Source organism: Paenibacillus taichungensis (assembly GCF_047302525.1).
Classification (GTDB): Bacteria; Bacillota; Bacilli; order Paenibacillales; family Paenibacillaceae; genus Paenibacillus; species Paenibacillus taichungensis_B.
On record NZ_CP168020.1, the window covers coordinates 517,951 to 1,440,696 of the forward strand.

The following is a 922,746-nucleotide window of genomic DNA, read 5'->3' on the forward strand; positions in this document are numbered from 1 at the left end:
CCTACAGCATAAGCTGTAGCGACATCGTTTTTGTCATAGCCGGCTGTAGCATCCAGCATAATTGCGGCATCACTTACGGTACGAGCCATAGGACCACCGACATCCTGTGTCAATGCAAGAGGGATGATTCCTTCACGGCTGGACAGTCCGATTGTTGGACGAATACCGACAAGGCTGTTGAAGCTGGAAGGGATACGGATTGATCCGCCGGTGTCAGTACCCATGCCCGCAGCTGCAAAGTTTGAGGCAATGGCGGCACCCGTACCACCACTTGACCCGCCTGGATAGTGATCCAGCGCATAAGGATTCAGTGTTTGTCCACCCAGTGAGCTGGACGTGGTAATGCCGAATGCGAATTCATGCAGATTGGTTTTGCCCAAAATAATGGCCCCGGCTGCTTTGAGCTTCTTCACTTGTTCAGCATCGTGAGCAGGTACGGAATCTTTCAGACAGATACAGCCTGCGGTTGTAGGCATATCGTTGGTATCGAAGTTATCTTTAACTAAAACCGGAATACCATGTAAAGGTCCGCGGGCACCCCGAGCTGCACGTTCTTCGTCCAACGTTTCAGCGATTTTGAGGGCATCCGGGTTCAACGTCAGGACTGCGTTAATGCTCACACCCTGATCATCATATTTTTCAATGCGATCCAAGTACTTCTGCACGAGTTCTTTGGATGTCAGCTTTCCTTGCGTCATGGCAGCCTGGAGATCCGTAATGGTTGCTTCCTCCAGAACAAATGGTTTTATGTAGTTATAAATGCGGTCTTTCAATATAGCGACATCATTTTGGGTCAGTACTGCATTAGGAAGGAAGAGTGCGTCGGTATATCCTTTCATCAACCCCGCGGTGTTCAGCGCACCAACGGCACCGGCAAAGCTCGCCTGATCCGGAACATCCTTGAACGATTCTGGAGTGGACTCCAGCTTCAGCCAGGTTTGCAAAGCTAAAGCAGCATCTTTACGCTGTACTGTTGTGCCGGAAAGTTTGTCCATGGAAAAAGGAACACCTGCAAGTGTAGCCGCTTCTTCCATGGCTTGAACAAATGCTACTGCTGTGACAGGTACCTTACCAGCTGTTACGGCTGCAACCGTAGTTTTGCTAGAAGGCGTTGCCGTTGCAGCTGACGCTGAGGGAACCGTTCCTCCCCATGTTGTGACAACAACCGCTCCGGCCAGTAACAAGGCCCCACTTTTTTTCAATACAGATCCATGATAAGTCATGCATCCACGCTCCCTTCCTGTGTATCAATGATGTGTGTTGGCGAATCTGATATAGTTGCTTTTTTCACATTCTAAGTAAATGTAAGGTATTCTTACAACACTCATTTTTATCCAAAAAAACGTATACATACTATTTTTCCGCTATAGAACCTACCAAATGCTCCTAATTCCATGCGCGGAAGAAAAATGTCGAAGAATATTGTGTTAACTAATATTACATAAGAGCCGGAAGATAGGCATCTTATGGGACAAATCGTTATTTGTGAAGCCAAAGCAAACCAATACCATGAAATGATATAATGAAAAGATAGAAGTAGAAGAACTCTTTTAATTACGATAGAAGCAAGAGAGTCATAGGTTTATCAAAGAAAGGAAGATATGGATTGAAAACATTAGTACTCGCAGAAAAACCATCTGTGGCACGAGAAATAGCCAGAGTGATGGGAGCGCGTGATAAACATAAAAGCTATATGGAAGGCCCGAAATATATCGTGACCTGGGCGCTTGGGCATCTTGTTGGATTGGCTGAACCAGAGGACTATGACAAAAAGTATGCAACCTGGAATCTGGAGGATCTGCCGATTCTGCCTGATCGCACCAAGCTGAAGGTACTCAAAGAGACCAACCATCAATACAAAGCGGTACAGCAGCTGATGAAACGTCAGGATGTTGGTGAATTGGTCATTGCAACGGATGCAGCACGTGAGGGTGAATTGCTGGCTCGCTGGATTATGCAAATGGCCCAGTGGAAAAAGCCGTTTAAACGGCTGTGGATATCATCCCAGACGGACAAGGCCATCAAGGATGGATTTACATCACTGAAGCCAGGCAGCCAGTTTGATCGTCTCTATGAATCGGCACGTTGCCGGGCAGAAGCCGATTGGATGATCGGCCTTAACGTGACTCGTGCATTGACGGTTCGATTTAATGCACAATTGTCGGCTGGACGGGTACAGACCCCTACACTTGGCATGATTATGGACAGGGAAAATGAGATCAACGGTTTCCGCTCGCAGGAGTATGAGACGTTAACGGCCGATCTGGGAGATTTTCAGGCGGTATGGCGCGCTGCAGGTGGGGATTCACGCATCTTTGATCCGCAAGAGACACAAGAATTGAAGAAACGAATTGAGGGTCGTAAGGGTTCGATTGCCCAAGTGAAAAAAAGTGAAAAGGTTGAGCTGCATCCGCTGGCTTATGACCTGACGGAATTACAACGGGATGCCAACCGAAAATATGGTTTTTCCGCCAAGCAAACATCGAATGTGCTGCAACGTCTTTATGAACAGCACAAGCTGGTAACCTACCCACGTACAGACAGCCGTTACCTGACATCGGATATGACGGGAACGCTGAAAGAACGACTGGATAGTGTAGCGATTGGCCCCTATGCGTCTCTGGCTCGTCCGTTGTTGCGCAAAAATCTGAATATCACCAAACGTATCGTGGATGACAGCAGGGTAACGGATCACCATGCGATCATTCCAACAGAACAGACGGTTCTCCTCAATCAGCTGAATCCAGAGGAACGTAAGCTATACGATTTGATCGTACGCCGTTTTATCAGCTTGTTCTATCCGGCTGCGAAGTACGATTCTGTTGCGATCACTGTTCAGGTGGGCAACGATTCTTTTCATGTGAAAGGCACAACGGTGAAAGAAAGCGGCTGGCGGGAAGTGTACGGCGGAGATTATAGCGATGAGGATGATGATCGTGCTGACGATTCCTCAGACCTTGATCGTGCGCTTTTGCCAGACGTGCAGCAAGGTCAGTCCGTGACGGTTCAACGTTGTCATATCAAAAGTGGACGGACGATGCCGCCCAAACGGTATACCGAGGCAGCGCTGCTTTCCCAAATGGAGAAGCATGGACTGGGCACTCCGGCTACACGAGCGGATATTATCGAGAAGCTGGTCAGTTCCGACACCATTGATCGTCAAGGGAACAGCATGCATCCAACGGGAAAAGGAAAACAGCTGATTGAACTGGCTGCTCCACAGCTGCGTTCACCGGAGTTAACAGCTCGCTGGGAAGCTGAGCTGGAACGAATCGCCCGTGGACAAGGGAAGCCTGAGCCTTTCCTGGAGAGCATCCGTTCGATGGCGAAAGAGCTTGTATCTACAGTAAAAGGAAGCAAAGCGGAGTATAAGCCGCATAATGTATCCAATAGTCACTGCCCGGATTGTAATGCCCGCTTACTGGAGAAGAAAGGCAAACGTGGCAAGTTCCTCGTGTGTCCAACGGAGGATTGCGGATATCGTCGTTCGGCAGAGAAACGATTATCCAACCGTCGCTGTGCACAGTGTCACAAAAAGATGGAAATTAAAGAGGGTAAGGCAGGTTTGTACGTGCAATGTCTGCCTTGCGGCATAACGGAAACGTTGGATAAAGACAAACAGCATGTGAACAAACGTGATCAGCAAAAGCTGGTCAAACAATATGCGAAACAGGAGTCGATCGGTTCCAATTTGGGAGAACTGTTGAAGGCAGCCATGGAGAAAAAGGGAGAGTAAGACTGTCGTATAAGATTCTCCTTTTTCAGGCAACGTAAGCCTAGGAGGTGATACGCAGATGCCACATAACAAACCAGAGAAGATTCATAATCAGCAGAACAAAGACAGCATTCAGGAAGAGAGTATCTCTGTACGTCCCGAAAAGGCAGCAAAAAGAGCACCAAACCTGAATGGTATTCCTAAACAGGAGTCATAGGTTAGGTATTCGGGATTCATTGCTTCTAAATATCTTTGCGGTTCCCTTCTCGCGTTGATCATGTTCCTTCAGAGGACTATAATGGAGGTACAGGGAGATGTCCCGGGACAGGGGGACCGCTAGAATTATATGCAAACCGGATTGATACTGTGGTTTTTATTTATCAATGTCGTAGGTTACCTGGTCATGTCGGACGACAAGAAACGTGCGCAGCGCCGTCGAGACCGTACACCCGAACGAACGCTGTTTCTGCTGGCCTTTATTGGTGGGGCATTGGGGGTATGGATTGCAATGTATCGTAAACGTCACAAGACCAAACATCCCAGTTTTACGATCGGCATTCCGTTGTTGTTATTCCTGAATGCGGTAATTTATGGTTATTTCCTGCAATAAGGTAGAATTTAATGGTTAGGATCTGCTGTACTCCAGGTGAGTGGCTAGAATGATTATGTAAAATGTTTCTTATAAATGGTTCATTTAGACCTGGGGACGTTTAAGGAGTTACATGGTTCTTGTATTTTATGTCAGACCGAAGCTGGCTTCGAATGTTCTACATATAAAGGAAGGGACGGGATTTACATGTTATTCTCCAAAATACTAGTTGCTTATGATGGTTCGAAAGCTTCAAATAAAGCACTCGATCGTGCGATTGAGTTAGCCAAAGTTTCTCCGGGTGCAGTCTTGGATGTTATTCATGCCTTTGACTTTCCACGTGTATTCATCGGGGAAGGATTGGCACCTTTGCCACCTTCTTTGAATAATGACTACTATAATCTGGCGGTGCAAACGACGGATGAAGCAAAAGAGCGGATTCAGGCTGCTGGCGTTACAGCGAACGTGGATCTGATTCAAGGAGCTGCTGCCGAGGTCCTTCTCGATTATGCCAAAGAGAACGGATCGGATATCATCATTATTGGTAGTCGTGGTCTTGGTGGAATTCGGGAATTTGTCTTGGGCAGCGTTAGTCACAACGTAGTGCAGCATGCTCAGGTTCCAGTACTTATCGTGAAATAATTATAGAATGTGTGTATACACATAATAGAGAAAAGCCGGCTGTCTTCGATAGGTTGAAGAGGGGTCGGCTTTCTTTTTTGGAATAAAAGGGATGCAGTATCTCCGAATGATCGGTTATTTCCGAACATTAAATTTGTCAATATGTTAAATGTTCGTCTTTAAGTTGACATTAGCTGTAGGGGATTGTTAGAATGTTAGATGTGTCGATCAGTTATATATAAGGTCGAGTAGGTTCGAAAGATGTGGAATTTTCAATTTTATTGAATTAATTTGTTGAAATAGATATTTGCTCGTATAACGCCGGGAATAGGGCCCGGAAGTATCTACCCGGGAACCGTAAATTTCCGGACTACGAGGAGATACGGCTGAGAGACGCATGAAATCAGATGCGGACAGCAAGCCTGCCTTTGGCATGCCCAAATGCGGGATACGTATTTCTTGGAGTCCGGTGTCCGGAGAAAATGTGATGTTTTCGCGGGTAGCGGATTTTTTCATTTCACAATAAACGAGAAGCAACAGGATGAAACCAAAACGCTCAGACGGGAGTTGGATGTATTCATGTCAGTACAGGTGGCTGTAATTATGGGCAGTAAGTCGGATTGGGAAACGATGAAGTATGCTTGTGAGGTGCTGGACGAGCTGGAGATTGGGTATGAAAAAAAAGTCGTATCCGCGCATCGCACACCAGATTTGATGTTTGAATATGCGGAGCAAGCGATTGACCGTGGATTCAAGGTTATCATTGCGGGTGCGGGTGGGGCAGCTCATCTGCCCGGTATGGTCGCTTCCAAAACGATGCTTCCGGTCATTGGAGTTCCCGTGCAATCCAAGGCGCTAAATGGTCTCGATTCCTTGCTGTCCATTGTTCAGATGCCTGGTGGCATTCCCGTCGCAACGGTAGCGATTGGCAAAGCAGGTGCAACGAATGCCGGATTGCTTGCGGCTCAGATCATCGGTGCTTTTGACCAGGATGTCCAACGTCGCAGCGAAGCCCGCAGAGAGCGAATCAAACAAGAAGTGCTCGAAAGCAGTGACGAAATATGAATAGTACAAGAATACAACCCGGATCAGCAGGCAAAGCAGAACGTGTCTTGCTCCCAGGAAAAACAACCATTGGTGTTCTCGGAGGAGGGCAGCTTGGACGGATGCTGACACTTGCCGGAACAGCGATGGGGTATCGGTTCGTTACACTTGATCCAGCAGCAGATGCTCCTTGTGGACAAATTGCCGATCAGATTAAAGCGGGTTATGACGATGAACAGGCTGCACTCGAACTGGCTCGGCAGTGTGATGTAATCACCTATGAGTTCGAGAATGTAGATGCAGATGTTGCTTCTCTCCTAGAACGGGAATCCTATGTACCGCAAGGAAGTGCATTATTGTACACAACCCAGCATCGTTTACGAGAAAAACGTGCCATTGAGGCGGCTGGTGTACGTGTAGCCCCTTATCGGGAAATTACAAGTAAGGACACAATGAAGGCGGCCGTGAGTGAACTTGGTGTTCCTTGTGTACTGAAGACGGTGACTGGTGGATATGACGGCAAGGGTCAGCGGGTTATACGAGAAACAAATCAGGCGATATCTGCGTATGAAGAACTCGCAGCTACCGGTGCGGAACTGGTATTGGAGCAATTTATTAAATTTGACTGCGAGATTTCAGTCGTTGTTGCACGCAGCACGAATGGGGAAATTAAGACGTTCCCGCCTGCGGAGAACATTCATGTGAACAACATTTTGCATGCTTCGATCGTACCAGCAAGAGTGGCGACCGAAATACAGATTGAGGCGCAGAAGTTGGCGGCAGCAGTGGCTCAATCCATCCAAGCCGTTGGATTGCTGGCAGTGGAGTTGTTTGTTGCGGCAGATGGAAGACTGTATGCGAATGAGCTGGCCCCTAGGCCGCATAATTCCGGCCACTATACGATGGAGGCCTGTGCCACATCACAATTTGAACAGCATATTCGTGCGATTTGCGGATTGCCGCTTGGAGATACTTCATTATTAAGCCCGGTTGTTATGGTCAATGTGCTTGGAGAACATCTGGAAGGTATTATTGCCAGAACGGGTCAGGCTGACGCGGAAGCGTTGGAACTCGGTGTAATTCCTAAGCTTCATATATATGGTAAGACCGAAGCGAAGACAGGACGAAAAATGGGGCATGTCAATCTGCTCTGTCAGGATGTCGAAGAAGGATTACAATGGATTGAACAAACTAATCTTTGGAGGAATACAAATTTATGATCGAACGTTATAGCAGACCCGAAATGAGAGCCATTTGGACGGAGGAGAACAAATTCAAGTCATGGCTGGAAGTTGAAATTTGTGCATGTGAAGCTTGGGCAGAGCTTGGAGTCATTCCTAAGGAAGAAGCAGCCTTGCTTCGTCAGAACGCTTCTTTTGATATTGACCGCATTTACGAGATTGAACAGGAAACACGTCATGACGTTATTGCCTTCACACGTACGGTATCTGAAAGTCTGGGTGCTGAGCGGAAATGGGTGCACTACGGACTGACTTCCACGGATGTCGTTGATACGGCTCTGGGATATGTACTGCGTCAGGCAAACGAAATCTTGGAACGTGACATCGTGAACTTTATCGAAATTTTACGTGACAAAGCGAAGACTTATCAGCACACGCCAATGATGGGACGTACACATGGGGTACATGCGGAGCCAACGACGTTTGGTCTGAAAATGGCACTCTGGCATGAAGAAATGAAACGGAATCTGGAGCGTTTCCGCCACGCGGCAGACAACGTACAGTACGGTAAAATCTCAGGAGCAGTTGGCACATACGCAAACATCGATCCATTTGTTGAAGAGTTTGTCTGCGAGAAGCTGGGCACGAAACCTGCACCGATCTCGACTCAAACGCTGCAACGTGACCGTCATGCAGAATACATGGCTACACTGGCATTGATCGCAACATCTTTGGACAAGTTCGCTAAAGAAGTGCGTGCGCTTCAAAAGAGTGAATTCCGTGAAGTGGAAGAAGCATTTGCAAAGGGTCAAAAAGGATCTTCGGCAATGCCGCACAAACGTAACCCAATCGGTAGTGAAAATATCTCCGGTCTGTCCCGCGTCATTCGCGGACATATGGTATCGGCATACGAGAACGTGACACTGTGGCACGAGCGTGATATCTCACACTCTTCCGTAGAGCGTATCATTCTGCCGGATGCAACGATGCTGCTTAACTACATGCTGAACCGTTTCGGTAACATCGTGAAGAATCTGACGGTATTCCCTGAAAATATGAAACGTAATATGGAGCGCACCTTCGGCGTACCATTCTCCGGTCGAGTGATGACCAAGTTGATCGACAAAGGTTTCAGCCGCGAGCAGGCATACGATACCGTTCAACCACGTGCCATGCAGGCATGGGAAGAACAACGCCAGTTCCAGGATATCGTAAAATCCACACCGGAAATTACGGAAGTGCTGAGCGAAGAGGAAATCGCAGATGCGTTCAACCCATCATGGCACCTGAAGCACGTAGACACCATCTTCAAAAAGCTTGGTTTGAACGACTAATATAATACTCTCATAAGGCTAGAGAACAGAATGATGGGTCAGCAGGGAACGCAGAGGACAGAAATAAGCTGAAGAAGCGAATGCGTTCGCCTTTATCCCCGGATTTGCACTTTGAAAAAGTGGAATCAAAAAATCTGGGGATAACAGCGATCGGAAGATTGTTCTGTCATCGGAGTGGAGTCCGCACCATCAGGATTCTGTTCTTAGCCTTACATCTCCTGAAAGAAGGTGAGCCTCCATGGCGCTGTCCACTGCAGCAGATCTCGTTAAAGCTCCTTTGTTATATAAGGGAAAAGTACGTGAGTTGTACGATCTGGGTGAAAATTTTCTCATCGTGGTTACGGATCGGATTTCGGCATTTGACTATGTGCTGGACCCAGCCGTTCCCGAGAAGGGCAATGTGCTTAATAAACTGAGCAGCTTCTGGTTTGAACTGACGGGCGACATGATGGATAACCACGTGGTGCATACGGATGTAAACCAATTGGGCGATATCATTACTGATCCTGAACTGCTCAAAGACCGCATCATGGTGACCCGCAAAGCCGAGCGCATTGATATTGAATGTGTGGTGCGTGGATACATTACCGGTGGCGGATGGAGACAATATGAGAAAAGCGGAGAGGTCAACGGCATCAAGCTGCCGGATGGACTTCGCAAAAACGCCAAGCTCGACGTTCCCATCTTCACCCCGGCAGCCAAAAATGATGTCGGTCATGACGAAGACATCCCGATGGATCGAATGAAAGAACTTGTCGGAGATGCTCTCGCGATTGAGCTTCAGGAAAAGAGCCTGCGTCTCTACGAATTTGCTCGCGACTATTGCGATCAGCGGGGAATCATTCTCGCAGACTGCAAATTCGAGTTCGGTATGGTCGATGGTAAAGTCATTCTGATCGATGAAATCTTCACGCCAGACGCTTCTCGCTTCTGGGCCAAAGAGAATTACGAACTCGACATCGAGATCGATAGCATGGATAAAGAGCCGGTACGCACATATCTGTTAGGCAGCGATTGGGACAAGAACAGCAAACCTGACCCGCTGCCACAAGAAGTAGTGGAGGCCACAACCGCAAGATACGTCGATATTTATAACCGTTTAACGAAATAATAGGTTGTAACGTTTGAAGTGAGCTTCGGGAAAGTTTGAGGAGTCTAAGGTTTGAGCGGGCTACGAGAAAGTTTGGCTTTCGATCGCTGTTGCCCCCGGAATTTTTTGATTGGAATCCTTTTTTCAAAAGGAAACATTCCGGGGGGCAAAGGCGACCGCTTTCGCTTCTCCAGCTCAAATCTTTCCCTCCGCCAGTGTTCAAACTGGTGGATGAGGCAATTAAAACTAAGACTTCTATCAAACAGGAAGTCTATCAATATAAAAAATAGTAAGGTTACTCATTTAAACTCGAAGACTATATCAGCGTTTCCGCGTAATGGTCAGGCTAGACCATTACACACCGTGCAACGTAAAAGGGTTTAGGCCTTTAAAAAAACGTCGCATGGACTAGCGGAGGGGCGGAATTGTTCTTAAAGGAGCGATAGCGTTCGCCTTTGTCCCCGGGTTTTGACCGCACAGCGGTTCAAAATAATCAAAAAACCTGGGGACAACAGCGACCGGAAGAACAATCCGCCCCGGAGCAAGCTCCAAACCCCTTTTTAACAGCATAAAGCATTTATCCCGTTCATTACTGAGGAGGAACATAAGGATCATGATCAAAGCAACCGTCTATGTCACTATTAAGCAAAGCGTTCTCGACCCGCAAGGAGTAGCTGTTCAAGGTGCCCTGCATTCGATGGGATTCAATGAAGTGGAAAGTGTACGGATTGGTAAAGTCATGGAACTGACTCTGGATACAACAGACCGTGCGGAAGCGGAGAAACGATTGACAGTAATGTGTGAGAAGCTGCTGGCTAACACCGTTGTTGAAGATTACCGCTACGAATTGGAGGGTTAACCCCATGAAATTTGCAGTTCTTGTGTTTCCTGGCTCCAACTGTGACATCGACTGTTACAAAGCAGTAGAAGATGCGATTGGACAAGAGGTTGATTATGTATGGCACACGGCTACAGATCTATCGGCTTATGATTGTATCCTAGTTCCAGGTGGTTTCTCTTATGGTGACTATCTGCGTTGCGGAGCGATCTCCCGTTTTGCACCCGTAATGAATGAGGTAGCTAAGGCTGCTGAACAAGGTAAATATATTCTCGGCATTTGCAACGGATTTCAGATCCTTACTGAGGCAGGATTGCTTCCTGGCGCTTTGATCCGCAACATGTCGCTGAAATTCCGTTGTCACGATACGGTGTTGAAAGTAGCGAATGCAGATACTCCATTTACACGTGACTATGCACCGGGGGAAGAGATTGTTATTCCAATTGCTCACGGTGAAGGAAACTATTACTGTGACGAGGAAACACTCGCGAGTTTGCAGGCAAACAACCAGATCGTCTTTACGTATGGCAGCAACCCGAACGGTTCCCTGGGTGATATCGCGGGAATCTGTAATGAGGGTGGAAACGTGGTTGGTATGATGCCACATCCAGAGCGCGCGGTGGACTCACTGCTGGGTTCGGAAGACGGCAAACGTATGTTTACATCTATTTTGAAAGCATGGAGGGATCGGCATGACGCAGCAGCTATCCGCTAAGGAACCGACAGCAGAACAGGTCGCAGAACATAAACTTTACGCACAAATGGGCGTGTCTGACAGCGAGTATGAGCTGATCTGTGAGTTCATGGGGCGTAAGCCGAACTACACGGAGATTGGTGTTTTCAGTGTTATGTGGTCGGAGCACTGCGCATACAAAAACTCCAAGCCGTTACTGCGTCGATTCCCTACAAGTGGACCGCGTGTCCTGATGGGTCCGGGTGAAGGTGCCGGGATCGTAGATATCGGTGACAATCAGGCCGTTGTATTCAAAATTGAAAGCCATAACCATCCTTCCGCGGTTGAGCCTTACCAAGGTGCGGCAACAGGTGTTGGCGGCATTATCCGTGATATTTTCTCTATGGGAGCAAGACCGGTAGCTTTGTTGAATTCCTTGCGTTTTGGCAAGCTGGAAAGTGATCGCGTTAAATATCTGTTCGAGCACGTGGTAGCAGGTATTGCTGGATACGGAAACTGTATTGGTATTCCTACTGTTGCTGGTGAAGTCATGTTTGATGAGAGCTATGAAGGCAATCCGCTGGTTAACGCGATGTGTGTGGGTCTGATTGATCATGACAAAATCCAGCGCGGCGTAGCTAAAGGTGTGGGGAACCCTGTGTATTATGTAGGGCCGCCAACAGGCCGGGATGGTATTCATGGAGCGACCTTTGCATCAGTTGAACTGACGGAAGAATCCGAGTCCCAACGGACAGCGGTTCAGGTAGGTGACCCTTTCATGGAAAAACTCGTAATGGAGTCTTGCCTCGAATTGATCGATACCGGAATCGTGCTTGGTATTCAGGATATGGGCGCAGCAGGTCTGACGTGCTCCAGTGCGGAAATGGCAAGTAAGGCGGGCAATGGTCTGGAACTGTATCTGGATCAGGTGCCACAGCGTGAAGAAGGCATGACACCTTACGAGATGATGTTGTCCGAGTCCCAGGAACGGATGTTGTTCGTCGTTGAGCCGAAGGATGAGGCGCAGGCGATGGAAATCTTTGAACGTTGGGGCGTAATCTGTGCAAAAGTCGGTAAAGTAACGGATGATGGTCGTCTGAAATTGATTCACCACGGCGAAGTGGTTGGAGATATGCCGGTAACAGCACTGGTTGACGAGTGCCCTGTGTATGACAAACCTTCTTCTGTACCTGCTTACTACGAGCAAAGTGCTTCCATCGACACGCTTCGTTACGACGAAGTGTCGGATCTCGGCGGTGCATTGAAACAAGTGTTGGCATCCCCAACAGTGGCGAGCAAGAAGTGGGTTTATGATCAATATGACTACATGGTGCGTACAAGCACTGCCGTTCGTCCTGGTTCGGATGCAGCCGTAGTTACGATTCGTGGTACACGCAAAGGTCTCGCGATGACAACGGACTGTAATGGACGTTATGTTTATCTGGATCCTGAAGTAGGTGGACGGATTGCCGTAAGTGAAGCAGCGCGTAACATTGTATGTTCCGGTGCAGAGCCGCTGGCGATTACGGACAACCTGAACTTCGGTAACCCGGAGAAGCCGGATATTTTCTGGCAAATGGAGAAAGCGGTAGACGGTATGGCGGAAGCTTGTCGTGTGCTGGATACGCCGGTCATCGGTGGTAACGTAAGTCTGTATAACGAAAACGCCAAAGGCTCCATCTATCCAACGCCAGTTGTCGGTATGGTAGGTCTCGTTCATGATACGGATCATATCACGACACAAGCATTCAAATCCGAAGGTGATGTTATCATCCTCCTCGGTGAAACGAAAGCTGAACTGGGTGGAAGTGAGCTGCAATATGCGGTTCATGGCAAAACGGAAGGCCGTCCACCAGAACTGAACTTGCAAACGGAAAAAGCATTGCTGGGAACCGTGCTGGAAGCTATTCAATCCGGTCTCGTTCGCTCTGCACATGACTTGTCTGAAGGCGGCTTGGCTGTTGCACTCGCAGAGTCTTGTATCAGCGGTAACGTGGGTGCACAGGTTAATGTTGAGACGGCATTGCGTGCAGATCATGCGTTGTTCAGTGAAAGTCAATCTCGTATTCTGCTGTCGGCTTCGCCGGAGCAAGCTGGTAAGCTGGAAGCTTTTGTACGTGAACGCGGTGTGCCTGTAGCTGTTATTGGACGTGTAGAAGGAAGTAACCTGACAATTGAATTGAACGGAACATCAGCCGTGAACGAACCTGTAGGAGGTTTAGCTCAGGTCTGGGAGGATGCGATTCCATGTCTCATGAACTGACGACAGGACCATTGTGGACAGGTGATTATTATAACGAAGGGTCCGGCAAGGAAGGACTCGACAAATTAAAGGAAGAATGCGGAGTATTCGGGGTGTTCAAACACCCTGACGCCGCATCATTATCCTATTATGGCCTGCATGCCCTTCAACACCGGGGTGAAGAAAGTGCAGGGATGTGTGTAAGTGACGGTAACGAGTTTCACTACCACCGTGGTATGGGTCTGGTGAAGGAAGTTTTCACCAAAGACCTGATGCAGACGTTGACCGGGGATATCTCTATCGGACACGTTCGTTATTCAACCAGTGGTGACAGTAAGCTGACGAACGCACAACCATTGGTATTTAAATACCGCGATGGTGATCTGGCTGTAGCAACGAACGGAAATATCGTAAATGCGCCAACAATCCGGCGTGAATTGGAGCAGGGCGGTTCCATTTTTCAAACGACCAGTGATACCGAAGTTATTGCCCATCTAATCGCGAGATCTTCCAAAGGATTGGTAGAAGCTGCGAAGGATGCGTTCCAGCGTATTGTGGGTGGTTATGCATTTCTGATCATGACCAACGACAAATTGCTGGTTGCTTCTGATCCCCATGGTCTGCGTCCGCTCACAATGGGTAAATTGGGAGATGCGTATCTGTTCGCATCCGAGACATGTGCGCTGGAGACGATTGGTGCTGAGTTGATTCGTGACATTGAACCGGGTGAACTGTTGGTGCTGGATGCGGATGGTCTTCATGAGGACCGGTTCGATCATCACAAACACCGCAAGGCGCTATGCGCGATGGAATACATCTACTTTGCCCGTCCGGACAGTGACATGAATGGTGCAAATCAGCACGCTGCGCGTAAACGGATGGGTAGCCGGATGGCGATTGAGTCGTTTGTCGATGCCGATCTGGTAACAGGTGTACCGGACTCCAGTATTTCCGCGGCAATCGGTTACGCCGAGCAAACGGGGATTCCGTATGAGATGGGTATGATCAAAAACAAATACACCGGACGTACGTTTATCCAGCCAAGCCAGGAACTGCGGGAACAAGGCGTGAAGATGAAACTGAGCGCTGTGCGTCGTGTGGTGGAAGGCAAACGCGTGGTCATGATTGACGACTCCATCGTACGGGGAACAACTTCCCGCCGGATCGTGAACATGCTGCGTGATGCCGGAGCAACAGAAGTACATGTACGCATTACATCACCACCGTTTAAAAACCCGTGCTTTTACGGAATCGATACGCCTGACAGTCGCGAATTGATTGCCTCCCAGCTGTCGGTGGAAGAAATTTGCCGTGAAATCAACGCGGACTCCCTGTCGTTCCTCAGCCCCGATGGGCTGATTACATCGATTCAGGGAGATAATCAGGATGACTACAAAGGCGGACTTTGCCTCGCATGCTTTGATAATGATTACCCAACCCGCCTCGATTTCGGCGGCGAAGAGAAATTCGGCTGCAGCTGCTAGCTGTTATCCGGCGAGACAAACGTATCTCGCCGCCCCGGGCGTAGCCCGAGCCCTTAGCCCCGCCTTGCGGAGCAACAGGGGCTCAGGCAGCCAGGCGAAGCAGCTGCCCCCGGGCATAGCCCGAGCCCTTAAGCCCCGCCTTGCGGAGCAACAGGGGCCAGGGCAGCGGTGCGAAGCAGCTGCCCTCCGGGCATAGCCCGAGCCCTTAGCCCCGCCTTGCGGTGCGAAGCAGCTGCCCTCCGGGCATAGCCCGAGCCCTTAAGCCCCGCGCCTTGCGGAGCAACAGGGGCACGGGCAGCCAGGCGAAGCAGCTGCCCCGCGGGCTTGTCCCGCAGCGCAGCCGAGCGGGGTTCGGCGACCGATGGCCTGCGGCCAACGGAATCGGCGAACAACCACGCGAGCACACGAACGAACCAACCATAGCAAGATCATACCAGCCACCCCTGCACCGCTTGTTTGGCGGGTGTCCAGAGGGCCTGCCAAGGTCCATTGGGGTCCTCCCGGGCGGGAGGATTTAGGAGGGGCGAAAAATAAGGAGCTGATTCCACTTGTCCGAAGCATACAAAAACGCCGGCGTCGATATCGCGGCAGGCAACGAAGCGGTTGAACGGATGAAAAAACACGTGAAGCGTACCTTCCGTCCGGAAGTGATGACAGATCTGGGAGGCTTTGGCGCCCTGTTCGGTTTGAACAAAGATAAATATGATGAGCCGGTGCTTGTATCCGGTACAGACGGTGTAGGAACCAAGCTGAAAATCGCATTTGCCATGGACCGTCATGATACCATCGGAATCGACGCGGTAGCCATGTGTGTGAACGACATTGTGGTACAAGGCGCAGAGCCGCTGTTCTTCCTCGACTATCTGGCATGTGACAAAGTCATCCCAGAGAAAATCGAAGCTATTGTTGCGGGAATCGCAGAAGGATGTCATCAGTCGGGCTGTGCTCTGATCGGTGGCGAAACGGCTGAAATGCCAGGTATGTATAGTGAGGGCGAATACGATATTGCCGGATTTACTGTTGGTATCGTGGACAAAGCGAAAATCATTAACGGTACAACCATCGCTCCTGGTGATACAGTGATCGGACTTGCATCCAGCGGAGTGCATAGTAACGGATTCTCCTTGGTACGCAAACTTTTGTTGGAACAAGCCGGATTGGGCTTGCAGGATGAAGTCGCTGAACTGGGTGGCAAGCTGGGTGACGCACTACTGGAACCAACCAAAATCTATGTAAAACCACTCCTGTCCCTGCTTGAAAAGGTAAAAGTAAAAGGCATGGCCCACATTACAGGTGGCGGCTTCATCGAGAACATCCCGCGTATGCTGCCAAGCAGCGTGAATGTAGATATTAATTATGGTTCTTGGCCGATTCTGCCAATCTTCAACCTGTTGCAAGAAAAAGGCTCCGTTTCGAACCGCGACATGTTCACCACATTTAACATGGGGATCGGACTTGTACTGGTCGTGAATGAAGCAGATGCAGTTGAAGCTTTGGAACAACTGAAAGCATCCGGTGAAGAAGCGTACATCATTGGACGTGTGACTGAAGGAGATGCGCGCGTAACCTTCACGGGAGCGGATGTTTAATGGCGAACTACCGTATTGCTGTATTTGCCTCTGGTGAAGGGTCGAACTTTCAAGCATTGGTTGATGCAGCACGGAACGGAGGGCTGGGGGCATCCATAGATCTGCTGGTATGTGACAAACCGGCTGCACGTGTGGTGCAGCGGGCGCAGGAGGCAGGCGTGGAATGCCATCTGTTTACTCCCAAAAATTATGATTCCCGCGAAGCCTACGAGGCTGAGATCGTGGAAGTGCTTGAATCCAGAAACATTGACCTGGTTGTTCTTGCCGGATACATGAGATTGTTGACTTCAGTAGTCGTGGATCGCTATGCAGGACGACTGATTAACATTCATCCGTCCTTGTTGCCAGCGTTTGCAGGCAAAGATGCCATAGGGCAGGCACTGGAATATGGTGTTAAAATCACTGGGGTTACCGTCCACTTTGTGGATGGGGGAATGGATACAGGGCCGATTATTGCCCAGCATCCTGTTCCTATTTTGCCAGAGGATACGGTTGAATCCGTTAGTCGCTCCATCCATGCTGCCGAACAGAAGCTGTACCCTGAGGTTGTATCCTGGTTTGCTCAGGGATGGGTACAACTCGAAGGGCGCCAAGTTACGGTGATGAAACCGGATTGATATAAGTTGGACTACTTTTACACGTTAACGGAGAGGGCAGAAATAAGCTGGAGAAGCGGAGCGTTCGCCTAAAAGCTTTCTGAAAGAAAGCTGCATCGGAAGCATACGCTTTATTCATGGATTTTCACTTTTAAAAAGTGTTCGAAAAATCTGGGAATAACAGCGATCGAAAGATTATTCTGGACTCGTAGTATTTTAGTGTAAACTCATTTATCAACTTGTATAACAGAAGTCGAAAATTGGTACGCATTTTGTGATATTTCTCGGGAAATAAATCGGTTGTGTTTCGCCATGAAACGCGAAGCCATGGGACATTAAAGGAGGAGCATATTGTGAGTATCAAAAGAGCGCTGGTCAGCGTATGGGATAAAACAGGCATCGTGGATTTTTGCCGCGAGCTGTCGCAAATGGGTGTGGAGATTATTTCGACAGGAGGTACAAGCAGTCTGTTGTCGAAGGAAGGCGTACCTGTCATCGGAATTTCGGATGTGACCGGATTCCCGGAGATTATGGACGGACGTGTTAAAACATTGCATCCGGCAGTGCATGGTGGTTTATTGGCTGTTCGTGACAGCGAAGAGCACAAGCGCCAGATGGAAGAGAATGGACTGGATTATATCGACCTCGTTGTTGTAAACCTGTATCCGTTCCAGGACACCATCGCCAAACCGGACGTAACGTATGAGGACGCAATAGAGAACATCGATATTGGTGGTCCAACCATGCTTCGTTCTGCTGCCAAGAACCATGCTTATGTTAGTGTTGTTGTAGACACAGCAGATTATGGCAAGGTGCTTGAAGAGGTCCGCAGCAATGGGGACACCACACTCGAGACACGCAAACAGCTTGCGGCAAAAGTGTTCCGCCATACAGCGGCATACGATGCAGTTATTTCCGATTATCTCTCCAACCTGAACGGTGATCCACTGCCAGAGCGTCTGACGGTTACTTACGAAAAACTCCAGGATTTGCGCTATGGCGAAAATCCACATCAGCAGGCGGCATTCTACCGCAAACCGCTGGCAGCCCAAGATACGTTGACAACAGCCGAGCAATTGCACGGCAAAGAGTTGTCCTACAATAATATCAACGATGCGAACGCAGCCTTACAGATTGTCAAAGAATTTGAAGAACCGGCAGTTGTGGCGGTTAAACATATGAATCCTTGCGGCGTAGGTATTGGCGAAAGCATCTACGAAGCTTATGGCAAAGCTTATGCGGCTGATCCAACCTCCATCTTTGGTGGAATCGTGGCAGCCAACCGCATTATCGATAGCGATACAGCGGCTAAACTGAGTGAGATTTTCCTGGAAATCGTACTGGCTCCTGACTTTACACAAGAGGCACTCGACATCCTGACCAAAAAGAAAAATATTCGTTTACTCAAAACGGGTGAACTGAACGCTGCCCGCAATCGGGAGAGTAAGTTCGTAGTAACCTCCATCGACGGCGGCATGATCGTTCAACAAAGCGATGTGCATTCCATTGAAGCGAGCGAGCTCAAGGTAGTTACAGATCGTGCACCATCCGAAGAAGAACTGAAACAGCTGTTGTTTGGCTGGAAAGTGGTTAAGCATGTGAAATCCAATGCGATCGTGCTTGCAGCAAACGACATGACTGTAGGTGTAGGCGCAGGGCAAATGAACCGTGTCGGCGCAGCCAAGATTGCTATTGAACAAGCCGGAGAACTAGCCAAAGGTGCCATTCTGGCATCCGATGCGTTCTTCCCAATGGGCGATACACTGGAACTTGCAGCGAAAGCTGGAGTTACAGCCGTTATTCAACCAGGTGGTTCGATCAAGGACGAAGAGTCCATCAAAGTAGCGAATGAATACGGCATTGCCATGGTCTTCACTGGCGTTCGTCACTTCAAACACTAGAGCAAAAAAGGTTTAATAAGGGGTGTCGCCTGTCATGCTTATGACTTATGGTACACCCCTTCTTTTTAGGATAATTCAACACGTAATAGTTTAACAAAACCAGTTATGCGCGGAGGGGGAACAACGCTAATGGATATTCTGGTAGTGGGCGGCGGTGGCCGGGAACACGCAATCATATGGGCACTGGCGAAAAGCCCGAAGGCAGGCAAAATTCATTGTGCTCCGGGAAATGCGGGCATTGCGCAGCTCGCCGAGTGTCATCCGATTGCGGTAAATGAATTCGATAAACTGACGGCGCTTGCCACGGAGCTTAACGTGGGATTGGTTGTTATTGGGCCAGACGATCCGCTCGCAGACGGCATCGTAGACGCATTTGATAAAACCGGTATTCCGGTATTTGGACCACGCCGCAATGCAGCAGAGATTGAAGGCAGTAAAACGTTCATGAAGGACCTGCTGCACAAATACAACATTCCAACCGCAGCCTATGAAAAATTCGACAATTACGAACAAGCGCAGGCTTATCTGAATGAGCAGTCCATCCCTGTGGTAATCAAGGCCGATGGGCTGGCAGCTGGAAAAGGCGTTACTGTAGCCTATTCCCGTGATGAGGCTGATCAGGCACTCCGCAGCATTATGGTGGACAAAGTATTTGGTGAAGCAGGAGCGAAAGTAATTATCGAAGAATTCCTGGCAGGTCAGGAAATGTCGATTTTGGCGTTTGTCGATGGGGAGACCGTTCGTCCGATGGCTGCTGCACAGGATCACAAACCGGTATTCGACAATGATCAGGGGCCAAACACGGGCGGTATGGGTACATACTCACCATTGCCACATATCCCGGCCTCCATCATTGAAGAAGCGGTAGAGACGATTATCATACCAACAGCCAGAGCGATGGTATCCGAGGGACGGCCGTTCCAAGGTGTATTGTTTGCCGGACTGATGATTTCACCAGATGGCAAACCCAAAACGATTGAGTTCAACGCGCGCTTCGGTGATCCCGAGACACAGGTCGTATTGCCGCGTCTGAAGAGTGATCTAATCGACATTTTCTGGGCAACCGTGCACGGGAAATTGGCGGATATCGAGATTGAATGGAGCGACGAAGCCGCTGTATGTGTGGTGCTTGCATCTGGAGGATATCCTGGTCCATATGCAAAAGGTGTAGTCATTGAGGGACTGGATCAAGTCGACGAAGCAGTAGTATTCCACGCCGGAACAGCACGCAATGAATCTGGAGAATGGGTCACCAATGGTGGACGGATTCTAGGCGTTGTGGGTCTTGGTTCTGATATTGCCGAGGCCAGAAACAAAGCTTATGCTCAAGCGGAACGTATCCATTTTGACGGTAAACATCAACGTTCTGATATTGCCGCCAAAGCATTGGTATAACTAAATCTAATTAATTGTAACTTGATAAAGTGAAACCTAAGGGCCCGTAAAGATGTACACCGAAAAAAGGTGTTTGCATCCTGCGGGCCCTTTTCAACGTATACATGATTATGATGTCATTGCTGGACGTGTCACAGTCCGGATACGGCAAAGAAGAATGGCTGTAAATAAAGGCCACAGCAGGTTTAATCGACTAAAGTAAAGGGTACCATTTCTATAAACTGGTCTATACTAATCATGTGAACAATATCACATAGAATTAACTGTAGATGCGAGAAAGACCACATACATAAAAGTTTATTTTGTGAACTCATTATATAATCTATATTCCAAACCATAACGTGCAACTGGATGGTTTGGAGTAGATCATGTTATACTTTTCTGAAACAGGAATGAACAAGAGGGGAGGTGGATATCTATTGGGAAGGCGATATTGTAAACTGTCCAAATGGAGAATTTTGGTGGAGTAAATCGAGAAACAATGACAGCATGAGGGGGAACCCTGTTTTTAGTGAAGTAGTTTCTTTAAGTGATTGACTTCATCCTGAATTCCTGTTTTGCAATTTTACAAGGTCAAAGTACAACCTATACACACTTTATCATTTATCGATTTCATATAAGGCATACGCCATATTGAACGTCAATCAGCTGTTGAATGGTTAATCAAGTTAACCGATCACACTGTAACTATCTCTGGAGGTGAATCCCTGAGAAGCGGGGAAATCATTGGACATAATCACCATATTAAATATTGTATTACTCATTATCTTGATTGCTTTGACCGCATTTTTCGTTGCATCTGAGTTCGCTGTGGTTAAGATTCGTACATCAAGAGTGGATCAACTGGTTGCCGAGGGGAATAAAAAAGCCATATTGGCCAAGAAAGTAGTCTCGGACCTCGATTATTATCTGTCAGCCTGCCAGCTCGGTATTACCGTAACTGCCCTTGGATTGGGGGCGCTCGGTAAGCCAACCGTTGAGAGGTTGTTATACCCGGTATTTAATTATCTGGACGTTTCAGCTTCCATATCGTCGGTTGCTTCCTATGCGATTGCCTTTATCCTTGTCACGTTCCTGCACGTCGTGGTTGGGGAGATGGCTCCCAAAACGATGGCGATTCAATTTTCGGAAAAATTGACGCTGTTGCTCTCGCCGCCGCTATATTGGTTCGGAAAAATTATGTATCCCTTCATTTGGGCGCTGAATGGTGCATCCCGCGTGCTTCTTAGGGCATTTGGCGTGAAGCCTGCCGGGCATGAACAGGCCTACTCGGAGGATGAGATCAAAATCATCATGAACCAGAGTTATGAAGGAGACGAGAACAACAAGACCAAGCTTTCGTATCTGGAAAACGTATTCGTGTTCGATGAGCGTGATGCCAAAGACATCATGGTTCCGAGGACAGAGCTTGTGACACTGAATCAGAATATGACTTACGACGATATCATTCCGATATTGGATGAGCATAATTATTCACGTTATCCCGTCATCGAGGATGGGGACAAGGACCGAATTGTCGGTATAGTGAATGTGAAAAAGATTTTGCCTGACATGGTTGCCCTTAGGGAGCACAAACTTATCGATTTTGTTCGCGAAATTCCTTTCGTTTCTGAAGTTACAAGTATCCAGGATGCCATGATCAAGATGCAGCAGGAACGCGTGCACATGGCTGTGGTCGTGGATGAATACGGAGGTACTTCGGGAATCATTACAATGGAGGATATTCTGGAGGAGCTTGTCGGCGAGATTCGGGATGAGTTCGACGCTGATGAAGTTGCTGACATTCAGGTAACCGGAGAGCACCAATATCTCATTAACGGCCGGGTTCTGCTGGATGAGTTGGAGCGGCAGTTTGGGCTTGTCTTTGAAGGCAATGAAGAGATGGATACCGTGGCCGGATGGATTCAGTTCCAGAAGGGTGTCGGTGTGGAACAAGGCGATACGGTAGAACACGGTGATTACGTCTGGACCGTTGTGGACGCAGAAAATTTTCACATTAAGCAGGTTCTGCTTGAACGTGTAAACGGTGCTCAGGTCGATGAATCTTCCAGTGACCTGGCCTGATCTGATTACACTAAAAGTGCTTTCCTCACTGCTACTGCCCTCATTATTTTTTTACGATATGGCAGCGTAACAGTGAAGGGGACGGAATCAATTCTGAAGAAGCGAAGCGCTCGCGTTTGTAAACCAATTTTACACTGCTAAAACGTTAGATTTTCAAATATGTTTTGCGATAACGGAGAGGACAGAAAAGACTGAAAAAGCGAAGCGTCCGCCTTTATCACCGGATTTTCTCCTCTTAAATATACAATTAAAAATCTGGGGATAACAGCGGTTGGAAGGGTATTCTGTCATCGGAGTGTCTAAGCAATTTTATTTGAAAACTTAAATTAAAATGATTAACTTGGAGGTGAATCCCTCATATTGAGGGAAATCATTGGACGGAATAATAGCCTTAAACTTATTTTTAGTAGCCGTATTTATAGGTCTGACCGCCTTTTTCGTTGGAGCGGAATTTGCAATTCTGAAAGTACGGATGTCCCGAATAGATCAGTTGATCTTGGAAGGGAACAAAAAAGCGGTATTAGCCAAAAAAGTGGCTCACAATCTGGATTATTATCTATCTGCGTGTCAATTGGGTATCACGATCACAGCGCTGGTATTGGGTGCGTTGGGTGAACCAACTGTTGAGAAAATGCTGCACCCGCTGTTTGAGCGACTGGAAGTCCCAGCGGCGTTGTCAACGGTACTCTCTTACGGGATTGCCCTGGCAATCATCACGTTCCTGCATGTCGTTATTGGTGAATTGGCACCGAAAACACTGGCGATCCAGTTTGCAGAGAAGATGACACTATTGCTTGCACCACCGCTGTACTGGTTTGGTAAGATCATGAATCCGTTCATCTACGCGCTGAATGGGGCTGCCCGTCTATTGCTTGGCATCTTTGGTATAAAACCTGCCGGTCACGATACGGTTCACTCCGAAGAGGAATTGAAGCTGATTATGGCGCAGAGTTATGAGAGTGGAGAAATTAATCAGACAGAGCTGGACTACCTCAAAAACATTTTTGCTTTTGATGAGCGTCTGCTTCAGGAGATTATGATCCGCAAAGAAAAAATCGTTACGCTGGACAAAGAAATGCCGCTGGAACGTATGATCGAGGTTCTAAAGCAGCATGAATATACACGTTTCCCGGTGATCGAAAAAGGAAATCAGGATCAATTCATTGGATTTATCCATACTAAGGAAATGCTTACGAGTGTTGCAGCAGGCCGGGAGTTCAACATGGATACGTTTGTACACGACATGTTAAAATTTTCGGAGTTATCGCCGATTAAGGATGTCTTGGTCCAAATGCAGCAAAGTCGTTCCCATATCGCCACGGTGCATAATGCAGAAGGGGAAACGGTTGGTCTGGTTACGATGGAGGACATCCTTGAAGAAATTGTTGGAGATATCAAGGATGAGTATGATGGCAAAGATCTGGTCCAACCGTCTAAGCGATTAAAATTAACCTAATAACGTAATGCGAGATTATAAGGTTTGATGTTGTGTGGCGGCAATTGAATAAGATTCAAGGAAGACAGGTTTCCGAGTGATCGGGACCTGTTTTTTTGTCCATGTCGGTATACTCAGGCGGTATTAGCAGGTTAAAGTCCATTAATATCTTAACTTCAAAACAAAAGCTTGCTTATTTAGGGCCAATGGATTAATATGAATTTAAAGAATCTTAATTTTAAGATAAATAACAAAAAGCGATGCATAACAAACTGCTAAATATAACAATGAACCAAATAAAACTAAGGGAGTGGAGATTATGTTCAGAACTTCAGGAATCCATCACGTTACGGCTTTTGTAGATGATGCACAGAAAAATGTTGATTTTTACGCAGGTGTATTGGCACTGAGACTGGTGAAAAAAACGATTAACTTTGATGCACCGGATGTGTACCATCTGTATTATGGCAATGAGGATGGGGCACCGGGTACTATTATCACCTTCTTCCCTCAACAAAATGCCAGAAGAGGTGTCATCGGTGCAGGACAGACTGGCGTAACCGTATATGCGATTCCGGTGGGTAGTCTGCCATTCTGGAAAGAACGTCTGACATCCTTCGATATTCCATTTGAAAATAAAACAAGATTTGGCGAGCAGTACATTCGCTTCTTCGATAAAGGGGGTCTCTTGCTCGAATTGGTCGAGCGTGATGGAGGCCAGCCAAGTCAGTGGGCATTCAACGGTGTGCAGTCTGAACATGCCATCAAAGGTTTTGGTGGAGCTGTACTATTCAGCCATGTACCTGACAAAACAACGGATGTGCTGATAACGATGCTCGGTCTGGAGCAAGTAGGAGAAGAGGATGGAATCATTCGTCTGCAGGCGAGTGGTGACATCGGTCAACTCATCGACATTCAATCGACTGGAATCCAGCGGGGAATTGGCGGAGCAGGGACGGTTCACCATATCGCATGGCGTGCAAAAGATTATGTCGAGCATGAACAAATGCAGCAGGAGCTTCAAAAAGCCGGTTATCATCCAACTCCGGTCATTGACCGCCAGTACTTTAACGCTGTGTATTTCCGGGAACCGGGAGGTATACTGTTTGAACTGGCTACTGATCCTCCAGGATTTGCACGGGATGAACCACAGGAAAGCATGGGTCAAAAGCTGATGTTGCCTGAATGGTACGAACCACAGCGTGAGCAGATTGAACAGCTGCTGCCACCTATTCAAGTACGTGAATGGAAAGGAGAGTCCAAATCATGAGTACTACTAATACAATGAAACATATTTATAAAGCAGGTTCTCAGCCAAATGCACCCACACTTTTGTTGCTGCACGGGACAGGTGGAACGGAGAACGATCTGGTAGGTCTGGCCGAGATGATTGCCCCAGGATCTGGTATTCTGGGGGTGCGTGGTAACGTATCTGAAAATGGAATGCCCCGTTTCTTCCGCCGTTTGGCGGAAGGGGTGTTTGACGAAGAGGATCTCATTGCACGGACAGCGGAATTGGGTTCTTTTGTGGATGCAGCTGCTGTGGAGTATGGCTTTGATCGTGCCAATGTCTTCGCACTGGGCTATTCCAACGGAGCAAACATCGCAGCAAGTCTGATCTTCCATCAGGCTGACGTATTCAAAGGAGCGATTCTGCACCATCCGATGGTACCACTTCACGGTTTGGAATTACCAGACCTGAAAGGGCTGCCTGTATTTATCGGAGCAGGAGAGAACGATCCAATTGTGCCGAAACGTGAAACGGATGAATTGGCCTCACTGCTTAGCGGTGCGGGTGCAGCCGTGCATATGCACTTGGAGCGTCAGGGGCATCAACTGACTCGTACCGAGGCGGAAGCTGCTGCGGCTTGGTTTAAGACTCAGGCTTAAAAAATTTTACTGGCTGCTCTAATACTTCTTTTAAAGGGATGTCCCATAGGTCATGAAAATGACTGGGACACCCCTTTTTTTGCCATTTTTACGGTTTAACGAACCGAGCAGCATGCTATTCGTTCCAAGTTCCAACGATTCACTTTTTATTGAATCAGAGCGACGTTACGCCTTGTCCTAAAGAGTTGAATAATCTATAATCAAGTAATTGATAATCATTTTCATTTAGATTCGGTTTGTTATGACTATGCGTGTATTCAGGAGGGGAAGATGAAGCCTAGCCATAGCTCACATTCTTTTGGTTCAAGTGCCTTTATTCAGACCCGGGATGGTCGCAAATTACATTATATGTCCAGAGGAACAGGCGATCTGATAGTTATATTTGAGTCCGGTATGGGCTTCTCACGATCGACCTGGGGGCTGGTAGCACCTGCTGTTGCTGAACATGCACGTGCCGTCGTGTACGACAGGTCGGGCACAGGACGAAGTGAAGTCGATTCGTCTCCGCGCAAACTTCGCAGAATAGCAGAAGATCTTGACGATCTGCTGACTGCATTGGGGCCAGGTCCGTTCATATTGGTAGGGCACAGCTGGGGAGGCCCCATTGTACGAGCAGCTGCGGCCTCGAACCTGTCACGATTAAGGGGAATCATCATGGTTGATCCTTCAGACGAGCATTGCGAATTGTACTTTTCCAAAGCAGCCAAATTCAATTTTGCCTTGAACAGTCTCCTAATTCCACTCATGGCACGTACAGGATTGTACAGATTAGTAGGCAGCAGACCTGGAAGTGTACAGCCTGACGATGTTGTCAGGGATCACGGTGCAGAGGATTTCACCGTACAGGCGGCCAGGACAATGGTTGCGGAATCGAAACCTTTTCTGAATGACTTGGCTTCCTTGCTGGTTACCCCTCTCGATCTTGGTGATCTGGAGGTCAGCATTATCTCAGGTACGAAAACGGGCATGGGAGAACGTAAAATAAGACCTGCTATTATGGAGGCACACCGCAGGACTGTGAGTACTTTAACGAATGCAAAATGGATCGGAGCTGATCAATCCAGCCATATGGTCATGTTTACAGATCCTCAGGTCATTGTTGATGAAATTTTGCGAATGGTAAATGATGCGAGCTCAGGCGCAAGAACAGAACAAAAGTGATACAATAAAAAGAAAAAGCAATGCTTGCATTGCCAACCAAGATAAGCGGAGTGTGGATAAGAGATGAAACCAGTGGAACAAGAACCAACGGGAACTGCCAATCCCGGCCGTACCGGTGTTGGCATGGAAGATATCGTGCGCGCACACCATGTGCTGCGTGAAGTCATTGTAAGAACGCCATTGCAGCGGGATGCTGTATTGTCGGCCAAATATAACTGTAATGTGTATCTTAAACGGGAAGACCTGCAGGTGGTACGTTCGTTTAAAATTCGCGGAGCTTACAACATGATTCGTAGTCTGACTCCGGCTGAACTGGAGAAAGGCATTGTCTGCGCGAGCGCGGGTAATCATGCGCAGGGAGTTGCTTTTTCCTGTAACGCGCTTAGCATCCATGGCAAAATCTTCATGCCGAGCACAACTCCAAACCAGAAGGTGAAACAGGTCCGTCGATTTGGTGGAGATAATGTTGAAGTTGTGCTGACAGGTGATACGTATGACGATGCTTATGAAGAAGCTATGCGTGCGTGTAATGAACAGGGTATGACGTTTATACATCCGTTCGATCAGCCGAAGATCATTGCGGGTAATGGTACGGTAGCGATGGAAATCATGGAGAGTCTGGATGAAAAAGCGGATTATGTATTCGTCACAATTGGTGGCGGCGGTCTGGCTGCTGGCGTTGGAACCTACATGAAGACGGTTAGCCCGGAAACGCGTATCATTGGCGTAGAACCACTTGGTGCGGCTTCCATGAGTGAGGCGATGTTCCGCAAGCAGGTTGTCACGTTGGATGATATTGATAAATTTGTGGATGGTGCTGCGGTGAAACGTGTTGGTGACCTGACCTTCGACATCTGTAGCGGCACGTTGGACGACATTGTGAAGGTGCCTGAGGGCAAAGCTTGCACCACCATTTTGGAGCTATATAATGAAAATGCAATTGTTGTGGAGCCTGCCGGTTCTCTGGCGGTTGCTGCACTCGAGCAGTATCGCGAACAGATTGCGGGCAAGACGGTTGTCTGTGTGATCAGCGGCGGCAACAATGATATCGATCGGATGCAGGAAATCAAAGAACGTTCGTTGATCTACGAAGGTCTGAAATATTATTTCATGGTCAATTTCCCACAACGTGCGGGAGCTTTGCGTGAATTCCTTGTGGAAGTATTGGGACCCAATGACGACATTGCCCGTTTTGAATATACGAAGAAGCATGATAAGGAAAATGGACCTGCCTTGGTGGGCATCGAGTTGATGTACAAGGAAGATTACCAGCCGCTGATTGAACGTATGAATCGTAAAGGCCTCGCGTATACCGAACTGAACAAAAATCTTAATCTGTTCAACATGTTAATCTGATGAATCATTCCAATATGAAGTCGGACCGTAGTGAGGCACAGCCTCTGTTGAGACCTGCTCGCAAAGAAGATGTGGCACAAGTCATTCCTCTGCTTTATCAGGCGATTGGTGATATTGCCTATGCTCTGGCGGGTGAAGGTGAGCATGAGAAAGCGATGCAGATTTTGCAGCAATTTTACGTGCAGGAAGACAATCGGATCAGTTATCGCAATATAACGGTAATGGAGCAGAACGAACAGGTCGCTGGAATACTGGTAGCGTATGATGGCGGTGAGGCAGATCTTCTGGATCAGCCGATTCTGGATCGGCCTGGTCGGAGTACAGATGAGAAATATACGTTGGTCAAAGAAACCCGTCCCGGGGAGTATTATCTGGATACTCTATCCGTAAGCGAAGTATATCAGGGGCAGGGTATCGGCAAGGCCTTGATGGCTGCTTTTGAGCAGCAGGGAAGGGAACTTGGACACTCCCAGGTATCCCTCATTGTTGAACGGGACAATGGCCGGGCCTTGATGTTGTACGAACGGCAGGGCTATATCAAGGATGAAGTGATTGTTATTGCTGGACATGAGTATAACCATATGGTCAAGCCAATTCTGTAGTTCTCAACTCTGAGTTAGCCTGGAGTAGGAGATTCAATTCATAGATAGAATCCAAAGAAAACCGACATGGGAGCGAATCCTATGTCGGTTCTTTTGCGTTCATTAGGTGGTTAATATCATGAAGCATTTAGTAGCCGGCATCCGCCCCGGTCGGAACATTCTGTTCCAGCCATTTCTCCACCGCAGCTGTTTTCTCATACTTCGCTTCCTTAACCACATCCATAAAGGCATCCAGCTTGGTGAGGAATTCACTATCTACGGATGCAAGACGCTGCAAGACGCCGTTGTATCCTCTTTGGGCGTTCGCAACCATTTTGTTCGTGTCATAATCAAACAGCGGTGTATTGTTCAGCCCATAAAAGGTATACAGGGTATAACTGTTCAACAGATCCTGCACCTGCTTGGCCCGATTCGATTTCGGATACAGCTCCAGAAATCTTTCCTGGCTGAGTGCTCGAAGGAGAATTTCCTGATAGCCAATGACCAGAGCTCCGTCATCCGCAGGCAAGTTTTTCGTTTCCTTCGTCATGATACTGATGTAGCTTGAGATATCCTCTGTAATATCAGAGGTATATTTCACGAGTGCCGCATAATTCATAATGGGATAGAGGGAGCCTTCGAGCATGACGAGGCGATAGCCGCTGTCACGGGCTTCTTTTAAAAGTACACGCAGATCGGAGTCCTGGGAACGCTCCATGAGTTTGGTGAAGCTGTCGTTCGGTTGGTATACCTTGAGCATCTTGTCCTGAACGTTAGGAACGAGCAGACGGTCCGTCGTGGAGGTTAGAGCCTTCAGACGCGCACTCTCCAATTGAAGCACCATCAGGGTAGCGTGATGCGTTGTTACCTTTTTGATATTGGATTCCAGAAAGGTGTCAGCGGCGGGTAAGCCGTTCTTTTTTTTGAGCATGGACTGAAATGTTTTATATATGGCGGTTGAACTGCTGGTAGTTACTTTGGTATCCAGGCTTGAAGGAGCGGTAGTAGCAGCTCCAGATGTAGCTGCGGTTCCTGTAAAAATTGTAGCAATGGTAAGGACTGTGATGAAGAATCGCATCCCTTTGCGTTGGTCAGATAAATACGATGATGTCATCTGTGTGAACCTCCCGTAATTTTAAAGATAATAGGTTGTTATTCACTATACATTAAACGAATTTGGGAAGGATGTTGTTGCGGAATAATGACAAATTCTTCTGTTATTTTTAACCTTTGGAGGGTAGATGGTGGAAGGGCATTTCTGCGAAAATATTTTTTGTGGGATTGGAAACTTTTACTGATGTTCATACGTCTTAGATGTGCACAGGAAATTACAGGAATAAAATGAAATTCAACAACGATCACATTTTAACTTAAATAATGAAGAGAATGGGGATATTGGATATGAGAAAAGCTGGAGGACGTCAAGTGAAAAAGGTGATGTCAGCACTGGCCGTATCGGCTATGTTGATGTCTGCACTTCCAACGTCAGTTATGGATGCAGCTGCAAGAATTAGTATATATATCAACGATGCGGAGTTGTCGTCCGCGCAGGCCCCTGTCATGAAAGGTGGACGTGTACTAGTTCCATTGCGCTCCATTTTCGAAGGCTTGGATGCCACGGTAAAGTACACCAATAAAACCAAAACGATCACGGCGAGCCGGGGAGATCAGGAGGTTTCACTGACGCTGGGTTCCAAAACGGCTTACATCAACGGCGAAGCGATCGCACTGGATGTTCCTGCGAACACAATCAAAGGGAATACGATGGTTCCGATTCGCTTTGTCAGTGAAGCTTTTGGAGAGAAAGTATTCTGGAATTCCCGCAATCAGCGGGTAGATATCAAAACAACGTCCACACCTCCTGTGGATGAGACGAAATATGCAGCATGGAACATTTACGGTTCAGTATCCGGAAGCAATGGGGATGGTCGTGACCTGACTGTAAGCTTCACACGCCCGACGTCCGAAAAAGCTGTATCCCAGTATCGTGTGATGCTGGTGAAAACCCGTGATGTAAACAGCTTTAATGAGTCTGCGGCATCGGTCGTACCATCCGGTAATTACACATCCATTTCTCCAAATGGCACTGATCCAAGATTGACGCTGAATGCTCAGACACGCGACGTGAACGGGGATTTGTTAAACACAAGTGAAACCTATCGTCTGTATGTACTTACAATGGGAAATAGCAACAACAGCTACAAAAATCTGCTGGCGTGGTCTTCCCAGTCTTTGAAACTAAACAATGTAAAAACAACGGTTCAACCTGTCACAGGTCTGCGGATCGCAGATATCAGTGACTATGGCGATGGACGTGACCTGGAAATTAACTTCACACAGCCGAGTACAACATCCAATATTACGTATTACCGTGCTTTTGTAGTCAAGGCGAAAGACGCTTCTTCATTCAACCTGACTACGGCCAACAATGTGTCCAGCTCTAATTCAACCATTATCTACAAAGGTAACAGCACAGCGGTTAAAACCCAGCTAAGTTCCTCGACGCGTGATACATCTGGGGAACTGATCAAAAACGGCACATCCTATGTCGTCTACATTGTATCCGTGAGCTCGAATGCGGCAACAGCAGACAATAAACTCTCCACAGTATCCTCTTCGCTCACGTTGGGCGTAAACACAGCAACAGCACCTGTTATCACATCAGTGAGAGATAATTCGGATTATGGAGACGGTCGTGACATTCAGGTGAGCTTCAACCGTTCATCCGATGAGTCTAAAGTTGCTAACTATCGAATTTTCGTAGTGCGGAACTCGGTATCCAGCAGCTTCAATCTGACTACGGCGAGCAATCTGTCTTCCAGCTTGTACTATAACGTGAACAAAACAGGCAACAATATTACAACAACACTGCCATCTTCCATGAAGGATACAAGTGGTTATAACGTAACGAATTTACAGGATTATCGGATCTACGTTATGGCTGTAGGCAACCAGCAGAACGGATATACGAATGCGCTGTCTTCCTCGTCGACGCTGTTGAGACTGACAACGAATAGTAATGTTGGAGTCGCAAGCAACATCGGAGTGGCTGATGTGAGTGACTACAACGATGGACGTGACCTGAAGGTTTCGTTTAATAGAGCTTCGGATGAAACTAACGTTTCAGCGTATCGGGTATATGTGGTACGTTCTGCTTATGCAGGCAGCTTCACACTGAGCGCAGCTAATGCATCGAACAATTATTATCAGGTGAGCAAGACGGGTGGAAATCAGTCATTTACTCTTCCTAGCAATACGGTCGATACTAGTGGGTCTCGAATCACTAATGGTATTTCTTATCGTGTGTTCGTCCTGTCGGTAAGCAATAGTGGCAATTCCAGCCAGAATGCATTGTCATCTTATTCTTCACAAATTACGCTAGTACAGAACTCGACTGTGGCCGCTCCGACCTACGTGAATGCAACGGACATCGGAGATAATGGAGACGGTAGTGATTTGCAGGTGACATTTAATAGATCGTCTAATGAGACGAATGTTTATCATTACCGTGTTTTCGTAGTCAAAACGGCGAACTTGGGTGGGTTCGATTTGGCAGAAGCAAATCGGAATCCAAACTATAAGGTTGTGAATAAAGCTAACGGAAGCGGAAATTATACTTTGACTTTAAATGATGTAAAAGCAACAGATGGTACAAAAATTCTCAATGATGAAAACTATCGTATATTTGTGCTCGCAGTAAGCAATAACAGCAACTCTTCCAATGTGCTGTCCACGGCTTATGCTGATATTAAATTGTCTGTAACAAGTGCTGTTGGAGCAGTTAAAATCACTGATGTAGAAGTTAAAAATGAAGAGCAAGCTGCTGGCGATGCAACGGATGTAACTTTAAGATATACGGAACCAGCTTCAAAGGTAGGGATCAGTCGTTATGTTTTAATGATTGCCCCGACTGGAAGCACATTTAATCTAAGTATGGCAAAGAATATTGCATTAGCTAATAATAGTAGATCTGTAGGAATAAATGGTAGTCCAGTTTTACTTTCAAATGCTCTGCTTGACATTAACGGTCAAAATATTGAAGCAGGTAAATTGTATACTGCATATATTTTATCAGAATCTTCTGATAGCAAACGGGATTCAAGTATGACTTCATCTACTTTCAAAATTAATGCTAAAAAACAGTCTCAAGTTCCTGTTGCAACCGATGTAACGGCAACGGCAAGTATTGAAACGGGGATCAATGTAAGTTTCAATATGCCTAGTGGTACGGATGGGATTTCCGGTTATAATTTGTATATTGTAAAAGCATCGAAAACATCCTTCGATTTAACAAAACCTTCTGGAAACATAAATACTGCCGATAATTTTACGGCGAATTTAGGATTAAATGCAAAAGACTCGGATGGAGCTGATTTGGAAGCAGGAAAGGATTATATCATCTATGTTGTCTCTGTAGCTGGTAATCAGACAACTAATAAAAATTCAACTTCCGCAGCATCAAGATCTTTCACAGTGCCGACTTCTAATACAAATCAGGGTGGCACAGGCACACCTAATACTGAGGTAAGCCCAAATGGTAAAGATGGCAATAGCACGAATAATCAAACTTCATCTACAGGTAGTAATTGATTATTAGACTTTAAAGTAGTAGTGAAGCATAAATAAAAAAATTTAATTCTCAACTTATATGGTTTGAATGATGGATATCTAAATAGTCCACCGTTCAGTGTGAAATAAATAAGTATTTATTAAACAAAGTTTGTTAAAGCCTCCCTTTGGAAAAGTGAAAGGGAGGCTTTAATTTTCGCATGTGAGAACACGTTTATTCTTTATAAAAATCCTGTCACCAAAAAGGTTCCTTTGGCCGTTGCTGCAATGGGGCATATCGACGGATAATAGGAGGAAGAAGAGCATGATCCGAAAGGAATGATGGAATGCTTGCATTTCGCTTGACCGGCCTGCCGGATTCCCGGTTGCCTCTGTATCTGTATTGTGTAGGGACACAAGAAGAGAAGGTTCAGTTCAGACCGGATGGATTTCCGGTGTATCAGCTTTTTTTGTTACGCAGCGGCAAGGGGGAATTTAAGGTACCGGGTGAAGGAGCGTGGACAGTATCGGCGGGTGAACTGTTCGTGATGGAACCTGGGGTTGCCCATGAGTATATTCCACATTCTAAAACACACGGAGAACTTGGATATATCGGCATTGGTGGAGAGGCGGCGGGGATGGTGCTTCGGTCGGCGGGACTACTGGCGATGGGGCCACTGCGTTTGTCCGAATTTGAACAGTTTTGGTCACGAGTGACGGCTATCTGGCACTCACTGGACGATGGGATGACTGAAATGTGGAACAGTTCAACGATCATCTACCAGCTTATTCTGGACATGTCACGGTCCACCCTCACGCTGCATGATGAGACAGAAGAGCGAGAAGCAAGGAGTAGGTCGTTAACACGTTCAGAGCGCGAGTCCGAATCGGCAAATGAAGCATTCACCCGAGCTGTGTCGCTGATGCACACGCACTACCAGGATGATCTGCTGCTGAAGCATGTAGCTGAGGCCGTTGGTTATTCGGTGCAGCACCTGAACCGATTATTTCACCAGAGGCATGGGGTGACAGGACATCAGTACATGCAGCGATTGCGTTTGCAGAAGGCGGCGGAATGGCTGAACAAGCACCCACGAGCAAGTGTAAGAGAGGCTGCGGAGACGGTTGGTATGGAAGTGAACTACTTTATCCGGATGTATAAGCGAGAATTCGGAGAGACCCCGGGCAAGGAGATCAAGCATCGCATTCAGCTCAAAATGGAGAAAGACTCTACGGGCCCTGTGGATCATCTATATGAAGTATGACAAGGCCATTCCTTTCGGAAATGGATTCAGTTTCAAACGAGCTACTGGCCGTATGTAAGGTTACTCATAAGGTGTAGCACGTAATCACCTTTACCTCTGCTAGATTAAAAGCATTATGAGGTTTTACTGGACGGTCTGAAAATAAAAATAGCTGTCGAGAATTCTCAACAGCTGGCTAGGGGCCAGAATGGCCCCTTTTTTGACACTCGATATTCTATCTCATCACCGAATTGTCGTACTTCACTCGTACTTCATCTTCGCACACCACATAACTGTACGATATACCCAAATGTTGTTTCTCCACAAAGGGCCATCCTTACGCTTTCTTTTGTCCAAATAGTGGTCTCAACGTAGCCAATCCCACAATCCCGATTACGAGACTAATCCACGGAGCCAGCGTAAATACGGGAAGGCTGTCACGCAGCGGATATCCTACAAATAAGACAAGCACAACGATAACGATATAGATGACGATCCCGCGAAGATTGACCTGTGGTCTGGCAGTCTTGTCTGCTCCCTGATCATCTGGACGCTCAGCAAGGCGACGAAGCATTTCAACCAGTGCAATCCCCCCAACCGCCGCAACGATCAGGGAGAACAAGCTGATATGGCTAAATGGTTCCGTATCTCCACCCGTCCAGCCAATAAATAGCCCAACCGCACCTTGAATCAGCATGACAAAAGACAAAGCTGCCCAAGAGATCATGAAGTACCATTTGGGCGTCCGTTTAACTTGATCCGGAGTCTCCGCAGGTTCCGCTTCAACTGCTGCTGTCTTCTTGGCTGACGTACTGCGTTCATTGGATTTGCTTCCGGAGCCCTGTACGGCCGTACTTGAAGCTCTGGATGAGTCCATATTTGATTCACTAGCAGTTGCAGCCGGATTATTGTCTGCTACTCCTAGTTGTGAATAGATATGTTGTTCCAGATCAGGTCCATATAACTCGCGAGCAGGCTTACCGTCACGCTGAGCTTGTACGATGGCTCTTCCAGCAGAGAGAATCCATTCTTCCTGCGTTCTCTCATCGGCAGGTGCTTGGCGCGCAATGGTGCTGATCTGATCAAACAGTTTTACATGTTCCGGTGTCATCTTACTCATTTCGGTCATTTGCCGATTCTGTATTTCTTTCAACTTTTTATAGGAAATCCCCAATGATTGCTCCCCCTGTCTACACACGTTCTGATCCCCGGTGATCTGGAGACCCTGACGGTATTTTAGTATACGGGAAGGGCTCTCGTTTCGCAAAGTCATTCCTTATAAAACAACTGTTTACGATTCGACCATAGCCCTGCGCAGGCCAGAATGACACAGGTACATAGCAGTACCAGTTTTCCGTGAATACGAATCCAATCCAAGATGTGTTCCATGAATTCAACCCTTTCGCCAGAAGGAATCGGAGGCAAATGTTGGCTATGTTATATTGATTAGGTTCTCCGTGGTTGGCCGTTAATATGCGTAAGGGATCGCCCAGTTCCAACGATTGTGTGAAGAATGAATAAAGTGCAGCCGATTCCACCACAATAGTAGCATTTCCAACAGAAACCAGGGATTGGAGCGTGGCAGGTTATGGATCAACAAACGGATAAATTAACTAGGAAGCTGCTGCTGAACAGCAACTCCCGCGGAGTAACGGATGAGGTTGTGCCAATGGATGAGACGTTGGAGGATGCTGAATATGCGGAAGAGTATACAGATGGAACCTTTCAGTCAGGGAGCTTCTGGGGGAGCTCGAATTCGGCTTATGAACATGAATGGCAGGGGCGAGTGGAGACTCATGAGATGTTCCGTCGAAGTTATGAGTAATGGTCTCAAATATTAGAAATGATTCGAGTCAGCTGTTGTCAGCTTGGCTCATTTTTTTTGTGAAATTGCCGATAAAATGTAGACAAGGTACGTCTGGAAATGGACATTTCCTCACGTTGACTTGAGGTTCTCAGGATGATAATATACTAATATCATCTTAATACACATTAAACTTATCGGATTTATATATGATTAACAAAATGAACATGAGCAGGGAAGAATGGAAAGGGGAAATAGGCATGGAGCGTCAGATCAGTATTCGTCATGGGCAAGAAGAATTAACAGCCACGATTCATTATCCGGTCGTCAAAGACATTAAGGAGGGAAATCACCAACAGCGCGTGCCTCTTGCTGTCATCTGCCATGGATTCGTAGGAAGTCGGATCGGTGTGGATCGTCTCTTTGTGAAGACCGCCCGTGAGCTGGCCGAAGATGGATATTTGGTGCTGCGCTTCGATTACATCGGCTGCGGGGAGAGCAGCGGTGAGTATGGAGCTGAAGGACTTGAATCCATGATTACCCAAACACGTTCTGTGCTGGACTATGCGGTAAATTGCAGTGATGTAGATCCAACCCGTGTAACGCTGATCGGTCATAGTCTGGGTGGAGCTGTTGCTCTGCTGACTGCTGTCCGTGACAAACGGGTCAAGAATCTCGTCATGTGGTCATCCGTGGGATATCCGTTCAATGATATTGTGAAAATTACGGGACGTGATGTGTATGATGAAGGGGTGAAACTGGGATCTGCTGATTATCTCGGTTATAAGTTTACACCAGCATTCTTTGAATCACTGGCTGAACATCAGCCATACCAGGAAGCCGTTAAATTTAACGGAGATGTTCTGGTGGTGCACGGCACGTCGGATGAGATCATTCCTGTGGATTACGCGTTCCTGTATCAAAAGGTATTCTGGATGCGCCAGGAAGGCCGCTGCGACAAGGAGATTATTTTCCAGGGCGATCATACCTTCTCTTCCGGTAAAGAGCGTGAACAGCTGATTACGCGTACGAGAGAATGGCTGGGAGAGCGTCAGAAGATTGAACAGGATTGGCAGCACTGGATGATCTAAGAGGACTAAATATCGATCTCTATGATTAGGCTGGAGCATTCTATAGCCAACATGGATTGGTCCATAAGGCAACATGCGCGTCCATATTGCATCTGATTGGGATGTTAGCTTGGAAAAGCGCCTTCTTCGGGGTAAAATAGAAGGGTAAGCATCCTATCCGTGTCTGGAGGTTGGCAGCAATGACATTACCCGCACTATTCATTGCGCATGGTTCTCCCGCTCTGGCGGTGGAGAGCAATGACTACACTCACTTTTTGAACCAGCTTGGAGACAGGCTGCCGGCTCCGAAAGCCATTGTTGTATTTACGGCGCATTGGGATCGTCCCGAACCGTCCGTGACAATGGATGATACACATCAGACCTTGCATGATTTTTACGGATTTCCCTCTAATATGTATACAATGAATTACCCGGCTCCTGGTCAGCCAGACCTTGCGAATGAGATCTGCGCTCTGTTCACTCGTAGTAATCTTCCACATCAACCGGTTCGAGGCCGGGGATTGGATCACGGGGTATGGGTACCGCTGTTACACATGTATCCAGAGGCGAATATTCCTGTTATTGCGGTATCTGTCGACTCGTTGCGTTCCCCGCAGGAACAGTATGATATAGGCCGGATGCTGGAGCAGCTGCGTCATGATAATGTGCTGATCATTGGCAGTGGCGGAACGGTTCATAACTTGCGCATGCTTGGCACTAATGATGAACCGCAAGACTGGGCAGTGGAATTCGATAACTGGATTGGCGAGCGGCTTGAGCAGTGGAATACGAGAGAGCTGTTTCAGTATGACAAAAAAGCGCCCCATGCCCGCACGGCGGTTCCATCTTATGGAACGGAGCACGTTGCGCCCTTGTTCTATGCTATGGGTACGGCTGATATGTCTCGATCTGCAAAACGTCTATTCCAGTCGTATCCTTACGGTACGCTCAGTTTAAACTGCTGGCAGTTTGGTGACGGCGTATAACTTGGAACAAACAAGAGTATGTGAACAAGTCTTTGAGTTTTATTTTGCAAATACACCTAGTTCATCGACCAGACAGACTTAGGTTATGAATTAGCTGAACCAAAAAAGGTTTCTGCGGCCAGCGTAATGGGCCTCAGGAACCTTTTTCTATAACTTGAGCATTCTGCAATTTAGTATAATCACTTGCGAATCTCGAAAAGCTCACATGCTGTACGCGAGTGATATGCTAGTTCACTTACACTGGACTGAATAACAACGGTATTGCTGTCAAAACGGATAATGACGCCACCGGAATCAATCTGGTGATTATCTTTAAAAACACGAACTTTATGCTTCATTTCCATGGCTTCTTGGAAGTCGGCATCGGTTTCAAGACGGCGCTGGGTTGGCATGTCATGTACTCCTTTAATTGTAATCGATCGATATGTTCATCATAATACGTGTTTCTGTCGATGGGCAAGTCAGATGACATACAAGCATATATAAAAAAACAAAAAAGTCCTGCTCTCCAGGGGGAGGGGAGCAGGACCGGAAGAAAATGTCTATTTAATATTTAGGCTGTTTTGTGCGTATGATTTATTGTTGGTGTGTCTTTAGGCTGGCTGCCTTTATTTCTAGTGAACAATCCGCGAAGGTAAGGCATTACCCAATGATCCAAACCGATTTTACCAGCATTTGCACCAGCGACTACAAGGAAGACTTCCATCAGAACTAATTGAGCATTCGTGCTTACTGTTCCCGAGAAGAGGAACGCGAAGTTCATGACCATCGCCATCAGTGCTGCCAGTGTTGTAAAGCATCCCAGAATGAGACCCAGACCTACAAGGAATTCACCCATCGGGATGATGAAGTCGAACAGTCCTGCATTTGGTACTGCGAAGTTCTCAAGGAATGTTCCCCACCAAGCTTGAACAGTTGGGTTTTCACCCGTTGCTTTTCCTACAGCGCCTGCAAGGAATCCGCCAGCTTGGAATCCACCTGTCAATTTGCCCCAGCCATGTGTCATCCAGTCGTAACCGATATACACCCGAAGTACTGTCAAAATCCACATTGCCACTTTGTTTTCTCTAAGCCATTGGTTGAAGCTGAACATATAAACCACTCCTTCATGGAATTTAGTGTGTGTTGTTTTTTTTGTTTTTCTAAGTGATCACCTTTGATGTCTTTATTGTATAGTTCAAAAGTCATTCTGTTTGTGATTATTATCACAATCTAGTTCAAATTTTAAGTAAGGTTTGAGAAGTTCACATTTAGGACATATTTTTCGTCCTGTCTCAAGTTTCAAACGTAAAATGAAGGGTAGAAAATGCTCTCCATATCGAAGACAAATGGTGCTGTGTGTGATTAAATGGAAAGAAATACGTGAAATGGTCACTTACATAAGAGCAACTACAGCCTAGATTTCAGCCATATCGTTCAGGAGGTACATATATTGAAGCAATTGAAATGGAACAAAACGACGTCAGCGGCGTCGCTGCTTATTCTGGCCCTGAGTCTGGTCGCTTGCCAGAATAAGGAGATGGTCCAGATTCCGAAGCCGGAGTCCGTTCCTACACCCATACAGGAAGAGCAAGAGACGGAAGTACCTGCCACGTCGCTCTACACAGCACCGCTGACGGGTCTGCCTGTTGATGAAGCAATTACGCACCGTCCGCTGGCAGTTATGATTAACAATGCACCTGCAGCGCGGCCCCAGTCAGGTCTGAGTGCGGCAGATATTATTATCGAAGTGCTCGCTGAGGGAGGCATTACCCGTTTTATTGCCATCTTCCAAAGTGAAGGCGGGGCAGACACGGTTGGACCCGTGCGCAGTATCCGTCCGTATCTGATCGAGCTTGGTGAGAGTTACGATGGGGTATTGGTTCATGCGGGTGGCAGCCCGGATGCCTATTCCATTTTGCAGAAGCAGCAGAAACAGCATATGGATGAGATATCGAATAGCGGCCCTTATTTCTGGCGTTCCTCGGATCGTAAAGCACCGCACAATCTATATACGTCGGCGGACAAGCTGAGAGAAGGCGCGGACACCAAAGGCTATAGTCACGACTTTAAGTCCCCTGTATATACGTATAACGAAGAAAGTGCCACGTCCGCCGGAGAGTTGGTCAAGCAGTTCGATATTCATTATTTATTGGAGAGTTACCGGGTCACGTATGATTATGATGAAGTTAGCGGACGATATATGAGATTGGTGAACGGAAAGGCAGATCAGGATCTGGATAACGGCAATCCCATCGGAGCGGCCAATATTATTGTAGCGGGTGCAGATCACAAGGTGCTCGACAATGTGGGCAGAATTTCCGTTAATTTGGAGCAGGGCGGTGAAGCCATGCTGTTTCAAAAAGGCAAAATGATTCGAGGACAGTGGGTCAAAAAACCAGGTGATATTATTCGATTTGTGCAAAATGGGTCCGAAGTTGCTCTTGTTCCTGGCAAGACTTTTATTAGTATCGTTCCGAATCAGCCTGACTTTGCAGGGCATGTTGAAATTGAAAATTAATCCAATTTGAAGAGAAATGTAAACGCAGTGTAAAATTTCATCATCATTTTTCCAGCCATTCCAAATAATTAAGATTCATTTCAGATTTATGTGATAAGAATATAAAAAAGGATCATGCCTTATGTACAAACCGTGAAACATTTATGATAAGATATCAAAGGTTGTCATTTCATGTTTCATCGGTTATCGGCAATTTCTCGTAAAGGGGATAGAGCTATGAAGCTTAAGAAGAAGAAGGATATATTTTTTGAGACACTAGAGAACATGGCAGATACGGTCGTGCAAGCGGCTGATTATTTCTCCCAACATGTTTCCAACCTTCAGGATGTGACTCTTTTTGCCAATGAAATGAAGAAGTACGAGTCCCAGTGTGATGATTATGTGCATACCGTCATTACAGAGCTCAACAAGACATTTATCACGCCGATCGAACGCGATGATATTATGGAACTGACAACAACACTTGATGACGTATTGGACGGGCTTGAAGCAACGGCTTCCCGTTTCTATATGTACCAACTGACTGACCCGGACGAATATATTGTTCAATTCGCTGAAATTTTGCGCCAATCGGCTTACGAAATTCAGAAGGCCATTCATTTGCTGTCTCAGAAAAAATTGCTGGCGATTCGCGAGTACACGATTCGTTTGAACGATCTGGAAAACCAGGGCGACGAAGTGCTGCGCAACTGTATCAAGAACCTTTTCGCTACCGTGCCTGATCCGATTGAATTGATCAAGCGCAAAGAAATCTATGAACGTCTTGAGACGACAACGGATGCTTGTGAACATGTTGCCAATGTGCTTGAATCCATCATCATGCGTAATTCTTAAGGAGCCAGAGAATAATGGAAACAACGATTTGGGTATTGGGTATAGTCGTCTTCCTTGCACTGGCGTTTGACTTCATCAACGGATTCCACGACACGGCGAATGCCATTGCAACTTCGGTCTCGACCCGAGCACTGACACCACGCCGAGCTATTCTTATGGCTGCGGTGATGAACTTTGTCGGTGCCATGATGTTTACGGGAGTTGCGAAGACGATTGGGGGGAGTGTAACCGACCCCACCACGCTAGATAACGGGATCGAGGTCGTCATAGTCACCTTGATCGCGGCGATTATCTGGAACCTGGTTACATGGTGGTTTGGTATTCCGTCCTCTTCCTCACATGCATTGATTGGAGCCCTTGCAGGAGCTGTACTCGTTGGCGCAGGCGCTGATAAAGTCAAATGGAGTGGATTTATTGACATCGTCGGAGGATTGTTATTATCACCTCTGATCGCATTTGCCATCGGTTATGTGGTCATGACCATTCTCAAATATATTTTTGCCAAACGCAGTCCGCATAACGTGAACAAAGGTTTCCGTACGGTACAGATTTTCACAGCAGCGCTCCAGGCGTTTACGCATGGTACCAATGATGCGCAGAAAGCAATGGGGATTATTACTTTTGCACTGGTTGCAGCAGGCGTACAGGATCATCTGGATGTTCCGTTGTGGGTTAAAATCTCCGCGGCAACAGCGATGGCACTCGGTACTTCCATCGGTGGTTGGAAAATCATCAAAACGATGGGAACCAAAATTTTCAAAATTGAACCGATTAACGGGTTTGCAGCTGATCTATCAGCCGCATCTGTTATTTTCTCGGCAACCTTGCTCCACCTGCCGGTGAGTACAACTCACGCAATCACATCTGCCATTCTGGGTGTTGGTTCCGCGAAACGTTTCTCAGCCGTGAAATGGGGACTTGCCGGACGTATCATTATTACGTGGTTTATTACGATTCCGATTACCGGGGCGCTGGCAGGATTATTATACTGGATCATTTTCTAATTCGAAAATGTGTTCCGGGACAAATTCTGGGTTTCAGACAAACTGTTCATAACTATGTGAATATCGGGATATGTGGACAATTATACAACCAAAAAGAAGAGACGCCTGTGCATGAACGTGTGGACAGGCTGGATATGTGGATAGCCATCCGTGGAATGATAAACCAAAAGAAGATATTCCTGTGGATACAGGAGACTGTGGATAGGGAAATGAGAGAAGCCAACAGGGTTGGCTTTTTTTGTTGTCGCGTTTGCAGGATAACGTGTGTATAATGGGCTGTTGCAGGAGACGGTTCAATGGTTAAAGTTGTACAATAACGTAAAGGATACAAGACAAGGACGTGGTCTAATTTATGATTCGTACACTCGCCATCTCACGGGATCATCAGGTATCTGTAAATGTACCGCTTACACAGCTGGATCTGCAGGATTACGCCTGGGTATGGGCAGATTTCAATCAGCCTTCCGAAGAGGAAAGCCAGTTGCTCGATACATATTTTCATTTTCATCCATTAGCTATTGAGGATTGTATGCATGTATTGCAGCGACCTAAGCTCGATTATTATGACAATTTGCAGTTCCTCGTGCTGCATGCACTGAATCCGACCACATTGGAAGCGGAAGAGGTGGACCTGTTTCTGGGGGCGAACTTCCTGGTATCCTTTCATCACGGGGCACTGGAGGAAGTCGATGAAGCTTGGGAGAGGTTGCTGCATCATGCGCATGAACGAACCATCTGGGCCCGGGGCCCGGTGGCAGCTGCGTATACGGTGATGGACAAGCTGGTCGATCATTATTTCCCGTCTCTGTTTGCCATAGAGGATGAGCTGGCTGAACTGGAGAACCGGGGCGGCAAGGAGTCGGTGGAAGACCTGATGAATCAGGTGTTCGACTTGCGCAGTCGACTGCTGAAGCTTAGACGAACGGTAGTGCCCATGCGGGATCTGCTCTATCGGGTAGTCAATTCTCAGCATGTGCAGAGAACAGGAGAGCATACCGTATATTTTACCGATATCTATGACCATTTGTTGAAGCTGACGGACATGATTGAAGCTGATCGGGAAATGACGGCAGACCTGCGCGACAGTTATATTTCGCTGAATTCCAACCGTATGAACCAGATTATGAAGACCCTCACCGTGATAACAACAGTCTTTATGCCACTGACGCTGATCGCAGGGATCTATGGTATGAACTTTGCTTATATGCCTGAGCTGCAATGGAAGTTTGGGTATGGAGCTGTGCTGCTGTTGATGTTTATTCTGGGCGGAAGTATGGTGGCCTGGTTCGTGAAGCGGGGCTGGTTTAAGTAAGGAAGAATAGAAACTGAATAGCAAGTGATGAGTTAGCGGTCTGTAAAGATCGCTTCTTTAGCCTGTGTATGATGTGCATAAGAGGGCAAATAGGAGTACATATAGATTTGTTTTCGGAATAGATGTCCACATGTGGATAAGATAAATGAAGAAGCATCATGTGTATAACTTGATTTTGAGGGATATTTGGCTGTTACGAACAGGGTGGAAAAGGTAATAGGCATCTTCAGTACTGAAGACACCTTGGGGAATTTCTCAAGGAATGGATTCTATGAGCTGAATTTTAACATGGGATTCATATCACAAATGAACCTTGCTATCTTTTCATGATAAGTTGGATGGCTACTGGCCCTTCGCAGTTTACTCTGTTTGCTCCAATACAAATGTGGCTGTAGCTGTAGGTTGTCCATTAACGACAATCGTTAGCGTATGCAAACCAGCGTAATGCTTTCTCGTCGTAATGACTTTGAACGATTGCTTCGTTGCAACCTTGGTTCTTCCGGTAGGGAAGGTTTTGTCAGAGCATTTGAACCGTTTGGGTGCCTGCTTGCCATTTGCTTTCATATATCCGATTTCATATTCGATCCGCAGCATCTGTGACTGACCACTTTCATTAACGACATCAAACGAAAAATGAAGATCTTCCCCGATGGCCACGGTATCTCTTGCAAGCTGAAGATGCTCGATATGTGTCGCATCCTGCTCGACATAACCAAAGAGACTCAGCGCCTTCGGATGTCCCTTTTTCAGCAATGAGCGGCTTGCATGACGAACGATCCAGTCCGTATGTTCATGCTGTCCGTACCAGCTTGAGGCCAAATCCAGGACCAGTTCAGGATGGTCTTTCGAGATGTCGTTCAGGTGATTGGCTACACTTTTCCGGACATACAGGGACTCGTCCTGCTTCAACTCATGGAGAATTGGAAGTACTGGTGTGGGATCGGTGATGAAGCCCCGAAGTTTGGAGCCCCATGGGAGACGTGGACGGCTGCCTTCACTGGCAAGCCTGCGTATATGTTCATTGGGACTCCCCGTCCATTCCATCATGCGTTTCATCGTTTCGATCGGGTAGCGTTCAATAAACGGGCGGACCGCGAACTCGGAACTGGAATAAGGTGTGAAGACGGCCAAGTACTTCATGGATAGTTCGTAGTTTTCCGGCGCAAGTCCGTTCACTTCAATATAATCGGGTACGAACAAATATTCGACCCCTCGCATCTGTGGTGCTGCCTGCTCAATCACGTGTAATGCCTCTTCATAGTTGTCGGGGAGAACTTCGGTCAATGCCGACGTAATGCGGCGGATACGAGCTTTGAATTCCAGCTCTTCCCAGCCCTCAGCAAATACAAGTTCACGAAATTGCTGCTTGTCCAACTTGGGGTAGAATTGGTGCAACCATTCTCCTGTCCGGTCGATTAATGCGGGAGTATATTTGTCTTTAAACAGTTCCATAATCCGCCTCCTTTATCTATAACTCAGTATACCTCAATTCACGAGAATAAGAACATAGGTTCTTAAAAAATTGGTTATGAATATTCTCTTATATGAAAGAATGAGTGGATTGAAGGGGAGAATAAGATGGAATTGGATTAAGGCACCCCCTTATGTAAGAGGGCGCCTGGGAAAAGTGTTAGAGCTTTTTGCTTCTTTTGGGACGACGATTGGTGGAATTGGATTTATTCCGGCCAGTTTTACTATTCGTGTTCCGTTTGCGCGGAGCAGAGGTCGTTTTTTTACGGCGTTTGCGTGAGCGAGGCGGAGAATACTCTTCATAGTCTTTGTCCGCAGCACTGCTGCTTTTTTTTCCTTTTCCAAAAGGTAGAATCCCCATCACCAGTTTCATCATTGGTGCCATCTGCTGGAAGCCGCCAACGACCTTTTGCATTTTGCCGATTCCACTCATGATGCCATCAATTCCACCGAAGCGGTCGATCATTCCTTTCAGTTCTCCGATGTTGGCCAGGGAAAAGCCTGAGGAAGACGCAGGCGCTTCCACCGAAACAGGAGGAGCAACAGGAGCTCCCCCGCCGAAAAAGTTTCCACCGGGTCCCCCCGGACCACCTGGACTATAAGGTACAAGTCCGGATGCTTCAACCTCTTGGAATTGAGGGTTGTAAGGCTCTACTCCAGGATACATGGGTTGAACCTGGGCTTCATTCAATGCCCGTGGCGGCATATAGGCAGAAGTATGTCCCTGCCGTTGCGTATGGGAAGACGGACGCTGCCGTGGAGCGGGCTGGCGGTGATAATAATGCTGTGGCATGAACTATCACGTTCCTTCTATGTTGGATTTCGGAATTGCGTTCCTTCCGGCTGGTCGTGCATAACAGACCGAGATGGAACTCCCTTTTGCTATACTGTATGTCATTAGCGGAGAAACGGCGTAGGCGAGTATCCCGCAAAACGGGATATTTGCGGATTTGGGCGCAGGAGAGGATGATAGGTTCGCAGTGGAATTATATGTCTCAGACACAAAATTGTCACATTTTAAATGGAATAATTCCTACATAATTAATCGGAAATATACGCAGAAAAAGGGGATAAATCGTGAGATAGAGGGGGATTGTGCGCGTAGGGAGGACATTAATGCTATATGAAAGCGGTAACATGTATTTTTATTCTGTAGTGCGTGAAATCGTTAACGCTTGAAATACCAACTCAGGCTGGGTACAATGAAGGTACACAGTAACCGCTAGGGGATGATGATGAAATGCAGCTGAAAAAGCTAAATGATAAAAGCATTGAACAATTATTTGAGGCTATTTTGACTCTGAAAGATATTGAAGAGTGTTATGTGTTTTTTGATGACCTCTGCACGGTAAACGAGATTCAATCCATGTCCCAGCGGCTGGAAGTAGCACGTATGCTTGGCAAAGGAAATACCTATAACCAGATTGAAGCTGAGACAGGTGCAAGTACAGCCACGATCTCTCGTGTAAAACGCTGCCTGAACTACGGTAATGACGGTTATAAAATGACGCTGGAACGCCTGGGACGTTAAGGATGAAGAAACCGGGTGTACTCATCATTAGTCACGGTTCTCAGGAGAAGACCTGGGTAGAATCCGTCGATGACACGGTCTCCCGGTTGAATCTGCCTGTACCATTGCCCGTTGAAGCCGGGTTTCTTGAACTTGTGGAAGGACGCCTGATCCAGGACGGTATCAACCGACTGGAAGCACAGGACGTAACCGATATATTGGTCGTACCTCTGTTTGTTTCGTCCGGTAGTACACATGTGGATGAGATTGAGTATGCCATCGGTGCCAAAGACGCTCCGGAGCGTGAGACTGAACTGGAACCCTTCGGGGTGAAAGCACTAGTCCACTTCGGTTATCCTGTGGATAATGACCCGGATATTGCGGTCATGGTCTGGGACAAGGTAAAGGCCCTGTCGCAGCAACCAGAACAGGAGACGATCCTGTTAGTCGGACATGGGAGTATTCACGATGGATTCCGTCAGCGCTGGGAAGCGGGCATTTCTTCACTCGCACAGCGGGTGCAGGAAGTCAGCGGTGTTGCTCATACCGATTATGCGCTGCTAAATCCGGATAGTGTGTACGACAAGGCGAAATACTGGAGTGAAGAGCGGGGGAGCCGGGTTATTGTGGCGCCGCTGTTTTTGAGTGCCGGTTATTTCACCATGAAGGTGATCCCGGGCCGACTGAAGGAACTGGATTACGCGTATAGTGGTGAGACGCTGCTTCCACATCCTTTATTAGGAAAGTGGCTGGAGCGTCAAATTCAACTTTTACTGGAAAGATGTAATGAGGTTAAGGTTTAGTTTAGGGGAAAACAGGTCGCTGCTAGCGATTATCCCCGTTATCTCTAACAATAGCTTAAACACAAACGGCAGAGATGTCGTTTTTTGTTTTTATATGTATTTTAGACAAAACACGCCGAATTAGGCGTGTTTTTTTGTATTAGGCAAAACCCTCTACGAGCCGAAGTTCCGGGTTCAATCCGTTCATACAGAGTGGAGGGTGAGGTTTCTAACTCAGAAATGATTCTCTTTACAGGAAAGTTTTTGTCTGATAAGATGTCAACATTCAATTGTTAACCTTGAAAATAATTTTGGTTAACAATTGAAATGATCTAACGGAAGGTGATATCTTGTGACACATTATGAACGGCTTGCAGCTATAAATAAGGCTCATTTATGGAACCCTTTTACGCAGATGAAAGATTACAATAACTCCGATCCTCTCATTATTGAACGAGGCGAAGGCGTCATGCTCTATGACGTCCAAGGACGTGCTTATTATGACGGCTTCTCCTCGGTTTGGCTTAATGTTCACGGACATAACGTCCCCGAGCTGAACCAAGCTATAACGGATCAGTTGGAACGTGTTGCACATTCTACGTTACTCGGAATGGCTAATGTGCCAGCTATTGAACTTGCTGAGAAACTAGTAGAGATTTCCCCAGAGGGATTAAATAAAGTATTTTATTCCGATTCGGGAGCAACCGGTGTCGAGATCGCAGTGAAAATGGCGTTTCAATACTGGAAGAACCGAGGAGAAACCGGTAAAACGAAGTTTATTACGATGAATCAAGCCTATCACGGAGATACGATTGGTGCGGTTAGTGTCGGTGCAATTCCGTTGTACCATGATGTGTTCCGTCCGATGCTGTTTCCTACTCATGTCATTCCGTATCCTTACGTTTATCGACATGAGGACGGCGAGCGGGAAGCCATGGAAGCTACGTTAACCGCATTGCGTAATGTACTTGAAACCAGTGCAGATGAAATCGCGGCCATTATCGTAGAGCCGATTGTGCAAGGAGCTAGTGGCATTCTTATTATGCCAGAGGGCTGTCTACGCGAGATGGCAGCACTTTGCCGTACATATGGTGTACTGTTCATAGCCGATGAGGTGGCGACAGGCTTCGGCAGGACAGGTGCTATGTTTGCTTGTGATCTCGAAGAAGTTTCTCCTGATTTGATGGTGATAGGCAAAGGTCTTACAGGTGGCTACTTACCTGTGGCAGCGACACTGGCAACAGATGAGGTGTACAGCGCATTTTATGCCGATTATGAGGATCAAAAAACATTTTTCCACGGTCATTCCTTCACAGGTAACCCGCTCGGCTGCGCAGTTGCTTTGGCTAACTTGAAACTATTTGAAGAGCGCAACCTGGTGGAAGGTGTAAGAGCAAAGGCGGCTTTTGTAGAGCAGAAGCTCTCAGTACTTAAAGATTCTCCGCACGTCGGGGATATCAGGCAAAAGGGACTGATGTTAGGAATTGAGCTTGTACGGGATAAAGCTACTCGGGAACCGTACGATTGGGCCGAACGAATCGGCGTTCGGGTAACCAAGCGTGCCAGAGAGCTTGGCATGCTTACGAGACCACTTGGCAATGTTGTTGTGTTCATTCCTCCTCTTGCTAGTACAGAGGCTGAGCTTGAAGCAATGATTGATATCTTGATGCAATCCATTTTTGACGTCACCGAAGGTGGTTTGGAATCATGAATGTAATTCGCGGAGTATTCGTAACAGGTACGGACACAGGGGTTGGGAAAACAATCGTTACAGGGGCTCTTGTTGCTACGCTTCGTGCTGAAAAGCTGAATACAGGCGTCTGGAAGCCCGTGCAATCCGGTGCACTTCTTGGTAGCGGAGAAACCGATGCAGAGCGTCTGTTGCAATACACCGGAATTGATGAGCGTGCCGAGGATGTGGCGACATTTACATTCAAAGCTCCTCTTACCCCGATGCTCGCTGCCAAGCAGGATGGGGTGGATATTACGTTACAGGAGATAATCAACGCTGGTCAGCCGCTGGCAAATCGATACGAATCGGTACTCATTGAAGGAGCAGGCGGCGTCGCTGTTCCACTGACCGAGGACTCTCTTGTAGTGGATTTGATCTCGGAGCTTCGAACACCGGCCCTGATCGTTGCGCGGACGGGTCTAGGTACGATTAATCATACACTTCTTACGGTGTCATACCTGCAGCAGCATGGGATTCCGATCGTAGGTTTTATTCTGAACGATGGTGAATCTGACGGAATTTATAACGACTCCAGTATCACAACAAACGCGGAGCTGATTGAACGTTATTGCGGCATACCCTTTCTTGGACGTTTTCCCCGCTTGATGGACGAAATGAATACGGAAATGTTGATCCAGGTCATTCGAGAAAAGATCCAGTTAACACCAATCAGACAGGCATTAACAGTTCAATCCATGGAGGAGGAATGAAGTTGAAAACAACGGTAACTAATCTAGAATGGTCGTCGCTTGCGAATCGATCGTTGAATGGCGAATGTTTGACAATGGAAGAAGGACTTGCCGTGCTTGAAGCAAGCGATGATGAGGTACTGCCGCTAATGCAAGCGGCTTTTCAAGTGAGGCAATATTTTTACGGCAAAAAAGTGAAGCTGAATATGATCATCAACGCCAAAAGCGGCTTTTGTCCCGAAGACTGCGGTTATTGCTCACAATCCATTGTATCCACCGCTCCCATCCAAAAATACAGCTTGCTCGACAAAGAAACGTTGCTTGCAGGAGCACATGAAGCTATGGCGCGTAAAGCAGGAACCTATTGCATTGTAGCTTCAGGGAAAGGTCCCACGAATAAGGAGCTGGATCAAGTTGTAGAGGCGGTAAAAGAAATCCGTGAAACGATGCCCCTTAAAATCTGTGCGTGTCTAGGAATCTTGAAGGACGGTCAAGCAGAACGTCTGGCTGAAGCAGGCGTGCACCGATACAATCACAACTTGAACACAAGCAGGGCCAATTATCCATCGATAACCACAACTCATACCTATGACCAGCGAATTGAAACCGTGGAGAAGGTAAAAGCATACGGCATGTCCCCCTGCTCCGGTGTCATTATCGGTATGGGTGAAAGTAATCAGGAAATTGTCGAGATGGCTTTCGCGCTCCGTAAGCTTGATGCGGATTCAATTCCGATTAATTTCCTGAATGCGATACCGGGGACCCCTCTGGAAGGAGCAGGACGCACACCGGCTATGAAGGCGCTTAAGGTACTGGCACTATTTCGGTTCATCTGTCCGTCTAAAGAGATTCGTGTTGCGGGTGGACGCGAAATCAACCTCCGTACATTGCAACCTTTGTCGCTGTATGCTGCAAATTCACTCTTTGTAGGTGATTATTTAACAACAGCAGGTCAAGAAATATCGAATGATCATCAAATGATTGAAGATTTGGGTTTTGAGATTGAGTTAAATGCACTTTAAGGCGGTACGGACTATGAATTGGATGGAAAAAGAACTTGCGTTATTGGCTGATGCCTCCAATGAACGTTACTTGCGTGACAGTGCTGCGGTCCCAGATTGTCCTGGTTATACGTGGAGAGGAGACCGAGTGCTCCTCAACCTGGCCTCCAATGACTACCTGGGACTTGCTCGACATTCCGCTATCATTGATACGATTCGCGAGGCGCTTCTTACCGAAGGAGGAGGTTCGGGCGCATCTCGTCTTGTTACTGGGAATCGACTGCTTTATGGCCGTCTGGAAGAAGAGCTGGCCACTTGGCAGCATAGTGAAGCTGCGCTTGTTTTTGCAAATGGTTATATGGCTAATTCCGGTGTCATTCGTGCACTCGTGGGCCGGGGTGATGTCGTTTTTAGTGATCAATTAAACCATGCCAGCATCGTGGACGGTATTGTGCTGAGCCGCGCGGAACATGCCCGGTATAGACATAATGACATGGAACATCTGAAGCTATTATTGAACAAACATCGGGATAAACGACGTAAGCTGATTGTTACGGATGCCGTCTTCTCAATGGATGGTGATCAAGCACACTTGGAAGAGCTCGTTGCGCTCAAACAAGAATACGGGGCAATGCTGATGGTGGATGAGGCGCACAGCGGGGGCATCTACGGGAAACGGGGCGAAGGACTTTGCTTTAAGCTTGGTCTTCAAAATGATGTGGATGTGCATATGGGGACGTTTAGCAAATCATTCGGTTTATATGGAGCTTATGTCTGCGGCAGCCGAACACTAATCCACTTTCTCATTAACAAAGCAAGGCCGCTCATCTATTCAACGGCATTGCCGCCTTCTCTCGTAGCTGGTATATCAACAGCGTTAACTTTGGTACAAGCAGATCACTGGCGTCGCGAACGCCTCTATTTGGCAAGTAGTTTATTTCGTTCTTCACTTTGTGATGCCGGGTTTAACGTTGGGACCGGCGATTCCCCTATTGTACCGATAATCGTCGGTGATAACGAAAGGGCTCTTCGTTTAAGTGAGGCACTTGAAGCAGATGGTATTGCTGGGGTAGCGATTCGACCGCCTACCGTTCCTGATGGCACAGCGCGAATTCGCTTCTCTTTATCGGCCGACCATACCCCTAAGGAACTGAATGATGCCAGCGCACGAATCTGCAAAATCGGGCTTCAGTTAGGGGTGCTGAGCTCATGAATGCCTTGGATAATAGTCCGCTGAAAATCGAGCAGGAGACAAGTGGAACTATATTATGGCTAACGGGATGGAGCATGCCTGATACGGTGTTTGACCGTCTTCGCCTATTATTGCCTGATTTTCGCCATATTTCTGTAGATTATAGTGCTGCGGATTCTCCTGAGGAAATGCTGAGCCTAACTGAAACAGCAGTTACGGACATGTTATGTATTGAAGGATCAGCTTGCAGGGAGAGAGCGTCCCACGGTCCGCTTCTAATATCAGGTTGGTCGCTCGGAGGTTTACTGGCGCTCAGACTAGCGGCTAAAGGTTACGTGGATGGCCTTGTGCTGTTCGGTGCAACGGCTCGGTTTACCCGCTCAAAAGAAGAGTTTGACCGCGGCTTAGCAGATGCATACGTTAGGCAGATGATCAAAGGGATTTTAAAGGATCGAGACGAAGTGGAAGCCAATTTTCGAAAGATTATGTTTACGGAGCAAGAATGGGAAGCAGGTCTTGCTGAACGTCTACCTCATACGGGTAGCTGGACAACGCAAGCACTACTGGCAGGTCTTCAGCTTTTGAGAAGCGAGGAATGTTTGTCTCAATTGCCCAATATCGATTGTCCGGTTCTCCTTATTCATGGGACTGAGGATAGGATATGTCCTTACGGTGCTGGATTGGAGCTTACAGCTCATTTACCTCAAGCTAAGTTAATTACTTTAACGGGCTGCGGACATGCACCCTTTTTGGGAAAGGAAGTACACATCGCTGATGAATGGAGGAGATGGTGGCATGACCATTCGTAGAAGTAGTGCTGTGCAACGCCAATTTAATCGTAGTGCCATTTCTTATGATGCACATGCACATATTCAGCGTTCTATGGCTGATCATCTAGCAAGATCCCTCGCAGAATGGAAGAACAAAGGGTTCTTAAGTGATCCGAGCATTCTCGAAATCGGTTGTGGCACAGGGGCTTTGACTCAAATCCTAGTGAATGAATGGCCTAGCGCGAATATTACTGCACTTGATATTGCACCCGAGATGATCGAAGTGGCTTCAAAACGGTTCCAATCAGCACAGCATCCAGGTACTGGGGAGTATACAACGGATAATTTACGTTTTCTACAGGCAGATATCGAGATGTGGGCCGTAAATGCTCCGGAGTGCTCAGTGGATATCATCGTCTCCAACGCCTGTTTTCAATGGCTAAGTTCGCCGCAGGAAACACTGGGTCACCTGCGGCGAATGCTGCGCCCCGGAGGTTTGCTCATATATACGACCTTTGGGCCTGATACATTTCGTGAGATGCATGAGGCATTTAATGAAGTTTATCGTGCCAACGGGATGGAACCACAGCGACATGGACTTTCGTTTCATTCACCTGTTCAATGGGAAATCATGCTTCAGGAATCCGGATATTCTAGTTTCCATTGTGAACGTTCGATTCATATGGAAAAGTATGCTTCCGCAAGAGATTTTCTGTATTCGGTTAAAGGAATGGGAGCCAGCACTTCAGAAGCAGCAACGATTCCTGGGTATAGCTTACGACGTTTGTTCACCAACATGTATAAGGAGTATGAGGACAAGTTCAGCATACAGGGAGGAGTCTCTGCAACATATGATCTCCTGTTCATTCAATCCGTAGCTCCTTATTAACCCTATACCTGAGAAGGAAGAATCAGATGAAGCTCCAGCAAAGACATCAGTTCTTCAACAATCTTCTCGGCTGGATAAGGCATGGAATTCATGATCCACCATTCCAGCAGCCCAGCGGAGGCAGAAGCCAGAAATTGCACAGTGATCTCCCTGTTGATCCCCTTGTGAATGCCACACGCATCAATCTGCTCTTCGACCCCCTGAATCAGGAGTGTCATCAGCCGGTTTCGGAAGGCAGGAATCCCTTTTTGGGTTAATAGCGTGGTATAGACGGGAGCGTGCTGCTCCAGGTAACGAAAGGTTCGGAGCAACGCGTCCTTGATGGTCAAGGGAGTGGTAGGACTCTCCACCATACAGCTCTCTACCAATTGCTGCAAATACGTCTCGATGCTTTGATCCAGCAGATCAAACTTGTCCGTGTAGTGCAAATAGACGGTACCACGGTTCACATTGGCCCGATCAGCAATCTCATTAATCGTAATTTGCTCGAAATCCTGCTCTTCCAACAACCCGATAAAGGCATCAGTTATGGCTTTTCTTGTTTTGACAACTCGTCTGTCCATGGCTCCTCCTTGATGTTTTCAACAATATGGATCAATTCGTTGATTATTCAACAATAACGGATATTTTAGCGATTGAAGCGTTGCAGATGCTTTGTTACTCTTATTTTATCAACAAATGTTGATAAAGCAACGAATATCCATAAAAATTTGAAATAGAGGGATAACTAATGAATATATTAGTGTATGGCGCAGGCGTTCTGGGCAGTCAGCTGGCGCAGGTTCTGGTACGCGGGGGAAATGATGTCACCATTCTGGCTAGAGGGAAGCGGGCAGAGGAACTGGAGAGAGATGGTATTGTCATTCGTCATGTGTTCCAGTTTAAAACGACCGTTGATCCGGTTCGGGTAACAAGAACGCTGGAAGAGAATGATGAATATGATCTTATTTTCGTGGTTATGAAATATAACGATTTTCCATCAGTACTGCCTATTTTGGCAGCCAATCAGAGCAGGAATTTGGTGATCGTCGGCAACAATGCAGATGCACGAAGCATGCAAATCTTTTTGGAGGAAAACAGCAAGGTGGAAAAAAAGGTCGCGTTTGGTTTTCAGGTTAGCGGTGGGCGGCGGCAAGAAGATCGTATGTTATCCATTGGTGGAGCAAGCGGGCAAATGGTGATTGGCGGGCTGGACGGTGAGATTGCCTTTAAATCCATACTGGATCAAGCTTTTGAGAAGACGAAATACAAGTTGAATTACCTGGACGATATCGATGCCTGGCTGAAAAGCCATATTGTGCCCATTCTGATGCTTAATGCGGTGAGCTTTAATGAGAAACGTGAGATGATCAAGCTGGATGGAAACAAAAAGCAACTCCAGCATATGATTGGGGCGATGGATGAGGGCTTTAGTGTTCTTGAGGCTATGGGCATAACGATTATACCGGAGATTCAGGCCAAACTGATTCGCAAACATCAACGGATGTTTTACCTTCTGTTGAAGATGTATAGTATGCTTCCGATCTATAAACTGGTTGCGGGTTCCTTTGGAGAGATTGAGGCGTTAGATAATGCATTTACTGATTGGAAAAAGGCTACTGGTGTACCAACACCGCATTGGGAGATCTTGAAAAGGGGCTATTCCTTCTTATAAGCATGATCAAAGCAACTTCCTATTGCTCTTACTTCATTTACAGACTACAATTAAACCAACTAATAAAATGGGGATAAGGAGATATGCAGATGCGGGAAGTACCTATGCGCTATGTCAAAGCGAACCAGATCGGGATTGTGCTATTTGTTGTCCTGTCATTTCTGTTCAATCAACCGTTAATTCTGGGAGCGTTATGGATCATTCAAGTTGTCGGTCTGGCATCCGGAGGCAAGCTTAATCTGTTTGTGCAGATTGGGAAGGCCGTGTTAACTGGAAAAGGGACAGAGACACAGGCAGTGGAACTGCAACGCTTCAACAATGTTCTGGCGGTATTGTTTCTTACTCTGGCACTTGTCTCATTCGGCCTTGGTTGGCAGGTAGCAGGTTATATTTTCTCGTCGATGCTTCTCCTTGCTGCAAGTGCCGCATTACTCGGTTACTGTGTAGGTTGCACCATATATTTTTGGTATAAACAGCTCCGTGCTGGCAGAAAGATTGGTTTTTAAACTATATGTAGTTGCAAAAACAATCCCCTTCAAGTTCTGTGTCTACTTGAAGGGGATTTTACTTTTTTTAAAAGAGGATGGCGGTTAATCAGTTCTCAGCACGAAGCATATATTTTAATGGAGAGAAAGACTTTTTATCTAAACCAGGCCTTGTTTAAATTGTTTGTAAAATTGCTGTCGTTCAACGGAACATTGGCACTGCCAAAATCAGTTGTATTCAGCGCATCGCGTGCCGCAGACGTCAGATCATCCCAGCCGATCAAAGGCTGCATTCCACCGACGGTTTCAGTAACACCAAGCTCATGGTTTAGAGGCCAGGTACTGTTGTAACTAATCAAAGGATTCGTACCGTTCAGGTTCGTGTTACTTGGGGCAACATTCGTGAACTGCCCATGTCCTGAATAGGCGATGGAGAGGATTTGAGGATTTTGTGCTGCGGGATTGTCTACCCATACAACAATGCCTTCCCAGTCATGACGATGGCCGAGGCCGGAGGAAGGGGAGTCTTTCGGGAAGTACCATGCGTACATAATAGCCCATACGCCATTATGCCATGCCGAACGGGAGTACACTTGGCCTGTACTTGAGCTGCAATTTCCATTAGGTGAACCGGAGGTTTGCAAGCCTGCATTGGTATTGCCCTGTTGATCCACGGCGGGGAACGGAACACATCCATGGTAGACTTTTAAGTAGGGGTGGAAACGCTTGGCTGTTATTTGGGTGACTGTGACGGGATTTACTTCCTGGAATCCGACAACCTGATCATGGTTAATGACTGCCGCTTCAACGTCTGTGACAAAGGGAATACAGGCCAAGAGCGATACCATGAGCAATAATACGAGTTTTTTCATTCGGTGATCTCCTTCATGGGTATGATATTGGAATGTGTTGAGGATGCACTAAGACTATATTGGAAAAGGTTTCATTTTATTTGTCATCTTGTTCGGGCTTTTGTGAATTTTTTGCAGGATATGTTGTTCTCATGATTTGAGAGGGTATTAGACTATTTCCGGCCCAAGCGGGCAGAATGGTGATGGATGGTTATAAATGACAGGAAATCCATAGGATTAGATTCAAGAGGAGTGCTAGAGGTTTATTTTGTAAAGGATAGACAAGTTCGGAAGTGCACAGAAAGCATGCTTGCCATTGCTGGAATGAGGTAATTCTTTAGGTTTTATCGTTATTGTTAACAAGATGTAAAATTTCGTTATAATCGATATGAAAATAATTACTTATGTATCACAGGCTAGGACATCTTCACATTTGATGATATGATAGTACATAAAGGCTTTGGAATGAGACGGAATTCCTTATGCATATATATAAGTAGAGAAGAGTGTTGGGGCAGGATTAACGGACGTGAGTCATTGTGTAAAATGATGCCCTGCTGCGATTACTCTCAGATAGTAAGAAAATGAGGTCGTTCAGACTCATGGATAATGTGGAATAGGTGGCGTATGAGATGAAAAAAGCTCGCTTGATATATAATCCGACCTCAGGCCGGGAAGAAATGAAGAAACGTCTGGCTGATATTTTGCAGCGTTTGGATCAAGGTGGTATCGAAGCCTCGTGTCACGCAACAACGGGTGAGGGAGATGCAACCCGGGAAGCGGAGCTGGCGATTGAACGAGGATATGACATGATTATTGCCGCTGGCGGCGACGGTACATTGTATGAAGTCATCAACGGCATGGCCGAGCGGGAGAATCGTCCTCCGCTGGGTGTATTTCCTTTGGGAACAACGAATGATTTTGCGCGTGCGCTCGGTATTCCGAGGCAGTGGGAAGATTACGTAGATCTGGTCATTAACCAGCAGCTTCGTCCGCTCGATCTGGGCAAGGCGAATGATAAATATTTTATCAATATTGCGGGCGGGGGTTCGTTAACCGAACTGACCTATGAGGTGCCAAGCCGTCTGAAAACGATGATTGGGCAACTGGCCTACTATATGAAGGGTATTGAGAAAATGGCGAGCCTGTCTCCGCAGGAACTGGTTATCCGTGCCGCGGGTCAGGAAGAAATTCATGATGAATTCATGCTGTTCCTCATTGCCAATACAAACTCTGTCGGGGGCTTCGAGAAGCTGGCTCCAGGTGCGACCATTGATGACGGTCTGTTCGATGTGATCGGTGTGCGCAAATGTAATCTGGCTGACATGATTCGCCTCGTAACCCTTGCGTTGCGTGGTGAACATCTGAACGACAAGAAGGTCGTTCATTTCCAAACGGATTATATGGAAGTAACGTCGCCGGGCTATGTTCAGTTGAATTTGGATGGCGAGTTGGGCGGAACATTGCCTGCGACATTTAAGAACCTGCGTCATCACCTGATGTTGTATCGTTAAATACTAAAAAGAAAGAAGTGAATGTACGTTGTCTAATACAAACCGCAGCGGTCGTGGAAAAAACCGCCGGAATTCGGCTGCCTCTCAGGGGCAAGGGAATGCTTCAGCATCCCGTCAGCCGAGCAAATCATCTCGTCCATTTACACGTCAGCAAGGGAAAGAGGTGCGGCCACAAGGCGCATCTCTTTCTGCCGTTCGTCCGAAGGGACGGGAACGTGAATCTGCACCAATCGAAGGACTTCCTGTCAGCAAAAATGAAGAGACCGTCATCGACATCATCGGTATGAACCATGACGGTGAAGGTGTCGGCCGTGCCAATGGATACACGCTGTTCGTGCAAGGTGCGCTTCCGGGCGAAACTGTACGCGTGAGAGTGATGAAAACCAAGAAGCAGTACGGCTACGCCAAACTGCTGGAGATCGTGAAGGCCAGCCCGGATCGTGTATCCGCGCCTTGCCCGATCTACGATCAATGCGGCGGATGCCAGATCCAGCATATGAGTTACGCCGGACAGCTTGCGTGGAAACGCCAGCTCGTAGTGGATAATTTGCAGCGGATCGGCAAGTTGAATGTGTTGGTGGAGGATGCGGAAGGTGCCGAGCAACAGGGCATTCGTGTACTGCCTACGATGGGCATGGACGAGCCATGGCGTTATCGGAACAAGGCACAGGTGCCGATTGGAGCAGCCGAGGGTGGTTTGGTAGGTGGTTTTTACGCTAAAGGAAGTCACCGGATCATCGATATGGAGAGCTGCCTTATTCAGCATGAGCACAATGACGAAGTGGTTGCGAAGGTTAAGGAGATCGGCAGTCATTTTGGAATCAGCGCATATAACGAAGAAACAGGTCGCGGTCTGCTGCGCCACGTGGTCGTGAAAAAGGCATTCCGTACAGGCGAGATGATGCTCGTTCTCGTCACGAATGGAAGAGACATTCCACACAAAGATGCATGGATCGGCAGTATCCGTGAAGCGATTCCGCATGTGGCGAGCATTTGCCAGAACGTGAACAAGAAACAGACCAACGTTATATTCGGCGATGAGACCCGCGTCCTGTGGGGCCGTGATGTAATCTACGATTATATCGGTGATGTGCAGTTTGCCATCTCGGCGCGTTCGTTCTACCAGGTGAATCCGGTGCAGACGGAAGTACTTTATGGGAAGACGGTAGAGTACGCAGGACTGAGTGGTAAAGAGACTGTCATCGATGCCTATTGCGGCATCGGAACGATCTCTCTTTTCCTCGCGCAACATGCGGATCAGGTGTACGGGGTGGAGATTGTGCCTGAAGCAATTGAGGATGCTCGCAGCAATGCGATGTTGAACGAGATGCGTAACGTGAAGTTCGAAGTGGGTGCTTCCGAGGACGTTATTCCACGCTGGAAAGAACAAGGCATCGAAGCCGACGTCATTGTCGTCGATCCACCGCGCAAGGGCTGCGATCCACGTTTACTGGATACGATCCTGGAGATGAAGCCGGAGCGCGTTGTGTACGTGAGTTGTAATCCGAGTACGCTGGCACGTGACTTACGTGTGCTGGAGGATGGCGGGTATCGGACGGTTGAGGTAACGCCGGTGGATATGTTCCCACACACGGTGCATGTGGAGTGCTGTGTGTTGCTAGTAAGAAAGTATTGATATAGGGCCGCATTTGCCGATAAGGAACCAGGTGATCTATTGCTTGGTTCTTTTTGTATAAAACAAGGAAAGATCCACTTATCTATTGGGGGTTGGGGGCTTTGCTTGGAAAGACATTTTGAAGTAGGATTGAACGGGAAGGCAGAATATATTAAAATTTACCTAAATGGCTGAGATAGGGACTCAACTGTGATCCTATTTACCCAACTTAGATAAGGTGTGTATGATTATAAACTACGATAAAAAATTGAGAGATTATATATTGGATTCGCCTATGGAACAGAAGGATTTCATTGGTTTATCTATTCTATTGACGGATCTGGTGTACCGCACACATCAACAGATTGCGGTAATCGGGTGCTTGAACCCTTCCAGCATAAGCATTCAACGAGATCTAAAGAAGGCGCATCTGTCTGGAAACATGGAATGGAATGAGGTCTATCAATCTCCCGAGCAAACGGGTCGAGTTAATCGTGTGGCTGATGGTCGCAGCGATCTTTATACTCTGGGCCTCTTATTCTATGAAATGCTGACTGGGCAATTACCGTTTCTTCCTGAAGATGGGGAGGAATGGGCCGCCGCGCATGTTCAAATGGCCCCCCTTCCTCTATCTGAAATTCGGCGGGAATGGGATGGACCGTTGCAAGCGATCCTATTGAAGCTGTTGGCTAAATCTCCCGATGAACGTTACCAAAGCGCTTATGGCTTGCTTGACGATTTGAAGCATTGCGAGGAGATGCTGGAGAAAAGCGGCGAGCTGACGTCTTTTGAAATAGGCCGAATTGACACTATCCGTTCCTTTCACCTTACGGACTCTTTGTACGGGTGCAGCGCGGCAATCGAGCAGATGCAAGCCGGTTTGCAACAGGCTGCGAATGGTCTGCCTGTGTTTCGGTGGATTAGCGGGGTTGAGGGAAGCGGCAAAACCTCTCTTGTTCAGAAGCTCTATCCAGATATTGTAGCAAGAGGCGGGCGATTTATTGAGGGGAGAGGCAAGCAGTTCCCTTCGATAAAGCCATTTGAACCGCTGCTCCAAGCTTTGCGGCAGTGGATTCATCAGCTCTGGAGTGAGCCGGATGATGAAATCACGCGGCTGAAGGGACGGCTGCATGCGGAGTGCGGGCAAGAGACACAGACGATTGTTTCGGTATTGCCTGAGGCCAAGTCGCTGTTCATAAGCCAGGTGGATGAGACGCTCGCCCCGGATGCGGATGCTTGGAGACGGTTCGGGGAGCTGCTTCCGCTACTGATTCGTTGTTTTGCGAATAGCAAGCCACCACTTGTTATGTTTATGGATGATCTGCAACGGGCCGACGAAAATACGCATGCTGTAATTCGTGCACTTCTGCTAGGGGAACCAATCCCCGGTTTGTTCCTGATTGGCGCCTTTCAGACCGAACTGGATTGTGGTGTGGATGACAATGACCGGAATTTCACACTGAAATTTCCCTGGCTTGCTGATAGGATACGCACTTTCGCAGCTGAGCAGGTTGTTATCCATCCGCTGCACTTTGCAGATATAAGGCAATATGTCACCGATACAATTCATGAAGATTCGGCTCGTGTTAGGCTGCTGGCCAGATTGCTTTACCATGAGACGGGCGGCAACCCCCGTGCAATACGCCTGTTATTGGAAGGATGGGTGCTGGAGAAGAAACTTCTCTTTGACGATAAGCAGCGCCAATGGATATGGGATGCAGAAATCGTGCGGCAGTTGAGCGATGTAAAAGCCAATCCTGATCTAATGGAGAAGGGCTTTACCCTACTCCCGGTCGAAACGAAAATGCTGCTGGCGATGGCTGCTGCCATCGGCTCCACTTTTCATCTGTCACTTCTCTCTGAGGTCAGTAATTATGCGACCGAAGTGACGCTCGGCTTTCTTCACGATGCAGAAGTGCAAGGAATTGTCTACTGGGAGGAGGAGCTTAGGACAAAAGACGTGCATGAGCGAGTGTACATGTTTGGGCACGATCATCTGCATCAACTCGCGTATTCATGCGATACGGATCGGAATTCGCAGAGGCATCAGAAGATTGGACGGCTGCTGCAGCGCCGTCAGTCGGAAGGCGACGACACGCTGCTGGAGATGGTTGATCATCTAAATCGTGGCGTTGCAAGCATGTCCGTGCAAGAGATGGAGCAGCTGGCTGAGTATAACCTCCAGGTCGCAATGAATGCTATGGATGACGGGCATTATTGGAAAGGAAAACCCTATATTGAGGCGGGTCTTCAGCTTATCGTTGAAGAAGAGGAAATCCAATCGGGGTCGCAATTTTTTCGGTTAAAGCAAGCTTACGTATGGTTCGAGTATATGAGCGGCAACAAGGAGTCAGCGAAGCAACTATTGCTGGACATGGATAAGCGCGGTGGCAAGCTGAATCGGGTGGACCGTTCACAGCTTTGGGAGGAATTGATTCACTTCCACGCTTTGGATGAGAATGAAATATCGATAAGGTACGGCAAAGAAGCATTGGCGGCCTATGGATGGAAGGTGAGAGGGAAGGTTTCCAAGCTGTCCATCGTCAAGGAAGTAATTCATACCCGGCTTTTCCTGCATCAAATGCAGGATCAGTTACACGCTATCACCTCCAGTCACGATGTGGAGCATGCTGCACTATGCCGCTATGTGGAGCTCCTGTTCTATCCGTTGCTTGTACACAATCCGGAGGCGCTGGTGGATTTGTACGCAAGGTTTATTCGTTATGGGGTTCGCAAAGGGTTGAACGAGTCGCTGATAGGTATTATTTGGAGTTACGAACTGCTGTTGCAGCGGGTGTCACGGCGTTATGTCCAAGCAGAGTTCCTCTTTGATCGGGAATCCATCGGAGCCTCAGTTTTTGCAGGCGCAAAGCTTCAGCATAGACTCGCCTATACAAGAGGATTATCCAAGCAATTGGAACATCCTGTGGAAGCGTCCATATATATGGGACAAGCATTGCATTATGCGGTGGAGCTTGGAGATAAATCCTTTGCCAATATCGTTATGATTTCCTGTCTCATTACGCACAACAGAGACTTATATGTGCTATCCGATCTGTTGGATTATTTCGAGGCTCACATGCGGCCCTATGCGAGTGACAAGACGCTGGAACTGGTACAGATCGCCGGCAGCTATCTGGCGGCTCTTCAGGACGAATCTTTGCAAGCCGATTTCATTACGATTCCCGTACCTCATAGCGAAGATCGGGCTAGGGACAGCGAGGACAATTTCAGCTTTATCTGTAAGCTTGAGGTCGCTTATCTGTCTGGGAAGTATCGGGAGGCGCTGTATTGGGCCAAGCGGGGAAGGGAAAATGAGCTGGCATTGGATTGGGGCAGGATCTGGAAGCATCGATTATATGAAGCGTTGGCTTTAGCGGCTGTATATCCAGAGGTCGATGCAGTAGAACGTAAGCGGATACGGCAAGCGATACGTCGACAATTGCGATTGATGAAGAAAAGGAAGGGGTATCTCGGAGCAGATTCCTCTGCGTATCTGCTGATGAAAGCGGAATGGACACGAATCGAAGGGGATGAGTGGGGCGCGCTGCGCGGCTATACGGAAGCGGTAAAGCGAGCGAGAGTCGAGAAATACGGCTTGATGGAAGGGATTTCTAGCGAACGACTTGCCAGTTATTATCAGAACGACATGCACAGTCGGTCAGGAGCGATAATCGCTGCAATGGATGCCTGTACCGCTTATTCCATTTGGGGGATCACCTCCAAGGTGACGCTAATCAGGCATGAGCATGCCGATCTGTTCCGTTATATCACGAAGACTTATGGAGGTCAAATTCATGAGGAGCTGAAGGGGAAGGCCGATAGGGAGTTACAATTGCCTCATCCGCACGTTGCTGGACATATGAGGGCTTCGGCAAACGGAGACGAACTGTTGCAGCAAATCCTCGATTGGCAGGGCTGGACGAACAAGGCCGACTGGCCGATAAGCTTCCTGAAGGTTGCGATCCGCCAAGCGGGGGCGGATAGAGGGGCTGTTCTTCGTTGTCGTAATAACGGCTTTGACATCGCTTCAAGCTTAGGCGGGCATGCCGACGAAGAGGTAGCTGATGGGTACGCGGTGAGTGTCTTGCGTCATACCGTCATGACGAATGAACCAATTCTGCTTCAGGATGCGCTTCATAGCCATTTCCTGCAAGATACTTACATACAGGAGCAGCGCCCTAGATCAATTCTTTGTTTGCCTGTTCGGGTTCCGGGGGAACGTTCTGCTGCTTTGTTGTATTTGGAGAACCGACACCTGTCTGGTGTTTTTACAGAGCGCGACTTAAATGTTCTTCAGCTTCTAGCCACGCGTATCATTTACTTTAATGTGCTGGAGGACGAAGCAGCGGCGGCATCCGCAGAGGATGCTCGTTCTCTTGCATCTTCACTTGCACCTGGCACAGCCCAATCGAGTCTAGTCGAGCCGCTGACCGGGAGGGAAGTTGAAATATTAACGGCGATTGCGGAGGGTTTATCCAATAGAGATATCGCGAATCGTTTCGGCATTGCCGAAACGACGGTCAAGACGCATACGTCCAGAATTTTCGGCAAGCTGGGTGCTAAGCGAAGAGGGCAAGCAGTCGTCCGAGCGAAAGAGCTGCAATTGATTGATTAACAAGCCATGAAGCGAACCTTGTCGTTCGCTTTTTTTCTTTTTTTCTGCCGCGTACTACTTTAGTAGGACTACAATCTCCTATTATTCGAGCTAAGATGTCATGTAGCGGATTAATTTAGATTTCACATTGAAACAAGAATGGAGAATAAAGATGAAGTTATCGAAAAATTGGAAAAGGCTTGTGCTTCAGGTATTATCTTCACTCCTGCTGCTGAATGTGATCTTTCCTATTCATCCTCAGAAGGTGGAAGCAGCGCAAAGAGGGATTGAAAGTCGGATAGTGAAAATTGCAGCGGGATTTTTTCATTCCCTGGCGCTGAAAGCGGACGGAACGGTTGTGGCGTGGGGAGATAATAATTATGGCCAAACGACCGTACCGGCAGAAGTGAAAGAAGGAGTCGTCGCGATAGCAGCGGGAGGTTATCATTCCCTGGCGCTGAAAGCGGACGGAACGGTTGTGGCGTGGGGATATAATTCGAATGGCCAAACGACAGTACCGGTAGAAGCGAAAGAAGGAGTCGTCGCGATAGCAGCGGGATTGTATCATTCCCTGGCGCTGAAAGCGGACGGAACGGTTGAGGCGTGGGGAGATAATAATTATGGCCAAACGACAGTACCGGTAGAAGCGAAAGAAGGAGTCGTCGCGATAGCAGCGGGAGGGCGTCATTCCCTGGCGCTGAAAGCGGACGGAACGGTTGAGGCGTGGGGAGATAATAATTATGGCCAAACGACAGTACCGGTAGAAGCGAAAGAAGGAGTCGTCGCGATAGCAGCGGGAGGTTATCATTCCCTGGCGCTGAAAGCGGACGGAACGGTTGAGGCGTGGGGATATAATTATTATGGCCAAACGACCGTACCGTTAGAAGCGAAAGAAGGAGTCGTCGCGATAGCAGCGGGAGGTTATCATTCCCTTGCGCTGAAAGCAGACGGAACGGTTGAGGCGTGGGGAAGTAATGGTGGTGGCCAAAGGACCGTACCGGCAGAAGCGAAAGAAGGAGTCGTCGCGATAGCAGCGGGATGGGATCATTCCCTGGCGCTGAAAGCGGACGGAACGGTTGAGGCGTGGGGATATAATGGTAGTGGCCAAACGACCGTACCGAAGGATATAGCCTCGCCTGTCAAAGGGAGCAAAATTGCTGCGGGAGCATATCATTCCCTGGGGCTGAAAGCGGACGGAATGGTTGAGGCGTGGGGAGATAATTATTATGGCCAAACGACCGTACCGGTAGAAGCTAAAGAAGGAGTCGTCGCGATAGCAGCGGGAGGTTATCATTCCCTGGTGCTGAAAGCGGACGGAATGGTTGAGGCGTGGGGATATAATTCGAATGGCCAAACGACCGTACCGGCAGAAGCGAAAGAAGGAGTCGTCGCGATAGCAGCGGGAGATAGTCATTCCCTGGCGCTGAAAGCGGATGGTACGGTTGAGGCGTGGGGATATAATGTTAGTGGCCAAACGACCGTACCGGCAGAAGCGAAAGAAGGAGTCGTCGCGATAACAGCGGGAGGTTATCATTCCCTGGCGCTGAAAACGGACGGAATGGTTGAGGCGTGGGGAGCTAATAATTATGGCCAAACGACCGTACCGGTAGAAGCGAAAGAAGGAGTCGTCGCGATAGCAGCGGGAGGTTATCATTCCCTGGCGCTGAAAGCGGACGGAACGGTTGAGGCGTGGGGATATAATGGTCAGGGCCAAACGACCGTACCGGCAGAAGCGAAAGAAGGAGTCGTCGCGATAGCAGCGGGATGGAATCATTCCCTGGGGCTGAAAGCGGACGGAAGGGTTGAGGCGTGGGGATATAATTATTTTGGCCAAACGACCGTACCGGTAGAAGCGAAAGAAGGAGTCGTCGCGATAGCAGCGGGATTGAATCATTCCCTGGCGCTGAAAGCGGATGGTACGGTTGTGGCGTGGGGAGATAATGGTAGTGGCCAAACGACCGTACCGGGAGATAACGGGTTGAAAAATCTGGGGCTGCAGGAAGGCGTGTTCGATGTCCCGTTTTCATCTGAAATCACGTCCTATACGTCTTATATCGGCCCGTCAGTATCGCAAGTACATGTGGAGACCGGGCTTGAGGATGAGGAATACGCCGCTCTCTATGTGAACGATCAGCTGCAAGTAAGCGGAAGCTCTGCAATAGTCGGGATTTCCGCAGACACGACGACTATTAACGTCCGCGTGGAGCCGTATTTCAAGCCGTCCCGGACGTATACGATTACCGTATTGCGAGATTTGACACCTCCTGCTGTTACGATTTCCAGTACGGCAAGCGGGACAGTTAATGCGCCGTTCCCTGTGAAGATCGACTTCAGCAAGGAGGTAACCGGCTTCATGGTAGCTGGCATTACGGTTGATAACGGAACTGTAACGGACTTTGTTGCTGAGGACGCCAAGACCTATACAGCTACAATTGTTCCCCTTATAAGCGGACAGGCTGTAACCGTGCAAGTTGCGGCCAATGCCGCTACAGATACAGTGGGCAACCAAAACGTAGCATCCAATGTCCTGAGCTACTTGTACGACACGACGAAACCGGTCGTGACCTTTGGCGGGTTTACGGATCATCAAGTGTTCATTGCGCCCCCGGCCTCCATCCATATTACGGTCAGTGAAGCGGTCTATGGAATAGCGAACGGGGATGAGGTGGACGTATCCGATGCGGCAACGCTGCTCAGCATGGAAAAGGACGGTGCGCCGTTCTCAGATTATACGGTAACCTATGATCAATCATCGCTGACGTTTACCTTAACGTTCGACGGCACGCTTGGTGACAGCGCTTATCACGTGAAGGTGGCAGGAGATGAGGTGCAGAATGCGAACCATAATTCACTTGATGCAGCAAGCGCAAGCTTTACTGTGGCGGTGCCTGTCGTGACCAACATAACCGCGCAGCCGGCAAGTCTCGCGCATACTGGAGGAGACGTAACGGTGTCTATAGCGGGCATGCATCTGATCGGACAGAAGCTGGACGTATACGTGGACGGCATCTATGCCGACACAGCTGTTGCCAGCAACGATACAAGCGCGGAAGCAGTCGTCACACTGCCAAGGAACCATGCGGCAAACGCCAAATCCCATAGCTTGAAGGTCTATCTCAATGGTACAGAGCAAGCGGGTCCGTCAGCAACCGTGACGGTTATGCCAGCGGAACAGAGCAATACGGGGGGCGGTGCACCTACACCTGCACCCGGACCTGTACCCGGACCCGCACCTGTACCTGCACCTGCCAAGCCCTATATCGATGTAAACGGTACTCGTATGAATCCGGAAATCATCGACCTGACGAAGCCGTCCTATACGTTAGAGGCAACACCCAAGGAAGGCGCCGTTCATGTCAGCATACCGGCCACCGTTCTATCCGGCTTTGCTGACAAGAACGCCAGCTTTGTCCTCGAAATCAAGACCCCTTATGGCAGTTACCTCTTGCCGGTACAGTTGGGGGTGCTCATTCCGGGGCTGCAGGATGTACTGACGACCAATACACTGAAAATAGATGAGATCAGCTTGAGAATTTCGCTGACGGACAGGTCGGACGATAAGAACATTCAGACAACGTTCACAGGGGACCTGCCGAATGGCAAGGTGATGAGCGCGATTGTTGATTTCGGCATGGAGATCGTGAACACGAAGACCGGTCAATCGATCGGGAATGCAGAAGGATCAAACAAGGCCTTAACCCGAATGATCCCTTTGCCGAAGCGCCTGACTGTTCTGCCAAAACAATGGGGAGCGTTTCGTTACGACGAGAAGGTGCAGAAATTTGAGTTTGTCGCGGCACGGAGCGTTCAGATCGAAGGCGTGTGGTATGCGATGATCCAATCCAACATAAACAGCGTGTACGTTGTCGCAGAAAACCCGTTAAGCTTTACCGATGTGAAGAAGGATTGGAGCCAACCTTATGTAGAGCTTGCGGCTGCAAAAGGCCTGGTTAACGGGGTTGGCGGTGGGAAGTACGCCCCGGAGCGTAGTGTCACTCGGGCGGAGTTCACCGCCATGCTGGTTCGTGCGCTCGGACGCAGCTCTGTGACAGCCGCGGAATCGTCTCCATATCAGGACATACTGCCGGGCGAATGGTATTCCAGCGTTGTTGCTCAAGCGAAGAAACTTGGACTGCTGGGGTTTGCGGGCAGCGATAGCTTTCTGCCGGATCAGCCGTTGACCCGAGAGGAGATAGCCAGCATGCTAATGGCCGCGATTGTCCTGGAGGAGCTACCGATCACCAGGGAAGATAGCAGTCCGAGCGGTTACAAGGATCTCGACAGCGTAGATGCAACCAATTTGGAGAGCATTCGTCTAATGCAGAAGCTCAATATCATGCAGGGTACGGGAAAGAATACATTCAGCCCGAAGAGTGAAACAACACGAGAGCAGGCGGCGATTGTACTGATTAGAATAATGCGTGCGCTTGGAAAGATAGACTTGTAAATGAGTGGCCATATGGCTACTTGGTAAGAGTAGAGTATCGGTTATAGTAAATGAAAACACTGCTGCAAGCCGGGATGGCTTCAGCGGTGTTTTTGTATACGCCAAGACAACATTAATTACCATAATGGCGTTCTTACTCCATCCTTTTTAAGGATTCAATCATATTGATTTTGTTTTCTTTTTCCGCGGCAGGGGCATACCTCTGATGTTAGTATAATTGATTTTGAAAAAGGGTTTGTGTATTTAAGACACATCTCCGTGTTCCTAAAGTCTATCAGTTTATTCAGAACGAGGATGAAAATGATTCAGCCACAAGATATACTATTCTTTTCGATGTTGGAAGCAGCGAATACTGCCACATTATGAATGTCTATTTTATGCAACCCAACACATGTAGAGAGTGTGGCAGTGTTGGTTAGAAGCTAAACATAAACATAAGGGGTTCGAGAATTTATATATGATTCTCGAACCCCTTCTTGTCTTTGTTTCAATACCATTCATTAATTTGTGAGTAATTCTGGAGTGAGTTCATTAATTGTAGTAGTCTAAAACTCCCCATCATCCCAGGCGGTAATTAATATACGTGCACACCCGTACCAAGTACGGATTTGTTTTGTACGGAATTACCGGATAGATATACCTTTTGCAGATTAGGCAGCTGGCTTAGGGTCTCTATATTGGAAATGGCATTGTTCTCAAGATGAAGCTCTTCTATGGCCTGCCAGTTACTCATGAATTCGAGGGAAGCCAAATTGCTGTCTTGCAGAGTGAAGGAACGTAGAGCGGACATTTTCGCAAAGTAAGACATCATTTGGTCAACCTCAGTAACAGAGGTATTGTTTATGCTGACATAAGGCTGCTCTAAGGTCAAATGCTCAAGTACGCCGTTCTCTGCGGCCGATTTTTGTCCGAAATTGAGCCTACACTCGGAGCACATCAGAGATTTGACCTGCTTCAAACGAAATAAGGCATCGCTTTCGTTGAACAGTGACGAGTCGTAAATGCTTAGGGTCTCTAGGCGGGACAAGCCGTCCAGGGCGCCAAGATGGGTTATTTCACTGATCTCCCAGAGGGAGAGTTGCTCCAGTTTCGGGAATTTCCCCAGCGCCGCCAAGTTCAATTCTCCGCTTCCGCCAAGGAGCGTCAGGCTGGTTGCGGCGGGCGCCTTCAGCCCCGGGAGAAAGGAGCTTGGAATTTCCACTCGGCCCACATTAGGTAAAGATAACGCCTCTGCGTTCTCATAGTAACCGGACAACGTTAGTTCCCGCAGAGAGGGCAGACTGTTTATGGCCTTTACCGAGCTAAGCTGACTTAGAGAAGCAAGGCGTAGTTTAGTAATGGAGTTCTTGCCGGCCAAGCGCTCCAGGCTAGAAAAGTTTACATTTTCGATATCTAACGTTTGTAGAGCAGGCATGTTTTGTACAAAGTCGATGGACTTTACATTCGTTAAATAGGACAGCTGAAGCTCCTGAAGCTGGGTCAAGGCGTACAGCGGCTGCAGGTCTGTGGCTTCACTGTGCTGTATGGACAAGGATGACAGCCCGGTCATGGACGACAACCATTCGAGTTCATCGACAAAGGTGAGCGACAGGGACTTGAGCGGCAGTTTATTCAACAGAAAGAAATCCGTCACGGACTCATCCACATAGGTAATGGATAAAGAGCTCAGATTAGGAAATTCCAGCAGCAGGACCAATTCCTGATTGCTGCGAAGCTGAGTGGAAAGCTCCGTAATTTTAGACTTGTCGCCAAAGTAGCCCGAAAATTTACTGAAGGATTCGTTAAAAGCGCCTCCATAACTTTTTAATCCGGACATATGGGCCAAAGTGGTTTGGTCCGTCTGGGAGATTTCATAGGTATTCGTCAGGTCCAATGCCGTCAGTCCCTTAAAAGCTTCAAAATCTCGCTGATCAATCCGCTGGCTATTCAGTTTCTTGTCCTGAGTAACATAAGTGATCTTCTCGGCCTGTTCATCGCTGAAGGGATCGGAGAGGCTATATGTAAAATTCCACTGATCATTCTCCGAATGCTCTACGGTTAAATAGCGAAGACGAGCCAATTCCTCTTCTGCAGGCAAGGCAGACCCTTTATCGAAGATATCTCGCAAAAATGAGAGCAGAACCTCGCTTTCGGGCATCTTTCGCACAGGCAGATTGGCCTCTGTTTTTGGATAGGTGGAGCTGTTGCTATAATAAAAATAAGTACCGATGGCGCCAGTTAGGACTAACATCAGTATCAGCATTACCTTTACGGAGGCAGTCTGCTTCAGCGGTGCTTTAGGGGGCGTTCCGTGGTAATGATTAATGGTCTGGTCTACGTAATAGACATGATTTTGCTTCAATAAAAGCTCTGTTTCACAATAGGGACACTTTAAAATCTCACCCTCTTTGTATTCAATTCTTCCGTTGCAATTGGGACAGTTTAACGGGATAAACGCCACGAATGTCCCCTCCTTCATTATGATGGTCATAAGATCATGCTGAACGGTCATCTGACTTCATTATACCTTGTGAATTTACGTTTGATGAGAGAAAGAAGTTTCACATAGCGAAGGAGCAGGGGAATCCTGCTCCTTTTTGGTCTTTTTTAAAGTGTGGCTGGTGGTAGGCATTATTAAGAGGGGATCTGTTGTGAGTGCTGAGACGAATTTATCTGCCGCGGCCTGATTAGCGGAATGAAGAGTATGTCCATACCATTATCAGACTTGGTAGAGTTCTGTAAAAAACTAAGATTCCCCTTTAATTTGGAGTAAGATTTCTCTTTCATGAAGTGGTATTATCTGGGGTGAAAGGAGGCTGGCTATAACAAATTATGTAAGCGCTTTATATGTTTTGTAAAAAATTTGATGTGGGGGGAATGCTTCGAATGAGGAAATCATTTAAGCAGGTCGTTTCCGGGGTGCTCGCAGCGGCTCTGCTTCTTCCGGGCGGCTTGATTGCTCCGGCAGATAGCGCTGCGGATCTAGCGGCATCTAATTCACAAATTGTGTATCAAGAAACATTCCAGAATGGCCAAGGCAAGGTAACTCAATCAGGTGGTGCCCAGCTGGACGCTGTAACAGGCAAACCGTTTGAAGGCAATGATGATGGAGCAGCTCTAAAAGTTAGTAACCGATCTAACAACTGGGATGGCGTGGACATCACATTCGGTGACCTGGGTTTGGCGGTTGGCGAAGAGTATTCTGTAACCGCTTCCGTTTATGTCGATACTGATTCTAACCCACCTGCAGCTGGGAAAGCTCTCCTGGAGATTGTATCTAATAAGGGCGTTACTGGATCAGAGGGATACACTGGAATTAGCTCTGCTGACTTTAAAGCAGGAAAAGGCATTACGCTATCCGCCGCTCTCTCCGTAACCAGTGTGGACAAGACAGCTCTGCGGATTAAATCTGATGATGCCGGAAATGGTGTTCAATTCTATATCGGGAATATCACGATTACCCAGACAGCAGCACCTGTTGAACCAGCGGTAGTCCTTAACCAAAGCTTTGAAGATGGCAGTACCGATGGATGGGGCAAGCTGGGTTGGGGATCGAACGGGGATACTGCGGTCGTTAACGACGTAGCCTCCGAAGGTACGAAATCTCTGAAGTTCTTCAACCGGGCCGATGAGAAGGCCGTTCCAGCTCTCGTACTTACTGGCAAAATGAAATCCGACCGTAAGTATGATATTTCTCTCAAGGTTAGACTCGGTTCAGGTGAAGGCCAGTTCCATCTGGCTTCTAAGATAGATTCTGAAATATTGTCGGATGATCAGAAGTATCCTTGGATTATAGGCAACAAGCTTGTAACCGCTTCCGACTGGACTTTATTTGAAACCAAAGGCTATGAAGTACCTTCTAAAACGAATGAGGTCATCATCTATGTTGAACCATCAAACAATACGTTAACCTCCGATATTTACATTGATGAAGTCATCATCACCGATGTAACCCCTGATCAAACCGCACCGGAGATTGTAGATAAAACGGGCATCTCTGCCGATTTTGAGAATGGCCTGGATGGATTCAAAGCACGGAATGGCCGTGAAACGGTAGTTCTTTCCCAAAACGATAATCATACATCTGGCGGCAAGCAAAGTTTGCTTGTGACGACTACAACACAATATGATGCAGCCTTGGTTGATGCAACTGGCAAAATGGCGAAGAATCACGAATATGAGCTGTCTGCTTGGGTGAAAATGGCACCTGGCGAAGCGCCTACAACCCTTCGTATTAGTGTTCAATATGCTGACAGCGGCTTTGCGAACGTTTCACCAAATGCAACCGTTACCGATCAGGAATGGGTACACTTAACGGGTAAGTATACGCTCACCACTACTCCAAGCGTACTCAATGCTTATATTGAAACAGCAAACAATGACGGCGGCAACCGTACCTTCTTCTTGGATGACTTTGCTCTAAAATATCTGGGACCTGTAACTGCCGCACCTCCGATTCAAGAAAACCTTCCAAACCTCAAGCATATTTACAAAGATGATTTCTTGATCGGGAACATTGTTAATCCGTCTACCTTTGACGAGACTCGGCTCAAGCTTCTGAAGAAACATCACAATGTCGTCACGTTTGAGAATGACATGAAGCCGGATTATGCATATGACATGGACAGACAATTTGATTTCACTGCAGAAGATGCTCTTGTCCAAAAAGTACATGATGCAGGCCTTGATTTGCACGGCCACGTGCTCGTATGGCATGCGCAGTCACCTACCTGGCTTCATACGGCAGTGAGTGGTGAACCATTGAGCCGTGAGGATGCTCTGACGAATCTAAGAAGACATGTTAAAACGGTCGTTGAGCATTTTGGTGACCAAGTTATTTCCTGGGACGTTGTCAACGAAGCCATGAACGATAATCCGGCTAATCCGGAAGACTGGAAAAATGCATTGCGTAATTCAGGCTGGTTACAAGCCATCGGCCCTGAATTTATAGAGGAGGCCTTCCTTGCAGCAAAAGAAGTCATTGAAGAAAATGGCTGGGATATCAAGCTTTACTACAATGACTATAACGATGACAACCAAAATAAAGCTACAGCGATCTACAGCATGGTGAAAGAGCTCAATGAGAAGTACGCCGTAAATCACCCTGGCGAGAAACTGATTGACGGCATCGGCATGCAAGCCCACTACAATTTGGGTACGAGACTGGACAATGTCAAGATGTCGCTTGAGCGTTTTATTTCCTTGGGAGTAGAAGTCAGTGTCACCGAGTTGGACATTATGGCAGGCACCAATTCTACAATCACTGAAAAAGAAGCAAAGCAGCAGGCCTATCTATATGCCCAATTGATGGATCTCTATAAGAAGAACAGCGAGCATATTTCGCGTGTCACCTTCTGGGGGTTAAATGACAGCACCAGCTGGAGAGCCGAGCAGAATCCAACCTTGTTCGATAAGAATTTTCAAGCAAAAGAGGCGTTCTACGCAGTAGTTGATCCTGAAAAGTACATGGCGGAAAATCCGCCTGAAGCTCTTGATTACAAGCGCTCAAGTGCTTACTATGGGACACCAGCTATTGATGGCTCCGTAGACAGTATATGGAGCAAAGCTCCTGAATTGAAACTGGATACAAAGCAAATGGCATGGTCAGGTGCAACAGGAACAGCAAAAGCGCTCTGGGATGACGACAATCTGTATGTGTTGGTTCAAGTCAGAGACGATCAACTGAACAAGACCAACCCGAATGTATGGGAGCAGGATTCCGTCGAAGTATTCGTCGATGAAAATAACGGAAAAACGGCTAACTTCCAAGATGATGATGGACAATACAGAGTGAACTTTGAGAACGTAGCTTCCTTTAATCCTGCGAAAATCGCTGCAGGCTTCGAATCAAAAGTCTCTGTTTCCGGTACCAACTACACAGTTGAAATGAAAATTCCGTTCAAAAAGGTTAAGCCTGCGAACAATGCTAAAATTGGCTTTGATGCGCAGATTAATGATGCTAAAGACGGCAACAGAATCAGCGTGAACGCATGGAACGATCCATCTGGTCAAGGTTACCAGGATACTTCCGTATTCGGTGAATTGACGCTGACTGGCAAACCTTCTTCTGGTGGAAACAATGGCGGAGGTAACAACAGCGGGGGGAACAATGGCGGCGGCAGTGGCGGATCGAACTCCGGGACTACTCCGCAGCCGCAGCCTCAACCAGAGCTTCCAGGCAGCGACTCGGCGATTGTGCCGGTAATTAAAGTCGAAAATGGAACAGCCACAGCAACCATTTCAAGCGACAGCCTGAATAAAGCGATTGAAAAAGCTTCTCCAGGTGCAAACGGCAAGAAGCAGGTTACCATCGAAGTGCCGAAGCAAGCAAATGTACAATCCTATGTTGTGCAATTGCCGACTTCAATCCTGCAAAGCAACAATAATGTTGAGTTTGTGCTTAAGACGGACAATGCAACACTTCAAATTCCGTCCAACATGCTCTCTAATATTTCGGAGCAAGCCGATCAAGTCTCTATTCAGATTAGCAAAGTCTCAGCAGATCGTCTGAGCTCAGATGTTCGCGCTATTGTGGGGAGCCGTCCGGTGATCGATCTAAGTGTAAAAGCTGGTGACCGTCTCCTTGCCTGGAACAATCCAGCGGCACCTGTAACGGTATCTGTTCCGTACACTCTTGCTGCACAGGAGCTTGCCAATGCACATCAAATCGTGATTCTTTACATTGACAATCAAGGGCATGCAACAGCCGTGCCAAGTGGACGCTATGATGCTAAATCCGGCTCAATGGTGTTCAAAACAACTCATTTCAGCACCTATGCTGTAGCCTACGTAACCAAGTCTTTTGCCGATCTGCAAAATGTTCTGTGGGCAAAACAAGCAGTCGAAGCGATGGCTGCACGCGATATTATTAAAGGAATCTCTGATGACAGCTTCGCTCCTGCAGCTTCCATCACGAGAGCCGACTTTATCACCCTGCTTGTCAGAGCACTTGAATTGAAGGGTTCGGGCACGAACACGGCAGCCTTCAGCGATGTACAGCCAACTGCTCACTATGCACAGGTCGTGGCCATTGCCAAAGAACTTGGTATCACCTCTGGATTCGAAGATCACACATTCAAACCTGACAGCAGCATTTCCCGTCAAGATATGATGTTTCTTACGGCAAAAGCTATGAAAGCAGCGGGTAAGCAATCTGCCAGCAACGCAAATCTAGCTCCTTATTCCGATGCTGCAAGCATTTCCGCTTACGCAATGGATAGTGTAGCTTCCCTCGTAGGAAGCGGAATTGTTAACGGCAAAGATGGCAAAATCGCACCAGCCGAACCATTGACCCGTGCTGAAGCAGCGATGGTTCTCTACCGGATCTGGGAAATGTAAAGTTTAATTAAACCAACTAATAAAAAAGACTACCCCCGTATAATCCAGACGGGGGTAGTTCTACTATTCCATATCGAAGTAAAAAAACTCGTACATCACTCTGCAGAAAAATGAACAACTGCACTATATAACATCTTATTTCGAAGCGGGTCGAACGTGACTTGGTGCTGAACCTGCTTCACCCGAAGCAGCAATGCTTTGTTCATTCCGATTCGGTCTTCGATTGCCCGTTCCAGTTCATTGAAGTCATAAGCCTGCAAGCATTCGACTTTGTCTTTGATAATATCGAGTGAAATTTCCATGTTTGTTTCAGGCCTCCTCCATGTCACGATTTGCAGGTACAAAAGCCTGCCGAACTTTTATTGTAGAGGAGCTTGTTCGGTTCGGCAAGAGCGAACAAAGCGAATAATTAGAACGATGGAGGCAGTCTGATTTCTATACTGGGGGGGCCAAAACGAGAAGATAAAGTTATGCTTCAAATAATCACTAATAAACCCGTGCTGAAAATCAACTAAAGACGTGGTAAAATTGGTGGAGTGATAAATGGAGAAAAGGAAAACCAGGACCCATACGGTAACTAGCAAAGGGGGCATTGCCCCTCTTTTTTATGCGAGTCTATTGAAGAGTGCGCTTCTCTTCGGGGTAGGGTATATTCATCTTGATGTCATTAACAGATACTGATGTTTGTACGAAGTTACATTTGCATGGTATAAGTGAAGAAGAAGCAAGGACATCAAAATGTAAATTTCAACGAATCTGCTAATGTAAATGATACGATTGCAGATGTATGGCTTACGATTTTAACTATTAATGAGGACAAAGATTGTCCTGGTATATATAGAGGAGTTTCTAATATGAAAGAAAATTTTTGGCGTGATTTGCCACGACCGTTTTTTATACTGGCACCCATGGAAGATGTGACGGACGTAGTGTTTCGGCATGTCGTTAGTGAGGCGGGCAGACCGGATGTGTTTTTTACGGAGTTTGCGAATACTGAGAGTTACTGTCACCCGGAGGGGAACAAAAGTGTGCGTGGGCGGTTGACGTTTACCGAAGATGAACAGCCCATTGTGGCCCATATCTGGGGAGACAAGCCGGAGTTCTTCCGCGAGATGAGCATCGGGATGGCGAAGGAAGGTTTCAAAGGCATCGATATTAATATGGGCTGTCCTGTCGCCAATGTGGCGGAGAATGGAAAAGGAAGCGGTCTGATCTGCCGTCCTGCGCTTGCAGCGGAGATCATTCAGGCGGCCAAAGCTGGTGGCTTGCCCGTCAGTGTCAAAACTCGCCTCGGGTTCACCGAGGTGGACGAATGGCGCGATTGGTTGACTCATATTTTGCAGCAAGACATTGTGAATCTGTCCATTCATCTGCGTACAAGAGAGGAAATGAGCAAGGTCGATGCGCACTGGGAGCTGATCCCGGATATCAAGAAACTTCGGGACGAGATTGCACCGAATACGTTGCTAACCATTAATGGAGACATTCCTGACCGTGCGACTGGACTCAAACTCGCCGAGCAGTATGGTGTGGATGGCATTATGATTGGACGAGGCATTTTCCAGAATCCGTTTGCTTTTGAAACGGAGCCAAGGGAACATACCACAGAGGAGTTCCTTCATCTGCTGCGGCTGCACTTGGACCTGCATGATCAATATTCAGAGCTTGAACCGCGTTCGTTCAGCCCGCTGGCCCGCTTTTTCAAAATCTACGTCCGTGGATTCCGCGGGGCAAGTGAGCTGAGAAATAGCTTGATGAACGCCAAAACAACGACTAGAGTACGCGAATTGCTAGATGAATTTGGAAGTAAGGAGCATGATGGGGTAGAGGAAAATGAATAGAATACAGGAGGTCATATGTCCTGGAGTAAATTGAAGCAGCAACTGGAGAGTTTCCTTAGTCCCACGTTAGTTGGAACGGTCGAATACCGGGCAACCAGCTACCGCTATTCACCCGATAAATCAGGAAATTGTTACATTACCGTAGACAAAAAGAACGTACTCAATATGAGTGACATCACTGGCTCGATCAGATGGTATCAGACGGAGCAGGAGATCAAGAACGACCCGGATGTCCTGATTCCTGTAAGTCATGAAGAGATTGAAGTCGTCAGAAAAGAAACCAAAGGGACCGTTCCAGAGGATCGCCTTCAAGTCATAGCAAGAAGCAGAAAAAGCTCAGGACTTGCAAAGGAGCTCCTGTCAGCACAGTCATCATTAAGTAAATCCAATTTTACTGTTGCAGCTACTACGTTTTTATCGATTTCTATAGAGGAAAGTCTGGAAAGTCATGATATCTTGTTGAATATTCTGGCTTTGATAGACAGACGAGTGGGCAAAAAGCGAATCTTAAATATGTCCGAGCAGATAAAGTTAAAGCATCCAGCTGTGCAGTATTTTTATGAATTAAGGCGCAGTACGTTGTGAAACATAATAAAGTTCAATGACGGAGTAGCCTGTGTCAAGGATGGTCCTACTGAACATTAGCTAACAAGAAAAGATATGATTAAGTAGACTTCAACCTTCGAATGTTGGAAAGTCTACTTTTTTTATTGTTCAATTTTTGCTATAGCTTTTAACTATAACTAGTTATGGCATTTAAGTATCTCAGCCAACCTCGTTCTGCATGATATGATAATGGTATACAACGAGGGGGTTTTTGACATGACTGATAAGTTCCAGATCGTAGGTAGTTTGTTGCGTCCTGATGAGCTGCTGACATATAAAACGCAAATTGAACATCGTGATGATATCAAATATCCATTCTATGAGAGTTTTGAAGGTTATGAAAAATGCGAGACTGAGGCCATCAAACAAGTGGTGAAAAAAGAAATCGAGCATGACCTGACGATTATTACAGATGGAGAGTTCTCCAAATCGATGTGGCATCTGGATTTTGTGTGGGGCTTTGGTGGAGTTGAGCGTTATATTGCAGACCATGGCTATTTTTTCCGTGATGTGGATGGCTCTTCAAAATATGAAACACGTAAAGATATTGGCCTGCGCATAACGGGCGAATTGAGCGGTAAAAATCACCATTTCATTCAACTGTTCAAACAACTGCAAGACACGGCAGGCGACCAGCAAACGAAACTTTGCGTTCCATCGCCATCCCATATTTTTGGTGAACTCTCCTGGTCCGATAATATCGGCGGTACGGACGCTGTTTATCAGAATATTCAGGAGCTCAAAGAGGGTCTTGTGAAAGCATATAAGGAATTTGTGGAAGAATTCGCTGCGGTAGGCGGTAAAATCCTGCAAATGGATGACTGCTTGTGGGAGCTATTTGCAGACGACAACCCGAACTCTCCGTTTACAGGGGAGCACATTAATCAAGAGGAAGTACAGGGTCTCGCCACCGAATTTATTGATATTAACAATACAGTGATTGACTTCGGTCATAGCCTGGGCTTGAAAATGTGGACACATAATTGCCGCGGCAACTATGATTCTCGCAACATGGGTGGTGGATCTTACACGAAAATCGCTAACCTGTTCCTGAAGCAATTGAAATATGATCGTTTCTTCCTGGAGTGGGATGATGATCGTGCGGGTTCTATCGAAGCCCTGGAGGTTTTCAAGGACAGACCTGAAACGGAAATCGTATTAGGCTTGTTGTCATCTAAGACCAATACACTTGATGATGAAGAGCGCGTAATCCGTTTGCTTGACGAAGCATCTAAAATTATTGATAAGGATCGTCTGTTGCTTTCGCACCAATGCGGTTTTGCATCCTGCGATGGCGGTAACGAACTAAGCGAAGCTGAACAATGGGCCAAAATCGTTCAAGGTCAAAAGATTGCCAAGCAATACTGGGAAAACTAATTTCGAATAGCAGCATCTTGACCTAAAAGGGATGCCTCGTAGGGCCGTCAATGGACCTGCGAGGCATCTCTATTTTTTTATACAGCGGTCTTGCTCTAATATATCGGTCTTTCTTGCTCAGGGTTGCCGGACCGTCCTCGAATAGCATAATTGAACGCAGCGGTACAGAAATGGTTCTGTACCGGTATTTTATTGCACGATAAGTGGCCTTTCTCAGATCTGTAATTAGGACTTTGAAGAAGTCTCGGATTAGATTAAGTTCTATAGAATAACTCTGTTAGGCGTTCCGAATTTTGATATCATAGGGTGAACGCTAATCACTCGACATATGTAGTTGTTAGCATTATTGGTGAGGTGAGAGGATGGAAAAGATCGAGCTTGTATTGATCAAACCTGGAAAGACGTTTACGGATTATCGACATTTGATCATTACGGAAGCAACAGAAGTATGCATTCTTAATATCATTAAAGGCCGGTTATATCCTGATAAGAAGACGATGAATCCGACGTACGAACCCTATCCTACCAAGCAGGAAACCGTTGATGGGCTGAATGAACTGGCTAATGAACTGAGAACTAAAGGTTTTGTGGAAGCGCAGAGAGAGGTCTTGTTTCAGATCCCGGAAAAAGAAATATATGTGTATGACAAAGCGAAGTGGCATTATGAGGGAGACTTTCCGAAAGAGCTGGACATCACTCAAGCCTATGTTCCAACAGAGATGTTCATCACCTGGATAATCAAAAACGATATGATTGGCAAACAAAGCAGTAGAAACGATGCATCGGAAATTGAGCTCGTGAAACGAAATGAAATGACGGGTGCTCAGTTCTTTCGCAAGAACTGGGATGGTGTGTTGAGCTCAAAGGAATTGTCGGATGAAGCGGATGTCTTTGCTCGCGAATACCTGGATATCCATAACGACTTATACACGGCTGTTGATTTCACTAACGTATTGGCAACTGGATTGCCAACGATCTACTATGTGCAAGATTCCATTGAGAACTATCACATCATTGAGCCGATTATTACTGAACGTTATCGGGAATGGAAAAGTCGTCAAAGACCCGTAAACCAAGGATAGTAACAAGGAAAATAAGCTATCAGTAATGGGCCACTGCTCTTCAGAGTAGTGGCTATTTGTGTACAAACGATATGTTGGAAGGGGGATACATTTAGTGGAATCTGGATGTATAGTGGGACAACAAGCTGTGATACAATGAAAGCGAAGTTGTTGTATGGATCATCTCGCAAGCTGTAATTCCTCTAAAAGATAAATTAGAAATATATATGTCCTATGAAAAAGGAGTTTTGCACAATGAATTTGGAAGAGGTAATGCAGGAGCTAGAAGCGCTCGGGAAAGAACGAACAAAGAAAATATATATGTCCAATGGCGCACACGAACCGCTTTTTGGAGTAGCAACCGGGGCGATGAAACCAATCGCGAAGAAAATAAAAAAGGATCAACCTTTGGCTGAGCTGCTTTACGCTACAGGGAACTATGATGCCATGTACTTTGCTGGTGTGATTGCCGATCCCCAAGCGATGACGGAAGCTGATTTTGACCGTTGGATCGATGCCGCTTATTTTTACATGATCTCTGACTTCATCGTTTCGGTCACGCTGGCGGAGACGGATATTGCCCAAGCGGTTTCGGACAAGTGGATTGCGAGCGGTGATGAACTGAAAATGTCTGCAGGCTGGAGCTGTTATTGCTGGTTACTCGGTAGCCGACCGGATAGCGAGTTCTCCGAAAGTAAGTTGAACGATATGCTTAAACAGGTAGAAAAGACAATTCACGAATCACCTGAACGCACCAAGTATTCCATGAACAACTTCCTCTACACCGTTGCAGTTTCCTACCTTCCGTTGCATGATCAGGCAGTGGAGACAGCCAAGGCCGTGGGACCTGTTGAAGTCAACAAGGACAAACCTAAGAGCAAGTTTCTGCTAGCATCCGAAAATATTCAAAAGGCAGTGGAAAAAGAGCGCACTGGATTCAAGCGTAAATATGTAAGATGTTAAGCTGAATAGTTGTCGTCAGTTTTGGTATAGGGAACATTCGAATCTGCAAATTGAAATCCACAATCACCATGTTATAATAAGGATAGAAATAGCTTATAATGCAAAGAGAGCCGTGCGCTAACACGACTCTCTGATGCAATAGCCGCTTTTAAGGGCGGTGGGCTTAACAAGAGGATATACGATCAAGTAGACCGCAACCTTTGCAAGGGTGGGCGGTCTACTTGTGTTTATTGGACAGCAGCGCTACAATCAGCGAACCGAAGGTAAGCATTAGCATAATTGCTTCAAATACTGTCACAAGGCATCACCTCCCTCCCGGGAGATTAGCCGACCGCCCATATAAGCCTTTCCATTGCTCTGTGAGTATACCATATTTTTCTTGGAGCTAATAGATGAACAATAATTCGTTTTCATAAAAGTCTTGGCATGATAAATACCCAGTACTGTGAATGCGGAGAGAGCGTTACGGTGGCTTGTATGAAGAATTATTTAGTTGTAAATAGATAAGAGGAAACACGCCATTTATAGGCGTGTTTTTTTGTGTTTACAGCAGGATACTAAAAATTAAACAGTATCCAACGTATCGTATAATAACCCAAAGGTTACACGATAACGGAGAGGACAGAAATAACCTGAAGAAGCGAAGCGTTCGTCTAAAAGCTTTCTAAAAGAAAGCTACATCGGAAGGTTGTTCTGTCATCGGAGTACCAGTGAAAATATTCTTTAGTTGAACTTATATAGCGAAGGTTTTTTATATCGTTTATACTTGTAAGGCCAATTTACTTGAGGAGTTGTCTAACGAATCATGAATAAAAAAGAAGTCGCGCATATACGTAAACAGTTTAAGATGGATCATGATTTACTGAATATTTACGATATTCTCAACGTGTATATTACGAAGGAAACGAACGAGATTTATCATTGGGAGCGCCATCCGTTTGAGCTGGTGGACAGAGAGAAACAGGAACTGTACATGGGCAATTTCAAAAAATTGCTGACGGGTGAGCTGGATCAGAAATTGTTTGAGCTGAAGTTCCAGGAGCAAGCGGAGGAGCCGGCTCAGGTGATGCTTCACCAAGCACTGGTAACAGGAGATCCGGAGGAATGGCAGGACCTGATGCTCCTGTTGGTGGAAAGAATGTTGGCGGATGCCAAGTATGAAAGGGATATGGTGATCACGTTCGTTCGTGGACAGTATTATTTGCCAACCAAGGCTCGGAACGACCAAGCGGAAGAGAGCGAGAAAAATGAAGTGTTCGCACATCCATTCATTCTTTGCAGTGTGAATTCCACGGAGAAGCAGCGGAAAACGCTCTTGTTTGATTACGTGGAGAGAGAATTTAAGTACAATGTCATTGTAGATCCGGTTGTCAAATTAAGCACACCGGAGCAGGGCTTCCTGTACCCAAGCGTGACGGACAACTATTCCGATGTTAATCGCATTCTGTACTGCACAGGGAAATCCAATTTCCCGGATCCGCATTTTGTCGAAAATGTATTGAATGGAGAAAGATCCGTGACAGCACTGGAAGAACGGGCGATCTTCGAAGATATCGTGAAGGAACTGACTGGTGAACAACTCGACGCAAGCACCCTAGCCCATGTGTACGAGGAGATTAACCGGGTCATCGAAATCAATGAAGAGACACATGAAGAAGAACCTCCGAAGCTCGATTATAAAGATGTGGAACGTGTGCTGACCGCAAGCGGTGTAGAGGATCTGACATCGGAGAAAGTGGAACGGGCATTTGAAACGATCGTGGACGATAAGAATTATGAGTTGAAGGCGAACAGCGTTATGCCGAAATTTACTTCGAAATCCATTAAGATTGAAACCAAAGTAGCCACGATTTCGGTCAGCCCGCAGGATTTGAAGTATGTGAAACAGGTGAATTATCAAGGTAGACGGTGCATCATGATTGAGGTCGATGAAGACGCCGTAATCGAAGGGTTCACGCTCACGACAGAGATACTTTAGAGTCGTGTAACAATCCCTTTATTCGTATTGAAATGATACAAGGAACGAAAGAAGACGCTCAGGACTCGCTCCTGGAGCGTCTTTCATTTGCCTATAAACTATATCTCCCCTTACATCCACCCTGTAAACTCCAATATGGAAGCTTTCGCAGATTGCACTTCGGACTGTGCGCCTTTGCGCCATTCTTTCGGCGATTTCCCCATAAGTCTGGAGAAACATCGGTTGAAGCTGGAAATGGATTGAAAACCGACTTGTTCGGAGATTGAAAGAATGGAAGCGTCAGTGCTTTTTAATTGCTTGCAGGCTTCTTCAATCCGGGTGCTGTTTAGGAAATCCAGAGGTGCTGTTCCCATAATGTCATGGAATTTTCTACGAAAATGTGTGGTGCTCAGGTGGCAAAGATCAGCGAGAAAATCGATGGTGATGGGTGACATATAGTTTTTGGTGATATACTCCAGAACCGGAGAAATAACAAGATCACCTTTTAGATTATGCTGCGTTTCTTGGTCTGCCAAGGGTTCATTCCGGGAATGGATTCGCAGGAGTTCGATATAAAGGGATAACAATAAGCCATAGGCACTTTCCTGATAAAAAGGATTTTTCTGCTTCAATTCCTCTACGACAGATGTTGCAAGGGTGTAAATCCTCGGATGTTCCTCCCTGTTTAAAATGCAGTTCAATCCCTTAATTGCCCACAAATTGGGCTCAAAGTTACTGTAGGTACTACTCTTAAACGAATGTTGAAAGAGGTCCTCTGGCGAGAAAAAGAGATAAGACCATAAGCTGGCTTCATTGGGTGAACTATACGTTGTATGAGGAAGATACCTGGGGATAAAGGTTACATCACCGGCTTTAAAAGGTACCGATTCACCTTTGATCTCCATAATGCCGCTATCCGAATGACAAATACCAATCTCCAAATGGTTGTGGAAATGAAGATGTTCACTTTTGATATCAGAGATTTTCCAACGTTCACCGCTTAACAGCAGAATAGGAAAGTGGATCGGTAAGCTGTAGTGGCGGTATTCAATAATGGGCTGCTTTTTTCTGGGCACATTCGATAACTCCCATTCATAAATGATTGAAATTGCGCAGTTTTGTTGCGAATATGCTTAGATTGACACTATTTTACTGCGTACAATGGAATAAGTAAAGCGTTTTCAAACCAAGGACGGACAGCTCTCAAGCGCATTTGGGGGCATGTGCGCCACGAGAGGGGAATCACCGATGCTTCAAGTGAAATATGACAGGGAAGAAATTTTAAACGTTATTGATAACGTTACGAAAAAAACACTGGCAATGGATTTGACGTGGGATTGGCCTTGCGGTGTGGCGTATTATGGTGTAACTAGAGCTTATCAAACGACAGGGAATCAAGAGTATTTGGACAGGCTTGTCCAATGGGCGGATGAATACATCGAGCTAGGCTTGCCAGACTGGACCGTAAATACATGTGCGATGGGCCATATGCTGATTACTTTATATGAAGAAACAGGGAACCAAAAATATTGGGATATTGTAATGAGCAAGGTGGATTATCTACAAAATCATGCGCTCAGATTCGGAGATAACGTGCTGCAGCATACTGTATCCATTTCCAATGATTTTCCCGAGCAGGCATGGGCGGATACCTTGTTTATGGCGGCATTTTTCCTGCTCCGTGTAGGAAGCAAATTAAAGGATCAGGATATGATCCAGGATGCCCTTAATCAATATTACTGGCATATCAAATACTTGCAAGATCCGAGCAGCGGTTTCTGGTACCACGGCTACAATAACGTTAACAAGGACCACATGTCTGGATTGTATTGGGGAAGAGCGAACGCCTGGGGCGCCTACACCATGTCGCAAGTAAAACCACAGTTGAAGGACTGGTATCTGTATCCACAGTGCATGGACGTGGAGTGCTCGCTGCGGGATCAACTGGCAGCTCTGAAGCTCGTGCAGACAGAGAATGGCTTGTGGCGCACAGTTCTGGATGACGAGCAGTCGTATGAAGAGGTATCGGCTTCCGCTGGTATTGCAGCAGCCATGATCAATAACGGTAATCCGCTCCATACCAAATACGTTCAAAAGGCATTGGAAGGCATCCTGAACAACATTAGTGAAGATGGACGTGTGCTTGGTGTATCGGGTGGTACGGCGGTGATGAAGGATCGGGATGGCTATCGCAATATTCCAAAAGACTGGATTCAGGGCTGGGGTCAGGGCCTGGCGCTCGCTTTCCTGTCCGACATGTTGAAATAGGGAGGGAACCAAGTTGTCCAAACCAATCAAAGGCTCCTTTACACTACCCGGCGAATCCGGTTATGAGGCACTGACTTTGGAACTTGCCGAACGGTGGGGTGCCGATGTCATTCGAGACAGTGACGGTACACAATTATCCGATGAAATTATCAACGCGGGGTATGGCATTTATTCGACCATCTGCATCATCCGGGATCATAATGAGTGGGCATCTCGAAATCAAGATAAGCTACAACAATGTTTTTTAATTACGAATCCGAAGGTAGCTGTACAAGATTATGTATCTTTCTATCTGATGGAGGATTTTTTTGCTGAACAATTCAAGGTTAATGATTCGAAAGAAGCGTTTAAGTACTGGCAGGTCTTTGACCGGACAACCGGGGAGGAAGTGCCAAAAGGACAGTGGAATTATGAACGGGAATCCGGCCATGTGGTCATTACCGGCATTGTCCCTTGGCATAAATACACGGTAAGCTTCATGGCCTATCGGATCTGGGAAGAGATCTCGATGTATAATCACACGACGAATCATTGGGACAAGGAGCATTTGATGCAGATTGATCCGATCTATTCGGAAACGCAGACATATCTGCTGGATTGGATGGAGGATTGGTGTCAGCGACATCAGGAAACAACGGTGGTTCGTTCTACCTCATTATTTTATAATTTCGCTTGGATCTGGGGCAGCGACGAGCGTAATCGCCATCTCTTCTCGGATTGGGGCTCATATGATTTCACGGTAAGTTCAAGAGCACTTGATCTGTTTGCCAAAAAAGTTGGATATTCGCTCTCTGCTGAGGATTTTGTGAATGGCGGCAAATATCGCGTGGGTCATATCCCGGCGCAGCAGCGCAAGCTGGACTGGATGGCATTTATCAATGATTTTGTCATCGAATTTGGGAAGAAGTTAATTGATATCGTGCATAACCACGGCAAGCTGGCGTATGTCTTTTATGATGACAGCTGGGTTGGCATGGAGCCTTACAATGACCGCTTTCAGGAGTTTGGATTCGACGGGATGATTAAATGTGTGTTCTCCGGTTATGAGGCAAGGATGTGTTCAGGTGTCAACGTGGATACCCGTGAGATTCGGTTGCATCCCTACTTGTTTCCGGTTGGCTTAGGCGGACTTCCTACCTTTAAGGAGGGCGGAGACCCCACGCTGGATGCCAAAAAGTATTGGATCAATATAAGGCGCGCTTTGCTCAGAGAGCCGATTGACCGGATTGGGTTGGGTGGATATCTGCATCTGGTTGAGCCTTACCCGGACTTTTGCGATTATATCGAGAAGATTGCGAACGAGTTCAGGGAAATAAAAGAGCTTCATAATGAAGGCAAGCCCTATCAAATAAAGACCAAGGTAGCTGTTCTGCATAGCTGGGGCAAATTAAGATCGTGGACATTGTCTGGCCATTTCCATGAAACGTATATGCATGACTTGATTCATGTAAATGAAGCCTTGTCAGGCTTACCAGTTGAAGTGCAGTTCATTGATTTTGAAGATATCCGTCAGGGCGTACTGCAAAATTGTGATGTCGTGATCAATGCCGGCTCTGCCGGTTCAGCCTGGAGCGGCGGAGAACTTTGGAATGACCACCAATGTGTGGACCTGCTGACCAAATGGGTGTATGAAGGCGGTACTTTTATTGGTATCAACCAGCCATCAGCGGTAGAAGGGTACGACAGCTTTTTCAGAATGGCACATGTTCTTGGGGTGGATGAGGATACTGGCGCCAGGGTGGTTCATGGAAAATGGACATATGAGACTTGCGATGAGCACGGTTTGTTGCCGGAAGGGGCAAAAATAGCGCCGAAGAATAACATATATCTTACCGATGGAACAGCGGCTGTGGTGGATGAAACGGATGGTATGATTACATTGTCTGCACATGACTTTGGTAAAGGAAAAGGAATCTACCTGCCTTCATTCGAATTCAGTTGGGAGAACACAAGGCTGCTGCTGAATCTGATTCGCTTTGCAGGTCATGAATTCCATGATTCGAAGTACATTACGGATAACTTATTTACAGAGTGTACTTATTATCCGGAGAGTAAAATATTGGTCGTCATTAACAATAGTGATCAGGTTCAAACGACGACAATTGATACCGAGTATGGGAAACAAACCGTGGAATTAGATCCGTATGACACCCGGATCACCCATATTGGCTTGATAAAATCGGTATAGAAACATAAAAAGAAAGCAATAAGACGTTCGGGACTAATTCCTGAAGCGTCTTATTTTGCATGGTGTAATACACAGCCGATCCCCTGAATATGGACCGGCTATGGTTGTAATCAGAATCTTATAAGAACTTCTTTTTAACTAATCCTCCAGTCAATCCCGTTATTGCAGCTGCCAGAGGGTTGGTGTTGCCGAAGGGATCCAATCCACTTGAGATGTGTGTGTAAGAAGGCATTTATACGTCAGGTTATTGTAGCTCACGATTGTACCCGCTGTGTATTGAGTATTAGCTGCCCATGCAGGTGCAGTAGAAGCAGCGGCTGTTTTACCGCTGACTGTGCTAGCAGCAGACTGGTTGCCTGCTGCATCAACAGCATAAACCGAGAAGTTGTAGGTTGTGTTCGCTTCAAGATTGGTTACCGTATAAGACGTTGCCGTCCCGGATGTTGTTGTAACTAAAGTAGAGCCGTTATAAATTTTATACCCTGTAACTCCTACATTATCCGTAGATGCCGTCCACATCAGTTGAATGCTGGACGCGGTTGGTGTTCCCATCACATGCAGCCCGCCTGGAGATGTAGGTGCGGTAGTGTCGTTTGCAGGAGGTGCAGTTGTGGTGACGCTTACACTATTACTGGCTGCAGATTCATTGCCTGCTGCGTCGACTGCTTTGACCGTAAAGGTATAAGCCGTGCTTGCTGTCAGCCCTGTTACGGTATAGCTTGTAGTTGTGCCAGATACATTGCCTATTAAGGTAGTCCCGTTGTAAATTTTATACCCCGTTACCCCTACATTATCTGAGGAAGCCTTCCACGACAAGGATGTACTGGTCGCAGCAGTTGCAGTTGCCACAAGTGAAGCTGGAGGTGTTGGTGCCACATTATCAACCGGGTTCGTCCCGGAGAAGTTTACGTCGATGACATTATAGAAGGCGTTGGGAGTATCCGCAACCTCCCAGACTGCTAGAATGACATGATAACCGCTGCGATCTGGTACGTTGCATGAGTTGGTGTAGCTAAATGGAGGTTGGCTGCCATTATAAGGAACTGAACAGAACGGTGTCAGGTCAAACGAATCACGGGATAGAGGTGCATTCGGATTCCAGTTCGTTTTCGTAATATAATATTTCCAGCTTGCCGTTGAATGGTTAGCTGTCAGCTTCCAAGTAAACGTATTACTGCCACTAGACATATTCACTTTCGACCAACGTGTGGCGGATTGCTCATCGAGCTTAGGGAAGACGCCGTTAGCGCTTGCAATATGGCCGTCCGTAGGCCCTGCAGTAGGGAAGCCTTTAGGTGCTTCCAGGCTTTGGGGTTCATACACGATACTGCCGCAATCTTGATTGACTCCCGAAGCACACAGTGCAGCTCGGCTCGCTGGCCCTTCTACGTAACCATGTGACAACGCCTTGGGACTGTTGAACAGCATGCTTACCGTTGTAAGCACCAGCAGACAGCAAATCAATACTAGCTTTGAAGACGGTAAAATGAATCTGAACATTCGATAGCCTCCTGTATCATTTTTTTATATAAACTCAAGTAAGAGCTTATATCGTAATTAAGGAAGTGCTATTCCATATACCATATATGGATATTGTTCAATAAAGAAATCGATATACGGGAATTTCTAAAGTTATTGTAAAGGACCTACATTTGCTGAACAAGGATAAATTTGATAGATAATCCAGTTATTCAAGACTTAGGTAGGCATACAAAAAGGCCTTTGCGGAGAGATCATCTCTCCACAAAAGCCTTTATTTCCGACAGGATTGATAAGTGAAGTGCGTATTATACATCGATTTCACGGAAAAGGCAAGAGGAAAAAGATTGCTTTTAAGTGGGGAATCGTTTATGCTAAAAAAAGGAAGTTTACTATAATTGAAAGGAGGAAGTTGAAATGGAAAATATGTGTATGAACATGATGATGAATATGTGTATGGAAGAAATGATGTGCAAGATGAAATCCATGAAGATGATGATGGAATGCATGGAAGACAAAAGCATGATGGAAGGCATGGACATGAATAAAATGATGTCCTGTATGCAAGAATGCGACGAAATGATGACAACAATGATGGGTATGATGAGCAACATGAAGAAAGCATCCATGTAATTATCGATCATTCATTTTATGTAAAGCTGGCGGGCTTTACATACGTGCGGAACAGTTGACTGTACGCATCAAAAGAATAATAAGCCTTTAATCAAGGCGGGTTAAGCAGACGAACTGCAGACCGGCTTTTTTTCTTATTTATTTTATTTATATTGAAGAATCTTCCGAGAGACATCAATCCGCATTAGCTTCAATTTGAACCATTGCTCCTGTAAAGACTCAGTCTGGTAACCCTCTGAAGCGACTCTCAGTTTGCTGAAAATGTCTATCAGTTGCTTGTTGATTCGGTCATAGCTTGTAAGCAACTCACGGAGCAGTATCGCTTTTCGTTCTTCCTCCAGCAACGCATCCTTCTGATCTTGAAGCTTCCTGAGAATATCTTCAGCCCATTCCAAGTCTTCTATGGTACGGGCATAATTATATAAGTCCAAATAATCGTTAACCCAAGTTTGTGTCAAAGAATCCATGGCGTTATTCACTCCAGTCAGCTACGCTTTTCTATATACCGAGTATTATACCCGGAATAATACAATTTACAAGTGCTGAATGAGATTTTCCTTGGTTTTTTTCAGTAGTAGTCTCATATATGCAATTCATGTGATCATTGCTTAATAATATTAATGATTTTGCGCTCTGCATCCTTGGCTTCAGGAATAGGGTAAAGCACAAAGACATGATTCATTTTGGGATATACAAAGGTATTATGGTCAATGCCCTGGTCGGTAAGCAGTTTGTCGAGCTTCATGTTGTCGGGAAATAAACCTTCATGGGTTCCGATGAAAATGGTAATCTTTCCGAGTCCTTTGAAATCTCCGTAGATTGGGCTGATCAGTGGATCATCCAGATCTTTATCTGCCGCCCATATTCCCCGAATTACATCATAGCCTTCCACAGCCAGCATCGGATCTCGGGTCTCATAGTCGAATATTACCGGGTTGTCCAGAACCATATCCACACATGGAGATAACAAAATGATATCTTTGGGTTGAGGAAGAAGATTCATCTTAATGTAATGTGCGAAACTGAGCGAAATATTTCCGCCCGCTGAATCTCCCATAATGGTAAGTTGTGCAGGACTCTTTATCGATTCAATGATTTCCCGGTATAAGTTCAAGAGTCTTGGATAAGTATGCTGATAGTTGAAATGAGGCACTTTGGGATAGATGGGTGCTATAACTTTGGCATTCAACGATTGTGCGATGCGGTCCATGAACTTCCAATGAAAGGTTAGAGGCTGGTGCGTATGAGCGCCGCCGTGTATATATAGAATTACCCGTTGTTCAGGGGAACTTTGGTCATTTAAAGTAAATACCTGGATGTCTTCAAAGGAACGTTCATTTACTGAGGAGATTAATTTAACCTTACCCAGCTCATAAGGTTTATTGTTCTCTACACCCATGTGCTCCAAGTGCTTCAGGGTGTTTTCTCGCGTGGATAAATTCTTCTTGCTATCTAAAGTTCCGATGTATTTTTCTAATAGATAGCTCTTGATAGAGCGTTTTTTGTTATATATATTTACACTCATCTGTGCGCCGCCTCTCATCCATAAAGTATGATATCCACAGTATAAAGCCTGAAGTATACTTCAAGGTCAAGGCTGTGAAAGTGATTTGTGCGCATAAAAGAGGCGAAATGAATTCAGCTATGCATTCACCGGATTAAATATATATTCTGGAAAATAAATTAAAAATATACTATGTTATAGGTTGATAGATGAAGTAATCATTTATCTGTAAATATAGTAAAGATCATATCAAACTGAAGGAGCATACATATGTTCAATCAACCGACTGCTTTACGTTCAGTGCTCAATCCTAAATATCTGGAATTTGCATTGAGTGATCAGTATGACATCGGACCGTGGGAAGAATGTTTATTCTGGCTGAGAGGGTTAAATGATACCTACCGGGTACGTACTTCCTCTGGCATGTATATTCTTCGTGTCTACCATACTGAAATTACGGAAAATGATGTACGTTACGAACTGTCCCTGTTATCTCAATTAAAGGGCATTTTAGGTTCATCTGTACATACCGATATTGGAGAGTACATCGAGAAGAAAGATCATACTGGATATACTGTGTTGGAGGCCGCTGAAGGCAAGCGGGTTGCTGTGATGTTTCGGTATATTGAGGGTACGGAGAACAACCTTGAGGATGAACAGTCATGTTACGCTTTTGGTCAGTCTGCGGCTGAGCTGCATAAGGCGATGGACCAAGTGGTATTGGAGCAGCCGCGATATGAGTTGGATACGAAGTTGCTAATTGACGAGCCTCTTGAACGAATCATTAACTACATCGGTGAAAAAAATGAAGCATCATCATTCCTACATACGTTTGCTAGAGAGTTAAAAGAACGCATCGGCGTTGCATCCAAACAAGGTTTGGACACGGGGCTGTGTCATGGCGATATGCATGGGAACAATAACGCTTTTCAGCAGGGGAATCAGTTCATCCATTATGACTTCGAGTGGGCAGCTAAAGGCTGGCGTGCCTACGATCTGGCGCAGGTGAAGGCTCGGAAGAGACAGTCTGGTGAGCAAAAAGAAGTGTTATGGAGTGCGCTCATGGCAGGATATCGTTCAGTTAGAAGCTTCTCTGCCGAAGATGAACAGGCTGTTGATCTCTTTATTATCGCTCGCCGATTTTGGGTCATGGGTCTGGATGTTGCTTTTATCGAAAGTGATATGGGTGCGCTGGACTATGGTTCGGATTGGCTGGATAGTTTCATTGAGGAATTTCGTGACACAGGAATTGTTTAGTAGTGATGACTAACAACAATGATGGATTCAAAGGTAGAAGGCCTTCTGGATGGTTCCAGAGGGCCTGTTTTATTTTGTAAGATGCATTTTATAACCTTTAGTTCGATGAAGTCGAAGCTACGACGGCAGCCGATGTTGCAGCAGCGGCCATGGCGGCCTGTTGGGCTATGATAATGTTGGTGATGCTAGTGGAGACCGTCGTGGTCAGGACGCCGTTTCGAAGATCCTCCACATATTGCACTGCCACCAGCGAGGACGTGAGCAGCAGCAATTCCTGTTTGTTGATTGACCAGGCACCAAAGCCCTTCTGTGTACGCAACCACTCATACGTTTCCTCAACTTGCTCTACCAGCGTATCTCTGTCAGCGGGCAGTAGGGAGAGGATCCCCAGAGCCGGCAGGGTGTACATTTTGTCTAATCGTATTCCCCGTCTGCGGAATGCCTCATTTAACGCTATCACATGAGCGCCCGCCTCCGGATTATCATCGCCTAGGACCAGAACCTGTGTTAATGCCTGCACGCTATTGCCCGGTGAGAACTCAGGTTTTAATTCAACATAGAGCTGCTCCATACGGGTCACACCGGATTCCACGTCGAGATCGGAAAGGGCCAGCATGGCAGCAAAAATATAGTCGTCCTGTCCGGTAAGAAAGCGGTGCTGGGCTTTCATGTGATCATAAAATGATTTGGCTCGTTCGACCTTATGCTCGAATTGGTCAGGAGTCGCGTGAGCTGCAATCTGATAGGCGGCAATAACCAGAAAATCGGACGTACGAAATTTGATTTTTTTCATCAGATCATAGATAAGGAGGGTGTCTTCCAGTTTCTTTTCCTGATCTGTCGTAAGCGAGAGTAAGGTGGCGATGCTGATCGCCGAATTTCCCCTGAAGGTCGAAAAGAGATTGGTGTTTTGCTTAATCAATTCATGACTTTGGCGAATGGCCTCGCCATCGGCTTGTTTATTTTCCGCTGCATATAAAAGGGCTGCCAGACGGTGCATCATCACATTTTGCCACTTGAATGATTTTTTGATGATCTGAGTGTTGGAAACGAATAATTCGACTCGTGCAGCATGTTGCTCTTGCATAAGCAGACCTCCCGAATGATTAGACCTTTTCTCCAGTTTACTATAAATGGGGCCTCACCGTTCACAGAAAAAAAGCACCCCAACAGAAGTTTATGGATTCCTTGGCAGGCTCCAATTTGTACTTCTAAGAGGTGCATTTTTGATTAAACTGAAAGAGTTCATGTATTTAAATCTTCATATAAGAATAGTTACTATGTGTTCGTTGTATTGTTAATTGAAAGAAATCGTGTAGGATACGGAAGGGTACAACGTCGTGGACGCGGGTACGCGTTCTACCACAGTGACCAGAGTGCCAGGGCTGTAGTAGGCTGATCCGCCGTTGTAATTGGTGCTATTTACGATGGCTGTCCCCAGATCAATTGTCGTATTATTGTAGCTCCAGTAGTAGTGCAGTTGAAGTGCATTGGCTGCGGATGCCGTAATTTTTACGCTCGTACCGGTGGTTTTGGCATTCGGGAGAATGTAGGTGTATCCTTGACCAGCAGTGAGCGTATTGGAATAGCTGCCTCCATAACTTACGATGGCGGGATTAGCTGATGCGGTCAGGCCGAACATAAGGGATATGCCCATAAAAAATACAAATAAGGTGCTGCTTAGTTTTTTCATCGATACCTCATCCTTTCAAAATGAAATGTTTTAAAGGGTAACCTCACTAAAACGAAAACCTTTTCGAAAATGGATGGAGACATCCTCCTTTTTTCAGTTTATGTTAGCGTTAACATTCCTGACGGCTATAATATATACCAATAAAATACAGTTGTAAATAGCGGGAATTTACAATATTAACGCTAACAAATGGATGGCCCCAATAATCCCCATGGGGTAAATAAATGATCTGGAAAATGAATTCTTAAATTCATTACGAGAGTGTTTTTCGAAAAATAGGTGCAGTACCGCATGGATGATGAAAAATATATCCAGCACCCAGAACGTAATCGTTTGATATGAGCTAAAAAGCAGTGCGAGTATGACGGTGTAGAGTGGTAGGTGAACGAATGTGAAGCATTTATAGGCTTTTTCATCTTCCATAACTTTCAGCACCATAAACAATTTCCACTCAGATCTTCTAATGGCGTCCATTTCGTGCAGTAGAAATAAAGATAAATTAAACAAAAACAAGACTAGTAAAAAGTCAGGCATATCCATTCTCCCTTTCATATTCAACCTTCCCCTATCTTACTAAAGCCAATTATATTTGGCAAAATATGACTAAAAGGTTCACGCTCCGTTCATACGTTCTTGATATGCTCTCGAAAGAAAGCCGAGGAACAGTGATCAACACAAAATATACGGAGTGGTGGAGGTTTGTTATGTCATCGTCGATAAGGAAAATGGCTTGCAAAATGATGTTACTGGTATTGTTGGGTACTACGCTAGGGGCAACTTGGTTAGGGGTTAAAGCTCCCGTATCAGCAGAGGCTTACTCTTCCGGATTGAGTTCTGGTAACCAAGAGAAGGGAGTCGCTGTTAACCTTGATAACAAAGAAAAGCTAGCAGCATTCATTGATGGGATTATGGATGTTCAAATGGATTCTTTACAGATTCCGGGTGCAGTCATTTCGATTGTGAAGGATGGGAAGATTCTGCTCTCCAAAGGGTACGGACATTCGAACATCGAAGAAAATAAACCCGTTGATCCCGAGACCAGCCTGTTTCGGATTGCGTCGACCACAAAGCTGTTCACATGGACCGCAGTGATGCAGCTGGTTGAGGAGGGAAAGCTTGATCTGGACACTGACGTTAACACCTATCTGAAAACGGTGAAAATACCACCAACCTATGCGGAACCAATTACATTACGTCATCTCATGACCCATACGGCAGGCTTTGAGGAAGGCGGTGTTGGATATCAGATTACCACCGATCCAGAGAAGCTCCCCGTTTCCATTGCAGAAACAATGGCAAACCATATGCCAGCACGGGTCATGCCTCCAGGCGAGATGATGGCCTATTCCAACTATGGTGCCTCACTCGCGGGACTTATCGTCGAAGAAGTTGGTGGCATTGCTTATAATGACTATATACGGAAAAATATATTTGATCCGCTGAGCATGAAGTATGCTACGGTGGAGGAGCCTGTTCCGGCATCGTTGAAGCCCTATGCCGTACTTGGATATGCCCGAGCCAATGGCGAGTATGTAACCAAGCGCCCTACGTTTGAAGGCGGCTTCCGACCAGCAGGATCAGGCAGTGTCTCGGCGAATGATATGGCTCATTTCATGATTGCCCATTTACAGGACGGACGATATGAGGATAAGCAAATTCTCAAGCCGGAAACCGCCAGGCTTATGCATTCCCCGGCGTTCCAGTTTGACGAACGTTTACCTGCCATGGACTTGGGCTTTTATGAGTTGAATATGAATGGACTGCGTGTGATCTCTCATGGAGGTGCCGACGAGCTATTTAATACAGCGCTCTATCTTGTACCAGACCAACAAGTCGGCATATTTGTTTCCTATAGTGGAGGGGACGGTGGAACGGCAGCAGGAGGATTGGCGCAAGCCTTCTTTGATCGTTACTATCCTGCCCATATGACGAAGCAGCCTGCTGCAACCTCTATTGAACTAGGGGAGCCTCTGGAGAAATATGCTGGCTCATATCAATTTACACGTCGTAATCACACGAAGATCGATAAGTTTTTCAGTTTTCTGACTCAGATCAATATTGAGGTTTCGGATAACCGGCTGTCGATTGGAAGTGGTGCAGATCAGCAAGTATACACTCCGATTGGAGTGAATCTATTCCAGGAAGTCGGCGGGAAGCATCAGATGGGATTCCGTACGGATACAGAGGGCAAGGTCACGTATCTGTTTCTGGATATACTCAACCCCATGCCACTGGAGCCAACCCTGTTAATTAATCAATCGAAGTTCTGGCTTCCGTTGCTCGGTATCTCGGCCGTTCTGTTCATTACCGTACTACTGGGAGCTGTTTATCGTAGACGCAAAATCAAAGCGATGCCAAGGGCGCAGAAATGGGCAGTCCTGCTGTCGGTAGTTTCGTCCGTGTGGTCATTGGTGACCTTGGGAGCTACACTTCTGGTGATGAACTTAGATCTGATCGATCGACTCAGTCATATTCCACTATCTCTACGTCTTTATCTGTTCATGCCTCTGATTCTTGTGGGATGGAGTGTGGCAATCGTAACGATGAACGTTATGGCATGGAAAAACAAATATTGGACGTTACCTAAGCGTGTGTACTATACGTTCGTAACTCTAGCAGCAGTAACCTTATGTTTATTTTTCTATCATTGGAATCTGTTGGGCTGGCATTTTGGTTGAACCCTCCACCCAGGTGGAAGAGGAGAAGAAATATATTGGAGGCATGCATTTGATATGACCCAAATCCTTGTCGTGGACGACGATGTGCACATTCGTGAGCTGATTACCTTGTTTTTGCGGAATGAGGGATTTGAGATCGTGGTGGCTAAAGACGGTGCAGAAGCATTGGATATTGTTGAGAAATCCCCAATTGATCTGGTTATCCTCGATATTATGATGCCAAAATTGGATGGTTGGGAACTATGCCGGGAGATCCGGCGCATGGATCTGAATATGCCGCTCTTGATGGTTACGGTAAAAGGGGAATCGGCTCAGAAAGTGAAGGGATTCCAGCTTGGAATAGATGATTATTTGACGAAGCCCTTCGATCCACTGGAGCTTGTGATGAGAGTGAAAGCATTGCTGAAACGGTATCTGATTGTCTCTTCCCAAACGATTCAATTGGGGGGCATTACACTGAATCGCCGCAGCTTTCAAGTGATTCGAGGGGAGGAGACGCTCAATCTGCCTTTAAAGGAGTTCGAATTGCTGTTCATGCTGGCGAATCAGCCTGGGCAGATATTTACCCGGGAACAGCTAATTACGAAAATCTGGGGGAGCGACTATGAAGGGGATGACCGAACGGTTGACGTTCACATTAAGCGATTAAGGGAAAAATTTGCTGGTGATGTCCACCATTTTCAGATTGAAACGGCCCGCAGTCTGGGCTACCGGTTAGTGATCACATGATCAAGACCTTATACGTTCGCATCATTTTCACATTTCTGATTGTCATTATTTTCAGCCTGCTGTCGTCTTTCCTCATAGGGCTCTTTCTATTCAAAAAAGAAGTAAACCATCTCGGTCAGAATGACATGATTGCAGCAGGTGAGGAAATGATACGTCTCTATGAACAAACACACCCGGAGGACCGGGAGGCATTCATTAAAAGTATGGTGAAGATATCCACCTATCCCATTCATCTATATGATGTTTCCGGCAACGTAACATACTATGATCTGGACAATACGGAGACCGTTCAAATTGCACCAGAGGTGGTTCAAATGGTATTGCAGGGTCAGGTCTATCGTTCTCCGGCTGAGGTGGATCAGACCTTTATCGGTCTTCCTTTCCCATTCCAAGGGGAGCCACAAGCCGTGTTCATGCAATATTCCCCGCAGAACGAAAATATCATTAATCGGATGGTCTTCCTGGTATTATTACTCGCACTGTTTATCGGAAGCCTATGTATTCTTATTGCTGCAAGGTACTTGGTGAAACCGATTCAGGTATTGACTCGTGCAACCAAACGGCTGGCGAAGGGTGATTTTGACGTGGAAATCCAAACGAAACGTGTGGACGAAATGGGAGCTTTAACACACAGCTTTAATGAGATGGCGAGTGAGCTCAAACAGTTAGAACAGATGAGACAGGATTTTGTTTCCAATGTATCTCATGAGATTCAAACCCCGCTGACCTCTATTTCCGGTTTTGCCATGGCGATGAAAAATAGTAGTCTGGTTGCCGAAGCTGATCGTAACTATTACCTCGATATCATTATTACGGAGAGTGGACGGCTATCCAGACTTAGCGATAATCTGCTGGAGCTTGCATCTCTGGACTCCGATCATCATCCATTCGAGGCTGCTACCTATAATCTTGATGAGCAAATTCGGCAAATTATCGTTACCTGCGAGCCGCAGTGGTCCACCAAAAATATTCAGGTTCATCTGGAGTTGGCAGAACCGATTCAAGTTACAGCAGATCGGGATCAGCTTAATCAGGTTTGGATGAATCTGCTGGGGAACAGCATCAAGTTTACGCCAGCAGGCGGGCATATTCACATACGGACGAACCAGGTAGCGAATGAAATTCACTTCATGATAACGGATACGGGCATTGGAATAGCGCCAGAGCAGCTGGAGTATGTGTTTGATCGGTTTTATAAAACAGACCTGTCGCGAAACCGCAGCATCAGCGGTAACGGTCTGGGCCTTGCGATCGTCAAGAAAATTGTGATGCTCCATCACGGAACCGTCGAAATGAAAAGCCAGGAAGGTGATGGGACGACGGTGATGGTTCATCTGCCTTTAGGATAATTAAGAAAACAGCTCAGGGCTGCCTATAGATTCCTTTAGATTCTTTACGGCTAAAATCCGACCAATGAACCCTTCACGGACGACATAGAGCGTTACATTTCCTTTCTACTTCCTTTCAATATGTTATATGTTATGATATTTGCATCTTCAAAAGTTTGGTTGAAGGGGCATAGCGTATGAATCAGAGCATACAACAGTTTAAAGCGGATTTTTTCAAAGCGTTGGCGCATCCGATGCGAATTCAGATTCTGGAGCTGCTGAGCGATGGGGCGAAAAATGTGAATGAACTGCAAAGCATTCTGGGATCGGAAGGCTCCGCCGTCTCGCAGCAGTTGGCTGTATTGCGCAGCAAAAACGTTGTCCAGGGATTAAAAGAAGGAACGACAGTTACTTATTCGCTTCGCGACCCTTTGATTAAAGACCTGCTGGCCGTTGCTAAAAAGATTTTTGATAATCATTTGGTTGATGCCATTTCCATGCTGGAAGACATTCGAAAAGATACTTAAACACATTAAACAAGAGGAACCGGAAGCAAGTTCAGGTAACTTCTTGTTTTTTGCGTTTTATGAGGGTAACTGTTGTGAGCATTACGATTGACAGACAGCACAGACCGGAGTAGTCTTTTTATTATATTCAAATATTCAAATATATAAAGAAAAGAAGGTTAAGACCGATGAAATGGATGGGGAGATTTGCAGGATACAATGCTTCCGCTTTTCGCAAGGATCTGTTATCCGGACTGATCGTGGGCATTATTGCGATCCCGCTCGGAATGGCGTTTGCGATAGCTTCCGGAGTCAAACCCGAGTATGGTCTGTATACAACGATTATCGCGGGCGTTCTCATTTCCTTGCTGGGGGGGTCCAAATTCCAGATTGGTGGTCCAACGGGTGCATTTATTCCGATCCTCTTCGCCATTGTCATGCAGTATGGATACGAAAATCTGCTTATTGCCGGGATAATGGCCGGATTGATGCTTGTACTTATGGGCGTTTTCAAGCTTGGCGCGTTGATCAAATTTATTCCAAGACCCGTGACCATTGGATTTACGGCGGGTATTGCTGTGATTATTTTTAGTGGGCAAATTGCGAATTTTCTGGGGCTGAGCGGCATCGAGAAGCACGAGGATTTCTGGTCCAATATGAAAGAAATCGGTGTACATATCTCGACGATTAATATATACAGTTTGTTGACAGCTGGAATTTGTCTAGTTGTTCTTTTGCTTGTGCCAAAGTTTGCACCAAAGGTACCAGCCTCGCTGCTCGGTCTTTTTCTATCCACCGTCGTGGCTGCACTCTTTTTCAAGGATCAGGTGGCTACGATTGGCTCGACCTTCGGTGTTATCCCAGGAGCGCTACCCCAGTTTCATATTCCAGAGATCACATGGGCTCGTGTGGTGAGTTTGCTGCAGCCCGCTTTTGTCATCGCCATGCTGGGCGGTATCGAATCGCTTTTATCAGCTGTTGTTGCAGATGGCATGACCGGGAGCCGTCATAACAGCAATCGGGAGCTGATTGGGCAGGGGATCGCGAATATGGTGACACCGCTATTCGGGGGCATTCCAGCAACAGGGGCCATTGCGCGTACGGCAACGAATATTAAATCCGGTGCAGTATCGCCATTTTCTGGCGTTATTCACGCCGTTGTTGTGTTGCTTGTGCTTGTTCTCTTCGCACCATATGCGTCCCACATCCCACTTGCCAGTATGGCCCCGGTGCTGATGCTGGTTGCCTGGAATATGAGTGAGCGGAGATCGTTCATACATGTAATGAAAACCAAAACGAGTGATTCACTCGTACTGCTCATTACCTTTTTGCTCACTGTTTTTACGAGTCTAACCACCGCTGTGGAGGTGGGGTTGATCCTGGCGGTCCTTCTATTCGTGAAGCGCATGAGCGAGATGCTGAAGGTTGCCAAAGTGCTGCCTGATCCCGATCACAAGCATAAGAAGGTTATGGCGCATATGGTTCATGAAGGGCATGATTGTCCGCAGATCAGTATGTATACGATTGAAGGCCCTTTGTTTTTTGGAGCGGCAGATGTGTTTGAGAAATCGGTGATGGATTCGATTCATCAAAGACCAGGTATTCTGCTGCTGCGTATGGGGAAGGTTCCTTTTATGGATACAACAGGTGAAGCCAACCTTGCCAGTTTGGTGAAGCATTTTGAGCGATGCGGTGGCATGATACTGTTTTCAGGCGTTCAGGAGCAGCCCTTGGAGATGATGAGGAAAACGGGTTTAATGGAGCGCATTCATCCTGATCACATGTTTGAGCATACCGGTGAAGCCATCAATTATGCATTACAACATCTGAATCACCAGAAGTGCCTAGGCTGCAAGCATTTTGCTTTTCGTGAATGTGCTGTGTTGTCGCGAGAAGATGCCGTTGCTGAACGGCAAAGTTTGCTGGAGCCTACCTCCATATAATCTGGAATTATCGTTCTGTTCGAAGCTTCTTCACACGGAGGGGATTGGACGAGTACTTGCGTCTATATATGATGGGGATGCTAATTTGTTGTACGGCTTGATTGAGAACACTAAGGCAAATGAGTATGTACGGGGACAAGCATTGAATGCTCTGGTTATTCTGGTTTTGCATGGCCTGCTGCCTATTTATTCGATGAATCCGCTTCCTTACATTCCTTGTTGTATTTCTGCGGCACATCTCGTACAATTTGGTGAAGTAATTCTGCATTGCGTTAATGTGAATGTGAAAAGGGGAGAATCGTTTGGAATCAAAGCAACTATCTAGAGGGCTAAAGCCCCGCCATGTAGAGCTGATTGCACTCGGAGGTACGATCGGGGTTGGATTGTTCATGGGATCGGCAAGTACGATCAAATGGGCAGGTCCTTCGGTGCTGCTGGCCTATTTGTTGGCCGGGATCATTATCTTTTTTGTCATGCGTATTATGGGGGAAATGTTGATTCAGGAGCCTGTCACAGGTTCATTTGCCACATTTGCTCATAAGTATATCAGTCCACTCGCCGGGTTCCTGACTGCCTGGAGTTACTGGTTCCTCTGGGTAACGGTTGGTATGGCAGAAGTCACCGCGATTGGGATTTATGTAGGCTACTGGTTCCCTGATATTCCACAATGGCTGCCTGCCTTGGCTGGCGTGCTCATTATTGCGGCAGCGAATCTGGCAGCGGTAAAGTACTATGGAGAATTCGAATTCTGGTTTGCACTGATCAAGGTGACGGCGATTGTCTTCATGATCGTGATTGGATCCGGACTGATCTTCTTCGGCTGGGGGAATGGAGGACAGCCCATTGGGCTATCGAATCTGGTGAGCCATGGCGGATTTTTCCCAGGAGGGATCAAAGGTTTCCTCTTTGCCCTGTGTATCGTAACGGCTGCTTATCAGGGCGTTGAAATGGTAGGGATTACGGCAGGTGAAGCAGAAAATCCGAAGATCACGCTGCGTAAAGCGATCAAAAACATCGTGTGGCGTATTCTCATTTTTTACGTTGGGGCCATCTTTGTCATCGTGACATTGTACCCTTGGAATGAAGTGGGAGAGACGGGAAGTCCGTTTGTACTGACGTTTGCCAAAGTCGGGATTGTCGCTGCTGCGGGAATTATCAACTTTGTCGTGCTTACCGCGGCGATGTCGGGATGTAACAGTGGGATCTATAGTGCAGGACGTATGCTTTACACGCTTGCGGAGAATGGACAGGCACCGGCCTTTTTCAAAAAGCTGTCCAAAGGCGGGGTTCCCCGCAACAGTATTATCATTACGATTTCCTTGCTACTGGTGGGTGTGGTACTCAACTACCTGATGCCGGACTCCAAACTGTTCCTGTATATCTACAGTGCAAGTGTTCTTCCGGGTATGGTTCCATGGTTCGCGCTGGCCTTCAGCCAGTTCCGATTCAGAAAGCGTTGGGGCAATGAGATGGGGGATCACAATTTTAAATCCAAATGGTTCCCAATCAGCAACTATATCATCATCGTATATCTGACGCTCGTTATTATCGGTATGGCATTTAACCCGGATACGCGGTTACCCCTGATTGTCGGGGCTACATTTATGGCGATCGTTGTGATCGGATATTTCGTATTTGGCATAGGAAAAAGACAGCGGGTAGATGAAGGCGAACATCACTAGCGCATATTATAAAATGTTGATGTGAAGAGGTAATATCATACGTGCATTCCTTGAATACATGGGAGAACCTTCGGGAGATCCAGTGTTATGCAGGGAGTGCATTTTTTTTTTTTTTTAAAATTCATGCTTGAATCTCCTGTAACTGGAGGTTTTATGATTGGAAATAGAAGAGCTGCTGCACGATATATTTTAATTTTAATTGTGGCAGAGAAGGGGGCAAGGAATAATGAGAACTCTGGTATGGATTTATCTTATTTTCAATGTAGTAATGCTGGTGTGGTTGATTGGGAACCGGAACAAATCTCGGAAAATGGTGTGGGGAGGATTGGTCATATCGGTTGTGTTATTGTTGGTTCATGGGGTGATTGAGGGATTGCGTTGGCCTATGATTCCGGCGTATCTGCTCACCCTGGTTCCACTGATTGTGTTAATCGCTAAGAGGTCAAAATCAGCCGTCGTGCGGAAATTCGGACGTGTTCGAATCATCGGAACATCGCTGTTGGTATTGGTATATGCTGCCGTGACGATGGGGCTGCCACTTCTGTTTCCGGTATTTTCATTTGATAATCCAACAGGACCTTACGGAATCGGTACGGTTTCCTACGATTGGACGGACGAGAGCCGGGAGGAATTGCTGACGAGTACAGCCGGAGACAAACGGGAATTGATGGTGCAGATCTGGTATCCAACGGATAAAGACACCAAGGGAACAACGGCTCCTTATGTGAATGATCCGAAAGTGTATGCAACAGCCTTTAATGATGTGCTGAAGCTGCCAAAGCTTTTATTTTCAAGCCTGAGTCAAGTCAAAACCCATGCCATTCTGGAGGCATCATTGTCTGATGCGGAAGCCAAGTATCCGGTCATCCTTTTCTCTCATGGCCTGCATGGTTATGAAAACCAAAATACGTTCCAGGTGGAGCAACTGGTCAGCCAAGGTTATATTGTTGTGGGCATTAATCATACGTACAGTAGTCTGGTCTCGGTGTTCCCGGATGGGCGTGTGGCGCAGTTTGAATCGGAGGGCAAGGAAGGCTTCGATCAACTGCAGTTCAGTTATATGGACAAGCTCAACGAGACATGGGTGAAGGATGCGCAATTTGTGCTGGATCAAGTGGAGAAGCTGGCTGCCAATGACGCAAACGGGCGTTTTAACGGTCATATGGATCTGGACAACATCGGCATGTTTGGACATTCATTTGGCGGAGCAACAACGGTACAGATGCTGATGGATGATCCTCGTGTCAAAGCTGGTATGAACATGGATGGCGTATTGTTTGGAGAGAAGCGCATTCCTGCCGAAGGTGTGGGCAAGCCGTTTCTCATGATGAGCGCGGACACAACCGTTGCAGGTACAAGTGTCATGAGTGACGACGAGATTGCAGCTATGGGCACGACTCGTACGGAAGCCGAGAAATACTACGAAGAAGTGTATGCACGTTATGAACCAGTGACCGCGGGAGGAAACTACTGGATGGAACTGAGTAATACCAAACATCTAAGCTTCTCGGACCTCTATCTGATATCTCCCATTCTCGAATGGTCACAGGGTGTAAAAGCAAGGGGAGCACACCAAATCGTAAATGATACAACAATCGACTTCTTTAACCACTATCTGAAAGGGCAACCGCTCCAGTTGGACAGTGAAGTGGGAGAACACACATCCTATTCATTGAAAAAAGGTTGAATCTAAAAATGGAAGAGGACTGGAATTCAGTCTTCTTCCATTTGTTTTAACCGCAGTCGCATGCCTTCTTGCAACAGATTAATGCCGTCTACGATCTGGCTCCATTCAGGATTCACGATCTTGCAGAGCTTGTTAAAACGAAGGATGCGCTCTGTTACGGAGTCGAGCATATATCGAGCTTGTTTGCGAAAAAATGCTTCCGGATCTCCAGCATGTTCAATACTGGCGTACATCATCACAAAATCCCATACCATGCTCTGCACTGCGGGGCTATCTAACGGCCAACGTTTCTCCAGAGCTTCAGTGGCACGAATGCGGAGGGTCTCCATTTTTTTCACCCAGGCATCTGCTTCAATCTGTGGATGATTCGCCATGGTGAAGAAAGGAAGTTCAAGGCGGGCCAGATCGGCGATATAGGCCGGATCGTTGATGATTTCCTGGATTTCCTTCCATGCCAGTGTTTGTTGGGCAGATAGCTTTGTATCTTTCATCATGTATTTGTCGAAAAAATGCAGAAACGAAACTCTCCATTCGTGCGGGATGCCATCCAGCAGGTGAGATTCTTCCATTTTGGTGGAAACGAATTTTTTCCTTTTTTGAGCATTGACGGTCAGCGAATCCACCAGGCTTGAAACATAGGTTAGAGACTGTCCGGAATGAAGCGTATCTTCCACTTCCTGCTGTTTGGCTTGTTGCAGAATGGAGAGCATGGAATTCATTGTCCCGATCTGAGTTTCCAAGGCTTCAATCTGTAGATCCAGCGCCTGGGACACGCCAAGTTCACCGGACATCAGCTTGCGAATATCCGATATGCCAAAATTCAAATAGCGAAGCGTTGTGATAAGTTCCAGCCGCCATACATCTTGCGGTGTATAGAGACGGTGACCACCTTCTGTATGAAAAGAGGGCCGGAGCAACTTGATTTCATCGTAATAACGAATCGTTTTGACAGTCGAGCCGATCATTTTGGCAGCTTCACCGATCGAATATGTATCTTTGCTTTGGTTCAATGAAATCACCTCAGGATCTATTATACAACCTCCAGTTACTGGAGATTCAAAGTCGGAAGGTTTGCCATGGAAATCTTCAGAGCCAGTTTAAATTCCACCCATCTCGGTTACAAAGGAAAGAGTGCAACTTTTATGAAAACAACATAATAAATAAATTTAAAATTTACATGATAACGAAGAGCGCAGAAATAACCTGGAGAAACGGAGTGTTCGCCTTTATCCCCGGATTTCCCCCTTATAAAAGGAGAGAAAAAAATCTGGGGATAACAGCGATCGTAAGGTTATTCTGTGATCGTAGTGATCATTGTAAATTAATCTGAGGAGGAATTGAACATGGCTAATCAAGACCAGCACACCATGCAAGATCCGACGACACAATATCCGAAGGCAACATCAGATTGGAAACAGCAGCAGGAGGAGCCGGGGCTTCAGCGTGAAATGACTCCTGTACCTGATGCAGGTGAGAAAAGCTATAAAGGCAGCGGCCGTCTGACCGGACGTAAAGCTGTTGTAACCGGAGCAGACAGCGGTATTGGTCGGGCAGCCGCCATCGCTTTTGCCCGTGAAGGTGCGGATGTCGTTCTGGCTTACCTTCCCGAGGAAGAAGCCGATGCGAAGGAAGTGGTCAAGCTGATCGAAGAGGCAGGCCGCAAGGCTGTTGCGATTCCAGGTGACCTCAAGGATGAGAAATACTGCGAAGAACTCATTGAATCTGCTGTAAAAGAGCTCGGTGGGATCGATATCCTCGCCAACGTGGCAGGTAAACAGCAGTTTGTTGAGCAGATCGCCGACCTGACCACAGAACAATTTGATGCGACATTCAAAACTAATGTCTATTCGATGTTCTGGCTCTGTAAAGCAGCTGTGAAACACATGAAGCCAGGCAGCTCCATCATTAACACGTCTTCTATTCAGGCATACAAGCCATCTCCAATCCTGCTGGATTATGCGACAACAAAGGCAGCAATCAACACCTTCAGCAAAGCGCTGGCCCAACAAGTCGGCAGCAAAGGCATCCGTGTGAACGTCGTCGCACCAGGTCCGGTATGGACACCGCTTCAGGTGGTCGGTGGACAGCCCGTAGAGAAGCTTGCTGATTTTGGATCTAATACTCCGCTTGGCCGTGCAGGACAGCCTGCTGAAATGGCGCCAGCGTTTGTATTCCTGGCGAGCCAGGAATCAAGCTATGTGAGCGGTGAGACATTGAACGCCAATGGTGGTACAGTTAGTCCGTAATTTTGGATATAAAAAGCCTATGAATCATAGGTCAGTGATCATAGGCAAGTGAAGCAAAGAACTCCATTCCCGATGAAGGTGAATGGAGTTCTTTGTTGTTATGGAATTTTTCTTAATTATTGAATTACTTCTGATCCGGGTTAGGCTCCAGAATGGCGTAGCTGCCGAGCGTGGCCAATTGAGCTGTATTCAGCAGGGCTTCATCTACCGTAGCGAGGGCTTCGCCTGCAGCTGTCATCAGCTCATCAGAGTCCACAGGTGAGGCAAAACGGAGAATCACCCGATTTTCTCCATTTTTCAGTTCACTCTCAGCCTTCGTTTTGTATTCACTAATCGAAGCGACTTCGAGATCGTTCTGTACATAATAATCGTTCGCATCACTTTCGCCATTAAAAAGGGCGAGTTCGGAATCAAGCCAGTAATCCTTATCGGCTATCGTTTTCTGGCTTGCAGCCGTTTCATCATTTGCATTGTACAGGAAGTAAGGAATACCGGAATTGGTCAAATTGTTGGTGGCATCCACATGGAACCATTCATTCCCGATTTTGACCTTATTCCACGCATGAGGAACACCGCTGGATGCTCCCGTTACGACAATGCTTTCCAGTCCAGACAGATCGGAGAGCAGTTTGTAGACGGAAGCATAGCTGGCACATACGCCAACGCCTTTGACAAGGATACCGTAAGTGGTAAACGAATCATTGAACTGTGCATCGACATTTTTAAAGTTGTTCTGTTCCGCATTTTCCAATGCTGCATCATCATACTTCGCGTTATCGTTCAGATAATCGTAGATGGCTTTCCGTTTCTCATCATCCTTCATGCCATCCTTGATGATGGAAGCAACAACTTCGTTTGCTTTGGCAATAATCTCGCTCTGTTTCTTCTGGATGACATCTGCCGACTCATTGTAATGGATCGACAGGGTAAGTGTACCGTAATTGTATTCAAAACCTTCCACACCCAGAATCAATGGATTCTGGTACATCACTTTCAGGACAACATCGGAGAGCGTTGTGAAATTCTGGGCCTCTGGAAAAGCTTTTAATGAGATCTTGTCTTGGACAGCAACCATGTTTTTAGCCAAAACTTCTTCCAATGCAGAATCCGCATTGATCATTGCATCGCCTGTAGCCGGCTCAGGAACCGTTTCCTGATTGCCTTGTTCTACATTCTGCTGTGTATTGGATTTCTGCTCATCTACCAGATTATCCTCTTCAATCTCGGAAGCTGGATCAGGAGATTCACTCGTAATTTCCTCAGAAGCTTTATCGGAAGACTTATCGGAAGTATCATCGGAAGCCTCGTTGGATACCGGGTCAGTTTTATCTTCTGACGTTCCAGTATCGGTTGTGGACTCCGTAGATGGAGCTTCTTCAACCGTCGGTCCTGTTTCTGTTTCCGTTGCAGTCTCCGATGCAGGCGTATCATGATTGTTGATAATGGTTGGCACATCAGGTGCAGGGACGTATGGTGTGTCATTTTTCGGTTCCACCAGTCCGTTACTGGACTCAGCAACCGTTTGATTATTCAATTTGTCCAGATCTTCTTGGGTGATATTTTCTACGCGTACGTAACTTTTCAGAGCTGTTCCTTTGATGTGAAACGGAATATTGGTTTCGTTGAACTCCGAAATTCCTACCCCAGTGGTGTCATAGACAATCGTTCCTTGGGAAAACGAACCATCGATGTACTCAATACTTGTTGTTTTAGGTAATTCATTCATGTTCTTCAATTTCTTCATATACAGTTGTTCTTTTAAAGCCATCGGCAACTGATTAGAGAGGGGGGCAGTGGCAACACCGTTGCTGAAATTGGATTCCTTATCTCCGCTGACCGCGGTGACGTAATATTCACCCTTCATACCATGGTTCTGATAAGAAGTCATCTGCTCATTAATGGTGCCGAGACCGCCTTTTCCATCTTCCATAAAGTCATTAAAGGATGTTTCCGTTGTTGTGGTTAAAACCAATGGATTGCTTCCATTGAAGGCTTTCTCCGCTCCTTGCAAGGGTACGTTGTTTGTTTCAAAAATAACCGTTCGATCTGCACGATTATAAATTTTATATTCGGTTGCACCTTCGACCTTGTCCCAAGTCAGTTTAAAGCGCTTATCCTTGTCGATTTCATATTTGAGATTGGGAACAGGCAGTTCGGATTTCACTGTGAAAGGAATGATCATTGGTTGATCCAGTAGCGTGAGCTTCTCGGCATCCAGATCATAGTTAATACGAATGTAATAAATGGGGGCACCGCCCCAAGTGCTTTGCTCCTGTGTCCGTAACTTATCTGAGGTTAAAACACCCCATCCAAGAGGCTTAATGGAGACACTATTGTCATTGATTTCAGGTATGGCGTAAACTTTGCTGGATTCAAGGGCCTTAATATCGGTATGTACACTAATCATATCACTTGCTTGTATACGGCTATTTTTCAGATCTACTTTAAACTTAAACTTAAATTCTTCATCTTGAGCTACGTTATACATCGGCATAATCGCTTTATTCGATTCAGATCCGTACTTCTGCTTCAAACTTAATACGCTAGGGCCTTCTACTATTTCTGTGGGGTTATTCTCGGACGGGCTACTCTCCTTGTCATTGCTCTGGCATCCAGCCAATAACAGGGTGAGCGTAAACATAATCAAAAATAAACGTTTCATGGTACACCACTTTCTCGTTTTTCTAAGTTGTTGCAAAAGCTAATTTCTAAAAAATCTAAACATCGAACATTATCATTTCTGGTTAAAACTAATTTTCGAACCTCTTATCAGTAAAACCTCCTATTAATTCCCTAATGTCTTTTGCTAGTCTATGGTCATATAGACTTATTGTCAAGATATGTAATGGTATATTATGACTATATACAATAGAGTAAGAATCCTGTATAAGAGCCAATTAAATTGATCTTTGCGAGAGAGTGAGAATTGTCGAGACTTCTGGTACAATGCATGATAAAACGAAAAATGGAGTGGATCGGATGACGCCAGAACAGATTGTCAGAACTTTTTTTGAAGAAGTGCGCTCGGGTCGCAATCTTGATTATGCCAATACACTGATGGCTGAGCAGGTACTGGCTCACCAGGTGATCTCGGAAGAGGAAGTGACAGTCACAAGAACGCCTTCCGTCTATGCGGATCATGTGAGGGAAATGATTGAGGCGTACGGAGATTTTTCGCTGCAGATTCAGGAGTTGCTTGCACAGGGAGATAAAGTATATGTACGCTGGAGACAAGTGGGTACTCATGTTGGAGAAGTGGATGGATATGCGCCGACCAACCTGCCCGTGATTGAAATGGCGAGTGCGGTATATCGAGTGGAGAGTGAGAGAATTGCAGAATACTGGATTCAGATCGACAGGCTGGGGATCGAAAAACAATTGGAGCGCAATCAGAGCTGAGAACCAACTCTTTCACAGGAGAGCTTTCATACAGACATAACAGATGGAGGTGACATCATAAAACACATCACAAAAATGGCAATGGCTGCCCTGGCCGCCACCGCTATCATTACTACAGCAATAACAACAGTATCAATGAATAATGAAACTGCTGTCACTACATCCTCCACATTGTCAGTAATTAATAATGAGGATCTCGCAGGTACTGCGACTACGAAACAGTTTAATATCCCGGTGGGATTTGAATATGTGAAAGTAAGCTTTAAAAACACAGGTTCGAAAGCGTTCACGTTCACGATCAACCAAGACTCTACTGCTGGAACCGCAAAAATGTCTTATACTGTCCCAGCAGATGGAAAAGAGCATACTTATTGGAGTGACCAAGCTTGGTCAACGGGTTGGTTTTATGTGAGCGTGTCTTCTGCACAAGGGATGTCCGGCAGATTGAGTGTGCGTCTGGGTACCGACCTCAATAAACTGAAAAGTTTGTAAAAGCCATCGGCTTATGCTGGTGGAGTGATTGTAGGAAAGCCTAAGCTTCCTTGACCCTATACCAGTATGTATAGATTTCCGAGAATCCAAGCTTGGCATACAGTTTTAATGCGGGAGCATTATTAGCAACTACTTGCAGGTAACTGGAGGTAGCGCCATTCTCTTTTCCCCAATGCAACAGATGAAGGATCATCTGCTCGGCCAGTCCCCGATTCCGAAAGTTAGCGTCCGTAATGATGTCATACAATCCAATATAACCTCGTTCCACCACACCGAATCCACAAGCAACGACTTGTCCGTCGATGAACAGCGAGATGAAACCTGTGCGCGTACGGATGTTGGTCAACATTTGTTCCATCGTTCCCCGCTGCAGATCATTTACCTGATTTAGTCTGCAAAAGTGATCCAACCACTCTCCGGTTAACTGTTCGTCCATTTTTACAGCAGAGTGCTCAGGCTCCTTAATGGTTTCCAGGCTCCGGGTCTGAACCCGGCTCAGATCCACAACATAATACCCCTTTTCATGCAAAAGCTGGTCGAGATGATCCGGCTGGATAAACGGTGTAATCTTGAATATGGTACTTAACTGATTGGAAGCGTAGATTCGCTCGCATTGCTCGATCTTTTCATACACATCTTGGGTAGAGTAGTGAAGAGGTTGAATGGAGTTGGCGCGCTTCGTATATCCCTGTGCAAAACGCAGTACCCATCCGTCAAAAAGTAAGGTGGATAAGGGCTGCCAATGGTTGAGGGATATTTCCTCAATGGTTTTATAATCCGAATTCGATGTAGGGATCATATCTATCCTCCTATCTTATAATTTTATAATAATACATATTTATGAATAAAAATTCAATACGAGATATATAATGTCGCTAAACATTATGCATAGAGTTACTGAATAGGTTACAATCTGAATGAATAAATCCAAATTTTGAAATTGAAATATTGGAAGAAGTGGAGCAGGTTATGCTAACTATTGAAATAAACAATCACATCATTAACTGTCATATCCAATATGGAAAACGGAAGAAAGCTTCCATTACGATGGATTTACCCTATATGGTCACAATCAAGGCTCCCAATGGTACCAGCGAAGACATGATCCGGCAGCTTGTTGCGCAACATGGGGAAGTAATTTTGACGAAATCAGCTCTGATGCAGCAGGCGTTGGACGGTCCTCAAGCGAAAGAATATGAAGAGGAAGGCAAAGGGAAGTTTCTACTCTTTGGTAAGGAACATGCGCTGCATGAGTTAATTAACGTAGAGGGATGTTCGGAAGAGGATTTGCGTGCGAATCTGAAGAAGTTTTATGTTGCCGAGTGTAAAAGAATGATCGGTGAGCGCATCGGCCGTTACCAGCAGGAGTTGAAGGTGAAGCCGAAGTCTGTGGACATCGTGGAATCGGCGACCAAATGGGGAAGCTGCAGTTGGGATAAAAAGCTGACGTTTAACTACCGCTTGGCGATGGCTCCACTAGAGGTGATTGATTATGTGATCATTCATGAGTTATGCCACATCCATCATATGAATCATGATCGTTCGTTCTGGCGCCGAGTGGGCAGTATTATGCCCGACTACAAAGCCAAGGAAGATTATTTGATGCGAAATGGCCGAGCCATGACGTTGTGAAAAATAAGCGTACCACGAATGGACGTGGTGGAAGGAGTTTAAGATGTCAGAGAGTACTTCTTTTGATGTGCTGGTAGATGAATATATCGCGCAATTTCCTTCAGATGTACAGGTCAAATTACAATCATTAAGACAGATTATTCGCGATTCCGCTCCCAATGCCGTGGAGAAGATCAGTTACAAGATGCCAACATATGCAGAGCATGGGAACTTGGTTCATTTTGCAGCGTACTCCAAGCATATCGGATTTTACCCGGGTGCCAGTGGGATCGAAGCGTTTAAGGAAGAACTCTCACGGTATAAAGGAGCCAAAGGGTCAGTTCAGTTCCCACTGGATCAACCTTTGCCAGAAGAATTAATCCGCCGGATCGTGGAATTTCGAGTGCAAGTGAATGTGGAAAAGGCTCGGGAAAAGAAGCGAAAGAAGTAGTGGATAGGGGAGAACACCTATCGATCTACTAGAGCAAGGGGAGAGCACATGAACAAAGCCCTGATTGTATTGGATGTGCAATACGGGATTACATCGTTGAGAGATTTCACAGCACAGCTAGGGAAAATTGAAGCTGTTATCGCTGATTTTGAACAGCGGAATGAACCGGTCATTTACTTGAAACATGTAGACTATGATCACGAGGGGGCTTCACTTTTTTACAAGAATGCTGCGGGTCTGGAGATTGTAGTCGACACTGGGCGGCATACGATTCTGGAAAAAAGTAAACCTAACGCCTTTAGCAACCCGGGGTTGAAGAAATGGCTTCATGAACATCAAGTGGAACATGTGTTTATTGTTGGATTTAACACAGAATATTGTTGCCTGTTTACGGCAATTACTGCCGAACATGAAGGATTCAAAGTCACTCTGATCGAGGACGCAACGGGTTCGGTAAACACAGAAGAGACGTATGAAATGCCGGGATTGGACATCCAGGACTTTGTCGGTTCGATTCTGAACTGGTCCAATTGCATTGAGGTTCTATATTGGCATGAATATAAGGAATTGTATGAGGATTAACACGGTTTATATATGAATTCAAAGATTTGAGTATGGTATAATTAGAGCAGATTAGACGTAAAATGCAAAGAGAGCCGTGCGGGTAACACGACTCTCTGAGCAATAGCCGCTTTTAAGGGCGGTGGGCTTCGCTTAGAAAGATGATCATAAATAGACCGCATTCCTTGCTATGTGGGGCGGTCTATTTGCGTCTATCGGACAGAATGGCAACGATGAGCGTACCGAAGGTAAGCATCAGCATGTAAGAAGCTATGGCGTCAGAATCTGTGTATATGTAACTCGCTCATTAGCTGCAGGGCATCCCGAAACCCTTGTAAATAAATCTCTCTTTCCAGAAGTGTTTGCATAGAGAGTTGAGTATCTTCATATAAAAAAATGGTCTGATTCAGATGTTCAGGTAAAGCTTGGCGAATGGTATGAAAATAATGATCAGATTCTTCAGATAGTTGGGTATAATCAGGCTGCGTGTGAGACAAATTGTTGTATAATAACTCTAAGCGCGTTCGGATTAACGGTTCTGCCAAAGATTCAAGAGATTCTATCATTTTTGCACACCTCTTTTAGGGAAATGTATAGATATTGAGCTTATATATGAACACTACAGTGTACATTATATTTCTTTGAATATACACTTTGTGGTGTGCTTTGTCAACACTACAGTATGCATTATAGTTTGGAGGAGAACATGTATGATTAAGATTCATTTATCTCGAATTATGGGAGAGAAAAGAATTAACATTGCTGATTTATCCCGACTAACCGGATTACATAGAAATGGGATTGCCAAATTATATAATGAGGAAACAGATGGTGTGAAGTTTGATACGCTGAATCGAATATGCGAGGCTTTGGATTGTGAGATCCAAGATATTATTGAGTTTATTAAGGACGAAAAGTGATCTTCAACGATTAGCTTAAAGTCCTATACTCTTTTTAAAAATGGCTATGTTAAATTCTAATTTGTGACCATAAGAAAACCGCCTTTGTGAAAAGGCGGTTAATTTGAGCTAACGTCTACCGTTAGCGTAAACACCTTAAGTGACAAGGTCATCTTACCGTCTGGTAAACGAGACCTATGGCTCCAGAATCAAAGGTCTTATTTCCGATTAGCTTAAGATTGATCTTCTCCTTGAGGCCTTGGAATAATGGCAATCCCTTACCGATTAGTACGGGAGAAACCGTAATTTTATACTCATCAATTAAATCAAGCTGCATAAGGTGGTGTGCGAACCTAGGACTGCCGAGGATGACCATATCCTTGCCTGGCTGCTGTTTAAGGTTATTGATCTCTTCTTCGATATCTTCTTTCACGAGTCTTGCATTATTCCATTCAACGGTCTCCAGCGTCGTGGAAAAAACAATTTTGGCTGTTTTTTCGATCCACTCGGCATGATCCCGTTCATGTTGCGAAGCTGATGGGTTCGAAGGCACAGATGGCCAGTAACTGTGCATCATCTGATAAGTCCCACGCCCCCAAATGACAGTGTCGGCAGTACTCAGAATTTCTTTCGCGTGCTTCTCCAAATCAGCATCGTAGGCAACCCAGCCAATGTCCATTTCACCATTCGGCCCTTCTACAAAACCGTCAAGCGATGCGTGAAGAAATAGAACGAGTTTTCTCATTTTCAGTTCTCCTTTGTGCATGAGGGATATCTAACTTTACAGTTACTACATTTTGCCCTAATTCAACTTGGGTTGATTCTTATGGATTGCTAATCCCAAACCTGCCCGTTAGCTTAACGAGAAGAAGCAGAAGGCCGAAGCTTTATGTTCATGTCGGTGACAGTAAACAGGCACGATTCGACCAACATATTTTTCTTATTCGATGAGGTATCCTCATATTCCTTGTTGTCTATATAACGGAACCCAGCCAAATATAATTTTGCGAATATTGGTTGCAAACACCATTGAAGCGCGCAATGCGGACAAACAAGCTCGGGAATGCAAAAATATGATAGCTTATCACATAAATCAATTATGACCGTTCCCTTACGCAAGGGACGGTCTTTTTTTATGCTGTTAATCATCCCTAATGAGCATTCTTAAGCATGAATCTGAATTCAGCCTTTTTTCAGGTAGAGGCATTATACTATTCCCGAATCCTGTACTGGAAAAGGAGTTTTGGCATGTCTAAGGTGATCCATAAGTCGCTTTATCTCATTCTGCTTGTTTTTGTCGGCGTGTTTATCGTTTCGTCCCTGTTTGTCCGGGCGCAGTACAACTACACCTTGTATGGGGATAATCCGATTCTGGGTATGCAGCAGTGGAGTATTTTTATCCCGGTGATTGCTTTGCTTCTGGTTTCGGGTATTGGGCTATACCGTCTTTGCCTGAGGCTGAACAAATACAGTCCAAAGGTTGTCATTCCGGTGGTGCTGCTATGTTCTCTGGCAATCCAAATCATAATTATCTTCGTGTTTCCACGAGTGCCTACGGATGATTCACAGACCGTGCTTTCACTCGCGATGAACATGCTCTACGATCAGGACTATTCATCCTTCGAAACGGGCGGATATCTGCACATGTTCCCGTTTAACTTTTCCTCCGTCTTGTATCTAAAAACATTGCTGTACCTGTTCCCGGATAATTATCTGGTGATCAAGCTGTTCAATATTTTGTTTTCAACGTTAACGACATTAATGATTTATCTCATTTATAAACAGTTAAATAATAAGTCCGCGGAACGTGATTACGGGGTTCTGATCTTTGCAGCCACGTATCTGCCATCCCTGTTCCTGAACAACTTGATCTATAACGATGTAATTGCTACGGCATTTCTAACGTCTTGTTTATATTTTTTGATTCGGTTTATACGTGAAAAGTCTTGGCAGACGATCGTCATTGCCGCCATTCTGCTCGCGATTGGCAACTACTTCCGAAGCATCGGCGTGATAGTGCTGATTGCTGCTATGTTAACCATCCTGCTGAATATGCGAAGTATTGGATTCAAGAAAGTGATTGTCTCCATCTTCGTGCTGGCTATTTTGTTTAACGTTCCAGGGTGGACTCAGAATGCGGTCTTGAAATCTTCAGGTGCTGTAAGTGAGCCTGTTGGGGAAAGTTCGGCACCGGTCTATATGTGGTTGAACATGGGTATTAATCTGGAACGATTTGGCTTCTGGGACAACATGGAGAGCTACCAGATCTATCAAAGAGAAGCCAATTATAATAAAGCTGAAAGTAAAGAACTGTACAAGCAGGAGATTGAACGCAAGCTGTCGGAAGCCAGCTTAAGTGACTTGGCCCAGATGTATTACAAAAAGATCATTTGGACCTGGACCGAAGGTACCTACCAAATGGATCGATATGGCATCGGCAACGAAAGCTCCTCGGGTATGGGAGGAGGAAGAGGTGGCGGAATTGCCGGCTCCTACAGTTATACCAATGCGGTAACAGACTTATTCAAGGGAGATTCCGTCTACCGGACGGGGGTGCTTTGGGTCGTTTATGTGATGAATTTCATGATGTACTGTTTTATTTTCATTCGCTTGGTCAGTGGAATTCGTGGAAAGCGGTATGACGAAGTCTCTTTGATTCTGGTTATTCTCGGATTTATCGGGTTCTACATTCTGTGGGAGATTAAATCGAGGTATATCTACCCCGTATATCCGCTGCTGGTTGTATTGTCGTACATGGGATTCAAAGATGCGTATAACTTCATGTTTCATAGAAAACTTGGCTGGGAACGTTCTTCCCTGAGAAAAAGGTGATCCGTATGCGGAAAAATAGTTATCTCACATCGGCTATGCTCTTGTTGTTGGCCTGTTCAGTTTTGCTCTCTGCCTGCGATGCAATTACTGCCCAGAACATTACGAATACCGGTTCTGCACAAGGTATGAATGGTGGCGGCCCGGGCATGAATGGAGGAACACAGAGGGGCGGAGGGCAAGGGATGAATGACAGAACAGGCGGTCAGGACGATATGCGGGGGATGATGAATGCCGATCTTACAGGCAGAGTGATCTCTGCCACAGGGAGTACCGTCACGATCTCGTTGCTTGAAGTGGAGGATAACTCATCCACAGATTCCAATAATGGAAATGGAAGACGATCAGGCGCCTCCAGAGGCGGAAGCATGGATATGAAAGATACGGGCATCGAAATGAAATTGAACATCAGTGAGGATGTGGATATCACGGAAGGCATGGGCGTGGGTACCCCAGGCAACAACCAAAATGCTAATTCATCCATTCAGGTGTCTGATCTGAAAGAGGGAGATGTCGTTATGGTTTGGTATAAGGAGAACACCGAGACCGTAGAGCGAATGGTTGTTACACAGTCTTGATATTCGTTGCCGATAATCATCTGATGGAGTATTATGGAAATAACTTGTTTTTCGGAAGGAGTGAGCGTCATGAAACGACGGGCTAAGATGATGCAAAGTGTGACAACAACAATTAAGGTGATTACGAACTGAATAGATCCGGCAGAGCAACGGACACATGGCGAAGCATTTGGAGTTTGCTAATGTGACGATCTGAAGTCTGCCGCCATATAGGGATATAACTGCTCATTTTTCCTGGTGTACACGAGGTTTATTTGCTTATGCAATAATCCTCGTGTACCCAGAATTTTTAAAGCCGCAGGCATAGCCTGCGGCTTTTTGCGCGCAAAAATAGGATTCGGAACTCTAATAGCGTTCTATATTAAATGACCACTAAGGAGATATGCCCATGTTAAAACTTAAATATTTATTCCATAATAACGATCTCGCCGAGATGATTTTGAAAAACTGGAGTTATGATCCGGAGTCACTGGACATGTTCCAGTATTATCGTATATCCTCCAATGCCGTGTATCCGTTCAGGGATCAGGGAAAGGTTCACTTGCTTCGTTTTGCCCCTGTAGAGGAGAAAAATCAAACCAATCTTGCAGCGGAGCTAGAGTTCCTGTCCTATCTTAAACTAAACCAATATGGTGCCATGGAAGCTGTACCTTCCCATGCAGGAAAAGAGCTGGTAGAGGCTCATACGCCTTGGGGAATGTATTATGCCTCCGTATTCAAACGAGTTCCCGGTAACCAGATGGGCAGTATCGATTTAAATGACCAGATCGTGTATAGCTTTGGTGAGGCATTGGGTAAGCTGCATGGTTTATCCCGCGAATACAGACCCAAACAGGCGACACGCTGGACTTATACCGATGTACTGGATTGGATTAAGGACGTGCTGGATGAGTTTCCTGGCGAGACTGCAGCGCTCAATGAGGTAGAAGTTCTCCGGGATTGTTTTGCAGATTGGCCCGTTACCCAGCAGAACTTCGGGTTAATTCATTATGATTTTGAACTGGATAATGTCTTCTATGACGAGGAGAGTCATTCCTGTTACGCCATTGACTTCGATGACGCCATGTACCACTGGTACGCAATGGATGTGGAGCAGACTCTGGATAGTTTACGGGATGAAATTCAGCCAGATGAATGGGAACAGAAGAAGCGAATATTCTTGCAAGGGTATTGGAAGGAAGCAGGAGACGCCTATGATATGGAGTCGATGTTCCCGGCATGTCGTCGCTTTGCCAATCTGTACGGTTATGTACGTGTGCTTCGATCTGGGGCAGAACAATGGGCGCATGAGCCGGAATGGATGAGTGGATTAAGAGCAAGGCTGGATAAAGCGATGGCAGTAAAAGCAAAACAGTTTGGTCAGCAGCAGCCCCTCCAACTACCGACCAATTGATCCTCATTAATTTTCCAGCAAAGATGATTAGGGTTAGATCAGGCCTCTGCATAAGCACAACGAAATAATGATTGATTTTTTATTCGTCTCCATTGTAACATTAGATTAAGCGCTATACCTTTTATTAGAACATCAATGTTGGATTACATGGTCAAGTGGAAACCGGCAAGTCGTTTCACCAATTGAATGAAGAGGACGGTCATAACGAACATGGACGACAAAAAGTTAATTATCTTTTTTGACAGCGGCGATACCATCGTTGATGAATCGACCGAGATTCGGGACGAAGAAGGAATTGTTCTGAGTGCGGATCTGATTCCGGGTGCGGATATCACGATTCAAAAGCTTCATGAAAAAGGGTACACGCTGGCCTTGGTTGCTGACGGCGATGCACAATCCTTCAAGAACGTATTTAAGCAGCATGGACTTCATGATTATTTTAGCGCAATGATTATTTCGGAGAATATTAAAGCCAGCAAGCCAAGCCCGCGGATGTTCAAGGCAGCAATTGGTGCCCTTGATTTGTCGGAAGGGGATTTTTCAAGAACAGTGATGATTGGCAATAACCTAAGCCGTGATATGAAGGGAGCCAACGCACTAGGCATCACCAGTATCTTTCAGAGCTGGACGCCGCGTTATCCCCATGAGCCGGTGGATGAAACAGAACGTCCGACTCACACAGTCGGTGAACCGCTGGAGCTGATTGAACTTATTGAACGACTAAATGCCGAAGTCAAATAAATAAATGTTTGCTTGCATGCCCTTGAGCAGAAGGATTGAATGTCATTCTACCTTCTGCTCAAGGGCTATTTTTACTTTTTTACATGAGAAAATGATAGAATGATCGTAAAAACCGGAACTGGGGTAGGTGTTCACATGGAAGAACCACATCGGAAGCCGTTGTTGTACTTGCAAACTGCCGATTTGGTGATGGAAGAAATCCGTAACCGGAAATTGCAGCCACATGATCCCGTGCCTTCAGAAGGTGAGCTCGCCAAACTGTATTCTGTCAGCCGTATGACAGCCAAGCTTGCGCTGCAAATTTTGGAGAAACAAGGTATTGTCTATCGGTTGGCGCGGCGGGGTACATTTGTGTCGGGTGATTATTTGGGCGGCCCGGGTAAGGAGTCATTATCGGGGAATGTAACTACAGACAAGAAGCTTATGAAGCGAAAAATTGCCCTGTTGTTCCCCAATATGGATGATTACGTAGCCAGAATTATAGCATCCGTCGAGCAGGAAGCACGTAAATCAGGGTGCCAGCTGCTCATTCGGATCACTACGGATAAAGAGGATGAGAGCTTCTGCTTACAAGAGTTGTACGAGGAAGGAATCGATGGAATTATTCTGTTTCCACGGGGGCGAACACGCTGCAGTGAAAAGGTGCTGGAGCTTAACCTGCTAAATTATCCATTGGTGATCATCGATCGAATCTTCCGTGAGGTCAATATTGATTGCGTCTACCATGACCATTATCAGGGTGCCTACAACTTGACGGAATATTTGATCGAAAGAGGACATCGGGAAATTGGGTATATCTCCATGCCGTTTGATGGAGTGACGAGCCGGGAGGACCGCTATAAAGGCTATGTGCAGGCCATGCTAGACTATGAACTGCCTGTTAACGGTCGCAATATTTGCCTGGATTGCGCAGAGGATTATATGCTCAACCTGAATGGAGCGAATCTCCAACTCAAGGATTTCATTCAAAGTAATCCCGCAATGACAGCCGTTGTTTGTGCGGATGATTATATCGCGACTTCTTGTCTGTACACGTCCTTATTCATCCACAAGCGGGTACCTGAGGAACTGTCTATCATTGGCTTTTCCGACATCCAGTTAGCGAGTCTACTCCCCGTTCCGCTGACTACGGCAAGACAAACAACAGAGAAGCTTGGACAGGCAGCAGTGAATTTGCTGTGCAAACGTATGGAAAATTCCCGAGAAGGAGCTTTATCCATCAAGGTAAACACAACCATCATCGAACGAAGCTCCGTACGTAATCTCAATCAATGAGGATCGATCCGGTTCCGCCATTTAAACCTTCCTTATCTCGCTTTGATGATAAGGGAGGTTTTTTTATATATCAGTGACATATATAATTTGCTATCTTATTCAAACTCAATAATGCACAATATGTTATGTTCGTTACCGTTTCATGCAAAAATATTGTAAATAATAGTAGTTATATGAAGTTTTTATAGAGAAAAATTTACACTTATATCATTGTATATGTCAATGACATATATTAGTGTGAAGGTATGCCACTTATCTTTCAAGGATGAAGGGAGGATATTCCAGAAAGCGCTACCATACATCCTGGGAAATGACCTGCAGAGCCAAAAGAAATGAACGTACGAACGTTGGCAATAAACGAAATCATTATTCGAAGAGGAGCCCGAATATGACAATCAAATCCTTGCTTGCAGCTTCGTTCTTGGCAGTATCTCTTTTCTTTCCACTGGCGCAGCCTGCGCAGGCGGCAGAGGACAATGCCGTAACGGTTTACCAGGATGGAGACTTTGGAGGCAGCTCCCAACAGTTTGGGATTGGTCAGTTCAATGTGAATCAGCTTAACGTGGTTGGCAACGACAAAATATCTTCGGTAAAGGTAGCCCCGGGATATCGATTGACCCTGTATCGAGACAAGGATTTCTCCGGTGATACCAAAACGCTGACCGTCGATGCGGGATGGCTTGATGATTTTAACGACGCGACCTCCAGTCTGAAAGTAGAGAAGATCGGAGGCCCCAATAAACCAGTTATCGCATATTCCAATTCGCCTTATGGAGGTTTTGAGCAGCAGTTTGATATTGGCAGCTATAATGTGGATGAACTGAAGGCTGGAGTAGGCAATGATGCCATCTCTGCACTTCGCGTAGCCCCAGGGTATAAGGTAACATTGTACAAAGACTACAATTTCGCTGGATACTCCAAGGTTCTGACCGCAGATGCGATCTATGTTGGCGGAGATATCAATGATTCGGTATCTAGCCTGAAGGTTGAAGCTATCTCGCCGCTCGACGCCACATCAGTTGCCGTTCCGGGTAACGATTACAGCGACACATCCAAGCGTGAAATATTGCAAACCTTTGCACCCAAGATCTGGTTTGCCCAAGGCGAAGTTTATTTTCCGTCCTCGGTAGAACATACCCTGCCTTATGTGGATCGCTATGTGAATCCAGGTTCAGGCTTATATGAATTCAAGACCAAAACGGAGTTGAATCCATATACCCTGAAACTACCGTATTTTACGGGCGATCTGGCTAATGCGCCGATCTATGCGTTTTGGGTGGAGAAGGAGTATAACAACGTCGATCTGGTATATTTCCAGTTCAGTCCCTATGATCTTGGGAAAACGGTGTTTGGCACGGAAGTGGGAGATCATGTCGGAGACTGGGAGCGGGTCACGGTCAGATTGGCAAAGTTCACCGATCAGAACAGTAACTATGTGAAGCCGGTTCAAGTTTACTATGGCGCGCATTCTTTCGGTACAATCTACTCCTGGGATGAAGTGGACAAAGTAAACAATACACATCCTGTCGCTTATTCCGCGTTTGGTTCCCATGGGATGTGGAAAGATCCTGGCAATCATGTCTATCAGGAACTTGTCGTGACCCAGTTGATTGATGTAACGAATCAGGGAACGGCATGGGATACCTGGAACAATATCCAGGCTTTTCAGTATTATCCGAATACCCGAACAGGCAACGGTCTGGGAAATGCCTGGCCTTCATGGCTGGACAGGGATTACAGCAATCTGAACAGCTTATCTGTCTATAAATTCGGAAATCCGTCCCAAGGCTCCTTCTTTGGTCAGCCTCTACTTGCAGGAGGACCAACAGGACCGCAGGAAAAAGGCGCATTAACGAATGATGTTATTTTAGATTAGGCGATGATTAACGAGGGGACTCGCTTTCACATGAAGCGGGTCTCCCATGCTTATTGTTCAAATAAACAGTATTAACTGTGAATCTAACAACGGAGGCTCAGACAACGATGACTAACCGTAAAAAAGTACATGTTGTTTTTAAAACTCACCTGGATATCGGATTTACGCACTTGGCGGAAAACGTCGTAAAGCAGTACATGGAAGAGTATGTACCCAAAGCTATCGCACTGTCCGCGCAGTTGGAAGCAGAGGGAGGACGAGAGCAATTCATATGGACTACGGGTTCCTGGCTGATCCGTCATTATCTGAATCATGCGTCCGAAGAGGGAAAACAGGCCATGGAACAAGCGATCCACAAAGGTCATATCGTATGGCATGGATTACCGTTCACGACGCACACCGAGCTGATGGACCCCTCATTATTTCGCTACGGATTGTCCATCGGATTGGAGCTGGATAAACAATTTGGCAAAACGACCATTGCAGCAAAAATGACCGATGTACCCGGGCATACCCTGTCCATGGTGCCTTTGATGAATGAAGCGGGTCTCCGGTATATGCATCTTGGGGTTAATCCAGCTTCCATGCGCCCGGATGTGCCTAAACTGTTCAGATGGCAGGCAGCGGATGGCAGTGAGATCATTGTCAATTATGCGGACACCTACGGAGAGGCAGTCGAAATTGAAGGTATCGATGATATCTTGTTGTTTACCCATACGGGCGACAATTGCGGACCGCCAAGCGCAGAAGAGATTCGTGAACAATTCCAGCATATCCAGGAAAGATACCCCGATGCAGAGATTATGGCTTCGTCTCTTGATGCATTTGCAGTGCACCTTGATCAGGTTCGGGACCAATTACCTGTTGTACGTGAAGAGCTCGGGGATACTTGGATTCACGGAGGCGGTACTGACCCGCTTAAAATAGCCCGATTCCGCCAGTTGCAGCGGTTAAGAGACAAATGGCTTACCGATGGCCGAATCGATCCGGCAAGCGCTGAATATAAAGGCATGAGTGATGCCATGTTGCTGGTTGTGGAGCATACGTGGGGGCTTGATGTGAAGAAATGGCTTCCAGATTTCCGGAATTATGCCAAGCCTGACTTCAACCGGGCGCGGGAAATGAACGACGTCGATGTGGAGGATATTCCTGCAAAATTTCAATATATCGGTGCATTCGCCATGGACGAGTTCGACAGTCATTCCAGCGGACTATTCTCTTCAGAGACGAGCCGCCGTACCTATTCCATGATAGAGAGCTCTTGGGCGGAACAGCGGGGATATTTGGACACGGCTGTGGCGTTCCTGAGTGATGATAAACAGAAGGAAGCGAAGCAAGCTTTTGAACAACTAAATCCAGTTAAAAGTGTATCTTCCGGTACTGTATCTGCGGCATGTCATCAAGTTTATAGTAGTGGCGGATATCAGCTGGCCTTCAATAACAATGGTGCACTGATTCAGCTGACGGACGAGAAGGAAAAGAATTGGGTGGACGCGAAGCATCCGTTCGGAGCCTATGCCTATGAAACCTTCGGGACGCAGGATTACGACAGGTATTTCCGTACCTATATGCAGAACCTGCCTGTGACCCATCCTTGGGCGGATGCCGATTTCAGCAAGCCTGGCTTTGAATTTGTGCGCCCGCTGCCAAGCCATCAGGTGTACTTGCCAATCGTGACCGATATGCACAAGTCAGGCAATGCTAATGGTGATACGTATGGGTTCCGGTTGTCCATGCCAACAGAAAGTCATGAATTGTACGGAGCACCCAAGGAACTGGAGCTGGTATATACGTTTTCACAGGCAGGAGTGGTAGAGGTTAGTTTGCAATGGTTTGGAAAAGAAGCGAATCGTCTTCCAGAGGCCAGTTGGTTTGGATGCGGACTTAAGGTGGATAACCCCAATCTGTGGATGATGGACAAGCTTGGAGGACGAATCTCTCCGTTGAATGTTGTAAAAGACGGCAACCGTAATCTACATGCTGTAGACAAGGGAGTATTCTATGAGGGCACAGATGGCCAGGCCTCTATTGAAGCACTGGATTCCGCTTTGGTCGCACCTGGACAGAGAAGACTGCTGCAATTCGACAACTCGTTTGTTTCGCTTGAATCCGGGTGGCAGTTTAATCTGCATAACAATATCTGGGGTACCAATTTCCCAATGTGGTTCGGCGAGGATGCCAAATTCCGCTTTCGATTAAATACAGCTGCAAACCGCAAATAAGAGAAGTTCATGTAGAATTTTACCAAAAATTGATGATCGGATAATAATCCTAGTACAATTGGAACCTATACTTGGATTTATGAGTGAGGGTGTTGTTTGAGTAGATCAGAACTGTTCGGAACTATTCCTGAAATGAATTTGAAAAAACAGAATTTTTTTGTGAAATCCCTATTGCTTGAACGTAGTCATCCATGTATTATATACAAATAAAGCGTTTACATTTTCTTATATGTCAATTAAACCGGTTTAATTATATGAGATGTTTTCCCGATTGAGAACCTCTATTGCATAAAAATTAAACCGGTTTAATTGTATCTACATATGTACATAAAGGGTTTATTTCGTTAGGGAGGTGAGCGCCAACCAGAGCATATTTAGGCAAGTTAATGGCAAATCCAAACGTGGAGGGGTTTAGCTTGAAAAGGAAAAGCAACTTGTTAATTGTTCTTGTCCTAATCACGACAATACTGGGGGGATGCTCCGCATCTTCGTCTAACAACGAAAATGAGGAATCAACAGTGAAAGAACCTGTTGTTACGGACAACAGTGCCAAAGAAGCCCCGATGCTGACAAAGCTTGTCGATGAAGGTAAATTGCCTGCCCTGGCTGAGCGCCTGCCGGCTTCCAAAGACATTATGGTTGAAGAGGTCGTCGAGGAAATCGGGCAATATGGTGGAGATTGGAACATGCCTTGGACTGGTGTTCCTGATAAGTGGGGGATAGGCCAACCGACAGAGGAAGCGCTGTTCCGTTTTAACAAGGAAGGAAACAAGGTTGAGCCAAACGTAGCCAAGAGCTATGAAGTGAATGATGATTCCACCGTGTTTACCATCCATTTGCGAGAAGGCATGAAATGGTCTGACGGTGTTCCTTTCACTGCGGATGACGTTCTCTTTTATTGGGAGCATATGTTGACCAAAGAGACCTTTGGCAAAAAGATCTATGACGCTTATTATTCCGTTGACCCTGTTACCGGGGATAGAGCGTTGGCTGAAGTGAAGAAGGTGGATGACTACACGTTTACCGTAACTCACAAATATCCAAGTGTGCTCTTCCTGGAACGTGTGGCCATCGATAACAAATGGTTCTTCGCTCCTGCACACTTTCACAAAACCATCCTTCCTGAGTTCGTTGGGGATGCCAAAACACTGGAGATTACGAAGCAGTGGGGCTATGAAGATCCCAAAGTATTCTTGATGGAAACCGGGTATACGGATTGGCTGCATTACCAGATTCCTACACTCCGAGCATGGGTGCCAACCAATGATCCTAACGGCGATCAGTTTGTCATGGAGCGCAACCCGTACTACTGGAAAACAGATAAAGAAGGCAAACAGCTTCCGTATATTAACCGGATTGTAGCGACCAAGATTCAAGATCCGAGCCAAAAGGTACTTGGAACGCTTGCCGGTGATTACAACCTCGTGATCTTTGATTCCAAAGACTTCACGGTACTGAAAGAGAATGAGAAAAAAGGTGACTACCGTATTATCCCTTGGACACAACCAGCTTGGTCCAGCGCGGGAGTACAGTTAAACCAGACTACGGAAGATCCGAATCTCCGCAAACTGTTCCAGGACATCAAGTTCAGGGAAGCACTCTCCATTGGGGTGGATCGTAACCAGGTGTCTGAGATTGTCACCAGTGGACTGGGAGAGCCGATTCAAGCTTCCGTACCGGAAGGCGTAATGGGCTATCAGGAAGGGTGGGCCCAGCAGTGGGCGGAATACGATCCTGAACGCGCTAACCAAATTCTTGACGAGTTAGGTTTGAACAAGCGGGATAAAGACAACTTCCGTCTGAACCCTGACGGATCCGAGTTGACTCTTACCGTGATTGAGAATACGACCGATACAGCACCATTCCTTGAATTGCTTAAGAAATACTACGAGGATATGGGGCTGCGAACGAACCTGAAAGTGGTTGACGGAGGCACTCATTTTGATATGAAATATGCCAACAAGATTCCGATGACTACCGAGAATATTTCTGTCGTCAACGTAGCCTTCCGACCGGATACAATGGTTCCGCTCCGTGTTATCACACCATGGTTCGGCCATTACGGCTTATACAGCCAATCTGGCGGCAAGGAAGGTGTCAAGCCTGAAGGGGATGTCGCTAAGATCCTTGAGTATTGGGAAAAAGTGAAAGCAAGCAAGACACTGGATGAAATCAATCAGTATAGCAATGAGATTGTGAAACTGCACCAGAAGAATCAATGGGTAATCGGATATGCGGGACCAACTCCGGTGCTGATTACAGCCTCGAATAAAATTCATAACATCCCTACGGATCTCATCTGGTCCGATGAGTATCGCTCGCTGGGTCAAGGCCATCCGGCACAATTTTTCATCAAGCAATAGCTGGTGAAGCATTCAGGTAAACAATAGTGAGGAGGGGCTTATCCTTGCTATTGTTTCCTTTTGTATCATTCACGAGGTGCAGAGGAGAGGAATAGATGTTTGAATACATTTTAAAACGAATCCTGTTGGCCATTCCTGTTGTTGTTGTGATCTCCTTTATCGTCTTCTACATTATTCAATTGCCACCTGGCGATTACGTATCCTCCTACTCGGCCAAGATGTCCGCTTCCGGCGATATCATGACCCAGGCTGAGATGGATGACATGCGGGCGAATCTGGGGCTCGACCGGCCAATCTATGAACAATATTTCGTCTGGGTAAAGAAAATCATTCTGCATGGCGACTTTGGTTTCTCGTTCAACTATAACAAACCGGTGATGGCGGTGATTCAGCAGTATATGGGACTGACTCTGGTCGTCTCGCTGGTGACAATGGCCTTCCATTATATAATCGCGATTCCGGTTGGGATCTATACGGCGGTAAAGCAGTATTCTGCGGGCGATTATTTTTTCTCCGGCCTGAGCTTTATCGGAATGGCAACGCCCAACTTTTTGTTAGCCATTATTCTCATGTTCTTTTCCTATAAGTGGTTCGGTAATCCATTGCTCGGCTTATTCTCCAACGAATACGTGAATGCGCCGTGGTCCATGGACAAGGTAAAAGACTTAATGCAGCATATGGTGATTCCGGTTATTGTTATCGGACTTTCGGGTACTGCGGATTTGATTCGGATCATGCGGGGACAAATGCTAGACGAGTTGAACAAACCGAATGTCATTACAGCCCGCGCCAAGGGCTTATCAGAGATGCAAATCCTGTTCAAGTATCCGACACGTGCAGCCTTGAATCCTATTGTGAGTACCTTTGGCTGGTCACTGTCCTCCATCTTTACCGGCGCTACCATTACAGCAATCGTATTGAACCTGCCGATTCAAGGTCCAGTCATGCATAATGCATTGCTCGGTCAGGACATGTATCTTGCTGGAACCTTTTTATTGATCATGGCTTTGCTGACGGTTCTCGGAACACTGATTTCCGATATTTTGCTGGCTTGGCTTGATCCCAAAATACGTACAGAGTTCAGAGGATCCTAATTATGAGACCACTACCGTTATTTAAAGGTCAAAGGCCGGAAGTCCCCGTTACAACAGCACCCAAAGATACTGTATACAGCTCGCAGTGGAGGCTGATATACCAGAAATTCAAGAAACACAAGTTGGCCCGGATCAGCATGTACATTCTGGGCGCATTTTACATCATTGCGCTGTTTGCACAGTTTATCGCGCCGTATGGGCTGCAAAGCTATGACAGCAAATATGTTAATGCACCGCCAATGGGACTTCGATTTGTCGATGCTGAAGGCAAGTATCATATCAAGCCGTTTGTATATGAATTGAAGAGCGAGCGTGACCCCGAAACATTGCGTAAAATGTTTGTCCCGGATACCGAAAAAAAGCATTTCTTCAAGTTCTTTGTGAAGGGAGAAGAATATAAGTTTCTTGGCCTGATCCCCATGTCAACGCATTTGTTCGCTGTAGATGAGCCAGGGCGGATATTCCTGTTGGGTACGGACGGTATGGGTCGTGACCTGTTCTCCCGGATCGTGTTGGGCAGTCAAATTTCACTGAGCATTCCGCTGGTCGGCGTAGGCATTAGCTTTATCCTGGGCTTAATTATTGGAGGCATCTCTGGTTATTTCGGCGGCTGGATTGATTCCTTAATTCAGCGCATTATCGAAATCATCCGTTCCTTTCCGACGCTGCCGTTGTGGATGGCATTGTCCGCTGCAATTCCGCCACGTATTCCGGTAGTGACGATGTATTTATACATCGTTATCATCTTCGCTTTTATTGGCTGGACGGATCTGGCACGGGTGGTCAGAGGCAAGTTCATTTCGTTGAAGAATGAAGATTATGTAATAGCTGCAAAGATCGCTGGTGTAGGGGACGCAAAGATTATTGTCAAACACCTGCTGCCAGGCTTCATGAGTTATTTGGTCGTGGCAACAACCTTGGCGATTCCGAGCATGATTCTGGGTGAGACGGCTATGAGCTTTCTCGGTCTTGGCGTACGTTCGCCGGCAACCAGTTGGGGTGTGCTGCTTCAGGAGGCGCAAAAAATTGAAAATGTGGCCCTTTATCCATGGAAGCTCATTCCGCTCGCTTTTGTCATTCTGACTGTATTGACCTATAACTTCATCGGCGATGGCTTGCGAGACGCGGCTGATCCGTACAAAAAATAATTGTCAAAATACTAGGCAAGCGAGGGGATAGCATGGCAACTCAAGCTGTTGATAAGGAGCAACCTTTACTGTCCGTTCAAGACCTGAAGATTCGGATTCAGATGGAAAATGGCGTCATGAATGCCGTGGATGGAGTCGACTTCAATATATACAAAGGCAAAACCCTTGGGCTGGTAGGGGAATCGGGCTGCGGCAAAAGCCTGACAAGTCGATCGATCATCAGCATCAATCCCAAGGAATGTGAAACGAGTGGAACAATCACTTACAATTCCGACTCGGAATCGACTCTCCATGGTCTGAACCTTTTGTCTCTTAAGCCGACGGGCAAGCAGATCCGTTCCATCCGCGGCCGCAAAATCTCGATGATTTTTCAGGAGCCGATGACGGCCTTCTCACCGATGTATACCATTGGGAATCAAATCATGGAAGCGATTCGAATTCATCAGACGAGGAACAAGAAAGAGGCCAAAAACATCGCGTTAGAGATGCTAAGCAAAGTCGGGATTTCCGATCAGGCCAAGCGTTTCGATCAATATCCGCATGAATTCTCGGGAGGTATGCGTCAGCGGGCGATGATCTCCATGGCATTGTCCTGTAACCCCGAAATTTTGATTGCGGATGAGCCCACGACGGCGCTCGATGTGACTATTCAGGCTCAGGTATTGGAACTTATGAAAAGCCTGCAGGCGGAATTTGGCATGGCCATTCTGCTGGTGACCCATGATCTGGGTATTATCGCCGAGATGTGTGATGAGGTTGCGGTGATGTACCTCGGGAGAATTGTTGAGCAGGCTCCAATGAGGGAAATCTTCAACAATCCGAAGCATCCCTACACGAAAGGGTTACTTAAATCGATGCCCAGACTGGGAGGGAATAAAAGCAAACGGCTGGATTCCATCGAAGGTTCTGTTCCGATGCCGATCAACATGCCTCCAATGTGCGGATTCTATGATCGCTGCAAGGACAGGATTGAAGGTGTATGTAATCAACAAGCTGTGCCGAAAACCGCGATTTCCGACCAGCATATGGTCAGATGTTTCTTGTACGCGGACCAGAGAGAAGGAGAAGTATAATGACCAAACCCATTCTTGAAGTCCTAAATCTGAACAAAAGCTTTCAGGTCAAATCCAAAAAAGCCCTGTTCAAAAAGCCAAAACCCGTTCATATTCTGAACGAAATTTCATTTGAACTCCTTGAAGGGGAGACGCTCAGTATTGTCGGGGAATCCGGATGTGGAAAAACAACGCTCGGACGCTGTATCGTTAGAGGTGTGGATGCTTCTTCAGGCAGTGTAGTCTATCATGCGGAAGATGGAAAAGAAGTGAATTACCTAAACTTGAGGGGCAAAGAGATCAAGGCATATCGCAAGGACATCCAGATGATTTTTCAAGACCCGTATTCCTCACTCAGCCCCCGAATGAGCGTATTCGATATTATCGCTGAACCGCTGATTGCGAACTTTAAGCTGAGCAGGGCTGAAGTGGAGACGAAGGTGATGGAAATTGCTGAGAAAACAGGTCTGAATGTGAGTTACCTGAAACGTTACCCACATGCATTTTCGGGGGGACAGCGGCAGCGGATAGCCATTGCGCGTGCGCTGATTACACAACCCAGACTGATTGTCTGTGATGAAGCGGTCTCTGCTCTGGATGTATCGATTCAGGCTCAGATTATCAATCTGCTCAAAGATTTGCAGGAGCAATTCAAGATCACATATATCTTCATCTCGCATGATCTTTCCATCGTACAGAACATTTCCGACCGAGTAGCTGTTATGCATCTGGGCAGAATTGTGGAACTGGCAACAACGGAATCATTGTTCTCGAATCCTCAGCATCCCTATACGGAGGCGCTAATGTCAGCCGTGCCCCAACCGAATCCGGATTTTAAAAAAGAACGAATTATACTGGAGGGGGAAGTGCCGAATCCGGCCAATCCACCAAGCGGCTGTCATTTTCATCCCCGATGCTCGTATAAGACGGATAAATGCATCCAGCACGTTCCTGAACTCCGTGAAGTAGGATATAATCATTTTGCTGCCTGTCATTATGCAGAGCAGCTTCAGCTTCGCGGCGTTCCAATCGAGACTGAGGATGAGATTCAATCCAGGACATCCTAACCAACGACATGAACCTGACGATACCATCAGTCATCTTTGAACTCGCGAGGACGAAATCGAACTAGTGTTGAGGAGAGGTTGTTCCTAATGGCAAAGATTGATGATGTAGCCCGTCTGGCGGGTGTATCCAAGGGAACGGTATCCAACGTATTCAGCCAGAAAAGGCCGACGAGCAAAAAGGTAACCGAGAAAGTGATGCAAATCTCGAAGGAATTGAATTACGTGCCGAATCATATTGCAAGAAGCTTGGTCACCAAGAAAACAATGGCGATCGGGCTTACGATTCCGCACGGCAAATTCTTTTTCAGCGTGTTCCATAATCAGTTTATCAATGGTGTGATTCTGGAAGCTTCCAATTACGGATATCGGGTGCTTCTGGACATGATTGCTGCCGAAGAGGTGAAGACACCTTCGCTTGCGAGCTATCCTATTGATGGGGCCATTGTGCTGGGACCTACAGAAGAGGATGACCGGATCAATTTGCTGTATCAGCATGAAATTCCGTTCGTCACGATCGGCAAAATTATTAACAAGGGACTCCAGGGTGTTTCTACCGTCAATAACGATAATAAACAGGTTATCCGCGATATTTGCGATTATTTGCTTGGACTGGGGCATCGGAACATCATGTTTCTGAACGCTGGGGAGCAGATGACTGTTTCCATTGAACGTACGGAAGAATTCATCCGTGTGCTGCAGGAGCATGGTGTGATGGTCCAGCCCGGAATGATTCATTATAAACCGGGTATTCATTCAGACAAGTATATTAAATACGGTTATGATGAGACACTTCATAATGTGAAGAACCACACGGAGAGGGTTACGGCCATTATCGCAGACGACGACCGTACTGCATTTAGCGCCCTTAATGCCATCAACGACGCGGGTCTTCGTGTGCCAGAAGATATCTCTTTGTTTGTAATCTGCGGTGATCAATCCATGATGCACCAGGTAAGGCCTTCTTTGACGGGAATGGATCTGCAACCATCTGAGCTGGGTGTTCAGTCGGTAAGGCTGCTCATGAATAAGCTAGGTATTTTGGAAGGAACGTATGAGAATAACAGGATCGTGCCTAGCAAAATAATAGAGAGAAACTCTTGTTCCTCGATCAAGAATTAGCAAGAATGAGTTTCGGATGTAGTGAGGTTAAATATGATAACGTTTACATCCTGGATGGGCAATTCTGTACCTTTTGAATATTATGTTCGAATTCTGATCAGTGCTGTGCTCGGGCTGTTAATCGGATTCGATCGGACTCATAAGAACAAACCGGCGGGCGTAAAGACGTATACATTTGTCACGGTCGCTTCTGCACTGATTACAATCGTATCCATTGAGAGCGTTGAAGTGTACGGACAACTGCACAACCGAACGATGATGGATCCGATGCGTCTGGCGGCTCAAATCGTCTCTGGCCTTGGTTTTCTCGGAGCAGGGCTCATTATGAAGGCCGGATTTGAAGTGAAAGGTTTGACATCTGCAGCCATGATTCTATTTGCAGGTGGGGTCGGTATTGGCACGGGCGCCGGCTTCTACGGAATTGTGACCTTTTCGATGGCGGTGGCTTTCTTTTTCATCCGGGTTGGGGGTTGGATTGAGAAGTGGGAGCACAAGAAGCTGGTGGCAAAGGAAGAAAAGAAGGATTTGAGTGCTTAAATGGTTGAGTATTTTCTACAAACGAATAAGCGTATTCGATGGTAAGTTTTGAATACGCTTATTTTATTCAAATAGCGAAGAATGCATAGTTATCTCTATCCATCCTTATTAGAACACTAATTTATAAATTACATACCCTATGACCAATAATATAATGAGGATTCCGGTGCCTTTCCATCCCAAACCGCCAACTAAATCTGCGAAGCTTCCAAATTGAGCACGATTTATGCTATCACCGAACGTACCCATAGGGTTTCCCTTTAATTCTTCTTGTCTCAAACGTTCTCTTTTTTCTTCGGGTGTTTCTTCTCGAAAATCCATATAACCACCCCTGAAATTTGATTTTTTTGGTGAACTGAACCTATATTCAAAAAGAGCACAGGTGGTCCGAAGTAAGTCAGGAACGCTTTGTGCTCTTTGCTGTATTCAAATGATGTAGAAGTTATGGTTCGATGCTTAGATCGAAATCAGGCTCACACATATAGTCGATCGGGTAGAGATCATCCCGCGCGGAGATTAATGCACGAAGGTGCAAGTAACGATTATGGGGTTGCACCACAACACCACCGACAGAATAGGGGACAAGTTCAGTTACGACGAAAACATCCTCTGCATTATTACATTTGAAGATTACGTTGTTCGGATTACACACTTCCTCCATATAACTGTAGGTCATGACATGGAAGGAATGACCTTTCCAATTCGTCTTAATCACTTTATAGGACTGTGTCCGTACAAGATCAAGGTAACGATCCAGTGCAAAGGTATGCTCGAACTGGGTGATATACCCCTTTTTATCCACATCAATCGTAAATTCCACATCATAGCTTACGTGAAACTCTTCCTGGTACGTTCCCTTCATCACCTTCATCGCATCAAAGTAAGAACCGAATTCAGGATCATCCACATAGGGAATGGCAATGAGTTTAGGATCAACATGATGAGAAATCTCGCTGTTGCTGGAAACACCCATATTAAACTTGGTAGGCTGAAGGTCAATTGACCCAATCATGCTCCTGGGGAAACCGGGACTGCAACTTATTCGCATAGTCATCTCCTTCGTTGTTAGTCAATCATTAGACGAAAGAATGAAGGTAAAGTTGCACCAGAATAAGGAAATTGAGGTTGGTTATGCATGAACCCATTTCCAATCGTCTTGCTCTTTTGATACAGTATTTATAGTAAAACCCGGGAGGATATATTGTATATGGAACAATCGCTTCAGGAACTGCTGCGCAATGCGCGTGCGGAGGAGAATACCTTTTTGTACATGTTGCACGAGGAAGCGCGCATCGACCAGTTGTTATTCTGGAAGTATGTGAACAGTATTGTGGAATTGACCCGTCTTACCGCAGCCCAGCCGTTGGATCGGGAAATGGCGAGCGCCGTTAGCTTCACGTATTCCAAAATCATGGAGCATCTGCAATGGCATCATTCGGATCGGGACGTGTACGAGATCCAACAGTTTCCCTATGAATATGCAAATCTCATGGTGGATCGTCTGGGCAGAGTGGTTGATGGTTTCTTTAAGGGCATCGTGCTGGAAGAAGAGAGATTTGACGAGGAGTTCCCTAATCCGACCTCCACAGGGGAAATGGCAGAAGAGCAACCAGCCGTTTTGCAGCTGGGATATTATAAACAAAATACGAATGTGTACGCGATCGGTTTCCGAGAGGAAGATGGGACGTACCGAATTGTTTTGAACGAAGAAGAGGATAGGGAGCTTTTTGATTCCAAGCTGAGCCGCCGAGAGGTGGAGGGAACGTATCTCTTCATGGCTCCGGATGCCAGCAGTGCTCACCAATTATTTCATGAATGGGTGATGGGCAACCACACTCCATATCGTTCTGCACTTGATCTGAAAGGAGCCCATTCTATGAATGTGAAAGATAACTTGATTGAACAGCAGTCCCTAACTTTCGTAGGCATCAAAAGAACGTTCTCTTGTGTGGATGGCGAGAATTTGAGAGAGATTCCAAAGATGTGGCAGGAAGCTTTGGCGGACGGAATAGAAAATCGTTTAAACGAGTTTAATAACGGGGCCGTCTCCGGTTTGGTCGGCATTTGTATAGATCAGAGGGAATTACACAGCGATCAAATGGAATATTGGATCGCAACCTCACACTCCGGGGAAGTGCCTGAGGGTTTGTTCTCAATAGAGATTCCCGCGTCCCACTGGATGGTGTTTGAAGCCAATGAATTGGCGCCAGAAGCGATACAACGTTTGTGGAAGTATATTATGAGCGAATGGTTCGGAGCCACTCCTTACAAGCATGCGGGAATTCCGGAACTTGAGGTATACCGAGGTCAGGGTCTTCCTCCTCAAGTATGGATACCTGTTAAACCTTTGTCGTGATTTAACGGATAACAGGCCAGGTTATATCGTTATATAGATAAATATAAACTAGTACCAGAGGGTTTACTCATCATGGCTGCAGCATGTTCTATTCATTAGGAGGCTTAATATGTTATCCAATAAAGTGGTTGATTATTGTCAAAATCAGGGCTGGTGGCATGAAGATGTGCCAGCAGAGTATGAAGAAGGTTTACGTAAACTGGGTATTGATCTTGAATCTGAGTTTGCTCATTTTTATTTGCATGCTGATGATGGTCCGACATTTTACAGCAGACATCAGGAGATCTATCAGATCTGCTGGGTTATGGAAAACACCGTATATTTGGAGGACATGACGGTGGCTCAACTCACGTTGGGATTGCCAGAAGCCTACATACCGCTGGACAGCTTTGAGGGCGAGGGTGGATTCTTTTATAACCGCCAAACGGGAGATGTGGCTCTGGTGGAGCTTGGTGAATCGATCGAACGTTTCCTGAGCGGTGAAAGTAAACCGCAGTGGGCGAGCTTCAATAACTTTCTGGAATGGTATTTCGAACTGGAGAAGGAGGTTACGGAGTGAAAGATTTGACGCCGGAGCATCCCGAACTGGAGAGACAAATTATCGAAACGGTAGAAGCAGGCAATGTTCTCGATGAAATGCAGCAGCATGAGCAGGCCCTGATCTATTATGATCAGGCTTGGTGGATGTTGCCCGAGCCGAAGACCGACTGGGAAATAGCAAGCTGGATCGCTTCCTGTCACGTGAATGCACATATGGATCTGGCGCAGTACGCACTGGCGAAGCCGTGGGCTGAAATAGCACTGCAAACCCGAGGTTCGGATATTAACACCGGGCCGTGGATTGAACTGGGTATAGTCTGCATGAGGCTAGAGCAGCATGATGAGGCTTTTGCTAATTTGGATCTGGCGTATTCATATGGCCAGGAAAGAGCGTTTCAAGGCAGCCCGCGTGACGTTTTGCAATATTATAAGGAACAGAAGGCGAAGCGTGAACGAAACTGATTCTATTGGATTAAAAAAAAGGTACCCTGTCTGCCAGATCATTGGCTGTGGGGTACCCTTTCTTTCGACTTTATATAGATGAATGATCCTTCACCGGGTTAATCTTTCGATCCGTAAGGGAAAAATTCATCTACGAGATCCTGCGGCGATATGGACACAAAGACGTGATCTAGGTCGGTTTTGCTGGCGAAATCCACGATGTCTCCCGTATAATACCGTGGATCAATCAGGTAAATCTCAGACACGACGGTCGACAGGAAGGAGATCATCGGCACTGCGAGAGAGTCCTTGATGAACAGCACCCTGAGTCCGTTCGGTTTGTCTTTGTTCACCACATGAACGATTCCCTGATTTCCGTACAGGTACGTAAAGTACTTATCAGAGGTTAGATCATAGGTAGCTCCTTGCACATTCAGCGGATAGGTCGTAAGTAGAGCATCCTCAAAGCGTCCGTTCAATGTGGCTTCCGTCTCGCCGGTCTTGAAATAGAAGGAATAGTCCGTTTTGAACTTCGGATAAATCAGGTCAAAGTCATCGTCACCAGCAAAGTATTTCCCAGCTTTTCGACCCTGTGATCCAATGAAAATATCCTGATACGGAACCACATTATAGTTATTTAAGTCCGTGAAATAATGTTCCGGGTCCAGCGACTTGTCGTACATGCCGTCCAGATGATTCACGAGTTGGCCAAAGGCCCAGAACGCGGTCTTGATTTTCCAGTGGTGATCTGTAGTGAAAAAGAGATCCTTTGCCGGAATGCCACTTTCCAACAGACCTTCACGCAGATCCACCGTATCGATGCCATCCTGCTGGAGATTGGCCAGAAAGCCATCGGCTGTTTCGTTGTTATAATTGTAAGGAATGCCTTCCGGGAACTGCGTATACCCACGTACGTATTTGTCTGGTGTCATCACATAGGTCAGCTTCGTTTTGGGGCCCAATTGTGCTCCCAGCGCAGCAACCCGATCCGACAGTTCTTTCGTATCCGTCGGCCCTGTAGCAAAGTAGGTATAGTGCAGCTTGCCCTCCATGTCTTTTACGACCTCGAAGTTGTTCTCCTCGTTCTTCCACATGAGTGACTGCATATATCCGTACGCTTCGACGAAGCCGAATTTCTCAAAAACATGTTCATTAATGTCGTCATCCAGTTCGTGAATCAGTTCTTTGGCTTCAGAATAATGATAGTCCGCTGAAGCCAGCGTCTTTTGGATCGGCCCGAAGGACTGGATAATATTCAGAACAGAGAATGTCACGAGCACGAGAATGAAGAGGAAAGCCGTGATTCTCTTTTTGGCAAAAAAGTTGTGCATGCTTGTGCCTTCTCTCAGAAATTGAAATATATAAACGGATTGTATGTACCTTTGACCAGATACGATACACAGACCAGAAATAAAACGATGATCGTGACCGGGTACACCAGTTCCAATGGTTTGCTGAAACGTGCGCCGTCGACCATCAGTTTGTTCATTCGCGTGGCAATCGGCATACAGAACAGAATGCCCAGAATGAAGAAGAGCGCGTATTCCTTCAGGAACATCCAAGTCGTTTCGCTCCAGAATCCATTACCGTACAGTCCAAACATGTTGCCCAGATAGTTGCCAGCTTGCAGCAAATCCGGTGAACGAAAGATCACCCACCCGATGACCACAATGAACATGGCATAGAGATGCCGCAGCGGGTTGAAGCGTGTACCTTTATCAAAGTTAGAGATTTTCTCCAGCGCAATGAATGCGAAGTTAATTAATCCCCAGACTACAAATGTCCACTCCGCACCATGCCACACGCCAGTCAGTCCCCAGACGATGAGCAGATTGCGAATCATTTTATCCTTGTTAGTGACACGTGATCCTCCGAGCGGGAAATAGACATATTCCTTGAACCAGGTGCCCAGCGAGATATGCCAGCGGCGCCAAAATTCAGTGATGGACCGGGAGATGTACGGATATCTGAAGTTCTCTTCTAACTTGAACCCGAACATGAGGGCGAGACCAATCGCCATATCGGAGTATCCTGAGAAATCAAAATAAATCTGCAACGTATAGGCGATGGCTCCAAGCCATGCCAGACTTGCCGGAATATCCGAGGTGCCACCCATACTAAAGATGTGATCGGCGACAATCGCCATGCTGTTGGATAACAGCACCTTTTTACCCAGACCCACAATGAAGCGGCAGCAGCCCAGTGCGAACTTGTCCCAACTCTCCTTACGGTTGACCATCTGATCCGCAATTGTGTTATAGCGCAGAATCGGTCCGGCAACGAGCTGAGGGAAGAAGGAAATATAAAGCGCCACATAAAAGAGGTTTTTCTGCACGGCACCATGTCCACGATACACATCGATGACGTAGGAAATTCCGTGGAAGGTGAAGAACGAGATTCCTAGCGGTAACGCAATATTCGGAATATTTAATCCAAAGCCGGTATTTTCATTCATAATACGCAGTGCAAAAGCCATGTATTTAAAGACGAACAGCATACCTAGATTGACGATAAGCATCAATGTAATGATGATGTAAGCGGCATTCCGTCGTTCTCTGAACTTGTCCACAAGCAGGGCGAAAATATAGTTGAAACAGATGGAGGCCAGCATGATGAGGACAAACCACGGTTCACCCCATGCATAGAAGAACAGGCTGGCAACCAGCAGCAGCATGTTTTTGGCCGTAACCGAGAATCTCAGTATGTAATACAGCCCCAGCACAAGCGGCAGAAAATAAAATAGAAAGATTACACTGGAAAAGAGCACTGCCTTTCCTCCTTGAGGATCATATAAGGGAGCACGTTGTATCTATTGATGCAACAGGCTCAAGTAAAACAGACAGACACCCGCATCTCAGGATGCGAGTTAGTCTGCAAGGGTCGTTTACATGCGAAAAGGTCGCCGTGCCTGTCGATCATCCCGGGAACGTCGCTTTCTGGCGCCCTGGGTATTCCGTTGTCTTCTCCACATCCAGTAGAGGACGAGTCCATGGATTCCGGCAGCTATTAACAAGAGTCGAATAAACCATCCCACCGATGTTTTCATCAGTGGGTCCGCAGGACTGAGCACTTTGGTAACGTCAGATGGGTCAGGAATAGAACGTGGCGTTCCGTCTTTCTCCTGAACATTCATGGCCGAAGAGCGATCCAGCATGACGGTCTTTGTCAGATTCCATTTGTCATTCACAAGTGCACGTATGGTGGCTCGCTCAGCATCGACATCGGTATGAAGCGTCAGCAGTCCATCCGGTGTAATGGATACTCCCTGTACGGGGGTGTCGAGCTGGAATTTTACATTGGGCTTTTCTTCTGAGAAGGATTCAACACCGTATTGGACAATGGATTCCCCAGCTACAGGCTTCACCACACGTTCGTCACCAGTCATTTGCAAGGTGGTGAGCCCGTTCTCCACCACAGCTTGCTTCTTGGATAACGGCTTGATATTGCCGATGCGGAAGCTTAGCTTGGCGTTTTCGGGAGTTGTGGTTGTAATGCCCCAGCCAATGACTTTACCCAAATTCACCTGGCCTGCCGTGCTGGCCTTGTCCTGGACCATTAGGCTGGAAAAGGGGATGCGGATCTGTCCGACAAACCCCGGTTCCAACGCGATCAGGCCGGATATCGGGCGAACCAGTTCAGCCTGTCCGGTTGATTTCTCGACTACGATGACGTTTCGATCATCAGACACAGTAAGGGAGATTTTATCCGCTCGGGTCAGTACGATATTAAGAGGCAACTTTCGGTCCGATTCATTGCGGATGGAGAAGGTCAAAGCCCCATAGCCTGACCAGTCTCGATTCTGCAGCTCATAGACGTAAGCCGAATAGTATCCTTTTTTGAGCCCCTGCGTGGAGGTCTTAATCTGAATACTGCCTTTGTTATCAACGCTGGCGTCTACCTTGGCTCCGTTGTTCCATTCATGGAGTGTATTCCCACTCACCTTGAGCTGCTCTGCCTGAACAGCCTGTATGGGATACACGTTCCATAACACAACAAGACTGGCGACAAGCGTCAGTTGTTTCCACTTCTTGATCATGCTTTCTTGCCTCCGCTCTATAGATAAGCCATCTCGTTCAGTTCGTCTGGAGAGATGTTGTTCTTGCCCTGGGATGCAGGGCCTGTTTTACCCAACTGGCTATGTTCCTTATTCCACTGTTTCAGCAGAGCTTCCAAGGTTGGCATCTGATGGTTGCGAGCAATATCTCGAATATTGGTCACACGGTACAGATCGCCTCGTTTGTCACGCAGGGATTGCACCCACACGCATTCCAGTGAGATGTCTTCGCCAAGCGGAAGTTGGATCTTATTGACCAAATCATGAGACTCCATCTCCACGAGGACGAATTCATAGTTGAAATCCAGCAAGGTCACGATTCCATGATCTGGCGTTTTCAATTCGCGATTTAGCGCAATTCGAGCCAGCTTCCGGTTGGACATGAACTCACTTTGACCCCGACGTACAAAATTCAGGCGAATGTCTTCAAATGTACTAATATCCTTGTCCAGCTTCTGAGGCAGTGTAGGTTCGCGATCATAGATGATGTGCAGCAGCTGGCGCTGCTCTTGTTCCTTGATATCCTTAACCGTAAAAGCATATTTCCAACGGTTTCCGATTGAAGCGACATGTATCACCTTGCCTGTAAACTCGCTTGAATATCGATCATTCACCAGTTTAATGCCAATCTCCATATCACTTGGAATGTACTTCGGTGTATCCAGCATGACGGAAATGCCGCCTTCCGAGAGATCGTGGGTGATGCAGGAGATGGTCTCACCTTCCGTTGTGAGCGTGCAATCCACGGTAGCCATTGAGCGCTCGTGATTGCGGAACACTTTGCGTCCAGCCAGGAAGAAGATCGACATCATGATGTTGTAGAAATTAATCAACAACCAGTACAGTACAACGAGGAAACCAATCGTTCCCTGACTGAATGTCCAATGAATACAATTCACGATTCCGATAAGGGACAGTACCGCCAGAATCAGATGAGGAATCATCTGTTTAATTTGATAGTTCCGATCATCATTTTGCGCACCGTCTTTGCGGGTAACGACGAATTTATTCATCGTGATGCCCAGAGTTTCCAGAATGACGGCGGGCAGAAGGGAAGGGAACAAAATGGTCTCATATACATTGGTCCATTTGGTGGTCCGAATATTGCCTGATAACATCCGTAGACAGGTGTTGGTCAACAGATACATCGGCAACCAGAACACGAGAATCTCCAGAATGGTACATTTCACAACCAGAACGCCGAACACGGCAAACAGTATGGGTGACATGATGTACAGCAGTCGTTTTAACCCGGAGTACCAGTAGGTAATGGAAGAAATGTAGTTCAGTTTTTGCGCAAAACTAAGTCCTTTTTTGAAGAGAAGGTTCATTTTTTTACCTGTCTGGATACAACCGCGCGCCCAGCGCTGACGCTGTTTGATCAGACTTTTCAGATCACCGGGAGCAAGTCCGGAGGCCAGTACTTTATTGGTAGCGAAGCAGCGATACCCTTTGCTCTGCATTTCAATACCAGTGGCAAAATCCTCTGTAATGGAACCGGTATAGAAACCGCCGACGTCTTCCAGTGCCTGTCTGGAGAGTACAGTATTTGTTCCGCCATAGATGACGGAGTTGGATTTGTTGCGACCCACTTGTACGTCTCGATAGAAATAATCCTGTTCATTCGGTATCCGGTTCTCGGAGTACAGATTGTACTGGAACTGATCGGGATTATAGAAACTCTGTGGTGTCTGCACAAAACCAATTTTTTCTCCGGTCAGAAAATAGGGAACGCACGACGTCAGAAAATCATGTTTCGGAATCATGTCTGCATCAAAGGTGACGATTAGCGGGGAAGACGTATGCTTCATGGCATTGTTTAGGTTACCCGCCTTGGCATGTACATGCTCTGTTCGCGTAAGGTAGTTGATGCCCAGATGAGCAGCCAGTTCCCGCATCTCGGGACGATTGGAGTCATCACACAGATGGATATGTACTTTGGAGCGATCAGGATAATCCATATTCAGGCAGCCATTAATCGTTTTGAACAGAAGCGAAGTGGGTTCATTATAAGTTGCGATAAATACATCCACATCCGGATATAAGGCTTCGTCAACAACGGGAAGTTCGGGATATTCGAGCCGGGTCATATTGTAAAAATGGACGGCCAGTTCGAACATACCTATAAGTTCGACAATGAGGAGGGCAAGACCTGCGGTTACGGCGAGAGGGCCATGTCCGAAAGGAATGGTGAAAAATGTACGCCAAATGACGTAAATACAAGACATAATCACAGTAGCTGTGACAAGTATCTTGTTGCGTGTACTTAAGTAGTTCAAGTGAATACCTCTTCCTGATTTTTCTGAGTAGTGCCTATCGGAATAAAAAGAATGTGATCATTGTACTAAACGATTCTGAACAAATTCTGAAAAAAGAGATAGGACCTCGAAAAATATAGAACCATCGGTTCAATTTTCGATGGTTAATTTTGTTGTATCATAATAATTATTGTAGTTATTTGTCGAAATTTGCGCAATATGTTTATTTGTTTTTTCGCAAAGATGAAAGTGGGGCCAGATGTTATCTGAAAACACAAAAATGACGAGCCCAATGTGCAATGTCATTAAGTTAAGTAACTTAGTGATATTGCCCCAAGGACTCGTCATTTCTGTTTCAGTCTTCTGCCATTGTGATCAGCAAAAGGCATATATTCATTTCAAATTTAGTCGGAGATGTTGCGCGTATAATACTCAATAATATCCTTGCGACGGATAATACCTAGGAAGACACGGTCCACATCCACCACAGGCACAAAGTTTTGGTCTGCTGCCAGCGTCAGCATATCCTCCATTTCTGCCTTAATAAAGACACATTCATTATATACACGGTTGTCGATCTCGTGCACCTGGACCTGATCCATCGTCTCAAATGTCAGTCCGGGGGTGCTCCGCATTTTCCATAACAAATCGCCTTCGGACAGGGTGGCAACATATTTTCCATCCTGGTCAATCACGGGAATGGCGGTATAATGCTGCAATTCAAGCTGCTCGATCGCATCTTTCATGGAAGCGGAAGACTTGATATAGGCCACTTCGGCTTTGGGGAGTAAAAAATAGCTGATTTCCATCATCGGGCTCCTTTACTGTAATCTCACTCTCCTTATTTAAACATATTATGTGAGCTTTCGGCTATTTTTAATGATAAATTCGTCAGATTTGTTCCATTGTTTAATTGAGGCTGGAAATCTATAGTGTATATTAGAGGTGATATGATCATGAAATCGAAACGTAAAATTATTTATGGACTGCTTCCCATCTTATTTGCCGGTGGAATCGGAATGTACTTATACATGCAGAATAGCAAAACAGAGGAAGTAAAGCCCGAGGTAACCGCTAATCAGTACATAGAGCATTTGCAAAAGAAAGAATTCGATCAACTGTATACCTTGATGACGCCTGCTTCATTGAAAGAGTCCGGCATGAACCGTGAGCAATTTGTGGAAAAATACAACGCAATCTATTCGGGTATGGAGGTTTCTGCGATTAAGGCAGAATTGGAACCGAAAGTAAACGAAGAGACCACGGACGGCACTGGTAATGAAAATAAAAACCAAAACCAAAACCCGGATGCCTATGAAGTGGACTACAGTCTGCAGTTAACGACCTTCCTGGGGGAAGTGGACGAGACACATACACTGAAACTGGTGCGTGAAGAGCTTGAGGAGGGTGGCAAAGTCTGGCGGATCAACTGGAAGCCATCCATGATTCTGACTGACATGGTCAAGGGAAGCAAAGTTCGGGTGAGAACCCTTTTCCCGGAACGTGGAGACATTGTTGATCGTGAAGGGATGCCCCTCGCAACAAAGGGAAATATATATGAATGGGGCATCATACCTGAGAAGCTGGGAGAAAATCCGGAGGCGATGATCGCCCGGATCGCGGAGCATTACAAAGTAACAGAAGCTATGATCAACACCGCGCTTGCACAGAAATGGGTGAAGCCAGAATATTTTGTTCCGATTGCTTCGACAGAGGACTCCCGGGTGCCTACAGCATTGGCTGGTGTGCAAGTTCAATCCAAGGAAATACGATATTATCCTCTTGGTGAGGCTGCTGCTCATTTAATCGGTTATGTGCGCAAGGCCACCAAGGAAGATTTGGAGAAAGATACGGAAGGCTATTATCGTGCGGAAGATTGGATTGGCAAAGCCGGACTGGAGCAATCACTGGAGAAACAGCTTCGCGGCGAACGAGGTGGCCTGATCGAGATCACCGATGAATCTGGAAACACGCGCTCTGAGCTTATTCGCAAGGATGCAGTGGATGGACAGAATATTCAACTGACGATCAGCTCCGAGCAACAGCGTAAGTTGTATAAGACACTATCCAGTGGTGGTGACGCTGGTGCGATGGTGCTGATGAACCCAACAGATGGTAACCTGCTGGCACTGGTTAGTGCGCCTGCCTATAATCCGAACAAGATGGTTACGGGACTGACACAGGCAGAGTGGGATGCCTATTCAGCAGATGAGAAGCTTCCTTTTATCAATAGGTTTACGAATCGCTATGCACCGGGTTCAACCTTCAAAGCCATTACGGCAGCGGCAGGTCTGATGGAGAAGGTTACCACAGCTGATAAATCGCATGATATCTCTGGTCTGCAATGGCGTAAGGATGAGAGCTGGGGCGGTTACTATGTGAAGCGTGTGAAAAGTGTATCCCCGGTGAACATGGTAGATGCGCTGGTCTACTCGGACAATATTTATTTTGCGAAGGAAGCTGTTGAGATGGGCAGCGCCAAGTTCATAGATGGCATCCAGAAGTTCGGTTTTGGAGACAACTTTGGACTAGACGAACTATATTTGAAACCAAGTCAGTATGCAAACGAGGCTCATCTTGATCTGTCATCCGAGGTGCTGCTCGCTGACACATCCTATGGACAGGGAGAAATGTTGATGTCGCCAATCCATCTGGCGTCGTCCTTCACCCCTTTTATTAATGAAGGAAAAATGGTGAAGCCTGTACTGATAGAGGAAAAGGAAACCGCCGAACCGGAAGTTGTGATTACGCCTGAAGTCGCAAATACGGTGAAGGATGCCTTGGGCGAGGTCGTGACCCGATCGGGAGGAACGGCCCATTCCTTGAACTCACTTCCTGAAGGACTGGCGGCTAAGACAGGGACTGCGGAGCTGAAGGCCAAGAAGGGGGAGAAAGGACAGGAGAACGGTTTTGTCGTGGTGTTTGATACTGAATCACCATCCTTCCTTATAGCCGCGGTCATTGAACAAGTGAACGGAAGAGGCGGCAGTCATTATGTTTTGGATAAATTAAAGCCTTTCCTGGAGAAAAAGGGAGTAACGCAGTAATTGGATTGCGATTTACGATGTATCTTTAGTATTTGAAGAGCCCATCCACCATTCATGTTACTAAAATGGCGGATGGGCTTTAATTTGCCTTTATGTTATAAGATTTATTTCCGAGCAGTCAGCATAAAACGTGCCGAGTTCGTTCGAATCCCTTTATCGCAGCGATTTTGCTCAACAAACTGTTGGAAACGCTCTAAGTCGTATTCCTTCTCTCCAAAACCGGGAATGATCGGTGCATGAGTCAGCAGGAAAAGCAGATCATCAGGCGTGGCGTAATATTCTGTTGCATTATATTCGTGTGCCTCAATGTCACGAAAACCCGCTTCGCGAAGTTCACGTTTGTATCGTTCCATTAATGTGCCAGGCTGAACGCCCAGCGATTGTCCACGGTCAAAAGCCTTGGAGATATTACATTTATCATTTTCATTGACTTGTTGGGTAAGGAATACACCGCCATCAGCCAATACCCTGAATACTTCTGTAGCGCAGAAGTCGCAGTGTCTGGAGGACACCACATTAAAGAATTGATCCGGAAATGCCAGTTGTTCTGCATTCATATTTACAAAACGGACATTCGAACGGGAACCAGAGGCCTTGAGATTACGCTGGGCAGTCTCAATCATTCCCTGGGAAAGGTCGATTCCAACCAATAACAGTGCAGGATGCGCGATGGAAAGAACAGCTTCTCCACCACCTGTACCAATATCAAGTATTAGATCAGACGGTTTGGTGCAGCGTGTAACTTCCTCGTAGAAATTCCATTCGATGCCCTCTGAAGTCACTTTCAGGGAGCTGAAGTCCCAGCCATTCAATCGACCAATACGTTCGTAAAAAGTAGTATAATCCATCTTTTTCTTCATTATATGATTCCTCCAATGTGAGTTCTTGATTCTAGACAGATGTTGTGCAAAATCGTTACGATTAGATGCCGGACAGGCTCAAAAAGGGCAGACGTGTCCCATGTTAGCTGGTACGCGTTTTGACCCAGCCCAAGGACTAATTACTTCGAACGATTCGGAACGACATCCGTGTCACCTCACAGTTTGGAATATCGTTATTATAATGAATTGACAGCGTATACGCGAGATGTTATTTTGAGGTGAAATCCATTCTATTAGATTGAGGTGATCGATGGTGGCTGTTCGCGCTAAGCAGATTTTTGTTAATTTGCCCGTTAAGGATTTAAAGAGGTCCGTTGATTTTTTTACCAAAGTAGGGTTTGAGTTCAATGTGAATTTTACAGACGAGTCTACGACTTGCATGATCATTGGAGACAACATCTATGCGATGCTGCTGGTGGAGGATCGTTTTCAATCTTTTATTTCGAAAAAAATATCCAATGCAGCGGACACGGCGGAAGTCATCGTAGCCTTGTCGGTGGATAGTCGTGAACAGGTCGATCTGATTGTACAAGCTGCCCTGGATGCTGGCGCCAAGCCTTATAACGATCCTCAAGATCATGGGTTTATGTATGGGTGGAGTTTTCAGGACCCGGATGATCATCTATGGGAAGTTTCCTATATGGATCTAAGTAGCTTTCCTACGCAAGAATAGAATACATTTGTCAGTGCCTTCCTATTAACAGGGAGGCACTTTTTGCATTCATTTATCCCAGTAACATATGGTGTAATTTACCTTTTTACTATATGATAAGTGTCGATTCATGTAAAAATAGCATAGTATACATACGTTCTTTTTGATGGAGGGATCAGGGTGTATTGTCACGTATGTGGGACCAAAAGCAATCCAGGGGACAGCACATGTAGAAAGTGTAGAACGAAATTAAAAGATTCAAGCTCTACTGACGAACAGATTTGGGCAGAAACAGCGGTTGGTCTGGAAAGTGGAACAGGCAAAGCATTAGATCAGTTATCCAGACAGCATCAGTCTGCACCGAAGCAGAGCAACGTAGTACAAGGCCGAGCATTTAGCTGGATTATTCCACTGCTTCTAGCAGCGGTGATGGGGGCCTTGTTGACTTATTATTACAAGCAGGAGATGGGTATCAATGCGGAAGTAAAATCACTGCATCAACAGGCGGAGCAGGCGGCCTTGGACGGAAAATATCAAGAGGCGCTTCAACTTCTGGATTCGGCTCTTACGAAACGGCCAAACGTTGATGGACTTGTGCAGGATCGCCAAATTACAGCCAAAGCCTTCAATCTGATGAATCAGCTGAACGAAGCTGCGACGAGTTTGAAAACTGGAAAACTTGCTGCAGGTGACAAGACACTCCAGGCTGTAGCGAAAGTGTTGAAAGAGCGAGAAGAACCGGTATTTGCCAAGGTACGTACGACTCTAAACAACAACAAGGTGACACTGGCTGTCCTGAAGGTGAAGAAAGAAATCGATAGTTTGACAACCGTACAGGCACTTGCTGAGAAATTGGACACGGTATCGAAATTGAAAGGCAAGGAAGCAGAGGCGGTTCAGAAACAAATCATCGACAAGCTGGCTGGCCTTAGCTATAAGCAAGCTGAACAGCAAGTGAAGAAAAAGGATTTTACGGCTGCATTGCAAACCGTTGATCTGGGACTGTCCTACGCGCCCGAGGATAACAAACTGACAGCATATCGCGAACGGGTGCTGAGTGAGAAGAAGGCTTTTGAAAAAGCAGAAGCCGATCGAATTCAACTTGCTGAGCAACAAGCGGCAGAAGAAGACCTGAAAAACCGCACAGCAGCGGTGAGCATTGTAGAAGTAGAAGCAACGCTTGATATGTATGGCGATCTGTATATAAGCGGCTCAATCGTGAATAATGCCACTCGGCCTATCTCTTCCGTAACGGTTATGCTGGACATCTACAGCTCAGATGGGGCATATCTCGGTCAAACTTATGCGGATGTGTATCCAAGCTGGCTTGATGTAGGGGATCAAGGATTTTTTGAAACATATTATTACGGTGTGTACGAGGAAGCTGAAGTTTCTGTAGTGAACGCAACGTGGTATCTGGAATAGGAGGACAGGTTGGAATGGCCAAACGAACATGGAGTACGATTATCTCCAGTGCAATCATTATTGGAGCGGGAGCAGGAGGGGTATTCTGGATTCATCAGTATTCAGCAGATCAACTGCAGGATGGACCAAGACTGGCTGTTGTCACTACAAAGGAAACGGCAACCACAGCGTCTAAACCGTCCTCCCAGACAGCCGTGAAGAAAACACGTAAACAGATTATTGAAGAGAGTCAGAAGAAAGTAGTTACGATTGAGAGCAGCAGCGGACTGGGTTCCGGTTTTCTCTACAATGATCAGGGGGATGTGGTAACTAATGCTCACGTGGTGGAGGGCTCGAAAGAAGTAACGATTCGAACCCTGAATCATGAGGAGTATAAGGGAACCGTTATCGGGATTGGAGAAGAGACGGATATTGCTGTCGTCAGGGTGCCTGATCTGAAAAAAGTTAAACCGCTGCCTATCGCCAAATCCAAAGCGGAGACGGGAGATGAGATTCTCGCTTTGGGCAGTCCGCTGGGTCTGGAGAACACCGTAACTACAGGCATTATCAGCGGAGTTGGCCGCAGCTTCGAAATTGCCCCGTATATCTATAGTAATCTGTATCAAATCTCGGCGCCCATTACACACGGCAACAGTGGTGGCCCACTGATCAGTGCGGACACCGGTGAAGTATTGGGCATTAATTCAGCCGTTGTGGAGCAGGAAGGCGGAATCGGGTTCAGCATTCCCATCACCAGCGTATTGAAGCAGGTCCAGGCCTGGTCTGAGAAACCATCATCGTCTAAAACGGCGGTTCAGACGAGTGGCAGTCAGGGAGCGGGAGCAAACTCAGCTTCTTTGGAAGCAGAGGGACTGGTGACCGAATTTTATATGAACCTGAATCTGAATGACTATGTTACCGCCTATGCCTTGCTTGGTAGTGAGTGGCAGAGCGGTATAAGTTATGCCAAGTTCCGTGAAGGTTACATCAACACCAGTTATGTTACCATTGCCGAAGTTTCGTCCTCAGATAAGTCAAATGATGAAATAGAGGTCGCTGCGGTTATTACAGCGGATGAACGAAAAGACGGTGAATTGGTCACCACGAAATATAAAGTTACGTATCAAGTCGGTTATGAAAATGGACAACTGAAAATACTTCATGGTCAAGGAAAAAAAGTGAAATAAAGTTGTGGAGGGAGAATGGGCGCCAAGCCGATTCTCCTTTTTGATTGCTTAAGTTTGATGGTTCTGTTAAAATACAGAACGAACGTTCAGTATGCAAGAGGTGGAGTGAAACGTATGAGTATGAATAAAAAGCAAATTCAAACCGAGCAGACCAAGAAGAAACTTGCGGATGCCTCAAGAGCTCTTTTTGTGCAAAAAGGGTATAAAGCAACTTCTATTGAAGATATCGTGGCTGCGACAGGCAGCAGCAAGGGAAATATCTATTACCATTTTAAAAGTAAGGAAGGCCTCTTTCTGTATCTGATTGATGAGTGGGATCGGGAATGGGAAGAGAATTGGGCGGCCAAGGAACATCTGTATCATACTTCTACGGAGAAGATATACGGCTTGGCAGAACAATTAATCCTCGACGATATGAATCACCCGCTGACAAAGGCGGCAGATGAGTTCTTTACGGGGGAAAAGAAAGAAAATGATATTGAAGAACGAATATCTTTGATGTTTGAGCGCCATATTCAATTTAACAAACAATTGGTGGAACAGGGGATTGAGAGCGGAGAGTTCAAGGCGGACAACGCAGACAATCTTGCGCTCATTCTGGAAAGTACCATTATTGGACTTAGTCAGCTGTCGCGCGGAATGGAGCCAGAACAGGCTCTTGCCTTATACCGCCAAGCGGCTAGCGTATTCTTGTATGGAATAGCAAAAGATAAAGCTTAAGGCAACATTTTGACAACTACGGAGGATGGAATCATGGCATTACTTACACGGAACAGGGGCGCATTGCTGCTGTTAATGTTTAATATTTTTCTCGTTTTTACAGGTATAGGTCTTGTGGTACCTATTATGCCTGCGTACATGGATCTACTGCATATCACCGGGTTCACGGTTGGTTTGCTGGTAGCAGCATTCTCCTTCACACAGTTTCTGTTTTCTCCAGTTGCGGGCCGTTGGTCTGACATCTTGGGACGTAAAAAAATTATTGTTGGCGGCATGTTAATCTTTGCTGTATCGGAGTTTATGTTTGGTGCTGTGAATGCACCATCGCTGCTCTTCGCGGCCCGGATGCTTGGCGGAATCGGTGCAGCGATGATCTTCCCGGCAGTTATGGCGTATACCGCAGATATTACGACAGATGAAGAACGCGGTAGAGGCATGGGATTAATCAATGCGGCAATTACTACAGGATTTATCATTGGACCGGGGATAGGCGGATATATCGCTGACTTTGGTATTCGGATTCCTTTCTATGCCGCAGGTATTGCAGGTTTGCTGGCATCCATCATTACGTTAATTATTTTGCCGGAATCGACCAGAATTACCGGAGAGCAAACCAAACCTGTTGCGGGTGCACCGAAGGTCAAAAGCCCGGGCATGGTATCCCAGTTGCTGCATTCGTACCGGGAGCCTTACTTTTTCAGTTTAATTATTGTATTTGTCATGGCGTTTGGTCTGGCTAACTATGAGACAGTCTTTTCTTTGTTTGTGGATCACAAATTTGGCTTCACCACCAAGGATATTGCATTCATTATTACGTTTGGTTCCATTGCGGGAGCCGTGGTGCAGGTCTCAATGATTGGCTGGCTGTTAAACCGGTTTGGTGAGAAAAAAGTCATTTCGGTCTGCTTGCTTTTTGTAGCCGTATTTGTACTGTTAACCTTGTTTGTAAACACCTACTGGATGATTCTTGTCGTAACGTTTATCGTCTTCCTTGGTATGGATATATTGCGTCCGGCTATCAGTACGCAGATGTCCAAACTGGCGGAAGAACAGCAAGGCTTTGTGGCCGGATTGAACTCAGCCTATACAAGTTTGGGGAATATCGCAGGTCCAATTGTAGCGGGAGCACTGTTTGATGTGAATATCAACTATCCTTACGTTTCAGCAGCTGTTGTTCTGGCAATCTGTTTCCTGTTATCTCTGCGGGTGTTAAGAGGAGTTAACTCCACAGGTAACGCCAAAGCAGAAATGTAATCCTGATTTGAATAATAATGCGTGAGTGAACCTACACAAAAAGCCAGTCGGCTACACATGAACCATGTGTAAACGACTGGCTTTTTATTTTACAATATTAACGGATTTTTCCATTGGTTTCAATCAGTTTTTGATACCAGTGGAAGCTCTGTTTGCGGATACGTCTTAATTCCTTGATATCGAATTCTTCCCGATCCACGTAGATGAATCCATAACGTTTGCTTGATCCTTGATGTGTACTAACCAGATCAATCGCAGACCAAGGGCAGAAGCCGAATACATCTACACCGTCTGTAATAGCCAGTTGAATCTGCTCGATATGTTTATTGAAAAAATCGATGCGGTAAGGGTCGTTGACCACGTCGCCTTTCTCCAGTTTATCAAATGCACCCAGACCATTCTCGGTAACGATCAATGGCAGATGGTAACGGGAATAGATCTGGCGCAGCGTTGAACGGAAGCCAACGGGATCAATTTCCCAACCAAATTCAGTCTTTTGCAGATTTGGATTTACAGATCCTCTGTAAGCTCCTGGCTCCCCGACGATTTCATGCTGGTCTCCTGTATGGGAGAAGTCATTGCCATCATTCAGGCTTTCACCAACGGTCTGTGATGTATAGTAGTTAAAAGCAATAAAATCAGGGTTTCCTTGAGCCAGGATGTCCATGTCTCCGTCTTCAATGACGGGAGTATATCCTTTTTCTTCGAGATAACTCCAGGCAATATGATTGTAGCGTCCGTATACTGCCATATCGAGATAGAGCCAGTTGCGAATGGCGGCATAGTTATCAGCAGCGAGCGTATCTTCCGGTTTGGAGCTCGCGGGATAGATTACACCGATATTGGGAGCTGGGCCTATTTTGGCTTCAGGCAGCATCTCGTGACACAGAACCATTGCTTTGGCTTGAGCGACCAGCATGTGGTGATTTTGTTGATACAGTGTTTTTTGCGGATCAACAAGCGTTGTATCCAGTGTACCCAGAGAGCTGGGATGCAGGATCAGCATATTTTGTTCGTTGATGGTCAGCCAATATTTAACCCGGTCACCGTAGTTCTCATAAAGTGTTTTGGCATATTGTTCAAAGGCATCTATCGTTGCACGGTTGGACCAGCCCCCGTTTTCTTCGAGCGCATAAGGAAGATCAAAGTGATACATGGTCACGATGGGCTCAATACCGTATTTAATCAACTCATCAATCAAGGAATCATAGAATGCGAGTCCCTTTGGATTTACTTCCCCTGCGCCTTGCGGATAGATGCGAGTCCAGGCGATGGAGAAACGGTAGGCTTTGAAGCCCATTTCGGCCATCAGGGCCACATCTTCTTTGTACATATGATAGTGATCACTTGTTACCTTGAAGTCGGTTACGCCTTCCACATGGTTGCCCATGTCGATAACAGAAGGGCCTTTGCCATCTTCATTCCAGGCTCCCTCAAACTGATAGGCGGAGGTTGAACCTCCCCAGAAGAAATCTTTAGGAAATGGTTTAAGTTGAGTATGCTTCATTGTTAGTTCCTCCTAAATTGAATACATATGATATAAGTTGAGTTAGACAAGAGTTAGACAACCAAAGTCAACAGGACATCGTTTTTCTGTACATGTTCTTGAGTCGTTTCGAATACATCCACTTCCTGCTGCGTGAGAGTAATAATGACGGGAGTCACGGTTTCGTATCCGGCTTCCTTGATTTTATCGATTTCAAATTGGATCAGCAGATCGCCCTGTCTAACGATGTCGCCTTCCTGAACGACAGGATTGAAATGTTTTCCCTTCAGGGCTACCGTGTTAATACCAATGTGAATCAAAATCTCGGTACCTGCGTTGGTCGTTAATCCAATGGCATGTCCAGTTGGGAAGAGTGAAGTTACAACGCCATCCACGGGAGCAACGACTTCACCAATCTCAGGAACAATCGCCAATCCTTTACCCATGGCACCTGTTGAGAAAGCAGGGTCGTTGATGGTGTTTAGGGCTACAGCTTTACCTGTAAGCGGACTATAAATTTGTTCCTTTTTGATTTCAGTTGTTTTTGCCTCAGGTACGACAGGAAGTTCTTCCGGTGTGCTTTCAGTCGATGTATTGGAGATAGATTCATTTTTTTCGGAAGCTGTGTCTTTGGTTTTACTTTCATATCCGAACATCACGGTCAATACCGCTGCTACAGCAAAGGAGCAAGCGATCGCAATCACGTAGACAACCGTTGGTGTATAGACAGGAATGGCAAATATATTGTGGAACACATAGGCAGTCATTTTAACGCCAAAGTGACCATTAATGGCGCCGCCGATCGCACCTGCAATGACAACGATAGGAATCACTCGTTTATAACGCAAGATCAGACCGTATACGATCGGTTCAGTGACACCTGCAAGTAAACCGGTAAGGCTGGTGGAGCCTGCAAGGGTTCGCAGGGCTTTGTTCTTTTTGGCTTTCAGGAAAATACCAAATGCTACACCGATTTGTGCAAACACGGCTGCAGCAGCCATAGCTTCAATTGGATCGCCGCCAACCCCGATATTCTGAATCGTGATTGGTGTGAAGCCCCAGTGGAGTCCGAAGACAACCATGAAGGTCATGAATCCACCCAGTACAATTCCTGACAAAATGCCGCTGACGCCAATAAGCCAAGTTACCCCGGAGGAGATCCAGTCACCTACCGTGGTGCCGAAAGGGCCGAAGGCCATTGCGGACAAAGGAACCATAATCATCAGAGCAATCATCGGTACCAGGAACAATTGCAGATCTTTCAAAATGATTTTCTTCAGTAGTTTGTCGAGTACAGCGTAGATGCTGATCGATATGAAAATCGGGAACACGCTGGCTGAATAATTCATCATGACAACGGGTATGCCCAGGAACGATACATCCGAGCCTTTATCCATCAGTCCAGTGAAATTCGGCTCCATCAGAGCGGCACCAATCACACCGGCTACATAAGGATTGGCTTTCAGTTTCATACCGAGTGTGATACCGAGGAAGATAGGCAAGAAATAAAAGACGGCGTTGCCGGCAGCGGATAGAATCAGGTACGTGTCACTTGTATCAGACATCCATCCAAACATGGTCAGGACAGTCAGCAAAGCTTTTAACATACCTGATCCTGCCATGGCCGGGATTAACGGTGAGAAACTTCCGGAAATAATCTCAAAAACTTTGGATAATACCGAGGTTTTTTCTCCCGTGGACTCAGCGGATGAGGAAGAATCCCCTCCAAAATCTCTGTTCTTCACGATCTCTGCATATACATGAGCCACATTGCTGCCAATAACGACCTGGAATTGGCCGCCGCTTTCGACAACGGTAATGATACCTTCGTGTTTCTCCAGCGTTTCGCGTTCTGCCTTTTTCGAATCCTTCAGATCGAATCTCAGCCGGGTTGCACAGTGGACAAGCCCGTTGATATTGGCTTCTCCGCCGACGAGGCGAACGATGTCATCCCCCATTTTTTTATGATCCATGTTCATTCTCCTTTGTTGTTAAGATTGCCTGAAAACAAAAAAATACCTAAACGAATGGCTATGATCATCGGAAAGATGACCTGTTGCCAATCATTTAGGTATCGCCTGCTTTACCAGTAACAATCCTTGTCGTTAAGTTGTGAGACCTACTATAAATGACGCCGAAATCGTTTGCAAGCTTTTTTTATTCAGCGTCCAGCATTTCGTTACGTGAAGTGACACGGTGGATGTGGATCGTCAAATACACTTTTTCATCAATGGACATGGCGCTTTCAAACTTCTCTTCAAGGTATTGATTAATCAGTTGTGTACACTGAAAAGCCTTGGCATATTTATCTTTAACCTGCTCATACAAGAAATTATCACCCGATGCAAATTGCTCCTGTTCATTACTCAGCATTCTCTGTACAAAGTATTGCAGATGGGTAATAAACCGGGAATAATTAAATGAATTTTCATCCAGGGCAATGTGGTAATGATTGGTGACAATGTTGAAAATATCATCAATAACCTCGGTAATTTCAACCGTTTGTTTCATACCCTGACCATCTTGTCGGGCGTTGACAAAATGCATGGCAATAAAGCTGGCCTCATGCTCATCCATTTGGATGCCGAATTGTTCCTGAATCAGATGCACGGCATTCATGCCAATCCAAAATTCCTTTTTGTAAAACTTCTTGATTTGCCACAAAAGGGAGTTCTTCAGTCCGACGGATTTACGGTACCTTGTAATGGCGAATTGAATATGATCAATCAACGAAATATAGATATTATCACTAAAAATATCGCCCATTTCCTGTTTGGCATACCCTACAATTTCGTCAGCCAATTTTAAATATTCAACCGATGTTTCACCGATCAGGTCAATCAATTTTTGCGGTATTTTATCCGATTTCAGCACAAAGGTTTTCTCGATTTTATCCTCATCCACGGGCTGTCCATTTTTCTTCTTGAAACCCAGACCGTTGCCGATGACAACAAACTCTTGGCCTACCTGATTCTCGGCGCGAATGACGTTGTTGTTGAAAATCTGTCGGATGATCATATATGTGTTCACCTCAATAGCTCGTAATAATAACAAAAAACCCAAACAAAGGCTTATTAGACAGCCTTTTGTTTGGGTATCGCCTGCTTACCAGTAACAATCCCGAAGAAGACGCAGCTTCCTCTTTCAATTATGTCCACTATACCGCTTTCATAACAGAATAACAATACAATGATTTATGGAAATGAACGTAAAGACGTCAATTTTTGTTATAATAAGAAAGCTGGAAGTGAAGAAGATGGGCTGGGTTGCATAATAAGTTACCGAGGACGGTCATTTTTAAGCATATACAGGATTATTGGAGTGATAACATGAGCAAAGCAAAAGGAAAAGGCGGTACCGGCCGCGGTACTGGCAAAAAAGGCTGGAACCGTTGGCAAGCCGCCGCTAACCGGGCGAAAAGTGCCCCGAAGCCTTATAAAAGTAAAGGCACAAAGAATAAAACCGATGCCGAAACGCCAAGTGACAAGTCCGTGTAAATGGGCACGAGATAGAGTAGAGAAGGGATCTGACCTAAATACAGGGATGGTCTCTTTTTTATTTCGTCGCAAGCGCATCATATTAAACGAATAGAAAAAAACCAAGAGCAGGAATTACCCTCAAGCATCTTGGTTTTTTTGTTATTAACGTTCTTATTGTTTATTTACTTGGTATTCAGCTCTAGTTAGCTCTTACTTTGAAGAAGGAGATCAGTTCTTGCAATTGGCCCGATACAGCCGAGAGTTCATCAGAGGCAGCAACAATGGAAGCCATGGATGATTCCTGTTCGGCAATGGATTGCTCAATCTGTTTGCTGCTATGTGCTGCTTTGCTGACGCTCGCAGACAACTCATCCGCAGTAGCGGACATTTCCTGTGTGCTGGCGGATATTTCTTCGGTTGAGCTGGAGATATCCTGAATTTGGTTAGCGACTTTGTTCGTAGCTGTCAGAATATCTTCAAAGAATTGACCCGTCTCCATAGTTACTTGAGATCCCTTCTCCACTTCTTGGGAGCCTAGCTGCATGGCTTCGGCAGATTGAAGGATATCGCGTTGAATTCCGTCAATCAAGGTACGGATCTGTTTAGCAGAATCCTGGGACTGTTCAGCGAGTTTGCGTACTTCCCCTGCAACCACCGCGAACCCTTTTCCTTCCTCACCAACACGAGCCGCCTCAATGGAAGCATTCAGGGCGAGCAAATTAGTCTGATCTGCAATCTGTGTAATCATATTTACGATGCTGCTAATTTCGTTGGAGCGGCTTTCCAAAGACTGTATCGATTCCGAAGTGTGCTGCACCGCACCAGAGATGAGTCTCATCTGCTCAACCACTTGTTGCATAATCTCATGACCTGTATTAGAACGTTGTTCCATGTTTAATGCCTCATCCGCAACATCTGCAGAACTGCTGGCAATCGTCTGCACAACGGTAGACATTTCTGTCATTGCTCGGGCACTTTCCACGCTGGCCTGATCCTGAGAGCGAAGGCCGTGAGAGATGTCCCGGATATTGCTGCTGATCATCTGGATATTATCGTTATTTTTCTCGGAAATATCTAATAATTTCTTGGATGAGTCAGAGAGATGATAGGATGTCGATTGGACTTTGAACATCGTGTCATTGAATCGCTGAATCATCGTATTGAATTTTTCATTGATAATTCCCAGATCATCCCGTCCGGTTTGGATGGTTACATCCAGATTGCCTGCGCTTGCAGTCTCAATCCCCTTCATAAGGTCACGGATTGGCTTAAGTGTTTTCTTCAATAGGATATACTGCAGTACCATAAACAGGATCAGGAAACCGATAAGGAAAATACTACTGTATGTAATCAGCTTATGAAGTCCTTTTGGAACTGCGTTTGCATCAACGTCGAAGTAAAGTGCGGCGTACATTTTTCCTTCGGCATTTTTAATAGGGTACATAATCGTAGTCCAAGTACCGTATTCGTCCGTATAAAAGCTGCTTAATGCAGGTTCCTCGTCGTTTTTCATACCTTCAAGAGCTATAACATTTTTCTGTGGTAATGGATACATTGAACCTGCTGCCATATTGCTTTCTTCAAAAGGCCCCAACAAATTAGTAGGAATCGCGATGATGGACGTCTGATTTCCTTCCTTCAGTTCAGTGCCGAAGATATAGGCTTGTGCAATATTGGGATATAGCTCGTGGATGGAATCCAGGTATTCTCTTAATTCTTTCTGAACAGGTCCAGAATAACTTTTCTCTTTTACTGCTTCAAGTACTTTGTGTGTATCCAGATCATCAAACCATTTCTGTGTTGTAACTTCAGCCTGCTCGTACAATTGTTGACTCAGAATATTCTTTTGCAGTTGATATCCCGCAGTAATGAGGATAACCCCAATCAACATAATGCTGCCGAATGAAATAACGAGATTTTTAGCAAAGAAGGGAAGAGTACTCCACCTTATCTTATCTAACAACATAGTTCACTCCTTTTTCTAATTGTGACCATCTTGATGCGTGTTCGCTCTAGGTATGGTGCTTCGTATCCATGTGATATATCGTAATAGGGTTAGACTAATGTTAGTTTTTGAATGAAAATGATGCTTTAGTACCAAGGTTTTCAGAATACTTCTCATTTCTTTCATTATTGTGTTCATTATTGAAAAATGCGCAAATCTATAACGGCAATTTCTTTGAAGATTGGGGAAATTAAATGCCAAAAGGAATAAGTTCCCTTCATTTTAAGAAGTGAATTGTGCCTAACATGTATATACATAAAGGGGAGAGGGATTTATGTTGAAATAAAGATATGCGCATATATGAAATACATTAATACGCAAAAATGACTCTAAACGAGACTTGGCGAATATCGAAAAGATCAATGAACGATATCCTATTACTGTAATGAAAGACAGCAGTATATAGATGAAGGTAACTTAATGAGTAGTGACATTAATGAAGAAAAGTTTTCATGACCCTACGAGACAAAATGTTCATTAGAGCTTAGACGTTGGGATTACAGCCAATATAGGCTATCCCATAGAACTCATAGAGCGGTTCCGTAGAATTTCGTTAGCTTAACAACCGCTGGAGTGCATCTATAATAGGAGAGTAGATCAACTAAATGTAGTGAAATAAAATCATTTTATAATATGGGTTGTAATTAGTATTAGAACATGATATATTATTAATCCGGCCAAGAAAACACGAGAAACACGGTGCGGCAAGCGAATGAAATAAGCTTCGAAAGAAACTAAAAAAAATGCTTGCAAAGTTGGTTCGGACGTGATAATATATAAGAGTTGCTGAAGAGAACAACACACGGCAATGAAACAAGTTTGATCTTTGAAAACTGAACAACGAGTGAGTAAACATTCTGCTTGCAGAATGAACGCGAAAGTTCGAGACAAGCCTTGGCTTGAATTGACTGGAGCATAAATGAGATTTTTAATCTCGTCAGTTTCAAAATGAGCTTATCGCTCTTTTCAATACTTTATTGGAGAGTTTGATCCTGGCTCAGGACGAACGCTGGCGGCATGCCTAATACATGCAAGTCGAGCGGACTATCAGAGAAGCTTGCTTCTCTGATAGTTAGCGGCGGACGGGTGAGTAACACGTAGGCAACCTGCCCTCAAGTTTGGGACAACTACCGGAAACGGTAGCTAATACCGAATAGTTGTTTTCTTCACCTGAAGAGAACTGGAAAGACGGAGCAATCTGTCACTTGGGGATGGGCCTGCGGCGCATTAGCTAGTTGGTGGGGTAACGGCTCACCAAGGCGACGATGCGTAGCCGACCTGAGAGGGTGATCGGCCACACTGGGACTGAGACACGGCCCAGACTCCTACGGGAGGCAGCAGTAGGGAATCTTCCGCAATGGGCGAAAGCCTGACGGAGCAATGCCGCGTGAGTGATGAAGGTTTTCGGATCGTAAAGCTCTGTTGCCAGGGAAGAACGCTTGGGAGAGTAACTGCTCTCAAGGTGACGGTACCTGAGAAGAAAGCCCCGGCTAACTACGTGCCAGCAGCCGCGGTAATACGTAGGGGGCAAGCGTTGTCCGGAATTATTGGGCGTAAAGCGCGCGCAGGCGGTCATTTAAGTCTGGTGTTTAATCCCGGGGCTCAACCCCGGATCGCACTGGAAACTGGGTGACTTGAGTGCAGAAGAGGAGAGTGGAATTCCACGTGTAGCGGTGAAATGCGTAGATATGTGGAGGAACACCAGTGGCGAAGGCGACTCTCTGGGCTGTAACTGACGCTGAGGCGCGAAAGCGTGGGGAGCAAACAGGATTAGATACCCTGGTAGTCCACGCCGTAAACGATGAGTGCTAGGTGTTAGGGGTTTCGATACCCTTGGTGCCGAAGTTAACACATTAAGCACTCCGCCTGGGGAGTACGGTCGCAAGACTGAAACTCAAAGGAATTGACGGGGACCCGCACAAGCAGTGGAGTATGTGGTTTAATTCGAAGCAACGCGAAGAACCTTACCAGGTCTTGACATCCCTCTGATCGGTACAGAGATGTATCTTTCCTTCGGGACAGAGGAGACAGGTGGTGCATGGTTGTCGTCAGCTCGTGTCGTGAGATGTTGGGTTAAGTCCCGCAACGAGCGCAACCCTTGATCTTAGTTGCCAGCACTTCGGGTGGGCACTCTAAGGTGACTGCCGGTGACAAACCGGAGGAAGGTGGGGATGACGTCAAATCATCATGCCCCTTATGACCTGGGCTACACACGTACTACAATGGCCGGTACAACGGGCTGTGAAGCCGCGAGGTGGAACGAATCCTAAAAAGCCGGTCTCAGTTCGGATTGCAGGCTGCAACTCGCCTGCATGAAGTCGGAATTGCTAGTAATCGCGGATCAGCATGCCGCGGTGAATACGTTCCCGGGTCTTGTACACACCGCCCGTCACACCACGAGAGTTTATAACACCCGAAGTCGGTGGGGTAACCGCAAGGAGCCAGCCGCCGAAGGTGGGATAGATGATTGGGGTGAAGTCGTAACAAGGTAGCCGTATCGGAAGGTGCGGCTGGATCACCTCCTTTCTATGGAGAATCGTTTCCCGCGTGGAAACATTCAAATATGCAGCTTAGCTGCAAAACTTACTCACTCGTTGCTCAGTTTTGAGAGCTCAAACTCTCAAACAGCTTGCTTTTGCATGGAGCTTGTTCTTTGAAAACTAGATATCGAAACGAAATTTTGCGATTTAGAACATTCCTTTTTAAGCTGAACTTGTGTTAAACAAGTTTAAATAAATAGTGAAAACTGCATTGCGATGGTATTGAATGGGAGCGACTTTTGGCTTTGCGTAAGCAAAACAAGGGAAGCGAGCAGTCGAAACCGGAGCAAATATGGTTAAGCTACTAAGAGCACACGGAGGATGCCTAGGCGCTAGGAGCCGATGAAGGACGTGGCGAACAACGAAACTGCCTCGGGGAGCTGTAAGCAAGCTTTGATCCGGGGGTGTCCGAATGGGGAAACCCAGCTGGGGTAATTTCCAGTTACTCATAACTGAATACATAGGTTATGCAGAGGCATACCAAGGGAACTGAAACATCTAAGTACCTTGAGGAAGAGAAAACAATAGTGATTCCGTCAGTAGCGGCGAGCGAACGCGGAGAAGCCCAAACCAGAGAGCTTGCTCTTTGGGGTTGTGGGACATCTCACATGGAGTTACAAAGGAACCGGTTAAACGAAGAGGTCTGGAAAGGCCCGCCAAAGAAGGTAAAAGCCCTGTACTTGAAAGTCTGTTCTCTCCGAGATGTATCCCGAGTAGTGCGGGGCACGTGAAACCCCGTATGAATCCGGCAGGACCATCTGCCAAGGCTAAATACTTCCTAGCGACCGATAGTGAAGCAGTACCGTGAGGGAAAGGTGAAAAGCACCCCGGAAGGGGAGTGAAATAGAACCTGAAACCGTGTGCTTACAAAAAGTCAGAGCCCGTTTTAGGGGTGATGGCGTGCCTTTTGTAGAATGAACCGGCGAGTTACGTTCCCGTGCAAGGTTAAGGTGAAGAGCCGGAGCCGCAGCGAAAGCGAGTCTGAATAGGGCGATTTAGTACGTGGACGTAGACCCGAAACCGGGTGATCTACCCCTGTCCAGGGTGAAGGTGCGGTAACACGCACTGGAGGCCCGAACCCACGCATGTTGAAAAATGCGGGGATGAGGTGGGGGTAGCGGAGAAATTCCAATCGAACTCGGAGATAGCTGGTTCTCCCCGAAATAGCTTTAGGGCTAGCCTCGGAAAACAGAGTCGTGGAGGTAGAGCACTGATTGGGTGCGGGGCCCGCAAGGGTTACCAAGCTCAGTCAAACTCCGAATGCCATAGACTTACTTCCGGGAGTCAGACAGTGAGTGCTAAGATCCATTGTCAAAAGGGAAACAGCCCAGACCATCAGCTAAGGTCCCCAAGTGTGTGTTAAGTGGGAAAGGATGTGGAGTTGCACAGACAACCAGGATGTTGGCTTAGAAGCAGCCACCATTGAAAGAGTGCGTAATAGCTCACTGGTCGAGTGACTCTGCGCCGAAAATGTAACGGGGCTAAACACACCACCGAAGCTATGGCTTGATGCTTTGCATCAGGGGTAGGGGAGCGTTGTATAAGGGTTGAAGGTGTACCGTAAGGAGCGCTGGACATTATACAAGTGAGAATGCCGGTATGAGTAACGAAAAGATCAGTGAGAATCTGATCCGCCGAAAGCCTAAGGGTTCCTGAGGAAGGCTCGTCCGCTCAGGGTAAGTCGGGACCTAAGGCGAGGCCGAAAGGCGTAGTCGAAGGACAACAGGTCGAAATTCCTGTACCACCGTAAGCCGTTATGAGCAATGGGGGGACGCAGCAGGGTAGTGACGCGGACTGATGGATGTCCGTCTAAGCAGTGAGGCTGATGTGTAGGCAAATCCGCACATCGTTAAGGCTGGACTGTGATGGGGAGCGAAAATTATAGTAGCGAAGGTCATGATCTCACACTGCCAAGAAAAGCCTCTAGCCAGGTGATGGTGCCCGTACCGCAAACCGACACAGGTAGGCGAGAAGAGAATTCTAAGGCGCGCGGAAGAACTCTCGTTAAGGAACTCGGCAAAATGACCCCGTAACTTCGGGAGAAGGGGTGCCCCGGTAGTGTGAATAGCACGAGGGGGCCGCAGTGAAAAGGCCCAAGCGACTGTTTAGCAAAAACACAGGTCTGTGCGAAGCCGTAAGGCGAAGTATACGGGCTGACGCCTGCCCGGTGCTGGAAGGTTAAGGGGAGCGGTTAGGAGCAATCCGAAGCTGTGAACCGAAGCCCCAGTAAACGGCGGCCGTAACTATAACGGTCCTAAGGTAGCGAAATTCCTTGTCAGGTAAATTCTGACCCGCACGAATGGCGTAACGACTTGGGCGCTGTCTCAACGAGAGATCCGGTGAAATTTTAATACCTGTGAAGATGCAGGTTACCCGCGACAAGACGGAAAGACCCCATGGAGCTTTACTGCAGCTTGATATTGAATTTGGGTACGATCTGTACAGGATAGGTGGGAGCCTTTGAAGCAGGAGCGCAAGCTTCTGTGGAGGCACCGTTGGGATACCACCCTGATCGTATCTAGGTTCTAACCTGGTACCGTAATCCGGTGCGGGGACAGTGTCAGGTGGGCAGTTTGACTGGGGCGGTCGCCTCCTAAAGAGTAACGGAGGCGCCCAAAGGTTCCCTCAGAATGGTTGGAAATCATTCGAAGAGTGCAAAGGCATAAGGGAGCTTGACTGCGAGACCTACAAGTCGAGCAGGGACGAAAGTCGGGCTTAGTGATCCGGTGGTACCGCATGGAAGGGCCATCGCTCAACGGATAAAAGCTACCCTGGGGATAACAGGCTTATCTCCCCCAAGAGTCCACATCGACGGGGAGGTTTGGCACCTCGATGTCGGCTCATCGCATCCTGGGGCTGAAGTAGGTCCCAAGGGTTGGGCTGTTCGCCCATTAAAGCGGTACGCGAGCTGGGTTCAGAACGTCGTGAGACAGTTCGGTCCCTATCTGTCGTGGGCGTAGGAAATTTGAGAGGAGCTGTCCTTAGTACGAGAGGACCGGGATGGACGTACCGCTGGTGTACCAGTTGTTCCGCCAGGAGCACCGCTGGGTAGCTATGTACGGAAGGGATAAGCGCTGAAAGCATCTAAGCGTGAAGCCCCCCTCAAGATGAGATTTCCCAGTATGTAAGACCCCTTGAAGACGACGAGGTAGATAGGCTGGGGGTGGAAGTGCAGCAATGCATGGAGCTGACCAGTACTAATCGGTCGAGGGCTTATCCAATATGCAAGTTGTAAATCGCAAATTTCGTTTCGGATCTAGTTTTCAGAGAATGATCTCTGAAGTGTAAGCTAAGCTATGCGTTTGGTGGCGATGGCGGAGGGGTTCCACACGTACCCATCCCGAACACGACCGTTAAGCCCTCTAGCGCCGATGGTACTTGGACCGCAGGGTCCTGGGAGAGTAGGACGCCGCCAAGCAATCAAAAGACACGATCGGACATAAGCGATCGTGTCTTTTTCTGTTATTATGATTTGGGGAATGAATATAACTACTGTAGACTGTTTTATATATCTTCGTCTTAGAGATAAAACTCATTTTATACATAAAATACTGGCCTTCCCATCATCCAAGCTGTGATACAATAGGTGGGGTCTATATAGAAATGGAAGCACGCATGAGTACGAGGAGGAACTGAATCACGATGAAATCAGCCCCGTTTATTGCCGTGGAGGGTCCGATTGGTGCGGGGAAAACAACGTTAGCAACGATGCTTTCTCAGGAATTGAACCTTCCGCTGGTCAAGGAAATTGTAGAAGAGAATCCCTTTTTGGCTTCCTTCTATCAGGATATAGATGAGTGGAGCTTCCAGCTTGAAATGTTTTTTCTGTGTAACCGGTTCAAGCAACTGGAAGATACAGGCGTGCACTATATTAAGAAGAATACACCCGTCATTTCGGACTATCATATCTATAAAAATATGATTTTTGCGGATCGTACCTTAAAGGGAACGAAACGGGACAAATACCGTCAAATCTATCATCTCTTAACGGATGATCTGCCGAAACCCAATCTGGTGCTCTATATTGAGGCTGAACTCGATACATTGATGAACCGTATCAACAAACGTGGTCGGTCTTTTGAGCAGGATATGGACCCGGCTTATATGGAGCAGTTAATTGCAGATTATAAAACAGGCATGGATTACCTGGCTAGCAGCCCGAATCCACCGATGATCATTAAGGTCAATGCGGAGCAGCTCGATTTTGTAGAACATCCCGAACATTTCAAACAGATTGTTAATCAGGTAAAGGAGTATATCACATGAACAACTATGGCATTCCGGCCAATGCATTAATTACGGTAGCAGGAACCGTTGGGGTGGGGAAATCCACTCTAACAGCGGCACTGGCAGAGCGTTTGAGCTTCAAGACTTCGCTCGAGCAAGTCGACCACAATCCATATCTGGAGAAGTTCTATCATGACTTCGAACGATGGAGCTTCCATTTACAGATATACTTCTTGGCAGAGCGTTTCAAGGAACAGAAGAAAATCTTTGAACTGGGCGGTGGATTTGTACAGGATCGTTCCATCTATGAAGATACAGGTATCTTTGCGCAAATGCATGCGGATCAGGGCACAATGTCGGCTACGGATTTCGAGACGTACAGCAGTTTGTTTGAAGCTATGGTGATGACACCGTATTTCCCTCATCCGGACGTACTGATTTACCTGGAAGGCAGCCTGCCATCCATTCTAAATCGGATTACGGAACGCGGAAGGGAGATGGAGATTCAGACGGACCGTTCCTACTGGGAACATATGCATGAGCGCTATTCGGTATGGATTAATCAATTTACTGCCTGTCCGGTACTGCGTTTGAACATCGATGAGTATGATGTGAATGACCCAGCATCGGTGGATGCCATATTGGCCCAGATTGCTGCTGTCATTAATCCTTCCAACGCGACGCAATTATAAACATTAACTTATCTAAGTATGTTATTCATAGGTTAAAATGAGATCCCCTCTCTGCCAATTCAAGGCTAATAGAGGGGATTTTTTGCGTTATTTTGAGATAAAAGCATGGGCACAGAATCTATTTTAATGATTATAAGATAGTAGAAATTTGTTGAATAAAAGGTGTATGCATATAGCAATAGGTGGGTTCGAGTGATGTCCTAATAGCTTAAGAAAGCATATGAATACTTAATGGCAGTTGACGTTGGATGATACAAAATGGTAACTAACTTAACGCCTGATTAGCTGTTTTGGTCAGCAAACACAGCCATGGCATCCCTCATAAATACAGCCAAGCCTTCACCGAATTGATCAATATTACGTGTAAAACGTTCGTCGTCCACGTACATTTGGCCCAACCCTCTGAAGACTTCAGGAGAATAATTGCCCATGTTGTTCAGATAGCTGTACCATTCCGAGATTCCGGCTTGAGCTTCGGCAGAGTTTGGATCCGTGTGACGAATTGCTGCAAGACGGGTGTAGATTGAATTCATTTGATCGGATAGAGCTTTTTGCTCCCCAGGAGAATGGTTGTGTAACTTTTGATTAGCCTGATCCACTGCTTGGTCTCCCCAACGTTCCCGCGCTTCCTGTTCATATGGATTATGACTGAAATTAAACCCTTCAAATTGTTCTTTGGCTGTCATCTTAATTTCTCCTCTCACGTGTTGAACCGATTTATCAATGGTGGCGATCATTTGGTCCAACCGCTGGCGTTTCTCCAGCAAAATACGGCGATGCATATTCAGGGCTTCTTCTCGATCGAAAGATGGATTGTTTATAATCTCCTTGATATCTTTCAGAGAGAAATCGAGTTCTTTAAAAAATAAAATCTGCTGAAGCATTTCCAGATTGGCATCTGAATACAGTCGATATCCGGCAGAAGTCACTTCGTCCGGTGTTAACAGTCCGATCTCATCATAGTGATGCAGTGTGCGCACACTGATCCCGACAAGTTCGGCCACTTCTTTTACTTTCATGGCCATGATGGAAACCTCCTTACACCACCGATTGTACAGCGTCACGTTACGTGAGAGTCAACTAGTGAAAATAATAAAATAAGATGCAGGCACCGAAGCTGCATCTTGAGAATGTGCTGCACCATCTATCTGGTGCAGCACATGGGCTGGCGGTGCAGGGAGCGCATGGCTACGCCTGCATCCCGCGCACCGCCGCAGCGAACTGCGCAGCCGCTGCACGCACATCGGCCGCGCCCGCGATGGCGGAGATGACGGCTATGCCGTCGGCTCCTGCCGCCATCACGGCGGCCGTGGTATCGGGCGTAATGCCGCCGATACCCACCACCGGAACTGCGATGCCTGCGGCGCGCAGTTCGGCTACCCCGGGGGGGCCCAGCACAGCGTGGGCATCCGCTTTGGACTGCGTCGGGTACATTGGCCCGACGCCAAGATAGTCGGCGCCCGCCTGCACTGCACGGCGGGCTTCCAGCGCGGAGTGGGCGGATACGCCAAGCATCCGCGCTTCTCCGATGCGGGCGCGTACCAGCGCCGCGTCCGCATCGTCCTGGCCGACATGTATGCCGTCGGCCTCTACCGCCACAGCCAGCTCCACATCATCGTTCACGATGAACGGTACCCCGTGCTGGCTGCACACCTCGCGAAGCCGCATCGCAAGCGTAATGCGTGCTTCGCCAACCAGAGCGCCAGTTCCTTTTTCCCGGAACTGGAACAGCGTAATGCCGCCAGCGATGGCTTGGCGTAGCACCGCCACCGGGTCACGCGTCGTATTCACGCTGCCCATGACCAAATACACCTGCATCGCACGGCGTACCGCTTCTGCATCCAGATGGCGCATCACTGCCCACCCCGCAGTCTGCGCTGGTACGCAAAATGATTCGTCGGCCCATGTCCGGCCCCAATCCCCAGCTCATCTTCGATGGCTGCCTGAATGAATGCTCGCGCGGTGGTGACGGCAGCCAGAACAGCTGAGCCCTTCGCCAATTCGGCAGTAATGGCCGCAGAATACGTACATCCCGTTCCATGGGTATGCCTTGTCACCACTCGAACGTTCTCCAGATAGTGAAAAGACTGCCCATCATAGAGCACATCGACAATTATGCCACTTCCCTCATCATGACCACCTTTCACTAAAGCATACGTGGAACCCATCTGCACCATCCGCCTTGCAGCTTCTTCGCGCTGACTCAGATTGGTAATAGACATTCCAGTAAGAAGCTCGGCTTCTGGAATGTTCGGTGTCGTAATCAGTGCATGAGGCAGCAACTCTTTAATCAACGCCTGAACAGCCTCCTGTTGAAGGAGGGAAGCACCGCCCTTGGCCACCATAACCGGATCGATGACCAGATTGGACCAGCCGTATTGCTGCCATTTATCAGCGACCAAACGAATAATCTCGGCACTATAAAGCATGCCCGTCTTCACTGCTGTAGGTTGAAAATCATCCCCGGTTGAATCCAACTGTTGAGCGATACCTTCAAATGAGATAGGGAAGACGCCTTGGACACCTGTTGTATTTTGGGCAGCAATGGCTGTAATTACAGTCATGCCGTATACGCCGAGCTCCTGAAAGGTCTTCAGATCGGCTTGAATTCCGGCGCCGCCACCATTATCAGAACCAGCAATCGTCAAAGCCTGCGCAATACTCATTGCGCACCTCCATCAATCTCACGAATCTGTGCACGCTGCGCGAGAACATCAGGTGTTACTTGGGACAGTTGATTCAGCAATTCGATCTGGAAGCTGCCCGGTCCCTGGTCAGCGGAACGTTCTGCCGCAATCTCTGCTGCAATGCCATAGAAAGCGAGTGCTTCCACAACACTGCCCAGCATGTCTTCACCCGGTTTCGCTATGGCTGCAAAAGCACCAATCACCGAGCTGAGCAAACAGCCAGCACCGGTCACTTGCGTAAGCAAGGCATGTCCATTACTCGTCAGGAAAGTCATTTGTCCATCCGTAATGACATCCTCGCGTCCGGTAATGACGACCACACAGCCGAGTTTTTGCGCTGCCCGTTCCGCTATTCCGATTCGATCCCCCTCGCCTTGACCTGCATCCACGCCTTTGATGCTCCAACGCTCACCGATGACATTGGCGACTTCTGCCACATTGCCACGCAATACCGTGAGGCGAAGCTCGCGAATAAGCATCTGAACGGTTTCCGTACGATAGGCGGTTGCACCAGCTCCAACCGGATCGAGCACAACAGGCACGTTATTTGCATTAGCCGATTGACCAGCCAGTCGGATCGCCTCAACTACCTTTTCGTCCAGTGTGCCAATGTTCAGTACAACCGCTCCCGACATCTTAGCGACATCAGCGACTTCCTCATGTGCATAGGCCATAAAGGGAGATGCACCTAGTGCGAGCAATCCGTTGGCCGTAAAGGGAGCGACGACAATATTAGTAATGTTATGAACGAGTGGATTTTGCGTACGAACACGTTCCAGATAAGACATATGAGTTCCTCCTTATAAATAAGCAATGACAACTTTCAAATTTCCCTTGATCTCGTCCAACAACCGATTTTCCTTACTTACTCACCCTGCAAGTTGATAAAAGCATCCTCAGCCTTTACAGAATCCGGAATCAGTTCACTTTGAACCAACCATGCACGTACGTTTTCCCAAGAAGAGGCGTCCTGCCTGCCAAACGGCTGACCTTTTTCATTCATCAGTGGCAGTAAAATATTCAGACTTTTGGTTTCGATCTCCGGGTCAAGTGGAGATGTTTCGTTCTCATGCGCAAGCAGAATGTTCAGTGCGTCCTCGGGGTGCTCTGTCACATATTTCTGACCTTCCTGCATCGCTTTGATGAAGCGGGTAAGCTGATCTTTTTTCGCTTCAATGCCCGCATCACTTGCAGTGAGGACCAGTTCATAATAATCAGGTACGCCGTAATCGACGGGATTGATCGATTTCATGGCGTGGCCTTCTTTTTCCAGAATCAATTGTTCATGGTTAATAAAACCACCCATAATGGCATCTGCCTGTCCGGAGGCCAGGGAAGGGATCAGGTCAAATCCTACATCGACCAGATTCATCTTATCGGGATTACCGCCATCCTGGCTGATCATGGTACGCACCATCGCTTCATACAGAGGGATTGAGGAATAGCCGACCGTCCTCCCTTCAAGATCTTTTGGCGACTTCACTTTACCTTCAGCTTCAGTCAACAGATGCACGAGCGGATGACGAACGACGGCTGCAATCGAACGTACAGGAATGTTCTCCCCACGCGCGAGCAAAATTTGCGGCTGGTAGCTTAGTGCAAGATCGATTTTCCCGGCGGCAACAAGTTTGAGTGCATCATTCGTATCGGCAGGCATCTGGATATCGACATCCAGACCTTGATCCGCGAAGTAACCTTTTTCCTGAGCAACATAGATGAAGGAATGCACTGCATTCGGGTACCAATCGAGCATGATGGACAGCTTGTCTTTGGATTCCGATAACCTTTCGGCCGAAGATGATTCTGTATCTTTTGCATTGGAAGTTGAATCTGTGGCAGGCGTAGTGGTACCCGTATTTCCGCATCCGCTGATGATCAGCAACAGGGTTATGAGCAGAATGGGGATCAGGGAATATATATGCTTTTTATTCATAACGTAAAGTTCCTCGTTTCCTTGTTTTCTGTTTTTGAAATCCGAAAGTTATCCAGTTTTTCTTCTACCTGCATGACGTGGTGTACCGAATCTTCTCTCCATCCATGCAATGAGTACAAACAGGGCGATACCGAGCAGGGATAACAGCACAATGGCGGCGAACATCGCATCCGTGTTCATATTGCTCGACATTCTGCGGCTGAAATAACCAAGACCCTTGCTTCCGCCAAGCCATTCCCCGATCGTTGCACCGACCACACAATACACCACAGACATTTTCAGTCCCGAAAAGAAGGAGGGAAGGGCAAGTGGAATCTGGAGTTTGCGAAAAATATCCCACTTGCTGGCCCCCATCGTCAGCAGCAGTTCACGCTGCTCCGGATCACCTTGGCGCAGGCCATCGTAGGTGCTCACCACAATTGGGAAAAATGCGATCAAGAATACCACCGCGACTTTACTCCACAAGGTGTAGCCAAACCAAAGGATGAAGACGGGGGACAGGGCAATCAGTGGGATCGTCTGACTGATCACGATGAAGGGATATAACGCTTTTTCAATCGACCGATTCATATGCATACCAGTTGCAAATACAATTCCGGCACCAATGGACAAGCCAAAACCAACGATAACCTCCATCAAGGTAGCGGGCAGATGTGTAGCCAACAGGAGGCGGCGATATTCATACAGCGAACTGGCAATCGCCGTCGGGGCTGGAATGATGAAGGAAGGCACCCATCCCATACGCACAATCCACTCCCAGATGACAAGCAGCAAGATCATGAGCAAAAGAAACAGACCATAACGGGCAAGCCAACCTCTTACGCTATCCTTCATGCTGTCTCTCAAGTTACCGTCTCGCATGCAATTGTTCCTCCAGTAGTCGTCTCATCTGGACGAGAGCCGGTTCGTAGATCATGTCCGAATGTCTTGGACGTGGCAAAGGTACCGTCAGATCCTGCAGCTGTTGACCTTGGCCCCCCGGAGTTAACAGGATAATCCGATCACTGAGCAGCAGGGCTTCTTCAATGTCATGTGTGATGAACAACACGGTTTTGCCAAGGCCTTCCCATAGCTCCAGCAGCCAGCGATGCATCTCCCGTTTGGTCAGGGCATCGAGTGCGCCGAATGGTTCATCCAGCAGCATGAGTTGGCCACCTGTCAGCAAAGTACGAAGCAGCGCGACACGCTGGCGCATGCCACCTGACAGCTCGTCCGGGTAAGCATGCGCGTGGCCGGATAAGCCAAATCTGTCGAGGCCAGCCAGGATATCTGCTCGAATCCTTACCTTATCCTGCCGACCTGCAGCAAGTTCAGAGGGGAGCATGCAATTTTCCATGACGGTTCTCCAGGGTAACAGGAGGTCCTTTTGTGGCATGTAGGCCACCTGCCCCAGTCGCTTTCCTTCTTGAACCCAAGGAATTTCAATGGTTCCGTGTGTTGGCTCAAGCAAGCCTGCCAGCAGCTTGAAAAGGGTACTTTTACCGGAGCCGCTGGAACCGATGAGCGAGACAAATTCGCCTTTGGCTACACGCATCGACACATTGGAGAGCACGGGGGAATCCCTTTTTCCCGGGAAAGCGTAGCTCATGTTGTGAATGGTTATATCGTTATCCATCTCGTTCCGTCCCCCCTTGTTATTCATAATTCAACTTCAAACCGCGGGATCTTTAATTACACCTTCTGATCTGCTCGCAGAACGCGAAAAAGACCCACCCATTTCCGGAGAAATGAGTGGGTCTGTAAGTTCAATTCACATTAAATTTCATCATCAACATGAAAAAATCCGCTTACTGAGAGGCCGCTCCACTTCCCTCCGCTGGTATGATCCAGATCAGGTTCAAAGGGTCCGAATCGTTCGATTCGTCTCAGCCGCAAGGCTCCCCTAGTGCAATGTTTAAGATATGCAGTTGTGTGTTCAGCATATATCACATGCAAGTGGAATGTAAAGAGGGCGGCTTAAAAGAAGTGTGCGTAATGTGACTTGAGAAAGTAACCTATTCTAATCGTTTGAATGTAACAGTGAATCAAGCTCACCGATCAGACGGACAATCTGCGCAGGTGTACCAATCGTAATCCGAAGCCAGGTAGGCATACCGAATTCGGCACCGCCGCGGACAGAGATGCCTCTGTTCAACAATTCTTTGGTAATCGGGCCACTATCCTGCAACAGATCAACCATGATGAAATTCGTTTCGGAAGGGATGTAGGGTAATTTCCACTGATCAAAGGACTGAATTAAAGTTTCCCGTCCCTGACGATTGTAGTGCAGGCAATGAGAGACAAATTCATGATCATCCAGACTGGCCGAAGCAGCGGCTTGGGAAGTGGCTGTCAGACTGATAGGCAGCTTGACCCGGTTAATGCCTTCAATAATGCTTTCATTCCCGATGCCATATCCAATACGCAGGCCGGCCAGTCCATATATTTTGGAGAAGGTCCGCAAAATAATCAGATTATTGTACTGCTCCAGCAGCTTAACCGTATCAGGATAATCTTCACTTTCCGCGAATTCATAATACGCTTCGTCCAGGACAACCACAACATGGGAGGGAACATGTTCGAGTAAACCAAGTAGGGCATCTGCCGTGAAAATGGTTCCGGTTGGATTATTCGGATTGCACAGCCAGATGATTCGGGTAGAAGCATTGATCCGTTGCCGGAATTGCTCCAGGTCCAGCGAATGGTTGACTAAAGGAACTTCATGGATGACACCGCCTGCCAGCAGCGTAGCGCCCTTATACCAGTTAAAGGAGGGCACCGGAATGAGTGATTCCTCGCCGGGATTAAGATAGGCTTGAGCGGTAAGGGTTAGGAGTTCGAATGATCCACTGCCAAATACCAGTTGGGAGGTACGCACACCCAGTCGCTCCGCAAGTTTGTCACGCAGCAATTGGCTGGAGCCGTCGGGGTATTGAGCCAAAAGATCGGAACCCAGCGATCTGACCGCATCCGCAGCCAGGGGAGAAGAACCAAACGGATTCTCGTTCGCTGCAAGTCGATCCACACTTTCCAGTCCCAGCTCCCGCCGGATCTGTTCCATGGATTTGGCAGGCGTATAAGCCGGAATTTGATTTAACAGGTCTTTAACAGGAGGAGAGGGTACGGGTGAAAGGGATTGCATAATCAAGCCTTCTTTCCAGTGGAATTAGATCGAGAATGATATCTGTTTCTGGGCAATCTGCTGTGCTGTCTCTTGTGGAGGAGTCAGCAACCGATTCAGAATCAGGTTTTCAAAATGAGCAAACCCGCTATCCCGAACGCGTGGCCGCTCCAGCGTAATTCGGGTATCCATCGTTATATGACCATCTTCGATTAACAGCACCCTGTCTGCCAGCGCAACCGCCTCACTGACATCATGAGTGACCAGAATGACGGTCAGGCCTTCTTCTACCCACAAGCGTTCGATTAATTGCTGCATCTCAATTCGGGTTAATGCATCCAGTGCACCCAGCGGTTCATCCAGCAGCAGTAAGCGTGGATGACTTGCGAGTGCCCGTGCCAAGGCGACACGTTGTTTTTGTCCGCCAGATAATAACCCCGGCCAGTCACCTTCACGCTCTCCAAGTCCTACATTGCGAAGCGACTGGCGTGCATCTTCCTTGTTCTTGTCGGGGATGCCCAGCCGTACATTGTCGAGCACGGATTTCCAAGGCAGCAGCCGGGCTTCCTGAAACAGAAACCGTGTCTCGGGTGCTGTACTGCCAAGCTTTCTGTTGCCCAGCATAATGCTCCCGGAAGAGGGGGGTTCCAGCCCGGCGATCAGACGTAGCAAAGTACTTTTGCCACAGCCGCTTCGTCCAACGATGGCTACAAATTCCCCTTGTCTAACATTGACGTTGATGTCGGATAGAATCGTCCGCTGATCATACGATTTCTGAACCCCATCTACTTGAAGAAAAGGACTGATCTGACTTGTGCTCATGGATTAATTCACGCTCCTTTGGCTTTACTTGCGGGATAGAGCCGGGTTCCAGCGCAGCCAGCGCCGTTCCAGCCATTTGGCGATGGTATCGGACAGCTTGCCCAGCAGAGCATATAGCAGAATGCTTAAGACGATTACGTCCATCTGCATGAATTCCCGCGCGTTCATCGCCATGTATCCAATCCCCGCATCCGCCGCAACCGTCTCGGCTACGATAAGTGTCAGCCACATAATGCCAAGTGCATAACGAATGCCCACCAGAATGGAAGGCAGTGCACCAGGCAGGATAATGTCCTTATAAAGGGACCAACGGCTGAGGCCATATACTTTGCCCATTTCAATCAGACCGGGATCGACCGATCGTATGCCGTGAAACGTATTCAGATATACCGGAAAGAATACACCTAGGGAAACGAGGAATAATTTTGCTTCTTCACCGATCCCGAACCACACAATAACGAGGGGGATCAAGGACAGATGCGGAATGTTGCGGATCATCTGCACCGAGGAGTCGGCGATCTTTTCCGCAAGGGAGGAGATGCCATTCAGCACACCCAGCAGGAAGCCCAGACCCCCACCAATGAGAAATCCTCCCAAAGCCCGCCTGGCGCTGATACTGATATTGTTCAATAACTCACCGTTTCGAAGCAAACGAATGAAGGCCTCCAGTACCTGAGCGGGACGGGGCAAAATATTGGCTGCAACAACTCCAGATGCAGTAAGCCATTGCCACAAAGCCAGAATGAGTAGTGGGACAACAAAAGGAATGAATTGGTTAAACCATGCCCGGTTAAAGGTGTTGGACCGCACGTTATGCCTACCTCCTTGCTTCCTTCGTTATTGGCTACCTGGAGCTGGAAGTTGATCTTGAAGTTCATCACTCCAGAATGTGCTCACATCGACTGCCTGCTCAAAAATTCCCGCTTGCTGAAACGTATCCGCTACGTCCTGTTCGGACTTGATGGCCTCGTCAGAAATGGCAACAATACGTGATGGGCGTTGTGCTTCTCCATCCGTGTAGGTTTTAAGGGCTTGTTCCACCGGCTGGTGGGTGTTGTCTGCTGTAATTTGAGCCCACGCATCCTTATTGGCACGAGCCCAATCATTGAATTTGTTGATTCGCTCCAGATAATCGGCAAGGACCTCTTTCTGTTCCGCATTTGCAATAGCCTGATCGGAGGCGGCTACAAGGAAGCTGCCTGATAGGATATCTTTGGCGCTGGCGAGCGTTGTTGCTTCATTCAGATGTGCGGAGATGATGGCATTGCCGTAACTGGCAAGGGCATCCACTTTCCCGCTAATCAGGGCGCTGAGTCCATCGGCTGTTGAAAGTTCGACCGGACTGATGTCACTCCAGGTTAATCCGGCTTCCTCCAGTATTTTGAGCAGGAAATAGTGGGCCGTTGTATTTTTTACGAAAGCAACTTTCTTGCCTTTCAGGTCAGCAACTGATTTGATCGATGAACCTTTAGGAACAACGACCTCCTGATTTAATGTGCTGCCTTGTTGTACCGCAATAATTTTGAAGCTTCCACCATTGGCAGCCTGAGATGCAAAAATGGGCGGAATTTCACTGGTAACACCAAAGTCCAATTGATTTGCAGCCATCGCTTCGAGGATCAGGTTACCCCCCTGAAATACGTTATAAGTGACTTTATAGGGGGTGTCATCGAGTCCGGCGGCTTTTAGCCCCAATTCGAGATTGCCCCATCCGGTCTGACCAACACGAATAGTAACGTCATTATTCGAAGCAGCTGATGCCGCTGTCGGTGTTGAGCCTGTACCCGCGTCCTGATTGTCAGCTCCGGCAGAGCAGCCGGAAATCAGCAACAACAGAAGCGCGCTCAGAAAGGCAGTTAAGGGAAGAGTGTAATGGCGGTTTGGACGGATCATAGGGAGGAGACCTCCTTGGTGTATGAACTGCTTTCACTGGACTGACTGGATTCTCTGAATGTTTGGCCGATACGGTCTGCCTGAAGAATGGCTTCGGATACCTGCGCCGTGCTAACTCCGAAGGAGAGATGTGCCGCACTGCCTTCCCTCAGCTGTAGTCCTGCTGCAATGCGTGCAGCAGCTTCTTGAGACTGTTGTTGTATGCCGAGTTGGGCAAGAGTGATAGGCAGATTCAGCTTATGTAACAGAGTGGTCAGCTCATGAAGCTCATCCCCTGCTTTGCCTTCAAGAATCCACTGGGTGAACAGTCCAAAAGCTACCTTTTCTCCATGTAGTGAAGCGTGTGTTTCGGGTAATTTGGTGAGGCTATCATGTAGCCCATGAGCAATCGCGGCATGAAGTGATCCATCGCTAATGCTGCCCACAAGGCCTGCGAGCACAATAATGGCATCGGCAACATCACGGAATTGAGGCGTACTACCGGTTGTATCGGTGGATTCATAGACATCGATGGCGTGCGCTTCAAGAATATCGAGTGCAAGCTTGGCAGTGCTGACACTGTTTCGGAGAGTGAGGCTGGTGGCGTTACCACTCAGATTAACGGCGAACTCATGCCATTTTACGAGCGTGTCACCGATCCCTGCGGCCAAATACCGCCTTGGTGCACTCGCCAGAATATGAGGATCAGCCAGAACGAGATTAGGCGAACGGCGCAGGGGACGATATCCTGCAGATTGGCCCTGTTCATCATAGAGCACGGTTAAGGCGGACCAGGCAGCGCAGGTTGCGGCAATCGTTGGGACCGTTACAATGGGCAATTGGGCTTGCTCGGCCACCGCTTTGGACAGATCAAGTACTCTGCCGCCACCGACGCCGATAATCAGATCAACATCCAGATCGAAAGCTTGTTGCGTAAAAGTATCAATCTGGCCTGTTGTAACCTCACCGTGAAACAATTGCACATGGAACTTGATCTTATGCTCCTCCAGTGAAGGAAGAAGGTAAGGCTTTACGGCTTTTAATGCAGACTCACCGGCGATGATCAGAACATGTTGCCCAAGCTGTGCAATTCGCGAACCACTTTGCTCAAGAATGTTAGCCTCGTGTACATATACTGCGGGTGCCTTAACAGTAATCATGAATACACTCCCTTTATAGCTTATTATTCTTACGTTTTAACTAGGTTTTAATTTCTTTAGATTCTAGCATCGCGTTTCAGCAACCACAATAACCCGGACAATCAATAGATCCTATACTTCGATTGAAAGAATCTATAGGTGGACGTAGTTAATGGATTCGAGGAGAAAAGGGAATTAACATGCTGTTTGATTTACCTCGGCTCCCGAACCCGATATAATAGTGGTGGCACATATGGGCCGGATCACAAATGAGGGTGGGACTGTTCTCCCTCTAGCAGAATGGGGACCCCGAGTTGAAAACGTTCAAGAAAGTATATATTGAGATCACAAGTATATGTAATCTGGCATGCAGCTTCTGTCCACAGACCAAACGTGCCAAAAATTTCATTGACCCTGAAGTCTTCAACAATATATTGGATCAGATCAAACCCCATACCAAACATATTTATTTACATGTCAAAGGTGAGCCGTTGCTTCATCCTAAAATTGATCTGTTACTGGATTCAGCGCATGAAAAGGGATTTAAGGTCAATATTACGACGAACGGTACGCTACTGCCCAAGACTCAACATAAACTGCTCGGCAAACCGGCACTGCGTCAAATGAACTTCTCTCTGCACAGCTTTGATGGTCACGAAGGGTCCACAGACCGTGAGGGCTATCTGGGCAATGTATTGTCATTTGTCCGGGAAGCAGTGAAGCACAATGTCATTATTTCATTCCGACTCTGGAATCTGACACAGGATAACTTCACGAATGCCCAGATGAACCGAAACCGGGAGACGCTGGAGGTTCTTGAACGGGAGTTCAATCTGGATTTCCGCATTGAGGAAAAGGTGATGCCGGGTAGCGGTGTCAAAATTGCCCCGAATGTGTATCTGAATCAGGATCATGAATTTCAGTGGCCGAGTTTGGATGCACCGGAAGATGACGGCAAAGGCTTCTGCCATGCGCTTCGTAGTCAGGCTGCAGTGCTTGTCGATGGAACTGTGGTTCCATGCTGTCTCGATGGTGAGGGTGTGATTAACTTGGGCAACGTTCATGAAAAATCGTTCTCGGAGATTGTGGATGGTGAACGAGCCAACAATCTGTTCTATGGTTTCTCCAAACGGGAAGCAGTGGAGGAATTATGTCGGAAGTGCGGATATCGTCAGCGGTTTGGCGCTTAAAGCGTAATTTAATAAATAAAATGAGATTCAAAATAATAGAGATCACGTTGTCTGGAAACAGATGAAGTGGTCTTTCGTTTTTTTCTAGAACGATAAAGGAGCATATAGCCATAGATTACAAGTTGTAAAAGAAGCATACCCGAAGTTGAGATCGGCACATTACACAATGGAGTACGATACAAAAAATGCCGAAATCACAGGCAAAATGCTGTCATTCCTATATCTAAGCTAATGATTATTATCGTAACATTCCTTTTTTGGTAGGATCAGGGTAGGTTCCGAGCCAGAGGTGCACCTCTGATAGGTTCCTTGGGGACAAGCTTATGCTTGTACGCCAATTCATCAGAATAAGGGAGGATTTAAGTGATGAAAAAAATGTTGACGTTGTTGCTGTCCGCCGGTCTGGTCGCTTCATTATTCGGTGCAATTCCAGCTTTTGCTGCACCTACTGTTGTGAACTCAACGATTATTGTAGCTAAGGGTGAAACTTTTGACGGCAAAGGCCAAACCTATGTAGCCAACCCTTCCACACTGGGAGATGGATCTCAAGCGGAAGATCAGAAACCAGTATTTCGGTTGGAGGCAGGTGCCACACTCAAAAATGTAATTATCGGTTCACCTGCAGCTGACGGTGTTCATTGTTACGGTAACTGTTCTATTTCGAATGTGGTATGGCAAGACGTGGGCGAGGATGCACTGACGCTGAAGTCTTCCGGAACGGTCAACATCACTGGTGGAGCAGCTTACAAGGCCTATGATAAAGTATTTCAAATGAATGCAGCCGGAACGATCAACATTAAAAATTTCCGTGCAGACGACATTGGCAAGCTGGTGCGTCAGAATGGCGGAACAACCTTCGCCGTGAACATGACGCTCGACAACTCGGACATTTCCAATGTCAGAGATTCCATTATGCGTACGGATAGCAGTACATCGCAAGGGAAAATTACAAATACCCGTTACTCCAAAGTACCGACCTTGTTTAAAGGCTTTGCATCGGGCAAAACAAGTCAATCCGGGAATACACAATATTAAAAGCGGAGCGTACCTGCTTGCATGGAATGTTCCATTGATACGGAAATACACCAAAAGGTATCCTTCGGGAGGCCTTTTTGGTCATGTAGTTCTAAATATGGACTGCAAGAAATACAGCTTGAAGAAGAGGCATATCCGCACAAATTGAACATATAGTTAATCACTCTTTCTTCTAGGTTAAACCGATTTTTCCTTATCGGGATTGTCACAAATACCCATGTGTTGTACAGTAGAAGCAATGAAATAAGTGAACCGGGTGCTCAATGAAGTTGGGCTGAGAGAGCGGCCTTGTGCTGCTGACCGTATATCTGATCTGGGTAATGCCAGCGTAGAGAACATGAATTTGCGATGAGCAATGGTAAGCGATAAGGGATAGATAATAAATGTCAGCGTTTCTTGGATGCAACGGGATTTTTTCTGATGTGACGGGGATGGTGTCGTTTGTTTTCTTCTTTCTCTATAACTGCCTAATGCGTAGCATCGTGAGAATTGTAAACTGTGCGTATGGCCTGCCTGTGAACCGGGGAGGCTTTTTTTGTTTGTTTTATAAATCAAGGGAAACAGAGGAAGGAAGTAGAGAACATGTCAACAGCAGTAGGCAGCAACAGATTGAAGTTAACCGATATTTTGGTAACGATTGTGATTGCAGTGGTATTTGGGGTGATCTACAAAATATGGGGACCTACATATGATCTGATGAAGCCATTCGGCGTTCATGCGGAGCAGATGATTTACGGCATGTGGTTCATGGCGGGCACCTTTGCCTTTGTAATCATTCGTAAGCCGGGTGTAGCCATTCTGGCTGAAGTTGCGGCATCAACGGTGAGTGCTTTTCTCGGAAGTGAGTGGGGCATGTCGACACTGGTGTATGGGCTGTTGCAAGGGCTGGGTGCAGAGATCTTCTTCGCCGCATTTCTGTATCGGAAAAGCAATCTGTTCGTCACTTGCCTTGCGGCTATTGGTGCAGCGGCGGCTTCGCTTGTACTGGATTATCAGTACGGGTACATTGATTCCCTCTCGGCTTGGAACTACACGCTGTTTATCGGTTTCCGCTTCGTTGGAAGTATTCTGATTGCGGGAATATTCGCCTATTATCTCGCGAAAGCGCTGGAACTTACAGGTGTAACACGATCCCTTAGACCGGTGTCGAAGCAGGATTATGAGGCGCTGGATTAGATGAATGAAGTGGAGAATGTGCAAGCGGTAGGTGTTACGAATCTAAGATGCAAGTTCCCGGGAGAGAAGGCCTTGGTGTTTCAAGGCTTGTCTCTCTCTGTGCGTCAAGGGGAGAAAGTGTTGTTGCTTGGACCAAGCGGCTCTGGCAAATCCACCTTGCTGCAAATTTTGAGCGGTCTGATTCCACGCTCTGTGGAAATTCCGATGAAATGTGATGACATTCAGGTTCCAGAGCAGTCCGGTATTGTTTTTCAAGATCCGGATACCCAGTTCTGTATGTCATATACGGATGAAGAGATTGCTTTTGTACTGGAAAACCGGAATATTCCACGTGAGCAGATGCCTGCTCTTATCCATCAATACTTGGAACAAGTAGGGTTACATTTTGAACATAACCGAACACTCATTCAATCCATGTCACAGGGGATGAAGCAGCGTCTTGCGATGGCTTCGATTCTGGCCATGGAGCCAGACGTACTCTTTTTGGATGAACCAACGGCACTGCTGGATGATGAAGGAACCTCTCAGGTGTGGGATACGGTGAAACAGATTGCACAGGACAAAACACTCATTATCGTGGAACATAAAATTAATGAAATTGTCGAGTGGGTGGACCGAATCATCGTATTGTCGCCTGAAGGAAAGATTGTGGCAGATGGCCCGGCGAATCAGGTGTTTACAAATGAGCGGAATATGCTCAGGGAATACGGAATCTGGTATCCAGGGGTTTGGGAAGAACGAGGGCAGACGAAAGCACAGACGTTGGTCACAGGACAGTTTATTCGTTATGGGGCAACAGAAACTGAAAGTATGGATAACAAGGAGGGGCGAGCTTCTGCGCTGCCCCAACCAGCCCTGGAAATGCAACAATTCACCGGATGGCGCGGAAAAACACCTTTCATTCAGGTGGAACAGGCCAAGGTATGGCACGGAGATTGGGTAGGGATTGTCGGGGCTAACGGAGCAGGTAAAAGTTCGTTATTGCTGTCCATGATGAATATTCTAAAAACGACAGGTCATTATGTTGTGGAAGGACAATCGGCCGGAAAAACCGAGCAGCTTGCAGATCACATCGCCTTTGTATTCCAGAATCCTGAATTCCAATTCGTGACGAATACGGTTCGGGATGAAGTGGGATTTTCCTTGCTGAGCGGCAAGCTAACTGCCGAAGAAAGAGGTATCCGAACCGATCATATGCTGGAGCAATTCGGACTTACTGACCTGTCGGGGAGGCATCCATACCAATTGTCGATGGGACAGAAACGACGGCTGAGTGTAGCTTCAGCTCTGGTACGGGAACAGCGTATTCTGTTACTGGATGAACCTACCTTTGGACAGGATGCGCGGAATACCTTTGCCATGTTATCACAGCTGGAGCGGTTGCGGCGTGAAGGGACAGCCATTGTAATGGTTACGCATGACCGGGAAATCGTGAAACGTTATTGCACCAGGATTTGGACGGTGGATGAGGGGAGGTTAACGGATGCAGCTCTCGTTTCCTCATCGTGAGACATGGCTTCACGCGGTGAATCCGGGGTTGAAAATGATTTTCCTGACAATGTTATTTGTCTTCGTCATTCTTGTTCACAACCTGAATGTTATGGCTAATGTGGCAGTCGTCATGCTGTTATTACTGGGCTGGACAGGTCACCCATGGCTCAGATTATTGCTGTATGCGTCTCCGTTCATTCTGGTATTTATATCAACTTCCACAGGTATGATCATGTTTGGTAAAGGCGAGACCACCTGGTTTCAGTGGGGATTGATTCATATTACCGAAGAGAGCTTCTATCGTGGGTTGCATCTGGGATTTCGTTCGCTAAGTATGGCGGCGGCTGGATTGTTATTCGGCCTGACGACCAAGCCTGTTCGTCTCTTTTATTCCCTAATGCAGCAGTGGAGGCTCCCACCCAAGTATGCCTATAGCTTTCTGGCGGCTATGCGCATGATTCCGATTTTGCTGGATGAATTCCAGACGCTGCGTTATGCCATCCGCATTCGGGGAACGAGGCAGCGCGGCTCCAGCTGGAATGTATACGGCATACTGAAACGATATGCTATTCCACTACTTGCTCAGAGTATTCGCCGTGCGCAGCGTATGGCGGTGGCGATGGAAGCGAAAGGATTCAAGGAAGGCGGGAGCCGGACCTATTACATTCAAATCGGGTATTCCCGAGCGGATGTATGGTTTATGGGTTATTTTATCATCATGTTGACGGCTGCTTATATATTGGGAACCACATTCCCTTATAATTCAATGCTAGTGGATGTAAGGTGAGACTTGTAATTATTTTGTACCTTGTAAATATATTTGGGAGTAACAGTAACTTTTCCTTGTTCAAAACGTCTTTAATGGAAATAACTTCAAATAGATGAGGTGAACGAGTGTGAAGACAGAGTCGAAGTGGCAAAAGACGGGGTACCTATGGATCACTGTAACTGGAATATCGGCCGTGCTGCTTACGGGGTTCATGCTGCTGGATACGAATACGGAAACAAGGGCAGCACAGGGCTCCGGTTCGACAACTCAAGCCTTATCTGCACAAGCAAAAACGACTTATAAACCGGGAGATATTTTAAATTTGGAGGCAGGTATGCCCCTGTACACCCAAGTAATAGGTAACAAAGTGCCCGTTGATCTGATGGGAATACAGTACTACACTTCCAGCAATGAGAAAATTAAAGTACAAGCCGCTCGCGGCGAATGGATCAAATTCCAGGATTACAGCAGAGGTGAACTCTGGATTCCCGGCTGGTACGCATCCAAAGAAAGTCGAAGCCTAAAGACTGTAACTCCCCAAACGTTCAGTCTTCGTCCTGGAAGTAAGCTGTATCTGGCTCCTGGAAGTACGACAAGTTGGACTCCAAGCCCAACGCTCACAGACCAGGCGTTGATTGTTGCAGCGACGAAGGATTGGTACGGTTTGTCGATTGCCCCGCGCGTTTGGAATAAGGAATCATTCACCTATCGTCCTGCATTGCTTTGGGTTAAAGCACAGGCTGTAGAGCAACAAGCCATTGTAGCGGATGGTTGGTTTCAACAGGATGCATCGCAGACGGCTTTGGCTGTACGCCATTTGACGGATATCATGCTGAACAAAAAAACAACCTCCAAACAAGTCGGAAAATGGCTCGGTGAACCGGATTGGAAAGAGAATTCAGCCAATTTGAATGACACCGGTTATACGATGAGTATTGGACAGACCTGGCGATATGAGCGAGCAGATGCCCAATTTTTGGTGACATTCAATAAGAACGGCAAACTTGCTAGAACACGCTGGAATATACCGCAAGATGACCGAAACAATGTGGTGTCCGATTGGAGCTTCGGTCGTTCGGATGAATATGAATTCACAACCAAAATCACAGGCAAATCATTGCCGATAACGCTACCTTGGAAACCAATATGGACAAATCAAGGGGATATCAACTATACCTTTTTGCAAGCAGCGACGGATGATGTGCTCCTGATGAAAGGGGATGACGGTGGATTTAGTGGGGGTTACTACGAAGGTTCCATATACGCCCTTAATCGTCATTCAGGCCAGAAACTATGGCAGATCAATTCAGGATATGGTGCGCTGCAAGCATATATAGATACCAACCGTGAAGCAGTTACGATTTATACAAGCTATGACCCTGACAAGAAAGAATACGTGGATCGTATACGCCATCTCCGGATGAAGGATGGAGAGGTCACTTGGGAGTACACCCCACAGAAACAAATCAGATTGAAAGGCATCACAGCTGCGAAGAACGTATTGATTGTAGATAAACCAGCTGCTGAAGGCTCAAGTAATGGGCGAATAACGGTACTGAACAGTGTGAACGGAAAAACGTTGTGGACGCGGAAGCTTAGTACAGGATATCAACTGTTGAACCAGAGTGCAGATGACCCTTATGTGTTATATTGGGAGCAAGATCAACTGGTTGCAGCCGATCCTCAGTCAGGTCGAACCATATGGAGCTTGAAATCCAAACGATCCACCATAGAACAACTTGTGAATGATCCATATTTTGACGGAGTCGAACGTCTTGATCCGTTTGCGCCAGCTCAGCCCGAACGCTGGATGTTACAAGGTCATCAGTGGGTACTACTTAATCTGAACACAGGCGCACAGCTGGCGAACTTCCCTGCTCGGGAAGGACAGAGATTCGAGGTGCTGAATGATGGCATGCTGTTGATCCGAGAGAACAAAAAAGGCGATCATTATGGAGAATTTTCGGCTTTCACAACCACCCTGTACGATGCCAAGAGCGGGACAAAACGTTGGACGCTGAACGACAAGATCGAACGTGGATTTGTGGAGGAAGATCAATTATATGTAATCAAAAACGGATATCCGGCAGCCCTTGCATATGATACAGGAGAGACACGTTGGAATACACAAAACACGATTTTGTCACTTCGATACCCTACCAATCAGGGGAGTTACGTGGTGATTAAAGATCAGCTTTTGCTGCCGATGGGTGAGGATCTCCTAGTTATGGATAAAAATGACGGCACCTTGATCGGCCGTGTGCATGACGTTGTGATGGGAAACCCGGAACATCGTGATCGGGACGCGAAGAATGGAACCATGAATCGACTTGGAAATGAAGTCTATATTGGGTCGTCCAACGGACGGTTTAGTATATATGATGCAAGTGATTTGGACACAGATATCTTACGTTAAAGCTTGTTTCATGTCGAATGATGATTTATTATAAATAAACAGGATTGCTCGCGCTCCGGTTATCGGCTGTGCGGGCTTTCTTCATGTGTTCTTGAAGGACCATGTACGATCAATCGCAGGAGGAATCTCCCATGATTTCATTATACGGGGTAAGCAAGCGTTATAACGAGCGTGGTTCCCGTGCAGATCAGGGATTCGAGGCGCTAAGCTCGGTTTCCCTAGAAGTAGGCCAGGGAGAGATCCACGGCATTATCGGCTCCAGTGGTGCAGGGAAATCCACGCTTCTGCGCATGCTCAATGGATTGGAGAAGCCGGAAGACGGCGAAGTCATTGTGAATGGGCAGCATCTGACCCGGATGAGTGAGAGTAGTCTGCGGGAGGCACGGAGGTCCATTGGCATGATTTTTCAGCACTTCAATCTGGTCAGCAATCGAACCGTAAGTGGAAATGTCTGCATGCCTCTGGAACTTGCGGGCGTCTCCCGAACCGAGCGGGTTGCACGAGGACTTGAGGTATTGAGATTTGTCGGACTTGAAGATAAGGCCAACCAGTATCCTGCACAGTTAAGTGGAGGGCAAAAGCAACGTGTTGCCATCGCCAGAGCACTTGCCAGCCGCCCGGATGTGCTGCTCTGTGATGAACCAACATCTTCGCTTGATCCGCAGACCACGAGTGGAATTCTGGATGTGCTGCGTCATGTCAATGAAACGCTGGGGGTAACTATTGTACTCGTTACACATGAGATGGAGGTTGCCCGAAAGCTCTGCGACCGGATATCGGTGATGAAAGAGGGACGGATCATCAAAACGCTGTCGGAAGCGGAAGTACGCAGCATACCGGCACCGAAGCCTGATCTTCTAACATCCTTGTTGATGGGCGAAGATGTATCCATGAGCGGACGAAATACCTCTCTTCATGGCGGTCAGGAGGACAATAACGATGATACCTGAGTCCATTGTGAAGTATCAGCATGAAATTTGGCAGGCCATCGGAGAGACGTTTGTCATGGTGGGGATCTCCATCACGGCGGCTGTGTTAATCGGGTTGCCTCTGGGTACACTGCTGTATCTGTTCAGAAAAGGGCAACGTTATCAGAATCGACCTCTGTTCACGATTCTGGGAAGTCTCGTCAACATCATTCGTTCCTTCCCGTTTCTGCTGCTAGTCGTATTTATGATTCCGTTCACACGTCTGATCGTTGGAACATCCATCGGGACGCTCGCGGCAACCGTGCCGCTCTCGGTCATCGCAATTGCTTATTACGCCAGACTGGTAGAACAGGCATTGCTTGATGTCCCGAAAGGGGTGGTTGAAGCTGCTTCTTCCATGGGTGCATCGACCATACAGCTTGTGGTGAAATTCCTGTATGTGGAGGCTCGCTCAAGTCTTGTACTCGGCTTAACAACGGCAACCATCAGCTTTATCTCTTACTCTACGGTCATGGGTATTGTCGGTGGTGGCGGTGTTGGTGATTTTGCGATTCGTTACGGTTATCAGCGATTCGAGACGGAGATCATGGTATTTACGATTATCATTATGATTATCCTGGTACAGATGATCCAATTTACTGGCAGCAGACTGTCCCGCTGGCTCGATCGCAGATCCTGAAGAAGGACAAGCAGTGCAGAAAGATTGAATTACAGCATGAACAATACAGATTACATGATGAAGGGGTTTATATCAGATGAAAGCAAAACTAATACTCATGCTGCTGGCAGTGACGCTCGTAGCAGCCGGATGCGGCAAAAAAGAAGAAACACCTGCGGCGGAAGGAAATAAGGAAGGCACTCAAGCCGGACAAGAAGTGACGTTGAAAGTAGCTACTTTGATTCCGCCAATGACGGATGTGCTGGATATTGTGAAGCCATTGCTGAAAGAAGATGGTGTTAATCTGGAAGTTGTTGTACTTTCCGATAACGTTCAACCGAATACTGCACTGGCGAACAAAGAAGTAGACGCAAACTTCTTCCAGCACGTACCTTACATGAATCAGTACAATGAAGCAAATAACGCTAACTTGGTGGCTGTTCAACCGATCTACAATGCCATCTATGGAGCATATTCCAAAAAGGTTAAATCCATTGAAGAATTGCCTGAAGGTGCAACGGTAGCGATTGCAAACGATCCGTCCAACATTGGACGTTCGCTGGTGATGATGGAACAGAACGGCCTGATCAAGCTGAAAGAAGGCGTCGATTTTAATGCTACGCAAGCAGACATCACGGAAAACACGAAGAACTTCAAGTTCAAAGAAGTGGATCTGTTGATGCTAGCCCGCATGTTGGATGATGCGGATCTGGTTGCCATGACTCCAGCCTATGCGAGTCCGCTGGGGCTTACACCGAAGAAGGATGCGCTGTTCACTGAGAAGGATGATTCCCATTTTGCCATTACCTTGGTTGCCCGGGAAGATAACAAGGATTCGGAAGCCATTCAGAAGCTGGCGAAGCGTATGGCGGGTCCAGAAGTGAAAGCCTTCTTTGAAGAGAAGTATGCAGATATTGCAATCCCGGCTTTTAAATAAGATCCGTTAATCTGCAACTAACATGATTGTACTGAAATGATACAAGACAAATACGAAGACCCAGGCCTCATTCGCCTGGGTCTTTTTTGTTAACCTGTTTTATGGAGTAAATGAGAAGATCAGCATCAGCTTTTATCAGAGTCGTGTTCTACCTTTGGCTCCATGAGGCGAATCAGTTTCCGCTCGGTAGCGGTGTCTGTCGCAGGTGTGTAGATGCTGCACCGCAAATCGGCATTTCCCTGAACCTGTAGTGAAGTAAGATCAAAAAGCATTTTGCCAGCTCTGGAATGTCTAAATTCAATCAACACGTCCGGGGCGCTGCTGACATTGCTTTGTTTCCAAAGGGTATGAAAATCAGGATATCTGTCCATCATGTCATCCAAAAACAAGTTATACCATTCATCATCAACATATTGACCGTAATAAGCTCGGAAAATAGCCAGGAATCCGCTAACAAAATCCTCCCAATTGACGGCCAGTCTCCGAAATTCCTTTCGTTCAAACAACAAGCTGATCATGTTCCGCTGTTCAGCAGGAATCTGTTCAAAGTCCATAAACACATGCCGCGCTGCGTCATTCCAACCAACAATGTGGCAGCGTCGGTCTGAGATGATTGTGGGACAATTGCGAAGTTCCTGCAATATTTTTTGTAAAGAGGGATGAATTTGGAGTGGCTTCTCATCCAGGATATGAAGTTCCGAATGGTAATCCAGACCAAGGGAAAACAAATACTTCCGTTCATCCGCTGTCAGCCTGAGAGCTGAGGCGATGTTATCCAATACGGAATGAGATACCTGAATATCTCGACCCTGTTCAAGCCAGGTGTACCATGTCGTGCTCACACCTGCCAATTGGGATACTTCTTCTCTTCTTAATCCAGGCGTTCTTCGCCGGGAGCCCGCAGGTAATCCGACAGATTCCGGAGAGATTTTGGAACGCTGGTTTTTCAGAAAAACGGATAGTGCCTGCAGCCTGACATCATGGTTCATTCCATCACCTTCGTTCCTGAGTTTATCATGGTAGTCATTATACTATTATAATTGACAACTTGTAATAGGATAATACGAATGGCAATATAAGTGCATAACTTAACTAAACAAGTATGGAAAGAGCACTAAAGGAGGATGCATTATGGAGCGTGTTGTTATTACAGGAATGGGGATTATCTCTCCTTTGGGGAATGATGTGCATACATTTTGGAATGGATTGGTGGAAGGGAAATCGGGAATTTCGCCAATTGAAGCGTTTGATACAACTTCCTATAAGACGAAGATAGCAGGGGCGGTCCGTGATTTTGACGGAGAAGAACGGTTTGGACGGAAGGAAGCACGGCGTATGGACCGGTTCGTGCAATTTGCTGTTGCGGCAGCAGATCAGGCTTTATCTGACTCCGGTCTCGTAATGGATAATGTGGACAGGGAGCGCGTTGGCGTGTATATCGGTTCCGGCATCGGCGGAATCCAGACCCTGATGGAACAAGGCAAACTCTTGTCTGAACGTGGGCCTGCAAGAGTCAGTCCAACACTGGTGCCCATGATGATATCCAATATGGCTGCGGCTATGGTGAGCATGAGATTTGGCTGTTGGGGACCCACTCTCTCGCCAGTGACAGCCTGTTCGATTGGCAACACAGCTATAGGTGAAGCTTTCCGGCTGATTCGTCATGGTGGAGCAGATGTGATTTTTGCTGGAGGGACGGAAGCAGCTGTCACCGAAGTATCACTGGCAAGCTTCGGTAATGCGACGGCGCTATCTACACGAAACGAAGCGTACGAAGGAGCGAGTCGGCCATTTGATGCAGGCAGAGATGGTTTTGTCATGGCTGAGGGTGCCGGGGTCTTAGTTGTGGAGTCTTTGTCCCACGCCCTTGCGAGAGGTGCAAACATCCTTGCAGAGATCGTAGGTTATGGTGCCAGTTCAGACGCGTATCATATTGTAGCGACCCATCCGGAAGGGCGGGGTGCATACTTGGCCATGAAAGCCGCTCTGGCGGATGCACAGCTTCAGCCGCATGAGATTGATGTCATTAATGCTCATGCTACTAGTACGGAAGCGGGTGATCTCTCCGAGACGCGAGCAATTAAGCAGCTGTTTGGTGCGGAAGCCTATCATATTCCGGTAACAGCAAACAAATCGATGACCGGACATATGCTGGGTGCGGCTGGTGGTGCGGAAGCCATATCGCTCATTCAAAGCTTGCGTAGCGGCATCATTCCACCGACAATCAATCAAGAGCAGAGCGATCCGGAATGTGATCTCGATTATGTCCCCAACGTTGCAAGAGAAGCTGACCTGAAGATTGGCATGTCCAACTCATTTGGCTTCGGTGGTCATAATGCGGTCATTATTTTGCAGAAATATTCTTCGTAAACTTACAGAGAGCAGTGACTGCCCGAAGGCGCACTGTTCTCTTTTTATTTGCTGTGGGAAGACTGTTCCGGCTGCGAAAATGCAATATAGGTCATTAGTTCGCTGGTTGCATGTAAACATGAGGATTGGCCCATGAATATGGTCGGGATATTCGTTAGAATGTTCAATAGGGGCACGTATGTACGCATATTTGAATAGATAACGAAGCAGGCCGGAGCTTAAGTTTGGTCCATTTTCCATGCTGGTATAGATATAAGGTTGATAGAGGCTTCTTCTAACATAAAGCAATACATAGGAGGTAAAGCAGTGAACGTATGGATTACGGTGAAAAGTCTGGGTAAACGCAAGCCGGCACTTGCCAAACAAGCTGCCGAACTTCCGGAAACAACCGATACGCTGAGACAGCTTATTAAGAACATGGTGGCTCAGCAGCTCAAGGCTCTTCAGGACAAGAACAGTGAAGCGGAATGGCTTGCCTACCTGATGCCCGAGGACATTCAAGAGCAGGGAGCAGCAGGAAAAGTAGGCTTTGGCACGATATATAACGAAGGGGTTCCCGATGTAGAAGGCGCCATGGATACAGCTGTAACCGCATATGAAGATGGGTTATTTAAAGTGTTTCTCAATGATGAAGAGTTGCAGGCACTGGATGAGCCGTTGATTATACAGGAAGACGATAACGTGGTATTTATCCGCTTTACAATGCTTGCCGGGCGTCTGTGGTAGAGAGTGACGAGGAGGAAATGGAATGAATCAGGAAGATAAAGTTCAACAGTATCAACAAGAGTTGCAGGAAAAAGTGAAATCGTTGAATGGTGTGGAGCAGGAACTCGCAGGCTATGTTGCAGAGATGGCTGGATTCACCTATTTGCGCGAAGACGAAAAGGCCTATTTGGATGTAGAGCAGCAATTGAAACGTATGTCTGCTGAGACGAAAACTCCATTGTTCCGTCCATTATTGGATGTATTGGAGCAACTGGTCAGTGAATCCTTCTTGGCTCGGTTCCGTTACATTGCAGAACGTGCCGCGAATTTTCCTTATAGCAAACATTATGAGCGCAGACCATTTCGTACGACCGATCCCGAACAGCATATAGGACAGGTTCTTCGTAAAATGATTGCCTTGTTCCGTATGGAGATGCATGGCTTCTCCCTGAACGAATATGTATCTATGCGGGAGTACAAGTTTGATTATCTTCATGAGATTAGAGCCGTTTTACCGGATTGCATTGCCTATGAACTGGATCATGAGACCGGCGATATGAAGCAGGCGCTGCATGACATTATCTATGGCGACAATCAGAATGCATTGCTGACCACTGAAATGATCAAAGGTATCTTTATGAGCGATCAGGTGGATGCTTACCGGATGGTTGGGGAATTGCTGGTAGCAGCCAGACTGCAGGAGGGTTTGCGCCAAAGCATTGTGGAACGGATGGATGAAGGAACGCTTGAGGCGTATATATACATATTAAAAATAATTATCGACAACAACTTGATTCGGTTCAGTTCAGTGGTGAGAGCGCTCGCCGTATGGACAGGGATCGGAATTGAAGCGGCGAATCAGCGTGTTGCTGCGCAACTAATTACACAAGCACATCAAGCATTGACTGATCCTGCGGTGCGAGAGGAATGGCAGCAAAGCGCCAATGCAAACCAATTATTTATCAGTCTCTGGGCAACGGCAGTCATCGAAGAGAATGAGATGGAGCGAAAAGTCATCCAAATCATGGATCACGGGCAAGTATATCAGCAGATTGTTGCACAATACGTACTTGCTAACAGTCAGAACAGAGGGCTGCGCTTAAACATGGCACGTCAGTATCTTGAAGTACAGGATCTGGAGTTGCTGCATTGGGTGATTGAGAATTATGATGCTATGTACATGTTTACCTGGAGCTTTGAAAATGGGGAGAATCAACGTAGTGTTCACGTCTGGCCACTGCCTGTTTTTGAGGATAAAGCCGTGCGTCGGCGTGACTTCGATCTGTTTAAACAAATGCTGGCCTACATTCCGCAGGGAGGGGCAGGTGGACCATCCGGTGTTCTTGAATTTGTTCAATATCGGATCGACCCGGATGATGTAGTGAAAAAAATGCTGTACCTTGCTGCGTATGACATGGACCCGGAATGGATTGGCGAGGTCATTGCGCTCAAAGACAAGCTAAGCCCGGATTTGCGAGGAGAATTGTTGTCCCAGTTTGTCCATCATCCCGAGAATGAAGTACAAAGACAATTTATTTTTGATAGTCTGTCGGATAAAAGCATGAACAACCGTGAGAATGCTCTGCTCAAAGCCAAGCTGCTGACACTGACAACCGAAGAAATGAAGCTGATGGAGGCGCTGTTGAAACTGAAAACGGGATCGCTGCGTCAAAAGGTGATTCAGGTCCTTATGCTTCAGCCTGCAGACCAGTTGACGATGTCACTAAAGTCGCTTCTGCAAGCCAAGAGTGAACTGCAGCGGTTGGGTGCACTTGAGCTGCTGACCGAGATTTCAGCAGATCCCCAGCGAGCAGAGCAGCAGGAGCAAATACAGCCATTGATAGAACTCATCGCAAAACCAACCGCCAAAGAGCAGAAACTGCTGGATAAGCTTACAGAACAAGGGAGCAGGTACACGGCATCTAATGGATTTGGGTTGTACGACCCTTCATGGGATAACCCGCTACTCAATGAACAACGGGATCTCGGCGGGTATCAGCCGAAAGACCTGTTCACCCTTTCGTTGGAAAAAGCGAAGCAATTCCTTGAGGGTTTCGATGCACTTGTGCATGAGCATAGGGATCATGAATATGAAGTTGAGTATTTTCCAGGACACAAAGAAACGCTGCTGGTGGGAGCGTCTTTGCGTTCCATAGCCTTTATCACTTATGAGCAGCGAAGAGAGATTGCTCTAATGGAGCAATTCCCTCTCCATCAAGTATGGCAGGGGTATGTCCAATCGAGTGGTCTGGATAATAAGGAACTGATGCAACTGCTATTCACGATCCGTATTGAGGAGATGAACAAAAAGCTGAGTGATTACTACCGATATTATTCCGATGTGTACGAATACAGTGAGTTGGAGAAACATTGGCTACTGGAAGGCTGGCGTAAGGAATTTGCCGAGGAAGTCTACCCACTCAAGTACATCCAGGACTTGAAAAAGATAGTCAGTGAGCTACGTTATCAAGATCAGGTGAGAACGCTGATCGAGGCCGCTCATGATGACAGTGAAAAGGTCGATACGTTTGAGATCGCTGAACGGACTCTCTATGCGCTCATGAAAATGATGCCTGAAGATAAGGTGGAAAAGGAATCGGGAATGCTCAGTTTGTTATCTGGTCCATGGCTATATATTGTACGAGATAGAGTATATGACGATGCCAGCTTCAAGCGATTCTTCCAGACGTTCTGCCAATTCAGAAGATTGAACAAGGACAGTTATCGATCCTCCTTCCTGGGTCTGGACGATTATCTGCGCGCCTATGAACTCGATTTCATCGATGTACAAGAGCTGTACAAGCAACTGCTTGTTGAAGAATCTCGTGCCCAGTTTATTCGGGATATGACGTCGAGCCGTTATGACTGGATTGCGGAAAAACCTTTACTTGCAGATCTGCGCCGAACAGTTGTTGAACGAATTTTGGAGATTGAGTTGACCCGAGGAGAGCTCTCAACAGAAGTAAGTACGCTGGCCATGAAGCTTGAACGCATCGAAGGTATGGAGCATTGGGTGCATCTCGTTGCTGCCATGGATCAGGATACCTTTGTCCGTGGATATATCTACAGCTACGGTGACAATACGACACGTAAAGAAACGTTCAGCCATCTGATCCAGGTTTGCCATCCGCGTGATGGAGAAGACGAAGTGCTGCTGGGACAATTGCTGGCGAAGCATCCCATTCAGGAGAAGAAGCTCCTGGAAGCCGCAATGTACGCGCCGCAATGGATGGAGATTGTTGCGAAGCATCTCGGATGGGAAGGACTGCGCAGTGCAGCTTGGTACTTCCATGCACATATCAATGAACGATTCACTGCTGAGAAAGAAACCATTGTGGCGCATTATTCTCCAATTTCACCTCAGGACTTTAACGAAGGTGCATTTGATATCGCCTGGTTCGAGGAGGCATATGAAGCCGTCGGTGAGGAGCGGTTCAGTCTGTTGTACGATTGTGCCAAATATATTTCCGGGGGAGCCAATCACCGCAGATCACAGTTGTTCGCGGATGCGGCACTTGGGAAGCTGAAACTTGAAGATATGCGTGGGTCCGTGGAAGATAAGCGCAATAAAGATCATTTGTTGACCTACAGCCTGATTCCGTTTGCAGAAGAACGGGAACAGGATCTGCGTGAGCGGTACGACTTCATTCAGAAGTTTCTGATGCAGAGCAAACAGTTTGGCGCACAGCGCCGGGCCAGTGAAGGTCTGGTGTCCCAGATAGCGCTGGGCAACCTTGCCCGTAATGCGGGATATGCCGATGTTACCCGGCTGATGTGGGATATGGAAGCTCGCAAGCTGGATGAGATGAAATCCTATTTTGAGCCCCATGAACTGGATGATGCTACCACAGCCCAATTGGTCATTGATGAAGAAGGTCAGCCGGAACTGCTTATCGTAAGCAAAGGAAAGACACTCAAGTCTGTACCTGCTCGGTTCAAGAAAGATGGATACATCGCCGAATTGAAGGAATTAAGGACAGATTTGGTTGATCAGTATCGCCGGGCAAGACAGGAATTGGAGCGTTCCATGACCGCAGGAACGTCCTTTACGAGTGAAGAAGTTTCAAGCCTGCTGCAGAATCCGGTTCTTCGTCCACTGGTTCGCACGCTTGTGTTCCTAGCAGATGACAAGCTGGGCCGTTTCGATGTAACGTCTGGTGGGCTGGATACTCCGGCTTTGGATGATTCAGTAAGCTCGATTCAAACCTTGACGGAACAGGATCGGCTGCTCATTGCGCATCCATTGCATCTGTTCCAGAGCGGAAGCTGGAGTGAATTCCAACGGGATTTGTTCAACCGTCAGGAACGTCAGCCATTCAAACAGGTGTTCCGTGAACTCTATCTTCCGAATGAGGATGAGCTTGCTAATGGAACGGTATCCCGTCGGTATGCAGGTTATCAGATTCAGCCGAAAAAAGCAGTTGCTCTGCTTAAAGGACGTCAATGGACAGTCAGCTATGAGGAAGGGCTGCAAAAGGTAAGCTATGAGCATAATCTGATTGCCAATCTCTATGCCATGGCAGATTGGTTCTCACCCGCAGATACAGAAGCGCCTACTCTGGAGACGGTGCAGTTCTATGATCGGAAGACTTATAAACCTGTCGCGTTGAAAGATGTACCGCCAGTCTTCTTCTCGGAAGTCATGCGTGACATTGATTTGGTGGTTAGCGTTGCGCATGTTGGCGGAGTAGATCCGGAAGCCAGCTTGACCACGATTGAGATGCGTCATGTGATTGTGAATGAGTCACTACGTCTGTTGAAGGTCGATAACGTACGTCTCGATGGAAATTACGCTCGAATTGATGGTGAACTGGGCGAGTATGCCGTTCATCTTGGCAGCGGCAATGTGTTCAAACAGGCGACGGGCGCGCTTCATATCGTACCTGTGCACAGTCAGCATCGGGGCAGAATATTCCTACCATTCCTCGATGAAGATCCGAGAACGGCTGAGATTTTATCCAAAGTGATACTATTGGCTGAAGACAAGAAAATCAAGGACCCGCAAATCCTTGCACAATTGCAGCATTAGGAACAGAGCGTACCGCCCCATATGGGGCGGTTTTTTACTTGGTAGGGGGAATACGGTTTGAACCTTGTAAGCGCGTTCTATATAATGACTTTAACGCTTTAACACAGATTAAAGTGAGGGATGCAATCATGTGGAGATCAATTTACTTGCGGCGTCTTCTATTATTCAGTGTCATATTGGTCGCAATCCCCGTCATTACACTTGGATATCTGTCATACTCCAAGGCAAAGTGAGTTATAACGTCAAGGGTAATTCAGGCGAACATGCAGACTCTCGAACAGACACAACTCAAGACAGAACAATTGCTGCAGACCATTGATTATTCACTGATTCAATATATTAACACGTCCAGAATTAGTGAATCTGTTCGCAAACCCGTGCGTGTGAAGGATTATCCGGGGATTAATGAGCTACGTGAAGGCTTGTACAAATTACAGACGTACGAGAAGGGCATCGAAAATGTCAGACTGGTGAGTCTGGAAGGCAGATGGGTGCTGGATAATAGCGGGTACAGTAGTTCATTTGCAAATCTTGAAATGAAAACGCTATCAAAATTTATTCGAATGTCAGCTACCTCTGGATGGTTCACGGATCTAACTAGTGAGAATGTGCAGTTAATCAAGAAAATACCGGTCAATTCTGTTCGTGAGCCAGCGGGACTATTGGAAGTGACTCTCCCATCCCATCGCCTGGAGCAATTGGTACCTGCACGTCAAAATGGTGCAGAATCACTGATTCTGGACAGCGAGCATCATCGTCTGACCAGTCCCAAGGATCAGGCATTTTCTAAAACTGCGATGGAGCAGATTGTACCTGTACTGCTTGCAGACCATCTGGCCTCAGGATATGAGCGATTAAACATTGACGGGCAACCGTATGGTATGAGTTACCGTCTGTCCGATTATAACGGTTGGACCTACATTTCCCTCGTCTCCATCAATGAGATTGCGAAGGAGTCACGAGCCATTGGCTGGTATACATTCTGGATCTGTACTGGCGTCTTTATAGGACTTGCGGCGTTCTCCTTGTTTGCGTCCAGGCGAATATATATGCCGATTCGGCATGCATTTGAGGCAGCTATGGGACTAGAACCCGGGGATAGAAACAGACGAATTCACTGGAGAGAGTTTTCTCGTAAAGACGGTTTAAAAGGGGTTGCCGGTGAAGCAGCAACTGTCGAATGGCCACAGGATGAGCTGCGTGCGATTGGTGAACGCGTCCAGTCGTTAAAATTTTCCGAGTCCCGTCTGATGAAAGAGATCGAGAATCACACGGTTCAACTAAGAGGTCTGTTTGTACGCAAGCTGCTTACGGGAGAGATGAACCCGAGAGATATCCAGAGCGGAATGGAACAAGTGCATTATGCCATGAATGCAAAAGCCTATTGCGTTATTGCCGTTCAGGCAGACACTTTCAGTGACACAAGGTTTCGTGAATCAGACCGGGATCTGCTGTTGTTTGCCGTGTCTAATATGGTTGCGGATCTGGTTCCCGCGTGCTCACGTATGGACCCTGTAGTTATCGGGGAACAACAGGTTACGCTGCTGACGACGGATGAGACGGATGAGGAACGGCGCAAGCTTGAAGTACATCGGCTGGCACAGAGCGTTCAGGAGGCGGTGAAAGAAGTGCTTGGGCTTGGCGTCAGCGTAGGCATTAGTCGTTTCCTTCAGGATATGGCCCAGGCTACGCAAGCATACAAAGAGAGTGTAGAAGCGCTGAAATACCGAATTCGGTTTGGAGAAAATGTTGTGCTGCATGTGGAAGATGTTCTCCCTGATCAAGAGGTACAGATGATGTTCCCTGAATGGATCGAGAAACGACTAATCGATGCACTACATGTACCTGATCTGGATTTGGCCCGTGAATGCCTGCATGAACTTCTGGAGGTGACTCTGCGGGAAAGTCATTCCCATCAGGAATATCAGATGATTCTGTTCCGGTTGTTGTCCGATCTGATTCGCGAGTTCCAGACCACTGGGGAGGCTTTATTGCTGCCTTCAGGAGACGTGAGAGATCTGTTTGAGCAGTTGGTTAATCTGAAAACGTCTGCGGATGTGGAACGCTGGTTCATGAAAACGATTCTGGAACCCATGGTGGAGATGACCACGGCAAAATGGGGAGAGCGTAACACGAACATCTCCCAGCAGATGATGGAGATCATTCATGCTAATGTAGAGCAGGATCTCACCCTAGATACGTGTGCAGCCAAGTTGAACTATCATCCCAATTACTTGAAAACTGTTTTTCGGAAGGAAACTGGTGTGAACTTCAGTGATTATGTATCCCGTCATCGACTGAATCAAGCAAAGCAGTGGCTTGTGGAGACGGATATGAAAATAGGAGATATCGCTGAACAATTGGGTTACCGCAATGCTCAGAATTTTATTCGCTATTTCCGAAAAGTCGAAGAGATGACTCCCGGTGAATATCGTAAGAAATATCAAAAGTAACATCGAAAGTAACTGCTAATTCAGGAAGTAGAGTTTAACCTCCGGGACCTGCTTCCGGGGGTTAAACTACATGCTTTGCGAGTACTACATTCAGTTTAATTTGTGAATAGGGTCATCTTGGGATCTTCCCAGATGATTATTAACGGCCTTCCCTAATGATTATTACGCATGAAATACGCAACCTGGAGCATGAAGTGGCTAGGGCACTGAAAGCCTTTCATAGCAACGACTGAGGCCAACTCGACCCCGATTTTTATAGCTTTCCTGCTGCGGGGAGTATGGAATGTGATGAAGTTGAGCGTTATGGTGTAAACAGCTGATCTCAAGCATTCACTAGCAACCAGGAGTAGGGGAGGTAAAAGCGATGGAGGCTGTTTCAACTGAATTGAAAACGCTTACTAATTCAAAACGTTCCGTATTCATGCGCAGACTGCGGCGCCAAAAATGGTTTTTTATTATGCTGACGCCAGGATTGATCTACTTTCTGCTCTACAAATATTTGCCGATGTGGGGCATTCTGATCGCCTTCCAGGATTACCAGCCATTCGAAGGAATATTTCGGAGTGAGTGGGTGGGATTCAAGCATTTCCAACAATTCTTTAGTGATGAGACGTTCTGGTTATTGTTCCGAAATACATTAATTCTGGCGGTATACAATATTGTGTTTTTCTTTCCACTGCCGATTATCATTGCACTGATGCTGAATGAGGTAACGAAAAATAAGTTCAAAAGGATCATTCAAACCCTCATTTATATTCCTCATTTTGTATCCTGGGTTGTTGTAGCAGGGATTACCTTTCTATTCTTCTCGGCACAGGATGGGCTCGTCAATAACTTGCTTGCACAATTGGGGAGTTCCCCCGTGCAGTTTCTGCTCAGTAAGGAATGGTTTCGTACCGTGATTACTTCACAGGTCATGTGGAAGGAAACAGGTTGGGGCACTATTATTTTTCTGGCCGCTTTGGCGGGAGTGGACCCGCAGCTTCATGAAGCTGCACGTATGGACGGAGCTGGACGCTGGAAACAGATATGGCATATTACGCTGCCTGCGATTCGCAGCACGATCATTATCATGTTTATTCTACGGATGGGCTCCTTTCTGGACACCGGATTTGAACAGATTTTCCTGATGATTAATCCGATGAACCGTGAAGTCGGTGAAGTGTTCGATACCTATGTGTACAATATGGGGATATCGCAGGGCAAGTTCAGCTATAGCGCCGCTGTAGGGGTATTCAAATCGGTAGTGGCCCTCATCATGGTGATTGGTGCCAACCGACTGGCCAAAAAGTTTGGTGAAGAAGGCATTTATTAATGGAGGGAGGATACAGACATGGCTGATCGAAGTTTACTGAGCCGATTAGCGGATGGGCTCAATTACATCATTCTTTCCATGGTTGCACTAATGTGTGTGCTGCCGTTTATCTACATTCTGGCCGCTTCATTCACGGCTCCGGAAGAATTGCTAAGTAAAGGGTTTGTACTATTCCCGACTCAATTCTCGCTGGAGGGATACCGCTATATTTTATCCACAGAAACGATTATGTACAGCTTGGGGATCTCCATCTTCATTACGGTAACAGGTACGTTACTTAACCTGCTATTCACTGCATTAATGGCCTATCCGCTGGCACAACGCGATTTGATGGGCGGCAAACTGTTCATGAAGTTAATTGTATTCTCCATGCTGTTCAGTGGAGGCATGATTCCAACCTATCTGGTCGTACGCTGGACGGGACTGCTGGACAGTCTTGGTTCTCTCATTATTCCCGGTTTGATTAGTGCCTTTAACCTCATCATTATGCGTAACTTCTTCCAGCAGCTGCCTGACGGGATTGAGGAAGCCGCTCGTATTGATGGAAGCAGTGATCTGGGAACACTGTTTCGGATCGTTATTCCGCTCTCGGCTCCAGTGCTCGCTTCGCTTGCCTTGTTTTATGCGGTAGGCCACTGGAATTCGTATTTCAACGCTGTCTTGTACATTAATGACAATACGAAGTGGCCCATTCAGGTGTGGTTGCGACAGATTGTCATTCTGTCTGAAGGCGGAATTGGGGATATGTCCCTGATGGGTGATGATTATGTGGCACCACCTGCAGAGACCATCAAGATGGCGGTTATTGTATTATCTACGCTCCCGATTCTGGCGGTATATCCATTTCTGCAAAAGCATTTCGCCAAAGGAGCTCTGCTGGGTTCCGTTAAAGGCTAATTATATCTTGGAAGGGGTTAATACGTTGATGAACAAAACCGAAAAATCATCCAAGTTCTGTCACAAGAGAGTTGCATTGGTGCTGGTTGCTTCCCTGTTCACTTCATTGCTTGCTGCCTGTGGTTCCGATAAAGATTCGGACGGTGTTACCGCAGATGGAAAAACCGTCTTAAACATCATGATGATCCAACAGGGAGCAGAACCTGTGAAACGGGATAACCCTATACTAAAACAGATTGAAGAATATACGGACACGCAGTTGAATATTACTTGGGTTCCTGCAAGCGCCTACGATGACAAAGTGAGTGCCACGATTGCCTCGGGCAAACTGCCAGATCTCATGCTTGCACGGAGAAACAAGGAATCTGCGATGCTGAACGCCCAGTTATCCGGTTACTTCTGGGATGTCTCTTCATATCTGAAGGAAACCAAGAATTTGAGTCAAATGAATGAAACCGGTGTGAAAAATGCTTCGGTCAACGGTAGCTTATTCGGTGTTCCCAGAGAACGGGTATTGGCTCGATACGGCATGATTTTCCGCAAGGATTGGCTCGATAATCTCGGCCTGAAAGTGCCGAAAACGCCTGAGGACATCTACACTGTTGCCAAAGCCTTTACGCAAGATGATCCAGATCAGGACGGTCAGAAAAATACATTTGGTATTCAGGAAGACAACACGATGGAACTGCTGAAGCAGCTCACTGTATATAATGGTGGCCCTAATGGCTGGGGACTGAAAGATGGCAAAGTTACACCGGATTTCTTGTATCCCGAATTCAAGGAGGCACTGGATCTGTACCGCAAGATGGTTAGTGAAGGGATCATCAGTCCGGATTTTTCCATTGCGAAGAAGTATGAGTACTTTAATAAAGGCAAAGCCGGGATGTATTTCTCCGTAATTGATGATGCGGGTACTCGTCATGTGGATATGATGAAACAAAACGATAAAATCAACATTGATATTGCTCAAAATTTTGAAGGCACGGATGGGGAGCGTGTGCGTGGAACGAACGGGTATGACTCGCTGCTTGTGATTCCGAAATCCAGTGTAACCAGTGAAGAGAAGCTAAAGAAAATTATTGATTTTCTCGACAAACTTAACGACGACGACATGCGTAATCTCATTGCTTACGGAATTGAAGGAACGGATTATACGATACAAGATGGCAAAGTAAAGAAAATTGCAGGATCAACCGGTGCAGGAGATCTTTTCAACTTGCGTTGGGGAGCTCAAACGGGAACGAAGGAAGTCATCCAAACCGATTTGGAGAAAAAAATTGAGCAAACCATTAAAGACAATGCGGACATCGCGGTTACAGATTTAAGTGCATCGCTGATTTCGGATACCAATACCGAGAAGGGGGCCAATCTGAGCAAAGATATGACCGATGCGAATACCAAGTACGTCCTTGGTGAACTCGATGAACAAGGTTGGAACGATGCTGTAGCCAAATGGCGTTCAGGTGGCGGAGACCAAATTATGGAGGAGTTCACGACCTACTATAATGAAAACATGTCCAAGTAATTTCATTCAATTGATCAATTGCCCCGTGCGTGATACTTCGATCTGTTTGGGCGGGGACGGGTACTATTATATGACAGGCACAACAGGCTGTCCCGATTGGTGGGCGGTTACGGGAGATATTCAGTTATGGAAATCACCAGATCTGAAACAATGGTCACCAGTCATCACGGAACCTCGTAGGAGAAGTGTTGTCTGGAATATCGATCGGGATGGCACTTGGCAAAAGGAGATCGGTCTGCGAGACGCTGCTCCTTTCCGGCCGCTCTGGGCACCAGAAATTCACTACCTGAAGGACACTTATTGGTTGACTTACTGCATTCCCCGCTTGGGTAGCGGTATACTGCGTAGCATCAGCGGCCAAGCCGAGGGCCCTTATGTTGATGATCGGTCGGAACAGGGACCGTTAAGTCCTTATATCGATGCCTCCCTTTTCCAGGATGATGATGGGCTAGTGTACTACCTGTGTGACAATGGCAAGCTCGCACGAATGAACGAAAGCATGACTGCACTGGAGGAAGAACTGGTTCTTCTGAAGCCTTCAAATGCAGCTCATGTTGGATTTGAAGGAACGTATTTGTTCAAAAGGCAGGGTCGATATTATCTGTCTGGAGCGGATTTCGTTGATGGGGACTACCATGGATTCATGGCAAGTTCCGACCATTTATATGGACCCTATGAAGATCGTTATATCGCGGTAAGGCATGGCGGACACAATATGTATTTTCAGGATCAACAACAACAGTGGTGGAGTACGTTCTTTGGTAACAATGACAGTGCACCTCTGCGGGAGCGTCCAGCCATACTACGGGTGGAGCTTGATTCCCAAGGACGTTGGGGTCCGATTATATGATGGTATGGATGGTAGGCTTGGAGCTTCCGCAACCATATCCTGCTGAGAGGAAGGTGAAGCATGGAGCATAACATATTGAACCAATTACAGTCGCCAATTGTACTCCAAGGAAACGCCCTTATAGCCTACCGTGATCCCGCCGTCATTGCTCATGAGGGAAAGGTGTACTTATACTACACCCTAGTAGAAACCGAACCCACTGGAGAAGTGTTTATGTATACGGCGATGAGTACCAGCACGGACTGGATACACTGGAGTCGGGCGGTACGCCTGACTCCAAGAGATCGTCGTTTGAATTATTCCAGCCCTGGCAATATCGTACGCGTACAGGATCGCTGGTTGATCTGCTTACAGACCTATCCCAGACCTGATGGTCAGCAATATGGGAATGAGGATGCCCGTATCTGGATAATGGACAGCACCGACCTGCTTCACTGGAGCACACCTGAACTGATACGAGTCAAGGGACCGGATATAGCTGTGGAGCAGATGGGTCGCATGATTGATCCATACCTTGTTGAAGACCGGGATGAGCAGGGAAAATGGTGGTGCTTTTATAAACAGGACGGGGTGAGTTGTTCCTACTCCCATGATATGACCCAGTGGACGTATGCTGGACGTGAATCTGCTGGAGAGAATGTCTGCATAGTTCATAATAGTGAGGAATATATCATGTTCCATTCCCCGGAGAACGGCATAGGTGTGATGCGATCTCCAAATCTGCATGAATGGACAGCTGATCCAGTGTTACTGACACTGGGACAGGCGGATTGGCCGTGGGCTAGAGGGCGAATTACGGCTGGAGTTGTGCTGGACGCGCGTGAAATCCGGGACGTGGGCTGTTACGTCATGTTTTTCCATGGAACCGGGCCCGAAGATGAACGAACTATCTTTGATACACATGCCTGTATTGGTTTGGCCTGGAGTGATGATTTGCTGAATTGGGATTGGCCGGAACAGATGAAGGATGGGGCGAGTTATGCGCATCAATGATCTGGGACTATGAATATATTGATCTACCAAGGCAGCTAGAGCACCAGATCAAGGTGACTTTAGCTGCCTTTTATTTTCTGTTTTTTGGTAAGGAATCCTTAAAAAGCAGTGAAAAGTTGACTCAAGATTGGCAATGGTGGGTACAGATTGAGAATTGGGCATGGTAAAATATGCGTAGAGTTATATAAAATTTAATGTATTAACCAAATCCAATCGCAGGATCGGATTTTTACATAACCGTTTTCTGGAAAAGGGGCACCGTAGGAAATGTTAATTGCTTCATATCGTGAACAGGATCATGACAAGTTGATCGAGATTTGGGAGAGAGCCGTTCGGGCAACACATACGTTTTTGGAAGAACATCACATCCAGTTCTATAAAAAAGTAGTGAGCGACGTGTTGCAGCAAAGGCAAGTTGAGGTATGGGAAGCACTGAATGCTGAAAATGAACCCGTTGGTTTTATCGGTTTGGATGATAACTTTATTGAGATGTTGTTTGTAGATGTTAGTCAGCATGGACAGGGTCTGGGACGTCTTCTGATCAACCATACCCTTAACATCAAAGGCCGTCACCTCAAGGTGGATGTCAATGAGCAGAATGCCGGGGCAGCCCGATTCTACGAAAAAATGGGATTTATACAAATTGGTCGTTCCGAGTTGGATGGTTCTGGTAATCCATTTCCGCTGCTGCATCTGGAGATCAAGGCAGATCAGGCTGCAAGGTAATCATCGGTGGACCACGGAACAGGAGGAATATGACGAAGAGGAGCGTGCAGGATGACACAGATTAAGGTAACACCGGAGCAACTGGATACAGTCAGTGGGCAATTTGCCCAGGCACATCAGCAATTGTCGGAATTTATGTCCACATTGGATAGCCAGATCCGTGTCATGCGTAGCAATTGGGACGGAATGGAGCGGGAGCGCTTTTATAACGATTATGCAACGGCCCAAGGTACAATGAAGTCTGTACTTGAGCTGGTCTTGTCCATTCAGTCGGAGCTCAAGAAAATTGCCGAGCGTTTCCGCACCACGGATGAAGATATTGTGAACAAGGCTCTTATGGTGGCTTTGACTGCGGCACAGACCCTTACGTCCCTCGGTAAACATAAAGGCGATGGCCCGGGCAAAACGTCAGGTCCTCCGGAGAATATGGATGATTGGGATAAGAAGGACGCCGAGGATTACAAAAATTACGAAGAAATGTTGAAGAAAGCCGAGGAAATGGGTGACGAAAAGCTGGTGCAGCAGCTTCAGGCCAGCATGAACATCATTCGGCTTCAATATGAGGATGAGATCTACCAGACCGATCCGAGCACAGGCAAGACAGTGAAGATTACGGAGGATTCGATTGTAGGTACGTATCAGGTGAAAAGTGACAAGGGTGAAACGACCAGCATCAGCCTGGATAAACAGGGCAATGTGGTGGATTACAACAAGGATACGAAAAAATACGAGTATTGGGAGCAAACCCATACGACCAGTCATGGGGAGCATCTCTTTGGCAAAGGGGCACAAACGGCTACAGCGTATGGCATTGGCCTATTGTTGACCAGCAAGAGCGGATCTGCCTTTACAGAGCATGCAACAGGCCTCGGCTCCTCCTTTGTTGCTGACAAGTTCCTGTTCTCCGTGCCAGAAGAAGGGGAGACCCGTACGATGATCTACCGAACCAACAAGGATACAGGCAAAATCGAGAATATGATCGTGGTCACGCGTGGCGACAACGATATTGAATATATTCCGTGGCGTGAGTATAACTAAGCCACGGAGCCAAGCCTTGTAGCCTCCATTCGGGTACAAGGCAGGTAGAACCGAGGGCAGGCATATAGGGAGCCTGCCCATAAACAAACACCCGCGCAACCTTCATCACAGGATGGAAAGGTTGCGCGGGTGTTCGTGGTTTGGCTTACCGTCCTCCCTCGGTCAGGTGACCGGGCCAGTAAGGGGGATTTTTTGCCCAAAGTATTAGTGTGTCTCTTCGTCCAGAAACGGTTTATTCACCGCATAATACATGAAGCCCATCAGCAGCACGCCGCCCACCAGATTGCCGAGCGTCACCGGAATCAGGTTGTGAATAACCCCGCCGAATGAAATGGTCCCCGGATGGTTTAGTACCAGCGCAATCGCGAATGTACACATATTGGCGACGCTGTGCTCATATCCCGAAATGAAGAAACAGAAGACAAAGAGCATCATGGCGAACATTTTCGCGCCATTCTCCTTCATGAACATTGGTACAAAGAACGCCAGACATACGAGCCAGTTACACAGGATACCCCGGAAGAAAAGCTGCATGGCCGGAGCTTCCATCTTGTGCTCCACGACACTCAACAGAAAACCATTCACTTGAGAAGAATCGAATAGACCCGTCAGGTAGATTAACAGGGCAAATACCGCCGCACCCATCAAATTTCCACTGTAACTTGCGATCCATAGCTTCACCACTTCGAACCATTTCAGTTTCTTGCGTAAGGCGGCATAGGTGTAGTAGAACGTATTTCCTGTGAACAGATCACCGCCACCATAGGCGATCAGAATAATTGCCGCACCGAACGTGAGGGCAGCCATAGGGTATGTAAAAGGGGAATCTTCCATATAAAAGAAGTTACCCGTCTTGAACGCCACGATGACGCCAAACCCGATAAACATGCTGGCGAGCATGGAGCGTGCAAGGTACCTGATCAAGCTTTGTTTGTAAATCTTGTGTTTCTTCAGCGCCAACTTCTCGACGTTGCGTAAACCTTCCGTTTCCATAATTCGCCTCCTGTATTCCTGATGTCTTGTTTACATTATAACGAAAATATGGAAGATGGGGAGAAAGGGCTGAATTGTGATGTTTATTTAATAGGATAAGGGCTAAGGGCTGGGCGGAAGAATGATCGGACGAGCAGCCAGCGCCTCTTCCACAATCTGTTCGGGTGTCAGGTCTCGATCATCCCAGAAAATCAGATTGCTGATCTCTGCATGAGGCAATTGCTGCTGTAGCTCGGTTAGCATCTCATCCAGTTCATCTTCGGTTCCTTCGGCATTCTGCAGTTTGCGAACCCATTCGACCAAATGCGAATGATTGGACATATCGATACCTCCTGAATGATTCATAGAGTGAACAATCTAGTCTTTCATGGGTTGATCCAATGGATCATACGTAACGATGACCGGTAAAAATTTGGGCTCAAGCATCAGGCTAATGAGTTTTTCGTCTTGATCAGCATAAGAAATGAGATAGCTTCCAAAATGAGATTCATAGATGAAATCCCTGTATTGAAAGGAGCGTTCGGGATACTTTATGTTCACATATAGCGTAGTTACCCCTCGGGCAAAGGTTGCTTTCAACATAGGAATTTGGGCCAAAAGTATAATTGCGACGAGAACAATGGCTGTACGTTTAGCGAGACGGGTCAGATGGACTCCCCCTATTATCGTAAAATGATATTTACCAATTCATGAAGGTCCATTTAAAACCAGGTGTCACTCCACGAGTATAGCAAGATTGCCAAACTGCTCTCCCTTTTCCATACGTTCGAATGCTTTCGCTGTGTCCTGTAGTGGATATATGCTATCGATTACAGGATGTAAATTATGCTCTTCAACCCATTGGAGCATCTGGACAAACTCTTCACGGCTGCCCATGGAGGTGCCAATCAGGCTAACTTGAGGGAAAAAGATCGAGCGGATCGGAACAGCCAGATTATCTCCCGAGCTTGCGCCATACATCACGATACGTCCACCTGGTCTGATTATATCAAAATATTTTGGGAACATGGCTTGTCCGATGCTATCCAAGATGAAATCAACAGGATCAAGATCATTCTGCAGACTCCAGTCTGCATGACTGTCCAGAGCTTGGAAAGCGCCTAGACGAAGAGCCTCATGTCTCTTGGCTTCACTTCTTGATGTAACGGTCACTTTGGCACCAGCGGCTACGGCCATAAGCAAAGCATAGGTCGCTACACCGCCGCCAATGCCGGGAATGAGGGTGTGTTCACCCTGCTTAAGTCCGCCACGAGTGAATAGGGCGCGGTATGCTGTCAAAGCCGAAAGGGACAATACCCCTGCTTCCGCCCATGATAGATGAGAGGGTTTGGGTAAGGCATTTCTAGCAGGCAGCGTAATATATCGTGCGAGAGTTCCATCCGTAGGGCCCCCTACAATTTCGGGCACAATGGGTACGTCTAATGCGTGGTCCCAACCGAGAGTAGGGTGGATAATGACCTCATCACCTACAGATAAGTTCTCTACATCTTCTCCAATTGCTATGATTACACCTGCTCCATCGGAGCCAAGAATGAGTGGTGTGTCCTGGAATGTACGTCCTGCCATGATGAACAGATCACGATGATTAATTCCAGCAGATTTTAGTTGTATCTGTACTTCACCGGCTTCTGGGGCCCGAGATGTTGACTCTGTATATTGAAGACCTTCAAGGCCGCTTTGGCCGGAATGTATAATAGCTTTCATTTTCAAAATCTCTCCTTGTGTATATAAAAACTTCACTACTGAGCCTCATTGTACAGATGGGGCAGATTCACGTAAAATGAACAAAAATGAATGTCAGTATCAATTCAGATAATAGATAACAAGCAGGTGATCAGGGCATGGATGCAGGAGATTTGAAAATATTTCAGACGGTTGCCCGCGAAGGCAGTATCAGCAAAGCAGCATTAGCGCTGAATTATGTGCAATCCAATGTAACAACACGAATTAAACAGTTGGAAGATCAGCTGCAAGTACCGCTGTTTCATCGCTCCAACCGGGGCATGTCGCTCACACCAGCGGGTGAGAATTTACTGGGATATGCGGATAAAATATTACATTTGTTATATGAAGCGGAGCAGGCAACGCAGGTCGGGAATCCACCTGCTGGGATACTCCGTCTTGGCGCGATTGAGACCGCAGCCTCCAGTTTTCTTACGCCGCTGCTCGCTGAATACCGTTTATGTTACCCTAAGGTGCAACATTCGTTAATTACAGGGGGTACACATGAACTCAATCAGAAGGTCATTCAACATGAGCTGCATGGAGCTTTAATATATGGCCCAATCGACCACCCTGAGCTGAACTATATGAAAGTGTACGACGAAGAGTTGGTGCTGATTGCTGAACCCGGAACCCGTGAAATGCATGATTTATTGTGCAAACCGATGTTGTTTTTTGAAGTAGGCTGTACACATCGTATGCAGGCAGAAGCCTTTTTGAAAGATCAAGGCGTGCACACTCTCAATGTCACGGAATACGGAACATTGGACACCATTATGAATGGCGTATCTGCCGGGTTGGGTGTGTCATTGCTCCCACGCTCCTCGGTTGCGAAAGCAGAACGCAGAGGCGAAGTTACAGTATTATCTTTACCTGATCCGTATCGCAGGTTGGAAGTAGGATTTGTGCATTCACGGAGTGAGCATCGATCCGGAGCGTTGGATGCATTGGTGCAGATGATGACGAAACAAGGACCAGAACAATAAAAGGAGTGAATAACCTTGAAGGATATAGAGCTAACATTAGCGGAAGCTTTTAATCAGGCAGAGTTTATTATAGGTGGACACGGAAGTCGTAAAGTCAAAGTACTTCAGGAAGCGCTGGAGCAGGTGGATGGGGAACAGTATAGTGATCATTATGGCAACGGCAAAATCATTGATCAATTCCAGCAGCAGATGGCTGACGTTCTGGGTAAGGAATCAGCTGTATTTTTCCCCAGTGGTACGATGGCCCAGCAAATCGTCTTACGTATCTGGTGTGACCGCAAAGGCATCAAGAGGGTAGCTTATCATCCTTTATCTCATCTGGAAATCCATGAGGAAGACGGACTGAAAGAGTTACATCAGATTGAATCCATTTTGCTGGCGGACGAGGACCGACTGATTCGATTGGAAGATGTAGAGGGGATGGATGAGGAGATTTCCTGCCTGCTGCTTGAACTGCCACAACGCGAGATTGGTGGACAATTGCCTGCCTATGAAGAGTTGGAGGCAATCTCAGCCTATTGCCGTGAACGTGGAATCAAGCTTCATCTAGACGGAGCACGCCTGTTCGAAATCACGCCTTATTATCAGAAGACACCCGCCGAGATTTGCAGTCTGTTCGATAGTGTCTACGTCTCTTTTTACAAAGGCATTGGAGGAATTGCTGGGGCTATATTGGCAGGAGATACGGATGTTATGCAAGAATCGAAAATATGGAAGCGTCGGCACGGCGGCGATCTGATCGGCCTATATCCTTATATTCTTAGCTCTCAATATTATTTCAATGAACGAATTGGCAAAATGGGGCTTTATTATGAGCAGGCCAAGGAATTGGCCACCTTGTTGAATGCGTGCCATGGTATAAGTACATTGCCAGAAGTACCCGTCTCCAATATGTTTCACGTACATTTCCCCTTGGCCCAAGCCGAGGTGGAGCGTATTCTGGCATCCATGGCTCAGCAATTCGGCATAGGGATTACTTCATACTTGCAGCAGACCAGTGCGCATAGCTGCGCCTTTGAATTCTCAACAGGGGATCGTTATCAGAATGTACCCAAGGACAAGCTGCGTTCAGCGCTGGAATGGCTGGATGAAGAACTGCGGAAACATGTGAACTAAAATAAAGCTATGGTTATTCTGCCTTATCCACTTGCTGGATAGGGCTTTTTTGTTGCAGGAAAAGAAAGATAGGTGACGAAAGGTACTTAAATGCAGCAATAACAGCAATAATGCAGCTTCTGGTATCATCACGTCGTTAATAGTAAACATATTCGTGGACCAAAATTTCATTATGTTTCATGTTCAGGAATAGATGAAGTCACAGGCTAGTCGGAAGGGAAGTACACCAGGCATATGGATATTCGAAAATTACGATACTTTATCACCGTGGCGGAGGAGCTTCATTTCCACCGTGCGGCTGAGAAATTAAATATGACGCAGCCGCCGCTGAGCCAGCAGATTCAGAATCTGGAGGAAGAGCTCGGCGTGAAGCTATTGGAACGCACGAAAAAAATGGTTCGTCTCACGGCAGCCGGTGCCGTATTTCTGGAACAGGCGAGGCTGATCATGGCCCAACTTGAGCGATCCATCCAGCTTACGCAGAAGGCTGACCAGGGCATCATTGGACATTTAACGGTTGCTTTTGTGGATTCGGCTTCGGGGAGTATTATGGTCAATGTGTTGAGAAAATTCCGTGCGGCGTACTCGCAGATTGAACTTACGTTGCGTGAGATGACCTCGTCCGAACAATTGCAGGCACTAGCAGATGGACAGATCCATATTGGATTTTTGCGGTATCAGGATCACAACGGAAATTTGTCGTTCCGGGTCTGTCAGACGGAAACATTAATCGCAGTGCTGCCAGACTATCACCCTTTAGCTTCACAGATTCAGGTGTCAATCACCGAGCTGGCGGACGAAGATTTTATTTTATTCCCGCGGCGTCTGGGCTCTCCGTTCCATCGCCTCGTTCTGGATTATTGTAGGGAGCATGGTGTAGATCCTCGTATCACACAGGAAGCCATTCAGATGTACACGATTGTGAATCTCGTTGCAGCGGGCATGGGGATATCCATCGTTCCTTCTTCAGTAGATGTGTTCGAGCGGAGGGGTGTGGTATTTCTACCATTAGCAGAAAGTCCGCCCTCCGTACCGTTGTACACAGCATGGCGGACGGACATGAATCAGGAAGTGATTTCCCGTTTTATGAATATTGTAGATGAATGCGTTGATGGGGAATGAGAATTCTCGTGTTCCGAAAGTTGTCCCAAAATGGCGGTTAACCCGTCTTGGCAGGATCTCTCTCAATCCACTCACTCAGTATTTCATCAATGCGGGACAGGATTTCCCGATCCAGTTGAACACCAGAGGCTTTCACATTCTCAAGGACTTGCTCTGGACGGGATGCCCCAATAATGACGGATGACACATACGGATGCTGGAGAACCCAGGCAACGGCGAGTTGAGGGAGCGTCAGACCGATCTCTTTCGCCAATGGAACAAGCTGCTGCACAGCAGTTAGAACATCGTCACGTAACCACCGACCAGCCAGATTGTTGAAAAAGGGTGCTCCAGCATTGGCCGCTGCACGTGATCCGGCTGGCAGCGCTTCGTGCGGAATATATTTACCAGATAGTATGCCCTGAGCCAGGGGAGACCATGTAATGTGGCCCAGACCTGCTTGTGTACTTGCTGGCACAACTTTCTCCTCAATAACACGCCATAACATCGAATACTGTGGTTGGCTCGCAATAAAAGGCACGCGAAGCTCCTTAGCTAATGCGGAACCCTCTTCAATCTGAGCGGCTGTCCATTCGCTAACTCCAATATAGTGAACCTTGCCCTGACGAACCAGATCGGCAAACGCAAGGAATGTTTCCTCCAGCGGCGTGTTTGGATCATAACGGTGAGCATAATAGACATCGATGTAATCGGTTTGCAATCTTTGCAACGAAGCGTTGCAGGCCTCCATAATATGTTTGCGGGAAAGTCCTCTGTCGTTGCGACCTGAGCCGGTTGGATGACAGACTTTGGTGCACAGTTCAATACTTTCTCTTCGGATCTCCTTTAGAGCATGTCCTAACACAGTTTCTGCCTTGGTGTTGGAATAGACGTCTGCCGTATCAAATGTCGTGATGCCTGCCTCCAAAGCAGCCCGGACACAGGCTTTTGCGGTTCCATCATCCACTTGTGCTCCATGTGTAATCCAGTTGCCCAGTGAAATCTCACTGACGGTTAGACCGCTGTTTCCCAATTTGCGATATTCCATTCGTGACGCCTCCCTAAGTAATCTGGACTCCATTGTAGCAATGGCAGATTAATAGGTGAAATATCTTTTAACCCCATCTTTGATATGAAAAAGATATCACTAGGTCTTCCTCTGGTAACAAAAACTATAGTTAGGCTTGCTCATTGTTCCTGCATGTATTTGCGATAGAGGGCAGGCGTAATCTCCTCGAATTTTTTGAATATTTTGATAAAATAACCCGATTCATTGAATCCCAGTTCATCACTGATCTGCGACACGGGCATGTCCGTAACTTCCAGCAATTGCTTGGCCCATTTGATTTTGAGTCGTGCAATATAAGTCGTGAAGTTCTCACCCGTTTCCTTGGCAAACAGCCTGCTGAAATAACTTGGACTCAGGTGGCACAGATCGGCCATTTGTTTAAGTGAGACTTGCTCACTTTTGTGACTGTGAATATATTCAAAAGCAGGTTGGAGCACCGGGCTGGAACTCTCTGTATCACTTGGGCTGTTTTTAAGATAGGCATCCGCAATCGCATTGGTCATTTCTTTTTTGATCGACTCAATATTACGGATGGAGTACCCAGGCAGAATAGTGGACAGATTCAGAGACTCCTGATGACCCGAAGCTTTCTCGAACATTTCCACCAGCAAATTTTTGTTCAGTGCTTCCTCCACGATGTAGTTACAAAGTAAAGAAAGCATGTTGGAAATTTTCACAACCTCTTCATAGGTCATGACAGGCAGCTGGTCATAATCGTCCTGTAATTCCTTTAGCTTCGCAGCATGCATAGGCACGTTCTTGGACGTGACGATCTGTTCCAATTCCGTCCCTTTCTCCGGGTCAGCGAGCTTCACTTGTCCTGCCATTACCGCACCGATATATTTCCCATCGATCGTGATTGGAATCGCGATATCCACGATATTGAAATGACACAGGTAGACATAAGGCTCGTTCAATCGAACGGCTTCCAGACCACCGCGAGAATCACATTTCTGGCAGTAGGGGAGCAATGCGGGATCTTTGCGAACATTTTGGCAAAAGGCCTGACAGCTGCTATGGCTGGTTACGGGAATGCCTTTATAATCAACGGTTAGAATAGCCAGCTTGGTCACAGTGGCAAGAGAATCCTGTAGACGCTTCCATTTATTCAGGTCAAGGATTTTATTGATATGCAGATATTCTTTAATCATGGGTGATCCTCCATAGCTAACTTGATGAATGATGATTTCGTTCGTTAAAAGTTAGCAAGTTGTACATATTAAGATGAGTTAATGACGGGTAAATAGTTATGGGAGGTCAAAAATAAACCATCACATGACAATAAGATACCATGCTTCCGTTGAAAAGCAAAAAATTACGATTGCAAATTATAATAATTTGTTATCAAAGTCCACTGTAAACCTCACATGCATGGTATATATTTAGGTTAATTGTGAGCATTTAAAATTTAATGTATAAGTTCATCCAAGAATTACATCAGGTAGCCTTGTTGAAGGTATGCAGGTAATTTATGCAGTAAACGAACTTAACTTATATCATCCATAGGAGGCATATATCATTATGAGAAAAGCATTTATTAGCCCAACGAAATATGTACAAGGCGAAGATGAATTGTTGAACCTAGGTTACTTTGTAAAATCCTTTGGTGAATCTGCATTGCTGATCGCACATCCGGATGATGTTCAGCGTGTAAAGGCGAAGCTCGATGCAACGGCACAGAAATTTAATATTACGTTTGTTGAAAGCGGTTTTAGAGGAGAATGTTCCCGCGAGGAAGTCGCTCGTCTCCAGGAAATTGCGAAAGAAAAAGGATGCACATGTACGATCGGTCTTGGTGGCGGTAAAGCGATTGATGCAGCCAAATGTGTGGCAGAAGGTGAAGCGCTGATCATCTGTCCAACCATCGCAGCAACGGATGCACCAACAAGTCATTCGGCTGTGTTGTATACGCCTGAAGGTGCTTTTGATGATTATGCTTATTTCAAACAAAGCCCAAGTGTTGTTCTCGTGGATACAACGGTTATTGCAAACGCACCAACACGTTTCCTCGTATCGGGTATGGGTGACGCGTTGTCTACGTACTTCGAAGCAAGAGCTACAGCGAAGTCGTACTCTCGTGTGAACGCAAGTTTTCCAATGGGTTCCCGTGAAGGATACACACCATCTGCGGTAGGTACGAATGCAGCTCTCGCGCTGGCGAAGTTGTGCTACGAAATGCTGCTCAGTGACGGTGTAAAAGCGAAAGTGGCAAGTGACAGCAACATGGTCACTCAAGCGCTGGAGAATATCGTAGAAACGAATATTCTGTTGTCCGGTCTTGGATTCGAAAGTGGTGGTCTGGCTGGAGCCCATGCAATCCATAACGGATTTACCATTCTGGAAGGCACACATCACTTCTTCCACGGGGAAAAGGTAGCCTTCGGTACGATTGCACAACTCGTCCTTGAAAATGCACCAACCGAAGAGTTGCATGAAGTCATGGACTTCTGTCTCGCAGTGGGACTGCCTGTATGTCTGGCTGACATCGGTGTAGATACCATTAGCCAGGAAGAATTGTTGAAAGTGGCTGAAATTGCTTGTATTCCGGAAGAGTCGATCCACGCGATGCCTTTCCCGATCACCGTAACTGAGGTTGCTGGTGCGATTGCTACCGCTGACCGGATTGGTGCGGAGTACAAGGCTCGCCGGGAGGCGAAATAATGAAGAAAATCATCAATCAGGCTGAAAATGTTGTCATGGAAATGTGCAACGGCATTGCGCTCGCGCACCCGGAGCTTGAATTTTTGAAAAAATATAAGGTCATTAAGCGGAGGAAGATTAATGCTGATAAAGTCAGCCTAATCAGTGGCGGCGGTAGTGGTCATGAACCTGCCCATGCAGGTTACGTGGGTAAAGGCATGCTGGATGCTGCGGTCTGTGGAGATGTATTCGCATCTCCTTCCCAGATTCAGGTATATCAGGCGATCAAGGCCACAGCTAGCAAGAAGGGCACGCTGCTAATTATCAAGAACTATAGCGGCGATATGATGAACTTCAAGAACGCGGCGCATCTTGCCGAGGAAGATGGCATTGACGTGCAATATGTACGGGTTGAGGATGACATTGCTGTACAAGACAGTCTGTATACGGTAGGACGCCGCGGCGTTGCCGGAACTGTACTGGTGCACAAAATCGCTGGAGCCGCAGCCGAAGAAGGCCGCAGTCTGGCAGAGGTGAAAACTGTTGCTGAGAAAGCAGCCCAGAACGTTCGCAGCATCGGATTTGGATTCACTTCCTGTACCGTGCCTGCGAAAGGAACACCGACATTTGAAATCGCTGAAGATGAGATGGAATTCGGTGTAGGAATTCATGGTGAGCCAGGCATACGCCGCGAGAAATTGGTATCTGCGGATGAGCTTGCAGGACGCATGGTTGAATCACTGCTTTCAGACATGAAGCTGGACAACGATGCATCCGCTGAGATTGCTGTGCTTGTAAATGGATTTGGTGCGACACCTTTACAGGAGCTTTATCTGCTCAACAACTCGGTTCAGCGTGAGCTGGCACAGCGTTCAGGACTGGGTGTAGCCACTACGTTTGTTGGCAATTACATGACGAGCATCGATATGGCAGGCGCATCGGTAACCATCCTGAAACTGGACGATGAACTAAAAACGTTGTTGTTTAAGGAAAGTGATACACCTGCTTTCAAAGTGTCTGGTCCTCCAGTAGCGCCAGTGGCATATTCGGAAGCGTTGGAAGCCGTCGTGACTGAAGATGCGCCTGTATCCTATGAAGTGGAGACACCTGCAACGTCTGCGGTGATCAACAACAATCAATTCTCCCTGGATAATATCGTCTACCTGATCGATAAGATGAGTGAAATCATTATCAAGAACGAAGTGCCGTTCTGTGAACTGGATTCCCATGCGGGTGACGGCGACTTTGGCATGAGCATAGCGAAGGGCTTCAGACAGCTCAAGCGCGAATGGAACCATATCGTGAACGAAGAGAAAAAGAATATCGGTTCATTCCTCGATGCATGTTCTCTTGTCATTATGGAATACTGCGGCGGTGCATCCGGCCCAATCTGGGGTTCGGCATTCCGGGCAGCAGGCAAAGCCGTTGGTGACAAGCAGTCAATGAACGTTGCAGAGTTCGCTGACATGATACAGGCGGCAGTACAAGGGATTCAATCTACAGGCGAACGTTCCTTCGGACGTGGTGCCGTTGTAGGTGACAAGACATTAGTTGACGCACTTGTCCCTTGTGCAGACTCATGGACGCAAAGTGCGACGTCTGGAGATGACTTCAAAACGGCGTTTGCCAAAGGTGCCGAAGCTGCAGTAGAAGGTGCGAAGAAAACAGAAGACATCGTGGCACGTATGGGCCGCGCAGGTGCTGTTGGCGATCGCAGTCTGGGCTACCCGGATGCTGGAGCGTATGCGCTGGGTGTTATTTTCACAGAGCTATCCGAGTCAATGAAATAAACATGGAGTGCAACGAGATTACACTTGGCCACTCCGATTGCAGACCATACTTTCGATCGCTGTTATCCCCGGATTTTTTTGATTGACCTCTATAAAGGGTAAAATCCGGTGATAAAGGCGAACGCTTCGCTTCTACAGTATTAGTCTGCAATCTTCGTTCCGGTGTAATTATAAGGTTCAATCCATATCCAACGTTTCATTAAACGTGGATAGTGGATATAAGTAAGGAGACCGCTCTGTAGCTTGGCTTACAGAGCGGTCTTTTTGATATGAAAAGCGGTGATGTGAGGCGGGAATTTGGCTTGGCGGTTCCAGATAGTGTAATCTGGAGAGTATGGATAGCCATTTGAACGAGAAGGGATCGGATGATTCGATGACGCAAAAAATCTATTATGACTCCGCGTACACACAGGAGTGGCATACACAAATTACAGGCAGAGTGGACAAGGAAGACGGTATATATGTCACGCTGGCGGAGACGGCTTTTTATCCGCATGGGGGTGGACAGCCTTGTGATCTGGGGCAGATCGGCGGCATTGATGTGTTGGATGTAATTAGTGAAGATGGTGAGGTGCTGCACAAGCTGGAGCGTGCGCCGGAGCAGAATGACGTGGATTGCCACATCGATTGGCAGCGCAGATTCGATCATATGCAGCAGCATAGCGGGCAGCATTTGCTGTCGGCTATTACGCTGAAGCTGGCAGATGCGATGACGCTCAGTTTTCATCTGGGGACAGATTATATCACGATTGATGTGGCCGCAGCCGAACTGGGAGCGAACCAACTGGCTGCAATTGAAATGGAGGTCAATCAGCAGATTTACCGGAATGCCAGAATCAGCAGTTCCTGGGTCACAGCGGAAGAAGCGGCCCGTCTACCGCTGGTGAAGCAGCCTTCCGTCACTGAAGATATTCGCATCGTGGAGATCGAGGGCGTGGAATATAACGCTTGTGGTGGAACACATGTGTCAGCCACAGGAGAGATCGGGATTATTAAACTGTTGAAAACCGAGAAAGTGAAGGGCGGCACCCGGATTTATTTTAAATGCGGATACCGAGCACTGAATGAGTTCAACGCCGCGCAAAGCGTGCTGACCGGAATTACAGCCAAATTGAAGACCAGCCGGGAAGAGCTTGCGGATCGGATCGACAAAATGGAAGCAGAACAAAAGCAGCTGCAAGCAGAGCTGAACGCTGTGAAAACTTCCAATGACGCTTATTATGCGCAGGAGCTTTTATCTGCACGGGAAGGGCTTGTCATTGCCCAAATCTTTGAAGACAAATCACTCAAGGATATGCAGAGTCTGGCGACCAAGCTGACATCAGAACATGAGGGGCTTGTACTCTTTGCGAGCATCTCGGAGGCCAAAGTTGTATTGGCACAGAACGGGCAGCCGCCGGAGTGGGCTTGTGGACCTTTCTTCAAGGGCAATCTCGGAGCCTACCAGGGCAAAGGTGGCGGCAGCGACAAGATGGCTCAGGCGGGTTTTGCCAATAGCGAAGATGCGATCGCATTTTATGAATTTACGAAGGACCAACTGGGACATCACTAATCTATCATCCCGCTGATCGATATGGATCGGACTCGATGGATCGTGAAGCGTGATCAATAGCAAAGGAGGTACCCATAGATGACAGAACGCATTCCGTGCAAACGAGAGGGGTGCCCGAATACCATTTTGCCAGCAACGGCTGCCAGAACAGGTGGGTACTGCATGCCTTGCAAGCAGGAGATGGAACGCGAGGCGCATCAAAGATATATTGAAGCCAATCGGCGCGACGTGGACTTGTATGAGGGAATAACGGACCCTGTGGAGATTTTGAAAATCATGCATACACGTCAGGTTCATGATCCACTAATCCGTTATGTGGCATATGAGCAATCCAAAGAACAGGTATATCTGTCCTTGTCTACGGAGCAGCAAGCCCTCATGATCGATTATGCGATGAAGCTGATTCGCACAGGGGATGACGATACAGGTAAAGATATTTTGGTATATCTGGTTTGTTATCATGGTACCTCGTTGTGTGCACAGATTCCTGAGCTATTGGAGCGCGAAATCTACTACCCTGTCATTTTGTATAAGAGTGCCTCTGCCGAAGTACGTAATCAACTCTTGCAGCGGGTGAACATCGATGATGAGAATCGGAATAATCTCTTGCTCATGCTCGCCTATATTGGAGATGAAGTGGTCGTACGTCAGTTCCAGCAATGGAGGCAGTCTCCACCTCGCTGGGCAGATCAGCTGCATGTCGCACCAGAGCACTATACAACCGAAGCCGGTTGGGAGTTGACGAATGAAGGTCAACGCAGGGATTTATTCATCACTCCAAGTTATTCACTCTATAAAGTAAAAGAAAATGAAGGGGCTGGTGACACGTCAATTGGCTATCCAATCTCCATTCTGTTGACCAGTGCCGATAACTGTGAGTGGTGTGGCAGTCATTTAACGACCTTAATTGATCTGGATGTACGGCATCCAGCACTGCAGGACGTTGCTTGGAACAGTGAGCGACTTCAAATACAGACTTGCGTTATATGCAGCTGTTATGGCGTCGTTTATATGGAGTTGGATTCAGCAGGGGAACCGTGCTGGAGTGCGCATAATGTGATGCCGATGGGAGCGGATGATCTTGACCCGGACGACTACGTACAGCTTGCACCGGATGCAGGCCGGCAGTTTCGGATTGCGACTGCACCACGTCACCCGTTCCATGGCAGTGAGTGGGCGATGGAGCCTTCTACATCCCAGATTGGGGGCCATCCCGGATGGGTTCAGGACGCGGATTATCCGAATTGTCCATGCTGCGCTTCAAGGATGAGGGTCGTTGGACAGATGGACTGGAGCGAGGTTGAGGAATACGGGGATGGCATGTATTACATGTTCATTTGCGAGCCGTGTCAGATGACTGCGGTATCTTATCAACAATCCTGATGAGGGAAGTAATAATCTGTTATTGCATAGATGCGATTTAAATTGTAATGACAGCTGCTACATACCAAAAAGGGGATATCCCACATGTCTTCGACATTACGGGAGGCCCCTTTGTATGACTAGAGGCAGTCCCATAGTCATGAGGATGACACGGGACGCCCCTTGTTCACATTATTTTGGTCTAACGAACCTGGCACACGTTATTTGCTCCCATTTGCACCGATCTGAGATGTAACGAATTACAGAGACGTTATTTCATCGATAGGGTCGAATATAAGGCTTTGACCCCGTTGTTACACCGAAATAACGTCACTGAGATTCGTTAAAATTTGCATGCCTTGAGGATCCGCCGTTTAAGGTTTAACAGGTTCGTTAGCATCTTGGCCAAGCGACTCGGCCAAATGGAGAAATGAAACTTCAAAATAGTCTTACTATTGACCTTTTTCTTTAACGCTTAGAGTTCTACCGATGCCTGTGTCAGAAGTGCAGCCAGCCACTCATAGTCCGGCGTATCTTTTTCCTTGATTTTGATTGTTTTACGTTCCGCTGGGCCTTCGAATATCCCATCTGGCAGCTCAAGTCCGGTTGCATTGAAGATCGTGAAGGATACTGCCGGCTTGGAAGGGGAGATAACTGCTGCATATTTACCGTTTTTCAGGAAATGAGGTTTCTTGTATTGCACACGTTCCTCTACTTCAGGGATGGACTCATGTACCAACTCCCGCAGTTTACTTGCAACCTGAGCTTGCCAGGGAACCGGGATCTGTTCGATAAATTCAGTGACTTCCACATTCATATTCATGCTTGTCCACCCTCCACATTGATCTGATTGTGTACTTCCCATTCCGGTCTTAGAATTCCCATCAATAAGCGATCATAGCGTTTTCCATCACGATACACGGCTGATCTAGCACGACCCTCCAATTGAAAGCCGACCTTCTCATAAGCACGGATGCCCTTGGCATTATAGGCGATGACATCCAGTCCTACCCGGTCCAGATTCAATTCATGGAAGGCATACCGCAAAATAAGATTCAACGCTTCCGTTCCGTATCCCTTGTTGCGATGCTCTGCTAGTCCAATGCCAATGGCAAGCTGTCCGCAGCGGTTGTTCCACTCAATGCTGTGAATGACAACGAATCCGATCAGTTGTTCATCCTCAAGCGTTCGAAGCCGGAAGTAAACTTCCTTGTCCTTTGTCTCGCCTTCATCCTCAAGTTGCTTTTCCGAAAATGGAATGGCAATATCCGTATCCACATTTCGCAAATATTCAGGATCTTCATTCCATTGCAGCATGGTCTGCACGTCTTCAGCACGGGGCGGAGTCATTTTCAAGCGTTTGCTATAAAACAGATTTTCAGTCGATAGTGTCATGATGATCTCCTTTTCACAAATTAAGTTCGCTTCACCTCAGTACGACAATTAGCTATATGGCTGCTACGCAATATTCCTCGCTCCTTTTGGTTTCAGATAGCCTCACTATAATGGAAATTTAAGGGTGTTACAATAGACATTTCATTTGTGTTTTTGAAGCTGTTGTCAGGAAACCTGTCATGGTAGTACTATATAAACAATAGACATGTATTCAGTGATACAACACACAACAAAATTGTCGGGCAGGAGTGGAAGATATGGAGATCAAAGTAGACGATTTGAGCGGTCATCAAGTCATTGGATTAATAGCAGAACATTTGCAGGGTATGGCAGCAGATTCGCCGCCGGAAAGCATTCACGCCCTGGATCTGGATGGGTTAAAGAAACCTGAGATTACATTCTGGTGCGCATGGGAAGGGAAAGAACTGTTGGGCTGCGGTGCCATGAAAGAATTGAATTCGGAGCATGCAGAATTGAAATCGATGCGTACAGCATCGGCTCACCTGAGAAAAGGTGTGGCAAGGCAAATCCTTGCCCACATTATTGAAGTTGCCAAGAATCGGGGTTATAAACGGATCAGTCTGGAGACGGGTTCGATGGATTCTTTTATTCCGGCGCGGAAGCTGTATGAAGATTTTGGGTTTGTATACTGTGAGCCTTTTGCAGATTATAGTCTGGACCCGAACAGCGCTTTTATGACGAAGGAATTATAAATGGAATGATACGAAGAAAAGCATAGCAGGAACACACGAGAAACCAGCATTCTGTTGCATACAGACCGCTGTTTTTTTGCGTTTAATGATTGTTTTGCGAAGTGGTGGACTGCAACAAATCATACATATTGGAGATCGCAAGATGAGTAGAATATATTCAAATGAACGGATTGGATTGCATACAGATTGCTTTGTATCATTGTGGGGTATAAAACATAGGTTATGTCAGCATTCGTTTGGGATGAATTGGCCGTACGGAACTGCTGGGCTGAGGCATGGACAATAGGGTATACTGGACATTATGTTTATGTAAACATGAAACAGAAATGCAGACGTTTTTTACATCAGGAGGACTTGAATTGGCTCAGACAGAAGGAACATTACAGAAGAAACTTAAACCAAGACATATTAGCTTTATGGCTATGGGCGGTGTCATTGGGACCGGAATTTTCAAAGGAAGCGCCGAAACGATTGGACTTGCAGGTCCAGGAGTTATTGTAACGTACATTTTTGCAGGATTATTGTTACTGGTTGTCATGGCTGCGATGGCGGAGATGGCTACGGTGTACAAGAACAAAAATATGAAAGACTTTGTGCAGGAAGCGTTCGGTAGCAGAGTCTCCTTTATCATGGGATGGATGTATTGTTTCCTCTGGTTGTCGGTATGTGTAATTGAGGTGATTGCAGCAGGGAGCTTTTTGCAGTACTGGTTCTCGGAAGTGCCGCTGTGGATGCTGAGCCTGGTATGTGCGGTGTTTATTATACTGATTAATCTGCTGAGTGTAGGCGTATTTGGGGAATTTGAATTTTGGCTGGCTGGCATTAAAATCGCCATGATTATTATTTTTATTATCCTCGGGGCTGTTCTGATCTTCGGGATCATTCCAAGTGACAACACGCCTTATCTGCAAAATTACACGCAAGCAGGCGGTTTCTTCCCTAATGGATGGTCATCGATCTTTTCGGCACTATTGGTCGTCATGTTCTCGTATGGAGGATCTGAGCTTATTGGCTTAACCTTAACGGAGACAGAAAATGCGGACAAGGTGATGCCCAAAATTGTGGGGAACTTCATGCTGAGAATCATTTTATTTTTCACGCTGCCGATTCTCATCATCTGTGGGCTCATTCCGTGGAATGAGTTGGGGCCCGAGAGCAGTCCGTTTGTACAGGTGCTGGCTTCTACAGGACTTCCGGGGGCCGCACATATTATGAACTTTATTTTGGTGACCGCCGTTCTGTCTGCTGCAAATTCCGGCATTTACGGCGCATCCCGTATGATGCATTCCATGGCGGTAGGTGGTGAAGCTCCCAAGGCATTATCACAAACGAATCGTAACGGCAGTCCGGTAAATACACTGCTGGTATGTGCTGTGATTCTGCTTGGGGGCTCCATGCTGGGGCTATTCGCACAAGATCAGCTCTTCCGCGTGCTGTTGGCGGTTCCGGGGTTTGTCGTGATGCTCGTGTGGATTTGTATCGCCACATCACAGATGAAGCTGCGCAAGAGATATCCGGTACAGCCGACATTTAAGGTCTGGGGATTCCCTTACGTAACTGGAGCTGCTGTGCTCTGTCTCGGTGTCATTGCAGTCATGTTTGTATTTGATCAGAGCAATCGTTTTAGCATCAGTATCTGTCTGATAGTACTTGCTGTACTGATTATCTGGTCCCTGATTCGATTCAGAAAGGCGGATTAAAACGACATCTCGGCGTTCGTGCCGAGGTGTTTTTTTATCGCTTCCTCATCCAATATTTTCTTGCCTAATTCGACAACTTCATATACTATTTTCACATTACATAGTGCTTCAAGCATGTTATTTTTGGGTAGGGCGTAGTCGAAAAGGCTTACATACAGGCGTGAGAGGAAGAGGATTGGATGGTCGGGTTTTTCAAGAAACGTTTGGTTGTTCGCATTGTTGCCATTGTTACATTGGTCATTATGATTATATCTGCGGGAAGCATGTTGCTTCAGCTGGCGAATATGAAGCTAGCCGCGCAGGAGGCCATATCGAGTTACAATATTCAAATTGCCGAGAGTTATGTGAAACAGCTGGATACAGGACCGTATGTGGAATTTGCCAAAGATCCCAAGGAAAATGACGTGTTCTTGAAGATTCGTGATGAGCTGGATGATTTTCGTATGAGCATCGGTGCGATGTATGTGTATTTTGTAAAAATAGACGATACAGGCACGCCTCTCATTATGGTGGATGGCATGAAAGATGCAGATAAAGCATCACCGATCAATGAAGTGACGGATATCCCAGGTGATGCAGTCCAAAAGCTCCTGCAAGGGAAAACAGCCAGTTCTCCCATCATTAATAATGAGGAGTATGGCGAATATATTTCCTCATACGCTCCGATTTTGGACAGTAATGGGGCCTTAACGGGTGTAATAGGAATCGATACAGCTGTGTCGGTCATTGGAAGTATTGAGTCAGATATTATGAAATCCAGCATTCCGTTGTATGCCCTGTTGTTGTTCATCACGGTTGCAGGCATCGCGGTTGTATTGTGGTTCATCGTAAGAGGCCTGCGACCGCTGAAACCGTTGAAGGCAAGTGTCGAACAAATGGCGCAAGGTGAGCTGGCGGAGGCCAACCGGATCCTGACAGCCTATCGGCTGCAGAGTGAGGATGAGATTGGCAGCACATTCAAGGCGATGATCCATATGTCCGGGGACTTAAATAAAATGATCGGCGACATGGTCGCGGGTGTCTCGGTAACCACCGATATTCTCGCGGAATCAACGGAGCAATTCAATCGTGATGCAGAAGACATGCTTGAGATGAATAAGAGCGTTGACCAGTCCGTGCAGCAGATCAGACAGGGAGCACACACCCAGAAGCAAGGTGCTAGCGACAGCGCCAATGCGATGGAAGAAATCGCTAAAGGGATTACCGATATTTCAGAGTCATCTACAGCCGTGTCCGACGCTGCAACAACTGCGCTTGCTACGGCACAATCGGGTAAGCAGAGCATGACGCAAATGAAGAAACAGATGGAGAGCATTTCGGCTGTATCTGCTGAAGTTGTAGCCATGGTCCAAGTGCTTAACAACTTCTCGCAGCAAATCGGCGGTGCGCTTTATACAGTGCGGGATTTTGCGAGTCAGACCAAACTTCTGGCGCTGAATGCTTCAATTGAAGCCGCTCATGCAGGAGAGCATGGGAAGGGATTTGCCGTTGTAGCTGATGAAGTACGGAAGTTGGCGGAGGCTTCAAGCACATCTGTGCAGACGATATCCGATTTGTTACTCGGCATTCAGAAGGAGTCCCAGCACATCGGATCACAGATGGATGTTACCTCGCAAGAGATCGGCCAGGGGGTGAACAGCACAGCAGAAGCTGAGCTTGCCTTCACGCATATGGTTGATACGTTTCGTGTGGTGACACATCGTATCCAGGAGGTATCCGCAGCAGCGGAGGAGATATCGGCAGGTTCCGAGGAAGCGGCAGCATCGGTCAACACCATCTCGCAAATTTCATCTGGCGTTTCAGATCATTCGGATGAAATTTATCGTTTGACAGGGGAACAGTCGAGCATGTTCCAAAAGGTGGCACAAACGTCCACCCTGCTGCGGCAGCAAACGATTGAGTTGAGCGAAGCCGTAAGAAAAGTAAAGGTATAGGGGAAGCAAGCTGAACCCATATCGAATATGGAACACTCTGGTGCAAGCACCTGAGTGTTTTTTTGACACCCAATTATGGCTTAGACTCTGCTATCATAACTGATCCAGCTCAATCGCCTGTCTGAAGCGTTGGGCAAATCGCTCTGCGGCTACAGCGACCTCCTTGGATTCGGTCTGTACGAAGCCGATTTGCATTTTAGGTTGATCGATCGAGGCGATCTCTACCATTTTCGCAATGCCTTCTTTCCATAGCGGATGTTGGTGGAAGGAGAAGTCATGACCAATGGTGGCGGCAATATTATTTTTCAGGACGGTGCTGATCGCTTCCGAGTTGTTCGTTTTGAACAGGATGGACAGAGGGCCATAATCATACGTGAACTCCTGCAGGAAATCTTCGATGAATCCATCACGATACAGAGCAAGCTTATGTTCTTTTAATTGTTCGGGAGTAACTCGGTTAAGCTTGGCTAGTTCGGATTGGTGATGAGTGCACACAACCAGTTTGCCTGAATACATGGGACTGAAATGCAGTCCATCGAATTCCCGCAATTGTTTGGCGTAGATGGCGATGAAGCCCAGATGGGTTCTGTTGTTGCGGATATCCTCGATGATTTCCATAGAACCTTTCTCTTCAATGGCAATATTCAATTGAGGATGCTCGCGTTTCATATCTGCTGCCGTTTGCACAAGGTAAGGCATCACACTTGGAAAGGTGGCAACATGCAGTTCTCCAGTTAACGAGAATGTCTCGGCATTCAGTGATTTCAATTCATCAATTCGCTGCAAAATATCGAGTGCCTTGGCAATAAACGGTTTGCCTTCAGGGGTGGGAAACGTCCCATGCCGCGAGCGTTCGAACAGGATCATACCCAGCTCATTTTCAAGACGATGCACAGATTGGCTGATTGCCGACTGAGTGACATGCAAGTGCTCCGAGGCAGCCGAGAACGATTGGGTTTTGGCAATTTCAACGACATATTCAAGCTGTTCCAGATTCATGGTTTCATCTCCGTTTTAGCATTAGTACAAGTAATATTAACATTAGTATCTATAAATATGAATAATACGTGAACAGCGATATAATTAATAGACAGAGTTGAATTTCAGGTAGACAAGATAAACCAAAGGGGATGTATCTCATGAAAGCAGCAGTATGGTATGCCAAAAAAGATGTCCGGGTCGAAGAACGGGAAATACCGGTAGCCCAATCAGGACAAGTGAAAATTAAAGTCGAGTACGCAGGAATCTGTGGTAGTGACTTGCACGCTTACCATCATGGCGTAGGCATTCAGGAAGGGCAGAACCACCCGCTTTCAGGACAGAAAGCGCCGCTGACACTTGGTCATGAGTTTGCAGGAACCGTCAGTGAATTGGGAAGTGATGTAAGCGGTATCAGTGTAGGGGACCGTGTTGTTGTTGAACCGCTGTATCATTGCGGACAGTGTGAGTACTGTATTCAGGGGCGTTATAACCAATGTACCCAATTCGGATTTGTGGGACTGAACGGTGATGGAGGCTTTGCTGAATACGTTGTGGTTGAGGCTTATATGGTGCATAAATTGCCGGATAACGTATCCTTTGAAGAGGGCGCATTAGTTGAGCCTACAGCGGTAGCTTTTCATGCAGTTCGCCATAGCAAACTAAAAGTAGGTCAAAAGGTTGCTGTATATGGTGCAGGTCCGATTGGACTGCTGACGATCCTATCAGCCAAAGCTGCTGGAGCTTCCACGATCTATGCAGTCGATGTATTTGAAGAACGTCTGAATTTGGCAGCCAAGCTGGGAGCCATTCCAGTGAATAGTGCCAAAGTTAATGCCACTGAAGTGATTTTGCAGCAGTCTGGCGGAATAGATGTAGCATATGAAGCGGCAGGTGTACAGCCAACCATGGACAGCGCCGTAGCCGTGATCAAAAAAGGTGGGGAAGTTGTTGTCATCGCAGCAATTCCGAATCCGCTACAGGTGAATTTCTTCGACCTGCTAGTGAAGGAAGCGAACTTGACAGCAACACTGGCTTATCGCCACATCTTCCCTGAAGTCATCTCTTTGATTGCTGAGGGAGCACTTGATGTGGGACAGGTGATCACCAGAAAAATCAAGCTGGACGACATCGTTCAGGAAGGACTTGAACTGCTCATGACCGACAAGAGCCATGCGAAAATTCTGGTGGAAATCGGCGGTTAATAGTGAGGAAAATGGAGCGACTAGCATTTGCCGCTCGACTCCGATTCTTTAGCTCAGAATAACGCTAAAAAGGGATGTCCCCTGTCATGTTAATGACTTATGGGCATCCCTTTTTGTGCTATCCGCGCTTATTACCATTTGCGAGAATTATGAATCATAACGGTAGCAGATCGCTTTGCCTCCACTACTCTCGGAACTGAATTCCGGGTCTTCTACAAAACCGAAACGTTCGTATAATCGGATCGCGTTGACCATCTGACCGCCCGTATATAAATACACCGTATTTTTGCCCATGTCTTTGGCAGATTCAACACATTGTTGAAGCAATTCTCTGGCAATGCCGTGACCTCTCCACTTGGGATCAACGCCCAACAGTCGAATAAACGGATAATCAATAGGCAACTCGAAGTTCGGGTAAGCCTTATGCGCGGTCTCAAACAATTGGACCGTACCGACAATCTGATTATCAATTTTGGCAATCCATAATTGCTTAATATAAGGATTGCTCGGCGATTCCCGAATGTCCTTCAAATAATGTTCCCATTGTTCCTTTGTTTGGAACGTGTCCCGGTACTCGGAGTAACTTTCAATGAGAATATGTACAATTTCTTCATGGTCAGCTTCTGTAGCGGGATGAATCGTTACTGCCGTTGTCATCTCAAGTTCTCCTTCTGATCTTGGTTTGATAAGAGATATAGTTGACTTGAATTGTATCACACCCAATGGTAATGGATTAATTCAAATTTTCTATATATGACTCATGAAATTCTATGAGTTGGTATATCCGCACAAGCACATCCAAGGTTCGCACGTATAAGGTTCATTATAGGCGGTTGAGCTGTGTGGAATACAAATTATTGCGATATTCGGTGGGGGTATTGCCTTCGTATTGTTTGAACATTCGCAGGAAGAGTTTGTAATCCGAAAAACCGCATTGTCCTGCAATTTCTTTCACACTGGCATTGGTATTGAGCAGCATCTGCTTGGCCCGGCGAATCCGTTCCGTGAGGATATAGGTTTTGAGCCCAATGCCTTTCTCACGTTTCACCATTTTGGAGATATAGTCCTTGTTAAAATTAAAAGTCTCGGCAATCTTGCCAACCGTAATGTCGGTATGCAGATGAATATCCACCCACTTGCAGATGTGGTCAACGATCGCATTGTGCGGCCGATAACCCGCCTGTGTGTTGCGTTCCAGTTCTTTGAGCAGCAGCAGCAATGCCGCGTCTGCTTCTTCCGATGAGAACGATGAACTATGCAGCAACTGCTTGAACAGCTGATTAGCCGTGGATGGTACCTGAATGGTCGCATGGGTGGGATACTGGTCGAACTCTTCCTCAATCGAATCATAATGAACCCAATAAAAGCTGACGGGAGCATCGCTGACCTGATAGCCATAATGGGTGCGTCCAGCCCTCAGAAACAGCAGATCATTTGCATGAACCACGAACTGCATGTCCTCCTCCGCAATGTACATCTCGCCTTCCAACATCAAAATGACCTCGTGAACAGGCATGCTGCGCTTCATGTGGCTCCAATTTCCTTCGGTTATGAACTTGCCGCACAGGTAATGTTCCAATGGCTTTTGCATAGGACGGATTTCTCCACCTTTTCTTGGATTATGAGTCTGATGTAGTTGTATTTTATTTGATAATATGAGGATATTCAAGGCCTATATGAAGAAATATCGCAAGGGATGCATGAATCGAAACACGGATTTTACCCTTTGTATATCTATAAAAGTACTTCTAAATATCCACTACATACCGAGGAGGAGCGAGCAGAATGATTGAAACCAAAAAGGGATTTCTGGGACCTGAGCATGTAGATCTGTTAAATGGCGTTTTTCAAACGTCACAGGAAGTTGGAGAAAAGTATTTGTTATCCCTGGACATTGACCGTTTTCTGGCACCATGTTTTGAGGCCCATGGGTTACCGGCGAAAAAGGAACGATACGCGGGTTGGGAGGCGCGCTCGATCAGCGGGCATTCCCTCGGACACTATCTGTCTGCCCTGGCTGTGACCTATCAGGCGACAGGTAATGAAATGTTAAAGCAAATGCTGGACTATGCCGTCAGCGAGCTTGCTTCCATTCAGCTGACAACGGGCAGCGGGTATGTCGGCGGCCTGTCCGAAGAAGCCTTCCGCATTGCATTTCGGGCAGACCATATTGGTGGTTTTAACATCGGCGAATACTGGGTGCCCTGGTACAGTGTGCACAAGATCTATCGCGGTCTAATTGACGCCTACAAACTAACGGGCAACGGGCAGGCTCTTGAGGTGGTAACACGGTTTGCTGATTGGGCGGTGGACGGCCTGGTCCCGATGACCGAGGAACAGATGCAGATCATGCTTCAATGTGAACACGGCGGCATGAATGAAGTATTTGCACATTTGTATGGAATCACCGGGAAGTCTGTATACCTTGAGATAGCCAACAAATTCACACATCAATTAATCCTCGAACCGTTGGAACACAAGCAGGACGATCTTCAGGGCAAACATGCGAATACACAGATTCCGAAAGTCATCGGTGCAGCCGAAATCTACAACCAGGACCATAACCATGAGAGTTACCGGACAGCTGCGGAGTTTTTCTGGGACACCACGATTCATCACCGTTCTTATGTATTTGGCGCTACGAGCATTTCGGAGCATTATGAAGCGAAAGGCATGGAGAGTCTGGGTATCAAAACCGGAGAGAGCTGCTGTACCCACAACATGATGCATCTGACGAAGCAGCTCTACACTTGGAATCCAGACAGTGCATACATGGACTATTATGAAAATGCGATCTACAACCATATCCTGGGCACACAGGACCCGGACACAGGGAACAAAACGTATTTTGCATCAACACTGCAAGGCCACTACAAAATCTACGGTACTCGCGATACCGCCTGGTGGTGCTGCACAGGATCTGGCATGGAAAACCCGGGCAAATACGCCGAGGCGATCTATTTCGAGGATGAGCAGGATCTGTACGTTAACCTGTATATTGCTTCCCAGTTGGACTGGAGATCCCAAGGCATATCGCTGAAGCTCGAAACCGACTTTCCTTATTCGGAAAAGGTAACCCTTACGATCACCGAAGGCAGCGCCTCGGCCAATCTTAGACTACGCGTGCCCTCATGGCTGCAGGAGCCAATGACGGCAACGGTCAACGGCGATACGGCTCATCCGCATACCCGGATGGAACCCGGATACCTCGACATCGAGCGCACATGGACCGCTGGTGATGTCATCACAATCACGCTGCCGATGTCGCTCCATCAGTACACGTCCCGGGATGATGCGCACAAGGTGGCATTCCTGTACGGCCCCATTGTACTGGCAGGGGCTCTGGGAAGCGAAGGGCTGCCCGAGGATACCATCGTGGACGAAACGGCACTGAATCCCAAAACCGCACCTGTACCTGTGATCTGGACAGAGCAGGAGGATGTGCGCGAGTGGATCAAGGTTGTAGACGCAAGTACGTTGACGTTTGAGATCAGCAAGGATGTCACATCGGACGGTAACCCGGTGAAACTGATTCCGTTCTATGATGTGCATCATGAGTTCTATACGGTCTATTGGCCGTTTAACGATGAAGGGGATGCGCTGGAGAAGGAATTAAATGATATCACCATCGACAGGGTGCAGCCCGATGGTCAGCAGGATGAGATCGGACATCATCTGGATAGCAATTGCCGTGCAGATCATCATAACGGTTCGTATACAGACAGCCGCAACAAGCTGCATATGTGGCGGGAAGCTTTTGGTGTCAGCGGAGCTTACTTCAGCTACCAGCTGGCGGTGGATGGTTCTGCACCGAACTATGTATGCGTGGCATACTGGGGCGGGGATCATTCTCCTTTTGAACGGGAAGGAACACGGCATGAGAGAATATTTAGTATCGCCGTCGATGGACATGTGGTCGGTGAACAGCGGATTCATATGAACAAGATCGGCGAAGTATTCTACGTTACCTATGACATCCCTCAGACGGTTACGTCAGGTAAAGACAGTGTGCGAGTTGCATTCCAGGCGTTGGACGACAACGGATGTGCCGGGAAAGTCGTGGATGTACGTACAACGCGCAGCAAACCGGATCCATCTTTTCGTAAAATAAAATGAGCACCAACATCATAATCACTCCGGCGCTGGCGTCGGGGTGTTTTTTTGATTTTTATCGTATCGAATTAGCCCTATATAAAAAATGACACGCACTGCAAATTTCCACGTATTACCTGATAACATTTCTTTTTCCGCCACTGATTGTTCAAGGGCACCAGGCTCGCTTCCCAAAGGTTACAAAATCTTATCCACGTTGTCCCTCTAAAGATGAAATGGGATAAGCCTATGCCACGTATATTATGAATATCCATATTAATCCACCCGAATGCGGCAACATCATGTACAATGAAATAAAGTTCCAATGGTAAATATCGACATAAAGGTCCAACACATAGCGCGAAGGGGGTCTGATGATTTACATGATAAAGTACATAAAACTGCTGGGGCTGATCTTCGGCGTTGTGGTCATGAATGTTCTATTGTTCTCGCCAGGATTCATCGGACTGGAGTTTGGCGGGGGAGCATTTACGACAGCGCTCTCGGTGACATTTCTGTTCGGCAGCGTGCTGGCTCTCTTCTATGGAAGCTACACCTTGTTGTTCAGACAGCCTGTAGTCCTGCCCGTGAAGAATATCGAAACCCATGAAGATTATGTGGAAGCGTTATCCTTTTATCGACGCATTAAAGTGCTTGAGGAAGATATCACACTGGGATTATCCCAACTGAGTCGTATGAAGAAAAAGAAAGAAACCCTCCTGAACGTGCTGAATCAGCGATTTGATCCGGGGGAACTGAGTTACAAGAAATTTGCTTCGGTCACCCTCGAAGTGGAGAAGCTGTTATACCTCAACATCCGAAGTGTACTTAACCGACTCAATGTGTTCGATGAAGCCGAGTACGCCAGCCTGATGAAGTCCAAATCCGCTACACTTCCCCAGAAGCTCTTTCAAGAGAAGACCAAAGTATATAACGACTATCTAAGCTATGTGAAAAACTCGCTTCATACCAATGAGGAAATTCTTTTGAAGCTCGACCAGTTGATGCTGGAAATCTCCCGCCTGGACAGCTTTGAAGCTGGAGATATCGAACAGATGCCTTGTATGCAGGAAATTGACCAATTAATCAAGCACACCAAATTATACAGACAGTGAGGGGTTGTACGTATGGCTAAGAAGGGAAAGTTTTTTTTCATATCGATCTTGATGCTGGTGCTCGTGTTCGGATTGGTATACGCAGGTATCACGCTGACGTCGAACGTTGGTAAAACCAGTACACAGGTAACGACAGAGAATGCAGGCAAAGAGTTAGGCAAGCTGTATGCAGACATTGCTCCGGCAACGGCTGAACCCGTGAAGGGACAGATTGATCTCGATCCGGTGGATGTGGCTGAATCACTGCCGGACATCTCGAAATTTCCGATCACGGTCGAGAATACAACGAATGATTATGTAGAGATCTTTTCTTCCATCGAAAAGGCGGGAACCGGGGCAGATGGCTGGTTAACCGAGGTGAGCGAAGAGTTCAACAAGGCTAACATTACCGTTGATGGCAAACAGGTTTCGGTGAAATTACGCAATATCGCATCCGGTACGGCTGCTGATTATATCAAGTCAGGCAAATATGTACCTGATGCGTTTACCCCCTCGAATGAGTTGTGGGGCGAGATGGTGGCTGCAAGCGGAGTAAAGACAGACCTGGTATCCAAAAGACTGGTGGGGAACGTTCCCGGTATCGTCATCTCCAAAGCCAAATATGATGCGCTGGTCGACACGTACGGCTCAGTTAATGTAAAAACTGTGACCGAAGCGATTGCGAACAATGAACTCGCAATGGGGTACACCGATCCGTTCGCCAGCTCCACGGGATTGAACTTTCTTGTGACGGCACTCAACACATACGACAGCTCCAATCCTCTTGGAGAGAAAGCGATTGAGGGTTTTGAGAAGTTCCAAGCGAACGTACCGTTTACGGCTTCCACAACCATTCAGATGCGTGAGGCAGCCAAGTCAGGGCGACTGGACGCATTTGTACTGGAATACCAGACTTACGTAAACACCGCAGATCTGAAAAGCGGATATGTCTTTACACCTTTTGGCGTAAGACATGACAGCCCACTGTATGCATTGGGGCAACTGCCGCAGAACAAGCAAGAGATCATTAAGAAGTATGCGGAATTCGTAACCCAAGCGAAGTATCAGCAATCGGCTGAGGAGTTCGGCTTCAACGGTTTGCAGGATTACAAGTCCGAATTGAACACAGTGGATGGTGGCACCTTGTTGTCCGCTCAGAAAGTATGGAAAGAGAAAAAGAACGGCAGTAAACCGATTGCAGCCGTATTTGTAACCGACGTATCCGGGAGTATGGACGGCGAACCGCTGAACCGACTCAAGGAATCCTTGCGCAAAGGCCAGAAGTTCCTGGGCACAGATAACAGTATCGGCCTCGTCTCCTACTCTAGTGGAGTAACTGTGAACCTGCCGATTGCCAAGTATGATACGAATCAGCAATCGATGTTTGTTGGTACGGTGGATAGCCTGCAAGCGGGTGGCGGTACGGCAACCTTTGATGGGATCGTCGTGGCGATGAAGATGCTGGAAGATTATATGGCTACTGATCCAAATGTGAAGCCACTGATCTTTGTCCTAAGTGATGGAGAAACCAACGAAGGTCATACACTGAAGGATATTCGTGATCTGGTCGAGACGTACAAAGTGCCGATCTACACGATTGGTTATAACGCGGACATCAAAGCTTTGGAGAGCATCTCCAGCATTAACGAAGCGGCGAGCATTAACGCGGATACCGACGATGTTGTGTACAAAATCGGTAACCTGTTCAACGTGCAGATGTAACACGGGGACTGCGATCGAAGTGACCTAATGTAAGGTTCATTATTCCATTTATATAGCACGTAATTTAAGGGGGAACTTGGATGTCGTTTTCGATGGAGATACCTAGCCAGAAGGAAATTCAGAAGGTGATTGAGGAGGAAATAAAGCCTGTACCTGCCGAGGTGGCGGAGCTGCAGCAAGTCGCAAATGCCAACGTGGAGATGATCATGACACTGGATCTCGAATCGTTGGAGAAACGCAAGGAGATTCTGCAATCCATTGACGGCTTTGGCATGAACACGATGAGATCCTCTTCCGAGAAAAACGCGTTGCTTCAAGTCTCCGTTGGACATCTGTCCAAGACGGGAGACGAGGGCGGTCAGGTCGCCAAAGGTTTGACCGAGCTGCATATGCAACTGAAGGATCTCGACCCGAGCGTGGTCGACTTTGCCAAGACCGGATTCCTCGGCAAATTGTTCAATCCGCTACGGGCCTATTTCCTGAAATACCAGAAGGCTGACGCGGTCATCGCCGATATTGTGACCTCGCTGGATAAAGGCAGAGCGACCTTGAGAAACGACAATACTACCCTGGAGATTGAACAGCAAAATCTGCGGGAACTCACCAAACGACTGCAAAAGGAAATTCAGCTTGGGGTGCTGATGGATGAGTCGATTGACGCACAGATCGAAGCTGCCAAAGTGCGTAACGAGGACCCGGAGAAAGTCCGTTTTATCACGGAAGAAGTGCTGTTCCCGCTACGTCAGCGGGTCATGGATTTACAGCAAATGCTGGTGGTGAACCAGCAGGGCATCATGGCAATTGAAGTTGTCATCCGCAACAATAAGGAATTGATCCGTGGTGTGGATCGGGCCAAAAATGTAACGATCTCGGCATTGAAAATTGCCGTCACCGTCGCGAGTGCACTTTACAATCAGAAGATTGTATTGCAGAAAATTGAACTGCTTAACCGGACGACCAACGACCTGATCGCAGGTACGTCCAAAATGCTGAAAGATCAGGGCATTGCCATCCAGAAGCAAGCTTATGAGGCCAGCATTTCCGTTGATACGATGAAGCAGGCCTTCACAGATGTGCTTTCCGCGCTCGACTCCATCAGTCTCTATAAGCAGGAGGCACTGCCACGGATGCGGGAGACCATTAATCAATTCCGTGAACTGGCGGATAACGGGGAGCAACAGATTCAGCGGTTGGAGAAAGGGCAGAAGCTGGGGCTGTAGTTTGAAAGGTATTCAGAAGGATATAGTGGAAGTTTCGGGCATGAGATCAAAAATGGTTGAACACAGATAAACTCTGGTTCAACCGTTTTTTTTTGATTTTCTGCTGATTAGGTCAAATCACGTTGAACATGGAGGACGTAGGGGATCAGCAGAAGAAGTAGAGCCAGTGAGGCTATCAGGGCAAGCAGCAGGCTTCCTTGGGTTAATAGCAGTGCTCCCAGAGCTGCACCGATCACAAAAATAACCCAGGACAGGGCGAGTACTGCCCATTCGGAAGCAGGAGCCTTACCCCGAACGGCTTTGGCCAGTGCCTGTCCAATACCGAATAATGTGCCTGTCACAAAGCCCTTGCCTACATCAGCATGAGCAACCATCTGGTGCATGGTGTTTTGCATACCCATGGCAACGGCAATCGGGAAAAGTACGCTCTGTGTATGGAGGAACAGCAAGAATACAATGGCGCCGGCAAAAAGCAAAGATTCAAAGCCTAAAATGCCCGCCAGTCGCCTTTTTCCCGATCGATCTGTGATCAACGTTCCGATAAAGGCGCCTACAACGAATAAAAAAATGACCAGACCTATATTCGTTAATACAGCGGAGTCTCCTTCAAATAGCGCGATGCCAAGCTTGGTACTGTTACCACTCATGAAAGAAAGATAGATTTTCCCCAGCTGCAGATAGCCGACCGCATCAATGAAACCAGAGATCAGCACAAGTACACATGACAGCAGAAGCCGGGAAAGACCCGGCTCCAGTCGTTCTACGGTATGTCCCACACGTTTGCGATCACTGGTCGAATCGGAAGCAGAAGCCATGATGTCCAACCCCTTTTCCGTGAGACTGGAGTGGTTTCGTGATATATGACAGAAGGATCACTAACCCAAACCTATATTCAATAAGTACCGGTAGTTGGACTATGACTTCGGCTTATTCGGGGCCGGTGCGATAAAAAGAGTATCATTCGGAAGCTGTTCGGCTTCCTCTTTGGACATTTCCAGATTCGTGGACAGCACATCATCCGGATTGCCTGCGAGCCACTCGCTCAGATCAATAGCTTCATAGTGTCCGCTGTTGAACCCGATTAACACACGGCAGACCTCATCTCCCGTATTTTTGATATAGTGACCTGCACCCATCGGGGCATAACCCACATCCCCGGCTTCGAATTGCTCTGTCACCGCATGACCTTCTGCCAGAAATACTGTCATTTCGGCAGTGCCGCTAATGTAATACTGCCATTCGTCGGCGTTGGGATGCCAATGCATCTCTCGTAATGCGCCTGGTTGCAGCTCGATCAGTGATCCCGCCATCGTGGTGGAGATGGGGAAATCTTCAACAGTAACCGTGCGCTGGGTTCCGCCGCCTGGCGCACGTCTTGGCTGCTTGGCATGCAGCGGGTATCGGTGGGGAGTCGTCAGCTCCGAATTGCGGCGATAGGTCCCGGAAGAGGAGCTGTCATTAGGGACAGGCCCTTTGACGAAATAGGCTTCTCCCTGAGGCAGTTTCGCTGCACGCTCGGGGGTAATCCCAAGATTCTGGGCAACAATGTTGTTCGGTGTATGAGACAGGAAATCGGTAATGCTGAACGTGTGATCTTCCGAGAAATCACCATTATCAAATATCAGAATAAAATGGCATTCGTCCGGTCCCAATCCCTGAATGGAGTGTCCGTAACCACGTGGGAAATACCACACATCTCCTGGCTCAAATGTATCGGTGTACGCATGTCCGTCCGGATGAATGACAGTGGTGCGACAGGAGCCACTGATCACGTAAGCCCATTCTGCCGCATTGGCATGCCAGTGCAATTCACGCATGCCTCCCGGTTCCAGGCGCATGGATACACCCGCTATTCCAATGGACGCAGGAAAATCCCGAACGGAAGCACCGCGGGTAATACCGCCAGGGCCCATACGGGGTTCTTTTTGTTCGAGCCGATAGTTGAAAGATGTCATCATGATTCCTCCTCATATTATATTAGGTACACATGTAAATAGTTAAATATGGCGTTCATACCTTTTACCCATATTTTGCGAAACTATTCAATTGATTCCTGATTAATATGAGGAAAAAGAGAGACTTTCATTCAAAATTAATGCTGATCTGTACATGTTGTACTTAGGGTGCCTTATACGAGGTGTGATACACTACATTGCCAGGCTTGTAATTAATGATTTTAAATAACTCATCTGCCATATAAGCGGGACTATGCTTGAATTCCTGTCGAATCCATTCGATGATCATGCCAAAGATCGCATGGGATTGATAACTTGCCAGCAGCTCGCGATTGATGTGGGACGGAAATATTTCGTTCAGGTCCTGAAGAGCAAGATCACGCAGAACATCGCAGATCATCTGCTGAAAATTGGACGATGCCTCCGACTTCACGACAAGGGTGTAGAATTGCGCATGCTGATGCACATGTTCAAATATTTTGATAGCGGAAGAGGGCATATGACTTACTTCAAATATTTCTTTATCCAGATAAGGCTCACGATAGGATAAGACCAGATCCTTAATGATGTCATCGATGATCTCATTGAACAGGTCTTCTTTGTATTGATAGTGTCTGTAAAAAGTTCCCCGATTCAGATCCGCCAGCTGCACGATATCGGTAATGGATATTTCCTTGAATGACTGCTTTTGCATTAATTGAATCAGGGCACCCTTCAGCGCCGCTTTGGATTTCTTGATTCTTCGGTCCATAGAACTCGGAAGTTCGGCCATATACAGTACTCCTCGTAAATAGGTATTTTAAGATAAAGTACATTCGGAATTAGAAGTGTTGATTAACGTACAATTGGGCAAGCTTTTACTGATTGAACAAGAATGCTATGACTTATTATACTAAGGATAAGAGTTAATGAACATTTGTTTGTTAACTTATTGTAAACGAATACATGGAGGATGATACAATATGAGACTTCAAGATAAAGTAGCTGTAGTAACAGGTGCGGGTTCCGGCATGGGCAAAGCGATTGCAACACTGTACGCGCAAGAAGGGGCTAAGGTGGTTGTATCGGATATCAATGAAGCTTCAGCGCAGGCGGTTGCTGAGGATATCAAGGCAAAAGGTGGAGAAGCGACGTTTGTGGTTGCCAATGTGGCGAAGGAAGAGGATATTCAGAACCTGATCGATACGACGGTTAACACCTATGGAACAGTGGACATTCTGGTCAATAATGCAGGCATTATGGACAGTATGGAACCAGCTGGTGACATTGTGGATGACAAGTGGGAGCGGATCTTTGCAATCAACACAACAAGTGTCATGCGTGCTACCCGCAAAGTGCTGCCAATCTTCCTGGAAAAACAAAAAGGCGTTATCGTCAACATCGCTTCAGCAGGCGGATTGCATGGTGCACGTGCAGGCGCGGCTTATACGGCTTCCAAACATGCAGTTGTGGGATTCACCAAAAATACAGGCTTCATGTATGCTCAGCAAGGTATTCGCTGTAACGCAATTGCTCCGGGTGGAGTTGAAACCAATATTGCTTCCACAATGACAAACATTAACCACTTCGGTGCCAGCAGACAACAGCTGGGAATGGCGATCAATCCGCGTGCAGGTAAAAGTGAAGAAATTGCACAGGTAGCGCTGTTCCTTGGTTCGGATGAATCCAGCTTCGTGAACGGAACAGTCGTAACGGCAGATGCAGGATGGAGCTCTTACTAATCCGTCGTTCATAACTGAAATATGCAAAGAAGCTCATACCAGTGTATGGGCTTCTTTTGCATGTTCACAACAGGCGATAATGTGGGACATTAGTTGAGTAGGACAAACGTTTGCACAAACATGTCTACGCATTCCCGGATAACGTAAACAGGGACGAATCCCGAACAATCAAGCGGTGCGGAATAATAACCGGATTCTGAGGCAGGTGTTCACCATTTAGAATTTTTAACAATACCTGAACCGCAGTATAACCTAGCTGATAAGTTCCGATATCAATGGAACTTAGCGGCGGTGAAGCAAGTTCCGATAAGGCAATATTGTTAAAGCTTACAACACTTATATCTTCAGGGACGTTATATCCCAGTTCAGCCAGAGCGCGAAGCACGCCAAAGGCAACATTGTCGTCGATGACAACGAGGGCGGTTGGCCTGTCGGGTATCGACATGAACAGGGACATCGCCCGGAAGCCGCTTTCCTGCAGGAATTCTCCTTCCACGATCCAGTCATTGTTAGCATCAAGACCCGCTTCTTCAAGCGCATTTTTGTATCCTCGCATGCGATCATGAGATAACGTCAAATCTGGTGGTCCGCTGACAAATCCGATTCGTTTATGCCCTTGGGCAATCAGATGTGTGGTTGCATCGAATGCTGTCTGTACATTGTTATTGTCCACCATTGGTGCATCGGGATGCGTTTCGCTACGGCCAATCAGCACAAAAGGAAACTTTTCCGCCTCCAAAAACGAAATAATCGGATCTTCCCTTTTGGAGCCAAGCAGCAAGATACCATCCACGCGTCGCCCATGTACCAGGCGGGATATGGCATTCAATTCATCGCTGGAAGACGTTTCGGTGGAGAGAAGAAGTTCATAATTCATGCGGGTGGCATACGTAATGATTCCCCGAAGCAATTCTCCGAAAAAGTAGTTCTGAAACAGCTCTTCAGCAGGTCGGGGCAGCATGATACCCAGGGTTTGAGTCGTTTTGGAAACAAGGCTTTTGGCCATCATATTTGGATGATAATTCATTTCTTTCATGATTTGCTTCACTTTGAGTGACGTTTCCGAACTGATTCTGGGATGGTTGGAAATAACCCGTGAGACCGTAGAAGGGGATACACCCGCCAATTTGGCAATATCTTTGATTGTAATCATGTGAAAAATCCCTTCTGTACAAGCATTTCAACATGTCTCCTATGTTAATTCAAAGACTTCGATAAATCAATTGCTAACTGCATCATGGTGAAGATGGGAAAGCAAAACAAAGGAAGACGGCGGGAGATCAAGCAAATCGGAAATTACAGGAACATAAGCCATAAAAGTGAAGGAAAATGGACGAAAATGACTTGTGCAAACGTTTGTGCAAATAAAGTTCACTATTGTATGATGTGATTGTTATTATAGCGCTTACATGACTTGAGTCAACATACTTCCTAGAAAATTCATCCCGATTACATAAGGATTGTACCCATCTGAGGTTAATATGAGCAAACGTTTGTATTGCGTTCAAACGGATACAAGCCGAACTTCGGAATACAGGAACAGTACACAGAAAAACGGGTGAAAAGCGCGAGTACAGCATCGATCATGACTACGAAAAGGGGGAAATTCAATGAGAAAATGGCAGCAAGCAGCACTTGCAGGATTCATGGTACTCACACTTACCGCGTGTTCAAGCGGAGGTGGAGGCGCTGCGCCAACCACAACAGACAGCGGTGAGACTGGAGAAACCACAGTGACCGCGGAAAATATTCAGCCAGAAGAGGGCGCAAGCCTTGTCATATGGGAGGATAAAAATCAGCGAAGCTTTATCGAGGAGCGGGCGAAGAAATTTGAAGAAGAGTACGGCGTTTCTGTAAAAATCGAGGAATTGCCGCCGACCGATCAAGTGACCAAGCTCACTACGGACGGACCTGCGGGATTGGCTGCAGATGTGGTCGTTTTCCCACATGACAAGATTGGCAGCGCTTCAGAAGCCGGACTGATTTTGCCGAACGATATTTTTGAGCAACAGACTACACAATCCACTAGTGACAATGCGGTTAAAGCCGTAACCTTCAAAGACATCTTATACGGCTATCCCTACAGCGTAGAAACCTATGCGTTGTTCTACAACAAAAAGCTTTATCCCGAAGCACCGAAATCATTTGATGACATTATCAGCTTTGCCAAAACCTTTAATGACACCAAAAACAACAAGTACACTCTGATGTGGGAGTTACAGCAGTTCTATTATAACTTTGCTTATCTGGCTTCCCAGGGCGGATATATCTTTGGTGATGAAGGCATGAACAGCGAGGATATTGGCCTCAACAATGAGGGAGCCATCAAGGGCGGTCAGTTCTTGCAAACGCTGAAATCGGAAGTACTGCCTGTGAAGATGGGCGATGTGAACTATGACATCAAGAAAGGTCTCTTCTCAAGCGGGAAACTGGCCATGGATATTAACGGACCTTGGTCCATCGCCGATTATCGCAATGCGGGCATTGACTTCGGTGTTGCGCCACTCCCGGCGATTGAAGGCAAACCGATGACCTCCTTCTCTGGAGTCAAGGCATATTACGTCAATGCATTTACAACCTATCCGAATGCTGCCAAGTTATTTGCAGCTTATCTCTCCAGTGCCGATTCCCAGATGGTCAACTTTGAGATGAACGGAACTCTCCCAGCCAATAAAGACGTGGCGGCAGATCCGAAGATTCAAGGGGATGAAATCACGAAGGCATTCCTTGAGCAATTCAACAACTCCACCCCAATGCCTTCGCTTCCTGCCATGGATAGCGTATGGGGTCCCATCAGCGCGGCAATTACCGACATATGGGATGGAGGCAAGGATGTCAAAACCTCTCTGGATAACGCAGTCAAACAAGTCAAGGAGAGCCTTGCAACTGTCCAATAAAAAAGAAAGAGCAGGTGCAGAGGAAGTCAACATATCCTCTGCACTCTGCTATAACTGATCGGTAACTTCGCTTGCCGGGAAGGAGTAGGAATGAATGAAACAACAGCATGTTCCAGTCACTGTTAAACCGAATCGAGAAAGACAGCATCGCATGACAGCGGCTGTGTTGTCCCTTGTCCTGCAAGGACTTGGACAGTTGTATAACCGTCAATGGATCAAGGGAATCTGTTTTCTGATCTTAGAGGGAGTGGGACTCGCATATCTGATTCCCCGTTTGAATCAGGCCGTATGGGGAGTATGGACGCTGGGCGAGCAGACGCAGCGTTTCGTCAAAGTCAATGGATCAACGGTGCTTCAACAGGGCGACCACTCCATCTTTTTGCTGCTCAATGGAATTATAGTGCTTTTGGTATTTTTCGTTTTTCTTCTTCTGTATATCTTCAATATCCGGGATGCGTACATCACGGGAAAATTAAGAGAGGAAGGAAAGCAGGCCACCGGAGCTTCTGCTTCCCTGAGATATCTGCTCGATAAACAATTCCCGTATCTTTTCTTATCCATCCCTGCGCTCGGCATCCTGTTTTTCACGATTATGCCGATTTTGTTTACGATTACCTTGGCCTTCACCAATTACTCGGCACCGGATCATATTCCGCCCGCCAAGCTGGTGGACTGGGTTGGTTTCAAGACATTCACGGATCTGATCCAGCTTAAATCGTGGAGCCATACCTTTTTTGGGGTATTAACGTGGACGGTGATCTGGGCCATTCTGGCAACGGTCACCACGTATTTCGGAGGGGTGCTGGTTGCACTTCTCATCGAGCAGAAGGGTATTCGCTTCAAAAAGGTGTGGCGGACGATATTCATTCTTCCTTATGCCATTCCACAGATTATCTCACTGCTCCTAATGCGTAACCTGTTCAACGGACAGTTTGGTCCCATTAATACGTATATGAAGGCTTTTGGCCTTGAGGGATTGCCATGGTTAACCGATCCATTCTGGGCAAAAGTTACAGTCGTCATTGTCAACATGTGGATTGGAATCCCGGTCAGCATGGTGCTCATACTGGGCGTGCTGACGGCGATTCCACGGGATTTGTATGAAGCGGCTGAGGTAGACGGTGCGTCCGGCTTTCAGAAGTTCCGCATCATTACGCTTCCCTTTATCATGTTCGCTACGACACCGGTGCTTATTATGCAATTTGCCGGGAATTTCAACAACTTCAATGTCATCTTCCTGCTGACGAACGGTAATCCACTACGTGGTGATTATCAGTATGCGGGATCAACCGATCTTCTCGTGACCTGGTTGTACAAACTGACGTTGGATAACAACAAGTTCAATATGGCTTCGGCGGTCGGCATCATTATTTTCCTGATTATTGCGTCGTTCTCCATCTGGAATTTCCGTCGTTCCAAATCGTTCAAGGAGGAGGACATGATTCAATGAAAAAGCGCAATAATCCCATGCGTCTGACGATCAGTTATGTGCTGCTGGTCATCATTGCCATCGTATCGGTGTATCCCGTCTTGTGGATATTTCTCTCGTCACTGCGTCCAGGTGCGGCCCTGTTCAGTGAACGTCTGTGGCCTGAAGCGTTCACGCTGGCCCATTATGGGGAACTGTTTAACAACCCGTCGTTCATGTATGGAACGTGGTATCTGAACACGTTGAAGATCGCCTTTTTCACCATGATTTTCTCAACGCTTATGGTCACTTTGGGCATGTATGCCTTATCCCGGTTCCGGTTTCGCGGTCGCAAGACCATTCTATCCACCATGCTGATCCTGGGGATGTTCCCCAGCTTCATGAGCATGATTGCCATTTATATTATTTTGCTTCAGATCAAATTGTTGGACACCCATGCCGCGTTGATTCTGGTCTATTCTTCTGGGGCCGTACTGGGTGGATTTATTGTTAAAGGGTTCTTTGATACCATCCCGCGCAGTTTGGATGAAGCAGCACGAATTGACGGTGCCAGTCATCTGCGTGTGTTCACCAGTATCATTTTGCCGTTGTCCCGGCCGATGCTGACCTATGTAGCCTTAACCAGCTTCACTGGTGCGTGGATGGATTTTATCTTTGCCCGGCTGGTACTTCGAACAAAAGAAAACTGGACACTTGCAGTTGGCATGTGGGATCTAGTTAGCCGTTATCAGGACAGTAACTTTACGATGTTTGCTGCCGGGGCGGTACTGATCGCCATTCCAATTACATTGTTGTTTGTATTCCTGCAACGCTTCCTGGTGCAGGGGCTGACCTCTGGCGCCTCCAAAGGATAAAAGGATAAGTGGATAAACACCCAAATCGCATAGACAGCCTGTAGAACATATTCAGGCCACCAATCAGGCGCTTCTGAGAGGTTCCATTCATCGCTGGAACTACTCCGGAAGCGCCTGCCTGCTGTCTGAGATCCGAATGACAAGAGGAGGAAAAGATCGATGGGAACGCTACAGTCCCCAGAACCAGAATTGGGACCGAACGGGGCTCTTGCTGCTGCGGAGAGTCAGAAAATGGCTAACAGAGCGCTGTGGCGCAATGTTGCTTATCGCAGAATTTTGTGTGGCTACGGCATCTCCGTATTTGGTGATTGTTTCAACGGCATTGCCATCAGTCTGTGGGTGTTGCAGACCACGGGAAGTGCGAAGAGCATGGCAGCTGTACAAGTATGTAATATGGTCGTCAGTTTTTTGTTTGGATCATTCGCGGGCACGTTTGCCGACAGGCTGGATCGCAGAACATTGATGCTGTCGTCGGATTTGTTTCGTGGGGCTATAGCGTTTATCATCGCGGTGAGTCTGTTTGTGCTGCACGCTCCTTTTGCAATCGTACTGCTCATGCTTTCCCTTTCGATGTTTTCCAGCCTGTTTCAGGCGCCTGCATTTCATGCTTCGGTAACCAGTCTGGTGGGGAGGGAGCATCTGCAACAAGCTACAGGAACCATTCATCTGGTCGATAATATTGCCCGGATCAGCGGATTGGCCGCAGCGGGGATTGCGGTTTCTGCATTTGGAGGATTTACGGCTATTATGATTACGGGTGTGACCTTTTTGCTGTCTGCGATATGTGTGATGTTGGCCGGGCGTTTTCCGGATGTACAACGCTCTTCCATGCATAGAGGATCATTCGTAAAGGAGTGGGGCGGTTCATTTTCCTACATCTTTGCACATCCTCTGATTCGTTCAATCGTTATTCTTAATCCGCTGCTGATTCTCTTCTTCATGTCAGCCATCATGCTTGTTCAAGTCATGGCCGTCAAAGTATGGCAGGCGAATCCTGTTCAGTTCGGACTGATCGAGACTTGTATTCCACTGGGGTACATGCTGGGTTCCGGGATTCTGATCGCCTCAGGCAATCGGCTGAAACGAAGAGGACGATGGGTGTTTATCGGTCTACTGGTTCTTGGTCCATTGTATATGCTGTTATCCAATGTTTCTTCTCCTTTGGTGGCCTTGCCGCTGATCATTGCCGGGGGAGCCATGTTTGCATGCTGTACGATGTTAACCCAGATCATGATGCGTGCAGAGGTTCCCGATGAGCTGCAGGGGAGAATCTACGGAGTGCTCGGAACCATAACAAGTACAGCCCCGATCCTGGGATTAACGGTGGTTTCCGTTTTGGCTGATCAGTGGGGTGCCCAAACCGTGCTGGAGAGCCTGGGAGCATTGCTGTTGGTGGTAGGAATTATTGCGGCAGCAGGATTAAAATCCATTCGTACCTATCGATAGTAAATGCATGCCATAGATAAGGACGAGCCTAATCAAAGAACCCGGAAGCAGGCGCTTGTCGCGTCTGACTCCGGGTTGAATGATAGGACGGTGAAGAAATTAAGGTTGCCAGTCCACTGTAACGGTCGCGGTTCCACTGGTTGGTGTGGTGAAGGTATGATTGTTGCCATTTTCCCACGTAATCGTAGAGCCGTTCTTTTTGAAAAACTTGAATTCCAGATTGGTTCCGGCAGGCACGCTGACGTCATAATACCAGGTTGGATAAGAATAGATGACCTGATTGAAGACCGGACCAATGGCGAGAGGGCCTGTAGACCAGTTCCCCAGCTCCGCAACATTGCCTGTCACATAGAGATTCTGACCGAGTGTAGTAGAAGCATTGTTGATGACAAAGCGGACGGAAACCTGGTTGCCACTAAGAATCGTGAAATTGTTATAGGTATTGCTGTTGACTCCGCTCGCTGCGACTTTAACTGCATAGTTGCCGGCGGCAACAGCAGGGATGGTCACTTTGATCTGAGTATCTTCCCATGATGTAATGGCTGAACCGGTAACAGCGGTTGTACCGAAATAGACAGTGCCTTTGGTAGTACCGAATCCACGGCCATCAATGGTAACGGTATTACCCGCTTTACCCATTGTAGGGCCCACATGCCCGATGGTTGGTGTGGTGGTATTGGCTGTATACTGCCAGACCGCTGTAGCTCCTGCTGCCAAAGTGAAGTTAGCGACGTTACCTCCTGTAGAGGTAATGTTATTGCCGTTTAGCGCACCTGCAAGTACATCGTTGTAGGTTCCTGAAGGGAGCGATGTAGTAAGGCCGCTGATGGAAGTGGAAGTCGAAAGATTGCGGTTAACCGCTACGACGGCCACGTTGTTGCCAAATTTACGTTCATACACATACACATCGTTGTTAATCCAGCGCTGCTGGGTTGTTCCATAGGCGATGGCTGGATTGGTTTTGCGCAATGGAGCCAGCTTGCTGATGACGTTAAAAGCAGTTGTTGTTTTGGAGAACGAAGGCATTTTGGCACGGTTATCCGGGTCACCGTTACCTGTCAAATACTGCTCAGTGCCATAATAGATGGCTGGTACGCCCCGCGAGGTAAGTGTAAATGCAAGAGCTTGTTCCAAGCGACGGTTGTTAACGGCACTTGTTTTGAAGCGATCCATGTCATGGTTATCAATAAAAGTCACTTGGTCATTCACCTGGGCATAATCAGCGGCAGTGCTGGTGATCATGGAATCCAGGGCAACCATCGTGGATGTGTTATCACGGAACACGTTACGTACTTCATTGTTGAAACGGAAGTCGAGCAGACTCATGCCGGATTGGTTGGCGAAGTTGGTGTTGTCCGCATCAGATGCGGATGAACCCAGGAACCATTCACCAAACGTGAATACCGGTTTGTAGCCATAGATGGAGGACATCCAGTTCTTTTGCCATCCCATCGGCATATGCTTCACCGCATCCACCCGGATTCCGTCAATACCCATATCCAGCCAGAGCTTGATCGCATCCTTGAAGTAGGTGTCAATGGTGCTGTTATTGTGGTTCAGGTCAGCGAGATCATAGAGATTTTTGTAGATACCGTTCTCCAGTGTGGAGAAGTCAGAGCCGCCATTGTGGTGGAATAATTTGTTCGTATCATTGGTGTAGCCACCAAGCAGAGTGCCGTTATTGTACAACTTTCCATTCTCTGCGAACGAGGTGTCGGTTTCCATGGCAGGAGAGGTATGGTTAGGAGCAAAATCAATGATGACTTTAATGCCTTTGGCATGTGCCGTATTGATCAGGTTCTGAAAATCGGTCATCGTACCGAAAGCAGGATTGGTCTTCTTGAAGTCACGTGCCCAATAGCCGTGATAAGCCGTATTGTTGACACCGGAATAGTTAATCAGTGAGTAAATGTTCTCCACAGGCTGGGAAATCCAGAGTGCCGTAATGCCGAGATCGGAAAAATAGTTGTCATTAATCTTGTTGATCAGTCCTTGCCAGTCGCCCCCGCAATAGAGCTTCAGGTTAGAACAGGAGGCGTCATAGGCCGCCCCAGTAGGGTTGTTGGAGGGATTTCCGTCCAGAAAACGGTCGGTAAATACTTGATAAATAACATCGGTGCTGAAGTTCTGCTTGTTGGTTACAGCCGTATCAGCATCTGCGAATACGGAGGCCGCCGGGAATATTGGTAGTGCACTTCCGGCCAGCAAGCTGAAGCTCAGCGTGGTACTGAGGATGATTCGCTTGGTCCATTTGAACATGGTAATCCACCCTTCGTTTATTATATAAATTGAACTAAAGAATATTTACACTACCACTCCGATGACAGAACAACCTTCCGATCGCTGTTATCCCCAGATTTTTTTTGAATCCCTTTTTCAAAGGAGAAATCCGGGGATAGCGTATGCTTCCGATGCAGCTTTCTTTCAGAAAGCTTTTAGGCGAACGCTCCACTTCTTCAGGTTATTTCTGTCCTCTCCGTTCTCGTGTAAATGTTTAGTTCAATTTATATAGATGTGTATTCTCTTTCTTGATTAGAAAAGCGCTTTCAAGATAGACGTTGGCAAGTTATCTTAACGTTATCCCCCCCTTTATGAATGCCAACAACCCCGGCACCTCCTGCTGGAGTTACCGGGGTTGTCCTAAACCGATTGGGTTTAAAAGCATGGCCCTCTAGTTATAATCACAACGTTATGATAATTAAATAATGGTTTGGTTGTCAATAACTTTTTCTTGAGCATTTTTTTTCTATTTCCATATTTACAAATCAGGCTCAACAGATTTAAACTATTCGCAGACCCACCAATATAAGGGCTATGCATTTTAGAACATTTCGGTGTTTTAAAACAACCCCGTCTCTTCAGAGACGGGGTTGTTTGTCGATGTAGCCGAGGGAAGAACGAAACAGGACTAACAAGAAAATCCCGGTAGTGTAAAAGGGAAATCTATAGGAGAGGCGGTTGATGGATCAGTGAACACTCATTCTGTTATCGAATGTGTGGAAGGTTTCAAGGCATCCAGGCTGGACAACGCGAGAAAGATTTTTGTCTATTTGCCACCATGCTATAAGGAGCATGTGGATCATCGCTATCCAGTGTTATACATGCATGCGGGTCAGAGGGCCTTCGGCTCTTCGACTGCGGGAAATGAAACGTGGCACGTAGATCAGGCGGCAGACCAACTGATTGATCAAGGCTTGATGGACGGGCTGATCATTGTCGGAATTGCTCATGTTCGTCCAGTTACACACAATGAATTCTATCATTTCATTGCGCCTGCAAGAGAAGCGGTGAGTGTGGGCTGCTCAGGCCTGGATTATGAACACTTTATTATTCATGAACTGAAACCGTTCATTGACGAGCATTACCGCACACTTCCAGACAGGGACAATACGGGACTGCTTGGTTCTTCCGCAGCGGCACTCAGCACCTTTCATATGGGAACACGTCATCCTGATATTTTTGGCAAACTAATCATGCTCTCTCCCTTCTTCGTGGATGTGCAGCTGGACGAAACGTCGGAGAGCAGGCTGCAGGAGGAGAACATGTACCGCATGCCTGAGGGCAGTGCTCCAATTCAAATGTGGATGGATATTGGGGACGCAGAAGGATTGTTTCTGCCTTCCCAGGTAAGGAATGTAGTCCATCAGATGCTCGCACTGGGATACAAGCCTGGCAAGGACATCGCATTTCTGGAACAGCCGGATGCAGGTCATCAGGAAGCGGATTGGGGAGAGCGGGTTCACCTTCCGCTACTTTACATGTTTGGCCGAATCGGCAATCCAGTCTCTCTGGAGCTGATGGGAAGGGACGTTATTGGATTGAAGGGCGGCATGAGCGGGCACATCAATGCGCTGCTTCATTACGACAGCGGGTTCACCATGAGTGTGCTTGAAGGGGATTATAGGTCCGATCACCCTGATGTTCTTGAGGTTCGACCCAATGGGGAACTGGTTCCTGTCAAGATAGGTAATGCAGTGGTTACCCTGACGGTGGGAGAGTTGTCGGCATCACGCACGTTCACGGTTGTGGAAGAAGTATCGGGTCACGTGACAGTCTGCATGAGTGCCGAGGTACCCTTTCAGGACATGTATGATGACTCGATCTACGGAGGCATGGGCATGAAGCTTCTGCACACCGGAGGTGGCCATTATGAGGGCTGCTTCGAGGTTCCACGTGACAGCGGATTTCGGTTCAGGTTCACGCGAGGCTTCCGGCAGTTTGAAACCGATGCAGAGGGCAAGGCACTTCCCAATCGGGTGTTTCGTGCCCATGATAACCTGTCTCTTCATTACAAAATCCAGTCTTGGGGCAGCACGGCTGCCAAAGCCGAGAACAGGAGGTAGCCATGATTAGTCAACCATTTCAACCAACGATGGATATTCCGTATTATTATCCCTGTAATTTTCCTTTGATTCACGAAATCCTTCAGCGTCAGGGCTCGATAAGCAGTCTCGGCCTGTTAGCTTCCAGCCGCTTATATAGTCTGACTTCCTGTTCAGATCGTGGCCTAATTAAGCCTTACTTTCATAAGTTGGATTATGAGGAGCCGATGTGGGAAGTGTTTGGAGAACGGGAGTTTGACAGCTTCGAACAAGGAAAGGCCTATATTCGGGAACGGCTTGAAAATGAGGGGCCTTTGGTCGTTACAGGCACAAGTTACTGCTTGCCTTATGGGGATGATTATCGAAATCCCGAATATATTCATAAACTCGTTAAACAAGACTCACGCCTGCATCTGGTCGATCATTGGCTGGCTGTGTACGGAATGGATGAGGGGCAGTTCTATGTCTATGACCCCGTTCCCTCCAAATACATGGGAGCTGTGTCATCACCTGATTTCCAAGAATTCTGGAAAGGAAACAAAAATATCTCCGAGCTCGAAATAGCCCGGCGCAAAGAAACATTACGAACATATGGCACGATGGAGATCCGTGCTGTGGAAACACTCGACTCCGCAGGCTATCGGAACATGTTGCGCTCTGCGCTGGCTACACAGGCCCATGAATTCATCGCGGGCAGAACGATCTGGGAAGGCAATCGAAGCTATTATTTTGGACAGGCTGTCACATCACAATTGTTACAAAGATTGCACCCGGATGCCGAGGTGGATCGGGAACAGGAGAAAGCTATCTCCGCGTTCCTGTTCGACATGCGCTGGAGCCGCTACTTTTTCCGCGATTTGCTGGAGGAAGCAGCCAAATGGCTCGATTCTCCTCATGATCAATATGTTGCAGAATTCGGTGCAATGATTGCCCGGTGGGAACAGGCACATAAGCTGCTGCAGATCGCCAGAATGAAACGAAGCCCTGGATGGCGGGAGCAATTAACAGATATTATCGAACAATTGGCTGCGGACGAATTACGCTGGTACGAAGCGCTAATGACGATACATCAGCATGTTGATCGCTTCAGACAGATCCCATCGACTGTGGAAAATCCTGCGCCTTCAAATCGGGAAGTCATTCAGCGGATTGTGCTGGACAGCTGCGATGAGCTTAATCGGTACCATAACGCGCCCATTCCTCTAGAGCATGGCTTGCAGGCGCCCCTATATGGAAGTCGGGGAAGACTGGACTCCCTTGAACTTGTAACTTTACTTGCGGTTGTCGAGCAAAGTGTTGAAGATGCATTCGGTGTAGGGATAACCCTCGCGGAAATGGCCGCTGCTTCCATGCCCGAAAGTCCTTATCGAACGGTGGAATCACTGGTTGAATATCTGGAAGCGCAATTGAAACATTGCCCAAAGGATGACGAGGGATGAATATCACTTTTCTCCTGGAACGGTTTGCTGCGTATGACCATCGTCCTGCGTTGATATGGAAGGACGAGCAGTATAGTTATAACTGGTTATTGGATCAGGTTCACACCTTTAGCGAGTGGATTTCCAGAGAAGGGCTCGAAGAGGCGATTGTTGTGCTTGAAGAGGATTATTCTCCTTATGCAGCAGCGGCATTGATCGCTCTTCTGGAACGGAATTGTATTGTGGTTCCGTTGGATCGACACTTGGTTGAGGCCAAACGGAATGAGTATACAGCGCTCGCTCAGGCAGAATGGCGCATGAGTGTTGGGGAAGGGGAAGCTATAGCCAGACATTGCTCCGTGCAAGGCAGTCGGTCCCCGATTTTGGCAAGGCTGGGTCAGGAAAAGAAAGCAGGTCTGGTGATCTTCTCATCCGGATCGACAGGGCGAAGCAAAGCTGCTGTTCACAGCGCAGATCGTCTGTTGGACGGGTTCAGGCGGCAAGTCCGGCCGCTTTGTACCATTCCGTTCATGATGTTTGACCATATTGGCGGCTTAAACACGATGCTGCAATCCCTGTCCAGCGGCGGCTGTTTATGCGTCATACCGGATCGCTCCCCCCTGGAAGTATGCAAAACCATTGAAAAGTACCGTGTTCAGGCATTGCCAGTCTCACCAACGTTCATGAATTTGCTGCTCCTTAGCGGAGTCTATCAGGAGTTCGATCTATCCAGTCTCGAAGTGGTCTCCTATGGATCAGAGGTTATGCCGGAGGCGCTGCTTACCGCATGGAATAGACAGTTCCCGAATGTACGCACGGTGCAGGCTTATGGCATGTCGGAGCTTGGAATTCTGCCGACACGCTCCAAAGACTCGGGTTCATTGCTATTTACGGTTCGTGATGGAGAAGTCCGTTATCGGATTGTGGACGGGTTGCTGGAGATCCAAACGAAAACGGCCATGATCGGGTATCTGAACGCTCCGTCTCCGTTCACGGAGGATGGCTGGCTCCAGACCGGAGATGAAGCGGAGATGGAGGATGGTTACATTCGCATTTTGGGTCGCCGCTCCGAGATCATTAATGTAGGCGGACGTAAGGTTTATCCTGCGGAAGTGGAAAGCATTTTGGAGCAAATGGAAGCCATTGAAACGGCTGTGGTGAGCGGGGAACCGAGTGGAATTATGGGGCAGATGGTGAAGGCCACGATCAGACTTACAGGTGAGCAGCCTCTTACGGAACTGCGCAGACAAATCTGGAACTTTTGCCGAGACAAGCTGCCCCAGTACAAAATTCCGCAAAAGATTGTGATTACCCAGGAGACATTAAGAAGTACAAGAATGAAGAAAATAAGGAATCCCGGTCCAATCTCCTCCGTTCGGGATGAGGTTGCGGCAAGCCTGGAGGAAGATTCGGGAGGGACACAATACTGAATGAACGAGTGAATAAAGTGACTCATGAATGCCAATGTAGCAGGGGACATCATGAGTTGTAATTGGAGAGGGGAACCGATGGATGCATTATGCATCTACGGTTCCCCTTTTGTTGAATAGATTCGAAGAGATAACTACGAGAGATGAACCTTACACATTTAATGTGAAATATCCTTATACGATGTACCAAGAATCGCATCGGAGGAAGGGTTTAGAATGAAGCAAGATGTTATGCTTTCACGTGTGATTTGACATCCAACTGCAACAGGGAGAAACCGTACGCTTCCAAGTCCAGCTTCAGCTTGTTCTGCTGAGTTTCCCGAGTTGTGGCTGAGAATACATTACGCCAAGTTCCTTGGTGTAGTGGTAACTCCATACTGCGGGGTTCTTCGCTTGCATTCAGGACAAGGACGAATTGTTCCCCGGTATCCTGATCCTTGCGTCCGATGGCAATGCACGGGTCTCCGGCTTCCGCGTAAATCATCGTGATGTCCGCACTGCGCAATGCAGCGTGTTGTTTGCGCAGGGCAATGGCTTGGGTGAAGAAATCGAGCAGATCCTTGTTCTGCTTCTGTTCGTCCCACTCCATACATTTGCGACAACCTGGATCATAGCCACCATCCAGCCCTACCTCGTCACCATAGTAAATACAAGGAGCACCTGGATACGTAAGCAGCAGAATGACGGCCAGCTTCATTTTGCGTACATCCCCTTCACAAAGGGTGAGGAGTCTTGGCGTGTCATGACTGCCGAGCAGGTTGAAAGCCGCTTCGGTTACAGGCTGTGAATAAGCAGCAAGCAGTTTGCCAATCTCGTTAGCGAATCCGAGGCCGTCCAGCTTGCCAAGCACAGCGTAATCCATGACTGAATTCGTGAACGGGTAGTTCATGACTGCATCAAACTGGTCCCCCTGCAGCCACATGATGGAATCATGCCAGATTTCGCCGAGAAGATAGGCATCCGGGTTAAGTGATTTGACCGTTTGCCGGAATTCACGCCAGAATTGATGGTCTACTTCATTGGCTACATCCAGCCTCCAACCGTCGATACCCATATCCTGAATCCAGTAGCGGGCCACCTCCAGCAAATATTCCTTAACCTCGGGATGCTCCGTGTTCAGTTTGGGCATAAGGGGTTCAAAGGCAAAAGTATCATACGTGGGAATACCGTCCTCGATACGTGCTGGCCATTCTCTGACATGGAACCAATCCGCATAACGGGAAGCAGCCCCTTTTTCAAGTACATCCGCGAATGGAAGGAACTCTCTGCCTGAGTGGTTAAACACTGCGTCCAGAACAACCCGTATGCCACGTTCATGGCATGCATCCACGAGTTCCTTCAATTTCTCATTGGTACCAAAGTGCGGATCGACCCTCATATAGTCGGCGGTATTGTACTTATGGTTGGTTGTGGCCTGGAACACCGGGCAGAAATAAATCGCGTTAATGCCAAGTGCACTTAGATGGTCGAGGTGGTCCAGAACTCCTTGTAAATCACCTCCGAAAAAATTGACAGGCGTCGGTTCACCACCCCAGGGCTCAGCATTCTTCGGACTGATCGACGGATCACCATTGGCAAAACGTTCAGGGAAGATCTGATAGAACACAGCATCCTTAACCCAAGCTGGCGGTTCGAAGATATCTGCCGGATTCATAAATGGAAAATCGAAAAATTCCAACGGATGATCAGGTAGAGCCTGCTCGAATCCCCGTTCCGTCATCCAGACCGATTCCTCTCCCTCGATCAGTTGGAAGCCGTAGCGTAATCTGCGGTAGGGTGGTTGCGCTTCCACTTCCCAATAATCGAACAGGGCATCACGGGCAAAGATTCGCATCGGAAGCTGGAGGACCGTGCGATCCCACGCATATTTATCCCCGATGATGGCGATAACGGCATCCAGGTCGCCCCGCTTGGAACGGAGTCTCAGGTGCATGGTCGAACGGTCATATACGTAGGACCAATTCATTTTGGGACGATGATAAATAGCTTCAAGTAACATAGCATTCACTCCTTATCTGGGATGAATCATGCGGCTATAAACGCAAAAAAGGCACAACCCCAATGTTTACGAGGTTGTACCTTTCGGCAGCATAGCCTTTTGATTATAGTGCTATTATACGAACTAAATCGGAAAAAGAAAACACTTTTTTTTCCTGAAATCTCAATATATCGAATTCAAAACGCAGGGTGCTTTTCGCTTCATATATGAGGTAAAGGTGACTTGAATTCACCGTTTAAATTTAGGTGCTATTTTTTAAAACTCATACCCAAGTTTATTGGCATAGGCAGACAATTCTTTTTGGTACTTCTCGATATTTTTCTTGCCGGTATCAATTTTGGCGTTGGCTTGTTTCAGGACAGCGCTGTTTACCGTTGTTTTGGAGACCGCTTTTTTAGCGAGTTGGAATCCTTCCAGCTGTGTATAGCTACCTTTGATCAAGCTGGCATGGATTTTTTGCAACTCTGTATTTTGCGGTTTAATCAGCTTCAGCTTGGATACATATTTGGTGTAGTTAGGAATCGCTGTGTTGGTCAATTTCAGGAAAACGGACTTGCGATTGGAGGATGTAATGTAAAATCCACCGCCCAAAGCGTTGAATGCTTTCTCCTCATATACGGATGCGCTATCTAGTTGATCCAGGTAGTTCAAGAAATCCGCTTCGTCGGCTGTAAGTTCCGGCTCTTCTTCTGTTGGGTCAACCTCGGAGTATCCGTCTTCCGAATATGTAGTGGTTGAGTCATCCGCAGCAGCGGCATAGGACCCTGCAGGTGCAAATACCCCACCAAGCAAAACAAAACTCATAATGATGGATAGTACCCATGATTTCTTCACGTTCTAATTTCCCCTATCTATATATGTGATATTATTCCAATGGATAATCTAACATAGCACGACAAGAAATTACAGGAATCGATTGACAGAGATGGAATCTATGAATAGCGATTTGAAGTTGTTTGCTTCAGTTATAACCGTGCAAGATACAAGTTTAAAAGGATATAATAACGTTGTGAATCAACAAAAAGGGAGGAAATCTTGATGACTATTGAACGTTTTCATATTCATGTCTCCGATGAGATTCTGGACGATCTGCAATATCGGCTGAATCACATCCGTTGGCCTGATCAATTGGAAGACTCCGGCTGGGAGCGAGGAACAGATATCAGTTATTTAAAATCACTCGTTTCCTATTGGAGAGATCATTATGACTGGCGCGCGCAAGAGTCCAGATTGAATCAATTTTCCCAGTTTCATTGCCAGTTGGATGGGGTGGATGTGCACTTCGTACATGAGCGTGGTAAAGGGCCTAACCCTCTGCCGATTATTCTTACCCATGGATGGCCCGATAGCTATCTTCGTTATCAAAAGATTATTCCTCTCCTGACCGATCCCGCGAGTCACGGAGGTAATCTGGAGGACTCTTTTGATGTCATTGTGCCCTCACTGCCTGGATTTGGGTTCTCTAGTCGTCCTGACCAACCTGGCGTCAACAATTCTCGTGTCTCCCAGATGTGGGCCAAACTAATGACCAAAGAATTAGGCTACAGTAAATTTGCTGCTGCAGGTGGAGATATCGGCTCTGGCGTTACACGTTATCTGGCATCGAATAATCCTGAACTTCTAGTTGGAATCCACTTAACGGATATTGGTATCATAAGAGATCTCTTATCTTCCCAGGATGAAGCAGAACGCTCAGAGGAAGAACGAGAGTACAAGAAAAATGCTTCAACATGGATTTCACAAGAGGGGGGTTATATGTCCATTCAATCAACCAAACCTCAGACACTTGCGTATGGACTTTCCGATTCGCCAGTAGGTTTGGCCGCTTGGATCATTGAGAAATTTCGTGCATGGAGCGACTGTAAAGGTGACCTCAATCAAATATTTAGCAAGGATGAGTTGCTGACTCATATTATGATCTATTGGGTTACGAACACCATAGGATCATCCACACGTATGTACTACGAAAATTCGCATTCCTTGCCACCATTGGGCCGTATAGAAGTCCCGACAGGCATTGCCATATTTCCTGCGGATATCGTGCTGCCGCCCAAGTCTTGGACGATGCAAAACCTGAACGTAACACGTTGGACCTCCATGCCTAGTGGAGGGCATTTTACGGCTTTGGAAGAACCGGAGTTGCTGGCTGATGATATTCGGGCATTCTACAGACCTATTCGAGCAATGAATAATTAATGTAGTTATATATGGTAGAATTCGTAAGGTCCCGACTTAGATATCTATAGCTGGACCTTTTTTTTCTTCAATCTGCTCAAAAAGTGACGTACAGAGGCGGTCAGATGGTATAATCGGGTGAAGTGTTATTGTCTCACCAAGTTATTTTCGAAAAGGTTTTCGGTAAGTGGTCTATTTTTGTTTGTAACCGCAATCATAATACACACAGAAAGTGAGAGCTGAGATGAATCAGAAAAAGCTTTTTACGGATGGATGGCAATTTGCGAAAAGTAAGCTGGAGGTTACGGAGCCTGCGGGGTTAACTTTTGAACCGGTTGAGCTTCCCCATGATTGGCTGATCTATAATACGCTTGAACTGTATGAGGACAGCATCGGATGGTACCGCAAGACATTCCCATATACGAAGGATGAGCAGCAGCTTCTGCTTTGCTTTGACGGGGTGTACATGGATTCTTCCGTATATGTGAACGGTCAGCTTGTGGGGGAATGGAAGTACGGCTATTCGGCTTTTGAGCATGAGATCACGAGTGCTTTGGTGGAAGGTGACAATGAAATTATAGTCAAAGTCGTGCATCAGAGTCCCAACAGCAGATGGTATTCCGGGGCTGGAATTTACCGCAATGTGTGGCTCAAAACGAGAGATCGGAATCACATCGTCACAGACGGTACCTATGTATCGATTCAGCAGCAGCCAGAAGGCTGGCAGGTTGAGGTGGATACGGAGCTAAGTCTCAATCAGAATGCACAACTTGTGCACACGATTTGGTATCAGGGTAATCAGATCGTATCCAGCAAAGCGGACGTTACAGCTACAGCGGGTAAAGACACCGGACATGGAGAGATACAATCGAACAGCCAACAGCTGACGGTCGATCTTCCGAAGTTATGGAGCCCGGATGAACCGAATCTGTATGATCTGGTAACGGAACTACAAGTAGCTACAGGTGAGCAGGGCTATGAGACGATCGAGACCGTCACACAGCGGATTGGTTTCAGGGATATTAAGCTGGATGCAAGCGAAGGCTTCCACCTGAATGGGGTCAAGATGAAGCTGAACGGCGTGTGTGAACACCATGATCTTGGGGCGCTTGGGGCTGCTTTTAACCTGACGGCGCTGCGCAGAAGATTTGTGCTGTTGAAAGAAATGGGCGTCAATGCAATCCGGACTGCTCATAACATGCCTGCCAAAGAGTTCATGGAACTTGCGGATGAGATGGGTATGCTGATCGTTTCGGAAGCGTTCGATATGTGGGAGAGAGCCAAAACTCCTTACGACTATGCGAGATTTTTCCCGGAATGGGCACATACCGATGTGAAGAGCTGGGTGAAGCGTGATCGTAACCATGCTAGTCTGATCATGTGGAGTATCGGTAACGAAATTTATGATACCCATGCAGATGAGCGGGGGCAGGAAGTGACTCGCATGCTGATGGAGTATGTACCGGAATTCGATCCAAAAGGGAATGCAGGCGTGACGATCGGTTCCAACTATATGCCGTGGGAAAACGCGCAAAAATGCGCCGATATCGTGAAGCTCGCAGGGTATAACTACGCGGAAAAATACTACGACAAACATCACGAAGAACATCCGGACTGGATTATCTATGGTAGTGAAACGTCGTCTGTGGTGCAGAGCCGTGGGATCTATCACTTCCCGTTTGAGCAATCCATACTGGCAGATGATGATGAGCAGTGTTCGGCACTTGGGAACAGTACGACAAGTTGGGGCGCGAAGTCGGCAGAATATTGCATTTTGGCAGAACGAGATACGCCGTATTCCTTGGGGCAGTTCCTGTGGACGGGATTCGATTATATTGGAGAACCAACACCGTATCATACGAAGAATTCGTATTTTGGACAGCTGGATACAGCAACGTTCCCGAAAGATTCCTACTATATCTACCAAGCAGCCTGGACGGATTACAAGAAAAGTCCGATGGTTCACCTGTTCCCTTACTGGGATTTCAGTCCTGGTCAGCTCATCGATGTACGCGTGTGCAGTAATGCGCCGAAGATTGAATTGCAGCTGAATGGTAGGACAATCGGCACGTATGATATCGACCATGCAACGGGAACGCAGCTAGCAGGCTGGTGGAAAGTGCCATATGAAGAAGGCGAGCTCAAAGCGATCGCTTATGATGAACACGGCAACGTTATTGCAACGGATGTGCAAAGATCCTATACAGATGCGAAGAAGATTCGTCTGCAAGCCGATCGGGAGCAGCTGCAAGCGGATGGTACAGATCTTATTTTCGTGGAAATTCAAGTGGAAGATGAAGCAGGCAATCCCGTGCAAAATGCAAACAATCGTGTGCAGGTCAAAGTGACAGGTGCAGGTCGTCTGTTGGGTCTCGATAACGGGGACAGCACGGACTATGATCCATACAAAGGACTGAGCAGAAGGCTGTTCAGCGGCAAGCTGATGGCAATCATCGGGGCAACGAACGAATCAGGAACGGTACGGATCGAGGTGACCTCGGAAGGATTGGAAAGTGCAGCTGCCGAGTTCGAATCACGAGCTGTTGCAGGCGCAGAAGATCGTACCTTAGGTGATTTCGGGGCCGCTGCAAGTCAGAAGCAAACCGTACCCATGAGTAATACGGAACGTCCGGTTCTGACGGGACGCGCGCAGGAGATTCCTTTGCGGAAAATCGAGATTATCAGCGAAGGTGGACAGCTATTCGATACATCGAAACAACAAATGACGGTGAGCGCCAAGCTGTATCCGGAAAACACATCCTATCGGGATATTGAGTGGGCAGTGGTGAACGATGCAGGGATCGAATCCAATATTGCCAAGGTCGAAGCCAAGGGTCTGGAAGTCAACGTATCCGCTCTGGGCGATGGGGAGTTCCGGCTTCGTGCAACCAGTACCAACGGTACGGATCAAACCAAACTGATCTCCCAACTGGAGTTCAAAGCAACGGGTCTGGGCACGGCTTACAAAGATCCATACGGCTTTATTACAGGCGGACTGTACGATTACACCAAAGGAGATGTCGGTAACGGTAATGAACGTGGGGTAGCGACAAGCCGGGATGGCGAGACACATGTGGGCTTCCGCAATATCGACTTCGGGCCTTATGGCTCCGATACCATTACGATTCCAATCTTTGCGTTGTCCAGTGAAGAGTACTTCATTCAGATCTGGGAAGGCATGCCGGATGAAGAGGGAAGCACATTGCTGGCAGATGTGGTGTATGACAAAGAGTCCAGATGGAATGTATATCAGGAAGAGACGTATCAACTATCCAAGCGGCTGAGCGGGATTACGTCGATCTGCTTTGTACTGAAGCAGAAGATTCATATCAAAGGCTTCTCATTCGAGCGCCAAAGCCGGGCATTTGAACAGAATACGGCTGCATCATGCGATCATCTCTACGGGGATACGTTCAAGATCGAAGGCGATCATGTTGAGGGGATCGGAAACAATGTGTCGCTGGAGTTTGAAAATATGGACTTCACGGCAGAAGCCCCGTCCAAGCTTGTGATCTATGGCCGTTCTCCGATTGATAAAAACACGATTCATATCCGCTTTGCAGGTGAGGACGGACAGAGCAATCAGCTGGTTGAGTTCACACAGTCCGATGGATATGAGGAGCGGGTGTTTGAGCTTGAGCAAGTTAAAGGTGTGCAGAAGGTGACCTTTATCTTCCTGCCGGGTAGTCAGTTTGACTTTGGCTGGTTCCGGTTCGAGAAGTAGGACGCCAGATATAGTAGTTCAGGGATAGAGATATCAATCCTCTTCAAGTAAACGGTGTTCTTTAAGAACAGGACGTTTACCTGAAGGGGATTTTTTGTATGTTAAGCGATTCGTTTAGCTTCCTGAATCTTTCTTATCAGCATCGTCAATGGTCAGCATAGCTTTCTCTAAATCCCAGGACACGTTCAATCCCAAACCACGCAATACCTCAAAAGGAACTGTAGTTGCTCCCGAGTAGTTATTTATGGGTTCAGGTAGCTGCATGACTCGCTCCCCAGATGCATCTGCGGAAGTTATAACATACTGTGTTTCGTTAGGTCGGATTGTGATTGTCCGATGGTCATATTTCAACGTATAGTGGTTCAGGCTACCTTCTCCCTTATGAATCTCAAATTCTGCTCCGAGTGCTGCGGCGATGGCTTTGATTGGCAGTTGCACGGTCTTAGGCGTTTCAACAGCGGCATACATTGACTGGAACAGCTCACCGTTCAGATATACATCTGTACCAATTTTGGCTTGAACGGGTTTGTAGACCATTCCTCCAGATGAAGTTGCAGGTGCACCCGCTTCCTCGTATTTATCACTTCCCCAGCCCCAGACGGTTCCATCCGAGGATAAGGCAAGACTGTGGTAATATCCTGCTGAAATATCGGTAATCCCGGATAGATGGTTTACTTTTCCTTCTTTGCCGTTCACGCTCCTTCCGTAGCTATACACCTCACCGGATGTCGTGAGTAATAACATATATTGAGAATTTCCATCCATCTTCTTCACCTTGAAGTCGTAATCAAAAGCGAACGCTTTCCCTGTCTCGTCCAAACCCCAGACTTTCCCGTTCTTATCCAGTGCAAGCAGGGATGTATCTGAACTTGTGATCGATGATATGTTGGTCAGGCCTTTTATCTTGGTAGGTTTGGACAGGACTTTCCCGGATTCGTCGGGCTCGTTCCATGTCCATACGGACCCATCTTTCTTCAGAGCATATCCATGCAGACCTGCGGTTCCAACCTGGATGATATCTTTCAGTCCACTGATCGCATGCGGTTTACGTAAGTGATCAGAATCGCTTCCTTGAGCCGCCGGGTGCTGCCATGACCAGACTGTCCCGTTCTGGAGAAGAGCGACGGTGAAAGTACCAGTCACCACATCCTTCGCAGAGTGGATGCTTTCGACTTTGCTGGGTAGTTTACCAGCGCCCCACTCCCAGACGGTTCCATCCGCCTGAACGGCTGCGTTGATCCCACCGCCGGCGGCTGAAATGGATATTACATTCGATAGTTCAGGTATGCGGATTGGACTAAACGTATGGCGATATCGAACCTTTTCGCTCACTCCGATCTCTCCCCACAGATTGCGGCCCCAGGTCCAGACCGAACCATCACTTCTCAAGGCGACTGTGTAATAATAAGCTCCCTCTACAGCGGTATAGTGAAGTTTCTTCTCTGTGTTAGTTGCAATCGATCGAACAGTAGTGTTATTGCCGGAATGCTGTACGTTAGTGGCTGCGTAAGTAGTTGGCTCAGCTGTCAGCTCCAACAACAGGCTTGACGCAACTAATGCTGCAGCCATTGCAATGGCGAATCGTCGGGACGAATTACTTTTACTATTAGGTCTATGATTCAAACGTGAAGTGGGACGTCGTTTTTCTTTTGCTGTGTCATCGGATGAGTTAACCGAACGCATGGGTATCGCCTCTTTTTCAGATGAGATGGACGTGAATGATGCATTGCTATATAAACACTTTATGGAGGGGGAAGTTACATACAAATGATAAAAATTCCTTTATATTGAAAGTCGGTGCTGAGTGTGTTTAAGCTATTTCTAAAAGCACATAGGTAACATGTACGGAGAATTTAGCGTTTTAATTCATGAGGTGATTGGATGAAAAAAGTACTGCTCACGCTTTCGTTAGCGTTAATGATGTTAACAGCCTGTGAGGCAAACGATCCGACAGTGGATTCTCCAGTGGTTTTGAATTCATTTCCGGAAATTATTGAGCCACATAACCCTGAGCAAGCGGAGCAAAGTGGGGATGTCGTTGTGCTTCTCGAAGGCATGCGGAACAAGGATAAGTGGAAAACATTTGTGAAAAATGTGAAGAACAAACAGCAGGATCAGGTTCGTGTAACGATGTATACCATTGAAGGTGGGGCCATCATTTATGAATTGATATACGATGGCAAATCCATTCAATCGACTTATGATAACTCTAGGGATGCCTATGGCTCCAAACAGGGGATTACGACCAACACCTGCAAAGGGATCGGTACGATGAAGAGTGAGCAAGGACGTGTTTTTTACGTGTTAACCGGTTAGTGAGAAGGAAGGGAGTACCTTTTCTATTCCCAAGCTATGAGAGCGATATCTAACCGTAAATAGTTGAGCTATGTAATTATTCATGCTGTAAATTAAAAAAGATCCTGCGAAGCCGAGGCTTTTCAGGATCTTTTTGCTGCCATATGGAGAGTGGGAGTCGCTGGTTATGCATACAAAGCATTGGATAGTTCGATCAGATTACCATTAGGATCACGTATATACACCGAACAGATTGGCCCCAGTGCACCTGTCCGCTTTATCGGTCCTTCTTCGATTTTGATGTTCTGGTGTGTTAAACGCGCAACGACTTCTTCCAGCGGTGTGCTTACCAAAAAACAAAGATCTGCTGAACTCTATAGTATTATTTCGTTTATTATACCTGAAAGCTCAGTATGGGAAGTGTTACGATAAGATACGAGAAGAGTTCACTTATAGGCGATCATGTATCAACTATTCTTCAGTGCAAGTTCATATGGGATAGAGGCAATCGGTTCAGGCAACGCCGAGTCATCTGACATTTTAACGGAAAAGTAGAGTATGAAGGGGAGAGCGAGCAAGGTAAGACCGATGATCACGGCGATGATGATACTTTATTTGTTCAATTTATAGGCTCCTTTCAGAAAAAGAGATTTTAGCACAATGGCCAATTGATCAGGTTTTGGAGGTTTATATGATGAAGAAATTCTGGATGTTGTGCTCGTTGATGCTCCTAATCATGGGATGTGGCCAGAATAATAGAGAGAAAGCAATTGAAGTTTTGATCAAAAATCAAACCCATGATGTTACTCTGATTGTGTTTACAAACAAACCTGCGGAGTCCTCATTCATTAAACAATGTCCGTAAGGACCAGCAGTTCAATTACGAGGAAATTTCGTCTGAATTGTATGTACAGTGTAATCAGCGAGACCCTTCATGAGGAGACAATGAAAGCGTGTGGCCAAGACAAGGGACTATGGCCGGGACTCTTGTCTTTTTTATTGGGCCTCCTCTATAGTTATTCGCACACTCTCTGAATGTGCGAATGACATATACATAGGGCATACACACTGTGTGCCTTGGCCTAAGGAGAGTGACCGTTTTGAGGTATCTGAATAAGAGGATAGCTACGTCCAGCAAATTAAGGTCCAGACGTCCAACACCAAAAAGCAGAAAAAAATCCCCAGAAAAACGCAAGAAATGCCATATTATCCGTAAACCTTGCCGGAGAAAACGCCGCTCCCTCCGACCGCAGCGTCCAATAAGACAACTGAAAATCATCTGGGACAAAAAAGTCATTGCTTTGCCGAGGGGGATTGGCGTCAACCCGGCATTTGCAGAGCCCGGGCCCCGGCTTGCTCCGGTGAGAGAACATGAAACGAAGACGGTCGGACCGCCCGGAATGCAGGGGCTAGTAGGGGAGCAAGGCGCTAAAGGTCCCGCCGGTCCTCACGGCGAGCACGGCCTGCCGGGCCCTCCCGGAGCCCAGGGGCTCGTCGGCCCCGCCGGAGTGCCGGGTCTTCCCGGAGCGCAAGGCCCCGTCGGTCCTCCCGGAGTGCAAGGCCTGCCAGGTCTTCCCGGAGCGCCTGGCCTGCCGGGTCTTCCCGGAGCCCAGGGGCTCGTCGGCCCTCCCGGAGCGCAAGGTCCCGCCGGCCCTCCCGGAGCGCAAGGTCCCGCCGGCCCTCCTGGTGAGCAAGGACCGCCAGGCAGCATACCCGGAATTGAGATTATTCCTACGGTAAACCGTTACTTCTATTTTCCAGACACCGATCTGAATTTATCGGACTCGGTTACGATTCCCGTCGAGGAATTCGTGAATGACGAGGGTGGGAGTGTATCTGAATTTGCAGGAATAGGACTTACCAGTTTCTACAATCTTTATATCAACGGGATCGTCCAGCCGGGCAACTCATATGACGTAAGTAAGGTTATGCTGTTTTTTCCTTCCCAAGGTGGAGTAATCTTTGCAGAAACGCCGATCATCTTGGAGACGATTCAGTTAACAGCCAAAATAACTAATGGTTAAAATTGGTCAAACCTCCTCGTGACTTCGCCTTCACTACTCTCGAATCTACCACATATACTATGTCAGGTAGGAGGTGAGAAACATGCCACTCGTGACACCCTTTCAGAACAGTTTAAGATTTGCTGCAACAATTGGTGATGGAACGGGAACCGGAGCAACGTTTGCAATTGCCGCGACTACTTTTACAAATGACGCGGGTACAGCCGCAACGGCATTTCCGGGCACGTTCAATTATTACAATCTTTATATTAATGGCATTATGCAAACAGCGGATACATCCACCGTTACAACCACCACGATTACGATTCCCGGAGGAGATGCACTGAATGCAGGAATTCCAGTTGTCGTACAATTCGTAGTGTCTTAAAACTAGCCAGAACCATTCTACCTTTTACCTTGTGCGGCTTCTATCGTAGATAGAAGTCGTTCTTTTTGTATAAGACATCCATCGACTCAAGGTTCCACTTTATAGACGTAGTGTTTAAGCGGTGCTGAAAATACATGAATACGCAAAATAGTTGCCTAAGGAATATGGTCCACCTATCGGATCACCCGTAAAAAATGAATCCTCCGTTTGATTCCAATCGTCCTTCTTACTTGTTAAAATTTAGGTACATATACTACGGTCAGGTTGGCGGTGAAGACGGAATGCAACGAATCGAGATACATCCCGATGTATTAGAGGAAAAAGCCCGGTTGGTCCAGCAAAAGAAACTGGAACTGGAGCGGATGGTACGGGAACTAGAAAAATCAATTTATCTGTTGCAATCGGAATGGTCGGGTGTGACGGGGGAACGTTTCTTTTGGGATTTTATGCAGTTGAAAGAAGTTTTCCCTGCCACACTGGGTCTTTTGGATAAAATTCAGAATGAATTTATTTTTATAGCGAAGAATTTTAGAACAGCGGATGGTTCGGGTGAGGTTGCTCTATATATACCTGAAGAACTGAAACGAAATTTCGGTGTTGGACTGCTCGACAAGTCGATTGGAGAGACCGTAACTGGAATTGGACAGACAGCAGAGGCGCTCTTTTATGACCCATTCGGTACAGTGACCAGTGTGGCTTATGCTATGACCTTGGGTAGAGTGGTCGATGTTGGGCGAGGCATTAAGTTTGCTTGGGATGCAACCTGGGGAAACGGAACAGCCAGGTCTGATGTAGGCCAATTTGTAGAAGAGCAGAAGAAACAGGTGGATGAGAGTGGGGCTGGGTACTACAGTGGCTCTGTGATGGGGCAGGTATTGGCCTATGCTTTTGTTGGCAAGGCACTTCGTTCGGTGGAGAATAAGCATAGCGATCTGGGAGGATCGAGTGGGGGTAAGCCGGAGCCTGTAAAGGGAAATGATATTCCAAGAGATCTAATTAAGCCCAGTGGATCACCTAATCCAGAAGCCTTACCAAGTGGACCGAGAACAAAAATTCCGAATAATGCGGATAAGGCGACTAAACAGTCTTTAGAATTAGAAAATGGTGCTGCTGATCAATTGGCGAGAAGTGGATATAGAATTGAACAGAACCCAAAAGTTCGGGATAGTGATGGAATTGATTCCAACAGAGATCCCGATTTTAGAATTGAAGGGCGTATATTTGACTGCTATGCACCAACTGAAAATAAAGGTATTAGAGGTATTTGGAGTGAGGTTCAAGAAAAGGTTGTGATTAAACAACAAACCAAGAATGTGGTGATTAATTTAACAAAGTGGTCTGGAGATGACGCTTCGTTGCTTAAGCAATTTAAAGAATGGGAAATCCAAGGTCTAGAAGAAGTTATCGCAATTAAAAAGGATGGTAAGATCATATCGGTATTCCCTTAAAGTAGAGGAGAGAAGTCTATGGAATATTCACTGAAGTTGAATGGAAAACAAGATGCGTTTTGGTTGAAAAAATTAATTGAAAGTAAAAATTTTGAAGTGAATTATATGAACCGAAAACACAATTCATTGTCCATTGATGAGTTTGATCTAAGAGGCGGTTTGAAAATAGCTGCTTATGATAATAATTTTCCGCCTGATCATCCAGCAGCATCTTATGAAACGATGTTTCAAGAAGAGGATTTTATTTATCAACAAACAATATCTTATGAATTGGAGAATAACCAGCAATATGAATTATGGTATAAAACAATGTATGAAATTTCTTTCGCTATAGTAGAATCACTTAAAGTAAATGGCGTATTCTATCACACTTCTGGAGAAGAGATATTTTTCTTTAAAAACGGAAAGTATACGTTCAACGGAACATATCTTGAATTACTCCAGATGCATTACGGAGAACTTCTTGAAAATATCGAGTATTCGGTTTTTACGAAACCTCACAACTGAATTACAGATAAATAATGCATAAAGGCACTTCTACCAGACAAATGTAGAGGTGCTTCTTACTATTAAAAACCTAGGAGAACAAATTGCCATGATATTAAAGAAACGATTTGTAATGATTGGATGCTGCGTTGGATTTGTATTCTTACTTGTTCTAACCTATAGCTTTTATAAAGAAAAAAGAATGTATGAACAGTATCTAACGATGAATGTCCGCCAAGATATCATTGATATGAAAAGTGCGATTATAAATAATGACATTATATTTAACCGAATACTTAAGAATGAAATAATAACAAACGAGATGGTTGAGGATGGAGAACAAGCCAGCCAGCTCTATTACAACTTTACAGATATGACGCAGATTATGAATAAGTATAACTTGATGAATCTAAGTTTCAGCGAAGAAGCCAACTGGCTGGTAAAACCCGCAGCATTATTTACAAACGACTTCAGCCAAGATGACATTTTGCCACCTACGCTTCACCGTATGCGAATGACGTTCGAGAGGCTGGATATAAGCAGTTATCCTGTAACAGCTGAACTTAAAGCCAGAATCGAGGAGTACCAGCAGTTAAACCATCGATGGCTGAACGTTGTAGGGGACTTTGAATCCACGGAAATCAACGAGAACGATTGGCCCCAAATCTTGAATGATCTGGAGCAAGAGACCCAGAGTTATTTTCAAGAAAAAAATGTTGAATTTGTCGATGATGACGTTTGGAGAGAGGCTTTGAATCCAAGGTACAAATGATGAAGAAGAGTCAATTGATACTAGATATGCTTTGCATCCAAAGTGGAGTGCTCCTGCCGTTCATAGGCAATAGAGAGTGCTCTTTTTTATATACAAACAACTAATGAATTTTCTCCCATGCTGGACGATAATAGAGTAGAGACCATATTTACCAATACCAAGCAATATGAAATGATATCACTTACATATCCACAACCATCCTACACCCACACGAGGTACATTCATGAAACAAGGCATATATGAACAGCTTATCAACACAATCACCAGACAGGAGATTTCGGCGCTGGACCCGGATGTGTATCACATTGGCACCGAGAAGTTGGATGCAGAGGAAGCGCGCAAGCTGCTGTCTACATATTTGGCGGCCGTGACCCGGCGAGCGCTCAAGATTGTACGGGAACAGACAGAAGATAAGACAGCAGTGTTGGCACAGATCCGAACGTGTAATGAGATTATTGCTACCCTGAAAGGCACGCTTGGGGAAGAAGAGTACAATGAATTGCAACTGGATGAGCAGGGGGAAGTACTGACCCATGTGTATTCCAAGCTGAACAGCATTCGAGCGGTCCGGGATAGCAAAATCGTTCGTCCTGATACGCCAATCTCCCAAAGTTCATTATTCACAGGCGCGAAGTCCGAGCCGAGTATGTTATTGGAGTTGCAAAAGGAGATCGTGACAGCCGATCGGATCGACTGGTTGGTGTCATTTATCAAATTTAGCGGGCTTCGCCTGCTGCTGGAACAGCTCCAGCAATTCACGGCGAGTGGCGGGAAGCTGCGGATCATCACAACTACATACATGGAAGCAACTGACCTTAAGGCCATCACTGAACTTAGCAAACTGCCCAACACGGAAATCCAGATTTCCTATGATACCAAAGTGACTCGGCTGCACGCCAAAACGTACATTTTTCACCGCGATACCGGATTCACCACAGCCTATGTGGGATCCTCTAACCTGTCCAACCCAGCGCTGACCAGTGGTATGGAGTGGAACCTCAAGTTAACGGAGAAGGATTCACTCGACGTACTGCGCAAGATTGAGGCGACCTTCGAGAGTTACTGGAATGACCGCGAATTTACGCGGTACGTTGCTGAAGATGAGGGACATGAGGCACAGTTGAAGGCGGCTCTGAATCGCAAAAAAGATCAGTCCAACCACTTTCACCTCGACATTCAGCCTTACGATTACCAAAAAGAAGTGCTGGAACAGCTTCACGCCGAGCGTACGCTGTACGGACGAACCCGCAATCTGATCGTCGCCGCCACAGGCGTTGGCAAAACAGTCATTTCAGCCTTCGACTACAAGCGATTCTGTGCAAGCCATGCGGGAGCCAAGCTACTTTTTGTCGCCCATCGGGAAGAAATCTTGAAGCAAAGCCGAGATACGTTCCGGTATATCCTGAAGGATATGAACTTTGGCGAGCTGCATGTCGGGAATCATCGAGCAGAGGCGCTGGATCACCTGTTTGTTAGCATTCAGAGTCTTAACTCCATGAAGCTGACGGAGGTCACCAGCCGAGGTTATTACGATTACATTATCGTGGATGAATTCCACCATGCCGCTGCACCTTCGTACCAGAAGCTGTTGTCCCATTACGAACCGAAGATTTTGCTGGGACTCACCGCCACGCTTGAACGGATGGATGGCAAAGACATTACCGCCTACTTCGATCATACGATTGCCGCCGAGATCCGTCTGACTGATGCGATTGATCGGAAGCTGCTCAGTCCGTTTCAATATTTTGGCGTCACCGATACCGTCGATCTATCTCAGGTGAAGTGGTCGCGTAAAGGCTACGACCTGAACGAACTGGAAAAGCTCTACACGCATAACAAAATCCGTGCCAACCAGATCATCCAAAGTCTGAACAAATACGTAACCGATCTGGACGATGTGAAGGGGCTTGGTTTCTGCGTAGGGGTGGATCATGCGCTGTATATGGCAAAAATATTTAACGAAGCCGGCATTCCTTCCATGGCCCTGCATGGTGGGTCAATCGAACAGGAACGTCATTCTGCGAAAGGACAACTGGTGAACGGGGAACTGCGCATGATCTTTGTAGTTGATCTGTACAATGAGGGCGTGGATATCCCTGAGGTGAACACCATCCTGTTCCTGCGTCCTACCGAGAGTCTGACTGTATTCCTGCAACAGTTGGGACGTGGACTACGGATGGCGGAGGGCAAAGAGTGCCTGACCGTGCTCGACTTCATCGGGCAAGCGCATCAGGAGTACAGGTTCCAGGATAAATTCCGCGCCCTGATTGGCGCTACCAAACATTCCATTTCGTACTATGTTGAGAACGGCTTCTCGAACCTGCCTCGCGGCACGTTCATTCAATTGGAAAAGCAAGCGAAGGAATACATTATGCGCAACCTCAAGCAGATGAGTCGTAATCGCAAAGCGTTGATCCAGAAGCTGCAAACGTTCCAGCAAGACACCGGACTGCCGCTGACCTTGGCTCATTTTGTAGAGCATCACGGGATGACACTATATGAATTGTATGGTGGACGTACGGGCAAAAGGTATTTCCGTGGCATGTTGGCCGAAGCCGGACTGACAGAGCCAATCGAGGGTGAGCAAGAGGAATATATCCGCAGACTGCCGTCTGTGCTGACGATCAACGCCCGAAGCTGGCTGACGTTCCTGATTGACTATATCGAAAAAGGTAAAGAACCAACGACCACCGATGAACGGCGCATGTTGATTATGTTCTATTACACCTTCCATCGGGCTGCGCCTGAGAAACTAGGACTGAGCAGCATCGAAGAGGGTGTGCAGCGTGTGCTGTCTTGTGAAGCATTCCGAGCAGAGCTTGTGGATATTTTCAAATATAATCTGGCTCATCTGCGATTTGTGGATAAAAGTAATTCGTTCCCGTACACTTGTCCACTGGATATCCACTGTATGTACTCGATCGACCAAGTGCTTGCCGCCTTTGGTTACTGGAACGCTGAGCAATCACCCGCTTTCCGTGAAGGAGTGAAGTATTTTGCCGATGAACAGACCGATATCTTCTTCATTACACTGAACAAATCGGACAAAGATTTTTCACCATCCACACTGTACGAGGATTATGCGATTAACGAGCGTTTATTCCATTGGCAGACTCAGAGCCGGGTGTCAGAGCATACGGCTACCTCGCAGCGTTATATTCATCATCGCGAGACAGGCAACCGGATTGCTTTGTTCGTGCGGGAGTATAAGGAGGAGCATAACTATACGTCTCCATTTGTATTCCTAGGCGAGGCCGATTATGTGAGTCACGAGGGGAACAAACCGATGAGCTTTGTATGGCGACTGCGGGAAGAGATGCCTGCGAAGATGGTGGCGGTGGCGAATAAGTGTATTGTCTGATTAATTGGGAACAGCCAGGAATCGAAGCAATTGTTAGTATAATTTGCATAATGGATAATTCGGTTAAATAGTACTATAGTGGTGTAGGTAAACCTAAGGACCCAGAAGAAAAGAAATGGTTTGATTCCACAGATTATTTCCTTGTATCCAGTGGTTCTGCGGAAGCAGATCAAGTGATTTTTTTAAAATATTAAACAGCCGGAATTATTAGGGAGGACCTGGAACAATCAAGAACATTCATGTCTGTCACGATTTCAAAATCAATTGGATATATTTGTGAATCGTACTCTAAATTATATCTAAGTTTTTGTAACACATTTTAATATAAATTCAATATTCAATCGAATTGAAACAAAGAGGAGAATATATAATGGCTGCAAAAAAAAAAACAAAACAAAAAAGTATCGAAGAAACCCTTTGGGATTCCGCGAATAAGCTGCGAGGTTCGGTTGAGTCATCTGAATACAAGCACGTTGTTTTGGGGCTTATATTCCTGAAATTTGCCAGTGATAAATTTGAAGAACGTAGAGAAGAGTTGATTTCCGATGGTAAAGAAACATATATAGATATGGTAGAATTCTACACAATGAAGAATGTGTTCTATTTGTCTGAGATTTCCCGCTGGAGTTTTTTGGTAGAGAATGCAAAGCAAGAGGATATTGCCTTGAAAATCGATACTGCACTCTTTACTGTGGAAAAAAACAATCCTTCTTTAAAAGGGGCGCTACCTGATAACTACTATTCAAGATTGGGTCTTGATGTAAGTAAACTGGCTTCCTTAATCGATACGATTAATAATATTGATACTCTTAAAGACAAACAACAAGACATTGTTGGACGTGTTTATGAATATTTTCTTAGCAAGTTTGCACTGGCAGAAGGAAAAGGTAAGGGGGAGTTCTACACTCCTAAGAGCATTGTTAACCTCATTACAGAATTACTTGAGCCATACAAAGGTAAAATCTATGACCCTGCTTGTGGCTCTGGCGGTATGTTTGTTCAATCAGTAAAATTTATTGAATCTCATCATGGAAATAAAAAAGATATTTCTATTTACGGACAGGAATACACTGCAACAACTTACAAATTGGCTAAGATGAACTTAGCGATTAGGGGCATATCTGCGAACTTGGGTGATATGGCTGAGGACACTTTTTTCAAAGACCAACACAAGGATCTGAAAGCTGATTTTATAATGGCAAATCCTCCATTCAATCAGAAGCAGTGGAGAGCAGATGATGAATTAACGGATGACCCTCGCTGGGCGGGTTATGATTTGCCGCCTACAGGAAACGCAAATTATGCCTGGATATTAAATATTGTTTCTAAATTATCTGAGAATGGTGTAGCTGGTTTTTTGCTGGCTAATGGTGCGCTGAGTGGAAGTGGAGATGAGTATAAAATACGCAGAAAGTTGATTGAAAACAAGCTAATTGAAGCTATTTTAGTACTACCACGAAACTTGTTTTATGCGACAGACATTAGCGTAACCCTTTGGATACTAAATAAAAATAAAAAAGCCCGCTCGATAGATCATAATGGAAAACTAAAAAAATTTCGTAATCGCGTCAACGAGATCCTATTTATGGACTTAAGACAAAAAGGTATTCCTTTTGAGAAAAAATACACACAGTTTTCTGATGAAGATATTAATGAAGTAACAAAGACATACCATAATTGGCAACAAGTTGATTATGAAAAAACTTATCAAAACACTGCGGAGTATTGTTACAGCGCAACGCTAGAAGAAGTAGAAAAAAAGGATTTTTCATTGGTACCTAGTAAATATATAGAGTTCGTTAATCGTGATGAAAATATTGACTTTGATGAAAAGATGGAATTACTGCAATCAGAATTTATTGAATTACTGAAAGCTGAAGAAAATTCTAAAAATGAATTACTAACGGTGTTTAAGGAGCTAGGGTATGAAATCAAATTATAAGCGACTTGGAGACTATATTCACAAAGTTGACAATCGAAATACAGATCTAAAAGTAACTAAATTATTGGGGCTAAGTATGACGAAAGAATTTAGAGAAACTACTTCGAATACTGTGGGCACAGATATGTCTATTTATAAAGTAATGAGCAAATGGCAGTTTGCTTGTGATTTTATGTCCGTGATTCGGGTTTACAAGTTGCCTGTTGTTTTAAAAACAGATGATGAACCCAATTTGGTGTCACCCGCTTATCCTGTTTTTGAAGTTAATGACACAAATGAACTTCATCCTGAATATTTAATGATGTGGTTTCGTAGAACAGAGTTTGACAGATATGCTTTTTTTAAATGTGACAGTGCAATTCGTGGAGGATTTGATTGGGTAGAACTTTGTAATACAACTCTCCCTATACCCTCCATTAACAAGCAAAAGGAAATTGTAAAAGAATACAATGTGCTAGTGAATAGAATAAACCTAAATTATCGCCTTATACAAAAAATAGAAGAAACTGCACAGGTTATTTACAAACATTGGTTTGTTGATTATGAATTTCCAGATGAAAACGGAAAGCCCTACAAATCCAATGGAGGAGAGATGGAGTTCAATAAAGTATTGAATATCGAAATTCCAAAAGGGTGGGAAGTTGAGAGGTTGGGTGATCTTATTGATTATAAAAAAGGATATGCATTTCAATCCAATGATTATATTGAAAAAGGTGTACCAATAGTTCGTGTGTCTGATTTTAAAGATAAATCTATTGATATAACAAGTTGCTATTATATAGCTGAAAATCAAGCTCAAGAATATTCCCAATATAAATTAAAGACAAACGATATTATCATTTCAACGGTGGGTTCTTGGCCAAATAATCCATTATCAATTGTCGGGAAAGTTGTTATCGTACCAGAATTGGCCAATAATTCATTATTGAATCAAAACGCTGTGAGATTACGATCAAAAAAAACAGGGAATTTATTCCTTTACTATCGATTAATCGAAAAAGATTTTTCTGATTTTGTCATATCGGGAGCACAAGGAAGTGCAAATCAAGCAAGTGTAACTTTAGAACATTTGTTCAATTTCAACATTACAGTCCCATCTAGTAAAGTTGGTTCTAAACTAGAATTTATTTTCAATATATTGAATGAAAATATTATGATTAAAAGAAAAGTGAACTATTTTCTTGAGTCCCTAAAAGATATTTTACTATCCAAGCTTGCAACATTGGAGGATAACCTATGAAATTCACAGAAGAATCCCTAGAGCGTGCGGTAATAGAATTATTTGAATCTGAAGACTATAAGCATCAAAATGGTATGTGTATTCACAAGGAAATAAGTGATGTGCTTCTTCGTGATGATATCAAAACTTATCTACTCGACCGCTATTCTGATGATGAGATTACGAATAATGAAATAGATAGTATCATCCGCGAAATGGAAGTACTGCCTTCTTCCGCATTATACGATAGTAACAAAGCAATTATCAAAATGATCTCCGACGGTTTTATATTCAAACGAGAAGACCGTAGCAAGAAAGACTTGTTTATTCAATTGATTGATTTTGAAGGATTAGAGAACAATCTATACAAAATAGTCAACCAATTAGAAATACAGGGTTATGAAAAACGTATTCCTGATGCTATTGTGTACGTGAATGGCTTGCCATTAGTAGTATTAGAATTTAAAAGTGCTATTAAAGAAAACACTACTATTAAAAATGCTTTTACTCAGCTTACGGTTCGATACCGAAGGGATATTCCAGAGTTATTCAAATACAACGTCCTCTGTGTTATTAGTGATGGTATAAATAACAAAACCGGCTCATTATTTGCTCCATATGATTTCTTTTATTCTTGGCGCAAAATAGAGGGTAATGAACCCTTGGATAAGGACGGTATTGATTCACTTTTTACAATGGTGAAAGGTTTGTTTAACCAAAAACGTTTGATGGATGTAGTTCGCCATTTTGTGTATTTTCCCGATACGAGTACTAAAGAAGAAAAGATAGTTCCTCGCTATCCACAATACTATGCTGCCAACAAATTGTTTGAAAGCATTAAACGAAATATGAGACCACAAGGGACTGGGAAAGGTGGTACTTATTTTGGAGCGACAGGGTGCGGTAAGAGTTTCACCATGCTTTACCTCACAAGATTATTGATGCGAAGTGTATACTTTCACAGCCCTACTATTGTCCTTATAACAGACAGAACTGATTTGGATGACCAGCTTTCAGGTCAATTCACTAACGCTAAGGGCTTTATTGGTGATGACCAAGTAATAAGTGTAGAGAGTCGCGCCGAATTGAAAACATATTTACAAAAAAGAAAAAGTGGTGGGGTCTTCTTAACTACCATTCATAAGTTTAATGAAGACATCGACCTGCTAACTGAAAGAACAAATGTGATTTGCATTTCAGACGAAGCACACCGTTCGCAATTTAATCTTGACCAAAAAATAAAAATTACAAAAGATGGTGTGGAAAAGAAGTACGGATTTGCGAAACATTTACACGATTCGTTACCTAATGCCACTTATGTAGGTTTCACAGGAACTCCAATTGATGCAACAATGGACGTTTTTGGAGATGTAGAAGATTCTTATACAATGAAGGAATCGGTTTATGACGAAATAACCGTTAGGATCGTGTATGAAGGTAGAGCCGCTAAAGTGAATTTAAACGAGGCCAAACTAAAAGAAATTGAAGAATATTATAAAAAATGTGAAGCGGATGGAGCGAACGAACATCAAATAGAAGAAAGTAAAAAAGCTGTAACACAAATGGATGTTATTCTTGGAGACCCTAAACGATTGAAATTAGTGGCAGAAGACTTTGTAAAGCATTACGAGAAGCGAATTGAAGAAGGTGCAACCGTAAAAGGTAAAGTAATGTTCGTGGCCTCTAGCAGAGCGATTGCTTACGATCTATATAAACAGATAGTTGCCTTGCGTCCACAATGGGCAGAGATTAGAGAAAGTGATGAGGGCACAGTACTTACTGAAAAAGAGAAACAGGGAATAAAACCCATTGAAAAAATTAAAATGGTAATGACACGAGATAAGGATGATGAAGAAGAGTTATATAAATTGTTGGGTACAAAAGATTATCGCAAAGAACTAGATAGACAGTATAAATCCGAAAAGTCAAACTTCAAAATTGCCATTGTTGTTGATATGTGGCTTACTGGTTTTGACGTACCATTTTTAGACACCATTTATATTGATAAGCCTATTCAACAACATTCTTTAATTCAAACGATATCCCGAGTAAACCGTGTTTATGAAGGTAAGGAAATGGGCTTGGTTGTTGATTATTTTGGTATTAAGAGTAGTATGAATATGGCATTAAAAAGATATGCTGTGGTAGATGGTGAAAATTTTGACGGTACTGAAAAAGCAGTAGTTATTGTAAAAGACCAGCTAGACTTACTTGCGAGGATCTTCCACAGATTTGATAGTACTGCTTATTTTAAGGGAACGCCGTTACAACAACTCCAATGTTTAAACCAAGCAGCAGAATTTGCCCAGCAAACTAATGAACTGGAAAAACGATTCATTTCAATGGTAAAAAAGCTTCGCTCTGCATACAATTTATGTTGTTCCAGCGAAGATATCAGCCAAATTGAAAGAGACTATATACACTATTATTTTGCGATTAAATCTATCATTCATAAACTAACTGTAGGGGGAGCACCTGATAGTTCGCAGATGAACGAGAAAGTAAGACAGATGATACAGGAAGCATTGATAAGTGAAGGTATTGAAGAAATATTTAAGCTTGATAAAAATGATCCTAAGGATAATGTGGATTTATTCAGTGATGAATATATGGCGAAGATTGATAAGATTAAATTGCCAAATACTAAAATTAAGCTGTTGCAAAAATTGTTGGCGAGAGCAATAGAAGAATTCAAGAAAACTAATAGAATACAAGGGATTGATTTCTCAAAACGATTAAAGAAATTGATTGACCTGTATAATGAAAGAAAAGATTTTCAAGCAATGCAAAGTGATGTGTTGGATGATGTTGCAGACCAATTCGCAGATCTATTTGCAGAACTCTTGAACGAACGGAATTCTTTTAAAGATCTAGGAATTGATTTTGAAGAAAAAGCGTTTTACGATATTTTAAAAGCTATAGCGGAGAAATATAAATTTGAATACGCACACGATAAACTTATAAAGCTTTCGCAGGAGATTAAGAAGATCATTGACGACAAAGCTAGATATACAGATTGGGCACACCGTGACGACATCAAAGCAGAATTGAAGGTTGATTTGATTTTAACACTGGCCGAAAATGGGTATCCCCCAGTACCTAGAGATGAAATATTCAAAGAAATTTTTGAACAGGCAGAGAATTTTAAAAAGTATAGAACTGATTGAAGCGAAGATTATTAGCTCTCTTAATTATAAATCCTTGAGTTTATTGGTATTATTTAAATTTCAAATAAGCTACGGCAAGTACGCTTTATATGCTAAAAGCTTCGGGATATAGCAATTTCTCGAATTTCGGGAAACGAAAGTTATCTGAGTAACCACACCAAAGTTATTGTGAAAAACAAAGGCAAAGCAGCTAATAAGCTGCCTTGCCTTTGTTTTTTTATATGCTCAAGATCACTTTAATATTTCACGTATCACATTTTTGGTTAGATGAATACTCTCTGGGGAGGCGTCTCTCAACATGGATACAATTTCCTGTATGACTAATTCTGACTCTGTGAAGTGAAAGTCCTCATCGATATAAGCGAACAGTTGTATTAAGTTCACTTCAAGTGACTCAGCGATTTTCGCCAAGTTCACTAAAGAAACATTCTTTTCTCCACGTTCAATCTGCCCTATGTATGAAAAATGAAATCCACCTTTTTCTCCGAGGGATTCCTGTGAATACCCTCTTTCTTTGCGTAGTGCGCGAATTCTGGCTCCGACCAGCTTCAAAACTTCTCTGTCCTCGTTCATGGTATTCACCTCTCTATGTTCAAAAGTGTAGACAAGTTTCCTCAAGGTAAACACCAAACGAAGAATACAAATAATTTATTTGATTACTATATGAATCAATTTATTGTATAATACTGGTATTAACTCTTTGGAGGGATGACAATGGCAAGAAATTGGTCCATAACCGAAGCACATTGTAATCACCAAGTAGATTTTACCCCACGTTTGCAAGACCATGATATCTCCACACAACCTAGGTCCAAACACATTCCTGCTTACCATATGCTACGTACCACAATAATGGCCTATCACCAACATGCTAAGTATCATCTCAAACTTGCCGCCATCATGTGTAATCACAATCAGTTTAAAGCCTGCCTGATTCTATGTGATTGGTCTCTAGCCTCCATGATTAAGGCGCTCTATATCCATAAGTATCATTCAGTTCATCCACCCAAAGAACTCACCATGAATGAGATCTTGCCATTAGTGCATACGGACACTGAACTCGGATTGGATATTGCATTGTTCATCGGCACGATGCAACATATGTCATCTTTGGAGGATTGTCCACACGATCAGCCACTAAAACTAAACAACATCGAAAGTCTTATTCAACGAACGGAAGAGATATTGGATGATCTATCTGCACGTTTGATGAAGGATTCATCAGAGTAAGATGTTTTTTTAATTGATCATTTGGGTTAAATGTTTGATTTATCTATGTTACGCTTATAAGATGACATCATCCAAATAAAGGATATATGATGCAGAGAATACAAAGGATGCTCTTTGCTTTGCGTCTGGAAAGTAGGTGTACATTTTGAAAAGAGTGATTGCTATCGCGTTTTTTATATTATCTATATTGGAATTGGTTACTTTAATCCTAATCGGCAAAAGCATGATGCATGGGTATATGGAACCGAGTACGTTTAAAGGGATAATTTCATTTCCACTAGGCGCTACGTACCTCTCGATCTGGATGTTCTTTTCACGGCAAGAGTTTACCGGAGGACGAGTCGCGGCACAGATCAGTTTTACAGCGGCATTGTTGACGACGTGCCCGTTGGTGTGTTTGTTGATCATTTTCTATTAAATAAAGAGATTAAGAAGATTTCCTTTGAATTAGGACATATGAAGTACGTTGTTGGAAATATTGTTATGGTGAAAAAGGAAAAATCAGGATGTTAGAAGGATGTATATACATCAAGCTTCTGCTAACATGGTAAAATCCTATTTCAAACGCGGAGAATGATATGAGTACAATTAAAGTAACACCGGAGGAGCTGCTGCATATATCTAAACAGATTGAGCAAGGCAGGCAGCAGTTGGAAGGTATACGTAATGACCTGACTGCAAGGATCGGATTCATCCAGTCTCAGTGGGCGGGAGCGACGCAAGAACGGTTTTTCTATGATTTTCAGCAGTCACGTTCTGTTCTGGATCGAGCGCTGGAAAGTATGGTTAAGTCATCCCAAGATCTGTTCGCGATTGCCGAGAGATTCGACCAAGCAGATCAGGAACAGGTGAGCTTGGGAGCCGTTGCTGGACAGATTGCTGCCCATACAATGATGAACCATAATACAGGTAACCCAGAAGAGCAACGACGAATGGTATATAATCCTTTGTTTGGAGTTAACATGCCTGCCAGTGAAGCAGAGGATGGGATGCCAGGGCAAAAGGAGTTTGTTAAGTATTGGGAACAGGGTGGCACCTATGAAGAAATGAGAGCTGGACCGAAGCAACCGGAGTCTGGCGGTGGGGATATATATGATGAACAGATTAGTGCATTTAAGGAAGGTCATCATCCCGTAACTGGAGAATCCATACCAGCATGGCAAGCAGCAGTTTCTATAGGAGGTTTACAGACTGCTAAGCTAGTGTTGGCTTTTACAGGAACGTATAATAAGGGTTATAAGGTTCCGACTGGAGGATTGAAGTTTCCAAAGTCTAAGCTAGATAACTTGAATGGTGTAAACCCTGTGATATTTAACAGAGATACCGTTATTAGTTCTGCTACTGCTCCCAAAAAAGGTGGAGAAACCGTTGTAGGACATGCTTTGCAGAAACATGCAGGACGAAACCCAGATATATGGGGAAGAGTTAGAGGTGGGCCTGAACAAATTAATCAAGTAGCTCAAAAGCATTTACAGGATATACTTGATGCTCCAGGTGAATTTAAGAAAATTACAAATAATAGAGGTATTACTTTCCTCGAAAAGAATTTACCTGATGGTCGCGGAGTAAGGCTTAACCAAGATGGTTCATTCAAAGGATTTATCGATCAATGATGGAGGTTGTGAATTTGGAAAGTTTAGAAATCATTTTAATTGATTTTAACAAAAATAATCTGGATCAATTCATTAAAAATGATTTGAACATTCAGGTGGATCGAATCAAAAGTTCTCACTTTTATGATAACCGTAGTGAAAACGATATTGAATTTCAGCAAATAGAGAGCCTTGAAGAGATTCTTTCTCCTAAGGGAACGGGGAATATATTATTATCTCAGCTTAACCTAGGTCATACCTATAACGACGTGATGATTGTATTTTCATTCGATGAGGAATCTGGAGATATCGTTATGAATTTTCCAGAAGAGGAGTTGTTCAGCGGAGAAAATTCAGAGACAACGTTAAATGCTCAGAAGTTAATAGAGTATATTCTTGATATTAAGAAGAAGTATGCAATTGAAAAAGTTAGAATCGGTTATGAACCAGCTATGGATGATGACACTTGCTTGGTCGAGATTGATAAAGAAATGATGGATACGAATGTTATTGTCTCAAAACTGTTGGCTTAGAATCCTTCTGAACCAGAGTTTGATGCAAAATAATTAGACATTAATAATGGCAGAAAGCCCATTTCAACTCGAATACGAGTAGTCATGGGTTATTCTCATCTCCTCAATCCAATCTACTGCTTTACAAAATCAACCCATCCCTCCCCCTAGCAAATGGTATAATGGCAAAAATGGAGATTCTGGCTCGAAGGCTCTCACAGCAGAAAGGATGTTATACCACATGCCTACATACAACAAATTGGTGCGGGACAAGATTCCGCATATTATCACATCCAGCGGTAAGGAATGCCGCACACGTATTCTGGACCCAGAGGAGTATAAGCAAGAACTAAGAACAAAGCTGCAAGAAGAATCGGAAGAATACGTGAGTGCAGCGAACGATCAGGAAGCGTTGGAAGAACTGGCCGACATGCTGGAGGTCATCCGGGCGCTGGCGGAAGTGCATGGGGCGAATGCGGCCCAACTCGATAAGCTGCGGGCAGACAAAGCCGAGGCGCGCGGTGGATTCCAGGAACGGGTGTATCTGATCGATGTCGACGAAGCTTAACGTTAAACTCATTACAGATAACTTGGCAGACGAACTCATTACCCGGATGCAACATGCGTCCGGGATTTATATTATGACGTCATTTATTATGCAGTCTGGGGTGAAGCTGCTTGCGCCGCATTTGAAACGGGCGGCAGAGCGTGGGGCCGAGGTGCGGATGCTCGCGGGAGACTATCTGTATATCACACAGCCGGAAGGCTTGCGGGCGCTCTGTGAGGTTGATCCACGAATTGAGACACGTTTGTGGCGAAGTATGGGCACTTCTTTTCACCCAAAAGCGTATCTGTTCGATCATGACAACGGGGAAGGACTGCTGATTGTTGGCTCGTCGAACTTCTCGTTCACGGCGCTGAAGACGGGATATGAATGGAATCTGGCGATGAATGCGGAGGCGGAGCCGTATACGTTTCAGTCAGCTTTGGACAAATTCATGCAGAGCTTCTACCACGAGACACCCTTGCCGGTGAACCCGGATTCCATTGCGCTGTATGAGGAAGAGTACCGGAAGTATCACCAGAAGAACCCGGAGATGATCCAGCGGATCATGGAGATGGAAGAAGCGGAGTTCGGTACGGGGCTGCCGGAGGAAACAGAGGAAGAAACCGCCGCCGAGCTGTCGCTTGCCCCGATCCAGCCGCGCTTTGCGCAATTGGATGCGCTTGAAGCACTCCATGGCACGATGGAGGAACAGTACGACAAGGCAATGGTCGTCATGGCGACCGGGCTAGGCAAAACGTATCTGGCGGGCTTCTTTGCACAGCGGTTCCAGCGAGTATTGTTTGTGGCACACCGGGAAGAGATTTTGTTCCAGGCGAAGAAGTCTTTTCAGCGGATCATGCCGGAGCGCAGTCATGGGATATATAACGGACAGTACAAGGATGGAGCGGCGGATTGTGTGTATGCTTCAATCTTTACGCTGAGTATGCAGAAGCACCGGGATGGGTTTGCGGTAGATGCCTTTGATCTGATTGTGGTAGATGAGTTCCATCATGCGGCGGCGAAGACGTATATGTTGGTGATTGAGCATTTTCAGCCTAAGTTCCTGCTGGGCATTACGGCGACCCCGGATCGATTGGATGGTAAGGATGTGTATGCGCTCTGTGATGGGAATGTGGCGTACCAGATGCATTTTATCGAAGCGATCCGGCGAGGGTGGTTGGCGCCATTTCAATATTACGGGGTATTCGACGACACGGATTATTCGCAGATTCGCTGGATTGGCACGAAGTATGATGAAGAACAGCTCATGGCTGTTCAGTTGCAAGAGGAGCATGTGGAAACGATCTATGCGGCCTGGCTGCGGCACAAGCAGACGAGAACGATTGGCTTTTGCTCGTCGATCCGGCAGGCCGATTATTTGGCTGCGTATTTTCGAAGTCAGGGCGTGAAGGTACTCAGCTTGCATTCGCGTACAACGGAGATGTCGCGGGAGGAAGCCATTCGCCAGCTTGATGCGGGCGATCTGGAGGTTGTGCTGACGGTGGATCTGTTCAATGAGGGGACGGATATTCCGCGTGTGGACACGCTGCTCTTTGTGCGTCCAACGGAGTCACTCACGGTGTTTACCCAGCAAGTGGGTCGCGGTCTGCGGCTGGCGGAGGGCAAATCGCATTGTGTCATCATCGACCTGATCGGGAATTACCGCAATGCGGATGTGAAGCTGAGTCTGCTGGACGTGCGTGGGGAGCTGGAGGGAACCGCGAAAGACCGGGATTCGGCTGTGCCGGAAGTTCCAGACAACTGCGGGATTCATCTGGAGACCCGAGTGGTGAATCTGCTTCAGGAGCTAAGCCGCAAACGGCTGCCACGGCGAGAGAAGCTGCATCAGGATTTTCTGGATGTGAAACGAGAGCTGGGGCGTATTCCGACTTATCTGGAGTTGCATCTGATGGGGCGTACGAAGAGCATCGGGTACCGGAACGAATTTGGCTCCTATGTTGGATTTCTGTATTGGGCGGAGCTGCTGTCCCCGACTGAGGGAGAGGTGTACGTCCGGCATGAGGCGTGGCTGCGTGAAGTGGAGAAGACACTCATGAACAAAAGCTACAAAATGATCGTGCTGCTGTACATGCTGGAGCGAGGTGAAGCCCACTGGATGGACCCGATCACGCCGGGGGAGATGGCAAGATTCTTCCATACGTACCTAACGGAGAAGGTGTACCGGAAAAGGAAGGACTTTTCGGACAAAGGCAAACTTGCGCTATGGGAATGGAATGAGAAGACGGCAACACGGATTGAGAAACTGATTATCGACATGCCAATGTCTATGTGGAGTGGGGCGAAGGGCAGCATGACCCGTTTCGAAGATGGTGTGTTCTCGCTGAATGTGCAGGTGGAGGATGCAGAGGAAGGGGCGCTGCTATATCGTTGGACGAAGGAGATTTGTCAGTATCGGTTGCATGCGTATTTTGAGCGGGGGTAATCCTCTTTTGGTGAGATTCATTGAAGTTGTTTTATAAAGGATAAGTGGCAACGAAGCTGGTAAGACCCTTGCTTTGTTGCCACTTATATTTTTTTTGATCGATTCATAACGATTAATTTGCTTATCAATCTAGTTTTTAAATTCATAGATAGCCAGAATTATAATAGCAATTAGTGCTATAACAAAAAAAATAAAAAGAGTAATTAAAAGTCCGTAACCGAGTACAGAGGCTAACTTAGTGATTAATTTTTTCATAAAAATCAACCTTTCTATTATAGGTAAATTTTACAAATTATTTTATATATGATAATATCATACATGTAAATAAATAACATATAAAGAAGGGGAAGTGAGATGAATAATTCTAGTAAGCTACTAAAACCAGTACTTGCATTCTCGTTATTGTCTGCAGCATTTATGCCTTATGCTATTTCTAGCAATACTACTTATGCAGATTCCCTTTCAGTCGAAGCATCAACTCCTATCACGAATGGCGTAAATAATGCCTGGACAGATGGTACTGTAAATAATGAACAGTTGAAAGAAGAAGCAGATTTATCGACTTGGAATATAAGATATGACGATGAGGCAAAGACGGTCTTGAAGAGTATTAAAAGCAACAATACTTCTGCTTTAAAAGCTCAGGCCCAACAAGAGGCTGAGGCCAAATTTTTGGAAGAAGTTCAACAATTCCAGTCTTCTACAAATGCCAATGATCAATTGAATTTTGCAGCGGCAGCAGAAAAAACAAAAGCACAGTATCGTTCTGATTTTAATTTGGTGGCGCTATCACTAGGCTCTTTCTCTTGCCCTTTTGCAGGACAGGCTCTTAAAAATTCGCTTCAGGACTCTCCTTCAGCACTCGATTATGCTGCAGGCAGCAGTCGTTCAAATGCATGGTCACTAACTTCAGCTTACACTACAGTTTCAATACCTATTGCCAAAGCGATTGATAATGCAAATGCTGCTGGGAAAACATTTGTTTCTGGTGATTCCAGTGTTGCTACAAGCGCTGGAAATGCGGGTTTGGATTTTTATCTGGCTCTGGGTAAAGTTACTGTTAGTTGGGCAGCTGAAAAAGTGAGTGGAAGCTGGAAAGTATATATTCATACTTATGATAAGTATGATTTTCAAGATAAAACCGTTCCAAGCAGCTTCCCGAACAACATAATCACTATTGCAAACAATGAAGGTGCTAAAGCTCAAGCAGCCGGAGCTATTGTTCCTTATTTCATTCACATTTATACTCAACAGAATTACAAACCTTAAATTGGATTTGGTACTTATTAGTATATAACAACTAGAAATGAGTTTAGTTTCCCATTTTTAACAAAAGAGTGACTCTGAACTTTGGAGTCTCTCTTTTTTGCTTTAGCGCCCGATAGATTCGTTTGCAACGAATACTGTTTCGAGAAAAGATCCATATATAAAATTACTTGTGGAAAATTGTGGTTTTATGTTGAATAATATAATGTACATATAGCAATTATAGATTTGACTAGGAGCGATTAGCATGGCAATTACAGTACCAGAGGCTATCCCTAAGAAAGCGATGGCTGGTGAGCGGTTATTATTTGAAACTCTTAAGAAACATCTCCCGGAAGACTACATTGTATACTATGAACCTGAGATTCGTGGAAGACGACCGGATTTTGTCATTATCGGGCCAGATTTAGGTTTGCTTGTACTAGAAGTGAAGGATTATACCAAAGGCACACTGCATCAGGTAAATCGGGATGAATGGACTTTACACACTACTGCAGGTGAGACGACTACTGAACCGAGTCCACTGAAGCAAGCAAGAGGTTACGCATTCCTCATAGCGGATCAATTGAAGAAGGATAAGAATCTGATCAAAGAGGGAACGCCAGGATATTTGAAATTCAATTATGGGTATGGTGTTGTTTTCACCCGGTTGAAGCAAAAGGACTTTCTACATATGGATTTATACAGTGTTATTGATCCGGTGTTTGTGCTGACCAGAGAAGAGGTCAATCCGGAGGATGAAGATTTCTCGGAAGAAATCCTGATTGAGAAGCTTCTGCACATGTTTACGGTGCCTACCCGGAACCGATATAGCTTGACCCATGACGATATACAAGCAATTCGTTACCATCTGTTCCCCGAAGTGCGGATTAGTGCGGAGCGCAAAGAAATCGTGCCTCATCAGGACCAGCTATTGTTATCCTTGCATAACATCAAGACGATGGATCTGCATCAGGAAAAGATGGCTAAGCAGGTTGGAGACAAGCACCGCTTAATCCGCGGAGTTGCGGGTAGCGGTAAAACGCTGGTGCTTGTCAGTCGGGCGCGGATGCTGGCGAAGGCCAATCCAGACTGGGACATTCTTGTACTTTGTTATGGATCAACCTTATCCCAATACTTGAGACAGGCCATTGTGCAGAAGATGGCAGAGCCTGAGGATTTATTTGATTTTTCGGATAATGATGGGGTTTCTACGCTTGGATCCAATATTCAGGTGAGTACGTTCCATTCCTGGCTCGGCAAGCAATTTCGGATTATGGACAAGAAGTTGCCAGCCTTGCTGGAGAAGATGGAGCAGGGCATACAAGAGTTGCCGAAATATGATGCAATATTGATTGACGAGGGTCAGGATTTCGAACCGGATTGGTTGAAGTTGGTGAGTGCTTGTCTCAATGAGGAGACGCAGTCGCTCTTGCTTGTGGAGGATCGGGCGCAAACGATTTTCAAACGAAAAAACAGTTTGGCTCAAGATACGGGACTGGACTTCCGTGGCCGCTCCAAAATTCTGACGATCAATTATAGGAACACGGCACAGATCGTGCAATTTGCGTGGGATTTTTACAAGGAACACTCCAGGTTACAGCACAAAGTCATTAGCACTGCGGCAGACGGAATCGAGATTATACCGCCTCAATTCACAAAACGCAAAGGACCAGAGCCTCTGATCTATCAAAGCCAAAGCACGCAGGAGGAGATGGCGTTTGTAGCCAAGTCGATTGACTATCTGCGCCGGGAAAAATCGTTTGCCCTGAAGGATATTGCAATCCTGTATAGGGTACAGGAACATCAAGGAATTAACATTATTGGTGAGATGCAGCAAGCTCTGAACGATAACAGTCTTCCGTATAATTGGGTGACCAGAGATGAACAGAGTAAGAAGAGTTTTGATCGCGAAGAGGAAAGCATTAAAATGTTAACCATCGATAGCGCTAAAGGGCTTGATTTCAGGGCTGTGTTTATCATTGCCATTGAAACGATGCCACGTAAGGTGGGAAAAACAGATGAAATGGATGAACGGGAGGTGTCCCGTTTCTACATCGGTATGACACGAGCCTTGGAACGGCTGTTCCTGAGCTACTCTGGTGATTCCCGATTCACGCAATATCTGGATGAGGTTCAGCAGCAACGGACGGAAAGGCCAAAAGATAAAGCGGTAAGTAGAGGGTAATCGAATGTGGTCTGAACGAACAATGGGAAAGTAATATTTACACGTAAAATGAACTATATTAAAAAAACGTATCTTCCATACATATGCAATGGAGATACGTTTTTTTACTTTGTTACCTTGTAGGTAGAGGGTATCCAATTCACACAAAATCACTTTTCCCCCTCCTCCACATAAACCATAATCGCTTGATAAAAAAAACTCAAAAATTCCTTATCGCCAAACTGATCAAAATAACCCGCATAGCGACGATCCGTCGTGTATGCTTCCGCAATACACTTCAGAATCTCAGCATCACAGCTCATGAACTGTTCCAGACAACTTTTCCATTCAAGCACTAACGCTTGCACCTCACCAGAAGCAGGAGATAGATCCTGATGCTTCGCCAACTCCCGAAATACCTGCTCCATGTTAACCGAGAACTGCTGGTAAGCTTTTTCTTGCTCTTCCGCAGACAGTTGGTTCACATTAGCTTCGAATTCCTGATATTTCTTGGTATCTCCATATACAAACTTCGCCTCAGATTCATATTGTTCTTGAATGGACAGAATGGAAGAGTCGTCAAACAGATGAAGATGAGAGATATCCGTCCCATCTACATACTCATCCAACTGGTCGATGATGGTTTCGAGTTTTTGTTTGCGTTGAACGAGTGTACTGCGATGCTCTCTTAGGATATCTTTTTGTTCTTCTTTGGAAAGTTGCATCATGGCTGCAATGTCTTTTAATGAGAAATTCATTTCTTTGAACAAGAGAATCATCTGCAGATTCCCCAGTGCCTCTTGATCGTAATACCGATAGCCATTGTCCTCGACTTTGCTCGGTTTTAAGAGATCCGTTTTATCGTAATAATGTAATGCGCGTTTGGTAATGCCGGTAATCTGAATGATATCTTTAACGGTGAAATAGGGTGTCTTCATTCCAAAAGTCCTTTGTTTCAGCAAGAATGACACTTGCCGGAGTGATGGTTGCTTCGGTAATCGGTGTACCTGTTTTGTTCAGATAATATTGGATTAAATGATAACCGCAGGCATAGCCAGCCGCATAGGGCATACCTACGGGCGTGAAATTTTGCATTATGGCAAGTTCATCGCCGTACAAGTACGGATTAATCTGGTCAAAACCGGTGACATGCAGCTGGTCTTTCATCTTCGGTTTGATTAAGGTATTCAATGTCTCCATGTCCGTTTTGCCTACCCAGGGGCCTCTCAACTTTTCTCCATACAGAGATGTCGCAAAGCTCTCGGCCAGCCCCTCGCTAACAACCATCTCGCCAAGCGTAATCTGAGGATTCCACTGGATATATTGATACCTCACGTTATGATTGCATTCATGAGCTAACACGGATTGCATACGAGGTAGAGTATACCCATTGGGGATCAGGTTCGCAATAATATAACCCGGGATTCCACCATCTCCGCTGATGCCTTCGTTCATCGTGAGTGAAGTGCTATTCTTGTCGCCTAATAAAATCGTATATAGATATTCAGAGACTAACAGCTCAATCCCGTGATCTGTAAAGGTGGATAGACTCGTACGAACGGCTTCATGACACTGTTGCCAAAATGCTTTAGACGAGATCGCTGCTAACGATTCGTTAATCTCAGGTGTGATATCTGCGGGAGCGATATTCATAAAGTTATTCATCTTGATCACGTCGAAGCCATTAGGTTCGCTTGATCGAAAAGGAATCTGTTGAATGTTCCATTTGTTCATAAAGGGACCCATCATTCGCTCGCGGTATAACTCCAATTTGTCATCAGGTGCAGCCTTGATGATCTCTTTATAGATTTTATCTGAGCGTAACTCGGTAATCTTCATCATTAATCTCTCCTTTAGGTGAACTTGAGCCCATTATCAAGTATGACCCTACGTAACAGTCAAGGAGAGAATTTGTGATACGTTCAAGTGCATTAATCGATCCGATTCTAAGGTAAGATGTAAAAAAACTTTGGCTGCACTCCAGATATCTATGGAGAAAACAACCAAAGTTTTTGAACGTTTATAATCGCCTCACACACGTTATCCACGTTTCATTAATCCCGAAACCAAATATATGAACAACGCAGCCAATAGAAACGCAGGAACGATGATAGGTTGTGCCAGGTTGCCAATGGACATTGACGTCACTTGTGAACCAACCAGACTGACCGCGCCAACCCCAACAAACAAAGCGACATTCCATAAGGCAAAAGGGAGTAATCTTCTTACCTTACTTCGATACCGCGTAATCATGATGATCATCACCAGTATGAAAAGGACCAGAAACAGCGATTCCGTGATTGACGTCCATCTTCCCAGTTGACTCATTGACTCGATAGCCTGTTCGCTTATGGAACCACCGGAAGTCCACTGTTGTGATTGAGCTATACGATCGGATTCCAAGGAAACATAAATGCCATAAAATAAAATCATTAGTATGAGATACATAAGCATGGCTACGTTTATACGACGTTTATCTGGTTCTTTGTTTAAAATAACGTTCATACATTCACCTCTTAATCTGAATAATGGGTGTTCTCATGAAAACAACATTGAAACCGATCCGACACCAAAAATGGATATCTTTGTAGTATAATCCATTTGGTTCTGGATCGAAACCATGCGCGAAAGAGGAGTGCTATGAAAAAGAAATTTCTTTTGTTACTACTGTTTGTTGTACTCGTTACTTCAGCGGTAATTATATTATGGTTTGATAGGTTGAAATCTTCCGCATTTCAGACGGAAATGGGAAACGACGCCAACTCCGTAGGCTTGCCTAACCAAGCATCATCATTACCCAATATTATTGAAATCATAAATGAAGAAGCAACCCTACAATTATCTCTAAACGACGTCCCAGAGTATAAGCGCCACTTGATGAACGAATGGGACTTCCAAACTGAAATAGATCGTACACAATTGGAGGTATTGAAGGTGCCTTCTTCGGAAACATATTCGATGCTAAAGTATGGCTGTGGAACCAAAGCTTGCTCTACCCTTTTCGTGAAAACTGATGATATAGGGACGCATAGCTTGCCGTTGCCTGAGGGTATTTTACAAGATTATAAACTTTCCTCTGATTATCAGCAGGTGTTGATTCGGTATGCTTATGATGAAGGCGGTCTGGTTAAGAGACAAATCCTTGTTGCCGTGGATCTCAAAAAATTAGAAATCATCCCATATGCATCAACTGATTTGGAAGAAGCATTCATGTTGAAACCGACCTGGCCCATCATCTCTTATGATTGGATAGACAATAACCATTTCACGATTGAAACAGCAGCATTAGAAACAAGCGAATATAACGTACTTAAAGAATGGTTTGATTCCAATGATCGTGAAACGAGGAAGGTAACAATTCGGTTAAATTCATTGGATTAATTTTAGCTATTTAGATGAGAGGGGACATGGATTTGATAAAAGAAATAGCTTCATTGACGTTGTTGAGTGCAGTTCTTTTTGGAGGATGCCAATCAGATTCGTTAGTTTCTGTACAGCAGGAACGGGGTATGTCTCCCAGCAAGCAGGTAACTACGAAGCCGGAACAAGAAACAAATTCAAAATTGAAATTAATCGGATCTTCTGAGGATGAACAAGTAAAACTTTATACAGTTAAAGAAACGGAAGATGCAATTGAAAGAGTAACTATAGATATAAATGGGCGCACAAAAGATTTTGATTGGAGCATCTCTCATTATTCAGGAACGGAGCCGCAGTTATTTTATGCTGATCTTACCGGTGATGGTAAGGAAGAGGCTATAGTAATCATTCAGATTGGCCGAGGGACAGGCTTGAATATCTATGAAATTCATGTCGTTAACTCCGATAACTTATCGGAAATTAAAGTACAGCGTTATGAGGATATTGTTGCTGAGCATATTGAATCGCGTGTATCTAAAAATGATGATGGTACATTAGCGATTACAGTGAATTCACAAGGGCAAGTAGGTAACTTCAATTATGATTTTGATCCAGCACCAGACTACCATCAAGATGAGCTTGCTTTCGGCGGTGTTGTTATTTATACATTGGATAATCACAAAATAAAATTAAGTCTTCCTGGGTCTATTGGTATATCTCCTACATATGTGTGTGACTTCAATATCACGTATACCTTCGATAAAGCCGACAATGAATTTATTGTTGATCAGATTGAAGTTAAACCTTTTAAAAAACGCTTACAAACTTTCAATTCTACCCTACCTTTTCCGAAACGAAGCTGAGATAATGGGAGAGTAAACGGGCATGAATCGTTCCCGTATTGTTCATCATCTACGGCAGAAAAATAAATGCTATATATCCATAGGAGGATTATTAATGAACACTCAACCATTGGAACTGATTCAATCTACTTCAGGCCAAGAGTTGCTTGCCCAAATGTATGGTCAGCAACAACTAGAGGAACAGACAGCACGTTACACGAAGCTCAATGAATCATTCGAACAGTATTTTGGCGTACAAGAGGGCAGCAAATTGTTCAGTGCGGCTGGACGAAGCGAAATTGGCGGCAACCACACGGATCATAATCATGGCAAGGTGCTCGCGGGAAGTATTACGCTGGATACGATAGCGGTGGCTGCGTCAACGACGGATTCGGTAATTACCTTTTATTCAGAAGGCTATGAACAGAAATATGTAATCGATCTCACAGATTTGGCACCGAAGGCTGAGGACGACGGCACTACGGCGTTGATCCGTGGTATGGCTGCGGGATTTGGGCAGTTCGGATACAAAGTGGGCGGCTTCCAGGCGTACATCTCCAGTAACGTGTTCTCGGCGTCCGGGCTGAGCTCGTCGGCATCGTTCGAGATGCTGATTTGTACGATTCTGAATCATTTTTACAATGAGGGCACATTAGATGTGGTGGTCATGTCCAAGATTGGTCAGTATGCGGAGAATCAATATTGGAACAAACCTTCCGGTCTGCTGGATCAGATGGCTTGTGCCTATGGTGGGCTGATTGCGATTGATTTTGAGAATCCGGCCGAGCCTGTAATTGAGCCTGTAAAATGGGATTTCCAACAAAACGGTTACTCCTTGGTCATTGTAAACACAGGTGGGAATCATGCGGATCTGACGGCGGATTACGCTGCAGTACCATATGAGATGAGAGCGGTTGCTAAAGCGTTGGGCAGCGAATATGTCCGAGAAATTACGGGCGAGGCGATTTATGCCAATCTCAAACAGGTACGTGAAGCAGCGGGGGATCGTGCGGTACTGCGTGCGCTGCATTTCTTGGAGGAAAACAATCGGGTGGACGGTCAGGTACAGGCCTTACGGGATGGGCGTTTTGCTGATTTCCTGAATCTGATTACGGCATCCGGGAATTCTTCCTGGAAGTGGCTCCAGAATGTATACCAGAGCGGCTCGGTGAAGGAACAGGAGATTGGTATCGCACTGGCGTTAACTGAAAATTATCTGCAAAAGCTGGGTGATGGCGCTTGCCGTATACACGGCGGTGGATTTGCAGGGGTCATTCTGACGATTCTTCCCAACGAAAAGGTTGAGGAGTATATGTCCTGGATGCACGATATGCTGGATACGCCAATTATTGTGGTTAATGTGCGTGCGCAGGGTGCGGTATGTTTGAACACATTAATCGAAAACGTGGGTTAATCTTGTCGGTGTAACACACTGCGATGTTTAACCTGTATAGGTAGTATTAAACGGTACATTATAGCGGTTCTCCAACTTGACACTGGTCATGGAAGAGGATCGCTTTTTGCTGTCTACATTTAGGAGAGATAGCTCGCTCCGGACTTTTTTTTGAGGGAACGGTCCGTTATTAAAAACTTCAGATCAGGAGTTGGCGAAGATGGTTGTGGAACGTGAACAGTCTTATGTTCATTTCTATATAACATCTCAAACTTTGGAGTCGTTACCGTGTTAATTAAGTAAAGGAGGGAATGCAAAATGACGACAAGCACAGTGGCTGAGCAGGAAGAGGCGCTTTTGTATGACGAGTTGCGACGTGCGCTGGAAGAAGTGGAGGAAGGAAAGCAGCGGTATAAAATGTTGAAGCATATGATCAGGCAACTCAAGTTTGCCAAATGGCGGAAAGAACGATTTCACAGGTTTGATCAATACTTTCAGAATGTAAGGCCGGTAACACTTTGGATCATGTTAGCCACTGGGGGGCTTATGCCAGTAGTGTTGTTCAGCATTTTTATATGGGTATCCTTGTGGGTGGAATGAATCATGGATGATTAGGGTAAATACCCTTTAATGAATAGCATGTTAAAGTGAGGGCAGTGGGTATGGAGGAATCATGTGTACAGTCACTGCCTAATAACTTCATTAGGCCAAAGATGCACTATAATGATTCTACTTCTTTTGGTATAAGTTCACATATATAGGGGGTGAATAATATTTTTAAAAAGCTTAAGTGTTTATCTATGATATCTATACTTCTATTACTTATCCTTGGAGGATGCAATTCTATGCCCAATCAAAACAAAATCATTGAACAGGCCACAGAAATTGGTCAACAGTATTTTATAGATCAATACAATACGGAAGTTGAGTTTACAGATCATAAGTTCATGCCAAAAGATCTTAGTCACAATGTTAGTCTAAGCGGACATGTCAAAGACGACAAAGAAACGGAAATCTCTATTCTTATTGATTATGATACGTTTGAAGTCCAAACAGCCATTGTCCCCAAAGAACTGCTTAAACAAAAGAAAAAATAAATTCTAAACAATATCTTACTTCTTAGTGAGAAATGAATCGATTTATTTAAGAGGTTTGATATGATCAGGCACTGAACCTGTTTTGACTTCATAGGTATCATAATCCACCATAGCGAATACTTCTTGATCTTTGTTGTCTTTCACATATCCCGTCAATGATACCGTATGAGATAAGTCAGCCGGAATGAATTTATGATTTGTGAATTCTACATCAATTCCATAGTTTTCTTTAAAGTAAGTGAGACTTGCTTCTTCGGCTTTTTGTACAATTTCTTTTTGTTCGTTCGAAATACATCCGCTTAATACGATAAAAGCAAAAATGAACCATATAAACAAGAACGCTAATGTAAGGTATTTTCTATTAAGAATATTCACTTCATTACTCCTTGCCGTGCCAATCAAATGTGATGTATTATTTCTTGTCCGTTCCTTCAGGGAGAGAAAGCGTTTCTACCTTCAAAGGATCGTATTTTACAAGTACAAATACTTTTTGGTCATCGTCTCCTTTGACATGCCCATGTATTCCTACAGATTTATCGAGATCAACGGGGGTAAACTTATGCTCAGTAAAATCAACATCTAACCCATAATTATCGAATATGTATTTATGGGCAAACTGCTCTGCATCAGCAAGAATTACTTTCTCTTGAGTAGACATACACCCTCCTAGAATAGTAAAAATTAGTCCCAAGGCTAAAAAGAAAATTAATCTTTTTTTCAAATCAATAGCACCTCGGCTTTCATATGATGGTATAAATATACTATAGACACTTAATTTAAACCAGATTACATATAAGAATAAAAATGCATTGAATTAGGAGACTGGTTATGCAGGATTACATCAGTGATGAACTATATCATAAAATATCGACAATTGCTTACCAAAATGACATTTCTGTGGGTACCGTTATCTCGGAAGATGCTAAATATAAAGATTGGAAAGCAGTTGAACCAGAAGGAGCCACGCTGCATAAAAAATATTCGGGCTTCGATTCAATTATCTTTCGAAATGAAGAAACAAATCAAGTTATCATCGGTTATAGAGGTACTGAACCTGAAGGTATTATTGGAAAAACAGCTGATATTGAGACAGATGCCTTCGATGTCGTAGGTGGCAGAACCAGAAGGCTTGAAGATGCGATAACCGATCCAGAACGTCATAATATATTTAAAAATAGTCCCTTCAAGCTTATGAAGGATAATATGGATTGGGAAAATAATCAGTTTCACCAAGCTGAGGAATTGTATGAGGCGGTGAAGGAGGCGTACCCTGATTCAGACATTTCATTGACGGGTCATTCTCTGGGTGGCGGTTTGGCTCAATATGTAGCTGCTCGTCAGGATGTGTCTGGGATGACGTATAGTGCTCCTAGTGTAACGAATCTCCTGGATGATGTCAGTTTGGCCAAGGTGAATGAGGGTCATTTTGATAACAAAATGGTTAACGTGGTTCATCCCAATGATTCTGTAGGGGCTGGAGGAATAAGTGAATATGACAGGCACGTAGGAAGTACCGTGTATAAAGGTCAGGACTTTGACACCGCTAATGCGATGTATCAGAACTGGAAATTTCAGTTTCAGTTAAAGGTCCCTTTTCAGCCTCTGGGTGCAGGCTCGCCCATGTTAGTTCATGACGTAAGAATAGGTGTGGATCTGGACAAGCTTCATGTTGGTGATATCATGAGATTTTTTGATTCATTCTCGAAGGACGAAGGCAAGGGTTATCATTCCATGGATCAATATGAGTTTGATGAGAATGGAAATCTAAAAGGACCGCTAATAGACCGGAACACTGGTGAAACCATTGATATTTCTCCTAGGTGGACGGCCCATCAGGAAGCATTAGCCACGTTCTCCAATTTGATGTCAGGCATTATTCCTCCGTTGATCGCAGCGGCTACAGGAAATGTTGGTGGAAAGGGCGGGGGCAAGATTCAATTAACAACGGAAGAGTTAGCGCAGGCTGCTAGGGAGATGAGGCTAAGTTTAAGTGGCTTCTCGAATGATACCCAGGCTTCGATTCAGATGTTTCAGACACATATATCTACCAGCGAAAGTCAGTCCTTTACTCCCATCGCCTATAACGCAACAGCAACGCTCCAAGCGATCAATCGTTGGTATCAGGAATCCATCAGCGAAATTGCGGAATATATTGAACGTAAAAGAGAAGATTTTATAATCGCAGACCAACACTAATGCATTTCTACATAGAAGGACTAGCAGGAGGAAATGAGAAATGGGCAGAATATCCGTATCCTTGTCTGATTTGAGAAGGGCTGTTCAGCAATGTGAGCAGTTGCAGCAACGGCTCATGCAGCAGGAACAGAAAATGCGCTCCATTCATGGCCGATTGCAGCAAGATTGGATCGGTACATCCGCAACAGAGCTGACACATAAGATGCAGTCCTTTATGGATGGGGCTTCTGCAAAGCTGACAGAACTTGAAGCCCATAAAGAAGAACTGAAGCGATATATTCGTAAAATGGAGGAAGCGGACAGAGAAGACCGCAGGGATCGCAGCCGGATACAATAATACCTCTTCAAAAGAAAATAGTTAGATAGGAATGAGCCTTCCCATCTAACTATTTTGTTTATACATTGGAGCAGCGTCATCCGAGTAGCTGATACAAATTAATGTGTGGCAGACTTAGCCTTGTTCAAAGTTTGAATCTTCTCTTGCATGTACTGGTGGTAATCGCGAAAACTGCCGATATGATGCAAGGAATCGGAATTTTCGGACTGCATTTTAATTTTTCCATCCTGAGGCAGTTTTTTCATCTCAGCAACCACTTGTTTCGAGCCTTGGATATCTCCGGCCATCTCCTGAATTCGTTGTAACAGCGTTGGGTGCCCTTCGTGTTGCAACATTTCAGCGAGAGGTCTCATTTCCTCCAACTTCTGGGTGGACCGTTCAAGCGTGGTCATTACTTTGTCTTCATCCATGCTCGCATTCAGCGAAACCATGCGATGAATATGATCCTTTTCCATCCGTTCCAACGCTTCCAGGTGGGAAGCCTCCAGCCGTTTGGGATCGCTCCAGCTCTCGGTTTGTACGGTATCCTTTTGCTGCGAAGCGTGGTTCATATTGGCATTGCCACAGCCCCATAACAGAGTCGAGCAAGTTAATACCGTTCCAACGACAATGATGCTTTTTAACCTCATGTTGTCACTCCTTCAATAATTTCCTTATGGGTAGTATGAGCCGTAAATTGGTAATTATGCATGCAAACCAATGGATCAGAATCTCCAACTTTTTAGAATGAGTATTGTTTATAAAGTAAAAGGGTTGCTTGTTACAAAGGGGGAAGCTTATGAAACTGTACACTAACAACATCTGGCGATGGGGCACGACACTGTTGTATCCAATACTTATATTCTTAGTTTGGAGCCGGATGATTCCCCTTCAAATGTGGTATGTATTAGCTATTGTCGTTGTGTTTTGTTTTCTGTGGAGCGGGGTGAAGGAGTTGTTTATCTCTACCGGACTGACCTGGCTGGTTGCCATCCCTTGCTGGTGGTACTTCTTTGAGCTTCCCAAACCATCGTTTGGCGCAGAGAATTTTGCCGCTCATCTGGTGCTGATCGTGCCGCTTTTTATATTTGTGGTGCTGCTGCCACAGACCCTGATTTTGACCACACGCATGCGAATAATGGAGTACTATAGGAAGAATGCTTCGCAATAGAGAAATCCTTAATTCCCGTATACAAAATAATGTAGCATCAACCAAACAATCCCCTTGTCCGTTTCATACGGCAGGGGATTTGTTATGGCTACACTTTCCTACGGAATTTACCCGTATATGGAATGGTAATATGAATGTCCAGCTTCTGAATGGAATCTTCCGTAAGGATCATCTTTGTGCCGTTGTTGGACAGCTTGCGCCACAGGCTTGGATTTTTGCGATAAACCTTCTCCTGAAGTCCATAGATATCGACTCCACGTTTCAGACCTTCTCGATACGTTTGTAAGATTTGATCCCGTAACGTCTTCTCGCTAAATTGGACCATCTCATCATAGGAAATAGGGGTGAGATATTCATACAAGGCGGTCAGGTACTTGGCATCGATGTTGAAATAAACCTCATTCCCACGAATGACAGGCACAATCTTGATGTTGGGCAAGCCGACACTGAGCACACCATAGATGGTTCCTCCGTTTTCAATGATCAATGGCGCACGTCGCATATCTTTGAGTAACCAATGATATCCTGGAAGCTTGCTGTGGGGCAAATATTCGAAATCATCCCCGGTTCTTTCAAAAAAAGCGCCGTCAATGATAAACAGTTCATGATTCTTTTTGTTCTGCGACCAATGATCTTTGTTCATGGCGATGCATGGCAGATAGGTTGTTGTGGATGCATCGTTATGGGTGGAAATGAGTTTGAAACTGAGCACGGGAGGGAACAGCGATTCCTCCTGGAATGACGGAAGGGGGTTATGAAGAATGCTGTCCAGCGGCGACATATTGTATATGGACGTGGCACTCAGAATATTCTCCAATGGATCGCGAGTGCCGTACACCCAGGTGGTATAACGTGATTCCGGGAAGCGTCCCAGCATATCGAACACACCCTTGATGTGATTGCTTGTCAGGACACTTTCGGCCATGACAATGGCCGTCACATGGCCCCAGGCGATATGCAGCTGGGAACTTCGGAACAGTTCGTTTACAGCCAGATTCAATGTTTTCCCCGCTGCATGTCCAACCCATACGGGAGGGGTATCCGCAGATTTGGCTGAACTGTCACTTTTGGCTACACTGGCAAAGTCCATGGTCTGAACATACATGTGGTACAACCCGTCCTTGTAATCGATCCCGATCGCTTTGGCATAGTCCACCTGTTGGATCTCATATGCACTCCAGCATCCGCTGGTCACGAAACAAAGAGAGAGACTTAGCAACCCTAGCAACCATCGGTGCATGAGCCGTTTCATCGATCATTCCCTTCCTTGCGTGGCTCCTGCGTTTCCAGATAGACAGGTCTGCGTTTCATCCATCCTTTCGGAAGTTTGAACAAGGAGGCCAGTGCCTGTTTGAAATTAAGCGGACTGAGCGGCGTCAGATAAGGAATACCGAACGATTTTAGATCGGTCAGATAGATTAGGAACAGGATAATGGACAGAATGAACCCGTATATGCCAAGGGATGCCCCCAATACAAAACAGAAAAAGCGCAGAATCAGAACAGAACTGGTCATGACCTGATTCACAATGGTTGCCCCGGCCACTACGGTAACGGCAATAACGACAATCATGAGCGGGGAAACCATGCCTGCACGGATGGCTGAATCCCCGATAATCAATCCGCCAACAACGGTCAGCGTCTGTCCGATGGCGCTGGGGAGCCTTACCCCTGCCTCTCGGAACAGCTCCATCAGAAGCATAATGAGAAACATTTCCACACCAGACTCCATAGGCAGTCCCATGCGCCCAACCGAGATCGTGGCTACAAGCGGGAAGGGAAGCTGATCCATATGAAATGAAGTCAGCGCAATATAGAAACCAGGCAAGAATACGGTCACTAAAAGCCCGATAAAGCGCAGCATGCGACCCACATTCACCGGAAGAAACGGGAAGCTGGCATCCTCGGGTGATTTGAGAAGCAGAAACAAATTAACGGGTCCGATGATGACGCTGGGATTACCATCCACGATAATGATGAAACGTCCGTTCAGAAGACATTCCGCCGCAAAATCAGGTCTGCCCGTGTAATGGGTTACCGGAAACAATGTGATTTTGGAAGGCGATAACAATTCCTCCAGTTCATTGGCGGTCATAATCCGCTCTATGTCGATTTTGCGCAGCCGATTCTTGACATCATCAATCAGTTCGGGATTGGCAATATCCTTAATATACATCAGGGCGACTTTGGTCACGGAGCGAGAACCGATTAATTCAATATTACAAGCTAATTCGGCTGTACGCAGGCGTGTACGAATTAAGGCAATATTGACTGACAGTCGTTCGATAAAGCCGTCTCGGGACCCACGGATGGATACTTCTGTGCTGGATTCATCCGGCGTCCGGGTAGGAATGTTGGATATATCCATACTCCACATCTTCTGAAGGGAAGGTATGCAGATGAGCATATGTCCCTCAAACACCCGCAGGGACATGAGTTCCGTTCCCAGTGGATTGTTCTGCAAGTCCATGCTTGTCCATTGCAGGGTAATGGACTTCTCGATATCAGATGCACGAACAAAGTGAGTTCTCTCGTACGTTCGCGTCAATTCTGGAAGAATAATATCATATATGGATTTGCTGTCTACCATACCGCTGCAATACACGACGACGATCTGTAAGGGAGACTCCCCAATCATATGACTGCTGATAATCACATCGTCTGAACCTGCAAAAAACGTCGTCAGATTATGCTCATTGATTCGGAATGGTTCAGCCAGAGGGGGGTTCTTCTTTGGTGTGGTTGTGAGCGGCATGAGCGGGAGCCTCCTTGTCTTTTTTGTGTATGAATGCGGCGAGGGTCAACAGGACTGTTACAGTGGATACATAGGCCAGCATCACGGGAAATTGAATATGGTTTACATAATAGTCAACGTAATCAATTCTCCACCACTGTACAGCTATGGCGCACATGATGAAGGTGACGATTAGAACGGCAACGTACCTTTTCATTGGTCTGCGAAAATCGAGCAGATCGACGATAAGATAGATGGAGATAGCCACTCTGGCAAACGAACCGCTTAGCCATTGATAGATGGACAGGAAATCCACGTGCTGTAGCAATTTCCCTATATTCACCAGCTTCCATTGCTCATAGGGGCTATTTCGTTGTTTCGCTGCCTCCTCTGGACCGAACTCTACGATGGCTCCCAGCGTTGGGCCGATTGCCATGATGAGCATGAATAACCCGAGCAGCAGAAGATGCCACCAGCGAATTTTGCTTTTGATATCGTGTTGGAACAGCATCAATATCCAGATTTCCATCAGTCCGGCAAGCGAATAGATCATGCCCCTCAGGACGGGACCGGCACCATATTCCATGATGGGAAACAACTGACCATAGTCCTTGTATTTCATGTTGGCTGACATCACGAAATATCCAAGCAGGATCACGAATGGAAGCAGAAGACTTGAAGTCATGGCAATGGAACGGATACCTTTGGCAGCCGCCCAGGCAGCAACCAGTGCACCCACGCCTGCGAGCACATAGGGTGGGGTGAATTGCAGATAGGTGGATACCGTCCAGTTCGTTGTTTCATATAAGGTATGTGATCCAAGTGAAAGCAGCATGAGTGAGGCAGTAATACGGAAAATCCATGAAGGAATTGCGCCAAATTCCCTTGTGATCCAGTCAGTCAAACGCTGTCCGCGTACCCGCCGGATAATAACGAACATCATACATAGAAATAACAAAAAGAAGGGAGCAGCAGCGACTACCGATAGCCAGCCATCTCTGCCTGCATAATCCAGAATCGCCGGAATGGACAGAACATGGCACACGAGGCCTGCACTTAACAAAATGATGGAAAAGGACAGCCATATCGTGATTTCTCCCTTTTCACGGCTCATGGGAATCCTCCTTTCCGTTCAAGGAAGTTTCCGTTAGGTTGTACAGGAAATGGATTTTCGATTCCTGTTTTATTTTTTTGAACAATAGAAGACGAAACAAGATAGACGGAAGAGACAGAAAGCATTAACATACAGATATAGCAAGTTTAGAAGACAAGCTCCAAACGAAGTATAGAGAAATAGGAGGAAACCTACGATGACAAATACGACGAAGACACCTGGAGAGACGAAAGTTGGCTTTATCGGTACAGGCGTAATGGGCAAAAGCATGGCAGGGCACATCCAGCAGGCAGGCTATCCGCTGCATGTCTATACGCGCACGGCCGCCAAAGCGGAAGCGTTGGTGAAGGAAGGTGCAGTATGGCATGACACACCAGGCAAACTGGCAGCCGAGTGTGATGTCATCATCACGATGGTGGGTTATCCAAAGGATGTTGAGGAGATTTATCTTGGTGAGGATGGTCTCGTGGCGAACGCCAAACCGGGTTCGTATCTGATTGATATGACCACATCCAGTCCGCTGCTGGCTGCACGGATCTATGAAGCCGCGGAAGCGAAAGGACTGCATGCATTGGATGCACCGGTTTCTGGTGGGGATATCGGAGCACGGGATGCCAAGCTGTCCATTATGGTTGGAGGTCGTACGGAGGCTTTTGAAGCGGTTCGTCCTTTGTTCGAGCAAATGGGCACCAATATTGTGCTGCAAGGCAAGGCGGGAGCAGGACAGCATACCAAAATGTGCAACCAGATCGCCATTGCTTCAGGCATGATGGGTGTATGCGAGGCACTCGCTTATGCCAAGACATCCGGTCTGGACGCGGAGAATGTGCTGAAGAGCATCGCTACCGGTGCAGCCGGAAGCTGGTCACTTAGCAATCTCGGTCCGCGCATGATCGCAGGCGATTATGAGCCTGGATTCTATGTGAAACATTTTATCAAAGACATGGGTATCGCTCTCGAATCTGCCAAAGCCATGGGCATGAAGACGCCAGGGCTGGCGCTGGCCGAATCCTTGTATCAGGAAATATCCAGCAATGGTCTGGATGAGAAGGGTACACAGGTGCTTTACACATATTATTTACAGGCTTAATCCTCACAACCAAGACAACAGCGTGTTCTTTTTCTTCAATAGAAAGGAATACGCTGTTTTTTTTAAAAATTCCCCTCTCGTATGCGTCTAAAGTCACAGTATTGGTTAAATATTGGTATATACTTTAGTTGAACAATGGATTTTTGGCCCTCTTCCCTTTATTTTTGCCCCTCTTTATCCGACATAAGGAATAGAAGTATACATAATGGATGTGCGAAACCCATACTACATAGAACGGAGCTTGCCCATGTTCAAAAAAATCCTGTCTCTGTTCAAGTCACAGCCAGAGCTCGCGAACCAGATAACAGCTTCCGCTTCATCTTTACCGTCAACGGCCCCTATTCCCACACGTATGGTCCGCAGTAAACGCAAAACGAAATCGGATGGAGATTGGACCCGTCAGCCAGAGGAACCAAGCACTGCCCAGCAGCTGCATGGTCTTCCGGGTGAATACAAAGTTCTGAACGACTTGCTCGTTGCCAATTCCAAGTCTCGCTCGGGTTACTCATCGATTGACCATGTTGTCATCGGTCCGCGGGGAATCTTCGTGATTGAGACACGAAACCTGACAACAGGTGAGATTCGTGGCGGCCGAAGAGAGGCCAACTGGACAGTCAGCAGCAGCCGAATCAAGATGTACAACCCATTGATGCAGCACCGAGGGCATGTAGAGGCCATTCAGGCACACCTCGGCGATTATAAAAGAGTTCGTCTCGTCTCCATGGTGACCTTCACCAATCGCTGCCGGATCAGTGTTGATCCAGCTGTGCGGTATGTCAATTCGGATGAACTGATTATCTATGATCATGAATTGGTGGAGACCATTCTGCGCAAAACGGAAAGGCTTGAGACCGAAGTCCCCGAAACGTTGTATAAAGAACAGGATATCCAGGCGATCTACAACTTGCTGTCCGCAGTCAATTCCACGGATCCCCAGATTCGGGCTGATCATATGGAGAAGGCCAAAGGCATCAAATAAGAGGAACCTGCAACCTGTTGCATCATCCATGCGCGATGAATTGAAACGAATGATGCAGCACACCAAGCGTACATATCAACATGGTTGTCCTTCATGGATGACCGTGTTTTTTGTTCTCTCCGTAAGTGAGAATAGGAGAGGCAGAAGTGCAGGTGAGCATGCAGGCACATTGTCTTATACACCCAGTATTTAACTTATGATAAAATAAAGACCAGATTCCATAGTGATATATCTATGTTATCCGAAAGGATATTTATGGAATGAACTGTTCATGGATTGAAGTAGAGGTTGATGTAATTCAGGTACATACATAAGATAAGGGGAAGATTATACGATATGAGATGGAATCATAGAATCAAGATGTTCACGGCCATTTTCAGCTTGGTTGCCATATTGACTGCATGTGGCGGTGGGGCGAAGGAAGCAACAACGAAGGAGTCTGCTCAGGATGCTGGCACGGTAGCCACAACGACTACTAGTTCCGACACCTCAACGGCTGACTCGCCGGCAGCAGATACGAATGCAGAAGACTCTGCGGACACCTCCTCAACTTCTGATACAACGGGGTCTTCGTCTGAAGAAGGCAAGATCGGAGTGGACTCTACACTGGAGGAATTGAAGCAGAAGTATGCGGACAAGCTTGGCTATATCCGTGTCCCGCTTAATGATCATCCAGTGCGCAGGGTAAGTGAAGAAGGCTCCAAAAATATTAATATCGCCAACTATAGTGATGCGATAGTGAATATGAACACAGGTATTCCGATTCATTCCGATTCACAGCGTTTGATTGATGATGCCTTTCCTTTTTTCACTACCGTTCAGGCACCAGAAGTGTCCTATGTACCATGGGAAGAAGCAACCAATCTGGAGCGTGCCATGGTGAAGACGTTGTTTATCTCTCGTCAGGCGCTGCTACTCACGGAGGATGCCATGAAGAACAAGGATTACACCAGTCAGTCCTTTACGGACTCGATGGAATTTTTCAAGACGGCAGCGGAGTTCGACTCCATGGCACCTGTCGCGCAGCATACGTATGACATCACATTAACGAAACTTTACGATAAAGCCCGCGATTCGTGGGCCAAACTGGCTGCAATAGATCCGGAACAGGACGAAGCTGCATTTGCCGAGAAGTATAAGGAAGCCAGAACAGAAGCGAATAACGTGATGGGGCTGCTGAACATTTTGCTGTCCACCAATGAAGAAGAACGTTTGGAGCAGACGTACGGCAAATAGTCATCTATGGGAAGTTACTGTTCCGAAAAATGTTCACACCGCCTATCATAGAGCAGGTAGAAACTCTGACTACCGTCGACACGGGGTCAGGGTTTTTCTGTTGTTTTACATAGGGGTATGATATCTTTTTTAAGAATAAAGTGGTGCGGGACAAGGGTGAGGTGCGAAGAGCGATGAGATGGATTCAATTATGTAAACGCTTTAAATTCAGAACAAAACTGATTTTGTTTCTGTCGGCGGCGACTGTATTGATATCAGGCATCACGGGGTTAATTACTTATCGCATACATATTTCGCTGTTTAATGAAGAAGTGAGTCGCCAGTATAGTCTTACCGCAGAACAGGTACTTGCAAGACTCGACTCCAGAGTACATGACATGTATAAAGTGACGGACTACATTACGTTGAACCCGTCTGTGAAAAATGCAATCAAGGCGCAGGCTGCGGGCATTTCCTCCTACGATCAGATGAAGCTGGAGGACGAACTGGATGACCAGTTGTATCAGGTACGTCTCGATGCACCGGAGATCATGGGAATTCGAATCTATGATCTTAAGGGGAACATATTTAATCTCGGTACGTTTGCCGGATCGTTTCAACAGATGGACCCTTCATATTTGGCTGAGATGGTCCATAAGCTGGAAGGGACGGGCGGGGAATATGTATGGAACCGTCTGGATGCAGATGCTTTTCTTCAGGAGGAAAAATCCAACTGGATTCTGGCAGGGCGTTTAATGCGTTCTGTTGATCTGGAAACGTATGGAGTCATGTTAATCCTCTTTAATACCTCTCTGTTTGAATCCTATCTCAAGGACCTGCGTCTTAATGAAGATATTGCTGCGTATTTGTTGGATGCAGATGGGAAACTGGTATATGCGTTTCATAATCAAGATGCGGACCCACCACCGCTTACACAACTAAGCATGGGGGCAACCGAGATTAGGGACGAGCAGGGGACCGCTCATTTGTATACAAAACAAACGTCAGACAAAGCGAAGTTCACGTTGATCAGCAAAGTATCCTTGGCACAGATTCAGCACAAGGGCAAGATTATCGTAAAGGTTGCTGTATTTTCTGCGGCAGCCACGGTTCTGTGTTCGTGGATCATTATTACCATCATCAGCCGTAGGCTGCTGCGTCCTCTGGCCAGTCTGGTTAACGCGATGAAAAGAGTGCGCGACGGACAATTTGATACACGCGTTCGGATTCAGACACAGGATGAGCTGGGTTTCATCGGAGAACGATTCAATGCGATGGCATCACGGATCGATACGTTGATTCATGAAGTCTATGAGCGCGAGTTAAGTGAAAAGCAAGCTGAGCTCAAGGCTATACAGGCCCAGTTGAACCCACATTTTCTGTATAACACATTAAGCATGTTTTTCTGGAAGTTCTATATGCTTGGAGATGAGAAGTCGGCGCGTCTGGTTACGGCCTTGTCCGAGATGCTGCAATATACACTGGAGCCGGTCCAGCGGTTGACTACCCTGCAGGATGAGATGACCCAGATTGACCATTACCTGCAGATTCAGCAGGCCCGGTATCAGGAGGCCTTATCGATCGAGATTTCTGTTCCTCCTGAACTGCTCCGGTGCCAGGTGATTCGGCTGCTGCTGCAACCCATCGTGGAGAATGTGTTTGTTCATGCCTTTGCGGACAAAAGAGACAATCGTCGTCTGGAGATTCGCGGCTTCCGGTACGCGGGAAATGATGCAGAATCGGACATGCTTATCCTGGAGATAGCCGATAACGGATGCGGGATGGCCCCATCCATGATGGATCGTATTTTGGCACCTTTGGCGCACGCTGATGAGGAGCGTCAACACATTGGCATGAGAAGTGTACTCAGACGAATCGAACTGATTCATGGCGAGCCTTATGGTGTGCAGATCGAATCCACTGCTGAAGTGGGAACGCTGGTGCGGCTTCGTTTGCCCTATCAGGTAGAATAGGTTGCTGTATTTGAACAGATAACATGCTGAGAGGAGAATACATCCATTGAATGGACGAATGCTCGTAGTCGATGATGAAGCGATGTTTCGGCAAGGATTGATACATCTGGTTTCCAACAATCCGCTCGGGTGGGAAGTGGTTGGTGAAGCAGCCGACGGAGAAGAAGCGTTGCAAGCCGTAAACAGCTGTACACCGGATCTAATTATTACGGATATCAACATGCCTGTGATGGATGGCTTGGACTTGGCAGAACAGATCCATGATCGTGGTCAGGACATTATGATCATCATTTTGACAGGCTATCGGGAGTTTGAATATGCACAGCGCGCCATCCGTTATGGTGCTATGGAGTTTCTGCTCAAGCCCTTCTCTCTAGATGAGGCCTGTCGTGTTCTGCGCAAAGCACATGAGCGATACTGCCAGCGACAATCCGATAACCGAATAAGGGAGCAGTACAGTCTAGTAGAGAGAGCGGATCGATTGCGTGATGAGTTGGCAGCATTCTTGTTGAACCAGCAGATGCCGCAAATGGCTGCACGGATAGATGAACTATTCAGCAATGCATCCCGGATGCCTCTCCCTGAATGCAAAGCCGAGATTCAGCTGCTCATGAAAGTGATGACCGATCTGTTAGTGCAGCAGTTCCGTGTTCAGCAGTCTGCGAGTGTCGACAAGTTCGGCCCAGATCCGTTGCTCTGGATTCATTCGGTAGCGGAAGTGATGGCCTGGGCACGCTGCAAAAGTGAAGAATGGCTTGGTATGCTGGTGCGGCTTACGCAGGAACAGCAGGATCACGTGGTCACACGGGTCCTTCAGTACATCGAGATGAACTATTCCAGCAATTGCAATCTTCAGGCGGCAGCCGCGCATGTTCACGTGACCCCCAATTATCTCAGTCACCTGTTCAAAAAAGAAACCGGACATGGCTTCAGCCAGTACGTCAGCAAGCGTAGAGTTGATAAGGCGAAGTTGCTGCTGCACAGTACCCGGCAGAGCATGGCGGACATTGCCGAACAGACCGGGTTCGATAACTCCAGTTATTTTACAACCGTGTTCAAACAGATGACCGGGCTGTCGCCCCGCGAATTTCGCAAGCAGCCGAGTCATGAGAGCAAGGGATAAAAGTAGTGCTTACCGAATACAGCCCCACGATGTGGGGTTATTTTGCGTAGAAATTTAAAAAAGGATCGTTAAATATCGAATGTTTACGCTTACATTTTTATCTAAAATACAACTATAGACATCCACAGCAGAGAGGAGTGATGAACATGAAGGGAGAGCTGGCCGCAGGGCCGCCAAGGCTGGAACCGCCTGACAGCGAAGTGAGGCAGAGAATCCGGCAGCAGCGGCTTCGCCGTTTCAAGACGAATATTCCGCTACTATTGATGTTTCTTCCGGTGATTCTGTTTTATCTTATCTTTCGTTATGCGCCGATTGGGGGGCTGGTCATCGCCTTCAAGGATTATAACTTCTATGACGGTCTCTGGAACAGTCCATGGGTGGGTTTTCAACATTTCCAGACCTTGTTCAGCGATCCGCGCACAGTGGAGATCATCCGTAATACTCTATTTCTCAGTCTGCTTAGCATTATCGTGGGTTTTCCCATCCCGATTATTCTGGCGATCATGCTGAATGAAGTGAGAAACATGGCGTTTAAGCGGACCGTGCAGACCGTGGTGTACATGCCGCACTTTTTCTCCTGGGTCATCATCGCGATGATGATCATGACCGTATTTTCATTGGAGAACGGAATCGTGAACCGATGGGTGGAAGCCTGGACGGGAGAGCCGTATCCGTTCATGTACAACAAAGGCTCCTGGATCGCCGTGTTTGTTGGATCGGGAATCTGGAAGGACATGGGCTTTAACGCGATTATTTTTCTGGCGGCACTAACGACCATCGATCCAAGCCAGTACGAAGCTGCACAGATGGATGGGGCGAGCAAGCTGCGACAGATCTGGCACGTAACCCTTCCGGGCATTCGCTCCACCATTATTTTGCTGCTTATTCTGTCGATGGGGCGCGTGATGGAAGTTGGATTTGACCAAGTGTATATGCTTCAGAACTCTAACGTGAACGAGGTTGCCGATGTCATCAGTACGTATATCTATCGCACAGGTCTTCAGGGAGCGCAGTTCAGCCTGACGACGGCCATGGGATTATTCGAATCGCTGGTCGCGTATATTCTCATCTATTGTGCCAACTATATTGCACGTCGATTTAACGAAGGTTTGTGGTAAGGGAGGCGGAGCAGAGTGAGAAAAACACGAGGAGAACAAGTCTTTTATATGATCAATTATGTGTTGTTAACATTGGTCGCCATCAGCTGTATCCTGCCCCTTCTGAATATTGTGGCTTTGTCGTTGAGTGATGCGAGAGCCGTAGTATCCGGTAAAGTAGGGCTATGGCCAGTCGACTTCACCTGGTTTTCCTATCACAGTCTATTGACCGGGACGCCGATCCTGAATGCGTTCTGGAACAGTGTCGAGATTACGTTAATCGGTACGGGGCTGAGTATGGCTGTTACGATTATGGCGGCGTATCCGCTGTCGCGCAGGCATTTTTACCACCGCAGGTTTTTTACGATGGCGATGGTATTCACGATGATTTTTAACGGCGGATTGATTCCGACTTATCTGGTGGTGCAGAACCTTGGGCTGGTGAACAGTTATGGTGCACTTTGGCTGCCAGGTCTGGTAAGTACGTATAACATGTTGATTATGAGATCGTATTTTGAAAATCTGCCAGGGGAAGTGGACGAAGCTGCGCGCATCGATGGATGCGGAGAGCTCGGTTTGTTATTTCGGATCGTGCTTCCTCTGTCCAAACCGTTGCTGGCGACCATTGCTCTGTTCTATGGTGTAGGGTACTGGAATTCATTCATGAGTGTGATGATTTATATCAACGATACCTCCAAATACAACATGACTGTACTGGTTCAGAATATGATCATGTCCAATCTGAACGTGCAGGATTTTACCGATCCGACGATGATTTCGAATCTGACGCCAGAAGGCATTCGGGCAGCGGCCGTAATCGTGATGGTCATTCCCATTTTGGCAGTGTATCCGTTCTTGCAAAAGTACTTTGTTAAAGGGGTCATGCTGGGCTCCATCAAAGGGTAGTGCAGGCTGTAAGCCATTCGCTTATTTCATTTCACATTATATAAGAAAGAGGGTCTGATCTTATGGCGATATCCATCAAGGCATGGATGAAGTCCGGTCTTGTTCTGGGCTCGATCGGCGGAATACTGGCAGGGTGTTCAGGAGGAAGTGGAAGTGAGCGGGCTGAAGGGGAAGGAGGGCGCGGCAATATAACGTCGACGATCTATGATCGGGGCGCCGTACCAAGCGGTATGGGGACGATTGAGGATAACATGTGGTCCAAGTGGATCAATGAGAACGGCCCGGCCAATGTAAAATATACGGCGGTTCCCCGCTGGGAATCCCAGTCCAAATTAAACGTGCTGTTCGCTTCGGGCAGTGCACCGGATGTTATTTTTGAATTCGGAACGCCTATTCGGAATACGTTATTTAATCAAAAACAACTGATGCCGCTGGATGAACTGATCGAGAACTCCAGTGTGGAATATAAAGCGCTGATGGAGAAGTATCCACAGTTAAAGAAGGCCGGGATCAAGAGTGATGGCAAGTTATATGAAGTGGGCCGAATGAATGAGGTATTTCCGCTGACCAGTTTCTTCATCCGTGAAGATTGGCTGGAAAAGCTGAACCTGGAGGTGCCAACGAACGAAGCAGAGATGCTGGCGGTCGCCAAGGCATTCACAGAGAATGACCCGGATGGGAACGGTGCTAATGATACGTATGGAATCGGAGGTTTGCAGTTTGGGGACACTGCCGGATTGTTCCGTTACATGTACAATGCCAATTGGGTGAACGAGGAGGACGGGGAGATCGTGGTCGGCCCCAATCACATGAAGGAAGTGACGGCTTTTAAGCGAGCACTGTTTGAGGCGGGGGTAGTAGACAAGGATTTTCTGACTGACAAAGATGGAGCCAAATCCAAGCAGGATTTCCTGAACGGGAAAATAGGCATGTATGCCGCAATGACGGCTGATTACACCGGATTTGCGGCCAAGGAACTGGATACGCTCATGCAGAATGTGCCTGATGCCAAGCTGAAGGTCATTGCCCTGCCTTCCACATCGGTGGGTCAATATACGATGGTATGGAATAACCCGGTACAGATGACGGCGGTCGTGAATGCCCGTGCCAAAAATCCGGAAGCCGTCATTCAATATATCGATTTTCTGACCAAAACCGAGACAGGCCGAACGGTCAAGAACGGGTTCGAAGGCACTCATTATACGTTGAACGAACAGGGCTGCCCGCGTATATCTGACCAGGAAAAGTACAAACAGGAAATAAGCTGGGCGGGAGATTACGCGATGCTGTACAGCCGCCTGGAGGAAGGCAAATGCGGTTACACCGAAATGCTGTTCAGTGAGGAAATCCCGTCCCAGAAGGAAGGACTTCGTCTCTTCAAGGAAGCGCGGGAAGTATACATGAACGATCTGCCGGTGGGCGAAGGTGTTACCCATTCGGAACATATGCCTCAACTGCCCAAAGAGCTTCAGGTGAAGCTTACCAATGTGACGACAGCCATTAATGATATTTTCACCCGTTCCATTATTAGCGGCAGTAAGTATACGGTTGAGCAGGCTGCTGCAGAAGCGCAGCAAAAGTGGGAGCAGGGTGGTGGCCCGGAAATTGAAACATGGTACAAAGAATGGTGGAGCAAGGAAAAGGACAATGTACTTGTCTGGGATGATTTCTATGAAATCTATGAACAGCAGCAAGCCGATTTCAAAAAGTCGGAGTAAAACAGCTGGAATGAGTTGAGTGTCAACAAACGTATTCGAATTGGAACCTGGGCAGTCTGCCCAGGTTTTTTGTTGCAGATGCATGTTCACTCCAAGTCTATTTCAGGTTAATAATAAGAAGGAAAGAAGATATTAGCGATTTGAAGGTTCAAAATGCGATATAATAAGCGTATTGGATACGTGAAATTTTACATAGAGTTATGGAAAGAGACTAACGGAGCTGGCTGCGTGAACATACCAAATCGTCACGAAAATAAAGCGCTCCGGGCCGGAGGAATGGTTATGATCAAGCTGTTGTACTACTTGAAGAAGTATCGAGTCGCCGCCATCGCAGCACTGGTCATGATGCTGATTGAATTGACGGTTGAATTGGCTCAACCCTATTTAATCTCGAAGATCATTGATAACGGTATCCAGCAAGGAGATCTGTCAGTGGTTTGGCTATGGGGTGGGGTGCTTGTGGGCAGTGCCGTCGTGGCGTTTGCCGCGGGTATTGCGAGTTCTTTTTTTGCGTCACATGCGAGTCTCGGCTTCGGTTACGATCTGCGGGAGAAGCTGTATGATAAAGTGCAAGCGTTCTCTTATGCAGTGTTTAACCGTTTTGCAACATCATCCTTGATTACCCGATTGACCGGGGACGTTACACAGGTGCAGGATACGGTGTTTATGAGTCTGCGATTCATGACGCGTGTGCCTCTGGTGGTGATTGGGAGCATGATTATGGCGGTCGTGGTGAACCCTAAGCTGGGTCTGCTGCTCGTTGTGATGGTGCCTGTGCTGCTGGTGTTTGTCATCTGGATGATCAAAAAGGCAGCGCTGCTGTTCCGCAATGTGCAGCGCAGACTGGATGCCGTCAACGGTGTCATCCAGGAAAATCTGACAGGCATTCGGCTGATCCGTGTCTTCGTCCGGATGGGCCACGAGATTGAACGCTTTGCCGGTTATAGCGGCAAGCTGATGAAAGGCACGATTTCCGCGCTACGCTTGACGGAGACAACGATGCCATTCATGCTGCTCATGATGAATGGTTGTATCATCGCCGTGCTATGGTTTGGACGACGTGACATCACTACCGGAAATGCAACCGTGGGTGAAGTCGTCGCAGTTATTAACTATCTGCTCCGCACCATTGGCGCCATGTCTGCACTGTCCTGGATTCTGGTGACCTTCTCCAGAGCGAGTGCTTCGGCACAGCGGCTTAACGAAGTTTTTGACACGGAGGAAGTTTCGGAATCAGCTCAAACATTGAATACAGGTCGTTCTGCACAAACTGGGAAAGGGAATCCTGTTATCCAGGGTGCAGTTGATTTTCAGGGTGTAGGATTCAGCTATCCGGGCAGTGAAATTACCGTGCTGGAGGATATTACATTCTCAGCTAAACGAGGCGAGCGTATCGCCATCATGGGAGCGACAGGCTCGGGTAAATCCTCACTGGTACAGCTCATTCCAAGGCTCTATACCGAAGATCAAGGCGAGGTTCGTATAGATGGTAATGATGCAGAACGGTTGGACATTTCCACATTGCGCGGAGCTATCGGTTATGTGCCGCAGGAAGTGGTCCTCTTTACCGGATCAGTACGCGATAACATTGCCTGGGGCCGGGAGGACGCAACGCTCGAAGAGATTAAGGAAGCAGCGCGGCGTGCCCAGATTCACGAGACCATTGAGAAGCTGCCGAATGGCTACGATACACAGCTGGGACAGCGGGGAGTTAATCTGTCAGGTGGACAGAAGCAGCGGCTCTCGATTGCTCGTGCATTGATTCGTCGTCCAAGCATCTTGATTCTGGATGACAGTACAAGTGCTCTTGATGTAGCCACGGAAGCAAGGCTGCTGGGTGCACTGGAAGAGTTATCGTGTACAACGTTTATTATCACGCAGAAGATCAGTTCAACCACCTCTGCCGATCTGATTCTGTTGTTGGACGACGGGCGTCTGATTGGACAGGGGAAACATGAGGATCTGATGGATTCATCTGAACTGTATCGCCGAATCTATGAATCACAATACGGGGAGGGTACACCACATGTTCAAAGCATTCATTGAACCTTTCCGTCAGCCCCCACCGCCGATTGATCCCGAGACGCTGAAGGCAGGTGGAGGTCGTAAGCCGAAGGCACGGGCGAAGAACTGGTCCGGTACGTTAGGCCGGATCTGGGCGTATCTGGCCCGTCGCAAGGTCAAGCTGACGATGGTGCTGTTGATGGTATTTGCCAGTTCCGCGCTCGCTTTGCTTGGACCTTATATGGTCGGTGTAGCTGTGGATAAATTCATTGATGGAGAAGCAACGAGTTCCAGCTGGACGACATTTTTATCGGGCCTGTTGGCAGTCTATGTTCTCTTCTCCTTGTCGTCATGGCTTCAAAATATATGGATGATCGAAATTGCACAGGAGACCGTGTTCCGCATGCGGTATGATCTGTTCTCCCATCTGCACAAATTACCGATTCCATTCTTTGGCAAGCGTCAGCAGGGTGAGATCATGAGCCGGGTTACCAACGACATTGAGAATGTCAGTGGTACGCTGAACAGCTCGGCCATCCAGATTTTCTCCAGTGTGTTAACACTGATCGGAACGTTTGGCGTGATGCTCTGGTTAAGTCCGCTGCTGACCTTGCTTACATTTATCGTGGTACCGCTGATGGCTATTGGCATGCGCTGGATTACGCGCAGAACCGGGCCGTTGTTCAAACAACGTCAGCGGAATCTTGGCGAACTCAATGGTTACATTGAGGAAACATTGTCCGGGCAGAAGATTATCAAGGCTTTCTCGCAGGAAGAGCGGGTGATTCGTGGGTTTGAGGAACGAAATACGAAGATTCGGTTGTCCGGTTTCTGGGCGCAGACCATCTCCGGTTTTATTCCAAAGCTGATGAATGGCCTGAACAACCTGAGCTTTGCGATTGTTGCAGGCATCGGCGGAATCTTGGCGATTCAAGGTTCCGTTACAGTTGGGGTGATTATCATCTTCGTAGAATATGCCCGTCAGTTTACCCGTCCGCTCAACGATCTGGCCAACCAGTGGAATACGTTGCTGTCTGCGATTGCCGGGGCAGAGCGCGTGTTCGAGGTGCTGGATGAGGATGAGGAAGCGAAGGATGAAGGCGCAGCAGTATCCCTCGAAAAGGTGGAGGGAGCCGTTCGCTTCGACAAGGTATCCTTTGGATACGATGAAGGACGCAATATTTTGCATGAAATTAACTTTGAAGCCAAGCCGGGCGAGATGATTGCTCTGGTAGGTCCGACCGGGGCAGGGAAAACAACATTGATTCAGCTGTTATCCCGCTTCTATGATCCTACAGCCGGTACGCTAACGGTGGATGGACGTGACATCACGACCATTCGGCGTGAGAATTTGCGCTCACATATGGCATTTGTTCTTCAGGATTCATTCCTGTTCCAGGGTACGATCCGGGAAAATATCCGTTTCGGCCGACTGGATGCGACTGACGAAGAGGTGGAAGCTGCTTCAAGGCTGGCGAATGCCCATTCGTTCATCATACGGATGAAAGACGGGTACGACAAAGTGCTTCAGGCCGACGGAAGTGGCATCAGTCAGGGACAGAAGCAGCTGCTTGCGATTGCCCGGGCAATTCTGGCCGATCCGTCCATCCTTGTATTGGACGAGGCGACGAGCAGTATCGATACCGTCACGGAGATTAAGATCCAGGAAGGGCTGCAGCGCCTGATGCAAGGCCGCACCAGCTTTGTTATCGCTCACAGGCTGAACACGATCCGCCAAGCCGATCGCATTCTTGTGCTGAAGGATGGTCAGCTACTGGAGCAGGGTTCGCATGACGCATTGCTGGAACAAGGCGGCTTCTACAGCGAACTGTATTACAGTCAGCTGCGGAACAAGGCACAATAGAATAAAAAAAGAGCAAGTAACTGAACCTTGAAAGTGTTCGAGTACTTGCTCTTTTTGCTGCTACAAGTGGGACATTCCAGTTTCTTGAGCAACTATCGAAGATAGATTATCTGTTATAACATCCCTCTGAATGACTATTTTGCCTCTCATATTCCGGGTGTCGTAATATTTATGAGCTTCGGCTACACCTTGGCGGGTAAAGGGGAATACGTTGTCTACATGTATATCGAGCTTATTCGTCTGAATCCATTGGGTAAACGCTTCCCAGTCGTTGACATTGGGGCTGATCAAGGCAAACTGGGCATCAATTCCACGGATGGGAGGTTGCTTCGCAATCGCCGGATTTACAAGGGAAATGAACGTCCCATTATTCTTTAATATGCTGTAATTTTTCAGTTCTGTTGCTCCAATTCCCGTGACTTTATCGACAACCGGGTCACGAACCATATCCAGCACGACATCAACAGGACTCAAAGACTCAGCGAAGTCGGTTGTTGTATAATCAATCACTTCGTCGGCACCGAGCTGAAGAACAAATGAATGATTATGGGCCCGAGCCGTGGTGATCACATAAGCGCCGTGTTGTTTGGCTAATTGTATGGCGATGTGTCCTACACCACCTGCACCGGCGTGGATCAGAATACGCTGTCCCGGCTGCAGTTTGCCATAGTGAAATAAGGCTTGCCAGGCCGTCATGCCGGACGCAGAGACCGAAGCAGCTTCTGCATCGGAAAGGGACTGCGTTATCACAGCAAGATCGGATTCTTCCACAGCGACATGTTCAGCGTAACCACCTCCTGTACGAGACACCGCAATAACGCGATCCCCGGTTTGTACACGAGTAACCTTTTTTCCTGTGGCCACGACGATTCCAGTTATATCGACTCCAAGAACATAAGGGAATTGGGTGGGCATGAAATGCCTGAATGTTCCGGTCCTAATCAGTTGATCCGCTGAGGATACTGTGGTCGCCTTCATCTCCACGAGCACTTGTGTATCACTAATATGTGGTATATCGCGCTCTTGCTCCGCAAAAACCTCCGAGCCTCCATAGTTTTCTATCACTACTGCTTTCATCATAGTCCTCCATTCGGTATTGCTGGCTGTCAGTTGATTTGTTCCCAGCCGTTCAATATAATGATCGTACTTATAATGGGATTGGACGACAATTGTTAAAACAATGGAATGTGTATAATATTGAACACAATCTACTGTTTTGTTCAATCTCAGATCCGATAATAAAAGGAGTAAGTATGGACAGAAGAATACAAAAATCACGTGAATCGATTATAGAGGCCTTTATTCAACTGCTGTCCGAAAAAAAATTCGAGCAAATCACGATTAATCAAATTGCAGAGCGAGCCAATGTAAGTCGCGGAACGGTTTATTTGCATTTTATGGACAAGTTTGATTTGTTGGATCAGTGTATAAAATCCCATTTGGTGGAACTGATCGAGAGCAGTCTCTTCTGCGGAGTCACTGGCATATTTCCTTCCAAAGAAGCTCTGCTGCACAGTTTTCGGTATCTGAAAGAACATGCCCTATTCTATGGTGCAGTGTTGACTGATCAAAGTGTCCCGGAATTTCGAACTCGCTTGCAAGCTGCTCTGTTGAGAGGACTGGATAAACAAATCGACATGAGTGGCATCAATCAGGGAAGGAACAAGGAGATTATGCTTCAATTCCTTGCTTCCGCGCTGGCTGGCATGATTGAATGGTGGATTACCTCAGCCGAACCGTACTCCGCAGAAGAATTGGTTGATGAATTATGGATTTTGATGGAACGCAATCAAATGACACCCGTGCCTCACGTATAGGGGAGGGTTGCTGGGGCTTACTGATTGTTGTGTTCGGTTTGATAGATAGTTATCATCCAAAAAAAGAAAGAGCAGGAATAAGGGCGCTGTGGCCCTTATTCCTGCTCTTTTCATGTCATGCCGTTTACTTCGTTACACTGCTCAGTTTGAACGAGCCGTCGGTCAATTTATTTGTATTGGCAAAGTCTACGCCAGGTTTATTCGTTTCCGGGTCAATGATCGCAATCGCGATATCATAGGTTCCGGCAGCAAGACCGGAGACCGGAATAGAATCGGTCAGGGTGTAGGTACCTGTTTTCCACGTGGTCAGATTAACGGTTGTTGTTTTCTTGGCGACCACGGTATTGCCGCTGCGCAGTTGAATTTCAACCGGCCAGGCAAACGGGAAGTGCTGTACGCCTTTATTCTCCACTTTAATCGTTGTTGTAAACGTGGTTCCGCTAATGGTGGCTGGATGCGAAATCTCCTTCACTACAAAGTGGTAACCCATTCGTTTCTTGAGTGCATCGATATTGGCCTGTAATGCATGATTTAGAGGAAGCGAGGCAGGGGAATTCGGTCCCAGCCAGCTTGGTTTGCTAAGCTCCGTTTGACGCAATGTTTCCGTAAATCCGCTACCGGTGGTTAATGCCGCAAGCATGCCGGAAGCTCCCCCGTAAAATTCCCCGCCTGAGATACGTGTCTCCCAGAAGTTCGCATGTGCTGGCTGTTGTTGGCCGATGTCATCCCAATAGCCATTCTGGGTGCCAGTGTACCAGCCCCAATCCGCATCGAAGCTGTCTTTATGTCCAAACACATCGTTGAACATGCCCATGACCATGCCTTTGTTATTGGTTTTGGCGAGGGCGATACTGCGCCGGATCAGAACCTGCATTTTGTCCTCTTTGCCGGCAAAGGCATCGATATAATGCTGAACATACTTGTTCGAGATGTCATTGGTAGGGAAAGCACCTGTGTAATTGGTTTCACCATTTGGTCCGACATAAGGCCAAGTATGGAACTCGCCCCAGTGTCCGAGTGAACCGATCTGGACAAAGGCGACCGGACGATCATTAGTGTTGTACCTTGCGGCAATGGCTTCGATGGCTAATTTGTGCCGTTCTTGCAGGTAGGTGGAGTTGTAGTTGGGAGAGAAGCCCATGTTGTTGCCCGTACCCATGCCTCCGGTTGTATCGTTGTATACGGTTCCAGGTGATTCTCCACGGGCAACCATGTCATTGTAGAGCCAATCTGGAATATCCCTGTGAGCCTGTCCTGTCGGGCTGTCCAGAATGAAACGAAACACCACTTTGACGCCTTTACTTTTCCAGTAGGCAAAATTGTTGGCGGCTTCAATCGCACTAAAATCATATGTGCCCTTGGTGGACTCCAGCTCCTTCCAAGTCACGCCGGCATATACGAGCCTGTGTGGCTGTGCATATGTTGTGCTCTTGGCCGAAGGCGCCCAGCCTTTGAATGGATTGTTGAGTGGGCTGTCCAGCTCAACGGGATTCACGACGGTGTTCCCTGTTTCGCCACCCGATCCAGCCGAGGTCAGAAGGTAAGCGGGCAGTGTTTGTCCAGACGCGGGCAATCTCGATGTATCCGAGCTGTTGTCGATATACCCGACTCGCACTGTGCTGCCTGCACTGATTTGCAGTGTGGCGAGAGGAATAGCGACCTCAATGACGGTGGAGCTGCTGTAGAATTGGGAGCTGGTCAACGTGCTGTTGAAGTTCCAGACCCAGTCGGTTCCGCTACCGCCATAGCGGTATAACCCCGTATTTTCAAGCAGCCACTCCACACCTGTAACTCCCCAGCCCGCAGCCTGGTAACCGGTTGAAGTATTGTTATCGGTGTTGATCCAGAAGTTGCCCATCGTTGTACTCAGACCTGAGCCTTGAATAAGCAGATAGAGGTTGGTTCCATCATTGGTCACTTTGAGCGTCTGGGCAGTGCCACTATTGGTGGTGAGAGCACTAACGCTGCTCCAGTCGCTGACATTGCCATCAATGGTGATGGTTGCAGCAGAGGCTTTGGGTAAGGCTCCCGCAGGCAATAGCAGGGTAATTATGAGGACAAAAGCCAAAAACAATCCAAAGCTCCGCTTGCTTTGATCAAATAATCTTGTCATGGTATACCTCCTGAATAATGGATTTTGAATGATAACTCGTTCTGCCCACACCGATTTCTTTATGAGGGGAGCGTTAGGAGAGTTCAACCCCTTTCTGATCCGCATGAAGTGGCGGAATATTAACGTTTTATGTAAGAGTCATGGTAGTAATCGGAAAATAAACAACTAAAAAGATGTAATTTTGGTTTGCGGCAAATATAAAAAGTGTTTTTAGTTCTTGGATTCCGCGTCTAAATTGCATTATAGGGGATGGATACAGGAGATTCAACAGATTTTTTTCCAGGATTTATTGAGTTTTCTATTGAAAACGAGAGTGTTTCATTGGATTTTGAACATAAGTAATCATTAGTTGAATATAATATTTGCCGCAAATAAAAATGAATTCAAATTAAAGTATATGATAATACAACGAAAATGTAAACGCTTAATTTATGATGAATAAAGAGTTATACTGTTTAGTAGTATATAAAATAAGTTGCAAATATGTTGCCGCAAAATAATTAAAAATTTAGCCAAAATTGATTGACAAGCCATTAAAACTATTTTACTATCGTTACATAGTCACAGTTCTGTTAGATTTCTTGACATCAAGTTGGCTTCATGGCATTTGCCGCAAATTTACGAGCAACGGAGAGTGTAAGCATGGGGAAGATAAAAATGGCTTTTATCGGTGTAGGAGACATGGGGTCACATCATTGCATTGGTTTTGATTTGCTCGAGGATAGTGAGGTTCGTTATATCTGTGATATGAATGAGGCTAATGTGGCACGTACGCTGGCTGAACTCAAGAACAGTAATCCCACCATAGTTAGTGATTATCGTGAACTGCTTGCCAAGGAAGATTTGGATGCGGTAGTCATCAGTGTACCGAACTATTTGCATCGCGAAGTGGCAGTCGCTTTTCTGGAAGCTGGCAAGCATGTATTTCTGGAGAAACCGGTCGCCCATACCATTGAGGACTGTGATGCCATTATAGAAGCTGCGAAAGCCTCAGGACGGGTATTGCAGATCGGATTGGTTTATCGGTATTCGAATCTGTATCGCCGAATGGAGAAGGAATTGGAGAACGGACGTCTTGGTGACGTGAAATTGATGTGGTGCAAGGAATTCCGTGATCCGTTCCCGCCTGCGGATTGGTTCTATGACAAAACCAAGTCTGGGGGAGCGATTGTAGAGAAGGATTGTCATCACTTCGATATTTTCAACTGGATGATCCAGGCGAAGCCTGTCCGCGTGTTTGCCTCTGGAGGCCAGCATGTCATGAAGCAAGGAGAGCCTAATCGGATTCAGAATTCATACAGTCACTATCCGACGAAAGAAATTTCGGATACCTCCATCGTCGACCATGCCTTTATCACCATTGATTATGATAACGGCAGCAAGGCCAATCTGGGGTTGTGCATGTATTTGAAACCGCGCAATTTGATGGGAGAAGGACTTGAGATTGGCTTGATCGGAGAGAATGGCGGTCAGATGGTTGCCCGTAATGACAAGACGATTGATATCGTTGGCGGGCAGGACTGGACGAAGGACCATCTGGAGATTGATGTGACGTCGGATTCCATTATGGGTGGACACACGGGGGGACAGACCCAACGCATTGATTTTCTGAAATGTGTACAGGAAGGCAGACAGCCCTTTGCGAGTGCACAGGTTGGTCGTAACGCATTGCTTATTGCCCTGGCGGCAGAGAAATCCATTTTGGAAGAACGGTACGTCTATTTAGAAGAAATTTCAGGCTGAGGGGTGTCATCATGAACAGGTTGAGAAAATATGACACACTGCTGTTTTTTCTCTTCATTTTGCCATGGATTATCGGATTTATCACCTTTTTCCTATTTCCTTTCGGGACTTCGGTCTTCTACGCCTTTACGGATGCGAGACTTCCGGGAGCGACCAACTTCAACTTTGTCGGCATTGATAATTTTACGCACATGATGGACGATCCGATCTTCTTGAAAAGCTTGATGAACACGATGTTTTTCGTGGTATTCGGTGTTCCGATCGTAACTGCGGGTATGCTGGGTCTGGCGATGCTGCTTAATTTTAATGTGAAAGGTATTGCCTTGTTCCGCACTTTCTTCTATTTACCGACCCTGGTGCCCATTGTGGCAACAGTTATTATCTGGCGGCTGGTGTTCAACTCCGAATTCGGCATCCTGAACGCCGGACTTGGCGCGCTGGGTATAGGCAAAGTGGACTGGATTGGCGGGGAGCACACGATCAAGCCAGTCATCATCATGCTTCAAGTCTGGATCTCGGGCAGCGGGGTTCTGATCTTCCTGGCTGCACTGAAAAATGTACCCAGACATTTGTATGAAGCTGCTGCAATTGACGGTGCAAGCGGGATTCGTCGATTTTTCCAAATTACACTGCCGATGATCAGTCCTTCCATCCTGTTTGTCATCATTATTCAGACGATGTATAACTTTCAGATGTTTACGGAAGCACTGCTGCTATCTAAGGGTGGTCCGAACTACTCTGCTTATACGTTTGTCTACAATATTTACAAGTCGGCCTTTACCGATCTGAAATTCAGCATGGCGATGACGCAGTCGATTTTCCTGTTCGCCGTGATCTCGCTTGTCACCCTGATCCTGATGAAAGTATCAAACCGCTTTGTGTATTACGAGGGAGAACGATAGGAGGAGAGTTACATGAACACCCGAAAAATAGCGGTAAAAGCGTCCCAATATACCATGCTGATTGTAGCATTAATGCTGTTCGCAGGGCCTCTTGTATGGATGCTCTCGACCATGCTGAAAACCAAAGCGGAAACCTACAAGGTACCTCCAACCATCCTGCCAGACACATTCAGCCTGGAAGCCTTTGAACGGTTGTTCGCTGTGCAGCCGATGATGTGGCAGTGGATTCAGAACTCATTTATCATTTCCTTTTTTGTTGCGGCGGGAGCGGTGGTGTCCAGTTCACTTGTCGCTTACGGTTTCTCCCGTTTTGCAACCAAGTATCGGAATATTCTGTTCCCGGTCGTGCTTGTTACCTTAATGATTCCTCCATCCATTATGATGATTCCCTCGTACGTCCTTTTTTCCAAGCTGAACTGGATTGATACCTGGTTGCCTCTCATTGTGCCAGCTTGGCTTGGAGGCGCCTATTATATCTTCCTGTTCCGACAGTTTTTCATGACCATTCCCCAGGAGCTGGACGAGGCTACATATCTCGACGGCGGCAACCGCTGGACGGTATATGCACGAGTCATTATGCCGCTGTCCAAACCCATTATTATGACGACCATTATTTTTGCCTTTGTGAACTCCTGGCTCGATTTTCTGGGTCCGTTCCTGTATATCAAAAACCCAGAAATGTTCACGCTGAGTGTGGGCTTGCAGCTGTTGATTGGTCAGACGAGCCAGGATTTGCCGGCACTCGCTGCGGGTGCATTTATCAGTATTGTACCTATCGGTCTGCTGTATCTGTTTGCACAACGTTATATCGTCGAGGGGGTGGTGCTTACGGGCACCAAAGGGTAGAGTGGCTGCCTGCTTTCCAGTTTTCAGGTGAACAGGACTTATTGATATGACTTAAAGGGGAGCTGTGTATATGAGAGCGAAGAGTAAACGGCTATTCAATGTATGGGCACTTGTACTTGCTACAATGGTGGTGATCAGTGGATGTGGAAATGGGGGATCGTCCGAAAACGCCGACTCTTCTGGTTCCGGCGGTAGCCAGAGTGAACCTGTAACGATCACATACTCCCAGTGGGGGACGGCAGAAGAGCTTCATCGTACACAGGAACTGTTGGATCAGTTCATGAAGGCCAATACCGATATTAAGGTCAAACTCGAAGGTAAGGATTGGGGCAGCTACTGGGATGGATTGACAGCGAATGCAGCAGGTGGCACACTTCCGGACGTGTTCAAAACGAGTTATGCATACGTGGAGAAATACGCCGAGCTGGGCATTTTCAAGGAATTGGACGGCTTGCTCGCGGAAAATCAGTTTGATCTGAACAATGTGGACAAAAGTCTGCTGGGTCTTCACCAATATCAAGGTAAACAAGTATCCTTGCCGATCGATGCCAACGTCATCGTATGGTATTACAACAAAGCGATCTTTGAGAATGAAGCCACGAATCCTCATAAAGCTCCCGTTCCATCGCTTGAGCCAACGTGGGATGAAATTACCGACATTGCAACCAAGCTGACGCTGGATAAGAACGGGAAAAGCGCAGACGAAGCGGGCTTTGATGCCGGTAACATTGTGCAGTGGGGCTTGTCCATTTCACCAGGATCAACGATGGATTGGTTCCTGGAGCCGGAGCTGTGGTCCAACGGTGCGAAGCTGGTGAATGACGATGGTTCCCTTGCGCTTGAGACACCTGAAGCGATGGAAGTGCTGAACTATTTTATCGACTTGACCAAAAATAAAAAGATCAACACCACACCTGCACAGATTGAAGGTTTGGGTGGACAGGTGAACCTTGCCATTACTACATCCAAAGTAGCGATGAATCCGGGTGGCAGCTGGAATACAACCAACTACCAGGAGGCTGGTGTGGATTACGGTATCTCTTATTTGCCGAAATTCAAAACCAACCAAACCGTTGTTCAGCCAGCAGGTCTTGCAATCAGCTCCAATACAAAGCATGAAGAGGCGGCTTACAAGCTGCTGGCTTGGCTAGCAGGTCCGGAAGGACAGACAGAACTGGCGAAGCAGGGATACTCGATTCCGGCGAACAAGGCCGCAGCGGATGCCTATATTGCCACTGTAGGTGAAGATAATAAAATCTTCCTGGATGCGCAGCAGTATGGCATTGTATCTCCCTTTACAACCAAGAAAACCGATCTGGTCTGGACGTATGGTGAGCAATCACTCAAGCTTCCACTTGCCGGAGATGGTGATCTGAACGCAGCGCTTAAGGATTTGGCCTCCAAGATGCAATAAGCAGATAAAGAGGTGGCAATGCTTCATACTTTTTCTTAAAAAGAATTAAAATTGCGGCAGTTATGGGGGACAGCAAGCTCCCTGACTGCCGCTTTTATTTTATAAAAGACTGCGCCCGTGCACCATTTCATTGACTTCTGGTCAGTAGAAATATAGAATTATATTTGCCGCAAATTTGTGTTTGCTGAGATGAAATTGCCCCAATACGAATGGGGTTTAAATACATAGTTAGAGGAAAGGTGGGGACTTCACATGGCAAAATTGAAGGATATTGCAGACCGCGTTGGTGTATCGATCTCTACCGTTTCACGTGTGATGAAGAACGATGTCAATCGATCGGTCAGCGATGAAACCCGCAAAAAAATATGGGACACCGCTGAGGAACTGGGCTACCGTTCACAGCGTCCGGCCAAGAAGAAAAAGGTCCAGCCCAAAACGGCATATGCGATCGGCTGTGTGGTTGCCATTCCCCAGAATAAATACAACAGTCCTTATTTTTCAGTCATTATGGAAGGGATTGAGAAGCAGCTTGCTGAAGCAGGCATGCGTCTGGAATTTGTGTACAGCATCGAAAACGATGGGGATATCGTGCAGCTGCAGTCTCTGGTGAAGGAACATCAGATTGATGGCATGATTGTGGTGGAACGGATTGATCCGGAAGCCTATCGCTGGCTTAAGACCAATGTACGGACTGTTGTGGGTGTGGATATTACGGACCCGGACATTCCGGTCGTCGGTTATGATCGTGAAGAGGCTGCCAGGGAGGCAACGAATCATCTGATTGCCCAAGGGCATCGGATCATTGCCTACATAGGCGGAGCAGAATTCAAGAATGATTTTCTGGAGGAAAAACGGTTTCTTGGTTATCGGCGTGCCATGACGGATGCGGGATTACCTATTGATAATGACTGGGTGATCGACGTGAAATGGGATGTTTCGCTGAGTTATGAATTGACCAAGCAGGCATTTACCAACAATGCGAACAGACCTACAGCCATCTTTGCAGCCAGTGATATGATGGCGATTGCCGCCATGCGTGCTGCAACAGAACAGGGACTCCGTATTCCGGAGGATATCGCCTTTTTTGGGGTAGATAATATTGAAATATCCGAATTCACCTCTCCGCCGTTGTCGACCATTCATGTGCCTAAGCTTGAGATGGGTATGTTCGCGGTTAAACAGCTGCTCGATTATCTGGATCATCAGTATGAAGTGGCTGTCAAAATGATCGTTCCGTACCGCTGTATATTCCGCCAGTCTTCCAATGGCAAAATAGAATAGCGATCAACCAAAGAGTTTCTTTGTCCAGTTTTGGACGAAAGGAACTCTTTGGTTATAAATTAATCGTAGATCACATTTTTCCCTTCTTCACTTAATTTTTTTAAAGATGTAAGCATATGATTTATCTCTTCACCGGAGTGTCTCTCCCATGAAGCTAATTCAGCTACTATTTTTAGAGGTGATTTAGATCTATATGAGCGTGTTGGGTTGCCAGGAAATTTTTTATCAGTTAAGTTAGGATCATTTTCAAAATCTCCTAATGGTTCTACAATGTAGATTCTTTCTTTTGCATTAGTTTTTGCTAATTCAGCACCCCACTTGGCAGCATTTAATGTTGCCGTAAAGTAAATATGGTTAGATTTTTTATCTTGGTAATTGGATAAGTATAGCGGTTCTAATAAATTTCCAATTTTCAGTTCTGCTTTAGTACCATGAAAAAAGGGTCCATTATCTAAGACATTTTTTTGGTCATCCATACTGATACACCTCTTTTTTTTAGATTTGTATTTAGCAGTATAGTGTAGGAATTGCAAAAAAAACAGTCTACAAAAAACATATAAATAACGGTACAATATAAGTAGAGAGAATGATATTGAGCGGAAATTACCTATATAGGCTGAATTAAAGGTTATGGTTTGACATGGGAAAATGAACCCTTTGTCTTAACGTTATTTCAAAAAGCATGGAGCAGACTGCACATTGGCAGGCTGCTCCTTTTTTTATAACATTCTGGACAACTTCCGGTATTCCCGGGGCGAAATGCCTTCATATTTGCGGAACATGCGGCTGAAATAATGAATGTCCGGGTAACCGCTTTGTGCACCCACAGCCTCAATGGAATGATCGGTTTCCCGTAATAGTTTGCGTGCCTCGCTTAGGCGCATGGATTGAATGTATTCGTTGGGCGGCATGCCCGCAATCTGTTTGAACAATTTGGCCATGTGATCCACACTCAGGTTCAATTGTTTGGCGATGCTCGAATTGGTCCACGGGTCGGAAGGGGCGGCCTCAATACGTTTCATGAGTTCGTGCAGCTTCTCTCCGTGTACCGAATCATGGCGTGACGAACTTCGCCAGGATGAACGCAGTAGATGGGTCGATATTTGCAACATCAAGGCTTTACATACCAGTTCATATCCCGGTGGGCGCATCGTAAATTCATGTACCAATTGCTCCATAAGCTGAACGGTAGCTGGAGAAGGGGTATACACCGGGTTGATAGATAGTGGTGTCATGCCCTCTACGCAAGCTTCCACTGCGAATTTATGGTGCAGGACAGTTTCTTCGTTAACAACCATATCTGCCTCGGTTAGAATGGTCAATTCGTTGAAGAAATCAAAATGAATGCCAATGAAACGTGCTTCCGGGCTGGAAACCACCTCATTCTGGTGATAGACCCCGGCAGGCAGCAGGATTAGTTGACCCGCTTTCAAATTATGTTGTTTATCGTTCATATGAGTTGCAGCTTCACCTTGAGAGACGTACAGAAGTTCAAAATCATACAAACGCCGCTTTGCCAGCTTGCCGGGAGGAAGGCTCTGGAACTGAGCATAATGCACGTTGGGAGACCATTCCTTGTAAGTGACGGTTCGTTGCAGAGGATATACCGCTTGTTGGAAAGACATAAATCCCCTCTCCTTTTTCAATGAGATTGGCCTAAATAGATCTATTTAAAACTGAACGGAATTGTGCAAATAATCTCTTTATCTCCTAAATAAATGATCACGTAAAATATTTATAATATATGTATTATCACATGTTCTTACGAGAGAGACAACATCACGGATTAAGCTAAAAAGGAGAGGATTAAGATGCGATCTCTCCCTGTGGAACGGAGCCCGAGTTATTGCTGCGAACCACTTAGGTCAGTTGCACAGAGTGGATTTCCCTCGACTGCGGATTGGGAACGATGTGTTCCAGTGGAACTGGTGGACACGGTAACAGGCAGACCACCTCATCAATCCACAGAAGTTCGTTTTGGCTGGAGTCGCGAATACTTGCATATTCGCTTTGTGTGCCAGGATGATCATGTCGTATCTGATTTCACGGAAAGGGATCAGCCATTGTATGAGCAGGATGTGGTTGAACTGTTCATTGATGAACAGGGCGATGGCAGGAATTATATCGAACTGGAAGTCAGTCCGCACAACGTAATATTTGATGCACTCATTCACAATAACAGCGAAGGTTCCGAATTGAAGGCAGATGTAACCTGGCAGCTGGAGGGTTTGCAAACGGCTGTAGAAGTGGACCGTCAGGGCAATCGGGTGTATTTGATCCATATTCCGGCCAGTAACTTCAAGTCGTCCCTGGCTAAAGGCGTACGCTGGAGGGTCAACGTTTACCGTATTGATGAGAATGTGCAGGGAGATCGGGAGTATCAGGCATGGCAGCCTACGGGGGCTGTAAACTTTCATTTACCTGCCCGATTTGGTTATTTTCAATTGGGATAGCTATACACCGCTGAAGAACAGGTTTTCATATTTTGAAGGAGGGTATTCGGATGAAAAAAGGGATTAACATATGGTCGTTTCCAGGAGATGCCTCTATTGCGGATTGTATTCAGACGGCGAAGCAAGCTGGTTTTGAGGGGATTGAACTATCTCTTAATGGAGAAGGCGAGCTGAGCCTGTCTGCCACGGATCAGGAGGTTCGTGATATTCAGGGACGTCTCGAAGAGGCTGGACTCGAAATCGCGGGACTTGCAACCGGATTGTACTGGGATTACCCGATGACGAGCGCCCGTCCGGAGATTCGCACGAAAGCACTGGATGTGTGTAAAAAACAGCTGGAGCTTGCTGCAGCATTTGGTGTGGATACCATTCTGGTCATTCCGGGCGCGGTTGGTGTGGATTTTATTCCAGACAGCGAAGTGACCGATTATGAAGTTGCCTATGAACGGGCACAAGAAGCCCTTGCGCATCTGCTGCCGTATGCGAAAAGTGCCGGAGTATCGATTGGTATTGAGAACGTATGGAACAAATTTCTGGTGTCACCGCTAGAGCTGCGAACCTTTATTGATTCTTTTAGCTCAGATTATATAGGTTCGTATTTCGATGTGGGCAATGTGGTGCAGAACGGTTACCCGGAGCAGTGGGTTCGCATTCTTGGTCACCGGATTAAGAAGGTACACTTCAAGGATTACCGTCGTCAAGCGGGAGGGCTTCATGGATTTGTTGATTTGCTGGCTGGAGATGTAAATTATCCGGCGGTGATGCAGGCATTACAGGCCATTGGTTACGACAACTACGTGACTGCCGAGATGATTCCGCCTTACACTCATCATTCGAAGCAGATTATATTCAATACATCCAAATCGATGGATGCCATACTTGGACGTTCTCAGGAATAATTGCAGATAACAACATTTATACGAATATAAAACCTATTTTTATTTGGGAGGTAGAAATATGTTAAAAGTGGGATTGATCGGTTTTGGGTTTATGGGACGTATGCATTTTGACAACTATGTACGCCTTGCCTCTGAAGGGGAACCCGTGGAATTGGTAGCCATCTGCGATCTGAGAATAGAGGAACTGAAGAACGGTAAAGCAGCCGGCAATATGGCGACAGAGCAAGAGGTATATGATCTATCACCTTATCGTTTGTATGACAACATCGACGCGATGCTGGAGCAAGAAGAACTGGATATCATTGATATTACGCTGCCCACGCCGCTGCATGCTGAACTAACGTGTTCCATGCTGGAGAAAGGCTATCATGTGCTGTGTGAGAAACCGGTTGCTCGCCATTCGGCGGAAGGCTGGAAGATGGCGCAGACAGCCAAAGCAACCGGGAAAACACTGATGATTGGTCAATGTTTACGCTTCTGGCCAGCCTATGCCTACCTGAAATCCGTAGTAGAAGACGGTCGATATGGAGCGGTAAACGCAGGTTACTTCTTCAGGGGTTCAGGTTTGCCTCAAGAGTGGTTTTTGGATGGCGAGAAAAGCGGTGGTTGCATATTAGATATGCACATCCATGATGCGGATATTATTCACTGGCTGTTTGGCAAACCGGATCAAGTATCCACGCTGGCTCGCAACGTCATTCCAGGAAGCGGCTATGATACCGTGTCCACCAATTATGTATACCCTGACGGAAAAGTACTGAATGCCCAAGCCGACTGGACGCTGGGGGGAGACTACGGTTTCTCAATGACGTATCGCGTTAATTTGGAGCAGGGGAATCTGGTCTTTGAGAATGGTGAGCTGAAAGTAAATCCGAACAATGCTCCTGGTTTCGTCGCTGAGCTGTCACCCGATTCGGGATATTATCACCAACTCAAATATTATATCCAGTCTGTTCAAGCGGGTATGCCTGTATCTGTATGTACACCGGAAAGTGCAACAGGCACGCTTGAGTTAATTGAAGCCGAGATGCGCTCGGCGGATGAGCGTGGGGCATTGGTTTCATTATAATAGAAAGAGCAGAACCTGTGATGCAGGTTCTGCTCTTTGCATTTCTGAAGTAGTACGACTTAGGGTAATGATTTTACTTCTTTCCATTACAGTAATTACTCACACGATCCAACAACCCGCCAGTTATTCGCCTGCTCCACTGTAAGTGGTTGATGTCTGCGAATATAATCCTCCACCAGTGCCGCCATATCCGTGGCGCCTTCGTGAAGTACCCTTTTGCCTGGATACATCGCATAATCGCCGCCACCTGCTGCGCGATAACTGTTCATCACTACAGAGTACGTCGCGTCCATTGCAACAGGTATGCCCTCACGTTCCAGCTTCACCACACGACTTCCCACAGGTTTGGAGATATCCAGCTCATATTCGACGCCCGCCCACATGTCATAATTATAATGCTGTGGTTTCGGCTGCATGTAAGCAGGATTGACGACAACTTCGCCCGAAGCCTCCACTTCAAAGTAACGCGCCGTTTGCTCTAATGCATCCCGAATGTCCTGACCACGAAGCTCCAGCACCGTTAGTGTATTGGGATAGATAAAGTTGGACAACACATCCCGGACGGTAATGAGGGAACCGAACCCACGGGCTTCTTCGCTGAGTAATGCGGTATTGGAGATTTGAGCTCCCGTTGCTTCCATCTGCACCTGATGTACAAAAGCAATGAAGGGATGCGCCGCGAGCCGCAGTGCGGCAGAATCGGTGATGGACAAGTCTCCGGCTACCTCGCCAATCGGCTGGTCCAGCCATGCCTGTGCTTTTGCTTCCAACTCGTCCGTCAGTTTCATAACAGCCGCATCGGGCTGTACATCACTATTTTCATCCAAGAGCAACAAGCGAGCCTGTTTTCCTGCAATCTGCCACTTTCCATTCGATAACCGCTCCAACTGGACAGATACATGACCGGCCCCGTTCCCACTAAACCCAGGCTGGATTACGGTCACTCCATGAATGTCAGCGGTAAGCTGACGATGTTGATGCCCGGTGAGCAGAACGTCAATCCCTGCAATGTCACGACAGATGGCGTACGCCTGATTTTCTCCGGTTAACCGCTCGGCAGGTTCGCCTGTCTCCAGATCACTCTCAAAACCACCATGATAACTGACAACGAGCACATCCGGCTGTTCATGTTCACGAATATAGCCAACCCATGCACGAATAGTCTCCAAAGCATCGAGGAACAGTAAACCTTCTATATTTTTTGGATGCTCCCAGTTCGGAATATAGTGCGTCGTTGCGCCCAGCAAAGCAATTTTAACACCCGAAGACAAGGTTTTGATCAGATAGGGAGGACCGAATGCGGGAATGGCTGCTCCAGTAGGTGCAGTGTGTGGTACCTCATCGTCATGCTTTCCTCCATTAACAATATTTGCGGATAGCCAAGGGAAATGGGAATCTTCAACTGCTTTACGCAGCAAGTCCTGACCGTAGTTGAATTCATGATTGCCCATCACGGCAGCATCATAGCCCAGTTCATTCAGGACATTAATGAAGGGATGCACTTCGTGATCTGAAACAAAGGACGCAGCATACGAGGCCAAAGGGGAACCCTGCAACAGATCACCGTTATCCACGAGCAGCAGTTCGGGTGAACGCTTCCGTTCACGCCGGATCAGCGAAGCTAGCAAAGCAAGTCCGGCTGGACGATATGCATTGGTATTGTAATGTATGGGACGAATGGCCCCATGCAGATCACTGGTTACCATGATGTCGAAGCTTGACGTAGTTGTTATGGATGTCATTTTACAATCTCCTCTAAATATATAAGTTTAAACATATCAAATCACAGGTCATTCTGGCGGCAGAGTACAAGGGAATTCACCATTTCTACTTGTATTATCAACCGTAATGAGGCTATTCTAACAGATCAAAGTCGCTCTGACAGCCTGACAGGAAACTTTACAAAACTCCAAATTTCGTTTCACATCGCGCAAATAATTGACGACTATAGTAGACAAGTAATGAAAAATAGAAACTCTTTGGAGGGTGTTCGCTTGAAGAAGTCTGCTTTATTTTTACCATTGTTGATTTTGGTTCTGTTTCTAAGTGCTTGTGGGTCTAACAGTAGTACAACAGGTTCGGCTAACGGGGCTAATACGAGCTCGAATTCATCCAGTGCTGACACGGCAAAGACAGACAAAGCCGCTGAAGGTTATGTGCCGACTGAGCTGACTGTACAATTCGTTCCATCACAAAATGCAGATACACTCGAAGCTAAAGCAAAACCGCTCGAGAAGCTGCTGGGTGACAAATTGGGTATCCCGGTGAAGGTCAGCGTATCCACAGACTACAACACAATTATTGAAGCAATGGCTTCCAATAAAGTGGACGTAGGTTTCCTGCCTCCGACGGCTTATGTACTTGCCAAAGAAAAAGGCGCAGCTGAAGTTATTCTTCAGGCACAACGTTTTGGTGTAAATGATGAGACTGGCGCTCCTACCGAGCAACTGGCAGATTCGTATAAATCCATGATTATTGTGAAAAAAGATTCGCCGATCCAATCCGTTGAGGATCTGAAAGGCAAAAAAATCGCTTACCAGAACGTAACTTCTTCTGCAGGTTATGTATGGCCGGCAGCCCTGTTGTTGGACAGAGGCATTGACCCTTTAAAAGATGTACAGGCAATCACGGTTAAAGGCCATGACCAAGGCGTGCTGGCAGTGCTGAACGGCGACGTTGATGCCGCAGCGATTTTCCAGGATGCTCGTAATACTGTAGCGAAAGACTACCCGACTGTATTTGAAGATACTCGTGTACTGGCGTTCACTGAGCCAATTCCTAACGATACCATCACAGTACGTACAGACATGAATGCAGATTGGACAGCGAAGATCAAACAAGCGTTCATCGACATCGGTAAAGATCCACAAGGTCACGAAATCATCAAAGAAATCTACACACACGAAGGTTATGTAGAGTCTGATGACAGTAAGTTTGATATCGTTCGTCAATACAACGAAAAAGTAAAAACCGAGTAGTTTTCTATCAAAAGAAAGATCGTTAATGATCGCATTGCATTGATTATCTTTTCATTGGATAACTTCATCGTATTAGCGGGCAGGCCAGTTCAGCGTGACATACGCTGCGCTGGCTTGTCCCATTACAGCGTGACCCTGCGAAATACCATATTAATGAAAGAAGGATTACTGCCATGATTGAGCTTCACAATGTAACGAAAACATACGCTAACGGGACCAAGGGCCTGAATAATATTAATCTGAAATTTAAACAAGGGGAATTCATTGCCGTAGTTGGTTTGTCTGGTGCGGGAAAATCGACGCTTCTGCGTTCCATTAACCGACTTCATGATATCAGTGACGGTGAAATTTTGATTAATGGCAAGTCGATCACGAAAGCTCATGGCAAGTCACTTCGCATGATTCGCCGGGATATCGGCATGATCTTCCAGAGCTTCAACCTCGTGAAACGTTCCAGTGTACTTCGTAACGTGCTTGCTGGACGTGTGGGTTATCATTCCACGATGCGTACCATTCTGGGTCGTTTTCCAAAAGAAGATACAGAACTCGCATTTGGAGCACTGGAACGCGTAAATATCGCAGAAAAAGCCTATTCCCGTGCGGACCAGTTGTCCGGTGGGCAGCAGCAACGGGTGGCGATAGCCCGAGTGCTTGCACAGGAAGCCAAAATCATTCTGGCAGACGAGCCTGTCGCTTCACTCGATCCACTAACAACGAAACAGGTTATGGATGATCTGAAACGCATTAACCAGGATCTCGGCATTACAACCATCGTTAACCTTCACTTTATCGACCTTGCCAGAGAGTATGCGACCCGTATTGTGGGATTGCGTGCAGGCGAAGTGGTGTTTGATGGTCCGGTATCTGAGGCAACGGATGAGCGTTTTGCCGAAATTTATGGCAGACCTATTCTGGCAGACGAGCTGCTGGATAAACAGGCTGTACAGGAACAGCGGGGAGAAGTTCTGGTATGAAGCAACCCGTAAACGTATCGATGGATGGATCATTGCAGAATGAATCAGGAAAGGGAAAGCGTCCTGGCACAGGTTCAGGTTCGGTTGTCCACCGTCCCAAACCACCGGGGCGTACCAAACATCTGCTCACGCTTGTCATCATTCTGCTGCTTTTGTGGGCAAGTGCGAGACAGACCGATGCCAGCTTCAGTGAGCTGTTTGAAGGTTTACCCAACATGCTGGATTTGCTGCGTGAGATGTTCCCGCCGCGGTGGAGTTACTTTGACAACATCGTTCAGGGCATGCTGGAGACGATCCGTATGGCTCTCATCGGTACAACGATCGGTGCGATCATCGCAATTCCAGTCTCGATCATCTGTGCAGGCAACTTAATGCCTAGCCGTTGGATCTACTATCCAGCCCGCTTTGTGCTGAATCTGATCCGTACCGTGCCTGACCTGCTGCTGGCGGCGCTGTTTGTTGCTGTGTTTGGACTGGGGCCGATTCCTGGTATATTGGCACTCGCCGTCTTCTCGGTGGGACTGATTGCCAAGCTGACCTACGAAACGCTGGAAACGATTGATCAGGGCCCGTTAGAAGCGATGACGGCTGTCGGCATGAACCGCATTCAACTGATTATTTATGGCGTGGTGCCACAACTGGCCGCCCAGTTTACTTCCTATGTACTGTATGCCTTTGAGATTAATGTACGTGCCGCTGCGATTCTCGGATTGGTGGGTGCAGGGGGCATCGGACTGTATTATGAAGCAACACTTGGATTCCTGGAATATGACAAAACGAGTGTAATCATTCTGTTTACCCTTGTCATTGTTCTGATCATTGATTATGTAAGTACTAAGCTGCGGGAGAAATTGTTATGATGAAAAATGAAACAAGCGTAATCCGGCGCAAACCACGGAAGAACCCGCTTCGCTGGGTCATTGTAATCTTGCTTATACTTGTGTACGCTTGGGCACTTGCCGGTGTACCGTTTACCGGTTTGAAGGAAACGGCTGGTCAGATCATGAAGGCAATTGTCGCCGGGATTTTCTCCCCGGATTGGGATTTTGTTTATCTGCCTGAGGGTGAAGATTTGCTGCGAGGATTGCTGGATACGCTGGCGATCTCCGTGCTGGGTACCGTCATCTCCGCTGTACTGTGTATCCCGTTTGCGTTCTGGTCTGCCCGAAATATGAGCAGCTTCCGTCCTGTATCGGGTACGGGCAAAATGGTGCTCAGCTTTATCCGTACGTTCCCGGAGATTATTATGGCTTTGCTGTTTATCAAGGCGGTGGGTCCGGGTTCCTTCGCGGGTGTACTCGCCCTTGGACTTCATTCCATCGGGATGCTAGGTAAACTGTTCGCTGATGAAGTGGAAAATATTGATTATGGTCCTTCTGAAGCGTTGCTCGCTTCTGGGGCGACTCGTATGCAGCAGCTGTGGTTTGCTGTACTGCCACAGGTTTTGCCTGGATTCCTTAACTACACGTTGTATCGGTTCGAGATTAATGTGCGTTCCGCAACCATTCTGGGGGTTATCGGGGCAGGGGGGATCGGTACACCGCTGATCTTTGCACTCAGCACTCGGAACTGGCCGCGAGTAGGGATTATCTTGCTGGGTATTATCGTGATGATCACGATCATTGATCTCATCTCGGGATACATTCGCAAGAAGCTGGTATAGAGACTAAAATATATTGAATTATGGATACCAAAGGACTATTCAGTGCCAAGATACATGGCATGAATAGTCTTTTTTAAAATTTTATTTTGGATGAGGGTGATTCTTCAAATTCAGTCAAGCGATATTATGATGGTGGAGATTGGCTTCTGAAAATATTAAATACCAAGCCGGATTATGTTGGCGAATGGTAGACGATTTTCTAAGGAACACAGGACGTCTTATTTCACCTTCAAGTACTCTTTTTGAAAACTAAGGAACATCAGACACGTTATTTCTTTAAATCACTGACAAAAACGCTGCAATCGGCTGTTTATTCTGGTATAGCGCGTCTCAGGTTCCTTAGATTTTTGTGGTCACTTCAAATCCTTGAATAAGACGCTTCAGATTCGTTAGCGCTAGCGCTTGCTTGCTACAAATACGTTCAGGTCCGATTCATCTTTCAGTGGGTTTGAAAGATCTGCACTGCACTAGGTAATGAAGGTATCTCACCGCAGAGAAATAAAATTACAACGATGTATTACTACTATGGTGCTAATTTATTATTCACTTATTAGTACATGATACCGATATTTTAACGAAAGGAGGTTTACATGATTTTACGGATTGTTTTTCTTATTGTGGTGGGGATATTGAGTGTTTGCGGGGGAGTGATTTTTCTGAATTATTCTATTGTGCTTATGTTAACTGCGGGAGAAGGATTTATTATTTTTGACGGACCAGCAAAAGGAAAGACCATTTTGAATATGTCATTAACGCTTCTGCCGTTTGTTTTCGCCGTGTATTTTCTCAACAGGAAAAAACAATATGTAATTATGAATACAATCATATATCCTTTTATCTTATCGTTTTTTCGTGGATTTATTTGGTTAGTTAGTTAGTTAGTTTGGAGCAAGATAAGGGTGTTATAGAAACGTACATAAACACGGCTGGGATCATCAAATGTAAACTTCATTACACGCGCGCGCCATTTCATGTTTATCTGAGTGGCTACTTGAGTATTTAAAATCAAAGTGAGATTCCTTAACTGCCCTGACGAACCTTGATTACATTGGTCCTGTTACATCTGAACTTGTGATGTAATCAAAAAACCGAAACTACGCAGCCCCTTAGATCAGGCTGTGTGAGTTTCGGTTTTCTTCATTTTTCTTAGCTTGCTGCTGGCAAAGATACAGCGGATTTCGTTACTTGTACCGTAATCGTTTCAGTGCTTGTCACACCCGCTGCATTGATCAGCTCGGCGCGATACGTGTACGTTCCATTCGCGTGACCAGATACATCTGTCACAGCGCTTTGTGCATTAGGTGTTACTGCGTTCAGTGCTTTGGTATCGATCAGTTGACCATTCTCATAGAGACGGTATTCTGATGCATTTGTTCCCCACCACAGATTCATCGTCACTTTGTAGTTGCCATCCCCATCCCAATTGTCTTGGGAGAGAACTGCTTTGCCAGGGGCAGCATTCGCAACTTGTACCGTGAGTACTTCACTTCGAGTTGTCCCCTTAGAGTTCGTCAGCTCAGCTACATAGGTGTAAGTACCGTTAGCTTTGCCATTAATCGTAGTTTGGGCCGATTGCGCCGCTGGTGTAGCGTCTGTCAGCTTTTGTGTGTCAATCAGCACGCCATCTTCATACAGTTTATAGCTTGTGCCATTGTCACCCCACCAGAGGTTCATAGTAACAGTATAAGATCCTTCAGACAGACCGTTGCTGTAACCATTGTTGGATGTAAGCGCCGGTTTACCTGGTGCCCCAACAGCTGGCGTAGAAGGTCCTTCTTCGCCGCCTTCTTCAACTTTTACGAAATCGTTCAAGCTTCTAGGCTTCAGTTGAAATACATCTTTGAAAATAGCGGCAACACCTGTCACGCTGATTTTATCGCCTGCTGCATAAGGGAAGATCGTTTGCGTTACACCTGTGCGTGTATCGACACGTACATGCGTGCTTGTTCCGTCCGCTGCAACCGCATCGAATTCAAACGAACCTATCGGTGTTGCACTAATGATGTTCTGAACAGTTACTTCTTTCAATTGAACGAGTTGACCCTGGTTTGCAGCCGTTACTGCTGGAACCTCGATGGCAGCAGGGATGGAGGCTGTACCTGTTTTCTCGATCGCTACGATATCCGTAAGCTCAAATTCACTGTTGTACAGCGCCGTTGCTGCAGTTACTTTAACCACATCTCCAGCGTGGAAGCCGCCAGTACTTTGGAAAACATAAAGGCCGCCGGTTGTGTCTTGAAGATAGAAGGATTGTCCACCAAAAGCACCTGGCTCTGTAGTAACTACACCCTCAACCGTAACCGTTGAACCAGCTGCTTTGGTGCGTGCATCAGCAATGCTGATTGTTGCCGGGATTGGTCCTTCTTCTTCCGGAAGCTGCTCAGCCGGAACATTGCCGACTGTAACTGCAGTCGTGATCAGGTTGCTGCCGTTCAGACGCAGACGCAGGCTGGCAGCGCCCGTTGTACCTGATTTAATGCGGACATTCAGGTCCTTGATTGCGCGACCTTTGCTGTCGGAAGTTACGCTAAAGTTGGAGCTATAACCGTACGAAGTCGGCCATGTACCACCTTCATTCTGAATCATGGCGACCTGTGTTCCACCAGTCAGATAAATCCCTGCACTGTAACCGGAAACGGTTGTGTTAGCAGGCATGTTCTCTACAACCACACGGATCTGGAAATCCTCCGCATTTGGCAGGGTTTCCTGCTTCACGAAGCTGTAGGAAGCGTTCGCGCTTGAAGCTGGTCCACCATAAGAACCTGCTTTGAACGTGGAACGATCATACCACTTGTATCCTGCAGCTGGTGCGGCCCAAGGTTCAGCCTGTGGTTCTGTGGAAGCAGCAGGTTGTTCGAACGGAAGTAATGCTGTTGCATTATCCAGTTGAAGTCCGTTCACTTGAGTCAAGCTAGTGTAATTTTCTTGATTAGCAAGCCAGTTAACCGTATTGACCAGCAATTTGCCGTCATCAACTTCTTTGAAGCCGTCATACGTTGTTTTGCGAGCGCCAGTCTCTTCGCGCAGATACTTCGGTGAAGCATCTTCAACCGGAGAGGAATCCCCGATAAACGCTGCTTTACCTGCACCCAGCTTGGATACGGCTACGTAAGGACCTTCCTCAACTCCACCTCCATTGTATACGCCTTGGTCAACAGCGTTTGGCCAAGCTGCATTCGTTTTCGGCAGGTATACAATACCTTTAGCCTTTGTCGGATCGGTGATCGCAAGTGTAGAACCTGCGTGCATGGCTACAGCAGATACACCTTCCGTAATGCCAAATGCCTGTCCAGCAGGCACAATGTTAGTGGCGTTAATATCGCCTAATGCGTTGTAACGGAAGCGTACTCCGAAATTATCGGATAGCCAGTCCGTGCTGGTTACATTTTGCATAGCTTCAGAGTTACGCTCCTCTGTGCTCATGCCTTTGGCTGGATCATCGAATGCGCCACGACGATAGCCGTTGATCGCTTCAGAACCGTCCCAGCGGTTTTTGTTACGGTCAGCATTGTAGTGATCTCCAATGAAGAAGATGCTGCCGCCTTTTTCTACATACTCTTTCAAGGCAGCCTGTTCTGTCGTTTTGAAGGGAACATTGGGTTCAGCAATGACAAACACGTTATATTCTTTCAGATCGTCATAGGTAAAAGGAGTCGTCTTGCGCAGTTCCTTTACATCATATCCATCGTTCGCAAGTGCATTGCCGAAGTCAGAGAAGCCTCCGTCAATGACCCAGTCAGCCGCTCCGGCTGTCTGTGCATGAGTATTGTCGAACAATACTTTTTTGCCTGCATTTCCATTAACAACCTTTGCCTGAATGAACGGTGCAGGGTCTGTTGCCCATTCGGCTTGAACCGTTGCATCTCCATTCCACAATCCGATCTGAAGCGGCAATGCCATGGACAATGCCAGGAGTGATTTTACCCATACTCCTCGCATACGTGTCAATTTACCCAACCAAATCCCTCCCAAATATTAGTTAAAACATGAGTTCGTCCATATTCTAACACACCAAAATCTCACATAGTCATAACAATTTGTAAAAACGAACTCGACTTTTGTAAAAATGAGTCCTTTGTCATGCTCCATAGAACAAATTTTGATACTTTCTAACATCAGATGTTGATTTCACGTCATTTCTGCTCATGAAAAAAGCCATCTCTTATGAGATGACTTTGGCCCGAATACGATTGACGGCATGGAATACCGAGGATTTGATCATACCTTCACTGCGGTTAACGAGCTGTGCGGTTTCCTTGATGCTGTATCCGTGAATCACGCGTAATTCAAGAATTTTGCGATGCTCTGTATTGTTGATGATCGACACAAGGTCGTTAACACCTTCGGAGATTTCCAACTCGGATGTATCACAGTGATAGGTCTGCATCTCCAACTTACTGTCCCGCTTCAGTGTACGGGTTCGCTTGCGGAATGTATCCATGGCAAGGTTACGGGCAATTCTTTTGAGATAGTAGAGAAGTCGTTCTTCCGGAATATCTGCCGATACATTCATCATTCGAATGAAGCACTCCTGCGTGAGATCCTCTGCATCCTGTGGATTTTTGACGATCTGAGATAGATACCGTGTCACTTCTGATTTATAGTTTACATAAGCATCATGAATGGTTGTATTGTTCACGTGATGTTTTCCCCTTTGGATACCGATCTGGCCTTTTCCGGTCTGGTTTGTTCTCTATGTTCCATAGTATATCGGGATGATGTTTCCAAAGACGCCAGACTTGTATCCGAGTTGTAACATTTTCCGCGAACCTCTGTTCAATCATGGAGCAGAGATACAAAATATAAGGCAGATGAAATTCATAGAGCAGGGAGATTAAGATTCATCATGAGACCGAAACAGATTTTGATTATTGAGGACGAAGAGTCCATTCGCGACATCCTGTCCTATTCTTTGCGCAAGGAAGGATTTGAGATGACCGAAGCAGCAACAGGCAGAGAGGGCCTCGATCTGCTCAGAGAGTCCAGACCAGACTTGATCCTGCTCGACCTGATGCTGCCCGATATGAGCGGGTTCGATGTATGCAGACAGCTTTCCGTGAATTCGAAGATTCCTGTGATTATGATTACGGCGAAGTCCGATATGCTGGACAAGGTGCTCGGCATGGAGCTGGGGGCGGACGATTATATTACCAAGCCATTCGACATTCGTGAGGTGGTTGTGCGCATTCGGGCCATTTTCCGCCGGATTGATCTAATTAGCGAGACGCTGGAGAATCAGTCTTATGAAGTGGTACGGCTTGGCAGACATATTGAGATCCGCAAGGATGAGCGTGAAGTCTGGAAAGATGGGGAACGCGCTGGACTGACCAATAAGGAGTATGATCTGCTGTTATATTTGGTCAACCACCACCGCAAGGTACATACAAGGTCTGAGTTGCTGGATAAAGTGTGGGGATTTGATTTTCCCGGCGATACACGGACGGTAGACATTCATATTCAGCGCATCCGCAAGAAGCTGGATAGTGGGGAGCAGGGGATCTCACTTATCGAGACGGTCTTCGGCGTAGGGTACAAACTGAATATTCAGGTGCATACATGAAGTGGACGATCCAGTTCAAGATGGTCGTTCTTTTCTCGGTCATCGTATTTATCGGTTTTTCGGCCTTGCTCATTATTTCGAATAAAGTGGGTGAGGAGAACATGTACAGGGAAGTGCAGGAGGACATGGTGCAATCCAAAAAAAATCTGGATATCGCGCTCAATCAATACTTCCTGATTCATAATAAACGGATTAGTGAGGACTCCCTGGGAACAGGGAATCGGGAACTCGCAGAACAGATCGGATCCGCGGTAGGTGGCAAGGTCATGGTCTATCGGTCAGATGGAACCCCGTTTAGTACCGTGGGTGCGGAGGGGAAGCTGGGTGCCGCTCAAACCTCTGATCTACAGGCTGCAATGAAATCAAAGATCGCCTATACAACCGTGGTGGACAAAGGCAGAGTAACAGGGAATCTGTCCTTCCCAGTGCTGTCGGAGGGGAGCATCCTTGGCATTATCCAGCTGGAAAGGGATTATACGGATCTGTTCAAACGGCATCTGCGCTTTCAGAACACTATCAAGGGCTTTGCAGCCGTCATTTTTGTGTTTGTTTTCATTGGCTCTGTCTTTATTTCACGCCAGATTACGAAGCCGATTCGTGTGCTGACGAAACGTTCAGCCGAAGTAGCACAAGGCAGCCTGAATGCAGACATCCACATCTCAACGAAGGATGAGATTGGAGAGCTGGCTTCCAGCTTTACGGTCATGATTGCTCGGGTAAAGGAGCAGATTGATGTGATTGAGAGAGAACGGGATGAGGTCAAGCATTTGCAGGCACGCAACAAGGTTTTTTTTGACAATGTGACCCACGAATTAAAGACACCACTGACCACGATACTGGGGTATGCCCAGATTCTGCGGGATAATGGATTTACGGATCAAGCGTTCTTCGATAAAGGGTTGAAATATATTATCAATGAGAGTCAACGCCTCAACGTCATGGTTGCGGATATCCTGGAAGTGACCGTATCGTCCACACCGATTCAAACCTATCGCTTTGAACGGGTAAATGTATCGAATATTATTCGGGAAGCCTGCGAAGACATGTCCATCAAGGCGGGCAAGTACAATATTGGCATTCGCTATGAGCTGGAAGAAATGCTGTATGTTCAGGGAGACTGGAATAAGCTCAAGGAAGTTTTTTTGAATGTACTGGATAACTCGGTCAAATACGGGAATGTGAATTCCATCATTCAGGTCCAGTCGTTTCGGCTGGGGGATTCAGTAGCCATACTGATTCGTGATGAAGGAGAAGGCATTCCGGAGGAAGCGCTGAAGCATGTATTTGAACCATTTTACCGGGATAACGGGATGAACAGGACAGAGAAGGGAAGCGCGGGGCTAGGCTTGTCAATTGTGAAAAACACGGTGGAGCAGCATGGGGGAACGGTGGAAATGAAGAGTATATTGAACAAGGGAACACAGGTGAATATCAGTCTGCCTGGAGAATCGGTCGTATGAAGAAACGAGGATTTTGGAGCAGACATCGCGATATGCTTATGTTATCCGGTTTGCTGATTGTATTTGTCGGAGGTATCTTTGGCATTGGTAGCCTGTTCAGCATTGGACATGGGAAGCCCAGAACCGTCATTCTGCCGGATAAACAGTTCAACAGCCGCCTGGCACCACCGCCAAGCAGCACAATTCAGATTGAGTCGGCTACCAAGCTGCCCAATGACTTTGCCATTTATGATTTTGAGGTAGCTGATCCCAACACGGTGATATTGAATCGGCCGGATCGTTCCTATACCGGGATCAAGCTGTCACAGCTGCATATGGATGATAATCTATTGAAGGACATCGCCACGAATACAGAGTATGGCATTACCCTGAGTCCGGATCAGAGCAAGCTGATTTATTCACAGTACCGATCCACTCAGGCGCAGAAGACAACCTATGAATATGACTTGAAAACAGGAGAACATCACAAGCTGAAGAATGACAACTCCTATTCACGCGTCTTTGTAGGCAATGAATCCTACATCGGATATGATGATCTGGTGTTCAACATGGTGGAGCTGAATACGGGAAAGAAACATGAATTGTACAGTTATGATGAGTTAGTTGCCAAGGTCGCACAGACGAGCAACATTTCAAGTCCGGATGATACCCTGATTATGCTCGATTCATATGAGATCAGCCGGGATCTATCTCGGGTGTATGTGCTGGTCAAACTGAAAGAAAATTACGCCGTCTATAGCTTCTCTCTGAACGACAAAAATGATATCACTGCATACACTCCTGCCCAGGATATACAGCAGTTTAAAGTTTTGAAGAATGGGGACATGCTGATTCAGGGCATGATCAACAACGAACAGGGATTGTACAGATATCGAGCGGATACCAAGAAGTTTGAGCTGCTGGTCAAAGGGCCCATCTGGAGCTTCGATCTGGATGAGGAGGAGTCCCGCATTGCTTATTTTTTGACACTCGAAGGACAGAAGAATGAGATGCACATTGCCTATCTGAATGACCGCAAGCTGGGGTCCGATACAGTTATCTACCGGAATATCGATTACTTTATCAAGTTGAAATGGAATGACAGCAATCTCTTTGTTGTCGGGAGCTCTATGGAAAAAAGCGAGTTATACCGGTTTAGCTTCCGAGCTTGGTAAAGATGTGAATATGGAATGCTCAGAAATTAGGCCCTATGGAATGAAGTCGCTATGTTAAGGACTGAACCCATAGGGCCTTTTTGTGATTTGAACATGTTGCATAAATCCAAAGAAGGCCTTTCAATCCTAAAGCAGCTAAAGTCTGATTTTACAAATTGGATACAAGTCCAGATTGGACCGATACATCTGATGGCTATAATTACCTCTATTACATCGATGAGAGAGGAAGCCGGATTCATGCTGCGAGTTGAACAGGTGTCACACACATTCCGCAATGCACAGGGGACTGTTCCCGTATTGCAGGACATTAACATATCCGTGGGCAAGGGAGAGATGGTTGCACTGCTGGGAAGCTCCGGTTCAGGCAAGTCGACGTTATTGCATCTGATGGCAGGTCTGATGAAGCCGGACACAGGCAAGATCCTCATTGCAGATCAGGATATTGTACGTATGAGTGAGAACCGACTGGCGGAATTCCGCCGGACACATATTGGCTTTATTTTTCAAGCGTATGAGCTGCTGGCGAACCTGACGATTCGGGAAAATGTGGAGCTGCCGCTCGTATTTCAGGGCATTCGCCCATCACGGCGTAAGCAAAAGGCGATGCACCTGCTGGAACAGGTAGGCCTTGTCGGCAAGTCCGAATTATTCCCTTCCCAGCTATCAGGAGGGCAGCAGCAGCGCGTCAGCATTGCGCGTTCACTGATTACGGAGCCATCCGTCATATTCGCGGACGAGCCTACCGGGAACCTGGATACCCGAACGGAGGAAGAGATTATTTCCATTTTGCAACAGCTGAATCGGGAGATGCATACAACATTCGTTATTGTCACACATGAGGCTGAAGTGGCGGAGCAGATGCAGGTTGTCATTACATTGCAGGACGGATGCTTGGTGGAGAGTGGCCAGTCCAAGGCAGTAGAGCAAGGAGAGCGGTTGTGAGAGTTCTGGATGTGTTGCGAATGTCATGGGGACAGATTGTACGCCGGAAGGTGGTAACTCTACTGTGCATGATTGGCCTGTCCATCGGCTGTGCGGCCATGATTATTGCATTAAGCGTGGGGCAGTCGGTACAGGTCTATGGTGAGAAAACGTTAAATGAGAATTACAAAATGGATGAGATTACGGTATCTCCCAATGAGGGAATCGGTTCGGGCGGAAGCAATGGGCAGACGTCCACCTTCGAACGCGGAGCATTGACGGCTCGAAAAATCGATATTATTGCCAGCCTTCCGCATGTTGTCGCCGTTGCTCCGATGCTGAAGCTGGATATGCTGGAGATGGCTACATTGGATGGCAAAAGCTCCAATGTGGAAGTCATCGGTACAGAGCTTGGATCATTGAGCCGTTTCGGCTACCGTTTTGACAAAGGCGGGGCATCAGGGATTAGCGGAGCCGCTATTGTGAATTACGGTGCAACCTTCGGACTTGTAGATGCCGAGGTGATACGCGAACTGAACAACAAACTCATGGAGGACTCGTTTAATGACGAGTTTTTACAGCAGTACATGGCATTGATGTCTACCCAAACCGAGCTGTTTCAGGCACAGTTTAACCTGAAATATCAGGACATGAATGATTCGTCCAAAGTCAAAACAAGCTCGCCTTTGCGGGTAACGGGTGTGCTGCAGTTACCTGGCGGCATGAGTGAGAACAATGCCATGTATGACAAAAAAGTCTATGTTTCCCTCGAAACCGCCCGTATGCTCGCTGAACAGTTCCAGAGCAGTCAGGCACAGGCCGCGGCAGCAGGACGGTTGAACTCGGCGCTCGTGAAGGTAGAGGACAAGAAGTATGTGGCACAAGTGCAGGAGCAGATTCAGAAGCTGACGCTGATGACAGACAGCAATCTGTATCAGGAGCAGGCGATGAATGAACAGCTCGGCATGTACCAGAAGGCCGCCATGGGCATTGGGATATTCGTCATGCTGCTGGCTTCGCTGTCCATTATTGTCGCGATGATCATGTCCACACATCAGCGCCGCAAACAGATTGGCGTCATGAAGGTGCTGGGAGCTAATCTGTGGCAGATCAGGCAGATGTTCATTACAGAAGCTGCTGTACTTGGGGTGTTGGGCGGCATTGTTGGTGTCTTCATCGCTTACGGAGCTATCCAGGGGGTAAATGGACTACTCCAAGAACAAATCTCGATGGAGGCAAGCACACCTCTCCAAGTGGTTATTGAGACGTCTGCCCTGCCTGCTGGTATAGCGTTTGCGGTGTTGACCGGAGTACTCTCGGGAATCTATCCGGCGATTAGCGCCTCGCGTACAAATGCGTTGCAGGTAATTAAATCGGCATAAATAAAGCAGAGATACAGGAAAGCACAGTTTAGGGATTTAAGGATTTAACAGACAGATTTAACGAAGGGACATACGGCAATGAAGAACTCGGCAATAAGCAAATGGATAAAGAGAATCATCATGATCGGACTGCTCGCGGGCGCTGGATATTTTCTGTACCAGCAATATAAACCGGTACCCGAAGCGCCCATCGAGGCTCCGCAGCCCATTACATTTGAAGTCACACAGGAGACAATCACGCAGGAAATTCAGGTCAAAGGCAAGTCGGCTTATGCCAAACAGACGGATGTGTACGCTCCTTTTGCCTCGAAAATAAAGCAGTGGAATGTGGAGAATGGGGAGTCCATTCACAAGGGAGCCGTCATGTTCTCGCTTGATTCGAAAGCATTGCAGACGGAAGTGCAGCAGTTGGAAACCGATATTGAGAAATCGAGGCTGGAAGCTCAATTGAATGAGATTGTTCTTACTCAGGGAGAGGGCTCCGAGCAATTAGGGGTTACCGAAGAAGAACGGAAGAAAGCCTTCGCCGAGCGGGAAACAAAACGACTGACCAACGAAATGAACAAGGAATCCATCGCCGTAAAGGAGCAGGAGATTCAGGCCAAGAAAGCGGTCATTGGTTTATCCACAGTGTACGCGCCGGTATCCGGTGTGTTTCTGATGAACGATACGGAGACCAAGACACGTATGGTGAGCGAAGGTCAGTATGTGGGTACCATTGTGGACACAGGCAAATTACAATTTGTGGCGGCCATTAGCGAGCAGGAGCTATTCAAAATCCAAACAGGCATGCCTGTAAGTGTACATATGACGGGCAATAAGGAGGTTCCGTTAACCGGAAAGGTCAGCAAAATCTCCAAGTTTGCCAAAAAGGGAACGGAAACAGATCTGAAGCAGCCTTCCCAATTCGATATTGTCATTGATCTGAAGCCAAACGCCAAGCTGATCGGTGGATTAAGTCTGGAGGGCAAGATTGAAACGCTGCGCAAGGAGAAAGCAACGGTCGTTCCCACGCTGGCGGTCATGCGGGATCAGGATATGGCATATGTGATGCTGGATCAGGGCAACGGGCAATATGCACAGCAGACTATTCAAACAGGCATAGAGACAGATGACAAGACTGAAGTATTGAACGGCTTGAAACCGGGAGATGTTGTGGTGTTACCGTAAAAAGAAAGTATGAGAATATGCCATGTGAAATAGCTCATTACGGGGGATAAGCCCGTGATGAGCCTTTCTTATGGCTTGGGGAGGAACATCTCAGAATTCCTGCCTGATTTATGGAATTAAATATAATAAATTTTAATAAATTCAATTTACAGTAATATTTTCATGGGTTATAATCGATTCATAAGGAGGTGGACACGCGATGTGAGGTTTGTATCGAGGGTAAGCCTTTTTTAAAACCCCTAAAAGTAAGCGCTTACTTTATTCAAGTCTGAGCAATGCCTTGAAAGCCGTTCACCAAAGATCACCCGCACACACCTACAGATGTTATCCCCTTGCTTTGTCACTTAACCCCAGTGTAAGACACCATTTCTGTTTCTTGTTTCACACCTTATTGTTGTTGACCTAGCTTGTCCCAATTGAACTACATTCATGGAGGTGATGTTCCTAAAGCTCATCCATACGTTCTCTACTGTGCATAGCATCTTGCCGACACAGAGGATCAGACATGAGTATATACCCAATCCAATTACAGGAAAGGTGGAACCGTAATGACTAAATCGAAAACCTTATCGAGAGGCGGAAAGGTCCTTCACAGAAGTGTAAAACAAATGCTGGCAGCAACACTGCTCGCGGCGGGAATCTTCCCGGGCATGGCTCCAGGAGTGAGTCAGGCGGCTGAAGCGCATGTGGATAATCCCTTTGTCGGAGCTACGGCGTATTTAAACCAGGATTATTCCGCTCTCGTGGATACGTCCATCGCTCTCACCAGTGATGCGTCGTTAAAAGCCAAGATGGAAACGGTCAAATCCTATCCAACGGCAGTCTGGATCGACCGTATTGCCGCCATTAATGGTGGAGCAGACAATGCTGGACGCAAAAGTGTGGAGCAGCATCTGGATGCCGCCTTGGCACAAAAGAAAGCAGGAACTCCGATTACCGCTTCATTCGTTATCTACAACTTGCCTGGACGGGATTGTCATGCGTTTGCGTCCAATGGCGAACTTCCACTAACACAGGCTGCCCTGCAGACGTATGAAAATGATTATATCAATGTAATCGCCGATATTTTTGCTGAGCCCAAGTATCAGGACATTCGCATCATCGCTATCATTGAGCCGGACAGTCTTCCCAATCTGGTAACTAATCTCAGTACACCAGCTTGTGCCCAGGCGAGTTCAACAGGCATCTATGAAGCTGGCGTGAAATACGCCTTGGAAAAGCTGCATGCCATTCCGAATGTGTACAACTACCTGGATATTGGTCACTCCGGCTGGCTTGGTTGGGATAACAACCGTACAGGTGCAATCTCGCTGTATACCAACGTTGTCCAAGGAACAGCAGCAGGTCTGAACAGCGCCGATGGCTTCATTACGAACACAGCGAACAGCACACCGCTGAATGAGCCGAATCTGCCTAATCCGGATCTGAACATCGGCGGACAACCGATCAAGTCTTCCAAGTTTTATGAGTGGAATCCTTACTTTGACGAAACCGATTTCACTGCGGCACTGTATAGCGGATTTGTACAAGCTGGCTGGCCGGCCAGCACAGGCTTCCTTATTGATACCAGCCGCAATGGATGGGGCGGGGTGAACCGTCCAACATCTGCCACAGGCAGTGATATTAACACGTACGTGAACTCCGGGCGTGTGGATAAGCGGGATCACCGGGGGAACTGGTGTAACAATAGCGGAGCAGGAATAGGTGAAGCACCTAAAGCAGCACCAGGACCAGCCCATCTGGATGCATATGTATGGGTCAAACCTCCAGGGGAGTCTGATGGCTCAAGCTCGGAGATTCCGAACAACGAAGGTAAAGGCTTCGACCGGATGTGTGATCCAACCTTCACAACTCGTGATGGTGTATTGACGGGTGCGCTGCCTAACGCACCAGTGTCAGGTCACTGGTTCCATGACCAATTCGTCATGCTGGTGCAAAACTCATTCCCTGTTCTTCCAGCCAGCAATGGTGGAGGGGGTGAAACGACAGCTCCAGCAGCTCCGGCAACACTATCTGCGACAGCAGGCAACGCACAGGTTTCTCTGAGCTGGACAGCCTCCACAGGTGCGACCAGTTATAACGTGAAGCGGGCTTTGAGTGCGTCGGGTCCATTCACTACGGTTGCTGCGGGCGTGACCAGCACATCGTATGCCAACACAGGTCTGATCAATGGTACGACCTACTATTATGTGGTTAGTGCCGTGAATGCTGCTGGTGAGAGTGCGAATTCGGCAGTGAAAAGTGCGGTACCAGTAGCAGGTGTGACCGCTCCTGCCGCACCAACAGCGCTGACAGCTACGGCAGGCAATGCTCAAATCAGCTTGTCCTGGGCGGCTTCGGCAGGAGCGACAGGTTATAATGTGAAACGGGCATTGAGTGCATCGGGTCCATTCACTACGGTTGCTGCGGGCGTGAGCGGCACATCCTACACAAATACGGGCCTGACCAATGGAACGACCTATCATTATGTGGTTAGTGCCGTGAACGCTGCCGGGGAAAGTGTCAATTCTGCCGCAGCTTCTGCAACACCACAAAGTGTAGTTGTTCCGACCAGTGATCTGGTTCTGCAATATCGTGCGGGAGATACCAACGCGGCAGATAACCAAATCAAACCGTATTTCAATATTAAAAACGTAGGTAACACGGCTGTAAACCTGAGTGATCTGAAAATCCGTTATTACTTTTCCAAAGAAGGTACCGCAGCGATGGACTCTGCAATTGACTGGGCTCAGGTCGGTGGTGCCAACATCCAGCGCACGTTCACCGATTCCTATGTGGAGCTGAGCTTCACTTCTGAAGCAGGCGCGATCCAGGCAGGTGGACAGTCGGGGGATATCCAGCTCCGCATGTACAAAATGGACTGGAGTAACTTTGATGAAACCAATGATTATTCCTACGATCCTACCAAAACATCCTATCAGGACTGGAACAAGGTGACCCTCTACAAAGGCGGTACCCTGGTCTGGGGCATTGAGCCTTAAAAGGAGCGAATACGAAAAAGGGGCGTTTCCAAGTCATGTTCATGACTAGGGAACGCCCTTTTTTTCAATTTTAACGAACTGAGTGCGTCTTATTTCGTGTAATGGAGCTGGTGCAGTGTTTTAACGAATCGTATACACGTTATTACCAGGTTTTCGCCCTGTGTTCACTCTGTTTTCGCTGGTTTTTACCAGATAACGTTACTGGAATTCGTTAGACTCTCTATAGCCCGCTAATCTTCGAAATAAGGTGTGCTCGTTTCGTTAGAGTCCTGAACAACACTGAATATTGATCGTTTTGGACGGATATTTGCCTATGTCGGAGCAGGTAGGATGTCTATAATAATACCCGATGGGCTGGATGAAGCTGCTCTGATGGAGATGGAATGGAAGGGGGACGGAGTCGAAGAAGTCTGTTCACAAGGGCTATTCTTTTATAATTTTGTAAGCGTATTCAGTAAAATTTGAAGGATATGAACTTCTGTATGGATTGACGGATGTCGCAACGATCCAAGCACAGCCATAAGCATCACCCATTCTGTCTCAAGGAGAGTGAAGGTCGATGAAATCCAAAATAACAGCGCCGATACATAAAGGATCGGTTTCAGGTATGCACTCCAATCGCAGGAAGGTGCGTATGCCACTTGCAGCCAAAATGCTATCTTCGGCACTAAGCGTTGCTTTGCTCGTTGCGGGAACAGCGGGTGCGAGCGGAGCAGCAGCTTCCAGTGAGAACAGCGCGGCTGAGGCCAGCGTGCAGTCACATAAGGGAGGTAGTTCTTTGAAAGACATTCAGCTTGAGTATCTTGATCGCGGTCTGGTTGCGGCGTCTACTTCCGAGGGTGTTTTTCTCAGTTGGAGATTGCTTGGTGACGAGGCTACAGGGTATAGCGATAAAGGTCTGACAGGCACGGATTTCAACGTATATCGTGATGGCAGGAAGATTGCTACGGTCACCGACAGCACCAACTATGTTGATGCCTCAGGCAAATCGTCGTCCCGTTATGAAGTGGCAGCGGTAAGCAAGAAGGGAAAGGAGAGTAAACGCAGTGCATCCGTCAAACCTTGGACGAACGGCTACGTCGATATTCCTTTGCAAAAACCGGCCGATGGTGTGACTCCAGTGGGAGAAGCCTACTCGTATTCTGCGAATGACATGAGTGTGGGCGATGTGGACGGGGACGGTCAGTATGAGTTTTTTGTAAAATGGGACCCTTCTAACTCCAAGGATGTCTCGCAAAAAGGCTACACCGGTAAAACTTACGTGGATTGTTACACGTTGGACGGACAATTGTTGTACCGGATCGATCTCGGGGTCAACATCCGTTCGGGTGCTCATTATACACAGATGCTCGTTTATGATTTTGACGGGGATGGCAAGGCCGAGATGATGTTTAAGACCGCACCGGGAACCAAGATTATCAAATATAACAAAAAAGGAAAGGTCACTTCCGAGAAATACATCACCCTTCCGAAGCAGGATCGCAAGGCAGGATACTCCAACGAAGATGATTACCGTTTAAGTGCAGATGGTTACTATGATCATGTCGTGGATATGTTCAAAAACTGGCATAAACATGAAGAGGTCGTGAAGGGCAACTGGCCTGCTACGTTGGAGGAAGCTTTTGGGATTGAGAAAAAGTATAGTTATCCATTGTCTCAGAAGGATGCTGAGAGCTTGGCCGATTACTTCATCGATGTGTATGCACCAAGCCGCAGTGACAAGAATGAGCTGCGCAAGTTCGAAGGTTTTATCGTGGATGGACCTGAGTATGTAACGGTGTTCGAAGGAGAGTCAGGCAAAGAGCTGGAGACCATTCCTTATGAACCGGGACGGCAGGATGATGGGTTGATGTGGGGCGATTACGCAATGGCGCGTATTGAACCAGCGAACCGGGTAGATCGTTTCCTGGCAGGCGTGGCATATCTGGACGGGAAGAAACCGTCTGCAATCTTTGCACGAGGGTACTACACACGTTCGACCATGGTCGCCTACAACTGGGATGGCAAAAAGCTCAAGCGTGAATGGAAAGTGGACAGTGGCTGGACGCCAATGAAGAACCCGTTCAATGACGGTCCGCATGGAGTGGATGGTACAGATCCGGTGTATGGCTCAATTACAACGCAAGGCGCACATTATTTCAGTGTCGCTGATGTGGATGGAGACGGTAAACAGGAGATTGTGTACGGCTCGGCCACGATTGATCATGATGGCAGTGTGCTGTACAGCTCCAAGGACCTGATGCCTGCGGAGAGTGCTGCGCCGGGAACGATTGCACGACTGGGCCATGGGGATGCGCTTCATGTAGCGGATATTGATCCGGATCGTCCAGGACTGGAGATCTTCATGGTGCATGAGGGTGGTCCTTGGGCGCCATACGGATATTCCCTGCGGGATGCGAAGACTGGGGAAGTGATCTATGGCGGGTACACCGGCAAAGACACTGGACGCGGCATGATCGGTGATGTGGACCCGACCCGCCGCGGATTGGAGACATGGGCTGTAGGACTGTGGACAGCCAGCGGTGAGAAAATAAGCGATAAAGCCCCTGGCACGAATATGAATATACGATGGGCCGCCGATATGACAACTCAGATCGTAGACGGTGCCATCGATGTCACACCTACGATCAAGGATTGGAATCGGGGCAGGCTGCTGACCGCGAACGGCACGTTGACCAACAATTATACTAAAGGTACGCCATCTCTCGTAGCAGATATCTTCGGGGATTGGAGGGAAGAGATGCTGGTGAGAACCGATGACAGCTCAGCGATCCGCATCTACCTGAGCACCGAGAAGACCGATCGTAAACTGTACACGCTGATGCATGATGCGATGTATCGTGTCGGCATTGCTGGACAGAACAGTGGATACAATCAGCCGTCCTACCCATCCTTCTACATGGCATCGGATATCGATTGGTCGAAGGTTACGCTGCCCAAGTTCCACACGCCCAAGTCGGGTATGGGTGGAAAGTGAGAAGTAATAGGTGATAGGAGAAAAGTCAGAAAGTAGCCCAAAACGCAGATGATCATCTGAAGGCAGGGCTTGAGAACGCAATAACCGTATGGTGATACTGCGGAATGCCACTTGGAAAACATAAATCCAAGATCGTAAATCCAAAAGTGTTTACTGTTGTATTAAGAAGCTCTGGAGTAACCTCAGTGCGTTTAGGCGTCCGGGAGGTTACCCGGAGTTTTTTTGATATGGCTAAACTGAAAAAACAGACGGCATCATCATTTCAAATGTGCTACAGATGCAAAATCTTGAATGGTGTATTTCCCGTTTTCATGAATCAATGTGGTGATGGAGCATTCGGGAATCAGTTGACTTTGCATGGCGATAAAATCAGGATGCCAGACGTTAAGTTCATGCTCTGGGAATGTGTTTACCAGAAAATCTGTAATTAACCCGCCATGAGTAACGATAACGATATGGCTATCTAGTAGCTCTACATTCGTCAATTCCGTTAAGAAAGAGGCCAAACGTTCGCCTGCCTGCTTAGAGGAGTCGCCCACAGGTGGGAGGTAGTCTGGATCGCTCGTTGAACGGTCCCACATCGCGATGAATTCTTCAAATGTTTGTTCAGGAAGATCCCCCCAGTTGGCGCGTTCCCGCAGACGCGGGTCTTCAGTCACTGTAACGTTTTTATGGTGAGCAATATGCGCCGCAGTGTCGATCGCTCTTTGAAGTGGGCTTGCAATGATCTTGGTGACAGATACGTTAACCAAATGAAGTGCTGTTGACTTAGCTTGTGCTACTCCTTCGGATGTGATGGGAACATCACCGATGCGCTTTTCTTTTAATGCATGCCTCACCAGATAAAATGTAGTTTTCATAGTCTCACGACCTCCTCGTTATAGATTAGATTAGATAAAATAAAATTGATTAGATTTATAACTAATTATATGTTTATCTAATTTATAATCGCAATGATTTTTCATTTAAATGGTGAAATACATCGCTGAGACTTGCTACAATGGAGAAAAGTGAGGATCGTTGCAGCAACGGAGGTGCAGGCATTGGAAGCAAAACATTCGACAGGCAGTTTGTTTCAAGAAAAACTGCGCTTGGAGGACTATGGACCGCGTTTCTACGCGTATTATTACAAGCAATGGGACAACTATCAGATGTCCTATCACGATCATGATTCCACGGAGATCATGTACATTATTTCGGGAATGTGCCGGGTCGATGTGCAGATGCAGGATGGCAGCTCGGAACAGGCAGTATTGAAAAAAGGGCAGTTCATTCTGCTGGACGCGGGGGTTCCACACCGTCTACTGGTGAAGGATGGCGTACCGTGCCGCATGCTCAATGTGGAATTTGGAGTTGCCAGTTCGGAGCCAGGGCATCCATCCATTCGCCAGCTCGCGCTGGAAGAGGAAGAAGTCCATGCTTTTCTAACACAATCCTCGCCTTATCTGGTTTTGCCTGACCCAGAAGAGGTGTACCACATTATGAAAAGCCTTGTGCTGGAGCTGGATCAGCGTGGATTGATGGAGCAGGGACGATCTTCTGCACCCATGCGGATTATTCCGCCTGAGGAACGATCGCATCATCGCGAATCCCGTGATCTGAAGTCGCCTGAGCAAGGTACGCTGGTACGCACGTTGTTTATCCAACTGCTGGTTCGGGTCGCAAGACTTCGCGGGGAAATTAACCGAAGTGCGCTGGATCAGACGGAGCTGTACGTAAAACGGACGATTGAATTCATGCATCATAATATGGATCGCAATATTCAAATGAAGGATATCGCGGCAGCGGTGAATCTTCATCCAGGCTATTTGCACCGTATTTTTCGCCAGCACACAAAGCGCACGCCTACCGATTATCTCACGATGCTCCGAATGGAAAAGGCGAAGATGCTGCTGCAACAGACAGATATTCCAATCTCCGAAATTTCCGATTACGTGGGCGTGGGAAGCAGACAATATTTTCATATGTTGTTCAAGAAATATACAGGCCGAACTCCGGTTGAATTCCGTTCCTCGATGGAGCGACATGTCAGTCATTATCCCGCTGAAGAATAAATCGTGCAATTTATCTGGAAAGTACGGCGTGGTGGATGCAAAAGTGAGGATTTTTGACAACCTCGATGTGAAGAGGTCATGATTTTGATAACGCTTCCTTATAACCCGTTGCTACAATGATTTCATGAAGTGAGATCATTAACCGGGGCGAATATACTCGGATTACGGGAGGAACTGTGCATGTCGTTTAAAGTGGCATTTATCGGGGCAGGCAGTATCGGATTTACACGGGGGTTGTTGCGGGATTTGCTCGCGGTACCTGAATTCAACAATATTGAGATTGCGTTCTGTGATATCAATCAGCACAATCTGGACATGGTTACCGAGCTGTGTCAGCGCGATATCCGCGAGAATGGACTGAATATTCAGATTCAGCCGACAACGGACCGGAGAGAAGCACTCAAGGACGCGAAGTATGTACTGTGTACAATCCGTGTGGGTGGGTTGGAAGCTTTTGCAACCGATGTGGATATTCCGCTCAAATATGGGGTAGATCAATGTGTCGGCGATACATTGTGTGCAGGTGGAATTATGTACGGACAGCGCGGAATTGCCGAGATGCTCGACATCTGTAAGGATATTCGTGAGCAAAGCGCACCGGATGTGCTGCTCCTCAATTATTCCAATCCAATGGCTATGCTGACATGGGCCTGCAACAAGTATGGCGGTGTTCGTACGATTGGGTTATGTCACGGGGTACAGCATGGGCATCACCAGATTGCAGAAGCATTTGGACTGAAAATGAATGAAGTGGATATCGTATGTGCCGGAATTAATCATCAAACCTGGTACATCAAGGCATCCCATGAAGGTAAAGACCTTACGGGTGATTTGCTCGAAGCCTTCGAGAAACATCCTGAGTATAGCCGTACCGAGAAAGTGCGGATTGATATGCTGCGCCGATTTGGTTATTACAGTACGGAATCGAATGGTCACCTAAGCGAATATGTGCCTTGGTACCGCAAACGTCCGGAGGAGATCAAGGAATGGATTGATCTGGGCAACTGGATTAATGGCGAGACAGGTGGATATTTGCGTGTATGTACAGAGGGCAGAAATTGGTTTGAGACTGACTTCCCGAACTGGATGAAGGATGAACCGATGCAATTTGCCCCGGAAAAACGAGGCGGAGAACATGGTTCCTACATTATAGAAGGGCTGGAAACGGGACGCGTATACCGCGGACACTTCAATACCGTCAATAACGGTGTGATCTCCAATCTGCCGGATGATGCGATCATCGAAGCACCGGGATATGTTGACCGTAATGGCATTTCGATGCCGCATGTAGGCGACCTGCCACTCGGCCCAGCTGCTGTGTGTAATGTGAGCATTTCCGTACAACGACTTGCGGTTGAAGCTGCAGTACATGGTGACGACAAACTATTGCGTCAGGCGTTTATGATGGACCCACTCGTGGGTGCGGTATGTAATCCAAAAGAGATCTGGCAAATGGTCGACGAAATGCTGGTCGCTCAAGCCGAGTGGTTGCCACAATATGGTGACGCCATTGCCACGGCAGAAGCAAGACTCGCTGCAGGCAACCTGATTCCTACGAAGGAATATGAAGGTGCTGCGCGCCTCAAAGTGAAAACAGTTGAGGAGATGCAGCAGGATCGCGACGCCGCCAACAAAAATGCGGGTGAGTCGGATAAAGGGAAAGATCGCGAGAAAGTGCAGCAATAGATAAAAATGAGTAGGGCCTCTCCAAAGTTGGAGGGGCCTTGTTTGGTTCTATTTTTTTTCGACACCACGGATTACAAAGGCAAAAGAGGTATCACCCAAGGAAACCTGCGAATTTTTTGGGGAAGACCAACGGACAAATGCTCCATAATAATGAGTACCTTTTTCCTGTGCAAACTGGAATGATCCTTCTCGCAAAGAGATGGGACGTGCCTCCCCGTTCACATATTCGACCAGAGTGAATTCGTCAGGGGGTACATCCGTACCCAGATTAATAGATATGTTCTCGCCCACCAAAACAGAGACAGGTACTTTACCTTCCAGCAGCTCCATATCACCTGCATAGTCAACACACATATTTCCCCAGCAATAACTGCCCTGTATAGCAGGAATAGAGATGCCGCTTTCGCTCTGAATAGTTGGCGTAGGCAGTTCCTGAGATAAGTTGAGCTCCGGTTCCTGAGCATGTGTTGATCCCATCTCGGCTTCCTTTGCATTAGTCGTTGGGGGTGAGGCAATTCCGTGTGTACTGTTACTTGGTGTAGGATTACAGCCGGATAATATCAGCAAAGTTGTAAGGAACACGAGTGAAGTCAATGTTCTCATAGTGATGAAGAATTTTATTTTATCCACCTCCCTAATATCTTCCAGACGCAAAGTGAGAGAGGAAAGTTGCCCATTGTGATGCATATTTACCAATCAACACATATTACCTTTACAGACATAGTAATATGTGTTATAGTATACACAGGATTGAAGAAAGTCGGTGAATCTGGCAGATGGATGAACAAGCGATTAACAGTGACTTAATTCGAGGCAACATTGACCCGATTATTCTGAGTGTACTTATACCGAAGGATAACTACGGCTATAGCATTATTAAGGAAATTTATCGCAAGAGTGGAGAACGGTTTGAATTGAAGGAACCGACACTATATTCCAGTCTGAAAAGGCTGGAGAAGAGCGGATATGTGGAATCCTACTGGGGGGAAGAGACCCAGGGAGGACGACGCAAATATTACCGGATTACAACGCAGGGGCAGGAAGTTTATACACAGCACGTTCAAGCTTGGCACGCAGCCAAAACATTGATTGACTGCATGATTATTTCCGGGGAAAAGGGAGATGAAAGGATATGACATTGGAAGCTCGTATTACCCGACATGTGAATCGTCTGTTCGATCATGCGCAGGATACATTGACCAATCGGGAGTTAAAAGAAGAGATTCACAGTAATCTCGCTGCACGAATCGAGGATTATATGGAGCAGGGCATGGACAAGGAGCAGGCTTTTCAGACTGCCATTCAACATGTAGCTGGTATGGATCACATCATGAGTGATCATCGCAGGGTGCAACGCGTTCCTTATTGGACTGCGGTGTTGCAGTCTGCATTGATTTATAGCCTTATCGCCTGGATCATTACTATTCCAATGAGAGTCATGGTCCAGGGCGCAACCATTAACAACTTGCTCATGCTCATGAGTGTGATCGTGGGTGGAGCGTATGTATTTTATATGTTGAAAAATAAAAATACTTCGGCAGATCCAGAGGACATCACCGTTATCCGTATACCTGTATTCTTGCAATGGACGCGCAGATTGTGGTGGTTATGGGCAGGTCTCATCGTTGTGCTGTGGGGTACACAGGCGGCGCTGCGATTTGGAAGCAACATCTGGTATAGTCGACCGATTCAGGTAGAGGGGCCCTATCAATTTACGGTAATCGCGATTGCTTTTGCCATACCTTTATTAAGTATTATTATTCCTTTGATCGTGCAGAGGGCGTATCGGATCGTGGGCAAGTATGATGTAGGTGATGTCATATGACGGGAAAGAACAAATGGATTATTGCATTGGTCATGCTCGGTATCTTTGGTGTTATTGTGGTTGAGGGCGTCGTTAATCCGAGAATAGAGGCGAAGCAGGCGCAGTACGAAGCAGAGCAGCAAGATCCGTTGACCCATGATTTTGCGGCATTAGCGGGATATCGCAGTGCTTATATGGGAGACTTCTCCAATCTCAGCCATTTGAATCAGGCCTTGCCCCTAAGTGAGCAATTGAATGGGTATCAGTTGTATCCAGAGACATTGACGGCTCAGATCAATTACAGGATGAACACCAGTGATATGAAGCCCGAAGAGTTGGAACGAATACTTGTATATAATGCTGCTGCCAATTTTGTATGGATTGATAATTTGGAGCATGTGCTTTATACATTTGAGAATATTCAATATACCTTGAGCCGTGAGGCTGCCCAGCAATGGGTCGGAACAGAACTGAAGACGCTTCAGGAGCCGGGGGAGTGGGATTCAGCAGTACGTAAGAAGCTAGTGGAGCCCATGCAAGTGAAAGAAGCTTTTTCACAAATTGTTGACAATTGACTTGATTCGAAGATAAGGAAAAGGTAAGAGGCTCGACTCTTCTCTTATGCTATGTTATTATAAGACTCTGATAACGTGGTAACGAACTAAAGCGTTTGGGTTTTGGTTATAGACATGGAGGGGTTAGAGAGATGAGAAAACAAGCGATATTTCTATTATTGATCAGCATATGCATGATTGTTGTTGCGGGTTGTTCCAGCTCGGGAAGCAAAAATGATAATGCCATTATTGTGGGGATAGATGATAAATTTGCTCCAATGGGTTTCCGGGATGACAAAAATGAAATTGTTGGTTTTGATATTGACTATGCCAGAGCGGCAGCGGAGAAAATGGGTAAAGAAATTACGTTCCAGCCCATTGATTGGTCTTCCAAAGAATCGGAGCTGAACAGTGGCCGCATCGACCTGATCTGGAACGGGTACACAATTACGGATGAGCGGAAAGATAAAGTGCTGTTCACGAAGCCGTATCTGGAGAACAGCCAGGTTGCAGTCACACTCGCGGACTCACCGATTACGAAGCTGAATGAACTGGATGGCAAAAATGTAGGATTGCAGGCGCTGTCCTCTGCGGCAGATGCACTCGCTGCAAGTCCTCTGAAGGATAAAGTGAATGCTTCCGAATTCCCAGACAACGTACTGGCCCTTACCGATCTCAAGACTAAACGTTTGGATGCTGTCATCATCGACGAAGTGGTCGCGAGATATTACATGTCCAAGGAAGAGGGAACGTTCAAACTGCTGGATGAATCCCTTGCTCCGGAACAATACGGCATTGGTGTGAAAAAAGGCAATGAAGAACTGCTGAATCAACTGCAAAAAGCATTGGATGAGCTGAATGCCGATGGCACATCAGCCGAGATTTCCACCAAATGGTTTGGTGAAGATGAAGTTTTGAAATAGGATCAGGCCACTTGCCTGACATATGTAGTAAACAACATGACCCCGGATTCCAAAAAGGAGCAAGTCTCCTGCGGAATGCGGGGTTAACAGATTAGAGGAGCCGATTGCGATGAGCTGGGAGTATTTATTGGGTGTCATTAAGCCCATGCTTGAAGGGGCACAGACCACGATCTTTTTATTTTTGGTGGCCATTATAGTGTCTGTACCACTTGGATTTGGAGTAACCTTATTGATGAAAAGCCGATTCAAGCCGTTGGCATGGATCGCTCATACGTACGTATATGTGATGCGGGGAACGCCGCTGATGCTGCAGCTGTTGTTCTTCTGCTTCGGTCTGCCGCTGCTTCCAGGGGTAGGGGAGTATCTTGTATTTGACCGCTTTACGGCGGCAACGTTGGCTTTTATTTTGAATTATGGTGCGTACTTTGCCGAGATTTTCAGAGGTGGATTGCTCTCGATTGATAAAGGACAACATGAAGCTGCACAGGTACTGGGTCTAAGCAAATGGCAGACGATGACGAAAGTCATTATCCCGCAAATGTTTCGGGTAGCATTACCTGCCACTGCAAATGAATCCATAAGCCTTATCAAAGATACGGCATTGTTGTACGCTGTTGCTGTACCTGAGCTGCTGCATTACGCACAGGCCGCAGTAAACCGGGATTTCCGTCTGACACCATTCCTGATTGCAGCTATTATGTATTTGCTGATGACCATGGTACTTACCTTGTTCTTCAAGGCACTGGAGAAACGTTATACATTTGAGTAAACGCGCACGGAACAGAAGTATATAAAGTTATCTAATCTCATCAATTAAAGGACTGTCTGCATATGACACATATTATAGAAGTAAATCAATTAAGAAAATCATTCGGCACACTTGATGTGCTGAAGCAGGTATCGTTCAACGTGGAGCCAGGTGAGGTTATTGCCGTAATCGGACCTTCGGGTTCGGGTAAAAGTACGATGCTGCGCAGCCTGATTCATCTTGAGGATATTTCGGGTGGCACCATTCGTATCCAAGGCCAGGCGCTGGCTGAGAACGGATCGTATGCAGGTGCCGCGGATATTCGAAAGATTACGGATCGCATGGGCATGGTATTTCAGCATTTCAACCTGTTTCCGCATCTGACGGTACAGGCGAATCTGGAACTGGCACCGAAGACGTTGAAAAAAGAAAGCTCAGCGATCATCCGGCAGCGAAGTCTGGAGTTGCTCGGTAAAGTAGGGCTCTCCGACAAGGCGGATGCGTATCCCGCCAACCTGTCCGGTGGACAGAAACAGCGCGTAGCGATTGCACGCGCACTAATGATGCAGCCCGACATTCTGCTGTTCGACGAGCCGACCTCGGCACTCGATCCAGAGCTGACGGGGGAAGTACTACGCGTCATCAAGCAGTTGGCACAGGAGAATATGACGATGATGATCGTCACCCATGAGATGAGCTTTGCCCGCGATGTCGCAGATCGCGTCTTCTTCATGGACAACGGCGAAATCGCCGAGGCGGGTCCGCCGGAGCAGATCTTTGGCAATGCCAAGTTGGAGCGCACGCGTACGTTTTTGCAGCGGGTGGAAGTGGAAGGGTAGAGGTTAAGACGAGTTAAGATATGAATGTAAACGGGATCCGAATTCATTGGTTCGACGAAAGTCGACGATGGATCCGGATTTTTTTAATAAAATCGGAATATTTACAAATAATGGAGCATATTTTTCCAGTTTATCAATTATAATAAGACTACTTAATAAACAGGGAGGATTTACCTTTGGATCAACGTCACAATGATGTGGACCGTTATTATAGCGATCCGCTTCCGCCACCACCTTATGTAGTACCAAAAACCAATAGCAAGTCTATTGCAGCTCTTGTCTTGGGGATTTTGTCGCTCACCATACCATACTTGGGATTTTTTATTGGTATCGTAGCTATCATATTTGCGTCGTTGGCACTGAAAGAACTCAGAATTCGTATGGAACAGGGGAAAGGGTTGGCCATTGCGGGGCTCGTCTGTGGGATTATTGGGACGGCTCTCTATGCTATTCTCATTATACTTGTCCTACTATTTACTGTTGTGGTAAGTACCAATATTACTTCTACATACTAAGTTTTTGAGCAGTTTCCTACCTCTTTTTCTCATGATCAAAAAAAAGCAAGGCCGTGTATAAGCAAACACCCGCTGTTGTTGTGGCGAGGGTGTTGCTTACAACATGCCTTGCTTTTTATGTTCCATCTTATACGTGAAGCACTGCCTCACTATTTACTTCTTCTACCTCATTCGTGCGATGCATCATGAAATAGGCAAAGGTAGCCGCCAAACCAATCACCGCAAAGATGCACAGAATTCCGATCTGATCCCATGCTACACTGAACTGTCCACTCGAAATAACAGCTTTATACCCGGTTACTGAATAGGTCATTGGCAGCCATGGATTGAAACCTTTCAGCCAATTCGGAATGAGCTCCAACGGGAAAGTACCCGCACTGGTGGTCAATTGGAAGATTAACATGAGGATCGCCAGGAAGCGGCCGGGATTCTCCAACCAAGTAACGAGAGCCTGAATGATGTACATGAAGGTCAGGCTGGTAACGAAACTGAATAGAAGGAACAAAGGCACGCTTTGAACTTCCAGGCCCAAGCCGGACAAGACAAGCCAGGAAGCGAGCAGGGATTGCACGGCACTCATGATCGTGAAAGCCAGCGTTCTGCTCACAAAACGATTCCAGCCACTCGCATCGGTAACCGAGCTGCTGCGTGTTGGTACAACCAGCGTTGCAATCAATGCCCCGACGAATAGCCCCAATGACAGGAAATATGGTGAGAATCCTGTACCATAGTTGGGCACTTCGTTATGTTTATGTTCATCCACCTGAACGGGCTCTGCGTACATCGTTACGAGTTCATCCGTCTTTTTCACACTACCCGTTTGATCGGCGGCATCATTCAGTTTGGTGGCAAGCTCACCAGAGCCGTCGGTCAATTTGGCGGTACCTTCTTTTAAATCTCCTGCGCCATCATCCAGCTTGCGGGAACCGTCTGCAATGGTGGTGATTCCGTCTGAAAGTTGGTCCAAGCCATCAACCAGTTTCCCTGCACCTGCGTTTAATTGACTCGAACCCTCTGAAAGTTTGGCTCCGCCAGCGGCAGCCTCAGACAACTTGGAGTTGAACTGCTGGAGGCCAGTCGCAAGCTGCACCTGTCCAGCGGACAATTGCGTTGCTCCTTCTAAAAGCTGCTGCTCACCCTGCACTAACTGGCTGCTGCCTTTATGCAGCTGCTGTTGAGCAGCTTGCAGGGTTTTGCTGCCTTCGAGCAATTGCTGTCCACCTTGATATACCTGTTCGCTACCAGCGGCAACAGCCTGGCTTGCTGCCAGCAACTGCTGTACAGCCGGGTTAGCAGCTAACTCTGGACTGGCCTCAGCTAATTGGGCAAGACCTTGTGCAACGGCCTTGGCACCTTCACTTACTTTGCCACTGCCTCCGACTGAAGTCTGCAATCCCGCGGTCAGCTTGGCACTGCCTTCCTCAGTTGCTGCCAGTCCGACATCCAATTGGGCTGCTCCTTCCTGAGCGGATTGAATACCAGCCTGTAACTTTTTGCCGCCAGCTTCAGCCTGTGCTGCTCCGTCACCGAGCTTCGTACCTGCTGCCGCCAATTGGGACAAACCATTGGAAAGGGAGCTGGCTCCCGTATGAAGCTCACCAATACCCTGAGCTAAGGTGTTCGTGCCTTCTTTTAACGGGGTAATGCCTGTTTCGAGTTTGTCGGTTCCATCGGCCAGTTTGGACAGGTTTTCTTTCAGCTTGGAGGCACCTTCATCCAGCTTAACCGCACCCTCGTTAATCTGACCTGCGCCATCTCCGGCATCCGCCAAACCGCTAGAGATTTTCTCTACCTGATCCAGCAGGGTTTCTGTATACGATTCCGTCACTTTGGCTGAGACTTTGGATTTAATCTGTTTGACCGCTGTCCCGCCAATCTGACCCGCTAGGAAGTTGTATCCTTCATTGGGTTCATAAATCAGCTCTGCCGGTTGTGGATGGTCATCCATCAGAGTGGTTGCTGTCTCGGAAAAATCCTCTGGAATAACAATCGTCATATAATACGTGTTGTCTTCCATGCCTTGCTCCGCTTGTTCCCGTGTTACGAATTTCCAGTTGAAGTCGTCACTTTTTTTCAATTCATTGACCAGATTCTGTCCGACTTCCAGCGATTTGTCATTGTATGTTGCCCCCTGATCCGTGTTGACCACGGCGACAGGCAGTTCATTCATTTTGCCGTAAGGGTCCCAGAATGCATTGAGGAACAGACCGCTATACAGCACCGGAATAAACAGCACCACGAGAATCGGAATAAATACTTTGGGTTTCTTGAAGGCGGATTTCAAATCCTGCCCAAATACAGTGAATGATTTCATCATGTTCTCTCCCCATCATTACGCTACTCTGTTGCTATATCTATCTCTAATCTATAAAGGATTCAGCCGCACACTTTCTTTATGTAGGGGATAATCCACTTTTGAGAAAGAGGCCCACGAAATCCTTGATCTGATCCTTGTGCAGCGAAGTATGCGCTTTGTTCCAATCGGATGTTAAGGTGACATACAGCTTCAACAGGACAAAAGACACCAGCCTGGGATCGTCCTCGCGAATCTGTTGCAATTCCATTGCGCGCTGAACTTGGCGTTCCAGATATTCGAGAATCGCTGTCTCTACTTTCTGCAGACCTTCCTTCGCTTGAGGCGTGCCGAACTCGTTCACCTCCTGAAACAGCTTGATTAACAACTCATGTTCCTCTCTATACTCCAGCAAAGCGTCCATGCTCTGGTGTACGTTCTCAAGAAATGGTTTGTCGTCTTGAACAGTTTGCTCTGTAATCCGCTTCATATCAGCAATGATCGAGTGGAGGATCTCTCCGAACAGTTCTTCCTTGTTCTCGAAAAAAGTATAGATCGTACCTTTCCCCACGTTGGCCAGTCTCGCAACTTGCTCCATTGTGGTGGCTTTGTATCCAAACAGCGCGAACGATTTCTCAGCAGAGTCAATGACCTGCTGCCTTCGATCGATTGTTTTCATGGCAAATACACCTCCTTGTTGCATGATTTGACCAGATTACTTATTCGGTCAATTGGTCGTAAACAAATGTATCATTGAATGGGGAGGGAGGAAGTGATGTTTGTCATAAGCCCATCCGAAATATTAGCTTCCCACCATAATCCCCACCTAAAGAAAACACAAGTGAACGAAAAGACAGTCCATTGTTGCTCTCTCTCAGGAGAGCTAAGATGAAGTTGTTAAAGCGTTTACAATATATGGTGAAGGGAGCTTAACTCGGATGCCAGAAATTACGATCAGGCTGTATGAAGGCAGGACGGATGAGCAAAAGCAGGAGATAGTGGAGGTGTTCACACGCGAGCTCTCGCGTATTATCGACCGTGAACCGGATTACATTTCCGTTGAATTCAATGAAATCCCATGGGACGAGAACGTTCCTGATAATTTGAAAGCCATGCAATCACAGAAGCAGGGAGGAGAGAAGACGTGAAGCCGGCGGACATCGCGCCGCCAAGCCGGGGAACAGCTAGACTTAACTCGTCTGGTCTGGGCTCTCGGCTCGGAGATGCGGGGCGTTATCTGTGGCGATACCGGATACTATATCTACTCTCAGTACCGGGCATCCTGTATTTTTTCCTCTTCAAATATGTGCCCCTGTTCGGTTCGGTCATTGCTTTTCAGAACTACAACATCTTCAAAGGCATCACCGGAAGTGATTGGGTAGGTCTGGAGCATTTCCAGAAGATGTTCAGCCATTATGATTTTTTGCGAATTCTCAATAACACGCTCCTGCTCGGGTTATATGATCTGGTGATTGCATTCCCCGTACCGATCTTACTGGCAATTCTGCTGAATGAAGTGCGGATGATTGTGTTTAAGCGTTTGCTGCAAACGATTGTATACATGCCTCACTTTCTGTCCTGGGTCGTCATTAGTGGTATCTTCATGGGTATTTTCTCGATGGATGCCGGGGTGGTGAACAAGGCACTTGGATTTCTGGGCATGCAACCGATCTACTTTCTTGGAGAAGACTCGTACATTCGTTCCATTCTGATCGGTTCGGGGATCTGGCGCGACTCCGGGTACGGCACGATTATTTTCCTGGCTGCCATTGCGGGGATCAATCCCGATCTGTATGAGGCGGCAGAGGTGGATGGAGCCGGACGTTTGAAGCAAATATGGTCGATTACCCTGCCATCATTGCTACCGACGATTATGATTCTGCTGCTGCTGCACATCGGGAAGTTCCTTGATCTGGGCTTTGAGCGTGTGTTCGTATTCCTGAATCCGCTCAATCTGGAATCCGGTGAAATTCTCGATACGTATATCTACAAAGCCGGACTTCTCTCACAGCAATACAGCTACACAACAGCCATCGGGTTGTTCAAGTCCGTCGTGGGTTTGATGCTTATTCTCATCGGTAATTTCTTCAGCAAAAAAACAACCGGCGAAAGCCTGTATTAGGAGGCGAGATAGATGCGTACCCCCAGTGTCCGTTACCGTATATTCCGCATTGGCAATCTCGTTTTTCTTACGCTGCTCTCGCTGACGATGATTCTGCCTTTCATTAATGTGCTGGCTCAATCTCTTAGCAGCTCGGAAGCGATCATGGGCGGAAAGGTCAGCTTCTGGCCTGTTGCTTTTACCTGGATCAATTATGAATATGTATTCGGCGATGCTTCGTTCTGGCGGGCATTTGCGGTATCGGTTGGGGTGACGCTGTTCGGGACGCTGGTCAATCTCGCTGCAACGGCATCGCTGGCCTATCCCGTTTCCCGTCCGGAGTACAAGGGGCGCTCCCTGGTCGTCATGTTTGTCCTGGTGACCGTTGTATTCTCGGCGCCGCTCATTCCGAACTTTATCCTGATGAAGGAACTGCATCTGGTCAACAATCCGCTAGTTCTGATTGTGCCAGGAGCGATTAATGCCTTTAACTTTTTCGTCATGCGCTCGTTCTTCGCACAGCTGCCGGGTGAACTGATCGACGCTGCCCGCATCGATGGCTGTGGGGAATTCGGTATCATCTGGCGTATCGTCATTCCATTGTCCAAACCGGCCATGGCATCACTCGGCATTTTCTATGCGGTAGGCCACTGGAATGCCTATTCCACCGCGCTTTATTATCTGAATGATCCGGCCTGGTGGCCGATCCAGGTAACACTCAAGAAGCTGTTTGAGAGTGACGATATTTCCGTCGATCCGGGTTCTGCCGTCTATAGCACTCTTGCACATACATCGCCGGAAGGCATCAAAATGGCAACCATCATCATCGCCACCTTGCCGATCATTATCATCTACCCTTTCTTGCAAAAGCATTTTGTAAAAGGAATCATGGTTGGCTCCGTCAAATCTTAAGTACAAGAAGCATACAGATCTGACGGAAACGGGGGAATGGCGATGTTCAGAATCTTGATTACGGACGATGAACCGATGATTCGGATGGGTCTGGCGAAGATGATTAAGCAAGCGGGACTGTTCGACTGTGAGATACGTCAGGCAGCGCATGGGGAAGAGGCCCTTCAGGTGGTAGAGGCCTTTCGGCCACACATCCTGTTTACGGATATCCGCATGCCGACTATGGATGGTATTGAGCTGTGTCGACGTTTATCCGAGCAAGGAAGTACGATGCGCATTATTGTGGTCTCCGGTTATTCGGACTTTGAATATGCAAGAGCCTGTATGGATTATGGGGTAAAGCGATATCTGCTGAAGCCTGTGGGACGACAGGAGCTTCATGAACTGCTGCTCAAATTGCTGGCAACCGAAGAGGAGAAACCTACGGTTTCCCTTGTACCCGTGAGGGAGCTGAATGATTGGGCGATGCGTCTGGAAGAGGCCATATGGGAGTTACGGCAGTCCGATGTGACGGAGCTGCTCGCAGCATGGTCTGGTCGGTATCCGGCATATTCCTTGATGCCTGAGCAGACAGCGGAGCTTTTTCAGGAATTACTGGAATTGATTGTGGCCCGAATGAATGCACGTGGTAACGGAACGATGAGTACGTCCTGCGAGATAAATGAAAGCGCTTCCTCAAAAGAGTGTTTCGAGGCTCTGGGCAACGAGATCCACACGTTAATGAAGACAATCAAGGAAAAGCGTAGTGGCAAGCGCAAGCATCCAGTGGAAGAAGCAAAAGCCTATCTGGAGAAGCATTTGCGCCGCGAAGTTTCACTGGACGAGATTGCCGCCAAGCTGGGCCTGAACCCGTCCTACTTCAGCCAACTGTTTAAGCAGACGACAGGCCAGACCTTTATCCAATACCGGATACGCAGCAAAATGGAACTGGCCAAACGCATGCTGGAGCAGCCGGGCAACCGGATTACGGATATTTCCTACGAAGTGGGGTATGCGGATCATCCCCATTTTACGAAAACATTCAAGAAAATTACCGGACTGACCCCGTCCGAATACCGCAGCAAGTTGGGCATTGAATGATGAAGCGCAGCCTGTCCATCCGCCTGTTCTTTCATTTTGCCGTCGTGATTACGTTGTCCCTGTCCGCCATTGGCTTGTTTACCTATACCTATGCCTCGACTGAAATGAACGACCAGCTCGCGGACAACATCGCCCAAACGATGCGCAATACGGCGTACCAGACCGATCTGTATTTGCAAAATTATGATCGTGCGACCTACTCCATCCTCTCGAACGGAAGTGTGAAGCACTTTCTCGATATGAATTCGGAGGACAGTTATGCCTATTACGAGTACAGCCGTCAGATTAAGACGAACGTGTTCCCGCCTGTTTTTATGTTATACCCACAGATCAAGTTCCTGTATGTTATCGGGGATAACGGGCGTGTTGTGATTGATGACAACCAGAATTCAGCCGGCATACCGGATATCGACGCGGCACAGCAGTATAAGGAGCTGCTAGCTGCAACCCCTGCAAATGGCGAATCGACATTGCTTACCCGCAGTATTCGTAGTGGACAGAGTGCCAACGTGATTACGATTGCGCGCCGGATCAGAGGGGTGTCCTCCTATACTCCCAACGGAGTACTGGCGATGGAAGTGAATGTGCTGGAGCTTGACAAAATATGGGGAGAACTCGACCTCGGTCAAGGTGGGTATCAGTATGTGATGGATCAGAACGGAACCGTAATCTACACACCCGGGGACGAAGAGGCGCAGACAGCCATGCCGTCCAACACTGTGAACAGGCTTATGCACATGGAGGCAGGGTCACTGGAACAGAACACGGATGGCACTAAACGGCTGCTTATATCGGAGCTTTCTGCATATTCGGGCTGGCGTTTTGTCGCTTCTGTACCGCTGTCGGAGCTGCAAAGACCGATTGCAACGATTCGTTCGGCCACATTATGGGTTGGGGCAGGAACCTTGCTCGCTGCACTTGTCGTTGCCTACCGGATCGGAGCATCTCAAGTGGAACCTATTCGTGTGCTGATGAACGGAATGAGACAGACGGAGAAGGGAATCTGGAACAAGGTGGAGATGAAGGAAAGGCGCGATGAAATTGGTGTGCTGATTCGCAGCTATAATCTGATGGTCAGTCGCCTGTCGGACATGATTGAGAGTGTATACGAATCGGAGCTGCGCCGCCAGAAGTCGGAAATTGAGCTTCAGCAGGAGGCGCTGGAACGGCACCGTGCGGAATTTCAGGCGCTTCAGTTGCAGATCAATCCGCATTTTCTCTACAACACACTGGAAACGATCAAATGTTATGCCGTCGTACAGGACTCCGAAGAAATTGCACAGATGGTGGAATCCATGGCTCATATGCTCCGTTATTCCATTCAGACCAATCTGGAGGAAATTACGGTTGCTAATGAGTTGAAGCATGTGCTGGCCTACCTTTCCATCATGAAACATCGCATGGATCGAGAGCTTGAAGTTGAGGTTATCATTGCGCCGGATCTGTTGTTGGAAAAAATGGTTCGACTCACCCTTCAGCCACTGGTGGAAAATGTGTTACAACACGCATTTCCGCGAGGCATGGAGCCCGGTCACTTTATCCGTATCGATGCTCGGCGCCTGGAAGATCGCTTTCTTGTCATCGTCCAGGATAACGGTATGGGCATGAGCGAGGAGCGACTGGAGAAGCTGCGTGATCGTCTGGAATTAAATCGCCTGGCAGGCGAAGATTCCGATGATGTCTACCATCGCGGAGGCATCGGACTCATGAATGTTCATCGCCGGATTCAGCTTGTATTTGGAGAAATGTATGGCTTGATGATTGAGAGTGAGCGAGGCTTGGGAACGACCATTACGATGGCGCTTCCTGCAGATCAGCATAGCAAACGGATTTAATTGAACCTATAACAGGGAGGAAGATCAAAATGAATATTAACTTGCAGAACAAAATTGCGCTGGTTACCGGCTCCAGCGGAGGAATAGGTGCTGCCATTGCTGGGGCATTGGCACGTTGCGGAGCAAAGGTGGCTGTGAATGGACTGCATAATATGGATCGGGCGGAGGAGGTCGTGACCGCCATCCGGTATGCTGGCGGTGAAGCAGCGGCATTTCAGGCAGATGTGACTGATACGAATGCCATAGAATCGATGGTTGGGGAGATTACGATCCGCTTCGGCGGACCGATTGATCTGTTGGTTAATAATGCAGGGCATCTGGTGGAGCGGAGCCCCATTGAAACGATGAGCGAGGAGCTTTACAGCCGGATTATGGATGTCAATCTGAAGAGCGCCGTATTTGTCTCCAAAGCGGTCATCCCTGGCATGAAGGCAGCTGGAGGCGGCCGAATTATCAATCTGACCTCGGTAGCGGCTCATAACGGGGGCGGCCCGGGTGCAGCTATTTACGCAGCCTCCAAGGCGGCTTGTATTGCGTTAACCAAAGGACTAGCCAAAGAGCTGGCTCCTGGCGGGATTACGGTTAATGCCCTTTCACCGGGCTTCATCGGACAAACGGCGTTCCACGCTACGTTCACCTCGGCGGAAGGCCGAACTTCTGCGGTAAGCAGCATTCCGCTTGGACGGGAAGGGACACCCGATGATGTCGCAGGAGCGGCGCTGTACCTGTGTTCCGAGCTGGGTTCTTTTATAACCGGAGAAACGATTGAAATCAATGGCGGAATGTACATGCGTTGATGCTACACCATTGCGATAAGGAGGGGACGATACGATGGAAGTGAAGCGGAAGCTTGCAGAAAGACCGTTGTACCAACCAATCAGCGGGCCGTTCCATGTGGACTATGCACCTGATGAACATACCATTCTGGCAGAAAATCCGCCAAGGTTTACCTGGATGGCGGCACAGCAAGAAGATGAGAATGCCTATATGCTGCAGGTGTCGGTGGGGTCTTCTTTTCAGGAAGGAGAGACGATGACCTTTGCGCCGCTCCCGTATAACTTTTTCACGCCGGACCGGGTGTTTGAACCTGGGGATTATTACTGGCGATATGCGCTGCTTGTGAACTATCCAGTGCAGCAAGTGGGCGAAGCCGAAGCGCATGTCTCCCAAGGGAAGCAAGAGGAAATGTCGGCATGGAGTGAGGTGAGGCGGTTTACGGTACCAGCGGGATTACCCGAGACACCGATACCTTCTCGGGCACAGCGGTATGTTGCCGCGGACACGTCTCATCCTCGGCTATGGCTCGGAGAGAGTGGGCTAAAGGCACTTGCGGATGCCATTGCGTCAGATGCTACATATTGCGGCTGGGATGCGTTTATGGCAAATTCCGTGGAGCCGTGGGCAAACCGCGAGCCGATCTGTGAACCGCTGCCTTACCCGGAGAACAAACGTGTCGCCGCGCTGTGGAGGCAAATGTACATTGACTGTCAGGAAACGTTATATGCGATTCGTCATCTCAGCATCGCTGGGCGGGTGCTCCGTGATGAACGGTTGCTTGGCGCGGCGAAAACCTGGCTGTTGCATGTAGCGGCTTGGGATACGGAAGGAACGACCTCCCGTGATTATAACGATGAAGCGGCATTTCGGGTCGCAGCCGCGCTCGCTTGGGGCTATGACTGGATGCATGATGAGTTGAACAGTGAAGAGCAAGATGTGGTGAGGCGCAGTTTGCTGCGGCGGACAGAACAGGTGGCCCAGCATGTGATGGTCCGCTCGAAAATCCATCATGTGCCTTATGATAGCCATGCTGTGCGTTCCTTGTCTTCCGTGCTTGTGCCCTGCTGTATGGCCTTGTTGCATGAGGAGCAGCAGGCTGCAGAGTGGCTGGATTATGCGATCGATTATTATGCCTGTCTGTACTCCCCTTGGGGTGGCAGTGATGGGGGATGGGCCGAAGGCCCGATGTACTGGACTACAGGCATGGCCTATGTGACCGAAGCGATGAATTTGTTGCGAAACTATGCAGGCATCGACTTCTTCCGTCGGCCATTCTTCCAGCGTACCGGGGATTTTCCACTCTACGTGTACCCGCCCGATGCACGGCGCGCGAGCTTTGGAGATCAGTCTACGCTAGGTGACCCGGTAAACTTGAAAACAGGTTATCTTGTCCGCCAACTGGCAGGTGTTACAGGCAACCACTGGTACCAGTGGTACTTTGAGCGTGTGCGCCAATCCGATCCGGGGACAGAGGGAGCTTTTTATAACTACGGCTGGTGGGACTTTGATTTTGACGACTTGGTATACCGCCACGATTATCCGCAGGTGGAGGAAGAGTCGCCTGTGGACATCGAGCCGCTTAAGTGGTTCCGTGATGTGGGCTGGGTAGCCATGCATCACCGGATGGACGATCCGGATGAGCATGTTATGCTGCTGCTCAAGTCGAGCCGTTATGGCTCCATCAGCCACAGTCATGCGGATCAAAACAGTTTCACCCTACATGCATTCGGTGAGCCGCTCGCGGCGGATACGGGCTATTATATCGCGCACGGCAGCTCCTTTCACCGGGAATGGCGCAGGCAGACACGCTCCAAAAACAACCTGCTGATCGGTGGAACAGGTCAGTATGCCGAGAACAACAAGGTGCTGAACATGGCCGCAACCGGGCAGATTGAGGAGGCCTATTGGCGGGATGGCGATGGTTATGTGCGCGCGGTAGCGACCGATGCCTATGCCAGCACCGTACCCCATGTGAAGCGTGTTGTACGGGAGATTCATTTTCTGCAATCCTCCTATTTCGTCATTGTGGACCACATTGACCTGGAGAAGCCGGACAGCGTTCAATGGCTGTTCCATGCACTGCACCCGCTACAGCTGAAAGGGCAGAGCTTCCGTCTGAACGGTAATAAGGCGGGGCTTGAGGGCACGTTTGTATATGCTTCCTCCGGTGAGCTGGTGCTCAGCCAGACGGATCAATTCGCTGAGGTGGACCCGGCAGAGTACGAAGGGTTGGAAAGACATCATCATCTGAGCGCAGAAACGCGGCCGGCCTCAAGCCATAGAATTGTAACTCTGCTTGTACCATATAAGATCGAGGAACCGAAGTATGTCCCCTATTTCATCGATGACCAGGATCACGGCATCCATCTCTATTTTACCGACAACGGTGTAACGAAGAAGATCGAGGTATCCAAGACGTACTAGATAAGATGAAACTGAATGCTGTGGAACGCTGAGTGCTGACCTAAAGAAAACGCAATCTCATCTAAAACATCCCCATTGTTGCAGGCGGTGGGGATGTTTTAACATCTATTTGAAAGCGCTTTACCAATGAGTGGTACCTAAATCAGGATGAAAAGAGGGGTAGCATGAAAAAGTGGATGGTCTCAGGCATGGCGCTATTGCTGGCGGCAGCTGTCATGACAGGGTGCAACAAAGGGAGCGGAGCGGCATCCGGTGAGGGCGGGGGAGACGGTAAAACGAAATTCTCCATTTCACTACGTACGCTGGCGTATACCTATGTGGAGAAGTCACCGGACATTAACAAGGATCAATGGGTGAAGAAACTGGAGGATCTGACCAATACCGATCTGAAAATTGTCCTGGTGCCCCATAAGGAATATGAACAGAAAATGGTCCAGATGTTTGCCACCAATGATATTCCTGACGTGGTGCAGGGTGACGGCGGTGTCAACGGCAAAGAGATGGCCGGCTCGGTCGAAGCCGGGGTATTTCAGCCGTTGGATGAACTGTTGCAGCAGTACGGGCAAGATTTGCTCAAAGCCGTACCGAAGGAAGCGTGGGACCAGGTAACCCATGACGGCCATATCTATGCCATCCCCGAATATTTATCCAATCCATCCCGCCGGGCAACCTGGATCCGCAAGGATCTTCTGGATCAAACGGGACTACCGGTGCCAACTACGGTTGAGGAAACTATGGACGTCTTGCGCGCCTTTAAGAAGCTCGGCGTGGAGAATCCGTATATGGGACGTGAGGATTTCAAATATGCAGATACCTTTTTCGGTGCCTATGACGTACAGCAATTCCTGTCCATGATGGAGCAGCAGGGCGACCAGGTTGTACCGAAATTTATGGATAACGAGAATATGCAGCAAGCCCTAACTGTCTATAAGACGATGTACGAGGAAGGGCTCATCAACAAAGAGTTCGCGACCATCAATTCTACCGTATTCAAAAATACGATTCTATCTGGCAAGGCGGGTATGTGGTCTATGAACGCCAACGAATTGATCCAATGGGAGAAGCAGATTAAAGCGTCGGTTCCCGATGCCAAAATCGAGATTATCCCTTCCCCTGTCGGCCCCGACGGAAAGGGCGGTTATTATTTGTACGGTCCGGTGACACGTGCCTACTTTATTAATAAGGATGCGGCTGATCCGGCTTCCATTATCCGTTTCTTTAACTGGATGGTGTCTGACGAAGCTGAGAAGTTTTTCACATACGGCACAGAAGGAGAGACCTACACAGAGGATAATGGCGAGATTTCATACACAGCTCCAACAGACTCCGCTGGTGTGGACGAAGAGCGTTACCGTCAGTCGTTCTTATGGTTCGTACAGGACACGACGTACAATAAAGGTTCGTTATCGCTGACAGAAGAAGGCAGAAAGCTGATGAATATTTACGATACCATCTTAGCCAAAGAAGGTCGGGATGGCATCAACTTTGATCCGCGTTTGGAAGCTTTTGTACAGAATCCCGATATTGCTCCCAATTCGGATACACCTCCTCAGGTATTGCTCACACACATGATCAAGATGGTTTATGGTAAGGAGCCGATCTCCGATTGGCCGAAAGTGGTAGAGGAATGGAAATCCAAGGGCGGCGATCAGGCAATCAAAGAAGCCACGGAGAAATTTAAAAAAGGTGAGGGAGTGTCGGCACCGCGTCGCTAGATAAGCAGAATGAATGGAACCAGTGCAGTGAGTCAGGTGAATACGGAGGGGATACAAGTGAATGACGTGTTCAAAACGTGGAAGAAGCGGGTTGTACTTGTTGCCATGTCTGTCATACTCATTAGCGGTATTACCGTTCCCGTGCATGAAGTCCGGGCGATGGAAGACGCTGTTCCTCATTCTATTTTAAATACTACGCAGGAAGAAAATATCCCAGATCCAGAGGGCCCAGAGCTGGAGATTTACGCGGAAAACTTTGATGACCCGGACAATTTTGGCTCTACAGGCGGAATTGCACTGAGAGCCCCCTGGCTGCAGGAAGGGGGAGGTGGGAGCAAGGCCAAAACGTCATCTTCCACAACCGCACCCTCGCTACCCAACATGATCAAGATTGACGGAAACGATGCACTCGCCCTGCCACTTGATCTGACTGGATACGGAAATATCCGGCTGAGCTACTACACACGCGCCTCATCCTATATCAGCGGAAGCATTATTATCGAATGGTCGAAGGACGGAGGCATTTCCTGGGCAACGCTGGAGACATTTGAACTTCCCCCAGGCACTCCAGAAGCGAAGAATAAGGAAGGGAATATGCTTAAAAGCTGGACGCTGAGTTCGGAAGCGAACAATAACAGCACGGTGAAAATTCGTTTTCGGACAGGAGATGCCATGCAGGCCAACATGTATATCGACAATGTTGCCATTTACGGTCAGGCTATTCCCGGTATAACGCCTGCCCCATCCCCAGTGCCGCCTGGAGAGGAGAATACTGAGTTTACGCCACCACAAGGAGTGACTTTATACGAGGATGTGGAGATTGGCACGGCTGGTGGGCGAGCAATATATTCATCCATTGCTGTTCCCGAGACAGCGGGAGCTGAACCGATGCCTGTCATGGTCTATATCCATGGAGGTGGATGGAATCACGGGGACCGAAAGCAGGCATTAAACTCCATATGCAATTATGTACTCAAACGCGGTTATATCGGTGTATCTCTGGACTACCGGCTGACGCATGAGGCTCCTTTCCCTGCCCAGATTCAGGATGTAAAGCTCGCTATTCGATATTTGCGGGCCCATGCAGCCCAGTACAATCTGGACCCGAGTCGTATCGGCGTCTGGGGATCATCTGCGGGCGGCCATCTGGCTGCATTGCTCGGTACAACAGGGGACATGGTTGCTGGTGACACCGTAATGCTCGATACAGGAGTGACGGTAGATGTACCTGATCTTGAAGGTTCTGGTGGATGGGCTGAGTATTCCGACAAAGTGCAGGCCGTCGCTGACTGGTACGGACCCGCTGATTTTACGACGACATTTGCTAATAACTATAGCTCGGTCACGGCTCTTCTTGGCGGGCATCGTGCATTCGATGTACCGGAGCAGGCCAGACTTGCGATGCCGGGAACTTATGCTTCACCGGATGATCCACCGTTCTGGATTCGGCACGGTGATGCTGATGCTACCATTCCCTATACCGACAGTGTTACTTTCGCGGGACAGCTTCAATCTGCGGGTGTCCCGATTGTGGATATGAAAGTCGTACCCGGTCAGGGGCATGGATTTACAGGGACGGCTTCCGAGGTTGCCAATGCGGAGGCGTGGGCCTTTCTTGATGAACATGTGAAGAACCGGATCGTTACGGAGCCAATTATTTTCAAAAGCAATCCCGAAGACACTTCGTCTGGAGATGAAGAAGAGGATGAAGAAAAACCGTTGATTGAGAAGGTCATCGCCAGCAAGCTGCCAAGCGACGATGCGGCGATTGACAGCGGCAAGCCTGACCTGAATTTTAATCAGGCTACGGGCTCCAGCACCGGATTACTAAGCATCTCTTCCACTCCGTCGACCAAGAAATACGTGTATTTCAAATTTGATATGACCGGAAATGAGCCCGAAGGAGATCGGTATCGACTACGGATTGCCGCCAAGAAAGGCACATCGAATATCGATACAGAGTTGTCTCTGTACGGTTTGAATGCAATAGACTGGAGCGAATCATCGTTAACCTGGTCGAATGCCCCGGTCCAAAGTCTCAGCGAAAGTTCGCTGGTTGGCAAATTCCAAGTCACGGCAGATCGTAATGGAAGCCCGGCCGTCTATGAAGTTGATGTAACCGATGTTGTGAAGAGTCGTCCAGATACGGGGCAGGTTGCATTTTTGCTCGCGGATGCGGGATCAACAGGTGTTTCCGTGAACGTATACACCAAGGAAGCCAACGGAACGAGCAATCCGCGTCCACAGTTATCGGTCATTGCTTTAATCGAAGAAGGCAGTGACACGCAGTCACCAGAATGGGAGCAGGGAGCCGAGCTGGAGATTCGCAACTGGGGAACGGATTTTGCGGAACTGAGATGGCCTGCTGCCAGCGATGATACGGCTGTATCTGCCTACCGGATATATCGGAATGGAGTTTTGCTGGCTGAACAAGGTAAGCAGGCATTCCGTGATAGCGGACTTACAGCTGGAACATCGTACACGTTTCAAGTGAGGGCGATTGACGAGGCGGGCAACATCAGCAGTGCTCTATCAACCGATTTGACCACCCTTGCCGTTCCGGTATCGTCCCTGCCTGTTGCTTCCGTCTCGGCAAGCGGTAGCGACGGCAACCTGGCGACCAATACCATTGACAATAACAGTTATACACGCTGGTCTGTTGCCGGAGAGGGGCAATGGATCACGTTTGATCTGGGGCAGGCACAGCAAGTGGGCTATGTTGGGATTGGTTTTTACAAAGGGGATGTCAGGAAGACCTTCTTTGAGGTAGAAACGTCTGTTGACGGTAATCATTGGACCCAGGTATATGGCGGCGAAAGCAGTGGGGATACAACAGAAATGCAGGCATTTGATATCCCGGATACTTCTGCACGTTATGTACGGATCACCGGGCATGGCAATTCTGATTCAAGTATTTATACGAGTCTGACCGATGTGCATCTGTATGCCCCTTATGCAGGGGGAGGAACGCCTGTTGCCCTGATTCCATACATTGAGCCACAACCACCTGAAGGGACGGTGCCCTTTATCGCTCCAGGACTGACGGAGACAGATGGAACACCGCATACTATCCATTCTCCTCATGCTGTAACTGGACGTACGATTGATGTACGGGATTACGGAGCAGATCTGGCTGATAATACGAGTGATGACCGACCTGCAATACAGGCAGCCATTGATGAGGCTAACGCTGGTGATGAAGTATTTTTGCCTGATGGAGTGTACAATTTGTTGTCCGGGCCGGATGGAACCACCAACCTGATGCTCAAATCCGGGGTGAACCTGAGAGGAGAGAGCAGTGAAGGAACCGTACTCAAGACATCGCTGGATCAGGTGACGGGCAGCGCCGTCCTGAAAGCATCGGCTCAACATAGCATTCTCGTATCCAACATGACCATAACTTCATCCTGGTCTGGCAGCTACACGACCGAACACAAATCCAACAATCCCTCTGCAGGCGGGCCGGATAGCATGATTCACATCGCCAACTATGGTGAGGCTCCATCTTATGACATTACGATCGATGGCGTGATTGTGGAGAAATTCAAACGAATGGCTATCCGCATCGAACACAGCCGCGATGTCGTTGTGAAGCATGCAACATTCCGCAACGCAACAGATCTGGGCCCTGGAGGTTCAGGCTATGGAATTTCCATTCAGGGAACGGCCAAGACCGATCGGCTTGGCTTTGACAATGATACGATATGGAATGTGGTGGAGGATAGTACGTTTGAGGGTCCTTATCTCAGACATGGAGCGTTGATCCAGTTTGTGGCCCATAACAACGTGCTGCGTGGCAATACATTTAACGAAACGAAGCTGGATGCTATTGATCTTCATGGTGAACTGGAGTATTTGAATGAAATCTCCGGCAATATCATTACAGATGTGCTGACAGGCGCAGGGGTTGGACTCGGCAATACAGGAGGTTCAGCACCAAGCAACCACAGCAAGTCGGGCAAAGGAAACTATATTCATGACAACACAATCAGGAACAGCCAAATCGGCATCTCGGTAACCATGGGCACCCCCGATACAGTAATCAAGGATAATCTCATCGAGAATACAACCACGGTTGCAGATGCGGCAGGAATCAAAGTCCTGAACGGACCGGGCACGGTGATTCGAGGCAATGTGATCCGCAACAATACCGCCAGCGGTTACTGGGGCGTGCGGCTTGAGCGCGACAAAGGCGATGCCGGAGCAGGCAATATTGGCGAAGGAAACCCTGAGAATGTGTTAATTGAAAATAACCGAATCGAAGGTAACACAAACGGAATCGGACTCTTTGCCGGAGTCGGTATTCTGCTGAAGACCAACATTCTAAACAATGTGAATGAGGACTATTACAAAGCAGCAGGTGTTACAGTTACCGAGTTATAAAGGATCAGAACAAGTAGCCTAGCAGGCGTCTATATAAGTTGAAGCTCAATTTTACACTTAAACGGAGAGTGCAGAACCAATTTGAAGAAGCGAAGCGTTCGCCTTTATCACCGGATTTTTTCCCTTGAGTAAAGGGAATGATGAAAATCTGGGGATAAGAGCGATCGGAAAATGGTACTGCAATCGGAGTGATCAGGTGTAACATTTATAGTTTAACTTATGTAGCCTGATGGGCTACTTTTTGTTGTGAATCATTTATTTAAGATTCATTAAAGGTTTGTCCTCTACCATGGTTTCATAAGCCTAAGTTGCTTAACAGAAACCAAGAAGGAGGATTCATCATTTGAATAGTTTACTACGTAAAGTTGCAGTAACGGCCTTGTCCGTGACGATGGTAACATCATCTTCTTTTGCTTTGGTAGGAAGCCCGAACGCTGCGTTTGCCGCAGAGGATACAAGCACCAGCACAGGCATCACGCAAGCCTATGAATCGTTGTTCCAAACGGACAACGTCATTGATGTGAATGTTACGATTGATGATGCAGACTGGAAGAGCATGCTCGAAAGCCCGCTGGATAAGGATTATAAGAAGGTAAGTGTGGAAGTAGACGGCAACAAGCTGGATAACGTTGGTTTCTCCACCAAGGGTAATCTGACTTTGAAATCCGTAGCTTCGATGCAAGATTCCGACCGTTACAGCTTCAGACTGAAGTTCGATAAATACGACAAAACACAAACCCTGCTCGGTTTGGATAAAATGGTCCTGAACAACAACTACGCTGATCCATCGTACATGCGTGAAGTTCTTCATTATGAAGCACTGCGCAGCATTGGCATGGATGTACCGATGACGAACTACGTTAACTTGTATATAAACGGCGAACTGGTTGGTTTCTATACCGGGGTCGAAGCAGTAGATGACAGTTACCTGGAACGCAATTACGGTGAAGATTATGAGGACGGTGTCCTCTACGATACGGATGAGAAGAGTTACCTGCAATATTCAGAAGGCAGTGACTACAGCACCATCACGGAGGATTTGGGTACGGACGAGAATAAAACCAAACTCAAAAACTTCATCAAAACGCTGAATGACATGCCTGAAGGTGAAAAAGGTGATATCGAGAGTGTGCTGGACGTCGATTCGGCACTGAAATATATCGCGGGCAACATGGTCTTTGGTAACTATGACAGCTATAGCGGCGACAAAGGGCATAACTACATGCTTTACGGCGATGCGGATGGCAAATTCACAGTTGTACCTTGGGACTTTAACATGTCGTTTAATGGATACTCCGGTGGAGGCGGACGTGGAACAACTGGATCAACGACGACCAACACCAACGCAACAAACGTATCTGTGGACGAGCCAGTACTGGGCATTAGCATGGAAAATGTACCGATGATCAACAACCTGTTGGCCGTGCCTGAGTATAAGGAAAAATACTTGAGCTACGTCAATGAGTTGACAGACTATATGGAAGGTATCCAGGACCGTATCACAGGTCTGGCTGACATCATTCGTCCATATGTAGAAGCAGATCCAACGAAGTTCTACACAACAGAGCAGTTTGAATCCAACATCGCATACTCTGCCAACGCTGATGCAACAGGCGGTATGGGTGGCATGGGTGGTACACCACCAGAAGGATTCGAAGGCATGACACCGCCAGAGGGCATGGAAGGCATGACGCCTCCGGAAGGCTTTGAAGGCATGACACCTCCCGATGGTACAACGCCGCAGGATGGCGCAACGGGAAAAGGAACAACAGACAGCACAGGCAAAACCCAGACACGTCCTGGCGGTAACTTTGGCGGAGGCGGCGGTATGGGCTCCATGGCAGCGGGATCGCTGACGACGTTTGCCCTGAACCGACTTGCCAATCTGCAAGAGCAGCTTGGACGCGAAGTAACACCTTTGCCAGAGACTTCAGAAGATACAGGCACGGATAACGGAACTGGAACAACAGACAAAGCGATTACTGTATCCCTTGATGGCAAAGCGATTACGTTCCCGGATCAGGACCCGCTAGAGCAAAGTGGCCGGGTTATGGTACCAGTGAACGCCATCCTTGAAGCTTTGGGTGCAGAAGTAACGTGGGACAAAACAGCGAAAACCGTAACAGCCGTTCTGAATGACCAGACGCTTGTGCTCCAGATCGGAAGCAGCACAGCAACGGTGAATGGTGAAACGCTCGAAATCGATGCACCAGCCATTATCAAGAACAGTCGCACGCTTGTGCCGGTACGCTTCATCTCTGAAGGACTGGGACTGACCGTGGATTGGGATCAAACGGCTGCACAAGTAACACTTACAACCAAATAAGAAATCTCCCCGGTAAAGCAACGTTGTTCTAGGGAGAATGAGAAAAGGGATTCGATGGTCAGATCGAATCCCTTTTTGGTACAATGAGGAAAAGGAGGGGATAAATATGGCTCCCGATAAAACAAAACTTTTCCCTAACGACAATATTCGTACCGTTTGTTACATTCAAAATTTGCCGCCGCGCTCTAATGTGCTGATCGGTGATTATACGTATTATAGTGACAACAGTCGTCCACCCGAGCAATTTTATGACCGCATTCAACATCATTATGATTTCCTGGGTGATCGTCTGGAGATCGGTAAGTTTTGTGCAATTGCCGAAGGGGTGACATTCATTATGAATGGCGCCAATCACCGGATGGAGGGCATGACGACCTATCCCTTCAATATTTTTGGTGGTGGTTGGGAGAGAGTGACCCCTACGCTGGATCAGCTGCCTTTTAAGGGAGACACTTTATTGGGGAACGACGTCTGGATTGGGCAAAATGTAACCATCATGCCGGGTGTCACTATTGGAGACGGTGCCATCGTCGCTTCCAATGCGACAGTCACCAAGGACATCGAGCCTTACACCATTGTGGGTGGCAATCCGGCCAAACCAATCAAAAAGCGCTTCGACGACGAGATTATTGCTTTACTGCTGGAACTGAAATGGTGGGATCAGGATGAGGTGTGGCTGGACACACATTTGGAACGACTGGTCTCTACATACGATCTCCAGACATTGCGTGAGCTTCTGAAGAGCAAGTAGGTTGATGTACGTGAATTGATATGCAAAAGCGAGGTTATCGCTGGTTCCTTACGGAGCCGGCTTTTTCATTTTGGATTTTATATTTCCATAATCACATGTTTTGTATGACCTCAAAAACAATGTCTCAAAATTGAGAAAAGAGATGGAATGTTGTGTGAGATAAGTCATAGAATAACTTTAAGTAAGCGCTTCCAATAACATCAATATGAATTCACGGAGGGGTTCAGAATGCGATTTAAGAGAGCTGCCACACCGCTCGTCGCTCTGTTCATGTCGGTCACATTGTTTGCCGGATGCCAAAGTGTTCAGCCGCCATCAGTAAGTGAACCACAAGGAACGGTGGATACACCAACCGCGACAACCCAGAACGAACCTGCACCACAGACCAACAAGGAGACACCACGTAATGAGACGTTGTATATCAATGGGTTGCAATGGGGGCCACCAACCAACTTCAATCTGTTGAGCGGAAATCCCGCATTTCCAGTGAATTACGGCAACTCCAGGGAGCTGGTGTACGAGACACTGTTTATGGTAAACCAGCTGGACGGTGGCCTTGAACCTCTCTTGGGCAATTCGTATGAATGGACGGATGAAACCACTCTGCGCATTGAGTTGAATGCGGATGCGAAGTGGAGCGACGGGACGGCTTTTACAGCAGATGATGTTGTATACACCTATGAACTGGGCAAAAAATACGATATCAACTGGAGCAGCTTCTGGACCTACATCAGTGAAGTGAAGGCGGATGGAGCGCAGGCCGTGGAAATTAAGCTGAACCCTGATAACCCAAACAAGCTGACCGTACTGGACAGCATTGAACTGATCCCGATGCTGCCGAAGCATATCTGGGAAGAGATCGAGAAGAAGAACAATAATGATCTGACCGCGATTCGCAAAGAGATCAATGACAATCCGGTGGGCACCGGAGCATATAAGCTTCACTTTTACAACGACCAGAAAATTACGATTGTCCGCGACGACAACTACTGGGGTCAGAAATTGTTCGGCAAATTGCCCGCACCGAAGTACATCACTCACGTGATCTACAAGGATAATGCCGCAGGTGATCTGGCGTTCAAGAGTGGGCAAGTGGACGTCTCCCAGCAGTTTATCCCTCAGGTGTGGAAGATGTGGGAAGGCGGGGCTGCCGTCAAAACGTATCTGAAGGATGCGCCGTATTATCTGCCCGGTTCCATGCCAAGCATTTTCTTCAATCTGTCCAAAGCTGGACTCGATAATGCTGACGTTCGCCGTGCAATAGCCATGAGCATCAACTATGACAAAATCTCGGAGCTGGCCATGAGCGGATATTCCGCACCTATGCAGCCTTCTCTGACCTTGAACTCGGACGCCGAGTCCAAATATATTGACCAGGATGCCATCAAGTCGTTGCAATGGACGATGGATATTGAAGGAGCCAACGCCCTGCTCGACAAGATTGGAGCAACCAAAGGCAAAGACGGCACCCGTGTCCTTAACGGCACACGCCTTGGGCCTTTCGAGGTTGAATGTCCTTACGGTTGGTCCGACTGGAACGCTGCCCTGGAGATCGTAGCGCAGAGCGCCAAGGCCATAGGGATTGAGATTCGCACCAAATTCCCGGAATCGCCAGTATGGACCAATGATCTGCAAACCGGCAAATTCGATATCATCATGAACACACCTGCAGGCGGGGTCAGCCCAAGCCAGCCATGGAACCGTGCGATGACGATCATGTATTCCAAAGGGGTTGCCCCAATGGGTGAGATGGCGTTCTGGAACTGGGGACGATACCAGAATGACCGCGCAGACGCCATTATTGAAGAGATTCCATCCGTGTCTGACGAGGCGAAGCTGAAGTCACTGTATACCGAGCTGAATACCATCTGGCTGAAAGATATCCCTTCCATTCCGCTGATGTACAGACCATGGGTGTTTGACACCGTGAACGAATCGGTCTGGAAAGGTTTCCCGACCGAAGGAGATGGAACCAACATTCCGCCGCAAATCTCGATGGACGGCGCAGGTATTAAGGCATTGTATCAGATCCACAATTAAGGAACTCATATTGAATCAGGACACGATGAAGTGACACACCACTTCAGACATAAGGCCCTTATCCGCTAAACTCGGGGGTGCTAAATCCTATGAATGCCTATTCCAGATATGTCGCCAAAAAAGTATTCTGGTACGGCCTGACCCTGGTCATCGCCATCGGACTGAATTTTATTTTGCCAAGACTGATTGAAGGTAACCCGGTGAGCATGATCGCTTCCAAAATGACGTCAGGGATGACCGACTCGGATTCCATCAAGCGGGTGTATGAGACGTTTACGGTTGAGTTCGGCATTGATCAGCCGCTATGGACCCAATTCGGCATCTATTTGAAAAATCTGTTCACAGGCAATCTGGGCACGTCCTTTGGACTGTATCCGAAGCCTGTAACGGACATTCTGGCCTCCGCCGTCCCTTGGACGGTGGGGCTTCAACTTCCGGCCATCCTGGTCGGCTGGATCATTGGCAATTTGCTCGGCGCCATTGCGGCGTACCGGAAGGGTGTTTTTGATAAAGTGCTGTTTCCGGTAGCGTTGTTTATCAATTCCATTCCTTTTTTTACTCTGGCTATTATTATGCTGTACGTCTTTGCGTTATCACTGAAATGGTTCCCTTTATCAGGGGGATATGACTTCCAGATGGTGCCGCAGCTGAGCTTCGACTTCATCATGTCCGTGGTTCGCCACCATACCTTGCCGTTCCTCTCCATTGTACTCGTGACCATTGGTGGTCAGGCGATTGGCATGCGGGAGATGTCCATCTATGAGCTGAATTCGGACTATGTGTTATACAGCAAACTGCTGGGTATTCGCGACGGCCGAATTTCGCGTTATGTGTTCCGTAACGCCATGCTGCCGCAAATTACGGGGCTTGCGCTCTCCATCGGTACGATGGTCGGCGGATCACTCATCTGTGAGATTGTCTTCAGTTATCCGGGCATAGGCACATGGTTGTTCACGGCCATAAGGCAACTGGATTACCCACTAATCTCGGGGTGTACGCTGCTGATTGCCATTGCTGTATTGCTTGCGAATTTCACCATTGATGTCATCTACGGCTTCATTGACCCGCGCATCAAGGCCGCTCAAATGGAGGAACAGTGATATGAAGCATTCGATCTCTATATTGCTGAAGTCACCCAAATTCATGATCGGTGCGGTGACTTTTGTCGGCATGCTGCTCTTGGTTACGATCTATCCGCTCATTAATCGCAGTGATCCCCTGGAGATGATTGCGATGGCGTTTCAGTCACCTGGCGATGGCTTACTGTTAGGATCGGACAATTTTGGACGGGACATTTTTCTTGAATTGATGTATGGCATCCAGACATCCATACGTGTGGGGCTGATTGCAGGTGTGTTTGCGACCGTTATCGGTCTGGTTATGGGCCTGGTGTCGGGATATATCGGGGGAATGCTGGATAACTTTCTGACGGCAATTACCAATATTTTTATCGTTATTCCTTCGTTTATTATTCTGATCTTGATCTCAGTCAGCATTGATTCACGCAGTTCCCTGGTGACGGCGATCATTATCGGTATAACCAGCTGGCCCTGGACGGCCCGGGCTGTGCGAGCCCAGACAACATCTCTGCGTAGCCGGGATCATGTGCATATTGCGAAAATTTCGGGACACAGTACGCCGCGTATCATTATCCATGAGATTTTGCCGTATATCGCGTCTTATGTGGTGATGGCTTTTGTGCTCCAGACGGCATCGGGCATTCTGTCCGAAGCCTCCATCTCCATGCTGGGACTGGGACCGTATAATACGATCTCGCTCGGCATTCTGATGAACTGGGCACTGGTGTTTGAAGCGCCAGTAGCCGGGGCGTGGTGGGCTTTCATTCCTGCGGCGCTGGCGATTGCCGTCATTACCTTCTCGCTTTATCTGATGAATACGGGCATGGACGAAATTTTCAATCCGAAAATAAGGAGCTAAGACCATGAACCAACCTATACTTCAGGTCAGCGGTCTCAAAACCTATTACCGTACCCGGCTCAAGGAGAACGTCTTTGCCGTCGACGGGGTGGAGTTCGGGCTGAAAGAGGGGCAGACGCTGGGTATTGCAGGTGAATCGGGCTGTGGTAAATCGACGCTGGCGCTCAGCCTGATGGGCTTTTATTTCCCGCCGCTTCATTATGGCAGTGGTTCGATCCGGATCAACGGTACCGATATTATGCAGCTGAACAAAGAGCAGCTTCGTTCTCGCATTCTGGGCAAGGAAATTGCCTATATTCCGCAGGCCGCCATGAATGCACTGAACCCAACGCTGCGTATTATCAGGTTTATTGAAGATATCATGAAGGAGCATCGTCCGGAGCTGAAACGGTCGGATGTGCGGAAGATGGCTACGGAGCGCTTCCAATCACTGAACCTGTCGCCGGATGTGCTGGATATGTATCCAAATGAATTGTCTGGCGGCATGAAGCAGCGAACGGTTATCGCCATCTCAACGATTCTGAATCCCAACGTGCTCATTGCGGATGAACCTACTTCGGCACTAGACGTAACTTCTCAGAAGGCAGTCATTCGTCTGTTGAAGGATTTGTTGAAGCGCAAAGTAATCAAATCACTGGTGTTTATCACGCATGAGCTGCCGCTGTTGTACCATGTCACGGATGAAATTATGGTGATGTATGCCGGGGAGATTGTGGAACGAGGCACGGCAGAGCAGATGATTTTCAATCCGCTGCATCCGTACACCCGGAAGCTGATGGGCTCTATCATTGTGCCGGAAGAGGGCATGAAGGAGCACAAACTGGCTGCCATTCCCGGTGCACCACCGAATCTGAAGAATGTGCCGGAAGGCTGCCGCTTCGCAGAGCGCTGTACACTGGTGACCGACGAGTGCCGCCAAGGAAAAATCGAGAACATTCATGTCGATGGACGCATATATCGCTGTCTCCTGACACCGGAGATGTTGGAGCAGATCAGGGAGCAGGAACAGGACGGTCACGTACAGCAGGAGAGCAGGGACGAAGAGCCCCAGGAGAGGGAACAAAACCAGGAGGAGAACGCTTCAAACAAAGAAGAAGTCCGGGATATTCGAACTGCCACAGACGATATTGCAGACCAATGAAATGATTTTTTTGGGCGTAATGGGCTCGGATCAAGGCTCCCCGAAAGGAGTGAGGTAGTATGGCGATGGGCAAGGTGCTGATCAGCGGCCGCCATCTGACCAAGGTGTACGGTACAGGCAATCGCAAAAAGGCAGCAGTGGACGATGTGAGCTTTGATTTTCATGAAGGGGAGATTATCTCCATTGTCGGAGAGAGCGGCAGTGGCAAGACGACGCTCGCGAAAATGATTATGGGCTTACTCAAGGAAACGGGTGGAGCGATCGAATACGATGGCAAGCCCAGACAGCTGAAGCGATATCGTGAGCGTAAAGCCTATTGGAAGGATATTCAGGCCATTTTCCAGGACCCGTTCTCTTCGTTCAACGTATTTCACCGAGTGGAAAAGCTGCTGGTGGACTGTATCAAACTTCAGGGACTGAAGCTGAACAAGGATGAGGAATATGCCAAAATGAAGGAAGCCTGTTCCTTCGTCAACCTGAAGTTCGAGGAGTTATACAACAAATATCCGTTTGAGCTGTCCGGTGGACAGATGCAACGGCTCATGATTGCCCGCATTTTCATGTTGCATCCAAAGGTGTTGATTGCCGATGAACCGACGTCCATGGTGGACGCGTGCTCTCGTTCAACGATTTTGGATATGCTGCTCAAGCTGCGTGACGAGAACCGTATGACGATTGTGTTTATTACGCACGATGTGGGTCTGGCTTATTATGTGAGCGACACGATCTGTATTATGGAGCATGGACGAATGGTGGAGGCAGGGAGAGCGGAGGAGGTCATCCACCATGCGGAGCATCCCTATACCAAGCAATTAATCAATGACGTACCCAAGATTCATTCTCCCTGGGTGCTCGATTGACACAAATCAAGCCCTGGACCGTGTTGAGCGGAACAGGGCCTCTTATTGTCCAAGATGAAAGGTTCGTTTTAGCGAGTGGGTGGTTGTGGCGTCTGTGCAGACTCTGTTGATGGGGGTGTTGAATGGGTGTGATCTTCCGAGTTATTCTGGTTTGTCTGCTTGCCGGAATAAAAGTTAATGATATCATCAACCGTAGAAAACACGACATTTACATCAAAATGTTCGTTGTGTGTTTGAATAAAAACCTCTTTTCCAATCCTTTTGTTGCTGTTTAGTTTAAAGCTTCTTTCATCGTTAATCCTGCTGTGAATACGGGAACCTTACCTGCTGGAAGTTGAATTTCCTTACCAGTTCTACGGCTTTTGCCCATACGTGCTTCACGATTACGCACTTCGAATTTTCCGAATCCGACCAGTTGAACCTCTTTGCCTTCTTTCAATGCTTCCAAAATCGAATCCAGTACAACCGTTACGGCCTTTTCAGCGTTCTTTTTGGAGAATCCGCCGTTTTTGGCTACTTCTGTGATCAATTGTTCTTTGTCCATTTGTCATACCTCGCTTTTCGTTTTTGGATGATAAGTTTATGAAGTCAGCATTTTGAAAGACGCTCTTTGAATCTATGCAAAATGCTCATGTAATAAAACAAAAAGCTGCCTTGTACAAGGCAGCTTTAATATAATTAAACTTTAGTAACGTTCTCAGCCTGTGGACCACGGTTACCTTGAGTTACTTCAAATTGGACGCGTTGTCCTTCATCCAATGTTTTGAAACCGTCGCCTTGAATTGCACTGAAATGAACGAATACGTCTGTTCCTTCTTCAGTTTCGATAAAGCCAAATCCTTTGTCCGCGTTAAACCATTTCACTGTACCTGTTTGCATGTAGTTCCTCCAAAAAATAAGTTTTTAAACGACCATTTTGAAAAGGTTAATTATAAAAATCAACGCTAATCAGGTATATTCAACCCACAGACTTGATGTCCGCTAATGTATCGATTAATATGATAATACCATGTCCGCTAATATAAGTCAAGATTTGGAGGTTTTTTCTAATGGATAAGGGTTCTGGTACTTCGGTACAAGGGGAAATGGTTGTTCAGGAATTCATACATATGCTTACGATCCAGGGAGAATTGACTCCCAAAACCTTGAAGGAATATGCGAGTGATTTGAAGCATTTTACCGAATGGTATAAAGGGAACGATTCTCGGGGTGAAGAGAGTTCATTTCATATCGAAGATGTGCATACATCGACTTTAGTCCGTTATCGGGAAGATTCACAAAAGGTAATGCAATTGAAGCCATCTACCATTAATCGCAGACTGATTACATTGAAGCGTTTTTTCAAGTGGGCTGCATCGGAATCTAGTTTCAACAGTGATCCTTCCAAACCTTTGAAATTCATTCCAGAAGACAAGGTTAGCCCCCGCCGAATGACAACCGAGGAAGAACGATCATTCATATCTGCGGTCGAGGACGGCAACTCGCTTCGGGATCAAACCATCCTTACCCTCATGTTTCATACGGGTTTGCGAACGATGGAGGTATGTAATCTTGCTCCCAGTGATATTGAATTGGGCAAACGAAGCGGGCAGCTTACCGTGCGGGCCGATAAACGAAACGGTCAACGGAAAATTTCGCTGAACATGACATGTATTGCTTTGTTGAAGATGTACATGACTGGCCTCGCACCGGATAGTCCTTACTTGTTTCCTTCCGAGAAAACTAGTGATCGCTTAACGGAGAGGGCGCTGCGCCATTTGATCAAAAAGGTGATGACTTCAGCCGGTCTGGAAGGGCTAAGTTCCCATGATCTGCGTCATCGGTTTGGATACGCTATGGCCGAGCATACACCACTGCATCGCTTGGCAGAAATGATGGGGCATATCAATCCGGATACCACGATGATTTATGTGAAGGGATTAAATGCCAATCTATCTTCGTCAGCAGAAGAGGATGGAGAAACGGAACCGCAATTAAAGTACATGCAGCACTCTTTATGAGGGATTACGAATGGATATAGGATCAATGATGCCCTGACCCACTTCAAGTGGATGAGGGTTGTTTGGTTATCCAAGAATGACTTACATCCCATTCAGGCTTGTTGTTTGCATTGATTTGCGATTCTAATGTAATAATGGCATAGGTTCCATCAAGCTTTTCCCAAAAAAGTATCGCCTTTGTATGATCAGGATGTAAAAGTAAGGCAGGCATGATATCCCCGTTTTCCAGCATGGTTCTTCGTTCGTTACTATAATAGGCAGCGATGAAGGAAGAGTGTTCTGGATGGGGAAGGGTGTTTAATGAATCCTCCAAGCTGTAAAACAGTTTCCATTCAGTTATATTCTCCTTCTCACTATTCTCATTCAGCGTGTTACGTATTGCGTCTAGTCCTCCGCTCCATGATTTTGTTAACTTCTCCTGAAGTTCTTGAGGTTGGTTCTCCCAGCGTGAAGTCTCGGTGGATGCTTCAAATCGATCGGTTCGAATTGTCTCTGTGATTGAACCACTGCAGATTAATATTGCGGCAATACCGGTCGTTACCATTCCAGATTTTAAGTAATTCATCAGTTAATAGACTCCTTTCCTATTTCATAATTAACTCCTTTCAATAATTTACCATAAATATCCTTGTGAGCGCTCATTATATCAATCTTATCACCTTAAAAGTAAGCGGTTACATATTTAAATTTATATTGTATATTATGATGGCAACCTTGGATCATATCGACATATACATTATTGCTTGGGCTTAAGGCCCGTTAAATAAAGGAGGAATCTGACGTGTACCGGGTATTGCTAGTGGATGATGAAGAGGATGTACGCGAAGGGTTGGTTGTAGAGGTAGATTGGGAAGCGCTCGATCTGCGCATAGTTGGTCTGGCGGAGAATGGACGTGAAGCACTGGAGATGGCCGAACGAGTTGAGCCGGATATTGTGGTAACGGATATCAGCATGCCATTTATGGATGGACTTGAACTTGCCAAAAGGTTGCGGGAGCGCAATCCGCTTGTGAAAGTGGTGATTTTGACTGGATATGATGAATTCGACTACGCCCGACAAGCGGTCTCGCTGAGTGTGGATGAATATTTACTGAAGCCATTCTCGGCGGGACATCTAACAGAACTGCTTACAAGGTTGCGTGCGCAGATGGCGGCTGAAGTGGCCGAGCGAGAGGATGTACAACAGCTGCGCGACCATTATTATACAAGCCTGCCCTTGTTACAGGCGGACCTGATGGCCACTTTGCTGCATCGGCAAAAATCGCCGCAATATATTCATGGCAAAGCAAAGCAATGTGGACTGGATCTGCATGGTGAACGCTATGGTGTATCCGTATTGACCCTGCATATGGACGGAGACCAATCCGAGGATGCGGAGTTGAAGCAGTTCGCTGCGCTAAACATTGCCGCAGAGGTATGGACGGAGCACGGGGCCGGACATGCTTTTATGCATCAGGAGACTATTGTGCTGCTCTATGTAGATCGGTGGGGTGGAGAAGATGGGGAGAAACGACAGCAGCAGGCGCTGGAAAATGTAATGCGCAGCATCAATCACTATCTGCGTATTCCTGCCACTGTCGGATCAGGCTCGATCGTGAACACATTAGCAGGTGTAAAGCATGCTTATGAAGATGCACTACTGGCACTGGATTATCGGCTTGTACCGGGGACCGATCCCCTCATCTATATTGCAGATGTTGAGCGGCAGACGGCGGGCAAATTGCGTTTTGACGAGTTGAAGCAGCAAACGCTGACACGTTGTCTGAAAGCGGGTACGCAGGCGGAGCTGGAGGACGCGCTAGAGATCATTTTCCGGGAAATTACGGTGGAGCATGGGCGAAGTGACATTCAACTGTATCTGATTGAAGTATTAACAAACGTTTGGAAGGCAGCTCAGGCATCGGGCGAGGCCATGGAGGACATCTTTGGGGCAGGGTTCCAGTTGTATGCCGATTTGTTCCGTTTGCCTGGGTTGTCTGAGGCACAAGGTAAGGTGCGCGAGGTTTGTCTGCTCGTTCAACATCGCATTGCCAGCGGAAGGCAGCATGTATACAAGGATATTGTGGAACAGGCATTGTCGTTTACCAAAGAACACTACGCCGAGCCGGATCTGTCCATTCAGAAAGTATGTGGGCATCTGCATATCAGCTCGGGTTATTTTTGTGGCATTTTCAAAAAAGAAGTACAGCTTACCTTCCTGCAATATCTGATGCAGATCCGGATGGAGGCGGCCAAGGAGTTACTTCGATCCACGGAGATGAAGTCGTTTGAGATTGCTGGTCAGGTAGGCTTCGCGGAACCGAATTATTTCAGTTTTTGCTTCAAAAAACATATCGGCGTCTCGCCCAAAGAATATCGCAAACAGACTGCACTAACAGCTAGTGAAGGCACAAGTCGATGAGAACGTTTGCCGGATGGATAAGATCCCTTTGGCTCAAGCTTCGGTCCAGGCTGCGTTCATCAAGAGTCAGCAGTATCCGCTTTATTATTACGTGGTCCTTCTCTGTCTTCATTGTATTAGTGATGACCATCATGGCGTTGCTGTTGCATGACAAATTCACACAGGCTGCGGAGCGAAGTGCGGAGCTGACGACGAGACAGATCGTGGATCAGGTCAGTTACAATCTGGAGGATTATGTGCGCAGCATGTCGCATCTGTATCGAGCCATCGAAGAACATATGCTGCGGGATGGCACGTGGGAAGGGGACCAGGTAGATAAACAGCTCGACACGCTGCTCAGCAGCCGCGAGGATATCATCTCCATTACTTTGCTGGATTCTACAGGGCATTTGCTCAAGAACAGACCTTCAGCTGAATTAAAACCGAGTGCGCATGTGACACAGCAAGGGTGGTTTCAATCTGCACTCCGAGTGCCGGATCACCTTAGTTTCTCGTTGCCTCATATTCAGAACATGTACACAGGCCCATACAAATGGGTCGTTTCCATGAGCAAAGGCATTACTGTACGCCAAAATGGTCAGGATCGGCAGGTCATTCTGCTGGTGGATATCAACTTCAAACAAATGGACGAACTGAGCCGCCGGGTCAGTCTGGGGCAGCGGGGATACGTCTACATTATCGACGAAAGTGCAGGCAATATCGTCTACCATCCGCAGCAGCAATTAATGTACATGGGGCTCAAAAGTGAAAATATCGAACAGGCACTGGTTGCAACCGGCAGTTATGAAGATGAGGCGGACGGGCAGAAAAGGTTGAATACGGTCAAGTCTGTCGCCAATATCGGATGGAAAATCGTTGGTGTGGCTTATCTGGATGAGATTATGACAACCCGCCAGGAGGTCAATGGATATCTGATTCGGGTGCTGCTGGTTGTGCTGGTACTGGTCATTCTCGTCTCGCTGTTCCTCTCTTCCAGTCTGACACGTCCGATCCGACGTATGGAACGAAAGATGAAGGCCGTGGAGCGAGGGGATTTTAACGTAGAGCTACCCATCGAAGGGCCGCTGGAAGTGGAACGTTTATCCCGTCGATTTAACCTGATGGTCAATAAAATCCGCACCTTGATGAGTGAGATCATTCATGAACAGGAACAGAAGCGTCGTCTCGAACTGGAAGCTTTGCAGGCTCAGATCAATCCACACTTCCTATACAACACGTTGAATTCGGTCGTGCGTATGGTGGGCATGAGCCGGAATGAGGAAGTCATTACGATGATCACTTCGTTATCCCGATTGTTTCGCATCAGTCTCAGTCAAGGCAAAACGATTATTACGGTCAGGGAAGAACTGGAGCACGCCCACCATTACCTGACGATTCAACAGATGCGGTTCAAACGCAAATTTAATTTTAGCATGAATGCGGATGAGGATACACTGGACTGCCTGACACTTAAGCTGGTGCTTCAGCCACTCATTGAAAATGCGATCGTGCATGGCATTGAATATCATATGGACGAGGGATGTATTGAGATTCGTGTATACCGGGAGGACGACAAGCTGGTATTTCGCATTACGGATAATGGGGTCGGCATGACGGAAGAGCAGATGTTGAAACTTTTGATTGACAGTCCTATCGTGAAAAGTGGTGCAGGATCAGGTGTAGCTGTACGCAATGTGCATGATCGGATTCAGCTTTATTATGGCGAAGCTTACGGTCTTGAATTCGAAAGTGAGCTGGAAGAAGGCACAACCGTCTGGATTCGGATTCCGATCCAATCTGAACGAGAGGAGGACGATGCTCATGAAAGTTAATAAGATCAATAGAACGGACTGGATTGCGCATATGGTTATGAAAATAACAATCTGCACCCGCGTGGAAGCCATACGGACGAGAGTCCTTATTCTTCGTTATATGGGCATGTCAGCAGCAATCTGCTGCCTGTTGTTATGTATGGCGTGCGGTATGTCCAATGCTGATCCGGCGGGATCACCGCCGCGTATTGCACTGATTACGCCAGCGGGAACCGGAGAACTCGCTGAAGCGATACGTCTTGGGGCCGAAGCGGCTGCCAAAGAAGCGGGAGCGGAGCTCATTACGGTGGAGGCTTTTCCCTCGGAGGGGTTAACTTACGCGCCATCTAACCCTGACTTCACAGCAGGACAGGGAAGGGTTAAGCAAGAGCATTTGCAAAATGGGACTTATCCACTGAGCGAGCGTGAACAAGCCCAGGTCGATGCAGTATCGCTGGCACTGGAACAGGGAGCATCGGCCCTGTTGATCGATCCCTTGAGTGAGAAGGCACTCAGCGACATCATTCAGAAGGCACAGACTAAAGATGCCAACGGAGTGATTATCCCCGTAATTTTGTTGAATGACGAGTTTCCTGTAAAAGGTATAACAAGTGTTATCTCGATAGATAACGTTGAGGCTGGACGGCAGGCGGGTCAGGCCATGGCTGTGCTTCTGGGAGGACGAGGACGTATAGCCTTGCTTGGTCCTGATCCTGTAAATTCTGTCCTGATTAACCGGGAACAAGGGGTAGAGGAATCACTGGCTGAATATCCGGATATTCATGTGGAGACCCAATCCGTATGCAGCACGCGTGATGGTTGCTGGCAAGCGGCGAAGCAACTGCTTGACCAGCAGCAGGTTGACGGATTGATTGCCCTTCATGAACCTGCTTCTCTGGGGGCAGCGGATGAATTGAATCGACGTACGACCGATAACAATGGGATCAAGGTGAAGATTGTGGGATTTGGTAGTGAACAGCAGCAGTTAGAGCAGTTACAGGAAGGCAGAATTCAGCACTTGATCGTACAAAACGGATTCAGCGCAGGTTATCTTGGGGTGAATCAGGCTGTTGCACGGTTGAACAATCAACAGGTGCAGGCCAGGGTAACGCTGGAAACGAAGCTGGTCAGTACGGACAATATGTTCTGGATGGATAATCAGAAGTTGTTGTTTCCTTTTGTACAGTAAAGGCTCAATTGAGGAAGATTTCGATAAAACAGAGGAAGATATTGTATTCGAATTTATTGTAAACCCTTTCATAATAAAGACATCGGTAAAGCCGAATGAACTTGGGGGAGGTCATTAGGATATGAAGAAAACGTGGATGACATTGTTGCTTACAGCGTGTATGGTTGCGGCGGCGGGGTGCAGCAGTGGCGGAGACAGCGCAGGGGGAAGTACAGGAACAGATACAGGAGGTCAGACGGCGGCAGAAACGGAAACGCCGAAGATTGGCGTGGCGATCTATAAGTTCGATGACACGTTCATGACAGGTGTACGGAATGCAATGACCGCAGCAGCGGAAGGCAAAGCCACACTCGATATCGTGGATAGCCAGAACGCACAGCCGACCCAGAATGAGAAAGTCGATCTGTTTGTATCCAAGAAGTACAACGCAATGGCCGTGAATCCGGTTGACCGGACCGCAGCAGGTGTCATTATTGACAAAGCCAAAGCGGCCAGCATTCCAGTTGTCTTTCTGAACCGTGAGCCGGTTGCCGAGGACATGAACAAGTGGGATAAAGTGTATTACGTTGGAGCCAAGGCGGAAGAGTCAGGCACGATCTCCGGTCAGCTCATCGTGGATTACTGGAAGGCCCACCCGGAAGCGGATAAAAACGGGGACGGCAAACTGCAATACGTCATGCTGAAAGGCGAGCCGGGCCATCAGGATGCTGAGCTGCGGACCAAATATTCCGTTCAGGCCATCCAGGATGCTGGAATTGAAGTGGAAGCGCTGGCGGAAGACACGGCGATGTGGGATCGGGTCAAAGGCCAGGAGAAAATGCAGGCGTTCCTTGCCTCCCACGGAGACAAGATTGAAGCAGTATTGGCTAACAATGATGACATGGCACTTGGAGCCATTGAAGCGTTGAAAGCAGCCGGATACTTCAAAGACGGCAAAACGATGCCTGTTGTCGGCGTGGATGCAACTGCTCCGGCCATTCAGGCCCTTCAGGACGGAACGATGCTGGGCACGGTATTGAATGATGCCAAGAACCAGGGCGCAGCAACGGTTGCACTCGCTTCCGTACTCGCGAAAGGTGAGACGCCAACGAAGGAAAACACGGGTTATGACATTACGGATGGCAAATACGTCTGGATTGCCTACAAAAAAATTACGAAAGACAACATTGCCGACGCCCAATAACAGCAGCAGACAGGGACGTCCGTCATGAGATGGCGTCCTTTTTTTGCCGGGTTTACGGAAGGGGAGGATGAAAGATGGAATCACCTTACCTGCTGGAGATGGACGGAATATCCAAAGCATTTCCGGGTGTGCAGGCACTGAGTCAGGTCACATTGAAGGTAAAGCCGGGTACGGTTCATGCGCTGATGGGAGAGAATGGAGCGGGCAAATCCACGCTAATGAAATGTCTATTCGGTATGTATCGCCCGGATGAAGGGACGATTCGGATGGACGGCAATGAGGTGGAGATTCCGAGTTCGAAAGCGGCGCTTCAGCATGGCATATCGATGATTCATCAGGAGCTGAATCCGGTACCTCATCGTCCTGTGACGGAGAACATCTGGCTGGGACGGTTTCCGATGAGGGGGTTGTTGGTGGATGAGAAACGAATGTACGCTGATACACTAGCCTTGTTCAAGGACCTGAATCTGGACATTGATCCGAAGACTCAGGCAGGAACCTTATCCGTTTCCAAAGTACAGTCAATGGAAATCGCCAAAGCGGTCTCTTTTCAATCCAAAGTTATTGTGATGGATGAACCAACATCCTCGCTCACGGGCAAGGAAGTGGATCAGCTCTTCTCCATTATTAACCAGCTTCGCAGTCGCGGGGTGTCTATTATCTACATTTCTCACAAGATGGAGGAAATTCTGACGATCTCCGATGAGGTCACGATTATGCGGGATGGTTTTGTGGTCGGTACCTGGGATGCTGCTGATTTAACGACCGATCTGATCATTACCCGCATGGTTGGACGTGATCTGGATGAACGGTTCCCGGAACGGACGAACGTACCTGGAGAAGTGATTTTGAAGGCAGAAGGCTTAACCTCCAGCCAGCCGAATTCGTTCCGGGATGTGACGTTTGAATTGAGGAAAGGCGAAGTGCTTGGAATTGGCGGCCTTGTTGGGGCACAGCGGACGGAATTGATTGAGTCATTATTTGGCTTACGCGGACTTGCTTCAGGGACGATCTCGATCCATGGACGCAAGGTAAAGATCAAGTCACCTGCCGCAGCGAAGCGCCATAACATTGCCCTGCTAACTGAGGAGCGAAGAGTCACGGGAATTTTTCCAGTGTTGTCTGTGTATGAAAATACGATTATCGCGAGTCTCGGACGTTACCGGAATCGGATTGGTCTGCTGGATGAGAAGAAAGGCCGAGATGAGGCACGCGAGCAGACTCTGAAGTTTAGAACTAAAACGCCTTCGGTTAACACGCTTATTCGAAACCTTTCTGGTGGTAATCAACAGAAGGTACTTCTGGCTAGATGGTTGTTGACTGACCCTGAAATTCTACTGCTCGATGAACCGACACGTGGGATTGATGTGGGCGCCAAATTTGAAATCTACACCATTATTACGGAACTGGCCCGTCAGGGCAAAAGCATTATTATGATCAGCTCGGAGATGCCTGAACTGCTGGGTATGTCAGATCGAATTATGGTCATGAGTGAAGGGCGGCTCACCGGAATTGTGGACGGAGCCGAGGCAACAGAGCAGGATATCATGAGGCTGGCCGCACAGCAGCGGATGGCTTAGTCAGGAGGGAACACATGAATACACAGGTAATCAATCAGGTGAAGCAGTATGTGGCGCAGCGCGCGATCTTTATTGTGCTGATTCTGCTCGTCATTGGCATTGCCATTGCCGATCCGCACTTTCTTGCTTTCTCTACACTTCGGGATATATTACAACAGTCCTCCACACGGGCCATCATTGCGCTGGGTGCGGCGTTTATCCTGGTAACGGGCGGGGTCGATTTGTCGGCAGGACGGGTCGTTGGGCTAACGGCTGTAGTATCCGCATCCATGCTGCAAATTAGCGAATATGCCAATCGGTTCTTTCCCGATCTGCCACAGTATTGGGTGGGATTGCCGATCGCTATCGGGATCATTGCAGGCCTGACAGTGGGGCTCGTCAACGGAATTATTGTAGCTAAATTACATGTTCCACCCTTTATCGCGACACTGGGTACAATGGTTGCGGTATATGGACTGAACTCGATTTACTTTGATACAGAGCCCAATCAGTCACAACCGATTGGTGGATTGAGACCTGATTTTACCGTTATCGGATCTGGTTACATTGATCTTGGTGGTGGTTATTCCATTCCGTATATTGTATTGATTGCTATAGGGGTTGCGCTGATCTGCTGGGTGGTCTTCAACAAGACCCGCCTCGGGAAGAACATGTATGCCATCGGTGGCAATATTCAGGCTGCGCATGTGTCCGGCATTCATGTGGCACGCAACCTGATTGCGTTGTATGCCATTGCAGGTGCACTGTATGGACTGGGCGGTGTGCTGGAAGCCGCGCGTACGGGCGGGGCAACGAACAATTACGGTAACATGTATGAGTTGGATGCTATTGCGGCCTGCGTAGTGGGGGGCGTCTCCACCGCCGGAGGGATTGGTACCGTTCCTGGTGTAATGGCGGGTGTGCTGATCTTTGGGGTTATCAACTATGGTCTGACCTTCATCGGTGTAAGTCCTTACTGGCAGCTGATTATTAAAGGGTTGATTATTGTGGCTGCGGTAGCATTTGATATCCGTAAGTATATGGCGAAAAAATAGAAGTGTAGTAATGAAGCATAAAGCCAGCTTCCTGAAATGACAGGGGCTGGCTTTATGCTTTTTTTGCTCTTTTAATGGAATATAACCCATATTAAACTGTAAAGTGGAAAGATCATGACGCTAGAGATCAGCATGAAACCACCGACCTTGTAGGCCACCTTTGTACCATAGTGCGTTTGATATTTACGTGCGATCAAAACGGAAGATAACCAAAAGATTATAGCTACTATGAAGGGGATGTTAAATCCTTGATGACCGTTACTATATATAGGCAAGTTCAGTAGATTAAACAAATAGTGACTGATCTTTACCTTTTCTGTGCCCCAGGGAAAATTAAAGGCCAACCCCATTGCGAGCACCAGCAGAGAAAGTGTCCCGATGCCCAAAGGTTTTCTTTGTTGTATCATGTTTATCCCTCCATAACCAAGTTGATATTCTAAATAAACCCATTAAATGTATTGTAACACAGTAATGACCATTGTGATTGATTGATTATTTCGCAATATGCACTTTCCTATAAACCGTTTGTCCTATTTTAATTATAAATTTATACATTCATGTGAATTTGACGAACCTCCAATAATCGACAACATCAGCTAATCATTATCGATATAATACATGTGAATAGGATCTTAGATATGAGAATTATGTCAAAGGGGGCGAGGCTGTTTGCTGAGTTACACGATGAAAATGGTTATTTTCCCGCTAGGATGTCTGCTTGTTGTCCTGTCCTCTTATTTTCTAGGGCTTACTTCCCATCTCGCGTTAATGATATGTGCTGGTGTGTTATTTGTAGCAAGTATATACAAGGAAAAACAGTATCCGGTACTGCGTAACATCCATTGGATTTTTCTTGGCATATTCCATTATTTCAGTGAACTGAACTGGTGCAATATGTTGTATTACCTACTCATCATGTCGATGATTCAGGATAAACAACGTGTTACGCAGACGTTACCTATCTCAATGTTGATTGTGTTTGAATATACCGTGATTCGGCTTTCGTATGTGACGATAGATACATATAATTTGCTAGTGTCCATGTTTGACATGTTAACTGCAATTGTCATCATCTTTGTGTATCATACCTTGATTAACAGCGAAGCAGAGAAGCGCAGACTTCGGGAGAAAAATCATTTTCTAACCCTCCATGATCCACTCACCGGATTGCTAAACTACGAGGGATATATGAACGTACTGAAGGAAACGGTGGACGAGCAACGATCATTTTTGCTGATTATCATGAACATTCAGAATTTCAACGGGTTTGATAAAGAGGTCGAAGACAACTGGAGTCATGTAATCAAAGCGACAGGCGAGAGTGTTTCGAAACAATTTGCAGATGCATATGGCGTATCTCGGTATGCGGGGGATCGGTATGCTGTCGTTTTGCCTGAAATACAAAATATCGAAGAACGCATGGCGTTACTGCTGTCCGGGGAGTTAAGGGGCTTACAAGTAAACTACAGTATTTCCCTATATCCGGGGATGTCCGAGACGTTGCAGCACTTTATTACGGTAGCGGAGGACAGGTTATTTCACCAACAACGCAGCAAATGGTTGAAAAATCAAGAGGAGGTCTTCCGCTCGGAAAGACTACGGGCTGTAGGTGAGCTGGCGGCCGGCATGGCTCATGAAATCCGTAATCCTCTCACTGCCATACGAGGTTTCTTGCAGTTATCACGTGGACAGGCATTTAATATAGCACCGTGGTATGAGGTCATTATGGGTGAGGTAGCACGGGTAACGAATCTGACGGCCGAGTTTTTACAGTTTTCCAAACCACAGGCCAATCACATGAAGCCCGAACGAGTGGCCCAATGTCTTGAACGAGTCATGTCTTTAACCGAATCGGATGCAGCATCGCGAGGGCATCGGATTACACTTGAGATGACTGGTGACCCAGTTGTGGTCAACATGGATCGGGACAAGATCGTGCAGGTTCTGATTAACCTGATCCGCAATGCTTTTGAAGCAATGGAAGACCCGGGTGAAGTGCATATTGATCTGTTACATGATGGAGATAAAGCGCTTATCTCGATTACCGATACGGGCAGCGGTATCCCGGAGAACTCACTGGCGACGATCTTTAATCCATTTTATACGACCAAGGAAGAAGGTACTGGACTTGGGTTGGCACTCTGTCAGAAAATCGCTCAGGATCATCGTGGGAGAATTACCGTTCGTAGTGAAATAGGGATTGGCTCAACATTCACCCTTCATTTACCTATGGTGCCATAATTCCAACAAACAAAAACGCTGAACTTTTCCCCGTCAAGTAGACAGTTAAAAAATAAAAAATGGTTCGTTTAGAAACTTTAGCTCAGATAACGTGCTAAGGTTTCTTTTATGCTCCTCTGCGTTGACGCTTTTTTCAGCGTACTTGCGGATCATTTTATTCTCAGCTACATATCCATGTGTATTTGACGAGACTCCAAATATCGACAACATCAGCTAATCATAATCGATATAATACATGTGAATAGGATCCGAATGTGAGAATTATGCCAAAGGGGGCGATGCTATGTACCAAAAAACGATTCGTAATAGTTTTACATTAGACGGTATTGCTATACATAGTGGGAATTTGTCAGAGATTACTCTGCATTCTGCACAACCAAACACGGGTATTATTTTTAGAAGAGTGGATGTAGATCCATATGAAATTATTGAAGCTAAAATCGGTAATGTATCCAATACGGAACGTTGCACACAGCTTAAAAACAACCATGGATACTCTGTATCTATGGTTGAACATACGCTGTCTGCTGTTCGAGGGATGGGTATCGATAACGTGATTATTGATGTTAATGGTGAAGAATTACCAATTTTTGATGGCAGCTCTACCGGTATTGCAGCAAAGATTTCAGAAGTTGGCCATCTGCAGCAAGAAATTAAAAAAACATATCTTCATTTACAACAAAAAATTAGAGTTGAGCACGGTAATTCTTTTCTTGAAGCTCATCCCTCTTCAATGATCTCCTATTGCGTGTGTTTTAAAAATGAACACAAAATTTCCCACCTCTCAGATCAAACATCCAATTTTAATTTTATAGAAAACAATTACTTAACGGATATTGCACCAGCTAGAACATTTTGTTTTGAAGAAGAAATAATGTACTTAAAAAGCAAAGGTTTAATTCAAGGTGCTTCTTTAGAGCATGGAATAGTTATTGGTGAAAAGAAAATTTATCCCAATTCACGTTTTCATGATGAATTGTCTCGTCACAAGCTGCTGGATCTTATTGGCGATTTAGCTTTGAATCCTCCTTTTCATGCAAGAATCATAGGATCGGGAACGTCTCATTATTTGAACACTCTTTTTGCTCAAGAATTATTAAATAAACTAATCTAAATACAAAAGGAGACCATATTATGCCATGTAATTTGAATGAAATCTCTGAACAGTTAAATGGGATTTTAATAGGTGATGGCAATGTCGTTATAACAGGCGTAGGTTCAATTAATGCTGCCAAAGAGGGGGAAATTGCTTTTGTAACGGATAAAAATCTAAATAAATTAGATAAATGTAATGCTTCAGCTTTAATTGTGCCAGAAACGACAATAATAGAATTTAAAGTACCTGTTATTAAGGTGAAAAATCCCAGACTCGATTTTATTCGCTTAATTGAAATGTTTAGTGAGAAAACCAAAAGTAGTGGTGTAGTATCATCAGAAGCAATTCACGCTTCGGTAACGTTAGGCTACAATGTGCAGATCGACGAATTCGCGGTAATCAAAGAAGATGTTTCTATTGGGGATCATACTATTATTTCCGCGCATTCATTTATTGGTAGAAATGTGACCATTGGGACGAATTGCTTGATCCACCCTAATGTCACTGTTCTACATGATACTTTCATCGGAGATAATGTCATCATTCACTCTGGCGTAGTGATTGGCGCTGACGGGTTTGGTTTTGAATGGGACGGGCAAAAACAAGTGAAAATTCCCCATGTGGGAAATGTCATTATTTATGATGACGTTGAAATTGGTGCAAACACCACTATTGATCGCGGGACGATTGATTCAACAACCATTGGTAAAGGAACTAAAATGGACAACCTTATTCAAATTGGCCATAATGTTCAAATTGGTGAGCACTGCATTATCGCAGGTACAAGTGCAATTGGAGGATCATCGAAAATTGGTAATCGCGTCACCATGGCTGGTGGAAGTGCGGTAATTAATAATATCACCATTGGAGACAGCTGCGTTGTTTTAGCTAAAACTATGGTTACTAAAAACATGCCCGAGAACTCAATGGTGTCAGGATATACAGCTCGCTCACATAAGAGACAACTACGAGAATCCGCTGCACTTTCCAGACTCCCCCAAACGATAAAAAAACTAAATCAAAAACTTGATGAACTTTCCAAAACAAAGGAAGGTGCTAAATGATACATCAGTCAGCCATTATTCATCCTACAGCAGTAATTGGGGACAATGTCGAAGTCGGACCTTTCAGTATCATTGAAGAAAATTCAAAAATAGGTAGCGGGTGTAGGATTGGAAGTCACGTTATTATAGGGGCTAACACGATATTGGGGGGGAATAACAATATTTCACATGGTGCCATTATCGGTTCAGATCCACAAGATAAAAGTTACCAAGGCGAAGAATCGTATCTCATTATTGGAGATAATAATACCGTGAGAGAGTATGTCACCATATGTAAAGGCACATCAAAAGGAGATTGTTTCACGAGAGTAGGGAGTAACAACTTTATTATGAATTATGCTCATATCGCACATGATGTATTAATGGGAGATCATAACGTCATCGTCAATAATGTGCAAATTGGCGGACATGTTAATATTGAAGACTATATCACATTTGGTTGTGGTTCTGGTGTACACCAATCATGTAACATAGGAAGGTTTGCAATGATTGGAGCGGGAAGTAAAGTTTCACAAGATGTCGTTCCATATTCTTTAGCAGATGGTCCACGTTCGTACATACATGGTATTAATATCGTTGGTCTAAGAAGAAATGGATTTTCAAATGAAGAAATAAGCATGATAAAAAAGATTAATACCATTTTATTTCGCCAAAAGCGAACTCTCGATCAATCTATTGAAGAAATAAACAACTTACCTCCTTCTGAATTTAAAGAACACACATTGAATTTTCTATATAAATCTACACGCGGAATTGTACGAATGAAGCGATAAAATGGAAACGCCGCAAAGGTCCGGAATGAAACGGAACCTAATGCGGCGTTTTTGTTTATGTTTCTGTGTTTTAATCATCAATGAACACGAACCCAATCAGGTAAGCTGTCCCTGATGCAACTGATAATAGAAACCTTGCTGTTGCATCAACTCATCATGGCTGCCTCGTTCGGCGATCTTGCCGTCATCAATAACCAGAATCTGATCGGCTTCACGGATCGTACTCAGCCTATGGGCAATGACGAAGCTGGTGCGATCCTTCATCAAGGTGCGCATCGCTTCCTGAATCTGCATTTCGGTGCGTGTATCGATGCTGCTGGTCGCTTCATCCAGAATAAGAATCGCAGGATCAGCGAGAATGGCACGAGCGATGGTTAACAGTTGTCGCTGTCCCTGACTCAGATTGCTGCCACCGGAAATGATCGGGGTGTCGTAACCCTGCGATAATTTGCGGATGAAGGAGTGGGCATTTGCCAACTTCGCCGCTTGCTGGATCTGTTCGTCCGTTGCATCCGGTTTGCCGTAGGCAATATTGTCACGAATGGTGCCGGAGAATAGATAGGCGTCTTGTAACACAATGCCAAGTTCGCGCCTTAGCTGGTCTTTCTCCAGTTCGGAGATGTCACAGCCATCAATGGTAATCCGTCCACCCGTAATCTCGTAAAAACGGGGCAGCAGGTTGATAATGGTCGTTTTACCCGCTCCAGTCGGTCCGACAAGTGCAATCATCTCGCCTGGCTTGGCGGTGAAGCTAACCTTTTTCAAGATTTCCCTCTCGGGGCTATATCCAAAGGATACATCCTCAAATACAACTTTACCCTGAATCTGCTCTAGTTGTTTCTTCTGTTCTTCCACGTATTCACTAGGTGTATCAATAATGTGGAACACACGCTCAGCACCTGCAATCGCTGCCTGAATCAGGTTGTACTGGTTTGCCAAATCATTGATGGGCCGCTCAATCTGGCGGGAGTAAGCAAGGAAACTTACAATCAGCCCGATGGACGTCAGATCATGATAAGCCATCCATCCACCTACCGCTGCCAGTATGGCAAAGCCGATATTGTTCATGACATTCATCGTTGGCCCGACCAGACCGGATACGCTCTGAGCTTGGGTACTGGAAGCGCGAAGCTTCTCGTTCAGATTCTGAAAATGTTTTTGTGCTTGCTCCTGACGATTATAGGCTGCAACCACCTTTTGTCCGGCAATAGTTTCCTGAGCGTAGCCATTAAGCTCACCAAGCAACTTTTGCTGGGCGGTAAAATGTTTGCGTGTTCTTGAAGCGATCAGCCGAGTGGCGATCGTAATCAGGGGAACCGTGACCAGACTGAGCAGTGTCAGTCGGACATCCAGTGCAAACATGATGGACAGAGAGCCAACCAGCAAGATGGCGCTGGACATCAGTTGGGTTACACTTTGATTCAGTGTCGTGGACACGTTATCGATATCATTGGTAGCCCGGCTCATCAGATCACCGCTCTGATTTTTGTCAAAAAAGCTGATCGGCAGCTGTTGCAGCCGTGAAAACAGAGCATGGCGCAGATCTTTTACAGTCAGTTGGGACACACCGATCATGACATAGGATTGAGCCCACATCATGAACGAGCCGAGGACGTATACGGTCAGCAATAACATGCAGTCTTTCAGCAGACCATCCGTAATTTTGGGAACGATATGTTCATTGACCGTACGGCCGAGCAGATAAGGTCCTGCCAGATTAAGTAATGTCCCAAGAGCCGTCAGTACCAGAGCAGTGATAACCCCTTTGCGATGACGTCCCATGTATGACCATACTCGGATGATGGCATGCCGGGCGTTCTTGGCTCTTACTTTGGGAACCGGACCTCGGCCGGGTGGCCCAGGTCTTCCGATCGGCGGAACAACGGTCTGATGGATGGAGGAAGAAGTGTTTTTAGCCAAATTGAACATCCTCCTTCCGTTGCTGCGAATAATAGATGGATTGGTAGTGTGACGAATGAGCCATGAGATGCTCATGTGTACCACTTGCCACGATTTCTCCTTCATCAAGCACGTAAATACAGTCTGCATCCTTTACAGAAGAGATCCGTTGTGCAATCAAGAAGGTGGTACTATTTTTCATTAGTGAATGCAGCGCCTTCTGAATGGTTGCTTCGGTACGCAGATCGACGGCACTGGTGCTGTCGTCCAGAATCAGAACCTCCGGTTGCATGAGCAGGGCACGGGCGATAGAAATCCGTTGTTTCTGCCCACCTGAGAGATTGACCCCGCGCTGACCCAGCTCCGTGTCATACCCATCTTTCAAATTCATAATAAAATCATCAGCTGCCGCTGCTTGAGCTGCGGCACGCAGTTCAGCTTCCGTCGCATCAGGTCTGCCGAAGCAAATGTTATCCCGAATGCTGCCACTGAACAGGATGGATTCCTGTAATACGATTGACACACGGCTGCGAAGGTCCTGAAGATCCCAGTTACGCACATTTACTCCATTCACGAGCACTTCACCCTGTGAGGCATCATATAATCGGGGGATCAGCTGTACAAGTGATGTTTTGCCCGATCCTGTAGAGCCGAGCAGGGCCACTTTTTCTCCCGGCCGAGCCGTCAGTGTAATTCCGGAGAGGGTATGTTCTCCATCATAGCGGAAATATACGTCCCTGAATTCCACCTGACCTGCTCCTTTACGAGACACATCATCTCCCGATTGGATATCAGGCTGGGTGTGAAGCACCTCGTTGATGCGTGTTGCAGACACTTTGGCGCGGGAGAAGCTCATCATCATCATGCCGATTGAAGTGAGCGACGAGAGTACAACAGTTACGTAGTTGATAAAAGCAATCAAATCCCCGGCGGCAATATCGCCTCCCACCACCTGAAAGCCTCCAAACCACAGCACCGCTACAATGGTCGCGTTCAGCATCAGGCTTAATACCGGTGCATTCAGCGATACGATGCGCCAGGCTTTCACTGCCGTATGGGTATAGTCTTCATTGGCTTGCTGGAAACGCTTCTTCTCCTGACGTGCACGTGCAAAAGCTTTGACGACACGAATGCCGGCAAGATTCTCCTGAAGAACCGCGTTCACCTTGTCGAGCTTGTTCTGTACGCTGGCGAACAGCGGATAGGAAGCAGATATCAGGATATATAAGATGATAAAAAGAATCGGCACGGACAAAATGAGAATGAGCGCCAGTTTGACACTGATCGTAAACGCCATAATAATACTGCCGATAATCAGCATCGGCGAACGGATAAACATACGCAGCAGCATCTGTACAAAGGTCTGCATCTGGGTGATATCACTCGTCAGGCGAGTGATAAGCGAGCCCTCCTGGAAGGTATCCAGATTACGGAACGAGAACTTCTGGATATGATCAAACAATTCCTGGCGCAGATCGGTGCCGTATCCAACGGCAGCTTTGCTTGAAAATAGCGTGCAGCCTGCACCGCCAACCCATCCGATTAACGCAAAAAGAAGCATAAACAAACCTGTAGTCATAATGTGGGACAGGTTCCCTGCAAGAACACCATCATCCACAATGCTGGACATTAGCTTGGGTTGAAGCAGATCCATGGCAACCTCAAGGACCATGAGCAGCGGAGCAAGAATAGCCGCTGACTTATACGGGGTAAGGAATCTTTTTAACGTCCACAATGGGAAAAATCACCTCATTCGTTATGAAATAGTCATGTTGCAAATATTGATGCAGACAGAAGCACCTCATTTAATATTCTCGCAGATTCTGAACCATGCGCTGGGCGAGAGCTGACATGAGTTGCGTTTCCTCGGGTGTAAAATCTTTCTGGGCTTGGCGATCAAGCTCCTGGAATACTTCTCTCAGTTCCTTAAGCGCAGCACGGCCCTGATCGGTCAGATAGACACGCAGACTGCGCAGATCCTTCGGGTCAGCTTCACGCCGTATAAACCCCGAGCTTTCCATACGTTTCAGCATTACCGTTACCGTTGCAGGGGCGCGGCGAAGCTGTTCTGCCAGATGTTTCTGGGTCTGGCCATCTTCCCGCTCAAGCTGGAACAGCAGCGGCGGTTGTCCAGGATATAACTCAGGGTGGTTGATAAGCTTCTCATGAACCTTGTAACGCTGTAGCTTGACGAGTTCTGATAACTGTCCCATTAACCGTTCATTTCGATCTGATTTCATAAGCGCTTCCATCCTTTTAATTAGTCGACTAACTAAATGATAAGTTTCATTTGACATATCGTCAAGTGATTTTATATTGGTGAGTGAGGTTCAAGCAGAGTGATTCGAGACATGCGCAACGGACTTTTACCTACAGGGATACAAGTTTGGATACAAAAAAACCTCTGCTTTGAGCGGATGGAGAGAGCATATTTGCTGACTCTGTTCCTATCTACAAAGAGAGGTTTTTTGGTGTTTTTTATATGTTGTGCGTAAGGGTCATTTTATTTCTTAGAAAACATTTCTTTGGCTTCATCCATGGCCATTTTATTGCCGATTGAAGAATAGTCCAGCCAAGGTTGAGCACCGATCGGGTAGACATGGCCTGCTTTGACAGCCTTCAGTCCTTGCCAGATCGGATTGTTTTGCAGTTCTTTGAACATGTTCTGAGCTTCATCATCCGAGTTCACGACAACGAAGATCGCATCTGCATCAAAGTCTGGCAGCACTTCACGTGAAACAACTTGATATGGTTTGGACGAATCGAATTCCTCAATGCCTTTAGCTGGCGTCAGCCCCAGATCCTCATACAAAATCGGGCCCATTGGACGGCGTGTACTGAACACACGCAATTCTTTGGCGGTTACACGGATAGCCATTACGGTGCCGTCACCGATTGTATCGTGAATCAGGGATTTCACTTCTTCCGTTTCAGTCGCATAATCCTGAATGTATTGCTCTGCTTCTTTCTCGCGGTTTACCAGTTTACCAATGTCTTTCAGGTGGTCGCGCCAAGTGCCATCATCCAGATTGAAGACGTGTACAGGGGCGATTTTCTCGAATTTGGCAATATCATCACCGGAGAATTCTTCGTCCAGATAGATGACATCCGGTTTCAGGGCAAGCAAAGCTTCCATGTCCGGGTCCTTAACGGGACCGAGCGGCGTTGTATTTTGAAGACGATCAGCAACATGGGACAGGAAGGCTTTGGCTTCCCCGCCGATCACCGAACCAACCGGTGTAATGCCGAGAGACAGCAGGTCATTGGTCAGATGGATCGACATGGATGCGATGCGTTGATCTCCGGAAGCGGAATTGGTGTCCTGTGTAGCGTTCGGAGTGTCCGTAGTAGAACCTTCCGAAGCAGAGGATGAATTATTGGCGTTCCCGCAGGCTGCGAGTACAAGCATCAGACAGATGCTCATGAAGAGCATAAGGTTTTTCTTTAACATGGGTAATCTCAATCTCCTTGAACATCTCATGGATGTCGTTTTTATGTTGGGTGTACCGGTGAAATTATTCGGATTGTTCCGATAAAGTCATTACTTGGTTCGTACCAGCAGATATAAAAAGTAAGGTGCGCCTATCGCCGCGACCACGACGCCTGCCGGAATGGAATTGGGCTGAAATATCGTTCGCCCAACCGTATCGGCAGCAACCAGGATCACCATGCCGATGAGTCCGGCGGCTGGGATCAGATGGCGATGCATCGGGCCAACCAGTCTGCGGGCCAGATGCGGCGCCGCAAGACCAATGAATCCGATCCCGCCGGCCATGGAGACACTGACGGCAGATAATGCTACCGTGCACAATAACAAAATAACACGTTGGGATCTGACAGGTGTACCAATACTGGTCGCGGCAGCATCTCCCAGATTGAAGGCATCCAGCGTTTTGGAGCGGCTCCATATGTACGAGATGCACAGCACAATCCATGGAAGCAGCGCCTGAACATGAACCCAGTCTCTGCCCCAGACGCTACCTGCCAGCCAGCGGGCGGCGAAGGAATAGGTGTCTTCATCCAAACGCAGGGACAGATAGAGCGTCAGGGCATGGAAACCAGCTGCTACGGCAATGCCCACCAGAATAAGCTTAATGGGGGATACTCCGTTATGTCGGTCATAGGATAGCAGCATGATAATCAACGCCGCGGCGACACTGCCTGCAAAAGCAAACAACGGAATCAGCAAGGCTACCGAGCCATTCATGGAATGGGAGAAGCTTACGAATACCATCAATCCAAAAGCCGCTCCTGCATGCAATCCGAGGATGCCCGGATCGGCCAATGGGTTGCGTGTAATGCCTTGCAGCGCAGCACCGGCAATACCGAGTCCCGCTCCGGCGAGTACAGTAACCAGAATGCGTGGCAGTCGATAGTCGAACAATACAATCTGATCATCCGGCGTACCATAGCCAAGCAGGGTGTGAAGCACGGCTATTGGTGACAGGCGAATTGTTCCCGAGTTGAGGCTGATAACGATAACGGCACAGGCGATACAGAGCAGCGTAATACTGACTGCTATGGAACGTTTGCCTCGTGAAGGTGCATTGGTGTTCATCGCTATAGGGCCCTCCTTTCTTTACGGGCCAGATAGAGGAAGAAGGGTACACCGACAAAGGCGACCATAATGCCTACTGCTAGTTCCTGAGGCGGGTTCACAATGCGTGATCCCAGATCGGCGAGCACCAGCAAGACGGCTCCGAGCAGCGAGGACATCGGAATGATGAGTCGATAATCCACGCCAACCAATTTGCGAGAAATATGTGGAATGACCAGTCCAACAAAGCCGATCGAGCCTACAGCAGAAACGGATACGCCAGCCAGCACAACAACCGCCGTCAAGGCAAACAGCCTGGTCCAGCGGAGATTGATTCCCAGATTAATCGCAACTTCTTCTCCAAGCGACATGAGGGATATCCGACGGGCCATGGGCAAGGTGAGCACGAGGGTAACCAGCAGAACAGGCAGAATCAACTTCAGATGCCGCCATTCAATCCCCCCGAAACCACCTGCATACCAGAAGGCCAAATCCTGGCTCAAATCAAAATATATGGCGACACCGGTGCTGAGCGAACTCAGCATGGCTGCAATAACGGCACCCGCAACGGTAAGCCTGATGGAGGTTAGACCTCCGGGTGCCGCCATACCCAGCAGGAAAATGAGCAGAGTGCCGAGCACAGCCCCTGCAAATGACAGGAACATGATCCAGGCATAAGGCAATCCCGGCCAGAAGGCGAAGCTGAGCGCCACGACAAAGGTAGCGCCTGCATTAATCCCCAGAATGCCGGTGTCTGCCAGCGGATTGCGTGTGATTCCCTGCATGAGCGCTCCGGCCACAGCAAAGGCGGCACCAATCACAGCAGCAGCAATTACACGTGGCAGCCGTAGTTCGTGAATAATCTGATGCGGCGTCAAAGCCGGGTTGTACTGAAATATGGCAGTCCATACGGTCTCCAGTGTCAGCCCCTTGGCACCAAGAGAAATGGCGACAAACATACTTAGCAGCAGTGCGCCAATGGCCGCCAAAAACATCAGGCCAACCGTCACTGCGGATTTTCGTGATTTGGACGGACGTTGTGACAGTCCCGGATGTTGAATGCGGGTCACTCCTTTGTTACCAACAACGCATTGCTGTTGTTATTGATTATCATTATCAATTAGAGAACATTATAAAATCTTAATTCAGGCCCGTACATGGCATAAATTAAGATTATAGAGATGGACATTTTTTAGATTACAGAAATGCTGGTTTGTTCGTCAACATAGAGAGCGCTTCATCGAGCTGGATGTTGATGGAATACGGAGCGTATACCACCCATGAATTCCAGTCTATGACATGAACGCGTCCAGCTTTTACCGCGGGATAGTTCTTCCACAACGGATCAGCAGTAATCTGCTGTAACAGAGTGGTACGTTCGTTCATGGACGTAACCGCAATCAGCAGCACATCCGCTTCGAGGCCATCCCATTCTCCAGGCGTGAAAGACGTCCAGTTGAATCCCACACCAGCAGGTTTGCCTGTTAGTTCCTTCTGAATTCGATCAGGAGGGGACAGTTGCAGGCTGCGGTAAAATACATGACCGAAGTTGCGATTGCTGTACATGCGCGGTCCTTTTGCAGTTAAGGTACAGATAGCGACGGTGACCTGACCCGCTGTCTCCCTGATCTTTTTGCGAGCCCGCTCCGCCTTACGCTCATGCCGATCTAGCCACTCCTTTGCCGCTTGAGTACGATCCACGATAGAGGCGATTTTCTGCAAATGACCGAACATGTCTGTCTGATTCCAAGGGATGGTGATGATTGGAGCGACATCTCCAATATGTTCCATCGCTTTAGCAGCTGCGTTATCCTTAGTTAGAATCAAATCGGGATTCACATCAAGGAATGCCTGGCGTCCCTGTTCCCAGGGTTCATAGGCATGGAACGGCAGCGTCAACGATTTGGGAACATGGGGCAGATGGCCTTGTATTTGAGCTGCACATGGTGTGATGCCAAGTGTCATCAGGTGATCGGTGTATGGATAGGAGAGTGAGACGATATTTCGATGTACCTGCTTGGCATAGGAAGTTGGCGCATAACCAGCATGGTTCCTGAAGCGGCGGCTGAAATAGAATTCATCCCGATAGCCTACCTGGCGGGCCACATCACGAATACGCAGATCTGAAGTCATGAGCAATTCCTTGGCCCGATTCATTCGTAAATGAGTGATATATTCGATAGGATTTTTCTGCATCCGGCTCTTGAACAGCTGTGAATAATACGACGGATGCATACCTGCCAGTTCGGCCAGCTTCTCGAGTTTGATTTCGTTCATATAGTTTTCCCGCATGAACTGCAAGGTTGATCTGAGCCACTGTTCAGGCTCGTCCTGTCCATCCACATCCGACTGACCTTCCTGCGGCCAGAGCGTATGAAGCAGATCGGTCAGAAGCAGCTGCACTTTCAGGCTGGTCTGAGAAGCTTCGGTTGTTAATTGTGCGGCAATTCGCTGTATCCCATAGTAAGGACCTTGAATCCACCCTGTTACAGGTGAACCAAGCTCTCGCTCATATATTCGCCGTTCTTCCGTTTTCTCAGCAACCCGAAACAGATCGAAATGAATGATATACAGTTCAATCTCATGGTCCGCATCAGAGAAAAGCTCCAGGGATGTTCCCGGAGTACACAGGAAAGCGGACTTCCGGGCGACGAGGGATTCGATTCCGTTTACTAACAGCTTGCCCGTGAATTTGTGCATGTAGACAAAGGTATGATGAGGAAGCTCAGTCTGACTCCATTGCCAATGTGTATTCAAGGTAACCAGCTCTGCCTGACGCAGTTCGAGCAACGCATCGTTTAGAAAAGCATCCATTTCCGTTCGTGTCATGGATTCATCAGTGCGTTTCGGCTGATCTGGTTGGGTCAACATGTGGGTGGTATTCCGGTTATTATTGGTGCTCGGATGGGTTAACATCGTGTGGCCTCCTTTCCTGATGAGGTTGATATATCATAGCGAACGCAGCCGCATATCCGATGTGAACCACTGTCGGTACGTCATCAGGCTAAGCAGGATGCTGGTAATGGCGGCCGAACTGGTAAAAGCAAACACGATCAGAATCTGGTAACGCACGGCCTCAACCGGATCGGCACCCGCAATAATCATGCCTGTCATCATGCCAGGAAGCTGTACGAGTCCTACCGTTTTCATGCCATCGATCGTGGGGATCATGCTGGATTTCACGGAACGTTTCAATACGTCCTGAAAAGCACGTCTTGGCGTTGCGCCCAGTGCAAGCAGGGATTCAATCTCTCCTTTGGAGGATTCGACTTCGCGTTTCATCTGATTCAGAAACAGCCCGGACACCACCATGGCATTACCGATGGTCATCCCGCTCAATGGAATAATGTATTGAGGAGTAGGCTCTACAATACCCAGGCCTAACAACAGTCCCATCATGAGCAGCTCCGTGACCGTAATTGCAGCCGCAATATATAAGGAAATCCAGCGAAGTCCTTTTCCGCGTTTGCCAGCATTAGTGGAGGCTACGATAATCATGAATCCGACAATGGCAATGATGAGAGCGGGGTGGTCCGAGTTGAAAATAAATTGAAGTACATATCCGACAAGCAACAGCTGTACAGCGGAACGAACAGTGCCTATAGCAATATCCTTTTCCAGATCAAGCTTCTGCCAGACGGAGATGAGCATGGTGAGCATCACAAATATAATGGTAAAACTCAGAGCGATGAGAGACATGATTTCTCCTTATTCTGCCGCAGGGGCAGGGTGCAAAATGAATTGTCTGGCCAAGTCGGTGGCCGGATTGTCAAAAAAATGAGCTGTCGGCTGGCGCTCCAGCAGTGTCTGATTGCCCATAAACCAGGTGGTTGTACTGAATGATTGTGCCTGTTCCTGATCATGGGTAACCCAGATGAGCGAAGTACCTTCCTGCTGGCTCCAGCGGGTCAATTGCTCTTCCACCAGGCGTGCGTTGGTCCGATCCAGGGAAGCAGTCACTTCATCCAGCAGCAGGACCTCAGGACGCAGCATCATGGAACGAATAAGAGCTATGCGCTGTTTCTCCCCACCGGAGAGGTCGATGGCCCGCTTTTGAATATCAAGATTCTCCAATCCCATACCTGCAAGCAGGCGTCGGGCGAGATCCTGATCGTATGGCTGCCTGTGAAGCAGGTGCACTGTTTTCAGGTTATCTTCCACAGTGCCTGACAGCATGACAGCCTGCTGTGCGACATAAGTCATGCGCATGCGCCAAATACGAGGGTCCGAATCCCGATAAGAAGTTCCTTTCCAGATCAGGTCTCCTTCATCAGGAATATCCAGCAGGGCGAGAATACGGAGCAATGTGCTTTTTCCTTGGCCAGATGCACCGAGTATGGCAATACGTTCTCCCTGATTCACTACTGCGTTCACATGTTCAAATAAAATATGCTGTTCGGTTAGACCGATACGTTTCACTAGCTTCTCAATAGTTAAAAGTGTGGACAAAGTCGGGTCGTCCTTTCATCCGTGATCTGCAATCATCTTAGCAAAAATACGAAAAAATTGAAATGAGAGTGAATCTCGATTAGATCATTGAAATTACAACATGGAATGTGAAAGATGAAACCAGTCTGACGCAAGCGGTTCTTTTTGGTAAAATAAAGAAGACTCCGTGTTGGCCTAATCGAGATCGTGATCTTTATAAAATATTTTGATATCAGGGGAGGCTTTAATATGACGAAAGTTGTTGGACGGGACAAAGTGAATTGGGGCATTATGGGTACAGGATGGATTGCATCCCAGTTCGCGCGAGATCTGGAGCATGCCGGAAACGCCGTAAAAGCGGCGGTGGGTTCACGAACAGCCGAAAGTGCAGAGAAGTTTGCAGCTGAATATGGTTTTGCACGCGCTTACGGTTCATATGATGAAATGCTGCAGGACCCTGAAGTGGATATTATTTATGTGGCAACACCGCATCCGTTACATAAAGAAAATGTGCTTGCTTGTCTGGAAGCGGGCAAAGCGGTACTCTGTGAGAAACCGTTTACGATGAATGCCCGTCAGCTGGAGCAATTGGTGGATAAGGCGCGTGAGCGCAAGCTTTTTCTCATGGAAGGCATGTGGACACGCTTTCTGCCGCCGATTACCCAAGCCAGAGCATGGATCGCGGAAGGCAGAATCGGCGAGGTACGTCTGGTCAAAGCAGACTTCGGTTTCCGTGTAGGTTGGGAGCCGGAAGGCAGGTTGCTTAACCCGGATCTGGGTGGGGGTGCTTTGCTCGATGCAGGGGTATATCCGATCTCCTTCGCGTCCATGATTTTTGGCGAGCAGCCTCAGCATGTGTGGAGTACGGCCAACATTGGACAGACGGGTGTGGATGAACAGTTCTCCGTACTGTTGTCTTATTCCGAAGGACGTTCTGCATCGCTGAATGGGGCCATTCGTCTTAACTTGAGTAACGAAGCGGTCATATATGGCACAGAAGGGTACATTCGTTTACCGCTTTTCCTGGCGGGCAAAGAAGCCTATCTGCACGTGAACGGCCAGGACGAACCGGAGACATTTACGGATGACCGGACGTGTATTGGATATGCATTTGAAGCGGAGGAAGCAGGGCGCTGCATTCTGGAAGGACGTACGGAGAGCAGAACGATCCAACTGGACGAATCCCTGGAAATCATGAAGTTGATGGACACGATTCGTGGGCAGTGGGGCTTGCGTTACAAATCCGAGTAAATAGACAGGAGTGGAAATGCGATGGTGAAAATACTGATCTCCGGATTTGAACCTTTTGGCGGGGATGCGGTGAATCCAACGGGAGAGCTGATGGAGGTACTTGCGCTTGAAGTGATAGAGGGAGCAGAGCTGAAAACAGTGCTGCTGCCTGTGCACTTCGATGAATGTGCGGATCTGCTGATCGCAGAGATGGAATCCTATCAACCGGATGTCGTCATCGCCTGTGGTTTGGCCAAAGGTAGGACAGCCATCACACCTGAACGGATTGCTGTTAACGTCAAAGACATTCCTCCCGGCTCCTATGCGGACAACCAGGGCCAGCATCCCGTGGACGAGCTCATAGTGGAAGGCAGCCCGGACGGCCTGTTCTCTACATTGCCGATTCGTGCGATGGTGAGTAACATAGGGGCAGCAGGCATCCCGGCTGCGGTGTCCAATACAGCAGGCACGTATATTTGCAACAATACGATGTACCGGGTACTGGATCATATCCGATTGAAGCAGCTTCCGATTCGTGCCGGATTTGTACATTTTCCGGCTTCAACAGAGATGGCTGTGCTTCAGCCTTCGGTGCCGTCACTGCCCATTCCAATGATGCTGGATGCTCTTCGGGTTATGATTCGCACGGTAGCGGCGGAGTAATTGAGTTTGGATCAACATTTTGTATAGATTCGGTGTGTTGTTGGAATAGATTAAGAAGGGCTGTCCTATTGTCATGAACATGACTTTATAGGACAGCCCTTTGTATTATCTAACGAACTAGAGTCACGCTAATGTGCGGATTTCCATAGATAATGGAATCTTACGAACCCTAGAAGCGTTATTTCGCCGTTCATTCTGTTTTTTCTGTCTTTTCGCTGAGATTTATCGGAAATAACGTAACTGAGATTCGTTAGTATCTCCATTCCGCTCGATTCTGCTCAATAAGGTGTTACCGATTGGTTAGCGCCTTGGACACGAGGTGTCAGCACTGAGACCGTACCCAGCAGAAAATAGAAAAAGAGATTGGGCACAGCCTAGTCTCATTGATTTTCTGAATTGATGCCGTGCGAATTAGATCCGCAACAAATCCAGATCGAACTCGGTAACAAGTCCTTCTTTCATCGCTCGACCAAGCAACGCTGTAATTGCACCGTAACCGTCATCGCCCAGGTTGGCGCTGAACTCGTTAACGTACAGGCCGATATGCTGCGCAGTTACATCAGGGTCCATCTCTTGTGCATGTTCCATGACGTATGTTTTGGACTCATCCGGATGCGCCCATGCGTATTCCACCGAGGCACGTGCCCAACCTGCAAGAGCGTGAGCATCCAGGTTGCGACGGGCGATGATTGCACCCAGAGGGATTGGCAGACCAGTGTCGCTTTCCCACCAGTTACCGAGATCTGTCATAAGTTTGAGATCATAATTCTGGTACGTGAAGCGTGCTTCATGGATCACCAAGCCGGCATCGATCTTGCCGTCCCGGACAGCAGGCATAATCTGGTCGAATGGCATAACGACAATCTCGCCTACACCGCCGGGAACATTTTGTGCTGCCCAGAGACGGAATAACAGGTAGGCTGTTGAACGTTCGCTCGGCACGGCAACTCGGCGTCCCGAGAGATAGGCCGGATCGGTTGTGCCGTTAGCGGTCAGAACCAGTGGACCACATCCTCTGCCAAGTGCGCCGCCCGCAGGCAAGAGCGCATAATCATTCAGCACATAAGGCAGTGCTGCATAGGATATTTTCATGACTTCAGGTGTATCTGGTCCATCCGGATTTGCCGCAAGGCCGTTGGTAATATCGATGTCCGCATAACGGACATCAAGCTCAGGTGCACCTGGAATCAGTCCATGCACCCAGGCGTGAAAGATAAATGTATCGTTGGGACAAGGGGAAAATGCAATTTTCATGATGTAAGTACCTCCCGTAAAATGGAACTTGCAGCCTGGAGCGCATCCAGGGCGTCCTTGATGCGCCAGGCGTCGCGGTTGCGTGGACCGACCGCGTTGGATATAGCCCGCAGTTCGAGTGCCGGCACGCCGAACTGCTGGGCTGCGGTTGCTACGCCGAAGCCTTCCATGCCCTCGGCGGCGGCATCCGGCACGCGGCGCAGCAGCTCCGCGGCCGTCTCGGCAGTTCCGGTCGCCGTGGATACGGTGACCGCCGTGCCTCCGCTGACAGCGAGCCCTGCCCGCTGCAGCTCATGGCGCAGGCGCGCGGCAAGCACCGCGTCCGCCGCCACACGGGACGAGCCGAAACCGAGCTCGTCCACGCTGAGGAAGCCGTCTGGCGTCTGCGAGCCCAGATCGGCGGCAACCATGGCGTCGGCTACTACGAGGGAGCCGACGTCCGCCCGGCCGGGGAACCCGCCGCCGATGCCGGCACCGACCACCAGCGTGTACGCTGGGGTCAGTCCGGTCCCGGCAAGGGGCCCCGGCCTTGAGGATGCGGCAGATGCTTGTGCCGCATCGGGTTCGCTTGGCGCAGCGGAGCCTTGCGCCAGCGCATTTGTGCCAGCCGCTGCTGAGGCAAAGGCCAGCGCGGCAGCGGTTCCTGCTGCGGCCGAGGCAGGGCCTACGCCCGCAGCAATCACATCAAAGCGCGCAGCTTGGTCACCCAGGCCGCGCAGTACAGCCTCTTTTTCCGCATCAACGGCGGTTACGATTAATACACGCTGTGTCGAAGCTGTGGATGTCGAGTTTGTTTCAAAGCTACTTGACAAGCTTGTAGTTTCTGGGCGATTACGTTCTATAGAATCATTCTGTTTCTGTTCATTCATCCCGGATTCTCCTTCATGAGGTTTTTAAAAGCCATCTATAAAATATGTACGCATATGTCAGACGTTAGGACAACTGTACAGACAACGAGCGAAGCGAGCGCGTGAACCAGTGAACGTGCACAACGTTCTTCTCCATCATAACGGAAGAGGAAAGATCAGAACAAGCATTGAACGTATTTAGCTGGATAAGTGATTTAACGAACAGTAGCAACCCGCCCGAACCAAACTGAACCCCGAAATTACGCGTTTTATATAACAGAGTGATCTATTTCTATCTGTCTATATGTCACTTTAATCATATATATAAACCTAACGCGAATCATACGAGAAGTCAAAGTAAATGGTTGACAATCTGTATTAACTGTACTAATAATAGTAGTACAGTTAATACACCTTAGTGTTGGATATATACACTTCAAAATACAGTCATCTTTCATCAATAGGGTATTACAACTTTTATAGAGAGGAGGTGCGGGATGTTCGAATTGGATGTACGCAGCCGTAAGGCGATCTATGAGCAACTAGTGGACAAAATCAAAGAAATGATCGTGTACGGTGTTCTCCAACCCGATGAGCAGCTGCCTTCCGTTCGCACACTGTCCGGGCAACTCACGGTTAATCCGAATACGATTCAGAAAGCGTACCGGGAACTTGAACGTGAAGGTTATATCTATTCATTGCAGGGAAAAGGGAGCTTCGTATCATCGTCCGTGGAACATCCGAATGCAGCCATGAGAGATGAAATCAGAGCCGCTCTGGTGAAGCTGATTGCGGAAGCTTCATATTCCGGTTTGAGCAAAGCCGATATGACGCTTTTATTTGAGGAAGCGATGGCCCGTATAGAGAAGGGGGAGCCGCATGATTGAGCTGAATCAGGTCATTAAGGCATTTGAACAGGAAAAAGCCGTTGATGGCGTCACGATGCAAGTACATAAGGGATCGATCTACGGTTTGCTCGGTTCCAACGGGGCGGGCAAAACGTCGCTGCTCAAAATACTGGCAGGCATCTATCGTCAGGATAGCGGAACGGTTCGCATTGAGGGACAAGAAATATATGAAAATATGGACCTCAAGGGACGCACCATTTTTATGGCAGATGCGCCATACTTTTTCCCGCAATCGTCCATCCATCAGATGGCTGCCTTCTATCGTTCGGTATATCCGCGCTGGAATGAGGAACGCTTTGTACAGCTCGGCAGTGTATTTAAACTGGACGTGAAACGTAAACTGCATCGCATGTCCAAAGGCATGCGCCGTCAGGCAGCCGTCTGGCTTGGGCTCAGCTGTATGCCTGAAGTGCTGCTCATGGATGAGCCGATCGATGGACTTGATCCGGTCATGCGGCAGCAGATCAAGAATCTGCTGTTCCAGGAAGCAGCGGAGCGTCAGGTGACGATTCTGATCTCGTCTCACAATTTGCGCGAGATTGAAGACCTGTGCGACCATGTTGCCATCATGCACAAAGGCCGGATTATCGTAGAGAAAGATTTGGATGATCTGAAGGCTGATACGCATAAAATTCAGGTTGCTTTCCGCCATCCTGATCATGCCAAGGCAATGGATGAACAGGTGAATATTTTGCATGAAGAGCAGCGTGGAAGTGTATCCCTGTTTATTGTGAAAGGCAATCGCGAGGCTGTAACAGAACGATTCCGTGCATTTGATCCCTATCTGCTGGATGTGCTGCCGCTGACGCTGGAAGAAATATTTATCTATGAAATGGAGGATGCAGGATATGATATTCAACCGATTGTTCTGTAACCGGGGCATCCTGTTCCAAAATTTCAGGCAGCATGGATGGATTGGCATCTTGTACCTGATCACGTTGTTGTTTTCGCTACCGCTCCATATCGGTACAGAGTACCGGGAAGTACCACAGCAGATTACGAGTTTGTTCCAGGCGAATGGAGAAGTACAAATTCTGTTTGCCATTACGTTCCCAGTAGCTGCGGGCATTTTTCTGTTCCGGTATGTGCAATCCGGTGCACCTTCGGATCTGTTCCACAGTTTGCCGCTGCGCCGCAAACATCTGTTAACCGTTAATTTGTTGACAGGATTTATTATGATCCTGCTTCCAATCTGGATAACGACTGCCATCACAGGCTGGGTATGGGCAGCACTGGATCAGTCCGCATTTATATTCGGAGGTAGTTCAATCTGGATGTGGGGCCTCAGTATGAGCATCTACTCGTTGTTTATGTTCATGCTGACCGTGGTGGTTGGTATGTGCATTGGACAGTCCGTGTTGCAGGGACTCACCGTGTACGCGCTTCTATTGTTGCCTGTTGTTGTATGGTTCATTTTTTCCTTGCATCTTCAGCATTACCTGCTTGGATATCCGTACGATGAAGTTGGGCGAAATGCAGAAAAAATATCTCTAGTTCTTCGCATGGCTTCGATTAGTGGAGCTCCTGTGATCGGTTGGGAACTCATTATTTATTCAATATTGACACTGTTATTCATCCCGTTGTCTTACGTATTCTATGCGAAGAGACAGGTGGAATCTGCTACCCAAGCGGTGACGTTTACGCTGGTTAAACCCATATTCCGATTTGGTTTAATGTTTACGCTGGTTTTAATTGGCGGTGCCTACTTTACCATAATTGCTCCAAGAGGATCATCGGGGTGGGGAATCTTCGGATATATCCTCGGTGGAATTGTCGGTTATATTGGTGCCGAGATGATTATCCGCAAGACGTGGTTGATCTGGAGCAGCAAACTGCTGCCCAAGTTTGCTTTATATGGTATCGTGGCTGGATTGATTCTGTACGTCCCTGTTGCCAATTGGAATGGATATGTTATCCGAGTACCTGAACTGAACAAGGTCAACAGTATCAAGCTTGGTGGAGAGAGATACACTTATACTAACGGTGTCTCATCGAAAATGGATGACGATCCTTTCTATTCAAGTGATTCTGAATATATGAAAGCCGTTATTGCTCTTCATCAGAAGATCGTGGATTCTGATCTGTCTTTGCTGGATGATCCCATCAATCCTGGTATGCGTAATGACGAGTATGTGTTTATTAATTACAAGCTGGATAACGGCAAGGTGATGAAACGCAAATATTACATTCCCGAACCTGAATTTCGTCAGGAATTGATGGCGCTGAAGCAGTCTCAGGCTTACAAAAAATTTGCATTTGATACGTATAAGCTGGATGAGGACGCGCTAAGTATTGGCATTCGCTCAACGGTTAGTTCATACCGAAAAGTATATATTAGCAATCCGAATCAAGTTCGTGAATTCAAGGAATTGCTGAAACAGGACATTATGGACCAGACTTACGAGGAACAACGTTCTCCGTGGCAGTCTTTTGCATACGCTGAAATGAATCAGGATTCCTCATCGAATGAACCTTCTCAACCCAAGGAGATGTGGAACTTTGAGATCAAACCAAGCTATGACAGGGTACTGCACTGGCTCAAAGAGAACAAATTATACGAGCAACTGGAATTTCCAGTAGATGAGGTGGCTTCCGCACAATTTGTAAAGCAGGAGATTAACAGTCCCGGAAATCCTCAGATGGTGTACCCTCAGTCAGAATATGTGGACGGGAATTTAAGTGGCAACAAACAGATCGCTACCAAAAATAAAAAAATTATCAGCGAATTGCTTCAACGTCAAAGGTCCGGTTATCAAACAGAGAGAGATACGCTCTATCAGATCAAATTGAATGTCACCCGCGGGGAGAACATCTATATGATACTGAAGGAAGAGGACCTGACGGAAGAGATGAAAGCCATCCTGGTCGGACAGTAAGGTTATCTTTATGCGGGAAGGGTTCTCCCGTTATAACATGTTGCTTGCCGATCGGACTTGACCAGAATACAAGTATGGAATATATTAGAAAAAGGTAGTGGTTCGATTCGAAATGATGACCATTTCGGCGAATCCCATATGGAACGGCTTATGAGGGAAGCACCCGTAAGAGCAGGCAATACGCCTGACTTGCGGGTGCTTTTTTTGTTTTTTGCCAGTTTGTATATCAGGGATCGTAATTGAATCACCGCACAGATACTCCAGCAGGTTCTAACTATCAATTCATATTGAAGGGAGCAGAAGAGAATGCAAACTGGAATTTTGGAGGACAAGGAAAATCATCAGGTGGGTCATTGTTCATGTTCAGTGCAAGCCAGGCAAAGCCGCATAATTGAGGGAAATGAAGGCAAGCAACAGATCATGAACCAATCCAGTATGAGGAGCATGACAAATCATAGTTTCATGAGCAACATGAGTAACCGATACGGGCCACGCCCTAACCTTCTCGCTAACGTATGGACCCGTATGAGTCTGGGACTCATCATCATATTCATTATGAGTGTGATGTATTATTCCTCCGCTGCTGAAGCGGCGGGCCCTGAGCTTGGCGTAACAGCCCAGAAGGCGTGGGAAACCGTGCTGAGCAAGGCCGATTCGCAGACCAAGTTGTCCCTGCAACGAGCGTACGAGAACGTTGGCAACTGGACGACGCAGGAACAAACCTGGGAACAAAAGACAAACACCATTCACTCCGCCAATACCAAGGAGCTTGAACAATTACGTGTGAGTATAAGGCAAATCGATGATGCAAAGATCGCTGGTTTAACCGAAAAGGTAAAACAAACCGAGGCACGGTATGAGTCTTTGTTTGCCTTGTACAGTTCAGTGAATAGGCAGCTCGATGCCGCCAAAGCGATCAAAAACAAGGAATGGAGTGCGGCTATTCGCACCCAAGCGGATACGTTAAAACCAGTTGTTCAGCTCGCCCGACAAGACATTCGCTTCAAGAAAAAGGAGCTTGCCGAAGCCCGCAAACGAAAGAGCACAGAAGTGAAACGGTTGCGTACTTTTCTGGCTGGAGCTGATCCGGTGAAGAAGCAGATTCAAACGGGCAAAAAACAGGCGAGCCTATCGAAAGAGCGATATTCAAACGCGTTGCAGCAATTCAAACAGAGTGCAAAACTAGGCCAGTCATCACGCGTATTAAGCTCGTTGAACTCCTTATCCGCAGCAGCAGAGAAATGGGCAGGCTCCAAACAACATATCTATACACTGGAACAGAAGGTAAGTGCTACCTATGCCAAAGTCAGACAGGAACTGACCAAGAGACCTAAATAAAAGCGAGCTACATTATCTTTTTTGCCGCTACCGAGAAATAACAGTATAGTCGATGAGAAGACAGGACTGTGGTACACTCGAAGCAAACGAGGCGGCAGGAGGATATGAATGGCAGACAAAGAAGATTTGACCCGGTTCGGTGTGGCATTTCCCACGCCTCTGATCGAACAGTTTGATAGCTATATCGAAGAGCAGGGATATAAGAACCGTTCGGAAGCTTTTCGTGATTTGGTCCGTAAAACATTGCTGGAGCCCTCTGCATTGCATTCCGAGCAGGATGTAGCTGGAACCATTGTGATGGTGTATGACCACCATATCAGTGATCTTCCTATTCGGTTAATGGAGCTGCAGCACGATGCACACCATGACATCATCTCCAATATGCATGTGCACCTGAACCATGATCAGTGTCTGGAGGTCATTGCGGTACGGGGCAACCTAGGACGATTGCGTCATCTGCATCAGCAGATTCAGGTTCAAAAAGGAGTACTGTATGCAGAGCTGTCCGTAACGTATGTGGATGAGCTCAACAAAATGGCAAGCCACCACAGTCCGCACAATCATGACCACAGCCAAAATCAACAAAGTCATTACCATCCTCACCATTCTCCTGATTCTTCAACGGATTAACTTTCAAAATTTCAATAACCGATTCATTGGCATTAGTCGACTTTGTCCATAGCACGTATTTAGAACAACAGATTATTGGTCCATTACCGATAATCTGTTGTTCTTTTTGTTTTGTTATAATACCTAACTTGAAATGCTGTATCATCTACGGAACCCCCTGTTAATCTCTTTTGAATTCCCTGTAAATGAAAATAAATGGATTTCGAAGTTAAGTTTGTTGACACAATAAAACTTTTTTGTGCTACAATTTTCAAAAAAAGTAACACGGAATTGGGTTGGGAAGTAAAAATTAAAGGGGGAACAACGTAGATGCGCGGATTTTCATGGGGGAAACGATCGGTTAATACGGGATTAGGTATTTTACTTATATGTACAGTGGGGCTATCGGGATGTACACAGGAGACATCCTCAACAGAGAGCGTCCATCGGGCGACGGTTTCTCTTCCCAAAGACGAATTGGTGCTGGCCGTTGGCACGGAACCGGAAGGCGGATTTGATCCCACTACGGGCTGGGGACAGTACGGTTCGCCACTCTTTCAGAGCACTTTGCTGAAAAGGGATGCCAAGCTCCAACTGGTCAATGATCTGGCGACAGAGCATTCCGTCAGTGAAGATGGGCTGACTTGGACCGTCATACTCCGGGATGATGTAAAGTTCTCCGATGGTGAGCCACTGACGGCCGAAGATGTCAGGTTTACGTTTGAAACGGCTGCCAAGAGCGGTTCGGTCATCGATTTGACCAATATGGCTGATGTGGAAGCACCGGATACGACAACTGTCGTCTTTACATTAAAGTCGCCGCAGTCCACGTTTATCAGTCTTCTGACTACACTCGGTATTGTGCCTGAGCACGCCTATGGTCCTGATTATGCCGAGCATCCGGTTGGGTCTGGTCCATACAAGCTGGTGCAGTGGGATAAGGGTCAGCAGGCGATCGTCGAGGCTAACGAACAATATTACGGGAAGAAGTCTACATTCCATAAATTGACGTTCCTCTATCTGGATGAGGATGCAGCCTTTGCGGCGGCGCAAGCCGGAACAGTCGATATCGCGGCTATCCCGGCGGCATTTAGTAAGCAGCAGGTAAACGGCATGAAGCTGGAATCGGTGAAAACAGTTGATAACCGGGGCATCATGTTCCCGATGCAAACCGCAGGCGCTAAGTCTGGTGACGGCCTGCCGGCAGGCAATGATGTTACATCCGACATCTTCATTCGCAAAGCGGTAAATGTCGCAATTGATCGCACTGCATTGGTGGAGGGGGTACTGGAGGGTCATGGTCGTCCGGCCTACTCGGTCAGCGACGACCTGCCGTGGAGCAATCCGGATTCTGTATTTGCAGATGCGAATCTCGATGAAGCGAAGCAGATTCTGGCTGATGGCGGATGGGTGGATACAGACGGTGACGGAATTGTCGAGAAGAACGGCACAAAGGCCGAGTTCAATTTGCTCTATTTTGCAGGGGATCTAACGAGACAATCTTTAGCGCTGGCTGCTGCGGATATGGTGGCCCAGGCAGGGATCAAGGTCAATGTAGAGGGAAAGAGCCGGGAAGAGACGAAAAAGCTGGCCTATACTAATGCCGTATTATTTGGGTGGGGAAGTCATGATCCGCTTGAGACATACAACCTCTACAGTAGTACCCATAAAGGCGAAGGGTACTACAACACTGGATTGTACAGCAATCCAACCGTGGACCACTGGATGCAACAAGCTCTCCAAGCGACAACGGAAGAAGAGGCACTGCCCTTCTGGCAGAAAGCGGAGTGGGATGGATCGACAGGATTTAGTTACCAAGGCGATGCGCCATGGGCATGGCTGGTGAACATTGATCATCTGTATCTGGTGAAGAATGGTCTAAATATCGGTGAACAGCAGATTCATCCACATGGTCATGGGTGGCCGGTGACATCCAACCTGGAAGAATGGTTCTGGGAGGAAGAATTGAAATAGAAAACTCTGCGGTAGCGTTAGCCTGAATTGGGGAGAGATTGGATGGAGGACAGGGTGGGATGGGCCAGATTCGTCGGATTTAAAATGTTGCGGCTGTTATCTTTGCTGGCAGGAGTCAGCGTGGTGTCGTTTATATTAATGCAGTTCTCTCCAGTGGATCCGGTGGAGGCCTACATTGGTGGAGATATGATCAGGGTAAGCGCAGAGCAGCGCAGTCTTATTGAGGAACGCTGGGGGCTCAATGATTCACCCGTAGAAAGACTACTTACTTGGGGACAGGCACTGATTCAGGGAGATTTGGGAACATCAATGATCTATAGGCAGCCTGTTGCGGATATCATCAAGGAACGATTCATGAATTCTGTTGCTCTTATGGCGGTGGCCTGGGTATTATCCGGTCTGATTGGATTCGGCCTGGGTGTCGTTGCTGCTATGAGACGGAATTCGCGGCTGGATCGTCTGATCTGTTGGTACTGTTACACACTGGCTTCCACGCCGGTATTCTGGATCGCGCTGTTACTGCTCATGGTATTCGGTGTATGGCTTGGCTGGCTGCCAATTGGGCTTGGTGTACCTGCGGGCATGGCAGCAGATCAAGTGACATGGGGAGATCGGGCCATGCACATGATTCTGCCTGCGCTGACGTTGAGTCTGACGGGCGTAGCCGCTATTGCCTTACATACCCGGCAGAAACTCGTGGATGTGCTGGACTCGGATTATATTCTTTTTGCGAGGGCACGGGGTGAGCGAGGTGTTCAATTGTTTCGTCGTCATGGGTTCAGGCATGTGGTACTGCCTGCTTTGACGCTGCAATTTGCTTCATTTAGTGAATTGTTCGGTGGGGCTGTGTTGGCGGAGCAAGTGTTTTCCTATCCCGGATTGGGTCAAGCAACGGTCCAGGCGGGATTACGCGGTGATGTGCCGCTGCTGCTAGGACTTGTGTTGTGCAGTGCAATATTTGTGTTTACAGGCAATATGATTGCCGATATTCTGTACCGTATCATTGATCCGCGCATGAAGGAGGAGGCTATAGGATGAAACAGACATTGGAACGTCCCTCCCAGCCTGCGGCTCAGACTGCACAGCATCCGAAGGTTAACTCTCCCAAAAGTGAGGCGGGGAACAAAAGAAATTGGAGGTCAGTACTTCCACGTACTCATGGTGGGAAAGGTTATTCAGGTGGCAGTAATTCTCGTTTCCGTAATCCGCGCAAATGGGCGATGATCTGGGGTGGCCTGGGTGTGACATGGATTGCAACCGTGTGGCTGACAGGCAGACTGCTGCCTGCTGAATCGACGCTGACCTCCTTGATGGATCGGAATCTGGCTCCGGCTTGGGCGCATCCTTTCGGTACGGATTGGCTGGGACGAGATATGTTCATGCGCACATTGAAAGGATTGGCAACGAGCATTCAGGTGGGGTTACTCGCGGCTTGTGGCGGCGGACTTATCGCGCTATTGCTGGGTCTTGCTGCTGCTTCAGGGAAAGCTGCGGACCGGGTCATTTCATGGATCATTGACCTCTTCCTGAGTGTTCCCCACTTGGTATCGCTGGTAATGTTGGCTTTTGTGTTCGGTGGAGGTTTGCCTGGGGTGGCGTTAGCCATTGCCCTAACCCATTGGCCGAATCTGGCCCGGATTGTAAGGGCAGAGATGATTCAGCTGAGATCAGCAGAGTATATTCACATCTCACGCAGATTGGGTCATTCGAGAATGCGTATTGCGGTGCAGCACATGCTGCCTCATCTGATCCCGCAGCTATTCGTGGGAGTGCTGCTGATCTTCCCTCATGCGATTCTGCATGAGGCAGCTATCACTTTTCTGGGGCTGGGGCTGTCACCGCAGCAGCCAGCGATCGGTATTATTTTATCAGAGTCGATGAGATATTTATCCGCAGGGATGTGGTGGTTGGCTTTTTTCCCAGGACTCGCATTGTTGTTGGTCGTTCGTGCGTTTGATGTGTTGGGCGGTAGTCTGAAGACATTAACGGGAACCGGCAGTTCAAGGGAGGTGGTGTAGACATGGCTCTTCTTGAAGTAGAGGGAGTGTCGGTTTCGTTCCGGCGTGCTCGGGGATGGTTTGGGCACGAGGAAACCCATGTTATTCAGGATCTGAATCTGTCTGTCAATGAAGGGGAGATTGTCGCCGTTGTAGGGGCAAGTGGATCTGGGAAAAGTGTGCTGGCGCAGGCGATCATGGGCATTCTTCCTGCCAATGCGACGATAGAAGGTCGGATTAGCTATGCAGGCGAGCCCCTGACCATGGATCGGCAGCTTCATCTGCGTGGAGATGAACTGGTGTACATTCCTCAATCGGTCAGTTATTTGGATCCGTTGTTGAAGGTGGGCAGGCAGGTTCAACCTGTAAGCCAAAAGACAGGGCGTAAGCACGGATCGACGCTCCGATCCACGATGCAAAAGGCAGAGCAGGAACTGACGGGACGTTATGGATTGCCACAGGGCACGTCGGGCAAATATCCGTTTGAGCTGTCAGGTGGTATGGCTCGGCGGGTGTTGATGGCAACGGCCACCTCTGGTGCTCCGAAACTCATTATTGCAGATGAGCCAACACCGGGCATCCATCCCGAAGTGCTGGCTGAAACGATGAAGCACTTTCGTCAACTGGCCAATGAAGGCGTCGGCATCCTTTGGATTACCCATGATATTACGACAGTCTTGACGGCAGCAGACCGCATATCCGTATTTTACGCAGGCTCTAATGTGGAGACGGCACAGGCTTGTGATTTTACAGGTACGGGCGAACGATTACGACATCCATACACGAAGGCGCTCTGGAACGCGTTGCCGCAAAATGAATTTCAACCTCTGTCTGGAACACAGCCTGTAGCAGGCCGGCAACGGGTAGAAGGATGCTCATTTGCACCACGCTGCATCAGAGCGACCACGGCTTGCACGAACCAACGTCTTGAGCTGCGCAAAGTTCGCGGCGGGGAAGTGAGGTGCATCCATGCCACTTGAGGTTAGAAATGCAGGGTATCGTTATGGCAAAGGCGCTTGGGTATTTCAGAATATAAGTATGGAAGTACAGCAGGGGGAAGTCGTTGGCTTATGGGGGCCCAGTGGATGTGGCAAAACAAGTCTTGGACGTATCCTTGCAGGGTATGTGGAACCGTTGGCAGGTCAAGTGCTGCTGGATGAGAAGCCGCTGCCCAAAACAGGAGCCTGTCCGGCCCAGCTTGTATTCCAGCATCCGGAGAAAGCGGTGAATCCACGCTGGCGAATGCGCCGTGTCTTGAAGGAAGCCATGATCGAGGATCAGGAGCTGCTCGATGACTTGGGTATCCAGATGAATTGGCTGGATCGCAGGCCCGGTGAGTTGTCAGGTGGAGAATTGCAACGATTCTGCGTTGCACGTGCACTCGGCACAGCAACTCGTTACGTGATTGCTGATGAGATGACCACCATGCTGGATGCAATTACCCAAGCACAGATCTGGCATACGGTGATGAATATCGCGCGTCAGCGCAACCTGGGAATGTTGATCATCAGTCATGATCGGCAATTATTGGACAGGTTATGCGATCGGATTGTGCAGATGCCAACTATAGCTTACGGGGTATAAACCGTTTTCCAATATAAAAGGGGTGTCCGAGTAGTCAATCATGAACACTAATCATGGATTTGAATACAGGGACAGCCCCTTTTGCAATTTTAAAGAAACCAATGCTTTAACGAATCGAGCGCACGCTATTAGACGGAATTATGGAGTTTCGGTGTTGGAACGAATCGTAGACACCTTATATGCCCGTATTGCCTGTATTTTCACAGAATTTTGCTATGCAAACGATAATAAGGTGGCTGAAGTTCGTTAGCCTTCCCATTTCACGCTAAACTTCCGAATAAGGTGTAACCGGTTCGTTAGCATCTTCAATTTGCTTTAACGTAATTCAACTTACTTGGTCGACAGTCTGCCTATCAGCACAGACAATCTGCGCATGGCTTCTTCTACCGTGGAACGTGGGCAGGCCACATTCATGCGCATGAATCCTGTGCCTTCTGCTCCGAAGATACTTCCATCATTGAAGGCGAGTCCAGCTTCCTTGAGCAGCATCGTACACAGCTGCGCATGCGGAATACTCAACTTTCGGAAATCCATCCACAGCAGGTAAGTCGCTTCTGGAAGCTGAATTCCGATTTGCGGCATATGCTCCGCGACATACTCCTGCACGTATTCCATATTTCCGCGGATATAGGCAAGACAGTCATCCAGCCATTCTTCAGCGCCGTTGTATGCCGCTTCTGCTGCCACTGCTCCCAGCGTGCTGATGTTGGCGAGTCCCATCGTTTTAACACCTTGCATGAATGATTCCCGCAGCTTGGCATTTGGAATGATGATATTGGAGGTGCAGAGACCTGGAATGTTGAACGTTTTGCTTGGTGCTGTACAGATGATGCTGAGATCAGAGACAGCTTCAGAAATAAGAGCAAGCGGTGTATGCGCACCGCGTTGGTGGACCAGATCGGCATGAATCTCATCCGAAACGATGAGTACATTGTATTGCACGCAGAGTGCAGCAAGGCTTTGAAGTTCTTCACGAGTCCATACCCGTCCAACCGGGTTGTGAGGACTGCACAGAATCAGCATTTTGACCCGACCCGTCTTCAGGCAGGATTCCAGATGCTTCAGATCCATGGAGTAATGTCCATCGTTCTCCACCAACGGATTGGTCATCAGTTCTCTGCCTTGACCACGCACCACATCATAGAAGGGAGCATACACCGGAGTCTGAATTACTACTGCATCTCCCGGTTCGGTGAACCGTTGTACAGCAATGCTGAGTGCAGGCACAATACCTGGGGTGAATACAACCCATTCATCGTTAATTCTCCAGTTGTGACGACGCTCCATCCATCCCGTTAGGGCTGCGTGATACGCATCTGTTCGCACCGTATATCCAAAAATACCATGTTCCATTCGAGTCTTCAACGCCTGAATGACCGATGGTGGAGCGGCGAAATCCATATCAGCAACCCACATGGGGAGTGCATCCGCAACACCAAAGATCTCCTCAAGTGCATCCCATTTCTCTGATCCCGTGGAGAGCCGATTAATCGGCTCGTCAAATGTATGATTATTGTTCTTACTCATTGCTTAAATCCCCCTTGAAATCCGTTCCTTCGACTACAATCGACAGATTATTATCTAATAAATTTGGTGATTTCGCAACTTGTAACCGCCAGATGGATTCCATCTTATATAGAGCTGCATCAAGGAATATATTCATGTAATAACAATGATTCGAGCGTGCGTAAAACAAAATAATGAAACGACTAATTTTGTGCGCCGCTGGTCCTGTTTTCCTCTTAAATCATGTACAAGCTCTCACCAGATGGTATTATGATTCCAACCTTTGGTTTAACAACGAAGCAGCAACCGTACATATATTTTCGGTAATAAAACAATCAGGAGGTATTTCGGATGAAAAATAAAAAGTGGATTTTAACCGCTGGTGTCTTCGGCATGGTACTAACGGGATCAGCGGGGGTATATGCAGGAACACAATTGGAAACCATCAAGGCTTATTTAAACCATGGGTTAGGTATTGAAGTGAATGGACAGAAGTTCACACCGACAGGTGACAAGGGCAAGAATCTCGCCTCCATTACGTATCAAGGCAGTACTTATCTGCCGGTTCGTTCCATTGCAGAAGCGTTGAACACGGAAATCACGTATGATTCGAAAACCAATAAAGTAAGCATTGGTTCCACAAGCTCCTCCAGTGGGTCCAGTTCCACAAGCAACAGTGGTTCGACTTCAACAGCATCAACAGATAAAAACAATCAGGCTGAAATTGTGAAGGCCAAGTATTTACCAGCTGATTTACCTTTACCAACGGATGCCAAGATAATTAGCCTGATAGAGTCTAGTGTAGACGGCGGCAAGAACAAAATCATCTTTACATATACAACAAAAGAAACGCTGCTGACGATAGGAACATCTTACAAAGATTATTACCAGAACAAAGACCTGGCTCAATACGCGCAAGACGTAAAGGCGGATGGATTCAGCATTGTTGGCCGTGAAGAAGGCAAATTCGCCGTATCCATTACTGGTTCCATTTCTACAACGTACAAGGGTGTTAATGAAGTAACCGTTGTGTGGGGAGAAGAGTAAGGGAGCACTATCAAGTACTCATAGTCATGCTTTCATAAAAATAAACATGGGATAGTAACGCAGAACGCAGTAACTGTCGCATATCCAAACGTCCAAACAGCAAAAAACCACCAGAGAAGGTCATGATATGACCGCTTCTACTGGTGGTTTTTGCTAATCCTGAATTCTTCCCGCTCAGGCAGACATAGGTAGCAAAAGGAAGAATATTTATCTTTTATTTCATAAATATGATCTTATGATGGCGTTACAGGTGCTCATTGAACCATCCAGCAATATGCTCCAGACGACGTACCCTTAAGTGCGGGTGACCTCCGCGGGACAATTCGTGATTGGCTCCCGGGAAACGAACGAACCGAGTGGTCTGTTTGCGTCGCTTCAAGGCAACATATAGTTGTTCAGCTTGTTCAATCGGACAACGCAGATCCTGCTCACCATGCAAAATCAGCAGCGGCGTGCTGACATTACCCACATATGCAAGCGGGGAGTGTTTCCATAACTTCTCGGTGTCATCCCATGCATTACCGCCAATCTGGTCTTCCGTGAAAAAGAATCCAATATCACTGACTCCGTAGAACGAGAGCCAGTTAGAGATGGAACGCTGAGTGACGGCTGCCTTGAAACGGTCGGTATGTCCAACAATCCAGTTGGTCATGAAGCCACCATAGCTGCCGCCAGTGACGCCCAGACGGGACTCGTCGATAAACGGATATCGGGACACCGCATAATCCATGGCTTCCATCAGATCACGATAATCCCCACCGCCATAGTCACCCCGGCAGGCATTCACGAATTGCTGCCCGTATCCGAGCCCACCTCTTGGATTGATATATACAACAGCATAGCCCTGTGCTGCGAGGATTTGGAACTCATGCATAAACGTAAAGCCATACATCATATGTGGACCGCCGTGAATTTCAAGGATGGTTGGGACTTTGACTCCTTCCACCATACCAGCCGGTTTCAGCATCCAGCCTTGCAGTCGCAGGCCATCAGAGGAATCGAACCAGAAGGTCTCGGGTGTGCTAAGTTGGATTTCTTCATCCAGTTGAGGATTGCTATGGGTCAATTGTATAGGCTCGGCCCCAACTTCATCAGGTTGAGTATATAGAAAGAGATCACCAGGACGAAGTACGTCTGCTACGCCTGCCACAATCTGTCCATTTTCCAGCTCAGCAAACTGATAGAACTCTTTCTCGTCCGGCAAGATGTATTCGGCATGACTGCCATCTCGTGCGAATCGGGCAATCCGGACGCTACCTTCAATAGTAACAAGACAGAGAATGGATGAACCATCACGACTGAATACCGGGCCCGTATTAGTTAAGTGTGAGCGCATATCACCAACGAGGCTATGATTGATCTGTACATCCCAATCCTTGCTCAGACATACAGGTTGGCCGCCTGAGATCGGAAGGGTATAGAGCTTGAGCAACGTAGCATTTCCATAGGAACGGTCGCTGGCAAGCAGTGCAAGGGATTGTCCATCAGGTGCGTACGACAGCCGGCCGAAAGAGTATCCTTCCGGAGTCAACTGCTGCACGTCAGATCCGTCAGCCTTGGCACGATACACATGGTTTGTCAGGGTGTAATCGTTATACTGCTCGCCTTCTTCCGGAAACTGAGCGATCCAGGCAATGGACTCTCCATCCGGCGACCACGCATAGTCCCCGACGTCATAATGGCCTGTAGTTACAGGGATCGCTTCTCCGCCTTCAGTTGGAACACGGAAGAGATGGGTTCGTCGACCGTTCCACAATCCACCGCTGTCAGATTTCATTCGAATTCGATCCACGACAAGTTCTTGCAGCAGTTTTTTATCTATGTCTTCAGTTTCATCTTCGTCTTTTTCGCTCATGTCCATAGATGATTTAACAAGCAAAGTGAGCCCATCCGGTGACCAGAGCAGGGAGCTGACGCCATGCTTCAAATGGCTGACTTGCTGTGCTTCTCCACCATCTGAGGCGATCAGCCACACTTGTGTTTTGCCTTCATGTTCTCGTAAAAAAGCAAGCTGTGAACCATCCGGCGACCAAGCAGGAGCGTGATCCTTATCTCCGGATGTGAAAGCTCTGTCCTTCTGGTTCTCCAGGTTAAGGAGTCTCAGGTGAGAAGAATAACCGTCTCGTGCTTCGTTTGTTTTCCGACTTACATATACCAGTTGTCCGCCCTGAGGAGACGGAGTTGGATCATTAACCCATGTAATCTGAAAAAGATCTTCCGATGTTATGCCGCGCAGACTCTTCATTGTTTGTCCTCCCACCACGATCAGATTGTTTTAATTTCCTAACCTTTCCATTTATATTAACGGAAAGCATGAGGCAGGACAACACGATTCTAAACGAACGTACTCCTATTTCTTAACAATATCGCCTGTGCTCGAAAGGAATTATTGGAAGCATGACGAATCCTAATGTTGAATAGTCATGAAATAGACGAAAAGCTGTCTGAAAATGATGTTTAATGTCAGTTGAATCTGTTTAATGAACAATGCTATTTGAGTATATTTGGAAATTCAGCTCATTTAATGAGCTGTACCCCGTTTATATAGATCATTCTTGTCTCAGTCACCATGAAGGAGGAGCATCACTTTGTCCACATCCTATGATCAACAGCAAGTGGAATACCCGAGCCGGAAGCGAATGGCATGGCTTACAGTGGGGAAGCACTTTTTGTAGCAGTCGGATTTTTTTTGATGTTTGATGATTCTTCAGCCAAGGGATCTGCCATTTCTTCCGTTATAGGCTTGTTCTCCATTTTATTTTTTGGGCTTTGTCTCTGCTACAGCCTGGTGAAGATGATTAAGAAGGAACCTTCCTTTGTTGTCGATGAGCATGGGTTTGTGGATTCATCTTCTTACACATCAGGAGGGCTAATTGCCTGGAAAGATGTTGAGAATATTTTTATGTATGAATTCATGGGACAGAAGATGATTGGGGTTAAATTGTGGGACGAGAAAGCTTTTCTGGAGCGTCAGAATGGGATGAAGCGCAAATTAATGACGGTAAACAGCAGCATGGTCGATGCTACGGTAAGCATTGCCCAGAACAGCCTCACATTACCACTGGACCAGTTGTATATCATGATGGTGGAGCGTTGGAAGCGATCGAATGAAGGGGCGAGTGAAGGAAGTAGCTTTGATCTGTTTAATAATGAATAGATAATGAGGAATATTGTCAGATTGGAGGAGTACAGATGCAACAAGGAAATCAGACGCGTACAATCCAGCTACCCGATGGGACAACACTGCCTGCAATCGGACAGGGAACATGGTACATGGGTGAGAAACAATCCAGTCGGAGAGAAGAAGTTCAGGCACTGCGTCATGGTATTGAACGTGGAATGACAGTAATAGATACGGCCGAGATGTATGCAGAAGGCGGGGCTGAAGAGGTCACTGGTGAGGCGATAAAAGACTGTCGCGATGATGTATTCCTGGTATCCAAGGTGTATCCTCATCATGCGGATCGGAAGCAGATGATTACCGCTTGTGAGCGCAGCCTTTCGCGTCTGGGTACAGATCGCATGGATCTGTACCTGTTGCACTGGCGTGGAGGTGTGCCGTTGGAAGAGACGGTTGAAGCTCTGGAACAGTTGAAACAATCAGGCAAAATTCTGCGCTGGGGTGTTTCGAATCTGGATACAGAGGACATGCAGGAGCTATGGAACATTCCAGCTGGCAAGCATTGTGCGGTGAATCAGGTGCTGTATCATGCAGCTTCTCGTGGTATTGAATACGAGCTTCTTCCCTGGTTGAGGGAACGCCGTATTCCTGTGATGGCCTATTGTCCGCTGGCCCAAGGTGGCAGGCTTCGTAGAGAATTGTTGGAGCATTCAGTCATCCGTGAGATTGCCAAGGATCGAGGAGTCAGTCCTTCGCAACTTGCGTTATCCTGGGTTATCAGGGATGGAGACATACTGGCGATCCCGAAAGCTGTACAGCTGAATCATGTTGCAGAAAATGCTGCGGCGATGGACGTAATTTTGACCCAAAATGAAATGGTTCGGTTGAATGAGGCATTCCCTGCACCTAAGGGCAAAGTGCCTTTGGATATCGTATAGAAACTTCTTGTCAGTCCGATTACATCATACAATGACCGTAGTTGGAAGAATCAAGAGTAATAAGAGCAGATCTGAGGATCTGTTCTTTTTTTTGCATTTGGAGCCGTTTTAAATAAATGGGCTTTACAACAACAAATCACTAGTGTACTATGTAACTAACACACAGATACAGAGAGGAGCGAGGACATTGTGAGCATCGAATTTGACAACAACTTGCCAATCTACCTGCAGATTATGCAGTACATCAAAAGACAGATTGTGATCGGGACACTTAAGGCAGGCGATAAAATTCCTTCGGTTCGTGAGCTCGCGGCCGAATTACAGATCAATCCCAATACAGTACAGCGAACATTTCAGGAGTTGGAGCGGGAAGAAGTGGTTGAAACCAAGCGAGGTCTGGGCCGATACGTGACAAGTGAGGAGTCGAAAATTATGACGATCAAAAAAGAGATGGCTGGGGAATTACTGGATCGTTTTCTGACAGGAATGCAGGAGCTGGGCATCGAAGAACAGGATATCGTAAATATCGTCGCTGATGCCGTTGCGGAAGGAAAGCAATCACTGCATCGCGATGGAATAGGAGGAACAGTGAATGAGTAATATTCTTGAGATGAACCATGTAAGCAAAACGTATGGCGGCAAGAAAGCTCTTCATGACATCACGCTTGATATCGCACCAGGCCGAATTGTAGGTTTGCTGGGCAGTAACGGTAGCGGTAAAAGCACTTTGATGAAGCTGGTTGCAGGGCTTCTGCACCCCAGCAGTGGAGATGTTCGTGTCACGGGGAAAGCGGTTGGCTTGGAAACGAAGTCGTTGGTATCCTTCATGCCGGACCGCCCATTAACCGAGAGTTGGATGAAAGTACGGGACGCGATTGCGTATTACCGCGATTTCTACGCTGATTTTGATGAAGCGAAAGCTAGAGAGATGCTTGATTTCATGAAGCTTGGAGAGGGAGAAAAGGTAAGACATTTGTCGAAAGGTATGAATGAACGACTGCAATTAACACTGGCTCTTTCCCGTAAAGCTCGTCTTTATCTGCTCGATGAACCGATTGGCGGGGTAGACCCGGTTGCCCGGGGCAAAATTCTGGATGCGATTGTGAAGTTCTATGACGAAGACAGCAGTCTGATCATCTCTACACATCTCGTAACGGATATTGAACGGATTTTTGATGAAGTGATCTTCATCCGTGAAGGCGAATTGGTGATGCGAGAAGAAGTGGAGACACTGCGTCTCAAGTACGGCAAAAGTGTGGATGAGATGTTCAAGGAGGTCTATGCGGAATGATGACATTGCTGAAGTATGACTTTAGAAGGAATTGGAACACATTGTTGGCTGGGCTAGCCGTATTGATTATTGTTCAAATTGGGCTGTCCATGTTTTTTTCTGAAATAACAGGGAGTCTTATAGGCGTTATTGCATATGTTGGAGCAGGCGTAGCCATATATGTAAAAATGATCAAGACATATCGATCCAATATCCGTTCGTACAATCGCCGTCTTGTGCCGGTAACAGGGCTGTCTCACGTGTTGTCTCCGATCATATTCGGAACACTCTGTGGGCTGGGTTTACTGGCTGTTGCCACCATTCACTATTTTATTTACAATGCAACACACACAGGGATTAACTTTACCAGCTACATTAACGATTCCGGTATTCATCTTTCGGAGATTGTTTCCTTGCTATTGTTTTTCTGGTGGGTAGCTTTGTTCTGTATCATAATCATCTTCCTCTCCATTTCGATTGGAGGCAGCTTCCGCTTTAAAACAGGACCGTGGATTAGTATCGTCGCATTTTTCGTACTAATCAATGTCATTAGCTGGCTGGAGAATACCATCTTCTCGGGTCGCTTTAACCCGGATGAATTATTTCAGGTAACGGAAAAAAGTACAGGGATCTCCATTATGTCCAATCGAATCATGTGGTCAGATGGAACGTGGGCAAGTATCATCTTTGAAATTATTGTGGCAGTGATTTTGGTTGGCGTTGCCGTGTATCTGAATAATAAAAAAGTCGAAGTATAAGTTAAGATTCTGTCAGCTGCAGTTTAGCTGGCAGATTTTTTTATTTGAAGCAATTCCCAGTTCTTATACGTAAATAGGGATATATGTCGTTTTACAATAAGGGAGAAGGTTGATTTCTTGTAAGGGAGGAATTCCATGGAACTCTATTTCAGAGATAATTTCTTTAATGCAGGGTACACCGAGATTATGAACCATGAACAGGAACAGGCAGGTCATCTCGATTTGAAAAGTGCCTTTGGTTCATCACTTGATGTATTCGATAACTCGGGGCTCATCTGCAGTGGTAAATTCCGCATGTTAAGTAATCGTTGGGATGTGACCTCAGCCGATGGAAGGGAATGGGGTGTCTTACGGGCGAGGATCAGCTTCTTCAGTAAAAAGTATGAGTACGATGCAGGACCGCGTGGTGTGTATGATGTCTCCGCTCCGGCGTTTTCGCAGGAATATGATATCACCGGGATGGGCGGCAAAATCGTGGCAAGCTTCAGGCGTACAAGTGGCTGGTTCGGTTCAGGCGCATTTGTGTTAGACAACCAATCAGAACATCTGGATACTTATGAATTGATTGCAGTTGTGATGGGTGTACATGCGATTAATAAAAGAAGGAATTCGGCTGCCGGTAGTGGCGCGTAAGGTTAATCATCAAAAGGGGCATCCCGTCATTTTCATGACTACTGGACAGCCCCTTTGTGTATTGCGGCAAGTGATTAGCAAGTTATCTGCAAATGATTGGCAATAAAAGAAGTACTTTAGGCAGTATCACTGCCTTCCGTCTTTACAATAAGTTCCTCCCCGTGGTGGCTGCGCGCTCCTCCAGAAGTCCGTTCAGGCAGTGCTTCAAGCTCGGATTCAGCATAGCGTGCCAATACCTTGGCGGCTGTCTCTGACATTCGCTCTCGAAGTAGAGCATTGTCTACAATCCGTACCCGTTTGCCCAGAAAACGCATTTTGGACAGCACATAATCCATCTCATTCCGCGGAATAGTCAGTTCAATGCGGTACGTCTGTTGTGCTTCCACATATTCCACCTGCTTCGAGAAGCAGGAGAAGGCATATAGAATTCTCGACAACTCCTGATTGTACTCCGGCAGTACTTCGATCGTTACGGTCGTCTTCCGCTTCTCCGTTAAAATCGCGATTTTGGCAGTATATTGAGAAGCAGTCTCCGATTGAAGCGGCTGGGCTTCCGCAGCAATGATGCTGTGCAGCTTGGTTGACATCAGTTTGTTGTAGAGTGGAGCATACCAGAGCACGTACCATTCTTTTTTGACCATGGAATATTCGAGCTTGTAGGGGAATCCAAACTGATCCTGGCTGATTCGTCCATTGCGGACACGCCCTGTCAAACGAAACCCTTGATGATGCAAAATCATCTGCCGTAATGGTTTAAGCTGCGGATGAAAAACACTGTTTTCTTCACTTTTAGCTTTTTCGGTCAAGTAATCCTGAAGGTCCAGATCTTGCTCTGCCTCCAGCATGTCATGCATTTTGTGCAACGTGTCAGGATTTAGAGCTTCTGGTGCGGCAGGGTGATTCAGCATCATGCGCAGCCAGGCCCGTTCCTGTGATGTCCAGGTGAACAGTCCGGTTTCATTCAATCTCGTCATCATCTGGTAGTTGAACATCTTCTCGAACAGATTCATAATATTGCGCAATCTCCTTCCATTCCTTAATCATCTCCTGACGCAGCCTCTGTGGAGCGATCACCTCACAGCTTGAGCCAAAACTCCGAAGCCACGGCTTAATCTCGGTGATACCGTTGACCTGGATTTCATACAGAAAGGTATGTTCCGTTTCGGGCATAATCGTTCCCCATTGGCCTTGCAAACGAACCCGATCCAGAATGAAGTTACGCTGGCCGTCCTGAGGATGGAAGAATCGTGCTTGAACCGTCACGGTATTCCCCGTATCCACCAGCCAGCTGTAGCGGCTGATCTCGGCCCACTGTTGCTTCAATTCGAGCATATATTGTTCTTCAATCGAATCCTGTTCCACGAGCTGTGTAATGCCTTCCATTCGGAATTTCACAAAGCCTCGGCGTCCCTGATATCCAATGACATACCAGCGGCCATACTGATGGTCATAGACAACTTCAAGCGGTACGATTCGGTTGGATCGTCCGCCTGCTTCACGTTCAAAACGTGGATTCGTATTCTGTGAACTGTAGCTGGACGGTTTTTTGGGAGAATAATACAGAAACTGGACATGTTTTCGTTGGCGAATCGCACTAAGCAGAGTGTACAGATGTGCTTCGTCCAGAATGCGTGAATAATAGTGGTATTTATATATAAATGGTTCGGTGGCTTCTTCCTGCGGATAACTTGCGCCAATGGCTTTTTTGAGACTGTCCCGCAATATGTAGCCTTGTACGGACGGAACCTGAGTGTTTGCCATAATATCCACAAAATCATACAGCTCCAGCTGTTCTTCCACGGTTAGTCCCGTAAGTATGTCCTGCTGCAAAAGGTAACGATAAGGCCTGCCGCCAGGTTCCTTGCGGATCACCCCCACTTCTTCCAGATACTTCAGATCTGAGCGAATGGTCTTCTCGTCAGGCAGCGCCAGTTCCTCCGGAAGTTCAGCGCAGCAGGCATCCAGTAATTCCATTGCGGTTAAAGCTTGATCTTGCAGGGTATGCAAAAGAACGGAAAGTCGCTGCACTTCAGTCTCTTTCATCGACTTGGCGCGAAAGAGGAAGAGCAGCATTGGTTCTGCAGATTCCCCATATTGGAAGCGAACGAGATCCGCCATTTCTTTGTTTTGTTCCGAGCCTGATCGTTGGTCAGTGACGGTCTGCATGATTTCTTTTAATCTGCGTTGGGTTTTATCAAAAGTATGTACGGAGATGCCGAGTCGTTCGGCATACTGTTTACGGTTGTACGCACCACTTGTCAGGGACAACATGCGCAGAAATTGAATTTCTTTGTCAAAGCTTTCTTTAGCCATGAATATTCACTCCTTGGTGGCCTGGAGTCAGGCGGATATAGTGGATGACTATGTTGGCAGAACAATTCTGCGATATATAGAAACATTCGTGATCTTCCCATTTACTGTTATCCCTTCATTGTATCAGGATGAGTGTCTGGTTTCATTTTAAACTTATGGAGGTTGAATCAATTTCATAATACCTTTAGCTGCTTCAATCGTTACAAAACGATAATTTAATGAGTTATGAAATTGACTCGTCGCCATACTTTCGCCATGTTCGCTTGCAAATGTGTGAGGCATAATAAGGGTGTGAAGCGGGGCAGCAACAAACTCTGCGGATCAAGGTTCCGAGGCGCCAGGGAGGGTTACTTCGACTGTTAATCGACCAGGTCGTTGGTTCGAATCCAATCGCCGCCGTTCATGGCGGTGTAGCTCAGCGGTAGAGCGGGTATTATACCTTCCCACCTTTTTCCTCGGAACATTTTATTATGGAATATCAGTAAATAGACTCACACCGGGAGGTCATGAGTGATGAGCAGAGCAAAACAATTATTTAATCAACCTCAGCCAACTACACGTAATCATGGGGGCTACGGAGCCTATGAGCGATTGGTGGAGGAACAATATATACAGATGTTGATAACCAATACATTGAACAATACGTTTTATGCAGATACACAGCAACTGATGGACGATGCGATGGTCAGTCATCAGGAGATGGCTGAGATCGATGCAGGGTTTATGGCGCGGGCGCTGGTCTATGCTCGTAATGAAGGCTTGATGCGGTTACAGCCTCTATATGGTCTGGCGCTCTTGTCCAAGGTGGACCCGGATCAGTTTGCGAAGGTATTCTCCAAGGTCGTACAGACACCGGCTGACTTGGCCGATTTTCTGACGATTCTAAGAGGAACGGGTCGGGGGCAGGGCGGTCGAGCGGTGAAGCGCCAGGTGAGTCAATTTTTGAACGGCATCACTGAATATTGGGCAATCAAATACAACGGGCGCGGGCGTGGATACAGTCTGGGCGATATGATCGCTACAGCACACCCCAAGCCGACAGATATGAAGCAACAAGCCTTGTTCCGTTATTTGCGAGGACATGAGGTGGATCTTACAGACCTGCCGCAGTTGCAGGCGCTAGAAAAGTTGAAGGCTACCCCTAACCCGGCAAGTCGGATGCATCTGATCGAAAAAGGCAAACTGCCTTATTCGGTGGTCACATCGATCATGCAGCCGACACGTACGGTATGGGAGGCGTTGATGTCCCAGATGCCGACCTTTGCATTGTTGCGTCATCTGAATGCAATGGATCGGGCGGGAGTTTTTGAAAAATCGAAAAATATCGATTACGTAACGGGCCGTCTAGCGGATGCAGAAGCCCTGCGCAAGTCGCGTATCTTACCTTTCCGATTCGCCAGTGCGTATGAAATGATCGCAAGAGAAGAGCTGCGATATGCTTTGCGGGAAGCGGTGGAGCTATCCATTGGCAACCTGCCATCGCTGCCGGGAAGAACCGCCATTTTCCTGGATCGCTCCGGTTCCATGCAAGGGGATTATTTGCGGATTGGTTCGGTGCTGGCACTGGCGCTATATAAACAAACACGAGGCAACTCGTTGTTCTGGTTATTCGACCATATGGTTGAAGATGCTCGTCCCAAGATGGATGAAAGCATCCTTTCCCAAGCTCACCGGATTCGCGCACAAGGTGGAACCGACACGGGACGGCCTGTACGAGAGCTTCGGGATATCGGAGAAACAGTGGATCAGATCATTATGATTACCGATGAACAGCAGAACGAAGGCAGTCCGTTATATGTTGAGCTTGAACGTTATCGCCGGATGATGAATCCGGATCTGAAAGCATTTATTGTGGATATTGCACCTTATCAGCAGGCAATGGTGCCGCCACGGGATGGCAAAACCTTTTATATCTATGGCTGGAGTGAAACGGTACTGACGTATATTGCTGAAACTTTAGCAGGATATGATACACTTGCGAGCCGGGTGAGAGAGATAGAGATTTAAATTGGAAAATGTGGAGGAACAGAGATGACTCATGTTCATGAAGAAATGAGAGATACGATTAGACAGCAGCTGAAGCAGATTGAACAGGAGGAGCAGGTGCGGATCATCTATGCCTGTGAATCGGGCAGCCGTGCATGGGAATTTCCTTCACAGGACAGCGATTATGATGTTCGTTTTCTGTATGTGAGACCGCTGGAATGGTACTTGTCCATTGAGGATAAAAGGGATGTTATCGAACGCCCAATCAGTGATCAGCTCGATATTAATGGTTGGGATTTGCGCAAAGCCTTGAAGCTGTTTCGCAAGTCGAATCCACCACTGCTGGAGTGGCTGCAATCCCCGATTCAGTATGACGAACCGTACAGCGTGGCAGAGCATATTCGTGCACTGTCGCCTTTGACCTTCTCGCCAAAGTCCTGTATGTACCATTATCTGAATATGGCGAAGGGAAACTTCCGGGATTATCTGCAGGGTAAACAGGTGAAGATCAAAAAGTATTTCTATGTGCTGCGCCCACTGCTCGCCTGTGGCTGGATCGAACGTTATGATGCGATGCCGCCGATGGCATTTGAAGAGCTGGTGCAAGAGCTTGTTCCTCAGAGCGCGCCGCTCTATACAGAAATCCATGAACTGCTGCGCCGGAAAAAGGCAGGTGAGGAATTGGATCTGGAACCGCAGCTACCCGCGATACAGACTTTTTTGGCGGAGAGGATTGAGCATTTTGAACAACTGGCCGCTCAATTGGAGAATGAACAGATTATTCAGTATGAAGAATTGGATCGGATTTTCCGTTTTGCACTAAAAGAGGTGTGGATTCCAACCTGCGATTAAAGTACGAGGTCGTGCGTATTTGCACATCATTTATGGCATGGATTACCTCGCGCCGGACAATTTGTCCCGGCTCAGCAAACGCAAAACGTCCAAAAAAGAGCGCCACGCTCTGATGGAAAGTGCTTTGGGTATGGAGGGAATCGAGCGTTTTGTACGCATGGAGCCTGTGGAAAGGGTTCATGAATGTGTGCTCGCGACATTGGCTTTGGAGTCTGAACCGGTGGACCCACGTTTGTAACAGGATTGGTGAAGCATGAGACTTCTGATTCCTTTAGATGCAAGGTAATAGGGCAGGTTTGGTATATCCAAGCCTGTTTTTGTTTATTTTTCGTCAAAATATTTCATTCAAGATAATTAAAATTAGGAGTTTTAACGTTAATATAAATAACTAAAGCCCTATATGTTTCCAATCCATTCTGGGTAATAATTAATAGTAAGCAAGTGGTCATTGGAATCTCACAACGTAACGATAGGGGGTAACCTGTATGGCGTCAATGATTCTGCTGGTGAAACAGACGGAAGACGATGAAAAGGTTATTTATCGATTCGGACCGAATGAGCGGAAGATGGGACTCATTGAAATGAATAAGGTCAAGGAAAGTGTGAAAGAACTGGAACCTGTTCAGGTCGAGGGTGTCAGTCCGAGTTTTTATTTCAATCGGGCCGCACAGCGACTGGTTCGATGTTTGTTCAGAGAAGGCGGTAAGTTCCCTGAACGGACGACATGTGAATCTTAGTTTTTTAAGGCTGGTAAGTCGAACAACAGACTTGATCAGATGGCATATGAAGATAACAAAAGAGGTCCAAGTGCATCCGGAATATGGATGCGTTGGACTTTTTTTAGTTGAGCTGTTATATCATCCATCCGCATAACAAAAAAAGTTCACTGCTCCTTGGAGGAGAGTGAACTGGACATTTTTTAAAATATGGCATCAGAACGTCTTCGCAAACGAAATCAGTGCAGTAATCGTAATGATGTTAAGCAGCGTCGAGATCAAAACTGTCTGGGCCGCAAAGTCTGGCTCGTTATCATACTCCTCGGCCAGAATGGACGCATTGACTCCGGTAGGCATACCGGATGCGATAATAAGGGCCTGAGCGGCGATACCTTGCAAACCGAGCAGCAGCACAATGGAAATCCCGATGGCCGGGCCAATCAGCAAACGCAGAAATGTGCTAATATACACATCAAGACGATACAGGCGAATTGGATATTTTACAATTTGGGCGCCGAGTGTCAAGAGTGCTACAGCGACCATACTTTGCTGCGCGTAAGTCAGCGGCATGGACAGGAAAGTGGGCAGTGGAATATTTCCCATATGAAACAAAATGCCGAGCAACAGCGCATAAGGAACGGGCATTTTTAGAAATCCAATAATCACCGCACGGTAATTGCCTTTGAGCTTCGCACCCTGAATGGACAGCACACCATAGGTAAACGTCAGCAATGCCTGTAAAGACATGACCAGTGCCTGAATGGAAGAGGCCAGCGGATCACCACGAAATACCAGGGAGTTGATGGGCAGACCATAATTACCTGCGTTGTCCAGCATGATGCTGTTGTTGAAGGCGGCCTTCATGCCTTTATTCATGCGAAGCGAGCGTGCGAACACAGACCCCACAATATAGAGAATAATTACATATAAGGCGTAAAAAAGCGTGACAGTTCCGAGCAATTCCCCCGACATATCGGAGTGATACATGCTCATAAAGACGGCTGCGGGGGTAATACAATAGAAATTGATTTTGGCGAGGGTGTACAAGTCCAACTTGAACACCTTTTGCATCCAGGACCCGACGGCAATCAGGAGAAAGACGGGCAGGACGACTTCAAGCATGATGTCTGCAATCATCAGTTCAGCTTCCTTTTTCATGAAAATTTCAGTCCGATTTCGAAAATACTTCAACCATTATATCATTTTATACACAGATGAAAGATGTAAATGACTAAAAAAGATAAGGGGGCTTTTCATTATGATTCCAGATCATCTGGATTATGGTTTATCGATATTATTTATCGGATTCAATCCCAGTGTCACGTCTGGAGAGACGGGTCATCATTATGCTTATAAAGGAAACCGTTTCTGGCGCATTCTTGAACGTTCCGGATTGACTCCTCGTTTATATGATGCACAAGAGGATGGAGAGTTGCTGAAGCTGGGGTACGGATTTACGAATATTGTGGCCCGGCCAACAAGAGGCATGGACGATATTACAAAAGAAGAATATGCAAAGGGACGGCAGATTTTACGGCAAAAGCTGGAGGAGTACCGACCAGATATCGCCTGTTTTGTTGGGAAAGGGGTATACACCCAGTACAGTCAGCGTGCCAAAGCGGAATGGGGATTTCAGGACGACCCGGTCGTCAAGGAAATTCATGAATTTGTAGCCCCATCATCCAGTGGATTAGTGCGTATGTCGATGGATGAGATCGTAGCGATCTATTCACAGCTTAGTGATTTTGTCTCAGAGAAAAGCAGGGAGGACTGAAAAACGAAGCAAAAAAGAAACTCCACATGGCAGCAAGTGCAGCAGTAACAATGAACTATTAGTGGTTACAGAGTTCGCCCATCCGGTTAGCACCGGGTGGCGCGAATTCTTTTTTTTGGATAAAGTGAGAGGTTTCAGGAAGTGCTTCCGTCTATATAGTACAGAACCATGCATGGAAGCTGTAGAGAAGGGGGATTACATGACTCAACAGATACCAGAGGAGGAGCTCATTCAGCGTATTATCGCGGGGGACAAACAGCTATTTGCTGTGCTCGTGGATCGATATAAAAATAAAGTCTTCGGCATTTTGCGCGGAATGGGTGCGAGTCATCAGGATGCACAGGATCTCGCTCAAGATACGTTTCTCCGGATTTACCGCTATCTTCCGACACGAAGGGAAGGAAGCAGTTTCTCGTCTTGGGTATACACCATTGCTGTGAATAGGATGCGTGATTTTATGCGGCAGCAGAAGCCTGTGATGACCGCTGTTCATACGGGCTTGGAACAAACTAATGGTGAAACTCCAGAGAAACATGTACTGCATAAGGAAATGCAGCGTGAAATATATCGCCAGATGGACCAACTGCCAGAATCGTATCGGCTTGTGCTGCTGCTTAAATATACGAATGAGCTGAGCTACGAAGAGATTGCAGATATTACGGACATGAGTCCCGCACAAGTGCGTAATGCGCTTTACCGGGGGAAGAAAACGTTGAAGAAACAAATGGAGCGCAAAGGAGGTTTATCGACGTATGAAGCCTATTCCAAATGATGAGGATCGATTGTGGGAACAGCATTTATTTCGTGAGGAACCGGATGCCGACTTTACGCTTGAGGTGATGCGGAAACTGGATGGAGTGTCCATGGAAAACGCAGAGCACGGGAATCCATTTACGAAAAAAGCCTCCAAATCCCACTGGATGCGCCGTACGGGGATTGCAGCGGCGGCGGTTGTGATTCTTGCGGGAGGGGCATGGTTTGCTTTTGATCACACAAGTGCACCGGAGCAGCCTTCAGTGAATGCCGTGAATCATCCGCCACTGCCTAACATACCTGTTCCAGAAGAACTCAAGTATTCCTATTTTGCCGATGATTACAAACGTTTGAAGCCACTCGGTCTAGTGGTTAATCCGAATATCAACATTGAGGATCAGGGCTACACGCTTAAGATTGAAAATGTGCTTGTAGATCGTTCTCAGATTGTAATGACCTTACAGCAAAATGCACCAGATGGTAGTATGATTAATCCGGTTTATCCCGAGTTGGGAAGAGTTCATATTACAGATGAGAAAGGAAATTCGATTGCATCATTGTCTTCCCCTGGGGATCAGACTCTGTACAGTTCAATAAATCAAAGATTTGTATACCAGTTGCAGGACGGAATTCCGGATAAAGTTGTTGTACGAGGGGAACTTAGTCATTTAAAGATTCCCGGGTATTATAATTCCGAAAAGGGGGAATTTGTGGAACCTAGCGCAACAGTTGACTGGAGCTTTCAATTCAACATCGATATGACCAAAGCCAAATCACTGGCTGTTGAGGCTCCCATGAACAATACCTACACCACTCCTGAGGGTTTGAAACTTGATATGACACAGCTGGTGCGAACTCCAAATGGAACCAAGCTTGACATGAATGTAAGTCTGGACGATGAACTTCGTGCTAAAGTGGAAGAGGGTTGGGCGAATTATATGGACTTGATTTATCATATCGAAATCTCTGAAACGAATGAATATCGAATATTTAACGGGAGTAGACCCAGTGCTCGTCAAGCCAAGTTCCGACTCCGTGATCAGAGTGGCATTAGGGATGGTGGGCCGTTAAAGTTGTCGGAGACCTGGGACCCCGCTTTTGTAACGGTGGATGCAAAGAACATTCGCTTTGTCCTGGATGGTTACACCTTACCAGTGAAGGAAGAGAAGTCAGTAGAAGTGGATTTGGATAATATGCGTAAGGACATGAAAGACACCTCCAAACCCTACACATTTGTACAATTTGAACAGTTTGGAGATCAAATTGTATTATACGAGTTCAATTATCAGTCAGTACAGGGATCTTATAACCTTCCGAAGGGGAATGTAAAGGGAAATTCTTCACTTGTACTTGTGGGAAATGGAAGATTCCGAAATGCTTTCAATGGGGATCAATGGGTAGCGATTGATAGCCAAGGGACTGAGTATCCCGTCGAAGTGATGGGAATCCCGGATAAGCCCAATAATAATGAAGAGAACGTTGTTAATGATCTGAAATTGGTCATCCGTGGTTTTTACAAAGAAGATGGAACGAAATTAACCTTAAAACGAACCGTAGTTAATCGAGAATATCGTGATGTGAAATGGGAAGTGGATCTTCCGTCGTACACAAACCTGCCTTGGCAGAAATAACAGTTATGAATGCCAAGAAACGGAACGGAATAAGCTTGGATGATTAACTAGATAGAGATAGAAAGGCCCCGCATAATAAAATGCTGGGCCTTTTTGGTATTCAATAAAGTTAAGTTGGCTGACGCTAAAGAAGTTGCGCACATTGAGTTACGCCGATTCCCGTGGAATAAGGGACGTGGATAACATGACCGTTTCCTTCGGTGTGCCTGGACGTTCAATCCTGCGCTGCAAAGCTTCGATCGCACGCTGACCGAGCTCCTCTTTGCACAGGTTGACAGTGGTCAGAGGCGGGGACGATGTAGCGGCGGCATGCACATTGTCGATACCGATGACAAGACAATCCCCAGGTGTGGAGAATCCCATCTCCTGCAACTTATTCATCCACTGCAAGGCGATATCGTCATTGGCGCCAATCCAGGCATCGGGCCGTTCGTCGGCGGGCATGTTTTTGATTGTAGCAGCCAATTGGTCGATCCATTCGCCGTTCTCATAAGGAATATTCCATTCTCTGAACGTGGTCAACCGACTGCTGTCTGCGTGGAAATGGTTCAAAGCCAGTTCGATGCCGATCTTCCGTTGTGCAAAGCTGGCAGCCCGGCCATCATCCGTAATCAGACCGATGCGGCGGCACTGCATCGACATTAAATATCTCGCAACAGTAATGCCTGCTTCCAGGTTATCATGGCTGATAGTATCACAGTTCAACAGTGGCTCCTGATGATCCACGAGCACAATGGGGCGGCCTGTCTGGGTCAGTCGTTGCAGGACTGCATGGGGGAAAGCACCCATGGCGATGACTCCTGCACAACGTTCCCAATCCAAGTGAGGAGCGATTGCCCGTTCTGGCGGTGTGTGTTCATCAGCGATTCCCAGAGAGGGAGATACAATGGCATGATGCCATCCTCTTTCATTACAGGCAGAGATCATGCCGGAGAGGACGCGCTGCCAGTAGTGGGGTTCACCCCGGTTGAGCTGATTCATGCAGATGAGAGCAAATGGGGGCTCGGATTGTTCTGTATGGATTGCAGTTGGAACAGTGCTGCTTCCTGGGGTGCTTTGGCGATATCCCAAGGCACGGGCTAATTCCAGCACACGGGCGCGTGTCGCTTCGCTGACACCTGTCTTGCCACTGAGAGCACGGGAGACGGCATATTTGGATAATCCAAGCTGGTCAGCCAGCGACTGGATGGATACTTTACGTGACATTTCATTACTCCTTCATATGTAAACAATTTGCATAAATCCAACAAGCCATTTCAATCCACAAGATATGATCCAATTTATTTTTTCAATGAACCATCCGTTATGAATTGACGATCATCTTCCGGCACAGTACACTTACAAATAATAATGTTATTATAATTTATCATAACGAAAATAACAATGTGACACAAATCATTGAATGAAACGATGCAAACAAATATGGAAACTTCAATTCAAAGGAGACGACATCCATGGAACAGTTCAGATTACCGAAAATCCCCATGCCGCATCTGGGATTACCGCAAGCTGTGCAGAACATTCTTACCGAGGCCGAGGAACGGCTGCAACATAGACCCAGATTGCTGGCACAGTTCCGTAACTGTTTTCCCAACACGTTGGAAACGACGACAAAGCTATTGGATGATGGGACAACCTTTGTTATTACAGGGGATATCCCGGCAATGTGGCTGCGTGATTCAGTGGAGCAGGTGATGCACTACGTTCCGCTGGCAAAGGAAGACGAACAGCTGCAGCGAATCATTGGAGGGCTGATCAAACGTCATACGTTCTATGCGGACATCGATATCTATGCCAATGCGTTCAACGAAACGGCTAATGGATGGCATTGGGATGCGAATGATGAGACGCAGATGTCGCCTTGGGTGTGGGAACGCAAGTTTGAGCTGGATTCACTTTGTTTCTCTATGCGGCTCGCCTATGCATATTGGCGTGAGACGGAATTGACGGATATATTTGACGATCGTTTCAAGAGGGTGATGGAGAGCATAGTACGTCTGTGGAAAACGGAGCAGCGTCATGGTGAGCAGTCGCCATATCGATTCATGCGCCGGAATTGTCCAGCCCATGATACGCTCCGTAACGAAGGATTGGGGATGCCGGTAAACTATACCGGGATGATCTGGTCCGGCTTCCGTCCTAGTGATGATGCATGTGATTTTCATTATAATATCCCGGCAAATATGTTTGCGGCGGTGACTTTGCGTCAAATGGGAGAGATTTCAAGGTGGGTATTCAGGGATGAGAAGCTTGTCAGCGAGATGGCCCTTCTGGAAGAAGAAATACGACACGGGATTTCCCTATACGGTACTTACCGTCACCCCGAGTATGGGCAGATTTATGCCTATGAGACGGATGGTTACGGCAACTTTTGCCTAATGGATGATGCAGGTACCCCGGGACTAATGTCTATACCGTATTTGGAGTATGCTTCCACGGAGGACATCGTGTACCAGAATACACGGCGTTTTATTTTGAGCAAGGAAAATCCGTTTTATTATGAAGGACAAGCAGCCAAAGGCATCGGCAGCCCTCATACTCCTCCCGGATACATCTGGCATATGGCGTTGTCCATGCAGGGTCTGACCGCAGACAATGATAAGGAAATGCTGGAGATGATAGATCTGCTGGAGAACACGGATGCAGGCACCGGGTACATGCATGAAGGTTTTCATTCGGATGATCCAAACACGTTCACAAGGCCCTGGTTTGCTTGGTCGAACAGCCTCTTCTCGCAGCTTGTGTACAAGGCAATGAAAAAAGGAATCCTATAAAAGATACATGTAAAAAAGATTGCTTACTCCTCGTAAAGCGGCCGTTTCGGTTACGAATCGTTCTTTCGATCGCTGTTATCCCCGGATTTTTTGATTCCCTTTTTGTAAGGGGAAATCCGGTGATAAAGGCGAGCACTTCGTTTCTTCAGAATCGATTTCGTTCCCTGCACTACTTCGCGTTTTATCAGAAACTTTTTTTGTACCTTGTATAGGAAAAGGAAGTAGGTAAAAAAAAAATAAAGCCCAAACTGTTGAACTTTTGCAGTTTGGGCTTTGTTTAATATGAAATACACAGGCGTTTCACTATACAGTCTTCAGCAGATCGGCGATGAGCACCTTTTGACCTGTGCGGGCACTTTCGAGGGACGCAAGGACCATGGCCATGCTGAACTGGTTGTCACTGCAATCGGTCTCAGGCAGTTGTCCGGATTCCAGCGCTGCGAACATGTCTTCGAGGCAGCCGTGATGTCCGGTTTTCTCCATGACGGGCAGTTGTCCCTCAATCCGCTCACACGGTTGGAAAAAGGACGGTTTGCCTTCCGCATCCAGATGCTGCGCCGAGACAACTTCAGCATAAATGTCATCATTGCCATCCCAGATGGCGGTTCCTTTTTCTCCAGTTACACGCCAGGATGCTTCCCATGAAGTGGGCACACCTTCTGTGCACCAGGAGCCACGGTAATTAAACACGGAGCCATCGGACATTTCGAAGATACACAATGCCATCGCATTGCCTTGATACCATGACCCCGGAGGATTGAATTCGTGGCAGTACACCGAGACCGGGTTGGCACCGAGAATATAGCGTGCCTGGTCGAAGGTGTGAATCGCCATATCCAGCAGCAGTGGACTATCCATTAGGTCACGGAATCCTCCAAAATGTGGACCTAGGAAGAAATCTGCCCCTGCAAAACCGACCTGACCAATCGTTCCGCCGGAAATCAACTGCCGATAGGCGCGAATACGTGGATCGAAACGGCGATTTTGCATCACAGCCTGAATATTGCCCGTACGGCGTGCAGTCTGAACAATATCTTCACAGTCAGAGAAGGATTCCGCCAGAGGTTTTTCGCCAAATACATGACATCCTTGTTGTAACGCCGCCATGGCAATACCGTAATGGCTCGCTGGAATGGTAACATCAAATACGATGTTGGCATCTGTTGCTCGAATGGCCTCACTAATATCCGTAAACGTGGGACAGGAGAGGCCGTGTCGTGCAGCGAGTGCAACGGCAGTCTGTTCATACAGATCGACAAGCCCTACAATTTCCGTGTCCGGTCTCTGCATGGCGTAATCAACCCAGGTGTTAGACATGGCCCCACAGCCTGCCACAACTACCCGATAAGGATGACTCATCCTATCATCTCCTTATACTTTTCATTTTCTATGTTCGTGCAATGGATATCATGTAACTCAATGTTAATCCCGTTTTTATACCGGATTAGGAACATAATCTCCACCACGACATTGTTTTAAATATTTTAACGCGTGCACCTGTCCGGTCATTTCGAGTTCATCTTTGTAGACAGGATCATGCCAGCCTTCAATATCAATCGTTCCCTGATACCCGTTTTGGCGCAGAATCGTAATGATGTCGGACCAGTTGGTATCCCCGAAGCCGGGCGTACGGTGCCAGACAAATTCACGTGGGCCGTGCACGCCATATTCTTTAACGATGTCCCAGGCAATGGTGGCATCTTTGCCGTGCACATGGAACACTTTAGGCGCCCACTTGCGTAGCTGAGGAATTGGGTCGATCAGGCTGGACATTTGATGGCATGGCTCCCATTCCAATCCGATGTTTTCATCGGGAACCGCATCGAACATCATCTCCCAGGCCGTCGGGTTATGGGCAATGTTCCAGTCGCCCGTCTGCCAGGTACCGCCCATATCACAGTTTTCAAAAGCAATGCGCACACCCCGGTCTGCAGCCCGGCGTGCCAGTTCTCCAAACACTTCCTTGAACCGTGGGATTGATTGGTCAATCGGTTGATCGGTCAGTCGTCCGGTGAACCCGGAAACGATATCCGCTCCGAAGAGCTGGGCATGGTCAATCACCCGTTCCCAACTGGCCAGTGTATCAGCATTATCCCCGGCTCCGGTGAGCGGATTGCCAAAGACACTTACTGCAGAGATGACAATTCCTTGTTCGTCGACAATTTCACGGACACGTTTGGCTGTTTCGGCGAGGTCCAGATCACCAGTTGTTTGCCAGAAGGTAAGATTGAATGATTCGAAGCCATGTTTCATAATCTGTGGAATGACGCGGATTGCGTCGTGTCCACCTACAAGGGTGCCTATGCGTAACGGATTATTCATGGTTGTATTTCACTCCAATATTGGCTTATAGTACTTCGTGACACACTCATTATAGCCGGGCATCTGCCGGATGGCTCTATACAATCTTGTGCAATATTAGTCTGATCTTGTGGGGAAAGGAGGAGACAGCGTGCTGGATCTGAAAGCGCTTCACGAAAATACCCGCATTGACCATAAATCTCATCCATTTCAGCTGTTCCAGAATCGTTGTTGGAGGATGAAAACGGAAGAATGCATTCTGTACTTGCACTGGCATGAACACTTTGAACTGATTTTTATGCGGAAGGGCAGTGCACTGTTTCATATCGACAGCAGGCCCTACGTAGCTCAAGCAGGTGAGGTCATTATTATTCCTGGAGGGGCGCTACATGTCGGGTATGCTCTGGAGGAAGGTGATATTCACTATGATTCGGTTGTGCTCAACAGTGCATTATTTCATGATTTTACCCATGATCCTGTTCACTTGAAATATGTTGCTCCCTATTTGGAGGGGAAGGTAAGGTTCCCGGTAAAACCGGCGGAGCACGACATAGCTTGTCAAGGCTATTATTCCCTGTTGGATGAAGCCATCGAGGAGATGGCCTCACAGCCGCTGGCCTATCAACTGGTTGTGAAATCCAAGCTGCATGCCTTGTTCACACTGCTTGCCCGTACATTTATGCCACACCAACTCCCTGATAAAACAACGGGATCCTATTTTCCCAATCGAGAACGATTTAAACATTTGATTGAGCAGATTGAAGCGGAGCCAACAGGGAAAATGTCCGTTACCGAGGCAGCCGGTCAGGTGGGGCTGAACACGTATCATTTTTGCAAAATGTTCAAAAAACTGACTGGACGCACCTTTGTGGAATATGTGAACGGGTGCCGAATGACGAAAGCCGAACAGCTGCTGCAGGAGAGCAGCCTGACCATTACCGAGATCGCTGCCCAGGTTGGCTGTGATAACGCCAACTATTTTACGAAGCTGTATAAACAATACAAAGGGATGACACCCTCGCAAGGGCGGTTAAAATAGGCAGCTTGTTTGACGTCGTCGCTGCACAAACAAAAATCCGGATACTCGCCAATCTCTGGCGGTGATCCGGATTATTTTATGGAGATCGGAATATGAACATGATCTGTATATGCAAAGGTTTATTTCATGAATTTCGAGAATAATCGGTTAGCCTTTTTGGAGAGGTCGTCCATTTTGACATTGGCCTGATCAAGCTGATTGTATCCCCATTTGATCGTTTGCAGCATGCGTGGGGATATGGGTGTACCTTTGATCCGAGGATAAATGTTGTGATAAGCCCAGACGAGATGCTCCCAGCGATTATCGTTGCCGTCCTGAATATACTCCGATACGTCGATGACTTTCCCGCGTCCATTCTGAAGAATTACATTTTTCAGGTGAATGTCCCGTGGATTCAGGCCACGGCTGCGTACTGCCTCACGCGCTTCGTCCACATCGAGCATGACCTGCTCGGGGACCGGGATTCCTTTTTCCAGACATTCGAGCAAGGTATCCCCCGCTTCAAAACTAATCACAAGAATATTCCGGCCGCTGCCGTAATAGGTAGGGAAATAGGGCAGGCCTTTGAGCTGCTCATATACCTGTTTTTCATTTTCCAGTTTGTCGAGGGCATGATCCGAGTACATCTTGAAAGCATACTGCGGCAAGCCGTCATACGTAAATACTGCGGCATCCGTTCCTGTGCCAATACAATTCAGTCCTTCTACATGGCCAATGATGTTCACGAGCTCATTCCGGTCGCTTCCGATGACTTGGATTTGTTGTAATGCTTCTTCCGCCTGGAACCAATCCGGTCGATTCATGGGTGGTGCCTCCTTTTAGGATATGCCTGTACAATATTTTTTCATATAAGATCAACTCATGAGTTTTACACTCGGCCGCTCCGCGTGCAGAATAATCTTTCAATCGCTGTTATCCCCCAGATTTCTTTGATTCTCTTTCTAAAAGGTGAAATCCGGTGATAAAGGCGAACGCTTCGCTTTTCCAGATTTTTTCTGCCCTCTCCGTTTTAGTGTAAATCTATGGTTGATCTTATATCAAAGCAAAATCCTGTACTCTATTTAGTATAGTATGCGTTCTGCTCTGTAATTTCATCTTTTGGTGATGTTACTATATAAACGTTACGCATTGAATCGGAAACGGTTGCGGTTAGAAGAAAATAACGGAAGAGTGCTTGCGGCGTTTTTGCCCTTTCCTATATACTGTGAGCATTAAGGGATCTCATGCAGATCCGGCATACAGAAAGGCAGAATATCTTATGGCACAATACCCGCAGTGGTCTTATTCGCAGTCGCGGGCGAGTATGTTCGATGAGTGCCTGCGCAAATATTATTATCATTATTATGGAGCACATAACGGCTGGAAGGCAGAGTCGGCTGATGAGATGCAGGTACGTCTGTATCGGTTGAAACAGCTCAGCAATCTATACCTCGTATTCGGTGACCTCGCGCATCGGATGTGTGAATCGGCGGTTCGAAGCAGGGAAGAAGGCAAGGATAAACCTCGTGAACACTTTCTGGAACTGACAATGCGCAAGCTGCTGAATCAGGCGTATGTGGAATCGATGGATCAGGATCAGTGGCGGCTTGACCCGAAGAACCGGGTGATGTTGTCCGAGATGTATTACGGGGATGACACGTTGAATGACCGGATTGCGACGATTAAAGAACGAGCCTCGGCCTGTGTCGGCAATTTGTACCAGACGCTCACGTGGGAGGACCTGTCCCGTGCAAGTACGGATATTTTGGAGATTGAAAAATGGGATACCATGATGCTGCACGATACGCGTGTATATGTGAAGATGGACTTGTTATATCGTCGCAGCAACGGCAACATCGTCATTGTGGACTGGAAGACGGGCAAGGAGGATGATTTCTCGGATCAGTTGATGCTGTACGCATCCTATGTGAGGGAGCATTACCGGGTTCCACTGGAGCAGATTGAGCTGCGGGTGGAGTACCTGTTAACCGGGACACACCGAGAGTTTACCGCAACGGAAGAGGATATCCTGAAGGTGGAGGAGAACGTGGGGCGGTATATTGTGGAGATGCGCTCCTGTGTGGATGATGAGCATTACAACCGTCCCAAGGACGTTTCGTATTTCACGCCAATGCCTTCACACCGTGCTTGCCGGGACTGTAATTTCCGTGAGGTGTGCAGCGAACGTGTAGTATAGAGCGCCACCCGAAGCATCCTCGGATCTCATTCCTATTTCATGTGAAAAAACAAGAAGCGCCAGCCTGGACAGGATCTGCCCGAACTGGCGCTTCTATTACGTTCCACAGGCTGGCGACAAGGCGCCGGGTGGGAACGATCGCATCAAGATTACTGGACCGCGGCGGTATTCTCCAGCGCCTGTCCTGCGGGAACATAGGCATGCCCGAGATCCCGGGCAACCGCCTCATACGTGATATGTCCATTCAGCACGTTCACCGCACTGCGAATGGACGAACTGCCGCGAATCGCGGCGGCTGCACCGTGGTTCGCCAGCTGCAGCGCATAAGGCATGGTGGCGTTGGTCAGCGCCACCGTAGACGTGCGCGGCACCGCGCCTGGCATGTTCGCTACCGCGTAATGCACAACTCCATGCTTCACATAGGTCGGTTCATCATGGGTAGTGATATGATCAATTGTCTCCACAATTCCGCCCTGATCAATCGCCACATCCACAATGACCGAACCGGGTGCCATGGTGGTGACCATTTGCTCGCTGACAAGGGTTGGCGCTTTGGCACCTGGAATCAGCACTGCACAGATCAGCAGGTCGGCAGCCGCAACAGCCGACGCAATATTGGATGGACTCGATACCAGCGTATGAATCTGATTGCCAAAAATATCATCCAGCTGGCGCAGACGATTCAGATTCAAATCGAGGATGGTCACATCCGCGCCCAGACCAATCGCGATTTTGGCGGCATTCGTGCCCACCGTTCCGCCACCAATAACCACGACCTTGCCACGGCTTACGCCGGGTACGCCGGATAACAGAATGCCTTTGCCGCCTTCCGTTTTCTCCAGCAGCTGCGCTCCAATCTGAGCCGACATCCGTCCGGCAACTTCACTCATCGGGGTGAGCAGAGGCAGCGTACCGTTGACCTCCAGTGTCTCATACGCAATGGCGGTTACCCGGCTTTCAATCAGTGCCTTTGCCAGTGCAGGCTCCGCTGCGAGGTGCAGGTAGGTGAAGAGAATCAAGCCAGGACGAAAATAGGCATATTCGCTGGCAAGGGGTTCTTTGACCTTGATAACCATATCTGCCTCTGCCCATACGGGCGCAGCTGTATCCCGAAGCTCCGCTCCGGCCGATTGATATTCGTTGTCTGTGAATCCACTGCCCAATCCTGCGCCACGTTCTATCATGACCTGATGTCCGGCTCTGACAAAATCAGCAGCACCGGCTGGGGTCATTGCTACACGGTTTTCATTGTTTTTGATTTCTTTCGGAATTCCGATTCTCATCACCATGCACCTCGTCCATTTAATGGTTGTTAGCTTATACTACAAGTTTATGACCTGGATCATGGTTTTGCACCTTATCTCATGTCTATGTTTTGGAGAATTGATTCAACATAATGTCGAGAAAAGACTATTCAGGACATTTGTCCATCGCTTATAATGTAAGAAAAAATGACACTATGAGGGATCGATATTGAGAAATGACCGAGTGTTTACGATAAAGGATATTCTGGCTCGCCCTGTCTTTGCCAAAGCCCAGCTTGCTGCTGGGAAAGATGGAACATCACGTCAAGTTGGATGGGTTCATGTGTTGGAGATTACCAATGTTTCTCCATTTGTAAGTCCCCATGATCTTATTTTATCCACTGGACTATGGCTTCAATCGGAAGAAGGGCGCGAAGAATATCTGCTCCAGTTAATCCGGAGCGAAGCGGCGGGGCTCTGCGTGGAGTTTGGGACGAGCATTCATGGCATTCCCGAAGAATTGATTGATTTGGCTGACAGGCATCAATTCCCACTTATCGTGTTTGAGCAACCGGTCCGTTTTGTTGAGATCACGCAAGATATCCACGCTTTGCTTATTAATCATCAACACCAACTGCTGAAGAGTCTGGAAACCTATTCCCGTCAGCTTCAGCAGCGAACATTACAGAGTACAGACATGTCGGCTGTACTTCATCTTCTGCATGAATACGCGGCCAAACCGGTTGTGTATATCTCGTCCATGGAACCGGGCAGTTTTGTGCCGGAGCTGCCTTCGGAGACACAGCAAGCGATCTACACATGGTACGAACAGGAGGTTGAGCATCTGGATCTCAATGATTCAGACACCGAGTTATGGTTCCATCTGGATCAGGAACAGGTGTTATTGTGTCACCCGGTCGTATGTTTTGGTCAGGTTTTTTCCGCAGTAGGCATGGTTGTACATCCTTCAGCACCCGTCGAGTATCTTAAGCTGTTGCTCGATTATACAGCGAAGGCAGCGGCAGCGCTGACTCTGCGCTCCCAGTTTCTGGAGGAGAAGATGGTACGCAACCAGAATGAGCTGATCCAGGATCTGATGAACGGTAACATTCTTCATGAAGAGCAGGCTCAGACCCGAATGGGGCTCCGTCTGTTGGTGAAGGGACAGTACTGGTTTGCAGGCGGGGTTATTGAGATAGAGCATCGTCTGAAAGGCATCGGCCGTGAGCGAATGGAAACCAATCATCAGGATATTCTGGTTCTGCTGCGTTCCTTGCTCAAAAAGAACAATCTGGCCAGCCTCATCATGCTGAAAAATAATCAGGTATATGTATGCTGTGCCAAGGAAGAAAGCAAGACATCCACACGAAATCAACTGGTAAAATCACTTGAGGGCATTATTGGTGATGTGAAGAGATTTGCGAGTCGCAACCTGAAGCAGGTTACGATCCATGCCGGATTTGGCAAGGTGCGTAACCGTTTAACAGGATTGCCGGACAGTCTGCGGGAAGCGTATCAGGTCATCGAAGTTTCACGATCCGTAGATCGGCTAGAACATATTCATTTTTACGAGCGTATGGGTATATATCAAATGCTTAAAGCATTGCCCCGATCGTTTCTGCAACCTTTTGTGAATGACCATCTGGGCGTTCTGATTGACTATGATCGGTCACATCATCTAAGGCTGGTGGAGACATTGGATGCCTTTCTGCAAAACTTCGGTTCCAAACGGGATGCGGCTGCTCAATTGTTCATACATCGGCAAACCTTGTACAATAGATTGGAGAAGTTAGAAGAATTAATGGGATCTGATTTTATGGATCAGGAAAGAAGAATCTGCCTGGAGATGGCGCTGCTTGCTCATGCCATGATCGAGGAGGAACAGGATTTTCCGTCTTGATGAATCAGGCTGGAAGACAGTCCAGACTGTGCATTATTGAAAAGCATGCACAGTCTAGCAATTTTTACTGATGCGACGAGCGTGTCGTAATGCTCTTGGTAATACAGAGTTGCCAGAAGCCGGACGGCGGCCACGGAACAGTTTGGGTTGGCCGGAGGAAGGTGCAAGGGATAACGAGGTGGGAGCAGCCAAGCGATATGGCGAAGAGCTGCGCTCCGGAAGAGTCTCCGTCTCCATTTTTTTGGATGAAACACCGGCTTGACGCAACCATTCATCAAGTCGCTCACGGTTGATTCCTAGTTGTCCGCTCAGATTACAGATATCGAGGTTTTTTCTCACACAAATCCGCCTTTCCTGGAATATCGGGCTGTATAGGTTCTGAAAGGGAAGCATGAAGTTCGAAATGGGTGGATGCCCACTTGATTGGTGTGCTCGATTAGCGGAATGGCGAATATGTTGAACATCCTCATGAAAGATGTATGTACCCTGTGTTAAACGTTTGCATACAGCTGTTTTTATATTTTACTATAATTTGGCTTTTATCTAGATTTTATCACTTCACATGTAACTGTGCGTCTCAATATAGTCTCAATTTGTGAGAAAATACGGTTAAGGAAAGTACCAGTATCTAGTACGGAGGACACAGATGGAAAACAGTAGTGAGATTCAATACGATAGCCATTATGGTCATGGAAAACGTTTTGTGGGTCGAGCCAAGGAACTGATGATGTTGGACCGATGGCTCAACAATCCGGAAGCACCTTTAACCATTTTTTCAGTTACGGGCATGGGAGGAATCGGTAAATCATCCTTGCTGTCCGAGATGTTGTCCTTTGCTCGGAACCAGGGAGCGACCGCCATATGGATGGATGGCAGATCCTGCGGCTCTACACCGTCGGTCTTTTTGGAGTATCTTTCCTCCACATTGGGACTTGAGACAATGGGGAGTGATGGTAACACGCGGCCATTGAGCCTACTGAGTGAGACTTCAGTAAAGAGGCGGCTGGTCCTTGCTGTGGATAATTATGAAGAGCTGGCTCTTCTGGAGAGTTGGTTTATGGAAGTCTTCGTATCCAAGCTCCCGCTACATGGAGTACTTATTATTCTTGCCTCACGACCGGAGCCTGCTTCAGCGTGGCGGACACATCCAAGGTTGCGGCAGCGCCTCGTGCAGATGCCTCTTCAACATTTTACGGGTGAAGAAGTGTCCGAATATATTGCAGTGGCAGGATCATTGAACAAGAGCGTAGCGGGGACGATTGCACGTATGACAGATGGACATCCGCTGGGGCTGGCGCTTGCTGTGGAGGCTGCGGATCAGCGCAGGGATATTCCCATCTCCGATTGGACCGAATTGTCACAAATGATTAGTGCCAGGCTGCTGCTTGAATTGACGCTTCCTCGCCTGCACCCAATGGTAGAGGTATTAACGCTGCTGGAAACGGCGAATCAGGAATTGTTGGCATCCGTTCTGCAAACAGAGGTGACGCTTGAGGAATATAACGTCCTGAGGCGTATGTCGTTCATCCGTTCCGGTCCTAATGGCCTGGCGCTGCATGATATGGCCAGACTGCATTTGCTTCGGGATTTTCGCCAACGTGAACCACAGCGTCTGCAAGCCATGCGTGTACGAATAGCGGGTCTGCTAAAGCCGCTCCATGAACAAGCGGGTCCACATGAGAGACGCCAGATTACCAGGAAAATGCTCCTTTTGTGTCAGGAATCCATGCTCCAGCATCGGAAGTACGCTGATGTATCGGCGGATTCACTATTTTCTCCCATGGAAGTGATGCGGGCGGAAGACTTGCCGGCGTTGCATAAATTGCTCCAACAGTGGTATGAGTATAGTGTAGAGCCCTGGCAGGCGCCATCTTATCCTGCTTTTTTAGACGAACTTGCACAGCGTTATCCCGAGGGGATTGTATTAATGCGTGACAAGGAGGGCGATCCGATCGCGATGTTCATTACGGTGCTTGTGCACCGCGAGAGCAGCGGGATGTTGACCAACTATTTTCCGGCCGAAATGCAGGAATGTTTCACACCGGAAGAGCTGGATTGCGATCCGGACCAGACGGATACTCACTTTGCGGTACTCGCTGCGGCAAGGGATGATGTGCCAGGTTACAAACGTGAAGAACTTGTGGGTTATATGTCGCTGGATCGGTTGTCACTACTGGGGGAAGGGGCCAGAGTCATCCTGATCGCAACCAATCCGCATCTGAAGCTGTTTTTGCAGAGCATTGGTTTTCAGAGTAGAAGAACACGTACCCGTTTATGTGACGTGTATGCAGATGAGGCAGATGTGCTGGATCTGGATTTGCGTAGTGGACAATTCGGTGATTGGGTGATGTCCCTTTTGTGTCCGGATACGAAGAGCAGCGGGTTACAGCAGGGGTCATCTGACGTGAGTCAGGTACCCTGGTCCGAACAGGATGTGCGCAAAATGCTGACTCATCTGCACTCTCCTGGAGCATTGCAAGAGTCCGCAGAGAGAGTGAATGGCATGACGGATGGCATTCATCTACAGTCGCATATCCTGGATTTGCTGGAGGGTCGGGTTCATGGTATTTCCCAGCAAGATCAGATGCTGTTATACGCGGCCTATTGGACACATGCTGGCAATCCAACTGCCGCAGCACAGGTATGCTCGATGAGCCGGGCGACATTCTATCGGCATCTGCGAGCGGCTTTGATCCGACTGGCAAGAGTGCTGTAGCGTGACTGAAAGAATAATATGGATTCATCGGAAAGTAGCATCATTGGAATAAACCAAAAAACACACAGTAACTGGCCAACCGAGCCAGTCCTGCGTGTTTTTTTTTGATGAGTCAATCTCTATCAGATGACTATGAGATCCAGGGTTCATGAAGCTGATTGGTTAATGAAATTGAAGCATTAATGCTTCGTTTCCACTAACCAATCGGCCAGTTCTTCCGTTTGGGTGAGAATGGCAATAGGGTCCCAATACCAGGAGCGATCGGCACCCCAGATATACACATGATCATTTTTGACGGCGTCCAATCCTCCCCAGATGGGGTCGGCCTTTAAATCTTCCATCGTCTGGTTATCTGTCGTCAGAACGATATAATCCCCAGCATATTTAGGCAAAACTTCAGTGGATAGACTCGCCCAGCCTGGATCAGTTAACTCAGCGATTACCTCAGCTGGAGGTTTGAAACCGAGCACATTGTATATCACTGGTCCACCTTTGCCATAGTTGGCGCCAACGGTTGAAATATCTTTCCCCATATATTCCAGAATGGAGAATGTGCTGTCGGCAGGGATAACCTGGAGCACTCGTTCTTTCGCTGCGGCTGTACGGCGGTCATAATCAGCAAGCCATGCCTTTGCTTCCTCTTGCTTACCCAGTAGCTCGCCGAAATAGCTGACTTCTTCATGCACGGTTTTGAATGAGGCATAGGGAACGATTACGGTCGGGGCAATTTTAGTTAGCTGCTCATTCATTTCAGCATACATATCATCCATAATAATCAAATCCGGCTCCATGGCAGCAATCTTCTCCAAGTTGCCGTTTCCATCACCCAGATCTTCCACATCTTTCAGCGCATCATGCAGGTAGGGGTTTGCAATGTGGTGACTTGATGTTCCGACAGGAGTTACACCCAGAGCGATCAGACTGCCCAGGTATTCACCTGCTACAATTCGTTTGGGCTGCATTGGTACTTCAATATCTCCTGTAATCGTGGAGACGGTTTTGGTCTGTGGCTGTTCAGCAGTTGTAGTTCCAGCAGCTTGTCCTTGCTTGGTATTGGTCGGAGTTGTTGCATTCTCTGATGCTCCTGAGGAGCTGTTGCCTGTAGCCTCCGTCCCGCAAGCGCTGATCAACAGCATAAAGCTAAGCAATAATACCGCCGTAATTGGTGGTCTTGATCCTCTGTACATGTTCAATTCGTCCTCTCCATCCCCAACTCGTTGATAATCATTATCATCTACAACAGTATAGCTGAGGGTTTTTGGAGGGCCAATGGATAATCTCATGGTTGTGGAAGGACTATCTTCTAGTTGGGGCGCTCTATGCTCCGCTCTGAAATGTGAGGGGGAGACGCCTTTGTATTTTTTGAACAGCCTGCCCAAATAGTAGGGGTCCTGATAACCGACGCTGGATGCAATCTCTTTTAACGTGGCATCCGTCTCCAGCAGCAATGCTGCCGTCTTATCGATCCGTACTTTAATAAGGTAATCAATCGGGCTGAGTCCGGTCCGGCTTTTAAAATAAGAGGAGAGATGCGGAACGCTGTAATTCAGATTCTCTGATAGTAATTCCAACGTAATGGTTTCGGCGTATCGAGACTGAATAAGCGTGATGATTTGCGCAGCCAGATCGCGTTTCTGAGAACGTGCACCTTGAGTCTGCATCTGATTCAGCACTTCAGTGATGAATTGAAAAAGCAGGGTCTTGGCACGCAAATGTCCGAGCGCTTCGGCTTTGCCCCATTCCTTAAGCATGTCCGTCAAACAGCGATAAAGTATAACAGGTTCCGCAGGGACCAGGCTGTAGGTAACATGGAAAGGGCGCAGACGTTCAGCAAGTGCTGCAAGTTCGTTATGGGCTGGCAGTGAAAGTTTTGCTTTATAATAAAGGCAATAATATTCGAACCCTTCTTGTCCAGCTTCCACGTTCAGAATGCTTCCTTTACCCGCATGGAATATCTGAAAACGTCGTGTATTGTATGATGTCTCATCAAGTATAATCTGAGCACTTCCGCGGACAGACATGATAAAGACACTGGCTGGCAAGACATAAGAGCGCAAAGTCTGACCTGCTTGGACTACCACGCGGCGGATATCAAATATGTTGAAGGAAGCGTGATTCCACAACATCATGTGATTCTGTATCTCCATGTGCTACAACCAACCTTCTTCATCGAGGCTTCACAATTCTCTGTATCATTCATTATAACGTCAAGAAGAGGCTGGTCATAGACCGAGCCTCTTCATGCGATTATAGAGGGTTGCTCTGGAGATGCCGAGCTGTCGGGCGAGCGTTCTTTTGTTTCCCCCGGCGGCTTTCAGATATTGCAGCAGGAGTTCCGACTCATGGGCGTCCAACTGCTCCTGATAGGATAGGGTGGAAGTATCCGCCGGCTCGTCTTGTTCTCCTACATGTGTTGAAACAGATGTGTCCGTGCTCCCGGGGAGAGGAGACGAGCCCGATTCCAGGTCAGGCTGCGAATGAAGCTGTACCGTCCCATGCAATATGGATTGTTCCTGATCAATGGATGAAATGAAGGTGTCAGGGAGATATTCAGGCTTGACCTCACCATCTGTGGTGAGAATGGTGATCCGTTCAATCACATTTCTTAATTCCCGTACGTTCCCCGGCCAGTCATAGTGGAATAACAGCTTGAACACCTCAGGAGGAACTAGTTCAATATGACGATTATAGAGCAAGGAAAACTCTTGCAGGAAGGTCTGTGTCAACTCGTAAATATCTTCCTTGCGCATACGCAGGGGAGGAATGACGAGATTAATGACATTCAGTCGATAGTAGAGATCTTCCCGAAACTGATTGCGGGCAATCATGCCCAGCAGATTCTGATTGGTTGCGGCGATAATCCGGCAGCCTGCCTGTTTCATGCGTGTTCCACCGACAGGGAAGTAACTTTTCTCCTGCAATACACGCAGTAGTTTCACTTGAAGCTCCAGCGGCATTTCACCTATTTCATCCAAAAAGAGCGTGCCGCCTTCGGCCAGTTCGATTTTACCTTTTTTTCCTTTGGGATCAGCCCCTGAAAATGCCCCCTTCTCGTAACCGAATAACTCACTCTCAAATAATGAACCAGGTATAGCTCCGCAGTTAATGGCGATAAATGGCGCTGTCTGCGGTTCACGCAGGTCGTGAATGGCTTTGGCGAATAGCTCCTTGCCCGTTCCGCTCTCTCCAAGAATGAGCACGGTAGCTGAGGTGGTACTGATCTTGCGAATAGTCTCCAGACACTGATTGATCACCGGGCTGCTGCCCTTGATTCTGGCGAACGGATCGGAATCCGGGCGCAGACGGGCAACGGCTTTCTCCAGATGCTGGACTTTGGATGTCATATGTAATAACTCCTGATGCAGGCGGATTTCGGTTGTTATGTCCACTTCGGCGGCAACCGCGCCTACAATACGTCCATCGAGTTGCACTGGACGTGCATTAATCAGGGCGAATAGATCGGGTCTTGGCTGGTGCTGCTTTCGATACACGGTTTCCCCTGTATATAACGTTTTGAGCGATTGAAGGCGATCCGGGGGAAAGAAATCCGCTGCCGGTTTCCCAATGATATCTTTTTTGTTGATGGAAAAAACATGCTCCGCACCCGATGTCCAGTAGGTGACCTTTGCTTCTTCATTAATCAATGTCAGAGCTGAGCCTGCCGTTTCCAGTGTTGTCTCGAAATAAGCTTCCATAAGCCGATGGGCATGCATCATTTCTTGCAGAACATCGGATACAGCGATATAGCCCAATAGAGGTCCATCATCCTGAACTAACAGATAAGGACTGGTATCGAATAGGGGGATGGCGTCGGCCAGTCCAGTGGTTGAAGGGATGACGGGCATGGAGAGGTCCGAATCCAGGATAGTCATATTTGTACGTAATAAGGTCATTAATTCTGGAAGTAAATGTTTCATCGATATCACCTCAGTTAGGGCATAACTTTCGGGAACTACACCTGTAATACGACTTACAAATTATCTGCAAAAGAAATTGATTTGGAGCAAATGTTGATTATCCATATTATAGCTTTCAGAATGAAGTGTGTATATATTTTTTGACATGAAGCGTACATATCACAGCTGTAGAAGATAGCAGTATTTATTTATTCAATTTAGAATGCGCTTTCAAATTTATAGTTTAGGCATAACTGTTAAATCTGGAATGATAATTGGGATTTGTATTGTGATCTTTGTTATTAAACATGACATTTAAATGTTGATTTATAGCGTTGAATTTTAACGAGCTTTATTACAAATCCCATGAGATTGATTGCTGCATTTAACCGCTACGGTGCAAATGAAGTGATTATTCATACAGTATACGAATTGTCCACACCATTGAGAAGCTTCTGAATAATGCTATACGAAGGCCATAAAGGGATGAGTGCATTAAATCAAAGGAGAGTGAAGATATGGCCATTCTATCAACGGGTCCCATTGAAAATAACATTTCAGGAATGACGGGTGCCCGGCCGACTCAATTCGTCACGATCAAAATCGATAACCGGAATTTGACAGATGTGTTCAATATACATCTTTTGGGATATTACCTTGATGGGGTTAGGACGTTATATGTAGAAGAACTGATCAATGTGTTGCCTAATCAGGTCATAACCAAAGATTATAGCGGGAATTTCGACGCGTTCGAGTTTGTATTTTCAATGACTGACACGGCTGCTTCGGAAGCACAAGTTTCCGTCTGGGGCAAAGATGCCGAAGGCGAGTTGGTGACGGCTCACCGATTGGTTTCGCAGGAGTTGCTGGGTGAGACTATGGGGATCGTGGGCGTAACAGGGGCCACGGGAGCCACAGGAGTAACAGGTGCAACTGGGATAGCAGGAGTGACAGGCGACACTGGAGTTACGGGAGTAACAGGCAACACCGGAGTTACGGGAGCGACAGGCGACACTGGAGTAACAGGAGACACCGGAGTTACGGGTGCAACAGGAGATACAGGAGCCACTGGCGCCACTGGCGCAACAGGGCAAGGTTTGTCGTCATATGGCTATATCTTTAATACCTCAGCTCAGTCTGTAGCTACCGAAACGGATATAACCTTCGACAGCAACGAGAACCTTACCAATATTACTCATACACCGGGTACGGCTGAAATTAATATTGGTAATGCTGGGGACTATGCAGTGTTTTTCATCGTTACAGGCGTTCAGGCAAATCAATTCACCCTTTATCAAAATGGAGCCCCTGTAGGTGGTAGTGTCTACGGCACAGGAGCTGGCACTCAACCGAATCCAGGAATGATTATTATCACCGCCGCTCCCGGTGATGTATTGACATTACGAAATCATTCCAGTGCATCGGCTGTTGATCTGCAAACACTGGCAGGCGGAACACAGATTAATGCGAATGCTTCCATTCTCATTCAACAATTGAGCAGCTAATCAAGTAGTGTCCAGAAAAATAGACATTTTAAATTGGGGATGCTCATTTTTTAGACATTAAGAGATGAGCCGAAGAGAAGAAAAGTTGGATGCTCTGGAATGCTATATATACAAAAAACCATGTGCCCTGAAAGAAAGTGGCAGCATGGTTTTTGTTCTTATCGTTGTATTTTATATAAGGGAGTCCAGCCGGGAAATTATCTGAACATGTTTTTGACCACCATCCAGAGATTTGCTGGTTTCTCGGCCAGACGGCGGGTGTAGTACGGGTACCACATGGTTCCATAGGGCACGTAACAACGAATGCGGTATCCTTCTCTGGCCAGGCGTTCCTGTTCGCCCATGCGCAAGCCGTACAACATTTGAAATTCAAATGCATCCGGGGAAATTCCCCGATCCTTCGCATATTGCTTGGTCCAGGAGATAATGTGGTCATCATGTGAAGCAACCGCAGTGTATACACCCTGATCGAGATGATTGCGAATCATCGTTTTGAATTGATCAATCACTTCTGAAGTGTTCTGATAAGCTACGGATGCAGGTTCCTTGTAAGCACCTTTGACCAGACGCAGCCGGATTCCTTCCCGAATCATATCACGTGTATCTTCCACGGTACGATGCAAGTAGGCTTGCAGTACCGTACCTGTATTATCCAGTCCCTCCGAGTGTAAACGGCGCACAATATCCAAAGTCGCTTGGGTAAACGGGCTGTCCTCCATATCGATCCGGACGAACAGATTATGCAGCTTCGCTTGGGTGGCAACCGCACGTATATTTCGATAACCTTCCTCAGGGTCCAGCGCGAGTCCCATTTGGGTTGGTTTTAGCGAGACATTGGAGTCTGCACCCTGACGGGCAATGCCTTCCACCAGACGTATATACTCATCCCGATACAACGCGGCTTCTCTTAAATGGGTAATGCCCTCGCCCAGATGATCCAGTGTAGCCATGATGCCTTTGTTGTTGAGTACCCGAATCTCTTCGAGAGCTTCTTCCAGTGTGTTGCCTGCGATAAACTTTCCAGCCAGCTTTTTGCCGTATTTGATGGAGAGATTCTCCACAGCTTTATTACCTGCGACGGTCAGCAGCGTTTTACGGTACATTTCGGTTCCGATACTCATCGGGGTTCCTCCTTATGGATCATGTTTCTTTATAACAAAGATATCAAGCAATAATCATGCCAAGGTTGTTCTGCATAGAAGAAAACGGGCGGTAATTTTGCAGGAAAACATTTATATTTTTAAAAATATTCTCTCTTCAACCGGAGTTGGCACGGATCTTGCTACATATATTGGGTGATGAGTAAAATGCATGGCAACTCAGGCAAACAGCCAGCGAACCCCCACATCTGAAGGAGGAAATCATTCATGAATATCCCTTTTGTTAACGAACCATTCACATCCTTTGCAGTCCCGGCCAACCGGGAAGCTTTTGAGAACGCACTTCGCAAGGTGGAGGCTGAACTTGGCCAGGAATACTCCATTATTATCGGGGGACAAAAAATAACAAGCGCCCGCACGTTATCCTCCGTAAATCCTGCTTACAAAAATCAGATCGTCGGAAAGATCTATCAGGCCGATCAAGAGCTTGCCGAGCAGGCCATCCAAACGGCTGCGGAAACATTTCGCACCTGGAAACATACGGACCCGAATGAACGTGCCCGTTATTTGTACAAAGCAGCGGCGCTCATGCGGCGTCGTAAGCATGAATTCTCCGCTTGGATGGTGTACGAAGCAGGCAAAACATGGCCAGAAGCGGATGCGGATACAGCGGAAGCTATTGATTTTATGGAGTTTTATGCCCGTGAGATGCAGCGTCTGAGTGAACCACAGCCGCTCACAAGAATTGCAGGCGAAGATAATGAATTGAGTTATATTCCGCTTGGTGTGGGGATTGTGATTCCGCCATGGAACTTCCCACTCGCGATTATGGCAGGCATGACTTCTGCTGCATTGGTATCTGGCAACACGGTTGTATTGAAGCCAGCTAGCACAACACCGGTTATTGCCGCCAAATTCATGGAGCTGCTTGCAGAAGTGGGTGTGCCGGATGGCGTAGTGAACTATTTGCCTGGACCGGGCAGTGAGGTTGGCGATTATCTGGTGGACCATGCGCTCACCCGCTTTATCAGCTTCACAGGCTCCAGAGATGTCGGTCTGCGGATCAATGAACGTGCAGCACGCACCGCGCCGGGGCAGAAATGGATTAAACGGGTGATTGCTGAAATGGGTGGCAAGGATTCAATTGTTGTAGATAGCGACAGTGATCTGGAATTGGCTGCGGAATCCATCACGGCTTCCGCGTTTGGTTTCTCGGGACAGAAGTGCTCTGCGTGTTCCCGCGCCATTATTCATAAAGATGTATATGACGAAGTACTGCAAAAAGTGATTGAACGAACCAAGCAATTGAGCATGGGCAGTCCGCTTGAAGTCGGAAATCAGGTAGGTCCGGTTATCGATGACAAGGCGTATGCCAAGATCGCTGAATATATTGAAATAGGCAAGGCTGAAGGACGCCTTGTACTCGGTGGTAGTACAGGGAACGAGGCAGGTTATTTCATTGAACCGACCATTATTGCTGATGTGGACCCGCAAGCGCGGATTTCACAGGAAGAGATTTTTGGACCGGTGTTGGCCTTTATCAAGGCAGAATCCTTCGAGGATGCACTGCATATTGCCAATAACACCGATTATGGACTGACAGGTGGGGTGATCTCTCGCAATCGCGAACATCTGGAACAAGCCAGACGGGAATTTTTTGCGGGGAATCTATACTTTAACCGTAAATGCACAGGTGCACTGGTGGGTACGCATCCATTTGGCGGATTTAACATGTCGGGAACGGATTCCAAGGCAGGGGGAAGAGATTACTTGCTGCTGTTCACCCAAGCGAAGTTGGTATCGGAGAAATATTAAGTTGAAAAATTGGGTCTGGGCCCGCTGACAATCGCTTGGTTTTTATGCTATCATTTCCTGAAATAGTCTTTGTTCGTCAGTTTACTGGAGTTGCTTGAGCAGCACTTAAGGGGGGAGACGGATGTTAGGAATTCAGTTGGTACAGGAGGGGCGCATTCGATTATCCATTACGCCGGAGATGAAGCAATCCATTCATCTGCTAACCTTATCGGGTCAGGAATTGGCTCGTTATTTGCAGGAAGCCGCGGATGAAAATCCGGTGCTTGAGCTAGAAGAGCCCTCTACCCTGCGCACCCGTCTTCCCCGACGATTAAATCAGGAGAGGTTCTCCTCTTATGATCCGCTGTTACAGATGAAAGGCGCCGAACCTACACTTGAACATCTGTTGATATCTCAGCTTCGGTTGCAGAATCTTCCGCCTGCAATGGAGACAACAGCTGTATATTTGGCTGGTTGTGTCAACGATGATGGCTATCTACCGATGGAATTGACTGAGGTTGCATCGGTAAGGGGAATATCGATGCCTGAGGCTGAAGCAGCCCTGGACATTCTCCAGTCGCTGGACCCGGCAGGTGTGGGAGCACGCAACTTGCGTGAATGCTTGTTGCTTCAGATTAGGCGTGATCCATTAGCTAACCAGCATGCGGAGCACATGGTGGCGAAAGGTCTGGAGGAGTTGGTTCGTTTCCACCCAGGCAGAGCAGGAACAAGACTGGGGATTTCGTCACAGCAGGCTCAGGCAGCCTATGACTATATTGCTTGTTTGGACCCGAAACCTTGCCGATCTATCGGGTGTACGGAACGTGCACATTATATTATTCCGGATGCCGTTGTGCAGATAAGAAATGATGAGCTTTCTCTAAGGTTGAATTCAGCGGGCGTGCCGCGGGTATCCCTGAACGAAGCTTGTTGCCGCTGGATCAAGGAGATTGATGCAGATGAGGTCTGGTCAGGCCGGGCAGCAGAGGCGAGAGCGATCATTCGCAGTGTACGCATGCGTCGCCGAACTCTGATGCGTGTTCTGGCGGCGATCATGAGCGAACAGGAATCTTTTCTGCGTGAAGGACCTGCAGGTTTGAAGCCGCTCAATCTGGCGATTATTGCCGAGGCCATCGGCATGCATGAGTCGACGGTGAGCCGTGCGGTCAATGGGAAATATGTTCAGACACCGCATGGTGTGTTTGAACTCAAGGCTTTTTTTGCAACAGGTCTGGAAACAACGAACGGAGAAATGGCCTCTGCGCCGGCGGTGAAGCTCAGATTGAAAGAGCTGATTCGTTCTGAACGCGCGGAACGCCCCTACTCGGATAGCCAACTGGCGGCATTACTCACGAATGAAGGCATCGTTATCTCCCGCAGAACGGTTGCGAAATACAGGGAAGAACTTCAGATATTGCCTTCACTTGAACGGAAGCGATGGGCATGAATGACGTTTGCCTTCATTATATATTCTAAACAAGTAACCCCCGCGAGCCGTGGTAACGGTCTGCGGGGGTTACTTGTTCCGATTTAACAGCGATCGGAAGGTTGTTCTATCATCGGAATGTCAATGTAAATATTCATTAGTTGAGCTTAAACAGCTTACTACCGTTCCATATTGTGCAGGAAGTGTTCACCTGCTATACCAGGAGTAGTCATCTGCTCCGGATGCAAAATTTCTTCCAGTTCTTCCGGTGTCAGTAGACCCCGTTCCAGAATGATCTCCTGTAAGGTGTTTCCGGTCTTCAACGCTTCCTTCACAATGGAGGCTGCCACATCATAGCCCAGATGTGGATTGAGCGCTGTAATTACACTAAAGCTCTGCTTCATGATCAATGCACAACGCTCACGGTTCGCTTCCATTTCTTCAACAGCATAACGAGTAAAGACGTCGATACCATTATTCATGATTTTCAGCGATTGCAGCAAGTTGAACGCAATAACGGGGCCCATGACGTTCAATTCGAATTGACCCGCTTCACAGGCCATGCAGATCGTATGGTCATTCCCCATAACCTGGAAGGATACCTGATTGATCACTTCCGCCATAACCGGATTCACTTTGCCCGGCATAATGGACGAACCTGGCTGACGCGGTGGAAGACGCAGCTCATTGAATCCTGCACGTGGGCCGGAAGCCATCATACGAATATCATTACAGATTTTGGACAGACTGACAGCACATACTTTCAGTGCAGCCGACAATTCCAGATAGGCATCCGTATTCTGTGTGGCATCCACAAGATCCTCGGCTGTTTGCAAATTCAATCCTGTCACATCGGACAGATGCTCCGTGACCTTGACGATGTATTCCGGTTTCGCGTTGAGACCTGTGCCTACAGCCGTCGCACCCAAGTTAATGGTGAGCAGGCGACGATTTGCGAACTCGAGACGCTCAATATCACGTCCGATAACGCGCGCATAGGCACCGAACTCTTGTCCAAGGCGAATAGGCACAGCATCCTGAAGATGTGTCCGACCTACTTTGACTACATCGTTAAATTCCTGTTCTTTTTTGCGGAACGCATCCTGCAGACGCTTCATCGTATCCAGCAACGTTTCAGACAACCGATACGCAGCAATGCGCAGTGCAGTTGGGATCACGTCATTGGTGGATTGGGACATGTTCACATGGTTATTCGGGTTACAGTGGAAATAGTCACCCTTGTTCTGCAATAACAGTTCCAGTCCACGATTGGCCAGAATTTCGTTCATATTCATATTCATGGAGGTGCCTGCACCGCCCTGAATGGAGTCAACAATAAAATGATCTAGATGATGGCCTTTCATCATTTCTTCAGCAGCCATGACGATGACATCGCCAATTTTGCGTGGCAGCATCTTCAGCTCCATATTCGTGATTGCCGCAGCCTTTTTCACCGCAGCCAGAGCCGTAATCAGCTCCCGGTGTACAGGAACGCCGGTGATCGGGAAGTTCTCTACAGCACGAACCGTCTGTATTCCGTAATAAGCATAAGCAGGAATTTCTTTTTCTCCAATAAAATCTTTCTCCGTCCTTGTGGACATTGTAGACATTTCGTTCGCCTCCAGTGGCATCCAAAAATAGGTCAGCTCCGGCAATGCCGAAGCGCACTCAGTATATCATTTAAGCAAAATGGATGCCAACCTAAATCATTTCACCCTTCTTGCCGATAAATAATTTAAATTAAGGATATCACCTTGGCAGATTAAAGGTTAAGTCAGTCAAAACTCGTCTTATCAATTATGCTCCACTTAGAGGAGAAGTCATGCATGAAGAATAAGATGGGGGTTAATTGTCGTTTTCAGTGATCTAAATCACATGTAATTTGGTTATCTATTGGTAAAATAGGAAAAAAGGACTATGAGGTGTGAATATGAAATGGACTTTAGGCGCAAAAACCGTCGCAGGTTTGGTACTGATTTCACTGATTACGTACGGAACTAGCGGCTTTTTTATATTTTTCCTTCAGGACTGGCTCTCGTTCTCCATGCCAAGCTGGTTGTATATCTCTATCGTACTTATCATGGGCGTGTGCTGGAACGCGATTCTGGGCTGGTTTGCCTCTCGTTGGTTGACTCGTCCAATTGTGCATTTGTCCCGTGCGGCACAACAAGTCTCATCGGGGGATTTGACGGCCGAGATTCCAGAGCGGCGAACACAGGATGAAATTACTGTATTATATGATGCTTTTCGCGTAATGGTTTTCAATTTAAGAAGTATTGTAAACGATATTACAGATAGTACACGTACAACCTCACAGAATGCCCAGTCGCTTAGTGAAGCAATCGCTCAGGCAGCAGAGCAGATCGAGATGATGTCTGATGCGGTGGATCATATTGCTGTGGGTGTGGAAGAGCAGAAGACGACTTCACATCAGTCGTTGATTACAGCGGATGAGATGTTGAACGATTTTCAGCGTATGCACAGTCAGTCGATCGGTATGACAGAGATGTCCGGCCAGATGGAACGTTCGGTAGATCATACGAAGCAGACCTTCTCTTCTTTGATGAAAGGAATGGACGAGCTGACGGAATCTCACAATCGTTCCCGTGACATCATGGTGCTGCTCGAGAAGGAAGCCTCGGATATTGAAGCCATTACTCAGTCCGTCAAAAACATTGCAGAGGAAACAGGGTTGCTTGCCCTGAATGCTTCCATTGAGGCTGCACGTGCAGGAGAAGAGGGATCGGGCTTTGCTGTGGTGGCTCAGCAGATTCGTAAGCTGGCAGATGAGAGTAAACAATCGGTGCATCGGATTAATGAGCTGATCAGCCGCGTACAGCAGCGGATTAAAGATACAGCTCAACTGATTCATGAACAGCATGGCCTCGTTGTGAATGAATCCGAGCGCACGATCTCTGTTGATCAGACGTTGCAGGAGCTTACAGGTACGGTAGAAGTGTTTATGAAGGGCGCTCATGAAATCGGATCCAAAATTGGGGAACAGACCAGCCGCGTGGAACAAACGCATGGTCATGTGAAAAAGATCCAAGGGAAAGCCGGATCGTTCTCGGATGAGGCGAGACGGATTATGGATGCGGCACATGAAGAGACAGCAATCATGCAGGAGATTTCATCCTCGGCTGAAGAGCTGAGACAGTTAACAGATCGATTAATGGACAAAACGAAAGCATTTCGGATGCAGCCTTGAGCTGTCTCCGGGGTGTTTTTTTGCTTATTATGGTTAAAGCCGAACGTTCTTTCGTAGAAACTGAAATATGTAAAGATTTTTTTATGAAACATTAACAAATTCGCAACGCTTGGGCGATAAATGAAGATATAATGGTAGTATTCCACTACAGATTAAGGAGCCCAGCATATTGAAAACTTGGACAGGTATCCTGCTGATGATTATTTTGGCGGTAGCGACGATTAGTACAACTTCGTCTGCCAGAACCATGAATGAATCGCAAAAACAGCTTAACATAGATGATCAATCCAGCCAGACCTCAGCGGTCGTGGCCTCCAATATAGAAACAATGAATGAAGCAGCGTTTACAACGAAGGAATCGATTCCTGTTAAGGGAGAGTACGTTTCGCTTGCTCCGGAAAATGAGAATGTAAGACTATACCCCATGAAAGTTGAAGGTTCAGGATATATATATAACGGAATGGTGTTGGAAGTGAACGGCAAGAAACGTGAATTCAGTAAATGGCAAGGAGAAGGCGGATCCTACAAACCCGAAGTGCACGAACTGGATCTGAATGGAGATGGCAAGAAGGAGATTGTTGTGTTGTTTACAGCCGGTCATGGAACAGGCATCTATCTGGGTGAAGCGCATATTATCGATCCAGATACGCTGGAAGAGATGAAGATGCAATCACTGAATGAGATTGTAAAGCAGCATGTAAACTCGAAAGTCAGTGTTACACCAGGTCAGGTGACGATCAACGTTACCGTTGATGGTGTTCATGCAGAACCTTCCCTGATGGAGGAAGACACAAGCGAGGGAGTGTATAACGAGCAGCTCAAGTTCGGCGGTGTTGTTTATTACAGTGTGGAGAATGGCAAGTTGGTAGTGTCGGCATCCGGTGCATACGGTATGGGTTTATATGATGGTGATCTGAACTTTGCCTATGACTATAAGGATGGCGAGTGGCAGGCTGTGAACTTGGAATACAGCACGGAAGAGTATGAAGATGAGTACTATGAATCTTTTGATTGAATCGAGTATTTAAGAGAAGAGCGGAATTGCTGAAAAAATGATAAAAAAATATGTCCCCACGGTCTGAAATGACAGAGGGAAACGGGTGAGGCTGAAAAAAATGATGTACATTTAGCCTCACTTTGTGCTATCCAAAATCGAATTTTATTCCAAGGATTTACCATGAAATGGTTGACACAAACACTTTAGTCGTTTAAATGTATAAAGGATGGAACTCATCTATTTCATACTTTTAGGAGGGATCATTCATGAAGAAGAAGGTCGTATTGGGTTTAATGGTGGGTACACTAACACTCGGCATCGGCACTGGGGCACTTGCAGCAACGGGTCTGGAACCGATCAAAGCGTATTTGAACAGCAAGATATCTCTGAAATTAAATGGGACAACGGTAACAGCCAAAGATGCCAATGGAAATACGGTATTGCCAATTACTTATAACGGAACGACCTATTTGCCAGTGCGTGCAGTCGGCACGCTGCTCGGTACAGAAATTACGTATGATAGCGCAACATCATCCGTTAACATTGGCAGCAATAATGTATCTGCACCACCATCGGAAACTGGCAAGCTGACATTAAGCTCGCTCGGAACTGCAGCCTTGGGCACCTCGGATTGGCATACCAAGGATCCGGCCGAAACGGCGTATAAAGGCAAAGATTACAAAGATGTATACCTGCATACCGACACAGCCAAGCAAGGCAAGAGCTTCCAAGTCATGACCCAGAAAAAGTATGCCAAGCTGCATCTCGATTTGGCTGTTCTTGGCGGTTCACAGAAGCTTGAGATTATGGACGAAAACAATACAACGCTCAAGACAGTATCGCTTTCCCCTGAAGACGGTTTGATTGGGGTAGACGTGGATGTTGCAGACACGGATTTCATCTTTGTTGAAATCGTTGATGAGGCCCCAGGCTCCTCTCTGTTTGTTCCGTTGACGACCTCATATTTAACCAAAAAATAACCGAGATATTAAAAACGATTATCGCCTATGATTAGCCGGACGGTTGTTTTCGACTGGCATAGCGATAATCGTTTTTTTGTCCTTTTGGGACGCATGATCAGGTTAGCGAATTACTGTATCGAGCGGTTTGAGATTCGCTTCAATCTCTGCACGGCGACCTTCAAGGAATGGAGGCAATGCCAGGGACTCTCCAAGATAAGCCAGTTCTTCATCCGTGTCGAAGCCGGGACCATCGGTTGCCAGCTCGAACAGAATGCCATTGGCTTCACGGAAGTACAGGGAGCGGAAGTAGAAACGGTCTACGAAACCGGAGTTCGGGAATCGGAAATTATGAACCCGTTCCACCCATTGTTTCAGCTCTTCTTCATTATCGACCCGGAAGGCAACATGGTGCACACTGCCTCGTCCAGGGCGTTCTTGGGTAAGGTCATTACGTTCTTCGACATGCACCTCAGAGCCACTCCCACCTTCACCAGATTCGAAGACGAGTACATCGGGTTGGCCTGCGACAAAAGCAGGATAGGTCCCTTTTTGACGGAAGCCGAGCAGTTCGGTAAGAACTGGAGTAGTAAGGGAGGCATCTTTAACGGTAAGATGGACTGGACCTAAGCCTACAATGCCATACTCGACAGGTACAGGACTTTGATCCCAAGGTTTGCCCCCTGCAACACCTGTATTGTGCTCATCAGAAACCAGAATCAGACGTTGTCCTTCAAAGTCCGTAAACGAGAGAGTAGCGCGCCCTCCGCGTTCGGTGATTTCTCCATGAGGAACATCGAATTCATCAAAACGCTGTAGCCAGTACGTAAGGGCTGCATCGCTAGGAACACGAAGTGAAGTTGCTGAGATGCTGTTCACGCCTTCGCGTGTCTGCCCGGCCATTGGAATTTCAAAGAAGGTAAGCTCGGTACCCGGATTTCCTTTTTCATCTCCATAGAAGAGGTGATAGACCGAAACATCATCCTGATTGACTGTTTTTTTGATCAATCGCAATCCCATGACGTTGGTGTAGAACCGATAATTTTCAGCGGCGTGTGCGGTCAGTGCAGATACATGGTGAAGTCCTTTGATTTTCATTATAAATTCCTCCTGATGGTTAAATTATTTTTTTATATTTTTTCCGTTAAGAAAGTTACTAACTTTTTGTTTGTTTTGTTGTTGAATTTATCTTAACATAAAGATATTTAAAATACAATCCTAATTTAGAATTCCATCTGGACAGTGCACTCATTCAATGACAAAATGAAAAAGTTAACATTAAAGAGATAAACTGTGTTTGAGTAATGAGAAGGAGAGAAGAGGCGCATGGCTTATCCTCAGTGGCTAGACCCTTATGATGCAGAACCGTTTATGCTGTTTTCCACTTCGCACCTATGGGCGATCGGTGTGATTGCTGCACTGGTTATATTGATGTTCCTATTTCGGAATTGGCTGCGCTCATTTTCATCCAACACACGCCGTACCTTTCGGATCGCTTTGGCATGTGTCATGTTCGGCTGTGAGATTGTGCTTCAGCTCTGGTATGTATATGGGGATGTGTGGAGTCTACAGACTTCATTGCCGCTGGAGTTATGCAGTCTGTCCCTGCTATTATCGGCGCTGCTATTAATGACACGCAGCCGATTACTGCATTCTGCATTGCTGTTCGCAGGAATAGCAGGAGCTTTGATGGCGATCGTAACTCCTAATCTCGGTTATGCTTATGAACATTTTCGTTTCATTCAATTTTTTACTGCTCACGCTTGTATTATTCTGGCGTTGCTCTATATGACTTGGGTGGAACAGCTTCGTCCAAGCTGGAGATCTGTGTTGGGTTCGATGATATTCGTGAACGTGGCTGCGTTGGTCGTATATGGTGTGGATGTCCTGCTTGACGCCAATTATATGTTCCTGAGACACAAACCGAATACGCCTTCAGTGCTCGACATGTTGGGCCCCTATCCCTTGTACATTCTTGGGGAAGAGGTACTGGCGTTAGTCATGTTCTCCCTAATGTACGTACTGCTCTTTGCCATTCCGGAGCGGCTGAATAATCGAGTGAAGAGAGGAAAGAGTTCAGCGCTCTAGTTAAAAGTCATCTGAAACCGATGGGTAAGTAAGCACGGGACTCTTTTCTTTGTTCTGCTATAAAAATATATCAAGCCAAACATCCCGCAGCAGTCTGGATATCCAGACCATTGCGGGATGTTTGGCTGTTAACTCATATGAGCACGATATTAATGTTATCCGCGGAGCAAAGATTCCGCTCCATCCACGTAGATCCGGGTACCGGTCACATGAGAAGATTCATCGGAAGCGAGGAAAAGCACCACATTGGCAACCTGCTTCGACGTTCCGGGTTCACCCTTGAGTGGGTGTTCGTGACCTTCCGGAAATTCAACCGGGATCTGTACTTCTTTCAGATCGTCCGAAGGATAGGTGTTGTCATCGATGTTGGTATCAATGGCCCCCGGACAGACAGCGTTGACACGGATTTTGTAACGAGCCAGTTCCAATGCAGCCATCTTCGTAAAGGCCGTCTGACCTGCTTTACTGGAAGCGTATGCAGAGAACCCGATGCCAGAGAATACGCGGTTACCGTTGATGGAACTCGTAATAATAATGCTTCCTCCGCGGTCTTTCAAATGGGGGATGGCGTACTTCACAGTTGCGAACGTGCCGCGCATATTGATGCCCATCGTCTGATCCCAGTCCTCAGGTTCCATCGTTTCAATTGGAGCCATCGTGCCGTTGATGCCCGCATTGGCAAATACAATATCGAGCTGTCCAGCTTGCTCTGCCACCTGATTGATTGCTTTCTGCACATTGTCCGGTTTGGATATATCACATTCAATGACGTGGGCTTCTCCGCCTGCATTCTCAATCGTTTGTTTGGTTTTCTCTGCATTCTCCGGGGTCCGATCCAGCATGAACACTTTGGCCCCATGCTCAGCGAAACGAATGGCTGTTGCCTGACCAATTCCTGAGCCACCTCCTGTTACAATTGCGACTTTCCCTTGCAAACGTTGTTCAGTCATCCTGATCCCTCCGTATCGTATGGATTCTCAGTATACTCTCTATCTCTACATACCCGACTAAAGAGTGATGAATCATATGCACCATACAAAAAAACAGGACCGTTGCACGGCCCTGTTTCAGTAGTTTAGATATCATAATGATCTGATTGCTGCAAAAGTTACTTATGTTTCTTCCAGTCTAGCGAACTGTTGTTCAACAGGTACTCAAAATCATTATCTTTCCGCTTTTGTTCAGCTTTACGAACTTCTTCCGCCTGCAGGCGTTCCTGCTCTTTGCGGTCTGCCTCGGCAGCCTTGGCTTCATCAGCCTGAGCTTTCAGTTTCTCTAGCACATCACTGCTCAGCAGATCCTTTAGTGTGGTCGGTTTATCCTGTGCTGCTTTGGGAGCAGGGGTATGTTTTTTGGATTTTGCCATAGAATAATCTCCTCTCAAAAACATGAATCAGCTTCCATCATCGTTCAGTAAACATATTATATCAGGTTCACCAAACCCATTCCATGAAACTGCGGAACAAAAGCAGGAAATAGGGGGTTACGTGACGAATGAAAACGGGTATAAATTCATATATTATTACCGATACTGCGACTATTCCCTGGAGAAAGGAGTCGTTGTTCGTGGAAGTAAACCGTAGTTTACTGAAAGGGCTTGCATGGGGTGTTGCTTTCAGCTGTCCGCTATGGATTGCGATCATCGGTTGGTTGCGTTTGATGGGATGGATGTATTGAGATCAGCGGGTTGCAGAGCTGCTGCATATAGAGTTGTGCCAGAAGAGGGCATTTTTTATAAAGTCATTTATGTAAACGTTAACATTAAATAAAGCTCTGCCTTGCGTGAATACGCAGGACAGAGCTTTTGTTTGTCTTACAGGTTGTGAATTAAGATGGATAACTAAGATCCGTTCCGAAGGTTAAGGCATTTTTACCGGTTCTGGATATTCTACTCCGTGGGTGTCGACGGTGACTTTTTTCATTACCTGATCGGTAACTGGTTTGTCTTGTTCGCCTATTTGTTGAGCCGCAATCCCGTCAACGACGTCCATGCCTTCTGTAACTTTACCGAATGTGGCATATGCATTATCCAGATAATCAGCATCCGCTAACATGATGAAAAACTGGGATCCTGCGGAGTCCAAATCATTTGTCCGCGCCATGGAGATAACCCCACGCGTATGATTCAGGTGATTTTTGTGACCATTAGACGTAAATTCCCCTTTGATTGCATAACCTGGACCTCCTGAACCGTTGCCATCTGGATCACCACCCTGAATCATGAACCCTGGAATGACGCGGTGAAAGATCAGGCCGTCATAAAAACCTTTATTGGCGAGTGAGATAAAATTGTTCACCGTGTTTGGTGCGATCTCCGGATAGAGCTCAATGACGATTTTCTGACCATCTGACATTTCAATTGTGGCTACAGGATTCGGACCAGCAGGCTCCACTGGAGCTGGTGTTTCCGTCGCGCTGCTTGAAGGGCGTCCACAACCACTAATGACGATAAGCAGCATCGCTAGAACCAGCGACACAGCTGTTGTTTTTTTCCACCGAAAAGACATGAGAACGTTCCCCCTTGCATCTCTGCATAATATGTTTAGTCAGAATTATTTTCAGATAATCCCTCAACTATCATACCGTTTTTGCGGACAAGATGGCAATGCAAGGCAGGATATTGTGGGCGTCAAGGGATGGTGTAAATGCTTACAGAGGTGTAAAATAAGGAAAATGCTTCCGCAGTCAGGGACGTACGGGTCTGTTCCGTCCGCTCCAATACACGGCAGTCCCGGCGTCAGTAACGGAAAGGGCGTGCGGGTATATGGACTTCTCGTGGAAGCGTAATCTGGTGATTTTGTGGATTGGTGTGTTTTTCTGCAGCACCGCTTATTCCATCTCCATCCCATTTCTGCCTTTGTTTCTGAGTGGCGATCTGGGCGTTCGTGATCACTTAGAGTTCTGGTCAGGGCTTGCCTTTGGCATCACGTTTCTGGCAAGTGCGCTGGTATCTCCCTTCTGGGGATCACTGGCTGACAAATACGGGCGCAAGCCAATGCTGATCCGGTCGGGATACAGCCTTGCTGTTTTGTATTTGATCAATTATTTTGTGCAGGACCCATATTCGCTAATCGTGGTTCGTTTGTTTCAGGGATTGCTCGCGGGGTTTGTTCCGGCGGCGATTGCACTGGTCGGTACCAACACACCGGAAGAGAAGACAGGGTATGCACTCGGTATCATGTCTACAGCCGGGGCAACAGGAGGTATAATCGGCCCGTTAATTGGTGGGGTGGTAAGCCACTATTATGGCAACCGGAATGCGTTTTTATTTTCCAGCATCGTAGTATTGGTCTCGGCGTTGATCGCAACCTTCTGGGTCAAAGAAGAGAACTTCAACCGGAACAAGGCACGTTCTCATGTGATGGATGACATCCGTGAAGCCAGGGCCAATCGATTGTTTATTACGGTACTTGGCATGATGGGCATATGTACCTTCTCCGTGATGATTCTGGAGCCATTATTGACCGTATACGTGATGGAAATGGGCATTCAGCCCGATCGTGCTTCTCTCAGCTCGGGAATTATTTTCTCTGCGGTTGGTGTAGCTACGGTCATTATGGCGCCGCGCTGGGGTAAGATCGGTTCGCGAATCGGGTATGGCAAAGTTCTGATTATTGGCCTCGTTGGTGGGGCGATTGGTAACCTGCTGCAGTTTTTCACTACAGGTTATATTGGATTCGGCATATTGCGTTTTGTGTATGGACTGTTCTTCGCTGCGGTATTCCCCGCGATTAATGCGATGATTGTGCAAGTGACTGAACCTGGCTTCCGGGGAAGAGCATTCAGCCTGAATCAGTCGGCTTCCCAGATCGGTACGATGGCGGGGCCAATAATCGGTGGTGTTCTCGGTGGTTGGCTGCCGATTCGTTGGATTTTTATCATCAATGGAGTGGCGCTGCTGATTACCGCCATTGTGGCGAAATGGTCCCGACTGGAGGAGAAGTTGCCGGGATCGGGCAAACCTTTGGCGAAGTAATCAAAAACGTAAAACGTTAAATGGCTAATCGGATATCAAAGAGGGGATGGCACCGTACGGATACGGTAGCCATCTCTTTTTCAGGATACAGTCTTTGTTATTAGGAAGGTTCAGCAAAAAGAAACCTCTTAGCAAGGAGGTTTCCAATATTCCCATTGGTCTGTAATGCGTCCGCGTTCCTATTCATCCTCAGATGAATCATTTCGGGTAACTTTCTCTTTCGGAATTGCATGTTCAACAGCATCAAGCTGATCCTCATCCGCTAGGGCTTCCGGAAAGGAATCTTCCGTGAACAATCCAAAATTCGGATCAATATCCCGTTCGGTTACCAGATTATCGGGCTCATGTACTTGTCGCTTGTGATCATCATCCTTCATCGTGTCTGCACCTCCTAATTCAGGCTGTGACAAGAGGATTAGCGCCGTGGTGGGATATCGTTCTCCGGTTTCGCATCTGCGCCAGCGCCGTTTAGCAGGTCTGTCCCGTGAAGAGCATTGGGGTCGGGTGCCGCAGGATCAACCGGACTATTCGGTTGGATAAGATCAGCATCAGGTACGGATTCGAGTGCAGGCTCCGCTATCCGTGACTCCAATTCCGGTTCTTCCGTAGCCGCTAAAAGGGGCGGATTCAGTGTATTATCAGTATCGATACGTTTTCCCGTAACTTCATCAAAAGTGTCTATGTCACCTTCAGGAACTTCGGTTTCCAGTGGAATATCACGGGACCTCTGATAACGGTCGTAGTAACGTTCGCTCTCTTCATTGCTAATCGGTCTGTCTGACATAAGTAGCACTCCCTTTCAGAGGATTATATTTAATGGTTGTTTGTTTGATTGGGCAGTTATCTTGTAAAGGTTCTTATTCCGTAGTTACCCAAAGGGCTAATGTTGTAATCTCGCACCCATTATGATTCCCTTGTGTTCCCCAAATATGAATAAAAGATGAAAGTGAAAATTTACGGGATTACAGATTCAACGTATATGCTTTAAAATTTGGGAAATACATATTTGACCAGAAAGTACAGGAATCCAAAGAAAATAATGATATAAGCCGCATACTTGATAAACGTGGAAGCGACCATACTTGAATCCGATTTGTGTTGGACATCCTTATGTTCTACCTCTACCGTTCTGTGTGGCTCATTCATTTGAATCACTCCTCAATGGTAAGTGTTTGCTTTGAGGAACATTACACCCGGAAGGGACGATTGAATCGCACAGGTCGGTTTTACAGCTTTTCATCTTTGGCCTATGATATGATGAAACATGGATATATGAGGGAGGAATTCCAATTGGATTGGTTTACGCTAGGGAATATGATCACTCAAATCCGAATCGGGCAAAAAGCGTCTACGCCCGGGTTTTCCCGTACCGTTATACGCCGTCCGGACGGGCTGTTCTGGGTAGGCGGGATATGGTCAGGACAGATTGTCCAGTTGCGGGATTATCTTTTCTCGGATATATGGACGATCTATGACGATGAGGAAACGGAGCAGTGGTTGGAATATCGTACGAAGATTGAACAGAAAGAACGCGAAATGATTGAGAACCAGTTCGAAGATCTGCGCGGATAATGGAGAAAAAACTCGGAATCTATCAATAAAATGGAAATAAAACTATAAATCTACTAAAATGTGAATTTTCATTTTCCTACAAGAAGGTGACACGTTAAACTGTGGCGAATGATAAATGAGAGAACTTGGGGATAGAGAAAATAAGAACTTTGAGGTGCTGTGAATGAAAAATGTGCCCAAAGCTATCATCATCTTATGGATAAGTATGTTGAATATTCTCTGCTTGCCGCATGACTTCGTCTCAGCGACTGCAGGAGAAGTTGACAGACCTGTATCCATTACGGGATGGGAAGTAAAATGGGGGAACGTACACGATCAGGGATTCATCAGTGAGGTCCAAGGTTCGGAGGAGATCTGGGAGAAGCAAGGTGCAGAAAAGCTGGAATACAGCAGCGTAGAAGCTCCTTCAGGTTCCATGTGGACTCGTGTGACCATACCTAAAATAAACGAAGATAGCTCGGCAATCCGTTTTGAGAATATTAAAGGGAACCACATTGTAATCTATCTGGACGACCGTAAGGTGTATGAGAATTATCATTACAATTATGATAATAACGCTGTGTTGTTACCCTTATCGAGTGAGAATTCAGGTGGAAAACTGTATGTATGGTCCGAGAATGAGAAAGGCAGACTTGGCATCTACGGAACGGTTCAGGTTGGGCCATATGCTACATTACAGGAAAAGTACATTCACAATGGACTGCTTGATGTAATATTGGGAGCGACCTTTGTGTTTACGGCACTTACGATGCTGAGTTGCACATTTTTCCTGGGCAAATTCCACAAGGGAATGTGGATTTCGCTATGTATCGTGATGGGTTCAATCGGAACGATGATTATCACCTATTCACAGTTTTTATATACGTTCTACCAGGTTTACGGTAATCTGTATTCCGTATTGTTTGATCTGGCTATGCTGATGGGCATGCCTGCACTCTGTTATTTTTTTGAACAAATTATCGGACCAGGTCGTTATGGCATCTTTACCAAACTAAGAAAATTCCAATTCATCTATTCAGTAGTAGCTGTGGCTGCCCTGATGATTGATTTTATTTCAGGCGGTCAATGGGACATGCTCTACAGTTTGTTGGTTCAGAATGTAATTGGATTCGTTCTCGTAATCCTGTTGAGCATCTTAATGATCGGCACTATCTCCAAAGCGCTTCAAAGGAGCAGGGAAGCTCTTTTGCTAGCTACGGGATTCGGCACATTTGCCTTAATCAGTGTTGCTGAACTACTGTGGTATTACCAGCGTAATGGAACATATCATCTGATATGGTGGAAATGGTCCATGGTTGCTTTTATTATCTCACTTATTGCCATACTGGGAAGCCGATTTGCTGAAAAACATACCAAAGTGCTTGAATACTCGAAAGAGTTGGAATTGTTCAATAATGAATTGCAGCGATCCGAGAAAATGGAAATCATTAGCGAACTGGCGGCGTCGGTTGCTCATGAGGTTCGTAATCCGCTGCAGGTGACACGAGGATTCCTTCAGCTCATGACAGAGCAGGAAGACAACAAAAACAAGGGGTATGTGCGGATTGCTCTGGAGGAGCTTGATCGCGCTTCCGGCATTATTACCGACTTCCTGACGTTTGCCAAACCGGAGTTCGATCATATTGTCTCTCTGAATATCGCGGATGAATTTAATCATATTGAAGGTATTCTTGTACCGATGGCTAATCTGGAAGGCGGCAAAATAACAACTGATATTCCGCCAGATCTATGGATTAGAGGGAACTCTTCCAAGTTCAAACAGGCTTTTATTAATATTATTAAGAATAGTATTGAAGCTCTGCAAGGACAGGGTCAGATTGATATTTGGGCTTATGCCCAGGATGGGATCATCAAGGTACATGTTAGAGATAATGGAGAGGGCATGGATGAGGAAGCGCTGGTCCGCCTTGGGGAGCCTTATTTCTCGAATAAAATTAAGGGGACAGGCCTTGGCATGATGGTGACTTTCCGAATCGTTGAAGCCATGCATGGGCAGATCAGCTTTACAAGCACAAAAGGGGTAGGAACAGAAGCCGTTGTATCTTTTGCTGCATTCGTCGAATGACGAGCGGCAGAAGTGTACGATGGCTTTTTTGTTCGCTACCCCTGGTGTCGTTCAATCACATATCAATCTAATCCGTTTAGCTTCTCCACGGTCCGCAATTTACGTCATAATCCACTTTGGATGGATTGGGAGGAATCACGAGAACGTAGTCGTTCTGTTGTTCTTCAACGGTACGGACTTGAATGTGTTCAGGAATATCAATGCCAAATGCTTCGCGAAGCGCTTGCTTCGGGTTGGAGTGCAGTTGTTGTCTGAAGTGCTCATCGGTCCAGGCCTTTTCAATAATATCCTCGTGCAACGTTTTCTCTGATACCATCATCGTCAACATTCCCTTCATATTTAAAATTCAACTGTACCAGCTCTTCTTTTGTAATTAGGACAAATGTTGTTTCTCGCTGATCCAGTAATGAAACCCGCCTTGAAAAAGCATTTTTTTGTGTTGTTCAATGTCGTGAACAGTTTGTCCCAGAATGCCGCATAAGTAGGAATTAAATGCTTCGAGATGCGAAATTCCCGAGTTAGAAGATGTTAGTCTGATGTTATATTGCTGAGCAATGTCTACATAGGAGTTCATCAATTGGGTATTGTATACATTATCATGTACACGTTCGCTTACAGGATGAGCCGGGTAGTTATGTTCCAGTGCTGCGGATATGTGGGAGAGGAAGCTGTTGTAATTTCCATGCACAGCATCTTGTTTCGTGTCTGTGAAGTCATCTGTCATCTGGAGAGTCATCAGTGCAATGTTGACGGCAGAACATACCGGAGTAATGCGATGCTCCTGTTCCAAAAGAAGGAGTGAGCCAGCAGCTCCAAGTTGAAGTGGGGCGGCTTTTTGGGCGATTAATAGCGGGCTTCTCTTGAAATAATCGATAGAGTTCTCACCGGTGACGCTCATGGCCCAATCCTCCACATACTGTCTGAAATACGTCCAGAACGGGGAAGAAAGGCTGAATAGCTCTGAATAGGCACAGATCGCGTCCACGTAGTAAAGATTACCCAGTGATAATTTCAGTGTCACATCTTCTGGCTGTTCGTCCATAACTTCATCCTGATTCAGAAAATATAGCATATGCAGGAGACAAGCAGTACTTAGTTTGTGTGCCTTCTCTGGAGGTAGACCATCCGAGAGCTGCATCCACAATGGAATAATGTAGCCGATGTAGCTGTGACCCGAATCTCGTAACAAAGGATTGACCAAATGAAGTTGTTCTAGTGCATGTTCTGACATTGGTTCAGGATACTTCTGTACCAGCTGCTCTGCTGCAGCGAACACCACCTCCACATCGGATCTAAACGGATCAAACCATTCTCTCCGCATCGTTTGGTTACGCCCTTCCCATAATAAAGTAATTAAGGACTATTCGACTAGATCATGAAGTTACTTTCAGTATACCGGAAATGAATTGAAAAAAATAGGAGGTTTTGTGATGAATTGTGAAAAAAACAATGACATTTTGTATTTTTATGGCATAAAAAAGCGGAAGTTAGGCTCAAACTAAGAGAGCACACGATTTTGACATATGAAAGGAAGAAGAGAAATGAAATACAGATGGAAAAAATGGATGGCAGTCGGACTGGCAGCCGTATTTATAACAGCATCTACCGGCTATACAGCATCCGCTGATCCAAATGGATCTGTTGAAGATCAAGTTGCGACTCCATCCTCCTCCACAAACCAGACTAAGCCTTGCATGCAAGCAGGTCATGGCCTGTTTATGATTGGAGAAACCGCAGACCTGCTCGGTATTGGGCTCCGTGATTTAAAAGAACAGATGGAGCTTGGCAAAACGTTGACTCAGATTGCCAAGGAACACAAAGGACTTAGTGAAGATCAATTGTTGGAGAAGTTGAAGCCTTCGCTCTCTCAGCGATTGGATAAAGCAGCCGAAGAAGGCTGTCTCACGAAAGAACAGGCAGCAGCAGCCAAAGCAGGTATGGATACCAAGCTGAAGAAGGTAATCAACACACCACTGCGGGAGTTAAGACGTGAGTTCGCTCACCATGGCAACAGACATCCAATGATGGACAAGGGGGCTATTGCCCGCTTTATCGGCGTCACTCCGGAGCAGCTCCATCAGCAGCTCCAGAGCGGGAAGTCACTGGCTGAGATTGCTCAGGCAAAAGGCATCAGTGAAACGCAGTTGGTAGACAAGTTGAAGGAGCAGTTGACGGGTGACCTGAAAAGGTTCGTTAATCAGAAGGGCAATGCACATCATGCTCCTGGTCCTCACGAACCTGTACCTGGTCGATCCGCTTCCACAGAAGTGAAGTAAAAAAGAGCGTCTTCCACGAAGGGAGACGCTTTTTCTATATTCAACCAGGATTAGCTGGTTTCCGGACTGCGATTTGCGCTGGCTGACGGATTACGCTCGGGTGAACTTGTTCTGCTCGCAGAAACAGTATCATGCAAACGGGGACTTAGGGGTTTCTTCCGTTGTAATCCTATGGTGAAGCGAGAACCAGGAAGTTGGGAAAGTCCCCAGCTGATTGCAAGAGACGTTGCCACGGTGACCAGAAACGAAAGAAATGTAATCGGTAGATGCCATCCGGTTAGCGTAAGTGGCCGGGTAATATACGCGATGCAGTAGAGAACCAGTGCATGAACCAGATAGCCACCAAAGGAATATCGGCCAATCCACGTCAGGAGACGCTGAAATGGTGTATCTTTGCCTCGCAGCAGTACAAGGAAGCCATAGAACATGAACATCTGGGCCATGATGATGATGAAGGTTGTTGGCTTCAGATAGGTTGATATATTCAGGTTAACGACATCGCCCGATCCCCGCAGCACATCATATCCAAGCCAGATGTACATGCCGATAAAAAGACAGACCATCCAGGGCAATACCTTTGCGGTCCAACTTCTCCAACTATCCACTGACCAGGCACAGACTGCGCCCAGCAAAAAGTAAAACCAGTACATAACCCATGAATAAGAGCGATATTGCAGCAAACCCGACCAGGGTTGTGGTAAGGAAGCTGTCCACCCGCCCATATCGTAGTAGGACCATTTCATAAGTAAAGTGTATAATGCCATCCCAATGAGAATCAGCGTGATGACGGATTGCATTGGGGTGAAGCGTGTAACTTTTTCAATACGTCTCTGAATGAACTTTGCTCCCGCAAGGAACAGGGGAAACAGAATATAGAACTGAAACACCATAATCACAAACCACAGATGATATCCCGTCTGGGGGAGGAAAAGTTCACGAACAAGACTGCGGAAGTCAGGCATACCCGAAAGCCAGAACTCGGGGGTGAATATCCGGACAAACAACCAATAGATGAACGTCCATACCACAAAGGGCACATAGATATCTCCAAACCGCTTACGGATAAACTTGGGGTAATCCGGTTTGGTATGACTGTGATGATAGAACAGCATTACACCGGACAGGAAGACGAATGTCGGCGTACCAAAACGAGTCAGATGATAAATCATGGTCAGCATGATGGAATCAGGTTGTTCAATATCAGCGCGATATATATATTCTGCGATGTTATGCTGCATCACAATGGCGAGAAACGCAAGGCCGCGCAGTTGTGTCCATTCCACGATTCGCGGTTTATTCACATGTATTCCTCCTTCGTGTAACCGGAATTCATCATTTAAGGGTACCTGTTGAACATTAAGACTGCATTAAATGGGGAAAATAGGTACAAAAAAAGATGGCGGCAGCCATCTTTTTAATCGGAGTATCATTGCGATACCTGCTTCTTTTTGTTTCCATTCAATTTAGTTTAAGTCTTGTACTTTTGTTGATTCATCCTCTGAGGATTTCGCATCTTCCTCAAACAAATTCTGAATGTATGATTGGAGTTTCGGTTTATTAACACCGAGTACCTGGGCAGAACCTGCAAGTTCATTGGTTAGCAACTTATTAGGAGGGATCTGCTGTTTATCGATTTCATTTACGTTAATATCGAATCCGAGCGAAGCCAATTTTAACATCTGTGTTGGACTGAGGTCTGTCTCGATATATGGAGCGACAGCTTCCAATATTTCAGGAATCTTGAAGAGTGAAGTAGTGCTTTGCATCTTCTTAGCCAGCTCAGTCATGAAAATCCGCTGCCGTTCGGTACGCGTAAAGTCTGATGTGGCATCGTGCCGGAATCGGACATATTGGAGGGCAGTCTTACCGTCCATATGCTGAAGTCCTTTTTTGAGGTCAATATCGTACATATGTTTATCTGCTTTGCTGGTATAATACATGTCTTTCTCCACATCAATATCGATCCCGTCTACAGCATCAACCAGCGCCATGAATCCGATAAAATCGGTATACACGTAATGTTGAATAGGGATGCCGAGCAAGTCACCGACCGTTTGTTTGGTTAATTCCGCTCCGCCGTAAGAGAAGGCCGCGTTGAGTCTGCTCTTGCCGTGTCCCGGAATATCAACATATGTATCACGCAGAACAGAGAAGAGATGGGCTTTCTTGGATACCGGATCAATGGAAGCAACCATGACCGAATCTGAACGGCCGGCGTCATCCCCTCTGGTGTCACCTCCAAGCAGCAAAATGTTAACTCGTTCCTTCCCTTCCCATTTGGGAACAGGGGTAGTTGGGGTGTCCGTATTTTGGTTTGTGTCAGAAGAGGAAGTCTCGGAAGCGGTTGAGATGCTATTGGCAAAATGAACGATCGAGTATCCGTAATATACAATGACACCGGCAATGGCAAGTGCCAGGGTTAGGGATGTCCCCCATAACCATTTCTTAAGCATAATCTTCACCTTTCTATGAATGAACTATTATGTAACCCAAACTAGTTTAACAAAAAGTAAGAGAAATGTCCTCTTTGATTTCGAAAGTTCGGTTATTAGGCGACATGTTTGACAAATAGTTAGTGTATATTTATTATGTAAAAAATAATCGTGTTTTGTGTAATGGAGGTATTAAACGACTGTTATGAATCAATCTGTATTTAATTGGATCAACCAGTTTGCAGACCGTATTCCGTTTCTGGACTGGTTTATGATTACATCGGCTGAATATGCGGTCTGGGTTATGATAGGACTTCTTGTGATTGTGTGGTTTCTTGGCAATCCGTCGAAGCAACGAATTGTATTTTATGCGTGTGTAGCTTCGATCGTAGCACTTGGTCTGGCAAAATGGGGAATTTCACCTGTGGTAGGTCATCCAAGACCGTTCATGGAAGGTACGGTGAATCAACTGGTTCCGCATGTGCCAGATCCATCTTTTCCAAGTAAACACGCTTCCTTTGTATTTGCGCTCGCTGCAGCTTCGTTTTTTATCGGGCGTCGCTTCGGAGGATGGATGCTGTTGCTTGCTGTGCTGACAGGAGTCTCGCGTGTCTATGTAGGTGTACATTATCCTGGGGATATTTTGGGCGGGTTCATTCTGGGTAGCCTGGTCAGTGTAATCTTGATTGCTACGCGTAATTATACTAAGACGATTCCCGATTTCTTCATTAACATTCATCGCCGGATTTTCCGTTAAAAACGTATAAATATGGTAGGGATCGGAAGAGAAGTCTTGAAAATGAGAGCTTTAAGTTTTTGGTAAGCCAAAGACTTGAGGCTTTTTTTTGTGTTTATTTCGAAGTTAACTGAAATTTACAAAAATCGAATTCCGATATCTACAATTCATGACGATACGTGTCGATATACTATAAATATGTACTAGTTGAGGAGTGGGGAACATGAAAGACGCGCGGGGAAACGTGACGGGGAAATTAAGATTAACAATTCGAATGAAATTACTGGGTGGATTTTTGATTGTGGTGGCACTTCTGGCTTTTGTCAGCATTTATGCGTTGACCCAAATTCATGATATGTCCAAGAAAGCCGATGAAATCGACAAGATGTGGATGCCAAGTGTGAGCCTGCTCGGAATGATGAATGGTGATATTTCCGACGTTGAACGGCTTGCTCTTGCCGTAATTGTGGAAACGAATCCAACTGAAATCACCAAAATGAATGAAGCGTTGGAACAACTTCAAGCCAAGATTGAGAATGAGCGCAAGGAACTGGTCACACTTATCGCAGGCAATACCGAAGCAGTGGGAATGTACAATACATTTAGCACGAACTATGAGGCGTATTTGGCGAAAATGCCGGAATTTATGAAATTGGGCATGGCCAACAATTATGAAGAAGCCAGCAGATTGCATTCAGAGGCCTATCCACTATGGTTCACAGCGAATGATACCATTGCTCAATTAATTACGATGGGGAACTCACTGTCGGATGCAGCAACGAATACATCGGTTGAGTCTGCTGAACAAGCATTTAATGTTATATTGGGAGTCACTATTGTTGCTTTCCTGGTCGCCATGTTTATTGCCTTCTTCATTGCAAGTATCATCTCACGTCCAATTCAGAAGATGAATGCAGCAGCCATGCTTATTGCTAATGGTGACTTGACCAGTGAAACCATTGTTCTCAAAAACAAGGATGAACTGGGAACGCTCGCGGCTTCCTTCAATACGATGACAGGCAACCTGCGTGAGATGATTCAATCCGTATCGATGACATCCGAACAGGTAGCTGCTTCCTCGGAAGAACTTCTCGCGAGTGCAGAGCAGAATACAAGGGCTTCGGAACAGATTTCTGAAACGGTGGAGGAATTGGCCGTTGGTACATCTGATCAAGTAGATATGGTGAAACGTTCTTCACAGGCAATGAGTGAGATGGCTCTTGGTTCGGAACAAATCGCTGAGCTTGCTCAAAGTGTATCCGTATCTGCCGTTGATGCAGCGAATCAGTCTGCCGAAGGGAATATGATTATTCAGCAGGCTGTTGAACAGATGGGATCTGTTCGCAATTCCATTGCATCACTGACAGAACTGGTTACAGGGCTGGGAGAACGTTCCGCAGAGATTGGTACCATTACTGAGGTTATCAACAATATTGCCCGTCAGACCAATCTACTTGCATTGAATGCAGCGATTGAAGCTGCACGTGCAGGTGAGCACGGACGTGGTTTCGCAGTCGTAGCCGGAGAAGTACGGAAGCTCGCAGAGGAGTCTTCTACATCTGCGCAACGGATTACGGATCTTGTCCAATTGATTCAGAAGGATACAGACCATGCCGTGCAGGCTGTGAAAGTGAACAGCAATGAAACGGAGGCAGGCATTGAGATTGTAACGGCGGCGGGACAAGCATTTGAACAGATTTCGAATGTAGTGAACAAGGTCGCTGGTGAAATTCAGGAAGTATCTGCAGGTTCGGAGGAAATGTCAGCAAGTACGAATGAAGTTGTAGGGTATGTGGATCAGATCTCCAATATTGCTGGAGAAGCAGCAGGCGGGGTGCATAATGTATCCGCCGCAACTCAGCAGCAGCTGGCTTCGATGGAAGAGATTGCTTCGTCAGCAGGCTCTTTGTCCAAAATGGCAGAAGAATTGCAGGAGCAAATCAACAAATTCAGAGTGTAAACGATCCAAAAGAAGGGTGTTCAGCCTGGTTAATGGCATGATCATAATTCAGCCTGTAGCACGGGTTATTCAAAATATTAGGACTGTTTCTCATATTGCGTTCATGCGATATGAGGGACAGTCTTTTTTGTCATATCACTACCCAAACATGTCACAACAATGTTATTTCAGAAGTCACCAGCGCTGATATTGCAACTGGAGCAAAAGGATATAATGGTAATTAATGGTGGAAACACATGGAGTCACACCATAGAAAGGAGCGGGTCAGTACATCAGTGTAATTGGAAAATTACGAGACGACTATTGCAAAAGGAGATGAATGGTTGAAGATGAAGGGAAGCTGGTGGAGACGAATCGCTATTCTCGCGTTATCGGCAGGGCTACTGGCAGGAAGTACATCCATACAGGCATGGAATGGCAAGGCAGATGCGGCTGCCGGGAATCCTAACTATGCGGAAGCATTACAGAAGGCGGTTTATTTCTATGAAACACAGCGTTCAGGGAATTTACCGGAAGACAATCGGGTGGAATGGCGTGGTGACTCCGGATTAAATGACGGAGCGGATGTTGGGGTTGATTTGACCGGAGGGTGGTACGATGCTGGAGATCATGTGAAATTTGGTCTGCCCATGGCCTATTCAGCTACGATGTTAGCTTGGTCTGTTGTGGAATTCCGCGAGGGATACGAGCAGGCAGGGCAACTGGAGGAAATTAAGGATAACTTGAGATGGGCCACAGACTATTTTGTGAGAGCGCATACGAAAACAAATGAATTATGGGGACAGGTCGGAGCGGGCAATATAGACCATGCCTGGTGGGGACCGGCTGAAGTGATGCAGATGAACCGTCCTGCTTATAAGATCGATGCATCCTGTCCGGGAAGTGAAATTGCGGGAGAAACTGCAGCGGCACTCGCGTCTTCATCCATTGTGTTCCGGGACAGTGACCCGGCTTATGCCAACAAACTGCTTCAGCATGCCAAGGAACTTTACAGCTTCGCGGATACGTATCGAGGCAAATACTCGGATTGCATTACAGATGCTCAATCGTTCTACAATTCATGGACAGGTTACTATGATGAACTCGCCTGGGCTGCAACATGGTTATATATGGCGACAAATGATAGCGCTTACTTGTCCAAGGCGATTGCTACGGCGAATCTGTGGCAGGCGGATGGACAGAACGGGAACTGGGCCTATACATGGACCCAAGGCTGGGATGACAAACATTACGGAGCGCAGATTCTGCTGGCTCGCATTACGTCGGATCTGAACATGCCAGAAGCGACGCGGTTCATTCAATCCACGGAGCGCAATCTGGATTATTGGTCTGTAGGCACGAATGGACAAAGAATCAAGTATACACCGGGCGGGCTTGCCTGGCTTGATACATGGGGATCGCTCCGGTATGCAGCGAATGCATCGTTTATTGCTTTTGTATATTCCGACTGGGTCAGTGATCCAGTAAAGAAAGCAAGGTATCAGGACTTTGCCGTCTCTCAAATGAACTACATTCTGGGGGATAATCCTCGCCAGAGCAGTTATGTGGTCGGTTATGGTCAGAATCCGCCTAAGCACCCTCATCACCGGACCTCCCACAGTTCATGGACGAACAATGAAAATGTACCTTCAGAGCACCGTCACACGTTGTACGGAGCGATGGTTGGTGGACCGGATGCATCGGATGCCTATACCGATTCCATTGGGGACTATGTCAGCAATGAGGTGGCCACCGATTACAATGCAGGCTTTACAGGCGCGTTAGCCAAGATGAATCTGTTATTCGGCCAGAATGATCAGCCCATCGCGAATTTTCCGGCTCCGGAAGTGAAGACGGATGAGTTCTTTGTCGAAGCTGCCGTGAAGGCATCCGGTTCCAATTACACGGAAATCAAGGCTGAACTGAACAATCGTTCCGGCTGGCCTGCGCGGATGGGGGATAAGTTGTCTTTTCGCTATTTCCTGGATCTGAGTGAAGTTTACGCTGCAGGATTTACTGTTTCCGATGTCAATGTTACAACCTCATATGCCGAGGGAGCTACCGTATCCCAACCGGTTGTGGTTGATACAGCGAAACGAATCTACGCTGTTACTGCGGACTTTACTGGAACCAAGATATATCCAGGCGGGGAAGGACATTATCGCAAAGAGGTCCAGTTCCGCATTACCGGCCCGCAAGGCGCCTGGAATGCGAATAATGATCATTCATTCCAGGGCTTGGGCACAGGTAATGTGGCGAAGAGCGTATATCTTCCAGTCTACGATGCGGGAATACGGATATACGGCCAGGAACCTGGTGTCACACCGGTTGTCATGCCTATTGCACCTTCTGGGGTGGCACGCTTGAGGTGCAGTATCGTCACGGAGGGTCAGGTGCTTCCGGTAATGCGGTGACTCCGCAGTTTAATCTAAAAAACACGGGGACTCAGGCGATTGATCTTAGTACCGTGAAGCTCCGATATTATTTTACCAAGGACGGTGCAGGGGATCTGAACTTCTGGTGTGATTATGCCCAGATCGGCACGGCCAATATTGAAGGTGAATTTGTCACGTTGACTCCGGCAAAGGGTACAGCGGATACGGTTCTGGAGATCAGCTTCAAATCCGGGACTGGCAGCCTGGCTGCCGGAGCGGAGACGGGTGTGATCCAGGGGCGCTTTTCCAAGAACAATTGGGGTAATTTCGATCAGAGCAACGACTATTCCTATGATGCAACCAAGACTGCTTTTACCGCATGGAATCAGGTAACTGGGTTTCAGGGAGGTACGAAAGTCTGGGGCATTGAGCCGTAACCTAACAGGAAGTTCAACAGCATGGGCAGACCCACGGTAATTCTAATTGAATTTCACCATTCCAGGGAGGTATATACATGTTGAAATCAGCTGCGAAAAAAAGTTTGTCTGCCATGCTAGCAGGGACCGTTATGCTGACCGGGTACACCGGTTTGTGGGCAGGTCCCCAAACGGTTTATGCCGAAGAGCAGAACATTGATGCTCAGGCGGACGGAATAAATGAAGCACGATTTTTGCAATTGTATGATCAGCTGAAAGATCCGGCGAACGGTTATTTTTCTCCAGAGGGAATACCTTATCATTCCATTGAAACCTTGATGAGCGAGGCACCGGATTATGGGCATATGACGACATCCGAGGCATACAGTTACTGGCTCTGGCTGGAAACGATGTATGGTCACTATACGGGAGATTGGTCCAAACTTGAAGCGGCTTGGGACAGCATGGAGAAATACATCATCCCTGTCAATGAAGGTGACGGTAAGGAAGAACAGCCTACGATGAGTTATTACAATCCGAACAGCCCGGCCACCTATGCAGCGGAAAAACCTTTTCCGGATCAATATCCTTCTGCCATTAACGGTCAATATGCGGCTGGAAAAGACCCACTTGATGCCGAGCTGAAATCTTCCTACGGCAACAATCAGACGTACCTGATGCACTGGCTGCTGGATGTGGATAATTGGTACGGGTATGGTAACCTGCTGAATCCGAATCATACGGCAGCTTACGTGAATACGTTCCAGCGTGGAGAGCAGGAGTCTGTGTGGGAAGCTATTCCACACCCATCCCAGGACAATAAAACGTTTGGCAAAACGGGCGAAGGTTTCATGAGCCTGTTTACCAAGGAGACCCAGACACCGGCTGCCCAGTGGCGTTATACCAACGCAACGGATGCTGACGCACGTGCGGTGCAGGTACTGTATTGGGCGAAGGAGATGGGCTACACCAATACAGCGTATCTGGATAAAGCGAAGAAGATGGGTGACTATCTGCGCTATGGGATGCACGACAAGTACTTCCAGAAGATCGGAAGTGCCAAGAACGGCACACCAACTGCCGGTACAGGCAAAGACTCTAATATGTATCTGATGGCATGGTATACCTCATGGGGCGGCGGTCTTGGCGAGGGTGGGAACTGGGCTTGGCGGATTGGAGCCAGTCACACGCATCAGGCTTACCAGAATCCGGTGGCAGCTTATGCTTTGTCTGATCCGGCAGGCGGCCTGATTCCAAAATCGACAACAGCCAAGGCCGATTGGAATGCATCGCTGAAGCGCCAATTGGAGTTCTACACCTGGTTACAGTCTCACGAAGGGGCAATTGGCGGTGGAGCGACGAACAGTTTTGATGGCTCATACAAAGCTTATCCTGCCGGAACCAGTACGTTCTACGACATGGCTTATCAGGAAGCTCCCGTGTATCGTGACCCGGACTCCAACACATGGTTCGGTTTCCAGGCCTGGTCGCTAGAGCGTGTAGCTGAGATGTATTACATTCTTGCCGAGAGTGGGGACCTCAGCTCCGAGAACTTCCAGATGGCCAAAAAAGTCATTTCCAAGTGGATTGACTGGTCCAAGGATTATGTATTCGTTGATGAGCGTCCGGTGACGGATGCACAAGGGTATTATCTGAATGCGGCAGGTCAACGGATTCTTGGCGGTACCAACGCACTGGTTGCAACTACACCTGCACCGGGCGAATTCTGGATTCCAGGCAGCCAGGAATGGGAGGGGCAACCGGACAAATGGAATGGGTTCAGTTCCTTTACGAACAATCCTAATTTCCATGTGGTAACTAAAGATCCTGCTCAGGATACAGGCGTGCTGGGAAGCTATATCAAAGCCTTGACGTTCTTTGCTGCGGGGACTCAAGCAGAAGGAGGCGTACTCAGTGCCAAAGGACAGGAAGCCAAAGATATGGCTGAGAAACTGCTAAACACGGCGTGGGATTACAATGATGGTGTGGGGATCGTGACCGAAGAAGTCCGTAAAGACTACTTCCGCTTCTTCGCCAAAGAGATTTACATTCCGGCGAACTGGACGGGAACCTTCGGTCAGAGTAACACGATTCCGGGCACAGCAGGTGTGCCTTCCGATCCAGCCAAAGGGGGGAATGGTGTATACATTGGCTACTCTGACTTGCGTCCGGCCATCAAGCAAGATCCGGCCTGGGCTTATCTGGATAATCTGTACAAAACGTCTTATAATCCAACAACGAAAAAATGGGAAAATGGGGCACCAACCTTTACGTATCACCGTTTCTGGTCACAGGTGGATATGGCTACCGCGTATGGCGAATATGATCGTCTCCTGGGTGATGCCGGAAGTCCAGGAGTTCAGGTTCCGGGAGCTCCAGCTGGTCTGACAGCTGCAGCAGGCAGTGAGCAGGTTGTTATGAACTGGACCGCATCCACTGGTGCCGCTTCTTACACGGTAAAACGTGCAGAGGTAAACGGTGGCCCGTATACTTCCGTAGCAACGGGTGTTACCGGTTCGACTTTCACGGATACAGGACTGACCAATGGCAAAACGTACTATTATGTGGTGACGGCAGTGAATACGGCGGGTGAATCTGCACCTTCTGCTCAAGCGTCAGCTACTCCGCAAGCGGGAATATCCATACCGGGATTGTTAACCGTTACGGGAACGGCAGGTAATAATCAGGCAGTGCTAACATGGACCGCATCGACCGGAGCTGCAAGTTACAAAGTACAACGCTCGGTTGCAGGTGGAGCCTACGCCGATCTGGCTACAGGTCTGACGGCACTGACTTACACGGATGCCACGGCAGTGAACGGTACCGCATACAATTACCGAGTGGTGGCAGTAAATGCAAGCGGGCAGACCTTGTCCAATGTAGTGACGGTGACACCAACAGCGCCTCCTGTAACAACAGGTGCACTTGAAGTGCAATACCGCAATGGTGGTTCAGGGACGTCAGGCAATGCGGTGACCCCGCAGTTCAATATCAAGAACACAGGCACGACAGCAGTGGATCTGAGCCAGGTGAAGCTACGGTATTACTTTACGAAGGATAGTGCATCAGATCTGAGTTTCTGGTGTGATTACGCTCAGATTGGCAGCGCCAACGTTGAAGCTCACTTTGTGACGGTAGATCCGGCTAAAGGCACAGCGGATACGTATCTGGAGATTGGATTCAAATCCGGAGCAGGCAGTCTAGCTGCGGAGGCAGAGACGGGAATTATCCAGGGTCGCTTCTCGAAGAACAACTGGACGAATTTTGATCAGACCAATGATTATTCCTTCGATGCTACCAAAACGGCCTTCAGCGCCTGGAACAAAGTGACCGCTTATATTGGCGGAGTCAATGCTTGGGGCATCGAGCCATAATCGATTCATATTGAGACAGAGTACAGCCGGGGAGAGATCTCCGGCTTTTTGCGTGATGATTTTAGGATTACAGGTATTCATAATCGAGAAATGAACCATAGTAATGTTTACCAAATATAGAATATGAACATTAAAATATAGGTCATATGACGCATGTCCTAAGTGATGTTCGACTTAGGCCTCTTTTCTGCGTAAAACGAAGCGTAGCAAATAGTTACAATAATTTAACCTTTGAAAAAGAAGTGATTTGCGGTAGTTTAAGCCAACTGGTGTGAGAGGTTTCCCTGATTCTTAGTGCTCAAGCCTGCCTGATCGAATACAGGACTTTGGACTGATGATCGTTATGGACGGCCCGTTTTACAATGGGGCAAGCCCGGCGAATGAGGCCAGGTTAAAATTCTGTAAACATCAGGGGGAACACGACATCATGAACTGGAAAAGCAAGATCATTACTGCAAGTGTAACAGCAACGATGCTGATGGGAAGTCTGACAACAGGAGCATTAACGACACCTGCATCAGCAGCCGCAGTTGAAAATTCAAAAGTTAAAGTCATCTGGGGAGTTAATTTGCGTACATCGCCATCTTCTTCCGCAAGCATTGTTCGTTTGGTGCCAAAAGGAGAGACTGTTACGGTAGTGCAAAAATCCGGATCAGGCTGGTATAAAGTTACGGACTCCGGTAACCGGACAGGATACATATCTTCTTCTTCAAAATATACACAAGCCGTGAAAGGCAACACGACAACAGGAAGTGGCAGTACTAGTGGGTCTGGTTCAGGCAGCAGTACGTCTGTTACAGGCAGTGCTTCAGTAGAGAAAGTCATAGCTGCTGGCATGAAATATTGGGGAACGCCTTATGAATTTGGGGCAAGTCGTAACAGTACGGCTACGTTCGATTGTTCAAGCTTTGTCCGCCAGGCATTTATTGATGCGCTCGGAATTAAGCTTCCAGCCGATTCGCGTAAACAAGGAGCCTATGTGAAAGCCAATGGTACCGTAAAGACCAATTGGAAAAATCTGAAACGCGGTGATCTGATGTACTTTATGTCCTACAAAGGTAGCTCGGCTTCATCATACTCTAGTGTGAACAAATCTACTGCTAAGATTACCCACACTGGAATTTATCTGGGTGACGGCAAAATACTGCACACCTATTCCAACGCTGGCGGCGGTGTAACGATTAGTGATATCTCCGGCAAACATTGGGAGTACCGTTTCTTGTTTGGTGGAAGTGCACTTTAAGTTCCAGCATGCTTATTAAATAATGATCATATAGAACCTTCCATCTCTGCCTATAGGGGGATGAAAGGTTCTTTTTGTTGTTTATTAGTCCTGGTAATACAGACGGAACAGAATATCCTGATCATAGTTGCCGAATCCTTGACCATACAACGTCAGCCCGCCAACATGCTGCGCATCTTCTTCCACGGAGAGGCGCAATGTCCACTGGTTGCGTTCCACGGGAATATCCGCAAGCGTAATTTCGGACATATGCTGTCCATCAATAAATGTGCCTTCATGGGTGATCCGCAGCACCTTGAGCATGCCGTATTGATTAACACTGTCGCTCCACCATTCCGGGGTGAACATGCCTCGTCCATTTCCCGAATCTCCAGGGCTTGTCCATTCACCGAGTCGAATTCCGTTGAGCATGAAGGTAATATCCGAAGGCCAGTTTGGGTTAACCGAAGGGGCCTCTGAACCTATCTCAAGTGACAATTCAATGGCACTGATCTGTTGGCCTGACAAGATATAGTTTGGAATTTTGTATTCCACGAATCCGCGTCCAAACCAGAGAATATGGGCGTGCATCCGCTCGGGATCTAGAAAATAGCGTGGGTCATCATATTGTCCAATGACCTGATTGGAAGTAGCCAGACCACATGTCGGATACACATCAAAATGGGTGTAATGTCCGACAGGGATTGCTACTTCATGAAGCTTGCGGGAAGCTCCAGTTTCTTGTGGCATGGAGATGCCAATCCAGTCGACAGCCAGGCTGTTCATTTTGTGCGTACCACCATCCTTGCGAATCATTTTGGACTGAATAATGCCCACATCCTGAAGCTTGCGAACATGCATCGTTACGATTGCACTGCTCAGGCCGAGTGATGCGGCGATATCCTTCACGTTCATTGGGGTCTCTGCGACAAGCCTGATAATTTGCAGACGCACTTCACTCGCGAGTGCTTCGTATAGGGGCAACCATTCTGCATCGGTATTTGCTCTAATCACATCTGTTCCTCCATTTTGATTTATAGAATTAAGTTAAACATAAATCCAGTCAAAAGAATAACATTTTGCAAAATTCAGGTTGAAATTGGTGCCATAATCGATTTTAATATAAATATGAACGTTGATCCATAGATTATCAATTAATTTTTATATTAATCTTAGGGAGCTGAACTTCACGATGGAAAAAGCAAAAATGACGGTAGACAAGGATTTCACAATTGGCGTAGTTGATAAACGTTTATACGGTTCATTTATTGAACATCTGGGACGTGCCGTATACGGTGGAATATATGAGCCGGGTCATCCTACAGCGAATGAAGCGGGATTCCGTGGAGATGTGCTGGAGATGGTTAAGGAGTTGCAGGTTCCGATTGTGCGGTATCCTGGCGGCAACTTTGTATCCGGTTACAATTGGGAGGATTCGGTTGGGCCTGTGTCTGAACGCAAACGCAGACTTGAATTGGCCTGGAGAACAATCGAGACCAATGAATTCGGGTTCAACGAATTTGTGGATTGGTCCAAACAGGCGAATTCGGAAGTGATGATGGCCGTCAATTTGGGAACACGGGGAGTAGACGCAGCCCGCAACATCGTGGAGTACAGCAATCATCCTGAAGGTTCCTATTATAGTGATTTGCGTATTAAACATGGATACAAAGAGCCTCATGCCATCAAAACCTGGTGTCTTGGCAATGAAATGGACGGTCCGTGGCAGATTGGTCACAAAACAGCAGAAGAGTATGGACGGATTGCACTTGAAGCAGCAAAAGTGATGAAGTGGACAGATCCAACGATTGAGCTGGTCGCTTGCGGAAGTTCATCCCTGGGTATGCCATCCTTCCCGGAATGGGAAGCAACGGTACTGGATCATACATATGATCATGTTGAATATCTGTCGCTCCACCAGTATTACGGTAATGCTGAGCAGGATACGCCAACATTCCTTGCGCGTTCCCTTGAGATGGATCGTTTTATTGAGACGGTAAAAGCGACCTGTGATTATATCAAAGCGAAGAAGCGCAGCAAGAAGACCATGTTCCTGTCCTTTGATGAATGGAACGTATGGTACCACTCCAATGAAAGTGACAAGAAGCTGGACCCGTGGCAGATTGCTCCGCCACAGTTGGAGGACGTATACAACCATGAAGATGCACTGCTTGTGGGATGTATGCTGATCAGCATGCTGAAACATGCGGACCGAGTTAAGATGGCCTGTCTGGCGCAACTCGTCAACGTGATCGCTCCAATCATGACCGATAATGGTGGTGCTGCATGGAGACAGACGATCTTCTATCCGTTCATGCATGCTTCTGTGTTTGGACGTGGAACAGCACTTGTGCCGTTGATCCAGTCGCCGAAATATGACACCAAACAAATTACGGATGTTCCTTATCTGGAGGGCATTGCGGTGCATAACGAGGAGCAGGGTGAAGTAACTGTTTTCGCTGTAAACCGTCATCTAGAAGAATCACTTCCGCTTGAAGTGGATCTGCGCAGCTTTGGGAAGTGCCGCTTGATTGAGCATATTGTGCTGGAAAGTGATGATCTAAAAGCAGCCAATACCGCAGCACAGCCGAACCGCGTCGCTCCGCATAATCGTGGTGATGCAGAAGTATCAGATACATTAATCACAGCAAGCCTGGCCAAAGCTTCGTGGAACGTAATTCGATTGAAAGTTCAGTAATAGGTAAAATGAGTAGAGGGAATCATTCAGGGTTACACAGTGTACTCCGATGGCGGAACTATCTTCGGATCGCTTTGTTCCTCAACTATAAACGCAAATAAAAGCTGGATGCGAACGAATCGCATCCAGCTTTTTTCGTGTTCCATGGAGAGAACTACTAGAGTATACTCCGTTTGTTAAAAGTCACTCATCGCATCAATGAACTTTATTTCAAACCGGCCCCCGGTCCAAACGCAAAGCTCTCGCCGTCACGTGGAATGAGCACCTGTCCGTCTAATTGTTCGGATGCCAGATAACTGGCGAGGTCCACGCGGGACATCATGCAATGGTTAATGGCATCCATATGCACAGCGATGACGTGAGCATCCGGTGCACAGCGTTTCACGGTAGCTACGTCAGGTCCGTCCATCGTGATCGGATCCCCTTGCAGGAAGCGGGCACCGCCAGCATTCACCACAATCACCTCAGGCTGATATTGACGAATGGCCTCGGCTGGCTCTTCACACCAGATGGTATCCCCGGCGATATAGGAGACAGGTTCTTCGTCAGCTTCTAATACAAAACCAGACACCTTGCCCATACGTTCGCCGATTTCCCCGGTTCCGTGATGTCCTGAAGTGCGGGCAAGACGTACGGAATGGTACTCATGTTTATCATCCACGGCGGTAACGTTAGTAAATCCGGCTCCTGTGAACACGGCTTCATCTCCTGGCTGGCACAGCAGAGGTACATCCTTACGGAGCTGCTTCGCTGCTGCTTCATCCCAGTGATCGGGGTGGGTATGCGTAACGATCACCAGATCGGGATTCACATAATCCGTTTCCGTCTCGGGTAATGAGACTCTTGGATTGCGTAATTCATTGGGTGTGTTCGGGAAAGCAGGCATCACTTCTTTATCCATCAACATGGGATCAACCAGTATATTCAACCCCCCATATTCCAACCATAATGTAGCATTACGAATCAATTGAATTTTCATTGAACCTGCACTCCTTCGGGAATTAATGTTATTATCCTATATGTTATACAACCCGTTTATGGGCGTAAATAACACCCTGAAAGAAAACAGACCACTTTAATTTCAAGTTGAAAGGATTGCAAAATAGATGAATGAGACGATTGATGATACAGATATACGCATACTGAAAAGCCTGATCCGGGACTCCAAACGCTCTCACAAAGAGATCGGCGAAGAGGTGCATCTGACCGGACAGGCTGTAGGTGCGAGAGTGCGCAAGCTGCATGATCTGGGTGTTCTTGAAGGGTATACGGTAAAATGGAACCCGGAACGCCTCGGCTTGGGCCTGCAGGCATTTGTAACAATCTTTCTGAATTCCGGCGACAGACATGCCGCCTTCCGTGAATTTATGGCTGCACGTGAAGACATCGTGGAGGTTCACCGTGTCAGCGGAGAGGGCTGCTATCTGATGCGAGTACGCACAGGAACAATGGAGCAGCTTGGCAGCTTGTTGGAAGCCATTTTGCCTTATGGGAATTACAGAATGAACCTGTCTGTTGGTATCGAAAAGTCGGAATGATGTGAGCTGGATTTCAGATGTCCTGTTGCTGTTTTTCTCGGAGTGTCTCCTGCAGAATGACAACTGCTCGACTGAGCTCTTTTTTGGTTAGCAAATGATCGGTCTGGATATGACGCCGGGTGCCGTCTTTCAAATACAGGGCAATCATGGGGGATGCAGATAATATCCATTTGCTGAAGGCGGGAGAGCCAAGCTCAATTTTACGAATCTCATTCCAGGGTATGGGCCGTTTAAGGGTATGAAGCCCTTCATCATTCCAGGATAATAACACAGGAGAACTCGCGATTGCGCGGGACAGAAACATAAAAAATAAAGGCCCGATAAACCACATGCCAAGAATAGCTGCGATGGAATAATACAATGTCTCCAGTTGTCCAGCATGATCGTCATAGATGATCCATAACAGGGTGACACATAACAGCAAGAACAGAAGACACAGTACTCCTTTCCATACAGCCGTGAAACGGCGATAGCCAATCTGCCGATGCTCAAGCTTCGACTCTGATGATTTATATAATTCAGGTTTCATAAATACGCCTCCTTATCATCATTTCCCAGAAAATATATCAAACATGCCGCCTGCATCGCAGAGCGGCATGTTCAACGTTTATTTAACCCCACTTGGTTCGATGAGCTATCCAGAAATAGCTGAATCATTACCGGCTTCACGCGCATGGGTGTAAAGATCAGCATATACCCCTTCAGCATCGATCAACTTCTGATGTGAGCCTTCCTCGACAATCTCACCATTCTCCATAACGAGAATCCGATCTGCATGCATGACCGTAGAGAGACGATGCGCAATAACAATCGTTGTTCTTCCCTGAGAGACGGATTCCAGCGCCTGTTGTACCAATTGTTCGGTATGCGAATCCAGATTCGCGGTTGCTTCATCCAGGATAAGCACTCGGGGCTGAAAGACCACGATTCGGGCAAACGATATCAGTTGACGTTCTCCGGCGGATAGACCGCTTCCGCGTTCGGAAAGACGTGTATCATACCCTTGCGGTAAACGTGAAATCATCGCATGTGCTCCGACGAATCGGCAGGCCTGAATAGCCTGCTCCCTTGTAATATCCTCGCGGAACATTCGTACATTGTCAATGATGGAGCCCGAGAAGAGGAATGGTTCCTGCTGGATCAGACCAACGATCCGATGAAGATTGGCCTGCGGGAAATGACGAATGTCTATTCCATCAATTTCAATGCTGCCTTGATTCACATCATAGAAGCGATTGAGCAGGGAGATCAGTGTACTTTTGCCAGCTCCTGTAGTTCCTACAATGCCCACCATTTCACCCGGATAGAGATGCAGATTCATATGCTGAATCAGGGGGCGGTCTGTTCGATAGCCGAACGATACATCATTAAAATCAATCTGCCCCATCACGTTCCGTGGTTCAAGTGTGGAGGAAATCCCGGGTTTCGGGTCAGCGACTTCCGGACGGGTACTCAGAATGTTCCAGATTCGATCCATGGATACGGTTGTCGACTGAAATGTGTTCCACTGCATGGTGATCTGGTTAATCGGCTGGAAGAACTGACGGATGTAACTGATAAACGCATAGAGTACACCCACCTGCAATGATTCACCCAGCACGGCACGTCCTCCGAGCCAAACCATCATAACGAGCGCCGCATTGCCAAGGATATCAAATGTCCGGTTGAATATGACATTGGAACGAGCTTGTGTGATATTGGCCTTCAGGTGAAGTTGGTTCTGTTCCGTGAATCTTTTCTTCTGCTCTTCTTCCTGATGGAAGGCCTGGATCAAAAACATGCCGGATAGGTTCTCTGCCGTGAATGCAATCAAACGGGAGAGACGAGTTCGGGCATTCTGATAAGCCCTGCGTAGTTGGCTCCGGAATAATACGGCAACGATGGCGATCACAGGCAACACGATGAGGGAGTACCCTGCGAGTACCGGATCGAGCTGGAACATAAAGACGATAATGAGCACCAGCATCATGCCATCTCGGATGAGACTAAGCAGCACCTGGGTGAAGAAACTGCTGATCGTTTCCGTATCACTGGATACATTCGTCACCAGACTACCGATATGGAAGCGATCGAAGAAAGACATCGACATTTTGGAGATATGCTTGAACAGGTCTTTCCGGATGCGAGAGACGATATTCTGACCGACATGTTGCAGTAGATTGTTTTGTACATAGGTGAAAATAAAACTGATTACAGCCAGCCCCAAAAAGATAGCTGCCAACTGGATAAGAAAGCCTACACTGGTCTGGCCAATCGCCAGATGATCATCAATCGCGATCTTCACCAGATAAGGCTGAAGCAGATCGGCGGAAATACCCAGCAGCGAACAAAGAAAGATACCTGCAAAGGCCCATTTATGGGGTTGGGCGTAGGACATCATCGCTTTGAAGGAAGTACGCTTACTCTGGTCTGCGCCTGCATCGGAACCGGACCCATGCCCTGACGGTGCTTGTGCTCCCGCATCTGAACGAACTTCAGCGTTACGGTCAGTCATGATGTAATCCCTCCTCCTGCAAACGATAGGTTGCAGCATATAACCCCTTTGCGGCCATCAGCCCTGCATGTGTTCCCTGTTCAGCGATTCGGCCTTCATCCAGAACGATAATTTCGTCAGCATGACGGACCGCACTGATCCGGTGGGAGATGATCAGCGTTGTTTTGCCTTTGCCGATTTCACGCAGGCTGCGCAGAATGCCACTTTCGGTGACGGCATCCACAGCACTCATACTGTCATCCAGAATGAGCACTTGTGCTTTTTTGATCAAACCCCGGGCCAGACTGGTGCGCTGACGCTGACCGCCAGACAACGTGAGTCCACGTTCACCCAGCAGGGTATCGAACCGATCAGGGAACCGGATAATGTTCTCGTATATCATCGCTTGACGTGCACTGTGCTCTACGGTGTCCAGCGGAACCTCACGGTCGCTAAAAGCGATGTTGTCCCGAATGGTTGTACTGAACAGGAACCCATCCTGGGGTACATAGGCAATACGGGATCTCAGGCTTTCCAGCGACAGCTGCCGAATGTCGGTGCCGTTAATGCGGATCGTGCCTTCAGGCGGCTCATATGTACGCAGCAATAGTTTCACAAAGGTGCTTTTACCAGAACCTGTTTTGCCTACAATGCCCACGGTTCGTCCTGCCTGGATGTTCAGACTGATGTTTTTGAGCGCAGGGGATGAACTGCCGGGATAGGAGAAGGACAGATTCTCAATCGTAATGTCGTTCACGGCTTTAAGACTTGTTGCATTGGGAAGCTCGCGCACGTCAGGCACTTCTGTCAACAGATCATTTACCCGCTCCAATGACGCTCCAGAACGCTGCATGGTATTAATCACATTACCGATTTGTTGAAGGGGTCCCATGATGATCCGCAAATATAACGTCAATGCAACAAAACTTCCGAGTGTAATGGAATTCTGCATCGTCAAAATTCCGCCGACAAGCAGGGAGACAACCAGTGAAATGGCACCCAGCAGCGGCAGCAGGGCCTGAAATAGAGAGGACAGACGAACGAGCCGCAACTGCTTGCTTTTGATTGCATCTACTGTGATCCCAAATCGTTCACTGGCGCTGTCTTCAATGGCAAATGTTTTGGTTACACGAATACCACCGAGCTGTTCCTCTGCGGATTCCGTCATCGTTGCAAGAGCATCCTGCACATCACGAGAGCGCTTGCGAATTCGCGGACCGAAAAAAACGACCAGAAAGGGAATGGCCAGCAAAGGCACAATACTGATCAGAATAAGTCTCATCGGGATTCCGCTGAGCAGCATCATCACGATGCAGGATAATAATAGAAATGTTGCATTGGTCATCATGGTGACGCCGTTGGAGATGGCTTCACGTACAGAGGTGACATCATTCATGACGTAACTGAGCAGTTTCCCATTTCCCTGTTTGGAAAAATAGTACTCGCTCAGCTCCGAGAATTTGCCGAAAATACGCTCGCGTGTCATGAATTCGAAGCGGCGTCCAAGCTTCATGATCATGAATTGCCCGGTACCGAATAACAGATTATAAGCGATGGCTATAGCCAAAAGCGAAAGACTGTACCGGATGACCGTATTCATCTGAAGTGTGTTCTGCATGAGTTGATCCGTGAAGCTGCCCAGAATTCGGGGCAAGGACGCCTGACCCACATTGGAGGCAATAATCAGTAGTACAGCGAACAGATATACGGGCCAGTTGGCAATGACGTAGCCTCGTAGTAATCCTTTCTTGGACATAAGATTTGTTCTCCTTTGTTCAGGGTGAAAGTTGGTTTGGAATCGGAGTCAAGAAAAGGGCCGACACCTGATAATAGCGCGTCGTGCCCTCTTACTTTATGCGATCCGGTTTGCTGTTTATCCGTCATTCGATAGAATTCTCTATTCTTATTTTTGCGCTAATCGGCAAGGATGTCAACGAAGCAAGCAAGCATAATGGAAAGAAAGCAGATCAGCGCCCGTAGGGTAAGGGATATATGCAGTATTTCCGTCATTTATTCACCAGATGTCGATTTTACTGAAACATTTCAGGGGGGTCTCCCGTCTGTAGGATTGAAGAGGTCAAAAATTGGGTTTACTAAATATGGAGGTGCCAAGAAATGAAACATAAAAAAGGATTGGCTGCAACGCTTGCGCTCTGCGTGTCTTTGACGGCAGGAGGTGCATCGGTACTTGCATTTTCGGATGTAAAAGATGAAGGGCAAAAAACGATTGTGGACTCGTTACATTCCAAGGGTGTTGTTAACGGAGTAACGGCGGATCTATTTCGTCCGGATCTCGCGTTGTCCGAGCCACAGGGTGTTCAACTGATCGTGAACGCTTTTGGTCTGAAAAATGAATACGCTGCCGCTTCGGCACAAAATAAAATTAGTCCAACGACCTGGTACGCCGATGCAGTTCAGGCTGCAACACAGAATGGTCTGTCCATTCCAGTGGAGTTGAATCCACAGGCCAAAATGACGCGCGAGCAGTTTGCCATTTTGCTCCTTGAAGGGATTAATACAACCGGGGAATATCCGGTGATCATGCTGTATAATGATATTAAGGACGAAAATAAAATCGGTAAGGACGCCAAATCTGCGGTCCAGAACCTGCTGAACATGGACATCATTGAACTGGATAAGGATGGAAACTTCCGTCCAGATCAGTCGCTTACCCGTATGGAGGCTGCAAGCATGATCTTCAATGCACTTGAATTTGTAGATAAGCACGGCAATGGCGGATCGACAGAACCGACTCCAACGAATCCAGGCGAAGGCCAACAGGGGATTGTACCTACCGTGACATCAACCAAAGTGGATGACAAGACGGTAAAAGTCAAACTGACCGCGCAAATGCCTCATCCTGGTTATGGATTGAAGATTGAAGATGTGAAATTGGAGAAGGATGGACGTGCCATTGTGCTGTATTCCATTATCCAGCCTGACCCGGACATGATGTATCCAATGGTTATTACCGAAGTAACCGCAGAGACAGACATTCCAACAGGATACACTGCGGAAGCGCAGCCTTCTGGAAAATAAGCAAGCCCTGCCAGCGTGCTTCGATCTCCGATCGGAGCACGCTTTTTTTGATTTCTTTCTGAAACCGACGATCGTTATGAAGAAGCTTGCCTAGGGAGATCGCCTGTCTATCAGTGCGAATCTTTTGTAGTCGCCTGATATGTATTTTTGTTGTTAATTTATGTGACATTAAGGAGCGTTGTGTAGTTCAATAAATGGAATTGAGTTATATTAAGTGACATATATGTTGTCCTTTATAAGGTGTAAATTAATATCTATATAGGTGATAAAGTCGCTTCGTGTTAACGGAGCGGCTTTTTTTCTGGTCTGATTCGGAAATTATCATTCATTTCAGATCCCCATGTCATGTGCAAAATCAACATATATGACCGGATATACCCAGCGTTTATCTGCGTTTATGTGCATTGTAGTCAAGGATAAAAACGACATATTTACCGATCTGGGAAGAAACTCATAGAATAAAGCCAAGCCATTAGGGAGTTTGATGCAAGTGGTAAATATATGATAGATAATATTACATTTATGTGATTGAATTAAATCTATCCTTATTACTTTTTCTAAGCATCAAGAGAGAAAAGGTGCACCTCACCCATTACGAGAGCAGACCGAAAGACATTGTAAGGACCAATGCATGAGAAGGAGGTCGAAACACAGTAGCAATGAAGAGAAACTTCTATTACATTCAAGATGGCGATGTGCTAAGCATGCTAAGACCTTGCGACCTGTATGACCGATGTGAATCCAGAATGCGACCTGCATATGTGGAATACCTCTTTCCTAAACATATGTGGGTTTTGACTTTAAGGTCTGTTTCTCAACTTTCATTCAGATTTGACATCTCTCAAGTTCATGCGAAGCTACTCCAAACGACAACTTCAAGAAGGAAATGGGTCAAATTCCACATGTTTTACTTCTCCAAAATGACAATGACAAGCTGGAACCAAAAGCGTAAACCCTTGTTTTAACAGCACTTTCCGTGTTTTTAAGAGTGAAGATCGAAATAGCATATTTACGGATTCGGAAATGATTCATAAACTCAGTATGTAAGCGTTACCAAATTGAGAGGGAAGCAAGAGCCTCACATGATAGAAATGTGGTCCGGGACTCATTCCTTACATTTGAACAGGAGTGTTTCGCTCTTCTTACAAAACGGACGGATTTTCATTTAGAAAAGGAGGAAACAACTGATGCAGCCAGAAGGGAAGTCCGCCTTGTCGCAAAACCTATCGGTGCACACGATTCCGAACCGCAAGAAAAATAAATTAGGGAGAAGGATGATTCGAAACTGGGAGTTGTACCTGTTTATCGCGCCAGCATTTCTATACTTTCTGATTTTCCATTATGGGCCGATGTACGGCATACAAATCGCATTCAAAAACTTTATCCCAACGCTTGGCGTTACGGGAAGCCCGTGGGTTGGTTTCGATCATTTTATCCGCTTCTTTAATTCGTATTATTTCTGGGATTTGTTATGGAATACCCTCAGTATCAGCTTGTATGAGCTGGCTATAGGTTTTCCGCTGCCAATCATTCTGGCGTTAGCCTTCAATGAAGTAAAGGACTCCTTTTTCAAACGTACCGTTCAGACGGTCACGTATGCACCGCATTTTATTTCGGTCGTTGTCATGTCAGGTATGATTATCACCTTCTTGTCTCCTTCGTCAGGTATGATTGTCAATTTGGTGGAGGCTCTTGGATTTCAGGCACCTCAATTTCTGACAGACCCTGCGTGGTTCAAGACGGTGTACGTACTCTCGGGTGTCTGGCAGAGTGCAGGCTGGGGCACCATTATATACCTTGCAGCCCTCTCGGGTGTGGACCCGCAACTGCATGAAGCTGCCGTGGTGGATGGTGCGAGTCGGTTTAAACGGATTCTGCATATTAACATTCCAGCGATTATCCCTACGATCACCATTTTGTTAATTTTGAATATGGGCAGTATTCTTGGCGTCGGATTCGAGAAAATCTTGCTGCTGCAAAATCCGTTGAACATGGGTTCATCCGATGTCATCTCGACATTTGTCTATCGGTCCGGTCTGGTCGATGCACAGTACAGTTTCTCCACAGCTGTAGGATTGTTCAACTCGGTAGTTAATGCGATTCTGCTGATTACGGTGAACCAAATTGCACGTCGCACCAGTGAAAACAGTTTGTGGTAAAAGGAGGGGAAAACACATGTCAACCGCGGTTAAGGAAAGCAGAAGCGATAAAGTGTTCTTATGGTGCAACTACATCTATTTGACGATAGCGCTCGTCATTGTGCTTTACCCGCTGTTATACATCATTAGCGCCTCAATCAGTGATCCCAAATTTGTAAGCTCCGGTGAGATGTGGCTGCTACCCAAAGGAATTACGTTTGAAGGGTATGCCCGTGTATTTGAGAACACCAACATCTGGATTGGGTACAAAAATACGATCATCTATACCGTCGTAGGTACACTCGTCAACCTGATGGTCACTCTTCCGGCAGCCTACGCGCTCAGCCGCTCTGATTTTGTGGGACGTGGATTCTTCATGGCGATGTTTATGGTAACGATGTTTTTCAGCGGAGGGCTTGTCCCGAGCTACCTGCTGATTAAGGATCTTGGTATGGTGAACAGCATGTGGGCTCTTATTCTTCCAGGAGCTGCATCCATCTGGAATATTATCGTATGCCGTACGTTTTTCCAATCGACCATTCCCAAGGAGCTGCAGGAAGCGGCCCATATCGACGGATGTACCAACACCCGGTTGTTCATCCGAATTGTGCTTCCGCTCTCCATGCCGATCATTGCAGTGATGGCGCTCTTTTACGGAGTCGGACACTGGAACAGCTATTTCAGTGCCATGATCTACTTGAATGATTCCTCGAAGTATCCACTGCAGCTCTTTCTGCGCCAGATTCTGGTACTTCAGGAGATGGCAGCGCAGGGCGGGGGAGCTATCGATACCTCTTCAGCAACGGCGATGAATTCCAAAGCGGAAATTGCTGCGCTGGTCAAATATGCCGTCATTATTGTTTCAACCTTACCTGTAATTGCGATTTATCCATTTCTTCAGCGTTACTTTGTGCAGGGTGTTATGATCGGTTCCGTCAAGGGATGATCTTAAACCATAATCCACACTAAAAAAGGGGAGTTGTCGTCATGAAAAAGCTTCGCAAGGCTTCATCCATTGTACTCTGCCTTACCCTATCCGCAGCATTGCTTGCAGCTTGTGGTTCCAATGAAGATGGAGGTTCTGTGACTTCAAATGTCGAAGGGGTCAAAAAAGAAGGATTCCCGATTGTGGACAAACCACTTACGTTAAAGGTCATGTCCCAGGATGCGGGCGTTGCCGACTGGAATACGATGCCAGTCCTGCAAGAGATGGAGAAATTGTCAGGCATCAAGCTGGAGTACCAGCTTTCGCCGATCGACAGCTTTGAAACAAAGAAGAACCTGGTATTCGCAAGCGGCGATTTACCGGATATGTTCTATGCTGCGGATCTCAAGCCAGCTGAGCAGGTTACTTATGGAACTCAAGGCATTCTGATCCCGCTGGAAAAATACATTGATGAGGGCTATGCCCCGAATATTAAGAAAATTCTCGACGAAAATCCGGATGTTCGCAAATCATTTACAACGCCTGACGGACATATGTATGCACTGCCATTTATCGATACGGCTGCCGTGTGGTACAGAGGCCCGATGTGGTATAACGGGGAATTCCTAAAAGCACTTAATGTAGAGGAACCTAAGACTACGGAGGAATTATATACGTACCTGAAGCGTGTTAAGGAAGAAGACCCTAACGGCAACGGACAACAAGACGAAATTCCGCTTACTTCTGTAAAACTGGACGATCTTCGTATGTACTTCTTCGGATTCTGGGGAATGTACAACGAAGGAATCTACGCGGATAAGGACGGAAAAGTTCACTATCCTTATCAAGAAGAAGGCTACAAAGGTTATCTGACGTTCATGAACCGCTTGTGGAAAGAAGATTTGCTGGATCATGAGACCTTCTCCCAAACAGGCGATCAGAAAAAAGCAAAAGGCGAAAGCAACAAGCTTGCGCTGTTCAATGACTACCATCCATACTTCACACTTGGCGGTGAGCCTAGCACAAAACATCCGCTGATGACACCAGTGAAGAGTGAGATCGCGGACTCACCTGTATACGGTAAACACCCGGGCATATCGGCACGTGGTACCTTTGCTATTACTAGCAGCAACCCGTCTCCTGAGGCAACTATGCGTTGGATCGATTATATGTACAGCTATGATGGGGCGACCCTGTTCAATCAAGGTCCTGAAGGTCTGCTGTGGAAATTCAAAGACAAGGAAAATCTCATAAAAGAGTGGCTGCCTGTTCCTGGCGGCGGGGATCGTGAGGAATATCGCGGTAAAATCACGCCGAACTATGGCATTTTGACACCGGGTATTAATGATCCGGATATAGCGAAAGGTCTTCGTACCGAATTTGATGAATGGCTTGACCAGCAGAATCAAGAGAAGTTGGTACCTATCGGAAAATCACCATTCCCTAACGTTTATTTAACAAATGAAGAGCAAAGCGAAGCGACCGCTTTATTATCTGATCTGGATACGTACGTCAAGCAGATGGAAGCGAAGTTCGTAACTGGCCAGGAGCCGCTTGAGAACTGGGATAAGTATATTGCGCAGATCAAAAAAATGGGCAGCGACCGTATCGTTGAACTGTATCAAGGTGCCTACGATCGCTGGAACACAGGCCAATAAGAACAAGGACTCCAGAAAGAGGTGTGAACAAGGATGCAGAAATGGTTTGAAGAGGCCAAGCTGGGAATATTCATCCACTATGGCATCTATGCTGTGGATGGGGTTTCGGAATCGTGGTCCTTCTATAATGGAAGGATCTCCTACGAAGAGTACATGAAGCAGCTGGATGGCTTTACGGCATCGAAGTTTAATGCGGAGAAGTGGGCGGACTTGATTGAGAAATCGGGAGCTCGATACGCCGTGCTGACAACGAAGCATCATGATGGTGTTGCTCTGTGGGATACGCAGTATAGTGACCTCAATGTCGTTAAGCAGACACCAGCGAATCGGGATCTCGTGAGGGAATATGCGGAAGCAATTCGGGAGAAGGGCATACATCTAGGGATGTACTTTTCGCTGATTGATTGGTCGCACCCGGATTATCCTAGCGTGTTTGAAGGTGGAAAGGTACCGGTGGATCTCGGCGGTGTCAATCGGCATTCAAGCCCTGTGGATGGTGTTCAGGATCAGGAGAAATGGAAGAAATTCCTTGAGTTCAATAACCACCAGCTGCAAGAGATCATGACGAATTACGGTAAGGTGGATCTGCTGTGGTTCGATGGGGACTGGGAGCGAAGTGCCGAGCAGTGGAATCTGCCGGAGTTCAAGCATTACCTGCAATCTTTTAACCCGGATGTCATTATCAACTCCCGCCTTCAAGGTTATGGGGACTATAAGACGCCGGAGCAAGGCATTCCGATTACAAGACCGGAGGGACCATGGGAGTTCTGCACCACGATCAACACATCATGGGGCTATGTGCCAACAGACCATAAATACAAATCGTTAAATCAGATCATTCGGATGTTCTGTGATTGTATTTCAATGGGGGGCAACATGCTGCTGGATATCGGTCCGCGCGAGGATGGCACTATCGATAAGAGGCAGGAGGATATTCTGCTTGGACTGGGAGCTTGGATCCGAACCCATGAAGAGGCCGTCTTCGGAACGGGCGAAGGTATTATGCCTCGATATTATCTGGGGGGAAGTACCGTATCCGAGGACAGAAAGACATTGTATCTGTTTGTTTATGACGATCCAAAAGAGAATGTATGCATCAAGGGACTATGCAATAAGATCAAGAAGATTACTGTGCTGCATTCGGGCAAAGAACTTAATCATGAGATTCATGGGGGCGTGCCTTGGTTCAATATCCCGGGGACAACGTGGATCAAAATGACCCCGGAGGACACACATGAGCAGGTGACGGTTCTTAAGCTCGAATTCGACGAGGAACTGGAAATGTACGGCGGTTCAGGAGCCGTTGTTACTCATAACTAACATTACGGGAGGGCATGCACCTATAGATGCATGCCCTCCCTCATGAAGTGGAGAGAGAGCGATATGAACCAAAGTGGAGTACCTGAGCCAAAGATTGAGTATGCTCCCAAACATTATATATGCAAGCGTGCGAAGGAACCGCTGGTTCTGGATGGCTGCGTAGATAAGGCATTCTGGGATGCCGCTGATTGGACGGATGATTTCGTTGATATCGAAGGGGATCTTCGTCCGAAGCCCGGGAAACAGACACGGGTAAAAATGCTGTGGGATGACGACTATTTCTACTTTGCTGCCGAACTGATTGAAGATCAGATATGGGCTACGTTGACCGAGCGAGATTCTGTTATTTTCTATGACAATGATTTTGAGATTTTTATCGATCCCGACGGGGATACCCATCAATATTATGAGTTCGAGATCAATGCGCTGAATACGGTATGGGACCTGTTATTGGTGAAGCCATATCGGGATGGTGGACCTCCGGTCAACGGTTGGGATATCAGCGGTCTCAAGACGGCCGTACATATCGATGGGGAGCTGAACACACCTGGCTCCGATAACATGAAATGGAGCGTCGAGGTCGCGATTCCCTGGACCAGCCTAAAGGAATGTGCCGAAGGCAACCGTCCTCCTGCACCGGGCGAGTTCTGGCGTGTCAACTTCTCGCGGGTGGAATGGCAGACTGAGGTGCAGGATGGTGAATACCGCAAGGTGCTGAATCCGGATACAGGCAAACCTTATCCGGAGGACAACTGGGTCTGGTCGCCCATGGGTATTATCAACATGCATTATCCGGAGCTATGGGGATATGTCGTATTTTCGGATGACGGAATGGATCAGTCCTTTGAGCTGCCAGAAGATGAACGAATCAAATGGGAGCTTCGCAGACTCTATTACCGTGAACGTAATTATTTTGAAGCCCATGGTGAATTTACACAAGATGTGAAGCAACTTATGGGTGAGGAATCATTGATTTGTCAGCCTGTAATTGAAACGACCCGTAGCCTATTCCAGATTAGTACGCCTTCCTCGGACGGCACCACCTTAATCTGTATTCGGGAAGACGGAAAGCTGTGGAAGGAGTGAGCTAGCGATGACCAGCCAAACCTTAGTGTTCTCGATGGATGCACAGTCCTTGGAGCGGATCGAGCAGAAGTTCCAGGAGAAGTTAAACTTTGCGGATGCCCGCAAAGATAAGCTGTTTCATGTGTTTCAGCAGCCATTAACTGAAGAAGAGGCATGGGCTTTGAAATATGTGTATGCCTACATGCCAGTGAACGACCTGGCTGATTATGATGGGGAACTGTTCCTCAGTCATGTGCGTCGGGCACTGGACATTCGCAAGCGTGTGCCTTGGGGGGAGCGCGTACCAGATCATCTGTTTCTGCATTTTGTGCTTCCCTATCGAATCAATACAGAGAATATTGAAGATTTCCGTGGCATTATCTTTGACGAGTTGGCCGACCGGACAGCGAAGTTATCTATGGCGGATGCCATTCTGGAGACCAATTACTGGTGTCATGAAAAAGCGACTTATATTGGCAGTGATCTGCGAACGATATCGCCGCTGACGATGATTCGGAATGCCCGCGGCCGTTGTGGAGAAGAATCCACGCTGGCGGTAGCCGCTCTTCGTAGCATCGGCATACCTGCCCGTCAGGTCTACACACCACGCTGGGCTCACTGTGACAGCAATCATGCTTGGGTAGAAGCCTGGGCGGACGGCCAGTGGTATTACATTGGGGCATGCGAGCCGGAAGCCGGATTGAATCAAGGGTGGTTCAGTCCACCAGCCCGCAGGGCCATGCTGATTAATACGAGAATATTTGCCGACTATCCGGGACCGGAGGATATAACACTCTCCGAGAAGGGATATACGGAGATCAATTTACTGGAGAACTATGCGCCAGCGCATACCATCTGCGTGAAGGTGATAAATGAGCAGGGTGCGCCCGTGCCTGAAGCGAGTGTCCGCTTTGAGGTATACAATAGTGCTGAATTTTATCCCATCGCCGAAATCAAGACTGACGCACAAGGAGAAGCTTCCTTTAAGACAGGCCATGGCGACCTAGTGATTCGTGCGGTTAGTGGTGGCAAGTGGGGTGAAATTCTATTCAAAGCTCAGGACGGCGCTCATGTTGAGCTTGTGTTGAATTCGTTAGAGCAGCCATCAGGGATCGTGGATTTTGATATGGTTCCTCCTCCAGAAGGGGAGGGGGAAGTAGTGACTGCGTTACCGGAAGAGAAGATCCTTGATCACAACCGCCGCCTGGAGGAAGGCACGAAGATTCGGAGTGGATATGAGGATACATTCCTGAGTGAGGAAGAGGCCTTTGCATTGGCTCGTTCGGCTGGACTGCCTCCGGAGCGGGTATGGGATATTCTACAGAAAGCACGGGGCAACAGCCGCGAAATCGCTGCTTTCCTAGAGGAATGTTCCGGTGAATTTGGTGAGTGGCCACTACAGTTGCTGGAGTCGATGAACGAAAAAGATTTGATCGATACTTTCCGGCTGACACTGGACGATCATCTTATAGGTGCACTTTCGCAGCGTGGACAATGGGCAGAAGAGACTTTTGTGAAGTACATCCTGTGCCCAAGAGTCTCCTATGAAATGGTGGTGCCTTATCGATCCGTATTCCAGAATGCTTATTCCGAGGAAGAAGCAGCGGCGTTCAGGGAAGATCCTTCGATGCTTGCATGCAATCTGGAACAGAGCTATTCGTATTATGAGGATCTCCCTAACCTGAAAGGCAAGGGAAACCCTGTAGGCACGTACAGCCTAATGAAGGGAGATCCACAGTCGCTCGATATTCTGTTTGTCGCTGTGTGCCGCAGTTTGGGCATTCCGGCCCGATTGCATCCGAGCGAGCAGAAACCGCAGTATCTTAGTGACAAAGGCTGGGAGGATGCGGTGTTCAGTCTCATCTCTTCTCGAAATCAGGAGAGCTCAAGCTGGGGAATGCTGCAACTTCTCAAGGATTCAGAGGCTCGGGAGGATGCGCCGTCAGCATCCTATGCGGAGAATTTCTCGTTGTCACGTCTGGAGGACGGCGTGTACAAAACGCTGATTTATCCATATGGTCACACCGATATCTATAACGATCCATTTGAGGTTGAACCGGGAGCTTATCGCTTAACAACCGGCATCCGTCTGAAAGAAGGAACGGTAAGAGTCCGCTTCATTTACTGCACCGTTCGCGCTGGAGACACCACAGAGGTGGTACTTACTTATCGCGAGACGGAGGTAGACATCCCTGTGCTGGGTAAACTGGCAACCGGCAATGAGCTGACTCGTCTGGATGGTTCAGAGGTGGTACTGAAGGATCTTCTGGGATCAGAGGGGACCATTGCTGCGTGGATTGAACCAGAACGGGAACCGACCAAACATCTAATTCGTGAGCTGTGTGAGCTGGCTGAGCCGCTGGATAAGCTGGGCGTGCCAATCGTGCTGGTGATCGGAGATACAGAATGGAACGCCTTCTTTGACTCTGGGGCTTATCCGAAGCTGCCGGTACGTACGATTTTTGTACGGGATTCAAGCTATGCGTCCTTGTCCGGTTTCATTTCGAAACCTGCCGCTCACGAAGCGGGCTATCCGCATCTGTTCGTGCTGGATAATCAGGATCAAATCCGATATTCGGCCTCCGGGTACAAGATTGGTACAGGCAAGGAAGCTCTGCAGATTGCTGCTGCGATATCTCAATCATTGAATGGATTGGAGTGAAGAGGATGACGAAATATATTGCTGCTGGTTATGTCGTCGATTCTGTTCTTCCCGACATAACGGATGAGGATCTGTTGAAGTTAACACATCTGAATGTAGCCTTTGGACATGTCAAGAATGATGAAATCACCACCGAGCATTTAAAAAATGGAGAGGTTGTCCGTAATATTAAGCAGAAGTATCCAAATCTAACGGTACTGCTGTCCGTAGGCGGATGGAGCGCTGGTGGTTTCTCTGAAGCCGCCTCAACCCAGGCGGGGAGGGACAGCATGGCCGCATCAGCGGTTAGGGTGCTGGAGGAATTCCCTTTTGACGGGATCGATCTGGACTGGGAGTATCCTTCTTACGGTGAAGCCGGTATTGCATCCAGTCCTGATGACAAACGGAATTTCACCTTACTTCTCAAAACGATTCGGGAAAGGCTGGATGCCAAGGGCTCCGAGGATGGCCGTCATTATCTGCTCACCATTGCGGCAGGGGCTGATCAATACTACGTAGACGGTACAGAGATGGCGGAGGTGCAGCAGTACCTGGACTTTGTGCAGTTGATGACCTATGATATGCGCGGCGGTTTTCAGGTTCTGACCGGACATCATACGAATCTGTATACACCAACCGGAGATCTGTTCCGAATTAGTACAGATGCTTCCGTAAATCTGTTCATCCGCGCCGGCGTACCGAAGGAGAAGATCGTTATCGGAGCTGCGTTCTACTCCCGGATCTGGACTGAGGTTCCTGACCGAAACCACGGTCTTCACCAAATGGCCGGTAGTACAGGCGGCTACGGTCCGGCATTTGCCGAACTGGAAGCGAAGTATATCAACAAGAATGGTTATATCCGTTATTGGGATGAGGAAGCCTGTGCACCGTTTCTCTTTAATGGGTCGAGCCTAATATCTTATGATGATGAAGAATCGATTCAGTGCAAATGCGATTACGTGAAGGATCAGGGCCTGGCCGGGATCATGTTCTGGGAATACGGCTGTGATCCGACCCATCGTCTGCTGGGTGCAATACATCAAGGGCTTCAAGATGTTCCGGTAGGGAAATAGAAGAAGAGAGTCGGATGCGAAGGATCGACTTGTCTATATGAGCCAAAAACATACAAAACCTCCCCTAACCAAAAGGTTCGGGGAGGTTTCTATTTATTTTACGAATCCATCCATTATCCAAGACATTCTTCGTCGTCATCTTCCGGGGAATCGGCGGAGTCGTTTGGACGGTGCATTTTGCGGTACTGCCCTGGGGTATAACCCGTCTCTTTCTTAAATTTGCGGATGAAGTTCGGTGTGTCCAGATAACCTACGCGAGTGATGATATCTTTTAACGGGTCGGTAGTATGCAGCAGCAGTCGGATGACCTCATCCATCCGTTTCTGCCAGATATATTGGGTAAAGTTCATGCCGATCTTCTCTTTGAAGGAACGGCTGAAATACGATGAAGAGATTGTGAATTTCGATGAAATCGTACCCAGGCTGAGGTCATAATCGGAGAAATTGGCATCAATATAAGCAACGATTTCATCCATCAGGGAGCTTTCTTCCGTCTCGCTCTTCGCCTCGACATGAGCGCAGATCTCTGCGGCAAGACCTGTCAGTTTTTTCTCCAAATCCTCCAACGAGTCGTAGGAAGTGATCCTTGGAAGTTGATTAACCACGTGATGAATGCCAAGCTCCGAGGCCGTTTTGAGCATCGTATTCAGAATATCGAAGCAGATGCAGCGCAGCAGCGGTACAGACGGCATTTCGGATTTCAGGGTATTCAACGCAGTTGATACCATCTGAACCGCCACATCGTAACTGCCCTGTTTCAAGCTCTGAATCAGTTTCAGCAGCACATCCTTAGGGACCCAGAAGGAAGAATCCTGTTCACTAGAGCCGGAAAGGGCGTTGAAGAAGGTGCTGCTACCTTGTCCGTGCAGCATGGACGCTTCCAGCGCGGTTGATGCCTCAATATAGGATTGGTTCAGCTGCAATGGAGAACTATAGCTGTTGCCGATCCCGATCGCAGGAGCGACTCCAACGTGATCTGCCACCATCGATTGTAGTGATTCAACAATAGACTCCATACGAGCATTCAAGCTGGATTCATGCCCGACCTCGGCATCAAATCCGACGATAAGGGCCACTTGGTCTGGCTGTGGAAGCTCCACGCCATAAGCATAAGCAGACAACTCCGGCAGTTCCATATCGTTGATCAGCTGCATAACAGTACGCTGTTCGGGATGATCTCCGCTGGGAAGATCGTGCATTTCCAATCCCAAGGTCATGACAAAATAATGGGATCGGTTAAAGCGTATGCCGAGATTATCCGTAAACTCAGAGGGGAGCTCTCCGGTATGACCATGCTTCAGTAACATAAGCAGAATATGATTACGAGCGTAGGGCTCCTGAAGGTCCACACGCTGGCTGTAATCATGCAGCGTTTTCTTGATCCATTCCAACTCGTTGCTGGTTGTCGAAGGTTCAGGATTATTTTTTAAACGGATAAACTCCATCAAGTCTGAAATCGGATGGTATTGTCTTCGGGCCAACAAAATGGCGAGGAAGGTGCCCATCACCACCACGAAGGAGAAAACAAGAACAACAAAGGTACGAATATGGACAATTCGGCTGAAAAATTGATTGCTTGGCATAGCGGTTACATAAGTCCAGCCCGCGTCTGATTTGACGGATACAACCGAATGCGGTTCTTGATTTAAGGAGAGGCTGTGTGTTCCCGGCTCAAGTTCAAACAGAGCTTTGACTTCCTGTTCGGTAATGGTTTCCCCCTTATAATTGGCGGCCAGCACCTGCCCATAATTATCGAAAATATAAGTCATCCCATGGTAGTCGCTGAGAATGGAATCAATCAATCCGGTCAGATTGGACTCATGAATCAGGTACATGACAGTGCCGTGGGCGGGCGTATTGTTAGGTGCAATCGGTACAAGGTAGGCCAGCATGGAATTGGGTACTTTGGTTCCTTGAACGACTTGTTCGGCTGGTCGTATCGTGGGGAACTGAACCTTATTCAAATCCCGAATCATGTCCGTTTTGTTCCATGTATTAAATTTGTAGCGGCCCGTGAATACATCCAGGTTCTCAGAGCCCTGAGACGAGTAGATGCTATCATCTCCGCGGAAGAACAGAAATAGCTCATCGATAATGGAACTGGTGGCTTTGTATTTGACCAAGGCAGCAATTGATTCCCGGCTATAGTAGGGATGGTGAGTCCAATAACGGGTTAGCTGCTCATCGTAGGCGATACGAAATGCGATGTCCTGCAATTCCTTCATGCGGTCATCAATGACCGTTTTTGCTTGGGTCAACTGATTGACATTAGTCTGTTCAATCTCTGAACGGAGCGTGTCCACAGCATTGTGATAAATAATGATGGTTAATATAACAAGAGGGATAAGGAAAATGGAGATATAGGATAGTGTGTACTTAAGCAGAAGCTTGGACTTGAAGTGATTCCATTTCATATCTGCAACCTCCCGTTTTTCTTTAGAGCTGCAGCGATAGCGCTCTCACAAAGACAGTGAAGTATTACCATGATGCCGAGCTGCTGGGTGTTCCTACTAAAAATATTAGGAGAACTTCTCTAATAAATCAATGAATCTTTTCTAAGTTTCAGAGCAAACAGGAAGAAAGTCACATGAAAGAAGAGGAACTCGGTGAGAATAACAGGTGTAAAGCTATGGAAGGGCTTTTTTTATGAGAGGTTCATTTGCTTCAATACATGAGGAATTATATGGATCCAAGGATCGGCAAACCTTGATTTTTCGGCCATGGAGTAGCATGATATAGACATTCATCCCAACATGAACCATAGTGGGCGAATTGTTGAGCAACGCCTATTTGAATTAGTTTAAAGCCAAATTTCTTATGAATGTGGGTTTAACGATAGCAATTGTCTTACCCGGCAGTTCACAAAGGTGTATGGCACGTCTCCCAAAACGTACAGGCAATCTCTATAATATTCCGTTGCGGTGTGATGAACGAAAGAAGGAGGGGTGAGTGTGAGAGAAACTTGTGTTCCAACTGGCGTGGCACTAAAAGAGACCGGCTTTGGATATACGCTGTCCCTGGTAAACGGTAAATATAAAATGGTTATTCTGTATTGGCTATCTGAAAACAAGGTGATGCGACATAATGAACTGAAGCGAAGTATTGGTACCATTTCCCACAAAACATTGAGCGTCATGCTTAAGGAGCTGGAGGAACATGATCTGATTCTACGCAGAGAATATCCCCAAATTCCGCCCAAAGTTGAATATTCATTATCGGAACGGGGACAATCATTGATGCCGCTGTTAGATATGATGTGTGATTGGGGAGAAGCCAATATGGTGTCTACCCCGGGGTTAATGCAACGCTAACGGTCAGGTTGTGAGATTAAAAAAGCAAAAAGCAGTATCTCCTAAATAATCGGAGATACTGCTTTTTTGATCTGCTTGGAGTAAGTATTATAGGTTATCCATGAAACGTAAGTAGTTTTGTGCGCTTTGTTCCAATTCATTTGCCGCAGGCTCGTGTTCTGCCCCATAGAAGGCAAAGAATGGTCGATAATCGGCATCGCAGTAAAGGAAGGTCGTCTCAAAAGGAGATAACAGTTGTCCGAGGGTATAGCGATATTTGCCCTCTTCCGTGTAATCCGCCTCTTTGATTCCTGCAGATACGGCCAAGGCGACTTTGCGTTGCTGCAATTTGTCGCCCTTGGAGCCATAAGCCCAGCCATACGTAAAAACTTCATCCAGCCATTGTTTAAGGAGAGGTGGGCTGCTGAACCAATAGAACGGAAATTGCAAAACAAGATGGTCATGACCTTCAATGAGCTGCTGTTCTTGCTGCACATCAATACGTCCATCAGGGTAAACTTTATATAGTTCATGTATCGTATATTTTTCCGGATATTGTTGGAGTTCTTCTATCCATCGTTTGTTGATGACCGACGTTTCCAGGTTGGGATGTGCTACGATGACAAGTGTTTTCAAAATGAATTCTTCCTCCCTAAGCTATAATGTTTCTTGAGTATAAAGGGAGTATTGCCGAGATGTAAGTACGCACTTTTAGTACATGTACTTACCTCAAGGTAAGCACCCTTCCTGAAGAACATCTTGGCGAGATTGGGTGAAAGAAATGAATATAGCCGTCAGTTTCTCAACTGACGGCTGTTTTAATGCTTTGTTTTATGATGACAATGTCTATTCGTTGATCTATTCCTCTTGCACATTATAGAGCACACGCGCAAGCAGGTTCTGGCCGTAATTGCCGAAATTTTTACCAAAGATCGTCAATCCCCGTTTGTTCACTGGTCCGTTCGTTACAGCGATTCGAAAGTGGATATCGCTTTTGTAATCCAGGCCAATCTGGTCCAGAGTAACATCGGAGATGCGGCATCCATCAATATAGCTGCCCTCTTGGGTGATACGGATCAGTTTCAGCATCCCGTATTGATTCAGATGCGGCGGCCACCAGTCCGGATTGAACGTACCCCGGGTATTGCCAAAATCTCCTGGGCTCGTCCAACAGCCAATCTCGATGCCGTTAACGTAGAAATAAATATCCGAAGGGTAGTTATCGCAAAAACCTGGTGCTTCTGAACCCAATTCCATGGACAACTGGATTTCGCTGAACGTCTGGTTAGGCTTAAGGTAGTTGGGAATTCGATATTCCAGATAACCTTCGGCCAGCCAAATCATCTCCGCATCAATACGGAGCGGATCAGCAAAGTAACGCGGGTCATCGAACTCACCCACGATGCTGTCTCGGGTGGCGAGACCACATGTAGGAGCTGCCTGATAATCGCTATAATGACCTACCTGAATTTCAACCTCGTATCGGTTAAAAATCTCCTGTGAACGCAGGTCTACCATTAGTTTTTCCTCATTGAGATAACAAATCTTCTGAATTCCATGTTTGCCAACCGCAGTATTGATCTCAATCAGACCGCTTTCTTCCAATTTTTTAATATGCATTGTAATGGCGCCATTGCTGAGCCCCAGTTTGGTTGCGAGATCATTGAGGTTAAGACTCTGGTTCTTGGCAAGCAACTCAATAATCTGGATTCGGATTTCCGAACTGAGTGCCTTGAAAATATTAACGCCAGACATCAGATCTTTAATATAAATCATAGGTGGTTTTCCTTTCCACGTTCTGAACAAAGCCTTTCTGATCCAGGCTTCTGCACATTTATATGGTTTGTTTTAGATAATTATAAATGATTACCCGAAGGAAGGGAAGGGCGGAGAAAAGGAAGCCAAATCCCTTGTATACATAGCATAAATGAGCGAATTATTCATAAATTGATGAATATTCACTTTAGAAAATAACTTAAATCATTTCATATATATTTGAAATATACCATTGAAATGTGATGTAACCGCTTTTATAATCCTAGTATACCTAAATTGATTTAATACTTCATGAACCAAATTAACTATTTGATCAGGAGAGGTGGATTCGATTTGGAAAAGTTTAAAGGAATGACAGGATTCAGGAAGAAACGTTGGGCATTACCTGCACTACTCGTACTTGTTTTGCTATTGGCGGGTCAGTCCCGGGCATTCGCGGCATTTTGGAATCTGAGCGGAGATATTGCCGTCCACGATCCATCCATCATCAAAGAAGGAAACTCATGGTATACCTTCTCAACAGGTCCTGGCATTCAGGTACTGAAATCGGATAATGGGTCCTCATGGTATCGCGTTCCGCAGATTTTTCTGAGCAAGCCATCCTGGTGGGCCTCTGCCGTTCCGGGACAGAGCGGTCTGGATGTATGGGCACCTGACGTTGAGCAGTACAATGGAAAAGTGTGGCTGTATTATTCCATCTCTACCTTTGGCTCCAACAGATCTGCGATCGGCCTTGCGTCTGCAACCAGCATTGGAGCAGGTCAGTGGAAGGATGAGGGATTAGTACTTCAAACCACAACGGCCAACAATTATAACGCTATTGATCCGAATCTGGTCATCGATGCTTCAGGCAACCCGTGGCTAGCTTTCGGTTCTTTCTGGAGCGGTCTGAAGATTGTGAAACTCGACAAAAACACAATGAAACCGACCGGAAGCATATCCTCCATTGCGGCGCGTCCGAATAATGGTGGTGCCATTGAAGCTCCAAGTATTGTGTACCGGAATGGCTATTATTACTTGTTTGCCTCCATTGATTCTTGCTGCCAGGGCGTAAATAGCACGTACAAAATGGTCTATGGACGTTCAACGAGTATTACAGGTTCGTATGTGGACAAAAACGGTGTAAGCATGTTGAATGGCGGAGGAACCATATTGGATTCGGGGAACGTCAAGTGGAAGGGACCCGGCGGCCAGGATGTGTATAACGGTAATGTGATTGCGCGCCACGCCTATGATGCTGATGATAATGGCAATCCGAAATTGCTAATTAACGACCTGCTGTGGGATTCCAGCGGATGGCCAACTTACTAGTTTATTTTAAATAAATATAAAATGTTTTAATAAAGTATTGACTAAAGTGATCTGGATTTGATAAATTTAACAACAGAAATCTTATTTTACTGAATTGAATACGGTTACAAATCCAGATCAGGAGGGGTTCCGATGGTAAAGAAAAAGAGTTTAGTCACACTTATGCTTCTAATGCTGGTAAGTGCACTTGTGTTTTCAGGTTGCGGAGGAAGCAGCGGATCAAGCGGGGACAAGGAATTGACATTTATGTTCCGGGGCGGCACGGATGAACAGAAGGCATATCAAGCCGTTGTTAAGAAATTCGAAGAAGAGCATCCAGGTGTCAAAGTTAAAATTATCGTAACAGCTGCGGATCAATACGCAACCAAATTGAGAGCTGCCATTACAGGCAACAGCTTGCCGGACGTGTTCTATTTTAACCCTGGCGATATAAAAGCCTATGTGAACAGCAATGTGTTGATGAATCTGACACCTTACGTTGAAAATAATGCGGATGTAGATCTGAATAACATCTGGAAATATGGTTTGGACTTGTATCGTTATGATGGCAAAATGGCAGGTCAGGGCGATATCTACGGCATGCCGAAAGATCTGGGTCCGTTTGCACTCGGTTATAACAAGACATTATTTGAAAAAGAGGGCATCCCATTCCCTGATAAGGACAGGCCTTACACATGGGAAGAATTCATCAAGGTCAACCAACAAGCGACCAAGGATACGAATGGAGACGGTAAACCGGACGTATTTGGTACAGGCTTCAACGTACAATGGGCGCTGCAGTCCTTCGTATGGAGCAATGGTGCAGACTGGTTGGATGATAGCAAAACAAAGGTAACCATTGATGATCCGAAATTCGCGGAAGCACTGCAGTTCTTTGCGGACATGCAAAATAAATACAAAATCACGCCTTCCATTGAGGAAGCGCAAACATTGGATACGTATCAACGCTGGATGAAAGGGGAAATGGCTTTCTTCCCAGTAGGTCCTTGGGATATGAGTACATTCGAGAAACTGCCTTTCGAATATGATTTGCTGCCTTTCCCTGCGGGCTCTACGGGAAAATCCGCAACGTGGATTGGTTCCTTGGGTATCGGTGTATCGGCCAAAACGAAACATCCGGAAGAAGCCGCAGCATTGGTGAATTACCTCACAGCTTCCAAAGAAGGCATGCAGCATTTGGTTGATGCCAAAGTGCAAATTCCGAATCTGCTCGATATGGCTGACGAATGGGCCAAAGATACTTCAACGAAACCAGCCAATAAACAGGAATTCATTGATATCGTAGAAGATTATGGCCGTTCTCTTCCAGGGAACTACACGTACAATGCGGAATGGTATGACCTGTTCTTCACTGACATTCAGCCGGTATTGGATGGAAAGATTACAGCCGCAGACTATGTGAAGCAACAGCAGCCGAAAATGCAAAAGCTGTTGGATAAAGCGGTAGAACAAGAGAAGAAATCTCAGAAATAAGCATTTTGCAACATGCTGAAATAATGTGACTGAAAAGATTGAAGGGTAGGTTCTAGAGAGAAGTAGCCTACGCCAAATGGATAGAGTAGTAGATTCCGTGTTCAAAAAAGGCGGTGCCAGCAGCCTGCTATCACGCTGCTGGCATCATTTTGGATTCCATACGGGCATGTTGCATGAATTGATCAAGAAAGCAGGCATCCATCGATTCATGCAACATGCTGATATTAGAAACAGGGGTGAGCGCAGTGATTACAAAATCTAGTTTGTATCGCAAAGAGAGGCTGTACGGATATTTGTTTATTTTGCCTCCGGTTCTTGGTTTGCTGATCTTTGTCCTGTTCCCTTTCCTTTATTCCTTATACGGTTCGTTTACGGATTGGGATGGATTGGGACAGATGAACTTTATCGGTTTAGCCAATTTTAAGGATTTGCTCACGGATGATCTGTTTTACAAAGCCATGTTCAACACCTTTTATCTGATGCTGGGTATCCCGATTGGTTTGTTGCTTGCATTACTGCTGGCGATGGGTCTGAATCGTAAAATTCCCGGCACAACGACGTTCCGTGTGATCTATTATATTCCGGTCATTTCTTCCCTCGCAGCGGTGTCCATCATGTGGAACTGGGCGTACAACGGGGATTACGGATTAGTGAACCAATTCCTTGATCTATTCGGTATTGAAGGTCCTAACTGGCTCGCCAACAAAGACACAGTTAAACCGGCCCTGATTATTATGACGGTGTGGAAAGGTCTAGGTTATACGATGTTATTGTATCTGGCTGCATTGCAAAGTGTATCACGTACATATTACGAAGCGGCTGAGCTGGATGGAGCGAACGGGTTCCAGATCTTCCGCAACATCACCTGGCCGATGGTGAAGCCGGTTACCTTTTTCCTAGTCGTTACAAATATTATTGGTGGTTCCCAAATCTTCACTGAAATGAACATTATGACGCCTACGGGTGGTCCTGAATATTCTTCCGCATCTATTGTCTTCTACATCTGGCAGAAAGCATTTAGTAACCTGCAAATGGGTTATGCCTCTGCAATGGCCATGATTCTTGGTATTTTCATTTTTGTCATTACCTTGGTGCAATTCAAAATGAACGAAAAATCAGCCTATGATGGGGATTAATTGTCTAGGAAAGGAGTGAACCGGAGATGTCTTACAGTCAAAAGAGAAAATTAACGAACTCTATCATTTTTATCGTTTTGGCGCTTGGTGCTATTGCGATGATTGCACCACTGATCTGGATGTTGTCCACTTCCGTGAAGGAGAAGCAGGATGTGTTCGCACTTCCGCCTGTGTGGATACCTGAAGTGTTCCAATTCGGAAAGTATAAGGAAATCTGGGAAGCAGGTCCGCTTCTCAGCGGGATCAAAAACAGCTTGATCGTGGCGATCAGTGTTACCGTTGTCGGAACGTTTACGTCGAGTATCGCTGCCTTTGCTTTTGCCAAATTGAGATTTCCGCATAAAAACAAACTCTTTCTTGCATTGCTCGCATCGATGATGATTCCGTATCCGACAGTCATGATTCCACAATTCATCATGTTCTCGAAGCTGGGCTGGGTGGACACACTGTTACCGCTTATCGTTCCAGGATTATTTGGTAACGTCGTCATGATCTTCTTCCTTCGTCAATACCTACTTAGTGTGCCTGATGCCATTATTGAAGCAGCGAAAATTGATGGCAGCTCCTATTTCCGACTGTACTCCAGCATTACGTTCCCGCTCATTAAACCGGCGATTGCAGCTCAACTGATTCTCTGGTTCATGGGCATCTGGAACGATTATCTGGCACCGATTATTTATCTGAATTCACCTGAAAAACAGACCTTGCAGCTCGTTATTGCGAACTTCAATGCCACGTATGCGATCCAGACGGATTACCCGCTCATTATGGCGGCGTCCATTGTTGCGCTGCTGCCAGTATTGATCATCTTCCTGATCTTCCAGAAACAGATTATTGAATCGGTAGCGATCTCTGGAGTGAAAGGATGAATCAGCGGAGAACATTCCGCGGGTGGACGAATTCAGGAAAAGGAGTTGTTTCTTCGATGTTGCTTATGCTGTTGGTCGGAGCTACAGGCTGTTCTGGAGAAGGAGCAGGGGAAGTGGTGTCCCCGCCGGTCTTTCCTGAAGCTCCCCAAGATACTCAATTGTATGACACCTCCATTCTGGACGACGAATCCCGTTGGACGGTGAACAATGCGCATGATCCGGCCATTATCAAAACAGATCAGGGATATTACGTCTATTCCACAGACGTTCGTGTAGCAGGGGAAGCGAAACCCGGCGTCATGGTACGCAAGTCGGATGATCTGATCAACTGGTCATGGGTAGGTCAGGCTTTGCCGGGTATTCCGAAGGAAGCCCTCGATTGGACAGGTGCAGTTAACCTGTGGGCACCGGATGTGATTAAGGTTGGTGATACCTACCGAATGTATTATTCGGCTTCAACCTTTGGCAGTACGCGTTCGGCTATTGGTTTGCAGACATCCTCGTCCCCGGAGGGGCCTTGGACAGATGAAGGGTTGGTTGTTAAAACATCCGAGAACGAAAAGGATAAGTTGAACGCCATTGATGCCAATCCAGTCATGGATGCCGAAGGCAATTCATGGATGGTCTACGGTTCCTTTTTCGACGGGATATATATTGCACCTCTCGATCCGGAAACTGGAAAATTCAAGGAAGAGGGGTATGGTACCCGCATTGCCGCCCGTGATCGTGCTACGGAAGAAGGTGCGGTGGAGGGTCCATATATTGTGTATAACCCGGAGTTCAAAAAGTATTATCTATTCGTCTCATATGATTCCTTATTTGAAGATTATAACGTGCGTGTAGCACGTGCTGATTCGATTACAGGCCCTTACACAGACGTAAATGGCATGAACATGTTGGATACGGAGCATCTGCCTCAATATGAAGTGGGAACCAAAATTCTGGGTGGTTATCGCTTCACCGAAGGTGAGGGCTGGGTTGCACCTGGACATAACTCCGTCCTTAAGGATGGCGACGATTATTATATCGTGAATCATGCGAGAGGCGAGACGGATAAAAACTGGCCGTATCTGCATGTACGTAAAATGCTGTGGACCAAGGACGGCTGGCCCGTTGTGTCACCAGAACGTTATGCAGGTGAGTACGCACAGGACATTCCGAAGTCGATGCTCGCCGGGGAGTGGGAAGGCCTGGCTGTTGATCCGTCGGTGGACGGACAGGTGCAGGCAGTGCCTTACACTTTGCAAGCCAACGGCAAATTGAAAAGCGAAAACGGTTCAGGCAAATGGACGTTTGACGGCAAACAAACACTGACGCTGGAGTGGAAAGAAAGCCCGTGGGGCGGAGCTTCCACAGACGAGCTCAAACTGCTCCCATCCTGGGACTGGGAGCGAAGCCAGCCTGCGCTTGTGGTTACTGGCCTGAGCGACCGCGGCATTGCCGTCTGGGGCAAGCAGATTAGCGCCGCGGAGAAGTAGAGAGCCATAGATATGGCTCGGAGTTTGGATTTGGTTCAGCGAGCGTGGAAGAGCGAAGCCGATGCTTTTAAGGTGCACAAGCAGCGAAGGGGGAGGAAGGAGCCGAAGGAGCGTCTTTGGCATCCGATTTCAACCGCCAAGAGCGGTGTGAAAGGAAATCGGAGGACAAGAGAGCGGCAAGGCCCTGCCACCCCCGGAGCGTCCGCGGTGCACCACCAAAAAAGTCTTTGCACTTTATCCATCAGCGCTTTTTCAAATCTTCACTCCGAGCCATACACACACATTTGAAAGGGGAGCATTCCCATGACTGATTCCATTACATTTACCAATCCCATCCTGGAGCAGCGTGCTGATCCGTGGGTGTACCGTCACACAGACGGCTACTATTATTTCTCAGCCTCGGTGCCAGCCTTTGACCGGATTGAGATTCGACGTGCACAAACGCTGGAAGAGTTAAGAGATGCCGAGCCGGTAACGGCATGGCACAAACATGATACAGGACCGATGAGTGCCAACATTTGGGCACCTGAAATTCATTTTATCGATGGGAAATGGTACATATATTACGCAGCAGCTCATACCAGCGAGACGAATGAAGGTCTTTTTGATCACCGGATGTATGTATTGGAGAACGATTCTGCGAATCCACTGGAAGGTGACTGGGTAGAGAAAGGTCAGATTCGAACGCGCTGGGAGACGTTTGCGCTGGATGAAACGACTTTTGAGCATAAGGGAATCCGCTATCTGGTCTGGGCGCAGAAAGATCCGGACATTGTGGGTAACTCGAACCTGTACATTTCCGAAATGGAAAATCCGTGGACGCTGCGTGGAGAACAGGTCATGATCGCTACACCGGAGTACGATTGGGAGATCATCGGCTTCAAGGTAAATGAAGGGGCAGCGGTACTGCATCGGAATGGGCGGATCTTCATTGGTTACTCTGCGAGTGCGACCGACTACAATTATTGTATGGGTTTGCTCACTGCGGATGAAGATGCCGACTTGCTTGATCCAGCGAGCTGGGTGAAATCGCCTAAGCCGGTATTCCAGACGTGTGAGGCGAATGGTCAATATGGTCCGGGTCATAACAGCTTTACGGTATCACCGGATGGCAAAACGGATATTCTGATCTATCACGCACGAAACTACAAGGACATCGAGGGAGATCCTCTCTACGATCCAAACCGTCACGCCCGCGCGCAGGTGATTCGCTGGAACGAAGATGGCACGCCTGACTTTGGAGTCCCTATTCCGGATGGGAAGGCAACGGCTGAAGCGAAATAATAATACTCTAAAGTTTTAGTATAGTAAGCCCTTAGTCAGCGAGCCATGTTGATTAAGGGCTTTTACTTATGTACACATTGAGAAGGAAGACTTGAAGACGGATACGAGGGGCTGCATAGAAGCAACCATCACCTAACCTCTGCGTATGAGGAGTATACAAATTCACTATACACATAACATTAGGAGGCCATATATGGATTCGCGCGAGACATTGGACCGGGAGCTGGAACAGATTTTAAAATGGGAAAAAGGGCAGAAGGACTTGTTTATTTGGGACAAAATTGGACGTTTGCCATTTGCCATGCTGGATAAGGTTATGCCCAAAGCGTTGAAACAGAAGATTGGAGACTCGCTGAACGAAGTCGGTCAATATGTGCAGAATGGCGGAAAATTTCTCGTTCAGAAAAAGAAGGTAGCTGAGTTGCTCCAAGAGGAAGCGATCAAATCCGGTTATTCCATGAAGGCAGATACCTCTTACGATGAACAAAATGGAGAGGCAAAGGATACGACGAAAATCCACAGCGTGGAAGGTTTACCGCTTGAAGTGCTGGATCGCACTGCTGATAGCATTACGGACAGTCGAACGAGGTTTGCTGCTGCACAAGGGGCCGCAACGGGTATCGGCGGCATTGTAACGATTGCGGCGGATATTCCGATGGTGATGGGGCTTTCCCTGAAGGTGCTGCAGGAGATGGCGCTATGCTATGGATATGATCCTGACGAACCTCAAGAGCGCATATTTATCGTCAAATGTCTGCAATTCTCCTCCGCCGATATTGTGGGCAAGAAAGCGATTATTGATGAACTCGCCGATTACGATAATCCGGACAAGCAGGTTGAGGTTATCTCTCAAATGCAGGGCTGGCGGGAGGTTTTTAATTCCTACAGTGAATCTTTTGGTTGGAAAAAGCTGTTTCAGCTCATTCCGATTGCCGGCATGGTATTCGGTTCGGTAAGCAACAAAAATACGATTCGTGATGTTGCGGAAGCCGGAAAAATGTTATATAAAAAGCGCCTGATTCTTCAGCGCCTTTCGCAATGATGTCCATCAACAAAAATGGCCATAGGACGACGCCACAAGGCTCTGATTCTGACGCTAACGAATCTATGGCATCTTATAATGACATTTAGAAGGATGCGCTGATTCTAAGGAATCTCACCATCGCTATTTGCATGATAATCATACTAAATGATGCGAAATCACACAAAACATGAGGAATAACGCGTCTGTGATTCGTTACATTGGCGGATTGCCAGAAATGATGCTATTAAAGTGCGCTGGATTCGTTATACACATGTGATCCTACTGTATTCAATAATTTCTCGCAGGCTCAGTTGCTGCCGCTCTTGTTGGCTGACCAACCTTGTCATGAAGTAGGGCACCGCGTGCTGGAAGCTGCAAACGGTTGACGCTAACGCTGGTAAAACACAAACGGGATGAAGCCCTAAGATACAGGCTTCATCCCGTTTGCACAAGCTGGCGTTAATTCCAGCTTGGTTAACCATCTGACGTTACTTTTCACTAGGCTGTTTTGTTTCATTGTATATTGGAGGTTAGATTGTATAGGATCTGTTATTCTTCGCTACCGTTCTCTTCCGCCCAACGGTTCAGCAACTTATCCGATGGAAGCAGGAAGGTGAAGATACCGATCAGTGGCAGGAAGCTGCACATTTGCATGACTGGAGATACGCCGAACACGTCGATCCAGTTCCCCAGCACGAGTGCTCCCAGACCGCCCATACCAAATGCCAGACCAGTAATCAGGCCGGAGACGGTTCCGATTTTGCCTGGAATCAGCATTTGCGCATACACAACGGTCACCGAAAAGCTGGACAACATGATGAACCCAATAATACTCAGCAACACGGCTGTCCAGAACAGATTAGCGTAGGGCAACAGCAGCGCCAGTGGAGCGGCACCGGCCATCGACAGGAAGATCATGTTACGTTTACCGAAGCGATCCGCCAGTGGACCACCAAAGAACGTACCAAGAGCCCCAGCCGCCAGGAACAGGAAGATATAGATCTGTGCGTCCTCTGTGGACAAGTTAAATGTATCCTTGAGGTTAAACGCATAGAAGCTGCCGATCGAAGCGACATACCACGAACGGACAAAGACGAGCAGAATCAAAATGGTTATGGCAGCAGCAATCTTTTTACGTAATGCCGGATTGGGAGCACGACGAGCTGCCGCCTGTCTGCGCAAATACCCTCCGGATTGCAGCATGCGTCCATACCAGCGAGCGATATAGATTTGAACCGCGATTCCCGCAGCTGCAATGCCCGTGAACCCGATGGCACCGAACAACCCAAACGGGATGAAAATCCATCTGGTGAGCAATGGGGCCAGAGACTGACCGGCATTACCACCCACCTGGAAGATCGACTGAGCCAGACCCCGACGAGGCCCTGAGGCCATATGGGATACCCGTGAACCCTCTGGATGGAACGCCGCCGAACCGAGACCAACAAAGATGACGGAGATCAGGACGGCCATATAACTGTCGGCGAAGGCAAGCAATAGCATACCGGTAAACGTAAAGCCCATGCCGATGGGAAGGATGGATGGTGTCGGTTTTTTATCAGCAAAATAGCCTACAACAGGCTGCATGATGGAAGCAGTAAAGTTAATAGCAAACGAAATCCATCCGATCTGTGTATACGTGAGATGCATGGAGTCTTTCAGAATTGGAAAAATAGCTGGAATGACAGATTGGATTGAATCGTTGAACAAATGGACCAGACTGATGGCAATTAAGATCCGATAAACGGTACCTTGAGCATCCAATCCGGGTGGAGCTTTCGAACGCGCAGCGGCGTCTTTGGATAATGAATTTTGCATGGACATGTACAGTTCTCCTTTGGTCGCGGTCACGAGGGATCAGCGCCTGATGATGTGATGTGCCTAAGCATATTGTTACATAATAGGACAGATTTGAAAGGTCGACAAGGGGAACAGGTGAAATTAACGTTCTCTTTATAATGTAAACTATTGATATACTTTAAAGATTCTACTATTAAAGCCCTACTATTAAAGTTACTAAATCAGAAATGATAAAGGACTGATCGATATGAGATCACTATCACCATATGTTCTTGCCAAACGTAATTTGGCGATGACGATTCTATTTATGGCAGTCATGACTTTTCTGACTATCTATGTTGCATCGTCGTCTCTGTACTTTGCTATCGGATTTTTTGTGGTTGTTCAGTCTATAGGTGTACTTATGCTGAGACATTACATCAAAAAAGTGAAAGAACTGAAGGAAGACAGTAACCCTTGAATGCTAGTCCAATCCATACGATTGGTTGCAAACGCTCACGTTCCATAGCATACAAAAAAACAAAAGCCGAACTTCTTCAGATCGAAGAGTTCGGCTTTTGTGTGTTCTATAATTTTATTTTATACAAAGCATAATTGGTGTATCTACCAAATTAACGATTATCTATCGTCTCTGGATACATATCATGATTCATCATGCGATGCTCAGCCATTTGCTCATACTTCGTACCCGGTTTGCCGTAGTTAGTGTACGGATCGATGGAAATGCCGCCGCGCGGCGTGAATTTGCCCCACACTTCAATGAAGCGTGGATCCATCAGCTTGATCAGGTCGTTCATGATGATGTTCACACAATCCTCGTGGAAATCCCCATGGTTGCGGAAGCTGAACAGATACAGCTTAAGAGACTTGCTCTCCACCATTTTCACATCAGGGATATAGCTGATATAAATGGTTGCAAAGTCCGGCTGACCCGTGATCGGGCACAGGCTGGTGAACTCCGGGCAGTTGAATTTGACAAAATAATCGCGGTACGGATGTTTGTTATCGAAGTTTTCCAGAATGCCTGGATCATATTCAAACGTATATTTTACGCCCTGGTTGCCCAGCAGCGTCAAATCTTGCATTTCATCAGGTTGTCTCATCGGTTCGTAAACTCTCCTTATTTCCGGCGGCGCAAGAAGCTTACCGGTATATATGATAGGCATTATTAGCCTCTGTTTGTTTCCAAAATTACATCATGCCGCCCATTCCACCCATAAAGCCCATCAAACGCCGCGTTTGTTGCCCCACACCAAAGTATGCAGTTGTGGCAGCACACGAACGTCGTTCAGCTCATCGGATGCACTGATTTGATCGATCAGCCACTCGTAACGGGCAAGCAATGAAGACGCCAGATCTGGCGTATCGGCAGAAGTCACATCCGGGTTCCCGGTTTGCAAAAATAAATCCGTGCCTGGATACCGTGCATGCACACGGCGGGCATAATCCAGGTCTGTCTCATCGAAGATTACGATCTTCAGACTATGGCTTCGTTTCACCGAACCAGCAGCCAGTCGGTGGATCAGATCATCCAGCACAGCCCAGTCGGTGGTCATGCCTGAGCTGGGAGGCTTGGGCGAAACGGTGACTTCGTCAATGTCCGCCAGCCAGGGCTGCCAACGGGAGCCCTGCGTTTCTACCGCGGTGCGGATGCCGTTCTCCCGAAGGAGCTTAACCAGTCCGCCCAGCGAAGCGAGCAGGGCGGGGTTGCCGCCGGAAATCGTCACATGGGAGAAGCGCGAGCCGCCAACGCGGCGCAATTCCTCCCACACGTCTTCCGGCGTAACCATCCGGATCAGGTCCTTGCCACTGCCGTCCCAGGTGAAGGACGAGTCGCACCAGGAGCAGCGATAATCGCAGCCCGCAGTGCGGACGAACATCGTTTTCTGCCCAATGACCATACCTTCACCTTGAACTGTCGGGCCAAAAATCTCCATTACAGGAATGCGAGCCTCTTTGTTGCGTTCTTGCCTATGAGGACGCTTGTTGGCAGCCAATCCCTCCGCAGGAGCAGTATTTGTTCCATCGGTACGGGTCGACGTTGTGAGATTGCTTAGTTCTAAACTACTCATCAATCATCCACTCCCGTCTTGCCTCGGCATAGCTGGTCGGCGTCTCGTATAAGCGTACAAACTCGGTTCGACCACCCTCTGTTAGTGCGGCATACGGTTCGGTCTGCAGGGCATGCTCCATTTGTTCAAACAACCATACGACCATATTTTCAGCTGTTGTGTTCATGAGGGGAAGGGTTTCGTTCAAATACTGATGATCCAGATACCCTTCAATTTGTGTTTTCCATATCTCCTTGATATGTCCAAAATCAACGGTCAGCCCAGTCTCACCCGGATAACCGCTGATCCCAAAAACGACTTTATAGGTATGCCCGTGCAAGTTCTTGCACTTGCCTTCATAGCAGTGCAGGTGATGTGCCGCGTCAAACGTAAACTCCTTGCTCACAAGTACACGTTTGCGATGATAGCGAAGCTGTGCAGGGAGAATATCTTCCCCAATCCGCTGCAACCGTTCCACAATACGAAATGTTCCCGGTTCTCTCATCGTACGTCCGCTCCCGGAGTTCCGACAGTAGCAGAATTCGTGCGTTGCTCCAGATAGCGATCCAGTCCGGCTTTGCGCAGTTTGCAGGCAGGACATTCTCCGCAGCCATCGCCGATAATCCCGTTATAACAGGTCAGTGTGCGCTCACGTACATAATCAAAGGCCCCAAGCTCATCCGCCATTTTCCACGTCTGGGCTTTGTCAAGCCACATCAGTGGGGTGTGAATGACAAATGGGTAGTCCATGGACAGATTCAGAGTAACATTCATCGATTTCACAAACGAATCCCGACAATCCGGGTAACCGCTGAAATCCGTTTCGCATACACCTGTGACAAGGTGACGAGCCCCTTTTTGCTTCGCCATAATGGCTGCAAAACTGAGGAACAGCAAATTCCGTCCATCAACGAACGTACTCGGTAGTTCGCCTTCTTCATGCGTAATTTCCACATCCGTACGGGTGAGTGCATTGGGCGCAAGTTGGTTTAACAAGCTCATGTCCAGCACCGTTTGCTGTACACCCAGATCGCGAGCGATCTCTCCGGCGCATTCAATCTCCAGCTTGTGACGCTGGCCGTAATCGAAGGTAACCACCTCTACCTCGGCAAATTGCTGTTTGGCCCAGAACAAACAAGTTGTACTGTCCTGACCGCCGCTGAATACAACGACTGCTTTTTCTTCGTTCAACATAAAAAAACCTCTCCATCTTCTTAAGATCAATCCATGCACATAGGCACAGAGTGTCGGAAGAACAGAGAAGTTCATGAACTGGCATCCATCAAAAAACACACCTTCTCGTAGGCTGCTTCAAAAAAAGCAAGCACGATCTAGTGTCCTTAGTTTTTTACGTACGTTGCTACCTAAAATGTACGCAAGACTTATTGACCTTAATGAAGGTCGAGTCTTATAGAGGGAGTTCGCGAACCTCTCCCATGCCATAGGCATGGATTTTCTTCTTCAATTGTCCGGTACAGTATATCACATTTCCAATACGGTAAGCATGCTTTTCATGAGAACCCATTTATAACCGAGCCTAACGTCATCTGGACTTATTTGATTAATACATTTCCAAAAGGAATGACTTCCTTCAGAATGCGCTTAAATAAGCCTTCATCATTCATATCCTGTTCCAGTCTATGATTTTCACGGCCAGCCTGAAAGAGCACAGAGCCATGTCCTGTCATCTTCCAATGATAGTTCATATGCTGGCTGGCAAGGTTGTTCCCGTATACGGTAAGTTCAAGTTGCGCGTTCTCAGGATAGGCGATAATACTGCCTGCATCCACGTACAGTGGTGCGGTAGGGTGCAGTTCCTGCTGGCAGACCTGACCTTGTGTCAGCAATCCAATTTTGCCTTTGCCCGAAAACTTCATTTTCACGGCATCCCGAGTGATCAGCATATTTTTGATTTTCTGAATTTTGGTGTGCATCGTGACGCCGTCAGAGTAGAAGAAAAGGTGGCGGAAGTCGTACAGCAGATCGCTGTTCTCACTCAGTTCAACTTCCTTCATGGTGAATCCGGGAGGCAGGGCGGCCACAAATTGACAAGGACCGGTAATTTCGGATTTGATCAGCTTTTTTTTGCGATAGATACCCGAAATATTCATAAATTTATCATTGCGACTGCTGCTTGGGCCGCGAAAAGCGACAATTTGCTGGGGGTGGAGAATATGCAGGCGGTCGTCCTGGATCAACGAGAACGTGACCACTTGCCCGGCTCCGCCAGCTTCGGCATTATTCAGGTGTATGTGCATGCGGTTGCTCCTGTTCTTTTATACTCGGCCTGAACGGCGACGCATTCCCCAGCGCATCACCCGAATCAGAATAAAGTATCCCAATATGAGTGAAACGGCTGTGATAATCATCGTCTGAATGCGTTTGGCAGTTGCCGTTTTGGCATCCTGATCATTTTGCAGCTTGCTCACCATGTCGGTCAGTTTTTCGTTTTGCGCCAGCAGCAACTCGTTCTGGGCCTTGAATGCTTCGACATTTGCCTGGGCTTGTCCCAATTGGGCAGAAGTCTGGTTCAATTGCTCCAGTGTTTGTTTATAGCTTTCCTGCAAGGCGTTCACTTCTCCAGGAAGCTCGGAGACTCGTTCCCATCCACTATAGATATCGGAGAATATATTGGCATTTGCTGCACTGACTGTTGAAGTCAAAGAAACAGTAAACAATACACATGTGGTGAATAACACCCGAATGAAATAACCCTGAATGGATTTTGGCATGAATGGCACCTTCTTTCGGTTACATAATCGTTTGCCGATTTCGTCGTCATTTGTTGAAATACGGCTCTTACATTATACGTCAAAACCGGGACAATGGGTTCAAGATGATGTAGTTTTAATTACCCTATATGAGAATAAATCAATACATGTGGACAAGTGTTTAATTTTAAGAAGGCCGGGGTAATAGAAGGACAGGGCAGCACTGCGGACGGTCTTGCCATCATTCTTTTACTTCAGCTCCGGGTGCCTGCTATTCATATTAACGAAATTTGTAATTTAATGAGAGAAAACAATATATCCGATTTTTATGAAGATCGTGAATACGAAGGGGTAGAAACGTATGTACACAACTAAACAAGCTGCAACAACCAAAACGATTATGATCACTGTAAATGGTGAGCCGATTGGGCGTGAATTGATTATCGACAGTATTACTTATGCTCCAGTCACAGAACCTGATTCTGTAAAAAATTTACACAAAATGGGAATTAATCCATCTACGATTTAAGTTAGGACTTGTCATATAAAAGTGCTCTAAAAGCTTGGCATACTGCCAAGCTTTTTCGTCGTTTATTGTCGTAATTACGCGGATTTAGGGATGAGAAACTAATATTATGGAAAAATTTCCTGCGAACATATGTTCCGTGACAATATAGTGTCCATTTACCCTGATAACTTAGAAGATAATACATATAAATCGGGGGAGAGACTACCAGTGAACTCAGTCTTTGAAGTATCTTATTCGTGGAATAGAGAGGCCATACCGACAGGGGGAGCCGACCCCGTATATATGATGGTGGAGTGGCGTAACGGAGCCCCTGCCAAAAGACTCAGGAAAATAGCACCCAAAATTGTGTCGAGAGACTTGGAACTTTTGCTCAAACCGGAATTTGGAATTCAGCTCAAGGGCATCTATGGATGTCGTTCCAAAGAAACGGATATCGGTTGGGTTCTAAGACTTGGAGATGTATACAAGGGAGAGAGTAAACAAATCTTACTCGAATTCGCCATGGGACCTCGTGTATCGGGGAAAAGTGCCGTATGTTCAGCTTATTGGAGTACGCGAAAATTGAAACAAAGCCAGAGAGTGCTGCTGCGCAGAGAACAGTTGTATATTCAGTACACCAGTCATCTGGGCATGCTGCGCCAGCCGGAAGATCCCAAGGTAGAGAAGACGATTAAATTAAACGAAACAGTTCCTCTGATTAAGCAAGCTTTGCGCGCTTATGAAAGAGGTCGTACACAAGAGGGCAGTGATATGCTGCGTCGTCACGCAGATGCTCTGTTAATTGAAGCGGCTCGTAAACAGGATCTGGATTATTATGTGGAAGCCGAAATTGTGGAGAAACTTCGGCACCATTACGGGATTACTTTTAATTCTATGGCTCATAATCGCGGAAAAACGATGTTAGGTGAATAGGGATAAAGAACTAGGGATGATGGTACGAAAAGGAATGTTTCTACATAATTTTTTGAAGGGGAAGTCAAGGAATAAGTCGAATGTACTAAACAACATAATAATAAAAAAATGGATGGAGTTGTATCGAATTTATTGAAACAACATCGTGGAGGGTCCGGCAAAATGACAGACCGACTGATCCGATTAATGCGCATTATAACTCTTGTGCAGGCCAAGCCGGGTATTCTGGCCCGTGAGCTTGCCGAGCGGTGCGAGACAACGGAAAGGACGATATACCGCGACATGGAGGCCCTCAGTGCAATGCATATCCCCATCGCCAATATGGGACACGGGAGAGGATACATGTTTATCAGCCATTTTGCCATGTATCCGCTGAATTGGTCTGATGAAGAAGCTCAAGCCTTTATGCACCTGGCAGAAGTCATGGAGAATATTCGTCCGTTGCTGAAGCCTGCTTTTGAGAGCGCGTATGAGAAAGTGGTTGCTTCGAGTCAGAAAAACAAAACAGAGCGAGTGGAATGGTCTGAGCAAATTAGCGGGTTGTTCAAGGTGGGTACTTCTGCTTGGCAAAATGAAAGTACCGAACTTCTGAATCATTCACTGGTGATCTTGCTTCAGGCTGGAATTTCCCAGAACACTATTGAAGGAGAATATCTGTTTCAAGGTAAAAAGGGGATTGCGCGAATGGACCCCTACTGTCTTATTCCTCGTGAATACCGATTTGATCTGTTGGCGTATTGCCACCTGTCAGAGAAACTGAGAATATTTCAAGTGAACCGCTTGTACAGGGTTCGGATTTTGCCACGCACGTTCCGCAAAGATGATTACCTTTTACAATCTCACTTCCGTACGCCACAGGAACTTAGCGGCAGTACGGAGTGGACTGCATTCAAAATCAGATTCTCACCGCACGCTGTGGAGCGTGTCATGCAGGAGCAGTTTTTTGCACGCCCCATCTTGACGATTGAACCGGAAGGCACGTTGTTGTTTGAAGCCATATTGAGTGATGAAGAAGGGTTTCTAACGTGGTTGTCTCAATATGGACCCGATGCCGAAATTCTGGAACCCGAGAAATGCCGCCTCATGATGAAAGAACGTCTGGAACGTTGGAGGGAGATCTACAACTGAACTTCAGTACAGATCATGGCTGCTTCACCTTTGTTCAACATGCGTTGTTTGACATTATTCATTGGTGTTGAACAGGTGTGTAAGGTTACCGAAAGGGGAATCTTTGTCGTCATCTTCTGTACTGCTGGAATAGACCACTTTGGATGTGATGCCCTCATCATCTGCGGCGCAATTGGTCTCCAGTTTGAATTGATCAAATTGATGCATGAATACTTTGGCTGTATTAATCGCATCATCCAAAGCGCGGTGCTGGGTACCATCGAATTCAATACCGCACAGTTCAAGAGCCTGAGCAAGTCCAAGTTGACGGAATTTCCCTTCCTTGCGCACTGTGCGCGACCATTGCTGCTGAAGATCATTGTGGTTGGTGATCCAGGCTACATCGAGCTGATGAGTGCGACAATGAGAGATCAGTTTGGCGCGGTCATCCGGTCCCCAGGAGCACATGTAATAGGTTTCATTTCCCATCCAGGCAATAAATTGATTCAGCGCTTCTGGAAAAAGAGGGGCTGCGTCGATGTCTTTCTGCGTAATACCCGTAAACTGAATCGTATCGGCGGACAGCACTGATTTATTGGATGGACGAACATAAGTGTGAAACGTGTCCGATACGTACAGGCCGTTCTCGCCTTCCGTTACTTTGACGGCACCGATGTCTATAATTTCAGAAGAGTAACGTGTATTGCGACTTACCGTGAATTCAAGATCGTAAATAATATATGGCATAGGACAAACTCCTTTATCAATTAATACATGGTTTCTATTTCTCTATACTACAGGGAACGCACGGCCATGTCAGCCATCGCCCAGCAATTCATTTTAACGTAAAGTTAGCAACAGCGTGGTTGACAACTTCTTGTAAATAAACTATGGTGATCAAAAATGATAACAGCGATCAACGAGGACATAATTACGTCAGCCAGCTTCTACAGAGAGGAAACCACTTAGTGCAAGGTTTCTGTTGCTGTTTCGTTATTCCTACCTCGCCAGCTGCGGAGGAGAAGGCCCGAACGGCCTGTAACCTTCGCCGGATGGGCCCGTTATGCCCTGAAGGACTGCGCGTTCACGTTTTGCATAGGTTGCAAACGGAGAACCGGTTTATAGCGAATGCCTTGATGATTTGAAGTCAGGTCAGCCGGCAAAGTGCAGTTAAATAAGGGTGGTACCACGACACATTCGTCCCTTGACGGATGTGTTTTTTTGCTGTTTATAACCTGATTTACAATAACGATTAGAAGGATAAGGGGTGTGACAAGATGCGTCAAAGTGAAATGCTTGTTCCAACATTACGTGAAGCACCAGCAGAGGCAGATGCAGCAGGGCATCGCTGGTTATTGCGCTCGGGTATGATTCGCCAACTCGCAGCAGGGATATACAGTTACCTGCCCTTGGGGCGTCGTATCTTGCTGAAAGTCGAACGTATCGTTCGGGAAGAAATGGACCGTGCAGGATGTCAGGAGGTATTGCTGCCAATCATGCAGCCTGCTGAGTTATGGGAAGAATCCGGAAGATATACACAGTATGGTCCTGAACTGATGCGTCTGAAGGATCGCCATGCACGAGAATTCGCCTTGGGTCCAACTCATGAAGAGGTTGTGACTGCACTGGCTCGTGACGAGGTTAATTCTTATCGGAAGCTACCGTTTACACTTTATCAGATTGGAACCAAATTCAGAGATGAACGTCGTCCAAGATTTGGATTGCTGCGGGGACGGGAGTTCATCATGAAGGATGCGTACTCTTTTGCTTCCGATTGGGAAGAGCTAGATCGCACCTATCAGGCCATGAACACCGCATATTCGCGCATTTTGGAGCGCTGTGGACTGGAATATATTCGAGTGGAAGCCGATGCAGGCACTATTGGTGGTCAGGGGGAGACCCACGAATTTATGGCACTTGCCGATGTGGGAGAAGATACAATCGTAACCTGCAAACATTGTGGTTATGCCGCAAATCTGGAGAAGGCGGGATATCAGACTTCTGAATCTTCTGTTAAGAATCCAGGAGTAGCAGAAGCTTCTGCTGTTCCGACTACAGTTGATAAAGCTGAGGGGAATGCCGAAGGGGACACGTTGGTTCGTATCCAAACTCCAGGGGTACGTACGATTAATGAGTTAAGCGCCTTTGTGGGCGAGGATGCTCAGCATATGATCAAAACGTTGCTCTATCAGGCCGACGGTCAACTGATCGCTGCGCTTGTTCGTGGGGATCATGAAGTGAATGATATCGCTCTGAAGCAAGTATTGGGTGCAGAGGAGCTGATCCTGGCTGATGAAACTGCCCTTGCGGGTCATCCGAAATTAACAGTAGGCTTTCTGGGTCCCATTGGACTGGATCTGCCGATTGTAGTAGATGCGGATGTAGCTGCAATGGAACGTGCCATTACAGGAGCGAATGAAGTCGATGTACACTATTCGAATGTAGTTCCGGGTAAAGATTTTGCTTTGGACAAAGTAGATCGAATCCGTTTCGCTGCTGAAGGTGACGGCTGCCCAACATGTGGAGAATCGCTTGTTTTCACAAAAGGAATAGAAGTGGGGCATATCTTCAAACTGGGAACCAAGTACAGTGACGCCATGGGAGCATCCTTCCTGGATCGCAATGGACGGCAGTGCGCACCTGTAATGGGGTGTTACGGTATCGGTGTGTCTCGTTTGATGGCCGCTATTGCTGAACAATATGCAGGAGAGGATGGCATCCGTTGGCCAGCAACCATCGCACCTTATCATGTACATTTGATCCCAATGAGCTGGAAGGATGAGCAGCAACGCGAGCTCACGCTGGAACTGGAACAACAACTTTTAGATGCCGGATACAGTGTACTGATCGATGATCGTGATGAACGGCCAGGAGTGAAGTTCAAGGATTCGGAATTGATCGGGTTGCCTGTCCAAATTGTTATTGGCCGAGGTGCGGCAGAGGGACAGGTGGAATTTGGATCGCATGTTCTTGCAGCACAAGGTGAATCCAAACGAATCAGTATGACGGCACAAGAGGCTGTAAGTCAGGTGAAGGAACAATTATAGTCCAGAATTTAAAAAAAATCCTTATGAAACCATGCTACGTGTCTCTATATAATAGAGCGATGTATAATAGGTCCGGATATTATGCGGTAAGAGATGTTTGTGGTTATTTAACGGATTAAAGCATTAAAAAGAGGGCTATAGTCATGTAAGGATGCAACACTATTTGCGTATTTTCATACCAAATAACTAGAAATTGAAAAACTGTATTCTGTATACAGTGGGTTTGTCCATAAGAGCTTCAGGCGTAGCTTGCCAGGAATCTATGCATGTGCAAACGTGCAAACCATGAATGAGAAATATATCGAGTTGAATGTGAAATAACCGCATGAGAGTGGCAATTTTGGGGATATCTTCTATAGTCCATGGTTGAGGACAAGAGATGAAGTGATTTCTCAAAGTGACTTTGGGGATTTATTTTTGCAGCAAAGCTATATTCAAGTAAACATGGAGTGTACAACTCGGCAGGTTAACCATTGAGTGATGTAATTTGTAAAATAGAAAAGGGTGTCCATCAGCCGGTTATGGCTTGAGGGACACCCTTTCTTTGGATCTTATTGGTACAACTATCTGCTCGTCTCTGAACTTAAGAGACTGCAGGCAGTTTCAATTGTTGACCTGGATAAATCCAGTGTGGATTTTTGATCTTATTCAGCTTTTGCAGAGCTTGCCAAGTGGTACCGTATTGTTTGGAGATGGAATACAGGGAATCTCCGGATTTTACAACATGCACTTTGGCTGGAGCTGGTTTGCTTGGCGTCGGTTTCGACGGTGTTTCTGGTTTTGGTGTCTCTGGTTTCGGTGTAGTTGGGGCTGGTGTTTCCGTTACTGGAGCTTCCGGTTCAACCGCAGGAGCTTTTGCTTCCTTGATTCGACCGTCTGTTTTGATATCTACAGCGCCCAGTTTTTGCATGTATTCGATCAACGCTTCATCCATAGCACCGTACATGCCGGACGTTGTGTATTTCGCAAACATCGTGTACTCGTCACCACCAACAGCAGTGAAATCATTCGTAGCCATTGTGTACGTTGCTTTTGGATCAAGGGCTTTATCTCCGATCATGACGGAGTGTACACGGCTGCCTTTGGCAGCGGAAGAATCAATGCTGAATGTCATGCCGGATACTTGTGGGAATCCGCCACTTGGTTCCGGATAAGATCCTACACCGTTTTCAAGGGCTGCGAGTACATCAGAGCCTTTTACTTCAAGCGTTACAACCTGATTACCAAAAGGAAGTACAGTAATAATATCACCTTTAGTTACGATACCTTTTTCAATGGAAGAACGAATACCGCCACCGTTTGTGAGTGCGATATCGGCTTTGCTGATGTCACGGATGGCATCTGCCAGCAGGTCACCCAGGTTGGTTTCACCTGCGCGTACTTGTTCACGTTTGCCGTCCAGCAGAATCGCTGTATTGGCTACTTCTTCTTTGAGAATGGGTTCTTGTTCTTTCTGAATGGAGTTTACCAATGCGGCAACTTTCTCATTCGGTTTGATGTCTTTTGCTTCAGTTCCATCAATCAGTGTTGCTTGTTTATTCGTTACTTTGCCGCCGTCAACCCACAGGTCGATCACGCCTACAAAGTTTGTATATTCTCCAGCGCTGGCGATCAGTGTTCCGTTATCCGATACAAGTCCATCTTGCAGAACCGTATGGCTATGACCGTCGATGAATACATCAATGCCAGGCACTTCTTTTACAACTTTGAAGCTAGTATCGGTGCTGGACGCGTCTTGTCCAAGGTGTCCCAATACAACAACAACATCTACTTTGCTGCGAATTTCGTTCACGAGAACTTTGGCTTCCGCAGCTGGGTCTGTAATATCAAGACCTTCCACATTTTTCGGATTCGTTTTATACATCGTTTCAGGTGTAGTCAGCGCAATGATACCGATCTTCACGCCGTCTACTTCTTTAATGAGGTAAGGATCGAAGAGACGAGTTCCGTCTTTCTTTTTCACATTGGCACTGAGCATTGGGAAGTTCATCATATCCGCAAGTTCGATGAGGCGCTCGGAACCGTAGTTGAATTCGTGGTTACCCGGTACAATCGCTTGATAACCAATTTCGTTCATTACTTTGACAATGCTCTCACCGTTAACGAGTGTAGCAAAGGTTGTACCATGCACTGCATCTCCGGCATCCAGCAGAAGGGTATTTGGGTTTTCGCTACGGTATTTGTCCGCAATTCCAGCAATTTTGGCGAAACCCATCGCAGGTGAGGACTCAACTGCGCGTGCGTGTGTGTCATTCGTATGTAGAATAGTAATGTGCTTACCAGTGCCCGGAGTGGTATCCGTTGCAGCAGCGACAATGCCCACACTGCCAAACAGCAGACAGAGCGTTAGCACAAGTGAAACATAAGTCTTCCAGATTTTCATATGAATCAGTAACCTCCCAAAAATAATAATCTACCTGAGCGTTTGCACAACTCATGTTGTATTTTACCAGACTACTATTAGGAAATCTCGTGATTTGTGTAAAAATAGGTAACCTGAAAGTGACATCTGATTTTCATAGTGGAAGATTAAGAGAGAACTTCACTTGTAAGGAACGTATGTTCTTAAAATGGCTAAAAAAAATGCTGCACTTCACGTGGCAGTCCAGTACGCAAACAAAATTTCTCCAGTGATTCATCCGGCTCTGGCATCACCCCTGAAGTTAGGAGCTGTATGGCAAAACGATTGGCCTGTCTTTCCAGCTTACCTGGGGCAAAATAGGAGTGTTCCTCCAAAAAGAACCGGTTTATGCCTTTGTGCAATCGGTCATGTCCAAGTTCATGGGCACACACGAAGCGTTGCCATTCCGGCGGTAAATCATTGTGAATGACGATAAATCTGCGACGGAGCTTTCGGAAATACAGTCCTTTGGTAGACTTGCCCAGATTGGTGAACCGGATCTGTATTCCAATGGCTCTGGCAATGCTGAAAGGGCAGTTTGTCCGGTGTTTTCGAATCAGCTTTGTTACAATGTCATCCATATCATCTCACCTGCTGCTTTATTTTGTTCAGCTTGAAATGCTTCATGGGCGCTCGTCCGGATCGTTCGTTTTTTTGCGTTTGTTCATCTGTTTGGCTTCCCAGAACAGACCTGTCAGGACATCCTTGATTCGTTTCTTGTCCTCATCATCCAGCGGAATGCCGTCAAACATCAGATCATCCTCGTCCTCGAGCATCTTTTTAAAGTCTCGACGGTCCTTGTAAGTTGCCCATTCTGGAGCGTCATGGAGCTCACTTGCTGGTTTTCCGGTTTCCAGATACCCGGCCTGTTTCATCATATCCGCGTAGGGAACCGAGAGTGCGTCGGAGATTTTGCGGATGGTAGCAGGCTTGGGAACTCCGCGAACCCCATTCTCAATGCGTGAAATTTGCGAGTTGCTGATTCCTGCTGCTTCGGCGAGCTGATTGATGCTGTATCCTTGTTGCTCGCGCAGTTGTTTCAGATAAGGACCAAAAGCGTGCTCCACAATTCATGCCACTCCTTTGATTCGTACAAGTGCCTAAATTATATATTAAGAGAACTTGTCTCACACGAGTCACTCCGATGGCAGAACAACCTTTCGATCACTGTTATCCCCAGATTTCTTTGATTCCCTTCTCATAAGGGAGAAATCCGGTGATAAAGGTGAACGCTACGCTTCTCCAGGTTTTTTCTACCCTCTCCGTTAAACGTGCAAATCTGGCATTCAATCTTAAAATATAAAAAGTCGGACTTATACGAGGATCTTTAATTATCTGTACTATATCGTATATATACCATTAGGTAAAGGGATATGAAACAATTATGCCAAAAGGTAAAGGAAACGAGAGCGCGGGTTTTATTTTATAGTTAAAACGACCCAAAATGAAGGTTTACGCCGATCCCCAGAAAGTGGTATCCTCAAATAGAAATACGAACAATATACGAACAAAATGTAAAGTTGAGACAAGTTGGATGATGAGGAAAATGAATAATTCCTGCTTCATAGCTGACTTTAATTGATTCCAAAAGGCAACAGAAAAAACTTGAAAAATGCCGTTACTATTTCAGAGAACTGGATAACTCTAATAAAAGGAGTATTTTGTATTAATCCCAAGAGCGATTCAAATCAGCAATAGGTAGATCGAAAAGGTGCTATTCGTCTATCTATTGTACCCGTAAGCGACTGGAACCGAATAATACAAAATACCAAAGATGAGATGAATGCGAGTTTAACTTTTATAGAATGAACTTTAAGTTACGCAAAACGAAGAGGACAGAAAAAAGCTGGAGAAGCGAAGCTAAAAGCTTTCTGAAAGAAAGCTACTTCGGAAGCATATGCTTCGCATTTATCACTGGATTTTTACATTAGAAAATATAATCAAAAAAAATCTGGGGATAACAGCGATCGTAAGATTTTTCTGTCATCGGAGTGAACATGCGAAGCTACTAGACTTTCATTCTATAACGAATGTTAAAGGAGGAGAATGAATATGGAACTGATGCTGCCCGAATTGGACCGACGCAAAACACAGACTGCTGTTGAAACCGCGCTGGAAAAATACCGGATTTATAAAACGATTGCTTTTGAAGAACGAGAGGTGATGGTGACGGCGAGTTACGCTGAGCGTTTCCATGGTGCAACGAATGTGACCGGGGATTCCACTGCCAGAACGGCAATCTATAATGTGGATGTGCAGCGCGCACGTCAGGCGTACTGCGATACGATTGATTTTGTGGTATCACGACTGAGCGAGAAGGAACGTGTACTTGTCAGCGAACGTTATTTGAAGGATGATGATGTATTTGACTATAAAGTGTATAACCATGTGTTTGACCCGCCTGTCAGCAAGGATACGTATACGAAGATTCGGACACGTGCTTTCTATAAAATGGCGCTGGCTCTGTCGGATCGGGGTCTGATTAATATGGAGCCTTTATCTGCATCTCGCAAAGAACGAAAGAAGCTGGGCTAGAGGTGAAGCAAGAAGTTCATCCTTTTATATCCTTCGCTGATTGTATACAATAATTGAAAACAACACTAAGGATCAGTCAAAGGAGAGGAATCTGCATGACGGAACAAGCCGGAATGCAGGAGATGTACACACTGAAGACGATCGCGGAAACGCTCAACACATCCAACGACCTGAATCTGATGCTGGATACGGTACTCGGCAAATTGATGGAACTGACGGGACTGACGACGGGCTGGGTGTTCCTGATCGATGCTCAGGGAGAATACTCCTGTATTGCTGATTACAGTCTGCCTCCTGCTCTGCTGCATCATGACAAGCAGCCGATGCGCTGTGGGTCTTGCTGGTGCGTGAATCGCTTCCGGGACGGGAGATTGGATAATGCCGTCAATATTATTAATTGCAAACGCCTGGAGGATGCCGTCGATCATCAATGGGGAGATACCCGTGACATCACCCATCATGCAACGGTTCCGCTTCGCTCGGGAGAGAAGATGCTGGGACTGCTGAATGTTGCTGCGCCAGGAAAAGAGCATTTTAGTGATAGTGAGCTGGCGCTTTTGCAGGCTGTAGCTTATCAGATCGGCAGTGCAATGGAACGGATGCGATTATATAGCGCAGAGCAAAGGCGAGCGGATCTGTATGTCAGGCTGGGGGAGTTCAGCCGATCGCTGGGCGTGATGGTCAACGATTGCAACAGTGGAGACGATATGGCCAAGACGGTTGTAAAGCTGCTTGGACATCATTACGACTGGCCTTTTGCCGCACTGTTATCCCAGAAGAACGGAAGCTTTATGGTACAGGCGGCTCATGCTCATGGCAAGTCCGAAATGATGACAATATCCGAACTCTCTCCAGAGGTGGAGACTCGCCTGCATCGTGTGATTGATTCTCATCGGGCTATGGTATTGTCAGCAACGGAAACTCAAGACGTTTCTGCAAATTGCAATAATTGGCTCCCTATGTCTGTTTTGGCTTCGGGCTTGGCTGCACCTATCCCATTAAGTTCTCCTGGCGAAACGGCAGTACTGGTGGTTGGATTGAGCTCGGTCAATGATTTCCTTCAGGCAGATCGTGAGGTTTTCGATGCACTCGCTGAACATATTACAGCCTCGTGGGAGAGTCTGAGACTGGTATACAAACGCCGGGAATTAACCCGACTGGAGGAACGAAACCGACTGGCTCGAGATTTGCATGATTCGGTGAACCAAATTTTGTTCTCCCTGTCCCTGACAGCCAAAGGTGCGGAGAGCATGTTAGCCGGATCACTACAGCTGCATCCGGCTGCGGAAGCGATGAAGGATATACGTTCCTTGTCACAGGAAGCATTGAAGGAAATGCGTGCCTTGATTATGCAGCTTCGTCCGGCGGGATTGGAGTCTGGCCTGCTCAGTGCATTGCAGGAATACGGTACAGGACAGGGATTGCAGGTCGTTGTACATCGGACAGGTATGCGCTCCTTGCCTCAAAGTATTGAGGAAGGCTTATGGCGTATTGGACAGGAAGCGCTCAATAATGTACGTAAACATGCGGGAGTCCCTTCCGCTGAGATATCCCTCCAGCTAAGCGATCAGGAAGCAGTATTAATCGTTACAGATCGTGGAAAAGGGGGAGCCAAAAGGCGGGAGGCCTTGCCTGCCAGTTCACTTGGTCTGTCCATCATGAGAGAACGGGCCCAATCGCTGGGTGGCAGACTTGAACTTGTGAGTTCATCCCGTAAGGGAACATCGGTAACGGTCGTCATTCCACTTCCGTCCGAATCTGTATAAAATCAGGGGGAAGAAGACATGCCGATTACGATTTTACTCGCGGACGATCATGCAATGGTGAGGCGCGGGTTGCACGTTTTTTTGTCCACACAGCCAGATATGGAAGTCGTCGGAGAAGCCTCGAACGGACAGGAAGCACTGGAACAAGCAGAACAACTGCATCCGGATGTGGTGTTAATGGATCTGCATATGCCCGTGCTTGACGGGATTGAGACGGCGAGAAGGCTTCGTGCGATCTTGCCTGGAATCCGTATCATCGTACTTACGTCTTTCTCGGATCAGGATCATGTCGTACCGGCCGTACGTGCTGGGGTGAAGGGATATTTGCTGAAAGATATTGAGCCAGAGGATCTTGCCGTTGCCATCCGCAATGTGCATGCAGGTCAGGTAGAACTTCATCCAGCGGCAGCAGGACAATTAATGCATGTGATGGCTTCGTCTGAACTGTCGATGAATGAAGCGCATGGGCGGGCAAATCCCCATACGTCTAATCGGCTGCCAGAGCAAGAGCGGGTTGGGCTGGGAAAAGAAACTTCTCATGGACCGGACATGCTCACCCGTCGGGAACGAGAGGTTCTGGGGTTGATCGCGCAAGGATTGAGTAATAAGGAGATCGCCATAAAACTAATCATTACTGAGAAAACGGTGAAAACCCATGTCAGTCATCTTTTGGACAAATTGGGACTGGCAGATCGCACACAAGCTGCGCTTCATGCCGTAAGAAATGGTTGGGTCGTCTGATCCATCTTCCAATATTCTCAGACTAAAGTCGTAGAAACTCAACCCAAAGGTTGAGTTTTTTTTGTGCTGCAAGTTAAGTCTATCTGCCGACGATTCCGAGGTGGAAGCAAGGTAAGATGAAAGTAGAGAAAGTTGAAACGAAGAGATGAAATGTTTATTAAAATCGAAGGAGAGTGACATAGATGAATATTATTATTTTGGCAGGCAGTAATCGGAAAAATGCAACCAGTACACGTTTAGGGGAATATGCCGTGGAGGTAATCAGCGGTCAGGGGCATGAAGCTAGCTTGTTCGATTTATATCAGACACCCCTCCCATTCTACGCACCGGATGAAAAACAGAATGAAGATCAGAATCTGTCTGACCTGAACACACGTATGCTCGCAGCAGATGCCATTATTCTGTCTACGCCAGAGTATCACGGCAGCATCAGCGGTGTACTCAAAAATGCATTGGATCATCTGAGCCAGGCTCATTTCAGTGGTAAACCGGTATTGTCCATCAGCTCAGCAGGAGGTGCGGTGGGAGTAAGTTCACTTTTGCAGCTGCAGGCGATTATTCGCAATTTGCATGGTATTAACGCACAAGAGTGGATTTCCATTGGTGGTGCACAGCGCAGAAGATTTGAAGCAACGTTTGACGGATACGAAGAATTTGAAGGCAGCCAGGACATTGAGGACCGGATCAAACGCGTGATTGGTTCATTTTTGCACCTGGCCGAGACGTTAACTGCAGTACGGAAACCGTCCGGGAGTTAAGAGAAAAGAGGTTTTCATCATGATTAAAGGCATATTTGAGACTCATCTGAACGTAACGGATCTGGAGAGATCCCATCATTTTTATGAACAGATTGTTGGATTGCAGCATGCTTATGGGCAGAAGGAACGTGGGAACTCCTTTTACTGGATTGGTGGTGAAGGCAACGCGATGCTCGGACTATGGCAAAAGGACCCTTCAGAGGTGAAGCGGCAGCATTTTGCTTTTCAGGTATCATTGGAGGACATGAAGCAAGCTGTCACTTATCTTGAGGATAAAGGGATCAAGACGCATAACTTTTTGGATGATGATATTGGCGAGTTATATGTATTTGGATGGATGCCGGCTGTGTCCGTGTATTTTACCGATCCGGATGGTCATTCTCTGGAATTCATATCGATGCTCCCGGATGAAGCTAAGCAGGAACTCGGCATGGTGCCCTGGAGTGAGGGGGAGAAGATGCACGGCCGGGTGAAGGAGGACACAGCATGATTTTTGAAGAAGTCAAATTATATACAGCACTACTGGAAGACATCAAAACATTTTATGTGGATACTTTGGGGTTGGAGTTGCTTGAGGAGTCCCGGCATTCATTTGCGATTCGAGTTGGATTGACGAAGATGATATTCGCTGAGAGTGGAACAGACCAGAATCCGTTTTACCACTTCGCCTGGATGATTCCAGCAAATCGTTTTCAGGAGGCCAAAGCGTGGGCAGCGGCACGTGTCCGTCTAAGCAGGCATGAAGGTGAGGATGAGACCTATTCAACCAGTTGGAACTCGAATTCGCTCTATTTCGAAGATCCTGTCGGTAACATTCTGGAGCTGATTGCTCATCATACCGTTCATAACGAGAGTGATCGCCCCTTTTCGGAGAAGGATCTGCTGCAGGTGTGTGAGGTAGGACTTGTCACGGAAGATGTGCTTTCTGCGGTAGATGAACTTGAGCAGATGGGATTGAAACGATGGAGAGCGATTAGTGATACCTTTGCCCCTGTTGGGGATGTGAACGGTTTGTTTATTGTGGTGAAGAAGGAGCGAACCTGGTTCTTTTCGGAGCAAAAAGCAAACATATATCCGCTGGAAGTGTCCATTCGTGATGTTGGAAGACTTCGAATCGGCTAAAATGCGCGGAACAGCAGGCAAAACGGTCATATGTGCACCATTTGAATCATCTTATAGAAGTAAACGCTTTATAAGGAGTGTTTTGCTAAAAAACTGTTGCTGGTCGTGTGTGTATCAGGGTTCGCATCGATGAAGGGTGGTGGCATGTTGGATCGACGTTTGTTGGAAGAAGGGCTGGCTGTTATTGTGTCCAGTCGGGAGCGTACAGGAGATTTGTGGCACGCCCATTATGGGGCGGGAGCTATTGCGGCTTATTTTTGGGTGCGGGAAAATCGTCTCACTGCCCTTGCGGCGGGCAGTGTTACGGCTGAGGCGAAAGCCATGCTTCGCCAGCACGGATTGAACGATGGCTTGACCTCCCGGAATGGAGAGGTTCTGCCAAGGGAAGAGGCCGAAGCGCGTATTACAGAAGCGCTGGACCGAACCATTGGAGAGCTGCACTGGGTTGGCCATCAGGCCATCTATGGTGCCCTTAGTCTGAAAGCCATTCGGGAACTTGATGGTTGGGGCACGGAGCATGACATGAATCAGATGGTTGAACTTATTGATTCTTTTGAACGAACCATTCCAGGTAGATCCTGGGTAAACACAACTGTGAAAGAAATTCGCAGCTTGAAGTTAAGTGAGGCAGACGGATTCCCTGATATAGAACGACCGGAACAATTGTCCCGGCTGATTCTGGATGAGCTTGGCGCATTTCGTACCATCTATCAGGCAGAAGCACATCATGATCTGATCGGCCACATGCTAACCTACGGGCACGCGCTTAATATATTATTTGAACTGGATTATCCTGCTTTGTTCCATAAAGGCATACCGCCTTTTCTCAGGATGGTCAAGGCGCTGCGACTGAGCCGGGATGTGGATGTTGAACAGGAGATGCCGACGCTGCAATCTCCAGTCGATCGTCTGCCATTGATTCGTGCAGAACGCTCTGTTGCACTTCCACATGAACTGGAATACTGGCTCACTGACAGACGTTCCCGAGATTGGCATGGAGGTCATGTGTTCAAATTTCCATTCAGCTTCTACCATCATGCCAGAAACGGAAATTCGGTTCCGGAAAGCTGGGAAAACTTCCGCTATATTATCGCGTGAGCAAAAATACTTTTAAGAGAGCACAGCCTGAGATGGATGTGCTTCTTTTTATCTTTTTAACGAGACCAAATTTCAAGGATAAACAGGATCAGAATGACTCTGGATACCAGCATGTATGGTGATTTTCGCATGGGCTGACGCGCTGACCATATTCCCCAAGAACTCATAAGTGCAATACTGCCCCAGAACACCCACAAGGGAATGCCTTCGGGCGTAAATGGAAAGGACAGCGAGGGAAGACCTGTGTTTCTAGCCCCAAGAAGAACAGTGGTCATATAGACGAGCACAAGGAAAAGTAACTCAAATAGCAGGGTTTGCAGCCAGAAATAATAGATGTGGAGCACTCGAAGCAGAATGACTGTGACCAGGATAAACAGGATACCAACGGATGAGAATGTTGCAGCGGTCCATCCAATGAGTGATGAAGTTACAACATCTGTTTCCTGATAAAAGGTGTACATTGTCAATGCGTACATAACGGGGCCAGCCATATAACTGGTGACAGCGATCCACAGATAGAACCAGAGCTTTTTTTTCATGATCGTATCCATCCTTTATTGTAAATAGGGTTAGAAAGGCTGCTTATTATCATATAAACAGCATCAGGAATGGATTTGTTGGGTTATCTGGCAGAAGTCTCTGCAAGAAACCGACATTTAACCGCCATGATGGCGACAACAAATAGACGTAATCCATACGGACAACCGTCAGCGCGACCGATTTAAACATGTAAGATTGTATTATCGGATCAGAAGCAAGTGACATATCCCGATAAGCACATACGCTAATGTACAGACCGGCCAGGGGCCGGTTTTTTTATGCGGTGATTGCACCCTTGCTCTGATCGGGTATTAAAGAAAGACTGAATACATCATTATAAGTTGAATTTAATTTTTACACCAAAACGGAGAGTGCAGAACCAATCTGAAGAAGCGAAGTGTTCGCCTTTAGCACCGGATTTTACCCTTGAACTAAGGGATCAAGAAAATCTGGGGATAAGAGAGATCGGAAGATGGTACTGCAATCGCAGTGACAAGGTGTAACATCTCTAGTTCAACTTATCTAACAGGAGGTTTTCGGATATGAAAACAGTATTGTATGTTCCACTGGATGATCGTCCAGCCAATCTGGATGACGTTGTTGTACAAGGAAAAGCAGCCGGTATCCATTTCATTACACCGCACCTGGGTGACATTCAAAATCGTCTGGATTCCGAGAAAATGGTAGAAGGCACAACGTTGCTTGGAACGTCTACGCCTACGTACGGTAAACCGTCCAACATTCATGATTTCATTTTGAAAAATGCGGCTAAAGTGGATGGATTCATCATCTCTTCCGATATGCTGGCTTATGGTGGTCTGATCGGCAGTCGTCAGCTTCGTGAAGGTGGAGGCGGCACATATCCTGATTACGATCAGGACACCACCCGTTTGCTCGATGTGATCAAAGCAGTTAAAGGGAAATATCCACGCAAACCGGTGTTTGTGATGGATACCATTATGCGACTCGCCACCACCTCATTTGCAGATGGTCTCGCATTGGATGCCTACAACGAATCACGTGCACTGATGCAGCAGCCGCGGCAGTCCTTTACGGCATTCGAGGATATTGTGAACGGGTACAACCTTTCTCCAGAGTCTACGGAATATGGGGAAACAACGTATTTTAATAAAGAGCAGTACTACAACACCAGACAACATAAATTCAAAACGAACCTGTACATTCTGGATAAGCTTGCTCGCAAAGGATATATTGACTTCCTCGGCGTAGGAGTCGACGATGCGAATACGCAAGGCGTTCAGATTAACGAGATCAATTATGTGGAAGCTCGGATCAATGAATGGCTCGGTGGGACGGATGGACAAAATCCCGATCGGGCGATTATCCTTCCAGATGCGGATGGCCTGGGTCACGCTCTGGTGGCACGTATGGCGAACCAATTGCTGCGCGGTGGGAAGAAGAATCGTTATGCGGTGAAATATTTCGGCCCTCATGGTTCCACGATTATCAATCCCTACGAATATATGAATGTGCACGAGAATGTGGTACGCCATGTGGATATTGTAGGTGGTGTGGTTGTAGCGGATTCCACTTATCCAGAGCCTGATGTGGCAACGGATACAACTTCCGATGTGGAAAATGAAAATGAATTGACGAGTGCTACATCTGTCGATGAAGCTTCTTCGTTTGATATGGCGTCTGAGCTGGATCGCATGACGAATCGTCATCCAGGAAAACCGGGTAAAAAACCGGTGGACATTGAGATTATTGCCATTACGGCGCTGGATCAGGTGCAGGCGGCTGTGGCGCAATTGACGAGCAATAGTGAGAAGGGTCTGCCTTCGGTGCTGATTGATTTTGTAGGAAAAGGTCCAGCCAACGTCGATGTAGCCGAAGCACTCCTGAACAGTCCGTATACGGGTCGGGTTCTGGGTTACAGTGCATGGAATACGCCGGGGAACAAAATCGGTATGGCTGTGGGTATGGGACAATCCCGTTATGCTTTGATTACAACAGAAACACATGCCCATGTGTTGCGAGATGCCATGAATGCACAGGGATCATTGTTGTTCAAACGCTTCCTGAAAGATTACTACTATAAAGCAGTAGCGATTGCAGATATCCGCACGTATTCCAGAGCGCATGCGCTGTATACCAATGTGGCAACCCTTGCGGATCAAAACATGTCACTCTTTAACTCCGAAGAGGATTACGCTCATTTGCAGACTTTACTCAGGGATCTGATGCAGACCTATACCACGGCACTGGCGAACAAAACAGCTTTTGCTCAAGGGAACGTAGCGATAAAACAAATTTGTAATGGCGAAGCAGCTTATGCGGAGTATTGCAGTGCACTGCTGGAATATGCGAACCCCGATTTCATCTGGGGACGTGCGTTTGAGATTACGTTGAATCCGAAGGTTACGCTGAAATAAGGTGTTGATGGCATGAGACACGCTGAGTCGTCTTTTTTCCACCCCAGATACACCCTTATTCGCACCGAAGTCGTACGAATCACCATCCGCGCTAGGGATGAAAGGGTGTAAGATTGTATTATCGGATCAATAGCAAACGACACACACCGAAAGCACATACGCTAATGTACAGATCGGCCACAAGGGGCCGGTCTTTTTGTTGCGGTGAATAGTGTCCAGCTTTCGCGCCGGTAGATACGCAGAGGCTGAGTTAAAGGGGGAATTCGCTGCTGCAACATTGTCGCTGCACAATGTGGGCAGATCGCAGACTTGCAGCTGAAGGGGGCGAAATGAATGTGTCTATGAGTAGTGGGGTAAACAACACGGTAAGCACAGGGCAAGTGAGCAACGTCATCAGGCGAACGCTGAAGCAGAAGCTGGAGGCTCTTGTCCCGGCATGGAATGGCCGAGTAAAGGATATTCCTGCACCGGGAGAGGTGTTAGCCGGACCCTGTGCCGTGATTGCTTTTGCAGAAGAAGTACCGAAGTCTGCTTGGGCCGGGTATAGGAGGATCATCAAAATTTCTCCATATGCACGCCCCGAAGATGGAGGTGCTGAACAAGTAGAAGTATGGTCAGCAGAGCTGATGGAAGGACTGCATCAGATCAGGCTGGAGGATGAAGAGGGCGGGGCATTTACCTGTATTTATCTGGGTTCTTCGGATTGCGATCGTGTGGACGCCAGTTCTGGACTGGTTACGCGTAGCCTGCGATTTGGGGTGTATGTTCCGGAAACGGTGGAATACGCTCAGGCTGAAACCACAGATTCGTGGATGGCTGCACTTCAGGGCTGGACACGAACTCAGCTCGGACAGGAATGGTCCGTATATGGAGATGTCTGGCCTGAAGGTTATAAGGCCAAGTCTATACTGTGGCGATTGACGGGATGCAGTACAACCAACGCAGGGACTTCTGCGTTGGAGATTCGTAAGCAATGGATTGGGCATGTACTGGCTGCGAATGTGGGAGATGTCCGCCATACGGTCACACATCTGGTTGAACAACTGGCTGTGCAGACCCGTATTGCTTTGACGGATACAGACGGTACGCGATATGTGACGGTCGATGAAGTTTCTGCCGACTTGCAGTCAGACGCCTTCTTGAACGGGCAGATTCGTCTGACGCTGCAGCAGCGTATTCGCCGTCCGGGTACGGATGTGCCATTGATCCGCGAGATTCACCATAGCAAAGGGATAGAGTAAGTGCTAGTCGAGAGGGACTCTCGATGGAGTTCCAGATGAGAAATTCAATATCATACGTTAGCTTCAAATTTATAAATTCATAGGTTCGTAGGTTTATAGGGACAAAAATTCATAGGTCAAAATTATAGTGCAAAGATCAGGTTCAACGAATTCAGTAGTCAAACAATGAGGTGAGATGGTTATGGCAAGCTCAGCGAAAAAAAACAAACAGGCCGCCCCGCAATATACGCGGGCCGAGCTGATGAATCATGCCGAAGCCCTCTTTGCCGTTAAGGCAGAGGTGCTTTATGGTGCGCTGTATGAAGCAGCGCAAGAAACGTTTTCCATTGAGGAAGCGAAGGAACGCATCAACCAATTTATGAAAGCGAAGGTGAAGGGATAATGGCAGGCGGAACTTGGGAGCAAACGAATCGTCCGGTACTTCCGGGCTTATATATGAATTTTCAGGCGGCAGCGTCTTCGGCCATTCAGGCTGGTAATCGCGGAACGGTTGTTGTGCCGATCAAGGCAAACTGGGGTCCGGTGGGCACTTTTGTTGAAGTTGGCAGTGAAGCTGCAATTGAGCGTATTTTCTCGGCGCATGCCCTGGATAACGGTACAGCTTATACATCCTTGAAGCTCGCCCTGCTGGGTGGACCGAAAAAGCTGCTCGCTTATCGGGTAGCAGGAGAGACGGCGAAAGCAGCGACTCTTACGCTGAAAGACAGCAGTGATGCAGCCGTTCTGCAACTGGACGCCAAGTATCCGGGTGACCGAGGTAACGGGTTCTACGTCACCATTCAGCCCGGGGTAATTGATAATACGAAGCATGAAGTGCGGTTGTTTGAAGGCAACCGGATGCTGTATGCACTGCTGACTGCGGATATTTCGGCAGCATCGCTGGCGAAAGAGATCAATGCGGATGAAAGCAACATTTGGATTAAAGCTCAGGCGATTGGCGATGGCACAGGTGTCGTTGCAACCGTTGCGGGAGCGGCGTTCAAAGGTGGTGCAAGTGGCAACGATGGATTGACCAATGCGGAGTATATTGCTGTGCAGGGCGCGCTGGAAGGCGAGCAATTTGACGTATTGGCACTGGATCATGCGGCGGATGCGCCTTTGCTGGCGAGCTTTGCAGCATGGGTGAAACGTGTGCGCAGTGAGGGTAAACCTGTGATGGCTGTATTCGGCGGTACTACGGCAGAAGACACCTCTGCGACTGCAGCACAGAAGGCGGCAGCGCGTTCGCTCACGTTGAACCATGAGGGGGTAATCAATGTTGGTACGGGTGTGCGTCTGGGAGATGCATTCTACAGCTCGGCGGAAACGTCTGCTTATGTCGCGGGTCTGATTGCTGGACAACGCCTGAATGAATCCACAACATACGCACCTTCTCCGTTCGATGACGTGACGCGTCGCTGGACTCGTGCAGAACAGGAGCAGGCTGTACAGAATGGCGTATTTATTTTCTTCCATGATGGACGTCAGGTGAAGGCGCTTCGCGGAGTGAATACACTCGTGACCCCTTCCGCAGGACAGAATAATGCCTGGAAAAAAATCCGTTCCATTCGTGTTATGGATGCGATTAATACGGATTTGCAGCGCTCTGCTGAAGATACGTATATCGGCAAAGTAAACAATACGGAAGAGGGTCGTCAGGCGCTGATCGGTGCGATGAAAGCCTATTTGGCGCTGCTCGCACAGAGCAATGTCATCGAAGCTGAGGGATATGATGTCGTTCTCGACCCGGCGTATTATGGTGCTGCACCAATCCTCAAGCCAGAGGCGGATCAGGTATTCCTGCAATGGAACGTGAAGTTGACGGATGTGATGGAGCAGTTGTTTGGAACGTTTTACGTGCAATAAGGTTTGTGTAGAAGAGAATGGTGTTTTAAAAGAAACTACTGTTCGTTGAACGGATGGTATATACGATATTTTCTAATCTCAAGGAGGAATTGTCATGTTGGATGCGTCAAGAGTAATTCTCGGTACCCATGGTCAGCTGCATATCGATGGTGTGTGGCAGACAAATATTAATAAGCTGGAGGCCAGCGTAGAAATCGAGAAGCGTGAGCTGAATCTGGTCGGAAATGATTGGAAAGTTCACAAAAACGGGGCGAAAAAAGGGACAGGTACCATGACGGGTTACAAAGTCACTTCGGACATGATCCAGCGCGGTTTCACCAAGTTCCAGATCATCTCGAAGGTGGACGATCCAGAATCATACGGTCATGAGAGTGTCTTGCTGAAAGGTTGCATGGTGGACAAAATCCAGCTCGCCAACTGGACAGCGGGTGAGGAAGTTCCAGAGGAAACAAGTTTTACATTTGAAGGATTTGAACTTCTAAATCCAATTGTAGCGAACTAAGGATGGAACGACTTTGAACTTCGGAAAGACCTCGTAACGAAGCTTGTCTAATCAGGCATACGGGCAACGAGACTTAACAGAAGTGGGATACACAGGCAGGCCGAGAATTCTCGGTCTCTTTGTTGTCCCTGAATATGGAAATGTATTAACCCAATTGTGAAATGAGAAGGAGATCGCACCCCATGAGTATGAACGAGAATATGTCTGAAGAACAAATTTTGGATCAGTTGTTTGAAGCAGCAGAACGTTTGCCGGAAGAGAATGTACGCATTCAACGTTTGGATCTGTTGCTGACTCTGCGTGGATTGACCTCCTCCAAAGTGGATCAGATCCGCGAACGCTGTACCATTCGGAAAACGGTCAAAGGCCGCACCGAGGAAAAGGTGGATACCGAAACGTTTAATGCGCTGCTAATCTCCGAGGCAACGGTGAAAATGAATGTTCGCGGCTTGGAATTGTCCGGTTGGGGAGACAACCGCATCACGGGTCGCATGAAGCTGTCCGGTGGGGAACAGGCGGTTCGCCGTATGCTGCTCGCGGGTGAGCTGGATGCCGTTGGCGACAAGGTACTTGAGCTGTCCGGCTTCGGTGTGGAGATTGAAGACCTAAAAAACTGATTCACTCCGGCGGGATGACCACGTTCCTGTATCATATGTGGGTGCGTCATCATCTCCGGCCCGGAGAGTTCTGGTCTTTGCCACGCGGGGAGCGCTCGCTGTTGATTGCTTTTTCAGAAGAGGAAATGGCAGCGATCACCTCGCAAATGAATCGATGATTAGATCGGACAGGGGGTGAAAGAAATGGCAGAAATGATTGTGGGTTTATCCAAATCCAATGCGGAAATGCGAACGACCATCCGATATCTGGATCAGATCCAGCGTTCTACGGAACGACTGGGCAGAGTTCGCTATCAGAGTCTGATTAAAGTGAACAATGAGCTGAGAACAACCGGGCGTAGGCTGGAAAGTATATATAGTACGGCTGTTCGCTTGAGCAGGTTGCGGATCACGCCCAAGATTGGATTGGATGATCGGTTAAGCCCAGCTTTGGATCGCGCTTTGGCAAAACTGAACAGTTTCCGAAATCAGATGGTAAAGGCATCAGGAACCGTATCGGTTGAGGTGAAGCAAAAGGTTGAAGTGGCAATGGGGAAGATGAGTCCGGCGAGCGGGCCTTCGCTGTCACTTAACATTGGGAGCAACAATAATACGGTAAAGAACGCACCAAAGGAAGAAGAAATAAGTTGGATACGGGAAATGGCACAAAAAAGTAATGATTTTCTTGATCCATTAAATAATGCAACGGACTTGCTCGGAAAGCTTGGGAGTGGTGTTAAGTTCTTCTATGAAAAAATCAAAGGGAAATCAAGTTCAAGCAATACTTCCCAATGTTGCTGCTGCTCTGGTGGAAGCCTTGTAGGGAGGATTTCAAAAGGCGGGGCTAAAGGTGGAAAAACCAAAAATGCAGGTGGTGGCAATGCTAAAACTGTAGCCGCAACAGAGGGCGGAAAAAAAGGTCCTTACAAGAGCGGTTCTAGGTCCTACCAGGAACGTGCACCTGGAACTGTAAAAACGTCTGCTTCCGATCGTGCGAAAAAAATCATTACCAACATGCCTCATGCAGAAGAGAAAAAGCTGAAAATGGACTTTGATCAAAAATTGAATCCGAATCGACATGGCTTTAGCGCAAATTTGCCTGGTTCGCCAATGTCCAATATGTTTTCGGGTAATGGTATGTTCGGCAAACTGAGCGGGGGACTTGCGAAGGGAGCGGGTAAACTGCTTGGACCGATTAGTATGCTCGCTGATGTAGCGAATGTTGCCACTGCTCCTCCCGAGCAGCGTGGGAGAGCTGTTGGATCCATGATCGGTGGGACTGCTGGTACCGCGATTGGTAGTGCCATTGGCAGTTTTATTTTACCTGGAATCGGCACGTATATTGGTGGAGCTTTAGGTGGATGGGCTGGCAGTTCGGCGGGAGGCTGGATTGGGGACAAAGCGAAAGATATTGGAAACTTCATGTCCAATGCCACGGAAGGTGCAGGCAAAGCGTTGTCGACTGCAGCCGATTTTGTTTCTGAAAAAACGAAGAACATTGCAAGTGGCATATCCAATTTCTTCGGCTTTGGTTCCAAAAAAGAAGAAAAAACCGTCTCGGCAACAACGGCGGTTGCTAATCCAACACCAGTACCCACTGGTCCGTCAATGCCACCTGCCTATATTCCATCTGTGCTCACAACAACTGGGCCTATGGCTTATGCGAACAGCAATGGTGGTCAATCTACGACAGCCGCTCTCCTGGGAACAAGCGTGATGCAGTCCCAAGCGATGGCGCTCGGTAACGGATCCCAAACGAATGCCAATGGCAAATCGTCCACGATGACGGTACAAATATCCGAAGACCAGATGAGCAGTCTGTCCGGTTACCTGAAGGATTTTAAAACCGAGACGACCAATCAGATCTCCGTAAACGTACCACAAGGAGCTGTGCAGGTGACTGTCCGGGAGAACGCCATCGACTACGATGCGATTTCACATCAGGTTGGAATGAGATTTGCAGGCGAAGTGCGCCGTGCGATGGAAAACCGCAAAACCATTATGGCCTAAGCAGAAAGGAGGCCTGTCATGACTGTATTTGAAGATAAAGTGGAAGGTATCAAAATGGAATTTACCCTGATCGATGGGAAAACGAAGTTTCAATTTCCGGTGAAACCGGAAGAACTGACGATCTCCCGATCCAAAGGGTACGAAACGATCAATATGCTGGAGCATGGCGAATTTGATTTTGCGCAGGGAGAGAAGGTGAAGGAGATCACCTTCTCTTCTTTTTTTCCAAAAGAATACGATGCGTCCTATTGCATGTACGAGCCTTTGCCTGATCCGCGGGTAGCGATGAATATGCTGAATACGTTTCTGGTATCGAAAAAGCCGCTGCGCTTCATCATTACCAACACGGGGGTGAACGTGCCAGTGTATCTGATCTCTCACAATACGACTTTTCGGGGCGGTGAGAGCGGGGATATTTACTTTGACATTACGCTGCGAACGTGGCGGGATTCCAAAGTGGAGAAGGTTGGCGGTGCAACATCTGCGAGCAAGTCGGGTTCTCGTACTGATCTGAAAACAAGCAGCAAGACTTACACTGTCAAATCCGGTGATTCCCTGTCCAAAATAGCAAAGCTTGAGCTGGGCAGCAGTTCCAAATGGAACGAGATTTACAAGCTCAATGTGAAGGCTATCGGCAGCGATCCGAACCGGATCAAGCCGGGACAGAAGCTGGTGATGCCATGACCTACAAGGTCATTGTGGACGACAAATATGACATCACCAAGCTGGTGGAGACGATTACGCTGAAGGACTCGCTGGACCAGATTGCCTATCAGGCCAACATCCGGCTGGCGGTGTCTGCGTCTGTAGCTCTACCTGCGATCTCACCGGGCATGGCGGTGCGGATCAGCGGGGTTCCTTTTGGCGAAAAATCAATGGTCCATTTGCTGCACCCTGCGGTCATCTGGGAAGTGGAAAGCTCCAACAGCGGTACCAAGCGACTGTCCCTGACCGTATACGACCGGATGATTTATCTGGAAAAATCAGAGGATGAGTTCCTGCTGCCGAAAGACCAGACTGCCACGCAACGACTCAAAACGTACGCCAAGGAATGGAAAATTCCATACGCCGCGCTGCCGGATACCAAAACGAAGCTGAGCAAAGCGGTGTATCGGTCGCAGACGATTTTTTCGATGATGTTTGCCGATCTGAAGGAAACGGTGAAGTCCGGTGGGGATATGTATCATCCGCGGATGACGCCGGGCGGGTTGCAGCTGTTCAAGGTGGGCAGTAATGCAAAGGTGCACGAGCTGGATCGGCTGATCGATCTGACCCAGATGCGTACGCTCGAAGGTGCGGTCACCAAAGTTAAAGTGATGGCGGCTTCGGAGTCCAGCAGCGGCAAAGAGGTTCCTTCCAAAGTGCTGGCGATTGAGCAGGATGGTGTAGCCGAACTGGGTACGCTGCAAAAGCTGATCGAGGATGATCAGGTCAAAACAGCGACTGCTGCCAAGAAGTTGGCGAAAAGCCGTCTGACGGGTATTCAGGAGACCTTTACCGTATCTGCACCAGATGTGAATACGATTCGTGCCGGAGACGCGGTGCTGCTCAAAGGGCTGAAACTGATCGTCATGTCGGTTAGCCGTGATCTGTCCGCCGGACCTGGAACGATGACGTTGGAGCTGGGTACAGTCGAGATGGTGAAAAGGAGGGTTTACCTTGAATAAAGATGATCCGTACGGGCATTTTGCCGAGGTCATGCGGGGTGCGATGAGTACGCATACCCGTCAAGCTGTGAGCGGCATGGGCGCTGTGCTGGGCACGATGACTTCATCTGGCGTGAAGCTGGATGATTTCAAGCACGAAGTGCAGGACTATCTCGTGGCCGAGTTACCGGGCACGCTTGGGTTGCCGGAGCGCGAGGCTGCTGGCGCGATTTCCGGTATACCTGACGTGGCAAACGGCGGAACGACGGGCACGGGACGGTTTCTTTTGCAAAAAGGGGAAGTGGAAGAAGCGGTGTGGTCTCTTGGTAAAGGATTGAAAGCTGGAGACCGTGTGCTGGCGATGCGGGTGAATGGCGGTAACGACATTGTGGTGCTGTGTAAGGTGGTGAGTGCGAATGCCTAGTTTGTTCCCGGAAACGGGCTTGGTATGGGGAGATGAGGAAGATCTGTCAGGAGTGGCTTCGGAAGAGGTACGATTTGGACGGAGCTGGCGATTCGATTACGATGCGGGGGATTTTGTTCTGACTCCAAGTGGCAAAGTCGCTGCGGCAGGTGCGCATGAAGCCTGGGTGCAGTGGTGTATCAAGGCGGTGAAGACACCGCGGTACAGACATGTGATTTACTCCCGAAACTATGGCTCGGAGCTGGAAGATCTGTTGGGTCAGGGTGACAGCTGGGGTGTGATGGAAAGTGAGATTACCCGGATGGTGACGGAGACGTTGCTGGCCGATCCTCGCACGGATTCGGTAGACCAGTTTACGTTTGATTGGAATCGGGAGCAGTGTATGTTCTCGTGCCGGGTGGCGAGTGTGCAGGAAGAGATGTTTATTCTGGAAAGTGAGGTGATCTGACGGGATGGCTGAGATTCCGCGTTATTTGGAGGACCAGACGGAGGAACAGATTATGCAGCGTATGCTGGATCGTCTGCCCGCGGATCTGGATAAGTCGGAGGGATCGTTTCTGTGGGATGCGGAGGCTCCGGTCGCGTTTATGCTGTCTGAGGCGGCTTTGTGGGCGCAGGAACTGCTTCGTCGGGGGTTTGCGAGTACTGCGGCGAGCAGTGATCCGAATTTTCGTTCGGAAGAGCTGGATCTGCGGGCGGGAGAGCATGGCCTTACGCGGCGGGCTGCGGTGGCGGCACAAGGTACGGTTAGATTCGTGGGTGCGCCGGGCAAGGTGATTCCTGCGGGTACGGTTGTGGCTACGTTGGCAGATGAAATCTCCGGTGAGGCTTCGCTCGAATATGAAACCGTTGGTCGTGTGGAGCTGGGAGAAGATGGTCTGGGTAGTGTTGGTGTGCGGGCGCTCGTTGCCGGAAAAGAAAGTAATGTGCCTGCGGGCACCGTAACTGTGCTGTCGACACCTGTAAGTGGTGTGACTTCCGTCACGAACGTTGAGGTGATTAAAGGCGGTGCGGATATTGAGGCAGATACGGCGCTGTTGGAACGCTTTTGTGCCAAAGTACGCAACCAGGGGACAAGCGGCAACAAGTCGCAATATGTGCAATGGGCCAGTGAGGTGCCGGGTGTTGGTGCAACGCGGGTTATTCCGTTATGGAAAGGGCCGGGCACGGTGGGATTGTATTTGCTGGATACGGACAAACGTGCCGCAGGTAGCGATCTGGTGGCGGCGGTGCAGAAATACGTGGACCCGACGCAGGATGGTCAGGGTGAAGGCGTTGCACCGGCTGGGCCAGTGGTGTCCGTGATGCCAGCCAAGGAAGTACCGATGAACATTCAGGTGAAGCTGACGCTGGCAAGTGATGCGACGTTGGCAGATGTATGGGCATTGATCGAACGCGGGGTGACCGCGTATTTGAAACAGCTGGCTTTTGCAGATCCACTTGTGCGCTTCACCCGTATTGCCGCGATCCTGCTCGACATTCCGCCGATTATCGACTATTCAGAGCTGACCGTGAACGGTGTGAGCGACCAGAATATCGAGATGGCAGCGAATCAGGTGGCGGTGCTGGGGACGGTGGATGTGCATGAGTAGAGGTGTAATGGAGGAAGCAAAGCGCAGATGTGGAGGCAGCGGTAGTGTGGGACATCGGGAATGTTCTGACTATGCGGCATCCGGTTCAGCTGGAAATGAAGAAAGTGGCGGGCAAGAAGAGTGCTTGGGTCGTGCGGTACGCCGCTCGGGAACGCAGCATTTGAGCGAAGGTGTTTACGTTGATGTGAAAGGAAGGGAGGGGACAGAGCATGAGTGCTCCTTCTGTTGTAAATGTTGGACTGACGAGTGAAAAAGGGCGGGAGCTGTTCTCGTATTTGCCGAGTTACTATGAGACTTCACGTGTGATGCAGGCGGATATGCAGTCCAAAGGAACCGAGATGGATCTGCTGTATCAGGCGCTGGATGAGACGTTGGATCAGTTTTTTGTCCGCACGGCGACGTGGGGCTTGAACTTCTGGGAGCAGGAGCTTGGTATTGAGACGGATCGTCTCAAACCCGTAGATCAGCGGCGTGCGGTGGTCGAGTCGAAGCTGCGGGGTGCCGGGAAATTTTCCGGCAGGCTGGTGGCGAATGTAGCCGAGGCGTATGCCGGGGGCAAGGTAGATGTATCGTTTCAGCCGGAAGTGTGGAGCTTTACGGTGAGCTTTGTGGATACGATGGGCATTCCGCCCAATATTGATGATTTGAAGCGGGCGATTGATGAACTGAAACCGGCCCATATGGCCGTGGAGTATGAGTATCGCTATCTGATCTGGGACGATCTGGACAACAAACAGATGACCTGGGATGAACTGGACGCCGCGTCCCTGACGTGGAATGAACTGGAGGTGTGGGCGTAATGCCAAAAGAAACGGATCGACTGAAATTGCCTCTGCCCTTGGGGAACGAGAACGTAAACCGGGAGAGTATTAACGGAATTTTTGAAAAGATTGATGCAGGCGTTGCGACACAGGCGGATTTGGATACGCTTCGTGAAGCGGTGAGCAAGATGGACATTCCCGATGCGTCATTGACGCAGAAAGGGAAGGTGCAGTTATCGAGTAAGACGGATGGGACGTCTGAGACGGTGGCTGCGACGGAGAAGGCGGTTAGGGATGCGAGGGTTGCGGCTGAGACAAATGCAAAGAATGCTAGTTTACCGCGTACTGGTGGTGAATTAACGGGCAAAGTCAAATTCAGTAGTTGGGGAGGATTTTCGTCCAATTCTACCGGTTTAGCCTTGTATGGGAGTAATTGTTATTTAGATGGTTCCACTTATCGCTTTGAAAATACTCATGCAAACTTTGGTGCTCGCGGATTGGTTATGCGTTTTGCAGGTGGAAGTAATCCTGAAATTTATATGTTTGACACTGGGCTTATCGCTACCACTAACGGAGTTGCATTTACACCAACACTCAAACGGGTTCTCAATCAAACAGATTACGATGCACTTTTTCAATCTGTCAGTAACGGTAAAGCATCGATTGCCGCTGCGATTACTGGCAAGGGAGTACCAACAGCGGCAGATGCCCAATTTGTAACGATCGCGAGTAACGTGGAGAAAATCCAACAAGGACGATACCAAAACTTAAATATCACCAACAATCAGAGTAATGTGACTATAAGCACATCTTATGATGGAATTAAATGGGCTTCATTTGCGAAATTTCCTGCCGGAACAAAACTGATTACAATGAATACAGGTTCGATTAATTTCGGAACTAGCTATACTCCTACAAGAATAAATCAATATGCAGCAAGTATGGATTTATGCCTAGTCGATACTAACGCTAATAGACTCAGTCTTCTGAGTATAGCTGGTGGTAATATTAACAACGATAACTACACATGGTACAACTTTGATGTAAGTGCAAATTTGACTAGTTTATTTTTGGACTCAACAAGAAAGAGTTTTGGTTGTAGTGGTTCTGTTAATTATGTATCTTACAACAACCAAAACAGCTACTCAACTAGAAACAAACCGTATGCTTCTTTTAATATTCCAGCAGGCTTCAATGTGGATGGTGAGTTGGAACTGGCGCTGTATATTACAAAATCTAATAGAACTGATGGTGCCTGGGCAGGAGGTGAAGGTACTGGAATTCACTATTACAGTAGTGGTACCACTATAGTGTCAGTATAAAGAAAGTGCTTCAAACTCTTACCTGGTGGCGCTGATTACATCTTTTACAAGACATGCCTAAACGTATATCTATAACTCTGCCTCAGATGCGTTCTCTGTTAGATTGGAAAAACCTAGCTTAAGCAGATCTCATCGTTAGAAAGGAGGTGAACAAGAACAATGATCACAAACCAACTAACCACAGCAATTGCAAGCAAGCTCACGCAGCATTTCCCTAACATCCCAATCCACCTGACAACTGGCACAATAAGCCCCAACCCTGATGCCAAAGGTATCATCTACCGCTTGCTATCTGCCCAACTTATCCGGGAACGCAGCGACCGCTTCGTCCAGTCTCATGCCTTTGAGATCCGCTGGCTCGAAGCAAACGATATTCCGGCGACCCTGCCGGACGAGCTGTTTGAAGCACTGGAAACCATCGACGTGGAGGGCACACCCTATCGCGCAACGGAGTTGCGTTGGGAAACGGAGAGCGACACGGCGCGAATGCTGGTGTACTATACCATCCGAACCACCAAAGTGTCGGAGTCCGCCGCTACCATACAACAACTGGAACAGCGACCTACCGCACTTAAAGCTACAAGAGAATAACTAACCAAATGAGGGGATCAGTATGAAAGGAATAGGAGGCGCATTGGCGATGTTTACAAAAAAAGAACCGGACCCTAAAAAAACGGAAGCTCAACAGAAAAACAACCAGAAATACAGCAAATCAAAGTTCGCCGAATCTCGGCAATTCAGCCGCATGGAGAAAGACATTTTGGCAGCAGTGCTGCTGCAACAACAAACATACACCTTGCAAGAAGCACAGCAACACATCCAACAATTTATGAATGGGGAGGCACAATAATGGCTGGAGGAACATGGACGACTCAAAACAAGGTACGCCCTGGCGTATATATGAATTTTGCATCGGAGGGTTCATTGCCGGGTACGGTAGGTGAGCGAGGAACAGTGGCTTTGGCACTTCCATTGTCATGGGGACAAGCTGGCACAATCCTGACCGTACAGGCAGGTCAAGATGTACAAGCCAAACTGGGCTATGACTGGACAGCACCGCAATTGCTGCTCATCCGTGAGGCATTGAAACGGGCGCAGACTTTGCTCCTTTATGGTTTGAATACAGGAACAAAGGCCAAGGCAACACTGGACAAACTGACGGTAACTGCTCAACACGGCGGTGTGCGTGGTAACGATCTGGCAGTTGTAATCTCCGCCAATATCAATGACCCGGATCAATTCGATGTCTCGACCCTGCTTGCGGGTAAAGAAGTGGATAAACAAACCGTGCCCACCATCGAAGAATTGGAGTCCAACGCATACGTTACATTCACTGGCGAAGGTGCTCTCACAACAACAGCTGCACTTCCACTAACAGGTGGACAGGATGGTAATGCAACCAACCAGGAGCATGCGGATTTCCTGACGAAGCTGGAAGTACTGGATTTTAACACGGTTGGTCTGATCTCAGACGATGTCACACTCAAGTCAGTCTACACGGCCTACATCAAGCGTTTGCGCGACACCGAAGGCAAGAAGGTACAACTGGTGCTGTCTGATTACCCGGCTGCGGATCATGAAGGCGTGATTAGTGTTAAAAATGGTGTTGTGCTCGCAGACGGTACCATTCTTACGCCAAAACAAACCGTAGCATGGACAGCCGGCGCAACAGCTGGAGCTAACCTGAATGAATCTCTGACGTTCCGTGCCTATGACGATGCGGTGGATGTTAATGGACGATTGACACATAGCGAGACAGAAGCGGCACTGCGCAATGGCGAGTTTGTGTTTACGGCGAGCAGCAACCGCGCGGTGGTAGAGCAGGATGTTAACACGTTCCGTTCGGTTTCACCGGATAAGGCACGTCATTTTGCCAAAAACCGTGTTGTACGCGTACTCGATGGCATTGCCAACGACATGAAACGGATTTTTGAGTCCTATTTTATCGGCAAAGTAAACAACAACGAAGACGGGCGTAGCCTGTTCCGTTCTCAGTGTGTCACCTATCTGAAGCAGCTTCAGGATATCGGGGCGATTCAAAATTTTGATTCCAAAACTGATATCACAGTTACTCCGGGAAATGAAACCGACAGCATTCTTATCGAGATTCAGGTCCAACCTGTAGATTCGGTTGAAAAAGTATACATGAAAGTGAAGGTGGTTTAAGATGGCGTTTTTGAAAGCAAGCGATACGATTTCCGGCCAGGAAGGCCGCGCATACGCAACGATTAACGGACAGACGGAAGAAATGTTTTATGTGAAGACACTTGAAGCAACCGTGGAAAAGCAAAAAGCAGAGGTCAAAACCCTCGGACGACGCGGTGTACAGCACAAAGCAACTGGTTGGTCCGGCTCGGGTTCCATGACGATCTTTTATACCACATCCCGTTTCCGCGAGCTGATGCTTCAGTATATGCAGAATGGCGTTGACACTTACTTCGACATTGAAGTGACCAACGAAGATCCTTCGTCTACCATTGGCAAACAGACGGTGACTCTCAAAGGCGTAAACCTCGACAGTGTGATCATGGCATCCTTGGATACTGAAGCGGAGGCGCTGGAGGAAGAAGTGAGCTTTACTTTTGAAGATGTCGATATGCCTGTATCGTTTAATCTGCCGAAGTAATATAGTAGTTGCGGACATATGAACTATAGATTTATAACGAGTTTGACTTTAGTAGCGGGTTTGTAAAATAAACCTGTTCAACTTGCCTGTGTTACGGGCTATTTGGTGTGTCCAGATTTTCATGCACATTCTCTTCACATGAGGAGAAAAATTGTACATTAGCAGCACATCAGCAACAGATATAAAGGACAGTATGCTGCTCTTCGCCGCTTCATGCGGTGGGGAGCTTAACTTTAGAGGAGGAACCATAAATGAGTGGATTGAGTATGTTTTTTGCACAAAATGCAGTGGCGGATACAACGGAGGAATTTATCGTATCTTCCCGTTTTAAGGATGAGAAAGGCGAACCGGTTGCATGGAAGCTGCGCAGCATGACCGAAGACGAGAACCAGGAATGCCGCAAGGCGGCTACCCGCAAAATCAAGGGCAAAAACGGTGTATACACACCCGACATTGATGCCAATGATTACATGGCTCGCCTGATGAGCGCCAGCGTGGTCTATCCCGATCTGAAAAATGCAGAACTTCAGCGCTCGTATGGCGTGATGGGGGCGGAATCGCTTTTGCGGAAAATGCTGTTGCCTGGGGAATTTGCTTCGCTCGGGGAACAGGTACAAAAGCTGAACGGCTTCAATCAGGATATGAACGAACTGGTGGATGACGTAAAAAACTAATTAGAGAGGGCGATTCCGAAGCCAATCTGGCTTATTACGCTCTCCACGAATTGAACATTTTACCGCATGAGCTAATGGCCTTCTCCATGCGAGAACGAGCGGCCATCTATGCGATGATCTCCATTCGGGTAGAGGAAGAGAAGAAAGAGCGGTCCAAGAACCGCGCCCGGAAAAAATAAAAGGGAAAGGAGGGAGAAATGAATGTATGCCATGTTTGCAAGACTGTACCTTACTTCAACACGTATAGTAACGCAATTTCAACAATTACCTGCTGCTATAAGTGCCATGTTTAATTCTGCTCGATTGAACAGTATCGCAATGGCATCCAGACTGCTACAGGGCGTATCCGAGGAACAAGCCAAAGTGAATGCAGCTTTTTCGGAGGGGGCTGGGCGTGTAAGAGCCTGGATCAGCATGATCAAGTCAGCAGGACAAGCTGTTCTTGTTCCAGCGGCGCAGGAAGAGGATTTGAAGCACCGATATATGGCTACTACTGGTGATGATGCTCAGGGGGAGACGATATTTAATCGATACCGTGCGGAAGCTTTCAAGAGCGGACAGAATGTTACGGATGCTTTGAAAGGAGCATTATCACTCATCCCATATGCACAGAATACGGATCAGGTTGATCAGCTGAGAGACATGACTAAACGGTTAAGCATGCTTTCTCCAGACGGGAAAAGTATCTCGGATGCATCCGGTGCTTTGGTTGCTGCAATGAATGGTGATAACGGTGAACTAGCAAGCTCTTTTAATATTCCAGAAGAGATTTTGAATGGAGCAGGTCTGCAACAAAGTATTGATTCATCCAATCTGGATGCTTTTATACAAAAGCTTGATGTCATTCTGCAAAAACAAGGATATACTCAACAAGCGTTTGACACCATGCTTGACTCACCATTACAGAAGTGGAACATACTTGTGAATCAATTCAACGGAGTTCTTGGCCAGATCGGACAGGCAGCCCTTGTTGCCTTGACACCTTTGCTGGATCGATTGAATGAAGCTTTTGCCAATGGGGAATTCACTGGCATTATTGAATGGATTAGCAATGCATTTACGGTTGCGGCAAATGCGTTGACAATGCTGGTAGATGGCATTCTGTATATTGCAAGTGTGGTCCAACAAAACTGGGATATTATTCAGCCGATTCTCATGGCGCTTGCGCTTGTGGTTCTGGCTTTGGTCATTATCCAAGTTTACAGTCTGGTTGCAGCCTGGTTATTGCTGAATTGGCCAATTTTGCTCGTCATTGCTGCCATCGCAGCAGTTATCGGTATTTTAAGCATGATGGGTATAACGGGAACTGAGATTTTGGGAGCAATTATCGGTACATTTATGCTGCTTGGGGAGATGGTACGAGTTGTAATCGCCACAATGTGGAATTATTTTGCCATCTTCGCAGATTTCATAGCTAATGTGTTCAAAGACCCAATCTATGCATTCCAAAAATTGCTTTACGACTTGGGAATGTTCGCGATGCAGATGTTTTACAATATTATTGTAGGGATTGAGGACTTTCTGGGCAGAGCAGTAGGGGCAATTGGCAAGGTTGCTTCTTTTATTAACGACACCTTTGGTACAAACTTGTCTGTTATGTCAGAATCCGATATTAACATTGGTAGCAAAAACATTAAGGAATGGAAGGATACGCTGGAATCATGGGAGCCACAGAGTGACAAAGATGTTTTCCACATGAATCGGATGGATGGAGAGTTCAATCCTAAAGTTGCTGACAAGGGACAAGATGTAGCAAAAAAACTATTATCAAAAATTCCTTCCTTACCCGATCCGAATTCCAAAGAAACAGGTTTACCCGGGAATTTCGGTGGCTCTACTCCCAAAACACCTTCCATGCCATCGATGCCAACAGCACCCGCTCCTACCGTTGTTCCCAACAACAACATGAGTAACATCAACAAAATTAACAATATTGGGCAGGTGGACAAAATCGGAGACGTGGATGGCACAGTGGATGTAACCAGTGAAGATCTGAAACTGATGCGTGAGCTTGCTGAGATGCAGGCGATTCAGCGATTTGTCAGTCTGACACCAACTGTTCAGGTCACGACCGGGGATATTAACAGCGGACATGACGTGGACAGCATCATCAGCAAAATCACCGATGGACTGAACAGTCAGATCGTCTCCAGCGCCCAGGGGGTGTACGGTTAGATGGAATATTATATTCAGCTTAGCTTCAATAACCGCTCCGAATACATGTTTTTCCCGGTGACACCAGAGAGCATTGAGTTTTCGGATTCGGGAGACGGTAGTACGTTTAACGTGAGCGCTTTGGGTGAGATTAACGTGATTAAGTCGCCGAAGCTGCGTGAAGTCAGTTTCAGCGGGGTTTTTCCAGCAGACTACAGTCCGTATCATTTGAATTTTGATGCAAGTCATCCGGCAGTACAGAAGCAATTTTACCGTGATCCGTATGAATATGTGAAAAAGTTTATCCGTTGGATGCAGACGGGCAGACCCGTCAGGCTGTTCTTTTCCAGCGCAAGGTACACCATTAATATGGCTGTTTCCATTGAGAGCTTCGACTGGAAGGAGACAGCGGGTACCGTGGGGGATATCCAGTATGATATCAAGATGAAGCAGTTCATTTTTTATGCCGCCAAAAAAGTGGTGCCGCTCAAGGATAGTAAGGATACTGCTGCTTCGAAAACAAAAACTAAAGCATCGCGGCCCAATGAAAAAATCCAGGCCAAGACCGTCACACTCAAAGCTGGAGACTCCTTGTGGTCTGTAGCTAAAGCCAACCTAGGAGATGGATCTCGCTGGAAAGAATTGCAGAAGCTGAATGGCATCAAGGATGCACAATTGAAGAAGCTGCCGATTGGACTTGTGATCAAGCTTCCGTGAAAGGAGAGGGAACATGCAGCAGCAGATAAGTTTGGACGATAAGCAGGGAAACATGAAAGAGCGGTTATGGCTCGATGACAAGCAGGGCAACATCTGGGACATTAGCGAGATTGCCGGCGACATTACGTACAAAACCTCCCGCATCGGCAAGCCTTCCTCTCTGGAATTCACGTTGATCAAGGGCAGTCTGTACCAGAATACGAAATTCACATATGAGAATGGATATGTCGTGAAATATATCAGCAATGAGGTAGGCATATTTTACGGATATATCTTCTCTGTGGATAGCGGCAAAGACGAAAGTGTCAAAATCAAAGCCTACGACCAGACTCGTTATCTGACCGCGAATCAGACGTACAAGTTCGTTAACGCAACCGCTACGGATGTAATTAAACGAATTGCTACCGACTTTCAGTTGAAGGTGGGCGAGCTGATTCAGCCGAAATATGTTATTCCGCGCATGTTGTTTGATAACAAAAAGTTAATTGACATGATCTGTGAAGCTCTGGATCGAACGTTGATCTATGGCGGCAAAAACTACATCTTCTACGATGATTTCGGCAAGCTGGTGCTTCGGGATGTGGAAGAGATGCCTTATGGATTTGTCATTGGGGATAACAGTCTGCTCACGGATTACAGCTATACTCGGTCGATTGACGACCAGACGTATAACAAGATTAAGTTGTATCGGGACAACAAGGATACGGGCAAAAGAGAAACGTTTGTGCATCAGGATTCAGGCAGCATCCGTCAATGGGGGCTGCTTTTTTTGTACCAAAAAGCGGACGATGGTCTGAACGAAGGCCAGATTGATGCCATGCTGAAGACCCTGATGACGCTCCGTAACCGCGAGACACAGACATTGAAAGTGGATGCGCTTGGCGATTTCAAGGTAAGGGCAGGCAGTTTTGTCAATATTCAGATCAACGAACTGAAGATCAATCAATATTTTCTGGTAGACGAATGTACGCATAAGGTACAGGGGGGCGTGCACACGATGTCACTGGATTTGAAGGTGGTGTAACGATAAATGATGCTGGACGTGATTAAAAAGGCGGCGGTGGCCGCCGTGGATGCCAAAGCTCCTGTTCAGGTAATGTACGGAAGTGTGACAAACACCCAGCCTCTGGAGATTACCGTTGAACAACGGCTGGCGTTGGCTGAGCCTTTTCTGGTACTGCCGGAATCCGTAGTGAACAAAGCTTGGACAGTGGGCGACCATGTCTTGTTGTTACGTGTTCAAGGCGGGGACAGCTTTGTCGTGCTGGATCGGCTGGTGAATCCATGATTCCACAGGGTGCGCAGATTAGTACAGAAGATCAGGAAGAGACGGCTGTTCTTCCAAGTCTGACTTATGTACTTCAACCTTCGGGGCAACGAATCGGGAGATTGCAACTGGATGGAAAAGATGCGGTAAAACAGGCGGTGTATAAAGCGTTGTCCACACACCGCTACGAGCATCTAATCTATTCCTCGGATTACGGTATGGAGTGGTCCTGGGAAGGAATAGCCGGGAGATCCATGGTTGAATCGGAATTGGAACGCTGGATTCGAGAAGCGTTGCTTCCGGATGATCGCATTTCGGATGTAACGGAGTTTGATTTTGTCCACGAAGCCGATGGGGTACGGGTTTCTTTTACCGTGGAAACGGATTTTGGCAGCTTTAGGGGAGAAACGGAGGTGAACTTGAATGTATGAGGGACAGACGTTTGAAGTCATTTTGGACCGGATGCTGGACAAGGTACCGGATGGTGTGGACAAACGTGAAGGCAGCATTATCTATGATGCGTTAGCACCAGCCGCTGTGGAGATGGCTCAGATGTATATTGAGCTGGATGTGAACGCCAATCTGAAATTTGCGGACACGGCTTCCGGGGAGTATCTTGACCGAGCGGTGGCCTGGTCAGGCATTAGTCGGAAAGCGGCCACGAAGGCACGTTGGATTGGTAGTTTCCGGGATAACGAAGGTAAGCCTGTTGAAGTTCCTTTGGAGAGTCGTTTTTCCACGGGGGATCGGGTGTATGTTGTTGTGGAACGCATCTCGGCAGGGCAGTATGTGCTGGAGTGTGAAGTAGCCGGAGCGGAAGGCAATGAATATACAGGTGCGCTGCTGCCTATTGATTATATAGCCGGGCTAACGACAGCTGAACTGACTCAGTTGCTGGTTCCGGGTGAAGACGAAGAGACAGATCAGGCGTTATACGACCGATATCAGGATAAAGTTTCCCGTCCGGTAACAAGTGCAAACAAATATCAATATGAACTGTGGGCGCGGGAAAATTCTGGGGTTGGGAAAGCAAAAGCTTTTCCCCTATGGGACGGTCCGGGCACGGTAAAAGTAGCGCTGTTAAACAACGAAATGCACGCACCCGCTGAGGCGGTAATTGAGGCGGTGCAGAAATATATCGATCCCACGCAGGATGGGATGGGTGAAGGCGCTGCCCCAATTGGACCCGTGGTTACGGTAGTGGGAGCAGAAGAAGTGCCCATTCATGTCGAGGTGCAGGTCACGCTTGCATCAGGCTCAACGTACGACGGTGTGAAAACGCTGATTGAAGCGGGGGTTACTGCTTATCTGAAAGAATTGGCGTTTGCCGATCCGCTTGTTCGCTGGACGCGTATTGCCAATGTCATTCTGGATATTCCGCCTGTGATCGATTACAGCGATCTGCTGGTGAATGGTGGTATGTCCAACCTGGAGATTGCACCTGGTGCAGTCGCCGTTCTCGGGACGGTGAAGGTGACATGAGCAAAGCAGAGGTATTAATGACTCTTTTGCCGCCGTTGTATGAAAATGTGCTGGAGATGCAGTTGCTCACGCAAACGGAAGGCCAGGAGTTGGACAGGCTGGTTAAGGGGATGGATGGGGTATTGGACCAGTTCTACCCGGAGTCTGCGACATGGGCGTTGGATCGGTATGAGCGGGATTTGCAGATTCCGACGAATCAAGCCAAGCCGGACGACCAGCGGAGATCCGTGATCATTTCCAAAATGCGTGGTAGCGGCAAAGTCTCTGGCTCCATGCTCAAAAACGTAGCGCAGGCCTACGAAAGTGGCGGGATTGATGTATCCGTGTCGCCCGAGGATTACTCGATCCGAATCCGCTTCATCGACACTTGGGGCTTGCCGCCCAATCTGGATGATCTGAAGGCAGCGATTGAGGATATTAAACCGGCACATATGACCGTGGAGTACCGTCTACGGTATTTAACGATTGCGGAGGTTGAAAGTATGACGCTGGATGAGATCGAACAGACCCGACAGGATAAATTTGCAGGAGGTGGAGCATAAATGAATGAACCAAAAACACCGAATTTGGGATTGAATAAGATTGACCGTTCATCGCCATCGACAACCTATTTTGATCTGGATAAGTATTTGGATCAGAACTGGGAGAAGGTTGATGATTTTGCGGAGCAATTGGAGGGAAAATCTGGGGAGACAGCTGAGCAGGTGAAGAGTATTCAGGATCGGCTGAATACGGAGAAGCGGAGATCCGTTAAGTTGGAGCCTGGGTTACAGATTATTAATGCGGAACGTGCCTCGGCAATTAAGTTGGAAGGTATTAAGGGCCGTACGCTGGTGAACTTGTTGGGGCGTGATGGTAATTTCGGGGATGTTACGAGATGGAACGTAGGGTTGGGCACAAGAACAGTCGCGAATAATGTCATAATGGTCACCGGTAACGGAACGGGCGTAAACCCACAATTGACGAATTATAATCATATTTCAGCTCTAAATCCTAAGGTAGGCGATAAACTGTTTTTGCGGGTTCGCGCTACTCATATCGTTGGAACAGCTAAACAATTACAGCTTTACCTGTATTCAAATACTCTCAATAGATTTACAGCAATGAACATTGATAACCCTGTTAGCGGATCAACCTATGATATGTATGGGGTCATTACTGTTAATCAAGCTATTGTGGATGGTTGGGACACGACATTTGGATTTAAATTAACTGCGGAATATGCTACTTATGAAGCTTCGAACGGATCACAAGTGCAGTTCTCTAATGCAGCTATCTACAAAGTTTCTGATGAGGATAAGTCCCTAACATCCAGTCAAATGGCTTTAAAGTATCCTTACGTCGACAGTCTCCAACCCGTTCGAAATCCGTATGCGATTCGTTATGGAGAGAATTTGTTGCCTTCACTTATGAACTCATCATTTGTCCTCTCAAGTAATTATGTAAACGGTCCGTATGAATGGTCAAATTTATTAGGAGCTGACGCAACAGGATACACAATCGTGAAGTTTAATGTTATGCCCAATACGAATTACACGTTTAGCGCCGAAACATTTTTAAATTTAAGCACATCGGTGTACCCTTTAGATCTGCAAACTCCTGCACCACTCAGACCTTGGACTAATGATTCAACGTTCACTTTTAATAGCGGACAAAATTCAGAGATTAACTTCTTATGGAGAGCGTCATCAGGAGGGAATCCAGCTTCACTCAAAAATCCGATGATAGCGCTCGGCACGACAACCAAACCATTCAAACCACGTGAAGATGCTATGCTCGCATTGCAAACGGATTTATACGCTGATCCAATAACCGGGGCCAATGCTGACGAAGTGTTTGAGAAGGAAGGGCAGTATTACAAACTAACGAAGTGGAAAAAGATATCGTTCGATTCCACATACACATACTCCTTTTTTAATTCATACGCAGGAGGAAAGTGTGTCAGATTAATGGACGGAATAACAGATAGAAATAAAAAATATCTCCCTATGGCAACTAAATTCAATGGAGTTCGCTTATCTGATGGATCACCTTCTTTAAATGTGGATCAATACAGCAGAGGAGATTGGGACACAGGAGCAAATGGTGTATTTTTAGGAATAGGCGTTTCAAGTGCAGACAGCGGATGGGGAGACTCATACACACCTACACCAGACGAGATTAAGGCGTATTTCATGGGATGGAAAATGAGCGTAAATGGTTCGCCTCGGGCTACAGCGTACGACGGTACTGGCACGAAAGTTTGGATACGTATTACGCGGATGTTGGACTCTATAGCTTTAGCAAATGGCGTCGACTATACAACGGCTCTCCCAACAACTCTCGCGGGTACGGACTCTCTAGGCAATTTGTATACACCGTACCAACTCGCTTACCAACTTGCAACGCCAACTGTCGAATCAATCACGTCAGAAGGTCAATTGACGTTTACTGAGGGCAGTAATCAGGTGGAAGTAGGAACGGGGATAGTGTTAAGGGAACCTGCTAAACCTATTAAATTTGACAATTACGACATTAATACTGGGAAGACAATGGGGAATGCCACTCTTTACGCGGTCGATAAATGGATTGCACTATACGAAAATGGACACTTGAAACCTACTGGGTGGGGGGTGTTTGAAGGCCAAGACAATGGAAAGGCAATTGCAATATATGGACACCAGTATAATCCATCAGCAGCATATTCCGTCACTTACTTGATGAAGGATGTGTCCCCGGTTACATCTTTTCTCGGCTCAATCTCAGTAAACGAAAAGGCGTTGCTGACAGACCTGACTAAAAGTGTGCATCAGAACACGGCGTCGTTATCCATGCTGGAAATTTCCGCTGCAGACGGAGGAGTGCTTAAAAACTACGTCGATAATAAGCCATGGCAAAAGTACAAAATTACGCAGGATAATGGAAGTATTATTCAACTTCCACACAATTCAAACTTAAATAATATTAAGAATGGTGGGCAATACGATTGCTTCAACGCTGTAAATGTGCCGGGGGGCGTTGTTAATGCTTGGTTTTACGTTGAGGTACTTGTGCATTCAAACGCTCCAACTCATGTAATCCAACGCGCATCAAGACTGGATACTCATAATACGCCTACTTTATACATGAGAACCTGCATGGATAATATATGGAGTGAATGGAGTCCTGACGTTTTTCAATCTGGCGTTGATGCTAAAAATGGGATCGTGGATGCCATTAACGCCATGGGAAGTAGCGCATCCATGAATGACACGTGGTTAACGCTTGCCAGTAAGATACACTTAATTAAGAATGGTAAGCGATTTGCAACAGGACAATTTGTTATAGGCTCGAATGGGGCTGGATCAGCAACTGGATTGGGCTTTAAACCACGCAACATTACGTTTGCGAATGCTACTAACACGCCCAGCAATATTTATTTTGGTGTTTACAGCGAGGATTCACCAAGAAATAATTACAGCTTAGGCGGTACGCGTTTTCTTAACAGAGTAGTAGGTCTCGATAACGGTTTGTCTACGGATGATAAGATCGTACCTACTGTAAATGGATTTAATGTTAGTGGAACAGGAATAACAGATCAAAGGACATACAATTATTTTGCAACAGAATAACAGTGTCTTATAGAATTTGGTTCACATAGGTAGTTCTACTTGGCTTCATGAAAATGGTAGTGTTAATCAGGATAACGATTCCAAGGTGGGTTGAAGATTATTAACTATTTAAGCAGTAGAAGCAAACTAAAGGAGGTGAAACCATGGAACGATGGGACACCCTATGGAAATGGCTCCTTGCGCTCCTAACCAGCTCAGCAACCTATTTCTTCGGTGGCTGGTCAGGCGTACTCGGCGTATTGCTCGTATTCGTCATCCTCGACTACCTTACCGGCATCGCGGCGGCGGGGATGAGTGGCAAGTTGGAGAGTAATGTCGGAATGTTCGGCATCGCCCGAAAGGTATTTATATTTGCAATGGTATCGGTGGCTCATCTGGTGGACGGTGTTCTGGGAGACGGACATTTGTTCAGGGATGCGGTCGCCTTTTTTTATATCGCGAATGAGTTGTTGTCCATTATTGAAAATGGCGGTAAATTGGGTGCACCGATTCCGCCTGTGATTCGGCAGGCCATTGAAGTGCTCAAGGGTAAGGGCGGAGACGGGGGTATTCCCGGTAACTATACTCCTGATTCCAAAGAATCTTTTGTACAGTCAGATCATGAGGACACTGATAAACAGACCAGAGATGAAACGAAGTAAGGACTTAGCATTCATTTAAATGTGCCTAGTAGCAAGAGAGAGAAAATATTTGAATCGATAGTCTGATCCATTGGCTACAAGTAGTGAAGGAGACGGAATCGATTCTGAAGAAGCGGTAGCGGTCGCCTTTGTCTCTGAATCTCTAACCTTTAAGAAAATGAATCAAGAAAATTTGGAGACAACAGCGATCGGAAGAACGATCCGTATCTGGAACGGTTATGTACCGACTTGGTATTTTTTCCTTAGTTAGTTAATGGAAACCAATACACAACAATAGAAGTTAATAGCACCGACATAGAATTCAAAGCAGACTGACCAAGCAGCACCTAATCTTACCCAAATAGCAAAATCGACGTAATCTATAGCCATCCCAATTTACCTTTTACCAACATCAGGGACACGCACACAAGCAACCCCAGATCCCCAAGCATTAACTATATACAAACGGCAATTTGCCGCATAAAGGGTGTGAGAAACATGCAAACGAGAAGCTCGGGCAATACGCAGGGCATTGACGTCTCCCGTTATCAAGGCACGATCGATTGGGCCAAAGTGAAGGCAAACGGTATGACGTTTGTGTTCATCAAAGCCACGGAAGGGCAGACGTATATCGATCCGAACTTTCAGAAAAATGTAACCGGCGCACTGGGGGCAGGCTTGCTGATAGGAACGTACCACTTCTTTCGCGCAACGACTACCGATGGTGCCAAGGCTGAAGCGGCGCATTATGCCAATACACTGCAAAAAGTAGGAGGCGCCAAGGCGCTACAATTACCTCCTGTCATGGACTACGAGAACAATCCGGGTAACCTGAGCAAAGCTCAGATCAACACGGTAGCTAAGGCTTTTTTAACGGAGTTGCAACGTCTCACGGGTGCGAAACCGATTATATACACGGGCAATTCATTTGCCGGCAATTTTGAACCTTCGATGAGCTCATACGATCTTTGGATTGCGCGTTACAGCAACACACGTGTACCGAATGACCAGCCTGCATGGAAACGTTGGACGTTCTGGCAGTACACGGACTCGGGCAAGGTGAACGGAATCAGCGGCAACGTGGATATGAACGAGTTTGAAGGATCGACAGCGGAATTGAGAGCAAGATATGCAACAGCAACTCCAAAGCCGCCAGAGCCATCCGAACCGACCAATCCCACGAATCCAACCGAACCACCGAAAGGGGGCGAACCGATGACAGCCGAAGAGAAAGCAGCGTTTGATGCATTGAAGTTTCAGGTCGATAAACTGCAGGCGCGCCAGCAGATGGAAGTTCCAGTCTGGGCGAAAGCGGCCGTCGATGCAGCACTGGCGTATGATACCAAAAATCCATTGTTCAGCATCGATAATGGGGCGAGTTATGATTTTTACCGTTTCATCACGGTTATGTACCGTAGAGGTTTATTCAAAAAATAAGCTGACATAACTTAAAATATAAGTTGGATCTGGTTTTAAAAGAGGGAACACAATAAGGGACACACGACGATTTTTGTCGAATGGTGTTCCTTTTTTGTGTTTTATGTAAATGATATTAACATATATAATAAAGTTGAAGACTTATGTCCGTAAATCTCTTGTCTAATTGATGAATGTGATGTAAAGTAAGTTACACGAAATCGATTTTCACCACTGTTTATTTACACAATCCTCCTCATCATGACAAGACTATAACATGAAAAGTTATTGTAATGTCTCCCTGTTGTAAAATCCAACATCTGTAGATCAATCTCACAACGTATTGAAACAATCCAATCCAACCTGCTTGAGAAACCACTTAAATGTCCTGTTTACCTACTTTCTGTTCCAGCTAATTGCCACTATTAGATTCTAGGCCATTACACTTTAGCCATGATGATCTAACTCCAAGCCAAACTCCACACCAGACAAAACTATCGTACTCTCAAAATCAGCTTTGTCGGCCGCCATCAAGTCGGTACCATTCTACTATTGCTTATTGACCTAAGTTCAATTATTAAGCAACAACCACAGGTATTTATAACTCGTCACATCATCCGAAAAAACTAACAAAATGTGTACGGTTACATCCCGGTTTACATTTCATATATACGCTTTACTTATCCAGATTTACATGACAGGTATCAAAGGCATCTAAAGCCTTTCATATGATACAAAGCACCAAACCGATCGATTGTAATCATTGGAGTTTTTTCACGCCAGTATCACACACATTATGAGACAGGGAAGGGTGTTGTACGTATGCGAATGAGGAAAAAGTGGTTATCCGGGGTCATGGCAATGGCCATGAGCACAGTGTTGATTCTATCGGGCTGCTCCAGCGCCAGTAACGAGGGTACAGGCAATTCCCCTGCTCCGGCGGAAGGTAGCGAACCTCCGGCAGAAGTGGCAACACAGGATACAATGATTATGGGACGCGGCGGAGATTCCGTGGCATTGGACCCGGCAATAGTTACGGATGGGGAGTCGTTGAAGATTGGACATCAGGTATTCGACTCGTTGCTGGACTACAAGGAAGGTGGAACCGAGGTTGTTCCTGGACTAGCTGAGAGCTGGGAGATTTCGGCGGATGGACTCAAGTATGACTTCAAGCTGAAGTCCGGCGTGAAATTCCACGATGGTACTGACTTCAACGCAGAGGCTGTGGTGTTCAACTTCAACCGATGGAGTGATCCGGCCAGTGAATATAAATTCGAGGGAGATTCCTTCGACTATTATGACTCCATGTTTGGTCCGGAAGACGGACGCGTGATTAAGGAAGTGAAGGCGATTGACGAGACAACGGTCGAGTTCACCCTGAACCAGCCACAAGCGCCTTTCCTACAAAACATTGCGATGACGCCATTTGGCATTGCAAGTCCAACTGCGATTCAGGAGAAAAAAGAAAATTTCAAGAGCGAGCCAGTAGGCACAGGCCCGTTTGTGTTCAAAGAGTGGAAGCGGAACGACTCCATCACCTTGGAGAAGAATCCGAATTATTGGAAAGAGGGACTGCCGAAGCTGAACAAAGTGATTGTGCGCTCCATTCCGGATAACACGGCTCGCTTCAATGCGCTGCAAAACGGCGAGATTGATATCATGGAGGATCTGAACCCGGATGATCTGTCCATTCTTGAGGGAAATAGCGAACTGCAAAAAATCGAGCGTCCACCATTTAACGTGTCATACATTGGTTTTAACTTTAAGAAAAAACCGTTTGATAACGTGAAAGTAAGACAAGCGCTCAATCACGCGGTAAACAAACAGGGCATTATTGATGCTTTCTTTGCGGGACAAGCGCAGCCAGCGGTAAACCCGATGCCGCCAACGCTGTGGGGGTATAACGACAGTATTGAGGACTATGCTTACGATCTGGAAAAAGCAAAAGCGCTGCTTGCTGAAGCCGGCTACCCTGACGGATTGCCTGACCCGGTAACGTTCTATGCCATGCCAGTATCCCGGCCGTATATGCCTGATGGCAAGAAAGTTGCCGAAGCGATCCAGGCCGATTTCGAGAAAATCGGAGTGACCGTCAACATTGAATCACCAGAGTGGGCAACGTATCTGGATGATGCCAAAGCCGGGGAGAAAGACGATATTTACATGCTTGGCTGGACCGGTGATAACGGTGACCCGGATAACTTCCTGTACACGCTACTCGATAAGGATGCAATTCCGGGCAACAACCGGAGCTTCTACGTAAACGAAGAATTGCATACATTGCTGACGAGTGCGCAGAAAGAAACGGATCAGGACAAACGTGCGGAACTGTACAAGCAAGCGCAGGTGATTATTAAGGAAGATGCTCCATGGATTCCACTTGTGCACACCACTCCCATCTTGGCAGGTAAAGCGAACCTGAAAAATTTCGTACCGTCCCCATTGGGCACGGAATCCTATGCCAATGCCTACTTTGAATAACTTATATATGAGCTGAATTTAGTACTAAATAGGATCCATTAGTTCAAAGCGCTGGCGTACACGCAATGCTTGGCAGAACCCACATCTGGACGTAACTATCTAAAGCATGCATGTCTGCCAGCGCTTTTTATACGTTAAAGGCAGGTGAATGAGGAGTGAACAGTTACATCGTCAAACGTGTACTCGTGTTACTGCCCGTGCTGCTGGGCATGACCCTGATCGTCTTTTCCATTATCCACGCTATTCCGGGTGATCCGGCCGAGACCATACTCGGGCAAAAGGCAACCGAACAATCCAAGCAAGCTCTGCGGGACCAGCTCGGACTGGACAAACCATGGACTCAACAATATTTCGCCTATTTGGGCGATCTGTTCAAGGGAGATCTGGGCACATCCATTCGTACCAAGGTTCCCATTGCCCAGGAAATTGTGCCCTATCTGACGGCGACCCTCGAATTAACGATGGCGAGTATGCTGTTTGCGATCATTGTTGGAGTGAATGCTGGGATCGTCAGTGCCTGGAAGCATAACTCGTGGTTTGATTACTGCTGCATGGTCATTGCATTGGTGGGTGTATCGATGCCGATCTTCTGGCTTGGGTTGATGGAACAATGGCTGTTTGCGAACAAACTGCACTGGCTGCCATCCATCGGCAGAATGAATGCACGTGATCCGATTGAAGCCATTACGGGCTTGTATGTGCTGGATACGATGATTGCCGGACGTTGGGACCAGCTGTGGACGGTAACGAAACATTTGCTGCTGCCAAGTATCGCGCTTGGGACAATTCCGATGGCCGTTATTGCCCGGATGACACGTTCCAGCATGCTCGAAGTAATGAGTTCGGATTATATCCGAACCGCGAAGGCGAAGGGATTGGGCCCGTTTTTCGTCGTATATGGACATGCGTTGAAAAATGCGTTTATTCCCGTGCTCACCGTCATCGGCATACAGACTGGATCTTTGCTAGGTGGAGCCGTGCTGACCGAAACGATCTTTGCCTGGCCTGGCGTTGGTCGCTATATATATGAAGCAATTAGTTCGCGGGACTATCCGGTGATCCAGAGCGGCATTCTGATCGTGGCATTCTTTTTCGTAGTGATCAACCTGATTGTGGACTTGCTGTACGCCGTATTTGATCCGCGTATTAGTTATAAATAGGAAATTCATCATTTGGGTTGATGAATGGAACTTAATATAAAATCTTTAAAAAATTACACGACACGAAGAGTGCAGAACCAATCTGTAGAAGCGAAGCGTTCGCATTTATCACCGGATTTTCACCTTTAAATAGGTGGATCAATAAAATCTGGGGATAACAGCGATCGGAAGATGGTACTGCAATCGTAGTGCTTGAGTGTAATAGAACTCGTTGATCTTGTATTTCATTCATATCCAAGAAGGGAGACGCCGCATGGCCAAATTATCGACCAATACCGGAGCATCCATTGACGCCGCATCGGCACCTGCATCAGGTCCATGGCGGGAAGCCTGGAGAACGTTTCGGAAAAATCGGCTTGCGCTGGCAGGCTTGATCATTATCGTTTTTTTCATCTTGATGGCCTTTGCTGCCCCGTATATTGCCCCGTATGATTACAAAGAGCAGGTGCTCACAGATCGTCTGCAAGCCCCTTCGGCAGAGCATTGGTTTGGTACCGATGATCTGGGGCGTGACGTATTTTCCAGAGTGCTGTACGGAGCACGCATTTCATTGTGGGTTGGTTTCTTTTCTGTTATTGGCTCTATTATTGCGGGCACATTGCTCGGCCTGATTGCTGGATATTATGGAAAATGGGCTGACATGCTCATCTCGCGTTTGTTCGATATCTTGCTCGCTTTTCCCGCCATCCTGCTGGCAATCGCCATTGTGGCGATTCTCGGCCCGTCCTTGCAAAATGCACTGCTCGCGATAGCGATCGTGAACATCCCGACCTACGGACGACTGGTGCGTTCAAGGGTACTTAGCTTGAGACAGGAGGAATTCATTACGTCAGCGCGTACGCTGGGGGCTAGCAATATGCGAATTCTGTTCCGGCACATCTTGCCCAATAGCCTCACCCCGCTCATCGTACAAGGCACACTGGGGATTGGAACAGCAATTATTGAAGCGGCTGCGCTTGGGTTCCTCGGCATGGGGGCGCAACCACCAGACCCGGAATGGGGCAAAATGCTGTCGGATTCCCGCCAGTTTCTGCAAAAAGCGCCGTGGACGCTTATTTTCCCTGGACTTTCCATCATGTTTACCGTGCTCGGTTTCAACTTGCTGGGGGATGGTCTGCGCGATACCCTTGATCCAAAGATGGCCAAAAAGTAGAGATTTGCATCTCTATTATTATCGCTAACCTAAATCTCCGACTCTGTTCAAAACTAACGAACCTAGGATGCCTTATTCTGCGATTTACTGCCCATTTGCCAGTCTAACGAATTTCACACACGCTTTTTTGCGAAAAACCTACGGAAAGTCTCGAAAGGTCGGCTAAAGGTGAGGAATAGCGTGTCTCCGATTCGTTAGGTTACGAAATCATCCTAAAAAGGCCAATTAACGTCGGTAAGGTTTGTTAGCGTGTGGCTTGCCAATGATTCCATACTCATTACAATCTGACACCAGGCCGGTTCGAACTTTTGTTCGAGGCGGCTTTTGTGTTGCATGATGTATTGAGCTAAAATGGTTAGAGATGTGCAAAACTTGAAGTGTTATTCGATCATTTTGTTAAAATAACCGCCTTCGTATTGACACCCAATTTTCCCATATGTTATATAAAAGGAAAGGGTTTAGCACTCCGATCATCAGAGTGCTAACAAATGAATTTACATTAAACGACTACATATGGAATGATTGTGATTTTGAATATGGATAAAGTTAAACTTGAATAGTACATGAGAGTGAAGAGGCTAGAAAAGATTTTGGGAATCGTAGTTTGTCTCACCGGATTTTTCCGCTTTAAAGATGTCTTAGCATTATCAAGTATTTGGCGAAACAGCTTCAGTAGTGAAGGGGACGGAATCGATTCTGTAGAAGCGGTAGCGTTCGCCTTTGTCTCCGAATTTCTAACCATTTCAGAATAGTTCAAGAAAATTTGGAGACAACAGCGATCGAAAGAACGATCCGTAACCGGAACGGTCACCAGAAGAACATCAATTACTTGTATTAGTGTTGAGCCCTGAATATGAAATCAGAAAAATCTGGGGTTAAAAGCGATTGAAGGCTTTTCTAGCAACGTAACATTCTGCATGGGAGTATTCAAAGGTTTACTTTCTATATTCAATCTAATCATCATTCTATATCCAATTTGAAAGGAGACACCCATTCATGGCTAAAAAAGAATTCCAGGCTGAATCCAAACGCTTGCTGGATATGATGATCAACTCCATTTACACCCAAAGAGAAATCTTTTTGAGAGAACTGATCTCCAACTCCAGTGACGCCATTGACAAAATATATTACAAAGCGCTGACTGACGACACACTCGTCTTCAACAAAGAGGACTACTACATCAAGCTCACCATCGACAAAGAGAACCGTACGCTTACGCTCACTGATACAGGAATCGGGATGACCCAGGAAGAGCTGGAGAACAATCTGGGGGTCATCGCGAAGAGCGGCTCGCTGGCGTTCAAGAAAGAGAATGAAGCCAAAGACGGTCACAACATCATCGGACAATTCGGGGTTGGTTTCTACTCCGCATTTATGGTGGCGGACAAGCTGACGGTAACCAGTAAAACGCTGGGCAGCGACGAAGCATGGAAATGGGAATCCGAAGGCGCAGACGGGTACACGATCTCTCCAGCCGAGAAAGACTCCGTGGGTACGGAAATCGTCCTGACCATTAAGCAAAATACCGAAGAAGATTCGTATGACGAATTCTTGGAAGAGTACCGCCTGAGATCCATCGTCAAGAAATACTCCGACTTCATTCGCTACCCGATCAAGATGGATGTGACAGGTCAGCGTCCGAAAGAGGGTACGGAGAACGAATTCGAAGAATACAAAGAAGAGCAAACCGTGAACAGCATGGTGCCGATCTGGCGCAAAAATAAAAGCGAATTGACCGAAGAAGACTATACTAACTTCTATATGGAAAAACGCTACGGTTTTGACAAACCGCTCAAACATCTGCACATCAGCGCGGATGGCGCAGTGGTATATAATGCGATCCTGTTTATCCCGGAGAACACACCGTTTGATTATTATACAAAAGAGTATGAAAAAGGGCTTGAACTGTACTCTAACGGTGTATTGATCATGGACAAATGCGGTGATTTGCTGCCAGATTACTTTGGATTTGTCAAAGGTATGGTGGATTCGGAAGATCTGTCCCTGAACATCTCCCGTGAAATGCTGCAACACGATCGTCAGCTCAGCCTGATCGCGAAGAACATCAAGAACAAGATCAAGAGCCAGCTGCAAAGCCTGCTCAAGGACGAGCGTGAGAACTACGAGAAGTTCTACCAAGCGTTTGGTCGTCAGCTGAAGTATGGCGTATACAGCGACTATGGCGTGAACAAGGACACCCTACAGGATCTGCTCTTGTTCTCTTCTTCCAAAGAGAAGAAACTGGTTAGCTTGGACGAGTATGTTTCCAGAATGCCTGAAGATCAGAAGTACATCTACTACGCATCTGGTGAATCCATTGAACGGATTGAGAAGCTGCCACAGATCGAGGGTGTACTCGACAAAGGTTATGAAGTCTTGTACTTCACCGACGACATCGATGAGTTTGCAATTAAGATGATCACGAATTATAAAGAGAAAGAATTCAAATCCATCTCCAGCGGTGACCTGGGCATCGAGGACAGTGCAGACAAAGAAGAAACAGACGCACAGGACAACGACAACAAAGAGTTGTTCGAAGCGATGCAAGCGCAGCTCGACGGCAAAGTAAAAGCTGTTAAAGCTTCCAAACGCCTGAGAAGCCACCCGGTATGTTTGTCCACTGAAGGTGAGCTGACGATTGAGATGGAGAAAATCCTGAAAGCTATGCCGAACAGCGAAAATGTACAGGCCGATAAAGTGCTGGAGATCAACGTAAATCACGATGTCTTCAAATCCCTGAAAGACGCATTCGCTCAGGATAAAGAAAAGCTGAGCCTTTACACAAGCCTGCTGTACCATCAAGCATTGCTGATCGAAGGACTGCCAATTCAAGACCCGGTAGAGTTCACCAACGATATCTGCAAAGTTATGGTGTAACCCATAATCTCCACCCCGACAGGACATTTCCGTCCTGTCGGTTTTTTTTTATTTTCACCTCCTTACTCATACAGGGAGGGGATGAGGAAGACAGACTATCATATCATCAAATTTCATATGATATTTTTATAATTTGAACTTGATCTTCACTATTTTTTTGCGAGAAAATGGTGAATACCATTATTGTATTTATGGGCAGCGAAAGTAGTGGAGGGGACGGAATCGATTCTGAAGAAGCGTAGCGTTCGCCTTTGTCTCCGGGTTTACCCCTTTAAAAAGGGAATTCAGAAAACCTGGAGACAACAGCGATCGGAAGAACGATCCGTAACCGGAACGGCCACTTTGCACAGCGAGTACTTATTTGGTTTCTGTCAGCGGAGTGATGTAATGTAAATTGTGATTTCATTTTATATCATTATCATTTAGGTGCACGAATGGTAGTCTGGCAGGGTATAATAAAAGAAGACGACTGTGCATCACAAGTTGATGTGAGAAGAGATGACAATCGCAGACAGGTTTTGCTTTTCGAAACTGCAGAATATGTGTATAATCACTCAAAATAGAGACAGTCGGCTAGGAGTGATCAACATGCAATGGAACGATCTGAGAGAACATAGACAATACCCTGAACTAACAAAACTGGATGGGGCTCGGGCAGCTTATGAACGGGACTATTCCAGACTGATACATTCACCGACTTTTCGTCGGCTGCAAGGTAAATCGCAGGTGTTTGGTGCAGGAACGGGCGATTATTATCGCACACGATTGACCCACTCCCTGGAGGTAGCACAGATTGCACGGGAAGCGGCACGGAGCCTGCTTCGTCGGTTTCCGGAGGTAGACTGGAGTCAAGCGGACAACCCTGGATTGATTATCGATTCGGAAGTGGTGGAGTGTGCCGCGATTGCGCATGACTTCGGTCACCCACCTTTTGGGCATAAAGGGGAAGAAGTGCTGGATGGCATCCTCGATGATCTCATCAACACAGAGGTCAAGAAAATCATGAAGAAGAGCCGCGGGGCCAAGTCACCCCAACAGGAGCCGGAGATTCGCGCGGAGCTGAAGCGGAAATATGAGCATTTTGAAGGCAACGCGCACAACTTCCGCCTCATTATGTATTTGGAAAAACGTGAAGATATCGATGGACTTAACCTGTCCGATGCAGTGCTGCTGGGTATCAACAAGTACCCTTACCCTGGCACGGAGAGCAAGAAAGGCATGTATCATCATGAATGGCAGTATATCCACGAGATTCGAAATCGTTGGGCCATTCCTGCTGGCAAAAAGACGCTTGAAGCGCAGCTGATGGACCTCTGCGACGATATTGCGTATTCCGCACATGATCTGGAAGATGGCATCAAGGCAGGAAAAATCGAAGTACACGAGCATTTCCTGCAAGATCCGCATATCAATCGACTGATTGTGGATAAGATTACGACACTGGAGGATTTGTTCTGGAACGGATGGACAAGAGAAGCGATTGGCAAAAAAGTCGAAGAAGTCCTCGCTTCGTTCCTGCGCATCTGGAATGAAAAAATGCCGTTCTGCGAGCATGATTATTCACGAACTCGCCGTGAGGTCAAGGCTTACTGGGTCAGCCTTTTTGTCGCTAGCCTGGGAGTTATTGATAACGGAGACTGGAAAAAGGTGACGTTTGTCCGTGAAGGCGCGGAGGACCTCGATATGCTGCGTACAGTAAGTGTGCTTAAGAGCTTTGCCTGGGTGACCATGATTCGTGACCTGCGTGTGCAGAGGTTGCAAAAGCGCAGTGAATGGATGATTAAGCGTCTGTGGGATGCGTTCCTTGATCCGGAAACGTCCAAATCCATTATTCCGTCCGATTGGCTGCAACGCTATGAGAAGGATCAGGCGAAGGCGAATCCGATCTGGACTTGGGAGCATATGGTGATCGATTATATTGCCGGGATGACGGATGCTTTTGCCGAGAAAATCTACAATGAACTTTACGGTCTTAAGGTCGGTTCCATCTACGATCTGGACTAGAGATAAGCGAGACGAAGGGAGATGAGACGCTTGGGTGTGAACATCAGCGAAAAATACAATCTGGGCGTACTTGACCTTGTTCCAAGGTTGAACGGCGCTACAGCAGAACAGGCGCTGCAACAATCCGTTACACTTGCGCAGCATGCTGAAGATTGGGGCTATTCAAGGTACTGGACGTCCGAGCACCATGACATGGACGAACTTGCCTCAGCATCACCGGAAGTGTTGCTTGCCCATATTGGCGCGAGAACGAACACGATCCAGCTTGGCTCCGGTGCCGTACTGTTACCACATTATAGCCCGCTTAAGGTAGCGGAGTCGTTCCGACTGCTGGCGGCGCTCTACCCGGGGCGCATCGAGTTAGGCTTGGGACGTGCTCCTGGGGGTGGCCCACATGCAACGATGGCCTTGAGTGGAAATTATTTGCAACATGTGTCCAAGTTGCCTGAATCGCTCGCGGCACTGACCGAACTACTGGAAGATCGTTATACCTATGAAGAACATCCGGTGACGGCCCGCCCGATTCCGGAGCTTCCGTTATCCTTATGGATGCTGGGTACCAACGTAAAGAGTGCTGAGTTTGCCGCCCGTTTCGGTATGGGGTATGTATTCGGACAATTCATGAGTGACGCGGATGGTACGGAGGCTGTGCGGCGTTATCGGGAGGGCTTTATCCCCAGCGCCAATAGGAAAGAGCCGGAGGTTATGGTTGCTGTCAGTGTGCTTTGTGCGGAGACGCAGGAAGAGGCGTTGTCCTGGAGTCTCGAAATGGTGGAGAGACGCAGAGCCGTTGGGAAAGAGATTACAACGCAGTCTGACAATATCAGCACAAGTACCAGCACCAACGAGAGGGATGATGCCAATGAGAATGAAGTACAACGGCATTATGCCGGTACACCTGCACAGGTCTGGAATCAGTTGCAGCAGGTGTGCCAAAGGCTGGATACGGATCGGCTGCTTGTGGTGACAACTGGACCGGATTACGAGCGAAGGTTGGCCTCTTACAAGTTACTGGCAAACGCATAAGGGGCGGCTGTTAGCTGTTATGATACAAAGAATGGCTGGTTCCATACCCGCCATCTGCATGGAGTCGAATCATAAGAGCTGCAGATCGGATATTTGCCGTATGCTGCAGCTCTTTTTTGCTTCATTTTATCCTGAGTTTTACATCATTCGATTCCGTTCAACAGGTGATGTGAAATAAACACAAGATTTTACAAAATAAAGCATGACTAAAATAAAAGAATGTTATAATACTTTACGTCTCTTTTCCTATAGATATAATATAGAAAAGAGTATTTTGCAAGATGCCAAAAGAAGGGTAAAACAACGACAAAAGCACCTAAAATACGGAAGTGGCCGAAGATGGGCACAAGGGGGAAATCATATGTTCAGCAGATTCAGGATCAAGAGTATCGGTCTGCGTATCAGCATCGCGTTCTATCTATTAATCCTCTGTTTAATTCTTCTTAGTGTCACGATTGTTACACGAATGAACTCGATGGAAAGAAACACGAATGAGATCACTAATAACTGGATGCCCTCACTCCAACAGATTAACCGTTTGAACTATACGACAGAACATATTTTGTCATTGAGTTATCGCCATTATGATGCACAGGCTGGGGACAAAGCGAGCCTCGCTGAAGAACGTACCAAGTATATTCGTGAAACGGCCCAGGCAATTAAAATATACGATCAACAGGAAAAGACAACGGAAGAAAAGGAACAATGGGATGCATTCAAAACGAAGTGGGCAGCGTACCTCAAGATTAACACACAGTCCATTAAGCTGAGTGATGAAGGCCAGGAACAATTGGCCAAGGAAGTGTCCGAAAAAGGGGCCGATTCCTTCGATGCCATGCAAGTCGATCTGGATTATCTGGTGGAATACAATCAGGAACAGTCCAGTATCTCTGCTGCGCAGACGATTCGATCCGTACAGGATGGCCGAATGATTATTGTTGTTGGTGTACTGGTGATGATTATCATTACAGCAATTGCGATTCCAATCATCCGTTCACAAGTTGTTAAACCGCTGCTTCGGGTGATTAGTGCCGTGAAACTGATTGCGGAAGGTCAATTAAATGTCCAGGACATACATACCAAACATGAAGACGAAGTTGGTGTTCTTGCCAAAGCCGTGAATGACATGAAAGGTAATCTGACCTCCATGGTACTGAATGTCAGACGAATCGCTGAAGCCGTCAACCGTCAAAGCAGCGAATTGGCCATTTCCTCTGAAGAGGTTAAGATCGGCAGTCGCCAAATTGCTATAACGATGGAAGAGTCAGCAAAAGCGGCAGAGAGTCAGGCGGAAACGGCTGTTGAATCCGCCCGTACCGTCGAGGGGTTGAACGCAAATATTCAGCAACATTCGGAGCAGGGGAATCAGCTTCGGCTGATGTCAGACCTCATTCTGAAACAAGGACGGACCGGTCGCGAGTCCATGGAGCAATCCGTGAATCAGATGCAGCAGATTGCTGGCGCAGTTTCGTCTTCCATGAACAAGATGGAACAGCTGGACCGCAAAAACGAAGACATATCGCAGTTGGTTCAAGTCATTCATGACATTGCGCGCCAGACCAACCTGCTCGCATTGAATGCTTCCATCGAAGCTGCCCGTGCAGGAGAGAGTGGACGCGGATTTGCAGTCGTTGCAGCAGAAGTGCGGAAATTGTCTGAAGCTGTTCGGACTTCTGTGGAAGAGATTACCGCCATCACGGGGGATATTCAGAAGGATTCCCAGGGGGTTGTTGAGGAATTACGAACAGGTGTACTGGAGACAGAGCGCGGGCAGCAGCAAGTACGTAATTCCGGCAATCTGTTCCGTACCATTAGTGAGTCGGTAGAGGGTATGGTCCAGGTCATTGGTACAATGACGGATGGTCTGGAAGGCATGCAGGAAGCGAGCGGGCGCATGCATAATTTCAGTCAACAAATTTCGGCAGTATCAGAGGAATCCGCGGCCAGTGTAGAGGAAGTGTCAGCGTCGGCCGAAGAACAGGTGAGTTCAATGGAAACGATTAGCGGCAATATTCAAACCTTGAAAGACCTGTCCGAAGATCTGCTGGCTTCCATTGAAAAATTAAAAATATAAAACCTCTTCTTATAATAGAAGAAACATGAAGGACGGCTACCATGTTGAGCTCTACAAACAGCAAAGATTCAGTTGTCGGAAGTTACGTATATACCTTCGCTTGCCATGAGAATGAACGTGCCCTATGTGAAATGGAATTGGGAACCATGCTTGTTCCTGGCACAGATATTGGTTCAGGAGATCACGCCTATGTTCGCTCCAATATATGCATTCCACCGGGTAGAAGTCCGTTTGTCCGGGGCAGACTGGATGTGATGGCCGAAGCGGATACAGTGGCAGGTCTGAAACCTGCCGCTTCACAAATCGATCTGTCATCTGGTGAAACATTCAAGGTTGTCTGCTTGAAAGAGGGCGATGACATGCCGGATTATGCGCATTGCCGTCTGCTGGAAAAAGAGCTGGGCATGTGCATTAAAGGCAAAGCTATGATGAAACAGCCTGACGTGACTTTTGGACTAATGCATGTGAATGGAAAATGGCTCTTCGGTCAATGGACAGAAGCCGATCGCTCGTGGCAAACCCATCATCAGAAGCCGCAAAATTACTCTACAGGCCTTGGTGTTACGTTAGCCAGAGCGTTAGTCAACATTGCTATTCCGCAAGTGGAGGGACATCAGTTGCTCGATCCATGCTGCGGAATGGGAACCGTTGTAATTGAGGCATTGTCGATGGGAATTGAGGCCAAAGGAAATGATTTGAACCCTTTGGCGGTACAGGGTGCGCGGATTAATCTTCCTCATTATGGTTATGATCCAGCCAGAATTTCCCTCGGGGATATGAATGATCTGGAAGGTTTCTACGATGCAGTTATTCTGGACATGCCATATAATCTCTGTTCTGTTCTTCCGGATGAGGAACAACTTGCCATGTTGACGAGTTTGAAGAGACTTGCAGGACGGGCAGTGATCGTTTCCACCGAATGGGTGGAGGGGCACATTCTGGATGCCGGATGGAACATCGATCAGTATCGAACGGTGAGCAAAGGCACGTTTATACGTCACATTTGGCTATGCACTTAGAACGACTGCGCTGAAAATAACTGAAAAAACCTCCATACCGGAAAAAATCTATTTTCCGGTATGGAGGTTTTTGATTTTCGTAGGGAAACTACCTTACATGAATTTGTACAATTTCACATAAGAAAAATAAGCATTTTTAGTATTTATGACTATAATTCACCAGATTGAGCGGAAGGGTTTTCCCGGCGATATATGCTTCCAAATTTTGAACAAAAATATCAAGTGCCCGCTCGGTGTATTGCTCTGTACTGCCTGCAATATGCGGCGTAATCAAGACGTTATCCTTACCCCACAGTGGATGATCGGCAGGGAGCGGCTCCTCCTCGAATACGTCAAGTGCAGCAAAGGCGACCTGTCCACTGTCCAGTGCACCCAGCAGAGCTTCCGTATTCACGCTTGGACCACGTCCAACATTGACGAAACAGGAACCGGATTTGAAATGCTCGAATGCAGCCTGATCATAGATATGATGGGTTTCATCGGTGAGTGGCAAAATATTGATGACGTAATCGCCCTGGCTCAGTGCTTCATGTAGGCCGGACATATTGTACATTTGGTCAACATTTGGAACGTCTTTTCCGGAGCGTCGAACCCCAATGACGTTCATGCCCAGTGCTTTGAGAATGCGCGCAGTTTCTGATCCAATCTCTCCGACGCCGACGATAACCGCTGTTTTACCATGCAATTCCGGAAGTGGTTTGCCTGGTGATTTCCACTCTGCCTGCTGCTGGTGCAGCATCGCTTGTCTGAGCCAGCGGCTGTGGGACAACATCATACCCAGAATAATTTCGGTAATGGGAATGGCATGTACGCCATTAGCACTGGTTACCAATATGCTTTTTTGTTCCAAATCTGAGAAAGGAAGGTTGTCCACACCTGCGGACCAGACCTGAACCCACTTCAGAGGACTGTTTTCTTTCAGTGCATGTTCGGTTACCAGAGGAGACCAGCCTACGATAATTTCGACTTCTTTTAACTCCGATGAATCAATCTCCTTAGCTTTGCTAACCGTAAGTGTATAACCTGGTGCTGCATCCAGAATGCGTTGTTGCTGCTTCGTCGACAAGGATGGAAAACATACAATTTTACCCATAGTTAGTGGCCTCCTGAATTTAAATATGTTGTGCTTTTAGTGTAGCAGAAAAGAAGGCGATGTGCGTAAAAGGCAGGAATGCAGCCTCATGTGCAAATCCCAGAAATTGTGTCACTCTATAATTAACCAACTTGAAACCATAGAGACGACTGTGAAATAATAAAAACGAACTTTAGAAGAGGTGTATACCATGAATAAGTATTCATATACGGACCTTCCATCTCGACGGGAAAGATTATTTACTGCACTTCGGGTGCCGGCTCATATTCAACAATCACTTCGCATGTCTGCCGAATTGGTGCAAGGAAAGCTTGACTTTCGCAAATGGACGGATCATCGGGATTATCATATTACATTGCAATTTCTGGGGGATACACTTGTTAGTGACATTGGGCAACTTCGAAAAACCTTGCGCTCGGCAAGTGTAGGATTCCAGCCTTTTGAGCTACAATTATCCGGATGGGGAACGTTCGGTCTGGAAGAAACGCCCAAAGTGTTGTGGAGAGGCGTTGAAGGAGAAAAAGACCAACTGAATCTGCTGCAAAAACGAATCGTGGAAGCTACTTCATCTCTTGGATACGAGGCTGAATTGAGACCTTATTCTCCGCACATTACCATTGCAAGAAAATTTCTGGGACAAGTTCCAGGAAATGAGGATAAAGGAATATTTGGAGTGCTTCCTGAACATTCTTTGGGTGTTAATTCATGGATGATCCAAGATTTTGTGCTTTATGTGACACAGCCAGGTCAGTCGCCGATGTATGAGGTCGTGGATACGTTTTCTTTTTCCTGAAACTCATTGTTATGACATAAAATCACATTGACATTACGTTATTCCCTATGTAATATTAGCCATCGTTATTCAAATTCTTTTTTTGTGGTTACTTAGATTAGGGAATTGTTTCGACAGGAGGAATCTTCGAATGGATATTATAAGCAAGAATCGTTGGGTGGCACCGATGTTATCTGTGCTGCTTGTATGTATAGTGGGGGCTAATGTCGTTCAGGCGACTGGAAAGTGGAATGAGGCAAGTGATAGCAAACAGATGACCGAACTCGCGGCTTCTGCAGAAAATAGCGAAAATTCTTTTAGCGGAGACAGGCGAATGATGGAAGACGGGACAAGTCTATCTACTGATGGGTCTATCCAGACTAGTAACTGGACCAACTCGCTCCCGGCCAAGAACTGGCTGACGGCTGCTCAGGAAGAGCAGCAACAGAAGGAAGCCAAGGCTAAACATGCGGCCCGAGCTGCAGCAGCGGCCAAAGCGAAGAAAGAGGCTGCTCTGAAATTGGCCAAGATCGAGCATGCCAAAGCAGTAGCTGCAATTACGACTCCCCCCCAAAAACTTTACTTTACGCGGACCAAACTTCTGAACCAGGAAGACTCGAAACTTGCGACCTGGTCATACAGTGTGTCCGATAAAGAGCTGCTTCTGCTGCAAAAAATCGTCATGGCAGAGGCGGAAGGTGAACCGTACGAAGGCAAAGTGGCAGTTGCCAATGTTGTCTTAAACCGGCTGCGGTCAGCCAATTTTCCCGATACCATTTACAAAGTAATCTACCAGAAATCTCAATTCAGTCCTGTAGCGAACGGGCGCTTGAAACGTGTTACTCCTAATGAGGACAGTATCAAGGCAGTTAATGCAGCGTTGAATGGGAAAAAGGAAGTCGCCGATGATACGTATTATTTCTTGTCATTGACGCTTGCGGACGATCTGACAGTGGCTCGCTCCCAGAAAAAAGTAAAAACGATCGGGCATCATACTTTTTACAAGTAATTGACCTGTAAATTCTGCAAACAGGCAGGGTAGTTAACTATGTATTTACTACATAGACCTTGAAAAGCCCTGTAATGCAGTTTTATTTCGTCGTTTTTAATTTAATTGGTGAAGAGGGTTTGTTATTTAAATTACCCTTTTTTGAAGCAAATCATACGGAGATATGAACGAAATAAAAGAAGGTTCCCTTCCGGATTAATGGAGGGGAACCTTCTTTATGCATGTCTTTAAGAGATTAAACGTCCTCCTAGAACGACTAGAAGGGGTCATAGAGCTGCTAGAATGGGATTCGGGTACCTGACAGCGAAGTTGCCCCAATTCCGGCTGTGAAGCGCTCCTTAGGTGCGGATGTGACTTCCGCTGTAGCCGGGAACAATAAATCATGAACAGCCTGGGCACAACACGTTGGATCATAGGTGTTTCTGCTCTCTGGTTTGTGGACTGATTTCAGCTGGCTTTCAGCTTCACGTGGTGCATAGATCTGCTCACATAAATGCCTGAAGCGATTGGCAATAACGTCAGCAGAGTGAATGACCTGGCCGTATCCGGCTTGTACAAAATATTCACAGTTTTCTTCTTCCTGTCCCGGCAATGGAGGAACGAATAACATCGGCAAGCCTTTAGCCAGTGCTTCTGTACAAGTCATGCCACCTGGTTTCGTAATGAGCACATCGGATACGTCCATGAGTTTGCTGACCTCTCGGGTATACCCGAGAATGCGTATATTCGGATGCTGGAAGCAGGACATTTCCTTCAACTTGGCAATCATTTTCTCATTGCTTCCCAGACAGAACAGCAGCTGCACCCGATCCGCCCATGACGCGAGGGCTTTCATATGCTCTTCATCAAAGGAAAGTCCCCATCCGCCACCCATCAGCAGAGCAGTGGGCATGTTTTGAAGCCCCATTTCCTGTCTGAGGCTCACTTTGTCTCCTGCTTCCCAGAAGTCAGGATGTACAGGAATACCTGTGATTTGGATGCGAGAGGGCTCAACACCCCTGATCTCAAGCAGAGCCTTTACTTGTGGCGTGGATACCAAATATTTGTTGACCTCGGGATTAATCCACGTTGCATGTACGTCGTAGTCTGTGACGAGCGTATATAGTGGAATATTAAGTCCCTGACGTTTCAGTCGTGAGATGACCGCATTCGGAAATGGATGGGTACAGATCACGGCATCGGGTTTCAATTGGGATACGACTTGAGCCGTCTGTGTATAGAAAATCCGGTGCAAGGCCAGTTTGGTAAATCCGTTTAGTGATTTGTTGTATTGCGTCCGATACAGCAGACTGACCAGCTTGGGCTGAACGGTTAGTGTCTTGCGGTATGCGGACAGAATAAGCGGAGCCATTGTTGGGTTTAAAAATTTGCCGAGCTCAATGACCCGACTATGCACATGTGGACTGACTTTCTTAATGCCGCTTGCGAGCGCATGGGCGGCCTGGGTGTGACCGGTGCCGAAACCTTCGGATAACAAGAGCACTCTTGGTTTTCGCATGAGTTCACCTTTATTCATCAATTTAAATTTAACATTCACAGTCATACCGCACGTTGCATTATTACATGAATATACAGCGAAGCGGAAAATCATGTTCATTCGTTACATATTTACACTATAGTTAATGTTCTGATACATCGAAACTTCGTCTTTATCCGTGTTATTGGAGTCATCATACACTATAGACGACGATAGAAGCAGTTTCCACTGCATTTCGGTTAAAAAAAATTAACACAAATTTTTAATGTTAGGGTTGCAATCTGATGGTGAGAGTGGTAATCTTGGTTTTGACCGAATGACCGAATTGTATTTTTGGTCATTTAAAGAGGACGATCAACGAAAACGAGGAGGGATATGATGGCTCCGATTGACAGGAGACAGCAGGTCATTCATGCAGCTGCGCAGTCTTTTGCCATGTTTGGATACAAGGCAACCACGATGGATCAGGTAGCGAAGATTGCGAATGTTGGCAAGGGAACGATCTACACGTTCTTTACGAATAAGGAACAATTGTTTGATCAGATTTTGGTGGAAGTAATCCAGGAAATGAAAAACATTGCTCATCGTGAAGTTCATCAGGAAAGTGCTTTTTTTGATAATCTGTTTCGTGTACTTGATTCATTGCTGGAGTTTCGCCGTGATCACGATTTGCTGGTTAAATTGTCCCAGGAGCTTAAGGATTTTGGAACTCTTCAGGCCAAGGAAGGTTTGGAGAAAGTGGAGAAAGTCATCTCCGATTTTCTGGCTCGGGAGCTTGAGAAGGCAAGAGACAACGGAGAGATTCGTGAGTGTGATCCACAGGTAGTAGCTTTTATGATGATTCGTTTGTACATTGCCCTCACCTCAGATTGGAGCAAGCAACACGAACCGCTGAGCAAAGAGGAAATCAAGAATTACTTTCGCCTTTTCTTAATGGAAGGAATTGCTGCTGCAACGTAACCCGAATTTATTCTACTATAATATGGGTTAGTCATACGATTACAGGCAGTGAGGCTTGTCGAGAGACAGGTTTGTTTTTTTGCTCTAAAGTGACCGTTTGAGGAAAGTGGTCACTTCGTGTTTCGGTAAATTTTCCGGAACGCATCAAATTAATTTCATTATGGTTATTCTGCTTGGAAAGCAAAGAGAACAAGGGGAGAAAATGACATGAAATCTTTATCCGTGTTTTTCAAGGATGTGGGATCGGCCGTGAGAAACCCGAAGGTGTTGATCCCCGTTATTGCAATTTTGTTTATACCGATTCTATATAGTGGTATCTATTTGGCTGCCTACTGGGACCCATATGGTCATGTCGATGAAATGCCGGTTGCGGTTGTTAATCTTGATAAAGGTGCAGAGCTGGAAGGCAAATCATTGCATGTCGGTAGTGACCTCGTTGATGAGCTGAAGAAGAATGCAGATTTTAAATGGGATTTTGTCAGTGCCAGTCAAGCTAAAGAAGGCATGGAAAACGACAAGTATTATATGCAAATTACGATCCCGGAAAACTTTTCATCCCAGGCAACCACGTTGCTTGATGATAAGCCAGAACCGGCTGATCTGATCTACGAACCGAATGGAAATTACAGCTTCGTGGGTGCGCAGATTGGAAAGACGGCTATCAAGGATCTGAAAGCTAAGGTTTCGGCCAAAGTAACGGAATCCTATGCGGAGACCCTGCTCGACAAGTTTTCCGAAGTATCGGACGGATTGGCTGAAGCTGGCGACGGCGCAGGAGACTTGAATACGGGCGCAGGCAAGCTGGATGATGGAGCTGTTAAGCTCAAGGATAATCTGGCGAAGCTGGCCTCCGGAACATTGGAACTTCAGGATGGCTTGTCTCCATTAAGTGATGGTGTCAATGCACTTCACACAGGTGCAACCAAACTTGAAAGTGGAACATCGAATCTGGTATCCGGTTTGCAGCAGCTTCAAGCGGCGGCGACAAGCCAGCTTCAGAGTGGTGCAGACCAGTTGAAGGACGGCAGTGCCAAGCTGGAAACTGGACTGAAGTCTTCCGTGGACGGAGCAGGCAAGCTGCAAGCGGGTCTGAAATCGTCTGAGCAGGGCAGTGCGAAGCTGTCCGAGGGTCTGCAAAGTGCAGTGCAAGGCAGCGGCACATTGGCCACTGGCCTGCAATCGGCAGTAGACGGCAGCATCAAGGTTGCTGACGGAGCCCAGGGCGTGGCCGACGGGTTGAAGCAGCTAGCTGCATCCAACCCTGAACTGGCAGCTAGTGAGGACGTACAGAAGCTGCTGGCAGCCAGCACAGCAGTCGCCGAAGGCAGTAAGCAACTGCGTGAGAGCGAACAGAAGCTCGCGCAGGGTGCAGATCAGTTGCACCAGGGCAATCAGCAACTGGCAGCAGGTGCGTCCGAGCTTCACGGAGGCCAAGAGCAGCTACTGACGGGTGCGAACCAGTTGGTAGATGGCCAACAGCAATTGCTGGCGGGAGCTGGACAGCTTAGCCAGGGCGGAGCGAAGCTCTCCGATGGCCTGAAGCAGTTTAGCGGCAAGCTGGGCGAAGCTGCAAGTGGTGGTACGTTGCTAGCAGATGGAGCCAAGCAACTGGGCTCCGGGACTACAGCCCTGCAAACGGGTGTAGGTAAACTGAGCGGTGGCGTGAGTTCACTCACGGACGGCTCCAAACAACTCGGTGATGGTGCAGGCAAGCTGGCAGACGGTTTAACTGAGCTGAAAGACGGCTCAAGCGAACTGGCTACCAAGCTGAATGATGCGGCTCAGAAAACATCAGAAGTCAAGAAAACGGACGATGTGGTGAATATGTTCGCTGAACCTGTGAATACATCCGAGAACACAACAGAAAACGTGAGCAATTACGGTACAGGGTTGACGCCGTTCTTCCTGTCCATTGGTTTGTTTGTTGGATCACTGATTTCAACGATTGTTTTGAAAATGCGGGAAACTTCCGTACCGGGCGCAACGGGTTGGAACCGTTTTGTCAGCCGAACACTCGTATTCGGTTTTGTGAGCATTATTCAATCCGTGATCGTGGCAAGCTTCATGCTGTACGGTCTTGGACTGGAAACACACAGCGTTCCGCTGTTCTATCTGTTCACAATCTTTACCGGACTGACCTTTATGTTTATTGTTCAGGCCCTCGTAACTTGGCTTGACTTGCCAGGACGATATGTTGTCATCCTGTTATTGGTCTTCCAACTTGCAGCAAGTGCGGGAACATTCCCAGTAGAACTGATTCCGTCGTGGCTTCAGGCATTTAGCCCTTGGTTGCCAATGACGCACAGCATCATGGGCTTCAAAGCAGTTGTATCCAGTGGCAATTTCGATGTGATGTGGCATCAGGTCGGTATTCTGGCAATCTATGCAGGTATTTCTGTGCTGCTGACATTGGCTTTCTTCCTTTGGAACGGCAGACGTCGCAAAAAAGAAGTCGAAGTGGCTGAATCCGGTCAAGTTGTGACGGCATAAGCCGAATTGAACCGGAATAGGACAGAATAGTGAAAATAAACTTTGAACTCAAGTATCATAATTATGCAATATAGTAGTCAAATAGTGCAAAGAGTCTGCGACCCGAAAATGGGTTGCAGACTCTTTTTGTATACAAATGCATAAGGATGAAGATATTCGCTGGAACATGGCATGAGAAATTGGACCAACTATGGTTAAACGCAGGCCACATATGGAATGATTTTCTTTTGTCAGCAATTAAAATTAGTTGTACTCTGACATAAAATGTGTATAATTATTCGAAAAAGAGATGAATTTTAACGTCAATACACTAAAGCTGTACTGCAAAACATTTCTTATCAGAGGTATTAAAAAGTTTAAATTGCGCTGATGTTAGCTCGGTGTTAAAATAATAGAACTATATCAAAAAACGTCGCTCCATATCAGCGGCCGTGCCAGCGGTTGCGTGTTGTTATACCAAGCTGTTTGCCGGATGATCCGGATCAGCTCATCTCATGGATAGCCTCTGCCGCAATAGCAGCACTTATAAGATAGACAGCCCTTATTGCTGTCGCCCTCGTTCATCTAGCAGGTGATTTTTCATGTTGAAAATGCCCGCTCCTCCCGTTTCATTGTTGCTTGTTGCCTATGTTCTTGATCTTTCCGAAATACTTCACTATAGAAAGGTTGCGTTCCATGAGACACATCGGATTACCTCCTAAACAGGGTCTGTACGACCCACAGTTCGAAAAAGACGCATGCGGAATGGGTTTTGTTGCCAACATCAAAGGAGTACCTTCACACGACATCGTTAGTCAGGCACTGACCATGCTCAGTAACATGGAACACCGCGGAGGACAGGGCAGTGAGCCGAATTCCGGTGACGGAGCTGGTATCTTGATCCAGATTCCACATCGCTATTTTGCGCAGGAAGCGGACCGTCTTGGTTTTGCATTGCCTGAACAGGGGTTCTATGGCGTAGGAATGTTGTTCCTTTCACAAGACCCTGTCATTCGAAGCGCGCATGAAGAGAGCCTTAAGAAGATCATTGAAGAAGAAGGCCAGACATTCCTCGGTTTCCGGGATGTGCCTACGTTTGATGAAATGCTTGGACGTTCTGCGCTTGCAGCGAAGCCTTATGTACGTCAGGTGTTCATTGGAAGATCGACAGAAGTTAAGGATGAATTGGGATTTGAACGGAAATTGTACGTCATTCGTAGACGTGCGGAGCTTGCTATTCGTTATTCGGCGGATGAAGCAGAGGGTGGTTCATTCTACCTGCCAAGCTTGTCCTGTCGCAAAATCGTCTACAAAGGCATGCTGACAACTGAACAGGTGGGACAGTTCTATCTGGATCTTCAGGAAGATCTCGTGGAATCAGCGATGGCGCTTGTTCACTCCCGTTTCAGTACGAATACATTCCCAAGCTGGGAACGTGCTCACCCGTATCGCTTCATGATCCACAACGGTGAGATCAATACGATGCGTGGTAACGTAAACTGGATGCATGCCCGGCAGTCGCTGTTTGAGAGCGAATTGTTCGGTAATGACATTTCGAAAGTAAAACCGGTTATCAATCCGGATGGTTCGGATACAGCGATGTTTGATAACACGCTGGAGTTCCTGTATTTGAGCGGCCGTTCATTGCCACACGTGGCCATGATGATGGTTCCTGAGCCTTGGAGTACAGATGAGGGAATGGACCCTGCCAAAAAGGCATTCTATGAATACCACAGCACGATGATGGAGCCGTGGGACGGACCTGCAGCTATGGCCTTTACCGACGGTTTGCAGATTGGTGCAACTCTTGACCGTAATGGTCTGCGTCCTGCACGTTACTATGTAACGAAAGACGACCGTATTATTTTGTCCTCCGAGGTAGGGGTACTTGATATCGCTCCTGAAGAAATTCTCTATAAAGATCGTCTGCGTCCTGGACGTATGCTGCTTGTCGATACACAACAAGGACGTATCATTGCGGATGAGGAAGTGAAAGCTCTCATTGCGGCCGAGAATCCGTATCAGGATTGGCTCGATGAGCATCTGATGGATCTGAATGAGCTGCCGGATGCACCGGAACTGCCTGATCCAAAACATGATAACGTAACCCAGCTTCAGTTGGCGTATGGATATACATTTGAAGAATTGCGCAAAGTGTTGGAGCCAATGGCATCAACAGGTATGGAAGCTACAGGCTCCATGGGTTATGATGCACCACTGGCGGTTTTGTCGGATCGTCCGCAGCGTCTGTATAACTATTTTAAGCAGATGTTTGCACAAGTTACCAATCCACCGATCGATGCGATTCGTGAAGAGATTGTAACCTCTACGGCAACAACGATCGGACCTGAGCGTAACCTATTGAATCCTGAACCAGAGAGCTGTCGTCAGATTCGTTTGGATACACCGGTACTTTCTAATGAGGATTTTGCGAAGATTCGCCACGTTCGTCGCCCGGGCTTCCGTTCCATGACGATTCCGATCTTCTTTACAGCAAAAGAGGGCGCAGAAGGACTTCGCAAAGCGATGGAACTGCTCTTCGAAGCTGCGGACCGTGTCATTGACAAAGGTCATAACATTTTGATCCTGTCTGATCGTGGTGTTGACGCCGAGAATGCGGCTATTCCAGCATTGCTGGCTGTAGCAGGTTTGCATCACCATCTGATTCGTAAAGGAACCAGAACCAAAGTCAGCATTTTGCTGGAATCGGCAGAGCCGCGTGATATTCATCACTATGCCTTGTTGCTTGGTTACGGCGTAAGTGCGGTGAACCCTTATCTGGCGTTTGAAACGCTGGATGACATGATTCAGCAAGGGCTGCTGCGTGGCATCTCACATGAGAAAGCCGTGAAGAACTATATTAAAGCCGCTACCAAGGGCGTTATTAAAATATTGTCCAAAATGGGAATTTCGACGATTCAATCCTATCGCGGGGCTCAAATCTTCGAAGCGGTGGGTCTGAAATCAGACTTCGTTGATCGTTACTTTACGTGGACACCTTCGCGAATTGGCGGGATTGGTCTGGAAGAAGTGGCTGCCGAAGCATTGACTCATCACAACCGTGCCTTTACGGACAAAGATGGCAATGACAAAGTACTGGATTCCGGCGGGGAATACCAATGGCGTAACGACGGAGAAGAGCATCTGTTCAATCCGCAAACGATCCATACGCTGCAACATGCAGTACGTACTGGCGATTACAAACTGTATAAAAAGTATTCCAAACTCGTGCAAGGCGAAAATGATCAGTTGTTGACCATTCGCTCCATGCTGAGACTGAAACCGGTCGGTCCTGCGATTCCTTTAGAAGAAGTAGAATCCGTTGAAGACATTATGCGCCGTTTCAAAACAGGGGCAATGTCCTTCGGTTCAATCAGCAAAGAGGCACACGAAGATCTCGCTATTGCGATGAACCGTGTTGGTGGTAAATCCAATACAGGTGAAGGCGGGGAAGATCCGGCTCGCTTCATTAAAGATAGTAACGGTGATTCTCGTCGCAGTGCGATCAAACAGGTGGCATCCGGACGTTTTGGTGTAACATCCAACTATCTGGTCAATGCCGACGAGATTCAGATCAAGATGGCACAGGGAGCAAAACCGGGTGAAGGTGGACAGCTGCCTGGACGTAAGGTATACCCTTGGGTTGCTGAGGTTCGTGGATCAACACCGGGTGTAGGTCTGATCTCTCCGCCACCGCACCATGATATCTACTCGATTGAGGATCTGGCTGAGTTGATCTATGACTTGAAAAATGCCAATCCACGTGCAGAGATTAACGTTAAATTGGTATCCGAAGTCGGCGTTGGAACGATCGCGGCTGGCGTAGCCAAAGGTCGTGCCGATATTATCCTCGTTAGCGGTTATGACGGTGGTACAGGTGCATCCCCGCAAGGCTCGATTCGCCACGCGGGAATGCCTTGGGAGCTGGGGCTTGCTGAGACACATCAAACGTTGATGCTGAACAATCTGCGTGACCGCGTTGTTCTGGAAACGGACGGCAAAATGCTGAATGGTCGTGACTTGGCTATCGCTGCTTTGCTGGGAGCTGAGGAGTATGGATTCTCTACCGCACCACTCGTTGCACTCGGCTGTATCATGATGCGTGTCTGCCAGATGGATACATGTCCGGTAGGTGTAGCGACACAAAACCCTGAATTGCGTAAAAATTACACGGGAGATCCTGCTCATGTCGTTAACTTCATGCGTTTTGTTGCTGAAGATGTTCGTGAAATCATGGCAGATCTTGGCTTCCGTACCATTCAGGAAATGGTGGGCCGTACTGATTGTCTTGAAACAGTAGAGGCAGTAGACCACTGGAAGAAGAAAGGTGTAGATCTGTCCGTATTACTGCATGTGCCTGAAATGCCGGAAGGCTCTGCACGTTACCGTACACAGCATCAAAACCACCAATTGGAAGAAACGCTGGATATGCAGCAGTTGCTCCCACTGGCACAACCTGCGCTTGAATCCGGTCAACCGGTTGAAGCGGTGCTTCCAATTACCAACGTAAACCGTGCAGTAGGTACCATTTTGGGTAGCGAAATTACGCGCAAATATGGAATTGCAGGATTGCCGGAAGATACGGTTCAATTCAAATTTGTTGGTTCTGCTGGACAAAGCTTTGGGGCCTTTGTACCTAAAGGTATGACATTGACCGTTGAAGGGGATTCCAATGACTATGTAGGTAAAGGGTTGTCCGGAGGTAAACTGATCGTCATGCCTTCACCAAAAGCCACATTTGATGCCGAAGATAACATCATCATTGGTAACACCGCTCTATATGGGGCAACCAGTGGTGAAGCCTATATTCGTGGTATCGCCGGGGAACGGTTTGCTGTACGGAACTCGGGTGCCAAAGTGGTTGTTGAAGGTGTAGGTGACCATGGTTGTGAGTACATGACGGGTGGACGTGTCGTCGTTCTGGGTGATACAGGTCGTAACTTTGCAGCCGGGATGTCCGGCGGTATTGCTTATGTGTATGATCCAAAAGGCACATTCCTGAAACGTTGTAATCTGGAAATGGTACTTTTGGAGCGTATAGAAGATGTCTCTGAGAGTGCAGATCTGCGGGGCATGATTCAACGCCACGTTGCGAATACAGGCAGTGCGGCGGGTCAGCGCATTCTGGATAACTGGCAGCAATCTGTAGATCAATTTGTCCGGGTTATCCCGAAGGACTTCAAACGAATGACCGAGCAAATCGAACGGATTCAGGCAACGGGCCTGACTGGAGAGGCTGCTTTGCTGGCTGCTTTTGAAGCCAACATGCGTGAACTTGCACGTGCAGGAGGTTAATACATTCCTGTTCGAGTGCATGAACGGGTTGTATTAAGAATAATAGGAGCTTTATGGCGGCCAATGAGGCGCTGTAGAGCTCCTATTTGGTTTTCGACAAAATTAGAACCCGCACAAAAAACGCTATCGCCATGAGACGACAACATTGAGGAACTTTCTCAAGTATAATAAGGCTAGTTTTGGAGTGTAGGGAAAGTATAAAGATAAGAGAGGTTAGCGGAATGAATATGAAGCAACCAAACAGGGGCGATCGTAAGCCGAAAGGTAAACCAGTCGAAGCAACCCAGATGGACATCATGAAAGTTTTACTGCAATGTGGAATCGACCCGGAGCGTTGGAACCATTTCGCATCCTCCGACAACAACAAGCGCGCTTGACAACACATTAACAAGCATAGAATAGATGGAGGGAAATCAAGACATAAAAAAGCCCAGAAACCGGAGAGTGATATTTCTCGGTACTGGGTCTTCTTTGCGGGTTTAATCCATACTGCGTTCCATGCGGACAAAAGCAATAAAACGACGTGCCTCTTCTTCTGTTAAGGGTTTGCCATCAATCATCAGGCCGAAGCGTTCCAGCACTTCCTTATCCGATAATTCAAGGGCGTCCACGAATTGCCTTACGTCCTCATCCATCACGACATCACTTTGTTTCGTCCGTCCAATGAGATAATCAATGGATACGCCAAAGATGTCAGCAAGTCTCGTTAACACTTCGAAATCCGGTTTGCGTCGGTTTTTCTCGTAGTGGGAGAGAGCAGCTCTTGTAATATGAATGGAGCTCGCAAGTTCTTCTTGAGTAAGTCCCCGCTGTTCCCTTAATTCAGCAATGCGATTTCCGTAGCTCATATGCTATTTCCCCCTGAACGCCATCAAATATATATTAGAACAATCCTGAGCCAAGTGTTTGATCAGGGCAGCTTTCCTGCATCATCGTAACGCCTTATTAGTCCTAGTTGTATATAGGTCTGTCTAAGGACATCTCATATTGTCGTAAATCAAAAGAACCATGTCCAAATACTGCTTGACATGATACAAATTGTATCGTAAATTGGACGTATGGAGTTACAAAATGTATCATTTGGGATATTTTAAAGTATGACCACGTTGCCTAGCCAATATACCTGTGAGAAGGAGTATAGGCAACTCTTGCAAGCTAATCCATTCTAAAGGAATGAAGCCATGAATTCAATGATTCAGGAATGGGCGGATCTCAAATTAAATGTCCATATGTACATTCAGGAGTTTCATGGCAAATTGGTAGACCGCAAAAGACGCCCCGTTCTGTTGCTTGGTATGGACACACGAGCGATCACCTTCCTGAGCGACCTGGACTTGCCAATATCATCAGAAATGCTGATTGGTTTGGATGTAGAAGATAGCCATGTATGTGTGCGACTCCACGCAAAGTTGCAATGGAAACAGCCCTTCGGTGAGCTCACATTGTATCATTCAAGCTTGCATATTCAGCAAGAGCAGACACTATATATAACGGGACAGTTAAATACAATGATTCGAGAAGTTCAGTTTCCGACGGTTTCCCGGTTTCAATATGAGAAGGCATCGGAACAACCTAACTTGCAGGAAACCTATCATTACATTGATTTTACCATATGAGTTGAACACATTCTAAACATATTCTGAACAAGCATGTACTTAACGCCATTTTACTATATTTCATAGCGTTATGCATTAGTTCTTTAACACCAAAAGCATTTGCGCAATGAATAAAGGGGCGAGGGGGATCATACATTGAGGAAGTTTGGATATGGTTGAAATGCACTGCCACATTTTATCCGGTCTGGATGATGGCCCTGTTCATATGGAACAGTCCATTGCGATGGCTGAGAAAGCGGCAGCCTCAGGAATTACCTCGATCATTGCTACTCCGCATCACCTGAACGGGCAGTACAACAATAAACCCAACGTGGTCAATCAGGCAGTGGACCTGCTACATGCAGAACTTCGCAAACGCAACATTTGCTTGGAGATCCGTCCCGGACAGGAGATCAGGGTGCATGACAACCTGATTGCAGACTTATACGCAGAAAAGTGCTGCACGCTCGCCGGGAGCCGTTACATGTTGCTGGAATTGCCCTTTGGTCATATCCCCTCGCAGTTCCCCGGGATACTCCAAGAACTTAAGTTGGCGGGTATCATTCCTATTATTGCTCATCCCGAACGAAATCGTCCAATTCAGAACAATCCCGATTTATTGGTTGAATATCTTGGGCAAGGTGCTCTATGTCAAATTACGGCTCAATCGGTCATGGGACTTTTCGGGCGAAAAGTTCAGAAATGGTGTTTCCATTTTTGCAAAGAAAACGGATTTCATTTCATTTCATCAGATGCCCATAATATGGAAGAAAGAACATTCTCAATGAAAGCCGCATATCACCTGCTTGAACGCCGATTTGGAAGTCGGCTAGTTCAAACTCTGCAAAATAATGCGTGCTCGGTATGGAACAATCAAATCGTAGAGCCGGAAGAACCAACGATCATGAGGCGTAGATTGTTGTTCTGGTAACCAACTAAGAGGAAACGATCTTCATCATAATTTGCTGACTTGAATGGGAGGAATACAGTATGGAGCTAAAAGAGTATATGCAAATATTACGCAAACGAATTTGGATCATTATTGGCTTTGTAGCAGTTGCTTGTATAGGGGCAGGTGTTAAAAATTATTTTTTGACTGTACCTATTTACGAGGCGAATGCCAAATTAATCGTGAACCAGGCTTATAACGCTCAAGGTATTCCGAACCTTGATATTAGTTCAATTCAAACCAATATTAAAGTGATTAATTCCTATATCGAAATTATTAAATCTTCAGCAATTCTCGATAAAGTTGCTGCTACATATCCCGATCTAGATATGAGCGGGAATCAACTAGCACAGAGCATACGGGTAACGACCGCGAACGAATCCCAGGTTATGAGTTTGACCGCCACCGGTTTATCTTCTGAAAAAGCAGCGAAAACAGTGAACGCCGTTGCCAAAGTGTTTAAATCCCAAATCCCCGTAATTATGAAAGTGGACAACGTAACGATTCTGAGTGAAGCCAAGCCTACGGATTCCTCTAGACCCATTAATGTAAATCCTGTTATAAACATTCTAATCAGTTTCCTTGTGGGACTTCTACTGTCTGTAGGGTTCGTATTCCTATTGGAATATCTGGACGATACCTTGAAAACGGAAGATGAATTGGAAAAAGAATTGGGTATACCTGCACTAGCTGTCATCTCTAAGATCAGAAAAGAGGAAGCGCGTTTTTCCAAACAGTCAACTACATCTCAAAAACAGGTAGGTGATGGTCAGTATGCCACGGTCAACCAATGAAAAAGGGAGCCTTGTAACCATGGCTAATCCCAAGTCTACGTCATCTGAGGCGTATCGGAAGTTGAGAACCAATATCCAATTCTCATCGATTGATAGTCAGATCCAAACCATCATGATTGCTTCGGCCTTATCTGGTGAAGGCAAGACCACTACAATCGGCAATCTGGCAGTTACCTATGCACAGGAAGGGAAAAAGGTACTCCTTATGGATACGGACCTTCGCAAACCTGCGGTACATCGCATGTTTAATGTTCCCAACCATGTGGGGCTGACCAGTGTGTTATCCAGTCAATATACAGTTACGGAAGTACTTCGGGAAACTGGAGTGGAAGGTCTGCATGTCCTGTCTTCCGGCCCAATACCTCCTAATCCTTCAGAGATGATTGGATCTCGTAAAATGACAGCTTTACTTGAAGATTTGAAGGAGGAATATGATGTGATTTTATTTGACACACCTCCTGTTCTGGCAGTTACAGACGCTTTAATTATTAGTTCATTGTGTGATGGCGTCATTCTTGTCGTGAGCGCGGGCAAGGTGAAGAAGGATCTCGTCAAAAAGGCAAAAGCCCATCTTGAACATGTGAATGCACGTATCCTTGGAGCTGTCTTGAACAATGTACAGGTGCCAAAGAGCCGAAATGCGTACTATGGGGAAAATGCTTAAAGAATGTCCACATTGATCCACAAATAATATTGTCAAGGTGATGTCTACTATACCTTTATCAAGGTAGGCACTCGGTCACACTGTGGGTAGTGTACCTTAGACGTATATCGTCAAGGGTGTGATGTGAGGTTGGGTTTAATGCCCTTTTATGAAATTAAAAGTAAGAATTGCATCAATTTATTTCATGGTTTCATGGATTTAAATGATCCAACTCATGCTTTTAAACATAAAAAATAATAATGGATAGGGTGGTATTTGATGACTAAAGTGAGGAAAGCAATCATTCCCGCAGCCGGCTTGGGAACCCGATTTTTACCCGCTACAAAGGCAATGCCTAAAGAAATGCTCCCTATTGTAGATAAACCGACCATTCAATACATCGTTGAAGAAGCTGTAGCTTCCGGGATTGAGGACATTATTATTGTAACGGGCAAGGGAAAACGTGCGATTGAAGATCATTTTGACAGCGCGTTTGAACTGGAGCAAAATCTGCTCGAAAAAGGAAAGCTCAGCTTACTGGAAGATGTCCGAAAGTCCTCTAACGTTGATATTCATTACATAAGGCAGAAGGAAGCACTGGGACTCGGGCATGCAGTATGGTGTGCTCGAAACTTTATTGGCAATGAACCGTTTGCTGTATTGCTAGGTGATGATATTGTGGTTTCTGAGGTGCCGTGCACGAAGCAACTCATTCAGCAATATGAGAAGGTCAACCAATCTGTACTCGGTGTGAAAACGGTAAGTCCAAGTGAAACCTACCGCTACGGAATTATTGATCCCCTGCATACAGAGGGACGCTTATCTTCTGTAAACAGCATGGTTGAAAAACCTCCGTTGGGTACAGCACCTTCCAACTTGGCTATTATGGGCCGTTACATTTTGACACCTAAAGTTTTTGAGTATCTGGAAGAACAAAATGTGGGTGCTGGTGGTGAGATCCAACTCACGGATGCGCTGCAAATGCTGAATCGGGATGAGGGAATTAGTGCGTATGATTTTGAAGGCTCACGGTTTGATGTGGGTGAGAAGCTGGGCTACATCCTGACCACACTTGATTTTGCTCTCAAAAATAAAGAATTGCGTGCACCTATCCTGATGGCGATTGAAGAGATTTTGATGAAGGAACAATTGAACCAAATGCTTGTCCCAGGAGGGGATAGTCTGTGAAACTTCCAAGACCGGAATACTTTGGGAGTGGAGAAGCCCTGGGCAAGGATGGCACTTCGGCAGTATTGGAACAGCCATACTCCCAGCGTGTTGGCGGATATGCTGACGTAATAAAACCGTTTATCGATTTTATTATTGCGGCTGTGATGTTGCTGATTACATCACCAGTCATGCTTGTTGCAGCGATTATGATTAAACTTGATTCCAAAGGACCTATAATATTCAGACAAGAACGTTATGGGAAAAACGGAGTTAAATTTAGTATCTATAAATTCAGAACGATGCGCACGGATGCGCCGAAATATGGCATATCTCCAACGACAAGTGATGATCCGAGAATTACACGGCTGGGTAGATTACTTCGTAAAACGAGCCTGGATGAGCTTCCACAATTGCTTAATATTATCAAGGGTGACATGAGCTTCATAGGTCCCAGACCTGAAATGAAGCGTATCGTAGAAGAAAGCTACACGGATCTGGAGCGCAGACGTTTTCTGGTGAAACCAGGGATTACTGGATTATGGCAAGTAAGTGATGTTCGCAAGGAACCGATTCACCATAATCTGCAATATGATTTTCACTACATCTCTAACGTTTCCTTAAAGATAGATATCATTATCATTTTTAAAACCGTTGGCGTTATGATCAAAAGTAATACATTCTAGCCTACTCATTAGATAATATGGAGTGTGATCGCATTGAAACACGTTGTAGTGACGGGCGCGGCCGGTTTCCTAGGCTCACATCTAGTCAAATCATTAATTGATCAAGGACATCAGGTTACCGGAATAGATAACCTTTCAACAGGCGTTTCTAAAAATCTGCAAGAGGTGGCTAACAGCCCCCTCTTTTTTTTCCGTGAAGCTGATGTTACGTTGTCCGACTCACTGGATTTTTTGATAGATCAGCCAGTAGATGAAGTCTATCATCTGGCTTCACCCGCTTCACCCAAATTCTATCAGGCAGATTCGATCGGAACGATCTGGGTGAACACTCTAGGAACCTATCATTTGTTGGAGCTCGCCCGTACCAAAGGAGCAAAGTTCCTATATTCGAGTACGAGTGAAGCTTATGGAGATCCCGAAGTTCATCCGCAGCCTGAGAGTTATCGAGGTAACGTGAACACTTGGGGGCCTAGAGCCTGTTATGATGAGGCCAAGCGTTTGGGCGAAGTTTTTTGTTATGAATACTACACGAAACACAGTGTTCCTGTGAAGGTAGCGCGTATTTTTAATACGTATTCATCAGGACTTCGGAACGATGATGGCCGTGTTATTTCTAACTTTGTTACACAGGCACTCACGGGGCAGGACATCACCGTTTATGGGGATGGCTCCCAAACCCGTTCGTTCTGTTATGTGGATGACAATATTCGTGGTCTGCAAAAGCTGATGGAAACGGAAGAGGCGAATGGCGAGATTATCAATATCGGCAACCCAACAGAGTACACTGTCCTTGAAGTGGCGTATTTGGTAAAAAAGTTGGCCCAATCCGACAGCAAGTTGGTGTTCCTGCCTTTGCCGCAGGATGATCCCAAAGTCCGTCGTCCTATGATTGGTAAGGCACGGACAGTGCTCGGCTGGGAGCCGGAAATTTCACTGGAAACAGGACTGAAGCTAACGATTGAAAATGTTCGTGCCACGCTGCAGGAAACCCCATGAAGCTGAACAAAGTGAGTTGAGATAAGTGCATAAAATAATGATTGCCCACAGTTTGTATCCACCGCATGTCATTGGCGGGGCTGAAATATCAACGCAAATCCTTGCACAAACAATGAGTAGTCATTACGAAGTCGAAGTCTTGACCGTCGGTGAACATAGACACAGGGAAATTCGATTAGACCATGTAAATGGAATTAATGTCGTCCGTTTGCCCTACAACAATCGATATTGGATAGGGGACGCTGACCGAAGTGTATCCATTCCGAGCAAAATCATGTGGCGCCTTCAAGATGTGTTTAATGTAAGGCAGTATCATCACATCAAGCAGTATCTAGCCAGAACAAGGCCTGAGCTGGTTCATACACAGAACCTCCCCGGTCTTAGTCTGGCGATCTGGAGGGCCGCGTATGAAATGCGTATTCCAGTGGTGCATACGTTACGGGATTTTTCCCTGATTGATCCAATCAACCTATCTTTATATTCCAAAATGTACCGAACTATTTCAAAGAGATTCAGTCGGACAATATCTTCGGTCATTGGCATCTCCAATCATATCTTGGGCAGTCATACTTCTCTTGGGTTCTTTGAAGACTCAAACAAACACGTAGTTCATAATATCGTAGAGAATGCTCCGTCCGTTGCAGAATTGTATAAGAAGAAAGTGGCTAACGTGAACCGCCCGTTGAAAATTGGATACTTCGGTCAGTTAACTGAAGTAAAAGGCGTCCATTATTTAATTGATGCTATTAAACTACTGGATCGAAATATTGCTGGCCAACTTTGTATTTTTGGGGAAGGACCGCTGCTCTCCCCCTTGCAGAATTCAGCGGCATCGGATAGACGTATCGAGTTCAAAGGAAAAGTGGCGAATTCGGAGATTGCGAAACAGATGGCAGCTATGGACGTAATCATTGTTCCCTCAACATGGGATGAGCCCTTTGGAAGAGTTGTCATTGAAGCTTACCAAGTAGGTACGCCCGTGTATGCTTCGCGTGTAGGAGGCATGTCCGAGATTCTATTGGATACTGAAGAATTTGCCTTTCCTGCCCATAGCGCTGAGGCAATTGCACGCTCAATTACGCATTATTACCGCTTGAGAGAACCCGAGAAAATACAGCTAAAAGAGCGATGTCATTTGCATAGCCAAACCTTTAATGAAGCTTACCTGCTTCAAGAGCATATGGACATTTACGAAAAGCTGATCAGGTAATGGAGGTTAACATGCACATTGTTTCTATGAATAGAGGCACCCCAGTATACGTAAAAGCCCAGGACGAATCAAATCACGCCTTGTTCAAGACCATGATGCATATTTTGGTGGTCTACCTTTCATGCTATGGGCTCATTTCCATATATGTAGACAATATTCTCATTCGGTCTCTAAAGGATGCGGGAATGGCTCTAATTGCTGTATTTGCTTTAAGCAAAGTATATCGAAGCCAGCAGGAGTTCATTATTCCCTTTTTATTTTTGCTCGGTTCAATTGTGGTGATTGGTTCCTTGAGCCTGATTATGGGCAAAAGCATTGTTACGTTGATCTACGGGTTCAAGATCACATTGTTGCCGATACTGATGATCTTTGCGGGAATGTTTATTGCCAAAAGTAAGGGAATATATTTATTTGCCAGAACGAATCTGATCATCTTTTTTCTATTAATCGCCGGATGGCTGATTCAATATTCACTTGGCATAGAGAAGTTGATCTCACTTGGTTTCGTCTATGGGGTAAACATCAAACATTATCTGGAAGGTGTTCCACGTCTGTCTTCCATTACGTATTCGCCTGACGGCTACGCATATGCGCTGCTCATTTCAGGTCTGATCGCCGAGAGAATTCGCTTGGCGGAAAAGCATAGATTAATTCGCTTAAGTATCCAGCTGTTATCAATTAGCTTTTTGCTTTTATCCACAATCCGTTCTGCTCTGGTTCTTTGGATAGTTTATCAGGTCGTTATGTTTCTTCTCCGTGTTCGGAAATACAATAAACATAACGTACTTCTACTAGGCGGTGTTTTTCTGTTGCTGCCAGCGGCCGTCATGCTCGGTATCCAGATGCTGAATAGCTACAATCTGCTCTCCGTAAGCTCTTTGACGGACCGTTTTCAGACCTGGGGTGCGAATCTGACATCGCCATTTTCGACGGCAGGGATGATTGGAAACGGTATTGGCTCCGTAGGTGCAGCGAGTCGAAGAACACATGTCATCGGTATACAATCGAATAATTTTGCTGTGGATAATCAATATTTTTCGTTTTATGAACAGACAGGATGGCTGGGCATGTTGTATTGGCTTGCCTTGTTTATGTGGATTCTGATCAACCTGGTAAAACGAATGAATCGGATACCTTCAGTAAACGTAATGGGTTTGCCACAGATGGCAATTGCACTTGGCGTCGGCGTGGCAGCATCAAGTCTTACGACGAACGTACTTGAGATGTTTCCTGGCAATATATCGATATGGATTGTCGTTGGAATGGCCCTTTATCAGCAAAAAGAAATAGGCGATATACCATATGAAGCGGGTGAGCTTAAATGAAGGTTTTGCATATAGGAGAATACGTTGTTGGGGGAGTTGCGACTTATTTAAACGAGGTCGTTGCATATCAACGTCGTTTTTTCGATGTTTATCTGCTGATGAGTGATTATAATTCGGCTTCGGACTTTGATTTGGAGCCGGATCGGATTGTACGTTACAAATATAAGCGCCATCCCAAGCACTTTTTCTCTGTTATGAGACAGATCCACCAAGCTATTAAACGAATTCAACCGGATATTATTCACGTACACAGTTCTTTTGCGGGCATGCTTGTAAGAGGCTTATTTTTTGTTTCCCGGCGCCAAGCCGGCGTGATTTACTGTTCGCACGGCTGGTCTTTTCTGATGGACACCAAACATTGGCTCAAAAAGGTTTATTTTATGATCGAGAAGATACTGGAGTTCAAGACCGACTGTATCATAAATATTTCAAAACGTGAACAGGAACAGTCCATTCGGTTTGGAATGTCACCTTTCAAATCGAAATTAGTATACAGCGGAATTAGTGAGAAGCGGAGTAGTAAGTCTCCTCATCTTCAACGGCCAGAATATCAATCATTGGAGGAATCATCACGTATCCAGCTTTTGTTCGTAGGTCGTTACGACTGGGCCAAAGGATTAGACATCATCTTGGATGTATTTCAACGACATCAACACTTACAGCAGCGTATTACATTAAATGTAATAGGTGAGCCTGTGTTAGATGATATTAAATTGAATTTTTCAGATAATATTGTCCGAATAGGATGGGTTAACCACGAGGAAATCGATGAACATTATCAGAAATGTGATGCGGTTATTGTGCCTTCCAGATGGGAGGGCTTCGGTCTGACGGCAGTGGAGGCGATGAAGAACAAGAAGCCCGTGATCGCTAGCAATCGTGGAGCGTTACCGGAATTGGTATCACATGGGATAAATGGTTATGTATTCGATGTAGATCAATCTGACGAATTATCAGAATTGTTGATGAGCTTGAACAAAGCTACTTTATCAGATATGGGGAATAAAGGGTATGACATTTATAAAGAAAAATTTAGTTCTACAAGAATGAATGAAGAAATTGTAAACCTTTACTATGAAGTATCTAATCTGCGGGGGAAAATTCAGGTGCCTACAACTAAGCAACCGAAATTTTCGGAGAGAATGGGAGACGCACATGATTAAAATATATTTCAATGCCCGGTTCTTGACCCAGACCGTTACAGGGGTACAAAGGTATGCAATAGAGCTGGTGAAAGAAATAGATAGGCTGATTGAACAAGGTGATATTGATTTAAATCAATATCAATTTTTCTTATTATCACCTAACAATGTAATAACGAAACTTGAACTTAAACACATTTGTCATAGAGTCGTAGGCAAATTAAAAGGGCACCTGTGGGAACAGTTTGAACTTCCTTTATATTCAAGAGAGGGAATGCTGATAAACATGTGTAATACAGGGCCGGCTTTCAAAAAAAACCAAATCGTCACTATTCATGATGCAGCAGTATTTAGCTCCCCGGAGGGTTTCTCCTTTGCTTTTCGTAATTGGTATAAATTTTTATTGGCGCGCTTAGGAAAATCATCAAAGAAAATAATTACGGTATCTCATTTTTCAAAAAAAGAATTGATTCATAATTGCAAAATAGATGAAGAAAAGATTGAGGTGACTTATTTAGGTATTGATCACATTCATCGTATACAAGCTGCACAGGGAATCTTAGAGAAGTATCAATTAAAGGGTCCATATATTTTGGCTGTGTGCGCGATGAATCCCAATAAAAATTTTAGAATGATCTTTGATGTATTGCCTGAACTTGAAGGGCATAACTTGAAAGTTGTTATCGTGGGTTCTAAAAATAGTAGGGTATTCGGAGAGCAAGATACGCCTCATTCCGATGCTGTTCATTGGTTGGGGTATGTATCTGATGAAGAACTACTGGCGTTATACGAGCATGCAGCGGGTTTTATTTTCCCTTCGCTCTATGAAGGTTTTGGCTTACCTCCTCTCGAAGCAATGGCGCTGGGATGTCCAGTCGTCGTATCTTCTCGTGCTTCGATTCCTGAGATATGCGGGGATGCTGGCCTATATTTTAATCCACTTGTTCCTCAGGAAGCTGCCGCACATTTAATTGAAATTACAACAAACTTAGAACTAGGTCAAAAAATGTCCGTTAGGGGTAAGGAGCATTCGGCGTTCTTTACCTGGAACAAATGTGCCAAAGATACGGTCAACATTATCATGAATACGGTATAAAGAGGCCGGCCACGGTCTTTCAAGGGAGATACGGATATGAATAAAGTTTTTGTTGCGATTGATTTCCCCCCTGAGAAAGGAGGAATTCATGATTATGCTTATGGACTTATTTCGCAGATGTCTGCGGAGGAAACCACCGTTCTGACCAATAAAATAAAGAATACGGAGCAGTCCAAGCAGTTTGACCAAAAGACCGATTTCGAGATTATACGGAAGCGAATTTTTTGGAACTCAAATAAAGTGCTCCTGCTTATATCACAGATTATTCTAATTATCCAGCTAGTTGTGCTGAAATGGCGCAGAAAAGCTGACGAAATCCATTTTATCAACGTGTTTCCCGTAGGAATTGCCGGACCGGTCATGAAAGCTTGCTTCCGTACCAGATACTTCACTTACGTTCATGGACTGGACGTCATGGGTATGCTGAACAGTAAGCTTTTTCCGGTTTTAATGCACATTTTGCGCCGTTCCGATAAGGTAATTGCCAATAGCCAATATACCAGATCAAGGTTGATTGAGTTGGGCATTAGGGAAGAACAGATTGTGATTATTCCACCAGGACTGAACATAGGTAAGTTGAAGAGTGTTTCAAGTGAGGAAGAAGATGTCCGAAATAAGTATGATCTGCATGGCAAAAAGGTGATGATCACCGTCTCCAGGCTGGTAGAACGGAAAGGTCATGACATTACGCTGAGAGCGATTCGCCACGTCGCCCCGCGCATTCCTAATCTGAAATATGTGATATGCGGTGAAGGACCTTATCGAAGCGAGCTGGAGCGTTTGGTTGGGCAGTATGCTCTTGAGGATATCGTCGTTTTTACAGGGGGCATCCCCGATCATGAGCTTCATCAATTGTATCAATGCTCTGATCTGTTTATCATGCCCAGTCGAAATATTAAGGAAAAAGGTGATGTTGAAGGTTTCGGGATTGTATTTTTGGAAGCTAACTATTACCGGTTACCTGTCATTGGTGGCAATAGCGGCGGTATTCCGGATGCCATCAAGGATCACGTTACCGGCTATCTTGTTGATCCATTGGACGAAAATGAGATTGCGGACCGGATCGAACAATTGGTGGTGGATGAGGAACTGGCACAAAAGCTCGGTGATAATGGCTATGAGTGGGTCACCAATCATTGTCTTTGGTCACATCGTGGTCAGCTGTTAAGACAATTGGCCTGAGGACAAAAAAACTGCATATTTTGGGGTGAGAAGATGAGGGCATCAGTAGCCGTCTGCACACATAACAGGGGAAATGACACGATGCAGGCTGTTAATAGTATATTAAAAGGCGGATCTGACTACATGACTTATGAAATTTTGATTATTGATAATCGTTCTACCGATAACACAAAAGAACTGTTTGATTCCTTGAACTTTCCGGAACATGTGCGCTATGTTTTTGAGCCCCAATTAGGATTGTCCTATGCAAGAAACAGGGCCATTGAGGAGGCAAATGGAGAGTTTGTACTGTTTTTGGATGACGATGCCCTTGCTGCTCCTACATGGGTTGCCGAAGTTATCAAAATATTTGATATGGATCCTGCCATCGGTTGTGTGGGGGGCAAGATCGTGCCCATTTGGGAAGGTGGAAAACCGGAGTGGATTCCAGATGATATTGTAAGTTTGTACACAGTAATGGACTTTTCCGAAAGTATTGTGGAGATGAAGGCACCCCATATTCCTTTTGGGGCGAACGTATCTTTTAGAAAGAGCATTTTTAGGGAAATCCAGCCGTTTAGAGTGGATCTTGGACGTGTGGGAAATAACCTGATGTCGAGCGAAGAGAGTGAACTTATTGGCCGGGTTCGGTTAGTTTATAAAATTTATTACAGTCCATATGCGGTTGTAGAACATAAGATTGCCAAAAGCAGGTTGAATAAGCGTTGGTTGTTGCGCCGGGTATACTGGCAGGGTATTAGTGACGCAACCCGCTATCAAAAGAGCGTATGGGGAATTTATAAACATCTGATTCGAATCGCACAGTCGGCTCTGCTCATTGCGATCTCGTTCAACAATGTTAAAAAGGTAACCAGTCAGATGGCCAAAATTTCTTATCGTAATGGAACGATAGTCGGTTCATTACGCAATGGAAAAGGATTGAACACGTAATGAGCATAGCCACCGCTAAACCTTCTAGACAGCGCAGTATGCTTCAAACGATTTTCCTGACCAGTTTCGCCAATATTGCTATTATGGCGCTAACTACAATTACCTCCATCCTGACGGCCCGCATGTTTGGAGCAACGGGCAAAGGGGAACTCGCCACCGTACTGTTTTGGCCAGCGCTGCTGTCCGGACTCGCGGCATTTGGTCTGCCTACTTCACTGATCTATAACGTGAAAAAGCATCAGCAGCAACTCTCTACCTATATTGGTATGAGCTTTGTCGTGCAGCTACCAATCAGTCTGATTGTCGGTTTGATCAGTTGGGTGGGCATGTCCTCCTGGCTTGCAGGATATTCGGAAACATTGGTCGCTCTGGCTCGTTGGTACACGGTGCTTATGGTCCCGGTCCTGCTTCTGACGGGAGTCCTGGCGGCAGCCGCTCAGGGCACAGAGCGGTTTCACATTTATAATCTGTCTAGGCTACTCGTACCTTTGTTGAATCTGGTTGGGTTGATCGGTTTCTGGCTGACTGGTTCACTTACGGTAGAACGAGCAATTGCGGTGAGTCTTGCTTCGACACTTCTTGTATTGGTCGTTTATATGTTCATGATGAGGCGACAGATATTTGCATCAATTTCTTATCTGATCCATCAATTTAAAGCCTGTGTGCATTTATTCAGTTATGGCATTCGCGTGTATGGTGTTGAGCTGCTGGGGACGCTCTATACCCAGTTCGACAAGATTATCATTATTGCTCTGCTTACGCCTCGTGATTTCGGTCTTTATTCCGTCGTATATGCGCTTTCGCGGATGTTCAATGTCGTACAGAACGCAATTATCAATGTCATTTTTCCAAAAGTGGCAGGCATGGAGAAGGAGCGAGTGTTGCTGCTTGTTGGCAGAGCTTTTCGAATTAGCATGGTTCTAATGACCATCGTAATTATACCGAGTATGCTGATAGGCCGTTTTTTCATAGGCCTTCTCTTCGGTCCAGAATTTTTGCAGGCCAGTGGCGTATTTTATTTGCTTTCGTTGGAATGCATCGTTGGTGGAGGATCGTGGATACTGGCTTCGGCTTTTAATGCACTCGGCAGGCCTGGGGTTATCGTGCTGAGGCAGATCATTGCGCTGGCAGTAACAGTGACGTTATTTTTTGTGCTTACCCCTATGTTTGGTTTGATGGGCATTGGAATTGCTTTGCTAACCGGTTCGTTTGTTCGCATTCTGATGTCGCTGATTTCGATCTCGGTCCTGTTCAAGCTTCCCATTCGAAGCATGCTCTATGACAAAGAAGATATCAAATTCCTGAAGCAACAATTCAGAGAGAAGAATCTATTTAAAGGAGCCCGGAAAGATGCCAAACTCGCAAAGAACTCATCCCATGGATGAGTTGAAAAAGCAGCTTGAAACCATACTGGAGGTCATACCTTCTAATTCCAAAATTTATTATATTGATTACCCTGTCCATAGCAATTGTGGTGATCTTCTTATTATGAAAGGAACAGAGACTTTTTTTAAAGACCACCGTATTCACGTCACCCATAGATATAGTGTTTATGATTTTGATTATCCGGTTGAAATACCACGAGATCAAATTATTGTACTCCATGGTGGCGGGAATTTTGGCGATTTATACGAAGCACATCAAAAATTGAGAGAAAATATTGTTCAGCATTATCCGAATCATAAGATTGTGATTCTTCCTCAGACGATATTTTATAAGGATCAGTCTGCTCTTCAAAGAACCGCTGCTATTTTTAATCAACATCCAGATCTCCATATATATGTTAGAGATGAAATATCGTTTCAAATTGCATCCGAGAATTTCCCCAACTGTGAGGTGGCTTTAATTCCTGATATGGCACATCAATTATGGCCAATTGAATTGAAACGATCCCCACGTAAAGAAAAGTTGAATTTCTTTAGAACAGATATTGAACAAATCTCTCAACAATCTTCGATTTCAACAGAGCAGCAGGGTGACTACTTAGATTGGCCAACTTTATATAACAGATATGAAAAGAAACTAATTTATTACATCAGTAAAGGACTGAAAAAGCGGGCTCCACGAGCCATTTCACAGTTTTTATGGATGAAATATAGTGATTATCTGGTGAACAAGGCTATTCGTTGTTTCGCGGACTATCGCATGATTCATTCTTCCAGATTACACGGACACATCTTATCCTGCCTTATGGCAAAACCAAATGTGCTAATTGATAACTCCTACGGGAAAAACTCTGGATATTATCGGATATGGACTCATGAAGTTAACACGGCAAACATGGATACCTCCTCAAAAACGATCTCTCCACCTACACCTAAGTATATGGAAACAACCGCAACAGTATAAAAAACCGGGCTCAATGTGTGTAAAATATAGAGAGTGGAGTGATAACCATGAGAATCGTACTTCTCTCCGGTGGATCAGGCAAGAGGTTATGGCCCTTATCCAACGATACGAGATCGAAGCAGTTCTTGAAAGTACTGGAGGGCCCTGAAGGGCAAACTGAATCCATGGTTCAACGGGTATGGAGGCAACTGAAGCATACGGGATTAAGCGAACAGGCCACGATTGCAACGAGTAAGCCACAGGTGGAGATTTTACGGAGTCAACTGGGCGATGAGGTTGATCTTGTCGTAGAGCCGGAACGCAGAGATACTTTTCCCGCAATTGCCTTGGCAGCTGTTTATCTGTACTCGGTACAGGGCGTCAGTCTGAACGAAACGGTTGCTGTACTTCCCGTTGATCCATATGTAGAGGAATCCTTTTTCTATAAAGTTACGGAGCTTGAAGGAGTGTTAGATGAGTCTGGTGCGGAGCTCGCATTAATCGGGGTAAAACCCACGTATCCTTCAGAGAAATACGGTTATATTATTCCTGATCCACATGAAACCGAAAAACATAACCATTACGCCAAAGTATCACGTTTTCAAGAAAAACCCTGTGAGACTGAAGCGGCAGAGATGATAGAGCAATCTGCCCTTTGGAATTGCGGGGTTTTTGCATTCAAGCTGAACTATCTGATTAATCTGCTGATCTCCCTTGAACTGCCAATTCAGTATGAAGAGATGCTGAAACAATACGGAAGATTACAGAAAATTAGCTTTGATTATCAAGTAGTCGAAAAAGCTAGTCACATTGTGGTTACACCTTATGAGGGATATTGGAAAGATCTCGGCACATGGAATACGCTGACGGACGAGATGAGTACCCATATTGTGGGAAGAGGTGTAATGACGAACAGTTCGGTGAACACACATCTGATCAATGAGTTGAATATTCCGGTGTGTGTATTGGGGGTTTCCAATCTTATTGTTGCGACCAGTCCGGATGGAATTCTGGTCAGTGAGAAAGAGGCAAGTCCACAGATTAAAGAGATTCTTAAGGATGATACTCAACGTCCTATGTATGAGGAACGCCGCTGGGGTTGTTACAAAGTGCTTGATTACACGCGTAATGCCAGAGGAGAAGAGGTATTAACCAAACGGATTATTGTTGGGGCGGATAAGAATTTTTCTTATCAATACCATCTCAAACGAAATGAAGTTTGGACAGTTGTTTCGGGTCAAGGCGAACTGATTCTGGATGGTGAACTGAGATTGCTTAATCAAGGGGATGTCATTTCCATTCTGGCAGGTAGTAAACACAGTGTAAAAGCCGTAACCGAACTTGAAATCATTGAAGTTCAGATGGGTAGTGAACTGGTGGAAGAGGATATCGTACGAATAGAGATGGAATGGACAGATATTATCCAAAATTGCGTGAATTGGGGGAAAACAAGATGAATATCGCGGTGATTGGAACAGGGTATGTAGGTCTTGTATCGGGAGTATGCTTTTCGGAGATCGGCAACCAAGTCATCTGTGTGGACAACAATGAGGCCAAAGTGGAGATGCTCAACGAGGGCAACGTTCCTATCTATGAGCCAGGCCTCAAAGAGTTGATGGCTTCCAACATGAAAGCAGGCAAACTATCGTTCACCTCCAATATTGCTGAAGCAATTAGCCAGTCGGATATTATCTTTATCGCTGTAGGCACGCCTTCTCTTCCGAGCGGCGAAGCCAACCTGAGCTATGTGGAGCAAGTAGCTATAGAGATTGGAAGTCACATTGAGAGCTACAAAGTTATCGTGACCAAAAGCACCGTTCCTGTAGGCACCAATGATCGTGTTCGCGAGCTGATTAGCAGTATTTCATCTCAGCCTTTCGATGTGGCTTCTGTTCCCGAGTTCCTCCGCGAAGGATCTGCGGTTAATGATACGCTGAATCCTGACCGGATTGTCATCGGAACGAACAGTGATCGTGCAATTAAAACACTAAAAAAACTTCATCGGCCATTGACCGAGAACTTGATCATTACGGATATTCGATCAGCCGAAATGATTAAATATGCTTCCAATGCATTTCTTGCAACCAAAATCTCATTCATTAATGAAATCTCGAATATATGCGAAAAAGTAGGGGCTGACGTTACACGAGTAGCCGAAGGCATGGGCTACGATAAGCGTATTGGAGCTTCCTTTTTGAAGGCAGGCATTGGTTATGGAGGTTCATGCTTTCCAAAAGATACACAGGCACTAATTCAGATCGCAGGCATGGTCGATTATGATTTCAGACTGTTAAAATCCGTTGTCCAAGTAAATCAGGATCAGCGCTTCCATGTCATTCACAAACTGGAAGAGGCGCTGGGATCTTTAAAAGGAAAAACAATTGCTGTCTGGGGATTAGCGTTTAAACCGGAGACAGATGACGTGCGGGATGCTCCAGCGATCGATATCATTCAGCATTTAAGTGATGCTGGAGCAGTAATTAAGGCCTATGATCCCATTGCAACTGCGAATTTTCGTAAAGAGGTAGATGTAGCCTCCATCACGTGGGAAGAGAATCCACTTCACGCTGCTGAAGGAGCAGACGCCTTGTGTGTGTTGACCGAATGGAAAGAATTCGCTCATATCGATTTGAAAGAACTGGCCGAGATCATGAACGATCCAATTATGATTGATGGTCGTAATTTGTATAGTGCTGAACAGGTTCAGGCATCTAATCTTCAATATTATTCTGTTGGTCGTCCAGGTTTGACGAAACTGGCAGGGAAAGCGGCAGCAATCATTTAACCGCTATTCATCATCTTGAATGTGAGTGAGGAAGAACCCATGAAAAAGTGGATGAAAGTTACCATCTGGATTGTTTCCTTTTTTGTAGTTGTTGTGTTTGGTTATGCGATATATCTCTATCAATCCGTTAAATCAACAGCTGACCAAATTTATGAGCCCCGAAATCCTGTAAAGCCCGTCTCGGTCACAGATAGCAGAGGTGGGCTACCGGTGGACATCAACAGCAAAGAGCCTTTTAATGCGCTTATTCTTGGCGTGGATGAGCGTCCGAATGATCGAGGGCGCTCGGATACGATTATCGTACTGAGTGTGAACCCCGGGAAAAAACAAGTGCTCATGTTTAATATTCCAAGGGATACACGGACAGACATTGTGGGACACAATACTGTAGATAAGATCAATCATGCTTATGCCTTCGGAGGCGTGGACATGTCGGTAAATACCGTCGAGCAATTTTTGGGAGTCCCCATTCATTATTATATGAAAGTGGATATGGAGGGCTTTGCCAAAATCATTGACCTGGTCGGAGGCGTGGATGTAAATAATCCTTTTGCATTTGATTATGAGGGCCAGCGTTATGATCAAGGGAATATTCATCTGGATGGTGTTGCTGCACTCGGTTTTTCAAGAATGCGCTATGATGACCCGAAAGGGGATTTGGGTCGTAATGATCGACAGCGTGAGGTTCTGAAGCAGATGCTTAAGAATACGATGCAAATCTCCAGTGTACTTAATATCCAAAATATGCTTGATGAACTAGGTACTCATGTTAGAACGGATGTTACTTTTGATGAGATGAAGGAACTTCTCCTCGATTATCTCAATGATCTGGAGAATGTAGATACGGTGGAGATCAAGGGTAAAGGCGAGAAAATCAATGGGATTTATTATTACATCGTGGATCAGCAGGAAAAAGATCGCATTCACGGAATAATTGAAGAACATTTGGAGAAATAAACAGAAATAATGAAAGGCTTATGAAAGTGGTGAGGACCTTGCTTATGGAGGAGGATTACGGGAAACGAAGGCATAAACATAGACGAAAACAACGACCTTATGTTTATATCTTGTCACTGCTGCTGATTACGGTCTGGGTTTTGGTGATCTGGCACTTTTCGACCCAATCATATCAGCAGCAGACCATCCAGCCTTGGCTGCATAAATGGTCTGAAAAGGTGAAAATCGGATTTGCATTACCCGATGTGCGATTCACATACGGTGAGCTGGATTATTCCTTAAGACAACGACCGTATGATTTCGTTGAGTTCATATTTCGGAAGAGTGCACATTTATTTGTATATGCTGTGCTGGCGGTGCTTATCTATGGTGGGCTGAGATACAGGAAAATGCGAATGTTGGCTTGTATCGCTGCTGCCCTGGCAGTAGTAGCGGTTATCGCCTCCATTGATGAATATATTCAGCAGTTCAGCCCTAATCGGACGAGTTCAATCCGTGATGTAGGCGTGGATCTGCTTGGCGGATGTGGCGGAATTGCCTTATATATGGGGGTTAATGTCGTTTTCAGAAGATTCAGGTCTCCAAGGCGATCTTCAGTCAAAAGAAAGTGATTTCCCAGGAAATGCTGCTCGCTAGTTCCCGCTTCTACTTGCTTGCTATCCATCATAAATATGGGAGTAGGACAAGGGGGGCGGGACATGCTACGAAGAAGGAATCGGAATGCGTTACTTAAAAAGATCGGATTCATAGCACTTGTGTTGCTGCTGTTGTGGCTCATAGGCAGAACCATCCCATATCTGTTTCGTGCGGATGCACCAGATGAAGCTGCTGCCATTGCCCAAGAGTTTTACAAATATGAGCAGACGGGTGATTTCGGCAGTTCATGGGAGTTGTTTCATCCACTGATGAAAGAGCGCTTTCCCAAAAGCGCCTATTTACAGTCCAGAGCGCATATCTTCATGCAGCATTTTGGGGTGGAAACCTTTGATCTGGAGATGGAAAAACCGGAGCGGGAGTTCGACGTTACGGTAATTGATGGCGTTAAACCATTTGCAGAGGCGTATCGCATTGGTGTTACCCAGAAGTTTACGGGAACCTTTGGTCAATTTAAAATCGTGCAGAATTGTTATATCGTAAAGGATGGGGACGATTGGACATTGCTTTGGTATTATCCAAAGAAGGGTGATACCGAGACTGAGCATGACAAAACCGAATGATAGTATCAACCCATATTATGTGCCGAATTGTATCATTTGTACTTGAAAAAGCTCTATGAATGCGAGACTTTAGTCGCATTTATAGAGCTTTTTTTGCATTTCATTTCTTTTTAAACCTGTAAGGGGTTGACATTAGTCCCAGTGTCAAGTAAATTACGAGTTAGATACAAATTGTATCAAAATTCAGCGTCTAACGACAAATAACAGGGACTTCAATGCTCCTTGTGAGGGGAAGGAATATCATTGATCGAAACGGACCGCTTTTACTGTGTCAGTTGTGGGATGATTGTGTCGGTCGCTAGGGGCTCTGTCGAACTAAAGGAAGAGGACTGTGGAGGCAATCACGTATTTCGCACCGGATTTTATCGGAGTGAGATGCCGCTTGGATGCTGTGAAGCGTGTGTAGTTCATACGAAACGTCAAGGGAAATCCCAGTTTGCGGGACAATATACTAAAGATTATGATACACTATCTTCATATGAGAAACGGGCATGATGTGAATGTCCGTTGATGAAGGAGGAAATGGAATGCAGCAGGAGCCGGTCGTCCGTCTTCAGGGCGTCAGTAAAATCATCTCCTCCCGATCATTGGTCAGTGACCTGACTCTGGATATCTCTCCGGGGCAGGTTTTTGGTTTTTTAGGACCCAATGGGGCGGGGAAAACAACAACGATTCGAATGATGGTAGGGCTGATGTCCATCAGTAAAGGAGATATCATCATCTCGGGACACAGTGTAAAGAATGAATTTGAGCAAGCCATAGCTCAGGTTGGGGCTATTGTCGAGAATCCGGAAATGTACAAATTTCTGACAGGATATCAGAATCTCGTTCACTTTGCTCGGATGTCACCTGGTATTACGAAAGAACGCATTGCCGAGACGATTGAACGTGTGGGGCTTACAGCCCGAATTCATGACAAGGTAAAAACCTATTCTTTGGGTATGCGCCAGCGTTTGGGTGTGGCCCAAGCCATATTACATAAACCAAAGTTATTGGTATTGGATGAACCCACCAATGGGCTCGATCCACAGGGAATACGTGAACTTAGGGATTATTTGCGTCAGCTCTGTCAGGAGGAAGGGATCACAGTCTTTGTATCCAGCCACTTGCTGTCCGAGATGGAATTGATGTGTGATACCGTTGCGATTATCCAAAATGGCAAATTGATTGATGTAAGAAATCTAAGAGCTGAGGCGGGAGTGGACGTACTTACTGAAGTTGCTTTTGAGGTAAATGATGCACCGCGTGCAGCCGAACTAATTAGCGAAGCTACAGTTCAGGGCAATGCCATTGTGATTCGTTTATCCCGTGAGCAGATTCCGGACTTGAATGCGAGGCTGGTCAGTGAAGGGTTCCAGGTATATGGTATCCGTAACGTAACCCATACGCTGGAAGATCAATTTTTGCAGGTGACTGGGGGCGGAAGCATTGAGTAATTTCGGCAATCTCATTATGAATGAAAACATGAAAATTTTCCGTCGTCCGCGTACTTGGATTATGTTATCCATTCTGGCATTGATCTCGCTGTTGATGCCGGTTCTGCTCAATGAAGGCATGGGGTCTAGTGAGGTCCCATACTGGCAAGCAGCTATTACAACCGTTCAGGTTGTCTTTTTCCTGAATACCATCTTCTGTGTCGTCATTGCAGCTGAAGCGGTAGCCGGAGAATTCACCTGGGGAACTATTAAACTACTGCTGATTCGTCCGTGGTCACGCAGCAAAATACTGGCATCCAAATATTTGTCCGTGATTGGATTCAGTATTCTGAGTACGTTACTTGTTGTTATTCTGGCAACCGTAATGTCATATATGCTGTTCTCCCATTCTGTAACTCAGGATGGTAGCGGCGCTTCTGCATCACACGCATTTGCACTATGGGGATATCTGTACGTGGACTTGTTTATTACGCTCGCTATTGCCTTTATGGTCTCCTCCGTGTTTCGTTCGGGAGCTCTGGCAATCGGTTTGTCTCTATTTATCATGTTTACACAGAATTTGTTCTCAATGATCTTCAATCCCGTTCGTTACGAATGGGCCAAGTATGTTCTGTTCAATAACATGGATCTCAGTCGCTATATGAATTCAGCGGCGGATTATGGATTGCTTGGCGATGGAAATGCAGGTATGACACTTGGCTTTTCTATTGCTGTGCTAGCTGTATATTATGTCATTTTCATGTTGATCTCATGGGTTGTATTCAACAAAAGAGATGTGGCAGGCTAATCGCCTGCTTCTTTTTTTTGCCCAATTTCTCCTTCAGGATGGAAAAGAGAGTATATTCAGCATCCGCTGTGGCATGACTAGCATTTAAGGGTACATATAATAATACATGAGAATACGGCTTGGAATGGAACACGCTGCCCAAGCTGTATTAAGTTGCATTACATACATATCACCGCCGCAGTCGTATTTGGCAGAGCAGCGTATGGAGGGATCACGTTTCTTGATAAACAATAAGTTTTACCGTATATGCACAGCAATTATTTTGCTGCTGCTCATCGTGTATTTGGGGGATAAAGTCAACTTTATTTTCAGCCCCCTGACCTCGCTGATTCACATCATCATCATTCCGCTGCTGATTGCTGGTTTCTTCTATTATCTGCTGCGTCCGCTCGTCGACTATATGGAACGGCACAAAATGAAGCGTGCACTGTCAGTTCTTATCATTTACGTGGTGATTGCGCTGATCATGGCAGGATTCAGTGTGCTTGTATGGCCTTCACTACGTGAACAACTGTTGAATTTTGTGGAGAATGCCCCGGTACTGGTTACTTCGCTCAGTGATCAGTTGGCTGAATTCGAAAAGAGCGGTTTCCTTTCAAAATATATACCGGAGGATTCAGATCTGTTCTCTCGCTTCTCCGATTTTCTGAGTCAAGGAATTGCCCAGGTAACGGATTACGTATCCGGATTGTTCTCGGTCGTATCCAATCTGATAATCATTCTGGCGACGTTCCCGATTATGCTGTATTACATGCTCAAGGAAGGCAGCAAATTTGGAACCAGTCTTACACTGCTACTCCCTAGACGTTACCGTAAAGATGGGGAAGAGACAGTCCATGAAATCGACGAAGCTTTGAGTAGCTATATTGTAGGTCGGGTCATTGTCAATGTAGCCTTGGGCATCCTGATGTATATCGGTTTTCTCTTTCTCGGTTTGCCATATGCCTTACTCCTGACGGCCGTATCCATTATTCTGAACTTCATTCCTTATGTAGGGGCCTTGCTGGCAGCCATTCCTGTCGTCATTGTCGGATTCATTGAATCACCTTCAATGGCGATCTGGTCGCTTGTTATCATTGTGATCGCCCAGCAAATCCAGGACAATCTGATCTCTCCTTATGTCTATGGCAAACAATTGGACATTCATCCGTTGACTACCGTCATCTTGTTGCTTGTAGGAGCAGACTTGGGGAACATTCTTGGGATGATCATCGTTATTCCGTTATATATGATCATCAAAATTATTTTCCGGAAGATTCAGAATCGAATCGTCGAAGACAAGGCAGATCCAGCCAATTAATTCAACTAAGGTGCGAACTCCAGGCACCTTATACGCTAAACAGCAAGGATCGTTAACAGCGACTCATGCCTAATACGCCTGCCATTATGAAAAAAGGGGTTGTCCATCATCTTCACGACGATGGACAACCCCTTTTAGTGTATCTATATTGAAGAAGCGAGTTTATTAATTCGTCTCGTCTTCATCGGTGTAGTCGGACATGGTCAGCGGTTCCTTAGGAACAACGGCGACTTTGTAGAAGCGATTTTTGTCTTTTTCCAGCAAAACGAAGGTCAGATTCTCGAACTCATATTCTTCCTGTTCATTCATCTCTGGACGATGGCTATAAAGCCATCCGCCAATGGTATCCCATTCGTCAGCATCCAGGTTTGACGTGAACATATCGTTTACTTTGGACAAGGACACCTTGCCATCCATAATGACATAGTTTTCATTGATGACCTGAATATCCTCCACTTCGTCTGCGTCGAACTCATCCCGGATTTCACCGACAATCTGTTCAAGCACATCCTCAATCGTTACAATCCCGGAAGTGCCTCCATACTCATCGACCAGCACGGCAATATGCACGCCATCCTTCTGCATTTTCTTGAGCAGATCCTTGACCGGAGTCGTTTCGTGAACAGCGGATACCGGCTGAATGAGGGAAGACAGATCGACAGGTTCGTCGTTTCCGTATAACTCCAGGAAAAATTGTTTGGTATTAATAATACCGATAATATCGTCTTTGCTCTCATTTACAACAGGAAAACGGGTGTATTGTTCTTGTCGGATAATATCCAGATTTTCCTCGTTCGATCTATTCACATAAAGGCAGACCATATCAGTCCGGGGTACCATGATTTCTTTGGCAAGCATTTCATCAAAAGCAAAAATCCGGCTTACATATCCAAATTCGGCCTGATTGATTTTTCCACTCTCAAAGCTTTCATTGATAATAAACTGTAATTCTTCTTCCGAATGTGCATCTTCATGCTCAGATGCAGGTTTGATTCCGAACAACTTGACCAGTTGATTTGCTGAGCTGTTTAACAGCCAGATAAAAGGATACATAATTCGGTTAAACCAGATGATAGGTGTAGACGTCAGGAGAGCAACGGCTTCGGCTTTACGGATTGCAATCGTTTTAGGTGCAAGTTCTCCAACTACCACATGCAAATATGTGATGGCAACAAACGCAATAACAAACGATAAGAATGAAGAAACTGTCTCAGGCATGTGCATGCTTTCGAACACAGGGTGGAGAATATTCTCAACCGTTGGTTCTCCCAGCCAGCCCAGTCCCAGAGATGTAATCGTGATACCCAACTGACAGGCGGACAAATATCCATCCAGGTTGGCAACGGCTTGTTTGACAGCCAGGGCACGCTTGTTTCCTTCTGCAATCATTTGGTCGATCCGGCTTGGACGAATCCTTACGAGTGCAAATTCCACCGCTACAAAAAACGCCGAAAGTCCTATCAAAAACGCAACCAATACTAAATTTAACGCATACCTCTCACTGTCCATTAACTAGTCTTCTCCTTTAAGTAATAAGTTTTTAACGAATATTATATCTAATTTTACGTAAGAAGACCACCTGCTGGTCAAGAAAATAGGAAGAGTCTGGAAGGCTGTGTGTTCGAAATGGCGATGGAATGCTGATCCGCAGACTGGAATGAATCATATGTAGAGGGGAACACAGTCAGAATATACAACGCCGAAGTATGGAATGAACTGGCTGAGGGCCGCTACAGATCAGCTGTGTATGTAAAATTTTATCTAAGCAAACGTTACGAACAGTGCATACATTGGGTATCTAATGATTAGCTAAAGGCTTTATCGTCAAAGCTTGTACAGTGAGAGAGAACGGCAAGGTTATACCTTGCCATGAGGAGGAAGCCGAATGTTTTGGCTGGTCATTATATTGCTCGTATTTACTTTCCAGGCAGCCACCATTCTGTTGCTGGAATTCCGCAATCCGGCGAAAGCTGTGGCATGGCTTTTTATTTTATTCTGTGTACCCTTGATCGGCTTTGTTGTGTATTATTTTGTCGCCCAGGACTACAACAAACGCAAGAAGGTCCGTAAAGGCGGTTCGCGAATCTTTCGGGAAATACGGGAAACGATCTGGGAGCAGGCTCATATTGTGGATCATGCCGATCAGATGTCGGGCAGCCGATACAACCATCAGCATCGTTTGTTTAACCTGCTGTCACACCTGTCTGAGAGCCCAATTACAGGCTGCAACCGGAGTCAAGTACTGACGAATGGTGAAGAGACATTTGAAGCCATGTTGAGGGCAATGGAACAGGCAGAACACCATCTGCATGTTGAATTTTATATTTTTCGGGATGATGTCATCAGTACAAAGTTTCAGGACGTGATGATTCGCAAGGCGAAAGAAGGCGTCAAAGTGCGTTTGATCTGCGATGGACTCGGCAGTCACAAGATGAGCTGGAGGTTTATTCGCAAGTTTCAGGACGCAGGCGTGGAGTTTCATTATTTTCTGCCGCCGCTCATTGCAACGATTGACCGAAGGGTGAATTACCGGAATCACCGTAAAATTGTTGTGGTGGATGGAAGGATTGGATTTGTGGGTGGGATTAATATAGGTGATGATTATCTCGGACAATATCCGGAGGTTGGGTTCTGGCGCGATACCCATGTACAGATTGAGGGAGATGCCGTATATTTCCTGCAAAATACGTTCTTGAACGACTGGAAGCTCGCTTCTGGCGAGCAAATTACAGAGCCTCAACTGACAGAACTGTTCCCGCCACATATTTGCAGCGGGGAAGAGCGGATTCAGATTCTGGCCAGCGGGCCGGATCAGGACTGGGATGCCATTCAAGAAATGTGCTTTGGGGCGATTTCCGTGGCATGTGAACGCATATACATCACAACACCCTATTTCATTCCGGACCCTGCGTTGTACGAAGCAATCAAGACGGCTGCCGTCAGTGGGGTGGATGTGAAAATCATCATTCCGTATCAATCGGATTCCCGGCTGGTGCATTTGGCTTCTATGTCCTATGTCGAAGAATTGTTGCGTGCGGGAGTGAAGTTCTATCAATATCGCAAAGGTTTTGTGCATGCCAAGGTCTTGATTGTGGATGATTTGCTTGCGACGGTAGGCACAGCCAATATGGATATGCGCAGCTTTTTCTGCAATTTCGAGTTGACTGCTGTGTTGTTCGAAATATCATCCATGGAACGGCTGACCGAGGATTTTGAACGTGATTTGGATGAATGCAGCCAGATTGACGTAAAGGTGTTTCAGCAGCGTTCACGGTGGCAAAAAGGGGCAGAAATGCTTTCTCGCATGCTTTCTCCGCTGCTTTAGCCGTTATAGGGCGGATTTCTCAAGATAAGTTCACTTTTTGTGAATTTATCTTCTTTTTGCTAACTATTTTGCTCAAATTTGATCTTTTATGATATAATGTTTATATAAATTATGTCTTGGCGAAGGAGGGGAGTCTGCGGGAAAACAGGCTCCCTTTTGCTCTCTTTTGGAAGTGTCAACCGGAATTAAGACGTACTTGAATACATTTCATATAGCCTTTAGGTGCTTTTATAACGGGGTGCATATAGCGTTGGAACGGTGTTGTTCCTCTGTATGTAGGGTTCCTCTGGGGTACTTAAATGATTTATGAAATGGATTCACATATTGATCAAAACGGGGGGGATACCATGTCCAATGTATCGATTAAAGAACTAACATCCAAGCCGGACCGCAATGTGAAGAGTTCGGTGTTTTCACTGAAGCTTCTGCAGCGCATCGTGATGATTCTGGTCGGTGCTGCACTGATGGCTGTGTCACTCGAAGTATTTCTCGTGCCAAATGGCGTTATTGATGGGGGAATAACAGGGATCTCGATTATGGTGTCAGAGCTTACACATCTGCCACTCGGAATTTTCCTGACCTTGCTTAACTTGCCTTTCCTGATTCTGGGGTATAAACAAATTGGTAAAACGTTTGCGCTATCTACACTGCTCGGGATCGTTGTAATGTCCATTGGTACGTCATTGTTACATCACGTTCCTGCACTGACGCCAGGTGAACCACTGCTTGGAGCTGTATTTGGTGGATTGATCTTGGGGGTTGGAGTTGGTCTCGTCATTCGTTCTGGCGGTTCACTGGATGGTACGGAGATTGTAGCCATACTGTTGAGTGAGAAATCACCATTGTCTGTAGGTCAGATCGTATTGTTCATTAACGTATTTATTTTTGCAGGTGCAGGTTTTGTGTTTGGCTGGCCAAACGCACTGTATTCTATGATTGCTTATTATATTGCAATGAAGATGATTGATATTGTGAATGAAGGATTGGATCAATCCAAATCGGTATGGATTATCAGCGAGAAGTACCGTGATATTGGTTCAGCTTTAACCGACCGTCTGGGTCGTGGCGTCACTTTTCTGGATGGAGAGGGCGGCTTCAGCGGAGACGAGAAGAAAATTATCTTTGTGGTTATTACCCGTTTGGAAGAAGCTAAGCTGAAGTCCATTGTTGAAGATTGGGACCCACATGCCTTTGTGGCAATAGGTAACATTCACGATGTGAAGGGCGGACGTTTCAAGAAAAAAGGTATACATTAGCGAATCTCATCGCGCGTAAACGAAAAGATAGCCGGTACCCTTGGTTTGAGGGTGACCGGCTATTTTTGTTTTAAATGCTGGATGATCAGTTCAACAGGCTGGGGTTCGACAGCTGCGATCAGATCCCCGGTCTTCGTCAGGCGTTCCACGATGTTCATCAAGTGGTAATCTTTAACCGAAACGTTGTTCCGAACCTCATCCCATGTGAGAGGAGTAGACACAGTGCCGCCTGGCTTGGCGCGGGGAGTGTAGGGAGCTGCGAGCGTTTTGCCACCGTAATGCTGGAGATAATCAAAATAAATGCGATCCCCCCGGTCTTTTTTAAGACGTTCCAGTGTAAACAGATCTGGATGTTTTTGAGTGACGTATTTGCCTACAAAATAACCGATGTCTCTTAATTCATCGAAGGTTACACCTTGGCGGATCGGAACAATAATCTGTACACCTGTAGCACCGGAGGTTTTCGGTACCGATCTAAGACCAAGCGAAGTCAGCGTTTCCCCCACGATCAGGGCAGCTTGCATGATGCGAGGTTCTTCTTCCTGCGAAGGATCGAGATCAATCATCCACTCGCAAGGCAGATGGCTGCTTACAGCATGTAAGGAAGGATGAAACTCCAGAGCGGCCAGATTGCCGAGCCATAACAGATCTGGGAGGTCGTTCATCACCACATATCTTATCCCGTCATGCATCTCGGTTCGTACAAACTCCGGAACGGGTTCTGGGGCATTTTTCTGATAGAAAAACTCGCCGCCTGCACCATGTGGATAACGTATCGTGGTGAGCAGCCGATTTCGGGTGTAAGTAAGTAGATAGGGAGCCAGTGCCGCCAACTTTTGCAAATAGATAGCCTTGGTTACACCTGCTTCGGGCCATAACAACTTGTCCGGATTGGTCACGGTAAGCTCCATTCCATTAATCGTTATGGTGCCCTTTATTGTATGGGCCATGAACAACACCTCCTGTGGTGAACAAGTATAATTTTAAATGGAAAGCCTTTTTAATGTTTCAGGCGGATGGAAAAAGGGGTTTATCGTTCAGGGATAAGATGACTGATCTGGCTCATTTGACACTCCTCACGGGTCACTGAAGCAAAAGTCTGGATACTGGGATGGCGTAATGTTCGATGATGGGTAAGTTCCATGAATTGTACTTTTACACCAATCTGTGGTTCAATCCATGTCGTCTCCGCGCTTCTCTCGGGAATGTTATGAAAGGGTCTATCCTTACGAATAAGAGGTTGTACTTCTTCGGTTATTTTACGCCAGGAGTCCGAGTTCAGCTTACCAGTGCCGACATGACCAATATAGACAAAGTTAGGCCCATCATATACACCGACTGCGATTGCATTGACGATGCCGCTGCGGTAGGTGACCCCACCAATCATGGCATATAGGTCGTGGAAAATCTTAACCTTCTGCCAACGTTGATCCTTGCCGTTGATTCCATAGGTACTGGAAAGGTCTTTACATACAATTCCCTCCATCTGGTGCTGTCTCATCACAGAGAGCAGGGCGTCGGGATCTGACGTGTTGGTCACCTCCTGAACATGGGAAGCAGGATTCAGAACTTGATGCAGCAGACGCTGACGATCTGCAAGTGGTTGATCTGTGACCCATACCCCATCGCAGAAAAGAATATCAAATACCATATAAGTCACCGGAATCTGGTTTACAGCTTGGGCAATGCCATCCGGTCTGCTCATGCGATCTCGCCGCAGCACGTGATAGAAGGACGGTTTTCTCGTATCCGGGTCAAGGGCAATAATCTCTCCATCCAAAATATAAGAAGGGACGGAGCACAGATTGCGTGGCTGAACCAGCTCAGGATATTGTGCAGTTCGGTTGTGCAATCTGCGATTAATTAACTGAATTCCCTGTCCGTCCTCGTAAGCAAGCATGCGGACCCCATCCCATTTGATTTGGGCAATCCAATTTTGCCCGGTAGGGATCACATCTCGGGATATAGGTTCAAAAGGAACCAGGGGATTGAACATGTGCTTAAAACTCCTTTCATCTTTAAAATCTGCCTGGAGGTTGATCCTCTAAGTTGAGTAGGGCAGGTTTAGCTCTTCCGCAGCCGTGCTTTCAGTTTATGTACCATGATAAGCAATAATGGAATCCCAATACCACAAGTCAAATCCCAATCAATCCAATACGGAATAACGACTTTGAGGTAGAAATTTTCGTTGGGTGCTAGCACAATGGACATAGACAGAATCAACATGGCGCCAGGCAAAATGAGTGGACGATAGCTGGACAATTTGAAGAGATGAGTGATTCCGAGTACAAAGCTATAGAAGAACAGAATGCTCTTGAAAAAGACGGCAATAATCCAGACGGAAGCCATAAAGGCCTCAATTCTCTGCAAAAAGTTGCCTATATTGATCTTCAGCGACAGATTAAATGCTGCGAACCAATGGTGCTGCGTCATAAATGGACCCATGACCAGCAGACAGATGGTTAGCGTTAGGGTAAGCATCAATCCCCCTATGATGGCTGCTAGAAGGATATCCTTTTCCCAATGTGCTTCCTTTTTGGCATAAGGAAAGAGCATAAGAAAGATGCACAATTCACAATAAGGATAGGTAAGCACAGCGACAAAGCCTTTAAAGGGATTAAGAAAGCCTTCTGCAAGAACAGGCTTGATGTTGTCCAGATGTGAATGCGGGAACAGACAGACGGTCAGAATGAGCAGAAACAGCACGATCAGGGGAAGGAATACCTCGGCGCTCCTGCCTATGGGTTCCAGACCAGAAAAGAGTCCCCAGGCAAGAGTACAAACAAAAAGCAAACTCACAATGAAGAGGGGAGATTCAGGCAGGATCTGGGTCGTCATGAAATCCCCAATTTCTCTTATGAATGCAGACGTACCCATTAGAAAATAGAATAGATAAAAACAGCTGATGAACGCCCCGATCCAGGGTCCAAGAGTATACAATGCATGTTGAATCAGATTCATCCGGGGCTGCAGTTTGTATACAACGAGCATGATGGACAGTACCCCTGCTCCCCCGGCAACGCCCATTAATGCGGATATCCATGCATCCTGATGCGCATATGAGGTGACCATTGAGGGGAAGACGATAATCTGTTCACCAATCGTGCATAAGAACATCAGTGAGCCCAGTTGTCTTACAGTTAAACGCCCCTTTTCAATCATGTGGGTTCTCCTTCGCATATCGATCTAGATATTGGTTAGGTTGCGCCAATTGCACCATTTTTATTAGGAAATGGATAAAGGCATAGATCAACATAAAAAAAGGTAGGCAAAAAAAGCCCGAACAATGGATTTCCCCATGTTAGAGCGAGGAAATTGGTGTCCGGGCTAATCAGAGTGTAATCAATTTAACGCACAATATTTACGTCACGGATTCCCCGTCTTAGTTCGTTGAAGTTAAGCGAATTCGAATATTCTGTGGGTCTACAGTTAACCAGTCCTTACCTTGCTGTTCGATAGATGCGTTCGATTGACGTAGTTGTTCTACGGCCTGTTCCAATTGTTCTTTTCCGTCATAAATGATGGTGAAGTAGTCAATCCCTGTCGCATTGGCCGGATTCACAGGTGCGCCTGTACCAGCCCAAATGTTCAGTCCGATGTGATGGTGATAACCGCCTGCTGACACAAACAGGGCGGACATGTTGGCGAAGTTACCAACGATATCGAAACCAAGCACTCCTGTATAGAAACGGCGCGACTCTTCCAGACTGCGTACATGGAAATGAACATGACCAATGACCGTTCTGGCTGGCAATCCCTGCCAAGGTTCGTTCGCGGCCAGAGCGAACAGGCTGTCTACATCAACGGGGTCACTTGACATAATGTAGTTATTATCTGCATCCCGCTTCCAGGTGTCCCGGGCACGGTCTGCATAGATTTCAATACCGTTCTGATCCGGGTCGGAAATGTAGAATGCTTCACTGACCAGATGATCACCCTGACCAATTTCGATGCCCGATTCAGCCAGATTACGGAGGGCAAGGCCCAGCGATTTGCGGTCAGGCAGCAGGATGGCGAAGTGATACAGACCTGAAGTGGAGCGTACAGGCATCGTCACTGCATCGGTCAACTGTTCAAGGCGCAGAAGGGACTGCTTTCCATCGGCTGTCATGGTAGCGACTTTTTCGCTACGCTCAAGCAGTTTCAGTCCGACCACCTCGGTATAAAATTGGATAGATCGATCCAAATTGCTAATTCGCAGACTTACTTCACCCAGATGGGTTGTAGCAGGGATTTGATAAGTAGAAGTCATAAGGATTTCCTCCTGAAAACAAATTTAGTTGGATTGTCTCGGCTCAAGCATTGGCAATGGAATAGGGCTATTGTAATGTCATAGCTCATGTAAATATGAGGCTCAACTGTACATTTATAAATAAGTTACTTTTCATAAGTTAATATAAAATATAAATCAACTTTCGTCAATTGTATTTTTGATTATGGTGTGCTCATTCTTGTTTGAGTACTACTTCAATTATGGAATATAAAACAAAAATCCGGCTTCATGGCCGGATTTCCAATGTTGATATTGATGACAAGCGAATCTCTTTGCTGCTTGCCTCTTACGCCTTAGGCTTAGGCGCAGCCTTCTTTCTTTTCGCAGGAGCAGGAGTCTCTGTTTCTCCTCCAGCCGCTGCTTGGACCGAAGTTTTCTTGGGAGCACGTTTCTTAGGTTTGGCTGTGGTGGTTCCGGGATCGGTTGGAATGGGCTTCACAGCTTCAATACTTGCTTGCAGTGCTGCCATGAGATCCATGACATTCGCTTCCGGTTTGGCAGGGGCAATTTTGATTTCTTCACCGGCTACTTTGTGATTGATCAGATCCAGCAGTTTAGCGCGGTAATCGTCTGTATATTTACCAGGTTCAAAAGGAGTGGATAACTGATCGATCAGCAGTTTGGCCATCGTCAATTCCTTCTCGTTAACATTCAGAACCTCGGGCAGGTTGGGAACCTGAGAGACGGGACGGATCTCGTCCGGATAGAAAATGGTTTCCATGGAGAGGCAATCCTCCAGTACACGGATGGCAGCCAAACTGCTTTTGGAACGAATGGATATTTTGGCGATGCCGATCTTGCCAGTATCCCGCATGGCAGTCATTAATAGCTGGTAGGCGTTTCCTCCCGCTTGATCGGGGGAAAGGTAATACGTTTTTTGAAAATAAATCGGATCTATCTCCGTTAAATCCACGAAATCCAGAATGGTAATGGTTTTGCTGCTGGAATCATTTAACGCTTCAAGCTCGTCCTTTTCGAACAAGACGAATTTGCCTTTCTCATATTCATATCCTTTGGTGATCTCTTCCCATTGAACCTCAACTTCGCAGGAAGGACATTTACGTACATAAGCAAGTGGGCTGCCGCAGACTTTGTGAATGTAACGCATGGAGATGTCTTTGTCTTCGGTAGCCGAAAACATTTTGACAGGAACATGAACTAGACCAAAGCTAATTGCACCTTTCCAGACCGTATGCATGAACGGCTCCTTTCCGAGAACATTTTATGTATAGTATGGGCATTTCACGGGTGGGATAACCGTATTTCCCCGGAAGCGGTATGCTTCAGAAAGAGTGGGGGATGATAACAGAAACATCCTTAAGATCTGTGCTGTATAGCGCTGGTTTTGAAAGAGGATAATATTAGTTGTTAACTATCACGTTAGGAGGTACTCCTATGAAGAACAAACGAGATGAAGATGAAGCTCACGCCCATACGTTCTCTCCGTATCCTCGTGTCAAGTCGGAAGGGTCTGAAGGTTTCCATACACCTGCAACAGCGGTTAACTGGGAGGCTGTCACATCAGAAGAGCTGCCGCTTGACAGGGAGTCTTTCATGCTGGACATTGACCGGATGGTGAATGAGGGTCTGGGCGGTGGACAAGTCACGGAAGATAACGGTTATATCGGTGAAAGTACGACAGATAGCATGGTGCGGGAATCGCATGATGATCCGGAAGGGGAGTATGAATAATGTTGGATGTGAAACGCGCGAAAGCCATTTATGATTCCAAAGATACGATTGCAGTTACATTGGAAGGAGATCCGGTCTGGATCGAAAATGTGGATGAAGCCAATGGCATGGCTACGGTGCAAGTGGGCAGCAGACCGGGGAATACCCAGACGGTACGTGTAGACCGTTTGGAAGAGTAAAAGAGAAAGTACTGGTGAAGGATGTCTAGGAAGGCCGGTGCCGTCAGGTACCGGTTTATTTGTCGTTCGTGTGAATGTTGGCCTGTCTTCCGTTCTGCTTCTGATCCTTCGATGTTGCGGGGGGAGAATGGGACCGATATAATAAAGTTCAAAGTGAACTCAGGCGGCTTGACCGCCAAAGGTGGGGCGTATATTGAATCAGACGCATGAGCAGTGGGTGTATCACTCCCATGGCATTGCAGATACAGAAGTACTCGCGTCCGCACTCGCTGAACAGGCAACCGCCGGAATGGTGATTGCATTGGACGGTGATCTGGGCGCGGGCAAAACGGCATTTTCACAAAAGTTTGCTTGGCATTTGGGTGTACGTGATGTGGTCAACAGCCCTACGTTTACACTGATCAAGGAATACGAAGGGCGTCTGCCCTTGTATCACATGGATGTGTATCGCATATCGCTGGAAGAAGCGGACGAGCTTGGACTGGATGAGTATTTCTATGGAACCGGAGTCAGTCTGGTGGAATGGTCTAGCATCATTCCTGAATTGCTGCCGCAGGAACACTTGCATGTGCAGATCGAGACGACGGGTCCAGAGGATCGAACGATTACGCTGGATGGGTATGGCGAGACTTATGCTGCCATGTGCCGACAGTTCAGACAGAATGGAGTCAAATGATGATGGAAGATTTACAAAAACAGCCGCGCCAGCGGTTTTTGGCGTTGGATACCTCGACTGCGGTGATGGCAGCCTCAGTTATGGAAGGTCACGCCCTTCTGGAAGAACGCAATGAACGGGCAGAACGCAACCATTCGGTTCACGTCGTGCCTGTAATGGAGCAGCTGCTGGAAGCCAGCAGCACGCAGCCGGGACAGCTGGACGGCATTGCCGTCGGCATTGGCCCAGGCTCGTACACGGGCATCCGCATTGCGGTGACCGCGGCGAAAACGTTAGCCTGGGCGTGGGACATCCCCGTTGTCGGGGTGTCCAGCCTTCAGGCCCTGGCCTGGGGCGGCTGGCACAGCGGCCTCGCCGCCAAGGCCGAAGCTGCGGCAGAAGTTGCCGCAGGAGGGGCTGGCGGAACGCCATCCGCGGACCAGGGTGGCACAGGTGCCGCCCCTGTCCACTGGATCGTTCCGCTTGTGGATGCACGGCGCGGTCAAGCCTATACCGCGCTGTTTGCCTCCGCCGGGAGCGCTGCGCCCCGGCGGCTGGCGCCAGATGCCATCCGCCTGGTGGACGGATGGCTGGAAGCCCTCGCCGCCCGCGTGGCGGAAGCGGCGCCGGAAGAGCGGCCCGCTGCCGTCTGGATTGTCGGCGAGACGGGCCCGCATGCGGCAGCAGCGGCTGAGCTTCGCTGCCCCGCAGGAACGGCGCTCCAGCTCGTACCCTATGAGCTGGAGGGCCGCTGGGTTGGGCGCTTAGGCGCCGAGGCGCTGCTTGCAGGTCAGCGAGATGACGTGCATGCGCTCGTGCCCAACTACACTCAGCTGGCTGAAGCGGAAGCCAACCTGCTGCGCAAAGGCTAAAGGGGGAGGGGAAGCAGATGGACAACGTGGAGAATGACGAGCAGGAAGCAGCGCTTCAGTTCAGGTTCATGACTTTGGATGATATTCCGGATGTAATGATTATTGAACATGAAGCCTTCACCCTGCCCTGGACGGAAGAAGCATTTCAGAATGAATTGACACACAATCATTTTGCTAAATATATGGTCATGGAATTGGAAGGTACAGCGATTGGCTATGCCGGCATGTGGACGATCATGGATGAAGCCCACATTACCAATATTGCAGTCCGGGAAGCCTATCGTGGGCGCAAGCTCGGTGAGAAGCTGCTGGACGAATTGATGAGAACGGCGGCTTATCTCGGGATGGAACGAATGACGCTGGAAGTCAGGGTTTCGAATCGGATTGCCCAGAGCTTGTATCAGAAAAAAGGGTTTGAATCGGCAGGTCTTCGCAAAGGATATTACTCCGACAATGGGGAAGATGCGATGATTATGTGGGCGAATTTGCCGCCTGCGAGCCGGAGCGGCGAAGAGGAAGGAAGCGTAACGGATTCATGAAGGATTTCAATGAAAAGATAAGTTCAGCACCATCTTATATATTGGCCGTGGAGACAAGTTGTGATGAAACATCCGTAGCGGTAGTCAAGGATGGACGGGAAGTGCTGTCCAATCTGATCTCCAGTCAGATCGAGACACATAAGGCATTTGGCGGAGTTGTACCTGAAGTGGCTTCGCGGAAACACGTTGAAGTCATTACACTGATGTTAGAACAGGCTATTGAGCAATCCGGCATCCGTCCGCGTGATCTGAGTGCAATCGCCGTGACGCAAGGACCTGGACTGGTGGGTGCATTGCTGGTCGGCATCGTGGCGGCGAAAACCATGGCCATGGCACTTGGCAAACCGCTCATTGGCACACATCATATTGCGGGACATATCTATGCCAACAGACTTACCCATGAGCTACAATATCCAGCGATGGCACTGGTAGTTTCAGGTGGTCATACCGAGCTTGTGCATATGGAATCCGAAGGCAAGTTCAAACTGATCGGACGTACGCGTGACGATGCTGTAGGCGAGGCTTATGACAAAGTAGCGCGTGCACTGGGTTGCCCCTATCCTGGAGGACCGCATGTGGACCGGATGGCTGCTGAAGCAAAGCAGGCGGTACCTTTGCCACGCGTCTGGCTTGAAGCAGATTCCTATGATTTCAGTCTTAGCGGTTTGAAGTCTGCTGTACTGAATGTTTTGAATCAAGCCAAAATGCGCGGAGAAACGCTTGAACCATCTGCTGTGGCACGGGGCTTCCAGGAAGCTGTCGTCGAAGTGCTTGTAGAAAAAGCAGTAAGGGCTGTCCGTGAGTACGGATCACGTCAATTGCTGTTATGCGGTGGCGTTGCGGCAAACCGGGGATTGCGTTCAGCTTTGCAGGAGCGTTGTGCCAAGGAAGGGCTGGAATTGCTGATCCCTCCGATGGAGTATTGCACCGACAATGCAGCGATGATTGGAGCTGCGGCGTATTTGAAGTGGCAGCGGGGAGAAATCTCGGAATTCGATGCCAAAGCTGATCCTGGACTTTCACTTGAGGCATGGTCTGTTCAATCGCTATAGAATGATTTATGTATATGAAGACTTGACAGTCTCAAGTGAAGAATGTATATTAATTACAAATTAAAACAGGAATTCAGATTCCTGAACTGAAACGCAATGAACAGGAAAAGTAGGGTATTTCCCGGTCTTAGAGAGCTGCGGGGTGGTGCAACGCAGTCGAAGGAAACCTGAAACTCACCTGGAAGCGGAACGATGGAACACGGTAACTCCCTGGGAGAAGCCGAAGGCCGATGATGGCCCAAAGTACATGGTTACGGGTTGCCTCCGTGAATGGGCCGTTGTTGATGGAATCCGGATGACATATCGGTAGAAAATCAACAATAACTGAGGGGGCTTTTGTCACTTTGGGCAATGATAACGGTATGGACGCATACAGGATCAGCTCGAAGGAAATGAAAGTCAACAAGAGTGGTACCGCGAAGGTGAACAGCCTGTCGTCTCTTGCATTATTGCAGGAGATGGCAGGCTTTTTTTGATTTTCAAAATGGTGATGAATTCATGGTCACATATCATAAATGTAATGAACGGGAGCAGTAAAACGATAAAGCGCACAGAGAGCTGCGGGATGGTGCGACGCAGTGGCTGAAATCGTTTGAATCTCGCCCGGGAACGGAGCTGTGGAAGCAGTGAGACGATGTCTCATCCCTTTTCCTTGTAACCAAAGGACATGTGGTGTGGTACACAGCAACGGCTAACCTCCGTTATAAGGTGTTTCTCCGGCTGGATCGATTGTTATTGTTGCGTGTGTACGCAGCTGCAATGGATCAGGGCCGAAGACGACGAGGTGGATGGTGCCTGGCGCAAGCCTGGCCCATCAAGCAAGAGTGGTACCGCGGAGGGATAATAACCCGCCGTCTCTTAGATGAGATGGCGGGTTATTTGTGTTTGCTGCCGGCAGCAGGGTGGGCGATGGGAATCCATAATCATGGTTTAGTTTAAGAAATAAGTCCGGCGTGCAAGTCGACGTGCACGCCGGCATGGAATGCAAAATGAATAAACATAGAAAACGGGAAATGAACATCTCGTTCACATCCCCAATAACCAATATACATTCAAATTTGATGGAGGTTGATGAATATGACAACGAACAATAACAAACGCATGATTGAGATTTTTGATACAACACTGCGCGATGGAGAGCAAGCACCGGGAGCGAGTCTGCAGCCTGAGCAAAAAATTGAACTGGCACATCAGTTGGCTTCTCTGGGCATTGACGTCATCGAGCCTGGATTCCCGATCTCAAGTCCAGGTGAGTTCGCGGCGGTTCAGGCGATTTCCAGACAACTGCAAAACGTGGAGATTTGCGGATTCGCGCGTGCGGTCAAAGGGGATATTGATGCAGCCGTTCGAGCAACGGCTGACGCAGCGCACCGCCGTATTCATCTGTTTATCTCCTCTTCGGACATCCATATTGAGCATCAACTGCGCCGTCCGCGTAGTGAAGTCGTGGCAACTGCCCGGGAGATGGTCTCCTATGCACGTCAGTTCACGGATATAGTGGAGTTCACCGCTATGGATGCGGCTCGTACGAAGATGGATGATCTGATCGAAATGGTTGAAGTAGCTATTGAAGCGGGAGCAAGTATTATCAATTTGCCAGATACGGTTGGGTACGCACTGCCGCATGAATATGGAGAGATGTTCCGTCAGGTACGTGAGGGCGCAAGAGGCGGAGATAAGGTTCGTTACAGCGCACACTGTCATAACGATTTGGGCCTTGCAGTTGCCAACAGTCTGGCTGCAATTGCCAACGGTGCTTCCCAGATTGAAGTAACCATTAACGGTGTGGGAGAACGGACGGGTAACTGTGCATTGGAGGAACTGATTATGGCTCTGGAGACGCGAGGAGACGTTATTGGCGCAACGACAAATATCAAACTGAACCAGATGTATGAGACATCCCGTCAGATTAGCCGTGCGATGCATTTCCCAATTGCATACAACAAACCTGTAGTAGGGCGCAATGCCTTCCAGCATGAGTCTGGTATTCACCAGGATGGTTTGCTCAAGAATCGGAGTACGTATGAGATTATGGACCCGGAAGCGCTGGGCATTCCACGCAGTATGATTATTCTGGGCAAACATTCCGGTCGTCACGCTTTGAAAGATCGGGTTCGCAAATATGGCTTTGAACCAGATGAGCAGCAAATGGAACAACTGTATGAGATATTTAAAGAAACCGCCGATCAACAGAAGGTGGTCAGTGATGACCAGTTATTGCAGATGGTGAGCCAGACCATGAATATTCCTGCACAGGATTATGAACTGGTTGAATTGCAGGTTACGGCGGGCAGCATGACGGATCGAATGGCAGCAGTTCGCATTCGCACGAGCGCAGGGGAGCAATCCTATTCTGCGGTTGGCGGTGGTCCGGTAGATGCAACGATTCGTGCGATTGGTCAAAGTATTTCGGACGACATTACGTTTGTCGATATGGAGATGCACGCACTGAGCGGAGGAGAGGCTGCGAGTGCAGAAGCTGCGGTTACCGTGGAGCGTGCAGGACGTGAATTCAGAGGAACTGCCACGCACAATGATATTGTCATGGCAGCCGGTCTGGCTTATGTAGCAGCATGCAATGCGGCCGGACTGAAGGCGGAGTCTTCTGAAAGTGATGAATCAGTGCACGCGTAATATTACTTCAGCGCATCACATAACTTTATGTCAAAAATAAACCAGAGGCAGGCCTTAAATACAGAGGTCTGCTTTTGTCCTTTTATAGGAGAAAAATTTGAAAGAACGAATGCGTTTGTCAAGGTGTGATTATAGTTATCCACATATTCAGTGTAAATTGTGGGTAACTATCTCAAAGTCAAACCAGTAATGTTTTCGAAAATAAAAGGCTTTAGGGGATAGAATGGTCGAGTTATATCCACAAAGTTGTGGATAATGTGGATAACTCGGTGGATAAATATGGTTTTTGTGCAAAAAAAGCTATTCTACCGCCGTATAATTAAATTGAATTGAATGCTTGCTATATTTCTTTTTTGTGGATAAATGAGAGGTTGTACAACAAAAAAATATTTCACTTGATTCGAGTGGATTTGACAAATGGGGAATCATCCTACTCAAATCTGTCTCGTTTTATGCTCAACAAAAAAAGCCGATCCCGTTAAGGAATCAGCTTTCGATATAAAGTCCGTTCTATTTTAATTCTTATTCCAAAGCTAATTCTTCCCACTCTTCATAAGCCTTGGCAAGTTGAAGCTTGTGATCCTCCGCTTTTTCCTGGAGCTCTTGCAGCTTCATGTAGTCCTGGTATATTTCAGGCAGAGCCATCTGAGCCTCAAGCTCTGTAATCTCCGTTTCCAGCTTCGCAATCTGTTGTTCCAGAGCTTCCTGCTTGCGCTGCCGGTTACGTTCTTCGCGCTTGGCCTGCTTGTCCGCTTCGAATGAGGCGGCACCGGATTTTTCGGTTGCGGATAGACCTGGATCAGATTTGGCCGAGTTTTTGTTAGAGGCCTGGCGTGCTTCAGCAGCTTCGCGTGCAATATCTTCAAGCTCCTGTTTCTTCTCTACATAATCATCATAATTGCCGAGGTAATGCTCTGTTCCGCCGGGATGCAGCTCGACAATACGTTCAGCCATTTTATTGAGGAAATACCGGTCATGCGAGATGAACAGCAATGTGCCCTCATAGTCCATCAGCGCCGCTTCAAGCACTTCTTTGGCGAACAGGTCGAGATGGTTCGTAGGCTCATCCAGAATGAGCATATTGGCTTCCTTGAGCATGAGCTTGGAGAGTGAGACACGAGCTTTTTCTCCACCGCTGAGCGATGAGATCTTTTTGAGTACATCATCTCCACTGAACAGGAAGTTGCCTAGCACTGTACGAATCCGTGATTCTTCCATGCCTGGATATGCGCTCCACAGTTCTTCCAATACGGTATTGGAAGGGTTAAGTCCCGTCTGCTCCTGATCATAATAGCCAATCTGCACCTTGGTACCCCATTGGATCTCACCGCTTACAGGACGCAAACTTCCGGTGAGGCATTTCAACAAGGTAGATTTTCCGATACCGTTCGGACCGATCAAAGCAACCGTTTCCCCGCGTCTTAGATCAAAAGATACATTGCGGAATAACGGCGAAGCCTCATCGTAGGCAACGGAAAGCTGATCCACACGGAGCACTTCCTTGCCGGACATAACAGCCGGTTCGAACGAGAAATGAGCTTTCTTCAAATCTCCCATCGGTTTGTCGAGTCGATCCATCTTGTCGAGTGCCTTGCGGCGGCTCTGTGCCCGTTTGGTTGTTGAAGCACGGACGATATTCTTCTGAACAAACTCCTCCATCTTGGAGATTTCATCCTGTTGTTTCTCGTATTGCTTCATCTGGCTTTCGTACTCGGCAGCTTTCAGTTCCATGTACCGGCTGTAATTGCCCGTATATTTTTTGGAGCGGTGCCGTTCGATCTCCACGATGTTCGTTACAAGCCGATCCAGGAAATACCGGTCATGAGATACAACCAGCAGGGCGCCAGAATAACCTCTCAGGTAATCTTCGAGCCACGTCAGGGTGGCGATATCGAGATAGTTGGTAGGCTCGTCCAGCATGAGCAGGTCAGGGGCCTGAAGCAAAATGCGAGCAAGAGCAAGACGTGTCTTTTGCCCGCCACTCAGTGTGGCAATCTGGGTATCTGGTGAGAATTCACCGAAGCCCATCCCGTGCAGTACACTGCGAATACGGGTTTCCATTTCATAACCGCCATGATCCTTGAACCAGTCCGAGCGTTTGGCATAACGCTCAAGCAAATCTGCATATTTTTTTTCATCTTCCATCTGCGCAGGGTCAGCAATATCCTGTTCCATCTGACGCAAATCCGCTTCCGCCTGAGTCAGGTGGCCGAATACGTTCATCATTTCTTCCCATATGGAGCGATCGGATTGCAGTCCGCTGTTCTGGGCGAGGTAACCAAGCGTTGTTTCCTTGGATTTGAAAATCTGTCCGCCATCATAGGACATTTCCCCAGCCACGATTTTGAGCAAAGTGGATTTCCCTGCACCGTTAACACCAACGAGGCCGATGCGCTCGCGTTCTAATATTTGTAAGTTCACGCCGTCCAGGATTGGATCGACACCAAAACGTTTGATAATTCCGGATACTTGCAGCAGCATAAAATTAAGTTCCTCCATAGGTCCAGTTCTTGATATGACAACTATATCCCAGTTTACATGAAATACAGAGCAAATGCACCGATTAGGAGTGCTTGGGGCGTGTAGTCTTTTTGGTCAATCAATGATAAACTGAAAGAAGGCATGTTAATAGATGAGGATTTTGCAGAAAATGAATCATTTTAACGATTCCAACACGATGACAACTGGTGCATAACATATAAATGGTTTTAATTGAGAGCTAGTTTACCTTCCCGATCAACAGGAGGTTATTCACGGACATGCAGGATCATACGGAACAGAAAATCCGTCTTCGTTCCAAGCTGAGACAGAGCCGGGATCTGATGGATGAAAGCATGCGTCAGCAGGCGATGACTGAGATTAATGATGTGACGAAGCGAGAGCTGGAGCGCCTTAGAGGGGACAAATGGAAGCTGGGGAACAAGCGGCTTATGATTTTCAGCTATTTGTCTTATGGAAGCGAAGCATCTACGGCCTTTTTATTTGAAGAAGGCTGGAAGTATGGAGATCGGATGCTCGCGCCGAAAGTGCTGGCGAATCCGGCTCGAATGGAATTGCGACGTGTCAGGGGTGAACAGGATATTCAGCCGGGAATATGGGGGATACCTGAACCCAAGGATTCCTGTGAAGTGCTGCAACCTGAAAGCTGGCCGGATATCGATCTTGTCATAGTACCGGGGCTTGGATATGACCCTCATGGAGGGCGCATTGGTTATGGCGGCGGTTATTATGATCGTTTTGCCGAGACACTTGCAGCGAAATGTGCGATGACGGACAAAAGACCACTGATGGCTGCATTGGTATTGCCAGGCCAGCTTCAAGATGAAATTCCGATGGACCCGCTTGATCTGCGGATTGATCTGTTGATAACAACCGAAGGTATATTACATATCGAATAAAGGGTTGTGATGTGATTGAATTCAGAAACGAATAACGACCAGGCTTCCGGCAGTAAACTGACTCATTTTAATGAACAGGGACGAGCTCGGATGGTTGATATTTCGGGTAAGGAAAGTACCGTGCGTACAGCTGTGGCGGTATCCAAAGTGACGATGAATCCGGCTACGCTTGAAGCAATTCGAGAGGGCCGCATCGGCAAAGGTGACGTTCTGGCTGTGGCCCAAATTGCGGGTATTCAGGGCGCCAAGAAAACGTCGGACTGGATTCCGATGTGCCATCCATTGGCATTGACGGGCGTGGATATTCGTTTTCATGACAACGGTGTCGATGAATTGCAGATTGAAGTTACGGTCAAAACCGAAGGAAAGACAGGTGTCGAGATGGAGGCGCTCACGGCGGCGTCGGCTGCGGCACTGACGATCTATGACATGTGTAAAGCCATGCAGAAAGATATGATTATCGGTCCAACCATGCTGAATTCCAAAAGTGGTGGCAAAAACGGCGATTTCAGCCGATAAGGGACATTTATTTTCATAGAGGAGAAGGGTGATCTTTATGGTGTGGAGAACAGCAATCCTGACAGCCAGCGACAAAGGGGCCCGCGGGGAACGTGAGGATACGAGTGCCCAAGTGATCCGGGAACTTGTGGAAGAAGAACTGGGTGGGGAAATCGTGGAGTACCGCATCGTTCCGGATGAACCCGATGAGATTATTGCGGCTTTGATTGAGATGACAGATTATTTTCACGCTGATTTGGTATTGACCACTGGGGGTACGGAGCTTGCGATTCGTGATATTACTCCAGAAGCGACCCGGCGGGTTATTGAACGGGAAGTTCCAGGCATGGCTGAAGCCATGAGATACAGTGTCATGGGCAAGAATCGTTCTGCCATGCTGTTCCGCGGCGTATGCGGTATTCGCGGACGTACATTGATTGTCAACCTGCCAGGTACACCGAAGGGTGTGCATGAGCATTTGGCGGCCATCATGGACCAGCTTCCGGAAGCGCTGCTGATGGTTACGGGTCAGTTCAAGCAATAAGAGTGAAACATATAGTAGCGGGTGTGAAATCAAGCAGGGAAAAATGATTGGATGTCGGGGTCTCTTTTGTGAATAATGTGGGTTATGTAAGTGGTTACATCTATGGTATGATTGACATAATTCAAAATGAAGCAAAGACATCTATGAGCCTATGGCCAAGCGTGTGCATCTTTGAAGCTTGAAACGAGGAGGAATAATATCAATGTTAAGTTCCATTGGACCAACAGGTTTTATTTTGCTGGCCGTTATCGCGTTGCTTTTGTTTGGACCCAACAAGCTTCCGGAATTGGGGCGGGCAGTCGGCCGCACTTTCCGTGAATTCAAAGAAGGCGCACGTGAGATTATTTCGGATGATGATTCATCCAGTCGCAAGGAGCAGGAAAAGGCGAAGCCGCTGGCATCTGAGACTGCATCTGCAGACAAGCCTGAGGATAAACGCCTGCCGGAATAACTTTGACGGCAATGAAAGAGAAATCCCTTCCTGCCGGAAGGGTTTTGTATTTTAAGCTGGCAACAATGGGGGGCAGGCATGACGCAGCAGAAGGAAGAAATGACGCTTACAGAACATTTGAGTGAGCTGCGCAAGCGGTTGATTTATGTGTTGAGTATTTTTATTTTGGGGCTGGTGGCAGGCTTTCTGGTGGCAGACCCAGTGTATCAATATCTGACGAAGGCAGAGACTGCTCAGGGGTTTGTGCTGCATGCATTCTCGTTCTGGGACGGGATTGGCATCTACATGAAGATTGCCGGTCTGTTCTCACTGGTCATCACGCTGCCGTTTACGGTGTTTCAGCTCTGGAAGTTTGTCAGTCCAGGTCTGCGCCCGCGTGAGCGAAAAGCAACGCTGAAGTATGTACCTTATGTATTTCTGTTATTTCTGATCGGGTTAGCTTTCTCGTACTACGTTGTTTTCCCGATGGCACTTTCTTTTACTTCATCGATTACGGAAAAAATGGGGCTTGTCGAGACCTACGGAATGAAGCAGTATTTCAGTTTTTTGTTTGGAATTGTACTGCCGGTATCCCTGTTGTTCGAACTTCCGTTAATCATTATGTTCCTGACAGGACTGCGGATCTTGAATCCCATCCGGCTTCGCAAAATGCGCAGAGTCGCTTATTTTGTCCTGATTTTCATTGCGGTTGTGGTCACACCGCCTGACTTTATTTCCGATTTTCTTGTGATGATTCCCTTGCTCCTGTTATATGAGATCAGTGTGTTTTTGTCTGGCTTTGTGTATCGCAAACAGCTTGCAGCTGATGCAGAGGCTGAATCCCGATACATCCGTGCCGAGGATAAGCAGAGTGCAGTATAACAAAAGAGAGATTCCATGCGATTTTTGTAACTGTGATAATCTTGTATGGTGCCCGTCCCGGGATAAGGCGACCAATTCTTACCCGGGATATAAAGGGAGACAAGCTTTTGCAGCTTATATTGTGACGAACGGGACAAGCAGGCATATTATGTTCAACAATGGATACAATGGAAAAGGGCTGCCTGAGAACGATGCAGGAGGACTTACGGATTCTGTGGAATAAGTTAATAAGGTATTATGGCATTTACGCAGGCCAATCGGGAGTTTTTTGGCCGGGTTGATGTAAATACAACGTAAAATCTCGCAGGAATTCATGAAAAGGACTTGAAATCATGCTTCAAGTTGAAGTATCATAAAGTTGGTTGTTAGCACTGAACACTGTCGAGTGCTAATACATATGGCTACAACCTACAATGTAACGTTATATAATTTCAAAAGGAGGCTATTTTTCATGATCAGACCTTTAGGTGAACGCGTATTGGTAGAACCACTGGAGCAAGAACAAACAACTTCTTTCGGGATCGTACTCCCGGACTCCGCCAAAGAAAAACCGCAAGAGGGTAGAATCATTGCAGTTGGTGCTGGAGTATTGAAAGACGGCGTACGTGTAGCTCTGGAAGTGAAAGAAGGAGATCGCGTTATTTTCTCCAAATATGCCGGTACAGAAATCAAATTCGAAGGTAAAGAATATTTGATTATGAAAGAAAGCGATATTCACGCGATTCTCGACTAATTCAAATTTAATCGGATAACCGAACCATATAGCACTACCATTTTCCAACAAAAACTAGGGAGGTTTTCTTAACATGGCTAAAGACATTAAATTCAGTGAAGACGCTCGTCGCTCCATGCTTCGTGGTGTGGATGCATTGGCTAATGCAGTAAAAGTAACACTCGGTCCTAAAGGCCGTAACGTGGTTCTGGAGAAAAAATTCGGAAGCCCGCTCATCACTAACGATGGTGTAACAATTGCTAAAGAAATCGAACTGGAAGATGCATTCGAGAACATGGGTGCACAACTGGTTAAAGAAGTAGCAACGAAAACCAACGATGTTGCCGGTGACGGTACTACAACAGCAACTGTATTGGCGCAAGCGCTGATCACAGAAGGTCTGAAAAACGTAACTGCAGGCGCTAGCCCAATCGGTATCCGCAAAGGGATCGACAAAGCGGTTAAAGCTGCGGTTGCTGAATTGCAATCCATCTCCAAACCAATTGATTCCAAACAATCCATCGCACAAGTTGCAGCAATCTCTGCAGCTGACGAAGAAGTAGGCGAACTGATCGCTGAAGCTATGGAAAAAGTAGGTAAAGACGGCGTAATCACAGTAGAAGAATCCAAAGGATTCGCTACAGAGCTTGAAGTGGTTGAAGGTATGCAATTCGACCGTGGATACATCTCTCCTTACATGATCACAGATACGGACAAAATGGAAGCTGTTTTGGACAATCCGTACATCTTGATCACAGACAAAAAAATCTCCAGCACGCAAGATATCTTGCCATTGCTTGAGAAAATCGTTCAACAAGGCAAACCGCTGGTATTAATCGCTGAAGATATCGAAGGCGAAGCACTGGCTATGCTGGTTGTGAACAAATTGCGTGGTACATTCAATGCTGTAGCTGTTAAAGCTCCAGGATTTGGTGACCGTCGTAAAGCAATGCTGCAAGACATCGCTGCCCTCACTGGTGGCCAATTGATTACGGAAGAACTGGGTCTGGACCTGAAATCCGCTGTTGTGGAACAACTGGGTACAGCTCGCCAAATCCGTGTAACAAAAGAAAACACAATCATCGTTGACGGTGCTGGTAACAAATCCGATATCGATGCACGTGTTAGCCAAATCCGTACACAATTGGAAGAAACAACTTCCGAGTTCGACAAAGAGAAACTGCAAGAGCGTCTGGCTAAATTGTCCGGCGGTGTAGCAGTAATCAAAGTTGGTGCGGCTACTGAAACAGAATTGAAAGAACGCAAACTTCGCATCGAAGATGCCCTGAACGCAACTCGCGCTGCGGTTGAAGAAGGTATCGTATCCGGTGGTGGTACAGCGCTCATGAACGTATATAGCGCGGTTGCAGCTGTAGCTCTGTCCGGTGACGAGCAAACAGGCGTAAACATCGTCCTGCGTGCTCTGGAAGCACCAATCCGCACAATCGCAGCTAACGCTGGCGAAGAAGGTTCCGTAATCGTGGAACGTCTGAAAAAAGAACAAACAGGTATCGGCTTCAACGCTGCAACTGGCGAGTGGGTTAACATGATCGAAGCTGGTATCGTTGACCCTGCGAAAGTAACTCGTTATGCATTGCAAAACGCTGCTTCCGTAGCGGCAATGTTCCTGACTACTGAAGCAGTTATCGCTGACAAACCAGAACCAGCAGGTGCTGGTGGCGGAATGCCTGATATGGGCGGTATGGGTGGAATGGGCGGCATGATGTAATAAAAGGTGTAAAAACCTTTTAATGCCGATAGATGAAAGGCTCCCGAGAGGGAGCCTTTTTTCATTAATTAGATAGGTTGCTTTGAATTTATGTTTTAACTGAGGAGGAAATCGTTTGAGAAAGAGTACAAAGTGGACATTATGGATTTTGGGCTTGATGCTCGGTGCAATTTTCATCAATTTTTACATGAATCTATATAGTTTCGCTTATGCTTTGATTACCGTGCTTTTACTTGTATTTATGGGGTGGGGATTCTTAGCCAAGCTAAAGAACGACGTTCGACAGCATGAAGATCATCATAGAAGAGAGCATCAATCTGCGATCGATGATATCGATCGATACACGAGGTAGTAATTACCGAACATACCATACATAGCTTTGATGTTAACAGGCAGGTTAACAATTTTTGTTCGTCAATAGTTGAAAGGCTCCCACATGGGAGCCTTTCTTTATTCAGATGCAGGAGTGGATACGAAGGAAAGGCTAACGAAGTTTGCAGAAGGGGGAAGGGTGTCGAGTCTTTCCTCAATGCAACGACTTGTTTGCTTGAGGGACTCAATGAACTGCTGTTATTCCAAAAGTGGAAATATCCTCTTGAATGCTGAAGCGATATTCAAATCCATTTCGAACAGTCGCTCCATCAAATTCACTCTGACTTACATCACGATCCAATAAGCCAATATCCTGAATCACGTTTTGTGCATCATTATACGTATACTCGTTATTGGTTGTAAGAATAAGTGTAGCGATAGCAGTCAACAGGGTTCCGCCCGTTGGTTCACTGGCATCACCATTCCCGTATAACATGACTTCCTGAACTTTTTGATCTGAATTTAATTTACCAACCAATCTTAATTTATCATTAAATACATACTCGAAAGCGCCAGTGTCCTGCTCTGAAGAGTCTTTCATATTCAAGCGGGTAATACTCAAGCCATTCAGTCGATATTTGCCAACGGCGCCATTAAACTTGTTTTTGAATTCTTCCGTCGTCATATGGAAGCTAGAGGCATTCTTTTGGGCTAGAGGTGCGTGATCTTCCTCTGTTGTGGCAGTGCCAGATTCGTGTTTCTCCGTCTGATCTGTCCCAGATGATTGCGGAGGATTTGAAGGTAAAGTCAACATACCATACATTCCTATAGAAGCAATTGCAAAACATGCCGCCGTTAGCATAACATGCCTTATCGGAATCCGGTTATGTTTTCTTATGGATAAGACCATCAAAACAAGAAATACGAAGAAGGCTATAAAGCTAAGGATGAATAGTGTTGTAAACAGATATTGCAAATTCTCACCTCGTAATGCATCGTTATTTCGTGCTCTCATTATAATGTTCATTTGAGAAACTATAAACCTGTAATCGTCACCTCAAAAAAGCACTGTCGGCATGTTAGCCAGCAGTGCTATTTTTTCTTATCATTGCTTGGACTTAATCCAGCAATGAAAGTGTGACTCGAATCGAGTTATCTACAAATGAACGATTGGGGCGGGACTTCATGAAAACGGTCAGTCCAATTAACGATACAATGAGTGCTTGCGCGACAGCCTTGGCGTCCATGGAAGGGTTAAGTTCACCTGATCGCATTCCCCGCTCGATATTTTCCTGAAAGATGACCGACAGGTACATCTGATGTTCCCGGGTGAGAATTTCAAATTTCTCATCATGGGGTGCAAGCTCAACCATCGTATTGATGCAAAAGCATCCACGACTGAGTCGCTCTGCGTTGTATTCTTCATCCACGATTTCTGCAAAAAAAGTACGAAAAGCCTCTTTTACCGATGCAATACCCGCCAGTCTGGTTCGCATCTCTGCGGCACGGGCCATCGTGTATTTCCGTAGCGACGTTTCGAACAGTTCTCTTTTATCTCCAAAAGTGGAGTATATACTGGGCCTTTGGATGCCCATCCTCGAAGTCAGATCGCTTAATGAAGTGGCCTCATATCCTTTTTCCCAAAAAAGCTGCATCGCTGCATCCAGTACTTTCTCTTCGTCAAATTCGCGAGTTCTCGCCATAATAAATACTCCTTGTTACTTATATTTTCTAAAGTATAGATAATTTGTATTGGATCATGTAGATCGTGTATTACTAATTTTATTTCTTACTCATCAGTATGATATATACTATATAACTCTCAATAATTTGTCAAACGAACGTCTTTTTGATGATTTGATCAAGAAATAGGATCCTTATTTAAAGAAAATAAATAGATTGACAGTCAGAGAAACACTGAGATATATTAACTACCTAAATAACATACCGATCGGTAATTTATTTTGCGAGTGACAGTCCAATATTGAGTAAGGAGAAATGAGTTATGGAAATAGGAATTACATCGTTTGTGGAGACAACCCCCGATCTTCGGACAGGTGAGGTCATAAGTCACGCACAGCGATTGCGTGAAGTGGTGGAAGAAATCGTACTTGCCGATCAGGTGGGGCTGGATGTATTTGGTGTAGGAGAACATCATCGTAAAGATTATGCTGCTTCTTCCCCTGCGATGGTGCTGTCCGCAGCTGCATCCCTGACCAAGCGTATTCGGCTGACTAGTGCAGTAACAGTACTTTCGTCCGCTGACCCGGTACGTGTGTTTCAGGATTTTGCCACACTGGATGGCATTTCGAATGGACGTGCGGAGATTATGGCAGGGCGGGGTTCCTTTACCGAATCATTCCCTTTGTTTGGATATGAGCTAGGTGAGTATGATGAGCTGTTCGATGAACATCTGGAACTGCTGCTTAACCTGCAGAAGTCCGAAATAGTCAACTGGCGAGGTGGGCACAGACCTGCAATACATAATCTGGGCGTATATCCACGGCCTGTGCAGAGCCCTTTGCCCATATGGATTGGCAGCGGGGGCAATCAGGAATCGGTGGTGCGTGCAGGATTGCTGGGGCTTCCGTTGACGTTGGCTATTATTGGCGGGAGCCCGGAACGTAATTTTGGCCCCCTTGTACAGTTGTACAAGCAGGCAGCGGCACATGCCGGGCATGACGCTTCGAAGCTTACTGTGGGATCGCATTCGCTGGGATTTGTGGCTGAAGATACAGAGCTGGCGGCTGATCTGTTCTTTCCTTCTACCCAGGCGGGTATGAACAAAATCGGCAAGGAACGCGGATGGGGACATTACAGCCGTGCCAGCTTTGATGCTGCACGCAGTCATGACGGTGCTCTGTATGTGGGTGATCCGGAGACGGTTGCCCGGAAGATTGTTCATCTACGCAAGAATGTGGGCATTACACGTTTCATGATGTACGTTCCCATCGCAACGATGCCACATGATCAGGTGATGAGAGCGATCGAATTGCTCGGAACAGAGGTAGCACCACGGGTACGGGAAGAATTGGCCGAGTGGGAAGCTGCGAATGGACAAAAAGCATAGAGAACATACACTGAAGGAGGGATTGTATATGAGTTTTGTAGATAGGGTGGTACCTGAATTAAGAGATACATTAGCCCAGTTTCCGGGCTTTAATTTGAAGGGGGGATTGCAGGTTAGCCGGGCGATGCTCATGAACCCACCAATTGAGAAGTCGGACGACGTACGCACCACAAAGCGAATTATTGCTGGGGCAGCAGGAGACATGCTAGTCAAAATATATGAACCGTCTGAGCGCACTGGAGATAAGCTGCCAGCGATGTTGTGGATTCATGGAGGAGGTTATGTGCTGGGACATCCGGATATGGATGATGCGTTATGTGAACGCTTTGTACAAGCGGCACATTGCGTAGTTGTATCGGTTGATTACCGCCTGGCCCCTGAGCATCCTTATCCTGCTGGCCTTCATGACTGCTATGCAGGTCTGGTATGGATGACGGACGAAACAGAGTCACTCGGCATTGATCTCACCAGGGTAGCAATTGCCGGAGCAAGTGGAGGTGGAGGACTGACTGCATCGCTTGCTCAAATGGTCCGCGATAAAGGTGGGCCGAGCCTGATCTTCCAAATGCCTTTGTACCCGATGCTGGACGATCGCAATATTTCGGCTTCGAGCCATGAAATTACGGATCAAAATGCTACATGGAATCGGACTAATAACCTGGAGGCATGGAGTATGTACCTTGGAGGAGGGATGGAGGGATTGGGAGAAAAGGAAGAACACAACATACCTTCCTACGCTGTCCCGGCTAGAACTGAAAATCTGGCAGGGTTACCTCCGATATATACATGTGTTGGCCAGCTGGATCTATTTCGAGACGAGACAATTGAATATGTGACACGCCTTGCGACAGCTGGAGTGGATGTCGAAATGCACCTTTATCCCGGTGCTTATCACTGCTTCGAAGTGTTTGTGCCTGATGCGGAAGTTAGCCAGCGGGCTAGTCAAGATTATATTCGTGCCATGGCTAGAGCGCTTAATCCTTCATGGGAGCAATGAATGTCTCCGGCGTTGTCCATAAAAATTGATTTTCTTTTCATCTTCATTTCAGATTTCATTAAGGTAGCAGGGGTAAGATAAGTCTTGTAAACCCCTTCTCGTGTTAAATAGATGTGTGACTAGCCCCGTCGGATCGCCCGACGGGGCACTTTTTTTTCTTCATTTCATCGGTTGATGGTATGATAGATGAATACATAAATGCTAGTAACGGAGGGATAGTTCGTGGACCCCAGCTTGCATCCGCTGTTCAGACCCATTCAGATGAATGGGACAGATAAAAACACCTATTATATCGAGCGAATACCTTCTGTTTCCCTTATGGCTCATGTAGCCTGTTTTTGGGAATCGGGTTCTATTCCGCACACGGGAGAGCAAGATCGGGAAACTATCTCAGTTCCCGCTCGGGTATTGCCAGATGGCTGCACGGACATGTTGATTACATACGACTCGGTCCGTTCGGTTCATTCCTATGCGTATTGTGGCAATTATTCGCATCCGTTCGCTCTGCCCGAGCCATCCGATGTAAGTCCTTCCGCAGATTACACATTTGGCGTACGTTTTTTTCCGGGTGGGGCGTACGTCTTTCACGGTTTGCCATTGGAAGGATTTACGGACATGCGAATTCCGCTTGAGGAATGTTGGCCAGTCAGGTTGAATGAGCTTCAGGAGCGGATAGCTGGAACAAGAACCTTCGAAGAACGGGTGCAGGTTATGAATGCCTATCTGATTCCATTATCCGTGCAAACCAGTACATATGAGAATAATCTGATGAAAAACGCGCTGCATCGCATTTTTATCGATGGGGGACGCATGAGCGTCAGCGAGCTGGCGATGCGAGAGGTTGTTAGTGAACGCCAGCTGCATCGGAAGTTTGCAGAATGGATCGGAATCAGTCCGAAGCGATTCAGTGAGGTGGTTCGTTTTCACCGTGTCCTGGGTAGTATTCATCAGGGGCATGCGGCGGATGGGATAGCGCTGGCCCTGAATCATGGTTTTTTTGACCAAGCCCATTTGATTCATCAATTCCGTAAGTTTTATGGAGAAACCCCTCTGACAGCTGCCAAAGAACATCAACGAAGGTTGTCCGATTTGTACAATAACTCCGTTGTTCCTTCCGTTATACTGAAATCGTGAGAATAATAGTAAAGGAGATATCCTATATGAATGGAACATTGCAAATTCGAGATCATCTGCTCAATGAATTGGAGACGGGAGTACGTACGGGGGCGAGCCTGATCCGCTTGATCCGTCCAGAGGATTGGGCATACCGCCCGCAGGACAATATGCGTTCACTGGTGGAACTGGTCCATCATTTTATTCAGATCACGGCATCGGACCTTGCCATTATGCAGGAGAAGAGCGAAGCTGAGGTTGGTGTGGTAGAGAATAGCCTGTCAGGGATCGAGGATATTGAAAAACTGGAGGCAACACTTTGGGGCAATTTGGAAGCCTACAAAGCTTATATTGTATCACTGAGCGAAGAAGATCTGTTGAACCGCTCAACCAAAGCTTTCTATATGGAGCACGGTCATTTGCAGGCTCAATGGCAGATTGAAACGCTAACGCATGTATTCCATCACCGTTCACAGTTGTATAATTACCTCAAACAGCAGGGGCATGAGTTGAACTTTTTCATGCTGTATGCTTAATAATCTTAGAATCTGAGTTTCATGTAAGTGGCTCCGCCGGATGATCTGGCGGGGCTTTTTGATTACTTTAGTCTAGCATCTCTATCAAAATGGACGTTATCACACGGTCATTTTACCGTTACATTAATAGATTCCAAGCATAGAATACCGTATCAAAGCAAAAGGAGGTGATTTCCATGGCCATCCTTTTACCACAACAATTTTATGCCTTAGCGGCTAGTGTGGGTAAATCGTATTATGAAAACCTTGCTGGAGGCACGAATGCCAGCATCACAGTGAACAATTTTGGTCCTTTCCCGGTAGACCTGGTTGTGACTCGTGTTAACGCTCCAGTGATCACGTATTTGATCCCTGCTGGCAACAGCCTTACGTTGTCTGTTGATTTGCTGCTCGTAGCTGCTTTGTTGACTACTCCCGCAGGTGCTTCAACAGGCACAATTCAAATCGCAACATCTGATTTCTAATGAATGTAGCATGCTTTGTGAACCTCTGTCGGACATGTTGTCGGCAGAGGTTTTTCTTTTTTTTTATGGATGCATCATATCGATTCCATCAAGAAGAAGCCTCAGAAATTGTATGTGCGACCCCAGTGATATAATAGGTTTAGATCATATTTTTGTTTACATAGGTTGCTATTCGAGTAATTTATATATAGGAACAACACGTAGACTGATGTTGTGAAACAGGAGGTTGTTGGACGATGAACAGAACAACGTTTCTTGAAACCGAGCGGCTTGTATTCTCGACGTGGAGCGAGGAGGATCGTGCTCTGGCTTCCGCTCTATGGGGGGATCATGAGGTATCGAAGTGGATTAGCAGTAAAGGATTTCTGAGCGAGGATGAAGTGGAGGCGCGGTTGACGCAGGAAATAAAAAGGCAAGAAGAGGTGGGAGTGCAATACTGGCCACTTTTTGAGAAAGATTCGGAAGTATTTGTTGGTTGCTGCGGTTTGCGCCCATATTCTCCGGAAGAAGAGATATATGAATTGGGATTTCATCTTACCCGGGATCATTGGGGCAAGGGCTACGCCATGGAGGCGGCACGGGCAGTGATTGATTATGCATTTGGTGAACTGAAAGCCAAAGCGCTGTTTGCTGGGCATCATCCGGACAATGAAGTGTCACGTGACATGCTATCCAAGCTGGGCTTTGAGTATGTACGCGATGAGCGTTATGAACCGACAGGGCTGATGCACCCGTCTTATTTGCTGAAAAAGGAATAAAAATGTTCCATGTTTAGGGCAGCACAACGTTTTAAATATATAGCATAAATGGATGGATAGCAGCAGTGACCGTAATTTTTTGGTAAAGGGGTTTTCATCGTTTTTTTATTTCATTTTCAGCTTCTATTAAGGTAGCAGAGGTAAGATAATTCTTGTAAACCCCTTCTCGTGTTAGATAGATGTGTGACTGACCTCGCCGGACGCCGGTGAGGTATTTTTTTTGTTTATTTTTATAAATGTACACAAAACAAATATAAACAAAAATAAATAAAGTGTTTTTATCTGTGTATTATTGACTTATAAAGATAAACAAAGGTATAATGAATGTGAAAAAAGGAACTTACTATGTACGTGACGGGCATTCTATATTTTATCATGAGGAGAGAATGATGATGAACGTGACCCTTACCAATGAAACAACGCAGGCTGCGGGTTTCCATATCCCATTTGTTCGTGAAATGGCGGAGATTACTCAACATATGTGGAAAAACGGGTGGGATGAACGCAATGGTGGCAATGTCAGCTATTTGCTGGAGGAAGAGGAAGTCGCCCAATATATCGATATCAACCACGTGATCCGCAAGATCAAACCTGCATTTTCGATGCATGAGCTGGCAGGCAAGTATTTTATTGTGACTGCTTCGGGCAAATATTTCAAAAATGTACTAGCTGATCCTGAGAGCAATCTGGGGTTGCTGCGAGTATCGAATGATGGACAGGAGCTGGAAGTGCTATGGGGGCTAAAGTCGGGAGCGAACCCAACGAGTGAATTGCCTACGCATTTCATGAGTCATATCGAACGTCTGAAAGTCGACCCGAAACACCGGGTTGTGATGCACAACCATGCGACCAATGTGCTGGCGATGACATTTATCCATGAGTTGGATGAAATGAAATTTACAAAGACGCTGTGGCAGATGTGTACGGAATGCGTTGTCGTATTTCCTGACGGCGTTGGTATTATTCCGTGGATGGTGCCTGGATCGAATAAAATTGGACGGGAAACGGCTGAGAAAATGAAAGAATACCACGCGGTCATTTGGCCGCAGCACGGGATTTTTGGAACGGGTACAACGATTGATGAAGCTTTTGGCCTCATTGAGACTATTGAGAAAGCGGCCCAGGTGTATATGCTGGTTGCAGGTCATGAGATCAGACAGAGAATTACGGATCAGCAGCTAGCTACATTGGCCCAGGCTTTCGGTGTCACTCCTCGTCCTGGTATATTGGGCATGGAAGTTTGAAGGATCGAGATCGTATAAAAGAAAGAGTTCCAACACAGCCTAATATGAATGGTCTTTGGTTTATTAAACCGAAGGCCATTTTCTTTTTTTCGGCGAACAAACGCCGTTTTGGTTCAAAAAAGTTCAAAAAGTGGATAAAGCGCGGCTTTGTTATCGATTATTGAATCGTAGAATGCATTATCACACGCTGGCGAAATTCGGGTGAAATGACGTATTGTCAATGGCTCGGCGATTTTGCATAATAACAATGCTTCACAGATGAAAGACGGAAGGAAGTTATGATCATGCTTGGCAAAATGAAGAGAATCTTAATAGGCAAGCCTATGAAATCGGCTGAATTGGATGCAGAAAAATTGGGGAAATGGAAGGCACTCGCCATCCTGTCCTCCGATGCACTATCGTCCGTTGCCTACGGTACGGAGCAGATCTTACTGGTGCTCGTTGCGGCCGGATTCGCCGCCTTGTGGTACTCTGTTCCAATCTCTATCGCCGTGTTGGGATTACTCGTCATTTTAATTTTTTCCTACCGCCAGACGATTTTTGCTTATCCAACAGGAGGCGGCGCGTATATCGTGGCCAAGGATAATCTCGGTACGGCTCCGAGCTTGATTGCCGGAGGGTCTTTGCTGGTCGATTATATTCTGACTGTTGCGGTAAGTTCGTCCGCAGGGACCGATGCGATTACATCTGCCTTTCCAATGCTTCATGATTACAGCATAGTCATTGCACTGATCATGATTGTATTTCTGACCATTATGAATTTGCGGGGGGTGACGGAATCTGCTTCCGTACTAGCGATCCCCATATATTTGTTTATCTTTTCGATTGCGATCCTGATTATCTCCGGGGGTATCAAATTTCTCGCTGGTGGCATGGAAGCTGCCGCCCCTGAATTCGGAACGAGTATGTCTCATGTGAGTCTGTTTTTGCTGCTGAAGGCATTCAGCTCGGGTTGTTCGGCTTTGACCGGGGTTGAGGCGGTGAGTAACGCCATCCCGAACTTCAAGCAGCCTGCCGAGAAAAATGCAGCAGGAACCTTGATGCTTATGGGATGTATTCTGGGAGCCATGTTTATCGGGATCACGTTACTTGCTTATGGTTACGGGGTGAAGCCTGATCCCAAAGCCACAGTCATTTCTCAGATTGCCGAAGCCACGTTTGGCAGGGGCACGATGTATTTTATTATTCAGGGTGTGACGGCACTGATTCTGTTCCTGGCAGCGAATACGGCCTATTCTGCTTTCCCGCTGCTGTCCTTCATGATGGCGAAGGATAAATATATGCCGCATATGTTTATGGTTAGAGGAGACCGCCTAGGCTTCTCGAACGGTATTATTTTTCTCAGTGTGATGTCTGCCTTGCTGGTTGTCGGATTCAAAGGTAATACGGAAAGCCTGATTCCGCTCTACGCAGTGGGCGTGTTCATTCCATTCACCCTGTCGCAGCTGGGCATGATGATTCGCTGGATCAAAGTCAAACCAACCGGCTGGGGTGTGAAGCTGCTCGTCAATACGATTGGGATGCTGACCACGCTGTCGATTACATTGATTTTTATATTCACCAAGTTCACGCAAACATGGGTTATCTTTATTTTCCTGCCACTCGTCGTCTATGTGTTCATGCGCATTCACCGTCATTACTGCAACATCGCGGATGAATTGCGGATAGATATCAAGCTGGAGAAACCGGTGAGAAAGGGCAATACCATTGTCATTCCGGTGGCTGGCATTACGAGGGTGGTGATGAATACAATCTCTTACGCTCAGACGATGTCAGATCACGTGGTTGCCTTGTATATCGGGTTCGATGATGAAGCCATCCGCAAGATGGAGCAGAAGTGGGAAGAGTGGAACCCTGGCGTTCGCCTGGTTGTCATTAAATCGAGATACCGCAGTATTATGGGACCGCTCAAAAAGTTCATTGATACCGTCGAATGGAAAACGGCCGAGACGGACCATATCACGATTCTAATTCCGCAATTCATTACCAAGCATTGGTGGCAAAATGTACTGCACAATCAGACCAGCTTCATGATCCGTGCTTATCTGATTAATTATAAGGACGTAATTGTCACGACTGTGCCGTATCATCTCAATCGTTAAAAGGCTTCGTCTACACTGGCCAATGGCATGAAAAGAGTATGTCATATGCTTATATGCCATCCATTTTCTTTGGGATTCTCTACCGAACATTTTGCGTTAACATTAAATATCCAGTTTTCTGTTAAATTGATTGAGTTGATATCTAATCGTTGTTCATCTTCCCTTAACACATAAAGCCGCACGAACGTTCCCGAATCTAGGGAGTTCTTGCGGTTTTTTTGCTGTTTGCTGAGCTTGTTATGAAGTCTATTTAACGTCCCTTGTTTGGTAAAGTCGCTTGTCCACGATTAACGCTGCGTTGATTCAGAACGGATGCTGCTGTGACAGTTGGCTTTTACACTAGATAACGTGGGTGATGAAGTTCACACACCGAATGCGTAGATCAAGGGGGAAGAAAATCCGATGAGTGAGCTTGACAACCGGATCGGCTTGCCTGCTGCCAGACGGCGCGTAACCAATACAAGTCAGCGCCGGACAGCTTCGCTGCGTGTGCAGCGGATGCGGGAGAATATGCTGGCCTATGGTTTCCTGGCACCATCGCTGCTTTTATTTGCAGTGTTTCTGTTTTATCCGATGTTTAAGTCGGTGTACCTGAGTCTGCATTCCACTGACCCTACCGGACAGATTGCAGCTTATGTGGGACTGGACAATTTCAAGGCGGTATTCCAGTCCGGACTGTTCCTGCAAGGCATGAAAGTGACGTTGCTATTTGTCCTGTTTACCGTGCCAACCGGCATGCTGGCAGCTCTGATTCTCGCGGCATTAACACACAACCGTTTCAAGGGAATGCGTATATTCCAGTTTGTATTCTCTCTGCCCGTGGTATTGTCTGTCGGTTCATCGGCGGTCATCTGGAAGTTCCTGTTCCATCCGACCTTGGGCATGCTGAATTATTTATTAGGAAAAGTTGGAATCGATCCAATTCCCTGGCTGACCAGCCCGGATTGGGCCTTAATATCGATCTCCATTATGACGATTTGGATGAATCTCGGATTCAATTACATTATTCTATCCAGCGGATTACAGGGCATCCCGGATGAAATTTATGAAAGCGCGAAGATCGATGGCGCAGGTCCCTTGCTTACTTTTCGCAAAATCTCGATGCCACTGTTGTCACCAACCCTGTTTTTCGTCACCGTTGTATCGATCATTGGTGCGTTCCAATCGTTTGGTCAGATCAACATTCTAACCCGTGGTGGCCCGATGGACAGTACCAATGTATTCGTATATTCCATCTATCAGGAAGCCTTTGTTAATTTCCGCTTTGGGACGGGCAGTGCGCAGGCGCTTATCCTGTTCGCGGTCATTATGCTGCTGACCCTGATTCAGTTCAAATGGGTGGAAAGGAAAGTGCATTACCAATGAGAACACCATGGACCAAAACATTGCTGTATGTGTTGCTTACAATCTGTGCGGCACTTGTACTGTATCCGGTGCTGTACACCTTTTTCATGGCGGTCATGACGCCGGAGGATGCCAGTGCGTATCCGCCTCATATCATCCCGCAATCCATAGACCTGTCCAATTTCACGGAAGTATTCGATATCGTTCCGATTGGTTCGTTTATCGGCAATACATTCCTGGTGGCAGGACTAACGATGCTTGGTCAGCTTGTTACAGCGAGTATGGCGGCCTATGCATTCGCGAAAATGGAGTTTAAAGGCAAAAACGTCATTTTCAGCATGTTTGTGGCGACGATGATGATTCCTTGGGAAGTCACCATGATCCCGAACTATCTGACAGTGCGTAGTTGGGGCTGGCTCGATACGTATCAGGGGCTGACCATTCCGTTCCTGGCAACAGCGTTCGGTACATTCCTGCTGAGACAATTCTTCATGCAGCTACCCAAGGAACTGTTTGAAGCGGCGAAGATTGATGGCTGTGGGCACATCCGGTATTTTGTATCCCATGTCCTGCCATTGTCCCGTCCGGCACTTGGAACATTGGCAATCTATTCGTTCCTGAGCATGTACAACTCCTATCTGTGGCCGCTGCTCGTTACAAATACGCCAGAGATGAGAACGGTACAGATCGGGATCTCGATGCTGGAGTTCCAGGAATCCACAGCATGGAATCTGGTGTTTGCCGGCACGGCGCTTGTTATTTTGCCGTCGCTGCTGCTTCTGGTCTTCGGCTTGAAACAGCTTGTCCGCGGTATGGCCGCAGGCGCGCTGAAGGGTTAGTGGGAGTAAGGTTTGTTTAAAAGATTTAAAAGGTTGGCGGTTTGGATACCCAGGAGCGAATAAACAAGGCTCACTCTTGAAATAAGTCTTTCAGAAACTGCAAAAGTAGTGAAGGAGAAGAATCGATTCTGAAGAAGCGAAGCGTGCGCCTTTATCCCCGGATTTTCCCCTATGAAACGGGAATGTGAAAAAATCCGGGGATAACAGCGATCAAAAGAACGATTCGAATCCGTAACGGCCACCTTGCAGAAATTAAAGCACTTATTGTGACGAGAGCCCAAAAAAAAGGAGAGCGATTATGATCGGGTTTCGTTTGAAAAAAAGAGGAACATTTGCATTGATGTTGGCTGCACTTATGCTGGTATTGTCCGCTTGTGGCGGAAAAACCGAAACAACAAGCACAACGGGCGGAGCGCAGGCAGATGCCGCAGCTGCTGAACCGGTACAACTGACATGGTGGCATTCGATGTCGGGTGCAGGGGAGAAAGCCATTAATCAACTCGCTTCCGATTTCAACGCAAGTCACCCGGACATTCAGGTGAAGGCAATCTATCAGGGGAAATATGATGAGAGCCTGAACAAACTCAAAGCTTCGATGGGATCGGACAGTGGTCCGGACATTATCCAGGTGTACGAGATTGGCAGTAAGTTCATGATCGATTCGGGCATGATTACGCCGGTACAACAATTCATTGATAAAGACAAGTTCGACCTGTCTCAACTGGAACCCAATATCATCCGTTATTACACCATCGATGGCAAATTGAACGCGATGCCATTCAACACATCGAACCCGATTCTGTATTACAACAAAGATATGTTCAAAGCAGCAGGTCTGGATCCGGAGAACCCGCCTAAGACATATGAAGAGTTTGAACAAGCAGCCAAAGCACTGGCGAAAGACGGTAAACCAGGTGCATCCATGGCCATCTATGGCTGGTTTATGGAACAGTTCTTCGCGAACCAGAATGCAGATTATGTAAACAATGGTAACGGAAGAAACGGTGCAGCGACTGAATCCATGCTGAACTCCGAAGCTGGTGTGAAGACTTTGACATGGTGGAAAAAGATGATGGACGAGAAAACTATCTCTAATCTGGGACGTAGCACTGACGATACGACCGCTGCGTTTACCGCACAGCAAATCGGTATGACGCTGGATTCCACCGCTGGATTGCGGAAAATTGTAGAGGGTGCTGGCGGCAAGTTTGAGCTGGGAACAGGCTTCCTGCCACGTCCAGCAGATGCCAAAGAAGGCGGCGTTGTTGTTGGTGGCGCAAGCTTGTATATCATGAACAACAAATCCGAAGCTCAACAGCAAGCCGCTTGGGAATTCATCAAGTACCTGGCTACACCAGAGGTGCAAGCCCACTGGAGTGTTGCGACAGGATACTTCCCTATTACGACAGCAGCCTACGATGAGCAAGTATTAAAGGATAATATGGCGAAGTACCCGCAATTCCAGACAGCAGTCGACCAATTGCACGCTTCCGCTGATTCGACAGCAACATCCGGGGCCGTAATGGGTGTATTCCCCGAAGCCCGTCAAATTGTCGAAGGAGCGATCGAGACAGTTCTGAATGGACAAGGTACACCGCAAGACGTATTGGATGCAGCAGCGAAGCAAATTACAGACAAGATTGGGCAGTATAACAGCACGGTGAAGAAGTAACTTATTTCTTAAAATAGGACAAACTTTAGGCTGGATATAGCAAATTTGGAATGTATGGCTTAACTAAGGACGTCATAACGAGTGAGACGTATGCGATGGTCAACCCTGACTGTCGCATCGTTTTGCTGTGAGTAGATCTTGAACAAAATCGCTTTGAGGCGAATTGGCTATGGGGATATCTATCAATATATGTCGAATACAGAGATTTTTATCTCTTTATGTTAGTTTAAGTAACTTAATATAGGCTGTTATACACAGAAACTTACTGCTAAGGCAATAAATCTGACATAAAAAAGCTGTGATGTAGTACTTTTTTACTGATTTTTATTTTTTATTATCAATTTTGTGATGTTTATGTTCTATTTTATATCATTTTAAAAGAATATTATTTACACCAAATAGAAGTTCAGTTATCTTATATTTGAACTAATGTACAAGCTATCTGAACAAATGATTGCAAATTCAAAACATGGGGGTAGGAAAAAGATGCATAGTAAGCAAGTGAAGAGTTGGCTCAGATTATTCTTAGCCATGGTCGTGCTGATTACAGGTGCCATACCAGCCGGTTTGTTCAGCAACAAAGTAGCCGCGGCTGACGATCCGTTAACGGTTGCTCAGGCGATAGCTCGCAACAATGATGGATTGCCGGGGACAGTAGAAGGATACGTTATCGGGTACTTTAACAATAATTCTAAAAACCAACTTCAAACCGAAGCTCCGTTTAGTGGAGGAAGTAATTTCGGACTTGCCGATACTCCAGGGGAAACGGATTTAAGCAAGATTATGTCTGTTCAAATTCCCAGTGATACCTCAGTACGTGACATATTTGGATTAAATAAAAATCCCGAGCTTTTTGGAAAAAAAGTCAGGATAACCAATGGAACGCTAGCTTCCTATCTATCTCTTCCTGGCCTCAAATACATTGACTCCACTTCAACAACCTTCCAACTGATCGATGAGACTCCTGTAACTAAAGTGGCAAACGTCACAGCTAATCCTACTTCAGGCGCAGTTCCAACAGGGGCCAAGGTGGCCTTGGAAACAACCACAGTTGGTGCAACTGTATACTACAAGCAGAATGCGGACGTTGATTATCTTCCTTACACCGTGCCCATCACGGTAAATGATGCAACTCACATTGAGACCTACGCAGCCAAAGAAGGGATCGACAATAGTGATGTTACCCGTTTTGACTACACCATCGTCAACAACACCCCCATTTCAATCTCCGAAGCACGAAATAAATCTGAGAATACACCGGTTACTGTACAAGGGATTGTAACCTACCGAGAAGAATCCGGAGGATTGGCGAATCTGTACATTCAGGATGAACATGCAGGAATTGTCATTCGTGGAACAGACGCCACCGTGGAGCGAGGTGACCGTATTGAAGCATATGGTCCGCTGACGATCTATAACGGTTTGCTTCAGGTAGAGAAGGACAAGACAGGATTTCCAGGCGGTTATATTAAGGTCTTGGATAAAACACTAGATATCCCTGAACCGGTTACACTGACATCCAAAGACTTCACACCTGCTGAAGGCGGAGGAAAGGGTGCAGGTGGCATTTATGAAGGGATGCTTGTCGAAGTCAACGCTGTTACAGTGACAAGAAGCAGCAGTTCCACCTTTTATGCGACAGATGCCGATGGTGGAGAGATTACGATCTATGCCAAAAATAGCCCTACTGCACTGGCAACAGGCAAAACATACGAAAAAGTGACAGGGGTTATGACCTATCATACAAGTTATGGTCTTGAACTGATTCCACGTAAAGCATCGGATGTTGTCGAAAATCTGCTCTCTGTTACAGCCAGTGTTCCATCAGGCGGTATTGTCAAAGGATCAACAGTGACATTATCCTCGCCAACGGCAGAAGCAGAAATCTATTACACGGTTGATGGGACTGAGCCAACCCAAACATCCACAAAGTACAGTGCTCCGATTACAGTAGACGAGGACATGGTTGTAAAAGCGATTGCTGTATCAGATGGAAATACAAGTGATGTGTATAGCTTTACTTACAAAGTTCTTCATGAACTGGACAATCTTAGAATCCATGATATTCAAGGAGCTTCCCATAATTCTTTGTATGATGGTTTGGCTGTTCAGAATGTCGAAGGTATTGTGACTTATGTTGTAAATGCAAGTTCCTTCTATATACAGGAGATTCCTGGAATGGAAGATGACGATGTAAAAACATCCGAAGGTATACTCATCTATAAGTCTTCTCATGGAATGACAGTAGGCAACAAGGTGAAGGTGTCGGGTCAAGTCAAAGAATATGCAACAGCGACGACTGAGCTGTCTACGACAGAGATCGTTGCAACGGCAATTACGGTTGAAGACAATAACCAAGAACTTCCTGAGCCTGTGATTCTGGGAACTAACGGTCGAATTATCCCTACTGTAATTGATTCAGATCAGTTCGGGGAGTTTAACCCGGAGATGGATGCGATCGACTTTTATGAGAGTTTGGAAGGCATGAGAGTACAACTTGATAATGCAACGATTACCGGTCCGTACTCCAGTGAACCGGGTCTGGCAGTTGTCGTTGACAATGGTTTGAATAATCCGGTACGTACACCAGCAGGAGGTGTTATTCTGACTGCGGATGGTACAGAACCATACGAGAGTACGCTTAATCCGCAACGATTGTTCATTAACAAAAAGCCCTCTCAGGCGGTCAAAACAGGTGATAAACTTACCGAGACCGTCAAAGGAGTTATGAGTTATTCCAACGGCAATTTCAAGGTGAATCCGGAGGGGAATCTTCCAGTCATCACTTCCGGTGGGCTTGAGCAAGCAACAACGACGATTCAGCAGGCCGATGGTAAGTTGACGATTGCAACTTTTAATGTGGAAAATTTCAGCAAGAAGGATGCAGCGAGAGCTGTCAAAATCGGTGGAATTGTAGTCAATAATCTAAAGAATCCGGATATTATTGGCATAATGGAAGTACAAGATAATGATGGAGCTACAGATAGTGGAACAACTGTTGCAGATGCAAGTTTCCAAACCCTGATTGATGCTATTGCATCTAAAGGTGGTCCTACCTATAAATACACGGATATTGCTCCAGAAAACAATAAGGATGGTGGAGCTCCGGGCGGGAACATTCGTGTAGGATTCTTATACAATGAGTCACGTGTAACCCTGAAACAAGGAAATAAAGGGGATGCAGTAACGGGTATCCAAGTGGAAACGGACGGGAGCTTGTCCCTGAATCCTGGACGGATTGATCCAACAAACGATGCTTTTGCAAGCTCGCGTAAGCCGCTCGCTGCTGAATTCGAGTTCAACGAAGAACGCGTTGTTGTGATTGCAAATCATCTGAATTCCAAAGGTGGCGATCTGAAGCCCTACGGAAGTATACAGCCTGCGATAAGAAGTAGTGAGATTCAACGTGCACGACAGGCGACTGCTGTGAACAGTTTTGTTAAGGAACTGCTAAGTAAAGACCCTGAGGTAAATGTTGCTGTGCTTGGCGACTTCAATGACTTCCAGTTCTCCAAAACATTGAATATTATCGAAGGTAATGAACTGGACAATCTGGTAAACAAACTGCCAGAGAACAAGCGTTATTCATACATCTATGACGGAAACTCTCAGACACTGGATCACATTCTGGTGAGCAAAAATCTGTCCGATACAGCTGCTATCGAAGCGGTTCATGTGAATGCTGATTTCGAAGATTCACATGGGCGTGTCAGTGACCATGATCCGTTGCTTGCACAGCTAAGCATTGGAAGCACCTCAGAAGAGGGCGACTTCAACCTGCGTGTATTGCACACCAATGATACGCACGCGCATTTGGATAACATCCCGCGCCGCGTAACAGCTATTAAGGAAACACGCAATGATAACACCCTGGTGCTGGATGCAGGGGACGTATTCTCTGGTACATTGTACTTTAACCTCTTTAACGGTCTGGCGGATCTGGAGTTCATGAACATGATCGGATACGATGTGATGACCTTCGGAAACCATGAGTTTGATAAAGGCCCAAGTGTACTCAAGGCGTTTATTGAACAAGCGGAATTCCCATTTGTTAGTGCCAATATTGACTATACCAAGGATGCGAATTTGGGTGGCCTGTACAACGGTAACATCGGAAATCCAGGCGAGAATTCCCAAATCTATCCGGCCATTATTACTGAAGTGAACGGCGAGAAAGTCGGAATCTTTGGTTTGACGACACCGGACACCGTATCCCTGTCCTCGCCGGGAGATGATCTCAAGTTTGAGGATTACAAAGCAAGTGCTCAGGCGACAGTGAACATGCTGCAAGATGAAGGCATTAACAAAATCATTGCGCTGACGCATCTGGGTTACTCAGAGGACCTGAAGCTGGCAGAGGCGGTGGAAGGCATCGACATCGTAGTGGGTGGTCATTCACATACTATTCTCAACAAACCGGTGGTTGTAGATACACACACCGATCCGACGCTGGTCGTACAGACGGGAGAATATGACGTTTCCCTGGGTCAACTGGATGTAACGTTCAACGAAGCAGGCGTACTGAAAACATGGAACGGCAAATTGCTGAACCTGGATGCGAAGGATGCCACCGGTAATTATGTTTACGCAGATGATAAGGAAGCAGCCAAGAAATTAGAAGGCTATGCGGAACCTCTGGCTGAGTTCAAAAAAGAAGTTATTGGTAAAACGAATGTATTGCTCGATGGAGAGCGCGGAAGTGTGCGCAAGCAGGAAACCAACCTGGGGAACCTGATGACAGACGGCATGCTGGAGAAAGTGAAATCCATTGTGAAGGAGAACGACGTTAAAGGATATGTCGCTATCCAAAACGGTGGAGGCATTCGGGCGTCATTCCAAAAAGGAAATATCACGTTGGGTGATTTGTTAACCGTAATGCCCTTCGGCAACAACCTGTCTGCTCTGAAAATGACAGGCAAGGAAATTACGGCTGCGCTGGAAAATGGCGTGAGCGGTGTGGAAACAGGAGAAGGACGCTTTCCACAAGTTTCAGGCATGCGTTTCTACTACGATTCCACGAAGCCGGGCGAGAAAATTGATGCCATAACGAATACGGTGACCCAAGTCGGTCAACGCGTGCTCAAAGTACAGATTAAGAATGCCAATGGGACGTACACGGACATCGATCCAAACGGATACTACATCGTAGCGACGAACTCGTTTATGGCTAACGGTGGAGACTTTTACCGCGCCATGAGAGCGGCGAAAGATGATAACCGTTACTATGAACTGAATCTGGTGGATTATGAAATCTTCCACGAACATCTGGACCGTGTAGGTACGGTAAATCAGACAACGGAAGGACGCAGTACTGATCTGAAGGGAGCTCCACTTCCGGGTGACGGGAATGGAAGCAATCCTGGTAATGGCGGTGGAGACAACGGAAGTAATCCGGGCAGTGGTAATAGTGGTGGAGGTACAACGACACCAACCACACCTGTAACCCCAACGGATCCAACAACTCCAACAACTCCGACCATGCCTACAACACCTTCCGTTCCGGGTAATGGGAATGGTGGCGGTACTACACCAACCAATCCGGGTGTGATTTTGAAAGATATCGGCAATCACTGGGCAGCAGCAGCCATTGAGCAGGGCATTTCCCGGGGAATTGTGAATGGATATCAGGACGGTAATTTCCGTCCAAATGCACCGGCAACACGCGCCGAGTTCATTGTAATGCTGGCAAGAGCATTTGAACTTCCAGCTAGCAGTAAGGCGTTGACGTTTAAGGATGCTTCCAAAATTCCAGCATGGGCACAATCCTTTATTGCTCAAGCTGTAGAACAAGGGATCATTAGTGGCTATACGGATGAGACGTTCCGTGCATCCGGCAAAGTATCCCGTGTAGAGATGACGGTTATGCTCGTAAGAGCGCTCGGACTTCCAGTTAAATCGAATGCCACACTAATCTTTGCAGATGCAAATAAAGTACCTGCATGGGCCGTACCTTATATTGCAGCTGCATATGATGCAGGACTGGTGAAAGGCGCAGGCAAGAACATGTTTAACCCGCTCGCTGAAGCAACTCGTGCTGAAGTTGTAACCTTATTGATGTCAGCGAGTGAGTTTCAGGTGAAGTAATAAGACTAGTCAATCTTCCTATGAAAAAGGGAGCAAATACTCTAATGAAAACAGCTTGCAGACCTTTATCTGCAAGCTGTTTTTTTACTAATTAATGACTGTTCATTTTTACCAGAGGAAGGTATAGTAGACAGGATTATATTGAAGGAGTGTTGACATGCAAGATCAACCGGTTTTAATCGCACTACTGGCTATTGCCGCAGGGATTTTCAGTTTGTTGGGTGGAATCAACAATTGGGATTGGTTTATGAAGAGTTTTAGAGCAGGTCTTTTTGTGAAAACCATTGGACGCCAGGGTGCAAGAGTGGTGTATAGCATTTTAGGTATTGTGCTAATTACCATTGGCGTATTATTGTTGCTGATTGGGTAAGCATAGAAAAAGAAAAGAAATTTGTAGAGCCTGAGTACATAATTCAGTTTCACAGCCTTTAAACCCCTAATAGCTTTAACCCATTAGCTTACCTACTCAATTAAAAGTTACACTAAAAAAGACCACCGAAAAATTTCGGTGGTCTTTTTTCCAAATTCAGGTTTATCCATCTCAATCTGGTTTAATTATCTTTTAAATCTTCAATGGAATTGATGTCCATATAGGTTGGTACAACCAGACCTGTTTTGGCACCGTCCATATTTGGACCGAGATCATCAATCTGATCCTTGTATTTGTTGAAATAATCTGCAGAGGTGAGTGGCAACCATGCAGCTGGAGTTGCATCTACATCACCATTGGCAATGCCGGTCCACATTGGACCGATTTCCACTTGAAGGGAGGTTACTTTGTAACCCAGTTTTTCTTTCAGAATGTACTCCAGCAAGTTGGTACTTGCAATCTCGGAGTCCCAGGCTACGTAACTCAGTTTAATGGGATCTCCATTCACCGGGGTCAGACCTTTGGTCCATTCAGCCACTTTGTCGCTATGCTTCTCGGCAAAAGCTGCTGCGGCTTTTTGGGGATCATCTCCGTTTTGAATGGCGACCATGATTTCACCCATATCCTCAGGTGTCCAAGAGAAGCGATCCAGGAATTCATAAGCGACAGGTTTGTCTTCCTTTAACCCTTTGCGGGCAATGGTATGAATTTGTTCTGCTTCACCGTAGACGCCTTCCGGATCGTCCAGGTATTTCAGGTCATATGCGTTGAACATCCAATGCGGTGTCCAACCGGTAACGATAACCGGTTCCTTATTCTTAACGGCTTTATCCAGTGTAGCTGTCATTGCGGCTCCTGAACCTTCAACCAGTTTCCAGTCAGACAAACCGTATTTCTCAATGGCACTCGCTGTGGATTTCATAATTCCGGCACCTGGATCGATACCGATAATTTGGTGATTCACTTCATTTCCCACATTGGCATTCGCCGATGGAGTGGAGGAAGAAGCACCTGTTTCCAAATCTGCAATCGAATTAACGTCTGTCATGTAGGCAGGAACAACGAGCCCTGTGCGTACACCGGTCATGTTGGCTCCCAGATCATCCACCTGGTCTTTGTAGCGTTCCCAGTAGTCAGCGTGAGTCAATGGCAGCCAAGCTGCTGGAGAGGCATCTACGTCGCCTGAGGCGACACCCGTCCACATAGGTCCAGCTTCAACTTGCAGGGCGTTCACTTTATAGCCAAGTTTGCTTTCCATGACATATTTCAACAGGTTAGTACTCGCGATCTCAGAATCCCAGGCTACATAGCTAAGTTTAAATGCATCACCGTTAACTGGCGTCAGACCTTTGGTCCATTCGTCAATCTGGTCTGCATGTTTCTCAGCGTAGTCTTTTGCGGCTTCTTCTGGAGATGTACCATTTTGGATGGCACTCATCATTTCGCCCATTTCATCTGATGTCCATTGGAAACGGGACAGGAATTCATAAGCAACCGGGTGATCTCCTTTCAAGCCTTTACGTGCGATGGTGTGAATTTCTTCAGCATCACCGAAAGATTTTTCGGGATCATCCAGATATTTTAGATCATATTTGTTGAACATCCAGTGTGGAGTCCAGCCTGTAATAATGATCGGTTGTTCAGCTTTAATGGCTTTGTCCAGTGTGGCAGTCATCGCTGCACCAGATCCTTCAATCAGGGTCCAGTCCGTCAGATGATAATCTTCAATGGCTTTGGCAGCGGATTTCATAATGCCTGCACCCGGATCAATACCAATGATCTGATATTTGACTTCTTCACCTACAGCATTCGCTGGAGTGTTGTTACCGCCGGCAGAAGTACTGTTGCCGCCAACAAAGTATTGTGAGAAACCAGCTACGAGCACAACAAATGTGGCTGCAGCAGTAATCCAGGCTTTTTGTTTCGCTGAGAAGCGTGAGCTTTTCTTACGGCCTGGCATAAACAGATTTTGAGTGAAACGGTCAAGTACGATCGCAAGAACCACGACAGCCAGACCTGCTTCAAAACCTTTACCAATCTGCAACTGTGTTACCGCACGATAGACTTCCGCACCAATACCCTGTGCACCGATCATGGAAGCAATAACAACCATGGACAGCGACAGCATAATAGTTTGGTTAATCCCTGACATTACGGTAGGCAACGCGAGTGGAAGCTGTACTTTGAACAACTTTTGCATGGACGTAGAGCCAAAAGCATCCGCTGCTTCGACCAGTTCGCCAGATACCTGCTTAATTCCGAGATGAGTCAGGCGAATCGTTGGTGGAATCGCGAATATAACGGACGCGATAACACCGGGAACCACACCAAGGCTGAAGAAGGTTACCGCTGGCAGCAAGTAGACAAATGCAGGCATGGTCTGCATAAAGTCAAGCAATGGTGTAATAATCCGGGCTGCAGTTTTGCTGTATGCGAGCCAGATACCGATGGGAACACCAAGCAGAATGGAGACTAATCCTGACGTAATAACGAGGCCCAAAGTATCCATCGATTGGGACCAATATCCGAGGTTATCTACGAGCAAGAAACCGATAACTGTAAACAGGGTCAGTGGTATTCGGCCAACAAGATATGCCAATACACCAAGTATTACAATAAACAGGAGCGGATGGGGGAGCATGAACAGCCCGGAGAAAAATCCGACAACCTCCTGAATAACAACAGAAATGACTTTAAATAATCCGGAGAGCGAGGTGCTCATCCAGTCAACAATCGCTTCAATCCACGATGCTAGTGGTATTTTGGGAATCATTCACAAGTTCCTCCTTTACTGCAACTTCACCGCTTAGTGCTCCAAGCAGGGCACCGCGGACGATAACACCTTGCAGACGGCCAGTTTCGCCAACAACAGCGAGCGGCACATGGGCTGAACTTACAATTTCGAACAATTCATGAATCAGGGTTTCTGGCGCTACAGTCGGCCCATCCGTGATCAGAATATCGTTCAACACTTTGTTTTCGCGCATCGCGCGGGTTGCATCTTCTGCTGTAATGACACCAAGCAGCTTCTTCGAACGGTCAATGACAAACAGGTTGGAAATACCACGTTCGCGCATTAATTCGAGGGCAACACGAGGACCACGGTCAAGCGTAATCGTTTCAGGACGTCGCATAACATGAGATGCTGTAAGGACCTTGGACAAGTCCACGTCTTCGACGAAGCGGGCCACATATGAATTGGCCGGTTGAATCATGATTTCTTCCGGAGTACCGATCTGCACGACTGCGCCGTCTTTCATGAGGGCAATACGATCGCCGATGCGCAGCGCTTCGTCCAAGTCATGGGTAATGAAAATAATGGTTTTTTTCATTTTATCCTGAAGCTCAATCAGCTCATCCTGCATATCACGACGAATCAGTGGATCAAGTGCACTGAATGCTTCATCCATTAGCAGTACTTCCGGATCATTCGCCAGCGCACGGGCCAAACCTACACGTTGCTGCATCCCGCCACTCAGCTCATCCGGCATTTTATCTTCCCAGCCTTTAAGGCCAACCAGTTCAAGCGACGTTTTTGCTTTTTCCCGACGTTCATCTTTATCTACCTTTTGAACTTCGAGACCATACTCCACATTATCGAGAACGGTACGGTGCGGGAATAACGCAAACTTCTGGAATACCATGCTGATCGTTTTCCGACGCACTTCACGCAATTGTTCTTTGTTCATCTTACGTAGATCTTTACCATGGACAAGAATTTCTCCGGATGTAGGTTCAATCAGACGATTGAACATCCGAACAAGTGTCGACTTACCACTTCCGGACAGCCCCATGATGACGAAAATTTCACCTTCCTGAATCTCCATGTTGACCCGGTTAACACCAACCGTTATCTGTTTTTCTTTGGCCAACTTTTCTTTGCCCCAACCTTGCTCAAGTAATTGTAGACCTTGCTCGGTTTGGGGGCCAAACAGTTTACTTACATTCTTTACTTCAAGTATGGTCATGTTTTCACCCCTTCTGATGTGTTGTGCACTTCGAACGGCTTTCAGCATCCACAAGCCCATACACTTATGCGCCCAGCCACGAAATCCGGTAATCGTTGCTTCGCTTCCCGTCTTTCTGGGTAACGTTTTGTATTTTAACAATACTTAACCCGTATAGCAACCGAATAAACAGTACATAATGTTTGTACAGTAAAAACTGTACAAAGTTTTCCGTCCATATGCTCCGTCATTCTCCTTATTCTGGCTAATAAGACACCTTTACATTTGATATCGCTTTTCCTACAATAGAAAATGTGCTGAATCTAAGCAGTTTCTTTTGGTTAAAAGATAGTCGTAGGCGTTTGCAACTTGGTAAAGCTCCCATGATATACATGGGGTAACCTAAAGCCCGTTGGCATATAGGATGTCCTGCCGGATACTTTCCCATGTAAGCAGGATCTTAAACAGTTGCAATTATTTTGCCATGACTGGGAATGTTCAGAATGGAGGTTGCAAGCATGAGCTTGGACCATTTACAAGAGGAACAGCAGGCAACCGTTCTTAGAATCCGTAAACGCGTCATTGAAGCCATTGGGCGTAATATGGATCTCTACGGCGTTACGCTGTCCACGGGACACTTATATGGATTGCTTTTTTTTGCAGACAAACCTATGACCCTTGACGATATGGGCCGGGAAATGGAAATGAGCAAAACGAGCATGAGTACCGGCGTACGTACACTGCTGGATCTAAAAATGGTGAATAAAGTATGGAGCAAAGGCTCCCGGAAAGACCTATATGAAGTGGAGTATGACTGGCATCAGACGTTTACGGATTATTTTGTGATTAAATGGAGAAAAGCCGTGGAGAGTAACCTTCAGGTACTGCGCAAATCCGTTGATGAACTTAATCGTTTGATTGCTGACCTGGATGAACAAGCAGATGCTGAACTTCTTCACATTCTCAAGGAAGACAAGCATAAGGTGCTTCAAGCAGAGGCCTACTACAAATGGCTGGATCGCTTGATTGATACCATGGAAGATGAAGAAATATACAAACTGGTTCCGAAGGAAGAGATCAAGGAACATTAATAACAGCAAAAGCAAAGGGCCCTTTCCAAATTGGAGAGGGCTCTTTGGTCATGGTTGCTTATGAACTTGTACATTTATAATGAAGAAAAACATATGACTTACAATTGTCCGATTAATCCCACACGTGATAAGGTCACAATTTGCTGAACGATCTGTTCCAGTTCGTCCATGATCTGATGGCGTCCGTTGGAGGTCCAGGATAGTACAGACCAATCGGATATATCGTGTACGTTACCTTTCAACACAGCTGGAGAGCGATTCCAGGCGGTAGTTTGTTTCATGCGCCGAAGCAGTTTCTCACTGACAGGAGAATTGGAGACTCGGTTCATGAACAGATGATCCGTGTCCAGCATGGGGATGCTATCTGCCGCATATTCGTCTGACATTAAATCTGTAGATATGATCTGTGCAGGGTTTAGTCCAAGTTCACCGTAGATAAGGCGATTTAATGGATGCTCGGTATCTTCTTGAAGCCGGATAGACTGATTCGTAACCTGCATAAGCATAATACGTTCTTGCCCGAAATGATGCTTCAAACGGAGCCCAATATCAAGGTTGCGAAGCTCCAGCTGTTTGAAATTCTGCATGGCCTGTTGCTCCCGTCCAACCAGTTCAGCCAAGCGTAAATGATTTTCTTTCCAGTCATGGGCCTGATCCAGGATGACCGTAGGTGCAATACTTTTGAGCTTATCATAAAAGGATTTATGATAAAAATCACCGATAATCAGGTCCGGCTTGGCCTGACGTAATTTCTCCAATTGTGTGGCTAGACGCTGTTGCTGCTCGACTTCATCAAGCTCTCGATCATGGAATCCGTCCATTGAAGCTACGGGATGCAATCCGAGCGAAGAGAGGTTCTCATGAAGTCCCATCATGGACGCCGTAGCCACGCGAATTTGGTCTTTTTTCATATATAGGCTGGGTGCGATCCCCAAAGTTTGTTTGAATTTGCGGCTAAAATAATATTCATTGCCATAGCCAACAGATACGGCGACGTCTTTGAGTACACATGATTCCTGCTTGAGTTGTTTTTTGGCCTCGTCAATGCGTAAGCGATTCAGATAATCGGTAGGTGACATGCCTTTGGCTTTTTTGAAACTGCGAGAATATGAGCTTGGCGTCAATCCAGCAATTTTGGCCAGTTGATCCATGCTGATACCTTCACTCATGAACCTTCTCATATACATAATGCTGCGTTCAAGCGCAGGATCGACCTTCTCATAATTTTCTTCAAGCCGATTCTCCGAGAGATGCTGCAAAAGCTCATGAAGCTGGCTATGTATACTGATAAAGTGATCGGGGTGAACGCCGCGATAGGCTTCATACAATTGTTCAAATCGTACTCTGGCTTGTTGGTCATAACGAACCATCAGCCTGCCTGTCTCCCAATCCAACGGGAAACCAGAGGAGGAGGACATTTTCCATTGGCCACGCACTTGCTGCAAACATACCGTATCCATGCTAAGTATTATAAACTCCGTAACAGTCGAGCGTGCAGCAGCCTCAATCGTTGTTCCTGGCTTCAGAACATACAGTTGATTGGCTTCGGCTGTATAGACCGTATCGTTCAGGACCAGGACACCGTCTCCTTGTAAAATAAGACAGAGCATGGGCCGGGACACCGTCTTGCCTTGCACACGGAAATGCTCCCCGCGCCGTACACGGCACATGGAAGAGAGGAGCGGTAGAGATGAGGTTTCAGAAATGAAGGGAAGCTGTTCAGTCATACGGACCATCCTTTTGTCTTATTTTCTCAATGATAACAATTATCATTCTCATATGGAAGATGTTTTTGAAAAATAGTTTTGGCCATGAAAAAAAGAGGATACCCAGAGCCGTGAAGGCTTAGGGTAATCCTCTTTATTTTGGACAAGAATGTTGAGATGGCTATAAGCGTTTATCCACATGCATGGGTTAGTTTGGCACGACCAACAGGATATCATCCAGGAAAACGTCGCTTAGCACCTTTTTGCCTGTGCCATTGGCTTGCACATGATACAGACGATAGAGATCATTTGCGTTGATGTAGAACATGCCCGGAACATCATCATGAAGCTGGAACGTTGCCCATTCTTCTCCAGCAAGCTTGGTAACTTTGAGAGCTGTGCTCACGGAATAAAGACCATTTGTACCGGATAGATATGCAAGAGTTGACGTTCCGTTGGTCAACTGAGCAGTTACGAAAGTGACACTGTTCAAATTCAGGTTGGCAGATTTGGATACCTTGTTCCCGGCGATGGTTTTGGCATACGCCTTTTTGTCTGCATCCACAACTACAACCTTATCTGTACCCAGTGGACTGACCTCCCGGATGCTCTTACTGTGAATCTGAAGTGTTTTGCCAGAAGTGGTCAATGCAAAGGCTTTGCCTGTTGAATAATTATAATCCTTGTTGCTGTCCAGCTTGATGCCTTTGTTATAAACATAAAGATTGTTACCCCAGCCGCCGGCATAAACAGCGTTTACATCCAGTTTTGCTTTTGGATTAACAGCTGTACCTTTGCCTGTATTGTAGTTTACCTTGTACATGAGAATGGCGTTGGTCGAGTAGAACTGCTCGTACGGGTCAGTGTTCACCATCAGTTGCAGTTCGTTTTTGGCCACGTTCATAAAATAACGACTCTCCACTGCACCAGCAGCAATCCGTTGCACAGCTCCGCTGCCGTTGGATGCTTTGGAAACGATCCATGGGTTTCCATTAACGAGCCCGTTATAATATACACGGCCTTTCGTTACAGCGAGCAGTGGGAAATCTGTATCTGCTTTGTCTGCAATTTTGGTGGCAGCCGAAGCTTCGCTATTGCCATTTCCACGATAGATCGTTCCTTTGGAATCCATATAATAGATGAACCCGTTATCCGTAAAGTAGCTCAACACATCTGTCGCATACGTTTCAGCAGAATTGCTGGAACCGTCATTGGGAACGCGAAGCAGCGTTGTGGAAGACTCGGAACGGGTGTAATAGAGATAGGATCCCGCCGCAGACAGACCGTCTCCTTCATAATCAAGCAATACCTCTGTGGTTCCGCTTCCGTCACCGGATACTTTGTACAATACACCATCGGACTCATAATATACCGTAGTTTGGCTGAGGGAAGCTGCTTGAGCATTGGCCCCGCCTCCAAGCACTGCTGCCGCGATCAGTGTGAACAGCAGCAAGGTGCAAACCGTGCGTTGCATGCGTGTAGTCCATTTGTTCATAAATCAATCGTCACCCTTCTTCTTTATGTATGTAATTAACACATTAACACCTTAAGTTATATCGGTAAACTATGGAAAATATGTTATACATCTCAGTCGGGTGAAATGGACAGATGATCAGATCTTCCGCCGTTATATCTCAACCATATTTCGCCTAAATCTGACTTTCAGCCAGCTGCTGACGACTGTTCCACAAGGTGACCAGACGAAGCAAAATGAAACTGATGAGCAGAAGCGCCGCTCCGACCAGGAGTAACATGAGAGGATTGATAAGCAGCATGCCGCTCGCCTGACCGGCAATCAGGGCAAGCAATGGAATCACGACCAATCCTCCGAGTTGATAGGCCTCCTGAAATCCACGCACTTTCGCCGAGATCAGTACATTTAACAGAATGACCACAAGACTGCACGCCGGAACAACCCACAGAACCAGAATGATCCAGTTCAGATTGGGAAACATCCATGCCCCGAACATGGGGTACATTAGAATATTGGCAATGATTCCGTAGATAATGAAGGTAATCCAGGATAACAACAGAGAAGGAATAAACGCAGCTAACACTTTGCCTTTAAATAACGTATCCATACTCATCGGAGTGAACAGAAGACCTTCCAGGGTCTTGCGCTCCTTCTCGCCTGCAAAACTGTTGGCCGTCAGAATGCTGGATGCCATCACCGGAATGATGAGAAACAGCGGTGCGAACATGTATAAGGCCAGGTAATAGACAATACGATGGTTATCCGTAGGCATCGAAGCGAGCTGCGGAATCTGCCCGGCATGGGTTAGGTTATCCAGCGTATCAAGCAGGAAGCTCATATTGCCGAGGGAAGCAAGTTCCATCCTTGAGGCTATCCAAATGAGTACGCCAGGCATAATGATCCCGATAACCAGCGGAACGATCAACATGGGTAGCCAGAGCTGCACGCTGGCTGTGATAGCTCGAATATCTTTACGAACAAGTGCACGTATGGCTTGTCTGTTATTCATGATGGTGTGCCTCCCTAATGGCAAAATAAATACTCTCCAGATCGCTGCCCGTAATCCGGGCCTGATAGACTTGTCCACGCTCAGTCAATTGTCGCAGTAGCAACGGAATATCTTCACGGGTTTGAAGCTGGAATATCGCTTTGTTCGCGGAGACGACCTCCGGTGTATACCCTGTTACCGTTTGCCAGCCATTCGGCATGTTCGCTTCAACTTCAATCCGGGGTGAGGTCAGGTATCGGTTGACGATCTCCTGCTCCGTACCTTCCTCAACCTTGCGCCCCTTTTCCATAAAAATATACCGGTCACACACGGCCGAAAGCTGGGATAACACGTGAGACGATACGAGAATCGTCATATGTTCCTCCTGATTTAGCCGGCGGATGATTCGGAGGACCATCTGAATCCCATCCGGGTCAAGCCCATTGGTTGGCTCATCCAGAAAAAGGATGGAGGGGCGGTGCAGCAGCACCCGTGCTAGACCTACGCGTTTTTTCATGCCTGTGCTGTAGGTGCCTACTTTTCGATGTTGATATTCCTGCAATTCGAACAGATCCACGAGCTCGTCAATCCGTGCTTTGGCATGTTGTACACCGAAAACTTCAGCGAAAAAGATCAGATTGTCACGCCCACTCATATTTTCATACAATCCGCTCTGCTCGGTTAATGTGCCGCATATGGCTAATACGTTCTCCGTCTCACGGAAGGGATCGAGGCCGTTAATACTCACTTGCCCGCCCGAAGCGCCGAGAACGCCGTTCATGATGCGGATCAGGGTGGTTTTGCCCGAACCGTTAGGACCGATCAGCCCGGTAACGCTGCCTTGTTCAACCGTGAAGCTGACATCGTTCAGTGCCTGATGCACTTTGAATTGCTTGGAAATGTTGCGAACTTCAATCATGTACATTCACCGTCCGATCTGAGTTTGGAGATTATACGTCCAGATGAGCAATTTCGTTCAAATGGAGGGCCAAAAAATAAAACTTCTCCGTCTTTAGTCCCAAACGAGAGCAGCAACTTCACCCTAAAGTCCGGCGAAATCGGGTCTCAGGTTTGTTTTCACTGTGGTCTATACCATGTATTCTGGTTAAAAGGATGCAATATCTCGTTTCGTTGCCATCCATAACGTGGTAATTAGACTTAAGGCCTCTTACATATCATGAATGCCTGAATATTCATCTAACGCCGGTCTTGGTTAGCCAAGGCCGGTTTGACGTCGTTACTTGGCGTATCCATCCAATGGAACGCCTCATTTCTTGTGATTACATAACTATTTCGTCTAACACATCATATGAACACTTCCAAGTAGGAAACATCAGATGTGTTTGGACCAGAGGAAGGTGAGCGAAATGACAGCATCCAATGAGTATCGCTTCCAGGTGAACCTGAGCGGTATGATCCAGATTTTATCGAACCATCTATACAGCAGCCCTAAAGTATTTTTACGTGAATTAATGCAAAATGCGACTGATGCCATTACAGCTCGAACAGAGGCGGAACCGGGATTCCAGGGTGAAGTCCGTGTGGAACTGACCGGAACAGGTGAGCAGTTGACCATGATGGTGGAGGACAACGGCATTGGCTTGACAGAAGCCGATATCCATGAGTTTCTCGCGATGATAGGTCAATCCTCGAAGCGTGGGCAGCAGGCCTTGCTGGATGGAGAAACTTCGTTTATCGGGCGATTCGGAATCGGATTATTGTCCTGTTTCATGGTGAGTCATGAAATCGTCATGCTGACGCAATCCGCGAAGGGTGGACCTTCGATGGAATGGCGGGGTAAGCCTGATGGCACCTATACGATTCGGCAATTGGAGACACAGTTGTCTCCGGGAACGAAAGTATATCTGCGTTGTACGCCGGATGCAGCCCATTATTTTGAAACGGAATATGTGAAAGAAGCCTTGTTCTATTATGGAGCGCTACTGCCTTATCCAGTCATCCTGCATAGTGACGGTGTTCAACATATCGTCAATAGCGAGTCACCGATCTGGTTGATGGAGCCTGAGCTTTCACGTGGACGCAGAGCGGAAGTGCTTGCTTTTGGTGAACGATTGCTTGGAGAAAAGTTTCAGGATTTCATCCCACTGACGACGGCTTCAGGTCGTACGGGAGGTATAGCCTTTGTTCTGCCGCATGCTGTCAATCTGAATGCCAAGCGTTCTCACCGGGTGTACCTGAAGCGAATGCTGATCTCGGAGAAGGCGGAGAATATTTTGCCGGAATGGGCCTTCTTCGTGAAATGCCTAATCTGGACAGACGAGCTTCAACCAACGGCTTCACGGGAACATTTTTATGAAAATGAAAAGCTGGAAGAGGTTCGCTCCGAACTTGGCGATGCCCTTCGTAAAGGATTGGCCGACATGGCTGAGAGTCAGACGGAACGGCTGCAAAAGCTGATTCGCCTGCATGCGCTGTCGATGAAGGCACTGGCTGTGCAGGATCAGGAGTTCTACGCGATGATTCACCGCTGGCTTCCGTTTGAAAGCACCCGTGGCCATCGGGAACTGGGCGAGTTGATGAGTGAGGGAGAGACATTGTACTTCACTACCACGGTTGATGAGTATCGTCAGATTCATCATGTCGCGTCAGCCCAATCGATGTTGGTCATTAACGGTGGATATATCTACGACAGCGATCTGATGGCAATGCTGCCACTAGCGGTGCAACATGTACAGACGCAACGGTTGCAGCCGGACGAGGTATCCATGAGTTTCACCGACGTGCCACCAGCTGAACGGAATCAGTATTACGATGCCTTGCGCCTTGCGGACTCTGCTTTGCAACGTTTCCGCTGCCGTGCAGAGGTCAAGGGCTTCAAGCCAGCTGATTTGCCGGTGCTGTTCACGCTCTCGCAGGAGTCTTCCACGCTGCGTGCATTGGAAAAAGCAAGTGAGGAGAGTACAGAATTGTTCTCCTCCGTCCTTGGATCATTGTCATCCGGCATTAGTTCCGCAGGTTATTCAACCCTGTACCTGAACATCAGCAATCCAATTATTCAGCGGGTCCTGACTTCACCGGATGCCCAAATGACTCCGATTGCCATTGAGATGTTGTATGTCAATGCATTAATGATGGGGCATTATGCGATGAATCGACAGGAGCTTGAGGTGCTGAATCAGGGCATCGTTCGTTTTATTGATTGGGGTTTGCGTGCAAATACAGATCGTAAGGGGGATGCCTGATGAAGACCGAAATGGATTTTGAGGATCTGATGGATGAGGCCTATGGCCTGCCTAATGGAACAGCGAAGCTGGGCATGCTGGAGGAAGCGGCAAAAGTCGCCGATGTGAACGGCATGGAGGAGGAAGCGTACGAAGCGCGTTCAGAGATCGTGGAGACCGCGACATTCTGCGGTTATCCGATGAAAGCACTGATTGCTTTTTCCTGGCAGCTGGGCAAGTTTGATCAACAGCCTGAACGCTATGACGAAGAAACGTTAATGTGGTCGTATAAATGGATTTTGGGCGAGTTATCCAGCTTCCCGGAAGTGTCTCGCGATAAAATGATGGAGCTCCTGGAGGACTTTGGACGTCGCTTCAAATCATTTGGGTACAGCGAACGTTCGTATTGGTATTACCGGTTCCGCATATCCATGGATCTTGGCGATCTGGAGGAGGCGGGTACCAGCTATACGAAGTTCAGAAATATGGACCGTGACTTTATGAGTGATTGTGAGGCGTGTGAGCAGGACGAGATTATGCGCTACTGGATACTGGCAGGTGATGATGAGAAGGTATTGGAAGCGGCGAAGCCTATTTTGAGAGGGAGAATGAGTTGTGCCGAAATTCCGCACCTGACCTTATCGGAGATTTTGATGCCACTATACCGGCTTGGCAAGATTGATGAAGCTGACAAACATCAGGCCAAAGGCTATCGCATGATCAAAGGACATAATGATTTTGTGCAAAGCTTTGCCGAGCAGATGGATTATCTTGCACGCACGAACCCGGCGAAGGGCATCGATGTACTGGAAGAAAGCCTGGTGCTCGCGATGGATCATGAAGATCCGTTTGCCAAGATGATGTTCTATGCCAGAGCAGCACAACTGTTGCGCCGCTGGGCTGATGAATCTCCAGGATACCGATTGCGGCTTCCTGCTTCATTCCCCTATGAAGGAGATCCGGGAGATTTGCGTAAACTGGCCGACTATTTTACGGTATATGCCAAAGCAGCCGCAGATAAATATGACCAGCGAAATGGCAATCAACATGTCTCTTCCATGTTGAGCGAGGTATTTAATCCATAACTTACGAGTACCTCTTGAGTATCATCGTACCATCGAATGGTACACCAAAAGGTCACCGCGCTAACCAAAACAGGCTTGTTCAGAAGGAGGGTTATCCTCCTTCGAACAAGCCTGTTTATCGTTTTTTATACCGTGAATATGAGGTTGTTATTCCGGTTATTCAGGAGTCACGGTTACAGGCGCGGTTGTATCTTCGGCAGTTTCCTCATCTGAGGAAGTTTCCGAGTGCGGCTGATTTGTCATCAGGTCAGCTACGATCTTGTCGGTTGGCTGTGTAAACAGCTGGTACATAATCGCTGCTTCTTCCTGACGGATCAGTGGTTTGCGGGAGAGGAAATCGACTGATCCATCCCCCAGCACTTTCACTTCAGGACCGTGGATGCCTAGCTTAACCATCATCTGGATCGCAGGCACAGCCCAGGCATCTGTTTGCCCGGCCAGCTTCACATCCTCGAACAGTTCATTTGGATATTGCAGTTGGAGAGTTCTCCAGATCATCACCATGGCTTCCTGACGTGTGATGGCCTGATCCGGTTTGAACTGTTTCTCATCCGCACCCGTGATCATGCCGGATTCATAACCTAGCTGAATGTAACCGGCAGCAGGGTGAGTTGCCCAGTCGGTATCTGCAGGTGGCGCCGTTTTGCTGGCTTTCAGCCCGCTCATTTTAAGGACGTCCTCAATGAATTCAGCCCGTGTAACGGCATTTTTGGGTTGAAAAGCTTCACTTGCATCATTGGTATAGTATCCAAGGGATTGTAATCCATAGATGGCTTCAGCATAAGGACTATTCGCCTGGACATCCCGGAAACCTTGGGGTTTCTGTCCTTTTTTTTCATAACCCATTGGGTTGAGATAAGGTTCTTTCATATAGATGGTTCCATCAGCATTTTCCTTAAACGCCGTGAACTGGCCTGTTAATTCATCCTTGAAGAGATTATCTTCAACCTGAATCAGGGTACGTGGGCCAAGGAAGACGTCGGAAATGCTTAATTGTCCAGGTTCTTTGCCGCCATCTTTCAGGGAACTAACAATTGTACTTAGTCGCAGATCCGCGTAAAGTCCAGCGAAGCGTTGCAGTTCATCCGCTGATTGAGGTGTATATTCCTTGAACTTGACGGGCTCCGCATATTGCGGGAAGAACGTCTGGATAAAGGCCGGGTAGAAGAAATTACGAAGTGCTCCCGTCTGGTTGTAAGTAAGGAAGACGCCGGTGTTTTGCTCAGGAATAAGGAAGAGATAAGAGCTGAATCCGATCAGGTCGCCAGCTTTGGTAATAATTTTGGAACTGCTGCCTGCACCCGGAAGCTGAAAAGCAGCTTCAAATCCATAAGTGGTATTTGGTAGCAGCGGATGAATGGAAGAACGGTATTGTTCCATGCTTTTTACCGTAGATTCTTTCCAAATACGTTCGTTATCTTTCACACCATCATTCAGGAAAGCGATCATGAAATTCCCGATATCCTCTGCCGTTGAGAGCATGCCGCCTTGAGGCATAGGTGTTGGGGAAAGGGTGTACAGGTCGAGTGGATTATGGCCCGCATCATAGGCTGTTGCAAGTTGGTTTTTGAACTTGCCGTTCAGCATAAAACTGCTGTTATTCATACCAAGAGGTTTGAAGATATGCTGCTGCATATACGTTTCGAACGGCTCTCCGCTCACATTCTCCACAATCATGCCAAGCAGCAGGAAGGAGAAGTTGTCGTACATGTAGGCGCTACCAGGTTCTCTAACGACAGGGGGCATATGTAACTTGGCATAATCCTCCATCGATACGCTTTTATCGAAGTCGGCATGGATATCCTCCTGTTGTGGGTCGCGGATCTCAAATCCGGTGGTGTGTGTGAGCAGATTCTCTACCGTTACATGTTTGTCAAAAGGATTATCGAATTCCAGTCCTTTCACATAGGTCTGAAAATCAGCTTTCAAATCTACCTTGCCTTGCTCTACGAGCTGCATGACAGCGGCTGACGTAAATGTTTTCGAAACCGAGGCGATACGAAAGGTGGTATTTTTCGGATCAACGGGTGTTTTACTCTCCAGATTGGAATATCCATACCCTTTCTCTGCCACGACTCTTCCATCTTTGACAACGACTACGGAAGCACCAACATATTGGGCTTTCGCTTCGGCGGAATCAAAAAATGTATCCAGAAAAGCTGTCGCGGACTCCGTTGTCAGCGCTGTCACTTTTCCTTTTTCATTGACCGCGGCAGGTGCGGTCTCCGCCTGCACGGCGGGTGCCCATAGACTGAGGGACAGGATAAAAGCCATGAACGCCCCCGTTAGTGAGGTGAACCTGAAGCGGGTGCTTCGATTGGATAAATGCATGTAAACACTCCTTCAAAAGAAAATTTTGTAAAACGGACTCTCCTGTTTATTACTGATTACTGGCACGATAGGTTTCAAGATAGTAGATTGTGATATACATTCCCAATAGAACTCACAACTACCAGGAGCAAAATCCAGCATAGAGGAGCCGGAAATTCAGGAGGCGTCTGCGCATGGTTGTGGTTCACTTTGAACCGTTGATGGCCGGAGAGACTGCCGGAAAAATACGAGAGCACCGATACCCATCAATACATACAGGCCTGCCATTGCATACGAAGGCAGAAAGGCCCCAATCGTTAGGCCAAGACTACCCAGCAGAGCGGCCGCGTTATAACTCATGCCGTCAGCAGCCATATAGGCAGCACGGTCGGAGTCGGGAATCATGCCAGCAAGCATGACCTGACGGACAGGCGCATACATGAGTTCACCAATGGTCAGAAGTACAGCCGATGTTACAAGTAGCCAGGCCCAGTTACTGAAAGCGAGCACGGCAAAACCAGTAGTGTACAGACACATGCCGACGGTCATGATAAATCTGGATTGGAAACGCCTCATCCATTTGGAGAATGGAATGGCCATGATTACGACGAGTACGGTGTTAATCGCCATGATCAGACTGAACATCTGCAGACCTGAGATGTCCCAACTGAACAGTTGGGCATTGAATTCAGTTTTCAGACGAACGGCGATGTATTTATCCATTTGGAATTCCAGAGAGACAGCCAGCACCGTTGCGGTGAAAAACACCATAAAACGTTTGTCCCTAAATACACCGTCATAAGTTTTCAATATATTCCTATTTATCGGGGCATCAAGCTGCTCGAAGTGTTTCTTATCCATTGTTTCATGAATATAGAACAAGAGAATAAATAGTGTAACCAGGCTCTCCATGCATACCAGACTGAACAAAATGAAGCGAAAGGATTCGAATAATAATCCTCCCATCAATGCACCGATCGTAACGGCAGCGTTGGTGGTCCAATATTGCAGCCCATAGACATACTGACGTTCATGCTCACTGCTCACGTCTACAATCATGGCATTGGCAATGGGCCCGGTGATACCCGAACTGATGCTGCTAAGCAGAAACATGGCACAAGTTAAAGGAACGGAGTCCATCCATGGGGAGTTAGCGGCAGCCAGCCAGAACAGGGCGAATACCTGCAACATTTGGGCGGTGACCATCAGTTTCTTGCGTCCGACTCGGTCAGACCAGTATCCTGCGCCCAAGCCAACGATCATGGAGGCCACAATATTAACGGTTAACAGCATGCCTGCCCAGCCTGCACCAAGCTGGACACTCAGATAAATCGCCATAAAAGGAATAATGGATTTCTGAGTTAGATCCGTAAAAAAATCAGTAATGATACGAATCTTGATGTTGCGATGCAAATCAGTATATTTCATGTGCAGTTCTCTTCCTTCCCGCTGGTGTTGTCGATGTACCTGAGTATAATGGAGGAAAACCTGAAGAAAAACTGTAGAAGCGTACGGGTCAATTTCGTATTTTAATCAGGGGAAGGAAAGGCAGGGATGGTTGTGGAGGTCATGGATCATTATATTCAGCTTCGCATGGCCTTTTCGAACGTGGACGAAGAGGAAGAAATACATACAACGATTGGTGAGCTGGCGAATCATTTATGTTGTACGATGCGCAATATGAATCTGATTATGAACAAATTTATGGATCATGGCTGGATCAGATGGAGCCCACAACGCGGCAGAGGGAAAACATCAGTGCTCGTTTTTTGCCTTCCCCTGCTACAGGCCGCTCGGGAACGATTCGACCGATTCTTGCAAGGGTACAAATTGGAGGAGGCCTATGTGCTGGCTTCAACACTGCCGTTCTCAATGCGGGAAATATTGTTGCAAGGATTGCAAGGGCAGTTCGGTCTACGCTCCGATCAATGCGCTCGTGGAAGAGTTGATACCCTGCGTATTCCGCAGGAAACTCCCTTTGAGACATTAGACCCGACCAGGGCTGCCATGTGGGGAGAGGTTGGAATTGTTGCGGAGGTATTTGATCGCTTGGTGCAGTACAACGCTGAGCGGCAAGTCTGTGAACCGAGTCTTGCCGTTGCATGGGAGAGCAACCCTGATGGAACAGAGTGGACCTTTTATTTGCACAAAGGCATACTCTTTCACCATGGCAGGGTACTTGATGCAGAGGACGTAAGATATACGTTTGAACGAATTATTTCCGATCAGGAGAACCCTTGCAGGTCACTGTTTGGTTCTATTCATCGCATAGAAACGTTCGATGAGCTAACGGTGCGCTTTGTGTTACGTTTTCCCAACTTTATGTTCCCGGATCTGATGAGCAGCATGAATGCATCCATTTTGCCCCGTGATATGGAGATGGACCCGATGCATCCGATTGGTACAGGACCTTACCGGTTGACACGCAATCATCCCAAGCTGCTTGTGCTGGACGTATTCACTTCCTATTTCAGGGGCCGGGCTTTTATTGATCGGGTTGAAATATGGCAGCTTCCCCAGTCGGGTCTGGTGGAGTCGGTGATCAAACAGGACTTGTTTCCAGACGGACAGGCTCGTTCGGTTCAGCATGAGGTTCAGGGCGGCGTATATATGACGTTTAATATGCGAAAAGAAGGCCCACAGCAGGATTTATACTTTCGCCAGGCTGTTCAGCAACTGATGGATCCACAGGAGATGATGGGGGCATTGGCACGCTCAAGTGTACAGGCTGCATATAGCCTGGTTCGAGACAAGTCCGAGGAAAAGCAGATGCTTGAACAAATAGAAAAAAATGAACAATCGGAACAACTTTCCCCCCCTGCAGACTCTTCTCTCGTAAGAGCTTCAGAGTTGTTACAATGCAGCTGCTACGCAGGCCAGATCATGAATGTATGGGTAGAGGAAGGCGAGAAAATGGAGACAGACATGGCCTGGTTCGCACAGCGTTGTGAGCTTATTGGGCTGAAGGTAAATGTTATGCCGGGTAATCCGGTAGACGCCGTATACCATGACGAGTTCGCCTCTTATGATGTGATCTACACGGGTGAAGTGTTCGATGAGCATGTGACGCTGAGTCTACTAACGATGTATACGTTCCATAATACGCTGTTCCTCATGGCACTGGATGACCAGCGAAAAAGCGAGCTGGAACGCGAATGCAGACACGTCGTTATGATCCAGGATAGTGCTGAGCGATTGCGTACGCTAATGACGTTGGAGGGGCGACTCATTCAAGAGGCTTTGCTCCTGCCTACATACAGCTTCAGGGAAGAACATGCACACCACGTTTCGCTTCAGGATTATCGTGTAGTAGCATTCGGTATGCCTGATCTGCGTCGATTGTGGGTGAAGAGAAGTCCGAATATAGGAGAAGATACTGCGAGTTACCCGGCGTATATCCCATTGTGGTAAGGTGTTTAGTGACTACAATGGGATAGGCCGGTGGGGGATGCTTTTATTCTGAAGGTGTTTTTATAAATTCAATTGGATTCGTGCCCGGTTCCAGCAGCAGCGGAATGGAGAGAGAGCTTATGGTGTCCTCTTCATCCGTCTTAAACGTAAAAGTGATTTTCAAGCCAAACAGGACAAGTTCTACGGAAAAAGTATCTTTTCCAGTGTATTCCATAGGCATTTCCATGGCATTCAATGTGGCCTGTAACCCATCGTTCGTCTGTTGAATAACGATCTCGTCGTAACCCGGATGGGTATAACTTCCCGCATACGCATGGATAGGACGATCATGGGGATGAACCTGAGTTTCCACTGGTTTTTCCTCAACAGAGGTTTCTGAAGTAGTTGGTGTTTCTATGGTGTCTGTTGCTGCTTCGGAATCAGTTGAGTCTCCAGTCATTAATTTGGCTAATCTCCCGCTCCAATCTACAGGTTCCACTTCAAGCAAACGATCAATAACGTTAAAAGAAATCGTGTAGGGAAGAATGCTCCCATTGGTATTGCAAAGGACTACAACACCGATCTGTTCCTCCGGTAAAAAGGCGACCTGTGAAGCGAAACCATCGATTGCCCCGCCGTGATGAATCATGGCGTGTCCGCGATAAGAATCAATCATCCAGCCCAGACCGTACGTGCTAACAGGCAGCTCTTTGCTGTGGAATGGTGTATCACAAGCCATATGCGGGCTGTGTATAACAGCCAACTGTTCTTTGGAAATCAGTTGATTCTCACCCTGTTGCCCTTGATTCAATTGAAATTGCACCCAGGCGATCATATCGACCAGATTGCTGTTAATGGAGCCAGCAGGGCCTACGGCATCTATTTTCCGAAAAGGTATTCGTGTACTCTCTCCATTTTGATCCATATAAGGGAAGGCGAAGTCAGGTTGATTCTGCATCTCATCAACAGAAAAGACACTTGAATTCATACCAAGTGGATTAAACAGGGACTCCTGGACAACATTCTCCCATGAAGTTCCTTTGAGTTGACCCACCAGATAACCAGCGGCCATATACATCAGGTTCTGATATTGCCACTTGTTCCGAAAGTCCTCATTAGGCTCCAAATACTGAAGCGCGTTTACGAGTTCTTCTCTGCTCCGTGATGAGTTGTACCATGCCATCTCATGCCTTGGAAGTCCGGAGCGATGACAGAGCATATCGCGGATGGTCAGGCGTTCTGTAGCTACGGGATCGAACATTTTGAAGTCTTTCAAATAGGTTCTAACAGGCGTGTCCCACTTCAGAATGTCCTGATCGACGAGCAGGGCAGCTGTTGATGCTGTGAAGGCTTTGGTACTTGAACCGATCGCGAATAGTGTATGGGGTGTGACTTCAAGCTTGGACTCCAGATCGCGATAACCGTATCCTTTTTGCAAAATGACTTCATCCTTGTGGATAACCGCTACCGCCACACCTACTCCTTTCCAACGTTGAAGTTGCTCTTCCGCAAAATCATCCAATCCATTCAGCAATGAGTGAAGGTAGGTTGTGTTCATTATTTTCCTCCAATTTAAAATAGAGTTGTACATCAATTCAGCTACATAATAGTGGTATGTAATTGCATTGGTTGGGTTGTTATCTGTATTTACTATGAAGAATCTGGTTGAATTTTACATCCTACCCGAGACTGATTTCTGTAATCAAATAGAGTATTGTGGCAATGCACGATGGAATGCTTGTCAAACTAGTCCGCATATATCGAACAAGTCCCTCATAACATGTACTAATCAAGTAGGGGTTCTGCTGTACGCACAATCCTGAAGTGAAAACATGTGCTAAAGGGGATGATGTCATGCGCCGAATATCATGGATGCTTGCCATGGTATTGGTCTTATCGACCTTACTTGCCGCCTGCGGGAAGAAGGATGCGGCAGCCGTGGTCAAAGATCTGAACGAAGTCGTAGGAGAAATGGAAAGTTATCAGGGGGCAGGCGTTATGACGCTGCATACCGGAGATACGCCGCAGCAGTACAAGGTCGAGGTATGGCATCAAAAGCCTTCGTATTATCGTATCGCGTTAACGAATGCCAAAAAGGATGTAACACAAATTGTACTGCGCAATGATGAGGGCGTATTTGTTCTGACACCAAGTCAGAACAAAAGCTTCCGTTTCCAGAGCAACTGGCCGGATAACCAAGGCCAGGTCTACCTCTACGAGACGCTGATCCGCAGCATAACAGGTGATTCGACCCGCCAGTTTGCCGATGAGAAGGAAAGCTATGTATTCGATGTAGCTGCCAACTACAATACACATGCATTGGTCAGACAGAAAATATGGTTAAACAAAAGCGATTACGCTCCAAAACAGGTAGAAGTATCCGACTCGAATGCCAATGTGGTGGTCGATGTGAAGTTCGATAGCTTCAAATTTGGTACCGAATTTGAGAAAGACGCTTTTGACATGCAGCGTAATATGACTGCTGCTACTGAAAATGGTGGCAAGGTCGGTACTGACTCAGGCACGGCTCCTGCTGGGGAAGGTAAAGAGACTACCAATCCTCAAGCTACAACAGAGGAAGGTTCTGCATCGAATCCAAGTGGAACCGTTAGTGACGGACAGACGGGTGTGAGTGATAACGCCGAGCAGCAAGGTTCGGAAGATCCAGCCAGCGGGCAAGGCACGGAAGAACCGACATCAGCCGAGCCGGAAGGTACAGGCAGCTTCGGGGTTATTCAGCCGACCTATGCACCGGAAGGCGTCAAGCTGAAAGACGATCAGATCGTGGAAGGGTCAGGAGACTATTCGGTTATGCTTCGCTACGAAGGAACATATAACTACACGATTTTTGAAGCAAGGCCACAGGACAGAGCCGTATCACTTGCGCCATCCAGTGTCGTGGATCTTGGATTCACGCTGGGTATGTTGAGTGGAGATGCCTTACAGACACTTACATGGATGACAGATGGAGTGGAGTACCGGATCACAAGTGCAGATCTTCCACAGAATGAGATGGTACAGATTGCGACATCGATGCAGGAAGAGTCAGGGAAATGATTTGGAAAGTATAGTCGTCCTAACATAAGGAATGCTAAGAAGCATCGGAGATGAATTCTCCGGTGCTTTGCTGCATATACAGGTCTTCGTTCCTGTTCTATAGCAGTGATTCACAGGATTTGATTTCAGTTGAAGCTATGGGTATCAACAGCCCGTGACCCTGCGTAAGATAAGCAAAGATTAGGTCCAGTGCACTCAATAATGCAAAACACGCTTCTACGCGGGAGGAACCGGGTAAATAATACGATATAAGCAGATGAGTTACGTTATGGAGAGATAAATATCTCATTCATGGTCTGGCTTATGGCTCTTATTCCGCGTTTGCTCCCGACTTCAGGATAGCTCTCTTGTATGTGTTTTGGACTGCAGATCTTCCGTTCATTTGACAGTCACATGCTTGAGCATTACGATGGAGTCTGACGTGAGCCGGATTAAGATGATTAGAGAAGGTGACTTAACGTGCAAGAACAATATCGGCCGACCCAAGCGGAAATCAATTTGGATCATTTGTGCAACAACGTAGACGCTTTCCGTGAAACATTGCCGCAAGGTAAGAAACTGCTCGCTTGTGTGAAGGCAAATGCCTATGGGCATGGAGCAGTGGAGATGGCCAGAGAACTGGAACGAGTTGGCGTGGATTACTTAAGTGTAGCTTTTCTTGACGAAGCGCTTGAATTGCGACAACACGGAATTACCCTTCCGATTCTGGTATTGGGCTACACGCCGCCAGAAGGCATCGCTGAAGCATGGAAACATGATGTAACCATTACGCTGTTCAGTAAGGAAGTACTCGAAGCCATTCAACATCTGGAGACGGGCACATCCTCTCGTAAGCTCAAGGTTCACATCAAAATCGACAGCGGCATGGGCAGACTTGGCCTGTTGCCTGGCGACGAGGCGCTTGCATTCATTCAGGAAGTAGCCAATCTGAAGCAGGTGATGCTTGAAGGCATGTTTACCCATTTTGCCAAGGCGGATGAAAAAGACAAGACCTATACACTGGAGCAGTATCGACGGTTCCGAGGCGTGGTTGATGCACTGCGGGATCAGGGATGTGTCATCCCGATTATACATACGGCGAACAGCGCCGCTACCATTGATACACCGGAGTTGTCCTACGATATGGTCCGTGTGGGAATCAGTCTGTACGGATTGTATCCTTCGGGAGAGGTAAATCACCAGGTAGTGAAGCTGTCCCCGGTATTGACACTGAAGACGAAGGCGGTTCTGGTCAAAACGCTGCCACCTCACTGGGGTGTAAGCTACGGAACCCGATATGTAACACAAGGGAACGAACGAATAGCGACCCTGCCTATTGGCTATGCAGACGGATTTTCAAGAATGCTGTCAGGTAAAGCACATGTACTTGTGCGCGGCCGCCGCGTTCCCGTCGTCGGTACGATCTGCATGGATCAGTGTATGGTGTCGCTACAATCTTTTGCAGCAGAAGCAGAAGAAATTCAAGCCGGCGAAGAGGTTGTTCTCATCGGCCACCAATCGGGTGCAGTCATAACTGCAGACGAAGTGGCGTCTCAGCTCGGTACGATTCCCTACGAAGTGATCTGCATGATGGCGCATCGAATCCCTCGGGTTTATACCCGTAATGGAGCAGTAGTCGCCAGAATCAACCCTCTTTTGACATCCTGATAGCTCGACTGGACGCTATTACCAATAAACTTTTTTTCAGAACAGAAGGAAAACTGTCGGAGCATCTCGAATTATGAATGATGACTGGGATGAAAAATCCTGAAAAGAGATGTTTGGTCTGTACGAATATTGTTCCCCGTGTTTATAATGGAGTACAGCATACTTGATATACTCGGGGCATATATATTCCTTTGTATAAAAGTTCTGGAAAAACGTAATACTGGTTCACAATGGCGAAAGGTTTGTGGGGGTGGAAGAAAGGTGGCCAACTTGCAGAACACCAAGCGGATCATGATCAGTTTGCCTGATTATCTTTTGCAAGAAGTGGATGGCATCGTAGCGCTGGAGAATTCCAACCGCAGCGAATTGATTAGGCAGGCCATGAAGCTGTATTTGACGGAGCGTAAGAAACGTTACATCCGTGAATCGATGCAGCGAGGGTACATGGAGATGGCGAAGATTAACCTCACCATGGCATCCGAGGCCTTTCACGCGGAGGAAGATGCGGACAGCACTCTGGACCGCTTAGTTAGCGGGGTGTAGACATTGATCGTAAAACGCGGTGACGTTTTTTTTGCGGATCTTTCTCCCGTTGTCGGTTCCGAGCAAGGTGGAGTCAGGCCGGTTCTGGTTATCCAGAATGACATCGGCAACCGGTTTAGTCCTACTTGTATTGTGGCGGCGATCACCGCCCAGATCCAAAAGGCAAAGCTGCCGACGCATGTGGAGATTGATGCGGCGGCACACGGCTTTGACCGGGACTCGGTTATTTTGCTCGAACAAATACGGACGATTGATAAGCAGAGGCTGACCGACAAGATTACCCATCTGGACGAGGAGACCATGAAACTGGTCAACGAAGCCTTACAGATCAGCCTGGGTTTAATCGATTTTTAAGGCATTAGACAATTGTTTCTTTGTTCTGCCGTGCCATCCGTAGACAATGGATGTTCCTTACAGGAACACACAATTTCAGACAGCAATCAAAAGAGCGTACAACAGCCTAACGGCCGGGGTACGCTCTTTTGATTAAAGCTTCATGAAAGCGTAGAACATTGTGAAGCTTTTCGTTATAATGATACCTGAGAAACCGTTTACGTTAATCGACATATATAGAGGTGGAGGAGACATATGAGCATTTATATTGATCAGGAGAAGCTTCAATTTCATCTACAGACTCAAAAGGCAAGCTATGTATTTCAGGTACTGCCTTCGGGATATTTAGTACATTTGTATTATGGCAAAAGACTGCGTGATACCGATCTGAGCTGGCTTCATGTGCGTACAGAGCGTGCTTCGTTCAGCCCGAATCCGGTGCCGGAAGATCGGACGATCTCTTTCGACACGTTGGCAGTAGAACTGCCGGTGTATGGTACAAGTGATTTCCGTAATCCGGCAATCCAATTGGAGCTTGAGAATGGTTCAACCGTTTCGGAGTTTACGTATACAGGCTATCAACTGATCAAAGGAAAGGCAGCGCTTACCGGACTGCCTGCAACTTATGTTGAGTCTGACGATGAAGCCGAGACACTCATCGTTGAACTGGAAGACCGTGTTGCAGGGATCAAGATTGAACTTAGCTACACGGCCTTTACAGCATTTAATGCGATTACGCGTTCCATGCGCATCATTAATGAGAGCGCTACCTCGGTGAATATTGCACGTGCGCTCAGCTCTTCCGTTGATTTCCCGCATGCCGATTACGAATTGCTGCAACTGTCAGGAGCATGGACGCGTGAACGGGACATCGTTCGCAGACCGCTTGCTTCCGGCCTGCAAGGCATCGAGAGCCGTCGCGGCTCAAGCAGTCACCAGCAGAACCCGTTCATTGCACTGATGACACCGGGTACAGACGAAGATGAGGGTGAAGTCTACGGGTTCAGCCTTGTATATAGCGGCAGCTTCGCTGCACAGGCGGAAGTGGATCAGTTCCACACCACTCGTGTATCGCTGGGAATCAATCCGTTTGAGTTCAGCTGGAAGCTGGATTCGCAGGAGTCATTCCAGACGCCTGAGACGGTCATGGTTTATTCGGATGCAGGTCTGGATGGCATGTCTCAGTCGTATCATAAACTGTATCGCGAGCGCCTTGCACGTGGCAAGTTCCGCAATGCAGAGCGTCCGGTTCTGGTCAACAACTGGGAAGCGACCTACTTCGGCTTCAACGCAGATAAGATTGAGCAGATCGCCCAGGCAGGGAAGAAGCTCGGCATTGAACTGTTCGTACTGGATGACGGATGGTTTGGACATCGGGACAGCGATAACTCCTCGCTCGGTGACTGGATTGTGGACAAGAACAAACTGCCACAAGGCCTGGATGATTTGGCCAACCGGGTAACCGATCTGGACATGCAGTTCGGATTATGGTTCGAGCCTGAGATGATTTCGCCAGACAGCGAATTGTACCGTGCTCATCCGGACTGGTGTCTGCATGTGCCGGATCGCCGCCGGACGGAAGGGCGCCAACAATTGGTACTCGATTTCTCCCGTCAGGATGTGCGTGATGAGATTGTACGCTTGCTAAGCGATGTGCTTGGATCTGCGCCAATCACATATGTGAAATGGGACATGAACCGGAATATGACGGAAGTGGGTTCTGCATTGCTGCCAGCAGACAGACAACGTGAGACTGCACATCGTTATATGCTTGGATTGTACGAAGTCATGGAACGTATTACTTCAGCGTTCCCGAATATCCTGTTCGAGAGCTGTTCAGGTGGTGGCGGCCGTTTTGATCCAGGTATGCTGTACTACATGCCGCAAACGTGGACCAGCGATAATACGGACGCGATATCCCGTCTGCGTATTCAGTATGGTACAAGCCTGGTATATCCGGTAAGTTCAATGGGGTCACATATCTCAGCAGTTCCAAATCACCAGGTCAACCGAATTACTTCACTGGAGATTCGTGGACATGTCGCTATGTCCGGTAACTTTGGATACGAGTTGGATTTGACCCGTTTCACAGAGGAAGAGAATGACATTGTAAAGGCGCAGGTTGAACTGTACAAAGAAATTCGGGGAACTATCCAATACGGAACGTTCCGGCGCTTGCTAAGTCCGTTTGAGGGAAATGAAACGGCCTGGATGTTTATTGCACCAGATGGCAGCGAAGCCGTTGTATTCTACTTCCGTGTGCTGTCTGAACCGAATGCACCGCTCCAACGTCTGAAGCTGAAGGGCCTTGACCCTAATGCGGATTATCGCCTGAAAGGTGGCTCCGAGACGTTTACCGGGGATGCGCTAATGTATGGTGGGATCTCTGTAGGCCGTGCATCGGGAGACTATTGGAGTGAAATGTTCCGATTCGAACGGGTATAATAAACTGGCGTGAATGCAGTGTTTGTCAGGGGAGACCGGAAGACGTCGGGGAGACGTTTTTCGGTCTTTTCTTATGGCTGAGATGAAGGTTTGATACGTAATCTCAATTGTAAGAACTTGTAACCTGGACGAATGCTGGAAATCTGAACGGGATTTTGTGATAATATAGGGGAGAGGAATCTGCATGAATGCAGGTTCGATACTGTGATTACAGCAGCAAAGCTGCCCTGAACAAGCTTCAACTGAACGATTCAGGAAGGAAAGAGGGATTTATTTGTCTGAACAGGAAACGGTTCTGGAACCCAATGAAGAAACAATAAAGGCAGAACGCCATGAACGAATCATCAAACAGGTAGCCAAGGAACTGTCACTATCCTTGAAGCAGGTCCGCACTACGTCGGAGCTTCTGGACGAAGGCAATACGATTCCATTTATCGCCCGCTACCGTAAAGAAATGACTGGAGAGCTGGATGAGAACCAGCTGCGGCTCATTGAAGAGCGCATTGTTTACTTGCGCAATCTGGAAGACCGCAAAGTGGAAGTCATCCGTATTATAGAGGAACAAGGCAAGCTGACCGGAGAATTGAAACAATCCATCAAGCAGGCAGTCAAGCTGCAGGAAGTGGAGGACTTGTACCGTCCGTTTCGTCAGAAGCGGAAAACCCGTGCCAGTGTGGCGAAGGAAAAAGGTCTCGAACCACTCGCTATCTGGATCTGGGGTCAACCGAAGCAAGGGAATGTTCTGGAGGAAGCTGCGCGTTATATCAATGCTGAACTTGGGGTAGAAGATGCAGAGGTCGCACTTCAGGGAGCCAAAGACATTTTGGCTGAGAATATTGCAGATGATGCTGCTATTCGTGCATGGATTCGTCGTTATACGCTCGATCATGGCATGCTGACTTCGGAAGCGAAGGATGCTGAGCAGGAGTCTGTATACGAGAACTACTATGATTATCGTGAATTAGCCAAAAAAATGCCTCCTCACCGTATTCTCGCAATTAACCGCGGTGAACGTGAAAACATTTTGAAAGTGGGTCTGGACGTGCAGCCTGAACCGGCTCACCGTCATATGGAAGGACAAATCATTAAGGGTGCATCTGCGGTCCAGGACATTTTGCGTGCTGTGGTTGAAGATGCTTACAAACGATTGATTGCCCCTTCGATTGAGCGTGAGGTTCGTGCAGAACTGACGGAAAAAGGTGAAAACCAAGCGATATCCGTATTCTCGGCTAATCTTCGTAATCTGCTGCTTCAGCCGCCGATTCATGGCAAACGTGTGCTTGGTGTCGATCCTGCCTACCGTACCGGTTGTAAACTGGCTGTGGTCGACGATACGGGCAAGCTGCTCGAAGTGGCTGTTACGTACCCAACGCCACCACATAACAAGAAGCGTGAAGCTGCCGAGGTTTTCCATCGGATGATCAAGCAATATGATATCGGATTGATTGTCATCGGTAATGGTACCGGATCCCGGGAAACAGAACAGTTTGTTGCCGAGATTATTCAGGAGAACGGGGACGAAAGTCTCGTGTATCTGATCGTCAATGAAGCTGGAGCGAGTGTGTATTCTGCATCCAAGCTAGCCCAGGAAGAATTCCCGGATCTTGACGTTGCTGAGCGGAGTGCTGCTTCGATTGCCCGTAGGGTGCAAGACCCGCTGGCTGAGTTGGTTAAAATCGATCCAAAAGCCATTGGTGTAGGCCAATACCAACATGACGTATCTCAAAAGATATTGGAAGAAAGCCTGAAGGCTGTTGTGGAATCCGCAGTTAACCATGTGGGCGTGGATGTGAACACGGCTTCGCCTTCACTGCTGTCCTATGTTGCGGGTGTAAATGCCACGATTGCTAAAAATATCGTGAAATACCGCGAAGAGAACGGCCGGTTCACGAATCGTCGCCAGTTGCAAAAGGTGCCGCGTCTGGGCGCCAAAACCTATGAGCAATGTGTAGGCTTTATGCGGATTGGCGAAGGTGAGAATCCGCTGGATCGCACACCGATTCACCCTGAATCGTATAAGGTCGTTGATCAGCTCTTTAAGGAGCTTCAGGTTGCGCTGGACAAGCTGGGCAGCAAGGAACTGTCTGTTCTCCTGTCTGAGCAACAACCAGAACAGCTGGCTGTGAAGCTGGATGTGGGTGTGCCTACACTGCGTGACATTCTGGACAGCTTGCAGCGTCCGGGTCGTGACCCGCGTGAGGAAATGCCGCTACCGATCTTCCGCACAGATGTGCTCAAAATTGAGGATTTGGTGGAAGGCATGGAGCTGCAAGGTACGGTTCGTAACGTGATCGACTTTGGTGCCTTTGTTGATATCGGCATCAAGAGTGACGGACTTGTCCACATCTCACAGCTGAGTAACGGTTATGTCAAACATCCGATGGATGTTGTATCTGTCGGGGATAATGTAACGGTTTGGGTGATGAACGTGGATACCAAAAAAGGTCGTGTCGGCCTCACGATGAAGAAGCCTGCTTCTTCTAAGCAGTCTTCCTAATCCAACACAATGATCGGAGAACAGCCTTCCCTGTAATGGGAAGGCTGTTTGTTGTCAGTTATAATAGTACTGTTGCCCGTACTGTATTCTTCGAAGGGAATTTATGAATGAAGTGAGAGCTTGAAGTGGACGGAGAGAGTGGCGTCAGATTCTTAGAGTTCGCTGTCCGCGCTGCGCGGGGTGCCACTTGTCGGTTTGTTTCGGTAAAAGAACCAGCATTCGTTCAGCAGCTTGATCTGTCTGCTGTCCTTTTTGTGAAATGCACGCATCAGTTGATTGCAAAGCCATTGAGGCAAGGGTATCTCCTCCTCTTGCATAATTCATCTGTACGTTAGCATATGTGGCAATAGCCTGGACTGTGCAGATTAACCCGTGATGAACACGGAAAATTCAATATGTATACGGATATGTACTGAAGAGCGGGGCCTATGAATGTAGGGTTGGAAAAAGTGAAAAAAAGCGCAACCTCCGCTTTTAGGAGATGCGCTTTTGGTTCCATCCTGCATTAATAATAAGTCCATAAGTGGATTAGAGTGATTCCATCTCTTCTTCATACCATTGCTCTAATTGAGCCTGAAGCGCCCGGATCTCAGTGAGCAGGGAGATCAAAGGATATTCACTCTCTCTTAGTGCTGCGAAGCTTTGTTCAAGCGCATTGATATAATCAAGGCCTCCGATGATGGAGAGTTGCTCGTCCAGAAGGTCAAGATTGTCACATTCAGCGATTGCCCAAGGCAGAACAGGTACATCTGCTGCGGTAAGTTTGTCAATTTCTTTGTGCAGGCGCAGGTTGAGCGCACTGAGTTGATAAGCGTAATCGGCAGGCATTTCCACAAACTGCAATTGCTGTTCCTGCTGCAGGATGACGTAGCGCATTGTAGGCATAACGAGTAATAATCTCCCCTCATACATTCTACTTGACAGTGTAGCCTACGAAACGGTTAAAATTCAAGTATTATGGCGGAAAAACAAATGGCCCAAGGGGTGTGAAAGGAGAACCGATGGAAAATGAGGAATTGCAGCATTGGATTGAGCAGGTGTCACTGGATCATTTCGGTGTTCCGTTCACTCACGAGGCGCTGTTTAACCGTCGTCTGACCACTACAGGTGGGCGTTATATGCTCAAGAGTCACCGAATAGAGATTAATCCTCATCAGCTCGAAGCCTATGGGCGGGAAGAGGTTGAGAAAATCATCAAGCATGAACTGTGTCACTACCATCTTCACATTCGTGGACGCGGCTACCAACACCGTGATCCTGAATTCAAGGCCTTATTGCAGAAGGTGGGCGGTTCGCGGTTCTGTCAGTCTCTTCCGTATGGAAAGGGCAGAAAGCCATTACCGTATCGCTATAAGCTCGTGTGCAAGAGCTGTGGCACGGAATATTTGCGTAAACGCAAAGTTGATCCGAAGCGGTACCGCTGTGGTCGATGTGCGGGCAAGTTGGGGATTCATACCATCTGAAGTGAACGTTTTTTGGAACCAACACTTCTTACTACAAGACCACAAGACTATATGCAATATGCTCCCTGGTGAGCATTTATGGGAGTATCTGAAGCTTATAAAGAAAGTCACCGGAGGCATGTTGACTTGGAATATTAATCATGATAAATTTAGGTTATTCAAGATTATTATTCCCTGATAGCTCAGTTGGTAGAGCACTCGACTGTTAATCGAGTTGTCACAGGTTCGAGCCCTGTTCGGGGAGCCATTCTTGGAGAGATACCCAAGTGGCTATAAGGGGACCCTCTGCTAAGGGGTTAGACTGCGTAAGCGGTGCGAGGGTTCGAATCCCTCTCTCTCCGTTCTGATATACATCTCTGTATAAGGGATGAGAACCCTAAAGGTTCGTCGAAGCATACGCTTCGGAAGGAATACATCGCAGTCTCGAATGAAGTGAGAGTATCCCTCTCTCTCCGTTCTGAATCAAACAAAACAAAATCCCCCTCCTCAGTAACCTTTAACGGATACTGAGGAGGGGGATTTTTGATGTATCGTCATTTTGCCGATGTACAAGAAAGAATGCCCGATTGCGTCCCTATAAAGAAATGCCCAATACCTCGTACAACCCCTTCTTGCCAGCTTCCGTGACTTCAACCGAACGGCTGCCTGCCTTCTGACGGGTCCAGTCCAATTCAGACAAGCGGCGTCCCAGTTCGTCTCCCAGTACTCCGGAGATATGGTGACGACGTTCACTCCAATCCAAACATTTGCGAGCCACAGCGCGGCGTGATCCGGCTTTCCCATCAAGGATAATGCCAAAAGAAGTGAACCATTGAATCCCTTTCTCTGTAATGTGGTAATCCTTGGCCTGCTCATCCTCAGGCTCTTCGAGATAACCTTCCCGCAATAAAGCTTCACACAACGATATCCCCAATTTTCCGGCAAGATGCCCATAACAGGTTCGAGCAAAGCTTAGATGTTGGAGCTGGTTGGACTGTTTGAGGGATCTCACTTGTACTGGTGCGGCGATACTACCCATCGTCTCAATCAGAAAAGCAACCTCTTTGCCTGCGAGACGATAGTATCGGTGTCGCCCTTGCTGTTCAACGACGAGCAGGCCACCTTCGACCAGCTTCGCGAGATGACTGCTTGCCGTTTGAGGAGTAACACCCGCCATGTAAGCAAGTTCGCCTGCAGGAAGGGCACGACCATCCAACAAAGCTTCCAAAAAAATAGCACGACTGGGATCAGCAATTAACGATGCAATAACAGAAATATTCGGATATGTACTCATACTTCGATGATACCTTAACTATTGGTGTATTACAATTCAATCAAGCATGAATTAGAACCCAAGAGAATGGAAGGGATGGATTGAAGAATGGAGGAAGAAACATTGCATACCAATGATAGAGCGCAAGAAGAGTTTGAACCGGTGAACCATCGGGACTTGAACAAAGAGGTGATGCAACATGAGGTTATAACTCCAAGTATTTTGTACTATGGCACACCAGTACTGTTGCTGAGCACGTTAAACGGAGATGGGACGACAAACCTGTCTCCGCTTTCTTCATCCTGGGCACTGGGCGACTGCCTGGTACTTGGAGTCGGTATTCAGGGCAAAGCCTTTGAGAACCTGAGTCGTCATCCCGAATGTGTGATTAATCTGCCGGATGCATCCATGTGGGAGCAGGTTGAGGGACTGGGGCGTTATACCGGAATATATCCCGTTCCTGAAGAGAAAAGGAGGATGGGATTTGAGTTTTGCAATGATAAATTTGCCGTCTCTGGACTAACGCCCCAAGGTTCAATTCAAGTTGAGCCGGATAAAATAGCGGAGTGTCCGCTCCAGATTGAAGCCGCGGTACAACACATTCGTATTCCCGAACATACGCCTTTCATGGCGATTGTGGAAGTGAAAGCGTTGAAGGTACACGCACATGCCCGACTGATATCAGGTTTGAACAAGATTAACCCAGAGAAGTGGAATCCTTTAATTTATAATTTCCGACATTATTATGGACTTGGAGAAAGGCGTGGGGAGAGTTTTCGGGCAGAGAAGTGATGTATATGGTCTGTATAGCATAGACAACCAATAAGTAATCCAGAATATATGAAGTGGGGTCGGTTGGGGTGCCGCTTCTTTCTATCTATATTGAGGCTCCATTGAGATTTCATGCGAGTAATCAAAGAATTCGGTTATTTTATTAGGCAGGGATTGGGTAAATAGTAAAGAAAGATACATGTAAGCATATACATAAGAGAGGTGATGAACATGGAAATGGAATACTTAATGCGTGTACTCATAGCTGGTATATGCGGCGTGTTGATCGGATATGAGCGCAAGAACCGAATGAAGGAAGCGGGGATACGTACACACTTTGTTGTTGCGGTGGGTGCAGCATTGATGATGATTGTATCTAAGTATGGCTTTCAGGATCAGGCAGGCTGGGCGAATCTCTCGCTTGACCCATCCAGGATTGCCGCACAGGTGGTCAGTGGGGTTGGCTTCATTGGAGCCGGGATGATCTTCACACAGCGCCACACGGTCCGGGGATTGACGACAGCGGCGGGAATCTGGGCGACTGCAGGAATGGGACTGGCTGTGGGTTCGGGATTATATTGGACTGGGGCTGGGGTAACGCTGCTTATTGTAGTGGCACAGATGCTGCTGCATCGGCCGACACGCTGGTTGGTGTCCGCGAGAACAGAGACGCTGACCATTCGACTGCTAAAGGAAGGGGACACCCTCAAAACCGTATTGGCTTTGCTGGGACAGGAGAAAATCTCGGTGGTTGGGTTCAAAACAGAACAGCAAATAAGCACAGACTCCGGGGAGGAGACTGTACTTGAATTCACTCTGCAACTGCCTGGATCATATCGTGCCGAGCAATTAATTGTTTTATTGCAGGATGTGCCTCACGTTCGATCCGTTGATATGAGGTGAGCCCAGGCTATCGCTGGTTCGTTATGTCGCGCAATGCCGAGCTATCACGACAATCGATTACTGACCGCCTTCAACGACGGTCTCCGGCCGGGAAACGGGCTTGCCTTCAAGAACACACTGAATGGCATGTGCGACACCATGCTCCACATTGGTCAAGGAGATAGCCTTGGCAAGCGCCTTAATCTCCGGTTCAGCATTGCCCATGGCAATACCTAGCCCTGCCATTTTGAGCATGGATACATCGTTGAAGTTATCACCAATGGCTGCTGTATCTTCCATGGAAATGTTCAGATGAGCTGCCAGTTTGCTTAAGGCGTTACCTTTGGATACATCAGGATGCTGCATTTCGAAGTTGTGTTCAGAGGACACTACCATGGCTACATCGGAGCGAGAAGCAAAGTATTCGCGTCCCTGCTGCAATTGAGCCGGATCCATTGAAAAGGCCATAATATTGTAAATGTAAGCTTCGGAAGGGATTTCCTGATGGGAGTTTACGCGGTGATAGTCTTTCTTGTCATAGTGCTTCTTAACAGCTCGAATAAGGCGTTCAATATCCTCCCCGGGACTCGAACCCAGGATGCGATCCATCTCAGCGAGCATCGCCTCGTGGCTGCTTATAGGAGCGTAAATACCCTGTTGTGTGGAGGCCTCGTAGTAGCAATGATGATCCTCCAGCCACTGCATGACGGATGCGGCCGTTTCACGCTCAAGTGGGAGATGGAATAGGCGTTCACCGTTGACATCGTGGATGGTAGCTCCGTTGGAGCCAATGACTGGCGTGTTAATTCCGCCTTCGCTGCTTATAGTTAATACGTCGGAATAGACCCGGCCTGTAGCAATCGTAATCTTCAATCCTTCTTGTTGCGCCTTATGGATTGCAGCTGCGTTTTCCGGGCTGATCTGACTGTCTCTGTTCAATAGGGTTCCATCTAAATCGGTAGCAAATAATTTCATATGTTACAACTCCTTTTCAATTGTAGGTTCAGGAATGAGAATCTCGACTTGTTGTTCGGCCAGAAAGGTTCGCCAATCTTGGGAAGGCCATTGATCTGTAATTAACATATCAACGAGTGACCAGTCCGCAAAACGATAACCATAACGCCTATCAAACTTGGAATGGTCAGCGAGTACAATAACCTGTTTCGCAGCCTGCATCATTTTGTGCTTGATCTTTCCTTCTTCTTCAGAGGCACTGAAGCCGTCCATCGTAATTCCGCCAATGCCGATAAAGGCTTTGTCTACATAATAATGGGAAAGAGTTTCAATCACTGAAGTACCATAGACGTAACGTTGCTCCTTATCGACTTTGCCGCCCAGCAAACGAATCTCGACAGCGGTATGATTGGAGAGAAGTTCAGCTGAATAAATGGAATTGGTGATGACGGTACAGGACTTGCCGTTTAGATTTTCGGCACAAGTCTGCACTGTAGTGGAAGAATCCAGAATAATGTGTTCGCCTTGGCGGACGATAGCAGCGGCTAGCTTGCCAATAGCTCTTTTTTCATCGGAAATGTGGAGCAAACGATCTTTATAGGATCGGTGCTCATCTGGTGGAACGGGGAGAATTGCACCGCCGCGCGTTCGGATAATGGCATCCTGTTCTTCAAGCTTGATCAGATCCCTTCGTGCTGTGTCCCGGGAAACGTCAAAGAGGGATACAATATCATCAGCCGAGATGCGATTGTGTTTACGCAAATGTTCAATAATCAGCTGCATTCGTTCTTCCTGAAACAAACGTGCCGCCTCCTTATACGTATCTGACCGTGTATATAACTGATAGGTTAATTATAAGTACTAATAATGATATTTGCAATATTATAAGTGAATGTAAGTGTATTTAAGTTTTTTGATACTAATTTTACAAATTACGATGATTACGGTGATAAATATGTGAAAGACATCTCAGGCGTGAACACGCTCTTGAACTTATGGAGAAGGGGTGAAAAGGAGTGCATAAAAAAGTTTGAAAAAAAGTGTTGCACATTTAAGTTAGCCTATGATATACTCATTCTTGTCGCCAAGAAAGACAACTTGTTTACAAGGCCCGTTGGTCAAGGGGTTAAGACACCTCCCTTTCACGGAGGTAACAGGGGTTCGAATCCCCTACGGGTCATTATCTTCACCACCTCAGGGATGCACAATCCTGATGAGGAATCCTCAAAAAGTCATAGCTCCTAAACAAAAGAGTTACGTATGGCACATTCGGTGAAGTTACAGCAAGAGCCATTAGCTCAGTTGGTAGAGCACCTGACTTTTAATCAGGGTGTCGAAGGTTCGAGCCCTTCATGGCTCACCATTTTTACAATTGAATATGCGGTCGTGGTGGAATGGCAGACACGCTATCTTGAGGGGGTAGTGGGTGTATACCCGTGGAGGTTCGAGTCCTCTCGACCGCATCACAGCAACAAACGTTATAAGATAGACTCTCATGATTATTCATGGGAGTCTATCTTTGTGTTATGAGAAATACCAGAACGTATTCCTGGGATTAAAAGGCTGAGGATTCAAGAAGGTTGTGGTATAATTTAGGTACATGTATTGATTATTACGGTTGGAAGGCGGTTCTGTATGCAGTCGATCTATGAGCGAATTGAACACCTGATTGCCGAACGAGGAATGACCAAGAAGGCTTTCTGCCAACAGCTGAAGATCAGCACGGGCAATCTGGGTGACTGGAAACGCGGTAAATCTATTCCGAGTACGAATAAACTAATTGAGATTGCTTCGTTTTTTGATGTGAGCCTTGACTGGCTCATGATTGGGCGTCCATCCAAGGAGGCGATGGTACGGGAAAAACGGGAGGATTATTTTTTTGACGTGTTGCGGCAATTGAATTGCCAAGAAAGCGAATTATCGACTGTGGAACAGTCTTTTATCAGTGAATATATTGAATTTACCCGTTATCGCAAATCCAAGGAAAGCAGGGATTCAGGCGGCTTTCGTTACAAGGCAGAAGATAAGCCCAAAGGAGACGAGCTGTTGTAGTACAAGTTAGTGAAAGCTACAACTTGACTGGATTATCTGCGTATATTATAAAAAACCTCTGAATACATCCGAAACCCGTCGGAGAGTGGTTCAGAGGTTTTTTCTTTGGAACTCGTTGCAACATGAACATGCGATTCCGAAAGTTGTTAGTCTGATAGACGTGTAGCCTTCACTTGCGGAATGTGAGGCTAGGTTTACCCAAAAGATCGGAGCGAAGGGTGTTCCAGATCTGAAGGCATTGCTCCTGAAGTTCCCAGGCAGCCATTCCGAGCAAACGAACACCAATCCCGCCTGTAGCGAGCAAGCTAGCTCCGGCAAGCATGCGACCATCTGGGGGCAAAATGGACCGTACGGACTCCAACTGTGCTGCGCCCAATCCAGGGGCGATCATCCATAAAGCCGCAGTATGGGTGTAGTCTAACAACGCTGCGGGTGATTTTGGATCGTCCGATTCTGGTTCGAGCCCGAAGCGATCCCATACGGCCAATTGCTTCCCTTGCCAGATTTCTGTCAGACTGCGATACCGCTTGAACTGAAAGACTTCTCCCCGATGAATCCGTCCAGCGGACCAGATATCCGCATACGCAAGTATTGCTTGTTCACCCAACTCGAAGGTCGTGGTGAGTGAGGATGAGCTACCTTTAAACGGAATAACGCATTCAGGGAAGTACTCCAGCACCGCTCCTTGCTCCAGCCGAAAGTGATGGTTCACAGATGACGGAATAGTAGGTGTGGGATGAAGCCTCGTGGCTGATGTGCTGCTTAGCATTAAGTGAGTGTTCTGGCCCAATTGCCATTCGGATCGATAATGGTCACCGTTCAGTACGCCTGGAGAGACGTCTGAAGTGTATACACATAATTCATCTCCGCCACCCGGAGGTCGAAAGGATCGGCTGAACCGGAGAGGGGCGCTGTAATACCGATCGGTCATGACGGTGCGCCCGCCTTGGAGGGCGAAAGTAGCCCGAAGCTCGCTGCGGCGTATCACGGCCTCTCCAGTGCTGCGATTCAGTCCATGTTCAACTCCATGTAAAGAGGAAGAGGAATTAGTGGCTATGAGTCGTTCCGTGCTCATGGGTGTGTGTATGCAGATGCGCAGCGGAAGCATCGTCATCCATATATTGATGTTCAAGCCAATGGACGATTTCGGATACCCCTTCACCGCTCATCAGGTTCGACATCACATACGGCCGTCCTTCGCGTACCCGTTCAGTATCATCCTTCATTACTTGCAGGCTTGCGCCAACATAAGGGGCAAGGTCAGTCTTGTTAATGAGCAGGAGGTCAGAACGGCTAATACCCGGACCACCTTTGCGAGGCAGTTTTTCCCCCTGAGCCACATCAATAATGTAAATGAATACGTCCGCCAGTTCCGGGCTGAATGCAGCCGAGAGATTGTCGCCGCCGCTTTCGATAAAGATCAGTTGCAGGTCAGGAAAGCGTTCAATCAACTCATCAACGGCTTCGAAATTCATTGAGGCATCCTCGCGAATAGCGGTATGTGGGCATCCTCCCGTCTCTACACCGATAATACGTTCCGGTGCGAGCGCATTCTGACGCAGCAAAATCTCGGCATCTTCCTTCGTGTATATATCATTGGTAATAACGGCCAGGCTGTAGCGTGTACGCAGTGCCTTGGACAGCTTCTCTACTAGGGCCGTTTTTCCTGAACCTACCGGCCCACCGATTCCGATTCGCATTGGTCGACTCCGATCAAATACCTTACGTTCCCATTCCGCATGATGCGTATGATTAGCTCCTCCACACATAACAAATTCCTCCTTGGTTTTGAATTAATGTAGTTAGGACATGAACAGACGGGCTGGCAGGCTCTCGTGCCGCATAGCATAGATTTCCTGGGCAATACCGAAGCTGTGCATGTCTTCCGGGTCGTTATTCCGGAATTGAGACCATTCAGAGTCGATATCATTCAAAAGTTTCTGGATCAGCATCTGTGCTTCGGTTTGCCCAATGGGCAGAAGACGCAAGGCGCTATTTACATAAGCATTAACAGAAGTGTACAGATGTCCGGTGACGGCTTCGTCCAGTCCAATTTCCAGTTGATAATTGATGTAGCCGTGAATCGTTGTAATGCCACAAAAAGCACCATGTTCCTGAACGGCTTCATCGATTAGAGAAAAGTCCATCCACGGATATAGTGATCTGGCGAGTTTGAGTAATCGCTTCCCCATCTTGTGCCCACTTTCCCGCAGTTCCCTGGGGGTTCGCTGGGCGTGTACACGTTTGTCGTAAAGGGCTAGAAGGGCGGCATCTTGTTGCTCAATGGCCTGGTAGACACCTTTGATGGCGAGACCATCGAACCGTACGAGGCTGGAATGAAGCTGGCCGCGAATGAATTGTTCGAGTTGGGCGGTGGTCCGTATCCTGCCATCATGAGTGTATGCCTCCAGACCGAACGAGTGGGAGAACCCGCCAATGGGCAGGGCCGAATCCAGCAGTTGAACATAACGGAGTAATTTCGTGCCGCTGTGCATCATCATGCGTGGCCCCCTTTGTCAAAACATGAAATAGCGTTGTGCCATCGGTAGCTCATCCGCGGGCTCACAGGTGAGAAGCTCACCATCAGCCCGTACCTCATAGGTTTCGGGATCGACTTCAATGATGGGTGTAACGTCGTTGTGAATCATGTCTTTTTTGCTCACCGAACGGCAGCCTTTGACGGGTTCAACGCGCTTGTTCAAACCTAGCTCCTCCTTGATTCCCGCATCTGCTGCGGCTTGGGAGACAAAAGTGATCGACCCTTTGGCAAGTGCGCCGCCGTAAGCACCGAACATCGGCCTTCCGAATACGGGCTGCGGCGTAGGGATCGAAGCGTTGGGGTCACCCATCTGGGCGAAGGTGATCATGCCTCCCTTGATGACCATCTCGGGCTTTACCCCGAAATAGGCTGGGTTCCAGACGATCAGGTCTGCCAACTTGCCAACCTCCACGGAACCGACGAGATGGCCTATGCCGTGAGCAATAGCCGGATTGATCGTATATTTGGCGACATACCTTTTGATCCGATCGTTATCGGACGGGGAGCCTGAGGTCAGTTCAAGCTTGCCTCGCTGCTTTTTCATCTTATCGGCGGTTTGCCAGGTGCGAATAATGACTTCGCCAACCCGACCCATTGCCTGCGAATCGGAACTGATGATGCTGAATACGCCAAGATCATGCAAAATGTCTTCGGCCGCGATCGTTTCGGGCCGAATCCGCGAATCAGCGAAGGCAACGTCTTCAGGGATGGATGGGTCCAGATGGTGACAAACCATCAGCATATCAAGATGTTCTTCTACGGTATTGCGTGTGTAAGGACGTGTTGGGTTGGTTGAAGAGGGGATGACGTAAGACTCTCCGGCAGCGCGGATAATATCCGGCGCGTGTCCGCCGCCAGCACCTTCCGTATGATAGGTGTGGATTGTGCGTCCGTTAATGGCCGCCAGTGTATTTTCGAGAAATCCGGTCTCGTTCAGCGTATCGGTATGAATGGCTACCTGAACATCATGCTCTCCGGCTGCGGTCAGACAGGCATCGATAGCGCTTGGCGTTGTACCCCAATCTTCATGCAGCTTCAGTCCAATGACACCGGCTTCAATCTGTTCAATTAATGGAGCGGTGCTGGAACTGTTGCCTTTGCCGAGATAACCGATATTCATGGGAAATGCCTCTGCGGACTCCAGCATACGGTGGATATGCCAGGCTCCAGGTGTACAGGTGGTGGCTTTGGTTCCGGTTGCAGGTCCTGTACCGCCGCCGATCATGGTTGTTACTCCTGAAGATAATGCCGTTTGAATCTGTTGTGGACAAATAAAATGAATATGGGTATCAATGCCTCCCGCGGTCACAATCATGCCTTCCCCGGCAATGATTTCGGTCGATGCGCCAATAACCAGCGCGGGATCGACTCCATCCATCGTATCCGGGTTGCCGGACTTGCCGATTGCGCAGATGAGGCCATCGCGAATACCGATGTCCGCTTTTACAATCCCCCAATGATCAATGATGACGGCGTTTGTAATGACGGTATCGGGTGTGCCATCGCTACGAAGGGCTGATGTGGACTGACCCATCCCGTCGCGAATAACCTTACCGCCGCCGAATTTGCTTTCATCCCCATAGACAGCATAATCATGCTCAATCTCTGCCCATAGTTCCGTATCCGCCAGTCTGACGGCATCCCCGGTGGTGGGGCCGAACATGGATGCGTATTGTTCGCGGCTCATTCGTTTCATAAAGGGTTCCCTCCGTCCTGCATAGGGGGCGCAAATGCCTTCAGAAATGTTTCCAGTTTCTGTGGATCAGGTGGCTGATCTGCGGATCCTTCGGTTAATCCGTTAAATCCATAAATCTGACGTTTGCCGCCAAATGTGGTGAGTTCGACCGGTTTTTCTTCGCCGGGTTCAAAACGGACAGCGGTGCCTGCCGGAATATGCAGGCGGTGTCCGAAAGCGGAAGGGCGATCAAAGTCCAGCGCAGCATTGACTTCATAGAAGTGAACGTGAGAACCGACCTGAACGGGACGGTCGCCGCGGTTCAATACAATCAGACGCACGGTTGAGCGATCGGGATGACAGACGATCTCATCATCCTTTTTTAAGCGATATTCACCAGGGATCATGGAGTTCTCCTGCCTTTCTCAGCGTATAGGTTCATGGACAGTGACCAGCTTTGTTCCGTCAGGAAAAGTGGCTTCCACCTGTACCTCAGGGATCATATCGGGTACACCTTCCATGCAGTCTTCGCGTGTCAGGATCGTGCCGCCGTATCTCATCAACTCTGCAACACTCATGCCGTCGCGTGCACGTTCCATGAGCTCGGAGGTCAATAATGCGATAGCTTCAGGAACATTCAGTTTAAGTCCGCGTCCTCTGCGTTCGCGGGCGAGGTTAGCAGCCACGGTAATCAGGAGTTTTTCTTTTTCCTGCTCAGTCCAGTGCAAGGTAATCCGACCTTTCCCTTAGATAGTCTATGTCGTCATGGATCATGTTATATGTTAAATATACTCACACAGGGTGGACCCTTTGTCAATATGGTTCCAATTATATTAGCAGCATGCATGAAACAAGTATGCACAAAATAAAATTGTGTAAGCATTATTGACACGGTGAGTGTAAGACTCCATAATTTGGATCAACGAACATTTCGGACATATATGACCTTAATGTTCGTCAATAGACTAAAAAAAGGGAGTGTAGGCTATTGAAGAAGAGGTCGGTCAAGTTATGGAGTGTTTTGCTCGGTGCAGTCATTGCGTTGACAGGATGTGTGGAAGGTGGCACGCCGCCTGAGGCGTCGAGTTCCGGTGGGGCGGGAGAACCAGCTTCATCCGGAGATACGATTAAAGTAGGTGTTCTTCACTCCCTAAGTGGAACGATGGCGATCAGTGAAGTGTCCGTTAAGGATGCGGAGATGCTTGCCATTGAAGAGATCAATGCAGCGGGCGGAGTTCTGGGTAAACAGATCGAGCCTGTGATTGAGGACGGTGCTTCCGATTGGCCTACATTTGCGGAGAAGGCTGGAAAGTTGCTGCAGCAGGATAAAGTAGCCGCTGTATTCGGTGGATGGACCTCTGCGAGTAGGAAAGCGATGCTTCCGGTGTTTGAGCAGAACAAGGGTCTGTTGTTTTACCCAGTGCAATATGAAGGATTGGAATCATCACCAAACATTTTTTACACAGGAGCCACAACGAATCAACAGATCGTACCGTCCGTAACCTGGTTGCTGGAGAACAGGGGCAAGAAGTTTTACCTGCTGGGTTCGGATTATGTTTTTCCGAAAACGGCCAATCAGGTCATCAAAGCTCAGCTTGCGGCTGAGGGTGGCGAAGTGGTAGGCGAAGAATATACACCGCTGGGGCACACGGATTACAGTACGATTATCAGCAAAATCAAGGCTGCCAAGCCGGATATTGTATACAACACACTGAATGGAGACAGTAATGTTGCGTTTTTCAAACAATTGAATGATGCCGGGATCTCTTCCGAACAGTTGACAACTCTGTCAGTGAGTGTGGCGGAGGAAGAAATTCGGGGGATTGGTGCGGATGTACTGAAAGGGCATTTGGCCTCCTGGAACTATTATCAGACAACAGATACACCTGAAAATAAAACATTTGTAGAGAAATATAAAGAAAAATATGGAGCTGACCGGGTGACGGCCGATCCGATTGAAGCGGGATATGTGGCAGTTTATCTGTGGAAAGCAGCCGTGGAAAAAGCCGGATCAACCGATGTTGAAAAGGTGAAGGAGGCCGCCAAAGGCCTGGAATTCGATGCACCGGAAGGAAAAGTGACGGTGGACGGAGAGAACCAGCATATCTACAAAACGGTGCGGATTGGCGAAGTGCAGGAAGATGGACAATTCAAGGAATTGTGGAACTCCGGCGCACCAGTCAAACCTGATCCGTATCTGAAAACGTACGAATGGGGTGCTTTCCTCAGTACCAAATAGCATGGGCATCTCACGTCAAAACTGCTGAATAACAGACGAGGGTGAGACAACACACCCTCTTACAACATCACAGTAAAGCGTTGATGCGAAATATGAGTGGTATCTTTATCTTGTATAAAATTTCAGATGTTCACAGCATGAGGAGGGAAAGGCGATGGATATGTTTGTCCTGCAAATGTTCAATGGGTTAAGCATCAGTTCCATCCTGCTGCTGATTGCGTTGGGACTCGCGGTTACATTTGGATTGATGAATGTCATTAACATGGCTCATGGTGAATTGATCATGATCGGCGCTTACGCTACGTATGTGACGCAAAACCTGTTCATTTCGTATGCTCCGCAAGCGTGGTTTGATGTCTATTTTATTGTGGCTTTGCCTATCGCCTTTGGTGTGGCGGCTCTTATAGGCTGGTTGCTGGAAGTGGTGCTGATCAGGCATCTATATGGGAGGCCGCTCGACAGTCTGCTTGCTACATGGGGCGTAGGCATGATGCTGCAACAATTGGCTCGAACGATATTTGGGGCGCCAAATGTAGGGGTATCCAGTCCGGCTTGGCTTAACGGAGGTCTGACCATCGCGGACGATATTGTCTTTCCGTATAAACGTCTTTTCATTATCGCGCTGGTTGCGGTTGTACTGCTGTGTATGTATTTGTACATCTATCGGACTTCATCCGGGAGACGGATGAGGGCTGTGATGCAGAATCGGAGTATGGCGGGTTGTCTCGGGATCTCTACCAGACGAGTGGATGGCATGACGTTTGCTATTGGTTCGGGTATCGCCGGCATTGCCGGATGTGCGTTGACACTTATTGGCCCAATTGGACCCTCGCTGGGTACGTATTATATCGTGGATGCGTTCATGGTGGTTGTACTGGGCGGTGTCGGGAAACTGGTGGGAACCGTGTGTGGTGCACTCGGAATTGGCATGTTTAATACGTTATTCGAAACGTATACTTCCGCCTCCATTGGCAAGGTGCTGGTATTTGTCTGTATTGTAGCTTTTCTGCAATGGAAGCCGCGCGGGCTCGTTGCCATGCGGACCCGGAGTCTGGATTAATGCGAAGAAGGGGGTTATATGATGTCGGCGCTTCTCAAGACGGGTAGTCTGAAAATGAAGATCATCTGGGCGGTTGTCCTGATCATGATGTGTCTGGCTCCACTCATTTCCACGGAATTCCGGCTTAGTCTGTTGGCGAAATTCCTGGCCCTGGCCATTCTGGCGATCGGTCTTGATCTGATCTGGGGATATGGAGGAGTACTTAGTCTGGGGCATGGCGTATTCTTCGGACTTGGTGGGTACGCCATGGCGATGTATCTGAAGCTCCAGGCTAGTGGTACAACACTTCCAGACTTTATGGGATGGAGTGGTCTTAGCGGTCTGCCGTGGTTCTGGGAACCGTTCAGGTCATTTCCGGTGGCGTTATTGCTAGGCATTGCCCTTCCGGCATTGCTGGCCTTTGCCCTGGGGTGGTTCACGTTCCGTAATCGGATCACCGGTGTGTATTTTACAATCCTGACCCAAGCTTTAGTCCTCATTATAGTAACGTTGTTTGTAGGCAAACAGGAATGGACGGGAGGGACCAACGGTATAACGGGGTATAACGCGATCTTTGGTTTTACCCTTCATTCGGCAGGGACAACGATTGCTCTCTACTATATAACGCTTGCCGTTCTGGTGCTCGCCTATATGCTTTGTCGCCGGGTTGTGAACAGCAGGTTCGGTCAGGTGCTAGAAGCTGCGCGGGATGGGGAGAATCGGGTTCGCTTTCTTGGATATGACCCGGCAGGGTTCAAAACGCTGGCCTTCGCCCTTTCCGGAGCGCTTGCGGGAATCGCTGGTATGTTATTTGTGCTCCAGGTAGGGATCATCTCACCTTCCATGATGGGGATCGTGCCTTCGATTGAAATGGTGTTATGGGTTGCCTTGGGAGGTCGTGGAACTCTAATTGGTGCTGTGATCGGAGCTGTGGTGCTGAACGCAGCCAAAACGGGCATCAGTGAAGCTTATCCGGAAGGGTGGTTGTTTGTCATTGGTGGGCTCTTTGTAACGGTGGTCTTGTTCATGCCGAATGGGCTTGTTGGTGTATACCGTCATGTGGTGCGCTTGCTGAAACGGAGAGGAGAGGTTGTGCATGTTCCAGTCAGTCAGGAAAAACCAAAAGTCTACTGACATTCCGGTAGTCCTGGTCGCTGAGGAAATTACGGTGGCGTTTGGTGGTTTTGTTGCGGTCAAAGGCATGAATCTGAAGCTGCATGAACATGATCTGCATTTTCTGATTGGGCCCAATGGTGCGGGAAAAACAACGATGCTGGATGTGATTTGCGGCAAAACCAAACCCTTGTCCGGTACAGTGAAGATGGCGGATGGTACGGATCTGACACGTCTGAAGGAGCACCAGATTGTTCGAAAAGGGGTAGGGCGCAAGTTCCAGGCTCCATCGATCTTTGCTGGTCTGACTGTGCAGGAGAACCTGACGCTTGCTGCGGAGACTCGTCGTTCTCCGTTACATGCTCTAGGCATTCAGCGGTATGCGAAAATAAGTCCGGCCATGGAGCGGATTACGCTCCAGATTGGTTTGCAGGACCGTGTGGATGCACGTGCAGGGGCACTCTCACATGGGGAAAAGCAGTGGCTTGAGATTGGTATGCTGCTCCTGCAGGAACCCCGTGTATTGCTGCTGGATGAACCGGCAGCGGGGATGACGGACGAAGAAACACACAAGACGGGTCGCCTACTGCAGGAGATTGCGCGAGAAAGGTCTGTTGTGGTAGTGGAGCATGATATGGAGTTTGTTCGCGAGTATGCAGCCAAAGTGACGGTGATGCATGAAGGCAAGCTTCTGAAGGAAGGTACGATGGCGGAAGTACAGGAAGATCCGAGAGTGGCTGAAGTGTACCTGGGCAAAAGGAGGGATGACCATGCTGTCGCTGCAACGAATTGAGTCCGGTTATGGAGAGAGCAATGTGCTGCGCGGTGTGAATCTGGATGTCCAGCCAGGTCAGGTGGTATGCCTGATGGGACGTAATGGTGTAGGGAAAACCACCTTGATGAAGACATTGATGGGGCTTCTTAAAACGCGCAAAGGAAGTATTCAGTGGAAAGGTCAGGAATTATCCACCCACGATCCGGCCAAGCGGGCCAGGTCGGGGATTGGATATGTGCCGCAGGGACGGGAAATCTTCCCGCAGCTTACGGTAAAGGAAAATCTGCTGCTGGGTCTGGAGACCAGTGGCGCAGGGGTAAAGACGTTCCCAGAGGATGTGCTGGCGATGTTTCCGGTGCTTGCCACGATGTATGGACGGCAGGGTGGCGATCTGAGTGGCGGGCAGCAACAGCAGCTGGCATTTGCCCGCGCGCTGGCTTCCCGGCCTGGATTATTGCTTCTGGATGAACCGACAGAAGGCATCCAACCTTCCATCGTAGAGGATATCCGGCAGGTCATTTTGCAAATTAAGGAAAAGGGTGAAATCTCCATCTTACTGGTGGAGCAAAGCATTGATTTTGTACGCGGTGCTGCAGATTATATCTATGTAATGGACAAAGGAGCAATTGCACTGCAAGGAACACCGCGAGAATTGGATATGTCGCAGTTTGAGCACCATCTGTCTGTGTAGCTTAGGTTCATGGCGTAGGATGAGTTCAGGAGCGCTTGTCCAGAATGTTGGAGTACTTCGGATAAAGTCTTCGGATGCAATCCGGGCAGATATCATGGGTGAATTCGGCATGGGTGTGCTTCTCCAAATAACTCTCAACAGAGTTCCAGCTGTCCTGTTCATCCTTAATCTGTTTGCAGACAGCGCAGATGGGAAGCAGTCCACGCAAGGTTCGCACTTCGGACAGGGCCTTCTTCAATTGGCGCTCTGTCTGTTTCTGTTCGGTAACATCCGTATGTGCAATCAATGCGAGATCAGACAGCAGGGATGGGTCGGCCTGAATCAATGGGGTGAGTTCCAGGCGGAACCACCGCTGTTCGTTGTGGGCAGTTTGAACGGAGATGTCGTATGTATAACTGTCTTTAAAAGGTGCAGTGATACTTTTCAACTCCTGAACAATCTTCGCATTCTTTGCTTTTTCCTCGCGTAATGTCCACCCCTCTACAAGATGAAGGTAATGAGGTGGTACAGGTGCTGTTCTGGAGGGGCCTGATACGCTTGGTTTGGGAAGCGATTGCCCGAGTCCATGTTGCCAAGCGGTGTTGCAGCTTCGAATGATCCAGTTGTGGTCGACGATGATAAGCTGGTGTTGCATGGACTGGAACGATAATCTCTCCAGATCGGATATTAAGTATCTCATGAAATGAGCTCCTCCTTGGCAGAAATCTTATCTTAAATCATCTGGAATTTCCAAAATGTCTGCGACCTGGTTCCTGAACCGGGTTGCTTTGCGTGTGCCGTGAATGAGATTGGACAGACGATATGGCGGAATGCCATACTGTTCACAAAATGTCTTTTGGTCGACCTGGAGTTCGGTTAGTCGGCGTTTAATGGCCCATCCGAAAGGAGTCACAGGTTTCTTTTTGTTCAAAAGGGTTCACCCCTCGTTGGAATGTAGTGTTCAGCTGGTTATTCTTGGTGTAAAATATATAGATATGCGAGCTGTATGTTTTATTATATACGTATTTGCGTCATCTAACAATTAAAAAAGACGGAAATAAGTGTATTTTAATATGTTAAATGGCGTAAATACGTTAAATATACAAAATAATTGACATAAAAAACACGCCAGCAATGAGGTTGCGGCGTGTTTTTATATTTTACTGTGTGAGGAGGTGGGTTGTATGAAGAAAAAGGGGATGGGAATTAGGCTCTGTATGCGTGAAGCCCTGCTCCAAGCATGTGAAAGCTTGGGAACAACGTTTTCGTGGACATTGAGGTTGGTTGTACCAGTCCATCCGCAGCAGAGGCGCTGACGGTATGCCATTCATGCTCCAGGTCTGCGGCCAGGCGAACCAACAGGTCCTGGGTTGTATCGGTGTTAAGGGGAATCGCTTTGGAGGCTTCAGTTATGCAGGCACTCATGGCTGAATGCAGATAACCAAGGACCGCCTCCTCGACAGGGATTTCGAGGTGGTGGTTAATCCAGGCGTGAACGGTGGAGAGGCAGCCAACGGATTCATACTTAGCCAGGGTTTGTTCGAGAAGGCTAAAATCAATCCAGGGGTGGAGTGCACGAGCCAGCTTAATCAGTCGTTTGCCCATTGTGGAGGCATGTTCTCTGAGATTGACTGGGGTCCGCTGGACATGGACAAGCTTGTCGATGAGGGCTGTACGCCATGCGTCATTGTGATCTGCGGCGGTGTATATGCCTTTAATCGCCATACCTTCCAAACGAACGATGCTGGGGTGCAATTGACAGCGCATGAATGATTCGAGATCTTCAGCACTACGAATGGTACCTTCAGCGATATGGGCATCCATACCGAAGGAATGGGTGAACCCTCCGACCTGGATAGAGGAATCAAGCAATTTGACATAATCGAGCAGCTTATTCCCACGGTTCACAATCTTTCGCCTCCTACGTTCGTTAAATGTAATATTAAATAACATTGATACTCCATTTTGATTCGCTTTATGTTTGTAAATCCGAATTATATGATATATATATTCACATAAATATCCGCTTTTTGTCAATAGTTTCTCGGTTTTTTAAATATTAAATCTATTAAATGTTATTTTATATAACTTTATGAGTTATATTATGCTGAGAGGATGTGAAGGATGTTAATACAAATAAAGTAGAGTGATCCGACTAATCGGATATATAAACGAGATCAAATTTAATCATATGCACTTCGTAGGAGAAAATGACGAGATTATACGATTTATGGAAGGAAAAGCGCAGTTAAAATGATATTAATAAAAATGCTTTACTTTTAAACAAGAACCGGGTATAATCAATTCTGTTGCCGATAATTTACGACATGCGGTCGTGGTGGAATGGCAGACACGCTATCTTGAGGGGGTAGTGGGTGTATACCCGTGGAGGTTCGAGTCCTCTCGACCGCATCATAAGAACGATTAAGAAGAAGCTTCCCGTATGGGGAGCTTCTTTTTTTATGTTTTTTTACAATACAGATGGTTCTAGACAAAAAAAGGTCACCCGTTTCCCTGAATGCATGTCATTCTGTCTGCCGGGGGCGGATGGCCTTCACTTGTTATTTAAGCAATTCTTTGATGTCTGCTTCAATTTTATCAGGTGTTGTTTTGGGAGCATACCGTTTCAGAACACGTCCGTTCTGATCCACAAGGAATTTGGTGAAGTTCCATTTGATGGCTTTGGAGCCGAGTACGCCCGGTGCTTCTTTGGTAAGATGCTGGAATAGAGGGTGAGCGCTTGAACCATTCACATCGATTTTCTCGAACATCGGGAAGCTGACACCATAGTTCATCTGACAGAACTCGGCAATATCATCAGAAGAGCCTTTTTCCTGTGCAAACTGGTTGCTTGGAAAACCAAGAACTTCAAATGGGGAATCTTTAAACTTATCCTGAAGCTCCTGCAGACCTTTGAATTGAGGTGTGAGGCCGCATTGGCTTGCTGTATTCACGATAAGCAGTACTTTGTCACGATAGTTGGACATTTCAACTTCCTGACCACGAAGGGTGTTCACTTTGTAGTCGTAGACTGACATGAAAATCTCCTCCATTTCATATTCTTCTTTCTTCTATTATATTGATTGCAATTAAATATTGCAAAATTAATATTGTTTTTTTAACTCAATTTAAGCTTGGCGTGTATGATCTGTGACTGATTTGCTACCTGAATTTCGCTAAAGAGAGAATTAGAGAGCTTTGAAGAGATGGGTAGAGAATGGATGTGTTGTAAGCGCTATTATTGATGTGAAATGGCAAAAATCCGTCGATTCGGTGATCTGCGCAGACTTTACACCAATATGGCACGGGTGTATGATTCATATCGTAATTCCAATTCTAATTAAATTTTACATGAAAAACGAAACAAACGATAATATCGCTCTGATTAATGATACTAAAGGAACGATGTTTTAATCGCTGAGTTTCCATTCATTCATGGGTGGGAAACGGGGGAACCAACAGGATGAACTGTCCAGGACAGTAGGCATCCATGGGGTGAATTTTCCGGTGACAGCCGGAAATAGGGCGACTCTCGCGCCCGAATCCGTCAGCTAACCTCGTAAGCGTTAAAGGGAGAGGCAACAAGCCGTACGCTGGTTCATAGTGTCTTTTTGCTATGGATTATTGAAGAAGCGTCCGGGAGGCCTTGGTCCCCCACGCTTCTTTTTTGTTGTCTTTTCACGCCAAGGGAGGAACGAATGATGGATAAAGAGATGATCTTAGTGACTGCTCCAAATGAAGCAGGACGTAAATTTATCAAATTGCTGATGTACAAAAAAATGCCGTTTGCCGTTCTGACCAACAGTGCAGGGGAAGAGCGCAGGCTCCGGAGAATCGGTGTGGAGCATGTCATTCGCATGAACACGGCTGCAGCTCAGAAATGGTTTTTGCCACAAGACAGTGTCGGCAATGTTTTTATTTTTGAAAATAGCCTAAACCTGACCTGTCGATATTTGCAGATCTGCCGCTCTTGGACATCCAAGTCCCTGTGTGTCATTACGGAACAAAGCCACCCCAAAGGGATCTATCGGGGAATGGGAGCAGACCGTATTGTATATTCCTTGAATGGGGAAGTTGGGTTTCTGCTTAATGGCTAGTCGCTAGTACTATTCCTGTGATTGATCCAGTGTCAGCTGCCTGTTATAATTGAAATCATAAATAAACGGAAACTTGAGGAGACTCATGCATGTTGGTGGGTCTTCTTTTTTATGGTTTGGGAAATAGGGATATGGATTTCCTGTGGCTAACGAGGAGGAATAGGCGTGCCGGATGTACGTGGAATACAATGGTTGTTCTTTGATGTGGGGGATACGCTCGTGGACGAATGGGAGCCGGTAGATGATATTATCGGTCAGTTCGTTCGTGAAGCTTGTGCGCTTGGTTATCAGGTGGAGATGCAGACGGTGCGAGATATATTTGCCGCCTCCTACCGAAATTACGAGCAATGGCCGATGAAATTGGCTATTCGTACCCTTATCAGCGATGAGGGGCACCGGGAACAGATACAGGAGAAGCTGAAGTTCCGCAAAGAGCTTGAGCGCCCCTTCGCGTCAGCCGACGCTGTTCTCAAGACGTTGTCGCAACACTATAAGATTGGTATCATTGCCAATCAGAGTCCGGGGACGGAAAATCGGCTGGATAGCTACGGCTTGCGCAAGTATGTAGATGTGCTAGCCTGTTCGGCTGAAGAAGGAGTGTCCAAGCCTGATCCTGAATTGTATGCTGTAGCGTTGAAACAGGCGGGATGTAAACCTGAGGAAGCGGTCATGATCGGCGACAGGATTGATAATGATATTATTCCGGCTAAGAAGCTGGGCATGCATACGATCCGGATTTTGCAGGGTTATGGCAGGTTCCAGCCGGAGCTTGCGGATGCAGAGCGTCCAGACTGGACTGTTGAATCACTGGAGGAACTTCTTCCATTGTTAATGGTAACTCAAAATTCAGACAACTAAATAAGAGCAAGCAGTATTTAAGATCTAATCGGTATGGATTAGGCTGCTGCTCAAACATATAAAAGGCTGATCGTCTCAAGGTATACGTTACTTGAGTTGATCAGCCTTTTTGAGTTAGACAAAATACCGCGTAATTCCATTTAACCTAAAACAACAGAATGGTCTGGATAATCAGATACACATTCAGGACAACGATAACTCCAGCAATGATCCAGGAGATGACTTTGAGCCACAGCTTGTTGGCAAAGGCCCCCATGCTTTTTTTGTCACTCGTAAACATCACCAGTGGAATGACGGCAAAGGGTAGCTGTAGCGACAGCACAACCTGGCTCAGAATCAGCAGTTCCTCTGTTCCGTGCTCTCCGGCAATGGCTGTTACGATGACGGCCGGAATGATTGCAATCAGACGTGTAACCAGTCGACGAAGCCACGCTGGGATACGAATGTTCAGAAAGCCTTCCATTACAATCTGTCCGGACAACGTGCCGGTGAGTGTTGAGTTCTGGCCGGAAGCCAGCAAGGCTACACCGAACAGGATGCTGGCGATGGTAGTACCCAGCAGAGGTGTCAGCAGATGGTATGCATCTGTAATTTCCGCGACCTGGGTCATACCTGCACTATGGAACACGGCAGCAGACACAATCAGGATGGCTGCATTGATGAACAGAGCTAGCGTTAAAGCGATGGTTGAATCCATGGTGGAATACAGAATCGCTTCTTTTTTCCCTTTTGGCGTTTGTTCAATCTGACGGGTCTGCACAATGGAAGAATGCAGATACAGATTATGGGGCATAACGGTTGCACCGATAATCCCGATGGCGATGTAGAGCATAGCTGGATTTTGCAAAATCTCGACATTCGGTACGAAACCATGCATGACGCCACCCATATCAGGTTTGGCGAGAAACAGGTCAATCCCGAAGCAGAGGGCAATGGTAGCCATCAGCACGATAACGAGCGATTCCAATGCGCGAAAGCCTTTATTTTGCAGTAAAAGAATGACCAGTACATCGACAGCGGTAATAATGACGCCGTATAACATGGGAATGTTGAACAACAGCTTGAGCGCAATGGCTGAACCAATAACCTCGGCAAGGTCGGTGGCTGCAATCGCAAGCTCACACAAAATCCATAACACTATTACAACAGGCATGCTGAACCGTTCGCGGCAGGCTTGCGCCAAATCCCGTCCTGTGACAATCCCGAGCTTGCCAGCGAGAGACTGCAATACAACAGCCATCAGGTTCGAAATCAGAATAACGGACAATAACGTATAACCGAATTGTGAACCACCCGCAATATCAGTTGCCCAGTTCCCGGGATCCATATATCCAACGGCAACGAGGTAACCTGGTCCAACAAAAGCTAGGAACTTTTTCCACCAAGCAGCGTTCTGAGGCACCTTCATGGAGCTGTGGGCTTCCCCGAGAGATGGGGCCATGCCCGCAGCCAATGGCTCATTTGAAGGAGCATTGAACGGATTCTTTTTACTCATAATATAATCACCCGACTTTGAAGTATTGATATTCTATATGAAGAGGAACGGTGTCATTCCTTTGATTAAATTTGAACTTTAAAACCAAAATCAAAAGCGTAATTAAACTACTTTTGATATGTCTAAACGTTTATGTCGATACTTACATTGTACTCCTTCAATTATTTTTGTCTAGTGCAACTTTTGTGTATGAGGACAAAATTTACCGGAGAGTGAATTGTGCCTTAGTATATTACCCAACCCTGGATAAATTACCTGTATTCATCCCCAATGCATGAAAAAGATAAAGATGTAAAAGCTGAATAAGGACCAACAACGTTTCAAAATGAGCCAGAAGTTTAAATTGAATTGTAGGCAACAAAAAACTTAAAGGTGAAGGAGAGATTCTTAATGGAAGCTTTATATACAGCAACAGCGACAGTCAAAGGTGGACGTACAGGTTCGGTGGCTTCATCGGATGGAGTGCTCAAGCATGATCTGAAAATGCCAAAAGAACTTGGAGGCTCCGGTGGTGAAGGAACTAATCCTGAGCAGCTCTTTGCAGCGGGATACGGTGCATGTTATGAAAGTGCTCTTGCCAATGTGGCACGTAAAGCGGGCGTGAAATTGGAGAATGTGGTGGTCACAAGTAATGTATCCATCGGCAAAGATCCGGCGGATGATGGTTTCCAACTGTCAGTACGTTTGGATGTGAGCATGCCTGGCGTGGATCACACTCAAGCAGAGGATCTAGCTCGCAAGGCACATGATTTCTGTCCTTACTCCAAAGCAACACGCGGCAATATTGATGTGGTACTTAATGTAGTTTAAGACCTGACTCTAAGGAGTGAAGGGAACATATGGAGCAGGGTATCTTTGGATACCTAATGTTCGAGTACAAGACCCTGCTGGCCTTCGGCAGGGTTTTGTATTTTATAATAGAGTTACGATGCAGGAGATTGCGGGTTGAACAGCGTACTATTTTACATAATCTACTCTTGCTTGAAGTCATACATTCGAATAAGGGGGAACGACAATGAGTATTGAAGAGATGATAGAACGACGATTTGTATGTACCAAATGCAGGGGTACGGATTGTAATATTAAGGAAGTATCCATGTCAGGAGCGGGACTTAGCAAAATGTTTGATATTCAGCATAATCATTATCTCTTCGTCGCCTGTTCTTCCTGTGGATATGTTGAAGTATTCGATCCGGATGTGTTGAAAGGGAAAAAACAGGGTCAGGTGGGCACCATTCTTGATATTCTATTTGGCGGGTAAATGTGCATTGAGTTGACATCGAACTAAAATTTCTTTAATATGATTTAGTACTAAGAAGTGTCAATGCATGAACCAAATTTGAATTAACAGGTGATATCCATGTCTTATAGACCGCGTATTGCAAATTTAGAATTAGCTAGTGGCAACAAGGAAGACGGATTGTATGAATTTAAAATGAAATTGGTAGACGGTACACAATGCCGTGTATTCTACTCCCATTCCCCGGAATGGAAGCTGACCAATATCAGCCGTCTACAGAAAACGCCTTGTCCGGTATGTCGCAAAGATTTCATTTGCAAATGCATGGACCAGTGGGCTGGTGACCTGCATCAACAGATGATCGACGACCAATGGATGGAAAAGGCAATTGCTGAGTAATTGCCGAAACAGATACGAGCGTGGGCATAGAGCCTGCGCTCTTTTTCTATTTTCCGTTACACTTAAATAAAATGTTGAGAAAGCGACCGGGATGACTCAAAACGGGTAAGTTATGCTAATAGCACATATGAGGAGGCCACGATTATGACAGCAAACCAAACGGATCAGCATCAGGGACACCCGATTGTGCTTGTGGACGGAGTCTGTCATTTCTGCCAAGGATTAACGAAGTGGATTATCAAGCGTGACCCTGAGGGGAAGTATCATTTTGCATCACTCCAATCGGATGTAGCGAAAAAATTGCTGGAGAATGGCAATCTGTCCACGGACAGCATGGACACTTTTGTACTCATTGAGGATGGAAAGTATTATACACGTTCAACCGCAGCGCTGCGTCTGGCCAAAGGTTTGAAATTCCCTTATCCATTATTGTACGTGTTGATTATTGTACCGAAATTTATTCGAAATGCCATATATAACATGGTAGCTCGCAACCGATATCGCTGGTTCGGTAAAGATGAAGCGTGTATGCTGCCTACACCCGAAATCAAGGATCGATTCCTTTAAAAGGCTAAGTGTGACAGATTGTATCGATGCCGATTGATTAATAACGGAAATAATTGGGTAATGAGTACGGATCAATTCTATTTTGGGAGGCAAATAACTTGAAGAAGTGGACTACATTAATTATTGGGGCATTATTAGCAGTAAGCATGACAGCTTGCGGAAGCGATGCAGATAACAGTACAGCAACGCCGCCAGCTGGAAACGAAACGTCTAACGAGGGCAATACAACTGCGGAGCAGGAGACAAAGATTCCTACATTGGACGAGTTAATTGAGAAAACGAATGCAGCGACTAAAGATATGAAAAGCTTCACTACGGAAGCCAATATCGATCAAAATTTGAAACTGGTGGCTGGTGAGCAGTCCCAGGATCAACAGGTGAAAACATCACTGAAGATGGATATCATCAAAGATCCGATGATGATCTATCAGGAGATGAAAATGGAAATGTCCGGACAGGAAGCGCAGAATGTGAAGCAGTACATCACTTCGGATAAGATTTATTCGCAGGTGGGGGACCAGTGGGTCAAAATTCCTGACGAGCAAACGAAACCACTGATTGAGCAGATGCAGGCAAGTATGAATCCGGAAGGTGAACTGGAGCAATTCAAAAAGATTGCCGAAGACACCAAAATAACGGAAGAAGGCGACAACTACGTCATTAACGCTGACGTATCCGGTGATAACGTGAAGGAACTGGCCAAAGCGGTTATGGAGCAAAACGGATCGGATGCCCAAACTCAAGCGATGCTTGATCAAATGAATATTACCAGCATGAAAATGAAATATATGATCAACAAAGAAACCTACCTGCCTGCAAGTACGGATGTTAACATGGTCATGGATATGGAGCAGGAAGGACAGAAAATCTCCATGGAAATGAAAATGACCAGCACGTTCTCTAACCATAATGGCGTGAAAGAGATCAAGATCCCGCAAGAAGCATTGGATAGTGCTAAATAATAAGCGCAAGGATAAGCGGGTGTGATTCTCTCTGATGAGAAGTTAACCTGGTAAAGTTGCTTATGATGTGGATCTTCTGGAGAAGGCACTTCTGATATGAATGTGTGTGAACCAACAGGTTCGCTGAATTCAATCAGGGGTGTTTTTCTTTTTTTTTGTATGCGTTGTGGTCAGAGTCCAAGGTGTTATAGTATAGTCGTGTAAGCGATTAAATTTAGAGTTGATGGGAAGTTGAAGGAAGGCTATTTCAGGCAGGAGGTCAAAAGAAATGATTGAATATGCACATATACACCATGTGAGTTTGGCTGTACGTGATTTGGAAGTTGCGAAGGAATTCTATTCCGGTTTGCTTCGTATGCAGGAGATTGAACGTCCGTCTTTCAACTCCACAGGCACCTGGTATGCCCTTGGTAGTCAACAGCTTCATCTGTTACAGCACCCGCAGGGACATACGCTTCGTGAGGCAGGGATCGATACAACAGATGGACATTTTGCGATCTGGGTGAAGAGTTACAAGGAGACTTTGGCCTGGCTGGAACAGCAGGGAATTGAGTATGAGGCAAGACCAGATAGTGTTGCCGGGTTTGCACAGATTTTTGTACTTGACCCGGATCGTAACATCATTGAGTTTGATGCCCCTTATCATTCTTGAGTGATTTGCGTTTGAATAAATCCCTTGCTCCCCCAGAAATTGTATGCTATATTATCCATACATTCATAGCACGTGACGGAAGCACCGTCCATACACTGCATATTCTTGCGGTTATTGGACGGTGCTTTTTTGTGCTTTTTTTGCAGGGAGGGAAGAAGAATTGATTGTTCTTAAGGCAGTACTGGCTTCCAAAGACAAAGAGTATATCAGCGCCTGGCTTGATTTTGTACAAGGGAGTCCTTCCGGCTCTGGTATACGATTTACCGCCTTTTCACAATGGGAACCGTTCAGGGATCACATGAATGAACAGGAAGGCAGGGAACTGCCGGATCTAGTGATTGCGGAACCGGAGTTTCTGAACAATTGGCTGGGTAACGGTGGAGAAACCTCGGGTATTCCATGGCTGATGCTTAGTGAAGGATTGGAAGAAGTGGATGAGGAAAAACGGCTGATGAAGTATCAACCTTTGCCTACACTGATGGACACTGTTCTCAATGCTTGTCGGCAGCCGCGCCGTAAGAAGGCCCATCGTCCAGGACAGGAGACGCTTTCTATTGGAGTTGTATCAGCTTCCGGCGGGAGTGGCAAAACTGCCGTGGCGATGCATATGGCGAAGCAACTGGGGCTTGCAGGATATGCTGTTCTGTATCTCAATCTGGAGACGTTAGATAGCTCGATGCCGTTTCTGGAGAAAGGTCTGTCTAGAAGTGGGCAGCGTATACCTGACGCAGAAACAGGACTGTCACGTCTGCTTTACGATTTGAAGGTGGGCAGGAAGGAATCAGGCAAACAGGGACAAGTGCAGTCTTCCTCCAAAGGGGTTGACGGATATGTGCTTCGTCACGAAGCGTTGAAGTCGGATGTATTCTGGCCGTTATCGAATCGAAAGGAACTGCTGCAAATGTCCCGTGAAGATACGAAGAGCCTGATCCGTTATTTGGCTGACTGCGGGCAATATGATGTGCTCATTCTGGATGGGGACTCAGGTTGGGATGGACGAAGTGATGGGATTTTCGATGCAGCCGATGCATTCGTGTGGCTGGTTGAGGATGACATCTCTTCTATGCACCGCTGGGGTCAATGGATGCAGCATATGGAGCGTACGTGGCCGGATCTGCATGAAAGTGTACTGGATCGTGCCCGTTTCATTGTGAACAAGTATCGGGACAACGTCATCAATGCCTTGCCAAGACCTGATCTGCATCTGGATGCTGTGCTGCCGTATATCCCTTCCTGGAAGCAGCTGAGTCAGGAGGAAGTGATGCTCAGCTCACCGATATTTCAACGTGAAGTGAAGAGGCTATGCGCCATGATCGTACAGGATGGGGAAGAAGAACTGAAGCAGACAGGACGAATCCAAAAGGGTGATGGTTGGTCGCTATGATGGATTCATCCAAGATGATACTGGACCGTGAAGAGCAGTTTCAGATCATGCGTCGCGAGGTCAGGGCTGGCCTCGATTTAACGTCGTCTGCGGGAGACGAAGAACTCTGGCAGGGAATTGAGCGTAAAGTGCTCTCTGATCCGAAACTGGATGATCTGACCTCCGGGGAGCGTCATACGCTTGTGCAACGGTTATTTGACTCCTTTCGAGGGCTGGATATTCTGCAACCATTGGTTGATCATCCCGAAATTACGGAGATTATGATCAACAGCCACCGGGAGATTTTCGTTGAGCAGGAAGGTGAAGTCAGACAGATCACGCTGGAGTTCGAGTCTAGGGAACGATTGGAAGATATTATCCAGATGATTGTATCCGGGGTGAACCGGATTGTGAACGAGTCTTCTCCAATCGTGGATGCCAGGTTGAAAGACGGCTCGCGGGTCAATATCGTGCTGCCTCCGATTGCGTTGAAGGGTCCCACCATGACGATTCGGAAATTCCCGAGTGAACCGATGAAGATGTCCGATCTGATTGGTAAAGGTGCCCTGCATGAGGAAGCGGCAGAATTGCTGCAGCAGTTGGTACGCAGCAAATACAATATTTTTATTGGCGGCGGAACGGGGTCAGGGAAAACCACTTTCCTAAATGCATTATCTCAGTTTATCCCTGCGGATGAACGGATTATCACGATTGAGGACTCTGCTGAATTGCAGATTGTCACGGTACCCAATCTGGTATCGCTAGAGACGCGTAATGCCAATACCGAGGGCAAGGGGCAAATATCTATTCGTGACCTGATCAAGTCATCCTTGCGGATGCGTCCAAATCGAATTGTCATTGGTGAGGTGCGGGGAGCAGAAGCGCTGGATATGTTGCAGGCCATGAACACTGGACATGATGGAAGCTTGTCTACCGGACACGCAAACACGATCTCCGATATGATCAGCAGATTGGAAACCATGGTGCTCAGCGGAGCGGATCTTCCCATTGCGGTTGTCCGGCAGCAGATCAGCTCGGCCATTGATATCTTTGTACATTTATCCCGGCTGCGCGACCGTTCACGTCGGGTGACCGAGATTAGCGAAGTGATTGGCATGCATGACGGAGAAGTGCTGCTCAATCCACTGTTTCGTTTCCAGGAAATCGAAGAAAAAGAAGGCAAGATTATTGGCGGACTCGTGCGAGTTGGAACGCTGAGACAAGTGGATAAAATTCAGATGGCTGGGCTAGGGGAATGGTTGAACGAGTACATAGAACGCAATAGTGATGAGTTAGATAAATCGGATAACAACGTTAATTAGATGATTTTATTGGTAGGTGATGAAGTTGGGTGAGGCCAGGCAGGCGTTAACGGACTACACCGTATATGTGCTATCCCGGAGACAGCGGATTGTCTGCATGCTGATTAGTGGTTTGTTGTTCTTTGGTGTCGGTATTCTGTTCTATCATCACTGGTTGGCCGGATTGATATTGGCTGCGGGTTGTATATGGGTACCAAAACACTGGACAAAAGTACTGCTGGAACGAAGAAGAATGACTCTCAGTTTACATTTTAAGCAGGCATTATATGCGTTGTCCTCCGCGCTGGCTGCGGGAAAATCGGTAGAGAATGGATTTAAGGAATCAGTAGAGGATCTGCGCATGCTGAATCCTGAGGCGGATACAGATCTCATTCGTGAATTCACCATTTTGAGGACGCGGATGGAGTATGGCCAGCCCATTGAAGAGGCGCTGCAAGACTTCTCGGATCGGGCCAAAATTGAGGATATCACAAACTTTGCCGATGTGTTCATCACTTGTAAGCGAACGGGTGGAGATCTGGTCGAAGTGGTGAGGCGAACCTCTGCGGTCATTGGTGAGAAGCTGGATATTCAGCAGGACATCATGGTAGCAGTGGCACAGAAGAAGTTTGAATCCAAAGTGATGTTTGCCGCTCCATTTATTTTTCTAATTTTTCTGAACTTTACGGCAAAGGATTTTATGGAGCCGTTATACAGCGGGATGGGATATATGATCTCCAGCGGGGCATTGGCGTTACTTGCCTGCTGTTATTTGTGGATTACACGCATTATGGATATCAAAGTATAAGGAGCTGACACGATGCTGCTTCCCGTTATTTTCGGAGGGGTGCTCGGAGCAGGGTGGCTGGTGCTGGATCGAACCCGAGGGCAGACCTACCGACATTTGCGCAAACTGGATATGGAAGGATTACGTCTGAAGAAGCTGCATGGACCCTTTTTGTATTTACTGGACAAGTTCGAGGTGGGCCGTAGGTTGCCTGTGCTCATGTTCCGCATGCAGCATGCCATTCAGAAAATGTATGGCATACAGCACAGTGGAGAGAAAACGATGCTCTACTGTGCTGAAATGCTGACTTACTCATGGCTGATGTTGCTCGTAGGCTGCCTTTTGTCGCTCGTTGGGGACATGGGGCTTGGCGGTATGGTAGGTGGATTGGCACTGGGTGTTGCACTGCCCTTCGCCCTTTACAAAGACCTTAACACCAAAGTACAGCGAAGAGATCAGGATATACTCATGGAGCTGCCGGAGTTATTGAACCGAATTGTCTTGCTGGTTGGTGCGGGAGAAACGGTACAGCGTGCCATTGTTCACTGTGTAGCCAGTCAGAGAGAACGGGATCACCCCCTCTATAATGAGCTACGAAAGACAGTGGACGACTGGAACAACGGTTACTCGTTTCAACAATCCTTTGAACAGTTCAGTCGCCGCTGTGGTGTGCAGGAAGTTACGATATTTACAACAACAATGCTGCTGAATTTCCGGCGAGGGGGAGGTGACTTTGTATTGGCCCTGCGGGATCTGTCCCATGTGTTGTGGGAGAAACGTAAGGCCGTTAGTCGGGCTAAGGGAGAACAAGCTTCTTCCAAACTGGTGTTTCCGATGGTACTGATCTTTTTTTCGATTGTGGTGATGATCGGAGCACCTGCTTTTATGATGATGAATATGTAGGAGGAATTGGGATGCTGGAATTGATGAAAAACAAAGTAACTGGATTTTGGAAGGAAGAGGACGGACTCGGTACGCTGGAGCTCATTCTGATCATCGGCGTTATTATCATTATTGCTTTGATTTTTAAAGACCAAATTAAGACGTTGGTAACCAGGTTGCTTGGTCAAGTTAGCGACAAAAGTAATGAGTTCTTCGAATAACAAATTCAAAAAGGAAGAAGGGAGCTTCACCATTGAAGCCTCCCTGGTCTTCCCTATTGTGTTGTTTATTCTCGTCTTGATCCTCTTTTTCTCCATGTACATGTATCAGAAGACATTTCTGAACCAGCATGCGTATGCAGCTTCTGAACGTGCCGCCTACAGCTGGGACAACAGCCACAAGCAGGCGATGACGGGTGAAGTTGTGGCTGGTCAACATGACAACCTGTACTGGAGACTGACCGATGATCGATTGCTTGGAGCACTTTTTGGTTGGGCGGGAGCGGACAATGAGGTTATTGTGTCTGTACCCGCAGGGGAAGGCGGAAGTCTATCGGAAAAGAAACTGTCCCAAGCCGCACAAGGCATGCCTTCTGGCATGAAAGGGACAATTGAATACCAGAACTCGCTGATCCAACGAAAAGTTACAACCAAGCTGGAGCAGGTGATTTCTTTACCGCTGCCTTCTTTTTTGTTTGATTCAGGTAACAGTGTATTAACACAAGGGCCATCTGCAGTTGTAGAGCCTACTGAATTCATCCGAACGGTGGATCTGGTCCGTTATTATGCGGCTAAGTTTAAAGGTAAAGGCGGAGCCGCAGCCAGTACTGCCGCTGAAGCAGGACAGGTTGTACAGCATTTTGGCAAAACCAAAAAATGAGGAAAGGAGGAGGAAGCACTGATCAGAAAAAAAGACGGTGAATCAGGAGCCGTAACCGTGTTCTTAATCTTGATTTTGGCTGGAATCTTTATGTTTGTTTCCATTTTCATTGATTATGCACGTATTGCTGCCTTCAAAGTACAGGCAGAACGAATGACACATGCGGCAATGAGATCTGTGATGTCAGCCTATGATACTTCCTTGCGGGAGTATGGTCTATTTGGATACGGTGACAGCAGTGGTGAGGCCATCATGGCCAAGGTGCTGAATGATAGTGTGAAGCCCTCGGCTGTGAAAGATGGCTTTCCAATTCTGGATATCCAATGGGATACGACTTCACTAAGCATGGAGCGTGAACTGGGCAGATACGATATTTTTAATCGCCAGATTCAGGAGGATATGAAATATCGTGCGCCGGTTGATTTTACCCTGGAAGTGGTCAATCGTTTTAAGCCGATGTCGGAAGAGATGAAAGAAGCTGCTCATACTGTGGATCTGCTCAAAAAATTGCAAAAACTGTATGACAAACGTGAGGAATTGCTGGACGAAGCAATCGCCAATCAGACGGAATCTGCCGATAAGCTGAAGGGTTTGCCCGCACTGATCATGAATCCGCCTTCCTCTGCTATTTACGATGAGATGTTAAGAGAGACGCCAGAGACAGCTGCCGAAGTAGCGGCGCGTTATGCGGATTATCTAAATAAAAAACAAATGGATGAGGGACTGCCATTCAACCAGCAACAGTACATTCTAGAGCTGGCTCGTTATCGAACAGGCGTAGGGAATGTGGCGACAGGCATAAGCATGATCATACAACCAGCATTGCAGGCTCACCAGACAAAATTGGAGGAAGCCCAAGCCAAGATTGAAGAAGCTCGCAAGATCAATGAGGAAATGAAGCGGGTAATCGCTGAGGGGGAGAACCGTTCACAGAATGCCAGTTACGAAAAAGTAGGCAACTCAACGCTGCCTGGGACGAGCCCTCCGTCTACCGGATCGGGAAGTGAAGCCAAGAGTACACGCTCCCTTGCTTCGGAACTTGTAAGAGCTGACACACTGTTTGATCAGTTAAATGCACGTGTACGCTCACAAAATTCGGATTTTACTAATGTCAGCAATGAAAGTATGGAGCTTAATACGCAGCTTCGCACTGTTACGGTAATGAGTGGTGTTTCCATTAAACCAGTGGTTAGACAGGCTAGTCAGGTCACGGAACGATACATGGACACTTACGTGAGAAGTGGACCCTCCAATGTCATTCTTCAAAGCAAACAGCTGTTGGAGAGCGGTCGCGGATCTGATGCCCAGCGCAAAGCGAATGACAAGGAATCCAAAGGGAAGCTGAAGGATGTTAAACGTATATTATCACAAATTGAAAAGGGAAGCTCCGGCTCAATGGAAGCCTTCAAGCAACTGGAAGAGTACTACAACACCAACATCGCTTTTAACCAAGCGAGCCGTGAGGAAGCCAAAAAGGCAGAGATTGCTGGCGATCCGTATGACTCCGGTGGTGACGCCATGAACGGAATGGACAGTTTGTTCGGCGGGATGTCCAATTTGCTGGATAGCCTTGGCGATGAATTGTTCCAGAATGAGTATGCACTGGCGTATTTCAACTCAATGGATTTTGGACAGTTGTTGGGCTGGACTGAAGGTAGTGGAGATGCCGGTGAAGTGTTCAAACTGGAAAATCAGGAACTGGAGTACATCGTCTATGGTTTTCATAATCCTTCTGGGAACATTGCCGCTGCATATGCGGAGATCTTTGGCATGCGTCTGGCGATTCGAACTGCAGAAGGATTAATTGAGAATAGCAAGCTTGGAAATCCACTACTTGTATTATCTGCTGCAATTTTATACGGAATTACAAACGCTATAGCAGATATGGTGAAACTGGCCAAAGACGGTAGTGTAGAATTGTCCAAATATATCAAAGTCAAGCTTACATACAGAGACCATCTCCGTTTGTTCCTATTAATGCATAGCAACAATGAACGCAAAATGTCCAGAATGTTGGCTTTGATCCGATTGAATACCGGCGTGAATCCAGATGAGAAGCAGACATACGCTTCGGGAAACATGCGCAGTAGTATCAAATTATGGTTCTTACCGGGAGTCACAAGAAGTATAGGTGCTGTCATGGGTAGTGCAGACCAGGTAGAAGATGGGCGATTTTTCATTGATCGGAAGGCCGATTATTCCTATTGAATAATCCGGGTCGTTTCGGTGGAGGGATTATGGATAAGCAGCATCAGCAGGAAAAAGTTTTGGCATCTTTGCACAATCGACTAACACGAATACACAGACTGGAAAGATTGAAATCTCTGACTAAGCAGATACGTTCTATCCAGAAGGTGCATTCTCCAAAAAGGGAACAGGGCAGCATCGTTTTGGAAGCCTCACTGGTTTTGCCTGTATTCCTGTTCTTTGTCATGTTCCTCATTTACATCGTACAGATGACGTTAGTATCAACAGCGTTGCAGAGCACTGCAGGAGAAGCAGTAAAGCAGTTATCCACGAAAATATATCCGGTCTCCCTTGTATTCACGCCCTCTGATTCCGCAGGTAGTGGAGGCTCAGAGGGTGGATGGAAAATACCGGAGCTGTCACTGACGGAATGGGCCGAAGAGTATGCCTCTTCGCTACCAGAGCCGCTAAGCGATTGGGTCCGTGCTGCCGCTGCCAGAGGTGAACAACCATTACAGGAGATCAAGACATCCGTTCTTGAGACAGTACTTGATCCGACTGTTAAACCGCTGCTTCAGCCTTTTATTAATACTTCTGTACTGGATGTAGAACGTGTGCATGTTAACGGTATTTCCATACCTGATCTCAAAAATAAAACGAACCCTTACTTTCGGCTTGAATTGAGCTATGAATTGCCTGTTAAGGTCCCCTTTCTAGGGAAATCTTTACGCATTCAAGCAGCTGCGGCAGAACGGGTATGGATCGGAGATACCGGAGAAGGCTCCAATAGTAGTGGGGGAGACGCGGATTCTGCAGGAACAGTAACCGTGTTATCCAAGCCGGAGCCAGCATACATAGGCAATAATGCAACAATTAAGGTCAAAGTGGAGCCTGGAGCTACAGCGAACTTAACGATATTTTACAAGTCCGGTGAAAGTTCAGCCAAACATATAGGATGGGCGACTGCCGATGAAAATGGTGTGATTGAGTGGAACTGGTTTGTTGGTACACGTACAACGGAAGGCACATGGACATTTGTTGTAGAGACTGCGGATGGTGCCAAGACGGTGACCGAGTTTAATGTGGCTTCCAGAAAATAAGGAAGGAGATGATGGAGGTGGAGTGGTTTTACCTGGCCTGTGGTCTATATGTGATTGTAGCTTTTATTACAGATGTTCGTTCAATGAAAATTCCAAATCGTTTAACTTTACCAGTGACTATCGCGGGAGTACTAGCCCATATCATCTGGGGAGGATGGGAGGGGTTTTTGTTCTCAGCAGCCGGATTCGCGATCGGGTTCGGTGTCTTATTTCTAATGTATCTAATCGGGGCAGTTGGTGCGGGAGATGTGAAATTGTTTGGAGGAATTGGGGCTTGGACGGGGCTGGCCTTTGGCGTTCACGTTATTATTTACTCCGTTTTGTACGCAGGGGCAATTGGAATAGTCATTCTCTTGTTCCGCAGGGATTCAGCGAAGCGGATTCGTGGCATGGCAGGAAATCTTGCCGGTTTCTTCATGCTCGGTTCGCTCAAACTGGTTAATCAGGAAAAGACATTGAAGTTTCCTTTTATGCTGGCCGTATTGCCGGGATTCATTAGCGCCTATATCTACATGACTTAACTAAGCAACGGAAAGAGAGGATTGGCATGTATGGATTAACGAGAGATTTCATTCGAAACGGCGGATCGTTTATGGTTTTGGAGAAAGTGGAAGGGCTGCGAATGGACGAACTGAGCCGTGTGCAGATGGGCATGTTGTCTTCCAATCAAATCCCCCGACTTCTTCCCGTTCATATTCGAGAGGTAGATCGAAATGTAACGTTACAATATGATATTTCAGGATATAAGATGTTAACTCAGATGTTGAAGTCAGGAAAAATCAAGCTGCGTGTGTTATATGGTCTATTGTTTCAGCTGGCAGATACGTTTACGGAATGTAGACAATATATGTTGGATTCACGTAAATTACAGATTCAGGAAGAGTACATATTTATCAATGGTTCACTTGAACTGGGAGAACTTGGTTTGGTATACATTCCGATTGTCGATGCAGTTGAGGTCGATCCGACGCCTCAGCAATTCCGCGAACTGGTTATTAGGCTAATGGCCCATGTTCAGGAACTTCAGGGCGAAGGGATTCAGCGTGTCCTCCAGCTATGTGACAGTGAACAATGGGATATCAGACAACTGCGTGAACTTTTGCTTGAATTATATGCAGATGAGCAGAGCGGTTCAGGCCAGGCATCGTTTATGTCTTCACGTGGGTCATCCGGCACAACTGACAGTCAATTTGGAATGCCACTTTCTGCAGTTCCAGAGCAGGGAAATGATCCATTTTCCAATAGAAGTGGGCAAGATCAGTATCGTCAGTTGGATCGAAATGGCGAAGCTGAGCAGCAGTTGAAATCAAATCATCAACCGAGGGTATCTACTTCGGAGGAAGACAAACCGTTTAACAAACCCTTTTCAGGATTTTCCGGCAGACGTCCACCGATAGAGTCCTCATTGCAATCGAAAGGTGTTAAGACGAATCCGTCAGAGCGCCAAACGTTTGATTCAATACAGGACGATGATATGGAAAAGGACGAGAAGCAGGAATCTTCCAAAACGACCTATATCATTCTGGGCTGTATGATTGCCATGGCGCTGGTATGGAGATTCATCTATATGGAACAACCAGGGCAGACACAAATGATTCTATCTGCAGCATTAAGTGCTGGGTTGCTTGGGATCGCGGGTTGGGCATGGGTGACCAAAGGAAAATTCGAACATTCGAAATCCAATTTGCTACGCAAAAAGATGCCGAATGAAGAATATACAGATGGCGAATTACAAGAGGGCTCTACCAATAAGAGATCTGCTTTTTTTGGATTGGGAAGAGGCAAAGATAAGCAAAAAGAAAGCGAAGAAGAGATGTTTCAGGAGAGCTGGCGTTGGAATGCATCTGAAATGTCGCCAGAAGGTACCGCGTATGCACAAGGTTACACGAGTCAACATAGCTCTGGTGATATGCAAAGTGCTCAATCAGAACGGGGAAATTCTTTTGAATCCAGGTCATCTGTAGCAGGAAATTCTCGCTTTCAAAATCTACATATACCATCCGAAGTATCTGATGAACCTTTCGTTCAGCATAATGTCGAAGCCGTGGCTGCAACATCGGAACTCGTCCGTCATCATGCGGCGGCTGATGCAACTGTAAATTTGCAGAGTGTTACTGGCGGAAGCATTACAGGCGCAGGTCCAGTGGTACCTTCCTTTTATCTTGAACGCAGATCAGCAACAGGGGACAAAAATGAACGGATGGATATCCGTGGAGCATCGTTTGTTATTGGCCGATCTGCGGACATGGTCCAGTGGGTAGATTCAGCAACCGGTGTGTCCCGTGCTCATGTGGAATTGAGCCGGAACAAATCGGGCTATGTCATTAAGGATTTGGGTTCTGTGAATGGAACCATTCTCAAAGGCGATGTTCTTGCTCCATACAAAGAATATCCACTGGAAGATGGAGATACCTTTGCGTTGGCTGAGTCTGTTTACACGTATCGATCAGTCGGATAGACCCCGGTGTTTTAGATCTTCCAATGCATCGATTAATGTAGGGAAGGTGAACTGAAATCCGTGATCCAACGCTTTTTGCGGGATAACCCGCTGTCCCTGAAGCAGCACGACAGAGAGTTCACCGACCAGTGTTTTGATCAGAATTCCGGGTACGGGGAACCAGTGCGGACGATGATACACTTTGCCTACCGTACGTCCGAATTCATCGTTGGTAACTGGGGTGGGCGAAGAGGCGTTCACTGGACCGGAGATTTCTTTATTTTGGATCGTGAAATCAATCAAACGCACAATATCCATAATATGAATCCAACTGGTCCACTGTTTGCCACTTCCCACCCTGCCCCCAACACCAAGCATATAAGGCAGTTTCATTAATGGAAAAGCACCTTTTTTATGACCAAGCACGAGGCTAACGCGGATTTTCACGAGTCTCACATGTTTGATGGAATCAGCAGCAACTTCCCATTGTTGAGAAACGCGGGATGGGAAATTCACCGATTTTTGAGGACTGTTCTCATCAAATGTTTCTGTAGGAGAGGTGCCATAGATTGCCATGGCAGATGCCTGTACGACCACCTCCGGTTTGTGTTCCAGTGAATCTATCAATTTGGCTACGCGTGCTACAGTAGTCACTCTTGATTCAACAATCTCCAGTTTCGCTTTGGTTGTCCAACGTTGATTCAACGTTTCTCCGGCGAGATTCACCAAGGCATCCATTCCCTCCAGCAAATGAGGCTGTTCCTCTACCTGTTCCCATGAGATATAAGTAAGGTTTTGGCTGGGATTATGTAAATTCGGCAGTTTGCGTGTAATAACTTTCACATGATGGCCTGCCTGAAGCCAGTAATCAACGATTGCTCCTCCGACAAAACCGGTACCTCCGCAAATCGCAATCTTCATCTTGGCGACCCCCTTGTTATGTTGACTGTACTGACATGTATTATCGAATCGACAAACAGCCCCGACGGTAAGCACTGCCTTGCTGGGAATGACTTACCTGACGGAGCATGTTTGCACATATGTAAGCCAAATACATGTTCGGCTGAATTCAATTTTCTATTTATTCATCAAATGTTTATATGGCGAATAGTCAATTTGGTTCTTCTCCAGAAATTTCACCAGAAACTTATTATCCCGCTTCGGTGTGGCTATAATGTATCCTTTAATGCAATGATCTCTGGATACTTCAGGCGCATTATTTTCGAACGCAATTTTGCCGATCTCTGCTGCAATGGAATGTTTGGCGATATCTCGAAATGGTCCGGGAACGGGTTCTACAAGTTGATCGAGGAAAGCTTTTGCTTCATCTGTCCATAAATGACGGCTGGTTTCAACCCAGTGATTCTGCCAATCGAGTTTCGACTTCCCGTCTGCCTTCGGAAGCACTTTCAAAAACTTGCGCATCATAAAAAATCCGCCAACACACATACTTCCAAGCAAAAGAACTGTCCAGAATGCAATCGTGTTCATAAACCAATTGCTGGGGGAACTACTTGTCAACGTCAAAGCGTAGGAGCCGAAAATCATTGCGGAGTCACCTCGGTTTATTGATTTTCACGGAAAGACGGATTCCGCCCCCCATGTTCCAAATTACAGCTGTAAAAAATAGCCTATATCCCGAATTATAGCGCATTTCTAGATTTATTTCGATAATCGCGTTAGAATAAGGGATAATTCAGAAAAAGGGGGATTAATGATGCTTAAAATCGGCTCCCATGTGTCCTTTTCGGACAAGGGATTATTGAGTGCAACGAAGGAAGCGTCCTCGTACGGTTCTAGTTCGTTTATGATATATACGGGTGCACCGCAAAATACCCGCCGCAAGCCTATTGAGTCCATGTTTATTGAGGAAGGCAAGCTTGCGATGCAAGAGGGCGGAATGGAAGATATCGTTGTCCATGCGCCATACATTATTAACCTCGGATCATACAAAGAAAACACGTATGAGCTGGCCGTCAGTTTCCTTCAGGAAGAGATTCGTCGTACACATGCGATTGGTGTCAAAAATATCGTGCTGCATCCCGGCGCATTTACGGACAAGGATGCTCACTACGGCATCGGACGTATTGCTGAAGGCTTGAATGAAGTGCTAGATGGTGTGAAAGAGACGGATGTTAATATCGCTCTGGAAACGATGGCTGGCAAAGGAACTGAGATGGGCCGCAGCTTTGAAGAGATTGCTCAGATCATGGAGAAGGTTACACACAATGAACGCCTTACCGTATGTATGGATACATGTCACATTCACGATGCGGGTTATGATATCGTGAACGACCTGGACGGTGTTCTTGAACAATTTGATCGTATGGTAGGGCTTGACCGCATTGCCGTAATGCATATTAATGATAGTAAGAACCCTGTGGGTGCGCACAAAGACCGTCATACACCGATTGGCTCTGGCTGGATTGGTTTTGAGGCAATTAACCGCATCGTGCATCACGAAGCTCTTAAGGGCCGTCCGTTTATTTTGGAAACGCCTTGGATCGGCAAAGAGGCCAAAACTCAGCGTCCTATGTATGAAGCAGAGATTGCATTGCTTCGCGGGGATGTTGCTGGTCGATTTGGTCCCGAATTCCTAACAGAAGTGGAACAACTGCATCATTTCTTCAAAGGAAAAGAGATTGAGTCTCGTTCATATGTTCTGGATATCTGGACGCTGCTCAAAAATGATGCCAAAGCGAAGAAAGCCGATCCACGTGAGCCGTTGGAACGTCTGTATGACCTCGTGGCTGAAGCCGCATTGTTCCCGCACTTGAATGAAGAACAACTGAATCATCGTTTGATCGCCTGGCTTGCAGGCAAAGAAATTTTTGTCACGGCCTAGTTGAAGGAGGAAAAATAACCCGATGGAGATTCACGCTAAACAAGTACGTCCTGATGTTAAAAACCGCGCCGATCGGGCGCGGATGCTCATTTCCTGTCCGGATGGTCCGGGAATTGTTGCCGCAGTATCCCATTTCTTGCACCAGCATGGTGCAAACATTGTACAGTCGGACCAATACACAATGGACCCGGCTGGAGGCATGTTTTTTATGCGGATCGAGTTCGATCTTCCACAATTATCGGTGAACCTGCCTAAGCTGGAAGCTGATTTCGAAGAAGTAGCAAACCGTTTCAAAATGGATTGGAGTCTTTCTGCGGTTAGCCGCAAGAAGAAACTTGCCATCTTTGTATCCAAGGAGGATCACTGTCTGGTTGAGCTGTTGTGGCAATGGCAGGCTGGCGATCTGGATGCAGACATCGCGCTTGTCGTGAGCAATCATCTGGATATGAAGGACTACGTAGAATCATTTGGCATTCCTTATCACCATATTCCGGTTACAGCAGATACGAAGAAGGAAGCGGAACAACGTCAGTTGGACGTCATTGGTAATGATATCGACGTGATTATTCTTGCGCGTTACATGCAGATCATTTCCCCAATGTTCATTGAGCATTACCGCAACCGCATTATTAACATTCATCATTCGTTTCTGCCTGCCTTTGTCGGTGGTAAACCATATGCCCAAGCGTACAACCGGGGTGTCAAAATCATCGGTGCGACGGCTCACTATGTTACCGAAGAGCTGGATGGCGGACCGATTATTGAGCAGGACGTTCAGCGTGTAAGCCACGGGGATGATGTAACCGAGTTGAAACGCATTGGACGTACCATTGAGCGTGTAGTTCTTGCCCGTGCGGTCAAATGGCATGTTGAAGACCGTGTACTGGTTCATGAAAATAAAACCGTTGTGTTTTAAGCTAATGCTTTAATACTGCGCAAGGTTGATTCGGAAGATACAGTTCAGTTCTATTCCGAAAAAAAGATAAGGCGGTTCCCTATTCATGTCTGAATGGGGGATCGCCTTTTTGGTTGTTCTTCCATACATGACCGCACCAACCAACAACCACGCCAAATAACAGATGCCCTGTCAGCCAGTAAAGTATTGCTTTTATATCATATAGATCAGTCACACGACTCGACAGCTGGGAGAGTGGGATATACAGAAGGGAAGAGAGAGCGCCGATCAGGACGCCTTTAGATATCGGATGACCTGAATGCTGAATCCACCATATGTAGAAGATGCCAATGATTATGGAAACGATAAGATGCAGCCCAAATTCAATGAACTCAGGTAATGTGGGCGGAAGCCATGGAACAAAATCAATGTTCAGCAGCAAGGTATAGACTTTTACACCAGTGTAAGTCTGAATAGCCTTTAAAAAGAACCCTAGCATAAGTCAGGATGTAAGACCTGTTAAAACCCCGGCATTCCAGGGTAATATGTGCTTTAGCGACTTTGGTGACTTAGCCAAATGTTCCGGCATATGCGAATCCTCCTTTCCATATGAAGTACAGCCTGATGTGCACAAAAGTCCGATTTTTCCAATCATGATCAAGGACCATTATATGCAAAATCAACTTCGATATCTAAAAAGAGTATGGTTTTCCGCTTAAAGGTTATACTTCATCCGATGGATTTGCGATGCTGGCTGAGCTAGAAGATATGCTGAAATGCTCAGTATGACACTCTTTTTGCGCAACTGGAAACAAATCCCTCGTCATAAACAGCCGAATTTTCCCGATCTTCTAAAAGAAGGTTATGGAAAACCTTCACGCCAAGTGATACAATACAAAAGTGAATAAGTCAAAATGAAACACTCAAGCGGATTCACTTATTGTGAAATTCGGTTTGCTTGTATGATGAGAGGGATTCGCTTGCGCAACCCGACTTATCTAAAGACATGAGGAGGACAAACCATGACTGACAAGAACGAAGCGATTCAAAAGGAAGAGAACAACACTATCGACAACCTGTCGATCACTACCGTACGTACACTGGCGATTGATGCAATCGAGAAGGCAAATTCCGGACACCCGGGAATGCCTATGGGCTCCGCACCAATGGGGTACCAACTTTTTGCAAAAACGATGACACATAACCCGGACCACCCAACTTGGGTTAACCGGGACCGTTTTGTTCTGTCCGCAGGACATGGCTCCATGTTGCTGTACAGCTTGCTTCACCTGAGCGGGTATGACCTGCCTATGGAACAATTGAAACAGTTCCGCCAATGGGGAAGCAAAACGCCGGGTCACCCGGAATTCGGACATACTGCAGGCGTTGACGCAACAACTGGACCACTGGGCCAAGGTATTGCAATGGCTGTAGGTATGGCTATGGCTGAAGCTCAACTGGGCGCAACATATAATAAAGACAAATTCAACGTAATTGACCACCACACTTACGCAATCTGTGGTGACGGTGACTTGATGGAAGGCGTATCCCATGAATCAGCTTCCCTGGCTGGACGTTTGCACCTGGGCAAATTGATCATGTTGTTCGACTCCAATGACATCACTTTGGATGGTAAATTGAACCTGTCTTCTTCTGAAAGCATCGCGAAGCGTTTTGAAGCTTATGGCTGGCAAGTGCTGCGCGTTGAAGATGGTAACGATCTGCCTGCGATCCAAAAAGCAATTGAGGAAGGTCAAGCAGACACGCTTCGTCCTACACTGATTGAAGTTAAAACAGTAATTGGTTACGGTAGCCCGAACAAACAAGGTAAAGGCGGCCACGGCGGTACTCACGGATCTCCACTGGGTGCAGACGAAGCCAAATTGACAAAAGATTTTTACAAATGGGTTTACGAGGAAGATTTCCACGTTCCAACTGAAGTTCGCGAACACTTTGCACAAGTGAAAGATCGTGGTATCTCTGCAAACAAAGCATGGGACGAGAAATTTGCTGAGTACAAGAAAGCATTCCCTGAGCTGGCAGCTCAATTCGAAACGGCAATCAATGGCGACCTTCCAGAAGGTTGGGATCGCGATCTGCCTAAATATGCAGCAACAGATAAAGCTGTATCCACTCGTGTAGCATCCGGTAATGCACTGAACGGTTTGGCTCATAACGTGCCACAACTGACAGGTGGATCTGCTGACCTGGAAAGCTCCACAATGACTCACTTGAACAATCTCGAGAACTTCTCGCCTGAAGATTATTCCGGCCGTAACATCTACTTCGGTATCCGTGAATTCGGTATGGCTGGAGCAATGAATGGTATGGCACTGCACAGTGGTGTGAAAGTATTCGGAGGTACATTCTTCGTATTTACAGACTACCTGCGTCCAGCTGTCCGTCTGGCTTCCCTGATGGGTCTGCCTGTAACGTACGTTCTGACTCACGACAGTATCGCTGTTGGTGAAGACGGTCCTACTCACGAACCAATCGAGCAATTGGCATCCCTGCGTATCATTCCTAACCTGACAGTTATTCGTCCGGCTGACGGTAATGAAACTTCTGCAGCATGGGCTTATGCGCTTGAGAACAAGAGCAATCCGGTTGCACTCGTACTCACTCGTCAAAACCTGCCTATTCTGGAAGGTACCGTTGAAGGTTCCCGTGAAAACGTGAAACGTGGTGCGTATGTTGTCTCTGATGCAAAAGAAGGCAAAGCCGTTGCCCAAATTATCGCTACAGGTTCCGAAGTGCAACTGGCTGTCAAAGCCCAAGCAGCACTTGCTGAACAAGGCATCCAAGTTCGCGTAATCAGCATGCCGAGCTGGGATCTGTTCGAGAAACAGGACAAAGCATACAAAGAATCCGTCCTGCTTCCGAATGTTAAAGCTCGTCTGGCGATTGAAATGGCTCACCCAATGGGTTGGGAAAAATATGTCGGCGATCACGGCGACATTCTCGGAATCAGCACATTTGGTGCATCCGCGCCTGGAGACCGTGTTATCCAAGAGTATGGCTTCACTGTGGAAAACGTGGTTAGTCGCGTAAAAGCATTGCTGTAATAGCTTGAAAAATGCTGCAGGAGGTACAGTTTAATTTCTGTCCTGCCTAGCAGCAAGTGATTTCCGGCAGATAATGGGCGGGCAACCGCCCTGATCTGTTTTGCCTTTTGTTTTGATTAACTTCAGGGGGAGCGGGTACGCATGTCACAGTTTGATCAAGTCAGTGTAGTGAAAGAGGCCAACATTTATTATGAGGGTCAGGTAACTAGCAGAACAGTTATTTTGGGGGATGGCAGCAAGGTGACTCTGGGTATTATGCTTCCAGGCAGTTATGAGTTCGGTACAGATTCCCGTGAGATTATGGAAATTCTGTCCGGCGATCTGAGAGTATTACTTCCCGGAGAAGAAGATTGGCAAGAGATTCAAGGTCAAGCTACGTTCCACGTGCCTGCCGAATCCAAATTTAAACTGGAGATACGCAGCGTTACCGACTACTGCTGTTCGTACCCGGCGGAATAATACAAGAAGGTTAACCAGAACCGCAACTCGCGGATTCGGTTAACCCTTTTTGCTTCTTAAACTCTAACGACAAAGTTCGGGCTGCAAGCTTGTCAGCCCTGTGGATTTGAAGTATCCTTAGGCTAAGTTGTTTTAGAATGGAAAACGGAAAAAAATACGCTACCGATATCAGGAGGTTTTATAGATCATGGCAAAAAAAGTGAAGTTTGACTACAGCACTGCCCTGCAATTCGTCAATCAGCATGAAGTGGACTATTTCGCTGAACCGATTCGTTTGGCTCACGAGCAGCTCCACAACGGAACGGGAACCGGATCGGATTATCTGGGCTGGATTGACCTGCCTACCGCTTATGATAAAGAAGAGTTCTCCCGTATTCAAAAAGCGGCTGCTAAAATCCAAAGCGATTCTGAAGTACTGATCGTCATCGGTATTGGTGGATCATACCTTGGTGCACGTGCAGCGATTGAGATGCTTACGCACTCTTTCTACAACAATCTGCCTAAAGACAAACGCAAAACGCCTGAAATCTACTTTGCAGGAAACAACATCAGCTCCACGTATGTAACTCATTTGCTGGATCTGGTTGAAGGTAAAGACTTCTCCGTTAACGTTATCTCCAAATCCGGTACAACAACGGAGCCAGCGATTGCTTTCCGTATCTTCCGTGCAGCACTGGAGAAAAAATATGGTAAAGAAGAAGCTCGCAAACGTATCTATGCTACAACAGATAAAGAGCGCGGCGCACTGAAAAAACTGGCGAATGAAGAAGGCTATGAATCCTTCATTATCCCGGATGATGTAGGTGGACGTTACTCCGTTCTGACGGCTGTAGGTTTGCTGCCAATCGCAGCAGCTGGCATCAGCATCGAAGAAATGATGCAAGGTGCGGCTGACGCTTCCAAAGAATACAGCAACCCGAACGTAGCTGAGAATGAAGCGTATCAATATGCAGCTGTTCGTAACGCACTGTATCGCAAAGGTAAAGGAACAGAAATCCTCGTCAACTACGAGCCATCCCTGCACTTTGTATCCGAATGGTGGAAACAGCTTTACGGAGAGAGTGAAGGTAAAGACTACAAAGGGATTTATCCTGCATCCGTTGATTTCTCGACTGACTTGCACTCCATGGGTCAATTCATTCAAGAGGGTAGCCGGAACATCTTCGAAACTGTGATTCAGGTTGCTGAAGTATCGGAGCATATTTCGATCCAAGCAGATCCGGATGATCTGGATGGTCTGAATTTCCTTGAAGGTAAAACGATGGACTTTGTTAACAAAAAAGCGTTCCAAGGAACACTGCTTGCACACACAGATGGTCAAGTACCAAACTTGATTGTGAACATTCCAGATATGTCTCCATATTCTTTCGGATATCTGGTATACTTCTTTGAAAAAGCATGCGGCATTAGTGGTTACCTGCTGGGAGTCAATCCATTTGACCAACCAGGCGTGGAAGCTTACAAGAAAAATATGTTCGCTTTGCTGGGCAAACCAGGCTTTGAAGAAGAGAAAGCAGCGCTGGAAGCGAGACTTTCCGAATAATTCATCGGTCTGCTCATATAGTTAAATAAGGTAATGTAATTACATTCGGGGAGTCATTGTGAAGCAATGGTTTCCCGGATGTTAAACAAAGGCAGTTCGTCCGCGTGCGCGCGGGGAACTGCTTTCTTGTAAAATGGATCAAATTGGTGGAAAGTTGGATAGGGATGATTGAACGTTATCGCACGGTTCGAGGACCGGGCAATCTGGAAATTGTAATCAAAAAGTCGCGATTTATCGGTCATATTATGCAGGTCACGACGGAAGAAGAAGCCAACGCTTTTATTGATGAAATCAAGAAAAAACATTGGAATGCTACTCATAACTGCTCCGCGTACATGATTGGTGAGCGGGATGAGATCCAGAAGCAGTCCGATGATGGCGAACCAAGCGGAACCGCGGGGAAACCGATTCTTGAAGTCATCAAAAATCAGCAATTGAAAAATGTGGCTATCGTTGTTACACGTTACTTTGGGGGAATTATGCTTGGAGCAGGTGGGTTAATTCGTGCTTATACGGATGGAGCAGTTGCAGCCATAGAAGCCGGGGAAGCGATTACCAAAGTGCTCCATCGTGAAGTGTTTGTTGAACTGGATTATACATGGCTGGGCAAAGTGGAAAATGAATTAAGGAGCCGGGAAGTCCGTACAGGTGAAACTGGATTCACCGATAAGGTTACGTTGACTTGTCTTCCGCCGGATAGTGAAACCGAGGCATTTGTGGCCTGGATCACAGATTTGACGCAAGGGCAATCCCGGATCACGGAGGGACAGCGGCTTTATTTTATTGAAGGGGAATAAAATATATGGCTAGAAGAGCAGTCGAACAGGAGTTGTCGAGGGAGCGGATACTGGAGGCGGCAAGGCATCTTTTTATTACCAAAGGATACCGTGCCATTTCGATGCGAAGCATCGGCCAGCATCTGGGCTATAGTCATGGGTCGCTGTATTATCATTTTAAGGAAAAGGCAGAGCTGTTTTATGCCATCGTGGTTGAGGATTTCAATCATCTGGGGCATTTGCTGCTGCAAGCCATGGTCAGGCCAGTCATGGGCGGCGTGAGCAAGGTAGAACATATCATGATGGAGTTTATTCGTTTTGGTTTGGAGAATCCGTATCAGTACGAGATCATGTTCATGATTCGGGATGAGGAATTGCTATCGTATTGTCGTACGGAGCAAGGAAGATGCTTTGAATTGTTCGCCTCCATTATTCGGCAATACATGAATGAAGAGGGCTGTACGGAAGAGGATATTCAATGTGTACCACGTACGCTATTTTTGTCCATGCACGGATTCATATCATATTATATTCAGGACCGTTTAACCTTTGCAGAGATTGAATCGGCTGCGTTATCTCATGTCAAAGTACTCTGCCGTAATCTCCAACACCAGCCTGGCGTCCAATAAGGCGCTTTTGTCGCACTCCACACTTCAGGGCGGTGAATTGTCATAACATTAATTCTTTATAACGTTGTCTCGCGAAAGTTTTTGCGGGAAGAAGACCATGACAGGCGGGTTACATCCCTAAAATAGGGTGGACCGCCTGTTTGTTTTTTATTTCGATTGATGGCGAATCATTAGAAATAGGGTTGAAATGGAGCTAATCTTCCATGATTTTAAGGAAATATTCCCGCTGACGAGGACCATCAAATTCGCAAAAATAGATGCCCTGCCATCTGCCAAGCAGTAATCTGCCCTCATGTATAATCACCGTTTGTGATGGTCCGGTAGTGATCGATTTCAAGTGAGAAGCCGTATTTCCCTCAGCATGCCGATATTCGGGATGTTCCCAAGGATACACTTCGTTCAGACGAAGCAGTACGTCATGTTTGACATCCGGGTCTGCATTTTCATTAATTGCAATGCCTGCTGTCGTATGTGGACAATAAATCAATACAGTCCCATTTTGTACACCGCTGTCACGGACAACCTGCTCCACCTCCCGCGTAATATCCTTCATCTCATCCCGTCGGGATGTCGATAAATTCTTCGTATATAACATATTACTCCACTCCTTTTGCTCCAAATTTGTCCCCTAAATTGTACCTTAACCACTACGTACCAAACAAACCACTTAAATAAAGAGGATCAAAGAAATCTGGATATAACAGCGATCGGAAGGTCGTTCTGGCCATGTAGAAGGCAGTGTAATTACATATGAATCCATCTCATATGTACGCCGATTTTATTCAATAAAAGCATTGACGATTAGCACTGCAAACTGGTAAAGTATCAGATAAGTAAAAACCAAGTAGACTAATGGGAATAATATTAAAGTAATAAAATCCAACTTAGGAAAATGGTTGTACCAAAGCAGGAAGACTGCCGACCGGACATAGAACCGGAGGCTGGGAGGGAATGCAGCAATGAATACCGTTCTTCGTCACAAGGGATGGACTTGGGGATTCCGCAGTACCGTATTGCTATATTTTATCGTACTCATTGTACTTCCAATCATCGGTGTGTACGTCAATTCCTTTTCTGAAGGATGGAGTAACTTTATCCAAAGCATTATGGACCCAATTGCATGGAAAGCTGTGCTGTTAACGATCCGACTGGCCGTTATAGCCACGGTGATTAACGTCATTCTGGGAACCATGATCGCCTGGGTGCTGACACGTTATCGCTTTTTTGGGAGGTCATTCCTTAACAGTCTGGTAGATCTTCCTTTTGCTCTGCCAACAGCCGTTGGTGGCCTGATGATTATGCTGCTCCTGGGCCCGATTAGTGCCATTGGCAAACTGGCGGAATCGATGGGGGTTGAAATTGTGTTTCACCAGCCTGCGATTGTGATCGCGATGACCTTTGTTACGTTTCCTTTTGTCATTCGTGCGGTGCAGCCTTTGCTCGAGGAGATCGATTCTTCAGAGGAAGAGGCATCCTACACGATGGGAGCATCGAAGGCGCGCACATTCAGGCAGGTCATTCTTCCGTCCATGGCTCCGGGCATGATTAGTGGGGGAATGCTCGCATTCTCCAGAGCACTGGCCGAATTTGGGGCTGTTGTGCTGGTGGCAGGCAATATTCCGGGAAGAACATTGACGGCTTCCGTATTTATTTACGGAGAGATCGAAAGTGACAATCCAACCGGTGCCGCGGCCGTTTCCGTACTGCTCTTAACACTCTCCTTCCTGATCCTCTGGCTCATTAATCTGGTGCAGATGCGGGGGAGAAGACGATGAGGCGACTATTAATCGGACTGACGTTTGCGGTGTTTATTGTACTGCTGATCATCCCGCTTGGACGTATTTTTATTGGTGCATTTGAAGACGGGGCAGGAGGATTCCTGGAGGGGCTGTTGCGCCCTGAGGCGCTGCATGCCTTGATGATGACAGGACTTGTTGTACTTGTTGTCACGCTGTTAAATACATTGTTTGGTGTTATGATGGCTATTTATCTGGTTCGCGCCGGATGGCTGAGTGACCGGGTGAAAGGGCTTCTGAACAGCATCGTGGATCTGCCCTATGCCGTATCGCCCGTCATTGGCGGATTGATGATTGTACTACTGCTGGGTCCCAACAGCATTATGGGCGCTTTTTTTGAAGGAATTGGATTCAATGTGGTGTATGCCTTCCCGGGCATGGTCATTGCAACGTTGTTTGTCACTTTTCCACTGATGGTTCGAGAAGTAATGCCTGTCTTGCAGGAGCTTGGATCTCAGCAGGAAGAGGCTGCGTCAACGCTTGGTGCATACGGCTGGAGAACGTTCTGGAGTGTTACCTGGCCTTCCATCCGCTGGGCGGTTGTGTACGGTCTTGTGTTGACTGTTGCCCGTTCGCTTGGGGAATTCGGTGCAGTGCTGGTTGTATCGGGTAACATTATGAACAAAACGCAGACGGCCACAACGCTTGTATATCAGGATGTAGAGAATTTTAACGTTGCTGCCGCTAATGGTGTGGCATTGGTACTGGTTACTTTTTCCGTCGGGCTGCTGCTTATGATGGAATGGGCCAAGAAGCGAAAGGAAGTGCATTGAGATGCATGTGGAAGTCCGTGATCTGAACAAACATTTCGGTGATTTTCATGCGGTAAAAGATGTCTCGTTCGATATTGCCAAAGGCCATCTGATCGGTTTGCTGGGACCCAGCGGAGGTGGGAAAACGTCTATTCTGCGTATGCTGGCAGGGCTGGAGAATCCGGGTTCCGGGGAGATTCGTTTTCACGGAAAAGTCGTAAACCATCTGCCTCCGCAGGAGCGGGGAATCGGATTTGTATTTCAGAACTATGCTTTGTTCAAACATATGACGGTATTTGATAATATCGCCTTTGGACTCAAGGTTAAAAAGACACCCAAAGCCCAAATCCGTGATCGGGTCATGGAGCTGGTGGAATTGACGGGGCTGAAAGGTTTCGAACAGCGTTATCCACATCAGTTGTCTGGTGGACAGCGGCAGCGTGTCGCTTTTGCCAGAGCCTTGGCCCCTGAGCCACAGCTGCTGCTGCTGGATGAACCGTTTGCCGCCATTGATGCCAAGATCCGGCAGGAATTGCGTTCATGGCTGAGAGAGCTAATTGAACGTGTAGGCATCACTTCGATTTTTGTAACCCATGACCAGGATGAAGCGATTGAAGTTGCCGACGAAATCATGATTATCAGCCAAGGGCGGTTGGAGCAGAAGGGCACGCCATGGGATATTTACAAAAATCCAGAGACACCTTTTGTTGCTACATTTATCGGGGAATCCACCGTCGTGGAGGACGCTTCACAGCTTAAGGGCTTCGAACATGCGGTGGAAGGGGAGCGCACACGTGCGCTGATCCGGCCTGAGTATATCGAGATCGGTTTGAAAAACGAGTTTAGCATGCTGTCCGCTACTGAAAAGGGTATTGTCAAACACCTTCATTTCCGCGGAAGTGAATGGATGGTGGAAGTGGAAGTTGAGGGCCATAAACTCATTACGTATCGTTCCCTGGAGAAAACAACCCTGCAAGTCGGTCAACAGATTCGAGTGCTCGTGCATCGGGCATATCTGTTCAATGATAACGATAGCTGGGTTGTTGAGAACCGATTGAAGGAAGATCCAATGCCGGTCATCATCTAATCAGAAGATCATTTGGTTCAGAAATGTTCTAGAATTTTGGAGAGAGGTGCTGCCCATGCAGACGAGGAAGAAGAAAATCACCCCTTTATATGTTGTCCTCATGCTTCTGCTCGTCTGCATGACCGTTGGATGTAGCAGGCAGGAGGATGCGAGTGGACAGAACGGAACCTCGACAGACGACCAATCCAATACATTGGTTATCGGTGCTTACAGTGTAGCCAAAGACGCCGTCGGAGAATTATTGCCCAAATTCCAGGAGGAATGGAAAGCCAAGACTGGACAGACGGTTCACTTTCAAGAATCCTATGAAGCCTCCGGGACACAAGCAAGAGCCATTGTTGGTGGATTCGAAGCTGATGTTGCGCTTCTGGCGATGGAAAGTGATATCGATAAGCTGGTCAAAGCCGATCTGGTCAGCTCCAATTGGAAACAGGCACCGAATGATGGCATGATCACCCGCTCGATCGTTGTTCTGGGTACAAGAGCAGGCAACCCGCTGGGTATTCGCGATTTTGAAGATTTGACCAAGCCGGGTGTTAAGGTGCTTTATCCTAATCCCAAGACGTCAGGCGGAGCACAGTGGGACATTAATGCCATCTATGGTGCAGGGTTGAAGTTATCTGAGAAGGAGCAAGGGAAGAAAGATCCTGCCGTGGCTAAAGCCTTTTTGGAAAAAGTACATGAGAATGTCGAGTCACTGGATAAGAGTGGCCGATCCTCCATGGCGGCTTTCGAATATGGCGTGGGAGACGTTATCGTCACGTATGAAAATGAATTGCTTGCCCGGATTGCCAAGGGTGTAAATTATGACATTGTGGTTCCCAAAAACACGATCCTGATTGAGAATCCGGCGGTTGTTGTGGACAAATATGCAGACAAGCATGGCAATCGTGAATTGGCGGAGGCTTTTGTAGCCTATCTACGAACACCGGAAGCACAGCGCATTTTTGCCAAGCATGGTTTCCGTTCGGTAGACCCGGATGTGTTTGCAGAGACGAAGTCCTCGTTCCCAACGCCTGAAGGTCTGTTCGATATTAACTATCTCGGCGGATGGGACAAGGTACGCAGTACACTGTATTCCAAACGAGGCGTATGGTACCAGGTATTGGCCGGGTTGTAAGCCCGTAAGAGCATCATCCTGTTATTGAATTTCAGAAGATTAATTGTCATTCAAACCTTCATTCACGATGCAACGTGATCTGGAGGTTTTTTTCATTTCTAGACAATAATGTTATTTCATTTAAACCCGATAGGTTAAGTTGGAAAAAATCGTTGCAATTTGCCGAATCCTTGCCTATACTATCTAACAGAACGTTAAATTACAGCGAGGGGAAATATCATAATGAAATCGAAAAAAATGTGGCTGTCATTGATGCTGGTTCTGGTTGTGGCAATCATGAGTGCATGCGGAAGCAGCGGTGACGGAACAAGTTCTTCGTCTAATACCGCAGAAAATACAGCGACAACGGATGATGGCCAACCGAAAGATGGCGGAAGCATCATTATTGCCGTTCAGGATGATCCTAAAGTGATGAATCCGATCTACGCGGGTGACCGTGTAACGTTGACGATTGATCAATCCTTATATGCTCCACTGTTCAACGTGAATGATGGCAAAAAAACGTATGTGCTCGCAGACAGCGACAGCTTCTCTGATGATCACCTGACGTATACATTGAAGCTGAAAGACGGTCTGAAATGGCATGACGGACAGCCTCTGACAGCGGATGATATTGTGTTCACAATGGATAGCATCCTTGATGAGAAACAGCACAGTTCTTCCCGTAGTCAATATGTTTTTGATGGCAAACCGGTTAAAGTAACCAAGGTCGATGACCTGACGGTAGAATTCAAATTGCCGGAAGTATCTGCTGCTTTTGAAGGAGCATTGGTTTCTTTCTCTCCAATCCCTAAACACATTTTCGAAGGCGAAGCCGATATTGAGAAAAGCGACAAAAACAACAACCCGATCGGTTCCGGTCCATTCAAGTTCAAGGAATACCGTCCGGGCGAATACGTAACACTGGAACGTTTTGATGATTACTTTGCAGGCAAAGCGCATTTGGATAGCGTGACGTATCGTGTAGCGAAAGATCCAAATGCGGCGAACCTGGCTTTGCAAAACGGCGAGATTCAAATGCGTATGGTCGACACACAGGATTACAACAAATTGAACGACACAGGCAAATTCAACATGTTGACTTACCCGGAAGGCCGCTTGCAATACATGGTGTTCAACCTGAACGTGCCTTCGATGCAAAAGAAAGAAGTTCGTCAAGCCATCGCTTATGCTGTGGATAAAAATGAACTGATCACCGCTTCATATTCCTCAGCTGATTTTGCTGAACCGGCTCCGTCGATTCTGACACCGGACACGCTGTACCAAACGGACGATGTCGAGAAGTACGATTACAACCTGGAAAAAGCAAAACAATTGCTGGCTGATGCAGGCGTAAGCAACCTGAAATTGCGCCTTGCTTACACAAACACCAACAAACCACAAACAAGCCAAGCGCTGTACATTCAGCAAAAGCTGAAAGACGTTGGCATTGAAGTGGAATTGCTGCCGATGGACGGAACGGCTTACGGTAACCGTACATTGGACATGAACAATACAGACTTTGAATTGTCCTTTGGTGGATATATCATGGGTTATGAGCCGGATGCTTATAAATCTCTCTTCTTGAGCGATGCGGCATACAACTACTCCCATTACAAAAATACCGATTTCGACAAGCTGTGGAATGAAGCAGCCGTTCAAATTGACGAAACTAAACGTGGTGATTTGTACAAACAAATCCAACAAACTGTAGCAAACGAAATGACTGTATACCCAATTGCCTACACGAAAGCTGTGGTGGCTGTGGATAACACATACGGCGGCGTTGAAGATGCAAATCCAAAACCAGTCGTTATGCTTGAAGATCTGTCTAAAATCTTTAAAAAATAATCATATAGAATGAACGTATTGTTTGAAATCTCTGGATAACACAAAGAACGTAGAGGGCAGAAAAAATCTGGAGAAACGAAGTGTTCGCCTAAAGGCTTTCTGAAAGAAAGCCACTTCGGAAGCATATGCTATCGCTGGATTTCTTCCTCTAGAAAAGGAAATCAAGAAATCCGGGGATAACAGCGATCGGAAGATTGTTCTGTAATCGGAGTGGCCGATGTGAATCCTTGGTTCAATCCACATGCGTTCATTCTATATAACAAGCCAATAACGCCGGCCGCGAGGCCGGCGTTGATTCGGAGGTGCCCATGTGAACAACTATATTGTCCGAAGGATCGCACAAGCGATCCCTCTTCTTTTTGTAATCTCCATCGTATCGTTCACCTTGATCAAGCTGGCGCCGGGCGATCCGGTGCTTTCCTTTGTTACCCCGAATATGGGGGCAGAAGATGTGGAGCGTATTCGGCAAAACCTCGGTCTTGATCAACCGATGTACGTGCAATATGTCGTATGGCTCAAAAATGTACTGTCTGGTGACCTTGGGTATTCACTGGTGAACCATCGCCCGGTTGCCGAAATGATTATTGAACGATTGCCCGCTACGTTTGGTTTAATGGGAGCATCGCTATTATTGTCTTTGCTGATTTCCATTCCGCTGAGCATGATTGCAGGTTCGCGTCAAAACAGTCTGTTTGACCGTGGACTCAGCTTAATCTCATATATCGGGATATCGATTCCTAGCTTCTGGTTCGGTATGATGCTGATCTATTTCTTTGCAGTAGAGCTGCACTGGTTACCAAGCATGGGTATGCGAACGGTTGGTATGGACTCTGCATGGGATATTATCAAACACGGCATTTTGCCATGTACAGTACTGACCTTCATGAACGTATCCGTGTACATGCGGTATATTCGCTCGAATACAATCAGTCAACTGGAAGAGGACTATGTTCAAATCCAGTATGCCTACGGCGCAACCAAAGGAACGGTACTGCTTCGTCATGTACTCAAAAATGTACTGCTGCCTGTAATCACCATTCTCGGCATGTCTTTGCCGGAGCTGATTGCGGGAGCGTTTATTACGGAGTCCGTTTTCTCATGGCCGGGGATGGGATCTCTAGGGATTTCGGCCGTTCACGGTTTGGATTATCCGATTATTATGGGCATTACGATGATGTCCTCTGTGCTGCTGGTCGTCGGAAACCTGGTAGCTGATATCTTATATGGCGTGGTAGATCCACGAATCAAGACAACGGGGTGAGACAAACATGAATTCAATGCGCTGGCGTAATTTACGGACGCAGTTCCGACAGCAGAAACTGGGCCTTGCGGCTGTCATCATATTGGGCATCTTTGTGCTCGCATCCCTGTTTGCGTTTCTATCTCCACATGATCCTAATGAAATTGTAGTGATGGAGCGACTTCAACAGCCAAGTGCAGATCACTGGTTTGGTACGGATGATTACGGACGGGATTATTTGGCTCGGGCGTTATACGGAGGACGGGTGTCTCTCGCCGTAGGTTTCCTCTCGATGGCAATCGCCGTTATTGTGGGAACACTTGTAGGTACGGTTAGTGGTTATTTTGGCGGCTGGGTAGATAATACGTTGATGCGTATTGTTGATGTGCTCATGTCGATTCCATCCTTCTTCCTGATGCTGATCCTGAACGCATATCTTAAGCCGGGGATCGGTACGATTATTGTCATTATCGGGGTGCTGAGCTGGATGAATATTGCCCGGATTGTCAGGGCTGAAGCAATGTCGGTCAAGCAACGGGAATACGTACTGTATGCGCGTGTATCGGGTCAAAAGCCTGGACGGATCATAATGAAGCACATCATTCCCAACATTATTCCAACCATTATTGTCGCAGCAACCATCAACATCGCGAGTGCGATCCTAATGGAATCGTCGCTAAGCTTCCTCGGACTTGGTGTTAAACAACCGAGCTCTTCTTGGGGCAGCATGTTGAATGATGCACAGGGCTTTATTAGTGAAGCGCCGTATATGGCGATTTTCCCGGGACTGTTTATTTTGCTGACGGTGCTGTCGTTTAACTTCTTGGGGGATGTGTTCCGCGTAGCCTTCGAGCCTAAAGCGAACAAGCGATAGATAATTGTTTACTGTGAAATGTTTTTGCAATATAGAAGTTGTTCTTATCGCGTAGTGATCCAGTGTGAAATTAATTTTTTAACTTATATAGTCGACAACCCATATCATGTAAACAGCGGGGTGAATACAAAATGACAGATTTATTATCGGTCAAACAACTGAAAACGTCCTTTGCAACCCGGGAAGGTGAGGTACAGTCCGTCCGGGGTGTGAGTTTTACGTTAAAAGAAGGCGAAGTGGTTGGACTGGTCGGCGAGTCCGGTAGTGGCAAAAGTGTTACCGCCCGTTCGCTGATTCGGCTGATCCAGTCGCCGGGTCGGATTACGGATGGTCAGATTCTGTTCCGTGGAGAGGATCTGCTGACCAAGTCGGATAAGGAACTGCGCAAAATCCGGGGCAACCGCATCTCGATGATTTTCCAGGACCCGATGACATCACTTAATCCAGTGGTTCGTGTAGGCAAACAGATGACAGAGGTCATTCGTCGTCACCGGAAAATGGACAAGTCGGCAGCACGCAAGGAAGCGATTGAGTTGCTGCGACAAGTGGGCATTCCTTCTCCAGAAGAACGGATTGACCAATATCCACACGAGTTCAGCGGAGGCATGAGACAGCGGGTAATGATCGCCATGGCTCTGTCCTGCAAGCCGGAGTTATTGATCGCGGATGAACCGACGACAGCGCTGGATGTGACCATTCAGGCACAAATTTTGCAGCTGATGCAGGAACTGAAAGAGTCTACGCAGACGTCCATTCTGATGATTACGCATGACCTTGGTGTCGTTGCTCAAGTCTGTACCCGAGTGATTGTAATGTACGGTGGACTCATTATGGAAGAGGGGCCAGTGGAGCGCATTTTCGCTCATCCGCAGCATCCGTATACTCAGGGATTGCTGCGCTCCATTCCAAAGCCCGGCGAGGAAGGTGGACACCAGCGACTGGCAACCATTGAAGGTACACCGCCCAATCTGCTCCATCCGCCAACCGGATGTCCGTTTATGGAACGTTGCCCACACGCCATGGAGGTATGCAAGCAGATGCCTGCGTATACCGAGACTGCACCCGGTCATCGAGCGCTATGCTGGTTGCTGGACGATCAGGGACGGGAACAACATCAAGTACAAACAGGAGCATCGTCAGAGGAGGTGGAGCAATGAGTACAGGAACCGATCAGCGTGAAGTGCTGCTGGACGTGCGTGGCTTGAAAAAACATTTTCCGGTACGTGGTGCTGGCAAAGGCAAAGACGTCGTGAAAGCCGTGGATAACGTCAGTTTTCATATTCACAAGGGCGAAACGTTCGGACTGGTCGGTGAGTCCGGCTGTGGCAAATCAACGACTGGACGCAGCATCGTAAGACTTTATGATGTGACGGACGGAAGCATTATGTTTGGCGGACAGGACGTTGCGAAGATGAATGAACGCCAGTTGAAGCCATTTCGCAAACGGATGCAGACGATTTTTCAAGACCCCTATTCTTCACTAAATCCGGGTATGAATGTCCTGCAGATTATTAGTGAACCGATGGAAATTCATAATTATGCTTCCAAGGCAGAGATGAAGGGGCGGGCGCTTGACCTAATGAACCGTGTGGGCCTGAAGCCAGAGCACGCGGAGCGTTATCCACATGAATTCAGTGGGGGGCAGCGTCAGCGGATCAGTATTGCCCGTGCCTTGTCGGTGAACCCGGAGTTCATTTTGTGTGATGAGCCATTGTCCGCCCTGGATGTGTCCGTACAGGCACAGGTGGTCAATATGCTTGAAGATTTGCAGGCAGAGCTGGGACTGACCTATTTGTTCATTGCTCATGATCTGTCCATGGTACGCCACATCTCCAACCGAATCGGTGTGATGTATCGCGGTAAGCTGGTGGAAGTAGCACCAACAGAAGAACTGTACCGTAATCCGGTACATCCGTATACCCAGGCATTGCTGGCGGCAATTCCTGTACCTGATCCAACTGTGCGGAACGTGATGCCGCCGATCTACAGTGGGGGTACCGACCCATCCGCTCGAGGACGGGATGAAGAACCGGAGTGGATGGAAGTTTCGCCAGGACACTTTGTATCCGGCTATCGAGACAGGATATAATGGATTAGGAATATCAATGGAATAATGATATATAGTGACAGGAAGGTGTGAGTTGGATGAGCGCTGAGTTTAAGTTGTCCCAAAATACAGCCATTCGGCTGGAACAGGCTCGTAGCAAAGGCATGTCGGATGCAGCTTTGTTGGAAGCGATACAAGCCAAAGATGTGGCTGCTTTTGATGTCGTGTCTGAGGAGTACTACAGATATGATGATCTTTTCTCCTATGCGGACGAGCATGGCGAGAATCTGGAAGGTGCGGTTAAAGACGGCTACCGGATTACCTTTAACACTCGTGGTGGTCTGGGCATCTACTTGCAAAAGTCCTTCGGATTACAGCCAGAGAAAGACTTCACTGTTGGTGAAGGCATCGTAACCGGGTTGAAATTAAAACAGGAGCAGGCAGATGTGCTGGCAAAACGCCTTGCATCAAACTGGGTGATTACCGAATCCAAAGATGTACCTGAGGGCCAAGAGCTGACGTTGAAGCTACGGGCCTTGGTTTAGTGAAACAATAGACTGTCCCGTTTGCAGTGAATAACTGCGGGGGGATGGTCTTTTTTTGCAAAAATAGAGGTGGGAGATTACAATTTACATATCATTAATCGGATGGAACATGAATTTGGGATGCATTGCTTCCGGGATAGAGAGGGGACTTTCATAATGAATCAGCTAACATTTCTGGGAACCGGGGATGCGATGGGTGTTCCGCGGGTGTATTGTGATTGTGACGTTTGCAAAGAAGCCCGAATTACGGGGATCAACCGCCGTAAACGTTCTGCTGTTTTGATCCATAGTGATGGCGAGCACGAACCTTTCATGATTGACTGCGGACCGGACTGGAGATCACAGATGGAAGACCAGGGGATGCGGATGGTGCAGACGCTGCTGATCACACATGCGCATTTTGATCATATTGGAGGCTTGCCCGAATGGGCAGATGCGTGTCGATGGTTGGGTGTAGAAGGGCAGTTGTATGCACCACGGGAGGTGATCGCGACCATTCAGAGTCAATTTCCATGGCTCGGTCGTCATATGAATTTTCTGGAAACGGATGCGGATATCGAGCTCGGTGGATGGAAGGTGCACTCCTGGAAAGTTTGCCATGGTCATAATGGCTATTCGTATGCGTATCGATTGGAGCGTGAAGGATTTACCTGGGCATATTGCTCGGATGCCATTGATCTGAAAGCTTCGGAGAAGCAGCCATTGTATGGGCTCGATCTGCTGGTACTTGGAACGAGCTTTGTTCATGAACTTGCGAAATTCTCCACACGCTCGGTGTACGATATGGTTGAGGCGCAGGCGCTGTTGCAGGATTTGAAGCCGGGTCAGACCTATTTTACACATATGTCTCACGACGTGGATGTACGCAAGAATTATGATCTGGATCAGGGGATTACGCTGGCACTTACCGGTCTGAAGGTGAAGCTGGGAGAATAGGACAGCAATGCTAAAAATAAATTCAGAAGAGCGTATCCTTTGCCGGAGGTTCTTCGTTTACATAGTGTAAGGCAATTACAGCAAGTGAATTGAAGCAAGATCAATCAGGAACCAACAAAGGGGGGCCCCAAACATGGCCTTTGTGAAGTCCGTGGATTGCAGAATCAACAGACCACATGATGATAAACAGGTTGAACTATACAGCCATTCCGATGTTCTAATCGGATATACGTTAGAGCAAACAATTGAAGCTGCGCTTCCGAACCTGATGGGCTCGTTGTACGCCTACTGCATGTCATTGACTGGTTCAGTCTGGGAGACGGAGGATCTGGTCCAGGATACATGTGTTAAAGCATTATCCTCTTCAGCTGCCCGAAGAACGGGAATGACAGAGGACATGAACTGGGAAGCCTATCTCATCCGCGTTGCACGCAACACCTGGATTGACGCCATACGGAAGCGTGAGAACTTGGCAAGCAAATTGGAAAGCATGAAGCCATTTATGCAAGAATTTGAGGAAGAAGAGCGATTCGAGGAAGTTGAGTCCGCTGTTCAAATCCTTGTGGATGAACTGCCACCGTGGCAGCGAGCGATATATATGTTACGTGATTTGATGGGATACACGACGGTAGAGACTGCTGAACTGTTGGACACGACGGAAGGTGCAGTCAAAGCTGCCCTGAGTCGTGCCCGTTCTGCCCTGGCGAAAGTGAGACATAGCCTGAACGAAGCGGATTCTGATCAGACAAATCACTTGGAAGAGCATCAGCAAAATCGGGAGGAACTGCGCAGTTATTTACTGGCGTTCCGCAGCGGTGATACAGCCCGTTTAATTGATCTATGCCTGAATCAGACCGATGATCCGATGGCTGTGGCGGGAACGATTTTGCAGCAGACTCTGCCGTCTCAATCGATGCAACCAGTGATGTACAGTTATTCAAGCTCCGGTACGAATTCCATGTCGTATGGGGGAGGATATACGGTCAGCATGGTTGCGTAAACCGGGGAGGCAAAATGCATGAACGTGGTACCTTATGTTGTTGAACAGACAGCCCGCGGAGAGCGGAGCTATGATATTTATTCCCGTTTGCTGAAAGATCGGATCATTATGGTATCCGGGGAGATTGAGGATCAGATGGCCAATGCTATCGTGGCCCAGTTGTTGTTTCTGACCGCAGAGGACCCGGAGAAGGATATTCAGATGTATATCAACAGTCCAGGTGGTTCCGTGACTGCAGGATTCTCTATCTATGACACGATGCAATTCGTGAAGCCTGACATTTCCACAATTTGCACAGGCATGGCGGCCAGCTTCGGTACGATCTTGCTGGTTGGTGGAACAAAAGGGAAACGGCTGGCGTTGCCAAACAGTGAAATCATGATTCACCAGCCGCTTGGCGGCACACGGGGGCAGGCCTCGGATATGCTGATTCATGCCAACCGGATTATCCAGCACCGTCAGCGGCTTAATAAACTGCTTGCCGATCATACGGGACAGCCGATGGAGCGGATTGAAAAGGATACTGATAGAGATTACTTCCTGACCGCTGCAGAAGCCGTCGAGTATGGTCTTGTGGATAAGGTGATATCCAGTACGTAAGTAAAGTAACAATACGTGCCAAGAAACACGACTAAAGAAAAGCAAGAAAAGTGAACAACAAAGTAGCCCGGAAGGTCATTCGACTTTTCGGGCTTTTACTGTCTTATCTGGATTGGAAAAAAATCTACGAATATTGACTAAATCCATGTATAGTGTGTATATTATGTATATACACTATACATGGATTGGGTTGTTGAAACGAATGAGGTGAGAGAACATTAAAATACTAATATCAAACGCTTCAAGCGATCCGATCTACATGCAGATTCTGACCCAGATTAGACAGAGCATTTTAAGCGGGGAACTGGTTGCAGGGGAGAGTCTCCCCTCCATCCGTCAACTTGCGAAGGATCTGCAGGTCAGTGTAATTACAACCAAACGTGTCTATGAAGAACTGGAGAAAGAGAAACTGATTGATTCTGTCGTAGGCAAAGGCTGCTTTGTTTCCGGGGCCAATCAGGAGTTTATTCGGGAACAGCGGCTGAAACGAATCGAAGATAAAATGCTCGATATCCTTCGTGAGAGCAAGGAACTGGGCATGAGTGTTCAGGATGTAGTCAAGCATTTTACGTTGCTAGTGGAGGAGGAACACACATGATGAACGCAATTGAGTTGTGCAACCTATCAAAAACGTACCCCTTATTCAAGCTGGATCAGATCACTTTGGATGTAAAACAAGGTTATATTACCGGACTTATCGGCCCAAACGGGGCGGGGAAAAGTACACTGATCAGCCTGATCTCCGGATTGATTAGTCCTGACTCCGGAAGCATCAAAACATTGGGAAAAGAGATGCCTGCTCAGGAAGTTAACGTTAAAGAACGCATTGGCATTGTTTCAGATGAATGTTTCTATTATGAGCATCTTACGATACGTGAAATGAAAAGCATGATTGCTCCTTTTTATAAGAAATGGGATGAGAAGCAATTTAACAACTTCCTGGAGCAATTCGAATTGTCTCCCAAAAAGAAGATTGAAGAACTGTCCAAAGGCATGAAAATAAAATTTTCACTGGCTATCGCTTTATCCCATGACGCTGAGCTTCTCATTATGGATGAGCCTACATCCGGGCTTGATCCTGTGTTTCGGAGAGAACTGCTTGACCTGCTTGCAGATATGATACAGGACGAAACTAGATCCATTATTTTCTCGACTCATATCACAACGGATTTGGAGCGTATAGCAGATTATATTACGTTTATCAATAAAGGAAAGATTGTGTTTAATGAAGCAAAGGATGATGTGCTTGAAAGGTACACTATAGTAAAGGGGGACATGAAGCTGCTTGATGCGGACACGAGAAGGCAATTCGTCGGAATCCGTGAGACAGCGGTTGGTTTTGAAGGCTTGGCAGATAACAGGGCGGAGGCAGAACGACTATTTGGCAATTTTGCTCTTTTACATAGACCCTCCCTCGAAGACCTTATCTATTTTACGGCCAAGGGGGAACAGCATCATGCTTAACTTGCTTCGCAAAGATTATATCGCTTTGAAAAGCTCGCTATGGTCCATCCTTTTTTATTTTGTGTATTCAGTGTCGCATTTATCCCGACAGTGGAAATGTCAATGTATTTTGTAGGGATCTATACCGCTTTCGGTTCGATTATGCTTGCAACCATGATTGATATCAAAAACCATAATCATAAATTTCTTGTCACGCTACCGCTTAGCCGCAGAAACATTGTGCAAGCGAAGTATCTGTCTGCCATTCTCTATACGCTTTTTGGAGTTTTCGCTTCGTCAGGCGCTCACTGGCTGGTTAACTTTCTTTTTCCCGAACTTAACAAGCCCGACTTTTCGGTACTGGACATCCTGATTTCGGTTGGAATGGTGCTGGTTTTAATTTCGATCTATATGCCTCTTTTTTACGCCCTTAGTAAAAAGGGAGCGGGAATAATTAATACGGTATTCATGTTCGTTCTTATTATTTTAGCGCAACCTGTTGCCTCGCTCATGAATATGGCAGGCGAGAACGGAATGGCTCGTGCTTCGGTTTATGTTTTTGTTTCAGTTTGCATTCTTCTGTTGTTCATTGCCTCCTATTTTGTAACGGTCCGTCTGTTTGCAAGGAAAGACCTATAGGATGAATGAAGAAGGATTTCAATAAAAAAACAATGTTCTAACTAACTTTATCAGTCGAGAAAAGCAGCAGCCCAAAAAGTCGCCAAACGGCGACTTTTTGTGTTACAGAAGATTTATAATTTGCGACCTGCTAGACAAGCTATCGTTAATCTGCAAATGCAGATTTTGCAAAAGTATCATCACGTACTTTGAGCCAATGCAATTAGTCTGCTCATGCCTTCCCGGATTTGCTGCTCGTGAGCATAGGAGAAGGAGAGACGCAGCTTGCGACTGGCGTTCGCATCGGAAGGATCGAATACCGTTCCCGGCACAAAAGCGACGGAATGCTCCATGCATCGGTGAAGCAAGCGCCCCGTATCTACACCTTCTGGAAGCTCCGCCCAGATATTAAGTCCACCCTCAGGACGAGTCCACGTCCAATCTGTTTGTTGAAGGCACTGTTCCATCACTTCCATCCGTAGCTGAATAGCGGTACGCAGCTTGGACAAGTGCTGGTGCATTCGTGGGGACTGGAAATAACGGAGGAAAAGCTTCTGATTCAGTAGAGGTGATCCGTTATCTGTCAGTGCTTTTACGGCCTGTAATCCTGGCATAAATCGAGGCCGGCACATAATGGCGGCGATCCGCAGACCCGGTACGACATATTTGCTATAGCTGCGAATATAGAGTGTATGCCCTGTAGTATCGTATGTGAAGATCGGCGCGGGAGGTTTTTCCTTGAAATAGATATCATAGGTACTGTCATCTTCCACCAGAAAACATCCGTACTGTTCCGCCAGCTCAGGTAATTGTTTGCGTTGCTCGGTCGGGATGTTGATGCCCGTAGGATTTTGGAAGGTCGGCGTCATATAAAATACTCTCGGCTTCTCCTGCTTCATCAGGCATTCAATCTGTTCCAGATCGTAGCCATCAGGATGTATATCCGTAAAAATCAACTTTGCACCCTGTTTGCGGAAAATTTCCATCGCAGGGCCGTACGTTGGCCTCTCCATGAGCACACGGTCACCGGGTCTGACGAGACTTCGGGAGATCACATCAATGGCCTGCTGTGCACCTGAAGTAATCAGCACTTCATCTGCCGAGATGTAAAAACGTTCCCTTGTCGTCAGATGGCTTGCCAAGGCACTACGCAGCTCCAGATCTCCCTGAATCGTGGAATATGTGCCAAGCAGACGGGGATATAGATCCAGCAAATCCCGCATCAGTTCTCCCCAATATCGGTTGGGCAGCAGGGCGGGGTCAATCAATGATTTGGAAAATTGGTATTCCGCCTCAAGGGATTGCACGCGGGCAAGTGAATCCCAATGCAGCCAGGCAGACACTGCCGGGTCATCGGCCTGATCAGTCACGGGAGAAGGGTCAGCAGGACTGACATAATAACCGGACTTATCCTTGACGTAAACGTTCCCCCGTTCCTTTAGTTCCTGATAGGCCTTAAAAACGGTGAGGCGATGTACACCGAGCAGCTCGGACAGGCTCCGCACGGACGGCAGCTTCTCATGCTCTTTCCACTCTCCGGCTTCGATCCGTACAACCAGATAATGTACCACTTGCTCATATAGTTTCAGGCTGTTATCTGTCATCATAATGGCTTTGCCCACCCGGCTCACGCTCCTTTTGAACTCCATTGTAACAGCAAACGGGAACTAACTGTTCTGTTTTATTCATTCTGTTCTGTAGACAGTGCTATATGATGGAGAACAGATGAAGGAGGGGCTAGCATGGTTGCATTAGCATTTACCGTAATGTGTCTTATTTTTGGAACAACGTTTCTAGCGATTAAAATTGGCGTGGAGGCAGGCATGCCACCTTTTCTGTCGGCCGGACTACGCTTTATCATTGCAGGTGCTCTAATGTTTGCATGGATGTGGATGAAAGGGAAAGTGAACCTGTCTTTACTATGGCGTAAAGAGATGCTCTTGACGGGGGCCGGATTGACGTTCGGGACCTTTGCGACCTTATATTGGGCTGAACAATATGTGAGCTCGGGTGTTGGTGCGATTCTGTCAGCAACAGGTCCGCTCATGATTATGGTGATGCAGACAGCGTTGTTGCGTCAAAAAACGTCTGTACGCATGATAACGGGATGCCTGATCGGTTTTGCTGGAGTTATCCTCGTCGTGTTGCCGGGTGTATCGATTGGTGGTAATTCCCTGTGGCTTTGGGGCTGTATTGCCGTATTGGTGGGTGAAGTCTGTTATTCGGCAGGTGCGTTGTACTCCAAAAAGGTCATTAACCAGTTTAGGGAGGCTAATCCTGTAGCAATCAATGCGGTGCAAATGATGTACGGAGGAGTGCTGTTATCCGCGCTTTCGGCGGTGACGGAATCCTGGAACACAACTGGATTGGATTGGATGCCAGCGGTATCATCTCTGATCTATCTGACGGTAATCGGTTCGATGGTCGGGCACAGCTTGTTCTACTGGATCATGTCTCGTACCAACCCGTTATTCCCGGCGACCTGGTTATACATTTCCCCTCCGATTGCGGTTGGGCTTGGGGCGGTTCTCTACAATGAGCATGTAAGCTGGATTACCTGGTTGGGAGTTGCTCTAATTGTCTCGGGTTTGCTGACGATGAATGAGAAAGTGATGGGGTGGATCAAGAGAGGCAAACGCACAACTTCTTTGAGTCAGACTTCCAAATCCATGGTAAAATAGGGAATATATATTCTGCGCAGGAATGAGGCGAGACATCCATTTGAATAGACAGGGAATCGGTGCTGTTTTATTGTTTGCGGGAATTGTGCTGTATGGCATTATCCATATTGGGACCATTATTCATTTACCGGACGTAACGATCTGGTCCAATCAATGGGGCCGTTATCTGCAAGCCGCTTTTGAAACGGGTGGCATCATTGGACTTGTCTTGGCCATTCTTTTATTTATTACAGGAGTTACGCTCCTGCTCCCTAGGCCATTGGCGGATTTATCCAAAGGGAGATTAATGAAGGAGATCAGTGAGCGGAATCGTGAATTTGACGAGAAGTATGGAAAGCAGAATAATTAACAGTTTTATTACAGGAACAGCCCTGGCACAGCGATTCATCACTGTGCAGGGCTGTTTAATTTTGTTTTTGAAATAACACGTTTTATATGGACTCGACTTCTTAAAAAGCTTACTCTGCGTTCAGCACAAACTTCTCAATCACTTGCTTCACGCCGTCTTCGTTATTGCTCGCGGTAATGTAATCTGCCAGCTCTTTCAGAGCAGGGATGGCATTTCCCATCGCTACACCGAGACCAGCGACTTCCAGCATCTCATGGTCATTCCAGGAATCCCCGATGGCAATGCACTCGCTCAATTGGTGACCGAAGTGATCTGCCAGGAAGGTTAATGCATGACCTTTCGTTCCCTCGCGGTGCATGATTTCAAGGAAGTATGGCTTAGACTTGGTGATGTGTACTTCTGATCCGAGCAGTTCGCGCAGGGCAACCGCAACCTCATCCAAGTAATCCGGCTCATCGATGATGAGCAGTTTCGGTGTTTTTTGCTCAATCACTTTGATGAAATCCGGTTCGATGTGGTACTGAGTGCCATTCAGTTTAGCGTAGTCACGCAGCTTGTCGTTTTCTTCACGGGCGTAAAGTTTGTCGTCAATGTACGTTTGCAGGTGCAAATTATGCTCCAGGCAGTAGTCATACAATTTGCGGGAAGCGTCCTGTGGAACGTAGCGCTCGTAGAGTACTTTTTCGTCCAGCAAGTTTTTCACCAAAGCGCCTTGATACGTAATGATGGGCACGTTCAGCTTCGTTTGGCGAGCGAGTGCTTGGGCAGAAGCGTAAGCACGTCCAGTTGCCAGTGTTACAACGACACCATGAGCTACTGCTTGTTCCAGGGCAGTCTGTGTTGCAGGCGTTACTTCCTTGTTATCGTTAATCAGGGTATCATCAATGTCAATTGCGATTAATTTGTAGGTCATCTGTGTTTCTCTCCTTTTTTATCTGTATCTATAACAACGAACGAATAGATAAGCATTACACGAGACCACTCCGACTGCAGATTCATCTTTCGATCGCTGTTATCCCCGGATTTCATTGAATCCATTCCCCAGAGGGGAAATCCGGGGATAGCATATGCTTCCGATGCAGCTTTCTTCCAGAAAGCTTTTAGGCGAACGCTTCGCTTCTTCAGATTGATTCTGCCTTCTCCGTTAACGTGTAATTCTGGAATTCGTTCTAAAATTATACTCACATCTAAATTTTATTCTTCCAGGAAAATGAGGCCAATAAAGTCCTCCAGCTCCAGGTTGCCGAAGTAATGTTTTACATCCAGACCCTCAAGTGCAGTACGCACCTCAGATTCCTCGTAACGCTTGCCACGCAGCATGTCTTCGATATCCGCTACATCGCCTACACCGAAGAAATCACCAAAGATTTTGATATCTTCAATGCGCCCATCTTTGATATTCATGCGCAGATCAATGATGCCGACAGGGAATTTACGTGTATGCTTCACATTGCTTTCTGGAGAAAGCCCGTAGTTCCAGTCCCAATTGTTATAACGCTCAGCAGAGATTTCGTTGATCTTGTCCCAGTCTTTCTCTGTGAGTTCATATTGAGGAACGTCTTGTGGCTCCATGCGGAAAATATGACGCAACAGCTCGTCCCGGAATTGTTCAATGGTCAGATTGCTGTCAATCAGATCACGAATATTGGCAACACGGCTGCGCACGGATTTGGTACTTTTGGACTTGAACTTCTCCGGATTAACGTTGAGTGAAGCCTGTACGTGGTCGAGGTTCAGGTTGAACATCAATGTGCCGTGACTGAACATGCGGCCGCGCGTAGAGAATTGGGCGTTGCCCGAAATTTTCTTCTCTCCGACTTGCAGATCGTTACGTCCCGTCAGTTCGGCATTGACACCAAGCTCTTGCAAGGCTTCCACCACAGGCTGCGTGAATTTGCGGAAGTTGTGGAAGGATTGTCCGTCATCCTTGGTAATAAAGCTGAAATTGAGGTTGCCCAGATCGTGATAAACGGCTCCGCCTCCCGAAAGACGACGTACGACTTGAACACCGTTATCCTGAACATATTCAATGTTGATCTCTTCAATGGTGTTCTGGTGTTTTCCGATAATAATGGACGGGCGGTTGATGTAAAACAGCAAGTAACTGTCATCCATCGGCAGATGCTTCAGAATGTATTCCTCAATGGCGAGGTTTACAGAAGGATCTGTAATGCCCTGGTTATCAACAAACAGCATGGTCATTCCTCCATTAATGTATGTGAGGGATGTATATCCCTTATAGTGATGCTTTACGGAATCGAAATTCCTTCTCTATTGTAAACGAATTGTCGATGGGACACAAAGGAATTGAAGCCGCAAAGGGCTTGAATAGTCAAATCAGGATTGACCCCTGCCTGCCACGACATCCATAATAAAAAGGACATGCAGAAAGGATGACGGACAGGATGACCGGTTTAATTGAAGTTTTCGGACATGGCGGTGATGTGGAGACTGCCGCGGCACGTTTTGGAGGGAATCCTGCGGATTTTCTCGATTTTAGCGCGAATATTAATCCTCTGGGTCCACCTCGGGAAGTGCTGGAGGCTCTGGGGCAAGGATTGCATACGGTACTTCGTTACCCGGATCCGGGCCATCGGGCGTTCAAAATGTTGCTTAGTGACCGACTGGGTTTAACCCCGGATCACATATCTGTGGGTAATGGGGCGGCGGAAAGCATGGCTCTAATCTTACTTGGAATCGCCCCTCGTAGAGTAGGTACGGTAGAGCCCGGTTTTTCGGAGTACAGTGCATTATCCAGACAATTTGGAGCAGAAGTCCATCATGTTCAAGGACGGGAAGAACTGGACTGGCGAGCAGAATCGGAAGATATTGAGAAGCTGATGGAGCGGGTGGACCTGCTTTTCCTTGGACAGCCCAACAATCCTAATGGGGTACAGTATCCGGTGGACGTTCTGCAACGGCTTGCTCGTAAAGCAGAGACAACAGGCACGATATTGGTTGTCGATGAGGCATTTCTCGATTTTATTCCTGAATCACAGCGGCAATCACTTGCACCCAGCTTGAAAGAGTATCCGCAAGTGATCATCATCCGCTCTATGACCAAGTTTTATGCGATTCCAGGCCTGCGTCTGGGTTATGCGATGGGTCGTCCCGAACTGATTCATGCCATGACAGAGAAACAGGTCACCTGGAGTGTGAACGGGCTGGCACTGATCGCAGGAGAAGCCTGTCTGCGCAGCGGGGAAACTTTTGAACAGGAGACAATGGCACTGGTGTCACACGAGCGGGAGAGTTTAACGGAAGGCCTAGAGGCTTTGGGATGTAAGGTGACGCGAGGGGAAGCGAACTTTATATTGGCAGCTCTGCCAGAACCGTGGACAGCTACATCCATGCAGGCTGCTCTCGGTGAACGCGGTATACTGATCCGAAGCTGCGCGATGTACCCCGGACTTGGGGAACGACATGTACGTTTTGCGGTCAAGGACGCAGAGGCTAACGGACGTTTACTAGAAATAATAGGAAATGTAATTGAGACTAATCCGACAACGGGATTAGAGGCAGGGGGACACGACGATGGCACTGCCATTCTATAATTATTACTCCCATGTACAAAAGGACCAGAACGAATACAGATCTTCTGTGTGGCCGGGATTATTCGTCTCTGCACATGAACGGCATATTAAAGCATCCAGCCCTTCTGTTGTAACAGCACTTTCCAGTGCCGTGTATGGGGGCGGCATGATTGAACTGGATCGTATATTTAACATCTATGTGGACAGACATTATCGCTGTGACGATCCACCACGTGATATTGCCGATCTGTTGAGTGAATGGCAGGAGCAGCAGGATCAATGTGCCGGTCTTCTGACTGCGGTTCGATTGGAGCATACAGCGATCCAGGAATATGAAAGCGATGAGTTCGGATTACTTTGTTGCACTACAGCAGGAGTATCCAATGCTGCGAGGGCAGGTTCTGCAAGAACGGTGTTCGATGCTGCGGGAAATGAGATGAGCAATGGGACGGTGTCCCAGAAAATAGGGAAGGTTTCGGCTTCAACCTATACTCCCGGTACGATCAATATCATGTTGTGGATAAATGGGCGTATGACTGCTGGAGCGATGGTGAATGCCATTCAGACTGCGGTAGAGGCGAAGGCCGCTGCGTTAGCTGATTTCGGTGTGGTGGATTCAGAGAATGGTCTGACCGCAACCGGAACAACAACGGATGCCATCGTGCTCGCGGTAAGTCAGGCTGAAGTAAATAAACCGCTCATCAGTTATGCCGGGACGGCTACGGTCATGGGTGCAGCTATCGGCAGGCTGGTGTATGACACGATAACGGAAAGCCTGCAAGCTGCGCAGGAGTGGAAAGAGAGGAATAACAAGCAATGACATCTCTGCTGCATCAATGGGCTACCTGGCCGATCTGGACGGGAATAGCTGGAGCCTGGATTATTGTAGGAGCATACATATTGGATCGCTGTATCGGAGATCCACGCTGGATTCCTCATCCGGTGATTGGCATGGGAAAGGCCATCTCTGCACTTGAGCGGGCGATAAGGTCGCGAGTGGACTCGAACCAGGCTCTCAAAAGAGCTGGCGTATTATTTCCCTTTTTGATTGCAGGGGGAGCTTTTGCACTGAGTTGGGGATTGATCTATATGCTGGGTCTTATTCATCCGGCTGTTGCGGTTGTGGCTGAAGTGGCGCTGATCGCAACCACCATTGCTTCCAAAGGTTTGAAGGATGCGGGCAATGAAGTCTACCGCCATCTGAGTCAACAGGATTGGCCTGCGGCGAGACGTTCACTTGGTATGATTGTAGGGCGTGATACGGCTCATCTGGATGAACCGGAAATTGTGCGGGGAACGGTGGAGACTGTTGCAGAGAATATCGTGGATGCCATCGTCTCTCCACTGTTTTATGCCCTGATTGGTGGTGCACCACTTGCCATGGCCTATCGGGCGGTGAATACACTGGATTCCATGGTGGGTTATAAAAATGGAAAATATCTTCACCTCGGCTGGGCATCAGCCCGTCTGGATGATTGGGCCAACTGGATTCCCGCACGGCTTACCGCTTTGCTGTTGATTATTGGAGCCTGGTTCATGAAGCTGGATGCCAGAGGGGCAGCACGCATGGTGTCCCGAGATGCAAGACTTCACCCAAGCCCGAATAGCGGTTTTCCCGAGTCAGCGGTGGCCGGAGCGCTGGGCATAAGACTTGGTGGGCATAACGTATATCACGGCGTGGCTTCATTTCGCGCATATATGGGCGAGCCGTCAAGACGGATGGAAGCAGAAGATATCGTACGAACAACACGGCTTATGTTCTGGTCGGCAGGTTCTTTTGTTTTAGTATGTTGGTTGGTCACCTTAGGGATATGGTCTGCTGGAGGTGCACTGTTATGGAAATAGAAGCTGGACAGGGTGGCATGCAAAGCCGTGAGATTATTTTGATACGGCATGGTACAACGGCGTGGAACTTGGAAAAAAGGTATCTTGGGCATACTGACATCGGACTGTTGCCTGAAGCAAAGCAGGAGCTATCTTCGCTGCGTGAGCAGTTCAGCAATATCGCATGCGAAGCCCTGTATTGCAGTGATCTGCTGCGTTGTCAGCAGACGCTCACACACATTGCATCGTCCCAAATGGGACAGGCCAAGCTTGATGCCCGACTAAGGGAGATCGACTTTGGTCAGTGGGAGGGGTTGACCTACGATCAGCTCAAGGACAATCCACAGTACCGAGACTGGATCGATGCGCCGCAGGAGATAACGCCACCGAATGGCGAGCCTTGGACAGCATTTGCAGCCCGGATTGATTCATTTATGGAAGAGTGTCTGATGTCCTTTTCACCAATACTGCACTCTGGCAGCATAAACGTGCCAAAGGTAGCCGTGATTACGCATGGCGGTGTTATTCGTTATATGGTATCACGTCTCGTTCCGGATCAAGGATTCTGGGATACGCAGGTGATACCAGGACAAGCGATAAAGATCCGGCTGGATGGCGATGGGGATAGCTGGGTTGGAACCAGATTGACTTTTCCGTAAATCGGGTTGTAAGGATGTACAATATAACCTATAATCACAACAGAAGTGTGACTTAGCAAGTGCATCATCGGATGGAGGCTCAACGAGCTCTACCAAGGATGCAAGATGCTCACTTGAATGGTTAAACAATATCAGCGACCAAGGGTCCCGCAGCAATGTTTCATGGGTTCATATGAGGCCATGAACGGCAAACGGGTGAAATAGGGAAGCCGGTGTAAATCCGGCACGGTCCCGCCACTGTAAATCAGGATGAATTCCTGTAAGTCAGGTTACCTGCCCTGGACGTATAAACCGGTGTTCCTTCGAGGAAAGGACAGCGTTTCGGGCAGTTCTCTGTGCATATACAGCGCCAAGCTGATCATGCGCAGATCGCCACATGCGAGACGTCATCCCTGATCCTGACCCAAGGATTGGGGATTTTATTTTTTCGGAACACAAATTCAAGCGGAATTGGGACAGGAGCACTACTCAATAGAATGGATAGAGAAGGGGAGAATGAACACAATGAATTTCAAGACATGGAAAGGCGTGGCGTCACTGCTGAGCGCAGCGATGCTGGCACTGACGTTGGCCGGATGTGGTACAACAACAACGAACGAGGGTACAGGAACCTCGCAACCTGCACAGGAGCAATCCCAGGAACAGGCGAAAACAGATCTCAAAACACAATATCCACTCACGGTTACAGATGCTACGGGTGAATCGTTTACCTTTGACAAAGCACCAGCCAAAATCGTATCCGTATCTCCGGCTGAAACGGAATCCCTGTTCGCACTCGGATTGGACGAGCAGATCGTAGGGGTATCCGACTATGACGACTATCCGGAAGCAGCAACAAAGAAACCAAAAATGGGCGGCATAACAAAGCCTAATGAAGAGTCGATCATTGCAGCTGAAGCAGATATCGTATTTACAGGTATCTCGATGAGCGAAGAGTCGGTGAAGAAACTTCGTGATCTGGGCATTACGATTTTCAAAACAGATTCTAAATCAGTGGATGATGTGATGAACAACATTGAAACATTTGGTGAAATCACGGATCATCAGGAAAAAGCACAGGAGATCACCACCCAGATGAAACAGGATGTGACTGATGTAACTGAAGCTGTGAAGGCAGTTAAACCGGAAGAAAAGAAAAAAGTATATGTTGAGTTCTCCCCAGGCTGGACTGTGGGTAAAGGCGAATTCATGGATGAATTGATCACATTGGCCGGAGGAAACAACGTAGCTTCCGACTTGACTGGCTGGAACCAGATTAATGAAGAGAACATTATTGCTTCTAATCCAGACGTCATTCTGTATGCGAACGATGTAGTGGAAGATAACAAAACATTGGATCAAATCATCAAAGCACGCAGCGGATGGGATCAAATCACGGCTGTGAAAAATGATGCAGTCATTGGTTTGGATGCCAACCTGCTGAGCCGTCCGGGACCACGGGTAACCCAAGGTCTGAAAGAAGTAGCCAAAGCGATCTACCCTGATCTGTTCAAATGAGTAAAAAGCTGGCAGTGTACGGAACGGCCGGAATTGTACTGCTTGTGTTAACCGTGCTGATCTGCACGGGCATCGGTTCGGTTGCCCTGCCTGTTCGGGACATTGCGGGCATCTTGCTTCATCGCATTCCCTGGCTGGGCGACTGGATTGTTCCTGACTGGAATACAGCAGCAGAACAGATTATATGGAAGGTCAGATTCCCACGTGTACTGCTTGCCGTGCTTGTAGGTGCATCGCTGGCGATTGCCGGAACTGGATTCCAGGGGGTTCTTCGTAACCCTCTGGCTGATCCGTTTACCCTGGGCGTATCGTCCGGTGCATCGGTAGGTGCGGCTTTTCTGATTTTTTTCGGATTGCAGTATGCGCTGATTGGGATCTGGACTCTGCCATTGGTCGCGTTTCTGACGGGAGTAATCACATTGTGGTTTGTGCTGGCCCTCGCTCGTGAGGGACGCAAAATACCGACACACAGCCTCATTCTGGCTGGCGTGGTCATGCAAAGTTTCCTGGGAGCAGTAGTCTCCTTCCTGTCGACCATGTCGAAGCAGACAATCAATGAAATTATATACTGGACGATGGGAAGTCTGGCACTGCGTGGGTGGTCGTATACGGCCATCCTTTTCCCGTATTTTGTGCTGGGGCTGATTTTCCTCTGGAGCCGTGCGCGTTCGTTGAATGTGCTTGCCTTGGGGGAACGACAGGCTGCGCATATCGGGGTTAAGGTGGATGGATTGAAACTGTCGGTGTTAGCTGTGGGTACGCTGCTTACGGCAGGCGCTGTCTCCGTATCCGGCGTGATCGGCTTCGTCGGATTGGTCATTCCGCATATTCTTCGGCTCATCGTCGGACCTGATTATCGATTGTTGGTGCCTTTGTCAGCGATTGGGGGAGCCATCTTCATGGTCTGGGCAGATACGATTGCACGCTCATTGCTGGCTCCAACCGAAATTCCGCTGGGTGTGGTTACGGCTTTCGTTGGAGCGCCGTTCTTTGCGTATCTGTTGCACCGGAACAAAAAGCTGCGGAAGGGGATGATGCCATGAGTACATTCATGAAAACAGACCTTACCGAGAGTCGGCCGATGATTAAGGTCACGGGAGCTGGTAAAATGTATGGTAACCATCGGGCCCTGCATGCGGTGGACTGGCAAGTCACAGAGGGTGAATGGTGGGGCGTTGTTGGTCCAAACGGCAGTGGCAAATCGACCCTGCTTCAGCTACTTGCCGGAACCGAACAGCCGAACGCAGGCAGCATACAGATTGATGGACGCGACATTTCCTCATACACCCGTAAAGATCTGTCGCGCATGATTGCGGTCTTGCAGCAGGATGGTCTGCCGGCCATCTCTTATCCCGTAAGGGATGTTGTCGAGATGGGACGTTACCCTTACCAGAACTGGCTTGGCAAAGAACCGTCGGACGGAGCAGCGGTAGTTGATAAGGTGTTAGAGGAGTTGGGTCTGAGTGACATGGCCGATCGACCTTTGGATGCACTGAGTGGCGGACAACGGCAGCGGGTTGCGCTTGCCAAAGTCATGGCTCAGGAACCTAGGCTATTATTGCTGGACGAGCCAACCACCTTTCTCGATATCAAATATCAATTGCAATTCATGGAGTTATTATCAGCGTGGCGTCAAAAAAATCATATTACGATTGTGGCGGTGCTGCATGATCTGAACCTGGCCGCACAATTTTGCGATCATATTCTGGCGCTGCGTGACGGGACTTGTGTAGGCAGTGGCACACCCCATTCGTTGATGACGGAAGAGAACATCCGGGAGATCTTCCGGGTGAGCCCGGCCATGGTTAATCATCCCGACAATGGATTGCCACAGCTTTTGCTAAGACGAGAGAAGAAATGAATGAACGGGGGGGGACCCCATATTTTGATAAAGGAAGTGCTGGCTGTATGAATAATGAACAGGTGTTGGAACAGTTAATTGGTCGGATCGTGGGTCCACATGAGGCAGTTGCGGCTGAAGCTTCCGCGCATGTGGATGCATTGACGAAGCCACCCGGCAGTTTGGGCAAGCTTGAACAGCTAGTTATTCGTCTGGCGGGAATCACCGGTGAGGCTCGGCCTTGCTTTGATCGAAGAGCTGTCATTGTTATGGCTGCGGATCATGGGGTGGTTGAAGAAGGGATTAGTGCTTTTCCAGCTGAGGTAACGCCGCAGATGGTCCTGAATTTCCTAGCAGGGGGAGCGGCAGTCAATGTGCTTGCGCGCCACGCTGGAGCTCATGTGATCTGTGTGGATATCGGCGTGAATGCGGATCTGGATCACCCAGACCTGGTCTCCCGCAAAGTCCGTAAAGGAACAGCCAACATGGCGAAGGGTGCTGCAATGACCCGGGGCGAAGCGATTCAGGCCATTCTTGCAGGAGCTGAAGTGGTCTCCACCGAGGTTGCGAAGGGAACGCAGTTGTTTGTGACCGGAGAGATGGGAATCGGGAATACAACCGCTAGCGCTGCGGTGATGTGTGCATTAACCGGAACAGCACCTGCTTCAGCGGTTGGCCGGGGAACAGGCGTAGATGATGTCGGTTTGCAGCGCAAAGCCGCAGTGGTCAGCCAAGCCCTCAGTGTGAATGCTCCGGATGCAGATGATGCACTCGATGTGCTGTGCAAAGTGGGTGGACTGGAGATTGCCGGACTGACAGGCGTGATTCTCGCTGCTGCTGCAAACGGGTGCCCCGTTGTCGTGGATGGATTTATCTCCACCGCTGCCGCGTTGATTGCGAGCCAGCTTGCTCCGGTCAGTACAGAATACATGATTGCTTCCCACACATCGCATGAAAGTGGACATGCAGCGTTGCTGCGTGAACTTGATCTGAAGCCTATGCTCGATCTGGACATGCGACTGGGTGAAGGTACCGGAGGCGTTCTTAGTCTTCATCTGATTGATGCGTCATGCCGTATTCTGAATGAGATGGCGACATTTGCAAGTGCGGGTGTATCTGGTGGCACGAATGACACTCAACCTACCGAGTCTTCATCAGCTTCTGTTGATTCATCTGTTCAAGGAGAGGTATCATCATGAGTGTTCTCGTGACGGGCGGGGCGCGGAGTGGCAAAAGTTCGTTTGCCGAGCGTCTCTGTATGCAGCGATCCTCTGAAGCCTGGTATGTCGCTACGGCTCAGGCTTATGATGACGAGATGCGCGAGCGTATACGTCTGCATCAGAAACAGCGAGATGAAGCAGGATATCTGTGGCATACGGTGGAGGAACCGCTGGCATTGCCTGAATTAATTACAAGAATGGGAGAGTCCCATACAGGTACATCTGCACCGACCATTCTGGTAGATTGTCTGACACTGTGGCTCAGCAATGTGCTGTTAGCGCATGAACATGAGCCGGTGCAGGTGCTGTACGATCATATGGACGCGCTGGTAGCGGCCATCCATTCATACCCGGGTCTGCTCGTGTTTGTCACCAATGAAGTAGGGGATGGTATTGTGCCAGAGTATGCGCTGGGAAGAAGATATCGGGATCTGGCGGGCATTCTCAATCAGCGGATTGCAGCGATTTGCCGCGAAGTGTTTCTGGTGACAGTGGGTATTGCCATTGAGCTAAAAAGCAGGGAGTATCGTTTATGAGTAAAGGCGATCTTGAACAAAAACATGCGGCTGCGGCCGCTTTTCAATTTCTGTCCCGTTTCCCGGTGAGAATGCAGCTTGATTTCGTCCCGCCATTATTGCGGGAAAGTGTAGTGTATTACCCGCTGGTTGGTGCGGTCATCGGATTATGCGTCTGGCTGGGCGGAGCCCTGACAGGTGCACTGCTTCCATCGTTTCCGGCAGCGGTGTTAACCTTGACGTTATGGGTATGGCTAACCGGAGGCCTCCATCTGGATGGTTGGATGGATACGGCAGATGGGCTGCTTAGTTATCGAACCCGTGAGCGAATGCTGGAGATTATGAAAGACAGTCGTGTGGGGGCCATGGGCGTAATCGCCTGTGTCCTGCTGTTGATGATGAAAGCAGCATTGATTGCTGACTTTATCGCTCGTGGCAACTGGGCCTATGGAGCTTTGCTCATCCTGCCGATGATCTGGAGTCGGTGGTTCATGGTGTATGCCATGGCGGCCTGGCCGAATGCCCGTAAGGACGACGGACTCGCTGTCCTGTTCAAGGGATTGGGGGAACGGAGGGAAGTCCAGCGTGCACGCAGCTCCGCGGTAGGGCTAACCATTCTGGCAGGTGTAATCACATGGGCAGTGGTATGGATCTTCCAGCCGGATACAGCCATGTTCCAGGTGCTGGCGACGGAGAATGGATTGGGGACGTTACCATGGTGGCTGTATCCAGTTGCAGCGATCATAGTGGTGCCGCTTGCTGGCTATGTAATTGGCAAATTCGTTGCCGGGCGTATCAGTGAAAGGCTGGGTGGACTTACAGGGGACACGTATGGAGCCATGAATGAGCTGCTTGAGGCCGCACTGCTAACGGTACTTAGTCTGTTACAGGGATTCTTTTTGATATAACGCTGAGAGTGGAGGTGAGGTAACGTGGAAGATACTTCTGCACAAACGTCCGAACAAACGGCAGCAGTATTAATGCTGCAAGGGACAGCATCGGATGTGGGGAAAAGCGTAATTACGACGGCCTTATGCCGAATATTCAAGCAGGATGGCTTCAGGCCGGCTCCGTTCAAATCACAGAACATGGCACTGAATTCTTACGTCACGGAAGACGGCAAGGAAATCGGGAGAGCCCAGGGAGCGCAAGCCGAGGCATGTGGCATTGAAGCGACGACGGATATGAATCCGATTCTGATCAAGCCGGTTCGGGATATGCATTCCCAGATTGTCGTGCACGGTGTGCCTCTTACACAGATGAGTGCATGGGACTATCGGCAGCATTTCCTGCCTAAAGCCAAACAAACGGTCATGGATGCACTGAATCGGTTGCGTGCGACGTATGATATTGTGCTGATGGAAGGTGCGGGAAGTCCTGCAGAGATCAATCTGAAGGATCGGGATATCGTTAATATGAATCTGGCGGGCTGGGCAGATGCTCCGGTTATTCTGATCTCGGATATTGATCGTGGCGGCGTATTTGCCTCCATTGTAGGTACACTGGAGCTGCTGGAGCCGCATGAGGTTCAGCGTGTAAAAGGATTCATCATCAACAAGTTTCGTGGAGATCTGTCCTTGCTGCAGCCTGGGTTGGACTGGCTTGAAGAACGGACAGGCATACCTGTATTGGGCGTATTGCCTTACATAAGTGATATTCAGATTGAAGCGGAAGACTCCGTGGTGCTGGACTCGATGCGGCATGGCAAATCCGGTCAGCAGGAGCTGGACCTTGCGGTAATTCGTTATCCGCGTATTTCCAACTTTACAGACTTTGATGCCCTTTCTCGGGAACCGGATGTGAATGTGCGATACGTGACTTCTCCAGATGAATTGGGGCATCCCGACGCCATTCTGCTTCCAGGTACGAAGGATACGATTGGAGATCTGGCATTTCTGCGTGCGTCGGGACTGGAGCAAGCGATTGCCAGCCAGACGGAGCGTGAACATGTTCAGCTTGTCGGGATATGTGGTGGATATCAGATGCTCGGTCAGCATCTCAAAGATCCATTTGCGGTAGAAGCGAATCAGATCCAGGAAGCCAATGGATTGGGATGGCTGCCCCTATCGACAAGATTTCTACAGAACAAACAAACGGTGAGAGCCTCTGGGAATGTACACAGTCATCATCCATTTCGCTTGTCCAAGGAAAGCGATGCAGTAAACTCGTTGCCGATCAATGGATACGAGATTCATATGGGCGTTACCGAGTGTCTTGAGCCTGAACATGTAACGGCCTTGTTCCAAATCGCCCATCCGGGAGGTCAATCCTTCAATGAAGGCTGGGGGACGATAGACGGCAAAGTGTGGGGAACGTACCTGCATGGTTTGTTTGAAAGTGATCAGTTCCGTCGTTCATGGCTTAATGGTCTGCGTGAAGGAAAAGGACTTGCTCCGCTACTGGAGACGTACAGCGCACGTGAACGCAAGGAAATGGAGTTTGACCGTGTTGCCGAGTCGTTGCGGTCTGCACTGGATATGCAGCGTGTATACGAGATTATGGGCGTTCAGGCGCCTGAATAAAGGATGCATCCTGGTGTATAGCCTAAAAGAATACCCCCATGCGTGGCAACGTTCCCTGAAACCTGGAACGATGCTGAACATGGGGGTATTTGTGTACCTAATGTTAAAGTTTGATTCAACTATGGAAATAATGGGTTAAAGGTATTCCGGTTAGTTTATTTTGAAGTTCTTCATGGCGGATTGCAGTTCTACCGCTTGCTCATGTAGATGACGTACGGTGCTGGAATGGGAGTCCATCTCATTCAGTTGGAGATCCGCTGTAGAAGCAATCTCTTGCATGCTTTGACGGGACTTGGACGTGATCTGAGCCGTTTCTTCCACGGAAGCACTGACTTCTTCAGCTCCAGCGGATACTTGTTGAGTTGAAGCGGATACCGTCTGAATGGTCAGATTAACATTCTGAATCAATTCGTTAAGCTGCTGGAATGCGGAGCCTGCCTGCTGAACCACGTGAGTACCTGATCCAATCTCTTGGGTTACGCGGTTCATAGCATCAACCGAACGTTCTGCGTCTTCACGAATGGTACCCAGGTAATCGGAGATTTCCTCAGTAGCTGTCTTGGATTGCTCCGCCAGTTTGCGTACTTCTCCGGCAACAACGGCGAACCCGCGTCCATGCTCTCCAGCACGTGCTGCTTCAATGGAAGCGTTGAGGGACAGCATGTTAATCTGTTTCGTGATTTCAAAAATGGATTGAACGATGGTCCCTATCGCGATCGAGCGCTCGTTCATCGTTTCGACATAACGCAGAGATTCGCTCGCGGTCTGGCCGACACGTTCCATTTGTTGAATGGCATCCTGAGCCAGTCGGTTACCGTTAACAGCTTCGTTCGCGGCATCTCCGATCTGCTCGGATACTTCGGCAGAAGAGGAGGCGATATGCATAATGCCTTGCGTGATTTCTTCCATGGCTCTTGCATTTTCGGCTGCGCTGGAAGCGATACTTACGCTACCTTTCTCGGCACTTTCTGCTGAACGACTGGAGTCTTTCACCATACCGGACATAGATTCTACCCGTTTGAGCAAATCATTGGAGCCTTCTACAACTTCATTGGATGTAGAGAGGGCGCGGCTAATCATTTCTTTCAGATTATGAGTCATCGTCTGGAAGCTTGAAGCGAGCTGTGCAATTTCATCCTTACCTTTAATCTGAAGTTCAGCAGTCAGATCTCCTTGTGATATCTGTTTGCTATGTTGAACGAGCTGAATGATCGGCTTGGTTACACGTTTGATCATGCTTGTCGAGATGAGCCATCCGAGCAAAAAGACCAATGCCGTGATACCGAGGCACAACCAGAAGATCTGTGCAATTTTGTCCTGAATGAACTGGGCATCCATGCTAACAGCCATGATCATGTTACTTCCTGCGATCGGAATAAAGGCTGCTTTATGTACACCGAAGGAATCGGCATAAACCTGGCTGATTTCCATTTCTTTTTTCTCAGTGGCCTCATTCATTGCTGCTTCTACTTCAATCTCATCTCCGGCTTTCATGCCCGAGGAGGTATTCGCGATGACAACGGTAGCTTTACCATCCTGAATGGCCACGACGTAGGCTGCGTCTAGATTATGCTCTTTGGCTTTGCCGGCCAAATAGGACTCCACGGTCAGTGCAGCACCCTCAGAGCCAGCTCCGCCACTCTGTACTTGCAAAATTTTAGAAGCGGATGTGTTCTTGTATATATCCTGAATGGACGTGCCCAGGACCTTATCGAACTGTGGAAGCACGTAGCTTTGCATAATATTCATGGAGACAGCATAGAAACTGATACTAAACAACAGGGAAGCAACCAGCAGTACGAGGAACAAAGTGCCTCTGATTTTACCGGCAACGGTGCGATTTCGAAACATAAGGATCATCCTTTCACGTCATGTTCATTAACATTATCGCTTTTCCGTTATCGTAAGACTAAATACCAACGAAGAAAGGCCTAATTTTCACGTTGAGAAAACTTGGGAATAAGCGGATATACCTATATTACAAAATTAACCGGAGGTTGAATACAATAATTTTCACGATTCAGTGTATTTTTTTCAGAAATAGATGAATTTATTACACGCATATTACATAATATCAATTAATACCTACCAGAATAGTTTGTTATGTGATATATTGTTGAATATCGCTTTTGAGCGAGTAGAAAACCGGAATATCCGGTTACTCACACTGAGGAGGATTTATACAGATGAATACCTTTTTAATCATTTTGAACGTAGTGGTTATGCTCGCTCTTCTGGGTGTCCTGTTCTGGATGCAGAAGAAACATATTTCCTTTACCAAGCGTGTATTTGCGGGTTTGGGCATTGGGGTTGTATACGGCGTTATTCTGCAATTGATCTACACATCTGATTCTGAAATCATTACCAAGTCGGTCGATTGGTTTAATCTGGCCGGTTCAGGATATGTTCGTTTGTTACAAATGGTCGTGATTCCATTGATTATGGTTTCCATCATTTCGGCCATCATGAATCTGAAAGGCAAGCAGAATCTCGGTAAAATGAGCCTTTCGATTATCGCAATCCTGCTCATCACGACGGCGATTGCCGCAAGCGTGAGTATTGTGACGAGCTTGAGCTTCAACCTGACTTCTATTGAGATCGAAGGTGGAGACAGAGAGCTTGCACAGGGGCAGAAGATGGAGGAACGTCTCGTTGACGTGAAGGATCAGACGATTCCACAGCAAGTGCTGGAGTTCATTCCGTCGAATCCATTCGCGGACATGACTGGAGAACGTCGCACGTCCACGCTGGCTGTCGTTATTTTCTCGGCCTTTATCGGTGTGGCAGTGCTCGGATTGGATCGTAAAAAACCACAGCAGGCGGAAACGTTCCGCGGCATGGTCAATGCGGTATATGCGGTGGTTATGCGGATCGTAACGCTTGTGCTCAGGCTGACGCCTTACGGGATTTTGGCGCTGATTACGAAGGTAACCGCCACAACGAACCCGGATGAGATTCTGAAGCTGATCAAATTCGTTATTGCTTCCTACGTGGCGTTGATCGTTATGTTCATCATCCACCTGATTATTATTTCACTGTTTGGCTTCAATCCAATTACGTATGTGAAAAAGGTTCTGCCAACGCTGATATTTGCCTTCACATCCCGTTCTAGTGCGGCAGCGATTCCGCTTAACGTGGAGACACAAACGAAGAAGCTGGGCGTATCGGACGGGATTGCGAACCTGTCGGCAAGTTTCGGGGCTACCATTGGTCAAAACGGCTGCGCCGGGATCTATCCGGCCATGCTGGCGGTCATGATTGCTCCTACGGTCGGAATCGACCCGATGAGCTGGGACTTCATTATTACCCTGATCCTGGTGGTCGTGATCAGTTCATTCGGCGTAGCCGGTGTAGGCGGCGGGGCAACCTTCGCTTCCCTGATCGTGTTGTCCACAATGAATTTGCCAGTAGCTTTGGCAGGCTTGCTGATCTCGGTTGAACCGCTCATCGACATGGGCCGTACGGCGCTGAACGTGAACGATTCGATGACCGCAGGTCTCGTATCCAGTAAAATTTTGAAAGAAAACGATCAGGATACATTCAATGATCAAAGCCGTGATCTGGATTCAGCCGTTCAGGTGTAATTCAGATTCATAATAGGCGGATGGCAGTTACAGCCACAAGCCATGCAAGAGCAGCCGTTCTTCGGGTTAATCCGGAGGGCGGCTTTTTGCTTTTAGCATCCGTTGGGCATACCGTAAATATCACCCGAAGCCAGTTGGAGTTTTTTAGTGCTGTTCAACCTTGAGGAAATGTGATAGAGTATTCATGTTTTGGCCCAGAGCCAAACCGCGGTTCGTAACCATCCCGCGTAATCAAAACTAGGAAGGCAGTGTATGAATTTTGTTTAATTTAGGATGGGGAGCGCTTTTCGTTCTCGTAACGTATGGCTTTTTTCTTTTGTGTTACCGCTTGTTCGGTAAAAAGGGTCTTTATGCCTGGATCGGTGTGGCAACAGTCATTGCCAATATACAGGTGACCAAAACGATAGATATTATGGGTATCGTTCTAACGTTGGGTAATACGATGTATGTCAGCATGTACTTGACCAGTGATCTGCTCAATGAGAAATATGGACCGGGTGAGGCACGTAAAGCCGTATGGTTCGGGTTCTTCACATTGATCATGACGACAGTGCTGATGCAGATGGTATTGTTCTTTGAGCCAGCATCGACAGACTTTGCACAGGAGTCGATGGAAAAATTGTTTGGTATGCTGCCACGTCTGGCACTCGGTAGTCTGACAGCCTATTTCATCAGTCAGTTCCTGGACGTGCGACTGTACACTTGGCTGCGCAAGGTGGCGCCAGGGCGCAATCAGTTGTGGATACGTACCAACGGTAGCTCGATCATCAGTTCGTTCGCGGATACACTGGTATTCTGCACGATTGCGTTTGCCTTCATCTATCCATGGGACGTCTGGCTTGAAATTTTCTTGACGACGTACGTGATCAAATTTGTATTGACCGCGGTAGGAACGCCGTTTCTATATGCTGCACGAAGCTTTAAATTCAAGGATGAAGCCTAGATTCGTAGTTAATTCGTCCGGAAAATGTTGAATTCAACACAAAAGTCCCGCAAAGCCATTCATTCATGGTTTCGCGGGACTTTTGGTTATGGCCAAAAAGGATTAGTCCGTCAGAATTTGCAGCTCTTTTGGATAGGACGTCAGCACCTCAACGCCAGTTTCCGTCACAAGTACATCATCCTCGATACGCACACCGCCTGCGCCGGTTACATAAATGCCCGGCTCAATCGTAAATACCGTACCTTCCTCCAGAAAGTCCATGTTCTGACCATGCAGTGAAGGATACTCATGCACGTCAATGCCCATTCCATGTCCAACTCTGTGTAGGAAACGTTCGCCGTATCCGGCTTCTTCCGTAACCTGGCGTGCTGCACGGTCAATATCCGCACAGGTGACACCTGGCTTAACTGCCCGAATGGCAGCTTCATTTGCTGCGAGCACAGTGTTATAGATGGTTTTAAGTTCAGGTGAAATGTCACCAAAAGCAAATGTGCGCGTAATATCTGATGCATACCCACCAGCGTAGACACCCATATCGAACATCAACAGATCGCCATGCTGTAATTTGCGTTCACCGGGTGTGCCGTGTGGCAAGCCTGTTTTGGGTCCAGTGAGCACCATCGTATCGAAGGAAGGGCCGTCTGCACCCAGTTTCTTCATCTGGTATTCCATTTCGGCAACCAGTTCAATTTCCGTTACGCCTGTACGAACGTGAGACAGTCCTTGACGAAGTGTCTCTTCAATCAGATGAATGGCGTGGCGAATGCGAGCAACTTCATCCGGTGTTTTTTTCACACGCAAGGTGCGAAGCAGAGGACCGACATCTTCAAAGTTGGCAGCACCAAGGGCGGCTGTCAACTGTTCATAACGTGCGACAGTCACGTATTCTTTTTCGAGACCTACGCGGCCCAGACGTCCTTGATAACGCTCAAATAAGGCGTAAGGATTGTCCGTATCTGAATGCGTGGCAATGTTGGATACCGAAGAAGCGGCAGTGGCAGCTTCCTCATCGAGTGCAGGCACGATCAACAGCGGATCTTCGCCGCGTGCAAGGACAAGCCCAAGGAAACGTTCATGCGGATTACTCGCAAAACCTGTTAAATAGTAAATATGTTTCGGATCTGTAATCAGCATGGCGTCCAATCCTTGCGTAGACAGACCAGCTTCCAGCCGGGATAAAGGAGTTTGATTCATGAGTGTAGTTGTCCACCTTTCAGTTCGTTCTATCTTTCTATTATAGAAGAATATCGAGGAAATCCAAATGGAGGCAGGCATGATGACCGAAAATTAGCTTTATCTACCCGTTTGAGTGGCAGGTGGGGAGGGTAATACAGGGCGAAACCGCGTAGGGTTGCCATACTTACTTATTTACTTACTTTAGAAATGGACGGTCCTTGAAATCAGGATTACACGATATAACAAAATTAGAAGGGAGATGTATCCATGAATAATCGACTAAGCGTTCCGTTATATGCTTCGTTACTCAGTATGGCTTTGCTAACTGCTTGTGCTTCGGGTGACCCGGCGACAGAATCGCAGCAAACATCACAAGGACAGGGTGCAGGTCAGGGACAGACAGGGGAAGGTGGTAAAGACGGTGCGAGTGGTGGAGAAGAGGAAACAGACGAAAATGCTGTAATTCCTTACGAGGCTTCCGTGCTAGCCGACGGACTCAATGTACCTTGGGAGTTGGTAAGCGTGCCTGATGGACGGATGTTTGTAACAGAGCGACCGGGTACCATTCGGGTCATCGAGAACGGAGAGCTGGCATCTGAACCTTTGATTGAATTTGCTGCTCCGTTTAACGAAGAGGGGGAGGGTGGCCTGCTTGGACTTGCTGCTGATCCGGATTTTGATGATAACGGCTATCTGTATGCATACCATTCCTATCTGGAAGGTGGTGGTGACATTGCCAATCGGGTATTGCGCTTGAAAGTGAGCGACGGGAAGGCGACCATGGACAAGGAGCTGCTCAGTGACATTCCTGGCGGGGTGAATCACAATGGAGGACGGATCAAGATTGGCCCGGACAATCTGCTCTATATTACGACAGGTGAACGATATGAACCGGAGCTGGCCCAGAACGAAGATAGCTTGGGTGGCAAAATATTACGGATTGGTCTCGACGGATCGATCCCAGAAGATAACCCGTGGCCTAATTCACCTGTGTACAGCATGGGGCATCGGAACGCACAGGGCCTGGCTTGGAACTCGGACAATGGTTATCTGTATGCCACAGAGCATGGTCAACGTAATTTTGATGAAATTAACCGCATTGAAGCCGGTGAGAATTATGGCTGGCCTGAGGTGGAGGGAGACGATGATGACAACGGCACATATCAGGCTCCGCTTGCCCATAGTGGGAATGAAACATGGGCACCATCAGGAGTAGCTTTTATAGAGGAAGGACCATGGGCCGGGTCATTGCTTGCTGCCAATCTGCGAGGTGAACAACTGCTCAAAGTTACTCTGTCCGAAGATGGTACACAAGTAACGCAGGTGGAACCGATTTTTAAGAACGAGTGGGGACGCATTCGCAATGTGACTGCCGGAGAAGGCGGGAAGTTATACGTGCTGACGAACAACCGGGATGGTAGGGGATCTCCGAGCGATGGAGATGACCAACTGATCGTTCTGACGCCATACCCGTAACATTTACAATAGAAAAGGGGTTGTCCCGCCATGTTCATGACGTATGGGACAGCCCCTTCGATTCAATATTTACGTAAATATAACTTAGTTGCAGGTACCAATTAGTCAGCGCTTTCCGCGAGTTCAGCAATGCGCTGACTGGGCTCATTGGTGTACTCGCCACCATGGTAACAAAGCACCTTCTCCAGCTTCAGGCCAAGCAGCCTTTTCAAACTGCGCAGTGCTTCAGGCATGTCCGGTGTTGCGGGTGGAGAAGGACCCACCAATTCATCATCGACCACACGCAATGCATCGGCAGCGAGCAGGCACTGTTGCTCCCGGAAGTACAGGCAGATATGTCCTGGGGTGTGTCCGGGTGTATGAATGACCTGAATACCGCCTTGTAGGGATAGCATGTCACCGTCCTCTAGCACTTTGGATATTTTGAACTCAGTCCGTTGTGAGATCAATTGTTCCGCGAGCTCCGCTATAGGTTCAGGCAGCAACGCTTTGCGTTCTGGTGTGAACTTTATCATGGGCTCTTTGCCCGTGATATACGGAATTTCATCGCTATGCGCCCAGATTTCCACATCTGGAACAGCATTCACAAGAGCACCAAGGTTACCAATGTGGTCTATATCGGAATGTGTTACAATAATGCGTTTGATATCAGATAGCTGAACGCCTTCATGTTCCAGTGCGGACTGAAGTTCGGCGAATTGGCCAATCATGCCTGTATCCACAAGCGTAATACCATCTTCATCGCGCAACATAACAGGGTAGATCGGGTTTTTACCCGCAGGTGTGACAATATGAAGATTTAGAACCGTAATATCCATGGATTGATTGTTCATATTTGTTTCCGGAGCGAATCCGGTGCACCTCCTTTGTCGTGTAGGGCCATTTTGCATGTATCATGCATTCGTCAGTTCTCTGGCTGATTATATTTCAAGTGTTTTCTATATTTTTTCACCGTATCCAGGATGGATTCAAACTCTTGCTTTGCATCGTGATTTTCTCTAATGATGGAAGCATAAGAAAAGTTGGAGTGAATAAGTTTATTTCTCTGTTGAAACACTTTGGCTATTTCTTCTTCAAATTTCTCTTCTCCCGATTTCAGGGAAAGATGCTGATTTTTCAATTCAGCCTGAAGGATCTCGATATTGGATAATGAACGGTATGCAGGAGTTTTCATCAGCTGGATCGAATTAAATTTTTTTTGATACGTTTGCTGGTATAGTTGATTCAGCAGGTCTTCAATGATCGAGCATAATTCAATCGTCCATGAACTATATTTTCGCTCTTTCCGTTTTTGGGTAAGCTCACCAATCTCTTCATCGTTCCACAGTTTATCTTTTTCATACAGGGATGAGTCTATCTTTTGCTGGAGATTTTGAACTTCCTGTTCGATTAGTGCAATCTCAAGTTTCGCTTCTTTTTTCAGTTTCTTGAAGTCTTCTTTGGTTAGCATGCGTATCCTCCCTATAAGACCAATATGTGATCTTTTGATTATCTCATATTGAGGTCAGCAGTGCTTTAAAAACAAGAGGATGACTGTCTCAAAATATGAAGAACCTCTGGTTCAGAAGGGAAGTACCTGATGTCCATTCCAACAGCCATTGTTACGGGAGCTAACTCAGGCATGGGTCTGGCAACCACCATTGAACTTGCAAGGCAAGGGTATCACGTGATTATGGCGTGCCGCAGCGAGAAGCGCGGACAGCAGGCACTGGAGGAGGCGCTGCGTCAGTCCGGCTCTACTGCGATTGAACTGATGCTGTGTGACCTGGGGTCACTGGAGAGCATCCGCCATTTTGCACAATCCTTCCGTGAGCGTTACGACATACTTGACGTTCTCGTTAATAATGCGGGTGTCGTGATGTTGAAGCGCCAAGAAACCTCCGACGGTTTCGAACAAGCCATCGGTATTAACCATCTTGGACATTTCCTGCTTACCTTACTCCTGATCGAACCTTTGAAGTCTGCGAAGCAGGGGCGTATTGTAAATGTTTCGTCTGGTGCCTACAAAGCCGGCAAAATCCATTTCGAAGATCCCCACTTGCACAAAGGCTACAATCCAATCAAAAGTTATGCTCAATCCAAGCTGGCTAACGTGTTGTTCACCCGTGTTCTGGCCCGCAAATTGGCGGATACCCGAATCACGGTCAACTGCCTTCATCCTGGTGCGGTGGGTACAAGTATTGGCGTAGACCGCAATACCGGTTTTGGCACTCGAATTATGGCTTTGGTGGGCAAACTACCGTTTTTTCTTTCACCTGAAGAAGGGGCACAAACGACCATCCATCTCGCCACAAGCCCTGAAGTCGCCGGGGTAACCGGGCGTTACTTTTATCAACAAAAGGATCAGGAATTGAAAGCTCATGCGCTGGATGCCGCAGCCGCTGAGCGTTTCTGGACATGGAGCGAAGAGCAAGTTGGACTTAGACCTGAAGAAAAATTGTAATTGCTGACCGCTCGAAGCAGAAGGGGAGACGTCCTTTGAACAGAATTAGAGGCAGCCGTTTTCCATAGCGGTCTGCCTCCAACGTTAAGTTTTAACCAATTCCTGATTAAGCGCTTAGGCTTTGGCCTTCACAGCTTGCTGAATCCGCTCAATAAATGCTTCAATGCGCTGAATGCCTTGATCGCCCTGGCCGTATGCACGGACAGAGGCGGATGAGGCATTTTTCTCATTTTCCCCGAGTACGAGCGAGTAAGGCACTTTTTCCATCTGGGCTTCACGGATTTTGTAACCGAGCTTCTCACTGCGCAAGTCTGTTTCTACCCGAATGCCAGCAGCCCGTAGCTGGCTCTGAACTTGAAGCGCATAGTCTGCGTAATGATCCGACACTGGCAGCAGCTTCACTTGAACGGGCGCGAGCCAGAGTGGAAACGCACCTGCATAATGTTCAGTCAGGATGCCGATGAAACGATCAATTGAACCATAGATGGCACGGTGGATCACGACAGGACGGTGTTTCAGGCTATCCTCGCCAATATAAGTGAGATCGAATTTCTCGGGCATTTGGAAATCAAGCTGAATTGTTCCGCACTGCCAGCTGCGCTTCAGTGCATCGAGAATGTGGAAGTCAATTTTTGGACCGTAAAAGGCACCATCACCCTCGTTAATGCGGTATTTCACCCCGCGCCGATCAAGTACATTTTGCAATGCTCTTTCTGCTTGATCCCACAGTTCTTCCGATCCCATGGAATCGTCCGGGCGAGTGGACAACTCAATGTTGTACTCGAATCCAAAGATGTCGTACATGCGTCCGATCAATGAGATCGCCTGGTTGATCTCTTCCTCGATCTGCTCTGGCATAACATATAGATGGGCATCATCCTGACAGAAAGTCCGCACCCGCATCATGCCATTCAGAGCACCTGAGAATTCATGGCGGTGGACCTGACCGAATTCCATCATACGAATCGGCAGCTCACGATAGGAATGAAGTGTATTTTTGAAAATCAGCATGTGTCCCGGGCAGTTCATTGGTTTCAAGGCAAAAGTGGCATCGTCCACTTCCGAGAAATACATATTGTCCTTGTAATGTTCCCAGTGACCGGATTGCTCCCACAGACGGTTGTTCATCATGAGGGGAGTGCGAACTTCCTGATAGCCTTCCTGTAGTTGCAATTCACGGGAGAATTGCTCCAGTTCTGTACGGACAGTCATGCCTTTGGGCAGATAGAACGGCATACCGGGTGCTTCTTCAGAGAACATGAACAGTTCAAGCTCTTTGCCCAGTTTGCGGTGATCCCGTTTCTTCGCTTCTTCCAACATGTGCAGATGTTCATCCAATTGGGCTTTGCTTGGGAAAGCAGTGCCGTAGATACGTTGTAGCATTTTATTATCCGAGTTGCCGCGCCAGTATGCACCAGCCACATTCAGCAGTTTGAATGCCTTGATCCGACCAGTGGACGGAAGATGTGGGCCACGACAGAGATCGAAAAACTCTCCTTGGTCATAAATCGAAAGCTCAGCGTCCTCTGGTAAATCCTGAATGAGTTCAAGTTTATACGGGTCCTGAATCTCTCCAAAGATGCGAAGTGCTTCCTCCCGGCTAACTACCCGGCGGCTAATTTTTTCATTTTCTTTTATGATTTTGTTCATTTCTTGCTCAATGGCAGCCAAATCACTGATCGATAGAGCATGCTCCAGATCGACATCGTAATAAAATCCGTCTTCAATGACAGGCCCGATGCCCAGCTTCACTTGTTCCGCACCGTAGATGCGTTTGAGAGCCTGCGCGAGTACATGAGCTGTGCTGTGTCGGTAACGATACAGACCTTCCGCGCTGTCCAAAGTAACGATGACGAGTTCGCAATCTTGCTCAAGCACCCAGTCGAGATCGACATTCTTACCATTTACGATTCCGCCGATGGCTTGTTTGCCCAGACTTGTGCTGATGGATGAGGCGACCGCTCCTACAGTGATGCCTGCGTCGTAAGAACGTACAGCTCCGCCTTGCAGGCGAATTTCAATCGGATGCCCGGGTTGCCTTTGGTCATTCGATTGGTCGCTGGATTGGCTGTTATTATTCGGATTACTCATGTGAACCACTCTCCAATATTCAAATTTGAAGCGCAAAAAACACCCGTCCCGGAAAAGGGACGAGTGCGCTCAGCTCGTGGTTCCACCCTAATTTGGTTATGAATGCTCCTAAACACGACCAGCCGCCGCAAGCAAGAACATCATAACCCTCATTGGAATCCGTTATCGGGGATCAGGCGGTGAACTCTACTGACAGCTTTGTCCGGAATTCATGAAGAAGACCGAAAAGCTGAAGTTCGAGGTCACGGCTGCAGAGGGGTAATTCCGGTCCGTTCGCTGAAGAAGGTTTCACCAATCCCTTCTCTCTCTGGGCAGCACGCAAACGGAATCTTGTCTCTGGTCATCGCCAAATATGCAAAATCGATATCAATTGAATTGATCTTAATATCGTTGAAGTCCATATCAATATATTGGAACAGGTGTTATTGAGTGTCGATTATATAGATTGAAAATGAAAAGGTCAAGCGGAATGTTTTTTTACCCATGTTCTGATTGTCCATCCCATATTAATCGAATGACAGTACCTTCACCAGAAGTCGATTGCACTTCAATACGACCCTTCATCGCTTCAATTAAGCCTTTCGTAACCGCCATGCCAAGACCTGATCCTACATCGGACGTGCCTGTATCGGTCCCTCGGTAATATCGTTCAAACAGCCTCCAGACCAGTTCCGGGTCCATTCCTTGACCATCATCGGCAAAATGAACACTGAACTCACCTGCCTGCTTACCCGGATGCACACTAACGGTCAGAGTCGACTCCGCTGGATTATGCAGAAGGGCATTAGCGGTCAGATTATCCACAATGCGTTCAAACGAAGGGATATGCACATGGCCATATACCGGAACTTTCGCAGGCCGGAAAACAATACGTTCCTCGCCATATACCGGGTTGCGTTCTGCACGCTGGACGAGATCATGAAGTAGCGTATTTACGTCAGTTTCTTCCACAGGTGGCTGGTATCCACCGCTTCGCAATCGGTACGTCATGGCAAGGTCATTCACAAGTCGGTCCATATACATGGATTTGTCCAGCATAATGCCCGCAAATTCTCTCACTTCTTCCGCGGACCAGCTATATTTCTGTGCTTCAAGCATATGGGCGTATCCCTGGATGGAGGATAGCGGTGTCTTGAGATCATGCGTTATTCCGGCGATCCATTCCTCACGCAGAGATTCGGTCTGTTTACGGAGCTCTTCGTCTTGTTTCAATGTTGCGGATAATGCCTGCATGGAGCGAAGCACTTCGGCATACACGTGGTATTTCCGTTTCCATTTGCCATTTCGTCGCTGGCTGCGAGGTACGCCGCCAATGCCTTTGGGTTCTTCATAATGTGCTTGTTCCAGTCGTTGGAGCCATTGGAGCATATGCAGCATGGGGTAACCGAAACGATTGGCGTACCATAGGGCCAGCAGAATTAGCAAAATGACAACGGATAGGATCAGCACGATGAGCACTGGGGTCAAAATGAAATTATAGGGATTTTCTTCCCCTGTAGCAGTTGGATCGACAGGTATACTGAGCATCCAGGTCGTGCCATTCTGTTCATCGTAAAAGGTTGCGATCGATATTCCATATCGATTGGGATAACGAATACGCAAAGCCAGTTCCTGTATGTTGTAACTGCTGGGAACGCCCATGGCAGGTTTATTATAAGAAGCCAGCTCTTGACCGTAGGCATCCAAAATTTGCAGATAGGCACCTTTGGAACGGATGGCATCCTCTTGTTTGGGGCGCAGCATAAGCTCTCCATCGGTGTAATGACTGTCCTCCCGGGCTTGATCGAGTAAGGATTTGACCTGATTGCGTTCGCCGTACAGCAAGGTGAACATCTCACCGTTTTTCTCCCGAATCAGCATGACGATTTGGTACGGGAACGGCTTTTTGGCTTCCCAGTATGCGATCAACTCTCCAGGCTTGTATTGCTTCGGAACGTCATCCGGTGTATCAAAATCATCAATGACGTAGCCTTTTTCATCTACAACCTGAAGCCATCCCTGATTTTTCTCGACCTGCTTCAGCAGCCTGGGATCATAGCGGACCGTCCCATCGGGCATGATTTCTGCGGTATTAATCAGTTGGTCAAGACCACTGGTAGCGAAGTCATCCACCAGGCTTACTTCATTTACCTTTTGAACGACCCAATAGGTGGCTGCAGAACCCAACAGGATGATAAGGACTACAGCGCCAGCAAGCATACCTATAAACCGGGTCATTAACCTGCGACGAATACTCATGCGCGTGACACTTGGTTAGGTTGAATGAGTTTGTACCCCAGTCCCCGAACATTGACGAGAAACGCAGGGTTAGAGGGATCAGCTTCAATCCGCTCACGGATACGGTGAATATGAACCATAACGGTGTTGTCATCGCTGATGGCTTCCGAACCCCATACACGCTCATACAATTCCGATTTGGTGAAAATACGATTTGGATGCTTGCAGAAAAAGAGCAGCAGCTGATAGACAAGGGCCGGACAGGTTACGGGCTGCCCCTCAACCTGAAGTTCACCAGCTTGTTCAAACACTTGAAAACGGCCAAAATCATATACCCCTTCCTGCACAGCAGGAGATGACGTATTTGCGTCATAAGAGGGTGGAGTCGCCGTTGTATCCTTCGCTATTTTGGTAGGTAAATAGCGTTTTAGCAGCGATTTGATCCGAGCGACCACTTCCAGTGGATTAAATGGTTTAACGACATAATCGTCGCCGCCAACGGCGAATCCGGTTAACTTGTCATAATCTGTTGTTTTGGCGGTCAGAAAAAGAATCGGTGCATCGGTCACTTGCCGCAGGAAGGGACAGATCTCCAGTCCGCTTTTGCCAGGCAGCATGATGTCCAGCACGATGCAGTGATAGGTTTTATTTTCGCAGGCGGTAATCGCCTCTTCTCCAGTGGTAACGGTGTCTATGTCTACAAATTGCTCTTTGAGCAGGACGGTTTTGAGCATATGTAAAATGGCTTGTTCATCATCAACTAGCAGTATGGAGACGTGATCCATGATGTGAAATGACCTCCTAGGGCTTCCTGTTTGTTTATTGCTAATCATACCATCCGAAAGGGTTATGTATTGTGTGAGCTATCTTAACGGAATCTTAATTATGAAGCCATAGCAGACGCCACAGTTTAACTACATGTAAGGATGGGTTAGACGAAGGATAAGATTCATTCTGTACACTTAACTGGAAAGTATAACGAACACCAGAAGGGATGTTGAGAATGAACAGGTTAAAAGAAGGATCTAAAATTCGTGCGAACCACTTAAATGGCGGGGAAAGTCTTCCGAAATCAGGATATGCTGCACATGAGAAATTACAGAGCAAAAAGAGCTGGAAGTTGCTTGCCATTGCCCTTGGAGCCTGCGTGATGTTGTCTGCCTGCAGTAATAGTAACTCGATTACATCCGAACAGGCGGAGCAGCAGTCCAAGGAACAGACGACAAATACCAATGAAGCGAGTGAGAGTACCCATCAGGAAGAGAATCCAGGTACAGAGGTGAGCGCCATCATTACACCCGACAATTTCATCGATACGTTAATGAACGGTTCCAAGGATGCCATCTACAGTCAGATGAGTCCCGAGTTGAAGGAAGCACTAACGCTTGAACAGTTTAAAACGTCTGCGGATCAATTCCTTGAGGGAGTAACTTCCTTTGATCTAGTGGTAGATGCAAAAGCGAACCATTTAACTGAGTTCGCCTGGAAGGATCAAACAGGGACCAAAGGGATTCAAGCCTATTTTACCGAAGCCAATCAGATTGAAGGGCTATTAATCCAACCACTGGAACCCCATGAAGATACGGATCAAACGTTCACCAAAACCGAATTTCAATTCCCTATGAAGGGTGAATGGTATGTGTTCTGGGGAGGCAATGATGTGATGTCGAACTATCATTACGAGCATGAAACACAGCGCTATGCGCTAGATATCATTCGGACCAAAGAAGCTTTCAGTTACAACGGAGGTGCGAAGGTGAACGAAAACTACTACGCTTTTGGTGAACCGCTCTATGCAGCTGCGGACGGAACTGTAGTCGAAATAAAGAATGATATTCCAGACAACACACCAGGTGTTATGAACCCGGAAGAACCGGCGGGTAACAATGTGGTCATTGACCATGGAAACGGAGAATACAGCATCACCGGGCACATCAAGGAAGGCAGTGTAGCGGTCAAAAAAGGGGATAAAATCAAACAGGGAGACCCCATTGGAGAGCTGGGTAACTCAGGTAATTCCAGTGAAGCTCATCTTCATTTCCAGGTATCGGATGGCCCGGATCTATTCACTTCCCGTTCTGTTAACATTCGTTGGGTGGATCAGAGCCAGCAGCTAACCCGGGGGAACACGATTCAAGGGTTGCCTGAGTAAGTGTGGAGTTGAGCTGAATGTTAGGGGATGACGTCCGCTTCCTTCCTCCGTTATAATACCGTCATAAGATAGAATCGATCTGGATGATGGAGGAGTAGACATGAAGCTGGATAGTGTGCAGATTGAGTATGCGCGTCGTGAGGACTTGCCAAGGATTGTGGAAATCTATAATTCTACGATTGAGAGCCGGATGGTGACGGCGGATTTGGAACCAGTGACCGTCGAACAACGTATTCCGTGGTTTGAGGAGCATTCATCCGATCACCGCCCACTCTGGGTGATGAGACATGAGGGACAGATTGTAGCCTGGGCTAGTCTGAGTTCGTTTTATGGTCGCCCTGCGTACAATGGGACGGTGGAAGTTAGTGTGTATGTGGATCAGCAGTGCCGGGGAATTGGGGCTGGTGGACGTTTGCTGAATACCATTTTTGACGCTTGTCCTGCGCTTGGAATCAAGACGATTCTGGGCTTTGTGTTTGGACATAATGAACCGAGTCTGGGATTATTGCGCAAGCATGGCTTTGAACAGTGGGGCTATTACCCTGAAGTGGCTGTGCTGGATGGCGTCAATCGGGATTTGGCGATTTTGGGCAAGAAATTATAATCATGTTTTAAAATAAATGAAAACCTCCAGATCCACAATGCGTGGATTGGAGGTTATTTTTGCTTACATAGAGTAAATATTGGGATGACTTAGGTGTGCGACACGCCAAGCCTTTGTTTAATATCCTGAATCTGTGCCAGATGACGCTCTTCATGATAGCTTGCAAAGTCGATCCACTGGACCAGATCCATCTCACCGAAAATCGGGTGAAGAAAGGACTTGCTTCGTAGCAGTTCAGCCTCATGATCTTGTGCAACGTGCATCAACGCTTGATGTGAGTCTTCCAGGTCGTGACGAACATTCGCCAGCGTTTCTGGTTCCGCAGGAGGTTGGAGATGAGACGGGGCGTTGACAGAGTGGCTGCGATCCAGTGTAAGCTCATATGGTTTTTTGTCCACAGAAACGGTCTGTTCCTTCTCTAGCGCGGCGCGGGCTTGCTTCACAATTATGCTTTCCATCAAATTCAGGTGACGGAGAACTTGCATAATACTCCAGTGGTCAGGTGTGGGTTGGAGGTTCAATTGCTCTTCATTGAGTCCAGAGACGGCTTCCCAGATTTGGCTCCGAATGTCGTCATTACGAGTGAACATCGTGCGATCCTCTCCTTTATATGAGTTCTATGATGTCAGCTTGTGTAAGTGCAATGCCTATGTGGATGCTTGATATACATCATAGATGATCTGAAAGGTGAATGCGAAGGTGTGTTTGATTTACTTTGTTAGTTGAAGTTATGTGAATATGGTTGAAGTTATTTTTTATAAACGAGTCATTTCAAATCATGCGATCACCAAAAAAGGATTGACGCTAAGTAGTGCTGGACTCTATAATCGATAACAAGTAACTTGATATGTAAGGAGTCCTGACATGGTATGTTAGTAATTGACGAGGTGTATCACCATACAGCATTGCAAATATCATCGTCCGATTTATTGTACCTTATCCAACAGCTCAAGGTCAAAAAAGAAAATGAGATCGAAACGCTTAAACATAAAATTGAACAATTCGAACAAAAAAAACGTGCGGAAGAAGTGGCTTATCAATCCTTGTCGACTGTACGCAAATGGTTCGCAGGCCGCCCTGCATCCCATCACCAGGCGGTGGAATATATGGTCCAGGTGAAGGAACGTTTTCGCAAAATGGAACAAATCCGGCGGCGGATAAGAGAACTGGACCGCATTGCTGAACGAATCAAGCATCCGGACAGCATCGAACGGGACGAAATCGAGCTTACGCCCGAAACGATCCGGGAGATTAGACAGCTTAGGGAAACGGAGGATGTATGAGCATGACTTTGGAGACGTTAAGCTCCGGGATTGATACGGTCTGGGTCGTATTGAGTGCAGCCATGATTTTGTTGATGGAGGGCGGATTCGCCCTGCTGGAGGCTGGCTTTGTACGTTATAAAAATAGCGTGAATATTATTATGAAAGTTTTCGCTGACATTACAATTGGAACGTTGCTTTTTTATGCCATCGGATTTGGCTTGATGTATGGCTCTGATGCTGGAGGTTTTGTAGGCATAACCGGATTTTTCCTCAATGGAGACTTGTCTCACCTGGACGTACCTGTATCATTGGAAACATTCTGGCTGTTCCAGGCCGCGTTTACCATTGCCGTCATTTCCATCGTATCGGGCGCTGTGGCTGAGCGGATTAACTTTCGTGCCTATCTGCTGTACATCATATTGATGACGGCAATTATTTATCCGATTGGTGGACACTGGGCATGGGGCGGCGGTTGGCTCAGCAAGCTGGGGATGCAGGATTTTGCCGGTTCCGCAGTCATTCACGCGTTGGGCGGGTTCTCTGCACTGGCCGCAGCGATTATTATTGGGCCGCGTAAAGGCAAATACACGCCGCTTGGCGTGAGTGCCATTGCGCTTCCGAGCAATCTGCCGCTGGCATCTGTAGGCGCATTTCTGCTGTGGTTCGGCTGGTTTGGCTTCAATGCTGGAAGTACGCTCAGTGCGACTGATGTCAGGATCGGTCACATTGCTATCGTTACGATGTTATCTGCTGCTTCGGGCGGTGCGGTTACACTGCTCTACACCTTGTTCCGGTTCAATCGTTCAGACGCACCATCGGTCATTAATGGCTCGCTTGCCGGTCTGGTCGGTATTACGGCAGGGTGTGCCTTTGTCGGTGATGTGGCTGCGATATTCATCGGGGCGGTATCCGGATTGCTCATGATGGCTGCAACGAATTGGCTGGATCGCAGGCAGATTGATGATCCGGTAGGTGCGTTCCCTGTTCATGCTGTATCCGGGATGTGGGGAACGATTGCCGTGGGTTTGTTTGCAACGGATGGTGGCTTGTTCATGGGAGGTGGCTGGAGGCTGCTGGGTGTTCAAGCGCTCGGCCTCACTGCTTTGGTCGTCTGGGGGTTTGTCATGACCTGGATTGGTCTGAAACTGATTGGCAAGATTGTTCCTGTCCGTTCCACGGAAGAGGAGGAAGATTTGGGTCTGGATATTAGTTATCATGGTGTAATGGCTGCACACCAGTCGCATGAATTTCTGGATGGCGAGGAGCATATTCGTGCTTTTCAAGATGATTCACCGAATCGTGATCGTTAAGAATGAGCCGAATGGATAATAAGGAAGCAGACTGACAAGGGATGTCAGTCTCTTTTTTCGCTAGAAGCAGGGAAAGAAGAGTCAGCGGAAGAATATACAGGTGTGAACCTGAATATGTCTCACCATAGATGTATTGTCAGAAGGGGAGGATCTGTATGATTAAACCTGAACAATGTGAACGTCTGACCAGAAAAGCCCGGAAAACTCTTGAAGAATATGGATTGGGTAATGCTGCCGATCTGCTGTTATCTTCAAGCCGTTGGGGAATTCGCCTTGATGTATCGACAATCGATGAGTATCGCAGAACAGGAAATTCACGTGTAGGTGGAAATCCGGATCTGCCGGGGAACATGAAATGGCCTTTGACACAAGATGGGGTGCCCATGACGTTCCTGGCCCAGTTGAATCTCGTGGATTTGACGCCATATACGCCTAATGATGGGCGCGGGAGTTTGCCCGAACGGGGCATGTTATACTTTTTCATTGGTGTGGATGAACCTGCTTATCATATTGATCATCGTGTAATTTACGAGCCGGACGCTCATAACCTGATAAGGCGAGAGCCTGATGGTGAAACTGCGTTGAATGAGGACGATTTTGTAGCGCATTCGGTAACGGTGCTACCTAACCTTGAGTTTCCTACATATGCATACATTGATTCTCTCGCTCTGAATGCAATCGCCGCCCCGCTGTCTGGTGGAACGGTAGCCGTCGAAGGGGAGGAAGGTCTGTATGACCGATACCTGGAATTTGAGTCCAGCTGGAATCATCCGAGTACGCAGAACTGGGGTGGTATGTTTGGATACCCGGACGGTCAGCATCCGGATGCTGAACATCAGGCGCTGTTACAGATCGTACTTGGTGAAGAATATGCTTATGACAAGCAGGCGTGTGAGAAGAAGCTGACTGCTCATTATGGTGGAGATGAGGAACGGACACAACAAGAGCTTGCGGATACACTGCTTCTATTGAAAATTGATACGCATGACGCCATCGGTTTTCAATGGTGGGATTGTGGGGAGCTGCAATTTTTCATTCGCAAGGCTGACTTGCTTGCGGGACGATTTGATCAAACGTATTGTTCGTTATATTCAAGTTGAGTTCGTGTTTGTTATCATAGGAGCAACAAAATGTCCCAAATTCCGTCTATATGAGGGAGGAGGGACTTTTTTTGTTTGTCATTGTTGGTTTTCGAGCAAAGCTGGTGTATATACAAAGGGGGAATTTATGGTTGATTAGCGATCATACGTTCTGTATAATGGGATAAAAAGGGAGTGTTTCTGTTGATTCAGTCTGCATTTAAACATATTGATGTGGCAGTGACATCATTAATCAATTTATGTGACCAACTATCCGAACAGGATTTGGCTTTGATTCCGATTGAAGGCAAACGGCCGGTTGGGGAATTGCTTTCTCATCTATCCGTCATTTGTCGTGCAGATGTACATATTTCGGAGGGAGCTTCCGAAGAAGAAATGGCTTTGTTTTACGAGGAAAATCAGCCGAATACACTCAGTGAGATCAGGGAAGCGCTGATTGAGAATCAGATGTACCTCTACCATCGGTACAGACAATTTAATACAGAGGAATTATTGCAGGTGACTGACTCCTATTGGGGCGCTTCGTACAGTCGTCTGGAGTGGCTGCTTGAGATCATGGGACATGTGTATCACCACAGGGGTCAACTGCATACGATGCTGACGCTGACTGGCATAGAGCCTAAAGTAGCGTTGTTTGAATAGATAGACCCAGGTCCATAATGCGAGGTTCTGCCTGAATATAGAGCAAGATTTAATAGAATACATAGAGCATGTTATCCGCAATAAGCAACGGTTAAGCAAGGATTAGATCGACGATACTATACTATACGTTAATAATAGGGATTGCCAAGTGGAAGAAAACAATACCACTTATGATGAGAGAGATAGATGAACATATTCAGAAGCTGTATCGGGTTACTATAATCGTATCCATTATGAGAGGGCATTCAGTATAACGGTAGTTCAACGTTTTTGCCCTTCCGAGTGCGATGATTTTCGCAGATTCATTTCCTAATGGTATACTTTGACCAAGCAATGATTCATGGAATGGAAAGGAATAATGCCGTGGCACAGCCAGCAACCATTCTGCTTGTGGATGATGAGCAGGATATTATTAAACTGATGGAGATTTATTTTGGCAATGAAGGATACCGGGTTCTGACAGCCAGTGATGGGATCGAGGCGCTTGAGCAATTGAAGAAAGAGCCAATTGATCTGATCATTCTGGATGTCATGATGCCTAATATGGACGGAATTGAAGCATGTATGAAAATTAGGGAAGAGCAGAAAATGCCGATCATTATGCTGTCCGCCAAAAGCATGGATATGGATAAAATCACAGGGCTGAGCATCGGCGCTGATGATTATGTGACCAAGCCGTTTAACCCGCTTGAACTAGTGGCACGGGCAAAGTCACAGCTTCGCAGGTACCATACCTTCAATGAAGGCCGGGAAAGCAAGGAGCATGAGTGGGTGATTGACGATCTGGTCATCAACACCGATACGCATGAGGTCTGGGTGGATGAGCAGCCTGTTCGCTTGACTCCCCGTGAATTTGCCGTTCTGGAGCTGCTGGCGCGCCATCAAGGCTCTGTGCTGAGTATGGAGCAGATCTACAGACAGGTCTGGAAAGAGGAGTTTATGGAGTCCAACAACACCGTCATGGTGCATATCCGCAAGATACGTGAGAAAATCGAACTCGACAGCAAACATCCCAAGTTCATACAGACGGTATGGGGTGTTGGGTATAAGATGATCAAACCACAATAAGCACGTGCGTCTACAAGGTTAATTGGATACAGTAGCGTGAGCAGGGAGTTCCGAGATGAATTCAAAATTAATTAACACAGTCCGGTGGAAATTTATCTACGCATTTCTGTTGAGTGGTATTTTGACGGCGGCTATTTTGTATGGGGGCAGCAAAGTTGTACACTCCATTCTGGCGGCTCAGACCTATCCTGATTATTCGATTCCTGCAAGGGGCATCAGGTGGCTGGTGAACAATATTGGGTCGGTGCCATTAATGATCATGGTTGGCATACTTGGCTTCGTGTTGTTCTTTTTTCTGTTCACGCGCAGGGTGATGCTGGTTCTGGACGAGATTACGGCGGGAATTCAGGAAGTGGCCAAAGGGGAGTTGTCTCATCGGATCGAGGTGAAGACATCGGATGAATTTGGCGTTGTGGCTGCCAGTATTAATCAAATGGCTGAACAATTGCAGCTATCATTGCAGGAGGAGCGTAGTGCGGTCGCTGCCAAAAATGACTTGATTACGGGCATTTCTCATGATTTGAGGACTCCGCTTACCTCTATTCTCGGATTTTTGGAATACATAGAGAAGGATCGGTACCAGGATGAAATTGAGATGCGCTATTACGTGAGTATTGCGTACGAGAAATCCTTAACATTGAGGAAGCTGATCGACGATTTGTTCGAATATACCCGTGTCAGTGGTGGTAGCTTACCCTTGTCATTGACTTCCTTGAACCTGAATCCATTCCTGATGCAGCTTGCGGAGGAGTTCGCTCCGATGCTGGAAGAAGCGGGCATGACATACAAGATCATTGGTGGACAAGAACCTTTATGGATTAATGCCGCTCCTGGAGAGCTTGTTCGTGCGTATGAGAACTTGTTCAGTAACGCGATCCGTTATGGTGCACAGGGGAAAGTGATGGAGATTGGCTTGTCTCTTGAAGGTGAAGAAGCTGTGGTGCGCATCAGCAATTATGGTGACCCGATTCCGGCGCAGGATTTGCTCCATTTATTCGATCGATTCTACCGGGTAGACAAATCTCGCTCGCGTGATACGGGAGGCACCGGACTGGGACTGGCTATTGCCAAATCCATGATTGAATTACATCACGGAAGTATCGCTGCATATAGTGAGCAGGGCCGAACTGATTTTGTTACCCGTTTTCCGGTGACTGCTCCTCCGATGAATAGTGATCCAGAGGAACGTTAACATGGCTGAATCCTCTTCTAATGTATAAGAGTTTTCTTGATTCAGCATTTATGCTAAATGCTGAATTAAGAAAATGATAAGAAGTTACCCACTTCTTCATTAAGAAATATTCGATATTCTTAACCTCAATCGAACGCATGAACTGCAAAATTGAGGAGGATGCCGAACATGAGGTTATTATTACGTACAGTCAGATTGAGCTACATATATATTTGCGGAGCAAGTGCGTTACTTAGCGCAGCGCTCCTATTTGTCGTTTATCACATGTTACGTTTTGCCCACCATCATATCCTATCGGAGACAACAGGAATAACTCGCATTATGTACTGGATGATAAACCATATCGGTACAACGCCATTAGTTATATTCATTGGGGGTGGTATGTTTGCGTTGTTTTTTTGGATTCGATCCCAGAAGATTGCAGATGACCTCAAGGTGATTGGTCGTGGAACTCATGAACTGGCAAATGGCCGAATTCCAGCACAGATAGAAGTGTTGAACGGAGGAGAGTTGCGACAGATTGCCGCGGATCTTAATGACATTGCGATACGTATTCAAGCGGAGCGCTTAAATAGTTCAGACCAGGAGTGGACAGATCGAGACAGGAGAGGCGAAGAATGGTTCAGTTCTGGTATGTATGATGATGAAAGTAGTCGGCAACAAATGATGTTAGAAAGTGAGAGAATCCATAAGCAACGTATTCAAGCAGATTTGGTTGGATCACAATCTGGTCGCATAAGTGCCGATCTACCGATTAAACTGACTATCTACGGTGTTCGTTCTTCGCTTGATACGATCATAGAAGGACGCTGCCGGGATGAAGCGGAGATTCAGCACTGGGTCAGGCTGGCGTATGAACAGACGTTAAGGCTGGAACTTGCCCTGGATTCTGTGGAAATGAAGCCACAGGAACATTCAAGCTCCAATCCACATGTATTTAGGGAGCCTGAATGTTGAAATGCAGCATAAGGCGCGGGATTTATCACATATTTGATGCCTCTGTAGTCATCGTTATTTTGCTTGCGGTCGGCTATATCTATCTGGTTACTTACGGCGAAGGTGTACTTCGCAATCATCCTGAGGCCATATTAGTGGCCTCTTCCACCATCATTACCAATGCAGATGGAACAGAAATTTCGAGATTACAAGTACAAAGGATATGCGGAGTATGCCGATTTGAAGGATATGCCCGATCTGTTAAAGCAGGCGTTTCTGGCTACGGAAGATCGACGTTTCTATAACCACGATGGACTGGATTTTATCGGGATTGGCAGGGCGGTTGTGCAGGATATTTTACATATGAACCTGAGTCAGGGAGGCAGCTCGATTACGCAGCAACTAGCCAGAAATCTGTACTTGAACGGAGATAAAACGCTGGTTCGCAAGGTGAATGAAATGTCGATTGCCATGGCGATGGAAAAGAGATTTAGCAAGGATGAGCTATTGGAGCTGTATTTGAATCATATTTATATGGGACGCCAGCAATATGGGGTTAAAGCCGCGGCATGGCGATACTTCGGGATCAAGGATTTACATCAACTGGAGATCTGGCAAATGGCTACGCTGGCTGGAATTCCGAAGGGACCTTCTATATACAATCCGGTGGATCGGGAAGACCTGTCCAAAGAGAGGCGTTCTGTGGTTCTTGGCCTCATGCATGAGCAAGGAATCATTACAAAGAAACAGATGGAGGAAGCGCGAAGTGTGGACTATCCACCGTCCAATTCAACATCTGCATCGACTCCAGGCTCAACAGTGCCTGCCTACGTGTCTGCCTTGGATGCGGTAATCGAGGAGGCTTCCCGACTCACAGGCAAGAGTGGAGCAGAGATTAAATCCGCAGGCTGGACCATTCGTACAGGATTGGATGATCAAGCGCAGCTGGCGATGGAGCAAGCATTCCGTGAATCTTCCCGGTTCATCGATGATCGTGAGGATGAGCAAGTGCAGGCGAGTATGGTCATACTGGACCAGCATAACGGTGAAGTCAAAGCGATGATGGGCGGGCGAGACCCCGTAAAAGGAGGCATTAACCGGGCAACTACGGATGCAAGGCAACCTGGTTCTGCATTTAAGCCTATTATTGCATACGGACCTGCATTGGAATCTGGTCGGTTTAAGCCAGAGAGCATGCTGCCTGATCAACGCATGAAATATGGGAGCTATCAACCAAGCAACTTGGGCGGGCGTTACAGAGGTACAGTTACGATGTCGCAAGCGATTGAAAATTCCATTAATGCTCCGGCTGTATGGCTGCTGCATAAGACAGGACTGGGACGCGCACATCAATTTGCAGGTCGATTGGGCATTGAACTGGGCAAGGAAGATCTCAATCTGTCGATTGCCTTGGGTGGTTTACATAAAGGGGTGTCTCCACTGAAAATGGCCCAGGCATATTCCGTGTTTGCCAATAACGGCAAGTCCAATACGGCACATCTAATTCGTGAAATTACGGATTCACGCGGTCGGACAATCTATGTTTTTAAGCCAGAGAACAAGCAGGTGATCTCCACCAGCACGGCAACGGCCATGACCGGAATGCTCCAGAATGTGGTCAGTCAAGGAACAGGTAGCAGGGCACAACTGAGTCAGCATAAGGTAGCGGGGAAGACAGGAACAACGCAGGCTGCATTACCTGGTGTAAGCAAGGAGGCGAACAGGGATCTGTGGTTTGTAGGGTATACCAGCAAGTGGACGGCTGCAGTCTGGATGGGATTTGATCGTACGGATGCAGAGCATTATATGAGATCCGGAAGTGGTGTGGCGGCGGATTTATTTGCGTCGGTTATGAAGCGTACTATGCCATAAAAGAGAATGGTTTACTGTGCATCAATGGACAAGGATTGTCCAATAGACATGGGGAGTTCTGTTTTATGGATCGTACAGCTATCAAACAAATGGATACAACGATGAAAACAAAACACTGCATATTAGATGTTCACGGATCAACATTGGCTGGAAATATAGAAGACCCGTGAATGACAGCGTTTACCCTGTCTCCAACGGGCCTTTATCGTTTTAGTTTAGTGATAATATATTCATCTACTGTGTTAGGATTTTGCTCGCAACGATTCGGGTATACGACGAATCATCTGGTTCAACACCTCGGACAATACAAGTCCAATCGCGATGGCACCGGATAACATGAGCGCCTTGGCAGCCATCTCCATGGCAGCACCGTAGTCATTTTGCACAAAATTACGCATCGCATTATAAGCCAGTCCACCGGGGACGAGCGGAATGATGCCTGCCACGCTGAAGATAATGACGGGCGCGCGAAACATGCGGGAGAACAACTGGCTGATGACACCTACCGCGATGGTCGCTGCCAGTGTAGCAGGAACAGCATCCGCAGCATATTCGAGCACAATATAGATGATCCAGCCGATCATGCCGACAAATCCACCGTGAAGCAGCATGCGCCGAGGAGCGTTGAAAATAATACCGAATGCGGCCGAGGCGACAAAGCTGGTCAGGGCCTGTTCAATAAAATGAAGCATAACCTGCAACTCCTCCATCTTACGTAAAAAGTGAAAAAACAACAGCAATGCCGGTACCAATCGCAAAAGCCGTCAGAAACGCCTCGGCTCCCTTGGATAACCCGGACACGAGATGCCCGGCCATCAGGTCACGCACAGCATTGGTAATCAGCAGTCCCGGTACCAGGGGCATGACTGAGCCAATAATGATTTTGTCCCGTTCATGACCCGCACCCATATAGACAAGCAAAAAGGCGAGCAAGCCAATGACAAATGAAGCTGTCAGCTCGGCAAAAAACTTCACGAGTACCAGTCGATGGAAGGCAATGACCGCTGCATAGCCAATACCACCGCAGAGTACCGCAGGGAGAAAGTCGACCCAGCCTCCACCAAACATAATGGTAAAGCACCCACTGGATAACGCCGCCGCCGTAAGCCGCACAACCGCAGAATAGGAGGAGGGCTGTCCCTCAATTTGTTGTAACAATGCATAGGCATCTTCAACGGACAATTCACCTTGTCCAATACGCCGGGAAACGGCATTCACTTCGGATACCTTGTGCAAATCCGTGGTTCGTTCAGAGATCCGTATCAGCTTGGCAGGCTCGGTTGCATCAACCGAGAAGAAGATACCTGTGGGCACAACATAACTGTGCGAATGGGGAAGGCCCAGCGCGGCAGCCATGCGTTTCATCGTATCTTCCACACGATAGGTCTCACCGCCGCTTTGCAGCATGATTTTGCCTGCCAATAGACAGATTGCAATCACGCGGGATTGTTCAGTATGATTTGTCCCAACCAGCTCCGTCTCAGACTGAGGCACGGGTGGAGGATCATGAGGGATATATTCCAACCGGATCAAGCTCCGTTCATATGAGATAAGGCTTGGTGCCGACACCATTGTATCATATTTCACACGTTAGCAAGGAAACATACCGCACGAACGACAGGAGGTCATCCAGTTTGCAGAGATTAATGCATACATTCACACCAAATTGATAACCCAATTACTCCTAAAACCCCAAAAAAGGCTCCGCTCCCGGGGCACGATGGTCAAAGGGAGCGAAGCTTCTTGGATTAGGCTCGATCGAAACAAAAAACAACTACATCAACAGGGTAATGACCAACAGCTCATACAGCACCAGTGGCAGAATGGTTGGTCCAAACAAGGCACGCGGCTCAGGATATCCATGCATCGGCGTAACCTGGAGATACAATATTCCCCGATCTGCGCTGATAATGACACCTTCCCATACCTGACCATCGATATTCTGGACTTGCACCTTCTTGCCTACATGCTGCCGGGCTGTATGATGAAGCATATCCCGCACACTTTGCACGGATTGGAGCATTGGTTGATTGGCTTGGTATACGACCCGTGCGGATGGTGTGGATGTGGATTCAGACATGATGCACAACCCTTCCTCAAAATAATTTCTTACTTCAAGGTATGCATCTGCCTACAAAAGGTGATCACACAAATGCCATCTCAAGTCTTCCATGCCCATTCTCATAAGCCACGTTGCCCAGTGCGCCATTCACAAAAGTTAATTGTGGCGGGATGTGACCAAGATCCACGTCATACAATACGGGAACATTCATATCTCCGAGAGCCGAAGACAGGGCATCGGTGAAGTTGAAATCTCCTGTATCCGAATAACCAGCAGGTCGGCCAAGCATGAAGCCTTTAACACCAGCAAACCAGCCAGCCTGTCTCATCTGCCACAGATGACGGTAGATATCACCCGCATTCATCTCACAGCTTTCCAGATACCAGATCGTTCCTTCCTCTGCACAATACTGATCAAGATACACTTCAACTGGTGCGTAAGGCGTGGCAATGAGACTAGTGATCGTATCCATACAGCCGCCGATCAACCGACCTGAGAATGTAACCTGCGAGTTTGCTCCTTCGGGTTGCCCCAGCTGTTTCCAGCGAGAAGGGGTATCCAGGTTGAACCCGGCTAACTCCGGTTTCCATTCCGATTGATAGTGAGTGGAGGAAGATTGAGTAATCTGCCCTCCCTGGCCAGTCTGTAATACATCAATCCACTGGGCGGTCACCGGATCGAGTTCACTGGATCTAAGATCCACGTAGTTCGTGCCATGTGCCGAAGCCGTTCCGGTGATCAGGGTGTAAGCGAATAAAAAGGTGCTGATATCCGAATATCCCATGACCCATTTGGGCGGTAACGTTTTCAAGGCCTTCCAATCCAGCAGGGGCAGGATATCCATAAGGAACTCCCCACCCCACGGAGGGATAATAGCCTGAATCTCAGGGTCACGGAAAAATGCATTGATCTCGGCAGCGCGATCTTCCTTGGATGAACTTACACATTTGGCGTTATGCCGTAGAAATGGACTCTCCTGAACCCCAAAACCAAGGCGCTCCATGTTGTGTCTGCTCTCTTCAAGGTAATGATGCAAAGATTCACTTACACCGCTGGATGGTGCAGCGACGCCAATGGTATTTCCCGGAGCGAGTGGTTGCGGGTAACGGATCGAACGGTTATTCATTGTGGAAACACCCTTTCCTATGAACATATCAATTTAACGAATGTTTCCATTATAAAGAATAATTGCGTTTATATCAGTATGCTTCTGAAAATGATTAAGGGTTCACCGGGATTTCCATTGAAAATGGTGATTTAAATTTCATTGGATAGGTGGAAATATGCATCTTTATTTCCCCTTTTATCTTGGCCCCATTTTGAATAGTAGAAGAGATAATCGTATGTCTTTCATCTGTTCCATCTCCACTGCTCCAATTGGAGCCTGGAATCTGATATGATTTACCTGCTTTGTCCATAACATCTCCGAATGCTAGAATGAACTTGCCTTCCATACTACCGTCTACTGAGAAATGGATAACCAAATCTTTGCCAACGACCTTGCTTCCAAGCATCTTCAATCCAGATGGACCGCCTGTAATCTTGTGTGATTTCAGATCAACGACGATATCCAGTTCATTTTTATTCAGCCCCGAAAATCCAGATCCTTGTAAAGTCAGCTTTTTCGGAATAGAGAAGTACATGCTTTCAAAGTAAATGGATCGTTCATCCTCACCTGTTGTGGTGTTTGTTCTCCATGCGCGGCCTTGTTCATCGACCAATTGCAGGTCATCCAGTCCAAAGATCTTCTTTGTATTTTTTGGATCGAATTTTACATCAAGCACAAAACGAGTTGGATAAAGGGTAGCCTGTTTAACATCAATACGCTGCCCATCTACCATTAACGTTTGATTTACCGGGATGATTTTTTTCATACCTTTCGTTAAATCAGTGTCTACTGGGAAAGTAACTTTCCACTCTTTAGAACTCCCTTTATATCTGGATTTAAATACAACACTTAGTTCTTCGGGGGGTGAAGCATCGCCAGTAAAGATAACATCGATATAATTTTCATAGACATTCTCGTCTGAAGTCGGTTTAGGGGAAGAATAACTAAATCCAACAGGAAGATTCTTACCATGCTCATCAAGCAAATCGATGTCATACATACCTTTGTCTGGATCTTTCATGCCTTTCATCGTGTAAAAAATAACCATGCGTGACTCATCTGTAATGATGCTGTCCACGGTCATTGAAGCTCCATTATGCTCGTCAGTTACGCCTACCTTCTGCAAGAGAGACTGATCGATGGCCATCATTAACCCCTTATCCTGGCGAATCATACTGACGATACCCTCCATGCCCGGCAGTTGCTCCACAAAGGATGCAAAGGCGGGGGAGACGCGAATACATCCCGTAAACACGAGGATGATCGCGGCTGCAGATATGGTGCTCATATACCAGCGCAGCCGGGACTTGCGCTTGCGCGCAGCCTGACGGATTCCGGCCTGTACAGCCTGATATGCTGCGGCATCCGGTACAGACATGGCGTCGTACTCTGTTTTACGATCATTCAGACGCTGCTCAATGGCTTCAAATGGCTTCATTTCATCGCTCATGAGTTACATCTCCTTTCGTTTCAAGTTGGTTACGGAGCTGTCCGAGTGCCCGGTGCAGTCGGGATTTTACGGTTCCGGTCGGGATTTCCAGAATATCAGCGACTTCTGTTAAGGAGAAACCTTCGAAATAACTTAGAATAATAATCTGTTTGCAATCCCGATCCAGCGCAGAGACGGCTGCGGCCAGATCAGGGTCTGCGGGCCGGTCCCAGCTGCTAGGTTCATGAATTTCGGTAACGTGGCTGAACCGGCTCTTGCGTTTGCGTTCGTCCGCACAGTAATTTAGCAGAATGCGGATCAGCCAAGTGGCGAAATAGGAGGGTTCTTTTAATTTCTTGAGCTTTCGATAAGCTCTGTAGGTGGATTCCTGTATCGCTTCCAGCGCATCGCCCTCGTTGTGCAGATAGGCATAGGCGATCCGGAACAGTCGACTCTGATGCATCTCCATTAAGGCTGCAAAAGCCTCGGCATCCCCTTTTTGTGCGGCGATGGTCAGTTGAGCAGGGGTCACATGGCTCCTCCTTTCATGGATGTTGTTGCGTATTAGACCGTGGAAAGGACCAAACGGTTCTTGATTTTGGAAAAAAAAAGTTATGTATACACGTACTGAGACTACCACAAAGAAGGAATTTGTGCAGAAAACTGAAAACAGCCGCCAAGCTCCCCTTTGTCTTAAAGACAGGAGCTTGGCGGCTGTTATTCTTCATATGACTTGTCTGACCATACATACTAGAGAATAGTTTTCCCGATTTCAATCTTCAGAATAAAGATGGAGTTTTTTCGCAGCTTCCAGACCAGGCACCGCGAAACTAGCGAGCGGCGATGGCAGATCATCCAGCGGGAACCAACCAATCTCACCAATTGCTCCGCCTTCTTCGAGGTTACGAGCAACGCCGCCAATAACTCGAGTGGAGTAGAGGACGGAAATCCAATGCTCCTGTTGTTCAGGTCGGATCGTCTCTGCGGTGCAGAGCAGCTTGTCGATGATAATATCCAGATCGACTTCTTCTTTGATCTCCCGAATGACGGTCGTTTCAATGGATTCGTACGGGTCCACTTTGCCCCCAGGGATACTCCAGGTGTACTGTTCAGGCTGACGATTCCGCCAAACCAAAAGGACTTCATTACGTTCGTTGAGGATGACCGCTCCGACACCAATCCGAGGTTGGACAGGAGAGTTCTCAGTCCCTTTGGCGTTAAGTAAGGACAACGCAGATCCTTCGGCAGCGACCAATCGTGAGTCTGAGTGATCTTCGTTCTGTTTAGTTCCTTGGGCATGAGTGGACTGAAACGCGAGCGGAAGTTTGGTCTGCGTTGACCATTCTTCTGCAAGAATACTCATCAAGATCAGATCATAATGCGTGCCATCCCGTAGAACGGCAGAACGCTGGCGGCCTTCCTCCCGAAATCCGGCTTTCAGATAGGCGCGTCGGGCAGTCTCATTGTATTCAATTACTTCCAGCGCAATTCTGTTCAGATTCAATTCATGGAATCCATAACGAATAATCAGGGCGAGAGCATCACTGCCGTATCCTTTACCCCGATCTTTGTCATCACCAATACCAATGGCCAGGCGTGCAGAGCGGTTATTCCACTCAATTCGGTAGAGGGCCGTGAATCCGATGAACCGATTGTCCTCGAGAGTACGCAGTGCAAATTCAAAGCCGTTGTCTCTGCGAACTGCGGATGACCCCGTCTCATCCGGCGTTAGCGGAACAGCAATATCGGTATCCAGATTACGCAAGTAATCATAACTGTCAGTAAAGCGGGAGAGCCGCATGCAGTCTTCTGGGCAAGGAGCAGCTAGCCGGACTTTGGAGCCTTGAAAAGCATTTAAATGACGTGGAGCCATGTTGCACCTCTTTTATTGGATATGAAATCATACATTTTATCTCATTATACTACGAAACAGAGAGGATACCGAAAAAGGGCACAAGTAGGGGAGCATATCCTCCTGATTAGGAAAAGAAAAGCGACGCTAAATGCGTTCAATATAGATCAATATAATTCAATATAGATCATCTACATATTTCCGAATATAGACAAAACAAAAAGCAGCCAAAGGGCTGCTCTACCATTCTTTATTTCATATCCTGCAAAAGATTTTTCATTTTCTTGTAGTGCCCGCTGACCCGATCAACCATGTAGTTATACATAAGCTGATTCTCCGAGAGGTTCGCCATTTCCTTGTCAATATCAACGTTATTGTTGTTATTATTCATGGAAGTTTCGTTGTTCTCGACAATCCGGTAGTTTACGATGGAGTCATTGGGATTACTGACCGGAAAGTGTTTTTCATGAGTCCGCTTCATATCCAACTGATCTGTTTTGTCATTCTCAATGATACGTCTAAGCTCTTCCTCAAACTCCACCGATTTCTTTTTGTAATTGGGTGTGTCTGCATTGGCAATATTTTCAGTGGTAACCTTGTGCTGCACGTTCAGCGCTTGTAACAGAGATTCATTGCGTCTGGAAGTGTTCGTTTCAATCAACGGCTCAGTCTCCTTCAATGGAAAATGCAATTGCTTTCATCATAAAAAAATGAGCTACTGCCTGTCAAGTTAGGCAAAAGAAAAGGACATGAGCATGACGGAGGCTTCCATTTAGAAATCCTGCTTCATGACATCTTATCCTTGTTCCAGCCCGTATGAATCAGTCCTCACGAATAAGCCATTAAGAAGGACGGTTGATGTTTTTGCCATAATATATCTCATCCATCTCCAGCTTCAACCACTCCGTAATTTCCTGTTGCTCGGCTTTGCTCAGTTTATCTTTGGTATAACCAAACAGATAGTTATCGAGATCGAATTCTTTCAGTTTGCATTTGGTGTGAAAAATGTTCTCCTGATAGACGTTCACGTCAATCATGTCGAAGCTACTCTTGATCTCATCCGGAATGTAATTCTGGATCGAGCCGATCTCATGATCAATGAACAGTTTGCGTCCACTCGTATCCCGTGTAAAACCACGTACCCGGTAATCCATCGTCATGATATCCGTATCGAACGAGTGGATTAGATAGTTCAGTGCCTTTAGCGGCGAGATTTCACCACAGGTAGAGACGTCAATATCTGCCCGGAACGTACTGATGCCTTCGCTCGGGTGGAATTCGGGGTACGTATGAACGGTAATATGGCTTTTGTCGAGCTGCATGACAACATTATCGGGCAGAGGGCCTGGAGATTCATCGAAGGATTCTTCAGGGATCTCCACAATGGGGCCTTCCGAGACAAGCATCGTCACACTTGCACCCTGGGGAACATAGTCCTGTTGGGCGACATTCAGCACATGGGCACCGATAATGTCAGACACGTTGTTCAGGATTTTGCTCAACCGGGCCGCATTATATTGTTCATCAATATATTCAATGTAAGCTTCGCGTTCATCTTTGGTTTTCGTATAACAGATATCGTACATATTGAAACTCAGCGACTTGGTCAGGTTGTTGAATCCATGCAGTTGAATGCGCTGCTCTGGCGTTAATGTCATGGTTGCAGTTCCCCTTTGTCCCATACGACATGGTAATCGCAGTTTTACTACTACTTATACCCAACCTACCGCCAAAAAAAACATATGTACGTCATTCTTTGCTACTCCCCAGTCGTGCACAGATCAGAATGAAGGATCTTCGTAATCCCCGACATCGTTCATCCGTTCATCTTCGGCAACCGATTGAATATCCTCCGAGGTGATGCTGATGATCGTGTAATCTTCATTCTGCTGTTTTTTGACCGCTTTTTCCTTTATAAAACGGGGACTGCCATCCCCGGCATCTTCATCATACACGAGCAGGAGACCGTCGCTTTTGCGCAGCAGTAAGTCATCCCGCGCAGTAAACTGCCACGGGCCGATATACGGCTGACGACTAATCGCGCCATAATAGTCCACACCTTGCAGAATGGAGCGATAATACTCCTGTTTGTCTTCCTTCCATTGTTCCTCGGGATTCTGAAAAGCGGTAATGATCGACAGCTTCAGATCCGGGAACGTCTTCTTCAGCTCAAGCACCACTTCACAGGCCCACAGGTCTACACCGTATTGGCCTGGTGTCAGTACCCATTCCAGCCCGTCTTCGACCAGAGGTGTAAGGCGGGAGGAGATCGCCTTTTTGATGAAAGGAATTCCCTCATGTTTCTGTCCAAAAATCTGTAGTTCATGTGCACGATAACCGGTAATCAGCACGTTTTTCAGCATCGCTTCCTCCTTTCAGGCGTGGTCAGGCCATCGGCCAGTTCCGGCACCGCGGCTTGTCCAGAATCGGCTGAAATCGCTGAGTCAGCGATGCCTGTTCTATGAATCATCCCGTTAGTTCGCTGGCGGAGCATCCGTACGGAATGGATAGAGGAACTGTTTTGGAATATCGGTCTCAAACCTCATCAACTCACCCGACGTTGGATGGATGAACGAGAGTACCCGTGCATGCAGTCCGAGGCGACCCAGTGTTTTGGTGTGAGCACCGTATTTTTTGTCGCCTGCAATGGGATGGCCCAAATCTTCCATATGCACACGAATCTGGTTTTTGCGACCCGTTTCCAGACGGACTTCCAGCAGGGAGAACTCACGGTTCGATTGTAGACGTTTGTAGTGTGTAATGGCATGTTGTCCATCATTCGGGCGAGAACTGGAATACATTTTGAGCGTCTTGGTTTCTTTCAACCATGAGGAAATGGTGCCTTCTTCTTTTGCAACGGCGCCTTCCACAAGGGCAACATACAAACGTTCCTGTACATTTTCTTTCCAGTTGTCCTGCAGCTTCTGCTGCACTTCTTCGCTCTTCGCGAACATCATGACACCCGAAGTGTCACGGTCCAGACGATGTACAATAAATATCCGGTTCAGAGCGTCGGTACGGCGAACATGCTCGGTCAGCTGGCGATAAGCGGTAAGATCATCACTCTTGTCAGCGGCAATGGATAACAGTCCAGCTTCCTTGCGAATGACAATGATATCATCGTCTTCATGCAAAATGTTAATCCCGGTCAGGGAAGGAGCGGCAACAGCGCCTTCTTTGCTGATCGTTACGATCTGCCCCGGCGTAAGCTCCAGATTAAACTTGGTCACCACTTTCTGATCAACGGAGACCTGTCCGCGACCCAGAATGGATTTGACGGCATTCCGGCCGGACTTCAAATGTTTCAGCAAGAAGTTGAGCAGCTCATCAGGTTCAGTAACCTTGTACGGACGTGGTGGTTCTTGCTTGCGATAATAGGAATTGCCCGAGCGTTTGGCTGCTTTGGGTTTGGGTGCTCCGGCTTTCTTGGGAGCCGCGGAGGATTTGGATGCTACTGGCTTTTTCGTCGCACCTGTATTACGTGATGCGGATGGTCCTGATGATTTGGCGGAAGTAAAAGTGGACCGACCGGACCGCGCTGTGGACGAACCTGCGGATGTTTTCCCTTTGGCGGATGTATTGCCTGTTGGGCGTTTACGTTTATTCATAAATAGTAATCTCCTTCTGAACAGCCTGTACCGCTTGTGTGCATACGATCCGTTCATTTCGTTATGCAGTCCAATATACCATTAACCGGGGGCAAATAAAAATAGGTGGAGAGAATCTGTTACCCATCCAATCCAAAGAGAGTTGAGATTCATAGAATAACGTATCCCATAGCATTGGAGGTGTTACTCATGGGTGTGTTTCTCGATATGAGAACTTCGATGAACTCGGGAACCGTAGGACAGCCCGGTTTGTCTCTGGGCCCATCACCAGAAGCGTTCGGCTCCATTGGTCTGCAGACCCTTGGTGTCCCAAACCCCATTATCACCTTGAATGGCACGGTTGGCGTTACAGGAGAAGTGGGGGATACGTTCGTTGTTGAGCTTGTTCGGGGCAGTGTTTACGATCCGTTTTTTGTGATCTATCGCGCCGAAGGTACGATAGGTCAGAACGGTGGCGCTGAATTCCATTCGTTCACTGCACAGGATCTGTCCGCACCGCCTGCACTGGAAAGTGTATATACCTCGTTTATTTCCGGGGTGTCCACATCTGTACGGACCGGACCTGAGGTGTTCTATGGTATTGCAGCCACCGATTGGTTCCTATGAACAGAAGTTTCAACAGGAAGAGTGTTATCATATGGCATCTTATGATGAGCAGACAAAAATCCCGGCTCTAAGGAGTCCGGGATTTTTGTTGTAGTATCTACTTTTTCAGACTAGTTAGCGCGGCCTTTCAAAATAATGTTGTTGGCTTTGCCGAAGTCGATGGCTACTTTGCCCGCAAGTGCCGCTGTTCGCTCCGCAAGTACAACCGCGTTCACGCCACAGGAGAAGAGAGCTACATCGAAGGTATCCTGATTCGTTTGAATCCATTGCAGTGTTTCCTGCATCTGATCCCAGCCGTCGAAGGGCAGCGCAGCTGTAATATTCAGGTGATATGGCTCTTGAACGAGCATGGCTCGCAGCTGCTCAATCTCGCGGGTAACGAGCAGAATACGCTTGCCGGCAAGCATATTCCAGAAGCGGGGCACCTGCGCGAGTTCCCGATTGACACAGGCATGGCAAGTTAGTGCCGGAGCGATGCCGAAATGCGCGAACACCGTATCGGTCAGCTGTCTTTTGAGATGCTCCGGGGCTTTGATGGTACTGTCCCCGTGAGGAAGAACACCTACGATATCTGCCCGTTGCAAGGAAGCGGCAACCTCATCCCGAAGCTGCAGATTGGGTAGACGCAGTCCTTTTTGCCCCAGATTGGCCTTGATGGCCCATCGCTCCTGCAAAACCTGTTCCGTGCTCCAGACCGTTTCCTGGGACATGACGATATTCTCACCATCGCCCACACGGACCAGAGAGAAGGGACGCTTATCCCTCACGGCGGCTTCAAGTTGATCCAGCACACCATCCATTTCAAGATAGATTGGACTCATTGTGGTATAAAGCCTCCTTTGAAAATTCAATTGCTCTATTCTATGTTGCGGCTTCGGCAACGTTTTGTGCGTTCGACCCGCAGGGTGCATCTTCGGTTATATATCAATCTACTTCCGGGACCGGAAGGTGTTGATGGGCTTATGTAAAAGCTGATTTATGCAAAAACCCGTGCAAGTGTCCGGACCGGTTCTATTAATTTTTCATACGTTATAGAGTCGGCTGGATTGGAGAGAGCTTCTGTATAGCAGTTTCAGGCTGACGGAGGCATTTTTTGCGTGGAAAGGGCTGTAAAAACTATGAAAATAGTCTGACTGAATTGAAAGAAGTTCAACAAAAGATGAGGAGGAAGGGCATGTCCAGAAAAGTGGTTATTGAGATTAACTTCAACAATTACGGAATGGACCCACAGCGCTTGACAAGAGAGTGGCTGGAGCGACGAATGAGCATTTTTCGTACTTTCACTCTTCATTGTCTTAAGGCGCAGACGAATCAGGATTTTCTGACGGTGGTGAAGCTTTCCAAGGAATCGGGGGAATTGATGCAAGACATTTTAGCTGAACAGGAGCCGCTGCCTTCCAATATCCGTTTTGGAACAACCATAGAAAGTGTGCGGGCCATCTTGGCTTTTGCAGAAGGGGCGGAGGAGATCTACATGGCGCGTCTGGACTCGGATGATCTGTATCACAGGACCTTTGTTCAGCAGCTCTATGACGTGCAGCCGCAGCCCGGAACGATAGCACTCATCAACCAGAATGGATACTTGTGGGACAGCGTGAATCATGAGATGGCGCCAGCTTTTCATCGTTCCCCGCAGTTCTATGTTTACCTATATAAAACGGCTGAGTACGCTGCGGGATACCGGGTGAAGCTGCCGGGCCGGGGAACACATGGCAATGTCATTGAGCTGCCGCATGAACTGCTGGCTCCGCGCAATTACGTGAATATTGTGCATTCCAACAATACATCCATCAAAAAAGTACCACCGAAAGACCGATTGAGCCGGGAAGAGATGGCTGCGGTATTACGCGAATTCATGATTTGAACAAGGAGGGATTCACCATGATTAAAGGACAAACGATTCTGATCACCGGAGGCACGGGCTCCTGGGGACAAAAGCTGACCGAGGTACTGCTGGAGCAGAATCCAGCCGAGATTCGGATTCTCTCGCGTAATGAGTACGCCCAGATAACGATGCAGCGGGATTTCGGTCATGATGCACGTTTGCGTTTTGTCATCGGAGATATTCGCGACTATCGGGCAGTGGAGGAAGCCTGTCGTGGGGTGGATGTTCTTTTTCATCTGGCAGCACTGAAACACGTTCCGGTATGCGAGGATCAGCCGGATGAAGCGTTCAAGACCAACGTCATCGGCACGCAGAACATTATCCGTGCTGCGATTCGCATGCAGGTTGCCAAAGTCATTGACGTCTCCACCGATAAGGCGGTAGATCCGATTAACGTTTATGGCATGACCAAGGCTCTGGGTGAAAAGATGATGATTCGTGCCAATGGATTGAGCGAGTCCACCCGTTTTGTGTGTATTCGTGGGGGCAATGTGCTCGGGACCAGTGGCAGTGTTGTTCCATTGTTCCGTCGTCAGATTGATGAAGGCAAGAGCCTGACCATTACGGACAAAGGCATGACCCGCTTTTTCCTGACGCGGACGGAGGCCATTCATTTGTTGCTGAAGGCGGCTGAGGCTGCGGTGGGCGGTGAGACATTTGTAATGAAAATGAAGGCCTGCAAGATGACGGATCTGGCTTCGGTCATGCTGGAACAGGCAGGTCGTCCGGCTCACGACTATAAAGTAACCGGGATTCGTCCGGGCGAAAAATTGCATGAAGTACTCATTTCTCCATTCGAGGCACCGCGTACCTACAAATATGACGAGCAATATTATGTGATTTTGCCACAGGAACCGGACAAAAGCCTGACAGATCCGTATAGTGGTCTGCCTCGTGTGATCTTTTCCGAGTATCGTTCGGACAACGCGATGATGAACCGTTCCGCGATTGCCCAATTTTTGCGTGCAGGCGGCTTTATCGATTAATAGAAGGGAGGCGGACCGTTTGGAGGTGGAAGGAATGGTAGAGAGCAGCAAACACGAAGGAAATAAGGAAACACAGGGAGATACCACGCTTCAAAATATAAACAACCGCTCCCTGAAAGCTGCCGTCATTGGTCTTGGGTATGTCGGGTTACCGATGGCGGTGGAGATGGCGCAGGCTGGGTATCAGGTGCAAGGAATTGACATCGATGGGGCGAAAGTGGCTAAGCTGCGTGCCGGGAAATCGTACGTGATCGGCATTGAGGATAAGGTTGTGCAATCCCTTGCTCAGGCTGGATTATTTATGGCGGGGACTGATTTCGCAGCGGTGGGACAGGCGGATGTCATTGTTATCTGTGTGCCTACGCCTTTAACTGCGGAGCACCAGCCAGACATTTCATTTATCGCTGCAGCAGTGGATGGCATAACGCCTTATCTTCAGGAGGGCGGCCTTGTCATATTGGAAAGTACTACGTATCCCGGCACCACCGAGGAGCGTGTAAAGCAGCCGATTGAAGCCGCAAAAGGGTGGAAAGTAGGACAGCAGTTCCATGTCTGTTATTCTCCAGAGCGGGTAGATCCCGGAAGTGTGCATTACGGGGTGAAAAATACACCGAAGATCATTGGCGGCTCCACGCCAGCCTGTCTATCCTATGGAAAAGCATTCTACGGTTCGTTCCTGAACGAGATCGTTCCCGTTAGTTCAACGACAGTGGCGGAGACGGCAAAGTTGTTTGAAAATACGTTTCGCAGCGTGAACATCGCGCTAGTGAACGAACTGACACCTGCCTGTGAGCAAATGGGCGTAAACATCTGGGAGGTGCTGGACGCTGCGGCAACCAAGCCGTTCGGTTATATGCCGTTCTATCCGGGTCCGGGCATTGGTGGACACTGCATTCCAATTGACCCGATCTATCTGTCCTGGGCCGCAGGCCGTCAGGGATCGGAGCTGCAATTCATTTCGCTTGCAGATGCGACCAATCGGCAAATGCCCGAAAGAGTGGTGAAACGTGCCGCCGAGTTGCTCAAACAGAACGGTTCATCGATGAAAGGAGCCCGAATTGTACTGGCGGGTATGGCGTACAAAAAAGATATCGACGACTTGCGTGAATCGCCAGCGTTGGATGTCTATAGACTGCTTCGTGAAGCAGGGGCAGACGTGGTCTTCACCGATCCGATGGTGCCTTTGTTCCGCAAGGATGATGGTACGGTTGCCCAGGCTCAACCAGCATCACCAGCATTGTGGGCAGGGGCTGATCTGGTCATGATTACGACGGATCATACGGGCTTCGATTATCAGGAGATGGCGGATCATGCCAAGTTGATCTTCGATACACGTAATGCTACTGCCGGATGTGTCGGTGGCAATATAGTGGTGCTTGGACAGCCGATTCGGCCGGAAGTGAACGTGGTGCAAGACGTTAATGAAGTACATGAAATGCAAATTCATGAGAACATGCGAGTGTCTCAGACGGTGGATGGGGATAAGCGGGGACACACCGAAACTATCAAGTCAGACCATGAAGCACACAGTGAACCACACCTCAAACAATCGCACGAAAATTCTGGAGGCAGCCATGGCGAATCATGACCGAGTGAGCGAACGTTATTATGGCGAGATCAATTCGGAGGAATCGCACGAAGCCACACGTACCCGTGTTCACTGGATGTGCCGCGAAGCAACAGGCAAACGAATTCTGGATGTCGGATGCAGTCAGGGCATCACTTCCATTTTGCTGGCGCGTGAAGGGTTTCGTGTTACAGGTATTGATCTGGAAGAAGAGAGTATACAATACGCCCGCGAGGAACTGGCGAAGGAGTCCAGACCCGTGCGGAACAATGTGGATTTTCGCCTGCTGGACATTACACAATGGAAAGCCAGAACCACCTTTGATACAGTACTGCTTGGCGAAGTGCTGGAGCATTTTGCCCATCCGGAGACGTTATTGCTGCAAATTCACCGACTGCTGCAGGAGGAGGGAACCCTGGTTGTGACCGTGCCGTATGGTTACCATCCCTTTTACGATCACAAGCAGACGTTCTATGCCGGGAATCTGGCGATGTGCTTGCTGCCGTATTTTGAAGTATTGAAGCTGGAAGTTCATCATAAATATCTATGTTGTGTGGCACGCAAAAGACGGAAAACGCAGCTGTATATGTCACCAACCCTAAACCAACTGACGGAATGGATGGAGCTGGATCACGTACATTTTGCCGCAGTGGAGAAGAATCACCTTCGCCTGATGAATCAGCGCAAGAAAGCGATGGACAATGCGGTGGATCAGGTTAAACGTCTGCGTCGTCAGGAGACTGGGGAAGGGTAGTAGATGAGGCTGAAATAAAAAAAGACCGCAATACGCGTAAGACAGGAAGGGGCTTAAACCGTGATTACCATCAGCCTGTGTATGATTGTGAAGAACGAACAACGCACACTTGCGCGCTGTCTCGACTCGGTCGCAGGCATCGCGGACGAGATCGTTATTGTAGATACCGGTTCATCCGATCGTACCATGGAGATCGCTGCGCAATATACCGACCGGGTCTACACGTATGAGTGGAATGATGATTTCGCCGTAGCGCGGAATTATTCATTCGATCAGGCCACACAGGAATATATCCTGTGGTTGGATGCGGATGATGTGCTGTTGCCCGCGGAACGGGTGAAACTGGAAAGGTTGAAGCAGCAGCTGCCGTCCGACGGTGAGACGGCGGCTGTGATCTTGGGCTATACGCTGGCCGAGGGGCCGGAGGGAAGTCCGCTCGTGACGGACCGACGGTTGCGCCTCGTTAAGCGAGAGGCGGGGTGCCGCTGGCATGGCCGACTGCACGAGCAGTTAGGCTTCCCGCAGAGCGGTGTCATTACGGCAGACATTGCCGTCACGCATCGCCGCGAAGCGGGCCATCATTCGGCGCGAAACGTGCGCATTCTGCGCAAATGGATCGCCGAAGAGGGCGTAGCCCAGGGACGCCTGCTGTTCTATTATGCAGGCGAATGTTATGACCGCCGGTGTTATGCGGCGGCGGTTCGGGCGTACGCGAAGCTGCTGCTGGAGCCGAGCGGTTATCGCGAGGATCGGCTTATCGCCTGCGCGCGGCTGGCGGAATGTTATGAGCGGCTTGGCGAGCCGGGTCGGAAGCTGGGTGCGCTGCTGCAATCATTTCAATTTGACCTGCCGCATGCCGACTTCTGCTGCGCCATCGCTGCCTGCTTCCAGGAGAGGCAGGAGATTGTGTCCGCCATCTACTGGTATATGCAAGCGCTCGATGTCAGCAGCCGCGATCCGGGTTTGCGCCCTGTGCCTGCGGCATGCCGCACTTGGCTGCCACACGCCAGGCTCTCACTTTGTTACGCTCACATAGGAAACTGGGAGCAGGCGCTCCTGCATAACAGCAAAGCAAGGGAGTATCTGCCGAATGACCCCGGCCTGCTCGCCAATCGGCAGAAGCTTGAAGCGGTAGTGAGTAAGGGGAACAGGGGCCCGGAAGAGAAAGAGAAAGAGAAAGAGAAAGAGAAAGAGTAGTGTTGATCTGTTCTAGAGGTGGAATAAGAGCAGCCCTGCTTGCTGTGAGAGTCGGCGAGAGGGGCTGCTTATTTGTGTTTTTATTTTTCGCGTGCAAAGCAGCGAACGTATTGATCCTTCGTACGCAAGCTTCGGCATGCCCAGCCCCGGCCGTCATAGATTTCTTCATCGATATTTAGCGTAATGGTTTCATCTACATACTCATTCCAATTTTCGATTCGGAGCGTGTGTTCATCTTCCCATTCCAGATGGTTATGTCCGTGGTGCTTGGCGCGATAAATGGTTTTTACGGTGGAATCATTCGGATCATTCGTTTTTTTCACATCCACCCAGATTGTGACTCCACCTGCCGCACCACCATAGGGCACACCGTAAATCTCGGCGGTATATTCTCCGTTTCTTGAAGGCATGGAGTAGCTCAGATCTCCTTGTTCGGATCGATCAAACGTGGAGAAGTAAGGGCGAAGCCAGAAATACAGGAATACGGCGGCAAACAGAACAAAAATCAATATCGAAAATGTGGTGATTATCGGGTGTCGGCGTATCCACGATTTTGGTGGTGAGATGTTTGAACAGTCACTAGCATGTGCATGTTGTTTCGACATAAATAAAACGGCCCTCCTTTAATGGCAGTGGGATCAAACGATATAAGGTAATGGATATGTAGGTACGCATATGTCTTTTCTGTAAGCTAATCATTAATCGATGGTAACACATTGCGGATATTAATTAATAACAAATAAGTTAAAATAATCCTTAATCAAGCGAGAGCTAAGTTAAATGGAGGAAGAGAGCCTTGTTAGCAAATTCAGGACTTAAAGAAGCAGTAGGATGTAGTAGTTTGATGTGGAATGTTTAACTTGCCCAAAGGTGGTTGATGCTGCAATTAAGCATGCCAAGCATGGTATAATAGAAAGAAACGGAGTTGATGGTCAGATGTCTGATTTGCTCGATCCTCGGAACGATTTTGTTTTCAAGCGTATTTTTGGCAGTGAAGAAAATAAAGATGTACTGCTAGTTTTCTTGAACCGAACGTTTGCAGAATCGGGGGAACAGCCGCTGACGGAGATTGTACTCCTTAATCCGTATACCGATAAAGATGCTCCGCTGGATAAACAGTCCATATTTGATATTTGGGCGAAAACAGCTGAAGGTAAATTGATCAACATTGAGATGCAGTTATTTAATAAATACGATATTGAAAAGCGGACCTTATACTATTGGAGCAAGCGTTATTCCAGTCAGTTGCAGGAAGGCCAAACTTACAAGGAACTGAAAAAGTGTGTGACAATTAATATTTTAAATTACTCGTTTATCGAAAATGAGCGTTATCATAATGTATTTCATCTGAGGGAAGACCACACTGGACTTGAATTGAGTGATGATCTCGAAGTTCATTTTATGGAGCTGTCCAAGCTGGATGATCAATCCGTTCCGATGGAAGGTGGTCTGATTAACTGGCTTTTGTTCCTGAAAGGTGCTGACAAATCAAATTGGGAGGTGCTACAAATGAATGAACCTACGTTGAAGAAAGCGATGGATACGCTGGAGTTTCTGAGTCAGGATCGTGAAGCACGTCGCTTGTATGAAGAACGGCAGAAGTATTTGCACGATGAAGCCTCAATGATTGAATGGGCTACGGAAAAGGGCATTGCTAAAGGTATAGTGGAAGGCGAACAAAAGAAGGCGATCGAAATTGCAAAAAATATGCTTTCATTCGGCATCGAAGTTTCAGTCATTGCCAAAACAAGTGGTCTAACTGAGTCTGAAGTTGAGGCACTGAAAGATTAGCAACGCAATCCACAGAAAAAACTCGTCCCCACAAACAATGGGAGGTGCTGCAAATGAATGAACCTACATTGAAGAAAGCGATGGATACGCTGGAGTTTCTGAGTCAGGATCGTGAAGCACGTCGCTTGTATGAAGAACGGCAAAAGTATTTGCACGATGAAGCCTCGATGATTGAGTGGGCTACGGAAAAGGGTGAACGTAAAAAAGCTCTTGAGATTGCTAAGAACATGTTATCGTTTGGTATCGAAGTTTCAGTCATTGCCAAAACGAGTGGTCTAACTGAATCTGAAGTTGAGGCGCTAAAAGATTAGCAAATGTGTTTTAAATCTAAACAATTGTCTTGTCCCCAAAAGGGCAGGCGGTTGTTTTTTAATTTGTCCTAGAATGTTCACTCACACCTGATTCTACTTGCATTCTTTCCGGATCACTCAGGATATACCGCTGTTACACATTTGCCAAAGATCGTTTAACAGTAAAACGCGGTTGCTCATTCGGGTCTGGGCCGTTAAACTAAAGGGAGCGGCGTTTGCTTGACGAACAAGTCATGAGAACGCCATTTTGTTGTCAAGGATGCGGTATATGCCGCTTTCGGATGTCAGAATCGGATCGGACCAAGCTGGTGGAAGAACACCGGTGATAAGTAAGGAGTCTTTACATGAGTGTGCAAACACCTACATTAGAAGAAGCGCAGGGTCTCCTGCAAAAATATTATGGCTACCCCGACTTCCGTGAGGGACAGAAAAAGATCGTAGCCAGCCTGCTCGAACGTGAAGATACGCTTGGTATTATGCCAACCGGGGGCGGGAAATCGATCTGTTATCAGATCCCCGCTTTGTTGTATTCGGGTCTGACGCTTGTCGTCTCCCCGCTGATCTCATTAATGAAGGACCAGGTTGATGCCCTGACCACGGCTGGTATTGCAGCCGCCTATATTAATAGTACGCTCAGCGGCAAAGAAGTGAATGATCGTATCCGCGCAGCGCAGCGCGGTGAGCTGAAGCTGCTCTACGTCGCGCCTGAGCGACTGGAGCTAGACTGGTTCCGCGAGGAGATGGGCTATTTGCCAATCTCGTGCGTTGCTGTGGATGAGGCCCACTGTGTGTCGCAGTGGGGGCATGATTTTCGGACAAGCTACCTGGCGGTAGCGCCGTTTGTGGACAGTTTGCCGGAGCGGCCTGTGGTTGCGGCCTTTACGGCTACAGCGACGCCCGAAGTCATGGGAGATATTCTGCGGCTCCTGCGTTTGCAGGACCCGCAGACGTATGTGACCGGACTTGGGAGAGATAATCTGGCGTTTAGCGTGCTGCGCGGCGAGAGCAAAAAGGACTTTGTCCTGAATTACGCGCGCGAGCATGCCAGCGAGCCGGGGATTGTGTACGCCGCTACCCGTAAGGACGTAGACGATTTGCATCAGCGTTTGCTGCAGGCGGGATTGCCAGCAGGACGCTACCATGCCGGGATGACGGACGATGAACGGTCCCAGAGCCAGGAAGCTTTTTTGTACGATGATATCCGGGTGATGGTGGCGACAAATGCGTTCGGGATGGGGATTGATAAATCCAACGTGCGTTACGTTATTCATAACAGCATGCCGAAGAACATGGAGGCATATGTGCAGGAAGCCGGGCGTGCGGGACGGGACGGAGAGCCGAGCCAGTGCATTTTGTTATTCGGAGCACAGGACATTATCACCCAGAAGTTCTTGATCGAGCAGAACCCGATGGAGGGCGACCGCAAACAAAACGATTACCGGAAGCTGCAACAGATGGTGGATTACTGTTACACGACGCGTTGTTTGCGCAGTGCGCAGCTGGATTATTTCGGTGAGGTGCATGAGGACAAGCCATGCGGCATTTGCAGTTCATGTACGGACGACCGTGAGCTGGTGGATATGACGATTGATGCGCAGAAAATATTCAGCTGCATTCACCGCATGCGTGAACGGTATGGTGTATCGCTGGTCGCTTCGGTGCTCAAAGGCTCCCGTGCAAAAAAAGTACTAGATTACGGCTTCAACTCCCTGCCAACCTATGGAGTAATGGGCAATCGTACGGAGCGTGAGATCGCCGAGATCATCAACGTTATGGTGTCCGAAGGGTATCTGATGCTCTCCGAGGGGCAGTATCCAGTTGTTCGTTTGCAACCACTGGCAGTGGAAGTGCTCAAAGGTCAGCGTGAAGTGATGCAGCGGGTGGTCCGCAAGACGGCGGCGACGGCTTCGGGTACAAACTACGGCGGACGTCGTGGACGCGATGCAATGCCATCTGCGGTTAACGAGACGGTATTTGAACAGCTGCGTCTGATCCGTCGTGATCTGGCGGCGAAAGAACATGTGCCGTCGTACATTATTTTCAATGACGCGACCTTGCGCGAGATGAGTGTGGTATGTCCACAGACAGAACGTGACATGCTGGATATCAAAGGGGTCGGTGAGGTCAAGTACCGCAAGTACGGGCTGCCGTTCCTGGAGTTTTTCCAGAAGCAAACGGGCGAAGAAGTGGATACGGATGATGATGCTTTTTATGAATACGAGTGAGATGTTGGATGAAGATTCTTACGTTTTGAAATGAAAAATATAGTCTGGTGGTCCAGACAAAGGTTGTGAACCATGAAAGTTATTCTCTCTACATTAAATGCAAAGTACATCCATACCTCTTTGGCCTTGCGGTGTCTGAAGGCGTACAGTGAGAAGGATTTTGATATTGAGCTGGCCGAGTATACGATTAAGGACCCGGTCATGAATATCGTATCCGATCTGTATCAGCGCGGCGCTGACATGATCGGGTTCTCGTGTTACATCTGGAACATTGAAGAGACGATCAAGGTCATTGATATTTTGAAAAAGGTTATGCCTGAGGTGAAAATTCTGTTGGGCGGGCCGGAAGTGTCCTACGACACGGAATATTGGATGAACCGGATTCCCAATGTCGATTTCATCGTGATGGGTGAAGGGGAAGAGACGCTGCATCAACTTTTGACGGAGCTGGAGGGGGACAAGAAGTTCCACTTCGTCTATGGACTGGCGTATCGCAAAGGGGAAGAAGTCATTCTCATGCCGGGACGGCCAAAAGCTGATCTGAATGATTTGCCGTCACCGCACCGTTTTGAAGAGGATATCCCGGAGCTCGGGAAACGGGTTGTATATTTTGAAACCAGTCGGGGCTGTCCGTTCAGTTGTCAGTTCTGTCTGTCCAGTATTGAGGTCGGCGTGCGGTATTACGATATTGAGCGGACAAAGTCGGACATTCTGTACCTGATTGAGAAGGGTGCGAAGCTGATCAAGTTTGTGGACCGGACATTTAACATCAAGCGGGATTATGCGCTCGAAATGTTCAAATTCCTGATCGAGAATCATCAGGGGACGGTATTCCAGTTTGAAATTACGGCTGATATTATGCGTCCCGAGGTACTGGACTATCTGGCAGAGAATGCGCCGCCAGGCACATTCCGGTTCGAGATTGGGGTTCAGTCCACGAATGATCCAACGAATGAACTGGTGAAACGCCGCCAGAACTTCTCGAAGCTGAGTCGTACCGTAAACAAGGTGAAAGCCAGCGGCAAAATCGACCAGCATCTGGATCTCATCGCCGGACTGCCGGAGGAAGATTACAATACGTTCCGCAAGACGTTTAACGATGTGTTTGCATTGGGGCCGGAAGAGCTTCAGCTTGGATTCCTCAAAATGCTGCGCGGTACGGGTCTGCGTCTGGATGCGGAGAAGTACAACTATACGTATATGGATCACGCGCCGTATGAGATTCTGGGCAGTGATGTGCTGCCGTTCAGTGACATCGTGCGCCTGAAGCGGCTGGAGGATGTGCTGGAGAAATACTGGAACGCACACCGAATGGACCATACGCTGAAGTATCTGATGGAGCAGGAGTTCGATTCGCCATTTGATTTCTTCCAGGCGTTCGGGGATTACTGGGAGGGTCAGGGCTGGCAGAAGATCGGTCACCAGCTGGAGGATCTGTTCACTCGTCTGCACGGTTTCCTAGAGTCGCGTAACACGCCGCATATGGATATCGTGCTTGGCCTGATGAAGCTGGATTACTTCCTCGGCCACAAGTACAAACCACGCAAAATCTGGTGGGAAGATCCGCTCCAGAAAGACCAGTGGGCGGGTTATATGAAAACGTTGGCTGAACGTCCGGAAGACGTTCGCCTGCCGCGTATTGCCGGTGCCACAGGCACGGCGTGGCTGGAAAGCAGCGGTACGAGTGCGATTGCCGCTGGGGAAAATCCGGCTGCTGCCGGGGAAGACTCTGCCGCGGATGCCGCGGGTGTAATCGGCAGCGATGCGATTGGGTCCGCCGGGGATGTAGCGGCGGACGGGGTGGACGGCAACGCTTCGCGTGCGTTGCCGATGACCTCGGCCATGACCGCACAGACGGTCATGGGTGCCCGTGCTTTCGCCGACCTCGGTCTCGGCGAAAAGGAACTGCAGAAGCACACCGTACTGGATGTGCTTCCGTTCCGGCTTGAGCGTGTGCTAGCTGGCGCCAGCCCGCTTGCCGCGAAAGGCCGGACGCTGCTGGTCGTGGTGTACCAGCAGCATGAAGGGCAGCAGGCGCAGTATTACACGCTGCCGCTGGGAGAAGAAGCCGCTGCCATGTAGGTGTAGCGGCATTGGGGAGCTGCATGGCCGATGGCTGCATGCAGTGGGGGAAGCACCATGGCTTTGCCGATCTGGTGCTACAACGTTGAGCACCGCGGTTATGGAGGCGGTGCAATCCCGTGAGGTGCTGCCCCATTGGGCGCAGCACCTTACCCTTACGCGGCTCGCCACTGCAGAAGCCGCGCTCCGCTTCACCTTTTATCAAAACATATATGTTCCGAAAGCATCGGAAGGTCGTCTGATTCCTTATGGGATGAAGAGTGGCCTTCCTTTTTTTGTTTTTCAGGTATAACAACTTCAAGCAAAGGAGAGCTTCAGATGACTAATAAGGCTACAACCAAGGAAACGATAACTATAACGGTAGGTTCCACTGATTCACTGCACATTCGCATCCCATACAACCTCGCATATGTTCAGTGTATTCGCCAGATTACGGGCAGACGTTGGGAGCCCCAACTGAAAGTGTGGATCATCCCTTACACTATTGATGCTGTACAGGAGTTCATAAGCCAGTTCGATCCAAATGATGTTCATATTACCCCGGAGTTATGGATTGAGAGCGAAGATCTACAGCGATGGAAAGCGAGTAGAGGAAACAATAACTCATGGAGCAAAGAACCATTGCAGAAGGCACTAAAGTTACGAGGATACAGCCGCAAAACAATTAAAGCGTATTGTAATCAGGTCGAACGTTTTCTGAAACATATTCCTTTTGAAAAAACGGATGTCAAGACATCTAATGTACAGACGTATTGTCTAGACTTGCTTGAGCGAGGGATCTCCCATTCAAGCGTGAATCAGACGATTAGCGCGCTCCGCTTCTATTGCAAACATGTACTCCATCACCCTACGGAAATCCAGTATATTCGTCCCAAGAAGCAGACCAAGCTTCCGCAAGTATTGTCGGAAAAGGAAGTCGCTCAATTGCTCAAATCCGTAACCAACCCTAAACATAAGGCCATATTGTTTCACCTATTCTTCTGGACTTCGTGTAAGTGAAGTTGTGCGTTTACGGTGCAGCGATCTTGATATTGAAAGGCAAACACTCATCGTGAGACAGGGGAAGGGGCAAAAGGATCGGAGAACGATCCTATCGAGTCTAGCGTGGGATATGGTGCAAAATACGTCACTGAATATAGACCAACTCGTTGGCTCTTTCCAGGGCAATCTTCTGATCGGCATCTTACGGAGCGGAGTGTGCAGAAGGTTTTTGAAGAAGCTAGACAACGCGCAGGCATTGTGAGAAAGGTTAGTATTCATGTATTGAGGCACTCTTTCGCTACTCATTTGTTGGAAAACGGAACAGACCTGCGCTATATTCAGGAGCTCCTTAGTCATACGAGTGCACGAACAACTCAGCGATATACGCATGTTAGTACGAAAAATATTCAGCGTATTCAGAGCCCACTGGATCGTATGGATCTGAGAGATTGAGTACTTCAATAAACCTCCCTTTTTAACCAAATTTTTCTTCGCAAATACCACAGCATAGGTTATCATATACGTAGTTCACATATCAGAGAGGATCTGTGGTATTTACGAAGTACATAAATAAGATGTTATATGACATACCCGAAAACCCAATTTTCTTGATTTTAATAATATTGAAGATAATCAGGTAGTAAATTTGTACACGAGGAGATAATACTATGACAAAAAACAAATTACTAAGAATGGACAATGTCGGCATCGTTGTAGAATCCCTTGATGACGCAATCTCTTTCTTCGAGGAGATTGGCTTGAATCTCGAAGGGCGAGCCACTGTCGAAGGTGAATGGGCTGGTCGCGTAACCGGACTAGGTTCTCAGTGCGTAGAGAATGCTATGATGGTTACCCCAGATGGCCACAGCCGACTTGAACTTTCGAGATTTCTCAACCCACCTACTATATCAGATCACCGGACTGCTCCTGTAAACTCCCTCGGTTATCTACGAGTCATGTTTACAGTTCAAGACATTGACGAAATGGTATCCAGACTAACTAAGTATGGTGCTCAGCTCGTTGGCGAAGTGGTTCAGTACGAGGACTCGTATCGGCTATGCTACATTCGTGGAATCGAAGGACTTCTAATCGGTTTAGCGGAACAACTCGGTAACAAATAAGTATGTAACGGTTTATAAAATCCTTTACTGAAAATACACATTAATAGAGTGGAAATAGAAACAGAAAGGCAGATTGAAAGTAACTCGAAGAAGTCTGGTTCGTCATATAACAGCATATTCACGCATCGGGGCATGCGCCCCTCGGTCCGGCAGAAGTTAGATGTGGATTCGGGGAGACAATGGCAGTAGCAGGGAAGCAAAGTCAGCCGGACACATCCCAACGACTAACTGCGCTTTCGCGCAGCCGGCAGATTCGCTGCCTTAAGTCGCTGGGACGTCGTGAATACACGAACGTTATACGACAGAATTAAGTGAAAAGAGAGCCGTTTGGCTCTCAAGTAGAAGTTATATTTAATTCATTATGTAATTGAAGAGCATCCTTAAAACCTTGCAAGTAGATTTCAGGTTCTAGGATTGTTTGAACTGAGAGGTCTGCATCATCGTAAAGAAATAGAGTTTTATGCATATCCTGAGGTAGAAGTTCATGTAACTGTTTGAAGTAAAGATTTCGATCAGATGAGAATTGATTATAGCTGGTGTTGTTCTTGAGAAGATCGCTATATAAGGCTTCAATTCGATTACGAATCAACGAATCAAGTAAGATTTCTAAAGAATTGTGCATAATGATCACCGTCCGTTATGTTTTATTTTACGAACAAAAGTTCAACTTGTTGAATATTATTTTATCATAATGAAAACTATAGTCAATACATATCAAAGATATTTTTGATTAGGGAAATATATTTTCATATAATTAAAGAAAAATTCAATTCGGATACGAAGGAGTACCAGATGATAAGTTATAAACCATTTCAAAAATTATTGATTGACAGGGAGATTAAGAAACAAGATTTATTGAAAATGACGGGGATTTCATCGGCAACCATGGCTAAGCTCAACACGAATGAGTATGTATCTTTAGAAGTAATTGATAAATTATGTACGGCATTGGAATGCCAGCCTGGAGATCTTTTGGAACATCTAACAGACTAATGAAAGAATAGAATATAAGAGGATGTTGGTTAACTCGAAGAATTGATTCCGTCGTATAACATAATATTCAAGCAACTGCTCCTAACGGAGCCTTGGTCTGCAGGATGGATTTCGGAGAGGAATTTCGGCAGACAACCCATTTGGGGTTCATGAATACAGAAACGTTATAAGAAATTGGTGCAAACTATGAAAATAAAAGGGAGGATGAACGACTTGCCTTATCCTTTTGATTGTATTTCCGAGTTTATGTTTTTTGAAACTGCTATTGAAACGTCTGATGTAATACTAATACCTGGTGGTAGTCATCCTCAACTAATGGAGAGAGCTGCAGAATTATACCATCAGGGTTTGGCTCCTTATATTCTCCCATCAGGAGGATCAACTCCAAATGTTTCCTCTACTGAATGGGAGTTTCTTAGAGACGTAGGATTAAATTTGGGTGTACCAGAAAGTTCAATCTTACGTGAAGATAAAGCGACAAATACGTTTGAGAATGCAAGATATTCATGGGAGTCTCTTCAACAACTGGGGATCAATCCAAGGAAAGCAATATTAGTTTGCAAATCTTATTTTGCTAGACGAGCTTTACTTACATATCAGGTTGAATTTCCTAGTGAGGTAGAATTTTATGTATGCTCGGTAACAGACAAGACTGGTACCACAAGAGATAACTGGTTTTTGGATGAGCAAAAAATAAATTATGTTATGAATGAACTGACGAAGATAGGACAATATTTCAAACACCATATTCCAAATTGGATAAACAATAAGTGACAGTGACAGTATTAGTTCAGGAAGGCACCAACATCTTATAACATTATATTCACGCTTCAGAGCCTGACGGCTCCTTGGTCCGCCAGAGGCATTTCGGGAAGTGATATCAGACGGACAACACTGCGAACCTAACCGCTTCGCTCCTTTAGGATTCTCGGGTTCGTGAACACTGAGAACGTTAGGCGAAACTGAGCTTAAGGAAGAAGGAATATAATGCAGTTAATACATAGAAGAGGCTGGGGAATATTCGAGGATGAAGAAGAGGTTTATTTTCACCTAATGGGTGAAAAAGGTGAGGATCTCGGTTATGCCAAGTGGTCCAATTCACAGGTGAATACTATTTCTAAACAAGAATACTTTTATCATAAGTATGGTCCATACTATGTTGAAATTATGAATTACTTTCAGGATAATATAACTGATTCATGCAGGTCATTAGATGGCTCCGTCTATGTATCACACTATCAACAATCAGACATTCATAAGTTTGATAGTAACGGAAATTTAGAATTTATCCATCAAGATATGTTTGATACAGTCTATGGTTTTGCTGTTTCTGAGGATCTGATTTGGGTTGCTTACCCAACAAGCAATACAATAATGTGTTATAACCTTAAAACATACAAAGAATTGTATTCTATAGGAGACATTGAAGGAACCTTATTTAACTTACCTGAAAGTATATACTTTTACGATGAACTTCTTTACGTCTGTGATATGGAAAATCAACGAATATGTACTATAGATCCGAAGAGTAAAGTACTAAGTTCTTATAAAGTATTTAGAGAACCGGTATGGGAATATATAAGATCTAATAATTATGAGATCGTAAGACTGAAGTCAGGAATTTTTCGGGTATAACTGTCCGCATCGCCTAACAAAACATTTCTGCATCGTCGCCTACGCTCCTTGGTCGCCAAGAGGGATTTTCTGAGAAGTGAATCAGGCGACACATCCAACCGGCTAAGTCTGACGACCCGGTGCATTGCACCTTAAGCCACTTGAATGTCAGAAATGCAGCAACGTTATCAGAAATTTATACATTGATAAAAGGAGAATTAACTTGAAAACTATCTTAGAAATAAAGGACTCATTTTTTAATAAGCTTACTATTTTGAGGAATTATTATATGTCATCTCTTCTAGAAAACGAATTAGCAAATACTCAAATAGAAAAAAACAAATATGATAGCGTTTCTTTAGAGTCAAAGTATAAAAACGAAGAAAATAAATTTATTTTTGGTAGGAAGGATGATGGCTTTTTAGCAACTGAAGTAGAAGTCAATGAATGTATTCATATGATAACTAGCAACAAGGAAAAGACAAAAATGCTAATTAACTTGTTGATAATAAATCTCTGCTCGGCCTTCGAATCTTTTCTAATTGAATTATTTGAATACTATCTAAAAAGCTATCCAGAACATATAAATAACTCTCAAAAACAAATGAAGCTACAAGATGTATTTAAATTTAACGATTTTAATGAACTTAAAGAAGACTTAATTGTTCAAGAAATTAAAAGTTATGTATTTCGCTCTCTAGAAAAACAAATCACAGATTTGGAAGAACACTATAAAGTTAAATTTGGATTTAGCTCAGAAAGTAGGGCAGCTAAAGTCATATTTATTAAGAGGAATTGCATTGTTCACAATCAAAGCCTTGTGAATAAGGAATTGTTTGAGATGTTGACTCACGAGCAAAAGTCTAGAAACAGTATAGGGAAACCAATAAATACTTCGGAATTTGAATTTAGCGAAGAAATACATTTGTTAAACATAATGGGCAGAAGAATAGTAACAACTATTCAAACTGAAATTTCTGAGCAATCAGAAAAGCATAAAAATCTGATAACATAGTATTCACGCGGCGGACATACGTCCTTGGTCCGGCATTCGCCTGACACCCAGCATACGCTGGGTCGTGAATACAGGAGTGTTATCAGAAATCATTTGCAAGTATAGAAGCCTCTAAAAGGAGTAAGAGAATGAAAAAGAACAAGACTCCAATACTAGAATTAACTACTCAAGAGAGAAAGGAGTTAAGAAAAAATAAAATACTAATTAGTGAAATTTATAAATTAACAAATAACGAGATTTGCTTAATTATGAATGTTTCAGAAAATAGAGCCAAGGAAATAAAGGCTTTATCTGAGTTTCAAAGTTTACCTTCAATTGGACCTAAATTTGCAAAGGATTTATTAATGTTAGGTTATTATTCATTGAATGAAATAAGAGATAAAGATGGCGCCAGATTATTTGATGATTTAGAACATTTGTATGGGGAAAGAATTGATCCTTGTGTTGAAGATCAATTTAGATTCGTTATATATTGCGCTAATAATAGTTACTGTGGGAACCAATGGTGGGATTTCACCGAGGAAAGAAAACATTACAGGGATACTTATGGATATTCTAAAGAAAGACCTGAATAATGACTATTGAAGTATATAAGATAATTCGGAGAGGGCATATGACATCTGATAACACCATATTCAAGCTTCGGGGCATCCGCCCCTCGGTCCGGCCGAAGTTAGATGTGGATTCGGAGGGGCATTTCAGTAGCGAGGTAGCGAATTCAGCCGGACACATCCCTCCACCTAACCGCATCGCGGCCGCCCTTCGGGCTTAAGGTAGAAGGACGTCGTGAATACAACAACGTTATATGAAAGATCGGAAAAACAAGTAATTCAATAAAATTAAAGAAATAGAGGATGAATTCTGTGGCAATCTGTATTAAATTCAAGTTATATAGAATGGATGATAACAAAGCAGTATATGCGTATGGGGATTGTTCAGAAAACTTTGAGGGATTATTTGAACTAGATTTAGAAAAATTAATATCAGGCGAGATTCCAAGTGATACGGATATGAGGGAAGTAGTGAAAGTAATTAAACCATGCATAAGTGATATAGATTACCAGCAAAAAGCAAACAGGGCATTTAGTAAAATCTATAAACACTATAAAGAGACAAGAACTTATTTATTAGAAGGCGGTTATTATGCATAAATTTTACTGATTAACACAATGAATAAATACAAAGTTGTGGAAGTAGTTCAAGATGCCCGATCCATCATATAACACATTATCTACGCTGCGGGCTCTGCCCTTGGTTCGCAAGATGGAGTAGTCAGCTCAACCCTACGAGGCTAAGTCCGTTGGACCCGGCGCGTGCGCGCTTTAAGCCTCTCGGGTTCGTAGATACACAAACGTTATCTGAAACCGGTGAAACCAATAAGGGGCTGAAAAAACGATGAATTACAACCAATTAAAAGACTTAGTTAATGTTGATTTAGTTGATTATAAAGATACTCCAGACCTGAAACTCATTCTACGTTTTAGAATTCATAAAGAAACAAACGAATGGCCTTATTTAGATCTGATTAACACCCAAGGAAGTTCAATGATCATTCAAGACGATGATCGATTTCCAATAATCGAAATTCAATTTGACTCGTATATTGGTTTTTCTATTAGAAATGAAAGTTATACAAGCTGGGATACATATGAAGAATTTGAAGGCAAGATATTTAGAATATTTGAAAGATCAAGATATTTGGATTTTATAAGGTTGTCTACTTTTGCAACAGAGGATTACCCGGGTCCTTATAAACATTATGGGGTAGCCGGATTAAATCATATTGTTGATATTGTTTCTATAAAAGATCCTATAATTAGAGTCTAATTTGTAGGCGGATTCAAAGAAGACACCGGCATCAGATAACATAATATTCACGCTGCGGACATTCGTCCTTGGCCCGACATTCGCCGGCCACCCGACATGCGTCGGGTCGTAAATACAGGAACGTTATACGAAACACTTCGAAAGCAGGAAAAACATGAAAACAAATAAGGCGATGAGAAATTTATTGAATGAGCTTGCTCAATCAAACGAATCGATCAGTTCGAATTTATTTAACCCTACTTTTCATGAATGGGACAATTGCATTGTAGTTGATGCTTCAAGTTTAAGAGAGACAGATTCTATTGAAGAAACCATTTATCAAGATCGAACGGATTTAGAAGCCTCAATTAATCATTACCACATAGAGGATTTAAGGACTGGAATAAAACTCATTTCGAATTGGAAAGAGAATATAAAGTTGAACTACTCTGAAAAAGACTTTATTTTAATTTTAAGTTCTACAATTGAAGGAGAAGATGTGGTAATTAGATTCTATCAATTTAGACATGATGAACCTGAATGGATTAAATTAAACGACCTTGAAGGTTATAAAGAAGAAGCTATTTTAGTAATTGAGATTTTGAATGCAGTTCAATGATGCGAAGTGGTTCGTATAACATAATATTCAAGCAGCGGCTCTTAACAGAGCCTTGGTCTGCTGGATGAATTTCGTGGAAGCGTTCCAGCAGACACATCCGACTAAGTCGGACATCGTGAATACAGGAACGTTATCCGAAATCTCTGCAGGAAAAGAATAAGGAGAAGAGTAGATGATAAGAGGAATTAGTTTTGAAATTCCAAATGAATATGGAAGATTTCTCGAAGATATATTAAAACCGTTTAAAGTAGAAGATCATAATTGGTGGATTGGTGGGGAGGAGTCATACATTATACTAGATGGCAAACTGGATGCACTTTTTTCAGGGTTAATTGAATGTATGGAAGGTGAAACACTAAGAAACGTTATAAAGAACAATGATTATTATTTAATATTCCAAGACCTTAAAGCTTTTCCTAAAGATAGTAAACCAATTGAAATTAAAACTTACGACGATTTTCTCAGAAGCAACTGCGAATTGGCATTATTAGTTGTAGATAGTTCTTATACAACAATCTATTGCAAGAATGTCGAGTTAGTAGAAGGACTGTATTCTAACGCAAAAAAACAGGACTATACAAATATAAAATACATAACCGACGAGAATGATTTCAGAACAGGCCTTTCTGTATGGTAAGGAAGTATTAATACAAGTAAATCACGAAGGCAGAGACATCGGATAACATTACATTCCTATATCGTCGCTGACGTTTCTTGGTCGCCAAGAGGGATATCGGAGAAGCTTATTCAGGCGACACATTCAACCAGCTAAGTCTATCGACCCGGCAACTTTGTTGACTTAAGCCGCTTGAACGTCAGGAATTCAGGAACGTTATCTGAAATTACATAAAGGATATTAAGAAAGAGAGTGATTTGTATGTCCAAATATATTGAATATCTTTGTACTTCAACTACAGCTTTTGTCGATAAAGAAATAGTTGTTAATTTTGATCAGGGAGAAATTACCGCGGTAAAAATTCAACTTTCAACTGAAGGAGATCAACCTAAAAGTGGTCTTGTTAGAATAACAGTTTATTTCAAAGAAACTATTGAATTCGATCAAGCCGAAGAGCTAGGTAACCATAAGGTGAAGCAGATTATCAATAGCTTAGTTTTTGTGAAAGGAAGTCAAATTAACGATCCTTACATTTTTAAAGAAAATATTAAACCAAATTCAACTATTGTTGCTAGGATGCAAGGAAGGTTTAGTATACTATCTGATTTTGGACAAGAACAGATTGATGAGTTTGTAGAATTGACTAAAAACGAAAAAGCGAATCATATCTATTACACCCTGTACAAACAATCAATGAACCATAATGATAATTTGGGTAAATTCATGTTTTTGTACAGCTTGTTAATAGTGATGATAGATGCAAAGAAACAGAAAGATATAGATTCTTATATTATCTCAAATTACCCTGATGAAGAATTTAATCAGAGACAATCTACAAGAATGGTGAAGAGAGATGGAATTGAAACAAGAAGTGATGAATTAGAAACGAGATTTACTTGGCTCCGAAATCAATTAGGACATACTCAACATGATAGCGAGATAACAGTTGTTATAAATGAAATTAACGAATGCTGGAGAGAGTTAGATCGTATAGTGAAAAACGTAATCAAAGATAAAGTCAGCAAGTAAGTTAATTACAGCAGAAGTAACTTCAGATAACAAAATATACGCTGCGGACATTCGTCCTGGGTCCGGCATTCGCCGGACACCCAGCATGCGCTGGGTCGTGAATACAGGAACGTTATCAGAAATTACAATTATAAAAAATCGAGGTGTGAATTTGTGAAAGTAAAATTAATATTTGTGAGTACAGCAATGATATTTTTTCTATTATTAATAGGATGTTCTGAAAAACAAATTGCAATAGATCAAATAATTGGTGAATGGAAAGTAACAAGCGAACAGGTTAATCTAGAAAAATTCACTTCGACACATGGAATGATTAGAATATATGAAGGTTTAAGAATTGCAGAGCATTTTGAAGAGGATAACGTAATAACAATACTTGGAGACGGATCAATTGAATTTCCAACAATTACAGGTGGTTATGAGTTGGATTATCAAGATGGATACAATTATATATCAATAATTGGTGATAGTTCTGAATCGGTCCACCCAGTCTATGTTAATGATGATACCCTGCAAATTAATACATATATCTTAAAGAAAATTAAATAATTGGAGATAATGAAAGTAATTCAAGGTAGTTGTCACTTCTGATAACATAGTATTCACACGGCGGATACGCCTTATCACTGTGATGCTTTTGTCAGGGTAGTGAATTCATGTGACAACTTGCTGCGCAAGTTCGTGAATACCTGAACGTTATGCGCAATTACTGCAATAGAAATCTTCGATTGATTATTCAAAGGAGTGAAGAATGTGGCAAAAATTAGAGCTGTAATTTTTGATCTTTATGAAACCTTAATTACAGAATATTCAAATGAATCACGAAAAGTTAGTAGAATCTCGCGGGATTATCAAGAGCTGATTGGTCTTTCTAATAAGGAATTCAGTAAGGAATGGAATAATCGTCAAGAAATAAGGATGACAGGAGCTTTTCCTGATTATTTCTCAGTGATAAAAGACATAATTGAAAAGCAAAGTTTAATTTATGAAGATAAAGTCATAAGGGCATTGTACAGAGAAAGGGTACATGAGAAGTCGGTACCCTTCTTGGATATTCTGCAAGAAATAATCGAATTATTAGAAGTGTTAAGAAAGAAAGATATTAAACTAGGTCTCATCAGTAATTGCACTGAAGAAGAAGTACAATCATGGAAATATAGTGAGTTAGCACAATATTTGGATGAAGTTATTTTTTCATATCAAGTCGGATTTGCAAAGCCGGATAATAGAATATATGAACTAGTTTGCTCGCGGTTGGGAATTACAGCAAACGAATGTATATTTGTTGGTGATGGCGGTTCAAATGAACTAGACGGAGCGAGTAGGAACGTAATGAATGCATATCACGCTACTTGGTTTATACCAGAGTTCATAAGTAGTAGAATAACGGATTACAAAAAACTAAAAAAGCCAATTGATTTATTTAAAGAACTAGAGACATATGAAATTTAGTGATTTTGATGGAAATTCGAAGAAGGCAGTAATAGCGCATAACACAGTATTCACGCTTCGAAGCTTTCGCCGCTCGGCGCCTGAGGAATATCATAGGAAGCAGATACAGGCAGACACATCGATTCCCCTAAGATAAGAGCTATCTGAGGGAAATCGACGTCAGGAACAAAAGAACGTTATGCGTAATTCCTAAAATCATAATAAATAGGGGGGGCTTTTAGAAGTGAAAAAGCTTACAGTATTAGTACTATTTATACTCTTCATATTAACAGGATGTTCAGGGGATCAAGATAACAAGGATACGAAGCTTCGTTCAGTCAATATTGATTTTTCTAAACAGAATAATTTGAATGATTGGAAAGTAATAATGTTACCAAAGGTTGATTCAGTGGACCAACAAGTATATGATCTTGAATTTCAGTATACTGGGGAGAGTCCAATTAAAGATGTAACAGTTTACTATCGAATTGATACTAAAGAAAAATTATCAAAAAGTATAGTAAAAGCTGATTCTAAGACTATAGTATCCGATTTAGACAAAAATGAAAAAATAACATTATCTGAACTAATACTACCACCTAATACTCCTATTTCTGTAGAAGTGGACTGGCTAAAAGGTAACTTTATTGATAAAGGGGTAGGGACATTTAATATTAAAGAAATAAAATGAAAGAATTTGTCTAAGTATATCTGGAAGTCAGGAACGATGCATAACAATAATGCAAATAGAACAAGTATACAACCGCATGCTTTAAACATATGGCCGATTTATTGTAATGATTAACCTTGTATTCATAAAAAGGGGGATTACGTAATGACTGGTTCTCTCGGATCTGACTTGCCTATTATAGCCGCCAATACATATGAACATGAACTGCGATGGGTTCTCCACTGGGAGTCCGACTTGTCTGAGAGTGATCATCGACTGCTAACTCGACTGCTCGCCGATATCTATCCTGCTCATACCGCCCGTTTTAAGGAGGCCTGTTCTTGGTCAGGCGCACAGCCGGAAGGACGTATTGTTGGATATCAGGGGGAGCATGCAGTTGCGCATTTAGGCTTTGTACGACGGATTTTACGAACCGAGGCCAATGAAATCGGTATACTGACAGCTGACGTTGGACTGGTCGGAATCAGATCCGATTTGCAGGGAAAGGGAGTCGGCCGAAAATTATTGCACCAGATTGCGAATGTCTTCAAGAGTTTAAACATACCTTACGCTTTTTTGACCTGCCGTGAAGCAGTCGTCCCTTTTTATGAAAGCGGTGGCTGGGTGAGACTTCTTGATTCGAAGGTTAAAATGATCGACAATCATTACCAACCTGAGCTCTACACTGGACCTGCGATGATCCTTCCTAGTGCCGTTCCTTTTGAACAATGGCCTCATGGAGAAACCATTATCCGCGATGGACTCGAAGTTTAGTTATTTCAGTATCTACCTCTGAGACAAAAAAAACTTAGCCGAGTGCAACTTTATTTTCATTATCAACTTAAAGCTGTTCGTTTAAAACTGCAGAGTCAGAAGGAGTTTTATCCAAGCAAAGCTTGATTTTGAAGAAAGTAATTATATTCAAGAATTAAAACATCTAAAGGGCATGATTGTGTGGAAAGGGGCTCGATGACATTACTTAACAATATATTCACGCATCGGGCATACGCCCTCGGTCCGGCAGGAGCCGGACACCCCAGCATTCGGCGGGGTCGTGAATACAGGAACGTTATCTGAAACAATCTGAATTGTTCGAGAGTATGTGCTAGGATGATATTTAACTTTCAACACACTAAAAACTATGAAAAATACCCTTCATGATGGAGTGAGCTGTACATGGATTGTTTAGGATGTAGAATCGCTAACGGTATTGAACCCAATCTGAATATTGTCTACGAAAATGAACTTATTACTTGTGTGCTTGATATTGCTCCTTTTAATGAAGGACATACTCTAATCCTCCCCAAAAAGCATTATCTTGATATCGACGAGATGGAGTCAGAGACTGTTTATGCAATCATGGATGCTTCAAAAAAACTTTCAATTGCTTTGAAGAACTTGTTTAAACCTGACGGTATAAGAATTTGCCAAGATGGAGGAAAGTTTAATGACCTTACCCATTACCATATGCATCTCATTCCAAGGTACGAAGGTGATGGATTCATCTGGGGTGAACCTTTACACCCTCATGGTGCTGAAAAACGATTAAGTCAAACGAAAGAAAAGATTCTTAAGGCATTACATGAGTAATGATGGAGTCAATTAATTGGAAATAGAATTAAATGAAGATTCAAGGTGAACGTAAGTTATACAAAGAGGTCAGATGGCATCAGATAACAAAGTGACGCTTCGTCGGGGCTGCGCTCCTCCTAGGTCGCCCGAGGCATTTCAGAGAAGAGGAATAGAACAATAATGTACGTTATAAGAGCGACACAAAAACTGCTAAAAGAAATGGATTGTAAAGTACAAAAAACAGATATATCTGTTCCGTTAAATACATGGCATGCCAATATGTTCACTTTGAATAGAAGAAAAACAATCGTCTTCATGAATGACTTATCAAGATTAAGTTTAACGATCGAAGGAGTTAAAAAGGCAGAATTAAAAAATGTAGAAGAGTTATTCGTTAATGAACTAAGAAATTATTTAATGAGTGAGGAAATCGAAGGAAAAGTAATTCAGCAGTTATATCAAAGAAAATGAAGGTATGATTATCACAACTACTAATAATCGAAGTATGATAGGAACATTAAATGAAATTATCTATACGATGAAAATCATAGAGCGAGAATTTGCTGAAGGAATAGAAAGAAATCACTGGAATAACCGATTCATCTATAAAGCTATAAAATACGAGTATCCCATCGAGGTGTTTAAGAAGGCGATGGAAGAAAACTATAGAGGATAATGAAAGTAAGCGCAAAGAAGGCAACGGAATCAGATAACATAATATTCAAGCTGTGGCTCCTGATGGAGCCTAGGTCTGCGGGAAGGATATCGAAGAGGATTTCAGCAGACAACCCCTGACGGGGTTCATGAATACAGGAATGTTAGCCAAAAGAAGTTCTTAGTTTAGGAGGAGTCTATATGATATTAGAAAAAGTTATAAATAGAATTGTAATACAAAGTGAATATAAGGATTTTGTTGATAAGTATATAGATCATATCCTTACCGAATTTAAAGGTAAGATTCATAGCATTTATATGTGTGGCTCGATTCCAAAAGGAACTGCTAAACCTTTTAAGTCAGATGCGGACTTTACTATTGTATGTGTAAATCCCAAAGATATTGATTACGAAAGATTGTCAACTATTAAAGACAAGCTTTTGAAAGAATATCCAATAGTCACTAAGATTGATACGATAATTTGCTCGATTGACGATGTATTAAGTAAACCGAATGAGTGGGGTTTTTGGGTTAAGATCATTTGTGTTTGCCTATATGGTCATGACATTGGTGAAAAAGTACCACCGATCATTATTTCTCCAGAGTTCATTTTAGACTTAAATACAGAGACCAAGGAGGAAGTAGATCGTATACATCGTTTACTTTCTAATGCTAGTGATCACACAATGAAAACTAGATATATTAAAGGGTATTCGAAGAGATTAATTCGTGCATTATACTCTTTGGTTTTAGAAGATACAGGGGTATGGCAAGATGACATTAATAAGATGAAGAATGCCATATTAAACTATTGTGAGATTGACTCCACTTTAGTTGATTATCTGTATGCTTGTTACTTGGATAGTAATGTACTTGTTGAAGAGTTTCTGGGAATTGCAGATGAAGTATATAGCTATTTTGAGAACGCCTTAAATGCAATGGCTGCTTCCAGAACTTCCTTCGACTAACAAAATATTGACGATCCGGGTCACTCTTAGAAGCGAATGACCACATCTAGCCCCCTAAGCCAGTCGGGACGTCACTGCATTAGTGTTCGGCAAGCCTCACAACTATAAGCAGCGACTCTAAGGGGCCAGGACGTCGTCAATACAAAACGGTTATCTGACATAAACCTATTACATTTTAGGAGCAAATAATGAATATCACTTTCTCGAAATGGGTGCAATATTATCGGAGAAATAATCAAAACCTCAAATATATTCATTGGGATGACAACTATAAATTAACAACCAATGAAAGAGAAATAATCATTAAGTCAATTCAACAGTTTCAATTAGGAGAAAACTCTGAAGGTAAATATCTAATTAAACGTGCGCAAGAATATGTACATCAGACACAAGATCAGGATTACTATGAAGCGCTTATAGAATTCATTAAAGAAGAACAGAGGCACGCTAGAGATCTAGGCAGATTTATGAAGGTACAGGGAATCCCACTCCTTCGTAGACATTGGGTGGACAATGTATTTAGAAGATTACGTCGATATGCGAGTTTAGAACAATCAGTCATTGTTCTATTAACTGCTGAGATCATTGCTAAGTTGTACTATAAAGCCTTGCAAAAATCTACAAAGTCAGAAGTATTAATAGATTTATGTAATCAGATTTTAAGTGATGAGGAGAAACATGTTCAGTTTCAATCCGAAACACTTCATAAATTTGCTCAAAATAGAAACATTCTCTTTAACAGAATAGTTTATATCCTTCGTAGAATCCTTTTTGAAGGAACGCTAATTATAGTGTGGTATCAACATAAGCCTGTATTTAAAGCTGGGGAATATAAACTCAAAAGTTATTACTATGAATGCCGTCATGAGTTTAACTTAACGGAGAAGATTATAGCTAATTCACAGTAGAGGTTTACGTCAGATAACATTATATCCAAGCTTCGGGTCCTGACGCTCCCTCGGTCAGCCCGAAGGGAATTGGCAGGGAAGTGGAATCAGGCGGACACATCCGCACCGACTAACCGCATCGCGGCCGTCCCTAACGTGGCTTAAGTCGGTGGGACGTCGTGGATACAGTAACGTTATAGAAAATTAATGAAAATAAAGTATATCTGTTGATCCGAAATCGAAGCCACAATATAAGCTATAAGTAATATTTCAAAAAAAGAGGTAAATGTAAAAATGAAAAGAGAACTTTTGGATAAGGCTATACAACTTCGCGAAGAAGGACGAGCTAAGCAGGATCAAGCGATACTTGCTGAAGCTCGTACAATGCTTTTAGATTTGCTTTTCACTTACCCAGACGATGCTGAGATCAATTTTCAGACGGCTGTTGCTCATGACAATTCGGGACTAGGGAAAGAAGCCATTCCATTTTATGTTCGAGCTATTGAACAAGGACTATCTGGACCGGATCTTGAAAGAGCCTTGCTTGGTCTAGGAAGCACATATCGATATTTAGGATTTTATCAGGAAGCAGAGGAAACATTACGTCGAGGTGTAAAAGAGTTCCCTGATCATAGAGGCCTTCAAGTGTTTCTGGCGATCTCTCTTTATAATACGGGAAAATACAAAGAGTCGACGGAACTTCTTTTATCTAATTTGCTAGAAACAACTTCAGATGAAAAACTTCAGTATTTTAGCAGACCGATCCAATACTATGCACAACATCTTGATGAAACCTGGGGATAATCACGCTAATCCAGTAGATTCATAATTTTACAGATCTAAGTTACACGAAGGCAAGTAATAAATTTATAAATTCAATTGAAGGTAAGGATCATAAGGAAATACAGTTAGTCATGGCAAAGATTACTGGGAATTTTAAACGCGGCAATGAGAAAGATAACAAATCTGAGCAGTAAAATGCAGCTGATGCATGAAGGTCTGACATCACTTAATGCTAAAATCTAATGGATATTTAAAATTTGATGATAGACAGGAGCTGGAAACGATGATAAAAGGATTCGGAGGGATTTTCTGGAGAACTAAAAATCTTGAAGTGATAAAAAAATGGTACAGTGATGTGCTGAAGATTGAAATAGAAAATTGGAATGGGACTGTGATCAAACCCGAACCAGGTAATGAGACTGTCTTTTCTTTCTTTCCGGAGAATGACAGTTATTTTCCGACAGAACAACAAGTGATGTTAAATTTCCAAGTGCATGATCTAAACGAGATTATTCAACATCTTGAACATATAGGGGTACCTCTTGTTAAGAAAAAAGAGATTAGTGAATTTGGAAAGTTTGTCTGGATTGAAGATCCTGAAGGTCGACTGATCGAGCTTTGGGAAAAATAACGCGTTGTAATTCAGTTGTGTTATCGACTCAATGTTCGAGAAAATGAGTGAGAAGCTTGCCCAGGTCACAGGAGTGATCGTGCAGGCTTTTTTTATTTAAATGAGGGTCATCCACAAAAAAAGTTGAAAGCGTTTTATAAGTGTGATACTATTTTATCAAGATAATAATTTATTATTTGTACAATAAAAATACATTGTTGAATGAAGAGAAGGGAGTTCAAAGTGATGGGGAGTGAGAATCGGCAGTATCTTGAGAGGTTTTTTCCGATCGCTTCATTTATTGCAGCAATTATAGGACCTAAATGTGAAGTGGTCGTGCATGATATCAGTGATCCGGAGCACTCTATTGTTTTTATTGAGAACGGATATATTAGTGGCCGTGAAGTAGGTGATGCATCCACTGACCTTGTCTTGAAAATCCTCAAATCGGAAGCGTATCATGAGGAACAGTATATAGCCAACTACAAAGCGTCAGGCAAATTCGGTCAGAGTTTTCGATCGTCTACCTACTATATAAAGAATGATCAGAATAAGCTGGTTGGTCTGCTCTGCCTGAATATAGACGTTACTCATATGGAAGTAGCGGCTGAATGGGTTCAACATATTTTACAAGGAGGACCTAACCCGTATGTAATGCCTGCTGCTGCTGAAAAGTCGAAGGAAGAAAAGCAAACAACGGAGTACCTGCAGGGAAATGCAGATGATCTGCTGCAACATATGATATCTTCAGTCATTGGCAAATTAAAAATTCCACCGGAACGTTTGTCGTCGCAGGAGAAGATTGAAGTTGTCCGCGAATTAAACGAGCTTGGAGTTTTCTTACTGAAAGGCGGCGTTTCACAAGTAGCAAGTTCTTTGTCGATATCGGAACCTACGGTATATCGCTATTTACAAAAGCTGAAATAAACAGAAATCTAGATGGAAAACGAAAACAAGAAGGTGAGATCATGAGCTATAACTTTGACCAAGTGATTAGCAGAATAGGCACCAATAGCGCGAAGTGGGACGGGGTAGTGAACAGCTTGGGGGATGATATGATCGTTCTCTCTGTTGCGGATATGGATATACAAGCGCCTCCTCAAGTCGTGAATAAGGTGAGCGAGATGGCGCGGCACGGAATCTACGGATATACCGATGTGTTCCCTCCGTATTATAAGGTCGTACAACATTGGCTTGATAAAGCTTACAGATGGCATGTACCGCAAGAATGGATTGTGTTCTGCCCGCGAATAGTACAGGCCGTATCGATTATAATCGAGAGATTCACAGAACCTGGTGACCGAATTTTGATGCATACTCCGGCATATCAACCTATCGCTAATGCTGTTGAAATTAATCATAGAAAACTAGTGGAAAGCCGGCTGCTGCTTAGAGATGGACGATATGAAATCGACTTTGATGATATGGAACGCCAAATGAGTGCAGGGGTCAAGATTGTTCTGTTAATCTCCCCACATAATCCGACCGGGCGTGTATGGACAAAGGCGGAATTGGAACGTATAGCCGAGCTCTGCATTCGTTATGATGCATTGCTCGTATCGGATGACATTCATGCTGATTTTATTCACGAAGGACATGAGCATACGATTATCGCGAAATTATCAGAGCAGATTGCGGAGCGTTCCATTATTTGCACTTCGCCAGGTAAAACCTTTAACTTAGCAAGTCTTGAAATCGCTAATATTGTGATCCCAAATATGCAATTAAGAGAGCGTTTCCAACTTGGTTTACGACAGGTTGGTATTCATAATCCTACTTTTTTTGCCATCCCTGCTTTGGATGTGGCGTATACGGAGTGTGATGATTGGCTTAACGAGCTTCGATCTTATATTACGGACAATATTTCATTTACGGAAGATTTTTTTACTGAGCATATGCCTGAACTGAAAATCGTGAGAGCAGAAGGGACCTACCTTCTGTGGGTAGATTGTACGGCCCTTAGCAGGAATGAAAGCGATTTAATTGAATGGATTCAACAAAAGAGCCGGGTTAGCGTCAGTTTTGGTTCGTCCTTTGGCGTGGATGGCGAAGGATTTATTCGCCTGAATCTCGGTGCTCCCAGGGCACTATTGCAAGAGGCTTTTGAGCGAATGGTCAGCAATTACCCTTTAAAGTAACAGATAACTTCTTACATCATCGATAGGGGGAACCTTACAATGGCTATGCCAAATAAGGAAAAGACGGTTAAGCAACCTACTCTGTTTTTAGCTTTATTGCCGATTGTTACTATGATTCTGCTGTTATGTATAGGATATGTTCTATTCGAATTGCCACCTGAGCCGCTAATCATTATATCCACAGTGGTTGCCGGAATCATCGCCATCAAGCTGGGTTACAACTATGATGACATTATGGGTTCCATCGCGCAAAAAATCGCAAAGACCATGCCGGCTATCTTGATCCTGATTACTGTCGGATTTATGATTGGCGCTTGGATGATCGGTGGTACGATACCCATGATGATCTATTATGGACTTAATATTATTAATCCGCAATTTTTGCTGATTACGGCATTCATTGTCACTTCCATTGTCTCCTTATGTACAGGAACCTCTTGGGGATCGGCAGGTACGATCGGGGTAGCATTTATGGGGGTAGGAGCTGGCCTTGATGCGAATCTGGCTGCTGTTGCAGGTGCAGTCGTAGCAGGGGCCTATTTTGGAGACAAACTGTCCCCTTTATCAGATACAACAAACTTGGCAGCGCTGTCAACAGGAGTTAACTTGTATGAACATATAGGTCATTTGTTGTATACGACGGTGCCATCATTTATCGTGGCTGGAGCGGTCTTCTTGATTACGGGATTCAATACCGATGCCAGCAATATCGCCATTCCTGATAAGGTTATTACCATTATGGACACGCTCAGTACGGTGTTTCATTGGAATTTATTATTACTGCTTCCGGTATTGATCGTATTGTATGGATCCATTCGCAAAAAGCCTACCATACCGGTGATGCTGATTTCCTCTTTTGTAGCGATGGCATGTGGCATGATCTTTCAAGGATTCACACTGCATGATGTGACTTCTTCCGTCATTAATGGATTCGATGTAGCTATGATTAACGTCCAAGGCTTCGATGCGGCTACAGTGATTTCAGATATTCCCACCTTGCTGAACCGCGGTGGGATGAATTCCATGATGGGAACATTGTTGATTTGCTTCTGTGCTATTACGTTCGCCGGTACCATTTCGTTGACCAAATCGCTGGAATTGATTGTAGGTAAGATCCTTAAATTTGTACATTCGACAGGATCGCTGATTTTGGCAACAATTGCTACCGGTCTGACTATGATCGGGGTAACGAGTAATGGGCAGGTCTCGATCCTGATGCCTGGTGAAATGCTGCGAGAGGCTTACATTCGCCGCGGACTGCATCCGAAGAACCTGGGTCGAACCATTGAGGACTCCGCTACCATTATTGAACCGATTTTGCCGTGGACCGCAGCAGGGGCTTATATGGCTGGTACGCTTGGCGTCGCAACTCTGTCATATTTGCCTTGGGCAGTCCTCTGCTGGACAGGTATTATCTTTGCGATCATATGGGGTTTTACAGGCTTTGGGATCACCAAGCTGACTCCAGAGCAGCAGCAGGAAATGCTCAAGGAATATGATGATGCAAAAGCAGCTAAATCATTATAAGAGGGGGATCACCCCCCTCGCTTGTGAAAACAGAAAAAAACAAAGCGTATTAATGCGTGGATAAAGGGAGAGAATTTCTATGACAAAACAAGAGAGAAAAACAATCGCAACTTCAAACGCTCCAAGTGCTATCGGTCCTTACTCACAGGCTGTACAATTTGGGAATATGATTATTACTTCCGGGCAGCTTGGAATGAATGCTGAAGGAGAGTTTCCGGATTCTGTATCGGAGCAGGCGAAGCAATCGCTAACTAATGTGAAGGCAATTTTGGAAGCGGCAGATTATGCCATGGAGCATATAGTGAAAACGATGGTATTCCTAAAAGACATGAACGATTTCCAAACTGTTAATGAAGTATATGCGACTTTCTTTGGGGAGCCTTATCCGGCACGCAGCGCCGTTGAGGTTGCGAAGCTGCCGAAGGGCGGACTTGTGGAGATTGAAGTTATCGCGGTGAAATAACTAGTATTCAATAAGCCTCCGGGAAACCGGGGGCTTTTTTATCGGACAGATTGTCAAACAATTTAAAAGCTTATGAAAAGTGGCAAAAATCGCGTGTTGATAGTATAACAGAACTCGTACCGCGGCTTGTTTAATTGACGCCAAAATATTACAATATTATGATATGATCATTGCTAAACATAAATTTTGGCTCCAAATGAAGAGAGCAGGGGGAGGTGCTGTAATGCCAAAATTAAAAGATATCGCAGAACGTGTAGGCGTATCCATATCAACGGTTTCGCGTGCGATCAGCAATGATACCAATCGACCGGTCAATGAAGGGACAAAGCGAAAAATTAGGGAAGCTGCTCTTGAGTTGGGATACATTTTGGATGAATCCTCCAAATCAATTGGAAAAGAGATTACCTCAGCCAAACGGATAGCCTGTATCGTGCCACAGATTTTGATGGATGATCATCCGTACTTTTCACAGGTACTGACAGGTTTTCACGTCAAAATGACGGAACTGGGGCTACCTCCAGCAATTGTCCGCACTTGCGAAGAACTTAGTGACACCGAACGGATAAAGATGATGCTTCAGGAAACGGGTACTCAAGGTATAGTCGCAATCAGCTGGTACGATGAAAAATTGTTTGAGCTGCTTGAGCAAGAGAATATCACTGTACTGGGTGTAAGTCTCAATGACGAAAGGCTTACTGTACCGGTCGTTGACTGTGACCGAATATTTTCTGCCCGCACAGCAGTCCGTCATTTGATCGAGCAAGGCCATACCCGGATTGGGTTTATCGGTGGCCCCGCATATTCGGAACAAATAGAGAGCGAAGAAAGGTATGTCGGTTATAAATTTGCCATGTTGGAAGCAAACCTGAATCTGAATGAACATTGGATTATCAACACCAACTGGAATGTGAATCTCAGCTACAGCAGACTGACGGATCTCCTGACCGAGACGCCCAAGTCTGATTGGCCGACGGCAATTTTTTGTGCAAGTGATATGCTCGCTATTCCTGCGATGCGGGCAGTTGTTGAACAAAATGGTCGTATTCCTCAAGATATAGCATTCGTGGGCATGGATAATATCTCTATGGCGCAGTATACGACACCACCTCTGACGTCCGTGCAAGTTCCAAAATATGAAATCGGCAAAGTAGCAGCACAATTAATTAACGATTATCTGGAAGGACGTTATTCATCTCTCCATAAAGTTTTGTTGCCCAGCACCCTTATTGTGAGAGAATCATCTGTTTATGATCGTACAAATCGTACAATTGACTAGTTAGTTGTGTGATATTATATTACATATGAATCCAGATAACTTTCATATAAAACCTGCGAGGAATACATCCGCGTGGGTTTTTCTTGTTTTTTAGCCAAAAATAATCCAAATGAAGCCAAAAAAATGTTTGACAACCTTCTATGGGCTATATTATGATGTATGAAATTAAGCGTTTGGCGTAATTATCCATGTGTTTGGATTCAGCCAGCCGCTAAGATTATATCTTAAACCAAATTATTGATTGCGCTTTCATCCCCTTTAAATCAATGTTTATATAAAATACACAAGAATCCTCTAAAACTCTTATAAACTATTATCCAAACTGATATCTTCCCATTTACATATAATATATTCCAAACTAGCACCAAATATATATCCAAATATATATCCAAAAAAACAAATCCCCTTGCGTTAGATAATGAAGTCATCTATTAACGCTCTTCACTCACTTTGTGTAACAACTTCTAACATATAAGTACTTTAAATCAAATCTTAGAAATCAAAAAAGAAAGGTGGGAACTTCTTCGAGCAGCGTAAGGACGCTGGTAGTGTAACACAAAGACATTTTGCCAGGCAGAATTGTAGTGACAATTCCAGGGGGGATGTTCATGGCCAATACAACTGTACAACCTGCAATGAATGCAGTACATGAAAAGAAGAGAAGAAGACGTCAAAAGTGGAACCCCATTTTACGAAATTGGCAGCTTTATTTGTTAATTTCACCAGTTGTTGCTTATTACATTGTCTTTCAGTACTTGCCGATGTATGGCATTCAAATCGCGTTTAAGGATTTCATTGCAACGAAGGGAATCTGGGGAAGCCCCTGGGTCGGTTTTGAACATTTTGAACGTTTTTTTCACAGTTATTTCTTCTGGAGATTAATTAAAAATACGCTTGGACTTGGGTTGTACAGCTTGGCGGTAGGTTTTCCAGTCCCTATCATTTTGGCGCTTCTGATGAATGAGGTAAGGGCGGAAAAGTTTAAAAAATTTGTTCAGACCATAACCTATGCGCCGCACTTCCTATCAACCGTCGTGGTCGTAGGCATGATGATGATGTTTTTATCGCCGCGATACGGAATCATTAATCATTTCATTGGTATGTTTGGCGGTAATCCCATTAATTTCTTGTCTGAACCTTCCTGGTTCAAGACCTTATTTGTGATGTCGGATGTATGGCAGACCATGGGCTGGAGCTCGATTATTTATTTGGCGGCATTAGCCGGCGTGGACTCTCAGCTTCATGAAGCAGCGCGTGTGGATGGAGCAACCCGGTTGCAGCGGATATGGCATATTAATATACCGAGTATTATGCCGACAATTATCATTTTGTTCATTTTAAATATCGGAAGCATCATGGGTATTGGTTTCGAGAAAGTCCTGCTGATGCAGAACACACTGAATTTAGAAACCTCGGACATTATCTCTACCTACGTTTACCGGAGCGGGATACAAGATGCTGAATACAGCTTCTCGGCGGCGATTGGTCTGTTTAACTCCATAATCAATTTCATCTTACTAGTCACTGTTAACCAGATCTCAAAACGTATGAGTGAAACGAGCCTATGGTAAGGGAGTTGCTGATGCATGCTTGTTGAATCTAGAGGAGATCGTATTTTTAATATAATTAACCATTTTTTGTTAATTACAATTACGCTCATTGTTATCTACCCGCTTGTTTTTGTGTTAAGCGCTTCGTTCAGTGATCCACAGGCCGTCCTGCGTGGTGAAATGTTCCTATGGCCCAAGGGGATCAATCTCCATTCTTACGAGAAGATTTTTCAGAACAAAGATATCCTCAGAGGTTATACCAATACACTGATCTATACGTCAGTGGGGACGCTGATTAATCTCGTCATGACGATTCTGGCGGCATATCCGCTATCTCGAAAGGATTTTATAGGCCGCAATGCCATCATGGCCCTGTTTGTTTTCACGATGTTCTTTAGTGGCGGATTAATTCCAACCTATATGCTAATCAAAAACCTTGGCATGTTAAACACATTTTGGGTCATGATCATTCCGAATGCCGTTTCGATCTGGAACATTATCATTATGCGGACATTCTTCCAGCAATCGATTCCAAATGAGTTGCATGAGGCGGCGACGATTGATGGCTGCTCTAATATTCAAACTTTAACCCGGATTATCCTGCCATTATCCATGCCCATTATAGCGGTGACGATTCTGTTCTATGCTGTTGGGCACTGGAACGCCTTCTTTAACGCAATGTTGTATCTGTCAGACAAGAACAAATTTCCACTTCAACTCATTTTGCGGGAGATTCTGATTCAAGGCCAGACGAACGATATGGTCAAAATGTCAACCGAGTCTGCGATTAAGCAGCAAAGGGAAGTGGAAGGCATCAAATATGCTGTACTCGTCGTTGCCAATATACCGGTGCTCCTGCTTTATCCTTTCCTGCAAAGATATTTTGTTAAAGGCGTAATGATTGGTGCCATTAAAGGATAATTCCTTGTATGGATAGCAATGGGACAAAGGGAGGAATAAGAATGACGCTCAAAAAGTGGGGGAGTATCGCTCTAGTTTGTATGATGTCCGTTTCGATGCTGGCCGGGTGCAATTCTAAGGATGCTGATCCGGGAAGTACCAAAGATAAAGGAGCTGCCAATGGCATAGTCAATGCGACCGGATTTCCGATCGTAAATGACACCATTAAAGTGAGCGGATTTGCCGGAAAGTTTTTTGCCAATGCGGACTGGAATGATCTCAGACTCTGGAAAGAGTACGAGAAGATGTCCAATGTTCATATCCAGTGGGATACGGTGCAGAAGGATAATTTGAAGGAAAAACGCAATCTCCTGCTGGCAGGCGGCGCTTACCCGGAGCTGTTCTACGCCTCGGCATTTTCCAGATCTGATCTGCTGAAATACGGCAAACAGGGCGCATTCATTCCTTTAAATGATCTGATCGACCAATACGCGCCTAACTTTAAGGCTCTAATGAAGAAGTATCCGGTTATTGGCAAAGGGATTACGATGCCGGATGGTAACATATATGGGCTGCCAACCTTGTATGATCCGGAATTCAAGTCGGTTCTGTACGGAACACCTTGGGTGAAGAAAGAGTGGCTTGATAAATTAGGTTTGCAGGAACCGCAGACATTAGATGACTTCTATAATATGTTGAAAGCTTTTAAAGAAAAGGACCCGAACGGCAACGGGCAAAAGGATGAGATTGCCTGGGGCGGTGTGGGAACGGCTGGTGTGGTGAACTACCTGAGAGGTTCATTTGGGTTGAATAATCATGGAACCTCCAACATTAACATTGATACAGATCCTCAGACGGATAAAGTACGCTTTATTCCAACCGATCCCCAATACAAGGAGCTGCTACAGTTTGTGAATAAGCTCTACAAGGACGGATTGCTCGAGCAAGACATTGTTTCTGTTAAGAGTACCGAAGTGGATGCTAAAGGAATGGAAGGCCTGATCGGAGTCGTGGATAATGTCGATCCGGTTGCGATATATAATCAGCAAGGTTATGTTGGCATGCCAGTACTGAAGGGTCCTCATGGCGATCAGACATACAACGCCTATGGTTCTCCACTCGGTAATATCGGGATGTTCGTACTGACAGATAAAGCCCAAAATCCAGAGGCCATGATCCGCTGGATGGATTATTTCTACAGCGATGAGGGCATCAAAACGTTCTTCATGGGTTGGAAAGATGAGACGTATAAAGAAGACGCAGAAGGTAACGTAGACTATGTCGACAATATCAAGAACAACCCGGATGGCCTTAATCTAGACCAGGCGGTAGGTCAATACCTGATCTGGCCGGGTGGGTACTACCCTGGTTTTGTGAAGCAGAAGTACTTCAAGGGTGCTGAAGGTCTGCCAACTTCGGTTGATAATGCGAAAAAAGCAGAGCCTCACATCTTACCACAAGATCAAATTTGGCCTCCATTTAATTTCACGCAGGAAGAGCAGCGGGATCTGACCACTTTCCAGACGGATATTGAAACGTATGTAGATGAAATGCGTGACAAATTCATTACTGGAAATGAATCCTTTGACAATTGGGATCAGTATGTGGCAGCTCTCCAAAAGATGGGCGTAGAACGATATGTAGCCATCTATCAATCAGCAGCAGACCGTTATACCCAAGCGGATTAGAAGGTTCATCCGTAGATTTCAGATCATAAAGGAGTGAGCAAATATGAGTCAACTGAAAGCAGTCCTGATTGGAGCAGGTGCGAGGGGAGCGGGTGGCTATGCACCCTATGCACTTGATTATCCGCATGAGCTTACCTTCATTGCGGTTGCCGAAGCCGACCCAGTGAGGAGAGCAAGATTTGCTGAGAAGCACGGGATTCCGCCGGAACGCTGTTATGAGTCTTGGGAGCCCCTGTTGGCTGAACCTAAGCTGGCTGATATTGCGGTTATTTGTACACAGGACAGAATGCATTATGGCCCAACCATGCAGGCTTTAGATAAGAAGTATCATGTTATGCTGGAGAAGCCGATGTCTCCTGATCCGAAGGAATGTCTTGAGATGGAACAAGCGGCCAGAGATAATGACCGTCTGCTGACGATCTGCCATGTGCTGCGGTACACACCGTTCTGGAATACAATCAAGAAGGTGATACAAGAAGGACGTATCGGAGAAATTGTCTCCATTCAGTTGAATGAGAACGTGGGTTACTGGCATATTGCCCACAGCTTCGTGCGAGGAAATTGGAACAATTCCAACAAATCCAGCCCGATGATCCTGTCCAAGTCATGCCATGATATGGACGTATTATCCTGGCTCGTGGATCAGCCTTGCCTCAAGGTCAGTTCGTTCGGATCTCTTAAACATTTTCATGAAGGCAATGCACCGGAAGGTTCCGCTGACCGATGCTTGGATTGTGCTGTAGAACCAACCTGCGCGTATTCTGCACCAAGATTTTATTTGAGTGACCAGTTCAGGGGTTGGGCAGGACATTTTACACAGGAGCTGACGAAACCGAATATCATACAGGGCTTGCGTGATACCGATTACGGCCGGTGTGTATACCGGAGTGACAATAATGTGGTAGATCATCAGGTTGTGAATATGGAATTTGAAGGTGGAGCTACGGCCATGTTCAGTATGTGCGGCTTTACATTTGAGCAGGAACGTAGAATCCAGATCATGGGGACGAAAGGAGAACTTCGTGGTGAGGAAGATCAAATTACCGTGTACGACTTTTTGACGCATCAAAAAACAGAAATCACAATCCCTTCTCAAACCAGTGGCCATGGTGGGGGAGACAGTGGCATTGTGAGGAATTTTCTAGATGAGGTGCGTCACTATAACGGCCAGGAAAGCCTGACATCGGCTGCAGCTTCCGTCCGGAGCCATCTGATAGCATTCGCAGCTGAAAAGTCGCGGCTGAACAGTGGCGAGTCTATCGATCTGAATGAATATGCCCGTCAGCTTATGGTGAAGGAAGAGCTATCTAAATAATCAGCAGTGTATCGATAAGCTGCTCCTCAAGGTATGAATATATTTTGAGGGATGGTTTTCGTATTATCAGGTTAGCCAGTAATTACTGGTTGGCCTTTTTTTGTGGTCGTTTTACGATGGGGGGAGCCGGGAGAACGTGGAGGCTTTAGGGGCAATAAGGGGTAACAAAATCTTATAAGCCAGACACTCGACTGAGCAGACCTCCAGTAGATGTTACATATATTTATGGAAAAGGCTGATATGAAGAATGAAGACTTGAGAGCAATTCGAGGAAGTCTGGAAACAGCTATGGGAGGAATGATTCGTACACGGAGCGTCTGACAACTGAAAGAAAGGGAGCATCCCGATCTTAGATCTTTTGGGATACCCCCTATGGAGTCAAATGTCATTTGATATTTTGTATTTTAGCAGGTGATGGAGCCGCATTGGGTGACTTTCGTTTGGACAGATCCATTTTACGCTGCAAAATTCCAAGCACAAGATCCGCAACGATCGCCAGCATCGCAGCAGGAATGGCACCTGCGAAGATCCGGAGGGAGTTATTGCTGTTCAGTCCAGCGTATATTTCCCGTCCCAACCCGCCGCCTCCCACGAGGGGAGCAATCGTTACCACGCCGATGGCAATGACGGCCGCAATACGCAAACCTGAAATGATATAAGTCAGCGCGAGCGGAAAACGAACTTTAACGAGCATTTGGAAGGCGCTCATACCAATTCCCTTTCCAGATTCAAGATAGCTGGGATCCACCTGTCTTAACCCAACGTATGTATTACGTGCGATTGGATTCAGTGAATACAGGAAGAGCCCTACCATGACCGTTTTCGTTCCGAGTCCCAGCCATAACATGAGAACCACAAGCATGGCCAAGCTCGGTACCACCTGAAGGATGTTTGTAATAAATAAAATGATCTTGGCAGCCCATTTGCTTTTAGAGCAGAGGATTCCAAGAGGCACTCCGATGATTACTGCCAGTCCCAGACCGATAACCACCATCGTAACATGCTGGATGAAATACTCCCAGAGCAAACCTTTATTTCGTGAAATATAGGACAAAAAGTCTGCAAATGTTAAATGTTCACTTTCCATGCTTACCCTCCTTTAGCTTTTCAAGAGGCCTTGCTCTTTCAAGTACGTGATCGCGACCTCCCGCTCGCTTTTCTTCTCAATGTCCACCTGATAATTGAGCGATATCATCGTATCTGCATCCAGATGACCGATTAAAGGCGCTACTGTATCCTGAATTTCAGGATGCTCCTTCAAAAGGTCCGAACGCAATACCGGACTTGCATCATATGGAGGGAAGAATTGCTTGTCATCCTGAAGTGTCTGCAATTGGTAGGCTTTTAGCCGGGAATCCGTAGAATAGGCCAATACGATATCAACCTGCTCATTGGCTACCGCGCTGTATACTAGACTGATTTCCATAGGAAACACCTGTCCAAATTTGATGTCATATACTTTGGAGAATGCTGGATATCCATCGGTGTTTCTTTCCAGCCAGGTGGTATCTACCCCCAGCTTCATATTGGTCATGTCTTGTTTGACATCGGAAATTTTGGTATACCCATTGGATTCGGAAAGATCCTTTCTTATCGTGAACGCATATGTGTTCTCAAAACCCAAAGGGTTCATCCAGATGAACCCAAAGTGCTCCAGGAATCCATCTTGTGCTTCCTTCAAGACTTTGGCGCGTTCTTTGGTACCGCTGATCGGAAAATGATTGTTGAAAATTTCACCGGTATATAATGTCGCCATCTGAACGTCGTTTCTTTTCATCGCATTGATGACCAATGAACTGGATGCCAGATCCGGGATAATATTTACCTTCAGATTGGTTTGGTCTTCAATCAGAGCTTTGTACATTTCGGCAATAATCTTGGTTTCGGTATAGGTTTGAGTCCCGATCGTAATCTCGCTTTTAATTCCGCATGCGGAATTAAAAGCGGCAAGAGCAATCATGCAGACTAACATCGGTATCCATTTGAGCTTAATCAGTTTCATCACGCCTTCCTTGTTCCGTCTGGCTCGCCGTCTGCGGTTGTTGTTACTCATATAGCTGCGTCCCGGGTCTGATTCTGATGGTAGTGCTTGCTGAGCCAGCCCTCAAGCAGACCAAGCAAACCGTCAGCTACAAGTGCCAGGAGTATAGCACCAATGCCACCGATGAATATCATCTCGGGCTTGTTGACACCAAGTCCAGATACAATAAGCTGGCCTAAACCGCCAGCACCAATCAGGGAAGCCAGTGTTGCCCAGCTGATGATGTACACCGTCGTTATGCGGATACCGGACATGATGTAAGGAAGCGTTAAGGGAAGCTGAATCCTCAAAATCGTTTGAGCGGTACTATATCCCATTCCCCTGGCAGAATTGAGTACTCCTTTATCCACGGAGTGAAAACCGTCATAGGTATTACGCAGGATCGGCATCAGGGAGTACAGAAACAGCGCCAGTATGGCCGGCTTCATTCCGATGCCGAGCAGCGGAATCAGAATAGCCAGAAGAGCCAAGCTCGGAACCGTCTGAAACAGGTTTGTAATGAAAAATACGATGCTATTAATCCAGCCTATCCGGTTGTATACCAATAGTATACCGATTGGTACTGCAATAATCGTCCCCAAAAGCACGGCAGAGGATGAGAGGATCAGATGCTCCTGCAATGCCTTCAGAATATCCGGATAACGATCCGTGATGAAACTCCAGAATGCGTTCATATCACTCATCCTCTCCGTTCAGCACCGGAGGGACCATCATTGGATATACTTCGGCCAAATGTTTAACCACACTGCCTCTTGTAATTAATCCGAGGAACCGGTTATTACTGTCTATTACAGGGAGATTACTGAGTTGATGGCTGTCCATGGTCTCGATTGCCTGTGGAAGCGTGCTTCCCGAAGCGACGGAAAAACGGACCGGATGCATAACATCAGCTACAGTTTTCCCTTCCTCGCCGTATTGGTCGAGAACCCGGTAGATTGAAACCACTCCTTGAAGCTGGCGGTTACGGTCCACGATCAGCAGCGAATCGACCCGCTTCATTTCCATCATCTTTATGGCTTCAGCTAATCCTCTGTTCGGGAATGCAGTGACCGGATTAGTAATCATCACTTCATCTACAAGCGGAATTTCATAGGCGCTTTCATTTTCATCTTGCAGACGTTTCGACCCGATAAAGTCACGTACATAATCGTTTGCGGGATGCCGTAAAATGGTGTCCGGTTTACCCGTTTGCATCACTTCACCATCCTTCATCAGAACAATGGTATCCGCAATTTTAATAGCTTCATCCATATCATGCGTAACAAAGATAATAGTTTTATGGAGATCCTGCTGAAGCCGGATCAGTTCATCCTGAAGCTGCTCACGGCTGATGGGATCCAGTGCGGAAAAAGGCTCATCCATAAGGATGATGTCAGGTTCAGCCGCAAGTGCTCGCACTACACCTACACGCTGCTGTTGTCCGCCGCTAAGCTCCGATGGATAGCGAGTGGCATAGGTTGTGTGGTCCAGTCCGACCATGTCCAACAATTCATTCACTTTTTGATCTGTTTTGTCTTTTTCCCACTTCTTCAGACGCGGAACCACACCAGCGTTCTTGGAGATATTCATATGCGGAAATAAACCAACGCTTTGAATGACATAGCCGATATTGCGCCGCAGTTCAACCGGATTCAATCTCGAAATATCCTTACCATCAATCATCACTTTGCCCGATGAGGGCGTATTGAGCGCATTGATCAGTTTCATCGTTGTCGATTTGCCACAGCCACTCGGTCCGATAAGGACGGTAATTTCACCTTTTTTGAATTCAAGGTTAAGGTCTTTCAGAGCGTGAAAGCCATTATCATAAACCTTGTTCACATGCTCTAGTACTATCATTCAATCGCCCCTTTGCAAGCAGTATCCATATTATGCGGAGCATTTGGCATATTATCCATCGGAGACCCAAAAAACTGTTGAGGGGAGAGTTGGATGTCAGAGTTAAGGGAAGGCGGCACACTTGTTATGTAGAAATGGAAATGAAGCTAAGCGCGTTAGCTTTTAAAGAAATCAAAATGAGGTTTAAGCGCATCATCAAGGCGATGGAGAATTTTCAACGAGGAAATCCCTGAGGGTAATAACATTTTAAGTAAAAAAATTCCATCCAAAAAGTATTAAGCCCCTGTTCGTATACGGGAAAGTATGCGTTCTCATACATGAATCCCTAACATCCTGTGAGAACTCAAGTAGCCTGTAATTGTGCCACTGCTTCTCTCCGCCCAAATGGATATATGCAAAATGCAAAAGCAGGTAACGAGTCCCTTATGAGTAGGTCCGTATAACTGCAATAATATGTTTAATAAATTACCCATTTTGCATTGGAATGAAACATGTATATAGAATGATTTTGAATTGTTGGTTCCCCAGGTCCAGAACCGTCCATGAAGCAAGTCTTGCTCTGTACGACAATAAAGTCCTTGGGATCTAGCTCAAGAATCGGGGAGTGCAACACCGCTTGTCGCACTTCATATTATTATCCGTCTAGTTCGACTTCAATGCTACAGAAGTTCGTCGGTAATCTGAGTAACTTTGCGAATTACTCCTTGTGTAATATACTTAGTATATTAATATTATGATGTCAGGGTGGTTTTGTGGAATTGCATTTATACGAGCAGATATATGTCTATATTGTACAAGAGATTAAAGAAGGTCGATTAAAAGAAGGAGACCGAGTCTCTTCTGAAAAAGAGTTGGCTGAAAAATTTGGCGTCAGTCGTATTACATCTAAAAAGGCTCTGGAGAAATTGGCAGATTCTGGGGTTATCAAACGAATACAAGGAAAAGGTTCATATGTGGCCGATGGTATAATTGGAGGACAAGAACCGAAGCACTATTCAGAGGTAAAAACGACCTTGGTGCCTGAGGATGATAAGCGGTTGATCGGTTTTATTATACCGAATTTTTCTGACGAGTTTGGCCTACAACTTCTTAGATCGATGGAAAAGCGGAGTGCTGAGCATAATTATCAACTCATTATCAAGCGAACTTGCGGGGATCGGGATGAGGAAAAACGCGCGATCGACTTATTTATTGGTTTGGGTATCAAAGGATTAATCGTGACCCCCATTCATGGTCAACACTATAATTCGGAGCTACTTCGACTTGTATTAGATCGGTTTCCAATTGTTTTGGTCGATAGATATCTAAAAGGAATTCCAGTTTGTTCGGTATACACAGACAATAAGAAAGCGGCTATGGATCTTACGCGTCATCTGATTAGCAAAGGTCATAAAAAAATTGCCTTTTTATCTCCGCCGGAAGAGAACACTTCAACATTGGAGGAAAGGCTGCTCGGGTATACGTTTGCCTTCACCCAAGAAGGAATGAACTTGAACAAAGATTTTTTATTGACGAACTTGAAGGGTACCCTTCCCATGAACATAAACGGAACAGCGATTGAAAGTGATAAAGAAACAGTAAAGCATTTTTTGGAACAACACCCTGATGTAAAGGCGTTTGTCGCGTCGGAATTTCTAATAGCTACCATGCTGGCTCAAGTCATCCACTCGATGGGGAAATCTCTGGAGGAATTCGAGATTGTTTGTTTCGACTCCCTGAACGACCACCTGGGTCAACCCATCTTCACTCATATTAAGCAGGATGAGAATCAGATGGGTGAATTGGCAGTGGATATGCTAATCTCTCAGTTGCATGGAACAGCAGTTCCCGAGCTGAACATCATTAAACATCGTATGGTCGTGAAAAATAACAGGTAGGGTTAATACAAGCGCAGCTCAACAAAAGCAAGCATATTGTTCAAGGTGTCGAGAAGTCCCCAGGGGCTTATCGGCACTTTTTTTGATATCAGAAATAAAACTTCGAAGCATGGACCTTCCTGACCTGGGAGATTAACGAACCTTGAAACGTCGATTTATATATCTAATTATAGCCATACGTCATGAATATTTATGTCGTAATATTGCAATTGACACGCTTTATGATGTCATATTAATATACTTAGTATAACTAGTGGGGTTCTTATAACAAATTCACTTCGTTTATCATTTTCTGATTTTAATAGTTCATATCATCAATCTTGTTAGCGCTTACATAAATTGTGGATTGATCAGAAAATGAAGTGGATCTTATAGGAACTCAAGTTAAACGAATTAATTTAACTTAAGGGGGACTTTGAATGAGGAGATCCAAAAAAATCGCATTTCCAATTCTTGTTTACTTTCTGGCTATGTCACTACTTGTAACCGCTTGCTCAACGAAGGGAGACTCAAGCGATCAGGCCGGAGAGGGGAATACAACGGTTACCATGTGGCATGGTCTTACCTCAATTGATTTAGATAATATGAATAAAGTCGTGAAGGCATTTGAGGAGAAAAATCCTACCATCAAAATGAAATTGGTTTATACAGAATCCAGCGAGGGATCCGATCAGAAGCTGCTGACTGCAGTCGCAGGCGGCAATCCTCCTGACGTTGCACTTTTCGACCGTTTTAAGGTCGGTACTTGGGCTGCGCAAGGTTCTCTGACTGACTTATCCTCGATGGCAGCAGAATCCGGAATTCGTAAGGAAATGTATTATCCATTTGCTTGGGAGGAGTCCAGTTATCAAGGAAAGCTTTATGCAATGCCGATGGATACGGACTCTCGCCTGCTATTTTACAATAAGGATCATTTCAAAGAAGTAGGGCTGGATCCCAACAAACCACCACAAACGATCGCCGAGCTTGAAGCGGCCGCCGAAAAGTTGACCATCAAGGAAGGTAAACGTTTCAAACGGATCGGGTTCATCCCATGGTATTCGCAAGGCTGGCTGTATACTTGGGGATGGGCATTTGGAGGAGAATTCAAGGACGCTGCCACCGGCAAAATTACCGCCAATGATCCTAAAGTCGTTGAAGCGCTACAATGGATGACCGACTTCGGCAAAAAATACAATGTCGAGGATATTGCCGGATTCACAAGCGCAGCTGGCACGGAGGAAATGGATCCGTTCATTTCCGGTCAAGTCAGCATGAAGATAAGTGGAAACTTTACAGTGAAGGGTATCGAAAAATTTAAGCCGGATTTAAATTACGGTGTTGCACCAATACCGACTCCAACAGGTACTAATTTTACGACATGGTCGGGAGGCGGGTCCGCTATTATCCCTAAAGGCGCCAAGAACGTCGCTGCTGCTTGGAAATTCCTCGAATTCTTAGGGAAAGAAGAGGGGCAAACGTTATTAAACGCTGACTCTCAAATTTCCGTTATCGATTCGGTTAACGACAAATACGGTTACAAGGACGATCCGATTATGAAGGAATTTATTAATATTTTGCCCAATTCACACAACCGCCCGGTTATTCCTGAAGGACAGCTGTTGTGGAATGAGTTAGCTTCCGCTACGGAAAAGGCTACCCGCGGTAACGGTACTCCGAAAGAGAACCTGGATAGAGTAACAGAGATTGTTAATAAGGCTTTAGAAAAATACGACAAATAGGGTGCTCGGTAGGCAGGGAGCGAACTCTCTCCTTGCCTATTAATGAATGACAATTGGAAGGAGAATGCACATGGCGAAACTGGCCGATTCAGTTCAAGTAAACACAATTCCATCGGCAAGGAAACGAGCACTCCACAGAACTAACGTGATTGGGTGGCTGTTTGCTTCACCTTGGGCTATAGGGCTGCTATGCTTTTATGCAATTCCGATGCTAATGTCCATCTACTTCAGCTTCACTACTTACAGCATTCTGCAGCCTGGTGAATTTGTCGGAATGAGTAATTATATAGATCTATTTCATGATCCTTTGTTTTGGAAATCCATATACAACACGCTTTATTTCACGGTATTTTTTGTTCCATTAAGTATATTTTTCGGTGTGGCACTCGCTATGATGTTGAATATGAAGGTCAAGGGGATGGCTATATTCAGAACGATCTTTTTCTTGCCTACACTTGTTCCACAAGTGGCTTTGGCTGTTCTGTGGATGTGGTTGTTACATCCAAACTTCGGATTGGTGAACGGGATGTTAGCGAATATCGGTATTGATGGGCCTTCTTGGCTTGGTGGTGAGTCGTGGTCCAAGCCTTCACTCATCTTGATGTCTCTTTGGGGTATTGGGCAAGCCGTCGTCATCTACCTTGCTGGATTAGGAGACATCCCTGAAGAGTACTATGAAGCAGCACAAATCGATGGAGCTAACTGGTTTCAGAAAACGAGAAAGGTAACCCTGCCTTTGCTCACTCCCGTTATTTTCTACAACCTTGTCATGGGAATGATCGGTGCATTCCAACAGTTTACTCTTCCCTATACGTTGACCAAAGGGCAAGGAACTCCTGCAAATTCCATGACTTTTTACGTCATGTATTTATATGAGAACGGATTCAGGTATTTCAAAATGGGTTATGCATCCGCAATGGCCTGGATCTTATTTATTATAGTTATGGCATTAACCGGGATTGTTTTTATTACGTCTAAACGCTGGGTTCATTATCAAGGGAAATAAGGAGGAGGAAGTAAGGGATGAATCCTATCGCTATCAAAAGACTCAATCGTGCGTTAGCCTATTTATGTCTAATTGTTGCTTCTGCATTTTTCATTATTCCGTTCATTTGGCTGCTTTCGACTTCTCTTAAACCACTCACACAAATCTTTACGTTCCCCCCAGAGTGGATTCCGCATCCAATTCTGTGGAGTAATTATTCCCGTGCCGTTGAGTATATCCCTTTCTGGACATATCTGAAAAACACGGCGATTATAACAATCGTTAGTACGCTTGGTGTGATCATATCCTGTCCCTTAGTTGCATATAGTTTTGCCAAGTTAGAGTACCGTGGGAGAGGTATACTTTTCTTTGTTACCCTCGCTGTTATGATGATCCCCGGACAGGTGACGATGATTCCTCTATTCCTGTTGTTTACTAAATTAGGTTGGGTAGGAACATCTCTTCCACTGATTGTACCCCAATTTTTTGGAGTGCCAATTTACATTTTTCTATTGCGGCAGTTTTTCATGGGACTGCCTGATGCCCTGCGCGAAGCGGCCCGCTTAGACGGCGCTAGTGAATTCCGCATATATTTACAGATCATGTTTCCACTAGCCAAATCCGCCGTTTTAGCCGTGGCATTGTTTCAATTTATGGGGAGCTGGACTGATTTCATGGGCCCCTTGCTATATTTAACCAATGAACCATCTTACACGGTTTCGCTCGGATTGCAGCAATTTCAGAGTCAAAAGGGATCCGAATGGGGTCTATTAATGGCCGTATCCACCTTGATGACATTACCTATTATTGTTTTGTTCTTTTTTCTACAAAAGACGTTTATTAGCGGCATTACATTTAGCGGTATAAAAGGTTGAACATCATAACGATGGATAGGTCTGTTGAAAAAAGTTAATAAGTAAAAAGGCAGCGATGTGTAAAGCAGAAGCTGCCTTTTTGCGTACCAAAATAAGGAGATTCAGGAGCTCCTCGGCCACTCAAGCCTGAAGACAACCTGTCGGAGATGGAGGGTTAGCCCTCTCTTCGTCTAATAATATATATGGGACATTAAGCGAATTCGTATATTTGCTCCTACGCAGGAAATGGGTTAGAACACCATGGTAATAGCACAATTAAGTGTACAGGTTAGCTCGAACTTAGCAAAACAACAATGTGATCTGAAAGGTACTGCCAATTTGATAGATAAGGGTGATTGATATGGAACGAGGACTCATTATATTTTTGAACGGAACGTCAAGTGCGGGGAAGACGAGCATCGCGATGGAATTGAAAAATCAGGGAGAGGTTCCGTTTCATCATCTGTCTGTAGATCAATTTGCCCAAAATTATGATCAGTTTATCGACAATACATACCCAGATATGAAACCAACAAGAGAAGTGGAACACCATGTGATGACAGATATCCTGTTCGACCCCATCAATTCGTTGTACTGTGCAACCATTAAACTGTTTTCGGAAATGGGTTTGAATGTCATCGTGGATACGGTCATCAGCAATGACAAGTGGTTTAATGGTTTTTATGATTTACTATCGGATTATCCGATATTGTTTGTAGGTGTACACTGCTCGAAAGAAGAACTCACCAGAAGAGAGCAGAGCAGAGGAGATCGTGCGATTGGACTCGCCCATTCCCAGTTCGACTACATATACTCCTATGATGAATATGATCTGGAAGTGAACACGGAAGAACTTAGCTCAGCGGAATGTGCGGAAAAGATATTAAGTTATATGAATTCCGAGCAGGAATACTTGGCATTTAAGAAATTAAGTAGAAGAGACTGAAGGAGATAAGTAAATTAAACGATTAAAGTTTATCATTGAAAAAAATCCGAAAGCATTGGAAGGCTGTCTGATTCCCTATGGGAAGAAGGAGGGCCTTTCTTTTTTTGGACAGTTGAAATGGGGAGAAATTTATGAATCCAGAAGATCATATCCAACACATGTTACAGGCAATCATTGAGAAAACACAATCCATCATCAACGATAGTCATAAACAACCCTTCGGCTCGTTGAAGTATTTCTTAGAGCATATTATAGAGTACCGAGATAAACAGCAATACATGTCAAACGAATGGCATATCCGCACACCGCGCTGGCTAGGGGAGTATGGAAATACGCCGGAGGAAGAAGAGCTTCTTTCAGACATTTACCGACTGCAAGCGTATATCGCTGAGAAATTAAAGGGCGGATAAGCGGCTGGTGATGTCGCATTAGTCCGGCTCAAATGTCGCAAAAGTACATGGTAACGCGATGCGGAGATCGTTTATACTCTCTTTATGTTTCGATAATGAAAATCATTATCAGTTTTATGCATAAGGGGGATTCATCATGAATCAAGGAACAAAGGGACAAGCGGCTAGAAGCAAAGCCTATGCTGCCCACAAATCACGATTATTTATGGGCTTGATGCTGGCCCTCATTCTTGTCCTGACGGCTTGTGGGGCCGGAACAGGTACAGATAGCGGCAAGCCGTCTGCGGCAACGCCAGCAGAGACACCTGCGAATACAGAGAATCAGACTGATGGAGCTTTTCCTGTAACGATTAAACACATGAAGGGTGAGCTCACGCTAAACGAGAAACCAAAGAAAATCGCGGTGCTTGATGTCAAATTTCTGGATCAGATGTTAGCTGTTGGCGAGAAGCCGGCAGGCAGTGTTATCGCTGGAGGCAACACCGATTTTCCAGAATACTTAGGTGACCAGCCGAGTGACGTACAGGTTCTGGGTACACGGGACGAGCCTAATCTGGAAGCGATTGTAGCCCTAGGTCCGGATCTGATTATCATGACTGACTTCCAAGAGAAACAGTATGAGAATGTTAGCAAAATTGCACCTACCCTTGTACTCGACTTCTACGAAGATTGGCATGATACGTTAGCCACGGTCGCCAAGATTACAGACAAGCAGGACGAGGCAGAGAAGGTGCGTAAAGCGTATGAGGACAAAGTCGCTGGACTGAAGGCGAAGCTGTCAGAGAAGATGGGTGATGAGACGGTAGCCCTTATTCGTCCGAGAAAAGAAGGCATTCGTGTTCATGGTATCGAGCATCGCACAGGCGGCATTCTGTATCAGGATTTGGGCTTGAACATGCCTGCGCTCGTTCAGGAGATCAAAGATGATGCCTCCGTTGAAATCTCGATGGAGAAGGTTCCTGAGATTGGCGCGGATCATTATTTTGTGCTGTCAGATGAGCTGTTTGCCGCAGAGGCAGAAGCTATGGCGAGCAATCAAGTATGGAAATCCCTTGATGCAGTGAAAGATAACCGTGCATATGATGTGAATTCAACACTTTGGATCGCATACTATGGTCCACTTGCCATTAATCTTATTGTAGATCAGGCATCGGAAGCCCTGCTCGGTTCGAATTAAAATGGACCGTTATCTCTCGACTGACTTATGGAAACAAACGGCGGAAAAACATTCGATATGGCTGGGTGAGCCGCCAGAACATAGTATCCGTACCATTGCTCTAAGTGAGCTGCATGATGAAGCGGCATGCCGGAAGTATATACGCTGGTTTCAGGAGTATATCGATGCGCCTGACATGAAGGTTGCCGCTTCGATGTTAGCCAAGCGAATTGGCTATCTGTGGACCGCGCCGCTGGTGATAGCGATGACTTTTCATCATCAGCATGTTACCTTTCAGTTGGAGAACAGCTTTCTCTATCATCCAACGCTCTCAGCTAATGAGGGGGGAACACGGTTTCCTTTTCTAGCGGTGAACGGGCTTCGGGCAGAACCACTATCGGAAGACAGGGAATTCTCTCGGGAAAAGGTGGTAGAGGAGATGTTTGCGGTACAGCTTACACCGCTGTTAAAGATGCTTGCTGCGATTGCTCCACTTTCAATGAGTATCCTCTGGGAGAATATCATGGTACGCATTGGGCCACTGTATACGCTTGAAGCTGAAGAGGCAGAGCGGGAAAGTGAGCACATCCAGGCCGATTTTTCATATCTGACGCAAGGAGCGCCCGGGCATGTGTTCGGTGTAAAACGTAATCCGTTGACCCGCTTCACAGATCATAAGGACAACATTCCAGTGGCGAAAAGCGAGCGTATCACCTGTTGTTTTTATTATCAGATGTCAGGGGAATATTGCAGAAAATGTCCGAAAATTGACAATGAGAATAAATCTCAATTAAAATGACAACAGCAACAATCATACCTTTGCTATGGGCCTGTTTGTATATTCATGAGTTAAGCCTAATCAGGTGATTCAATATATAGCAAAGGATGCTATTGTCAGGAGATGAGAGAAATGCCGCTGCAAGAACAGACAAGTCTATGGAGTGATACGACAATCAAGATGCTTGACGGGTATAGCGGTACTTTGCAGACAGGCAGTGTTCTTAGTGAAACAGAATTAAATTCAAATGTGTTGCTGCTGGCATACGGAGGGGAAGGGGAGCTTGCAATGAATGGTGAGCTATGCCACATTGGAGCTTCTTTTGCTGGTCATGTGGTTAAGGGCACATCCTTCACGCTGACGGCCAGATCAGACGAACTTTATTATATCGTGATCATGTACAAGGCTTCTTCCATGGAAGGAGCCTCTCATGCTATACCCTCATATCGCAAACACCCACTGCAAACTTCGTTTATTCAGAACCCTGTGACTCAAGCGGAATGGATTCAGAATGCGGAAAAAATCGTTGCCAAATGGCGTCGTGGCGAAGGACTGGAACGTTTTCATGCCAATGCGTTGCTCCAGGGAATGATCTACGAACTGATCATGGAGTATGAATGTGGTCAAGGTGGAACAGAGTCCGACATGGTGGATGTTGTCGTGTCATATATATCATCGCATTATCGTCAGAATCTGGAGCTCAAAGAGTTGGCAGCCCTCGCTGGATGCAGTGTAAGACAGTTGCAGCGACGATTCAAACAAGAGAAGCAGCTCGGACCGATGGAGTACGTCATCCAGCTGCGGATGGAGAATGCATCGCGGTTGCTGCATCATACAGATGCTCCCATTGGGGAAATTGCTGACAGAATAGGCTACCGCGACATGTATTACTTCAGTAGGGCGTTTAAGAAATATTATGGCGTTCCTCCGCTGCGTTATCGGCTTGCTGCCGCTTTGGAAACAGATGCAAACTATGCTCATTCCTTGCTGCAGAATCGATTGGTTTCTTCGTACGAGTCGGACCAAGGTCCGGTGATATGTCATATGCGAGGTGAATATCAAGTCACCAGTGCTCCACAGCGTATCGCCGTACTCGATGTGCAATATGCCGATCATTTGCTTGCCCTTGGGTTGTCTCCAGCAGGAAGTGTGGGATCGGGAAGTACGGTGGTAAATTTCCCTCAATACATTAGGGCAGGACTTCAGGGTACAAAATTACTCGGAACGTATGAGTACCCTGATCTGCTTGGTGTGGAACGATTGTTACCAGATCTGATTATTTGCACCGAGGTGCATGATCAGCACTATGAACGGTTAAGCCGGATCGCTCCGGTTCTCATGTTTAAGCGCAATGAGAGCTGGCAGACCATTCTGAGCCTGTTCGGTGAACTGACAGGTAAGCGAGCAGAGGCAAAGCGTATACTAGCGGATTATCATCGACGAACCGCATTGCTGTCCGAAGAACTTGCTACAGTACTGGCAGGTAAGAGTGTAGCACTGATTCGTCCACTAGATTCTCTCGTTCGCGTACATTCTGCCTCTCATCGTACAGGTGCAGTGCTGTACCGTGACCTAGGTTTACCTGCTCCATCATTTGTAGCAGATGCTTCGGACACGGCTTATCATATTTCAGTTGAAAGACTACCAGCTGTACATGCCAGCCACTATTTTTTGCTTAGCAATGAAATGATGCAAGAGGGAATATCCGCGACAGAGCAACGTGTCTGGGGGATGCTCGATGCGAGTGAGCGCCAGCACATACACTCGGTCGATGCCGCGACATGGATCGGCTGTTATGGACCGACAGGCATTAATGGCATTGTGGATCAGATTGAACAGTCTTTGTTGGCTTGAGCGGGTTATGATTTTTTTGTTGTTTGTAAAGGTATACCTTTACAGAAAGTAGAGAACAGGAAAATTATATTAGGATGATGAGTTCCTCATTAAGCTAACGGGCAGTATAGTGGCAAGGTAGCTCTTTGATCCGGCTCATCGTAAATCATACTATAACTTATTGAAATTGCTTGCAGATTTAATATTGACGGTAATTGCAATTTAGCCTCACGTAATGTAAAATTACTTAACGGAAAAACATGGAAGGGGTGGGGGTATGAGGTGGAAACGGAAGACTTACATTCAGTCGACTTGCGTAATTTCATATTTCCATTCCATTAGGACACTAAAGCATTTATTGCTTTAGTGTTTTTATTTTATGGGGGTGTAATAATTGTCAAGGTACAAAAGGGTTCTCGTTAAGCTAAGTGGTGGAGCAGTAGCAGGAAACTCTGAATTTGGTTTTGAGCCAGAAAGGTTAGACCATATTGCGGATGAAATTATGTCAGTAGTAAATTTAGGCGTTGAAGTATCGTTAGTTATAGGTGGGGGTAACATTTTCAGAGGTAATATGGCGGAAAGCTGGGGGATAGAAAGGGCAGAAGCTGATAACATTGGGACGCTTGCGACTGTAGTAAATAGTTTAATGCTTCGTGGAGTTCTTAAAGCCAAGACCAAAAAGGAAGTACGAGTAATGACGGCAATACCTATTACTTCAGTTGCAGAACCATACATCCGTCTAAGAGCAATCCACCATCTAGAAAAAGGCTATATTGTAATTTTTGCAGGGGGGAACGGTCAACCTTACGTTACAACAGACTATCCTTCAGTACAAAGAGCCATCGAGGTTAATTGTGACGCTTTATTAGTTGCAAAGCAAGGTGTTGATGGTGTTCTTAATGCAGACCCTAAATTTGATAAAAATGCAAAGAAATTTCGTTCGCTTCATTACAACGACGTTTTAGAACACAACTTAAAGGTAATGGACCAATCAGCTTTCATTTTAGCAAGAGACTACAATTTGCCAATGCATGTGTTTAACTTCGATAAACCAGGCTCGATGAAAGAAATTTGTGAAGGTATGAATAACGGTACGATAATTAGTGGTGAATCAGTTTCAGAGTTGGAATGAAATATGTTAGAAATACTACTCTCCCTTGATTTAGCGAAACGATAGTTCCACAAAAGAAAAGTTCTATTCAAAATCCCACTCGGCCATGGAGTGGGATTTTGTTTATGGCTCCACAAAGTCAGACCTCCCAAGCTTAGATATTCAGAATCTTTTAAGTTGGGGTAATACCAGCGTCGCTGTCACCAAGTGCAAGCGTATGGGTTAGATTGGGAATTGTTGTTTGTGATTTAGATAACATAAAGTTAACCTTATTCATAAATAATGTAAATTTTATGTCATTCCTCGCTTCAATTGCTCTGATATAATTTCTGCTAGAGCGAGCCTCCCAGTAAACAAGTAACAACTCAACCAGAACAAAACACTGAGGCAAAACTGATAAAGTCATCGGAAAGTAAAGAAAAAGTATCGCCCCATTTGTTATACAGTAGTGAAGAATTATTCGCTGTATGGAAGTAGCTTTTAGCACATGGTGATATAAAAAGAAGGAACAGAAGATTTTAATCCATACGGGGATTAATTCAATTAGCAAGCGAGTAAACATGAGAAATCATAACTTCATAGTAGGAGTGTGAGATATGAAAAAAACAATATTGGCTTGTATGATGATAATGTTGATGCTAGCATCGGCTTGTGGAAATGTTGAAAAGACATCAAATCCCAATACTTCTAGTGAGCCTAAACCTGAAACTCAGGAGGCTATTATTCAAAAAAACACATCCGATTATTGTACGGTAGACCGTATAAGCTTGGATAGTGAAACTGAAAAATATTTCTATGGAACTTGGAAAGTTGAGAAGCTTTTAGGATTTGCAAATTCATATAATGATGCTTCTGAATATCCAACAGGGCAAAAATTTATTGGAGATAAAGTTATAATCGAAAAAGACTTTTTTTCATCAAAAGGACTTAAAAAGTATAAGAAATATCAATATGAACTAAAAAATCCATTATATCAGATTACGGCGACATGCTATAACTCTGACTCTTTTTATAGATATTATAAAATAGATATCCCAGACTTACATATAAATGATGAAATAAAGGCAATAGATATAAGTGACTCTTCTACAAAAATGAGCATACCTGTAAGTTTAAGCTTTTTAGCTGTTAATAACGATAGGCTTATCTTGTTATCAGAGGCAACTATTTTTGAGCTTAAAAAAATTATTGATTAACTGATTAAATGAATTAAGGTTATGTAATAAGTTCTGTGCTAATTTATAAACAAGAAAGGTCAGCCTCTTTAGGCTGACCTTTTCTTGTTTATATCGTAAAACGATTAAACTACAGTGTATATACTGGATATTTGTGAGTATAACCCATGCCTTTACAAAATAAAGTTGCTTCTTCATTTCTTCGTCTCGTTAAGTTTCTATCATATGAAAATGCTTTGCTTACTAGTTTTGAACAATTATCGTTTTCTTCTTTTGATCCGTATGGATAAGGGTTTGAGAAAACTATTAAATATCCTTTATTCGCCAATTCACCTTCTTAAATGTAACAATATGGGTTATCATATACGTAGTTAAGGCACTAGTAGATGGGATATGTTGTATTTGTGAAATACAAAAATTAGATATTATATGAATTCAATTGACAATTACGAGGTGATTCAATGAGAAAAAACATAGCAATAATCATACTAATGGTTGGATTGATAATAAGCATGTACTTCAACTATCAATTCAAAGCGTACAAAGACAATCAAAAAGTTGATTACACGATTAAACTAAATCATGGAACTCAAATTGGTATAAAAGAATCCATCTACAATTTAGATAATGTGATAAAAAGCTTAGAGGACAATTCTTCGAAGGAAACAGTCATACACGCATTAGGAAATGTGGCAGTATCTTTGAAAGTGGGTGAAGAATCATTCGTCTTTCTGAAATCCGACTTCCGGGAAGATCAATTATCTTCAACCTATTTAATCTATAATGTGTTTAGAGATATGTATACGCATATAAGAGTAGAAATCATAGGCGAAATATTGTCGAATAAGATATCGCTAGAAAAAGAATCGAGAAATCAACTAATTAAGGATATAGGAGTTCTTAAACATGATTTGGAGTATATTGATAGTCAATTTAACGAGGATATTCTGAAAGAACAAAGTCCTAAGTGGATTGAAGACAAATGGAAAGAGTTAATTGGAGAGATTGTAAATAGAAATACGGATTATAAGTTATATGAAAGAATTAAAATAAAGTACAATTTATAAGTATTGTGGAAGGTAATTGACATCTAGATAACAACATATCTACGCCGCGTTGCTTTCGCTTCTTGGTCTGTTGAGGATATTCGAAGACTAGGTGACCCTGTACTATCTTACTGATTTGCGACAAGTCGCTGCACTCTTTGAGGTAGTGAGGGTTCGTGGATATAACAGCGTTACATGAAGGTGAAGCAGCATCACAGACGTTACGTGCAATTGAATTAAAGGAGTTAAAGTAGGTGAGTTCAGTAGTAGAGAGGAAATTCAAAAGTCATTTTTTTTATATTGTTCTACTGTCAGTTCCATTTGTAGTATTAGAGAGTTTGCTTTTATTAATATAACCTAACACCGGATTAGGCAGGATTATAAGCTTGCCCATAACTTTTATGATGAATGGTGTGATTATTCTAATCTCATCTAGCATAGTTTATTATTTGCATAAACACACCAGATATAGAGTTGTTGGACGAGTTATTCTAGGATTAATGATATGTTTAACTCTTATCGTAACAGTATGGTTGTATCCACAGGATTCATCCATACATATTTCAAAAATTATAGTAGAAGATATTAAGAATTTATGGAATAAATAAGGACTTTAATTCGTATATAATTTCTAATTAAATAATATTTTTAAAAGTGTTTCAGGTAGAATGCAACATCACATAACAAAAGTTTCACGCTACGGGCGTGCACCCTTGATTGGAAGAAGTAGATACAGTAAAAGCATAATCACCAAACAGTTTTCATCCTAAGATAAGAGCTATCTAAGGATGAATCCCATCGTGAATCTTTAAACGTTAGGCGAAATCCATACATTAATTCTTAAAGAGGTGAAACCCCTGAAAGACAAAACTGAAGTAATGGCCTATTTTAGTTTGTTTGGAGATGAATTCGATCCGAATTATGTAACTTCAGTACTTAAAATTGAACCTACGAATACGGCTTATAAAGGCGATATAATAAACAAAAAGCATCGAATAAAAGAAACATCATGGACATTAGGTACGGATTATGAAGAATCATTAGATGTAAATCACCAATTAACAAAAGTAGTCGATTTATTAAGAAACAAAGTAAAAGAGATCAATTCAATTCGGATTGAACATCGATTAAGTACGAAATTTTTCATTGTAATAAGAATAGAAGAGGGGAAAACGCCTGCTCTTTATTTCGATTCTGATTTTATTGAATTTGTTAATATGATTCATGCTGAAATTGATGTTGATTTGTATGCAAATCCATATAATGAAGAATTGGAATAAGAAATAAAGTTTGTAAGACACGCTCGTGAATACAGGAACGTTATATGAAATCCTCAAGAAGTAGAAAAACCGTAAAGGAAGTGAGAAAGATTGATTAATAGCCAGGAAGTGATCAAGCGTTTTTTAGAAGATGAGATCCCATCACAAGAACTTTATGAAGCTATATTTGATTTCATTGACTCAGCTCACATTCGTAGTGGTGAGTTCGAGGGGAATTACTTCATTATCAAAAAGATGGATTTAAACAACTTTATTATCTATGCAGAGAATATCCATCCAGATGAAAATCATAGAGAAATTCCATATAGTACTTCGATCTATAAAGAGAGTTTGCTTAAAGCAATAAATAACCAGGCAAGAGAAAATAATTACATATTAAAACCGTAGAAGCTAAGCTCTCTCTGGAGAGTTAGTGAATAAGTGGATTGATTGTAATATCTTTTATTCCTGTTGCGTGCACACGTTGCCAAAGGGCGGACTAACACAAAGAAAGCAGGCCGTATTGTTTCTGACCTATTTTTCCGGGCTTCGTGTAGGTGAAATTGTACGTCTGCATGAGACAGAAGAAGGGGCAAAAGGATCGTAGGACGCTCTTTCAAATCTCGCCTGGGATATCGTGCTTTCTGAAGAAACAAGACGACGTGCAGGAATTGTGAAAGGTAAGTATTCATGCTGTGAGACACTCTTTCGCCACTCATTTACTGGAAAATGAGACAGAGATACGATACATTCAGGAGCTACTCGGTCATATGAGTGCACGAACAACTCAGCGATGTACGGATGTTAGTAAGAAAAATATTCAGCGTATTCAAAGCACACTGGATCGTATGGACATGGGAGATTGAGTATCCTAATATATCTCCCTTTTTCACCAAATTTTTCTTCGCAAATATCACCGCATAGGTTATCATATACGTATTCAGATATCTGGCAGGATGTGTGGTATTTATGAAGTACATAGATTAGATGTTAGCTGAAATTGCTGTAATAAGAAATAAATAAGAGGTGCGGACAAATGGAGGAGACTAGTCCTAAGTATGCTGATAAAGAATCAATTGAAAGTCTTATAAAGAAATTACATTTATCGCCACTTACTCCGTTTTCGCAGGACTGGGAATATACGTCGGCTGATTCTTCAAGAGTAAATGAATTTATTACATATTATGAGAAAAATAAATTAAACAACAAAGAGAAATTTACGCTGACGATAGTTATAATATCTTCTTTTGATGATTATCTTTCCAAGGGAATAGGAACGGAAGACATCAAAATTTGGAATCGAATAAAACAAAATATACTTAAGGACTATAAATTACATATCAATACCATTATCTATTGGGCACTAGAAGAGAACGACCTAGAGGATTGTTTTGCAGTCACACCTTATATACGAGAGATCTTAGAACAAAAGAGCATGTAACTAACAACAAACAAATATCACTCGAGCATCTCGATGAAGTCAGAAACTCCAGCTAACACCGTATTCACGCAGCGGTCCTGACGGATGCAGAGGCTTTTCGGGGAAGCGGAATCAGCAGACAACCTTGCACTGGCTAGGTCTTCGACACGGCTGACCCGATCGCTGCGCTGGATCGGTCAGCAGCTTAAGTCAGTGAGGGTTCGTGAATACAATAATGTTATCGGAAATTCTCATAAAATATACTGAATAAAAAAACTGTACAGGAGGTGTAAAGAATGTTTAGCATTTATGAAATATCTCAGGAAGAACATGAGATGATTGTAAGAGCAAACGATCAATTTGGATTAATCTTTGAAGTATGTTTAGAGGCAATAGAGTTATCTTGGACATTTACTAAAAATTATCAGATCAGTGCCTGGATATTTGCTGGTTTTTTATCTCAAACCAATAATTCATTGTATTTAGCGTTTTTATCATTAATTAGAAGGCATACTGTTCAAACAAGCTTTAATTTACGTTTATCAATTGAGTCTGCAGTATTGGCGTGTTATGCATTGTATAATCCTAAAATCGATAGTTTTGCTATCAAAAATGATCAAGGTTCAATGGTAGAGAAATCAGGAGTGAAATCAAAAGCAAATAATTGGATTGAAAATAATTATAAAGACATGTCTGATACAATTCATGTGTATAAAAAGCAGATTAATAGTAAATTCGCGCATTCTAGTATCTTAAGTGCATTTGGAAATTTTGAATTGAGTGAAGAAAACTATCAAGGAGTTTCTTGGATATTTGATAGAACTGAAGATAGAGACATTCATTTTCAACTACTAAGTTTGGTTAACCTAGTTCTTATACAGGTTGAAATGTTTTATAGAGTAATTAAAGACTATCCCATAGTGGGAATTGTTGATGACTTTACTTCCCGTTATGAAAAGATACATGGGACTGTGACTTTATTAAATGACTTTTATAAATTGATTGCTGAAGAACTTGCTAAAGGGGAAGAAGTTGAAATACCTATCTTACGTACACTGAATGAAGAAGAAACATGAGAACATCCGATAACTTAATATTCAAGTAGCGGCTCCGTTGGAGCATAAGTCTACTGGAAGAATTTCGAGGAGGAATTTCAGCAGACACATCCGACTAAGTCGGACGTCATGAATACAGGAACGTTAGGTGAAATACTATAATAATTTGGAGGTCAAAATTTAAAATGTTGAAACTAAAAGAAGAATCTCTCAATTGGTCCTTGAAGCATATTAATAAATACGGGGATTCTTATGTTTCTCCAAAGCTTTTTGAATTTGAAGCAATTAATGAGAATTGGGATGATGTGAAAAATCATCTATTAACAACTGATGTATACTCTAATGGAGTTAGACCATATAGAACTACTATCACACCAAAGAGTAATGTCGGGTTTAGAATATGTACTCAATTAGATCCCTTAGATTCAATAGTGTATAACGCATTGATTTATGAAATATACGAAGAAATAGAAAACAAAAGAATACCAGCTGTACATGATGTTGTGTATTCATTCAGGCTAAATCCTGAAAGTGATGGTACACTGTTTGATCCTAAATACAATTGGAAGGAATACGAAGATAAAACAAGAGATTTGTTAGAATCTGAAGAGTATTCGTATGTTGTGATGACAGACATTACGGACTTTTACCCGAGTATATATTTACATAATATTGAGACCCATCTGCGCGAATGTGTAAGGTTAAGTGGAAAGAATGCTCATGCTGAGACTTTGATTAATATAATTAAAGCTATGCACATCAGTCAGACTCATAAAGGACTTCCAATTGGTCCTCAGTTTAGTCGCCCAATAGCGGAGCTTATACTAAATGAGATCGATATGATACTTATTGAAAATGATATTATGTTTATTAGATATGTCGATGATTATCGGCTTTTTTGTAAATCTGAAAATGATGCCTATAAATCTTTAGCATTCTTAGCACAAAAGTTATATGATATTTTAAATTTAAAATTAAATGAACAAAAAACTAAAATTTTGACTACTGAAAGCTTTATTTCTAAGCATCTTTATTTATATAAGGATAGAGAAAAAGATAGGGTAATTGAAGAGTTCTATGAGTTATTAGATAAACTGGGGTTTAGTAGAGATTTCTATGGGGAAATTGATCTTTCCTTATTGGGAGAAGAAGAAATAAAAAAACTCCATGAGTTAAACATATTTGAATTACTAGAAGAAGAACTTGATAAAGATGACTTTGATATAGGCTTTGCTAAATTTCTAATCGGAAATTTAGCGCGTTTTGATAATACTGAAGTAGCAGAATTGATATTGACAGAAGAAAATATGAGAAAGTTGTTTCCTATTATTAAAACTATTATTAATCATCTTGAACTAGTTAGATCTTATAGTGAAGAACAAAAGCATGAAATAGGAAATAAAGTGTTAAGCCTACTTCAAAGTAGCTTTATGAGTGAGTTAGAATTCAATAGATCTTGGTTATTGCATCTATTTTCTAATAATGATGAATGGAACAATAAACATTTTTTTTCAGAATTAATAAAGAAATATCATGATAACTTCACAGTGAGAGAGCTGATCCTGGATTTAGGAAGATCAAAAAATCATAGATATTTTAGAGAAAACAAATTTAGTATTATTTCTGATCCTTGGGTCAGGAGAGCTTTTCTAGTAGCAATAAGTTGCCTACCAAAGGATGAACGAAATCCCTATTATAAATCAAGAGGTTTAACTCAAAGAGATCTATTAGAGCAAGTAATAGAGAAATGGGCGCAGAAAAACTCCTTCTAGAATGTCTAGAAAGCATAGTACTTCACCTAACATAATATTCAAGCAACGGCTCCGATGGAGCCTTGGTCTGCGGGAAGGATTTCGAAGAGGATTCTCAGCAGACAACCCCTTCGGGGTTCATGAATACAGAAACGTTATAGGAAATCAGCGCTAATTATTGATGAAATGGAAACAAAGGAGATCATGTATAAATGGATAATTTAGAAAAGAATATAAAAATGTTTTGTAGAACTTGTGGAAATGATCAGTTCTCTATCCTCGATGAATGCATTTATGATTTACAGAGCGCACCAAATGAAACAAAAATAAAATGTTCGGACTGCGGTCTAGTTACAACGAAAGAGGAGCTAATTGAAGATAATAGTCATATTATTGCAGCGAATTTTGAAGACTTGAAGAAAGAAGCTATAAAGAAATTAGAGAAGGAATTGAAAAATCTTTTCAAGTGAGGAGAAATATGACTATAACTGATCTATGGAATCAATTTAAAGACGTCTTTGCTGATCTTGTGAAATATGGATTTCCTACTGTAGCTATTATTGTATCTCTGCTATCGTTCAAAGATTCTAGAAAAGCCAATAAGGTTCGAGATAGACTTAATGAATTAGAAGAAAAACTAAAGCAGTTTGCTTTAGAGGAGAAAGAAAAAGCTCGTTTGGATGAAACTAAGGCATCAATAGAAGCTCGAATAATAAATATATCTAAAGGCAAGTATAAATTGAAAATTTGGAATTCGGGTAAAGCTACGGCTTATAATGTTAATTTAGAAATTCCAGATGAGTTTAAAGGAATAATTTATACAGATAAGGTTCCATATGAGTTTTTAGAAGCTGGAAAAAATTTTGAGGAACATATTCTAGTTCATAGTGGTACTCCAAGGAAGTTTACAATTAAAACTACCTGGGAAGATAGTAAGGGAATAAATCATTTAAAAGAGCTCATTCTAACAATATAAATCTAAGGAAGTTTAGGTTTTTCAAAGAAGTCGCTGAAATCCTATAACATAATATTCACGCTTCGGCTCCTTTGGAGCCTCGGTCTGCAAGATGGATATCGAAGAGGGATTTCAGCAGACAACCCCTTTGGGATTCATGAATACAGAAACGTTATACGAAAGGGATGCAATGATTAATTATTTGAATTTCTTATATTTATTATCATAGAATTTATACCTACAATAAACAAAATAAAAAGGGTCGTTCAATCTAAGAAAAACCCCTTTCAATGAAGGGGCCAACACAGAATATATTAAGAAACAATTCCCCAGTTTCTTTGAACATGCCACTTCGGGTTATTCCAAGTAACTAGATCTAATGGGTTAAAATATTCATCAGTTAGTAGGATTTCTTTTAACTGACCTGGTAATATGCTCAATACGTGACTACCGCTATCACTTGTATAATCATACATATGATATCTAGGCGATTTATCTTTGTATTTATTACTTGGGCCATAATCGAAGGGAGCACATAGTCGCTTTAATGAGTGTCCATCTTCATTAGAAAAGAAGGTTACCATAATTTTTCTTTTTTCGTTAATAGCCTGTAAAAATAGCTCATGCATTTCGCATTCCTCCTGGATTATTATAGAAACAACACTTTAATTTTATCACATTAATTATATTTAAAGAAATAATTTACAATCATGCAACACGAAGAAGGCATCCCAATCCTATAACATAATATTCACGCTGCGGGCATACGCCCTTGATCCGGCATTCGCCGGACACCTAGCATTTGCTAGGTCGTGAATACAGGAACGTTATGTGAAATCAGCTTAAATAAGAGAGAAAGAGTGAGATAGATGATTCAAAGCAGATATTTATTTGTATCTCGTGCAGGCAAAGTTATAAAGATCGCCCGACCTAAAGATCATAAGCATAAATCTGTTCCTCAATTAGCAGGTGAGGAAGTACTTGAAGTGATCTTATATTACAGGAATAAAGACAGGAAGCCGCATAAACTACTTATGGTGGAATTTGATAGATTCCATTTAGATTCGGACGGAAATTATAAACAGACAGAAGAAGATAGAAAAAGAGCTATTCATAATTTTCTTTCTTTTGGGATGGCTGATTTGCATGAAGGAACAGAAGTAGAAGATAAGCCACTACCTATACCTGTTGCGCCGATAATTCCGACGACTGCTGAGAAAAAATCATTATACGATTACATAAATGAGAAACTACCCAGTTTTTCAGATGATGCTCCTTATGTAGTGGAAAGTAAAATTAAAGCTGCTAAAGAGAAATATGAAGAGTTTAAAAGCATGGCAAAGAAATCAAACAAGCTGTCTAAGTAGTTCGAAGAAGAAGCAGACATCACATAACATAATATTCACGCTGCGGACATTCGTCCTTGGCCCGGCATGCGCCGGACACCCAGCATATGCTGGATCGTGAATACAGGAACGTTAACTGAAATTACTTGTAAACAATCAAAAATGAAATATTCGGAGGCACACACATTGATAAAAAGACTTATTGAAATATTCGAGAATGCAAATAGAGACTTTTTAGAAAGTGATCTTGACTTATTAATATCTAAAGTTTCTGAGAGGACACTTTGTGGTGCGCTAATGTTACATATAAATAATATAATAAAAAAATCTGAATTTGCAGAATACAAGGTAGACGTGGAATATAATCGGAATAAAAATGGTAAAATCAAAACAATTGTAAAAACTATTTATGGACCTAAGGATGTTGGGGTTAAGATAAATTGCGATCTTATTGTTCACAGCCGGGGAAATAACATTAACCAAGACAATTTAATAGCGATAGAGATGAAGAAATCCGATAGAACAAAAGAAGAGAAAGAAAGTGACAGAATCAGACTAATTGCTTTGACCAAAGACAGTTATGATGATGTTTGGTCTTTTGATGGAAATACATTCCCAGAACATGTATGTAGATATGCATTGGGAGTTTATTATGAAGTAAATTATAAGAAGAGAAGCATTAATATTGAATATTATAAAGAAGGGCATATATTTGATGAGAAGGAAGTCAAATTTTAAGGTGGTATTTTTAATATATATGTAACTCAATAATGTAAGCAACTTCAGTTAACATAATATTCAAGCCGCGGCTCCTGATGGAGCCTTGGTCTGCGAGATGGATTTCGAGGAGGTGTTTCAGCAGACAACCCCTACGAGGTTCATGAATACAGAAACGTTATATGAAATCAGCGCAAAACTAAAGAAAGGACCTATAATAATGAATTATCAATACAATTTGCAATTTGAAACATTGTGCAACTCATTAGAACTTGGCGAATTAATCAAAATCCCTGAAGCTATTTCAGGTGGTTTGTTACATAAGATGTTTGTAATCCAAACTTCCACGAGTAAATATGCCGTCAAAGCTCTAAACCCCCAGATAATGGCAAGACCAACCGCGCTAAATAATTATATCAAATCGGAAAGAATCGTTAGCATTGTATCTAATTATATACCCGCTCAACCGGCGAAAATATATAACTTGGGATTTTTACAGAACATTGACAATCAATATTATATTATTTTTGACTGGATAGAAGGGAATAGTTTGAAATCTCATGAAATCACTAAGGCTAATTGTAAGAAGATAGGGTCAATTCTTGCTGAAATTCACAAAACAGATTCCTCTCAGATTGGCAATAGTAGCATCAATGAACTTTCTAATGGGATTCAACAAATTGATTTGGAACTTCTATTTAAATATGGGGAAAGAAATTCATTCTGATTGGGTAAACCTCTTATCCAATAACATTGAACAGTTATTTTTATGGAATGAAAAGGCCAAGAGGTCTTCTAAGATGTTGGCGGCGGATAGCGTATTTAGCCACAGAGACTTAGAGCCTAAGAATGTTATGTGGAAACAAGGAAGTCCTATTTTAATTGATTGGGAGTCAGCCGGAGAAATAAACCCAAAACACGATTTGATTGAAACCGCTGTTTACTGGTCTATGAATGAACCGAGTGGAATTGACAAAGACAAATTTCATGCATTTGTTTGCGGTTATCAAGAATGTTATGGAAGTATAGATGCTGATTGGAGAACTGTTCTAGAACTTGGCTATTTGAGTAAGTTAGACTGGTTGGAATATAGTCTAAAACGTTCATTGCAGATTGATTGCGCAGACGAAAGTGAGCAGGAAATGGGAACAAAACATGTAACAGGAACTATAAATGCACTGAAAGAATATGAAGAAATGGTTTCTGTTTTAGAAACCTGGTTACACAATTTAAACGAAGCATAAGTTAATTCGAAGAAGGCGCTGACATCCTATAACATTATATTCACGCTGCGGGCCTAACGGCCCTTGGTCTGCCAGGTGAAATTCGGGGTAGTGATTCAGGCAGACAACCTCTGCGAGGCTAAGTGGCAGAGCCACCCGGTGCTGACGCACCTTAAGCCTCTCGGGTTCGTGAATACGGGAACGTTAGCTAAAATTGCCTAGTACATTTAAACTAAAGGAGATAAAAATGACTGATAACTATGAAATTACGCTAAAAACGAATTTTTCTTTTAACCATATACAGTCTGCAGTATTTTTGGCAAGGAATGCTTTACAAGTGGAGAAAAATAAAAACAACAGTAGTGATGTAGTTGCTCGAATTCAATATGAATCTTATGTTACAGGCGCACTATTGTGTACAGTTGGTTATTTAGAAGCTACAATAAATGAATTTTTCTCCAACATAAAAGATGAGAATCATAATAACAATAAGAGATTGAAACCGAAGAAAAGAGAATTAATTAACTCAATGTGGGAACTAGGTATACCAAAGACAGCTAAATACAGTATTTTAGACAAATATCAAATCGCTCTTACATTAGCTGATAAAAATCTTTTTAAAAAGGGAGTTAGCCCTTATCAAGATGTATATTTATTAATTCAAGTTAGAAATGCAATTACTCACTATGAGCCAGAATGGGTTACAACTGAATCGGAATTTCCAGAAAAAATAACTGAGCAAGCTTTAGAAAAGAAACTGAAACATAAATTTGGTTTAAATCCTTTTGCTAATTCGCCTGATCCATTTTTTCCTGATAAATGTTTGAGTTACGAGTTTATCAAATGGGGTATACATTCTTCCATGAAGCTTACAGAAGTATTTTTTGAAGAACTAGATTTGAATTATCCTATATCATGGCTTTTAAATAATGAAATTTATAATTTAAATCTTGAGTAATTTAATAAAGCAAGCAACATCAGCTAACATAATATTCACGCTGCGGACATTCGTCCTTGGTCCGGCATACGCCGGACACCTCAGCATAGGCTGAGGTCGTGAATACAGGAACGTTATGTGAAATCACAGTAAACTATTTATCAGAGCGACTCAAGGAGGTCTGTATGGAAACCATTATCTATATGGTTAGGCATGCCGAATCACCATATGATGAAGGAGATGAAAGAACAAGAGGCCTTACCGCAAAGGGTAAGGTGGATGGTGAAAAAGTAACGAAGTTACTTGTTGGTGAAGGAATAGACATCATAATTTCAAGTCCATATTCTCGAGCAGTACTGAGTGTTGAGGGATTGGCTCAGCATTTAAACGTAGAGATAGAAACATTTGAAGATCTAAGAGAACGTCATTTTGCTTCGGATTATATTATTGATTTAATGTCTGAAATCAGAAATAATTTCCACAAACCTGAATATGCCTTACCAAGTGGCGAATCTAATTTAGATTGTCAGAAAAGGTCAATTGCAGTGCTCAAAACCATATTAAAAGAGCACAAAGGGAAGAAAATTGTTATTGGGACACACGGTCTTGTAATGACTTTGATGATGAATCATTTTGATTCAAATTATGGCTTAGATTTCTTAGATCAATTAAAGAAACCGGATATCTATAAAATGCAATTTGAAGACTTAGAATTAAAAGAAGTAATAAGAATATGGAATGAATAGATTTATGTAAGTTTATCGAGGAGGACTGTGACATCACATAACAAAATGTTCATGCATCGGGGCATACGCCCCTCGGTCGCCAGAGGTATTTCGGAGAAGTAGACGCAAACGACACATCCGCACCACCCAACCTCATCGCTGCCAGTCACTTCGTTCCTTTAGGGTGTGGTACGTCGTGAACACGGAAACGTTATGTGCAATTGGAGCAAGGAATATAAATCAGTTTATCTCAGGAGGAAATATGAAAAGCTTTATACAAGAACTTAGTGAAAGAAAGTACAGTGAATTCGATTCGTTTCCTTTTTACTTTATCCCTGGTGATTATCACGATCTTGATTTTCATGAGTTTGAAGATGGTTCAATGTACGAATTGAATTATGAAGATGATTTTTTTGTTTCCCTTCAGATAAATAGATTTGATGATATTCTCTTATTCGAATTCATAAAATTAGGCGACGATTTGGGATATTATAAAGATTGGTCGTTTAGAAAATTTGTATCTAGAATGAAAGCGGTTGTGGATCAATCTGATAATATGTTTGTAAATAACTATGATGATAGTGATAATGAAATTGCGAGAGCCTTTTTTCTTACAATGACTGTTAGTGTGGAAGAATTTCCAAACTTTTTTGAAGCATATTTACATTTAACTAAACGATGCAAGGATATAATTCGGATAACAGAGAATAGTCTAAACTCAATTATTTGGGATAAAGAATTTGAAAAAGATGAAAAGCTTTTTTGTGATGTTTTTCTAACTCGTTACTTTAAATCGTTAGGTTTTGACAAAGTAAAGTATAATCATGGGAATAAAGAATTTGGGAAGGATTATATACTTGAAATTGTAAATATTTTTGGGGATAGAGAATATTTTGCGGTTCAAGTGAAAGCTGGGGATCTTTCAGGTAATGCTAAAGGAAGTATTTTCGAGATAACAAATCAAATTAAAATGGCTTTCAAAGTACCCTATAATGATTTTTATGGTAAGGAAATTTATATTTCGAAAATGCTAGTAATCTTTTCGGGTGTTATAAGTGAAAATGCTATTCAAATAATAAAGAGTGATATTGATAACTATATGAAAGCGAATATTTTGTTTTTTGATAAGAAGCATCTGCTTTCTTTAAGAGAATTATAGAATGAAGGTTATTCAAGATGGCCCCAACAACACATAACATAATATTCACCCATTGGGCATGCGCCCTTGGTCCGGAAGAGGGATCTCGGGGAAGCGGAAGCTGCCGGACACATCCGACTGGGTCGGACGTCATGAATACAACAACGTTATGCGTAATTATTGCAATTCTAAAGAAGAAAGGAGAAATACAATGGATCAAATCAAATATCCGATTGGTCAATTTCAACCCAAAAACAATCTTTCAAATGATGAAATAATAAATCTTATTAAACAAATTCCTGAACTAATTAAGCGATTAAATGCATTGCTGGTTGGTCTCGAACAATACCAATTGGAGACTCCGTATCGGCCGAACGGTTGGACAGTAAAGCAGGTCATACATCACTTAGCTGATAATGATATGAATGCGTACCTGAGATTTAAAAGAGGATTAACTGAAAATAATCCATTAGCAAACACATATCGAGAAGATTCGTGGGGAGAATTAATTGATTACAAGAAGTTGCCCGTAGAGAATTCGCTATCACTTATTGAAATATTGCATCATCGCTTTTTAGTGTTGCTGAAAGAACTTAGTATAGAAGAGTATAAACGGACTATACAAACCGAAGTATTAGGAATAATTACATTAGAGACAGCTATACAAAGGTTTATTTGGCACAACAAACACCATGCATCCCAAATCGAAAACCTAATAAGAAGAGAGAAATGGAAAGACATATAAGAAAGAGGGTAATTGTAAGGAGTTCAAAGATGGCAGTAACAACGCATAACATAATATTCAAGCTGCGGCTCCTTTGGAGCCTAGGTCTGTGAAAAGGATTTCGGAGAGGCATTTCAGCAGACAACCCCTTCGGGGTTCATGAATACAACAACGTTATATGTAATGGCCAAAAATATATCTTGAATGATGCTCAAAGGAGAAAATTTATGAAAAGATATAGAGTATTGAATTTTTCTTTTGATTCTCGATCAACGCTTTTAAATACAGAAATCAATGAGGATTGGGAAGAAGAAGCTAAATTACGTTGGAAAAAGAATAAACAATTTATTTATGAAGGCATTATACATACTTATGGTGTAGAGAATTACGATAGTAAATTAAATAATTTCTCTTCTTTTGGATTATTACCATTCTCGATCATTGCTTTCCACAATAAATTTTTCAAGCAAATAAGAGATCTTTCATAATTGGTTCTTACTATCCCGCTCTTACTGCCGCTTGTTCATTAGGCGAACGGATACTTAATCATTTGGTTCTTTTATTAAGAGATGAGTATAAGAATACAGAACATTACAAAAATGTGTATTCAAAGAAGGCATTTGATAATTGGGATAAGATGATAACTCCTTTAAATGACTGGGGAGTTTTGCTTCCGGAGGTAGTAGAAAAGTTTAATGAACTGAAAAAATTAAGGAACTATTCTATTCATTTTAATCCAGATACAGATGTGCAGGATAAAGAATATGCACAGTCGGCTATCGACATATTGAAAGCAATTATTGAACTACAATTTGGTGTAGGAGGACCAGTTTTAAGGCCTTGGTTTATAAATTCGATACCAGGAGCATTTTATATAAGCAAAGAAGCAGAAGAATTACCTTTTGTTAAGAAAATTATCTTGCCTAACTGTGCTTTAGTTGGTCATAAACATAGACTTGAAAATGAAGCGAACTGGTTTAAGGTCATAGATGATTATGAATATGAAGACAAAGAAATTACTGACGAAGAATTTAAAGATTTATTGGTAACTCAATGATGCGGCCACAACATATAACATAATATTCACGCTGCGGGCATAAGTCCTGGGTCCGGCATTCGCCGGACACCCGACATACGTCGGGTCGTGAATACTGGAACGTTATACGACAGAATCAAAGATAGAAGAAAGGATTAAGTTTGAGTCTTATAGAACCTAAGATCGTAAGATTAAATCTAAAAAGTAGGTGTGAACAAATATGAATGAAATGAATAAAGATACCAAAATGGTAGAATTAGCTGTTGGTTTAGATTTTGACCAAAATATTGATGTTTTAATCGCTGAGCTTTCTGAAATTTTAAAGAACAAGAACGCTCAAATCATTACGAAAGAGGTGAACGATGAAACTGTTGTAACTTGTATATATAAAGATCAAATCAGAACTTTCGAAGATCTAAATTTAGTTTTGGAGTTTAACTTTACGAAGGACATTTTTAAAAGCATGAAGGTCTCTGTCGCCCATCATCAGATAAATGAAAATGATTTGGAATTGTATATTTATAAAAATATACAAATTAAACTATTGAATAGTGTATATAAAGAAAACTCAAGTAAATATACTGTTCGAGTATATAAGTGTATCTTTAACAAAACGACTATAAAAGGTGTTTATACAATAAACTGGGGGAATAAGATTCAGATGTTTCCTTTAATGGATTTTGAGAAAGATGAATCATTCTCAGAACATATTATTGTATTTGATGTGGAAGTCAGAGCAGTTAACTTAGATCAAGCTAGAAGTATGGCATACAACATTGTTTCAGATTTTACAGCTTTTCTGTCTCTACTTATAGACGTTGGATTTCAAGATTTAAGGTCAAAATATATGAATTTTTTAATGAAAGACAATTTTGGGAGATTACAAGCTTCCCGTTATCGTACAGGTGCATATGATAAAGAGCTAGGCTTATACATAAAAGATAATTTTTATGGCATTACTCCTGAAGATAAACCTGGATATGATTATGGTCCGATTTATTTGCTTGCTGAGGAAACGAAGGCGAAGGCGAAGGTTACTTATCAACTAGATAGTGATGCTTTTTTAGAAGATAAATTCAAAAATAGAGAAATAAAGAAAAAATCTACAATGAAAAATGAATATTTAGAAGGTTCATTTGCAGAGATCCATAATCCGTATAACTCTATTAAAGTTCCAAGGAAGATTAGAGAATACTTTCGTGAGATCAAACAGCTTGAAGAGAAAAATGTGAATAAATACGAATTTTTTAGAAACGCATCTCGTATTTACGCACTTGCTAAGAATATTGAGCAATTTAATGAAACCTCAGCTATATCTTATATGGTAGCTTCTGTTGAAGCTCTAGGAAAAAGTGAAAAGATGAGTTTTTCTGAGATTTGCAGAAAATATTTAGGTGAAGATGTAGATTTAAAATTTCTTGACTATCTCTATGGAAATGTTAGATCAGGACATTTTCATTCAGGGGAATTTGCTTTTCTTGAATATGAGGTGAATTTCAATAGATCAATGGATAGTTTATACACTAACCTTATTCGGAAAAATCGCCAAGCTAAAAAAAGTTTACGAAAAGTCTTAGTAAGTTGGATTGAAGATAACTTAAACATGAGATACCATTAAACAGCTTATCTTTACAATGATTTTTAATTTCGATGAGAATAAATAAATTTTTTACATGAATACAGATAGAGTCACCAAATTCAAGAAGAAATTCCGTCGTATAACATAATATTCAAGCAGCGGCTCCTCTGGAGCCTTGGTCTGTTAGATGGATTTCGAAGAGGCATTTCGGCAGACAACCCCTTCGGGGTCCATGAATACAGAAATGTTAGGCGAAATACTATAATTGATGAGGTGAGTATTATGGATATTGAAGACTTGTTTATGAACGATGGTATGTTAGGACCTAAAAGATTCTATGAATTCGAAACTTTCATACTGAAAATGCTTAAACACCATATTGAAGATCAAAATAAATGTTTTTAATTAACAACGGAATCAATTAACTTTGGTGATGCATATTCAGAAACAGGATTTGATAAGATACAAGGACCAGTTTTAATTGAAATTAAATATGACTTGAACCGCCGTACAATGCGATTGAATTTTTTTCAAGATCAATTAATTAAGTTCTCTAACAAAACTGGAAAGCAGATTACGAGTTTTTTGGTAATATCAGCTGCCACTGTAACGCCTCTATCTTTGAAGAAGGCGGAAAAGTCTATAAATGAAATACGAGATAAGTTTAATTTAATAATATGGGGACCAAACGAAATAAAACAAATAATAAATAAGCATAAACGATTTGCAAATGAAGTTATGAATAATTTGTTTCAACTACGAATGGAAGCAGTAATACAAAGAAAAAGTTCAGAGAACGTTGTGAGAAAAGGAATGATATAAATTAAATGTAACAGAGGAGAATATACTATGAGCGAATTGCAAATCATGAGAGATGAAAGACAGAAGAATGAATTACTATTAAATCAAGAGTTTTTTCAAAAAGATTTTAATATAAATTTTCATAAAAGTGTAAGAAATGTAATATTATTAACAATTTTGCTGGGTGGGTTTTTAGCATGGTGTAGTGCGGGGACAGAAAGTAATATATATCTGTTTTTAAGCAATTATAATTTAGATGTTAGTGAGTCTAATGCATTATTCTTAGTCATAGGTTTTCTTATTTTGATGATTTCATTATTTTCTTTTCCAATAACAGTAAAAAATACTTATAAGAAGATTGAAGTAGAAGCATTATTATTCAGTTCAACACAGAGTGAAATATTTAAAAATTTTATATGTACAAAATTATCATATTTAGACAGCACACCAATCACAAATATTCAAGATGTATTTAAATATATTAAAACTGAGAAAGCTGAGGACATTGCATTCACAGAGATTGAATTCGAAAAATATCTTTCTTCCTATCTACAGAAAAAGAGAATAATTATGTCGGCGTTGTTTTACGGTAGATATGCGAAATTAATACTATTAAATCAATGCATTGAAAAAACTCTAGTGCAAATAAAGTCAAATCCGTATGGAGAGTACATTTTGATAACAAAAGATAATTATTCGATTTTGTAGGAGATAAGGTCTTTTCATCACAAGACGTTACCAACAAGACTTCTGTCCTAGATATTCATCTGCTTTCACTTAATTATAGGTGAAAGCAGATGAAGGTAAGTGGTAAGTAGAGGAAAGAAGAAGCAAGGTCTCTTCATTTATTACAGCATCAATTAGGCATAGGATATATAGATATTCTTTTCAACTAACTTGGACAAATTTTTTGTTCAATCTCTCATCCCGAGCAAATTGCTTTTATGCTCAATTTAGGTGAAATACATCTAATGACATGAAACGAAGAATGTAGGTGTATATGTAATTAATTTTTTTTATATTTATAGTGTTTACTCACTTTCTTCCCCAAGTAAATACCCGACAGAAACCTCCAAAGCCTTCGCAATCATCACCACTTCATAATCTTGAACAAGACGATATTGACCCTCCAGTTGCGAAAGACTGGTTTGACTGATATCCAACCCCAATGTTTGCAATCTAGCCAGGAATTCTCTTTTTTTGATGCCTTTACTTTTGCTGATAGTTACAATTCGGGAACCAATAATATTTTTGACACCGAAGGTTTATATCGGTGTTTTTTTATTTTAATTCGATCCCCGCATTAAAATGATCTTATTTTATCTTACAATTCGGATGAGACAAGAATAACAGGTACACAACATCGAATCGTATTAAAAAAGTTACTCATGTCTAGTATTAACAAGACATGGCGCAGTTTAGACCCATCAGAGAGGTGGATGTATGAGCCGGTTGCTTGACTTATTGGAAGAGGAACGGCGCAAGCTTAATCAGCTTGGAGAGGCATCCTTGAAGCAAGCGATTCCGTTGTGGGATAACCCCGAGGTTCAGGAACAGAGCCGAAGGGTAGATGAACTGGTGGCCCAAGTGGGTGAAATGAAGGCGAGACATAACCGAGTTGTACGATGATGAGTGAGGTACATAATGCGTAGGGGAGGAGAAGCAATGAATTTTCCGCCGTGGTTGGAACAAGCAATTCAGGCGAGGCTAGATGAGGTGTCTGCCCAGATCGAGCATGATTCTAAACTGAGTCGTGTACGTGAGGAAACAGATGAAGCATTTGAAGCGTTGTTTGCTGGCAAGGATACCGAACAGACAGCGGAATATGCCGAGTGGGAGAATCGTTATATTGTCAGCAAAGGCATAGAGAATGAACGGTTGTACATGCAAGGGCTGAGGGATGGGATTGAGTTGACAGTTTCCTTGCTAGGTCAATCGATGCCGGAGGAGGGCAATACGAAGGCTTAATCCACTAACGCGAACCCAAAATCAGGGGAAGCGACCCCGATCTTCACTTAAAAACCCGAGCCGAAGCGTGAATTACTCGCTTCGGCTCGGGTTTTAATGCTTTACTTTTCACAACATAAAATTCTTACTTCCCACTCACAGACTTAAACCAGTCATTCACTTCTTGTGTGATCTGATCTCCGCCATTGGCCTTCCAGTTGGTGACGAATTGGTCAAAGGCATCAACTGGCAGTTGGCCGTAGATGATTTTGTTGAAGGTTTCCATCTCGGACTGGCGGAGCAGGTTCCATTTGGATACCATGGTTGGTGTGGCTGCGCCAGTGAAATAGTTTTGTTTACGAATGTCGATTTGCGACATAACGACTTTACCTGCATACCAGTTTTCCGGTTTACGGAATTCGGCCATTTGTTTCTCGTACGGTGTTTCAGGCTTCTCGCCGTTGGCCAGCTTCACGAGTGTTTTCATGTACAGATCCGGGATACGAGCCGGGCCGGTCAGGAAAGGGAATTCGTTGGAGAAGTCTTTGATCTTCTCTTTGTCACTGGACGGTTGTCCGTCAATGATATCCCAGTCGTAACCTTTGGCGAAGCCATATTCATACTCACTGCCCGCAGCCGGGTTAGCCAGGTTATCGAGCAGGTAGTTGTAGTACAGGAAGATGGCTTCTGGATGCTTCGCATCCTTGTTGATCATGATACTTGCGTTGACACCAGAGTTCTGCCACTTCGTACCGATCTTGCCGTCTGGGCCAGCCGGAACAGGGTAAGCTTTATATTTTGAGCCAGGTACGTTCTTCAGCAGGTCAGGTGCAGGCCAGTCGGGTACCCAGTTTGCGCCAGGCAGAATGCCCGCTTTGCCGGCGGTCCAGCTCTCAGCGGATTTGCCTTCGTCCCACAGGGCGGAGTCGGCGTGGATATAACCTTTGTTCATCCACTCAGCCAGCTTGGCAAGTGCTTGTTTCGCACCCGGGTTAACGGAGCCGTACTCCAGATTGCCGTTTGCGTCTTTGTTCCATTGCTCCTCGATTGTGCCATATGCACCGAACAACCAGTCGAGCTGCCCCATCCAGGTGTTGGTGTTATTTTTCAGCGAGATCGCCAGCGGGAATACTTTGTCTGGAGACAGACCGTCCGGGTTTTCGTTCTTGAATTTGTCCATGATGTTCTCAAGATCTGCAATGGTCTTCGGAGCTTCCAGGTTCAGCTTCTCCATCCAATCTTCTCTAAGCCACAGCAATGTGTCATCGTTATCAGTATACTCCATGATAGGCATATTGTATTTCTTACCGTCCTTAGTGAACGGATACCACAGTTCAGGATGTGCTGCTGCGTGATCTTTCAGGGTCTGACTCGCGTACTTGTCGAACAACTCATCAATGGCGATGAATTGACCGGAGTCGATCAGCTGATTGGTCAATACCGCATTGGTCGGTACGGACACGAAATCAGGCAGCTTCTCGCCAGAGGCAATTGCCAGTTGCAGCTTTTGTCTGTATTGATCGTCATTGGCCGGATACCAGGTATCTTTATGCTTCATACCCAGCGTTTCCAGCATCCAGCGATCGTGCACGTTATTTTCTTTGGTATCCCCTTGCACGTATTTCTTCGGCATTAATACCGAACTGAATTCGATGGGTGGGTCGTATTTTCCTTTGGCAAAAGCAGCTTCTGCTTCAGCTGAACCGACGGTCGCCGGTGTATCATCTTTGGTACCATTCTCTTTGGCTGTCTCGCCACTGCCGCATGCAGTGATCGTGATGAGTGCGATAACCATGAGCAGTGACCACCATGTTTTGAATTTGATCATTGTTCAATCCCCCTACGATGTATGATCTTTACAAGTGTAACTGTACCAATTTGGGCGGGAGGGCATCTATATGAGTTTGTTAGTTTCGATAGGACTCTATTATGTTATTTATTCTGGTCTCTATATTCTTGCGGCGTGACGCCAAACTGGCGCTTGAACACTTTGATAAAATAAGCCGGGTCCATATATCCAATCTCCATGCTGATTTCATATACTTTTTTGGTGGTCGTAACGAGCTTGTGACAGGCCCGATCCATGCGTAGGCGCGAGATATAATCACTGATGCCTTCACCCGTTTCGATCTTATAGATCTTGGACAAATGGGTCGGATGCAGATTAACATGATCGGCCAGTACACGCAAAGAAACATCCAGATGCAGGTTTTTATCTGTAAAATCCTGAATCTTCTTCACATATTCTGAACGGATGTCCTTGATCTCGTTGGACGTGCCTTCCTTGAGTTTGCTGAGTACACTAAGCGACCATTTGCGCAGTTTACTGATGGTGGTGAAAGCTTCTCCGCTCTGCAACCACTCGATATCGTCACCCATTAAATTGGCCAAAGTCAGCTTGTTTCGGTGTGCGAGATTGGTGAACGAAGCCGTGATTAAAAAACCAGCCTCCATACAATGCTCCCACGACTCCGACCATTTCTCATCCAGCTCCGCACAGACGGCTAGTATTTTTTCTTCTGCCGCATCCCATTGACCACTTTCTAACAGATGAATGAAAGTGGGCGGGGTATAAAGGACATCCAGCGGGCCTTGTGCCGACGGAGTCTCCACATCACTGACCCTCATCACGAATTCACGCTCGTCCCCGACAATTTGCCGGAAATAAGCGGAGGCCTGCCGAAAACGATCATATAGCTGATCTGGAAACGCAAACCATTCGGTGATGACGATGGAGAGGGAACCCTTCAGAAACTGCTTAACCTTGGACTGAAGTTGTACCGAAAGCTTCTCCAGTATGGTTTCTTTGCCAATGTCGGTGTTGTTCACTTTCAGTTGAAGCAAAAACACTAGATATCCATGCTCCTCCTTCACGCCCCACACTTCCATAAACTCACCCATAATTTCTTCCGCCATATTGATGACCGCATATTCAAGCAAGGTTTGATCGTTGTTGTCATATTTCCCGAATTCTTCTTCCATACGTACAAGCATTAATGCGCAATCCCCGGCGTGGAAGGGCAGATCGTAATTCGCAAGTTTCCGTGCCCACTCGCTGGAGGCAATTCGATGTCCCTGCAAGGCTTCAAGGAGCAGTCGACCCCGCAAATGCGGTAGGTTCTCTCGAAGGGTAAACTGGGTTCGTTTTAGTGAGCTTACGAGTTCCCATTCGGTGTTTAATTGATCGATGGCCTTCTGAACGGCACCCATTAATTCATCGTCTGTCGGCGGCTTCAGCAAGTAATCGACGGCCTCGAACTGGATGGCTTTTTTGGCATAATCGAATTCGGAATGTCCGGATAAAAGAATACACTTTATTTTTTTGTCACGGACTCTGATTCGTTCGATCAGCTCAATTCCTGTCATTTCAGGCATTTGAATATCCGAGATCACAATATCTATAGGGTGGGTATCAATTAGTTGAAGTGCTTCGTGTGCCGAGTATGCTTTATGCACCTGTTCGATCCCCAGCGTATGCCACGGTTTGGTCATGGACAGGTTATCTACCCAGTGTGCTTCATCGTCTACGATGATCATTTGCATGATGTTTGTCTCCCTTGGTGGTTGGTATATAAGGCCAATAATTAAAATCAAAGGATACGTGAATTGAACAAAGTCGCTACGGATTTGAAGGGTTCTTTCGATCGCTGTTCAAGCCCCATTTTCTGAATTAGAAGATTATAAGGTTAAAATGGTGCTTGAAAGGCGAACACTTCGTTTCTACAGAATCCCTTCAATCCTTCGCTTGGTTCACATGTACTCTAACCATTTATTTTAAACAAGGCCTTTATATAAAGGTGGAATTGTAATAAAGGCGAAGCCTATGCCCCTATCCAGCATTCTTTTAAGAAAGGCTGGATAGGCTAGCACTTCCGAGCACTCCGTTTCTTCAGGTTTTTTCTGTCCTCTGCGTTATCGTGTACGTGATCTTGTTCAAAATTAATTCGTCAATTTATGGTTTGTATAACTTTAACTCTTACAAGTATCTCCACGCTCCGTATCCTCTTTCGGGATCTCCCAGATCATTTCGGTTCGGAATCCGCCGAGTGGGGATGGGCCGAATAGAAGGTAGGATTGATTGCCGAATAGGTGCATGATTCGCTGATTCGTGTTCCACAGGCCACAGCCCATTTCCTCCTGCAGCGGCTGCTGCATTTTCAGATTCAACGCCTCCAACTGATCCGGGCTTAAGCCGGGTCCATCGTCATCGATGTAAATTTTGCAGAACCCGTTCGAGCTCTCGCCAGTAATTCGAATTTCACCGGATGAATAAGACTTCGCTACACCGTGAATGACGGAATTCTCCACAATCGGTTGCAGCATTAATCGTGGTACGGATTGGGCAAGCATATCCTCAGGGATGTCGATGTGATATTCAATTCTGCCATTACGCAGCTTCTGGATATCCAAATAGTTGACCAGCAGATTGATTTCTTCTTTTAGAGAAGATGTCTCCCGCTCCACTCGTGTCGTATAACGATAGTAGGCACTGAGGTTATGCGCCATAGAGACGACGGCTTGCTCGTCCTTCATCTGGGCCATGTTGATGATATAGCCAAGACAGTTATATAGAAAATGAGGATTGATCTGCGCCTGTAGCTGTTTCAGCGTAGCTTCCTTAGCCCTGATTTTTTCCTGGAACACGTTCTCGATCAGGTCTTGAATCTGATGTGACATATCATTGAATCGATGGAACAAAAACGAGAATTCATTCTGATCCTTGCTATGCAAACGTACGGAATAATCTCCGCGCTGCACGCGGCGTAAGCCCTGGATCAGCTTTTTGATCGGATATTGAATGTTTCTATATAACAGAATCGAAGCGGAAATGCCCACCACAAATAGCAGAATCATAAAGAGATAGAACAAGTTCCGACTGAGTGAGATCGGCTGTAGAATCTGATAGAGGGGTACCACGTCGACCAAATGCCAATCCAGATAGGAGGATTTCACCGAGCTAACCAGATACTTTTTCCCGTTCAGCTTGACGACATCCTGTGTGGTATCCTCGGTCGAGTGTTCATCCAGATAACGAATGAGTTCTTCGGATAGCTGCTTGTCTGCACTGCGGTTCAGAATGGGTGAATTTCCTTTGTGATAAAAGAAGGGATCACCTTGCCCACCTTCCTTATACGTATCCAGCATGTTCTGAATGTTCTCATAACTGAAGCTGGCTTCAATCACCAGATTGCTTCCCGTCAACATACCCGGCTGGGCCAAGGAATCCGTAAAGAACCAGTAAAAGGATTTCATATCCTCTTTGGACTCAGCACCATCACCGTATGTCCATTGTCCGCTCATATTTCTTTTCAGGTAATCCTCATCATACCCGGTTGTTCTATTATAGTTGGCAATGACATCTTGATTCTGCTGTGAATGCACAGCGTATCGGGTAGGCCATATATCGGTAACACCTGATTGAAGCATCAGTTTTTCTTGAATAACATATCGGGTCTGCATCTTGTCATATCGATCATTCCATATGTTCAAGCCATTAAATGCTCTGACATTGGGATCTCTTGAGAGAATAAGACTGAAATCCATCATCTGATTGATTCGGGAATCGATCTGACTGGATAAAAACGTGAGCTGCTTCGTATTAGAGACCTGTAGCTCTTTGCTTACAACATCATAAGTGACGTTGTTCGAGTAGGTATACATGATAATAATGGGGATGAACAGGACCACAATTAAACAGTTTATTTTGGCAAACAGACTAAACCGGGATCTGGACATTCTTCCAAATGATATAAAGCGCTTCCATGTATTCATAAAAAGTCTCCTTCAAATTCGTGTGTAAACAACCTCTTCAGATGATGTTCCTAACAAAACACTATCAAGCCTAACAATGTTATATAGTCAGACCTGAGAAATGCCTGATACTATTTATAGCAGAGATCCCCATTACACACAAAAACTTTTTTTTGGGAACAGGAGCGCGCTATGGAGGCTAATATGGAAGCTAACCGGGTACCTCAGGCGGACATTGGGAGCAAGCCGAACGGAAAAACAAAAAAACGCTACAAACAACCATGGATTCTGCACTTGATGGTGTTGCCGGCGGCCATTATGGTCTTTATTTTTTCATACATTCCGATGTCCGGGATTTTGATGGCATTTCAAGACTATAAACCTGCACTGGGTTTTTTCGATTCCGAATGGGTCGGACTGAAGCACTTCAGATACATGTGGGAAAATGATTATTTCCTGCAAATTACGTGGAATACGCTGTTTTTTGCCTGTTCCAAGATCATTATGAACCTAATTATTCCGTTTGTCTTCGCCTTATTACTTAATGAGGTACGGAAGATGGCGCTGAAGAGAACGATTCAAACGCTCGTATATTTGCCGCACTTTTTGTCTTGGGTTACACTGTCAGGCATTCTGATCGACATTTTGGCCCAGACGGGTATTGTCAATCAGTTCCTGGTCTCCGTATTCGGCATTAAGCCAATCTTCTTCCTGGGGGATGGCAGCTGGTTCCGGTTTACGATTATTGCGAGTGATGTCTGGAAAGAGTTTGGATTCAACACGATCATCTTCCTCGCGGCATTGTCTGGCATTAACCCGTCACTGTATGAAGCAGCTGAAGTGGATGGGGCGGGACGCTGGAAGCAAACGATGTATATTACC

806 protein-coding genes, 6 tRNA genes, 3 rRNA genes, 7 pseudogenes, 5 riboswitches and 2 other annotated features (2 of these 829 cut by a window edge) are annotated in these 922,746 nt (G+C 46.5%); of the genes and pseudogenes, 594 read left to right on the forward strand and 228 right to left on the reverse strand.

Annotation, left to right across the window (positions count from 1 at the left end; translation table 11 throughout):
• Positions 1–1,223, reverse strand: partial view of an amidase family protein gene (locus ACDJ58_RS02470; protein WP_413375198.1) — the 5' portion only. The gene continues 712 nt to the left of window position 1, outside the view; the window shows 1,223 of its 1,935 coding nt (coding positions 1–1,223); its start codon is at positions 1,221–1,223; its stop codon lies beyond the left edge, outside the window.
• A gap of 383 nt (positions 1,224–1,606) precedes the next feature.
• On the opposite strand from ACDJ58_RS02470, the gene ACDJ58_RS02475 reads away from it, so the two are divergent.
• From ACDJ58_RS02475 to purF, 12 genes are all read left to right on the forward strand, one after another.
• A complete protein-coding gene (locus ACDJ58_RS02475; RefSeq protein ID WP_413375200.1) occupies positions 1,607–3,736 on the forward strand; it encodes a DNA topoisomerase III in 2,130 nt (709 codons plus the stop codon).
• A gap of 58 nt (positions 3,737–3,794) precedes the next feature.
• On the forward strand, positions 3,795–3,932 hold the full coding sequence (locus ACDJ58_RS02480; RefSeq protein WP_162842470.1) for a hypothetical protein: 138 nt from the start codon (positions 3,795–3,797) through the stop codon (positions 3,930–3,932).
• Positions 3,933–4,061: 129 nt separating this feature from the next.
• Positions 4,062–4,325, forward strand: coding sequence for a DUF1294 domain-containing protein (locus ACDJ58_RS02485; protein ID WP_063568208.1), 264 nt, complete (start codon positions 4,062–4,064; stop codon positions 4,323–4,325).
• Between the two features lie 186 nt (positions 4,326–4,511).
• Complete coding sequence (locus ACDJ58_RS02490; RefSeq protein WP_024633549.1) at positions 4,512–4,946, forward strand: universal stress protein; 435 nt, start codon at positions 4,512–4,514, stop codon at positions 4,944–4,946.
• Between the two features lie 270 nt (positions 4,947–5,216).
• Positions 5,217–5,318: riboswitch (purine riboswitch) on the forward strand.
• A 186-nt stretch (positions 5,319–5,504) separates the two neighbouring features.
• Entirely contained in the window at positions 5,505–5,990 is a 486-nt protein-coding gene (gene purE, locus ACDJ58_RS02495; RefSeq protein ID WP_063568218.1) for a 5-(carboxyamino)imidazole ribonucleotide mutase, read from the forward strand.
• Positions 5,987–7,189 carry a 5-(carboxyamino)imidazole ribonucleotide synthase gene (gene purK / locus ACDJ58_RS02500; RefSeq protein WP_413375203.1) on the forward strand — a complete coding sequence of 401 codons (1,203 nt, stop codon included), beginning with the start codon at positions 5,987–5,989 and terminating at the stop codon, positions 7,187–7,189. The genes purE and purK overlap by 4 nt, the downstream gene beginning before the upstream one ends.
• Positions 7,186–8,484, forward strand: coding sequence for an adenylosuccinate lyase (purB, locus tag ACDJ58_RS02505; protein ID WP_413375205.1), 1,299 nt, complete (start codon positions 7,186–7,188; stop codon positions 8,482–8,484). Before purK ends, purB begins: the two co-directional genes overlap by 4 nt.
• A gap of 238 nt (positions 8,485–8,722) precedes the next feature.
• Positions 8,723–9,595, forward strand: a complete 873-nt coding sequence (locus ACDJ58_RS02510) for a phosphoribosylaminoimidazolesuccinocarboxamide synthase (RefSeq protein ID WP_413375207.1) — start codon at positions 8,723–8,725, stop codon at positions 9,593–9,595.
• Between the two features lie 592 nt (positions 9,596–10,187).
• Positions 10,188–10,433 (forward strand): phosphoribosylformylglycinamidine synthase subunit PurS, encoded by a 246-nt coding sequence (gene purS / locus ACDJ58_RS02515; RefSeq protein WP_024633544.1) that lies wholly within the window; start codon positions 10,188–10,190, stop codon positions 10,431–10,433.
• 4 nt (positions 10,434–10,437) lie between these two features.
• Entirely contained in the window at positions 10,438–11,127 is a 690-nt protein-coding gene (gene purQ / locus ACDJ58_RS02520) for a phosphoribosylformylglycinamidine synthase subunit PurQ (RefSeq protein ID WP_024633543.1), read from the forward strand.
• Complete coding sequence (gene purL / locus ACDJ58_RS02525; protein ID WP_090811732.1) at positions 11,105–13,348, forward strand: phosphoribosylformylglycinamidine synthase subunit PurL; 2,244 nt, start codon at positions 11,105–11,107, stop codon at positions 13,346–13,348. The genes purQ and purL overlap by 23 nt, the downstream gene beginning before the upstream one ends.
• Positions 13,333–14,811 carry an amidophosphoribosyltransferase gene (gene purF, locus ACDJ58_RS02530; RefSeq protein WP_079697175.1) on the forward strand — a complete coding sequence of 493 codons (1,479 nt, stop codon included), beginning with the start codon at positions 13,333–13,335 and terminating at the stop codon, positions 14,809–14,811. The genes purL and purF overlap by 16 nt, the downstream gene beginning before the upstream one ends.
• 258 nt (positions 14,812–15,069) lie before the next feature.
• Here the strand turns inward: purF and ACDJ58_RS02535 are convergent, their stop codons facing one another.
• The gene (locus ACDJ58_RS02535; RefSeq protein WP_413375210.1) at positions 15,070–15,294 is read right to left on the reverse strand and encodes a hypothetical protein; all 225 of its coding nucleotides are present in this window, start codon (positions 15,292–15,294) and stop codon (positions 15,070–15,072) included.
• Between the two features lie 65 nt (positions 15,295–15,359).
• Between ACDJ58_RS02535 and purM the strand changes: the two genes are divergently transcribed.
• From purM to ACDJ58_RS02590, 11 genes are all read left to right on the forward strand, one after another.
• On the forward strand, positions 15,360–16,400 hold the full coding sequence (gene purM, locus ACDJ58_RS02540; RefSeq protein ID WP_413375212.1) for a phosphoribosylformylglycinamidine cyclo-ligase: 1,041 nt from the start codon (positions 15,360–15,362) through the stop codon (positions 16,398–16,400).
• A complete protein-coding gene (gene purN / locus ACDJ58_RS02545) occupies positions 16,400–17,017 on the forward strand; it encodes a phosphoribosylglycinamide formyltransferase (RefSeq protein WP_413375214.1) in 618 nt (205 codons plus the stop codon). Before purM ends, purN begins: the two co-directional genes overlap by 1 nt.
• 332 nt (positions 17,018–17,349) lie before the next feature.
• Complete coding sequence (gene purH / locus ACDJ58_RS02550; RefSeq protein WP_413375216.1) at positions 17,350–18,897, forward strand: bifunctional phosphoribosylaminoimidazolecarboxamide formyltransferase/IMP cyclohydrolase; 1,548 nt, start codon at positions 17,350–17,352, stop codon at positions 18,895–18,897.
• Between the two features lie 129 nt (positions 18,898–19,026).
• Positions 19,027–20,292: a phosphoribosylamine--glycine ligase gene (purD, locus tag ACDJ58_RS02555; protein WP_413375218.1), complete on the forward strand. Its 1,266-nt coding sequence runs from the start codon at positions 19,027–19,029 to the stop codon at positions 20,290–20,292.
• A 726-nt stretch (positions 20,293–21,018) separates the two neighbouring features.
• The gene (locus tag ACDJ58_RS02560; RefSeq protein ID WP_413375219.1) at positions 21,019–22,356 is read left to right on the forward strand and encodes a hemolysin family protein; all 1,338 of its coding nucleotides are present in this window, start codon (positions 21,019–21,021) and stop codon (positions 22,354–22,356) included.
• A 373-nt stretch (positions 22,357–22,729) separates the two neighbouring features.
• Positions 22,730–23,812: a hemolysin family protein gene (locus ACDJ58_RS02565; protein ID WP_413375221.1), complete on the forward strand. Its 1,083-nt coding sequence runs from the start codon at positions 22,730–22,732 to the stop codon at positions 23,810–23,812.
• A 298-nt stretch (positions 23,813–24,110) separates the two neighbouring features.
• The gene (locus ACDJ58_RS02570) at positions 24,111–25,061 is read left to right on the forward strand and encodes a ring-cleaving dioxygenase (RefSeq protein ID WP_413375223.1); all 951 of its coding nucleotides are present in this window, start codon (positions 24,111–24,113) and stop codon (positions 25,059–25,061) included.
• A 14-nt stretch (positions 25,062–25,075) separates the two neighbouring features.
• Positions 25,076–25,681 carry an alpha/beta hydrolase gene (locus tag ACDJ58_RS02575; protein ID WP_413379433.1) on the forward strand — a complete coding sequence of 202 codons (606 nt, stop codon included), beginning with the start codon at positions 25,076–25,078 and terminating at the stop codon, positions 25,679–25,681.
• 270 nt (positions 25,682–25,951) lie between these two features.
• Positions 25,952–26,842, forward strand: a complete 891-nt coding sequence (locus ACDJ58_RS02580) for an alpha/beta fold hydrolase (protein ID WP_413375224.1) — start codon at positions 25,952–25,954, stop codon at positions 26,840–26,842.
• 63 nt (positions 26,843–26,905) lie between these two features.
• Positions 26,906–28,198: a threonine ammonia-lyase IlvA gene (gene ilvA, locus ACDJ58_RS02585; RefSeq protein WP_379448235.1), complete on the forward strand. Its 1,293-nt coding sequence runs from the start codon at positions 26,906–26,908 to the stop codon at positions 28,196–28,198.
• Positions 28,199–28,212: 14 nt separating this feature from the next.
• The gene (locus ACDJ58_RS02590) at positions 28,213–28,800 is read left to right on the forward strand and encodes a GNAT family N-acetyltransferase (protein WP_413375226.1); all 588 of its coding nucleotides are present in this window, start codon (positions 28,213–28,215) and stop codon (positions 28,798–28,800) included.
• Positions 28,801–28,927: 127 nt separating this feature from the next.
• Here the strand turns inward: ACDJ58_RS02590 and ACDJ58_RS02595 are convergent, their stop codons facing one another.
• Positions 28,928–29,893: a hypothetical protein gene (locus ACDJ58_RS02595; protein WP_413375228.1), complete on the reverse strand. Its 966-nt coding sequence runs from the start codon at positions 29,891–29,893 to the stop codon at positions 28,928–28,930.
• A gap of 287 nt (positions 29,894–30,180) precedes the next feature.
• Here ACDJ58_RS02595 and ACDJ58_RS02600 point away from each other — a divergent pair, with 287 nt between their 5' ends.
• Positions 30,181–33,369 (forward strand): stalk domain-containing protein, encoded by a 3,189-nt coding sequence (locus tag ACDJ58_RS02600; RefSeq protein ID WP_413375230.1) that lies wholly within the window; start codon positions 30,181–30,183, stop codon positions 33,367–33,369.
• A gap of 305 nt (positions 33,370–33,674) precedes the next feature.
• Positions 33,675–34,592, forward strand: a complete 918-nt coding sequence (locus ACDJ58_RS02605) for an AraC family transcriptional regulator (protein WP_413375232.1) — start codon at positions 33,675–33,677, stop codon at positions 34,590–34,592.
• 316 nt (positions 34,593–34,908) lie between these two features.
• Here the strand turns inward: ACDJ58_RS02605 and ACDJ58_RS02610 are convergent, their stop codons facing one another.
• Positions 34,909–35,745 carry a hypothetical protein gene (locus ACDJ58_RS02610; protein ID WP_413375234.1) on the reverse strand — a complete coding sequence of 279 codons (837 nt, stop codon included), beginning with the start codon at positions 35,743–35,745 and terminating at the stop codon, positions 34,909–34,911.
• A gap of 414 nt (positions 35,746–36,159) precedes the next feature.
• Between ACDJ58_RS02610 and ACDJ58_RS02615 the strand changes: the two genes are divergently transcribed.
• From ACDJ58_RS02615 to ACDJ58_RS02625, 3 genes are all read left to right on the forward strand, one after another.
• The gene (locus ACDJ58_RS02615) at positions 36,160–36,396 is read left to right on the forward strand and encodes a hypothetical protein (RefSeq protein WP_413375236.1); all 237 of its coding nucleotides are present in this window, start codon (positions 36,160–36,162) and stop codon (positions 36,394–36,396) included.
• A 239-nt stretch (positions 36,397–36,635) separates the two neighbouring features.
• A complete protein-coding gene (locus ACDJ58_RS02620) occupies positions 36,636–37,466 on the forward strand; it encodes an alpha/beta hydrolase (protein ID WP_063568073.1) in 831 nt (276 codons plus the stop codon).
• Between the two features lie 179 nt (positions 37,467–37,645).
• A complete protein-coding gene (locus tag ACDJ58_RS02625) occupies positions 37,646–38,431 on the forward strand; it encodes a DODA-type extradiol aromatic ring-opening family dioxygenase (protein ID WP_413375238.1) in 786 nt (261 codons plus the stop codon).
• 179 nt (positions 38,432–38,610) lie between these two features.
• On the opposite strand, the gene ACDJ58_RS02630 is transcribed toward ACDJ58_RS02625, so the two are convergent.
• Positions 38,611–38,823 (reverse strand): hypothetical protein, encoded by a 213-nt coding sequence (locus ACDJ58_RS02630; protein ID WP_063568075.1) that lies wholly within the window; start codon positions 38,821–38,823, stop codon positions 38,611–38,613.
• 161 nt (positions 38,824–38,984) lie between these two features.
• Positions 38,985–39,524, reverse strand: coding sequence for a DoxX family protein (locus tag ACDJ58_RS02635; RefSeq protein ID WP_413375240.1), 540 nt, complete (start codon positions 39,522–39,524; stop codon positions 38,985–38,987).
• Positions 39,525–39,863: 339 nt separating this feature from the next.
• Here ACDJ58_RS02635 and ACDJ58_RS02640 point away from each other — a divergent pair, with 339 nt between their 5' ends.
• From ACDJ58_RS02640 to corA, 4 genes are all read left to right on the forward strand, one after another.
• Positions 39,864–40,931: a DUF3048 domain-containing protein gene (locus ACDJ58_RS02640; RefSeq protein ID WP_413375242.1), complete on the forward strand. Its 1,068-nt coding sequence runs from the start codon at positions 39,864–39,866 to the stop codon at positions 40,929–40,931.
• 216 nt (positions 40,932–41,147) lie between these two features.
• Entirely contained in the window at positions 41,148–41,765 is a 618-nt protein-coding gene (locus ACDJ58_RS02645) for a DUF47 domain-containing protein (protein WP_063568078.1), read from the forward strand.
• Between the two features lie 14 nt (positions 41,766–41,779).
• Positions 41,780–42,769 carry an inorganic phosphate transporter gene (locus tag ACDJ58_RS02650; protein ID WP_063568079.1) on the forward strand — a complete coding sequence of 330 codons (990 nt, stop codon included), beginning with the start codon at positions 41,780–41,782 and terminating at the stop codon, positions 42,767–42,769.
• A gap of 352 nt (positions 42,770–43,121) precedes the next feature.
• The gene (gene corA, locus ACDJ58_RS02655; RefSeq protein WP_063568080.1) at positions 43,122–44,081 is read left to right on the forward strand and encodes a magnesium/cobalt transporter CorA; all 960 of its coding nucleotides are present in this window, start codon (positions 43,122–43,124) and stop codon (positions 44,079–44,081) included.
• A gap of 360 nt (positions 44,082–44,441) precedes the next feature.
• On the opposite strand, the gene ACDJ58_RS02660 is transcribed toward corA, so the two are convergent.
• Both ACDJ58_RS02660 and ACDJ58_RS02665 read right to left on the reverse strand, forming a co-directional pair.
• Entirely contained in the window at positions 44,442–45,533 is a 1,092-nt protein-coding gene (locus tag ACDJ58_RS02660; protein ID WP_413375245.1) for a DNA alkylation repair protein, read from the reverse strand.
• A 178-nt stretch (positions 45,534–45,711) separates the two neighbouring features.
• Positions 45,712–46,344, reverse strand: a complete 633-nt coding sequence (locus ACDJ58_RS02665; RefSeq protein ID WP_413375247.1) for a tyrosine protein kinase — start codon at positions 46,342–46,344, stop codon at positions 45,712–45,714.
• 447 nt (positions 46,345–46,791) lie between these two features.
• Between ACDJ58_RS02665 and ACDJ58_RS02670 the strand changes: the two genes are divergently transcribed.
• The 8 genes from ACDJ58_RS02670 to bioC all read left to right on the forward strand — a co-directional run bounded on the left by ACDJ58_RS02670 (position 46,792) and on the right by bioC (position 54,116).
• Positions 46,792–47,082: a YerC/YecD family TrpR-related protein gene (locus ACDJ58_RS02670; RefSeq protein WP_017690665.1), complete on the forward strand. Its 291-nt coding sequence runs from the start codon at positions 46,792–46,794 to the stop codon at positions 47,080–47,082.
• Positions 47,083–47,084: 2 nt separating this feature from the next.
• Positions 47,085–47,864 (forward strand): sirohydrochlorin chelatase, encoded by a 780-nt coding sequence (locus ACDJ58_RS02675; protein WP_413375249.1) that lies wholly within the window; start codon positions 47,085–47,087, stop codon positions 47,862–47,864.
• Positions 47,865–48,195: 331 nt separating this feature from the next.
• Positions 48,196–49,554 carry an adenosylmethionine--8-amino-7-oxononanoate transaminase gene (bioA, locus tag ACDJ58_RS02680; protein WP_413375251.1) on the forward strand — a complete coding sequence of 453 codons (1,359 nt, stop codon included), beginning with the start codon at positions 48,196–48,198 and terminating at the stop codon, positions 49,552–49,554.
• Positions 49,551–50,285: a dethiobiotin synthase gene (gene bioD, locus ACDJ58_RS02685; RefSeq protein ID WP_413375253.1), complete on the forward strand. Its 735-nt coding sequence runs from the start codon at positions 49,551–49,553 to the stop codon at positions 50,283–50,285. The genes bioA and bioD overlap by 4 nt, the downstream gene beginning before the upstream one ends.
• Before the next feature lie 2 nt (positions 50,286–50,287).
• Positions 50,288–51,286: a biotin synthase BioB gene (bioB, locus tag ACDJ58_RS02690; RefSeq protein WP_413375255.1), complete on the forward strand. Its 999-nt coding sequence runs from the start codon at positions 50,288–50,290 to the stop codon at positions 51,284–51,286.
• Between the two features lie 13 nt (positions 51,287–51,299).
• Positions 51,300–52,478 carry an 8-amino-7-oxononanoate synthase gene (bioF, locus tag ACDJ58_RS02695; RefSeq protein ID WP_413375257.1) on the forward strand — a complete coding sequence of 393 codons (1,179 nt, stop codon included), beginning with the start codon at positions 51,300–51,302 and terminating at the stop codon, positions 52,476–52,478.
• Positions 52,475–53,266 carry an alpha/beta hydrolase gene (locus ACDJ58_RS02700; protein WP_413375259.1) on the forward strand — a complete coding sequence of 264 codons (792 nt, stop codon included), beginning with the start codon at positions 52,475–52,477 and terminating at the stop codon, positions 53,264–53,266. The genes bioF and ACDJ58_RS02700 overlap by 4 nt, the downstream gene beginning before the upstream one ends.
• Positions 53,253–54,116 carry a malonyl-ACP O-methyltransferase BioC gene (gene bioC, locus ACDJ58_RS02705; protein ID WP_413375261.1) on the forward strand — a complete coding sequence of 288 codons (864 nt, stop codon included), beginning with the start codon at positions 53,253–53,255 and terminating at the stop codon, positions 54,114–54,116. The genes ACDJ58_RS02700 and bioC overlap by 14 nt, the downstream gene beginning before the upstream one ends.
• A gap of 2 nt (positions 54,117–54,118) precedes the next feature.
• Here bioC and ACDJ58_RS02710 read toward each other — a convergent pair whose 3' ends face one another.
• Positions 54,119–54,679, reverse strand: coding sequence for a TetR/AcrR family transcriptional regulator (locus tag ACDJ58_RS02710; protein WP_413375263.1), 561 nt, complete (start codon positions 54,677–54,679; stop codon positions 54,119–54,121).
• A 167-nt stretch (positions 54,680–54,846) separates the two neighbouring features.
• Between ACDJ58_RS02710 and ACDJ58_RS02715 the strand changes: the two genes are divergently transcribed.
• Both ACDJ58_RS02715 and ACDJ58_RS02720 read left to right on the forward strand, forming a co-directional pair.
• Positions 54,847–55,770 (forward strand): ketopantoate reductase family protein, encoded by a 924-nt coding sequence (locus ACDJ58_RS02715; protein WP_413375265.1) that lies wholly within the window; start codon positions 54,847–54,849, stop codon positions 55,768–55,770.
• Positions 55,771–55,859: 89 nt separating this feature from the next.
• Complete coding sequence (locus ACDJ58_RS02720; RefSeq protein WP_413375267.1) at positions 55,860–56,276, forward strand: DUF4395 domain-containing protein; 417 nt, start codon at positions 55,860–55,862, stop codon at positions 56,274–56,276.
• 134 nt (positions 56,277–56,410) lie between these two features.
• On the opposite strand, the gene ACDJ58_RS02725 is transcribed toward ACDJ58_RS02720, so the two are convergent.
• Positions 56,411–57,127, reverse strand: a complete 717-nt coding sequence (locus tag ACDJ58_RS02725; RefSeq protein WP_413375269.1) for an NPP1 family protein — start codon at positions 57,125–57,127, stop codon at positions 56,411–56,413.
• Between the two features lie 611 nt (positions 57,128–57,738).
• Between ACDJ58_RS02725 and ACDJ58_RS02730 the strand changes: the two genes are divergently transcribed.
• The 4 genes from ACDJ58_RS02730 (at position 57,739) to ACDJ58_RS02745 (ending at position 69,279) form a co-directional block, all read left to right on the forward strand.
• Complete coding sequence (locus ACDJ58_RS02730; RefSeq protein ID WP_063568189.1) at positions 57,739–58,620, forward strand: diacylglycerol kinase; 882 nt, start codon at positions 57,739–57,741, stop codon at positions 58,618–58,620.
• 28 nt (positions 58,621–58,648) lie between these two features.
• On the forward strand, positions 58,649–60,256 hold the full coding sequence (gene rlmD / locus ACDJ58_RS02735; protein ID WP_413375271.1) for a 23S rRNA (uracil(1939)-C(5))-methyltransferase RlmD: 1,608 nt from the start codon (positions 58,649–58,651) through the stop codon (positions 60,254–60,256).
• Between the two features lie 262 nt (positions 60,257–60,518).
• Entirely contained in the window at positions 60,519–64,853 is a 4,335-nt protein-coding gene (locus ACDJ58_RS02740) for an AAA family ATPase (RefSeq protein ID WP_413375273.1), read from the forward strand.
• Between the two features lie 151 nt (positions 64,854–65,004).
• Positions 65,005–69,279: an S-layer homology domain-containing protein gene (locus ACDJ58_RS02745; protein ID WP_413375275.1), complete on the forward strand. Its 4,275-nt coding sequence runs from the start codon at positions 65,005–65,007 to the stop codon at positions 69,277–69,279.
• 574 nt (positions 69,280–69,853) lie between these two features.
• On the opposite strand, the gene ACDJ58_RS02750 is transcribed toward ACDJ58_RS02745, so the two are convergent.
• Positions 69,854–71,719, reverse strand: coding sequence for a leucine-rich repeat domain-containing protein (locus ACDJ58_RS02750; RefSeq protein WP_413375277.1), 1,866 nt, complete (start codon positions 71,717–71,719; stop codon positions 69,854–69,856).
• A 425-nt stretch (positions 71,720–72,144) separates the two neighbouring features.
• Between ACDJ58_RS02750 and ACDJ58_RS02755 the strand changes: the two genes are divergently transcribed.
• Positions 72,145–76,596, forward strand: a complete 4,452-nt coding sequence (locus tag ACDJ58_RS02755) for an endo-1,4-beta-xylanase (RefSeq protein WP_413375279.1) — start codon at positions 72,145–72,147, stop codon at positions 76,594–76,596.
• Positions 76,597–76,691: 95 nt separating this feature from the next.
• Here the strand turns inward: ACDJ58_RS02755 and ACDJ58_RS02760 are convergent, their stop codons facing one another.
• Positions 76,692–76,898, reverse strand: coding sequence for a DUF2536 family protein (locus ACDJ58_RS02760; RefSeq protein ID WP_072735697.1), 207 nt, complete (start codon positions 76,896–76,898; stop codon positions 76,692–76,694).
• 552 nt (positions 76,899–77,450) lie between these two features.
• On the opposite strand from ACDJ58_RS02760, the gene ACDJ58_RS02765 reads away from it, so the two are divergent.
• The 5 genes from ACDJ58_RS02765 (at position 77,451) to ACDJ58_RS02785 (ending at position 82,444) form a co-directional block, all read left to right on the forward strand.
• Entirely contained in the window at positions 77,451–78,437 is a 987-nt protein-coding gene (locus ACDJ58_RS02765) for a tRNA dihydrouridine synthase (RefSeq protein WP_413375281.1), read from the forward strand.
• 15 nt (positions 78,438–78,452) lie between these two features.
• Complete coding sequence (locus ACDJ58_RS02770; RefSeq protein WP_413375283.1) at positions 78,453–79,022, forward strand: hypothetical protein; 570 nt, start codon at positions 78,453–78,455, stop codon at positions 79,020–79,022.
• 237 nt (positions 79,023–79,259) lie between these two features.
• The gene (locus tag ACDJ58_RS02775) at positions 79,260–80,420 is read left to right on the forward strand and encodes a cobalamin-independent methionine synthase II family protein (protein WP_413375285.1); all 1,161 of its coding nucleotides are present in this window, start codon (positions 79,260–79,262) and stop codon (positions 80,418–80,420) included.
• A gap of 362 nt (positions 80,421–80,782) precedes the next feature.
• Positions 80,783–81,502 (forward strand): hypothetical protein, encoded by a 720-nt coding sequence (locus ACDJ58_RS02780; protein WP_413375287.1) that lies wholly within the window; start codon positions 80,783–80,785, stop codon positions 81,500–81,502.
• Between the two features lie 234 nt (positions 81,503–81,736).
• Positions 81,737–82,444, forward strand: coding sequence for a DNA alkylation repair protein (locus ACDJ58_RS02785; protein ID WP_413375289.1), 708 nt, complete (start codon positions 81,737–81,739; stop codon positions 82,442–82,444).
• Positions 82,445–82,661: 217 nt separating this feature from the next.
• On the opposite strand, the gene ACDJ58_RS02790 is transcribed toward ACDJ58_RS02785, so the two are convergent.
• The gene (locus tag ACDJ58_RS02790) at positions 82,662–82,742 is read right to left on the reverse strand and encodes a putative holin-like toxin (RefSeq protein ID WP_353057537.1); all 81 of its coding nucleotides are present in this window, start codon (positions 82,740–82,742) and stop codon (positions 82,662–82,664) included.
• Between the two features lie 507 nt (positions 82,743–83,249).
• Here ACDJ58_RS02790 and ACDJ58_RS02795 point away from each other — a divergent pair.
• Entirely contained in the window at positions 83,250–84,422 is a 1,173-nt protein-coding gene (locus ACDJ58_RS02795; protein WP_413375291.1) for a DUF4317 domain-containing protein, read from the forward strand.
• Between the two features lie 110 nt (positions 84,423–84,532).
• On the opposite strand, the gene ACDJ58_RS02800 is transcribed toward ACDJ58_RS02795, so the two are convergent.
• A complete protein-coding gene (locus ACDJ58_RS02800) occupies positions 84,533–85,477 on the reverse strand; it encodes a helix-turn-helix domain-containing protein (protein WP_413375293.1) in 945 nt (314 codons plus the stop codon).
• A gap of 172 nt (positions 85,478–85,649) precedes the next feature.
• On the opposite strand from ACDJ58_RS02800, the gene ACDJ58_RS02805 reads away from it, so the two are divergent.
• A complete protein-coding gene (locus ACDJ58_RS02805; RefSeq protein WP_413375295.1) occupies positions 85,650–86,669 on the forward strand; it encodes a glycoside hydrolase family 88/105 protein in 1,020 nt (339 codons plus the stop codon).
• A 13-nt stretch (positions 86,670–86,682) separates the two neighbouring features.
• Positions 86,683–88,857: a 1,3-beta-galactosyl-N-acetylhexosamine phosphorylase gene (gene gnpA, locus ACDJ58_RS02810; protein ID WP_413375297.1), complete on the forward strand. Its 2,175-nt coding sequence runs from the start codon at positions 86,683–86,685 to the stop codon at positions 88,855–88,857.
• A gap of 159 nt (positions 88,858–89,016) precedes the next feature.
• Here the strand turns inward: gnpA and ACDJ58_RS02815 are convergent, their stop codons facing one another.
• Positions 89,017–90,357 carry a lytic polysaccharide monooxygenase gene (locus ACDJ58_RS02815; RefSeq protein ID WP_413375299.1) on the reverse strand — a complete coding sequence of 447 codons (1,341 nt, stop codon included), beginning with the start codon at positions 90,355–90,357 and terminating at the stop codon, positions 89,017–89,019.
• 396 nt (positions 90,358–90,753) lie between these two features.
• Here ACDJ58_RS02815 and ACDJ58_RS02820 point away from each other — a divergent pair, with 396 nt between their 5' ends.
• Positions 90,754–90,969: a hypothetical protein gene (locus ACDJ58_RS02820; protein WP_063567124.1), complete on the forward strand. Its 216-nt coding sequence runs from the start codon at positions 90,754–90,756 to the stop codon at positions 90,967–90,969.
• 143 nt (positions 90,970–91,112) lie between these two features.
• Here ACDJ58_RS02820 and ACDJ58_RS02825 read toward each other — a convergent pair whose 3' ends face one another.
• Positions 91,113–91,436: a hypothetical protein gene (locus ACDJ58_RS02825; RefSeq protein WP_175380976.1), complete on the reverse strand. Its 324-nt coding sequence runs from the start codon at positions 91,434–91,436 to the stop codon at positions 91,113–91,115.
• 134 nt (positions 91,437–91,570) lie between these two features.
• Positions 91,571–92,494 carry an alpha/beta hydrolase fold domain-containing protein gene (locus tag ACDJ58_RS02830; protein ID WP_413375302.1) on the reverse strand — a complete coding sequence of 308 codons (924 nt, stop codon included), beginning with the start codon at positions 92,492–92,494 and terminating at the stop codon, positions 91,571–91,573.
• A gap of 249 nt (positions 92,495–92,743) precedes the next feature.
• Between ACDJ58_RS02830 and ACDJ58_RS02835 the strand changes: the two genes are divergently transcribed.
• On the forward strand, positions 92,744–93,730 hold the full coding sequence (locus ACDJ58_RS02835) for a phosphotransferase (protein ID WP_413375304.1): 987 nt from the start codon (positions 92,744–92,746) through the stop codon (positions 93,728–93,730).
• Positions 93,731–93,827: 97 nt separating this feature from the next.
• Here the strand turns inward: ACDJ58_RS02835 and ACDJ58_RS02840 are convergent, their stop codons facing one another.
• The 3 genes from ACDJ58_RS02840 to ACDJ58_RS02850 all read right to left on the reverse strand — a co-directional run bounded on the left by ACDJ58_RS02840 (position 93,828) and on the right by ACDJ58_RS02850 (position 95,975).
• Positions 93,828–94,817 carry a DUF4003 family protein gene (locus tag ACDJ58_RS02840; RefSeq protein WP_413375306.1) on the reverse strand — a complete coding sequence of 330 codons (990 nt, stop codon included), beginning with the start codon at positions 94,815–94,817 and terminating at the stop codon, positions 93,828–93,830.
• Positions 94,818–95,027: 210 nt separating this feature from the next.
• Positions 95,028–95,423, reverse strand: coding sequence for a hypothetical protein (locus ACDJ58_RS02845; RefSeq protein WP_413375308.1), 396 nt, complete (start codon positions 95,421–95,423; stop codon positions 95,028–95,030).
• A 168-nt stretch (positions 95,424–95,591) separates the two neighbouring features.
• Entirely contained in the window at positions 95,592–95,975 is a 384-nt protein-coding gene (locus ACDJ58_RS02850; protein WP_413375310.1) for a DUF6713 family protein, read from the reverse strand.
• A 152-nt stretch (positions 95,976–96,127) separates the two neighbouring features.
• Here ACDJ58_RS02850 and ACDJ58_RS02855 point away from each other — a divergent pair, with 152 nt between their 5' ends.
• From ACDJ58_RS02855 to ACDJ58_RS02895, 9 genes are all read left to right on the forward strand, one after another.
• Entirely contained in the window at positions 96,128–98,101 is a 1,974-nt protein-coding gene (locus ACDJ58_RS02855) for a serine hydrolase domain-containing protein (protein WP_413375312.1), read from the forward strand.
• A gap of 54 nt (positions 98,102–98,155) precedes the next feature.
• Positions 98,156–98,830 carry a response regulator transcription factor gene (locus tag ACDJ58_RS02860; RefSeq protein ID WP_413375314.1) on the forward strand — a complete coding sequence of 225 codons (675 nt, stop codon included), beginning with the start codon at positions 98,156–98,158 and terminating at the stop codon, positions 98,828–98,830.
• Positions 98,827–100,179 (forward strand): sensor histidine kinase, encoded by a 1,353-nt coding sequence (locus tag ACDJ58_RS02865; RefSeq protein ID WP_413375316.1) that lies wholly within the window; start codon positions 98,827–98,829, stop codon positions 100,177–100,179. Before ACDJ58_RS02860 ends, ACDJ58_RS02865 begins: the two co-directional genes overlap by 4 nt.
• Before the next feature lie 176 nt (positions 100,180–100,355).
• Positions 100,356–100,685, forward strand: coding sequence for an ArsR/SmtB family transcription factor (locus ACDJ58_RS02870; protein ID WP_076291641.1), 330 nt, complete (start codon positions 100,356–100,358; stop codon positions 100,683–100,685).
• 167 nt (positions 100,686–100,852) lie between these two features.
• On the forward strand, positions 100,853–102,607 hold the full coding sequence (locus tag ACDJ58_RS02875) for a SulP family inorganic anion transporter (RefSeq protein WP_413375318.1): 1,755 nt from the start codon (positions 100,853–100,855) through the stop codon (positions 102,605–102,607).
• A complete protein-coding gene (locus ACDJ58_RS02880; protein ID WP_413375320.1) occupies positions 102,561–102,932 on the forward strand; it encodes a DUF1186 domain-containing protein in 372 nt (123 codons plus the stop codon). The genes ACDJ58_RS02875 and ACDJ58_RS02880 overlap by 47 nt, the downstream gene beginning before the upstream one ends.
• The gene (locus ACDJ58_RS02885) at positions 102,910–104,289 is read left to right on the forward strand and encodes an amino acid permease (RefSeq protein WP_413375322.1); all 1,380 of its coding nucleotides are present in this window, start codon (positions 102,910–102,912) and stop codon (positions 104,287–104,289) included. Before ACDJ58_RS02880 ends, ACDJ58_RS02885 begins: the two co-directional genes overlap by 23 nt.
• 87 nt (positions 104,290–104,376) lie before the next feature.
• Entirely contained in the window at positions 104,377–104,658 is a 282-nt protein-coding gene (locus ACDJ58_RS02890) for a hypothetical protein (RefSeq protein ID WP_413375324.1), read from the forward strand.
• Positions 104,659–104,662: 4 nt separating this feature from the next.
• Positions 104,663–105,976, forward strand: coding sequence for an alpha/beta hydrolase family protein (locus ACDJ58_RS02895; RefSeq protein ID WP_413375326.1), 1,314 nt, complete (start codon positions 104,663–104,665; stop codon positions 105,974–105,976).
• A gap of 26 nt (positions 105,977–106,002) precedes the next feature.
• Here ACDJ58_RS02895 and ACDJ58_RS02900 read toward each other — a convergent pair whose 3' ends face one another.
• Positions 106,003–106,986 (reverse strand): MerR family transcriptional regulator, encoded by a 984-nt coding sequence (locus tag ACDJ58_RS02900; protein ID WP_413375329.1) that lies wholly within the window; start codon positions 106,984–106,986, stop codon positions 106,003–106,005.
• A 333-nt stretch (positions 106,987–107,319) separates the two neighbouring features.
• Here ACDJ58_RS02900 and ACDJ58_RS02905 point away from each other — a divergent pair, with 333 nt between their 5' ends.
• Positions 107,320–108,222 (forward strand): SDR family oxidoreductase, encoded by a 903-nt coding sequence (locus ACDJ58_RS02905; RefSeq protein ID WP_024631293.1) that lies wholly within the window; start codon positions 107,320–107,322, stop codon positions 108,220–108,222.
• A 124-nt stretch (positions 108,223–108,346) separates the two neighbouring features.
• Here the strand turns inward: ACDJ58_RS02905 and ACDJ58_RS02910 are convergent, their stop codons facing one another.
• Entirely contained in the window at positions 108,347–110,884 is a 2,538-nt protein-coding gene (locus ACDJ58_RS02910) for a transglutaminase domain-containing protein (protein ID WP_413375332.1), read from the reverse strand.
• A 317-nt stretch (positions 110,885–111,201) separates the two neighbouring features.
• Between ACDJ58_RS02910 and ACDJ58_RS02915 the strand changes: the two genes are divergently transcribed.
• Together ACDJ58_RS02915 and ACDJ58_RS02920 are read left to right on the forward strand one after the other, a co-directional pair.
• On the forward strand, positions 111,202–111,621 hold the full coding sequence (locus ACDJ58_RS02915; protein ID WP_413375334.1) for an ester cyclase: 420 nt from the start codon (positions 111,202–111,204) through the stop codon (positions 111,619–111,621).
• 75 nt (positions 111,622–111,696) lie between these two features.
• Positions 111,697–112,113, forward strand: coding sequence for a phospholipase domain-containing protein (locus ACDJ58_RS02920; protein WP_413375336.1), 417 nt, complete (start codon positions 111,697–111,699; stop codon positions 112,111–112,113).
• Positions 112,114–112,153: 40 nt separating this feature from the next.
• Here the strand turns inward: ACDJ58_RS02920 and ACDJ58_RS02925 are convergent, their stop codons facing one another.
• Positions 112,154–112,912, reverse strand: coding sequence for a GNAT family N-acetyltransferase (locus tag ACDJ58_RS02925; protein ID WP_413375338.1), 759 nt, complete (start codon positions 112,910–112,912; stop codon positions 112,154–112,156).
• Positions 112,913–113,082: 170 nt separating this feature from the next.
• On the opposite strand from ACDJ58_RS02925, the gene ACDJ58_RS02930 reads away from it, so the two are divergent.
• Genes ACDJ58_RS02930 through ACDJ58_RS02940 form a run of 3 tightly spaced genes read left to right on the forward strand, consistent with a single transcriptional unit; the run spans position 113,083 to position 114,757 of the window.
• A complete protein-coding gene (locus ACDJ58_RS02930) occupies positions 113,083–113,745 on the forward strand; it encodes a M48 family metallopeptidase (protein WP_413375340.1) in 663 nt (220 codons plus the stop codon).
• Positions 113,746–113,788: 43 nt separating this feature from the next.
• Positions 113,789–114,175 carry an iron chaperone gene (locus ACDJ58_RS02935; protein WP_413375342.1) on the forward strand — a complete coding sequence of 129 codons (387 nt, stop codon included), beginning with the start codon at positions 113,789–113,791 and terminating at the stop codon, positions 114,173–114,175.
• A 48-nt stretch (positions 114,176–114,223) separates the two neighbouring features.
• Positions 114,224–114,757, forward strand: coding sequence for an isochorismatase family protein (locus tag ACDJ58_RS02940; RefSeq protein WP_413375344.1), 534 nt, complete (start codon positions 114,224–114,226; stop codon positions 114,755–114,757).
• A 181-nt stretch (positions 114,758–114,938) separates the two neighbouring features.
• On the opposite strand, the gene ACDJ58_RS02945 is transcribed toward ACDJ58_RS02940, so the two are convergent.
• Both ACDJ58_RS02945 and ACDJ58_RS02950 read right to left on the reverse strand, forming a co-directional pair.
• On the reverse strand, positions 114,939–114,998 hold the full coding sequence (locus tag ACDJ58_RS02945) for a putative holin-like toxin (RefSeq protein WP_413379435.1): 60 nt from the start codon (positions 114,996–114,998) through the stop codon (positions 114,939–114,941).
• 16 nt (positions 114,999–115,014) lie between these two features.
• Entirely contained in the window at positions 115,015–115,302 is a 288-nt protein-coding gene (locus tag ACDJ58_RS02950; protein WP_285079926.1) for a DUF6809 family protein, read from the reverse strand.
• A 144-nt stretch (positions 115,303–115,446) separates the two neighbouring features.
• Between ACDJ58_RS02950 and ACDJ58_RS02955 the strand changes: the two genes are divergently transcribed.
• Entirely contained in the window at positions 115,447–115,656 is a 210-nt protein-coding gene (locus ACDJ58_RS02955; protein ID WP_017690565.1) for a helix-turn-helix domain-containing protein, read from the forward strand.
• Positions 115,657–115,804: 148 nt separating this feature from the next.
• Here ACDJ58_RS02955 and ACDJ58_RS02960 read toward each other — a convergent pair whose 3' ends face one another.
• On the reverse strand, positions 115,805–116,380 hold the full coding sequence (locus ACDJ58_RS02960; RefSeq protein WP_413375347.1) for a dihydrofolate reductase family protein: 576 nt from the start codon (positions 116,378–116,380) through the stop codon (positions 115,805–115,807).
• A gap of 503 nt (positions 116,381–116,883) precedes the next feature.
• Here ACDJ58_RS02960 and ACDJ58_RS02965 point away from each other — a divergent pair.
• The 14 genes from ACDJ58_RS02965 to ACDJ58_RS03030 all read left to right on the forward strand — a co-directional run bounded on the left by ACDJ58_RS02965 (position 116,884) and on the right by ACDJ58_RS03030 (position 134,929).
• Positions 116,884–118,467: a glycosyltransferase family 39 protein gene (locus tag ACDJ58_RS02965; RefSeq protein ID WP_413375349.1), complete on the forward strand. Its 1,584-nt coding sequence runs from the start codon at positions 116,884–116,886 to the stop codon at positions 118,465–118,467.
• A gap of 5 nt (positions 118,468–118,472) precedes the next feature.
• Positions 118,473–119,042: a hypothetical protein gene (locus tag ACDJ58_RS02970; RefSeq protein WP_413375351.1), complete on the forward strand. Its 570-nt coding sequence runs from the start codon at positions 118,473–118,475 to the stop codon at positions 119,040–119,042.
• A 388-nt stretch (positions 119,043–119,430) separates the two neighbouring features.
• Positions 119,431–120,435, forward strand: a complete 1,005-nt coding sequence (locus tag ACDJ58_RS02975; protein ID WP_413375353.1) for a phosphotransferase enzyme family protein — start codon at positions 119,431–119,433, stop codon at positions 120,433–120,435.
• A 210-nt stretch (positions 120,436–120,645) separates the two neighbouring features.
• The gene (locus ACDJ58_RS02980; protein WP_413375355.1) at positions 120,646–121,176 is read left to right on the forward strand and encodes an HAD family hydrolase; all 531 of its coding nucleotides are present in this window, start codon (positions 120,646–120,648) and stop codon (positions 121,174–121,176) included.
• Positions 121,177–121,275: 99 nt separating this feature from the next.
• Positions 121,276–122,451, forward strand: a complete 1,176-nt coding sequence (locus ACDJ58_RS02985; protein WP_413375357.1) for a GntR family transcriptional regulator — start codon at positions 121,276–121,278, stop codon at positions 122,449–122,451.
• Between the two features lie 388 nt (positions 122,452–122,839).
• Positions 122,840–124,327: a Vps62-related protein gene (locus ACDJ58_RS02990; RefSeq protein ID WP_413375359.1), complete on the forward strand. Its 1,488-nt coding sequence runs from the start codon at positions 122,840–122,842 to the stop codon at positions 124,325–124,327.
• Between the two features lie 107 nt (positions 124,328–124,434).
• Positions 124,435–126,549 (forward strand): DUF5054 domain-containing protein, encoded by a 2,115-nt coding sequence (locus ACDJ58_RS02995; protein WP_413375361.1) that lies wholly within the window; start codon positions 124,435–124,437, stop codon positions 126,547–126,549.
• Between the two features lie 518 nt (positions 126,550–127,067).
• On the forward strand, positions 127,068–128,912 hold the full coding sequence (locus tag ACDJ58_RS03000; protein WP_413375363.1) for an ABC transporter substrate-binding protein: 1,845 nt from the start codon (positions 127,068–127,070) through the stop codon (positions 128,910–128,912).
• Positions 128,913–129,007: 95 nt separating this feature from the next.
• Positions 129,008–130,006 carry an ABC transporter permease gene (locus ACDJ58_RS03005; RefSeq protein ID WP_024631276.1) on the forward strand — a complete coding sequence of 333 codons (999 nt, stop codon included), beginning with the start codon at positions 129,008–129,010 and terminating at the stop codon, positions 130,004–130,006.
• A 2-nt stretch (positions 130,007–130,008) separates the two neighbouring features.
• Positions 130,009–131,154 (forward strand): ABC transporter permease, encoded by a 1,146-nt coding sequence (locus tag ACDJ58_RS03010; protein WP_413375365.1) that lies wholly within the window; start codon positions 130,009–130,011, stop codon positions 131,152–131,154.
• 32 nt (positions 131,155–131,186) lie between these two features.
• Positions 131,187–132,227: an ABC transporter ATP-binding protein gene (locus tag ACDJ58_RS03015; RefSeq protein WP_413375367.1), complete on the forward strand. Its 1,041-nt coding sequence runs from the start codon at positions 131,187–131,189 to the stop codon at positions 132,225–132,227.
• A complete protein-coding gene (locus ACDJ58_RS03020) occupies positions 132,227–133,273 on the forward strand; it encodes an ABC transporter ATP-binding protein (protein WP_413375369.1) in 1,047 nt (348 codons plus the stop codon). Before ACDJ58_RS03015 ends, ACDJ58_RS03020 begins: the two co-directional genes overlap by 1 nt.
• A gap of 87 nt (positions 133,274–133,360) precedes the next feature.
• On the forward strand, positions 133,361–134,392 hold the full coding sequence (locus ACDJ58_RS03025; protein ID WP_413375371.1) for a LacI family DNA-binding transcriptional regulator: 1,032 nt from the start codon (positions 133,361–133,363) through the stop codon (positions 134,390–134,392).
• A 33-nt stretch (positions 134,393–134,425) separates the two neighbouring features.
• Positions 134,426–134,929 carry an MgtC/SapB family protein gene (locus tag ACDJ58_RS03030; RefSeq protein ID WP_079697238.1) on the forward strand — a complete coding sequence of 168 codons (504 nt, stop codon included), beginning with the start codon at positions 134,426–134,428 and terminating at the stop codon, positions 134,927–134,929.
• Positions 134,930–135,037: 108 nt separating this feature from the next.
• Here the strand turns inward: ACDJ58_RS03030 and ACDJ58_RS03035 are convergent, their stop codons facing one another.
• Together ACDJ58_RS03035 and ACDJ58_RS03040 are read right to left on the reverse strand one after the other, a co-directional pair.
• The gene (locus ACDJ58_RS03035) at positions 135,038–135,250 is read right to left on the reverse strand and encodes a DUF6366 family protein (protein WP_413375373.1); all 213 of its coding nucleotides are present in this window, start codon (positions 135,248–135,250) and stop codon (positions 135,038–135,040) included.
• Positions 135,251–135,371: 121 nt separating this feature from the next.
• The gene (locus tag ACDJ58_RS03040) at positions 135,372–135,941 is read right to left on the reverse strand and encodes a hypothetical protein (protein ID WP_413375375.1); all 570 of its coding nucleotides are present in this window, start codon (positions 135,939–135,941) and stop codon (positions 135,372–135,374) included.
• 195 nt (positions 135,942–136,136) lie between these two features.
• On the opposite strand from ACDJ58_RS03040, the gene ACDJ58_RS03045 reads away from it, so the two are divergent.
• From ACDJ58_RS03045 to ACDJ58_RS03055, 3 genes are all read left to right on the forward strand, one after another.
• On the forward strand, positions 136,137–137,285 hold the full coding sequence (locus ACDJ58_RS03045) for an effector binding domain-containing protein (RefSeq protein ID WP_413375377.1): 1,149 nt from the start codon (positions 136,137–136,139) through the stop codon (positions 137,283–137,285).
• A gap of 109 nt (positions 137,286–137,394) precedes the next feature.
• The gene (locus ACDJ58_RS03050) at positions 137,395–137,844 is read left to right on the forward strand and encodes a hypothetical protein (protein ID WP_413375379.1); all 450 of its coding nucleotides are present in this window, start codon (positions 137,395–137,397) and stop codon (positions 137,842–137,844) included.
• The gene (locus ACDJ58_RS03055; RefSeq protein ID WP_413375381.1) at positions 137,841–138,287 is read left to right on the forward strand and encodes a hypothetical protein; all 447 of its coding nucleotides are present in this window, start codon (positions 137,841–137,843) and stop codon (positions 138,285–138,287) included. Before ACDJ58_RS03050 ends, ACDJ58_RS03055 begins: the two co-directional genes overlap by 4 nt.
• A 98-nt stretch (positions 138,288–138,385) precedes the next feature.
• Here ACDJ58_RS03055 and ACDJ58_RS03060 read toward each other — a convergent pair whose 3' ends face one another.
• From ACDJ58_RS03060 to ACDJ58_RS03080, 5 genes are all read right to left on the reverse strand, one after another.
• A complete protein-coding gene (locus ACDJ58_RS03060) occupies positions 138,386–139,597 on the reverse strand; it encodes an alginate O-acetyltransferase AlgX-related protein (RefSeq protein WP_413375383.1) in 1,212 nt (403 codons plus the stop codon).
• A gap of 14 nt (positions 139,598–139,611) precedes the next feature.
• Entirely contained in the window at positions 139,612–141,033 is a 1,422-nt protein-coding gene (locus ACDJ58_RS03065) for an MBOAT family O-acyltransferase (RefSeq protein WP_413375385.1), read from the reverse strand.
• A 117-nt stretch (positions 141,034–141,150) separates the two neighbouring features.
• The gene (locus ACDJ58_RS03070; protein ID WP_413375387.1) at positions 141,151–142,302 is read right to left on the reverse strand and encodes a hypothetical protein; all 1,152 of its coding nucleotides are present in this window, start codon (positions 142,300–142,302) and stop codon (positions 141,151–141,153) included.
• 17 nt (positions 142,303–142,319) lie between these two features.
• The gene (locus ACDJ58_RS03075) at positions 142,320–144,599 is read right to left on the reverse strand and encodes a glycosyltransferase (RefSeq protein ID WP_413375389.1); all 2,280 of its coding nucleotides are present in this window, start codon (positions 144,597–144,599) and stop codon (positions 142,320–142,322) included.
• A 383-nt stretch (positions 144,600–144,982) separates the two neighbouring features.
• Positions 144,983–145,387 (reverse strand): CBS domain-containing protein, encoded by a 405-nt coding sequence (locus ACDJ58_RS03080; protein ID WP_024631266.1) that lies wholly within the window; start codon positions 145,385–145,387, stop codon positions 144,983–144,985.
• Between the two features lie 147 nt (positions 145,388–145,534).
• Here ACDJ58_RS03080 and ACDJ58_RS03085 point away from each other — a divergent pair, with 147 nt between their 5' ends.
• Complete coding sequence (locus ACDJ58_RS03085) at positions 145,535–147,625, forward strand: penicillin-binding transpeptidase domain-containing protein (protein ID WP_413375391.1); 2,091 nt, start codon at positions 145,535–145,537, stop codon at positions 147,623–147,625.
• Between the two features lie 104 nt (positions 147,626–147,729).
• Here the strand turns inward: ACDJ58_RS03085 and ACDJ58_RS03090 are convergent, their stop codons facing one another.
• On the reverse strand, positions 147,730–148,485 hold the full coding sequence (locus ACDJ58_RS03090; protein WP_413375393.1) for a class I SAM-dependent methyltransferase: 756 nt from the start codon (positions 148,483–148,485) through the stop codon (positions 147,730–147,732).
• Positions 148,486–148,759: 274 nt separating this feature from the next.
• Here ACDJ58_RS03090 and ACDJ58_RS03095 point away from each other — a divergent pair, with 274 nt between their 5' ends.
• From ACDJ58_RS03095 to ACDJ58_RS03115, 5 genes are all read left to right on the forward strand, one after another.
• Positions 148,760–149,179: a VOC family protein gene (locus ACDJ58_RS03095; protein ID WP_413379438.1), complete on the forward strand. Its 420-nt coding sequence runs from the start codon at positions 148,760–148,762 to the stop codon at positions 149,177–149,179.
• Positions 149,180–149,338: 159 nt separating this feature from the next.
• On the forward strand, positions 149,339–150,583 hold the full coding sequence (locus ACDJ58_RS03100; protein ID WP_413375395.1) for an FxLYD domain-containing protein: 1,245 nt from the start codon (positions 149,339–149,341) through the stop codon (positions 150,581–150,583).
• 14 nt (positions 150,584–150,597) lie between these two features.
• The gene (locus ACDJ58_RS03105; protein ID WP_413375397.1) at positions 150,598–151,749 is read left to right on the forward strand and encodes a S1C family serine protease; all 1,152 of its coding nucleotides are present in this window, start codon (positions 150,598–150,600) and stop codon (positions 151,747–151,749) included.
• Between the two features lie 120 nt (positions 151,750–151,869).
• Positions 151,870–152,469, forward strand: coding sequence for a TetR/AcrR family transcriptional regulator (locus ACDJ58_RS03110; protein ID WP_063567182.1), 600 nt, complete (start codon positions 151,870–151,872; stop codon positions 152,467–152,469).
• 33 nt (positions 152,470–152,502) lie between these two features.
• Positions 152,503–153,723: an MFS transporter gene (locus tag ACDJ58_RS03115; RefSeq protein ID WP_413375399.1), complete on the forward strand. Its 1,221-nt coding sequence runs from the start codon at positions 152,503–152,505 to the stop codon at positions 153,721–153,723.
• 97 nt (positions 153,724–153,820) lie between these two features.
• On the opposite strand, the gene ACDJ58_RS03120 is transcribed toward ACDJ58_RS03115, so the two are convergent.
• The 3 genes from ACDJ58_RS03120 to licT all read right to left on the reverse strand — a co-directional run bounded on the left by ACDJ58_RS03120 (position 153,821) and on the right by licT (position 158,227).
• On the reverse strand, positions 153,821–155,230 hold the full coding sequence (locus ACDJ58_RS03120) for a glycoside hydrolase family 1 protein (protein ID WP_413375401.1): 1,410 nt from the start codon (positions 155,228–155,230) through the stop codon (positions 153,821–153,823).
• A 53-nt stretch (positions 155,231–155,283) separates the two neighbouring features.
• Positions 155,284–157,182 carry a beta-glucoside-specific PTS transporter subunit IIABC gene (locus tag ACDJ58_RS03125; protein ID WP_413375403.1) on the reverse strand — a complete coding sequence of 633 codons (1,899 nt, stop codon included), beginning with the start codon at positions 157,180–157,182 and terminating at the stop codon, positions 155,284–155,286.
• 184 nt (positions 157,183–157,366) lie between these two features.
• Positions 157,367–158,227, reverse strand: a complete 861-nt coding sequence (licT, locus tag ACDJ58_RS03130; RefSeq protein WP_413375405.1) for a BglG family transcription antiterminator LicT — start codon at positions 158,225–158,227, stop codon at positions 157,367–157,369.
• A gap of 311 nt (positions 158,228–158,538) precedes the next feature.
• Between licT and ACDJ58_RS03135 the strand changes: the two genes are divergently transcribed.
• Positions 158,539–158,706, forward strand: coding sequence for a DUF3934 family protein (locus ACDJ58_RS03135; RefSeq protein WP_064642109.1), 168 nt, complete (start codon positions 158,539–158,541; stop codon positions 158,704–158,706).
• A 181-nt stretch (positions 158,707–158,887) separates the two neighbouring features.
• On the opposite strand, the gene ACDJ58_RS03140 is transcribed toward ACDJ58_RS03135, so the two are convergent.
• The gene (locus ACDJ58_RS03140; RefSeq protein ID WP_413375408.1) at positions 158,888–160,654 is read right to left on the reverse strand and encodes a methyl-accepting chemotaxis protein; all 1,767 of its coding nucleotides are present in this window, start codon (positions 160,652–160,654) and stop codon (positions 158,888–158,890) included.
• A gap of 1,013 nt (positions 160,655–161,667) precedes the next feature.
• Here ACDJ58_RS03140 and ACDJ58_RS03145 point away from each other — a divergent pair.
• The 5 genes from ACDJ58_RS03145 to ACDJ58_RS03165 all read left to right on the forward strand — a co-directional run bounded on the left by ACDJ58_RS03145 (position 161,668) and on the right by ACDJ58_RS03165 (position 168,152).
• Positions 161,668–163,219: ribosomal RNA gene (locus tag ACDJ58_RS03145) — 16S ribosomal RNA — on the forward strand.
• Positions 163,220–163,527: 308 nt separating this feature from the next.
• Positions 163,528–166,454, forward strand: a 23S ribosomal RNA gene (locus tag ACDJ58_RS03150).
• A gap of 80 nt (positions 166,455–166,534) precedes the next feature.
• A 5S ribosomal RNA gene (rrf, locus tag ACDJ58_RS03155) occupies positions 166,535–166,651 on the forward strand.
• The 16S, 23S and 5S rRNA genes sit together here, the layout of an rRNA operon.
• Positions 166,652–166,875: 224 nt before the next feature.
• On the forward strand, positions 166,876–167,499 hold the full coding sequence (locus ACDJ58_RS03160) for a deoxynucleoside kinase (protein WP_413375410.1): 624 nt from the start codon (positions 166,876–166,878) through the stop codon (positions 167,497–167,499).
• A complete protein-coding gene (locus ACDJ58_RS03165) occupies positions 167,496–168,152 on the forward strand; it encodes a deoxynucleoside kinase (RefSeq protein WP_063568457.1) in 657 nt (218 codons plus the stop codon). Before ACDJ58_RS03160 ends, ACDJ58_RS03165 begins: the two co-directional genes overlap by 4 nt.
• Before the next feature lie 281 nt (positions 168,153–168,433).
• Here the strand turns inward: ACDJ58_RS03165 and ACDJ58_RS03170 are convergent, their stop codons facing one another.
• The 12 genes from ACDJ58_RS03170 to ACDJ58_RS03225 all read right to left on the reverse strand — a co-directional run bounded on the left by ACDJ58_RS03170 (position 168,434) and on the right by ACDJ58_RS03225 (position 179,726).
• Positions 168,434–169,177 (reverse strand): MerR family transcriptional regulator, encoded by a 744-nt coding sequence (locus ACDJ58_RS03170; protein ID WP_413375413.1) that lies wholly within the window; start codon positions 169,175–169,177, stop codon positions 168,434–168,436.
• A 163-nt stretch (positions 169,178–169,340) separates the two neighbouring features.
• Positions 169,341–170,006 (reverse strand): thiamine phosphate synthase, encoded by a 666-nt coding sequence (gene thiE / locus ACDJ58_RS03175; RefSeq protein ID WP_413375415.1) that lies wholly within the window; start codon positions 170,004–170,006, stop codon positions 169,341–169,343.
• Positions 170,006–170,818, reverse strand: coding sequence for a bifunctional hydroxymethylpyrimidine kinase/phosphomethylpyrimidine kinase (gene thiD, locus ACDJ58_RS03180; protein WP_413375417.1), 813 nt, complete (start codon positions 170,816–170,818; stop codon positions 170,006–170,008). The genes thiE and thiD overlap by 1 nt, the downstream gene beginning before the upstream one ends.
• Complete coding sequence (gene thiM / locus ACDJ58_RS03185; RefSeq protein ID WP_413375419.1) at positions 170,815–171,627, reverse strand: hydroxyethylthiazole kinase; 813 nt, start codon at positions 171,625–171,627, stop codon at positions 170,815–170,817. The genes thiD and thiM overlap by 4 nt, the downstream gene beginning before the upstream one ends.
• Before the next feature lie 77 nt (positions 171,628–171,704).
• Positions 171,705–172,772, reverse strand: a complete 1,068-nt coding sequence (locus ACDJ58_RS03190; protein ID WP_413375421.1) for an ABC transporter substrate-binding protein — start codon at positions 172,770–172,772, stop codon at positions 171,705–171,707.
• Between the two features lie 48 nt (positions 172,773–172,820).
• Positions 172,821–173,633, reverse strand: a complete 813-nt coding sequence (locus ACDJ58_RS03195; RefSeq protein WP_413375423.1) for an ABC transporter permease — start codon at positions 173,631–173,633, stop codon at positions 172,821–172,823.
• Positions 173,620–174,387 carry an ABC transporter ATP-binding protein gene (locus ACDJ58_RS03200; RefSeq protein ID WP_413375425.1) on the reverse strand — a complete coding sequence of 256 codons (768 nt, stop codon included), beginning with the start codon at positions 174,385–174,387 and terminating at the stop codon, positions 173,620–173,622. The genes ACDJ58_RS03195 and ACDJ58_RS03200 overlap by 14 nt, the downstream gene beginning before the upstream one ends.
• A 176-nt stretch (positions 174,388–174,563) precedes the next feature.
• A riboswitch (TPP riboswitch) is annotated at positions 174,564–174,666 on the reverse strand.
• A gap of 105 nt (positions 174,667–174,771) precedes the next feature.
• Positions 174,772–175,893: a histidinol-phosphate transaminase gene (hisC, locus tag ACDJ58_RS03205; RefSeq protein WP_413375427.1), complete on the reverse strand. Its 1,122-nt coding sequence runs from the start codon at positions 175,891–175,893 to the stop codon at positions 174,772–174,774.
• Between the two features lie 24 nt (positions 175,894–175,917).
• Positions 175,918–176,694, reverse strand: coding sequence for an ATP-binding cassette domain-containing protein (locus ACDJ58_RS03210; RefSeq protein WP_413375429.1), 777 nt, complete (start codon positions 176,692–176,694; stop codon positions 175,918–175,920).
• Positions 176,695–176,718: 24 nt separating this feature from the next.
• Positions 176,719–177,504, reverse strand: a complete 786-nt coding sequence (locus ACDJ58_RS03215; protein WP_379449086.1) for an ABC transporter permease subunit — start codon at positions 177,502–177,504, stop codon at positions 176,719–176,721.
• Positions 177,505–177,531: 27 nt separating this feature from the next.
• Entirely contained in the window at positions 177,532–178,587 is a 1,056-nt protein-coding gene (locus ACDJ58_RS03220; protein WP_413375432.1) for an ABC transporter substrate-binding protein, read from the reverse strand.
• Positions 178,584–179,726: an iron-containing alcohol dehydrogenase family protein gene (locus ACDJ58_RS03225; RefSeq protein WP_413375434.1), complete on the reverse strand. Its 1,143-nt coding sequence runs from the start codon at positions 179,724–179,726 to the stop codon at positions 178,584–178,586. The genes ACDJ58_RS03220 and ACDJ58_RS03225 overlap by 4 nt, the downstream gene beginning before the upstream one ends.
• 293 nt (positions 179,727–180,019) lie before the next feature.
• Between ACDJ58_RS03225 and ACDJ58_RS03230 the strand changes: the two genes are divergently transcribed.
• The 9 genes from ACDJ58_RS03230 (at position 180,020) to ACDJ58_RS03270 (ending at position 190,306) form a co-directional block, all read left to right on the forward strand.
• Complete coding sequence (locus tag ACDJ58_RS03230; RefSeq protein ID WP_413375436.1) at positions 180,020–180,895, forward strand: radical SAM/SPASM domain-containing protein; 876 nt, start codon at positions 180,020–180,022, stop codon at positions 180,893–180,895.
• A 366-nt stretch (positions 180,896–181,261) separates the two neighbouring features.
• Entirely contained in the window at positions 181,262–181,930 is a 669-nt protein-coding gene (locus ACDJ58_RS03235) for a pectate lyase (protein WP_413375438.1), read from the forward strand.
• A 241-nt stretch (positions 181,931–182,171) separates the two neighbouring features.
• Positions 182,172–182,282, forward strand: a riboswitch (TPP riboswitch).
• Between the two features lie 230 nt (positions 182,283–182,512).
• Entirely contained in the window at positions 182,513–183,106 is a 594-nt protein-coding gene (locus ACDJ58_RS03240) for an ECF transporter S component (RefSeq protein ID WP_413375440.1), read from the forward strand.
• Positions 183,107–184,615: an ABC transporter ATP-binding protein gene (locus ACDJ58_RS03245; RefSeq protein WP_413375442.1), complete on the forward strand. Its 1,509-nt coding sequence runs from the start codon at positions 183,107–183,109 to the stop codon at positions 184,613–184,615. It begins immediately after the preceding gene.
• On the forward strand, positions 184,590–185,384 hold the full coding sequence (locus ACDJ58_RS03250; RefSeq protein WP_413375444.1) for an energy-coupling factor transporter transmembrane component T family protein: 795 nt from the start codon (positions 184,590–184,592) through the stop codon (positions 185,382–185,384). The genes ACDJ58_RS03245 and ACDJ58_RS03250 overlap by 26 nt, the downstream gene beginning before the upstream one ends.
• A gap of 109 nt (positions 185,385–185,493) precedes the next feature.
• The gene (locus ACDJ58_RS03255; RefSeq protein ID WP_413375446.1) at positions 185,494–187,782 is read left to right on the forward strand and encodes a PQQ-binding-like beta-propeller repeat protein; all 2,289 of its coding nucleotides are present in this window, start codon (positions 185,494–185,496) and stop codon (positions 187,780–187,782) included.
• 131 nt (positions 187,783–187,913) lie between these two features.
• Positions 187,914–188,732 carry a methionine ABC transporter ATP-binding protein gene (locus ACDJ58_RS03260; protein WP_413375448.1) on the forward strand — a complete coding sequence of 273 codons (819 nt, stop codon included), beginning with the start codon at positions 187,914–187,916 and terminating at the stop codon, positions 188,730–188,732.
• Complete coding sequence (locus ACDJ58_RS03265; protein WP_413375450.1) at positions 188,722–189,390, forward strand: methionine ABC transporter permease; 669 nt, start codon at positions 188,722–188,724, stop codon at positions 189,388–189,390. The genes ACDJ58_RS03260 and ACDJ58_RS03265 overlap by 11 nt, the downstream gene beginning before the upstream one ends.
• Positions 189,391–189,466: 76 nt before the next feature.
• Positions 189,467–190,306 (forward strand): MetQ/NlpA family ABC transporter substrate-binding protein, encoded by an 840-nt coding sequence (locus ACDJ58_RS03270; RefSeq protein WP_413375453.1) that lies wholly within the window; start codon positions 189,467–189,469, stop codon positions 190,304–190,306.
• A 125-nt stretch (positions 190,307–190,431) separates the two neighbouring features.
• On the opposite strand, the gene ACDJ58_RS03275 is transcribed toward ACDJ58_RS03270, so the two are convergent.
• Positions 190,432–191,295: a helix-turn-helix transcriptional regulator gene (locus tag ACDJ58_RS03275; protein WP_413375455.1), complete on the reverse strand. Its 864-nt coding sequence runs from the start codon at positions 191,293–191,295 to the stop codon at positions 190,432–190,434.
• 142 nt (positions 191,296–191,437) lie between these two features.
• Here ACDJ58_RS03275 and fabF point away from each other — a divergent pair, with 142 nt between their 5' ends.
• The 11 genes from fabF to ACDJ58_RS03330 all read left to right on the forward strand — a co-directional run bounded on the left by fabF (position 191,438) and on the right by ACDJ58_RS03330 (position 208,207).
• Positions 191,438–192,676, forward strand: a complete 1,239-nt coding sequence (gene fabF, locus ACDJ58_RS03280; protein WP_413375457.1) for a beta-ketoacyl-ACP synthase II — start codon at positions 191,438–191,440, stop codon at positions 192,674–192,676.
• Between the two features lie 306 nt (positions 192,677–192,982).
• The gene (locus ACDJ58_RS03285; protein ID WP_413375459.1) at positions 192,983–193,402 is read left to right on the forward strand and encodes a hypothetical protein; all 420 of its coding nucleotides are present in this window, start codon (positions 192,983–192,985) and stop codon (positions 193,400–193,402) included.
• Between the two features lie 22 nt (positions 193,403–193,424).
• Positions 193,425–198,410, forward strand: a complete 4,986-nt coding sequence (locus ACDJ58_RS03290; protein ID WP_413375461.1) for a DUF4132 domain-containing protein — start codon at positions 193,425–193,427, stop codon at positions 198,408–198,410.
• Between the two features lie 263 nt (positions 198,411–198,673).
• The gene (locus tag ACDJ58_RS03295) at positions 198,674–200,863 is read left to right on the forward strand and encodes a helix-turn-helix domain-containing protein (RefSeq protein ID WP_413375463.1); all 2,190 of its coding nucleotides are present in this window, start codon (positions 198,674–198,676) and stop codon (positions 200,861–200,863) included.
• A gap of 364 nt (positions 200,864–201,227) precedes the next feature.
• Positions 201,228–202,178: an ABC transporter permease gene (locus tag ACDJ58_RS03300; RefSeq protein WP_413375465.1), complete on the forward strand. Its 951-nt coding sequence runs from the start codon at positions 201,228–201,230 to the stop codon at positions 202,176–202,178.
• 18 nt (positions 202,179–202,196) lie between these two features.
• Positions 202,197–203,075: a carbohydrate ABC transporter permease gene (locus ACDJ58_RS03305; protein WP_413375467.1), complete on the forward strand. Its 879-nt coding sequence runs from the start codon at positions 202,197–202,199 to the stop codon at positions 203,073–203,075.
• Positions 203,076–203,103: 28 nt separating this feature from the next.
• The gene (locus ACDJ58_RS03310; protein ID WP_413375469.1) at positions 203,104–204,600 is read left to right on the forward strand and encodes an extracellular solute-binding protein; all 1,497 of its coding nucleotides are present in this window, start codon (positions 203,104–203,106) and stop codon (positions 204,598–204,600) included.
• On the forward strand, positions 204,581–205,450 hold the full coding sequence (locus tag ACDJ58_RS03315; RefSeq protein ID WP_413375471.1) for a family 43 glycosylhydrolase: 870 nt from the start codon (positions 204,581–204,583) through the stop codon (positions 205,448–205,450). The genes ACDJ58_RS03310 and ACDJ58_RS03315 overlap by 20 nt, the downstream gene beginning before the upstream one ends.
• Positions 205,451–205,510: 60 nt before the next feature.
• A complete protein-coding gene (locus ACDJ58_RS03320) occupies positions 205,511–206,443 on the forward strand; it encodes a hypothetical protein (protein WP_413375473.1) in 933 nt (310 codons plus the stop codon).
• Between the two features lie 267 nt (positions 206,444–206,710).
• Positions 206,711–207,169: an acetyltransferase gene (locus ACDJ58_RS03325; RefSeq protein WP_413375475.1), complete on the forward strand. Its 459-nt coding sequence runs from the start codon at positions 206,711–206,713 to the stop codon at positions 207,167–207,169.
• 51 nt (positions 207,170–207,220) lie between these two features.
• Entirely contained in the window at positions 207,221–208,207 is a 987-nt protein-coding gene (locus tag ACDJ58_RS03330) for a WXG100 family type VII secretion target (protein ID WP_413375477.1), read from the forward strand.
• A 204-nt stretch (positions 208,208–208,411) separates the two neighbouring features.
• Here the strand turns inward: ACDJ58_RS03330 and ACDJ58_RS03335 are convergent, their stop codons facing one another.
• The 3 genes from ACDJ58_RS03335 to ACDJ58_RS03345 all read right to left on the reverse strand — a co-directional run bounded on the left by ACDJ58_RS03335 (position 208,412) and on the right by ACDJ58_RS03345 (position 210,904).
• On the reverse strand, positions 208,412–209,200 hold the full coding sequence (locus tag ACDJ58_RS03335; RefSeq protein ID WP_053784134.1) for a formate/nitrite transporter family protein: 789 nt from the start codon (positions 209,198–209,200) through the stop codon (positions 208,412–208,414).
• A 102-nt stretch (positions 209,201–209,302) separates the two neighbouring features.
• The gene (locus ACDJ58_RS03340; protein WP_413375479.1) at positions 209,303–209,521 is read right to left on the reverse strand and encodes a hypothetical protein; all 219 of its coding nucleotides are present in this window, start codon (positions 209,519–209,521) and stop codon (positions 209,303–209,305) included.
• Positions 209,522–209,914: 393 nt separating this feature from the next.
• Positions 209,915–210,904, reverse strand: a complete 990-nt coding sequence (locus ACDJ58_RS03345) for a quinone oxidoreductase family protein (RefSeq protein WP_413375481.1) — start codon at positions 210,902–210,904, stop codon at positions 209,915–209,917.
• 137 nt (positions 210,905–211,041) lie between these two features.
• Here ACDJ58_RS03345 and ACDJ58_RS03350 point away from each other — a divergent pair, with 137 nt between their 5' ends.
• The 3 genes from ACDJ58_RS03350 (at position 211,042) to ACDJ58_RS03360 (ending at position 214,146) form a co-directional block, all read left to right on the forward strand.
• Entirely contained in the window at positions 211,042–211,908 is an 867-nt protein-coding gene (locus ACDJ58_RS03350) for a LysR family transcriptional regulator (RefSeq protein ID WP_413375483.1), read from the forward strand.
• Positions 211,909–211,923: 15 nt separating this feature from the next.
• Positions 211,924–213,024, forward strand: coding sequence for a threonine aldolase family protein (locus ACDJ58_RS03355; RefSeq protein WP_413375485.1), 1,101 nt, complete (start codon positions 211,924–211,926; stop codon positions 213,022–213,024).
• A 234-nt stretch (positions 213,025–213,258) separates the two neighbouring features.
• The gene (locus tag ACDJ58_RS03360; protein WP_413375487.1) at positions 213,259–214,146 is read left to right on the forward strand and encodes a LysR substrate-binding domain-containing protein; all 888 of its coding nucleotides are present in this window, start codon (positions 213,259–213,261) and stop codon (positions 214,144–214,146) included.
• A gap of 37 nt (positions 214,147–214,183) precedes the next feature.
• Here ACDJ58_RS03360 and ACDJ58_RS03365 read toward each other — a convergent pair whose 3' ends face one another.
• Both ACDJ58_RS03365 and ACDJ58_RS03370 read right to left on the reverse strand, forming a co-directional pair.
• The gene (locus ACDJ58_RS03365) at positions 214,184–215,173 is read right to left on the reverse strand and encodes an aldo/keto reductase family protein (protein ID WP_413375489.1); all 990 of its coding nucleotides are present in this window, start codon (positions 215,171–215,173) and stop codon (positions 214,184–214,186) included.
• 140 nt (positions 215,174–215,313) lie between these two features.
• Entirely contained in the window at positions 215,314–216,345 is a 1,032-nt protein-coding gene (locus ACDJ58_RS03370; protein ID WP_413375491.1) for a PocR ligand-binding domain-containing protein, read from the reverse strand.
• Between the two features lie 370 nt (positions 216,346–216,715).
• On the opposite strand from ACDJ58_RS03370, the gene ACDJ58_RS03375 reads away from it, so the two are divergent.
• The 4 genes from ACDJ58_RS03375 to ACDJ58_RS03390 all read left to right on the forward strand — a co-directional run bounded on the left by ACDJ58_RS03375 (position 216,716) and on the right by ACDJ58_RS03390 (position 222,559).
• Complete coding sequence (locus ACDJ58_RS03375) at positions 216,716–217,855, forward strand: glycerol dehydrogenase (protein WP_413375493.1); 1,140 nt, start codon at positions 216,716–216,718, stop codon at positions 217,853–217,855.
• Positions 217,855–219,624 carry a dihydroxyacetone kinase subunit DhaK gene (gene dhaK, locus ACDJ58_RS03380; protein WP_413375495.1) on the forward strand — a complete coding sequence of 590 codons (1,770 nt, stop codon included), beginning with the start codon at positions 217,855–217,857 and terminating at the stop codon, positions 219,622–219,624. The genes ACDJ58_RS03375 and dhaK overlap by 1 nt, the downstream gene beginning before the upstream one ends.
• Before the next feature lie 373 nt (positions 219,625–219,997).
• Positions 219,998–221,176: an alanyl-tRNA editing protein gene (locus ACDJ58_RS03385; protein WP_413379441.1), complete on the forward strand. Its 1,179-nt coding sequence runs from the start codon at positions 219,998–220,000 to the stop codon at positions 221,174–221,176.
• 78 nt (positions 221,177–221,254) lie between these two features.
• Entirely contained in the window at positions 221,255–222,559 is a 1,305-nt protein-coding gene (locus ACDJ58_RS03390; RefSeq protein ID WP_413375497.1) for a DUF1963 domain-containing protein, read from the forward strand.
• 454 nt (positions 222,560–223,013) lie between these two features.
• On the opposite strand, the gene ACDJ58_RS03395 is transcribed toward ACDJ58_RS03390, so the two are convergent.
• Positions 223,014–223,355 carry a DUF1801 domain-containing protein gene (locus ACDJ58_RS03395; protein WP_413379443.1) on the reverse strand — a complete coding sequence of 114 codons (342 nt, stop codon included), beginning with the start codon at positions 223,353–223,355 and terminating at the stop codon, positions 223,014–223,016.
• Positions 223,356–223,357: 2 nt separating this feature from the next.
• A complete protein-coding gene (locus ACDJ58_RS03400) occupies positions 223,358–223,933 on the reverse strand; it encodes a GNAT family N-acetyltransferase (protein ID WP_083678997.1) in 576 nt (191 codons plus the stop codon).
• A gap of 257 nt (positions 223,934–224,190) precedes the next feature.
• On the opposite strand from ACDJ58_RS03400, the gene ACDJ58_RS03405 reads away from it, so the two are divergent.
• From ACDJ58_RS03405 to ACDJ58_RS03415, 3 genes are all read left to right on the forward strand, one after another.
• Positions 224,191–224,646 (forward strand): GNAT family N-acetyltransferase, encoded by a 456-nt coding sequence (locus tag ACDJ58_RS03405; RefSeq protein ID WP_413375500.1) that lies wholly within the window; start codon positions 224,191–224,193, stop codon positions 224,644–224,646.
• A gap of 359 nt (positions 224,647–225,005) precedes the next feature.
• Positions 225,006–226,346: an amino acid permease gene (locus ACDJ58_RS03410; RefSeq protein WP_413375502.1), complete on the forward strand. Its 1,341-nt coding sequence runs from the start codon at positions 225,006–225,008 to the stop codon at positions 226,344–226,346.
• 179 nt (positions 226,347–226,525) lie between these two features.
• Entirely contained in the window at positions 226,526–228,280 is a 1,755-nt protein-coding gene (locus ACDJ58_RS03415; RefSeq protein ID WP_413375504.1) for a methyl-accepting chemotaxis protein, read from the forward strand.
• A 93-nt stretch (positions 228,281–228,373) separates the two neighbouring features.
• Here ACDJ58_RS03415 and ACDJ58_RS03420 read toward each other — a convergent pair whose 3' ends face one another.
• Positions 228,374–229,279 carry a LysR family transcriptional regulator gene (locus ACDJ58_RS03420; protein WP_413375507.1) on the reverse strand — a complete coding sequence of 302 codons (906 nt, stop codon included), beginning with the start codon at positions 229,277–229,279 and terminating at the stop codon, positions 228,374–228,376.
• Positions 229,280–229,419: 140 nt separating this feature from the next.
• Between ACDJ58_RS03420 and ACDJ58_RS03425 the strand changes: the two genes are divergently transcribed.
• Positions 229,420–230,463: a 2,3-butanediol dehydrogenase gene (locus tag ACDJ58_RS03425; protein ID WP_413375509.1), complete on the forward strand. Its 1,044-nt coding sequence runs from the start codon at positions 229,420–229,422 to the stop codon at positions 230,461–230,463.
• A gap of 147 nt (positions 230,464–230,610) precedes the next feature.
• On the opposite strand, the gene ACDJ58_RS03430 is transcribed toward ACDJ58_RS03425, so the two are convergent.
• On the reverse strand, positions 230,611–231,120 hold the full coding sequence (locus ACDJ58_RS03430) for a GNAT family N-acetyltransferase (RefSeq protein WP_413375511.1): 510 nt from the start codon (positions 231,118–231,120) through the stop codon (positions 230,611–230,613).
• Between the two features lie 166 nt (positions 231,121–231,286).
• The gene (locus ACDJ58_RS03435; RefSeq protein ID WP_413375513.1) at positions 231,287–232,054 is read right to left on the reverse strand and encodes an AraC family transcriptional regulator; all 768 of its coding nucleotides are present in this window, start codon (positions 232,052–232,054) and stop codon (positions 231,287–231,289) included.
• A 194-nt stretch (positions 232,055–232,248) separates the two neighbouring features.
• Here ACDJ58_RS03435 and ACDJ58_RS03440 point away from each other — a divergent pair, with 194 nt between their 5' ends.
• The 4 genes from ACDJ58_RS03440 (at position 232,249) to ACDJ58_RS03455 (ending at position 238,591) form a co-directional block, all read left to right on the forward strand.
• Positions 232,249–234,579: a beta-L-arabinofuranosidase domain-containing protein gene (locus ACDJ58_RS03440; RefSeq protein ID WP_413375515.1), complete on the forward strand. Its 2,331-nt coding sequence runs from the start codon at positions 232,249–232,251 to the stop codon at positions 234,577–234,579.
• 359 nt (positions 234,580–234,938) lie between these two features.
• Positions 234,939–235,670, forward strand: coding sequence for a hypothetical protein (locus ACDJ58_RS03445; protein WP_413375517.1), 732 nt, complete (start codon positions 234,939–234,941; stop codon positions 235,668–235,670).
• A 12-nt stretch (positions 235,671–235,682) separates the two neighbouring features.
• A complete protein-coding gene (locus ACDJ58_RS03450) occupies positions 235,683–237,371 on the forward strand; it encodes a VWA domain-containing protein (RefSeq protein WP_413375519.1) in 1,689 nt (562 codons plus the stop codon).
• Between the two features lie 80 nt (positions 237,372–237,451).
• Positions 237,452–238,591 carry a toxic anion resistance protein gene (locus ACDJ58_RS03455; RefSeq protein WP_413375521.1) on the forward strand — a complete coding sequence of 380 codons (1,140 nt, stop codon included), beginning with the start codon at positions 237,452–237,454 and terminating at the stop codon, positions 238,589–238,591.
• A gap of 107 nt (positions 238,592–238,698) precedes the next feature.
• On the opposite strand, the gene ACDJ58_RS03460 is transcribed toward ACDJ58_RS03455, so the two are convergent.
• From ACDJ58_RS03460 to ACDJ58_RS03470, 3 genes are all read right to left on the reverse strand, one after another.
• Positions 238,699–239,406, reverse strand: coding sequence for a YoaK family protein (locus ACDJ58_RS03460; RefSeq protein ID WP_413375523.1), 708 nt, complete (start codon positions 239,404–239,406; stop codon positions 238,699–238,701).
• Positions 239,407–239,505: 99 nt separating this feature from the next.
• A complete protein-coding gene (locus tag ACDJ58_RS03465; RefSeq protein ID WP_413375525.1) occupies positions 239,506–240,549 on the reverse strand; it encodes a cupin domain-containing protein in 1,044 nt (347 codons plus the stop codon).
• Between the two features lie 160 nt (positions 240,550–240,709).
• Positions 240,710–241,318, reverse strand: coding sequence for a TetR/AcrR family transcriptional regulator C-terminal domain-containing protein (locus ACDJ58_RS03470; RefSeq protein WP_413375527.1), 609 nt, complete (start codon positions 241,316–241,318; stop codon positions 240,710–240,712).
• 190 nt (positions 241,319–241,508) lie between these two features.
• Between ACDJ58_RS03470 and ACDJ58_RS03475 the strand changes: the two genes are divergently transcribed.
• Positions 241,509–242,267 (forward strand): SDR family oxidoreductase, encoded by a 759-nt coding sequence (locus tag ACDJ58_RS03475; protein ID WP_024628948.1) that lies wholly within the window; start codon positions 241,509–241,511, stop codon positions 242,265–242,267.
• Positions 242,268–242,391: 124 nt separating this feature from the next.
• On the opposite strand, the gene ACDJ58_RS03480 is transcribed toward ACDJ58_RS03475, so the two are convergent.
• Positions 242,392–243,420: a LacI family DNA-binding transcriptional regulator gene (locus ACDJ58_RS03480; protein ID WP_413375529.1), complete on the reverse strand. Its 1,029-nt coding sequence runs from the start codon at positions 243,418–243,420 to the stop codon at positions 242,392–242,394.
• Positions 243,421–243,877: 457 nt separating this feature from the next.
• Between ACDJ58_RS03480 and ACDJ58_RS03485 the strand changes: the two genes are divergently transcribed.
• The 4 genes from ACDJ58_RS03485 to ACDJ58_RS03500 all read left to right on the forward strand — a co-directional run bounded on the left by ACDJ58_RS03485 (position 243,878) and on the right by ACDJ58_RS03500 (position 248,893).
• Positions 243,878–245,164 (forward strand): extracellular solute-binding protein, encoded by a 1,287-nt coding sequence (locus tag ACDJ58_RS03485; RefSeq protein ID WP_413375531.1) that lies wholly within the window; start codon positions 243,878–243,880, stop codon positions 245,162–245,164.
• Positions 245,165–245,258: 94 nt separating this feature from the next.
• On the forward strand, positions 245,259–246,614 hold the full coding sequence (locus ACDJ58_RS03490) for an ABC transporter permease subunit (protein WP_413375533.1): 1,356 nt from the start codon (positions 245,259–245,261) through the stop codon (positions 246,612–246,614).
• Positions 246,611–247,447 (forward strand): sugar ABC transporter permease, encoded by an 837-nt coding sequence (locus ACDJ58_RS03495; protein WP_024628944.1) that lies wholly within the window; start codon positions 246,611–246,613, stop codon positions 247,445–247,447. Before ACDJ58_RS03490 ends, ACDJ58_RS03495 begins: the two co-directional genes overlap by 4 nt.
• A 159-nt stretch (positions 247,448–247,606) precedes the next feature.
• The gene (locus ACDJ58_RS03500) at positions 247,607–248,893 is read left to right on the forward strand and encodes an MFS transporter (RefSeq protein ID WP_413375535.1); all 1,287 of its coding nucleotides are present in this window, start codon (positions 247,607–247,609) and stop codon (positions 248,891–248,893) included.
• A 99-nt stretch (positions 248,894–248,992) separates the two neighbouring features.
• Here the strand turns inward: ACDJ58_RS03500 and ACDJ58_RS03505 are convergent, their stop codons facing one another.
• Positions 248,993–251,152 (reverse strand): alpha-amylase family glycosyl hydrolase, encoded by a 2,160-nt coding sequence (locus ACDJ58_RS03505; RefSeq protein ID WP_413375537.1) that lies wholly within the window; start codon positions 251,150–251,152, stop codon positions 248,993–248,995.
• A gap of 710 nt (positions 251,153–251,862) precedes the next feature.
• Here ACDJ58_RS03505 and ACDJ58_RS03510 point away from each other — a divergent pair.
• From ACDJ58_RS03510 to ACDJ58_RS03520, 3 genes are read left to right on the forward strand one after another with little or no spacing between them, the layout of a single operon-like run.
• Positions 251,863–253,236, forward strand: coding sequence for an alpha/beta hydrolase (locus ACDJ58_RS03510; RefSeq protein WP_413375539.1), 1,374 nt, complete (start codon positions 251,863–251,865; stop codon positions 253,234–253,236).
• Positions 253,237–253,238: 2 nt separating this feature from the next.
• Positions 253,239–254,654 carry a hypothetical protein gene (locus ACDJ58_RS03515; RefSeq protein ID WP_413375541.1) on the forward strand — a complete coding sequence of 472 codons (1,416 nt, stop codon included), beginning with the start codon at positions 253,239–253,241 and terminating at the stop codon, positions 254,652–254,654.
• Positions 254,651–256,063 carry an ANL family adenylate-forming protein gene (locus ACDJ58_RS03520; protein WP_413375543.1) on the forward strand — a complete coding sequence of 471 codons (1,413 nt, stop codon included), beginning with the start codon at positions 254,651–254,653 and terminating at the stop codon, positions 256,061–256,063. Before ACDJ58_RS03515 ends, ACDJ58_RS03520 begins: the two co-directional genes overlap by 4 nt.
• A gap of 229 nt (positions 256,064–256,292) precedes the next feature.
• Here the strand turns inward: ACDJ58_RS03520 and ACDJ58_RS03525 are convergent, their stop codons facing one another.
• On the reverse strand, positions 256,293–258,062 hold the full coding sequence (locus tag ACDJ58_RS03525; protein ID WP_413375545.1) for an alpha-glycosidase: 1,770 nt from the start codon (positions 258,060–258,062) through the stop codon (positions 256,293–256,295).
• A gap of 255 nt (positions 258,063–258,317) precedes the next feature.
• Positions 258,318–258,896 carry a hypothetical protein gene (locus ACDJ58_RS03530; protein WP_413375547.1) on the reverse strand — a complete coding sequence of 193 codons (579 nt, stop codon included), beginning with the start codon at positions 258,894–258,896 and terminating at the stop codon, positions 258,318–258,320.
• A gap of 204 nt (positions 258,897–259,100) precedes the next feature.
• On the opposite strand from ACDJ58_RS03530, the gene ACDJ58_RS03535 reads away from it, so the two are divergent.
• Both ACDJ58_RS03535 and ACDJ58_RS03540 read left to right on the forward strand, forming a co-directional pair.
• The gene (locus ACDJ58_RS03535; RefSeq protein ID WP_413375549.1) at positions 259,101–260,258 is read left to right on the forward strand and encodes an epoxide hydrolase family protein; all 1,158 of its coding nucleotides are present in this window, start codon (positions 259,101–259,103) and stop codon (positions 260,256–260,258) included.
• A 223-nt stretch (positions 260,259–260,481) separates the two neighbouring features.
• The gene (locus tag ACDJ58_RS03540) at positions 260,482–263,961 is read left to right on the forward strand and encodes a glycoside hydrolase family 2 TIM barrel-domain containing protein (RefSeq protein ID WP_413375551.1); all 3,480 of its coding nucleotides are present in this window, start codon (positions 260,482–260,484) and stop codon (positions 263,959–263,961) included.
• A gap of 114 nt (positions 263,962–264,075) precedes the next feature.
• Here the strand turns inward: ACDJ58_RS03540 and ACDJ58_RS03545 are convergent, their stop codons facing one another.
• Positions 264,076–265,644, reverse strand: a complete 1,569-nt coding sequence (locus ACDJ58_RS03545; RefSeq protein WP_413375553.1) for a stalk domain-containing protein — start codon at positions 265,642–265,644, stop codon at positions 264,076–264,078.
• A 198-nt stretch (positions 265,645–265,842) separates the two neighbouring features.
• On the opposite strand from ACDJ58_RS03545, the gene ACDJ58_RS03550 reads away from it, so the two are divergent.
• Positions 265,843–266,277 (forward strand): DUF4362 domain-containing protein, encoded by a 435-nt coding sequence (locus ACDJ58_RS03550; RefSeq protein WP_413375555.1) that lies wholly within the window; start codon positions 265,843–265,845, stop codon positions 266,275–266,277.
• Between the two features lie 164 nt (positions 266,278–266,441).
• Here the strand turns inward: ACDJ58_RS03550 and ACDJ58_RS03555 are convergent, their stop codons facing one another.
• Complete coding sequence (locus ACDJ58_RS03555; RefSeq protein ID WP_413375557.1) at positions 266,442–266,609, reverse strand: lactoylglutathione lyase; 168 nt, start codon at positions 266,607–266,609, stop codon at positions 266,442–266,444.
• Positions 266,610–267,356: 747 nt separating this feature from the next.
• Between ACDJ58_RS03555 and ACDJ58_RS03560 the strand changes: the two genes are divergently transcribed.
• From ACDJ58_RS03560 to ACDJ58_RS03600, 9 genes are all read left to right on the forward strand, one after another.
• Positions 267,357–268,280, forward strand: coding sequence for a DUF4183 domain-containing protein (locus tag ACDJ58_RS03560; RefSeq protein WP_413375559.1), 924 nt, complete (start codon positions 267,357–267,359; stop codon positions 268,278–268,280).
• Between the two features lie 82 nt (positions 268,281–268,362).
• Complete coding sequence (locus tag ACDJ58_RS03565) at positions 268,363–268,647, forward strand: DUF4183 domain-containing protein (protein WP_053784094.1); 285 nt, start codon at positions 268,363–268,365, stop codon at positions 268,645–268,647.
• A gap of 281 nt (positions 268,648–268,928) precedes the next feature.
• On the forward strand, positions 268,929–270,095 hold the full coding sequence (locus ACDJ58_RS03570) for a WXG100 family type VII secretion target (RefSeq protein WP_413375561.1): 1,167 nt from the start codon (positions 268,929–268,931) through the stop codon (positions 270,093–270,095).
• Between the two features lie 18 nt (positions 270,096–270,113).
• Positions 270,114–270,602 carry a hypothetical protein gene (locus tag ACDJ58_RS03575; RefSeq protein ID WP_413375563.1) on the forward strand — a complete coding sequence of 163 codons (489 nt, stop codon included), beginning with the start codon at positions 270,114–270,116 and terminating at the stop codon, positions 270,600–270,602.
• Positions 270,603–270,690: 88 nt separating this feature from the next.
• Positions 270,691–271,353 carry a hypothetical protein gene (locus tag ACDJ58_RS03580; RefSeq protein WP_413375565.1) on the forward strand — a complete coding sequence of 221 codons (663 nt, stop codon included), beginning with the start codon at positions 270,691–270,693 and terminating at the stop codon, positions 271,351–271,353.
• 223 nt (positions 271,354–271,576) lie between these two features.
• Positions 271,577–274,714 carry a DUF3427 domain-containing protein gene (locus ACDJ58_RS03585; RefSeq protein WP_413375567.1) on the forward strand — a complete coding sequence of 1,046 codons (3,138 nt, stop codon included), beginning with the start codon at positions 271,577–271,579 and terminating at the stop codon, positions 274,712–274,714.
• Between the two features lie 370 nt (positions 274,715–275,084).
• Positions 275,085–276,656 carry an N-6 DNA methylase gene (locus ACDJ58_RS03590; protein ID WP_413375569.1) on the forward strand — a complete coding sequence of 524 codons (1,572 nt, stop codon included), beginning with the start codon at positions 275,085–275,087 and terminating at the stop codon, positions 276,654–276,656.
• On the forward strand, positions 276,640–277,896 hold the full coding sequence (locus ACDJ58_RS03595) for a restriction endonuclease subunit S (protein ID WP_413375571.1): 1,257 nt from the start codon (positions 276,640–276,642) through the stop codon (positions 277,894–277,896). Before ACDJ58_RS03590 ends, ACDJ58_RS03595 begins: the two co-directional genes overlap by 17 nt.
• A complete protein-coding gene (locus ACDJ58_RS03600) occupies positions 277,893–281,042 on the forward strand; it encodes a type I restriction endonuclease subunit R (RefSeq protein WP_413375573.1) in 3,150 nt (1,049 codons plus the stop codon). The genes ACDJ58_RS03595 and ACDJ58_RS03600 overlap by 4 nt, the downstream gene beginning before the upstream one ends.
• Positions 281,043–281,273: 231 nt before the next feature.
• Here ACDJ58_RS03600 and ACDJ58_RS03605 read toward each other — a convergent pair whose 3' ends face one another.
• Complete coding sequence (locus tag ACDJ58_RS03605; RefSeq protein WP_413375575.1) at positions 281,274–281,615, reverse strand: helix-turn-helix domain-containing protein; 342 nt, start codon at positions 281,613–281,615, stop codon at positions 281,274–281,276.
• 141 nt (positions 281,616–281,756) lie between these two features.
• Here ACDJ58_RS03605 and ACDJ58_RS03610 point away from each other — a divergent pair, with 141 nt between their 5' ends.
• The 7 genes from ACDJ58_RS03610 to ACDJ58_RS03640 all read left to right on the forward strand — a co-directional run bounded on the left by ACDJ58_RS03610 (position 281,757) and on the right by ACDJ58_RS03640 (position 290,799).
• Positions 281,757–282,272, forward strand: a complete 516-nt coding sequence (locus ACDJ58_RS03610; protein ID WP_413375577.1) for a hypothetical protein — start codon at positions 281,757–281,759, stop codon at positions 282,270–282,272.
• 578 nt (positions 282,273–282,850) lie between these two features.
• Positions 282,851–283,885 carry a WXG100 family type VII secretion target gene (locus tag ACDJ58_RS03615; protein ID WP_413375579.1) on the forward strand — a complete coding sequence of 345 codons (1,035 nt, stop codon included), beginning with the start codon at positions 282,851–282,853 and terminating at the stop codon, positions 283,883–283,885.
• A gap of 8 nt (positions 283,886–283,893) precedes the next feature.
• A complete protein-coding gene (locus ACDJ58_RS03620; RefSeq protein ID WP_413379445.1) occupies positions 283,894–284,397 on the forward strand; it encodes a hypothetical protein in 504 nt (167 codons plus the stop codon).
• Positions 284,398–284,617: 220 nt separating this feature from the next.
• Positions 284,618–284,944, forward strand: a complete 327-nt coding sequence (locus ACDJ58_RS03625) for a phosphoribosyl-ATP pyrophosphohydrolase (RefSeq protein ID WP_413375581.1) — start codon at positions 284,618–284,620, stop codon at positions 284,942–284,944.
• Positions 284,928–287,366: a DEAD/DEAH box helicase family protein gene (locus tag ACDJ58_RS03630; protein WP_413375583.1), complete on the forward strand. Its 2,439-nt coding sequence runs from the start codon at positions 284,928–284,930 to the stop codon at positions 287,364–287,366. The genes ACDJ58_RS03625 and ACDJ58_RS03630 overlap by 17 nt, the downstream gene beginning before the upstream one ends.
• A gap of 354 nt (positions 287,367–287,720) precedes the next feature.
• Complete coding sequence (locus ACDJ58_RS03635) at positions 287,721–288,635, forward strand: hypothetical protein (protein ID WP_413375585.1); 915 nt, start codon at positions 287,721–287,723, stop codon at positions 288,633–288,635.
• A 244-nt stretch (positions 288,636–288,879) separates the two neighbouring features.
• Positions 288,880–290,799 carry a 3'-5' exonuclease gene (locus tag ACDJ58_RS03640; RefSeq protein ID WP_413375587.1) on the forward strand — a complete coding sequence of 640 codons (1,920 nt, stop codon included), beginning with the start codon at positions 288,880–288,882 and terminating at the stop codon, positions 290,797–290,799.
• 149 nt (positions 290,800–290,948) lie between these two features.
• Here ACDJ58_RS03640 and ACDJ58_RS03645 read toward each other — a convergent pair whose 3' ends face one another.
• From ACDJ58_RS03645 to ACDJ58_RS03655, 3 genes are all read right to left on the reverse strand, one after another.
• Positions 290,949–291,716, reverse strand: coding sequence for a MerR family transcriptional regulator (locus ACDJ58_RS03645; RefSeq protein ID WP_413375589.1), 768 nt, complete (start codon positions 291,714–291,716; stop codon positions 290,949–290,951).
• A complete protein-coding gene (locus tag ACDJ58_RS03650) occupies positions 291,691–292,617 on the reverse strand; it encodes a DUF2268 domain-containing protein (protein WP_413379447.1) in 927 nt (308 codons plus the stop codon). Before ACDJ58_RS03650 ends, ACDJ58_RS03645 begins: the two co-directional genes overlap by 26 nt.
• Positions 292,618–292,818: 201 nt before the next feature.
• A complete protein-coding gene (locus ACDJ58_RS03655) occupies positions 292,819–293,283 on the reverse strand; it encodes a hypothetical protein (protein ID WP_413375591.1) in 465 nt (154 codons plus the stop codon).
• A gap of 135 nt (positions 293,284–293,418) precedes the next feature.
• On the opposite strand from ACDJ58_RS03655, the gene ACDJ58_RS03660 reads away from it, so the two are divergent.
• The 5 genes from ACDJ58_RS03660 to ACDJ58_RS03680 all read left to right on the forward strand — a co-directional run bounded on the left by ACDJ58_RS03660 (position 293,419) and on the right by ACDJ58_RS03680 (position 297,470).
• Positions 293,419–294,159 carry a hypothetical protein gene (locus tag ACDJ58_RS03660; RefSeq protein ID WP_413375593.1) on the forward strand — a complete coding sequence of 247 codons (741 nt, stop codon included), beginning with the start codon at positions 293,419–293,421 and terminating at the stop codon, positions 294,157–294,159.
• A 26-nt stretch (positions 294,160–294,185) separates the two neighbouring features.
• The gene (locus tag ACDJ58_RS03665; RefSeq protein ID WP_413375595.1) at positions 294,186–295,001 is read left to right on the forward strand and encodes a hypothetical protein; all 816 of its coding nucleotides are present in this window, start codon (positions 294,186–294,188) and stop codon (positions 294,999–295,001) included.
• Between the two features lie 94 nt (positions 295,002–295,095).
• Positions 295,096–296,394: a galactokinase gene (locus tag ACDJ58_RS03670; protein ID WP_413375597.1), complete on the forward strand. Its 1,299-nt coding sequence runs from the start codon at positions 295,096–295,098 to the stop codon at positions 296,392–296,394.
• Between the two features lie 297 nt (positions 296,395–296,691).
• Complete coding sequence (locus ACDJ58_RS03675; protein ID WP_413375599.1) at positions 296,692–296,973, forward strand: hypothetical protein; 282 nt, start codon at positions 296,692–296,694, stop codon at positions 296,971–296,973.
• Positions 296,974–297,218: 245 nt separating this feature from the next.
• The gene (locus ACDJ58_RS03680; RefSeq protein WP_413375601.1) at positions 297,219–297,470 is read left to right on the forward strand and encodes a hypothetical protein; all 252 of its coding nucleotides are present in this window, start codon (positions 297,219–297,221) and stop codon (positions 297,468–297,470) included.
• Between the two features lie 42 nt (positions 297,471–297,512).
• Here ACDJ58_RS03680 and ACDJ58_RS03685 read toward each other — a convergent pair whose 3' ends face one another.
• Together ACDJ58_RS03685 and ACDJ58_RS03690 are read right to left on the reverse strand one after the other, a co-directional pair.
• The gene (locus tag ACDJ58_RS03685) at positions 297,513–297,845 is read right to left on the reverse strand and encodes a hypothetical protein (protein ID WP_413375603.1); all 333 of its coding nucleotides are present in this window, start codon (positions 297,843–297,845) and stop codon (positions 297,513–297,515) included.
• Positions 297,846–297,882: 37 nt separating this feature from the next.
• Positions 297,883–298,128, reverse strand: a complete 246-nt coding sequence (locus ACDJ58_RS03690; RefSeq protein WP_413375605.1) for a hypothetical protein — start codon at positions 298,126–298,128, stop codon at positions 297,883–297,885.
• 170 nt (positions 298,129–298,298) lie between these two features.
• Here ACDJ58_RS03690 and ACDJ58_RS03695 point away from each other — a divergent pair, with 170 nt between their 5' ends.
• Both ACDJ58_RS03695 and ACDJ58_RS03700 read left to right on the forward strand, forming a co-directional pair.
• Complete coding sequence (locus ACDJ58_RS03695; protein ID WP_413375607.1) at positions 298,299–299,666, forward strand: lipase family protein; 1,368 nt, start codon at positions 298,299–298,301, stop codon at positions 299,664–299,666.
• A gap of 40 nt (positions 299,667–299,706) precedes the next feature.
• The gene (locus ACDJ58_RS03700) at positions 299,707–300,003 is read left to right on the forward strand and encodes a WXG100 family type VII secretion target (RefSeq protein WP_413375608.1); all 297 of its coding nucleotides are present in this window, start codon (positions 299,707–299,709) and stop codon (positions 300,001–300,003) included.
• Positions 300,004–300,101: 98 nt separating this feature from the next.
• Here ACDJ58_RS03700 and ACDJ58_RS03705 read toward each other — a convergent pair whose 3' ends face one another.
• Positions 300,102–300,632 (reverse strand): hypothetical protein, encoded by a 531-nt coding sequence (locus ACDJ58_RS03705; protein ID WP_413375610.1) that lies wholly within the window; start codon positions 300,630–300,632, stop codon positions 300,102–300,104.
• 149 nt (positions 300,633–300,781) lie between these two features.
• Here ACDJ58_RS03705 and ACDJ58_RS03710 point away from each other — a divergent pair, with 149 nt between their 5' ends.
• Complete coding sequence (locus ACDJ58_RS03710) at positions 300,782–301,153, forward strand: hypothetical protein (protein ID WP_413375612.1); 372 nt, start codon at positions 300,782–300,784, stop codon at positions 301,151–301,153.
• A gap of 88 nt (positions 301,154–301,241) precedes the next feature.
• Here the strand turns inward: ACDJ58_RS03710 and ACDJ58_RS03715 are convergent, their stop codons facing one another.
• Genes ACDJ58_RS03715 through ACDJ58_RS03725 form a run of 3 tightly spaced genes read right to left on the reverse strand, consistent with a single transcriptional unit; the run spans position 301,242 to position 305,000 of the window.
• Positions 301,242–302,405, reverse strand: coding sequence for a Ger(x)C family spore germination protein (locus ACDJ58_RS03715; protein WP_413375614.1), 1,164 nt, complete (start codon positions 302,403–302,405; stop codon positions 301,242–301,244).
• On the reverse strand, positions 302,402–303,907 hold the full coding sequence (locus ACDJ58_RS03720) for a spore germination protein (RefSeq protein ID WP_413375616.1): 1,506 nt from the start codon (positions 303,905–303,907) through the stop codon (positions 302,402–302,404). Before ACDJ58_RS03720 ends, ACDJ58_RS03715 begins: the two co-directional genes overlap by 4 nt.
• Positions 303,864–305,000, reverse strand: a complete 1,137-nt coding sequence (locus ACDJ58_RS03725; protein WP_413375618.1) for a GerAB/ArcD/ProY family transporter — start codon at positions 304,998–305,000, stop codon at positions 303,864–303,866. Before ACDJ58_RS03725 ends, ACDJ58_RS03720 begins: the two co-directional genes overlap by 44 nt.
• A gap of 196 nt (positions 305,001–305,196) precedes the next feature.
• Here ACDJ58_RS03725 and ACDJ58_RS03730 point away from each other — a divergent pair, with 196 nt between their 5' ends.
• From ACDJ58_RS03730 to ACDJ58_RS03775, 10 genes are all read left to right on the forward strand, one after another.
• Positions 305,197–306,090 carry an NAD(P)-dependent oxidoreductase gene (locus ACDJ58_RS03730; protein ID WP_413375620.1) on the forward strand — a complete coding sequence of 298 codons (894 nt, stop codon included), beginning with the start codon at positions 305,197–305,199 and terminating at the stop codon, positions 306,088–306,090.
• A 247-nt stretch (positions 306,091–306,337) separates the two neighbouring features.
• The gene (locus ACDJ58_RS03735; protein ID WP_413375622.1) at positions 306,338–307,069 is read left to right on the forward strand and encodes a nuclease-related domain-containing protein; all 732 of its coding nucleotides are present in this window, start codon (positions 306,338–306,340) and stop codon (positions 307,067–307,069) included.
• Positions 307,070–307,405: 336 nt separating this feature from the next.
• Complete coding sequence (locus ACDJ58_RS03740; protein WP_413375624.1) at positions 307,406–308,305, forward strand: hypothetical protein; 900 nt, start codon at positions 307,406–307,408, stop codon at positions 308,303–308,305.
• A 173-nt stretch (positions 308,306–308,478) separates the two neighbouring features.
• The gene (locus tag ACDJ58_RS03745) at positions 308,479–310,257 is read left to right on the forward strand and encodes a cache domain-containing sensor histidine kinase (RefSeq protein ID WP_413375626.1); all 1,779 of its coding nucleotides are present in this window, start codon (positions 308,479–308,481) and stop codon (positions 310,255–310,257) included.
• Between the two features lie 46 nt (positions 310,258–310,303).
• A complete protein-coding gene (locus tag ACDJ58_RS03750; protein ID WP_413375628.1) occupies positions 310,304–311,380 on the forward strand; it encodes a response regulator transcription factor in 1,077 nt (358 codons plus the stop codon).
• 146 nt (positions 311,381–311,526) lie between these two features.
• Entirely contained in the window at positions 311,527–312,498 is a 972-nt protein-coding gene (locus ACDJ58_RS03755; RefSeq protein WP_413375630.1) for an ABC transporter permease, read from the forward strand.
• Between the two features lie 15 nt (positions 312,499–312,513).
• Positions 312,514–313,383, forward strand: coding sequence for a carbohydrate ABC transporter permease (locus ACDJ58_RS03760; RefSeq protein ID WP_062321002.1), 870 nt, complete (start codon positions 312,514–312,516; stop codon positions 313,381–313,383).
• 62 nt (positions 313,384–313,445) lie between these two features.
• Positions 313,446–315,101, forward strand: a complete 1,656-nt coding sequence (locus ACDJ58_RS03765; RefSeq protein ID WP_413375632.1) for an extracellular solute-binding protein — start codon at positions 313,446–313,448, stop codon at positions 315,099–315,101.
• Between the two features lie 282 nt (positions 315,102–315,383).
• Positions 315,384–317,147: an ABC transporter ATP-binding protein gene (locus tag ACDJ58_RS03770; RefSeq protein WP_413379449.1), complete on the forward strand. Its 1,764-nt coding sequence runs from the start codon at positions 315,384–315,386 to the stop codon at positions 317,145–317,147.
• The gene (locus tag ACDJ58_RS03775; RefSeq protein ID WP_413375634.1) at positions 317,128–318,969 is read left to right on the forward strand and encodes an ABC transporter ATP-binding protein; all 1,842 of its coding nucleotides are present in this window, start codon (positions 317,128–317,130) and stop codon (positions 318,967–318,969) included. The genes ACDJ58_RS03770 and ACDJ58_RS03775 overlap by 20 nt, the downstream gene beginning before the upstream one ends.
• A 60-nt stretch (positions 318,970–319,029) precedes the next feature.
• Here ACDJ58_RS03775 and ACDJ58_RS03780 read toward each other — a convergent pair whose 3' ends face one another.
• Positions 319,030–320,049: an NADP-dependent oxidoreductase gene (locus tag ACDJ58_RS03780; protein WP_413375636.1), complete on the reverse strand. Its 1,020-nt coding sequence runs from the start codon at positions 320,047–320,049 to the stop codon at positions 319,030–319,032.
• A 173-nt stretch (positions 320,050–320,222) separates the two neighbouring features.
• Between ACDJ58_RS03780 and ACDJ58_RS03785 the strand changes: the two genes are divergently transcribed.
• Positions 320,223–320,786 (forward strand): TetR/AcrR family transcriptional regulator, encoded by a 564-nt coding sequence (locus ACDJ58_RS03785; protein WP_413375638.1) that lies wholly within the window; start codon positions 320,223–320,225, stop codon positions 320,784–320,786.
• 124 nt (positions 320,787–320,910) lie between these two features.
• Here ACDJ58_RS03785 and ACDJ58_RS03790 read toward each other — a convergent pair whose 3' ends face one another.
• On the reverse strand, positions 320,911–322,899 hold the full coding sequence (locus ACDJ58_RS03790) for a DUF4832 domain-containing protein (protein ID WP_413375640.1): 1,989 nt from the start codon (positions 322,897–322,899) through the stop codon (positions 320,911–320,913).
• Between the two features lie 642 nt (positions 322,900–323,541).
• Here ACDJ58_RS03790 and ACDJ58_RS03795 point away from each other — a divergent pair.
• The 5 genes from ACDJ58_RS03795 (at position 323,542) to ACDJ58_RS03815 (ending at position 329,085) form a co-directional block, all read left to right on the forward strand.
• Positions 323,542–324,642 (forward strand): Gfo/Idh/MocA family protein, encoded by a 1,101-nt coding sequence (locus ACDJ58_RS03795; RefSeq protein WP_413375642.1) that lies wholly within the window; start codon positions 323,542–323,544, stop codon positions 324,640–324,642.
• Between the two features lie 11 nt (positions 324,643–324,653).
• Positions 324,654–325,544: a carbohydrate ABC transporter permease gene (locus ACDJ58_RS03800; RefSeq protein WP_072735121.1), complete on the forward strand. Its 891-nt coding sequence runs from the start codon at positions 324,654–324,656 to the stop codon at positions 325,542–325,544.
• Positions 325,545–325,556: 12 nt separating this feature from the next.
• Positions 325,557–326,390: a carbohydrate ABC transporter permease gene (locus ACDJ58_RS03805; RefSeq protein ID WP_413375645.1), complete on the forward strand. Its 834-nt coding sequence runs from the start codon at positions 325,557–325,559 to the stop codon at positions 326,388–326,390.
• A 70-nt stretch (positions 326,391–326,460) separates the two neighbouring features.
• On the forward strand, positions 326,461–327,804 hold the full coding sequence (locus ACDJ58_RS03810; RefSeq protein ID WP_079695049.1) for an ABC transporter substrate-binding protein: 1,344 nt from the start codon (positions 326,461–326,463) through the stop codon (positions 327,802–327,804).
• A 252-nt stretch (positions 327,805–328,056) separates the two neighbouring features.
• Entirely contained in the window at positions 328,057–329,085 is a 1,029-nt protein-coding gene (locus ACDJ58_RS03815) for a LacI family DNA-binding transcriptional regulator (protein ID WP_413375647.1), read from the forward strand.
• Positions 329,086–329,144: 59 nt separating this feature from the next.
• Here the strand turns inward: ACDJ58_RS03815 and arr are convergent, their stop codons facing one another.
• Positions 329,145–329,561, reverse strand: a complete 417-nt coding sequence (arr, locus tag ACDJ58_RS03820; protein WP_413375649.1) for an NAD(+)--rifampin ADP-ribosyltransferase — start codon at positions 329,559–329,561, stop codon at positions 329,145–329,147.
• A gap of 243 nt (positions 329,562–329,804) precedes the next feature.
• Positions 329,805–330,710: an AraC family transcriptional regulator gene (locus ACDJ58_RS03825; protein WP_413375651.1), complete on the reverse strand. Its 906-nt coding sequence runs from the start codon at positions 330,708–330,710 to the stop codon at positions 329,805–329,807.
• 186 nt (positions 330,711–330,896) lie between these two features.
• On the opposite strand from ACDJ58_RS03825, the gene ACDJ58_RS03830 reads away from it, so the two are divergent.
• From ACDJ58_RS03830 to ACDJ58_RS03840, 3 genes are read left to right on the forward strand one after another with little or no spacing between them, the layout of a single operon-like run.
• The gene (locus tag ACDJ58_RS03830; RefSeq protein WP_413375653.1) at positions 330,897–331,538 is read left to right on the forward strand and encodes a carbohydrate-binding family 9-like protein; all 642 of its coding nucleotides are present in this window, start codon (positions 330,897–330,899) and stop codon (positions 331,536–331,538) included.
• Between the two features lie 50 nt (positions 331,539–331,588).
• Positions 331,589–332,437, forward strand: a complete 849-nt coding sequence (locus ACDJ58_RS03835; RefSeq protein ID WP_413375655.1) for a sugar phosphate isomerase/epimerase family protein — start codon at positions 331,589–331,591, stop codon at positions 332,435–332,437.
• A gap of 58 nt (positions 332,438–332,495) precedes the next feature.
• The gene (locus ACDJ58_RS03840) at positions 332,496–333,506 is read left to right on the forward strand and encodes a Gfo/Idh/MocA family protein (protein ID WP_413375657.1); all 1,011 of its coding nucleotides are present in this window, start codon (positions 332,496–332,498) and stop codon (positions 333,504–333,506) included.
• Between the two features lie 95 nt (positions 333,507–333,601).
• On the opposite strand, the gene ACDJ58_RS03845 is transcribed toward ACDJ58_RS03840, so the two are convergent.
• A complete protein-coding gene (locus tag ACDJ58_RS03845; protein ID WP_413375659.1) occupies positions 333,602–335,248 on the reverse strand; it encodes a bifunctional metallophosphatase/5'-nucleotidase in 1,647 nt (548 codons plus the stop codon).
• A 219-nt stretch (positions 335,249–335,467) separates the two neighbouring features.
• Here ACDJ58_RS03845 and ACDJ58_RS03850 point away from each other — a divergent pair, with 219 nt between their 5' ends.
• From ACDJ58_RS03850 to ACDJ58_RS03870, 5 genes are all read left to right on the forward strand, one after another.
• Positions 335,468–336,484, forward strand: a complete 1,017-nt coding sequence (locus ACDJ58_RS03850) for a phosphate/phosphite/phosphonate ABC transporter substrate-binding protein (protein WP_413375661.1) — start codon at positions 335,468–335,470, stop codon at positions 336,482–336,484.
• A 173-nt stretch (positions 336,485–336,657) separates the two neighbouring features.
• Positions 336,658–337,458: a phosphonate ABC transporter ATP-binding protein gene (gene phnC / locus ACDJ58_RS03855; protein ID WP_063565947.1), complete on the forward strand. Its 801-nt coding sequence runs from the start codon at positions 336,658–336,660 to the stop codon at positions 337,456–337,458.
• Positions 337,455–338,318 (forward strand): phosphonate ABC transporter, permease protein PhnE, encoded by an 864-nt coding sequence (phnE, locus tag ACDJ58_RS03860; protein ID WP_413375663.1) that lies wholly within the window; start codon positions 337,455–337,457, stop codon positions 338,316–338,318. Before phnC ends, phnE (ACDJ58_RS03860) begins: the two co-directional genes overlap by 4 nt.
• On the forward strand, positions 338,315–339,121 hold the full coding sequence (phnE, locus tag ACDJ58_RS03865; RefSeq protein WP_063565946.1) for a phosphonate ABC transporter, permease protein PhnE: 807 nt from the start codon (positions 338,315–338,317) through the stop codon (positions 339,119–339,121). The genes phnE (ACDJ58_RS03860) and phnE (ACDJ58_RS03865) overlap by 4 nt, the downstream gene beginning before the upstream one ends.
• A gap of 590 nt (positions 339,122–339,711) precedes the next feature.
• Positions 339,712–339,999: a hypothetical protein gene (locus tag ACDJ58_RS03870; RefSeq protein WP_413375666.1), complete on the forward strand. Its 288-nt coding sequence runs from the start codon at positions 339,712–339,714 to the stop codon at positions 339,997–339,999.
• A 268-nt stretch (positions 340,000–340,267) separates the two neighbouring features.
• Here the strand turns inward: ACDJ58_RS03870 and ACDJ58_RS03875 are convergent, their stop codons facing one another.
• Positions 340,268–343,078, reverse strand: a complete 2,811-nt coding sequence (locus ACDJ58_RS03875) for a chitinase N-terminal domain-containing protein (protein ID WP_413375668.1) — start codon at positions 343,076–343,078, stop codon at positions 340,268–340,270.
• Positions 343,079–343,283: 205 nt separating this feature from the next.
• Entirely contained in the window at positions 343,284–343,760 is a 477-nt protein-coding gene (locus ACDJ58_RS03880) for an RNA polymerase sigma factor (RefSeq protein ID WP_413375670.1), read from the reverse strand.
• 207 nt (positions 343,761–343,967) lie between these two features.
• Here ACDJ58_RS03880 and ACDJ58_RS03885 point away from each other — a divergent pair, with 207 nt between their 5' ends.
• From ACDJ58_RS03885 to ACDJ58_RS03925, 9 genes are all read left to right on the forward strand, one after another.
• Entirely contained in the window at positions 343,968–344,681 is a 714-nt protein-coding gene (locus ACDJ58_RS03885; RefSeq protein WP_024628875.1) for a response regulator transcription factor, read from the forward strand.
• The gene (locus ACDJ58_RS03890; protein ID WP_413375672.1) at positions 344,678–346,141 is read left to right on the forward strand and encodes an ATP-binding protein; all 1,464 of its coding nucleotides are present in this window, start codon (positions 344,678–344,680) and stop codon (positions 346,139–346,141) included. The genes ACDJ58_RS03885 and ACDJ58_RS03890 overlap by 4 nt, the downstream gene beginning before the upstream one ends.
• Entirely contained in the window at positions 346,138–347,295 is a 1,158-nt protein-coding gene (locus ACDJ58_RS03895; RefSeq protein WP_413375674.1) for a hypothetical protein, read from the forward strand. Before ACDJ58_RS03890 ends, ACDJ58_RS03895 begins: the two co-directional genes overlap by 4 nt.
• A 237-nt stretch (positions 347,296–347,532) precedes the next feature.
• The gene (locus ACDJ58_RS03900; RefSeq protein WP_413375676.1) at positions 347,533–348,237 is read left to right on the forward strand and encodes an ABC transporter ATP-binding protein; all 705 of its coding nucleotides are present in this window, start codon (positions 347,533–347,535) and stop codon (positions 348,235–348,237) included.
• Positions 348,234–349,598 carry an ABC transporter permease gene (locus tag ACDJ58_RS03905; RefSeq protein ID WP_413375678.1) on the forward strand — a complete coding sequence of 455 codons (1,365 nt, stop codon included), beginning with the start codon at positions 348,234–348,236 and terminating at the stop codon, positions 349,596–349,598. Before ACDJ58_RS03900 ends, ACDJ58_RS03905 begins: the two co-directional genes overlap by 4 nt.
• 78 nt (positions 349,599–349,676) lie before the next feature.
• The gene (locus tag ACDJ58_RS03910) at positions 349,677–350,768 is read left to right on the forward strand and encodes an efflux RND transporter periplasmic adaptor subunit (protein ID WP_413375679.1); all 1,092 of its coding nucleotides are present in this window, start codon (positions 349,677–349,679) and stop codon (positions 350,766–350,768) included.
• Between the two features lie 548 nt (positions 350,769–351,316).
• A complete protein-coding gene (locus tag ACDJ58_RS03915) occupies positions 351,317–353,749 on the forward strand; it encodes a glycoside hydrolase family 6 protein (protein ID WP_413375681.1) in 2,433 nt (810 codons plus the stop codon).
• Between the two features lie 330 nt (positions 353,750–354,079).
• Positions 354,080–354,214: a hypothetical protein gene (locus ACDJ58_RS03920; protein ID WP_413375683.1), complete on the forward strand. Its 135-nt coding sequence runs from the start codon at positions 354,080–354,082 to the stop codon at positions 354,212–354,214.
• Positions 354,215–354,383: 169 nt separating this feature from the next.
• Positions 354,384–356,726 (forward strand): rhamnogalacturonan lyase, encoded by a 2,343-nt coding sequence (locus ACDJ58_RS03925; protein ID WP_413379451.1) that lies wholly within the window; start codon positions 354,384–354,386, stop codon positions 356,724–356,726.
• A 257-nt stretch (positions 356,727–356,983) separates the two neighbouring features.
• Here the strand turns inward: ACDJ58_RS03925 and ACDJ58_RS03930 are convergent, their stop codons facing one another.
• Positions 356,984–357,586, reverse strand: coding sequence for a histidine phosphatase family protein (locus tag ACDJ58_RS03930; RefSeq protein WP_413375685.1), 603 nt, complete (start codon positions 357,584–357,586; stop codon positions 356,984–356,986).
• 183 nt (positions 357,587–357,769) lie between these two features.
• Between ACDJ58_RS03930 and ACDJ58_RS03935 the strand changes: the two genes are divergently transcribed.
• Positions 357,770–358,780, forward strand: coding sequence for an AraC family transcriptional regulator (locus ACDJ58_RS03935; protein ID WP_413375687.1), 1,011 nt, complete (start codon positions 357,770–357,772; stop codon positions 358,778–358,780).
• A gap of 180 nt (positions 358,781–358,960) precedes the next feature.
• The gene (locus ACDJ58_RS03940; protein WP_413375689.1) at positions 358,961–360,466 is read left to right on the forward strand and encodes an alpha-glucosidase/alpha-galactosidase; all 1,506 of its coding nucleotides are present in this window, start codon (positions 358,961–358,963) and stop codon (positions 360,464–360,466) included.
• A 48-nt stretch (positions 360,467–360,514) separates the two neighbouring features.
• On the opposite strand, the gene ACDJ58_RS03945 is transcribed toward ACDJ58_RS03940, so the two are convergent.
• Complete coding sequence (locus ACDJ58_RS03945; RefSeq protein ID WP_413375691.1) at positions 360,515–361,096, reverse strand: hypothetical protein; 582 nt, start codon at positions 361,094–361,096, stop codon at positions 360,515–360,517.
• Between the two features lie 146 nt (positions 361,097–361,242).
• On the opposite strand from ACDJ58_RS03945, the gene ACDJ58_RS03950 reads away from it, so the two are divergent.
• The 7 genes from ACDJ58_RS03950 to ACDJ58_RS03980 all read left to right on the forward strand — a co-directional run bounded on the left by ACDJ58_RS03950 (position 361,243) and on the right by ACDJ58_RS03980 (position 365,849).
• On the forward strand, positions 361,243–361,602 hold the full coding sequence (locus tag ACDJ58_RS03950) for a PadR family transcriptional regulator (protein ID WP_413375693.1): 360 nt from the start codon (positions 361,243–361,245) through the stop codon (positions 361,600–361,602).
• The gene (locus tag ACDJ58_RS03955; RefSeq protein WP_413375694.1) at positions 361,599–362,291 is read left to right on the forward strand and encodes a permease prefix domain 1-containing protein; all 693 of its coding nucleotides are present in this window, start codon (positions 361,599–361,601) and stop codon (positions 362,289–362,291) included. The genes ACDJ58_RS03950 and ACDJ58_RS03955 overlap by 4 nt, the downstream gene beginning before the upstream one ends.
• Positions 362,288–362,845, forward strand: a complete 558-nt coding sequence (locus ACDJ58_RS03960) for a DUF4825 domain-containing protein (protein WP_413375696.1) — start codon at positions 362,288–362,290, stop codon at positions 362,843–362,845. Before ACDJ58_RS03955 ends, ACDJ58_RS03960 begins: the two co-directional genes overlap by 4 nt.
• A 131-nt stretch (positions 362,846–362,976) precedes the next feature.
• Positions 362,977–363,747 (forward strand): amino acid ABC transporter substrate-binding protein, encoded by a 771-nt coding sequence (locus ACDJ58_RS03965; RefSeq protein ID WP_413375698.1) that lies wholly within the window; start codon positions 362,977–362,979, stop codon positions 363,745–363,747.
• A 109-nt stretch (positions 363,748–363,856) separates the two neighbouring features.
• A complete protein-coding gene (locus tag ACDJ58_RS03970) occupies positions 363,857–364,516 on the forward strand; it encodes an amino acid ABC transporter permease (RefSeq protein ID WP_413375700.1) in 660 nt (219 codons plus the stop codon).
• A 62-nt stretch (positions 364,517–364,578) separates the two neighbouring features.
• Positions 364,579–365,334, forward strand: coding sequence for an amino acid ABC transporter ATP-binding protein (locus ACDJ58_RS03975; protein ID WP_079695067.1), 756 nt, complete (start codon positions 364,579–364,581; stop codon positions 365,332–365,334).
• 176 nt (positions 365,335–365,510) lie between these two features.
• Entirely contained in the window at positions 365,511–365,849 is a 339-nt protein-coding gene (locus ACDJ58_RS03980; RefSeq protein ID WP_062320873.1) for a DUF4190 domain-containing protein, read from the forward strand.
• 127 nt (positions 365,850–365,976) lie between these two features.
• On the opposite strand, the gene ACDJ58_RS03985 is transcribed toward ACDJ58_RS03980, so the two are convergent.
• The gene (locus tag ACDJ58_RS03985; RefSeq protein WP_413379453.1) at positions 365,977–368,163 is read right to left on the reverse strand and encodes a YhgE/Pip family protein; all 2,187 of its coding nucleotides are present in this window, start codon (positions 368,161–368,163) and stop codon (positions 365,977–365,979) included.
• Positions 368,164–368,242: 79 nt separating this feature from the next.
• Complete coding sequence (locus ACDJ58_RS03990; protein WP_413375703.1) at positions 368,243–368,821, reverse strand: TetR/AcrR family transcriptional regulator; 579 nt, start codon at positions 368,819–368,821, stop codon at positions 368,243–368,245.
• A 259-nt stretch (positions 368,822–369,080) separates the two neighbouring features.
• Here ACDJ58_RS03990 and ACDJ58_RS03995 point away from each other — a divergent pair, with 259 nt between their 5' ends.
• From ACDJ58_RS03995 to ACDJ58_RS04070, 16 genes are all read left to right on the forward strand, one after another.
• Positions 369,081–369,290 (forward strand): tautomerase family protein, encoded by a 210-nt coding sequence (locus tag ACDJ58_RS03995; protein ID WP_063567830.1) that lies wholly within the window; start codon positions 369,081–369,083, stop codon positions 369,288–369,290.
• Positions 369,291–369,346: 56 nt separating this feature from the next.
• Positions 369,347–370,264 carry an ABC transporter permease gene (locus ACDJ58_RS04000; RefSeq protein WP_413379455.1) on the forward strand — a complete coding sequence of 306 codons (918 nt, stop codon included), beginning with the start codon at positions 369,347–369,349 and terminating at the stop codon, positions 370,262–370,264.
• A 12-nt stretch (positions 370,265–370,276) separates the two neighbouring features.
• Positions 370,277–371,155: a carbohydrate ABC transporter permease gene (locus tag ACDJ58_RS04005; protein WP_063567831.1), complete on the forward strand. Its 879-nt coding sequence runs from the start codon at positions 370,277–370,279 to the stop codon at positions 371,153–371,155.
• 42 nt (positions 371,156–371,197) lie between these two features.
• Positions 371,198–372,235 (forward strand): response regulator transcription factor, encoded by a 1,038-nt coding sequence (locus ACDJ58_RS04010; protein ID WP_413375706.1) that lies wholly within the window; start codon positions 371,198–371,200, stop codon positions 372,233–372,235.
• Positions 372,232–374,070: a sensor histidine kinase gene (locus tag ACDJ58_RS04015; protein WP_090952909.1), complete on the forward strand. Its 1,839-nt coding sequence runs from the start codon at positions 372,232–372,234 to the stop codon at positions 374,068–374,070. The genes ACDJ58_RS04010 and ACDJ58_RS04015 overlap by 4 nt, the downstream gene beginning before the upstream one ends.
• Positions 374,071–374,099: 29 nt before the next feature.
• The gene (locus ACDJ58_RS04020; RefSeq protein ID WP_413375708.1) at positions 374,100–374,867 is read left to right on the forward strand and encodes an SDR family NAD(P)-dependent oxidoreductase; all 768 of its coding nucleotides are present in this window, start codon (positions 374,100–374,102) and stop codon (positions 374,865–374,867) included.
• A 34-nt stretch (positions 374,868–374,901) separates the two neighbouring features.
• Complete coding sequence (locus ACDJ58_RS04025) at positions 374,902–377,271, forward strand: DUF4962 domain-containing protein (protein ID WP_413375710.1); 2,370 nt, start codon at positions 374,902–374,904, stop codon at positions 377,269–377,271.
• Between the two features lie 164 nt (positions 377,272–377,435).
• Complete coding sequence (locus ACDJ58_RS04030; RefSeq protein ID WP_413375712.1) at positions 377,436–378,986, forward strand: extracellular solute-binding protein; 1,551 nt, start codon at positions 377,436–377,438, stop codon at positions 378,984–378,986.
• Between the two features lie 57 nt (positions 378,987–379,043).
• Positions 379,044–383,369 (forward strand): alpha/beta hydrolase fold domain-containing protein, encoded by a 4,326-nt coding sequence (locus ACDJ58_RS04035; RefSeq protein ID WP_413375714.1) that lies wholly within the window; start codon positions 379,044–379,046, stop codon positions 383,367–383,369.
• A gap of 343 nt (positions 383,370–383,712) precedes the next feature.
• The gene (locus ACDJ58_RS04040; protein WP_413375716.1) at positions 383,713–385,695 is read left to right on the forward strand and encodes a CotH kinase family protein; all 1,983 of its coding nucleotides are present in this window, start codon (positions 383,713–383,715) and stop codon (positions 385,693–385,695) included.
• 106 nt (positions 385,696–385,801) lie between these two features.
• The gene (locus ACDJ58_RS04045) at positions 385,802–386,446 is read left to right on the forward strand and encodes a Vat family streptogramin A O-acetyltransferase (RefSeq protein WP_413375718.1); all 645 of its coding nucleotides are present in this window, start codon (positions 385,802–385,804) and stop codon (positions 386,444–386,446) included.
• A gap of 228 nt (positions 386,447–386,674) precedes the next feature.
• Positions 386,675–388,486 (forward strand): ABC transporter substrate-binding protein, encoded by a 1,812-nt coding sequence (locus tag ACDJ58_RS04050; protein WP_413375720.1) that lies wholly within the window; start codon positions 386,675–386,677, stop codon positions 388,484–388,486.
• 89 nt (positions 388,487–388,575) lie between these two features.
• Positions 388,576–389,586 (forward strand): ABC transporter permease, encoded by a 1,011-nt coding sequence (locus tag ACDJ58_RS04055; protein ID WP_413375722.1) that lies wholly within the window; start codon positions 388,576–388,578, stop codon positions 389,584–389,586.
• A 1-nt stretch (position 389,587) separates the two neighbouring features.
• Positions 389,588–390,424 (forward strand): ABC transporter permease, encoded by an 837-nt coding sequence (locus ACDJ58_RS04060; protein ID WP_413375724.1) that lies wholly within the window; start codon positions 389,588–389,590, stop codon positions 390,422–390,424.
• A 4-nt stretch (positions 390,425–390,428) separates the two neighbouring features.
• Positions 390,429–391,565 (forward strand): ABC transporter ATP-binding protein, encoded by a 1,137-nt coding sequence (locus ACDJ58_RS04065; RefSeq protein ID WP_413375726.1) that lies wholly within the window; start codon positions 390,429–390,431, stop codon positions 391,563–391,565.
• A 59-nt stretch (positions 391,566–391,624) separates the two neighbouring features.
• Entirely contained in the window at positions 391,625–392,425 is an 801-nt protein-coding gene (locus tag ACDJ58_RS04070) for an ABC transporter ATP-binding protein (protein WP_062320810.1), read from the forward strand.
• A gap of 271 nt (positions 392,426–392,696) precedes the next feature.
• On the opposite strand, the gene ACDJ58_RS04075 is transcribed toward ACDJ58_RS04070, so the two are convergent.
• Both ACDJ58_RS04075 and ACDJ58_RS04080 read right to left on the reverse strand, forming a co-directional pair.
• Positions 392,697–392,969, reverse strand: coding sequence for an HU family DNA-binding protein (locus ACDJ58_RS04075; protein WP_053783990.1), 273 nt, complete (start codon positions 392,967–392,969; stop codon positions 392,697–392,699).
• A 134-nt stretch (positions 392,970–393,103) separates the two neighbouring features.
• On the reverse strand, positions 393,104–393,304 hold the full coding sequence (locus ACDJ58_RS04080) for a cold-shock protein (protein WP_062320808.1): 201 nt from the start codon (positions 393,302–393,304) through the stop codon (positions 393,104–393,106).
• Between the two features lie 170 nt (positions 393,305–393,474).
• Between ACDJ58_RS04080 and ACDJ58_RS04085 the strand changes: the two genes are divergently transcribed.
• Entirely contained in the window at positions 393,475–394,425 is a 951-nt protein-coding gene (locus tag ACDJ58_RS04085) for a tyrosine-type recombinase/integrase (protein WP_413375729.1), read from the forward strand.
• A gap of 43 nt (positions 394,426–394,468) precedes the next feature.
• Here ACDJ58_RS04085 and ACDJ58_RS04090 read toward each other — a convergent pair whose 3' ends face one another.
• Complete coding sequence (locus tag ACDJ58_RS04090) at positions 394,469–394,990, reverse strand: hypothetical protein (RefSeq protein WP_413375731.1); 522 nt, start codon at positions 394,988–394,990, stop codon at positions 394,469–394,471.
• A 216-nt stretch (positions 394,991–395,206) separates the two neighbouring features.
• Here ACDJ58_RS04090 and ACDJ58_RS04095 point away from each other — a divergent pair, with 216 nt between their 5' ends.
• From ACDJ58_RS04095 to mglC, 6 genes are all read left to right on the forward strand, one after another.
• A complete protein-coding gene (locus tag ACDJ58_RS04095) occupies positions 395,207–396,826 on the forward strand; it encodes a response regulator (protein WP_413375733.1) in 1,620 nt (539 codons plus the stop codon).
• Positions 396,823–398,637: a cache domain-containing sensor histidine kinase gene (locus tag ACDJ58_RS04100; protein ID WP_413375735.1), complete on the forward strand. Its 1,815-nt coding sequence runs from the start codon at positions 396,823–396,825 to the stop codon at positions 398,635–398,637. Before ACDJ58_RS04095 ends, ACDJ58_RS04100 begins: the two co-directional genes overlap by 4 nt.
• Positions 398,627–399,805 carry a substrate-binding domain-containing protein gene (locus ACDJ58_RS04105; RefSeq protein WP_413375737.1) on the forward strand — a complete coding sequence of 393 codons (1,179 nt, stop codon included), beginning with the start codon at positions 398,627–398,629 and terminating at the stop codon, positions 399,803–399,805. The genes ACDJ58_RS04100 and ACDJ58_RS04105 overlap by 11 nt, the downstream gene beginning before the upstream one ends.
• A gap of 121 nt (positions 399,806–399,926) precedes the next feature.
• Positions 399,927–400,988 carry a galactose ABC transporter substrate-binding protein gene (locus ACDJ58_RS04110; protein WP_413375739.1) on the forward strand — a complete coding sequence of 354 codons (1,062 nt, stop codon included), beginning with the start codon at positions 399,927–399,929 and terminating at the stop codon, positions 400,986–400,988.
• 74 nt (positions 400,989–401,062) lie between these two features.
• Entirely contained in the window at positions 401,063–402,568 is a 1,506-nt protein-coding gene (locus tag ACDJ58_RS04115; RefSeq protein ID WP_413375741.1) for a sugar ABC transporter ATP-binding protein, read from the forward strand.
• A 14-nt stretch (positions 402,569–402,582) separates the two neighbouring features.
• The gene (gene mglC, locus ACDJ58_RS04120) at positions 402,583–403,602 is read left to right on the forward strand and encodes a galactose/methyl galactoside ABC transporter permease MglC (RefSeq protein ID WP_413375743.1); all 1,020 of its coding nucleotides are present in this window, start codon (positions 402,583–402,585) and stop codon (positions 403,600–403,602) included.
• Positions 403,603–403,673: 71 nt separating this feature from the next.
• On the opposite strand, the gene ACDJ58_RS04125 is transcribed toward mglC, so the two are convergent.
• A complete protein-coding gene (locus ACDJ58_RS04125; protein ID WP_413375745.1) occupies positions 403,674–404,009 on the reverse strand; it encodes a hypothetical protein in 336 nt (111 codons plus the stop codon).
• A 262-nt stretch (positions 404,010–404,271) separates the two neighbouring features.
• Here ACDJ58_RS04125 and ACDJ58_RS04130 point away from each other — a divergent pair, with 262 nt between their 5' ends.
• The 4 genes from ACDJ58_RS04130 (at position 404,272) to lpxA (ending at position 408,776) form a co-directional block, all read left to right on the forward strand.
• The gene (locus ACDJ58_RS04130; protein ID WP_413375747.1) at positions 404,272–405,843 is read left to right on the forward strand and encodes an ATP-binding protein; all 1,572 of its coding nucleotides are present in this window, start codon (positions 404,272–404,274) and stop codon (positions 405,841–405,843) included.
• 283 nt (positions 405,844–406,126) lie between these two features.
• Positions 406,127–406,957 carry a UDP-3-O-acyl-N-acetylglucosamine deacetylase gene (lpxC, locus tag ACDJ58_RS04135; protein ID WP_413375749.1) on the forward strand — a complete coding sequence of 277 codons (831 nt, stop codon included), beginning with the start codon at positions 406,127–406,129 and terminating at the stop codon, positions 406,955–406,957.
• A 20-nt stretch (positions 406,958–406,977) separates the two neighbouring features.
• A complete protein-coding gene (gene lpxD / locus ACDJ58_RS04140; protein ID WP_413375751.1) occupies positions 406,978–408,003 on the forward strand; it encodes a UDP-3-O-(3-hydroxymyristoyl)glucosamine N-acyltransferase in 1,026 nt (341 codons plus the stop codon).
• Positions 408,000–408,776, forward strand: a complete 777-nt coding sequence (lpxA, locus tag ACDJ58_RS04145) for an acyl-ACP--UDP-N-acetylglucosamine O-acyltransferase (RefSeq protein WP_413375753.1) — start codon at positions 408,000–408,002, stop codon at positions 408,774–408,776. Before lpxD ends, lpxA begins: the two co-directional genes overlap by 4 nt.
• A gap of 96 nt (positions 408,777–408,872) precedes the next feature.
• Here lpxA and ACDJ58_RS04150 read toward each other — a convergent pair whose 3' ends face one another.
• From ACDJ58_RS04150 to ACDJ58_RS04190, 9 genes are all read right to left on the reverse strand, one after another.
• A complete protein-coding gene (locus ACDJ58_RS04150) occupies positions 408,873–410,705 on the reverse strand; it encodes an ABC transporter ATP-binding protein (RefSeq protein WP_413375755.1) in 1,833 nt (610 codons plus the stop codon).
• Positions 410,689–412,410, reverse strand: coding sequence for an ABC transporter ATP-binding protein (locus ACDJ58_RS04155; protein ID WP_413375757.1), 1,722 nt, complete (start codon positions 412,408–412,410; stop codon positions 410,689–410,691). The genes ACDJ58_RS04150 and ACDJ58_RS04155 overlap by 17 nt, the downstream gene beginning before the upstream one ends.
• Before the next feature lie 70 nt (positions 412,411–412,480).
• Positions 412,481–412,915 (reverse strand): MarR family winged helix-turn-helix transcriptional regulator, encoded by a 435-nt coding sequence (locus tag ACDJ58_RS04160; protein ID WP_413375759.1) that lies wholly within the window; start codon positions 412,913–412,915, stop codon positions 412,481–412,483.
• A gap of 263 nt (positions 412,916–413,178) precedes the next feature.
• On the reverse strand, positions 413,179–414,126 hold the full coding sequence (locus ACDJ58_RS04165; RefSeq protein ID WP_413375761.1) for an iron-hydroxamate ABC transporter substrate-binding protein: 948 nt from the start codon (positions 414,124–414,126) through the stop codon (positions 413,179–413,181).
• Positions 414,127–414,216: 90 nt separating this feature from the next.
• On the reverse strand, positions 414,217–415,233 hold the full coding sequence (locus ACDJ58_RS04170; protein WP_413375763.1) for a FecCD family ABC transporter permease: 1,017 nt from the start codon (positions 415,231–415,233) through the stop codon (positions 414,217–414,219).
• 2 nt (positions 415,234–415,235) lie between these two features.
• On the reverse strand, positions 415,236–416,207 hold the full coding sequence (locus ACDJ58_RS04175; protein WP_413379457.1) for a FecCD family ABC transporter permease: 972 nt from the start codon (positions 416,205–416,207) through the stop codon (positions 415,236–415,238).
• A gap of 202 nt (positions 416,208–416,409) precedes the next feature.
• Entirely contained in the window at positions 416,410–418,128 is a 1,719-nt protein-coding gene (locus ACDJ58_RS04180; RefSeq protein ID WP_413375765.1) for a helix-turn-helix domain-containing protein, read from the reverse strand.
• A gap of 33 nt (positions 418,129–418,161) precedes the next feature.
• Positions 418,162–418,911 (reverse strand): ABC transporter permease, encoded by a 750-nt coding sequence (locus tag ACDJ58_RS04185; protein WP_413375767.1) that lies wholly within the window; start codon positions 418,909–418,911, stop codon positions 418,162–418,164.
• Between the two features lie 9 nt (positions 418,912–418,920).
• Positions 418,921–419,661, reverse strand: a complete 741-nt coding sequence (locus tag ACDJ58_RS04190) for an ATP-binding cassette domain-containing protein (RefSeq protein ID WP_413375769.1) — start codon at positions 419,659–419,661, stop codon at positions 418,921–418,923.
• Between the two features lie 228 nt (positions 419,662–419,889).
• Between ACDJ58_RS04190 and ACDJ58_RS04195 the strand changes: the two genes are divergently transcribed.
• Both ACDJ58_RS04195 and ACDJ58_RS04200 read left to right on the forward strand, forming a co-directional pair.
• Entirely contained in the window at positions 419,890–420,891 is a 1,002-nt protein-coding gene (locus ACDJ58_RS04195; RefSeq protein ID WP_413375771.1) for a Gfo/Idh/MocA family protein, read from the forward strand.
• Positions 420,892–420,912: 21 nt separating this feature from the next.
• Positions 420,913–421,533, forward strand: coding sequence for a pyroglutamyl-peptidase I (locus ACDJ58_RS04200; protein ID WP_413375773.1), 621 nt, complete (start codon positions 420,913–420,915; stop codon positions 421,531–421,533).
• A gap of 411 nt (positions 421,534–421,944) precedes the next feature.
• On the opposite strand, the gene ACDJ58_RS04205 is transcribed toward ACDJ58_RS04200, so the two are convergent.
• Positions 421,945–422,787: a 1,4-dihydroxy-6-naphthoate synthase gene (locus tag ACDJ58_RS04205; protein WP_413375775.1), complete on the reverse strand. Its 843-nt coding sequence runs from the start codon at positions 422,785–422,787 to the stop codon at positions 421,945–421,947.
• On the reverse strand, positions 422,784–423,656 hold the full coding sequence (locus ACDJ58_RS04210) for a futalosine hydrolase (RefSeq protein ID WP_413375777.1): 873 nt from the start codon (positions 423,654–423,656) through the stop codon (positions 422,784–422,786). The genes ACDJ58_RS04205 and ACDJ58_RS04210 overlap by 4 nt, the downstream gene beginning before the upstream one ends.
• A 476-nt stretch (positions 423,657–424,132) precedes the next feature.
• On the opposite strand from ACDJ58_RS04210, the gene ACDJ58_RS04215 reads away from it, so the two are divergent.
• The 10 genes from ACDJ58_RS04215 to ACDJ58_RS04260 all read left to right on the forward strand — a co-directional run bounded on the left by ACDJ58_RS04215 (position 424,133) and on the right by ACDJ58_RS04260 (position 434,921).
• Complete coding sequence (locus ACDJ58_RS04215; RefSeq protein ID WP_053783970.1) at positions 424,133–424,522, forward strand: GntR family transcriptional regulator; 390 nt, start codon at positions 424,133–424,135, stop codon at positions 424,520–424,522.
• Positions 424,515–425,417: an ABC transporter ATP-binding protein gene (locus ACDJ58_RS04220; RefSeq protein ID WP_064640337.1), complete on the forward strand. Its 903-nt coding sequence runs from the start codon at positions 424,515–424,517 to the stop codon at positions 425,415–425,417. The genes ACDJ58_RS04215 and ACDJ58_RS04220 overlap by 8 nt, the downstream gene beginning before the upstream one ends.
• Positions 425,392–427,419, forward strand: a complete 2,028-nt coding sequence (locus tag ACDJ58_RS04225) for a hypothetical protein (RefSeq protein ID WP_413375780.1) — start codon at positions 425,392–425,394, stop codon at positions 427,417–427,419. The genes ACDJ58_RS04220 and ACDJ58_RS04225 overlap by 26 nt, the downstream gene beginning before the upstream one ends.
• Positions 427,420–427,863: 444 nt before the next feature.
• A complete protein-coding gene (locus ACDJ58_RS04230) occupies positions 427,864–428,757 on the forward strand; it encodes a hypothetical protein (protein ID WP_413375782.1) in 894 nt (297 codons plus the stop codon).
• 108 nt (positions 428,758–428,865) lie between these two features.
• The gene (gene nikR / locus ACDJ58_RS04235; RefSeq protein WP_413375784.1) at positions 428,866–429,387 is read left to right on the forward strand and encodes a nickel-responsive transcriptional regulator NikR; all 522 of its coding nucleotides are present in this window, start codon (positions 428,866–428,868) and stop codon (positions 429,385–429,387) included.
• Between the two features lie 309 nt (positions 429,388–429,696).
• Positions 429,697–431,340, forward strand: a complete 1,644-nt coding sequence (locus tag ACDJ58_RS04240) for an ABC transporter substrate-binding protein (protein ID WP_413375786.1) — start codon at positions 429,697–429,699, stop codon at positions 431,338–431,340.
• Between the two features lie 42 nt (positions 431,341–431,382).
• A complete protein-coding gene (locus tag ACDJ58_RS04245) occupies positions 431,383–432,378 on the forward strand; it encodes an ABC transporter permease (protein WP_413375788.1) in 996 nt (331 codons plus the stop codon).
• Entirely contained in the window at positions 432,375–433,358 is a 984-nt protein-coding gene (locus ACDJ58_RS04250) for an ABC transporter permease (protein ID WP_413375790.1), read from the forward strand. The genes ACDJ58_RS04245 and ACDJ58_RS04250 overlap by 4 nt, the downstream gene beginning before the upstream one ends.
• Before the next feature lie 2 nt (positions 433,359–433,360).
• On the forward strand, positions 433,361–434,317 hold the full coding sequence (locus ACDJ58_RS04255; protein ID WP_413375792.1) for an oligopeptide/dipeptide ABC transporter ATP-binding protein: 957 nt from the start codon (positions 433,361–433,363) through the stop codon (positions 434,315–434,317).
• Positions 434,307–434,921: an ABC transporter ATP-binding protein gene (locus ACDJ58_RS04260; protein ID WP_413375794.1), complete on the forward strand. Its 615-nt coding sequence runs from the start codon at positions 434,307–434,309 to the stop codon at positions 434,919–434,921. Before ACDJ58_RS04255 ends, ACDJ58_RS04260 begins: the two co-directional genes overlap by 11 nt.
• 330 nt (positions 434,922–435,251) lie before the next feature.
• Here the strand turns inward: ACDJ58_RS04260 and ACDJ58_RS04265 are convergent, their stop codons facing one another.
• On the reverse strand, positions 435,252–436,448 hold the full coding sequence (locus tag ACDJ58_RS04265; RefSeq protein WP_413375796.1) for a MalY/PatB family protein: 1,197 nt from the start codon (positions 436,446–436,448) through the stop codon (positions 435,252–435,254).
• Positions 436,449–436,778: 330 nt separating this feature from the next.
• Between ACDJ58_RS04265 and ACDJ58_RS04270 the strand changes: the two genes are divergently transcribed.
• Positions 436,779–437,474 carry a stalk domain-containing protein gene (locus ACDJ58_RS04270; RefSeq protein WP_413375798.1) on the forward strand — a complete coding sequence of 232 codons (696 nt, stop codon included), beginning with the start codon at positions 436,779–436,781 and terminating at the stop codon, positions 437,472–437,474.
• Positions 437,475–437,718: 244 nt separating this feature from the next.
• Here the strand turns inward: ACDJ58_RS04270 and ACDJ58_RS04275 are convergent, their stop codons facing one another.
• Positions 437,719–439,719 carry a S9 family peptidase gene (locus ACDJ58_RS04275; protein WP_413375800.1) on the reverse strand — a complete coding sequence of 667 codons (2,001 nt, stop codon included), beginning with the start codon at positions 439,717–439,719 and terminating at the stop codon, positions 437,719–437,721.
• Between the two features lie 399 nt (positions 439,720–440,118).
• Here ACDJ58_RS04275 and ACDJ58_RS04280 point away from each other — a divergent pair, with 399 nt between their 5' ends.
• From ACDJ58_RS04280 to ACDJ58_RS04305, 6 genes are all read left to right on the forward strand, one after another.
• Positions 440,119–440,631, forward strand: coding sequence for an STM3941 family protein (locus tag ACDJ58_RS04280; protein WP_413375802.1), 513 nt, complete (start codon positions 440,119–440,121; stop codon positions 440,629–440,631).
• A 35-nt stretch (positions 440,632–440,666) separates the two neighbouring features.
• A complete protein-coding gene (locus ACDJ58_RS04285; protein WP_413375804.1) occupies positions 440,667–441,533 on the forward strand; it encodes an aldo/keto reductase in 867 nt (288 codons plus the stop codon).
• A 189-nt stretch (positions 441,534–441,722) separates the two neighbouring features.
• On the forward strand, positions 441,723–442,133 hold the full coding sequence (locus ACDJ58_RS04290; RefSeq protein ID WP_413375806.1) for a GntR family transcriptional regulator: 411 nt from the start codon (positions 441,723–441,725) through the stop codon (positions 442,131–442,133).
• Complete coding sequence (locus tag ACDJ58_RS04295) at positions 442,126–442,824, forward strand: ABC transporter ATP-binding protein (RefSeq protein ID WP_413375808.1); 699 nt, start codon at positions 442,126–442,128, stop codon at positions 442,822–442,824. Before ACDJ58_RS04290 ends, ACDJ58_RS04295 begins: the two co-directional genes overlap by 8 nt.
• Positions 442,821–443,561, forward strand: coding sequence for a hypothetical protein (locus ACDJ58_RS04300; protein WP_413375810.1), 741 nt, complete (start codon positions 442,821–442,823; stop codon positions 443,559–443,561). Before ACDJ58_RS04295 ends, ACDJ58_RS04300 begins: the two co-directional genes overlap by 4 nt.
• A gap of 135 nt (positions 443,562–443,696) precedes the next feature.
• The gene (locus ACDJ58_RS04305; protein WP_413375812.1) at positions 443,697–444,194 is read left to right on the forward strand and encodes a hypothetical protein; all 498 of its coding nucleotides are present in this window, start codon (positions 443,697–443,699) and stop codon (positions 444,192–444,194) included.
• 116 nt (positions 444,195–444,310) lie between these two features.
• Here ACDJ58_RS04305 and ACDJ58_RS04310 read toward each other — a convergent pair whose 3' ends face one another.
• Together ACDJ58_RS04310 and ACDJ58_RS04315 are read right to left on the reverse strand one after the other, a co-directional pair.
• Positions 444,311–445,204, reverse strand: coding sequence for a WYL domain-containing protein (locus tag ACDJ58_RS04310; RefSeq protein WP_413375814.1), 894 nt, complete (start codon positions 445,202–445,204; stop codon positions 444,311–444,313).
• The gene (locus ACDJ58_RS04315; protein WP_413375816.1) at positions 445,152–446,507 is read right to left on the reverse strand and encodes a helix-turn-helix transcriptional regulator; all 1,356 of its coding nucleotides are present in this window, start codon (positions 446,505–446,507) and stop codon (positions 445,152–445,154) included. Before ACDJ58_RS04315 ends, ACDJ58_RS04310 begins: the two co-directional genes overlap by 53 nt.
• A 513-nt stretch (positions 446,508–447,020) precedes the next feature.
• Here ACDJ58_RS04315 and ACDJ58_RS04320 point away from each other — a divergent pair.
• The 4 genes and pseudogenes from ACDJ58_RS04320 (at position 447,021) to ACDJ58_RS04335 (ending at position 450,082) form a co-directional block, all read left to right on the forward strand.
• Positions 447,021–448,514 (forward strand): TROVE domain-containing protein, encoded by a 1,494-nt coding sequence (locus tag ACDJ58_RS04320; RefSeq protein WP_413375818.1) that lies wholly within the window; start codon positions 447,021–447,023, stop codon positions 448,512–448,514.
• Between the two features lie 24 nt (positions 448,515–448,538).
• The gene (locus ACDJ58_RS04325) at positions 448,539–449,345 is read left to right on the forward strand and encodes a nucleotidyltransferase domain-containing protein (protein WP_413375820.1); all 807 of its coding nucleotides are present in this window, start codon (positions 448,539–448,541) and stop codon (positions 449,343–449,345) included.
• Positions 449,332–449,583 (forward strand): annotated as a pseudogene (locus tag ACDJ58_RS04330) (polynucleotide kinase); the annotation flags it as partial. The gene ACDJ58_RS04325 and the pseudogene ACDJ58_RS04330, both read left to right, overlap by 14 nt.
• Positions 449,584–449,830: 247 nt before the next feature.
• Positions 449,831–450,082 carry a hypothetical protein gene (locus ACDJ58_RS04335; protein WP_063567677.1) on the forward strand — a complete coding sequence of 84 codons (252 nt, stop codon included), beginning with the start codon at positions 449,831–449,833 and terminating at the stop codon, positions 450,080–450,082.
• A 195-nt stretch (positions 450,083–450,277) separates the two neighbouring features.
• On the opposite strand, the gene ACDJ58_RS04340 is transcribed toward ACDJ58_RS04335, so the two are convergent.
• A complete protein-coding gene (locus tag ACDJ58_RS04340; RefSeq protein WP_062320726.1) occupies positions 450,278–451,198 on the reverse strand; it encodes an AEC family transporter in 921 nt (306 codons plus the stop codon).
• Positions 451,199–451,319: 121 nt separating this feature from the next.
• Between ACDJ58_RS04340 and ACDJ58_RS04345 the strand changes: the two genes are divergently transcribed.
• The 3 genes from ACDJ58_RS04345 to ACDJ58_RS04355 all read left to right on the forward strand — a co-directional run bounded on the left by ACDJ58_RS04345 (position 451,320) and on the right by ACDJ58_RS04355 (position 454,219).
• A complete protein-coding gene (locus tag ACDJ58_RS04345; RefSeq protein WP_413375822.1) occupies positions 451,320–451,835 on the forward strand; it encodes a mismatch-specific DNA-glycosylase in 516 nt (171 codons plus the stop codon).
• Between the two features lie 199 nt (positions 451,836–452,034).
• Positions 452,035–452,607 (forward strand): RNA polymerase sigma factor, encoded by a 573-nt coding sequence (locus tag ACDJ58_RS04350; RefSeq protein WP_064641084.1) that lies wholly within the window; start codon positions 452,035–452,037, stop codon positions 452,605–452,607.
• Positions 452,588–454,219 carry a hypothetical protein gene (locus ACDJ58_RS04355; protein ID WP_413375824.1) on the forward strand — a complete coding sequence of 544 codons (1,632 nt, stop codon included), beginning with the start codon at positions 452,588–452,590 and terminating at the stop codon, positions 454,217–454,219. Before ACDJ58_RS04350 ends, ACDJ58_RS04355 begins: the two co-directional genes overlap by 20 nt.
• 147 nt (positions 454,220–454,366) lie before the next feature.
• Here ACDJ58_RS04355 and ACDJ58_RS04360 read toward each other — a convergent pair whose 3' ends face one another.
• Positions 454,367–455,425, reverse strand: a complete 1,059-nt coding sequence (locus tag ACDJ58_RS04360; protein WP_413375826.1) for a LacI family DNA-binding transcriptional regulator — start codon at positions 455,423–455,425, stop codon at positions 454,367–454,369.
• A gap of 248 nt (positions 455,426–455,673) precedes the next feature.
• Between ACDJ58_RS04360 and ACDJ58_RS04365 the strand changes: the two genes are divergently transcribed.
• Positions 455,674–456,993, forward strand: a complete 1,320-nt coding sequence (locus ACDJ58_RS04365) for a glycoside hydrolase family 125 protein (RefSeq protein WP_413375828.1) — start codon at positions 455,674–455,676, stop codon at positions 456,991–456,993.
• A gap of 303 nt (positions 456,994–457,296) precedes the next feature.
• On the opposite strand, the gene ACDJ58_RS04370 is transcribed toward ACDJ58_RS04365, so the two are convergent.
• Together ACDJ58_RS04370 and ACDJ58_RS04375 are read right to left on the reverse strand one after the other, a co-directional pair.
• Positions 457,297–458,352, reverse strand: a complete 1,056-nt coding sequence (locus ACDJ58_RS04370) for a Gfo/Idh/MocA family protein (RefSeq protein ID WP_413375830.1) — start codon at positions 458,350–458,352, stop codon at positions 457,297–457,299.
• A gap of 75 nt (positions 458,353–458,427) precedes the next feature.
• Positions 458,428–459,315 carry a sugar phosphate isomerase/epimerase family protein gene (locus ACDJ58_RS04375; protein ID WP_413375832.1) on the reverse strand — a complete coding sequence of 296 codons (888 nt, stop codon included), beginning with the start codon at positions 459,313–459,315 and terminating at the stop codon, positions 458,428–458,430.
• Between the two features lie 130 nt (positions 459,316–459,445).
• Here ACDJ58_RS04375 and ACDJ58_RS04380 point away from each other — a divergent pair, with 130 nt between their 5' ends.
• Positions 459,446–460,333 (forward strand): AraC family transcriptional regulator, encoded by an 888-nt coding sequence (locus ACDJ58_RS04380; protein ID WP_413375834.1) that lies wholly within the window; start codon positions 459,446–459,448, stop codon positions 460,331–460,333.
• Between the two features lie 119 nt (positions 460,334–460,452).
• Here ACDJ58_RS04380 and ACDJ58_RS04385 read toward each other — a convergent pair whose 3' ends face one another.
• The gene (locus tag ACDJ58_RS04385) at positions 460,453–461,136 is read right to left on the reverse strand and encodes a serine/threonine protein kinase (RefSeq protein ID WP_024632500.1); all 684 of its coding nucleotides are present in this window, start codon (positions 461,134–461,136) and stop codon (positions 460,453–460,455) included.
• Positions 461,137–461,591: 455 nt separating this feature from the next.
• Here ACDJ58_RS04385 and ACDJ58_RS04390 point away from each other — a divergent pair, with 455 nt between their 5' ends.
• The gene (locus tag ACDJ58_RS04390; RefSeq protein WP_413375837.1) at positions 461,592–462,509 is read left to right on the forward strand and encodes a PD-(D/E)XK nuclease family protein; all 918 of its coding nucleotides are present in this window, start codon (positions 461,592–461,594) and stop codon (positions 462,507–462,509) included.
• Positions 462,510–462,658: 149 nt separating this feature from the next.
• On the opposite strand, the gene ald is transcribed toward ACDJ58_RS04390, so the two are convergent.
• Positions 462,659–463,792 carry an alanine dehydrogenase gene (gene ald / locus ACDJ58_RS04395; RefSeq protein WP_413375839.1) on the reverse strand — a complete coding sequence of 378 codons (1,134 nt, stop codon included), beginning with the start codon at positions 463,790–463,792 and terminating at the stop codon, positions 462,659–462,661.
• 190 nt (positions 463,793–463,982) lie between these two features.
• Between ald and ACDJ58_RS04400 the strand changes: the two genes are divergently transcribed.
• Positions 463,983–465,653, forward strand: a complete 1,671-nt coding sequence (locus tag ACDJ58_RS04400) for a PucR family transcriptional regulator (RefSeq protein WP_413375841.1) — start codon at positions 463,983–463,985, stop codon at positions 465,651–465,653.
• Positions 465,654–465,707: 54 nt separating this feature from the next.
• On the opposite strand, the gene ACDJ58_RS04405 is transcribed toward ACDJ58_RS04400, so the two are convergent.
• Positions 465,708–465,992 (reverse strand): hypothetical protein, encoded by a 285-nt coding sequence (locus ACDJ58_RS04405; RefSeq protein ID WP_413375843.1) that lies wholly within the window; start codon positions 465,990–465,992, stop codon positions 465,708–465,710.
• A 307-nt stretch (positions 465,993–466,299) separates the two neighbouring features.
• On the opposite strand from ACDJ58_RS04405, the gene ACDJ58_RS04410 reads away from it, so the two are divergent.
• The gene (locus ACDJ58_RS04410; protein WP_413375845.1) at positions 466,300–468,369 is read left to right on the forward strand and encodes a hypothetical protein; all 2,070 of its coding nucleotides are present in this window, start codon (positions 466,300–466,302) and stop codon (positions 468,367–468,369) included.
• Between the two features lie 179 nt (positions 468,370–468,548).
• Here the strand turns inward: ACDJ58_RS04410 and ACDJ58_RS04415 are convergent, their stop codons facing one another.
• Positions 468,549–470,498, reverse strand: coding sequence for an AraC family transcriptional regulator (locus ACDJ58_RS04415; RefSeq protein ID WP_413375847.1), 1,950 nt, complete (start codon positions 470,496–470,498; stop codon positions 468,549–468,551).
• A gap of 93 nt (positions 470,499–470,591) precedes the next feature.
• Positions 470,592–472,286, reverse strand: coding sequence for a sigma-54 interaction domain-containing protein (locus ACDJ58_RS04420; RefSeq protein WP_413375849.1), 1,695 nt, complete (start codon positions 472,284–472,286; stop codon positions 470,592–470,594).
• A 497-nt stretch (positions 472,287–472,783) separates the two neighbouring features.
• Between ACDJ58_RS04420 and ACDJ58_RS04425 the strand changes: the two genes are divergently transcribed.
• A complete protein-coding gene (locus ACDJ58_RS04425; protein WP_413375851.1) occupies positions 472,784–473,770 on the forward strand; it encodes a BclA C-terminal domain-containing protein in 987 nt (328 codons plus the stop codon).
• Positions 473,771–473,967: 197 nt separating this feature from the next.
• On the opposite strand, the gene ACDJ58_RS04430 is transcribed toward ACDJ58_RS04425, so the two are convergent.
• Positions 473,968–474,891 (reverse strand): proline dehydrogenase family protein, encoded by a 924-nt coding sequence (locus ACDJ58_RS04430; protein ID WP_063564617.1) that lies wholly within the window; start codon positions 474,889–474,891, stop codon positions 473,968–473,970.
• A gap of 246 nt (positions 474,892–475,137) precedes the next feature.
• Here ACDJ58_RS04430 and pruA point away from each other — a divergent pair, with 246 nt between their 5' ends.
• Both pruA and rpoN read left to right on the forward strand, forming a co-directional pair.
• Complete coding sequence (pruA, locus tag ACDJ58_RS04435) at positions 475,138–476,685, forward strand: L-glutamate gamma-semialdehyde dehydrogenase (protein WP_413375853.1); 1,548 nt, start codon at positions 475,138–475,140, stop codon at positions 476,683–476,685.
• Positions 476,686–476,806: 121 nt separating this feature from the next.
• Positions 476,807–478,111 carry an RNA polymerase factor sigma-54 gene (gene rpoN, locus ACDJ58_RS04440; RefSeq protein ID WP_413375856.1) on the forward strand — a complete coding sequence of 435 codons (1,305 nt, stop codon included), beginning with the start codon at positions 476,807–476,809 and terminating at the stop codon, positions 478,109–478,111.
• 158 nt (positions 478,112–478,269) lie between these two features.
• Here the strand turns inward: rpoN and ACDJ58_RS04445 are convergent, their stop codons facing one another.
• Positions 478,270–479,700 carry an aspartate ammonia-lyase gene (locus tag ACDJ58_RS04445; protein WP_063564614.1) on the reverse strand — a complete coding sequence of 477 codons (1,431 nt, stop codon included), beginning with the start codon at positions 479,698–479,700 and terminating at the stop codon, positions 478,270–478,272.
• Positions 479,701–480,020: 320 nt separating this feature from the next.
• On the opposite strand from ACDJ58_RS04445, the gene ACDJ58_RS04450 reads away from it, so the two are divergent.
• The 3 genes from ACDJ58_RS04450 to ACDJ58_RS04460 all read left to right on the forward strand — a co-directional run bounded on the left by ACDJ58_RS04450 (position 480,021) and on the right by ACDJ58_RS04460 (position 483,275).
• A complete protein-coding gene (locus ACDJ58_RS04450) occupies positions 480,021–481,298 on the forward strand; it encodes a methyl-accepting chemotaxis protein (protein ID WP_090953003.1) in 1,278 nt (425 codons plus the stop codon).
• A gap of 169 nt (positions 481,299–481,467) precedes the next feature.
• Entirely contained in the window at positions 481,468–482,313 is an 846-nt protein-coding gene (locus tag ACDJ58_RS04455; RefSeq protein ID WP_413375859.1) for a hypothetical protein, read from the forward strand.
• Positions 482,314–482,561: 248 nt separating this feature from the next.
• Positions 482,562–483,275: a stalk domain-containing protein gene (locus ACDJ58_RS04460; RefSeq protein ID WP_413375861.1), complete on the forward strand. Its 714-nt coding sequence runs from the start codon at positions 482,562–482,564 to the stop codon at positions 483,273–483,275.
• 102 nt (positions 483,276–483,377) lie between these two features.
• Here the strand turns inward: ACDJ58_RS04460 and ACDJ58_RS04465 are convergent, their stop codons facing one another.
• Positions 483,378–484,352 carry a ring-cleaving dioxygenase gene (locus ACDJ58_RS04465; protein ID WP_413375863.1) on the reverse strand — a complete coding sequence of 325 codons (975 nt, stop codon included), beginning with the start codon at positions 484,350–484,352 and terminating at the stop codon, positions 483,378–483,380.
• 228 nt (positions 484,353–484,580) lie between these two features.
• Between ACDJ58_RS04465 and ACDJ58_RS04470 the strand changes: the two genes are divergently transcribed.
• A complete protein-coding gene (locus ACDJ58_RS04470; RefSeq protein WP_413375865.1) occupies positions 484,581–485,342 on the forward strand; it encodes a TIGR02206 family membrane protein in 762 nt (253 codons plus the stop codon).
• Positions 485,343–485,497: 155 nt separating this feature from the next.
• Here the strand turns inward: ACDJ58_RS04470 and ACDJ58_RS04475 are convergent, their stop codons facing one another.
• Entirely contained in the window at positions 485,498–486,292 is a 795-nt protein-coding gene (locus ACDJ58_RS04475; protein ID WP_413375867.1) for an SDR family oxidoreductase, read from the reverse strand.
• A gap of 158 nt (positions 486,293–486,450) precedes the next feature.
• A complete protein-coding gene (locus ACDJ58_RS04480) occupies positions 486,451–486,708 on the reverse strand; it encodes a YqkE family protein (RefSeq protein WP_413375869.1) in 258 nt (85 codons plus the stop codon).
• Between the two features lie 128 nt (positions 486,709–486,836).
• Between ACDJ58_RS04480 and ACDJ58_RS04485 the strand changes: the two genes are divergently transcribed.
• Positions 486,837–487,019: a hypothetical protein gene (locus ACDJ58_RS04485; protein ID WP_024632483.1), complete on the forward strand. Its 183-nt coding sequence runs from the start codon at positions 486,837–486,839 to the stop codon at positions 487,017–487,019.
• 182 nt (positions 487,020–487,201) lie between these two features.
• Here ACDJ58_RS04485 and ACDJ58_RS04490 read toward each other — a convergent pair whose 3' ends face one another.
• Complete coding sequence (locus ACDJ58_RS04490) at positions 487,202–487,849, reverse strand: peptidylprolyl isomerase (RefSeq protein WP_413375871.1); 648 nt, start codon at positions 487,847–487,849, stop codon at positions 487,202–487,204.
• A 257-nt stretch (positions 487,850–488,106) separates the two neighbouring features.
• On the opposite strand from ACDJ58_RS04490, the gene ACDJ58_RS04495 reads away from it, so the two are divergent.
• A complete protein-coding gene (locus ACDJ58_RS04495) occupies positions 488,107–489,318 on the forward strand; it encodes an MFS transporter (protein WP_076290204.1) in 1,212 nt (403 codons plus the stop codon).
• Between the two features lie 179 nt (positions 489,319–489,497).
• Here the strand turns inward: ACDJ58_RS04495 and ACDJ58_RS04500 are convergent, their stop codons facing one another.
• The 3 genes from ACDJ58_RS04500 to ACDJ58_RS04510 all read right to left on the reverse strand — a co-directional run bounded on the left by ACDJ58_RS04500 (position 489,498) and on the right by ACDJ58_RS04510 (position 490,464).
• A complete protein-coding gene (locus ACDJ58_RS04500) occupies positions 489,498–489,695 on the reverse strand; it encodes a hypothetical protein (RefSeq protein WP_413375873.1) in 198 nt (65 codons plus the stop codon).
• A gap of 38 nt (positions 489,696–489,733) precedes the next feature.
• Complete coding sequence (locus tag ACDJ58_RS04505) at positions 489,734–490,102, reverse strand: hypothetical protein (protein ID WP_413375875.1); 369 nt, start codon at positions 490,100–490,102, stop codon at positions 489,734–489,736.
• Between the two features lie 200 nt (positions 490,103–490,302).
• The gene (locus tag ACDJ58_RS04510) at positions 490,303–490,464 is read right to left on the reverse strand and encodes a hypothetical protein (RefSeq protein WP_017690239.1); all 162 of its coding nucleotides are present in this window, start codon (positions 490,462–490,464) and stop codon (positions 490,303–490,305) included.
• 144 nt (positions 490,465–490,608) lie between these two features.
• Between ACDJ58_RS04510 and ACDJ58_RS04515 the strand changes: the two genes are divergently transcribed.
• Positions 490,609–490,890, forward strand: a complete 282-nt coding sequence (locus ACDJ58_RS04515) for a hypothetical protein (RefSeq protein WP_063564602.1) — start codon at positions 490,609–490,611, stop codon at positions 490,888–490,890.
• A gap of 163 nt (positions 490,891–491,053) precedes the next feature.
• Complete coding sequence (locus ACDJ58_RS04520; RefSeq protein WP_413375878.1) at positions 491,054–492,955, forward strand: ATP-binding protein; 1,902 nt, start codon at positions 491,054–491,056, stop codon at positions 492,953–492,955.
• Positions 492,956–493,031: 76 nt separating this feature from the next.
• On the opposite strand, the gene ACDJ58_RS04525 is transcribed toward ACDJ58_RS04520, so the two are convergent.
• Together ACDJ58_RS04525 and ACDJ58_RS04530 are read right to left on the reverse strand one after the other, a co-directional pair.
• Positions 493,032–493,274, reverse strand: a complete 243-nt coding sequence (locus ACDJ58_RS04525) for an NHLP leader peptide family RiPP precursor (protein WP_099855706.1) — start codon at positions 493,272–493,274, stop codon at positions 493,032–493,034.
• Between the two features lie 54 nt (positions 493,275–493,328).
• A complete protein-coding gene (locus ACDJ58_RS04530) occupies positions 493,329–494,276 on the reverse strand; it encodes a hypothetical protein (protein ID WP_163756193.1) in 948 nt (315 codons plus the stop codon).
• A gap of 220 nt (positions 494,277–494,496) precedes the next feature.
• Between ACDJ58_RS04530 and ACDJ58_RS04535 the strand changes: the two genes are divergently transcribed.
• Positions 494,497–495,231 (forward strand): hypothetical protein, encoded by a 735-nt coding sequence (locus ACDJ58_RS04535; RefSeq protein ID WP_413375881.1) that lies wholly within the window; start codon positions 494,497–494,499, stop codon positions 495,229–495,231.
• A gap of 50 nt (positions 495,232–495,281) precedes the next feature.
• Here the strand turns inward: ACDJ58_RS04535 and ACDJ58_RS04540 are convergent, their stop codons facing one another.
• The gene (locus tag ACDJ58_RS04540) at positions 495,282–496,532 is read right to left on the reverse strand and encodes an acyltransferase (protein ID WP_413375883.1); all 1,251 of its coding nucleotides are present in this window, start codon (positions 496,530–496,532) and stop codon (positions 495,282–495,284) included.
• A gap of 162 nt (positions 496,533–496,694) precedes the next feature.
• Entirely contained in the window at positions 496,695–497,684 is a 990-nt protein-coding gene (locus ACDJ58_RS04545) for an LCP family protein (RefSeq protein WP_413375885.1), read from the reverse strand.
• A 184-nt stretch (positions 497,685–497,868) separates the two neighbouring features.
• On the opposite strand from ACDJ58_RS04545, the gene ACDJ58_RS04550 reads away from it, so the two are divergent.
• The 6 genes from ACDJ58_RS04550 to ACDJ58_RS04575 all read left to right on the forward strand — a co-directional run bounded on the left by ACDJ58_RS04550 (position 497,869) and on the right by ACDJ58_RS04575 (position 507,746).
• Positions 497,869–498,420 (forward strand): undecaprenyl-diphosphatase, encoded by a 552-nt coding sequence (locus tag ACDJ58_RS04550; RefSeq protein ID WP_413375887.1) that lies wholly within the window; start codon positions 497,869–497,871, stop codon positions 498,418–498,420.
• Positions 498,421–498,622: 202 nt separating this feature from the next.
• Entirely contained in the window at positions 498,623–500,359 is a 1,737-nt protein-coding gene (locus ACDJ58_RS04555; protein ID WP_413375889.1) for a methyl-accepting chemotaxis protein, read from the forward strand.
• A 329-nt stretch (positions 500,360–500,688) separates the two neighbouring features.
• Positions 500,689–502,752, forward strand: coding sequence for a glycoside hydrolase family 9 protein (locus ACDJ58_RS04560; protein WP_413379460.1), 2,064 nt, complete (start codon positions 500,689–500,691; stop codon positions 502,750–502,752).
• The gene (locus tag ACDJ58_RS04565) at positions 502,707–503,150 is read left to right on the forward strand and encodes a cellulose binding domain-containing protein (RefSeq protein WP_413375891.1); all 444 of its coding nucleotides are present in this window, start codon (positions 502,707–502,709) and stop codon (positions 503,148–503,150) included. Before ACDJ58_RS04560 ends, ACDJ58_RS04565 begins: the two co-directional genes overlap by 46 nt.
• Positions 503,151–503,227: 77 nt before the next feature.
• Complete coding sequence (locus ACDJ58_RS04570; RefSeq protein ID WP_413375893.1) at positions 503,228–506,503, forward strand: glycoside hydrolase family 48 protein; 3,276 nt, start codon at positions 503,228–503,230, stop codon at positions 506,501–506,503.
• A 427-nt stretch (positions 506,504–506,930) separates the two neighbouring features.
• Entirely contained in the window at positions 506,931–507,746 is an 816-nt protein-coding gene (locus ACDJ58_RS04575; protein WP_413375895.1) for a C40 family peptidase, read from the forward strand.
• 84 nt (positions 507,747–507,830) lie between these two features.
• Here the strand turns inward: ACDJ58_RS04575 and ACDJ58_RS04580 are convergent, their stop codons facing one another.
• Complete coding sequence (locus tag ACDJ58_RS04580) at positions 507,831–508,739, reverse strand: ArsR/SmtB family transcription factor (protein ID WP_379438766.1); 909 nt, start codon at positions 508,737–508,739, stop codon at positions 507,831–507,833.
• Between the two features lie 178 nt (positions 508,740–508,917).
• Between ACDJ58_RS04580 and ACDJ58_RS04585 the strand changes: the two genes are divergently transcribed.
• Positions 508,918–510,423, forward strand: coding sequence for an alpha-N-arabinofuranosidase (locus ACDJ58_RS04585; protein ID WP_090953023.1), 1,506 nt, complete (start codon positions 508,918–508,920; stop codon positions 510,421–510,423).
• Between the two features lie 205 nt (positions 510,424–510,628).
• Here ACDJ58_RS04585 and ACDJ58_RS04590 read toward each other — a convergent pair whose 3' ends face one another.
• Complete coding sequence (locus tag ACDJ58_RS04590; protein ID WP_413375897.1) at positions 510,629–511,402, reverse strand: MBL fold metallo-hydrolase; 774 nt, start codon at positions 511,400–511,402, stop codon at positions 510,629–510,631.
• A 127-nt stretch (positions 511,403–511,529) separates the two neighbouring features.
• Here ACDJ58_RS04590 and ACDJ58_RS04595 point away from each other — a divergent pair, with 127 nt between their 5' ends.
• Entirely contained in the window at positions 511,530–511,961 is a 432-nt protein-coding gene (locus ACDJ58_RS04595) for an Lrp/AsnC family transcriptional regulator (RefSeq protein ID WP_413375899.1), read from the forward strand.
• A gap of 13 nt (positions 511,962–511,974) precedes the next feature.
• Here ACDJ58_RS04595 and ACDJ58_RS04600 read toward each other — a convergent pair whose 3' ends face one another.
• From ACDJ58_RS04600 to ACDJ58_RS04610, 3 genes are all read right to left on the reverse strand, one after another.
• Entirely contained in the window at positions 511,975–512,490 is a 516-nt protein-coding gene (locus tag ACDJ58_RS04600; protein ID WP_413375901.1) for a hypothetical protein, read from the reverse strand.
• Between the two features lie 105 nt (positions 512,491–512,595).
• Positions 512,596–514,341 carry an ABC transporter ATP-binding protein gene (locus ACDJ58_RS04605; RefSeq protein WP_413379462.1) on the reverse strand — a complete coding sequence of 582 codons (1,746 nt, stop codon included), beginning with the start codon at positions 514,339–514,341 and terminating at the stop codon, positions 512,596–512,598.
• 106 nt (positions 514,342–514,447) lie between these two features.
• Entirely contained in the window at positions 514,448–516,190 is a 1,743-nt protein-coding gene (locus ACDJ58_RS04610; RefSeq protein ID WP_413375903.1) for an ABC transporter ATP-binding protein, read from the reverse strand.
• A 359-nt stretch (positions 516,191–516,549) separates the two neighbouring features.
• Between ACDJ58_RS04610 and ACDJ58_RS04615 the strand changes: the two genes are divergently transcribed.
• From ACDJ58_RS04615 to ACDJ58_RS04650, 8 genes are all read left to right on the forward strand, one after another.
• Positions 516,550–517,473: an S-layer homology domain-containing protein gene (locus tag ACDJ58_RS04615; RefSeq protein ID WP_413375905.1), complete on the forward strand. Its 924-nt coding sequence runs from the start codon at positions 516,550–516,552 to the stop codon at positions 517,471–517,473.
• A 1,187-nt stretch (positions 517,474–518,660) separates the two neighbouring features.
• Positions 518,661–519,632 (forward strand): ABC transporter permease, encoded by a 972-nt coding sequence (locus ACDJ58_RS04620; protein ID WP_079351018.1) that lies wholly within the window; start codon positions 518,661–518,663, stop codon positions 519,630–519,632.
• A gap of 16 nt (positions 519,633–519,648) precedes the next feature.
• Positions 519,649–520,557, forward strand: coding sequence for a carbohydrate ABC transporter permease (locus tag ACDJ58_RS04625; RefSeq protein ID WP_063564587.1), 909 nt, complete (start codon positions 519,649–519,651; stop codon positions 520,555–520,557).
• Between the two features lie 41 nt (positions 520,558–520,598).
• Positions 520,599–522,194 carry an extracellular solute-binding protein gene (locus ACDJ58_RS04630; protein WP_413375908.1) on the forward strand — a complete coding sequence of 532 codons (1,596 nt, stop codon included), beginning with the start codon at positions 520,599–520,601 and terminating at the stop codon, positions 522,192–522,194.
• A gap of 33 nt (positions 522,195–522,227) precedes the next feature.
• Positions 522,228–523,514, forward strand: coding sequence for an alpha-L-fucosidase (locus tag ACDJ58_RS04635; RefSeq protein ID WP_413375910.1), 1,287 nt, complete (start codon positions 522,228–522,230; stop codon positions 523,512–523,514).
• A 63-nt stretch (positions 523,515–523,577) separates the two neighbouring features.
• Positions 523,578–524,600, forward strand: coding sequence for a carbohydrate-binding family 9-like protein (locus ACDJ58_RS04640; protein WP_413375912.1), 1,023 nt, complete (start codon positions 523,578–523,580; stop codon positions 524,598–524,600).
• 7 nt (positions 524,601–524,607) lie between these two features.
• Entirely contained in the window at positions 524,608–527,241 is a 2,634-nt protein-coding gene (locus ACDJ58_RS04645) for a transglutaminase domain-containing protein (RefSeq protein ID WP_413375914.1), read from the forward strand.
• Between the two features lie 5 nt (positions 527,242–527,246).
• A complete protein-coding gene (locus ACDJ58_RS04650) occupies positions 527,247–528,293 on the forward strand; it encodes a glycoside hydrolase family 18 protein (protein WP_413375916.1) in 1,047 nt (348 codons plus the stop codon).
• Positions 528,294–528,406: 113 nt separating this feature from the next.
• Here ACDJ58_RS04650 and ACDJ58_RS04655 read toward each other — a convergent pair whose 3' ends face one another.
• Positions 528,407–530,707, reverse strand: a complete 2,301-nt coding sequence (locus tag ACDJ58_RS04655; protein ID WP_413375918.1) for a helix-turn-helix domain-containing protein — start codon at positions 530,705–530,707, stop codon at positions 528,407–528,409.
• Between the two features lie 390 nt (positions 530,708–531,097).
• On the opposite strand from ACDJ58_RS04655, the pseudogene ACDJ58_RS04660 reads away from it, so the two are divergent.
• Both ACDJ58_RS04660 and ACDJ58_RS04665 read left to right on the forward strand, forming a co-directional pair.
• A pseudogene (locus ACDJ58_RS04660) lies at positions 531,098–531,202 on the forward strand (helix-turn-helix domain-containing protein); the annotation flags it as partial.
• A 42-nt stretch (positions 531,203–531,244) separates the two neighbouring features.
• Complete coding sequence (locus ACDJ58_RS04665) at positions 531,245–531,604, forward strand: winged helix-turn-helix transcriptional regulator (RefSeq protein ID WP_413375920.1); 360 nt, start codon at positions 531,245–531,247, stop codon at positions 531,602–531,604.
• Positions 531,605–531,691: 87 nt separating this feature from the next.
• On the opposite strand, the gene ACDJ58_RS04670 is transcribed toward ACDJ58_RS04665, so the two are convergent.
• Together ACDJ58_RS04670 and ACDJ58_RS04675 are read right to left on the reverse strand one after the other, a co-directional pair.
• Entirely contained in the window at positions 531,692–532,219 is a 528-nt protein-coding gene (locus ACDJ58_RS04670; protein ID WP_413375922.1) for an NAD(P)H-dependent oxidoreductase, read from the reverse strand.
• Positions 532,220–532,441: 222 nt separating this feature from the next.
• The gene (locus ACDJ58_RS04675; RefSeq protein WP_413375924.1) at positions 532,442–533,359 is read right to left on the reverse strand and encodes an ArsR/SmtB family transcription factor; all 918 of its coding nucleotides are present in this window, start codon (positions 533,357–533,359) and stop codon (positions 532,442–532,444) included.
• Between the two features lie 351 nt (positions 533,360–533,710).
• Between ACDJ58_RS04675 and ACDJ58_RS04680 the strand changes: the two genes are divergently transcribed.
• The 8 genes from ACDJ58_RS04680 (at position 533,711) to ACDJ58_RS04715 (ending at position 541,952) form a co-directional block, all read left to right on the forward strand.
• Entirely contained in the window at positions 533,711–534,670 is a 960-nt protein-coding gene (locus ACDJ58_RS04680) for a glycoside hydrolase family 43 protein (protein ID WP_413379464.1), read from the forward strand.
• Between the two features lie 162 nt (positions 534,671–534,832).
• Positions 534,833–536,143, forward strand: a complete 1,311-nt coding sequence (locus tag ACDJ58_RS04685; RefSeq protein WP_413379466.1) for an ABC transporter substrate-binding protein — start codon at positions 534,833–534,835, stop codon at positions 536,141–536,143.
• A 76-nt stretch (positions 536,144–536,219) separates the two neighbouring features.
• Positions 536,220–536,405 (forward strand): hypothetical protein, encoded by a 186-nt coding sequence (locus tag ACDJ58_RS04690; protein WP_413375926.1) that lies wholly within the window; start codon positions 536,220–536,222, stop codon positions 536,403–536,405.
• Positions 536,389–537,279: a carbohydrate ABC transporter permease gene (locus ACDJ58_RS04695; RefSeq protein WP_062324023.1), complete on the forward strand. Its 891-nt coding sequence runs from the start codon at positions 536,389–536,391 to the stop codon at positions 537,277–537,279. Before ACDJ58_RS04690 ends, ACDJ58_RS04695 begins: the two co-directional genes overlap by 17 nt.
• 26 nt (positions 537,280–537,305) lie before the next feature.
• A complete protein-coding gene (locus tag ACDJ58_RS04700) occupies positions 537,306–538,148 on the forward strand; it encodes a carbohydrate ABC transporter permease (RefSeq protein WP_090894108.1) in 843 nt (280 codons plus the stop codon).
• A gap of 56 nt (positions 538,149–538,204) precedes the next feature.
• Positions 538,205–539,626 (forward strand): arabinan endo-1,5-alpha-L-arabinosidase, encoded by a 1,422-nt coding sequence (locus ACDJ58_RS04705; protein ID WP_413375929.1) that lies wholly within the window; start codon positions 538,205–538,207, stop codon positions 539,624–539,626.
• Positions 539,627–539,929: 303 nt separating this feature from the next.
• On the forward strand, positions 539,930–540,910 hold the full coding sequence (locus tag ACDJ58_RS04710; protein ID WP_413375931.1) for a family 43 glycosylhydrolase: 981 nt from the start codon (positions 539,930–539,932) through the stop codon (positions 540,908–540,910).
• A 193-nt stretch (positions 540,911–541,103) separates the two neighbouring features.
• Entirely contained in the window at positions 541,104–541,952 is an 849-nt protein-coding gene (locus ACDJ58_RS04715; RefSeq protein WP_413375933.1) for an EcsC family protein, read from the forward strand.
• A gap of 531 nt (positions 541,953–542,483) precedes the next feature.
• Here the strand turns inward: ACDJ58_RS04715 and ACDJ58_RS04720 are convergent.
• Positions 542,484–543,752, reverse strand: a complete 1,269-nt coding sequence (locus tag ACDJ58_RS04720; protein WP_072734461.1) for an MFS transporter — start codon at positions 543,750–543,752, stop codon at positions 542,484–542,486.
• Between the two features lie 229 nt (positions 543,753–543,981).
• Here ACDJ58_RS04720 and ACDJ58_RS04725 point away from each other — a divergent pair, with 229 nt between their 5' ends.
• Positions 543,982–544,194 (forward strand): hypothetical protein, encoded by a 213-nt coding sequence (locus ACDJ58_RS04725; RefSeq protein WP_413375935.1) that lies wholly within the window; start codon positions 543,982–543,984, stop codon positions 544,192–544,194.
• 151 nt (positions 544,195–544,345) lie between these two features.
• On the opposite strand, the gene queF is transcribed toward ACDJ58_RS04725, so the two are convergent.
• The 6 genes from queF to ACDJ58_RS04755 all read right to left on the reverse strand — a co-directional run bounded on the left by queF (position 544,346) and on the right by ACDJ58_RS04755 (position 548,517).
• Positions 544,346–544,837: a preQ(1) synthase gene (gene queF / locus ACDJ58_RS04730; RefSeq protein WP_063564570.1), complete on the reverse strand. Its 492-nt coding sequence runs from the start codon at positions 544,835–544,837 to the stop codon at positions 544,346–544,348.
• Between the two features lie 123 nt (positions 544,838–544,960).
• Positions 544,961–545,671, reverse strand: coding sequence for a 7-carboxy-7-deazaguanine synthase QueE (gene queE / locus ACDJ58_RS04735; protein WP_413379469.1), 711 nt, complete (start codon positions 545,669–545,671; stop codon positions 544,961–544,963).
• Positions 545,672–545,798: 127 nt separating this feature from the next.
• Positions 545,799–546,290, reverse strand: coding sequence for a 6-carboxytetrahydropterin synthase QueD (queD, locus tag ACDJ58_RS04740; RefSeq protein WP_063564568.1), 492 nt, complete (start codon positions 546,288–546,290; stop codon positions 545,799–545,801).
• Positions 546,287–546,976, reverse strand: coding sequence for a 7-cyano-7-deazaguanine synthase QueC (gene queC, locus ACDJ58_RS04745; protein WP_413379471.1), 690 nt, complete (start codon positions 546,974–546,976; stop codon positions 546,287–546,289). Before queC ends, queD begins: the two co-directional genes overlap by 4 nt.
• 362 nt (positions 546,977–547,338) lie before the next feature.
• Positions 547,339–548,043, reverse strand: coding sequence for an AIM24 family protein (locus ACDJ58_RS04750; protein ID WP_063564567.1), 705 nt, complete (start codon positions 548,041–548,043; stop codon positions 547,339–547,341).
• A gap of 18 nt (positions 548,044–548,061) precedes the next feature.
• The gene (locus ACDJ58_RS04755; protein ID WP_113051754.1) at positions 548,062–548,517 is read right to left on the reverse strand and encodes a hypothetical protein; all 456 of its coding nucleotides are present in this window, start codon (positions 548,515–548,517) and stop codon (positions 548,062–548,064) included.
• 340 nt (positions 548,518–548,857) lie between these two features.
• Here ACDJ58_RS04755 and ACDJ58_RS04760 point away from each other — a divergent pair, with 340 nt between their 5' ends.
• From ACDJ58_RS04760 to ACDJ58_RS04770, 3 genes are all read left to right on the forward strand, one after another.
• Positions 548,858–549,025 (forward strand): hypothetical protein, encoded by a 168-nt coding sequence (locus ACDJ58_RS04760; protein WP_413375938.1) that lies wholly within the window; start codon positions 548,858–548,860, stop codon positions 549,023–549,025.
• A 207-nt stretch (positions 549,026–549,232) separates the two neighbouring features.
• Positions 549,233–549,937 carry a hypothetical protein gene (locus ACDJ58_RS04765; RefSeq protein ID WP_413375940.1) on the forward strand — a complete coding sequence of 235 codons (705 nt, stop codon included), beginning with the start codon at positions 549,233–549,235 and terminating at the stop codon, positions 549,935–549,937.
• A gap of 162 nt (positions 549,938–550,099) precedes the next feature.
• Positions 550,100–551,065, forward strand: a complete 966-nt coding sequence (locus ACDJ58_RS04770) for a helix-turn-helix transcriptional regulator (RefSeq protein WP_413375942.1) — start codon at positions 550,100–550,102, stop codon at positions 551,063–551,065.
• Positions 551,066–551,119: 54 nt separating this feature from the next.
• On the opposite strand, the gene ACDJ58_RS04775 is transcribed toward ACDJ58_RS04770, so the two are convergent.
• Positions 551,120–551,791 carry an exonuclease domain-containing protein gene (locus ACDJ58_RS04775; RefSeq protein WP_413375944.1) on the reverse strand — a complete coding sequence of 224 codons (672 nt, stop codon included), beginning with the start codon at positions 551,789–551,791 and terminating at the stop codon, positions 551,120–551,122.
• A gap of 530 nt (positions 551,792–552,321) precedes the next feature.
• Here ACDJ58_RS04775 and ACDJ58_RS04780 point away from each other — a divergent pair.
• On the forward strand, positions 552,322–554,091 hold the full coding sequence (locus ACDJ58_RS04780; protein ID WP_413375946.1) for a proline--tRNA ligase: 1,770 nt from the start codon (positions 552,322–552,324) through the stop codon (positions 554,089–554,091).
• Positions 554,092–554,674: 583 nt separating this feature from the next.
• Here ACDJ58_RS04780 and ACDJ58_RS04785 read toward each other — a convergent pair.
• The 3 genes from ACDJ58_RS04785 to ACDJ58_RS04795 all read right to left on the reverse strand — a co-directional run bounded on the left by ACDJ58_RS04785 (position 554,675) and on the right by ACDJ58_RS04795 (position 557,562).
• Positions 554,675–556,474 (reverse strand): 5'-nucleotidase C-terminal domain-containing protein, encoded by a 1,800-nt coding sequence (locus ACDJ58_RS04785; RefSeq protein WP_413375948.1) that lies wholly within the window; start codon positions 556,472–556,474, stop codon positions 554,675–554,677.
• Between the two features lie 191 nt (positions 556,475–556,665).
• A complete protein-coding gene (locus ACDJ58_RS04790; protein WP_062323893.1) occupies positions 556,666–557,073 on the reverse strand; it encodes an ImmA/IrrE family metallo-endopeptidase in 408 nt (135 codons plus the stop codon).
• 42 nt (positions 557,074–557,115) lie between these two features.
• Entirely contained in the window at positions 557,116–557,562 is a 447-nt protein-coding gene (locus ACDJ58_RS04795) for a helix-turn-helix domain-containing protein (protein WP_090807984.1), read from the reverse strand.
• A gap of 982 nt (positions 557,563–558,544) precedes the next feature.
• Here ACDJ58_RS04795 and ACDJ58_RS04800 point away from each other — a divergent pair.
• The 7 genes from ACDJ58_RS04800 to ACDJ58_RS04830 all read left to right on the forward strand — a co-directional run bounded on the left by ACDJ58_RS04800 (position 558,545) and on the right by ACDJ58_RS04830 (position 564,512).
• Entirely contained in the window at positions 558,545–559,027 is a 483-nt protein-coding gene (locus ACDJ58_RS04800; RefSeq protein WP_413375950.1) for an ArpU family phage packaging/lysis transcriptional regulator, read from the forward strand.
• 95 nt (positions 559,028–559,122) lie between these two features.
• Positions 559,123–560,793, forward strand: coding sequence for a GAF domain-containing sensor histidine kinase (locus tag ACDJ58_RS04805; protein ID WP_413375952.1), 1,671 nt, complete (start codon positions 559,123–559,125; stop codon positions 560,791–560,793).
• An 18-nt stretch (positions 560,794–560,811) separates the two neighbouring features.
• Positions 560,812–561,534 carry a response regulator gene (locus ACDJ58_RS04810; RefSeq protein ID WP_413375954.1) on the forward strand — a complete coding sequence of 241 codons (723 nt, stop codon included), beginning with the start codon at positions 560,812–560,814 and terminating at the stop codon, positions 561,532–561,534.
• Between the two features lie 182 nt (positions 561,535–561,716).
• Complete coding sequence (locus ACDJ58_RS04815; protein ID WP_076291447.1) at positions 561,717–562,292, forward strand: NADPH-dependent FMN reductase; 576 nt, start codon at positions 561,717–561,719, stop codon at positions 562,290–562,292.
• A 19-nt stretch (positions 562,293–562,311) separates the two neighbouring features.
• A complete protein-coding gene (locus ACDJ58_RS04820; protein ID WP_413375957.1) occupies positions 562,312–562,782 on the forward strand; it encodes a VOC family protein in 471 nt (156 codons plus the stop codon).
• Entirely contained in the window at positions 562,779–563,414 is a 636-nt protein-coding gene (locus ACDJ58_RS04825) for a VOC family protein (RefSeq protein WP_413375959.1), read from the forward strand. Before ACDJ58_RS04820 ends, ACDJ58_RS04825 begins: the two co-directional genes overlap by 4 nt.
• 144 nt (positions 563,415–563,558) lie before the next feature.
• Positions 563,559–564,512 (forward strand): hypothetical protein, encoded by a 954-nt coding sequence (locus ACDJ58_RS04830; RefSeq protein WP_413375961.1) that lies wholly within the window; start codon positions 563,559–563,561, stop codon positions 564,510–564,512.
• Between the two features lie 56 nt (positions 564,513–564,568).
• Here ACDJ58_RS04830 and ACDJ58_RS04835 read toward each other — a convergent pair whose 3' ends face one another.
• Positions 564,569–565,051: a hypothetical protein gene (locus ACDJ58_RS04835; RefSeq protein WP_413375963.1), complete on the reverse strand. Its 483-nt coding sequence runs from the start codon at positions 565,049–565,051 to the stop codon at positions 564,569–564,571.
• Positions 565,052–565,594: 543 nt separating this feature from the next.
• Here ACDJ58_RS04835 and ACDJ58_RS04840 point away from each other — a divergent pair.
• The 38 genes from ACDJ58_RS04840 (at position 565,595) to ACDJ58_RS05025 (ending at position 607,727) form a co-directional block, all read left to right on the forward strand.
• The gene (locus ACDJ58_RS04840; RefSeq protein WP_413375965.1) at positions 565,595–567,448 is read left to right on the forward strand and encodes a DUF4127 family protein; all 1,854 of its coding nucleotides are present in this window, start codon (positions 565,595–565,597) and stop codon (positions 567,446–567,448) included.
• Between the two features lie 335 nt (positions 567,449–567,783).
• Positions 567,784–568,689, forward strand: coding sequence for a hypothetical protein (locus ACDJ58_RS04845; RefSeq protein WP_413375967.1), 906 nt, complete (start codon positions 567,784–567,786; stop codon positions 568,687–568,689).
• Between the two features lie 181 nt (positions 568,690–568,870).
• Complete coding sequence (locus tag ACDJ58_RS04850) at positions 568,871–569,071, forward strand: hypothetical protein (RefSeq protein ID WP_413375969.1); 201 nt, start codon at positions 568,871–568,873, stop codon at positions 569,069–569,071.
• Entirely contained in the window at positions 569,071–570,534 is a 1,464-nt protein-coding gene (locus tag ACDJ58_RS04855) for a phage tail sheath family protein (RefSeq protein ID WP_413375971.1), read from the forward strand. Before ACDJ58_RS04850 ends, ACDJ58_RS04855 begins: the two co-directional genes overlap by 1 nt.
• Before the next feature lie 94 nt (positions 570,535–570,628).
• Positions 570,629–571,036 carry a phage tail tube protein gene (locus ACDJ58_RS04860; RefSeq protein ID WP_064640174.1) on the forward strand — a complete coding sequence of 136 codons (408 nt, stop codon included), beginning with the start codon at positions 570,629–570,631 and terminating at the stop codon, positions 571,034–571,036.
• A 182-nt stretch (positions 571,037–571,218) separates the two neighbouring features.
• On the forward strand, positions 571,219–571,653 hold the full coding sequence (locus ACDJ58_RS04865; protein WP_053783415.1) for a phage tail assembly chaperone: 435 nt from the start codon (positions 571,219–571,221) through the stop codon (positions 571,651–571,653).
• A gap of 183 nt (positions 571,654–571,836) precedes the next feature.
• Positions 571,837–573,642, forward strand: a complete 1,806-nt coding sequence (locus ACDJ58_RS04870; RefSeq protein WP_413375974.1) for a hypothetical protein — start codon at positions 571,837–571,839, stop codon at positions 573,640–573,642.
• A 54-nt stretch (positions 573,643–573,696) separates the two neighbouring features.
• A complete protein-coding gene (locus ACDJ58_RS04875; RefSeq protein ID WP_413379473.1) occupies positions 573,697–574,326 on the forward strand; it encodes a LysM peptidoglycan-binding domain-containing protein in 630 nt (209 codons plus the stop codon).
• Positions 574,323–575,309, forward strand: a complete 987-nt coding sequence (locus ACDJ58_RS04880) for a phage portal protein (protein WP_413379475.1) — start codon at positions 574,323–574,325, stop codon at positions 575,307–575,309. Before ACDJ58_RS04875 ends, ACDJ58_RS04880 begins: the two co-directional genes overlap by 4 nt.
• Positions 575,302–575,712, forward strand: a complete 411-nt coding sequence (locus ACDJ58_RS04885; protein ID WP_301879698.1) for a hypothetical protein — start codon at positions 575,302–575,304, stop codon at positions 575,710–575,712. Before ACDJ58_RS04880 ends, ACDJ58_RS04885 begins: the two co-directional genes overlap by 8 nt.
• Complete coding sequence (locus ACDJ58_RS04890; RefSeq protein WP_413375976.1) at positions 575,705–576,160, forward strand: DUF2634 domain-containing protein; 456 nt, start codon at positions 575,705–575,707, stop codon at positions 576,158–576,160. Before ACDJ58_RS04885 ends, ACDJ58_RS04890 begins: the two co-directional genes overlap by 8 nt.
• Positions 576,161–576,164: 4 nt before the next feature.
• A complete protein-coding gene (locus tag ACDJ58_RS04895; protein ID WP_413375978.1) occupies positions 576,165–577,304 on the forward strand; it encodes a baseplate J/gp47 family protein in 1,140 nt (379 codons plus the stop codon).
• The gene (locus tag ACDJ58_RS04900) at positions 577,297–577,554 is read left to right on the forward strand and encodes a hypothetical protein (protein ID WP_413375980.1); all 258 of its coding nucleotides are present in this window, start codon (positions 577,297–577,299) and stop codon (positions 577,552–577,554) included. Before ACDJ58_RS04895 ends, ACDJ58_RS04900 begins: the two co-directional genes overlap by 8 nt.
• Positions 577,514–578,104: a YmfQ family protein gene (locus tag ACDJ58_RS04905; RefSeq protein ID WP_413375982.1), complete on the forward strand. Its 591-nt coding sequence runs from the start codon at positions 577,514–577,516 to the stop codon at positions 578,102–578,104. The genes ACDJ58_RS04900 and ACDJ58_RS04905 overlap by 41 nt, the downstream gene beginning before the upstream one ends.
• Positions 578,104–579,387, forward strand: a complete 1,284-nt coding sequence (locus ACDJ58_RS04910; RefSeq protein WP_413375984.1) for a tail fiber protein — start codon at positions 578,104–578,106, stop codon at positions 579,385–579,387. Before ACDJ58_RS04905 ends, ACDJ58_RS04910 begins: the two co-directional genes overlap by 1 nt.
• Before the next feature lie 159 nt (positions 579,388–579,546).
• Positions 579,547–579,978 (forward strand): DUF6838 family protein, encoded by a 432-nt coding sequence (locus ACDJ58_RS04915; protein ID WP_413375986.1) that lies wholly within the window; start codon positions 579,547–579,549, stop codon positions 579,976–579,978.
• Between the two features lie 49 nt (positions 579,979–580,027).
• Positions 580,028–580,237 carry a hypothetical protein gene (locus ACDJ58_RS04920; protein WP_413375988.1) on the forward strand — a complete coding sequence of 70 codons (210 nt, stop codon included), beginning with the start codon at positions 580,028–580,030 and terminating at the stop codon, positions 580,235–580,237.
• A complete protein-coding gene (locus tag ACDJ58_RS04925; RefSeq protein WP_413375990.1) occupies positions 580,237–581,553 on the forward strand; it encodes a phage tail sheath family protein in 1,317 nt (438 codons plus the stop codon). Before ACDJ58_RS04920 ends, ACDJ58_RS04925 begins: the two co-directional genes overlap by 1 nt.
• A 1-nt stretch (position 581,554) precedes the next feature.
• The gene (locus ACDJ58_RS04930; protein ID WP_017690162.1) at positions 581,555–582,013 is read left to right on the forward strand and encodes a phage tail tube protein; all 459 of its coding nucleotides are present in this window, start codon (positions 581,555–581,557) and stop codon (positions 582,011–582,013) included.
• A gap of 251 nt (positions 582,014–582,264) precedes the next feature.
• The gene (locus ACDJ58_RS04935) at positions 582,265–582,687 is read left to right on the forward strand and encodes a phage tail assembly chaperone (RefSeq protein ID WP_413375992.1); all 423 of its coding nucleotides are present in this window, start codon (positions 582,265–582,267) and stop codon (positions 582,685–582,687) included.
• A 201-nt stretch (positions 582,688–582,888) separates the two neighbouring features.
• Entirely contained in the window at positions 582,889–584,862 is a 1,974-nt protein-coding gene (locus tag ACDJ58_RS04940) for a hypothetical protein (RefSeq protein ID WP_413375994.1), read from the forward strand.
• Entirely contained in the window at positions 584,863–585,558 is a 696-nt protein-coding gene (locus ACDJ58_RS04945) for a LysM peptidoglycan-binding domain-containing protein (protein WP_413375996.1), read from the forward strand.
• 13 nt (positions 585,559–585,571) lie between these two features.
• Positions 585,572–586,582 (forward strand): hypothetical protein, encoded by a 1,011-nt coding sequence (locus ACDJ58_RS04950; protein ID WP_413375998.1) that lies wholly within the window; start codon positions 585,572–585,574, stop codon positions 586,580–586,582.
• A gap of 6 nt (positions 586,583–586,588) precedes the next feature.
• Entirely contained in the window at positions 586,589–586,846 is a 258-nt protein-coding gene (locus ACDJ58_RS04955; protein WP_413376000.1) for a DUF2577 family protein, read from the forward strand.
• A complete protein-coding gene (locus tag ACDJ58_RS04960) occupies positions 586,843–587,256 on the forward strand; it encodes a DUF2634 domain-containing protein (protein ID WP_413376002.1) in 414 nt (137 codons plus the stop codon). Before ACDJ58_RS04955 ends, ACDJ58_RS04960 begins: the two co-directional genes overlap by 4 nt.
• The gene (locus ACDJ58_RS04965) at positions 587,249–588,307 is read left to right on the forward strand and encodes a baseplate J/gp47 family protein (RefSeq protein WP_413376004.1); all 1,059 of its coding nucleotides are present in this window, start codon (positions 587,249–587,251) and stop codon (positions 588,305–588,307) included. The genes ACDJ58_RS04960 and ACDJ58_RS04965 overlap by 8 nt, the downstream gene beginning before the upstream one ends.
• Positions 588,304–588,849 carry a putative phage tail protein gene (locus ACDJ58_RS04970; RefSeq protein WP_413376006.1) on the forward strand — a complete coding sequence of 182 codons (546 nt, stop codon included), beginning with the start codon at positions 588,304–588,306 and terminating at the stop codon, positions 588,847–588,849. The genes ACDJ58_RS04965 and ACDJ58_RS04970 overlap by 4 nt, the downstream gene beginning before the upstream one ends.
• Positions 588,850–591,897: a pyocin knob domain-containing protein gene (locus tag ACDJ58_RS04975; RefSeq protein WP_413376008.1), complete on the forward strand. Its 3,048-nt coding sequence runs from the start codon at positions 588,850–588,852 to the stop codon at positions 591,895–591,897.
• 143 nt (positions 591,898–592,040) lie between these two features.
• On the forward strand, positions 592,041–592,538 hold the full coding sequence (locus ACDJ58_RS04980) for a holin family protein (RefSeq protein WP_413376010.1): 498 nt from the start codon (positions 592,041–592,043) through the stop codon (positions 592,536–592,538).
• A 477-nt stretch (positions 592,539–593,015) separates the two neighbouring features.
• Complete coding sequence (locus tag ACDJ58_RS04985; RefSeq protein WP_413376012.1) at positions 593,016–593,954, forward strand: glycoside hydrolase family 25 protein; 939 nt, start codon at positions 593,016–593,018, stop codon at positions 593,952–593,954.
• Positions 593,955–594,761: 807 nt separating this feature from the next.
• Positions 594,762–596,414, forward strand: a complete 1,653-nt coding sequence (locus ACDJ58_RS04990) for an ABC transporter substrate-binding protein (RefSeq protein WP_413379477.1) — start codon at positions 594,762–594,764, stop codon at positions 596,412–596,414.
• A 155-nt stretch (positions 596,415–596,569) separates the two neighbouring features.
• Positions 596,570–597,574: an ABC transporter permease gene (locus ACDJ58_RS04995; RefSeq protein WP_413376014.1), complete on the forward strand. Its 1,005-nt coding sequence runs from the start codon at positions 596,570–596,572 to the stop codon at positions 597,572–597,574.
• Between the two features lie 253 nt (positions 597,575–597,827).
• The gene (gene nikC, locus ACDJ58_RS05000) at positions 597,828–598,727 is read left to right on the forward strand and encodes a nickel transporter permease (protein ID WP_413376016.1); all 900 of its coding nucleotides are present in this window, start codon (positions 597,828–597,830) and stop codon (positions 598,725–598,727) included.
• 996 nt (positions 598,728–599,723) lie between these two features.
• Positions 599,724–601,604 carry a molecular chaperone HtpG gene (gene htpG / locus ACDJ58_RS05005; RefSeq protein WP_413376018.1) on the forward strand — a complete coding sequence of 627 codons (1,881 nt, stop codon included), beginning with the start codon at positions 599,724–599,726 and terminating at the stop codon, positions 601,602–601,604.
• Between the two features lie 588 nt (positions 601,605–602,192).
• Positions 602,193–603,608: a deoxyguanosinetriphosphate triphosphohydrolase family protein gene (locus tag ACDJ58_RS05010; RefSeq protein ID WP_413376020.1), complete on the forward strand. Its 1,416-nt coding sequence runs from the start codon at positions 602,193–602,195 to the stop codon at positions 603,606–603,608.
• A gap of 21 nt (positions 603,609–603,629) precedes the next feature.
• Complete coding sequence (locus ACDJ58_RS05015; RefSeq protein ID WP_413376022.1) at positions 603,630–604,634, forward strand: LLM class flavin-dependent oxidoreductase; 1,005 nt, start codon at positions 603,630–603,632, stop codon at positions 604,632–604,634.
• A 361-nt stretch (positions 604,635–604,995) separates the two neighbouring features.
• On the forward strand, positions 604,996–606,708 hold the full coding sequence (locus ACDJ58_RS05020) for a methyl-accepting chemotaxis protein (RefSeq protein ID WP_413376024.1): 1,713 nt from the start codon (positions 604,996–604,998) through the stop codon (positions 606,706–606,708).
• Between the two features lie 41 nt (positions 606,709–606,749).
• Entirely contained in the window at positions 606,750–607,727 is a 978-nt protein-coding gene (locus ACDJ58_RS05025; protein ID WP_413376026.1) for a TRM11 family SAM-dependent methyltransferase, read from the forward strand.
• Positions 607,728–607,863: 136 nt separating this feature from the next.
• Here ACDJ58_RS05025 and ACDJ58_RS05030 read toward each other — a convergent pair whose 3' ends face one another.
• Positions 607,864–608,820, reverse strand: coding sequence for a D-2-hydroxyacid dehydrogenase (locus ACDJ58_RS05030; RefSeq protein WP_413376028.1), 957 nt, complete (start codon positions 608,818–608,820; stop codon positions 607,864–607,866).
• Between the two features lie 190 nt (positions 608,821–609,010).
• Here ACDJ58_RS05030 and thpR point away from each other — a divergent pair, with 190 nt between their 5' ends.
• Both thpR and ACDJ58_RS05040 read left to right on the forward strand, forming a co-directional pair.
• Positions 609,011–609,613, forward strand: a complete 603-nt coding sequence (gene thpR, locus ACDJ58_RS05035) for an RNA 2',3'-cyclic phosphodiesterase (RefSeq protein ID WP_413376030.1) — start codon at positions 609,011–609,013, stop codon at positions 609,611–609,613.
• A gap of 130 nt (positions 609,614–609,743) precedes the next feature.
• The gene (locus tag ACDJ58_RS05040) at positions 609,744–610,601 is read left to right on the forward strand and encodes a cell wall hydrolase (RefSeq protein WP_413376032.1); all 858 of its coding nucleotides are present in this window, start codon (positions 609,744–609,746) and stop codon (positions 610,599–610,601) included.
• Between the two features lie 277 nt (positions 610,602–610,878).
• Here ACDJ58_RS05040 and ACDJ58_RS05045 read toward each other — a convergent pair whose 3' ends face one another.
• On the reverse strand, positions 610,879–612,099 hold the full coding sequence (locus ACDJ58_RS05045) for an MGDG synthase family glycosyltransferase (RefSeq protein ID WP_413376034.1): 1,221 nt from the start codon (positions 612,097–612,099) through the stop codon (positions 610,879–610,881).
• 357 nt (positions 612,100–612,456) lie between these two features.
• On the opposite strand from ACDJ58_RS05045, the gene ACDJ58_RS05050 reads away from it, so the two are divergent.
• The 4 genes from ACDJ58_RS05050 (at position 612,457) to ACDJ58_RS05065 (ending at position 621,179) form a co-directional block, all read left to right on the forward strand.
• Complete coding sequence (locus ACDJ58_RS05050; protein ID WP_063564517.1) at positions 612,457–613,038, forward strand: TetR/AcrR family transcriptional regulator; 582 nt, start codon at positions 612,457–612,459, stop codon at positions 613,036–613,038.
• A gap of 207 nt (positions 613,039–613,245) precedes the next feature.
• On the forward strand, positions 613,246–615,528 hold the full coding sequence (locus tag ACDJ58_RS05055; RefSeq protein ID WP_413376036.1) for a YhgE/Pip family protein: 2,283 nt from the start codon (positions 613,246–613,248) through the stop codon (positions 615,526–615,528).
• Positions 615,529–616,203: 675 nt separating this feature from the next.
• Complete coding sequence (gene gltB, locus ACDJ58_RS05060) at positions 616,204–620,802, forward strand: glutamate synthase large subunit (RefSeq protein ID WP_413376038.1); 4,599 nt, start codon at positions 616,204–616,206, stop codon at positions 620,800–620,802.
• Between the two features lie 221 nt (positions 620,803–621,023).
• Positions 621,024–621,179: a hypothetical protein gene (locus tag ACDJ58_RS05065; protein ID WP_160319736.1), complete on the forward strand. Its 156-nt coding sequence runs from the start codon at positions 621,024–621,026 to the stop codon at positions 621,177–621,179.
• A 102-nt stretch (positions 621,180–621,281) separates the two neighbouring features.
• On the opposite strand, the gene ACDJ58_RS05070 is transcribed toward ACDJ58_RS05065, so the two are convergent.
• Positions 621,282–621,650 (reverse strand): helix-turn-helix domain-containing protein, encoded by a 369-nt coding sequence (locus ACDJ58_RS05070; protein ID WP_113051794.1) that lies wholly within the window; start codon positions 621,648–621,650, stop codon positions 621,282–621,284.
• A 333-nt stretch (positions 621,651–621,983) separates the two neighbouring features.
• Between ACDJ58_RS05070 and ACDJ58_RS05075 the strand changes: the two genes are divergently transcribed.
• From ACDJ58_RS05075 to ACDJ58_RS05185, 23 genes are all read left to right on the forward strand, one after another.
• Entirely contained in the window at positions 621,984–622,418 is a 435-nt protein-coding gene (locus tag ACDJ58_RS05075) for a hypothetical protein (RefSeq protein WP_413376041.1), read from the forward strand.
• Between the two features lie 151 nt (positions 622,419–622,569).
• Positions 622,570–623,328, forward strand: coding sequence for a tyrosine-protein phosphatase (locus tag ACDJ58_RS05080; RefSeq protein ID WP_413376043.1), 759 nt, complete (start codon positions 622,570–622,572; stop codon positions 623,326–623,328).
• A gap of 59 nt (positions 623,329–623,387) precedes the next feature.
• On the forward strand, positions 623,388–624,140 hold the full coding sequence (locus ACDJ58_RS05085) for a YveK family protein (protein ID WP_413376045.1): 753 nt from the start codon (positions 623,388–623,390) through the stop codon (positions 624,138–624,140).
• Positions 624,121–624,804: a CpsD/CapB family tyrosine-protein kinase gene (locus tag ACDJ58_RS05090; protein WP_413376047.1), complete on the forward strand. Its 684-nt coding sequence runs from the start codon at positions 624,121–624,123 to the stop codon at positions 624,802–624,804. Before ACDJ58_RS05085 ends, ACDJ58_RS05090 begins: the two co-directional genes overlap by 20 nt.
• A 258-nt stretch (positions 624,805–625,062) precedes the next feature.
• On the forward strand, positions 625,063–625,971 hold the full coding sequence (galU, locus tag ACDJ58_RS05095; protein WP_413376049.1) for a UTP--glucose-1-phosphate uridylyltransferase GalU: 909 nt from the start codon (positions 625,063–625,065) through the stop codon (positions 625,969–625,971).
• On the forward strand, positions 625,968–626,636 hold the full coding sequence (locus ACDJ58_RS05100) for a sugar transferase (protein WP_413376051.1): 669 nt from the start codon (positions 625,968–625,970) through the stop codon (positions 626,634–626,636). Before galU ends, ACDJ58_RS05100 begins: the two co-directional genes overlap by 4 nt.
• 33 nt (positions 626,637–626,669) lie before the next feature.
• A complete protein-coding gene (locus ACDJ58_RS05105) occupies positions 626,670–627,632 on the forward strand; it encodes an NAD-dependent epimerase/dehydratase family protein (RefSeq protein ID WP_413376053.1) in 963 nt (320 codons plus the stop codon).
• A 25-nt stretch (positions 627,633–627,657) separates the two neighbouring features.
• Entirely contained in the window at positions 627,658–628,842 is a 1,185-nt protein-coding gene (locus tag ACDJ58_RS05110) for a glycosyltransferase family 4 protein (RefSeq protein WP_413376055.1), read from the forward strand.
• 185 nt (positions 628,843–629,027) lie between these two features.
• Entirely contained in the window at positions 629,028–630,167 is a 1,140-nt protein-coding gene (locus ACDJ58_RS05115) for a hypothetical protein (protein ID WP_413376057.1), read from the forward strand.
• The gene (locus ACDJ58_RS05120; RefSeq protein ID WP_413376059.1) at positions 630,164–631,330 is read left to right on the forward strand and encodes a glycosyltransferase; all 1,167 of its coding nucleotides are present in this window, start codon (positions 630,164–630,166) and stop codon (positions 631,328–631,330) included. The genes ACDJ58_RS05115 and ACDJ58_RS05120 overlap by 4 nt, the downstream gene beginning before the upstream one ends.
• The gene (locus ACDJ58_RS05125; protein ID WP_413376061.1) at positions 631,323–632,405 is read left to right on the forward strand and encodes a glycosyltransferase family 4 protein; all 1,083 of its coding nucleotides are present in this window, start codon (positions 631,323–631,325) and stop codon (positions 632,403–632,405) included. The genes ACDJ58_RS05120 and ACDJ58_RS05125 overlap by 8 nt, the downstream gene beginning before the upstream one ends.
• A gap of 36 nt (positions 632,406–632,441) precedes the next feature.
• Positions 632,442–633,587 (forward strand): glycosyltransferase family 4 protein, encoded by a 1,146-nt coding sequence (locus tag ACDJ58_RS05130; protein ID WP_413376062.1) that lies wholly within the window; start codon positions 632,442–632,444, stop codon positions 633,585–633,587.
• 33 nt (positions 633,588–633,620) lie between these two features.
• Complete coding sequence (locus ACDJ58_RS05135; protein ID WP_413376064.1) at positions 633,621–634,517, forward strand: glycosyltransferase; 897 nt, start codon at positions 633,621–633,623, stop codon at positions 634,515–634,517.
• The gene (locus ACDJ58_RS05140; protein WP_413376066.1) at positions 634,517–635,902 is read left to right on the forward strand and encodes a lipopolysaccharide biosynthesis protein; all 1,386 of its coding nucleotides are present in this window, start codon (positions 634,517–634,519) and stop codon (positions 635,900–635,902) included. The genes ACDJ58_RS05135 and ACDJ58_RS05140 overlap by 1 nt, the downstream gene beginning before the upstream one ends.
• Positions 635,868–636,866 carry a polysaccharide pyruvyl transferase family protein gene (locus tag ACDJ58_RS05145; RefSeq protein ID WP_413376068.1) on the forward strand — a complete coding sequence of 333 codons (999 nt, stop codon included), beginning with the start codon at positions 635,868–635,870 and terminating at the stop codon, positions 636,864–636,866. The genes ACDJ58_RS05140 and ACDJ58_RS05145 overlap by 35 nt, the downstream gene beginning before the upstream one ends.
• A gap of 47 nt (positions 636,867–636,913) precedes the next feature.
• The gene (locus ACDJ58_RS05150; RefSeq protein WP_413376070.1) at positions 636,914–638,302 is read left to right on the forward strand and encodes a sugar phosphate nucleotidyltransferase; all 1,389 of its coding nucleotides are present in this window, start codon (positions 636,914–636,916) and stop codon (positions 638,300–638,302) included.
• Positions 638,299–639,630: a UDP-glucose dehydrogenase family protein gene (locus ACDJ58_RS05155; RefSeq protein ID WP_413376072.1), complete on the forward strand. Its 1,332-nt coding sequence runs from the start codon at positions 638,299–638,301 to the stop codon at positions 639,628–639,630. Before ACDJ58_RS05150 ends, ACDJ58_RS05155 begins: the two co-directional genes overlap by 4 nt.
• Before the next feature lie 39 nt (positions 639,631–639,669).
• Complete coding sequence (locus ACDJ58_RS05160; RefSeq protein WP_413376074.1) at positions 639,670–640,587, forward strand: LCP family protein; 918 nt, start codon at positions 639,670–639,672, stop codon at positions 640,585–640,587.
• A gap of 44 nt (positions 640,588–640,631) precedes the next feature.
• Positions 640,632–641,198: a VanZ family protein gene (locus ACDJ58_RS05165; RefSeq protein WP_413376076.1), complete on the forward strand. Its 567-nt coding sequence runs from the start codon at positions 640,632–640,634 to the stop codon at positions 641,196–641,198.
• An 87-nt stretch (positions 641,199–641,285) separates the two neighbouring features.
• Entirely contained in the window at positions 641,286–641,804 is a 519-nt protein-coding gene (locus tag ACDJ58_RS05170) for a hypothetical protein (protein WP_413376078.1), read from the forward strand.
• A 527-nt stretch (positions 641,805–642,331) separates the two neighbouring features.
• Positions 642,332–643,240, forward strand: coding sequence for an ABC transporter ATP-binding protein (locus tag ACDJ58_RS05175; RefSeq protein WP_413376080.1), 909 nt, complete (start codon positions 642,332–642,334; stop codon positions 643,238–643,240).
• Positions 643,233–644,027 carry an ABC transporter permease gene (locus tag ACDJ58_RS05180; protein WP_413376082.1) on the forward strand — a complete coding sequence of 265 codons (795 nt, stop codon included), beginning with the start codon at positions 643,233–643,235 and terminating at the stop codon, positions 644,025–644,027. The genes ACDJ58_RS05175 and ACDJ58_RS05180 overlap by 8 nt, the downstream gene beginning before the upstream one ends.
• A gap of 220 nt (positions 644,028–644,247) precedes the next feature.
• Complete coding sequence (locus ACDJ58_RS05185; protein ID WP_413376084.1) at positions 644,248–645,327, forward strand: AI-2E family transporter; 1,080 nt, start codon at positions 644,248–644,250, stop codon at positions 645,325–645,327.
• A gap of 165 nt (positions 645,328–645,492) precedes the next feature.
• Here the strand turns inward: ACDJ58_RS05185 and ACDJ58_RS05190 are convergent, their stop codons facing one another.
• Positions 645,493–646,836 carry a hemolysin family protein gene (locus tag ACDJ58_RS05190; RefSeq protein WP_413376086.1) on the reverse strand — a complete coding sequence of 448 codons (1,344 nt, stop codon included), beginning with the start codon at positions 646,834–646,836 and terminating at the stop codon, positions 645,493–645,495.
• Positions 646,837–647,212: 376 nt separating this feature from the next.
• Between ACDJ58_RS05190 and cls the strand changes: the two genes are divergently transcribed.
• Together cls and ACDJ58_RS05200 are read left to right on the forward strand one after the other, a co-directional pair.
• Positions 647,213–648,652 (forward strand): cardiolipin synthase, encoded by a 1,440-nt coding sequence (gene cls, locus ACDJ58_RS05195; protein WP_413376088.1) that lies wholly within the window; start codon positions 647,213–647,215, stop codon positions 648,650–648,652.
• A 347-nt stretch (positions 648,653–648,999) separates the two neighbouring features.
• Positions 649,000–649,908: a YitT family protein gene (locus tag ACDJ58_RS05200; protein WP_413376090.1), complete on the forward strand. Its 909-nt coding sequence runs from the start codon at positions 649,000–649,002 to the stop codon at positions 649,906–649,908.
• 59 nt (positions 649,909–649,967) lie between these two features.
• Here the strand turns inward: ACDJ58_RS05200 and ligD are convergent, their stop codons facing one another.
• The 5 genes from ligD to ACDJ58_RS05225 form a co-directional block, all read right to left on the reverse strand.
• Complete coding sequence (ligD, locus tag ACDJ58_RS05205) at positions 649,968–650,858, reverse strand: non-homologous end-joining DNA ligase (protein ID WP_413376092.1); 891 nt, start codon at positions 650,856–650,858, stop codon at positions 649,968–649,970.
• An 80-nt stretch (positions 650,859–650,938) separates the two neighbouring features.
• Positions 650,939–651,904, reverse strand: a complete 966-nt coding sequence (locus ACDJ58_RS05210) for an RNA ligase family protein (RefSeq protein ID WP_413376094.1) — start codon at positions 651,902–651,904, stop codon at positions 650,939–650,941.
• A gap of 68 nt (positions 651,905–651,972) precedes the next feature.
• Positions 651,973–653,070, reverse strand: a complete 1,098-nt coding sequence (locus tag ACDJ58_RS05215) for a GerAB/ArcD/ProY family transporter (RefSeq protein WP_413376096.1) — start codon at positions 653,068–653,070, stop codon at positions 651,973–651,975.
• 220 nt (positions 653,071–653,290) lie between these two features.
• Positions 653,291–654,160, reverse strand: a complete 870-nt coding sequence (locus ACDJ58_RS05220; RefSeq protein WP_413376098.1) for a VOC family protein — start codon at positions 654,158–654,160, stop codon at positions 653,291–653,293.
• A gap of 307 nt (positions 654,161–654,467) precedes the next feature.
• Positions 654,468–655,379, reverse strand: a complete 912-nt coding sequence (locus ACDJ58_RS05225; RefSeq protein WP_413376100.1) for a Ku protein — start codon at positions 655,377–655,379, stop codon at positions 654,468–654,470.
• 197 nt (positions 655,380–655,576) lie between these two features.
• On the opposite strand from ACDJ58_RS05225, the gene ACDJ58_RS05230 reads away from it, so the two are divergent.
• The 7 genes from ACDJ58_RS05230 to ACDJ58_RS05260 all read left to right on the forward strand — a co-directional run bounded on the left by ACDJ58_RS05230 (position 655,577) and on the right by ACDJ58_RS05260 (position 661,804).
• Entirely contained in the window at positions 655,577–655,873 is a 297-nt protein-coding gene (locus tag ACDJ58_RS05230; RefSeq protein ID WP_413376102.1) for a hypothetical protein, read from the forward strand.
• Positions 655,874–655,875: 2 nt separating this feature from the next.
• Positions 655,876–656,052: an H-type small acid-soluble spore protein gene (locus ACDJ58_RS05235; RefSeq protein ID WP_053783520.1), complete on the forward strand. Its 177-nt coding sequence runs from the start codon at positions 655,876–655,878 to the stop codon at positions 656,050–656,052.
• 193 nt (positions 656,053–656,245) lie between these two features.
• Positions 656,246–656,728, forward strand: coding sequence for a tRNA (adenosine(37)-N6)-threonylcarbamoyltransferase complex ATPase subunit type 1 TsaE (gene tsaE, locus ACDJ58_RS05240; RefSeq protein ID WP_076291523.1), 483 nt, complete (start codon positions 656,246–656,248; stop codon positions 656,726–656,728).
• Between the two features lie 2 nt (positions 656,729–656,730).
• Positions 656,731–657,579: a tRNA (adenosine(37)-N6)-threonylcarbamoyltransferase complex dimerization subunit type 1 TsaB gene (tsaB, locus tag ACDJ58_RS05245; protein WP_413379480.1), complete on the forward strand. Its 849-nt coding sequence runs from the start codon at positions 656,731–656,733 to the stop codon at positions 657,577–657,579.
• A 17-nt stretch (positions 657,580–657,596) separates the two neighbouring features.
• Complete coding sequence (gene rimI / locus ACDJ58_RS05250; RefSeq protein ID WP_113051825.1) at positions 657,597–658,118, forward strand: ribosomal protein S18-alanine N-acetyltransferase; 522 nt, start codon at positions 657,597–657,599, stop codon at positions 658,116–658,118.
• Entirely contained in the window at positions 658,115–659,170 is a 1,056-nt protein-coding gene (gene tsaD / locus ACDJ58_RS05255; protein ID WP_413376106.1) for a tRNA (adenosine(37)-N6)-threonylcarbamoyltransferase complex transferase subunit TsaD, read from the forward strand. Before rimI ends, tsaD begins: the two co-directional genes overlap by 4 nt.
• Before the next feature lie 87 nt (positions 659,171–659,257).
• Positions 659,258–659,615: a binding site (T-box leader), on the forward strand.
• A gap of 66 nt (positions 659,616–659,681) precedes the next feature.
• Positions 659,682–660,032: a binding site (T-box leader), on the forward strand.
• Positions 660,033–660,247: 215 nt separating this feature from the next.
• Positions 660,248–661,804, forward strand: coding sequence for a 2-isopropylmalate synthase (locus ACDJ58_RS05260; protein ID WP_413376108.1), 1,557 nt, complete (start codon positions 660,248–660,250; stop codon positions 661,802–661,804).
• A 522-nt stretch (positions 661,805–662,326) separates the two neighbouring features.
• Here ACDJ58_RS05260 and ACDJ58_RS05265 read toward each other — a convergent pair.
• Positions 662,327–664,285 (reverse strand): ABC-F family ATP-binding cassette domain-containing protein, encoded by a 1,959-nt coding sequence (locus ACDJ58_RS05265; RefSeq protein WP_063564481.1) that lies wholly within the window; start codon positions 664,283–664,285, stop codon positions 662,327–662,329.
• A gap of 278 nt (positions 664,286–664,563) precedes the next feature.
• Between ACDJ58_RS05265 and ACDJ58_RS05270 the strand changes: the two genes are divergently transcribed.
• The 8 genes from ACDJ58_RS05270 (at position 664,564) to ACDJ58_RS05305 (ending at position 670,349) form a co-directional block, all read left to right on the forward strand.
• Positions 664,564–665,202 carry a 5-formyltetrahydrofolate cyclo-ligase gene (locus tag ACDJ58_RS05270; RefSeq protein ID WP_413376111.1) on the forward strand — a complete coding sequence of 213 codons (639 nt, stop codon included), beginning with the start codon at positions 664,564–664,566 and terminating at the stop codon, positions 665,200–665,202.
• Between the two features lie 15 nt (positions 665,203–665,217).
• The gene (moaC, locus tag ACDJ58_RS05275) at positions 665,218–665,721 is read left to right on the forward strand and encodes a cyclic pyranopterin monophosphate synthase MoaC (RefSeq protein WP_082935190.1); all 504 of its coding nucleotides are present in this window, start codon (positions 665,218–665,220) and stop codon (positions 665,719–665,721) included.
• 37 nt (positions 665,722–665,758) lie between these two features.
• On the forward strand, positions 665,759–666,244 hold the full coding sequence (locus ACDJ58_RS05280) for a molybdenum cofactor biosynthesis protein B (protein WP_024630749.1): 486 nt from the start codon (positions 665,759–665,761) through the stop codon (positions 666,242–666,244).
• Positions 666,245–666,446: 202 nt separating this feature from the next.
• On the forward strand, positions 666,447–666,695 hold the full coding sequence (tatA, locus tag ACDJ58_RS05285) for a twin-arginine translocase TatA/TatE family subunit (protein WP_163756402.1): 249 nt from the start codon (positions 666,447–666,449) through the stop codon (positions 666,693–666,695).
• Between the two features lie 78 nt (positions 666,696–666,773).
• The gene (gene tatC / locus ACDJ58_RS05290) at positions 666,774–667,556 is read left to right on the forward strand and encodes a twin-arginine translocase subunit TatC (RefSeq protein ID WP_063564478.1); all 783 of its coding nucleotides are present in this window, start codon (positions 666,774–666,776) and stop codon (positions 667,554–667,556) included.
• Between the two features lie 451 nt (positions 667,557–668,007).
• On the forward strand, positions 668,008–668,289 hold the full coding sequence (gene groES / locus ACDJ58_RS05295) for a co-chaperone GroES (protein ID WP_017690077.1): 282 nt from the start codon (positions 668,008–668,010) through the stop codon (positions 668,287–668,289).
• Between the two features lie 73 nt (positions 668,290–668,362).
• A complete protein-coding gene (groL, locus tag ACDJ58_RS05300) occupies positions 668,363–669,997 on the forward strand; it encodes a chaperonin GroEL (RefSeq protein WP_036611259.1) in 1,635 nt (544 codons plus the stop codon).
• A 115-nt stretch (positions 669,998–670,112) separates the two neighbouring features.
• Positions 670,113–670,349 carry a hypothetical protein gene (locus ACDJ58_RS05305; RefSeq protein ID WP_090894311.1) on the forward strand — a complete coding sequence of 79 codons (237 nt, stop codon included), beginning with the start codon at positions 670,113–670,115 and terminating at the stop codon, positions 670,347–670,349.
• Between the two features lie 204 nt (positions 670,350–670,553).
• Here ACDJ58_RS05305 and ACDJ58_RS05310 read toward each other — a convergent pair whose 3' ends face one another.
• Complete coding sequence (locus tag ACDJ58_RS05310; RefSeq protein ID WP_413376116.1) at positions 670,554–671,285, reverse strand: hypothetical protein; 732 nt, start codon at positions 671,283–671,285, stop codon at positions 670,554–670,556.
• A 142-nt stretch (positions 671,286–671,427) separates the two neighbouring features.
• Entirely contained in the window at positions 671,428–672,012 is a 585-nt protein-coding gene (locus tag ACDJ58_RS05315; protein WP_413376118.1) for a TetR/AcrR family transcriptional regulator, read from the reverse strand.
• A 302-nt stretch (positions 672,013–672,314) separates the two neighbouring features.
• Here ACDJ58_RS05315 and ACDJ58_RS05320 point away from each other — a divergent pair, with 302 nt between their 5' ends.
• The 13 genes from ACDJ58_RS05320 (at position 672,315) to ACDJ58_RS05380 (ending at position 690,902) form a co-directional block, all read left to right on the forward strand.
• A complete protein-coding gene (locus ACDJ58_RS05320) occupies positions 672,315–673,379 on the forward strand; it encodes an LLM class flavin-dependent oxidoreductase (protein ID WP_413376120.1) in 1,065 nt (354 codons plus the stop codon).
• Between the two features lie 28 nt (positions 673,380–673,407).
• Entirely contained in the window at positions 673,408–674,376 is a 969-nt protein-coding gene (locus ACDJ58_RS05325) for an alpha/beta hydrolase (RefSeq protein ID WP_413376122.1), read from the forward strand.
• Positions 674,377–674,598: 222 nt separating this feature from the next.
• Positions 674,599–675,510 (forward strand): helix-turn-helix domain-containing protein, encoded by a 912-nt coding sequence (locus ACDJ58_RS05330; RefSeq protein WP_413376124.1) that lies wholly within the window; start codon positions 674,599–674,601, stop codon positions 675,508–675,510.
• 26 nt (positions 675,511–675,536) lie between these two features.
• Positions 675,537–676,025, forward strand: coding sequence for a DinB family protein (locus ACDJ58_RS05335; RefSeq protein WP_076291538.1), 489 nt, complete (start codon positions 675,537–675,539; stop codon positions 676,023–676,025).
• Positions 676,026–676,201: 176 nt separating this feature from the next.
• Complete coding sequence (locus ACDJ58_RS05340) at positions 676,202–676,489, forward strand: hypothetical protein (RefSeq protein WP_079350853.1); 288 nt, start codon at positions 676,202–676,204, stop codon at positions 676,487–676,489.
• Positions 676,490–676,725: 236 nt separating this feature from the next.
• Positions 676,726–677,247, forward strand: coding sequence for a GNAT family N-acetyltransferase (locus ACDJ58_RS05345; RefSeq protein WP_413376126.1), 522 nt, complete (start codon positions 676,726–676,728; stop codon positions 677,245–677,247).
• A gap of 392 nt (positions 677,248–677,639) precedes the next feature.
• Entirely contained in the window at positions 677,640–678,491 is an 852-nt protein-coding gene (gene rhaD, locus ACDJ58_RS05350) for a rhamnulose-1-phosphate aldolase (protein WP_413379482.1), read from the forward strand.
• Positions 678,492–678,775: 284 nt separating this feature from the next.
• Positions 678,776–680,593, forward strand: coding sequence for an APC family permease (locus ACDJ58_RS05355; protein ID WP_376031950.1), 1,818 nt, complete (start codon positions 678,776–678,778; stop codon positions 680,591–680,593).
• Positions 680,594–681,091: 498 nt separating this feature from the next.
• Positions 681,092–681,958 (forward strand): carbohydrate ABC transporter permease, encoded by an 867-nt coding sequence (locus tag ACDJ58_RS05360; protein ID WP_371129256.1) that lies wholly within the window; start codon positions 681,092–681,094, stop codon positions 681,956–681,958.
• Positions 681,955–682,776, forward strand: a complete 822-nt coding sequence (locus ACDJ58_RS05365) for a carbohydrate ABC transporter permease (protein ID WP_064640050.1) — start codon at positions 681,955–681,957, stop codon at positions 682,774–682,776. Before ACDJ58_RS05360 ends, ACDJ58_RS05365 begins: the two co-directional genes overlap by 4 nt.
• Positions 682,777–683,074: 298 nt before the next feature.
• Positions 683,075–684,448 carry an ABC transporter substrate-binding protein gene (locus ACDJ58_RS05370; protein ID WP_413376129.1) on the forward strand — a complete coding sequence of 458 codons (1,374 nt, stop codon included), beginning with the start codon at positions 683,075–683,077 and terminating at the stop codon, positions 684,446–684,448.
• A gap of 486 nt (positions 684,449–684,934) precedes the next feature.
• Complete coding sequence (locus tag ACDJ58_RS05375) at positions 684,935–690,532, forward strand: 5'-nucleotidase C-terminal domain-containing protein (RefSeq protein ID WP_413376131.1); 5,598 nt, start codon at positions 684,935–684,937, stop codon at positions 690,530–690,532.
• Positions 690,533–690,689: 157 nt separating this feature from the next.
• A complete protein-coding gene (locus ACDJ58_RS05380) occupies positions 690,690–690,902 on the forward strand; it encodes an immunity 17 family protein (RefSeq protein ID WP_413376133.1) in 213 nt (70 codons plus the stop codon).
• Between the two features lie 181 nt (positions 690,903–691,083).
• Here the strand turns inward: ACDJ58_RS05380 and ACDJ58_RS05385 are convergent, their stop codons facing one another.
• Both ACDJ58_RS05385 and ACDJ58_RS05390 read right to left on the reverse strand, forming a co-directional pair.
• Positions 691,084–693,675, reverse strand: a complete 2,592-nt coding sequence (locus tag ACDJ58_RS05385) for a glycine betaine ABC transporter substrate-binding protein (protein ID WP_413376135.1) — start codon at positions 693,673–693,675, stop codon at positions 691,084–691,086.
• On the reverse strand, positions 693,641–694,870 hold the full coding sequence (locus ACDJ58_RS05390; RefSeq protein ID WP_063564457.1) for a quaternary amine ABC transporter ATP-binding protein: 1,230 nt from the start codon (positions 694,868–694,870) through the stop codon (positions 693,641–693,643). The genes ACDJ58_RS05385 and ACDJ58_RS05390 overlap by 35 nt, the downstream gene beginning before the upstream one ends.
• Before the next feature lie 497 nt (positions 694,871–695,367).
• Between ACDJ58_RS05390 and ACDJ58_RS05395 the strand changes: the two genes are divergently transcribed.
• Positions 695,368–695,940 carry a GbsR/MarR family transcriptional regulator gene (locus ACDJ58_RS05395; RefSeq protein ID WP_063564456.1) on the forward strand — a complete coding sequence of 191 codons (573 nt, stop codon included), beginning with the start codon at positions 695,368–695,370 and terminating at the stop codon, positions 695,938–695,940.
• A 98-nt stretch (positions 695,941–696,038) separates the two neighbouring features.
• Here ACDJ58_RS05395 and ACDJ58_RS05400 read toward each other — a convergent pair whose 3' ends face one another.
• The 4 genes from ACDJ58_RS05400 to ACDJ58_RS05415 all read right to left on the reverse strand — a co-directional run bounded on the left by ACDJ58_RS05400 (position 696,039) and on the right by ACDJ58_RS05415 (position 701,027).
• Entirely contained in the window at positions 696,039–697,667 is a 1,629-nt protein-coding gene (locus ACDJ58_RS05400; RefSeq protein ID WP_413376138.1) for a helix-turn-helix domain-containing protein, read from the reverse strand.
• A gap of 187 nt (positions 697,668–697,854) precedes the next feature.
• Positions 697,855–699,141 (reverse strand): DUF5050 domain-containing protein, encoded by a 1,287-nt coding sequence (locus ACDJ58_RS05405; RefSeq protein WP_413376140.1) that lies wholly within the window; start codon positions 699,139–699,141, stop codon positions 697,855–697,857.
• A 154-nt stretch (positions 699,142–699,295) separates the two neighbouring features.
• The gene (locus ACDJ58_RS05410; RefSeq protein WP_413376142.1) at positions 699,296–700,129 is read right to left on the reverse strand and encodes an ABC transporter permease; all 834 of its coding nucleotides are present in this window, start codon (positions 700,127–700,129) and stop codon (positions 699,296–699,298) included.
• Positions 700,122–701,027: an ABC transporter ATP-binding protein gene (locus tag ACDJ58_RS05415; RefSeq protein ID WP_413376144.1), complete on the reverse strand. Its 906-nt coding sequence runs from the start codon at positions 701,025–701,027 to the stop codon at positions 700,122–700,124. Before ACDJ58_RS05415 ends, ACDJ58_RS05410 begins: the two co-directional genes overlap by 8 nt.
• Positions 701,028–701,475: 448 nt before the next feature.
• On the opposite strand from ACDJ58_RS05415, the gene ACDJ58_RS05420 reads away from it, so the two are divergent.
• On the forward strand, positions 701,476–703,311 hold the full coding sequence (locus ACDJ58_RS05420) for an HSP90 family protein (RefSeq protein ID WP_413376146.1): 1,836 nt from the start codon (positions 701,476–701,478) through the stop codon (positions 703,309–703,311).
• On the forward strand, positions 703,311–704,375 hold the full coding sequence (locus ACDJ58_RS05425; RefSeq protein ID WP_413376148.1) for a hypothetical protein: 1,065 nt from the start codon (positions 703,311–703,313) through the stop codon (positions 704,373–704,375). The genes ACDJ58_RS05420 and ACDJ58_RS05425 overlap by 1 nt, the downstream gene beginning before the upstream one ends.
• 156 nt (positions 704,376–704,531) lie before the next feature.
• On the opposite strand, the gene ACDJ58_RS05430 is transcribed toward ACDJ58_RS05425, so the two are convergent.
• Positions 704,532–706,706: a serine hydrolase gene (locus ACDJ58_RS05430; RefSeq protein WP_413376150.1), complete on the reverse strand. Its 2,175-nt coding sequence runs from the start codon at positions 706,704–706,706 to the stop codon at positions 704,532–704,534.
• A 156-nt stretch (positions 706,707–706,862) separates the two neighbouring features.
• Positions 706,863–708,113, reverse strand: a complete 1,251-nt coding sequence (locus ACDJ58_RS05435; RefSeq protein WP_413376152.1) for an MDR family MFS transporter — start codon at positions 708,111–708,113, stop codon at positions 706,863–706,865.
• A gap of 126 nt (positions 708,114–708,239) precedes the next feature.
• On the opposite strand from ACDJ58_RS05435, the gene ACDJ58_RS05440 reads away from it, so the two are divergent.
• Positions 708,240–710,096 carry an ABC transporter substrate-binding protein gene (locus tag ACDJ58_RS05440; RefSeq protein ID WP_413376154.1) on the forward strand — a complete coding sequence of 619 codons (1,857 nt, stop codon included), beginning with the start codon at positions 708,240–708,242 and terminating at the stop codon, positions 710,094–710,096.
• 43 nt (positions 710,097–710,139) lie between these two features.
• On the opposite strand, the gene ACDJ58_RS05445 is transcribed toward ACDJ58_RS05440, so the two are convergent.
• Positions 710,140–711,633 (reverse strand): serine hydrolase, encoded by a 1,494-nt coding sequence (locus ACDJ58_RS05445; RefSeq protein ID WP_413376156.1) that lies wholly within the window; start codon positions 711,631–711,633, stop codon positions 710,140–710,142.
• Between the two features lie 296 nt (positions 711,634–711,929).
• Between ACDJ58_RS05445 and ACDJ58_RS05450 the strand changes: the two genes are divergently transcribed.
• The 6 genes from ACDJ58_RS05450 (at position 711,930) to ACDJ58_RS05475 (ending at position 720,597) form a co-directional block, all read left to right on the forward strand.
• Entirely contained in the window at positions 711,930–713,132 is a 1,203-nt protein-coding gene (locus ACDJ58_RS05450; RefSeq protein WP_413376158.1) for a DUF4367 domain-containing protein, read from the forward strand.
• A gap of 459 nt (positions 713,133–713,591) precedes the next feature.
• Complete coding sequence (alr, locus tag ACDJ58_RS05455) at positions 713,592–714,779, forward strand: alanine racemase (RefSeq protein ID WP_413376160.1); 1,188 nt, start codon at positions 713,592–713,594, stop codon at positions 714,777–714,779.
• A 261-nt stretch (positions 714,780–715,040) separates the two neighbouring features.
• A complete protein-coding gene (locus ACDJ58_RS05460; RefSeq protein WP_024630715.1) occupies positions 715,041–715,322 on the forward strand; it encodes a CopG family ribbon-helix-helix protein in 282 nt (93 codons plus the stop codon).
• A 3-nt stretch (positions 715,323–715,325) separates the two neighbouring features.
• Complete coding sequence (locus ACDJ58_RS05465; protein WP_024630714.1) at positions 715,326–715,676, forward strand: type II toxin-antitoxin system PemK/MazF family toxin; 351 nt, start codon at positions 715,326–715,328, stop codon at positions 715,674–715,676.
• A gap of 234 nt (positions 715,677–715,910) precedes the next feature.
• Entirely contained in the window at positions 715,911–718,100 is a 2,190-nt protein-coding gene (locus ACDJ58_RS05470; protein ID WP_413376163.1) for an alpha-galactosidase, read from the forward strand.
• A 274-nt stretch (positions 718,101–718,374) separates the two neighbouring features.
• A complete protein-coding gene (locus ACDJ58_RS05475) occupies positions 718,375–720,597 on the forward strand; it encodes a Tex family protein (RefSeq protein ID WP_413376165.1) in 2,223 nt (740 codons plus the stop codon).
• Between the two features lie 152 nt (positions 720,598–720,749).
• Here ACDJ58_RS05475 and cmpA read toward each other — a convergent pair whose 3' ends face one another.
• Both cmpA and ACDJ58_RS05485 read right to left on the reverse strand, forming a co-directional pair.
• On the reverse strand, positions 720,750–720,893 hold the full coding sequence (gene cmpA, locus ACDJ58_RS05480) for a cortex morphogenetic protein CmpA (protein WP_090808144.1): 144 nt from the start codon (positions 720,891–720,893) through the stop codon (positions 720,750–720,752).
• Positions 720,894–721,125: 232 nt separating this feature from the next.
• Positions 721,126–721,482 carry a hypothetical protein gene (locus ACDJ58_RS05485; protein ID WP_024630711.1) on the reverse strand — a complete coding sequence of 119 codons (357 nt, stop codon included), beginning with the start codon at positions 721,480–721,482 and terminating at the stop codon, positions 721,126–721,128.
• Positions 721,483–721,598: 116 nt separating this feature from the next.
• On the opposite strand from ACDJ58_RS05485, the gene ACDJ58_RS05490 reads away from it, so the two are divergent.
• The 3 genes from ACDJ58_RS05490 (at position 721,599) to ACDJ58_RS05500 (ending at position 722,401) form a co-directional block, all read left to right on the forward strand.
• A complete protein-coding gene (locus tag ACDJ58_RS05490; protein ID WP_413376167.1) occupies positions 721,599–722,060 on the forward strand; it encodes a SprT family protein in 462 nt (153 codons plus the stop codon).
• Between the two features lie 171 nt (positions 722,061–722,231).
• A tRNA-Asn gene (locus ACDJ58_RS05495) sits at positions 722,232–722,307 on the forward strand.
• Between the two features lie 5 nt (positions 722,308–722,312).
• Positions 722,313–722,401 (forward strand) — tRNA-Ser (locus ACDJ58_RS05500).
• 233 nt (positions 722,402–722,634) lie between these two features.
• Here the strand turns inward: ACDJ58_RS05500 and ACDJ58_RS05505 are convergent.
• On the reverse strand, positions 722,635–723,333 hold the full coding sequence (locus ACDJ58_RS05505; protein WP_413376169.1) for an ArsR/SmtB family transcription factor: 699 nt from the start codon (positions 723,331–723,333) through the stop codon (positions 722,635–722,637).
• Positions 723,334–723,504: 171 nt separating this feature from the next.
• Here ACDJ58_RS05505 and ACDJ58_RS05510 point away from each other — a divergent pair, with 171 nt between their 5' ends.
• Together ACDJ58_RS05510 and ACDJ58_RS05515 are read left to right on the forward strand one after the other, a co-directional pair.
• Positions 723,505–724,104, forward strand: coding sequence for a flavin reductase family protein (locus ACDJ58_RS05510; protein ID WP_413379486.1), 600 nt, complete (start codon positions 723,505–723,507; stop codon positions 724,102–724,104).
• A 210-nt stretch (positions 724,105–724,314) separates the two neighbouring features.
• A complete protein-coding gene (locus ACDJ58_RS05515) occupies positions 724,315–724,986 on the forward strand; it encodes an MgtC/SapB family protein (protein WP_079695276.1) in 672 nt (223 codons plus the stop codon).
• Positions 724,987–725,043: 57 nt separating this feature from the next.
• On the opposite strand, the gene ACDJ58_RS05520 is transcribed toward ACDJ58_RS05515, so the two are convergent.
• Positions 725,044–725,940, reverse strand: coding sequence for a Cof-type HAD-IIB family hydrolase (locus ACDJ58_RS05520; RefSeq protein ID WP_413376171.1), 897 nt, complete (start codon positions 725,938–725,940; stop codon positions 725,044–725,046).
• Positions 725,941–725,943: 3 nt separating this feature from the next.
• Positions 725,944–726,720 (reverse strand): DeoR/GlpR family DNA-binding transcription regulator, encoded by a 777-nt coding sequence (locus ACDJ58_RS05525; protein ID WP_413376173.1) that lies wholly within the window; start codon positions 726,718–726,720, stop codon positions 725,944–725,946.
• A gap of 307 nt (positions 726,721–727,027) precedes the next feature.
• Between ACDJ58_RS05525 and ACDJ58_RS05530 the strand changes: the two genes are divergently transcribed.
• The 4 genes from ACDJ58_RS05530 to ACDJ58_RS05545 all read left to right on the forward strand — a co-directional run bounded on the left by ACDJ58_RS05530 (position 727,028) and on the right by ACDJ58_RS05545 (position 727,971).
• A tRNA-Glu gene (locus ACDJ58_RS05530) sits at positions 727,028–727,099 on the forward strand.
• Between the two features lie 107 nt (positions 727,100–727,206).
• Positions 727,207–727,282, forward strand: a tRNA-Lys gene (locus ACDJ58_RS05535).
• A gap of 17 nt (positions 727,283–727,299) precedes the next feature.
• Positions 727,300–727,382: transfer RNA gene (locus tag ACDJ58_RS05540), tRNA-Leu, on the forward strand.
• A gap of 172 nt (positions 727,383–727,554) precedes the next feature.
• Positions 727,555–727,971 carry a helix-turn-helix domain-containing protein gene (locus tag ACDJ58_RS05545; protein WP_413376175.1) on the forward strand — a complete coding sequence of 139 codons (417 nt, stop codon included), beginning with the start codon at positions 727,555–727,557 and terminating at the stop codon, positions 727,969–727,971.
• Positions 727,972–728,140: 169 nt separating this feature from the next.
• Here the strand turns inward: ACDJ58_RS05545 and ACDJ58_RS05550 are convergent, their stop codons facing one another.
• From ACDJ58_RS05550 to ACDJ58_RS05575, 6 genes are read right to left on the reverse strand one after another with little or no spacing between them, the layout of a single operon-like run.
• A complete protein-coding gene (locus tag ACDJ58_RS05550; protein WP_413376177.1) occupies positions 728,141–728,959 on the reverse strand; it encodes an urease accessory protein UreD in 819 nt (272 codons plus the stop codon).
• A gap of 58 nt (positions 728,960–729,017) precedes the next feature.
• Positions 729,018–729,740 (reverse strand): urease accessory protein UreG, encoded by a 723-nt coding sequence (gene ureG / locus ACDJ58_RS05555; RefSeq protein WP_413376179.1) that lies wholly within the window; start codon positions 729,738–729,740, stop codon positions 729,018–729,020.
• 33 nt (positions 729,741–729,773) lie between these two features.
• Positions 729,774–730,472, reverse strand: coding sequence for an urease accessory protein UreF (locus ACDJ58_RS05560; RefSeq protein WP_413376181.1), 699 nt, complete (start codon positions 730,470–730,472; stop codon positions 729,774–729,776).
• A 15-nt stretch (positions 730,473–730,487) separates the two neighbouring features.
• A complete protein-coding gene (gene ureC / locus ACDJ58_RS05565) occupies positions 730,488–732,206 on the reverse strand; it encodes an urease subunit alpha (RefSeq protein WP_413376183.1) in 1,719 nt (572 codons plus the stop codon).
• Complete coding sequence (locus tag ACDJ58_RS05570; protein ID WP_413376185.1) at positions 732,203–732,592, reverse strand: urease subunit beta; 390 nt, start codon at positions 732,590–732,592, stop codon at positions 732,203–732,205. The genes ureC and ACDJ58_RS05570 overlap by 4 nt, the downstream gene beginning before the upstream one ends.
• Before the next feature lie 18 nt (positions 732,593–732,610).
• On the reverse strand, positions 732,611–732,913 hold the full coding sequence (locus ACDJ58_RS05575; protein ID WP_076291707.1) for an urease subunit gamma: 303 nt from the start codon (positions 732,911–732,913) through the stop codon (positions 732,611–732,613).
• Between the two features lie 260 nt (positions 732,914–733,173).
• Between ACDJ58_RS05575 and urtA the strand changes: the two genes are divergently transcribed.
• The 5 genes from urtA (at position 733,174) to urtE (ending at position 738,042) form a co-directional block, all read left to right on the forward strand.
• Positions 733,174–734,424: an urea ABC transporter substrate-binding protein gene (gene urtA, locus ACDJ58_RS05580; protein ID WP_413376187.1), complete on the forward strand. Its 1,251-nt coding sequence runs from the start codon at positions 733,174–733,176 to the stop codon at positions 734,422–734,424.
• A 154-nt stretch (positions 734,425–734,578) separates the two neighbouring features.
• Entirely contained in the window at positions 734,579–735,484 is a 906-nt protein-coding gene (gene urtB / locus ACDJ58_RS05585; RefSeq protein ID WP_413376189.1) for an urea ABC transporter permease subunit UrtB, read from the forward strand.
• An 18-nt stretch (positions 735,485–735,502) separates the two neighbouring features.
• Positions 735,503–736,597: an urea ABC transporter permease subunit UrtC gene (urtC, locus tag ACDJ58_RS05590; protein WP_413376191.1), complete on the forward strand. Its 1,095-nt coding sequence runs from the start codon at positions 735,503–735,505 to the stop codon at positions 736,595–736,597.
• Entirely contained in the window at positions 736,560–737,369 is an 810-nt protein-coding gene (gene urtD, locus ACDJ58_RS05595) for an urea ABC transporter ATP-binding protein UrtD (protein WP_413376193.1), read from the forward strand. Before urtC ends, urtD begins: the two co-directional genes overlap by 38 nt.
• Complete coding sequence (gene urtE / locus ACDJ58_RS05600) at positions 737,347–738,042, forward strand: urea ABC transporter ATP-binding subunit UrtE (protein ID WP_413376195.1); 696 nt, start codon at positions 737,347–737,349, stop codon at positions 738,040–738,042. The genes urtD and urtE overlap by 23 nt, the downstream gene beginning before the upstream one ends.
• 25 nt (positions 738,043–738,067) lie before the next feature.
• Here the strand turns inward: urtE and ACDJ58_RS05605 are convergent, their stop codons facing one another.
• The 3 genes from ACDJ58_RS05605 to ACDJ58_RS05615 form a co-directional block, all read right to left on the reverse strand.
• Complete coding sequence (locus ACDJ58_RS05605; RefSeq protein WP_413376197.1) at positions 738,068–738,721, reverse strand: hypothetical protein; 654 nt, start codon at positions 738,719–738,721, stop codon at positions 738,068–738,070.
• A 27-nt stretch (positions 738,722–738,748) separates the two neighbouring features.
• Positions 738,749–738,952: a hypothetical protein gene (locus tag ACDJ58_RS05610; RefSeq protein WP_063564423.1), complete on the reverse strand. Its 204-nt coding sequence runs from the start codon at positions 738,950–738,952 to the stop codon at positions 738,749–738,751.
• 275 nt (positions 738,953–739,227) lie between these two features.
• Positions 739,228–739,929 carry an urease accessory protein UreF gene (locus ACDJ58_RS05615; protein WP_413376199.1) on the reverse strand — a complete coding sequence of 234 codons (702 nt, stop codon included), beginning with the start codon at positions 739,927–739,929 and terminating at the stop codon, positions 739,228–739,230.
• Between the two features lie 421 nt (positions 739,930–740,350).
• On the opposite strand from ACDJ58_RS05615, the gene ACDJ58_RS05620 reads away from it, so the two are divergent.
• Positions 740,351–740,433 (forward strand) — tRNA-Leu (locus tag ACDJ58_RS05620).
• Between the two features lie 69 nt (positions 740,434–740,502).
• Positions 740,503–740,595: pseudogene (locus ACDJ58_RS05625) on the forward strand (hypothetical protein); the annotation flags it as partial.
• Here the strand turns inward: ACDJ58_RS05625 and ACDJ58_RS05630 are convergent.
• Positions 740,583–741,059, reverse strand: a complete 477-nt coding sequence (locus tag ACDJ58_RS05630; protein WP_024629320.1) for a glutathione peroxidase — start codon at positions 741,057–741,059, stop codon at positions 740,583–740,585. The pseudogene ACDJ58_RS05625 and the gene ACDJ58_RS05630 sit on opposite strands and share 13 nt — an antisense overlap.
• Before the next feature lie 367 nt (positions 741,060–741,426).
• Positions 741,427–741,602: riboswitch (cyclic di-AMP (ydaO/yuaA leader) on the forward strand.
• A 117-nt stretch (positions 741,603–741,719) separates the two neighbouring features.
• Between ACDJ58_RS05630 and ACDJ58_RS05635 the strand changes: the two genes are divergently transcribed.
• Both ACDJ58_RS05635 and ACDJ58_RS05640 read left to right on the forward strand, forming a co-directional pair.
• Positions 741,720–742,118 (forward strand): hypothetical protein, encoded by a 399-nt coding sequence (locus tag ACDJ58_RS05635; RefSeq protein WP_413376201.1) that lies wholly within the window; start codon positions 741,720–741,722, stop codon positions 742,116–742,118.
• A gap of 165 nt (positions 742,119–742,283) precedes the next feature.
• Complete coding sequence (locus ACDJ58_RS05640) at positions 742,284–742,976, forward strand: HAD family hydrolase (RefSeq protein ID WP_413376203.1); 693 nt, start codon at positions 742,284–742,286, stop codon at positions 742,974–742,976.
• Positions 742,977–743,121: 145 nt separating this feature from the next.
• Here the strand turns inward: ACDJ58_RS05640 and ACDJ58_RS05645 are convergent, their stop codons facing one another.
• Entirely contained in the window at positions 743,122–744,417 is a 1,296-nt protein-coding gene (locus tag ACDJ58_RS05645; protein WP_413379489.1) for an Nramp family divalent metal transporter, read from the reverse strand.
• Positions 744,418–744,861: 444 nt separating this feature from the next.
• Here ACDJ58_RS05645 and ACDJ58_RS05650 point away from each other — a divergent pair, with 444 nt between their 5' ends.
• The 16 genes from ACDJ58_RS05650 (at position 744,862) to ACDJ58_RS05725 (ending at position 759,248) form a co-directional block, all read left to right on the forward strand.
• Complete coding sequence (locus ACDJ58_RS05650) at positions 744,862–745,281, forward strand: organic hydroperoxide resistance protein (RefSeq protein ID WP_163756508.1); 420 nt, start codon at positions 744,862–744,864, stop codon at positions 745,279–745,281.
• Between the two features lie 205 nt (positions 745,282–745,486).
• Positions 745,487–745,732, forward strand: a complete 246-nt coding sequence (locus tag ACDJ58_RS05655) for a zinc ribbon domain-containing protein (RefSeq protein WP_024629326.1) — start codon at positions 745,487–745,489, stop codon at positions 745,730–745,732.
• Positions 745,733–745,831: 99 nt separating this feature from the next.
• Positions 745,832–746,110: a hypothetical protein gene (locus tag ACDJ58_RS05660; RefSeq protein ID WP_024629327.1), complete on the forward strand. Its 279-nt coding sequence runs from the start codon at positions 745,832–745,834 to the stop codon at positions 746,108–746,110.
• Positions 746,111–746,254: 144 nt separating this feature from the next.
• Positions 746,255–746,677: a thiol-disulfide oxidoreductase DCC family protein gene (locus tag ACDJ58_RS05665; protein ID WP_413027409.1), complete on the forward strand. Its 423-nt coding sequence runs from the start codon at positions 746,255–746,257 to the stop codon at positions 746,675–746,677.
• A gap of 98 nt (positions 746,678–746,775) precedes the next feature.
• Entirely contained in the window at positions 746,776–747,639 is an 864-nt protein-coding gene (locus ACDJ58_RS05670; protein ID WP_413027408.1) for a DUF6612 family protein, read from the forward strand.
• A gap of 268 nt (positions 747,640–747,907) precedes the next feature.
• Positions 747,908–748,291, forward strand: a complete 384-nt coding sequence (locus ACDJ58_RS05675; RefSeq protein ID WP_413376206.1) for a VOC family protein — start codon at positions 747,908–747,910, stop codon at positions 748,289–748,291.
• A 160-nt stretch (positions 748,292–748,451) separates the two neighbouring features.
• Positions 748,452–749,675, forward strand: a complete 1,224-nt coding sequence (locus tag ACDJ58_RS05680) for a ParA family protein (protein WP_413376208.1) — start codon at positions 748,452–748,454, stop codon at positions 749,673–749,675.
• Positions 749,675–750,976: a CpaF family protein gene (locus tag ACDJ58_RS05685; RefSeq protein WP_413379491.1), complete on the forward strand. Its 1,302-nt coding sequence runs from the start codon at positions 749,675–749,677 to the stop codon at positions 750,974–750,976. Before ACDJ58_RS05680 ends, ACDJ58_RS05685 begins: the two co-directional genes overlap by 1 nt.
• 19 nt (positions 750,977–750,995) lie before the next feature.
• Positions 750,996–751,763 carry a type II secretion system F family protein gene (locus ACDJ58_RS05690; RefSeq protein WP_413379493.1) on the forward strand — a complete coding sequence of 256 codons (768 nt, stop codon included), beginning with the start codon at positions 750,996–750,998 and terminating at the stop codon, positions 751,761–751,763.
• Between the two features lie 12 nt (positions 751,764–751,775).
• On the forward strand, positions 751,776–752,645 hold the full coding sequence (locus tag ACDJ58_RS05695; protein WP_413376210.1) for a type II secretion system F family protein: 870 nt from the start codon (positions 751,776–751,778) through the stop codon (positions 752,643–752,645).
• Between the two features lie 11 nt (positions 752,646–752,656).
• The gene (locus tag ACDJ58_RS05700; protein ID WP_413376212.1) at positions 752,657–752,845 is read left to right on the forward strand and encodes a Flp1 family type IVb pilin; all 189 of its coding nucleotides are present in this window, start codon (positions 752,657–752,659) and stop codon (positions 752,843–752,845) included.
• The gene (locus ACDJ58_RS05705) at positions 752,829–753,503 is read left to right on the forward strand and encodes a TadE family protein (RefSeq protein ID WP_413376214.1); all 675 of its coding nucleotides are present in this window, start codon (positions 752,829–752,831) and stop codon (positions 753,501–753,503) included. The genes ACDJ58_RS05700 and ACDJ58_RS05705 overlap by 17 nt, the downstream gene beginning before the upstream one ends.
• Before the next feature lie 57 nt (positions 753,504–753,560).
• Complete coding sequence (locus ACDJ58_RS05710) at positions 753,561–755,711, forward strand: hypothetical protein (protein ID WP_413376216.1); 2,151 nt, start codon at positions 753,561–753,563, stop codon at positions 755,709–755,711.
• 29 nt (positions 755,712–755,740) lie between these two features.
• Positions 755,741–756,790: a pilus assembly protein gene (locus tag ACDJ58_RS05715; RefSeq protein ID WP_413376218.1), complete on the forward strand. Its 1,050-nt coding sequence runs from the start codon at positions 755,741–755,743 to the stop codon at positions 756,788–756,790.
• An 11-nt stretch (positions 756,791–756,801) separates the two neighbouring features.
• On the forward strand, positions 756,802–757,311 hold the full coding sequence (locus ACDJ58_RS05720) for a prepilin peptidase (protein WP_413379495.1): 510 nt from the start codon (positions 756,802–756,804) through the stop codon (positions 757,309–757,311).
• Positions 757,312–757,337: 26 nt separating this feature from the next.
• Positions 757,338–759,248 carry a DUF6382 domain-containing protein gene (locus ACDJ58_RS05725; protein ID WP_413376220.1) on the forward strand — a complete coding sequence of 637 codons (1,911 nt, stop codon included), beginning with the start codon at positions 757,338–757,340 and terminating at the stop codon, positions 759,246–759,248.
• Here ACDJ58_RS05725 and ACDJ58_RS05730 read toward each other — a convergent pair.
• Together ACDJ58_RS05730 and ACDJ58_RS05735 are read right to left on the reverse strand one after the other, a co-directional pair.
• Complete coding sequence (locus ACDJ58_RS05730) at positions 759,237–760,148, reverse strand: TIGR01777 family oxidoreductase (RefSeq protein ID WP_413376222.1); 912 nt, start codon at positions 760,146–760,148, stop codon at positions 759,237–759,239. The genes ACDJ58_RS05725 and ACDJ58_RS05730 overlap by 12 nt on opposite strands.
• A 156-nt stretch (positions 760,149–760,304) precedes the next feature.
• Complete coding sequence (locus ACDJ58_RS05735) at positions 760,305–760,775, reverse strand: DUF2621 domain-containing protein (RefSeq protein ID WP_285075126.1); 471 nt, start codon at positions 760,773–760,775, stop codon at positions 760,305–760,307.
• A 169-nt stretch (positions 760,776–760,944) separates the two neighbouring features.
• Between ACDJ58_RS05735 and ACDJ58_RS05740 the strand changes: the two genes are divergently transcribed.
• Positions 760,945–762,072 (forward strand): deoxyribonuclease IV, encoded by a 1,128-nt coding sequence (locus tag ACDJ58_RS05740; protein ID WP_413379498.1) that lies wholly within the window; start codon positions 760,945–760,947, stop codon positions 762,070–762,072.
• 22 nt (positions 762,073–762,094) lie between these two features.
• On the forward strand, positions 762,095–762,988 hold the full coding sequence (purU, locus tag ACDJ58_RS05745; RefSeq protein ID WP_072734276.1) for a formyltetrahydrofolate deformylase: 894 nt from the start codon (positions 762,095–762,097) through the stop codon (positions 762,986–762,988).
• A gap of 79 nt (positions 762,989–763,067) precedes the next feature.
• Here purU and ACDJ58_RS05750 read toward each other — a convergent pair whose 3' ends face one another.
• Positions 763,068–763,466 (reverse strand): hypothetical protein, encoded by a 399-nt coding sequence (locus ACDJ58_RS05750; protein ID WP_413376225.1) that lies wholly within the window; start codon positions 763,464–763,466, stop codon positions 763,068–763,070.
• Between the two features lie 523 nt (positions 763,467–763,989).
• Between ACDJ58_RS05750 and tkt the strand changes: the two genes are divergently transcribed.
• The 5 genes from tkt to ACDJ58_RS05775 all read left to right on the forward strand — a co-directional run bounded on the left by tkt (position 763,990) and on the right by ACDJ58_RS05775 (position 769,439).
• On the forward strand, positions 763,990–766,032 hold the full coding sequence (gene tkt / locus ACDJ58_RS05755; protein WP_413376227.1) for a transketolase: 2,043 nt from the start codon (positions 763,990–763,992) through the stop codon (positions 766,030–766,032).
• Positions 766,033–766,173: 141 nt separating this feature from the next.
• Positions 766,174–766,491 (forward strand): pyrimidine/purine nucleoside phosphorylase, encoded by a 318-nt coding sequence (locus ACDJ58_RS05760; RefSeq protein ID WP_053781719.1) that lies wholly within the window; start codon positions 766,174–766,176, stop codon positions 766,489–766,491.
• A gap of 187 nt (positions 766,492–766,678) precedes the next feature.
• On the forward strand, positions 766,679–768,034 hold the full coding sequence (locus ACDJ58_RS05765) for a glucose-6-phosphate isomerase (protein WP_063564402.1): 1,356 nt from the start codon (positions 766,679–766,681) through the stop codon (positions 768,032–768,034).
• Between the two features lie 164 nt (positions 768,035–768,198).
• On the forward strand, positions 768,199–768,831 hold the full coding sequence (locus ACDJ58_RS05770) for a YigZ family protein (protein ID WP_413376229.1): 633 nt from the start codon (positions 768,199–768,201) through the stop codon (positions 768,829–768,831).
• 5 nt (positions 768,832–768,836) lie between these two features.
• The gene (locus ACDJ58_RS05775) at positions 768,837–769,439 is read left to right on the forward strand and encodes a TetR/AcrR family transcriptional regulator (protein ID WP_063564400.1); all 603 of its coding nucleotides are present in this window, start codon (positions 768,837–768,839) and stop codon (positions 769,437–769,439) included.
• Between the two features lie 193 nt (positions 769,440–769,632).
• On the opposite strand, the gene ACDJ58_RS05780 is transcribed toward ACDJ58_RS05775, so the two are convergent.
• Complete coding sequence (locus ACDJ58_RS05780) at positions 769,633–770,034, reverse strand: secondary thiamine-phosphate synthase enzyme YjbQ (protein WP_413376232.1); 402 nt, start codon at positions 770,032–770,034, stop codon at positions 769,633–769,635.
• Positions 770,035–770,398: 364 nt separating this feature from the next.
• Between ACDJ58_RS05780 and cysT the strand changes: the two genes are divergently transcribed.
• The 16 genes from cysT (at position 770,399) to ACDJ58_RS05860 (ending at position 785,348) form a co-directional block, all read left to right on the forward strand.
• Positions 770,399–771,214: a sulfate ABC transporter permease subunit CysT gene (gene cysT, locus ACDJ58_RS05785; RefSeq protein WP_413376234.1), complete on the forward strand. Its 816-nt coding sequence runs from the start codon at positions 770,399–770,401 to the stop codon at positions 771,212–771,214.
• The gene (locus tag ACDJ58_RS05790) at positions 771,211–772,008 is read left to right on the forward strand and encodes a sulfate ABC transporter permease subunit (RefSeq protein ID WP_053781724.1); all 798 of its coding nucleotides are present in this window, start codon (positions 771,211–771,213) and stop codon (positions 772,006–772,008) included. The genes cysT and ACDJ58_RS05790 overlap by 4 nt, the downstream gene beginning before the upstream one ends.
• Before the next feature lies 1 nt (position 772,009).
• Positions 772,010–773,074: a sulfate/molybdate ABC transporter ATP-binding protein gene (locus ACDJ58_RS05795; protein WP_413376236.1), complete on the forward strand. Its 1,065-nt coding sequence runs from the start codon at positions 772,010–772,012 to the stop codon at positions 773,072–773,074.
• Positions 773,075–773,129: 55 nt separating this feature from the next.
• Positions 773,130–774,194, forward strand: coding sequence for a sulfate ABC transporter substrate-binding protein (locus tag ACDJ58_RS05800; protein ID WP_413376238.1), 1,065 nt, complete (start codon positions 773,130–773,132; stop codon positions 774,192–774,194).
• 222 nt (positions 774,195–774,416) lie between these two features.
• Entirely contained in the window at positions 774,417–776,024 is a 1,608-nt protein-coding gene (locus ACDJ58_RS05805; protein WP_413376240.1) for an ABC transporter substrate-binding protein, read from the forward strand.
• 310 nt (positions 776,025–776,334) lie between these two features.
• Positions 776,335–777,285 (forward strand): ABC transporter permease, encoded by a 951-nt coding sequence (locus ACDJ58_RS05810; protein WP_062326882.1) that lies wholly within the window; start codon positions 776,335–776,337, stop codon positions 777,283–777,285.
• 7 nt (positions 777,286–777,292) lie between these two features.
• Positions 777,293–778,138, forward strand: a complete 846-nt coding sequence (locus ACDJ58_RS05815; protein ID WP_413376242.1) for an ABC transporter permease — start codon at positions 777,293–777,295, stop codon at positions 778,136–778,138.
• A 131-nt stretch (positions 778,139–778,269) separates the two neighbouring features.
• Positions 778,270–779,295 carry an ABC transporter ATP-binding protein gene (locus ACDJ58_RS05820; RefSeq protein WP_413376244.1) on the forward strand — a complete coding sequence of 342 codons (1,026 nt, stop codon included), beginning with the start codon at positions 778,270–778,272 and terminating at the stop codon, positions 779,293–779,295.
• On the forward strand, positions 779,292–780,227 hold the full coding sequence (locus ACDJ58_RS05825; RefSeq protein WP_413376246.1) for an ABC transporter ATP-binding protein: 936 nt from the start codon (positions 779,292–779,294) through the stop codon (positions 780,225–780,227). The genes ACDJ58_RS05820 and ACDJ58_RS05825 overlap by 4 nt, the downstream gene beginning before the upstream one ends.
• Before the next feature lie 56 nt (positions 780,228–780,283).
• Positions 780,284–780,730: a hypothetical protein gene (locus ACDJ58_RS05830; protein ID WP_413376248.1), complete on the forward strand. Its 447-nt coding sequence runs from the start codon at positions 780,284–780,286 to the stop codon at positions 780,728–780,730.
• 156 nt (positions 780,731–780,886) lie between these two features.
• A complete protein-coding gene (locus tag ACDJ58_RS05835; RefSeq protein ID WP_413376250.1) occupies positions 780,887–781,666 on the forward strand; it encodes an MBL fold metallo-hydrolase in 780 nt (259 codons plus the stop codon).
• A 133-nt stretch (positions 781,667–781,799) separates the two neighbouring features.
• On the forward strand, positions 781,800–782,666 hold the full coding sequence (locus ACDJ58_RS05840) for an RNA polymerase sigma factor (RefSeq protein WP_413376252.1): 867 nt from the start codon (positions 781,800–781,802) through the stop codon (positions 782,664–782,666).
• A gap of 18 nt (positions 782,667–782,684) precedes the next feature.
• A complete protein-coding gene (clpP, locus tag ACDJ58_RS05845) occupies positions 782,685–783,266 on the forward strand; it encodes an ATP-dependent Clp endopeptidase proteolytic subunit ClpP (protein ID WP_062326868.1) in 582 nt (193 codons plus the stop codon).
• A 217-nt stretch (positions 783,267–783,483) separates the two neighbouring features.
• Entirely contained in the window at positions 783,484–783,864 is a 381-nt protein-coding gene (locus ACDJ58_RS05850; protein WP_413379501.1) for a GntR family transcriptional regulator, read from the forward strand.
• Positions 783,864–784,730 (forward strand): ABC transporter ATP-binding protein, encoded by an 867-nt coding sequence (locus ACDJ58_RS05855; protein ID WP_413379503.1) that lies wholly within the window; start codon positions 783,864–783,866, stop codon positions 784,728–784,730. Before ACDJ58_RS05850 ends, ACDJ58_RS05855 begins: the two co-directional genes overlap by 1 nt.
• Positions 784,731–784,832: 102 nt before the next feature.
• Positions 784,833–785,348, forward strand: coding sequence for an ABC-2 transporter permease (locus ACDJ58_RS05860; RefSeq protein ID WP_413376255.1), 516 nt, complete (start codon positions 784,833–784,835; stop codon positions 785,346–785,348).
• Positions 785,349–785,527: 179 nt separating this feature from the next.
• Here the strand turns inward: ACDJ58_RS05860 and ACDJ58_RS05865 are convergent, their stop codons facing one another.
• Complete coding sequence (locus ACDJ58_RS05865) at positions 785,528–786,949, reverse strand: PLP-dependent aminotransferase family protein (RefSeq protein WP_413376257.1); 1,422 nt, start codon at positions 786,947–786,949, stop codon at positions 785,528–785,530.
• A gap of 120 nt (positions 786,950–787,069) precedes the next feature.
• On the opposite strand from ACDJ58_RS05865, the gene ACDJ58_RS05870 reads away from it, so the two are divergent.
• Entirely contained in the window at positions 787,070–788,008 is a 939-nt protein-coding gene (locus ACDJ58_RS05870) for a DMT family transporter (RefSeq protein ID WP_413376259.1), read from the forward strand.
• Positions 788,009–788,048: 40 nt separating this feature from the next.
• Complete coding sequence (locus ACDJ58_RS05875) at positions 788,049–788,357, forward strand: hypothetical protein (protein ID WP_413376261.1); 309 nt, start codon at positions 788,049–788,051, stop codon at positions 788,355–788,357.
• 109 nt (positions 788,358–788,466) lie between these two features.
• Here the strand turns inward: ACDJ58_RS05875 and ACDJ58_RS05880 are convergent, their stop codons facing one another.
• Both ACDJ58_RS05880 and ACDJ58_RS05885 read right to left on the reverse strand, forming a co-directional pair.
• A complete protein-coding gene (locus ACDJ58_RS05880) occupies positions 788,467–789,270 on the reverse strand; it encodes a Cof-type HAD-IIB family hydrolase (protein ID WP_076291747.1) in 804 nt (267 codons plus the stop codon).
• Positions 789,271–789,551: 281 nt separating this feature from the next.
• Positions 789,552–790,553, reverse strand: a complete 1,002-nt coding sequence (locus ACDJ58_RS05885) for a lipoate--protein ligase (RefSeq protein ID WP_063564381.1) — start codon at positions 790,551–790,553, stop codon at positions 789,552–789,554.
• 209 nt (positions 790,554–790,762) lie between these two features.
• Here ACDJ58_RS05885 and cobD point away from each other — a divergent pair, with 209 nt between their 5' ends.
• The 11 genes from cobD (at position 790,763) to ACDJ58_RS05940 (ending at position 801,967) form a co-directional block, all read left to right on the forward strand.
• Entirely contained in the window at positions 790,763–791,911 is a 1,149-nt protein-coding gene (gene cobD / locus ACDJ58_RS05890) for a threonine-phosphate decarboxylase CobD (protein ID WP_413376264.1), read from the forward strand.
• Entirely contained in the window at positions 791,892–792,710 is an 819-nt protein-coding gene (locus ACDJ58_RS05895) for an adenosylcobinamide amidohydrolase (RefSeq protein WP_413376267.1), read from the forward strand. Before cobD ends, ACDJ58_RS05895 begins: the two co-directional genes overlap by 20 nt.
• Positions 792,707–793,735, forward strand: a complete 1,029-nt coding sequence (cbiB, locus tag ACDJ58_RS05900) for an adenosylcobinamide-phosphate synthase CbiB (RefSeq protein ID WP_413376269.1) — start codon at positions 792,707–792,709, stop codon at positions 793,733–793,735. Before ACDJ58_RS05895 ends, cbiB begins: the two co-directional genes overlap by 4 nt.
• The gene (locus tag ACDJ58_RS05905; RefSeq protein WP_413376271.1) at positions 793,726–794,373 is read left to right on the forward strand and encodes a histidine phosphatase family protein; all 648 of its coding nucleotides are present in this window, start codon (positions 793,726–793,728) and stop codon (positions 794,371–794,373) included. Before cbiB ends, ACDJ58_RS05905 begins: the two co-directional genes overlap by 10 nt.
• A 147-nt stretch (positions 794,374–794,520) precedes the next feature.
• Positions 794,521–794,669, forward strand: a riboswitch (cobalamin riboswitch).
• A 199-nt stretch (positions 794,670–794,868) separates the two neighbouring features.
• Complete coding sequence (locus tag ACDJ58_RS05910) at positions 794,869–795,870, forward strand: ABC transporter substrate-binding protein (RefSeq protein WP_413376273.1); 1,002 nt, start codon at positions 794,869–794,871, stop codon at positions 795,868–795,870.
• The gene (locus tag ACDJ58_RS05915) at positions 795,867–796,913 is read left to right on the forward strand and encodes a FecCD family ABC transporter permease (protein WP_064639927.1); all 1,047 of its coding nucleotides are present in this window, start codon (positions 795,867–795,869) and stop codon (positions 796,911–796,913) included. Before ACDJ58_RS05910 ends, ACDJ58_RS05915 begins: the two co-directional genes overlap by 4 nt.
• Positions 796,910–797,731 (forward strand): ABC transporter ATP-binding protein, encoded by an 822-nt coding sequence (locus ACDJ58_RS05920; protein WP_413376275.1) that lies wholly within the window; start codon positions 796,910–796,912, stop codon positions 797,729–797,731. Before ACDJ58_RS05915 ends, ACDJ58_RS05920 begins: the two co-directional genes overlap by 4 nt.
• Before the next feature lie 47 nt (positions 797,732–797,778).
• The gene (gene cobT, locus ACDJ58_RS05925) at positions 797,779–798,909 is read left to right on the forward strand and encodes a nicotinate-nucleotide--dimethylbenzimidazole phosphoribosyltransferase (protein WP_413376277.1); all 1,131 of its coding nucleotides are present in this window, start codon (positions 797,779–797,781) and stop codon (positions 798,907–798,909) included.
• Positions 798,906–799,466, forward strand: a complete 561-nt coding sequence (gene cobU, locus ACDJ58_RS05930) for a bifunctional adenosylcobinamide kinase/adenosylcobinamide-phosphate guanylyltransferase (RefSeq protein ID WP_413376279.1) — start codon at positions 798,906–798,908, stop codon at positions 799,464–799,466. Before cobT ends, cobU begins: the two co-directional genes overlap by 4 nt.
• A complete protein-coding gene (gene cobS / locus ACDJ58_RS05935; protein WP_413376281.1) occupies positions 799,463–800,353 on the forward strand; it encodes an adenosylcobinamide-GDP ribazoletransferase in 891 nt (296 codons plus the stop codon). Before cobU ends, cobS begins: the two co-directional genes overlap by 4 nt.
• Before the next feature lie 72 nt (positions 800,354–800,425).
• Positions 800,426–801,967 carry a cobyric acid synthase gene (locus ACDJ58_RS05940; protein ID WP_413379506.1) on the forward strand — a complete coding sequence of 514 codons (1,542 nt, stop codon included), beginning with the start codon at positions 800,426–800,428 and terminating at the stop codon, positions 801,965–801,967.
• A gap of 150 nt (positions 801,968–802,117) precedes the next feature.
• Here ACDJ58_RS05940 and ACDJ58_RS05945 read toward each other — a convergent pair whose 3' ends face one another.
• The gene (locus ACDJ58_RS05945; RefSeq protein ID WP_413376283.1) at positions 802,118–803,818 is read right to left on the reverse strand and encodes a methyl-accepting chemotaxis protein; all 1,701 of its coding nucleotides are present in this window, start codon (positions 803,816–803,818) and stop codon (positions 802,118–802,120) included.
• Between the two features lie 335 nt (positions 803,819–804,153).
• Here ACDJ58_RS05945 and ACDJ58_RS05950 point away from each other — a divergent pair, with 335 nt between their 5' ends.
• On the forward strand, positions 804,154–805,551 hold the full coding sequence (locus tag ACDJ58_RS05950) for an L-cystine transporter (protein WP_413376285.1): 1,398 nt from the start codon (positions 804,154–804,156) through the stop codon (positions 805,549–805,551).
• A 259-nt stretch (positions 805,552–805,810) separates the two neighbouring features.
• On the forward strand, positions 805,811–806,494 hold the full coding sequence (locus ACDJ58_RS05955; protein ID WP_063564370.1) for a queuosine precursor transporter: 684 nt from the start codon (positions 805,811–805,813) through the stop codon (positions 806,492–806,494).
• A gap of 102 nt (positions 806,495–806,596) precedes the next feature.
• On the opposite strand, the gene ACDJ58_RS05960 is transcribed toward ACDJ58_RS05955, so the two are convergent.
• The gene (locus tag ACDJ58_RS05960) at positions 806,597–807,688 is read right to left on the reverse strand and encodes a M24 family metallopeptidase (RefSeq protein WP_413376288.1); all 1,092 of its coding nucleotides are present in this window, start codon (positions 807,686–807,688) and stop codon (positions 806,597–806,599) included.
• A gap of 249 nt (positions 807,689–807,937) precedes the next feature.
• Here ACDJ58_RS05960 and ACDJ58_RS05965 point away from each other — a divergent pair, with 249 nt between their 5' ends.
• Positions 807,938–809,146, forward strand: a complete 1,209-nt coding sequence (locus tag ACDJ58_RS05965) for a PQQ-dependent sugar dehydrogenase (protein WP_413376290.1) — start codon at positions 807,938–807,940, stop codon at positions 809,144–809,146.
• A gap of 101 nt (positions 809,147–809,247) precedes the next feature.
• Here the strand turns inward: ACDJ58_RS05965 and ACDJ58_RS05970 are convergent, their stop codons facing one another.
• Together ACDJ58_RS05970 and ACDJ58_RS05975 are read right to left on the reverse strand one after the other, a co-directional pair.
• Positions 809,248–809,979 (reverse strand): MBL fold metallo-hydrolase, encoded by a 732-nt coding sequence (locus ACDJ58_RS05970; RefSeq protein ID WP_413376292.1) that lies wholly within the window; start codon positions 809,977–809,979, stop codon positions 809,248–809,250.
• 71 nt (positions 809,980–810,050) lie between these two features.
• Positions 810,051–810,596, reverse strand: coding sequence for a hypothetical protein (locus ACDJ58_RS05975; protein WP_413376294.1), 546 nt, complete (start codon positions 810,594–810,596; stop codon positions 810,051–810,053).
• Positions 810,597–810,725: 129 nt separating this feature from the next.
• Here ACDJ58_RS05975 and ACDJ58_RS05980 point away from each other — a divergent pair, with 129 nt between their 5' ends.
• The gene (locus ACDJ58_RS05980; protein WP_413376296.1) at positions 810,726–811,589 is read left to right on the forward strand and encodes an SDR family oxidoreductase; all 864 of its coding nucleotides are present in this window, start codon (positions 810,726–810,728) and stop codon (positions 811,587–811,589) included.
• A 114-nt stretch (positions 811,590–811,703) separates the two neighbouring features.
• Here the strand turns inward: ACDJ58_RS05980 and thrS are convergent, their stop codons facing one another.
• The 3 genes from thrS to ACDJ58_RS05995 all read right to left on the reverse strand — a co-directional run bounded on the left by thrS (position 811,704) and on the right by ACDJ58_RS05995 (position 816,682).
• Positions 811,704–813,680, reverse strand: coding sequence for a threonine--tRNA ligase (thrS, locus tag ACDJ58_RS05985; protein ID WP_413376298.1), 1,977 nt, complete (start codon positions 813,678–813,680; stop codon positions 811,704–811,706).
• 477 nt (positions 813,681–814,157) lie between these two features.
• Positions 814,158–815,918, reverse strand: a complete 1,761-nt coding sequence (locus tag ACDJ58_RS05990) for a sensor histidine kinase (protein WP_413376300.1) — start codon at positions 815,916–815,918, stop codon at positions 814,158–814,160.
• Positions 815,915–816,682, reverse strand: a complete 768-nt coding sequence (locus tag ACDJ58_RS05995; protein ID WP_413376302.1) for a response regulator transcription factor — start codon at positions 816,680–816,682, stop codon at positions 815,915–815,917. The genes ACDJ58_RS05990 and ACDJ58_RS05995 overlap by 4 nt, the downstream gene beginning before the upstream one ends.
• Before the next feature lie 218 nt (positions 816,683–816,900).
• Between ACDJ58_RS05995 and ACDJ58_RS06000 the strand changes: the two genes are divergently transcribed.
• Entirely contained in the window at positions 816,901–818,049 is a 1,149-nt protein-coding gene (locus ACDJ58_RS06000; RefSeq protein WP_413376304.1) for a M23 family metallopeptidase, read from the forward strand.
• Positions 818,050–818,149: 100 nt separating this feature from the next.
• Positions 818,150–818,653 carry an N-acetyltransferase family protein gene (locus tag ACDJ58_RS06005; protein ID WP_413376306.1) on the forward strand — a complete coding sequence of 168 codons (504 nt, stop codon included), beginning with the start codon at positions 818,150–818,152 and terminating at the stop codon, positions 818,651–818,653.
• Between the two features lie 89 nt (positions 818,654–818,742).
• On the opposite strand, the gene ACDJ58_RS06010 is transcribed toward ACDJ58_RS06005, so the two are convergent.
• The gene (locus ACDJ58_RS06010; RefSeq protein ID WP_413376308.1) at positions 818,743–819,243 is read right to left on the reverse strand and encodes a DinB family protein; all 501 of its coding nucleotides are present in this window, start codon (positions 819,241–819,243) and stop codon (positions 818,743–818,745) included.
• A gap of 279 nt (positions 819,244–819,522) precedes the next feature.
• On the opposite strand from ACDJ58_RS06010, the gene ACDJ58_RS06015 reads away from it, so the two are divergent.
• From ACDJ58_RS06015 to ACDJ58_RS06055, 9 genes are all read left to right on the forward strand, one after another.
• Entirely contained in the window at positions 819,523–819,936 is a 414-nt protein-coding gene (locus tag ACDJ58_RS06015) for a hypothetical protein (protein ID WP_063564360.1), read from the forward strand.
• 2 nt (positions 819,937–819,938) lie between these two features.
• Positions 819,939–821,228 (forward strand): ammonium transporter, encoded by a 1,290-nt coding sequence (locus ACDJ58_RS06020; protein WP_413379509.1) that lies wholly within the window; start codon positions 819,939–819,941, stop codon positions 821,226–821,228.
• A 155-nt stretch (positions 821,229–821,383) separates the two neighbouring features.
• Positions 821,384–822,328: a DUF1963 domain-containing protein gene (locus ACDJ58_RS06025; protein WP_413376310.1), complete on the forward strand. Its 945-nt coding sequence runs from the start codon at positions 821,384–821,386 to the stop codon at positions 822,326–822,328.
• 174 nt (positions 822,329–822,502) lie between these two features.
• Complete coding sequence (locus tag ACDJ58_RS06030) at positions 822,503–822,970, forward strand: DinB family protein (protein ID WP_413376312.1); 468 nt, start codon at positions 822,503–822,505, stop codon at positions 822,968–822,970.
• A gap of 345 nt (positions 822,971–823,315) precedes the next feature.
• Positions 823,316–824,038 (forward strand): response regulator transcription factor, encoded by a 723-nt coding sequence (locus ACDJ58_RS06035; RefSeq protein WP_063564620.1) that lies wholly within the window; start codon positions 823,316–823,318, stop codon positions 824,036–824,038.
• A gap of 55 nt (positions 824,039–824,093) precedes the next feature.
• Positions 824,094–825,230: a sensor histidine kinase gene (locus ACDJ58_RS06040; RefSeq protein ID WP_413376315.1), complete on the forward strand. Its 1,137-nt coding sequence runs from the start codon at positions 824,094–824,096 to the stop codon at positions 825,228–825,230.
• Positions 825,231–825,398: 168 nt separating this feature from the next.
• Entirely contained in the window at positions 825,399–826,187 is a 789-nt protein-coding gene (locus ACDJ58_RS06045) for a hypothetical protein (protein WP_413376317.1), read from the forward strand.
• Positions 826,181–826,471 carry a hypothetical protein gene (locus tag ACDJ58_RS06050; protein WP_413376319.1) on the forward strand — a complete coding sequence of 97 codons (291 nt, stop codon included), beginning with the start codon at positions 826,181–826,183 and terminating at the stop codon, positions 826,469–826,471. Before ACDJ58_RS06045 ends, ACDJ58_RS06050 begins: the two co-directional genes overlap by 7 nt.
• The gene (locus ACDJ58_RS06055; protein ID WP_413379512.1) at positions 826,416–828,038 is read left to right on the forward strand and encodes a transglycosylase domain-containing protein; all 1,623 of its coding nucleotides are present in this window, start codon (positions 826,416–826,418) and stop codon (positions 828,036–828,038) included. Before ACDJ58_RS06050 ends, ACDJ58_RS06055 begins: the two co-directional genes overlap by 56 nt.
• A 242-nt stretch (positions 828,039–828,280) precedes the next feature.
• Here the strand turns inward: ACDJ58_RS06055 and ACDJ58_RS06060 are convergent, their stop codons facing one another.
• The 12 genes and pseudogenes from ACDJ58_RS06060 to ACDJ58_RS06115 form a co-directional block, all read right to left on the reverse strand.
• Positions 828,281–828,730, reverse strand: a complete 450-nt coding sequence (locus ACDJ58_RS06060) for a threonine/serine exporter family protein (protein WP_063564353.1) — start codon at positions 828,728–828,730, stop codon at positions 828,281–828,283.
• A gap of 19 nt (positions 828,731–828,749) precedes the next feature.
• Complete coding sequence (locus tag ACDJ58_RS06065; protein WP_231952780.1) at positions 828,750–829,445, reverse strand: threonine/serine exporter family protein; 696 nt, start codon at positions 829,443–829,445, stop codon at positions 828,750–828,752.
• Positions 829,446–829,812: 367 nt separating this feature from the next.
• Positions 829,813–830,118: a hypothetical protein gene (locus ACDJ58_RS06070; protein WP_413376321.1), complete on the reverse strand. Its 306-nt coding sequence runs from the start codon at positions 830,116–830,118 to the stop codon at positions 829,813–829,815.
• A gap of 64 nt (positions 830,119–830,182) precedes the next feature.
• Positions 830,183–831,226 (reverse strand): S66 peptidase family protein, encoded by a 1,044-nt coding sequence (locus ACDJ58_RS06075; RefSeq protein WP_413376323.1) that lies wholly within the window; start codon positions 831,224–831,226, stop codon positions 830,183–830,185.
• Between the two features lie 94 nt (positions 831,227–831,320).
• Positions 831,321–832,658, reverse strand: coding sequence for a DUF4179 domain-containing protein (locus ACDJ58_RS06080; RefSeq protein ID WP_413376325.1), 1,338 nt, complete (start codon positions 832,656–832,658; stop codon positions 831,321–831,323).
• On the reverse strand, positions 832,648–833,169 hold the full coding sequence (locus tag ACDJ58_RS06085; RefSeq protein WP_413376327.1) for an RNA polymerase sigma factor: 522 nt from the start codon (positions 833,167–833,169) through the stop codon (positions 832,648–832,650). Before ACDJ58_RS06085 ends, ACDJ58_RS06080 begins: the two co-directional genes overlap by 11 nt.
• 240 nt (positions 833,170–833,409) lie before the next feature.
• Positions 833,410–833,817 (reverse strand): NUDIX domain-containing protein, encoded by a 408-nt coding sequence (locus ACDJ58_RS06090; protein WP_413379516.1) that lies wholly within the window; start codon positions 833,815–833,817, stop codon positions 833,410–833,412.
• Between the two features lie 198 nt (positions 833,818–834,015).
• Positions 834,016–834,510 (reverse strand): annotated as a pseudogene (locus ACDJ58_RS06095) (GNAT family N-acetyltransferase); the annotation flags it as partial.
• Between the two features lie 229 nt (positions 834,511–834,739).
• Positions 834,740–835,150, reverse strand: a complete 411-nt coding sequence (gene flgB, locus ACDJ58_RS06100) for a flagellar basal body rod protein FlgB (RefSeq protein WP_413376329.1) — start codon at positions 835,148–835,150, stop codon at positions 834,740–834,742.
• A 181-nt stretch (positions 835,151–835,331) separates the two neighbouring features.
• Complete coding sequence (gene speD, locus ACDJ58_RS06105; protein ID WP_064639879.1) at positions 835,332–836,147, reverse strand: adenosylmethionine decarboxylase; 816 nt, start codon at positions 836,145–836,147, stop codon at positions 835,332–835,334.
• A 123-nt stretch (positions 836,148–836,270) separates the two neighbouring features.
• Positions 836,271–836,852 (reverse strand): DUF1273 domain-containing protein, encoded by a 582-nt coding sequence (locus tag ACDJ58_RS06110; RefSeq protein WP_179087229.1) that lies wholly within the window; start codon positions 836,850–836,852, stop codon positions 836,271–836,273.
• A 111-nt stretch (positions 836,853–836,963) separates the two neighbouring features.
• Complete coding sequence (locus ACDJ58_RS06115) at positions 836,964–838,097, reverse strand: RluA family pseudouridine synthase (RefSeq protein ID WP_413376332.1); 1,134 nt, start codon at positions 838,095–838,097, stop codon at positions 836,964–836,966.
• 189 nt (positions 838,098–838,286) lie between these two features.
• Between ACDJ58_RS06115 and ACDJ58_RS06120 the strand changes: the two genes are divergently transcribed.
• Positions 838,287–838,703 (forward strand): hypothetical protein, encoded by a 417-nt coding sequence (locus ACDJ58_RS06120; RefSeq protein WP_413376334.1) that lies wholly within the window; start codon positions 838,287–838,289, stop codon positions 838,701–838,703.
• A 110-nt stretch (positions 838,704–838,813) separates the two neighbouring features.
• Here the strand turns inward: ACDJ58_RS06120 and ACDJ58_RS06125 are convergent, their stop codons facing one another.
• On the reverse strand, positions 838,814–839,524 hold the full coding sequence (locus ACDJ58_RS06125; RefSeq protein WP_413376335.1) for a GT-D fold domain-containing glycosyltransferase: 711 nt from the start codon (positions 839,522–839,524) through the stop codon (positions 838,814–838,816).
• Positions 839,525–839,877: 353 nt separating this feature from the next.
• On the opposite strand from ACDJ58_RS06125, the gene ACDJ58_RS06130 reads away from it, so the two are divergent.
• From ACDJ58_RS06130 to ACDJ58_RS06150, 5 genes are read left to right on the forward strand one after another with little or no spacing between them, the layout of a single operon-like run.
• Positions 839,878–840,567, forward strand: coding sequence for a glycosyltransferase (locus ACDJ58_RS06130; protein WP_310852291.1), 690 nt, complete (start codon positions 839,878–839,880; stop codon positions 840,565–840,567).
• A 17-nt stretch (positions 840,568–840,584) separates the two neighbouring features.
• Positions 840,585–841,574 carry a polysaccharide biosynthesis protein gene (locus ACDJ58_RS06135; protein WP_413376337.1) on the forward strand — a complete coding sequence of 330 codons (990 nt, stop codon included), beginning with the start codon at positions 840,585–840,587 and terminating at the stop codon, positions 841,572–841,574.
• A 25-nt stretch (positions 841,575–841,599) separates the two neighbouring features.
• Entirely contained in the window at positions 841,600–843,162 is a 1,563-nt protein-coding gene (locus ACDJ58_RS06140) for a nucleotide sugar dehydrogenase (RefSeq protein ID WP_413379519.1), read from the forward strand.
• On the forward strand, positions 843,149–843,895 hold the full coding sequence (locus ACDJ58_RS06145) for a class I SAM-dependent methyltransferase (RefSeq protein WP_413376340.1): 747 nt from the start codon (positions 843,149–843,151) through the stop codon (positions 843,893–843,895). Before ACDJ58_RS06140 ends, ACDJ58_RS06145 begins: the two co-directional genes overlap by 14 nt.
• A 60-nt stretch (positions 843,896–843,955) precedes the next feature.
• Positions 843,956–845,092 (forward strand): glycosyltransferase, encoded by a 1,137-nt coding sequence (locus ACDJ58_RS06150; protein ID WP_413376342.1) that lies wholly within the window; start codon positions 843,956–843,958, stop codon positions 845,090–845,092.
• An 80-nt stretch (positions 845,093–845,172) separates the two neighbouring features.
• On the opposite strand, the gene ACDJ58_RS06155 is transcribed toward ACDJ58_RS06150, so the two are convergent.
• Entirely contained in the window at positions 845,173–845,697 is a 525-nt protein-coding gene (locus tag ACDJ58_RS06155; protein ID WP_413376344.1) for a DUF5412 family protein, read from the reverse strand.
• 331 nt (positions 845,698–846,028) lie between these two features.
• Between ACDJ58_RS06155 and ACDJ58_RS06160 the strand changes: the two genes are divergently transcribed.
• The 9 genes and pseudogenes from ACDJ58_RS06160 to ACDJ58_RS06200 all read left to right on the forward strand — a co-directional run bounded on the left by ACDJ58_RS06160 (position 846,029) and on the right by ACDJ58_RS06200 (position 853,603).
• Positions 846,029–846,883: an Rpn family recombination-promoting nuclease/putative transposase gene (locus tag ACDJ58_RS06160; RefSeq protein WP_090901965.1), complete on the forward strand. Its 855-nt coding sequence runs from the start codon at positions 846,029–846,031 to the stop codon at positions 846,881–846,883.
• A 38-nt stretch (positions 846,884–846,921) separates the two neighbouring features.
• Positions 846,922–847,194, forward strand: a pseudogene (locus ACDJ58_RS06165) (PD-(D/E)XK nuclease family transposase); the annotation flags it as partial.
• Positions 847,195–847,538: 344 nt separating this feature from the next.
• Positions 847,539–849,419: a DNA helicase RecQ gene (recQ, locus tag ACDJ58_RS06170; protein ID WP_413376346.1), complete on the forward strand. Its 1,881-nt coding sequence runs from the start codon at positions 847,539–847,541 to the stop codon at positions 849,417–849,419.
• Positions 849,420–849,491: 72 nt separating this feature from the next.
• Positions 849,492–851,501 carry a B12-binding domain-containing radical SAM protein gene (locus ACDJ58_RS06175; protein WP_413376348.1) on the forward strand — a complete coding sequence of 670 codons (2,010 nt, stop codon included), beginning with the start codon at positions 849,492–849,494 and terminating at the stop codon, positions 851,499–851,501.
• Positions 851,440–851,793, forward strand: a complete 354-nt coding sequence (locus ACDJ58_RS06180) for a hypothetical protein (protein WP_413376350.1) — start codon at positions 851,440–851,442, stop codon at positions 851,791–851,793. The genes ACDJ58_RS06175 and ACDJ58_RS06180 overlap by 62 nt, the downstream gene beginning before the upstream one ends.
• 26 nt (positions 851,794–851,819) lie before the next feature.
• The gene (locus tag ACDJ58_RS06185; RefSeq protein ID WP_413376352.1) at positions 851,820–852,500 is read left to right on the forward strand and encodes a tyrosine-type recombinase/integrase; all 681 of its coding nucleotides are present in this window, start codon (positions 851,820–851,822) and stop codon (positions 852,498–852,500) included.
• A gap of 4 nt (positions 852,501–852,504) precedes the next feature.
• Positions 852,505–852,570: pseudogene (locus ACDJ58_RS06190) on the forward strand (hypothetical protein); the annotation flags it as partial.
• 35 nt (positions 852,571–852,605) lie between these two features.
• The gene (locus ACDJ58_RS06195; protein WP_413376354.1) at positions 852,606–852,935 is read left to right on the forward strand and encodes a tyrosine-type recombinase/integrase; all 330 of its coding nucleotides are present in this window, start codon (positions 852,606–852,608) and stop codon (positions 852,933–852,935) included.
• Between the two features lie 215 nt (positions 852,936–853,150).
• On the forward strand, positions 853,151–853,603 hold the full coding sequence (locus ACDJ58_RS06200; RefSeq protein ID WP_413376356.1) for a VOC family protein: 453 nt from the start codon (positions 853,151–853,153) through the stop codon (positions 853,601–853,603).
• Between the two features lie 334 nt (positions 853,604–853,937).
• Here the strand turns inward: ACDJ58_RS06200 and ACDJ58_RS06205 are convergent, their stop codons facing one another.
• On the reverse strand, positions 853,938–854,225 hold the full coding sequence (locus ACDJ58_RS06205) for a hypothetical protein (RefSeq protein WP_413376358.1): 288 nt from the start codon (positions 854,223–854,225) through the stop codon (positions 853,938–853,940).
• A gap of 170 nt (positions 854,226–854,395) precedes the next feature.
• Between ACDJ58_RS06205 and ACDJ58_RS06210 the strand changes: the two genes are divergently transcribed.
• The 30 genes from ACDJ58_RS06210 to ACDJ58_RS06355 all read left to right on the forward strand — a co-directional run bounded on the left by ACDJ58_RS06210 (position 854,396) and on the right by ACDJ58_RS06355 (position 879,728).
• Positions 854,396–854,596: a helix-turn-helix domain-containing protein gene (locus ACDJ58_RS06210; protein WP_413376360.1), complete on the forward strand. Its 201-nt coding sequence runs from the start codon at positions 854,396–854,398 to the stop codon at positions 854,594–854,596.
• Between the two features lie 213 nt (positions 854,597–854,809).
• The gene (locus ACDJ58_RS06215) at positions 854,810–855,370 is read left to right on the forward strand and encodes a YdcF family protein (protein WP_413379522.1); all 561 of its coding nucleotides are present in this window, start codon (positions 854,810–854,812) and stop codon (positions 855,368–855,370) included.
• Positions 855,371–855,583: 213 nt separating this feature from the next.
• Positions 855,584–856,231, forward strand: a complete 648-nt coding sequence (locus tag ACDJ58_RS06220; RefSeq protein WP_413376362.1) for a hypothetical protein — start codon at positions 855,584–855,586, stop codon at positions 856,229–856,231.
• A 202-nt stretch (positions 856,232–856,433) separates the two neighbouring features.
• A complete protein-coding gene (locus ACDJ58_RS06225) occupies positions 856,434–857,225 on the forward strand; it encodes a hypothetical protein (RefSeq protein ID WP_413376364.1) in 792 nt (263 codons plus the stop codon).
• 128 nt (positions 857,226–857,353) lie between these two features.
• The gene (locus ACDJ58_RS06230; protein ID WP_062330028.1) at positions 857,354–857,800 is read left to right on the forward strand and encodes a helix-hairpin-helix domain-containing protein; all 447 of its coding nucleotides are present in this window, start codon (positions 857,354–857,356) and stop codon (positions 857,798–857,800) included.
• 279 nt (positions 857,801–858,079) lie between these two features.
• Entirely contained in the window at positions 858,080–858,376 is a 297-nt protein-coding gene (locus tag ACDJ58_RS06235) for a hypothetical protein (protein ID WP_413376366.1), read from the forward strand.
• 244 nt (positions 858,377–858,620) lie between these two features.
• Positions 858,621–859,052, forward strand: a complete 432-nt coding sequence (locus ACDJ58_RS06240; RefSeq protein WP_413376368.1) for a hypothetical protein — start codon at positions 858,621–858,623, stop codon at positions 859,050–859,052.
• Positions 859,053–859,206: 154 nt separating this feature from the next.
• Positions 859,207–859,650 (forward strand): hypothetical protein, encoded by a 444-nt coding sequence (locus tag ACDJ58_RS06245; protein ID WP_413376370.1) that lies wholly within the window; start codon positions 859,207–859,209, stop codon positions 859,648–859,650.
• A 172-nt stretch (positions 859,651–859,822) separates the two neighbouring features.
• Positions 859,823–860,287: a DUF2691 family protein gene (locus ACDJ58_RS06250; protein ID WP_413376372.1), complete on the forward strand. Its 465-nt coding sequence runs from the start codon at positions 859,823–859,825 to the stop codon at positions 860,285–860,287.
• Positions 860,288–860,527: 240 nt separating this feature from the next.
• Positions 860,528–861,295, forward strand: coding sequence for a hypothetical protein (locus ACDJ58_RS06255; protein ID WP_413376374.1), 768 nt, complete (start codon positions 860,528–860,530; stop codon positions 861,293–861,295).
• 153 nt (positions 861,296–861,448) lie between these two features.
• Positions 861,449–861,844 (forward strand): hypothetical protein, encoded by a 396-nt coding sequence (locus ACDJ58_RS06260; protein ID WP_413376376.1) that lies wholly within the window; start codon positions 861,449–861,451, stop codon positions 861,842–861,844.
• 204 nt (positions 861,845–862,048) lie between these two features.
• Positions 862,049–862,747 (forward strand): HAD family hydrolase, encoded by a 699-nt coding sequence (locus ACDJ58_RS06265; protein ID WP_413376378.1) that lies wholly within the window; start codon positions 862,049–862,051, stop codon positions 862,745–862,747.
• Between the two features lie 223 nt (positions 862,748–862,970).
• A complete protein-coding gene (locus ACDJ58_RS06270; protein WP_413376380.1) occupies positions 862,971–863,417 on the forward strand; it encodes a hypothetical protein in 447 nt (148 codons plus the stop codon).
• A 144-nt stretch (positions 863,418–863,561) separates the two neighbouring features.
• Positions 863,562–864,170 (forward strand): GNAT family N-acetyltransferase, encoded by a 609-nt coding sequence (locus ACDJ58_RS06275; protein ID WP_413376382.1) that lies wholly within the window; start codon positions 863,562–863,564, stop codon positions 864,168–864,170.
• A gap of 402 nt (positions 864,171–864,572) precedes the next feature.
• Positions 864,573–864,986 carry an HIT family protein gene (locus ACDJ58_RS06280; RefSeq protein ID WP_413376384.1) on the forward strand — a complete coding sequence of 138 codons (414 nt, stop codon included), beginning with the start codon at positions 864,573–864,575 and terminating at the stop codon, positions 864,984–864,986.
• A gap of 162 nt (positions 864,987–865,148) precedes the next feature.
• Positions 865,149–865,439 (forward strand): DUF6933 domain-containing protein, encoded by a 291-nt coding sequence (locus ACDJ58_RS06285; protein WP_413376386.1) that lies wholly within the window; start codon positions 865,149–865,151, stop codon positions 865,437–865,439.
• Between the two features lie 34 nt (positions 865,440–865,473).
• The gene (locus ACDJ58_RS06290; protein ID WP_413379525.1) at positions 865,474–865,644 is read left to right on the forward strand and encodes a hypothetical protein; all 171 of its coding nucleotides are present in this window, start codon (positions 865,474–865,476) and stop codon (positions 865,642–865,644) included.
• Between the two features lie 179 nt (positions 865,645–865,823).
• On the forward strand, positions 865,824–866,591 hold the full coding sequence (locus ACDJ58_RS06295) for a nucleotidyltransferase domain-containing protein (protein ID WP_413376388.1): 768 nt from the start codon (positions 865,824–865,826) through the stop codon (positions 866,589–866,591).
• 188 nt (positions 866,592–866,779) lie between these two features.
• Positions 866,780–867,499: a ferritin-like domain-containing protein gene (locus tag ACDJ58_RS06300; protein ID WP_413376390.1), complete on the forward strand. Its 720-nt coding sequence runs from the start codon at positions 866,780–866,782 to the stop codon at positions 867,497–867,499.
• Between the two features lie 273 nt (positions 867,500–867,772).
• Positions 867,773–868,282: a tetratricopeptide repeat protein gene (locus ACDJ58_RS06305; protein ID WP_413376392.1), complete on the forward strand. Its 510-nt coding sequence runs from the start codon at positions 867,773–867,775 to the stop codon at positions 868,280–868,282.
• A gap of 262 nt (positions 868,283–868,544) precedes the next feature.
• Positions 868,545–868,892: a VOC family protein gene (locus ACDJ58_RS06310; RefSeq protein ID WP_413376394.1), complete on the forward strand. Its 348-nt coding sequence runs from the start codon at positions 868,545–868,547 to the stop codon at positions 868,890–868,892.
• Positions 868,893–869,117: 225 nt separating this feature from the next.
• Complete coding sequence (locus tag ACDJ58_RS06315; protein WP_413376396.1) at positions 869,118–869,798, forward strand: transcriptional regulator; 681 nt, start codon at positions 869,118–869,120, stop codon at positions 869,796–869,798.
• Between the two features lie 41 nt (positions 869,799–869,839).
• Positions 869,840–871,009: a MalY/PatB family protein gene (locus tag ACDJ58_RS06320; RefSeq protein WP_413376398.1), complete on the forward strand. Its 1,170-nt coding sequence runs from the start codon at positions 869,840–869,842 to the stop codon at positions 871,007–871,009.
• Positions 871,010–871,048: 39 nt separating this feature from the next.
• Positions 871,049–872,536 (forward strand): Na+/H+ antiporter NhaC, encoded by a 1,488-nt coding sequence (gene nhaC, locus ACDJ58_RS06325; RefSeq protein ID WP_413376399.1) that lies wholly within the window; start codon positions 871,049–871,051, stop codon positions 872,534–872,536.
• A 79-nt stretch (positions 872,537–872,615) separates the two neighbouring features.
• Complete coding sequence (locus tag ACDJ58_RS06330) at positions 872,616–872,999, forward strand: RidA family protein (RefSeq protein WP_413376401.1); 384 nt, start codon at positions 872,616–872,618, stop codon at positions 872,997–872,999.
• 223 nt (positions 873,000–873,222) lie between these two features.
• Positions 873,223–874,275 carry a LacI family DNA-binding transcriptional regulator gene (locus tag ACDJ58_RS06335; RefSeq protein WP_413376403.1) on the forward strand — a complete coding sequence of 351 codons (1,053 nt, stop codon included), beginning with the start codon at positions 873,223–873,225 and terminating at the stop codon, positions 874,273–874,275.
• A 608-nt stretch (positions 874,276–874,883) separates the two neighbouring features.
• Positions 874,884–875,846, forward strand: a complete 963-nt coding sequence (locus tag ACDJ58_RS06340; protein ID WP_083584731.1) for an ABC transporter permease — start codon at positions 874,884–874,886, stop codon at positions 875,844–875,846.
• 15 nt (positions 875,847–875,861) lie between these two features.
• Positions 875,862–876,746 carry a carbohydrate ABC transporter permease gene (locus ACDJ58_RS06345; protein ID WP_413376406.1) on the forward strand — a complete coding sequence of 295 codons (885 nt, stop codon included), beginning with the start codon at positions 875,862–875,864 and terminating at the stop codon, positions 876,744–876,746.
• 41 nt (positions 876,747–876,787) lie between these two features.
• Positions 876,788–878,413, forward strand: a complete 1,626-nt coding sequence (locus ACDJ58_RS06350) for an ABC transporter substrate-binding protein (protein ID WP_413376408.1) — start codon at positions 876,788–876,790, stop codon at positions 878,411–878,413.
• Positions 878,414–878,456: 43 nt separating this feature from the next.
• Entirely contained in the window at positions 878,457–879,728 is a 1,272-nt protein-coding gene (locus tag ACDJ58_RS06355) for a Gfo/Idh/MocA family protein (protein WP_413376409.1), read from the forward strand.
• Between the two features lie 385 nt (positions 879,729–880,113).
• Here the strand turns inward: ACDJ58_RS06355 and ACDJ58_RS06360 are convergent, their stop codons facing one another.
• The 4 genes from ACDJ58_RS06360 to ACDJ58_RS06375 are packed head-to-tail and all read right to left on the reverse strand — an operon-like array spanning position 880,114 to position 883,608.
• Positions 880,114–880,815 carry an ABC transporter permease gene (locus tag ACDJ58_RS06360; protein ID WP_413376412.1) on the reverse strand — a complete coding sequence of 234 codons (702 nt, stop codon included), beginning with the start codon at positions 880,813–880,815 and terminating at the stop codon, positions 880,114–880,116.
• 12 nt (positions 880,816–880,827) lie between these two features.
• A complete protein-coding gene (locus ACDJ58_RS06365) occupies positions 880,828–881,781 on the reverse strand; it encodes a glycine betaine ABC transporter substrate-binding protein (RefSeq protein WP_413376414.1) in 954 nt (317 codons plus the stop codon).
• On the reverse strand, positions 881,778–882,443 hold the full coding sequence (locus ACDJ58_RS06370) for an ABC transporter permease (RefSeq protein ID WP_413376416.1): 666 nt from the start codon (positions 882,441–882,443) through the stop codon (positions 881,778–881,780). Before ACDJ58_RS06370 ends, ACDJ58_RS06365 begins: the two co-directional genes overlap by 4 nt.
• 1 nt (position 882,444) lies before the next feature.
• Positions 882,445–883,608: an ABC transporter ATP-binding protein gene (locus ACDJ58_RS06375; protein WP_413376418.1), complete on the reverse strand. Its 1,164-nt coding sequence runs from the start codon at positions 883,606–883,608 to the stop codon at positions 882,445–882,447.
• A gap of 752 nt (positions 883,609–884,360) precedes the next feature.
• Here ACDJ58_RS06375 and ACDJ58_RS06380 point away from each other — a divergent pair.
• From ACDJ58_RS06380 to ACDJ58_RS06475, 20 genes and pseudogenes are all read left to right on the forward strand, one after another.
• On the forward strand, positions 884,361–885,485 hold the full coding sequence (locus tag ACDJ58_RS06380) for a GntR family transcriptional regulator (RefSeq protein ID WP_413376420.1): 1,125 nt from the start codon (positions 884,361–884,363) through the stop codon (positions 885,483–885,485).
• Positions 885,486–885,904: 419 nt separating this feature from the next.
• Complete coding sequence (locus ACDJ58_RS06385; protein WP_413376422.1) at positions 885,905–887,206, forward strand: ABC transporter substrate-binding protein; 1,302 nt, start codon at positions 885,905–885,907, stop codon at positions 887,204–887,206.
• 70 nt (positions 887,207–887,276) lie between these two features.
• Positions 887,277–888,212 (forward strand): carbohydrate ABC transporter permease, encoded by a 936-nt coding sequence (locus ACDJ58_RS06390; protein WP_413376424.1) that lies wholly within the window; start codon positions 887,277–887,279, stop codon positions 888,210–888,212.
• A 17-nt stretch (positions 888,213–888,229) separates the two neighbouring features.
• On the forward strand, positions 888,230–889,066 hold the full coding sequence (locus ACDJ58_RS06395) for a carbohydrate ABC transporter permease (protein ID WP_413376426.1): 837 nt from the start codon (positions 888,230–888,232) through the stop codon (positions 889,064–889,066).
• 340 nt (positions 889,067–889,406) lie between these two features.
• Positions 889,407–889,991, forward strand: coding sequence for a chloramphenicol phosphotransferase CPT family protein (locus ACDJ58_RS06400; RefSeq protein ID WP_413376428.1), 585 nt, complete (start codon positions 889,407–889,409; stop codon positions 889,989–889,991).
• Between the two features lie 131 nt (positions 889,992–890,122).
• Entirely contained in the window at positions 890,123–890,401 is a 279-nt protein-coding gene (locus ACDJ58_RS06405; protein ID WP_413376430.1) for a hypothetical protein, read from the forward strand.
• 136 nt (positions 890,402–890,537) lie between these two features.
• Positions 890,538–891,578 carry an ABC transporter substrate-binding protein gene (locus ACDJ58_RS06410; RefSeq protein WP_413376432.1) on the forward strand — a complete coding sequence of 347 codons (1,041 nt, stop codon included), beginning with the start codon at positions 890,538–890,540 and terminating at the stop codon, positions 891,576–891,578.
• A gap of 1 nt (position 891,579) precedes the next feature.
• Entirely contained in the window at positions 891,580–892,356 is a 777-nt protein-coding gene (locus ACDJ58_RS06415) for a (2Fe-2S)-binding protein (RefSeq protein WP_413376433.1), read from the forward strand.
• 111 nt (positions 892,357–892,467) lie between these two features.
• A complete protein-coding gene (locus tag ACDJ58_RS06420; RefSeq protein ID WP_413376436.1) occupies positions 892,468–894,189 on the forward strand; it encodes a helix-turn-helix domain-containing protein in 1,722 nt (573 codons plus the stop codon).
• Positions 894,190–894,562: 373 nt separating this feature from the next.
• Positions 894,563–895,300, forward strand: coding sequence for a UMP kinase (gene pyrH, locus ACDJ58_RS06425; RefSeq protein WP_413376438.1), 738 nt, complete (start codon positions 894,563–894,565; stop codon positions 895,298–895,300).
• Positions 895,301–895,875: 575 nt separating this feature from the next.
• Positions 895,876–896,475: a hypothetical protein gene (locus ACDJ58_RS06430; protein ID WP_413376440.1), complete on the forward strand. Its 600-nt coding sequence runs from the start codon at positions 895,876–895,878 to the stop codon at positions 896,473–896,475.
• Positions 896,476–896,915: 440 nt separating this feature from the next.
• Positions 896,916–897,521 (forward strand): oxidoreductase, encoded by a 606-nt coding sequence (locus ACDJ58_RS06435; protein ID WP_413376442.1) that lies wholly within the window; start codon positions 896,916–896,918, stop codon positions 897,519–897,521.
• An 857-nt stretch (positions 897,522–898,378) separates the two neighbouring features.
• Positions 898,379–898,780 (forward strand): DUF4279 domain-containing protein, encoded by a 402-nt coding sequence (locus ACDJ58_RS06440; protein WP_413376444.1) that lies wholly within the window; start codon positions 898,379–898,381, stop codon positions 898,778–898,780.
• Between the two features lie 90 nt (positions 898,781–898,870).
• On the forward strand, positions 898,871–899,167 hold the full coding sequence (locus tag ACDJ58_RS06445; RefSeq protein WP_413376446.1) for a hypothetical protein: 297 nt from the start codon (positions 898,871–898,873) through the stop codon (positions 899,165–899,167).
• A 287-nt stretch (positions 899,168–899,454) separates the two neighbouring features.
• Positions 899,455–899,511: pseudogene (locus tag ACDJ58_RS06450) on the forward strand (integrase); the annotation flags it as partial.
• A gap of 284 nt (positions 899,512–899,795) precedes the next feature.
• A complete protein-coding gene (locus ACDJ58_RS06455; RefSeq protein ID WP_413376448.1) occupies positions 899,796–900,200 on the forward strand; it encodes a hypothetical protein in 405 nt (134 codons plus the stop codon).
• Positions 900,201–900,475: 275 nt separating this feature from the next.
• Positions 900,476–901,255, forward strand: coding sequence for a hypothetical protein (locus ACDJ58_RS06460; protein ID WP_413376450.1), 780 nt, complete (start codon positions 900,476–900,478; stop codon positions 901,253–901,255).
• Between the two features lie 164 nt (positions 901,256–901,419).
• The gene (locus ACDJ58_RS06465; RefSeq protein WP_413376452.1) at positions 901,420–903,006 is read left to right on the forward strand and encodes an RNA-directed DNA polymerase; all 1,587 of its coding nucleotides are present in this window, start codon (positions 901,420–901,422) and stop codon (positions 903,004–903,006) included.
• Between the two features lie 191 nt (positions 903,007–903,197).
• Positions 903,198–903,455 (forward strand): ECs_2282 family putative zinc-binding protein, encoded by a 258-nt coding sequence (locus ACDJ58_RS06470; RefSeq protein ID WP_413376454.1) that lies wholly within the window; start codon positions 903,198–903,200, stop codon positions 903,453–903,455.
• 8 nt (positions 903,456–903,463) lie between these two features.
• Positions 903,464–903,961 carry a hypothetical protein gene (locus tag ACDJ58_RS06475; protein ID WP_413376456.1) on the forward strand — a complete coding sequence of 166 codons (498 nt, stop codon included), beginning with the start codon at positions 903,464–903,466 and terminating at the stop codon, positions 903,959–903,961.
• Between the two features lie 293 nt (positions 903,962–904,254).
• On the opposite strand, the gene ACDJ58_RS06480 is transcribed toward ACDJ58_RS06475, so the two are convergent.
• Positions 904,255–904,569 (reverse strand): hypothetical protein, encoded by a 315-nt coding sequence (locus ACDJ58_RS06480; protein WP_413376458.1) that lies wholly within the window; start codon positions 904,567–904,569, stop codon positions 904,255–904,257.
• Between the two features lie 240 nt (positions 904,570–904,809).
• On the opposite strand from ACDJ58_RS06480, the gene ACDJ58_RS06485 reads away from it, so the two are divergent.
• The 12 genes from ACDJ58_RS06485 (at position 904,810) to ACDJ58_RS06540 (ending at position 914,874) form a co-directional block, all read left to right on the forward strand.
• Positions 904,810–905,307 (forward strand): hypothetical protein, encoded by a 498-nt coding sequence (locus ACDJ58_RS06485; RefSeq protein ID WP_413376460.1) that lies wholly within the window; start codon positions 904,810–904,812, stop codon positions 905,305–905,307.
• A 165-nt stretch (positions 905,308–905,472) separates the two neighbouring features.
• Complete coding sequence (locus tag ACDJ58_RS06490; protein WP_413376462.1) at positions 905,473–906,024, forward strand: hypothetical protein; 552 nt, start codon at positions 905,473–905,475, stop codon at positions 906,022–906,024.
• A 142-nt stretch (positions 906,025–906,166) separates the two neighbouring features.
• A complete protein-coding gene (locus tag ACDJ58_RS06495) occupies positions 906,167–906,730 on the forward strand; it encodes a hypothetical protein (protein WP_413376464.1) in 564 nt (187 codons plus the stop codon).
• 73 nt (positions 906,731–906,803) lie between these two features.
• Complete coding sequence (locus ACDJ58_RS06500) at positions 906,804–907,247, forward strand: phosphotransferase (protein WP_413376466.1); 444 nt, start codon at positions 906,804–906,806, stop codon at positions 907,245–907,247.
• Positions 907,248–907,473: 226 nt separating this feature from the next.
• Positions 907,474–908,184: a hypothetical protein gene (locus tag ACDJ58_RS06505; RefSeq protein ID WP_413376468.1), complete on the forward strand. Its 711-nt coding sequence runs from the start codon at positions 907,474–907,476 to the stop codon at positions 908,182–908,184.
• A gap of 164 nt (positions 908,185–908,348) precedes the next feature.
• Positions 908,349–908,909 carry a histidine phosphatase family protein gene (locus tag ACDJ58_RS06510; RefSeq protein WP_413376470.1) on the forward strand — a complete coding sequence of 187 codons (561 nt, stop codon included), beginning with the start codon at positions 908,349–908,351 and terminating at the stop codon, positions 908,907–908,909.
• 175 nt (positions 908,910–909,084) lie between these two features.
• A complete protein-coding gene (locus ACDJ58_RS06515; RefSeq protein ID WP_413376472.1) occupies positions 909,085–910,047 on the forward strand; it encodes a hypothetical protein in 963 nt (320 codons plus the stop codon).
• A gap of 190 nt (positions 910,048–910,237) precedes the next feature.
• A complete protein-coding gene (locus ACDJ58_RS06520; RefSeq protein WP_413376474.1) occupies positions 910,238–910,771 on the forward strand; it encodes a YfiT family bacillithiol transferase in 534 nt (177 codons plus the stop codon).
• A 206-nt stretch (positions 910,772–910,977) separates the two neighbouring features.
• Positions 910,978–911,238, forward strand: a complete 261-nt coding sequence (locus ACDJ58_RS06525) for a hypothetical protein (RefSeq protein ID WP_413376476.1) — start codon at positions 910,978–910,980, stop codon at positions 911,236–911,238.
• Positions 911,239–911,300: 62 nt separating this feature from the next.
• The gene (locus ACDJ58_RS06530) at positions 911,301–911,807 is read left to right on the forward strand and encodes a hypothetical protein (protein ID WP_413376478.1); all 507 of its coding nucleotides are present in this window, start codon (positions 911,301–911,303) and stop codon (positions 911,805–911,807) included.
• 199 nt (positions 911,808–912,006) lie between these two features.
• Positions 912,007–913,404, forward strand: coding sequence for a hypothetical protein (locus ACDJ58_RS06535; RefSeq protein ID WP_413376480.1), 1,398 nt, complete (start codon positions 912,007–912,009; stop codon positions 913,402–913,404).
• Between the two features lie 810 nt (positions 913,405–914,214).
• Positions 914,215–914,874 (forward strand): hypothetical protein, encoded by a 660-nt coding sequence (locus tag ACDJ58_RS06540; protein WP_413376482.1) that lies wholly within the window; start codon positions 914,215–914,217, stop codon positions 914,872–914,874.
• Positions 914,875–915,197: 323 nt separating this feature from the next.
• Here ACDJ58_RS06540 and ACDJ58_RS06545 read toward each other — a convergent pair whose 3' ends face one another.
• A complete protein-coding gene (locus ACDJ58_RS06545) occupies positions 915,198–915,344 on the reverse strand; it encodes a hypothetical protein (protein WP_413376484.1) in 147 nt (48 codons plus the stop codon).
• Between the two features lie 265 nt (positions 915,345–915,609).
• Here ACDJ58_RS06545 and ACDJ58_RS06550 point away from each other — a divergent pair, with 265 nt between their 5' ends.
• Together ACDJ58_RS06550 and ACDJ58_RS06555 are read left to right on the forward strand one after the other, a co-directional pair.
• Positions 915,610–915,795, forward strand: coding sequence for an aspartyl-phosphate phosphatase Spo0E family protein (locus tag ACDJ58_RS06550; protein ID WP_413376486.1), 186 nt, complete (start codon positions 915,610–915,612; stop codon positions 915,793–915,795).
• A gap of 36 nt (positions 915,796–915,831) precedes the next feature.
• Positions 915,832–916,134 carry a hypothetical protein gene (locus tag ACDJ58_RS06555; protein ID WP_413376488.1) on the forward strand — a complete coding sequence of 101 codons (303 nt, stop codon included), beginning with the start codon at positions 915,832–915,834 and terminating at the stop codon, positions 916,132–916,134.
• Between the two features lie 124 nt (positions 916,135–916,258).
• On the opposite strand, the gene ACDJ58_RS06560 is transcribed toward ACDJ58_RS06555, so the two are convergent.
• From ACDJ58_RS06560 to ACDJ58_RS06570, 3 genes are all read right to left on the reverse strand, one after another.
• Positions 916,259–917,941, reverse strand: coding sequence for an ABC transporter substrate-binding protein (locus ACDJ58_RS06560; RefSeq protein WP_413376490.1), 1,683 nt, complete (start codon positions 917,939–917,941; stop codon positions 916,259–916,261).
• A gap of 104 nt (positions 917,942–918,045) precedes the next feature.
• Positions 918,046–919,656 carry a response regulator transcription factor gene (locus ACDJ58_RS06565; RefSeq protein ID WP_413376492.1) on the reverse strand — a complete coding sequence of 537 codons (1,611 nt, stop codon included), beginning with the start codon at positions 919,654–919,656 and terminating at the stop codon, positions 918,046–918,048.
• A 426-nt stretch (positions 919,657–920,082) separates the two neighbouring features.
• Complete coding sequence (locus ACDJ58_RS06570) at positions 920,083–921,885, reverse strand: sensor histidine kinase (protein ID WP_413376494.1); 1,803 nt, start codon at positions 921,883–921,885, stop codon at positions 920,083–920,085.
• 276 nt (positions 921,886–922,161) lie between these two features.
• On the opposite strand from ACDJ58_RS06570, the gene ACDJ58_RS06575 reads away from it, so the two are divergent.
• Positions 922,162–922,746: the 5' portion of an ABC transporter permease gene (locus ACDJ58_RS06575; protein ID WP_413379527.1), read on the forward strand. The gene runs 273 nt beyond the window's last position; only the first 585 of its 858 coding nucleotides appear in the window; its start codon is at positions 922,162–922,164; its stop codon lies beyond the right edge, outside the window.

Excerpts from the sequence above, each read along its gene's own strand:
- ACDJ58_RS05200 (WP_413376090.1), top strand. The coding sequence starts at position 649,000 with ATGTCCAATGTATCGATTAAAGAACTAACATCCAAGCCGGACCGCAAT.
- ACDJ58_RS05950 (WP_413376285.1), top strand. The coding sequence starts at position 804,154 with ATGAATACCTTTTTAATCATTTTGAACGTAGTGGTTATGCTCGCTCTT.
- ACDJ58_RS04270 (WP_413375798.1), top strand. The coding sequence starts at position 436,779 with ATGAAAAATAAAAAGTGGATTTTAACCGCTGGTGTCTTCGGCATGGTA.
- ACDJ58_RS05980 (WP_413376296.1), top strand. The coding sequence starts at position 810,726 with ATGTCCATTCCAACAGCCATTGTTACGGGAGCTAACTCAGGCATGGGT.
- ACDJ58_RS03070 (WP_413375387.1), bottom strand. The coding sequence starts at position 142,302 with ATGATCAAGAAGTGGAAACAACTGACGCTTGTCGCCAGTCTTGTTGTG.
- ACDJ58_RS06475 (WP_413376456.1), top strand. The coding sequence starts at position 903,464 with ATGACTATAACTGATCTATGGAATCAATTTAAAGACGTCTTTGCTGAT.
- ACDJ58_RS03780 (WP_413375636.1), bottom strand. The coding sequence starts at position 320,049 with ATGATGAAAGCAGTAGTGATAGAAAACTATGGAGGCTCGGAGGTTTTT.
- ACDJ58_RS04060 (WP_413375724.1), top strand. The coding sequence starts at position 389,588 with ATGAAGCATTCGATCTCTATATTGCTGAAGTCACCCAAATTCATGATC.
- ACDJ58_RS03610 (WP_413375577.1), top strand. The coding sequence starts at position 281,757 with ATGGCAAGAAATTGGTCCATAACCGAAGCACATTGTAATCACCAAGTA.
- ACDJ58_RS06005 (WP_413376306.1), top strand. The coding sequence starts at position 818,150 with ATGAAGCTGGATAGTGTGCAGATTGAGTATGCGCGTCGTGAGGACTTG.
- ACDJ58_RS03575 (WP_413375563.1), top strand. The coding sequence starts at position 270,114 with ATGGAATATTCACTGAAGTTGAATGGAAAACAAGATGCGTTTTGGTTG.
- ACDJ58_RS06345 (WP_413376406.1), top strand. The coding sequence starts at position 875,862 with ATGCTTGTTGAATCTAGAGGAGATCGTATTTTTAATATAATTAACCAT.
- ACDJ58_RS06555 (WP_413376488.1), top strand. The coding sequence starts at position 915,832 with ATGAATTTTCCGCCGTGGTTGGAACAAGCAATTCAGGCGAGGCTAGAT.
- ACDJ58_RS03850 (WP_413375661.1), top strand. The coding sequence starts at position 335,468 with ATGAAAAATAGAAACTCTTTGGAGGGTGTTCGCTTGAAGAAGTCTGCT.
- ACDJ58_RS06410 (WP_413376432.1), top strand. The coding sequence starts at position 890,538 with ATGAATCAAGGAACAAAGGGACAAGCGGCTAGAAGCAAAGCCTATGCT.
- ACDJ58_RS03910 (WP_413375679.1), top strand. The coding sequence starts at position 349,677 with ATGAAGAACTCGGCAATAAGCAAATGGATAAAGAGAATCATCATGATC.
- ACDJ58_RS03925 (WP_413379451.1), top strand. The coding sequence starts at position 354,384 with ATGCCACTTGCAGCCAAAATGCTATCTTCGGCACTAAGCGTTGCTTTG.
- ACDJ58_RS04370 (WP_413375830.1), bottom strand. The coding sequence starts at position 458,352 with ATGAGTCATCCTTATCGGGTAGTTGTGGCAGGCTGTGGGGCCATGTCT.
- ACDJ58_RS03640 (WP_413375587.1), top strand. The coding sequence starts at position 288,880 with ATGGCAATTACAGTACCAGAGGCTATCCCTAAGAAAGCGATGGCTGGT.
- ACDJ58_RS04365 (WP_413375828.1), top strand. The coding sequence starts at position 455,674 with ATGGAACAGTTCAGATTACCGAAAATCCCCATGCCGCATCTGGGATTA.
- ACDJ58_RS06400 (WP_413376428.1), top strand. The coding sequence starts at position 889,407 with ATGGAACGAGGACTCATTATATTTTTGAACGGAACGTCAAGTGCGGGG.
- lpxA (WP_413375753.1), top strand. The coding sequence starts at position 408,000 with ATGATACATCAGTCAGCCATTATTCATCCTACAGCAGTAATTGGGGAC.
- ACDJ58_RS04675 (WP_413375924.1), bottom strand. The coding sequence starts at position 533,359 with ATGATTTATATTAAAGATCTGATGTCTGGCGTTAATATTTTCAAGGCA.
- ACDJ58_RS03975 (WP_079695067.1), top strand. The coding sequence starts at position 364,579 with ATGACACATATTATAGAAGTAAATCAATTAAGAAAATCATTCGGCACA.
- ACDJ58_RS04900 (WP_413375980.1), top strand. The coding sequence starts at position 577,297 with ATGAGTAGAGGTGTAATGGAGGAAGCAAAGCGCAGATGTGGAGGCAGC.
- ACDJ58_RS03810 (WP_079695049.1), top strand. The coding sequence starts at position 326,461 with ATGAGAGCGAAGAGTAAACGGCTATTCAATGTATGGGCACTTGTACTT.
- ACDJ58_RS02995 (WP_413375361.1), top strand. The coding sequence starts at position 124,435 with ATGACTAACCGTAAAAAAGTACATGTTGTTTTTAAAACTCACCTGGAT.
- ACDJ58_RS04335 (WP_063567677.1), top strand. The coding sequence starts at position 449,831 with ATGGCGTCAATGATTCTGCTGGTGAAACAGACGGAAGACGATGAAAAG.
- ACDJ58_RS05725 (WP_413376220.1), top strand. The coding sequence starts at position 757,338 with ATGTATGGATTAACGAGAGATTTCATTCGAAACGGCGGATCGTTTATG.
- ACDJ58_RS04800 (WP_413375950.1), top strand. The coding sequence starts at position 558,545 with ATGGAACTGATGCTGCCCGAATTGGACCGACGCAAAACACAGACTGCT.
- ACDJ58_RS06415 (WP_413376433.1), top strand. The coding sequence starts at position 891,580 with ATGGACCGTTATCTCTCGACTGACTTATGGAAACAAACGGCGGAAAAA.
- ACDJ58_RS05960 (WP_413376288.1), bottom strand. The coding sequence starts at position 807,688 with ATGAATCAAACTCCTTTATCCCGGCTGGAAGCTGGTCTGTCTACGCAA.
- ACDJ58_RS03960 (WP_413375696.1), top strand. The coding sequence starts at position 362,288 with ATGACGGGAAAGAACAAATGGATTATTGCATTGGTCATGCTCGGTATC.
- purD (WP_413375218.1), top strand. The coding sequence starts at position 19,027 with ATGGATATTCTGGTAGTGGGCGGCGGTGGCCGGGAACACGCAATCATA.
- ACDJ58_RS02570 (WP_413375223.1), top strand. The coding sequence starts at position 24,111 with ATGTTCAGAACTTCAGGAATCCATCACGTTACGGCTTTTGTAGATGAT.
- ACDJ58_RS03540 (WP_413375551.1), top strand. The coding sequence starts at position 260,482 with ATGAATCAGAAAAAGCTTTTTACGGATGGATGGCAATTTGCGAAAAGT.
- ACDJ58_RS04110 (WP_413375739.1), top strand. The coding sequence starts at position 399,927 with ATGAAGAAAACGTGGATGACATTGTTGCTTACAGCGTGTATGGTTGCG.
- ACDJ58_RS06465 (WP_413376452.1), top strand. The coding sequence starts at position 901,420 with ATGTTGAAACTAAAAGAAGAATCTCTCAATTGGTCCTTGAAGCATATT.
- ACDJ58_RS06210 (WP_413376360.1), top strand. The coding sequence starts at position 854,396 with ATGATAAGTTATAAACCATTTCAAAAATTATTGATTGACAGGGAGATT.
- ACDJ58_RS03545 (WP_413375553.1), bottom strand. The coding sequence starts at position 265,644 with ATGCGTTCGGTTAACTCATCCGATGACACAGCAAAAGAAAAACGACGT.
- ACDJ58_RS05225 (WP_413376100.1), bottom strand. The coding sequence starts at position 655,379 with ATGCATACGGTCTGGAAAGGTGCAATTAGCTTTGGTCTAGTTCATGTT.
- ACDJ58_RS06470 (WP_413376454.1), top strand. The coding sequence starts at position 903,198 with ATGGATAATTTAGAAAAGAATATAAAAATGTTTTGTAGAACTTGTGGA.
- ACDJ58_RS05870 (WP_413376259.1), top strand. The coding sequence starts at position 787,070 with ATGGTTGCATTAGCATTTACCGTAATGTGTCTTATTTTTGGAACAACG.
- ACDJ58_RS03605 (WP_413375575.1), bottom strand. The coding sequence starts at position 281,615 with ATGAACGAGGACAGAGAAGTTTTGAAGCTGGTCGGAGCCAGAATTCGC.
- ACDJ58_RS03195 (WP_413375423.1), bottom strand. The coding sequence starts at position 173,633 with ATGCGAGACGGTAACTTGAGAGACAGCATGAAGGATAGCGTAAGAGGT.
- ACDJ58_RS04545 (WP_413375885.1), bottom strand. The coding sequence starts at position 497,684 with ATGCTTAAGAAATGGTTATGGGGGACATCCCTAACCCTGGCACTTGCC.
- ACDJ58_RS03785 (WP_413375638.1), top strand. The coding sequence starts at position 320,223 with ATGGACAGAAGAATACAAAAATCACGTGAATCGATTATAGAGGCCTTT.
- ACDJ58_RS04320 (WP_413375818.1), top strand. The coding sequence starts at position 447,021 with ATGAGCAGAGCAAAACAATTATTTAATCAACCTCAGCCAACTACACGT.
- queD (WP_063564568.1), bottom strand. The coding sequence starts at position 546,290 with ATGAGAGAACCGGGAACATTTCGTATTGTGGAACGGTTGCAGCGGATT.
- ACDJ58_RS04080 (WP_062320808.1), bottom strand. The coding sequence starts at position 393,304 with ATGCAAACAGGTACAGTGAAATGGTTTAACGCGGACAAAGGATTTGGC.
- ACDJ58_RS02805 (WP_413375295.1), top strand. The coding sequence starts at position 85,650 with ATGCTTCAAGTGAAATATGACAGGGAAGAAATTTTAAACGTTATTGAT.
- ACDJ58_RS05895 (WP_413376267.1), top strand. The coding sequence starts at position 791,892 with ATGGCACTGCCATTCTATAATTATTACTCCCATGTACAAAAGGACCAG.
- ACDJ58_RS04030 (WP_413375712.1), top strand. The coding sequence starts at position 377,436 with ATGAAAAAGTGGATGGTCTCAGGCATGGCGCTATTGCTGGCGGCAGCT.
- ACDJ58_RS04755 (WP_113051754.1), bottom strand. The coding sequence starts at position 548,517 with ATGCCAAAATCCATTCAGGGTTATTTCATTCGGGTGTTATTCACCACA.
- ACDJ58_RS05385 (WP_413376135.1), bottom strand. The coding sequence starts at position 693,675 with ATGATTCCCAAAATACCACTAGCATCGTGGATTGAAGCGATTGTTGAC.
- ACDJ58_RS06390 (WP_413376424.1), top strand. The coding sequence starts at position 887,277 with ATGGCGAAACTGGCCGATTCAGTTCAAGTAAACACAATTCCATCGGCA.
- ACDJ58_RS02990 (WP_413375359.1), top strand. The coding sequence starts at position 122,840 with ATGACAATCAAATCCTTGCTTGCAGCTTCGTTCTTGGCAGTATCTCTT.
- ACDJ58_RS02785 (WP_413375289.1), top strand. The coding sequence starts at position 81,737 with ATGAATTTGGAAGAGGTAATGCAGGAGCTAGAAGCGCTCGGGAAAGAA.
- ACDJ58_RS03240 (WP_413375440.1), top strand. The coding sequence starts at position 182,513 with ATGTCAACAGCAGTAGGCAGCAACAGATTGAAGTTAACCGATATTTTG.
- ACDJ58_RS05045 (WP_413376034.1), bottom strand. The coding sequence starts at position 612,099 with ATGCGAAAACCAAGAGTGCTCTTGTTATCCGAAGGTTTCGGCACCGGT.
- ACDJ58_RS05655 (WP_024629326.1), top strand. The coding sequence starts at position 745,487 with ATGAGTATTGAAGAGATGATAGAACGACGATTTGTATGTACCAAATGC.
- ACDJ58_RS03700 (WP_413375608.1), top strand. The coding sequence starts at position 299,707 with ATGGGCAGAATATCCGTATCCTTGTCTGATTTGAGAAGGGCTGTTCAG.
- ACDJ58_RS04770 (WP_413375942.1), top strand. The coding sequence starts at position 550,100 with ATGACAGACCGACTGATCCGATTAATGCGCATTATAACTCTTGTGCAG.
- ACDJ58_RS04825 (WP_413375959.1), top strand. The coding sequence starts at position 562,779 with ATGATTTTTGAAGAAGTCAAATTATATACAGCACTACTGGAAGACATC.
- ACDJ58_RS05805 (WP_413376240.1), top strand. The coding sequence starts at position 774,417 with ATGAAATCGAAAAAAATGTGGCTGTCATTGATGCTGGTTCTGGTTGTG.
- ACDJ58_RS05320 (WP_413376120.1), top strand. The coding sequence starts at position 672,315 with ATGGAAATAGGAATTACATCGTTTGTGGAGACAACCCCCGATCTTCGG.
- cobU (WP_413376279.1), top strand. The coding sequence starts at position 798,906 with ATGAGTGTTCTCGTGACGGGCGGGGCGCGGAGTGGCAAAAGTTCGTTT.
- ACDJ58_RS02780 (WP_413375287.1), top strand. The coding sequence starts at position 80,783 with ATGGAAAAGATCGAGCTTGTATTGATCAAACCTGGAAAGACGTTTACG.
- hisC (WP_413375427.1), bottom strand. The coding sequence starts at position 175,893 with ATGCAATCCCTTTCACCCGTACCCTCTCCTCCTGTTAAAGACCTGTTA.
- ACDJ58_RS03770 (WP_413379449.1), top strand. The coding sequence starts at position 315,384 with ATGATCAAGCTGTTGTACTACTTGAAGAAGTATCGAGTCGCCGCCATC.
- ACDJ58_RS04445 (WP_063564614.1), bottom strand. The coding sequence starts at position 479,700 with ATGTCTACAATGTCCACAAGGACGGAGAAAGATTTTATTGGAGAAAAA.
- ACDJ58_RS03600 (WP_413375573.1), top strand. The coding sequence starts at position 277,893 with ATGAAATTCACAGAAGAATCCCTAGAGCGTGCGGTAATAGAATTATTT.
- ACDJ58_RS05545 (WP_413376175.1), top strand. The coding sequence starts at position 727,555 with ATGCAGTCGATCTATGAGCGAATTGAACACCTGATTGCCGAACGAGGA.
- ACDJ58_RS04785 (WP_413375948.1), bottom strand. The coding sequence starts at position 556,474 with ATGAAAATCTGGAAGACTTATGTTTCACTTGTGCTAACGCTCTGTCTG.
- ACDJ58_RS05065 (WP_160319736.1), top strand. The coding sequence starts at position 621,024 with ATGAATATGAAGCAACCAAACAGGGGCGATCGTAAGCCGAAAGGTAAA.
- ACDJ58_RS04750 (WP_063564567.1), bottom strand. The coding sequence starts at position 548,043 with ATGCACATACACCTGAATAATGCCGAAGCTGGCGGAGCCGGGCAAGTG.
- ACDJ58_RS05635 (WP_413376201.1), top strand. The coding sequence starts at position 741,720 with ATGATGGATAAAGAGATGATCTTAGTGACTGCTCCAAATGAAGCAGGA.
- ACDJ58_RS03745 (WP_413375626.1), top strand. The coding sequence starts at position 308,479 with ATGAGATGGATTCAATTATGTAAACGCTTTAAATTCAGAACAAAACTG.
- ACDJ58_RS02755 (WP_413375279.1), top strand. The coding sequence starts at position 72,145 with ATGAGGAAATCATTTAAGCAGGTCGTTTCCGGGGTGCTCGCAGCGGCT.
- ACDJ58_RS04575 (WP_413375895.1), top strand. The coding sequence starts at position 506,931 with ATGAACTGGAAAAGCAAGATCATTACTGCAAGTGTAACAGCAACGATG.
- ACDJ58_RS04690 (WP_413375926.1), top strand. The coding sequence starts at position 536,220 with ATGGATAGAGTAGTAGATTCCGTGTTCAAAAAAGGCGGTGCCAGCAGC.
- ACDJ58_RS04300 (WP_413375810.1), top strand. The coding sequence starts at position 442,821 with ATGATGACATTGCTGAAGTATGACTTTAGAAGGAATTGGAACACATTG.
- ACDJ58_RS03565 (WP_053784094.1), top strand. The coding sequence starts at position 268,363 with ATGCCACTCGTGACACCCTTTCAGAACAGTTTAAGATTTGCTGCAACA.
- ACDJ58_RS04550 (WP_413375887.1), top strand. The coding sequence starts at position 497,869 with ATGAATCAATCTGTATTTAATTGGATCAACCAGTTTGCAGACCGTATT.
- ACDJ58_RS04150 (WP_413375755.1), bottom strand. The coding sequence starts at position 410,705 with ATGTTCAATTTGGCTAAAAACACTTCTTCCTCCATCCATCAGACCGTT.
- ACDJ58_RS04255 (WP_413375792.1), top strand. The coding sequence starts at position 433,361 with ATGGCTCTTCTTGAAGTAGAGGGAGTGTCGGTTTCGTTCCGGCGTGCT.
- ACDJ58_RS03570 (WP_413375561.1), top strand. The coding sequence starts at position 268,929 with ATGCAACGAATCGAGATACATCCCGATGTATTAGAGGAAAAAGCCCGG.
- ACDJ58_RS03360 (WP_413375487.1), top strand. The coding sequence starts at position 213,259 with ATGGATATTCGAAAATTACGATACTTTATCACCGTGGCGGAGGAGCTT.
- ACDJ58_RS02820 (WP_063567124.1), top strand. The coding sequence starts at position 90,754 with ATGGAAAATATGTGTATGAACATGATGATGAATATGTGTATGGAAGAA.
- ACDJ58_RS05570 (WP_413376185.1), bottom strand. The coding sequence starts at position 732,592 with ATGATCCCTGGTGAATATCGCTTAAAAAAGGATGATGAGATCGTCTGT.
- ACDJ58_RS03710 (WP_413375612.1), top strand. The coding sequence starts at position 300,782 with ATGAAACTGTACACTAACAACATCTGGCGATGGGGCACGACACTGTTG.
- ACDJ58_RS04890 (WP_413375976.1), top strand. The coding sequence starts at position 575,705 with ATGCCTAGTTTGTTCCCGGAAACGGGCTTGGTATGGGGAGATGAGGAA.
- ACDJ58_RS06330 (WP_413376401.1), top strand. The coding sequence starts at position 872,616 with ATGACAAAACAAGAGAGAAAAACAATCGCAACTTCAAACGCTCCAAGT.
- ACDJ58_RS03350 (WP_413375483.1), top strand. The coding sequence starts at position 211,042 with ATGGATGCAGGAGATTTGAAAATATTTCAGACGGTTGCCCGCGAAGGC.
- ACDJ58_RS04125 (WP_413375745.1), bottom strand. The coding sequence starts at position 404,009 with ATGATACAACAAAGAAAACCTTTGGGCATCGGGACACTTTCTCTGCTG.
- ACDJ58_RS06040 (WP_413376315.1), top strand. The coding sequence starts at position 824,094 with ATGAATTCAAAATTAATTAACACAGTCCGGTGGAAATTTATCTACGCA.
- ACDJ58_RS05695 (WP_413376210.1), top strand. The coding sequence starts at position 751,776 with ATGCTGCTTCCCGTTATTTTCGGAGGGGTGCTCGGAGCAGGGTGGCTG.
- ACDJ58_RS04935 (WP_413375992.1), top strand. The coding sequence starts at position 582,265 with ATGAGTGGATTGAGTATGTTTTTTGCACAAAATGCAGTGGCGGATACA.
- ACDJ58_RS04240 (WP_413375786.1), top strand. The coding sequence starts at position 429,697 with ATGCGCGGATTTTCATGGGGGAAACGATCGGTTAATACGGGATTAGGT.
- ACDJ58_RS05490 (WP_413376167.1), top strand. The coding sequence starts at position 721,599 with ATGGAAAATGAGGAATTGCAGCATTGGATTGAGCAGGTGTCACTGGAT.
- ACDJ58_RS04680 (WP_413379464.1), top strand. The coding sequence starts at position 533,711 with ATGACAGGATTCAGGAAGAAACGTTGGGCATTACCTGCACTACTCGTA.
- ACDJ58_RS05515 (WP_079695276.1), top strand. The coding sequence starts at position 724,315 with ATGGAAATGGAATACTTAATGCGTGTACTCATAGCTGGTATATGCGGC.
- groL (WP_036611259.1), top strand. The coding sequence starts at position 668,363 with ATGGCTAAAGACATTAAATTCAGTGAAGACGCTCGTCGCTCCATGCTT.
- ACDJ58_RS05665 (WP_413027409.1), top strand. The coding sequence starts at position 746,255 with ATGACAGCAAACCAAACGGATCAGCATCAGGGACACCCGATTGTGCTT.
- ACDJ58_RS03310 (WP_413375469.1), top strand. The coding sequence starts at position 203,104 with ATGAACAAAACCGAAAAATCATCCAAGTTCTGTCACAAGAGAGTTGCA.
- urtB (WP_413376189.1), top strand. The coding sequence starts at position 734,579 with ATGGATATGTTTGTCCTGCAAATGTTCAATGGGTTAAGCATCAGTTCC.
- ACDJ58_RS04605 (WP_413379462.1), bottom strand. The coding sequence starts at position 514,341 with ATGATGTCCTACGCCCAACCCCATAAATGGGCCTTTGCAGGTATCTTT.
- ACDJ58_RS02910 (WP_413375332.1), bottom strand. The coding sequence starts at position 110,884 with ATGAAACGTTTATTTTTGATTATGTTTACGCTCACCCTGTTATTGGCT.
- ACDJ58_RS03260 (WP_413375448.1), top strand. The coding sequence starts at position 187,914 with ATGATTTCATTATACGGGGTAAGCAAGCGTTATAACGAGCGTGGTTCC.
- ACDJ58_RS05750 (WP_413376225.1), bottom strand. The coding sequence starts at position 763,466 with ATGCTAGGGTTCTTTTTAAAGGCTATTCAGACTTACACTGGTGTAAAA.
- ACDJ58_RS05020 (WP_413376024.1), top strand. The coding sequence starts at position 604,996 with ATGTTCAGCAGATTCAGGATCAAGAGTATCGGTCTGCGTATCAGCATC.
- ACDJ58_RS02725 (WP_413375269.1), bottom strand. The coding sequence starts at position 57,127 with ATGAAAAAACTCGTATTATTGCTCATGGTATCGCTCTTGGCCTGTATT.
- ACDJ58_RS03290 (WP_413375461.1), top strand. The coding sequence starts at position 193,425 with ATGAATCAGGAAGATAAAGTTCAACAGTATCAACAAGAGTTGCAGGAA.
- ACDJ58_RS04415 (WP_413375847.1), bottom strand. The coding sequence starts at position 470,498 with ATGATGTTGTGGAATCACGCTTCCTTCAACATATTTGATATCCGCCGC.
- ACDJ58_RS02760 (WP_072735697.1), bottom strand. The coding sequence starts at position 76,898 with ATGGAAATTTCACTCGATATTATCAAAGACAAAGTCGAATGCTTGCAG.
- ACDJ58_RS05735 (WP_285075126.1), bottom strand. The coding sequence starts at position 760,775 with ATGATTTTCGGCTCCTACGCTTTGACGTTGACAAGTAGTTCCCCCAGC.
- ACDJ58_RS06185 (WP_413376352.1), top strand. The coding sequence starts at position 851,820 with ATGACTAATAAGGCTACAACCAAGGAAACGATAACTATAACGGTAGGT.
- ACDJ58_RS04250 (WP_413375790.1), top strand. The coding sequence starts at position 432,375 with ATGAAACAGACATTGGAACGTCCCTCCCAGCCTGCGGCTCAGACTGCA.
- ACDJ58_RS06235 (WP_413376366.1), top strand. The coding sequence starts at position 858,080 with ATGAATTCTGTGGCAATCTGTATTAAATTCAAGTTATATAGAATGGAT.
- ACDJ58_RS04305 (WP_413375812.1), top strand. The coding sequence starts at position 443,697 with ATGGAACTCTATTTCAGAGATAATTTCTTTAATGCAGGGTACACCGAG.
- ACDJ58_RS03625 (WP_413375581.1), top strand. The coding sequence starts at position 284,618 with ATGCCTACATACAACAAATTGGTGCGGGACAAGATTCCGCATATTATC.
- ACDJ58_RS04910 (WP_413375984.1), top strand. The coding sequence starts at position 578,104 with ATGCCAAAAGAAACGGATCGACTGAAATTGCCTCTGCCCTTGGGGAAC.
- ACDJ58_RS04780 (WP_413375946.1), top strand. The coding sequence starts at position 552,322 with ATGCGTCAAAGTGAAATGCTTGTTCCAACATTACGTGAAGCACCAGCA.
- lpxC (WP_413375749.1), top strand. The coding sequence starts at position 406,127 with ATGTACCAAAAAACGATTCGTAATAGTTTTACATTAGACGGTATTGCT.
- ACDJ58_RS05135 (WP_413376064.1), top strand. The coding sequence starts at position 633,621 with ATGAGGGCATCAGTAGCCGTCTGCACACATAACAGGGGAAATGACACG.
- ACDJ58_RS02815 (WP_413375299.1), bottom strand. The coding sequence starts at position 90,357 with ATGTTCAGATTCATTTTACCGTCTTCAAAGCTAGTATTGATTTGCTGT.
- ACDJ58_RS04760 (WP_413375938.1), top strand. The coding sequence starts at position 548,858 with ATGTACACAACTAAACAAGCTGCAACAACCAAAACGATTATGATCACT.
- ACDJ58_RS06130 (WP_310852291.1), top strand. The coding sequence starts at position 839,878 with ATGTCCAGAAAAGTGGTTATTGAGATTAACTTCAACAATTACGGAATG.
- ACDJ58_RS05760 (WP_053781719.1), top strand. The coding sequence starts at position 766,174 with ATGTCACAGTTTGATCAAGTCAGTGTAGTGAAAGAGGCCAACATTTAT.
- ACDJ58_RS03235 (WP_413375438.1), top strand. The coding sequence starts at position 181,262 with ATGAAAAAAATGTTGACGTTGTTGCTGTCCGCCGGTCTGGTCGCTTCA.
- ACDJ58_RS02710 (WP_413375263.1), bottom strand. The coding sequence starts at position 54,679 with ATGGACAGACGAGTTGTCAAAACAAGAAAAGCCATAACTGATGCCTTT.
- arr (WP_413375649.1), bottom strand. The coding sequence starts at position 329,561 with ATGGATGACCAAAAAAATGTCTTAGATAATGGACCCTTTTTTCATGGT.
- ACDJ58_RS05120 (WP_413376059.1), top strand. The coding sequence starts at position 630,164 with ATGAAGGTTTTGCATATAGGAGAATACGTTGTTGGGGGAGTTGCGACT.
- ACDJ58_RS05795 (WP_413376236.1), top strand. The coding sequence starts at position 772,010 with ATGCATGTGGAAGTCCGTGATCTGAACAAACATTTCGGTGATTTTCAT.
- cysT (WP_413376234.1), top strand. The coding sequence starts at position 770,399 with ATGAATACCGTTCTTCGTCACAAGGGATGGACTTGGGGATTCCGCAGT.
- ACDJ58_RS06110 (WP_179087229.1), bottom strand. The coding sequence starts at position 836,852 with ATGCTGAAAAACGTGCTGATTACCGGTTATCGTGCACATGAACTACAG.
- ACDJ58_RS05470 (WP_413376163.1), top strand. The coding sequence starts at position 715,911 with ATGAGCATTTATATTGATCAGGAGAAGCTTCAATTTCATCTACAGACT.
- ACDJ58_RS04165 (WP_413375761.1), bottom strand. The coding sequence starts at position 414,126 with ATGTTAAAGAAAAACCTTATGCTCTTCATGAGCATCTGTCTGATGCTT.
- ACDJ58_RS04815 (WP_076291447.1), top strand. The coding sequence starts at position 561,717 with ATGAATATTATTATTTTGGCAGGCAGTAATCGGAAAAATGCAACCAGT.
- ACDJ58_RS03995 (WP_063567830.1), top strand. The coding sequence starts at position 369,081 with ATGCCAGAAATTACGATCAGGCTGTATGAAGGCAGGACGGATGAGCAA.
- rpoN (WP_413375856.1), top strand. The coding sequence starts at position 476,807 with ATGTTAGGAATTCAGTTGGTACAGGAGGGGCGCATTCGATTATCCATT.
- ACDJ58_RS05510 (WP_413379486.1), top strand. The coding sequence starts at position 723,505 with ATGCAACATGAGGTTATAACTCCAAGTATTTTGTACTATGGCACACCA.
- ACDJ58_RS03840 (WP_413375657.1), top strand. The coding sequence starts at position 332,496 with ATGTTAAAAGTGGGATTGATCGGTTTTGGGTTTATGGGACGTATGCAT.
- ACDJ58_RS03385 (WP_413379441.1), top strand. The coding sequence starts at position 219,998 with ATGACGCAAAAAATCTATTATGACTCCGCGTACACACAGGAGTGGCAT.
- ACDJ58_RS05380 (WP_413376133.1), top strand. The coding sequence starts at position 690,690 with ATGCAAGATCAACCGGTTTTAATCGCACTACTGGCTATTGCCGCAGGG.
- ACDJ58_RS03630 (WP_413375583.1), top strand. The coding sequence starts at position 284,928 with ATGTCGACGAAGCTTAACGTTAAACTCATTACAGATAACTTGGCAGAC.
- ACDJ58_RS04025 (WP_413375710.1), top strand. The coding sequence starts at position 374,902 with ATGGAAGTGAAGCGGAAGCTTGCAGAAAGACCGTTGTACCAACCAATC.
- purB (WP_413375205.1), top strand. The coding sequence starts at position 7,186 with ATGATCGAACGTTATAGCAGACCCGAAATGAGAGCCATTTGGACGGAG.
- ACDJ58_RS06310 (WP_413376394.1), top strand. The coding sequence starts at position 868,545 with ATGATAAAAGGATTCGGAGGGATTTTCTGGAGAACTAAAAATCTTGAA.
- ACDJ58_RS05815 (WP_413376242.1), top strand. The coding sequence starts at position 777,293 with ATGAATTCAATGCGCTGGCGTAATTTACGGACGCAGTTCCGACAGCAG.
- ACDJ58_RS05405 (WP_413376140.1), bottom strand. The coding sequence starts at position 699,141 with ATGAACAAATGGACTACACGCATGCAACGCACGGTTTGCACCTTGCTG.
- ACDJ58_RS04960 (WP_413376002.1), top strand. The coding sequence starts at position 586,843 with ATGATTCCACAGGGTGCGCAGATTAGTACAGAAGATCAGGAAGAGACG.
- ACDJ58_RS04525 (WP_099855706.1), bottom strand. The coding sequence starts at position 493,274 with ATGATGGTATCAGAGAAAACGTTGCACGAGGATATTATTGAAAAGGCC.
- ACDJ58_RS05880 (WP_076291747.1), bottom strand. The coding sequence starts at position 789,270 with ATGACCTACAAATTAATCGCAATTGACATTGATGATACCCTGATTAAC.
- nikR (WP_413375784.1), top strand. The coding sequence starts at position 428,866 with ATGGCAGACAAAGAAGATTTGACCCGGTTCGGTGTGGCATTTCCCACG.
- ACDJ58_RS05010 (WP_413376020.1), top strand. The coding sequence starts at position 602,193 with ATGCAATGGAACGATCTGAGAGAACATAGACAATACCCTGAACTAACA.
- ACDJ58_RS05970 (WP_413376292.1), bottom strand. The coding sequence starts at position 809,979 with ATGAACAATCAATCCATGGATATTACGGTTCTAAATCTTCATATTGTC.
- ACDJ58_RS04245 (WP_413375788.1), top strand. The coding sequence starts at position 431,383 with ATGGAGGACAGGGTGGGATGGGCCAGATTCGTCGGATTTAAAATGTTG.
- ACDJ58_RS04340 (WP_062320726.1), bottom strand. The coding sequence starts at position 451,198 with ATGATTGCAGACATCATGCTTGAAGTCGTCCTGCCCGTCTTTCTCCTG.
- ACDJ58_RS02970 (WP_413375351.1), top strand. The coding sequence starts at position 118,473 with ATGCGGAAAAATAGTTATCTCACATCGGCTATGCTCTTGTTGTTGGCC.
- ACDJ58_RS03915 (WP_413375681.1), top strand. The coding sequence starts at position 351,317 with ATGACTAAATCGAAAACCTTATCGAGAGGCGGAAAGGTCCTTCACAGA.
- ureG (WP_413376179.1), bottom strand. The coding sequence starts at position 729,740 with ATGTGTGGAGGAGCTAATCATACGCATCATGCGGAATGGGAACGTAAG.
- ACDJ58_RS06240 (WP_413376368.1), top strand. The coding sequence starts at position 858,621 with ATGAATTACAACCAATTAAAAGACTTAGTTAATGTTGATTTAGTTGAT.
- ACDJ58_RS06245 (WP_413376370.1), top strand. The coding sequence starts at position 859,207 with ATGAAAACAAATAAGGCGATGAGAAATTTATTGAATGAGCTTGCTCAA.
- ACDJ58_RS04950 (WP_413375998.1), top strand. The coding sequence starts at position 585,572 with ATGCAGCAGCAGATAAGTTTGGACGATAAGCAGGGAAACATGAAAGAG.
- ACDJ58_RS05070 (WP_113051794.1), bottom strand. The coding sequence starts at position 621,650 with ATGAGCTACGGAAATCGCATTGCTGAATTAAGGGAACAGCGGGGACTT.
- ACDJ58_RS04805 (WP_413375952.1), top strand. The coding sequence starts at position 559,123 with ATGACGGAACAAGCCGGAATGCAGGAGATGTACACACTGAAGACGATC.
- ACDJ58_RS06435 (WP_413376442.1), top strand. The coding sequence starts at position 896,916 with ATGAGAAAAAACATAGCAATAATCATACTAATGGTTGGATTGATAATA.
- ACDJ58_RS05390 (WP_063564457.1), bottom strand. The coding sequence starts at position 694,870 with ATGACCATACTTGAAGTAAAGAATGTAAGTAAACTGTTTGGCCCCCAA.
- ACDJ58_RS02745 (WP_413375275.1), top strand. The coding sequence starts at position 65,005 with ATGAAGTTATCGAAAAATTGGAAAAGGCTTGTGCTTCAGGTATTATCT.
- ACDJ58_RS04225 (WP_413375780.1), top strand. The coding sequence starts at position 425,392 with ATGATATTCAACCGATTGTTCTGTAACCGGGGCATCCTGTTCCAAAAT.
- ACDJ58_RS03420 (WP_413375507.1), bottom strand. The coding sequence starts at position 229,279 with ATGAATCTGGAACAGCTTGAATATGTCGTTGAAATTGCCAAAACCCAA.
- ACDJ58_RS04385 (WP_024632500.1), bottom strand. The coding sequence starts at position 461,136 with ATGAATCGACCGGATTGGTTCCAGGCGGAAGAAGCATTACAACAAATC.
- ACDJ58_RS04005 (WP_063567831.1), top strand. The coding sequence starts at position 370,277 with ATGCGTACCCCCAGTGTCCGTTACCGTATATTCCGCATTGGCAATCTC.
- ACDJ58_RS05885 (WP_063564381.1), bottom strand. The coding sequence starts at position 790,553 with ATGCTGTTTGTTGATAACCAGGGCATTACAGATCCTTCTGTAAACCTC.
- ACDJ58_RS02615 (WP_413375236.1), top strand. The coding sequence starts at position 36,160 with ATGGATCAACAAACGGATAAATTAACTAGGAAGCTGCTGCTGAACAGC.
- ald (WP_413375839.1), bottom strand. The coding sequence starts at position 463,792 with ATGAGAATCGGAATTCCGAAAGAAATCAAAAACAATGAAAACCGTGTA.
- ACDJ58_RS04345 (WP_413375822.1), top strand. The coding sequence starts at position 451,320 with ATGATTCCAGATCATCTGGATTATGGTTTATCGATATTATTTATCGGA.
- ACDJ58_RS06510 (WP_413376470.1), top strand. The coding sequence starts at position 908,349 with ATGGAAACCATTATCTATATGGTTAGGCATGCCGAATCACCATATGAT.
- ACDJ58_RS05220 (WP_413376098.1), bottom strand. The coding sequence starts at position 654,160 with ATGACTTCTACTTATCAAATCCCTGCTACAACCCATCTGGGTGAAGTA.
- cobD (WP_413376264.1), top strand. The coding sequence starts at position 790,763 with ATGACCGGTTTAATTGAAGTTTTCGGACATGGCGGTGATGTGGAGACT.
- ACDJ58_RS02875 (WP_413375318.1), top strand. The coding sequence starts at position 100,853 with ATGAAATGGATGGGGAGATTTGCAGGATACAATGCTTCCGCTTTTCGC.
- ACDJ58_RS03245 (WP_413375442.1), top strand. The coding sequence starts at position 183,107 with ATGAATGAAGTGGAGAATGTGCAAGCGGTAGGTGTTACGAATCTAAGA.
- ACDJ58_RS02935 (WP_413375342.1), top strand. The coding sequence starts at position 113,789 with ATGTCAGAGAGTACTTCTTTTGATGTGCTGGTAGATGAATATATCGCG.
- ACDJ58_RS04315 (WP_413375816.1), bottom strand. The coding sequence starts at position 446,507 with ATGGCTAAAGAAAGCTTTGACAAAGAAATTCAATTTCTGCGCATGTTG.
- ACDJ58_RS05040 (WP_413376032.1), top strand. The coding sequence starts at position 609,744 with ATGGATATTATAAGCAAGAATCGTTGGGTGGCACCGATGTTATCTGTG.
- ACDJ58_RS03480 (WP_413375529.1), bottom strand. The coding sequence starts at position 243,420 with ATGATTACAATCAAAGATATTGCCAAATTGGCGGGTGTATCCCCTTCT.
- bioD (WP_413375253.1), top strand. The coding sequence starts at position 49,551 with ATGAATGTAATTCGCGGAGTATTCGTAACAGGTACGGACACAGGGGTT.
- licT (WP_413375405.1), bottom strand. The coding sequence starts at position 158,227 with ATGATCATCCGACAGATTTTCAACAACAACGTCATTCGCGCCGAGAAT.
- tsaD (WP_413376106.1), top strand. The coding sequence starts at position 658,115 with ATGAAGGATTTCAATGAAAAGATAAGTTCAGCACCATCTTATATATTG.
- ACDJ58_RS05210 (WP_413376094.1), bottom strand. The coding sequence starts at position 651,904 with ATGTTCAATCCCCTGGTTCCTTTTGAACCTATATCCCGAGATGTGATC.
- purF (WP_079697175.1), top strand. The coding sequence starts at position 13,333 with ATGTCTCATGAACTGACGACAGGACCATTGTGGACAGGTGATTATTAT.
- ACDJ58_RS04325 (WP_413375820.1), top strand. The coding sequence starts at position 448,539 with ATGACTCATGTTCATGAAGAAATGAGAGATACGATTAGACAGCAGCTG.
- ACDJ58_RS03105 (WP_413375397.1), top strand. The coding sequence starts at position 150,598 with ATGGCCAAACGAACATGGAGTACGATTATCTCCAGTGCAATCATTATT.
- ACDJ58_RS03590 (WP_413375569.1), top strand. The coding sequence starts at position 275,085 with ATGGCTGCAAAAAAAAAAACAAAACAAAAAAGTATCGAAGAAACCCTT.
- purL (WP_090811732.1), top strand. The coding sequence starts at position 11,105 with ATGACGCAGCAGCTATCCGCTAAGGAACCGACAGCAGAACAGGTCGCA.
- ACDJ58_RS04015 (WP_090952909.1), top strand. The coding sequence starts at position 372,232 with ATGATGAAGCGCAGCCTGTCCATCCGCCTGTTCTTTCATTTTGCCGTC.
- ACDJ58_RS05165 (WP_413376076.1), top strand. The coding sequence starts at position 640,632 with ATGGAGGAGGATTACGGGAAACGAAGGCATAAACATAGACGAAAACAA.
- ACDJ58_RS04070 (WP_062320810.1), top strand. The coding sequence starts at position 391,625 with ATGGCGATGGGCAAGGTGCTGATCAGCGGCCGCCATCTGACCAAGGTG.
- ACDJ58_RS02925 (WP_413375338.1), bottom strand. The coding sequence starts at position 112,912 with ATGATCCCTACATCGAATTCGGATTATAAAACCATTGAGGAAATATCC.
- ACDJ58_RS05790 (WP_053781724.1), top strand. The coding sequence starts at position 771,211 with ATGAGGCGACTATTAATCGGACTGACGTTTGCGGTGTTTATTGTACTG.
- ACDJ58_RS06295 (WP_413376388.1), top strand. The coding sequence starts at position 865,824 with ATGATATTAGAAAAAGTTATAAATAGAATTGTAATACAAAGTGAATAT.
- ACDJ58_RS02605 (WP_413375232.1), top strand. The coding sequence starts at position 33,675 with ATGCTTGCATTTCGCTTGACCGGCCTGCCGGATTCCCGGTTGCCTCTG.
- ACDJ58_RS03665 (WP_413375595.1), top strand. The coding sequence starts at position 294,186 with ATGGATTTGATAAAAGAAATAGCTTCATTGACGTTGTTGAGTGCAGTT.
- ACDJ58_RS04530 (WP_163756193.1), bottom strand. The coding sequence starts at position 494,276 with ATGCGGAGAGAATGGTTTGATCCGTTTAGATCCGATGTGGAGGTGGTG.
- ACDJ58_RS03520 (WP_413375543.1), top strand. The coding sequence starts at position 254,651 with ATGAATATCACTTTTCTCCTGGAACGGTTTGCTGCGTATGACCATCGT.
- ACDJ58_RS03460 (WP_413375523.1), bottom strand. The coding sequence starts at position 239,406 with ATGGCTTCTGCTTCCGATTCGACCAGTGATCGCAAACGTGTGGGACAT.
- ACDJ58_RS05365 (WP_064640050.1), top strand. The coding sequence starts at position 681,955 with ATGAGAACACCATGGACCAAAACATTGCTGTATGTGTTGCTTACAATC.
- ACDJ58_RS04830 (WP_413375961.1), top strand. The coding sequence starts at position 563,559 with ATGTTGGATCGACGTTTGTTGGAAGAAGGGCTGGCTGTTATTGTGTCC.
- ACDJ58_RS03325 (WP_413375475.1), top strand. The coding sequence starts at position 206,711 with ATGTTAATTGCTTCATATCGTGAACAGGATCATGACAAGTTGATCGAG.
- ACDJ58_RS04475 (WP_413375867.1), bottom strand. The coding sequence starts at position 486,292 with ATGACTGAACAACGTTTGCAAGGGAAAGTCGCAATTGTAACAGGAGGT.
- ACDJ58_RS06230 (WP_062330028.1), top strand. The coding sequence starts at position 857,354 with ATGAAAAAGAACAAGACTCCAATACTAGAATTAACTACTCAAGAGAGA.
- ACDJ58_RS06220 (WP_413376362.1), top strand. The coding sequence starts at position 855,584 with ATGCAGTTAATACATAGAAGAGGCTGGGGAATATTCGAGGATGAAGAA.
- ACDJ58_RS02765 (WP_413375281.1), top strand. The coding sequence starts at position 77,451 with ATGAAAGAAAATTTTTGGCGTGATTTGCCACGACCGTTTTTTATACTG.
- ACDJ58_RS06275 (WP_413376382.1), top strand. The coding sequence starts at position 863,562 with ATGACTGGTTCTCTCGGATCTGACTTGCCTATTATAGCCGCCAATACA.
- ACDJ58_RS04010 (WP_413375706.1), top strand. The coding sequence starts at position 371,198 with ATGTTCAGAATCTTGATTACGGACGATGAACCGATGATTCGGATGGGT.
- ACDJ58_RS06360 (WP_413376412.1), bottom strand. The coding sequence starts at position 880,815 with ATGGAAAGTGAACATTTAACATTTGCAGACTTTTTGTCCTATATTTCA.
- ACDJ58_RS04180 (WP_413375765.1), bottom strand. The coding sequence starts at position 418,128 with ATGTTAACCCATCCGAGCACCAATAATAACCGGAATACCACCCACATG.
- ACDJ58_RS04555 (WP_413375889.1), top strand. The coding sequence starts at position 498,623 with ATGAAAGACGCGCGGGGAAACGTGACGGGGAAATTAAGATTAACAATT.
- ACDJ58_RS06395 (WP_413376426.1), top strand. The coding sequence starts at position 888,230 with ATGAATCCTATCGCTATCAAAAGACTCAATCGTGCGTTAGCCTATTTA.
- ACDJ58_RS05340 (WP_079350853.1), top strand. The coding sequence starts at position 676,202 with ATGGCCATCCTTTTACCACAACAATTTTATGCCTTAGCGGCTAGTGTG.
- ACDJ58_RS02715 (WP_413375265.1), top strand. The coding sequence starts at position 54,847 with ATGAATATATTAGTGTATGGCGCAGGCGTTCTGGGCAGTCAGCTGGCG.
- ACDJ58_RS05780 (WP_413376232.1), bottom strand. The coding sequence starts at position 770,034 with ATGTTATATACGAAGAATTTATCGACATCCCGACGGGATGAGATGAAG.
- ACDJ58_RS03455 (WP_413375521.1), top strand. The coding sequence starts at position 237,452 with ATGTCGTTTTCGATGGAGATACCTAGCCAGAAGGAAATTCAGAAGGTG.
- ACDJ58_RS04100 (WP_413375735.1), top strand. The coding sequence starts at position 396,823 with ATGAGAACGTTTGCCGGATGGATAAGATCCCTTTGGCTCAAGCTTCGG.
- ACDJ58_RS05690 (WP_413379493.1), top strand. The coding sequence starts at position 750,996 with ATGAAGTTGGGTGAGGCCAGGCAGGCGTTAACGGACTACACCGTATAT.
- ACDJ58_RS05280 (WP_024630749.1), top strand. The coding sequence starts at position 665,759 with ATGGTGTGGAGAACAGCAATCCTGACAGCCAGCGACAAAGGGGCCCGC.
- ACDJ58_RS05050 (WP_063564517.1), top strand. The coding sequence starts at position 612,457 with ATGGCTCCGATTGACAGGAGACAGCAGGTCATTCATGCAGCTGCGCAG.
- ACDJ58_RS06355 (WP_413376409.1), top strand. The coding sequence starts at position 878,457 with ATGAGTCAACTGAAAGCAGTCCTGATTGGAGCAGGTGCGAGGGGAGCG.
- ACDJ58_RS04850 (WP_413375969.1), top strand. The coding sequence starts at position 568,871 with ATGGCAAGCTCAGCGAAAAAAAACAAACAGGCCGCCCCGCAATATACG.
- ACDJ58_RS04490 (WP_413375871.1), bottom strand. The coding sequence starts at position 487,849 with ATGTCTTTTCGGTGGAAAAAAACAACAGCTGTGTCGCTGGTTCTAGCG.
- ACDJ58_RS05430 (WP_413376150.1), bottom strand. The coding sequence starts at position 706,706 with ATGCATTTATCCAATCGAAGCACCCGCTTCAGGTTCACCTCACTAACG.
- purN (WP_413375214.1), top strand. The coding sequence starts at position 16,400 with ATGGCGAACTACCGTATTGCTGTATTTGCCTCTGGTGAAGGGTCGAAC.
- ACDJ58_RS06250 (WP_413376372.1), top strand. The coding sequence starts at position 859,823 with ATGATAAGAGGAATTAGTTTTGAAATTCCAAATGAATATGGAAGATTT.
- ACDJ58_RS03120 (WP_413375401.1), bottom strand. The coding sequence starts at position 155,230 with ATGAAGCATACTCAACTTAAACCATTTCCTAAAGATTTCTTCTGGGGA.
- ACDJ58_RS06135 (WP_413376337.1), top strand. The coding sequence starts at position 840,585 with ATGATTAAAGGACAAACGATTCTGATCACCGGAGGCACGGGCTCCTGG.
- ACDJ58_RS06070 (WP_413376321.1), bottom strand. The coding sequence starts at position 830,118 with ATGTCTGAATCCACATCCACACCATCCGCACGGGTCGTATACCAAGCC.
- ACDJ58_RS02840 (WP_413375306.1), bottom strand. The coding sequence starts at position 94,817 with ATGCAAGAGCAACATGCTGCACGAGTCGAATTATTCGTTTCCAACACT.
- htpG (WP_413376018.1), top strand. The coding sequence starts at position 599,724 with ATGGCTAAAAAAGAATTCCAGGCTGAATCCAAACGCTTGCTGGATATG.
- ACDJ58_RS06115 (WP_413376332.1), bottom strand. The coding sequence starts at position 838,097 with ATGAATAAACGTAAACGCCCAACAGGCAATACATCCGCCAAAGGGAAA.
- ACDJ58_RS05140 (WP_413376066.1), top strand. The coding sequence starts at position 634,517 with ATGAGCATAGCCACCGCTAAACCTTCTAGACAGCGCAGTATGCTTCAA.
- ACDJ58_RS04875 (WP_413379473.1), top strand. The coding sequence starts at position 573,697 with ATGGAATTTACCCTGATCGATGGGAAAACGAAGTTTCAATTTCCGGTG.
- ACDJ58_RS04410 (WP_413375845.1), top strand. The coding sequence starts at position 466,300 with ATGGAAAACAGTAGTGAGATTCAATACGATAGCCATTATGGTCATGGA.
- ACDJ58_RS03405 (WP_413375500.1), top strand. The coding sequence starts at position 224,191 with ATGGAGATCAAAGTAGACGATTTGAGCGGTCATCAAGTCATTGGATTA.
- ACDJ58_RS03315 (WP_413375471.1), top strand. The coding sequence starts at position 204,581 with ATGAAAACATGTCCAAGTAATTTCATTCAATTGATCAATTGCCCCGTG.
- ACDJ58_RS03140 (WP_413375408.1), bottom strand. The coding sequence starts at position 160,654 with ATGTTGTTAGATAAGATAAGGTGGAGTACTCTTCCCTTCTTTGCTAAA.
- ACDJ58_RS03270 (WP_413375453.1), top strand. The coding sequence starts at position 189,467 with ATGAAAGCAAAACTAATACTCATGCTGCTGGCAGTGACGCTCGTAGCA.
- ACDJ58_RS05995 (WP_413376302.1), bottom strand. The coding sequence starts at position 816,682 with ATGGATCACGTCTCCATACTGCTAGTTGATGATGAACAAGCCATTTTA.
- ACDJ58_RS04295 (WP_413375808.1), top strand. The coding sequence starts at position 442,126 with ATGAGTAATATTCTTGAGATGAACCATGTAAGCAAAACGTATGGCGGC.
- ACDJ58_RS06525 (WP_413376476.1), top strand. The coding sequence starts at position 910,978 with ATGAAAAGATATAGAGTATTGAATTTTTCTTTTGATTCTCGATCAACG.
- ACDJ58_RS04520 (WP_413375878.1), top strand. The coding sequence starts at position 491,054 with ATGAAAAATGTGCCCAAAGCTATCATCATCTTATGGATAAGTATGTTG.
- ACDJ58_RS06075 (WP_413376323.1), bottom strand. The coding sequence starts at position 831,226 with ATGAATAACCGTTCGATCCGTTACCCGCAACCACTCGCTCCGGGAAAT.
- ACDJ58_RS06045 (WP_413376317.1), top strand. The coding sequence starts at position 825,399 with ATGAGGTTATTATTACGTACAGTCAGATTGAGCTACATATATATTTGC.
- ACDJ58_RS06560 (WP_413376490.1), bottom strand. The coding sequence starts at position 917,941 with ATGATCAAATTCAAAACATGGTGGTCACTGCTCATGGTTATCGCACTC.
- ACDJ58_RS03515 (WP_413375541.1), top strand. The coding sequence starts at position 253,239 with ATGATTAGTCAACCATTTCAACCAACGATGGATATTCCGTATTATTAT.
- urtD (WP_413376193.1), top strand. The coding sequence starts at position 736,560 with ATGTTCCAGTCAGTCAGGAAAAACCAAAAGTCTACTGACATTCCGGTA.
- ACDJ58_RS06570 (WP_413376494.1), bottom strand. The coding sequence starts at position 921,885 with ATGAATACATGGAAGCGCTTTATATCATTTGGAAGAATGTCCAGATCC.
- ACDJ58_RS05230 (WP_413376102.1), top strand. The coding sequence starts at position 655,577 with ATGAAGAACAAACGAGATGAAGATGAAGCTCACGCCCATACGTTCTCT.
- ACDJ58_RS03470 (WP_413375527.1), bottom strand. The coding sequence starts at position 241,318 with ATGGCCGAACTTCCGAGTTCTATGGACCGAAGAATCAAGAAATCCAAA.
- ACDJ58_RS04065 (WP_413375726.1), top strand. The coding sequence starts at position 390,429 with ATGAACCAACCTATACTTCAGGTCAGCGGTCTCAAAACCTATTACCGT.
- ACDJ58_RS03755 (WP_413375630.1), top strand. The coding sequence starts at position 311,527 with ATGAAGGGAGAGCTGGCCGCAGGGCCGCCAAGGCTGGAACCGCCTGAC.
- ACDJ58_RS05905 (WP_413376271.1), top strand. The coding sequence starts at position 793,726 with ATGGAAATAGAAGCTGGACAGGGTGGCATGCAAAGCCGTGAGATTATT.
- ACDJ58_RS05265 (WP_063564481.1), bottom strand. The coding sequence starts at position 664,285 with ATGCTGCTGCAAGTATCCGGAATTATCAAACGTTTTGGTGTCGATCCA.
- ACDJ58_RS04620 (WP_079351018.1), top strand. The coding sequence starts at position 518,661 with ATGCAGCCAGAAGGGAAGTCCGCCTTGTCGCAAAACCTATCGGTGCAC.
- ACDJ58_RS03450 (WP_413375519.1), top strand. The coding sequence starts at position 235,683 with ATGGCTAAGAAGGGAAAGTTTTTTTTCATATCGATCTTGATGCTGGTG.
- ACDJ58_RS02985 (WP_413375357.1), top strand. The coding sequence starts at position 121,276 with ATGATCGTAAAAACCGGAACTGGGGTAGGTGTTCACATGGAAGAACCA.
- ACDJ58_RS03370 (WP_413375491.1), bottom strand. The coding sequence starts at position 216,345 with ATGATTAAAGAATATCTGCATATCAATAAAATCCTTGACCTGAATAAA.
- ACDJ58_RS03485 (WP_413375531.1), top strand. The coding sequence starts at position 243,878 with ATGAGAAAATGGCAGCAAGCAGCACTTGCAGGATTCATGGTACTCACA.
- ACDJ58_RS03345 (WP_413375481.1), bottom strand. The coding sequence starts at position 210,904 with ATGAAAGCTATTATACATTCCGGCCAAAGCGGCCTTGAAGGTCTTCAA.
- gltB (WP_413376038.1), top strand. The coding sequence starts at position 616,204 with ATGAGACACATCGGATTACCTCCTAAACAGGGTCTGTACGACCCACAG.
- rhaD (WP_413379482.1), top strand. The coding sequence starts at position 677,640 with ATGAACGTGACCCTTACCAATGAAACAACGCAGGCTGCGGGTTTCCAT.
- ACDJ58_RS06125 (WP_413376335.1), bottom strand. The coding sequence starts at position 839,524 with ATGAGTCCAATCTATCTTGAAATGGATGGTGTGCTGGATCAACTTGAA.
- ACDJ58_RS02625 (WP_413375238.1), top strand. The coding sequence starts at position 37,646 with ATGACATTACCCGCACTATTCATTGCGCATGGTTCTCCCGCTCTGGCG.
- fabF (WP_413375457.1), top strand. The coding sequence starts at position 191,438 with ATGGAGCGTGTTGTTATTACAGGAATGGGGATTATCTCTCCTTTGGGG.
- ACDJ58_RS04685 (WP_413379466.1), top strand. The coding sequence starts at position 534,833 with ATGCTTCTAATGCTGGTAAGTGCACTTGTGTTTTCAGGTTGCGGAGGA.
- ACDJ58_RS04105 (WP_413375737.1), top strand. The coding sequence starts at position 398,627 with ATGAAAGTTAATAAGATCAATAGAACGGACTGGATTGCGCATATGGTT.
- ACDJ58_RS06340 (WP_083584731.1), top strand. The coding sequence starts at position 874,884 with ATGGCCAATACAACTGTACAACCTGCAATGAATGCAGTACATGAAAAG.
- ACDJ58_RS03030 (WP_079697238.1), top strand. The coding sequence starts at position 134,426 with ATGATAACGTTTACATCCTGGATGGGCAATTCTGTACCTTTTGAATAT.
- ACDJ58_RS04905 (WP_413375982.1), top strand. The coding sequence starts at position 577,514 with ATGAGTGCTCCTTCTGTTGTAAATGTTGGACTGACGAGTGAAAAAGGG.
- ACDJ58_RS03675 (WP_413375599.1), top strand. The coding sequence starts at position 296,692 with ATGACGACAAGCACAGTGGCTGAGCAGGAAGAGGCGCTTTTGTATGAC.
- ACDJ58_RS03040 (WP_413375375.1), bottom strand. The coding sequence starts at position 135,941 with ATGATTGGGTCAATTGACCTTCAGCCTACCAAGTTTAATATGGGTGTT.
- bioF (WP_413375257.1), top strand. The coding sequence starts at position 51,300 with ATGAATTGGATGGAAAAAGAACTTGCGTTATTGGCTGATGCCTCCAAT.
- ACDJ58_RS03940 (WP_413375689.1), top strand. The coding sequence starts at position 358,961 with ATGTCGTTTAAAGTGGCATTTATCGGGGCAGGCAGTATCGGATTTACA.
- ACDJ58_RS05740 (WP_413379498.1), top strand. The coding sequence starts at position 760,945 with ATGCTTAAAATCGGCTCCCATGTGTCCTTTTCGGACAAGGGATTATTG.
- ACDJ58_RS05860 (WP_413376255.1), top strand. The coding sequence starts at position 784,833 with ATGTATTTTGTAGGGATCTATACCGCTTTCGGTTCGATTATGCTTGCA.
- ACDJ58_RS03965 (WP_413375698.1), top strand. The coding sequence starts at position 362,977 with ATGAGAAAACAAGCGATATTTCTATTATTGATCAGCATATGCATGATT.
- ACDJ58_RS05765 (WP_063564402.1), top strand. The coding sequence starts at position 766,679 with ATGGCAAAAAAAGTGAAGTTTGACTACAGCACTGCCCTGCAATTCGTC.
- ACDJ58_RS03160 (WP_413375410.1), top strand. The coding sequence starts at position 166,876 with ATGAAATCAGCCCCGTTTATTGCCGTGGAGGGTCCGATTGGTGCGGGG.
- ACDJ58_RS06280 (WP_413376384.1), top strand. The coding sequence starts at position 864,573 with ATGGATTGTTTAGGATGTAGAATCGCTAACGGTATTGAACCCAATCTG.
- ACDJ58_RS03885 (WP_024628875.1), top strand. The coding sequence starts at position 343,968 with ATGAGACCGAAACAGATTTTGATTATTGAGGACGAAGAGTCCATTCGC.
- ACDJ58_RS04355 (WP_413375824.1), top strand. The coding sequence starts at position 452,588 with ATGAAGCCTATTCCAAATGATGAGGATCGATTGTGGGAACAGCATTTA.
- ACDJ58_RS05505 (WP_413376169.1), bottom strand. The coding sequence starts at position 723,333 with ATGAGTACATATCCGAATATTTCTGTTATTGCATCGTTAATTGCTGAT.
- ACDJ58_RS03920 (WP_413375683.1), top strand. The coding sequence starts at position 354,080 with ATGTCTATAATAATACCCGATGGGCTGGATGAAGCTGCTCTGATGGAG.
- ACDJ58_RS02880 (WP_413375320.1), top strand. The coding sequence starts at position 102,561 with ATGCCGTTGCTGAACGGCAAAGTTTGCTGGAGCCTACCTCCATATAAT.
- ACDJ58_RS04720 (WP_072734461.1), bottom strand. The coding sequence starts at position 543,752 with ATGCAAAATTCATTATCCAAAGACGCCGCTGCGCGTTCGAAAGCTCCA.
- ACDJ58_RS02890 (WP_413375324.1), top strand. The coding sequence starts at position 104,377 with ATGCAGGGAGTGCATTTTTTTTTTTTTTTAAAATTCATGCTTGAATCT.
- ACDJ58_RS03415 (WP_413375504.1), top strand. The coding sequence starts at position 226,526 with ATGGTCGGGTTTTTCAAGAAACGTTTGGTTGTTCGCATTGTTGCCATT.
- ACDJ58_RS03795 (WP_413375642.1), top strand. The coding sequence starts at position 323,542 with ATGGGGAAGATAAAAATGGCTTTTATCGGTGTAGGAGACATGGGGTCA.
- ACDJ58_RS05125 (WP_413376061.1), top strand. The coding sequence starts at position 631,323 with ATGATTAAAATATATTTCAATGCCCGGTTCTTGACCCAGACCGTTACA.
- cls (WP_413376088.1), top strand. The coding sequence starts at position 647,213 with ATGTTTTGGCTGGTCATTATATTGCTCGTATTTACTTTCCAGGCAGCC.
- ACDJ58_RS02580 (WP_413375224.1), top strand. The coding sequence starts at position 25,952 with ATGAAGCCTAGCCATAGCTCACATTCTTTTGGTTCAAGTGCCTTTATT.
- ACDJ58_RS04945 (WP_413375996.1), top strand. The coding sequence starts at position 584,863 with ATGGAATATTATATTCAGCTTAGCTTCAATAACCGCTCCGAATACATG.
- ACDJ58_RS05910 (WP_413376273.1), top strand. The coding sequence starts at position 794,869 with ATGAACACAATGAATTTCAAGACATGGAAAGGCGTGGCGTCACTGCTG.
- ACDJ58_RS03930 (WP_413375685.1), bottom strand. The coding sequence starts at position 357,586 with ATGAAAACTACATTTTATCTGGTGAGGCATGCATTAAAAGAAAAGCGC.
- ACDJ58_RS03045 (WP_413375377.1), top strand. The coding sequence starts at position 136,137 with ATGGAACAATCGCTTCAGGAACTGCTGCGCAATGCGCGTGCGGAGGAG.
- ACDJ58_RS05450 (WP_413376158.1), top strand. The coding sequence starts at position 711,930 with ATGCGCCGAATATCATGGATGCTTGCCATGGTATTGGTCTTATCGACC.
- ACDJ58_RS04640 (WP_413375912.1), top strand. The coding sequence starts at position 523,578 with ATGAACCAAAGTGGAGTACCTGAGCCAAAGATTGAGTATGCTCCCAAA.
- ACDJ58_RS04970 (WP_413376006.1), top strand. The coding sequence starts at position 588,304 with ATGAGCAAAGCAGAGGTATTAATGACTCTTTTGCCGCCGTTGTATGAA.
- ACDJ58_RS06315 (WP_413376396.1), top strand. The coding sequence starts at position 869,118 with ATGGGGAGTGAGAATCGGCAGTATCTTGAGAGGTTTTTTCCGATCGCT.
- ACDJ58_RS06350 (WP_413376408.1), top strand. The coding sequence starts at position 876,788 with ATGACGCTCAAAAAGTGGGGGAGTATCGCTCTAGTTTGTATGATGTCC.
- ligD (WP_413376092.1), bottom strand. The coding sequence starts at position 650,858 with ATGGCCCATACAATAAAGGGCACCATAACGATTAATGGAATGGAGCTT.
- ACDJ58_RS06405 (WP_413376430.1), top strand. The coding sequence starts at position 890,123 with ATGAATCCAGAAGATCATATCCAACACATGTTACAGGCAATCATTGAG.
- ACDJ58_RS03985 (WP_413379453.1), bottom strand. The coding sequence starts at position 368,163 with ATGAAATCATTCACTGTATTTGGGCAGGATTTGAAATCCGCCTTCAAG.
- ACDJ58_RS05645 (WP_413379489.1), bottom strand. The coding sequence starts at position 744,417 with ATGGCCCCATCTCTCGGGGAAGCCCACAGCTCCATGAAGGTGCCTCAG.
- ACDJ58_RS02855 (WP_413375312.1), top strand. The coding sequence starts at position 96,128 with ATGTCATCGTCGATAAGGAAAATGGCTTGCAAAATGATGTTACTGGTA.
- ACDJ58_RS05085 (WP_413376045.1), top strand. The coding sequence starts at position 623,388 with ATGGAGCTAAAAGAGTATATGCAAATATTACGCAAACGAATTTGGATC.
- ACDJ58_RS04470 (WP_413375865.1), top strand. The coding sequence starts at position 484,581 with ATGGCTTATCCTCAGTGGCTAGACCCTTATGATGCAGAACCGTTTATG.
- ACDJ58_RS05730 (WP_413376222.1), bottom strand. The coding sequence starts at position 760,148 with ATGAAGATTGCGATTTGCGGAGGTACCGGTTTTGTCGGAGGAGCAATC.
- ACDJ58_RS05715 (WP_413376218.1), top strand. The coding sequence starts at position 755,741 with ATGGATAAGCAGCATCAGCAGGAAAAAGTTTTGGCATCTTTGCACAAT.
- ACDJ58_RS03430 (WP_413375511.1), bottom strand. The coding sequence starts at position 231,120 with ATGACAACGGCAGTAACGATTCATCCCGCTACAGAAGCTGACCATGAA.
- ACDJ58_RS02720 (WP_413375267.1), top strand. The coding sequence starts at position 55,860 with ATGCGGGAAGTACCTATGCGCTATGTCAAAGCGAACCAGATCGGGATT.
- ACDJ58_RS02775 (WP_413375285.1), top strand. The coding sequence starts at position 79,260 with ATGACTGATAAGTTCCAGATCGTAGGTAGTTTGTTGCGTCCTGATGAG.
- ACDJ58_RS04460 (WP_413375861.1), top strand. The coding sequence starts at position 482,562 with ATGAAGAAGAAGGTCGTATTGGGTTTAATGGTGGGTACACTAACACTC.
- urtC (WP_413376191.1), top strand. The coding sequence starts at position 735,503 with ATGATGTCGGCGCTTCTCAAGACGGGTAGTCTGAAAATGAAGATCATC.
- ACDJ58_RS05830 (WP_413376248.1), top strand. The coding sequence starts at position 780,284 with ATGAGCGCTGAGTTTAAGTTGTCCCAAAATACAGCCATTCGGCTGGAA.
- ACDJ58_RS02940 (WP_413375344.1), top strand. The coding sequence starts at position 114,224 with ATGAACAAAGCCCTGATTGTATTGGATGTGCAATACGGGATTACATCG.
- ACDJ58_RS06065 (WP_231952780.1), bottom strand. The coding sequence starts at position 829,445 with ATGCTGCAAAGCGGCGGTGAGACCTATCGTGTGGAAGATACGATGAAA.
- ACDJ58_RS04195 (WP_413375771.1), top strand. The coding sequence starts at position 419,890 with ATGACGAAAGTTGTTGGACGGGACAAAGTGAATTGGGGCATTATGGGT.
- ACDJ58_RS05115 (WP_413376057.1), top strand. The coding sequence starts at position 629,028 with ATGGCTCTAATTGCTGTATTTGCTTTAAGCAAAGTATATCGAAGCCAG.
- ACDJ58_RS05145 (WP_413376068.1), top strand. The coding sequence starts at position 635,868 with ATGCCAAACTCGCAAAGAACTCATCCCATGGATGAGTTGAAAAAGCAG.
- ACDJ58_RS02485 (WP_063568208.1), top strand. The coding sequence starts at position 4,062 with ATGCAAACCGGATTGATACTGTGGTTTTTATTTATCAATGTCGTAGGT.
- tkt (WP_413376227.1), top strand. The coding sequence starts at position 763,990 with ATGACTGACAAGAACGAAGCGATTCAAAAGGAAGAGAACAACACTATC.
- ACDJ58_RS05215 (WP_413376096.1), bottom strand. The coding sequence starts at position 653,070 with ATGATTGAAAAGGGGCGTTTAACTGTAAGACAACTGGGCTCACTGATG.
- purU (WP_072734276.1), top strand. The coding sequence starts at position 762,095 with ATGGAGATTCACGCTAAACAAGTACGTCCTGATGTTAAAAACCGCGCC.
- ACDJ58_RS03435 (WP_413375513.1), bottom strand. The coding sequence starts at position 232,054 with ATGCAAAAGCCATTGGAACATTACCTGTGCGGCAAGTTCATAACCGAA.
- groES (WP_017690077.1), top strand. The coding sequence starts at position 668,008 with ATGATCAGACCTTTAGGTGAACGCGTATTGGTAGAACCACTGGAGCAA.
- ACDJ58_RS06175 (WP_413376348.1), top strand. The coding sequence starts at position 849,492 with ATGAAAGTTATTCTCTCTACATTAAATGCAAAGTACATCCATACCTCT.
- ACDJ58_RS04090 (WP_413375731.1), bottom strand. The coding sequence starts at position 394,990 with ATGAATTACTTAAAATCTGGAATGGTAACGACCGGTATTGCCGCAATA.
- ACDJ58_RS05675 (WP_413376206.1), top strand. The coding sequence starts at position 747,908 with ATGATTGAATATGCACATATACACCATGTGAGTTTGGCTGTACGTGAT.
- ACDJ58_RS05855 (WP_413379503.1), top strand. The coding sequence starts at position 783,864 with ATGAACGCAATTGAGTTGTGCAACCTATCAAAAACGTACCCCTTATTC.
- tatA (WP_163756402.1), top strand. The coding sequence starts at position 666,447 with ATGTTAAGTTCCATTGGACCAACAGGTTTTATTTTGCTGGCCGTTATC.
- ACDJ58_RS06055 (WP_413379512.1), top strand. The coding sequence starts at position 826,416 with ATGCCCGATCTGTTAAAGCAGGCGTTTCTGGCTACGGAAGATCGACGT.
- ACDJ58_RS03895 (WP_413375674.1), top strand. The coding sequence starts at position 346,138 with ATGAAGAAACGAGGATTTTGGAGCAGACATCGCGATATGCTTATGTTA.
- ACDJ58_RS02630 (WP_063568075.1), bottom strand. The coding sequence starts at position 38,823 with ATGCCAACCCAGCGCCGTCTTGAAACCGATGCCGACTTCCAAGAAGCC.
- ACDJ58_RS04870 (WP_413375974.1), top strand. The coding sequence starts at position 571,837 with ATGGCAGAAATGATTGTGGGTTTATCCAAATCCAATGCGGAAATGCGA.
- ACDJ58_RS03870 (WP_413375666.1), top strand. The coding sequence starts at position 339,712 with ATGATTTTACGGATTGTTTTTCTTATTGTGGTGGGGATATTGAGTGTT.
- ACDJ58_RS04505 (WP_413375875.1), bottom strand. The coding sequence starts at position 490,102 with ATGTCAGACAGACCGATTAGCAATGAAGAGAGCGAACGTTACTACGAC.
- tsaB (WP_413379480.1), top strand. The coding sequence starts at position 656,731 with ATGGAAGATTTACAAAAACAGCCGCGCCAGCGGTTTTTGGCGTTGGAT.
- ACDJ58_RS04955 (WP_413376000.1), top strand. The coding sequence starts at position 586,589 with ATGATGCTGGACGTGATTAAAAAGGCGGCGGTGGCCGCCGTGGATGCC.
- ACDJ58_RS02770 (WP_413375283.1), top strand. The coding sequence starts at position 78,453 with ATGTCCTGGAGTAAATTGAAGCAGCAACTGGAGAGTTTCCTTAGTCCC.
- ACDJ58_RS02795 (WP_413375291.1), top strand. The coding sequence starts at position 83,250 with ATGAATAAAAAAGAAGTCGCGCATATACGTAAACAGTTTAAGATGGAT.
- ACDJ58_RS03580 (WP_413375565.1), top strand. The coding sequence starts at position 270,691 with ATGATATTAAAGAAACGATTTGTAATGATTGGATGCTGCGTTGGATTT.
- ACDJ58_RS04200 (WP_413375773.1), top strand. The coding sequence starts at position 420,913 with ATGGTGAAAATACTGATCTCCGGATTTGAACCTTTTGGCGGGGATGCG.
- ACDJ58_RS03815 (WP_413375647.1), top strand. The coding sequence starts at position 328,057 with ATGGCAAAATTGAAGGATATTGCAGACCGCGTTGGTGTATCGATCTCT.
- ACDJ58_RS03115 (WP_413375399.1), top strand. The coding sequence starts at position 152,503 with ATGGCATTACTTACACGGAACAGGGGCGCATTGCTGCTGTTAATGTTT.
- rimI (WP_113051825.1), top strand. The coding sequence starts at position 657,597 with ATGGACAACGTGGAGAATGACGAGCAGGAAGCAGCGCTTCAGTTCAGG.
- ACDJ58_RS03505 (WP_413375537.1), bottom strand. The coding sequence starts at position 251,152 with ATGTTCAAATGGACCAAGCGAATCATCCTCAGTACCACGCTGAGCTTC.
- ACDJ58_RS03695 (WP_413375607.1), top strand. The coding sequence starts at position 298,299 with ATGCAGGATTACATCAGTGATGAACTATATCATAAAATATCGACAATT.
- ACDJ58_RS03170 (WP_413375413.1), bottom strand. The coding sequence starts at position 169,177 with ATGGCCATGAAAGTAAAAGAAGTGGCCGAACTTGTCGGGATCAGTGTG.
- ACDJ58_RS03165 (WP_063568457.1), top strand. The coding sequence starts at position 167,496 with ATGAACAACTATGGCATTCCGGCCAATGCATTAATTACGGTAGCAGGA.
- ACDJ58_RS02620 (WP_063568073.1), top strand. The coding sequence starts at position 36,636 with ATGGAGCGTCAGATCAGTATTCGTCATGGGCAAGAAGAATTAACAGCC.
- ACDJ58_RS06460 (WP_413376450.1), top strand. The coding sequence starts at position 900,476 with ATGTTTAGCATTTATGAAATATCTCAGGAAGAACATGAGATGATTGTA.
- ACDJ58_RS04495 (WP_076290204.1), top strand. The coding sequence starts at position 488,107 with ATGGACTTCTCGTGGAAGCGTAATCTGGTGATTTTGTGGATTGGTGTG.
- ACDJ58_RS03735 (WP_413375622.1), top strand. The coding sequence starts at position 306,338 with ATGTTCAAAAAAATCCTGTCTCTGTTCAAGTCACAGCCAGAGCTCGCG.
- ACDJ58_RS03585 (WP_413375567.1), top strand. The coding sequence starts at position 271,577 with ATGAAACAAGGCATATATGAACAGCTTATCAACACAATCACCAGACAG.
- ACDJ58_RS03020 (WP_413375369.1), top strand. The coding sequence starts at position 132,227 with ATGACCAAACCCATTCTTGAAGTCCTAAATCTGAACAAAAGCTTTCAG.
- ACDJ58_RS02635 (WP_413375240.1), bottom strand. The coding sequence starts at position 39,524 with ATGTTCAGCTTCAACCAATGGCTTAGAGAAAACAAAGTGGCAATGTGG.
- ACDJ58_RS05055 (WP_413376036.1), top strand. The coding sequence starts at position 613,246 with ATGAAATCTTTATCCGTGTTTTTCAAGGATGTGGGATCGGCCGTGAGA.
- ACDJ58_RS03375 (WP_413375493.1), top strand. The coding sequence starts at position 216,716 with ATGAGAAAAGCATTTATTAGCCCAACGAAATATGTACAAGGCGAAGAT.
- ACDJ58_RS04280 (WP_413375802.1), top strand. The coding sequence starts at position 440,119 with ATGGCTTACAGTGGGGAAGCACTTTTTGTAGCAGTCGGATTTTTTTTG.
- ACDJ58_RS05130 (WP_413376062.1), top strand. The coding sequence starts at position 632,442 with ATGAATAAAGTTTTTGTTGCGATTGATTTCCCCCCTGAGAAAGGAGGA.
- ACDJ58_RS05075 (WP_413376041.1), top strand. The coding sequence starts at position 621,984 with ATGAATTCAATGATTCAGGAATGGGCGGATCTCAAATTAAATGTCCAT.
- ACDJ58_RS02950 (WP_285079926.1), bottom strand. The coding sequence starts at position 115,302 with ATGATAGAATCTCTTGAATCTTTGGCAGAACCGTTAATCCGAACGCGC.
- ACDJ58_RS04275 (WP_413375800.1), bottom strand. The coding sequence starts at position 439,719 with ATGAAGAGTCTGCGCGGCATAACATCGGAAGATCTTTTTCAGATTACA.
- ACDJ58_RS04840 (WP_413375965.1), top strand. The coding sequence starts at position 565,595 with ATGAAAACAGTATTGTATGTTCCACTGGATGATCGTCCAGCCAATCTG.
- ACDJ58_RS05915 (WP_064639927.1), top strand. The coding sequence starts at position 795,867 with ATGAGTAAAAAGCTGGCAGTGTACGGAACGGCCGGAATTGTACTGCTT.
- ACDJ58_RS02870 (WP_076291641.1), top strand. The coding sequence starts at position 100,356 with ATGAATCAGAGCATACAACAGTTTAAAGCGGATTTTTTCAAAGCGTTG.
- mglC (WP_413375743.1), top strand. The coding sequence starts at position 402,583 with ATGAATACACAGGTAATCAATCAGGTGAAGCAGTATGTGGCGCAGCGC.
- ACDJ58_RS04585 (WP_090953023.1), top strand. The coding sequence starts at position 508,918 with ATGGAAAAAGCAAAAATGACGGTAGACAAGGATTTCACAATTGGCGTA.
- ACDJ58_RS03800 (WP_072735121.1), top strand. The coding sequence starts at position 324,654 with ATGAACAGGTTGAGAAAATATGACACACTGCTGTTTTTTCTCTTCATT.
- ACDJ58_RS05355 (WP_376031950.1), top strand. The coding sequence starts at position 678,776 with ATGCTTGGCAAAATGAAGAGAATCTTAATAGGCAAGCCTATGAAATCG.
- ACDJ58_RS04265 (WP_413375796.1), bottom strand. The coding sequence starts at position 436,448 with ATGAGTAAGAACAATAATCATACATTTGACGAGCCGATTAATCGGCTC.
- ACDJ58_RS03425 (WP_413375509.1), top strand. The coding sequence starts at position 229,420 with ATGAAAGCAGCAGTATGGTATGCCAAAAAAGATGTCCGGGTCGAAGAA.
- bioC (WP_413375261.1), top strand. The coding sequence starts at position 53,253 with ATGACCATTCGTAGAAGTAGTGCTGTGCAACGCCAATTTAATCGTAGT.
- ACDJ58_RS05395 (WP_063564456.1), top strand. The coding sequence starts at position 695,368 with ATGAGCTTGGACCATTTACAAGAGGAACAGCAGGCAACCGTTCTTAGA.
- ACDJ58_RS04855 (WP_413375971.1), top strand. The coding sequence starts at position 569,071 with ATGGCAGGCGGAACTTGGGAGCAAACGAATCGTCCGGTACTTCCGGGC.
- ACDJ58_RS05700 (WP_413376212.1), top strand. The coding sequence starts at position 752,657 with ATGCTGGAATTGATGAAAAACAAAGTAACTGGATTTTGGAAGGAAGAG.
- ACDJ58_RS02965 (WP_413375349.1), top strand. The coding sequence starts at position 116,884 with ATGTCTAAGGTGATCCATAAGTCGCTTTATCTCATTCTGCTTGTTTTT.
- ACDJ58_RS04595 (WP_413375899.1), top strand. The coding sequence starts at position 511,530 with ATGAATGAGACGATTGATGATACAGATATACGCATACTGAAAAGCCTG.
- ACDJ58_RS03680 (WP_413375601.1), top strand. The coding sequence starts at position 297,219 with ATGCCCAATCAAAACAAAATCATTGAACAGGCCACAGAAATTGGTCAA.
- ACDJ58_RS04835 (WP_413375963.1), bottom strand. The coding sequence starts at position 565,051 with ATGAAAAAAAAGCTCTGGTTCTATCTGTGGATCGCTGTCACCAGTTAT.
- ACDJ58_RS04480 (WP_413375869.1), bottom strand. The coding sequence starts at position 486,708 with ATGGCAAAATCCAAAAAACATACCCCTGCTCCCAAAGCAGCACAGGAT.
- ACDJ58_RS05015 (WP_413376022.1), top strand. The coding sequence starts at position 603,630 with ATGAGACGCTTGGGTGTGAACATCAGCGAAAAATACAATCTGGGCGTA.
- ACDJ58_RS05345 (WP_413376126.1), top strand. The coding sequence starts at position 676,726 with ATGAACAGAACAACGTTTCTTGAAACCGAGCGGCTTGTATTCTCGACG.
- ACDJ58_RS05435 (WP_413376152.1), bottom strand. The coding sequence starts at position 708,113 with ATGAAATATACTGATTTGCATCGCAACATCAAGATTCGTATCATTACT.
- ACDJ58_RS04710 (WP_413375931.1), top strand. The coding sequence starts at position 539,930 with ATGACTGATTCCATTACATTTACCAATCCCATCCTGGAGCAGCGTGCT.
- ACDJ58_RS02865 (WP_413375316.1), top strand. The coding sequence starts at position 98,827 with ATGATCAAGACCTTATACGTTCGCATCATTTTCACATTTCTGATTGTC.
- cbiB (WP_413376269.1), top strand. The coding sequence starts at position 792,707 with ATGACATCTCTGCTGCATCAATGGGCTACCTGGCCGATCTGGACGGGA.
- ACDJ58_RS03400 (WP_083678997.1), bottom strand. The coding sequence starts at position 223,933 with ATGACACTATCGACTGAAAATCTGTTTTATAGCAAACGCTTGAAAATG.
- thpR (WP_413376030.1), top strand. The coding sequence starts at position 609,011 with ATGAATAAGTATTCATATACGGACCTTCCATCTCGACGGGAAAGATTA.
- thiD (WP_413375417.1), bottom strand. The coding sequence starts at position 170,818 with ATGAGTATTGCGCAGGCTTTGACGATTGCTGGTTCTGATAATGGTGGC.
- ACDJ58_RS03035 (WP_413375373.1), bottom strand. The coding sequence starts at position 135,250 with ATGGATTTTCGAGAAGAAACACCCGAAGAAAAAAGAGAACGTTTGAGA.
- ACDJ58_RS04430 (WP_063564617.1), bottom strand. The coding sequence starts at position 474,891 with ATGAGTATCGGAACCGAAATGTACCGTAAAACGCTGCTGACCGTCGCA.
- ACDJ58_RS03340 (WP_413375479.1), bottom strand. The coding sequence starts at position 209,521 with ATGTCCAATCATTCGCATTTGGTCGAATGGGTTCGCAAACTGCAGAAT.
- ACDJ58_RS04705 (WP_413375929.1), top strand. The coding sequence starts at position 538,205 with ATGTTGCTTATGCTGTTGGTCGGAGCTACAGGCTGTTCTGGAGAAGGA.
- ACDJ58_RS02860 (WP_413375314.1), top strand. The coding sequence starts at position 98,156 with ATGACCCAAATCCTTGTCGTGGACGACGATGTGCACATTCGTGAGCTG.
- ACDJ58_RS03330 (WP_413375477.1), top strand. The coding sequence starts at position 207,221 with ATGACACAGATTAAGGTAACACCGGAGCAACTGGATACAGTCAGTGGG.
- ureC (WP_413376183.1), bottom strand. The coding sequence starts at position 732,206 with ATGAAACGAATGAGCCGCGAACAATACGCATCCATGTTCGGCCCCACC.
- ACDJ58_RS02960 (WP_413375347.1), bottom strand. The coding sequence starts at position 116,380 with ATGAGAAAACTCGTTCTATTTCTTCACGCATCGCTTGACGGTTTTGTA.
- purE (WP_063568218.1), top strand. The coding sequence starts at position 5,505 with ATGTCAGTACAGGTGGCTGTAATTATGGGCAGTAAGTCGGATTGGGAA.
- ACDJ58_RS06300 (WP_413376390.1), top strand. The coding sequence starts at position 866,780 with ATGAATATCACTTTCTCGAAATGGGTGCAATATTATCGGAGAAATAAT.
- dhaK (WP_413375495.1), top strand. The coding sequence starts at position 217,855 with ATGAAGAAAATCATCAATCAGGCTGAAAATGTTGTCATGGAAATGTGC.
- ACDJ58_RS03900 (WP_413375676.1), top strand. The coding sequence starts at position 347,533 with ATGCTGCGAGTTGAACAGGTGTCACACACATTCCGCAATGCACAGGGG.
- ACDJ58_RS05800 (WP_413376238.1), top strand. The coding sequence starts at position 773,130 with ATGCAGACGAGGAAGAAGAAAATCACCCCTTTATATGTTGTCCTCATG.
- ACDJ58_RS04600 (WP_413375901.1), bottom strand. The coding sequence starts at position 512,490 with ATGAAACCTGAATTATATAAATCATCAGAGTCGAAGCTTGAGCATCGG.
- ACDJ58_RS03010 (WP_413375365.1), top strand. The coding sequence starts at position 130,009 with ATGAGACCACTACCGTTATTTAAAGGTCAAAGGCCGGAAGTCCCCGTT.
- ACDJ58_RS03705 (WP_413375610.1), bottom strand. The coding sequence starts at position 300,632 with ATGAGGTTAAAAAGCATCATTGTCGTTGGAACGGTATTAACTTGCTCG.
- ACDJ58_RS03085 (WP_413375391.1), top strand. The coding sequence starts at position 145,535 with ATGAAATCGAAACGTAAAATTATTTATGGACTGCTTCCCATCTTATTT.
- ACDJ58_RS03015 (WP_413375367.1), top strand. The coding sequence starts at position 131,187 with ATGGCAACTCAAGCTGTTGATAAGGAGCAACCTTTACTGTCCGTTCAA.
- ACDJ58_RS03635 (WP_413375585.1), top strand. The coding sequence starts at position 287,721 with ATGAATAATTCTAGTAAGCTACTAAAACCAGTACTTGCATTCTCGTTA.
- ACDJ58_RS05685 (WP_413379491.1), top strand. The coding sequence starts at position 749,675 with ATGGATTCATCCAAGATGATACTGGACCGTGAAGAGCAGTTTCAGATC.
- ACDJ58_RS03525 (WP_413375545.1), bottom strand. The coding sequence starts at position 258,062 with ATGTTACTTGAAGCTATTTATCATCGTCCCAAAATGAATTGGTCCTAC.
- ACDJ58_RS03645 (WP_413375589.1), bottom strand. The coding sequence starts at position 291,716 with ATGAAGACACCCTATTTCACCGTTAAAGATATCATTCAGATTACCGGC.
- speD (WP_064639879.1), bottom strand. The coding sequence starts at position 836,147 with ATGACATTAACGCCAGAGCAGCGCATTCAACTGCATGGATTCAACAAC.
- thrS (WP_413376298.1), bottom strand. The coding sequence starts at position 813,680 with ATGAGTAATCCGAATAATAACAGCCAATCCAGCGACCAATCGAATGAC.
- ACDJ58_RS03690 (WP_413375605.1), bottom strand. The coding sequence starts at position 298,128 with ATGTCTACTCAAGAGAAAGTAATTCTTGCTGATGCAGAGCAGTTTGCC.
- ACDJ58_RS06000 (WP_413376304.1), top strand. The coding sequence starts at position 816,901 with ATGAACAGGTTAAAAGAAGGATCTAAAATTCGTGCGAACCACTTAAAT.
- ACDJ58_RS03715 (WP_413375614.1), bottom strand. The coding sequence starts at position 302,405 with ATGAAACGGCTCATGCACCGATGGTTGCTAGGGTTGCTAAGTCTCTCT.
- ACDJ58_RS04895 (WP_413375978.1), top strand. The coding sequence starts at position 576,165 with ATGGCTGAGATTCCGCGTTATTTGGAGGACCAGACGGAGGAACAGATT.
- ACDJ58_RS03395 (WP_413379443.1), bottom strand. The coding sequence starts at position 223,355 with ATGAATGTGGAAGTCACTGAATTTATCGAACAGATCCCGGTTCCCTGG.
- ACDJ58_RS02490 (WP_024633549.1), top strand. The coding sequence starts at position 4,512 with ATGTTATTCTCCAAAATACTAGTTGCTTATGATGGTTCGAAAGCTTCA.
- ACDJ58_RS05260 (WP_413376108.1), top strand. The coding sequence starts at position 660,248 with ATGACAACGAACAATAACAAACGCATGATTGAGATTTTTGATACAACA.
- ACDJ58_RS02590 (WP_413375226.1), top strand. The coding sequence starts at position 28,213 with ATGAAGTCGGACCGTAGTGAGGCACAGCCTCTGTTGAGACCTGCTCGC.
- ACDJ58_RS05990 (WP_413376300.1), bottom strand. The coding sequence starts at position 815,918 with ATGAGTATTCGTCGCAGGTTAATGACCCGGTTTATAGGTATGCTTGCT.
- ACDJ58_RS05030 (WP_413376028.1), bottom strand. The coding sequence starts at position 608,820 with ATGGGTAAAATTGTATGTTTTCCATCCTTGTCGACGAAGCAGCAACAA.
- ACDJ58_RS03535 (WP_413375549.1), top strand. The coding sequence starts at position 259,101 with ATGACTATTGAACGTTTTCATATTCATGTCTCCGATGAGATTCTGGAC.
- ACDJ58_RS02830 (WP_413375302.1), bottom strand. The coding sequence starts at position 92,494 with ATGAGTGTAAATATATATAACAAAAAACGCTCTATCAAGAGCTATCTA.
- ACDJ58_RS06535 (WP_413376480.1), top strand. The coding sequence starts at position 912,007 with ATGAATGAAATGAATAAAGATACCAAAATGGTAGAATTAGCTGTTGGT.
- ACDJ58_RS04790 (WP_062323893.1), bottom strand. The coding sequence starts at position 557,073 with ATGGATGACATTGTAACAAAGCTGATTCGAAAACACCGGACAAACTGC.
- ACDJ58_RS04205 (WP_413375775.1), bottom strand. The coding sequence starts at position 422,787 with ATGAAAATTGCATTTTCCCCTTGTCCCAACGATACATTTATCTTTCAC.
- ACDJ58_RS04075 (WP_053783990.1), bottom strand. The coding sequence starts at position 392,969 with ATGGACAAAGAACAATTGATCACAGAAGTAGCCAAAAACGGCGGATTC.
- phnE (WP_413375663.1), top strand. The coding sequence starts at position 337,455 with ATGAAGCAACCCGTAAACGTATCGATGGATGGATCATTGCAGAATGAA.
- ACDJ58_RS03250 (WP_413375444.1), top strand. The coding sequence starts at position 184,590 with ATGCAGCTCTCGTTTCCTCATCGTGAGACATGGCTTCACGCGGTGAAT.
- ACDJ58_RS05160 (WP_413376074.1), top strand. The coding sequence starts at position 639,670 with ATGAAAAAGTGGATGAAAGTTACCATCTGGATTGTTTCCTTTTTTGTA.
- purS (WP_024633544.1), top strand. The coding sequence starts at position 10,188 with ATGATCAAAGCAACCGTCTATGTCACTATTAAGCAAAGCGTTCTCGAC.
- ACDJ58_RS03730 (WP_413375620.1), top strand. The coding sequence starts at position 305,197 with ATGACAAATACGACGAAGACACCTGGAGAGACGAAAGTTGGCTTTATC.
- ACDJ58_RS02700 (WP_413375259.1), top strand. The coding sequence starts at position 52,475 with ATGAATGCCTTGGATAATAGTCCGCTGAAAATCGAGCAGGAGACAAGT.
- ACDJ58_RS02955 (WP_017690565.1), top strand. The coding sequence starts at position 115,447 with ATGATTAAGATTCATTTATCTCGAATTATGGGAGAGAAAAGAATTAAC.
- ACDJ58_RS05825 (WP_413376246.1), top strand. The coding sequence starts at position 779,292 with ATGAGTACAGGAACCGATCAGCGTGAAGTGCTGCTGGACGTGCGTGGC.
- ACDJ58_RS03190 (WP_413375421.1), bottom strand. The coding sequence starts at position 172,772 with ATGAATAAAAAGCATATATATTCCCTGATCCCCATTCTGCTCATAACC.
- ACDJ58_RS05375 (WP_413376131.1), top strand. The coding sequence starts at position 684,935 with ATGCATAGTAAGCAAGTGAAGAGTTGGCTCAGATTATTCTTAGCCATG.
- ACDJ58_RS04485 (WP_024632483.1), top strand. The coding sequence starts at position 486,837 with ATGAAAACGGGTATAAATTCATATATTATTACCGATACTGCGACTATT.
- ACDJ58_RS04590 (WP_413375897.1), bottom strand. The coding sequence starts at position 511,402 with ATGAAAATTCAATTGATTCGTAATGCTACATTATGGTTGGAATATGGG.
- ACDJ58_RS02850 (WP_413375310.1), bottom strand. The coding sequence starts at position 95,975 with ATGAAAGGGAGAATGGATATGCCTGACTTTTTACTAGTCTTGTTTTTG.
- pruA (WP_413375853.1), top strand. The coding sequence starts at position 475,138 with ATGAATATCCCTTTTGTTAACGAACCATTCACATCCTTTGCAGTCCCG.
- ACDJ58_RS05155 (WP_413376072.1), top strand. The coding sequence starts at position 638,299 with ATGAATATCGCGGTGATTGGAACAGGGTATGTAGGTCTTGTATCGGGA.
- ACDJ58_RS03550 (WP_413375555.1), top strand. The coding sequence starts at position 265,843 with ATGAAAAAAGTACTGCTCACGCTTTCGTTAGCGTTAATGATGTTAACA.
- ACDJ58_RS03320 (WP_413375473.1), top strand. The coding sequence starts at position 205,511 with ATGGAGCATAACATATTGAACCAATTACAGTCGCCAATTGTACTCCAA.
- ACDJ58_RS04175 (WP_413379457.1), bottom strand. The coding sequence starts at position 416,207 with ATGTTTTTGGCGGCCATTGGCGCACTGCTGCTAAGTATGTTTGTCGCC.
- thiE (WP_413375415.1), bottom strand. The coding sequence starts at position 170,006 with ATGCGCCATCTGGATGCAGAAGCGGTACGCCGTGCGATGCAGGTGTAT.
- ACDJ58_RS03265 (WP_413375450.1), top strand. The coding sequence starts at position 188,722 with ATGATACCTGAGTCCATTGTGAAGTATCAGCATGAAATTTGGCAGGCC.
- galU (WP_413376049.1), top strand. The coding sequence starts at position 625,063 with ATGACTAAAGTGAGGAAAGCAATCATTCCCGCAGCCGGCTTGGGAACC.
- ACDJ58_RS06495 (WP_413376464.1), top strand. The coding sequence starts at position 906,167 with ATGAATACAGAAACGTTATATGAAATCAGCGCAAAACTAAAGAAAGGA.
- ACDJ58_RS04260 (WP_413375794.1), top strand. The coding sequence starts at position 434,307 with ATGCCACTTGAGGTTAGAAATGCAGGGTATCGTTATGGCAAAGGCGCT.
- ACDJ58_RS05400 (WP_413376138.1), bottom strand. The coding sequence starts at position 697,667 with ATGACTGAACAGCTTCCCTTCATTTCTGAAACCTCATCTCTACCGCTC.
- ACDJ58_RS02975 (WP_413375353.1), top strand. The coding sequence starts at position 119,431 with ATGTTAAAACTTAAATATTTATTCCATAATAACGATCTCGCCGAGATG.
- ACDJ58_RS03135 (WP_064642109.1), top strand. The coding sequence starts at position 158,539 with ATGAGCAAAGCAAAAGGAAAAGGCGGTACCGGCCGCGGTACTGGCAAA.
- ACDJ58_RS04360 (WP_413375826.1), bottom strand. The coding sequence starts at position 455,425 with ATGTCACGTAAAGTATCCATCCAGTCGCTGGCTGACCAGCTTGGATTA.
- ACDJ58_RS05415 (WP_413376144.1), bottom strand. The coding sequence starts at position 701,027 with ATGATTGAAGTTCGCAACATTTCCAAGCAATTCAAAGTGCATCAGGCA.
- ACDJ58_RS02650 (WP_063568079.1), top strand. The coding sequence starts at position 41,780 with ATGGAAACAACGATTTGGGTATTGGGTATAGTCGTCTTCCTTGCACTG.
- ACDJ58_RS03650 (WP_413379447.1), bottom strand. The coding sequence starts at position 292,617 with ATGAAGATTACCGAGTTACGCTCAGATAAAATCTATAAAGAGATCATC.
- ACDJ58_RS06180 (WP_413376350.1), top strand. The coding sequence starts at position 851,440 with ATGAAGGGCAGCAGGCGCAGTATTACACGCTGCCGCTGGGAGAAGAAG.
- ACDJ58_RS05520 (WP_413376171.1), bottom strand. The coding sequence starts at position 725,940 with ATGAAATTATTTGCTACCGATTTAGATGGAACCCTATTGAACAGAGAC.
- ACDJ58_RS06550 (WP_413376486.1), top strand. The coding sequence starts at position 915,610 with ATGAGCCGGTTGCTTGACTTATTGGAAGAGGAACGGCGCAAGCTTAAT.
- ACDJ58_RS04920 (WP_413375988.1), top strand. The coding sequence starts at position 580,028 with ATGTTTACAAAAAAAGAACCGGACCCTAAAAAAACGGAAGCTCAACAG.
- ACDJ58_RS05440 (WP_413376154.1), top strand. The coding sequence starts at position 708,240 with ATGGTTGTGGAGGTCATGGATCATTATATTCAGCTTCGCATGGCCTTT.
- ACDJ58_RS04210 (WP_413375777.1), bottom strand. The coding sequence starts at position 423,656 with ATGAATGAACAGAAACAGAATGATTCTATAGAACGTAATCGCCCAGAA.
- ACDJ58_RS03830 (WP_413375653.1), top strand. The coding sequence starts at position 330,897 with ATGCGATCTCTCCCTGTGGAACGGAGCCCGAGTTATTGCTGCGAACCA.
- ACDJ58_RS04630 (WP_413375908.1), top strand. The coding sequence starts at position 520,599 with ATGAAAAAGCTTCGCAAGGCTTCATCCATTGTACTCTGCCTTACCCTA.
- ACDJ58_RS03200 (WP_413375425.1), bottom strand. The coding sequence starts at position 174,387 with ATGGATAACGATATAACCATTCACAACATGAGCTACGCTTTCCCGGGA.
- ACDJ58_RS03225 (WP_413375434.1), bottom strand. The coding sequence starts at position 179,726 with ATGATTACTGTTAAGGCACCCGCAGTATATGTACACGAGGCTAACATT.
- ACDJ58_RS05170 (WP_413376078.1), top strand. The coding sequence starts at position 641,286 with ATGCTACGAAGAAGGAATCGGAATGCGTTACTTAAAAAGATCGGATTC.
- urtE (WP_413376195.1), top strand. The coding sequence starts at position 737,347 with ATGCTGTCGCTGCAACGAATTGAGTCCGGTTATGGAGAGAGCAATGTG.
- ACDJ58_RS04020 (WP_413375708.1), top strand. The coding sequence starts at position 374,100 with ATGAATATTAACTTGCAGAACAAAATTGCGCTGGTTACCGGCTCCAGC.
- recQ (WP_413376346.1), top strand. The coding sequence starts at position 847,539 with ATGAGTGTGCAAACACCTACATTAGAAGAAGCGCAGGGTCTCCTGCAA.
- ACDJ58_RS03335 (WP_053784134.1), bottom strand. The coding sequence starts at position 209,200 with ATGGAAACGGAAGGTTTACGCAACGTCGAGAAGTTGGCGCTGAAGAAA.
- ACDJ58_RS04350 (WP_064641084.1), top strand. The coding sequence starts at position 452,035 with ATGACTCAACAGATACCAGAGGAGGAGCTCATTCAGCGTATTATCGCG.
- ACDJ58_RS02980 (WP_413375355.1), top strand. The coding sequence starts at position 120,646 with ATGGACGACAAAAAGTTAATTATCTTTTTTGACAGCGGCGATACCATC.
- ACDJ58_RS03990 (WP_413375703.1), bottom strand. The coding sequence starts at position 368,821 with ATGAAAACAATCGATCGAAGGCAGCAGGTCATTGACTCTGCTGAGAAA.
- ACDJ58_RS03365 (WP_413375489.1), bottom strand. The coding sequence starts at position 215,173 with ATGGAATATCGCAAATTGGGAAACAGCGGTCTAACCGTCAGTGAGATT.
- ACDJ58_RS04425 (WP_413375851.1), top strand. The coding sequence starts at position 472,784 with ATGGCCATTCTATCAACGGGTCCCATTGAAAATAACATTTCAGGAATG.
- corA (WP_063568080.1), top strand. The coding sequence starts at position 43,122 with ATGATTCGTACACTCGCCATCTCACGGGATCATCAGGTATCTGTAAAT.
- ACDJ58_RS04645 (WP_413375914.1), top strand. The coding sequence starts at position 524,608 with ATGACCAGCCAAACCTTAGTGTTCTCGATGGATGCACAGTCCTTGGAG.
- ACDJ58_RS03060 (WP_413375383.1), bottom strand. The coding sequence starts at position 139,597 with ATGCACAACTTTTTTGCCAAAAAGAGAATCACGGCTTTCCTCTTCATT.
- ACDJ58_RS05650 (WP_163756508.1), top strand. The coding sequence starts at position 744,862 with ATGGAAGCTTTATATACAGCAACAGCGACAGTCAAAGGTGGACGTACA.
- ACDJ58_RS04635 (WP_413375910.1), top strand. The coding sequence starts at position 522,228 with ATGCAGAAATGGTTTGAAGAGGCCAAGCTGGGAATATTCATCCACTAT.
- ACDJ58_RS03300 (WP_413375465.1), top strand. The coding sequence starts at position 201,228 with ATGGAGGCTGTTTCAACTGAATTGAAAACGCTTACTAATTCAAAACGT.
- ACDJ58_RS04865 (WP_053783415.1), top strand. The coding sequence starts at position 571,219 with ATGAGTATGAACGAGAATATGTCTGAAGAACAAATTTTGGATCAGTTG.
- ACDJ58_RS04055 (WP_413375722.1), top strand. The coding sequence starts at position 388,576 with ATGAATGCCTATTCCAGATATGTCGCCAAAAAAGTATTCTGGTACGGC.
- ACDJ58_RS05720 (WP_413379495.1), top strand. The coding sequence starts at position 756,802 with ATGGAGGTGGAGTGGTTTTACCTGGCCTGTGGTCTATATGTGATTGTA.
- ACDJ58_RS06015 (WP_063564360.1), top strand. The coding sequence starts at position 819,523 with ATGTTAGTAATTGACGAGGTGTATCACCATACAGCATTGCAAATATCA.
- ACDJ58_RS03125 (WP_413375403.1), bottom strand. The coding sequence starts at position 157,182 with ATGGATCATAAAAAAATGGGGGATGACATCGTTCGCCTCGTCGGCGGA.
- ACDJ58_RS04535 (WP_413375881.1), top strand. The coding sequence starts at position 494,497 with ATGAAATACAGATGGAAAAAATGGATGGCAGTCGGACTGGCAGCCGTA.
- ACDJ58_RS03655 (WP_413375591.1), bottom strand. The coding sequence starts at position 293,283 with ATGAACGTTATTTTAAACAAAGAACCAGATAAACGTCGTATAAACGTA.
- ACDJ58_RS04310 (WP_413375814.1), bottom strand. The coding sequence starts at position 445,204 with ATGAATCTGTTCGAGAAGATGTTCAACTACCAGATGATGACGAGATTG.
- ACDJ58_RS06255 (WP_413376374.1), top strand. The coding sequence starts at position 860,528 with ATGTCCAAATATATTGAATATCTTTGTACTTCAACTACAGCTTTTGTC.
- ACDJ58_RS04775 (WP_413375944.1), bottom strand. The coding sequence starts at position 551,791 with ATGCCATATATTATTTACGATCTTGAATTCACGGTAAGTCGCAATACA.
- phnE (WP_063565946.1), top strand. The coding sequence starts at position 338,315 with ATGATGAAAAATGAAACAAGCGTAATCCGGCGCAAACCACGGAAGAAC.
- ACDJ58_RS03825 (WP_413375651.1), bottom strand. The coding sequence starts at position 330,710 with ATGTCTTTCCAACAAGCGGTATATCCTCTGCAACGAACCGTCACTTAC.
- ACDJ58_RS06120 (WP_413376334.1), top strand. The coding sequence starts at position 838,287 with ATGGGTGTGTTTCTCGATATGAGAACTTCGATGAACTCGGGAACCGTA.
- ACDJ58_RS05025 (WP_413376026.1), top strand. The coding sequence starts at position 606,750 with ATGTTGAGCTCTACAAACAGCAAAGATTCAGTTGTCGGAAGTTACGTA.
- ACDJ58_RS02905 (WP_024631293.1), top strand. The coding sequence starts at position 107,320 with ATGGCTAATCAAGACCAGCACACCATGCAAGATCCGACGACACAATAT.
- ACDJ58_RS05360 (WP_371129256.1), top strand. The coding sequence starts at position 681,092 with ATGCGGGAGAATATGCTGGCCTATGGTTTCCTGGCACCATCGCTGCTT.
- ACDJ58_RS04810 (WP_413375954.1), top strand. The coding sequence starts at position 560,812 with ATGCCGATTACGATTTTACTCGCGGACGATCATGCAATGGTGAGGCGC.
- ACDJ58_RS04390 (WP_413375837.1), top strand. The coding sequence starts at position 461,592 with ATGGCACAATACCCGCAGTGGTCTTATTCGCAGTCGCGGGCGAGTATG.
- ACDJ58_RS02600 (WP_413375230.1), top strand. The coding sequence starts at position 30,181 with ATGAGAAAAGCTGGAGGACGTCAAGTGAAAAAGGTGATGTCAGCACTG.
- purK (WP_413375203.1), top strand. The coding sequence starts at position 5,987 with ATGAATAGTACAAGAATACAACCCGGATCAGCAGGCAAAGCAGAACGT.
- ACDJ58_RS02510 (WP_413375207.1), top strand. The coding sequence starts at position 8,723 with ATGGCGCTGTCCACTGCAGCAGATCTCGTTAAAGCTCCTTTGTTATAT.
- ACDJ58_RS03110 (WP_063567182.1), top strand. The coding sequence starts at position 151,870 with ATGAATAAAAAGCAAATTCAAACCGAGCAGACCAAGAAGAAACTTGCG.
- ACDJ58_RS05660 (WP_024629327.1), top strand. The coding sequence starts at position 745,832 with ATGTCTTATAGACCGCGTATTGCAAATTTAGAATTAGCTAGTGGCAAC.
- ACDJ58_RS04375 (WP_413375832.1), bottom strand. The coding sequence starts at position 459,315 with ATGAATAATCCGTTACGCATAGGCACCCTTGTAGGTGGACACGACGCA.
- ACDJ58_RS06205 (WP_413376358.1), bottom strand. The coding sequence starts at position 854,225 with ATGCACAATTCTTTAGAAATCTTACTTGATTCGTTGATTCGTAATCGA.
- ACDJ58_RS02670 (WP_017690665.1), top strand. The coding sequence starts at position 46,792 with ATGCAGCTGAAAAAGCTAAATGATAAAAGCATTGAACAATTATTTGAG.
- ACDJ58_RS06050 (WP_413376319.1), top strand. The coding sequence starts at position 826,181 with ATGTTGAAATGCAGCATAAGGCGCGGGATTTATCACATATTTGATGCC.
- ACDJ58_RS06420 (WP_413376436.1), top strand. The coding sequence starts at position 892,468 with ATGCCGCTGCAAGAACAGACAAGTCTATGGAGTGATACGACAATCAAG.
- ACDJ58_RS06305 (WP_413376392.1), top strand. The coding sequence starts at position 867,773 with ATGAAAAGAGAACTTTTGGATAAGGCTATACAACTTCGCGAAGAAGGA.
- ACDJ58_RS05920 (WP_413376275.1), top strand. The coding sequence starts at position 796,910 with ATGAGTACATTCATGAAAACAGACCTTACCGAGAGTCGGCCGATGATT.
- ACDJ58_RS06320 (WP_413376398.1), top strand. The coding sequence starts at position 869,840 with ATGAGCTATAACTTTGACCAAGTGATTAGCAGAATAGGCACCAATAGC.
- ACDJ58_RS04560 (WP_413379460.1), top strand. The coding sequence starts at position 500,689 with ATGAAGGGAAGCTGGTGGAGACGAATCGCTATTCTCGCGTTATCGGCA.
- ACDJ58_RS04820 (WP_413375957.1), top strand. The coding sequence starts at position 562,312 with ATGATTAAAGGCATATTTGAGACTCATCTGAACGTAACGGATCTGGAG.
- ACDJ58_RS06145 (WP_413376340.1), top strand. The coding sequence starts at position 843,149 with ATGGCGAATCATGACCGAGTGAGCGAACGTTATTATGGCGAGATCAAT.
- ACDJ58_RS04510 (WP_017690239.1), bottom strand. The coding sequence starts at position 490,464 with ATGAATGAGCCACACAGAACGGTAGAGGTAGAACATAAGGATGTCCAA.
- ACDJ58_RS06385 (WP_413376422.1), top strand. The coding sequence starts at position 885,905 with ATGAGGAGATCCAAAAAAATCGCATTTCCAATTCTTGTTTACTTTCTG.
- ACDJ58_RS04500 (WP_413375873.1), bottom strand. The coding sequence starts at position 489,695 with ATGAAGGATGATGATCACAAGCGACAAGTACATGAGCCCGATAATCTG.
- purQ (WP_024633543.1), top strand. The coding sequence starts at position 10,438 with ATGAAATTTGCAGTTCTTGTGTTTCCTGGCTCCAACTGTGACATCGAC.
- ACDJ58_RS06485 (WP_413376460.1), top strand. The coding sequence starts at position 904,810 with ATGATTCAAAGCAGATATTTATTTGTATCTCGTGCAGGCAAAGTTATA.
- ACDJ58_RS03390 (WP_413375497.1), top strand. The coding sequence starts at position 221,255 with ATGACAGAACGCATTCCGTGCAAACGAGAGGGGTGCCCGAATACCATT.
- ACDJ58_RS06375 (WP_413376418.1), bottom strand. The coding sequence starts at position 883,608 with ATGATAGTACTAGAGCATGTGAACAAGGTTTATGATAATGGCTTTCAC.
- ACDJ58_RS02835 (WP_413375304.1), top strand. The coding sequence starts at position 92,744 with ATGTTCAATCAACCGACTGCTTTACGTTCAGTGCTCAATCCTAAATAT.
- ACDJ58_RS02595 (WP_413375228.1), bottom strand. The coding sequence starts at position 29,893 with ATGACATCATCGTATTTATCTGACCAACGCAAAGGGATGCGATTCTTC.
- ACDJ58_RS05560 (WP_413376181.1), bottom strand. The coding sequence starts at position 730,472 with ATGATGATGCACAGCGGCACGAAATTACTCCGTTATGTTCAACTGCTG.
- ACDJ58_RS03890 (WP_413375672.1), top strand. The coding sequence starts at position 344,678 with ATGAAGTGGACGATCCAGTTCAAGATGGTCGTTCTTTTCTCGGTCATC.
- ACDJ58_RS05770 (WP_413376229.1), top strand. The coding sequence starts at position 768,199 with ATGATTGAACGTTATCGCACGGTTCGAGGACCGGGCAATCTGGAAATT.
- ACDJ58_RS05370 (WP_413376129.1), top strand. The coding sequence starts at position 683,075 with ATGATCGGGTTTCGTTTGAAAAAAAGAGGAACATTTGCATTGATGTTG.
- queF (WP_063564570.1), bottom strand. The coding sequence starts at position 544,837 with ATGAGACAACCTGATGAAATGCAAGATTTGACGCTGCTGGGCAACCAG.
- ACDJ58_RS03845 (WP_413375659.1), bottom strand. The coding sequence starts at position 335,248 with ATGACATCCATAACAACTACGTCAAGCTTCGACATCATGGTAACCAGT.
- ACDJ58_RS06020 (WP_413379509.1), top strand. The coding sequence starts at position 819,939 with ATGACTTTGGAGACGTTAAGCTCCGGGATTGATACGGTCTGGGTCGTA.
- ACDJ58_RS03440 (WP_413375515.1), top strand. The coding sequence starts at position 232,249 with ATGATTGAAACCAAAAAGGGATTTCTGGGACCTGAGCATGTAGATCTG.
- ACDJ58_RS04570 (WP_413375893.1), top strand. The coding sequence starts at position 503,228 with ATGTTGAAATCAGCTGCGAAAAAAAGTTTGTCTGCCATGCTAGCAGGG.
- ACDJ58_RS05775 (WP_063564400.1), top strand. The coding sequence starts at position 768,837 with ATGGCTAGAAGAGCAGTCGAACAGGAGTTGTCGAGGGAGCGGATACTG.
- ACDJ58_RS05605 (WP_413376197.1), bottom strand. The coding sequence starts at position 738,721 with ATGAGATACTTAATATCCGATCTGGAGAGATTATCGTTCCAGTCCATG.
- ACDJ58_RS06035 (WP_063564620.1), top strand. The coding sequence starts at position 823,316 with ATGGAAAGGAATAATGCCGTGGCACAGCCAGCAACCATTCTGCTTGTG.
- cobS (WP_413376281.1), top strand. The coding sequence starts at position 799,463 with ATGAGTAAAGGCGATCTTGAACAAAAACATGCGGCTGCGGCCGCTTTT.
- ACDJ58_RS05325 (WP_413376122.1), top strand. The coding sequence starts at position 673,408 with ATGAGTTTTGTAGATAGGGTGGTACCTGAATTAAGAGATACATTAGCC.
- ACDJ58_RS04915 (WP_413375986.1), top strand. The coding sequence starts at position 579,547 with ATGATCACAAACCAACTAACCACAGCAATTGCAAGCAAGCTCACGCAG.
- ACDJ58_RS05445 (WP_413376156.1), bottom strand. The coding sequence starts at position 711,633 with ATGAACACAACCTACCTTCACTCATTGCTGAATGGATTGGATGATTTT.
- ACDJ58_RS03465 (WP_413375525.1), bottom strand. The coding sequence starts at position 240,549 with ATGATGACATCTTTCAACTATCGGCTCGAACAAAAAGAACCCCGTATG.
- tatC (WP_063564478.1), top strand. The coding sequence starts at position 666,774 with ATGACGCAGCAGAAGGAAGAAATGACGCTTACAGAACATTTGAGTGAG.
- ACDJ58_RS03670 (WP_413375597.1), top strand. The coding sequence starts at position 295,096 with ATGAACACTCAACCATTGGAACTGATTCAATCTACTTCAGGCCAAGAG.
- ACDJ58_RS02675 (WP_413375249.1), top strand. The coding sequence starts at position 47,085 with ATGAAGAAACCGGGTGTACTCATCATTAGTCACGGTTCTCAGGAGAAG.
- ACDJ58_RS06155 (WP_413376344.1), bottom strand. The coding sequence starts at position 845,697 with ATGTCGAAACAACATGCACATGCTAGTGACTGTTCAAACATCTCACCA.
- ACDJ58_RS03220 (WP_413375432.1), bottom strand. The coding sequence starts at position 178,587 with ATGATCCGTCCAAACCGCCATTACACTCTTCCCTTAACTGCCTTTCTG.
- ACDJ58_RS03790 (WP_413375640.1), bottom strand. The coding sequence starts at position 322,899 with ATGACAAGATTATTTGATCAAAGCAAGCGGAGCTTTGGATTGTTTTTG.
- ACDJ58_RS03835 (WP_413375655.1), top strand. The coding sequence starts at position 331,589 with ATGAAAAAAGGGATTAACATATGGTCGTTTCCAGGAGATGCCTCTATT.
- ACDJ58_RS06540 (WP_413376482.1), top strand. The coding sequence starts at position 914,215 with ATGAGCGAATTGCAAATCATGAGAGATGAAAGACAGAAGAATGAATTA.
- ACDJ58_RS03275 (WP_413375455.1), bottom strand. The coding sequence starts at position 191,295 with ATGAACCATGATGTCAGGCTGCAGGCACTATCCGTTTTTCTGAAAAAC.
- ACDJ58_RS04715 (WP_413375933.1), top strand. The coding sequence starts at position 541,104 with ATGGATTCGCGCGAGACATTGGACCGGGAGCTGGAACAGATTTTAAAA.
- ACDJ58_RS04940 (WP_413375994.1), top strand. The coding sequence starts at position 582,889 with ATGTATGCCATGTTTGCAAGACTGTACCTTACTTCAACACGTATAGTA.
- ACDJ58_RS04045 (WP_413375718.1), top strand. The coding sequence starts at position 385,802 with ATGGCTCCCGATAAAACAAAACTTTTCCCTAACGACAATATTCGTACC.
- ACDJ58_RS05835 (WP_413376250.1), top strand. The coding sequence starts at position 780,887 with ATGAATCAGCTAACATTTCTGGGAACCGGGGATGCGATGGGTGTTCCG.
- nikC (WP_413376016.1), top strand. The coding sequence starts at position 597,828 with ATGGCCAAATTATCGACCAATACCGGAGCATCCATTGACGCCGCATCG.
- ACDJ58_RS04615 (WP_413375905.1), top strand. The coding sequence starts at position 516,550 with ATGAAACATAAAAAAGGATTGGCTGCAACGCTTGCGCTCTGCGTGTCT.
- ACDJ58_RS02825 (WP_175380976.1), bottom strand. The coding sequence starts at position 91,436 with ATGGATTCTTTGACACAAACTTGGGTTAACGATTATTTGGACTTATAT.
- ACDJ58_RS02730 (WP_063568189.1), top strand. The coding sequence starts at position 57,739 with ATGAAAAAAGCTCGCTTGATATATAATCCGACCTCAGGCCGGGAAGAA.
- ACDJ58_RS04230 (WP_413375782.1), top strand. The coding sequence starts at position 427,864 with ATGACAAATCATAGTTTCATGAGCAACATGAGTAACCGATACGGGCCA.
- ACDJ58_RS04450 (WP_090953003.1), top strand. The coding sequence starts at position 480,021 with ATGAAATGGACTTTAGGCGCAAAAACCGTCGCAGGTTTGGTACTGATT.
- ACDJ58_RS03295 (WP_413375463.1), top strand. The coding sequence starts at position 198,674 with ATGCAGACTCTCGAACAGACACAACTCAAGACAGAACAATTGCTGCAG.
- cobT (WP_413376277.1), top strand. The coding sequence starts at position 797,779 with ATGAATAATGAACAGGTGTTGGAACAGTTAATTGGTCGGATCGTGGGT.
- ACDJ58_RS03080 (WP_024631266.1), bottom strand. The coding sequence starts at position 145,387 with ATGGAAATCAGCTATTTTTTACTCCCCAAAGCCGAAGTGGCCTATATC.
- ACDJ58_RS04860 (WP_064640174.1), top strand. The coding sequence starts at position 570,629 with ATGTTGGATGCGTCAAGAGTAATTCTCGGTACCCATGGTCAGCTGCAT.
- clpP (WP_062326868.1), top strand. The coding sequence starts at position 782,685 with ATGAACGTGGTACCTTATGTTGTTGAACAGACAGCCCGCGGAGAGCGG.
- ACDJ58_RS05190 (WP_413376086.1), bottom strand. The coding sequence starts at position 646,836 with ATGGACAGTGAGAGGTATGCGTTAAATTTAGTATTGGTTGCGTTTTTG.
- ACDJ58_RS04215 (WP_053783970.1), top strand. The coding sequence starts at position 424,133 with ATGTTCGAATTGGATGTACGCAGCCGTAAGGCGATCTATGAGCAACTA.
- ACDJ58_RS05080 (WP_413376043.1), top strand. The coding sequence starts at position 622,570 with ATGGTTGAAATGCACTGCCACATTTTATCCGGTCTGGATGATGGCCCT.
- ACDJ58_RS02920 (WP_413375336.1), top strand. The coding sequence starts at position 111,697 with ATGGCAATGGCTGCCCTGGCCGCCACCGCTATCATTACTACAGCAATA.
- ACDJ58_RS05150 (WP_413376070.1), top strand. The coding sequence starts at position 636,914 with ATGAGAATCGTACTTCTCTCCGGTGGATCAGGCAAGAGGTTATGGCCC.
- ACDJ58_RS05940 (WP_413379506.1), top strand. The coding sequence starts at position 800,426 with ATGCTGCAAGGGACAGCATCGGATGTGGGGAAAAGCGTAATTACGACG.
- ACDJ58_RS04725 (WP_413375935.1), top strand. The coding sequence starts at position 543,982 with ATGAGATCACTATCACCATATGTTCTTGCCAAACGTAATTTGGCGATG.
- ACDJ58_RS05630 (WP_024629320.1), bottom strand. The coding sequence starts at position 741,059 with ATGTCAGTCTACGACTACAAAGTGAACACCCTTCGTGGTCAGGAAGTT.
- ACDJ58_RS06200 (WP_413376356.1), top strand. The coding sequence starts at position 853,151 with ATGACAAAAAACAAATTACTAAGAATGGACAATGTCGGCATCGTTGTA.
- ACDJ58_RS03660 (WP_413375593.1), top strand. The coding sequence starts at position 293,419 with ATGAAAAAGAAATTTCTTTTGTTACTACTGTTTGTTGTACTCGTTACT.
- ACDJ58_RS04170 (WP_413375763.1), bottom strand. The coding sequence starts at position 415,233 with ATGAACACCAATGCACCTTCACGAGGCAAACGTTCCATAGCAGTCAGT.
- ACDJ58_RS05945 (WP_413376283.1), bottom strand. The coding sequence starts at position 803,818 with ATGTTTCGAAATCGCACCGTTGCCGGTAAAATCAGAGGCACTTTGTTC.
- ACDJ58_RS03805 (WP_413375645.1), top strand. The coding sequence starts at position 325,557 with ATGAACACCCGAAAAATAGCGGTAAAAGCGTCCCAATATACCATGCTG.
- ACDJ58_RS06060 (WP_063564353.1), bottom strand. The coding sequence starts at position 828,730 with ATGCTTCATTTTATTGAACAGGCCCTGACCAGCTTTGTCGCCTCGGCC.
- ACDJ58_RS04965 (WP_413376004.1), top strand. The coding sequence starts at position 587,249 with ATGTATGAGGGACAGACGTTTGAAGTCATTTTGGACCGGATGCTGGAC.
- ACDJ58_RS05420 (WP_413376146.1), top strand. The coding sequence starts at position 701,476 with ATGACAGCATCCAATGAGTATCGCTTCCAGGTGAACCTGAGCGGTATG.
- ACDJ58_RS06025 (WP_413376310.1), top strand. The coding sequence starts at position 821,384 with ATGATTAAACCTGAACAATGTGAACGTCTGACCAGAAAAGCCCGGAAA.
- ACDJ58_RS04625 (WP_063564587.1), top strand. The coding sequence starts at position 519,649 with ATGTCAACCGCGGTTAAGGAAAGCAGAAGCGATAAAGTGTTCTTATGG.
- ACDJ58_RS04930 (WP_017690162.1), top strand. The coding sequence starts at position 581,555 with ATGGCGTTTTTGAAAGCAAGCGATACGATTTCCGGCCAGGAAGGCCGC.
- ACDJ58_RS06455 (WP_413376448.1), top strand. The coding sequence starts at position 899,796 with ATGGAGGAGACTAGTCCTAAGTATGCTGATAAAGAATCAATTGAAAGT.
- ACDJ58_RS04220 (WP_064640337.1), top strand. The coding sequence starts at position 424,515 with ATGATTGAGCTGAATCAGGTCATTAAGGCATTTGAACAGGAAAAAGCC.
- ACDJ58_RS04650 (WP_413375916.1), top strand. The coding sequence starts at position 527,247 with ATGACGAAATATATTGCTGCTGGTTATGTCGTCGATTCTGTTCTTCCC.
- ACDJ58_RS03445 (WP_413375517.1), top strand. The coding sequence starts at position 234,939 with ATGATAAAGTACATAAAACTGCTGGGGCTGATCTTCGGCGTTGTGGTC.
- ACDJ58_RS03615 (WP_413375579.1), top strand. The coding sequence starts at position 282,851 with ATGAGTACAATTAAAGTAACACCGGAGGAGCTGCTGCATATATCTAAA.
- ACDJ58_RS06565 (WP_413376492.1), bottom strand. The coding sequence starts at position 919,656 with ATGCAAATGATCATCGTAGACGATGAAGCACACTGGGTAGATAACCTG.
- ACDJ58_RS06010 (WP_413376308.1), bottom strand. The coding sequence starts at position 819,243 with ATGTTCACTCGTAATGACGACATTCGGAGCCAAATCTGGGAAGCCGTC.
- ACDJ58_RS02665 (WP_413375247.1), bottom strand. The coding sequence starts at position 46,344 with ATGCCACAGCATTATTATCACCGCCAGCCCGCTCCACGGCAGCGTCCG.
- ACDJ58_RS06370 (WP_413376416.1), bottom strand. The coding sequence starts at position 882,443 with ATGAACGCATTCTGGAGTTTCATCACGGATCGTTATCCGGATATTCTG.
- ACDJ58_RS06520 (WP_413376474.1), top strand. The coding sequence starts at position 910,238 with ATGGATCAAATCAAATATCCGATTGGTCAATTTCAACCCAAAAACAAT.
- ACDJ58_RS02660 (WP_413375245.1), bottom strand. The coding sequence starts at position 45,533 with ATGGAACTGTTTAAAGACAAATATACTCCCGCATTAATCGACCGGACA.
- ACDJ58_RS06500 (WP_413376466.1), top strand. The coding sequence starts at position 906,804 with ATGTTGGCGGCGGATAGCGTATTTAGCCACAGAGACTTAGAGCCTAAG.
- ACDJ58_RS05485 (WP_024630711.1), bottom strand. The coding sequence starts at position 721,482 with ATGCCTACAATGCGCTACGTCATCCTGCAGCAGGAACAGCAATTGCAG.
- ACDJ58_RS04610 (WP_413375903.1), bottom strand. The coding sequence starts at position 516,190 with ATGTCCAAGAAAGGATTACTACGAGGCTACGTCATTGCCAACTGGCCC.
- ACDJ58_RS04975 (WP_413376008.1), top strand. The coding sequence starts at position 588,850 with ATGAATGAACCAAAAACACCGAATTTGGGATTGAATAAGATTGACCGT.
- ACDJ58_RS03050 (WP_413375379.1), top strand. The coding sequence starts at position 137,395 with ATGTTATCCAATAAAGTGGTTGATTATTGTCAAAATCAGGGCTGGTGG.
- ACDJ58_RS04985 (WP_413376012.1), top strand. The coding sequence starts at position 593,016 with ATGCAAACGAGAAGCTCGGGCAATACGCAGGGCATTGACGTCTCCCGT.
- ACDJ58_RS02645 (WP_063568078.1), top strand. The coding sequence starts at position 41,148 with ATGAAGCTTAAGAAGAAGAAGGATATATTTTTTGAGACACTAGAGAAC.
- ACDJ58_RS04465 (WP_413375863.1), bottom strand. The coding sequence starts at position 484,352 with ATGAAAATCAAAGGACTTCACCATGTATCTGCACTGACCGCACACGCC.
- ACDJ58_RS06505 (WP_413376468.1), top strand. The coding sequence starts at position 907,474 with ATGACTGATAACTATGAAATTACGCTAAAAACGAATTTTTCTTTTAAC.
- ACDJ58_RS03775 (WP_413375634.1), top strand. The coding sequence starts at position 317,128 with ATGTTCAAAGCATTCATTGAACCTTTCCGTCAGCCCCCACCGCCGATT.
- ACDJ58_RS02575 (WP_413379433.1), top strand. The coding sequence starts at position 25,076 with ATGAAACATATTTATAAAGCAGGTTCTCAGCCAAATGCACCCACACTT.
- ACDJ58_RS03005 (WP_024631276.1), top strand. The coding sequence starts at position 129,008 with ATGTTTGAATACATTTTAAAACGAATCCTGTTGGCCATTCCTGTTGTT.
- ACDJ58_RS03970 (WP_413375700.1), top strand. The coding sequence starts at position 363,857 with ATGAGCTGGGAGTATTTATTGGGTGTCATTAAGCCCATGCTTGAAGGG.
- ACDJ58_RS03305 (WP_413375467.1), top strand. The coding sequence starts at position 202,197 with ATGGCTGATCGAAGTTTACTGAGCCGATTAGCGGATGGGCTCAATTAC.
- ACDJ58_RS05425 (WP_413376148.1), top strand. The coding sequence starts at position 703,311 with ATGAAGACCGAAATGGATTTTGAGGATCTGATGGATGAGGCCTATGGC.
- ACDJ58_RS03950 (WP_413375693.1), top strand. The coding sequence starts at position 361,243 with ATGGATGAACAAGCGATTAACAGTGACTTAATTCGAGGCAACATTGAC.
- ACDJ58_RS02915 (WP_413375334.1), top strand. The coding sequence starts at position 111,202 with ATGACGCCAGAACAGATTGTCAGAACTTTTTTTGAAGAAGTGCGCTCG.
- ACDJ58_RS05840 (WP_413376252.1), top strand. The coding sequence starts at position 781,800 with ATGGCCTTTGTGAAGTCCGTGGATTGCAGAATCAACAGACCACATGAT.
- ACDJ58_RS02930 (WP_413375340.1), top strand. The coding sequence starts at position 113,083 with ATGCTAACTATTGAAATAAACAATCACATCATTAACTGTCATATCCAA.
- ACDJ58_RS03595 (WP_413375571.1), top strand. The coding sequence starts at position 276,640 with ATGAAATCAAATTATAAGCGACTTGGAGACTATATTCACAAAGTTGAC.
- ACDJ58_RS03725 (WP_413375618.1), bottom strand. The coding sequence starts at position 305,000 with ATGAGCCGTGAAAAGGGAGAAATCACGATATGGCTGTCCTTTTCCATC.
- ACDJ58_RS05335 (WP_076291538.1), top strand. The coding sequence starts at position 675,537 with ATGAATGGAACATTGCAAATTCGAGATCATCTGCTCAATGAATTGGAG.
- phnC (WP_063565947.1), top strand. The coding sequence starts at position 336,658 with ATGATTGAGCTTCACAATGTAACGAAAACATACGCTAACGGGACCAAG.
- ACDJ58_RS06290 (WP_413379525.1), top strand. The coding sequence starts at position 865,474 with ATGATAGGAACATTAAATGAAATTATCTATACGATGAAAATCATAGAG.
- ACDJ58_RS06430 (WP_413376440.1), top strand. The coding sequence starts at position 895,876 with ATGAAAAAAACAATATTGGCTTGTATGATGATAATGTTGATGCTAGCA.
- ACDJ58_RS04925 (WP_413375990.1), top strand. The coding sequence starts at position 580,237 with ATGGCTGGAGGAACATGGACGACTCAAAACAAGGTACGCCCTGGCGTA.
- ACDJ58_RS04655 (WP_413375918.1), bottom strand. The coding sequence starts at position 530,707 with ATGAAATGGAATCACTTCAAGTCCAAGCTTCTGCTTAAGTACACACTA.
- ACDJ58_RS05270 (WP_413376111.1), top strand. The coding sequence starts at position 664,564 with ATGCAGGATCATACGGAACAGAAAATCCGTCTTCGTTCCAAGCTGAGA.
- ACDJ58_RS04420 (WP_413375849.1), bottom strand. The coding sequence starts at position 472,286 with ATGAAACATTTACTTCCAGAATTAATGACCTTATTACGTACAAATATG.
- ACDJ58_RS05820 (WP_413376244.1), top strand. The coding sequence starts at position 778,270 with ATGACAGATTTATTATCGGTCAAACAACTGAAAACGTCCTTTGCAACC.
- ACDJ58_RS02480 (WP_162842470.1), top strand. The coding sequence starts at position 3,795 with ATGCCACATAACAAACCAGAGAAGATTCATAATCAGCAGAACAAAGAC.
- ACDJ58_RS04115 (WP_413375741.1), top strand. The coding sequence starts at position 401,063 with ATGGAATCACCTTACCTGCTGGAGATGGACGGAATATCCAAAGCATTT.
- ACDJ58_RS05315 (WP_413376118.1), bottom strand. The coding sequence starts at position 672,012 with ATGGCGAGAACTCGCGAATTTGACGAAGAGAAAGTACTGGATGCAGCG.
- ACDJ58_RS03740 (WP_413375624.1), top strand. The coding sequence starts at position 307,406 with ATGAGATGGAATCATAGAATCAAGATGTTCACGGCCATTTTCAGCTTG.
- ACDJ58_RS04990 (WP_413379477.1), top strand. The coding sequence starts at position 594,762 with ATGAGGAAAAAGTGGTTATCCGGGGTCATGGCAATGGCCATGAGCACA.
- ACDJ58_RS05705 (WP_413376214.1), top strand. The coding sequence starts at position 752,829 with ATGAGTTCTTCGAATAACAAATTCAAAAAGGAAGAAGGGAGCTTCACC.
- ACDJ58_RS05965 (WP_413376290.1), top strand. The coding sequence starts at position 807,938 with ATGAATAATCGACTAAGCGTTCCGTTATATGCTTCGTTACTCAGTATG.
- ACDJ58_RS04160 (WP_413375759.1), bottom strand. The coding sequence starts at position 412,915 with ATGAAATCAGATCGAAATGAACGGTTAATGGGACAGTTATCAGAACTC.
- ACDJ58_RS04285 (WP_413375804.1), top strand. The coding sequence starts at position 440,667 with ATGCAACAAGGAAATCAGACGCGTACAATCCAGCTACCCGATGGGACA.
- ACDJ58_RS06480 (WP_413376458.1), bottom strand. The coding sequence starts at position 904,569 with ATGCATGAGCTATTTTTACAGGCTATTAACGAAAAAAGAAAAATTATG.
- ACDJ58_RS05090 (WP_413376047.1), top strand. The coding sequence starts at position 624,121 with ATGCCACGGTCAACCAATGAAAAAGGGAGCCTTGTAACCATGGCTAAT.
- ACDJ58_RS03500 (WP_413375535.1), top strand. The coding sequence starts at position 247,607 with ATGGGAACGCTACAGTCCCCAGAACCAGAATTGGGACCGAACGGGGCT.
- ACDJ58_RS04185 (WP_413375767.1), bottom strand. The coding sequence starts at position 418,911 with ATGTCTCTCATCGCTCTGAGTTTTACCATTATATTTGTGATGCTCACC.
- ACDJ58_RS04085 (WP_413375729.1), top strand. The coding sequence starts at position 393,475 with ATGGATAAGGGTTCTGGTACTTCGGTACAAGGGGAAATGGTTGTTCAG.
- ACDJ58_RS06160 (WP_090901965.1), top strand. The coding sequence starts at position 846,029 with ATGTCTGATTTGCTCGATCCTCGGAACGATTTTGTTTTCAAGCGTATT.
- ACDJ58_RS03475 (WP_024628948.1), top strand. The coding sequence starts at position 241,509 with ATGAGACTTCAAGATAAAGTAGCTGTAGTAACAGGTGCGGGTTCCGGC.
- ACDJ58_RS03765 (WP_413375632.1), top strand. The coding sequence starts at position 313,446 with ATGGCGATATCCATCAAGGCATGGATGAAGTCCGGTCTTGTTCTGGGC.
- ACDJ58_RS04980 (WP_413376010.1), top strand. The coding sequence starts at position 592,041 with ATGGAACGATGGGACACCCTATGGAAATGGCTCCTTGCGCTCCTAACC.
- ACDJ58_RS05175 (WP_413376080.1), top strand. The coding sequence starts at position 642,332 with ATGCAGCAGGAGCCGGTCGTCCGTCTTCAGGGCGTCAGTAAAATCATC.
- ACDJ58_RS03495 (WP_024628944.1), top strand. The coding sequence starts at position 246,611 with ATGAAAAAGCGCAATAATCCCATGCGTCTGACGATCAGTTATGTGCTG.
- ACDJ58_RS03720 (WP_413375616.1), bottom strand. The coding sequence starts at position 303,907 with ATGCCGCTCACAACCACACCAAAGAAGAACCCCCCTCTGGCTGAACCA.
- ACDJ58_RS06285 (WP_413376386.1), top strand. The coding sequence starts at position 865,149 with ATGTACGTTATAAGAGCGACACAAAAACTGCTAAAAGAAATGGATTGT.
- ACDJ58_RS05410 (WP_413376142.1), bottom strand. The coding sequence starts at position 700,129 with ATGAATAACAGACAAGCCATACGTGCACTTGTTCGTAAAGATATTCGA.
- ACDJ58_RS05975 (WP_413376294.1), bottom strand. The coding sequence starts at position 810,596 with ATGCTAACCAAAGAAGACTTCAAGAAACTGAAAAAAGAAGCGAAACTT.
- ACDJ58_RS06365 (WP_413376414.1), bottom strand. The coding sequence starts at position 881,781 with ATGAGTAACAACAACCGCAGACGGCGAGCCAGACGGAACAAGGAAGGC.
- ACDJ58_RS03955 (WP_413375694.1), top strand. The coding sequence starts at position 361,599 with ATGACATTGGAAGCTCGTATTACCCGACATGTGAATCGTCTGTTCGAT.
- queE (WP_413379469.1), bottom strand. The coding sequence starts at position 545,671 with ATGGAGATTTTTGGCCCGACAGTTCAAGGTGAAGGTATGGTCATTGGG.
- ACDJ58_RS04880 (WP_413379475.1), top strand. The coding sequence starts at position 574,323 with ATGACCTACAAGGTCATTGTGGACGACAAATATGACATCACCAAGCTG.
- ACDJ58_RS03490 (WP_413375533.1), top strand. The coding sequence starts at position 245,259 with ATGAAACAACAGCATGTTCCAGTCACTGTTAAACCGAATCGAGAAAGA.
- ACDJ58_RS02845 (WP_413375308.1), bottom strand. The coding sequence starts at position 95,423 with ATGAAAAAACTAAGCAGCACCTTATTTGTATTTTTTATGGGCATATCC.
- ACDJ58_RS03210 (WP_413375429.1), bottom strand. The coding sequence starts at position 176,694 with ATGAGCACAAGTCAGATCAGTCCTTTTCTTCAAGTAGATGGGGTTCAG.
- ACDJ58_RS06440 (WP_413376444.1), top strand. The coding sequence starts at position 898,379 with ATGGCCTATTTTAGTTTGTTTGGAGATGAATTCGATCCGAATTATGTA.
- thiM (WP_413375419.1), bottom strand. The coding sequence starts at position 171,627 with ATGTCTTATCTGGAACGTGTTCGTACGCAAAATCCACTCGTTCATAAC.
- ACDJ58_RS03025 (WP_413375371.1), top strand. The coding sequence starts at position 133,361 with ATGGCAAAGATTGATGATGTAGCCCGTCTGGCGGGTGTATCCAAGGGA.
- nhaC (WP_413376399.1), top strand. The coding sequence starts at position 871,049 with ATGGCTATGCCAAATAAGGAAAAGACGGTTAAGCAACCTACTCTGTTT.
- ACDJ58_RS03090 (WP_413375393.1), bottom strand. The coding sequence starts at position 148,485 with ATGAAGAAAAAGATGGATTATACTACTTTTTACGAACGTATTGGTCGA.
- ACDJ58_RS04050 (WP_413375720.1), top strand. The coding sequence starts at position 386,675 with ATGCGATTTAAGAGAGCTGCCACACCGCTCGTCGCTCTGTTCATGTCG.
- ACDJ58_RS04700 (WP_090894108.1), top strand. The coding sequence starts at position 537,306 with ATGTCTTACAGTCAAAAGAGAAAATTAACGAACTCTATCATTTTTATC.
- ilvA (WP_379448235.1), top strand. The coding sequence starts at position 26,906 with ATGAAACCAGTGGAACAAGAACCAACGGGAACTGCCAATCCCGGCCGT.
- ACDJ58_RS06080 (WP_413376325.1), bottom strand. The coding sequence starts at position 832,658 with ATGAGCGATGAAATGAAGCCATTTGAAGCCATTGAGCAGCGTCTGAAT.
- ACDJ58_RS06335 (WP_413376403.1), top strand. The coding sequence starts at position 873,223 with ATGCCAAAATTAAAAGATATCGCAGAACGTGTAGGCGTATCCATATCA.
- lpxD (WP_413375751.1), top strand. The coding sequence starts at position 406,978 with ATGCCATGTAATTTGAATGAAATCTCTGAACAGTTAAATGGGATTTTA.